801 protein-coding genes, 3 tRNA genes, 13 pseudogenes and 4 riboswitches (1 of these 821 cut by a window edge) are annotated in these 918,143 nt (G+C 71.9%); of the genes and pseudogenes, 465 read left to right on the top strand and 352 right to left on the bottom strand.

All coding sequences use genetic code 11. The features are described from left to right. Positions 1-1,328 carry the 3' portion of a sacsin N-terminal ATP-binding-like domain-containing protein gene (locus OIU81_RS14375; RefSeq protein WP_443074141.1) on the top strand. It extends 1,882 nt beyond the left edge of the window, so only the last 1,328 of its 3,210 coding nucleotides appear in the window; its start codon lies beyond the left edge, outside the window; the stop codon is at positions 1,326-1,328. A gap of 279 nt (positions 1,329-1,607) precedes the next feature. After that, the gene (locus OIU81_RS14370) at positions 1,608-2,195 is read left to right on the top strand and encodes a GNAT family N-acetyltransferase (protein WP_329147728.1); all 588 of its coding nucleotides are present in this window, start codon (positions 1,608-1,610) and stop codon (positions 2,193-2,195) included. Between the two features lie 122 nt (positions 2,196-2,317). Here the strand turns inward: OIU81_RS14370 and OIU81_RS14365 are convergent, their stop codons facing one another. The 6 genes from OIU81_RS14365 to OIU81_RS14340 all read right to left on the bottom strand — a co-directional run bounded on the left by OIU81_RS14365 (position 2,318) and on the right by OIU81_RS14340 (position 6,868). Then, entirely contained in the window at positions 2,318-2,668 is a 351-nt protein-coding gene (locus tag OIU81_RS14365) for a VOC family protein (RefSeq protein WP_329155148.1), read from the bottom strand. Next, the gene (locus OIU81_RS14360) at positions 2,665-3,429 is read right to left on the bottom strand and encodes a MerR family transcriptional regulator (RefSeq protein ID WP_329147725.1); all 765 of its coding nucleotides are present in this window, start codon (positions 3,427-3,429) and stop codon (positions 2,665-2,667) included. The genes OIU81_RS14365 and OIU81_RS14360 overlap by 4 nt, the downstream gene beginning before the upstream one ends. A gap of 125 nt (positions 3,430-3,554) precedes the next feature. After that, positions 3,555-3,743 (bottom strand): hypothetical protein, encoded by a 189-nt coding sequence (locus tag OIU81_RS14355; RefSeq protein ID WP_329147723.1) that lies wholly within the window; start codon positions 3,741-3,743, stop codon positions 3,555-3,557. Between the two features lie 100 nt (positions 3,744-3,843). Next, the gene (locus OIU81_RS14350; RefSeq protein WP_329147722.1) at positions 3,844-4,038 is read right to left on the bottom strand and encodes a hypothetical protein; all 195 of its coding nucleotides are present in this window, start codon (positions 4,036-4,038) and stop codon (positions 3,844-3,846) included. Positions 4,039-4,097: 59 nt separating this feature from the next. Beyond that, positions 4,098-6,512 (bottom strand): cation-translocating P-type ATPase, encoded by a 2,415-nt coding sequence (locus OIU81_RS14345; RefSeq protein ID WP_329147721.1) that lies wholly within the window; start codon positions 6,510-6,512, stop codon positions 4,098-4,100. Between the two features lie 89 nt (positions 6,513-6,601). After that, the gene (locus OIU81_RS14340) at positions 6,602-6,868 is read right to left on the bottom strand and encodes a DUF2530 domain-containing protein (protein WP_329147718.1); all 267 of its coding nucleotides are present in this window, start codon (positions 6,866-6,868) and stop codon (positions 6,602-6,604) included. Between the two features lie 275 nt (positions 6,869-7,143). Here OIU81_RS14340 and OIU81_RS14335 point away from each other — a divergent pair, with 275 nt between their 5' ends. After that, on the top strand, positions 7,144-8,616 hold the full coding sequence (locus OIU81_RS14335) for an NCS2 family permease (protein WP_329147717.1): 1,473 nt from the start codon (positions 7,144-7,146) through the stop codon (positions 8,614-8,616). A gap of 4 nt (positions 8,617-8,620) precedes the next feature. Here OIU81_RS14335 and OIU81_RS14330 read toward each other — a convergent pair whose 3' ends face one another. Then, complete coding sequence (locus OIU81_RS14330) at positions 8,621-8,800, bottom strand: ribbon-helix-helix protein, CopG family (RefSeq protein WP_329147716.1); 180 nt, start codon at positions 8,798-8,800, stop codon at positions 8,621-8,623. A 124-nt stretch (positions 8,801-8,924) separates the two neighbouring features. Between OIU81_RS14330 and OIU81_RS14325 the strand changes: the two genes are divergently transcribed. From OIU81_RS14325 to thpR, 3 genes are all read left to right on the top strand, one after another. Continuing rightward, positions 8,925-9,389 carry a MarR family winged helix-turn-helix transcriptional regulator gene (locus OIU81_RS14325; RefSeq protein WP_006603817.1) on the top strand — a complete coding sequence of 155 codons (465 nt, stop codon included), beginning with the start codon at positions 8,925-8,927 and terminating at the stop codon, positions 9,387-9,389. Between the two features lie 30 nt (positions 9,390-9,419). After that, positions 9,420-10,856 (top strand): MFS transporter, encoded by a 1,437-nt coding sequence (locus tag OIU81_RS14320; protein ID WP_329147713.1) that lies wholly within the window; start codon positions 9,420-9,422, stop codon positions 10,854-10,856. Between the two features lie 106 nt (positions 10,857-10,962). After that, entirely contained in the window at positions 10,963-11,532 is a 570-nt protein-coding gene (gene thpR / locus OIU81_RS14315) for an RNA 2',3'-cyclic phosphodiesterase (RefSeq protein ID WP_329147711.1), read from the top strand. Between the two features lie 263 nt (positions 11,533-11,795). Here thpR and OIU81_RS14310 read toward each other — a convergent pair whose 3' ends face one another. Next, on the bottom strand, positions 11,796-12,794 hold the full coding sequence (locus OIU81_RS14310; protein WP_329147709.1) for an aldo/keto reductase: 999 nt from the start codon (positions 12,792-12,794) through the stop codon (positions 11,796-11,798). Positions 12,795-13,158: 364 nt separating this feature from the next. On the opposite strand from OIU81_RS14310, the gene OIU81_RS14305 reads away from it, so the two are divergent. Then, positions 13,159-13,746 (top strand): TetR/AcrR family transcriptional regulator, encoded by a 588-nt coding sequence (locus OIU81_RS14305; RefSeq protein WP_329147707.1) that lies wholly within the window; start codon positions 13,159-13,161, stop codon positions 13,744-13,746. Between the two features lie 41 nt (positions 13,747-13,787). Here OIU81_RS14305 and OIU81_RS14300 read toward each other — a convergent pair whose 3' ends face one another. Beyond that, positions 13,788-14,489 carry a GDSL-type esterase/lipase family protein gene (locus OIU81_RS14300; RefSeq protein ID WP_329155147.1) on the bottom strand — a complete coding sequence of 234 codons (702 nt, stop codon included), beginning with the start codon at positions 14,487-14,489 and terminating at the stop codon, positions 13,788-13,790. A gap of 131 nt (positions 14,490-14,620) precedes the next feature. Between OIU81_RS14300 and OIU81_RS14295 the strand changes: the two genes are divergently transcribed. Beyond that, a complete protein-coding gene (locus OIU81_RS14295) occupies positions 14,621-15,631 on the top strand; it encodes a hypothetical protein (protein WP_329147705.1) in 1,011 nt (336 codons plus the stop codon). A gap of 114 nt (positions 15,632-15,745) precedes the next feature. On the opposite strand, the gene OIU81_RS14290 is transcribed toward OIU81_RS14295, so the two are convergent. The 3 genes and pseudogenes from OIU81_RS14290 to OIU81_RS14280 all read right to left on the bottom strand — a co-directional run bounded on the left by OIU81_RS14290 (position 15,746) and on the right by OIU81_RS14280 (position 17,292). Then, a complete protein-coding gene (locus OIU81_RS14290; protein ID WP_329147703.1) occupies positions 15,746-15,883 on the bottom strand; it encodes a hypothetical protein in 138 nt (45 codons plus the stop codon). Positions 15,884-15,966: 83 nt separating this feature from the next. Further along, positions 15,967-16,291 (bottom strand): annotated as a pseudogene (locus OIU81_RS14285) (transposase family protein); the annotation flags it as partial. 269 nt (positions 16,292-16,560) lie between these two features. Continuing rightward, positions 16,561-17,292 carry a hypothetical protein gene (locus OIU81_RS14280; RefSeq protein WP_329147701.1) on the bottom strand — a complete coding sequence of 244 codons (732 nt, stop codon included), beginning with the start codon at positions 17,290-17,292 and terminating at the stop codon, positions 16,561-16,563. A 687-nt stretch (positions 17,293-17,979) separates the two neighbouring features. On the opposite strand from OIU81_RS14280, the gene OIU81_RS14275 reads away from it, so the two are divergent. Both OIU81_RS14275 and OIU81_RS14270 read left to right on the top strand, forming a co-directional pair. Next, on the top strand, positions 17,980-18,393 hold the full coding sequence (locus OIU81_RS14275; RefSeq protein ID WP_329147699.1) for a hypothetical protein: 414 nt from the start codon (positions 17,980-17,982) through the stop codon (positions 18,391-18,393). 422 nt (positions 18,394-18,815) lie between these two features. Beyond that, positions 18,816-19,481: an IS5 family transposase gene (locus OIU81_RS14270; protein WP_329147697.1), complete on the top strand. Its 666-nt coding sequence runs from the start codon at positions 18,816-18,818 to the stop codon at positions 19,479-19,481. A gap of 80 nt (positions 19,482-19,561) precedes the next feature. Here OIU81_RS14270 and OIU81_RS14265 read toward each other — a convergent pair whose 3' ends face one another. Then, a complete protein-coding gene (locus OIU81_RS14265) occupies positions 19,562-20,098 on the bottom strand; it encodes a hypothetical protein (RefSeq protein ID WP_329141763.1) in 537 nt (178 codons plus the stop codon). A 740-nt stretch (positions 20,099-20,838) separates the two neighbouring features. Between OIU81_RS14265 and OIU81_RS14260 the strand changes: the two genes are divergently transcribed. From OIU81_RS14260 to OIU81_RS14250, 3 genes and pseudogenes are all read left to right on the top strand, one after another. Then, entirely contained in the window at positions 20,839-21,177 is a 339-nt protein-coding gene (locus OIU81_RS14260) for a hypothetical protein (protein ID WP_329147695.1), read from the top strand. A gap of 114 nt (positions 21,178-21,291) precedes the next feature. Beyond that, positions 21,292-22,046 (top strand): annotated as a pseudogene (locus tag OIU81_RS14255) (transposase). Positions 22,047-22,553: 507 nt separating this feature from the next. After that, on the top strand, positions 22,554-22,949 hold the full coding sequence (locus OIU81_RS14250; RefSeq protein WP_329147693.1) for a peptidase inhibitor family I36 protein: 396 nt from the start codon (positions 22,554-22,556) through the stop codon (positions 22,947-22,949). A 63-nt stretch (positions 22,950-23,012) separates the two neighbouring features. Here OIU81_RS14250 and OIU81_RS14245 read toward each other — a convergent pair whose 3' ends face one another. From OIU81_RS14245 to OIU81_RS14235, 3 genes are all read right to left on the bottom strand, one after another. Beyond that, positions 23,013-23,432, bottom strand: a complete 420-nt coding sequence (locus OIU81_RS14245) for a PPOX class F420-dependent oxidoreductase (protein WP_329147691.1) — start codon at positions 23,430-23,432, stop codon at positions 23,013-23,015. A gap of 198 nt (positions 23,433-23,630) precedes the next feature. Further along, entirely contained in the window at positions 23,631-24,749 is a 1,119-nt protein-coding gene (gene serC / locus OIU81_RS14240; RefSeq protein ID WP_329147690.1) for a phosphoserine transaminase, read from the bottom strand. Positions 24,750-24,843: 94 nt separating this feature from the next. After that, positions 24,844-25,926 carry a helix-turn-helix transcriptional regulator gene (locus OIU81_RS14235; protein WP_329147688.1) on the bottom strand — a complete coding sequence of 361 codons (1,083 nt, stop codon included), beginning with the start codon at positions 25,924-25,926 and terminating at the stop codon, positions 24,844-24,846. A 54-nt stretch (positions 25,927-25,980) separates the two neighbouring features. Between OIU81_RS14235 and OIU81_RS14230 the strand changes: the two genes are divergently transcribed. Together OIU81_RS14230 and OIU81_RS14225 are read left to right on the top strand one after the other, a co-directional pair. Then, complete coding sequence (locus OIU81_RS14230) at positions 25,981-27,489, top strand: FAD-binding oxidoreductase (protein WP_329147686.1); 1,509 nt, start codon at positions 25,981-25,983, stop codon at positions 27,487-27,489. A gap of 100 nt (positions 27,490-27,589) precedes the next feature. Further along, on the top strand, positions 27,590-30,541 hold the full coding sequence (locus OIU81_RS14225; RefSeq protein WP_329147684.1) for an FAD-binding and (Fe-S)-binding domain-containing protein: 2,952 nt from the start codon (positions 27,590-27,592) through the stop codon (positions 30,539-30,541). Positions 30,542-30,559: 18 nt separating this feature from the next. Here OIU81_RS14225 and OIU81_RS14220 read toward each other — a convergent pair whose 3' ends face one another. After that, positions 30,560-31,576, bottom strand: coding sequence for a hypothetical protein (locus tag OIU81_RS14220; RefSeq protein WP_329147682.1), 1,017 nt, complete (start codon positions 31,574-31,576; stop codon positions 30,560-30,562). Positions 31,577-31,886: 310 nt separating this feature from the next. Between OIU81_RS14220 and OIU81_RS14215 the strand changes: the two genes are divergently transcribed. Further along, complete coding sequence (locus OIU81_RS14215; RefSeq protein ID WP_443073989.1) at positions 31,887-32,126, top strand: response regulator transcription factor; 240 nt, start codon at positions 31,887-31,889, stop codon at positions 32,124-32,126. 823 nt (positions 32,127-32,949) lie between these two features. On the opposite strand, the gene OIU81_RS14210 is transcribed toward OIU81_RS14215, so the two are convergent. Continuing rightward, positions 32,950-33,423: an ATP-binding protein gene (locus OIU81_RS14210; RefSeq protein ID WP_329147680.1), complete on the bottom strand. Its 474-nt coding sequence runs from the start codon at positions 33,421-33,423 to the stop codon at positions 32,950-32,952. A 252-nt stretch (positions 33,424-33,675) separates the two neighbouring features. Here OIU81_RS14210 and OIU81_RS14205 point away from each other — a divergent pair, with 252 nt between their 5' ends. Both OIU81_RS14205 and OIU81_RS14200 read left to right on the top strand, forming a co-directional pair. Then, the gene (locus OIU81_RS14205; RefSeq protein ID WP_329147678.1) at positions 33,676-34,494 is read left to right on the top strand and encodes a helix-turn-helix domain-containing protein; all 819 of its coding nucleotides are present in this window, start codon (positions 33,676-33,678) and stop codon (positions 34,492-34,494) included. 15 nt (positions 34,495-34,509) lie between these two features. Beyond that, entirely contained in the window at positions 34,510-34,716 is a 207-nt protein-coding gene (locus tag OIU81_RS14200) for a DUF397 domain-containing protein (RefSeq protein ID WP_329147676.1), read from the top strand. A gap of 87 nt (positions 34,717-34,803) precedes the next feature. Here OIU81_RS14200 and OIU81_RS14195 read toward each other — a convergent pair whose 3' ends face one another. The 4 genes from OIU81_RS14195 to OIU81_RS14180 all read right to left on the bottom strand — a co-directional run bounded on the left by OIU81_RS14195 (position 34,804) and on the right by OIU81_RS14180 (position 37,685). After that, positions 34,804-35,379, bottom strand: coding sequence for a DUF5753 domain-containing protein (locus OIU81_RS14195; protein ID WP_329147674.1), 576 nt, complete (start codon positions 35,377-35,379; stop codon positions 34,804-34,806). 88 nt (positions 35,380-35,467) lie between these two features. Beyond that, on the bottom strand, positions 35,468-36,007 hold the full coding sequence (locus tag OIU81_RS14190; RefSeq protein ID WP_329147673.1) for a DUF6879 family protein: 540 nt from the start codon (positions 36,005-36,007) through the stop codon (positions 35,468-35,470). Between the two features lie 57 nt (positions 36,008-36,064). Then, positions 36,065-36,916 carry a helix-turn-helix domain-containing protein gene (locus tag OIU81_RS14185; RefSeq protein ID WP_329147671.1) on the bottom strand — a complete coding sequence of 284 codons (852 nt, stop codon included), beginning with the start codon at positions 36,914-36,916 and terminating at the stop codon, positions 36,065-36,067. A gap of 10 nt (positions 36,917-36,926) precedes the next feature. Next, positions 36,927-37,685, bottom strand: a complete 759-nt coding sequence (locus OIU81_RS14180; protein WP_329155145.1) for a DUF6879 family protein — start codon at positions 37,683-37,685, stop codon at positions 36,927-36,929. A gap of 805 nt (positions 37,686-38,490) precedes the next feature. Here OIU81_RS14180 and OIU81_RS14175 point away from each other — a divergent pair. Continuing rightward, entirely contained in the window at positions 38,491-38,898 is a 408-nt protein-coding gene (locus tag OIU81_RS14175) for a hypothetical protein (RefSeq protein WP_329147670.1), read from the top strand. Positions 38,899-38,972: 74 nt separating this feature from the next. Here the strand turns inward: OIU81_RS14175 and OIU81_RS14170 are convergent, their stop codons facing one another. After that, positions 38,973-39,842, bottom strand: a complete 870-nt coding sequence (locus tag OIU81_RS14170; RefSeq protein ID WP_329147668.1) for a LysR family transcriptional regulator — start codon at positions 39,840-39,842, stop codon at positions 38,973-38,975. Between the two features lie 149 nt (positions 39,843-39,991). On the opposite strand from OIU81_RS14170, the gene OIU81_RS14165 reads away from it, so the two are divergent. The 3 genes from OIU81_RS14165 to OIU81_RS14155 all read left to right on the top strand — a co-directional run bounded on the left by OIU81_RS14165 (position 39,992) and on the right by OIU81_RS14155 (position 42,332). Next, on the top strand, positions 39,992-40,933 hold the full coding sequence (locus OIU81_RS14165; protein WP_443074140.1) for an EamA family transporter: 942 nt from the start codon (positions 39,992-39,994) through the stop codon (positions 40,931-40,933). A gap of 412 nt (positions 40,934-41,345) precedes the next feature. Further along, positions 41,346-41,711, top strand: coding sequence for a DUF1330 domain-containing protein (locus OIU81_RS14160; protein ID WP_329147666.1), 366 nt, complete (start codon positions 41,346-41,348; stop codon positions 41,709-41,711). A gap of 6 nt (positions 41,712-41,717) precedes the next feature. Beyond that, entirely contained in the window at positions 41,718-42,332 is a 615-nt protein-coding gene (locus tag OIU81_RS14155) for a GPP34 family phosphoprotein (RefSeq protein WP_329147664.1), read from the top strand. On the opposite strand, the gene OIU81_RS14150 is transcribed toward OIU81_RS14155, so the two are convergent. Next, positions 42,326-42,643: a hypothetical protein gene (locus tag OIU81_RS14150; protein ID WP_329147662.1), complete on the bottom strand. Its 318-nt coding sequence runs from the start codon at positions 42,641-42,643 to the stop codon at positions 42,326-42,328. The genes OIU81_RS14155 and OIU81_RS14150 overlap by 7 nt on opposite strands. Positions 42,644-43,393: 750 nt before the next feature. On the opposite strand from OIU81_RS14150, the gene OIU81_RS14145 reads away from it, so the two are divergent. From OIU81_RS14145 to OIU81_RS14110, 8 genes are all read left to right on the top strand, one after another. Further along, entirely contained in the window at positions 43,394-44,197 is an 804-nt protein-coding gene (locus OIU81_RS14145) for a TIGR03084 family metal-binding protein (protein WP_329147660.1), read from the top strand. Beyond that, positions 44,194-45,939 carry an acyclic terpene utilization AtuA family protein gene (locus tag OIU81_RS14140; RefSeq protein WP_329147658.1) on the top strand — a complete coding sequence of 582 codons (1,746 nt, stop codon included), beginning with the start codon at positions 44,194-44,196 and terminating at the stop codon, positions 45,937-45,939. The genes OIU81_RS14145 and OIU81_RS14140 overlap by 4 nt, the downstream gene beginning before the upstream one ends. Beyond that, positions 45,936-47,534 (top strand): acyl-CoA carboxylase subunit beta, encoded by a 1,599-nt coding sequence (locus OIU81_RS14135; protein ID WP_329147656.1) that lies wholly within the window; start codon positions 45,936-45,938, stop codon positions 47,532-47,534. The genes OIU81_RS14140 and OIU81_RS14135 overlap by 4 nt, the downstream gene beginning before the upstream one ends. Positions 47,535-47,541: 7 nt before the next feature. Beyond that, a complete protein-coding gene (locus OIU81_RS14130; protein WP_329147654.1) occupies positions 47,542-49,479 on the top strand; it encodes an acetyl/propionyl/methylcrotonyl-CoA carboxylase subunit alpha in 1,938 nt (645 codons plus the stop codon). A gap of 62 nt (positions 49,480-49,541) precedes the next feature. After that, positions 49,542-50,705, top strand: a complete 1,164-nt coding sequence (locus tag OIU81_RS14125; RefSeq protein WP_329147652.1) for an acyl-CoA dehydrogenase family protein — start codon at positions 49,542-49,544, stop codon at positions 50,703-50,705. Between the two features lie 94 nt (positions 50,706-50,799). Continuing rightward, positions 50,800-52,389, top strand: a complete 1,590-nt coding sequence (locus OIU81_RS14120) for a 4-coumarate--CoA ligase family protein (protein ID WP_329147650.1) — start codon at positions 50,800-50,802, stop codon at positions 52,387-52,389. Next, positions 52,386-53,156: an enoyl-CoA hydratase family protein gene (locus OIU81_RS14115; protein ID WP_329147649.1), complete on the top strand. Its 771-nt coding sequence runs from the start codon at positions 52,386-52,388 to the stop codon at positions 53,154-53,156. Before OIU81_RS14120 ends, OIU81_RS14115 begins: the two co-directional genes overlap by 4 nt. Then, positions 53,144-53,794 (top strand): TetR/AcrR family transcriptional regulator, encoded by a 651-nt coding sequence (locus OIU81_RS14110; protein ID WP_329147646.1) that lies wholly within the window; start codon positions 53,144-53,146, stop codon positions 53,792-53,794. The genes OIU81_RS14115 and OIU81_RS14110 overlap by 13 nt, the downstream gene beginning before the upstream one ends. Positions 53,795-53,810: 16 nt before the next feature. On the opposite strand, the gene OIU81_RS14105 is transcribed toward OIU81_RS14110, so the two are convergent. Next, entirely contained in the window at positions 53,811-54,233 is a 423-nt protein-coding gene (locus OIU81_RS14105) for a RidA family protein (RefSeq protein ID WP_329147644.1), read from the bottom strand. A 541-nt stretch (positions 54,234-54,774) separates the two neighbouring features. Next, positions 54,775-55,878 (bottom strand): citrate synthase 2, encoded by a 1,104-nt coding sequence (locus OIU81_RS14100; RefSeq protein WP_329147642.1) that lies wholly within the window; start codon positions 55,876-55,878, stop codon positions 54,775-54,777. Positions 55,879-56,274: 396 nt separating this feature from the next. On the opposite strand from OIU81_RS14100, the gene pdxH reads away from it, so the two are divergent. After that, positions 56,275-56,964 (top strand): pyridoxamine 5'-phosphate oxidase, encoded by a 690-nt coding sequence (gene pdxH, locus OIU81_RS14095; RefSeq protein WP_443073988.1) that lies wholly within the window; start codon positions 56,275-56,277, stop codon positions 56,962-56,964. 573 nt (positions 56,965-57,537) lie between these two features. Beyond that, a complete protein-coding gene (locus OIU81_RS14090) occupies positions 57,538-58,971 on the top strand; it encodes a PAS domain-containing protein (protein WP_443073987.1) in 1,434 nt (477 codons plus the stop codon). On the opposite strand, the gene OIU81_RS14085 is transcribed toward OIU81_RS14090, so the two are convergent. Beyond that, positions 58,959-59,726, bottom strand: a complete 768-nt coding sequence (locus OIU81_RS14085; protein ID WP_329147640.1) for an SIS domain-containing protein — start codon at positions 59,724-59,726, stop codon at positions 58,959-58,961. The two genes, OIU81_RS14090 and OIU81_RS14085, sit on opposite strands and share 13 nt — an antisense overlap. Before the next feature lie 197 nt (positions 59,727-59,923). On the opposite strand from OIU81_RS14085, the gene OIU81_RS14080 reads away from it, so the two are divergent. Continuing rightward, the gene (locus OIU81_RS14080; protein ID WP_329147637.1) at positions 59,924-60,616 is read left to right on the top strand and encodes a metal-dependent transcriptional regulator; all 693 of its coding nucleotides are present in this window, start codon (positions 59,924-59,926) and stop codon (positions 60,614-60,616) included. 495 nt (positions 60,617-61,111) lie between these two features. Then, positions 61,112-61,987: an alpha/beta fold hydrolase gene (locus tag OIU81_RS14075; protein ID WP_329147635.1), complete on the top strand. Its 876-nt coding sequence runs from the start codon at positions 61,112-61,114 to the stop codon at positions 61,985-61,987. Positions 61,988-62,264: 277 nt separating this feature from the next. On the opposite strand, the gene OIU81_RS14070 is transcribed toward OIU81_RS14075, so the two are convergent. The 3 genes from OIU81_RS14070 to OIU81_RS14060 all read right to left on the bottom strand — a co-directional run bounded on the left by OIU81_RS14070 (position 62,265) and on the right by OIU81_RS14060 (position 65,580). Further along, a complete protein-coding gene (locus OIU81_RS14070; RefSeq protein WP_329147633.1) occupies positions 62,265-63,899 on the bottom strand; it encodes a transporter in 1,635 nt (544 codons plus the stop codon). Continuing rightward, positions 63,896-64,675, bottom strand: a complete 780-nt coding sequence (locus OIU81_RS14065) for an ABC transporter ATP-binding protein (RefSeq protein WP_329155139.1) — start codon at positions 64,673-64,675, stop codon at positions 63,896-63,898. The genes OIU81_RS14070 and OIU81_RS14065 overlap by 4 nt, the downstream gene beginning before the upstream one ends. Before the next feature lie 233 nt (positions 64,676-64,908). Beyond that, the gene (locus tag OIU81_RS14060; protein ID WP_329147631.1) at positions 64,909-65,580 is read right to left on the bottom strand and encodes a bifunctional DNA primase/polymerase; all 672 of its coding nucleotides are present in this window, start codon (positions 65,578-65,580) and stop codon (positions 64,909-64,911) included. A 464-nt stretch (positions 65,581-66,044) separates the two neighbouring features. On the opposite strand from OIU81_RS14060, the gene OIU81_RS14055 reads away from it, so the two are divergent. After that, positions 66,045-67,439 (top strand): transcriptional regulator, encoded by a 1,395-nt coding sequence (locus OIU81_RS14055; protein WP_329147629.1) that lies wholly within the window; start codon positions 66,045-66,047, stop codon positions 67,437-67,439. 203 nt (positions 67,440-67,642) lie between these two features. Beyond that, positions 67,643-69,433: a hypothetical protein gene (locus OIU81_RS14050; RefSeq protein WP_443073986.1), complete on the top strand. Its 1,791-nt coding sequence runs from the start codon at positions 67,643-67,645 to the stop codon at positions 69,431-69,433. Between the two features lie 37 nt (positions 69,434-69,470). On the opposite strand, the gene OIU81_RS14045 is transcribed toward OIU81_RS14050, so the two are convergent. Further along, positions 69,471-70,820, bottom strand: coding sequence for an ABC transporter substrate-binding protein (locus OIU81_RS14045; protein WP_329147627.1), 1,350 nt, complete (start codon positions 70,818-70,820; stop codon positions 69,471-69,473). A 171-nt stretch (positions 70,821-70,991) separates the two neighbouring features. On the opposite strand from OIU81_RS14045, the gene OIU81_RS14040 reads away from it, so the two are divergent. Beyond that, the gene (locus OIU81_RS14040; protein ID WP_329147625.1) at positions 70,992-71,450 is read left to right on the top strand and encodes an SCO4402 family protein; all 459 of its coding nucleotides are present in this window, start codon (positions 70,992-70,994) and stop codon (positions 71,448-71,450) included. A gap of 32 nt (positions 71,451-71,482) precedes the next feature. Beyond that, complete coding sequence (gene purU, locus OIU81_RS14035) at positions 71,483-72,373, top strand: formyltetrahydrofolate deformylase (protein WP_329147623.1); 891 nt, start codon at positions 71,483-71,485, stop codon at positions 72,371-72,373. A 166-nt stretch (positions 72,374-72,539) separates the two neighbouring features. Here purU and OIU81_RS14030 read toward each other — a convergent pair whose 3' ends face one another. Beyond that, complete coding sequence (locus tag OIU81_RS14030; protein ID WP_329147621.1) at positions 72,540-73,871, bottom strand: zf-HC2 domain-containing protein; 1,332 nt, start codon at positions 73,869-73,871, stop codon at positions 72,540-72,542. Continuing rightward, positions 73,868-74,569 (bottom strand): sigma-70 family RNA polymerase sigma factor, encoded by a 702-nt coding sequence (locus OIU81_RS14025; RefSeq protein WP_329147619.1) that lies wholly within the window; start codon positions 74,567-74,569, stop codon positions 73,868-73,870. Before OIU81_RS14025 ends, OIU81_RS14030 begins: the two co-directional genes overlap by 4 nt. 478 nt (positions 74,570-75,047) lie before the next feature. Between OIU81_RS14025 and OIU81_RS14020 the strand changes: the two genes are divergently transcribed. After that, complete coding sequence (locus OIU81_RS14020; RefSeq protein WP_262041265.1) at positions 75,048-75,422, top strand: STAS domain-containing protein; 375 nt, start codon at positions 75,048-75,050, stop codon at positions 75,420-75,422. Between the two features lie 167 nt (positions 75,423-75,589). Here the strand turns inward: OIU81_RS14020 and OIU81_RS14015 are convergent, their stop codons facing one another. The 3 genes from OIU81_RS14015 to OIU81_RS14005 all read right to left on the bottom strand — a co-directional run bounded on the left by OIU81_RS14015 (position 75,590) and on the right by OIU81_RS14005 (position 78,167). Continuing rightward, positions 75,590-76,750, bottom strand: coding sequence for a sensor histidine kinase (locus OIU81_RS14015; RefSeq protein WP_329155137.1), 1,161 nt, complete (start codon positions 76,748-76,750; stop codon positions 75,590-75,592). A 113-nt stretch (positions 76,751-76,863) separates the two neighbouring features. Then, complete coding sequence (locus tag OIU81_RS14010) at positions 76,864-77,526, bottom strand: response regulator transcription factor (protein ID WP_329147616.1); 663 nt, start codon at positions 77,524-77,526, stop codon at positions 76,864-76,866. Positions 77,527-77,858: 332 nt separating this feature from the next. Further along, a complete protein-coding gene (locus OIU81_RS14005) occupies positions 77,859-78,167 on the bottom strand; it encodes a hypothetical protein (RefSeq protein ID WP_329147614.1) in 309 nt (102 codons plus the stop codon). Between the two features lie 133 nt (positions 78,168-78,300). On the opposite strand from OIU81_RS14005, the gene OIU81_RS14000 reads away from it, so the two are divergent. Beyond that, on the top strand, positions 78,301-79,551 hold the full coding sequence (locus tag OIU81_RS14000) for a helix-turn-helix domain-containing protein (RefSeq protein WP_329147612.1): 1,251 nt from the start codon (positions 78,301-78,303) through the stop codon (positions 79,549-79,551). 90 nt (positions 79,552-79,641) lie between these two features. On the opposite strand, the gene OIU81_RS13995 is transcribed toward OIU81_RS14000, so the two are convergent. The 4 genes from OIU81_RS13995 to OIU81_RS13980 form a co-directional block, all read right to left on the bottom strand. Further along, positions 79,642-79,890, bottom strand: coding sequence for a hypothetical protein (locus tag OIU81_RS13995; RefSeq protein WP_329147611.1), 249 nt, complete (start codon positions 79,888-79,890; stop codon positions 79,642-79,644). Positions 79,891-79,972: 82 nt separating this feature from the next. Then, positions 79,973-80,716 (bottom strand): DUF4232 domain-containing protein, encoded by a 744-nt coding sequence (locus tag OIU81_RS13990; protein WP_329147610.1) that lies wholly within the window; start codon positions 80,714-80,716, stop codon positions 79,973-79,975. 192 nt (positions 80,717-80,908) lie between these two features. Next, positions 80,909-81,958, bottom strand: a complete 1,050-nt coding sequence (locus OIU81_RS13985) for a hypothetical protein (protein WP_329147608.1) — start codon at positions 81,956-81,958, stop codon at positions 80,909-80,911. Positions 81,959-82,090: 132 nt separating this feature from the next. Then, complete coding sequence (locus OIU81_RS13980; RefSeq protein WP_329147606.1) at positions 82,091-82,561, bottom strand: hypothetical protein; 471 nt, start codon at positions 82,559-82,561, stop codon at positions 82,091-82,093. A 109-nt stretch (positions 82,562-82,670) separates the two neighbouring features. On the opposite strand from OIU81_RS13980, the gene OIU81_RS13975 reads away from it, so the two are divergent. The 4 genes from OIU81_RS13975 (at position 82,671) to OIU81_RS13960 (ending at position 88,380) form a co-directional block, all read left to right on the top strand. Next, positions 82,671-83,912 carry a serine/threonine-protein kinase gene (locus tag OIU81_RS13975; protein ID WP_443074885.1) on the top strand — a complete coding sequence of 414 codons (1,242 nt, stop codon included), beginning with the start codon at positions 82,671-82,673 and terminating at the stop codon, positions 83,910-83,912. Continuing rightward, positions 83,909-84,544, top strand: a complete 636-nt coding sequence (locus OIU81_RS13970; protein WP_329331137.1) for a hypothetical protein — start codon at positions 83,909-83,911, stop codon at positions 84,542-84,544. The genes OIU81_RS13975 and OIU81_RS13970 overlap by 4 nt, the downstream gene beginning before the upstream one ends. A 137-nt stretch (positions 84,545-84,681) precedes the next feature. After that, positions 84,682-86,436, top strand: coding sequence for a succinic semialdehyde dehydrogenase (locus tag OIU81_RS13965; protein ID WP_329147602.1), 1,755 nt, complete (start codon positions 84,682-84,684; stop codon positions 86,434-86,436). A 72-nt stretch (positions 86,437-86,508) separates the two neighbouring features. Next, positions 86,509-88,380 carry a GMC family oxidoreductase gene (locus tag OIU81_RS13960; RefSeq protein WP_329147600.1) on the top strand — a complete coding sequence of 624 codons (1,872 nt, stop codon included), beginning with the start codon at positions 86,509-86,511 and terminating at the stop codon, positions 88,378-88,380. Positions 88,381-88,431: 51 nt separating this feature from the next. Here the strand turns inward: OIU81_RS13960 and OIU81_RS13955 are convergent, their stop codons facing one another. Both OIU81_RS13955 and OIU81_RS13950 read right to left on the bottom strand, forming a co-directional pair. Next, entirely contained in the window at positions 88,432-89,514 is a 1,083-nt protein-coding gene (locus OIU81_RS13955; protein WP_329147598.1) for an LAETG motif-containing sortase-dependent surface protein, read from the bottom strand. Positions 89,515-90,418: 904 nt separating this feature from the next. Next, the gene (locus OIU81_RS13950; RefSeq protein WP_329147597.1) at positions 90,419-90,745 is read right to left on the bottom strand and encodes a chorismate mutase; all 327 of its coding nucleotides are present in this window, start codon (positions 90,743-90,745) and stop codon (positions 90,419-90,421) included. A gap of 243 nt (positions 90,746-90,988) precedes the next feature. Between OIU81_RS13950 and guaA the strand changes: the two genes are divergently transcribed. Then, positions 90,989-92,575 carry a glutamine-hydrolyzing GMP synthase gene (gene guaA, locus OIU81_RS13945; protein ID WP_329147595.1) on the top strand — a complete coding sequence of 529 codons (1,587 nt, stop codon included), beginning with the start codon at positions 90,989-90,991 and terminating at the stop codon, positions 92,573-92,575. A gap of 118 nt (positions 92,576-92,693) precedes the next feature. Here guaA and OIU81_RS13940 read toward each other — a convergent pair whose 3' ends face one another. Beyond that, entirely contained in the window at positions 92,694-93,194 is a 501-nt protein-coding gene (locus OIU81_RS13940; protein WP_329147593.1) for an SRPBCC family protein, read from the bottom strand. Positions 93,195-93,303: 109 nt separating this feature from the next. On the opposite strand from OIU81_RS13940, the pseudogene OIU81_RS13935 reads away from it, so the two are divergent. Next, a pseudogene (locus tag OIU81_RS13935) lies at positions 93,304-94,125 on the top strand (class II aldolase/adducin family protein); the annotation flags it as partial. A gap of 59 nt (positions 94,126-94,184) precedes the next feature. Here OIU81_RS13935 and OIU81_RS13930 read toward each other — a convergent pair. Beyond that, a complete protein-coding gene (locus OIU81_RS13930) occupies positions 94,185-95,765 on the bottom strand; it encodes an IS1182 family transposase (protein WP_329154787.1) in 1,581 nt (526 codons plus the stop codon). Between the two features lie 165 nt (positions 95,766-95,930). On the opposite strand from OIU81_RS13930, the gene OIU81_RS13925 reads away from it, so the two are divergent. Beyond that, positions 95,931-96,554, top strand: a complete 624-nt coding sequence (locus OIU81_RS13925; RefSeq protein WP_329147592.1) for a histidine phosphatase family protein — start codon at positions 95,931-95,933, stop codon at positions 96,552-96,554. A gap of 182 nt (positions 96,555-96,736) precedes the next feature. Here the strand turns inward: OIU81_RS13925 and OIU81_RS13920 are convergent, their stop codons facing one another. After that, positions 96,737-97,495: a bestrophin-like domain gene (locus OIU81_RS13920; protein ID WP_329147590.1), complete on the bottom strand. Its 759-nt coding sequence runs from the start codon at positions 97,493-97,495 to the stop codon at positions 96,737-96,739. Between OIU81_RS13920 and OIU81_RS13915 the strand changes: the two genes are divergently transcribed. From OIU81_RS13915 to OIU81_RS13905, 3 genes are all read left to right on the top strand, one after another. After that, on the top strand, positions 97,494-97,652 hold the full coding sequence (locus tag OIU81_RS13915) for a hypothetical protein (RefSeq protein WP_329147588.1): 159 nt from the start codon (positions 97,494-97,496) through the stop codon (positions 97,650-97,652). The two genes, OIU81_RS13920 and OIU81_RS13915, sit on opposite strands and share 2 nt — an antisense overlap. 910 nt (positions 97,653-98,562) lie before the next feature. After that, entirely contained in the window at positions 98,563-99,840 is a 1,278-nt protein-coding gene (locus OIU81_RS13910; RefSeq protein WP_329155135.1) for a hypothetical protein, read from the top strand. Positions 99,841-100,123: 283 nt separating this feature from the next. After that, complete coding sequence (locus OIU81_RS13905) at positions 100,124-100,669, top strand: TQO small subunit DoxD (protein WP_329147586.1); 546 nt, start codon at positions 100,124-100,126, stop codon at positions 100,667-100,669. 210 nt (positions 100,670-100,879) lie between these two features. Here the strand turns inward: OIU81_RS13905 and OIU81_RS13900 are convergent, their stop codons facing one another. Together OIU81_RS13900 and OIU81_RS13895 are read right to left on the bottom strand one after the other, a co-directional pair. Further along, on the bottom strand, positions 100,880-101,107 hold the full coding sequence (locus OIU81_RS13900; RefSeq protein WP_329147584.1) for a hypothetical protein: 228 nt from the start codon (positions 101,105-101,107) through the stop codon (positions 100,880-100,882). After that, positions 101,104-102,570, bottom strand: coding sequence for a PspC domain-containing protein (locus OIU81_RS13895; RefSeq protein WP_329147582.1), 1,467 nt, complete (start codon positions 102,568-102,570; stop codon positions 101,104-101,106). The genes OIU81_RS13900 and OIU81_RS13895 overlap by 4 nt, the downstream gene beginning before the upstream one ends. 354 nt (positions 102,571-102,924) lie before the next feature. Here OIU81_RS13895 and OIU81_RS13890 point away from each other — a divergent pair, with 354 nt between their 5' ends. The 4 genes from OIU81_RS13890 to OIU81_RS13875 all read left to right on the top strand — a co-directional run bounded on the left by OIU81_RS13890 (position 102,925) and on the right by OIU81_RS13875 (position 108,311). Continuing rightward, complete coding sequence (locus tag OIU81_RS13890) at positions 102,925-104,682, top strand: serine/threonine-protein kinase (RefSeq protein ID WP_329155133.1); 1,758 nt, start codon at positions 102,925-102,927, stop codon at positions 104,680-104,682. A 196-nt stretch (positions 104,683-104,878) separates the two neighbouring features. Continuing rightward, positions 104,879-106,177 (top strand): PspC domain-containing protein, encoded by a 1,299-nt coding sequence (locus OIU81_RS13885; protein ID WP_329147580.1) that lies wholly within the window; start codon positions 104,879-104,881, stop codon positions 106,175-106,177. Positions 106,178-106,266: 89 nt separating this feature from the next. Then, entirely contained in the window at positions 106,267-106,986 is a 720-nt protein-coding gene (locus tag OIU81_RS13880; protein WP_329155131.1) for a response regulator transcription factor, read from the top strand. 200 nt (positions 106,987-107,186) lie between these two features. Further along, on the top strand, positions 107,187-108,311 hold the full coding sequence (locus tag OIU81_RS13875) for an alpha/beta hydrolase (protein ID WP_329147578.1): 1,125 nt from the start codon (positions 107,187-107,189) through the stop codon (positions 108,309-108,311). 52 nt (positions 108,312-108,363) lie between these two features. Here OIU81_RS13875 and OIU81_RS13870 read toward each other — a convergent pair whose 3' ends face one another. Then, positions 108,364-109,524, bottom strand: coding sequence for a C40 family peptidase (locus OIU81_RS13870; protein WP_329147576.1), 1,161 nt, complete (start codon positions 109,522-109,524; stop codon positions 108,364-108,366). A 324-nt stretch (positions 109,525-109,848) separates the two neighbouring features. Between OIU81_RS13870 and OIU81_RS13865 the strand changes: the two genes are divergently transcribed. Next, positions 109,849-110,202 (top strand): hypothetical protein, encoded by a 354-nt coding sequence (locus tag OIU81_RS13865; protein ID WP_329147574.1) that lies wholly within the window; start codon positions 109,849-109,851, stop codon positions 110,200-110,202. 161 nt (positions 110,203-110,363) lie between these two features. On the opposite strand, the gene OIU81_RS13860 is transcribed toward OIU81_RS13865, so the two are convergent. Then, positions 110,364-111,503 carry a C40 family peptidase gene (locus tag OIU81_RS13860; RefSeq protein WP_329147573.1) on the bottom strand — a complete coding sequence of 380 codons (1,140 nt, stop codon included), beginning with the start codon at positions 111,501-111,503 and terminating at the stop codon, positions 110,364-110,366. 7 nt (positions 111,504-111,510) lie between these two features. Next, positions 111,511-111,693, bottom strand: a riboswitch (cyclic di-AMP (ydaO/yuaA leader). Between the two features lie 286 nt (positions 111,694-111,979). Here OIU81_RS13860 and pcrA point away from each other — a divergent pair. Further along, positions 111,980-114,451: a DNA helicase PcrA gene (gene pcrA, locus OIU81_RS13855; protein ID WP_329147571.1), complete on the top strand. Its 2,472-nt coding sequence runs from the start codon at positions 111,980-111,982 to the stop codon at positions 114,449-114,451. 39 nt (positions 114,452-114,490) lie between these two features. On the opposite strand, the gene OIU81_RS13850 is transcribed toward pcrA, so the two are convergent. Then, positions 114,491-116,350, bottom strand: coding sequence for a M23 family metallopeptidase (locus OIU81_RS13850; RefSeq protein WP_329147569.1), 1,860 nt, complete (start codon positions 116,348-116,350; stop codon positions 114,491-114,493). A 260-nt stretch (positions 116,351-116,610) separates the two neighbouring features. Beyond that, positions 116,611-117,531, bottom strand: a complete 921-nt coding sequence (locus tag OIU81_RS13845; RefSeq protein ID WP_329147567.1) for an esterase/lipase family protein — start codon at positions 117,529-117,531, stop codon at positions 116,611-116,613. Between the two features lie 375 nt (positions 117,532-117,906). Here OIU81_RS13845 and OIU81_RS13840 point away from each other — a divergent pair, with 375 nt between their 5' ends. Then, complete coding sequence (locus OIU81_RS13840; protein WP_329147565.1) at positions 117,907-118,365, top strand: cobalamin B12-binding domain-containing protein; 459 nt, start codon at positions 117,907-117,909, stop codon at positions 118,363-118,365. Between the two features lie 59 nt (positions 118,366-118,424). Here the strand turns inward: OIU81_RS13840 and OIU81_RS13835 are convergent, their stop codons facing one another. Together OIU81_RS13835 and OIU81_RS13830 are read right to left on the bottom strand one after the other, a co-directional pair. Next, complete coding sequence (locus OIU81_RS13835) at positions 118,425-120,173, bottom strand: DUF5691 domain-containing protein (protein WP_443073985.1); 1,749 nt, start codon at positions 120,171-120,173, stop codon at positions 118,425-118,427. Positions 120,174-120,300: 127 nt separating this feature from the next. Then, the gene (locus OIU81_RS13830; protein WP_329147563.1) at positions 120,301-121,698 is read right to left on the bottom strand and encodes an SWIM zinc finger family protein; all 1,398 of its coding nucleotides are present in this window, start codon (positions 121,696-121,698) and stop codon (positions 120,301-120,303) included. Positions 121,699-121,866: 168 nt separating this feature from the next. Between OIU81_RS13830 and OIU81_RS13825 the strand changes: the two genes are divergently transcribed. From OIU81_RS13825 to sucD, 7 genes are all read left to right on the top strand, one after another. Continuing rightward, positions 121,867-123,033, top strand: coding sequence for an ATP-binding protein (locus OIU81_RS13825; protein ID WP_329147562.1), 1,167 nt, complete (start codon positions 121,867-121,869; stop codon positions 123,031-123,033). After that, positions 123,030-125,585: a DUF5682 family protein gene (locus OIU81_RS13820; RefSeq protein WP_329147560.1), complete on the top strand. Its 2,556-nt coding sequence runs from the start codon at positions 123,030-123,032 to the stop codon at positions 125,583-125,585. Before OIU81_RS13825 ends, OIU81_RS13820 begins: the two co-directional genes overlap by 4 nt. After that, on the top strand, positions 125,582-126,901 hold the full coding sequence (locus OIU81_RS13815) for a VWA domain-containing protein (RefSeq protein ID WP_329147558.1): 1,320 nt from the start codon (positions 125,582-125,584) through the stop codon (positions 126,899-126,901). The genes OIU81_RS13820 and OIU81_RS13815 overlap by 4 nt, the downstream gene beginning before the upstream one ends. Positions 126,902-127,035: 134 nt before the next feature. Continuing rightward, positions 127,036-127,929, top strand: a complete 894-nt coding sequence (locus tag OIU81_RS13810; RefSeq protein WP_329147557.1) for a hypothetical protein — start codon at positions 127,036-127,038, stop codon at positions 127,927-127,929. Positions 127,930-128,022: 93 nt separating this feature from the next. Continuing rightward, positions 128,023-129,348, top strand: coding sequence for a hypothetical protein (locus OIU81_RS13805; RefSeq protein ID WP_329147555.1), 1,326 nt, complete (start codon positions 128,023-128,025; stop codon positions 129,346-129,348). A gap of 667 nt (positions 129,349-130,015) precedes the next feature. Continuing rightward, a complete protein-coding gene (gene sucC, locus OIU81_RS13800; RefSeq protein WP_329147553.1) occupies positions 130,016-131,191 on the top strand; it encodes an ADP-forming succinate--CoA ligase subunit beta in 1,176 nt (391 codons plus the stop codon). Between the two features lie 20 nt (positions 131,192-131,211). Then, on the top strand, positions 131,212-132,096 hold the full coding sequence (sucD, locus tag OIU81_RS13795) for a succinate--CoA ligase subunit alpha (protein WP_329147551.1): 885 nt from the start codon (positions 131,212-131,214) through the stop codon (positions 132,094-132,096). Between the two features lie 173 nt (positions 132,097-132,269). Here sucD and OIU81_RS13790 read toward each other — a convergent pair whose 3' ends face one another. Then, entirely contained in the window at positions 132,270-133,220 is a 951-nt protein-coding gene (locus OIU81_RS13790; RefSeq protein ID WP_329147549.1) for an RNA polymerase sigma factor, read from the bottom strand. A gap of 100 nt (positions 133,221-133,320) precedes the next feature. Here OIU81_RS13790 and OIU81_RS13785 point away from each other — a divergent pair, with 100 nt between their 5' ends. Then, positions 133,321-134,970: a cell division protein PerM gene (locus tag OIU81_RS13785; RefSeq protein WP_329147546.1), complete on the top strand. Its 1,650-nt coding sequence runs from the start codon at positions 133,321-133,323 to the stop codon at positions 134,968-134,970. Positions 134,971-135,045: 75 nt separating this feature from the next. On the opposite strand, the gene OIU81_RS13780 is transcribed toward OIU81_RS13785, so the two are convergent. Beyond that, positions 135,046-135,945 (bottom strand): hypothetical protein, encoded by a 900-nt coding sequence (locus OIU81_RS13780; RefSeq protein WP_329147545.1) that lies wholly within the window; start codon positions 135,943-135,945, stop codon positions 135,046-135,048. A 245-nt stretch (positions 135,946-136,190) separates the two neighbouring features. Here OIU81_RS13780 and purN point away from each other — a divergent pair, with 245 nt between their 5' ends. Both purN and purH read left to right on the top strand, forming a co-directional pair. Further along, on the top strand, positions 136,191-136,847 hold the full coding sequence (gene purN, locus OIU81_RS13775) for a phosphoribosylglycinamide formyltransferase (RefSeq protein ID WP_329147543.1): 657 nt from the start codon (positions 136,191-136,193) through the stop codon (positions 136,845-136,847). Further along, the gene (gene purH / locus OIU81_RS13770) at positions 136,844-138,415 is read left to right on the top strand and encodes a bifunctional phosphoribosylaminoimidazolecarboxamide formyltransferase/IMP cyclohydrolase (RefSeq protein WP_329147541.1); all 1,572 of its coding nucleotides are present in this window, start codon (positions 136,844-136,846) and stop codon (positions 138,413-138,415) included. The genes purN and purH overlap by 4 nt, the downstream gene beginning before the upstream one ends. A gap of 72 nt (positions 138,416-138,487) precedes the next feature. Here the strand turns inward: purH and OIU81_RS13765 are convergent, their stop codons facing one another. Then, entirely contained in the window at positions 138,488-139,042 is a 555-nt protein-coding gene (locus OIU81_RS13765; RefSeq protein WP_329147538.1) for a hypothetical protein, read from the bottom strand. A 109-nt stretch (positions 139,043-139,151) separates the two neighbouring features. Next, the gene (locus tag OIU81_RS13760; RefSeq protein WP_329147536.1) at positions 139,152-139,877 is read right to left on the bottom strand and encodes an RDD family protein; all 726 of its coding nucleotides are present in this window, start codon (positions 139,875-139,877) and stop codon (positions 139,152-139,154) included. Positions 139,878-140,118: 241 nt separating this feature from the next. Between OIU81_RS13760 and OIU81_RS13755 the strand changes: the two genes are divergently transcribed. From OIU81_RS13755 to OIU81_RS13740, 4 genes are all read left to right on the top strand, one after another. Continuing rightward, positions 140,119-140,973, top strand: coding sequence for a bifunctional methylenetetrahydrofolate dehydrogenase/methenyltetrahydrofolate cyclohydrolase (locus OIU81_RS13755; protein ID WP_329147534.1), 855 nt, complete (start codon positions 140,119-140,121; stop codon positions 140,971-140,973). A 72-nt stretch (positions 140,974-141,045) separates the two neighbouring features. Then, on the top strand, positions 141,046-141,474 hold the full coding sequence (locus OIU81_RS13750) for a DUF3017 domain-containing protein (RefSeq protein ID WP_329147532.1): 429 nt from the start codon (positions 141,046-141,048) through the stop codon (positions 141,472-141,474). A 420-nt stretch (positions 141,475-141,894) separates the two neighbouring features. Next, positions 141,895-143,025, top strand: coding sequence for a helix-turn-helix domain-containing protein (locus OIU81_RS13745; protein ID WP_329147530.1), 1,131 nt, complete (start codon positions 141,895-141,897; stop codon positions 143,023-143,025). Positions 143,026-143,448: 423 nt separating this feature from the next. Beyond that, positions 143,449-144,441: a malate dehydrogenase gene (locus OIU81_RS13740; protein WP_329147528.1), complete on the top strand. Its 993-nt coding sequence runs from the start codon at positions 143,449-143,451 to the stop codon at positions 144,439-144,441. Positions 144,442-144,535: 94 nt separating this feature from the next. On the opposite strand, the gene OIU81_RS13735 is transcribed toward OIU81_RS13740, so the two are convergent. Continuing rightward, positions 144,536-144,850 (bottom strand): hypothetical protein, encoded by a 315-nt coding sequence (locus tag OIU81_RS13735; protein WP_329147526.1) that lies wholly within the window; start codon positions 144,848-144,850, stop codon positions 144,536-144,538. Between the two features lie 204 nt (positions 144,851-145,054). Here OIU81_RS13735 and OIU81_RS13730 point away from each other — a divergent pair, with 204 nt between their 5' ends. From OIU81_RS13730 to OIU81_RS13710, 5 genes are all read left to right on the top strand, one after another. Continuing rightward, complete coding sequence (locus tag OIU81_RS13730) at positions 145,055-146,008, top strand: helix-turn-helix domain-containing protein (protein ID WP_443074139.1); 954 nt, start codon at positions 145,055-145,057, stop codon at positions 146,006-146,008. Beyond that, positions 145,926-146,108 (top strand): DUF397 domain-containing protein, encoded by a 183-nt coding sequence (locus OIU81_RS13725; RefSeq protein ID WP_432215863.1) that lies wholly within the window; start codon positions 145,926-145,928, stop codon positions 146,106-146,108. Before OIU81_RS13730 ends, OIU81_RS13725 begins: the two co-directional genes overlap by 83 nt. A gap of 144 nt (positions 146,109-146,252) precedes the next feature. After that, positions 146,253-148,070 (top strand): hypothetical protein, encoded by a 1,818-nt coding sequence (locus OIU81_RS13720; protein ID WP_329147522.1) that lies wholly within the window; start codon positions 146,253-146,255, stop codon positions 148,068-148,070. After that, positions 148,057-148,431, top strand: a complete 375-nt coding sequence (locus tag OIU81_RS13715) for a hypothetical protein (protein ID WP_329147520.1) — start codon at positions 148,057-148,059, stop codon at positions 148,429-148,431. The genes OIU81_RS13720 and OIU81_RS13715 overlap by 14 nt, the downstream gene beginning before the upstream one ends. Positions 148,432-148,433: 2 nt before the next feature. Beyond that, positions 148,434-149,345: a hypothetical protein gene (locus OIU81_RS13710; RefSeq protein ID WP_329147518.1), complete on the top strand. Its 912-nt coding sequence runs from the start codon at positions 148,434-148,436 to the stop codon at positions 149,343-149,345. A gap of 60 nt (positions 149,346-149,405) precedes the next feature. Here OIU81_RS13710 and OIU81_RS13705 read toward each other — a convergent pair. The 4 genes and pseudogenes from OIU81_RS13705 to OIU81_RS13690 all read right to left on the bottom strand — a co-directional run bounded on the left by OIU81_RS13705 (position 149,406) and on the right by OIU81_RS13690 (position 151,674). After that, positions 149,406-150,077: pseudogene (locus tag OIU81_RS13705) on the bottom strand (nucleotidyl transferase AbiEii/AbiGii toxin family protein). Next, entirely contained in the window at positions 150,074-150,442 is a 369-nt protein-coding gene (locus tag OIU81_RS13700) for a hypothetical protein (protein ID WP_329147517.1), read from the bottom strand. The pseudogene OIU81_RS13705 and the gene OIU81_RS13700 overlap by 4 nt, the downstream one beginning before the upstream one ends. A gap of 102 nt (positions 150,443-150,544) precedes the next feature. After that, complete coding sequence (locus tag OIU81_RS13695) at positions 150,545-150,754, bottom strand: DUF5988 family protein (protein WP_329147515.1); 210 nt, start codon at positions 150,752-150,754, stop codon at positions 150,545-150,547. Positions 150,755-150,867: 113 nt separating this feature from the next. Beyond that, complete coding sequence (locus OIU81_RS13690; protein WP_329147513.1) at positions 150,868-151,674, bottom strand: hypothetical protein; 807 nt, start codon at positions 151,672-151,674, stop codon at positions 150,868-150,870. Positions 151,675-152,334: 660 nt separating this feature from the next. Here OIU81_RS13690 and OIU81_RS42335 point away from each other — a divergent pair. The 13 genes and pseudogenes from OIU81_RS42335 to OIU81_RS13630 form a co-directional block, all read left to right on the top strand. Continuing rightward, a pseudogene (locus OIU81_RS42335) lies at positions 152,335-154,203 on the top strand (amino acid adenylation domain-containing protein); the annotation flags it as partial. 912 nt (positions 154,204-155,115) lie between these two features. Further along, a complete protein-coding gene (locus tag OIU81_RS42330; RefSeq protein WP_443074138.1) occupies positions 155,116-156,561 on the top strand; it encodes a thioester reductase domain-containing protein in 1,446 nt (481 codons plus the stop codon). A gap of 38 nt (positions 156,562-156,599) precedes the next feature. Next, a complete protein-coding gene (locus OIU81_RS13680) occupies positions 156,600-157,595 on the top strand; it encodes an aldo/keto reductase family protein (RefSeq protein ID WP_329147509.1) in 996 nt (331 codons plus the stop codon). A gap of 130 nt (positions 157,596-157,725) precedes the next feature. Further along, positions 157,726-158,820, top strand: coding sequence for an aromatic ring-hydroxylating oxygenase subunit alpha (locus OIU81_RS13675; protein ID WP_329147507.1), 1,095 nt, complete (start codon positions 157,726-157,728; stop codon positions 158,818-158,820). Positions 158,821-159,040: 220 nt separating this feature from the next. After that, a complete protein-coding gene (locus OIU81_RS13670) occupies positions 159,041-159,361 on the top strand; it encodes a DMT family transporter (protein ID WP_329147506.1) in 321 nt (106 codons plus the stop codon). A 424-nt stretch (positions 159,362-159,785) separates the two neighbouring features. Continuing rightward, positions 159,786-161,294: an aldehyde dehydrogenase family protein gene (locus OIU81_RS13665; protein WP_329147504.1), complete on the top strand. Its 1,509-nt coding sequence runs from the start codon at positions 159,786-159,788 to the stop codon at positions 161,292-161,294. Between the two features lie 119 nt (positions 161,295-161,413). Continuing rightward, entirely contained in the window at positions 161,414-162,955 is a 1,542-nt protein-coding gene (locus OIU81_RS13660) for a GMC family oxidoreductase (protein WP_329147502.1), read from the top strand. After that, entirely contained in the window at positions 162,955-164,088 is a 1,134-nt protein-coding gene (locus OIU81_RS13655) for a quaternary amine ABC transporter ATP-binding protein (protein WP_329147501.1), read from the top strand. The genes OIU81_RS13660 and OIU81_RS13655 overlap by 1 nt, the downstream gene beginning before the upstream one ends. Continuing rightward, positions 164,088-164,258, top strand: coding sequence for a hypothetical protein (locus tag OIU81_RS13650; protein ID WP_329147499.1), 171 nt, complete (start codon positions 164,088-164,090; stop codon positions 164,256-164,258). Before OIU81_RS13655 ends, OIU81_RS13650 begins: the two co-directional genes overlap by 1 nt. Further along, entirely contained in the window at positions 164,255-166,255 is a 2,001-nt protein-coding gene (locus OIU81_RS13645) for an ABC transporter permease (RefSeq protein ID WP_329147498.1), read from the top strand. Before OIU81_RS13650 ends, OIU81_RS13645 begins: the two co-directional genes overlap by 4 nt. 2 nt (positions 166,256-166,257) lie before the next feature. Continuing rightward, complete coding sequence (locus tag OIU81_RS13640; RefSeq protein ID WP_329147496.1) at positions 166,258-167,250, top strand: ABC transporter substrate-binding protein; 993 nt, start codon at positions 166,258-166,260, stop codon at positions 167,248-167,250. 196 nt (positions 167,251-167,446) lie between these two features. Then, the gene (locus OIU81_RS13635; protein ID WP_329147494.1) at positions 167,447-167,671 is read left to right on the top strand and encodes a hypothetical protein; all 225 of its coding nucleotides are present in this window, start codon (positions 167,447-167,449) and stop codon (positions 167,669-167,671) included. A gap of 230 nt (positions 167,672-167,901) precedes the next feature. Continuing rightward, on the top strand, positions 167,902-169,056 hold the full coding sequence (locus tag OIU81_RS13630; protein ID WP_329147492.1) for a trypsin-like serine peptidase: 1,155 nt from the start codon (positions 167,902-167,904) through the stop codon (positions 169,054-169,056). Between the two features lie 100 nt (positions 169,057-169,156). On the opposite strand, the gene OIU81_RS13625 is transcribed toward OIU81_RS13630, so the two are convergent. From OIU81_RS13625 to OIU81_RS13615, 3 genes are read right to left on the bottom strand one after another with little or no spacing between them, the layout of a single operon-like run. Further along, complete coding sequence (locus OIU81_RS13625) at positions 169,157-169,948, bottom strand: isocitrate lyase/PEP mutase family protein (protein ID WP_329147490.1); 792 nt, start codon at positions 169,946-169,948, stop codon at positions 169,157-169,159. Further along, positions 169,945-170,394, bottom strand: a complete 450-nt coding sequence (locus OIU81_RS13620) for a carboxymuconolactone decarboxylase family protein (RefSeq protein WP_329147489.1) — start codon at positions 170,392-170,394, stop codon at positions 169,945-169,947. Before OIU81_RS13620 ends, OIU81_RS13625 begins: the two co-directional genes overlap by 4 nt. A 5-nt stretch (positions 170,395-170,399) precedes the next feature. Continuing rightward, a complete protein-coding gene (locus tag OIU81_RS13615; protein WP_329147487.1) occupies positions 170,400-170,900 on the bottom strand; it encodes a carboxymuconolactone decarboxylase family protein in 501 nt (166 codons plus the stop codon). Between the two features lie 47 nt (positions 170,901-170,947). Between OIU81_RS13615 and pdxR the strand changes: the two genes are divergently transcribed. From pdxR to OIU81_RS13595, 4 genes are all read left to right on the top strand, one after another. Next, a complete protein-coding gene (pdxR, locus tag OIU81_RS13610; RefSeq protein ID WP_329147485.1) occupies positions 170,948-172,393 on the top strand; it encodes a MocR-like pyridoxine biosynthesis transcription factor PdxR in 1,446 nt (481 codons plus the stop codon). Positions 172,394-172,763: 370 nt separating this feature from the next. Next, a complete protein-coding gene (locus OIU81_RS13605; RefSeq protein ID WP_329155127.1) occupies positions 172,764-174,230 on the top strand; it encodes an IPT/TIG domain-containing protein in 1,467 nt (488 codons plus the stop codon). A gap of 112 nt (positions 174,231-174,342) precedes the next feature. Continuing rightward, positions 174,343-174,516 (top strand): hypothetical protein, encoded by a 174-nt coding sequence (locus OIU81_RS13600; protein WP_329331136.1) that lies wholly within the window; start codon positions 174,343-174,345, stop codon positions 174,514-174,516. A gap of 741 nt (positions 174,517-175,257) precedes the next feature. Further along, positions 175,258-181,437: an Ig-like domain-containing protein gene (locus OIU81_RS13595; RefSeq protein ID WP_329147483.1), complete on the top strand. Its 6,180-nt coding sequence runs from the start codon at positions 175,258-175,260 to the stop codon at positions 181,435-181,437. Positions 181,438-181,538: 101 nt separating this feature from the next. Here OIU81_RS13595 and rocD read toward each other — a convergent pair whose 3' ends face one another. Next, a complete protein-coding gene (rocD, locus tag OIU81_RS13590) occupies positions 181,539-182,744 on the bottom strand; it encodes an ornithine--oxo-acid transaminase (RefSeq protein WP_329147481.1) in 1,206 nt (401 codons plus the stop codon). A 130-nt stretch (positions 182,745-182,874) separates the two neighbouring features. Next, positions 182,875-182,965: riboswitch (ZMP/ZTP riboswitch) on the top strand. Between the two features lie 41 nt (positions 182,966-183,006). Between rocD and glyA (OIU81_RS13585) the strand changes: the two genes are divergently transcribed. Next, complete coding sequence (gene glyA / locus OIU81_RS13585) at positions 183,007-184,302, top strand: serine hydroxymethyltransferase (RefSeq protein WP_329147480.1); 1,296 nt, start codon at positions 183,007-183,009, stop codon at positions 184,300-184,302. A 50-nt stretch (positions 184,303-184,352) separates the two neighbouring features. Here the strand turns inward: glyA (OIU81_RS13585) and OIU81_RS13580 are convergent, their stop codons facing one another. Further along, complete coding sequence (locus OIU81_RS13580) at positions 184,353-185,630, bottom strand: cytochrome P450 family protein (RefSeq protein ID WP_329147478.1); 1,278 nt, start codon at positions 185,628-185,630, stop codon at positions 184,353-184,355. Positions 185,631-185,917: 287 nt separating this feature from the next. On the opposite strand from OIU81_RS13580, the gene trpS reads away from it, so the two are divergent. Together trpS and OIU81_RS13570 are read left to right on the top strand one after the other, a co-directional pair. After that, positions 185,918-186,928 (top strand): tryptophan--tRNA ligase, encoded by a 1,011-nt coding sequence (trpS, locus tag OIU81_RS13575; RefSeq protein ID WP_329147476.1) that lies wholly within the window; start codon positions 185,918-185,920, stop codon positions 186,926-186,928. Positions 186,929-187,113: 185 nt separating this feature from the next. Further along, entirely contained in the window at positions 187,114-187,698 is a 585-nt protein-coding gene (locus OIU81_RS13570; RefSeq protein ID WP_329147474.1) for a 2'-5' RNA ligase family protein, read from the top strand. Between the two features lie 16 nt (positions 187,699-187,714). On the opposite strand, the gene OIU81_RS13565 is transcribed toward OIU81_RS13570, so the two are convergent. Next, a complete protein-coding gene (locus OIU81_RS13565; RefSeq protein ID WP_329147472.1) occupies positions 187,715-188,470 on the bottom strand; it encodes a decaprenylphospho-beta-D-erythro-pentofuranosid-2-ulose 2-reductase in 756 nt (251 codons plus the stop codon). A gap of 367 nt (positions 188,471-188,837) precedes the next feature. Between OIU81_RS13565 and OIU81_RS13560 the strand changes: the two genes are divergently transcribed. Continuing rightward, the gene (locus OIU81_RS13560) at positions 188,838-189,812 is read left to right on the top strand and encodes a YihY/virulence factor BrkB family protein (protein ID WP_329147470.1); all 975 of its coding nucleotides are present in this window, start codon (positions 188,838-188,840) and stop codon (positions 189,810-189,812) included. A 203-nt stretch (positions 189,813-190,015) separates the two neighbouring features. Here the strand turns inward: OIU81_RS13560 and OIU81_RS13555 are convergent, their stop codons facing one another. After that, positions 190,016-191,431: a D-alanyl-D-alanine carboxypeptidase family protein gene (locus OIU81_RS13555; RefSeq protein WP_329155125.1), complete on the bottom strand. Its 1,416-nt coding sequence runs from the start codon at positions 191,429-191,431 to the stop codon at positions 190,016-190,018. Positions 191,432-191,441: 10 nt separating this feature from the next. Between OIU81_RS13555 and OIU81_RS13550 the strand changes: the two genes are divergently transcribed. From OIU81_RS13550 to OIU81_RS13525, 6 genes are all read left to right on the top strand, one after another. After that, positions 191,442-191,732 carry an SCO4848 family membrane protein gene (locus OIU81_RS13550; protein WP_329147468.1) on the top strand — a complete coding sequence of 97 codons (291 nt, stop codon included), beginning with the start codon at positions 191,442-191,444 and terminating at the stop codon, positions 191,730-191,732. Between the two features lie 21 nt (positions 191,733-191,753). Beyond that, positions 191,754-193,025, top strand: coding sequence for a metallophosphoesterase (locus OIU81_RS13545; protein WP_329147466.1), 1,272 nt, complete (start codon positions 191,754-191,756; stop codon positions 193,023-193,025). A 218-nt stretch (positions 193,026-193,243) separates the two neighbouring features. After that, complete coding sequence (locus OIU81_RS13540; protein WP_329147463.1) at positions 193,244-193,555, top strand: hypothetical protein; 312 nt, start codon at positions 193,244-193,246, stop codon at positions 193,553-193,555. Between the two features lie 54 nt (positions 193,556-193,609). Then, positions 193,610-195,004, top strand: coding sequence for a hypothetical protein (locus OIU81_RS13535; protein ID WP_329147461.1), 1,395 nt, complete (start codon positions 193,610-193,612; stop codon positions 195,002-195,004). A 113-nt stretch (positions 195,005-195,117) separates the two neighbouring features. Continuing rightward, positions 195,118-196,302, top strand: coding sequence for a S8 family peptidase (locus OIU81_RS13530; RefSeq protein WP_329147459.1), 1,185 nt, complete (start codon positions 195,118-195,120; stop codon positions 196,300-196,302). An 87-nt stretch (positions 196,303-196,389) separates the two neighbouring features. After that, positions 196,390-196,899: an FBP domain-containing protein gene (locus OIU81_RS13525; RefSeq protein ID WP_329147457.1), complete on the top strand. Its 510-nt coding sequence runs from the start codon at positions 196,390-196,392 to the stop codon at positions 196,897-196,899. Positions 196,900-197,001: 102 nt separating this feature from the next. Here OIU81_RS13525 and OIU81_RS13520 read toward each other — a convergent pair. After that, positions 197,002-197,262: pseudogene (locus tag OIU81_RS13520) on the bottom strand (alpha/beta hydrolase); the annotation flags it as partial. A gap of 114 nt (positions 197,263-197,376) precedes the next feature. Beyond that, the gene (locus OIU81_RS13515) at positions 197,377-198,201 is read right to left on the bottom strand and encodes an alpha/beta fold hydrolase (RefSeq protein ID WP_329147456.1); all 825 of its coding nucleotides are present in this window, start codon (positions 198,199-198,201) and stop codon (positions 197,377-197,379) included. A 183-nt stretch (positions 198,202-198,384) separates the two neighbouring features. On the opposite strand from OIU81_RS13515, the gene OIU81_RS13510 reads away from it, so the two are divergent. Both OIU81_RS13510 and OIU81_RS13505 read left to right on the top strand, forming a co-directional pair. Continuing rightward, positions 198,385-198,783: a MerR family transcriptional regulator gene (locus OIU81_RS13510; protein ID WP_329147453.1), complete on the top strand. Its 399-nt coding sequence runs from the start codon at positions 198,385-198,387 to the stop codon at positions 198,781-198,783. Positions 198,784-198,911: 128 nt separating this feature from the next. Then, on the top strand, positions 198,912-199,739 hold the full coding sequence (locus tag OIU81_RS13505) for a DUF5937 family protein (RefSeq protein ID WP_329147452.1): 828 nt from the start codon (positions 198,912-198,914) through the stop codon (positions 199,737-199,739). Here OIU81_RS13505 and OIU81_RS13500 read toward each other — a convergent pair. From OIU81_RS13500 to OIU81_RS13480, 5 genes are all read right to left on the bottom strand, one after another. Beyond that, the gene (locus OIU81_RS13500; protein ID WP_329147450.1) at positions 199,723-200,496 is read right to left on the bottom strand and encodes a succinate dehydrogenase iron-sulfur subunit; all 774 of its coding nucleotides are present in this window, start codon (positions 200,494-200,496) and stop codon (positions 199,723-199,725) included. The genes OIU81_RS13505 and OIU81_RS13500 overlap by 17 nt on opposite strands. Then, a complete protein-coding gene (gene sdhA, locus OIU81_RS13495) occupies positions 200,496-202,250 on the bottom strand; it encodes a succinate dehydrogenase flavoprotein subunit (protein WP_329147448.1) in 1,755 nt (584 codons plus the stop codon). Before sdhA ends, OIU81_RS13500 begins: the two co-directional genes overlap by 1 nt. Before the next feature lie 20 nt (positions 202,251-202,270). Continuing rightward, a complete protein-coding gene (locus OIU81_RS13490; RefSeq protein ID WP_329147446.1) occupies positions 202,271-202,759 on the bottom strand; it encodes a succinate dehydrogenase hydrophobic membrane anchor subunit in 489 nt (162 codons plus the stop codon). 6 nt (positions 202,760-202,765) lie between these two features. Beyond that, positions 202,766-203,146, bottom strand: coding sequence for a succinate dehydrogenase, cytochrome b556 subunit (sdhC, locus tag OIU81_RS13485; RefSeq protein WP_030066793.1), 381 nt, complete (start codon positions 203,144-203,146; stop codon positions 202,766-202,768). Positions 203,147-203,354: 208 nt separating this feature from the next. After that, on the bottom strand, positions 203,355-203,882 hold the full coding sequence (locus OIU81_RS13480; protein WP_443074137.1) for a 2-oxo-4-hydroxy-4-carboxy-5-ureidoimidazoline decarboxylase: 528 nt from the start codon (positions 203,880-203,882) through the stop codon (positions 203,355-203,357). 404 nt (positions 203,883-204,286) lie between these two features. Between OIU81_RS13480 and OIU81_RS13475 the strand changes: the two genes are divergently transcribed. The 5 genes from OIU81_RS13475 to OIU81_RS13455 all read left to right on the top strand — a co-directional run bounded on the left by OIU81_RS13475 (position 204,287) and on the right by OIU81_RS13455 (position 209,878). Then, positions 204,287-206,002, top strand: a complete 1,716-nt coding sequence (locus OIU81_RS13475) for a beta-N-acetylhexosaminidase (RefSeq protein ID WP_329147444.1) — start codon at positions 204,287-204,289, stop codon at positions 206,000-206,002. Positions 206,003-206,500: 498 nt separating this feature from the next. Further along, the gene (locus tag OIU81_RS13470) at positions 206,501-206,914 is read left to right on the top strand and encodes a hypothetical protein (RefSeq protein ID WP_329147442.1); all 414 of its coding nucleotides are present in this window, start codon (positions 206,501-206,503) and stop codon (positions 206,912-206,914) included. After that, the gene (locus tag OIU81_RS13465; protein WP_329147440.1) at positions 206,911-207,255 is read left to right on the top strand and encodes a hypothetical protein; all 345 of its coding nucleotides are present in this window, start codon (positions 206,911-206,913) and stop codon (positions 207,253-207,255) included. Before OIU81_RS13470 ends, OIU81_RS13465 begins: the two co-directional genes overlap by 4 nt. Before the next feature lie 809 nt (positions 207,256-208,064). Continuing rightward, on the top strand, positions 208,065-208,868 hold the full coding sequence (locus OIU81_RS13460; protein WP_443073984.1) for an RNA polymerase sigma factor: 804 nt from the start codon (positions 208,065-208,067) through the stop codon (positions 208,866-208,868). Further along, a complete protein-coding gene (locus OIU81_RS13455; RefSeq protein ID WP_329147438.1) occupies positions 208,868-209,878 on the top strand; it encodes a hypothetical protein in 1,011 nt (336 codons plus the stop codon). The genes OIU81_RS13460 and OIU81_RS13455 overlap by 1 nt, the downstream gene beginning before the upstream one ends. A gap of 367 nt (positions 209,879-210,245) precedes the next feature. Here the strand turns inward: OIU81_RS13455 and OIU81_RS13450 are convergent, their stop codons facing one another. Continuing rightward, positions 210,246-211,121, bottom strand: coding sequence for a L,D-transpeptidase family protein (locus OIU81_RS13450; protein WP_443073983.1), 876 nt, complete (start codon positions 211,119-211,121; stop codon positions 210,246-210,248). Between the two features lie 136 nt (positions 211,122-211,257). Between OIU81_RS13450 and OIU81_RS13445 the strand changes: the two genes are divergently transcribed. Then, positions 211,258-212,856 carry an acyl-CoA mutase large subunit family protein gene (locus OIU81_RS13445; protein ID WP_329147436.1) on the top strand — a complete coding sequence of 533 codons (1,599 nt, stop codon included), beginning with the start codon at positions 211,258-211,260 and terminating at the stop codon, positions 212,854-212,856. 130 nt (positions 212,857-212,986) lie between these two features. Continuing rightward, positions 212,987-213,199, top strand: coding sequence for a hypothetical protein (locus OIU81_RS13440; protein WP_329147435.1), 213 nt, complete (start codon positions 212,987-212,989; stop codon positions 213,197-213,199). Positions 213,200-213,221: 22 nt separating this feature from the next. Here OIU81_RS13440 and OIU81_RS13435 read toward each other — a convergent pair whose 3' ends face one another. Then, a complete protein-coding gene (locus OIU81_RS13435) occupies positions 213,222-213,923 on the bottom strand; it encodes a FadR/GntR family transcriptional regulator (RefSeq protein WP_329147433.1) in 702 nt (233 codons plus the stop codon). Between the two features lie 158 nt (positions 213,924-214,081). Between OIU81_RS13435 and OIU81_RS13430 the strand changes: the two genes are divergently transcribed. Beyond that, positions 214,082-214,573 (top strand): gluconokinase, encoded by a 492-nt coding sequence (locus OIU81_RS13430; RefSeq protein ID WP_329155117.1) that lies wholly within the window; start codon positions 214,082-214,084, stop codon positions 214,571-214,573. A 93-nt stretch (positions 214,574-214,666) separates the two neighbouring features. Next, entirely contained in the window at positions 214,667-216,064 is a 1,398-nt protein-coding gene (locus tag OIU81_RS13425; RefSeq protein ID WP_329147432.1) for a GntT/GntP/DsdX family permease, read from the top strand. Between the two features lie 119 nt (positions 216,065-216,183). On the opposite strand, the gene OIU81_RS13420 is transcribed toward OIU81_RS13425, so the two are convergent. Then, positions 216,184-217,764, bottom strand: coding sequence for an FAD-dependent monooxygenase (locus OIU81_RS13420; protein WP_329147430.1), 1,581 nt, complete (start codon positions 217,762-217,764; stop codon positions 216,184-216,186). 37 nt (positions 217,765-217,801) lie between these two features. Here OIU81_RS13420 and OIU81_RS13415 point away from each other — a divergent pair, with 37 nt between their 5' ends. Then, positions 217,802-218,482, top strand: coding sequence for a TetR/AcrR family transcriptional regulator C-terminal domain-containing protein (locus OIU81_RS13415; RefSeq protein ID WP_329147428.1), 681 nt, complete (start codon positions 217,802-217,804; stop codon positions 218,480-218,482). A gap of 51 nt (positions 218,483-218,533) precedes the next feature. Here OIU81_RS13415 and OIU81_RS13410 read toward each other — a convergent pair whose 3' ends face one another. From OIU81_RS13410 to OIU81_RS13400, 3 genes are read right to left on the bottom strand one after another with little or no spacing between them, the layout of a single operon-like run. Continuing rightward, positions 218,534-219,694 carry an acyltransferase family protein gene (locus OIU81_RS13410; RefSeq protein WP_329147425.1) on the bottom strand — a complete coding sequence of 387 codons (1,161 nt, stop codon included), beginning with the start codon at positions 219,692-219,694 and terminating at the stop codon, positions 218,534-218,536. After that, positions 219,691-221,046 carry an alpha-2,8-polysialyltransferase family protein gene (locus OIU81_RS13405; RefSeq protein ID WP_329147423.1) on the bottom strand — a complete coding sequence of 452 codons (1,356 nt, stop codon included), beginning with the start codon at positions 221,044-221,046 and terminating at the stop codon, positions 219,691-219,693. The genes OIU81_RS13410 and OIU81_RS13405 overlap by 4 nt, the downstream gene beginning before the upstream one ends. Next, positions 221,046-222,023: a glycosyltransferase family 2 protein gene (locus OIU81_RS13400; protein WP_329147422.1), complete on the bottom strand. Its 978-nt coding sequence runs from the start codon at positions 222,021-222,023 to the stop codon at positions 221,046-221,048. Before OIU81_RS13400 ends, OIU81_RS13405 begins: the two co-directional genes overlap by 1 nt. A 188-nt stretch (positions 222,024-222,211) precedes the next feature. On the opposite strand from OIU81_RS13400, the gene OIU81_RS13395 reads away from it, so the two are divergent. The 5 genes from OIU81_RS13395 (at position 222,212) to OIU81_RS13375 (ending at position 228,583) form a co-directional block, all read left to right on the top strand. Continuing rightward, positions 222,212-223,552, top strand: a complete 1,341-nt coding sequence (locus OIU81_RS13395; protein ID WP_443073982.1) for a DUF6716 putative glycosyltransferase — start codon at positions 222,212-222,214, stop codon at positions 223,550-223,552. Between the two features lie 29 nt (positions 223,553-223,581). After that, on the top strand, positions 223,582-224,805 hold the full coding sequence (locus OIU81_RS13390) for an acylneuraminate cytidylyltransferase (protein ID WP_329147420.1): 1,224 nt from the start codon (positions 223,582-223,584) through the stop codon (positions 224,803-224,805). A 113-nt stretch (positions 224,806-224,918) separates the two neighbouring features. Next, a complete protein-coding gene (locus OIU81_RS13385; RefSeq protein ID WP_329147418.1) occupies positions 224,919-225,851 on the top strand; it encodes an N-acetylneuraminate synthase family protein in 933 nt (310 codons plus the stop codon). A 128-nt stretch (positions 225,852-225,979) separates the two neighbouring features. After that, positions 225,980-227,086 (top strand): hypothetical protein, encoded by a 1,107-nt coding sequence (locus OIU81_RS13380; RefSeq protein WP_329155114.1) that lies wholly within the window; start codon positions 225,980-225,982, stop codon positions 227,084-227,086. Positions 227,087-227,323: 237 nt separating this feature from the next. Then, positions 227,324-228,583 carry an amidohydrolase gene (locus tag OIU81_RS13375; protein ID WP_329155112.1) on the top strand — a complete coding sequence of 420 codons (1,260 nt, stop codon included), beginning with the start codon at positions 227,324-227,326 and terminating at the stop codon, positions 228,581-228,583. Positions 228,584-228,645: 62 nt separating this feature from the next. On the opposite strand, the gene OIU81_RS13370 is transcribed toward OIU81_RS13375, so the two are convergent. The 5 genes from OIU81_RS13370 to OIU81_RS13350 are packed head-to-tail and all read right to left on the bottom strand — an operon-like array spanning position 228,646 to position 233,699. Next, entirely contained in the window at positions 228,646-229,542 is an 897-nt protein-coding gene (locus OIU81_RS13370; RefSeq protein WP_329147416.1) for a branched-chain amino acid aminotransferase, read from the bottom strand. Further along, the gene (locus tag OIU81_RS13365) at positions 229,539-230,822 is read right to left on the bottom strand and encodes an ATP-grasp domain-containing protein (RefSeq protein WP_329147414.1); all 1,284 of its coding nucleotides are present in this window, start codon (positions 230,820-230,822) and stop codon (positions 229,539-229,541) included. Before OIU81_RS13365 ends, OIU81_RS13370 begins: the two co-directional genes overlap by 4 nt. Beyond that, positions 230,819-231,826, bottom strand: coding sequence for a DMT family transporter (locus tag OIU81_RS13360; protein WP_329147412.1), 1,008 nt, complete (start codon positions 231,824-231,826; stop codon positions 230,819-230,821). Before OIU81_RS13360 ends, OIU81_RS13365 begins: the two co-directional genes overlap by 4 nt. Continuing rightward, a complete protein-coding gene (locus tag OIU81_RS13355; RefSeq protein ID WP_329147410.1) occupies positions 231,823-233,091 on the bottom strand; it encodes a DUF6421 family protein in 1,269 nt (422 codons plus the stop codon). Before OIU81_RS13355 ends, OIU81_RS13360 begins: the two co-directional genes overlap by 4 nt. Then, positions 233,088-233,699, bottom strand: a complete 612-nt coding sequence (locus OIU81_RS13350) for a bacilysin biosynthesis protein BacA (RefSeq protein ID WP_329155109.1) — start codon at positions 233,697-233,699, stop codon at positions 233,088-233,090. The genes OIU81_RS13355 and OIU81_RS13350 overlap by 4 nt, the downstream gene beginning before the upstream one ends. Before the next feature lie 577 nt (positions 233,700-234,276). Between OIU81_RS13350 and OIU81_RS13345 the strand changes: the two genes are divergently transcribed. The 7 genes from OIU81_RS13345 (at position 234,277) to OIU81_RS13315 (ending at position 242,180) form a co-directional block, all read left to right on the top strand. Continuing rightward, positions 234,277-235,308, top strand: a complete 1,032-nt coding sequence (locus tag OIU81_RS13345; protein WP_329147409.1) for a BMP family lipoprotein — start codon at positions 234,277-234,279, stop codon at positions 235,306-235,308. A 238-nt stretch (positions 235,309-235,546) separates the two neighbouring features. Continuing rightward, positions 235,547-237,085 carry an ABC transporter ATP-binding protein gene (locus tag OIU81_RS13340; RefSeq protein WP_329147407.1) on the top strand — a complete coding sequence of 513 codons (1,539 nt, stop codon included), beginning with the start codon at positions 235,547-235,549 and terminating at the stop codon, positions 237,083-237,085. A gap of 35 nt (positions 237,086-237,120) precedes the next feature. Then, a complete protein-coding gene (locus tag OIU81_RS13335) occupies positions 237,121-238,248 on the top strand; it encodes an ABC transporter permease (protein ID WP_329155107.1) in 1,128 nt (375 codons plus the stop codon). Further along, on the top strand, positions 238,245-239,525 hold the full coding sequence (locus tag OIU81_RS13330; protein ID WP_329147405.1) for an ABC transporter permease: 1,281 nt from the start codon (positions 238,245-238,247) through the stop codon (positions 239,523-239,525). The genes OIU81_RS13335 and OIU81_RS13330 overlap by 4 nt, the downstream gene beginning before the upstream one ends. Beyond that, on the top strand, positions 239,522-239,923 hold the full coding sequence (locus tag OIU81_RS13325) for a cytidine deaminase (protein WP_329147403.1): 402 nt from the start codon (positions 239,522-239,524) through the stop codon (positions 239,921-239,923). The genes OIU81_RS13330 and OIU81_RS13325 overlap by 4 nt, the downstream gene beginning before the upstream one ends. 101 nt (positions 239,924-240,024) lie before the next feature. After that, the gene (locus tag OIU81_RS13320; protein ID WP_329147401.1) at positions 240,025-241,302 is read left to right on the top strand and encodes a thymidine phosphorylase; all 1,278 of its coding nucleotides are present in this window, start codon (positions 240,025-240,027) and stop codon (positions 241,300-241,302) included. A 344-nt stretch (positions 241,303-241,646) separates the two neighbouring features. Next, positions 241,647-242,180 (top strand): NUDIX hydrolase, encoded by a 534-nt coding sequence (locus tag OIU81_RS13315; protein ID WP_329147399.1) that lies wholly within the window; start codon positions 241,647-241,649, stop codon positions 242,178-242,180. Here the strand turns inward: OIU81_RS13315 and OIU81_RS13310 are convergent. Then, a complete protein-coding gene (locus OIU81_RS13310; RefSeq protein ID WP_329147398.1) occupies positions 242,158-243,504 on the bottom strand; it encodes a hypothetical protein in 1,347 nt (448 codons plus the stop codon). The genes OIU81_RS13315 and OIU81_RS13310 overlap by 23 nt on opposite strands. A 317-nt stretch (positions 243,505-243,821) precedes the next feature. Between OIU81_RS13310 and OIU81_RS13305 the strand changes: the two genes are divergently transcribed. The 4 genes from OIU81_RS13305 to OIU81_RS13290 all read left to right on the top strand — a co-directional run bounded on the left by OIU81_RS13305 (position 243,822) and on the right by OIU81_RS13290 (position 246,304). After that, the gene (locus tag OIU81_RS13305) at positions 243,822-244,154 is read left to right on the top strand and encodes a hypothetical protein (protein WP_329147397.1); all 333 of its coding nucleotides are present in this window, start codon (positions 243,822-243,824) and stop codon (positions 244,152-244,154) included. Continuing rightward, positions 244,142-245,260, top strand: coding sequence for a radical SAM protein (locus tag OIU81_RS13300; RefSeq protein ID WP_329147395.1), 1,119 nt, complete (start codon positions 244,142-244,144; stop codon positions 245,258-245,260). Before OIU81_RS13305 ends, OIU81_RS13300 begins: the two co-directional genes overlap by 13 nt. Then, positions 245,257-245,394: a hypothetical protein gene (locus OIU81_RS13295; protein ID WP_329147393.1), complete on the top strand. Its 138-nt coding sequence runs from the start codon at positions 245,257-245,259 to the stop codon at positions 245,392-245,394. The genes OIU81_RS13300 and OIU81_RS13295 overlap by 4 nt, the downstream gene beginning before the upstream one ends. Positions 245,395-245,482: 88 nt before the next feature. Next, on the top strand, positions 245,483-246,304 hold the full coding sequence (locus OIU81_RS13290; protein ID WP_329147391.1) for an aminoglycoside phosphotransferase: 822 nt from the start codon (positions 245,483-245,485) through the stop codon (positions 246,302-246,304). A gap of 166 nt (positions 246,305-246,470) precedes the next feature. Here the strand turns inward: OIU81_RS13290 and OIU81_RS13285 are convergent, their stop codons facing one another. Beyond that, positions 246,471-247,793: an MFS transporter gene (locus tag OIU81_RS13285; RefSeq protein WP_329147389.1), complete on the bottom strand. Its 1,323-nt coding sequence runs from the start codon at positions 247,791-247,793 to the stop codon at positions 246,471-246,473. A 95-nt stretch (positions 247,794-247,888) separates the two neighbouring features. Between OIU81_RS13285 and OIU81_RS13280 the strand changes: the two genes are divergently transcribed. Next, the gene (locus OIU81_RS13280; protein WP_329155105.1) at positions 247,889-248,869 is read left to right on the top strand and encodes a LysR family transcriptional regulator; all 981 of its coding nucleotides are present in this window, start codon (positions 247,889-247,891) and stop codon (positions 248,867-248,869) included. 35 nt (positions 248,870-248,904) lie between these two features. Here OIU81_RS13280 and OIU81_RS13275 read toward each other — a convergent pair whose 3' ends face one another. Next, the gene (locus tag OIU81_RS13275; protein WP_329147387.1) at positions 248,905-249,711 is read right to left on the bottom strand and encodes an alpha/beta hydrolase; all 807 of its coding nucleotides are present in this window, start codon (positions 249,709-249,711) and stop codon (positions 248,905-248,907) included. A gap of 103 nt (positions 249,712-249,814) precedes the next feature. Between OIU81_RS13275 and OIU81_RS13270 the strand changes: the two genes are divergently transcribed. Further along, positions 249,815-250,975 (top strand): adenosine deaminase, encoded by a 1,161-nt coding sequence (locus OIU81_RS13270; protein ID WP_329331135.1) that lies wholly within the window; start codon positions 249,815-249,817, stop codon positions 250,973-250,975. A 141-nt stretch (positions 250,976-251,116) separates the two neighbouring features. Continuing rightward, positions 251,117-251,401: a hypothetical protein gene (locus OIU81_RS13265; protein WP_006603571.1), complete on the top strand. Its 285-nt coding sequence runs from the start codon at positions 251,117-251,119 to the stop codon at positions 251,399-251,401. 150 nt (positions 251,402-251,551) lie between these two features. On the opposite strand, the gene OIU81_RS13260 is transcribed toward OIU81_RS13265, so the two are convergent. The 5 genes from OIU81_RS13260 to afsQ1 all read right to left on the bottom strand — a co-directional run bounded on the left by OIU81_RS13260 (position 251,552) and on the right by afsQ1 (position 255,524). Beyond that, the gene (locus OIU81_RS13260) at positions 251,552-251,758 is read right to left on the bottom strand and encodes a PspC domain-containing protein (RefSeq protein ID WP_329147096.1); all 207 of its coding nucleotides are present in this window, start codon (positions 251,756-251,758) and stop codon (positions 251,552-251,554) included. 45 nt (positions 251,759-251,803) lie between these two features. Beyond that, positions 251,804-252,358 carry a VanZ family protein gene (locus OIU81_RS13255; RefSeq protein WP_329147094.1) on the bottom strand — a complete coding sequence of 185 codons (555 nt, stop codon included), beginning with the start codon at positions 252,356-252,358 and terminating at the stop codon, positions 251,804-251,806. Between the two features lie 66 nt (positions 252,359-252,424). Further along, positions 252,425-253,051, bottom strand: coding sequence for a hypothetical protein (locus tag OIU81_RS13250; protein WP_329147092.1), 627 nt, complete (start codon positions 253,049-253,051; stop codon positions 252,425-252,427). Next, positions 253,048-254,850 (bottom strand): HAMP domain-containing sensor histidine kinase, encoded by a 1,803-nt coding sequence (locus OIU81_RS13245; protein ID WP_329147089.1) that lies wholly within the window; start codon positions 254,848-254,850, stop codon positions 253,048-253,050. The genes OIU81_RS13250 and OIU81_RS13245 overlap by 4 nt, the downstream gene beginning before the upstream one ends. Further along, on the bottom strand, positions 254,847-255,524 hold the full coding sequence (gene afsQ1 / locus OIU81_RS13240; protein ID WP_026169550.1) for a two-component system response regulator AfsQ1: 678 nt from the start codon (positions 255,522-255,524) through the stop codon (positions 254,847-254,849). Before afsQ1 ends, OIU81_RS13245 begins: the two co-directional genes overlap by 4 nt. Positions 255,525-255,750: 226 nt before the next feature. Between afsQ1 and OIU81_RS13235 the strand changes: the two genes are divergently transcribed. After that, entirely contained in the window at positions 255,751-256,566 is an 816-nt protein-coding gene (locus OIU81_RS13235) for a SigE family RNA polymerase sigma factor (RefSeq protein WP_329147087.1), read from the top strand. A gap of 201 nt (positions 256,567-256,767) precedes the next feature. Here OIU81_RS13235 and OIU81_RS13230 read toward each other — a convergent pair whose 3' ends face one another. Beyond that, positions 256,768-257,400 carry a uridine kinase family protein gene (locus OIU81_RS13230; RefSeq protein ID WP_329155099.1) on the bottom strand — a complete coding sequence of 211 codons (633 nt, stop codon included), beginning with the start codon at positions 257,398-257,400 and terminating at the stop codon, positions 256,768-256,770. 173 nt (positions 257,401-257,573) lie between these two features. Between OIU81_RS13230 and OIU81_RS13225 the strand changes: the two genes are divergently transcribed. Further along, positions 257,574-257,978 (top strand): hypothetical protein, encoded by a 405-nt coding sequence (locus OIU81_RS13225; RefSeq protein ID WP_329147085.1) that lies wholly within the window; start codon positions 257,574-257,576, stop codon positions 257,976-257,978. A gap of 90 nt (positions 257,979-258,068) precedes the next feature. On the opposite strand, the gene OIU81_RS13220 is transcribed toward OIU81_RS13225, so the two are convergent. The 7 genes from OIU81_RS13220 to deoC form a co-directional block, all read right to left on the bottom strand. Next, on the bottom strand, positions 258,069-258,764 hold the full coding sequence (locus OIU81_RS13220) for a hypothetical protein (protein ID WP_329147083.1): 696 nt from the start codon (positions 258,762-258,764) through the stop codon (positions 258,069-258,071). Further along, entirely contained in the window at positions 258,764-259,435 is a 672-nt protein-coding gene (locus tag OIU81_RS13215) for a hypothetical protein (RefSeq protein ID WP_329147081.1), read from the bottom strand. Before OIU81_RS13215 ends, OIU81_RS13220 begins: the two co-directional genes overlap by 1 nt. 32 nt (positions 259,436-259,467) lie before the next feature. Further along, positions 259,468-260,634 carry a WXG100 family type VII secretion target gene (locus OIU81_RS13210; RefSeq protein ID WP_329147079.1) on the bottom strand — a complete coding sequence of 389 codons (1,167 nt, stop codon included), beginning with the start codon at positions 260,632-260,634 and terminating at the stop codon, positions 259,468-259,470. After that, a complete protein-coding gene (locus OIU81_RS13205) occupies positions 260,631-260,960 on the bottom strand; it encodes a hypothetical protein (RefSeq protein ID WP_329147077.1) in 330 nt (109 codons plus the stop codon). Before OIU81_RS13205 ends, OIU81_RS13210 begins: the two co-directional genes overlap by 4 nt. A gap of 142 nt (positions 260,961-261,102) precedes the next feature. Further along, positions 261,103-261,969: an aldehyde dehydrogenase family protein gene (locus OIU81_RS13200; RefSeq protein WP_329147074.1), complete on the bottom strand. Its 867-nt coding sequence runs from the start codon at positions 261,967-261,969 to the stop codon at positions 261,103-261,105. Then, on the bottom strand, positions 261,969-263,420 hold the full coding sequence (locus OIU81_RS13195) for an aldehyde dehydrogenase family protein (protein ID WP_329147073.1): 1,452 nt from the start codon (positions 263,418-263,420) through the stop codon (positions 261,969-261,971). Before OIU81_RS13195 ends, OIU81_RS13200 begins: the two co-directional genes overlap by 1 nt. Positions 263,421-263,427: 7 nt before the next feature. Beyond that, a complete protein-coding gene (deoC, locus tag OIU81_RS13190) occupies positions 263,428-264,423 on the bottom strand; it encodes a deoxyribose-phosphate aldolase (RefSeq protein ID WP_329155097.1) in 996 nt (331 codons plus the stop codon). Between the two features lie 213 nt (positions 264,424-264,636). Between deoC and OIU81_RS13185 the strand changes: the two genes are divergently transcribed. Then, positions 264,637-265,269: a PH domain-containing protein gene (locus tag OIU81_RS13185; protein WP_329147071.1), complete on the top strand. Its 633-nt coding sequence runs from the start codon at positions 264,637-264,639 to the stop codon at positions 265,267-265,269. 88 nt (positions 265,270-265,357) lie between these two features. On the opposite strand, the gene OIU81_RS13180 is transcribed toward OIU81_RS13185, so the two are convergent. The 4 genes from OIU81_RS13180 to OIU81_RS13165 form a co-directional block, all read right to left on the bottom strand. Next, entirely contained in the window at positions 265,358-267,049 is a 1,692-nt protein-coding gene (locus OIU81_RS13180) for a phospho-sugar mutase (protein WP_329147069.1), read from the bottom strand. A 351-nt stretch (positions 267,050-267,400) separates the two neighbouring features. Further along, positions 267,401-267,562 carry a hypothetical protein gene (locus tag OIU81_RS13175; RefSeq protein ID WP_329147067.1) on the bottom strand — a complete coding sequence of 54 codons (162 nt, stop codon included), beginning with the start codon at positions 267,560-267,562 and terminating at the stop codon, positions 267,401-267,403. Positions 267,563-267,825: 263 nt separating this feature from the next. Further along, a complete protein-coding gene (locus tag OIU81_RS13170) occupies positions 267,826-268,647 on the bottom strand; it encodes a purine-nucleoside phosphorylase (RefSeq protein ID WP_329147065.1) in 822 nt (273 codons plus the stop codon). A gap of 135 nt (positions 268,648-268,782) precedes the next feature. Continuing rightward, entirely contained in the window at positions 268,783-269,220 is a 438-nt protein-coding gene (locus tag OIU81_RS13165; RefSeq protein WP_189097216.1) for a gamma-glutamylcyclotransferase, read from the bottom strand. 137 nt (positions 269,221-269,357) lie between these two features. Between OIU81_RS13165 and OIU81_RS13160 the strand changes: the two genes are divergently transcribed. Then, positions 269,358-270,803 (top strand): NAD(P)H-quinone dehydrogenase, encoded by a 1,446-nt coding sequence (locus OIU81_RS13160; RefSeq protein WP_329147062.1) that lies wholly within the window; start codon positions 269,358-269,360, stop codon positions 270,801-270,803. A gap of 332 nt (positions 270,804-271,135) precedes the next feature. After that, entirely contained in the window at positions 271,136-272,089 is a 954-nt protein-coding gene (locus OIU81_RS13155; RefSeq protein WP_443074136.1) for a DeoR/GlpR family DNA-binding transcription regulator, read from the top strand. A gap of 48 nt (positions 272,090-272,137) precedes the next feature. Here OIU81_RS13155 and OIU81_RS13150 read toward each other — a convergent pair whose 3' ends face one another. After that, positions 272,138-272,776 (bottom strand): TetR/AcrR family transcriptional regulator, encoded by a 639-nt coding sequence (locus OIU81_RS13150; RefSeq protein ID WP_443073980.1) that lies wholly within the window; start codon positions 272,774-272,776, stop codon positions 272,138-272,140. Positions 272,777-273,123: 347 nt separating this feature from the next. On the opposite strand from OIU81_RS13150, the gene OIU81_RS13145 reads away from it, so the two are divergent. Then, positions 273,124-274,308, top strand: coding sequence for an alpha/beta hydrolase (locus OIU81_RS13145; RefSeq protein WP_329147058.1), 1,185 nt, complete (start codon positions 273,124-273,126; stop codon positions 274,306-274,308). 99 nt (positions 274,309-274,407) lie between these two features. Here the strand turns inward: OIU81_RS13145 and OIU81_RS13140 are convergent, their stop codons facing one another. Continuing rightward, positions 274,408-276,177: an acetyl/propionyl/methylcrotonyl-CoA carboxylase subunit alpha gene (locus tag OIU81_RS13140; RefSeq protein WP_329147056.1), complete on the bottom strand. Its 1,770-nt coding sequence runs from the start codon at positions 276,175-276,177 to the stop codon at positions 274,408-274,410. Positions 276,178-276,644: 467 nt separating this feature from the next. Here OIU81_RS13140 and OIU81_RS13135 point away from each other — a divergent pair, with 467 nt between their 5' ends. After that, positions 276,645-277,124: a hypothetical protein gene (locus OIU81_RS13135; protein WP_329147054.1), complete on the top strand. Its 480-nt coding sequence runs from the start codon at positions 276,645-276,647 to the stop codon at positions 277,122-277,124. Positions 277,125-277,402: 278 nt separating this feature from the next. On the opposite strand, the gene OIU81_RS13130 is transcribed toward OIU81_RS13135, so the two are convergent. The 7 genes from OIU81_RS13130 to OIU81_RS13100 all read right to left on the bottom strand — a co-directional run bounded on the left by OIU81_RS13130 (position 277,403) and on the right by OIU81_RS13100 (position 283,482). Then, positions 277,403-277,984 carry a DJ-1/PfpI family protein gene (locus OIU81_RS13130; RefSeq protein ID WP_329147052.1) on the bottom strand — a complete coding sequence of 194 codons (582 nt, stop codon included), beginning with the start codon at positions 277,982-277,984 and terminating at the stop codon, positions 277,403-277,405. A gap of 51 nt (positions 277,985-278,035) precedes the next feature. Then, on the bottom strand, positions 278,036-278,863 hold the full coding sequence (locus tag OIU81_RS13125) for an MOSC domain-containing protein (RefSeq protein ID WP_329147051.1): 828 nt from the start codon (positions 278,861-278,863) through the stop codon (positions 278,036-278,038). 145 nt (positions 278,864-279,008) lie between these two features. Then, entirely contained in the window at positions 279,009-279,620 is a 612-nt protein-coding gene (locus OIU81_RS13120; RefSeq protein WP_329147049.1) for a nucleoside triphosphate pyrophosphatase, read from the bottom strand. Between the two features lie 44 nt (positions 279,621-279,664). Then, positions 279,665-281,149 carry a peptidoglycan D,D-transpeptidase FtsI family protein gene (locus tag OIU81_RS13115; RefSeq protein WP_329147047.1) on the bottom strand — a complete coding sequence of 495 codons (1,485 nt, stop codon included), beginning with the start codon at positions 281,147-281,149 and terminating at the stop codon, positions 279,665-279,667. 172 nt (positions 281,150-281,321) lie between these two features. Next, on the bottom strand, positions 281,322-281,450 hold the full coding sequence (mmpB, locus tag OIU81_RS13110; protein WP_329147045.1) for a morphogenic membrane protein MmpB: 129 nt from the start codon (positions 281,448-281,450) through the stop codon (positions 281,322-281,324). 179 nt (positions 281,451-281,629) lie between these two features. Next, the gene (locus tag OIU81_RS13105; protein WP_329147043.1) at positions 281,630-281,842 is read right to left on the bottom strand and encodes an acyl-CoA carboxylase epsilon subunit; all 213 of its coding nucleotides are present in this window, start codon (positions 281,840-281,842) and stop codon (positions 281,630-281,632) included. A 50-nt stretch (positions 281,843-281,892) separates the two neighbouring features. After that, entirely contained in the window at positions 281,893-283,482 is a 1,590-nt protein-coding gene (locus OIU81_RS13100; protein WP_329147041.1) for an acyl-CoA carboxylase subunit beta, read from the bottom strand. A 131-nt stretch (positions 283,483-283,613) separates the two neighbouring features. On the opposite strand from OIU81_RS13100, the gene OIU81_RS13095 reads away from it, so the two are divergent. The 5 genes from OIU81_RS13095 (at position 283,614) to hutH (ending at position 289,952) form a co-directional block, all read left to right on the top strand. Continuing rightward, complete coding sequence (locus OIU81_RS13095; RefSeq protein WP_329147039.1) at positions 283,614-284,567, top strand: biotin--[acetyl-CoA-carboxylase] ligase; 954 nt, start codon at positions 283,614-283,616, stop codon at positions 284,565-284,567. A 182-nt stretch (positions 284,568-284,749) separates the two neighbouring features. Continuing rightward, the gene (locus OIU81_RS13090; RefSeq protein WP_329147037.1) at positions 284,750-285,997 is read left to right on the top strand and encodes an adenylate/guanylate cyclase domain-containing protein; all 1,248 of its coding nucleotides are present in this window, start codon (positions 284,750-284,752) and stop codon (positions 285,995-285,997) included. A gap of 135 nt (positions 285,998-286,132) precedes the next feature. After that, positions 286,133-286,933: an enoyl-CoA hydratase/isomerase family protein gene (locus OIU81_RS13085; protein WP_329147035.1), complete on the top strand. Its 801-nt coding sequence runs from the start codon at positions 286,133-286,135 to the stop codon at positions 286,931-286,933. Between the two features lie 252 nt (positions 286,934-287,185). Next, positions 287,186-288,301: a GGDEF domain-containing protein gene (locus OIU81_RS13080; RefSeq protein ID WP_329155094.1), complete on the top strand. Its 1,116-nt coding sequence runs from the start codon at positions 287,186-287,188 to the stop codon at positions 288,299-288,301. Between the two features lie 106 nt (positions 288,302-288,407). Then, positions 288,408-289,952 (top strand): histidine ammonia-lyase, encoded by a 1,545-nt coding sequence (hutH, locus tag OIU81_RS13075; protein WP_329147033.1) that lies wholly within the window; start codon positions 288,408-288,410, stop codon positions 289,950-289,952. 21 nt (positions 289,953-289,973) lie between these two features. Here hutH and OIU81_RS13070 read toward each other — a convergent pair whose 3' ends face one another. Next, positions 289,974-290,345 (bottom strand): hypothetical protein, encoded by a 372-nt coding sequence (locus OIU81_RS13070; RefSeq protein WP_329147031.1) that lies wholly within the window; start codon positions 290,343-290,345, stop codon positions 289,974-289,976. 108 nt (positions 290,346-290,453) lie between these two features. Here OIU81_RS13070 and OIU81_RS13065 point away from each other — a divergent pair, with 108 nt between their 5' ends. From OIU81_RS13065 to OIU81_RS13055, 3 genes are all read left to right on the top strand, one after another. Further along, positions 290,454-290,792, top strand: coding sequence for a hypothetical protein (locus tag OIU81_RS13065; RefSeq protein WP_329147029.1), 339 nt, complete (start codon positions 290,454-290,456; stop codon positions 290,790-290,792). A 310-nt stretch (positions 290,793-291,102) separates the two neighbouring features. Further along, on the top strand, positions 291,103-292,365 hold the full coding sequence (locus tag OIU81_RS13060; protein ID WP_329147027.1) for a L,D-transpeptidase: 1,263 nt from the start codon (positions 291,103-291,105) through the stop codon (positions 292,363-292,365). 238 nt (positions 292,366-292,603) lie between these two features. Beyond that, positions 292,604-293,857 (top strand): DUF2786 domain-containing protein, encoded by a 1,254-nt coding sequence (locus OIU81_RS13055; RefSeq protein ID WP_443074135.1) that lies wholly within the window; start codon positions 292,604-292,606, stop codon positions 293,855-293,857. An 81-nt stretch (positions 293,858-293,938) separates the two neighbouring features. Here OIU81_RS13055 and OIU81_RS13050 read toward each other — a convergent pair whose 3' ends face one another. Then, positions 293,939-295,519: an IS1182 family transposase gene (locus tag OIU81_RS13050; RefSeq protein ID WP_329154787.1), complete on the bottom strand. Its 1,581-nt coding sequence runs from the start codon at positions 295,517-295,519 to the stop codon at positions 293,939-293,941. A 176-nt stretch (positions 295,520-295,695) separates the two neighbouring features. Between OIU81_RS13050 and OIU81_RS13045 the strand changes: the two genes are divergently transcribed. Next, positions 295,696-296,649, top strand: coding sequence for an IS481 family transposase (locus OIU81_RS13045; protein WP_329147023.1), 954 nt, complete (start codon positions 295,696-295,698; stop codon positions 296,647-296,649). On the opposite strand, the gene OIU81_RS13040 is transcribed toward OIU81_RS13045, so the two are convergent. Further along, positions 296,646-297,314 (bottom strand): response regulator transcription factor, encoded by a 669-nt coding sequence (locus OIU81_RS13040; protein ID WP_329147022.1) that lies wholly within the window; start codon positions 297,312-297,314, stop codon positions 296,646-296,648. The genes OIU81_RS13045 and OIU81_RS13040 overlap by 4 nt on opposite strands. Further along, complete coding sequence (locus tag OIU81_RS13035; RefSeq protein WP_329147019.1) at positions 297,311-298,675, bottom strand: sensor histidine kinase; 1,365 nt, start codon at positions 298,673-298,675, stop codon at positions 297,311-297,313. The genes OIU81_RS13040 and OIU81_RS13035 overlap by 4 nt, the downstream gene beginning before the upstream one ends. Before the next feature lie 477 nt (positions 298,676-299,152). Between OIU81_RS13035 and OIU81_RS13030 the strand changes: the two genes are divergently transcribed. Together OIU81_RS13030 and OIU81_RS13025 are read left to right on the top strand one after the other, a co-directional pair. Continuing rightward, the gene (locus OIU81_RS13030) at positions 299,153-299,704 is read left to right on the top strand and encodes a hypothetical protein (RefSeq protein ID WP_329147017.1); all 552 of its coding nucleotides are present in this window, start codon (positions 299,153-299,155) and stop codon (positions 299,702-299,704) included. Between the two features lie 237 nt (positions 299,705-299,941). Then, entirely contained in the window at positions 299,942-301,858 is a 1,917-nt protein-coding gene (locus OIU81_RS13025) for a sulfatase (RefSeq protein WP_329147015.1), read from the top strand. A gap of 19 nt (positions 301,859-301,877) precedes the next feature. Here OIU81_RS13025 and OIU81_RS13020 read toward each other — a convergent pair whose 3' ends face one another. Next, positions 301,878-302,780: a phosphorothioated DNA-binding restriction endonuclease gene (locus OIU81_RS13020; RefSeq protein WP_329147013.1), complete on the bottom strand. Its 903-nt coding sequence runs from the start codon at positions 302,778-302,780 to the stop codon at positions 301,878-301,880. 186 nt (positions 302,781-302,966) lie between these two features. On the opposite strand from OIU81_RS13020, the gene OIU81_RS13015 reads away from it, so the two are divergent. Beyond that, entirely contained in the window at positions 302,967-303,404 is a 438-nt protein-coding gene (locus OIU81_RS13015) for a hypothetical protein (RefSeq protein ID WP_329147010.1), read from the top strand. 27 nt (positions 303,405-303,431) lie between these two features. On the opposite strand, the gene OIU81_RS13010 is transcribed toward OIU81_RS13015, so the two are convergent. After that, positions 303,432-304,469: an alpha/beta fold hydrolase gene (locus tag OIU81_RS13010; RefSeq protein ID WP_329147008.1), complete on the bottom strand. Its 1,038-nt coding sequence runs from the start codon at positions 304,467-304,469 to the stop codon at positions 303,432-303,434. A 275-nt stretch (positions 304,470-304,744) separates the two neighbouring features. Here OIU81_RS13010 and OIU81_RS13005 point away from each other — a divergent pair, with 275 nt between their 5' ends. Then, positions 304,745-305,482, top strand: coding sequence for an SAM-dependent methyltransferase (locus OIU81_RS13005; RefSeq protein WP_329147005.1), 738 nt, complete (start codon positions 304,745-304,747; stop codon positions 305,480-305,482). Positions 305,483-305,569: 87 nt separating this feature from the next. On the opposite strand, the gene OIU81_RS13000 is transcribed toward OIU81_RS13005, so the two are convergent. Beyond that, positions 305,570-306,307, bottom strand: a complete 738-nt coding sequence (locus OIU81_RS13000) for an SDR family oxidoreductase (protein WP_329147003.1) — start codon at positions 306,305-306,307, stop codon at positions 305,570-305,572. Positions 306,308-306,459: 152 nt separating this feature from the next. On the opposite strand from OIU81_RS13000, the gene OIU81_RS12995 reads away from it, so the two are divergent. Beyond that, entirely contained in the window at positions 306,460-307,293 is an 834-nt protein-coding gene (locus OIU81_RS12995) for a helix-turn-helix transcriptional regulator (RefSeq protein WP_329147001.1), read from the top strand. On the opposite strand, the pseudogene mgt reads toward OIU81_RS12995, so the two are convergent. Continuing rightward, positions 307,238-308,513, bottom strand: a pseudogene (mgt, locus tag OIU81_RS12990) (macrolide-inactivating glycosyltransferase). The gene OIU81_RS12995 and the pseudogene mgt sit on opposite strands and share 56 nt — an antisense overlap. Before the next feature lie 138 nt (positions 308,514-308,651). Here mgt and OIU81_RS12985 point away from each other — a divergent pair. Together OIU81_RS12985 and OIU81_RS12980 are read left to right on the top strand one after the other, a co-directional pair. Further along, positions 308,652-309,110: a GYD domain-containing protein gene (locus tag OIU81_RS12985; RefSeq protein WP_329146999.1), complete on the top strand. Its 459-nt coding sequence runs from the start codon at positions 308,652-308,654 to the stop codon at positions 309,108-309,110. Between the two features lie 390 nt (positions 309,111-309,500). Further along, a complete protein-coding gene (locus tag OIU81_RS12980) occupies positions 309,501-309,854 on the top strand; it encodes a DUF7660 family protein (RefSeq protein WP_329146997.1) in 354 nt (117 codons plus the stop codon). 1,162 nt (positions 309,855-311,016) lie between these two features. Here the strand turns inward: OIU81_RS12980 and OIU81_RS12975 are convergent. The 5 genes from OIU81_RS12975 to OIU81_RS12955 form a co-directional block, all read right to left on the bottom strand. Next, positions 311,017-311,517 carry a hypothetical protein gene (locus OIU81_RS12975; protein WP_329146994.1) on the bottom strand — a complete coding sequence of 167 codons (501 nt, stop codon included), beginning with the start codon at positions 311,515-311,517 and terminating at the stop codon, positions 311,017-311,019. 209 nt (positions 311,518-311,726) lie between these two features. Then, a complete protein-coding gene (locus OIU81_RS12970; protein WP_329146992.1) occupies positions 311,727-312,002 on the bottom strand; it encodes a hypothetical protein in 276 nt (91 codons plus the stop codon). 367 nt (positions 312,003-312,369) lie between these two features. Then, the gene (locus OIU81_RS12965) at positions 312,370-312,501 is read right to left on the bottom strand and encodes a hypothetical protein (protein ID WP_329331134.1); all 132 of its coding nucleotides are present in this window, start codon (positions 312,499-312,501) and stop codon (positions 312,370-312,372) included. Then, positions 312,498-312,839, bottom strand: coding sequence for a hypothetical protein (locus tag OIU81_RS12960; protein ID WP_329146990.1), 342 nt, complete (start codon positions 312,837-312,839; stop codon positions 312,498-312,500). The genes OIU81_RS12965 and OIU81_RS12960 overlap by 4 nt, the downstream gene beginning before the upstream one ends. After that, the gene (locus OIU81_RS12955) at positions 312,833-313,027 is read right to left on the bottom strand and encodes a hypothetical protein (RefSeq protein ID WP_329146988.1); all 195 of its coding nucleotides are present in this window, start codon (positions 313,025-313,027) and stop codon (positions 312,833-312,835) included. The genes OIU81_RS12960 and OIU81_RS12955 overlap by 7 nt, the downstream gene beginning before the upstream one ends. A gap of 337 nt (positions 313,028-313,364) precedes the next feature. On the opposite strand from OIU81_RS12955, the gene OIU81_RS12950 reads away from it, so the two are divergent. Continuing rightward, positions 313,365-314,738 (top strand): sporulation protein, encoded by a 1,374-nt coding sequence (locus tag OIU81_RS12950; protein WP_329146987.1) that lies wholly within the window; start codon positions 313,365-313,367, stop codon positions 314,736-314,738. 6 nt (positions 314,739-314,744) lie between these two features. On the opposite strand, the gene OIU81_RS12945 is transcribed toward OIU81_RS12950, so the two are convergent. From OIU81_RS12945 to OIU81_RS12930, 4 genes and pseudogenes are all read right to left on the bottom strand, one after another. After that, positions 314,745-315,665: a phosphotransferase enzyme family protein gene (locus OIU81_RS12945; RefSeq protein WP_329155093.1), complete on the bottom strand. Its 921-nt coding sequence runs from the start codon at positions 315,663-315,665 to the stop codon at positions 314,745-314,747. A gap of 16 nt (positions 315,666-315,681) precedes the next feature. Further along, positions 315,682-315,921 (bottom strand): annotated as a pseudogene (locus OIU81_RS12940) (hypothetical protein); the annotation flags it as partial. A gap of 845 nt (positions 315,922-316,766) precedes the next feature. Beyond that, positions 316,767-317,468: a peptide-methionine (S)-S-oxide reductase MsrA gene (msrA, locus tag OIU81_RS12935; RefSeq protein ID WP_329146985.1), complete on the bottom strand. Its 702-nt coding sequence runs from the start codon at positions 317,466-317,468 to the stop codon at positions 316,767-316,769. A gap of 157 nt (positions 317,469-317,625) precedes the next feature. After that, positions 317,626-318,789, bottom strand: coding sequence for a hypothetical protein (locus OIU81_RS12930; RefSeq protein ID WP_329146983.1), 1,164 nt, complete (start codon positions 318,787-318,789; stop codon positions 317,626-317,628). A gap of 208 nt (positions 318,790-318,997) precedes the next feature. Here OIU81_RS12930 and OIU81_RS12925 point away from each other — a divergent pair, with 208 nt between their 5' ends. Continuing rightward, complete coding sequence (locus OIU81_RS12925; RefSeq protein ID WP_329146980.1) at positions 318,998-320,149, top strand: cystathionine gamma-synthase; 1,152 nt, start codon at positions 318,998-319,000, stop codon at positions 320,147-320,149. A 23-nt stretch (positions 320,150-320,172) separates the two neighbouring features. Here the strand turns inward: OIU81_RS12925 and OIU81_RS12920 are convergent, their stop codons facing one another. The 3 genes from OIU81_RS12920 to OIU81_RS12910 form a co-directional block, all read right to left on the bottom strand. After that, positions 320,173-320,475 carry a hypothetical protein gene (locus OIU81_RS12920; protein ID WP_443073979.1) on the bottom strand — a complete coding sequence of 101 codons (303 nt, stop codon included), beginning with the start codon at positions 320,473-320,475 and terminating at the stop codon, positions 320,173-320,175. Beyond that, a complete protein-coding gene (locus tag OIU81_RS12915; RefSeq protein ID WP_329146978.1) occupies positions 320,472-320,987 on the bottom strand; it encodes a sigma factor-like helix-turn-helix DNA-binding protein in 516 nt (171 codons plus the stop codon). Before OIU81_RS12915 ends, OIU81_RS12920 begins: the two co-directional genes overlap by 4 nt. Before the next feature lie 150 nt (positions 320,988-321,137). Beyond that, positions 321,138-321,638 (bottom strand): MarR family winged helix-turn-helix transcriptional regulator, encoded by a 501-nt coding sequence (locus OIU81_RS12910; protein WP_329146976.1) that lies wholly within the window; start codon positions 321,636-321,638, stop codon positions 321,138-321,140. A 324-nt stretch (positions 321,639-321,962) separates the two neighbouring features. On the opposite strand from OIU81_RS12910, the gene ilvA reads away from it, so the two are divergent. The 3 genes from ilvA (at position 321,963) to OIU81_RS12895 (ending at position 325,301) form a co-directional block, all read left to right on the top strand. After that, complete coding sequence (gene ilvA, locus OIU81_RS12905; protein ID WP_329155090.1) at positions 321,963-323,126, top strand: threonine ammonia-lyase; 1,164 nt, start codon at positions 321,963-321,965, stop codon at positions 323,124-323,126. Positions 323,127-323,337: 211 nt separating this feature from the next. After that, the gene (locus OIU81_RS12900) at positions 323,338-324,426 is read left to right on the top strand and encodes an ATP-binding cassette domain-containing protein (RefSeq protein ID WP_329146974.1); all 1,089 of its coding nucleotides are present in this window, start codon (positions 323,338-323,340) and stop codon (positions 324,424-324,426) included. Next, complete coding sequence (locus OIU81_RS12895) at positions 324,423-325,301, top strand: ABC transporter permease (RefSeq protein WP_329146971.1); 879 nt, start codon at positions 324,423-324,425, stop codon at positions 325,299-325,301. The genes OIU81_RS12900 and OIU81_RS12895 overlap by 4 nt, the downstream gene beginning before the upstream one ends. Before the next feature lie 79 nt (positions 325,302-325,380). Here OIU81_RS12895 and greA read toward each other — a convergent pair whose 3' ends face one another. Further along, complete coding sequence (gene greA, locus OIU81_RS12890) at positions 325,381-325,878, bottom strand: transcription elongation factor GreA (protein ID WP_329146969.1); 498 nt, start codon at positions 325,876-325,878, stop codon at positions 325,381-325,383. 336 nt (positions 325,879-326,214) lie between these two features. After that, positions 326,215-326,625 carry a DUF4307 domain-containing protein gene (locus OIU81_RS12885; protein ID WP_329146967.1) on the bottom strand — a complete coding sequence of 137 codons (411 nt, stop codon included), beginning with the start codon at positions 326,623-326,625 and terminating at the stop codon, positions 326,215-326,217. Between the two features lie 129 nt (positions 326,626-326,754). Here OIU81_RS12885 and mca point away from each other — a divergent pair, with 129 nt between their 5' ends. Together mca and OIU81_RS12875 are read left to right on the top strand one after the other, a co-directional pair. Then, positions 326,755-327,627, top strand: coding sequence for a mycothiol conjugate amidase Mca (gene mca / locus OIU81_RS12880; RefSeq protein ID WP_329146965.1), 873 nt, complete (start codon positions 326,755-326,757; stop codon positions 327,625-327,627). A 4-nt stretch (positions 327,628-327,631) separates the two neighbouring features. Continuing rightward, the gene (locus OIU81_RS12875; RefSeq protein ID WP_329146963.1) at positions 327,632-327,877 is read left to right on the top strand and encodes a hypothetical protein; all 246 of its coding nucleotides are present in this window, start codon (positions 327,632-327,634) and stop codon (positions 327,875-327,877) included. A 214-nt stretch (positions 327,878-328,091) separates the two neighbouring features. Here OIU81_RS12875 and OIU81_RS12870 read toward each other — a convergent pair whose 3' ends face one another. Then, positions 328,092-331,373, bottom strand: coding sequence for a tetratricopeptide repeat protein (locus OIU81_RS12870; protein WP_329146961.1), 3,282 nt, complete (start codon positions 331,371-331,373; stop codon positions 328,092-328,094). A gap of 147 nt (positions 331,374-331,520) precedes the next feature. Here OIU81_RS12870 and OIU81_RS12865 point away from each other — a divergent pair, with 147 nt between their 5' ends. The 3 genes from OIU81_RS12865 to OIU81_RS12855 all read left to right on the top strand — a co-directional run bounded on the left by OIU81_RS12865 (position 331,521) and on the right by OIU81_RS12855 (position 336,015). Beyond that, the gene (locus tag OIU81_RS12865) at positions 331,521-333,566 is read left to right on the top strand and encodes a thioredoxin domain-containing protein (protein WP_329146959.1); all 2,046 of its coding nucleotides are present in this window, start codon (positions 331,521-331,523) and stop codon (positions 333,564-333,566) included. A 17-nt stretch (positions 333,567-333,583) separates the two neighbouring features. Then, positions 333,584-334,588 (top strand): NADP-dependent oxidoreductase, encoded by a 1,005-nt coding sequence (locus OIU81_RS12860; RefSeq protein WP_329146958.1) that lies wholly within the window; start codon positions 333,584-333,586, stop codon positions 334,586-334,588. Positions 334,589-334,662: 74 nt separating this feature from the next. Beyond that, on the top strand, positions 334,663-336,015 hold the full coding sequence (locus tag OIU81_RS12855; RefSeq protein WP_329146957.1) for an amidase: 1,353 nt from the start codon (positions 334,663-334,665) through the stop codon (positions 336,013-336,015). Here OIU81_RS12855 and OIU81_RS12850 read toward each other — a convergent pair. Both OIU81_RS12850 and trhA read right to left on the bottom strand, forming a co-directional pair. Next, entirely contained in the window at positions 336,005-336,640 is a 636-nt protein-coding gene (locus OIU81_RS12850; protein ID WP_443073978.1) for a TetR/AcrR family transcriptional regulator, read from the bottom strand. The genes OIU81_RS12855 and OIU81_RS12850 overlap by 11 nt on opposite strands. Positions 336,641-336,968: 328 nt before the next feature. Further along, the gene (gene trhA / locus OIU81_RS12845) at positions 336,969-337,685 is read right to left on the bottom strand and encodes a PAQR family membrane homeostasis protein TrhA (RefSeq protein ID WP_329146954.1); all 717 of its coding nucleotides are present in this window, start codon (positions 337,683-337,685) and stop codon (positions 336,969-336,971) included. Between the two features lie 239 nt (positions 337,686-337,924). Here trhA and OIU81_RS12840 point away from each other — a divergent pair, with 239 nt between their 5' ends. After that, positions 337,925-339,745: a phosphoenolpyruvate carboxykinase (GTP) gene (locus tag OIU81_RS12840; RefSeq protein ID WP_329146952.1), complete on the top strand. Its 1,821-nt coding sequence runs from the start codon at positions 337,925-337,927 to the stop codon at positions 339,743-339,745. A 144-nt stretch (positions 339,746-339,889) separates the two neighbouring features. On the opposite strand, the gene OIU81_RS12835 is transcribed toward OIU81_RS12840, so the two are convergent. Then, positions 339,890-340,324: an SCO4983 family protein gene (locus OIU81_RS12835; RefSeq protein ID WP_329146950.1), complete on the bottom strand. Its 435-nt coding sequence runs from the start codon at positions 340,322-340,324 to the stop codon at positions 339,890-339,892. An 85-nt stretch (positions 340,325-340,409) separates the two neighbouring features. Next, positions 340,410-341,621: a pyridoxal phosphate-dependent aminotransferase gene (locus tag OIU81_RS12830; RefSeq protein ID WP_329146948.1), complete on the bottom strand. Its 1,212-nt coding sequence runs from the start codon at positions 341,619-341,621 to the stop codon at positions 340,410-340,412. Positions 341,622-341,887: 266 nt separating this feature from the next. Here OIU81_RS12830 and OIU81_RS12825 point away from each other — a divergent pair, with 266 nt between their 5' ends. Continuing rightward, on the top strand, positions 341,888-343,786 hold the full coding sequence (locus OIU81_RS12825) for a KAP family P-loop NTPase fold protein (protein WP_329146946.1): 1,899 nt from the start codon (positions 341,888-341,890) through the stop codon (positions 343,784-343,786). 24 nt (positions 343,787-343,810) lie between these two features. Here the strand turns inward: OIU81_RS12825 and OIU81_RS12820 are convergent, their stop codons facing one another. Continuing rightward, complete coding sequence (locus OIU81_RS12820; RefSeq protein WP_329146944.1) at positions 343,811-345,445, bottom strand: N-acyl-D-amino-acid deacylase family protein; 1,635 nt, start codon at positions 345,443-345,445, stop codon at positions 343,811-343,813. A gap of 145 nt (positions 345,446-345,590) precedes the next feature. Continuing rightward, positions 345,591-346,880, bottom strand: a complete 1,290-nt coding sequence (locus tag OIU81_RS12815; RefSeq protein WP_329146943.1) for an amino acid deaminase — start codon at positions 346,878-346,880, stop codon at positions 345,591-345,593. A 180-nt stretch (positions 346,881-347,060) separates the two neighbouring features. Between OIU81_RS12815 and OIU81_RS12810 the strand changes: the two genes are divergently transcribed. The 4 genes from OIU81_RS12810 to OIU81_RS12795 all read left to right on the top strand — a co-directional run bounded on the left by OIU81_RS12810 (position 347,061) and on the right by OIU81_RS12795 (position 351,096). Further along, positions 347,061-348,266, top strand: coding sequence for a sugar kinase (locus OIU81_RS12810; protein WP_329146941.1), 1,206 nt, complete (start codon positions 347,061-347,063; stop codon positions 348,264-348,266). Then, entirely contained in the window at positions 348,263-349,042 is a 780-nt protein-coding gene (locus OIU81_RS12805; protein WP_329146939.1) for an IclR family transcriptional regulator, read from the top strand. The genes OIU81_RS12810 and OIU81_RS12805 overlap by 4 nt, the downstream gene beginning before the upstream one ends. Before the next feature lie 5 nt (positions 349,043-349,047). Continuing rightward, complete coding sequence (locus OIU81_RS12800) at positions 349,048-349,458, top strand: RidA family protein (RefSeq protein ID WP_329146937.1); 411 nt, start codon at positions 349,048-349,050, stop codon at positions 349,456-349,458. Between the two features lie 162 nt (positions 349,459-349,620). Beyond that, positions 349,621-351,096, top strand: a complete 1,476-nt coding sequence (locus OIU81_RS12795) for a GntP family permease (protein WP_329146935.1) — start codon at positions 349,621-349,623, stop codon at positions 351,094-351,096. Between the two features lie 48 nt (positions 351,097-351,144). On the opposite strand, the gene OIU81_RS12790 is transcribed toward OIU81_RS12795, so the two are convergent. Then, a complete protein-coding gene (locus OIU81_RS12790) occupies positions 351,145-351,633 on the bottom strand; it encodes an ATP-binding protein (protein ID WP_329146933.1) in 489 nt (162 codons plus the stop codon). A 269-nt stretch (positions 351,634-351,902) separates the two neighbouring features. On the opposite strand from OIU81_RS12790, the gene OIU81_RS12785 reads away from it, so the two are divergent. After that, positions 351,903-352,754, top strand: coding sequence for a helix-turn-helix domain-containing protein (locus OIU81_RS12785; RefSeq protein ID WP_329146931.1), 852 nt, complete (start codon positions 351,903-351,905; stop codon positions 352,752-352,754). 10 nt (positions 352,755-352,764) lie between these two features. Continuing rightward, entirely contained in the window at positions 352,765-352,956 is a 192-nt protein-coding gene (locus tag OIU81_RS12780; RefSeq protein WP_329146929.1) for a hypothetical protein, read from the top strand. Here OIU81_RS12780 and OIU81_RS12775 read toward each other — a convergent pair. Next, complete coding sequence (locus OIU81_RS12775) at positions 352,944-353,240, bottom strand: hypothetical protein (protein WP_329146927.1); 297 nt, start codon at positions 353,238-353,240, stop codon at positions 352,944-352,946. The genes OIU81_RS12780 and OIU81_RS12775 overlap by 13 nt on opposite strands. 274 nt (positions 353,241-353,514) lie before the next feature. Here OIU81_RS12775 and OIU81_RS12770 point away from each other — a divergent pair, with 274 nt between their 5' ends. Further along, positions 353,515-353,796, top strand: coding sequence for a peptidylprolyl isomerase (locus OIU81_RS12770; protein ID WP_329146925.1), 282 nt, complete (start codon positions 353,515-353,517; stop codon positions 353,794-353,796). A 95-nt stretch (positions 353,797-353,891) separates the two neighbouring features. Here the strand turns inward: OIU81_RS12770 and OIU81_RS12765 are convergent, their stop codons facing one another. After that, positions 353,892-355,241, bottom strand: coding sequence for a M14 family metallopeptidase (locus OIU81_RS12765; protein WP_329146923.1), 1,350 nt, complete (start codon positions 355,239-355,241; stop codon positions 353,892-353,894). Between the two features lie 259 nt (positions 355,242-355,500). Here OIU81_RS12765 and OIU81_RS12760 point away from each other — a divergent pair, with 259 nt between their 5' ends. The 13 genes from OIU81_RS12760 (at position 355,501) to OIU81_RS12700 (ending at position 367,265) form a co-directional block, all read left to right on the top strand. Continuing rightward, a complete protein-coding gene (locus tag OIU81_RS12760) occupies positions 355,501-356,373 on the top strand; it encodes a S1 family peptidase (RefSeq protein ID WP_329146921.1) in 873 nt (290 codons plus the stop codon). 450 nt (positions 356,374-356,823) lie between these two features. Then, positions 356,824-358,113 carry a hypothetical protein gene (locus OIU81_RS12755; protein WP_329146920.1) on the top strand — a complete coding sequence of 430 codons (1,290 nt, stop codon included), beginning with the start codon at positions 356,824-356,826 and terminating at the stop codon, positions 358,111-358,113. Between the two features lie 113 nt (positions 358,114-358,226). Continuing rightward, positions 358,227-358,943, top strand: coding sequence for a Flp pilus assembly protein CpaB (gene cpaB / locus OIU81_RS12750; protein WP_329146918.1), 717 nt, complete (start codon positions 358,227-358,229; stop codon positions 358,941-358,943). A gap of 13 nt (positions 358,944-358,956) precedes the next feature. After that, positions 358,957-360,417: an AAA family ATPase gene (locus tag OIU81_RS12745; protein ID WP_329146916.1), complete on the top strand. Its 1,461-nt coding sequence runs from the start codon at positions 358,957-358,959 to the stop codon at positions 360,415-360,417. A gap of 3 nt (positions 360,418-360,420) precedes the next feature. Beyond that, positions 360,421-360,804: a TadE/TadG family type IV pilus assembly protein gene (locus tag OIU81_RS12740; RefSeq protein WP_329146913.1), complete on the top strand. Its 384-nt coding sequence runs from the start codon at positions 360,421-360,423 to the stop codon at positions 360,802-360,804. Beyond that, positions 360,801-361,250, top strand: coding sequence for a TadE/TadG family type IV pilus assembly protein (locus OIU81_RS12735; RefSeq protein ID WP_329146912.1), 450 nt, complete (start codon positions 360,801-360,803; stop codon positions 361,248-361,250). Before OIU81_RS12740 ends, OIU81_RS12735 begins: the two co-directional genes overlap by 4 nt. Next, entirely contained in the window at positions 361,247-362,587 is a 1,341-nt protein-coding gene (locus OIU81_RS12730; protein WP_329146910.1) for a CpaF family protein, read from the top strand. The genes OIU81_RS12735 and OIU81_RS12730 overlap by 4 nt, the downstream gene beginning before the upstream one ends. Before the next feature lie 47 nt (positions 362,588-362,634). Continuing rightward, positions 362,635-363,573 (top strand): type II secretion system F family protein, encoded by a 939-nt coding sequence (locus OIU81_RS12725; RefSeq protein ID WP_329155089.1) that lies wholly within the window; start codon positions 362,635-362,637, stop codon positions 363,571-363,573. Between the two features lie 8 nt (positions 363,574-363,581). Next, a complete protein-coding gene (locus tag OIU81_RS12720) occupies positions 363,582-364,475 on the top strand; it encodes a DUF5936 domain-containing protein (protein ID WP_329146908.1) in 894 nt (297 codons plus the stop codon). A gap of 597 nt (positions 364,476-365,072) precedes the next feature. Further along, the gene (locus OIU81_RS12715; protein ID WP_006603411.1) at positions 365,073-365,237 is read left to right on the top strand and encodes a hypothetical protein; all 165 of its coding nucleotides are present in this window, start codon (positions 365,073-365,075) and stop codon (positions 365,235-365,237) included. A 20-nt stretch (positions 365,238-365,257) separates the two neighbouring features. Beyond that, a complete protein-coding gene (locus tag OIU81_RS12710) occupies positions 365,258-365,968 on the top strand; it encodes a pilus assembly protein TadG-related protein (protein ID WP_329146904.1) in 711 nt (236 codons plus the stop codon). Between the two features lie 66 nt (positions 365,969-366,034). After that, positions 366,035-366,625 carry a hypothetical protein gene (locus OIU81_RS12705; protein WP_329146902.1) on the top strand — a complete coding sequence of 197 codons (591 nt, stop codon included), beginning with the start codon at positions 366,035-366,037 and terminating at the stop codon, positions 366,623-366,625. 10 nt (positions 366,626-366,635) lie between these two features. Continuing rightward, on the top strand, positions 366,636-367,265 hold the full coding sequence (locus OIU81_RS12700) for an OmpA family protein (RefSeq protein WP_329146900.1): 630 nt from the start codon (positions 366,636-366,638) through the stop codon (positions 367,263-367,265). Positions 367,266-367,318: 53 nt separating this feature from the next. Here the strand turns inward: OIU81_RS12700 and OIU81_RS12695 are convergent, their stop codons facing one another. Continuing rightward, positions 367,319-367,672, bottom strand: a complete 354-nt coding sequence (locus OIU81_RS12695; RefSeq protein ID WP_329146898.1) for a DUF192 domain-containing protein — start codon at positions 367,670-367,672, stop codon at positions 367,319-367,321. A gap of 62 nt (positions 367,673-367,734) precedes the next feature. Here OIU81_RS12695 and OIU81_RS12690 point away from each other — a divergent pair, with 62 nt between their 5' ends. Beyond that, a complete protein-coding gene (locus tag OIU81_RS12690; RefSeq protein WP_329146896.1) occupies positions 367,735-368,484 on the top strand; it encodes an A24 family peptidase in 750 nt (249 codons plus the stop codon). Positions 368,485-368,750: 266 nt separating this feature from the next. On the opposite strand, the gene mgrA is transcribed toward OIU81_RS12690, so the two are convergent. Continuing rightward, the gene (mgrA, locus tag OIU81_RS12685) at positions 368,751-369,782 is read right to left on the bottom strand and encodes an L-glyceraldehyde 3-phosphate reductase (RefSeq protein ID WP_329146894.1); all 1,032 of its coding nucleotides are present in this window, start codon (positions 369,780-369,782) and stop codon (positions 368,751-368,753) included. 140 nt (positions 369,783-369,922) lie between these two features. On the opposite strand from mgrA, the gene OIU81_RS12680 reads away from it, so the two are divergent. The 4 genes from OIU81_RS12680 (at position 369,923) to OIU81_RS12665 (ending at position 375,392) form a co-directional block, all read left to right on the top strand. After that, entirely contained in the window at positions 369,923-370,702 is a 780-nt protein-coding gene (locus tag OIU81_RS12680; RefSeq protein WP_329155087.1) for an isoprenyl transferase, read from the top strand. Positions 370,703-371,293: 591 nt separating this feature from the next. Continuing rightward, positions 371,294-372,616, top strand: coding sequence for a PhoH family protein (locus OIU81_RS12675; protein WP_329146893.1), 1,323 nt, complete (start codon positions 371,294-371,296; stop codon positions 372,614-372,616). A 404-nt stretch (positions 372,617-373,020) separates the two neighbouring features. Next, positions 373,021-373,722, top strand: a complete 702-nt coding sequence (locus OIU81_RS12670) for a transglycosylase SLT domain-containing protein (RefSeq protein ID WP_329146892.1) — start codon at positions 373,021-373,023, stop codon at positions 373,720-373,722. Positions 373,723-373,850: 128 nt separating this feature from the next. Then, positions 373,851-375,392 carry an AI-2E family transporter gene (locus tag OIU81_RS12665; RefSeq protein ID WP_329146890.1) on the top strand — a complete coding sequence of 514 codons (1,542 nt, stop codon included), beginning with the start codon at positions 373,851-373,853 and terminating at the stop codon, positions 375,390-375,392. An 88-nt stretch (positions 375,393-375,480) separates the two neighbouring features. On the opposite strand, the gene OIU81_RS12660 is transcribed toward OIU81_RS12665, so the two are convergent. Next, complete coding sequence (locus OIU81_RS12660) at positions 375,481-376,014, bottom strand: alkyl hydroperoxide reductase (RefSeq protein WP_086718421.1); 534 nt, start codon at positions 376,012-376,014, stop codon at positions 375,481-375,483. A 32-nt stretch (positions 376,015-376,046) separates the two neighbouring features. Beyond that, positions 376,047-376,601, bottom strand: a complete 555-nt coding sequence (locus OIU81_RS12655; protein WP_030084285.1) for a peroxiredoxin — start codon at positions 376,599-376,601, stop codon at positions 376,047-376,049. A 132-nt stretch (positions 376,602-376,733) separates the two neighbouring features. Here OIU81_RS12655 and OIU81_RS12650 point away from each other — a divergent pair, with 132 nt between their 5' ends. Next, positions 376,734-377,693: a hydrogen peroxide-inducible genes activator gene (locus tag OIU81_RS12650; protein WP_329146885.1), complete on the top strand. Its 960-nt coding sequence runs from the start codon at positions 376,734-376,736 to the stop codon at positions 377,691-377,693. 12 nt (positions 377,694-377,705) lie between these two features. Here OIU81_RS12650 and OIU81_RS12645 read toward each other — a convergent pair whose 3' ends face one another. From OIU81_RS12645 to OIU81_RS12620, 6 genes are all read right to left on the bottom strand, one after another. Continuing rightward, positions 377,706-378,305, bottom strand: coding sequence for a dihydrofolate reductase family protein (locus tag OIU81_RS12645; RefSeq protein WP_329146884.1), 600 nt, complete (start codon positions 378,303-378,305; stop codon positions 377,706-377,708). Between the two features lie 57 nt (positions 378,306-378,362). Next, complete coding sequence (locus tag OIU81_RS12640; RefSeq protein WP_329146882.1) at positions 378,363-380,738, bottom strand: FtsX-like permease family protein; 2,376 nt, start codon at positions 380,736-380,738, stop codon at positions 378,363-378,365. Next, positions 380,735-381,424, bottom strand: a complete 690-nt coding sequence (locus OIU81_RS12635; RefSeq protein ID WP_329146880.1) for an ABC transporter ATP-binding protein — start codon at positions 381,422-381,424, stop codon at positions 380,735-380,737. The genes OIU81_RS12640 and OIU81_RS12635 overlap by 4 nt, the downstream gene beginning before the upstream one ends. Further along, complete coding sequence (locus OIU81_RS12630) at positions 381,421-381,945, bottom strand: PadR family transcriptional regulator (RefSeq protein ID WP_329146878.1); 525 nt, start codon at positions 381,943-381,945, stop codon at positions 381,421-381,423. Before OIU81_RS12630 ends, OIU81_RS12635 begins: the two co-directional genes overlap by 4 nt. A gap of 68 nt (positions 381,946-382,013) precedes the next feature. Continuing rightward, positions 382,014-382,280: a hypothetical protein gene (locus tag OIU81_RS12625; RefSeq protein ID WP_329146875.1), complete on the bottom strand. Its 267-nt coding sequence runs from the start codon at positions 382,278-382,280 to the stop codon at positions 382,014-382,016. 97 nt (positions 382,281-382,377) lie between these two features. After that, positions 382,378-383,349, bottom strand: a complete 972-nt coding sequence (locus tag OIU81_RS12620; protein ID WP_329146873.1) for an SPFH domain-containing protein — start codon at positions 383,347-383,349, stop codon at positions 382,378-382,380. 309 nt (positions 383,350-383,658) lie between these two features. Here OIU81_RS12620 and OIU81_RS12615 point away from each other — a divergent pair, with 309 nt between their 5' ends. Then, a complete protein-coding gene (locus OIU81_RS12615) occupies positions 383,659-385,947 on the top strand; it encodes a transglycosylase domain-containing protein (protein WP_329146872.1) in 2,289 nt (762 codons plus the stop codon). 77 nt (positions 385,948-386,024) lie between these two features. Here OIU81_RS12615 and OIU81_RS42325 read toward each other — a convergent pair whose 3' ends face one another. The 8 genes from OIU81_RS42325 to OIU81_RS12575 form a co-directional block, all read right to left on the bottom strand. Further along, a complete protein-coding gene (locus OIU81_RS42325) occupies positions 386,025-386,216 on the bottom strand; it encodes a hypothetical protein (protein ID WP_443073977.1) in 192 nt (63 codons plus the stop codon). 374 nt (positions 386,217-386,590) lie between these two features. Further along, positions 386,591-388,054 carry a catalase gene (locus tag OIU81_RS12605; RefSeq protein WP_329146870.1) on the bottom strand — a complete coding sequence of 488 codons (1,464 nt, stop codon included), beginning with the start codon at positions 388,052-388,054 and terminating at the stop codon, positions 386,591-386,593. Positions 388,055-388,240: 186 nt separating this feature from the next. After that, positions 388,241-390,253: an ATP-binding SpoIIE family protein phosphatase gene (locus OIU81_RS12600; RefSeq protein ID WP_329155085.1), complete on the bottom strand. Its 2,013-nt coding sequence runs from the start codon at positions 390,251-390,253 to the stop codon at positions 388,241-388,243. A gap of 617 nt (positions 390,254-390,870) precedes the next feature. Beyond that, positions 390,871-391,554 carry a class I SAM-dependent DNA methyltransferase gene (locus OIU81_RS12595; RefSeq protein WP_329146868.1) on the bottom strand — a complete coding sequence of 228 codons (684 nt, stop codon included), beginning with the start codon at positions 391,552-391,554 and terminating at the stop codon, positions 390,871-390,873. Between the two features lie 211 nt (positions 391,555-391,765). Continuing rightward, the gene (fomD, locus tag OIU81_RS12590; protein WP_329146865.1) at positions 391,766-392,497 is read right to left on the bottom strand and encodes a cytidylyl-2-hydroxypropylphosphonate hydrolase; all 732 of its coding nucleotides are present in this window, start codon (positions 392,495-392,497) and stop codon (positions 391,766-391,768) included. A gap of 79 nt (positions 392,498-392,576) precedes the next feature. Further along, positions 392,577-393,998: a class II fumarate hydratase gene (locus OIU81_RS12585; RefSeq protein ID WP_329146864.1), complete on the bottom strand. Its 1,422-nt coding sequence runs from the start codon at positions 393,996-393,998 to the stop codon at positions 392,577-392,579. 51 nt (positions 393,999-394,049) lie between these two features. Beyond that, entirely contained in the window at positions 394,050-394,265 is a 216-nt protein-coding gene (locus OIU81_RS12580) for a DUF397 domain-containing protein (protein WP_329146862.1), read from the bottom strand. Then, positions 394,244-395,095: a helix-turn-helix domain-containing protein gene (locus OIU81_RS12575; RefSeq protein WP_329146860.1), complete on the bottom strand. Its 852-nt coding sequence runs from the start codon at positions 395,093-395,095 to the stop codon at positions 394,244-394,246. The genes OIU81_RS12580 and OIU81_RS12575 overlap by 22 nt, the downstream gene beginning before the upstream one ends. Before the next feature lie 160 nt (positions 395,096-395,255). Between OIU81_RS12575 and OIU81_RS12570 the strand changes: the two genes are divergently transcribed. Both OIU81_RS12570 and OIU81_RS12565 read left to right on the top strand, forming a co-directional pair. Next, positions 395,256-395,531: a hypothetical protein gene (locus OIU81_RS12570; protein WP_329146858.1), complete on the top strand. Its 276-nt coding sequence runs from the start codon at positions 395,256-395,258 to the stop codon at positions 395,529-395,531. Beyond that, positions 395,528-395,728, top strand: coding sequence for a hypothetical protein (locus OIU81_RS12565; protein WP_329146856.1), 201 nt, complete (start codon positions 395,528-395,530; stop codon positions 395,726-395,728). The genes OIU81_RS12570 and OIU81_RS12565 overlap by 4 nt, the downstream gene beginning before the upstream one ends. Before the next feature lie 312 nt (positions 395,729-396,040). On the opposite strand, the gene OIU81_RS12560 is transcribed toward OIU81_RS12565, so the two are convergent. Next, positions 396,041-397,714 carry a fumarate hydratase gene (locus OIU81_RS12560; protein ID WP_329146854.1) on the bottom strand — a complete coding sequence of 558 codons (1,674 nt, stop codon included), beginning with the start codon at positions 397,712-397,714 and terminating at the stop codon, positions 396,041-396,043. Positions 397,715-397,959: 245 nt separating this feature from the next. Between OIU81_RS12560 and OIU81_RS12555 the strand changes: the two genes are divergently transcribed. Together OIU81_RS12555 and OIU81_RS12550 are read left to right on the top strand one after the other, a co-directional pair. Further along, entirely contained in the window at positions 397,960-398,832 is an 873-nt protein-coding gene (locus OIU81_RS12555) for a DUF1707 SHOCT-like domain-containing protein (RefSeq protein ID WP_443073976.1), read from the top strand. 238 nt (positions 398,833-399,070) lie between these two features. Further along, a complete protein-coding gene (locus OIU81_RS12550; RefSeq protein WP_189097312.1) occupies positions 399,071-399,430 on the top strand; it encodes a WhiB family transcriptional regulator in 360 nt (119 codons plus the stop codon). A gap of 121 nt (positions 399,431-399,551) precedes the next feature. On the opposite strand, the gene glpX is transcribed toward OIU81_RS12550, so the two are convergent. Next, positions 399,552-400,583: a class II fructose-bisphosphatase gene (glpX, locus tag OIU81_RS12545; protein ID WP_329146850.1), complete on the bottom strand. Its 1,032-nt coding sequence runs from the start codon at positions 400,581-400,583 to the stop codon at positions 399,552-399,554. 226 nt (positions 400,584-400,809) lie between these two features. Between glpX and OIU81_RS12540 the strand changes: the two genes are divergently transcribed. After that, positions 400,810-401,346, top strand: a complete 537-nt coding sequence (locus OIU81_RS12540; protein WP_329155082.1) for a DUF4245 domain-containing protein — start codon at positions 400,810-400,812, stop codon at positions 401,344-401,346. 157 nt (positions 401,347-401,503) lie between these two features. Here the strand turns inward: OIU81_RS12540 and OIU81_RS12535 are convergent, their stop codons facing one another. From OIU81_RS12535 to OIU81_RS12520, 4 genes are all read right to left on the bottom strand, one after another. Beyond that, on the bottom strand, positions 401,504-402,097 hold the full coding sequence (locus OIU81_RS12535; RefSeq protein WP_329146849.1) for a malonic semialdehyde reductase: 594 nt from the start codon (positions 402,095-402,097) through the stop codon (positions 401,504-401,506). A 207-nt stretch (positions 402,098-402,304) separates the two neighbouring features. Beyond that, on the bottom strand, positions 402,305-402,613 hold the full coding sequence (locus OIU81_RS12530) for an exodeoxyribonuclease VII small subunit (RefSeq protein ID WP_329146847.1): 309 nt from the start codon (positions 402,611-402,613) through the stop codon (positions 402,305-402,307). Between the two features lie 29 nt (positions 402,614-402,642). Next, positions 402,643-403,878, bottom strand: a complete 1,236-nt coding sequence (xseA, locus tag OIU81_RS12525) for an exodeoxyribonuclease VII large subunit (RefSeq protein ID WP_329146846.1) — start codon at positions 403,876-403,878, stop codon at positions 402,643-402,645. A gap of 97 nt (positions 403,879-403,975) precedes the next feature. Further along, complete coding sequence (locus OIU81_RS12520; RefSeq protein WP_329146845.1) at positions 403,976-405,493, bottom strand: APC family permease; 1,518 nt, start codon at positions 405,491-405,493, stop codon at positions 403,976-403,978. An 85-nt stretch (positions 405,494-405,578) separates the two neighbouring features. Here OIU81_RS12520 and OIU81_RS12515 point away from each other — a divergent pair, with 85 nt between their 5' ends. Further along, positions 405,579-406,610, top strand: coding sequence for a 4-hydroxy-3-methylbut-2-enyl diphosphate reductase (locus tag OIU81_RS12515; protein WP_329146843.1), 1,032 nt, complete (start codon positions 405,579-405,581; stop codon positions 406,608-406,610). A gap of 83 nt (positions 406,611-406,693) precedes the next feature. After that, entirely contained in the window at positions 406,694-407,587 is an 894-nt protein-coding gene (gene ppgK / locus OIU81_RS12510) for a polyphosphate--glucose phosphotransferase (RefSeq protein ID WP_329146842.1), read from the top strand. Between the two features lie 13 nt (positions 407,588-407,600). On the opposite strand, the pseudogene OIU81_RS12505 reads toward ppgK, so the two are convergent. Then, positions 407,601-408,149 (bottom strand): annotated as a pseudogene (locus tag OIU81_RS12505) (DUF6542 domain-containing protein); the annotation flags it as partial. Between the two features lie 363 nt (positions 408,150-408,512). Here OIU81_RS12505 and ychF point away from each other — a divergent pair. Next, positions 408,513-409,601 carry a redox-regulated ATPase YchF gene (gene ychF, locus OIU81_RS12500; RefSeq protein WP_329146838.1) on the top strand — a complete coding sequence of 363 codons (1,089 nt, stop codon included), beginning with the start codon at positions 408,513-408,515 and terminating at the stop codon, positions 409,599-409,601. A 477-nt stretch (positions 409,602-410,078) separates the two neighbouring features. Here ychF and OIU81_RS12495 read toward each other — a convergent pair whose 3' ends face one another. Together OIU81_RS12495 and OIU81_RS12490 are read right to left on the bottom strand one after the other, a co-directional pair. Then, the gene (locus tag OIU81_RS12495; RefSeq protein ID WP_329146837.1) at positions 410,079-410,768 is read right to left on the bottom strand and encodes a response regulator; all 690 of its coding nucleotides are present in this window, start codon (positions 410,766-410,768) and stop codon (positions 410,079-410,081) included. Then, positions 410,768-412,438: a sensor histidine kinase gene (locus OIU81_RS12490; protein WP_329146834.1), complete on the bottom strand. Its 1,671-nt coding sequence runs from the start codon at positions 412,436-412,438 to the stop codon at positions 410,768-410,770. Before OIU81_RS12490 ends, OIU81_RS12495 begins: the two co-directional genes overlap by 1 nt. A gap of 292 nt (positions 412,439-412,730) precedes the next feature. Between OIU81_RS12490 and OIU81_RS12485 the strand changes: the two genes are divergently transcribed. From OIU81_RS12485 to OIU81_RS12455, 7 genes are all read left to right on the top strand, one after another. Then, positions 412,731-413,591: an ABC transporter ATP-binding protein gene (locus OIU81_RS12485; RefSeq protein ID WP_329146832.1), complete on the top strand. Its 861-nt coding sequence runs from the start codon at positions 412,731-412,733 to the stop codon at positions 413,589-413,591. Then, positions 413,588-414,466: an ABC transporter permease gene (locus OIU81_RS12480; RefSeq protein ID WP_329146830.1), complete on the top strand. Its 879-nt coding sequence runs from the start codon at positions 413,588-413,590 to the stop codon at positions 414,464-414,466. The genes OIU81_RS12485 and OIU81_RS12480 overlap by 4 nt, the downstream gene beginning before the upstream one ends. A 92-nt stretch (positions 414,467-414,558) precedes the next feature. Further along, positions 414,559-415,635, top strand: coding sequence for an ABC transporter substrate-binding protein (locus OIU81_RS12475; protein ID WP_329146828.1), 1,077 nt, complete (start codon positions 414,559-414,561; stop codon positions 415,633-415,635). Positions 415,636-416,137: 502 nt separating this feature from the next. Beyond that, entirely contained in the window at positions 416,138-417,814 is a 1,677-nt protein-coding gene (locus OIU81_RS12470; RefSeq protein ID WP_329155081.1) for an SWIM zinc finger family protein, read from the top strand. 752 nt (positions 417,815-418,566) lie between these two features. Further along, on the top strand, positions 418,567-419,301 hold the full coding sequence (locus OIU81_RS12465; protein WP_329146827.1) for a WXG100-like domain-containing protein: 735 nt from the start codon (positions 418,567-418,569) through the stop codon (positions 419,299-419,301). Further along, complete coding sequence (locus OIU81_RS12460; protein ID WP_329146824.1) at positions 419,298-423,014, top strand: DUF6531 domain-containing protein; 3,717 nt, start codon at positions 419,298-419,300, stop codon at positions 423,012-423,014. The genes OIU81_RS12465 and OIU81_RS12460 overlap by 4 nt, the downstream gene beginning before the upstream one ends. Before the next feature lie 260 nt (positions 423,015-423,274). Next, positions 423,275-423,409: a hypothetical protein gene (locus OIU81_RS12455; RefSeq protein ID WP_329146822.1), complete on the top strand. Its 135-nt coding sequence runs from the start codon at positions 423,275-423,277 to the stop codon at positions 423,407-423,409. Positions 423,410-423,744: 335 nt separating this feature from the next. On the opposite strand, the gene OIU81_RS12450 is transcribed toward OIU81_RS12455, so the two are convergent. Next, complete coding sequence (locus OIU81_RS12450; protein WP_329146820.1) at positions 423,745-424,503, bottom strand: carbonic anhydrase; 759 nt, start codon at positions 424,501-424,503, stop codon at positions 423,745-423,747. 293 nt (positions 424,504-424,796) lie between these two features. Then, positions 424,797-425,543 (bottom strand): PIG-L deacetylase family protein, encoded by a 747-nt coding sequence (locus OIU81_RS12445; protein WP_329146818.1) that lies wholly within the window; start codon positions 425,541-425,543, stop codon positions 424,797-424,799. Between the two features lie 333 nt (positions 425,544-425,876). Here OIU81_RS12445 and OIU81_RS12440 point away from each other — a divergent pair, with 333 nt between their 5' ends. From OIU81_RS12440 to OIU81_RS12415, 6 genes are all read left to right on the top strand, one after another. Then, a complete protein-coding gene (locus OIU81_RS12440) occupies positions 425,877-426,629 on the top strand; it encodes a GntR family transcriptional regulator (RefSeq protein WP_329146816.1) in 753 nt (250 codons plus the stop codon). Positions 426,630-426,875: 246 nt separating this feature from the next. Beyond that, the gene (locus OIU81_RS12435; RefSeq protein WP_329331122.1) at positions 426,876-428,576 is read left to right on the top strand and encodes an APC family permease; all 1,701 of its coding nucleotides are present in this window, start codon (positions 426,876-426,878) and stop codon (positions 428,574-428,576) included. Between the two features lie 246 nt (positions 428,577-428,822). Then, complete coding sequence (locus tag OIU81_RS12430; protein WP_329146810.1) at positions 428,823-429,002, top strand: SPOR domain-containing protein; 180 nt, start codon at positions 428,823-428,825, stop codon at positions 429,000-429,002. A 51-nt stretch (positions 429,003-429,053) separates the two neighbouring features. Next, positions 429,054-429,494, top strand: a complete 441-nt coding sequence (locus OIU81_RS12425; protein WP_063827986.1) for a (deoxy)nucleoside triphosphate pyrophosphohydrolase — start codon at positions 429,054-429,056, stop codon at positions 429,492-429,494. 243 nt (positions 429,495-429,737) lie between these two features. Continuing rightward, on the top strand, positions 429,738-430,199 hold the full coding sequence (locus OIU81_RS12420; protein ID WP_329155079.1) for an ATP-binding protein: 462 nt from the start codon (positions 429,738-429,740) through the stop codon (positions 430,197-430,199). Positions 430,200-430,370: 171 nt separating this feature from the next. After that, complete coding sequence (locus OIU81_RS12415; protein ID WP_443074134.1) at positions 430,371-433,052, top strand: SpoIIE family protein phosphatase; 2,682 nt, start codon at positions 430,371-430,373, stop codon at positions 433,050-433,052. A gap of 48 nt (positions 433,053-433,100) precedes the next feature. Here OIU81_RS12415 and OIU81_RS12410 read toward each other — a convergent pair whose 3' ends face one another. From OIU81_RS12410 to OIU81_RS12395, 4 genes are all read right to left on the bottom strand, one after another. Then, positions 433,101-433,898, bottom strand: a complete 798-nt coding sequence (locus OIU81_RS12410) for a succinate dehydrogenase/fumarate reductase iron-sulfur subunit (protein WP_329146805.1) — start codon at positions 433,896-433,898, stop codon at positions 433,101-433,103. Then, positions 433,895-435,871 carry a fumarate reductase/succinate dehydrogenase flavoprotein subunit gene (locus tag OIU81_RS12405; protein WP_329146803.1) on the bottom strand — a complete coding sequence of 659 codons (1,977 nt, stop codon included), beginning with the start codon at positions 435,869-435,871 and terminating at the stop codon, positions 433,895-433,897. Before OIU81_RS12405 ends, OIU81_RS12410 begins: the two co-directional genes overlap by 4 nt. 74 nt (positions 435,872-435,945) lie before the next feature. Then, positions 435,946-436,773, bottom strand: coding sequence for a hypothetical protein (locus OIU81_RS12400; protein ID WP_329146801.1), 828 nt, complete (start codon positions 436,771-436,773; stop codon positions 435,946-435,948). Between the two features lie 108 nt (positions 436,774-436,881). Continuing rightward, positions 436,882-437,181, bottom strand: a complete 300-nt coding sequence (locus OIU81_RS12395) for a hypothetical protein (RefSeq protein ID WP_329146799.1) — start codon at positions 437,179-437,181, stop codon at positions 436,882-436,884. 408 nt (positions 437,182-437,589) lie between these two features. Between OIU81_RS12395 and OIU81_RS12390 the strand changes: the two genes are divergently transcribed. The 8 genes from OIU81_RS12390 (at position 437,590) to OIU81_RS12355 (ending at position 448,503) form a co-directional block, all read left to right on the top strand. Then, entirely contained in the window at positions 437,590-439,953 is a 2,364-nt protein-coding gene (locus tag OIU81_RS12390; protein ID WP_329155077.1) for an ABC transporter family substrate-binding protein, read from the top strand. Between the two features lie 207 nt (positions 439,954-440,160). After that, positions 440,161-442,065, top strand: a complete 1,905-nt coding sequence (gene typA / locus OIU81_RS12385; RefSeq protein WP_329146797.1) for a translational GTPase TypA — start codon at positions 440,161-440,163, stop codon at positions 442,063-442,065. A gap of 195 nt (positions 442,066-442,260) precedes the next feature. Next, positions 442,261-442,608, top strand: coding sequence for a putative quinol monooxygenase (locus OIU81_RS12380; protein ID WP_329146795.1), 348 nt, complete (start codon positions 442,261-442,263; stop codon positions 442,606-442,608). 179 nt (positions 442,609-442,787) lie between these two features. Then, positions 442,788-444,404 carry a peptide ABC transporter substrate-binding protein gene (locus OIU81_RS12375; RefSeq protein WP_329146793.1) on the top strand — a complete coding sequence of 539 codons (1,617 nt, stop codon included), beginning with the start codon at positions 442,788-442,790 and terminating at the stop codon, positions 444,402-444,404. Positions 444,405-444,431: 27 nt separating this feature from the next. Continuing rightward, positions 444,432-445,355: an ABC transporter permease gene (locus OIU81_RS12370; protein WP_329146791.1), complete on the top strand. Its 924-nt coding sequence runs from the start codon at positions 444,432-444,434 to the stop codon at positions 445,353-445,355. Continuing rightward, positions 445,348-446,340 carry an ABC transporter permease gene (locus OIU81_RS12365; RefSeq protein WP_329146789.1) on the top strand — a complete coding sequence of 331 codons (993 nt, stop codon included), beginning with the start codon at positions 445,348-445,350 and terminating at the stop codon, positions 446,338-446,340. Before OIU81_RS12370 ends, OIU81_RS12365 begins: the two co-directional genes overlap by 8 nt. An 11-nt stretch (positions 446,341-446,351) precedes the next feature. Further along, positions 446,352-447,392 carry an ABC transporter ATP-binding protein gene (locus tag OIU81_RS12360; protein ID WP_329146787.1) on the top strand — a complete coding sequence of 347 codons (1,041 nt, stop codon included), beginning with the start codon at positions 446,352-446,354 and terminating at the stop codon, positions 447,390-447,392. Beyond that, entirely contained in the window at positions 447,379-448,503 is a 1,125-nt protein-coding gene (locus tag OIU81_RS12355; protein ID WP_329146786.1) for an ABC transporter ATP-binding protein, read from the top strand. The genes OIU81_RS12360 and OIU81_RS12355 overlap by 14 nt, the downstream gene beginning before the upstream one ends. Before the next feature lie 79 nt (positions 448,504-448,582). Here the strand turns inward: OIU81_RS12355 and OIU81_RS12350 are convergent, their stop codons facing one another. The 5 genes from OIU81_RS12350 to OIU81_RS12330 all read right to left on the bottom strand — a co-directional run bounded on the left by OIU81_RS12350 (position 448,583) and on the right by OIU81_RS12330 (position 454,858). After that, positions 448,583-449,731, bottom strand: a complete 1,149-nt coding sequence (locus OIU81_RS12350; RefSeq protein ID WP_329146784.1) for an ABC transporter ATP-binding protein — start codon at positions 449,729-449,731, stop codon at positions 448,583-448,585. A gap of 12 nt (positions 449,732-449,743) precedes the next feature. After that, entirely contained in the window at positions 449,744-450,805 is a 1,062-nt protein-coding gene (locus OIU81_RS12345; protein ID WP_329146782.1) for an ABC transporter ATP-binding protein, read from the bottom strand. Positions 450,806-450,816: 11 nt separating this feature from the next. Then, the gene (locus OIU81_RS12340) at positions 450,817-451,788 is read right to left on the bottom strand and encodes an ABC transporter permease (RefSeq protein ID WP_329146780.1); all 972 of its coding nucleotides are present in this window, start codon (positions 451,786-451,788) and stop codon (positions 450,817-450,819) included. Positions 451,789-451,919: 131 nt separating this feature from the next. Further along, complete coding sequence (locus tag OIU81_RS12335; RefSeq protein ID WP_329146778.1) at positions 451,920-453,719, bottom strand: ABC transporter substrate-binding protein; 1,800 nt, start codon at positions 453,717-453,719, stop codon at positions 451,920-451,922. 104 nt (positions 453,720-453,823) lie between these two features. After that, on the bottom strand, positions 453,824-454,858 hold the full coding sequence (locus tag OIU81_RS12330) for an ABC transporter permease (protein ID WP_329146776.1): 1,035 nt from the start codon (positions 454,856-454,858) through the stop codon (positions 453,824-453,826). Between the two features lie 486 nt (positions 454,859-455,344). On the opposite strand from OIU81_RS12330, the gene OIU81_RS12325 reads away from it, so the two are divergent. Beyond that, the gene (locus OIU81_RS12325) at positions 455,345-456,463 is read left to right on the top strand and encodes a hypothetical protein (RefSeq protein ID WP_329146774.1); all 1,119 of its coding nucleotides are present in this window, start codon (positions 455,345-455,347) and stop codon (positions 456,461-456,463) included. Between the two features lie 43 nt (positions 456,464-456,506). Here the strand turns inward: OIU81_RS12325 and OIU81_RS12320 are convergent, their stop codons facing one another. Beyond that, positions 456,507-458,744, bottom strand: coding sequence for a S9 family peptidase (locus OIU81_RS12320; protein WP_329146772.1), 2,238 nt, complete (start codon positions 458,742-458,744; stop codon positions 456,507-456,509). Between the two features lie 224 nt (positions 458,745-458,968). Here OIU81_RS12320 and OIU81_RS12315 point away from each other — a divergent pair, with 224 nt between their 5' ends. From OIU81_RS12315 to OIU81_RS12300, 4 genes are all read left to right on the top strand, one after another. After that, entirely contained in the window at positions 458,969-459,163 is a 195-nt protein-coding gene (locus OIU81_RS12315) for a hypothetical protein (RefSeq protein WP_129248201.1), read from the top strand. 110 nt (positions 459,164-459,273) lie between these two features. Next, on the top strand, positions 459,274-460,263 hold the full coding sequence (gene mshB, locus OIU81_RS12310) for an N-acetyl-1-D-myo-inositol-2-amino-2-deoxy-alpha-D-glucopyranoside deacetylase (RefSeq protein ID WP_329146767.1): 990 nt from the start codon (positions 459,274-459,276) through the stop codon (positions 460,261-460,263). Next, a complete protein-coding gene (locus OIU81_RS12305) occupies positions 460,260-460,766 on the top strand; it encodes a DUF6113 family protein (RefSeq protein ID WP_329146765.1) in 507 nt (168 codons plus the stop codon). The genes mshB and OIU81_RS12305 overlap by 4 nt, the downstream gene beginning before the upstream one ends. A gap of 215 nt (positions 460,767-460,981) precedes the next feature. After that, positions 460,982-463,135: a hypothetical protein gene (locus OIU81_RS12300; RefSeq protein ID WP_329146763.1), complete on the top strand. Its 2,154-nt coding sequence runs from the start codon at positions 460,982-460,984 to the stop codon at positions 463,133-463,135. A gap of 131 nt (positions 463,136-463,266) precedes the next feature. Here OIU81_RS12300 and OIU81_RS12295 read toward each other — a convergent pair whose 3' ends face one another. Continuing rightward, on the bottom strand, positions 463,267-464,847 hold the full coding sequence (locus OIU81_RS12295; RefSeq protein ID WP_329154803.1) for an IS1182 family transposase: 1,581 nt from the start codon (positions 464,845-464,847) through the stop codon (positions 463,267-463,269). 159 nt (positions 464,848-465,006) lie between these two features. Here OIU81_RS12295 and OIU81_RS12290 point away from each other — a divergent pair, with 159 nt between their 5' ends. The 5 genes from OIU81_RS12290 (at position 465,007) to OIU81_RS12270 (ending at position 469,895) form a co-directional block, all read left to right on the top strand. Further along, positions 465,007-465,990, top strand: coding sequence for an ABC transporter ATP-binding protein (locus OIU81_RS12290; RefSeq protein WP_329146761.1), 984 nt, complete (start codon positions 465,007-465,009; stop codon positions 465,988-465,990). Continuing rightward, positions 465,987-466,724: an ABC transporter permease gene (locus tag OIU81_RS12285; protein ID WP_329146759.1), complete on the top strand. Its 738-nt coding sequence runs from the start codon at positions 465,987-465,989 to the stop codon at positions 466,722-466,724. Before OIU81_RS12290 ends, OIU81_RS12285 begins: the two co-directional genes overlap by 4 nt. A 10-nt stretch (positions 466,725-466,734) precedes the next feature. Then, complete coding sequence (locus OIU81_RS12280; protein WP_329146757.1) at positions 466,735-468,027, top strand: sensor histidine kinase; 1,293 nt, start codon at positions 466,735-466,737, stop codon at positions 468,025-468,027. Between the two features lie 43 nt (positions 468,028-468,070). Then, positions 468,071-468,676, top strand: coding sequence for a response regulator transcription factor (locus OIU81_RS12275; RefSeq protein WP_329146755.1), 606 nt, complete (start codon positions 468,071-468,073; stop codon positions 468,674-468,676). A gap of 91 nt (positions 468,677-468,767) precedes the next feature. Next, positions 468,768-469,895 (top strand): PP2C family protein-serine/threonine phosphatase, encoded by a 1,128-nt coding sequence (locus OIU81_RS12270; protein WP_329146753.1) that lies wholly within the window; start codon positions 468,768-468,770, stop codon positions 469,893-469,895. Here OIU81_RS12270 and OIU81_RS12265 read toward each other — a convergent pair. Further along, on the bottom strand, positions 469,862-470,773 hold the full coding sequence (locus tag OIU81_RS12265) for a transglutaminase-like domain-containing protein (protein ID WP_329146751.1): 912 nt from the start codon (positions 470,771-470,773) through the stop codon (positions 469,862-469,864). The two genes, OIU81_RS12270 and OIU81_RS12265, sit on opposite strands and share 34 nt — an antisense overlap. 14 nt (positions 470,774-470,787) lie before the next feature. After that, positions 470,788-471,831 carry a GNAT family N-acetyltransferase gene (locus tag OIU81_RS12260; RefSeq protein ID WP_329146749.1) on the bottom strand — a complete coding sequence of 348 codons (1,044 nt, stop codon included), beginning with the start codon at positions 471,829-471,831 and terminating at the stop codon, positions 470,788-470,790. A gap of 140 nt (positions 471,832-471,971) precedes the next feature. Here OIU81_RS12260 and fdxA point away from each other — a divergent pair, with 140 nt between their 5' ends. Beyond that, complete coding sequence (fdxA, locus tag OIU81_RS12255; RefSeq protein ID WP_018089397.1) at positions 471,972-472,292, top strand: ferredoxin; 321 nt, start codon at positions 471,972-471,974, stop codon at positions 472,290-472,292. A gap of 149 nt (positions 472,293-472,441) precedes the next feature. Next, a complete protein-coding gene (gene dapC, locus OIU81_RS12250; RefSeq protein ID WP_329146747.1) occupies positions 472,442-473,584 on the top strand; it encodes a succinyldiaminopimelate transaminase in 1,143 nt (380 codons plus the stop codon). Positions 473,585-473,668: 84 nt separating this feature from the next. On the opposite strand, the gene OIU81_RS12245 is transcribed toward dapC, so the two are convergent. Both OIU81_RS12245 and OIU81_RS12240 read right to left on the bottom strand, forming a co-directional pair. Then, positions 473,669-474,133 (bottom strand): ATP-binding protein, encoded by a 465-nt coding sequence (locus tag OIU81_RS12245; protein WP_329146745.1) that lies wholly within the window; start codon positions 474,131-474,133, stop codon positions 473,669-473,671. A 302-nt stretch (positions 474,134-474,435) separates the two neighbouring features. Beyond that, the gene (locus OIU81_RS12240; RefSeq protein WP_329146743.1) at positions 474,436-475,362 is read right to left on the bottom strand and encodes a heavy metal transporter; all 927 of its coding nucleotides are present in this window, start codon (positions 475,360-475,362) and stop codon (positions 474,436-474,438) included. Between the two features lie 40 nt (positions 475,363-475,402). Between OIU81_RS12240 and dapE the strand changes: the two genes are divergently transcribed. Continuing rightward, a complete protein-coding gene (dapE, locus tag OIU81_RS12235; RefSeq protein ID WP_329146741.1) occupies positions 475,403-476,494 on the top strand; it encodes a succinyl-diaminopimelate desuccinylase in 1,092 nt (363 codons plus the stop codon). Between the two features lie 112 nt (positions 476,495-476,606). Next, the gene (locus OIU81_RS12230; RefSeq protein ID WP_329146739.1) at positions 476,607-477,356 is read left to right on the top strand and encodes a TIGR00730 family Rossman fold protein; all 750 of its coding nucleotides are present in this window, start codon (positions 476,607-476,609) and stop codon (positions 477,354-477,356) included. Positions 477,357-477,380: 24 nt separating this feature from the next. Here OIU81_RS12230 and folP read toward each other — a convergent pair whose 3' ends face one another. Continuing rightward, complete coding sequence (gene folP, locus OIU81_RS12225) at positions 477,381-478,241, bottom strand: dihydropteroate synthase (protein WP_329146737.1); 861 nt, start codon at positions 478,239-478,241, stop codon at positions 477,381-477,383. 92 nt (positions 478,242-478,333) lie between these two features. Here folP and OIU81_RS12220 point away from each other — a divergent pair, with 92 nt between their 5' ends. Both OIU81_RS12220 and OIU81_RS12215 read left to right on the top strand, forming a co-directional pair. Continuing rightward, a complete protein-coding gene (locus OIU81_RS12220) occupies positions 478,334-478,771 on the top strand; it encodes a DivIVA domain-containing protein (protein WP_329146736.1) in 438 nt (145 codons plus the stop codon). Continuing rightward, positions 478,768-479,373, top strand: a complete 606-nt coding sequence (locus OIU81_RS12215) for a DNA-3-methyladenine glycosylase I (protein ID WP_329146734.1) — start codon at positions 478,768-478,770, stop codon at positions 479,371-479,373. The genes OIU81_RS12220 and OIU81_RS12215 overlap by 4 nt, the downstream gene beginning before the upstream one ends. Positions 479,374-479,451: 78 nt before the next feature. Here OIU81_RS12215 and OIU81_RS12210 read toward each other — a convergent pair whose 3' ends face one another. Continuing rightward, positions 479,452-480,252 (bottom strand): enoyl-CoA hydratase/isomerase family protein, encoded by an 801-nt coding sequence (locus tag OIU81_RS12210; protein ID WP_329146732.1) that lies wholly within the window; start codon positions 480,250-480,252, stop codon positions 479,452-479,454. A 322-nt stretch (positions 480,253-480,574) separates the two neighbouring features. Between OIU81_RS12210 and OIU81_RS12205 the strand changes: the two genes are divergently transcribed. Further along, positions 480,575-480,742 (top strand): DUF3117 domain-containing protein, encoded by a 168-nt coding sequence (locus OIU81_RS12205; protein ID WP_006603288.1) that lies wholly within the window; start codon positions 480,575-480,577, stop codon positions 480,740-480,742. Between the two features lie 154 nt (positions 480,743-480,896). On the opposite strand, the gene OIU81_RS12200 is transcribed toward OIU81_RS12205, so the two are convergent. After that, positions 480,897-481,580, bottom strand: a complete 684-nt coding sequence (locus OIU81_RS12200) for an O-methyltransferase (protein WP_329146730.1) — start codon at positions 481,578-481,580, stop codon at positions 480,897-480,899. A 286-nt stretch (positions 481,581-481,866) separates the two neighbouring features. On the opposite strand from OIU81_RS12200, the gene sigE reads away from it, so the two are divergent. The 5 genes from sigE to OIU81_RS12175 all read left to right on the top strand — a co-directional run bounded on the left by sigE (position 481,867) and on the right by OIU81_RS12175 (position 487,114). Next, positions 481,867-482,562: an RNA polymerase sigma factor SigE gene (gene sigE, locus OIU81_RS12195; protein ID WP_329146728.1), complete on the top strand. Its 696-nt coding sequence runs from the start codon at positions 481,867-481,869 to the stop codon at positions 482,560-482,562. Next, entirely contained in the window at positions 482,559-483,497 is a 939-nt protein-coding gene (locus OIU81_RS12190; protein ID WP_329146726.1) for a zf-HC2 domain-containing protein, read from the top strand. Before sigE ends, OIU81_RS12190 begins: the two co-directional genes overlap by 4 nt. A 123-nt stretch (positions 483,498-483,620) precedes the next feature. Continuing rightward, the gene (locus tag OIU81_RS12185; RefSeq protein WP_329146723.1) at positions 483,621-485,750 is read left to right on the top strand and encodes a S1C family serine protease; all 2,130 of its coding nucleotides are present in this window, start codon (positions 483,621-483,623) and stop codon (positions 485,748-485,750) included. 116 nt (positions 485,751-485,866) lie between these two features. Continuing rightward, entirely contained in the window at positions 485,867-486,352 is a 486-nt protein-coding gene (locus OIU81_RS12180; RefSeq protein ID WP_329146721.1) for a sec-independent translocase, read from the top strand. Positions 486,353-486,469: 117 nt separating this feature from the next. Next, positions 486,470-487,114, top strand: a complete 645-nt coding sequence (locus OIU81_RS12175; RefSeq protein ID WP_329146719.1) for a hypothetical protein — start codon at positions 486,470-486,472, stop codon at positions 487,112-487,114. A gap of 106 nt (positions 487,115-487,220) precedes the next feature. Here the strand turns inward: OIU81_RS12175 and OIU81_RS12170 are convergent, their stop codons facing one another. From OIU81_RS12170 to OIU81_RS12160, 3 genes are read right to left on the bottom strand one after another with little or no spacing between them, the layout of a single operon-like run. Then, entirely contained in the window at positions 487,221-488,408 is a 1,188-nt protein-coding gene (locus tag OIU81_RS12170; protein ID WP_329146717.1) for an Mrp/NBP35 family ATP-binding protein, read from the bottom strand. Between the two features lie 42 nt (positions 488,409-488,450). After that, on the bottom strand, positions 488,451-489,029 hold the full coding sequence (locus OIU81_RS12165; protein WP_329146715.1) for a DUF1003 domain-containing protein: 579 nt from the start codon (positions 489,027-489,029) through the stop codon (positions 488,451-488,453). Then, complete coding sequence (locus tag OIU81_RS12160; protein WP_329146713.1) at positions 489,019-490,377, bottom strand: magnesium transporter MgtE N-terminal domain-containing protein; 1,359 nt, start codon at positions 490,375-490,377, stop codon at positions 489,019-489,021. The genes OIU81_RS12165 and OIU81_RS12160 overlap by 11 nt, the downstream gene beginning before the upstream one ends. Positions 490,378-490,574: 197 nt before the next feature. On the opposite strand from OIU81_RS12160, the gene OIU81_RS12155 reads away from it, so the two are divergent. Further along, the gene (locus OIU81_RS12155; protein WP_329146710.1) at positions 490,575-491,342 is read left to right on the top strand and encodes a hypothetical protein; all 768 of its coding nucleotides are present in this window, start codon (positions 490,575-490,577) and stop codon (positions 491,340-491,342) included. Between the two features lie 19 nt (positions 491,343-491,361). On the opposite strand, the gene OIU81_RS12150 is transcribed toward OIU81_RS12155, so the two are convergent. Both OIU81_RS12150 and OIU81_RS12145 read right to left on the bottom strand, forming a co-directional pair. Then, complete coding sequence (locus tag OIU81_RS12150) at positions 491,362-491,901, bottom strand: hypothetical protein (RefSeq protein ID WP_329146708.1); 540 nt, start codon at positions 491,899-491,901, stop codon at positions 491,362-491,364. An 81-nt stretch (positions 491,902-491,982) separates the two neighbouring features. Then, positions 491,983-493,110, bottom strand: a complete 1,128-nt coding sequence (locus tag OIU81_RS12145; RefSeq protein ID WP_329146706.1) for a magnesium and cobalt transport protein CorA — start codon at positions 493,108-493,110, stop codon at positions 491,983-491,985. A 502-nt stretch (positions 493,111-493,612) separates the two neighbouring features. On the opposite strand from OIU81_RS12145, the gene OIU81_RS12140 reads away from it, so the two are divergent. After that, complete coding sequence (locus OIU81_RS12140; protein WP_329146703.1) at positions 493,613-494,197, top strand: suppressor of fused domain protein; 585 nt, start codon at positions 493,613-493,615, stop codon at positions 494,195-494,197. 92 nt (positions 494,198-494,289) lie between these two features. Here the strand turns inward: OIU81_RS12140 and OIU81_RS12135 are convergent, their stop codons facing one another. Then, positions 494,290-495,603 carry an MFS transporter gene (locus OIU81_RS12135; RefSeq protein ID WP_329146702.1) on the bottom strand — a complete coding sequence of 438 codons (1,314 nt, stop codon included), beginning with the start codon at positions 495,601-495,603 and terminating at the stop codon, positions 494,290-494,292. A gap of 271 nt (positions 495,604-495,874) precedes the next feature. On the opposite strand from OIU81_RS12135, the gene OIU81_RS12130 reads away from it, so the two are divergent. The 3 genes from OIU81_RS12130 (at position 495,875) to OIU81_RS12120 (ending at position 498,316) form a co-directional block, all read left to right on the top strand. Next, positions 495,875-496,513: a DUF6758 family protein gene (locus OIU81_RS12130; RefSeq protein WP_329146700.1), complete on the top strand. Its 639-nt coding sequence runs from the start codon at positions 495,875-495,877 to the stop codon at positions 496,511-496,513. A 153-nt stretch (positions 496,514-496,666) separates the two neighbouring features. After that, positions 496,667-497,518, top strand: a complete 852-nt coding sequence (locus OIU81_RS12125) for a PHP domain-containing protein (protein ID WP_329146698.1) — start codon at positions 496,667-496,669, stop codon at positions 497,516-497,518. Positions 497,519-497,710: 192 nt separating this feature from the next. After that, positions 497,711-498,316, top strand: coding sequence for a MarC family protein (locus OIU81_RS12120; RefSeq protein ID WP_189104599.1), 606 nt, complete (start codon positions 497,711-497,713; stop codon positions 498,314-498,316). A gap of 154 nt (positions 498,317-498,470) precedes the next feature. Here OIU81_RS12120 and OIU81_RS12115 read toward each other — a convergent pair whose 3' ends face one another. Next, positions 498,471-498,623 carry a hypothetical protein gene (locus OIU81_RS12115; protein ID WP_329146695.1) on the bottom strand — a complete coding sequence of 51 codons (153 nt, stop codon included), beginning with the start codon at positions 498,621-498,623 and terminating at the stop codon, positions 498,471-498,473. A gap of 206 nt (positions 498,624-498,829) precedes the next feature. Here OIU81_RS12115 and OIU81_RS12110 point away from each other — a divergent pair, with 206 nt between their 5' ends. Further along, a complete protein-coding gene (locus OIU81_RS12110; protein ID WP_329146693.1) occupies positions 498,830-499,756 on the top strand; it encodes an NYN domain-containing protein in 927 nt (308 codons plus the stop codon). Between the two features lie 61 nt (positions 499,757-499,817). Here the strand turns inward: OIU81_RS12110 and OIU81_RS12105 are convergent, their stop codons facing one another. The 3 genes from OIU81_RS12105 to OIU81_RS12095 all read right to left on the bottom strand — a co-directional run bounded on the left by OIU81_RS12105 (position 499,818) and on the right by OIU81_RS12095 (position 503,671). Next, positions 499,818-500,300 (bottom strand): SRPBCC family protein, encoded by a 483-nt coding sequence (locus tag OIU81_RS12105; protein ID WP_329146690.1) that lies wholly within the window; start codon positions 500,298-500,300, stop codon positions 499,818-499,820. A gap of 129 nt (positions 500,301-500,429) precedes the next feature. Further along, on the bottom strand, positions 500,430-501,296 hold the full coding sequence (locus OIU81_RS12100) for an alpha/beta fold hydrolase (RefSeq protein WP_329146688.1): 867 nt from the start codon (positions 501,294-501,296) through the stop codon (positions 500,430-500,432). Positions 501,297-501,412: 116 nt separating this feature from the next. Further along, positions 501,413-503,671 carry a DEAD/DEAH box helicase gene (locus OIU81_RS12095; protein WP_443074133.1) on the bottom strand — a complete coding sequence of 753 codons (2,259 nt, stop codon included), beginning with the start codon at positions 503,669-503,671 and terminating at the stop codon, positions 501,413-501,415. A gap of 327 nt (positions 503,672-503,998) precedes the next feature. On the opposite strand from OIU81_RS12095, the gene OIU81_RS12090 reads away from it, so the two are divergent. Further along, positions 503,999-504,736 (top strand): ferritin-like fold-containing protein, encoded by a 738-nt coding sequence (locus OIU81_RS12090; RefSeq protein WP_329146686.1) that lies wholly within the window; start codon positions 503,999-504,001, stop codon positions 504,734-504,736. Between the two features lie 25 nt (positions 504,737-504,761). Here the strand turns inward: OIU81_RS12090 and OIU81_RS12085 are convergent, their stop codons facing one another. From OIU81_RS12085 to OIU81_RS12070, 4 genes are all read right to left on the bottom strand, one after another. Next, positions 504,762-505,052, bottom strand: a complete 291-nt coding sequence (locus OIU81_RS12085; RefSeq protein WP_329146684.1) for a hypothetical protein — start codon at positions 505,050-505,052, stop codon at positions 504,762-504,764. Positions 505,053-505,310: 258 nt separating this feature from the next. Next, on the bottom strand, positions 505,311-505,538 hold the full coding sequence (locus tag OIU81_RS12080; protein ID WP_189104738.1) for a DUF3107 domain-containing protein: 228 nt from the start codon (positions 505,536-505,538) through the stop codon (positions 505,311-505,313). A 117-nt stretch (positions 505,539-505,655) separates the two neighbouring features. Next, the gene (locus OIU81_RS12075; RefSeq protein WP_329146681.1) at positions 505,656-506,297 is read right to left on the bottom strand and encodes a TetR/AcrR family transcriptional regulator; all 642 of its coding nucleotides are present in this window, start codon (positions 506,295-506,297) and stop codon (positions 505,656-505,658) included. Positions 506,298-506,445: 148 nt separating this feature from the next. Then, the gene (locus tag OIU81_RS12070) at positions 506,446-506,664 is read right to left on the bottom strand and encodes a hypothetical protein (protein WP_329146679.1); all 219 of its coding nucleotides are present in this window, start codon (positions 506,662-506,664) and stop codon (positions 506,446-506,448) included. Positions 506,665-506,833: 169 nt separating this feature from the next. Between OIU81_RS12070 and OIU81_RS12065 the strand changes: the two genes are divergently transcribed. The 8 genes from OIU81_RS12065 to moeZ all read left to right on the top strand — a co-directional run bounded on the left by OIU81_RS12065 (position 506,834) and on the right by moeZ (position 516,219). Further along, positions 506,834-507,862, top strand: coding sequence for an alpha/beta fold hydrolase (locus OIU81_RS12065; protein WP_329146678.1), 1,029 nt, complete (start codon positions 506,834-506,836; stop codon positions 507,860-507,862). Between the two features lie 8 nt (positions 507,863-507,870). After that, entirely contained in the window at positions 507,871-509,322 is a 1,452-nt protein-coding gene (locus OIU81_RS12060) for a DUF3152 domain-containing protein (RefSeq protein ID WP_443073975.1), read from the top strand. Between the two features lie 272 nt (positions 509,323-509,594). Beyond that, positions 509,595-511,508 carry a DUF3492 domain-containing protein gene (locus OIU81_RS12055; protein ID WP_329146676.1) on the top strand — a complete coding sequence of 638 codons (1,914 nt, stop codon included), beginning with the start codon at positions 509,595-509,597 and terminating at the stop codon, positions 511,506-511,508. Beyond that, positions 511,502-511,747 (top strand): hypothetical protein, encoded by a 246-nt coding sequence (locus OIU81_RS12050; RefSeq protein WP_329146674.1) that lies wholly within the window; start codon positions 511,502-511,504, stop codon positions 511,745-511,747. Before OIU81_RS12055 ends, OIU81_RS12050 begins: the two co-directional genes overlap by 7 nt. Beyond that, positions 511,744-512,937, top strand: a complete 1,194-nt coding sequence (locus tag OIU81_RS12045) for a hypothetical protein (RefSeq protein ID WP_329146672.1) — start codon at positions 511,744-511,746, stop codon at positions 512,935-512,937. The genes OIU81_RS12050 and OIU81_RS12045 overlap by 4 nt, the downstream gene beginning before the upstream one ends. A gap of 247 nt (positions 512,938-513,184) precedes the next feature. Next, the gene (locus OIU81_RS12040) at positions 513,185-514,141 is read left to right on the top strand and encodes an NAD-dependent epimerase/dehydratase family protein (RefSeq protein WP_189104227.1); all 957 of its coding nucleotides are present in this window, start codon (positions 513,185-513,187) and stop codon (positions 514,139-514,141) included. Then, complete coding sequence (locus tag OIU81_RS12035) at positions 514,129-514,944, top strand: spherulation-specific family 4 protein (RefSeq protein ID WP_329146670.1); 816 nt, start codon at positions 514,129-514,131, stop codon at positions 514,942-514,944. Before OIU81_RS12040 ends, OIU81_RS12035 begins: the two co-directional genes overlap by 13 nt. 96 nt (positions 514,945-515,040) lie before the next feature. Next, the gene (moeZ, locus tag OIU81_RS12030) at positions 515,041-516,219 is read left to right on the top strand and encodes an adenylyltransferase/sulfurtransferase MoeZ (RefSeq protein ID WP_329146668.1); all 1,179 of its coding nucleotides are present in this window, start codon (positions 515,041-515,043) and stop codon (positions 516,217-516,219) included. Positions 516,220-516,368: 149 nt separating this feature from the next. On the opposite strand, the gene OIU81_RS12025 is transcribed toward moeZ, so the two are convergent. Further along, positions 516,369-518,984: a lysylphosphatidylglycerol synthase domain-containing protein gene (locus tag OIU81_RS12025; protein ID WP_329155071.1), complete on the bottom strand. Its 2,616-nt coding sequence runs from the start codon at positions 518,982-518,984 to the stop codon at positions 516,369-516,371. Positions 518,985-519,583: 599 nt separating this feature from the next. Here OIU81_RS12025 and OIU81_RS12020 point away from each other — a divergent pair. From OIU81_RS12020 to nudC, 5 genes are all read left to right on the top strand, one after another. Beyond that, positions 519,584-519,988 (top strand): MGMT family protein, encoded by a 405-nt coding sequence (locus OIU81_RS12020; RefSeq protein ID WP_329146666.1) that lies wholly within the window; start codon positions 519,584-519,586, stop codon positions 519,986-519,988. A 210-nt stretch (positions 519,989-520,198) separates the two neighbouring features. Then, a complete protein-coding gene (locus OIU81_RS12015) occupies positions 520,199-523,663 on the top strand; it encodes an ATP-dependent helicase (RefSeq protein WP_329146664.1) in 3,465 nt (1,154 codons plus the stop codon). A 680-nt stretch (positions 523,664-524,343) separates the two neighbouring features. Then, positions 524,344-527,952: an ATP-dependent DNA helicase gene (locus OIU81_RS12010; RefSeq protein WP_329146662.1), complete on the top strand. Its 3,609-nt coding sequence runs from the start codon at positions 524,344-524,346 to the stop codon at positions 527,950-527,952. A gap of 10 nt (positions 527,953-527,962) precedes the next feature. After that, positions 527,963-529,363: a dipeptidase gene (locus OIU81_RS12005; RefSeq protein WP_329146660.1), complete on the top strand. Its 1,401-nt coding sequence runs from the start codon at positions 527,963-527,965 to the stop codon at positions 529,361-529,363. Between the two features lie 76 nt (positions 529,364-529,439). Further along, positions 529,440-530,375 carry an NAD(+) diphosphatase gene (nudC, locus tag OIU81_RS12000; protein ID WP_249638857.1) on the top strand — a complete coding sequence of 312 codons (936 nt, stop codon included), beginning with the start codon at positions 529,440-529,442 and terminating at the stop codon, positions 530,373-530,375. Positions 530,376-530,555: 180 nt separating this feature from the next. Here the strand turns inward: nudC and OIU81_RS11995 are convergent, their stop codons facing one another. Next, complete coding sequence (locus tag OIU81_RS11995) at positions 530,556-530,798, bottom strand: mycoredoxin (protein WP_329146656.1); 243 nt, start codon at positions 530,796-530,798, stop codon at positions 530,556-530,558. Positions 530,799-531,328: 530 nt separating this feature from the next. Here OIU81_RS11995 and OIU81_RS11990 point away from each other — a divergent pair. From OIU81_RS11990 to OIU81_RS11970, 5 genes are all read left to right on the top strand, one after another. Continuing rightward, entirely contained in the window at positions 531,329-533,557 is a 2,229-nt protein-coding gene (locus OIU81_RS11990; RefSeq protein WP_329146655.1) for an ATP-dependent DNA helicase UvrD2, read from the top strand. 145 nt (positions 533,558-533,702) lie between these two features. After that, a complete protein-coding gene (locus OIU81_RS11985) occupies positions 533,703-534,023 on the top strand; it encodes a hypothetical protein (protein ID WP_329146653.1) in 321 nt (106 codons plus the stop codon). Between the two features lie 119 nt (positions 534,024-534,142). Then, positions 534,143-534,496 (top strand): WhiB family transcriptional regulator, encoded by a 354-nt coding sequence (locus tag OIU81_RS11980; protein ID WP_189104249.1) that lies wholly within the window; start codon positions 534,143-534,145, stop codon positions 534,494-534,496. Continuing rightward, positions 534,493-534,810 (top strand): hypothetical protein, encoded by a 318-nt coding sequence (locus tag OIU81_RS11975; RefSeq protein WP_189104251.1) that lies wholly within the window; start codon positions 534,493-534,495, stop codon positions 534,808-534,810. Before OIU81_RS11980 ends, OIU81_RS11975 begins: the two co-directional genes overlap by 4 nt. A 102-nt stretch (positions 534,811-534,912) precedes the next feature. After that, complete coding sequence (locus tag OIU81_RS11970; RefSeq protein ID WP_329146645.1) at positions 534,913-535,110, top strand: hypothetical protein; 198 nt, start codon at positions 534,913-534,915, stop codon at positions 535,108-535,110. A gap of 153 nt (positions 535,111-535,263) precedes the next feature. Here the strand turns inward: OIU81_RS11970 and OIU81_RS11965 are convergent, their stop codons facing one another. Together OIU81_RS11965 and OIU81_RS11960 are read right to left on the bottom strand one after the other, a co-directional pair. Further along, positions 535,264-536,739, bottom strand: a complete 1,476-nt coding sequence (locus tag OIU81_RS11965; RefSeq protein ID WP_329146643.1) for an ABC1 kinase family protein — start codon at positions 536,737-536,739, stop codon at positions 535,264-535,266. A 56-nt stretch (positions 536,740-536,795) separates the two neighbouring features. Beyond that, a complete protein-coding gene (locus tag OIU81_RS11960) occupies positions 536,796-537,923 on the bottom strand; it encodes a ThiF family adenylyltransferase (protein ID WP_329146641.1) in 1,128 nt (375 codons plus the stop codon). 176 nt (positions 537,924-538,099) lie between these two features. Between OIU81_RS11960 and OIU81_RS11955 the strand changes: the two genes are divergently transcribed. The 4 genes from OIU81_RS11955 to OIU81_RS11940 all read left to right on the top strand — a co-directional run bounded on the left by OIU81_RS11955 (position 538,100) and on the right by OIU81_RS11940 (position 541,972). Continuing rightward, positions 538,100-538,726, top strand: a complete 627-nt coding sequence (locus OIU81_RS11955; protein ID WP_443073974.1) for a M48 metallopeptidase family protein — start codon at positions 538,100-538,102, stop codon at positions 538,724-538,726. A 114-nt stretch (positions 538,727-538,840) separates the two neighbouring features. After that, entirely contained in the window at positions 538,841-540,493 is a 1,653-nt protein-coding gene (locus OIU81_RS11950) for a TerD family protein (protein ID WP_329146639.1), read from the top strand. A gap of 16 nt (positions 540,494-540,509) precedes the next feature. Further along, the gene (locus OIU81_RS11945) at positions 540,510-541,193 is read left to right on the top strand and encodes an AIM24 family protein (protein WP_329146637.1); all 684 of its coding nucleotides are present in this window, start codon (positions 540,510-540,512) and stop codon (positions 541,191-541,193) included. Between the two features lie 20 nt (positions 541,194-541,213). Beyond that, complete coding sequence (locus OIU81_RS11940) at positions 541,214-541,972, top strand: AIM24 family protein (RefSeq protein ID WP_329146635.1); 759 nt, start codon at positions 541,214-541,216, stop codon at positions 541,970-541,972. Positions 541,973-542,047: 75 nt separating this feature from the next. Here OIU81_RS11940 and OIU81_RS11935 read toward each other — a convergent pair whose 3' ends face one another. Both OIU81_RS11935 and OIU81_RS11930 read right to left on the bottom strand, forming a co-directional pair. Further along, a complete protein-coding gene (locus OIU81_RS11935) occupies positions 542,048-542,578 on the bottom strand; it encodes an NUDIX hydrolase (RefSeq protein ID WP_329146633.1) in 531 nt (176 codons plus the stop codon). Further along, entirely contained in the window at positions 542,575-544,056 is a 1,482-nt protein-coding gene (locus tag OIU81_RS11930) for a zinc-dependent metalloprotease (protein ID WP_329146631.1), read from the bottom strand. Before OIU81_RS11930 ends, OIU81_RS11935 begins: the two co-directional genes overlap by 4 nt. A gap of 192 nt (positions 544,057-544,248) precedes the next feature. Here OIU81_RS11930 and OIU81_RS11925 point away from each other — a divergent pair, with 192 nt between their 5' ends. The 4 genes from OIU81_RS11925 (at position 544,249) to OIU81_RS11910 (ending at position 547,639) form a co-directional block, all read left to right on the top strand. After that, on the top strand, positions 544,249-545,400 hold the full coding sequence (locus OIU81_RS11925) for an SDR family oxidoreductase (protein WP_329146629.1): 1,152 nt from the start codon (positions 544,249-544,251) through the stop codon (positions 545,398-545,400). A 104-nt stretch (positions 545,401-545,504) separates the two neighbouring features. Next, entirely contained in the window at positions 545,505-545,984 is a 480-nt protein-coding gene (locus OIU81_RS11920; protein WP_329146627.1) for a molybdenum cofactor biosynthesis protein MoaE, read from the top strand. A 251-nt stretch (positions 545,985-546,235) separates the two neighbouring features. Continuing rightward, positions 546,236-546,418 (top strand): hypothetical protein, encoded by a 183-nt coding sequence (locus OIU81_RS11915; protein WP_329146625.1) that lies wholly within the window; start codon positions 546,236-546,238, stop codon positions 546,416-546,418. A gap of 120 nt (positions 546,419-546,538) precedes the next feature. Further along, the gene (locus OIU81_RS11910) at positions 546,539-547,639 is read left to right on the top strand and encodes a YlbL family protein (protein ID WP_329146623.1); all 1,101 of its coding nucleotides are present in this window, start codon (positions 546,539-546,541) and stop codon (positions 547,637-547,639) included. Between the two features lie 42 nt (positions 547,640-547,681). Here the strand turns inward: OIU81_RS11910 and OIU81_RS11905 are convergent, their stop codons facing one another. Then, positions 547,682-548,236 (bottom strand): PPA1309 family protein, encoded by a 555-nt coding sequence (locus tag OIU81_RS11905; RefSeq protein WP_329146621.1) that lies wholly within the window; start codon positions 548,234-548,236, stop codon positions 547,682-547,684. A gap of 214 nt (positions 548,237-548,450) precedes the next feature. On the opposite strand from OIU81_RS11905, the gene OIU81_RS11900 reads away from it, so the two are divergent. The 4 genes from OIU81_RS11900 (at position 548,451) to OIU81_RS11885 (ending at position 553,689) form a co-directional block, all read left to right on the top strand. After that, entirely contained in the window at positions 548,451-551,258 is a 2,808-nt protein-coding gene (locus tag OIU81_RS11900) for a UPF0182 family membrane protein (protein ID WP_443073973.1), read from the top strand. 108 nt (positions 551,259-551,366) lie between these two features. Further along, positions 551,367-551,440 (top strand) — tRNA-Met (locus OIU81_RS11895). 208 nt (positions 551,441-551,648) lie between these two features. Further along, complete coding sequence (locus OIU81_RS11890; RefSeq protein ID WP_329146619.1) at positions 551,649-553,499, top strand: sel1 repeat family protein; 1,851 nt, start codon at positions 551,649-551,651, stop codon at positions 553,497-553,499. A 116-nt stretch (positions 553,500-553,615) separates the two neighbouring features. After that, positions 553,616-553,689, top strand: a tRNA-Met gene (locus tag OIU81_RS11885). Positions 553,690-554,043: 354 nt separating this feature from the next. Here OIU81_RS11885 and OIU81_RS11880 read toward each other — a convergent pair. Continuing rightward, positions 554,044-554,463, bottom strand: coding sequence for a Fur family transcriptional regulator (locus OIU81_RS11880; RefSeq protein ID WP_329146618.1), 420 nt, complete (start codon positions 554,461-554,463; stop codon positions 554,044-554,046). 160 nt (positions 554,464-554,623) lie between these two features. Here OIU81_RS11880 and OIU81_RS11875 point away from each other — a divergent pair, with 160 nt between their 5' ends. Further along, positions 554,624-556,087 carry a catalase gene (locus OIU81_RS11875; RefSeq protein ID WP_329146616.1) on the top strand — a complete coding sequence of 488 codons (1,464 nt, stop codon included), beginning with the start codon at positions 554,624-554,626 and terminating at the stop codon, positions 556,085-556,087. A gap of 183 nt (positions 556,088-556,270) precedes the next feature. Here OIU81_RS11875 and OIU81_RS11870 read toward each other — a convergent pair whose 3' ends face one another. Together OIU81_RS11870 and hisN are read right to left on the bottom strand one after the other, a co-directional pair. Further along, on the bottom strand, positions 556,271-556,672 hold the full coding sequence (locus OIU81_RS11870) for a CBS domain-containing protein (protein WP_329155066.1): 402 nt from the start codon (positions 556,670-556,672) through the stop codon (positions 556,271-556,273). 151 nt (positions 556,673-556,823) lie between these two features. Beyond that, on the bottom strand, positions 556,824-557,627 hold the full coding sequence (gene hisN / locus OIU81_RS11865) for a histidinol-phosphatase (protein WP_329146614.1): 804 nt from the start codon (positions 557,625-557,627) through the stop codon (positions 556,824-556,826). A 175-nt stretch (positions 557,628-557,802) separates the two neighbouring features. Here hisN and OIU81_RS11860 point away from each other — a divergent pair, with 175 nt between their 5' ends. After that, positions 557,803-558,537 carry a TetR/AcrR family transcriptional regulator gene (locus tag OIU81_RS11860; protein WP_329146612.1) on the top strand — a complete coding sequence of 245 codons (735 nt, stop codon included), beginning with the start codon at positions 557,803-557,805 and terminating at the stop codon, positions 558,535-558,537. A gap of 49 nt (positions 558,538-558,586) precedes the next feature. Here OIU81_RS11860 and OIU81_RS11855 read toward each other — a convergent pair whose 3' ends face one another. The 4 genes from OIU81_RS11855 to OIU81_RS11840 all read right to left on the bottom strand — a co-directional run bounded on the left by OIU81_RS11855 (position 558,587) and on the right by OIU81_RS11840 (position 562,343). After that, positions 558,587-558,910: a DMT family transporter gene (locus OIU81_RS11855; RefSeq protein WP_329146610.1), complete on the bottom strand. Its 324-nt coding sequence runs from the start codon at positions 558,908-558,910 to the stop codon at positions 558,587-558,589. A gap of 152 nt (positions 558,911-559,062) precedes the next feature. After that, positions 559,063-560,070: a ribosome small subunit-dependent GTPase A gene (gene rsgA, locus OIU81_RS11850; RefSeq protein ID WP_329146608.1), complete on the bottom strand. Its 1,008-nt coding sequence runs from the start codon at positions 560,068-560,070 to the stop codon at positions 559,063-559,065. Positions 560,071-560,082: 12 nt separating this feature from the next. After that, the gene (aroA, locus tag OIU81_RS11845) at positions 560,083-561,456 is read right to left on the bottom strand and encodes a 3-phosphoshikimate 1-carboxyvinyltransferase (protein WP_329146606.1); all 1,374 of its coding nucleotides are present in this window, start codon (positions 561,454-561,456) and stop codon (positions 560,083-560,085) included. 173 nt (positions 561,457-561,629) lie between these two features. Then, positions 561,630-562,343 carry a M50 family metallopeptidase gene (locus tag OIU81_RS11840; protein WP_329146604.1) on the bottom strand — a complete coding sequence of 238 codons (714 nt, stop codon included), beginning with the start codon at positions 562,341-562,343 and terminating at the stop codon, positions 561,630-561,632. A 35-nt stretch (positions 562,344-562,378) separates the two neighbouring features. Here OIU81_RS11840 and OIU81_RS11835 point away from each other — a divergent pair, with 35 nt between their 5' ends. Further along, positions 562,379-563,212: an SOS response-associated peptidase gene (locus tag OIU81_RS11835; RefSeq protein ID WP_329146602.1), complete on the top strand. Its 834-nt coding sequence runs from the start codon at positions 562,379-562,381 to the stop codon at positions 563,210-563,212. Between the two features lie 136 nt (positions 563,213-563,348). Beyond that, the gene (locus OIU81_RS11830; RefSeq protein WP_329146600.1) at positions 563,349-563,996 is read left to right on the top strand and encodes an alpha/beta hydrolase family protein; all 648 of its coding nucleotides are present in this window, start codon (positions 563,349-563,351) and stop codon (positions 563,994-563,996) included. Between the two features lie 24 nt (positions 563,997-564,020). On the opposite strand, the gene OIU81_RS11825 is transcribed toward OIU81_RS11830, so the two are convergent. After that, on the bottom strand, positions 564,021-564,611 hold the full coding sequence (locus OIU81_RS11825) for a helix-turn-helix domain-containing protein (RefSeq protein ID WP_329146598.1): 591 nt from the start codon (positions 564,609-564,611) through the stop codon (positions 564,021-564,023). A gap of 365 nt (positions 564,612-564,976) precedes the next feature. On the opposite strand from OIU81_RS11825, the gene OIU81_RS11820 reads away from it, so the two are divergent. From OIU81_RS11820 to def, 6 genes are all read left to right on the top strand, one after another. Continuing rightward, entirely contained in the window at positions 564,977-565,672 is a 696-nt protein-coding gene (locus OIU81_RS11820; protein ID WP_329146596.1) for a sigma-70 family RNA polymerase sigma factor, read from the top strand. Continuing rightward, positions 565,669-566,094 (top strand): mycothiol system anti-sigma-R factor, encoded by a 426-nt coding sequence (gene rsrA, locus OIU81_RS11815; RefSeq protein WP_329146594.1) that lies wholly within the window; start codon positions 565,669-565,671, stop codon positions 566,092-566,094. The genes OIU81_RS11820 and rsrA overlap by 4 nt, the downstream gene beginning before the upstream one ends. 189 nt (positions 566,095-566,283) lie before the next feature. After that, positions 566,284-567,729, top strand: coding sequence for an HD-GYP domain-containing protein (locus OIU81_RS11810; RefSeq protein ID WP_329155064.1), 1,446 nt, complete (start codon positions 566,284-566,286; stop codon positions 567,727-567,729). Continuing rightward, on the top strand, positions 567,726-569,087 hold the full coding sequence (locus tag OIU81_RS11805; protein ID WP_443073972.1) for an HD-GYP domain-containing protein: 1,362 nt from the start codon (positions 567,726-567,728) through the stop codon (positions 569,085-569,087). Before OIU81_RS11810 ends, OIU81_RS11805 begins: the two co-directional genes overlap by 4 nt. A gap of 419 nt (positions 569,088-569,506) precedes the next feature. Next, positions 569,507-570,505 (top strand): tetratricopeptide repeat protein, encoded by a 999-nt coding sequence (locus tag OIU81_RS11800; RefSeq protein WP_329146592.1) that lies wholly within the window; start codon positions 569,507-569,509, stop codon positions 570,503-570,505. 68 nt (positions 570,506-570,573) lie between these two features. After that, a complete protein-coding gene (gene def, locus OIU81_RS11795) occupies positions 570,574-571,218 on the top strand; it encodes a peptide deformylase (protein WP_329146590.1) in 645 nt (214 codons plus the stop codon). 50 nt (positions 571,219-571,268) lie between these two features. Here def and OIU81_RS11790 read toward each other — a convergent pair whose 3' ends face one another. The 6 genes from OIU81_RS11790 to OIU81_RS11765 form a co-directional block, all read right to left on the bottom strand. After that, positions 571,269-573,245, bottom strand: a complete 1,977-nt coding sequence (locus OIU81_RS11790) for a transglycosylase domain-containing protein (protein ID WP_329146588.1) — start codon at positions 573,243-573,245, stop codon at positions 571,269-571,271. Between the two features lie 124 nt (positions 573,246-573,369). After that, positions 573,370-574,425 carry a ribonucleotide-diphosphate reductase subunit beta gene (locus OIU81_RS11785; protein ID WP_329146586.1) on the bottom strand — a complete coding sequence of 352 codons (1,056 nt, stop codon included), beginning with the start codon at positions 574,423-574,425 and terminating at the stop codon, positions 573,370-573,372. Beyond that, a complete protein-coding gene (locus OIU81_RS11780; protein WP_329146584.1) occupies positions 574,422-576,893 on the bottom strand; it encodes a ribonucleoside-diphosphate reductase subunit alpha in 2,472 nt (823 codons plus the stop codon). The genes OIU81_RS11785 and OIU81_RS11780 overlap by 4 nt, the downstream gene beginning before the upstream one ends. A 160-nt stretch (positions 576,894-577,053) precedes the next feature. After that, positions 577,054-577,201, bottom strand: a riboswitch (cobalamin riboswitch). Positions 577,202-577,518: 317 nt separating this feature from the next. Next, on the bottom strand, positions 577,519-579,207 hold the full coding sequence (mctP, locus tag OIU81_RS11775) for a monocarboxylate uptake permease MctP (RefSeq protein WP_329146583.1): 1,689 nt from the start codon (positions 579,205-579,207) through the stop codon (positions 577,519-577,521). Then, the gene (locus tag OIU81_RS11770) at positions 579,204-579,464 is read right to left on the bottom strand and encodes a DUF3311 domain-containing protein (RefSeq protein ID WP_329146581.1); all 261 of its coding nucleotides are present in this window, start codon (positions 579,462-579,464) and stop codon (positions 579,204-579,206) included. Before OIU81_RS11770 ends, mctP begins: the two co-directional genes overlap by 4 nt. 225 nt (positions 579,465-579,689) lie before the next feature. Further along, a complete protein-coding gene (locus OIU81_RS11765; RefSeq protein WP_329155060.1) occupies positions 579,690-580,445 on the bottom strand; it encodes a GntR family transcriptional regulator in 756 nt (251 codons plus the stop codon). Positions 580,446-580,687: 242 nt separating this feature from the next. Between OIU81_RS11765 and OIU81_RS11760 the strand changes: the two genes are divergently transcribed. Genes OIU81_RS11760 through OIU81_RS11745 form a run of 4 tightly spaced genes read left to right on the top strand, consistent with a single transcriptional unit; the run spans position 580,688 to position 585,426 of the window. Further along, complete coding sequence (locus tag OIU81_RS11760) at positions 580,688-581,956, top strand: extracellular solute-binding protein (protein ID WP_329146579.1); 1,269 nt, start codon at positions 580,688-580,690, stop codon at positions 581,954-581,956. 55 nt (positions 581,957-582,011) lie between these two features. After that, entirely contained in the window at positions 582,012-583,037 is a 1,026-nt protein-coding gene (locus OIU81_RS11755) for a carbohydrate ABC transporter permease (protein ID WP_329146577.1), read from the top strand. Further along, a complete protein-coding gene (locus OIU81_RS11750) occupies positions 583,034-583,864 on the top strand; it encodes a carbohydrate ABC transporter permease (protein WP_329146575.1) in 831 nt (276 codons plus the stop codon). Before OIU81_RS11755 ends, OIU81_RS11750 begins: the two co-directional genes overlap by 4 nt. An 8-nt stretch (positions 583,865-583,872) precedes the next feature. Further along, positions 583,873-585,426, top strand: coding sequence for a glycoside hydrolase family 3 protein (locus OIU81_RS11745; protein WP_329146573.1), 1,554 nt, complete (start codon positions 583,873-583,875; stop codon positions 585,424-585,426). A gap of 27 nt (positions 585,427-585,453) precedes the next feature. Here the strand turns inward: OIU81_RS11745 and nagB are convergent, their stop codons facing one another. Beyond that, positions 585,454-586,236, bottom strand: coding sequence for a glucosamine-6-phosphate deaminase (gene nagB / locus OIU81_RS11740; protein ID WP_329146571.1), 783 nt, complete (start codon positions 586,234-586,236; stop codon positions 585,454-585,456). A 678-nt stretch (positions 586,237-586,914) separates the two neighbouring features. On the opposite strand from nagB, the gene OIU81_RS11735 reads away from it, so the two are divergent. Then, positions 586,915-588,387, top strand: a complete 1,473-nt coding sequence (locus tag OIU81_RS11735; RefSeq protein ID WP_329155058.1) for a sensor histidine kinase — start codon at positions 586,915-586,917, stop codon at positions 588,385-588,387. A gap of 189 nt (positions 588,388-588,576) precedes the next feature. On the opposite strand, the gene OIU81_RS11730 is transcribed toward OIU81_RS11735, so the two are convergent. Beyond that, complete coding sequence (locus tag OIU81_RS11730) at positions 588,577-588,834, bottom strand: WhiB family transcriptional regulator (RefSeq protein WP_003983230.1); 258 nt, start codon at positions 588,832-588,834, stop codon at positions 588,577-588,579. A 320-nt stretch (positions 588,835-589,154) separates the two neighbouring features. Then, positions 589,155-590,138 (bottom strand): diacylglycerol/lipid kinase family protein, encoded by a 984-nt coding sequence (locus OIU81_RS11725; RefSeq protein ID WP_329146568.1) that lies wholly within the window; start codon positions 590,136-590,138, stop codon positions 589,155-589,157. A gap of 96 nt (positions 590,139-590,234) precedes the next feature. On the opposite strand from OIU81_RS11725, the gene OIU81_RS11720 reads away from it, so the two are divergent. Next, positions 590,235-590,696 (top strand): hypothetical protein, encoded by a 462-nt coding sequence (locus tag OIU81_RS11720; protein ID WP_329146566.1) that lies wholly within the window; start codon positions 590,235-590,237, stop codon positions 590,694-590,696. 112 nt (positions 590,697-590,808) lie between these two features. Here OIU81_RS11720 and OIU81_RS11715 read toward each other — a convergent pair whose 3' ends face one another. The 4 genes from OIU81_RS11715 to OIU81_RS11700 form a co-directional block, all read right to left on the bottom strand. Further along, on the bottom strand, positions 590,809-591,768 hold the full coding sequence (locus OIU81_RS11715; RefSeq protein ID WP_329155056.1) for an RNA polymerase sigma factor SigF: 960 nt from the start codon (positions 591,766-591,768) through the stop codon (positions 590,809-590,811). A gap of 43 nt (positions 591,769-591,811) precedes the next feature. After that, complete coding sequence (locus tag OIU81_RS11710) at positions 591,812-592,225, bottom strand: anti-sigma regulatory factor (RefSeq protein ID WP_006603191.1); 414 nt, start codon at positions 592,223-592,225, stop codon at positions 591,812-591,814. A 291-nt stretch (positions 592,226-592,516) separates the two neighbouring features. After that, positions 592,517-593,005, bottom strand: a complete 489-nt coding sequence (locus OIU81_RS11705; RefSeq protein WP_329146564.1) for a GNAT family N-acetyltransferase — start codon at positions 593,003-593,005, stop codon at positions 592,517-592,519. Between the two features lie 32 nt (positions 593,006-593,037). Next, the gene (locus tag OIU81_RS11700) at positions 593,038-593,298 is read right to left on the bottom strand and encodes a UBP-type zinc finger domain-containing protein (protein ID WP_129244515.1); all 261 of its coding nucleotides are present in this window, start codon (positions 593,296-593,298) and stop codon (positions 593,038-593,040) included. Positions 593,299-593,357: 59 nt separating this feature from the next. On the opposite strand from OIU81_RS11700, the gene OIU81_RS11695 reads away from it, so the two are divergent. After that, complete coding sequence (locus OIU81_RS11695) at positions 593,358-594,959, top strand: Na+/H+ antiporter (RefSeq protein ID WP_329146561.1); 1,602 nt, start codon at positions 593,358-593,360, stop codon at positions 594,957-594,959. Between the two features lie 18 nt (positions 594,960-594,977). Here the strand turns inward: OIU81_RS11695 and OIU81_RS11690 are convergent, their stop codons facing one another. The 3 genes from OIU81_RS11690 to OIU81_RS11680 all read right to left on the bottom strand — a co-directional run bounded on the left by OIU81_RS11690 (position 594,978) and on the right by OIU81_RS11680 (position 596,948). Beyond that, a complete protein-coding gene (locus OIU81_RS11690; protein ID WP_329146559.1) occupies positions 594,978-595,910 on the bottom strand; it encodes a 1-aminocyclopropane-1-carboxylate deaminase/D-cysteine desulfhydrase in 933 nt (310 codons plus the stop codon). Positions 595,911-595,956: 46 nt separating this feature from the next. After that, complete coding sequence (locus OIU81_RS11685) at positions 595,957-596,547, bottom strand: N-acetylmuramoyl-L-alanine amidase (protein WP_329146557.1); 591 nt, start codon at positions 596,545-596,547, stop codon at positions 595,957-595,959. Between the two features lie 167 nt (positions 596,548-596,714). Beyond that, the gene (locus tag OIU81_RS11680) at positions 596,715-596,948 is read right to left on the bottom strand and encodes a hypothetical protein (RefSeq protein ID WP_329146555.1); all 234 of its coding nucleotides are present in this window, start codon (positions 596,946-596,948) and stop codon (positions 596,715-596,717) included. Positions 596,949-597,160: 212 nt separating this feature from the next. Between OIU81_RS11680 and OIU81_RS11675 the strand changes: the two genes are divergently transcribed. Together OIU81_RS11675 and OIU81_RS11670 are read left to right on the top strand one after the other, a co-directional pair. Continuing rightward, entirely contained in the window at positions 597,161-598,087 is a 927-nt protein-coding gene (locus tag OIU81_RS11675; RefSeq protein WP_329146553.1) for a glutaminase, read from the top strand. 82 nt (positions 598,088-598,169) lie between these two features. Further along, the gene (locus OIU81_RS11670) at positions 598,170-598,403 is read left to right on the top strand and encodes a hypothetical protein (protein WP_329146551.1); all 234 of its coding nucleotides are present in this window, start codon (positions 598,170-598,172) and stop codon (positions 598,401-598,403) included. A 52-nt stretch (positions 598,404-598,455) separates the two neighbouring features. On the opposite strand, the gene OIU81_RS11665 is transcribed toward OIU81_RS11670, so the two are convergent. The 3 genes from OIU81_RS11665 to OIU81_RS11655 form a co-directional block, all read right to left on the bottom strand. Beyond that, the gene (locus tag OIU81_RS11665) at positions 598,456-599,394 is read right to left on the bottom strand and encodes a beta-ketoacyl-ACP synthase III (protein WP_329146550.1); all 939 of its coding nucleotides are present in this window, start codon (positions 599,392-599,394) and stop codon (positions 598,456-598,458) included. A 285-nt stretch (positions 599,395-599,679) separates the two neighbouring features. Further along, a complete protein-coding gene (locus OIU81_RS11660; RefSeq protein ID WP_329146547.1) occupies positions 599,680-601,992 on the bottom strand; it encodes a heavy metal translocating P-type ATPase in 2,313 nt (770 codons plus the stop codon). Between the two features lie 76 nt (positions 601,993-602,068). Then, on the bottom strand, positions 602,069-603,061 hold the full coding sequence (locus OIU81_RS11655) for a helix-turn-helix transcriptional regulator (protein ID WP_329146545.1): 993 nt from the start codon (positions 603,059-603,061) through the stop codon (positions 602,069-602,071). Between the two features lie 251 nt (positions 603,062-603,312). Between OIU81_RS11655 and OIU81_RS11650 the strand changes: the two genes are divergently transcribed. From OIU81_RS11650 to OIU81_RS11635, 4 genes are all read left to right on the top strand, one after another. Next, a complete protein-coding gene (locus OIU81_RS11650; RefSeq protein ID WP_329155054.1) occupies positions 603,313-604,398 on the top strand; it encodes a magnesium and cobalt transport protein CorA in 1,086 nt (361 codons plus the stop codon). Between the two features lie 246 nt (positions 604,399-604,644). Then, the gene (locus OIU81_RS11645; protein WP_329146543.1) at positions 604,645-605,574 is read left to right on the top strand and encodes an isocitrate lyase/PEP mutase family protein; all 930 of its coding nucleotides are present in this window, start codon (positions 604,645-604,647) and stop codon (positions 605,572-605,574) included. Positions 605,575-605,603: 29 nt separating this feature from the next. Further along, entirely contained in the window at positions 605,604-606,041 is a 438-nt protein-coding gene (crcB, locus tag OIU81_RS11640) for a fluoride efflux transporter CrcB (RefSeq protein ID WP_329146541.1), read from the top strand. Positions 606,042-606,099: 58 nt separating this feature from the next. Continuing rightward, entirely contained in the window at positions 606,100-606,474 is a 375-nt protein-coding gene (locus tag OIU81_RS11635) for a fluoride efflux transporter FluC (protein ID WP_329146539.1), read from the top strand. Positions 606,475-606,695: 221 nt separating this feature from the next. Here the strand turns inward: OIU81_RS11635 and snpA are convergent, their stop codons facing one another. Further along, positions 606,696-607,364, bottom strand: coding sequence for a snapalysin (gene snpA, locus OIU81_RS11630; RefSeq protein ID WP_329146537.1), 669 nt, complete (start codon positions 607,362-607,364; stop codon positions 606,696-606,698). A gap of 219 nt (positions 607,365-607,583) precedes the next feature. Here snpA and OIU81_RS11625 point away from each other — a divergent pair, with 219 nt between their 5' ends. From OIU81_RS11625 to OIU81_RS11600, 6 genes are all read left to right on the top strand, one after another. After that, positions 607,584-608,543, top strand: a complete 960-nt coding sequence (locus OIU81_RS11625; RefSeq protein ID WP_329146535.1) for a LysR family transcriptional regulator — start codon at positions 607,584-607,586, stop codon at positions 608,541-608,543. 413 nt (positions 608,544-608,956) lie between these two features. Continuing rightward, a complete protein-coding gene (locus tag OIU81_RS11620; RefSeq protein ID WP_329331090.1) occupies positions 608,957-609,319 on the top strand; it encodes a hypothetical protein in 363 nt (120 codons plus the stop codon). A gap of 118 nt (positions 609,320-609,437) precedes the next feature. Then, a complete protein-coding gene (locus OIU81_RS11615; protein ID WP_329146531.1) occupies positions 609,438-610,130 on the top strand; it encodes an ABC transporter ATP-binding protein in 693 nt (230 codons plus the stop codon). Then, positions 610,127-612,313, top strand: coding sequence for a permease (locus OIU81_RS11610; RefSeq protein ID WP_329146529.1), 2,187 nt, complete (start codon positions 610,127-610,129; stop codon positions 612,311-612,313). The genes OIU81_RS11615 and OIU81_RS11610 overlap by 4 nt, the downstream gene beginning before the upstream one ends. A gap of 195 nt (positions 612,314-612,508) precedes the next feature. Next, complete coding sequence (locus OIU81_RS11605; protein ID WP_329146528.1) at positions 612,509-613,795, top strand: cation:proton antiporter domain-containing protein; 1,287 nt, start codon at positions 612,509-612,511, stop codon at positions 613,793-613,795. Between the two features lie 258 nt (positions 613,796-614,053). Continuing rightward, positions 614,054-614,635, top strand: coding sequence for an HAD family acid phosphatase (locus tag OIU81_RS11600; RefSeq protein WP_329146526.1), 582 nt, complete (start codon positions 614,054-614,056; stop codon positions 614,633-614,635). Between the two features lie 848 nt (positions 614,636-615,483). Here OIU81_RS11600 and OIU81_RS11595 read toward each other — a convergent pair. Then, positions 615,484-616,014 (bottom strand): NUDIX domain-containing protein, encoded by a 531-nt coding sequence (locus OIU81_RS11595; protein WP_329146524.1) that lies wholly within the window; start codon positions 616,012-616,014, stop codon positions 615,484-615,486. 1 nt (position 616,015) lies between these two features. Beyond that, positions 616,016-616,765 (bottom strand): annotated as a pseudogene (locus OIU81_RS11590) (hypothetical protein); the annotation flags it as partial. Between the two features lie 108 nt (positions 616,766-616,873). On the opposite strand from OIU81_RS11590, the gene OIU81_RS11585 reads away from it, so the two are divergent. From OIU81_RS11585 to OIU81_RS11575, 3 genes are read left to right on the top strand one after another with little or no spacing between them, the layout of a single operon-like run. After that, positions 616,874-617,785: an aminoglycoside phosphotransferase family protein gene (locus OIU81_RS11585; protein ID WP_329146522.1), complete on the top strand. Its 912-nt coding sequence runs from the start codon at positions 616,874-616,876 to the stop codon at positions 617,783-617,785. 1 nt (position 617,786) lies between these two features. Beyond that, positions 617,787-618,479 (top strand): class I SAM-dependent methyltransferase, encoded by a 693-nt coding sequence (locus tag OIU81_RS11580; protein WP_329155053.1) that lies wholly within the window; start codon positions 617,787-617,789, stop codon positions 618,477-618,479. A 33-nt stretch (positions 618,480-618,512) separates the two neighbouring features. Continuing rightward, entirely contained in the window at positions 618,513-619,058 is a 546-nt protein-coding gene (locus OIU81_RS11575; protein WP_329146520.1) for an HAD domain-containing protein, read from the top strand. Positions 619,059-619,584: 526 nt separating this feature from the next. On the opposite strand, the gene sodN is transcribed toward OIU81_RS11575, so the two are convergent. Beyond that, positions 619,585-619,980: a superoxide dismutase, Ni gene (gene sodN / locus OIU81_RS11570; protein ID WP_129244482.1), complete on the bottom strand. Its 396-nt coding sequence runs from the start codon at positions 619,978-619,980 to the stop codon at positions 619,585-619,587. A gap of 168 nt (positions 619,981-620,148) precedes the next feature. Between sodN and sodX the strand changes: the two genes are divergently transcribed. Beyond that, positions 620,149-620,643 carry a nickel-type superoxide dismutase maturation protease gene (gene sodX, locus OIU81_RS11565; RefSeq protein ID WP_329155051.1) on the top strand — a complete coding sequence of 165 codons (495 nt, stop codon included), beginning with the start codon at positions 620,149-620,151 and terminating at the stop codon, positions 620,641-620,643. Here the strand turns inward: sodX and OIU81_RS11560 are convergent. Next, on the bottom strand, positions 620,547-621,248 hold the full coding sequence (locus tag OIU81_RS11560; protein ID WP_329146515.1) for a CGNR zinc finger domain-containing protein: 702 nt from the start codon (positions 621,246-621,248) through the stop codon (positions 620,547-620,549). The genes sodX and OIU81_RS11560 overlap by 97 nt on opposite strands. A gap of 94 nt (positions 621,249-621,342) precedes the next feature. Between OIU81_RS11560 and OIU81_RS11555 the strand changes: the two genes are divergently transcribed. Then, the gene (locus OIU81_RS11555) at positions 621,343-622,104 is read left to right on the top strand and encodes a class I SAM-dependent methyltransferase (protein ID WP_329146513.1); all 762 of its coding nucleotides are present in this window, start codon (positions 621,343-621,345) and stop codon (positions 622,102-622,104) included. Between the two features lie 124 nt (positions 622,105-622,228). On the opposite strand, the gene OIU81_RS11550 is transcribed toward OIU81_RS11555, so the two are convergent. The 3 genes from OIU81_RS11550 to OIU81_RS11540 form a co-directional block, all read right to left on the bottom strand. Beyond that, entirely contained in the window at positions 622,229-622,981 is a 753-nt protein-coding gene (locus OIU81_RS11550; protein ID WP_329155049.1) for an amino acid ABC transporter ATP-binding protein, read from the bottom strand. 47 nt (positions 622,982-623,028) lie between these two features. Then, on the bottom strand, positions 623,029-623,973 hold the full coding sequence (locus OIU81_RS11545) for an amino acid ABC transporter permease (RefSeq protein WP_329146511.1): 945 nt from the start codon (positions 623,971-623,973) through the stop codon (positions 623,029-623,031). A gap of 62 nt (positions 623,974-624,035) precedes the next feature. After that, positions 624,036-625,010 (bottom strand): ABC transporter substrate-binding protein, encoded by a 975-nt coding sequence (locus tag OIU81_RS11540; protein WP_329146509.1) that lies wholly within the window; start codon positions 625,008-625,010, stop codon positions 624,036-624,038. Between the two features lie 549 nt (positions 625,011-625,559). On the opposite strand from OIU81_RS11540, the gene OIU81_RS11535 reads away from it, so the two are divergent. The 5 genes from OIU81_RS11535 (at position 625,560) to OIU81_RS11515 (ending at position 629,552) form a co-directional block, all read left to right on the top strand. Then, the gene (locus OIU81_RS11535) at positions 625,560-626,783 is read left to right on the top strand and encodes an NAD(P)-dependent malic enzyme (protein ID WP_329146507.1); all 1,224 of its coding nucleotides are present in this window, start codon (positions 625,560-625,562) and stop codon (positions 626,781-626,783) included. A gap of 153 nt (positions 626,784-626,936) precedes the next feature. After that, positions 626,937-627,899, top strand: a complete 963-nt coding sequence (locus OIU81_RS11530) for a zinc-binding dehydrogenase (RefSeq protein ID WP_329146505.1) — start codon at positions 626,937-626,939, stop codon at positions 627,897-627,899. 65 nt (positions 627,900-627,964) lie between these two features. Next, complete coding sequence (locus OIU81_RS11525; protein WP_329146503.1) at positions 627,965-628,603, top strand: HutD/Ves family protein; 639 nt, start codon at positions 627,965-627,967, stop codon at positions 628,601-628,603. Positions 628,604-628,782: 179 nt separating this feature from the next. After that, positions 628,783-628,992, top strand: a complete 210-nt coding sequence (locus tag OIU81_RS11520; protein ID WP_189099035.1) for a helix-turn-helix domain-containing protein — start codon at positions 628,783-628,785, stop codon at positions 628,990-628,992. After that, positions 628,992-629,552, top strand: a complete 561-nt coding sequence (locus OIU81_RS11515; RefSeq protein WP_329146501.1) for a Clp protease N-terminal domain-containing protein — start codon at positions 628,992-628,994, stop codon at positions 629,550-629,552. Before OIU81_RS11520 ends, OIU81_RS11515 begins: the two co-directional genes overlap by 1 nt. A 99-nt stretch (positions 629,553-629,651) precedes the next feature. Here the strand turns inward: OIU81_RS11515 and OIU81_RS11510 are convergent, their stop codons facing one another. Continuing rightward, entirely contained in the window at positions 629,652-630,533 is an 882-nt protein-coding gene (locus tag OIU81_RS11510; RefSeq protein ID WP_329146499.1) for an SCO6745 family protein, read from the bottom strand. 356 nt (positions 630,534-630,889) lie between these two features. Between OIU81_RS11510 and OIU81_RS11505 the strand changes: the two genes are divergently transcribed. Then, complete coding sequence (locus tag OIU81_RS11505) at positions 630,890-632,053, top strand: serine hydrolase domain-containing protein (protein WP_329146497.1); 1,164 nt, start codon at positions 630,890-630,892, stop codon at positions 632,051-632,053. A 112-nt stretch (positions 632,054-632,165) separates the two neighbouring features. On the opposite strand, the gene OIU81_RS11500 is transcribed toward OIU81_RS11505, so the two are convergent. The 3 genes from OIU81_RS11500 to OIU81_RS11490 all read right to left on the bottom strand — a co-directional run bounded on the left by OIU81_RS11500 (position 632,166) and on the right by OIU81_RS11490 (position 634,836). Then, a complete protein-coding gene (locus tag OIU81_RS11500; protein ID WP_329146495.1) occupies positions 632,166-633,320 on the bottom strand; it encodes a PadR family transcriptional regulator in 1,155 nt (384 codons plus the stop codon). A gap of 2 nt (positions 633,321-633,322) precedes the next feature. Next, on the bottom strand, positions 633,323-634,261 hold the full coding sequence (locus OIU81_RS11495) for a DUF4097 family beta strand repeat-containing protein (protein WP_329146493.1): 939 nt from the start codon (positions 634,259-634,261) through the stop codon (positions 633,323-633,325). A gap of 395 nt (positions 634,262-634,656) precedes the next feature. Further along, positions 634,657-634,836, bottom strand: coding sequence for a DUF6104 family protein (locus OIU81_RS11490; protein ID WP_329146491.1), 180 nt, complete (start codon positions 634,834-634,836; stop codon positions 634,657-634,659). A gap of 153 nt (positions 634,837-634,989) precedes the next feature. Here OIU81_RS11490 and OIU81_RS11485 point away from each other — a divergent pair, with 153 nt between their 5' ends. From OIU81_RS11485 to fxsT, 7 genes are all read left to right on the top strand, one after another. After that, a complete protein-coding gene (locus OIU81_RS11485; protein WP_329146489.1) occupies positions 634,990-635,400 on the top strand; it encodes a CU044_2847 family protein in 411 nt (136 codons plus the stop codon). Beyond that, positions 635,400-637,559 carry a VMAP-C domain-containing protein gene (locus OIU81_RS11480; RefSeq protein WP_329146487.1) on the top strand — a complete coding sequence of 720 codons (2,160 nt, stop codon included), beginning with the start codon at positions 635,400-635,402 and terminating at the stop codon, positions 637,557-637,559. Before OIU81_RS11485 ends, OIU81_RS11480 begins: the two co-directional genes overlap by 1 nt. Positions 637,560-637,895: 336 nt before the next feature. Continuing rightward, complete coding sequence (locus tag OIU81_RS11475; RefSeq protein WP_329146485.1) at positions 637,896-638,951, top strand: AAA family ATPase; 1,056 nt, start codon at positions 637,896-637,898, stop codon at positions 638,949-638,951. Between the two features lie 5 nt (positions 638,952-638,956). After that, the gene (locus tag OIU81_RS11470) at positions 638,957-642,364 is read left to right on the top strand and encodes an SAV_2336 N-terminal domain-related protein (RefSeq protein ID WP_329146483.1); all 3,408 of its coding nucleotides are present in this window, start codon (positions 638,957-638,959) and stop codon (positions 642,362-642,364) included. A gap of 108 nt (positions 642,365-642,472) precedes the next feature. Continuing rightward, positions 642,473-642,691 (top strand): YxD-tail cyclophane-containing RiPP peptide, encoded by a 219-nt coding sequence (locus OIU81_RS11465; RefSeq protein ID WP_329146482.1) that lies wholly within the window; start codon positions 642,473-642,475, stop codon positions 642,689-642,691. Positions 642,692-642,865: 174 nt separating this feature from the next. After that, on the top strand, positions 642,866-644,053 hold the full coding sequence (locus OIU81_RS11460) for an FxsB family cyclophane-forming radical SAM/SPASM peptide maturase (protein ID WP_329146480.1): 1,188 nt from the start codon (positions 642,866-642,868) through the stop codon (positions 644,051-644,053). Between the two features lie 112 nt (positions 644,054-644,165). Continuing rightward, positions 644,166-647,234, top strand: coding sequence for an FxSxx-COOH system tetratricopeptide repeat protein (fxsT, locus tag OIU81_RS11455; protein WP_329146478.1), 3,069 nt, complete (start codon positions 644,166-644,168; stop codon positions 647,232-647,234). 104 nt (positions 647,235-647,338) lie between these two features. Here fxsT and OIU81_RS11450 read toward each other — a convergent pair whose 3' ends face one another. The 4 genes from OIU81_RS11450 to OIU81_RS11435 form a co-directional block, all read right to left on the bottom strand. Continuing rightward, a complete protein-coding gene (locus OIU81_RS11450) occupies positions 647,339-651,139 on the bottom strand; it encodes a multifunctional oxoglutarate decarboxylase/oxoglutarate dehydrogenase thiamine pyrophosphate-binding subunit/dihydrolipoyllysine-residue succinyltransferase subunit (protein ID WP_329146476.1) in 3,801 nt (1,266 codons plus the stop codon). Between the two features lie 237 nt (positions 651,140-651,376). Next, entirely contained in the window at positions 651,377-652,501 is a 1,125-nt protein-coding gene (locus OIU81_RS11445) for a sensor histidine kinase (protein ID WP_329146474.1), read from the bottom strand. Beyond that, positions 652,498-653,238: a response regulator transcription factor gene (locus tag OIU81_RS11440; protein WP_189099012.1), complete on the bottom strand. Its 741-nt coding sequence runs from the start codon at positions 653,236-653,238 to the stop codon at positions 652,498-652,500. Before OIU81_RS11440 ends, OIU81_RS11445 begins: the two co-directional genes overlap by 4 nt. A 74-nt stretch (positions 653,239-653,312) precedes the next feature. Continuing rightward, positions 653,313-654,077, bottom strand: coding sequence for a spermidine synthase (locus OIU81_RS11435; protein ID WP_329146471.1), 765 nt, complete (start codon positions 654,075-654,077; stop codon positions 653,313-653,315). A gap of 267 nt (positions 654,078-654,344) precedes the next feature. Between OIU81_RS11435 and OIU81_RS11430 the strand changes: the two genes are divergently transcribed. Beyond that, positions 654,345-655,202 (top strand): rhomboid-like protein, encoded by an 858-nt coding sequence (locus OIU81_RS11430; RefSeq protein ID WP_329155047.1) that lies wholly within the window; start codon positions 654,345-654,347, stop codon positions 655,200-655,202. 28 nt (positions 655,203-655,230) lie between these two features. On the opposite strand, the gene OIU81_RS11425 is transcribed toward OIU81_RS11430, so the two are convergent. Next, complete coding sequence (locus tag OIU81_RS11425) at positions 655,231-655,782, bottom strand: hypothetical protein (RefSeq protein ID WP_329146469.1); 552 nt, start codon at positions 655,780-655,782, stop codon at positions 655,231-655,233. Positions 655,783-655,866: 84 nt separating this feature from the next. Next, the gene (locus OIU81_RS11420) at positions 655,867-656,364 is read right to left on the bottom strand and encodes a YfbM family protein (RefSeq protein ID WP_329155045.1); all 498 of its coding nucleotides are present in this window, start codon (positions 656,362-656,364) and stop codon (positions 655,867-655,869) included. A gap of 177 nt (positions 656,365-656,541) precedes the next feature. Here OIU81_RS11420 and OIU81_RS11415 point away from each other — a divergent pair, with 177 nt between their 5' ends. Continuing rightward, positions 656,542-657,375 (top strand): pentapeptide repeat-containing protein, encoded by an 834-nt coding sequence (locus OIU81_RS11415; RefSeq protein WP_329146467.1) that lies wholly within the window; start codon positions 656,542-656,544, stop codon positions 657,373-657,375. A gap of 139 nt (positions 657,376-657,514) precedes the next feature. Next, positions 657,515-660,013: an endopeptidase La gene (gene lon, locus OIU81_RS11410; RefSeq protein ID WP_329146465.1), complete on the top strand. Its 2,499-nt coding sequence runs from the start codon at positions 657,515-657,517 to the stop codon at positions 660,011-660,013. Positions 660,014-660,085: 72 nt separating this feature from the next. On the opposite strand, the gene OIU81_RS11405 is transcribed toward lon, so the two are convergent. After that, the gene (locus tag OIU81_RS11405) at positions 660,086-660,988 is read right to left on the bottom strand and encodes a lysozyme (protein WP_329146463.1); all 903 of its coding nucleotides are present in this window, start codon (positions 660,986-660,988) and stop codon (positions 660,086-660,088) included. A 281-nt stretch (positions 660,989-661,269) separates the two neighbouring features. Here OIU81_RS11405 and OIU81_RS11400 point away from each other — a divergent pair, with 281 nt between their 5' ends. Beyond that, positions 661,270-661,773, top strand: coding sequence for a MarR family winged helix-turn-helix transcriptional regulator (locus OIU81_RS11400; protein WP_329146461.1), 504 nt, complete (start codon positions 661,270-661,272; stop codon positions 661,771-661,773). Between the two features lie 89 nt (positions 661,774-661,862). On the opposite strand, the gene OIU81_RS11395 is transcribed toward OIU81_RS11400, so the two are convergent. Continuing rightward, complete coding sequence (locus OIU81_RS11395) at positions 661,863-662,708, bottom strand: hypothetical protein (protein WP_329146459.1); 846 nt, start codon at positions 662,706-662,708, stop codon at positions 661,863-661,865. A gap of 619 nt (positions 662,709-663,327) precedes the next feature. Between OIU81_RS11395 and OIU81_RS11390 the strand changes: the two genes are divergently transcribed. The 5 genes from OIU81_RS11390 to OIU81_RS11370 all read left to right on the top strand — a co-directional run bounded on the left by OIU81_RS11390 (position 663,328) and on the right by OIU81_RS11370 (position 669,062). Then, positions 663,328-666,174 carry a sensor histidine kinase gene (locus OIU81_RS11390; RefSeq protein WP_329146458.1) on the top strand — a complete coding sequence of 949 codons (2,847 nt, stop codon included), beginning with the start codon at positions 663,328-663,330 and terminating at the stop codon, positions 666,172-666,174. Then, the gene (locus OIU81_RS11385) at positions 666,171-666,665 is read left to right on the top strand and encodes a roadblock/LC7 domain-containing protein (protein WP_329146456.1); all 495 of its coding nucleotides are present in this window, start codon (positions 666,171-666,173) and stop codon (positions 666,663-666,665) included. Before OIU81_RS11390 ends, OIU81_RS11385 begins: the two co-directional genes overlap by 4 nt. Continuing rightward, positions 666,662-667,060: a DUF742 domain-containing protein gene (locus OIU81_RS11380; protein ID WP_329146453.1), complete on the top strand. Its 399-nt coding sequence runs from the start codon at positions 666,662-666,664 to the stop codon at positions 667,058-667,060. Before OIU81_RS11385 ends, OIU81_RS11380 begins: the two co-directional genes overlap by 4 nt. A 37-nt stretch (positions 667,061-667,097) precedes the next feature. Then, entirely contained in the window at positions 667,098-667,715 is a 618-nt protein-coding gene (locus OIU81_RS11375) for a GTP-binding protein (RefSeq protein ID WP_443073971.1), read from the top strand. 93 nt (positions 667,716-667,808) lie between these two features. Beyond that, a complete protein-coding gene (locus OIU81_RS11370) occupies positions 667,809-669,062 on the top strand; it encodes a styrene monooxygenase/indole monooxygenase family protein (protein WP_329146451.1) in 1,254 nt (417 codons plus the stop codon). A gap of 42 nt (positions 669,063-669,104) precedes the next feature. On the opposite strand, the gene OIU81_RS11365 is transcribed toward OIU81_RS11370, so the two are convergent. From OIU81_RS11365 to OIU81_RS11355, 3 genes are all read right to left on the bottom strand, one after another. After that, a complete protein-coding gene (locus OIU81_RS11365) occupies positions 669,105-669,371 on the bottom strand; it encodes a hypothetical protein (RefSeq protein ID WP_329146449.1) in 267 nt (88 codons plus the stop codon). Positions 669,372-669,407: 36 nt separating this feature from the next. Beyond that, positions 669,408-670,148 carry a TetR/AcrR family transcriptional regulator gene (locus tag OIU81_RS11360; RefSeq protein WP_329146448.1) on the bottom strand — a complete coding sequence of 247 codons (741 nt, stop codon included), beginning with the start codon at positions 670,146-670,148 and terminating at the stop codon, positions 669,408-669,410. 72 nt (positions 670,149-670,220) lie between these two features. After that, positions 670,221-671,168: an AurF N-oxygenase family protein gene (locus OIU81_RS11355; protein WP_329146446.1), complete on the bottom strand. Its 948-nt coding sequence runs from the start codon at positions 671,166-671,168 to the stop codon at positions 670,221-670,223. Between the two features lie 166 nt (positions 671,169-671,334). On the opposite strand from OIU81_RS11355, the gene OIU81_RS11350 reads away from it, so the two are divergent. Further along, positions 671,335-672,444 (top strand): ferritin-like domain-containing protein, encoded by a 1,110-nt coding sequence (locus tag OIU81_RS11350; RefSeq protein ID WP_329146444.1) that lies wholly within the window; start codon positions 671,335-671,337, stop codon positions 672,442-672,444. Positions 672,445-672,581: 137 nt separating this feature from the next. Here the strand turns inward: OIU81_RS11350 and OIU81_RS11345 are convergent, their stop codons facing one another. From OIU81_RS11345 to OIU81_RS11325, 5 genes and pseudogenes are all read right to left on the bottom strand, one after another. Next, positions 672,582-673,364, bottom strand: a complete 783-nt coding sequence (locus OIU81_RS11345; protein ID WP_329155040.1) for an ABC transporter ATP-binding protein — start codon at positions 673,362-673,364, stop codon at positions 672,582-672,584. A gap of 155 nt (positions 673,365-673,519) precedes the next feature. After that, entirely contained in the window at positions 673,520-674,005 is a 486-nt protein-coding gene (locus OIU81_RS11340) for an HD domain-containing protein (RefSeq protein WP_329146442.1), read from the bottom strand. 163 nt (positions 674,006-674,168) lie between these two features. Next, complete coding sequence (locus OIU81_RS11335) at positions 674,169-675,623, bottom strand: penicillin-binding protein 2 (RefSeq protein ID WP_329146440.1); 1,455 nt, start codon at positions 675,621-675,623, stop codon at positions 674,169-674,171. A 314-nt stretch (positions 675,624-675,937) separates the two neighbouring features. Next, positions 675,938-677,314 (bottom strand): annotated as a pseudogene (locus OIU81_RS11330) (FtsW/RodA/SpoVE family cell cycle protein); the annotation flags it as partial. 164 nt (positions 677,315-677,478) lie between these two features. Next, complete coding sequence (locus OIU81_RS11325) at positions 677,479-677,838, bottom strand: hypothetical protein (RefSeq protein ID WP_329146438.1); 360 nt, start codon at positions 677,836-677,838, stop codon at positions 677,479-677,481. Between the two features lie 876 nt (positions 677,839-678,714). Here OIU81_RS11325 and OIU81_RS11320 point away from each other — a divergent pair. After that, a complete protein-coding gene (locus OIU81_RS11320; RefSeq protein ID WP_329146436.1) occupies positions 678,715-680,001 on the top strand; it encodes a cytochrome P450 in 1,287 nt (428 codons plus the stop codon). Positions 680,002-680,674: 673 nt separating this feature from the next. Here the strand turns inward: OIU81_RS11320 and OIU81_RS11315 are convergent. Next, positions 680,675-680,746: transfer RNA gene (locus tag OIU81_RS11315), tRNA-Arg, on the bottom strand. A gap of 233 nt (positions 680,747-680,979) precedes the next feature. Between OIU81_RS11315 and OIU81_RS11310 the strand changes: the two genes are divergently transcribed. From OIU81_RS11310 to OIU81_RS11190, 25 genes are all read left to right on the top strand, one after another. Beyond that, on the top strand, positions 680,980-681,501 hold the full coding sequence (locus tag OIU81_RS11310) for a response regulator (protein WP_443073970.1): 522 nt from the start codon (positions 680,980-680,982) through the stop codon (positions 681,499-681,501). Between the two features lie 199 nt (positions 681,502-681,700). Next, entirely contained in the window at positions 681,701-682,888 is a 1,188-nt protein-coding gene (nrtL, locus tag OIU81_RS11305; RefSeq protein ID WP_329146432.1) for an ArgS-related anticodon-binding protein NrtL, read from the top strand. Positions 682,889-682,913: 25 nt separating this feature from the next. Further along, positions 682,914-684,305, top strand: coding sequence for a diaminopimelate decarboxylase (gene lysA, locus OIU81_RS11300; RefSeq protein ID WP_329146430.1), 1,392 nt, complete (start codon positions 682,914-682,916; stop codon positions 684,303-684,305). 137 nt (positions 684,306-684,442) lie between these two features. After that, a complete protein-coding gene (locus OIU81_RS11295; protein WP_329146429.1) occupies positions 684,443-685,735 on the top strand; it encodes a homoserine dehydrogenase in 1,293 nt (430 codons plus the stop codon). An 8-nt stretch (positions 685,736-685,743) separates the two neighbouring features. Then, positions 685,744-686,829 carry a threonine synthase gene (gene thrC, locus OIU81_RS11290; RefSeq protein ID WP_329146427.1) on the top strand — a complete coding sequence of 362 codons (1,086 nt, stop codon included), beginning with the start codon at positions 685,744-685,746 and terminating at the stop codon, positions 686,827-686,829. Positions 686,830-687,189: 360 nt separating this feature from the next. Beyond that, a complete protein-coding gene (gene thrB / locus OIU81_RS11285) occupies positions 687,190-688,107 on the top strand; it encodes a homoserine kinase (protein WP_329146426.1) in 918 nt (305 codons plus the stop codon). Between the two features lie 386 nt (positions 688,108-688,493). Further along, on the top strand, positions 688,494-690,560 hold the full coding sequence (gene rho, locus OIU81_RS11280) for a transcription termination factor Rho (protein WP_329146424.1): 2,067 nt from the start codon (positions 688,494-688,496) through the stop codon (positions 690,558-690,560). A 398-nt stretch (positions 690,561-690,958) separates the two neighbouring features. Continuing rightward, the gene (locus OIU81_RS11275; protein ID WP_329146422.1) at positions 690,959-692,083 is read left to right on the top strand and encodes an LCP family protein; all 1,125 of its coding nucleotides are present in this window, start codon (positions 690,959-690,961) and stop codon (positions 692,081-692,083) included. 175 nt (positions 692,084-692,258) lie between these two features. After that, a complete protein-coding gene (gene rpmE / locus OIU81_RS11270; protein WP_249636753.1) occupies positions 692,259-692,480 on the top strand; it encodes a 50S ribosomal protein L31 in 222 nt (73 codons plus the stop codon). 112 nt (positions 692,481-692,592) lie between these two features. Continuing rightward, positions 692,593-693,672 carry a peptide chain release factor 1 gene (gene prfA / locus OIU81_RS11265; RefSeq protein ID WP_329146419.1) on the top strand — a complete coding sequence of 360 codons (1,080 nt, stop codon included), beginning with the start codon at positions 692,593-692,595 and terminating at the stop codon, positions 693,670-693,672. Positions 693,673-693,766: 94 nt separating this feature from the next. Beyond that, positions 693,767-694,612, top strand: a complete 846-nt coding sequence (gene prmC / locus OIU81_RS11260; protein WP_189098961.1) for a peptide chain release factor N(5)-glutamine methyltransferase — start codon at positions 693,767-693,769, stop codon at positions 694,610-694,612. Positions 694,613-694,679: 67 nt separating this feature from the next. Continuing rightward, positions 694,680-695,327 carry an L-threonylcarbamoyladenylate synthase gene (locus OIU81_RS11255; RefSeq protein WP_329146415.1) on the top strand — a complete coding sequence of 216 codons (648 nt, stop codon included), beginning with the start codon at positions 694,680-694,682 and terminating at the stop codon, positions 695,325-695,327. Next, the gene (locus tag OIU81_RS11250) at positions 695,324-695,998 is read left to right on the top strand and encodes an arsenate reductase/protein-tyrosine-phosphatase family protein (protein ID WP_443073969.1); all 675 of its coding nucleotides are present in this window, start codon (positions 695,324-695,326) and stop codon (positions 695,996-695,998) included. Before OIU81_RS11255 ends, OIU81_RS11250 begins: the two co-directional genes overlap by 4 nt. Before the next feature lie 105 nt (positions 695,999-696,103). Continuing rightward, complete coding sequence (gene glyA, locus OIU81_RS11245) at positions 696,104-697,483, top strand: serine hydroxymethyltransferase (RefSeq protein WP_329146411.1); 1,380 nt, start codon at positions 696,104-696,106, stop codon at positions 697,481-697,483. Between the two features lie 111 nt (positions 697,484-697,594). Beyond that, the gene (locus OIU81_RS11240) at positions 697,595-698,941 is read left to right on the top strand and encodes an MraY family glycosyltransferase (protein WP_329146410.1); all 1,347 of its coding nucleotides are present in this window, start codon (positions 697,595-697,597) and stop codon (positions 698,939-698,941) included. Positions 698,942-699,230: 289 nt separating this feature from the next. Further along, positions 699,231-699,668, top strand: coding sequence for a hypothetical protein (locus tag OIU81_RS11235; RefSeq protein ID WP_329146408.1), 438 nt, complete (start codon positions 699,231-699,233; stop codon positions 699,666-699,668). 279 nt (positions 699,669-699,947) lie between these two features. Then, positions 699,948-700,745: a F0F1 ATP synthase subunit A gene (atpB, locus tag OIU81_RS11230; protein ID WP_329155038.1), complete on the top strand. Its 798-nt coding sequence runs from the start codon at positions 699,948-699,950 to the stop codon at positions 700,743-700,745. Positions 700,746-700,820: 75 nt separating this feature from the next. Continuing rightward, a complete protein-coding gene (atpE, locus tag OIU81_RS11225; RefSeq protein ID WP_085922929.1) occupies positions 700,821-701,081 on the top strand; it encodes an ATP synthase F0 subunit C in 261 nt (86 codons plus the stop codon). A 41-nt stretch (positions 701,082-701,122) separates the two neighbouring features. Next, the gene (locus OIU81_RS11220; protein WP_329146405.1) at positions 701,123-701,689 is read left to right on the top strand and encodes a F0F1 ATP synthase subunit B; all 567 of its coding nucleotides are present in this window, start codon (positions 701,123-701,125) and stop codon (positions 701,687-701,689) included. Beyond that, positions 701,686-702,501, top strand: coding sequence for a F0F1 ATP synthase subunit delta (locus tag OIU81_RS11215; protein ID WP_329146403.1), 816 nt, complete (start codon positions 701,686-701,688; stop codon positions 702,499-702,501). The genes OIU81_RS11220 and OIU81_RS11215 overlap by 4 nt, the downstream gene beginning before the upstream one ends. A gap of 214 nt (positions 702,502-702,715) precedes the next feature. After that, the gene (gene atpA, locus OIU81_RS11210) at positions 702,716-704,308 is read left to right on the top strand and encodes a F0F1 ATP synthase subunit alpha (protein WP_329146401.1); all 1,593 of its coding nucleotides are present in this window, start codon (positions 702,716-702,718) and stop codon (positions 704,306-704,308) included. Between the two features lie 20 nt (positions 704,309-704,328). After that, positions 704,329-705,249 carry a F0F1 ATP synthase subunit gamma gene (locus OIU81_RS11205; RefSeq protein WP_329146399.1) on the top strand — a complete coding sequence of 307 codons (921 nt, stop codon included), beginning with the start codon at positions 704,329-704,331 and terminating at the stop codon, positions 705,247-705,249. A gap of 5 nt (positions 705,250-705,254) precedes the next feature. Then, a complete protein-coding gene (gene atpD, locus OIU81_RS11200; protein WP_329146397.1) occupies positions 705,255-706,697 on the top strand; it encodes a F0F1 ATP synthase subunit beta in 1,443 nt (480 codons plus the stop codon). A 108-nt stretch (positions 706,698-706,805) separates the two neighbouring features. Then, complete coding sequence (locus tag OIU81_RS11195) at positions 706,806-707,189, top strand: F0F1 ATP synthase subunit epsilon (protein WP_329146395.1); 384 nt, start codon at positions 706,806-706,808, stop codon at positions 707,187-707,189. Between the two features lie 145 nt (positions 707,190-707,334). After that, the gene (locus tag OIU81_RS11190) at positions 707,335-707,781 is read left to right on the top strand and encodes a DUF2550 domain-containing protein (protein WP_329146393.1); all 447 of its coding nucleotides are present in this window, start codon (positions 707,335-707,337) and stop codon (positions 707,779-707,781) included. A gap of 148 nt (positions 707,782-707,929) precedes the next feature. Here OIU81_RS11190 and OIU81_RS11185 read toward each other — a convergent pair whose 3' ends face one another. Together OIU81_RS11185 and OIU81_RS11180 are read right to left on the bottom strand one after the other, a co-directional pair. Then, positions 707,930-708,646 (bottom strand): response regulator transcription factor, encoded by a 717-nt coding sequence (locus OIU81_RS11185; protein ID WP_329146391.1) that lies wholly within the window; start codon positions 708,644-708,646, stop codon positions 707,930-707,932. Beyond that, entirely contained in the window at positions 708,643-709,881 is a 1,239-nt protein-coding gene (locus OIU81_RS11180) for a sensor histidine kinase (RefSeq protein WP_329146389.1), read from the bottom strand. Before OIU81_RS11180 ends, OIU81_RS11185 begins: the two co-directional genes overlap by 4 nt. Before the next feature lie 173 nt (positions 709,882-710,054). On the opposite strand from OIU81_RS11180, the gene OIU81_RS11175 reads away from it, so the two are divergent. Continuing rightward, a complete protein-coding gene (locus tag OIU81_RS11175) occupies positions 710,055-710,639 on the top strand; it encodes a hypothetical protein (RefSeq protein WP_329146388.1) in 585 nt (194 codons plus the stop codon). A gap of 140 nt (positions 710,640-710,779) precedes the next feature. On the opposite strand, the gene OIU81_RS11170 is transcribed toward OIU81_RS11175, so the two are convergent. After that, on the bottom strand, positions 710,780-711,367 hold the full coding sequence (locus OIU81_RS11170) for a cob(I)yrinic acid a,c-diamide adenosyltransferase (RefSeq protein WP_329146386.1): 588 nt from the start codon (positions 711,365-711,367) through the stop codon (positions 710,780-710,782). Positions 711,368-711,952: 585 nt separating this feature from the next. Here OIU81_RS11170 and OIU81_RS11165 point away from each other — a divergent pair. The 3 genes from OIU81_RS11165 (at position 711,953) to OIU81_RS11155 (ending at position 716,173) form a co-directional block, all read left to right on the top strand. Then, complete coding sequence (locus tag OIU81_RS11165; RefSeq protein ID WP_329146384.1) at positions 711,953-712,801, top strand: 3-hydroxyacyl-CoA dehydrogenase family protein; 849 nt, start codon at positions 711,953-711,955, stop codon at positions 712,799-712,801. Positions 712,802-712,946: 145 nt separating this feature from the next. Further along, entirely contained in the window at positions 712,947-713,270 is a 324-nt protein-coding gene (locus OIU81_RS11160) for an STAS domain-containing protein (RefSeq protein WP_006603077.1), read from the top strand. Between the two features lie 362 nt (positions 713,271-713,632). Further along, the gene (locus OIU81_RS11155) at positions 713,633-716,173 is read left to right on the top strand and encodes an ATP-binding protein (protein ID WP_329146379.1); all 2,541 of its coding nucleotides are present in this window, start codon (positions 713,633-713,635) and stop codon (positions 716,171-716,173) included. Between the two features lie 117 nt (positions 716,174-716,290). Here the strand turns inward: OIU81_RS11155 and nucS are convergent, their stop codons facing one another. Next, positions 716,291-716,953: an endonuclease NucS gene (gene nucS, locus OIU81_RS11150; protein ID WP_329146377.1), complete on the bottom strand. Its 663-nt coding sequence runs from the start codon at positions 716,951-716,953 to the stop codon at positions 716,291-716,293. Positions 716,954-717,202: 249 nt separating this feature from the next. Here nucS and OIU81_RS11145 point away from each other — a divergent pair, with 249 nt between their 5' ends. Then, positions 717,203-717,595 (top strand): SCO5389 family protein, encoded by a 393-nt coding sequence (locus OIU81_RS11145; RefSeq protein ID WP_329146376.1) that lies wholly within the window; start codon positions 717,203-717,205, stop codon positions 717,593-717,595. A 157-nt stretch (positions 717,596-717,752) separates the two neighbouring features. On the opposite strand, the gene OIU81_RS11140 is transcribed toward OIU81_RS11145, so the two are convergent. After that, the gene (locus tag OIU81_RS11140) at positions 717,753-718,802 is read right to left on the bottom strand and encodes an LLM class flavin-dependent oxidoreductase (protein ID WP_329146374.1); all 1,050 of its coding nucleotides are present in this window, start codon (positions 718,800-718,802) and stop codon (positions 717,753-717,755) included. 187 nt (positions 718,803-718,989) lie between these two features. On the opposite strand from OIU81_RS11140, the gene OIU81_RS11135 reads away from it, so the two are divergent. Then, positions 718,990-719,307: an ATP/GTP-binding protein gene (locus tag OIU81_RS11135; RefSeq protein WP_329146372.1), complete on the top strand. Its 318-nt coding sequence runs from the start codon at positions 718,990-718,992 to the stop codon at positions 719,305-719,307. Between the two features lie 24 nt (positions 719,308-719,331). On the opposite strand, the gene OIU81_RS11130 is transcribed toward OIU81_RS11135, so the two are convergent. The 7 genes from OIU81_RS11130 to mce form a co-directional block, all read right to left on the bottom strand. Beyond that, entirely contained in the window at positions 719,332-720,228 is an 897-nt protein-coding gene (locus tag OIU81_RS11130) for an ABC transporter permease (RefSeq protein WP_443074132.1), read from the bottom strand. A gap of 440 nt (positions 720,229-720,668) precedes the next feature. Then, positions 720,669-721,952, bottom strand: a complete 1,284-nt coding sequence (locus OIU81_RS11125) for an ABC transporter ATP-binding protein (RefSeq protein ID WP_329146370.1) — start codon at positions 721,950-721,952, stop codon at positions 720,669-720,671. A gap of 163 nt (positions 721,953-722,115) precedes the next feature. Next, positions 722,116-722,889, bottom strand: coding sequence for an ABC transporter permease (locus tag OIU81_RS11120; protein ID WP_329146368.1), 774 nt, complete (start codon positions 722,887-722,889; stop codon positions 722,116-722,118). Positions 722,890-722,892: 3 nt separating this feature from the next. After that, entirely contained in the window at positions 722,893-723,930 is a 1,038-nt protein-coding gene (locus OIU81_RS11115; RefSeq protein ID WP_329146366.1) for an ABC transporter ATP-binding protein, read from the bottom strand. 169 nt (positions 723,931-724,099) lie between these two features. Beyond that, a complete protein-coding gene (locus OIU81_RS11110) occupies positions 724,100-725,038 on the bottom strand; it encodes a cellulose-binding protein (protein WP_329146365.1) in 939 nt (312 codons plus the stop codon). Between the two features lie 113 nt (positions 725,039-725,151). Beyond that, positions 725,152-729,402, bottom strand: a complete 4,251-nt coding sequence (gene scy, locus OIU81_RS11105; RefSeq protein ID WP_329146362.1) for a polarized growth protein Scy — start codon at positions 729,400-729,402, stop codon at positions 725,152-725,154. Between the two features lie 208 nt (positions 729,403-729,610). Further along, the gene (gene mce, locus OIU81_RS11100; RefSeq protein ID WP_329146360.1) at positions 729,611-730,051 is read right to left on the bottom strand and encodes a methylmalonyl-CoA epimerase; all 441 of its coding nucleotides are present in this window, start codon (positions 730,049-730,051) and stop codon (positions 729,611-729,613) included. A gap of 173 nt (positions 730,052-730,224) precedes the next feature. Between mce and OIU81_RS11095 the strand changes: the two genes are divergently transcribed. Beyond that, positions 730,225-731,400, top strand: coding sequence for an acetyl-CoA C-acetyltransferase (locus tag OIU81_RS11095; RefSeq protein WP_329155034.1), 1,176 nt, complete (start codon positions 730,225-730,227; stop codon positions 731,398-731,400). 70 nt (positions 731,401-731,470) lie between these two features. Beyond that, positions 731,471-732,430, top strand: coding sequence for a methylmalonyl Co-A mutase-associated GTPase MeaB (meaB, locus tag OIU81_RS11090; RefSeq protein WP_329146358.1), 960 nt, complete (start codon positions 731,471-731,473; stop codon positions 732,428-732,430). A gap of 188 nt (positions 732,431-732,618) precedes the next feature. Here the strand turns inward: meaB and OIU81_RS11085 are convergent, their stop codons facing one another. Then, a complete protein-coding gene (locus tag OIU81_RS11085; RefSeq protein ID WP_329146357.1) occupies positions 732,619-733,323 on the bottom strand; it encodes a PepSY domain-containing protein in 705 nt (234 codons plus the stop codon). Between the two features lie 110 nt (positions 733,324-733,433). On the opposite strand from OIU81_RS11085, the gene OIU81_RS11080 reads away from it, so the two are divergent. Together OIU81_RS11080 and OIU81_RS11075 are read left to right on the top strand one after the other, a co-directional pair. Further along, a complete protein-coding gene (locus tag OIU81_RS11080) occupies positions 733,434-734,147 on the top strand; it encodes a response regulator transcription factor (RefSeq protein WP_329146355.1) in 714 nt (237 codons plus the stop codon). A 4-nt stretch (positions 734,148-734,151) separates the two neighbouring features. Next, on the top strand, positions 734,152-735,558 hold the full coding sequence (locus OIU81_RS11075) for a sensor histidine kinase (RefSeq protein ID WP_329155032.1): 1,407 nt from the start codon (positions 734,152-734,154) through the stop codon (positions 735,556-735,558). A gap of 51 nt (positions 735,559-735,609) precedes the next feature. On the opposite strand, the gene OIU81_RS11070 is transcribed toward OIU81_RS11075, so the two are convergent. The 4 genes from OIU81_RS11070 to OIU81_RS11055 form a co-directional block, all read right to left on the bottom strand. Then, entirely contained in the window at positions 735,610-736,086 is a 477-nt protein-coding gene (locus tag OIU81_RS11070) for a MarR family winged helix-turn-helix transcriptional regulator (protein ID WP_329146353.1), read from the bottom strand. A gap of 117 nt (positions 736,087-736,203) precedes the next feature. Continuing rightward, a complete protein-coding gene (locus OIU81_RS11065; protein ID WP_329146350.1) occupies positions 736,204-736,977 on the bottom strand; it encodes an AIM24 family protein in 774 nt (257 codons plus the stop codon). After that, a complete protein-coding gene (locus OIU81_RS11060; protein ID WP_329146348.1) occupies positions 736,974-737,657 on the bottom strand; it encodes an AIM24 family protein in 684 nt (227 codons plus the stop codon). The genes OIU81_RS11065 and OIU81_RS11060 overlap by 4 nt, the downstream gene beginning before the upstream one ends. Further along, positions 737,657-738,295, bottom strand: coding sequence for an AIM24 family protein (locus OIU81_RS11055; protein ID WP_329146346.1), 639 nt, complete (start codon positions 738,293-738,295; stop codon positions 737,657-737,659). The genes OIU81_RS11060 and OIU81_RS11055 overlap by 1 nt, the downstream gene beginning before the upstream one ends. A gap of 253 nt (positions 738,296-738,548) precedes the next feature. On the opposite strand from OIU81_RS11055, the gene OIU81_RS11050 reads away from it, so the two are divergent. Both OIU81_RS11050 and OIU81_RS11045 read left to right on the top strand, forming a co-directional pair. Further along, positions 738,549-738,899, top strand: a complete 351-nt coding sequence (locus OIU81_RS11050; RefSeq protein WP_329146344.1) for a DUF3817 domain-containing protein — start codon at positions 738,549-738,551, stop codon at positions 738,897-738,899. Next, positions 738,896-739,201 (top strand): MTH1187 family thiamine-binding protein, encoded by a 306-nt coding sequence (locus tag OIU81_RS11045; RefSeq protein WP_189098891.1) that lies wholly within the window; start codon positions 738,896-738,898, stop codon positions 739,199-739,201. Before OIU81_RS11050 ends, OIU81_RS11045 begins: the two co-directional genes overlap by 4 nt. A 10-nt stretch (positions 739,202-739,211) precedes the next feature. Here the strand turns inward: OIU81_RS11045 and OIU81_RS11040 are convergent, their stop codons facing one another. Continuing rightward, a complete protein-coding gene (locus tag OIU81_RS11040) occupies positions 739,212-740,198 on the bottom strand; it encodes an ArsR/SmtB family transcription factor (protein WP_329146340.1) in 987 nt (328 codons plus the stop codon). 86 nt (positions 740,199-740,284) lie between these two features. Between OIU81_RS11040 and OIU81_RS11035 the strand changes: the two genes are divergently transcribed. The 4 genes from OIU81_RS11035 (at position 740,285) to OIU81_RS11020 (ending at position 744,490) form a co-directional block, all read left to right on the top strand. Beyond that, entirely contained in the window at positions 740,285-741,685 is a 1,401-nt protein-coding gene (locus OIU81_RS11035) for an MFS transporter (RefSeq protein WP_329146338.1), read from the top strand. Between the two features lie 21 nt (positions 741,686-741,706). Then, positions 741,707-742,216, top strand: coding sequence for a MarR family winged helix-turn-helix transcriptional regulator (locus OIU81_RS11030; protein ID WP_329146337.1), 510 nt, complete (start codon positions 741,707-741,709; stop codon positions 742,214-742,216). Positions 742,217-742,302: 86 nt separating this feature from the next. Then, complete coding sequence (locus tag OIU81_RS11025) at positions 742,303-742,635, top strand: DUF3817 domain-containing protein (RefSeq protein WP_329146335.1); 333 nt, start codon at positions 742,303-742,305, stop codon at positions 742,633-742,635. A gap of 154 nt (positions 742,636-742,789) precedes the next feature. Continuing rightward, complete coding sequence (locus OIU81_RS11020; RefSeq protein WP_329146333.1) at positions 742,790-744,490, top strand: acyl-CoA mutase large subunit family protein; 1,701 nt, start codon at positions 742,790-742,792, stop codon at positions 744,488-744,490. 109 nt (positions 744,491-744,599) lie between these two features. Here the strand turns inward: OIU81_RS11020 and OIU81_RS11015 are convergent, their stop codons facing one another. The 3 genes from OIU81_RS11015 to OIU81_RS11005 form a co-directional block, all read right to left on the bottom strand. Continuing rightward, entirely contained in the window at positions 744,600-744,746 is a 147-nt protein-coding gene (locus OIU81_RS11015; RefSeq protein ID WP_329146332.1) for a hypothetical protein, read from the bottom strand. 421 nt (positions 744,747-745,167) lie between these two features. Further along, on the bottom strand, positions 745,168-746,571 hold the full coding sequence (locus tag OIU81_RS11010; protein ID WP_329146331.1) for a sensor histidine kinase: 1,404 nt from the start codon (positions 746,569-746,571) through the stop codon (positions 745,168-745,170). After that, positions 746,568-747,290, bottom strand: coding sequence for a response regulator transcription factor (locus OIU81_RS11005; protein ID WP_329146329.1), 723 nt, complete (start codon positions 747,288-747,290; stop codon positions 746,568-746,570). Before OIU81_RS11005 ends, OIU81_RS11010 begins: the two co-directional genes overlap by 4 nt. 57 nt (positions 747,291-747,347) lie before the next feature. Here OIU81_RS11005 and OIU81_RS11000 point away from each other — a divergent pair, with 57 nt between their 5' ends. Then, positions 747,348-748,517 (top strand): UDP-N-acetylglucosamine--N-acetylmuramyl-(pentapeptide) pyrophosphoryl-undecaprenol N-acetylglucosamine transferase, encoded by a 1,170-nt coding sequence (locus tag OIU81_RS11000; protein WP_329146327.1) that lies wholly within the window; start codon positions 747,348-747,350, stop codon positions 748,515-748,517. Further along, entirely contained in the window at positions 748,514-749,521 is a 1,008-nt protein-coding gene (locus OIU81_RS10995) for an SDR family NAD(P)-dependent oxidoreductase (RefSeq protein WP_329146326.1), read from the top strand. Before OIU81_RS11000 ends, OIU81_RS10995 begins: the two co-directional genes overlap by 4 nt. Before the next feature lie 56 nt (positions 749,522-749,577). On the opposite strand, the gene OIU81_RS10990 is transcribed toward OIU81_RS10995, so the two are convergent. Further along, complete coding sequence (locus OIU81_RS10990; protein ID WP_329146324.1) at positions 749,578-750,231, bottom strand: TetR/AcrR family transcriptional regulator; 654 nt, start codon at positions 750,229-750,231, stop codon at positions 749,578-749,580. Positions 750,232-750,592: 361 nt separating this feature from the next. Between OIU81_RS10990 and OIU81_RS10985 the strand changes: the two genes are divergently transcribed. From OIU81_RS10985 to OIU81_RS10970, 4 genes are all read left to right on the top strand, one after another. Beyond that, a complete protein-coding gene (locus OIU81_RS10985) occupies positions 750,593-751,564 on the top strand; it encodes a tetratricopeptide repeat protein (RefSeq protein WP_329146322.1) in 972 nt (323 codons plus the stop codon). A 610-nt stretch (positions 751,565-752,174) separates the two neighbouring features. After that, the gene (locus OIU81_RS10980) at positions 752,175-752,792 is read left to right on the top strand and encodes a DUF6230 family protein (protein ID WP_329146320.1); all 618 of its coding nucleotides are present in this window, start codon (positions 752,175-752,177) and stop codon (positions 752,790-752,792) included. 132 nt (positions 752,793-752,924) lie between these two features. Next, entirely contained in the window at positions 752,925-753,488 is a 564-nt protein-coding gene (locus OIU81_RS10975; protein ID WP_329146318.1) for a DUF6114 domain-containing protein, read from the top strand. Next, on the top strand, positions 753,478-754,791 hold the full coding sequence (locus OIU81_RS10970) for a hypothetical protein (RefSeq protein ID WP_443073968.1): 1,314 nt from the start codon (positions 753,478-753,480) through the stop codon (positions 754,789-754,791). Before OIU81_RS10975 ends, OIU81_RS10970 begins: the two co-directional genes overlap by 11 nt. Before the next feature lie 99 nt (positions 754,792-754,890). Here OIU81_RS10970 and pyk read toward each other — a convergent pair whose 3' ends face one another. From pyk to pta, 3 genes are all read right to left on the bottom strand, one after another. After that, entirely contained in the window at positions 754,891-756,318 is a 1,428-nt protein-coding gene (gene pyk, locus OIU81_RS10965; protein WP_329146313.1) for a pyruvate kinase, read from the bottom strand. A gap of 61 nt (positions 756,319-756,379) precedes the next feature. Continuing rightward, positions 756,380-757,600 (bottom strand): acetate kinase, encoded by a 1,221-nt coding sequence (locus tag OIU81_RS10960; RefSeq protein WP_329146311.1) that lies wholly within the window; start codon positions 757,598-757,600, stop codon positions 756,380-756,382. A gap of 47 nt (positions 757,601-757,647) precedes the next feature. Beyond that, complete coding sequence (gene pta / locus OIU81_RS10955) at positions 757,648-759,744, bottom strand: phosphate acetyltransferase (protein WP_329146309.1); 2,097 nt, start codon at positions 759,742-759,744, stop codon at positions 757,648-757,650. Between the two features lie 233 nt (positions 759,745-759,977). Here pta and OIU81_RS10950 point away from each other — a divergent pair, with 233 nt between their 5' ends. Beyond that, a complete protein-coding gene (locus OIU81_RS10950; RefSeq protein ID WP_329146307.1) occupies positions 759,978-761,003 on the top strand; it encodes an ATP-dependent 6-phosphofructokinase in 1,026 nt (341 codons plus the stop codon). Between the two features lie 103 nt (positions 761,004-761,106). Here OIU81_RS10950 and OIU81_RS10945 read toward each other — a convergent pair whose 3' ends face one another. From OIU81_RS10945 to OIU81_RS10910, 8 genes are all read right to left on the bottom strand, one after another. Then, positions 761,107-763,689 carry an ABC transporter permease gene (locus OIU81_RS10945; protein WP_329146305.1) on the bottom strand — a complete coding sequence of 861 codons (2,583 nt, stop codon included), beginning with the start codon at positions 763,687-763,689 and terminating at the stop codon, positions 761,107-761,109. Between the two features lie 66 nt (positions 763,690-763,755). Further along, positions 763,756-764,553 (bottom strand): ABC transporter ATP-binding protein, encoded by a 798-nt coding sequence (locus OIU81_RS10940; RefSeq protein ID WP_329146303.1) that lies wholly within the window; start codon positions 764,551-764,553, stop codon positions 763,756-763,758. Between the two features lie 192 nt (positions 764,554-764,745). Continuing rightward, positions 764,746-765,456: a helix-turn-helix domain-containing protein gene (locus OIU81_RS10935; RefSeq protein ID WP_329146302.1), complete on the bottom strand. Its 711-nt coding sequence runs from the start codon at positions 765,454-765,456 to the stop codon at positions 764,746-764,748. 119 nt (positions 765,457-765,575) lie between these two features. Next, entirely contained in the window at positions 765,576-766,439 is an 864-nt protein-coding gene (locus OIU81_RS10930) for a carbohydrate ABC transporter permease (RefSeq protein ID WP_329146300.1), read from the bottom strand. Positions 766,440-766,442: 3 nt separating this feature from the next. After that, on the bottom strand, positions 766,443-767,360 hold the full coding sequence (locus OIU81_RS10925; RefSeq protein WP_443073967.1) for a carbohydrate ABC transporter permease: 918 nt from the start codon (positions 767,358-767,360) through the stop codon (positions 766,443-766,445). Next, positions 767,357-768,721, bottom strand: coding sequence for an extracellular solute-binding protein (locus OIU81_RS10920; protein ID WP_329146298.1), 1,365 nt, complete (start codon positions 768,719-768,721; stop codon positions 767,357-767,359). Before OIU81_RS10920 ends, OIU81_RS10925 begins: the two co-directional genes overlap by 4 nt. A gap of 63 nt (positions 768,722-768,784) precedes the next feature. Next, complete coding sequence (locus tag OIU81_RS10915; protein ID WP_329146296.1) at positions 768,785-769,465, bottom strand: response regulator; 681 nt, start codon at positions 769,463-769,465, stop codon at positions 768,785-768,787. Positions 769,466-769,511: 46 nt separating this feature from the next. Further along, positions 769,512-771,173: a sensor histidine kinase gene (locus OIU81_RS10910; protein ID WP_329146294.1), complete on the bottom strand. Its 1,662-nt coding sequence runs from the start codon at positions 771,171-771,173 to the stop codon at positions 769,512-769,514. Between the two features lie 166 nt (positions 771,174-771,339). Between OIU81_RS10910 and OIU81_RS10905 the strand changes: the two genes are divergently transcribed. Beyond that, on the top strand, positions 771,340-772,755 hold the full coding sequence (locus tag OIU81_RS10905) for a cation:dicarboxylate symporter family transporter (RefSeq protein ID WP_329146292.1): 1,416 nt from the start codon (positions 771,340-771,342) through the stop codon (positions 772,753-772,755). Positions 772,756-772,882: 127 nt separating this feature from the next. Here the strand turns inward: OIU81_RS10905 and OIU81_RS10900 are convergent, their stop codons facing one another. Then, positions 772,883-773,092, bottom strand: coding sequence for a DUF397 domain-containing protein (locus OIU81_RS10900; protein WP_329146290.1), 210 nt, complete (start codon positions 773,090-773,092; stop codon positions 772,883-772,885). After that, positions 773,089-773,931: a DUF5753 domain-containing protein gene (locus tag OIU81_RS10895; protein ID WP_329146288.1), complete on the bottom strand. Its 843-nt coding sequence runs from the start codon at positions 773,929-773,931 to the stop codon at positions 773,089-773,091. The genes OIU81_RS10900 and OIU81_RS10895 overlap by 4 nt, the downstream gene beginning before the upstream one ends. A gap of 176 nt (positions 773,932-774,107) precedes the next feature. Here OIU81_RS10895 and OIU81_RS10890 point away from each other — a divergent pair, with 176 nt between their 5' ends. The 3 genes from OIU81_RS10890 (at position 774,108) to OIU81_RS10880 (ending at position 776,232) form a co-directional block, all read left to right on the top strand. Then, complete coding sequence (locus OIU81_RS10890) at positions 774,108-774,308, top strand: hypothetical protein (RefSeq protein ID WP_329146285.1); 201 nt, start codon at positions 774,108-774,110, stop codon at positions 774,306-774,308. 20 nt (positions 774,309-774,328) lie between these two features. Continuing rightward, the gene (locus tag OIU81_RS10885; RefSeq protein ID WP_329146283.1) at positions 774,329-774,562 is read left to right on the top strand and encodes a hypothetical protein; all 234 of its coding nucleotides are present in this window, start codon (positions 774,329-774,331) and stop codon (positions 774,560-774,562) included. A 494-nt stretch (positions 774,563-775,056) separates the two neighbouring features. Next, positions 775,057-776,232, top strand: a complete 1,176-nt coding sequence (locus OIU81_RS10880) for a protein-L-isoaspartate(D-aspartate) O-methyltransferase (protein WP_329146281.1) — start codon at positions 775,057-775,059, stop codon at positions 776,230-776,232. Between the two features lie 412 nt (positions 776,233-776,644). Here OIU81_RS10880 and glgB read toward each other — a convergent pair whose 3' ends face one another. The 9 genes from glgB to OIU81_RS10835 all read right to left on the bottom strand — a co-directional run bounded on the left by glgB (position 776,645) and on the right by OIU81_RS10835 (position 794,754). After that, the gene (gene glgB / locus OIU81_RS10875) at positions 776,645-779,104 is read right to left on the bottom strand and encodes a 1,4-alpha-glucan branching enzyme (protein WP_329146280.1); all 2,460 of its coding nucleotides are present in this window, start codon (positions 779,102-779,104) and stop codon (positions 776,645-776,647) included. Positions 779,105-779,186: 82 nt separating this feature from the next. Then, a complete protein-coding gene (locus OIU81_RS10870) occupies positions 779,187-780,698 on the bottom strand; it encodes a maltokinase N-terminal cap-like domain-containing protein (RefSeq protein ID WP_329146278.1) in 1,512 nt (503 codons plus the stop codon). Between the two features lie 325 nt (positions 780,699-781,023). Further along, the gene (gene treS / locus OIU81_RS10865; protein WP_329146276.1) at positions 781,024-782,742 is read right to left on the bottom strand and encodes a maltose alpha-D-glucosyltransferase; all 1,719 of its coding nucleotides are present in this window, start codon (positions 782,740-782,742) and stop codon (positions 781,024-781,026) included. After that, complete coding sequence (locus tag OIU81_RS10860; protein ID WP_329146274.1) at positions 782,739-784,742, bottom strand: alpha-1,4-glucan--maltose-1-phosphate maltosyltransferase; 2,004 nt, start codon at positions 784,740-784,742, stop codon at positions 782,739-782,741. Before OIU81_RS10860 ends, treS begins: the two co-directional genes overlap by 4 nt. A 777-nt stretch (positions 784,743-785,519) precedes the next feature. Then, complete coding sequence (locus OIU81_RS10855) at positions 785,520-787,148, bottom strand: M4 family metallopeptidase (protein ID WP_329146272.1); 1,629 nt, start codon at positions 787,146-787,148, stop codon at positions 785,520-785,522. Between the two features lie 286 nt (positions 787,149-787,434). Further along, positions 787,435-789,714: a M4 family metallopeptidase gene (locus OIU81_RS10850; protein ID WP_329146270.1), complete on the bottom strand. Its 2,280-nt coding sequence runs from the start codon at positions 789,712-789,714 to the stop codon at positions 787,435-787,437. Between the two features lie 398 nt (positions 789,715-790,112). Next, positions 790,113-792,038, bottom strand: a complete 1,926-nt coding sequence (locus OIU81_RS10845; protein ID WP_329146268.1) for an ABC transporter ATP-binding protein — start codon at positions 792,036-792,038, stop codon at positions 790,113-790,115. After that, the gene (locus OIU81_RS10840; RefSeq protein ID WP_329146265.1) at positions 792,035-793,891 is read right to left on the bottom strand and encodes an ABC transporter ATP-binding protein; all 1,857 of its coding nucleotides are present in this window, start codon (positions 793,889-793,891) and stop codon (positions 792,035-792,037) included. Before OIU81_RS10840 ends, OIU81_RS10845 begins: the two co-directional genes overlap by 4 nt. 332 nt (positions 793,892-794,223) lie before the next feature. After that, positions 794,224-794,754 (bottom strand): DinB family protein, encoded by a 531-nt coding sequence (locus OIU81_RS10835; protein WP_329146263.1) that lies wholly within the window; start codon positions 794,752-794,754, stop codon positions 794,224-794,226. A 116-nt stretch (positions 794,755-794,870) separates the two neighbouring features. Between OIU81_RS10835 and OIU81_RS10830 the strand changes: the two genes are divergently transcribed. Beyond that, positions 794,871-794,999, top strand: coding sequence for a hypothetical protein (locus OIU81_RS10830; protein ID WP_329146261.1), 129 nt, complete (start codon positions 794,871-794,873; stop codon positions 794,997-794,999). 92 nt (positions 795,000-795,091) lie between these two features. On the opposite strand, the pseudogene OIU81_RS10825 reads toward OIU81_RS10830, so the two are convergent. From OIU81_RS10825 to glgX, 4 genes and pseudogenes are all read right to left on the bottom strand, one after another. Then, positions 795,092-795,283: pseudogene (locus tag OIU81_RS10825) on the bottom strand (DUF4328 domain-containing protein); the annotation flags it as partial. A gap of 344 nt (positions 795,284-795,627) precedes the next feature. After that, positions 795,628-797,529, bottom strand: a complete 1,902-nt coding sequence (locus tag OIU81_RS10820; protein ID WP_329146259.1) for an ABC transporter ATP-binding protein — start codon at positions 797,527-797,529, stop codon at positions 795,628-795,630. Then, complete coding sequence (locus tag OIU81_RS10815; RefSeq protein ID WP_329146257.1) at positions 797,526-799,355, bottom strand: ABC transporter ATP-binding protein; 1,830 nt, start codon at positions 799,353-799,355, stop codon at positions 797,526-797,528. The genes OIU81_RS10820 and OIU81_RS10815 overlap by 4 nt, the downstream gene beginning before the upstream one ends. A 142-nt stretch (positions 799,356-799,497) precedes the next feature. After that, the gene (gene glgX / locus OIU81_RS10810; protein ID WP_329146255.1) at positions 799,498-801,753 is read right to left on the bottom strand and encodes a glycogen debranching protein GlgX; all 2,256 of its coding nucleotides are present in this window, start codon (positions 801,751-801,753) and stop codon (positions 799,498-799,500) included. 241 nt (positions 801,754-801,994) lie between these two features. On the opposite strand from glgX, the gene OIU81_RS10805 reads away from it, so the two are divergent. From OIU81_RS10805 to OIU81_RS10775, 7 genes are all read left to right on the top strand, one after another. Continuing rightward, positions 801,995-803,311 (top strand): L,D-transpeptidase, encoded by a 1,317-nt coding sequence (locus OIU81_RS10805; RefSeq protein WP_329146253.1) that lies wholly within the window; start codon positions 801,995-801,997, stop codon positions 803,309-803,311. 175 nt (positions 803,312-803,486) lie between these two features. Then, on the top strand, positions 803,487-804,725 hold the full coding sequence (locus OIU81_RS10800; RefSeq protein ID WP_443073966.1) for a L,D-transpeptidase: 1,239 nt from the start codon (positions 803,487-803,489) through the stop codon (positions 804,723-804,725). An 81-nt stretch (positions 804,726-804,806) separates the two neighbouring features. After that, positions 804,807-805,574: an enoyl-CoA hydratase/isomerase family protein gene (locus OIU81_RS10795; protein WP_329146251.1), complete on the top strand. Its 768-nt coding sequence runs from the start codon at positions 804,807-804,809 to the stop codon at positions 805,572-805,574. A 274-nt stretch (positions 805,575-805,848) separates the two neighbouring features. Then, the gene (locus tag OIU81_RS10790; protein ID WP_329146249.1) at positions 805,849-806,376 is read left to right on the top strand and encodes an ATP-binding protein; all 528 of its coding nucleotides are present in this window, start codon (positions 805,849-805,851) and stop codon (positions 806,374-806,376) included. Between the two features lie 121 nt (positions 806,377-806,497). Further along, on the top strand, positions 806,498-806,998 hold the full coding sequence (locus OIU81_RS10785; protein ID WP_329146247.1) for a hypothetical protein: 501 nt from the start codon (positions 806,498-806,500) through the stop codon (positions 806,996-806,998). 58 nt (positions 806,999-807,056) lie between these two features. Beyond that, positions 807,057-807,839, top strand: a complete 783-nt coding sequence (locus OIU81_RS10780) for a DsbA family protein (RefSeq protein ID WP_329146245.1) — start codon at positions 807,057-807,059, stop codon at positions 807,837-807,839. Then, positions 807,836-808,720, top strand: coding sequence for a cytochrome c biogenesis CcdA family protein (locus OIU81_RS10775; protein ID WP_329146243.1), 885 nt, complete (start codon positions 807,836-807,838; stop codon positions 808,718-808,720). Before OIU81_RS10780 ends, OIU81_RS10775 begins: the two co-directional genes overlap by 4 nt. Before the next feature lie 60 nt (positions 808,721-808,780). On the opposite strand, the gene dgt is transcribed toward OIU81_RS10775, so the two are convergent. The 5 genes from dgt to OIU81_RS10750 form a co-directional block, all read right to left on the bottom strand. After that, positions 808,781-810,106: a dGTP triphosphohydrolase gene (gene dgt / locus OIU81_RS10770; protein ID WP_329146240.1), complete on the bottom strand. Its 1,326-nt coding sequence runs from the start codon at positions 810,104-810,106 to the stop codon at positions 808,781-808,783. A 48-nt stretch (positions 810,107-810,154) separates the two neighbouring features. Beyond that, positions 810,155-810,508 (bottom strand): hypothetical protein, encoded by a 354-nt coding sequence (locus OIU81_RS10765; RefSeq protein WP_329146239.1) that lies wholly within the window; start codon positions 810,506-810,508, stop codon positions 810,155-810,157. Between the two features lie 228 nt (positions 810,509-810,736). Beyond that, positions 810,737-811,567 (bottom strand): ammonia-dependent NAD(+) synthetase, encoded by an 831-nt coding sequence (gene nadE / locus OIU81_RS10760; RefSeq protein WP_329146237.1) that lies wholly within the window; start codon positions 811,565-811,567, stop codon positions 810,737-810,739. 160 nt (positions 811,568-811,727) lie between these two features. Further along, positions 811,728-812,282 (bottom strand): GH25 family lysozyme, encoded by a 555-nt coding sequence (locus OIU81_RS10755; RefSeq protein WP_329146235.1) that lies wholly within the window; start codon positions 812,280-812,282, stop codon positions 811,728-811,730. 385 nt (positions 812,283-812,667) lie between these two features. After that, positions 812,668-813,876: a glycosyltransferase family 4 protein gene (locus tag OIU81_RS10750; RefSeq protein WP_329146233.1), complete on the bottom strand. Its 1,209-nt coding sequence runs from the start codon at positions 813,874-813,876 to the stop codon at positions 812,668-812,670. A gap of 237 nt (positions 813,877-814,113) precedes the next feature. Between OIU81_RS10750 and OIU81_RS10745 the strand changes: the two genes are divergently transcribed. Then, the gene (locus OIU81_RS10745) at positions 814,114-814,854 is read left to right on the top strand and encodes a response regulator transcription factor (protein WP_329146231.1); all 741 of its coding nucleotides are present in this window, start codon (positions 814,114-814,116) and stop codon (positions 814,852-814,854) included. 1 nt (position 814,855) lies between these two features. Continuing rightward, the gene (locus OIU81_RS10740; RefSeq protein ID WP_329146229.1) at positions 814,856-816,403 is read left to right on the top strand and encodes a HAMP domain-containing sensor histidine kinase; all 1,548 of its coding nucleotides are present in this window, start codon (positions 814,856-814,858) and stop codon (positions 816,401-816,403) included. Between the two features lie 34 nt (positions 816,404-816,437). Here the strand turns inward: OIU81_RS10740 and OIU81_RS10735 are convergent, their stop codons facing one another. Together OIU81_RS10735 and OIU81_RS10730 are read right to left on the bottom strand one after the other, a co-directional pair. Next, on the bottom strand, positions 816,438-817,403 hold the full coding sequence (locus OIU81_RS10735) for a M56 family metallopeptidase (protein ID WP_329146227.1): 966 nt from the start codon (positions 817,401-817,403) through the stop codon (positions 816,438-816,440). Beyond that, the gene (locus OIU81_RS10730; RefSeq protein WP_329146225.1) at positions 817,400-817,828 is read right to left on the bottom strand and encodes a BlaI/MecI/CopY family transcriptional regulator; all 429 of its coding nucleotides are present in this window, start codon (positions 817,826-817,828) and stop codon (positions 817,400-817,402) included. Before OIU81_RS10730 ends, OIU81_RS10735 begins: the two co-directional genes overlap by 4 nt. Before the next feature lie 246 nt (positions 817,829-818,074). Between OIU81_RS10730 and OIU81_RS10725 the strand changes: the two genes are divergently transcribed. The 3 genes from OIU81_RS10725 to OIU81_RS10715 all read left to right on the top strand — a co-directional run bounded on the left by OIU81_RS10725 (position 818,075) and on the right by OIU81_RS10715 (position 819,877). Next, entirely contained in the window at positions 818,075-818,680 is a 606-nt protein-coding gene (locus OIU81_RS10725) for a phosphatase PAP2 family protein (protein ID WP_329146223.1), read from the top strand. Further along, complete coding sequence (locus OIU81_RS10720; RefSeq protein WP_329146221.1) at positions 818,677-819,393, top strand: phosphatase PAP2 family protein; 717 nt, start codon at positions 818,677-818,679, stop codon at positions 819,391-819,393. Before OIU81_RS10725 ends, OIU81_RS10720 begins: the two co-directional genes overlap by 4 nt. 190 nt (positions 819,394-819,583) lie before the next feature. Beyond that, positions 819,584-819,877 (top strand): hypothetical protein, encoded by a 294-nt coding sequence (locus tag OIU81_RS10715; protein ID WP_329146219.1) that lies wholly within the window; start codon positions 819,584-819,586, stop codon positions 819,875-819,877. 55 nt (positions 819,878-819,932) lie between these two features. Here OIU81_RS10715 and OIU81_RS10710 read toward each other — a convergent pair whose 3' ends face one another. The 3 genes and pseudogenes from OIU81_RS10710 to OIU81_RS10700 form a co-directional block, all read right to left on the bottom strand. Next, entirely contained in the window at positions 819,933-820,343 is a 411-nt protein-coding gene (locus OIU81_RS10710) for an ATP-binding protein (RefSeq protein WP_329146217.1), read from the bottom strand. A 98-nt stretch (positions 820,344-820,441) separates the two neighbouring features. Beyond that, a pseudogene (locus OIU81_RS10705) lies at positions 820,442-820,921 on the bottom strand (PP2C family protein-serine/threonine phosphatase); the annotation flags it as partial. Positions 820,922-821,208: 287 nt separating this feature from the next. Then, entirely contained in the window at positions 821,209-821,613 is a 405-nt protein-coding gene (locus OIU81_RS10700; RefSeq protein ID WP_329146215.1) for an ATP-binding protein, read from the bottom strand. Between the two features lie 629 nt (positions 821,614-822,242). Here OIU81_RS10700 and OIU81_RS10695 point away from each other — a divergent pair. Both OIU81_RS10695 and OIU81_RS10690 read left to right on the top strand, forming a co-directional pair. Next, positions 822,243-823,037 carry an alpha/beta fold hydrolase gene (locus OIU81_RS10695; RefSeq protein ID WP_329146214.1) on the top strand — a complete coding sequence of 265 codons (795 nt, stop codon included), beginning with the start codon at positions 822,243-822,245 and terminating at the stop codon, positions 823,035-823,037. Positions 823,038-823,269: 232 nt separating this feature from the next. After that, positions 823,270-825,570, top strand: a complete 2,301-nt coding sequence (locus OIU81_RS10690; RefSeq protein ID WP_329146212.1) for an ATP-binding protein — start codon at positions 823,270-823,272, stop codon at positions 825,568-825,570. A gap of 124 nt (positions 825,571-825,694) precedes the next feature. Here OIU81_RS10690 and OIU81_RS10685 read toward each other — a convergent pair whose 3' ends face one another. The 4 genes from OIU81_RS10685 to gcvT all read right to left on the bottom strand — a co-directional run bounded on the left by OIU81_RS10685 (position 825,695) and on the right by gcvT (position 830,590). Continuing rightward, positions 825,695-827,080 carry an L-serine ammonia-lyase gene (locus tag OIU81_RS10685; RefSeq protein ID WP_329146210.1) on the bottom strand — a complete coding sequence of 462 codons (1,386 nt, stop codon included), beginning with the start codon at positions 827,078-827,080 and terminating at the stop codon, positions 825,695-825,697. A 517-nt stretch (positions 827,081-827,597) separates the two neighbouring features. Next, positions 827,598-828,857 (bottom strand): serine hydroxymethyltransferase, encoded by a 1,260-nt coding sequence (glyA, locus tag OIU81_RS10680; RefSeq protein WP_329146208.1) that lies wholly within the window; start codon positions 828,855-828,857, stop codon positions 827,598-827,600. Between the two features lie 98 nt (positions 828,858-828,955). Further along, positions 828,956-829,333: a glycine cleavage system protein GcvH gene (gene gcvH, locus OIU81_RS10675; RefSeq protein ID WP_329146206.1), complete on the bottom strand. Its 378-nt coding sequence runs from the start codon at positions 829,331-829,333 to the stop codon at positions 828,956-828,958. A gap of 129 nt (positions 829,334-829,462) precedes the next feature. Continuing rightward, complete coding sequence (gene gcvT, locus OIU81_RS10670) at positions 829,463-830,590, bottom strand: glycine cleavage system aminomethyltransferase GcvT (protein ID WP_329146205.1); 1,128 nt, start codon at positions 830,588-830,590, stop codon at positions 829,463-829,465. 151 nt (positions 830,591-830,741) lie between these two features. Continuing rightward, positions 830,742-830,838: riboswitch (glycine riboswitch) on the bottom strand. A 275-nt stretch (positions 830,839-831,113) separates the two neighbouring features. On the opposite strand from gcvT, the gene OIU81_RS10665 reads away from it, so the two are divergent. The 9 genes from OIU81_RS10665 to OIU81_RS10625 all read left to right on the top strand — a co-directional run bounded on the left by OIU81_RS10665 (position 831,114) and on the right by OIU81_RS10625 (position 841,650). Further along, on the top strand, positions 831,114-831,809 hold the full coding sequence (locus OIU81_RS10665; RefSeq protein WP_443073965.1) for an AAA family ATPase: 696 nt from the start codon (positions 831,114-831,116) through the stop codon (positions 831,807-831,809). A gap of 91 nt (positions 831,810-831,900) precedes the next feature. After that, positions 831,901-832,698, top strand: a complete 798-nt coding sequence (locus OIU81_RS10660; protein ID WP_329146203.1) for an enhanced serine sensitivity protein SseB — start codon at positions 831,901-831,903, stop codon at positions 832,696-832,698. Between the two features lie 62 nt (positions 832,699-832,760). Further along, complete coding sequence (locus tag OIU81_RS10655) at positions 832,761-833,552, top strand: enhanced serine sensitivity protein SseB C-terminal domain-containing protein (RefSeq protein ID WP_329146201.1); 792 nt, start codon at positions 832,761-832,763, stop codon at positions 833,550-833,552. Positions 833,553-833,970: 418 nt separating this feature from the next. Beyond that, complete coding sequence (locus OIU81_RS10650) at positions 833,971-834,969, top strand: ABC transporter permease (protein WP_329146199.1); 999 nt, start codon at positions 833,971-833,973, stop codon at positions 834,967-834,969. 91 nt (positions 834,970-835,060) lie between these two features. After that, positions 835,061-836,812, top strand: coding sequence for an ABC transporter substrate-binding protein (locus OIU81_RS10645; RefSeq protein ID WP_329146196.1), 1,752 nt, complete (start codon positions 835,061-835,063; stop codon positions 836,810-836,812). Positions 836,813-836,889: 77 nt separating this feature from the next. Then, a complete protein-coding gene (locus OIU81_RS10640; RefSeq protein ID WP_329146194.1) occupies positions 836,890-837,900 on the top strand; it encodes an ABC transporter permease in 1,011 nt (336 codons plus the stop codon). Further along, positions 837,897-839,012, top strand: a complete 1,116-nt coding sequence (locus OIU81_RS10635; protein WP_329146192.1) for an ABC transporter ATP-binding protein — start codon at positions 837,897-837,899, stop codon at positions 839,010-839,012. Before OIU81_RS10640 ends, OIU81_RS10635 begins: the two co-directional genes overlap by 4 nt. Beyond that, a complete protein-coding gene (locus tag OIU81_RS10630; RefSeq protein ID WP_443073964.1) occupies positions 839,009-840,142 on the top strand; it encodes an ABC transporter ATP-binding protein in 1,134 nt (377 codons plus the stop codon). The genes OIU81_RS10635 and OIU81_RS10630 overlap by 4 nt, the downstream gene beginning before the upstream one ends. Positions 840,143-840,240: 98 nt before the next feature. Next, positions 840,241-841,650 (top strand): M1 family metallopeptidase, encoded by a 1,410-nt coding sequence (locus OIU81_RS10625; RefSeq protein WP_329146190.1) that lies wholly within the window; start codon positions 840,241-840,243, stop codon positions 841,648-841,650. 15 nt (positions 841,651-841,665) lie between these two features. On the opposite strand, the gene OIU81_RS10620 is transcribed toward OIU81_RS10625, so the two are convergent. Then, complete coding sequence (locus tag OIU81_RS10620; protein WP_329146188.1) at positions 841,666-842,301, bottom strand: trimeric intracellular cation channel family protein; 636 nt, start codon at positions 842,299-842,301, stop codon at positions 841,666-841,668. Between the two features lie 96 nt (positions 842,302-842,397). Between OIU81_RS10620 and OIU81_RS10615 the strand changes: the two genes are divergently transcribed. From OIU81_RS10615 to OIU81_RS10595, 5 genes are all read left to right on the top strand, one after another. Beyond that, positions 842,398-843,276: a thioesterase family protein gene (locus OIU81_RS10615; RefSeq protein WP_329146187.1), complete on the top strand. Its 879-nt coding sequence runs from the start codon at positions 842,398-842,400 to the stop codon at positions 843,274-843,276. Positions 843,277-843,397: 121 nt separating this feature from the next. Further along, positions 843,398-843,868, top strand: a complete 471-nt coding sequence (locus OIU81_RS10610) for a CU044_2847 family protein (RefSeq protein ID WP_329146185.1) — start codon at positions 843,398-843,400, stop codon at positions 843,866-843,868. After that, complete coding sequence (locus tag OIU81_RS10605; RefSeq protein WP_329146183.1) at positions 843,865-846,039, top strand: VMAP-C domain-containing protein; 2,175 nt, start codon at positions 843,865-843,867, stop codon at positions 846,037-846,039. The genes OIU81_RS10610 and OIU81_RS10605 overlap by 4 nt, the downstream gene beginning before the upstream one ends. A gap of 72 nt (positions 846,040-846,111) precedes the next feature. Next, entirely contained in the window at positions 846,112-847,128 is a 1,017-nt protein-coding gene (locus OIU81_RS10600; protein WP_329146181.1) for an AAA family ATPase, read from the top strand. Next, positions 847,125-850,709: an SAV_2336 N-terminal domain-related protein gene (locus tag OIU81_RS10595; RefSeq protein WP_329146179.1), complete on the top strand. Its 3,585-nt coding sequence runs from the start codon at positions 847,125-847,127 to the stop codon at positions 850,707-850,709. Before OIU81_RS10600 ends, OIU81_RS10595 begins: the two co-directional genes overlap by 4 nt. Here OIU81_RS10595 and OIU81_RS10590 read toward each other — a convergent pair. Continuing rightward, positions 850,687-851,352, bottom strand: coding sequence for an alpha/beta fold hydrolase (locus OIU81_RS10590; RefSeq protein ID WP_329146177.1), 666 nt, complete (start codon positions 851,350-851,352; stop codon positions 850,687-850,689). The genes OIU81_RS10595 and OIU81_RS10590 overlap by 23 nt on opposite strands. A gap of 216 nt (positions 851,353-851,568) precedes the next feature. On the opposite strand from OIU81_RS10590, the gene OIU81_RS10585 reads away from it, so the two are divergent. Continuing rightward, complete coding sequence (locus OIU81_RS10585) at positions 851,569-852,738, top strand: cysteine desulfurase family protein (protein ID WP_329146175.1); 1,170 nt, start codon at positions 851,569-851,571, stop codon at positions 852,736-852,738. Between the two features lie 12 nt (positions 852,739-852,750). Here OIU81_RS10585 and OIU81_RS10580 read toward each other — a convergent pair whose 3' ends face one another. Further along, on the bottom strand, positions 852,751-853,479 hold the full coding sequence (locus tag OIU81_RS10580) for an N-acetylmuramoyl-L-alanine amidase (protein WP_329146173.1): 729 nt from the start codon (positions 853,477-853,479) through the stop codon (positions 852,751-852,753). Between the two features lie 54 nt (positions 853,480-853,533). Here OIU81_RS10580 and mnmA point away from each other — a divergent pair, with 54 nt between their 5' ends. Beyond that, the gene (gene mnmA / locus OIU81_RS10575; protein ID WP_329146171.1) at positions 853,534-854,664 is read left to right on the top strand and encodes a tRNA 2-thiouridine(34) synthase MnmA; all 1,131 of its coding nucleotides are present in this window, start codon (positions 853,534-853,536) and stop codon (positions 854,662-854,664) included. A gap of 542 nt (positions 854,665-855,206) precedes the next feature. On the opposite strand, the gene OIU81_RS10570 is transcribed toward mnmA, so the two are convergent. From OIU81_RS10570 to OIU81_RS10550, 5 genes are all read right to left on the bottom strand, one after another. Next, on the bottom strand, positions 855,207-855,329 hold the full coding sequence (locus OIU81_RS10570) for a hypothetical protein (RefSeq protein ID WP_329146168.1): 123 nt from the start codon (positions 855,327-855,329) through the stop codon (positions 855,207-855,209). Further along, entirely contained in the window at positions 855,326-855,691 is a 366-nt protein-coding gene (locus OIU81_RS10565) for a hypothetical protein (RefSeq protein WP_329146166.1), read from the bottom strand. The genes OIU81_RS10570 and OIU81_RS10565 overlap by 4 nt, the downstream gene beginning before the upstream one ends. Before the next feature lie 97 nt (positions 855,692-855,788). Further along, complete coding sequence (locus OIU81_RS10560; protein WP_329146164.1) at positions 855,789-856,628, bottom strand: hypothetical protein; 840 nt, start codon at positions 856,626-856,628, stop codon at positions 855,789-855,791. 285 nt (positions 856,629-856,913) lie between these two features. After that, positions 856,914-857,168: a DUF397 domain-containing protein gene (locus OIU81_RS10555; RefSeq protein WP_329146163.1), complete on the bottom strand. Its 255-nt coding sequence runs from the start codon at positions 857,166-857,168 to the stop codon at positions 856,914-856,916. Next, the gene (locus tag OIU81_RS10550) at positions 857,165-857,980 is read right to left on the bottom strand and encodes a helix-turn-helix domain-containing protein (RefSeq protein ID WP_329146161.1); all 816 of its coding nucleotides are present in this window, start codon (positions 857,978-857,980) and stop codon (positions 857,165-857,167) included. Before OIU81_RS10550 ends, OIU81_RS10555 begins: the two co-directional genes overlap by 4 nt. Before the next feature lie 180 nt (positions 857,981-858,160). On the opposite strand from OIU81_RS10550, the gene OIU81_RS10545 reads away from it, so the two are divergent. The 20 genes from OIU81_RS10545 (at position 858,161) to OIU81_RS10450 (ending at position 878,350) form a co-directional block, all read left to right on the top strand. Beyond that, positions 858,161-858,400, top strand: coding sequence for a hypothetical protein (locus tag OIU81_RS10545; RefSeq protein WP_329331064.1), 240 nt, complete (start codon positions 858,161-858,163; stop codon positions 858,398-858,400). A gap of 159 nt (positions 858,401-858,559) precedes the next feature. Continuing rightward, on the top strand, positions 858,560-859,360 hold the full coding sequence (locus OIU81_RS10540) for a VC0807 family protein (protein WP_443073963.1): 801 nt from the start codon (positions 858,560-858,562) through the stop codon (positions 859,358-859,360). Between the two features lie 382 nt (positions 859,361-859,742). Then, the gene (gene gdhA, locus OIU81_RS10535; RefSeq protein WP_329146157.1) at positions 859,743-861,119 is read left to right on the top strand and encodes an NADP-specific glutamate dehydrogenase; all 1,377 of its coding nucleotides are present in this window, start codon (positions 859,743-859,745) and stop codon (positions 861,117-861,119) included. A 523-nt stretch (positions 861,120-861,642) separates the two neighbouring features. Next, positions 861,643-862,185 carry a TIGR00730 family Rossman fold protein gene (locus OIU81_RS10530; RefSeq protein WP_329146155.1) on the top strand — a complete coding sequence of 181 codons (543 nt, stop codon included), beginning with the start codon at positions 861,643-861,645 and terminating at the stop codon, positions 862,183-862,185. 108 nt (positions 862,186-862,293) lie between these two features. Beyond that, positions 862,294-862,983, top strand: a complete 690-nt coding sequence (locus tag OIU81_RS10525; RefSeq protein ID WP_329146153.1) for an SDR family oxidoreductase — start codon at positions 862,294-862,296, stop codon at positions 862,981-862,983. A 165-nt stretch (positions 862,984-863,148) separates the two neighbouring features. Then, positions 863,149-863,526, top strand: coding sequence for a MarR family winged helix-turn-helix transcriptional regulator (locus OIU81_RS10520; protein WP_093485297.1), 378 nt, complete (start codon positions 863,149-863,151; stop codon positions 863,524-863,526). A gap of 121 nt (positions 863,527-863,647) precedes the next feature. After that, positions 863,648-865,069, top strand: coding sequence for an MFS transporter (locus tag OIU81_RS10515; protein WP_329146151.1), 1,422 nt, complete (start codon positions 863,648-863,650; stop codon positions 865,067-865,069). A gap of 76 nt (positions 865,070-865,145) precedes the next feature. Beyond that, positions 865,146-866,159, top strand: a complete 1,014-nt coding sequence (locus OIU81_RS10510; RefSeq protein ID WP_329146149.1) for a methionine synthase — start codon at positions 865,146-865,148, stop codon at positions 866,157-866,159. 31 nt (positions 866,160-866,190) lie between these two features. After that, positions 866,191-868,407, top strand: coding sequence for an NAD-dependent DNA ligase LigA (ligA, locus tag OIU81_RS10505; protein WP_329146147.1), 2,217 nt, complete (start codon positions 866,191-866,193; stop codon positions 868,405-868,407). 156 nt (positions 868,408-868,563) lie between these two features. After that, positions 868,564-870,672 (top strand): putative bifunctional diguanylate cyclase/phosphodiesterase, encoded by a 2,109-nt coding sequence (locus OIU81_RS10500; protein ID WP_329146146.1) that lies wholly within the window; start codon positions 868,564-868,566, stop codon positions 870,670-870,672. A gap of 101 nt (positions 870,673-870,773) precedes the next feature. Then, complete coding sequence (locus tag OIU81_RS10495; protein WP_329146144.1) at positions 870,774-870,941, top strand: hypothetical protein; 168 nt, start codon at positions 870,774-870,776, stop codon at positions 870,939-870,941. Between the two features lie 293 nt (positions 870,942-871,234). Next, positions 871,235-871,531, top strand: coding sequence for an Asp-tRNA(Asn)/Glu-tRNA(Gln) amidotransferase subunit GatC (gene gatC, locus OIU81_RS10490; RefSeq protein ID WP_006602950.1), 297 nt, complete (start codon positions 871,235-871,237; stop codon positions 871,529-871,531). Between the two features lie 5 nt (positions 871,532-871,536). Continuing rightward, positions 871,537-873,030, top strand: a complete 1,494-nt coding sequence (gene gatA / locus OIU81_RS10485; protein WP_443073962.1) for an Asp-tRNA(Asn)/Glu-tRNA(Gln) amidotransferase subunit GatA — start codon at positions 871,537-871,539, stop codon at positions 873,028-873,030. Positions 873,031-873,035: 5 nt separating this feature from the next. Beyond that, positions 873,036-873,269 (top strand): hypothetical protein, encoded by a 234-nt coding sequence (locus tag OIU81_RS10480; protein WP_168484043.1) that lies wholly within the window; start codon positions 873,036-873,038, stop codon positions 873,267-873,269. A 16-nt stretch (positions 873,270-873,285) separates the two neighbouring features. Beyond that, the gene (gene gatB / locus OIU81_RS10475) at positions 873,286-874,794 is read left to right on the top strand and encodes an Asp-tRNA(Asn)/Glu-tRNA(Gln) amidotransferase subunit GatB (RefSeq protein WP_329146140.1); all 1,509 of its coding nucleotides are present in this window, start codon (positions 873,286-873,288) and stop codon (positions 874,792-874,794) included. Between the two features lie 196 nt (positions 874,795-874,990). Then, a complete protein-coding gene (locus OIU81_RS10470; protein ID WP_329146139.1) occupies positions 874,991-875,887 on the top strand; it encodes an LLM class F420-dependent oxidoreductase in 897 nt (298 codons plus the stop codon). Positions 875,888-876,225: 338 nt separating this feature from the next. Then, on the top strand, positions 876,226-876,525 hold the full coding sequence (locus tag OIU81_RS10465) for a WXG100 family type VII secretion target (protein WP_329146137.1): 300 nt from the start codon (positions 876,226-876,228) through the stop codon (positions 876,523-876,525). After that, positions 876,522-876,713 (top strand): hypothetical protein, encoded by a 192-nt coding sequence (locus tag OIU81_RS10460; protein ID WP_329146135.1) that lies wholly within the window; start codon positions 876,522-876,524, stop codon positions 876,711-876,713. The genes OIU81_RS10465 and OIU81_RS10460 overlap by 4 nt, the downstream gene beginning before the upstream one ends. 75 nt (positions 876,714-876,788) lie before the next feature. Then, positions 876,789-877,964, top strand: coding sequence for a WXG100-like domain-containing protein (locus OIU81_RS10455; RefSeq protein WP_329146133.1), 1,176 nt, complete (start codon positions 876,789-876,791; stop codon positions 877,962-877,964). Then, positions 877,961-878,350: a hypothetical protein gene (locus tag OIU81_RS10450; protein WP_329146132.1), complete on the top strand. Its 390-nt coding sequence runs from the start codon at positions 877,961-877,963 to the stop codon at positions 878,348-878,350. Before OIU81_RS10455 ends, OIU81_RS10450 begins: the two co-directional genes overlap by 4 nt. Positions 878,351-878,651: 301 nt before the next feature. On the opposite strand, the gene OIU81_RS10445 is transcribed toward OIU81_RS10450, so the two are convergent. Next, positions 878,652-879,497 carry a COG4705 family protein gene (locus OIU81_RS10445; protein ID WP_443074131.1) on the bottom strand — a complete coding sequence of 282 codons (846 nt, stop codon included), beginning with the start codon at positions 879,495-879,497 and terminating at the stop codon, positions 878,652-878,654. 272 nt (positions 879,498-879,769) lie between these two features. Between OIU81_RS10445 and OIU81_RS10440 the strand changes: the two genes are divergently transcribed. Next, positions 879,770-881,428, top strand: coding sequence for a N,N-dimethylformamidase beta subunit family domain-containing protein (locus OIU81_RS10440; RefSeq protein ID WP_329146128.1), 1,659 nt, complete (start codon positions 879,770-879,772; stop codon positions 881,426-881,428). A gap of 18 nt (positions 881,429-881,446) precedes the next feature. Here the strand turns inward: OIU81_RS10440 and OIU81_RS10435 are convergent, their stop codons facing one another. From OIU81_RS10435 to OIU81_RS10425, 3 genes are read right to left on the bottom strand one after another with little or no spacing between them, the layout of a single operon-like run. Then, the gene (locus tag OIU81_RS10435) at positions 881,447-882,451 is read right to left on the bottom strand and encodes an aldo/keto reductase (RefSeq protein ID WP_329146127.1); all 1,005 of its coding nucleotides are present in this window, start codon (positions 882,449-882,451) and stop codon (positions 881,447-881,449) included. A gap of 17 nt (positions 882,452-882,468) precedes the next feature. Further along, entirely contained in the window at positions 882,469-882,732 is a 264-nt protein-coding gene (locus OIU81_RS10430) for a DUF397 domain-containing protein (protein WP_329146125.1), read from the bottom strand. Continuing rightward, positions 882,729-883,553 (bottom strand): helix-turn-helix domain-containing protein, encoded by an 825-nt coding sequence (locus tag OIU81_RS10425; RefSeq protein ID WP_329146123.1) that lies wholly within the window; start codon positions 883,551-883,553, stop codon positions 882,729-882,731. Before OIU81_RS10425 ends, OIU81_RS10430 begins: the two co-directional genes overlap by 4 nt. Positions 883,554-883,666: 113 nt before the next feature. Between OIU81_RS10425 and OIU81_RS10420 the strand changes: the two genes are divergently transcribed. Beyond that, the gene (locus tag OIU81_RS10420; RefSeq protein WP_329146122.1) at positions 883,667-884,104 is read left to right on the top strand and encodes an ATP-binding protein; all 438 of its coding nucleotides are present in this window, start codon (positions 883,667-883,669) and stop codon (positions 884,102-884,104) included. On the opposite strand, the gene OIU81_RS10415 is transcribed toward OIU81_RS10420, so the two are convergent. Continuing rightward, entirely contained in the window at positions 884,089-885,801 is a 1,713-nt protein-coding gene (locus OIU81_RS10415; protein WP_329146119.1) for a chitinase, read from the bottom strand. The genes OIU81_RS10420 and OIU81_RS10415 overlap by 16 nt on opposite strands. A gap of 357 nt (positions 885,802-886,158) precedes the next feature. Between OIU81_RS10415 and OIU81_RS10410 the strand changes: the two genes are divergently transcribed. From OIU81_RS10410 to OIU81_RS10375, 8 genes are all read left to right on the top strand, one after another. Then, on the top strand, positions 886,159-888,270 hold the full coding sequence (locus OIU81_RS10410) for a phosphocholine-specific phospholipase C (RefSeq protein ID WP_329146117.1): 2,112 nt from the start codon (positions 886,159-886,161) through the stop codon (positions 888,268-888,270). 368 nt (positions 888,271-888,638) lie between these two features. Continuing rightward, positions 888,639-890,900 (top strand): MMPL family transporter, encoded by a 2,262-nt coding sequence (locus OIU81_RS10405; RefSeq protein ID WP_329146115.1) that lies wholly within the window; start codon positions 888,639-888,641, stop codon positions 890,898-890,900. Between the two features lie 116 nt (positions 890,901-891,016). Then, positions 891,017-891,679: a hypothetical protein gene (locus tag OIU81_RS10400; protein ID WP_329146113.1), complete on the top strand. Its 663-nt coding sequence runs from the start codon at positions 891,017-891,019 to the stop codon at positions 891,677-891,679. A 323-nt stretch (positions 891,680-892,002) separates the two neighbouring features. Next, positions 892,003-893,412, top strand: a complete 1,410-nt coding sequence (locus OIU81_RS10395; protein WP_329146111.1) for a hypothetical protein — start codon at positions 892,003-892,005, stop codon at positions 893,410-893,412. Continuing rightward, positions 893,379-893,825, top strand: coding sequence for a hypothetical protein (locus tag OIU81_RS10390; protein ID WP_329146109.1), 447 nt, complete (start codon positions 893,379-893,381; stop codon positions 893,823-893,825). Before OIU81_RS10395 ends, OIU81_RS10390 begins: the two co-directional genes overlap by 34 nt. Continuing rightward, positions 893,822-894,589, top strand: coding sequence for a hypothetical protein (locus tag OIU81_RS10385; RefSeq protein WP_329146107.1), 768 nt, complete (start codon positions 893,822-893,824; stop codon positions 894,587-894,589). Before OIU81_RS10390 ends, OIU81_RS10385 begins: the two co-directional genes overlap by 4 nt. A gap of 213 nt (positions 894,590-894,802) precedes the next feature. Next, positions 894,803-894,988 carry a hypothetical protein gene (locus OIU81_RS10380; RefSeq protein WP_329146105.1) on the top strand — a complete coding sequence of 62 codons (186 nt, stop codon included), beginning with the start codon at positions 894,803-894,805 and terminating at the stop codon, positions 894,986-894,988. Between the two features lie 139 nt (positions 894,989-895,127). Then, positions 895,128-898,250 (top strand): helix-turn-helix transcriptional regulator, encoded by a 3,123-nt coding sequence (locus OIU81_RS10375; RefSeq protein ID WP_329155014.1) that lies wholly within the window; start codon positions 895,128-895,130, stop codon positions 898,248-898,250. A gap of 4 nt (positions 898,251-898,254) precedes the next feature. On the opposite strand, the gene OIU81_RS10370 is transcribed toward OIU81_RS10375, so the two are convergent. The 3 genes from OIU81_RS10370 to OIU81_RS10360 all read right to left on the bottom strand — a co-directional run bounded on the left by OIU81_RS10370 (position 898,255) and on the right by OIU81_RS10360 (position 901,039). Further along, complete coding sequence (locus OIU81_RS10370) at positions 898,255-898,509, bottom strand: DUF6191 domain-containing protein (RefSeq protein WP_329146103.1); 255 nt, start codon at positions 898,507-898,509, stop codon at positions 898,255-898,257. 86 nt (positions 898,510-898,595) lie between these two features. Continuing rightward, a complete protein-coding gene (locus OIU81_RS10365; RefSeq protein WP_329146101.1) occupies positions 898,596-899,768 on the bottom strand; it encodes a PQQ-dependent sugar dehydrogenase in 1,173 nt (390 codons plus the stop codon). Positions 899,769-899,998: 230 nt separating this feature from the next. Then, positions 899,999-901,039, bottom strand: coding sequence for an aldo/keto reductase (locus OIU81_RS10360; RefSeq protein ID WP_329146099.1), 1,041 nt, complete (start codon positions 901,037-901,039; stop codon positions 899,999-900,001). A gap of 88 nt (positions 901,040-901,127) precedes the next feature. Between OIU81_RS10360 and OIU81_RS10355 the strand changes: the two genes are divergently transcribed. The 8 genes from OIU81_RS10355 (at position 901,128) to OIU81_RS10320 (ending at position 912,693) form a co-directional block, all read left to right on the top strand. Next, a complete protein-coding gene (locus tag OIU81_RS10355) occupies positions 901,128-902,090 on the top strand; it encodes a 2-hydroxyacid dehydrogenase (protein WP_329146097.1) in 963 nt (320 codons plus the stop codon). 306 nt (positions 902,091-902,396) lie between these two features. Then, positions 902,397-905,315: a putative bifunctional diguanylate cyclase/phosphodiesterase gene (locus tag OIU81_RS10350; protein WP_443073961.1), complete on the top strand. Its 2,919-nt coding sequence runs from the start codon at positions 902,397-902,399 to the stop codon at positions 905,313-905,315. Between the two features lie 208 nt (positions 905,316-905,523). Beyond that, entirely contained in the window at positions 905,524-907,392 is a 1,869-nt protein-coding gene (locus OIU81_RS10345; protein ID WP_329146096.1) for an acetolactate synthase large subunit, read from the top strand. A 40-nt stretch (positions 907,393-907,432) separates the two neighbouring features. Then, positions 907,433-907,957: an acetolactate synthase small subunit gene (ilvN, locus tag OIU81_RS10340; protein WP_030816355.1), complete on the top strand. Its 525-nt coding sequence runs from the start codon at positions 907,433-907,435 to the stop codon at positions 907,955-907,957. Between the two features lie 106 nt (positions 907,958-908,063). Next, positions 908,064-909,062 carry a ketol-acid reductoisomerase gene (gene ilvC / locus OIU81_RS10335; protein WP_329146093.1) on the top strand — a complete coding sequence of 333 codons (999 nt, stop codon included), beginning with the start codon at positions 908,064-908,066 and terminating at the stop codon, positions 909,060-909,062. 259 nt (positions 909,063-909,321) lie between these two features. Then, a complete protein-coding gene (gene serA / locus OIU81_RS10330) occupies positions 909,322-910,914 on the top strand; it encodes a phosphoglycerate dehydrogenase (RefSeq protein ID WP_329146091.1) in 1,593 nt (530 codons plus the stop codon). 304 nt (positions 910,915-911,218) lie between these two features. Beyond that, complete coding sequence (locus OIU81_RS10325; RefSeq protein WP_329146089.1) at positions 911,219-911,908, top strand: PRC-barrel domain-containing protein; 690 nt, start codon at positions 911,219-911,221, stop codon at positions 911,906-911,908. A gap of 188 nt (positions 911,909-912,096) precedes the next feature. Next, positions 912,097-912,693 carry a TetR/AcrR family transcriptional regulator gene (locus OIU81_RS10320; protein WP_329146087.1) on the top strand — a complete coding sequence of 199 codons (597 nt, stop codon included), beginning with the start codon at positions 912,097-912,099 and terminating at the stop codon, positions 912,691-912,693. Positions 912,694-912,809: 116 nt separating this feature from the next. Here OIU81_RS10320 and OIU81_RS10315 read toward each other — a convergent pair whose 3' ends face one another. Next, complete coding sequence (locus OIU81_RS10315) at positions 912,810-914,171, bottom strand: PucR family transcriptional regulator (RefSeq protein ID WP_329146085.1); 1,362 nt, start codon at positions 914,169-914,171, stop codon at positions 912,810-912,812. Positions 914,172-914,433: 262 nt separating this feature from the next. Here OIU81_RS10315 and OIU81_RS10310 point away from each other — a divergent pair, with 262 nt between their 5' ends. Further along, a complete protein-coding gene (locus OIU81_RS10310) occupies positions 914,434-915,360 on the top strand; it encodes a proline dehydrogenase family protein (RefSeq protein ID WP_329146083.1) in 927 nt (308 codons plus the stop codon). A gap of 148 nt (positions 915,361-915,508) precedes the next feature. Beyond that, positions 915,509-917,140 carry an L-glutamate gamma-semialdehyde dehydrogenase gene (pruA, locus tag OIU81_RS10305; RefSeq protein ID WP_329146081.1) on the top strand — a complete coding sequence of 544 codons (1,632 nt, stop codon included), beginning with the start codon at positions 915,509-915,511 and terminating at the stop codon, positions 917,138-917,140. A gap of 70 nt (positions 917,141-917,210) precedes the next feature. Here the strand turns inward: pruA and OIU81_RS10300 are convergent, their stop codons facing one another. Next, positions 917,211-917,867, bottom strand: a complete 657-nt coding sequence (locus tag OIU81_RS10300; RefSeq protein ID WP_329146078.1) for a Uma2 family endonuclease — start codon at positions 917,865-917,867, stop codon at positions 917,211-917,213. Positions 917,868-918,143: the final 276 nt, after the last annotated feature.

Below are 918,143 nucleotides of genomic sequence, written 5' to 3'. Positions count from 1 at the left end.
ACGCCAACCTCGCGCCGGGTGACGAGCCCTGGCTCGGGGCGCTCGCGCTGCCCGACGAGGACGGTGAGCTGGCGCCCGCCGGCGAGCTGGTGTACCCGGGCAGTGCCTTCGAGCGGGTCATCCGTGAGGGTGAACTCGCCGCCTGTGACGCCGAGTTGGCCGACCGGTGGGGTGAGCAGCCGCTGACGGCCGTGGGCGTCATGGCCGCCTTCGCGCTCGTCCGGGCCACCGATGTCGTGCTCGACCCGGACGAAATGGAGCCGCGGGACGGGGACTTCGCCGAGCCGGACGACGTCGGCCTGCTGGACGCGGTGGACGTGTGGTGCGAGGACGTCCTCGACACGCTGCCGGAGACGCCCGTTCCGCCGGTGGTGACCGAACTCGTCGCGGTCCGCGACCTCGATCTGGTCGACGACGACGCCTGGCCCCAGGTGCTGGCGATGCTGTCCCAGCCGCCGCTGCGCGACGCCCTGACCGCGCCCGTGCGGGTCCTGCTCCCCGACGGCACCACCGAGTCGGTCCGCCCGTACACCGCCTGGTGGCTGCGCGGACACCCGGTGCTGGACGGGCGCCGGCCCGCGGGTCTGCGGTCCGCGGGCGGGGACGCGCTGCTGGCCGGGCTGTACGAGTCCGCGGACGCCGGGGAGGTCGATGCGCAGGTCCTGCGGGCGCTCGGCGTACGCACCTCCGTCGCCGCGCTCCTGGACGAGCCGGGCGGCGCGGCGGAGCTGCTCTCCCGGCTCGCCGACCCGGACCTGACCGTCGGCACGGCCCAACTGCACGCCCTCTACGGCATGCTGGCCGGCCTCGACCCCGACCAGGTGACCCTGCCCGACGATCTGCGCGCCGTGGTCGACCGGGAGGTCCGGGTGGTGGATGCGGCCGATGCGGTGGTCGCCGACGCGCCGGACCTGATGCCGCTGGCCCGCGACCTGGCCCTGCTGCCGGTCCGCCCGGCCCGCGCCGCCGCGCTGGCGGAACTGCTCCAGGTACCGCGGCTGAGCGAGGCGCTCGGTGCCGAGGTCCGCTCCGAGGGCGTACGCCACGAGGTGCCGCAGGCCGTACGGGCCCTCCTCGGCGCCGCCACCCCCGAGGCGTACCTGGAACACGAGGAGCTTCTCATCGACGGCCCCGACGGCCCCGACGGCCCCACCGAGCTGGACTGGCGCCGGACACCGGACGGCACCGTGCACGCCGCAACCCTGGAGGGTGTGGCGGCGGGCCTGGCCTGGGCGGCCGGCCAGTGGCCACGCCGCTTCGAGGTCGCGGCCCTGCTGGAGGACCCGGACCGGGGGGAGGAGCTGGCGCGGGCGCGGTGGTTCGACTGACGGGCGGACCGGGCGGTTTCCCATGGCGGGCGGCCTCCACCGCCCGCCATCGCGCCTGGAGGGCTCGCCGGCTCGGGGTACTTGAGGTCTGAGTCTCTGTGTTTGGTGTTGTCCCGGTACGAGGTGCTGACGGAGGTACGGGAGCGGGCCCCGGTGCTGGGCCCGCCCGGGTGGGTGTGACGGCCGGGTGCCTGTTCCGGACGGTGTGGAACGGAGCCCCACGGGCCGCCGACCGCACACCGTGGCGCCGCACGCAAGCGCAGCGAGATGATGCCGCCCATGCCCCTCGCGATCACGCCCGCCGTTCCCGCCGGAGCCCTTTCGTCCACCCCGCAGCCCTCTCTGCCCGTGCGCGGCGGCGAGTTGCTGTTGCGCCCCTGGGAGACGGACGACGCCCCCGTCCTGCAGGCCGCCTTCCAGGACGGGGCGATCCGGCGCTGGCACATGCGCCATGTGACGTCTCCGGCCGAAGCGCAGGAGCGGATCGCGGCTTCTCATCGTTCCTGGCAGGAGGAGCGGGACGCCGAGTGGGCCATCACCCGGGCCGACGGCGGCGAGGTCCTCGGCCGGGCGGGTCTGCGCCGGATGGACCTGGTCCATGGCGAAGCCGAGTGCGTGTACTGGGTCCTGCCGCCCGCCCGCGGCACCGGCGTCGCCCCGCGCGCCCTCGCCACGCTGGCCGCCTGGGCGCTGGACGAGGCCGGCTTCCACCGCCTCGAACTCGCCCACTCGACCGCCAACGCGCCCTCCTGCCGGGTGGCCGCCAAGTCCGGCTTCACCCTGGAGGGCACTCGCCGCAGCGCGCATCTGCAACAGGACGGCTGGCATGACATGCACCTTCACGCCCGGGTCCAGGGCGACTGCTGAGACGTGTTCCGGCCGGGCTGTGGGCGGTATGTCGTCGAGCAAACCCTGGCCCTCCTGCACCGGTTCCGGCGCCCGGCGATGCGCTGGGAATGCCGCCGCACAGCGCCGCTGAGTGCGGGCCGTCAGTCGGCGGGCTGCCACACCGCCAGCTCGCAGCCGCCCGGCTCACGGAAGTGAAATCGCCGTCCTCCGGGGAAATCGAAAGCCTCCACCGTGATCGCTCCACCGGCAGCCTCGACAGCGGCCCGGGCCGCCTCCAGGTCGTCGGTTCGGATGGCCACCAGCGGTGCACCGGTCCGCTCCTCCGGATCGGCCTGAAACCCCAGCCCCACGCCGGCACCGCCGACGTCGGTGTACGTGGGTCCGTAGTCAGCGGGCGTCCAACCGAACGCCTCTTGGAAGGGCCGAGTGTGGGGGAGAGTTGGCTGTCGCCGGGGGTCTGCAGCCCCCCGGCAGGGTGAGCCGTCGGTCAGCTCAGGCGGGCGTCGGCGTAGACGGCCATCGCGTCGTGCAGGTAGACGGCCAGCCCGTCGGCGATCTTGTCGAAGTTCGTGCGGAACTCCGGGTCGTCGACGTAGGTCTGGCCCAGGCCCCTGTACGCGCACGCGTTCGGGGTCCAGAAGCGGCAGATGCCCTGGTAGTGGGTGTCCATCTCGGCCTGCACCGCGGGGTCGGTCACCGGTGTGCCGGCCACCATGAACTCCGCCAGGCGGATCATCTGCGCCGTCACCTCACGCTGCCACCGCTCGGTGTCCTCGGTGGTCATCGTCTCGACGGCCTGCCGGGACTGTTCCCACTGCGCCGGCCACCGCTCGCGCACCTCGGCCTCGGCCTCGGCCCGGGGCTCGAATCCCTCGAACAGGTTCTCCGGCCTGTTGATCTTTGTCATGGCGTTGTCGTCCTTGTCTTCCTCCAGTTCGGCGATGGTGCGGCCGACCGTGCGGGCCAGTGTCTCCAGCCGGTCCCGCTCCGCCAGCAGCCGTTGGTGGTGCTCACGGAGCACGGTCACCTGGTCGAGCTGGCTGTCCAGGACCGCCTGGATCTCGCGCAGCCCCAGGTCCCACTCCCGCATCAGCAGAATCTGCTGCAGGCGCAGCAGATCGGCTTCCTCGTAGTAGCGGTGCCCGTTGCTTCCGATCCACGCAGGCGGCAGCAGACCGATCTCGTCGTAATGCCGCAGCGTCCGGGACGTCACCCCGGACATCCGGGCCACATCCGAGATCGACCAGGCCATGTCGTGCCTCCCGTCGCCGGGCCGGTTTCTCCGGCCACATGGAAGACCGTAGGAGTTGACGTAACGGAAGGCGCAAGCCCGCCTGTTGCACCCGCCGGCCTCCTGCGGCGCCCGGTGGCGCGGCGTCAGTTCGAGCGGAACCGCTTGACCAGGCTCCAGATGACGACGATCGCGGAGAGGGCGAGGAGGGGCCACACCCACCAGTCGATGGTGCCGCCACCGGTACCGCCGTAGGAGCCGCCGGTGTGGTGGTGGTAGTGGTGATGCGAGCGTGCCAGCACCCTGTAGGCCAGGTCCCCCGAGTGGAGTGTCATGGGGCCGGAGTGTAGTGCGGCAACTCGCCCTCGGGGCACCGGGCGGACGGCTCGGGACGGGGACGGATTGCGCTCGGGCGGCGTGGCTCGTGGTGCGCTGTCAGCCGGTGCGCAACCGCCGTTTGACGACGACCCAGCCGACCCCGATGACGACGCCGACCACGATCATCCACCAGCCGCCGGAGCTGATGCCGGAGGAGGAGCTGTGGCCGGTGGAGTAATGGCTGTAATGGCTGTAGTGATGGTGCGAGCGCGCCAGTAGTTCGTGCGCGCGGTCCCCCGGGTGGAATGTCATGTGCACGGACTTTAGGGGAGACGGGGCGGGTGCCGGCATGCGGGGGCCTGCGCCCGTGCTCAGGCCGGGAAACGCCGGCCCACCCACCGCCAGGTGATCTCCAGCAGCACCGCCGCCGCCACCGCGATGGCGACGGCCGCCCAGGGCATCGTCGTGCCGACCAGGCGCAGTGCGAAGAAGTGCTGCAGCCAGGGGGTGATCAGGACGAGGACGAAGCCCAGGCCCATCGCCAGGACCAGGGCGATCCGCCACCAGGTGTAGGGGCGGGCGATGATCGCCAGGACCCACAGGGCGGCGAGGAAGAGGGTCAGGGTCGCGGCGCTGGTCTCGGCGGAGAGGGAGCCGGGGCCGGAGTAGTAGCCGCGGGCCAGGAGGTAGGTGACGAAGGCGGCGACGCCCGTGATCAGGCCGGAGGGGATCGCGTAGCGCATCACCCGGCGGACGAAGTGCGGCCGGGCGCGCTCCTTGTTGGGGGCCAGCGCCAGGAAGAACGCGGGGATGCCGATGGTCAGGGTGGACAGCAGGGTCAGATGCCGGGGCAGATACGGATAGGGGATCTGCCAGCAGGCCACCAGGATCGCCAGGAGGACCGAGTAGACGGTCTTGGTGAGGAAGAGGGTGGCGACCCGGGTGATGTTGCCGATCACCCGGCGGCCCTCGGCGACGACCGAAGGCAGCGTGGCGAAGCTGTTGTTGAGCAGCACGATCTGGGCGACGGCGCGGGTCGCCTCGGAGCCGGAGCCCATGGCGACGCCGATGTCGGCGTCCTTGAGGGCGAGGACGTCATTGACGCCGTCACCGGTCATCGCGACGGTGTGGCTGCGCGACTGGAGGGCGGCGACCATGTCCCGCTTCTGCTGCGGGGTGACGCGGCCGAAGACCGCGGAGTGGTCGAGTGCGGCCGCCATCGCGGCCTTGTCGGAGGGCAGTTCGCGCGCGTCCACCGGGGCGTCGGCGCCCGGCAGCCCCAGGTGGGCGGCCACCGCGCCGACCGACACGGCATTGTCGCCGGAGATGACCTTCGCCCGGACGCCCTGCTCGGCGAAGTAGCGCAGGGTGCCGGGGGCGTCCGGGCGCAGCCGCTGCTCCAGCACGACCAGCGCGACGGGCCGCACGTCCCGGGCGATCTCGGGATCGTCCAGCTCGTGTGCGGACCGGGCCAGCAGCAGCACCCGGAGGCCCTGCGCGTTGAGGTCGTCGACGTCGGCGAGGCGGTGGTCGCCGGCCGGCAACAGCACATCGGGGGCGCCGAGCAGCCAGGTGGTGGGCTCGCCGTCCGGGCCGTCGAGGGTCGCGCCACTGTATTTGCGGGCGGAGGAGAACGGCAGCGTCCGGGTGCAGTGCCAGGAGTCGTCCGCCGTATAGGCGTCGATGATCGCCTGGAGGGAGGCATTGGGGCGCGGATCGGCGGCGCCCAGCGCGCCCAGGACCCGTGCGGCGTACGCCTCGTCGCCGTCGAGGACCCGCAGCGCCCGGACGTCCATCCCGCCCTCGGTGAGCGTGCCGGTCTTGTCCAGGCAGACCACATCGACCCGGGCCAGCCCCTCGATCGCGGGCAGCTCCTGGACCAGGCACTTCTTTCGGCCGAGCCGGATCACGCCGATCGCGAAGGCGACGGAGGTGAGCAGCACCAGGCCCTCGGGAATCATCGGCACGATCCCGGCGACCATCCGGCGGATCGCCTCGTCGCCCGGCAGCCCGAGGGTCAGCAGATGGCTGAGGATGAGACCGATCGCGGTCGGGATCATCATCCAGGTCACGTACTTGAGGATCCGGCTGATGCCGGTGCGCAGTTCGGAGTGGACCAGGGTGAAGCGGCTGGCCTCCTCGGCGAGCTGGGCCGCGTACGCCTCCCGGCCGACCTTGGTCGCGGTGAAGGCGCCGGATCCGGCCACCACGAAGCTGCCCGACATCACCGGCTGGCCCGGCTTCTTGAGGACCGGGTCGGCCTCGCCGGTCAGCAGCGATTCGTCGATCTCCAGGCCGTCGGACTCCAGGACCTCGCCGTCGACGATGACTTTGTCACCCGGGCCGAGGGCGAGGAGGTCGCCGAGGACGACCTCGGCGGTGGGGACCTGGACGGCGGTGCCGTCGCGCCGCACCGTCGGCCTGGCCTCGCTGACCACCGCCAGGTTGTCCAGCGTCTTCTTGGCCCGCAGCTCCTGGACGATGCCGATGCCGGTGTTGGCGACGATGACGAAGCCGAACAGGCCGTCCTGGAGCGGCCCGACGATCAGGATGATCACGAACAGCACGCCGATGATCGCGTTGAAGCGGGTGAAGACATTGGCGCGGACGATCTCGGCGGCCGAGCGGGAGGACCGTACGGGGACGTCGTTGACCTCGCCCCGGGCGACCCGCTCCGCGACCTCGGCGGCGGTCAGCCCGGGATTGACCGGTTCCCGGACGGGCCGGCCGGCCGGCTCACCGCCGGGTCCGGGGTGCTCGGTGTCGGCCCTCGCCCGCTCCGTCATGCCTCGACGTTACGGGCGGAATGTGCACTTCACCCGCTGGATGGGCGGGTATGGGTACGGGCGCGGTCCGGTGCGGGGAGGCGCCGCGTTCAGGAGGGGGCGTCGGCGGCCGCCGCGGCCGCCCGCTTGATGGCGGCGTCACGCCTGCGGACGTACCAGATGCCCACCAGTCCCAGGCCGCCGCCGGCCAGACAGGTCCACACCCACCAGGCGTGGCCGTGGTCGGCGTACCAGCCGTAGAAGGGGAGCTGGCCGAGGAAGAGCACGAACCAGATGATGGTGCCGCCGGTGACCGTGCCGACGACGGGGCCCTCCAGAGGCGCCGGGGCCTCGCGCAGTTCGGACTTCTTCCACATGGCGCCCAGCTTACGGGGGCGGGGAGCGGGGTCCGCGGGCGGCGTGGGCGCGGTGGGCGGTCGAGGGGAAAGGCCGCGGGACGGCGCGCCCCAAGGGTCTACGCGCGGAGATAGCGATCAACGAATTGTTTATTCATACTGAACCTTTCTGGGTCTGACTGGATTGCATCGTCGATTCATCCAATCTGATCCCTCTACTCCTGCTTCTGTATCCGTATGTGTTCCGGGCCCTCGGGCCCCCACGCCTGCCCAGGCCCGTCCCACCTGAGGTCCGCATGTCCCCCTCGGCCACCCCGCCGGTCGACACCCTCACGAACTCCGGTCCGAAGCCGCCCACGAACGCCTTCGACCGCTTCTTCAAGATCTCCGAGCGGGGGTCGACGGTCAGCCGCGAACTGCGCGGCGGACTGGCGACGTTCTTCGCGATGGCCTACATCATCGTGCTGAACCCGATCATCCTCGGCTCCGGTGTCGACAAGTTCGGCCATCACCTCGACAACGCCCAGCTGGTCACCGCCACCGCGCTGATGGCCGGTCTGAGCACGGTCCTGATGGGCGTCATCGGCAACGTCCCGATCGCCATCGCCGCCGGCCTGGGCATCAACGCTGTGGTGTCGCTGCAGCTCGCGCCCAAGATGAGCTGGCCGGACGCGATGGGCATGGTCGTGCTCGCCGGTCTGGTGCTGATGATCCTGGTCGCCTCGGGCCTGCGGCAGCGGGTGATGGACGCGATCCCCAACGGCCTGCGGCGCGCCATCGCCATCGGCATCGGCCTGTTCATCTCGCTGATCGGCCTGGTCGACGCGGGCTTCGTGACGCGTAACCCGGACGCCGCGCACACCACCGTCCCGCTGGGTCTCGGCCAGGGCGGACAGCTCCAGGGCTGGCCGGTGCTGGTCTTCGTGGCCGGTCTGGTGCTGATGTTCGTGCTGGTCGTGCGCAAGACCAAGGGCGCGATCCTGATCGGCATGGTCAGCATGGCGGTCGTCGCGATCGTGATCAACGCGCTCGTGACCATCCCGGACGCGGCCTGGGGCCTGGCGGTCCCGAACGTCCCGAGCCAGATCATCGACACCCCGGACTTCGGGCTGATCGGGCAGATCAGCCTGTTCGGCGGCTTCAAGGACGTCGGTGTGCTCACCGGCTGCCTGTTCGTCTTCACCGTGCTGCTGTCCGGCTTCTTCGACGCGATGGGCACCATCATCGGCGTCGGCGAGGAGGCCGGTCTGCTGGACAACGAGACCGGGCAGCTGCCGAACATGGGCCGGATCCTCATGGTCGACGGCATCGCCGTCGCGGCCGGCGGCTTCGGCTCCGCCTCCGCCAACACCTGCTTCGTGGAGTCCACCGCCGGCGTCGGCGAAGGCGCCCGCACGGGCCTGGCGAACCTGATGACCGGCGGCCTCTTCCTGCTGGCGCTGGTCTTCACGCCGCTGGCGACGGTCGTCCCCGCGCAGGCCGCGACGCCCGCGCTGGTGGTCGTCGGCTTCCTGATCATGGCCTCGAACGTGCAGGCCATCGACTGGGCCGACTTCACCGTGGGCATCCCGGCGTTCCTGACGATGGTCTCGATGCCGTTCACCTACAGCATCACCAACGGCATCGGCATCGGCGTCCTGGCCTTCATCCTGCTGCGCACGGCGACCGGGCGCTTCAAGGAGATCCCCTGGCTGCTGAACGTCGTCGGGTTCTTCTTCCTGGTCTACTTCCTGCTCCACCCGATCGAGCAGGCACTCGGGGTCAAGTAGCCGGCTACGGGAACCCCAGTTTTTCCGACTTGTCGAGCGAGGACTGGAACCGCTCGTCGAAGTCCTCGCGGATGAGCGTCCGGACCACATAGTCCTGGACGCTCATTCCGCGTTTTGCGGCATGCTGCCGGATGCGCTCCAGCAGTTCCCCGTCCACCCGCACGCTGAGCACTTGCGATCCCATGCGGACACGGTCCCGTTCCCCCGCGGCCAGGCGCGTCACTTTCCCGCGCGCCCTCACTCGTTCGGGTGATTCATGCGGAGACGCCGGCTTTCCTTAGCTAAGGTAATGAGTTACGCTAAGGAACATGCCGGAACTGTCCCGCCCCGAGCCTGACGGCCGTGAGGTGCCCCCAGACGACGCAGCCGCGGTGAATGCGCTGCGGTCCGCCGTGATGCGCCTGTCGCGCCGGCTCAAGCACCAGCGGGTCGATGAATCGCTGAGCCCCACCGAGATGTCGGTGCTCGGCACCCTGTTCCGCTGCGGCCACGCCACCCCCGGGGAGCTGGCCCGCAAGGAGCATGTGCAGCCGCCGTCGATGACCCGCATCGTGGCCATGCTGGAGGCCAAGGGACTGGTCCGGCTCGAACCGCACCCCGACGACCGCCGTCAGAAGGTCGTCACCCAGACCGAACAGGCCGAGGCGATGCTCGAGGAGAGCCGCCGCAAGCGCAACGCCTGGCTCGCCGAGCTGGCCTCCGGGCTGGACGAGGACGAGTGGGCGAAGGTGCGGGCCGCCGCGCCCGTGCTGGAGAAGCTCGCACAGTTGTAGAACCCCCGAGGCCGAGGAGGCGAACCCACTTTGAGTACGGGATCCGGAGCACCCTCCGCCCCCGCACCGAACTCCCACGACGACACGGTTTCCGACGACGCGACCGCGACCGCGACCGCCCCGGGCCCCGCCCCGGCACTCGCCGCAGGCCCCGCCGCCACGCCGCGCAAGGGCACGTTCAGCTCGCTCCGCATACGTAACTACCGCCTCTTCGCCACCGGCCAGATGGTGTCCAACACCGGCACCTGGATGCAGCGCATCGCCCAGGACTGGCTCGTGCTCAGCCTCACCGGCTCCTCCACCGCGGTCGGTATCACCACCGCGCTGCAGTTCCTGCCGATGCTGCTCTTCGGCCTCTACGGCGGCGTCATCGCCGACCGCTTCGCCAAGCGCACGCTGCTGTTCCTGACCCAGTCCGCCATGGGCCTGACCGGCCTGGCCCTCGCCGTGCTCACGCTCAGCGGTGAGGTGCAGGTCTGGCACGTCTACCTGGTCGCCTTCGCCCTCGGCATGGTCACCGTCGTCGACAACCCCTGCCGGCAGGCGTTCGTCTCCGAGATGGTCGGCCAGGACGAGCTGCGCAACGCCGTCAGCCTCAACTCCGCCAACTTCCAGTCGGCGCGGCTGGTCGGGCCGGCCGTCGCCGGTGTGCTGATCACCGCGTTCGGCAGCGGCTGGGCCTTCCTGTTCAACGGCCTGTCGTTCATCGCCCCGATCGCCGGACTGCTGATGATGCGGACGTCCGAGCTCCACGAGGTGGTGCGGGTGCCGCGCAGCAAGGGGCAGCTGCGGGAGGGCCTGCGGTATGTCTCCGGGCGCCCCGACCTGATCTGGCCCATCGTGCTGGTCGGCTTCATCGGGACCTTCGGGTTCAACTTCCCGATCTGGCTGACCGCGTTCGCCCATCACGTCTACCACCAGGGCGCCGGAACGTATTCCCTGTTCAACGGCCTGATGGCGGCCGGTTCGCTGATCGGCGCGCTGCTCGCGGCCCGCCGGGCCCGCTCCCGGCTGCGGCTGCTGGTCGGTGCGGCGCTGCTCTTCGGCGCTCTGGAGATCGCCGCCGCGCTCGCCCCGTCGTTCTGGGTCTTCGCGGCGCTCCTCGCCCCGATCGGCATGGTCGGTCTGACGATCAACGTCACCGCCAACTCGAGCATCCAGATGGCCACCGACCCGCTGATGCGGGGCCGGGTGATGAGCCTGTTCATGATGGTCTTCGTGGGCGGCACCCCGCTCGGCGCCCCCCTCGTCGGCTGGGTCACCGACACCTACGGCGCCCGGACCGGCTTCGTGGCGGGCGGCGCGATCTCCATGGGGGCCGCGGTCGTCATCGGCCTGATCCTCGCGCGGGTGGGCGGTCTGCGCCTCCAGGTCGACCTGCGTCGCGGCCGCCGGCACCTCGCGGTCGTCCCCCGGAGCTGCGGGACCACCGCGTCCACGGAGAAGGATCTGGCGCCGGCTGCTTAGGACGGGTCCGTACGGGGCCGTGTGCGTGTCCGTCCGCACGGTCCCGTCGTCCGGCCGCCTCCCCGGTATCCGCCGGACCGCGGGTGTGCTGCGCCACACTGGCCGCATGAGACTCTTCGCCGCCGTCCTGCCCTCCGCTCGCGCGCTGGAGGAACTGGCCGCCGAGGTCGCACAGTTGAAGGCGCTCCCGGCCGCCGACCGGCTGCGGTGGACCGGCCGCGAGGGCTGGCACTTCACCCTGGCCTTCTACGGCGAGGTGCCCGAGGACGTCGTCCCCGGACTCCGGGAGCGACTGGCCCGCGCCGTCCACCGCCGTGACCCCTACGAGCTGCGGATCGCCGGCGGCGGCCGCTTCTCGGACCGGGTGGTGTGGGCCGGGGCCGACGGCGACCGCCCCGCCATGCGCAGGCTCGCCGACTCGGCGTCGGCGGCGGGCCGCCGGGCCGGCCTCGCCATGGACGACGAGCACCGCCCGTACACCCCCCACCTCACGCTGGCCAGAAACCGGGTTCCCCACCTGGATCTGCGCCCGTACGCGCACGCCCTCAAGGAGTTCGCCGGCACCCCCTGGACCGTCGACGCCCTCGCCCTGATGCACAGCCGTCCCCCCGCCCCCGGCGAAGCGGGCCGGCAGCCCCGGTACGAGGCGGTGGGGTCCTGGCCCCTCGGCCACTGAGCCGCCGGGCCCCGCCCGGCCGCTCAGCCATGGGCCGATGAAACGTTCGGATCTGCCCCGGTTACGCTCAGGGGGTGGATCCCAAGACCCGTAACCGGATCATGTCCGGACTTCTCGCCGTGCTGCTCATCGTCGTGGTCGTGGCGGCGGCGCTGCACTGAGCGCACCTGTAGCGCCGGCGGCACCGGCCACGGCAGTCGCCATCGCGGCCGCCGCTGAGCGCCCGGCGTCCGGCCGTCGCCGGCTCCGGACGCTCGGACCGTTCACCAGGCGAAGGCCTCCGGGCTCGGCCCCGGGCCGGGGAAGATCTCGTCGAGCGAGGTGAGGAGCTCGTCGGGGAGGGTCAGCTCGACGGCGCGCAGCGCGGAGGAGAGCTGGTCCGTGGTGCGCGGGCCGACGATCGGGCCGGTGACGCCGGGACGGGTGAGCAGCCAGGCCAGTGCGGCCTCGCCGGGCTCCAGGCCGTGCTTGTCGAGCAGGTCCTCGTAGGACTGGATCCGGGCGCGGATCGTGGAGTTGGCGAGGGCCTCGGCCGAGCGTCCGACGGCCGAGCGGGCCCCGCCGCCCTCGCGCTCCTTGCGCAGCGCGCCGCCCAGCAGCCCGCCGTGCAGCGGCGACCAGGGGATGACCCCCAGGCCGTAGCCCTCGGCGGCCGGAATGACCTCCATCTCGGCGCGCCGCTCGGCGAGGTTGTACAGGCACTGCTCGCTGACCAGGCCGTACGAACCGCGACGGGCGGCGGTCTCGTTGGCGCGGGCGAGGTGCCAGCCGGCGTGGTTGGAGGAGCCGACGTAGAGGACTTTGCCCTGCCGCACCAGGACGTCCATCGCCTGCCAGATCTCGTCCCAGGGCGTGTCCCGGTCGACGTGGTGGAACTGGTAGAGGTCGATGTAGTCGGTGCCCAGGCGCTTGAGGCTGGCATCGACGGAGCGCCGGATGTTGAGCGCGGAGAGCTTGTCGTGGTTGGGCCAGACCTTGTCGCCCTCCGGTGCCATGTTGGCGTAGCCCTTGGTGGCCAGCACGGTCTTGTCCCGCCGGCCGCCGCCCTTGGCGAACCAGGAGCCGACGATCTCCTCCGTGCGGCCCTTGTCGGCGCCGAAACCGTAGACGTTGGCGGTGTCGAAGAAGTTGACGCCCGCGCTCTGCGCCGCGTCCATGATGGTGTGGCTGTGGGCCTCGTCCGTCTGGGGTCCGAAGTTCATCGTGCCGAGGACGAGTCGGCTGACCTTGAGTCCGGTGCGTCCGAGCTGCGTGTACTTCATGGTTTCAGCCAACGCCTTGAAGTGCGCTCGAAGCAAGGACCCGCGGGGAGTGCCGCCGGATGGTCCCGGCGCGGCGGGGCGGCCGCTCGGCTTCCTGACGAAGCGTCAATTCGCTGCTGGGTACGGGCGGTGCGCCGCGGGGGCGGGCGGCCGCCGGTCCGGAGGGTGACGGTACGGAGCGTCAGGGCGCAGAGCGAGGGGGACGGGTGGCGCCTCTGCGCAGGCGGCGCGCCGGGCGGGCCGTTGACGTAACGTCCGTTTTCTTAATTAGGGTGGAGGGCGGGTCCACACCGGACCCGCGCAGCTCGCAGCGCCCGGAGCCCCCCGTTCGCCCAGCGATCCCGCCCCACGAGGAGTCCGACCGATGGCCAGGCCCCGCGACCCCCACCGCCGTACCGAGATCCTCGACGCGGCCATCGGCCATCTCACCGAGACCGGGCTCGTCAATCTCTCACTGCGCCCGCTGGCCCGGGCGCTCGGGCACAGCACCCGGGTGCTCACCCACCACTTCGCGGACAAGGACGATCTCCTCACGGCCGTCCTCGCGCGGCTGGACGAGCTCCAGCACGCCCAGCTGCGCGCCACCGAGGGCTGGAGCGACCTCTCGCGCGGCATCGGTGGGCTCGTACGGGACTCCTGGCGGCGCCAGCTGGAGCCCGAACACATCGGTGCGACCCGCCTCCTCCACGAGATCGAGGGGCTGGCGGCGGCCGGCCGGCTAGGCGGCCGGGTCCCGAAGTTCCTTGCGGACCGCGCCGAATTCGTCGCCGGTGCCTTTCGCGCCCGCGGTCTCGCCCCCGGCCCGGCACGGGTCCGCGCCACGTTTTTGAACAGCGCCTATGCGGGCCTGCGGACCGACTTCCTGGTCACCGGCGACCGCGCGCGCACGGAGGCGGCGCTGGCGGACCTGTGCGCGCTGGCCGACTCGTGGACCGCGCCGACACCTTCTTGAGCCTCACGGTGCGCCTGCGGGACAGCGCACGATGCGGCACCTCACGGCGTGGGCACGGCCTCCCGCAGCCCGGCGACGGGATACCGGCCGCCGACGCCCCACGCCTGGTGCATCGCCTCGGCGAACGCCCCCGCCAGCAGCCGCTCGCCCCGCTCCGAGGGATGCGTCCCGTCGTAGGTGGCGCGCTCGATGTCCCACCCGTCCGGCTCGCAGGCCAGCAGCAACGGCGAGCCGGGGGCGGAGAGATCGGCCACGGCCTTGGCCAGCAGCTCGTTGAAGCGCACGCACTCCGCCCCGAACGCGCTGTCCGTCGCGGCCCGCACATTGGGTATCACCGGCATCAGCACCGCCCGGAGGTGCGGCGCGGCCGCGCGGGCCTGTGCCACGAAGTGCCGGACGTTCTTCGCGGTCTGCACGGCGTTCGTGTAGAAGCCGAGGTCTATCAGGCCGAGCGAGACCAGCAGGGTGTCGGCCTCGTACCGGCGCACCGCGTCGCCGATCACCGGTGCCATGTGCAGCCAGCCCTCGCCCCAGCCGGCGAGGTGGCACCGGGCCTCCTCGGGGAAGCCGGGGTCGGCGTAGGCGGACGAGGCGGCGGTGCCGGTGGCGGGGTCATAGAGCGCACGGCGCGGGCCGACGATGCGGTACGGGCCGCCGGATGTCGCGTTCAGGTGCTGCCACATCCGGTAGCGCCACGTGAAATCGCCGGTGCTTCCTATCGTCATCGAGTCACCGACGAACATGATCCTCATCCGGTCATGATGGCCGAGAACCCCTACTGCCCGGTACGTGACGCTGGCCACGCCCCGCCCGCCGGGCGCCGTGAAGCCCGCGGCCGGCCCCGTGCCGCCGCCCGGGATGGCACTCTGTGCCCATGCGTTCGCTTCTGTGCGCGGCCGGTGCCGCGGGAATCCTGTGGTCGGCGTCCATGGTGCCCGCCGCCGCCGACGAGCCCGACGGCTTCAGCATCAGCGACCCCCGGATCACCGAGTCCAGCGGTCTGGCCGCCAGCCGTGCGCACCCCGGGATCTACTGGACCCACAACGACAGCGACGACGGCCCCTACGTCTACGCCGTCGACTCCCGGTCGGGCCGTACGGTCGCCCGGATCACCCTGCGCGGTATCGGCGCGCCCCGTGACGTCGAGGCGATCTCGCTCGGCCCGGACGGCAACCTCTACCTCGGCGACATCGGCGACAACCTCGGCGGCAAGTGGGACCACGTCTGGATCTACCGCTTCCCGGAACCCAAGACCCTGCGCGATGCCACCGTCACCGCCACCCAGTTCACCGTGAAGTACGCGGACGGCCCGCGTGACGCGGAGGCGCTGATGGTCCACCCCAAGACGGGCCGGGTCTACATCGCCAGCAAGAAGCAGGACGGCGGCGGCGCGCTCTACGAGGGCCCGCAGCGGCTGGCCGCCGGCGCCACCAACACCTTCCGCAAGGTCGCACCGGTCGATCTGTGGGTGACCGACGGCGCGTTCTCCCCGGACGGCACCCGGCTGGTGCTGCGCAGCTACTTCGGCGCCCGGATCTTCCGCTGGCAGGACGGCCGCCCCAAGGACCTCGGCAGCGTGGGCGTACCGATCCAGCAGCAGGGCGAATCGGTCACCTTCACCCCCGACGGCCGCACCCTGATGTACGGCTCCGAGGGCACGGACAGCGAGGTCAAGCCGGTCGGCCTGAGCAACGACCAACTGCCGGACACCACGAAGAACGACCCGGAGAACGGCGACCCCGCGGACAACAACCATGCGGGCAAGGGCACTTCACACACCGACGACCTGGACCCGTCCTTCATCAAGGGCGCCATGGTCCTCGCGGCGGCCACGGCTCTGGTGGTGGGCCTTCGCAGACTGCTGCGCCGGGGACCGAAGCGATGACCGGTAGCCGCGGTCCGCTACCGGTGCCGGCCCCAGCGCCTCGCGGTCTACGGGGTGCTGCCTAGGAAGCGGTGTCCCAGGCCAGTTTTGCCGTCGTGGTGTTCGGCTCGAACCTCAGCAGACGGAGTTGCCGGCCGATTTCTCGTCGCCGTTCCCGCCCTGTGCCCGGGCGGTGCCGCCTGCCGTCACCGAGAGGCCGGACGTGCACGCCACGACCAGCATCGCGGCGGTAATGCACCTCTTCACCTGCATGTTCTCTCCGTAAGGGTGGCTGAGGAAAGTGAATCTGACGCATCGTCATGTTAGGGGAAAGGGAACGTACAGAGTGAGCGTTTTCAGCGTTGACGCTCCAGGGTGAGGACGGCGGCGGAGATTGACGACAGGCGGTTGGGGCTGCAGCGAGCCCTGCGGAAGATCCGCCAGGGCCTTCAGTTGCGCCACGCTTCGTTCGACTGGCGCTCGCGCAGCCGACAGAGCTCGGTTGATCGTCCGCTGGGTCGGGTTGAGGTCCTGGTGCGGGAGCCGTCTGATCGACGTGGTCACCCAGGAGCCGGCGCCGATGTAGACGCGGTCAGCGAGGACGGGAACGCCTTGGCGTTCGCAGATCCGGATGATGCGGTGGGTGCGGGCCGCGGTCAGATCGTGGGTGCGGCCCGGCAGCCCTGCATCAGACCGCCCTCCTGGTGTCCGCGCTGCTGATCACCCGTCTGTGATCGGGGGCTTTGATGAGGAAGTCCCCGCAAGGTGCGCGGGCTCCGTGAGGTCATGCGCTTCCTGTCCGGGCGAGAGGGGTCGAAGAAGTTCCTGACGTCGCCCCAACAGCAGACTTGGCATCACTCGGTGCTGCCCGCCCCGCCTCCCGAACACAGCCCGATTTCCTTGACGAAGCGCATAGAGGCACCCCCGCGGGGCCGCTCGGACGGTGCCCGTCAGGCGGGGGTGGCGCTTCTGGCGTACATCAACTTCCCGGTGCCGTAGGCCAGATGGGCCGTGCCGTCCTTGCCGAACTCGAGGGACGGCCAGCCGTCGCCGGTGGCAACCGGCTGGCTGGTCCACTCGCTGGTGAGTGTGCTGCGCCTGGCGAGGACGACCTGACCGTTGTCGAGGTAGGCGACGAAGAGGTTCTGGTGGGGGTTGCCGGCCGCCGACGGGTGTCGGGGGCCGTTGGTGACGTTGCCCCCCGCGACCACCTCGATCCTCGGAGGCTCACCCGACAGTTCGTTGACCCAGGCGTGGACGGTGCGGGACTTGCGGTCGGCGTAGGCGATGAGCGCTGGGCCAAGGAGCCCGCTGGCCATGGACACGCTTTCGGCGGCGACGAAGTCCTTGTCGATGACCTGGCTGTCGAAGTCCGGCGGCCGGGTGTCCGTCACATCGCTGGGCAGTTCCCGTGCCAGCTTCAGCGGCTCCCTGATGGCGGGCGCGCCGGTGTCGAAGCCCTGGAAGTAGGCGACGGTGAGCCCGGCGCTGCTGTCGAAGGCCAGCGAGACGCCGCTCCTGGTGTCGCTCGGTCCGTCGACGCCGCTGATCTGCCACGACCCGCCGATCTTCCTCGCCACGCGCAGGGCATCTCCCTGGGACGCGTCGCGGAACGCGACTGTCGGGGCGTCGGCGAACGGCGGGTTGTGCAGATTCGGCTCGATCTGCATCGAGACGTCCACGACGCCCCCACGGCGATCCCGCCCTCGGTTGGGATCTCCTCGAACGACCAGATGCCGTTTCCCCTGGTGGCGAAGATCCCGTGGTCGGTGCTGCGGTCTCGGTAGGCCAGCCGCGGAACGCCCTGCGAGTCGAACCCCAAGCTTATCCGCACGGTGTCCGGTGCTGCGGTGCCGCCGGTGTTCTCCCGCGACCATTGACCGTTCTGCCGACGGGCCACCATCACGGCGGGGTTGACCTCCGAGCCGGACAGGTAGGCGATGGCGGGATCGCCATTGCCGTCCACGGTCAGGAAGGACTGGCCGAGGACGATACCGGAGTCGTCGACGGTCTCAAAAGTGAACTGGGTGGCTTGGGTGGTCATGACGAAGGTCCCCTTTTCCGTGTGGGAGGGCTTCGGGTTCGACGCCTCGGAGGGGCGCGGGTCTGTCATGCCTCTTCTCAGGTTAGGACGCCCGTCGGCGGCCCGCAGACCCATCACCGCCCGATGCTGGCGGCCGAGGAGTCCACTGCACGGGGCGTTCGCCAGGCGATGAAGGCTGGTGGAGGAGCTCAAGCGCCGTGTTGCAAACCCGCTCCTGGCCTCAAGGAAAATGAAACCGACGGGGTCCACACCTGTCCGCTGTGCCAGCACGCTCTGATGGGCGAGGGCACATTCGAGGTTTCCGCCCGACGAATCGAGTGAGCCCATGAGCGACGACGTCCTCTCTGTCATTCCGACCGACCCACACTGGCAGCCCGAGCAGGCCGCGGCTGACCGTACTGCGTCGATCGTGGAGGACCTGGCCCCCGGACTCCCCGACGGCGTCGACGTCGAGATTGACGTCACCTGGCACGACACACTCACCGTCGTCGACTGTGGTCAGAATCTGCAGAAGATCGGTTGTCCCCACTGCGGCGCGTCGATCGACACCGAGTGGTGGGGCGACCTACTCGAAGCCCACTGCGACGACGGCTTCGCAACCCTCGCCGTGGTGGTCCCCTGCTGCGGCACCGCGACCTCGCTGGACGCACTGGAGACTACGACTGGCCCTGTGGCTTTGCTCGATTCGAGATCGCCATCTGGAACCCCGAGCGCGCCTGGTTCAGCGACGAGGAACTGACCGCCGTCGGGGACGCACTCGGATATCCAGTGCAGCAAAACAGGGCCCACATCTGACACACCTCAGCCCGCGATGAACCCGACATCACGAGTTCAAATTCAGTAGGCAGGTCAAAAGGTCCTGATATGTACCTTATGGCGCTGAACAGTTCACTAAGTGGCTGTTGTCGTTCCGATCTTGAGGGGTGTGCGTCGAACGGGAGTCTCGATCGGGTGATCGCCGCTGGCCGTCGGCATGAAGGCAGGGCCTCTTGGTAGCTCGGGGTTGCGAAGCCAACCGAGATCCAGGAGACCCTGTTGCCGCAGTTGTACGCGTTCGCGCCAGTTCAGTTCAACTCGACTGCACTGTCGTGTGATTGTGTCGCTCACCGGTTCGGGAATGCGGCCGATCACCCGGAGCGTGTTCGGCGGTATCCGTCGGACATGACGGACGCGGAGTGGGAGACGGTCCGGCCGCTGCTGCCGATGCCGGCCTGGCTGCGCGGCCGGGGTGGGCAGCCGGAGGCGTATTGCCACCGCGCGATGCTGGACGCGATCCGCTACCTCGTCGACAACGGCATCAAGTGGCGTGCGATGCCCGGGGACTTCCCACCATGGGACCGGGTATATGCGTTCTTCCGCCGCTGGCGCGACCACGGCCTGGTCAAGGAGTTCCACGACCGGCTGCGCGGACAGGTCCGCGAGAAACTGGGCCGCGACGCGGCACCGACGGCCGGTGTGATCGACTCGCAGTCGGTCAAGGCGGACGCATTCGGCGGATCGGACAGCCGCGGCTTCGACGGCGGCAAACTCGTCAACGGCCGCAAGCGGCACGTCGTGGTCGACACGCTCGGCCTGCTGCTGGGCGTGATGGTCACCGCCGCGGACACCGGCGACCGCACCGCCGCCCACGTGCTGCTCGGGCAGGTCGCCGACGTGCACCACCGGCTGGAGCTGGTCTGGGCCGACGGTGGCTACACCGGCAGCCTCGTCGAGCACTGCCTGGTCGCGTTCGCGCTGGTCCTGGCAATCGTGAAACGCAGCGATGACATGCGCGGCTTCGTAGTGTTGCCCAAGCGGTGGATCGTCGAGCGGTTCTTCGCCACCTGATGCGCACCCGCCGTCTGGTGCGCGACTTCGAACGCCGCACCGCCAGTGCCAGGCGATGGTCTACTGGTCGATGACCCTGCTCATGACGCGTCGCCTTGCCCGGCCGGGCCCTGGGCGAGGGTGAACTGTCCCGGCTGTCGCTCGGCCAGCCAGCCCCGCGCGACCAGGCGTTTCGCCTTCGACCGCAGTGCCTCCACCTTGGCCGGCACCGCGTCCAGGCCGAACACCACGGCGAACTCCTGGCAGGTCAGCGGCCCTTGATGGAGCCGGTGTCGTCTCGCGAGGGCCTCGAGGATGCGCTGATAGTCCACCGACAGCACCGACCAGGCCAGCCCCTCACGCCACACCGGCACCTGCGACTTCGGTCTCGCCGCCTGCCTGGGCGCCGGGGGCGCGTCCGTGTCCCGCGGGCCGGAGGCGGTCTCCTCATCAGCGATGTTGCCGCCGTCCGGAGCCAGGACCGTGCCCACTCGCCTGCGGGCGATCGCCCACTCCTCCCACTCCCGCTCGGCCGCAGCCAGCTCCGCCTGGATGCGGTCGGCTTCCTCACGCAACCCGTCGACTCGACGGCGAGCGGCCAGCTCATGCCGTTCCAGCAGTCCGACGACCGACGGCATCCGCAACCTCCCGGAAAGCGACGACACGACATGCCACCACTTCCACCGAGTCACCCACGCTATGCCTGACCAGCGAAAACGCTGCCCTCACATTCGGAACGACAACAGCCACTAAGGATTCTGGGTGCCTGACGCGTTGCCAACCATTCTCATCGGCGGCCTGGGCGTAGTTGCCGGATGGCCAATGCGAACGGCTCGCAGGGAGCGCGACTGAGCAAGCTCCCTGCACCCTCGGCTCTGACGCCGACGCGTTCGATGAGCTCGTTCGTCTCGTTGCGGGACAGGGCGGCGAGCGGGCCGGTCATGTTGCCGGTGGCCACGACGGCCCCGCCCGCGAGCGGCCCGTCCCTGGCGGCCGCTGTGCCCGGCTCACTCTGACAATTCCGGACTCCGCCCACTGCTTGGCGTCAGCGCGCCCACGCCCTCCACTGAGAGATCGCCTCTTATTGTGCATCGGCCGCGGACGGTCGCAACTGGTTGCGATCCGTCCGCGGCGCCTTCAGCACACGAGTGGGTGCCGTGCTCCCGGGTTCGGCCGTGACGTTCCGCCGAATCACGCAGTCGGCGAGTGGCGAGTTCCCCGGTGTCCGAGTCCTGAGGCTCTGTCACTGGGCCTCCGGTCAGCGGAACCAGAAGGTGCCTACGCCCAGGTTGCAGTGATACCGGACTTGCCACACATTGGAAACGAAGGTTCCATCACTCAGGTCATGGAGACGTGAGCCGACGCAGAGGACCGCAACATGACCCAACCCATCCCTCGGATCAGAGGCGTCCATGCCGTCAACGATCTCCCCGTCGAAATCCCCCACCGTCATCCTGTCACTTCACTCATAGTTGATGGTGAGGACTTCACGCCGGGCGGAAAGGCTCATTTTGTGTTCACGACAGGGGGAAGGACCTTGGCGCAGGGGACGGCGGACGTGAAACAGAACGGATTGGTCAATTTTACTGCAACAGTAAGGCCCACACTTGAATGTGAGAGTTCGGTGTCCGCAGCGGGAAAGGATCTTAGTTCCGGCAAGAGTACCGATCATGTGTCCGCCGAAGTAGTGTGCCCCGACGGCTCCGGCAACCAGTGAGCGTTTTCAGCACGGCCACGGATCGGGTTTCGCTGGTGGTGTGCGAAATGCACGGGGCTCCCGTGCCGTTGGGGGAGGTGTTCGAAGTCTCAACCCACAGGCACAGGAGCCGCGTTGGTTCCGTATTCTGCCGCACTCGACCTGCCTCACGCCCTGGTCGAGTGGGTCACGATGCTCATCGTCACCCGCGAGGGTGACCGCCGCTGCAAGCTCCCGCCGCATCAGAGTGCGCTGGTCGGCCTGGTGTACCTGCGCCGGCACGACACCCTCGCCCAGATCGCCGCCGGGTTCGGCATCTCGGTGGGCACCGCCCACGCCTACACAGCCGCCGTCGTTTCGTCAATCTGCTCGCCGACCGCGCACCCGGCCTGCTCCGTGCCCTGCGCGAAGCGGACCCCGACTACGTCCTGCTGGACGGCACCCTCGCGGAGTGCGACCGGGTCGGCGACAGCCGGGCCGACTACTCCCACAAGCACCGCCGACACGGGGTGAACGTGCAGCTGGTGACCGATCCAGACGGCCGACTTCTGTGAATCTCACCCGCACTGCCCGGCCGCGCCCACGATCTGACGGCAGCGCGCAACCACCGGATCATCCGGATCTGCGAACGCCAAGGCGTCCCAGTCCTCGCTGACCGGGCCTACATGGGAGCCGGCGCGTGGGTGACGACACCCCTCAGACGCCCGCCGGGCCGCGAGCTCACACCGACCCAGCAAACCGTCAACCGTGCACTGTCCGCGGCCCGGGCCCCGGTTGAGCGCGGCGTCGCACGACTGAAGTCCTGGCGCATCTTCCGCCGATCCCGGTGCAGCCCGAATCGAATGACGTCAATCGCCGCCGCTGTCCTCACGCTGGAGCGGCAACGCTGAAAGAGCTCAGTGAGTGAGGGGGTGTCAAAGCGGGTTGGTGGTGGCGCTTCGGTGAACTCCTTCGGTCCGCCGGATCCCGTTCATCTCTTGCGGTCCTTCCGCGACCGGATCCTGTGATGCCGCTTCTGCATAGGGGTCGTGCGGGAACTTCGGATGTCTCCCGTGTCAGGGAAATTATTTTTCCGCAGGGAGGTGTGGGTGCCGGACGGAAGGGGGCGGTCGCCTTCGTGGCGGGGGGGGGAGGGATCTGGTCATCGTCGGGGCGGGTCCGGCGGTGAGGGGAAAAACGTGGCGCCTGCGCGGGAGTGGGTTTGCCACAAAGAACGGAGTACCGGGCGAGCGCAACCGGACAAAAATGTGATGTCCGCTAATGGGATGTCGTGAGGCGCAATCGGGTCCATGAGGTCCGGTCCGCCCGGAACCCGTGGCACAGTGAGTGCGGTCCGGAATTCAGGGAATTCCGCAGTTCTGAACCCACGTCGTCCCCGAAGAATTCGGAGTAGATCAATGGTCCGCAAGCGTGCGTTAGCACTCGCCGGCTCGGCCCTCGCCCTCGTGCTCGGCGCCGTCGGCTTCACCGCTCCGGCGCAGGCGGCCCCGAGCTGTCCGGCGGGGAGTCTGTGTACCTACAGCGGGTCCGGGCTGTCGGGCGCCGTCACGGTGATTCCCGCGTCGGACATGGAGAAGGCGGGGACCAACGGTGTGAAGCTGCCGGCGTCGGCCCGGTCGTTCGCCAACGGGACGCACTTCACCCTGCGGTACGGCCCCGCGCGGAAGGTGACCTGCGTCCGCTTCCCGTGCTACCAGTACGTCACCCTCGGGAAGATCGCCCCCGGTGCCCAGCTGCCGTCCCTCCCGTACCCCGGTGACGCCGTCACGGTGGGGCAGGACCTCGGCGACTGAGGGGCCATCACCCGGGTCACCCGGCCGGGGGAGGGCGGGGCGTCAGCCGTTTCTGCCCGTGCCCTACGCTGCGGCGCCCGGGGACTCCCCGGCCAGCCGCAGCTCGTAGTGGAGGGTCCGTTCCTTCTTGAGGCGGTGGGCCAGGGGTACCAGCAGCCCGTGGAGCAGCGGGTACTTCCGGGTCAGTGAGCGCTCCGCGCGCCGGTACTCGCGGGTCTGCGGATCCAGCAGCCGCACCCGCGCCCTGACGGCGGGTCCGGTGGGCCGCCCCCGCCAGGTGGACGCACAGATCTCCACCTCCGGGAAGTTCCGCATCCGCTTGGCCTTCCAGGCGCTGCCGTACGTCCGCAGATAGGCGTGATCGCCGTCGACGGCGATATTGACCGGTGTGCCGACGCCGTTGCCGTCGCGCTTGTACGTGGTCAGCAAGATCGTTGCTTGCCGCTCGAAGGGCGCGAGGCCGGGCACCGGGGGATTCGTCATGGCACCCATCCAGGCATATCCGCCCGTTCGGCCACAATGCGGTGCGTCCGTTCGGGGGAGTCCGAGGCCGGCGACCCGCTCGGTGGCGGCGCGAGCCCCGAAGGCCCGACACCGGGCCCCATGACCCAACGGCACAGGCCCCGGCGGAGATCCGCCGGGGCCTGTGCCGCGGTGTGCGGACGGGAGGGACCCGCCGCGCTACAGCTTGCCGATCACGTGGTCGACGCAGGCCGTCAGGGCCTCGACGTCCGCCGGGTCGATCGCCGGGAACATGGCGATCCGCAGCTGGTTGCGGCCGAGCTTGCGGTAGGGCTCGGTGTCGACGATGCCGTTGGCACGCAGGGCCTTGGCGACGGCGGCGGCGTCGATGCCCTCGTCGAAGTCGATGGTGCCGATGACCTGCGAGCGCTTGGCCGGGTCCGTGACGAACGGGGTGGCGTACTTGGAGTCCTCGGCCCAGCCGTAGAGGGTGCGCGAGGAGGTGGCGGTGCGGCGCACCGCCCAGTCCAGACCGCCCTGGCCGTTCATCCACTCCAGCTGCTCGTTGAGCAGGAAGAGGGTGGACAGTGCCGGGGTGTTGTACGTCTGGTTCTTCAGGGAGTTGTCGATCGCCGTGGGCAGCGAGAAGAACTCCGGGATGTGGCGGCCCGAGGCGTGGATGGCGCGGGCGCGCTCCAGGGCGGCGGGGGAGAAGGCCGCCAGCCACAGACCGCCGTCGGAGGCGAAGGACTTCTGCGGGGCGAAGTAGTAGACGTCGGTCTCGGTGATGTCCACGGGCAGACCGCCGGCGCCGGAGGTGGCGTCGACCAGGATCAGGGCGCCCTCGTCCGCGCCCGCGACCCGCTTGAGGGGGGCCGCGACGCCGGTCGAGGTCTCGTTGTGGGTGAAGCCGTAGACGTCGACACCCGCCTCGGCCTGCGGCTCCGGGTGGCTGCCCGGGTCGGCGGAGAGGACGGTGGGCTCCTCCAGCCACGGGGCCAGCTTGGCGGCCTTGGCGAACTTCGAGGAGAACTCACCGAAGGACAGGTGCTGGGACTTGCGCTCGATCAGGCCGTGGGTCGCGATGTCCCAGAACGCGGTGGAGCCGCCGTTGCCGAGGATGACCTCGTAACCCTCGGGGAGCTGGAAGAGGTCGCGTACGCCGTCGCGCACCGAGCCGACCAGGTTCTTGACCGGGGCCTGGCGGTGGGAGGTGCCGAGAAGGGAGCTACCGGTCGCGGCCAGGGCGCCGAGCGCCTCCGTTCGCACCTTGGAAGGGCCCGCGCCGAAGCGTCCGTCGGCGGGCTTGATGTCAGCGGGAATCTGGATATCAGCCACGGACGAAGCCTAATCCGTCGTGCTGCGGGGTTCTGCGGCGCGTCCAGCGGGTGAGATGCCGGCCGCTCGTACGGTGGACGGCCGCGGCGGCGCCTCACGGCGGCGGATCGTCGGCGGCGTAGACGGCGGTGAGCGCCGCCGCCGCCTCGGCCATCACCCGGCGGGCCTCGGGCGGGCCGAGAACCTCCAGGGAGTCGCCGAACTGCAGCAGCTGACGGACGGCCCGGATGACCGGGTAGGTCAGCTCGATCACCGCCCAGCCGGACTCGGCGTCGGCGTCGGCCACGTCCCCGGCAGCCGCTCCCTTCCCGCCGTCCGCACTGTCTCCGCCGTCCCCGTCGCCCCCGTCGTCCCCGCCGCCCCCCGTCCCCCCGCCCTCACCCGTACGGGGCAGCCCGGTCAGGGCCCCGCCGAGGATCCGTACCGCCAGGTCCAGCCGGTCCCGGCGGATCCGTGCGGTCACCCGGACGCCCGCGGGCCGGTCCTCCACCTGGCGCCGCAGCTGCTGCCAGACCTCGGCCAGCTCCACGCCCGCGCGGCGCCGTACCGGGGCGTCGGTCAGGGTCGCGGACGCCACCCGGTCGGCCCGGAAGAGCTGCGGGGCGCCGCGCCGGTCCGCGACGAGGTACCAGGTGCCGGCCTTGGCGACCAGCCCGTACGGGTCGACGGTGTAGGTCCGCCATTGGGTCTCGCCGCTGTGGCGGTAGCGGAGGCGCAGCCGCAGGTCGCTGAAGACGGCGGACTGCAGCTCGGCCAGGTCGGCCGAGGGGCGGGGGCCGCCCAGCCAGCGGTCCGGGTCGACCAGGATGCGGCGGCCGGTCAGTTCCGCGGCGGGGCGGTGCGGGGCGGGCAGCGCCGCCATCACCTTGCGCAGCGCCGAGCCGAGCGCCTCGTCCAGGCCGAGGGCGGTGTGGGCGCCCTCCGCGGCCAGGATGAACAGGGCGCGGGCCTCGTCGGCGGTCATGCCGGTGACGTCCGTACGGAAGCCGGGCAGCAGCGCGATCCCGCCGTGCCGGCCGCGCTCGGCGTAGACCGGCACCCCGGCCGCCGACAGCGATTCGACGTCGCGGTAGACGGTGCGCCGGGAGACCTCCAGCCGCTCGGCGAGCTCGCCGGCCGGCACCCGGCCGCGGGTCTGCAGCAGCAGGAGGATCGAGAGCAGACGGTCCGATTTCATCCGGGCCTTTATATATGACGGTGGGTGTCAAGTTATCGCGCCAGAGTGCGGGGCATGACGCACGACGACCTGGCACAACTGCCCGCCCCCGCACCCGCCCCGGCACCCACCCCCGCACCCACCCCCGGCGCTCCCTCCACCCCTGACGCCGCCGCCCTCGCCGCTCTCGGGCGAGGTGTCCGCGGCCCCGTTCTCGTCCCCGGGGACGAGGGGTACGACGCCGAGCGGTCCGGGTTCCAGCTGGCGTACCGGCACCGGCCGGCCGTGATCGTCGGGGCGGAGTCCGCCGGGGATGTCGTCGCCGCGGTCCGCTTCGCCCGCGACCACGGGCTGCCGATCGCCGTCCAGGCCACCGGGCACGGCCTGTCGGCGGCCACCGACGGCGGGCTGTTGATCAGCACCCGGCGGATGGCCGGGGTGACGGTCGACCCGGCCGCCCGCACCGTGCGGGTGGCGGCGGGCGCCGTCTGGGGGCAGGTCGTCGCGGCGGCGGCGCCCCACGGGCTGGCACCGCTCAACGGTTCCTCCCCGGGCGTCGGCGTCATCTCGTACACCCTCGGGGGCGGCGTCGGGGTGCTGGCCCGCACCTACGGGTACGCCGCCGACCTGGTGCGGTCGGTCGACCTCGTCACCGCTGACGGCCGCCTGCGGCACCTGACCGCGGAGCGCGATCCCGAGCTGTTCGGGGCGCTGCTGGGCGGTGGGCACGGCTTCGGGGTGGTGACGGCGATGGAGTGCGCGCTGGTGCCGGTGGCCCAGGTGTACGGCGGGCAGCTGGTGTTCGGCGGCGAGCAGCTCGACGAGGTCCTGGCGACGTACCTGGACTGGACCGCGACCGTTCCGGACGAGCTGACCTCCTCCCTCGCGCTGCTCGTCCACCCCGACCTCCCGCAGCTGCCCGAGGCGCTGCGCGGCCGCCATCTCGCGCACGTCCGGATCGCCTTCACGGGCGGCGCCGCCGACGGCGAGCGGCTGGTGGCGCCGCTGCGGGCGGTCGGGCCGCGGGTGCGCGACGACCTGCGCGAGATGCCGTACGCCGAGTCGCACACCATCCACCGCGACCCGAGCGACCCGCACGCCTACGACGGCGACAACGCGCTGCTGAGCGGGCTGGACCCGGCGGCGCTGCGGCGGGTGGCGGCACTGACCGGGCCGGCGGCCCCGGCCATGTGCGTGGTCCAGCTGAACCATCTGGGCGGGGCGATGGCGAGGACGGACGGGGCTGCCGGGGCCGTCGGGCACCGGGACGCCCGGTTCGCGCTGCGGCTGCTGTCGCCGCTGGGCGGGGCCGGCGACGAGGGCGGCGGCCCGTCCCTGGCGGCCGTCCGGGCGCTGCACGCCGAGGCGCTGGCGGCCGTCGCACCCTGGCGGCTCGGCCGCAGCGTGAACTTCCTCTTCGGCGGGCACGGGGCGCGGCCGGACGCCGCCGAGGTGGCGCGCAGTGTGCACGACGCGGGGGAGCACCGGCGCCTGGCCGCGCTCAAGGCTGTCCACGACCCGGAGAACGTCTTCCGCTTCCATCCGGGGGGACTCGGCGACGGGGCCGCGGACCGGGGCCAGTAGGGGACGGAGCGCCGGCCCCCGTCCGGAAATAGCCTCGCCGTCCGCAATTACCGGCCCCGCCGACGGGCCATGACCCCGCCGCAGTGGGCAGGCTGGGGACATGGCTGAGCGCACGGAGACGGAGCAGCGGAATCTGGCGGAGGAGTTGGCGGCCGCGGTGCGGGGGGAGGTCTCGTTCGCCGCGGCCGACCGGGCACTGATGACGATGGACGCGTCGAACTACCGGCGGGTGCCGATGGCGGTCGTCGCGCCCCGGGACGCCGAGGACGTCGCGGCGGCGCTGCGGGTGTGCCGGGAGCATGCGGTGCCGGTGGTGCCGCGCGGCGGCGGGACCAGCATCGCCGGGCAGGCGACCGGGGTGGGCGTGGTGCTGGACTTCACCCGGCACCTGAACCGCATCGTGTCGCTGGACCCCGCGGCCCGCACCGCCGTCGTCCAGCCCGGCGTCATCCTGGACGACCTGCGGGCGGCGGCCGGCGCCCACCGGCTGACCTTCGGCCCCGACCCCTCCACCCACAGCCGCTGCACCCTCGGCGGCATGATCGGCAACAACTCCTGCGGCTCGCACTCGGTGGCCTGGGGCACCACCGCCGACAGCGTCCGCGAGCTGGCGCTGCTGACGTACGGCGGCGAGCAGGTACGGGCCGGCCGCGGCACGGACCGCACCGGCGCGCCCACCGGCCTCCCGCCGCGGCTGCGGGACGGCGTGAAGGCGCTGGTGGACGCGGAGTTGGCGCTGCTGCGCACCGGCTACCCCGACCTCCCCCGCCGGATCTCCGGCTACGCCCTGGACGCCCTGCTCCCGGAGGCCGGCACCGACCTCGCCCGCGCCCTCACCGGCAGCGAGGGCACCCTCGGGGTGCTGACCGAGGCGACCGTGCGGCTCGTGGAGACCCCCGCCGCCCGGGCCCTGGCCGTCCTCGGCTACCCCGACGAGAGCGCCGCCGCCGAGGCCGCGCACACCCTCCTCCCGCACCGCCCGATGACCGTCGAGGGCATGGCCGCCGACCTGGTGGGCGACGCGGCCGGGCTGCCCAAGGGCGGTGCCTGGCTGTTCGTGGAGATGGGCGGCGCGAGCCCCGGTGAGGCGGCGGCCCGCGCCGAGGCGCTGTGCCGGGCGGCCGCGGACGGCACCACCGCGCACACCCTCGTCACCGACCCGGCCGGCCAGCGCGCCCTCTGGCGGATCCGTGAGGACGCCTCCGGCACCGCCACCCGGCTGTCGGACGGCAGTGAGGCCTGGCCCGGCTGGGAGGACTGCGCCGTCCCCCCGGCCCGACTCGGCCCGTATCTGCGGGACTTCCGCGCCCTGCTGACCCAGCACGGCCTGCGCGGCACCCCCTACGGCCACTTCGGCGACGGCTGCATCCACATCCGTATCGACTTCGACCTGCTGACCGCCCCCGGCATCCGCCGCTTCCGGGAGTTCTCCTACGACCTGGGCGAGCTGGTCGTCGCGCACGGCGGCTCGCTCTCCGGCGAACACGGCGACGGCCAGGCCCGCGCCGAACTCCTCCCGAAGATGTACGGCCCCGAACTCGTCGGCGTCTTCGAGCGGTTCAAGTCGCTGTGGGACCCGGCCGCCGGGCTCAACCCCGGCATGCTGGTCCGTCCCGCCCGGCTCGACGAGAACCTCCGCTTCGCGTCGCTGCCCAGGCGCCCGGTCCCGGTCGAGTTCGGCTACCCGCACGACCACGGCGACTTCTCGGCGGCCGTCCGCCGCTGCGTGGGCGTCGCCAAATGCCGCAACACCACGACGGGTCCGGGCTCGGCGGACGTCATGTGCCCGTCCTTCCGCGCCACCGGCGAGGAGCGGCACTCCACCCGGGGCCGGGCTCGGCTGCTGCACGAGATGCTCTCCGGGGAAGTGATCACGGACGGCTGGCAGTCGCCGGAGGTGCGCGACGCCCTCGACCTCTGCCTCTCCTGCAAGGGCTGCCGCAGCGACTGCCCCGTGGGCGTCGACATGGCCACCTACAAGGCGGAGTTCCTCCACCACCACTACGAGGGCCGGCTGCGGCCCGCCGCCCACTACTCCATGGGCCGCCTCCCCCAGTGGCTGCACGTCGCCGCCCCCCTGGCCCCCGCCCTCAACGCGCTGGCCCGTACACCGCTGGCCGCCCTCGGCAAACGCCTCGGCGGGATCGCCCCCGAGCGCCCGATCCCCGCACTGGCCACCGAGACCTTCACCCGCTGGTGGTGGCACCGGCGCCGGACCACCAAAGCCCCCGACGCCGCCGGCCGTACCGTCGTCCTCTGGCCCGACACCTTCACCAACCACCTCTCCCCTCAGGTCGGCCACGCCGCCGTCCGCGTCCTGGAAGCCGCCGGCCTGCGTCCCCTCCTCCCCCCGACCGCGCCCCCGCGCACCGGCGCCGCCGGCCTCCTCCCGCGCCGCCACCGCCCCCTGTGCTGCGGCCTGACCTACGTCTCCACCGGCCAGCTCGACCGGGCCCGCGCCGTCATGCGCCGCACGGTGGACGTGCTCGGCCCCCTCCTGCGGGACGGCCGCCCCCTGGTCGTCCTCGAACCCAGCTGCGCCGCCGCCCTCCGCACGGACCTGCCCGAACTCCTCCCCGACGACCCCCGGGCGGCCCGCCTGGCCCGCTCCGTACGGACCTTCGCCCAGGCCCTGGAGGAGCTGGCCCCCGACTGGCGGCCCCCGCGCCTCGACCGCCCCGTCGCCGGCCAGACCCACTGCCACCAGCACGCGGTCCTGGGCGACGCCGCCGACCGCCGGCTGCGCGAACGCGCCGGCCTCACGGGCCCGTTGGCCGGCGGCTGCTGTGGCCTGGCCGGCAACTTCGGCTTCGAGCGAGGCCACTACGACGTCTCGGTGGCCTGCGCCGAGGACCAACTCCTGCCCGCCGTACGCGAGGCCACCCCCGACACGGAAATCCTCGCCGACGGCTTCTCCTGCCGCACCCAGCTGGACCAGCTGGGCGACCGCCCGGGGCGGCATCTGGCGGAGGTGCTGGCGGAGGCGTTGGGGGAGGACGGCTCAGCCGGAGCGGGAGGGCCGGAGGGGAAGCCGGGCGTGCGGCGGGGGTAGGGCGGGTTCGAACGGGTCCTAACTGCCGATCTGGAGCATGACGCCGTCCCGCTCGATGGCGGCGTTCGGCTTCAGGTTGAATGTGATCGACCGGAAGGGCTGGGGTCTGCTGATGCGAATGCTGCCGTTGGAATCAGCAGGTGTGGTGTCCGTGGCGTTCTTCGCGACGCCCAGGACCACGTTGTTGTTCTCGATGGTGAAACCTTGGTCGCCGCTGAGTTTGGTGGCGACGGTATCGACGGGAAGCGTCAGGATGGAGCCGAGCGATCCCAGGTAGAAGACGGCGTCGTGTACCTCGGCGCCGAAGTCGACGGTGAACTCGGGGTTCGCGGGCTTGCTTGCGAGTTCTATGGCGTCGGACGTGGGCAGCGAGGGGTCGAATGACGATGTTCCGAACCCGGTGTACTCCTCGTGGAGATCTGCTTCGCCCAGGGGCCCGGTGACCGTCACCGTTCTGCCGTCCATGGCTCCGGTGGCTTTTTGATCACTATCGCGGGACGTCCAGTCGACGAACTTTTCTACCCTGCCGATCTGGAGCATGACGCCGTCCCGCTCGATGGCGGCGTTCGGTTTCAGGTTGAATGTGATCGACCGGAAGGGCTGGGGCCTGCTGATGCGAATGCTGCCGTTGGAATCAGCAGGTGTGGTGTCCGTGGCGTTCTTCGCGACGCCCAGGACCACGTTGTTGTTCTCGATGGTGAAACCTTGGTCGCCGCTGAGTTTGGTGGCGACGGTATCGACGGGAAGCGTCAGGATGGAGCCGAGCGATCCCAGGTAGAAGACGGCGTCGTGTACCTCGGCGCCGAAGTCGACGGTGAACTCGGGGTTCGCGGGCTTGCTTGCGAGTTCTATGGCGTCGGACGTGGGTAGCGAGGGGTCGAATGACGATGTTCCGAATCCGGTGTATTCCTCGTGGAGATCTGCTTCGCCCAGGGGCCCGGTGACCGTCACCGTTCTGCCGTCCATGGCTCCGGTGGCTTTTTGATCACTATCGCGGGACGTCCAGTCGACGAACGCGTGTTGTTCGGTTGTCATTGCCTCAGCCCTCCTGACGCTCTGACCATCTGAACGGAAAAGGCTCACCGCGGGGGTCCCATTACTTACGGCCCCCGGCCCCGGCCCCCGGCCCCCGGCCCCACCAGGGCACCTGTCTCCTCGCCCACGGCCGCACCCCACTGCGCTCGGCCTTCCAGGGGAGAGCAGTTGGGCCTCACAGCCGGACGATGTCCTGCCGTTGGACGCCTTTCTTCCAGAGTAGCGAGATATGCAATTCACGCCTCTCAGGGCCGTACCCGGGCCGGCATCGGCAGCGGATGCACCCTGCTCGCCGAGGGGGGAGGCCGGAGTGGCGGTATTCGAGCAGCTCCCAGCCCGTGGACTCGACCGGCTCACCGAACGCGAGCGCTCAGTACTGGGCCTCATGGCCGAGGGACTGTCCAACCAGGCCATCGGCAGCCGCCTCTTCCTCAGCGAAAGCACCGTCAGCAAAGACACCACCTCCCTGTTCGGCAAGCTCGGCATCACCGACGACGGCAACAGCAACCGCCGCGTCCGCGCCGTGCTCACTTACCTGAACAAGCCGTAGCTTGATCCGGGCGGGGCGCGTGCCGCGGGCAGGCGGTCCCGATTCCCTAAGGGACGCCCTCGTCCGGCGTCAGGGGCGCCCCGAACCCCGTCGACTGATCGGCTCGGCGCGGACCAGGTGTTCCCGGCGCACCGTCGGCGAGGGACAGAAAGAGGACCGGCCTGGCCGACCATTCCACCCACGACCCGGCGCAATCGAGGGCAAGGCCGCAAGGCTCGCTTCGCTGGAGCGCGGCCATGGCCCCCACCTGCCCTGGGCCGCCCAACACTCCCAGCACCCGCTGCCGTTCCCCCTCGGGGAGACCAGCAGCCACCTTCCTTGCATCCCCACCCATCAACCGCACCGCACATACAGGGCTGTGCGTGGCGAGAGCCGTCCAGGAGGCCAGACGATCCGCCTGCGCGGAGCGATACGCGAACCGCTCGCACCAGAAGCCGGGCGTGAGGAGCGTCGATGCCGCCTCCCGCGTCATGCCGCCTCCCGGATGCGAGGGGCCCCAACGGGGTTCGCGCTGTGGGCCCGGTCGGCCGGATGCGCCGAGAGCGCGTAGGCGCACCCTTCCGCATCAACTGCCCTGACGACGACGAGGATTCCGGCAGCGAGGCCGTCCCGGGCCCACCGGTATCCGGCCGCATCCTCCAGCCACGCGTGCACCACTCCGGCATACGGGGCGCCTAACTGCTGCGCCACGTGCTCCGCCCGCACCCGGACCCAGCTCAGGGCATGGCCCGGCGAGTACGACGTCCAGCCACCGAGGTCGATCGAGGAACCGTCCGGATGCCGTGCGAGGCCTCCGCCCGGTAGGCCACGAGCCTCGGAGTCGTCACGGCAGGTACCGCGCTGGTGTCAGGCAGGGGGCCGAGGCGTCGCCGACGGCCAACTCGACCCACACGGTCTTTCCGGTGGCGCCCCGGTCGACGCCCCAGCCACTTGCCAAGGCGTCCACCAGCACTAATCCACGCCCACATTCCTTGTCCTCCTCGGCTTCGTTCCGTACGGGCAGTTCGTCGCTCGCGTCCCACACCTCCAGCCGGAGCCGGCCGCCCGCCCACGCGAACCGGACACCGACGTCCGGTGCGTCGGACGCCTGCGCCTGCACGGCGTTGGTGACCAGCTCGGACAGCAACAGCTCGGCGGTGTTGGCCAGTTCTCCACGGATCTGCCAGGCCTGAAGCTGGTGCCAGAGAGCCCGACGGGCGTGGCCGGGGCACCGTCTGTCGACGGGGAAGCGGTGGGCGGCAGCGGGCGGCGGATCGGTGGTGAGTCGTGTTGCTACTGGTCGGGCGCGTGTGGACATGGCTATCCCCTTGCTGCGCATGACGGAGCGTCAAGATCACTTGTGTGTGACGAGCTTTGAACGCTCAGTGATGTTACGCATAGAGTGCACTCGCCCACAATGAGAACGCAATGATTGCGAACTGCTTCAGCGTGTTCGAACTGGGTTGAGTTGAGCCGTGGTGGTCGCCAGACTCGCGGTATCGCCGAGCCATCGAAGGGACCGCACGTGGCGGACAAGCGACAACATCCCCCAACCGTGAGACTCCGGCGGTTGGCCGCGGAGCTGCGCCGGCTACGTGCGGCTGCGGGGATGACCCGTGAGGAGGTCACGGAGAAGAAGGGGATCAACGCGGCGACGCTCTATCGCATCGAGAAGGCGCGCGCCCGACCGCAGAAGCGGACGCTGGTCGCCTTGCTCGACGTGTACGAGGCGACCGACGTGCAGCGGGCCGACCTCCTGGCCATCCAGACGGGCTCCAACGATCAGGGTTGGCTGCGTCCGTACCACTCGGAACTGCCCGAGGAATACACGGCCTACATCGGGTTCGAAGCGGAAGCGCGCACGGTGCGCAACTATGAGTCGCTGTTTCTCCCCGGTCTCGCCCAGACCGAGAACTACGCCCGCGCAGTCATCAGGGGCGTGTGGGCAGCGGCCAGCCACAAAGAGGTGGAGCAGCGAGTCCAGGCGCGCATGGAGCGCCAGGCGTTGCTCGGCAAGGAACACCCGCTACAGCTCTGGGCGATTGTCGATGAGGCGGCTCTACGACGGGTGGTCGGTGGGAGCAAGGTGATGCAGGAGCAGGCGCGTCACCTGCTCAGGCTCATGGAGGAACCGAACGTCACGTTCCAGGTGATCCCCTTCGACAAGGGGGCGCATGCAGGTATGCCCGGCAGCTTCGTGCACATGGACTTCCCGGATCCTGCGGACCCGGAGCTGGTCTACGTAGACACCCCGGCGGGTGATCTGTTCCTGGAGTCTGAGGCGGAGATGCGCCGCTACAAGTCGATGTTCGAGCACCTGCAAGCCGTGGCCTTGGGGCCGAACGACAGTGCTGCCCTGCTGGCTAAGGTTGCGGCAGCGAGAGACTAAGAAGAGGTGTTGGGAATGGGCTACGACCTCTCCGGCATAGCGTGGCGGAAGAGCAGTTACAGCAGTGCGAACGGTCAGTGCGTGGAAGTCGCTGATGGTCTGCCGGGCATCGTTCCCGTACGGGACAGCAAGCACCCCGCCGGCCCCAGCCTGGCCTTCGGCGCAAGGGCGTGGACCTCGTTCCTGGCGAAGCTGAAGGCGGACCACCCCACGGCCTTTTGAGGCTGCGGGCGTGAGGCTGGTAGTAAGCAAGAAAGTGCCCCCTGGTCAAGCATTTGGCCCAGGGGGCACTTGCCGTCACAGGCAGCCTCAGCGCAAGCCCTCAAGCGCCTTCAAGATGAGCGTTCGCGCCTCCGCGCCGAACACGGCCATGCCCTGAAGCTGCTCGAACGCCTTCACGTAGAGGGCGACTTCGGAGGGCTGGGTGATTTTCACCTCTGCCGATAGCAGCTCGACCGAGACCAACCGGGCATCGTATACGTGAAACGTCTCGTGCGGCAGCTGCACCCGCTGGCTCGTCGTCTTCGGGATGATTCCGAGGGATACGGACGGCAGGGCATCGATCGTCAGCAGGTGGCCCAGCTGACGAGTCATCGCCTCCTTGCCTCCGAACTGGTGGTACAGCACAGCTTCTTCGATGATCAGAACAGACTCATGCCCTGGCTCACGGGTGATGCGGGTCCGCTCGACTCGCGCCCGCGCGGCCTCCGCACTGTCGTCGAAGGGAAGTTCCTCGGATTCGGCGATTGTGCGCAGCACTGCGGCCGCATAGCCCTCGGTCTGCAGCAGGCCTGGCATGAGGGTGGAGGAGTAGATGCGGAACAGCTGGGTCTCGTGGAATAACGAACCCAAGCTTTCCTGTAGGGGCTTCAGCCCGTCGCGCATCTGATGGTGCCACTCGGTGTATGTCGACCCGGAGTTCGGTGACTGCGAAATTTCGTTCCCCTTCTGCATCCAGTAATCCGGTTACGACTCACTCGTGGGCTGCGGATACCAACGCCGCGAAGTGCCCGAAGGGGTAGGAGTGATGAAGCGCGGCATCGCGGAACTGGGCGTACCGCATCACTTCCGCCGGCTCCGTGATCAATTCGACATGGAGAAGGGTGTCTGCCTCGTCGAAATGCAAGAGGGCGATGAATCGCGAGTCGAAGATCCAGAAGTCCTCGGTGGGTAGTTGGAGCCGCTCGGCGTCGGCGCGCCACAGGTTGCGCATGTCCTCTCCTGTGGCTGAGTTCCGCTTAGCGTTGTCGAGTAGATACAGCTGACCGGTCGTCGGAGGATTGTCGACGATACGGACCCGGCCGACGCACTTACCGGCCGCCGTCTGCGCACGCATGTTCCGGCACCAGTCGTCATCGGGGTCCCATGCCACTGTGCCCGTCTCGATGAACTCGCGGTAGGTCGCGTCCTCACGGTCGGAGGCATAGCCGCGGCGACTCTCCAGGCGCCATGCTGAGTGCTCGAAAGTCTTGAAAAGCTCATTGAACTCGTTCAGATTGATAGTAGTGGACACTTGGTGGCCTCCTTGACTTCAGTTCAGCACTGAATGGGCGCTTTGAATTGCACGGAATCAGTGTGCGCTGAGGGCTCGCCGGGCCCCATTTATGACGTTCTGCGCCTTGGGGCCGTAGACCGCAGATTCCTGCAGCGTGTTCCAGACCTTCATGTATGTGGTGACGCTCTGCGCGTCGTCCAGCCAAAGCTCCGCGTGCCAGTCCTCAACGATCGCGACCCGCTCATCCAGTACCCAAAAGCCATTGGCCGGCGGAATCTTCAGCGGCGCACTGAAGGGCACAATGCCCAATTCAACCGTGTCGAGACCGATGAGACCCGCAAGGCGGTCGAGCTGAGCGGCAAGCACGGAAGGCGGGCAAACCAGAGCATGCAGGACTGCCTCCCACATGATGATCCGGTACTTCTTCCCCGCCTTGTACAGACCTTCTTGCCTTTGCAGGCGTGCTCGGACCGCGTCCTCGGTGTCGCGGGGCGACTCGTGCAAGCTCGCATAGCGCGTGAAGATGTGACGTGCGTAGTCAGCTGTCTGAAGTTGCCCCACGATCATGGCGCCTTGCCATGCGTGGAAGACGGAAGTCCGCACGTGCTCCGCATTGTGGGTGTCCTGTACGGCTCGGTGCCCCGAGGCGAGCTGTCGACGCCACGAGCGAACCTGGGATTCGAGGGCGGCCACCCGGGAGATCAATTCTCCTGCCGTTTCCGGTTGGCGGGTGGCCTCTGCCCAGGCTCGCAGGTCACCGGCGGTGGCAGTCTGCCGGCCGTTTTCCAGTTTGCTGATCTTGGAGTGTGGCCAGCGCAGCCGTTCGGCAAGTTGGGCTCCGGTGAGCCGACCTTCAGGGCAGGAGTGTCGCAGCTCCCTGAGTCGGTCGCCCAGGGCTTCTCGCGCCTGCTGGAAGTCAGTACTCACCGGGCCATTGTCACCGTTGCGCCGCGGCTGTCGCCTCCGCGAACTTCTGGTACGGGACGGCGTAATGCCAGGCGGCGTCGCGTGCCTGGGCGTAGCGGTTGACGGCGACCGGTTCGGTGATCAGCTCGACGTCGATCAGGTTGTCCGAGTCGTCGAAGTTGAGCAGAGCGACGAACCGGGAGTCGAAGATCCAGAAGTCCTCTTCCGGCAAATGGAGTTGCTCGGCATCGGCGCGCGAGAGGTTGCGAATGTCTTCGCCCACGGCGCTGTTCCGCTTCGCGTTGTCGAGCAGGTAGAGCTGTCCGGCAGTCGGAGGGTTGTCGACGATGCGGACTCGCTCGAAGCGCTTACCGAGCGCGGACTGCTCCCGACGCTTGACGCACCACTCCGAGTCGACGCCTTCCCACTTCACGGGCTCGCCCCGGTTGAACTGCGCGTAGGTTTCGGTGCCTTCGTCGCTCGCATAGCGGCGCCGAGTCTCCAGCCGCCACGCCGTGTGCTTGAAGGAGGTGAAGAGCCGGCCGAATTCGTCCAGGTCGATGATGCGTGGCACGCGAGTGGTCTCCTTCGGGCCGAAGTCAACCAGCAACTCACAGGGTAAGACGATCGCCGTCTCGCCCTCGGACAGGTGCTGGAGCTGGGTGATGTCGCGGCGGTCGGTGAGTGGCGGACCGTGCACGATGATCTCACCCGTGTCCAGGTCCTCATGGACGGAAGGGCATCCGTCGGTGCCGCTTCCGGTGCCGTTGAAGCGCAGTCGCCTCATGATTACGTCCCTTCGTTTGGACTGACTCACTCAGCATTCAAGGGCGCGAAGCGCGGCGGTACAGGGTCCGCCCACCTAGGTGAGAAGAGTAGAGAAAGTCCTGTCGCGGCACGAGAAACTTCGAGAAACTTTCCTCGCGATGCCCACCTGCGGGTCCCTAACGTCCCGTCCATGACCACACCGGACAAGCAGCGTCGGGCCGACCCCACCGAAGGGGCTGAGTCCTCGCGCGATGCCCTGGCCTCTGGCGGGACCGCCTCCCTGTCGCCCCAAGGCGACGATGCGTCATCTGACCTGCGGTTCGTGGCGCTGGGGCGAGTCCAGGCAGAGCATCGCTGCCCCACATGCCAAGACCTGGAGCGCGGCCGGAAGCAAGCCGCGGCGGCCCGGGATCTCAGCAGAGTGACCGACTTCCACGTCCTCATCGCGCGCCATCGTGCGCGGCACGGGGCGGAGTCGTGAGCGGGAGCGGGCGGCTGTGAAAGCTCCCGCCCCGGCCGTCATTCCCTGGCAGGACACGGCCGGAGCGGGTGGGCCCTTAAGGGGGCCTCGTACGGGCACGGCGACGCGCGGACCGACCGTGCGCCGAGTCAGCACCCGAGGAGATGACCATGCGATTCCGCCTCGACCCGGTCAAGTACGGCGGCGATGAGGACGACGACCAGGGCGGTAGCCCCAACGGAGGTTGCGGTGACGGGCAGGGCTGTGGCCGTCAGTAGGCCGTGAATCCGGGCGGCCCTCGGCCTCCACCGCGGCGGGGGCCGACCGTTCGGACCAGTGCCGGTGGGGCTTCGCGTGAAGGAGAGAGATGGCCGGACCTCATCACCACGCCTACGTCTGGCTCGGCAGCGGCGATGTCCTCGTCAAGCCGGGGGATGCGCAGCGGCGTCCGGGCCACCCGGAGTTTCGCACTGCCCAGGTGATGCCGCTGGAGTGCGCGGACTGGCTGCTGAAGACGGCCGGGCGGATCGAGGCGACGTTCGAGGAGCCGAAGGAGGGGGCCGAGTGGTATGCGGCGCAACTCCAGGGATACGCCGGGCTTTTCGACGGGGCGGGGATGCCGGACCCGTCGTACGACGAGACCGTGCGTGCGCTGGCTGCCGGGGAGGACCGGGTCGGGGGGTGGTGGGTGAGCGGGGGGCGGTTTCTCTCGGTCAATCTGATTGCGTGCAGTCCGCACCGGGTGCGTCGGGACTACGCCTGCCCGCTGCGGTAGATCGGCAGGGTGCGGCCCACCGGCATTCTGAACTCGCCGCCCCACGACGGCGGTCCGCCGTCCGCCGTCCGCCGTCATGTCGTGTCGGCGGGCCGTCCCATCACCTCGTGGGCCAGCGTGATCAGGTCCCGGATGCGCGGGTGGCCCGGGCCGTCGCGCCAGGCGAGGACGACCGGGACGGGCGGGGCGTCGGTCAGCGGGACGTAGGACATGGCGGGGTGCGGGTGCATCTCGGCGGTGGCGGAGGTGGTGACGCCCACGGCGCGGCCGCCGGTGATGGCGGCGAGCCAGTCGTCGGTGTTGCCGATGGTGATCGACGAGGCGGGGCGGGCACCGGCGGGCCACAGGTCGAGCGTCGTCGTGCCGGAGACGGTGTTGAGGGCGATGGTGCGGTCGGCCAGGTCCGTGAGGGAGAGGGTGGCGCGGTCGGCGAGCGGATCGTCGGCGGGGAGGCCGGCGACGCGGGGTTCGGTGGTGAGCTGCTCGGTGATCAGGCCGGGTGCGCGGACCTCGCCGCGCAGCAGGGCGGCGTCCACGTCACCGCGGGCCAAGCCGGCCGTGCGGTCGTCGATGCGCAGGAGTTCCAGCGGGGTGCGGGGGTGCTCCTCGTGCCAGCGGCGCAGCAGCGCGGTGGTGTCGGTCCCGGCGGCCGACCAGGCGTGGCCCAGACGCAGCGGCCAGTCGGCGTGGTGGGCGGTGACCAGCGCCCGGTCGAAGGCGGTGACCGCGATCCGGGCCCGGTCGCGGAACGTCTCGCCGTCCGGGGTGAGCGCGAGATGGTGCGTGGAGCGGTCGACGAGGCGGATCCCGAGCTCCTGCTCCAGCTGGCGCAGGGTGCGGGAGACGGCGGGCTGGGTCAGATGCAGCCGCTCGGCGGCGCGGGTGATGCTCAGGGTGTCGGCGATGGCGAGAAAGCAGCGGAAATGACGCAGCTCGATGCTCATGCGTGCGGAGCATAACAACAGGGAAAGTGGCATTTCACGGACCGGAGGGCGGGCCGTAGCGTGGTGGCGTGAACGCTTCGTCCGAGAGCCCCGATGGCCGTGTGCCCGCCACTGACGCCCCTGCCACTCCTGCCACTCCTGCCCCCACCGTGCCCGTCGTCGGCGAGGGCATTCCGTACCCCGTGCCGGCCTCGCCCGAGGTGCTGACGGCGGAGGCGCAGGCCGGGACCGCCGGTGCGGCGGGTGCGCGGGGGCGGATCACATCGGTGGCGCTGGTCATCGGCGGGATCGTCTCGCTGCAGTTCGGCTCGTCGGTGGCGGTGCTGCTCTTCCCGCGGGCCGGCGCGCTGGGCGTGGTCACGCTGCGGCTGGTGGTCGCCGCGCTGGTGCTGCTGGTCGTCTGCCGCCCGAAGGTGCGCGGTTACACCCGGGGCGACTGGGCGACGGTGCTGGCCTTCGGCGTCGCCCTGGCCGGGATGAACTCGCTGTTCTACCAGGCGATCGACCGCATTCCGCTGGGCGCCGCGGTCACCCTGGAGTTCCTCGGGCCGCTGATTCTGTCGGTGGCCACCTCCCGCCGGATGCTGAGCCTGTTGTGGGCGGCGCTGGCACTGGGCGGTGTGGTGCTGCTGGGGCGTGAGGGACTCGACGGGCTGAACCTCGCCGGGGCGGCGTTCGCGCTGGCGGCCGGCGGGCTGTGGGCCGCGTACATCCTGCTCTCCGCCCGTACCGGACAGCGCTTCCCGCAGGCCGACGGGCTGGCGCTGGCGATGACCGTCGCGGCGCTGCTGAGTCTGCCGCTCGGTGTCGCCAGTGCGGGGACGGCGCTGCTGGACCCGGTCACCCTGGGGCTGGGCGCCGCGGTCGCCATGATGTCGTCGGTGCTGCCGTACACCCTGGAGCTGCTGGCCCTGCGCAAGCTCCCGGCCTCCGGCTTCGCGGTCATGATGAGCCTGGAGCCGGCCGCGGCGGCCACCGCCGGATTCCTCGTGCTGCACCAGGCGCTGGGCTGGGCCGAGGTGCTGGCGATCGGGCTGGTCGTGGTGGCGAGCGTGGGGGCGGTACGGAGCGCGACGGCGGGCGCGCACTGACCCGGTGACCGCCTGACCCTCTGGCCCTTTGACCCTCTGCCCCTCTGACCGGGTACGGAACTTGGCGAGGAGCGTGGGTACTTGCTCGTGTGCCTCCGGAGAGACATGCATCCAGGGGCGCCCGTGCTCCCCGGCGCCCTGCGCTCCGCCACGGCTCGCATCTATGACTGGCTCGACGACATCATCTCGACGACACCGTCTCGACGACACGGCGAAGAAGTCAGGCCCCTTCCCTTCCGCACGGCGTCCGTGCGGAAGGGAATGAAAGGGCCGAAGCCCCTATGCTGGGAAGGGCGAAGGGGATATTCCCTTCTTCGCAGCAAGTGGGCTCCGTGCCCCGTGGGGCGGGGTGGCGGGCGGGCAACTCTGAAGTGCGGTGTGGCACTTGCCGCGTTACGCTGGAGTGTTTGAGATGAGCGCCTATTTGATCAATCATCTGCGGCTACCCGGCGGCATTCCGACGGAAGAGGGCCTGTCGTATCTGGAGCAGGTGGAAAGCACTGTCACCGCGCACGGCGGAAAGTGGCCGGCGCAGGGCGAACCGCAGGTGGTGGAGGGCGCATGGCCGGGGCTGGTGGTGCTGATCGAATTCCCCGGGATGGCCGAGGCGCAAGCCTGGTACGAGTCGCCCGAATACCGCAAGATCTTGCCGCTCCGCGCGAACAATGCCCTCAGTGATCTGATCCTGGTGGACGGTGTCGGCCCCGGCTTCACCGTGGCCGGCGTCGCGCGGCAGATACGGGAAGCCGCCGGGGCGGCCTCCGGTGTCAGGGGCTGATCGGGGATGACCACACCGCGGGATCTGTTGATCGTGGCGATGGACGCGGCCCCCGTGCGCGCCGTGGAGCGCGGCGATCTGGCGCTCGCGCTGGCCGCGGCCGAGGCGATCGACCTGCTGGAGGCCCGGGCCATCGGGCTGGACGGGGAGCGCATCGTGCCCGGCTACCGGCCGGCGATCACCGACCGTCTGCTGGACGAGGCGGCGTCCTCGGTGGTCCAGCAGATGCCGTACGAGCCGGTCGCCGAGTGGCTGTGGCGCAGGGGCCGCGGGCTGGCCGACACGTATCTGGCCGCGCTGGAGGCGGACGGGCAGCTGACCCGGCAGCGTCACCGTCGCTGGCTGCTGCTGCGGACCGATGAGGTGGTGCTGGTCGATACGCCCGCCCGTCGCGAGGCGGCGTACCGCTGGACCTCCGGCGAACCCGTCCTCGTCGCCCTGGCCGCGGCCGCCGGCATCAGCGAGGAGCGGCCCGACGACGCACCGGAAGTGACCGATGACGCGGTGACCACGGTGATCACGGCTGTTGAGGACGCGATACAGGAGCTGGCGGCCGAACGGCAGCGGCGCGACCGACGGCGCGACGACGCGGCCGTGGACAACGTGCGGCGGGGTTACTGACCGCTGCGGGTGGGGGGCTCCTCGTCGCGCATGAGCGGTGCCGTGGACTGCCGGCGTGCGGATCTGACGACGTGGCGTGCGGCCCCCTGCGGAATGCCCAACCGGTCCGACAGACAGGAACTGTCGTGGCCGCGCTGCGCCAGAATCCAGGCAGCGTGGACGAGCGGGTCGTACACCATGCCGTTCAGGGTCATCTTTCGCCGCTGTTGCTCGTCCGGAACGACCAGCAAGTAGGTCACGGGAGAGGAATCAGCGTCCCATTGCAGCCGCAGGGTCGGCACGGGAGCCGCTTCCGCCACGGGGTGGGTCACGGGAATTCCTCCTGCATTGAGGCGGAGAACGGCGAGTTGATGTTGCAGTGCGGCGTATCGGGCGAAGAACACAGCAGCCTCCTGGCCGTCCGGTCACGCGAGAGCAGTGCGCCGGGGCGGTGGCCCCGGTGCTGGTCACACGTCGGTGAGCGACGCAATCAAAAGAAGGGAAAGGGTGGGATGAAGAAATTCGTCGGGGTCGCGTGGAGGCTGTGGCGGCACTCGAAACGCTAAGGCATCCGGCGGAGGATTCAAAGCGCACGGCCCGGCTCGTAATGAATTCACCAGCAAGGGCGAGGGAATCTGAAGAGCGGCTGAATTCCTGAAGCATTCCTGAAGATTCTGAAGATTCCTGAAGCGTTCCTGACGATCCTTGAAGGCCTGAGCCCCTATCCGTGGGGGGCTTTTGGGGAGGGGGCGGGCCTTTTGCGGGGGAGGCGGGGGCGCCGCTTTTCGTGGCGGTGCGGGCGGGACGGAGGGGCGGGGGCGGCCCGCGGTGCCCCCCGGCCCGGAGCGGCAGCCGGGGCTCCCGGTCGCAGGTCGGTCAGGCCGTCGCCCGGAGCGCCCTCGCCATCCGCATCACCGACCAGAAAATCATGCAGGCGTGCTTGATTGTTTCCGGCCGCGCTGCCACGCTCGGAGCGCACCCGCACCACACCGCACCGCACCCGCACGGCCGCAGCAGCGGCCGTCGCCGCATGTCACCATGCCCCGCTGCCACGGCAGTTGGGACGACGAGGGGAGTGTCGCGTGTCCGATCCCGGCGCCGTACTGGCGGATCTCAGGGCGGAGAGCGAGGAGTTGGACGCGCTGGTCGCCGAGCTGCCCGCCGAGCGCTGGGCGGCCCCGACGCCCGCCGAGGGGTGGACCATCACCCACCAGATCGCGCATCTGGCCTGGACCGACCGGCAGGCGCTGCTCTCGGCCACCGATCCGGAGGGCTTCGCGCGCGCCGCACAGGAGGCCTTCGCCGCGCCGCTGACCTTCGTCGACGAGGCCGCCGAGGCCGGGGCCCGCACGCCGCCGGCGCAGCTGCTCGACGACTGGCGGGCCGGCCGCGCGCGGCTGCTGACGGCGCTCGCCGAGCGGCCGGCGGGCGAGAAGCTGCCCTGGTACGGGCCGCCGATGAGCGTGGCGTCGATGGCCACCGCACGGCTGATGGAGACCTGGGCGCACGGCCAGGACGTCGCTGACGCGCTGGGTGTCACCCGGGAGCCCACCGCGCGGCTGCGGCACATCGCCCGGATCGGGGTGCGCACCCGGGACTTCGCGTATGCCACGCATCAACTCACCCCGCCTGATGAGGAGTTCCGGGTCGAGCTGCGGGCGCCGGACGGCGGCGTGTGGGAGTACGGACCGGCGGACGCGGCGCAGCGGGTGACCGGCGAGGCGCGGGAGTTCTGTCTGCTGGTGACCCAGCGGGCGCACCGCCGCGATCTGCCCTCCCTGCGGGCCGAGGGCGCCGACGCGGAACGGTGGCTGGGGATCGCGCAGGCCTTCGCCGGCCCGCCGGGCAAGGGACGCGCGCCGTCGGGGAACGGCACCACGGCATGAGCGACGCCCCCGCGGCCGGCGCCGGACCCGTGCGCCCCATAGGAGCGGACCCCGCCCTGCTCCGGATCGGCAACGCCTCCGGGTTCTACGGCGACCGCTTCGACGCGCTGCGCGAGATGCTCACCGGCGGCCCCCTGGACGTGCTGACCGGCGACTATCTCGCCGAGCTGACCATGCTGATCCTCGGCCGCGACCGGCTGAAGGACCCCACGCGCGGCTACGCCAGGACTTTTCTGCGGCAGCTGGAGGACGGGCTCGGGCTGGCCGTCGAGCGCGGGGTGCGGATCGTCACCAACGCGGGCGGACTGAATCCGGCCGGACTGGCCGACGCCGTACGGGAGGTGGCCGACAAGGCCGGGGTGCCCGTCCGGGTCGCGCATGTGGAGGGCGACGATCTGCTGGCCCGCGGGGGGTGGGGCGAGGGGGTGCTGACCGCCAACGCCTACCTGGGCGGCGGTGGGATCGCCGCGTGCCTGCGGGCCGGCGCCGATGTGGTGGTGACCGGGCGGGTCACCGATGCCGCGCTGGTCAGCGGCGCGGCACAGGCGCACTTCGGCTGGCGGCCGGAGCAGTGGGACCAGCTGGCCGGGGCGGTGGTCGCCGGGCATGTGCTGGAGTGCGGCACCCAGGCCACCGGCGGCAACTACTCCTTCTTCGGGGCCCATGACGTGCGGCGGCCCGGCTTCCCGCTCGCCGAGATCGCCGCCGACGGCAGCTCGGTGATCACCAAGCACCCCGGCACCGGCGGCGCGGTCACCCTCGGCACGGTCACCGCCCAGCTGCTCTACGAGACGTCCGGCGCCCGCTACGCCGGGCCGGACGTGACGGCGCGGCTGGACACCGTGCGGCTGACGGAGGAGGGGCCGGACCGGGTCCGGATCGGGCCGGTGCGCGGCGAGGCACCGCCGCCGACCCTCAAGGCCGGGCTGACCCGCCTCGGCGGCTGGCGCAACGAGGTCACCTTCGTGCTGACCGGGCTGGACGTCCCGGCCAAGGCCGCGCTGGTCCGCCGGCAGATGGAGGCGGCCCTCGACGCCGCGGAGCGCCGCCCGGCCGAGGCGCGCTGGACACTGGCCCGCACCGACCACGACGACGCGGACGTCCAGGAGGAGGCCAGCGCGCTGCTGCGGCTGGTGGTGCGGGACGCCGACCAGGACGCGGTGGGGCGGGCGGTCAGCGGCGCCGCCGTCGAACTGGCGCTGGCCAGCTACCCCGGCTTCCACGTCACCGCACCGCCCGGCAAGGGCACCCCGTACGGGGTCTTCGAGGCGGTGGCGGTGGACGCGGCCGAGGTGGCCCACCTGGCAGTCCTCCCGGACGGGACCGAAGTCCACTGCCAACCATCCGGTGACACAAGGCAGTGGGAGCGGCTGCCCGACCCGGAGCTGCCCGCGCCGCTGCCCGCCACGGACACCCGGCGGGCGCCGCTCGGCCTGGTCGCCGGTGCCCGCAGCGGGGACAAGGGCGGCTCGGCGAACATCGGGGTGTGGGCCCGCACCGAGCAGGGCTGGCGCTGGCTGGCCCATGAACTGACCGTCGAACGGCTGCGGCAGCTGCTGCCGGAGACCGCCGGCCTGCCGGTCGACCGGCACGTACTGCCGCATCTGCGCGCGCTCAACTTCGTCGTCGAGGGACTGCTCGGCGAGGGCGTCGCCGCCCAGGCCCGGTTCGATCCGCAGGCCAAGGCCGTGGGGGAGTGGCTGCGCGCGCGGCACATGGACATACCGGAGGTGTTGTTTTGACCGTGCTCGCAACCGGGCTCGACACGACGGGCGCCGAGTACACCGAGCGCCGGGCGGCGATGCTCGCGAAGCTGACGGACGTCGGGGCCGCGCACGCCGAGGCGACCGCGGGCGGCGGGGAGAAGTACGTCGCCCGGCACCGGGGGCGCGGCAAACTGCTCGCCCGTGAGCGCATCGAGCTGCTGCTCGACCCCGACACCCCGTTCCTGGAGCTGTCACCGCTCGCGGCCTGGGGCAGCGAATACCCCGTCGGCGCCTCGGTGGTCACCGGCATCGGCACCGTCGAGGGCGTGGAGTGCCTGATCACCGCCAACGACCCGACGGTGCGCGGCGGCGCCAGCAACCCCTGGTCGCTGAAGAAGGCGCTGCGGGCCAACGAGATCGCCTTCGCCAACCGGCTGCCGCTGATCTCGCTCGTCGAGTCCGGCGGCGCCGATCTGCCCAGCCAGAAGGAGATCTTCATCCCGGGCGGGGCGCTGTTCCGCGACCTCACCCGGCTGTCGGCGGCCGGCATCCCGACCGTCGCCGTGGTCTTCGGCAACTCCACCGCCGGCGGCGCCTACGTCCCCGGCATGTCCGACCACGTCATCATGGTCAAGGAACGCGCCAAGGTGTTCCTGGGCGGGCCGCCGCTGGTGAAGATGGCGACCGGCGAGGAGAGCGACGACGAGTCGCTGGGCGGCGCCGAGATGCACGCCCGCACCTCCGGCCTCGCGGACTACTTCGCGCTGGACGAGCCGGACGCGCTGCGCCAGGCCCGCCGGGTGGTCGCCCGCCTCAACTGGCGCAAGGCGCACCCGGATCCGGTCCCGGCCGCCCCGCCGGTGTACGACGAGGAGGAGCTGCTCGGGATCGTCCCCGGCGACCTCAAGGCGCCGTTCGACCCCCGCGAGGTCATCGCCCGGATCGTGGACGGCTCGGACTTCGACGAGTTCAAGCCGCTCTACGGGCCGAGCCTGGCCACCGGCTGGGCGCAGTTGCACGGCTATCCAGTCGGCATCCTCGCCAACGCCCAGGGCGTGCTCTTCAGCGCGGAGTCGCAGAAGGCCGCCCAGTTCATCCAGCTGGCCAACCAGCGCGACATCCCGCTGCTGTTCCTCCACAACACCACCGGCTACATGGTCGGAAAGGAGTACGAGCAGGGCGGCATCATCAAACACGGCGCGATGATGATCAACGCGGTGTCGAATTCGAAGGTCCCGCACCTGTCCGTGCTCATGGGCGCCTCCTACGGGGCCGGCCACTACGGCATGTGCGGCCGCGCCTACGACCCCCGCTTCCTGTTCGCCTGGCCGAGCGCCAAGTCCGCCGTCATGGGGCCGCAGCAACTGGCCGGCGTGCTCTCCCTCGTCGCCCGCGCCTCGGCCGCGGCCAAGGGGCAGCCGTACGACGAGGAGGCGGACGCCGGGCTGCGCGCCATGGTCGAGCAGCAGATCGAGTCGGAGTCGCTGCCGATGTTCCTGTCCGGGCGGCTCTACGACGACGGGGTCATCGACCCGCGCGACACCCGAACCGTCCTCGGCCTGTGCCTGTCCGCCCTCCACACCGCCCCGGTCGAGGGCGCGCGGGGCGGCTTCGGCGTCTTCCGGATGTGAGGCAGAAGTGATCCGTTCCGTCCTTGTCGCCAACCGCGGCGAAATAGCCCGGCGCGTCTTCCGCACCTGCCGTGAGCTGGGCATCTCCACCGTCGCCGTGTACTCGGACGCGGATGCCGGCGCACGCTTCGTCCAGGAGGCCGACACCGCCGTACGGCTCCCGGGCGAGGCCCCCGCCGACACCTATCTGCGCGGCGATCTGATCGTGGCGGCCGCGCGGGCCGCCGGCGCCGATGCCGTCCACCCCGGCTACGGCTTCCTCTCCGAGAACGCCGGCTTCGCCGCGGCGGTGGCCGGCGCCGGCCTGGCCTGGATCGGCCCGCCGCCCGCCGCCATCGAGGCCATGGCCTCCAAGACCCGGGCCAAGGAGCTGATGGCGGCCGCCGGGGTGCCGCTGCTGGCACCCGTCGACCCCGGCGCGGCCACCGCGGCCGACCTGCCGCTGCTGGTGAAGGCGGCGTCCGGCGGCGGTGGCCGCGGAATGCGCCTGGTCACCGAACTCGCCGCCCTCGACGAGGAGTTGACGGCAGCCAAGGCCGAGGCGGCGGCCGCCTTCGGGGACGGTGAGGTGTTCGTCGAGCCGTACGTCGTGGGCGGACGCCATGTCGAGGTGCAGATCCTCGCCGACGCACACGGCACCGTCTGGACGCTCGGCACCCGCGACTGCTCCCTCCAGCGCCGCCACCAGAAGGTCATCGAGGAGGCCCCGGCCCCCGCGCTGCCCGACGCGCTGCGGGAGACCCTGCACCGGGCCGCGGACCGGGCCGCGCGCGCCATCGACTACCGGGGCGCGGGCACCGTGGAGTTCCTGGTCTCCGCGGACGGCCGGGCGTACTTCCTGGAGATGAACACCCGCCTCCAGGTCGAGCACCCGGTCACCGAGGCGGTCCACGGACTCGACCTGGTCGCCCTCCAGCTGCGGGTCGCCGAGGGCCGGCCCCTGGAGGGCGAGCCGCCCCGGCCGCACGGACACGCCGTGGAGGCGCGGCTGTACGCCGAGGACCCCGCCGCCGGCTGGCAGCCGCAGACCGGCACCCTGCACCGGCTGGCCCTGCCCGAGGGCGTCCGGCTGGACTCCGGGGTGCGCGACGGCGACACCATTGGCGTCCACTACGACCCGATGCTCGCCAAGGTCATCGCCTGGGCGCCGAGCCGGGACGAGGCGGTACGCAAGCTGGCGGGCGCCCTGGAGCGGGCCGTGATCCACGGTCCCGTCACCAACCGCGACCTGCTCGTACGGTCCCTGCGCCACCCGGAGTTCACCGACCCCGGCGCGCTGGACACCGGCTTCTACGACCGCAACCTCGCCGCGCTCACCGGGTCCGGCGCGGCCGGCGGGGGCGTCTTCGCGCTCGCCGCCGCCCTCGCCGACGCGGCCGGCCGCTCCCGCTTCGGAGGCTTCCGCAACGTCCCCTCGGGGCCGCAGACCAAGACGTACGCCTGCGGGGACACCGCGTACGCGATCCGCTACCGGCTCGGCCGGGACGGGCTGTCGGCCGAGGACTTCCCCGGCGTACGGCTGCTGACCCTCGGCGCCCACGAGGTGGTGCTGGAGGTCGACGGCGTCCGGCGGCGGTTCGCGGTCGCGCGCTACGGCGACCGGGTCCATGTCGACGCGCCCCCGCTGTCCGGCGCGGCCGCCCCCTGCGCGTGGTCGTTCACCGCACTGCCCCGCTTCCCCGACCCCGCCGCCCGCACCGAGCCCGGCTCGCTGCTGGCGCCGATGCCCGGCACGGTCGTCCGGATCGCCCCCGGCCTGACCGAGGGCGACCGGGTCGAGGCCGGCCAGCCGCTGCTGTGGCTGGAGGCGATGAAGATGGAACACAAGATCACCGCACCCGCCGCCGGCACCCTCACCTCACTGCCCGTCCACACCGGACGGCAGGTCGAAGTGGGGGCCCTGCTGGCCGTCGTCGACGCCACGACTCCCGCAGACGCGGACTGACCGCGCCCCGCCCTCCCCCCTCGCCCGCGCACCACCTCACCCACCGCACACATGGAGCCGCCATGAGCAACCCTGTGATCGAGTCCGAGGAACACCGCGCCCTCCGCAGCTCCGTCGCCGCCCTCGGCAAACGCTACGGCCGGGAGTACATCACGCAGGTCGTGGCCGAGGGCAGGCACGCCGACGCGCTCTGGGCGGAGGCCGCCAAGCTCGGCTACCTCGGCGTCAACCTCCCCGAGGAGTACGGCGGCGGGGGTGGCGGCATCGCCGAACTCTCCCTGGTCCTGGAGGAGTTGGGGGCTGCCGGCTGTCCGCTGCTGATGCTGGTGGTCTCGCCCGCGATCTGCGGCACGGTCATCGCCCGCTTCGGCACCGAGGAGCAGAAGCGGACCTGGCTCCCGGGCCTCGCCGACGGCACCCGCACCATGGCGTTCGGCATCACCGAGCCGGACGCCGGCTCCAACTCGCACCGCATCACCACCACCGCCCGCCGGGACGGGGGAGAGTGGGTCCTCAACGGCCGGAAGGTCTTCATCTCCGGCGTCGACATCGCCGACGCGACCCTGATCGTCGGCCGCACCGAGGACGCCGGGACCGGACGGCTCAAGCCCTGCCTGTTCATCGTCCCGCGCGAGACCCCCGGCTTCGGCCGCCGCCCGATCGACATGGAACTGGCCGCCGCGGAGAAGCAGTTCGAGCTGACCCTGGACGAGGTGCGGCTGCCCGCCGGGGCGCTGGTCGGCGACGAGGACGCCGGGCTGCTCCAGCTCTTCGCCGGGCTCAACCCGGAACGGATCATGACCGCCGCGTTCGCCCTGGGAATGGGCCGCTACGCGCTGGACCGGGCCGTCGACTACGCCCGTACCCGGCAGGTGTGGAAGGAGCCCATCGGCGCCCACCAGGCCATCGCGCACCCCCTCGCCCAGGCCCATATCGAGCTGGAACTCGCCCGGCTGATGATGCAGAAGGCCGCCCATCTCTACGACGCCGGCGACGACATGGGCGCCGGTGAGGCCGCCAACATGGCCAAGTACGCGGCGGCCGAGGCCGCGGTCCACGCCGTCGACCAGGCCGTGCACACCCTCGGCGGCAACGGCCTCACCCGGGAGTACGGCCTCGCCTCGATGGTCACCGCGGCCCGGGTGGCGCGCATCGCCCCCGTGAGCCGGGAGATGATCCTCAACTTTGTCTCACACCAGTCGCTGGGGCTGCCCAAGTCGTACTGAGCGCGCGATGCTGCTCGCGCCGGACGGCCCACCCGCCCGGCCGGGCGGCACCGTGCCGCCCGTCGTCCTCCCGCCCCGAAGGGAATGGCCCAGGATGGTGTCCCCTGTCTTCCGCAGCGAGTACGCCGACATCGCCCCCGTGGAACTGCCGATCCACGAGGCGGTCCTCGGGAGGGCGGCGGAGTACGGCGAGCGGCCCGCCCTCGTCGACGGCCTCGACGGCACCACCCTCAGCTACGCCCGGCTCGACCACCTCAGCCGCCGGACGGCCGCCGCACTCGCCGCCTCCGGCGTCCGCAAGGGCGACGTACTGGCCCTGCACAGCCCCAACAGCGTGCTCTTCCCGGTCGTGTTCTACGCCGCCACCCGCTGCGGCGCGGCGGTCACCACCGTCCACCCGCTGGCCACCGAGGACGAGTTCACCAAGCAGCTGACCGACTCCGGGGCCCGCTGGATCGTCACCGTCTCGGCGCTGCTGGACACCGCCCGCGGCGCGGCACGGAAGGCCGGCGGCATCGCCGAGATCCTCGTCTGCGACCGGGCCCCCGGCCACCGCGGCATCCAGGACCTGGCCGCCTGCACCGACCCGGAACCGTCCGTCGCCCTCGACCCGGCCACCGACCTGGCCGCCCTGCCGTACTCCTCCGGCACCACCGGCGCCCCCAAGGGCGTGATGCTCACCCACCGCAGCATCGCCACCAACCTCGCCCAGCTCACCCCGCTGATCTCCAGCGGCCCCGACGACCGGGTGCTGGCCGTCCTGCCGTTCTTCCACATCTACGGCCTGACCGCCCTGATGAACGCCCCGCTGCGGCAGGGCGCCACCGTCGTCGTGCTGCCCCGCTTCGACCTGCGCCAGTTTCTCACCGCGATCGAACGCCACCGCATCACCGCCGTCTACGTCGCGCCCCCGATCGTGCTGGCCCTGGCCAAACACCCGCTGGTCGCCGACTACGACCTGTCCTCGCTGCGCTATCTCGTCAGCGCCGCCGCACCGCTGGACGCCGACCTGGCCGCGGCCTGCTCCCGGCGCCTCGGCCTGCCCCCGGTCCTCCAGGCCTACGGAATGACCGAGTTGTCCCCGGGCACCCACGTCGTCCCCCTCGACGCGCCGCACCCGCCCCCGGGCGCCGTCGGCAAGCTGATCCCCAACACGGAGATGCGGCTGGTGTCCCTGGAGACCGGCGTGGACGTGCCGCCGGGGGAGAGCGGCGAGATCCTCATCCGCGGCCCCCAGGTCATGAAGGGCTATCTGGGACGGCCCGCCGACACCGACGCGATGATCGACCCCGACGGCTGGCTGCACACCGGCGACGTCGGCCGGGCGGACGGCGACGGCTGGCTCCATGTCGTCGACCGCGTCAAGGAGTTGATCAAGTACAAGGGCTACCAGGTCGCCCCGGCCGACCTCGAAGCGCTGCTGCTCGGGCACGAGTCGATCGCCGACGCCGCGGTCATCGGCGTCCCGGACGCGGACGGCAACGAGGTCCCCAAGGCGTTCGTGGTCCGGCAGCGGGGGGCCCGGCTCACCGAGGACGAGGTCATCACGTACGTTGCCGGGCAGGTGGCCCCGTACAAGAAGGTGCGCCGCGTGGAGTTCCTGGACAGCGTGCCGCGCGCCACCACCGGCAAGATCCTGCGGCGCGAACTGCGCGCCAGGGAAAGGAGTTCGACGCCCCGATGACCGACGCCTCCGCGACACCCCTGGTGCTGCGCTCCCACGAGCGCGGCATCACCACCCTGACCCTGGACTCCCCGCACAACCGCAACGCACTCTCCACCCGCCTGGTGGGCGAACTGCACCAGGCCCTCGCGGACGCCGCGGCCGACCACGGGACCCGCGCCGTCGTCCTCACGCACACCGGCGGCACCTTCTGCGCCGGTGCCGACCTCTCCGAGGCCACCTCGGGCGCGGCCACGGACGGGCCGCTGGGCCTGGCCCGGCTGCTGCGCGGCATCGTGGCGCTGCCCAAACCGGTCGTCGCCCGGGTCACCGGACACGTCCGGGCCGGCGGCCTGGGCCTGCTCGGCGCCTGCGACATCTCCGCGGCCGGACCGGGCGCCACCTTCGCCTTCACCGAGGCCCGCCTCGGCCTCGCCCCCGCCGTCATCTCCCTGCCGCTGCTGCCGCGCCTGGACCCGCGCGCCGCGGGCCGCTACTACCTGACCGGCGAGACGTTCGAGGCGGCCGAGGCGGCCCGGATCGGCCTGGTCACCCTCGCCGCCGACGACGTCGACAGCGGCCTGGCGCCCGTGCTGGACGGGCTGCGCAAGGGCTCGCCGCAGGGCCTGGCCGAGTCGAAGAAGCTGGTCACCGCCCAGGTGCTGGACACCTTCGACCGGGACACCGAGGCGCTCGCCGCACAGTCCGTGCGGCTCTTCGGCTCCGCCGAGGCCCGCGAGGGCATGACCGCCTTCCTGGAGCGACGGGCCCCCGCATGGGCGCGCTGACCCCCGCCCGCGGCCCCAAGCAGCCCCAGCAGGAACGCAGCCGCGCCACCCGCCTCAAACTGCTGGAGGCCGCCGTCTCCTGCCTGGCCGAGCGCGGCTGGAGCGGCAGCACGGTCTCCGTGGTCGCCGAACGCGCGGGCGTCTCCCGGGGCGCCGCCCAGCACCACTTCCGCACCCGCGAGGACCTCTTCACCGCGGCCGTCGAACACGTCGCGGAGAAACGCCAGAGCGCCGTCAAGGCCGTCGCCCACAACCTCCCGCCGGCCGGCTCCGTCGCCCGCACCTGGATCATCGTCGAGGAACTCGTCGGCCTCTACACAGGCCCGCTGTTCCGCGCCGCGCTCCACCTGTGGGTGGCCGCCTCCGACGAGGAACAACTACGCGAACGGGTCACCGCCCTGGAAGCGAAGGTCGGCCGGGAGGCCCACCGCACGGCGGTAACCCTCCTGGACGCCGACGAAACGGTGCCCGGCGTCCGCGAGACGGTCCAGGGCCTCCTCGACATGGCCCGCGGCCTGGGCCTCGCCAACCTCCTGACCGACGACTCCGCCCGCCGCGACCGGGTCGTCGAACAGTGGGCGAAGATCATCGACGGCATGCTGAACCCGGCGGATCAGGGCCGGTTGGGAAAGTGCTGATAAAGCACAAGCGAATTCAGGAATCCTCCCGAACAAGAGGACCGCTTCCCACGACGGCGACGGCGGTGAGTTCGACTCGGCCGTGCGGGAGCCCGGCGACCTTGAGCGTGGAGCGCGGCGGGAACGGCGCCGAGAAGAATTCCGCCTGGACCTCGTTGAGCGCGTCCAGATCGTCCAGATCGGTGAGAAGCGCGGTGAGCATGACGATGTCGGTCAATGCGGTACCTGCCTGCCGGCAGATCGCGCCGAGATTGGTGAAGGCCCGGCGCATCGCCGCGCGCGCATCCTGGTCGATGACGTCTTGAGCGTGTTGGTCGATGGCCAGGGTGCCGCCGATGTAGACGGTATCGCCCACCCTCGCCGCCTGGGAGAAATTGCCGGCGTTGATGCCGGTGTTGTCCGGAGCATCGGGAGAGTGCACGACACGGGCGTTGCTCATATAACCCTCCATCATCCGAGCCGGATCTCATGCGTCCAGCGGCCTGTTCAAGAGGCTCGACTCCCTCAGGTGCCCGTACGGTACCCGCTCGCCGATCATTTTCCGGCGACCGCCATCGGCATGCACCAAACCGCTGCTCGCCTTTCCCTGAACATTCCCGGGAATCGGCGGACGCCATGAATTCGGACGGGCAGGACGAAGCAATTCCAGAACGAGAACTCGCCCGGCCCGGCACCCGACCTCTTACGTGCACCCCCACCGGCCCTCCACCCACCCACTCACGGGAGGGGACGGGCCGGAGGGGCCGGTGTGTGGGACGTAAAGCGAAGCAGTCCCACACACCGGCCCCGGAGGCCCGTCACCGCACCCGAATCCCACCCGCCCGCCGCAGGCGCAACGGCGCGAAACCCCCACGGCGGGAAAGCCGACAACACGGGAATCAGCCCCGCGCAGCGGAAAGGCGCAACGACGGGCGCACCGCGCAGCAGGCGTCAACCGTCGAGCAACCCCCACGGCGGGAAAGCCAACAACGTGGGAAGCCTCAGCGAGGCGCAATCGCTCCGTAGCCGTCGATCTCCCGCGGGCTCCGGGACCCGGGCCCCACGTACCGGGCCGACGGCCGCACCAGCCGGCCCGTCCGCTTCTGTTCCAGGATGTGCGCGCTCCAGCCGGCCGTGCGGGCGCAGGTGAACATCGAGGTGAACATGTGCGCCGGGACCTCCGCGAAGTCCAGCACGATCGCCGCCCAGAACTCGACGTTCGTGGCCAGCACCCGGTCCGGGCGGCGGTTGTGCAGCTCCTCCAGTGCGGCCTTCTCCAGCGCCTCGGCGACCTCGAAGCGCGGGGCGGCCAGCTCCTTGGCGGTGCGCCGCAGCACCCGCGCCCGCGGGTCCTCGGCGCGGTAGACGCGGTGGCCGAAGCCCATCAGCCGCTCGCCCTGGTCCAGCGCCTTGCGGACGTAGGCGGAGGCGTCGCCGGTCCGCTCGATCTCCTCGATCATGCCGAGAACGCGGGAGGGCGCGCCGCCGTGCAGCGGACCGGACATCGCGCCGACCGCACCGGAGAGCGCCGCCGCCACATCCGCGCCGGTGGAGGCGATGACCCGGGCGGTGAAGGTGGAGGCGTTCATGCCGTGTTCGGCGGCCGAGGTCCAATAGGCGTCGACGGCCTTGACGTGCTTGGGGTCCGGCTCGCCGCGCCAGCGCTTCATGAAGCGCTCCACGACCGTCTCCGCCGTGTCGATCTCCTTCTGCGGCACCATCGGCAGGCCCTGCCCGCGCGCCGACTGGGCGACGTAGGACAGCGCCATCACCGCGGCGCGGGCGAGGTTGTCACGGGCCGTCGCCTCGTCGATGTCCAGCAGCGGCTTGAGGCCCCACACGGGCGCCAGCATGGCGAGCGCGGACTGCACATCGACCCGGATGTCCCCGGAGTGCACCGGGATCGGGAACGGTTCGGCGGGCGGAAGACCGGGGTTGAACGCCCCGTCCACCAGCAGCCCCCAGACGTTGCCGAAGGACACGTGACCGACGAGCTCTTCGATGTCGACCCCGCGATAGCGAAGGGCACCGCCTTCCTTATCCGGTTCGGCGATCTCCGTCTCGAACGCGACGATTCCCTCGAGTCCGGGTACGAAGTCGGACATCAGGCGGCTCCTCAAGCTGGGGCCGGCAGACGCTCCGTGAGCGGCTGCCGTGCGGTCGTGGTGTGCGGCGCCCGCGCGGCTACGCGGCTGCTGGCAGCTCGCGGTCCGAACCGGGCGCCCAGGTGATGCCCTGCCAGGGCACCGTTCACGCGAGGGTCCTGCCCGCAGTGGTCGGACGCGGGCGGGCGGTGCGGCGGTGTGGTGCGTCGATACAGCCGGACGGACACGATAGCTCTCCGTGTCCGAAGCCCACAGTGGGCCGGGCCATGATTTTGTCGGGTCCCTCACCTGCGGGGAAGCGTGAGATCCGGCACAGTGGTCGATTTGCCGTCGGGAGGGTTACGGCCCGGCGGGCGGGGGCAGACTTCCGCCCTCCAGCTGACCGGGCCGCGGCCGATGTTGCAAGATGAGGCCGTGCACCCAGCCGACGCGTCTCATGCCGAGAACCCCGACCCCTCCTCCATGCGTGCGCACTACCGCGCCGAGGGACTCGCCGAGTCCGATCTCGCCGCCGGCCCCTACGACCAGTTCGCCCGCTGGTTCAAGGACGCGACCGTGGCCGGGCTGCACGAGCCGAACGCGATGGTCGTCTCGACCGCGGACGCCGCCGGCCGGCCCAGCTCGCGGACCGTGCTCCTCAAGGCGTTCGACGACCGCGGCTTCGTGTTCTTCACCAATTACAACAGCCGCAAGGGGCGTGAACTCGCCGAAAATCCCGCCATTTCGCTGCTGTTCCCCTGGCACCCCCTCGCCCGCCAGGTCGTGGTGACCGGCACCGCGGAACGCATCGGCCGGGACGAGACCGCGGCCTACTTCCGCACCCGCCCGCACGGCTCCCAGCTGGGCGCCTGGGCCAGCGACCAGTCCGCTCCGGTCGCCTCGCGCGCGGAACTGGAGGGCGCCTACGAGGAATTGGCGGCCCGCTATCCGGAGGGTGAGCAGGTGCCCGCGCCGCCACACTGGGGCGGCTACCGGATCGCCGCCGCGACGGTCGAATTCTGGCAGGGCCGGCTCAACCGGCTGCACGACCGGCTGCGGTACGTCGCCGAGCCCGGCGGCTGGCGAGTGGAGCGGCTGGCCCCCTGAGACGCACGGGCCGGGGGCGGCGGGCGCCGTACACGCAGACGACCCGCGGGCTGCCTCCTCCGCGCTCGGTGGCGCGAAGGGCCGGTCGGACGAACCGGCAGCCCGCGGGTCGGGTGACTGCTTGGGATTGGCCGGCTGCGCATCTGCAGTATGCGCCGGTCCGGCGCTGCACTTCGGTGAAGCGACGGGCCGCTAGCCCGCAGCCACCTCACGCGTCCGGTGCGAAATCATCTTCCGAACCACCTCCCTTCTCGTGTGCTCCACACATTAGGAAGCAGGTCCGCCCGGCACAACCACATTTCCCGGAAGCAACGATTTCCGTGAATCGCGGGTGCTCTGTGTCACGTTCCAGTTGAATGTTCCCAGGTGGAGCATGTGTGGCCGCGTTCGTGAGGGGTGCCAGTGACTGCTTCGTCAGCTTCATCAGCTTCATCAGCTTCTTCGGCTTCTTCAGATCTCTCCGGTCCCCCCGGGGTTCCCGGCCTTCCGGGTGCTTCCGGCCCTGCGGTACCGGCGTGCCGCGCCGCCGGGAAGAGCGATGACTCCGGTCTGCTCGCCGCGCTCCTGGACGGCATGGACGCGGCCCTGGCCGCCTTCGCCGCGGACGGCACGGTCACCCACTGGAACCACGAGGCGGAGCGCATCCTGGGCTGGACCGCCGCCGAGGCCGTCGGCCGTACGGGACTGACCGGCTGGGCGGTCCGCAAGGAGGACGCCGCCGGGTTCGAGGCCGCCCTGGCGGCCGCGATGCGCTCCCCGGGCCGCCAGGTGCACGAATTCGCCCTGCTGACCAAGGAGGGCCACCGCGTCTTGGTCCGCACCCAGTCCTCCGCGGTCCGCGGGCCCGGCGGCCGGGTCATGGGCGTGTACTGCGCCTTCAGCAAGGTGCACACCCAGCTGGACCTGGAGCGGTCCGTGGCGCTGGCCGAGGCGCTGTTCGAGGACGCGTCGTGGGGCGTGGTGCTGATCGACGCCGATCTGCGGCCCGCCGTCGTCAATGCCCACGCCGGCCGCATCCTGGGCGTGGGGCGCACGGCCCTGCTGGGACGCCCCCTCGGCGAGCTGCTGGCGCAGGGCGTCGAGGAGCTGGAGGGCGCCCTGCAGCATGTCCTCGCCGAGGGCGCCCCGCCGGCCACCGCCGAGCTGTGGGTGACGCTGCGCTCCGAGGGGGCCGAACTCCCACGCCGGTGCTGGCGCAGCGGCTTCGTCCGGCTGGCCTCCCCGCTGGGCGAGGAACCGGTGCCGCTGGGGGTGGCCTGGCTGTTCCAGGACGTCACGGACACCAAGCGCGCCGCGCAGGAGAGCTCCCTGCTGCGGTTTCGCGCACGGCAGCTCCACCGGGCGGGGCGGGCGGCCGCGGAGTGCCCGGACCCGGCCGAGGCCGCCGCCGTCCACCTCGACTTCGCCCTGGCGGGCTTCGCCGACCACGGCCTGGTCGACCTCGCCACGACACCCCCGCCCGCGCCGTACGGGGTGGTCGCCGAGAACGCCGAGAACGCCGAGAACGCCGATAACGAGGCGCACGACGGTGCGTATGAGGGCGGGTACGGCGGTGGCGACGCGGGCACGCCGGGCCACGCGGGCACGCCGGGCGCGCTGCCCGGCGGCAGGCTCCGGCTGGTGCGGGCGCTGGCCTCCCCGGCCGGGGCGCCCGGTCCCGCCGAGCGGCTTCCGCCGACCGGCCTGCCCGTGCCGTACGCGCCGGGCCATCCGGCACTCCAGGCCTGCGAGCGGCGCGGCCCGGTGCGTACCGGCGCCGGATCCGCCGCACCCGAGGGCTGGGCGGCCGCCCGTCACTGGCCGGACGGCACCGTGCACGGCCTGTGTGTGGTGCTCCGCAGCCGCGGCCGCACCCTGGGCGTCGCGACCTTTCTGCGGACCCCCGCGCGCCGCCCCTTCGACCGGGCGGACGCGGACTACGCGGAGGAGGTGGCGGCGCGGATCGCCACCGCCCTCGACCTCGCGGGCGCCGCGGCGCTCGGCGCGCCCCCGGCTCACTGCCGGTAGAAGATCCGGTCCGCGTAGGCGCCCATCACGGAGGCGTTCCAGTCGTGGCCGCCGTCGACGTTCCCGGAGCGCAGCAGCGGCGGGTCGATGCCCCGCTCGGCGAGGGTGCCGGCGGCCGTGGCCACCATGGCCTGCATGATCGCGCTGGTGACGACGGTGGAGGCGGGGGCGAACGGCGCGTCGATGCCGGGCAGCGTCAGCTCCGCGTCGCCGAGCGGGATCCGGCTGTCCAGCACGAGGTCGCAGTGGTCCTTGAGGAAGCTGCCGGAGGCGTGCCGGGACCTGGTGGCGTCCGCGTACGCCACGGACGTCACGCCGATGACCTTGATCCCCAGGGCGCGGGCGTTGACCGCCATCTCCACGGGCAGCGGGTTGCGCCCGGACAGCGAGATGATCACCAGCACATCGCCCGCCTCCAGGGGGCTGGTGTCCAGGACCGCCGCGGCCAGCCCGTCGACCCGCTCCAGCGCGCTGCCGAGCATCGCCGGCCGCACGTCCACGCCCACCACACCCGGGACCGACAGCAGATTCATGACGGCCAAGCCGCCCGCGCGGTAGACCGTGTCCTGAGCGGGGAGCGAGGAGTGGCCGGCGCCGAAGGAGAAGATCCGCCCGCCCGCCGCGACGGCGTCCGCGAGCAGCGTCCCGGCCGCGGTGATCCGGTCGCCCTCCGCGTCGCGGACCTGTCGCAGCAGGTCGATCGCGGCGTCGAAGTAGTTCCCGGCCAGCCGGTCGCTCCGGTCGCTCTCCGCCATTGCCGCGGCCCCCTCTCGTCGGACTCTCGTCGGATCTGGCCGTCTGTGATCAGTGGCGCGGATCACGTTGCGGTCTGGACCAGTGCCCTGTCAATACGGCGGTGCGGGGTCGCCGCCGCACACGGCGCGGCACCGATGTCGGTGGGATGCGTCAGAATTGAGAACAGGGCCACCGCACCACACATCGAGGGGCACGCATGTCAGGACTGATCGACACCACGGAGATGTATCTCCGCACCGTCCTCGAGCTGGAAGAGGAAGGTGTGGTGCCCATGCGCGCACGCATCGCGGAGCGCCTCGAACAGAGCGGCCCGACGGTGAGCCAGACCGTGGCACGCATGGAGCGGGACGGGCTGCTGACGGTCGCGGGCGACCGTCATCTGGAGCTCACGGAAGAGGGCCGGCAGCTGGCGACCCGGGTGATGCGCAAGCACCGCCTGGCCGAGTGCCTGCTCGTCGACGTCATCGGCCTCGAATGGGAGCAGGTGCACGCCGAGGCCTGCCGCTGGGAGCACGTCATGAGCGAGGCGGTCGAGCGCCGCGTCCTGGAGCTGCTGCGGCACCCGACGGAGTCCCCGTACGGCAACCCCATCCCCGGGCTGGCAGAGCTGGGCGAGAAGTCCGAGGTCGACCCGTTCCTCGACGCCGGCATGGTGAGCCTGATGGACCTGGACGCCGGGGCCGACGGCAAGACGGCCGTGGTGCGCCGGATCGGCGAGCCCATCCAGGCCGACGCCCAGCTGATGTACACCCTGCGCCGGGCCGGTGTGCAGCCGGGCGCGGTGGTGAGCGTGACCGAGTCGCCGGCCGGGGTGCTGGTCGGCAGCAGCGGTGAGGCCGCCGAGCTGGGCGCCGAGATCGCCTCGCATGTCTTTGTCGCCAAGCGTTGAAAGCAGTTTCAGACTCTTTCCTTTTCGCACTCCCGCCCGCATTTCCCTCACGAGCCCGCTGAGCTGCGCTGACGCGCCGTTCGGCGGGCTCGGCAAGTTCTTGCCTGTTGAACGGACTTGTGCGAATCCGTGCGATACGGCCGGTGTCGTGTCACGCTGACGCTTGGTCGTGCGGCGGCCTGTCCTGGCCGGGAGGGGGCTCGGATGCATCCACCCGTGGTGGGAACAGTCAGGGCCCCGGCGCTGCGAGCAGCCGGGGCCCTGCCTCCCCATGTCCCCCACCCAAGACCCGGAGCCCCGAGCTCTCAGGGTCTTTCCCCACGGGCCCCCTTCCCGGTAGGGCCCGCCTCCCGGCAGATGTCTCCCCGTGGCGGGCGCGGACAATCCCCGAGTGAGGTCACTCGAACGAGGGGTATTCCGCGCCAAAGCGGCGCGTTCGAATAGGGGTTCGATAGTGTGGAAGTGCTCACGGGACGATTGGGGGTGCCAGGGCACATGGTGCGACGCATCGATGTAGCAGGGGCCGGCGGCGTGCGTCTCGCCGCTTGGGAGTTCTCCGACCCGCCCAAGAGCGGCAGCGGTCTGGAGGAGCCGGAGCGGCGTCCCGGTGTGCTGCTGCTCCATGGGCTGATGGGACGCGCCTCGCACTGGGCCGGCACCGCACGCCGGCTGAGCGCCCGTCACCGCCCGGTCGCGCTGGACCAGCGGGGCCACGGCCGCAGCGAGAAGCCCGCCGTGGGGCCGTATGACCGCGGGGCGTATGTCGACGATGCCATCGCCGCCGTCGAGCAGCTCGGCCTCGCCCCCGTCGCTCTGGTGGGGCATGCCATGGGTGCCCTGACGGCATGGCAGTTAGCGTCCCGGAGACCGGATCTGGTCAGCGCGCTGGTCATCTGCGACATGCGGGCGTCGGCGCTGGGCGCGGCCTCGCAGCGGGAATGGACCGAGTGGTTCCGCTCCTGGCCGATGCCGTTCGCGACCCTCGCCGATGTCCGCAAGTGGTTCGGTGAGGACGATCCGACCCTGGAGCGGCCCCGGCCGGCCCGTGGCGAGTATTTCGCCGAGGTGATGGCCGAGCGCGCCGACGGCTGGCGCCCCGTCTTCTCCCGCCGCCAGATGCTCACCGCCCGTGAGACCTGGGTCCATGACGCCCACTGGGAGGAGCTCGCCCAGGTGTCCTGCCCGGCCCTCGTCGTCCGCGGCCTCGACGCCGAACTGGGCCGCGCCGAAGCCCAGGAGATGGTCCGGGTACTGCCACGCGGCGCCTACGCCGAAATCCCCGACGCCGGGCATCTGCTCCCCTGGGAACAACCCGACGCCTGGTACGCCGCCATCGAACCGTTTCTCCACACGGCCACGATGCCGGGCTGAACGCGCGCCCGGGCTACGTCATCCGAGGCGCGGTATGCGACTCTCCGCGCCGGCAGCCATGGCCGACGCCTCCCGGCCCAGGCCCCACGCCTCCCCGCCCATGCCCCGCGCCGCCCCCACGGCGCCTCGTCTCGCCCACGGCGCCCCATGACCGACCCGGCAGGTTCCGGCAGCCCCCGCCGGGCCCGGCAGACCCGCCCGGAATCCGGCGGATCCCAGCCGAAGGGGCCGGGGGGAAGCTCCCCCCGGCCCCCGCCGGCCCGCCCCGCCGGATTCCTCAGCCCTTGCTGACCGCCGCCAGGATTTCCGGCAGTCGTGCCGTCACCCGGGGGGCCGCCACTCGCAGGCCCAGCTCGGCGAGTCCCGTGCCGTAGAGGGCTCCGGCCGGCAGCAGTACCCACAGGAGCTGGTGCAGGCCCGCCACATGCAGCCAGATGGTCAGACCCAGCAGCGGGCTGCACAGCACCGCGGCGACCAGGACGCCGCCGAAGAGGCTGAACCAGGCGATCGCGCCCTGTCCCGGCGCGACGCTCTTGTTGCTCTCCGAGGGGATCGAATACGGGAACAGCGCGGAGGACACCGCGCCGGTGGCCAGCAGCGCGCCGAGCACGGCCAGCGAGAGCCCGTAGACCTCCATGAAGTCCGACCACGGCCCGATCAGCGCCGCGGCGCCGATGACGACCAGCGTGACGTATGGGACGGCCACCAGCGCCAGCGTCACCGCACGGGCCCGCAGCTCCTGATACGCGTCCCGGGACGTGGCGATCGTCGAGGCGACCATCCAGAACGCCGAGGTGTCCTGCCCGAACTGGTTGTACATCTGCGCGCCGAGCAGCGCGGACGCCGAGAAGGCGGTGTAGATGCTGCCGTTGCCCTGCGCGGAAGTGGCGATCGGAACCAGCAGGCCGACGCCGAGCGCGGTGGCCCAGGCCATCTTCGACTTGGGGTCGCGCCAGGCGTAGCGCAGGGAGCGCAGCATGACGGTGCCGGTACGGCCGTCCGGCAGCAGCCGCGCGAGCCCGCGCTCCCCGGTGCCGGACCGGCGGGCCCCGCCCTTCTCCAGCGCCTGGAGAGTGGAGGAGTCCGGGGAGGTCATCAGGGTCGTCAGGGTGCGCTGCCACCACCACAGCAGCAGGGCGAGCGCCAGCGCCGTCAGTGCCAGACCGGCCAGTGCCCGCCCGTACGCCCCGTGCCCGGCGTCGTCGACCGCGCCGATCGCGGAGGCCGGCGGCACCCAGCGCAGCACCTCGCCCAGCGGTTCCAGTACGGACAAGCCGTCCGGCCGGCCCAGCCGCTGGGCGGCGATGTTGACGCCCTGCCCGCCGAGCGCGACGAACAGCCCGCCCAGCACGGCGAGATCGCGGCCGCGGCGGCTGGTCAGCAGGCGGACCGAGGCGGTGGCGATGGCCCGCGCCAGCGCCACGCACACCAACAGCACCAGGACGGCGGCCACGACCCCCACGACCGTGGCGACCGCACCGTGGGCGACCGCGATCACCGCACCCGTCGCCAGCGCGAGAGTGACCACCGGGCCGATGCCGACGAGCGAGGTCATCAGCAGCGAGACGATCAGCGGCCGCGGTCGCAGCGGCAGCATGACCAGCCGGGTCGGATCGAGCGTCTCGTCGCCACCGGGGAAGAACAGCGGCATCACCGCCCAGCCCACGGTGAGGATCCCGGTGAGCAGCACGGCCAGCGCACCGGCGTGCGGGTTGCCGCGCAGCGCGCTCAGCCCCAGCACCACCCCGGCGGCGAACAGCAGCCCGACGAGGATGGAGGCGACATACGCCAGGGTGCGCCCGGTCGACTGGCGCAGCCCGTTGCGCAGCAGCGACAGCTTCAGCCGTACGAAGACGGCGGTCAGGGACGGTGCGGCGGCGGGGCGGGCGGCCGCGGCGGATTCGGTGCTCATCGGGCGCGGCCACCGCCCAGCCAGTCGAGGTCCACGCCCGCGCCGCGGCCCTGCGCGCCGACGAGTTCGAGGAACGCGTCCTGCAGCGAGGGCGCCGCGCCGCGTACCTCGGCGAGCGGGCCGTCGGCCCGGATCCGCCCGGCGGCCAGCACCGCGACCCAGTCGCACAGCGACTCGACCAGCTCCATCACATGGCTGGAGAAGATCACGGTGGCGCCGGAGGCGGTGTAGCGCTCCAGGACGCCGCGGATGGTCTGCGCCGACACCGGGTCGACGCCCTCGAAGGGCTCGTCGAGGAAGAGGATCTCGGGGTTGTGCAGCAGCGCGGCCGCCAGCCCGATCTTCTTGCGCATGCCGGTGGAGTAGTCCACCACCAACTTGTGCTGGGCGCCCGACAGCCCGAGCACCTCCAGCAGCTGCCCGGCGCGCTTGTCGACCTCGTCGCCCGGCAGGCCGCGCAACCGGCCTATGTAGCCGAGGAGTTCGCGTCCCGACAGCCGCTCGAAGAGCCGCAGCCCCTCGGGCAGCACCCCGATCCGGGACTTGACCGACACCGGGTCCTGCCAGACGTCGTGCCCGCCGATCTCGACCTTCCCCGCGTCCGGCCGCAGCAGGCCGGTCACCATGGACAGGGTGGTGGTCTTGCCGGCGCCGTTGGGGCCGACCAGGCCGATGAAGCGGCCGGCCGGCAGCGTCAGGTCGATGCCGTGGACGGCGGTCTGCTCGCCGAACTTCTTCCACAGGCCCTGGATGCGGACGGCCGGCGGGCCGGTCACCTCGCTGCCGGCGGCCGTGACCGGCCCGCCCGGAGCGACAGTGGTGTGCTGCGGCGGCGCCGTCTCGGCCCGCCCCTCGATGTGTTCCGGCTCATTCGCCACCGGTCCCGCCCTTCGACGTCCCCGCAGGGGCCGGTCGTGACCCCCGTCCGGCGTCCCACGATACGGCCGGGTTGCCGGAGGGAGCCGTTCCGCCGGGCGTCGAGGCGCCGGTGGACGGAACGGGCCGCGGGTCAGCGGGTCCGGGCCGCGACCGCCTCCCGGGCGCAGGCGTAGCCGAGCGGGCTGATCAGCTCCTCCGCGTCCGGCAGCCAGCGGTTGGCGGCGCTGGGGCGGCGGGCCCACTGCACCACGCCGTGCGTGCCCACCCGGGTCGGCGGCGCGGCGATGTACTCGCCCTCGCCGCGGCAGAGCAGATCGAGCGTGGCCGGCACCCAGCCCAGACCCCGCAGGAGCGCGGGCACCTTCGCCGAGGCGCCGGTCAGGACGAGGAAGAGCATCCGGCGGTCGGGGGTGGACAGGACGGGGCCGAGCGGCAGCCCCATCCGTTCCATACGGGCCAGCGCCAGACAGCCCGCGGTCTCGGAGACCTCCAGCGCCTCGAAGGTCCGGCCGGTCGGCAGCAGGATCGAGGCCCGCGGCCGGCTGCTCCACAGCCGGCGGACGGTGCTCGCGCTGCCGGTGGCCTCGCCGGCCCAGCCGGGCGCGGTGGGATGTGCGCCGGGCGCAGCGCAGTCGCGGGCGCGGCACGAGCAGCGCGGCGTCCGGCCGTCGTGCTCCAGCCATGCGCCGGGGAACACGTCCCAGTGGCGCTCCTCCGCGTAACGCACCGCAGTGTCCAGCAGCTGCTCGCCGCGCTGCGCGGGGATCTGCGGGGTCCCTGTGACTCCGATGGTCTTTTCCACGCCCAGGACAACTCCCGTGGTGACCAAGGGTTACGCCCAAATGGCTGACGGCCCCGGCGCATTGTTCTCGCACGTGGGGCGCATGGGGGCACCGGTGGGGGCGCGTGTGCGGGTGGGGCCCGGCGAGCGGGTAGCCACCTGCCTGACGGGCGGAGAGGCCGCCCGGCGGCAGGCCGGCGTGGACCCCGGGGGAGCCCGGCACGGCGGCGCCGCGAGCCGCGTACCGACACCGCGCACCGTCCCACCCGTTGAACGAGCGCCGCGCACCGAGGATGCACAGGACCGGATCCACCCCGCTCATCAACCGCGCACAACCGCGCATCCTCGGCAAGGTGTATGGCGCTGTGAGCCCATTTATCGTGCATATCCCGGAACTCTCGGATATCCGGTATATGCCTGGGGAATCGATCACGGGGAACGGCGTTCGCCGGTGAACGCGCACAGCAGTACACAGGGGGTACAGCATGGCCGCCAGGCCACTCGTCGCACGGCAGCCCAACGAACGGCTCCAGTCGCTGATCCAGGAGGCCGCCTGCTCCAACGCGGGGCTCGCCCGCCGCGTCAACATGTGCGGTGCGGAACACGGTCTCGACCTCCGCTACGACAAGACCTCCGTGGCCCGGTGGCTGCGCGGACAGCAGCCGCGGGGCCGGGCCCCGGCCGTCATCGCCGAGGCGCTGGGCCGCAAGCTGGGGCGCACGGTCACCATCGACGAGATCGGGATGGCCGACGGCAAGAACCTCGCGTCCGGGGTGGGGCTGCAGTTCTCGCCGACCGTCCTGGGGGCGATCGAGCAGGTCTGCGAGCTGTGGCGCAGCGATGTCGGGCGGCGCGACTTCCTCAGCGGCTCCACGGTCGCGGCCTCGGCGCTGGTCGAGCCCAGCCGCGACTGGCTGATCACCGGCGCCGATGTCCAGGTCGCCCGCAACGCCGGGGCCCGCGTGGGGATCTCGGACGTCGAGGCGGTCCGCGCGATGACCTCGGCGCTCAGCGAACTCGACCACCGCTTCGGCGCCGGGCATGTCCGGCCGGTCGTCGTGCACTACCTCAACAGCGTCGTCTCGGGGCTGCTGGCCGGCTCCTACCGTGAGTCGGTGGGGCGCGAACTCTTCGCCGCCGTCGCGCGGTTGACGGAACTGGGCGGCTACATGGCCGTCGACACCGGCCAGCCGGGCCTCGCCCAGCGCTACTACATCCAGGCGCTGCGGCTGGCCCAGGCGGCCGGTGACCGCGGCTACGGCGGTTACGTCCTGGCCGCGAGCATGAGCCACCTCGCCGCCTCGCTCGGCAATCCACGCGAGATCGCCCAGCTCGCCCGCGCCGCGCAGGAGGGCGCCCGCGGCCATGTCACCCCGCGCGCGGAGGCGATGTTCTGTGCGGCGGAGGCGCGCGGCCATGCGCTGATGGGCGACGGCCGGGCCTTCCAGGTGGTGGCCGGGCGGGCGGTCACCGCGATGGAACGGGCCGAAGCGGCCGCCGACGCGGGCGACGACCCGGTCTGGATCGCCCACTTCGACCAGGCCTATCTGGCCGATGAACTCGCCCACTGCCACCGGGATCTGGGGCAGCCGGGCCCCGCCGGACAGCGCGCGCAGGAGGCGCTGGACGGGCATCCGGAGGGCCGGGCGCGGCGCCGGGCCATCGGCCTGCTGCTGCTGGCCGGTGCGCAGGCGCAGCAGCGCGAGGTGGAGCAGGCCTGCCACACGGGCACCCAGGCGGTGGAGTTGCTCGGCGGGCTGCGCTCGGACCGGGGCGCGGAGTATCTGGAGGACTTCCAGCTGCGGTTGGAGCCATACCGGGACGAACCCGTCGTCAGGGAGTTCAGCGCACGGCTGGAACTGCGGGCCGCCGCGGCGTGAGCAACGCCTCGTGCGGGTGGATGGACGGCATTTGTCGCGCGGCGTCGGGTTTGTCGTCCGGCGCGGGCGGGCCGGCGGAGGCGGTCCGTCCGCCGCGTTCCGGGGCGGGCGGGGGTGGTGACCAGGCGACGTGTCGAACGTTGCTGCGACCCGGTAGCGTGCAGCCGACGATTCCGTAGGTCTGCACGTTGGTAGGAGTCACGGTGACGCAGAGCGGACAGGGTCACGACCCGCAGAATTCTGCGGCCGGTCCCGCCCGAGAGGGCATTGTGCTGCCCGCCAACGGCGAGCCGTGGGTGCCCGAACAGCAGCCCGCGCCGGCCGCCGGCCAGCCCTGGGGTCAGCCCTGGGGCCCCGGTGAGCAGGCCGCCCCCGCCCCCCAGCCGTACGGCGAGGCGCCCGCGCAGGGGTACGGGCAGGAGCCGCCGCAGGGTTACGGCCAGGACCAGCAGTACGGTTTCAGCCAAGATCAACAGCAGGGCCACGGCGCACCGCAGGGACAGCCGCAGCACCCGCAGGCCCCCGGGCCGCCGCAGCCGCAGGGCGGCCAGGGCTTCCCGGCGCCGCCCCAGGGGCAGCCGCCGCTGCCGCCCGTCCCGCCCGCGATGCCGCAGCAGCCGGCCGGTCCCGAGGGCCAGGCCGCGCCGACGTACGGCGGCCAGGGCGCACCCGGCGCACTGCCGCCCGAGGGCCCCTACGACGCCGGCCACCAGCCCCCTCAGCAGGCATACGGCCAGCAGCCCCCGCCCCAGCAGCCGTACGGACAGCAGCCCCAGGGCCCGTCCGGAGCGCTGGTGAAGGCGACCCCGCAGACCGGCGCACCGCTGCCGCCCGTCTCGGGCGATGCGGAGGCCACCGCGCTGATTCCCCCCATAGGCGGGCAGCCGGGCGGTGCCGCGCCGCTGCCGCCCGAGGCGCGCTCCCGACCGGAGACGCCCGACGAGTCCACCACCATGCTGCGCGCGATCAAGCCGCAGCACGGCGGCCCCCGGGGCGCCGCCCAGCCGATGCCCGGCGCCCAGGGCGCGGGCGACGCCGAGGCCACCCAGCTCATCCCGCCGGTGGGCGCCGGCGCGCCGCCCCCGCCGCCCGGCGCCCCGTACGGCGTCCGCCCCGGCGCACCCGGCGACCGCCCCACGCCCGCCGAGTTCGACGGCCTCTTCCGCGACGGACCGGGCACGCCCGGACAGACCGGGGCACCGGACTCCACGGCACAGCTGCCGCGCTTCGAGGACCCGGGCCACTCGCCGTACGGGCCGGGCCAGCCGCCCCAGCAGCAGTACGGCCAGCAGTTCCCGCCGCCCGGCGGCCACGGCGCGCAGGCCCCGTACGATGACGATGACGCCGGCGGCGGGCGCCGGCGGCTCCCCGCGGCCGCGGTCATCGGCATCGTCATCGTGGTGCTCGCCGGCGCCGGCCTCGGCCTCGGCTGGGCGCTGAGCGGCGGCAGCAGTGACGACAGCGCGAAGAAGCAGGACTCCGGGGCCGGTGCCTCCACGGCGCCCCAGCAGTCGGAGCAGCCGAAGCCGTCCGCCGACCCGGCCCAGGCACAGGCCAAGGACCTGGACGCGCTGCTGGGCGACAGCAACAACAGCCGCTCCTCGGTGATCGGCGCCGTCAACGGCATCAAGACCTGCAGCAACCTCGGCGGCGCGGCCAAGGACCTGCGGTCCGCGGCCGGGCAGCGCAACGATCTGGTGAAGCGGCTGCAGCAGCTCTCCGTCGACAAGATCCCCGACCACGCCCGGCTGACCGCCGCCCTCACCAAGGCCTGGCAGTCCTCGGCCGCCGCGGACAACCACTACGCGGCCTGGGCCGGCCAGGTCGGCGGCAAGAAGGGCTGCCACAAGGGCCGGGCCAGGGGCACCGGGCAGGCCGCCCAGGCCAATGTGGCCAGCGGCCAGGCGACCCAGGCCAAACGGCAGGCGGCCCAGATCTGGAACCCGCTCGCCCGGAAGTACGGCCTGACGGAGCGCCGCCCCGAGCAGCTCTGAGCCCCGTGGGGGCGGGCGGCGGCCCACCCCGTCCCGCTCAGTTGTCGGTGTGCCGCCGCTCCAGCGTGCCGGTGACGTTCACGAAGCCCTTCCGGGCGGCGACCAACTCGCCGTTCCGTACGACCTGATAGGTCACCGTCCCGTTCACGATGCGCGGGAAGTCCTGGACGGCGAGCATGTCCTCGTCGCGCCAGCGCAGCTTGGGGGTCAGCCCGCCGGTGTCGACGGCGCGGTCCCCGCGGTCCAGCGCCTGCTGCAGGGTGTGCGAGGTGATGTCCTCGGTGCCCCGGTCGTCGAGCTGCTCGATGAGCGAGCGCAGCACGGTGTAGGCGATCCAGGTGGTCTGGACGCCCTGGTCGGCCGGGTCGATGCGGTTGTCGTCGAAGGCGAAGTCGGTGATCACCTTGCGCATCGGGTCCCAGCGGTGATCCCCGGCGACCGGGTACCAGCCGGTGATGTCCGCGCCCTCCAGCGGCCCGGCCGTGCCGCCCGTACGGTTGATCAGCGACTGGCCGACGCTGCCGAGGACGGAGGCGACCCGCACCCGGGGGCTGTCCTCCTGGAGCCGCCGGAACGAGTCGAAGAACGTGTCGGTGTGGTCGCCGAGCGAGGCGGTCACGCACGAGCCGTCCGCCGTGCCGCCGGCCTGGGCCGTGCCGTGGACGGCCGGGTCGGCGTCCACCCCGTCCAGCGCGCGGTTCACCTCCGACGAGTAGTCGGTGCCGTCCTCGGGCGCCTTGATGTCCTTGGCCGGGTGCCGGTGGCCGTTCGTCAGGCCGGAGTTGAGCAGCGACGGCATCTGGTCGCCCTGAATGGTGTCCGGGCGGACCAGCGCGACGCGCTTGCAGTCGCCGGCCAGCTGGCGGCCGTTCCCGGCGAGCAGGGAGGCCTGGCCCCCGTTGACGGGGTAGGACAGCGGGCTCTCGAACTCCTCGTCCGAGGCGCCGTAACCGCCGATGAAGGGGATGCCCTTGACCTCCAGCGGTGACATGAACGAGCGGCCGAACTGACTGTACGAGCCGACGACGGCGACCGCGCCCGCTTCCACCGCGCGCTGTGCGCACTGCGCGGCGTACACCGAGTCATTGCGCTCGTTGCAGGTCAGCACCCTCAGATGGTGGCCCCTGATGCCGCCGCGGGAGTTGACCCAGCGGGCGTAGGCCTGCGCCATGGCCGGCATCCCCGGCATATTGGTCGCCTTGGTGTCCTCGGGCGCCCAGGTCATGACCGTGATCGGCGGCTTCTCCCCGGAATCCCCCGAGCCGGGGAGCGCGCCGCAGCCCGCGAGCAGCGACGCGATGACCGCCGTACATGCCGCCGCCGAGGCGATCGGGACCACGCGCGCGCGGGGGAAGGGGCGGGGGAGGGGGCGTCGCCGTCCGGTCATGACACCGCAGCCTTCCGTCCTGCCCGGAACGGGCGAGTGACGATAAGGCAAGGGATGGTGACGCTGAGGTGAACTCCAGGGGGCTGCTTGAGATCACCTGACCGGAACGTACGATCCAATACTGTGCAAGGTTCGGAGAAGTCTTCCCGTCGCGGCCGTCGCTCGAGCACCATGGGCGGCATGCCGCTCAACGACATGCCGTGGTGGCGCTGGCGCAGCAATGTGCGCTCCGCGCTGCACATGCTCTCCGACCCCGCCTTCCAGCAGGAGACCTGGCTGACCGGCCGGCCCGGCTACGGCGATGTCACCGACGCCGTCTACCGGCTCGTCGAGGACACCTGGCTGGACAACTGGTCCGCCGAGAAGTACGTCGGCACGATCTTCCGCGACAGCCAGGAGGCCCAGCTCGTCGACGCCGCCGTGCTGCGGGTGCTGCGCCTCATGCACCAGGTCGGCGCGGACGCACCGGTCGCGGCGTACATGGAGCACCAGGGCTGGCCGGACGCCGTCCGCGCGGCCCGGGAGGCCCATGTGCAGCTGGCGACCGCGGACGGCGAGGACCCCGACACCGCGCCCCGCTCGCTGGAGGTGCTGGCCATCATGACCGGTCAGGCGGACGCCCCGGCCTGACCTGCTCCGCAGGTGTGCGACCCTATGAGGTCATGAGCGAGTCGCAGCCCACCCAGCCCGGTCCGCACGGTCGGAACGATCAGTACGTCCTCACCCTGTCCTGCCCGGACAAGCAGGGCATCGTGCACGCCGTGTCCAGCTACCTCTTCATCACCGGCTGCAACATCGAGGACAGCCAGCAGTTCGGCGACCACGACACCGGGCTGTTCTTCATGCGGGTCCACTTCAGCGCCGACGCCTCGGTGAGCGTCGACAAGCTGCGGGCCAGCTTCGCGGCGGTGGGCGACTCCTTCGGCATGGACTGGCAGATCCACCGGGCCGACGAGAAGATGCGGATCATCCTGATGGTGTCCCGCTTCGGGCACTGCCTCAACGACCTGCTCTTCCGCTCCCGGATCGGCGCGCTGCCGGTCGAGATCGCGGCCGTGGTCTCCAACCACACGGACTTCGCCGCGCTGGCCGGCTCGTACGACATCCCCTTCCATCACATTCCGGTCACCCGCGACACCAAGGCCGAGGCCGAGGCGCGACTGCTGGAGCTGGTCGAGGCCGAGCAGGTCGAGCTGGTGGTCCTCGCCCGCTACATGCAGGTGCTCTCCGACGATCTGTGCAAGGCGCTGTCCGGCCGGATCATCAACATCCACCACTCCTTCCTCCCGAGCTTCAAGGGCGCCAAGCCCTACCACCAGGCCCACGCCCGCGGTGTGAAGCTCATCGGCGCCACCGCGCACTACGTCACCGCGGACCTCGACGAGGGCCCGATCATCGAGCAAGAGGTCGAGCGGGTCGGTCACGAGGTCACCCCGGACCAGCTCGTGGCGATCGGCCGGGACGTCGAGTGCCAGGCGCTGGCCCGGGCCGTGAAGTGGCACAGCGAGCGCCGGGTCCTGCTCAACGGCAGCCGCACGGTCGTCTTCGCCTGACCGAGTCCCTCCCCCGACACGGAATACCCTCCGCACCGCTCACGTTGTGGCCCCGAGGGGGCGCCAAGACCCCCTACGGGACATGTTCGACCGCCCCCTACTGGCCGGCTCCAGAGGCACCGGCCGGCTCCAGAGGTACTGGCGAGCTCCAGAGGTATGGCCGGCTCTAAAGGCGCGAGAGCGACGCGGTCGCGAAGAGGACGTCCCGGATCGCGTCGCGTTCGCCGAGCTGGCCCGCCGCGGCCTCCTCGGGGGAGATGTGGCCGGCGGCCAGCTGGCAGAACTCGGCGCTGTCCAGGGCGATATGGGCGACCGTGTGCTCCGGGGTGCCGAGGGCGGCCGGCGAATCCAGCGGTATGTACCAGTGGCCGCCGCCGTTGCCCTCGACCTCCAGATGGAGGGTGCGGCCCGGGGCGCCCGCCTCGACCAGCCGCTGCGGCGGCGCGGCGAGCCCGGCCCTCCGGCGGCCGGCCAGCGCACTGGGCAGCAGCCGGGCGGCGAGGTCGACCAGCTGGTGGAGGTGGGCCGCGGCCGGGGGCTCGTACGGATAGTCCACCGCCTCGGCGATGTCGCCGGCATGGACCCAGCACTCGAAGGCGCGGTCGAGGAACGAATCGCGCAGCGGGAGCCGGAAGTCGCCGTAGCGCACGGCGAGTTCGGCGACCCTGGTGCCGGCGAACGACACCTGGCGGATCAGCGCACTGCTCTGGTCGCGCCACGGGGCGTGGGTGGCGAGCGGGCTCTGCTCCTCGTCCGCCGCCCGCCAGAACGTTTCCGTACGGATGAGGGGGTCGGGGGTGCCCGGCGGGGCGGCGGTGCCGAGCGGGTCGGTCAGCCCGAGGGCCGTGGCGACCAGGCCGTCCACCGCCATCAGATGTCCCATGACACCGGCGACGGTGGTCTCCCGCTCGACCGGGCGCTCGCCCTCGAACCAGCGCAGCCGCACCGGGGCGCGCCACTCCGCCTCGCCCATGTCCCGCAGCAGCGCGTCCAGCTTGGCGGTCTCCGCGTCGTACGGCGTCGCCCACTCGGGTACCGGGATACGGGCCGGCCGCCGGCCGAGGCAGCCCTCCAGCACACGGGAGCGCAGCAGCGGATCGAGGTCGAGGCTGTCGGCGGGGTGCAGCAGCCCGACGGCCTCGCGCAGCCGCAGCGCTTCGTCCGCGCAGGAGGCGCAGTCGGTCAGATGGGCCTCGACGGCGGCCGTCTCCTCCGCGGAGCAGGCCGACAGTGCCCAGGCGCCGAGCAGCGACTTGAGGACCCGGTGCGGCGGGTCGCCGGCCGGCGCCGGAAGGATCACGGGGGCGACGGGCGGCTCGACCACGGCCTCCGGCAGGTGGGGGCCGTCCTCGGCGCCCTCCGGCTCGGGGACGGGCGGGGGCGGGGCGTCCGGGAGCGGGCCGTGGTCCTCGGCGGCGGAGCGCGGTGACGGTATCCGCGGCCGTTCGCCGGGGCTGCTGGGCAGCTCGCGGCCGTCCCACTCGTCCGGGCCGTTCACAGGGACCGTCCATGGCCCGGGCCGGGCGGAGCGGAGGTCCCCGGGCCGGTGAACGGGGAGCCTGGCGGGCGCGGGCCGCGGGGAGCGTGCGGGCCGTGCGGGGCGCGGGCGGGGTGCGCCGGGTGCGCGGTGCGGTGGGCCGGCGGCAGGGCCTGGTGATGGTGGGCGGTGGACAGCAGTTGCAGTCCCAGACGGAGCCGGCGCCGGGCCTCGTCCTCCGTGACGCCCAGGTCGGCGGCGGTCTGGCGGTAGTCCCGGCGCTGGAAGTACGCCAGCTCCAGGGCGGCCCGCAGGGGTGCGGGCATGGACGTGACGATGTAGTCGGCGCGGGCGGCGGTGGAGGCCTCGTGAATCTTCTGCTCTATCTCGGCGGACTCAGGGGACCCGGCCCCGCCGTCGCGCGCCGAGGCGGCCTCGGTCTGGCGCAGCCGCTGGACGGCCTGGTGGCGGGTGACGGCGGCGACCCAGGAGCGCAGGGTGCCCTGCTTGGGGTCGTAGGAATCCGGGTGTTCCCAGAGGGAGGCGAAGACTTCGCGGGTGACGCGGTCGGCGGCGTCCTCGTCGTCCAGGACGCGGTGGGCGAGGCTGTGCACGAGAGAGGCGAAGCGGTCGTAGAGCTCGCCGAGCGCCGCGGCCTCGCCGTGCGCGAGCCGCTGCTGCATGCGCCTGTCCCAACGCGGTGACGCGTCGTGTCCCATCGGGTCCTCATCCCTGCCCGCCGCCACCGGGCTCACACCTCAGCCGTCACTCCTGCACCCGCTCCGGGACCAGTGCGCACGATCACAGGGCCCGCCGTGCCATCGAATGTAATGGGCGGGTCCGACAACGCACGCTCCTTTGCGGCAAACCGCGCCCCGTGCGGGCGGGGAATGGTAAGAGCCGGCCACCGGATGTCTTCCGTCCTCGCCCGTCCTCGCTTTGTGGCGATACTGCCCGATCGAAGCGGATCGATGCCGATCGTTCTTGTCCGCTCAGAGGTATGTGTTATCCGTGTGTGACCGGATGTCGGCGAAAGGCAGGGGGTGCCTGGGCATAGCCTTGGGCGGGACGGCCTGTTGCGCCAAGGGTTCCCAGGTGTTTCAGGGGAGAGAGGCCGGGCAGTCGAGGCGGGGAAGGGTGAGTTCCGGACATCGCGGGGAACATCCGGTACGAGAGCGAGCGAAAGGCTTCGAGCGCGTGTCGTTGAAGGTGGCAGAAGACGAACAAGGCCCATGGGCCGTACTGCAGGTCTCCGGCGAGATGGACCTGGTCACGTCGCCTGCGGTGCGCCAGCATGTGCACGACGCGGTGGCCGACGGCCGGCGCTCCCTCGTGCTCGACCTCTCCGAGGTGAGGTTCTGCGATTCCAGCGGCGTCGGCGTGCTGATCGCCGCCCGCCGGCTGATGCGTTCCTGTCAGGGGCGGCTGCGGCTGATCCTCCCGGCGCAGGGCGCCGTGGACGGCTCGCACGTCAACCGGGTGCTGGCCGCACTCGGCGTCCGCCGGCTCTTCGAGGTCTACCCGGACCTGCGCACCGCCGTCGACGAGGCCGCCGCACCGCTCTCCGCCTGACGCCCCGCTCGCCCGCTCACTGACGCGGGCCTCCACTCGAAGCGGGCTTCCACCCGACGCGGCCCTCCGCCCGACGCGGACGGGGCCGGCCGCGCTCCCCTCCGCCCGCACGACGAGGCCGCCTCCGCCCACCGCGGCCGGGCCCCCGCACGCCCCCGGCCCGGCACTCACCCCGCCTCCGTACCCACCCGCCCGTACGGCAACTCCGCCCGCACGACGAAGCCGCCGTCGGAAGTCCGCCGTGCCTCCAGCGTTCCGCCGAGGCTCTGGGCGCGCTCGCGGAGCCCGACCAGCCCGTGTCCGCCGCCGGGCAGCCCGAGGGCGGCCGCCGTCGCGTCCGGCGGACCGTTGCGGATCTCCACCCGCAGCCCGTGCCCCGCACGGCTCTCCCCGGCCCGCCCGGACCCGCCCGTGCCGTCCGCCCGCACCGCGGCCAGCGGATCCACGCGTATCCGGACCCGCGCCCCTGGTGCGTGCTTGCGGATGTTGGTGAGCGCCTCCTGGACCGTACGGAAGGCCGCCCGTTCGACGGTTTTCGCGCCCTTCGCACCGGCCACCACGCCGCCCTCGTACGTCACGTCCAGCGCGCTCATCTCGATCAGCCGCGGCAGCTCCGCCAGATCGGGCTGCGGCGCGAGGTCCTGCGCCTCGCCGGCACCGCCGCCGTCCGCCCGCAGCACGCCCACCATGTGCCGCAGTTCCTCCAGCGTCCGCACGGACAGCTCCCGGATCGTCCGGGCCCCGGCGCGCGCCGCCGGGTCCTCCGTGCTGACCTGCACCGCCCCCGCCTGCAGGCTGATCAGGCTGACCTGGTGGGCCACCACATCGTGCATCTCCCGGGCGAGCCGGGCGCGTTCGGTGGTCTTGACCCGGTCGGCGAGCAGCCGGTCCTCGCGGCGCAGGCTGCGGGTCAGGTCCTCGACGCGGGAGGCGAGTTCCCGCCGGGTGCGCATCAGCAGGCCCAGGGCGATCGGGGCGGCCGAGGTGACGGTGGCGTCGATCAGCACCAGGGTGTTCTCGCGGTAGTCGGTGAGTTCGAAGTCGGAGATCGGATACGGGAAGAAGTGCGCGGCGATCAGCAGCACCGCACAGATGCCCAGCCGCGCCCGGCCGGGCCGGCGGGCGGCCAGGGTGTAGAGCCCGATCATCGGCGCGAACCAGATGTAGCCGATGTAGAGGCCGGGGAGGGTGAACAGGAAGACCAGCAGGGGGAAACGCCGGCGCACCAGCAGCACCACCGCGGCGGCGATCGAGACGCCCAGCTCCAGGCCCGGTCCGACGCCGTTGACCAGCATCGCGTCGGCGACCGCGAGCAGCACCGGGATCATCACCGGCGCGACCCTGCGCAGCCGTCGGCCCGGCGCCCCGTGTGCCGCCGCCCGCCACGCGGCCGCCGCTGCCCCGGCGGGCCCCCGGCGGCGCGTCCGCCCGCCGCCGGCGCTCACCACGCCCCCCGCGGATCGCCGGTCACCAGGCCCGCGCGGTCGGCGACGATGGCCGCCTGGACGCGGTTGATGCCGCCCAATTTGCCCAGCAGGGCGCGTACATGGTCCTTGACCGTACTGGGGGCCAGCCCCATCCGGTCCGCTATCTGGGCGTTGCCCAGCCCCTCGCCGAGCAGGGCGAGCACCTCCGACTCGCGCGGCGTCAGCCCGCGCACCGCCCGGGCCGCCGCGTTCTGGTCCTCGGCGGTCAGATAGCCGCCGATCACCGCCCGCGTCACGCCCGGATCCAGCACGCTGCCGCCGTCCGCCAGCGTCCGTACGGCGCGGACGAGTTGCTCGGGGTCGGAGTCCTTGAGCAGAAACCCGGCCGCGCCCTCGCGCAGCGCCGCGCTCAGGTACTCCTGGGCGTCGAAGGTGGTCAGCATCGCCACGGCGGGCGGTTCGGGGGCGGCGCGCAGCCGGCGCAGCACGGTCAGCCCGTCCACGTCCGGCATCCGGATGTCGAGCAGCACGACCTCGGCCGCGCATCCCAGCACGGTCTCCACGGCTTGCGCGCCACTGCAGTCCGCGACCATCTCGATGTCCGGGGCGGTCCCCAGGATCATCCGCAGTCCGGATCTGACCAGCCGCTCGTCGTCCACCACAGCGACACGGATCACCGGCCGCCCCTTTCTCCTCCGCACCCGCCCGAGCCCGCGGAACCGCCCGGCGCTGCGCGACTCCGTCCCTGCCACCCGGGTCCGCCCTGCGGCGGCCCCGTACCCCCGCCGAGCGGCGGGGGTCAGCCCGCGACCTCGGGAGGATGCCCCGGGGAGGGCCCCGTTGGCAGAGTGGTCCTTATGCTGCACCACTGAAGAGGCCACAAGCCCAGGACGCGTTGCAGTTCACATCGGCGGCCGCCGCGACCCCCACACGCGACGGCCGTCGTTGGCTGTGCGGGGGCGGTTCGGAGGGGGATCTCCCCCGCACAACCAGGGCGTTTGCGGCGGTGTCACGCAGAGGGGGCATCTTTCGCGCCCAGGCGCGCACCCCGGCTGCGGGCGACCCGTAACGCGTCCCCGAGCGCGGTGGTGAGCTGCGCCGCCAGATACCGCACCTCCCGCGCGCCCGCCCGCGGATCGCCGAGCAGCACCTCCGCGTGCCCCAGCAGCTCGTCGCCCATGTCGAGTTGCAGTCCCTCGACCTGATCGGCCCGCTCCGCAACGGGCCCGCCGTCACGATCGCTGAGCAGATAGCAGGGTTTGCCACCGGGGGCCGTCCAGGGGAGGAGGCGGGGGGTGGGGGGAATGTCGTGCGTCATGTCGACCTGTTCTTCGTCAGGCGGGTCCGGCCCGCGGGCCGTCGGCCCGGGAGCGGCTGTCACTCCTGACCCTCGCGCCCAATACCGCCCATAGCGATCTCAACTGCCTATAGGGCGGCCCTATATTGGCGACATGGGCGAATGCGATACGGGCCTGTGGTCCCACCCCCGGCTCCTGGCAGCTGTCGCCGACGAGGACTGGGGCGCCCTCTTCCGGACGTATCGACAGCTCGCCGGAGTCAGCCAGATGAAGCTGGGTGGGCGGGTGGGGCTGGCCCAACCCGATGTGTCGGAGATCGAGCGCGGCAGACGTCGTGTCACGTCCATGGAGGTGCGCCAGCGCATCATCGAGGGCCTCGGTATCCCGCGTGGGCGTCTCGCACCGGCCCCGGCGGGAGCCCAGGAGCTGCCGGTGCCCGGCCTGGCGTTCTCCGGCCTCGCACCCGACGAGGACCTGCTGGTACGCGTCACCAGTGCCGTGGACGGTGCGCATCGTGTCGACGGCGCGACGCTGGACTGGCTCGACCGGCTTCTGGCCGAGCACAGGAGCGCGGAGGATTACATCGGCTCCCGTCCCCTCGTCGAGGTGATGGGTCAGCAACTGCGCACGGTCGTGAATCTCCATGCGGGCGCACGCGGCCCCTTGGCGGAGCGGGTCGTCCGACTCGCCGCCGAGCACGCCCAGTTCCTCGCGTGGATGGCCCAGGACCAGGGGAAAACGGCCGCCGCACTGGCGTGGTACGACCGCTCCCACGAGTGGGCCCTGGAGGCCGGAGACGCTGACATGGCCGCCACGACGCTCAGCATGAAGGCACATATGGCCTGGTCCGGCGGCCGGGGGCAGCGTTGCGTACGGCTCGCGCAGGCGGCTCGGTGGTCGGCGCCGGGAACGTCGCTGGGCGTACAGGGGATGGCTGCCCAGATGGAAGCGCGTGGTCATGCGCTCAACCGTGCTTCCGACGCGGCGCGACGCCTGCTGGACGAGGCCCAGCACCTCATCAGCCGCGCCGCGCAACGCCCCGAGGACGAACCCGTGTGGATGTATTTCTACGACGAGACGTGGTTCACGCTTCAGCGCGGCATGGCCGCCATGCACCTCGGCGACTGGGAGGGCGCCACCCGCCACCTGGCGTCCGGCCTCAGCGCGGTGCCGGTCTCCTACCGCAGGGACCGCGCGTGGTACCGGGCCTGCCTGGCTCATGCCCACGCGGCAGCGGGCGAAGCCGAACAGGCCCTGACGGCCGCCCTCGCGAGCGTCCCCGACGCATCCGAGATCGGGCGCCCCCACGCGTGGAACGAGCTGCACACCACGGCATCGGTGTTGCTGCGCAAGGGAGCCCGGGAGGGGCGTCAGCTCGTGGAGGCGCTCAGCGCCCACGACTGAGCGCGGCGGCGCGGCCGAGGCGCAGCCCCGCAACGCGAAAAGTCCGCCGCCCCCGAGCGACACCCCGGGGCGGCGGACCTTCGAGACGGGTCAGCGGTTGAAGATCGGCATGATCTCCTTGCTGTCGTCGCACCAGACCTCGTGGTAGCCGTTCGCCTGGGCGTTGGGGAGTTCCGCCGCTTCGCACGCCGCCTTGGAAGGGTACTTCTCGGCGCCCACGGGAATCCAGCCGTCGCCGGGCGGCGGGGCGGCGAAGGCGCTGGTGGCGGACAGCGGGATGGCGACCGCGGCGGCACCGACTGCGAGACCGACTCCGATACGAGTACGCCACGACTTCATGGTTTTCTCCTTGGTTCGTCTTTCGCGTTCCGAGCTGGTCGGGCCCGGAGGGTTCTGGCTCGTGCAGGGCGGTACCGAGGTGTCAGCCGATGGGGTTGACGAAGGTGGCCGGGTGGGTGGCGCTGCGCTGGTCGACGAGGGTGCCCCAGGGCCACGCGATGGTGAGCGACGTGGTCTCGTTGGGCGGGGTGACGTCCGCGAAGGCGGGCTGATAGAAGCCCTTGTCTTCCTTGGTCAGGGCGACGTTGAGCGTGAAGTCGGTGCTGTCCCCGGGCTGCAGGGTGATCGAGCCGTGCTTGGCCGACGAGCGGGTCAGCGACCAGCGCTCGCCGCCGTTCTCGGACTTGAGGTCCACCCCCGGGAAGCCGCCGATCTTGCAGGCGCGGCTGCCCTTGTTGGTCAGCACGATGCTGGTGGTCGTCGAGCCGCCCGCGTTCGGGTCCGGTGCGGCGTCGCCGCCCGTGGCGAACGCCGCCTTCAGGCCGGAGGTGTGGCAGCGCTCCCCGCCCGAGCCCGCCCCGCCACCGTTGGCGGCCGACGCGCTCCCCGACTGCTTGCCCGCGGCGCCCGTCTTGGCGCCCGTCTTGGCGTCGGCCTTGGCACCGGGCGTCGCCTGGGCGTCGGAGCCCGGCGCCGCGTCGGAGTTGCCCGCGCCGCCGGACGTCGCGGCGGCCGCGCCCGCGCCCGACTGGCCGGCGGGCTTCGAGCCGGCGGCGTCCGAGCCGGAGCAGGCGGTCAGGCTGAGGGCGGCGGCTGCGGTGAGGGCCGCGGCGGCCACGCGCAGGGTGCGGCGACGAGCGGTGCGGGCAGTGGTGTTGGAGCGCATTTCGGGTCCCCCGGGAGGCAGTCGGTGTCGTGGTTTCCTCGGTACGTCACCCACTCTGCCCGGGGCGGCTATCGCAGGGCTGCCGCTCCGCTAACGTCCGGCTAACACGGCTGTGAGCAGCGAAAAGAGGCCGTGGAGGACATGAAGGAGCAGGCGCGGGCGGCCAGTTGGGAAGCGGCCCGGCGGGTGCTCCTAGAGCCCGCCGCCGTTCCGTCCCACCGCCGCCGCCCGCAGGCCCTCCGTCCGCAGCCCGCCGTACGGTCCGAACCCGCGCCCGGTGGCCAGGACGACGACCGAGGTCATGGCGGCCAGGCCGTATGCCGTCGTCGCCATGGACAGGGCGCCCGTGGTCGTCTCGACGGACCGGTGGAAGAAGTCCGTCACGGTCAGCCACACCACGGTGCGTACGGTCAGATACAGCTCCATCGCGGCGAAGACCAGGAGCGCGCCGCGGACTTCGTGCCGGCCGCGGACCGCCAGTACGCCCAGGACCAGCAGGACGAGCACCGACCCCAGGGTGGCGAACTCGGTGGGCGCCGACAGGTCGAGGGTGCCCAGCACCGAGCCGTCGACCGCGCCGTGCAGATAGCGCAGCGCGTCCGCCTCGGTGGCCGTCAGGTCGGCCACCACCCAGCCGAGCCGGGCCAGCCCCATCAGCAGGAACAGCACCCCGCAGATCACCGAGGAGCGGTGCCGGCCGGCCTCCGGGGCCGGCGCGCGCCGGCCGCCCTGGCGGGCACCGCGCCAGCGCTCGCTCGCCGGGAACATCACGCACAGCACGACCAGCGCCACCACCAGCCCCAGGCCGCGGGTGGCCAGCGCCCAGCTGCCCAGCGGGTCGTTGCTGTACTGGTGGCGGTAGGCGGCGTGGCACAGGCCCACGCCCTCCCGCAGCGAGGCGGCGAGCAGCAGGAAGCCCGACAGCAGCGCGGCGGAGCGGGCCAGCCGGCGCTGCGCCAGCGCCAGCCCGGCGATCACCAGGAACGCGGCGGTGAAGGCCCATTCGTACGGACCGAGCAGCTGGGGCGCGGCGGCGGCACCGGGATTGAACAGGCCCTCGACGAAGTCCCAGACGCTGCCGTCACCTTGGGCGATGCCGCAGACCGTCCAGGCGAGCAGCGCGCCCGCGTAGAGGGCCAGACACAGGCCGGTGAGGAGATAGGCGTCGTGGTGCTCCGGAGCGGCCCGGCCCGGGTCGGGGCCCGGACGGACGTCCACCGTTCCTCCGTCCTGCATCACCATGACCGACCCCCGCTCCGCCGCCCGCGGCCGTCGCACCGGCCCTTCCCGTACAACAGCCTCACTGTGTCAAGGACGGCGGGAGAGCCGGTGGAGGTTCCACCCCGTGTGTCGGGTGGTTCCCGTTTCGCATGATCAGCGCACATGACGGGAGGAGGCGGTGACGTACTCCCGGATGCCCTGGCGGGTGGTGGCCCGCAGCGCGGTGAGCGCCTCGAGGTCCGGCGCCCAGTGCAATTCGGTCACCGCCGACATCACCTGCTCGCTGCGGTCGAGTATCTCCGGGTCGTCGGTCACCATCTGCGCCCGGAACATGGCCTCTTGGGCCGCATAGCGATTCTTGTAGATCTCCTCGCGCAGCTCCGGGGTGTCCTCGCCGCAGCGCTCGTCCTCGTGCACCACGAACCAGCGGTGGACGAGGACCCGCCGGTAGTCCAGCAGCGCCCCCGCGTAGGCGCAGTACGCGTCGATCCGCTCCTGCCGCAGCCGCTCCGCGCGGGCGAACCGCTCGCTGCGGTCGGTCGCCCGGCTCTGGAAGAAATGGGTGATGCCGGAACCCAGCAGGGTGCCGACGACGGCCACCACACTTGCCACAACTGCCTCCATGGGAGCAGTGGATCACAGCGGGCCGGGCCGGCGGCAGGGTGCGCGCGCCATGGCCGGTCCGTACGGCGCGACCCCTGCCGGCCGGGAGGCGGTGCGGCAAGATGGGGCCATGGGGATCGTCGGTGGCGAGGGCAGACTGATCGGCGGCCGCTACCGGCTGGAGGTCCGGCTGGGCCGTGGCGGGATGGGGACCGTCTGGCGCGCCCATGACGAGCTGTTGAGCCGCCGGGTCGCCGTGAAGGAACTGCACTTCGGCGCGGACGAGCCCGGGGCGCGGGTGCAGCGCGCGCGGGCGATGCGCGAGGCGCGGACCGTCGCCCGGATCCAGCACCCCCATGTGATCGTGGTGCACGACGTCGTCGAGCAGGACGGCCGGCCGTGGATCGTGATGGAGCTGGTCGAGGGGCCGTCGCTGGCCGGCCGGCTGCGGAGCGGGGGACCGGTCGCGCCCCGCGAGGCGGCCCGCATCGGCCTCGCGCTGCTGGGCGCGCTGCGGGCCGCGCACACCCGCGGGGTGCTGCACCGCGACCTCAAGCCCGCCAACGTCCTGATGGAGCCGGGCACCGGCCGGGTCGTGCTCACCGACTTCGGCGTCGCCCAGGTCTCCGGCGTCACGACACTGACCGACGCGGGCGGCTTCGTCGGCTCGCCCGAATACACCGCGCCGGAGCGGATGGCCGGCGGCGGCACGGGGCCCGAGGCCGACCTCTGGTCGCTGGGGGTGCTGCTGTGTGCCGCGCTCAGCGGCGCGTCCCCCTTCCACCGCGACTCGCTGGGTGCCGTCCTGCGGGCCGTCGTGCACGAGGAGATCCAACTCCCCGAGGCCGCCCGCCCGTTACGCGCCGTTGTGGACGGCCTGCTGGAGCGCGATCCGCGGCGCCGGCTGGGCCTCGCCGAGACGGAGCAGCTGCTGCGCGGCTATCTGCGGTCCGGCCGCGCCCCCGAGCGCGGTGCGGGCGGGTCCGGCCGCGGCCAGGGCGCCGGCCGCGCCGCCGAGGCCGCGGCGGGCGCGGGGGGACCGGGGGACGGCGCCCCGGCGGGTCGGCGGCCCCGCACGACGCCAATGCCGACGCCGATGCCGACGCCCATGCCGCCCTGCGCGACGGGTCCGACGGCGGTCGGCCCGGTGAACACCCGCCCAGCGAGGACCCGTTGGACGCGGGGGCGCCGCCCGGCCGTGGTCCCGCCCCGGCCGCGGGCGGCGCCGGACGGACCGGCGGCCGGGCGGGCGGCCGCGCCCCGGCCACCCCGATCCGGGCGGCGTTCGACGACCGGGCGCTGGCCGCGGCCGCCCGCCCGCACACCGGCCGTACCCGCACCGTCCTGCTGGTCGCGCTGGCGGCGGTGGTGATCGGCGGTACGGGCGCGGGCCTCGCCGTACTGCTGACGCAACGCGGCGGGACCGACGACCACACGGGCCGGCCCGGCCGCTCCTCGCTCACCGCGGGCCCGGCTCCGGCACGGAGCACCGGCGCCGGCGGCGCGCAGTCCACCGGCACGGTCACCGCACCCCCGCCGTCGGCGCCCACCGGCACCCTCCCGGCCGGCTACCGGCTCGTCCGCGACCCGGCCGGCTTCGTGATCGCCGTACCCGCCGGCTTCACCCGCGCGTCCGCGCACGGCCGGATCTCCTACGCCTCCCGGGGCGGACGCTTCCTTCTCGGCGTCCGGCTGCGGAAGCAGCTGCCCCAGGGGCCGCTGGGCGCGCTGCGGGCGGCGGACGCGCAGGGTCCCGCCGACTATCCCGGTTACCGCCGGGGCCGGGTCACCGGGACCACCCGCCACGGAGTGCGGGCCGGGCGGTGGGAGTTCGTCCGGGACGGCGGCGCGCACGACGGCGGCCCCCGGTACACCTGTGACCTCAGCTGGGACGAGCGCGGCCGGACGGTCGAGGTGTGGATCTCCGCCCCGCTCGGCGCGCGCGGCGAGGCCCGGCGCCACCTCGAGACCGCGCTCGACGCCTTCCGGCTGCCGGGGGCGTGAGCCCGGGCTCGCGGTCGCCCCAGACCAGCGCCCATGCGGCCAGCGGACACTGGCGCGATGGTGCGATGGTGCGCATGCCGTGAAAACTCGTTACTGCCGGGTACACAAAGCGTCCGGGGAGGCATACCCTCGCCGACATGACGGACTCGCAGGACACCGGAACAGCTGCCTCCGCTCTCGGCTCCGCGCGAGCGGGAGAGGCCCCCCTCGCCTCCGACGAGGCCCCCGACGAGGCTCCCGCGGCCACCACGACTGTCGGAGCCACCACGGGCACGGCGACCCCCGCGACCGCCCCGGCGCGGGCCGACGGCAACCCGGTCGCCCCCGCGCCGGCCGGTGCCCGTACGGCGGCCGAGGTGGTCACCCCTGAGATCGCCGCCCGGCTCACCCGGGGCGTGGTCAGCGGGGGCGGCCGTACCGCCAACCACACCCCGTTCACCGGGGAGAAGCTGGCCGACCTGCCCGAGTCCACCCCCGAGGACGTCGCCACCGCCTTCGAGCGGGCCCGCGCGGCCCAGGAGCGCTGGGCCGAGGTCCCCCTCCGGCAGCGTGCCGCGGTCCTGCTCCGCTTCCACGACCTGGTGCTCCGCCGCCAGGCCGAGGTGCTCGACCTGATCCAGCTGGAGACCGGCAAGGCGCGGCTGCACGCCCACGAGGAGGTGCTGGCGGTTGCCGTCACCGCCCGCCACTACGGCCGCAAGGCCCCCGCCTACCTCCGGCCCAAGCGGCACACCGGCGTCGTCCCGACCCTCACCAAGGTCACCGAACTCCGCCAGCCCCGGGGCGTCATCGGGCAGATAGCCCCCTGGAACTACCCCTTCGAGCTGTCCGTCGGTGACGCCCTGCCGGCCTTCGTCGCGGGCAACGCCGTCGTCATGAAGCCCGACACGGAGACCGCGCTGACCGCGCTGTGGGCCCGCGAGCAGCTCATCGAGGCCGGGCTGCCGGAGGACCTGTGGCAGGTCGTGATCGGCGAGGGCCCGGTCGTCGGCCCCGCCGTCGTCGAGCACGCCGACTACGTCTCCTTCACCGGCTCGACCCGCACGGGCCGCGAGGTCGCCCAGGGCGCCGCCGCCCGTCTGGTCGGCGTCAGTCTCGAACTCGGCGGCAAGAACGCCATGCTGGTGCTGGCGGACGCCGATGTGGAGAAGGCCGCCGCCGGCGCCGTCCGCGGCTGCTTCTCCTCCGCCGGCCAGCTGTGCATCTCCATCGAGCGGCTCTACGTCCACGAGTCCGTCGCCGACGACTTCCTCCAGCGGTTCGCCGCCCGGACCAGGGCGATGCGGCTGGGCAACTCCCTGGCCTACGGCGCCGATATGGGCTCGCTGGTCGGCGAGCGCCAGCTGGAGACCGTCACCCGCCATGTCGAGGAGGCCGTCGCCAAGGGCGCCGAGCTGATCGCCGGCGGCCGCCCCCGCCCCGACATCGGCCCGCTCTTCTACGAGCCCACCATCCTCGACGGCGTACAGGCCCCGATGGCCGTCTGCGGCGAGGAGACCTTCGGTCCGGTCGTCTCGATCTACCGCTTCCGCGACGAGGACGAGGCGGTGGCGCTCGCCAACGCCACGCCCTACGGCCTGAATTCCAGCGTCTGGACCAAGGACGGCCGCCGCGGCCGTGCCGTCGCCGCCCGGCTGCGCACCGGCACGGTCAACGTCAACGAGTCCTACGCCGCCGGCTACGGCAGCGTGCAGTCGCCGATGGGCGGCATGGGGGACTCGGGCCTGGGCCGCCGGCACGGCTCCGAGGGCATCCTCAAGTACACCGAGGGCCAGACCGTCGCCCAGCAGCGGCTGATGCCGATCGCTCCGTCCTTCGGGCTGACCGATGAGAAGTACGCACAGCTGATGACCCGCAGCCTGCGCGCGATGAAGGCGTTCCGCCTGCGCTGAGGCCGCCCGTGGCAGGCCGGCCGGCCGCGCCGCTCCGCCAGAAACCAGCAGGGAAACCAGCAGGGAGAGCCAGTGCCACAGGAGAACTCTGCCCGCCCCCAGGACCCGGACGGCACGGGGGCGGACGGCTACGACTACGACGTGCTCGTCATCGGCTCCGGCTTCGGCGGGGCGGTCTCCGCCCTGCGGCTGACCGAGAAGGGCTACCGCGTCGGCGTCCTCGAAGCCGGCCGGCGCTTCACCCGGCAGACGCTGCCGAAGAACTCCTGGGACCTGCGCAATTACCTGTGGGCCCCGGCGCTCGGCTGCTACGGCATCCAGCGCATCCATCTCCTGGGCAACGTCATGGTCCTGGCGGGCGCCGGCGTCGGCGGCGGCTCGCTCAACTACGCCAACACCCTCTACGTACCGCCGAAGCCCTTCTTCGACGACCCGCAGTGGAAGGACATCACCGACTGGCAGGAGGAGTTGACGCCGTACTACGACCAGGCACAGCGGATGCTCGGCGTGCGGCTCAACCCGACGATGACGCCCTCCGACGTCCATCTGAAGGCGGCGGCCGAGGCCATGGGCGTCGGCGACTCCTTCCACATGGCGCCGGTCGGGGTGTTCTTCGGGGACGGCGAGGACGCGGACGGCGGCGCGCGGACGAAGCCGGGGGCGGAGGCGGCGGACCCGTACTTCGGCGGCGCCGGCCCCGCCCGCAGCGCCTGCACCGAGTGCGGGGAGTGCATGACGGGCTGCCGCCACGGCGCCAAGAACACCCTCAACGAGAACTACCTCCACCTCGCCGAACGCGCCGGTGCGGTCATCCACCCGATGACCTCGGTCGTCTCGCTGACCGAGGACTCCCGCGGCGGTTTCGCCGCGGGCACCCTCCCGACGGACAACAAGAAGAAGGGCGCGGGCCGTACGTTCACCGCCCGCCGCGTCGTCCTCGCGGCCGGCACCTACGGCACGCAGACCCTGCTGCACCGGATGAAGGACAGCGGTCTGCTCCCGCACGTCTCCGGCCGGCTCGGCGCGCTGACCCGCACCAACTCCGAGGCCCTGGTGGGCGCGCAGACCGACAACCGCCGCTACCGCAAGCGGCACGGGGCGAAGGCCGACTTCACCCGGGGCGTGGCGATCACCTCGTCGATCCACCCGGACGCCCACACCCATATCGAGCCGGTCCGTTACGGCCGGGGCTCCAACGCGATGGGCGGGCTGACCATCCTCCAGGTGCCCTACCGCCCCACCGGACGGGTCGCCGGCTGGCTGGCGAACGTGGCCCGCCACCCGCTGCTGGCCCTGCGGTCGCTGTCCAACCGCCGCTGGTCGGAGCGGACCATCATCGGTCTGGTCATGCAGTCCCTGGACAACTCGCTGACGACGTACCGCAAGCCGAACGGCCTGGGCAAGGGCCTGCTCACCGCGCGGCAGGGCCATGGCGCGCCCAACCCCGAGCAGATCGCCGCGGCCACCGAGGCTGCCACCCTGCTCGCCCAGGAGATCAACGGCTTCGCGGGCAGCAATGTCGGGGAGCTGATGGGGACCCCGCTGACCGCGCACTTCCTGGGCGGCTGTCCGATCGGCGCGGACGCCGGCCAGGGCGTGATCGACCCCTACCACCGCCTCTACGGCCACCCGGGCATCTCGGTCGTCGACGGCGCCGCGGTCTCCGCCAACCTGGGCGTCAACCCGTCGCTGACCATCACCGCACAGGCCGAGCGGGCGATGTCGCTGTGGCCCAACAAGGGCGAGCCGGACCCGCGCCCCGCCCAGGGCCGCGGCTACCGGCGGCTGACGCCGGTCGAGCCGGTCCGGCCGGCCGTCCCCGCGAAGGCGTTCGGCGCCCTGCACCTGCCGCTCCTGGCCGTCCCGCCGGTGCCGCCGAAGAAGTCCACGTCCGCCGGCCAGGACACGCCTTCGGATCACCCGGCACCGCGCACCTGCTCGTGACGAGGGGCCGCACCCGCTCCGGATGCGGCCCCCACTGCACTGCGTCTGCCGTTACGCGGCGGCGCCACCGTTCGTCTTACGGCGGCGGACGGCGAAGACCGCGCCCGCGCCCACGACCATGGCGACCCCGCCCACGAGGGCGAGGGTGGGCAGCGCGGAGGACGCACCGGTCTCGGCGAGGTTGCCGGTCACCGGCAGCTTGTCCATGCCCGCCTTCGGCTTGGCGGTGCCGACCGGCTTCCCGCCACCCTGCGGACCGGGCTTGTTGCCGGGCTTGCCGGGCTTGGCCGGCGGGATCTCGCCGGGGTTGCTGCCGGCGGTCAGGATCGTGAAGTCGTACCACTGCTCCTTCGCCCAGCCGCAGGAGCCATCCTTGTTCTGGTAGTCGCCCGCGACCAGCGCGAAGCCGTCACCGGCCGTGGCGCCCTTGTCGGCGCGGATGCGCATCTTGAGCTCGGCGGTCTGGTGCCCGTCGAGCTGGAACCAGCCGAAGTACTGGCCGTCGGTCCACTCGTCGAACGAGGTCCACTTGCCGGTGTCCGGGTTCTGGTACTCCAGGTCGAGCTGGGACTTGGGGTGGTCCATGTGCTCGGTCGGCACCGCGTAGATGACCGGGTAGACCTCGTCGAGCGTGCGGTCCGTGGTGTTGGACAGGTGCACGCTGAAGCCCTTCCAGCCGCCGCCCGCGACGAGCTTGGAGGGCAGATGGGCGACGGTCACCTTGATCGCGGCGTCGTCGACCGTGCACTCGGGCTCGTCCCCGTCGTCGCCCGGCTCGGTGGGCTCGGCGGAGGCGGAGGGCTTGGCGGGGCCGCCGGTCTTGGTGCCGTTGCCGGGGGTGGCCGGGGTGGACGGCTTGGTGGCCGTCCCGTCCCCGGTCACCTCACCGGTCGTGCCGTCGTCGCCCGCAGTGGTGTCGTGCGGCGCGCTCGCGTCACCGGCGCCCGGCGTCGCCGGCTGGGTGGTGGTGTCGCCGGACTGCTCGGCACCGGGGGTGCCCGGCGTCGGCTCGGCGCTCGCGCTGGACTCGGTCTCGGGACCGGTCGTCGCGAACGCGGCGGGGGCCGCCATCAGGGCGGCGGGCGCTATGACGGCCGTCGCGGCGGCGGCCGTCAGGGCACGGCGAAGCTTCATCGAGAAGACCTCTCAAGGTCCAGCGTGCCGAAAGCCGGCACAAGTGGGTAGCGGGCCGTCGCGGTGGGGCGCGGTATGGCCGTGCGATTGCAGGTACATGACCAGCCATGGCCGAAAATGGTTGTTCACTAAACCAGCATTGCCGTCGTGATGCCCGTCACATCTGTCACAGCCGTCTCGCAGGCCTCTCAAGGGAAACCCACAGCCAAGGTCCGGCGGAGGGCGTGCGCCGGGCGCGCGGCCCCCCATAGCGAAGGGCCCCGGACGCCGTCCGCGAGGGGGGTGCGGACGGCCACGGGGCCCTTGGCTTTCGGTGCCGGCGTCAGGGCGGCGCCGGTACCGAGGGCGGCGCTGGGGGGGGGTAGCGCCGCTGGCTCTTGGAGTGGTGCTCGAGGGTGCGGATCCCGCGCCGGCCGGGCGGCATGGCGGTGCCGAAGGTCCCTGCGGACTGCGGTGTGTGGTGCGTCAAGCATCGTCCTGGATGCGCCTCACCTGGCGCAACCGTTTCGACCGGATGCGGTCGGTCCCGGGCGTCCCCAGGACCGACCACCCCATCGGATGTGACCGGGCTGCTGTCCCCTGCCGACCGGTCACTGCACCGGAGCGAGGTCCCACGACGCGGACCGCGGCTGGCGGTCGGCGTCTCATCGCTCCGGGGTTCCGCCCGTGGGGCGGCGTCTACGCGTAGTCCTGCAGGCCGCGCCTGGCTGGCGTGGCACCGGGAACAACGAAGCCTCGCGGCGGCCGGTCACGCGCCGTACGGGTGAGTCGGCAACCGAACTCAGATCCGGCAGCCGCGCCGGGGCGCGCCCGCTCCGCCACGTGCTCCGGCGCCTACCGGAAGCCGACCGCACACCGTCGGGAACCAGCCATGTCGCGGGCTCGGGCACTCTCAGGGGTTGCCTCAGATCTGGCCGCGCGACAGCTCCAGCAGGGTCATCGCCAGCGCGGTGCCCGGCTTGCCGAGCTGGTCGCGGTAGTGGGCGAGGATCTCCATCTCGCGGGAGAGGTTCACCCGCCGCCCGCCCGAGGTGAGGCGCTCACGCTGGATCACGGCGGAGACCGCCATCCGTTCCTGGACGAGACCGATGATCCGGCCGTCGAGATCGTCGATCCGCTGCCGTGCGTCGGTGATGATCCCGACGGCCTCCGGGGTGCGTGCGCCGGTCTCCGCTGCGGTGTCCGCCGAGGTCACTGCCGTGGTCACTGCGGTGGTGGTCGCGTTGCTCATGTCCGTCTCCTGGGGAGTGTGGCCCGGAGCCGACGGTCCCGACAGACGCAGACGCCCCGGACCTTGTCGGCCCGGGGCGCCTGGGAAGTTGCTCGTCAGTTGATCAAGCAGCACGACCATGGCAGCCGGTGGGGCCGGTGCCATAGGTAAAGACGAAGGTCAGCTGCTTGTTCATGGGGCTCAGTATGAGCCCGTTAGAATCGAAAGTCCAACCCTGCTCCACACCGCCGGAAGGCCGCCGAAGTGCCATCAGCGCCCCCTGCCGCTGCCCCGGACGTCGTCCTCGTAGTCGACTTCGGCGCACAGTACGCCCAGCTCATCGCCCGCCGGGTCCGTGAGGCCCGGGTCTACAGCGAGATCGTGCCGTCCACCATGCCGGTGGCCGACATGCTCGCCAAGAACCCCAGGGCGATCATCCTCTCCGGAGGCCCCTCGTCGGTTTACGCCGAAGATGCCCCCAGCCTGGACCGTTCCCTGTTCGAGGCCGGTGTCCCGGTCTTCGGCATGTGCTACGGCTTCCAGCTCATGGCCCTCAGCCTCGGCGGCACCGTCGACAACACCGGCGCCCGCGAGTACGGCCGTACCCCGCTGACTGTCTCCCGTCCCGGATCCACCCTGTTCGAGGGCACCCCTGCCGAGCAGTCGGTGTGGATGTCCCACGGCGACGCCTGCTCCGCCGCCCCCGAGGGCTTCACGGTCACCGCGTCCACGGACGTCGTGCCCGTCGCCGCCTTCGAGAACGACGAGAAGAAGCTCTACGGCGTCCAGTACCACCCCGAGGTCATGCACTCCACGCACGGCCAGCAGGTCCTGGAGCACTTCCTCTACCGCGGCGCGGGCATCGAGCCGAACTGGACCACCACCAGCGTGGTCGAGGAGCAGGTCGCCGCGATCCGCGCCCAGGTCGGCACCAAGCGCGCCATCTGCGCGCTGTCCGGCGGCGTGGACTCCTCGGTGGCCGCCGCCATCGTGCAGAAGGCCATCGGCGAGCAGCTGACCTGCGTCTACGTCGACCACGGCCTCCAGCGCAAGGGCGAGTCCGAGCAGGTCGAGAAGGACTTCGTGGCCGCCACCGGCGTCCAGCTGAAGGTCGTCGACGCCGAGGAGCGCTTCCTGACCGCGCTGGCCGGGGTCAGCGACCCCGAGCAGAAGCGGAAGATCATCGGACGCGAGTTCATCCGCGTCTTCGAGCAGGCCCAGGCCGAGCTGGTCGCCGAGGCCGGCGCCGAGGGCGAGGAAGTCGCCTTCCTGGTCCAGGGCACGCTCTACCCGGACATCGTCGAGTCCGGCGGCGGCACGGGCACCGCCAACATCAAGTCGCACCACAACGTCGGCGGGCTCCCCGAGGACATCGAGTTCCAGCTCGTCGAGCCGCTGCGCCAGCTGTTCAAGGACGAGGTCCGGATGGTCGGCAGCGAGCTCGGCCTGCCCGACGAGATCGTCCACCGCCAGCCGTTCCCCGGCCCCGGCCTGGGCATCCGCATCGTCGGTGAGGTCACCAAGGAGCGCCTGGACCTGCTGCGCGAGGCCGACGCCATCGCCCGCGAGGAGCTGACCGCGGCCGGTCTGGACCGCGAGATCTGGCAGTGCCCGGTGGTCCTGCTCGCCGACGTCCGCTCGGTCGGCGTCCAGGGCGACGGCCGGACGTACGGCCACCCGATCGTGCTGCGCCCGGTGTCCTCCGAGGACGCGATGACCGCGGACTGGACGCGGATGCCGTACGACGTGCTGGCCCGCATCTCCACCCGCATCACCAACGAGGTCGCCGACGTCAACCGCGTCGTCCTCGACGTCACCAGCAAGCCGCCGGGCACCATCGAGTGGGAGTGACCCCACTCGCCGCCTGACCCACGCCGCCGTCCGGACCACCGGGCGGCGGCGTGGTGCGTTGCCGGTGCGCCCCGGATCGCCGTGCCCGGCGGGCCGCTCCCCGGCTCCCGCGCCTCCCTCAGCCCTCCACGGCCGCGGCCAGGCGCTCCAGGGTCGTGGCCATCGCCGGGCCCATCCGCCGTGGAAAGCCGGGGAGTTCGACGACGAGACGGGGGAGCCGGGCGCGCGACCAGTCGTAGGTGTGGGTGACCCGGGTGACCCGGGTGGTCCCTGCGCCCCCGGTGGCGTCCGTGCGCGCCGTGCCGTCCCCGGGCGCCAGCTCGTAGCGCCAGCGCTGCCCGCCGACCAGCCGCCGGCCGCCGACCTCGCCCCAGGTCTCCCAGGCGAACAGCCGGCCCTCCTCGTACTCCACCACCACGTTCACCGACCGGTACGCGAGACGCCCCTGCGCCATGCCCATGCTGAACCGGTCGCCGATACCCAGCGGCGACGGCCCCTCCGGGCGGCCGCGCAGCATGCCCGAGCCGTCCAGCTCGGTGTGCCGGGCCGGGTCCCGCAGGACGGCGAAGAGCTGCCCGGGTGTGGCGTGGATGTCCTTGCTGACCGATACGGCCCTCATTGTGTGCCCCTCCGCTGCCGTTTCTGGTGCGTTCATGATGCAGGCCGACCGATCTGTGTCCGTCCCGGCCCTGGTGACCTGCGGTACCGAGAGGTAGCTTCCGCTTCGAGCATCAAGAGCCGTACGTGCCAGGAGGAGAGCCGCGATGCCCGAGCCGACGCCCGTCCCCACCGAACAGCTGCACTTCGCGATGCCGCCGGCCCACGAGACCGTCGAGGACGAACGGCGCCACCGCAAGGAACGCCTGGTCGCGGCGCTGCGCCTGTTCGGGCGCTTCGGCTTCGAGGAGGGCGTCGCGGGCCACATCACCGCCCGTGACCCGGAGTTCCCGCAGTGCTTCTGGGTCAACCCCTTCGGGATGTCGTTCCGGCACATCACGGTCGGCGATCTGATCCTGGTGAACGCGGAGGGCAAGGTCGTCGAGGGCCGCCACCACGTCAACCAGGCGGCGTTCGCCATCCACGCCCAGGTCCACCGGGCCCGCCCGGACGTCATCGCCGCGGCGCACAGCCACTCCACGTACGGCAGGGCGCTGTCCGCACTGGGCGAGCTGCTGGAGCCGATCACCCAGGACGTCTGCGCCTTCTACGAGGACCACGCGCTCTTCGACGACTACACGGGTGTGGTCGTGGACGAGGAGGAAGGGCGGCGGATCGCGGCCGCGCTCGGCCCGCACAAGGCCGTGATCCTGCGCAACCACGGGCTGTTGACGGTCGGCGACTCGGTCGACGCGGCGGCGTGGTGGTTCCTCACGATGGAGCGCTCCTGCCAGGTCCAGCTCACCGCGAAGGCGGCCGGCAAGCCGGTGCTGATCGATCACCACAACGCCGTCCACACCCGCGAACAGCTGGGCAACGACCTGGTGGCCTGGATCAACTACCAGCCGCTGTACCAGCAGATCTCCCGCAGCGAGCCGGACCTCTTCGACTAGAAGACTCATGAAGATCTTGCTGAGGGGTCGTTCGGCCGCAGGCCGGGCGGCCCCTCCGGCTATGTGCTGGCCGGGGCGAGGTGCCAGGTTCCGTTGGTTCGGTTGAGTCCGAGGTTGATCAGTCGGCGAAGGTTGAGGGCGGCTGCTCGGGTGTGGAGCCAGGTGTCGTTCTTGATGGTGCCGCGGTAGCGGAGTTTGCGGTTGCCGTGGTGGACGAGCCAGGCGACGGCACGTTCGACCGGTGGTCTCCAGCGCCGGTAGTCGGCCTGCCAGTCGGGATCGGTGGCGGCCTGCTGGCGGGCGGCGGCGAGCAGATCGTGGTGCGGACGGATGGTCAGGATCCGCCCGGCCTTGGCCTTGGTGCACCGCTCACGAAGGGGGCATCCGGCGCACACGTCCTTGAACGAGGCTTTGCGCTGGTGGTGCTGCCCGGCGGGAGCGGATAAAGGGACGGTGTGTCCGGCGGGGCAGGTCACGGTGGCGGCGACGGTGTCGATGACGAAGTCGTCGAGGGTGAAGCCGCCAGGGACGGCGGGCCGCAGCGGTGCGGGTTTGAGGAACAGCCGGTGACCGGCGGTTTCGAGGCTGTGGCGGGCGTCACCTGTGGAGTAGGCGGTGTCACCGAAGGCGTCAACGGGCTCGTCCTCGTCGGTGAGCAGGTCGATTCCGACCATCGCCTCGTGGTGCTCGGGACCGGCTCCGGGCCGCAGGGCGACGGCGGTGTATAACCCGGTCTCGGGCTCAATGGCGAGGTGGGCCTTGAAGCCGTCCTGCTGGTGGGTGCGGGTCTTGTGCACGTGCCGGGCTTCGGGGTCGACAGTGGAGACCATCCGGTTCTGTGCGGTGCCTTGGGTGATGCGCCAGCGCCCGTCGTGGCCGTCGGAGTCCTCGGCGGGCTCCACGTCCTGGCCCGCGACCAGGGCCAGGATGCCGACCGCGTTCGCGGCCTTCTCGCCGAGCTGCTGCTCGGGCAGGTGGCCCAGCAGCCGCAGCGCGTCACCGACCAGGGCGTCGACCAGGTCGGCACGGGCCTGCTCGTCGTTCCAGGCGATCCTCGGCTTGCCCGGGTCGTTGTAGTCGTGCGCGGTGCAGTGCACCGCGACCACCTCGCCGGCCCCGGGGACGTCCCGGATCACCGCCCGGATGGCGGCGATGATCTGGGTGACGGTGTCCTGGGTGGCCACCGCGTCATCCAGCACGGTGGAATCCAGCGCCCGGCGGTGCTTGCCCTTGAGGACACCGGTGGCCTTCACGACCTCCCGCACAGCCTCGAACACCCGGTTCGGCCGGGCGGAACGGGCCAGCCGGCGGCGGAAGTAGGCCAGCAACGACGGATCGAACGCCATGTCATGAAGGCCCAGTCCGCAGGCTGCCTTCCACCTCAGGTCGCACCGCAGTTCCTGGACCGTCTCGAAGTCCGACAGCCCGTGCAGGGCCTGCAGCGTGATCGCCGAGGCCAGGATCTGCGGCGGCATACTCGGCCGCCCGTTCGCCGACGGGTACATGTCCGCGAACATCTCCGCTTCGAACAGCGTGCTGCGATGCTCGGCCAGGAAAGCGAACACACTCCCCGCCGGGATCAAATCCCGGCAGGTCTCCCACACATCCGGCCCGACCGTCTCCCCGGCCCATTCCCCCATCACCACAACAAGCAGTCTGGCCCCGCCGCTCACGCGGCGGGGCCAGAACTCCAAGATCTTCATGAGTCTTCTAGGGCCTGTCTCGTCGATGAGTGGAGGGAACCGGCGCCCTGGGGGCAGCGTCCACTGATGCACAAGATCGCTACGGGCGCAGAGGAGCTTGAGATGACCGGCACGGCCACCCGTTACCTCTATCTCGTCCGGCACGGCGAGGCGTCACCGGACGAGAGCAGGCTGACGGAGGCCGGCCGGCGGCAGGCCACACTGCTCGGCCAACGTCTTCGGGACGTCCCCCTCGCAGCTGTTCACCACGGTCACCTGCCGCGGGCGGAGCAGACCGCACGTCTGATCGGCGATCAACTGAAGAGCGTCCCTCGGCATGTCTCGGAAGCCGCTGGTGACTACGTGCCCTACATGCCGGAAAAGGACGAACTTCCGGCCGAATCGGCAGACTCCTCCCTCCGCTTCCTCGCCGGCACCACGGACGAGGAGCGGAAAAGCGGAGCTGCGCTGGCCCGTCAGGCGCTGGATCTGTTCACCGGGCCGGTGGACGGCGAACAGGATCGGCACGAACTGGTCGTCACCCACAACTTCCTGGTCGCCTGGCTCGTCCGGGATGCCATGCATGCTCCGAAGTGGCGATGGCTCGGCCTCAACCACTGCAACGCGGCACTCAACGTCATCCGCTATGCCCCCGGCCGGCCCGCGTCCCTCCTCGTCTCCAACGACATGCGGCATCTGTCCAACGCACTGCGATGGACGGGCTTTCCCGCCGAGCTGCACATCTGACGGCGCCGGTCAGCCCATTGCGGCGGCCGGGTGGCGAACAGCATCGAGCGCGGCATCAACTGCCGCAAACAGCGGCGCGGCCTGGCCACGCGATGCGTTCACCGGAGGGACCCCGGAGCGCGAGCTCCGCACACCGGCGCCTGCGGGACGGCCGGCCGTTCCGCCGTCCCGCGGGCCCGGGCTCACGAGGGTGGCAGCAGTTCGCGCAGGGGTGCCACGGTCGCGGAGATGCCATGGCTGAACGGTGCGTCGAAGTCCCAGACGAGGAACAGCAGGAAGGCGATCAGCGCGCTGAAGAGGCCGGCCATCAGCAGCTCCCGCCCCGAACGCCGGATCTGCAGCGTGAACATCACGCCGATGGAGATGGCACCCCCGACGACCAGCCCGAACCACACCACGCCCGGCAGCGTCGAATCCGCCGCGTCCGCACGGGCCGCGCGGGCCCCGTCGGCCACCGCGACCTGATCGACCAGCGGCTGGTAGGACTGCCCCTCGAAGTCGTTGCGCGGGTGGTAGTCGGTGACGTCCGCCCGGACCTTCGTCAGCAGATCGCTGCCGTGCCGGGTCAGTTCCCCCTGCCCGGCCATGACCGGCCACTCCTTGTGCACCACATACGTCACATAGGCCCCGACATCCGAACGGATCCTGTCCCGCACCGGCGCGGGGTAGGCCCGGGCCCGCGCAGCGACCTCGTGCAGCGCCTGCGCCTCGGTCCGCACGGTGTCCTCGGCCGCGCTTTTCGCCTCCCAGACACCGGCGATGGCCAGACCCAGCACGATCGCGTACACCACCCCCACCATCATCGTCAGATACTCGATCACATCCGGTGTTTCGGTCGGGTCGTCGTCCTCGGTGATCCGCCGCTCCTTGAGGACGGTGATGGTCAGGACGACGCCGCAGACCGCGGCCATGGCGATGGTCAGCACCAGCCATTGCGACATGGAGACCTCCTACGAGGAACGGCGTCCGGCGGAACCGGACGAGGAGCTCGAACGGGGACGGAGGGCGGCCCCGGCCAGCACGGCCGGAGCGGTGAGCAGCAAGGTCGTGGTCACCATCGAGCGCCCGGCGCGCGGTTTGTGGGACACCGGCGCATAACTGCGGGGCAGGACGGGTGGCGGCGGGGACGGTCGGCGGGGCGGGCTGTGGACCGGCCGGGAAGCGGGGGGCGGCGGCACCGGGCGGGCGCGGGGAGTGGGCGGCGGTGGCGGGGGTGGCGGGGGTGGCGGAGGCGGCGGAGGCGGCGGAGGAGTGGCCGGCCGGGCCCTGGGAGGCGGCGGGGGCGGCGGCGCCGGCCTGGGGATGTGCGGACGAGGGGCCGGCGCGTGGGTGGGCGGGGCCGGCGGTGTGGTCCGGGTGCAGGGGAAGTGCCAGCCGCGCGGCATGGGAAATCCGGTCGGCACATCCACCGGCGGGGCGGTCCCGGCGTAGGCGCAGTTGTCGCCGGTGACCGGGTGCCCGTACGGGGCGGGCGCGGCCGCCGCCGGCGCGGGGACGAGCAGCGCGGCGGTACCGGCCAGCAGCAGACAGACGGCGGCGGCCGCCACCAGCCGGGGCGCCAGGTGCCCCAGGGTGCGCAGGAGTTGCGGGGGACGGGGGCCCCGCCGGTCGCCTGGCCGGCGTGGCGGTGGCCCCTCCGGGCGGGGTGGTCCGAGTGACCTGTGCGGTCCGGGTACGTGGCACACGGCGAGAGCTTGCGCAGCGCGCGGACAACTCAGCCGTCGCGGTACCCCGGTTCGCCCGAATAGGGGACCCGGCCGTATTTCCCGGCGCGCGGCCGGTCAGATGTGCGGACGGAACCGTACGCCGGTACGGAAACACCGGGGCGCATTCGGCTTCCCGGCCCGCCCGATGCCGTACGTCAACGCGCCGATGCGCCCACCACCCGCCGTCAGCTGGAGGTTTGACATCGGCCCTGGCTTTCTACGGCACAATTCGCCGTTGTACGGGACAAGTTGATGACGGTGGCGGGGCGGTAGCTGACGTGGCGGTGAATGCGGCGGGCGGGATGGCCGGTACGGGCGAGCCGGGGGAGGGCGTAGAGGGCGCGGAAGGCGGCGAGTGCCGGTGCGGGCACTGTCCGCACGGCGCCCGGGTGGGGCACCGTGAGGCGGTCGCCGCGTTCGTCGCGCTGCGGGAGGACTTCGCCGCCGGGCGCGGAGTGCCGGCCGGGCTCGCCCGCTCCGCCGGTGCGGCCCGGCAGTGGGTGTCGGACGAACTCGCCCTGTCGGCCCGCGAACTGACCAAGCGGCGGGCGGCCGAGCGGGTCACCTGGCTGACGACGGTACGGCGGCGCACCCTGCTCGCCGTCTGGGCGGCGGTGGTGGCCGTGCTGCTCGGGCAGGCGCTGACCGCCCTCGCCCACGGCTGGACGGCGACCCGTACGGCGGGGCTGCTCGCGGCCGTCGTCCTCGGACTGGCCATGACGGCGGCGGCCTGGTGGCACCGGGCGCACGGCGGGGCGCTGGCCCCGCTGATCGGGGAGGACGGGCGGCTGTCCACCTCACGGACGGTGGCGGCCGGCTGGGCGGCCGCGGTGCTGTACGCCGTCCTGACGCTCGCGGGGCAACTGGCGATCGCCGGCACCCCACAGGCGCGGCGCACCCTGCTCCAGGGCCTGGCGCTCGCCCGGTCCGGCTCCCTGCTGACGATGCTCGCCGTGGCCTGCGCGGTGGCCGTGCTGGCCTACGGGCTGGTGGGGGCGCGGGTGCGGTCCGGGTGGCTGCAGAAGGTGCCCGCGGAGCGGCCGCGCGCCGCCGATCTGCTGACGGACGACGCGGGGCGCGGCAGCTTCCTGGACGTGCAGTACGTCCTGGTGAACCTCGCCGTGCTGGCCTGCGCCCTGGTACGGCTGGCGCGACAGGCGAACGAACTGCCGCAACTGCCCTGGGGGCTGGTGCTCCTGGCGGGGCTCTCCGGGGCCACCTCCCTGCTGGGGAAGCTGGTGACCGGCGGCCGTCCGGTGATCCTTTCCATCGTGCGCTCCCGTGAGCTGGGCGACCTCGCCGCGCCGGTCCGCACCGGCGACGACATCGAGATCCGCGGCGCCGGCTTCGTCCCGCCGGGCGCGGGCACGCCCGACCGGCTCGCCCGGACCGTGGTGCGGATCGGTGATGTGCACGTCCCCGTCCCCCTGGTCCCGGTCGCCGGCGGCTTCGCCAATCCCACGGACGGGGTGCTGACCGTCCCGGTACCGGTCGATGTCGAACCGGGCCGGGTCAAGGTCCGGGTGATCACCGCCGCGGGGGTGGAGACGGCGGGGTATGTGCTGGACATCTTGGACTGAGGGGGTGGGGGCGGACGGCCGACGGGGCAGGTGGGGCCGACCGGTAGCCGGCGCGGGCCGGCGGGGACGCCGTTGACCGGGCCGGCGTGCCGCCGTTGACAGGGGCGTCGTCGGCCGGGCGTGCGCGGGGCGTGACGGCCGGTGCGTGACGCTTTTGTGTGTGGCGGCCGCCGGAAGTGCGTCCGTCCGTTGAACCTCTTGCGCATGTGCGCACGTATCTCCCCACGAGGCGCGGGCGCGGGCACAATCGGCTGCGCCCGGTGGCAACGGAGAGGCGGACGTCATGGTGCACGCGAATCGTACGGTGGGTGCCGAATTCGGAGGTGCGAGCCTGGACGGCGCCGCCGCCGGAATGCGGGGACAGTGGGCGCGCCACGCGCTGCTCCCGTTGCGGCTCTTCCTGGGCGCCACCTTTCTCTACGCAGGCATCGACAAGCTGACGAATTCGGCGTTTCTGTCGGCCTCCGGCGCGGGTTCGCTCGGTGAAACGCTGCGCCAGGTCCACGACGCGGCGGCGTTTCCGCAGCTCATCGACCTTGCGCAGCAAAATCCCGTGATCTTCGGTTACGCCATCGCGGCCGGTGAACTGGCGGTGGGCCTGGGGACCTTGGTGGGACTGCTGGGGCGGCTGGCGGCGTTCGGCGGTGCGCTGATCTCGCTGATGCTGTGGCTCACGGTGAGCTGGGCGACCACGCCGTACTACTACGGCAACGACCTGGCCTACCTGATGGCCTGGGTCCCGCTCGTACTGGCCGGAACACCGAGGTTCTCCCTGGACTCGGCCCTCTCGAACCGCCGCAAGCGGCACGGGGCGCAGCTGTACGGCTGAGGGGGAGAGCCGAGGGCGGAACGGGAAGCGCGGGCGGAGCGGCCAGTCGGGCGGAGCGGCCAGTCGGGCGGGGTGGAAGGGCGAGGCTGTTTGGCGTCCGGTCGGCCGGGCGTTCAGGCAGCTGTGGGCTGCGTGGGTGTCCGCTGGGGCGTGGGCCGGTGCCGGCGCGGGCGTCCGCCCAGGTGCGGCCCGGTGCGGCCCGGTGCCAGGTCAGGACAGTGACGGGGGCGGTGCATCCGTGGGCGGCGTGCGGTGGCGGCGGACCGAGGTCCAGGCGGCGGCGGCGCCGGAGAGGGCGAGGCCGACCGGGAGGACCAGAAACAGCCAGAGGCCGGGGGCCCGCCAGACGCCGAGGGCGTCGAGGCCGTAGCCCAAGCCGACGGTGAGGGCGGCGAGGCCCGCGAGAAGGCGGGCCGGTTCGAAGGGGTGACGTGTCACCGGGAGGCTCCCTGAGGGGTCGGGGCGGTCGGCGCGACGGGAAGGGGCGGGGTGGGAGCCGGCGGCGCGGAGTCCGGCGCGAGGCGCTGGACGGCGATCTGCCCGGCGCCGATGGTGAGGTCCAGATCCAGTGAACCGTGCGGCTTCTCGCCCTTCTTGAGGCCGTCGGCGGGCAGTGTGACCGTCCGCCGGCCGTCTCCCGCCGACAGATCCACGTCGTGGGGCGACTCACCAGGCAGCTGGAGATCGCCGACCCCGAGCGAGACATGGAGGCGGGCGCTGACGCCCCGCGGCAGCCGCACCTCCAGGCGGCCGAACGCCACGTTCACCGCGGTGTGGACCGTACGGCCGTCCTTGAGGGGGAGGTCACCGAGGTCCAGCGTGGCTTCCCCCGACCCCACCGCGTAGTGCGGCCGGACCTCGCCGACGCTGGTGGGCGTCCAGGTGCGCCGCTGCCAGTCGGCGGTGAGGTTGTGAGGCACCACCGCCGCCCCCGCCAGCAGCACGGCGGTCACCACCACCATGAAGACCGTGCCGCCGCCCGTCCGCCCGTACCAGGCGCTGAGCAGGAGACCGAGGCCGAAGACGGCCAGCGCACATGCCAGACCGGCCTGGAGGGACGGGGCGAGGCCGTCATGCCGGGAGACGGCGAATGCGGTGCCGCCGCCGGCCAGCAGCGCGAGCAGGAACGTCCGGCCGCCGATCGGACGGCCGCTGCGGCGAGTTCGGCGCGGGGCGGGAGGGGCGCCGCGCGGCGGCTCGGCGGGGCCGGGCGGACGGCTGCCGCCGGGCCCGGAGCCGTGCGGGGCGGTGGGCGCGCCGGTGCCGTGCGCGAACCGGTAGTTGATGTCGAGCGGGAGCGGGGTGCTCTCCGGCCCCCACAGATACGGCGGACCGGCCGCTTCCCTGGAGCGTGGGTCGCGCCACCAGGAGGGGCTGGTCGGCACCGGGGGCGCGGTGGTCTCGGGCGGGGCATCGGCGACGGCCTGGGCGGTGGCGGAGTCCACCGACTCCGGTCCTTGTGCCACCACTTGCCGGCGTCGGCGCGACCAGTAGGCGGAGCCGGCCACCGCCAGCATCAGCATGATGGCGAACGACATCATGCTGCCTTTGCCGAGCGTCGTCAGGAACAGCCCGCAGCCGACCAGCGCGAACAGCAGGGCCGTCAGCGCGGAGCCCTCGACGCGGCCGGAGAGCAGCCTTCGGCCCTCGTTCTCCTCCTCGCCGTCGAGGGGGATGAGCAGCCAGGCGAAGCCGTAGGCGATGAGGCCGAGGCCGCCGACGGAGAGCACGGCGAGCACGATCCGGAAGATCACCGGATCGAGATCCCACTGCCGGCCCAGCCCGGCGCACACCCCGCCGATCACCTTGTGCCGCCTGCTGCGGCGCAGCGGGGCAGGTGCCGGGGCGGGGCCGGCGGGGTCGCCGGGCGCCGGTTCCTCGACGGGGTCTCTCTCGCTCATGGCCCCATGGTGACAAGCGACGCGGGGTCGCGGCATCGGTGGAAACCCTGGCGGATCCCTGAGATGCGCGTCCGGTCCCCCTGAGATGCCCGTCCGGTCCCCCTGAGATGCCCCAGGGGGGTCCCGAAATCCCTCGTGGGTTCGCATATGCCCCCGGGCTGTTGTCGAGGCGGGAAAGAAGGGCATGTACGTGCGGTGGCCAAAGCTCAGTCCGCCCGCTGTGGCGACTATCGTTGCGCCCTGAATACGTACGGGGCTCCGGAGGGGCGTGCTGTGACGGAGGCGGCGTCGGTGAACGAGGGGCGACTGGTCGCCGGGCGATACCGCCTGGTCGAACGGATAGGCCAGGGCGGTATGGGAACCGTCTGGCGGGCCAGGGACGAACTCCTCGGGCGTCAGGTCGCGGTCAAGCGGCTGCATGTCTCGCCGCAGCTCGACGAGGACGAACTGGCGACGCGTCATGAGCGCACCACCCGCGAGGCGCAGTCCGCGGCGCGTATCAACCACCCCAACGTGGTGGGGGTGCACGACGTCGTGGACGACGCCGGGCTGCCGTGCATCGTCATGGAATACGTCCCCTCCACCACGCTCGGCGACGCCATCAAGGAAGCCGCGCGTGCCGACAGTTCCCTCACCCCGCGCGAGGCCGCCCGTATCGGACGCGGCATGATCGCGGCGCTGCGTGCCGCGCACTCCGCCGGAGTGCTGCACCGGGACGTCAAGCCGGGCAATGTCCTGCTCGGTGAGGACGGCCGGGTCGTGCTCACCGACTTCGGGATCGCGGTCGCCAGCGGTACCTCCACGCTCACCAAGACCGGTGAGCTGGTGGGTTCCATCGACTACTTGGCGCCCGAGCGGGTCAAGGGCGGCACCCCGGGGCCCGCCTCCGACCTGTGGGCGCTGGGCGCAACGCTCTATCAGGCGGTCGAGGGCCGGCCCCCGTTCCGGAAGAACACCGCGGTCGAGACGGCCTACGCGATCGCCATGGACCCGCACGATCCGCCGCGCAACGCCGGTTCGCTGGCCCCGCTGATCGAGGCGCTGCTCGCCAAGGAGCCGCAGGAGCGGCCGTCGGCCGACGTCGTCGAGCAGGCCCTGCGGGCCGCCGAGGCCGAGGTGGAGACGGCGATGATGGGCTGGCCGACGCTCGCGCTGGGTACCGTCGGGCTCGGCGCCCCGGACGCGGCCACGGCGAACGGGCAGACGGAGGCGACGACCCGCGCCGTGGCGCACACGGGCGGACAGGGCGCCGCCCCGGAGCACGCCGCGACCGGCACCGGCACCGCGAGACGGGCGGCCACGGGCGCCGGCACCGGGACCCAGACCGGCAACGGCACCGGCAACGGCACCGGCAACGGCACCGGCAACGGCACCGGCAACGGCACCGGCACCGGCCCGGGTACGGGCACACATGCCGGCGGCGAGGCCACGACCGGCCCGGTGGCGGTGCCGTCCGGCGGCAAGGAGCCCCGTAAGCGGAGGGGCGCGCGGGTCGCGGTCTGGTCCGTCGTGGGTGTGCTGGTCGCCGGCGGCGGTACGGGCGCGGCCTGGTACCTGATGCGGAGCGACGACGCCGGCACGTCCCACACGGCCGCGGACAAGGCCACCCCGGTGAGCCCCCGTGTCCCGGCCAACAGCATCGGACCGCCGCCGGCGCTCCCCGACGGCTACCGCAAGATCACGGAGTCCGCGCTCGGCGTGTCCTTCCCGCTGCCCGACGGCTGGAAGCGGGAGGCCCGGGACAGCGGACGGCAGATCATCTACTCCTCCGCGGCCGAACGTGCCCAGATGACCCTCAGCGTGCTGGACTTCTCCTCGCCCGACCAGGTGCAGCACCTCACGGCGGTCGAGGAGTCCTTCAAGAAGATGTACCCCGTCTACACGCGGCTGCGGATGCAGCCCACGGTCTTCCAGGGCGACCCCGCCGCGATCTGGGAGTTCACCTTCCAGGGACGGGCCCGCGCCTTTCGGGGCATGGACCTGGGGTTCGGCCGCGAAGGAGCCAAGGAATACGCGATCTGTGTGACCGCGCCGAAGGACAACTGGACCAAGTTCGAGAAGCTCTTCACGAACGTCAAGGACGGCTTCCGCAGGACCGGTCCGAACAACTGACGACCGGAACCGGGCCCTGCGCCGCCCGGTCCGGCCGCCCCGGCCGCTCCCTCTGGCTCCGGCCGCCCCGCCCGGTCCCGCCCCGCCCGGTCCCGGCCCGGCCGCCCCGCTCCGGGCCCGCCTGGTGAAAGCTCAGGGACGGCTTCAGGGTCGTCCCTGATGCCCCGCGCCCCGGCGCCGTGTGACGATCGGGGACATGACCACCGCCCCACCCCGCGCCGAGACGGGTTACGCCCCGGCGCCGGACCCGGATGACCCGCCCGTGCGCAAGCTGTACCGCAGCGCCGACGGGCGGCTGCTCGGCGGTGTCGCGCGCGGTCTGGCCGGGCATCTGGGGCTGCCGGTCTCCTGGGTGCGGATCGTGTTCGTGGCCCTGTTCATGGCCGACGGCATGGGCGCCCTGCTGTATGCCGCGTTCTGGTTCTTCGTCCCGCTGGGCGTCGGCGGTGTGGAGCACCGGCAGGCCACCGCGGCCGACGGAAAGCGCCGCCTGCTGCGGCACAAGCCCGACCGGGGCCAGGTCTTCGCGCTGATCGCGCTGCTCATCGGCGCCTCGATCGTCGCCTCCCGGTTCCAGCTGGGCCGGGCCGACGGCTATGTCTGGCCGGTGCTGCTGATCGGCGCCGGCGTCGCCCTGGTGTGGCGCCAGGCGGACAACGCCCGCCGCGCCCAGTGGCTGGAGCTGGGCCGCCGCAAGGGCGTGCTGCCCGTGCTGCGCGGTGCGGCCGGAGTGCTGCTGGTCTGCGTCGGGGTGACGATCATCGTCGTGCTGCAGGGCTCGGTGCGCCATCTCGGCTCGGTGCTGCAGGCCTCCCTCGCCGTCGTCGTCGGCATCGCGCTGCTGGCGGGCCCCTATCTCGTCCGGATGACCCAGGACCTCTCCGAGGAGCGCCTGATGCGCATCCGCGCCCAGGAACGCGCCGAAGTGGCCGCGCATGTCCATGACTCGGTCCTGCACACCCTCACGCTGATCCAGCGCAACGCCGACGAGCCCCGGGAGGTGGCGCGGCTGGCCCGCGCCCAGGAACGCGAACTGCGCGCCTGGCTCTACAAACCCGAGGGCCGCGGCAAGGAGGAGGACGAGGAGCCGGCCACCGTGGCGGAGGCCGTCCGCAAGGCCGCCGCCGAGGTCGAGGACCACCACGGCGTCCCCATCGAGGTCGTGGTCGTCGGTGACTGCCCGCTGGACGAGGCGCTCGGCGCCCAGATGCAGGCCGCGCGCGAGGCAATGGTCAACGCCGCCAAGTACGGTGGCGAGGGCGGCGCGGTGCAGGTGTTCGCCGAGGTGGAGGGCCTCACGGTCTTCGTCTCGGTGCGCGACCGCGGCCCCGGATTCGACCTGGACGCGGTCCCCGAGGACCGCATGGGCGTACGGGAGTCCATCATCGGACGCATGGAGCGCAACGGCGGGACGGCCCGGCTGCGCTCCGCTCCCGAGGGCGGCACGGTCGTCGAGCTGGAGATGGAGCGCGCGGCGAAGGAGCACGACGCATGACGGCGCCCGGCCAGGAACGGCCGGTGGCGACACCGCGGGCCGGCACACGGGATGATGGCGGGGCAGACACCGAGGGACGGGCGGAAGAGATGAGCAGCGAGGGCGCACAGCAGGACGGCACCGGCACCGGCACCGGCGCGGCCGGCGACCGGACCGTACGGGTCGTACTGGTCGACGACCACCGGATGTTCCGTACGGGCGTCCAGGCCGAGATCGGGGAGACCGGGCGCACCGGCGTCGAGGTGGTCGGCGAGGCCGCCGACGTCGACCAGGCGGTCACGGTCATCACCGCCACCCGCCCCGAGGTCGTCCTCCTGGACGTCCACCTCCCCGGTGGCGGCGGCGTCGAGGTGCTGCGCCGCAGCGCCGCGATGATGGCCGACGCCGAGCGCCCGGTCCGCTTCCTCGCGCTCTCCGTCTCCGACGCCGCCGAGGACGTCATCGGCGTCATCCGTGGGGGCGCCCGCGGCTATGTCACCAAGACGATCACGGGTACGGACCTGGTCAACGCGGTCTTCCGGGTCTCCGACGGCGATGCGGTCTTCTCGCCGCGGCTGGCCGGCTTCGTCCTGGACGCCTTCGCCTCGACCGACGCCCCGCCGATCGACGAGGACCTCGACCGCCTCACCCAGCGCGAGCGGGAGGTCCTCCGGCTGATCGCCCGCGGCTATGCGTACAAGGAGATCGCCAAGCAGCTGTTCATCTCCGTGAAGACCGTCGAGTCCCACGTCTCCGCGGTGCTGCGCAAGCTCCAGCTCTCCAACCGCCACGAGCTGACCCGCTGGGCGGCGGCCCGGCGACTGGTCTGACGGGTCTGACCTGCGGCCCCGGCGCAGAAGCCGGGGCGGCGGACGGCACACGGGGGCGTGACGAGCGTGTAAAGAAGCACCAAAGACGGGCAACCAGGACCGCGAGGATCACCATCTAAGGGCGCGGAGAGGCTCACTGCCGAAGGCGGGGCCGGAACCATCCCCCATCCTTCGCGTAGCTGTCCTGGAAGCGAGACCCGATGAGCCTGACGGGCACGCCCTTCTTCCTCACCTCGATCACGCTGTTGATTGTCGCCGTCGTGCTGCCGCTCGCCCTGTGGGGCCGGGTAGCCGGCCCGCCTCTGGTGCGCGGTCTCGCACGGCTGTTGATGCTGCTGTTCGCCCAGGTCACGGCCATCACCTTGGTCTTCGTCCTGGTCAACAACGCCAACAATCTCTACGACACCTGGGGCGATCTGCTCGGCACCGACAGTCATGTCGCGGCGGCCCGGGACCTCGGCCCCGACGGTATGGGCGGCCAGCAGATCAAAAACGAGCCCAAGCAGATCCAGCAGTTCCGCCCCGCCGACGACCCCCGGGTGGGCGCCGGTGTGCGGATGACCGACCTCAAGGGCCGGATATCCGGGGTCGTCGGCGAGGTGTACGTCTGGCTGCCGCCGCAGTACAACGACCCGGCCTACCGGAACAAGAAGTTCCCGGTGGTCGAGCTGCTGCCCGGCTACCCCGGCTCGGCGAAGTCCTGGCTGGGCTCCCTGCACGCCGCCGAACAGCTCCAGCCGCTGATGCAGAGCGGCCAGGTCAAGCCGGCCATCCTGGTCGCGCCGCGCACCAACCTCCTCGCCGGCGCGGACACCGGATGCGTCAACATCCCCGGGCAGGTCAACGCCGACAGCTGGCTGACGGTCGACGTACGCAAGATGGTCATCGACAACTTCCGCGCCGGCGACAAGCCGGGCTCCTGGGCTCTGGCCGGCTACTCGGCGGGCGCGCACTGCGCCGCCAAGCTCGCCCTGGCCCACCCGGACCGCTACCGTGCCGCGGTCGCCATGTCCGGCTACAACGACCCGGCGCTGGAACGCGATTCGCTCGCCGGCAAGGACCCCAAGCTGCGCATCGAGTCCAACCCGCTGCACATCCTGAAGGCCGCCAACGCGGCCGGCAAGCCGCCGCGCACCGCCCTGTACGTGTCGGGTGCGGCGGGCGACGGCTACCAGGCCGGCATCGGGCTGCGCCAGCTCGCCAAGCGCCCCACGACGGTGGCCGTGCAGCTGATCCCGGCGAACGCGGGCGGCCACACCACGGCCGTGTGGCGCCACCAGGTACCGGAGATCTTCCACTGGCTGGGGAGGCAGCTCCGGGCGTGAGCACGCCGTCCGCGCCCGCGGCCCCGCGCCGGGCCGGCCGCCGGGGCCGCTCCTAAGCCGGACGGGTGGCCGCGGCGAACGGCATCTGGTCGATCGGCGCGATGCGTACCGGCGCCCCCGGATGCGGGGCGTGGATCATCTTGCCGTCGCCGATGTAGAGCCCCACATGGCTGATGCCGGAGTAGAAGAACACCAGGTCACCGGGGGCGAGTTGGGACCGGTCGACCCGCGGGCCGGAGCTGATCTGGGTGTAGGTGGTCCGGGGCAGGGCGACGCCGCCGGACTTCCAGGCGGCCTGGGTCAGCCCCGAGCAGTCGTACGCGGAGGGGCCCGTCGCGCCCCAGACGTACGGCTTGCCCAGCGCGGCGTAGGCGAAGGAAACGGCCCGCGCGGCACGGGGGTTGGGGGCGGCCGCCGCGGCACCCCCGGCGCCGGGGGCGATCCCCGCGCCGTGGGTGATCCCGTCGAGGGGGCCGTCCCCGCGCGTCCCCCGGTCCGGGTGGTCCCGGCCGGCAGCCTCCTTGCCGTCGCCGTCGCCGTCGCCGTCGCCGTCCCGGCCCGCCATCCGCTTCCGCTGCTCGGCGGTCAGCCGGTTCAGCAACTGCTCGGCGGCGTCCAGCTTGTGGACGACCGTGACCCGGTGCTTCTTCAGCGTGGCCTCGGTGGCCGCCAGCCGCTCCGCGGTCTCCTCGGCCCGCTGCCGGACCTGCCGTACGCTGCCGAGCCGGCGCGCGTAACCGGCCACCGCGGTCGCCTGATGGCTGCCCGTACGCTCCAGGACCGCGGCGCCGTCGAGATAGCGCTGCGGATCCGCGGACAGCAGCAGCCGGACGGTCGGGTCCACCCCGCCGGAGCGGTACTGGCTCGCGGCCAGGGCGCCCAGCTCGGTGCGGGCGGTGTTGAGCTTCTGGGTCCTGCGGGCGGCCTCGTCCTGCAGCCGGCTCAGCTCCCGGCGTGCGGTGCCGGCGGCTTCCTTCGCACCGTTGTAGTTCTGCGTGGCCACCTCTGCCTCCTGGTACAGCGCGTTGATCCGGCCCTTGACCTGGGCGGGGGTGGGCTGGGGCGCGGCCTGGCCGGTGCCGTCGAAGACGGTGGCGGTGGCGGCACCGGCGAGTGCCAGCGTGGCGGCGGTGCGCGCGGTGCGCGTGCCGCCGGTCAGCGAGGCGAGCGGATGCTGCCGGGGCTTGCGGTGCGAGGCCACGGTGGCCGTCACTTCCTTCCCTTCGAGCCGGGGGCCGGCGGCGGTCCGTAACGGGGGAACGAACCGCCGCCGCACCTCGCGGCGAGGCGGCCGACGGGTCGCCGGTGGGGGGCCGGCGACGGCGGGGAGTCGACCGCCTGGAGGAGGACGCTAAGCCTGGGTGTTGCGCCGGGGGGTCCGCTTGCCCGGCATTGTTCGCTTTCGACCGGTGCGGGTGTGCCGATGACCGTGCGGCCGACGGCCGGACGGCCGGTACCGGCCCGCCCATGACCGAAGCGACGATTGTGGGCGCCCTGCCCGCAGGGCCGTGCTATGCGGCGGCTACGATCCCGCACTATGGACGTAGTAATCAATCTCTTCGTCGCCCTGCACATCATCGGCATCGCCTCCCTGCTCGGAGGCTTCCTGACCCAGATGAAGGCGATGGGCGCGGGCACCGCCCGCTTCGTGCCGGCCATGCTGCACGGCGCGCTGACGATGCTGGTCACCGGCGTCGCGCTGGTCGGCCTCAACGAGGCCCAGGGCCACCACGTCAACACCCTCAAGATCGGCATCAAGATGGCCGTCCTGGTGGTGATCCTGGCGCTGGTCTACGTCAAGCGCGACGACGAGACGGTCGACAAGCCGCTCTTCGGCGCGGTCGGCGCGCTGACGGTGGCCAACATCTTTATCGCGGTGCTCTGGACCTGAGAAGGACCTGAGCGGCGCGCCGGACCTGACGGCGCGGACCACCGCCCCACCACGGCACACCGCGCGGTCCTCGCACTCCATATCGGAGGCGACGGCCGCGCGGTGGCGTGTGGGGGGTGGCCGTGGGGGGTGGCCTGTGGGGGAGCGGAGGGCGCCGGGCCTCAGCCCGGGCGGACGCTCCCGTAGATGGGCATGTAGTAGATCGACTCCACCCGGACGCTGGCGCCCGGGTGCGGCGCGTGGATCATCTTGCCGTCGCCTATGTACATCCCGACGTGGCTGATGTCGTCGAAGAAGAACACCAGGTCACCGGGTTGCAGATCCTTGGTGGACACCCGCGTGCCGATCTTGACCTGGTCCCAGGTGGTCCGCGGCATCGTGACGCCGGTCGCCTTCCACGCCGCCTGCGTCAGCCCCGAGCAGTCGTAGGAGCTGGGGCCGGTCGCACCCCAGACGTACGGCTTGCCGATCTGGGCGCGGGCGAAGGCGATCGCCTGCGCGGCCTTGGTGGAGGACGGGGTGCCGGTCGAACCGCCGCCGTCCGAGCCGCCACCGGTCTGGCCGCCCGCGGAACCGCCGCCGTCGTGCTGCCGCTCGCGCTGCCTGCGCGCCTCCTCGTCGGCCTTGCGCTTGGCGGCCGCCTCCTTCTCGCGCTCCAGCTGCGCCAGCCGCGCCTTCTCCTGCGCGGTCAGCCGGGACAGCAGCTGACGGGCCTCGGTCAGCTTGTCCTGGACGGAGCGCTTGGACTCCTTGAGGGACGCCTGCGACTTCTGCAGCCGCTCCAGGCTGTCGGTCGCTTCGGCCCGCTGGTGCGCCGCGGCCGCCGCCTGCTCCTGGTAGTCGGTGACGGCCTGCTTCTGCCGGCCGGTCAGCCGCTCCATGAGATGGCTGCGGTCGAAGAACTGCTGCGGGTCCTTGGCGAGCATCAGCTGCGCCGTCGGGTTCATCCCGCCGGTGCGGTACTGGGCCGACGCGTACATGCCCAGCTGGTGCCGGGACCTGTTCATCTGCTCGGCGCGCTTGGCCGCGGCGTTGAGCAGGCCGTCGACGGTGTGCTGCTGTTCGCCGGCGCGCTCCTTGGCTCCGTTGTACTTCTCGGTGGCCACCTCGGCCTGGTGGTAGAGGTCGTCGACCTTCTTCTTGACCTCTTCGACGGTGGGTTTCGGCGCCCTGGGGGCCGCGTCGGCGGTCTGCGAGAGCAGGGTGACCGACGCGAGGGCAGCGGTGGTGAGCCCGGCAGCCGTACGGCGGCCTCCGGGCGAGGCGAGGACGCTGGTGCGCGGCTTGCGATGGGACGCCAAGGCCGGCAACTCCTTCCGTGACCGCCTACCGGGTTAGCTGTCGGGTTCGGGCGGTGTCGATGACGGAAGGCTTGCCCTACGGTCCGACGTCCGTCTGTGACGGCCGTACGGATCGATTCACCCCGGTGGTGCTGGTGGGTCCCCGGCTCCGGGTGCCTCATGGCAGGGCCGGACTCGGCGCGGCGGCCCGTGCGGACACTGTCGTACGCGGGGAGGCGGGCTGCCTGAGCGAGGACGTTAGCCAACTCGTGTGGCTCCTGTGAAGGCTGATGTTCGATATGCCCGAAACCTTTTTGTGACCTGAACGCGATGCGGGGGTTGTTGTGGCAGATGTCGGATTCGGGTAGACGGGGCGCCGCACCATTCGGCCCGGGCCCGGCCGCCTGACCAGCGCGCCGCCCCGCGCGCCCGGTATACGGCCGACAATCGGCACTGCGCGGCGGGTTGTCAGTGCGGCGGCCTAGACTCGGTGGGCGATGAGCAGCCTCTTTGACGACAGCTTCCTGGCGGACCTCGGCCACAAGGGCGAGGAGCACCCGCCGCCTCCCGAGGACGGGCACGAGCCAGCCCCCGAGGAGATCCCCGCCGACCTCTTCGGCGGGAAATTCGACGCGCCCGGCCCCAGAGAGACCCACTACCGCGACGGCGCCGCCCGCCCCGCCGTGGATGCCGCCGCGCTGCTCGAGGGGCTCAACGACGAGCAGAAGGCCGCCGTGGTGCACACCGGCGGCCCGCTGCTGATCGTCGCCGGCGCCGGCTCCGGCAAGACCCGGGTGCTCACCCACCGCATCGCCCATCTGCTGGCCGAGCGCCATGTCCACCCCGGCCAGATCCTCGCGATCACCTTCACCAACAAGGCCGCGGGCGAGATGAAGGAGCGCGTCGAGGAGCTCGTCGGCCCGCGCGCGAACGCCATGTGGGTCTCCACCTTCCACAGCGCCTGCGTCCGCATCCTGCGCCGCGAGTCCAAGAAGCTGGGCTTCACCTCCTCCTTCTCGATCTACGACGCCGCCGACTCCAAGCGCCTGATGGCGCTGGTCTGCCGCGATCTGGATCTGGACCCCAAGCGCTACCCGCCCAAGTCCTTCAGCGCGAAGATCTCCAACCTCAAGAACGAGCTCATCGACGAGGAGAGCTTCGCCGGGACGGCCGCCGACGGGTTCGAGAAGACGCTGGCCGAGGCGTATGCGATGTACCAGGCCCGGCTGCGCGAGGCCAACGCCCTGGACTTCGACGACATCATCATGACGACGGTCAGTCTGCTCCAGGCCTTCCCGGATGTCGCCGAGCACTACCGCCGCCGCTTCCGCCATGTCCTCGTCGACGAGTACCAGGACACCAACCACGCCCAGTACACCCTCGTGCGCGAGCTGGTCGGCCCCGCCGAATCGGCGGCCGAGCTGTGCGTCGTCGGCGACGCCGACCAGTCGATCTACGCCTTCCGCGGTGCCACCATCCGCAACATCCTCCAGTTCGAGGAGGACTACCCCGACGCGACCACGATCCTGCTGGAGCAGAACTACCGCTCCTCGCAGACGATCCTGTCCGCCGCCAACGCCGTCATCGAGCGCAACGAGAACCGCCGCCCCAAGAACCTCTGGACCGACGCCGGCAGCGGCCCCGGGATCACCGGCTATGTCGCCGACACCGAGCACGACGAGGCGCAGTTCGTCGCCGACGAGATCGACCGCCTGACGGACGCCGGCGACGCCAAGGCCGGCGACGTCGCCGTCTTCTACCGCACCAACGCCCAGTCCCGGGTCTTCGAAGAGATCTTCATCCGGGTCGGGCTGCCCTACAAGGTCGTCGGCGGAGTGCGCTTCTACGAGCGCAAGGAGGTCCGCGACGTCCTCGCGTATCTGCGGGTGCTCGCCAACCCCGAGGACACCGTCCCGCTGCGCCGCATCCTGAACGTCCCCAAGCGCGGCATCGGCGACCGCGCCGAGGCGATGATCGACGCCCTGTCGGGGCGCGAGAAGATCACCTTCCCGCAGGCGCTGCGCCGGGTCGACGAGGCGTACGGCATGGCGGCCCGCTCCGCCAACGCCGTCAAGCGCTTCAACGTCCTCATGGAGGAGCTGCGCACCATCGTCGAGTCCGGCGCCGGCCCCGCCACCGTCCTGGAAGCGGTCCTGGAGCGCACGGGCTACCTCGCCGAGCTCCAGGCCTCCACCGACCCGCAGGACGAGACCCGGATCGAGAACCTCCAGGAACTCGCCGCCGTGGCCCTGGAATTCGAGCAGGACCGCGGTGTGGATGCGGAGGCACCCGGCACTGCCGTTGCGGGGGGCACCCTCTCCGACTTCCTGGAGCAGGTCGCCCTGGTCGCCGACTCCGACCAGATCCCGGACGAGGACGAGGACGGCAGCGGCGTCATCACCCTCATGACGCTGCACACCGCCAAGGGCCTGGAGTTCCCGGTCGTCTTCCTGACCGGCATGGAGGACGGCGTCTTCCCGCACATGCGCTCGCTGGGCCAGACCAAGGAGCTGGAGGAGGAGCGCCGGCTGGCCTACGTCGGCATCACCCGCGCCCGCGAGCGGCTTTACGTCACCCGCTCGACGATGCGCAGCGCCTGGGGCCAGCCCTCGTACAACCCGCCCTCCCGGTTCCTGGAGGAGATCCCGGGCGAGTACGTGGAGTGGAAGCGCACGGGCCAGGCGACGCCGTCCGCGTCGATGGGCGGGCTCTCGGGCGGCGCCGGTGGCGGCTTGGGCTCCGCGCTGTCGTCGCGCACCAAGGGGCCGAGCGGCTTCGCCACCCGCCGGGCCAAGGACCGCCAGGTCGTCTCGCTGACCGTCGGCGACCGCGTCACCCACGACAGCTTCGGGCTCGGCACGGTCGTGGGCGTCAAGGGCAGCGGCGACAACGCCGAGGCGACCATCGACTTCGGCGGCGAGAAGCCCAAGCGGCTGCTGCTGCGGTACGCGCCGGTGGAGAAGCTGTAGCCGGTGGGGGAGCCGTAACGGCGGGTGTGCGGGGGGCGGTCAGTTCGGGTTGAGGCCGTGGTCGCGCAGCCACGGCTGCGGGTCGACCGCCGCGCCGCCGCCCGGGCGCACCTCGAAGTGCAGATGCGGCCCGGTGGAGTTGCCGGAGTTGCCCGAATAGGCAATCCGCTCACCGGCTTTGACCTCCCCGGAACGGATCTTGGTGCTGCTCAGATGGCAGTACCAGGTCTCCGTGCCGTCGGGCGCCGTCACGATCGCCATATTGCCGTAGGCGGAGTTCCACTGGGTGCGGATGGTGCCGTCGGTGGCGGACATGACCGGGGTGCCGTAACTGACCGGGAAGTCGATTCCGGTGTGCACGGACATCCAGTTGACGCCGGCCTGGCCGAAGGTGGCGCTCAGCCCGTGCTGGGTGACGGGCAGCACGAACTTGGGGCGTGCGGCCTCCTTGCGGGCCGCGTCCTCCGCCTTGCGCTTGCGGTCCAGCGACTGGCGCTCCTTGAGGTCGATGCGCTCCTGCGTCCGGCTGGCCCGGTCGCGGAAGTCATCGGCGCTGGCGCTGAGCCCGGCGAGCTGGGTGTCGAGCTTGCTGTTGGCCGCGGACGGCTTGACGGCCGTCGCGTCGGGCGCCGACTGGGCGGTCGCCTCGGTCTTGTCGTCCTCGCCGAAGTGGGCGACGGACGCGGCGGCCACGGCGCAGATTCCCAGGGTGGCGACCGAGGGGACGGCGATGGTCAGCAGCGCCGACCGCTTCACCGGGCGCCGCCGGCCCCGGCCGCGGCCGGCCTTCCCGGCGTCCGGCCCGGCGGCCCGGCGGCCGGCGGGGGCGTCGGGCGCGAGGGTGATCGGCATCGCCTGCGTCATGGCGTCCGCGACGGAGGCGGCGTCATCGGCGCCGGAGGTGCCGTCCGCGTGGTGCCGTCCGGTGTCGTATGCGTCGGATCCGTACGCACCGGACTCGTACGCGCCGCCGCCGTGCCGGTCGCTCCCGGCGTGGTCGGCGGGCGCGGTGCCGTCCCACGTGGCGTTGTCCCAGTGGCCGGCCTCGGCCGCCGGCGGGCCGGCCTGCGCCGGGATGCCAGCGATCAGACCCTGGTCGATGGTCGACCAGACCGCGGTGGCCTCGTGATCCGCGGTCTCCTGGACCGTGGTGGCCTGTCGGCCGAGGGCGTCGAAGCCGCCGGTGCTCTCGAAGGTCTCGGCGGTCTGGTAGGCGCCGGTGGCCCAACTGCCGGTGTCGTAACCACCGGTGTCATAGCCGCCGGTGGCAAAGCTTCCGGTGTCGAACCCGCCGTACCCGTACGAGGTGGCTTCGTACGCGGTCGCCTGGTATCCGCCGGTTCCGTACGCGGCGGTCTCGTATCCGGCGGTCTCGTACCCGCCCGTTTCGTACCCGGCGGTCTCGTACCCGGCCGTTTCATACGGGGAGGGGGAGTAGCCGGTGGTGTGCTGCGCGGGCTGCTCATGGGGGGTGTGCGCGTACGGGTCGTAGCCCCCGGCAGCCGCCTGCGGGTAGGCGCCGGTGTCATAGGCGCCGGTGTCCCACTGCATCGTGGGGTAGGCGCCGGTGTCGTAGGCGGCCTGACCGCCGTCCGCCGCACCGGCCCCGCCGCCGTACCCGCCGGCGTGGAAGGTGCCCGTGCCGTACGTACTCATTCCGTTGGCACCCGCGCCGCACGCACCGGTGTCGTACATCCCGGTGTCATAGGTGCCGGTGTCATACATCCCGGTTTCGTACGAGCCGGGAAGCGAGCCGAACAGCGGGTCGCCGTCGCCGTATTCGGCGGTGCCGGCCGGGGACTGGTGCCCGTAGGAGTCGTAGGCCGGATAGTGCGCATACGAGGCGTCGGAAGGAGAGCCGGTCAGAGGCTGAGCCTCCGATGGGTGACGGTCGTTCACCAACTTCTCTTTCGCCTCGACAGCAGGAGAATTAGCGGCGACTGTACCCGGCGGTATGCGATGGCGACAATCTTCCACAGGGTTTGCGCTCGGCCAGACCGGGCATTTGGCCGCCTTTCGGCAGGCCCATGCGTGCTCTTGGCGCCCCGTTCGAGGTTTGTTCGACAACACGTCGAGATCGTGTCGCCTCTGGGATGTCATTTCCGCGTCGTGCGAAGCGGCAATCCGGGGCGGCGGTGTGCCGTTGCGGCGGCCTCGGGTCAGGCCACCGAAATGGTGTCCGCCGTTCCTTGTGCCTCTTCCGCCGACGACAGTGCCTCCCGTATTCCGGCGGCGACGGTGCCGTTGACCGGCAGGGCGAGATGCCCGACACCGGTGACTTGGACGTTGTACGCGAGCACATCCGGGTGATCGATTCTGGCCGTCGTGGCCGGAATCATCACTTGGTCCTCCTCGCTCCAGAAGGCCACGAATTGGGTGCGGCAATTCGGCGCCGGAAGCGACAACTCCCTGATCACCTCGGAATCGGGCCGCATCTGCCGCACGATCGGGTGCGCCGACATCAGGGGCGCGATACGGGTGCCGGAGTGCGGGGTGCCGAGCGTGACAAGCGTCCGGACATGGGCGTCGCCGCCGAGCCGCTGTACGTAGTAGCGGGCGATGAGTCCGCCGAGGCTGTGGCCCACGATGTCCACCCGGCGATGACCGGTCCGCGCGCACACCTCCGCCACATGTCGGCCGAGCAACTCGGCGGCCTTGCGGAGATCGCAGGTCAGCGGGGAGTAGTTGAGCGCTTCGACATGGCGCCAGCCGTGCCGGTGCAGTGAGCGGCGCAGCAGGACGAAGACGGAGCGGTTGTCGATGAAGCCGTGGAGCAGGAGGACCGGCGGATGTGCCCGGCCCACGGTCGGCAGCAGGGTCGGCGGGGTGGTGGCCGGCTGCGGGACCTCCGGCGTCAGATGTCCTTGCGGGGGTTCGGCGGCGGGGTGTGGCAGGGGGCGTTCCCGGGGGATGCCGGTCGGATAGAGCAGAAGGTGGGCGGCGAGCACCGCCAGGTCGACGACCGTGCTGCGGAGCAGGAGGGAAGGGGTGCGGGTGGGGAGCAGGCGCGCGCACTGGAGCGGTGCGGCAAGCAGGCGCGCGAGCAGAAGGGGTGCGGAGAGAAAGGGCAGGGCCTGCATGGCCGACCTCCCGAACGGCACGCGGGAGGCGGCTGTGACCCCCGTGTGCCCTCGTGGGAAGCCGTCAGCAGCGACGGCGGGCCTTCTCCTCGCCCGCCCTGGTGCGCGCCCGGCGGCGCGGTGGTCCGACTGCGGCTCCCCGTGCGCCCGGTCCGCGCGCCCTGTGCCACGAGGCCGTGACATGACGACGAGCGGAACGCGGCGCATAGCGAACGTGTCCCATGTGTGATTTCCCCCTCCCCGGATGTCACGAAACGGCTGGGTACGGGATGCTGGCGATAACGTTCGTTCACGCTCGTGGCCGCCGGATCGCGGCCGCGCGATCGATTGTCGGCTCGGCGGCACCACAGTGCCGTGCATGGCTTGGAGGCAGTGATGAGTGTGGCGCGGCAGGACGGGGCACAAGCGGGAAGCCAGGGCGCGGCGGGCAGGTCGGGGCCGATCCGTGTGGTGGTGGCCAAGCCGGGCCTGGACGGGCACGACCGGGGCGCCAAGGTCATCGCGCGGGCCCTGCGCGACGCCGGTATGGAGGTGATCTACACCGGGCTGCACCAGACCCCGGAGCAGATCGTCGACACCGCGATCCAGGAGGACGCCGACGCGATCGGGCTGTCCATCCTCTCCGGTGCCCACAACACCCTCTTCGCGAAGGTCATCGCCCTCCTGGAGGAACGCGACGCGGCGGACATCAAGGTCTTCGGCGGCGGCATCATCCCCGAGGCCGACATCCCCCCGCTCAAGGCGCAGGGCGTCGCGGAGATCTTCACCCCGGGCGCGACGACCGCCTCGATCGTGGAGTGGGTCCGGGCGAACGTGCGCTCGCTGGCGGTCTGAGGCGGCGCCGGGCAGGCGGACCACGCGGACTCCCCCCGGGGCGGCCGCGGCACGAAGGATCATGGCGCCCTCCGGCCGGGCTCCCCGGCCGGATCGGCGGCGGCGGGCGGCGGCGCCAGCTCGGCGCGCATCGTGGCGCGCAGCCGCAGGGTGGTGACCAGGCGCTGGAAGGCCTCGGACCAGTAGCCGCCGGAGCCCGGTGAGGCGCCCTCGGGCTCGTCGGTGACGGCGGTGAGCATGTCGAGACGGTCCGCGGCCGCCGGGTCCAGACACCGCTCGGCCAGGCCCATCACCCCGCTGAAGCTCCAGGGGTAGCTGCCCGCGTCCCGGGCGATGTCCAGCGCGTCGACGACCGCGCGGCCCAGCGGCTCCGCCCAGGGGACCGCGCACACCCCCAGCATCCGGAAGGCGTCCGACAGGCCGTGCGCCGCGATGAACTCCGCCACCCACCGGGCCCGTTCGTCCGCGGGCAGCACGGCGAGCAGCTTCGTCAGATCCCGCGACGAGCCGGCCGGTGAGACGTCGGAGGCCGGGGACGGTGCGCCCGGCGCACCCAGCAGCGCCCGCGCCCAGTCGGCGTTCTGCTGGCGCACGGCGGCGCGGCACCAGGCGTCGTGCAGCTCCGTCCGCCAGTCGTCGGCCACCGGCAGCGCGACGATCGCCGCCGGCGCGCGGCCCCCGAAGCGTGCGCGCCAGCCCTCCAGTGGCGCCGCCTCCACCAACTGGCCCAGCCACCAGGAGCGTTCACCCCGTCCGGAGGGCGGCGTGGGCGCCATGCCGTCCCGTTGCATCGCCGCATCGCATTCGTGTGGCGCCTCCACCGCGATCATCGTGCTGCCCGACATGCGGTCCGGGCCGATGCAGGTGTGCGCACGCTCGGCCATACGGGCCGCGAACGCGGAACCGGGCAGGGCGGAGAGGAACTCGGCGGCCGTGGCGCGGACGTTGCGGCTGCGGTCGGACAGTGCCTGTTCGAGGAAGGGCTCATCCGCCGCCGAGAGGTCCTCGCGCAGCGAGTCGAGGAACATCAGGCGGTCCTCGGCCCGTTCCGTGGGCCAGGTCGTGGCCAGCAGGGCCAGGCCGGCCGGCGGGTCGTGCCGGCGCAGCGTGGTCAGCAGGGCGACCCGTTCCGCGAACAGGCCCTCCTCCCACCGCTGCCGTATGCCCTCGGGGTCGTCACCGACGGGGAACCCGGCCGGGCCTCCGATCCCGCGCAGCGCGAACTTCCATTCGTCGTTGAGCCGCGCCAGCCACAGGGCACGCGGTCCCGCCAGCGTCAGCGCGGCGGGCCGCAGATCCGTACGGGCCCGGGCGGCGTCGAGCAGCGCCGGAAGCAGCGCCTCCGGGGCGCGGTAGCCGTATTCGCCGGCGGCGGCCAGCCACTGGGGGAGCAGTTCGGTGAGGTCGGGGGCCGTCCCGCGGCGGCTGCCGCCGGCGGCGCCGCGGTCGGCGAGCAGGAGGGACAGCCGGCGGCGTGCCGCGGGCGGCAGCACGGGACGTGGATCGGCCGGGGCCGGGGCGGGCCGCTCGCCGGCCGGCGCGGGGCGCAGCGCGGCGCGCCGGCGCACCGTGCTCACCGCGGCCGCGTCCAGGAGCGCCGCCGCGCCGTCCTGCCCGGCCCGCATCGCCACCGGCGGGGTCCGGCGCTCGGTCCCGAGCAGCGCGGCACTCACGAGGGCGGACCAGTCAGCGGGGGCGGCCGAGGCGGCCGAGGCGGGTGAGGCGGGCACGAGGGGTGAGGCGGGAGAAGCGGGTGTAGTGGGTGAGGTGCTGTTCGTGCTGCTCAGGGCGTGGGTGTTGCTCGTCATGCCCGTCCTCCAGGCATCGGTGGCATCAGTGGCATCAGTGGCATCAGTGGCATCGGTGGGGACGGCTTCCGCGGAGGGTGGGGAGCCGTGGCGGTCGGGGCCGGGGGCCGGCGGGCCGGGGCGCGGGTCACAGGGACACCGGGGTGGGGTCCCAGACGGTCAGCGGCAGAAAGCCGCGGTGGCCGCATTCGCCGAAGACCGTGACGGGCGCCCCGCCCGATATCGCGGCCAGCTGCCAGCGGCTCGCACTGCCGGTACAGCGCGGATCCAGCGGCAGCGCCGACTCCCCGTCCGCATCGGCCAGTTGCCCGCCCGACCCGCCGCGGCCCGGTACCGGGGTGACGTCGGTGAGTACCACGGGCCAGGAATCCAGCCACGGGTCGTCGCGCAGCGCATCGCCATACGCGGCCAGCGCGGCATCGATGCCGCAGCCGGGTGGCACCGGACCGGGGACTGCCGGGGCGTGCCGCTCGCCCAGGGCGGCACGCAGCGGACGGGCGCCGGGGTAGTAGGCGAGATCCGCGTCGAGGATCAGACCGGGCGGCAGGGCCAGGTCCGGCGGGCGGTTGGCGCCGCTGAACGAGAGATGCAGCGCCATCCGGCCGGTCCGCTCGCCCCGCAGGAAGATTCTGCGGGTGAGCAACGTGCCGTCAGCGCCGTCCTGTTGGGCGAGCACCAGCCAGCGGTCCCGGACCGTCGCCGCATCGGGCCCGGTCAGCAGGTCCGCCGCCTCCGTGGTGAGTCCCACCCGGGAACGGACCGTCGCCGCGAGCGGGGCCGGCAGTCGGTCGAGGCCGAGGAATCCCTGATCGAGGAGGTGCAGCAGCGCGCACTCCTCCAGCAGCCGGGCCGGCCAGTCGGGGCCGGACGCCGCCACCGCCCCCAACTCGCGTACCCGCGAGGCGAGTCCGGGAGCCTGGGCGTCGACCATGCGGGCGGCGGTCTCGTCCCAGGAGCCGCCCCCGTTCCCGGAACCGCCCGGGCGGGAGGCGCCCCCTCCGGTGTGGCCGGCCGAGGCCAGGCCGGACCGGAGCAGATCCTCCAGGCGCTGCTCCAGCTCCACGGCGCCGGCCCCGATCCGCCGCAGCCGCCGGGCGGCCCGCCGCTCGGCCGCCTCCGGGTCGGCGGGCGCCCGCGACCCGGCACCCGCACCCGGCGGCGCACCCGCGGACCGCCCGGCGCGCTCGCGGCGCCCGGCCAGCCACTCGCCCGCCCACGGCGCAGGCTCCCCGGCCGCCACCGCCCCCTCGTCGCCCGCCCAGAGCAGCAGCAGTCCCAGCGCGTGCTTGCACGGAAATTTGCGGCTCGGACAACTACAGCTGTAGGCCGGGCCGGTGAGGTCCACGACGGTCCGGTACGGCTTCTTGCCGCTGCCCTTGCACTGCCCCCACACCGCGGCGTCGTCCGCGCCCGTTTCCGACCACGGCCCGGGCGCCGCGAGCCTGCCGCCCGCCTTGCGTGAGACCTCGTCAGGCGCCAGCGCGCGCACCTGATCCGTCGTCCAGCGTTCCCCCTGCGGATTCATGTCCCCGACGCTACGACGTGCCACTGACAATCTCCCCGGCCCGCCCCGAACTCCCAGGTCAGGCACGGTTTTCGGGGCGTTGTCAGTGGTCTGGTGCAGGCTTGATTCCGCAGGCGGCCGGCAGCGAATTCGCGGGGTGCCGCCGCAGACGCGAGACGAGGGGGAAACATGTCCGGGAACAGCTTCAGGGCGGCCGGCGACGCGGCGGAGGACACCGGGAATCCGGCGGGCGGGACGACAGCGGAACCCGTCGGCGGGGCGGTGCTGCGGCCGCATGCCGAGGAGAGTTTCGCGGCGGAGCTCGCGGCCCTCGCCAAGGCCGATGACCGGCCGCGGCCGGAGCGCTGGCGGCTCTCGCCCTGGGCGGTCGCGACCTATCTGCTCGGCGGCACGCTCGCGGACGGCACGGTCATCACACCGAAATACGTCGGCCCGCGCCGGATCGTCGAGGTCGCGGTGACGACCCTCGCCACGGACCGCGCGCTGCTCCTGCTCGGCGTGCCCGGTACCGCCAAGACCTGGGTGTCCGAGCATCTGGCTGCCGCCGTCAGCGGCGATTCCACCCTGCTGGTGCAGGGCACGGCGGGCACCCCCGAGGAGGCGATCCGCTACGGCTGGAACTACGCCCAGCTGCTCGCGAACGGCCCCAGCCGCGAGGCGCTGGTCCCGAGCCCCGTGATGCGCGCGATGGCGCAGGGCATGACCGCGCGCATCGAGGAACTGACCCGGATCCCCGCCGACGTCCAGGACTCGCTCATCACGGTCCTGTCGGAAAAGACCCTGCCGGTCCCCGAGCTGGGGCAGGAGGTGCAGGCCGTCCGCGGCTTCAATCTGATCGCCACCGCCAACGACCGCGACCGCGGGGTCAACGAACTCTCCAGTGCGCTGCGCCGCCGCTTCAACACCGTCGTGCTGCCGCTGCCCGCGACCCCCGACGAGGAGGTGGACATCGTCTCGCGCCGGGTCGGGCAGATCGGCCGCTCGCTGGATCTCCCGGCCGGACCGGAGGGACTGGACGAGATCCGCCGGGTCGTCACGGTCTTCCGCGAGCTGCGCTCCGGCGTCACCGCCGACGGCCGGACCAAGCTCAAGTCGCCCTCCGGCACCCTCTCCACGGCCGAGGCCATCTCGGTGGTGACCAACGGCCTGGCGCTGGCCACCCACTTCGGGGACGGCGTGCTGCGCTCCGGGGACGTGGCCGCGGGCATCCTGGGCGCCGTGGTCCGCGACCCGGCCGCGGACCGGGTCGTCTGGCAGGAGTACCTCGAGACGGTGGTGCGGGAGCGCGACGGCTGGAAGGACTTCTACCGCGCCTGCCGTGAGGTGAGCGCATGACCGGGCCGCTGCTGCTGGGGGTGCGGCATCACGGCCCCGGATCGGCGCGGGCGGTGCGGGCCGCCCTGGAGCAGTACACCCCCGCCGCGGTCCTGATCGAAGGGCCGCCGGAGGCGGACGAACTGGTGCCGCTGGCGGCCCAGGAGGGGATGCGGCCACCGGTCGCGCTGCTCGCCCACGCGCAGGACGACCCCGGCCGCGCGGCATTCTGGCCGCTGGCCGAGTTCTCCCCGGAGTGGGTGGCGATGCGCTGGGCCCTGCACCACGGCGTCCCCGTCCGCTTCATCGATCTGCCCGCGGCCCACTCCCTGGCGATGACGGAGGACGAGGAGCGGACGGCAGGGGAGCGGCCCGGAGACGAGGCGCCCGGGGAAGCCGCCTGCGGGCCCGCCCGGACCGGCGGTACCCCGGCCGAGGTGCGGGTCGACCCGATCCGCGTGCTGGCAGCGACGGCCGGGTACGACGACCCCGAGCGCTGGTGGGAGGACGTGGTCGAGCACCGCGGAGGCGGGGGGACCTCCCGCGCGCCGAGCGGAGCCGGGTGCGAGGAAGAGCCCGACGCGGCTGCGCCGTTCGCGGCGCTCGCCGAGGCGATGGGCGCGCTGCGGGAGACCTACGGCGACGGCGGCCATGACCGTGACCCGGTGCGCGAGGCCCATATGCGGCTCCGACTGCGGGCCGCGCGCAAGGAGTTCGGGGACGGCATCGCCGTGGTGTGCGGAGCCTGGCACGTCCCGGCCCTGACGCGGCGCACCACCATGGCCGCCGACCGGCAGCTGCTCAAGGGTCTGCCGAAGGTGAAGGCCACGGTGACCTGGGTGCCCTGGACGCACCGGCGCCTGTCCCGGCACAGCGGGTACGGCGCCGGTGTCGCCTCGCCCGGCTGGTACGGCCATCTCTTCAGCGCCCCCGACCGCCCCGTCGAACGCTGGCTGACCAAGGTCGCCGGGCTGCTCCGGGAGGAGGACTACGCCGTCTCGTCGGCGCATGTCATCGAGGCGGTGCGGCTCGCCGAGGGGCTGGCCACGGTGCGCGGCCGCCCGCTGCCCGGGCTGACGGAGCTGGAGGACGCGGTCCGGGCCGTCATGGGCGACGGCTCCGACGCCCCGTCCCTGCTGATCCACGACCGGCTGGTGGTCGGTGAGGTGCTGGGCGAGGTCCCCGAGGACGCCCCCGCGGTCCCGCTGCAGCGGGACATCGCCCGTATCCGGCGCACGCTCCGGCTCACCCCGGAGGCGGTGGAGCGGGAACGGGAGCTGGATCTGCGCAACGAGACCGACGCCGCCCGCAGCCGACTGCTGCACCGGCTGCGGCTGCTCGGCATCCCCTGGGGAGAGCCCGCCCACTCCCGCGCCGGCACCGGCACCTTCCGGGAGACCTGGCGGCTGCGCTGGGAGCCCGAACTCTCGGTGCGGGTCGCGGAGGCCGGCATCTGGGGCACGACGGTGCTCTCGGCCGCCACCGCCAAAGCCGTGTCCGAGGGCTTGGAGGCGGCCACGCTGGCGGGGGTGACGGCGCTGGCCGAACACTGTCTGCTCGCCGGACTCCCCGACGCGCTGCCGGTGGTGATGCGGGCACTGGCCGACCGTGCGGCGCTTGACGCGGACGTGGGCCATCTCGCCCGGGCACTGCCCGCCCTCGTCCGCTCCGTGCGCTACGGCGATGTCCGCGGCACGGAATCCGCGGCGCTCCGCGAGGTCGCCATGGGCCTGGTCGAGCGGGTCTTCGTCGGACTGCCGCCGGCCTGCGCGGGCCTGGACGCCGAAGGCGCCGCCGCCCTGCGCGAACCGCTCGACGCCACCCATCAGGCCGTGGGCCTGCTCGCCCGGCCGGAGCCCGGACAGAGGCCCGCCCCCCACGGCCTGCGGGCGCGGTGGGCCGCGGTACTGCGCACGGTGAGCGAACGGGACGCCATACCGGGACTGCTCCGCGGCCGCGCCGTCAGACTCCTGCTGGACGACGGTGAGTTGGGCGAGGAGGGCGCCGAGCGGCTGATGGGCCTCGCCCTCTCGCCCGGCACCCCGCCCGTCGATGCCGCCGGCTGGATCGAGGGCTTCGTCGGAGGCGGGGACGGCGGCATGCTGCTGGTCCACGACGCACGGCTGCTCGCCCTCGTCGACGGCTGGCTGACCGGGGTGCCGGACGCGGCGTTCACGGACGTGCTGCCGCTGCTGCGCAGAACTTTCGCCGAGTACGAGGCCGGAGTGCGGCGCACCCTCGGCGAGCTGATCCGCCGCGGGCCCACGACGCCGTCCCACCGGTCGCCCGGTGACGCCCCCGACGCCGCCGCGCCCGGCTTCGGCCCGGGCCTGGACCGCGACCGCGCCGCCGCCGTACTCCCCACGCTGCGCCTGCTCCTGGGAATCGGACACCAGGGCTTCGACAGTGAGCCGCCCGGGCCGGCTGCGCCACCCGAGCCGGCCGCACTCCCCGGTCCGCCCACCCCACCCGCCGCGGCCCACGACCCACAACCGCCCACCGCCCGGCCGCTCCACGCACCTCCGGCGGACCCGACCCGATCGGCCGACGACCTCATGGGGGCACGAACATGACCCGCACGACACCGAGCCCGTCGGCGACAACGACACCCGCCCCGGCACCCGACCCGACACCCACTCCGGCACCCGCCCCCACACCCGCCCCGGCCACCCCCACCCCCTCCGCCGCGCCCCCCGCCGTTCCCGCCGCCCCCGGCCCCGCCACCTCCGAGGCCGAACGGCTGCGTCGCTGGCGGCTGGTGCTCGGTGGTGGCGGGGCCGACGGGACGGGGTGCGAGCTGCGGGGGCGGGATGCCGCGATGGACGGGGCGCTGGCCTCGCTCTACGGCCGGGAGGGCGGCAACGGCGGCAAGAGGGCCGACGGCGGCCGGCGTGCGGCGGGGCTCGGGGCGTCGGCGCCCGGGGTGGCGCGCTGGCTCGGCGACATCCGTACGTACTTCCCGTCCTCCGTGGTGCAGGTGATGCAGCGTGACGCCATCGACCGGCTGGGGCTGTCCGCGCTGCTGCTGGAGCCGGAGATGCTGGAGGCCGTCGAAGCGGACGTCCACCTGGTGGGGACCCTGCTCTCGCTCAACAGGCTGATGCCCGAGACGGCCAGGGAGTCCGCACGCGCCGTCGTCCGCAAGGTCGTCGAGGAGCTGGAGCGAAAGCTGGCGAACCGCACCCGCGCCACCCTCACCGGTGCGCTGGACCGCTCCGCGCGGATCAGCCGCCCGCGCCACCGCGACATCGACTGGAACCGCACGATCCGCGCGAACCTCAAGAACTACCTCCCCGAGTACCGCACGGTCGTCCCCGAGCGGCTGATCGGCTACGGCCGGGCCGCGCAGTCCGTGAAGAAGGAAGTGGTGCTCTGCATCGACCAGTCCGGGTCGATGGCCGCCTCCGTCGTCCACGCCTCGGTGTTCGGCGCGGTGCTGGCGTCCATGCGGGCCATCGACACCCGTCTGGTCGTCTTCGACACCGCGGTCGTCGATCTGACGGACCAACTCGACGACCCGGTCGACGTGCTCTTCGGCACCCAGCTCGGCGGCGGCACGGACATCAACCGCGCGCTCGCCTACTGCCAGTCCCGGATCACCCGCCCCGCCGAAACCGTCGTGGTCCTCATCAGCGACCTCTACGAGGGCGGTATCCGCGACGAGATGCTCAAGCGGGTCGCCGCGATGAAGGCGTCCGGGGTGCAGTTCGTGACCTTGCTCGCACTGTCCGACGAGGGGACACCGGCCTACGACCGGGACCACGCGGCGGCCCTTGCGGCCCTGGATGCACCGGCGTTCGCCTGTACGCCCGATCTGTTCCCCGACGTCATGGCGGCCGCCCTGGAGAAACGACCGCTGCCCATACCGGACATGGCGGAGCAACGGTGACAGGTACCCCCGGAGGACTTGCGTGGCACCTGGTTTCTCATGCAAGGATCAGGCCATCGCTCGATCGCCCGCGACGCGCGTGACACCGAGGCTGTGTGCCCGGTCGTCCCCGTCCGTATGGGAAGGTCTCCTCCTTGTCCGCTGTGCTCGCCCTGCCTGCCGCCGTGCGCCTGTCGCGCACGGTCGCCGTGCGGCGTGCACTGCTGGCCGGGCTCTTCCTGGCGGGCTTTGTCGCCCTCGGCTTCGCCTTCGGTCCCGGCGCCCATGCCGCCGACCGGACGCGGACGGCGGACCTGCCCGGGGCCACGGCCCCGGCCCAGGCCGCGGCCGGGGCGTCCACCCCGGACCGGGCCGCCACCCGGGACGGGTCGGCGGGCCAGGCCGACCGGACGGCCCAACTGTCCGGCTCCGGAGCCGCGTTGGGTCGGCAGGGCAAGGCGTCAGAGGCCAGGCTGGCCGAGCGCACCCACACCGCCTCCGACAAGGTGGCCGACGCCGTACGGCCCGCCGCCGACCAGGCCGCATCGGCCACCGGTGGCGTCACCCGGCCGGTGAGCCGCGTCGTAGGGGAGATCGGGGACTCGGCCCGCGCCGCGCTGCCCGTCCACCTCCCGTCCGGTGAGCACGCCGGTCGCCCCGGAGACGGCGGTGCGCAGCAGCACGGCCGTACGCCGGACGGTGACCGGCCGGCCGGTTCGCGCGGCGCCTGCACGCAGGCCGACGCGGGCGCGGCCCGGGCGGCTCACCTCGTCAACGGCCCGCGCACGCCGGCCGCCGAGCACCCGTCGGCCACCATCCACGAGCAGCGGGACGCGGGCCACCACGGCCTTCCGGGGCAGTACCCGCAGGGCCCGGTGGCGCCCGCCCCGCACAGCGCGGGTGACGGCCACGGCCCCCGTGGCGGGGACCAGCACGCCGCCGATCCGGCGGACTCCCTGCGCTTCCGGCTTCTGCCCGGTGGCGTCCGCACGGCCGATGGCGCTCCGACGCGTCGGCGTGCCGAAGAAATCCTCGAATTCCCGGGCTAGGGCAGACCGCTCCGCGTCTGTAACCGACCTGCCGCGCGGGGGCGGGACAGGTCTGCCCTTTCACCCCTCCTGAATTCGAAGGACTTCACCTCCATGCGCTCCAACATCCGCCGTTCCATCGTCGTTGCCGCTGCCGCCACCGGACTGTGGGCCCTGGGCTCCGTCGCCGCCAACGCCGCCGAGCTGCCCACCGCCGGTGACCTGCCGTCCGCCGGCACGGTGACCGACACCGCCAAGAAGCTGCCCACCGGCGACGTGACCAGCACGGCGACGACGACCGCCAAGAAGGTCACCGACACCGCCGCGCAGACCGCGGGCAAGGCCACCGGCGTGCTCGGCGGCGAGGTGTCGACCCAGGACCTGCCCGCGACGGGCGGCGTGCAGAAGCTGACCCACGGCCTCGGCCTGCCGGACACCGGTGCGGTCCGCAAGACCGCCGACGTGAAGAAGGCGAAGAAGGCTGTCAAGGCTGTCAAGGCCGTCAAGAAGACCGCCAAGGGCGCCACCGGTCCGGTCCGGGCCGGCCGCCTCACCGACGGCACGCTGCCCGCCGTCCCGGCGCTGCCCGCCACGGGCGTTCCGGCCGCCCAGCTCACCAACGGCCTTCCCAAGGGCCTGCCCGCCACCCCGGCGCTGCCCAAGACCCCCGCGCTGCCCAAGGCGCCGGGTTCGGCCGACAACCTGCTGGCCGGGCTCGCCGGTGCGGGTGTCCGCCCCGAGCAGCTGACGAACCAGGCCAAGGGCGGTCTGGCCACGGCCCGTCCGGTCGTCGACCACGCCGCCTCCGACGTGCTGCCGCCCGCCGTCCGCCGGGTCGTCGTCAAGGTTGTTCCGGTCGCCCAGGGTGCGGCCGGCAACGCCGGTCAGCTCGCCGGTGACGCGGCCGGCCAGGCGACCCCGTTCGTGGCCACGGTCGGCGGCCACGCGCAGCTGCTCGTGCAGGGCGAGACCGGCGACGCGGTGCCGTTCGCGCAGGGTGTCGCGGCCGACGCGGTGCCGTTCGCCAAGGGCGTCGCGGCCCACGCCACCCCGTTCGCGAAGGGTGTGGCCGCTGACGCCACTCCGTTCGCGCAGGGCATGGCCGCGGTGGTCGTGACCGACGCCCAGGGCACCGCCCACCAGACCGTCGCGGGCGCGCAGGGCCTGACGCCGGTCAAGTCCGTGCCGTCCGTGCCGTCGCTTCCGTCGGTCCCGTCCGTTCCCTCGGTCCCGTCCGTCCCGTCCGTGCCGTCGGTTCCGTTCGTCCCCGCCGTGCCGTCCGTGCCGTCCGTGCCGTCCGTTCCGGGCAACGTGACCGACGTCGTTCCGGCCGGTCCGGCCCACGCCGTCGCCGTCCCGGCCGTCCCGGCCGAGCTGTCCGACCTCACCAACGCCGCCAACATCCCGGCGCTGCCCGCCCTCCCGGTCCAGGGCATCTGAGGCTCTCTGAGTCAGTAACCCCGGTTCATCGGCTGCGGCGGCAGCCGAGACCGGAACAGCCATGAACAGCCGGGCGGCCCTCTTGGGGGAGGACCGCCCGGCTTTGGCGTTTCCGAAACCCCGTCAAGAGGTCTTCGACGCCCCGCAGTTGAGCCCCGCCATCCGGCCCCCCTCCCTGCCCCGGCCCGGGCCCCTCCCCCCCCGCGGTCGACCACCGGCGCACCCCCTCACACGAAGCCCAACGAAGCAGCCCACCAAGCGGCCCACGAAGCGGCTCACGAAGCAGCCCACACATGTCGCCCGAAGCGGCAGTGCACGGTGCGTAACGGGACGGTGTGTGACACGGGGCGCCGGATGCGCGGGGCCGCTCCCGGCCCTCTTCCGGAGCGCGGACGGGCGGCGCCCCGCCGCCGCCGACATGCGGAAATCACGAGGGGACGTAACGTGACCCAAAGATCTGTGATGGTAATCACCGCTGGAGTGTGATCTGTGATTTAGGGGCTCACGGCCCGCGGCGATAACCTGCGGGACGGACATGCCGCGTATCCGGTCACCGTGTACGCCTCCCCTGTGACAGCGCCGTCACGTTGCCCTTCGCGGCACGCCCATCGCAGACAACGATCCGCGATCACTACGGCGATTCTGAGAAGACAAGGGACGGACGCGCGTGGACCTGTTCGAGTACCAGGCGAGGGACCTCTTCGCCAAGCACGGTGTACCGGTGCTGGCCGGTGAAGTCATCGACACGCCTGAGGCAGCCCGCGAGGCGACCGAGCGGCTGGGCGGCAAGTCTGTCGTCAAGGCGCAGGTGAAGGTCGGCGGCCGTGGCAAGGCCGGCGGCGTCAAGCTGGCCGCCACCCCGGACGAGGCCGTCGCCCGCGCGACGGACATCCTCGGCATGGACATCAAGGGCCACACGGTCCACAAGGTGATGATCGCCGAGACCGCTCCGGAGATCGTCGAGGAGTACTACGTCTCGTACCTCCTCGACCGCACCAACCGCACCTTCCTGGCCATGGCCTCCGTCGAGGGCGGCATGGACATCGAGGAGGTCGCGGCCACCAAGCCCGAGGCCCTCGCCAAGATCCCGGTGGACGCCAACGAGGGCGTCTCCAAGGAGAAGGCCGCCGAGATCGTCGCCGCCGCGAAGTTCCCGGCCGAGGTCGCCGACCAGGTCGCCGACATCATGGTCACCCTGTGGAAGACCTTCATCGCCGAGGACGCGCTCCTCATCGAGGTCAACCCGCTCGCCAAGGTCGCCAGCGGCGATGTCCTCGCCCTCGACGGCAAGGTCTCCCTCGACGAGAACGCCGAGTTCCGTCAGCCGGAGCACGAGGCGCTGGAGGACAAGGACGCAGCCAACCCGCTCGAGGCTGCGGCCAAGGCCAAGGGCCTGAACTACGTCAAGCTCGACGGTCAGGTCGGCATCATCGGCAACGGCGCGGGTCTCGTCATGAGCACCCTGGACGTCGTCGCCTACGCCGGCGAGAAGCACAGCAACGTCAAGCCCGCCAACTTCCTCGACATCGGTGGCGGCGCCTCCGCCGAGGTCATGGCGAACGGCCTGGAGATCATCCTCGGCGACCCGGACGTCAAGTCCGTCTTCGTCAACGTCTTCGGCGGGATCACCGCCTGCGACGAGGTCGCCAACGGCATCGTCCAGGCCCTGGAGCTGCTCAAGTCCAAGGGCGAGGACGTCAACAAGCCCCTGGTCGTGCGTCTCGACGGCAACAACGCGGAGCTCGGTCGCGAGATCCTGTCGAAGGCCAACCACCCGCTGGTGCAGCGCGTGGACACCATGGACGGCGCGGCCGACAAGGCCGCCGAGCTGGCTGCTAAGTAAAGGACGAGGACACAACAACCATGGCTATCTTCCTGACCAAGGAAAGCAAGGTCATCGTCCAGGGCATGACCGGTGCCACTGGCATGAAGCACACCAAGCTGATGCTCGGTGACGGCACCAACATCGTCGGCGGTGTGAACCCCCGCAAGGCCGGCACCAGCGTCGACTTCGACGGCACCGACGTGCCCGTCTTCGGCTCGGTCGCCGAGGCGATGGAGAAGACCGGCGCCGATGTGTCCGTGCTCTTCGTGCCGCCGGCCTTCGCCAAGGCCGCGGTCGTCGAGGCGATCGACGCCGAGATCCCGCTGGCCGTCGTGATCACCGAGGGCATCGCGGTGCACGACTCCGCCGCCTTCTGGGCGTACGCGAAGTCCAAGGGCAACAAGACCCGGATCATCGGCCCGAACTGCCCCGGCCTGATCACCCCCGGCCAGTCCAACGCCGGCATCATCCCGGGCGACATCACCAAGCCCGGCCGCATCGGTCTGGTGTCGAAGTCCGGCACGCTGACCTACCAGATGATGTACGAGCTGCGTGACATCGGCTTCTCCTCGGCCGTCGGCATCGGTGGCGACCCGGTCATCGGCACCACGCACATCGACGCGCTCGCCGCGTTCGAGGCCGACCCCGACACCGACCTGATCGTGATGATCGGCGAGATCGGCGGCGACGCCGAGGAGCGTGCGGCCGACTTCATCAAGGCCAACGTCTCCAAGCCGGTCGTCGGCTACGTCGCGGGCTTCACCGCGCCCGAGGGCAAGACCATGGGCCACGCCGGCGCCATCGTCTCCGGCTCCTCCGGCACCGCCCAGGCGAAGAAGGAGGCCCTGGAGGCCGCCGGCGTCAAGGTCGGCAAGACCCCGTCGGAGACCGCGCGGCTCGCCCGCGAGATCCTCGGCAGCTGATTGCGCCACCCGGCGGGCCCGCCGGATCGGAGGTACGCCCGCGCGGCGTCCGTCCTCGATACCGCCGGACCCTCGCTCCGGTGACACCGCGCCGGCGCGGCGGAAGCTCCTTCCGCCGCGCCGGGGCCGGTCACCGGGCGAGGGTCCGGCGGTGTGCGTTGCGGACCGGGCTCCTAACGGCTCTCCGGCGTCAGCCGGGCCTGCTGGAGCCTCTTGCGTGCCGCGGCCGCGCTCCCTTGAGGGTGTGCGCTCCCGCGCCGGTGCGCGCTGTGGCGTTTGTGCGCACCGGCGTGCCGGTGTGCACCGCCCTGCTTGTGGGGACCGTCGTGCTCGTGCGCGCTCGCGGTGCGGTGTGCGCTCTCGTCAGGGTGCCGGGCCGGTGACACCGGGGCGTGCGGTGCGCTCGACAGCGACTGGTCCGGCGGCGTGCGGTGATCCGGTGCCAGCATCATCGTCAGCAGCGTGACCAGCGCGAACAGCCCGGTCAGCCCGAACACGGCCCGGGTGGTCCGCTCGGCGCTGCGCTCGCTGCCGGACCGGACGTGTTCCGCGGCGGGCGGCGTCATCCGCTGCGCGGCCGCCAGCCCGGCGAGCCGGGCCCGCAGGATCTCGCCCTGCCCTGCCGGTGGCTGCCCGCCGAGCCCCAGCTCCGGCAGCCGCCCGGCGATCCGCTCGCGCGCATGGGCCAGCCGCCCGGCCGCGGCCGGGCGGCTGGCCTCGATCTCCGCCGCCGTCTCGCACAGCCCGAGCCCCACCCCGTCGTGCAGCACCAGCGTCCGCCGGTACGGCGCCGGCAGGCTCAGCAGCGTCGCCAGCAGCGCCTCGTCCGACGGCTCGGCCTGCCCGGTGTGCCGGTGCGGCGTACGGGCGATCCGCAGCCCGGGGCACAGCCGGTGCCACGGCGTCAGCGCGTACTCGTGGACGGCCGCCCGCACCCATCCCGCCGGATCAGGGTCCACCGCGACCCGCGGCCAGTGCTGCCAGGCCCGCCGGAACCCCCGCTCCACCGCCCGCTCGGCCAGCCGTGGCCGGCCGGTGAGCAGGAACGCCTGCCGGGTCAGCGCGACGGCGTGCCGGGAGTGGAGTTCGTCGAAGGCGGCGGTGGCCTGCTCGCGCGGAGTCATACCCAGCAGTGTGGAAAACCTGCGGAACCATATGCGGCGCGACACGTCGGGCATTTCGCCAGTACATGGCGGAAACGCCTCTTGTTGGCAGCATGGCCGCGTGAGCCAGTTCACCGATCGTGGCCCTGCGTTGTCCTCGCACGGCAGAACCGCCGCCCAGCGCTCCTCGGCGATCGGCGCGGCCTTCCTCGGTGGTGTGACGGCCGCCGGCCTCGGGCTCGGCGCGCTGACGGTCGCCGTGCTGCTGCTCTGGGTCGCCTCGCCCTCCCCCGACAGCGGCCCGTCCCGGGCCCTTCATCTCGCCGCCGATCTGTGGCTGTCGGCGCACGGCGGTGATCTGGTGCGCACCGGGACCCGCTCCGGCGTCCCGGCCCCGGTCGGGGTGACCCCGCTGCTGCTCGTGGTCCTGCCGGTCTGGCTGCTGCACCGGGCCGCCCGCCATGCCCTGGCGACCGCGGCCGACGGCCGTCCGGCGGCTCCCGCCGACGGCCCCGGCGCCGCCTCCGCGGTCGCGCCGCGCACCCTGCTCGGGGCGCTGCTCGCCGGGTATCTGTCCCTCGCGGCCGGCGTGCTGCTCTACGCCTGCGCCGGCGGACTGCGCGCCGAGCCCCTCAGCGTCCTGGTGTACGTCCCGGCCACCGCGGCCGCCACGCTCACCGCCACGGCCTGGCGCCTGCTGCGGCACCCCGGCGCCGACCTGCTGCCCGACCGCGCCCTGCGTGCCTGCGCGCGGGTGCCGGACGGTCTGCGCACCCTCCTCGGCGGCTCCCGGTGCGCCGCCGCCGGCCGGGCCGCCGCCTTCGCCCTCGTCGCCCTGCTCGGCTCCGGCGCCCTGCTGACCCTCCTCGGGCTCGGTCTGCACGCGGACCGGGTGGGCACGGACCTCCTCCAGCTGGCGCCCGACTGGGCAAGCCGTGCCACGGTGCTGCTCCTGTGCCTGGTACTGCTCCCGAACGCGGCCGTGTGGGGCACCGCGTACGGCCTGGGGCCCGGATTCACGGTCGGCGCGGGCAGCACGGTCGGCCCGCTGGGCACCTCGCCACATCCCGTGCTGCCCCAGCTGCCGCTGCTCGGCGGGGTGCCGGACGCGGGCGCGGGAGGCCCGCTGACCTGGGCGGTGGCAGTGCTGCCGCTGGTCGCGGGGGTGCTGCTCGCCCGTTCGGTGGCCCGTGGCGGGGAGCCGTCGCCCGGCACCACGGACGAGCCCTGGTCCTGGTGGACGACGGTTTGTGTGGCGGCCCTGGGGGCCGGCTTCTGCGGCGCGGCCATGGCCGTGCTCGCCGGCCTCGCCGGCGGCGCCCTCGGCACCGGCGCACTCGCCGCCTTCGGCCCGAGCTGGTGGCGTACGGGCCTCGCGGCGGCGGCCTGGACCGCCGCCACGGGCATCCCGGGCGCGGTCGCACTACGGGTCTGGCGGCGGCACATGGGACGGCGGGCGGACCGTGCGGGGCGGGGCGAGCCGGGGGCTGCCGAGTGCCCGGAGGGCGCAAGGGGCGTGAAGGCCACGACGGGTGCGACAGGTCCTCACGACGTGGCGGCCCTCAGCGGCACGGCGGCCACCGGCGACAGGAAGGCCGCGACCGGCCTGAAGGGGTTGAAGCGCGTGAAGGTCGCCGTGGCCGTGACGAGCGCCAGGGGCGCGAGGACTGGCGGCGAACAAGCCGCCACGGGGGGCGGGGAGAGCAAGGACGAGGGACCGGCCGCGGAGAGGACGGACGCCACAACGGGCACCGGAGGAGCCGTCGCCTGACCCGGTCCGCTGCCCGCCGGCCCCCGGCCCGAGGCCGGTTCCCCGCCTGCTCCTGCCTGCTCCCCCTGCTCTCGTCTACTCCCTGGTGCTGAGCAGCGGTCGCAGTTCCTTGGGCAGCAGCTTCTCGCAGGACTTGCCGGACGACTGGGTCAGGGCGTCGTTCACGCAGGTGAAGTAGTCGCGGTAGACGATCTGCACGGTGAAGGTCGCGGCCACCATCATCAGGGCCAGCGACGCGGTCACCAGGCCCGCGATCGCCGCCGTGACCTGCGGGCGGGTGCTGCCCTGGGAGGACGGGGCACCGGACTTCCCGGCCGGGGGAGCGGCGGGGGCGGGGCGGCCCTCCATGGCGGCGGTGGTCGCCTCGGCGGTGGCCTTCGAGGAGTCCGGCTTGGCGCGCAGCGAGCTGATGCCCCAGTAGAGCGCCAGCGCGGCCAGCAGCAGGGAGAGCTCCGGCAGGCTGAACAGCACGCAGAAGAACGCCCACATGCCGGCGAGCAGGGCATAGCGCGCCCGGCGCTGGGCCGGGTCGGTGGGGTCCCAGCGCAGCCCGCCGCCGGAACCGCCGGAACCGCCGGGGCCGCCGCTCTGCGGTCCGCCGCGGCCGCCCGGCCGGGTGCCGAAGCCGCCGTTCTGCCGGCCCGGCTGCCGCGGGCTCCACTGGCTGCCCCAGCTCGGCGCCGGATCGTCCTTCGACGGCTCCCCGTTCTCGTCCCGGCCGTCCTGCCCGGAGCCGTGCGGGGCGGGGTGGCGGGGGCGCCACTCCTGGTCGGGGGCGTCGGCCGGGGGCGGCGCGAAGGGGTTGTCGCGGTCGGGGCCCGGGGAGTCCGGCGCGGGGGAGTCCGGGGAAGCGGACGACGGCTTGCCCTCACGCGGCAGCAGCACCGTCCCGGGGGTGGTGGCGGGCCGGGGGTACCTCCCAGCGGTAGCTGCGGGAAGGAGCGGGAGGGCCGCGCGGCGGCGTCGGTCCGTCATCTGGTGTGCGTCTTCCCCTTGTCTCGTCCGTACGCGGGCCTTCGCGGCCGACGTCCGGTTACCACGAACTGCATGCAGTCTTACGCCTGACGCTACCTCCCGTGCCCGCCCCCGTCCCGTGGGGGCCGCGCGGTGTGCCGGTATCGTTGCTGACGGTCGGCGCCTTCGTAGGGTTCCCCGGATCTGCGGTACCCGCAGTCTTGTACGACCACACAAAGCACGCGAGATCGGAAAAGAGCCCCGCCGTGGCTTCCTCCCCAGCCCCCGCCCCGCCCGCCCGACCCGGCCGTCCGGCCCGCGTCGTCGTGCTCGTCTCGGGTTCCGGCACGAACCTGCAGGCGCTGCTGGACGCCATCGCCGAGCAGGGCTCGGAGACCTACGGCGCCGAGATCGTGGCCGTCGGTGCCGACCGCGGCGCGATCGCCGGCCTGGAGCGCGCCGAGGCCGCGGGGCTGCCGACGTTCGTCTGCCGGGTCAAGGATTACGACAGCCGCGGGGAGTGGGACGCGGCCCTGACCGGGGCGACCGCGGCGTACGCGCCCGATCTGGTGGTCTCGGCCGGCTTCATGAAGATCCTGGGCAAGGAGTTCCTCGCCCGCTTCGGCGGCCGGACCGTCAACACCCACCCGGCGCTGCTGCCGAGTTTTCCCGGTGCCCACGGCGTGCGCGACGCGCTCGCGTACGGCGCGAAGGTCACCGGATGCACCGTCCACTTCGTCGACGACGGGGTCGACACCGGCCCGATCATCGCCCAGGGCGTGGTCGAGGTCCGGGACGAGGACGAGGAATCCGCGCTGCATGAGCGCATCAAGGAAGTCGAGCGATCGCTGCTCGTCGAGGTCGTGGGGCAACTGGCCCGGCACGGCTACCGCATTGAGGGACGAAAGGTACGTATCTCGTGACCGCCACCGAAGGTACGCAGCGGCCCATCCGCCGCGCGCTGGTCAGCGTCTACGACAAGTCCGGGCTGGAGGAGCTGGCGCGGGGGCTGGACGCGGCGGGCGTTCAGCTCGTGTCGACCGGATCGACGGCCGCGAAGATCGCCGCGGCCGGGGTGCCGGTCACCAAGGTCGAGGAGCTGACGGGCTTCCCCGAGTGCCTCGACGGCCGGGTCAAGACCCTCCACCCGAAGGTGCACGCCGGCATCCTGGCCGACCTGCGCCTCGATGACCACCGCCGGCAGCTGACCGAGCTGGGTGTCGAGCCGTTCGACCTGGTGATCGTCAACCTCTACCCGTTCCGGGAGACCGTCGCCTCCGGCGCCACCCCCGACGAGTGCGTGGAGCAGATCGACATCGGCGGCCCCTCGATGGTCCGTGCCGCCGCCAAGAACCACCCGTCGGTCGCCGTCGTCGTCAACCCCGCCCGTTACGGGCAGGTCCTCGAGGCGGTCGCGGCCGGCGGCTTCGGGCTCGCCGATCGCCGGCGCCTGGCGGCGGAGGCCTTCCAGCACACCGCGGCGTACGACACCGCGGTCGCGTCCTGGTTCACCGACCGCTACGCCCCCGAGGACGCCTACAACGGCCTCCCGGAGTTCGTCGGCGAGACCCTGGAGCGCAAGGGCAGCCTGCGCTACGGCGAGAACCCGCACCAGGCCGCCGCCCTCTACACGGACGGCGAGCCGGGCGGCATCGCCAACGCCGAGCAGCTGCACGGCAAGGAGATGTCCTTCAACAACTACGTGGACACCGAGGCCGCGCGCCGTGCCGCCTTCGACCACGACGAGCCGTGCGTGGCGATCATCAAGCACGCCAACCCCTGCGGCATCGCGACCGGCCAGGACATCGCCGAGGCGCACCGCAAGGCGCACGCCTGCGACCCGCTCTCCGCGTACGGCGGGGTGATCGCCGTCAACCGTCCGGTGACCATCGAGCTGGCCGAGCAGGTCGCGGAGATCTTCACCGAGGTCATCGCGGCCCCGGCGTACGAGGCCGGTGCGGTCGAGGTCCTCGCCAAGAAGAAGAACATCCGTGTCCTGAAGGTCGAGGGCCTGCCGACCCGGCCGGGCGAGGTGAAGTTCCTCTCCGGCGGCGCGGTCATCCAGCACACCGATGTCTTCCAGGCGGCGGGCGACGACCCGGCGAACTGGACGCTGGCCACCGGCGAGGCCCTGTCCGCCGGCGAGCTCGCGGAGCTGGCCTTCGCCTGGCGGGCCTGCCGCGCGGTCAAGTCCAACGCGATCCTGCTCGCCAAGGACGGTGCCTCGGTCGGCGTCGGCATGGGCCAGGTCAACCGCGTCGACTCCGCGAAGCTCGCGGTCGAGCGCGCGGGCGAGGAGCGCGCGCGGGGCTCGTACGCCGCCTCGGACGCCTTCTTCCCGTTCCCCGACGGCCTGGAGATCCTCACCGCGGCCGGCATCAAGGCCGTGGTCCAGCCGGGCGGTTCGGTGCGGGACGAACTCGTCATCGAGGCCGCCGCGAAGGCCGGCGTGACGATGTACTTCACCGGCACCCGGCACTTCTTCCACTGAGCCGTCGGGCCACCGAAGCCGAAGGGCCGCACCCCGAGCGGGGTGCGGCCCTTCGCCGTGCGGGCGCGGCGGTCAGTAACGCGGCCGGACGAACCAGACGTTGCTCTCGTCCTTCGCCATGAAGGCGATGACCAGGATGCCCAGGACGGTGTGCACCAGCCCGAACGGAAAGGTCATCAGGCTCACGAGGATGGTGCCGACTCCGAAGACGATGGCGCCGACCCGGACGCCCTTGCCGCCGTTGGCGCACTGCAGGGCCAGGGTGATCGCCACCGCCGAGAAAATCACGATCAGCACGATGGCGAAGATCAGGAGGCCCTTGCCGACGTTCAGCATGGACGTGGTGTCCGTGGTGGCGTAAGGCGAGGTGTGGTGCGCGGCCTTGCTGACGCTGCCCAGGCCGATCACGGCGACGATCAGGCCGATGACGTTCAGTCCGGCGAGCACGAACATGATCACCCGCGCGGCCTTGACCCCGCCGGGCATCACCATCGGGTACTGCGGCTGCATGCCGGGCATCTGGCCGCCCGGGTAGGGGCCGTAGGGCGGAGGCTGCTGCTGGGGATAGCCGTAACCGGGCTGTTGGCCCGGCGGGGGACCGTAGGGGTTCTGTGGGGGATAACTCACGGGCGTGTCCTTCAGGCGGCGTGAACGGAGCCGTGAAGGCCCCGATCGCCCAGTGGCGAGGGGGCCTTCACACAGTGGTGCACCTCGGGCCGGGGTGTCACCCCGACCGCTACTGGGTCTTGACGACCACCGAGCCGACGGCCTTGTCGGCGAAGGTCTGGCCCTTGTCGTCCCACAGCGGCCACAGCCAGCCGATGTAGCAGGCGATGCTGTCGAGGAAGTGCGCGAGGCGGCGGACGAAGGCCATCCCGAAGCCGAGCGGCTGACCGGTGTCCTCACGGACCAGGCGGATGCTCATGGCCTTCTTGCCCACAGTCTGGCCGGTATTGCCCTCCTTGACGAGCATGAAGATGCCCGCCACCATGCCCGCCAGGGCGGCCAGCACGATCAGGATGACGGCGAAGGCCGGCGGTCCGGCCGAGGCCGCGTCCGCCCGGCACTGGTAGTCGTCGTAGGCGCAGCTGGTGACGCTGCTCGCGGACGACGCCGCCATGACGGCCGCGATGCCGTACAGGATGCCGGGCACCAGGCCCACGATCAGACCGTCGATGAGCAGTGCGCACAGGCGCGCGCCCCAACTCGCGTACCCCGTGGGCAGCCCCATGCCCGGCATACCGGGCATGCCCGGCTGGCCGTAGGGCGCCGCCTGCTGGGGGTAGCCGTAGCCCTGCTGCGGCGGAACGGGCTGCTGGGGGTAGCCGTACGGCTGCTGCTGCGGGGGCTGCTGAGGGTACCCGTAGCCGGGCTGTCCCTGGGGCGGGACCGGCGGCTGCTGGCCGTACGGGGCCTGCGGCGGCTGCTGGCCGTACGGGTTGTTCGGGTCACCGAAACTCATCTGCGGTTTTCCTCCGTTGGGTCCATGGGGACGACGCGGCGTGACGTGGAGGAAATACAGGTTTCACTGGCGACCCCCCGACGATGCCTGCGGCACTGCGCGTCAATCCTTCTAGTTGCGCATTCACTCTGTCCAGTTCGGGTTGCTGTCCGTTGTCCAAGTGCAATGATCAATTCCGGCCATGGACGTCCCGGGGTGCCCTGATTGGAAGGTCACCGCCCTCATCCGGGAGGATGGGGGCATGACTGCCCAGATTCTGGATGGCAAGGCCACCGCAGCCGCCATCAAGTCCGAGCTCACCGTCCGTGTCGAGGCCCTGAAGGCCAAGGGCGTGCAGCCCGGCCTGGGCACCCTCCTGGTCGGCGACGACCCGGGCAGCCGCTGGTACGTCAACGGCAAGCACCGCGACTGCGCCCAGGTCGGCATCGCCTCGATCCAGCGCGAGCTGCCGGAGACCGCCACCCAGGAGGAGATCGAGGCGGTCGTACGGGAGCTGAACGAGGACCCGGCCTGCACCGGCTACATCGTCCAACTCCCGCTCCCCAAGGGCATCGACGCCCACCGGGTCCTGGAGCTGATGGATCCGGCCAAGGACGCCGACGGGCTGCACCCGATGAGCCTGGGCCGGCTGGTGCTGGGCATCGAGGGCCCGCTGCCCTGCACCCCGTACGGCATCGTCCAGCTGCTGCGGCACCACGAGGTCGAGATCAAGGGCGCGCACGTGGTGGTCGTCGGCCGCGGGATCACCATCGGCCGCCCGATGCCGCTGGTGCTGACCCGCAAGTCGGAGAACGCCACGGTGACCCAGTGCCACACCGGCACCCGTGATCTGTCCGCGCACCTCAAGCAGGCGGACATCATCGTCGCCGCGGCCGGTGTGCCGCACATCATCAAGCCCGAGGACGTCAAGCCCGGCGCGGCCGTCCTGGACGTCGGCGTCAGCCGCGACGAGGCGGGCAAGATCGTCGGCGATGTGCACCCGGGCGTGGCCGAGGTGGCCGGCTGGGTCGCCCCCAACCCGGGCGGCGTCGGGCCGATGACCCGCGCCCAGCTGCTGGTCAACGTCGTCGAGGCCGCCGAGCGCGCGGCCGGCTGACGACGTCGGGACCGAGGACCTGAGACCCTGTCCTTGACAGACGGATCCGGACACCGGAAGGGACTGCCCGCCATGGCTGCCGAAGCGCATTCGGAGGGAGCCTCCGAGCCGCAGCGCTCCTCGCGCCGCTTTCCGACGCTGACCCGCGACACCGCCCGGCCGGAGGGCGGCGGCCGGGCCGCCTCGGGCGGCTACCCCGCGCCCGCCCGGCAGTGGCCCCTGCTGAGCGTGATGGGCGGGGTCGCGATCGGGCTGCTGCTCGTGTCGCTCGGCGCGTACCGCATCGGCTCGATCCTGATCGGGCTCTCGATGCTGGCCGGCGCGGTGCTGCGGTGGGCGCTGCCGTCGGTGGGGATGCTGGCCGTGCGCTCCCGCTTCACCGACATGCTGACGTACGGGGGGCTCGGCTTCGTGATCGTGATGCTGTCCCTGATGGTGCAACCCAAGCCGTGGATCCACATCCCGTTCCTGGACGACATCGTCCACTTCACGGTGCGCTGACCGCCCCGGGCGCGCCGGCACCGCGATGACGGCGGCCCGTCTCTCCTCCGGGAGGGGCGGGCCACCGTCGCGTGGTGGCGCGAAGGGCGAGGGCACCGGCTTCACGGGGTGACTACCGGGCCGGGCGGGGGAGTTCGGGGTGCGCCGCCCCCGATAGCGCGTGGGGCGGTATCACTGCACTTTTTATCGAATCCTGACCGGTTCTTGTCGGAATTCGCACGGAACTCGTAGTGTCTCGTCCGGAAATGCCACACTGCTGGGGCACGGAGTGTGCTCGGGCCAGAGGTATATGTCCGGATGCTCCCGTGTGCCCTCAAGCGGGGACTGCCGTCGTGACCGGGAGGCAGCCCCGCGGGCAGCAAGGAGGCGGGCCGGGGGAGCCGCGCATGGGCACGTAAGCGGGGGGGATAGGGGGAGGCAATGCCTCGCTGGAAGGCGCTGCCGGAAGAGCTCGATCCGCAGGTGCGGGAGTTCGCCGGGCAGCTGCGCAGGCTCATCGACCGCAGCGGGCTGAGCGTGGCCGCCGTCGCGGACAGCACGGGCTACAGCAAAACGTCCTGGGAGCGCTATCTCAACGGGCGGCTGCTGCCGCCGCTGCGCGCCGTGCTCGCACTCGCCGAGCAGACCGGCGCGCACCCCTCGCACCTCACCACGCTGTGGGAGCTGGCCGAACGCGCCTGGAGCCGGGCGGAGATGCGCCAGGACGTCACCATGGAGGCGATCCGCGTGGCGCAGGCGCGCGCCGCGCTGGGGGAGTTGGACGCCGACCCGGCCGCGACGGGCGCACCGTCCGCGAAGGCTGCGAAGGCTGCGCATTCCGAGGAGCCCGCGAAGCCCGGGATATCCGAGACATCCGAGAAGCCGGGGAGCGCCGCGCAGCCCGGCCCGGCGCCGCTGTCGCAGGTGCCCTCCAGTGCGGACTTCCCCCAGTGGGAGGCGGCAGCCCCGTCCCCGGACCCGGCGCCCGCCGACGGGATGTCCGGCCGGCGCGGCGGCCGCTACCGGACCCCGATGATCCTGGTCGGCGCGGTCGGCGCCGTGTTGGTGGCCGTCGCGGGCGTCCTGCTGCTGCAGCCCGGCGCCGAGGCGACCAAGAAGGAGGCGGTGCCCCGGACGCAGGCGGCCCCGCCGCCGAGCGTGGAGCCGGCGCTGCCGAACGGGGTGCGCTGCACCGGCGACGGCTGTGTGGGCAAGGACCCCGAGGCGATGGGGTGCGGCGGGCAGCACGCCGTCACGCCGTCCCGCGGACTGGCGGGCCGCACCCTGATCGAGGTCCGCTACAGCTCCGTCTGCCACACCGCCTGGGCCCGGATCAGCCGTGCCGCGCAGGGAGATCAAGCCACCATCAGCGCCGGCGGTCACCGCGCCACGGCGCGCGCCGAGCGGGCCGGTGACGCCTACACGCCGATGGTCGCGGTGTCCGGGGACCCGGCGAAGGTCGCGGCCTGCGGGACCACCGTGGCGGGCGTGAAGGGCTGCTCACGGCCCCTTCCGACGACGGCGGCCGGTGCCGCGGCCCCCTCGGGCGCACCCTCCCGGACGCCCCGGTAGCGCGCCGGCCGACGGGTCCACAGGGCCCGCTCCGGCCGGGTGACACCGCCCCCGGAGGTTGTCCGAAATACGGGAGGCATGCCCTCCGGGATCCCGGGCAGGCGACGAATATCCCCCCCACGGGTGTGGCACAACTGGGCGGCCGCCCGCACTCCCCCCTCCATAGGCGGGCGGCCGCCGCCCCTTCGGGACAGGTCTCGCAGCGCTCCCCCGCACAGCCGTGCACGGGCCGCCGTACGGACGCCACCGGGCACCCGGTGAGGTGTTCCACACCGGCCCGGCACTTCGGGCGGGCGGGGGTCCGATAGCCTGACGGCCGGGTCTCTCGATACCAAGAGACCTCGATAGCTGGGCAGGGACACCCACCGCCACCCATGGTGGTCCAGGGGCTTGCCCCCGGAAAACACCGCGCAGGAGATCGCCATGACCCGCACTCCCGTCAATGTGACCGTGACCGGCGCCGCCGGCCAGATCGGTTACGCACTCCTCTTCCGCATCGCTTCCGGACATCTGCTCGGCGCGGACGTGCCGGTCAAGCTGCGCCTGCTGGAGATCCCGCAGGGTCTGAAGGCCGCCGAGGGCACCGCCATGGAGCTCGACGACTGCGCCTTCCCGCTGCTCCAGGGCATCGACATCTCGGACGACCCGACCGTCGCCTTCGACGGTGCGAACGTCGCCCTGCTCGTCGGCGCCCGCCCCCGTACCAAGGGCATGGAGCGCGGCGACCTCCTGGAGGCCAACGGCGGCATCTTCAAGCCGCAGGGCAAGGCCATCAACGACCACGCCGCGGACGACATCAAGGTCCTGGTCGTCGGCAACCCGGCCAACACCAACGCCCTGATCGCCCAGGCCGCCGCGCCGGACGTACCCGCCGAGCGCTTCACCGCGATGACGCGTCTGGACCACAACCGCGCGCTCTCGCAGCTCTCGAAGAAGACCGGCACCCCGGTGTCCGAGATCCGGAAGCTGACGATCTGGGGCAACCACTCCGCCACCCAGTACCCCGACATCTTCCACGCCACGGTCGCCGGCAAGAACGCCGCCGAGACCGTCAACGACGAGAAGTGGCTGGCCGAGAACTTCATCCCGACCGTCGCCAAGCGCGGTGCGGCGATCATCGAGGCCCGTGGCGCGTCCTCGGCCGCCTCCGCCGCCAACGCCGCCATCGACCACGTCCACACCTGGGTCAACGGCACCGCCGACGGCGACTGGACCTCGATGGGCATTCCCTCGGACGGCTCCTACGGCGTCCCGGAGGGCCTGATCTCCTCCTTCCCCGTCACCACCAAGGACGGCGCGTACGAGATCGTCCAGGGCCTGGAGATCAACGACTTCTCCCGCGCGCGCATCGACGCGTCGGTGAAGGAGCTGACGGAGGAGCGCGAGGCCGTCCGCGGTCTCGGCCTCCTCGGCTGACCCACCGCCGCGGCCGCCCCGTCCGGGCGGCACCGCAGCACCGACGAGCCCGCACGGCCACAACGGCCGTGCGGGCTCGGTCATGTGGGCCTGTTCATACGGGCACGGGCAGGCGAGCGCCCCGGCTGTCGGCGACGCGCAGCACATCTGAGAAGGACTGCGTGGTCGCCCGCAGCGCCAGCCGCAGCGCATGCTCCCCGGCCTTGCCGTCGTTCAGTACGGCCACCGCGCCCTTGATGACATCGGCACCGTCACACAGCTGCTCAGCCTCGACCTCATCGGCCAGCCGGGACAGCACACCCCCGGCGCTGTCCGCCGACAAGAAGCACGGCTTCCCGCCCTCGCCCTCCCACGGCAGCAGGCGCAGCCCCGGCAGGCTCACGGGGACGGCGTCCCGGTCGTAACTCATGCTCATTGACTCCCACAGGTTGGTTGCGCGAGAAGGCGGCGCAGGCGGCCGAACGACCCATTACGTTGGGTGTGTTCAGCGTTGCGCCCCGTAGTGCGGGGTGCAACGTCAGACGCGTGACACTCACCATCTGGCACCAAGGGGGATGCGGTGAGCCGACGACGACGCAATGCCGCGAGTGGGCCGGCAGCCACCAACGCCGCCGTGTTCGGGGAGGTGCTGAGGCACTTCCGGGAGGCGGCCGGGTTCACGCAGGAGGAACTCTCGAACAAGATCCCCTGCGACCGTTCACAGGTCGCCCGCGTGGAGGCGGGCACCCGCGTCCCCCAGGAGACCTTCGCCAAGCAGTGCGACGACATCCTGGGTACGGGCGGCGTGCTGCTGCGGTTGTGGGGGCGGATCGACTGGTATCCGGAGGTGCAACATCCGGACTGGTTCGAGCGTCGAGCCAAGATGGATGCCGAGGCGGTGGCCCTGCGTGCATATCAAGAGCGGGTTATTCCTGGTTTGTTGCAGGCGCCGGGCTACGCGCACGCGCTGTTCTCTCAGGTCGCGAGTGGCGCTGCGGTGGAGGAGCGCGTTCGTGCTCGGCTGAGCCGCCAGCCGCGCTTCCTGGCCGACGGCGGCCCGCTGTACATCGCCGTCCTGGACGAGAGCTGTCTGCGCAATGCGGTGGGGAGCCCGGAGGTCATGCGTGACCAGTGCGCGCATCTGCTGAGTGTTGGTCAGCGCCCCAACATCCGTATCCAGGTGGCCCCTGCGGGAGTCTTCGGGCTCGTTCGCCCCAGGGGTTCCATGTCGCTCATCGAGCTGGCCGACGGGCGGTGGGTGTACTCGGAGTCGCTGGACCGCGGCTACTTCAACAATGATCCGGCAGTCTACGTACGCTACAGCCAGACCTATGATGTGCTCCGGGCAGATGCTCTGTCAGCCCCCGAATCTGCCGCTCTGATCTGCGACTTCATGGAAGGGTACGGGGATCATGGACAAGCACCAGCTGAGCACAGCGATATGGGTCAAGAGCAGCTACAGCGACAACAACGGCGGCGACTGCGTCGAAGTGGCACTCACCTGGATGAAGAGCAGCTACAGCCACGACGACGGCGGCAACTGCATCGAAGTAGCCCCCGGTATCCCCGACGCCGTCCCCGTCCGTGACAGCAAGGACCCGCACGGCCCCGTGCTCGTCTTCCCGACGGGCGGCTGGTCGTCGTTCGTCGCCGCCCTCAAGAGCGGGGAGTTCCCCGCGGCCGTCTGACCCGTCGGCGACCTTGGGTTATCGCGCTGACACGGAGTGCTCGGCTCCCCTATGCTGCGGCTCCGTACCGCCCCGCGTCCGGCCGACGTCGCGCGCTCGCCAACCAGGCCGCCGGGGCCGTCAGTTGGCAATCGGGGGAGGACGATGACTCGGACGGATGTGCCTGCGCAGCCCGGTGAATCCGGCGGTCCGCAGCGGTTACGGAAGACGCCCGGAGGCTCCCCGCCCCCACCCCCGCCGCTCGTCCCCGTCCCGCCGGGCGCCAGCGAGGCCACCCGGCTGCTGTGCGCCGGCACCTACCTGGACGACACCTTCCGTGACGCGGTCATCGACGAGCTGTACGTCCACGAGGAGCGGTTCGCCGCGCCCTCCCTGGGCATCGACGCGGCCCGGGTCCTCGCCCACGCGCTGCGGGCCCGGCGGCTCGAACTGGGCTGGGCGGCGGCGATCCTGGCCGTGTGGATCATGGCGGTCCCGCTGTCCTTCGGTCTCGCGGCGCTCTATGTCCTCCCCGTCGTCCTCATGGCGCTGGGCCGCGCCGTCCGCAAGGCGCCCGTCCCGCAGTGGCTGGCCCGTACCCTCGCCGCCGGCCTGCGCTGGTACGGCCGGCTGGCGCTGGCCTTCCTGTGGCTGTCGCTGCTGGTGACGGCGTTCGGCGGCACGATCGGCATCATGGGCACGGGCTGGCCGCTGTCCGCGCTGCTCCCGGACGGGCTGGGCTCCGACAGCGGCTCGCTGGGCAGTTCCTCCGGGCTCGGGACGGACGGCGCGTTCGTGGGCGCCGTCGCCGTGCTGGCCGTGTGGGTCGCGGTGCTGCTGCCGCTGATGCTGGCCGTGCTGGTCGCCCTGCAGCGCGGGCAGTTCGCCCGGGCGCTGGCGCGCGAACTGTCCCGGGAGCGCTTCCCCGACGTCATGTCCGACCCCGCCGAGCGGGCCGAGGGCTTCCGCTTCCAGCGGCTGCGGGAGCGGGTGCGCATCGAGCAGCACGGACCGCTGGTGATGTACCGGGCCGCCGACCCGTTCTGCGGCGCCGGTGACTCCTACCGGACCTGGTCGCTGACGGTGGAGCTGAATCCCCGGACCGACCGCACGCCCGAACCGCTGGACAACAGCGCCATCCTGGCCCGGATCCGTCCGCTGGTGGAGGGGTTGCGGGTGCCGTCGCCGCACGGTTCGCCGGAGGTGGCGGCCGCGGTGCGCGACCGGCTGCGCGCGCTGGAGATCGACGAGTGCGTCTTCCTGCCGGCTGAGGGGCTGCCGACCCGGGCGGCCGCGCCGTACGCCCCCGAGGCGTTCGAGGCGCACCGGCGGGACGCGGTGGAGGAGGGCGGCGAGACCCGCCGGCACTTCCTGCGCATCCGGGTCGGCGGCTGGAACGAGGGCATCGTCGCGACGGTGTTCGTGCGGGTGCACACCCAGGGCGGGATGCTGATGATGGAGGTCGCGCCGCATGTGCTGTGGCCGCTGCGGCAGCGCTTCCAGGACGCCGACCGGCTCGCCCACCAGTACCGGCACCACCACCACTTCGGCAAGGCGGTGTGGGCGCTGACCCGCACGCCCCGGTCGGCCGGGGACGCCGTACTGACGCTGGGGCGGGGCCTGTTGTCCGCCTGGCGGCTGGCCACCGCGGGGCACGGCGCGGCGCTGCCCGAGGGCCCCGGTGCCGCGGTACGCGAGCTGGGCTCCTACGGGGACTCCTCGCTCTTCCAGGACATGGACGTGGTCCGCTATCTGAAGACCGTGCAGCAGCGGGTGGCGGCCGGGGTGACCACGGCACTGCACGAAGCCGGCTACCAGACGGACGAGTTCGAGCGGCGGGTCGTGCATGTCGCGGAGGGCGGCGTGTACGTCGAGTCCGCGCAGGGCGCCGTCGGCATCGGCGACCACAACACGATCACCCACCAGGACCCCACCGGACAGGACTCAGCGGAGAAGGGAAGTGGCCAGCGTGGCAACGGCTGACGAGCGCGGCAACGGCATCCACATCGGCAGCGTCCGGGGTGCCTTCGCCATCGGTAACCACAACACCGTGACCCATCACGAGGGCGGCTCCGCCCCCGCGGTGGACCCGGCGCAGGAGGAACTGCTGCGCGCGGTGCGGGCGCTGCGCGACGATCTGGCCCGGGCGGTGCAGAGCCCGCAGGTCACGGCGCTGAGCGGCGAACTCGCCGAGACCGAGATGGAGATCGCGGACACCGGTGCGGCCGGCCCCGGCCGGGTGGCCCGGCTCCGTACGGCGTTGACCGACGCCGGCGCCGTGGTGAGCCTGCTGGCCTCCGGCGCGGCGGCCGTCCAGGCGGTCACGGCCCTGGTGGGAGGCTGACGATGAGGCGCGGCGGCCAGGCCCGCTGGAACAACGAGACCCAGCGCTGGGAGGACGGCACCCCGCCGCCCGCGCCCTATTCGGGGCCGATGCCGTCCCGTCCGGTGTTCGCCCCCGAGGCGGACGGGGCACAGGCGGACGGGGCACGGGCGGACGGGGCACGGGTGGACGGGGCCGCCTTCGTGAATCCGGCGGCGCCCGGCCCGTACCCCGCTCCCGGCCCTTTCTCCGGCCCCGGGCCTTTCCCCGGTCCCGCGTCCGCCGCCCCGCGCCGCACCGCCCTGATCGCCGGTGCGGCGGTGGCCGTGATCGCGGCGGCCACGGTCGGCGGCTATCTGGTCCTGAGCCACCGCGACGCACCGCCCGCCGCCCGTCCGGCGGCCACGGCCTCCGCGGCGGGCACGGCCACCGTCCCGTCCCCCGGCGGCCCCACCGTCGCCACGGCCACGCCCACCCCCGCCACCGGCCTGCCCGCGGGCTACCGGCTGGTCCACGACGACAAGGGCTTCACCCTCGCGGTGCCCAGCGACTGGCAGCGCAGCGAACGCCCGACGGGGGTCTTCTACACCGCCCCGGACGACCGCGGACTGGTGCAGATCTTCGAGATCACCGAGCCGGACACCAGCCCGCGCACGGCGCTGCAGCAGGCGTCGAAGGGCTTGGCCGGCAACCCCGGCTACGAGGAGATCAGCCTCGGTCCGCTGGACGGTCCGGCCCCGGGCAGCGACGCCGCGCAGCTGGTCTATGCCTATGACAGCAAGAAGCTCGGCGAGCGCGTCAAGGTCGTCGACTGTGCCTTCACGGTCTCCGACGGCCGGCAGTTCGCCGTGCTCGTCCTGGGCACCGAGGCCGACTGGCCGCAGCAGGAGCGCACCCAGCAGATCGCCCTGGGTGCCTTCGCCCCCGCCGCCTGACGGGGGCGTCCGCCACCGCCGGCCGGCGGTGGCGGACATCGGCAGTGAGATCTGCCTGGGTCAGTTGTCGTCCGGATCTTCCCCGGCGTAGAGCCGGGTGGCGAGATCGCCGGCCCAGCTCAGGGCCCAGGCGCGCAGGTCCGCTACCTGGTCAGGGCTCAGGCCGTAGTCGGCGAAGTCCTGGTCATCCCACCACTCGGCGCCGGCGAGGCGGTCGCGCAGGTCGTGGAGGCTGAACTCGAAGCGGGCGTGGCGGCGGCCGAGGTTTTCGAGGTCGGCGGTGGAGCGATGCCGGATCGCGGCGTGGACGTCGATGAGGTCGCGGACCGCGCCGCGGTCCGCGAGCGCGCGGACCTTGGTGCCGATCACGTCGTCCAGCGCGAGAACCGGACCGTACTCGGTGATCGTCGGCGGCGCCCAGAACGCCTCCTTCAGGACGTCCACCTCGCACTCCTCGCTCGTCGCGGGGTCGGTGGCGATGAGCCGGCCCGACAGCGGACCGGACTCGATGTGCCGGACGCCCCAGCCACGTTCTGCCAGGCCGTCGCCGACCGTGCGAATGATCTCGTCGATGGGGGCCGGGTTCTCGGTGGCCACGTCCAGGTCCTGGGAGAGCCGGTCGACCAGGCCATGGGCCTGCACCCCCTACCCGCCGGTGATCACCAGCGGGTAGGGGGTGCCGATGGCGAGGACGTCGGCCAGGAGCCGGCGGTGCAGATCTGTCAGGTTCACGCGGCCGTCGCGGCTGTCGCGGTGGTGAGTTCGGGGAAAGCGGATTCCCACACGTCCCTGATCGGGCGGCTGATCAGCGTGCGCAGCACGGGCCACTGCGCGAGGAGCAGATCCCGGTTCAGGAAGTCGATCAGGTCCTGGCGCTGCCCTTCGGCCAGGACGGTGCGGTACAGGCTCATGCGCGAGCGCGGCTGCTCCAGTCCGTAGGAACGGCGGCCCGACCAGACCACGTGCAGCGGGAGCTCGACCGTGCCGCGGGCGGGACCGGTCAGGTCCTCGAGCTGGGCAGGCAGCCGCTTTGCGAACTGGGCACACAACAACTCGAACGCGTTCGGCACCGGAAACGAAGGAGACTGCGCGGTCATGCCCCCAGTATCGCCTGGCGCGCCACACGATTGCCACGCCCTCCACCTGCCCTGGCGCGTCCCGGCCGGATTCCACGCCAACCGGCTGCCGGGCCGTGGCGGCTACCCGGGCAGTTCCGTGCGCTCCCACCACTCGTAGACGGGGAGCGTCCCTTCGGTGGTCGCCTGCTGCCGGTCGGTGGCCCGGAAGTGCTCGTAGCCGTTGCGGAACGGGATCTTGAGCTCGGTCCCGGGCGGGTCGATCGGCACGATCCGCTCGGGGAACCCGGCGGGGCCGCCTTCGAGCACTGCTTTCGCCGCTGTGTCAGCCATGCCTGCATTGTCGGCCGGGCCGCCGGCGGGGGCCCCTCCGGTTCGGCAGCGCGGGTGACGGCGGGGCGGTCAACCGGTGCGGACGGTGAGACCGCAGATACCGTCCGCACCGCTCATGCGCTCCGCGTCCCCTGCACCAGGTCCTCCAGGGCCGAGATGTCCGCCGTGCGGCCGGGAGCGGGCGTCGTGTCGGACACCGGGGTGCCGTAGTCGCTCAGCAGGATCGTGGCGCTCTGGTGGTCGGCCTCGGCGGTGAGCTTGCGGGGGTAGTGCTTGCCGTCGATGGCCACGTAGAGGGTCTGGACCGCGCCGTCGGCCTTCTTGACGACGGGCAGCACCCGGGTGCCGTCCTGGGTGGTCGGCCGGCCCTTGGTCAGCGTGGGGGTCACGGAGGGTGACGGGGCGCCGGGCGGGGTCTGCTCCTTGTCGGGGCCCGCGGCGGACTTCTGGAACGCCCTGAGGTCGCAGGCCGCGGACAGGCCCCGCAGGAAGGTGTTGTGGGTGGTGCCGTGCAGGTAGGTGTCCTTGTACTTCGCGGCGGCCCGGTCGCCCTTGTCGCCGGGCAGCTGGCTCTTCCAGAAGGCCGCGTCCGGTTTCATCCAGACCTGGTTGCCGCGTTTGACGAGTTCGACGCGGCCGAGCGAGCCCTTGGCGACGGCGCCGGTGCAGTTGCCGGCGCGGTCGAGGGTGAGGTCGAGCGTCGTGGGGTCGGCGCTGGTGCGGGTGCGCAGCCGCAGGGACTGCGCGGCGACCAGCTGGTGGAGTGCGTCGTCGGAGATCTGCTGGGCCGACTTGTGCGCGAGGTCGCCCTCGCCGCCGTCCGCGTCCTCGGCTGCCACGGCGGCCGAGGACCCGGCGATCAGGGCCACGCCGCAGGTCAGGGCGACGGTGGCGGTGACGGTACGGCGTCTGCTGGTCATCTCGGCGCCTCCGTTCCGGAGGGGAGCACACGGGGCCTACCGCATGGACATACGGCTATTCAGGTTACGTTCCGGGACGTCCCTGTGCACTTTGAATGAGCCTGCGCACTCTCCACGTATGTCGGCGCGGTGGCCGTCGTGCCTCGTGCTGAGCGTTCCCGCTTCGGTGCGCGCGGAGGCCGGCCGCGCACAACTGACCGCCGTCGTATACGAAGATCCGGTGCCGCAGTCCAGTGCTAATTCTGGCCATCTTCGACCAGATCTGAGCGCAACTTCTGGCTGGCATGGCACCTGTCCGCTGTCGCTGAGTGCCGCACCGATCTGACCCGTACGTCACGCGGCCGGACTCGCACGAACGTTCGGTGCGGTGGGGTGCCGCCCCACCGTCATGCGCCTGCACGGCGATGCGGTCAAGGCGGCCGGCCTCGCCGGGTTCACCGTACTGAGCACCGCATAGACCTGGTGTTGCAGAGTTGTCAACCGGCTTATGTGGCTGGGGTGTTGGGAGGGACCAAGGTGTCTGGCGCTGCCATGGCGACGGCGGTTACGGTCCTTGCCGGGCAAGCCGCTGGGGGAAGATTCTGCCCCATAACGGATCGAGGCTGCCCTTTCGCCGAAATCGCACGAAAGTAGGTTGCTGCTGTGACCGTTTCGCGGCCGATGACGATGCCGACTCTGTTCGAAGGGTGTGTTGACGCCTCTCCCGACGCGGTGGCGCTGCTCGCCGGAAACCGCACCTACACGTATGCCGAGTTGAACTCCCGCGCCAACGGACTGGCCCGCTTGCTGGTGTCACGCGGTATCGGCCCCGAGGACTTCGTGGCCGTGGCGCTGCCGCGGACCGAGCAGATGGTCGTGGCGCTCCTCGCCGTGCTCAAGGCGGGGGCCGCGTACTTTGCGATAGATCCCCAACAGCCCGCCGAGCGGGTCGCGTTCATGGCCGCGAACGTCCGGCCGAAACTGGTCCTCACCACGGAGGAACTGAGCCCCCGCGGGCTGGCGGACGCCCGTGTTCCGGCAGTGACGCTCGACGACCTGTCGCTCTACGGGGAGGACGGCGAGTGGGCCGGCGGTGACCTGACGGACCGCGACCGCGTCGCGCCGCTCCGGTCCACCCACCCGATATACGTGATCTACACCTCTGGTTCGACCGGCCGGCCCAAGGGCGTCGTGGTCACCCACGGCAATCTGGTCAACCTGCTGACCGACCTCGGAGAGCGGTTCGGCCTGGGCTCCGACGACCGGATGCTGGCCACTTCGGTACTGGGTTTCGACATGTCCGGCGTGGAGTTCTTCCTGCCGCTGGTGCGGGGAGCGGGCATCGTGCTCGCGCCCTCGGGCGCCAACCGTGAGCCGGCGACCGTGGCGGAACTGCTGAAGCAGGGCGTGACCCTCGCACAGGGCACGCCGACCTGGTGGGGAATGCTCGCCGAACAGATACCGGACAGCCTGCGGGGACTGCGGATGCTGGTCGGCGGCGAGGCGTTGCCCCCGGCGGTCGCCAGGGCGATGCTCAGCCTCGGTCGTGAGGTGGTGAATCTGTACGGGCCGACCGAGACCACGGTCTGGTCGACCATCGCGCCGCTGCGCGAGATCACCGGCCCGCCGCCGATCGGGCGGCCGCTCGCCCACACCCAGGTCTATGTGCTCGGTCCCGACCTTGAGCAGCTGTCACCGGGTGACGTCGGCGAGTTGTACATCGCCGGGGCCGGGGTGGCCCGTGGCTATCTGAACCAGCCGACCCTGACGGCGGAACGCTTTCTCGACAATCCGTTCGAGCCGGGTGACTCGCGGATGTACCGCACGGGCGACTTGGTGCGCTGGAACGCACACGGCGACCTCGAATTCGTCGGACGGGCCGATCGGCAGGTCAAGATCCGTGGCCACCGGGTCGAACTCGGTGAGATCGAAACGGCCGCGGTCACCCATCCGCTGGTCAGCCAGGCCGCGGTCGAGGTGCGCGAGGACACCCCCGGTGACCAGCGGCTGGTGGCCTACGTGGTGCCGGCCTCCCGGGCCGAGTCGGAAGAGGCGGCGCGGGAGAAGGTCGACGAGTGGCAGAAGGTGTACGACTCGGTCTACACCGGAACCGATGCGGAACAGCCCCCGCTCGGTGAGGACTTCGGGGTCTGGAAGAGCAGCTACGACGGGCAGCTGCTCCCGATGGAGCAGCTCAGGGAGATCCAGGACGACACCGCGGCGCGGCTGCGGTCGCTGGGGGCACGCAGGGTGCTGGACATCGGGGTCGGCGCCGGACTGACGCTGGCCCGGGTGGCACCGTTATGCGACGCCTACTGGGGCACCGATCTCTCGGCTCCGGTCATCGACAACATCCGGGCCCAGGCCGACAAGGATCCCGCGCTGGCCGGGAAGGTCGAGCTGCGGTGCCAGCCGGCGGACGACCTCGACGGCCTGCCCCGGGACTTCTTCGACCTGGTCATCATCAACTCGGTCATCCAGCACTTTCCCACGGTCGACTACCTCGTGCGGGTCCTGACGAACGCGATGGACCTGATCCGCCCCGGCGGCTCGGTCGTCGTCGGGGACGTGCGCCATCTCGGTCTGCTGCGCAGTCTGAAGACCGCGATCCACCTGCACCGTGCCGATGAGCGGACGGACGCCGCCGAGGTACGGCGCGGCGTCGAGCTCGCGCTGGCGCTGGAGAAGGACCTGATGATGCCGCCGGAGTTCTATCTCGCGCTCGCCGAGCGGATGGACTCCGTCGAGGCCGTGGACATGCGTCTCAAGCCCGGTCGGTACCACAACGAGTTCACCCGGTACCGCTACGACGTCGTGCTGCGCAAGAAGTCGGACGGCGCGGGGCCCGCGGCCGAGTCGCTGGGCGAGCTGCCCGTCCTTCGGTGGGGGCCGGACATCACCGAATTGAGCGAGCTGGCCGGCCACTTGGGCGGTCGGGAGCCGGCGCCGGTGCGCCTCTCGGGAGTGCCGAACGGACGCATCGCCAACGAGATCGCCGCCGCCGACCGTCTCGCCGAGGGCGCGGACATCGGCGCGGTGCTGTCCGCGCTCCGTGGCGAGCTGCGCGGTGTCGATCCGGAGGATCTCCGTGTCCTGGCCGAGCGACTGGGGTATCAGGCCATCCTCACCTGGTCCGGGGCGCCGGACGGCAGCTTCGACTGCGTCCTGGTGCCCGCGGACGGGCCCGACTTCCCGGTGCTGTCCGACCTCTACCGGCCCGGAGCCCGGGAGAAGGCACCGCTGGCCTCCTATGCCAACGCGCCGATGCAGGCCGGCGCGGCCGACCTGCCCACCGCCTCGTTGCGGGCCCGCCTGGCCGAGACGCTGCCGGACTACATGATTCCCGCGGCCTTCGTACGGCTGGACGCCCTGCCGGTCAACGCGAACGGGAAGCTCGACCGCGCGGCGCTGCCCGCACCGCCACTGACGACCACCTCATCGGGTCGCGCGCCGGGCAACTCGATGGAGGAGACGCTGTGTGAGCTGTTCAGCCAGGTGCTCGGGGTGCCGGGTGTCGGGGTCGACGACAACTTCTTCGAGTTCGGCAACAGCATCCTCGCGGTCCGCCTGGCCAGCCGGATACGGCAGCAGACCGGCGTCGACCTGCCGGTTCACGAGGTGTTCGACAGGCCGACCCCGGCTGCCCTCGCGGACCTGCTGATCAGCCCGGACTCCGTCGAGGAGTACGCCGTCGAGGTGGATCTCGTCGAGGAGGCCTTCCTCGACCCGGCCCTGTCGACCGCGGGAAGCGAGCCGCTGGACCGGGACCTGGTCCGTGCCCCGCGCAGCGTCCTGTTGACCGGTGCGACCGGCTTCCTCGGGTCGTTCGTGCTCAGGGAACTCCTCGACAGCACGGACGCCACGATCCACTGCCTGGTGCGCGCCAGCGAGGACACCGAGGCGGCGCGCCGCGTGCTGGACAGCCTGCGCGCCTACGGCCTGGCGGAAGGGGTGGACTCCGGCCGGATCACCGCGATCGCCGGTGACCTGGAAAAGCCCCTGTGCGGGCTGTCGCAACCGCAGTTCGACATGCTGGCCGAGCAGGTCGACCTGATCTTCCACAACGGTGCGAGGGTCAATCTGGTCGATGCCTACAGCCGGCTCAGGGCGGCCAACGTCGGCGGCACCCGGGAGGTGCTGCGGCTGGCCGCGAGCAAGCGGGTCAAGCCGCTGCACTACGTCTCCGCGACGAGCGCGCTGATCGGGACCGCGAACAACCCGGAGCCCCTGGCCGAGGACCGGCGGGTCGATCCGGATCTGATGCCCACCGAGGGATACGCACGCACCAAGTGGGTGGCCGAGGAGATGCTCCGCATCGCACGTGTGCGCGGCATTCCCTCGGCGGTGTACCGGCCCGCGCAGATCGGTGGCCACACCGCCACCGGCGCCGTGGGAGGCAACGACGGACTGTGGCACTACCTCCGCGCGTGTGTGGAGGTCGGCGCCGTACCGCACGCCGGGGCCGGATGGACCGAGGTGAACGTGGTCCCGGTCGACTACGTCGCCAGGGCCTATGTGCGACTCGCGCTGGAGCCGGAGTCGATCGGCGGCGAGTTCAACCTGACCAATCCGCTGACCGTCCGGATCCACACGATCATCGACCGGATCCGCGCCGCCGGCCACCGCGTCGAGTCCGTGCCGTACGAGGACTGGATGCGCCGCCTCCAGCGTCACGCGGACGCCATTGCCGACGACCGCGACAGCTCGGTACGGGCGACCCTCGTCCTGGTCAGCTCGGCGGTGGATTCCCTTCAGCTCGATGACTACGGCTACGACCGGACCCACACCGAGCGTGGCCTCGCCGCATCGGGTATTGACTGCCCCGAAATCGATCCCGCTCTTCTCGACCGGTACATCGGATACCTCGTCGATTCCGGTTTCCTGCCCGCACCGAATGGCCAGGACTGAACCGTCCTGGTGGGCGAAGACGACTTCGAGGAGGAGTGATGGAACACCGTCACGTCGGTAAAAGCGGACTGATGGTCAGCGAGATCGCGTACGGAAACTGGCTCACCCACGGCCAGCAGATCGACGAGGACGCCGCGTACGCCTGTGTGGGAGCGGCACTTGACGCCGGAATCACCACCTTTGACACCGCCGACATGTACGCGGACACCCGCGCCGAGGAGGTGTTGGGGCGGGCACTGGCCCAGCAGCGCCGGGCGGGTCTGGAAATCAGCACCAAGGTGTACTGGCCGACCGGACCGGGACCCAATGACCGCGGTCTGTCCCGCAAACACATCCTGGACTCGATCGACGGATCGCTCCGCCGCCTGCGGACCGATTACGTGGACATTTACTGGGCCCACCAATACGACGTCGAGACGCCGCTCGAAGAGACGATGGAGGCGTTCTACGACATTGTCCGGGCGGGAAAGGTCCGCTATATCGGAGTGTCCGAGTGGCGTGCCGAGGATATCCGTGCCGCGCATCGGCTCGCCCGGGAACTGCGCATTCCGCTGATCGCCAACCAGCCGCAGTACTCCATGTTGTGGCGGGTGATCGAATCCGAGGTGATTCCCGCCTGTGCGGAGCTGGGCATCGGGCAGATCGTCTGGTCGCCGCTCGCCCAGGGCGTGCTGACCGGCAAGTACCTGCCGGGCCGGCAGCCGCCCTCCGGCTCACGCGGCGCCGACGCGGAGGGGCGCCAGTGGCTGGATCCGTTCATGCGCGACGAGGTGCTCACCCGGGTGCAGCGGCTCCGGCCGCTGGCGGAGTCGGCCGGGTTGACGCCGGCTCAGCTCGCGGTGGCGTGGACGTTGCAGAACCCCCATGTCGCCTCCGCGATCGTCGGCGCGTCCCACCCGAAGCAACTGATCGAGAACGTCGCGGTGGCGGGTGTCGTCCTGGACCAGGAGTTGCGCACGCAGATCGACGAGATTCTGGACCCGGTCGTCGAACGGGATCCGGCCCGCACTGCCCGGGAGGACCCGCGCCCGTGACGACCGTGGCCCACAGCACGACAGGAACCGAGATATTCGCTCGCCAGACTGACGGAGGGGACGCCTGATGACGACGACCACACCAGCCGATTGGCCGCACGCTCCGCTACCTCTTGACGAACTGAAACGCGTGACCGGGCCGTTCGGGAAGTCCAGCATGCTGCCGGCGGCGGCCTACACCGCACCGGAGGTGTTCGACTGGGAACGGCGTCATCTCTTCGCCGGCACGTGGAGCTGCCTCGGCCGGGTGGAAGAGATCTTCCCCGAGGGGGCGACCCAGTACGCCAAGCAGGTGGGGACCGTGCCGGTCCTGCTGACCAGGGACGGCGACCGGATTGCCGCGTTCGCCAACACCTGCCGGCACCGCGGACACGAACTGCTGGCCGACGGCTGCTCCTCCGGCAAGCGGGTGGTGCACTGCCCGTACCACTCCTGGACGTTCACGATGGACGGCTCGCTGCGCACGGCGCCCCGGTTCCCGGAACTGCCGGAGGATCACGGGCTGATCGAACTCCCGGCCGAGGTCTGGCACGGCTGGGTCTTCGTCAACGCCAGTGACGACGCCGCGTCCTTCGCCGACCACCTGGGCGCGCTCGCCGGTCATGTCGCGCCCTACGCGCCCGAGCGGCTGAAGCTGGCCGCCGGCCGCACCTACGAGGTGGCCGCGAACTGGAAGGTCATCGTCGAGAACTACCAGGAGTGCTACCACTGCCCGCACATCCACCCCGAGCTGACCGCGGTGGCCCCGCCCAACAGCGCCTCCTACATCGCCGACGAGCCGGGAGCCTGGGTCGGCGGCACCATGGACCTGGCGGACGGCGCGCAGACGATGTCGATGGACGGGCGGGCCGGTGGCGCCCTGCTGCCCGGCGTCGACCTGGACAAGGTCTTCTATGCCGCGCTGGTTCCCAACCTGTTCCTCTCACTGCACCCCGACTACGTGCTGATCCATCATCTGGTGCCGGACTCCCCGGGCCACACCCGCGTCGAGTGCGCCTGGTACGCGCAGGACGGGGTCCTGGACTCCAGCCCCATCGACTTCTGGCATCGCATCAACGTGCAGGACTGGGATGCCTGCGAGTCCGTCCAGCGCGGGCTCACCTCACCGCACTACCGGCCCGGCCCGTTCGCGCCGATCGAGGACTCCGTGCACCGGTGGGTGTCCCTCATCGGACGTGCGTACAGCGGCATGCCGCCGTGGGACCGTCCGGCCACTGGCTCGTGACGCCCTCAGGGATACCCGGTGTGCGCGCCGGTCGAGCAGGTGGGCCGGTTCGTCCCTCGCGTCCCTTGCACCTCCAGCTGACCAAGATCGCCCCCGTAACCGATGGACATCGTCTGCATCGTGCTGCTTCGGGCTCGGCTCAAGAAGGGCATCGGCCCGCCGTGGCGGTGGTGAAAGCAACGGACGATTTCTCTGACCGAACGAAAGATTGGGGGCGGCCATGGTCTGGGTACTGCTGATCAGCGCCATCACCGCGGAGGTGCTCGCCACCTCGTTCCTGAAGCTGAGCGACGGGCTGACCAAGCTGCTGCCGAGTGTGGTCGTGGCGATCAGCTACATCGCGGCGTTCACGCTGCTGTCCCAGGCGCTCAAGAAGATGGAGCTGGGCATCGCCTACGCGATCTGGTCCGGTCTCGGCACCGCCGCGATCGCGCTCATCGGGATGGCGTTCATGGAGGAGTCGGTGACCACGGCCAAGATCCTGGGCCTTGCCATGATCATCGGCGGCGTGATCATGCTCAACCTGTCCAGCGACCACTGAGCGGGTGAGGGGCGCCGCCGGTTCGGCGGCAACGCGCTGAGCGTTCCGCCGGAAGTCCGGGCTCGTTCCCGCCCGGCGGCGGCCCCACGACCGACGGCGTCCCTACCGCACCGGCCCGGTGCCGTAGGGACGCCTTTTCCTCTTTTTCACCTTCTTCACCTTTTTTATCTTCTTCATCCTTTTCGTCCTGGGCGTACGACCCGGCGCCGTCCCCCTCGCCGTCGAGCCCGGAGGCCCGGCATCGGGCCGCCGGCGTCACCCTCCGTGTGTGGGTGTGGCGAGGTTGTCGACATCGGCGCGAAAGTGGAGTGAGTCAGGTCACTTTCCAGGAATGTTCAGGCATATGAACTGACGATGCGGGGAGGGGTGGAAGTCGCTGGTGTGAATCAGCGGGAACAAATCGGTCATTGGAAGGCAGAACAGCGTGTCGGCACTCGAGACGATTCACGTAGACGGGGTGTGGCGCACCGCCGCATCCGGCGCCTCGCGGGAGGTCCTCGACCCCGCCGACGCACAGATCCTCGCCACGGTCGCCGAGGGGAGCGCCGAGGACGTGGACGCCGCCGTGGCGGCCGCCAAGCGTGCCTTCGACGGCGGCCGGGGCGAGTGGCCGCTGACGCCCGTGGGCGAGCGTGCCGGGCTGCTGCGCCGGGTCGCCGACCTGCTCCAGCGCGACCGTGAGGTGATCGCCCTCATCGAGAGCCGCGACACCGGCAAGACGCTGGAGGAGGGCCGGGTCGACGTCGACGACGTCACCAATGCCTTCCGGTACTTCGCCGACGTGGTGATGAACGAGAGCGGCGGCCGGGTCGTCGACGCCGGATCGCCCGAGGTGCACAGCGTGGTCGTGCACGAGCCGGTCGGTGTCTGTGCACTCATCACGCCCTGGAACTACCCGCTGCTCCAGGCCAGCTGGAAGATCGCGCCGGCCCTCGCGGCCGGCAACACTTTTGTGATCAAGCCCAGCGAGGTCACCCCGCTGTCGACCGTGCACCTGATCAAGCTGCTGGTCGAGGCCGGGCTGCCGGCCGGGGTCGCCAACATCGTCACCGGCGCGGGCCTGCCGGTCGGCCAGCGGCTGGCCGAGCACCCCGACGTCGACCTGTTCTCCTTCACCGGCGGCCTGGTCAGCGGCACGAAGGCGGGCGCGGCCGCGGTCTCCGGCGCCAAGAAGATCGCGCTGGAGCTCGGCGGCAAGAACCCCAATGTGGTCTTCGCCGACGCCTGCGCCACCGACGAGGGCTTCGACACCGCCGTCGACCAGGCGCTCAACGCCGCCTTCATCCACAGCGGCCAGGTCTGCTCGGCCGGTGCCCGGCTGATCATCGAGGAGTCGGTGCGCGACCGCTTCGTCGCCGAACTCGCCCGCCGCGCCGAGAAGATCAAGCTCGGCCGGGGCACCGAGGACGGCGTCGAGTGCGGCCCGCTGGTCTCCCAGCAGCAGCTCGACAAGGTCGAGGCCTATGTCGCCTCCGCGCTGGCCGAGGGTGCCCAGCTGCGCTGCGGCGGCAAGCGCCCCGAGCCCAGCGACGTACGCCCCGCGAGCGGCTACTTCTACGCGCCCACCGTGCTGGACGGCTGCCACCGCGAGATGAAGGTCGTCCGCGAGGAGACCTTCGGCCCGATCCTGACGGTCGAGACCTTCACGACCGAGGACGAGGCCGTCGCGCTCGCCAACGACACCGAGTACGGCCTGGCCGGCGCGGTGTTCTCGGGCGACACCGCCCGCGCCCGGCGGGTCGCCGCCCGGCTGCGGCACGGCACGGTCTGGATCAACGACTACCACCCCTACCTCCCGCAGGCGGAGTGGGGCGGCTTCGGCAAGTCCGGTATCGGACGAGAACTTGGTCCCACGGGTCTGGACGAGTACCGCGAAAGCAAGCACATTTACGAGAACCTCCGGCCCGAGCCGGTGCGCTGGTTCGCCGGCTGACCACCCCGTCGCCCCGGTCACCCCCTCAACAACGCCCAGTACGTCCGTCTGTTCGCCCTCGCGTACTCGCACGCACTTTGCAGACACAGCAGTTTTTGCAGGTAGAAGGAGCACCTCCCATGACCGTGTATGACTACGTCGTCGTCGGCGGCGGCACCGCAGGATCGGTGATCGCGTCCCGGCTGACCGAGGACCCGGACGTCACCGTGGCCGTCATCGAGGGCGGTCCCAGCGACATCGACCGCGACGACGTCCTGACGCTGCGCCGCTGGATCGGCCTCCTCGGCGGCGAGCTGGACTACCGGTACACGACGACCGAGCAGCCGCGCGGCAACTCGAACATCCTGCACAGCCGCGCCAAGGTCCTGGGCGGGTGCTCCTCGCACAACACCCTGATCGCCTTCAAGCCGCTTCCCTCGGACTGGGACGAGTGGGAGGAGGCGGGCGCGGCCGGCTGGAACGCCACGACCATGGACCCGTACTTCGGCAAGCTGCGCAACAACATCGTGCGGGTGGCCGAGAAGGACCAGAACCAGATCGCCAGCGACTGGATCAAGGCCACCAAGACGGCCCTGGGCGTGCCCGAGATCATCGGCTTCAACGACAAGCCCTTCGACGAGGGCGTCGGCTTCCTAGACCTGGCCTACCACCCGGAGAACAACAAGCGGTCCTCCGCCTCCGTCGCCTACCTCCACCCCCACATGGAGGCCGGTGACCGCCCCAATCTGACGCTGCTGCTGGAGACCTGGGCGTACAAGCTGGAGCTGGACGGCACCCGGGCCAAGGGCGTCCACGTCCGCACGAAGGACGGCGCGGAGGTCTACCTCGAGGCCGCCCGCGAGGTGCTGGTCTGCGCCGGCGCCGTGGACACCCCACGGCTGCTGATGCACTCCGGCATCGGCCCGAAGGAGGACCTCGAGGCGCTGGGCCTGCCCTGTGTGCTCGACCTTCCGGGCGTCGGCGAGAACCTGATGGACCACCCCGAGTCGGTCATCGTCTGGGAGACCGACGGGCCGATCCCGGGCAACTCCGCGATGGACTCCGACGCGGTCCTGTTCGTCCAGCGGGACCCGGAGCACCGGGGCCCCGACCTGATGTTCCACTTCTACCAAATCCCGTACACCGACCACCCCGAGCGGATGGGCTACGAACGCCCCGAGCACGGCGTGTCGATGACCCCGAACATCCCCAAGTCCCGCGCCCGCGGTCGCCTCTACCTCACCTCGGCCGACCCCGAGGTCAAGCCCGCGCTGGACTTCAGGTACTTCGAGGACGAGGGCGACTACGACGGCCGGACACTCGTCGACGGCATCAAGCTGGCCCGCAAGATCGCCCAGGCCGAGCCCTTCGCCAAGTGGCTCACGCGCGAGGTCTTCCCCGGCCCCGAGGTCACCGACGACGCGGAGATCAGCGAGCTGGTGCGCAAGGCCGCGCACACCGTCTACCACCCGGCGGGCACCTGCCGGATGGGCGCGGTCGACGACCGGCTCGCCGTCGTCGACCCGGAGCTCAAGATCCGGGGCATGCAGGGCATCCGCATCGCCGACGCCTCCGTGTTCCCGACTCTGCCGGCCGTCAACCCGATGCTGGGCGTGCTCATGGTGGGGGAGAAGTGCGCCGACCTGCTCCATAAGGCTCCGACCCAAGGAGGTGATGCGTGATGGCTACCACCTCCGCCGGCGCATCCGAGATACCCAACGCCCGCACGACCGAGGACGCTTCCCCCGCCGAGGAGTCCGACGGCCGTGAGGTCGTCTTCTCCGTCCGCCACCTCTGGAAGGTCTTCGGTCCCAAGGCCGACCGCATCCCCGACGACGCCTCGGTCACCGGCCTGAGCGCCCAGGAGCTGCGCGAGAAGACCGGTTGTGTGGCCGCCGTCCGGGACGTCTCCTTCGACGTCCACAAGGGCGAGGTCTTCGTCGTCATGGGGCTGTCCGGCTCCGGCAAGTCCACCCTCGTCCGCTGCCTGACCCGGCTGATCGAGCCGACCAGCGGCGAGCTGGAGATGGACGGCGAGGACGTCCGCGCCATGGACCGCGGCGCGCTGCGCGATCTGCGCCGCCACCGGGCCGCCATGGTCTTCCAGCACTTCGGGCTGCTGCCGCACCGCACCGTCGTCGACAACGTCGCCTACGGCCTGGAGATCCAGGGCGTCAGCAAGACGGAGCGCCGCGAGAAGGCCGGCGAGATCGTCGACAAGGTCGGACTGGCCGGACTGGAGAAGCGCCGCCCCGGCCAGCTCTCCGGCGGTCAGCAGCAGCGCGTCGGGCTGGCCCGCGCGCTCGCCGTCGACCCCGAGGTCATGCTCTTCGACGAGCCGTTCAGCGCCCTCGACCCGCTCATCCGCCGCGACATGCAGGAAGAGGTCGTCCGCCTGCACCGCGAGGAGGGCCGGACGATGGTCTTCATCACCCACGACCTCGCCGAGGCGCTGCGGGTCGGTGACCGGATCGCCCTGATGCGCGACGGGCAGATCGTGCAGCTGGGCACCCCCGAGGAGATCGTCGGCTCCCCGGCCGACGACTACGTCCGTGACTTCGTCCGCGACGTCCCGCGCGAGCAGGTCCTCACCGTGCGCCGCGCGATGCGCCCCGTCGAGGACGGCGAGGCCGACCAGGGCCCCGCGCTGAGCCCCGACACCCTGATCTCCGAGGCCATCGAGGCGGTCGCCCGCTCCGGCGGCGCGGTCCGCGTCGTCGACGACGGCCGCTGCGTGGGCATCGTCGACCACGCCTGTCTGCTGAACGTGGTCGCCCGGATCGACGCTCCCCAACACGGTGAGGTGGCAGCCTGATGTACGCCGCCACCACCCGCGGCGGCGCCCTGCGTGCCGTCGGCTCCAGAGCTCCCGCGGCCACCCCGCGGGCCCGGCTGCGCGCCGGCCTGCTGCGCCACTGGCGCGAGGCCCAGCGCTGCGCCGCCCTGAACATCCCCGCCGGCACCGTGAAGCGGGGGCGCGCATGAGCACCACCGCACCCACCACCACTCCCCGCGCGCTCGGCGGCGACACCGACGCCCGGACCGGACCGCTGCAGGTCCTGCTACGCCGCCGTGGCCTCGCCAAGATCCTGCTGCTCGTCGTCGCCGCGGCCGTCCTCGCCCCGCTGCTGGCCGCCAAGTACGGCGCCGCCTGGCCGTCCGCGCTGACCGTCGATGTCTCCGGCCCGCTCGGCAAGACCAGCGACTGGATCATCAACAACCGTGACAGCCACTGGCTGTTCGTCTACTTCCTCGGTCACCTCAGCAACGCCGTGGTGATCTCCGTCCGCGGCGTCTACCTGCTGCTGCTCGCGCTCGGCTGGACGGGTGTGACGGCCGGTGTGACGCTGCTCGCCTGGCGCGTCGCCGGACTGCGCATCGCCGCGACGGCACTGATCTCCTTCCTGGTCAGCGGCCTGCTGGGGATGTGGGTCCCGACCATGCAGACGCTCGCCCTGATGGTCGTGGCGGTGGCCTTCTCGGTCGTCGTCGGCGCCCTGCTGGGCCTGGCCGCCGGCCTGTCCGAGCGGCTGTTCCGCCTCCTGCGCCCGGTGCTGGACACCATGCAGGTCCTGCCCGCCTTCGCCTATCTCCTGCCCGTGGTGCTGGTCTTCGGCATCGGCGTCCCCGCCGCGCTGCTGGCCACCGTCATCTACGCGGCCCCGCCGATGGCCCGGCTGACCGCGCTCGGTCTGCGCGGCGCCGACCCCGGCGTCCTGGAGGCCGTCTCCTCGCTCGGCGCCACCGGCCGCCAGCGGCTGGTGACCGCGCGGCTCCCGCTGGCCCGCAAGGAGCTGCTGCTCGGCATCAACCAGACGATCATGATGGCGCTGTCCATGGTGGTCATCGCCTCGATGATCGGCGCGGCCGGTCTCGGTGACCGCGTCTACCAGGCCCTCGCCTCGGTCGACGTCGGCGCCGCGCTCGCCGCCGCCGTCCCGATCGTGCTGCTGGCCATCGTCATGGACCGCACCACCGCGGCGGCCGGCGAACGGCTCGGCGCGGACACCCCCGTCACCGGCCCGGCGTGGCTGCGTGGCTGGCGGGTCTGGGCCGGGGCCGCCGTGGTCACCGCCCTCTTCGCCGGTCTCGGCCGGCTGAGCGGCTCCCTGGTCTATCCGGACGCCTGGGCCGTGGACATCGCCCACCCGGTCAACCACTTCAAGGAGTGGATGGTCAACCACCTCTACTCCGGCGTCCCCGTCATCGGTGGCACCGCCGACTGGGCCGCGCACTTCACCGACTGGGTGCTCAACCCGCTGCGGGACGGCCTGACCGCGCTGCCCTGGTACGGCACGCTGCTCATCGTCGCCGCGCTGGCCTGGCTCATCGGCACCTGGCGCACCGCACTGACCGCCGTCCTCGCGATGGCCGCCATCGGTGTGCTGGGCGTGTGGAAGCCGTCCATGAACACCCTCTCGCAGGTGCTCGCCGCCCTGGTGGTGACCCTGGTGCTGGGCTTCGGCATCGGCATCCTCGCGGCCGGCAGCAAGCGGATGGAAGCGATCCTGCGTCCGGTCCTGGACGTCATGCAGACCATGCCGCAGTTCGTCTACCTCATCCCGGTGGTCGCGCTGTTCGCCGTGGGCCGCGCCCCGGCCGTCGCCGCGGCCGTGGTCTACGCGCTGCCCGCCGTCATCCGCATCACCACCCAGGGCCTGCGCCAGGTCGACCCGGCGGCCGTGGAGTCGGCCCGCTCGCTGGGTGCCACCCGCTGGCAGATGCTGCGCCAGGTCCAGCTCCCGCTGGCCCGGCCCGCCCTGCTGCTGGCCGTCAACCAGGGTGTGGTCCTCGTCCTCGCCGTCGTCATCATCGGCGGTCTGGTCGGCGGCGGTGCCCTCGGCTACGACGTCGTCACCGGCCTCGCCACCGGCGACCTGGGCCTCGGCCTGGTCTCGGGTGTGGCCATCGTGTGCCTGGGCCTGATGCTCGACCGGGTGTCCCAGCCCACGGAACGCCGCATGACGGGGAAGGGAGCCTGACCATGTCCCGTAAGCGCTCGATGATCATCGGGACGGCCGCGCTGGCCGGCACGGCGGTCCTCTCCTTCTCCTTGTCCGCCTGCGGCAAGGCCGACATGACCAAGCAGACCTCGCCGTTCGCGGCGGCCAAGGGCTCGAAGTCGGTGACCCTGTCCGTCCAGACCTGGGTCGGCGCCCAGTCCAACGTCGCGGTGGCGAAGTACCTGCTCGAACACGAGCTGGGCTACCACGTCGACACCGTCCAGGTGGACGAGATCCCCGCCTGGGACGCCCTCAGCCAGGGCCGGGTCGACGCGATCCTGGAGGACTGGGGCCACCCGGACCAGGAGAAGCGGTACGTCAAGGACAAGAAGACGATCACTGCTGCCGGCGGCAACGGCGTCACCGGCCACATCGGCTGGTTCGTCCCCAAGTACTGGGCCGACAAGCACCCCGAGGTCACCAACTGGAAGAACCTCAACAAGGTCGCCAAGCAGCTCCGTACGTCGGAGAGCGGCAACAAGGGCCAGCTGATGGACGGTTCGCCGTCCTACGTCACCAATGACAAGGCGCTGGTGAAGAACCTCAAGCTCAACTATGAGGTCGTCTTCGCGGGCTCCGAGGCGGCGCAGATCACCCAGATCCAGCAGTTCGCCAAGGAGAAGAAGCCCTTCCTGACGTACTGGTACGAGCCGCAGTGGCTCTTCAACCAGGTGCCGATGGTGGAGGTCAAGCTCCCCAAGTACACCGACGCCTGTGCGGCGAAGGGTACGAAGGATCCCACGTCGATCGACTGCGCCTATCCGACCACTCCGCTTCAGAAGTTCTTCAACACCGAGTTCGCCAAGAAGGGCGGCAGCGCCGCGGCCTTCCTGAAGAACTTCCAGTGGACCAAGGACGATCAGAACGAGGTCTCCGAGTCCATCGCCTCGAAGGGGCTGACCGCCGACGAGGCGGCCAAGCAATGGGTGGACAAGCACCCGGACGTCTGGAAGAAGTGGCTCCCCAAGAAGTAGCCGTACGGGGAGAGCAGCGGACCGCGGGCGGTCGCACCATGGGTGCGGCCGCCCGCGGGCGCGTTCCGGGCCGGTGGCGCCGCCGCGTCCATCGCCCGCCGCGTCCCTCGCTCGTTCGGGTGGCGGCGCCGTGTTGCCGCACCGCGCCACGACGGGCGCAGCACGCTGGGGAACCGTTGCCGAGGGAAGGCCCGCGATGCCCCTGCCGCCGAAGTGCCCCACCGCCGACTGCCATGACTGGCTGTGGAAGGACACCGCCACCACCGACACCGACTGGGACAACTGGCGCTGGTGGTGCTGCCGCTGCGACAAGAAGTGGTACCCGACGGCGGAACAGCTCGCGGACTTCCGCGACGGGGCGTCGGCCGGGGCGCCGCACTCCTCGTACCGGGACCCCAGGGCCGGAGCGGGCCGGCAGTAGGACGCCGACGGCGCTGCCCCCGGCCGGCTCCCGGCGACGGGCCGCGCCGGTGCCCCCGTTGTCCTCCTGACTGCTTCCTGTCCTCGGCCCGCCCTCGGCCCGCGTGCGGCCCCGGCTGCCCGCAGGCCCCCGCGGGACGGCATAGTAAGGCGCACCCGATGAGGGGACATGACAAGCCGCGGCGCGCCGTTCGCCGGGACGCCGGCACGTATCAGGGGGACTCACGCACCATGCCATCCATCCGCCGTTCCACCGCCGCGGCCGCCGCACTCCTCGTACTGCTCGCGGGCACCGCCACGGCCTGCGGACCCGGTGACGACCGCGCCGCGGCCGCCGCCGACCACAAGGACCCGGCCGACGGCGGACTCAGGCTCCCGAAGGGCATACCCACCAGCCTGGACGACCTGAAGCAGTGGAAGGACGGCGGCTGGAAGAACTGGAACTCGTGGGCCCGCCGCGCGTCGGACTTCGCCAATCCGGTCATCAAGGACCACTGGCGGACGGACCGGCTGGCGCAGGCGAAGGCCGCCCCCGAGATCGGGGTGCGGGCCACCGGAGCGGGCAGCGAGTTCGAGGCGACCGACCCCGAGCCGCGGCCGGTCAGCGCCGCCCAGGTCGCCAGGCCCTACCACCGGCACATGGCGCCGGTCGGAAAGATCTTCTTCGACAGCCCGAAGGGGCCGATGGTCTGCTCCGGCACCATCGTCGAGGACCCGGCGCACCCGGGACAGTCCAACCTGGTGTGGACGGCCGGGCATTGTGTGCACTCCGGCAAGCGGGGCGGCTGGATGCGCAACATCGTCTTCGTGCCGTCCTACAACGACGACGGCGTGCCGATGAACCAGGTCGGGCGCACGCCCGCGCAGCAGGTCACGCCCTACGGCCGCTTCTGGGCCGACTGGATCACCACCTCCGGCGAGTGGATCGACATGGGCAGCGAGGACACCGGCAACGGCGGCTCCGCCTACGACTTCGCGGTGCTGCACGTCAAGCCGGAGAACGGCGGCGGCAAGTCCCTCGAGGAGACCGTGGGTGCCGCCGCCCAGGTCTGGTTCAACGCCCCCGCCGCCAACGGCATCGGCTCCCTGGACGCCTTCGGCTACCCGGCCGCGGCCCCGTACGACGGCGCCCGGATGATGAACTGCCCCGCCCGCCCCGGCCGTCTCGTCATGCAGCAGGGCACGCCCGCGATGCATCGCATCGGCTGCACGATGACCGGCGGCACGTCCGGCGGCGGCTGGTTCGTCAACCGGGGCGGCAAGCTGACCCTGGTGTCCAACACCTCGATCAGCTCCAGCGCCCACACCTGGCTGGCCGGCCCGCACCTGGGGCCCGAGGCGCAGCGCGTCTTCGCCGACATGAGCCGGAAGTTCGCGAACCGGTAGCCGCGGAGGGGCCGGTGGCCGCGGAGTGGCCGGGCGTCGCGGCCGCACCCGCGCACCGCCCCCCTCCGTCCACTACCCCCAGTCCGCTACCCCCCGTCCACTACCCCTCCGCCCGCAGCCCTTCCGCCCGCAGCTCCTCCGCCGTCTCCCGCAGCGCCGCCATCGCCCGCTGCTGGAGGCCCGGGCCGAAGGTGATGCGGGTGGCGCCCAGGGTGCCGAGTGCGCGGGGTGAGGGCCCGTCCGGCAGGGCGAGCGCGTTGAGGGGGAGGCCGAGGGCGGCGGCCAGTTCGCCGAGCACGGGCGGCGGTGCGGCGATGGGGTAGACGCAGTCGGCGCCCGCCTCGGCGTAGCGGCGGCCGCGGCGGATCGTGTCGTCCTTCCGGGCCTTCCCGTCGTCGCCGGCCGCCCCGTCCCCGGCCGCCCCGCCCCCGACGCCGGGCAGGTAGGTGTCGATCCGGGCGTTGATCACCAGGCCGTCGCCCGCCGCGGCGCGTACCTGCGCCAGGTAGTCCGCCTGTTCCTCCGGGTCGCGCAGGGCGCCGGTGGCGTGGTCGGTGTCCTCCAGGTTGCAGCCGACCGCGCCGGCCTCCAGGAGCCGGTCCACCAACTCCGCCGCGCCGAGCCCGTATCCGGCCTCCACGTCCGCGGAGACCGGGATGTCCACCGCCCGTACGATCCGTGCGACGGCCGCGAACATCTCGTCGGGCGGGGTCTGTCCGTCCGCGTGGCCGAGACAGGCCGCGATGCCCGCGCTGGGGGTGGCCAGGGCCCGGAAGCCCGCGTCGGCGAACACCCGGGCGCTCGCGGCGTCCCACGGGCCGGGCAGGACCAGCGGGTCGCCCGGCGTCCGGCCGTGGTGCAGGTCGCGCAACGCCGCCGCGGTGGCGCTCACAGCTCCTCCCCCGGAGGCTGGCGGACGGTGACATTGACGCGGTTCCAGTTGTTGATCGCGACGATCACCGCGATCAGGTGGGCGAGTTCGGTCTCGTCGAAGTGGGCGGCGGCCTGCGCGTAGACGTCGTCGGGGACGGAGCCGTCGGTGAGGACGGTGATCGCCTCGGTGAGCGCGAGGGCGGCCCGCTCCTTCGCGGTGTAGAGGTCGCCGGTCTCCTCCCACGCGGGCAGCAGATCGATGCGCCGCGGCTCGACCCCCGCCTCGTGCAGGTTCTTCACATGCATGTCGATGCAGAAGGCACACCGGTTGAGCTGGGAGGCGCGCAGCACGACCAGTTCGGCCAGCACCGGATCGCCCAGCCCCTTCTTGGCGGCCGTGGTCAGCCGGAGCTGGGCCCGGCCGAACGCGGACATCTGTTCCCAGAACACCATGCGCCGGCTCATCGTGGTCACGCCTTCCCCGGGGTCATGCGGGTGCTCACGGCGAACCGGTTCCAGGCGTTGATGGTGGTGATCAGCGCGATCAGCTGGGCGAGTTCGGTCTCGTCGAAGTGGGCGGCGGCCTGCGCGTAGACGTCGTCGGGGACGAAGCCGTCGGTGAGGACGGTGATCGCCTCGGTGAGCGCGAGGGCCGCCCGCTCCTTCGCGGTGTAGTGGTCCGGTGCCTCCGCCCAGGCGACGAGGAGCTGGAGCCGCTCCTCGGACTCGCCGGCCTTACGCGCGTCGGTCAGGTGCATATCGAGGCAGAAGGCGCACTTGTTGAGCTGCGAGGCGCGGACCTTGACCAGTTCGGCCAGGCCCGGGTCGATGTCCTTCCTGGCCGCCGCGTCCAGCGCGATCATGGCCTGATAGACCTCGGGAGCATGCTTCACCCAGCGCATCCGGGGCCCGTGGTGGTGCGCCGGGGCACTTTCGGAGCCGGCGGGAGCGGGTGTGGTCGTTGGCGTCATGTCTCTGACGCTACGTTGGTAATGGCGCAGCTGTATGGTCCACTTTCATGCCACATTCCTGGGCCACTTTCGGCCGTGATCTGCATCTGGACCTCAGCGGCCCCGGCGGGCTGCGGGCCGGACTGATCCGTGCGCTGCGGGACGCCGTACGGTCCGGGCGGCTCGCCCCCGGCACCCGGCTGCCCTCCTCCCGCTCCCTCGCCGCCGACCTCGGCATCGCCCGCAACACCGTCGCCGACGCCTACGCCGAACTGGTCGCGGAGGGCTGGCTGACCGCCCGGCAGGGGTCCGGTACCCAGGTCGCCCGGCGGCACCTCCGAGACGTCGGGGGTGCCCGGCAGAGCGCCCCGCCGCGCACCACGCCCGCCGCCCGGCACGCCCCCGGCCCGGCCGGCCGCCCCGACCGGCCGCGCTTCGACCTCACCCCCGGCACCTCCGACGTCTCGGCCTTCCCGCGCACCGCCTGGCTGGCCGCCGCCCGCCGCGCCCTGACCGCCGCCCCCAGCGAGGCGTTCGGCCACACCACCCCCGCCGGGCGCCCCGAACTGCGCACCGCCCTCGCCGACTACCTGGCCCGCGCCCGGGGCGTACGCGCCGACCCCGCGCGCATCGTGCTGTGCGCCGGCTTCCCGCAGGGGCTGTCCCTGCTGAGCCGGGCGCTGGGCCCCGGACGGATCGCCGTCGAGTCCTACGGCCTGGACTTCCACCGCGCGGTCATCACCCGCGCGGGCCTGGGCACCGTCCCGCTGCCGGTCGACGAACACGGCGCCGGCACCGGGGAACTGGCCGGGCTCGACGACGTCCGGGCGGCCCTGCTCACCCCCGCCCACCAGTTCCCCACCGGCGTCCCGCTGCACCCCGACCGCCGCGCCGCCGCCGTCAACTGGGCCCGGGCCACTGGCGGGTTCGTCCTGGACGACGACTACGACGGCGAGTTCCGCTACGACCGCCGGCCGGTCGGTGCTCTCCAGGGCCTGGACCCCGACCACGTCGTCCACCTCGGCACCGCGAGCAAGAGTCTGGCCCCCGCCCTGCGGGTGGCCTGGATGGTGCTGCCGGACCGGCTGGTCGACCCGGTGCTGGCGCTCAAGGGCACCGGCGAATGGCAGTCCGGCGCGCTGGACCAGCTCACCCTCGCCGACTTCCTGGCCTCGGGCGCCTACGACCGGCATCTGCGCGGGATGCGGCTGCGCTACCGGCGCCGCCGCGACCAGTTGGTGGCCGCCCTGGCCGACCGCGCGCCCCACGTCCGGGTCTCGGGCATCGCCGCCGGACTGCATGCCGTACTGGAACTCCCGCCCGGCACCGAACAGGCCGTCGTCGAGGCCGCCCGGTGGCAGGGCCTCGCCCTGGAGGGGCTGAGCCGCTTCCGGGACCCCGCCGCCCCGCAGCCCGTCCGCGACGCCCTGGTCGTGGGCTACGGCACCCCGCCCGACCACTCCTTCGCCGGGGTCCTGGACGCCTTGCTCCGGGCGCTGCCGCCGGCGCCTTAGAGGTCGCGCGGAGGGGCGCGGTGGGGGACGTCGGCGCTTCGAGGACGCGGCCGGAGGGCGGGACCGCCTGCCGACCGTGGCGGCCGCCCCTGCCGACCGCGGCGCTCTCCCGGCCGCGCCGCGCACCTGGCTCGGCGCGCCGCACGCACGGAGGGCGAACGGCCAACAAGGTGAACCTGGTCAGCCTGCAGGCAGGAAAGGCACCGGACAACGCGGAGGGGAGGTCTGATGGTGTGCGATCCACTCTGACGGTCGGTTCGGCACCGATCTGCCCTGATGCTGCCGAAAGGCCGCCCCGTCTCCGCACCGGCAACACCTCCAAGGAGCAGGAACGACGATGGCACCAGATCCGACAATCGCCCAGGTGACCATGACCCTGGCTGCCCTTGCATCCACCGGGGCCACCCCGCGTCCGTCCGGGGAGACCCTGGAGCAGCAGACCGCACGCATCATCACCGGCATCGACGCGCAACTGAGCGATCCCGGCCTTGCGACGGAGGGCGCTTGGGAGCTGGTGTGGCTCGCTCTGAGCGAGGCCAACGCCAATATGGCCTACCTCGCACGGAGCACCAACGGCTCGAACGAGTTCGCCGTGGTCGCTCGCGGAACGGACGCCGATTGGACCGACATCCTCGAGGACCTCGAGGTCGGCACGGTCGTCCCGTTCCCCGAAAGCGGATCGCCGAAGCCCATCGCCGTTTCCAAGGGGGCGATGGATGCGTTCAAACGGGTGGTCACCGCCCGCTCGATCGCCTCACCCTCCCCGAACGTCACGCTCGCTCAGGCGCTCGCCGTCGCGCTCAAGGCGGCGCCCTCCTCGCCGCAGCCGACCGTCTACGTGACCGGTCACAGCCTGGGCGGTTGCATCGCCACCATGCTCGCGCCGTACCTGCAGGCGCAGACCTGGACGAATCAGCCGAAGTTCGGCGTGATCACCTATGCCGCTCCCACCGCCGGCGTGCAGAGCTTCGTCGACTACGTCGACTCCGTGCCGTGGGTCATCGACGAGCGCCAGAACAACGCCTACGACCTGGTACCGCACGCATGGGCCGATCTCCCCACCACCGCCGGCTGGTACCCGAGCCCGGGACCGCAGGCGACCGACGAAGTGAAGCTGCTCATCGGGACGATCGCCCAGCGCACCAAGGGCAACGTCTACGTCCAGCCCGGCACGCTCCGCCCGATGAACACCAGCTACACGACCCTTGCCAAGAACCTGGTCAACAAGACCACCCAGGACTTCCTCGGCCAGGTCGCCTTCCAGCACGCCAACTCCACCTACCTGGACCTGGTGGGGGCGCCTGCCGTCCCTTCCGCGCCGGTCGTGACCGACATGACCCCCACCTTCGGTGCATCAGGCGCCACGGTGACCATCAACGGCAGCGGTTTCAGTCAGGACAGCATGGTCGACTTCGGCCGCTTCGCCTGCACCCAGCGCCAGATCGACCCCTCCGGCAGGAGGATCACCGCTCAGGTCCCCAACGGAACCGGCATCGTCCACGTCCGCGTCACCAACACCCTCGGCACCTCCCCGGCCGTCGCGATGGGGCAGTTCGCCTATGGCGGACCCGCACCTGTGGTGGTCAGTGCGGTCAGCCCGACCAGCGGAAAGGTCGGCACTCCGGTCACCATCAGCGGCTCGGGCTTCGCCAATGGCGCCACCGTGCACTTCAAGGACAAGCCGTCCGACGCGGTCAAGTTCGTCTCCACCGGGCAGATCACCGCAACCGCGCCCGGTCAGCTCGACGACCACCAGACGGTGAACGTCACCGTGACGGTCGGCAAGGCCACCTCTTCCACCAGCCCGGCCGACGAGTTCACCTACACCGGACGGTAGCGTCCGCACGGCCCGTTCCCGGGGTGGCCCGTCGAGGCGGCCCCGGGGCCTTGCCGCCGACCGGTCGAACCGTGCCCGGGCGAGGGATCACCGCAGGACCGTTCGCCCTGCGGTGAGCAGGCCACGGAGCCGAGACGTCCGGCTCGCCCGCGGCATCGGACGACGGCGCGAACGGAACCTCCTGGAGCTGCACCCGGAGCGCGGCGCGGCCCGGCGCGACCCGCGAGGGGGCCCGTACGTGCTGCGGGCCCACCACGACCGTCCGTCGTCGGCAACAAGCGCCTGAACGGCGGTGGCCTGGCCCGGCGATACGAGGCGTACGGCGGCTTGGTCTCCGGAGTGCCGGTCCGGACACGACCCAGTGGAATGCCTGCCGTATCCGTCCGTCAGGACCGCGAAGGGAGGGGCCCCGGCGCGCAACCGGCGCACCCTCCTTTCCGCCTTCCGCTTGCGACTGCCACCCGAAGGCCCCGGACAACGCCGCCCGCTTCTCCCAACTCCGCTTCTGAGTAAGCGTTTTGAGTGGGATTCCCGCCTGGCTTGAACTCCACTCCGACTCCCCGGGCGACTGTTGCGCATTGCTCTGGCAACGGGTAAAGCGAAGGCCGGAAATGCCCTCGCCGGAGCGTGCCGGTATGGCCAACCGCGCGGTGGTGCAACGGCGTTGGCGGTGGTGGGGGAGTGGCTCCCGGCAGGGGTGCGCCATGCCCCCGCTTCCTTTGTGTCCACGCGGAGGACGTGCGCGCTGCGCGGCGCACGTCCGCGGGTGCCGGGTACGCCGCCCTGCGCTGCGCCATTCAGGGTAAAACTGCGCACGGGCATGGCGTGGTGGCCGGAATAACGCGCCTACTGATGCCATCGACCGGCGGGGCTGCCCCCACCTGTTGGAGGACTGAAATGCAGGTGCACATGTCCCTCGGCTGCCCACAACGAGCCCCCTCCCACAGGTAGTTGACGCCTTCCCACGGAATCCGGAAGCCGCGGGGCCGAACGGCCCGCCACCCTCACTGCCCTCGGAGGGCCCTCCATGCCAACGCCCACGTTCACGCTGACCTCCGCCGCGCCCAATCCGTCGGTCTTCGGTCAGACCGTCACGCTGACGGCCACCGTCATCCCGTTCGGGCTGGGCCCGCCGACCGGCACCGTCACCTTCGTCATCCCCGGCGGGCCGACCCTGACCGGAACCCTCGTCGGCGGCACCGCCACCGTCACCACCAACAGCCTGAGCGTCGGATTCCACACCTACACCGCGAACTACAACGGCAACGCGCAATTCGGCCCGTCCAGTTCCGCCGGCTCCGCCACGGTGTTCAAGGCTTCGACCGCCACCACGGTCACCTCCTCGCCGGACCCGTCGAACTCCGGGCAGACGGTCACCATCACCGCCCAGGTCACCGCGGTCGCGCCCGGCGCGGGGACACCGACCGGCACCGTCACCTTCGTCATCCAAGGCGGCGGGGGCGGCACCCTGACCGGCACCCTCTCGGGCGGTACGGCGACCGTCACCACCAGCAGTCTCAGCGTCGGCACGCATCTGATCACCGCCACCTACAACGGCGATACCCAGTTCAACGCGTCCTCCGGCACCGATACCCAGACGGTGGTGGCGGCGCCGGCAGCGACGACCACCACGGTCACCTCGTCCCCCGACCCCTCGGTCTTCGGGCAGTCCGTGACCTTCACGGCCGTCGTCGCGCCCGTCCCGCCCGCTTCGGGGACGCCGACCGGCACGGTCACCTTCGTCATCGCCGGCGGCCCCACGCTGACGGCGACGCTCTCGGGCGGCACGGCGAGCGTCTCCACCAGCAGCCTGAGTGTGGGCAGCCACGCGGTCACCGCCACCTACAGCGGCAGCGGCAGTTTCGCGCCGTCGAGCGGTACGGACACCCAGACCGTCAACAAGGCGTCGACGACCACGACGGTGACCTCGGCGCCGGACCCGTCGGTGGTCGGGCAGTCGGTGACGTTCACGGCCACGGTGGCGCCGGTGGCGCCGGGTGCGGGGACTCCGACGGGCACGGTGACGTTCGTCATCAGCGGGGGCCCGACCCTGACCGGCACGTTGTCCGGGGGCACGGCGAGTGTCAGTACCAGTGCGCTGGCCGCCGGTGTCCATACGGTCACCGCGACCTACAGCGGCGATGCCAACTTCACCACTTCCACCGGGACCGACACCCAGACCGTCGGCCAGGGGGCCACGACCACGACGGTCACCTCTTCGCCGGACCCGTCCGTCGTCGGACAGCCGGTGACCTTCACGGCCGTCGTCGCGCCCGTCCTGCCCGCTTCGGGGACGCCGACCGGCACGGTCACCTTCGTCATCAGTGGCGGTCCGACCTTGACCGGCACCCTGTCCGGGGGCACCGCGAGCGTCACGACCGGCGCACTGTCCGCCGGTACGCACACCGTCACGGCGACCTACAGCGGCAGCGCCGCCTTCACCGGCTCCAGCGGGACCGATACCCAGACCGTGGGGCAGGCGTCGACGACCACGACGGTCAGCTCGTCACCGGATCCGTCGGTGGTCGGGCAGTCGGTGACGTTCACGGCCACGGTGGCGCCGGTGGCGCCGGGTGCGGGGACTCCGACGGGCACGGTGACGTTCGTCATCAGCGGGGGCCCGACCCTGACCGGCACGTTGTCCGGGGGCACGGCGAGTGTCAGTACCAGTGCGCTGGCCGCCGGTGTCCATACGGTCGCCGCGACCTACAGCGGCGATGCCAACTTCACCACTTCCACCGGGACCGACACCCAGACCGTCGGCCAGGGGGCCACGACCACGACGGTCACCTCTTCGCCGGATCCGTCCGTCGTCGGACAGCCGGTGACTTTCACGGCCGTCGTCGCGCCCGTCCTGCCCGCTTCGGGGACGCCGACCGGCACGGTCACCTTCGTCATCAGTGGCGGTCCGACCTTGACCGGCACGTTGTCCGGGGGCACCGCGAGCGTCACGACCGGCGCACTGTCCGCCGGTACGCACACCGTCACGGCGACCTACAGCGGCAGCGCCGCCTTCACCGGCTCCAGCGGGACCGATACCCAGACCGTGGGGCAGGCGTCGACGACCACGACGGTGACCTCGTCACCGGATCCGTCGGTGGTCGGGCAGTCGGTGACGTTCACGGCCACGGTGGCGCCGGTGGCGCCGGGTGCGGGGACTCCGACGGGCACGGTGACGTTCGTCATCAGCGGGGGCCCGACCCTGACCGGCACGTTGTCCGGGGGCACGGCGAGTGTCAGTACCAGTGCGCTGGCCGCCGGTGTCCATACGGTCGCCGCGACCTACAGCGGCGATGCCAACTTCACCACTTCCACCGGGACCGACACCCAGACCGTCGGCCAGGCATCGACCATGACCACGGTCACCTCGTTCCCCGATCCCTCGGTGACCGGGCAGACCGTCAACTTCACCGCTTTCGTGGGGCCGGTGTTCCCCGGCGGCGGGATCCCGACCGGCACCGTCGCCTTCGTCATCACCAACGGCACGACCACGGTCAGCCTCAGCGGCACCCTCGACGGCTCCGGCGTGGCCACCGTCAGCACCAACGGGCTGGTCACCGCCGGCCTGTACACCGTGACCGCGACCTACAGCGGCGACGCCAACTACAGCGGCTCCAGTGACACCGACACCCAGACCGTGACCCCGGCGCTGACGACCACCACCGTCAGCTCGTCGCCGGACCCGTCGGTGGTCGGGCAGCCGGTGACGTTCACGGCCACCGTGGCGCCGGTCGCGCCCGGCGCGGGCACCCCGACGGGCACGGTCGTCTTCGTGGCCACCAACGGGCTCACCACCGTGACCCTCACCGGCACGCTCAGCGGCGGCACGACGAGTGTGACCACCAACGGGCTGGTGACGGCCGGCGTGTACACCGTCACCGCGACCTATAGCGGTAACGCCAACTTCGCCGGCTCCTCCGGCACGGACACCCAGACCGTCGGCCTGGCGTCGACGACCACGACGGTCAGCTCGTCGCCGGATCCGTCGGTGGTCGGTCAGCCGGTGACGTTCACGGCCACGGTCGCGCCGGTGGCGCCGGGGGCCGGTACTCCTACCGGCACGGTCACGTTCGTGATCACGGGCGGCCCGACGCTGGTCGGCACCCTCTCCGGTGGCACGGCGACGGTCACCACCAGCGCCCTGAGCGTCGGCACCCACAGCGTCACGGCGACCTACAGCGGTGACGCCAACTTCACCACGTCCAGCGGGACGGACACCCAGACCGTGGGGCAGGCGTCGACGACCACGACGGTCAGCTCGTCGCCGGACCCGTCGGTGGTCGGCCAGCCGGTGACGTTCACCGCCACGGTGGCGCCGGTCGCGCCCGGTGCGGGCACCCCGACGGGCACGGTCGTCTTCGTGGCCACCGACGGGGTCACCACGGTGACCCTCACCGGCACGCTCATCGGGGGCACCACCAGTGTGACCACCAACGGGCTGGTGACGGCCGGCGTGTACACCGTCACCGCGACCTATAGCGGTAACGCCAACTTCATCAGCTCCACCGGGGCCGACACCCAGACCGTGGGGCAGGCGTCGACGACCACGACGGTCAGCTCGTCGCCGGATCCCTCGCTCTTCGGCCAGCCGGTGACGTTCACGGCCACGGTCGCGCCCGTCGCGCCGGGGGCCGGTACTCCCACCGGCACCGTCACGTTCGTGATCGCCGGCGGCCCGACGCTGGTCGGCACCCTCTCCGGTGGCACGGCGACGGTCACCACTAGCGCCCTGAGCGTCGGCATCCACACCGTGACCGCGACCTACAGCGGTGACGCCAACTTCAGTACCTCCAGCGGGACGGACACCCAGACCGTCGGCCTGGCCTCGACGACCACGGCGGTCAGCTCGTCGCCGGATCCCTCGGTGGTCGGTCAGCCGGTGACGTTCACGGCGACCGTGGCTCCGGTGGCGCCGGGTGCGGGCACCCCGACCGGCACGGTGGTGTTCGTGGCCACCGACGGCGTGACCACGGTGACGCTGACCGGCACGCTCAGCGGTGGCACGACGAGTGTCACGACCAACGGGCTGGTGACGGCGGGCACTTACACGGTCACCGCGACCTACAGCGGGGACGGCAGCTTCAGCACCTCCACCGGGGCCGACACCCAGACCGTGGGCCAGGCGTCGACGACCACGGCGGTCAGCTCGTCGCCGGATCCCTCGGTGGTCGGTCAGCCGGTGACGTTCACGGCGACCGTGGCGCCGGTCGCGCCGGGTGCGGGTGTGCCGACGGGCACGGTGGTGTTCGTGGCCACCGACGGGGTCACCACGGTGACGCTGACCGGCACGCTCATCGGGGGCACCACGAGTGTGACCACCAACGGGCTGGTGACGGCGGGCGTGTACACGGTCACCGCGACCTACAGCGGGGACGCCAACTTCACCGCCTCCGCCGGTACGGACACGCAGACCGTGACCGCGGCGCTGACGGCCACGACGGTCAGTTCGCTGCCGGATCCGTCGGTGGTGGGGGAGCCGGTGACGTTCACGGCGACCGTGGCTCCGGTGGCGCCCGGTGCGGGTGTGCCGACGGGCACGGTGGTGTTCGTGGCCACCGACGGCGTGACCACGGTGACGCTGACCGGCACGCTCATCGGGGGCACCACGAGTGTGACCACCAACGGGCTGGTGACGGCGGGCGTGTACACCGTGACCGCGACGTACAGCGGGGACGCCAACTTCACCGGCTCCAGCGGGTCCGACACCCAGACCGTGACCGCGGCGCCGACCACCACGACGGTCAGCTCGTCGCCCGATCCGTCCGTCGTCGGGGAGTCGGTGACGTTCACGGCCACCGTGGCGCCGGTGGCGCCGGGTGCGGGTGTGCCGACCGGCACGGTCGTCTTCATGGCCACCGACGGGCCCACCACCGTGACGCTGACCGGCACGCTCAGCGGCGGCACCACCAGCGTCAGCACCAACGGGCTGGTGACGGCGGGAACGTACAGCGTGACCGCGAGCTACTCCGGTGACCCCAACTACACCGCCTCCGCCGGTACGGACACGCAGACCGTGACCGCGGCGCTGACGACCACGACGGTCAGTTCGCTGCCGGATCCGTCGGTGGTGGGGGAGCCGGTGACGTTCACGGCGACCGTGGCGCCGGTCGCGCCCGGTGCGGGCACCCCGACCGGCACGGTGGCGTTCGTGATCACCGATGGGGCCACCACGGTGACGCTGACCGGCACGCTCAGCGGCGGCACCACCAGTGTCACCACCAGCGGGCTGGTGACCGCAGGGGTCTACAGCGTGACCGCGACCTACAGCGGGGACGCCAACTTCACCGCCTCCACCGGGTCCGGGACCCAGACCGTGAACCAGGCGCTGACGACCACCACGGTCAGCTCGTCACCGGATCCGTCGGTGGTCGGGCAGTCGGTGACGTTCACGGCGACCGTGGCGCCGGTGGCGCCCGGTGCGGGGACGCCGACCGGCACGGTCACCTTCGTCATCACGGGCGGCCCGACGCTGGTCGGGACGCTCTCCGGGGGCGTCGCGACCGCCTCGACCAGTGCGCTGGGCGTCGGCACGTTCACCGTCACGGCGACCTACAGCGGTGACGCCGACTTCAGCACCTCCAGCGGCACGGACACCCAGACCGTGGTCCAGGCGAGCACGACCACCGCGGTCACCTCGGCGCCCGACCCGTCGCTGTTCGGCCAGCCGGTGACCTTCACCGCCACCGTCGCGCCGGTCGCGCCGGGTGCGGGCACGCCGACCGGCACCGTCACCTTCGTCATCGACGGCGGCGGGGGCGGCACGCTGATCGGCACCGTCGCCGCGGGTACGGCCACCGTCACCACCGCCACCCTCGACGCCGGCGTCCACAACGTCACCGCCACCTACAACGGCGACACCGACTTCGCCGGCTCCAGTGGGACCGATACCCAGACCGTGAACCAGACGGCCACGACCCTGACGGCCACCTCGTTCCCCGACCCGTCCACGGCCGGCGACTCCGTGGCGTTCCTCGCCTTCGTGGGGCCGGTGGCACCGGGCAGCGGCGTCCCGACCGGGACGGTCGCCTTCACCATCACCGACGGCATCACCACCCTGAACCTCACCGGAACCCTCGACGGTGCCGGAGTCGCCGCGGTGAGCAGCCCGCTGATCACACCCGGCCTCTACTTGATCACGGCGGTCTACGGAGGTGACACCAACTTCACCGGCTCCACCGACACGGACACCCAGACGGTGCTCCCCTGACCCGCCGACCCCTCACCCACCGTGGACACGGCGCCGGGCCGTCCTCTTCCGAGGGCGGCCCGGCGCCCGCGTGTGCCGCCTCGCCCGCGGCCGGCGCGTTCCTACGCCTCCAGCACGCCGCGCAGCTGGTCGAGCCCCCAGTCCAGATCCTCCTTGCTGATCACCAGCGGCGGAGCCAGCCGGAGCGTGCTGCCGTGGGTGTCCTTGACCAGCACCCCGCGGGCCATCAGCTGCTCGGACAGCTCCCGTCCGGTGCCGCGCGACGGGTCGATGTCGATGCCCGCCCACAGTCCGCGGCCGCGCACCGCGGCCACCGCGCCACCGGCCGCCAGCTGCGCCAGCTCGCTGTGCAGATGCTCGCCCAACTCCGCCGCCCGCTGCTGGAATTCGCCGGTCCGCAGCATCGCCACGACCTCCAGCGCCACCGCGCAGGCCAGCGGGTTGCCGCCGAACGTCGAGCCGTGCTCGCCCGGCGCGAAGACGCCGAGCACCTCGCGGGAGGACACCACCGCCGACACCGGCACCACCCCGCCGCCCAGCGCCTTGCCCAGCACATACACATCGGGCACCACGCCCTCGTGCTCACAGGCGAAGGTCCGTCCGGTGCGGCCCAGCCCCGACTGGATCTCATCGGCGATGAACAGCACGTTCCGGCTGCGGGTCAGCTCCCGTACGCGCGCCAGATAGCCCGGCGGCGGCACCCGGACGCCCGCCTCGCCCTGAATCGGCTCCAGCAGCACCGCGACCGTGTCCGCGTCGAGGGCGGCCTCCAGCGCGGCCGCGTCACCGTAGGGGACGACCTCGAAGCCGGGGGTGTACGGGCCGAAGCCGGCGCGCGCCTCGGGGTCGGTGGAGAAGGAGACGAGGGTGGTCGTCCGGCCGTGGAAGTTGCCCTCCGCGACGATGATCTTCGCCCGGCCGTCCGGGACGCCCTTGACCTGATAGCCCCACTTCCGGGCCGTCTTGACGGCCGTCTCGACCGCCTCGGCGCCGGTGTTCATCGGCAGCACCAGTTCCATCCCGCACAGCTCGGCCAGCTGGGTGCAGAAGTCGCCGAACCGGTCGTGGTGAAAGGCGCGGGAGGTGAGCGTGACCCGCTCCAGCTGGGCCCGGGCCGCGTCGAGCAGCCGGCGGTTGCCGTGCCCGAAGTTCAGCGCGGAGTACCCGGCGAGCAGGTCCAGATAGCGCCGGCCCGCCACATCCGTCACCCAGGCACCCTCGGCGGTGGCCACGACGACGGGCAGCGGGTGGTAGTTGTGCGCGCTGTGGGCCTCGGCGGCGGCGAGGAAGCGTTCCGTGGACGTCACCGGTGACTCCGTTCGGTAGACCCTGCGGGGCGCGGGCACTGCCGCGTCCCCCTCCATTGTTGCGCCCGGCCCGGCCGACCGGACCTGCGGAGATCCGCCGCACAGGGGGCCGGGGTGTTCTAGACTCTGCGGTGCACAGCGCGACTGGCGTACGGGGAAGCAACCTCGAGGAAGCGGTGTGCGGGAACCTCACGAGGTGCCGCCCCGCCTGGGCACCCCGGGACCACGACCGGACCACCGATCGACCGCCCCGGAGGACACCATGTCGCTTCCCCTGCCGCAATCCCTTCCGCAATCTCTTCCGCATCCCGCGCTGAGCGCCGCCGACCCCGAACTGGCCGCGCTGGTCGGCGCCGAGGAGCAGCTCCAGGCCGACACCCTGCGGCTGATCCCCAGCGAGAACTACGTCTCCGCCGCCGTCCTGGAAGCCACCGGCACCGTCCTGCAGAACAAGTACAGCGAGGGGTACGCGGGCCGTCGCTACTACGAAGGCCAGCAGAACATCGACCGCGTCGAGACGCTGGCCGTCGAGCGCGCCAAGGCCGTCTTCGGCGTCGAGCACGCCAACGTCCAGCCGTACTCCGGCTCGCCCGCCAACCTCGCCGCCTACCTCGCCTTCGCCGAGCCCGGCGACACCGTGCTGGGCATGGCGCTGCCGATGGGCGGCCACCTCACCCACGGCTGGGGCGTCTCGGCGACCGGCCGGTGGTTTCGCGGGGTGCAGTACGGCGTCCGGGCCGACAGCGCGCTGATCGACTTCGACGAGGTGCGCGACCTCGCCCGCAAGGAACGTCCGAAGATCATCTTCTGTGGTGGCACCGCCGTGCCGCGTACCATCGACTTCGCCGCCTTCGGCGAGATCGCCCGCGAGGTCGACGCCGTGCTCGTCGCCGACATCGCCCATATCGCCGGTCTGGTCGCCGGCGGCGCCCACCCGTCGCCGGTGCCGCACGCCGATGTCATCTCCACCACCACGCACAAGACCCTGCGCGGGCCGCGCGGCGCGATGCTGATGTCCCGGGCGAGCCACGCCAAGGCCGTCGACAAGGCCGTCTTCCCCGGCCTCCAGGGCGGCCCGCACAACCACACCACCGCCGCCATCGCGGTCGCCCTGCGCGAGGCGGCCGCCCCGTCCTTCCGGGACTACGCCCATGCCGTCGTCGCCAACGCCAAGGCGCTCGCCGAGGCGCTGCTGGCCCGCGGCTACGACCTGGTCTCCGGCGGCACCGACAACCACCTGGTGCTGATCGACCTGACGTCCAAGGACGTCCCGGGCAAGGTCGCCGCCAAGGCGCTGGACCGGGCCGGCATCGTCGTCAACTACAACACCGTCCCCTTCGACACCCGCAAGCCCTTCGACCCCTCCGGCATCCGCATCGGCACCCCCTCCCTCACCTCCCGCGGACTGGGCACGGACCGGATGCCGCTGGTCGCCGAGTGGATCGACCGGAGCGTCCAGGCCGCGGCCAAGGGCGACGAGGAGGCGCTGGCGGTGATCCGCGGCGAGGTCGCGGAGCTGATGGCCGCCTACCCGGCGCCGGGTCTGCCGACGGACTGAGTCCGCGGCCTCCCGGCTCACCGGCCGCCCGCCCCTCCCGGGGCCCGTGATCAGCCGGTGAGCCGGACCGGCAGGACGTCGGTGCTGTTGCTGACGAAGCTCGGGTGCGGCGGCAGTTCGGCGTCCGGGACGGCGAGGTCCAGCGCCGGATAGCGGGTGAACAGCGCCTGGAGGGCCACGGTCGCCTCCAGCCGGGCCAGCGGCGCGCCCAGGCAGTAGTGCGGGCCGTGACCGAAGGCGAGGTGCCGGGCGGCGGGCCGCCGGGTGACGTCGAACCGGTCCGCGTCGGGGCCGTAGGCGTCCGGATCATGGCCGGCCGCCGAGTAGGAGGCCAGCATCGGGGTGCCGCGCGGGACGAGCGTGCCGCCGATCTCCAGGTCCCGCACGGGGTAGCGGAACGGGAAGTGGGCGACGGGGCTGTCGTAGCGCAGCGTCTCCTCGACGGCGTCGTCCCAGCTCGCCCGCCCGGCCAGGACCAGCTCCAGCTGGCCGCGGTCGGTGCACAGCGCCCGGACCGCGTTGGTGATCAGGTTCAGCGTGGTCTCGTGCCCGGCGATGATCATCAGCAGCAGGGTGCCGACCAGCTCCCGGGCGCTCAGCCGGTCACCGTCCGCCTCCTGGGCGGCGAGCAGCGCGCTGGTCAGATCGTCGCCGGGCTCCGCACGCCGGGCCTCGGCGACCTCCGTGAGGAGGGCGGTGATCTCACGGTTGGCGGCCAGCACCTCGGCCGCGGTGCCGGCCGTGCCCACGATCAGGTTCGACAGCTCGTGCAGCCGGTCGCGTAACGCGGCCGCCACGCCCAGCAGTTCGCAGATCACGTTCATCGGCAGCGGATAGGCGAAGTGCCGGCGCAGATCCACCGTGCCGTCGGCGTCCGCGGCCCGCGGCAGCGCGTCGAGCAGCCCGGCCGTCAGCTCCGCGATCCGGGGCCGCAGCGCCGCCACCCGCCGCCCGGTGAACACCTGGGTCACCAGGCCGCGCAGCCGCCGGTGGTTCGTCCCGTCGGCGGTCGTCATCCCCTCGATGACGGCGAAGAGGGTCAGCGGCCAGCCGGGCGGCACCGTGCCGTCGTGCAGGGCGGTGAAGTGGCAGGCGTTCTTGGCGACTTCGGGGTGCGTCAGCATCTCGCGCAGCACCTCGTGGCGGGTGACGGCGACCGCGGGCACCTCCCCGGGCAGCAGCACCGGCACCACCGCCCCGTCCTTACGCAGCCGTGCGTCGGCCGCGGCCCGGCCGGCGCCCCCGGGGGCGAGCCGGTGCGGCACCCGGCCGGACTGTGCGGGGCAGGCGGCACCGGCCGGGGGCGCGGGGCGGATGGCGTCGGTCATCGGCGGTCCTCACAGGTCGGGGCGGAGATCCGGGGCGGTGCACCGGCCCGCACGGGCGCGGACCACGACTGCACCGCCCACGATCCCAGCTCCCGCCCGCCCCGAACAGGCCGCCGCCGCGCCGCCGCAGGGCCGCCGCCGTCCCGTCCCCGCGGGCGCACCCCGCGGCCGCGCCGCCGGCTTGCGCCACCATGCGCCTCGCCCCCCTTGCGGACCTGAGACAATCGATGGCATGGCTCTCGATCACCCGCCCGCCCACCACCGCCCTCAGGGGGAATGACTCCGCCATGCAGCATCGTCCGCGTGTGCTCTCCGGCATCCAGCCCACCGCCGGCTCCTTCCACCTCGGTAACTACCTCGGTGCGGTACGCCAGTGGGTGGCCCTGCAGGAGTCCCACGACGCCTTCTACATGGTGGTCGACCTGCATGCGATCACCGTCCCGCAGGACCCGGCGGAACTGCGCCGCAACACCCGGGTCGCCGCCGCCCAGCTGCTGGCCGCCGGCCTCGATCCGGAGCGCTGCACGCTCTTCATCCAGAGCCATGTGCCCGAGCACGCCCAGCTCGGGTGGGTCATGAACTGTGTCACCGGCTTCGGTGAGGCGTCGCGGATGACCCAGTTCAAGGACAAGTCCGCCAAGCAGGGCGCGGACCGTACGACGGTGGGCCTGTTCACCTACCCCGTGCTGATGGTCGCCGACATCCTCCTCTACCAGGCCGACCAGGTCCCGGTGGGCGAGGACCAGCGCCAGCACCTGGAGCTGACCCGCGACCTCGCGGACCGCTTCAACACCCGCTACGGCGACACCTTCACGATCCCCAACCCGTACATCGTCAAGGAGACGGCGAAGATCTTCGATCTTCAGGACCCGTCGATCAAAATGAGCAAGTCCGCCTCCTCGCCCAAGGGCATCGTCGACCTCCTCGACGACCCCAAGGTCACCGCGAAGAAGGTCAAGAGCGCGGTGACCGACACCGACACGGTCATCCGCTTCGACCGCGAGGCCAAGCCGGGCGTCAGCAACCTCCTGACGATCCTCTCCACCCTCACCGGCACCGCCGTGCCGGACCTCGAGCGGTCCTACGAGGGCAAGATGTACGGCGCGCTCAAGACGGATCTGGCCGAGGTGATGGTCGATTTCGTCACACCGTTCCGCAACCGCACCCAGGAATACCTCGACGATCCCGAGACCCTGGACGCGATCCTGGCCAAGGGTGCGGAGAAGGCCCGCTCGGTCGCCGCCGAGACCCTCGCCACCACCTATGACCGGCTCGGACTGCTGTCGGCCAAGCACTGAGGGGACCGTCCGCGAGACGGTCCGGCTCCGGCCGCGCGAGCCGGCCGGAGCCCGGGAAATCCACCCCCGCGGGCGCCGGGGCCCGCTTGTCACAGGAGCCGGGGAGGCTCCCCGGGAAGGGCGCGTACCCGGCACACTGAGAAGGTGCGCGAGCGCGCCGCACACACGTCAGGAGGGAGAACGCAGTGGGGACCGTAACGCTGGGCGTTTCGATCGCGGTCCCGGAGCCTTACGGCAGCTTCCTCCAAAGGAAGCGCGAGGGCTTCGGGGACCCTGCCGCACCGGGCATCCCCACGCATATCACCCTCCTCCCGCCGACGGAGGTCGCCGCCGAGGCGCTGCCCGGCATCGAACGCCACCTCGCCGACGTCGCGGCCGGCTTCCGCCCCTTCCCGCTCCGCCTGCAGGGCACCGGCACCTTCCGCCCGCTCTCCCCGGTGGTCTACGTCAAGGTCGCCGAGGGCGAGGCGGGCTGCACCGCGCTGCAGGCCCGTATCCGCGCCGCCTCCGGCCCGTGCGCCCGCGAGCTGCAGTTCCCCTACCACCCGCACGTCACCGTCGCCCACGGCATCGCCGACGAGGCCATGGACCGCGCCCAGAGCGGCCTCCGGGACTTCTGCGCGACCTGGACCATCGGCGGCTTCGCGCTCTACGAGCAGGGCGCGGACGCGGTGTGGCGCCTGGAGCGGGAGTTCCCCTTCCCGCCGCAGACGGCCGGCGTACCGCGCCAGGCCGCCGATCTCTCCCGGCCGCCCGCGCCGTCCTGCTGACGCCCCTCGCCTGCGTTCAGCGCGTCAGCCGCCGGAAGACCGCCCGCGGCAGCTGCCGCACCACCGCCATCACCCAGCGCAGCACGCCCGGCACCCACACCAGTTCGGCGCGGCGCCGCAGCCCGTTCTCGATCGCCTCGGCGACCGCCTCCGGGCTGGTCGCCAGCGGCGCGGCGGGCAGGCCGGCGGTCATCTTGGTGCGGACGAAGCCGGGCCGGACGACCATGACATGCACCCCGGTGCCGTGCAGGGCGTCCCCCAGCCCCTGGGCGAAGGCGTCCAGACCCGCCTTGCTCGACCCGTAGAGGAAGTCCGTGCGGCGGGCGCGTTCGCCGGCCACCGCGGACAGCACCACCAGCGAGCCGTGGCCCTGCCGGCGCAGCGCCTGGCCGCAGATGAGGGCGGCGGAGACGGCGCCGGTGTAGTTGGTCTGGGCGACCCGGAGCGCCTGGGCCGCGGTCTGCTCGTCGCGCCGCTGGTCGCCGCGGACGCCGAAGGCCAGCAGCACCATGTCGAGATCGCCCTCGGCGAAGATCTTGCCGAGGGTCTCCTCGTGGCGGCCGGTGTCCAGCGCGTCGAAGGGCACGGTACGGACCTGGGTGCCCAGGGCGCGCAGCCGGTCGGCGGACTCCTCCAGCGCCGGGGTGGGGCGGCCGGCCAGCCAGACCGTGCGGGTGCGGTGGACGGCGAAGCGGGCCGCGGTGGCCAGGGCGATGTCGGAGGTGCCGCCCAGGATGAGCAGGGACTGCGGGATGCCGGAGGCGTCTTTCACGGGCGGATTCCTTTACGGGCCGAGGCGGCGGGGTACCGGCCGGGTGGCGGGCGCCGGGCGGGTCCGGGGGCGGGATCCGCTGCGGGGGACAGGACAGCACGGCAGCGACGGTAGCGCCGGGTATCCGCGGTTTCGCGGCGATCCGCTGCCCGTCCCCGCAGCCCCTCGCCGAAACGGGTGAGGAACGGTGTGGATGGGCTAACTGAGGGCCGGTGCGGGCCGGACGGGCGCCGCCGCGGCCGGGGGCCGCCGGGACGTAGCGTCACGGCACTTCCGGGGTACCCGGACGCTAGTGTTCCGGTCAGTCGGGGCACCGGCCGGAAGATTCAGCCCGGGCCGGCGGGCGCAGGGGCACGAGGGGACTGCCATGGACTGGTTGCGCACACTGCCGGTGATCGGCCCGATGATCGGCCCGGTCATCGACCGCCTGATGACCACTCACCTCTGGCACGCCTGGATGCGCATGCTCCGGGTGCACTGGACCCGGCTCGCCGCCGCGATCACCTTCACCAGCTTCGTCGCGCTCTTCCCGCTGCTCACCGTCGCCGCCGCGGTCGGCGCCGCCCTGCTCAGCGACGACCGGCTGCACACGCTCGAGGGCAAGCTCGCCGAACAGCTCCCCGGCCTCGCCGACCAGCTCGACATCGCCGGCCTCGTCGCCAACGCCACCACCGTCGGCCTGGTCGCCGGTGCCGTGCTGCTGCTCACCGGCATCGGCTGGGTCGACTCGCTGCGCGACTGCCTGCGCGCCGTGTGGGAGAAGCCCGACGAGGACATCAACTTCTTTCTCGGCAAGCTCCGGGACGGCGCGCTGCTGCTCGGGGTCGGCGGCGTCGCCGTGCTCTCCCTCGCCTGCTCGACCTTCGCGTCCGCCGCGGTGGGCAAGGTGGCCGAGGTGATCGGCCTGCCGGAGGGCGGGGTCGGCAGCATCCTGCTCTCGGCCGCCGGTTTCGTCATCGCCGTCCTCGCGGACTTCCTGCTGCTGGCCTACATACTGACCAGGCTCGCCGGCGTCCATCCGCCCAGGCGCTCCGTCGTGGTCGCCGGACTCCTCGGCGCGATCGGCTTCGAAGTGCTCAAGCTGCTGCTCAGCGGCTATCTCCAGGGCGTCGCCGCCCGCAGCATGTACGGCGCCTTCGGCACCCCGATCGCGCTGCTGCTGTGGATCAACTTCACCGCGAAGCTGCTGGTGTACTGCGCTTCCTGGACGGCCACCGAGGCGGAGAAGCACACGGTGGGCGAGGAACTCAAGGTGCCGGAGGGGCCGGACGGGCCCCCGGGGCAGGAACGGCCGGACGGGCCGGAGGGCCGGGGCGGCCCGGAACACCCCCGGGCGACCTGACCCCGCCCGCCCCCGCGCCGGCCCGGCTGCCCGCTCCCGTCCGGCTGCCCGCCCCCGCGCCGGCCCGGCTGCCCGCTCCCGTCCGGCTGCCCGCTCCCGCCCGGCCCGGCTGCTCGCTCCCGCCCGGCCCAGCTGCTCGCTCCCGCCCGGCCCAGCTGCTCGCTCCCGCCCGGCCCACCCACGTCACCCGGCCCGGCGCCCGTTCACTTACGGGACCGGCGCCCCCGCGTCCGCTCCGGCAGCGGCCGGCGGCGGTGCACGACGAACGCCACCGCGCCCAGCAGCGCCAGGGTCCCGCCGGCGATGCCCACCGCGGTCCAGGCGCCGCCCGTCCCGTCGGAGGTGTTCAGAGCGGCCTGGGTGTTGTCGTTCGCGCCCTTCTTGTCCTTGGGGCCCACGGCGCCCGTGCCGTCGTCCTCGCTGCGGGGGCCGACGAGCCGGCCGACCGGCTCCACCTTGTCGGCCGCCGCGAAGCCCCAGTCGAGCAGCTTGGCGGCCTCCCGGTAGCCCTCGTTGTGCTCGCGCTTCTCCGGGTGCATGACCGTGACGAGCAGCTTGCGGTCACCGCGCTGGGCAACACCCGTGAAGGTGGATCCGGCGTTGGTGGTGGAGCCGTTCTTCACCCCCGCGATCCCCGGGTACGGCTTCATGTCGAAGTCGCCGCTGAGCAGCCGGTTGGTGTTCTGGATGCCGAACGAGGCCCGCTTGCCGTTCTTGCCCTTGTCACCGGGGAACTGCGCGCTGGCCGTCGAGCAGTACTCGCGGAAATCGGCGTTCTGCAGGCCCGCCCGGGCGAACAGGCTCAGGTCGTACGCGCTGGAGACCTGGCCCGGCGCGTCATAGCCGTCCGGCGTCACCACATGCGTGTCGGTGGCGTTCAGCTCCTTCGCCCGCTGCTGCATCTGCGTGACGGTGGCCTTCGTCCCGCCGTTCATCGCCGACAGCGTGTGCACCGCGTCGTTGCCGGACCGCAGGAAGACCCCCAGCCACAGGTCGTGGACCGTGTAGCTCAGGTTCTCCTTTATCCCCACCAGGCTGCTGCCGATGCCCATGCCCGCCAGGTCCGCCGGCTTGACCGTGTGCTTCTGGTCCTTCGGGAACTTCGGGAGCACGGTGTCGGCGAACAGCATCTTCAGCGTGCTGGCCGGCGCGAGCCGCCAGTGCGGGTTCTTGGCGGCCAGCACCTTGCCGGTCTCCGCGTCGGAGACGATCCAGGAACGGGCCGTCAGCGTGTCCGGCCCCGGCAGCTTGGGGGCACCGGGCTTCGGCGCCACCTGGACGCCGGCCGTCCCCATCCGGTCCCCGCCGATCTTCGACATCTTCGCCGGCGGAGCGGGAGCCTTCGGGTCGGCGTACGCGGTGCCGGCCAGCAGTGGCGAGGCCACCAGTCCGGAGACGGCCAGCGCGGCGGCGGTACGCAGGGGGAAGCCGTGACGCGCCGCGCGCCCCGCGCCGCCGGACGCGGCGGCCGATGAGGGCAGGGCGGTGGGAGCGGTGGAAGCCGTGGAGGCACTAAAGGTCGTCGGCACGTCGGTGAACGTACCCGGCTTTACCCGCGACGCCGACAGCACCCCACGGAAGAGTGCCCCTGCCGACCGCCGGATGGAGCCGCTGCCCATACTGGGATCTATGAAGCTCACTCGCCCCGTGTCCTGGTTCCTGCTCGCCTTCGGGGTGTGGAGCTGGTTCATCTGGATCACTTTCGTCAAAAACCTCTGGCAGGACGGGAGCGGTCTCGCCTTCGACGACGCGGGTGACCCGACCGCCTACTTCTGGGTCCATCTGCTGCTCGCGGTGGTGTCCTTTCTCTTGGGGACGGTGATTGGCGTGATCGGGTTCCGCGGTGTCCGTGCGCTGCGCCGCGAGACCCCCGACCACGCCGCTGACCAGCCCGTCCCCCCTTCCCCGCCCGCCTCCTGAGCCACCGGAACGGGAGCCGCCGTGCTCTTCGCGCTGATCGTGGTCCCGGTGCTCGGACTGTTCCTCGGCGTGCACCGCTATCTGTGGTGCCGGCTGGTCCGTGACACCACGAAACCGGGCGGCCGGCTCCGCCGTGCGGGCACCGCCGCCGCCTTCGTCCTCCCGCTGACCGCCCTCGCCGCCCTGCTGTCCGGCCGGGCCGGCGCCCCCTTCCCCGTCCAGCAGGCACTGGCCTGGCCCGGCTACCTGTGGCTGGCCATGGTGCTCTATCTCACACTGGCGCTGCTGGCCGGAGAGGTGGTCCGTGCGCTGGGACTCCGGGCCCTCCGCCACCACGAGCCCACGGAACCCGACCCCCCGGCCACCGCTCCCGCGCCCCCTTCCCCCACACCTCCTCCCTCACCCACACCGCCCACCTCTCCCACCCTCCTCCCGCCCGGCACATCCGCCCTGCCGCCGCCCCCGACCCCGCCCCGTCGGCTCTTCCTCGCCCGGGCGGTCGCCGCCGGCGCCTCCCTGGCCACCACGGCCGCCGTCGGATACGGCACCGCGACGACCCTGCGCGGCCCGGTGGTGAAGCGCGTGACGATCCCGCTGGCCAAACTGCCGCGCGCCGCCCACGGCTACCGCATCGCCGTCGTCAGCGACATCCACCTCGGCCCGATCCTCGGCCGCGCCCACACCCGGCGCGTCGTCGCCGCCGTCAACAGCACCACCCCCGACCTGGTGGCCATCGTCGGCGACCTGGTCGACGGCAGCGTCGCCGACCTCGGACCGGCCGCCGAGCCGCTGCGCGACCTGCGCTCCCGGCACGGCGCCTTCTTCGTCACCGGAAACCACGAGTACTACTCGGGCGCCGACCAATGGGTCGACCACGTACGCGAACTGGGTATCCATCCGCTGGAGAACGCCCGGACCGAACTCCCCGGCTTCGACCTCGCCGGCGTCAACGACATCACCGGCCAGACCGAACAGGCGGGCCCGGACTACGACCGTGCCCTCACTGGCCGGGACCCGGCCCGCGCCGTCGTCCTGATGGCCCATCAGCCGGTCACCATCCACGACACCGTCCACTTCGGGGTCGACCTCCAGCTCTCCGGCCACACCCACGGCGGCCAGATGTGGCCCTTCACCTACGTCGCCGCCGCCACCAACCCCACCGTCGCCGGCCTCCAGCGCTACGGCGACACGCAGCTCTACGTCACCCGCGGCGCCGGCGCCTGGGGACCACCGGTACGCCTGGGAGCCCCACCGGACATCACGGTCGTCGAACTCGCCTCGCTCCACGCGTGATCGCTACGGTGATCACCGAACGGATCGGTTGCGCCGCGAAGGTAACAACCGCTCTACAAACTGCGGCGCCATCCCGCGTTAATCCGGACAGATCATGACTTTCGATCTTGCAGCGGCAGGGGCCAACTCCCTAGTATTTATTGACTTCATATTGTCCTTGGCGTGACGGCTTTGCGGGGCGGTGCGAGCGGGACGAGCGGGGAACGGGGAGAGCGGTAATGAGCGAGCGGTTCAAGGTCGACCTCGACGAACTGGACGGCGTGGTACGCCAGCTCCGGCGCCTGCGGGCCGATATGGATGAACCCAGCCAGAAGGTGAAATACAGCACCACCATCCCGAAGTCGGCATTCGGCGTCGATTTCCTGGAGGCGGGGAAACTCGCCAAGGCCCATGACGGCATGCAGGAGTACATGTCGCAGGTCATCAATGCGCTCCAGGACCTCATCCACCAGTTCGGCGAGAAGACGGAAGCCAGCCGGGGTGCGTACGAGGACCAGGAGCACGAGACCAAGACGTCGATGAACGGCTGAGCGGCCGCGGGATGCACGGAAGAGAGACGGAGCCGCAGATGAAGGGGGGCCTGCATGGTTGACGCCAAGCAGGAGTACGACAACGCCAAGGCGATGGAGCAGCAGCGCAAGAACCACGAGCGGGACGAGCGGCTGAAGTCGTTCAAGGGGCAGCATCTGACCCCCCGTTCACCCTCCGACTTCCATCACCACGGCATCAACGCACTCCGCGCAATGATCGCCAACGCCAACCCCGAGGCGATCGAGACCTCCGGCCAGCACTGGCGCGCCTCCGCCGACCGCCTCGCCGGCGAGGACGGCCAGGGCGGCATCCGCAAGGGCTTCATGGACGCCGTCGAGCATGCCACGGCGCACTGGGAGGGCTCGGCGGCCCAGGCCTTCCGCCGGCAGGCCGGCAAGGTCCTGGAGAAGATCGACCGGACCTACCAGCACTCCCGCAACGTCGAGTCCACGCTCATCGGTTCGCGCGCCTCGGGACCGGAGGTCGGCGTCGCGCACAATCTGCGCCAGGCCAAGCAGACCATGTCCAAGATCCATGACCCGGGCATGGTCGACCGGGCCACGGACGAAAAGGGCGACGACAGCCAGTTCAAGCAGGACATGCAGAACCCGAAGATGGACACCCGCATGGCACTGGAGCTCAACCGGGACAACCTGTCCCTGAGCAAGGAGCGCCAGGTCGAGGCGGTCATCGTGATGGATGAGCTGGCGGCGCATTACGAGGGGCAGGGCAAGCGGCTCAACGAGGGGGTCGAGCCGGGCGGCCCCGGGGACGACTGGCCGAAGCCCGCGTCCTCGTCCCCGCCGCCGCCTCCGGTGCGGATGCCCGTGATCGGCGGCAGCCACCCGAAGACGTCGTCGTCGGACTCGGGCACGCACAACGGTGCGGGGGGCCACGCCGTCCCGAAGGGCTTCGACAGCCCCCACCACCTGGTGCGGCCCGAAGTGCCGGTGACGACCGGGCTGGACAGCGTGCAGGGCGGCACCCTCGCTCCGCCGTCGGCCGGCGGCGGTATCAGTGGTGGCACGGCGGGTGCGGGGCACGGCATGCCCGGCGGCTCGGGCGGCGGATTCTCCGGTGGTGGGCTGGCGTCCGGGGCGATCGGCGCGGCAGGAGCCATCGGAGCCGGCGGTATGCGCGGTGGCGGTATGCCGGGCGCCGGCCTCGGTGCGGGCAAGGCCGGTGCGGCCGGGCGCGGCGGTCCGCAGGCGCGTACCCGTGGCGGCCTGGTCGGCAAGCCGGGCGGCCCGGCGGGCGGCGCCAAGCAGGGCGGCTCGGGGCTGCACCGCAGCCGCGGCGGCAACCAGGCGGGCACGGGTGCCGCCGGAGCCAAGGGCAAGGACAAGAAGGGCAAGGAGCGCACCACCGGGCAGCGTCCCGACTACCTCGTCGAGGACGAGGAGACCTGGACGCCCGAACGTCAGGTGGCCCCTCGCGTCATCGAGTAGGCCGACGTAACGTCGCATGCGGCCAATGAGGCATGGCCCCGCACCCCCCGGGTGTGCGGGGCCTTTTCTCAGGCGGAACAATGCCGCCCGGAGCACAGCAAGAAGGAGCGAGGATGAGGGTCACCCGAACACTGCGCGCGACGGCGGGTGCTGCGCTGACCGGAGCGCTGCTGCTGGCTGCGGGCGGTACCGCCTCCGCGGATCAAGTACGCAAGGATCTGTGGCCGTTGGAGGCGTTCGGGGCCCAGCAGCTCTGGAAGGACGCCACGGGCAAGGGCGTGACGGTGGCCGTGCTCGACAGCGGCTTCCGGGAGACGCACCAGGACCTCAAGGGCCAGTTCCTTCCCGGCCCGGACTTCGGAAAGGCCACGGAGGCCGAGGGCGCCAAGCACCTTTCCGCCCATGAGGACATCCGGGACCACGGCACCGCCATGGCCGGAATCATCGCGGGGCACGGACACGGCCCGAACGGTTCCCAAGGCGTCAAGGGGTTGGCACCGGACGCGAAGATTCTGCCCGTCCCGGAGTACAAGAACAGCGGCCAGGCCACCCGATGGGCCGCGGACCACGGTGCGGACGTCATCAACATGTCCTATGGAGGGGACATGGAGGGTGACATGTGCGAGTCCATCCAGTACGCCCTGAAGAGGGGCGCCGTGGTCGTGGCCGCCGTGGGCAACGATGGCTGGTCCCAGAAGAGCTATCCGGTGGGCTGCAAGGGTGCGATCGGCGTCGGGTCGGTCGACGAGTACGGCGAGGCCTCCGACGACAACAACTACAACTCGGACATGGATCTGCTCGCGCCCGGAGTGAAGGTTCCCGTGGCGATGGGCAAGAGCGACTCCGACTACCGCACGTCCGCAGACGGCAGCTCGGCCGCCTCCGCGTATGTCTCCGCCGCCGCGGCCCTCCTCAAGCAGAAGTTCCCCGACCTCACTCCCGGCCAGATCGCCAACCGTCTCGTGAAGACCGCCGGACTGGCGCAGGCCGAGAAGGACAAGCACCTCAAGCTCCCGGACGCCCACTACGGCTACGGCTTCATCCAGCCCGGCCCGGCCCTCCGGCGCACCATCCAGGCCGGCCCGGCGCAGGGCCCGCTGCCGATGCCGGACGCCAAGGCGTCGTCCCAGAACGCCGCCGACAAGGGCTTCGACCCCAACCCGCCCATGGGCGGCAAGCAAGCGATCATGCTCTACGGCGGCATCGCCCTCGGCGTCCTCCTCGTCGCCGGCGTCATCATCGCCATCGTGGTCTCCGTCCGCCGCCGCAAGAACAGCAGCCATCAGGCCTGGGGCTGAGCCGCACGGCATACCCGGGCGGCGGGCGTTTGTCGCGGGAAAAAATCAGGCGACGCCACCCCCGCCGTCCGGCTAGTTTCCCAGGTCATGGACCCCGTAGGTGAAAAAGCAATACGTGCCTCCTTCGTGAATTGCTCGAAGGGCGAGGCGAGCAGGATGCATCTGCCGTTGGGGCTGGCCGGGCTCCCCTGGGATGACCTGGATTTTCTGGGGTGGCGTGATCCGGGGGCGCCGGACCGGAGTTATCTGGTCGCGCCGCGGGGGGACGGGCTCGTCGGGGTGACCCTGCGGGTGCCGCAGGGGGTGCGGCGGAGCTTCACCAAGACGGCGGTGTGTTCGGTCTGTGTGACCGGGCACCCGGGATCTGGTGTCAGCCTGCTTGCCGCGCGCCGGGCCGGCGCCCTGGGGAGGCAGGGGAACACCGTCGGTACGTATCTGTGCGCCGACCTTGCCTGTTCCCTCTACGTCCGGGGGCGCAAGCGCTCACAGCTCGCCGGGCGCCACGAGGAGACGCTCCCGCTGGAGGACCGGATCGCCCGCACCGTGCGCAACCTGGACGCCTTTCTGGACAAGGTGCTGGAGGGCGAGGGCAAGTAGGAGCGGAACGGAATGGGGGAGGGCAGGTAGCCTTCCCCTTCCCCTTCCCCTTCCCCTTCCCCTTCCCCTTCCCCTTCCCCTTCCCCTTCCCCTGCCGCGGTGTCAGGGGTGTTGAAAGACGACCTCGGGGTTGGCGGCGGACGGGCCGTCCAGCAGGGGACGGTGCAGTCCGCGCAACTGCTGGTCGAAGAAGGCGCTGACATAGTCCCGGGTGATCTCGCCGGAGCGCTTGCCGGAGATCGGGGCCGTGGGGTCGGTGACGCCGATCTGTGCGGCCAGTACCGGCAGGTCGATGAAGGTGAAGTGGCCGGCATCGCGCACTGTGAGCCAGCGCTTCCAGCCGTCCAGCTTCTTCCAGCCACGCAGGTGAGGTCCGCGCTGTGATGCCTCTCCGGCGCCCACCATCACTGACGACACCTTTCGTGCGCCCACGACCACTGACGACACCCTTCTGCGCCGGCGCTCCCCATATCCCCTTCACAGCCCGTGCCGCGCGAGGAACTCCTGAATCATGCTCTGCCACTCCTGCGGGTGCTCGACCATGGGCAGATGTCCCGTGGCGATCTTGGCGTACGCGGCGCCGGGGATGTGGTCCGCCAGGTACCGGGAGTGGGAGGGGTGCACCAGCGGGTCCAGGGTGGTGGCGATGACCAGGGTCGGGACCGTGATGCCGGGCAGGTCGGCCGTGGTGTCCAAGGTGCGGACGAGCGCGGCCTGTTCGGCCGAGCCGCTGGGCGGGAGGGACGGGTCCGGGTCCAGTACGGCGGCCAGTTCGGCGGGCAGCAGGGCGTTGAAGCGCTCGGGGGCGAGGCTGCTGAGGGCCCGGGCCTGGGCGAAACCCACATGGTCCGCCCGCTCCAGGAGGTGCAGAAACAGGTCCATCCACACCGTCGTACGGGCGTCCGCGCGGGCGAGTCCCGCGGTCAGCACGAGGCCGCGGACCCGCTCGGGGTGCCGCGCGGCGGCGCGTACGGCGACGGCCGTGCCCATCGAGTAGCCGATCACGGTGAAGGTCTCCAGACCGGCCCCGGTGGCCGCGGCCACCACGGCGTCGGCCAGTGCGTCCAGTTCCAGCGGGCCGGTGGCACGCGGGGAGTCACCGGACCCCGGGTAGTCGGGCGCCACCACGTGATGGCCGGAGGCCGACAGCGCGGGGATGAGGCCGCCGTAGTTGCCCTTGACGCTCCCGGTCGCGCCGTGTGCCAGCAGGATGCCGGGGCCGGTGGGGTCGCCCGCGACCGCGGTGGAGAGGGGCGGAAAGGGGACGGGAGCCGGGGGAGGTCCGGCGGGAATCTGCGTCATGGGAGAGAGGTTGCACCTTGACGCCGGTGTGAAGGTCAAGTCGACGGCCGACGAAAGCCTGCCACGGTGCGATCGGCAACGTCCGGAAAGCGTACGTATCGGCATGTCATGCATCGGCGCAACGTGTAGCAACACGTGGCAACACGACACGAATCAATGAGAATCGACCGGGAGGGGGACCGCATGCGAATCGGCGAGCTCGCGCGGCATACGGGAGTCAGTACGCGAGCCCTGCGCTACTACGAGCAGCGGGGGCTGCTCCGCGCTCAGCGGGACGCCAACGGCTACCGGCGCTACGACGACGAGGAAGCGGTGGAGATCGTCGGCCGGATTCGGGAGCTTCTCGCCACGGGGCTCAATACGGACGACATCCGCACCTTGTTGCCCTGCGCCCAGGGTGGGCCCGGCCTGACGCCCTGCGCGCTCTCCTGCGGCATCGTCGAACGGCAGATGATCCAACTCGACGCGGAGATAGCCGACTTGTCCCGACGGCGCGCCGCGCTCGGGGCGTATGCGCAGGTCATGCGGGAGCGCCGGGCGGAGGACGAGGCACTGGCGACCAGGGCGCTGCGGTCGGCCTGACGGCGGTGGGCGAAACCCCCGGGCGGAGGGCCGGATGCTACCGGCCGGTTCCGCTTGCCACCATCCACCCGCCGGACAGATCCTCGTGTCGGCATGGCTCGGGAAGTGGCGCAGAAGCAGGGGGACATGTGCTCAGGGTGCATTTCACGGCGCAGGATCTGGCACGTACGCGTCTGGCCGACGGGGCCGACCCGCTGTGGGAGACGGTGCTGAGCCTGCACAGCCTGCGGCTGCGCCGGCACGAGCCGGCGCTGGCGGCCTGGCGGCAGCACGCCGTGCGGCACGGGCCGGGGCCGCTGCGAACGCTGTTCGAACTGGTCCCGACGTACGGGTACTTCCCCGACTTCCTCACGCCGTCCGCGTCCCAGTACGGGGTCGAGCCCGGTCTGGAGGCCGTGATGAGCACCCCGCGGCAGCGGCTGCGGACCGAGCTGACGCGGTTGTCGGGGCACCGGGCGCTGCCGGGGTGGGCCCGCGGCATCGGCGAGGGCGAGCCGGCCGCACTGCGCCGGCTCGCGGGCAGTCTGCGGACCTACCACCATCTCGCGGTGGCGCCGGCCTGGTCGCGGATCGCCCAACGGGTCGGCGCGGACCGGGAGGTGCGCCGGCACGCCCTGGTCCAGTCGGGGGCGGAGGCCATGCTGGGGACGTTCGGCCCGCTGATGCGGTGGCGGCCGCCGGTGCTGGAGGTGGACTACCCGGTGGAGCGGGAGCTGCATCTCCAGGGGCGGGGCCTGGTCTTCGTCCCCTCGTACTTCTCCTGTGACCACCCGCTGGCGCTGGTGGACGACGCGCTGCCGCCGGTGCTCGTGTACCCGGCGCGGGAGACGGCGGACGGGCAGGCCGAAGGGCCCCGCCCCCGGTGGTACGGAGGCGAGGCCCTTCGGGAGGTACCGGTGCTGTTCGGCGGCCGGGGCGGGGCCCGGAGCGCCGCCGGAATCAGAAGCGGCGGGTGATCAGCGCGCGCTTCACTTCCTGGATGGCCTTGGTGACCTCGATACCGCGCGGGCAGGCGTCCGTGCAGTTGAAGGTCGTCCGGCAGCGCCAGACGCCGTCCTTGTCGTTGAGGATCTCCAGGCGCTGCTCGCCGCCCTCGTCGCGCGAGTCGAAGATGAAGCGGTGCGCGTTGACGATCGCCGCCGGGCCGAAGTACTGGCCGTCGTTCCAGAACACCGGGCACGAGGACGTGCAGGCGGCGCACAGGATGCACTTGGTGGTGTCGTCGAAGCGCTCACGGTCCTCGGCGGACTGCCGGCGCTCACGGGTCGGCTCGTTGCCGGTCGTGATCAGGAAGGGCATCACATCGCGGTAGGCCTGGAAGAAGGGCTCCATGTCGACGACAAGGTCCTTCATCACGGTCAGGCCCTTGATGGCCTCGACCGTGATCGGCTTCTCCGGGTTGATGTCCTTGATCAGCGTCTTGCAGGCGAGACGGTTGCGGCCGTTGATGCGCATGGCGTCCGAGCCGCAGATGCCGTGGGCGCAGGAACGACGGAAGGTCAGCGTCCCGTCCTGCTCCCACTTGATCTTGTGGAGGGCGTCCAGGACGCGCTCCTTCGGGTCGATCTCCAGCTGGAAGTCCTCCCAGCCGGCGTCCTCCGAGACCTCCGGGTTGAACCGGCGGATCCGGAAGGTGACCGTGATCAGATGCGCGGCACCGTCCTCGGCCGCGTCCAGCGCGGCGGAGTGCTTGTCGAGAGTCGGGGTGCTCATCAGTACTTACGCTCCATCGGCTGGTAGCGGGTCTGCACGACCGGCTTGTAGTCGAGGCGGATCGACTCGGTGCCGTCTGCGCCCACCTCGCGGTACGCCATGGTGTGCCGCATGAAGTTGACGTCGTCGCGGTTGGGGAAGTCCTCGCGGTAGTGACCGCCGCGGGACTCCTTGCGGGCCAGCGCGGAGACCGCCATGACCTCGGCCAGGTCGAGGAGGTTGCCCAGCTCGATGGCCTCCAGCAGGTCGGTGTTGAACCGCTTGCCCTTGTCCTGGACGGACACGTTCAGGTAGCGCTCGCGCAGCTCGCCGATCTTCTCGACCGCGGTCTTGATCGTCTGCTCGGTGCGGAACACCATCACGTTGGCGTCCATGGTCTCCTGGAGCTCCTTGCGGATCTCGGTGACCCGCTCGCTGCCCGTGGAGTTGCGCAGCCGCTCGACCTGGTCGATGACCTGCTGCGCCGGGTCCTCGGGCAGCTCGACGAAGTCGGCCGTGGCCGAGTACTCCGCCGCCGCGATGCCGGCCCGGCGCCCGAAGACGTTGATGTCCAGCAGCGAGTTGGTGCCCAGGCGGTTGGCGCCGTGCACGGAGACACAGGCCACCTCGCCGGCCGCGTACAGGCCCGGCACGACGGTGGTGTTGTCCCTCAGGACCTCACCCTCGACGTTGGTGGGGATGCCGCCCATGGCGTAGTGCGCGGTCGGCTGGATCGGGATCGGGTCCGTGTAGGGCTCGATGCCGAGGTAGGTCCGCGCGAACTCGGTGATGTCCGGGAGCTTGGCGTCCAGCTGCTCGGGCGGCAGGTGGGTCAGGTCCAGGTAGACGTGGTCGCCGTCGGGACCGCAGCCGCGGCCCTCGCGGATCTCCGTGTAGATGGAGCGCGACACCACATCGCGACTCGCGAGGTCCTTCATGACGGGCGCGTACTTCTCCATGAAGCGCTCGCCGTCCTTGTTGCGGAGGATGCCGCCCTCACCACGGGCGCCCTCCGTCAGCAGGATGCCCATGCGCCAGATGCCCGTCGGGTGGAACTGGAAGAACTCCATGTCCTCCAGCGGCAGCCCGCGGCGGTAGGCGGCGGCCTGGCCGTCACCGGTCAGGGTGTGCGCGTTGGAGGTCACCTTGAAGAACTTGCCGGTGCCGCCGGAAGCGAAGATGATCGACTTCGCCTGGAAGACGTGGATCTCGCCGGTGGCCAGCTCGTACGCGACGACGCCCGCGGACTTCTTGACGCCGTCGACGTCCTGGAGCAGCAGGTCGAGCACGTAGAACTCGTTGAAGAACTCCACGCCCTCCTTGACGCAGTTCTGATACAGCGTCTGGAGGATCATGTGGCCGGTGCGGTCCGAGGCGTAGCAGGACCGGCGGACCGGGGCCTCACCGTGGTTACGGGAGTGACCGCCGAAGCGGCGCTGGTCGATCGTGCCGTCCGGCGTGCGGTTGAACGGCAGGCCCATCTTCTCCAGGTCGAGGACCGAGTCGATGGCCTCCTTCGCGAGGATCTCGGCGGCGTCCTGGTCGACCAGGTAGTCGCCACCCTTGATCGTGTCGAAGGTGTGCCACTCCCAGTTGTCCTCCTCGACGTTCGCGAGGGCGGCGGCCATACCGCCCTGAGCGGCGCCGGTGTGGGACCGGGTCGGGTACAGCTTCGTCAGGACCGCGGTGCGGCTGCGCTTGGTCGACTCGATGGCCGCACGCATGCCCGCGCCGCCGGCGCCGACGATGACGGTGTCGTACTTGTGGATCTTCATGGTTCCAGTCAGCCCCGGCTTCAGGAGATGTTCGGGTCGAAGGTGAAGATCACCAGCGTGCCCAGAAGGACGGTGAACACCGTCGCGGTGTACAGCAGCATCTTCAGCCAGAATCGGGTGTTGTCCCGCTGCGCGTAGTCGTTGATGACCGTACGCAGGCCGTTGGCGCCGTGCAGCATGGCCAGCCACAGCATCAGCAGGTCCCAGACCTGCCAGAACGGCGAGGCCCAGCGGCCGGCGACGAACGCGAAACCGATCTTGGAGACGCCGCCGTCGAGGACCAGCTGGATCAGCAGGTGACCCAGGACCAGGACGACCAGCACGATGCCGGACAGCCGCATGAACAGCCAGGCCTGCATCTCGAAGTTGCCGCGGGAAGCGCTCCCGGTCTTCTTGGTGCGCTTGCGCGGCGGCTCGATGACCGGAGCGGGATTGTCCACGTCGTAGAGCGTGACGCCGTCGGACGCGCCCGCTGCGGTGGCCTCAGCGGAGGTGGTTTCAGCAGACATCTCGCGTCAGCTCCCGAACAGCGTGCGCAGGGTGTGCTGCAGCACGGGGTAGAAGGCACCGGCCATCAGCACGACCCAGACGCCGACAACGGTCCACAGCATCTGCTTCTGGTACTTCGGGCCCTTCGACCAGAAGTCCACCGCGATGACCCGCAGGCCGTTGAGTGCGTGGAAGAGGATGGCGGCCACCAGGCCGTACTCCATCACGTTGACGATCGGCGTCTTGTATGTCGCAACGACGTTGTCGTACGCCTCGGGGGAGACGCGTACGAGAGCGGTGTCGAGGACGTGTACGAACAGGAAGAAGAAGATGAGGACGCCGGTGACTCGATGAGCCACCCAGGACCACATGCCTTCCCGGCCGCGGTACAGCGTTCCAGCCGGCACGGAAAAACCCTCCGGGAGCGGGGATTGGGGCGCCAGCCGGCTTCTCTGTCGGTCGGGCCCGGCCGGGTACGGTCCTCCGGCCGCTCGTCATCGTATCGACGAGCTGTCGGTTCCTCGCGCGGGGGTCCTTAGGTGTGATCAAACAGGCACCCAACGGGCTATCACACCAGTGAGAACCGGGATGTTCCCGGACAGAGGTGATGATTCGCTACGGCGTGGCGCCCAGCAGCCGCCTCAGCCGGCCGCGGGCCAGCCGGCGCAGCTCGTCCGCGGTGACCGCCCGCTCCTCGTCCGCCTCGTTGCCCAGCCGGGTGCGGAGGGCGGACAGCACCTGGTCGAGCAGCTCGTCGTCCCGATAGCCGTCCAGGCAGATGACGAACACATGGCGAAAGCGGCGCTCGTATTCGGCGTGCGCGGCGCGCAGCGCGGTGTGGGCGGCGAGCGTGCCGGGGCCGCGGGCGCCGACGAGGGGCTGCGGGGAGAGCGACTCCTCGGCGAGCGCCTCACCCAGCTCGGCCGGGTTCAGGTCGTAGCAGGCCTCGTCCGAGGCGGCGAGCAGGGACTCCACGTCTGGGTACGGGCGGTGCGCGGCGACCCGCTCGGCCCAACGGCGGCTGCCGCAGCAGCGCAGGAGCACGGCGAGGTTGTCGTCCAGGGGCAGGCTGTTGAAGCGGGCGAGCCCGAGGCCCTCGGGACGGGGGCGCGGCAGCGCGGTGCCGCGGACCCACGACGATATGCCGCCCCAGGGGGTGTGCGGCGGGGGCAGCGTCGGCGGCCGGGCGGCCGGGGTGTCACCGGACAGCGTGGGCTCCTCGGACGGATGCGAATGGAGGGTTTCGACGGGTGCGGGGCGGGCTGCTGAAGGAAGCTGGGGAGAAGCGGACCGAAGCCGGGACGCGGACGAAGCGGCGGAGGGTGTGACGGTGGTGCGTGGGACACGACACCCCGGCGGTATCCGGCGGTTCCTGGAGAGCCCTGTGAAGGGGGTGACCACTGGAGACGCCACGCTAACGACGCTTGTCGACCACTGTCCGACGGATGCGCGAATTTCACCCGGATGAGAGAGCTTTCGCGCGTTCAGTGGACGACCGGCTCCGCACACCTGGCAATGCCTTCGCCCCGAAAAGTGAGGATTGCACGATGTCGAACCCGATGTGGCCGCCGCGCACCCCGCGGCCCTCGGCCTCCCGCCGCCCCAGGACGAGCATGCGCAGCGTCCCCGCCCGGTCCGCCCTGCCGGCCGCCGCGCTCACCGGTGCGCTGCTGCTCGCCGGCTGCTCCGGTGGCGGCGACGCCGAGCCGCCCGGCAGTACCAGCGCCAAGATGAACCCCTCCGCGGCGGCCACCCCGAGCTGGGCACCGGTGACCGGATCTCCGCAGGTCATCCCCGCCGTCCGCAGCTTCCGCCGGGCCGATGGACGCGGCTGGCGCCCGTCCCGCGGGGCTCGTGTCGTCGTGCCGGCCGGCGAGAAGAGCAATGTCGCCGACGAGGCCCAGCGGCTGGCCAAGGACCTCGGCGGGCTGCCCGTCGTCTACGGCGGTCAGACGGTGCGGCCGGGTGACATCGAGGTGAAGCTGAGCGGAAAGAACACGGCGAACCAGCCGGACAACGTGCCCGTCCGCAGCACCGCCGACGAGGCCTACACCCTCACCGCCAGCGGGACCCGGCTCACTCTCACGGCCCCCACCGACGCCGGAATCTTCTACGGCACCCGCACCGTCAAGCAGGCCGTACGCGCCGCCGGCGGACTCCCCGAGGGCACCATCGAGGACCGGCCCGACCGTCCGCAGCGCGGCATGTCGCTGGACAACGCCCGCAAGCCGTTCACCCAGGACTGGATCGACGCGCGGCTGCGGGAGATCGCCGACCTCAAGCTCAACCAGTTCCAGCTGCACTTCTCCGACGACCAGGGCTTCCGCATCCAGAGCGACACCCACCCCGAGGTCGTCTCCGCCGACCATCTGACCAAGGCCCAGGTCCGCCAGATCATCGCGCTGGCCCGGAGCCTGCACATCTCCGTCGTCCCGGAGCTGGACTCGCCCGGCCATCTGGGCGCGGTGCTGGACCACTATCCCGATCTGCTGCTGCGCAACGCCCAGGGCCGGGTGATCCCCGGCGCGATCGACATCTCCAACCCCAAGGCCGCCCCGCTGATCGACTCGCTGCTGAAGGAAATGAGCGAGCTGTTCACCAACCCCAAGGGCGCCCCGGCCTACTGGCACCTGGGCGGTGACGAGTACCAGGCGCTGATGTCGTCCTCCCCGTCCACCTCGTATCCGCAGCTGGCGCGGGCCGCCCGGCAGAAGTACGGCTCGGCCGGCACCGTCGAGGACCTGACGACCGGCTGGCTCAACGACCGGCAGAAGACCGTGGAGGCCAAGGGCAAGAACCGCATCGAGGCCTGGAACGACGGATTCTTCTCCAGCCCGGCGGCGTCCGCCGACAAGAACCGGATGGTCGACTACTGGACCGGCAAGGAGATCGGCAAGCGTGATCCCGCGTCGTTCCTGCGCGAGGGCCGCAACGTCATGAACTTCAACGACGAGTACCTCTACTACGTCCTCGGCGAGCCCAACCAGTTCACGTATCCGACCGGCCAGCGGATCTACCAGAGCTGGACCCCGATGGTCATCCGCGGCACCCAGCCGGTGGCGGTGCCCGCGAGCATGACCGGCCCGGACCGGATCCCCGGGGCGCGCTTCGCGATCTGGTGCGACCGGTCCCAGGCGCAGACGGCGCAGCAGGTGGCCGCCGGCATCCGGCTGCCGCTGGCGGCACTGGCGCAGAAGACCTGGGATCCGGGGACGCCCGCGCTGTCCTGGACGCAATTCCAGGCGCTGGCCAACCGGGTGTGAATCAGGTGAGAGAACTCAGCGCACGCAGCGCACGCAGCGCACGCAGCGCGAACGAGGACGGCCGAGGCCGCCAGCTCTGGCCCTTCTGTTGCCATACAGGGCATGTGAACAGGCGTTTTGTCGTACGAATGCAGGTTCTTGCTTTCCGCCTGGATCGGCCTTTATCCAGGTGTGTCTGACGGCTCCTGGCCGCTGTTGGTCACGCGTTGGCCACGTGCCAGCCGTCGGGCCGGCCTTTGCGGGCTGTCGCGCCAGAAGTGGATATCTCGCTGGTGCGACAGCCCGCATGGAGGCCCAGGAGTACGGAATGCAGGACGGGGCAGTGATAAGCGCCGTCAACGCCCCGGGGAGGTCGCGAGGCCAGAACAGGTCCGGACCGGGTAGTGACTGATGTCTGTTACGTGGACAGAGCGGCGTGATGGAGTGTCAACCGCAACCTCGGAGTGGGCGCGACCAAGCCCACATCGAGGACCACGGGGAAGTTTTTGGGGGGAACTCATGCGGATCAATGCATCCCGCATAGTGAAGGCTGCGGTGACGAGCGCTGTCGCCGCATCAGCGCTCGTCATTCCGACGGCAAATTCCGCGACGGCTGCAACGCCTTCGAGCCACGCGAGCGGGGTCGCTGTCAACAGCATCGACGCAACGTGCAAGCACCACAGTCGCAATTACGTCGTGCGGAACTACTACCGGGGACCTGCCCACTACACACTGCGCTGTGGCACCAAGACGTGGGGCTGGAAGCACATGAAGGCGGGCCACGGCTGGAACGCGACCATGGGCAAGTACATCAGCGCAGCCATCTGGTCCGGTGCTCCAAACGGGCGAGGCGGCTACTGCACCTACACCCGGTCATGCCCGAGTTACGAGAAATTCCGTACCATCATCGGCACTCCTGCCGGCAAGGCATGACGGCCCAAACGCCGACTGAGCAGGCTCTGGCCTGTTCTTACACCACCGGCGATGGGGAAGTCAGGTTCAACGTCACTGAACTTTCGGTCGATCATCGACCGGATCGAAGTGTGACCTTGACGTACTGGCTCACTGTGGAAAGGCAAGGGCTCAAGGAAGAGCATTGGGAATTCACTCTTCCTTGGGATGACAAGTCTTTTCTGGATGTGCTCACCTCGCCCTCCCCGGACCCCGAACGACTTCAGCAACTCGTGCATATTGTTCGTGTATTGCTGGAGGAATGGTGGGACACCAAGCGGCATAATCGAAAGTCGGCGAAGAGGGGACGCCAACGTCCCTGAGCCGCCGAAGTTCTATCGGCTCGGTCGCGGCACCTTCTCATTCATGGGAGGTCCTGCGACCGGGTCATCTCATTGTGGGGAGACGGCTCTGCCTGTTCGTCGCGTGGTGGACGCTTATACGTCACAGGACATGTCTCGACTGGCGGTTTCAGGGCTCGCAGGGTGATGGCCGGATCCCGCCGCCTCCGCCGCTCTGACCAGCTCTGCGAGGCTCAGGCGGTTGGTCACGCGTGGGTCGCGTTGGTCACCGACTCTGCGCAACGTCCCAGGTCAGAGCGCTAAAAGCGAAAGGACGGCCGGGGCCGCCACCCCCCACAGGAGAGGCCCCGGCCGTCGTTCGCGAAGGGCCGTGACGGCCCCCTACCCGGTACAGCGCCGAACGGCCCGAAAGCGTCACACGGGGTGTGGGCCACCGAACCGCCAGTGGTCTGGACGAGCCCCGGGGCAGCGCCGTAATCTGCCCATCCGTGCAGGTGAGCGTGGACTTCGTACGGCTTTCCGGCGGCGGTGGACAGGCCGTCCGCCCCGGGGGTTCGTGGCGCCTGCGGGCGTGCCCCGGGCGGGCGCTCCGGCCGCCGGGGGCTTACCGGCGTCCGGCACCATCCGGCGGACGGTGCCGCCCCTCCCGGGTTCGGCACCGGGCGGCCCACGCGTTACGGTCTGCGGGAACATCCCGGTTACCGGGGGTTCCCGGCCGGCGGCGGCAGCAGCCGGCAGTGCAGCCACGGTGCCCGGTGGTTGTGGCCGGGCGGAGCGACAGTGCAGCAAGGACCGGGCGGCGGACATTCCGCGTGCGACAGGATGGACCCGTGCGAGGGGACGACATTCAGCCGGACGACCGTCGGCTGACGGTGGCCGTGCAGGCGGCGCAGGCCGGCGACGAGGCGGCGTTCCGTACCGTCTACCGCGCCGTGCATCCCCGACTACTGGGATATGTGCGGACTTTGGTGAGCGAACCGGACGTTGAGGACGTCACCTCGGAAGCCTGGCTGCAGATCACCCGCGACCTCGCGCGCTTCAACGGCGACGCCGACCGCTTCCGCGGCTGGGCCGCCCGCATCGCCCGCAACCGTGCCCTGGACCACATCCGGATGCGCGGCCGCCGCCCGGCGACCGGCGGCGACGAGAGCGAACTCGCCGACACCCCCGCCGCGTCCGACACCGCGGGCGAGGCGATGGAAGCCCTCGGCACCGGCCGCACCATGCGGCTGATAGCCCGGCTGCCGCAGGACCAGGCCGAGGCCGTGGTGCTGCGGGTGGTGGTCGGACTCGACGCCAAGAGCGCCGCGCAGGTGCTCGGCAAACGGCCCGGCGCGGTGCGCACCGCCGCACACCGCGGGCTGCGACGGCTCGCCGAACTGATCGGCGAAGCATCCGGCGGCAGCCGGGACACACCGCAGGACAGCATGTGGGACGAGCGTCCCGACGGCGGCGAAGAAGGCGCCGAGCACGACGGAAGTGCCCCCACCGGCCGGGCCGCACGGCGGCCGCGGGGAGGGGGCGGGACGGTGAGTGAGGTGCCCGTACAGGGGCGAAGACGCCGCGACGGCGTGGCGGAATCGTACGTACCAGGTGTGACGGAAACGGCCGCACGAACGCAGAAGGACATGTGATGGCCGACGACCGCTACAACTGGCTCGACAAGGACGCCGCGGAGCGATTGCTGCGTGGTGAACGGGTCGGTGCCCGGCACGGCGACGGCGCACGCGAACTCGAACAGCTCCTCCAGGCCGCCGCCGCGGTCGGCGCCAAGGCGCCGGAAACGGTCGAGCTGCCCGGGGAGGAGGCCGCCGTCGCCGCGTTCCGCCGGACCGCCGGCGCCGCCGCCGGAGCCCACACCCGCAGCCACGGCAGCGGCGAGGCGTTCCCGGCCGGGCGCGGCACCGCCGTCGCCGAACGCACCCGGCTCGGACGCCCCGTGCGGCGCGGCTTCGCGGTCGCCCTCGCCGCCTGCGCCATCGGCGGCGTCGCCGTCGCGGCCGGCACCGGCGTGCTGCCCACCCCCTTCCGCGGGGGCGAGCCCCAGCCCGCCTCCAGCGTCTCGGCCGCCGAATCGCCCGGCCCGCTCGACACCCCCGAGCCCGGCGCCCAGACCGACGGCACCACGGAAAGCACCCCCGACCCCACCCCGCACGGGAAAACGGGCGGCCCCGGTGACACCTCCGCGCCCAGCAGCCCCGGCGACACCACGCCCCCCAGCAGCACCCCCGGCCCCGGACACCAGGGCAACGGCGGCACCGGCGCGAACCCCGGGAAGGGTGACAAGAAGAACCTCCTGCTCTCGCTGTGCCAGAGCTACGCGTCCGGCAAGCGGGGCGGCATGGACCGCGACGCGCTGCGCCGCCTCGAACAGAAGGCCGGCGGGGCGGACCAGGTGCTCGCCTTCTGCCGCGCCTACCTGGCCCGCTACCAGCACCCCGGCAGTTCCGGCGGCGGCAGCGGCCTCGGCACCACCACCGGCGGCACCGGCTCGACCAGCGGCGTCACCGGCGGCGAGGACGACGAAGGTCACCCCTCCCAGTCGCCCGGTGCCACCCCGAGCCCCGGCACGTCCACCCCCGCCCCCTCGCCGACCGCCACGGATCCCGTGAACGCGGCAACCGGCGCGGCCCCCGCCACGTAGGTGTGACGTTTTTCGAACCGGTGACGCAGTAGTGAGTGAAGCCGACTGGTCATCGGCTGCGCGAGGAGCCGGGGTTCCCCCCGTACCCACGGCTCAGCGCATCTGGCGCGGGCGGGGCACGTTCCCCCGGCCCTGCCCGCGCCCTTCTCTTGCGCCCGAGCCGGCGCCCTTCCTTTGCGCCCGAGCCGGCGCCCTTCCTTTGCGCCCGAGCCGGCGCCCTTCCTTTGCGCCTGAGCCGGCGCCCCTCCCTTTGCGCCTAATCCGGCGCCGCTTTCGCGGATGTGGTCCCCGTGGTGGGGGTTGCTCAATTTCGCTTCGGTCACTGAGTTCGAGGGCTGGGCCCGTGGCGTTGCGTGCGGGTGGTGGGCTAGGGGGAGATCACGACCTTGGTGCCTTTCCTTGTGGCCTCGAACAGGGCGGCGACTTTTCTCTTGTCCCGGACGTTGACGCAGCCGTGTGAGGCGCCGCGGTAGCCGCGGGCGGCGAAGTCCGCGGAGTAGTGGACGGCCTGGCCGCCGCTGAAGAACATCGCGTACGGCATGGCCGTGTGGTAGAGCGTCGAGACATGGTGGCGGCTCTTGAACGTGAGGGCGAACGTGCCCTCGCGGGTGGGCGTGTACTGCGAGCCGAAGCGGACATCCATCGCCGAGACGATCCGGCCGTCGACCACCCACGCGAGGGTGTCGCTCCGCTTGCTGATGCAGATCACCCGGCCCCTCATACAGCGTGGGTCCAGGGCGCCGACCGGCCGGGCGGTGGGCGGATAGAGCTCCGCATGCGTGGGCCGGCGGGTCTGCGAGCGCAGGGCGAGCCAGGCCGCGGGCTGCACGGCACCCGTACGGGGCAGGCCCTGCCGCCGCTGGAAACCACGCACCGCGGACGCGGTGACCACGGCGTAGGAACCCGTCGGGGCGCGGCCGAAGAGACCCAGCTGGGCGAGTCGCGCCTGGAGTTCGCGGACCCGCGCGCCGTGTGAGCCGGGTGCCGGCAGCGGCCCGGCGGCCCGCGGCGCACGATGCGGGGCGCGAGGGGGCTTGTACGGGGCGCGCGACGGGGTGGAGTGCGGAGCGGGGGGACCGTGCCGGCCGAGCGGCGGGGGAGCGGGCGTGGTGGGGGCGTAACGGGCGAGCTTGCCGTCCGGCGCTCCGGTGACCGTCACCGGGCGGCAGCCCACCGCGAGCGCCGCCACCACCAGCATCGCCGCCATCGCGGGCGCCGTACGTCTTCCCCTGCTGCGCTGCATGCGCACCCCCGGATCTCGGTGGGCCGACCGGCCACCGGTGACTCTGCCCAGTGCTGCGGCGCGGCGAACCTGCGGGCATGCTGTGGACAAAGACCACCACACCGGATATCGGTCACCCAGTGGGAGGCATGCACCCATGGCGCACGAGTCGGGCACTGTCCGGTACAGCGAGAGCGGTCTGCCCATCGAGCCGGTGTACGGGCCGCAGGCACGGGACGGCTGGGATCCGGAGCGCCGGCTCGGCGAGCCCGGCGGCTACCCCTTCACCCGCGGCGTCTATCCGTCGATGTACACCGGACGGCCCTGGACGATGCGCCAGTACGCCGGCTTCGGCACCGCGCGCGAATCCAACGCCCGCTACCGGCAGCTGATCGCGCACGGCACCACGGGCCTGTCGGTCGCCTTCGACCTCCCCACGCAGATGGGGCACGACTCCGACACCCCGATCGCCTCGGGCGAGGTCGGCAAGGTCGGGGTGGCCATCGACTCCGTCGAGGACATGCGGGTGCTGTTCGGCGGCATCCCGCTGGACAAGGTGTCGACCTCGATGACGATCAACGCGCCCGCCGCGCTGCTGCTGCTCCTCTACCAACTGGTGGGGGAGGAGGAAGGGGTGCGGGCCGACCGGCTGAACGGGACCATCCAGAACGACGTGCTCAAGGAGTACATCGCCCGGGGCACCTACATCTTCCCGCCGGAGCCCTCCCTGCGGCTGACCGCGGACATCTTCCAGTACTGCCGTGCCGAGATCCCCCGGTGGAACACCATCTCCATCTCCGGCTACCACATGGCCGAGGCCGGCGCCTCGCCCGCGCAGGAGATCGCCTTCACGCTCGCCAACGGCATCGCCTATGTACGCACCGCCGTGGCCGCCGGCATGGAGATCGACGACTTCGCGCCCCGGCTGTCGTTCTTCTTCGTCTCCCGCACGACGCTGCTCGAAGAGGTCGCCAAGTTCCGTGCCGCGCGCAGGATCTGGGCCCGGGTGATGCGGGAGGAGTTCGGCGCGCGCAACCCCAAGTCGATGATGCTGCGGTTCCACACCCAGACCGCGGGCGTGCAGCTCACCGCCCAGCAGCCGGAGGTGAACCTCGCCCGGGTCACCGTCCAGGGGCTCGCCGCCGTCCTCGGCGGCACCCAGTCACTGCACACCAACTCCTTCGACGAGGCCATCGCGCTGCCCACGGACAAGGCGGCCCGGCTCGCCCTGCGCACCCAGCAGGTGCTGGCGTACGAGACCGATGTGACCGCCACCGTCGACCCGTTCGCCGGCTCCTACGCCGTCGAGTCGATGACCGACGACGTGGAGGACGAGGCCGTTGCGCTCATGCGGCGGGTGGAGGACTTGGGCGGGGCGGTGGCCGCCATCGAATGCGGCTTCCAGAAGGAAGAGATCGAGCGCAACGCCTACCGCCTCGCCCAGGAGACCGACGCCGGCGACCGCATCGTCGTCGGCGTCAACCGCTTCCAGCTGGACGAGGAGGAACCCTACGAACCCCTGCGGGTCGACCCCGAGATCGAGGCCCGCCAGGTCGAACGGCTCTCCCTGCTCCGCGACCGCCGCGCCACCCGCACGGTCACCACCGCCCTCGACACCCTGCGCAAGACCGCCGAAGGCACGGACAACGTCCTCCCCCCGATGCGCGAGGCACTACGGGCACGCGCGACGGTGGGTGAGGTGTGCGAGGCGCTGCGGGAGGTGTGGGGGACGTATATGCCGACGGATGCGTTCTGAGGGGGAGGCAGGCAAGTGACCCCGGGCCGCGGCCGCTTCCGGACTGCGGCGCTCGTCGTACGCCGGAGCGCGGGCGTCCGCCGGGGCGGCAGCTTGTGAACCCCGGCGGCGGCTGCGTCAGACTGTGGGTATGTCGTCACCCCGCCGTGTGTGCCCCGTCTGTACTCGAGAGATCGCCGTTGTCGGCGGACGTTTCGCCCGTCATGACCCGCCGGGGCGGCGGACGGTGCTGGAGCTGATCTCCTGCCCGGGCTCGCGCCGGATCGCGCCGATGATGGCGCCGGCGGAGAAGCTCTTCGACCCGGAGGAGCCGCCGATGCCGGGCCAGCAGCCGCTGTTCTGAGGCGGGCCCGGGAGGGGGGCAACTACGGGGCGAGGACGTCCAGTTCGGCCAGGGCGCCGGCGGTGATCTCACGGGTGAGGGACTCGGCCCGGGCCGAGTCGCCGATGCGTACCGCCTCCGCGACCTGTACGTGCAGGGTGACCGCGGCCGGGTCGGGGTCGGTGAACATCACATGGTGCTGGGTGCGGCCGGTCAGGACGGCGGCGACCACCTCGCCGAGGCGCGCGAACATCTCGTTGCCGGAGGCGGTCAGCACGATCCGGTGGAAGGCCACGTCGTGGACCAGATAGCCGTCGAGCTGCTGGCCGCGGGAGGTGGCGACCATCCCCATGGCGTGCTCGGTGAGTTCGGCACACTGCGCGGGGGTGGCGTGCCGGGCGGCCAGGCCCGCGGCGACCGGTTCGACGGCCGAGCGCAGCACGGTCAGTGAGCGCAGCTGACGGGGGCGGTCCCGGCCGGCCAGCCGCCAGCCGATCACCCGCGGGTCGTAGACGTTCCACTCCTCGGTGGGCCGGACGGTCACGCCCACCCGGCGCCGGGAGGCGACCAGCTGCATGGATTCCAGTACCCGGACCGCCTCGCGGATGACCGTGCGGGAGACGTCGAAGCGCTGCTCCAGCTCGTCCGTGCGCAAGACCGTGCCCGGAGGGTAGTCGCCCGCGGTGATCGCGGGTCCGAGGGACTCCAGTACACGGGCGTGCAGTCCCTTCCCCTCGTTTTCCATGGGCCAAGCCTACGTTCCCGCACCCCGGCCAATTAAGTATGACGTTTGCATCACAGGCTCTTGAATACGTCGTACCTAATGGGTTTCAGTGGGGTCCGCAGCGGGTCGATGAGGACAGCGAGGTACCACGGGATGAGCAGCCCGACGTGATCGTCGTGATGGGTGTGGCCGGCACCGGCAAGACCACGATCGGCCCGCTGGTGGCCGCCGCACTGGGCGTCCCCTACGCCGAGGGTGACGACTTCCATCCGCCGGCGAACATCGCCAAGATGTCGGCCGGCATCCCGCTGGACGATCACGACCGCGGCCCCTGGCTGGACGCCATCGGCGCCTGGGCGCACGGGCGGGCCGGGCAGGGCGGGGTGGTCAGCAGCTCCGCGCTCAAGCGCGGCTACCGCGACCGGCTGCGCGCCGCCGCCCCCGGCCTCGTCTTTCTGCACCTCACCGGGGACCGTGCGCTGATCGGGGCGCGGATGGCCGAGCGCACCGGCCACTTCATGCCGGCCGCGCTGCTGGACTCCCAGTTCGCCACGCTCGAACCGCTCGGGCGCGACGAGGCGGGCGTCGCCGTGGACGTGACCGGCACCCCGCGGCAGATCGCCGGACGGGCCGTCAGCGCGCTGCGCGCGAGGACCGCACCGGCCGGATAACCCCCCACACCCGCACCACCCCTCACACCCGCACCACCCCCCACCGCAGCACCCTCTCCCTGCTTCCCCCTCCGTCCAACCAAGGGAATCGCCGTGACACATCTCAGCGTGGAGATGCTCGCAGCGGATGCGACCGAGCCGATCACCTCGGCCGGTCACGCGCAGCTGGGCATCGCCGTCCTGGCCGGCATAGCCGTCATCGTCCTGCTCATCACCAAGTGCAAACTGCATGCCTTCCTGTCGTTGATCGTCGGCTCGCTGGTGCTCGGCGCGGTGGCCGGTGCGCCGCTCGACAAGGCCATCACCAGCTTCACCACGGGGCTTGGCACGACGGTCGCGGGCACCGGAGTGCTGATCGCGCTGGGTGCCGTACTCGGGCGGCTGCTCGCCGACTCCGGCGGCGCGGACCAGATCGTCGACACGATCCTGGCGAAGGCGGGCCGGGGGGCGATGCCCTGGGCGATGGTGCTGATCGCCGGCATCGTCGGGCTGCCGATCTTCTTCGAGGTCGGCATCGTGCTGCTGATCCCGGTGGTGCTGCTGGTCGCCCGGCGCGGCAACTTCTCGCTGATGCGGATCGGCATCCCGGCGCTGGCCGGACTGTCCGTCATGCACGGGCTGATCCCGCCGCACCCCGGGCCGCTGGCGGCGATCGACGCGGTCGGCGCCAACCTCGGTGTCACCCTCGCGCTCGGTGTCGTCGTCGCCGTCCCGACCGCGATCATCGCCGGCCCGGTCTTCTCCCGTTACGCGGCCCGCTGGGTGGACGTCCGCCCGCCCGAGAACCTGGTGCCCGAGCGCGGCACCGACGACCTGGCGAAGCGGCCCGGCTTCGGGATCACGGTGGCCACCGTGCTGCTGCCGGTGGTGATGATGCTGGCCAAGGCGCTGGTGGACATCGTCGTCGACGACCCCGGGGCCGGGGTACAGCGGATCTTCGACGTCGTCGGCTCGCCGCTGATCGCGCTGCTGACCGCCGTCATCGTCGCGATGTTCACGCTGGGGCGGGCGGCCGGCTTCACCCGCGGCCGGATCGCCACGACCGTGGAGAAGTCGCTGGGCCCGATCGCCGGTGTGGTGCTGATCGTGGGCGCGGGCGGCGGCTTCAAGCAGACGCTGGTGGACGCCGGCGTGGGCCAGATGATCCTGGACCTCTCCAAGGGCTGGCACGTCTCCGCGCTGCTGCTGGCCTGGCTGATCGCGGTCGCCATCCGGCTCGCGACCGGCTCCGCGACGGTGGCCACCATCTCCGCCGCCGGGCTGGCCGCCCCGCTCGCCGCGGACATGAGCACCACCCACGCCGCGCTGTTGGTGCTGGCCATCGGGGCCGGGTCGCTGTTCTTCAGCCATGTCAACGACGCCGGATTCTGGCTGGTCAAGGAGTACTTCGGCCTGAGCGTCGGACAGACGCTGAAGACCTGGTCGGTGATGGAGACGCTGATCTCGGTCGTCGGGATCGTCTGCATCCTGCTGCTGTCACTGGTCCTGTAGCGCCCCGGTCCCGCAGGGCGGTCGACGCCCCGGGCGCCCCACCCCCCTCAAGGCGCCCGTTCCCCGGCCACGAGGCCGCACCGGCACAGCTCCGCCGGTGCGGCCTCGTGCGCACGAGGTCATCCGGCCGGCTGGAGGGCGGCCGTGCCGATGATGTCCGCCAGGGCGGCGGACACCTGAGCCGTGGCGTCCCCGGCCGGGGCGCCGAGGGCGAGATAGCCGTCGGGGCGGATCAGGAGGACGGCCGGGCCGCTGCCGTAGGCGTCGCGGACATGGCCGTCGGCGTCGAGCAGATCGGCGTCCGGTCCGCCGACGCGGACGATCCGCAGCAGGGCGGGGTCGGCGGGCAGCGCGGTCTCGTCCAGCGCGGCGTCGCCCAGGACGAGCAGGGTGAAGTGCGGGCCCCGGAAGGCGTCGAAGAGCCGGGTGGGCCGGCCGTCGGCCGTGCGGCACGGGGCGTCGGGGGCCCGGTCGCCGGCGACCGGCACGCCCGCCGCGAGGTCCGTCCGCAGCTCCCGCGACAGCGGGCTGTCGGGGTAGCCGATGCCGAGCTGGTGCAGATCCCGGCTGCGGCGCAGGCTGCCGGAGCGGTGCAGCCGGGTGCTGGTGTCGAGGATGTCCGCGGCGATCGGCCGGCGCTCGGCGCCGTAGCTGTCGAGCAGGGCGTCGGGGGCGCCGTGACGCAGCACCAGGCCGAGCTTCCAGCCGAGGTTGTAGGCGTCCTGCACGCTGGTGTTCAGGCCCTGGCCGCCCGCCGGGGAGTGCACGTGCGCGGCGTCGCCGGCGAGGAAGGCCCGGCCCTCGCGGTAGCTGTCGGCCATGCCCGCGCGGGGGCGGAAGAGCGAGGTCCACACCACCTCGCGGATCTGCCCGGCCGCCAGATGGGTGTGCTGCGAGAGCAGCGCGCGGACGGTCTCCGGCGAGGCGGCAGTCGTCCCGACGGGGCCCGCGATCATGGTCTGGAAGAGGTCGGTGCCAGCGAGCGGGAGCAGGGTGAGGAAGCCGCCGGTCGGCAGGATCCAGCGATGCCAGTGGTCCCGGTCGAGGCCGTCGACCCGCACATCGGCGAGGAGGGCGACGCCGGGCTCCAGGTCCGGGCCGCTCATCGCGGTGCCCAGCGCCCGGCGCACGGTGCTGCGCCCGCCGTCGGCGGCGACCAGATAGGCGGCCCGCACGGTGTGTTCCGTCCCGTCGTCCCGCCGCAGACGGGCCGTCACCCCGTCCGGGTCCTGGGTGAATTCGGTGAGTTCGGTGCCGAAGAGCACGCTGCCGCCGAGCTCCGTCAGCCGTGCGTGGAGCGCCTCCAGGTTGCGGAACTGCGGCACCATCAGCGCGTTCGAGTGGGGCGCGTCGGGCGTGGGGTCGACCCGCTCGATCATCTCGTGGACCTCGGTGATCCGGCCGTCCTCCCACAGGGCGATCGGCGGGTAGCGGCCGCCGACCTCGCGGATCGCGTCCAGCACTCCGAGGTCCTCGTAGACCTCCTGGCTGCGCGGCTGCAGACCCGTGCCGCGGGCGCCGGGGGAGAGGCGGTCCTGCCGCTCGACGATCAGCGCGCGCACCCCGCGCCGGGCGAGGTCGATGCCGAGCGCGATGCCGGTCGGGCCCCCGCCGGCGATCAGTACGTCGACGGTCGCGGGAAGGTCGTCCGCCGCGCCGTCCGCCGGACCGACACTGTCCTTAACGTTGTTAAATTCCATGTTCCGAGCATGACCTTAACGGTGTTAAGTTGTCAACATGGTTTCTCGCATCGACCGGAAACAGGTGGTGGACACCGCCCTGCGGCTGCTGAACGAGATGGGCCTCGACGGGCTCACCCTGCGCCGCATCGCCAAGGAGCTGAACGTCCAGGCTCCCGCCCTGTATTGGCACTTCAAGAACAAACAAGAGCTGCTGGACGAGATGGCGACCGAGATGCTCCGGCGGATGACCGCGTCGCTGACGGTGACGGATCCCGGGTGGACGGCCCTCGGCGAGACCTGGCAGGAGGCCCTGTCCGCCAGCTGCCGGGCGCTGCGCCGCGAGCTGCTCGGCTATCGCGACGGCGGCAAGGTCTTCAGCGGCACCCGGATGACCGACGAGAGCTACGCCGTGCCGCTGGACGCACTCCTGCGCCGGCTCACGGCGGCGGGCTTCTCGGTGCACCAGGCGACGCGGGCGTGGTGGACCGCCTACCACTACACCGTCGGCGTGGTGATCGAGGAGCAGTCCGTCTATCCGGACCCGGGCGATCCGGCGGATCGCCGCCCGGAGAGCCGCGATCCGGCCTACGACCTGCAGAGCCGCTCGCAGCAGCTCGGTGAGCGGTATCCGCTGGCGGTGCGGGCGGGTGACGAGATGTTCGGTGACCTGGAGCGCGGCTTCGAGGAGGGGCTGCGGATCATCGTGGCCGGCGTCGAGGTGACGACCGGGAGGTAGGCGTACGGACGGCCGGGGGGCCGGTGCGGGCCGCGCGCCCCCGGCCGGACGTCACACCGCGGGGCGCCGGGGATCGATCGCGCGCTTGAGCACCGGTGTCAGCGGGCGCTCCAGGAAGCGGTGCAGCAGCCACGCCAGCAGCAGCATCAGCCCCACCGTCCCGAGCAGCGTGGCGTACGAGGGCAGGCCGAGGGTGTGGTGCAGGGCGCGCACGACCACCCAGCCCAGGTGTTCATGGACGAGATAGAACGGGTACGTCAGCGCGCCCGCGACGGTCAGCCAGCGCCAGTTCGCCCAGCGCAGCAGGCCCAGGGCGACGGCCGCGACGAGGGCGAAGCCGAGTGTGACGACGGCGATGATGCCGGCCGTCGAGCGGTAGGAGAACGCGGTGACCGACGGCGCGTGCCAGAGCCCGGCGACCGCGTAATGCTGCCCGACCAGCCAGCTGACCAGCACTATCGCCCAGGCGATCGGGTCGCGGGCACCGTAGCGGTGCAGCAGGTACAGCCCGATGCCGCCGATGAAGAACGGGGCGTACTCGGGCATCAGCACGGTGTCGAGGAAGGGCTCGTGCGCGGCCTGGGCGAGGGCGGCGGCCAGCGTCCAGCCGGCGCAGAAGAGCACCACCCGGCCGCGGGTGGCACCCGGCAGGACGACGCAGAGCGCGAAGAGGGCGTAGAACCGCATCTCCGCCCAGAGGGTCCAGCACACGCCCAGCACCCGGTCCACGCCCAACGGCTGTTGCAGCATCGTCAGATTGGTGAGCACCTCGCTGGGCGGCAGCGTCTTGTAGGCGACCCAGGGAAGCGCGAAGACCGCGGTGATCAGGAGGATCGCGGCCCAGTACGCCGGGTAGAGGCGGGAGATGCGGGAGGCGAGGAAGGCGCGCAGCGTCCGGCCCCAGCCGCTGAGGCAGATGACGAAGCCGCTGATCACGAAGAAGATCTGGACGCCCAGACAGCCATAGGCGAACAGGGGTGCCAGGGTGGGGAATTGGTGGGCGGGCGAGCCGCCCCAGGCGTGGGATATCTCGCCGCTGCGCCCCGCGTAGTGGTACGCGGCGACCATCAGCGCGGCGAGCAGCCGCAGCCCGTCCAGGGCGCGCAGCCGCGACGACCCGCCACGGCTGCGCCCCCGTATCGCGGGCCCCGGGGCGGCGACGGCGACCGGCGTGACGGGTGGCGCGCCGGGCGTCAGCTGGGAGGCGGTCATCCGAACGCGGCCCGCTTCTTCAGCCGCCGCTGCACCGCGCGCGCCCGGCGGGCGACCCGGCGGACGGTGGCGTTGCGCGGGATGAACGACAGCTGCGAGGGGATCGCGCCGGGCAGCGCCAGTGCGGTCAGCCGGCGGCGCTTGAAGTAGCGCCAGGTGAACTGGTCGAGACCGCCCGCGAGATAGCGCTCGGCGTGCGGCCGCAGCTGCGGGTACATCTGGTGCTGCATCGCATAGCCGACCGCGGTGACCAGGCCCCCGACGCTGTCCGCGGTGGCGAAGGCGCGCGGGCGCTCGCTGCGGTCGCCCAGGTCGGGCACCAGCGCGTCCACGAGCGTGACCGGGATGCGGTTGCTGTTCTGGTACGGGGCGAGCCGCTCCAGCAGCAGACCGGTGCCGGTGCGCGCGGTCGGCAGGCCGTAGAAGGTGGCCGCGGTCAGCAGTGCGGTGGAGAAGCAGCCGACGACCAGCGCGGGCCGCATCCGCTGGTAGAGCACCTCGGCCGGCACCGGACGCTCCAGCACGGTCAGCGCGAGGTCCAGCTTCTCCGCCTCCCGCTCCAGCAGCCGCGACCAGCGGGCCGGGGCGGACGGGTGCGGCTTGAAGACGATCTCGCGGTGGCCGCGCTCGGCCGCGCCGCGCAGCATCCGTACGTGCAGCTCCTCTTCCTCCTCGGGAGTGAGGATGCCCAGTGCGGAGAGGTACTGGCCGAGCAGCAGCGCGGCGCCCTCCGGGACGGCCAGCTCCCCGCTGGCGTCGGAGAGTTCGGACAGCACCTTGGTGAAGGCGTCGGCCGGCACGGTCTGCGGCTCGACCTCGAACTCGGTCAGCAGCAGCGGCGTCAGGCCCGGGACCAGGTCCAGGTGCAGCAGCCGGTTGATCCGGGTGCCGATCAGCGGGTCGAGCTTGTTGCGGGTGGGGCCGTAGCTCATCAGGCCGTCGGCGTAGACGTCGATCGGCGCGTCCGGGAACAGCTGGGCGAGGGCCAACGCCGGGTTGACCTGGATGGACTCCACGACCAGCTCGACGTGGTCGTCGCCCAGGTCCCACAGCAGCCGCAGATGCCGCTCCCACAGCGGGGCGTCGTCCGCGCGCGGGGACCAGCCGCCGGGGTGGAACGGGCTGATCGTCTCGTTCCAGGACAGCACCCGGTCGAAGCGGCCGCGCAGCCGCTCGAAGCCGGGCATGGTGTCCAGGGCGGCGCTGGTCTCCGGGGTCGTCGCGTTGTTGCTGACCAGCAGCAGCCGGCGGTCGGCCGGGGCGAAGCAGTCGGCGTCCAGCGCGGCGGCGAGCGTCGCCGCGCCGTAGAGCGTGGACGCCATGAAGATCTGGGTACGGGGCCGGGTGGACATCAGGCGGCGACCTCCGCCGGGACCGGGCGGCGGCGCAGCCGCCGCAGCCGGGACGCGCGCTGCACATCCATGGAATCCAGGGCTTCCTTCAGTACGTCCTGCGGCATGCGTTTCATGGCCGCTGCGCTCATCGCGCGCAATTTACGGGCGACCTGCGGTTCGAAACGTTCGATCGAACCGAGGTGGTGGGAAATGATCGCGCAATAGGTGCGCACCGCCTTGGGCAGCAGGAATTCCGCATCGCGATCTTGGGCGGTTTCCTCGATCACCTGATCGAAGGCGCGGATGAAGTCCAATTGCCGCACATCTCCGATCTGGGTCAGCGAGGACGCCACTCCGCGCCGGTAGAAGACGCCGAGCAGGCCGACCACCGCCATGGAGGCGGCCTCGCGGTGCAGCCGCCAGATCCACGGCCGGTCCTCCGCGGTGCGCAGCCCGTCCTTGAAGTGCAGCACCCCGTCGTCCAGCAGCCGGCGGTGGTACATCCCGGCCCAGGCGTAGGCGTAGTCGACGGAGGTGGAGCGGTCGGCCGGCAGGATCACCGCGCGCGGGTCCAGCACCACCCCGCGCCGGCCGTGCGGAACCCGGTGGACCGTGCGCGCCCGGGCGGTGCACTGCACATGGTCCGTGCGGACGAAGTCACACCCCAGCCCCTCGATGGCGGAGAGGAGGCGGGGGTAATAGCCGGGGGCGAGCCAGTCGTCGCCGTCCAGGAAGGTGACGTATTCGCCGCGGGCCGCGTCCAGGCCGGTGTTGCGGGCGGTGGCCAGACCGCCGTTCTGTGTGTGCCGCAGCAGTCTGGCGCCCGGCAGCTCACGCTCGGCGCGCGCGAGGATGTCCGGGGTCTCGTCGCGCGAGCAGTCGTCGACGAGCAGGAATTCAAAATCCTCGCGGGCGTTGGCCGCCAGGCTTTTCAGGGTGTCGGGCGCGTATGTCTGCACGTTGTAGAACGGCACGATGACGGAGAGCTTAACCACCTGGGTGACGTTAGGCGCGGAGCCCGGCATTCGTCTTTACGGGGTGCGGACCCCAGGGTGAACGAAGAATGGCGGGATGGTTAACCAGACCGACAATCGGGCCGGTTCGTCATTCGTCGACCCGCTGTTAACCGTTTGTTGCGGCCCAGTTGGTCCGCCAAACGGAATGCCTTCCTAGCGTCTTCGATGTGCCATCACGTACCGATTCCACGCCGCGAGTCGCCGTGCTCGCCGACTCGGACACCCGGTGGAAATGGGGCGCTTTGACAGCGTACCGAATCCAATCGGACATTCGACTCGACGGGTACCTCCTCCGCGGCCGCGCCACCCCCACGGTCCGCCAGCTCGACGAGGTCGGCGCCCGTGCGGACTCGCTGCGCGAAATCAGGGGCGTCGACTTCGTGCGGTCCCTCGACCGTACGCGCTATGACGTCATCGTGCTGGCCTGCGTGGGCGGAGCGGTGCAGGCGATGCTGCACGGCCTGGCCCGCGCCTGGAGCGCCGGGACACCGGACGCCGCCACCGGGCAGCACCGCCCCGTCGTCGTCACCGGCTACGTCGGAGTGGTCTACGAGAAGCTCGCCGACGGGCTGTTGCTGCGGCACGGCGCCGATGTCGTGCTCGCCAACTCCCGGCACGACGCGGACCGGTTCCGCGAGGTCTACCGCGGCGTCGGCGCCGACGACCACAGCGTCGTCGAATGCGCCCTGCCCTTCCTCGGCGGCGAGCGGTACACCGGCGAACACGCCCCCTACACCGTGGTGTTCGCCGCCCAGCCCTCCGTCCCGGAGAGCCGCGCGGACCGCGGCTACCTGCTGCGCAGGGCGGTGGAGCACGCCCGCACGCACCCCGGCCGCGAGGTGCTGATCAAGCTCCGCAGCAAGCCGGGCGAGCACACCACCCACATCGAGGAACTGCCCTACCAGAAGCTCGCCGCCAAGGTGCCCGGCGGACTGCCCGCCAACTGCCGCCTGGTGTACGGCAACATGGGCGAGGTCCTGGACCGCACCGACCTGATGGTCACGGTCAGTTCGACCGCCGCCCTGGAATCCCTGCACCGCGGCATCCCCACCGCCGTCCTCACCGACCTCGGCGTCCGCGAGGCCCTCGGCAACCACCACTTCCTCGGCTCCGGCTGCCTGGCCTCCTGGGACGAGCTGGACGCCGGCCACCGCCCCGAGCCCGACGGTCAGTGGCTGGCCCGGCAGGGAGTAGCCGCCGACGGCAGTTACGACAAGGCCTTCGACGCCGCCCGCGCCCGGGTCACCGTGCTGCGCGAGGCCGGCCTGCTGCCGCCGCTCGCCCCCTACTACACACCCCGCACCGCCCCCGGCTACCTCCCCGGCCTCCTCGCCCGGCACGGCCTCGACCCGCACGGCGAGCCGCTCGCCGGATACGACCAGGCCCCCGAGGAGACCGGCGGACTGCGCAGGGTCGCCCGCGAGACGGTCCGCGAGGCCGCCCGCGGCGCCTACCGCCACGGCGTCCAGCGCGTCGCCCCCGCCATCCGCCGCTGGGGGCAGCTGTGACCGCCCCGAGCCCTACCGAGGAGCCCGCAATGCCACCCACTGTTGTGGCCGTCATCCCCGCCCGCGGCGGATCCAAGGGCGTACCCGCCAAGAACCTCGCCGCCGTCGGGGGAGTGCCCCTGGTGGCCCGCGCGGTCCGTGAGTGCCGCGCCGCCCGCCTGGTCACCGATGTCGTCGTCTCCACCGACGACGCCGGGATCGCGGCCGCCGCCCGCGGCGCCGGAGCCCTCGTCGTCCGCCGCCCCGGCGACATCGCCGGCGACACCGCCACCAGCGAGGCCGCCGTCCTGCACGCCATGGACGCCTACGAGAGCGAGCAGCACACCACGGTCGACGCGGTGCTGCTGGTCCAGTGCACCAGCCCCTTCCTCGTCCGTGAGGACATCGACGGGGTGGCCGCGGCGGTCGTCGAGGGCGGCGCCGACAGCGCGCTGACCGTCGCCCCCTTCCACGGCTTCGTCTGGCGCGACGCCGAACCCGCCGAATCCACCGAACGGGCCGTCTCCGGCGCGGACGCCGCCACCGACGGCGGCCATGGCGTCAACCACGACAAGTCCTTCCGGCCGCGGCGCCAGGACCGCCCCCAGGACCTGCTGGAGACCGGCGCCGCCTACGCGATGGACGCGGCCGGCTTCCGCGCCGGCGGCCACCGCTTCTTCGGCCGCACCGAACTCGTCCGCACCGACCCCGCCCGGGTGCTGGAGATCGACGACCCGCACGAGCTGGCCCGCGCCCGCGCACTGGCCCCGCTGCTGGACGCCCCTCGCCCCGGCGCCCTGCCGACCAGGGACGACATCGACGCCGTCGTCCTCGACTTCGACGGCACCCAGACCGACGACCGGGTGCTGATCGACGCCGACGGACGGGAGATCGTCGCGGTCCACCGCGGCGACGGCCTCGGCATCGCCGCCCTGCGCAAGGCGGAGCTGAAGCTGCTGATCCTGTCCACCGAGACCAACCCGGTCGTCGCCGCCCGGGCCCGCAAGCTGCGGGTGCCCGTCCTGCACGGCATCGACCGCAAGGACCTCGCCCTCAAGCAGTGGTGCGAGGAAGCCGGCATCGCGCCCGAGCGCGTGCTCTACGTCGGCAACGACGTCAACGACCTGCCGTGCTTCGACCTCGTCGGCTGGCCCGTGGCGGTCGCGAACGCACACGACGTGGTGCGCGGCGCGGCCCGCGCGGTCACCGCGACGCCCGGCGGCAGCGGCGCCATCCGCGAGATCGCCGCCTGGCTCCTGGGCCCGTCCCTGTGACTCCCACCCACCCGGCCCTGTGACTCCCACCCGCCCGTCCCCGTCACCCCAGTAACCCCCGTAACCCCAAGTCCCCCCCGCACATCCCCTGATCGACACGAAGGAATCTCCCCATGAGCAACACCTCCCGCCTCCGCACCCTCGGCGCCCGCGAGGCCGGCCCCGGCCGCCCCGTCTACGTCACCGGCGAGATCGGCATCAACCACAACGGCGACCTGGAGAACGCCTTCGCGCTGATCGACGCCGCCGCCGACGCCGGCTGCGACGCGGTGAAGTTCCAGAAGCGCACCCCGGAGATCTGCACCCCGCGCGACCAGTGGGACATCGAGCGCGACACCCCCTGGGGCCGGATGACCTACATCGACTACCGCCACCGCGTGGAGTTCGACGAGGACGGCTACCGCGCCATCGACGAGTACTGCAAGAAGCGCGGCATCGCCTGGTTCGCCTCCCCGTGGGACGTCGAGTCCGTCGCCTTCCTGGAGAAGTTCGACGTGCCCTGCTACAAGGTCGCCTCCGCCTCGCTCACCGACGACGAGCTGCTGCGCGCCATGCGCGCCACCGGCCGCACCGTCATCCTCTCGACGGGCATGTCCACCCCCAAGCAGATCCGGCACGCCGTCGAGGTCCTGGGCAGCGACAACATCCTGCTCTGCCACGCCACCAGCACCTACCCGGCCAAGGCCGAGGAGCTCAACCTGCGCATGATCAACACCCTGCAGGACGAGTACCCCAACGTCCCGATCGGCTACAGCGGCCACGAGACCGGTCTGCAGACCACCCTGGCCGCGGTCGCCCTCGGCGCCACCTTCATCGAGCGCCACATCACCCTCGACCGCGCCATGTGGGGCTCCGACCAGGCCGCCTCCGTCGAGCCCGGCGGCCTGTCCCGCCTGGTCCGCGACATCCGCACCATCGAGGAGTCCCTCGGTGACGGCGTCAAGAAGGTCTACGACAGCGAGCGCGGCCCGATGAAGAAGCTGCGCCGCGTCGCCGGTGTGGTCGCCGAGGCCGAGGCCGAGGCCGCCGAGCCGGCCGCTGTCTGAGCACCACCGACGAACCGACGGGAGCCAAGGTGAGCTCACCCGAAGGGGCCCGCGCCGAGCCCGTCCCGCCCGGCGCCGAGGTCCCGCCCCCGGAGACGACGGGTTCTCCCGCCCGTCGTCTCCGGGGGGTGCCGCGCCAGCGCCACCGGACCGCCGGCGGGGGCCGGGCCGCCACCGCCCGCGGCACGGGCACCCTCGCCTTCGTCGAGAGCCCGGTGCAGCTGCTGAACGTCCTGGAATGGGCGCACACGGCACAGGCCACCGCGCTCACCGTCGTCGTGCTCTCCCCGCACGACCCGATGACCCGCGGCCAGCTGCGCCGGATGGCCGAACTCGCCCGCGACGAAGGCCATGCGGTGCGCTGGGAAGAGGCCCGCGGCGGCCCCACCGCCCCGGTGCGCACCATCGGCGGCCTCACCCCGCTGCTGCGCCGCGCCCGGCGCGTCGTCATCGGTGACCCGTTCTCCCGCTACGTCCAGCTGCTGCTCACCCTCACCAGGGCGCGTGACCTGGTCGTGGTCGACGACGGCACCGCCACCATGGAGTTCATCTCCCAACTCGCCCACGGCGAAAGGCTGGTGCGCTGGCACCGCAGCGGCAGCGGGCGCGGCGCCCGGGACCTGGCCTTCGCGCCGTTCTCGGCCACCGCCCGGCGCCGGCTGACCCCCGCGCCCGAGGGCGGCCGGCGCACCGTCGGGCTGTTCAGCTCCATGCCCGTCGAGGTGCCGCCGGGCGTCGAGGTCACCACCAACGACTTCGCCTGGACCCGCGGCCGCTTCGGCCCGCCCCGGCTCACCCGCGCCGCCGACATCGTCGGCACCTCGCTGGTGGAGACCGGCGTCGTCGACGCCGACCGCTATCTGGCCGCGGTCGGCGCCCTGGCCCGTACGCACGGCGCCACCCGCTACTTCGCGCACCGCAAGGAGAGCACCGAGAAGCTGCGCCGGCTGTCCGGCGAAACCGGTCTGGAGATCGTCCGCCCGGACCTGCCGCTGGAGCTGATCGCCCGGCGCGGCCCGATCGGGCGGCTGATCGTCAGCTTCCCCTCCACCGTCGTGCACACCCTGCCGCTCGCCCTGCGGGGCACCGAGGTCAAGGTCGCGGTCTGCGACATCGACCCGGAGTGGCTGACCGCCCACGCCTCACCGCGCGCGCAGGGCTTCCTCGACGGGGTCACCGGCACCGCCCGGGATGTCCAGCGGCTGCCCTTCACCCAGCGGATGGCCACCGGCTGAGGACCGGCTGCGGACCGGCTGAGGACCGGCTGCGGACCGTTGGAGGGTGGACTGAGCGCGGACTGAGAGCGGACTGAGGGTGGCGGCACCGCGCACAAAGCCCTACTGCATACCCTTCGCATAAACCGTCCATGCGCCGAGCGGCCTAGATTTTCTTCCCCTAACGGGCTGAACTTTTGTTGATCGAGGGACAGTTGCCCCATCGGGGCCCGTAGCCTTCCCCAGGTGAACCATCTGATGTCCCGCGATGCCGGCACCGCCCGTACCCCCGCCGGGGACCAGCTCCCCGGCGCGCTCCCCGACGCGCTGCGCGCCGAACTCAGCGTGTTCCGGCGCGACTTGCACATGCATCCCGAGCTCGGGAACCAGGAGCTCCGGACCACCGCGGCGCTCAAGGAGCGGCTGGAGCGGGCCGGGCTGCGCCCGCGGGTGCTGGCCACCGGCACCGGCCTGATGTGCGACATCGGCACCCCGGACGCCACGGCCGACGGCCGGGCCCTCGCCGCGGACCCCGCCCGCCCCCTGCTGGCCCTGCGCGCGGACATCGACGCCCTGCCCATCCCGGACACCAAGAAGGTCGCCTACGCCTCGACGATCTCCGGCCGGGCGCACGCCTGCGGTCACGACGTCCACACCACCGTCGTCCTCGGCGCCGGCCTGGTCCTCGCCGAACTCGCCCGCGCCGGCGCCCTGCCCCGCCCGGTACGCCTGATCTTCCAGCCCGCCGAGGAGGTGCTGCCCGGCGGCGCCCCCGACGCGATCGAGTCCGGCGTCCTGGAGGGCGTCGGCCGGATCCTCGCCGTCCACTGCGACCCGCGCGTCGACGCCGGCCGGATCGGACTGCGGGTGGGCGCGATCACCTCCGCCTGCGACCGGCTGGAGGTCGGCCTCGACGGCCCCGGCGGCCACACCGCCCGCCCGCACCTGACCACCGATATGGTCACCGCCGCGTCCCGGGTCGCCCTCGACGTCCCCGCGCTGCTCTCCCGCCGGGTCGACGCCCGCGCCGGGCTCGCGGTCACCTGGGGCCGCCTGGCCTCCGGCCACGCCTGCAACGTGATCCCGCAGCACGCCGAACTCTCCGGCACCGTCCGCTGCCTCGACCTCGACGCCTGGCGGCAGGCCCCGGACCTGGTCCACGCGGCGATCGACGAGGTCGCCACGCTGCACGGCGCGAAGTCGCAGATCACCTACGTCCGCGGGGTGCCGCCGGTGGTCAACGAGCCGGTCACCGTCCAGCTGCTGCACTCCGCGATGGCCGCCCGCCGCGGCGAGGGCGCCATCGAGGACACCGAGCAGTCCCTCGGCGGCGAGGACTTCTCCTGGTACCTCGAACACGTCCCCGGCGCCATGGCCCGCCTCGGCGTCCACCCACCCACCGAGACCACCCACCGCGACCTGCACCGCGGCGACTTCGACGTCGACGAACAAGCGATCAAGGTGGGCGTCGAACTCTTCACCGCCTGCGCGCTCCTCGACGGGGACCTCGCGGACTGAGGGCCGGGAGTGCCGGCGCGCTCCGGCTGCGGGAGGCCCCACAGGAGCCGGCCCCGCGCCGTTCAACGGGCCGCTGTACTGCGGTCCGCCGAGCGGACCAGCCGGGCGTAGGCCTCCGCCAGGGCGGTGGTCGTCCTGCCCACCCGGTACTCGTGCGCGTCGATCGCCCGGACCGGTTGGACCTCGTAGGCCGTACCGGTGAGGAAACACTCGTCGAACCCGCCGAGTTCCTCGGGGCGGATGTGCCGTTCGACCACGCGGATGCCGAGGTCGCCCGCCAGGTCGAGCACCGTCTGCCGGGTGATGCCGGCAAGGAAGCAGTCGGCCGTCGGAGTGTGCAGCGTTTCCCCGGCCACGAGAAAGAGGTTGGCTCCGGTGGCCTCCGCGACATGGCCGCGGTAGTCCAGCAGCAGCGCGTCGTCGAAGCCGGCCCGGTCGGCGTCATCGCGCGCCAGGGTGCAGATGTTGTACAGGGAGGCCGCTTTGGCCCGGACGGGAGCGGTGTCCGGCGCGGGCCGCCGCCAGCGCGAGGTGCCCAACCGGATGCCGCGCTTCTTGGCGTCGGCCGAGAAGACATGGGGCCATTCCCAGGTGGCGAGGGCGACATGGACGGAGGAGTCCCCACTGGACACGCTGATCTGCTCACTGCCACGCCAGGCCACCGGCCGGACGTAGCCGTTGCCGATGCCCTGCCTGCGGATGAGTTCGCGCGTCGCCTCCTCCAGCTCCGTGACGGAGAACGGAATGCGGTAGCCGAGTTCCCGCGCCGACGCGTGCAACCGCTGCGTGTGCTCGGTCAATTTGAAGACCCGGCCGTCGTAGACCCGTTCGCCCTCGAACACGCCGCCCCCGTAGTGGAGGCCGTGGGTGAGGACGTGCAGCCGGGCGTCACGCCAGGGCACGAACCGGCCGTCGAGCCAGATGACGCCGTCGCGGTCGTCGAGAGCGGGCGTACTCACTGGGCGTCCCCTGCCGGTGCGTAGTCGATACGGATGAGGTGTGCGAGGTCCCGGTGGAATTCCTCCGCGTCCTCGGTGGACGGGTGGTGGGAGAGGATGAACGCCGGATAGCCGGTGAAGTGGGGGTAGGGGCGTACGACGTCGCCCGGATACAGCATCTGGACGACGTGGTCCACCCGGGGGTCCCCGGCCACTTCCGCCAGCCCGTGGAGGGCGGTGATCCGTCCCGAGCCCCCGCACGGCACGATGTAGTTGGCCGCCGCGCCCCTCGCCCGGGCCGGCTGTGCCGGCGAGTCGGGCAGGGAGCAGGGAGCGAGGCCCGCGGCCAGGCGCAGCGCGTCAGCGGCCAGGTCGGCTCCGGTGACGTGCTCGGCGATGTAGTGGGAGACGCCCGAACCACCGATGCGAGCGCCGAGTTCCAGCAGGTAAGGGCGCTCGCCGCCGCGCAGCCGCAGTTCGGTGTGGGTCGGACCGTCGGTCACCCCGAGAGCCGAGTGGGCAGCGACGACCTCGCGCACCACGGCGTCCTGGACGTGCGGCGGAAGCAGGGCCGGGGCTCGGTAGACGCCCTCCTCGAAGTGCGGGCCGACCGGCTCGCCCTTGTAACCGACGGTCAGCACCTGGACCGTGCCACGGTGGGCGAAGGACTCCACGGCGAGTTCCGGGCCGTCCAGGAACTCCTCGACGACCAGACCTGTGACCTGGTGCAACTTGCTCCGGCAGACCTGCCACACCTCGTCGACCACGGCGCCGAGCCGCTCCGCGCTGTCCGCCTTGGTCACACCGAGGCTGGAGAAGCCGTTGGCCGGCTTGACCACGACCGGGAAGTCGAGCCCGGTGGCGTCGGCCGGTGTACCGGGGTCGTCCAGGACGACGAAACCGGGGACGTTCAGCCCCGCTTCGGCCAGGCGGCGGCGCATGATCCGTTTGTCCTGCACGGCCCTCGCGGTGCCACTGCCGAGACCGGGCAGTCCGAGCGCTTCGGCTGCCTCGGCGACGAACGGAACGGCCGGGTCGTAGAGCGTGGTGATCCCGTCGAACGGCACGTTCTTGTGCCGTTCGCCCAGGGCGGCCAGGGCCGCGGCCGGATCGCCCTCCACGTCCAGGGGGAGCACGTCCACCACGGCGGGCGGCAACCGGTCGGGGGGCACGGGCTCGTCGGGGCGCGGGACCAGGATGAGGTCGATACCTGCTCGCCGCGCGCTGTCGAAGACCCAGGGGAGCGAGGTGCGCTGGTACACCAGGACGACGGTGGGGCGCGGTGCGCGTGCTGCTGTCACGAGGTGCTTCTCTCGGGTTCGGCCGGGCTCAGGGGCTGGTGGTTCTCCGCGACCGGCGCCGCGGCAGGCGTCGGGACCGGCGCGGGGGGTGTCGCGGCGACCGTCATCCACACGCCCACGGCACACAGCGCCAGGAACAGGAAGGCGGCCGGGCCCGGCGCGGGCGCCTCGCCCCACGCCCACTCGCCCAGCCGCACCAGGAACGGCACCGTCAGTGCGACGGCGGACGTGAACAACGGGCCCTTGCGCAGGATCAGTTCATGGGAGATCAGAAAGACGGGCGCGGTGAGCGCGGCGCCGAGCGCCGCGACTCCCGCCCATTGACCGGCGCTGATGGTGCCCAGCGGTACGTGGACGACCGCGGCCGCTCCCAGCATGACGGTGCCCGCGCCCGTGACCGCGGGGAGTGCGGCGATGGGTGGCACGTCGGACATGTGCTGCCGGTAGACGTAGCCGTACAGGGCGTAGGCGAACGTGCCCGCGAGAGCGAACAGGACGCCGGTGACCAGCACTCCGCTACCGGCGCCGCCGCTCGCCGGCCCGTCGCCCAGCGCATAGCCGAGCGCCGCGGCGACAGCGAGGACGGCTCCCACGACCTTGCGCAGGCCCGCCTGTTCGCGGAAGGCCACGATGCCGATGGCGAAGGTGAGGCACGGCAGGAGGGACACCACCAGGCCCACCCGGGACGCGCCGATCCGGTCGACGCCGAGCAGCGTCCCCGTGTAGTAGGCGAAGAACCCCAGGAACGCGAGGAGCGCGACGGCCCGCCACCGGCCGGCGCCGGCCCGTATCGCGGGCCAGGTCCGGGGCCGCAGCGCGGAGATCGCGCTGATGGCCACAAAGCTCGCCGCGGTGCGACCGGCCGCGACGGCCAGCGGAGGGGTGTCACTGACCAGCTTCCCGGACACCACCCATCCGGTCGCCAGCAGCAGCACCATCAGGCAGGACAGGACGGGGACCACGAGGCGGCCGTTGCGGCCCTCATGAGGCAGGGCCGCACTCACCACTCCGCCTCCGCGAAGCGCAGCGGCGGCAGCCCGGCCAGCGGCCGCTTGGCCCGCAGCAGGACGCTCTGGTCCTCGGTGAACCGGTACCGCTGCTTCGGCTCGCCCGCAGGCAGGTAGGTACGGACGAGGGCCTTCGCGGCGGCCCGGTACTCGTCGTCGGTGGCGACCCGCTCTTCGAGCTCCTCGACGGTGGCCACGTACTGGCGCAGGGCGTCGAGTGCCTTGTCCCGGTCCAGCCGCAGCAGGCCGCCGGCCTCGGGCGAGCCCGTCAGCGCGCCGTGCTCGCGCAGCCAGGAGTAGAGGAAGACGCCGGTGCCGGAGTCGAAGTTCCGCGTCGCGTCGTCCGCCAGCGGGTAGCGGAAGACGCGCTCCAGCAGGATCATGTCGATCTGCTCCTGTGCGAACGGCACCCCGCCGTCCGCACAGGCGAGGACGGTCCTGGCGTCGACCTTGGTCTCCTCCAGGAGGCCCACGAACCAGTTCATCTTCAGCGAGATGTGCTGATCGAACGGCCAACGTCCCTGGTAGTGCAGGGAGTCGTGCAGATAGCCCCAGATCGCGCGGGCCTCGTAACAGACCTCCGGGGCCAGGCCGGACGAGGCCCGTGGCACGGAGTCGGCGGTGAGCACCGCCTCGGCCCCGGGCAGGGCGTACGTCTCGTGGATCTTCCGCATCTTGTTGTAGAAGAACATCGCGTACGCCTGCTCTTCGACCCTGTCGCGCGCGGCCACGTTCTCGGGGAAGAACACGATGCAGTTGCCGTGCGCGAAGCCGTGGCTGCCTGTGAGGAGCACCAGCGACTGGCAGTTGTTTTTGGGATGGGGAAAGGCCGTGGCCAGTCGCGGCAGCGCCGCGGGTTCTCTGCGCAGCGCGAAGAAGCAGTCCAGGCGCTTGCCGACCGGCGGCACGCTGTTGGTGCTCTGCGCGGGAGCCAGGAAGAACACCGGCGTCCCGTCGGCCGGCGGCTGGAGCGCGTCCCGGGAACGGGCGAAGTGCGGCGCGTGGTCGAGGCCGTCGGCGAGCCAGTCGTGCACGTCGTCGGCCAGTGCGTCGGCCTGGTGGGCCCGCCCGTTACGGCTGTACCAGGCGATGGCCTCGTCCCGGATCCCGGTGAGCAGTTCCCGATCGGAGGCACCCGGCTCGCGCACCGCACCGTTGTCGGCCTGGCGCAGGCGGAAGCGGTTGACCTTGGGGATGAGGGAGCCGGCGAGGTCCGCCGCCTCGGCACGCAGGGCGGCGCCGATGGGGGCACTCGTCGTCACAGCCGCGCTCCCGTGCTCGCCGGCCGGCCGGCCGCTGCGTCCACTGCTTTCACTGCGTCCACCGCGTACACCTGGTGGATGGTGAAGACCATGGGCACCGGGCCGTAGTCCCGCAGGACACGCAGCCCGTACCGCTCAGCGGCGACGATGGTCGTGATGCACCCCTCGCTTCGGCCTGCCGCGCAGTCGATGGCGGCCTGGGAGTTGCTCAGCACCAGCCGGGGCTCGGCTTCCTCGGACACCAGTCCGACCGGGGCGGGGTGGGTGGAGACGGTGCGGGGAGCGTCCGCTCCCGCGCTGGCCAGGACCATGTTGTGGGTCGGCATGAGGAAGCTGTCGACCATGTGCAGTCGGTGCAGGTTCCCGAACGTCAGCGTGTGCAGCGCCGGGTAGACCGCACAGGCCGCCAGCGCGTGCTCCCCATCGTCGGGCACCGCATCCAGGGCGGCCTCCAGGGAGGGGTGGAGTTCGACCTTCCCGTCGATGCCCCGCCGGTGCAGCCACTCGTGGGCCGCGGATTCCAGATTCGTCCCGTGCGGGCCGAGTGTGTGGACGTATCGGATGCTGTCCGCGCCTATGCCCGTACGGCGGCGCGGCTCAGTGGCCATGGTCACGATTCCCCCTGCTTACGCGGTCCCTGGTGATGCCCAGGGCCGGATCCCCTCGTGGCGGCCGGTGGTCTCACCGGCCTCCCGCGTCGGCCTCGGCACGACGCCCAACAGAAACGATCAAACAATCCAGCGCTGTCCGGTGCAATACATCTGGTACGGCTTCTTGCATATCAAGAGCACAAATAAGGACAAATATGGCTTGCTCGTGAAAGTCCGGCTATCCACGGACGACGGTGTGTGCCGCTTTCGCGGCCGGCGGGGCGTGGGCCATCCCCGGGCGCCTCTGCTTCCCCGAGCGCGCACGCCCCGTCGTCGAGGCGATCCCGGACCGCCCTTGTCGCGGCACTCAAGATCGAACTCATGGGGCGGGCCAGTATTCGCAAAGCGCGCATATCTGTATGTTCCGGCGGTCAGTCCGGACGGGCTTCGCAAATCGCCCGGGTTGTCGGGGCGAGGGGCTCTACGCCTCGAATCGATAACGTCCACGCAGTGGAGGGTTTTGCGCCAGGTCTACGCGCGTTAATCTCCCACAAGCCAGCGCCAAAGGGGGCGCTTAGAGCGAAGGGAAGGCCCCGTGCGTCGGGTCATCAGGATTGCCGCCGCGGCTACCGCGACCACGTGTCTCGCGTTCACCGCCACCGCGTGCGGACAGAGCTTCGCCGAGGCCAATCGCGCCAAGCACGCGGGCGTCGGACTGGCCTTCGACATCGGCGGCCGGGACGACCACTCGTTCAACGAGGCGGCCGCCCGCGGTACCGAGAACGCCCAGAAGAAGCTGGGTGTCAAGGTCAAGATGCTCACCGCCAAGAACGGTGAGACCGAGGCGGACCGCGAGCAGCGGCTGTCGTCCTTCGCCGAAGCCGGTTACAACCCGGTCATCGGCGTCGGCTTCGCCTACAGCCAGTCCGTGCAGAACGTCGCCAAGGACTTCCCCGACACCACCTTCGGTGTCGTGGACGCCGTGCCCCAGGGCAAGAACGTCGACGCCATGGTCTTCGCCGAGCACGAGGGCTCCTACCTGGCCGGCGTGGCCGCGGCGCTGAAGAGCAAGACCCACAAAGTGGGCTTCATCGGTGGCGTGAACAACGCGCTGATCCAGAAGTTCCAGGCCGGTTTCGAGCAGGGCGTACGCGACACCGACCCGAAGACCAAGGTCGTCTCGCAGTACCTCTACCCGAACAACGACAAGGGCTTCAACGACCCGGCGGCCGCCAAGGCCAAGGCCGCGGGCATGATCGACAGCGGTATCGACGTGATCTACACGGCGGCCGGACAGTCGGGCGCCGGCTCCATCGAGGAGATCAGCAAGCACAAGGGCGTCTGGGCGATCGGTGTGGACTCCGACCAGTACCGCCAGCCCGGTCTGGCCCAGTACAAGGACCACATCCTGACCTCGGTCGTGAAGAACGTCGATGTGGCCGTGTTCGACCTGATCAAGAGCTACGAGGACCACAAGCCGCTGACCGGCATCCACGCCTACGACCTCAAGCGCCAGGGCGTCTCGCTCGCTACCTCGGGCGGCTTCATCAAGGACATCCAGCCGCAGATCGACGCGGCCCGGAAGAAGATCATCGAGGGCAAGGTGAAGGTCAAGGAGACGCCGTAGTCAGTCGCCGTAGCCAGGGACGACGGTCCACCCCGGGACGCCGCAGCGCCGGCCCCGGGGGGCGGTCCCCGCGTCCCCCTGTGACCTTCCGGTCCCGCCTTCTTGTTCTTCGTCCTTTCCGCACCGTCATCCCCGAGGGGAGTGCGCCATCAACGCAGCATCCACGAGCAGTGGCCCGGCCGGCCCGGACGCCCCCGCTGTAGAACTCCGCGGAATCACCAAAAGGTTCCCCGGCGTCGTGGCCAACCACGACATCCATCTCACCGTGCGCCGCGGTACCGTCCACGCCCTCTGCGGCGAGAACGGTGCCGGCAAGTCCACCCTGATGAAGATCCTCTACGGCATGCAGAAGCCGGACGAGGGCACCATCGTGCTGGACGGCGAGCAGGTCACCCTGCACACCCCGGGCGACGCCATCGCCCGCGGCATCGGCATGGTCCACCAGCACTTCATGCTGGCCGACAACCTCACCGTCCTGGAGAACACCGTCCTCGGTGCGGAGAAGCTGCACGGCATCGGTGCCGGCGCCCGCGCGAAGATAAAGGAACTCTCCGACGCCTACGGGCTGCACATCCGCCCGGACGTCCTGGTCGAGGACCTCGGTGTCGCCGACCGCCAGCGGGTGGAGATCCTCAAGGTCCTCTACCGCGGCGCCCGCACCCTCATCCTCGACGAGCCGACCGCGGTCCTGGTCCCGCAGGAGGTCGACGCGCTCTTCGACAACCTGCGCGAGCTCAAGTCCGAGGGCCTGACCGTCATCTTCATCTCGCACAAGCTGGGCGAGGTGCTCTCGGTCGCCGATGAGATCACCGTCATACGGCGTGGCACGACCGTGGCCTCGGTCGAGCCGTCCGGGACCACGTCCCAGCAGCTCGCCGAGCTGATGGTCGGCAGCGAACTGCCCTCGCCTCAGACCCGCGAGTCGACCGTCACGGACGAGGAGATGCTGCGCGTGCGCGATCTCCACCTGTCCGCGACCGACTCCGACGGGGTCGTCCGCACCGTCCTGGACGGCATCTCCTTCACCATCCACAAGGGCGAGGTGCTGGGCGTCGCCGGTGTCGAGGGCAACGGCCAGGCCGAGCTCGTCGAGGCCGTCATGGGCACCCGCAGCCCCGACCACGGCACCGTCACCCTGGACGGCACGGACCTGTCCGGCGCCTCCACCCGCGCCCGGCGCAAGGGCGGCATCGGCTACATCCCCGAGGACCGCCACCGCCACGGCCTGCTGCTGGAAGCCCCGCTGTGGGAGAACCGCATCCTGGGCCACGTCACCGAGCGGCCCAACAGCAAGGGCAAGCTGCTCGATCTGGCCGGCGCCCGCAAGGACACCGCGCGCATCGTCGCCGAGTACGACGTGCGCACGCCCGGCATCGAGGTCACCGCGTCCTCGCTCTCCGGCGGCAACCAGCAGAAGCTGATCGTCGGCCGCGAGATGAGCCACCGGCCCAAGCTGCTGATCGCCGCCCACCCCACCCGCGGGGTCGACGTCGGCGCGCAGGCGCAGATCTGGGAACAGATCCGCGAGGCGCGGCGCGAGGGCCTGGCGGTACTGCTGATCTCTGCCGACCTGGACGAGCTGATCGGGCTGTCCGACACCCTGCGGGTGATGTACCGGGGCCGGCTGGTCGCGGACGCGGATCCCGCCGTCATCACCCCGGAGGAGTTGGGCTCCGCCATGACCGGTGCCGCCAGCGGCCACCTCACCGCGCCGGAGGACGGCGCGTCGGACGACGGTACGCCGAACGGCGCCGAGCAGGGCGGTGAGCAGAAGTGAGCACCTCCACCAAGAACGCCGGCAAGAACCCCGTCGTGGACGCCATCGCCCGCAGCGCCACCCGCGACAAGGTGATCCTCGCGATCGCCGCGCCCGTCCTGGCCATCGTCGCCGCGATAGTGATCTCCTCCCTGGTGTTCCTCGCGTCCGGCGAGAACCCCTTCCGGGCCTACGGGATCATGGCCGACTACGGCCACTACAGCGACAGCCAGGTCTGGATCATCAACAAGGCGGTGCCGTACTACCTCTCGGCGCTGGCGGTCGCCATCGGCTTCCGCATGAACCTCTTCAACATCGGCGTCGACGGCCAGTACCGCCTGGCGGCGTTCGCGGCCGCGGCCGTGGGCGGGGCCATTGCCCTCCCCGGCGCGATCCAGATCATCCTGCTCATCGTCATCGCGATGCTGGTGGGCGCCCTCTGGTCGGGCATCGCGGGTTTGCTGAAGACCACCCGCGGCGTCAGCGAAGTGATCACCACGATCATGCTGAACGCCATCGCCGCCTCGATCATCGGCTACTTCCTGCAGGACGGCCGCCTCGCCATCAAGGACGGCAACCTCCTGCACACCAAGTTCCTCCCGGCCTCCAGCCACTTCTTCTCCTTCCCCACCCACCCCAAGCCGGTCTACGGCTTCGTGGTGATCGCGGTACTGGCCGGCGCGCTGTACTGGTTCGGCATCAACCGCACCCGCTTCGGCTTCGACCTGCGCGCCGTGGGCGCCTCCGAGTCGGCCGCCGAGGCCAGCGGTGTCAGCGTCAAGCGCATGGTCGTCAGCAGCATGCTGCTGTCGGGTGCCGCGGCCGGCCTGGTCGGCATGCCCACCCTGCTCGGCGAGTCCTTCCAGTACGGCACGGACTTCCCGGCCGGCATCGGCTTCACCGGTATCGCCATCGCCCTGCTCGGCCGCAACCACCCGGTGGGGATGGCCTTCGGCGCCCTGCTGTGGGCGTTCCTCGACCGCACCGGCTCCCGCCTGGAGTTCGAGGGCTATGCGCAGGAGATCGTCGGCGTCATCCAGGGCGTCATCGTGCTCTGCGTCGTCATCGCCTACGAGATCGTGCGCCGCTACGGGCTGCGCCTGCAGCAGCGCAAGGTCGGCGAGGAGCTGGCCGCCCTGTCCACCGCCGACAAGTCGGACAACAAGCCGGAGGTGTCGGCGTGAGTACGGACCTCAAGACCGCGACGAAGCTCGCGGTCCCCGGGAAGAGCGGGCGGCGCAAGCTGACCTACCCCTGGATCCTGCTGATCGTCGCCGGCGCGCTGGTTGCGGTCTCCGTCCTGCGGGCCGTCACCGGCACCGCGGACCTCACCTCCACCGGCCAGTTCGGCGCCGCACTGAGCGCCGCCGTGCCGATCGGCCTGGCGGGCCTGGGCGGACTGTGGTCCGAGCGGGCCGGCGTGGTCAACATCGGCCTCGAAGGCATGATGATGCTCGGCTCGTTCGCGGCCGGCTGGATCGGCTGGCAGCACGGCCCCTGGGCCGCGGCACTGGCCGGCATCATCGGCGGCGCGCTCGGCGGCCTCATCCACGCCGTCGCCACCGTCACCTTCGGCGTCGACCACATCGTCTCCGGCGTCGCGGTCAACATCCTGGCGCTCGGCGCCACCCAGTACCTGGCCACCCTGTGGTTCGGCCAGGAGGGCAGCGCGGCGATGCTCGCCGGCGGCAACGACAAGCAGTCCCCGCCGATGCCCGACATGCCGAGCTTCACCGTCCCCGGCCTGTCGGACTGGCTCAACTCCGTCGAGGGCCACCACTGGTTCCTCGTCTCGGACCTGGCCGGCATCCTCGGCGCCGCCGTCACCAACGTCTCCTGGCTCACGCTGCTGACCATCGGCCTGTTCGTCGGCACCTTCTACGTGCTGTGGCGCTCCTCGTTCGGCCTGCGGCTGCGCTCCTGCGGCGAGGCCCCGGTCTCGGCCGAGTCGCTGGGCGTCAACGTCTACTCGTACAAGTACGCGGCGGTCCTGGTCTCCGGCGCCCTGGCCGGCCTCGGCGGTGCCTTCCTCTCCATCGGGGTGCACTTCTACCAGGACGGTCAGACCGGCGGCCGCGGCTACATCGGTCTCGCCACGATGATCTTCGGCAACTGGCGTCCCGGCGGCGTCGCGATGGGCGCGGGCCTGTTCGGCTTCATGGACGCCATGCAGCTGCGCAGCGGCGGCCCGACCGTCCACGCCCTGCTGCTGGGCCTGGCCGCCCTGCTCACGGTGATCGCGCTGCTGAAGCTGCGCGCCGCCAAGCGCACCCAGGCCGCGTTGTCGGCAGTGGCCGCGGCCGCCCTCATAGGCTGGTACTTCCTGGCCGACACCGTTCCGCTGGAACTGGTCGAGGCGAGCCCGTACATCGCCACCCTGCTCGTCCTCGCCCTCTCCGCCCAGCGGCTGCGGCCCCCGAAGGCGAACGGCAGGCCCTACCGCCGAGGACAAGGCACATGACACCCACGGTGCCGGTCGACTGGACCGCACTGCGCGCGCAGGCCCGGGACGCGATGTCCCGGGCCTACGCCCCTTATTCCGGCTATCCCGTCGGCGCCGCCGCCCTCGTGGACGACGGCCGCACGATCACCGGCTGCAACGTCGAGAACGCCTCCTACGGCCTCTCCCTCTGTGCCGAATGCGGCCTGGTTTCCGCCCTGTTCGCCGGCGGCGGCGGCCGGCTGACCGCCTTCACCTGCGTGGACGGCAACGGCGAGCTCCTCGTCCCCTGCGGCCGCTGCCGCCAGCTCCTGTGGGAACACGGCGGCCCGGACCTCCTCTGCGACACGGCGGCCGGCATCCGCCCGCTGTCGGAGCTGCTCCCGGACGCCTTCGGGCCGGGGCATCTGACCCACTGATGACCCACTGACGCACGAGGAGTGGCCGGATCCCGTCCGGTCTGGCCACCCTCGTGTCTATGCGTGTAGAACGGGGCCTACCCGTTCGAAAGGAACCGTCCATGGACGTCATCTCCGTCATCCGTACCAAGCGCGACCGCGGCGAGCTGACCCCCGCCCAGATCGACTGGGTGATCGACGCCTACACCCGCGGCGAGGTCGCCCACGAGCAGATGTCGTCCCTGGCGATGGCCATCTTCCTCAACGGCATGAACCGCACGGAGATCGCCCGCTGGACCGCCGCGATGATCGCCTCCGGCGAGCGCATGGACTTCTCCTCCCTGCCCCGCCCCACCGCCGACAAGCACTCCACCGGCGGCGTCGGCGACAAGATCACCCTCCCGCTCGCCCCGCTCGTCGCCGCCTGCGGCGCGGCCGTCCCGCAGCTCTCCGGCCGGGGCCTGGGCCACACCGGCGGCACCCTGGACAAGCTGGAGTCCATCCCCGGCTGGCGCGCGACGCTCTCCAACGCCGCGATGCTGGACGTGCTGCGCGACGTCGGCTCCGTCATCTGCGCCGCCGGCGACGGCCTGGCCCCCGCCGACAAGAAGCTCTACGCGCTGCGCGATGTCACCGGCACCGTCGAGTCCATCCCGCTCATCGCCTCCTCCATCATGTCCAAGAAGATCGCCGAGGGCACCGGCTCCCTCGTCCTGGACGTCAAGGTCGGCTCCGGCGCCTTCATGAAGGACCTCGACAACGCCCGCGAACTTGCCTCCACCATGGTCGAGTTGGGCACCGACCACGGCGTGAAGACGGTCGCCCTGCTCACCGACATGGCCACCCCGCTCGGCCGGACCGCCGGCAACGCCCTCGAGGTCCGCGAATCCGTCGAGGTGCTGGCCGGCGGCGGCCCCCAGGACGTCATCGACCTCACCCTCGCCCTTGCCCGCGAGATGCTCGACGCGGCGGGCCTCAAGGACGCCGACCCGGCCAAGGCGCTCGCCGACGGCTCCGCCATGGACCACTGGCGCCGCATGATCTCCGCCCAGGGCGGCGACCCCGACGCCCCCCTCCCGGTCGCCCGCGAGCAGCACGTCGTCACCGCCTCCTCCTCCGGCACCCTCACCACCCTCGACGCCTACGCCGTCGGCCTCGCCGCCTGGCGCCTGGGCGCCGGCCGCGCCCGCAAGGAGGACCCGGTCCAGGCCGGCGCGGGCATCGAAATGCACGCCAAGCCCGGCGACCCGATCACCGCCGGCCAGCCCCTGCTGACCCTCCACACCGACACCCCCGAGAAGCTCCCCTACGCCCTGGAGGCCCTCGACGGCGGCGTCCTCATCGGCCCCGAGAACGCCGCCTTCGCCGCCACCCCGGTGGTGCTGGAACGTATCGCCTGACCTGGGCCCGCGGCCGGAGGCCGCTGATGACGCGGCCTGTACATGTGAACGGGATCGGTGGACTTTCGCCGGTCCCGTTCGGCTTGCTGGGATCGGTGACATACCGACAGAGGCGCACACCATCGCGGCGAGGCCGAGGAGGGCGGTGCCGTCAGCCGACGGCGTGGAAGGCGGCGGCTCTCAGCGAGGCACCGCAAGAACGCTTCCACCGCGCGCGATTCGGCACCTCTCGTTCGTCTTCGAATCGACACTGTATTCGTCACTGTGACGTGAAATCTCTCGAATCCGGCTGAAGTACAGCCGGGCTCTGCGATGCTGAAGGCCGATCGAGAGGGGCCGCAGCGATGCAGTGGAAGATCCACGGGGAACGTCCGATCTACGAGAACGAGTGGGTGAACCTGTGGCTCACCGACGTCGAGACGCCGGACGGTCACCGCTGGGAACACCACGTCGTCAAGCTCCGCCACTTGGCCGTCGCCGCAGTGGTCAATGAGCGACGCGAGGTGCTGATGATGTGGCGGCACCGCTTCATCACGAACGCCTGGGCGTGGGAACTGCCCATGGGCCTGGTCGAGGAGGGCGAGACCCCGGCCGAGGCGGCGGTCCGTGAGGTCTTGGAGGAAACCGGCTGGTGTGCCGATCCCGTCAAACCCCTGATCTACGCCGAGCCGGCCAACGGCATCACCGACTCCCAGCACTACGTGTTCAGAGCCGACGGGGCGACGTACGAGGGTCCGCCGACCGAGAAGAACGAGTCGGACCGGGTCGAGTGGATCCCCCTGGCCGACATCCGAGGGATGATCGACCGGCGTGAGATCGTCAGCAGCGGCTCTCTCGTCGGACTCCTCTACCTGCTCATGGACGAGGCGATCCGCTGACCTGGGCGGGTAGCACTTCCCGGAGCCGGACTTCGAAAGACACGGCGGCCGGATCCCGACGGAAGGGCTCCAACTGCTCGTAGAACTCCCGGAGGTGGCCGGCGACTCGTGGTGAGCCGACGGCCGCCGCCGGGGCGAGTGCGTCCATGGCCGTGTGGCACGCCTCGTCGAGCTTTCCGCGCTGCAGCTGGGTGCGGGCCAGCCAGATGGCGTGGAAGGCACGGCCTCGGTGGTTCGACCGGTGTTCGCGGCGCAGGGCGTCAGAGATCAGGGGTTCGGCGATGGCTGATTCGCCCAGTCGGCTGTGCGCGATACCGGTGTCGACGATGAGCTTCGGCTCGTCGAAGTAGACCACCCATGCCGGGTCCGGATCGTCGTCACGGATCCGGCCGAAGTGGGTGTGGGCCTCCGAAATCGCGCCGTGGGCGGCGCCGTGATTCCCCAGCGTGGCCTGGGCGAAGGCTTCGCGCATCGCGAGCATGGCCAGCACGCGTGGTGTCGTTCCGTCGGGGCCCCGGGCTTGGTCCTGGGCCGCCGTGACGAGTGCGAGGGCGTCCCCTGGTTTGTCCTGATAGGTGGCTTGGAGGCTCATGCAGGCGAGCACATTGGCCATGAACTGGCGGTCGTTCACGGCCCTGGCCAGCCCGAGAGCTTCCGTGAAGTAGGCGCGTGCCTGGCTGTACTTGCGGGCATCGAAGTACGTCCACCCGGTGAGCCGGGCCAGTTCGGCGGCGATGCTGTGCAGACCGTGCCGCATGGGAGCAGGACGCTGTTCCTTGAGGAGGTCGACCACGTAGCGAAGCTGGCCGACGACCGCCGGCCGTAAGGTCTCACCGCCGTGCTCGTCGTCCTGGCGCCAGTAGTCCGAGATCGACGACTGTAGCGCGTCCAGCGTCGATGAGCTGAGGTCCTGCTCGGCCGCCAGGGCGAGGATGCTGTCCACGTCCGCTCCCGGCAACCCCGCCGCCAATGGCTCGTTCGCCGGTGGCGGCGTCTCGATCGATCCTCGTGGTCTGACGGCCAGGTTCTGTGGGGCCTCCCACGCGTGCCGAGCCAGGCCGAGCATGTGCCCGGGGATGCGCAGGCCGTCCGAGATCCGCTCGATCACGTCCATGTGCAGGAGCTGTCGGCGCCCGGCGATCACCTCGCCGACACGGCTGGGAGTGAGGTCGCACCGTCGCGCGATCATCGACGGGTAGATGCCTGCGCGGGTCTTGACCAGCTTGAAGATGCGGCCGAAGTCTCTGACCTGGCATGCCCTGATCATCACCGGATCCGTGAGCAGGCTGGCCGGTAGGTCCTTCGGGCGGGGTGGCTCGGGCATCGGGCACTCTCCGGCGCTAGGACTACGGATCGCCGCTCATAGCTAACCATGAGTGATGTTGCCCAAGTTGGGTAATCCGCTTGGCCTTTCCGGTCCGACCCGCATATCGCGATTCTTCTGACCATGGCGAACGGACAGGAAGACGTACGGATGACGCTGCGGGTATCGCGCGACTCCGGCCGGACGTGGGGTTCCCTCACGGAGGTACGCGTGGGCGCGGACCCAGTGGTCCCCGACGCCACCGGCGGCCTTCCGCCGTGTGCGTGCCGCCGGTGCACGGAGCGGAACTCCGTCGGCTCTCTCGGAATGGTGTCGTGATGAGGTGCGCGCATTGGCGCCGAGTGCCGCTGGACCTGGCACGGGAAGCAGGGCGGAGGGCGGCTTCGGGTTTCGTCGACAGCACTGTTCGGTGCCAGCTGTCCGCGCACGGGGACGGCGAGCACTACGGCCTCCTCGATGACGACGTGGAGTGCGGCACCGCGCTGTGGTTCCGGTGGGACGGGACCGGCGTGGCGCTGGTCGTGCTGCGGGACTGTCCGGTGGTCGGCCCCGGCCCCGACGGGGAGGGCTGTTGCCTGTTCGCCGGCCACGCCGAACGGCACACCTGGGCAGAGGTCCACCCCGTGGAGGAGGTCGTGTGCATCAGCTGATCGTGAGCCCGTACAACGACACGTTCCTCGTCGCCCGCCCCGGCGGGCGGGCGGGGATGCAGATTCCGCGATCAATGTACGAGCTGCTCGCCTCGATCGCGGCGAGCGGCAGCACCCTGCCGGACTGGCTCCTGGACGGCGCGCGTACCGCCTGGGGCCTGGACCTGGCGGGCCTGTCCATGAGGGATGCCGTCCTGGTGCGCCCGCAGACCCGGCTCGGCTACGGCCGCGCCACGTACGAGATCAACAAGGGCTGCAACTTCAACTGTGAGCACTGCTACCTGGCCGAGCGGAAGTTCGAGGGTCTGCCGTGGGAGGGCAAGGCTCGGCTCCTGCGCATGCTGCGGGACGCCGGGGTGCTGTGGCTGCAGTTCACCGGCGGCGAACCGCTGATCGACCGTGACTTCATGGACGCGTACGTGCTCGCCTACCGGTCCGGGATGCTGATCGAGATCCTCACCAACGGATCCCGGCTTCACCGGCCCGAGGTCATCGAACTGCTGCGGGAACTGCCGCCGCATAAGGTGACCGTCTCCCTCTACGGCGCGACTCCGAATAGCTTCGACTCCCTCACCCGTAAGCCGGGGGCGTTCAAACTGGTCGAGAAAGGGCTCGTCGCCGCGCACAAGGCAGGGATGGCGCTCGAAGTGGCGCTGATCATCACCAGGCACAACGCGCACGAGCTGGACGCCATGCGGGCCCTCGCCGACCGGTACGGGGCGGCCCGCACGGAGTACGGGACGATCTCCCCGACGTACGCGGGCACGCCCGAGCCCCTGGCCGCGCAGGCTCCCGGCTTCCTGGACAAGACCGGCGTGTTCACGAGCTGTCCCGCCGGCCACACCTTCTTCCACGTCGACCCGCACGGCCTGGCAACCATGTGCAAGGTCGGCCGCGACAACCCCGTCGACCTCATGACCGAGGGGCTGGGCGGACTCCTCCGCCTGCCCGGCATCGCCGATGCCCAGATGCTTCGCACCGGTGGCTGCGGCGGCTGCCGGCTCTCCGGCACCTGCCGGGTCTGCCGACCGCTCGCCAAGGCCTACCAGGAGGCGAAGGCACCACTGAACACCTACTGCCAGCACGGAAAAGAGGAAGCACAATGACCACTGTCACGGTGGAGATCAGCCCCCGCCCGCCGGTCCGGGAAGAGCCCGGGGGAATCGTCCTTCTGGAGGACCTGGAAGCCCTGACCGAAGGCGCCGTCCCCGGCTGCAACGAGGACAACCCCTACCGGTAGGCATCCGCCCGTAGAGAACCGCGGGGGCTTCCTGGTGTTCTTCCCTCCGAAGCCCCCGCACCACCGCCCCGTGGAAGAGTGAGATCCCATGGCGACCACCCGCATCAACCTCGACCGGCTGCCCGCCGCCGCGCGCGCGGCCGTCGACCAGCACACCGGCCCGCTACGGGAGGTCGTGGAGGCCACCGAGGGGTTCAACAGCGAGATCGCTGCCCGCGTCACCTCCGCCACCGGGACCTGGCACATCAAGGGCCTGCGCACCGACCACCCCCGCGCCTGGACCCAGCGCCGCGAGGCAGCCATCGCCCCCTTCCTCACCGGCGTCGCTCCCGCGCTCCACTGGCGCGTCGAGGCCGCCGGATGGGACCTGCTCGGCTTCGAGGCCCTGGACGGCCATCACGCCGACTACACGCCCGGCTCCCCCGACCTGCCGGAAGTCGCCGCCCTCCTGCGCCGTCTCGCCGCAACCCGCTGCCCGGACATCGCACTGCGGCACTCCGAACAGCGCCTTGAGCGCTACGCAGCCCACCCCCACGACCTCCGCCTCTTCGCGGGGGACCACCTCCTGCACACGGATCTGAACGACACCAACGTGCTCGTCAACGGCCGTGCCCCGCAAGGAGATCGGGCCCGCCTCGTCGACTGGGCCTGGGCCACCCGGGGAGCCGCCTGGCTCGACGCCGCCTACTGGGTCATCTGGCTCGTCGCCTCCGGCCACACCCCCGCCTCGGCGGAACACTGGGCCGCAGAGATTCCCACGTGGCACACCGCACCGGCCGAGGGCATCACCGCCTTCGCCGCCGCCAACCGCAATGTCTGGCACGAGATCAGCACCGCCGACCCCGACCCGTGGACCCTGCGCCTGGCAGCCGCCGCGACCACCTGGCACCAGCACCGGAAGACCGTTTGAACCCGGATCCGGGGCGTCGTGCTACTCGAATGAGCGGGTGGGTAATGCCGTGCAGGACGGGGAGCGTGTGGCCAGGGCGGCGGCTGGTTACGCGGGGCCACAACGCACGACGAAGGGCCCACCCCACCAGGACAGGTGGCGGAGCGGGCCCTTCGCGCTGAGGGGGTTACGCCGCCTGCTCCAGGTGCAGCAGCCGCCGTTCGGCCACGGCGCGGCGGGTGGCGTAGAGGGTGATGGAGGCGGCGCCGACCATCGCGGCGAGGCCGAGGAGGACGGTGCCGTCCCAGCCGACGGCGTGGAAGGCGGCGGCGCCGAGGGCGCCGCCCAGGCTGCTGCCGGCGTAGTACGCGCACTGGTAGAGGGCCGAGGCCTGGGCGCGGGCCGTCTTGGCGGTGCGGCTGACCGCGGACGAGGCGACCGCGTGGCCCGCGAAGAAGCCCGCGGTGATCAGGATGAGGCCCGCCAGCACCGCGTACACGGAGTCGGACAGCGAGAGCAGCAGGCCCGTGGTGGTGGTGCCGACGGCCAGGTAGAGGGCGCCGCGGCGGCCCGTGCGGGCGACCAGTTGGCCGGCCGCGGCCGAGGAGACCGTACCGACCAGGTAGACCACGAAGATCGAACCGACGATGCCCTGGGGGAGGTTGAACGGCTCGGAGACCAGGCGGTAGCCGATGACCGTGTAGACCGCGCCGAAGACCGTCATGAACAGCCCGCCGATGGCGTAGAGGCGGCGCAGCAGCGGGTCGGCGAGGTGGCCGCCGAGGGTGCGGGCCAGCGCCCGCGGGCCCACCGAACGGGACGTGAAATGCCGGGCCTTGGGGACCAGCAGCCGGAAGGTCACCGTGCAGACCACGGCCAGCACGCCCACCGCGCCGAGCGCGGCTCGCCAGCCCCAGGCCTGGGCGACCCAGCCGGTCAGGATCCGGCCGGACATCCCGCCGATGCTGTTGCCCGCCACGAACAGACCGATGGCCGCCATCAGGGCCTTGGCCCGTACCTCCTCGGACAGGAACGCCATCGCCGAGGCCGGCAGCCCGGCCAGCGCCACGCCCTGGATGCCGCGCAGCGCGATCAGGACGCCGAGCGACGGGGCGAACGGCACCAGCATCGCGATCAGCGTGGCCACCGAGAGGGAGAGCGTCATCAGCGTGCGCCGGCCGAAACGCTCGGAGACCGCGCTCAGCGGGATCACGCCGAGCGCCAGGCCGAAGGTGGCCGCGGACACGGTCCAGCTGGCCTGGTCGGGGCTCACCCGCAGGCCGGCGGAGATCGCGGGCAGCAGCGCCTGGGTGGAGTAGAGCAGCGCGAAGGTGGCCACTCCGGCGGCGAAGAGGGCGAAGCTCATCCGGCGGTAGCCGGGGCCGCCCGGCCGCAGCTTCGCCGACTCGGGGTCGGACGCGGCGGAGGAGGAAGAAGAGGATCCGGTGGACGACAAGGGAGAGGCGGCCGCACGGTCGGTGACGGACGCCCCGGTATCAGCGGGAGGCATGGTTCGAAAGTAGGCCCGTGTGTTTCATGCGTCCAATGCATGGAAACGGCATAATCCATGCTGTGGCACATGATCCCAGGTCAGACGAGGTTCTGTTGCGAGGCCGCAACAAAAAAGACACCACAAAGACAGCTCGCGGCGGCGGGGAGGCGGAGCCCGTCGAGCTCGCCGCCGGCTCCTGGGCGGCCGTCCTCGCCCCGCGCCTCGCCCAGTTCACCGCCGTCGCCCGGCACGAACACGTCACCCGCGCCGCCCTGGAACTCGGCATCCCGCAGCCGACACTCAGCCGCGCCCTGGTCCGCCTGGAGGACGACCTCGGTGTCGCCCTCTTCGCCCGGCACGGCCGCACCCTCTCCCTCACCCCGGCGGGCCGCGCCTTCCTCGCCTCCACCGAACGCGCGCTGACGGACCTGGAGCGGGCGACCGAATCCGTACGGGCCGACGTCGACCCCGCGGCCGGGAAGGTGGCGTTCGGCTTTCTGCACACCCTCGGCTCCGAGACGGTGCCCGGCCTGATCCGCAGCTTCCGCACCGATCACCCGCGGGTGCGCTTCCAGCTCGTCCAGACCTACGGCGAGGCGATGATCGAGCGGCTGCGCGCCGGCGACCTCGACCTGTGCCTGACCTCGCCGGTCCCCGACTACCCGGATCTCATCGCCCGACGGCTGGACGAGCAGAAGCTGCGCCTGGTCGTCCCGGACGATCACCCGCTGGCCGCCCGCAAGCGGATCCGGCTCGCGGAGGCGGCCGGGGAGCTGTTCGTCTGCCTCGAACCCGGCTTCGGGCTGCGCCGGATCACCGACGCGCTGTGCGCCGAGGCGGGCTTCACCCCCCGCGTCGCCTTCGAGGGGGAGGAGGCCGAGACGCTGCGCGGACTGGTCGCGGCCGGGCTGGGGGTGGCGCTGCTGCCGCCGCCCGCCGTGCCGCGGCCCGGGGTGGCCGAGCTGACCGTCACCGCGCCGCGGGCGGTCCGCGAGATCGGCGTCGCCTGGCTGGAGGGGCACCCGGACACCCCGCCGGTGGCCGCGTTCAAGAAGTTCCTGCTGAGCCGGCGGGGGAAACTGCTGCTCAGGTGACGGGAGTTGCCCGCGCGGGGGAGTGCTTCAGTGCTTCAGTGCCGCAGCGACGCGCCGAAGCCCGCCGCCAGCGGCATCCGCAGCCCCAGCGGCGGCGGCGCGGCCAGGGCGTCCCTGACCGGCCGGGCGAAGTCCCGCGCGAACAGCGAGCCCAGCATGAAGTCGGCCGCCAGGGAATGGACTTCGCCGCGGTGCTGGTGCAGCGAGTGGCCGTCGGAGTGCACCTCGAAGCGGCAGGTGTCGCGGTTGACCTTCTTGGCGCGCTCGGCGTAGCGGTAGGACAGATCGGGGTCGGTGCGCTCGTCGTTGGTGCCGTGCACCAGCAGGACCTGCCGGCCGATGAGCTGTTTGACCGGATCGGGCTGTGCCCGCTCCCGCTGCGGATCGGGCAGCCAGGGCGCCAGCGCCAGCACGGAGTGCACGGCCGGATGGCCGGCGGCGTGCAGCGCGGCGCGGGCACCCATCCCCGTCCCCACCAGGCACACCGGGACATCGCCGTAGCGGCGGACGACCTCCTCCAGGGCCCAGGCCGCATCGCCCGCCGGATGCGCCGCGCTCCCGTTCCAGCCGCTGTGGCGGTAGCGCACGACATGGGCGGTCAGGCCCTCGGGCCGCCCCGCCCGCGCCAGCCGGACCGCCAGCGGGCGCATCGCCAGCGCCGTCACCGGGGACGGCCGCCGCACCCCCGTCGGCCCGCCCCCGGGCAGCAGCAGCGCGACCCCGCTCACCTCCCGGCGGCCACCACCCCTCCACGGGAGCACCTCGCGCGCCCCGTGCCCGCCACTCGTTCCCAGCGGTTTTCCCAGCCGGGCTTCGCGCACCGGCAGTGCTTGCTGAGCCATGACCAGAACGATGGCAGACCAAGAGGTGCCCGCCACCCTATGGACGGGTCACTGTTACGTATCGTTCGATGAGATCTACGCGCGTAGGGGCTAGAGTGCCGAAATGACGAGCGAGACCACCACTCTTCCGACCAGTGAACAGATCCGCCGCGCCCCCAAGGTGCTGCTCCACGACCACCTCGACGGCGGCCTGCGCCCCGCCACGGTCGTCGAGCTGGCCCGCGAGAACGGCTACGAGGGACTGCCCGAAACCGACCCGGAAAAGCTCGGGGTCTGGTTCCGTGAGGCCGCCGACTCCGGCTCGCTGGAGCGCTACCTGGAGACCTTCGCGCACACCTGCGCCGTCATGCAGACCCGCGACGCACTGGCCCGGGTGGCCGCCGAGTGCGCCGAGGACCTGGCCGCCGACGGCGTCGTCTACGCCGAGGTCCGCTACGCGCCCGAGCAGCACCTCGAGCAGGGCCTGAGCCTCGAAGAGGTCGTCGAGGCGGTCAACGAGGGCTTCCGTGAGGGCGAGCGGCGTGCCCGGGAGAACGGCCACCGCATCCGCGTCGGCGCCCTGCTGACCGCCATGCGGCACGCCGCCCGCGCCCTGGAGATCGCCGAACTCGCCAACCGCTACCGCGACACCGGCGTCGTCGGCTTCGACATCGCGGGCGCCGAGGCCGGCTACCCGCCCACCCGCCACCTCGACGCCTTCGAGTACCTCAAGCGGGAGAACAACCACTTCACCATCCACGCCGGTGAGGCCTTCGGCCTGCCGTCCATCTGGCAGGCCCTGCAGTGGTGCGGCGCCGACCGCCTCGGCCACGGCGTCCGGATCATCGACGACATCGAGGTCGCCGAGGACGGCTCGGTCAAGCTCGGCCGGCTCGCCTCGTACGTCCGGGACAAGCGCATCCCGCTGGAGATGTGCCCGACCTCCAACCTCCAGACCGGCGCCGCCCCCTCCTACGCGGAGCACCCCCTCGGCCTGCTGCGCCGGCTGCAGTTCCGGCTCACGGTCAACACCGACAACCGGCTCATGAGCGGGACGAACATGTCCCAGGAATTCGAGCACCTGGTCAAGACATTCCGATACACGCTCGATGACATGCAGTGGTTTACAGTCAATGCGATGAAATCAGCGTTCATTCCTTTCGATGAACGTCTGGCCATGATCAATGACGTCATCAAGCCCGGTTACGCGGAACTGCGGGCCGAATGGCTGTTCCGCCCGGCAGCTACAACGACCGCTGTGAGCAGCAGTTCTGACCCTGCGTAAGGGAAAGCGTGAGCGCTAGCGCAACGGCCGGTGGATTGTCCACCGGCCGTTTTTCCATTCGCCGTGGCTGTTTGCGGCGCCGGTTGGCGCATCACTAGGTTGATTGGCCGGTCAAGCCCCCATCAACGAGGACGTAATTCGATGAAGCAGGGAACCATCAAGACTCTCGGTGTCGCCGCGCTCGGCGCCGCCTTCGCCGTTACCGCCGCGGGTGTCGCCAGCGCGGCCCCGGCGGTCGCCGCCGGGGACACCACCGGCGTGCTGCACAGCCTGCCGGTGAAGGACGCCGCCAAGACCGTCTCCGGTCTCACCAAGACCAAGGCGGCCGGCAACGACGTCAAGACCAAGATGAACTCCCAGGGCAACAAGCTGCTCGGCGGCCTGCCGACCAGCGCCGTCACCAAGACCCTCCCCCTCGGCGGCTGAACCTCCCGCCGGCCCGTCCCGTGAGGGACGCGCCGGGTGCTGTGCCCCGGTCCTACGCCCTGGTGCGTACGGCCGGGGCATTGCCGTGCGGCCGGCGGGCGGGCCGAGCCTCCCGCGGGCCGCCGGACCCGGGCCACGCTGCCGGTCCGGTCACCAGGAGGTGGCGGCGGTCCGGCCCTCGGTGGGCAGGAGGATCCACAGCGCCAGGTAGACCAGGAACTGCGGGCCGGGCAGCAGACACGACACCACGAAGATCACGCGCATCGTCGTCGGCGTCGTACCGAAGCGCTGGGCCAGGCCCGCGCACACTCCGGCGATCATTCGGTTGTTGCGGGGACGGACCAGTGCGGTGGCCATGAGGGCGACTCCTTTATGACGTGGTGGGACGTTTGCCCCGATGTCTCAAAGGTAGGTCCGGCTGCCGGAGAGAACATCAGCCTGGGGAGCCAGTTCGACCCTGGGGATCGTCGGGGTCATCCCCCTGAGATGCTCCTCCCGGCGGCGGAGCCGGTACCGGGCCCCCGGAACGACGGTCAGGTGCACCAGGGCCACGCCGAGCGTGCCCAGCAGCACCGAGTCGATGTCCGGGACCCGTCCGGGGATCCCTGACTGCAGCAGTTCGATGGCCAGCGCGATCATCGCCCCGGCGAACGTGGTCCGGGCGAACGACACCAGCGGCGAAACGTTCAGCCGGCCGGCCGAGAGCGGCAGCAGCACCCCCAGCGGCGCCAGCAGCAGCACCGAGCCGCCCAGATGCTGCACGGCCTCCCACGACGGGAGGAGCGCCAGCTCGGCACGGATCGTCGCCAGCGGCTCGAGATTCGCGGCCGGTACCCACGGCACCGTACGAGGACGCAGCGTCAGCCAGCTGACGATCGACAGATGCGCCACGAGGAGAAGAAGTCCGGTGACGCGCATACGGGGGGCGGCGGTGGTGCCGGGGCCATGACGCTGCACACAGGCCAGGACGCCGCGAGCGGGGGCCGCGGTTCCGCCCCCTTGCGCCCGTCTTGGCCCGCCCCTTCACCCCACGTCCGACAACGGGTCCCCCCACCCGGCGTTCTCCGCGATGTCGGGATGGGCCAGCACATCCGCCGAGCAGTCGAAGCGGTGCGCCGTCTCGTCGCCCGGACCGGCCAGCACCGCCGCGTGGGTACGGCCCAGCGCGGTGCTCGCGCCGTAGGTGCACACCAGCTGCGCCAGCGCGAAGGACGGCAGATCGTCCGGCCGGATGCTCAGCCGCAGCGCATCCGACGGATCGCCGGCCCGCGGCCCCGTCACCTTCAGATGCGGGGGCAGCGCACTGCTGAACCCGGCCTGCTCCTCGTCGGCCGACGGCCGCCGCTGCAACTCGCCCAGCAGCGCACGGGCGGTCGGCAGCCGCGGGTCCGCGGCCGACGCCCCCTTGGGCAGCGTCACCGTCCGCTCCACCTGCGCCAGTGCCGAGCCGCACACCAGATAGACGGTGGCCTGGGTGGTGCCCGGCGGGCCCGGCGCCGGCGCGGTCGCCGGCGCCTTGCAGCTCACCCGGGAGGGCGCGCCGCCCGCGTCGACCGGCACGGACGTGCCGCGGATCCCGCAGCCCGCGGCGGCGAGCGCGAGCGCCGCCAGGGCGGCCGTGCGCCGCCCCCGCCGCATGGTCGGCATCATCGGTCGTCCTCCGTGCCCTCGTCCGCCGCGCCGTCCGCCCGGTCGCGCCGGTCGCCGTCCGTCAGCGGGGAGGCGTCCATCGGCAGCCGGAGCGTGAAGACCGCGCCGCCCTCAGGGAGGTTGGCGGCGGTGATCTCCCCGCCGTGGATGTGCGCGTTCTCCAGCGCGATCGACAGGCCCAGACCGCTGCCCTCCGACCGCGGCCGGGAGGCGCTCGCCTTGTAGAAGCGGTCGAAGACATGCGGAAGGACCTCTTCGGGGATGCCGGGGCCGTGATCCCGTACCCGGATCACCAGCTTCCCGCCCCCGGGCCGCCCCGTCTCCGCGTCCGGCCCGGAATCTTGCGGCCCGCCGTCCCCCGCAGGGACCTGCGGCCCGCCGTCCGCCTCCGGCCCGGCCGCGGCGTCCGCCTCGTCCCGCGCGCCGAGCGCCGTACTGCCCGTCCTGCCGCCCGCGGCACCCGCCGCGTCCTCGGTGCACACCGAGACCCGTACCGGCGAGCCCCCGTGCTTGAGGGCGTTGCCGATCAGATTCGCCAGGATCACATCCAGCCGCCGCGGATCCAGCCGGGCCACGATGCCGCGGTCCGCGTCCAGATCGACCGCGTCCAGCCAGGCCCGCGCGTCGATGCACGCGGTCACCTGATCGGCGACATCCACCTCGTCCAGCACCAGCCGGGCCGTCCCCGCGTCGAAGCGGGTGACCTCCATCAGATTCTCGACGAGATCGTTCAGCCGCCGGGTCTCACTGACCACCAGCTGCACCGCGGGCGCGATCATCGGATCGAGGGAGTCGGCCTCCTCCTCCAGCACCTCGGAGACCGCGGTGATCGCGGTCAGCGGCGTCCGCAGCTCGTGCGACATATCGGCGACGAACCGCCGGGACGCCGCCTCCCGCCCGCTCAGCTCCTCCACCCGCTGCTCCAGACGCTCCGCCGTACGGTTGAACGTCCGCGACAGATCCGCGAGTTCGTCGGTCCCGGTCACCCGCAGCCGGGTGTCGAGGCGCCCCTCACCGAGCTGCCGCGCCGCATGCCCCAGCCGCTGGACGGGCCGCAGCACGGTCGTCGCCGCGGCCTGCGCCAGCAGCGCCGAACCGACCAGCGCCAGCGCCGTCGCGATCCCCAGCGACCAGGCCAGCGAATTGAGGTCCTGCTGCTCGGCGGCCAGCGACTTGATCATGTAGCCGGTGGGGCCGCCGCCGGTCACCTTCGCCCCGGCCACGAGATAGGGGGTGTCCCCGACCTCCTTGCGCTGCCAGTACAGATGGTGCGCGTAACGGTTGGACTCATCGACCGGACGCGCCTCGTCGACCGCGGTACGCAGCGACGCCGGCACGCTCGTGAGCGTCAGCAGATCCTTGTCGGTGGTGGCCGCACAGTCCTGGCCCTTGCGGTCCACGCCGATCAGCAGCACCGCGTAATTCTGCGGACCCGCCGCCATCTGCCGGGCCGCGTCCTGGAGTTCGGCACAGCGCGGACGCAAGGGAAGCGACCGGGTGCTGTCCTCCAGCGCCTTGCGGAAGTCGTTCAGGACGGCGTTCTGCGTGCGGTCCAGCACCGTGTTGCGGTTGAGCCAGTACGCGATACCGGACGCGGAGACCGCCGCGGTCAGCGCCACCAGCGCGAAGACCACCACCAGCCGCAGCCGCAGACTGGTCCAGCGCAGCAGCCCCGACGCCCGCAGCAGCAGCCGCAGCGCCCGCCGGCCGCCCGCCGGCGCGCCACCGCCCCCGGCCGGGCCGGGCGCCCCGGCAGCCGTGTCCCCGTCCGCGGCGCCGCCCGCGGAACGTTCCCTCACTGCGGCGAATCCAGCCGGTAGCCGACCCCGCGGACCGTACGGATCAGCGTCGGCGAGGACGGCACGTCCTCCACCTTCGCCCGCAGCCGCTGCACACACGCGTCCACCAGGCGCGAGTCACCGAGATAGTCGTGCTCCCACACCAGCCGCAGCAGCTGCTGGCGGGACAGCGCCTGACCCGGCCGGCGGCTCAGCTCCAAAAGCAACCGCAGCTCGGTCGGTGTCAGTTGCAGATCCTCGCCGTTCTTGGTGACCGTCATCGCCGACCGGTCGATCACCAGCGAACCGAACGTCGCCGAATCGCTGGACTCCCGCTCACCCCGGCGCAGCACGGCCCGGATCCGGGCGTCCAGCACCCGCCCCTGCACCGGTTTGACGACATAGTCGTCGGCGCCGGACTCCAGCCCCACCACGACGTCGATGTCATCGTTACGCGCGGTGAGCAGGATGATCGGCAGCTGGTCCGTACGCCTGATCCGCCGGCACACCTCGAAACCGTCGATGCCCGGCAGCATCACATCCAGCACGATCAGGTCCGGGCGCTGCTCACGCAGCAGCTTCAGACCGTCCTCGCCCGTCGCCGCGGTCACCACACGGTGACCCTGGCGGGACAGCGAGAGTTCGAGGGCCGTGCGGATGGCGTCGTCGTCCTCGATCAGCAACAGGAAAGGCACATCAGCCATTCTGGCCCATGGGGCGCCGCGAGATCGACCAGTGGCGCTCTCGTACACAAGCCCCGCACCCCCCGCACCCCCGCGACGCGCCGCACAGACCCCTGTGACAGGCCTGTGACAGTCGGCGGACAACGCGATGAAACTGGCTTGGCAGTCTTTGGGGCACCGGGAGAGATCAACAACCGGGACACACCGAACGAGCTGGCTCTACGACGGGGGGCGCGCGATGAACACACTGCACGGCACCACTACCAGCGCAGTTATCACGCGACTCCACGACATCGTCAGGAACGACAAGCCCGGCGCCGCGGGGGCCACCTCCCTCAGCGGCGGACGCGGCTGCGCCCGCACCACCGGCCGTCAGCGGCCGCCCTTCCGGGTGGCCATCGATGCGACGACGGTGTCCCTGGGCACGGAAGGCGGGCGGCACGGGGCAGACGCCGCCCACGGGGGGAACAACGGGGAAGCGGCGTACGGGAAGGCCACGGGAGAGGGGCGCTCCGCGTCGGAGACGGCTGAGGCCGAAGCGGCCTTCACCGCCTACGTCCAGGAGCGCCGCGCCTCCCTGTACGCCACCGCCTACCACCTGACCGGTGACCGCTACGAGGCCGAGGACCTGCTGCAGAGCGCCCTGTTCTCGACCTACCGCGCCTGGGACCGGATCAGCGACAAGGCGGCACTCGGCGGCTATCTGCGCCGCACCATGACCAACCTGCACATCAGCGCCTGGCGCCGGCGCAAGCTCAACGAGTACCCGACCGAGGAGCTGCCGGAGACGGCGGCCGACGCGGACGCGATGCGCGGCACCGAACTGCGCGCCGTGCTGTGGCAGGCGCTGGTCCGGCTGCCCGAGACGCAGCGCACGATGCTGGTGCTGCGCTACTACGAGGGCCGCACGGACCCGGAGATCGCGGACATCCTCAACATCAGTGTCGGCACGGTCAAGTCGAGCATCTGGCGCGCCCTGCGCCGGCTGCGCGAGGACGAGGTCCTCAGCTTCGGCCGTGACGAGGAGGAGTCCTTCGGCGAGCTGGTGGCCTGAAGGACGGGGGAAAAGCCCGAGGGGGACCGGGGGGAAACCCGAGGGGGACACGGGGGACCGGCACGAACGGAGCGCTCGCCGCTCGGTGACGGCCGGACGTATCGGGGGATACGGGGGAACACGGGGGAAGAAAAGCGGGTTCGGACAGCCGGGGGGGCCGTCCGAACCCGCTTCTTCGTGCGCAGGCCACCGCACTTCGTCTCAGGAACGCGCCGCCGCGCCCACCGCATCCACCGCCCGCGCGGCCGCTATCCGGGCCAGCGCCTCCGTCTTGGCGCAGGGGTGCGCGCCCAGCGCCGTGAGCCGGGCGACGATCGACCGCTCGCCGCGCATCAGCCGCAGCCCGCGGCGCACCAGATACGGAGCCGGCTTCCGGCCCTCGCGCAGATCCCGCGCCAGCCGGCGGCGGAACGTGGTGGACGGACGCCCGCGCAGACACAGCGCATCGGCCAGCAGCCCCGCCGCCCGGCACCGTGCGATGACATCCGCGGCGAAGACGCCCTCCGCCAGGAACAGCGGCGCACCGCCGAGGTCCAGGCCCGACGCGCCGATGCGGGCACTGGTGGCGATGTCGTACCGCGGGACGTCGGCGCGCCCCGTGCGGCACAGCGTCTCGATGGCCGCGACGGCGGCTTCGGCGTCCCAGGACAGCGGGGAGTCCCAGTCGGCGCCGCCGCCGTCGGGCAGTTGCGGCAGCGTCGGGTCCGTCCCCTCCTTGTAGAAGTCGTCGAGATTGAGGACGGGCAGGCCACTGCGCGCGGCCAGGGACGTCTTGCCGGAACCCGAGGGGCCGGTCAGCAGCACGACCTGGGCGGCGGGCGAGGAGGAGTGGATGCTCACGGGCACCCATTGTCGCGTATTGGCCCGTGTGGGGTACCCCTGGCGCGCGAGGTGGATCGGCCCCCGCCCCTCAACTACGCTACGCAGTCAACCGATTACCGAACCCTCGTGGGCCCCTCGTGCTCGCACAGCACTTCGACCACTCCGAATCCACAGGCAGGTGGCACATGCCCTCCCACGCACGTCCCAAGCCCAGCCGCATCCCGCGCACCCTGCTGCGTGCCGGACTGGTGCTCTCCGCGGCCGGTGCGGCGATCGCGGCGGGTGGTGCGGCAACGGCGAGCGCCGCCCCCGCGTCCGCCACCGAACACAGCACCGACACCGGCGCCACCGCCTCCGCGCTGACCGGCGCACTGCTGCACTCCGCGGCCGGCGGCATCGGCCCCGTCAAGAACCTCAAGGTCGACCCGCTCGCCAACACCCCCGTCGACCCGCTCGCCAACGCCGTCGGCACCCAGATCGCCGACTTCAAGCCGGTGGGCACCACCCTGGTGACCGGCCCCCTCTCCAGCGGCAGCGCACTGCGGGACCTGCCGCTGGTGGGGGCGGTGACGAAGGTACTGCCGGGCTGAGGACCGGGCGGCGGCCCGGCCCTCAGGCGGTATCCGTGAGCCGTCCGGGCCGGCCGCCCACCCGCTCACCGGGGCCGCGGCCGGCCCGGGTCAGCGCCCGTGGAAGGCCGCGACCATCGCCCGCATGTCGTCCTTGAGCGAACAACTCAGCGCCAGCCACGAGCCGTCGACGAAGACCAGGTCGAACCGGCCGCGGGGGAACGTCATACGCGGCCGGGGCCGCAGCTCCGCGATGTTCGAGAGCTGTATCTGCACGGCGACCTCCAGCTCGGGCGCGCGCTCCCGCCACCCCGTGGCCCGGTCCGTCAGCACGAACAGCCGGCGGTCGGTCAGCACCTGGTGCCGGGGCGAGCCGCCCGCGTTGGTGACCTGCACGAGGAACCGGCCGGCCATGCCGGCCCAGTCGCCCTCCATGGTCTTTCCGAACAGCGCGCGGTTCGCGGCGTCGTCGAGGGCGTCCTCGATGTTTTCCTGGGCCTCATTCAGCCCCTCCGCCACATTGCCGACCGCGCGCGTCCCCCGGTTGTCGAGCAGCCGGTTGTCGAGCAGGCGGCTGTCGGCCGGCCGGCCGGTGACCGCACCGGCGGACGGCTGCGACGCCTTGTCGAGGACCTCGCTCAGCTTCCCCAGGAGACCCTTCGCACGCGGCGACCGCTTCCGTGGCGCCCTGAGATGGGCGGGCACGAGCGGCAGATCCGGGTACTCGTCGTAGCCCCTGGCCTCCCACAACGCCTCGCCCGGCTGGAGGAAACGGCGGCAGGGGGTGGCATGGTCGATCTTCGGCATCAGATCCCGTGGTTCCAGGCGGCGACGAAACCCTCCATGTTGTTGCGCAGGAGACTGCCCAGAGCGATCCACGATCCATCGACGAAGGCGACATCGAATCGCCCTCGGCTGACGGCCTTCGGATGGGCCGTGACCCGAGCAATGTGCGTACGGGGCACCGCTGCTCCGAAATCCCATTGCGGGGCGGGGTTCCGCCAGCTCGTGTTGCGGTCCACGAGCACGATCAGTCGGCGGTCGGTCAGCGCCTGCCGCTTGGGATCGCCGCCCGCGTTGGTGAGATCGACCAGGAAGCGCCCGGCCATGCTGTTCCAGCCGCCGTCCATGACGCTGCCCCAGATCGCCCTTTCGACCGCCCGGTCGGCGATGTGCTCCAGGTCGATCGCGGCATTCTCGACCCGGTCACCGACGCGGTCGGCTGCCCGGATCAACGGGTTGTTGGTCACCCGGCTGCTGCCCATGGCCTCCAGCGGACGGCTCACCTTGCCCAGAACGCTCCCCAGCGCGCCCCGGACCCGCTGTTCGAGCGCGGACGGAGGGGGCGGGGTGCGAGGCGTGCGCAGTGGGGCGGGGACGGAGGGAAGCCCCGAGTTCTCGCAGTAGTCCGAGGCGATGATCAGCCTTTCCCCTGGCTGAAGATAGGGCGGGAAACAGTCGCGATAGTCCGGCCTCATCCGGCGCGGCTCCTCTCATGGGGCAGGGCGGGTCAGCCGAACGGGTTGTCGGGATCGAGGGGTTGCCGAACGGCGGCCGGGCGCGCGAACAGCCGGGGGTCCCGCTCGACGGCGGGTTCCGGGGAGCGGCTCAGCGGGTCCTGGGCGACGGGCCGTGGGCCCTGCTCAACTGCGGGTTCGCGGTAGCGGCTGAGGGGATCCTGGGCGACCGGCGTCCGGTCGGCGGGGGTCCCGGTCACCGGCGGATCGTACGCGGTGGGCGGCCCGGCGAAGTCCGACGCGGGCGGCAGGTGGACGTCGCCGTGCCCGGAGCGGGGCGAACCGCCATCACCGGACGAGGACTTGTCGCCGGTCAGCACCTCGTCGATCTTCTCGGCAGCGGCGTCGACCCCGTCGCCAACGGCGACCCCCGCCGCGGCGCCCACCGGATTGCCCGTGAAGCCGAGACCGCCCATCACGCCCTTGGCGCCGTGCTTGATCGCCTTATGCGTCTTCTTGGCGCCGTAGGCGATGGCGAACTTCTCCGCCTCGTCGGCGTTCTTGAGGTGCTTCCAGGTCCAGGGCTTCCACTTCTTCACCTTGGACAGCTTCTTGGCCTGCTTGAGCATCTTCAGGATGTTCGAAAGGGTCTTGAGCTCACTGCCGAGCCGGTGCACAAGGCTGGCGATACGGCTCGTGGCGACGCCGGCCTCGGTCGCGGCCATCGCGGCCTCGCCGGCCAGTGAGAGACCCACGGTCACGACACTCAGCGCCACCGCCGCCGCCAGCGTGATCAGCGCCCACTCGATGAGTTCGCGGAGGACTGCCTCGACCAGCTCCTGCGCCATCCGTGCCTGCTCGGCGGCCTGCTCCAGGACGTGGGCCGTCTCGTCCATGTCATGGGCTTCCGCCTCCATGGCGGTTTCCAGCTCGGCGAGGTGGTGCTGGAAGGCCTCGGCGGACTCGCCGGTCCACTCGTGCGCGAGATCCGCCCGGTCGCGCCGCTGATCTGCCACGACGTCCCGGAGGTCGGCCGCCTTGTCCCGCCACAGCTTGGCCGCTTCCTTGAGCGTCTCGGGATCGCCGGTCACGCACTCCAGCTGATCGGCGAGCGGTTCGACGAGTGGACGCATGATGCCGTCCACGATGTCGTCCATCCCGCTCATCCAGCCGTTGACCTTGTTGTAGGCGCCGACCGCCGTCGATGCGGGCCCGCTCATCGGCCGCCACCCCCGTGGTGCACGCTGCTCATGGCCTGAACGACGTCGTCGTCGCTGTCCTGGTAGGACCGCGCGGTGGCCGTGACGCCCTCGCTGATCTTCTCCTGCAAGGTGGCGATGTCCTCGAGCGTGTCCAGGACGTCCTTCTGGCGCTCTTCGTAGTCCGTGCTGATCTCATCGGACTCCGGGAGCTTTCCGAACGCCTCGCGGTGCACGGAGTGCGAGGCGAGACCGCTGCGGATCGCCCGCACCTTCTCCGCCCGCTGATCGGCGCTCCTGGCGAATGCGTGCAAGGCTTCCTGAGCAGCGCTGAATTGCTCCGGCACAGATCTCCCCCGAAATGTTGTCGTGCTGCCGTCCAAGATCAATAGTAGTGAAAGAACCGGACAGCGGTGCGGGGCCTCACCCGAAGGTGAGACCCCGCACACGGCATGGGCGACGGCCGGTCACAAGGCCGCCAGAACAGACCTAAACGCCCTTCGGATGCCACACCGTCTTCGTCTCCAGGAAGCTCATCAGCCGGCCGGTGCCGGGATCCGCGGACCAGTTCACCGGAGCCGGACGCAGCACCCGCTTGAGGTTGTCGGCCGCGGCCACCTCCAGCTCCTTCGCCACATCCCCGCCGGCGCCCGCGAGATCGATGGCGTTGACGTCCTGATGGGCGGCGAGCGGCGCGGCGATCTCCGCCGTACGGCCCGAGAGGAGGTTGACCACACCGCCCGGGAGGTCGGAGGTGGCGAGCACCTCGGCCAGGGAGAGGGCGGGCAGCGGCGCGTCCTGCGCGGCCACCACGACGACCGTGTTGCCGGTGACGATCGCCGGGGCGATCACCGAGACCAGGCCGAGGAAGGACGAGTCCTGCGGGGCCAGGACCGCGACCACACCGGTCGGCTCGGGGGAGGACAGGTTGAAGTACGGGCCCGCCACCGGGTTCGCGCCACCGGCGATCTGGGCGACCTTGTCGGACCAGCCCGCGTACCAGACCCAGCGGTCGACCGCCGCGTCCACCTGCGCCGCGGCCTTCGCCTTCGACAGCCCCTCGGCCGCGGCCACCTCCGCCACGAACTGGTCGCGGCGGCCCTCCAGCATCTCGGCGACGCGGTAGAGGATCTGCCCGCGGTTGTAGGCCGTGGCGCCCGACCAGCCGCCGAACGCCTTACGGGCGGCGACCACCGCGTCCCGGGCGTCCTTGCGGGAGGCCAGCGGCGCATTGGCGAGCCATGTGCCCTTGGAGTCCGTCACCTCGTACACCCGCCCGCTCTCGGACCGGGGGAACTTCCCCCCGACGTACAGCTTGTAGGTCTTGAGCACACTCAAGCGGTCAACAGTGTTCATCAGCGCGCGCCCTCCGGGCTCGACGGGGCGAGGTACGCCTCCAGACCGTGCCGGCCGCCCTCGCGGCCGAAGCCCGACTCCTTGTAGCCGCCGAACGGCGACGCCGGGTCGAACTTGTTGAACGTGTTGGACCAGATGACGCCCGCGCGCAGCCTGTCCGCCGTCCACAGCATCCGCGAGCCCTTCTCCGTCCAGATGCCGGCGGAGAGGCCGTACGGCGTGTTGTTGGCCTTCTCCACGGCCTCCGCCGGGGTGCGGAACGTCAGCACGGACAGCACCGGGCCGAAGATCTCCTCGCGGGCGATGCGGTGCGCCTGGGTGACGCCGGTGAACAGCGTCGGGGCGAACCAGTAGCCGGCGTCGGGCAGCTCGCACGACGGCGACCAGCGCTCGGCACCCTCGGCCTCACCCGCCTCGGCCAGCGCGGTGATCCGGGCCAGCTGCTCGGCGGAGTTGATGGCGCCGATGTCGGTGTTCTTGTCCAGCGGATCGCCCACGCGCAGGGTCTGCATCCGGCGCTTGAGGGCGTCCAGCAGCTCCTCGGCCACCGACTCCTGGACCAGCAGCCGCGAGCCCGCGCAGCACACCTGGCCCTGGTTGAAGAAGATGCCGTTGACGATGCCCTCGACGGCCTGGTCGAGCGGCGCGTCGTCGAAGACGATGTTCGCCGCCTTGCCGCCCAGCTCCAGCGTCACCTTCTTGTCGGTGCCGGCGACCGTACGGGCGATGGCCTTGCCGACCGCGGTGGAGCCGGTGAAGGCGACCTTGTCGACGCCCGGGTGCGCGACCAGCGCGGCACCCGTGGAACCGTCACCCGTCAGGATGTTGACGACGCCCTTCGGCAGGCCGGCCTGACGGCAGATGTCCGCGAAGAACAGCGCCGACAGCGGCGTCGTCTCGGCGGGCTTGAGGACGACGGTGTTGCCGGTGGCCAGCGCCGGCGCGATCTTCCACGCGAGCATCAGCAGCGGGAAGTTCCAGGGGATGACCTGCCCGGCGACGCCCAGCGGGCGCGGGTTCGGGCCGTAGCCCGCGTGGTCGAGCTTGTCGGCCCAGCCGGCGTAGTAGAAGAAGTGCGCGGCCACCAGCGGCAGATCGGCGTCCCGGGACTCACGGATCGGCTTGCCGTTGTCCAGCGACTCCAGCACCGCCAGCTCGCGCGAGCGCTCCTGGATGATCCGCGCGATCCGGAACAGGTACTTGGCGCGCTCGGCGCCGGGCAGCACGGACCACTTCTCGAAGGCCTTCCGGGCCGCCTGCACGGCACGGTCGACGTCCTCGGCGTTCGCCTGCGCGACCTCGGAGAGGACCTCCTCGGACGACGGGGAGACGGTCTTGAAGACCTTGCCGTCCCCGGCCGGGGCGAACTCGCCGTCGATGAACAGGCCGTAGGACGGCGCGATGTCGACGACCGCGCGCGACTCGGGTGCGGGTGCGTAATCGAAGGTCATGGGAGCCTCAGTCCACCGTGACGTAGTCGGGGCCGGAGTAGCGGCCGCTGCTGAGCTTCTGGCGCTGCATCAGCAGGTCGTTGAGGAGGCTGGAGGCGCCGAAGCGGAACCAGTCGGCGGTCAGCCAGGGGTCGCCGAGCGTCTCGTTGACCATGACCAGGTACTTGACCGCGTCCTTGGTCGTACGGATACCGCCGGCCGGCTTCACCCCGACCTGGACACCGGTCGCGGCGTGGAAGTCGCGGACCGCCTCCAGCATCAGGAGGGTGACCGGCGGGGTCGCGTTGACGGCCACCTTGCCGGTCGAGGTCTTGATGAAGTCGGCACCCGCGAGCATCGCCAGCCAGGAGACCCGGCGGACGTTGTCGTACGTCTGGAGCTCACCGGTCTCGAAGATGACCTTGAGGTGCGCGACCGTCCCGTCGGGGCGCGCGCACGCCTCCTTGACGGCCTTGATCTCCTCGAAGACGTCCATGTACCGGCCGGACAGGAAGGCGCCCCGGTCGATCACCATGTCGATCTCGTCGGCGCCGGCCGCCACCGCGTCGCGGGTGTCGGCCAGCTTGACCGGCAGCGCGGCCCGGCCCGCCGGGAAGGCGGTGGCGACGGACGCCACATGGACCCCCGAGTCGCCGAGCGCCTCCTTGGCCGTCGCGACCATGTCCGGATAGACGCAGATCGCCGCCACCTTGGGGGCGGTGCGGTCCGTGGGATCCGGGTGGACGCCCTTGGCGCACAGCGCCCGGACCTTGCCCGGGGTGTCCGCGCCTTCGAGGGTCGTCAGGTCGATCATCGAGAGGGCGAGATCGATGGCGTACGCCTTCGCCGTCGTCTTGATCGAGCGGGTGCCGAGGGTGGCGGCGCGGGCCTGGAGGCCGACCTCGTCGACGCCCGGGAGGCCGTGGAGGAAGCGGCGCAGCGCACCGTCGTCGGCGGTCACGTCCGCCATTGACGCCAGACGCCCCGCGGCTTCCTTGCCGTATGCGGGAACAGTGATGGGCATGGTCACGAGGGGAGCATATCTACGCGCGTAGCGCCATGTCATCCCCCTGGACAGTCCGAATCCGGCCGGTGCGCGCGGGCGCGAGGAGCCGAGATGCCTGGTGACGGCACCGGAACCGGCCCACCTCCAGGGCCCGGACACCCGCGCCGCACGCCCCCGAATGATGCCGTAACGCAATGTCCGGCATCCGGACGGTCGGGCAGAATCGGCGGCATGACGAGCCAGGACCGGTCCACCCCGCCCCAGCAGCAGTACGCGGAACGCAGCTACCGCTCGCCCGCGGCCCTCGCCGGCGGCGCACTGCTCCTCCTGCTCGGCCTCTGGCTCGGCGGCGACGCCCTCCTGCGCGGCGACACCCACACCCGGCTCACGGCACTGTTCGCCCTGCTCCTCGGCGTGCCGCTGGTCACCGCCTTCACCCTGCGCCCCCTGGTCAGAGCGGGCGAGGACCGGCTCACGGTACGCAACCCGTTCCGCACCATCACCCTGCCGTGGACCGCGGTCGAGGGCCTGCGGGCGGGCTACTCCACCGAGGTCCGCACCGACGGCGGCACCTACCAGATGTGGGCGATCCCCGTCTCCCTGCGGCAGCGCAAGAAAGCCGGCCGCCAGGCGAGGGGCGGCACGGTGTCCAGGCCCCGCTTCGGCCCGCACGCCGACGCCGACGCCAGCCCCGCCCCGCGCGCCATGGCCGACCAGGCCCTCGACGAACTGCGCGAGGTCCGGGAACGCGCCTCCCGCCGCGAAAGCCCCCAGGACGAGCCGGTGGCGGTGCGCTGGTCGTACCCGGTCCTCGCACCGCTCGTGGTGGGCGCGGCGGGGCTTGTGGTGATGCTGGTGCTGTGAGGGGCGGAGGGGACGGCCGGTCGCACCCGAGGGCGGCCGCCCTGGTGCAAGGCGGCCGCCCTCCGGTGCACGACCGGGCGTCAGACGGTCAGATCCCTGCCGCCGCCGACACCTCCCGCTTGATCGCCGCCAGCGCCGCCGCCGCCGTCGTCCGGGCCTCGGGGAGCGCCTCGGCCGAGGCCACCGGGACCACGACCTCCAGATAGCACTTGAGCTTGGGCTCGGTGCCGCTGGGACGGACCACGACCCGGGCGGACTCGATGCCCGACTCCGGCGAACCGGCCAGGTAGTAGCGCAGACCGTCGGTCGGCGGCAGCGCCTTGGTGCCCCGGGTCAGGTCATCGGCACGGGACACGGCCAGGCCCGCCAGTACGGTCGGCGGCTGCTCCCGCAGCCTGCGCATCGCATCGGCGATCAGTGACAGGTCCTCGACCCGGACCGAGAGCTGATCGGTGGCGTGCAGCCCGAACTCCCGCGCCAGGTCGTCGAGCAGATCGGTCAGGCCGCGGCCGGCCTGCTTGAGCTCCGCGGCCAGCTCGGTGATCAGCAGCGCCGCGGTGATGCCGTCCTTGTCACGGACGCCCTCCGGGTCGACGCAGTAGCCCAGCGCCTCCTCGAAGGCGTACCGCAGACCGTCCACCCGCGCCAGCCACTTGAAGCCGGTCAGCGTCTCCTCGTACGGAAGCGCGGAGGCGGCCGCGATCCGGGACAGCAGCTGCGAGGAGACGATGGTCGTCGCGAAGGTGCCCGACGCCCGCTTGCTCACCAGACTGGCGGCGAGCAGCGCACCGACCTCGTCGCCGCGCAGCATCCGCCAGCCCTCCGGCGTGCCGGGGGCGGGGACCGCGACGGCGCAGCGGTCCGCGTCGGGGTCATTGGCGATCACGATGTCGATGTCCGCGCCCGCCGCCCGGGCGGTGGCGAACGCGAGGTCCATCGCGCCCGGCTCCTCCGGGTTGGGGAAGGCGACCGTCGGGAAGTCCGGATCCGGCTCGGCCTGTTCCGCGACGACCACCGGGGCCGGGAATCCGGCCCGGGCGAAGGCGGCGACGAGGGTGTCCCGGCCGACGCCGTGCATCGGCGTGTAGACGACCCTGGTGTCCCGGGGGGACCCGGGCGTCAGCACCGCGTCCGTACGCTCCAGATAGGCGGCCAGAACCGCCTCGTCGAGGGTTTCCCAGCCGGCCTCCGGGCGGGGCACGCCGTCCAGCGGGCCGACCGCGGCGATCTCGGCGGCGATACCGGCGTCCGCGGGCGGCACGATCTGCGAGCCGTCGCCCAGATAGACCTTGTAGCCGTTGTCGCGCGGCGGGTTGTGGCTGGCGGTGACCTCGACACCGGCCACCGCACCCAGATGCCTTATCGCGAAGGCCAGGACGGGGGTGGGCAGCGGGCGCGGCAGCAGCGCGGCGCGCAGGCCCGCGCCCACCATCACGGCCGCCGTGTCACGGGCGAAGTCGGCGCTCTTGTGGCGCGCGTCGTAGCCGATGACGACCAGCCCGGCGCCCTCGCCCTGCGCCTTGAGGTACGCGGCCAGCCCGGCCGCCGCCCGGATGACGACGGAGCGGTTCATCCGCATCGGGCCCGCGCCCAGTTCGCCGCGCAGCCCGGCCGTGCCGAACTGGAGGGTGCCGGCGAAACGGGCAGCCAGCTCGGCCGCGAACGCGTCGTCGTCGGCCGCCTCGATGAGCTTGGACAGCTCGGCCCGGGTCTCCGGGTCCGGGTCCTCGGCCAGCCATGCCTTGGCCCGGTTGATCAGCTCCGCGGGATCGGTAGCCACGTGATGCTCCTGACGGTGGGTGCGTGGTGGGGGTTGCGTACGGGGGCGGGGGTTGTGTGCGGGGGCCTGCGGCCGGCCGGGCGCCTGCGCGGTGCGCGCCCGGCTCGTACCCCTTACCCCGCGTGAGGGGCGAACGACGCCATCCGGCCACCGGCGGCCCACGTGCCACCTGCCCTTGACGCCTCCCTCACCCCGTCACAGAATGTAACCGAGTGAGGAACGACTTACTCTCCGTAATCGTTGCCGGGGTAAGAGGAGGAGGCAGCACGCAAGGCGCCGAAACGCCCGCATCAGCCGAACCGAGCCGCACTCGATTCAACCGATTCAACCGATTCAACCGGTTCAGCCGATTCAACCGATCTGGGTCGCACTCGAACCGGGCCGGACTCGAACCGGACCGGACCGTGACTGCATCGGGCCGAGACCGAGGCCGAGGCCGAGGTCGAGGTCGAGGTCGAGGCCGAGACCGTGTTCGTACTGCACCAGCTCGCCCTGCACCAGCTCGCCCTGCATCAGCTCGAACTGAGCAGGCGGCGCCTGGCCGGTCAGCTCGATGCCGGCCGCGGACCGGCTCAGCCGAATCGGACCCGTCCGGCGGCAGCCGATTCCGCCGGACGGGACCGACCGGCCTCCGCCCGAGCGACCCGATCGTGCCTTCGCCCGAGCGGTCCGCTCCGGCCTCCGACCGGAGCGGAGCGGACCGGACGGGACTGACCTCCGCCCGCCCGAACCGACGGACCGCCTGAGCCGACGGACCGGCCCCGACCGGCCCTCCGCTAGATCTTGTTGAGGACCTGGCCGAGCAGGGAGCCCATGTGGGTCGCCGAGTCGCGGCCGGCCTGCAGTACCTCTTCGTGGTTGAGCGGCTCGCCCGTCATGCCGGCGGCGAGGTTCGTCACCAGCGACAGGCCGAGCACCTCGGCGCCGGCCTCGCGGGCCGCGATGGCCTCCAGGACGGTGGACATCCCGACCAGGTCGGCGCCCAGTGTCCGGAGCATCTTGATCTCGGCCGGGGTCTCGTAGTGCGGGCCGGGGAGCTGGGCGTAGACGCCCTCCTCCAGGCTCGGGTCGATCTCCTTGCACAGCGCGCGCAGTCGCGGCGAGTACAGATCGGTCAGATCGACGAAGTGGGCGCCGGCGATCGGGGAGGTGGCGGTCAGGTTCAGATGGTCGTTGATGAGGACCGGCTGGCCGGGGCGCATGCCCGCGCGCAGGCCGCCGCACCCGTTGGTGAGCACGACGGTCTTGCAGCCGGCCGCGACGGCGGTGCGCACGCCGTGGGCGACCGCGGCGACACCGCGGCCCTCGTAGTAGTGCGTACGGCCCAGGAAGACCAGCGCCCGCTTCTCGCCCACCCGGTACGAGCGGATCTTGCCGCCGTGGCCGGCGACGGCCGGCGGCGGGAAGCCGGGCAGCTCGGTGACGGGGAATTCGTGCTCGGGCGCGCCCAGGGCCTCGGCGGCCGGTGCCCAGCCCGAGCCCATCACCAGGGCGACGTCATGGGTCTCGGCGCCGGTCAGCTCGCGCAGACGGGCGGCGGCGTCGGCGGCGGCACCCTGCGGGTCGCGCGCGATGTCCGGAGTAACAGATGCGTTCACGCGGACGAGGGTAGCCGGTATTCCCCTACGCGCGTAGATGTCGTTGCCCACGGTGCCGGGATCGTTGTCTTGTGGGTTGTGCCAAACGCCGGCCCGGGCGTGTCGCGGCACCCCGCCGGCCACGGCCCCCGTGCCTCAGCAAGGGCGTTTCCGCAGCTCCATCACATAGTCGTGCGGGGCGCCCGCGGATTCGGCGGCGTCGGCGATCTCGCCCAGGTAGCGGGCCGAGGGGAGGCCGCCCTCGTAGCCGTTGAGGACGTAGATCCAGGCCGTCTCGTCGCCGTCGAGGGTGTGTGCCCGTACCCGCATCCGGCGGTAGATCTCCATGCCGACGCCCTCCCAGCGGTCCATGGACTCCTCGTCCATGGGCGCGATGTCGTAGAGCGCGACGAACAGCTGGGAGGCCGGGTCCTCGACGACCGTCGCCAGTGCGCCTTCCCACCCCATCTGCTCGCCCCCGAACGTCAGCCGCCAGCCGTTGAGCCAGCCGGTGCCGCGCAGCGGCGAGTGCGGTGCGCGGCGGGACATCAGCCGCGCGTCGAGGTTGCCGGCGTAGGCGGCGTAGAGCGACATGGTTCCGAGAGTACGGGAGGTTGACCGCGGGACCCGTGGTACCGGAGGTTCGCGGGACCGGCCGGGCGGCGCGCCCCGGTGCCGGTCAGCGCGGCGGTGGGCCCCCGGGCGTGAGCGACGTACGGGCGTGCGGGAGAATGGAGTACGTGACTCGGATCGTGATCATCGGTGGCGGACCCGGCGGATACGAAGCGGCCCTGGTGGCCGCCTCTCTCGGCGCGGAGGTGACCGTCGTCGACTGCGACGGTCTGGGCGGGGCGTCGGTGCTCACCGACTGCGTGCCGTCGAAGACTCTTATCGCCACGGCCGAGGTGATGACCACCTTCGATTCGTCGTACGAAGAGCTCGGCATCATCGTCGAGGACGACACCCCGTACGTGGACCGGCCCGCCCGGGTCGTCGGCGTCGACCTCGGCAAGGTCAACCGGCGGGTCAAGCGTCTCGCGCTCGCCCAGTCGCATGACATCACCGCCTCCGTGACCCGTGCCGGCGGCCGGGTCATGCGCGGCCGCGGGCGGCTGGAGCCGGGGCAGGCGCCGGACGGCTCCCGCAAGGTGACCGTCACCGCCGCCGACGGCACCTCGGAGGGCCTGATCGCGGACGCGGTGCTGATCGCCACCGGCGCGCACCCCCGTGAGATCCCCGACGCGCTCCCCGACGGCGAGCGGATCCTGAACTGGACGCAGGTCTACGACCTCGACGAGCTGCCCGAAGAGCTGATCGTGGTCGGTTCCGGTGTCACCGGTGCCGAGTTCGCCGGCGCCTACCAGGCGCTCGGCTCCCGCGTCACCCTCGTCTCCTCCCGCGACCGCGTGCTGCCGGGCGAGGACCCGGACGCCGCCGCCGTGCTGGAGGACGTCTTCCGCCGCCGCGGCATGAACGTCATGGCGCGCTCGCGGGCCCAGTCCGCCAAACGGGTCGGCGACCGCGTGGAGGTCACCCTCGCCGACGGCCGCACGATCTCCGGTACGCACTGCCTGATGGCGGTCGGCTCGATCCCCAACACCGAGGACATGGGCCTGGAAGCGGCCGGCGTCAAGCTCCGGGAATCCGGCCACGTCTGGACCGACAAGGTCTCCCGCACCACCGCCCCGGGCGTGTACGCGGCGGGTGACTGCACCGGTGTCTTCGCGCTGGCGTCGGTGGCCGCGATGCAGGGCCGGATCGCGATGTACCACTTCCTCGGCGACGCGGTCACGCCGCTGAACCTCAAGACGGTCTCCGCGAACGTCTTCACCGACCCGGAGATCGCCACCGTCGGCTACTCCCAGGCCGATGTCGACAGCGGCAAGATCGACGCCCGGGCCGTCAAGCTCCCGCTGCTGCGCAACCCGCGCGCCAAGATGCAGGGCATCCGCGACGGCTTCGTCAAGCTGTTCTGCCGCCCCGGCACGGGCATCGTGGTCGGCGGTGTGGTCGTCTCCCCGCGCGCGAGCGAGCTGATTCACCCGATCTCGATCGCGGTCGACAACAATCTGACCGTCGAGCAGATCGCCAGTGCCTTCACCGTTTACCCGTCGCTGTCCGGCTCGATCGCGGAGGTCGCCCGGCAGCTGCACACGCGGAAGGCGGGCACCGAGTAGTCGGCTCCGGACGGCGGGCGGGCGGCGGCGGTCGATTGAAATCTTTGTGCCCCCGATGAGCGCTGGGGATGAAACGTCCCTGCACGGGCCGGGATCCGTTCCGCCCGGCCGCCCGGCGCCGCGGGGGCCCGACAGGGCGGCTGACCAGGCGGCAAGCGGGTCCCGTCGGCCGGCCGTTCGACATTCGGACGACATATGCACACCGCATACCACGTCACGCTCCGCGGTGTGAACAACTTCCGTTAATTGGTGCAACCTGCTGAAAACAGACGGTCGTTGGCGTTACTGTCAGTTTCGTGTTCGCTGCAGAACGTCGCCAATTGATCCTTGAAATGGTGCGCGCCAACGGAGCCGTATCGCTCCGGGAGCTCGCCCGCGTCGTCCAGACCTCTGAAGTAACCGTACGGCGGGATGTGCGGGCGCTGGAGGCAGAAGGACTCCTCGACCGCCGACACGGCGGTGCGGTCCTGCCGGGAGGCTTTACCCGCGAATCAGGATTCCCACAGAAATCCCATCTGGCCACCGCGGAGAAGACGGCCATCGCCGATCTCGCCGCGGGCTTCGTCGAAGAGGGCGAGGCCATCGTGGTCGGTGCGGGAACGACCACCCAGGAGCTGGCCCGCCGGCTCGCCAGGGTCCCCGGCCTGACCGTCGTCACCAACTCCCTGCTCGTCGCCCAGGCGTTGGCCCATGCCAACCGAGTCGAGGTCGTGATGACCGGCGGCACCCTGCGCGGCTCCAACTATGCGCTGGTCGGCAGCGGTGCCGAGCAGTCCCTCCAGGGCCTGCGGGTTTCCCGCGCCTTCCTGTCGGGCAGCGGTCTGACCGCCGAGCGCGGGCTGTCCACCTCCAACATGCTCTCCGCCAGCGTCGACCGGGCGCTGGTGCAGGCGGCGGGGGAGGTGGTGGTGCTCGCCGACCACACCAAGCTCGGTTCCGACACGATGTTCCAGACCGTGCCGACGGATGTGATCACCCGGCTGGTCACCGACGAGCCGCCGGGCCATGACGACCGCGCCGCCACGGAGCTGCAGGCGCTGGCCGATCAGGGCGTGCAGATCGCCGTCGCCAACAGCTCGGGCGCCACCGGTCACGGGCCGGGGCAGCCGGGGACGGAAGGCGGCGCTGCGGACCGGAGAGGCCCCCGGCGGGACGTCCCGCTGCCGGGGCAGCGCCGCAGCCATGGTCCGGGTGCCGCGGGCGGGGGGCCACAGCTCCGCTCGGCCCCCTCGCTGTCCGAGGCCGCGGGCGGCCGGGTCGCCGATCTCGCGCCGCGGCGGCGCTAGGGACCGGAGCCGGGGGCGCGCCCGCCGGGCGCGCCGTACCGGCACCGTTCAGTGCCGCTCGCCCTTCAGTCCGCTGAGGGTGAGGGTCAGCAGCCGGTCGGCGAGCTGGGGGTCGTCCGGGGACTCCTCGACGGCCAGCGCGATGCCGTTGGTCAGCTGCATCAGATCGCCGATGCTCACATCGGGGCGTACGGCCCCGGCCTGCTGGGCGCGGGTCAGCAGCGCGGCACCGGCCTCGCGCATCGGGACGCTGCACCGCGCCATCCCCGAGTTCTCGTTCGCCGAGGCCGTCATCAGCGCACGTGACAGCCCGCGGTAGGTGCTGGCGTGGGTGATGATCGCGCGCAGCCAGGCGACCAGCGCGGCGCACGGCTGCGGTGCGTCGGCCAGTTCCCGGGCGTAGGTCAGCAGGGCGTCCACCTCGCCCTGGAAGACCGCGCCCATCAGGGCGGTCCGGTTGGGGAAGTGCCGGTAGAGCGTGCCGATGCCGACGCCGGCGCGGCGTGCGATGTCCTCCAGTGAGGTGTCCGTGCCGTGCGCGGTGAAGGCTGTACGGGCCTCGGTCAGCAGCCGCTCGTAGTTGCGGCGCGCGTCGGCCCGCATGGGGCGTACGTCCTGCGCCCGCACCGCCGCGGACGCCGCCGGCCCCTGCGCCGTCTGCCGCTGCCCTGCCGTTTCGGTGGCCATCGCCGTCCTCCCTCGACCCGGCCGGTCGCGGCCCGGTGGGTCCAGGATGCCATTGCGCGGTGGGGGCCCCGGGGAGTTCCCGGCGAGCGGGGGGCCGGGCGGGGGCGGGCCGCCCTGGGCCACCGCTCCCGCGGACCCGGCCGTGTCGTGCCGGGGGACGGTGCGTGAAGTTCCGGCAGAGCGCAGGAGTCGGGCGTCCGAACACCTCGCGGGGCCCGCAACGCCGCCCCTCCAGGGGCCATCAAACCAGGCGCAATGAGGTCTTCCGGGCTGTTCCGGGGGCCTGGGAATACGTCGTGGCAGGCCGCCGGGGGAGCGGGCCGCGGCGCGGACATCTGGGGATCGTCATGGGACTGACCAGCCGGTCGTTGGGGTACGCCGTGGCCGCGGCTGCCGTGGTCTGCGTAGGGCTCACCCTCTGGCTGTGGCCGCGGTTCGCGGGGCACGGGGTGCGGGCGCTGCTGGGGCGGCTCGGGGTGATCGCCGGGACGCAGCTGGTCATCGTGGCGGCGCTCGGTCTCGCCGTGAACGCCAACTTCCAGTTCTACGCCTCCTGGCACGAGCTGCTCGGGCTCTACGACGATGCGCCCGATGCCGTCGGCAAGTGGGGCGACGGGGGAGGGGCCGGGCCGGTCGGTGACCCGTCGAAGGGTCTGGTGCAGGCGTCGGGGCCGGACGGGCTGGACAAGGTGCACGGTCTGCCGAAGGGTGCGCCGGCGACCGCGGGCCGGGTGGAGTCGGTGCGGATCGTCGGCAAGCGGACCCGGGCGGTGGATCCGGCGTACGTCTATCTGCCGCCGCAGTACTTCCAGCCCCAGTACGCCCGGCAGCGCTTCCCCGTCATCGTGGCGCTCAGCGGCTATCCGGGCGGCACCTTTCTGCTCGGCCAGCATCTGCGGCTGCCGCAGACCGCCGACCGGCTGATGCGGGCCGGGCGGATGCAGCCGACGGTGGTCGTGATGCTGCGGCCCACCATCGCCCCGCCGCGCGACACCCAGTGCGTCGATGTGCCGGGCGGCCCGCAGGCCGAGACGTTCTTCGCCCGCGATGTGCCGGACGCGCTGCGGTCGCGCTACCGGGTCGGCCACGACCCCGGCGGCTGGGGCGTGATGGGTTACTCCTCGGGCGGCAGCTGCGCCCTCCAGCTCGCCATGCGGCACGACCGTACGTACACTTCGGCGGCCGCGCTCTCGCCCGACTACAAGGTCAGCAACGACCCCACGACCGGCGATCTCTTCGGTGGCGGCAGGGACCGGGCGCGGCGCCGTCAGGAGCACGATCTGATGTGGCGTCTGCGGCAGCTGCCCGCGCCCCGGGTGAACGTCCTGATCGGCACCAGCCGCAGCGGGGAGAAGAACTACCCGGCGGCCAGGGCGTTTCTGGCGGCCGTGAAGCCGCCGATGAAGGCGGACTCCGTGATGCTCGACCACGGCAGCCACAACTTCGCCACCTGGCGGCGTGAGCTGCCCGCGGCGCTTCAGTGGATGAGCCGCTCGCTGACGTTCCCGGAGGATGTCGTGGGGAATTCCTAGCCGCCGCGGTCAGGGGCGGCCAGGGAGCGGCCCGGAATGCGTGAGGGGCTCCCGGCGGATGTGCCGGGAGCCCCTCACGCGGAGCCGGATGACGTGGCGTCAGTCCTTGATCTCGCAGATGACGGCGCCGGAGGTGAGGGCGGCGCCGACCTCGGCGGTCAGGCCCTTGATGGTGCCGGAGCGGTGCGCGTTGAGCGGCTGCTCCATCTTCATGGCTTCGAGGACGACGACCAGTTCACCCTCGGTGACCTGCTGGCCCTCCTCGACGGCGACCTTGACGATGGTGCCCTGCATCGGGGAGGCGAGCGCGTCGCCGGAGGCGGCGGAGCCGGACTTCTTGGCGGCCTTGCGCTTGGGCTTGGCGCCGCCGGCGACCGCGGCGCGGGCCAGCGGCATGCCCAGCGAGGACGGCAGCGAGACCTCCAGGCGCTTGCCGCCGACCTCGACGACGACCGTCTCACGGGTGTCCGCCTCGGCCTCGTCGGCGCCGGGCGCGGTGAACGGCGTGATCTCGTTGACGAACTCGGTCTCGATCCAGCGGGTGTGGACCGTGAACGGGTCGGCGGAGCCGGTGAGTTCGGGGGCGAAGGCCGGGTCGGTGACCACGGCGCGGTGGAAGGGGATGGCGGTGGCCATGCCCTCGACGGTGAACTCCGCCAGCGCGCGGGAGGCGCGCTGCAGGGCCTGCTCACGGGTGGCGCCGGTGATGATCAGCTTGGCCAGGAGGGAGTCCCAGGCGGGGCCGATGACCGAGCCGGACTCGACGCCCGCGTCCAGCCGGACGCCGGGGCCGGCCGGCGCGTCGAACGTGGTGACGGTGCCGGGGGCGGGCAGGAAGTTGCGGCCGGGGTCCTCGCCGTTGATGCGGAACTCGAAGGAGTGGCCGCGCACCGCCGGGTCGTCGTAGCCGAGCTCCTCGCCGTCGGCGATGCGGAACATCTCGCGGACCAGGTCGAGGCCGGTGACCTCCTCGGTGACCGGGTGCTCGACCTGGAGGCGGGTGTTGACCTCCAGGAAGGAGATGGTGCCGTCCTGGCCGACGAGGAATTCGCAGGTGCCGGCGCCCTCGTAGCCGGCCTCCTTGAGGATGGCCTTGGAGGCGCGGTAGAGCTCGGCGTTCTGCTCGTCGCTCAGGAACGGGGCCGGGGCCTCTTCGACGAGCTTTTGGTGGCGGCGCTGCAGCGAGCAGTCACGGGTGGAGACCACGACGACGTTGCCATGCTTGTCGGCCAGGCACTGGGTCTCGACGTGCCGCGGGCGGTCGAGGTACCGCTCGACGAAGCACTCGCCGCGGCCGAAGGCGGCGACGGCCTCGCGGACCGCGGAGTCGTAGAGCTCGGGGACCTCGTCGAGGGTGCGGGCGACCTTCAGGCCGCGGCCGCCGCCGCCGAAGGCCGCCTTGATCGCGATGGGCAGGCCGTTCTCCTTGGCGAAGGCGACGACCTCCTCGGCACCGGAGACGGGGTCGGCGGTGCCGGCGACCAGGGGGGCGCCGGCGCGCTGCGCGATGTGACGGGCGGCGACCTTGTCACCGAGGTCACGGATGGCGTGGGGCGGCGGGCCGATCCAGGTCAGTCCGGCGTCGAGGACGGCCTGGGCGAACTCGGCGTTCTCCGACAGGAAGCCGTAGCCCGGGTGGATCGCGTCGGCGCCGGAATCGGCGGCGGCGGCCAGCACTTTGGCGATGTCCAGGTAGCTGGTGGCAGGAGTGTCACCGCCCAAGGCGTACGCCTCGTCGGCCGCGCGGACGTGCAGGGCGTCCCGGTCGGGGTCGGCGTAGACGGCTACGCTGCCGATCCCCGCGTCCCGGCATGCACGGGCAACGCGAACAGCGATTTCGCCACGGTTGGCGATGAGCACCTTGCGCACGATGGGTCCTTCCTTGGCGCTTCGCCGTAACTTATGGATGCGGCGATTTTAGGGACTGGCGACACCGCGTGCCGACCCGTTCCCTGGGGTGAGCTTGCCCACACGGAGTGTGCTCGGGGCGCCAGTGAGGAACCTAAGTCCCCTGGTATCCCAGGGTAGGCCCGGATTCCTGGGGTCCGGATCGGGTCCTGGTGTGGCTTAGGTCTCGCGCTGGTGGCGTCCTGCGGATCGTCAATTCTTTGTGGAGTCCCTACGAATGGGCGAAGGAATCTTTGCGGTCGGCTCCGTCCTCCGGCGTGCCGCGCAGCGCTGCGCCCGCCGCGGCCCGTATCCACCCGCGCAGAACCCTTGCCCCAGGCATTACCCATTAGTAGCGTGCCCGATGTCTTCTGTACTTGCGGTAACGGCGGAAAACGCGGTAACCGGCGTCCACCTGGGCGACCGGGCTCGGTACACGGCGGAAGTGGGTGGACGGGGTGACGGTGGCCCGACGGCCGGTGGCGTTGGTCGCGGCGGTGGTCCTGGTCCTGGAGGCGTTCGGGATCGTGCTGCTCAACTGGATCCTGAGCATCGTCGTGGACCGGCAGCAGATGTCCCTGGCCGGGCTGCAGCCGCGCGCGATGTCTGCCGGATCCTGGATCGGCGGCGCCCTCTTCGGCCTCTACCTGCTGTTCTGCGCCGCGGTCCTGGTACGCGTCGCGCTGCGGGACCGTGCTCCGGCCGGCTTCGCCCGCATCTGCCTCATCAGCTGCGCGGTGGTGCACGGCGTCCTGGGCGCCCTCGCCGTCGGCCTGGCCGGCTGGGTCGCGTTCCTCGCGATGATGGTCGTGCTGGGGCTGCTGGTGCTGACGCTGGTGGCGTACGGGGAGGGCCGTACGGGGGACGCGCGCGGAAACGCGGAAAACCCTCCGAACGGCGTACCGCCGGCCGCGCCCACGTCTGCCTGAGAGGCCGGGGCCCCTGAGCGGCCGGGGCCCGGGACCGGCCCGAGGGCAGGGCATCGCTTCCGGGTGGCCCGGCGCCCGTTCCCGCTGACGGGGCCGGGCGGGCGCGTGACGGGGCCGGGGTCATATGGCTCCGTGCGGGTCCCCGGCGGTGGCGCGGGCGGCGCCACCGCGCCCGGACGTACCCGCGCCCGAACCCTGCCTGTGCCCGGACCCTGCCCGCGCCCGAACCATCCCGCGTCCGAGCCGAGTTGGGGCACCCCCCGGGGCCCGGCGGGGGCTCAGTGTTCCCCGGCGCTCTTCTTCACGGGGGCGTGCTCGCGCAGGACGTCCATGAACGCGCGCATCCAGTCCGGATGGTCGTTCCAGGCGCGGGCGGAGACGACCTTGCCGTCCACCACGGCCGAGTCGTCGACGAAGGTCCCGCCGCCCATCTCCACGTCGGGCGCGCAGGCCGGATAGGCCGCGGTCCGGCGGCCCTTGAGGAGGCCGAGCGGGGCCAGGGTGATGGCCGCGTGGCAGATGTGGGCGACGGGCTTGTCGGCGTCGAAGAAGTGGCGCACGAGGCGGCGGTAGTCGGGGTCGTTGCGCAGATACTCGGGGGCCCGGCCGCCGGGGAGCACCAGCGCCGCGTACTCGGCCGGATCGACGTCGGCCAGGGCGAGGTCGGACGGCCAGGAGTGGCCCTCGCGCTCGACGTAGGTGTCGAAGTTGTCGACGAAGTCATGGACGACGAACTGCAGCTTCTTGTGCGTCGGGGCCGCGATCCGAGGCTCGTACCCCTCCTCCAGGAGCCGCTGGTAGGGGTAGAAGAACTCCAGGTCCTCGGTGGCGTCGCCGGCGATGATGAGAATCTTGGGCATGCTGCGCACTCCTCGCGATGGCGTCGATCGGAGCGATCGAGTCGTTCCGGATCAATCGGTTCCCCAGTCGGTGACGTGGAATGCGTCGCCGAGCGCCACCTTTCCGGTCCTCAGCACGGAGAACTTCGAGCCGAACGACACCCCGCCCCCGGGCTCCCGCCGGTAGGTGGCGAGCGTGCGCAGCGGCTCGGGCCCCGCCTTGGCTCCGGTGCGCTGGTCGACGAGGGTGACGGCGCAGCGGATGGCGAGCTTGGTGAAGCCCAGTGCGCAGTCGCCGGCGGTGAGGCGCCGCGCGCGGTCCTCGGTTGCCGGCTCCGTCCAGCCGTCGACGACGAGGTTGGGCCGGAAGCGGCTCATCGGCAGCGGTGCCCGGCCGGCCGCGGTGATGCGGGCGTTGAGGTCGTCGAGGGTGGCGCGGGAGACGAGGTGCACGGCGCTGCTGTCGGCGAAGCCGGACGTGCCGGGGGTGAGGCCGTCGGTCACCCGGTCGTGCTCCGGGGGGACGCGCACCAGGCGGCTGGGCGCGCCGAGCACCTCCGAGAGCCAGTCGGCGGCTTCGGTGCCCTGGTCGACCGCGCGGTAGGGCGTGCCGAACATCTCGACCGCCGCCCGGGCCGTCCCGGCGCCGTGGTCGATGTCGAACCGGAGGGGCTCAACTCCCGGCGCCGACAGGGTGAGCTGTGTCCCGTCGGCGCCGACCTCGGGCCGGATCACTGCCAGCCGGGGGTCCTTGCGCTGGCTGCGGAACACGCCGTCCGTCCCGACGACCATGAAGCTGCGGTCGTGCCGGAGGCCGGCGGGGGTGAGCTCCGCCTCGGAGGCCGGGATGCCGGCGCAGCCCTTGACGGGATAGCTGATCAGTTCGACCACGGTCACCATGCGGGCAGCCTAGGGCGTTTCCGGCGATTCGGGGCTGATCATGCGAGGAGGCGGCGGGATCTGGCGTGATCGGCCCGGATCGTGCCGGATCAGGCCGTGCCGGGGCGCCCCCGCCGGCCCCCGCGGGTGCGGCCCCGGGGTGCCGTCAGGTCCACAGTGCGGTGATCGCCACGTCCAGGTCCGCGAGCAGCCGGCGCAGCAGCGGCAGGGACAGGCCGATGACGTTGCCCGGGTCGCCGTCGATGCCGTCGATGAAGGGGGCGGAGCGGCCGTCGAGGGTGAACGCGCCGGCGACGTGCAGCGGCTCGCCGCTCGCGACGTAGGCGCTGATCTCGTCGTCGGTCGGCTCGCCGAAGCGGACGGTGGTCGAGGCGGTGGCGGCCACCCGGCGGCCGGTCGCGGTGTCGATGACGCAGTGGCCGGTCCGCAGGATGCCGGAGCGGCCGCGCATGGACTTCCAGCGGGCGGTGGCGTCCTCGGCGTCCGCGGGCTTGCCCAGCGCCCGCCCGTCCAGCTCCAGCACCGAGTCGCAGCCGACGACCAGCGCGCCGTGGATCTCCGGGCGGGCGGCGACGGCGGCGGCCTTCGCCTCGGCGAGGAGCCGGGCCAGCTCGCCGGGTGTCGGGGCGCTCAGCGCGTCCTCGTCGACCCCGCTGACCACGACCTCGGGCGCCAGCCCGGCCTGCCGCAGCAGGGCCAGCCGGGCGGGGGACTGGGAGGCGAGGACGAGACGGCGGGGGCGGGGCTCTTCGGTCATGTGCGCCATCGTACGGAGCCCGACAGACGCGGGTGGAGCCCGGACTACTTGTTGAGGACCGCTTCCATCACGGACTTCGCGATCGGCCCGCCCAGCTTGCCGCCGGCGATCTCCGACCGGGGGATGTCCATGTCCTTGGGGTCGACGAAGACGGCGACCGCGACCGGGGAGGAGCCGTCGCTCTGCTTGGCGTAGGAGACGAACCAGGCGTAGGGGCGCTCGTCGTTGACGTTCGCGCCGTGCTGGGCGGTGCCGGTCTTGCCGCCGACGGTCACGCCGTCGATCTTGGCCTTGGAGGCGGTGCCGTCCGAGGCGGTGTACTCCATCATCTCCTGCACCTTCTTCGCGGTGTCCGCGGAGACGGCCTGGGACAGCTCCTTGGGCTCCAGCTTCTCCAGCGTCGACAGGTCGGGGCCGCGCACCTCGTCGACGACGTGCGGCATCATCAGCTTTCCGTCGTTGGCGAGGGCGGCGGTCACCATCGCCATCTGCATCGGGGTGCTGGTGAGGCTGCCCTGGCCCATGCCGGTGAGGGCGGTCTGCGGCTTGTCGAGCTTGCTGGGGTAGAGGCTCTTGCTGGCCAGCAGGTCGCCGAAGTCCTTGTCGTAGACATCGGAGTTGAAGCCGAACTTCTCGGCGGTCTCGCGCATCTTGTCCTTGCCGACCTTCAGCGCGGTGTCGAGGAAGACGTTGTTGCACGACCACTGCATGCCGGTCTTCAGCGACGCATTGTCGCAGGGCGCACCGGCCACGTCGTTGCCGACGGTGGTCGAGCTGAGCGGCAGCTTGTACGGGGTGGGGGCGCCGGTGGGGGCGTTGATGTCGCTGACCACGCCGTGCTCCAGGGCCGCCGCCGCGGTAAGGATCTTGAAGGTGGAGCCGGGTGCGTAGGTCTCGCGCAGCGCCCGGTTGCTGAGCGGCTTGCTCTTGTCGGCGTCCAGCGCCTTGAACTTCTTGCCCTCGGCGTTGGATATCCCGGCGAACTGCGAGGGGTCGTAGGAGGGGGTGGAGGCCATCGCGAGGACCTTGCCGTTGCGCGGGTCGAGCGCGACCACCGCGCCCTTGGCGTTGAGGTCGCTCAGCCCCTTGTACGCGGCCTTCTGCGCCTTGGGGTCGATGGTGGTGAGCACATCGCCGCCGCGCGGCTTCTCGCCGGTCAGCATGCCCTTGGCCTGCTTGAGGGCGAGCCGGTCGTCCTTGCCGCTGAGCACCTTGCTGTAGATGCCCTCCAGGAACGAGGTGCCCTGCGCCTGCGAGGCGAACCCGGTCACCGGCGCGTACATCGGGCCGTCCTTGTACGTGCGCTTGTACTTGAAGTCCCCGGGGGTCGCCACGGAGCCGGTGACCGGCTTGCCGCCGACGATGATGTTGCCGCGCGGGTAGGAGAACGCCTCGATCTTGACGCGGCGGTTGTTCGGGTCGTTGGCCAGTTTGTCGGCCTGGACGAACTGGACCCAGGTGGCACGGACCAGCAGTGCCAGCACCAGCACCCCGCAGAAGACGGCTACGTGCCGCAACGGCCTGTTCATCGCTCTTCCACTCCCGTTCGGCTGCCGGCCGGTGAAAGGCGCGTGATGTGCGCCCTCGGGAGGGAAAGAGTCGATTTCCGGCGTGATGGTTGCCGGCGGAGGCTGTGACCGTTACCTCCCCGCGGACGGGAACCCTGGCCGCGCCCGAAGGCCGGCCGCCGGACAAGGCCGGCTATCCCCCCATGAGCAGGACCATCACCACGATCGCGGCGATGGCCAGCACGATGCCCATCCGGTGGAGCCTGGCCTGCACGTCGCGCAGCTCCTCAGGAGGCTCATCGGGCGGATCTGACCACAGCATGTATCGATCCTGTGCCCGAAGTGCGTGGGGCGCCTGAGTACGCGTACTCAGGCGCCACACACGCAAAGGACTAGACGGTGCACCATGCACCGATCTGGCTGATCTGGCTGATCTGATGGATCCGATCGATCTGCCGAGCCGACCGGCCCGCCCGGCCGGTCAGCGCATGCGCCGGCGGCTCAGTGCGGCCAGTAGCTCGTCCGCCAGGCCCGTGGGCCCGGGTGCGGCATCCGCGACCGGGCCGGAACCGTGGACGCGGGGTCGGACCACTCGGTGCCGCGGTCCTTCCCGCCGGGCGCGGCGGCCGTGGCCGCCGCCGCGCGGGCCTGCACCACCGCCAGTGCGGCGGCCAGCTCCTCGGGTGTGGGGTTGCCCCGTACGACCTTGATCATCGACGGCGTCCTCCTTTGCCTTTGCTGGTCCTGGGTGCGGGTGCTGCCGGTCAGAGGGGGATGTTGCCGTGCTTCTTCGGCGGCAGCGCCTCGCGCTTGTTGCGCAGCGTGCGCAGCCCGCGGACGATGTGCCGGCGCGTCTCGGACGGCATGATCACCGCGTCGACGTAGCCGCGCTCGGCCGCGACGTACGGGTTCAGCAGGGCGTCCTCGTACTCCTGGATCAGCTCCTGGCGCCGCTCGTCCTGGGCGGCCGGGTCCTCGATCGCGGCCAGCGTGCGGCGGTGCAGGATGTTGACCGCGCCCTGGGCGCCCATGACGGCGATCTGCGCGGTCGGCCAGGCCAGGTTGAGGTCCGCGCCCAGGTGCTTGGAGCCCATGACGTCGTAGGCGCCGCCGAACGCCTTGCGGGTGATGACCGTGATCAGCGGGACGGTGGCCTCGGCGTACGCGTAGATCAGCTTGGCGCCGCGCCGGATGATCCCGTCGTACTCCTGGTCCGTGCCCGGCAGGAAGCCCGGCACGTCGACGAAGGTCACCACCGGGATGTTGTACGCGTCGCAGGTCCGCACGAACCGCGCGGCCTTCTCGCTCGCCTTGATGTCCAGGCAGCCGGCGAACTGCATCGGCTGGTTGGCGACGATGCCCACCGAGTGGCCCTCGACCCGGCCGAAGCCGGTCAGCATGTTCGGGGCGAACAGCGCCTGGGTCTCCAGGAATTCGTGGTCGTCCAGGACGTGCTCGATCGCGATGTGCATGTCGTACGGCTGGTTGGCCGAGTCCGGGATCAGGGTGTCCAGCTCGCGGTCGACGTCCGAGGTCTCCAGGTCCGCCTCCTCCGGGAAGGCCGGCGGCTCGGAGAGGTTGTTGGACGGCAGGTAGGACAGCAGGCCCTTGACGTACTCGATGGCGTCCTTCTCGTCGCCCGCCATGTGGTGCGCCACACCGGAGGTGGTGTTGTGCGTGCGGGCGCCGCCCAGCTCCTCGAAGCCGACGTCCTCGCCGGTGACGGTCTTGATGACGTCGGGACCGGTGATGAACATGTGCGAGGTCTGGTCGACCATGACGGTGAAGTCGGTGATGGCCGGGGAGTACACCGCGCCGCCCGCGCAGGGCCCGACGATCAGCGAGATCTGCGGGACCACACCCGACGCGTGCACATTGCGCCGGAAGATCTCCGCGAACAGGCCGAGGGCGGCCACGCCCTCCTGGATCCGGGCCCCGCCGCCGTCGTTGATCCCGACGACCGGGCAGCCGTTCTTCAGGGCGAAGTCCATCACCTTGACGATCTTCTCGCCGTAGACCTCGCCCAGCGATCCGCCGAAGATCGTGAAGTCCTGCGAGTAGACACAGACCGGCCGGCCGTCGACGGTGCCGTAGCCCGTGACGACCCCGTCGCCGTACGGGCGGTTCTTCTCGATGCCGAAGTTGGTCGACCGGTGCCGCGCGAACTCGTCCAGCTCGACGAAGGAGCCCTCGTCCAGCAGCAGATCGATGCGCTCACGCGCCGTCAACTTCCCCTTGGCGTGCTGCTTTTCCACCGCACGGGCGGAACCGGCATGCGTGGCCTCTTCGACCCGCCGCTGCAGGTCCGCCAGTTTGCCCGCGGTGGTGTGGATGTGTGCTTCCGGCTCGGACATCGGGATGCGGCTCCTGCTCGTCCTGGACTGGTACGCGTACTGAGGGTGGTACGGGTGTGGCTACCGATTCGTAGCGTATCCGCGGGACTGCTCAGCGGCACTGCGTCGTTGACCACACCTAGGCTGGCCCCATGACGCCTCAACCACCGGAAAACCGGGACAAAGACGCCGGTCGCTGGAGCGATCTGGGCCGCCCCCCGCTGAACGCCACGGCGCTGCGCCGGGCCCTGGTGCGCCCCGGCTCGCTGTGGACCTCCCTGGACGTCGTGCCCGCCACCGGCTCCACCAACACCGACCTGGCACAGCGCGCGGCACGGGGCGAGGCCGCCGAGGGCGCCGTCCTGGTCGCCGAGGAACAGTCCGCCGGCCGCGGCCGGCTGGACCGCTCCTGGTCGGCGCCCGCGCGCTCCGGCCTCTTCTTCTCCGTCTACCTCACCCCCCGCGTCCCCGTGGAGCGCTGGGGCTGGCTGCCGCTGCTCGCCGGCGTCGCCACCGCCACCGCCGTCTCCCGGGTGGCCGGCGTCGACACGGCACTCAAGTGGCCCAACGACCTCCTGGTGACTTCCGCCGGAGAGGCCGGGGAGGCCGGGGAGGGCGCCGGAGAGGCCGGAGAGGGCGCCGGGGAGCGCAAGGCGGGCGGCATCCTCGCCGAGCGGGCCGGTGACGGCGTCGTCGTCGGCACCGGCCTCAACGTCACCCTCACCGCCGCGGAACTCCCGGTGCCCACGGCCGGCTCGCTGGTCCTGGCCGGCGCCCGCAGCACCGACCGCGACCCGCTGCTGCGCGCCGTCCTGCGCTCGCTGGAGGACTGGTACGGCGCATGGCAGAGCGCCGACGGCGACCCCGCCGCCAGCCGCCTCCAGGAGGCCTACGCCGCGGGCTGCGCCACCCTGGGCCGTTCGGTGCGCGCCGAACTCCCGGGGGGAGACGACCTCACCGGCGAGGCCGTGGCCATCGACGGCGACGGGCGCCTGGTGCTGGCCACCGCGAACGGCGTACAGCGGCCGGTCGGGGCGGGGGACATCGTCCATCTGCGTCCCGCGCCACCGGCCGGGCCCGGGGACGGCGCCGGTCACCAGGGGTGAGCGGGCCGGCGGCCCGGTGCCCGCCCGCGGCGTCCGGGCCCTCCTCTTCCGTGGTCAGGGCCGACATGTGAGAGTGAGCCAGAGCACACCTGCCGTATCGTTGAGGCGGTCCGCCAGGGAGCGGACCACCGGCGAGCAGTGATCGGAAGGGCAGTGCGCAGGGATCGGACAGGGAGCGGCCGGTGACCGCCGACGACTCGGGCGCCGCCCCGCGCGACGTGGACAGCGGGGACGACGCCGTGGCGGGCGTCCCCGACGGCGACTCCGCACGCGCCGGGGGCGGCGGTGCGGACGACGCCCCCGCCGAGGGCTCCGCACCGGCCGGCACCGACCCGGCGCGCACCGTCCCCGAGGGGGCCCCGGCGGCCCGCGGTGAGGACGACGAGAACACCATCGCCATCCGCCTCGAACAGCTCATCCTCGGCGCCGACCGCCGCTACACCCCGTTCCAGGCGGCCCGCGGCGCCGGCGTCTCGATGGATCTGGCGGCCCGCTTCTGGCGGGCCATGGGCTTCGCCGACATCGGCCAGGTCAAGGCCCTCACCGAGGCCGATGTGCTGGCCCTGCGCCGCCTCGCCGGCCTCGTCGAGGCGGGCCTGCTGAGCGAGGCCATGGCCATCCAGGTCGCCCGGTCCACGGGCCAGACCACCGCCCGACTGGCCGACTGGCAGATCGACTCCTTCCTGGAGGGCCTCACCGAGCCCCAGGACTCCGGCCTGACCCGGACGGAGATCACCTACCCGCTGGTCGAGCTGCTGCTGCCCGAGCTGGAGGAGTTCCTCGTCTACGTCTGGCGGCGCCAGCTCGCCGCCGCCACCGGCCGGGTGGTGCGGGCCCAGGACGACGCCGAGATGGTCGACCGCCGGCTCGCCGTGGGCTTCGCCGACCTGGTGGGCTTCACCCGGCTGACCCGCCGCCTGGAGGAGGAGGAACTCGGCGAGCTGGTGGAGGCGTTCGAGACCACCTGCTCCGACCTGGTGGCCGCGCACGGCGGCCGGCTCATCAAGACCCTCGGGGACGAGGTCCTCTTCTCCGCCGACGACGCCGGGGTCGCCGCCGAGATCGGACTGCGGCTGATCGAGACGATGACCAACGACGAGACGATGCCGGAGCTGCGCGTCGGCATCGCCTTCGGCACGGTCACGACCCGGATGGGCGACGTCTTCGGTACGACCGTGAATCTCGCGAGCCGCCTGACCTCGATAGCGCCGAAGGACACCGTGCTGGTGGACGAGGCGTTCGCCGAGGAACTGGGGCGGATCGGTGAGGCGCCGGTCTCCGAGGCCGAGGCCGCGGCCGCGGAGAAGGCCGCCGCGGAGGGCACCGGCAGCCCGCCCCCGTCGTACCGCTTCGCGCTCCAGCCGATGTGGCAGCGGCCGGTGCGCGGTCTGGGCGTGGTCGAGCCCTGGCTGCTGAGCCGCCGCGACTGACCGGGGCACCTCCCGCCGGAGGGCCGTCCGGCGCGCGGAGGGCCCCCGCGGGCCCCCTGCCCCCTCCTGTGCCCCGGAGCACGCACCTGACATGATCCCTGCGTCAGGTCAACGTCCGTTAACAGGGAGGGCTGCATGTCACAGCGACGGTTCGGTGCGGACGGCTGGGTCGCCATCGAGCGCCATGACCACGTGGCGGAACTGATCATGGACCGTCCGAAGGCCATGAACGCCGTGTCGACGGCCATGGCCGACAGTCTGGCGCAGGCCTGCGAGGAGCTGGCGGCGGACCGCACCGTACGGGCGGTGGTCCTCACCTCCACCCACGAGCGGGCGTTCTGCGTCGGCGCGGACCTCAAGGAGCGCAACTCCCTCACCGACGCGGAGCTGATGCGGCAGCGCCCGCGCACCCGCGCCGCCTACACGGGCGTACTGGAACTGCCGGTGCCCACCATCGCCGCGGTGCACGGCTTCGCGCTCGGCGGCGGCTACGAGCTGGCGCTGGCCTGCGATCTGATCGTGGCCGACGGGACGGCGACGGTCGGCCTGCCGGAGGTGTCGGTGGGCGTCATCCCGGGGGGCGGCGGCACCCAGCTGCTGCCGCGCCGGGTGGGCGCGGCGCGGGCGGCCGAGCTGGTGTTCACCGCGCGGCGGGTGCCGGCGGCCGAGGCCGCGGAGCTGGGGCTGGTCGACCAGCTGACCGAGGACGGGCGCGACCGCGCGGAGGCGCTGGAGCTGGCGGCCCGGATCGCCCGGAACTCGCCGCTCGGGCTGCGCGCCGCCAAGCGCGCCATGCGGCTGGGGCACGGGCTGGACCTGCGGACCGGCCTGGACCTGGAGGACGGCGCCTGGCGCAGTGTGGCCTTCTCCGGGGACCGGACGGAGGGCGTGGCGGCCTTCAACGAGAAGCGCGCGCCGCAGTGGCCCGGCGAGTGAACCGGGGTCGGACCGCCTCCGGTGACGCACCGTAAGAACTGCCCGCAGGGTCTCACCGATTGGTCACCTGTCCCGCCCCGACCAGGGCGGACGCGAGGGCGCCCGGGTGTCGATCGCGCACCGGAAGGGGCGGAAGGGGTTAAACATTCCTACGCTGAAGTACAGAGCGTGCTCACGGTGACGGAATGCGAGGATCCGGTGACGGGCGAGGGCGATGCGAGGCTGCGGGCCGTGGTGGGGCTGGCGCAGGCGATGGCGGCCGCGCACACGCCGCGCGAATCGGCGCACGCCGCGGCCCGGGGCGTGTGCCGGGCCCTGGGCGGCTCCTTCGCGGCGATCTCGAAATGGGAGCGTGAGCTGGGCAAGCTGCGGGTGCTGGTCAACACCGGCGAACTCGCCGAGGGCGAGGAGGAGTTCCCGGACGACGAGAGCTACCCCGTCCACGAGTTCCCGGAGATCGCCGGCTTCGTGCACGAGCAGTGGGCGGGCGGCGGTGAGTCCAGTGCCTGGGTGGAGAGCGCCGGCGCCCTCCCGGTGGCCGTGGTGGCGCCCGGGGAGCCGGGCGGCGGCCGGGGCAACGCCCAGCGGGTGGCCGCGCTGCGCCGCCGGGGCCGCGGCTGCTGTGTGGTCGCGCCGATCGTGCTGCACGGGCGGGCATGGGGCGAGCTGTATGTCGCGCGGCGCTCGGGGGAGCCGGTCTTCGGCCCGGCGGACGCCGACTTCGCCGGTGTGCTCGCGGCCGTGACGGCCGCCGGGATCGCCCAGACCGAGCGGCTGGCCGAGGCGCGCCGGCTGGCGTTCACCGACTCCCTGACCGGGCTGGCCAACCGCCGTGCCGTCGACATGCGGCTGGACGAGGCGCTGGAGCTGCACCGCAGGGACGAGGCGGTGGTCAGCCTGGTGGTGTGCGATCTGAACGGGCTGAAGCGGGTCAACGACTCCCGCGGCCATGCGGTCGGCGACCGGCTGCTGGAGCGCTTCGGCTCGGTGCTGTCGCTGTGCGGCGCCATGCTGCCGGGCACCCTCGCCGCCCGGCTCGGCGGCGACGAGTTCTGTCTGCTGGCGGTGGGCGCGCCGGCCGACGAGGTGGTCAAGGTGGCCGGTGAACTGTGCGACCGGGCGGGGGAGCTGGACCTCGGTGAGGGCGTCGCGGTCGGGGTCGCCTCGACCGGCGATCCGATCGGTGAGGTGCGCAGCGCCCGGCGGCTCTTCCGGCTCGCGGACGCCGCGCAGTACAAGGCCAAGGCGGCGCGGTCGGGCGAGCCGGTGGTCGCCGGGCGGCACGGCGGCAAGGACGACCCGGTGGTCCGGCTCGCGGACGCCCCGGACCGTCGGTCGGGGCCGGAGCGCCGGCGCTTCCGGAGGTGAGGCCCCGCGTCCCTGCCGACCTCCGGGTCCTCGTGTACGCCCCGTAAGGGGTGGTCCCGAAACCCGGTGGTGACATCTGGCGATTCAGTCTCTAGGGTGCCTGAATATGGATATGCACACTGTGGTGCTGGGGACGTCCGGCACGACCGCACAGGACGTCATCGCGGTGGCCCGCGGCGCGGCCCGGATCGAGCTGTCCGAGGAGGCCCTCGCGGCCGTCGCCGCCTCCCGCGCCTTCATCGACGAACTCGCCGCCAAGCCCGACCCCGTCTACGGCGTCTCCACCGGCTTCGGGGCGCTGGCCGTCCGGCACATCAGCCCCGAGCTGCGGGCCCAGCTCCAGCGCAACATCGTGCGCTCGCACGCGGCCGGCATGGGCCCGCGGGTCGAGCGCGAGGTCGTCCGTGCCCTGATGTTCCTGCGGCTGAAGACGCTGGCCTCCGGGCGCACCGGCGTCCGCCCGCTGGTCGTCGAGACGATGGCGGCCATACTCAACGCGGGCATCACGCCCGTCGTGCACGAGTACGGCTCGCTCGGCTGCTCCGGCGACCTGGCCCCGCTGTCGCACTGCGCGCTGACGCTGCTGGGCGAGGGCGACGCGGAGGGCCCCGACGGCGTGGTCCGCCCGGCCGGGGAGCTGCTGGCCGCGCACGGCATCGAGCCCGTCGCGCTGCGCGAGAAGGAGGGCCTGGCGCTCCTCAACGGCACCGACGGCATGCTCGGCATGCTCGTGATGGCCTGCGCCGACCTCGCCCGGCTCTTCACCTCCGCGGACATCACCGCGGCCCTGTCCCTGGAGGCCCTGCTCGGCACGGACAAGGTCCTCGCGCCCGAGCTGCACGCCATCCGCCCGCACCCCGGACAGGCGGCCGCCGCGGCCAACATGGCCAAGGTGCTGGACGGTTCGGGCTTCACCGGCCACCACCAGGACGACGCCCCGCGCGTCCAGGACGCCTACTCCATCCGCTGCGCCCCGCAGGTCGCCGGCGCCGGCCGGGACACCCTCGACCACGCCCGGCTGGTCGCCGACCGCGAGCTGGCCGCGGCCGTCGACAACCCCGTCGTCCTCCCGGACGGCCGGGTCGAGTCCAACGGCAACTTCCACGGTGCCCCGGTCGCCTACGTCCTGGACTTCCTGGCCATCGCCGCGGCCGACCTCGGCTCGATCGCCGAGCGCCGTACCGACCGCCTCCTGGACAAGAACCGCTCGCACGGGCTGCCCGCCTTCCTGGCCGGTGACCCGGGCGTCGACTCCGGCCTGATGATCGCCCAGTACACCCAGGCGGCACTGGTCAGCGAGCTGAAGCGGCTGGCCGCACCGGCCTCGGTGGACTCCATCCCGTCCTCCGCCATGCAGGAGGACCATGTCTCGATGGGCTGGTCGGCGGCGCGCAAGCTGCGCACCGCGGTCGACAACCTGACCCGGATCATCGCCGTCGAGCTCTATGCGGCGACCCGCGCCGTCGAGATGCGTGAGGGCCTGGTCCCGGCCCCCGCCACCCGCGCCGTGCTGGACGCGGTGCGGGCCGCGGGCGTCCAGGGGCCCGGCGAGGACCGCTTCCTGGCGCCGGACCTGGCGGCCGCGTACACGTTCGTGCAGGACGGGAAGCTGGTGGCGGCCGTGGAGTCGGTCACCGGCACCCTGGCGTAACGGGCCGGGCGGGCGCCGGTCTCAGAGGCTCTCGTCGCGGGTGCGGCGGACGGAGTAGCTGACCAGGCCGGCGCCGAGCGCGAGGCAGGCGGTACCGCCGATCACATACGGCGTGGTGTCCGGGCTGCCGGTGTCGGCGAGGAAGTGCGGTGCGGTGCCGCCCTGTCCGCCCTCGTGGTGCGCGGTGGTCGTCGCGGACCGGTCGCCGGCGTCCCGGGTCTGCTCCACGGCCCGTTCGGCCAGCTGGCGCCCGGCCGGTGCCAGCGCCGCCCGCGGGCCCGAATCTGTTGCTCCGTCATGCTCCGCGGTGGCATTGGCGGACGGTACGAACCACAGGGCGAACAGTACCGATCCCGCGGCTGCGGCGGTCAGCAGTGGTCGTCGTGCCGTCACGGATGCGATCCCCCTTGTGGGTCGGCGAATTGGCCGTTGGCCTCAGATGTTAATGACAGCCGCGGGTCGTGGGGAAGTCGGGACCCGTCCATGCCTAACCTCCGTGCTATGAGCAAAGGCGAGACATCACGTTTTGTGCGGCTTCATGTCGAACTGATCATGGAGATCACCGACACCCGCCGGCTGACCGGCGCCGCCGTCGACCACATCGACAAGGACCCCTCGCTCCCCGACGAGGAGCGCCGGCAGTCCCTGGAGGCGGTCAAGGAGGACCCGGCGGACGCACTGGCCCATCTGATCGACCCGTTCGACCTGGTCACCGCAGTGCCGGGCACCGAACTCGCGCAGGCCTCCTGGAGCAGTGAGGAGCTGACCGACTACGACCCGGACGCCGAGTGGGACGCGGCGGAGTGGGATCTGGCCGACGACGCCGACGGGGAGGGCTGACCGGCACCCCTCCCGCGCCGCGCCCCCTCCCGCCGGCGCGCTCCCCGAACGATCACCACGGCCCCCGTACGGCACCCGCCGTCCGGGGGCCGGCTAGTCAGCAGCGTCCGATTTCTGGCCGCGATCACCTTCTGACCGGCATCGGACCGATACGTGTCCTACCCCACACTTTGTGGAGGCATGGAACCGGCGAAACGGAAAAGGCGTTCCTATGGCGTCGGCCGGAATGCCTGCGACCAGACAGGCCTGCGTGCAGTGGGCAGCTCGCTCGGGGAAACGTGCGAAACCGGTAGCAATGGAGATGCGTGTGATGACGGACAGCAAGCGACGGAAGCGCCTCATAGCCAGCGCCGCGTTGCTGGGGGGCGTACTCACGCTTGCGGCGTGTGGCGGCAGCAGTGCGGCCGAGCAAGGCACCGGTGGCGGTGACGGCACCCGTCACGAGAACGCCCGGCAGGTGGACGAGGCGGCGGCGAAGGACGCCTCCGTGGCCAAGATCAAGATCTCCCCGGAGGACGGGGCGTCCGATGCCGGCATCAACGACGCCGGAGTCACGGTCAGCAACGGCAAGCTCACGGAGGTCACCATGACCTCGGTCGACGCCAAGCAGACCGTCAGCGGCACGCTCGCGGCCGACGGCACCTCCTGGAAGCCGGACCGGCCGCTGAACCGCGCGACGAAGTACAAGGTCACCGCGCACGCGGTGGACTCCCAGGGCCGCAAGGCCGTGGAGAACTCCACCTTCACCACGGTCTCCCCGGCGAACAGCTTCATCGGGAACTTCACGCCCGAGGACGGCTCGACCGTCGGCGTCGGCATGCCGGTGTCGGTCAACTTCGACAAGCAGGTCACGAACAAGGCCGCCGTCCAGTCGGCGATCAAGGTCTCCGACAACAGCAATCAGCCGGTCGTCGGCCACTGGTTCGGCGACAAGCGGCTGGACTTCCGCCCCCAGCAGTACTGGAAGCCGGACTCCACGGTCACCATGACCCTCGGCCTGGACGGCGTCGAGGCCTCGCCGGGCGTCACCGGCATCCAGAACAAGACCGTCAGCTTCCAGGTCGGCCACTCGCAGGTCAGCACCGTTGACACCAAGAAGCACGAGATGACGGTGGTGCGCGACGGCCGCACGATCAAGACCCTGCCGATCTCGGCCGGCGGCGACGACCACCCGACCTACAACGGTCAGATGGTCATCTCCGAGCGGTTCAAGCAGACCCGGATGGACGGCTCGACCGTCGGCTTCAAGAAGAAGGACGGCAAGGGCGAGTACGACATCCCCGATGTGCCGCACGCCCAGCGCCTGTCCTCGTCCGGCACCTTCATCCACGGCAACTACTGGGGCAAGGGCGTCTTCGGCCACACCAACACCAGCCATGGCTGCATCGGCCTCCAGGACGTCAAGGGCGCCAAGGACGGCACGACCGACGGGGCGTGGTTCTTCGACCACTCGCAGACCGGCGACGTCGTCAAGGTGATCAACTCCCCCGACCGGACCGTCACGCCGGACAACGGCCTCAACGGCTGGAACATGGACTGGTCGCAGTGGGTGGCCGGCAGCGCGGTCCAGTGACCCCGCGGGCCCACGGCGGTGACGCCGGGGGCGGGGGCAGGGGCGAGGCACCGCACGCGGGGCGCGCCCCCGGCCGCGACGCGTAGCCGGAGCGCCCGCCCGCCGCCCGCCCGCCGCCCGGCCGCCACCGGAGCACGGACCCGGCGCCGCCCTCCGTACAGTGGAGCGGGTGAGCGAGCGCGGAGGAAAAGGGCGCGGCGGGCCGTCGTCGCCGGCGGCCGGTGAACTGGTCGGGCAGGTGCTCGGCAGCGTCCGTTACGCGCCGGACGGCGCGCCCGCCGAGGACGCGCTGGAGGCCGGCGCTTCGGTGCTGGCCGCGGACGGAGCCGGCTGGGAAGCGGTCAGCGCGGCCGTGGTCGACGCCGCCGTGGCGGGGGTGCGGCAGTGCCGGTCGGGCGGCTGGTTCCCCGCCGACCTGGAGCGGATCGTACGGCGCGAGGCCGACGGCACCACCCTGGCCGCACTGGTCGTCGACGCCGTCGCGGCCGAGGCGGCCCGCCCGCCCGCCGCGCGCCCCCCGCAGGACCCCCGCTGGGCCGGTCAGCTGCGCGACCTCGGCGCCGAGGTGTGGTGGCCGTCCGACGCCGGCTATCTCGACGCCCTGACCGCCCGTCGCCGCACCTCCCGCTTCGAGACCGCCCACGACGTGCTGGCGGCGCTGCGCGCGCTCGCCCGGCTGCCCCGGATCACCCCGCTGCCGGCCCCGCCGCGGAGTGCGGGATCCGGCCCGGCCGGCGCCGCCGCGGACCGTGCGCTCGGCCGGATCCGCGGACTGCTCGCCAAGGCCGAGGCGACCGACTACGCCGAGGAGGCCGAGGCGCTGTCCGCCAAGGCCCAGGAACTGATGGCCCGGCACAGCATCGACGAGGCACTCCTCGACGGCGCGGCCCGCGCCGACGGCCCCGGGGGCGGGCGGCCCGGCGGCCCGTCAGCGGTCCGGATCGGCATCGAGGGCCCGTACGAACAGGCCAAGGCCCTGCTGCTCGACGCGGTCGCGGCCGCCAACCGCTGCCGGGCCGTCTGGGCCGCCGACGTCGGCTTCTCCACCCTCGTCGGCTTCGCCCCCGACCTGGAGGCGGCCGAGATGCTCTACACCTCGCTGCTGCTCCAGGCCACCTCCGCGATGCACCGCGCGGGCGACGACCACCACCGGGCGCTCAAGGCGCAGGGCGGCACCCCCGTCGCCCGCGGCCGCTCCCGCCGCACCCGGGACTTCCGCCAGACTTTTCTCGTCGCCTACGCCGACCGCATCCGCGACCGGCTCGCCACGGCCACGGCCGCCGCCACTGCTTCCGCTTCCGCCTCCGCCGAGTCGGACCCCGCGGCCCCCGACCTCCGCCCGGTCCTCGCCGCCCGCCACCTCGCCGTCGAGGAGACCACCGGCGCCCTCTTCCCCGACACCGCCCCGGTCCGTCTGCGCGGCGTACGCGACCCGGAGGGCTGGCACCAGGGCACAGCGGCCGCGGACCGGGCACGGCTGGGGGAGGGCTGACGCTCCGGGAGACACGGCCTAGAAGACTCATGAAGATCTTGCTGAGGGGTCGTTCGGCCGCAGGCCGGGCGGCCCCTCCGGCTATGTGCTGGCCGGGGCGAGGTGCCAGGTTCCGTTGGTTCGGTTGAGTCCGAGGTTGATCAGTCGGCGAAGGTTGAGGGCGGCTGCTCGGGTGTGGAGCCAGGTGTCGTTCTTGATGGTGCCGCGGTAGCGGAGTTTGCGGTTGCCGTGGTGGACGAGCCAGGCGACGGCACGTTCGACCGGTGGTCTCCAGCGCCGGTAGTCGGCCTGCCAGTCGGGATCGGTGGCGGCCTGCTGGCGGGCGGCGGCGAGCAGATCGTGGTGCGGACGGATGGTCAGGATCCGCCCGGCCTTGGCCTTGGTGCACCGCTCACGAAGGGGGCATCCGGCGCACACGTCCTTGAACGAGGCTTTGCGCTGGTGGTGCTGCCCGGCGGGAGCGGATAAAGGGACGGTGTGTCCGGCGGGGCAGGTCACGGTGGCGGCGACGGTGTCGATGACGAAGTCGTCGAGGGTGAAGCCGCCAGGGACGGCGGGCCGCAGCGGTGCGGGTTTGAGGAACAGCCGGTGACCGGCGGTTTCGAGGCTGTGGCGGGCGTCACCTGTGGAGTAGGCGGTGTCACCGAAGGCGTCAACGGGCTCGTCCTCGTCGGTGAGCAGGTCGATTCCGACCATCGCCTCGTGGTGCTCGGGACCGGCTCCGGGCCGCAGGGCGACGGCGGTGTATAACCCGGTCTCGGGCTCAATGGCGAGGTGGGCCTTGAAGCCGTCCTGCTGGTGGGTGCGGGTCTTGTGCACGTGCCGGGCTTCGGGGTCGACAGTGGAGACCATCCGGTTCTGTGCGGTGCCTTGGGTGATGCGCCAGCGCCCGTCGTGGCCGTCGGAGTCCTCGGCGGGCTCCACGTCCTGGCCCGCGACCAGGGCCAGGATGCCGACCGCGTTCGCGGCCTTCTCGCCGAGCTGCTGCTCGGGCAGGTGGCCCAGCAGCCGCAGCGCGTCACCGACCAGGGCGTCGACCAGGTCGGCACGGGCCTGCTCGTCGTTCCAGGCGATCCTCGGCTTGCCCGGGTCGTTGTAGTCGTGCGCGGTGCAGTGCACCGCGACCACCTCGCCGGCCCCGGGGACGTCCCGGATCACCGCCCGGATGGCGGCGATGATCTGGGTGACGGTGTCCTGGGTGGCCACCGCGTCATCCAGCACGGTGGAATCCAGCGCCCGGCGGTGCTTGCCCTTGAGGACACCGGTGGCCTTCACGACCTCCCGCACAGCCTCGAACACCCGGTTCGGCCGGGCGGAACGGGCCAGCCGGCGGCGGAAGTAGGCCAGCAACGACGGATCGAACGCCATGTCATGAAGGCCCAGTCCGCAGGCTGCCTTCCACCTCAGGTCGCACCGCAGTTCCTGGACCGTCTCGAAGTCCGACAGCCCGTGCAGGGCCTGCAGCGTGATCGCCGAGGCCAGGATCTGCGGCGGCATACTCGGCCGCCCGTTCGCCGACGGGTACATGTCCGCGAACATCTCCGCTTCGAACAGCGTGCTGCGATGCTCGGCCAGGAAAGCGAACACACTCCCCGCCGGGATCAAATCCCGGCAGGTCTCCCACACATCCGGCCCGACCGTCTCCCCGGCCCATTCCCCCATCACCACAACAAGCAGTCTGGCCCCGCCGCTCACGCGGCGGGGCCAGAACTCCAAGATCTTCATGAGTCTTCTAGGTGTATTGATCACGAGCGTTGTTAACAGCTGCTGGGTCTTGATCAATGGCGAAGACCTCCGGTGTGGTGGAGGTGTCTACGCTTCACCACACGGAGGTCTTCGTGTCCCACCGTAATGCCCGGCTGACCGTCTTCGGCAGGCGGCTGCTGGTCGATCGTGTCCGCTCCGGGCGTCCCGTTGCCCATGTCGCAGCCGAGATGGGTATCTCGCGAGTCACGGCCCACAAATGGGTCCGCCGCTGGCGGACCGAAGGCGACAGGGGCCTGCACGACCGCTCCAGCCGGCCCCGGACGACACCGCACCGCACCGCGGCCCGAACCGAGTCGCAGGTGTGCCGCCTGCGGCAGGACCGCAAGCTCGGCCCGGCCCGCATCGGGCCGATCCTGGGACTGCCCTCCTCCACCGTCCACCGGATCCTGACCCGGCACGGTCTGAACCGGCTGGCTTTCCTCGACCGGCCCACCGGCCAGATCATCCGCCGCTACGAACGCCAACGCCCAGGTGAACTGGTCCACGTCGATGTCAAGAAACTCGGCCGGATCCCCGACGGCGGCGGCCACAAAGTCCACGGCCGCGACGCAGGCCGGCCCATCCGCGGCATGGGCTTCGATTACCTGCACTCCGCCGTCGACGACCACTCCCGCCTGGCCTACACCGAGATCCACGCGGACGAGAAGGTCGCCACCTGCGCAGCCTTCCTCGCCCGGGCCGCCGCGTTCTTCCACCGCCACGGCATCACCCGCATCGAACGTGTCCTGACCGATAACGCCTGGTCCTACCGAAAGGGCCTGGCCTGGAAGCAAGTCCTGACCGACCTCGGTGCAACAGGAAAGCTCACCCGCGCCTACCGGCCACAGACCAACGGCAAGGTCGAGCGCTTCCACCGCACCCTGCTCGACGAATGGGCCTACCTCAGGCCCTACACCAGCAACACCGAGCGCACCGAAGCCCTGACAGACTTCCTCCACACCTACAACCACCACCGCTGCCACACCGCACTCAAAGGGCAACCGCCCATCAGCCGTGTGAACAACGCTGCGGGTCAATACACCTAGGACAACAGCCCGCGCTCCAGCGCCGTGAGCACCGCCGCCGTCCGGTCCGAGACGTCCAGCTTCTTGAAGGCCCGCAGCAGATGCGTCTTGACCGTGGCCTCGCCGATGAACAGCTCCCGGCCGATCTCCGCATTGGTCAGGCCCTGCCCGACCAGCCGCAGCACCTCGCACTCCCGGCCGGACAGCAGCGGCGCCTCCACCGTCCGCGCCCGGAACAGCTTGCCGGCCAGCGACGGGGTCAGCACGGTCTCCCCGCGCGCCGCCGCGTGCACGGCGCCGGTCAGCTCCGCCCGTGAACTGCCCTTGAGGAGATAGCCGGCCGCGCCCGCCTCCACCGCCCGCAGGATGTCGGCGTCGTCCTCGTACGTGGTGACGATGACCACCTTGGTGTGCGGCGTCCGCTGCCGGATGTGCCCGGTCGCGCCGACCCCGTCCATCCCGCCCATCCGCAGATCGAGCAGCGCCACGTCCGGCACCAGCCGCCGCGCCAGCGCCACGGCCTCCTCCCCGGACCCGGCCTGCCCGACGACCTCGATCCCCGGATCGGCGGCGAGCATCGCGCACAGGCCCTCGCGCACGACGGGATGGTCATCGGCGAGCAGCACCCGCACCACGGGGGCGGGGGCAGCGGCGGGGGCAGCGGCGGCGGCTTCCCCGCCGGTCATCGGTGGCCTCCCGCGTCTGCCGGGACCGCCGGGACCGCGTCCGTCCGGGGCGCGTCTGCACCCGCTGCCGAGTCGTCGACCGTTCCTGCTGCCGAGGCGTCCACCGTCCCCGCTGCCGAGGCGTCCACCGTTCCCGCCAAGGGAATCCGCACCTCCACGACGGTGCCCGCGCCCCGTTCGCTCACCACGCTCATCACGCCTCCGGTCTCCGCCACCCGCGCCGCCATCCCCCGCAGCCCGAAGCCCCCGCCCGCCGCCGTGCCGGGCGGTCCGCCGGCCGTGGGGAACTCGCCCTCCGCCGTGGCGAATCCCTTGCCGTCATCGGCGACCCGCAGCCCGACCTGCCGCTCGCCGAACCGGAGCACCATGTCCACCGTCCGGGCCTCGGCGTGCTTGCGTACATTCGCGCCGGCCTCCTGCGCGGCACGCAGCAGAACGACACCGGCCGCCATCGGCAGCGGCCGCTCCACCCCCTCGACGGCGAACCGCACCAGCAGCCCGGACTGCGCGGTCAGTCCGTCCGCCTGCCGCCGCAACGCCTGGGCCAGGGAACTCTCCCGCAAGGGCGCGGGCGTCCGGTCGGCGACGAAGGCACGGGCCTCCACCAGGCTCTCCTTCGCCACCCGTCCGACCAGCGTGAGGTGTGCACGGGCCGTGGCGGGCGCGGTCTCCACCTCCGCATCGGCGGCCTGCACCAGGCTGATGATGCTGACCAGGCTCTGCGCGAGGGTGTCATGGATCTCCCGCGCGAGCCGCTCCCGTTCGGCGGCGATCCCGGCCTGGTGCGACAGCCGGGCCACCCGCTCACGGTTCTGCCGCAGCTCGTCGATCAGCGCGGCGTGCTCCTCGCTCTGCCGCACCACCCTCTTGATCCACAGCCCGAGGAGTACGGACAGCGCGATGCCCAGCAGCGACACCAGCAGCACGAACACCACCAGCGGACCCGCGGCGCCCCCGCCCTGCACCCAGAGCATCGTCACGGGAACGAGATTGCCGAGCACGGCGGTCACCACGGCCGCCCGGGCCGCCAGGCTCATCATCACCATCGGGACCAGCGCGAACAGGGCGAACGCGCTCATCAGATCGACCGCGGTCGCCACCCCGAAGAGCACGAAGAGCCCGGCGGCGAAGACGGCATTGCGCCGGTCGCTCGTGCGGTGGCGCATCAGCGGCCGCCCGATCCCCGCGTACCAGGGCACGGTCAGCGTCAGCGCGCCGATGGCGACGAGGCGGTGGCCCTGGGGGGCTGCGGAGGTGAACACCAGCCCCGTGGTGAGCAGGTAGCAGATCACGAAGTAGCTGTCCCACAGCCCGAACCAGCGCACCCGCGCCTGTGCCGCGCGCCGCGCGTCAAGCCTCACCGTGTCCCCTTGTGGCCGATGTGTCTGATGTTTTGTGATGTCTGCCGTGTCTGCGGTGTCTGCGGTGTCTGCCGTGTCTGCCGTGTCTGCGGTGTTGCGATCGGCTCCGCCCGGGCGCCGGCGGCACCGGGGCGTGGTGCGGCGCCGGGCCTCGTGCGAGCGCGCCACAGTCCTATCACCCGCCTCCTCACCTTCTCCCGCCGTCCTCCGCGGCGCTGTCCACCGACCGGTGGACAGCCGAATCCACCGGTCGGTTGTCCCGCAGGAACGGCCCGCCGCCGTAGCGTCGTTGACGGCGGAACGCGGACCCCGAATGTCCAATTCCCAATGGCGAATTCCCAATGCCCAGTGCCCGAATGCCGAATGCCGAATGCCGAATGCCGCATGTGCCGTGCCGCGGCCACCTGCTGGTGCCGGAATTCGCGGACACCGCCGAAATGACAGCTATCGAAGAATTGCCGAAGGGCCCCGATTTTCATGAACCATCTGAGTCAGTTCGTCACTGCACTCATCGCCGGCGGCACGGTCCTCGCCATCATCCTGGCGACCGATCTCGGCCGCCGCCGTGTCACCAATATGCGCATGCTGCGCTCCGTGCTCGCGATCGCGGTCATCATCGTGCTCTTCGTGCACTCGTTCCCGACCTCGGGGAACGCGCCCTCGTTGCAGCTCATCGGCGTCGGAATGGGCGTGATCTGCGGCCTGGTGGCGGGCGCTCTGCTCCCCGCCCACCGCGGTACCGACGGCCTCATCTACACCACCGGGGGAGTGGGTTACGCGCTCGTCTGGATCGTCCTTTCCGGTGCCCGCGTGCTTTTCGCCTACGGTGCCGAGCACTGGTTCACCGAGGGGCTGATCCGCTTCAGCATCGACCATGAGCTCAGCGGCCCGGACGTCTACGCAAATGCCTTCGTCTTCATGTCCCTTGCCATGGTGGTGACCCGGACCGCGGTCCTGGTGACAAAGCGCCGCCGCATTCGCCGTTCCCCCGCCGACCCGGCGGAAAAGGAGCAGTCCGCCACGGTCTGAGCCGGGCGGCGGGGCCTCGCATACCGGGCGGGACGGTCCGGGCCGATCGGGGGACGGCCCGGCCCGCCCCGCCCTCTCCCGCACCCTCACCCGCACCCTCACCGGCACCCCTCTTCCCCGCCGACGACCTGCGGATTGAACGCGAGCCGCCGGCCGCCCGTACAGCTATCGACGGCGCCGACCTCCCGGGTCCGGTCCGCCGTGCCATTACCGGGCCTCGCACGGAAGGACCTTCGGGTGTCGCACACCACGAGCTCTCGCCAACTGCCCCAGGAGGAGCGGAACACCGCGGCCGAGGACCTGCCCCCGGACGACAGCCCGGAGGCGGCGCCCCCGGACACGGCGGAAGCGACACCGCACGCCGGGGAAGCGACACCGGACGCCGGGGAAGCGACACCGGACGGCGTGGAAGGCCCGCCACGTGAGCAGGACACCGCCGCACCCGACGCACCCGCACCCGCCGCACCCGAAGCCCCCGCCCCCGGCCCCGGCTGGCGCGAGCGGCACCCGGCCGCCGCGCGGACGCTGGCATGGACGACCACCGTCCTGGCCGGCGTGCTGGTCCTCGCCACCCTCCTGCTGCCGAACGATCCCGCCCGCCTGACACCCGCCGAGTTCCTCCGCATCCCGGTCGAGGGCATAGCCGGTGCCGCCCTGCTGCTCGTCCTGCCGCGCCAGGTCCGGCGGGTGGCGGCGGTCCTCGCCGGGGCGGTCCTCGCCCTGCTGGCTGTCCTGGACTTCCTCGACATCGGCTTCATCGAGGCGCTGGGCCGCGGTTTCAATGTCGTGTTCGACTGGCCTCTGCTCGGCGACGGCGCCTCCTTCCTCCAGGACTCGATAGGCCGCGCCGGCGCGATCGGCGTCGAGATCGCCGCCGTGGTCCTGGTGCTCGGCCTGCTCGTCCTCACGGCGCTCGCCGTCGTCCGGCTGAGCAACCTCATGGCACGCCATCGCGCCGCGGCCGCCGGCACCACCCTCGTCCTCGGGACCGCCTGGGTCCTCTGCGCGGCGCTCGGCCTGCAGATAGCCGGCGCACCGGTCGCGTCCCGGAGCACCTCCGACCTCGTCCAGGCCCGGATGGACGGTGTGAGCGCAACCCTCAAGGACGAGCGGGAGTTCGCCCGGGTGGCCTCCACCGACCCGTACCACAGCACCCCGGGCAGCAAGCTGCTGACCGGACTGCGCGGCAAGGACGTCATCTTCACCTTCATCGAGAGCTACGGCCGCAGCGCCGTCCAGGACCCGCTGATGGCGCCGGGCGTCGACGCGGTGCTCGCGAAGGGCACCAAGCGGCTGCGCGCGGCCGGCTTCTCGGCCCGCAGCGGCTGGCTCACCTCGGCGACCTACGGCGGCAGCAGCTGGCTGGGCCACTCCACCTTCATGTCCGGCCTGTGGATCGACAACCAGCAGCGCTACCGCACCGTCACCGCCGGAGACCACCTCAGCCTCACCAAGGCCTTCCGGCGCACCGGCGCCTGGCGGACCGTCGGCATCATGCCCGGCGTCACCAAGGCCTGGCCGGAGGCCAAGTTCTACGGCCTCGACCACGTCTACGACTCACGGGAACTCGGCTACCAGGGACCCAAGTTCAGCTGGTCGACCATGCCCGACCAGTACAGCCTCTCGGCCTTCCAGCGCCTGGAGAACGGCCGGCCGCACGACAAGCCGCTGATGTCCGAGATCATCCTGACCTCCAGCCACAACCCCTGGGCGCCGCTTCCCAAGACGCTCCCCTGGAACAAGGTCGGCGACGGCTCCGTCTACCGCTCCATCGAGAAGGCCGGCAAGAACCCCGTGGACGTGTGGCAGCAGACCGACCGGGTGCGCACCGAGTACGGCAAGTCCATCCAGTACTCCCTCAACAGCCTCATCTCGTACGTTGAGAAGTACGGCAACAAGAACACCGTGCTCGTCTTCCTCGGCGACCACCAGCCCGTCGCGAAGGTCTCCGGCGACCACGCCAGCCGGGACGTACCGGTCGCGCTCGTCGCCCACGACCCCGACGTGCTGAAGCGGATCTCCAACTGGCACTGGACCCCCAGCCTGAACCCCGGCCACCAGGCCCCGGTCTGGCGGATGGACGCCTTCCGCGACCGCTTCCTGAAGGCCTACGGCCCGCACCCCGACGCCACCGTGCCCACGGCCTCCCGGTAACCGCCGACGGCGCCCCCGCTCAGACGCACTCCGGCACCCGCGGCTCACCACGGAAGACCTGCGCGGTGTGCCAGGTGATGTGGGCGGGGGCGACCCGTGCGCTGCCCTGCTGCGGCCCGATCAGGGCACGTCCGGTGAGGCCGAGCACCTGCTCACGTGCCGTCCGGCTCTGCCCGACGAACTCCCGGGACACGGTGATCCGCCGGCCGGAATCCAGGCCCAGCACCCCTCTGTCGAACAGCTTGTGGTGCAGCGAGCACAGGCACAGACAGTTGGCGAGGTCGTCCGGCCCGCGGAACGCCCACCACCGGACGTGCGCGGCCTCCAGCCCGACCGGCACCCGGCCGAGCGAACCGTCGAAGCCGCAGAAGGCGCAGCGGTATTCGTAGGCGATGAGCACCTGCCTGCGCAGTTCGGCCGCCCGCCGGCGCCGGGCAGCCGGCCCGGCGGCGGCCCCCAACCCGTCCGCCGGCTCCAGGTCGAGCCCGACGGCAGCGGCGATGTCCGGATGGCTCGACGGCGGGAAATGCCGCTCCAGCAGCAGCTGTGCCAGCCGTCCGACCAGCGCCGGATCGTCCGAGAGCGCACCACGCAGCCCCGCGGCCAGCTGCCCCCGCGCCCCGCTCTCCCGCAGCACCCGGACCCCCGTCCCCGGGCTGCCGCCACCACTGTCGGTACGCACCTCCCAGACCCCGTCACTGACCAGATGGTGGAACGGATAGGCGGGCGAGGTCCGGTGCGTCGGCCCGTAATCCTGCAGCAGTGCGCTCAGCTCGTGCTCGATCTCCGAGTAGCGCATCGGCTGTTGCGGCTCCCGCTGGAACCGCCCCAACGCATAGAGCATGAGCAGCGGTTTGTGCGGCGCCCGCGCCCCGTTCTGCGCCCACTGCCGCAGCTTCCCCACCCGTTCCATCCAGTCCATGACAGGGACTCTAGAAGCCTCCGCGGTCCGGTCCCCAGCCGCGGCTCTCCTCTCCCGCCAGGAGGGGAACGGAGGCCGGAACGGAAGCCGGCGCCAAGGATTGTGGGCCGCCCGCCCCACGCTGTACTTTCGCGCGACCGGACCGCATCGGCCGGGCCTGACCGGCATCGCCCAGGGGGAATGCAGATGTCTCTTTACGGCCGCGACGACCTCGAATGGGATCAACTCACCGAAGCCGGCACGAAGTTCCTCATCGAGCGGGCCAGGCTCGGCAAGGTCACGACGTACACCGAACTCAACTTCACGCTGGAGCGGCGAACGGGATGTCGGCCGTTCGACTTCGAACTCCCCGCCGAGCGAGCCGCGATGGGCCGTCTGCTCGGCCTGATCGTCTTACGCGACCACGAACGCGAACGCGACCACGAACGTGACCCTGCCGCGCCACGGCTCATGCTCTCGGCCCTGGTGCACTACCTGGGCGCCAACGACGCCGGATCCGGATTCTACGAACTCGCCAAAGAGCTGGGCCTGCTGCCGCCCAAAGCGTCCAAGGCCGCGAAGGAAGAATTCTGGATCCGCCAGATCAACGCGCTGTACCACCGGTACGGCGCCACGCGGACATAGCAGGACCCGCCACTCGCCCGCCCGCCGTCACGAAGCGGACGGCTCACCACTCTGCCGCCGACGGGCCTTACCGACCACCTCACGCACCGCATCGATGACAAGCTGCGGCTGATTGTTCTGGATGTTGTGGTCACTCCTCGTCTTCGTGATGTGCCGCGCTCCGGGAAACTTCCGCGCGAGATCTCCCTGCGAGGCGAGTTGTGCCCGCCAGAAGACCTGCGGATAGTCCGCCGGGGCACCGGCCGGCAGACGGGCACGAAATGCCCGGGGATCGAATTCATCCCCGGTCAGCACGACCACCGGCACTTTCGGCACGGGCGGAGCGGCCCGCACCTGCCCGAAGACGGTCGCCGGGTCCTGCCTTTCCACATCCTTCCACTGGGCGATGCGCTTCTTGTCGTCGCTGCGCTCCAGCGCCAGAAAGGTCGCGAACTGCCCCGGCGTGAGCCGCGATTGCAGGAATTCCGTCTCGGCGTCCACAAGCACGAGCCCGGACACGTCTTGCGGATACTCACCGGCATAGATCCTGACGATCGGGCCGCCCGCCGACCACCCCACCAGCACATAGGGGCCGGGCACCTTCGCCGTGGTCAGCAGCGTGTGCAGGTCCGCGACGTCAGCACGCGGCGTCGTGGGCTGAGGGACCGACGTCGAGGTGGTGGGCTTGCCGCTCTCCCGTGCCGTTCCCGGACGATCGTAGGAACAGACGCGGGTGAACCGCCCCACCCCGGGATATACGGCGGAACTGCTGGCCTTCATCGTGCCGGCGGGGCCACGCACATATCTCCAGGTATCGGCGGCGGCAACGAGCCCCGGCACAAGAATGACCGTCGGCGATCCGCTGCCGTGGCACTCCAGATACATCTTGCGCCCCTGGCCGACATCCACCAGCCGCGCAAAGGACGTCGAGGTATCGGCGCTCGCGTCCGCCGAGAGAGCGGAATGCGTAGGGGAGGTACCGCACGCCGTGCCGAGCAACGCGCACGCGACCAGAATTCCGGCCGGCCCGAGAATTCCTCCGCGCACCCCGCGACCGCCCCGGCGGACCGTGCCAGATCGACTCATCTCACTCCCTGGTGAATGCGCGTACCGGAGACATCGGCCCGTCCCATGAAATGCACACGGACACACCAAAGCTACCGTCCGTGACTTCCCGGAACGGAAAGCAGCGCGTCATTCCGGCGAGGCGCCCCGCCCGCCCCGCCCGCGGCGCTCGTCGGCCGGGCCCGTGCCGGGGTGCGGTCTCCCCCTCCCGGCCCGCCCGTTGGACACCCGACAGGCGTCCGAAGCGCTGCGGAAAACCAGATGTGCGCGCTCCCCGACGCTGACAAGCTGCGCCGGTGAACCGTGAACAGATGTCCCGGATCGCCCATGCCGGCCACCCGATCAAGTCCCCGCTCGACGACGACTCCGTGCGCCAACTGCTGGAACGCGCCCTGCCGCGAGGCGACGAGCGGATCCTTGACCTCGGTTGCGGCACCGGGGAATGGCTGCTGCGCGCCCTGGCCGCGCACCCGCGCCTGCACGCCGAGGGCGTCGACCTCTCCGAGGACGCCCTGGCGCAGGCCCACGAGTCCGCACGCAATCTCGGCGTCCAGGACCGCCTCGCCCTCCACTGCCGACCGGCGGAAGACTTCTCCGCTCCGCACACCTTCGACCTGGTGCTCAGCGTCGGGGCCGCCCACGCCTTCGGCGGCCTGCTCCCCACCCTCGCGGCCGCACGCGCACACCTGGCTCCCGGCGGACGCGTGCTCATCGGCGACGGCATCTGGGAACGCAGCCCGTCGCCGGAGGCCGTCGAGATGCTGGGGGACTTCACCGACCTGGCCACCACGGTGGACCGCGTGGCCGCCGACGGCTGGACTCCCGTCCACGGCCACGTCAGCACCCGCCGCGAACTGGACGACTACGAGTGGGCCTGCTGGGGCTCGCTGGCCTCCTGGGCCCTGGACCACCCCGACGACCCGGACAGCCCGCAGGCGCTCGAGACGGCCACCCTCCGCCGCACCGAATGGCTGCGCGTCTACCGGGACACCTTCGGCTTCGTCTGCCTGGTGCTGCGGCGCACGTCCGACTGACCCGGGCAGCGGTCAGCTCCGGGCCGTCGGACGGCGGCCAGCTCCCGGCAGTGGGACGGCGGTCAGCTCCGGGTAGTGGGACGGCGGTCAGCTCTGGGCCGTGGGACGCACGACGATCTCGTTCACATCGACGGCGGCGGGCTGTTCGATGGCGAACGCGATGGCCCGGGCGATCGCGTCCGGCGGGATGGCGAGGTCGTCCCGCATCTTCGTGATCTCCGCCCGGACCCGGCTGTTGGAGGACGCCTCGGCGAAGTCCGTGGCGATCGCGCCGGGCGAGACGGTGGTCACCCGCAGGGCGTCGCCGGCCTCCTGGCGCAGCCCTTCGCACAGGGCCCGGACCGCGAATTTGCTGGCCGCGTAGACCGCCATGGTCGGGACGATGCGGAAGGCGGCCGTGGAGGCGGTGGTGACGAAGTGTCCGGCGCCTTGCGCGCGGAAGACCGGCAGCGCGGCGGCGATGCCGTGCAGCACCCCCTTCACATTGACGTCGATCATGTGGTCCCACTCCTCGACGCGCAGATCGTCGAGCGGCGAGATGGTGCCGACCCCGGCGTTGCTGACCAGCACATCGAGCCGGCCGAAGCGCTCGGTGGCCAGCGCCACCAGCGCGTGCAGGTCGTCCGGCCGGGTCACATCGGTACGGATCTGCACGGCCGTGCCACCCGCCTTCTCGATCCGGGCCACCAGCTCCGCCAGACGCGGGGACCGGCGCGCGCCGAGCACCAGTCGCGCGCCTCGCTCGGCGAGCAGCAGCGCGGTCGCCTCCCCGATGCCACTGCTGGCTCCCGTGATCGCCACCACTTTGCCCTCTGTTCCGGCCATGAGGACTTCCTTCCTGTTCAGTACGTCGGGGTGCGAGGCCGGGGCGGCGGCTCATGAAGAGCCTGCGCCCGCGGACACCCAGGACAGGAAGTCTCCGGGAGGCTTAGCCTGGTATCCAGAATGCATTTATTCTGGAACTGGGAGTTCTGGCCATGCCCCTGCCGCCGGACCAACGCCGTCAGCTGGCTGCGTTCCTGCGCAGCCGCCGGGAGCGCCTGACGCCCGACGAGGTCGGCCTGCCGCGGACCGCTCGCCGCCGGACCCCGGGGCTGCGCCGGGAGGAGTTGGCGTTGCTGGCCGGGATGAGCGCCACCTGGTACACGTACCTGGAGCAGGGGCGGGAGATCCGTGCCTCCGCACAGGTACTGACCGCGCTCGCCGAGGCGCTGCGGCTCGACCGGCACGAGCGCGCCCATCTCCTCCAGCTCGCCGGTCACCCGCCTGCGGCGGAAACCGGGGAACGCGAGCCGCTCACGCCCGAGGCAGCAGCCGTGCCGCTGCTGCTCCAGCCGAACCCGGCGTACCTCATCGGCGGCAACTACGACGTGCTCAGCCACAACCGGGCAGCCGGCGAACTGTTCCCGCGGCTCCTCGGCGACGAGGCGGCCCGGCCGGCAAACTTCGTCCGCTGGATGTTCCTCGAACCGGTGGCCCGGGACGTCGTCATCGACTGGGAACCCGAGGCCCGCGGCCTGCTCGCCCGCCTCCGGACCCAGGCCGGCCGCCACCCCGCCGACCCCCGATACACCCGGCTGATCGACGAGTTGACCGAGGGCAGTGCACAAGCGCGGGCCTGGTGGGGCCAGTACGAGGTGCAGTCCCGCCACAGCGGACACAAACGGCTACGCCACCCGGTACACGGCCCGGTCGAGTACGCCTACACCGCCTTCCACCTGGCCGAACAGCCCGACCAGACACTGGTGATCTACCTCAACGTCGGCGAACCGGCCGCCGGGGCCCGGTCCGGAGGAGTTCCGCCTCGATGAGGTCGGCCGCCCGCCGGGTCCCGCCCTCGCCTGCCATGTCCGCCTGGATGGCCTCGAGTCGGCGCCTCACTTCCGGGTCGTCGACGAGCGCGAGCACAGCTGCCCGGAGGGTGGCGGCGTCCGCTTCGTCCCTCGGAACGTGGCGGGCTACGCCCAGCCCCTGGAGCATGTCCGCATTGCCGAACTGGTCGACGGCCTGCGGGACGGCCACCATGGGCGTGCCGGTGGCCAGACCCTCCTGACTGCCACCCGCGCCCGCATGCGTGATGAAGGCATCGGCCTCCCGCAGAATCGCCAACTGCGGTACCCACTGGTGCACTTCGACGTTCCCAGGGATCCGCTCCAGGTCGTCAGCGGTGACGTGCTTGCCCACCTGGAGCACGACGTGCCAGCCCGGCAGGTCACCGAACGCCTTGACGCACTCACGGTAGAACCCGGGCTGCTTGGTGAAGGACGACCCCAGTGAGACCAGCAGCACGCGCTCGGCGTCCGCGGGCCGCTCCCAGTCACCCTGCGCGGCCCGGTCGCCCTGGCAGGCCCCGACGAAGGAATGCACCCCCTCATCGACCCGGTCGGCGTTCGGCTGCAGCACCTTCGGAATGAGCACGATCGACCGCTCGGGACGGCCGGCGAACGGATCGGGGTGCTGCCCGATCCCGTTCGCGGCAAGCCAGTTGCCGAACTTCTCGTAGTACGCCCTGCCCCGCGCGGTCTCCCGGGGCTCCGCCCACATCGGCTCGGCGACCTCCTCCTCGTACCCCTCCCACGCGACCAGATTCGGCGAGAGCGAAACCGCGGGCACGCCCCACCGGTGAGCGAGGACCCGCGCCGGATACGACGTGATGTCATGCAGCACGAGATCCGGCTCATCCCCCTCATACGCCGCGACGAGCTGCGGCAGCGCCTGGATGGCGTCCTCCAGAAATGGCTCGACATTGTCGAGAAGCGTGCTCCCCCACGCCGACGGATCATCATCGGGCGACGGCAACGTGGTCCGGTACAAAACCGGCTCAGCCCCGGTCTCGGCAACCTTCTCCCCGAAGAGGTGCGGGATCGCATATGTGACACGGTGCCCCCGCGCGACCAGCTCCCGTATCACTTCGAGGCTCGGGTTCACATGCCCGTGGGCGGCGATGGAGAACATGGCGATATGGGCGCGTTTGCTGGAGGTCGGGTTCGTCATGGCCACGAAGGTAGACGAGACGATTCGTCTCGTGCAACGCATTTCCGGGGCGCTTCCAGCCGCCCCTCCCCGCCTTGGCGTCCAACGGGCGAATCAGGTGGCCCGACGCGTGGCGGTCGGTGCGTCAACGGGAAGGGCCTCTCGTACGGGACATGTGACCGGGGGGAGTACCCCAGTGCCGAAGTTTCTGATTCAGGCCGCCTACGCCTCCGACGGCGTCAAGGGGCTGCTCAAGGAAGGTGCGAGCGGGCACCGTGCCGCCGTCGACCAGGTGGTCACGGACCTCGGCGGCAAGGTCGAGTCCGTGTACTTCACCTTCGGAGAGAACGACATCGTGATCATCCTCGACTTCCCCGACCCGGTCTCCATGGCCGCCATCGGCCTCGCCGTCAAGGCCAGCGGGGCCCTTCACACCGAGCCACGCCCCTCCACACCACCGAGGAGATCGACGAGGCCACCGCCGCCAAGTCCCCTTCCGCGCCCCGAGCGCGTAGCAACGCGTAGCGCGCGGAAGGGAATCCGCCCAATCCCGGGGACCGCGCCCCGGGACGCAGTGCGCCTGGCGACGGTGCCCCCAGGGCCCGTGCACACGGCGAAGGTCATCCCTCGACAGCTGCCCCCGCACTCGCCATGATGAGCCGATGTCCGAGCACCCAGGGCAGGCCCCTCCCGCACACGAGATCCCTACGCGATAGCCCAGAGCTGGCCGGCAACCGTCGCCGCTCTGCCGATCGGGACCCAGGGCAGCGGACAGGTCATCGCACGCCATCCGTTCGGGGTCTTCTTCGTGATCGACGGCGTACCCAATGCCCTGAGCCTCGTAGAAATCACGTCCATGCCACACCACATGGAACTCCCTGCCGTGGGCACGACGGTCACAGGCGAAGTCATCTGGCACGTCGAAGGCAACCACCAGGTCAAGACCAGACTCCACGAATGGAACCCGCGCCCGGAACCACGATGAGCAAATGGCCCCTACGTGCCCGCGTGCACCTCGCTGCTCCGCCCTGGCGATGGAGGGGCGGTGCTCGGAGAGCATGCCTACCCGTACATGGGAGCCGGCGCCGGCGGCCCGGCGACCACCGACGGAGCCGCGGCGGAGATCGCCAACCGGCCGGCAAGAATGGTCGCGAGGCGCGTACCGTCCATGCCCATGACACTGCCCTCGGACCAGGTGGACAGCAAGGAAGCACTCGCGTCATTCGTACGCGGTCTGTGCCATGGATTCGAAGATAGCGTTGGCTCCTGGGAAAACGACGACCTCGGTGCCTTCCTGGAAACCCTGGCCGCCTGGATCGACGATGCCGACGCTGGTACCGGAACACTGGTCAAGATTCCCCTCCCCGCGGCGACTGGGCCTTCTTCGCCCAAGCCCTGAACGCAGCCACCACGTACGAGTAGCGCCGTGGTCGTGGCATTCATCGTCCTCGCCCTCGTACTCGGATTCTTCGGACTCTCTGACGTGCTGGCGGTAGTCTCCGCTTGATTCTCATGGTTGTTTCACTCAAAGGCCTTTGACGCCGACGATTCGCGTGAAGCATGTAGCACGTGCAGGTCAGTCGAGGACGGATCGAGCGCCTTCCTTGCAGCATGACGGAGCAGCCCCTGGCGGACTTCCGTGTGGCAGTTTCGCGCCAGATCCATCGGTCAGTCTCGGCCAACGCGGGAGTCCCGAGGAGCAAATGCCGGCCTGCTGGGTGGAGGTGACAGCAACTGCCCCCCCCAGCACCGACGAGCGAGTCATGCCCTAGCCCATCGCCCCTGAACAGCGAAAATGCAGGTCAGCAAGATCTCCGACAACGCCCAGGGGAAATGCGCCAGGTGATCCGTTCGTAAGCTCTTGGCGCTGGGGGCACGGCAGTCGGATCCTGATGGTGAGGTTCCCGTGGTGCTCCGGGGCGTAGTCGCCTAACGTTCACTCATGCCCCCAGCTAGGCGGGCACGTCGCGTCAACGGGGGTAGCGCGTGATTAGAGACCTGATCTTCGCCGAAATCGCGCGAACGCAGTTCGATGCGCTGGCCCGGAGCAACAAGGCTGATGTTGGCGCGGCCTTGCTGAGGATTACTCAGGAAGCGAATACCCACGGAGTGTGGCGGGCCGAGGACGATCGTCACTTGGCCGTCACCTATGAGGTACGCCCAACAGCAATCGTGGTGACTGAGATCAGCACGGCTCAGCCCCGCCCAGCCGGTTCCCGCCAGCCTTATCAGGGAATGGAGGTGCGGCATGAGGGCAGCGGGCGGTGGAGTCACTTGAACCCCCACGAGGAGTGACCTCCGAAGCTTCGGGCTGCCAGGTTCTCGCCAAGGTGCAGAGCCGCCGGATCTGACATCCATCAATGACATCAACGACGGTGAACAGCGTCAGCCCCAGGGTTCCGGTGCAACCGTGCTGCTTCCACCAGGCAGGGCTCTTGCGTCCGCCCTTGTGATCGAACTCCTAAAGCGGTGGTCAGCCCGCTGTGCTGCACAGCAGCGAAGTACAGCAACCACGGCGATCCCAGCCGACCGGAGATCGCCCAATCGAGACTCGGCGCCTGTCACCCCAGGGACGCCGCGAACTCGCCTCGCTCTGCTTCCTCGGCCGTTGCGGAGATCTTGCCGCGGTGCGAGACCTCGACCTGGTAGAACTTCTCACCCTTTGGCACATCGGGCACCGTGACGTCGAACTCGCACACCCCTGAAACGTCATCGGAGTTCCCAGCGCCCAAGGCGCCCTTGGCGATCAGCTTGCCGCTCGTGTCGTATACCGTGACGGCCGCCCCCTCCGAGATGTCGTCGTACCCCTTGTAGCCAGTGCACTGTTCGCCAGTGTCACCAGCCGGAATATGGTCGCCCGTCAAGGTCATCTTCCCCCGCAGAGTGAACGCTGCAGCCTTATGCGTCTGGGCCCCCTGACTGGCCTGGATAGCCCACGCCGATCCGACGGCCCCAGCGCCGATTGCCAGGCCCGCCACGCCGGCGGCGAGCGGCCGCCCCCACCACTTCGGCCGAGTCACAGTGACAGGCTCAGCAGCGGGTGCATCTTCGTTCACTGTCATGCTGTTGAGAGTTGCACTACCTCTCAACAGCCAAGGCGAACGTCACCACACCGTGACCTATCTGGATGGAGGTGGATACGCCCAGACGAACAATCATGCGAATAGTCAGTGTTGCTGGCTGCTCGGCGTTGACCGGCCGTAAGCTGCCGCGTCGCTGCCCGGCTTCTTGCCGGTGACCTTCGCAGCGGCTGCCCTCAACTGACGTCCCGTCACCGGGCAGTCGTCGCCCTGGCCCGCACCGCCACCTCGCGCGCTGCCGCCGCCGACAACTCCAATCGCACCACACCCGAGCCATCAAAGGCCGCAGCAGCGAGCAGCTTGATTCCCGCAGTGTCCACTCCCGCTTCCACCAGCGCGTCGCCCAACTCTGCCGCCGCCTGAGTCGCGTCTCGCCAGCCGGCCAGGTAGTCCACCCCGCGTACCCACAGGACCGCGTCAGGGTCCAGGTCCTCACCGTCGAATCCGTCGTCCCCGATGCCGTCCATTCCTCAAGTCCCTTTCCCCGCAAGCTGGCTGAACACTGTCCGTGCCGGGCCACGCCGTAGGAGGACGCGACGAGGGCCCCGGTACCATCGGCACCGGGGTTCGTGATCGTTTGGGAGCGATCCCCTGCCGGACCACCCCGCGCCTGCCAGGGTTTGAGGGGTGGTCCGGCGTCATGTCTGTGGTTGTTGCGCGTAGTACCTCTTACCGGTCACAGGCCGGAAGGCGTCAGAAACGTTGTCGGCCGCCGGGGTACTGGATCGGCTTGCGGCACTCCGGAGCGTCGCTGGGCACGGGCTCCTGGTCGAGCGCATGGCAAAGCGCAGCATGGACCCGCTCCGCTTCAGCCACGGTCAGCCACAGCGGGGCTCAAGCGACCGGATCGCCATGACGGGTGATCTGGAGCGTCAGCGCTATCCGTCCGTCCGGGTCACGGCTCACGGCCCTGCCCGCCACCGGTGTGATCTCCCATCCCTGTGCCTCACCCACGGTCCGGCTCATCCGGTTGTCCCGTTGCCAGAGGAGGGCTGCTTGTCCAGCTCGGCATCGTCGTCACCGGATTCGGGGAGGCGTGCGCCCCTGCTCCGCGCCACCCTGCGCGCGTCCCGCAGTGCTTCGCACAGTCGAGCGCTCAGGAATCGGAATGCCGCAGGGTCGGTCTCCGGGTCTTCAAACATTCGGGCTGCGTGGTCGAGCAGCTCCCCGCCCGTCTTGAGCTGGACCTCTTCCATCTCGTCGGCGAGCTCGGAGAGGTAGCTGTTGCTGTCGTCGGTCACCAGGTACGACGGCTGTCCGGCCGGGCCCGGCCATGGGAGGAGGCGCGGTTTGGCGTTCACCATGTCACCGCCATCCACTCCGGGGCGCACATCAAGTCGGCGCAGCGGCCAGACTCCGCCCGTCGATGCATCTGCTGCTCGTGGGCGACGACGTACGGACGGACGAGCTGAACGTCCTCACCGCGGATCGGACCCCAGACGTACGGGTCAGCGACCCGCGGCACGCTGAGGACCATCGTCGGCGTGTCCACGCAGCACACCATTGGGCTCGTCCCCGCCATGCGATGGTGCCCCGGAGCGGGCAGTAAGACTTTCAGCAGCAACTCGAAAAACCTGCCGATATGGTTCCGCATGTCGACCTGCTTCCATCAGGTTGGCCATGCCCCGGGGTGCCGTCACGCACCGCCGGGGTCCTGTCTCGACAGTCAACGACCGTCTTTGGCCAAGAGGCAGTGTTCATACGGGGGTTCACGTGCACACGAGGGGGTTCGCGATATCGCTCAAGGGGGTTCGCGATGAACCCCCTCGGCCGCATCTGGTGTGACACGATGAACACTTGACATGACGCCCAGGGGGTGTGCTCAGAACGTGAGCAGAGAACCGAACCGCAAGTTGGCCGCAGTCATGGCGGAGGCCGGAGCCTCAAACAAGGGACTGGCCAAACGGGTCCGTGAGGTCGCGCAGCGGCACGGCGAACACCTCGGGACGACGCACGTGGCCGTTCAGCGATGGTTGGACGGGAGCGGTATCCAGCGGCAGACAGCCGTCTTCGTCGCCGAGGCGCTGAGCGACAAGTTACGGCGGAGGGTCGCCCCGCAAGATCTGGGATTTCCCAGTGCCGCACCGGCTCCCACTCCCGCGGTCGGCATGGGCTACGCCGGTTCGCTCGCCGAGACGCTGAGTGCTCTGGACGGCCTTACGCACCAGCGTCCGGAAGACGGGCCGTCGGACGAGCCGCAGCTCCCGGACGTCGATGTGCACTCCGCCGCGCTCTCGTGGCTTGTCGCCCGGCCGGAAGGAGTGCCGACCGATGTTCCCGCCGCCCGTCGGGTCGGCATGCGTGACGTCGCCGCAATCCGGACCGCAGCGGGGTTCTTCATGCAGCTGGACTTCCAGTTCGGCGGCGGACACGCGCACAAGGCGTTCCGGCACTACTTCCGGGAAGACGTGCTGCCCCTGCTGGGAGCCAGCTACAGCGCCAAGGTGGGTGAGGCGCTGTTCCAGGCCGCAACGGAGATGTCACAGCTTCTCGCCTGGACCGCCTACGACAGCGGAAACCATGCCCTCGCCGACCGGTACATGCTCTCGACGCTGCGGCTGACCCAGGTGGCGGGCGACCGCATGATGGGCGCACGCATCCTGGCCAATATGAGCCACCAGGCCAACTACCTGGGCCAGGTGCCCCGGGCTCTGACACTGGCCCGCGCGTCGGTGGAGGGTGGCAAGGCCGCCTCCATGCCCCGTGCGATGGCGCTGTTCTCCGCCCATGAGGCGCGCGCCCTCTCGACAGCGCGGGACCACAAAGGTGCTGCCCGCGCGATGAGCGAGGCAGAGAGGTTCTTCGAGCGTGCCGACAGCGCAGACGATCCCGAATGGCTCTCGTACATGGATGAAGCCGAGCTGATCGGGGAGTTCTGCCACTGTTTCCGCGATCTCGGGCAGGGTGCCGAAGCCGTCCACTTCGCCGAACGCGCTGTCGAACTCACCGACCCCAAATACGCCCGTACGCTCGGGTTCTGCCGCATGGTGCTCGCGCAGAGCCAGCTGCTGAGCGGAGACCTTGACGCCGCCGTGACGACCGCCGGTCTCGCTGTCGATGCCGGGGATGCCCTGGAGTCCGCTCGGTTCCAGCGGTATGTGGGCGACTTCCAACGCGAGGTGTCCGTGTACGGGACGCACCCTGCCGTTCAGCAGTTCAGCGGGCAGGTACGGGACGCCATGAACCGGCTGGGCGACGAGTAGCCGAGGTCACCCCGGGTTCCAGTCGCGCGGTGCGTCCTCGTTCCGGAGTGAGGAGATTCGACGGGTGTACTCCGCGGCCGTCTCGGCGCTCTCGGACACGTTCTGCATGAGCCATGTGGTCATGTTGAATTCCTGCACTGCGCGGAGGGTGGAGAAGCCCGACCACGTACGGAGATCCCGCCCATAGGCGCCGACGAAGGCGCCGTACTGTTCCTTGGTTTGCCATCCCAGGCTGTGATGCTCCGTGGCGGTGACCATCAGATCCCACTCGGGGTGGTCGAAGCTGAACCGCTCCAGATCGATCAAGACCACCTGATCATTTCGGTCCACCATCAGGTTCTGCACATGAGCGTCCCCGTGTACGGGCCCCTTCTCGGACTCGAACCGAAGGTCCGCCACACGGTCCCGCAACTCACGCGCGCGCTTCCGCAGGAACGCGCGGTCATCCTCCGGTATGTCGACCGCCGCGTTGATCCGTCGGTCGGTCCGGTCCAGGACGGGGTACGGAGGCAGGTTCAGCGTGTCCGGCAGGCTGAGCGAGTGCAGATCACGGAGGACCGCGCCCAGCTCTCCGTACGTCGCCTTGCGGGCCCCCTCCTCGATCAGGTGCCAGAACGTCACCGGATGTCCGTCGACGACTGTGGGCTGCTCCAGATCATCGACCACGCGCGTCACAGGGAAGCCCTCGCGCGACAGCCAGCGCGACGCCTGAACCTCGCCTCGGGCCGAGTCCAGGTATTCCGTCGTACGGGCGATGCGCACCACCACAGGGTGGGAAGCCAGCCGGAACAGCGCGTTCTCCCCCAAGCGGATCAGGCGCGCTCCGTCACCGTCGAGCCCCGCCCGTCGACATGCCGCAGCCAGCACCTGCGTAGCGGCGCCTGACGTGAACCCCTCTCCTGTGCTCTGCTCAGCATCAGACGGCATGCCCGTATCCACTCCCTCAACACCGCCAACCCGGTAGCGCAGATCGCCGAGCCAGCAGCGGCCGGCAACAGACTTCAAGGCGACCGTACCCACGAGGGGTGTCGGCAGACGGGGCCGGGGCATGTCGAGCGCCGCTCTTGAGGAACGACGGCTTGATGCATGCCTTGCGGTCCTGCTTCAACGCTTTGGGAAAGCGGCCCTGGTGAACCGCAGGCAAGCCCAAATCCTGGGAGCACGTCTGGTAGACGGAGATCGTGGATCCCGTGTGCCGCTACCTCGCATCGATCGTTCGGCCCTTCGGCGAGACAGCTCGGCCGTGGCATCGCGCAAATGGCGATCGACGCCACGGCCGGTTGAGCCGGACTCAGGCCGGTCCGGCCACTTCTCCGACGTTTCGGGGGCGGGGGCAATGCCCGTCGGGAAGGACCGACCCCAGTTCGTCCCGGAAGGGGCACTTAGCTGCTTGCCCCCGTCCCTAACGGGGTGTGTTGCCCCGTGATTGGCTCGGCCGGTCAGTGGATGACGATGCCTGGGACAAGGGCGACGAGGCCGGAGACAAAGCTCCCTACGCCTGCGAGCGTGACGATGATGGCCTTGCCGTCCGAGAACAGGCCTGAGCAGAAGGCGCGTAGCTGGCGTCGGAGGACCAACTCCTTAAGCTTCCCCCAGCGGTGCTGGCGGACCTGTGCACATCCCATGAGAAGCCCCGAAGCGTTGTTCCGGCAGCCGTCATCGTGCCCTCGGACCGGAGCACCACACGTAACAGGGGCTCGGAAGAAGCACCACGCGGTAGTGACTGCTGAAAGCGCGATCACCACGACTGGTCCTGCCGCATGGTTGATCCACGCGGCGATCAGTAGAAGGCCACTTAGGACCCCCCACCACTTGCCCAGACCACCTAGCCCTTTTCCTGCTGCCCCCGAGGTTGCCATGGCCTGCATTTTGGTGGGTCTGCTCCCGCCGTCTGTACGGTTTTGCCTCCTTGGCTGGAAAACGGCGCAAGTAGGCGAATGCGTGCTGGTTGCGGGACTTGCTGGCTATGTCATCCATGCCAAGCGGGGTGTTACTCCGTACGCCCTGTTCCGGCCGAGATTCCCAAGGTCAGTCCTCGACGGGCGCGATCCCCGTTGGACACGAGCCCGAGCCGCCCACGGATGGGTCACTTAGCTTGACCCCCGTCCCCCCGATCCCGCAGTACCCCGTCGGGTTCTTGTCGAGGTACTGCTGGTGGTAGCCCTCAGCCGGGTAGAAGGGGCGGGCGGGGTCGGCCGGGAGGATTTCGGTGGTGATGTCGGGGTGGCCGGCGTTGTGGAGGACGGTGCGGTAGGCGTCGCGGGAGGCTTCGGCGGCCTGTTGCTGGGCGGGGGAGTGGGTGTAGATCGCCGAGCGGTACTGGGTGCCGACGTCGTTGCCCTGGCGGAAGCCCTGGGTGGGGTCGTGGGACTCCCAGAAGAGCTTCAGGAGGGTCGTGTACGGGACGACGGCGGGGTCGTGGACGACGCGGACGGCCTCGGTGTGGCCGGTGTGGCCGCTGCAGACCTCTTCGTAGGTGGGGTTCGGGGTGTGGCCGCCCTGGTAGCCGACGAGGGTCGTCCAGACGCCCTCGGTCTGCCAGAACTTCCGCTCGGCGCCCCAGAAGCACCCCAGGCCGAAGTCGGCGATCTCCAGACCCTCCGGGTACGGGCCCAGCAGCGGGTTGCCGAGGACGGTGTGCCGGTCGGGGACGGCGAAGGTCCGCTCGGGGCGGCCTTCGAGCGCTTCCTCGGGGGTGGGCAGGTGGGTCTTGAAGCGGGAGAAGAGCATGAGATCAGGCTCCTGGGCTGGCTTGGGCGGGCTGGGCGAAGAAGCGGCACTCGGCGTTCGTAGCGGTAGTGGGAGGAACGCTGAAGGGGGCGGGGGTATTCCGGCCCCGCGGTGGGTGGGGATCGTGGGTGGGGGCTGTTCCCCCCCGGGGCACGGCCTACTGCGGCCCCGCCGGGGGGAAGCCCGCCGCGTTGCCGCCCAGTTGTTCCCAGCCCGCGACGGCCAGGGCGCGGTAGGCGGCGTACTCGGCGGCGGGGCTGTGGCCGTACGACCACGGGACGGCGCCGACATGGCCGTCCACCAGGCGGAGCTGTTCCATGGCCTCGGCGTAGCGCTCGGCCCGGACCAGGAACCAGACGAGCAGATGGCGGACGTGCGGGGCCATGGGGTGGTCGGCGGGGGCCTCGCGGAGGGCGAAGTGGGCGCCCTCGATGGCGCGCTCGACGACCTCGCTCCGGTAGAGGCTGCGGACCATGTTGGCCTCGGGGAGGTGCTCGTAGACCGCGAAGAGGGGGAGGGCCGGGAGGAGGGTCTTGGCGGGGGCGCCGGCCGCGGCGCGCTCGGCGAAGGCCTCGGCCTCCTTGCGGGAGCCGTGCCACTTCTGCGACCAGTAGGGGAGCGCGGCGAGATGTGCGCCCATGTGCTGCGGCGCGCGCTGGGCGACCTTGGTCCACAGCTCCTCGTAGTCGGCGGCGCGGTCGCCGAGGCCGCGGGCGACGGCGAGCTCGATGATGTACGGGAGGGGGCTGCCCGGGGCGAGCAGCGCCGCCTCCCGGCAGACCGTACGGGCCTCCTCCAGGATCATGCGGAAGTCCTGCGAGCCGGGATCGCGCAGTGCCTGGAGGACGAGGAACTGGGCGTGGGTCTGGGCGCCACCGGGATCCTTGGGTGCCTCCGTGCGCCAGGTGCGCAGCCAGATCCCGCCGGTGCGGCCGCCGTCGCCGTACCCCGGTGCCGTACCGCGCCGCTGTTCCTCGCTCGCCTCCTGCGCGGCCAGCTCGAAGGCGGCGGCGCCGGCCAGCGTCTGCACCCGCTGCCAGCGGCGCTCCCAGTCGTCGCCGGTGGACTTCAGCAGTGCGGCCGCCGGGCGCCAGTCGTGTGTTCGGCGCATTTCGGCCAGCGCCTCGTCCAGCTCCTCATCGGGGCCCGGCAGCCGTACGTCGAGCTCCTCCAGCGGTACGAAGCCGTATCCGGCCATCGGGTCGGCGGCCGCCACCAGGCCGCGCCGGGTGTCCTGTACGGCCCGGCGCCGGCGCATCCAGGGCAGGAAGACGAACCCGCCGAGCGCGAGCGCGGCGAGGAGAAGGAGCAGAGCGTCCATGTGGGTGTCCTGTACCTGAAATTCTTGTTACGGCTGCCTGGAGGGTCAACGTGCCGGGACCGCCGGGGATTCCCGGTGCGGTGGGTGGTCACCGGTGCGGCGGGCGGGAGGGGCGGGAAGGGGCATGCGGTCCTTCGTATGTATCCACTATCCAGCCAACCAGAAAGTTCCGAAAAGTTCGGTCGCGCGGCCGACTACCCTCGGCGGCATGAGCGAACAACACCCACAGCATTTTGAAACCCTTGCCATCCACGCAGGTCAGGAGCCCGACGAGGTCACCGGCGCGGTGGTACCGCCCATCTACCAGGTGTCCACCTACAAGCAGGACGGCGTGGGCGGGCTGCGCGGCGGCTACGAGTACAGCCGCAGCGCCAATCCGACCCGTACCGCCCTGGAGGAGAATCTCGCGGCCCTGGACGGGGGCCGCCGGGGCCTCGCCTTCGCCTCCGGCCTCGCCGCGGAGGACTGCCTGCTGCGGACCCTGCTGGTCCCCGGCGACCATGTCGTCATCCCGAACGACGCCTATGGCGGAACGTTCCGTCTCATCTCCAAGGTCGTCGAGCGGTGGGGCGTGGAGTGGTCGGTCGCCGACACCTCCGACCCGAATGCCGTTCGCGACGCCCTGCGGCCCCGTACGAAGGCGATCTGGGTGGAGACGCCCAGCAACCCGCTGCTCGGCATCAGCGACATCTCGGCGCTGGCCGGCGTCGCCCGGGAAGCCGGCGTCAAGCTCGTCGTCGACAACACCTTCGCCAGCCCGTACCTCCAGCAGCCGCTCGCCCTCGGCGCGGACGCGGTCGTCTACTCCACGACCAAGTACATGGGCGGACACTCGGACGTGGTCGGCGGCGCCCTCGTCGTCAACGACGACGCCTTCGGTGAGGAACTCGCCTACCACCAGAACGCGATGGGCGCGGTCGCCGGCCCCTTCGACGCCTGGCTGGTGATGCGCGGCATCAAGACGCTCGCCGTCCGTATGGACCGCCACAGCGCCAACGCGGCCCGTATCGCGGACCTGCTGACCTCGCACAACAAGGTCACCCGCGTCTACTACCCGGGGCTGGCCGAGCACCCGGGCCACGAGATCGCGTCGAAGCAGATGCGGTCCTTCGGCGGCATGGTGTCGTTCCAGGTCGCGGGCGGCGAGCAGGCCGCCGTGGAGGTCTGCAACCGCGCGAAGCTGTTCACCCTCGGGGAGTCGCTCGGCGGCGTCGAGTCGCTGATCGAGCACCCGGGGCTGATGACGCACGCCTCGACGGCCGGTTCGCTGCTGGAGGTCCCCGCGGACCTGGTGCGCCTCTCGGTCGGCATCGAGTCCGTCGACGACCTGCTGGCCGACCTCACGCAGGCGTTGGGCTGACGGAGCCCTCGCGCCCCCGCCGTTCACCACCCCTCCACGGGAGGGGTGGTGTGGGTGGGCGGGGGCAGCCATGGCCGGTCCGTGGCCAGGAAGAGCAGCGTCACCAGCACGCACAGGGCGAGCAGCCAGCCCAGGCGGCGCAGCAGGGTGCGGCGGGCCAGGAGCCGGCGGCCGCGCTCGGCGGCGCGGGCCGCCAGAGCGGGCGGGACGAGCGGATACGGGCCCGCCAGCATTCTTCGCACCTCGGCCTGTTTGCGGTCCGGGAGGCCGGGGCTGTCGGGACTTTCAGGGCTGTTGGGGCTGCCGGGGAGACCCGAGAGGCTCATGGGGCCGAGGTCTTTGGGGACGGCGACGGGGACGGGGCCGGGGACGGGGCCGGGGCGGGCGGCGGTTCCGGGCGCCGGCGGCTGCGCAGGTCCGCGACGGCGCGCAGACACAGGGCGTGCACCCGCTCGGCGGGCAGGCCGAGTTGGGCCGCGGTCAGCTCCTCGGGCACGTCCTCGTACAGCCGCAGGACGAGGATCAGACGCTCCCGGGGGGACAGCCGGTCCAGCGGGCCGCCGCGCGGCCGGCGGTGCCGGCGGGCGGTACGGGCGAAGCGGGCGGCCAGCTCACGGCGGGTGCGCTCGTACGGATCGTCGCCGTGCAGCCGGTCCCAGGCGGCGTAGGTCCGTGACAGCGCGCAGAGCAGCAACTCCTCGGCGGCCGGGGCGGGACGGGCGGCCGGCTCGCCGGTCAGCAGCGTGGCGGCGTACAGCAGCCGGCCCCCGGCGCCGGCCACGAACGACTCGAACTCCCGGGTGCGGCGGCGCTCCTGCGCCGGTCGCCGCTCTCGCACCACGCCTCCCGGATGACGGACACCCGACCCCTGGGCTCCTATAGCACGGCAGTGCGGCCACCCGGTCAAGAGGCGTGACGCGCACGGCCGGTCACGGGGGCGGGGCGGGGACGCTCACGGGGACGGGGAGGGCGATGCTCAGGCCGTCGGTCAGGACGCGGGGCCGGCCGGTGTCAGGGACGTGGTGAGGTCGGCGAGCGAGGTGTTGAAGCGCGTCAGGAGCGTGGTGAACGCCTCGCGCTCCGCCTCGGACCACTCCTCCGTCACCAGGGCCATCAGCGCACGGCGCGAGGTGCGCACCTCGTCCAGGCGGGCGTGGCCGCGCTCGGACAGCTGGAGCACCACGGCGCGGCCGTCCTCGGGGTGGGTGGCGCGGCTGACCAGCCCGGAGTCGACCAGCGGGGCGACCTGGCGGGTGACCGTCGAGGAGTCGATGCCCATACCGGCGGCCAGGGCCTTGACGCCCATCGGGCCTTCCTGGTCCAGGCGGTTGAGCAGCAGGTAGGCGGCGCGGTCCATGGAGTTGCGCGCCTGTCCGACGCCGCCGAGCCGGCTCTGTTCGGCGCGGCGGGCGAAGACGGCCACTTGGTGCTGCAGCGCGTCGAGGAGAGCGGGGTCGGTATGGGTCGTCATGTCCGAAGAGGTGGGCATGGCCGGGAGCTCGCTTCGGTGGATGTGCGTATGGATGGGAGGACAGCGTACGCGGACCCGGCGTGGGGCGTACCCGTGCGGTCCATTCCGATAACGCCCCGTAACCCCCGGGCGGCCGTGCGGTGCCCGGGGGCGCGCGGCCGCCCGTGCCGTCCTGACAGCCGGACAGAAAAGGCCCTCAGGTGGGCAAACTGTAAGACTGGCGGCATGGCCGCTCACACGCCGCGTACGTCGCACGAGCCCTCCGCCGCCTCCTCGGGAGAGGGCTCCGCCGCGGCCCCGCTTCCCGCAATTACGGTCGATGACGTACGCAACGCGGACAAGATGCTCTCCGGCGTCTCCCGGGTCACCGCCATGGAGGGCAGCCGCTATCTGACCGGGCTGGTGGGCGCGCCCGTCCACCTCAAGTGCGAGAACCTCCAGCGCACCGGCTCCTTCAAGATCCGTGGCGCCTATGTACGGATCGCCGGGCTCACCGCGCAGCAGCGGGCGGCCGGTGTGGTGGCCGCGAGCGCCGGCAACCACGCCCAGGGCGTGGCGCTCGCGGCGTCCCTGCTGGGCGTGCGCTCGACGGTGTTCATGCCCGTCGGCGCCCCCCTGCCGAAGGTCGCCGCGACCCGCGAATACGGCGCCGAGGTGCGGCTGCACGGTCAGGTGGTGGACGAGACGCTGGCCGCCGCCCAGGAGCATGCGCGGAAGACCGGCGCGGTCTTCATCCACCCCTTCGACCACCCCGACATCATCGCCGGGCAGGGCACGGTCGGCCTGGAGATCCTCGAGCAGTGCCCGGAGGTGCGCACGGTCGTCGTCGGGATCGGTGGCGGCGGTCTGGCCGCGGGGCTCGCGCTCGCGGTCAAGGCGCTGCGGCCGGACGTGAAGATCGTCGGGGTGCAGGCGGCGGGCGCGGCCTGCTATCCGCCGTCGCTGGCGGCCGGGCGTCCGGTGGCGATCGAGGGGCTGTCGACCATGGCGGACGGCATCAAGGTGGGCCGCCCCGGTGAGGTCACCTTCGGGATGGTCGAGGAGCTGGTGGACGAGGTCCGTACGGTCACCGAGGACCAGCTCTCCAGCGCGCTGCTGCTGTGCCTGGAGCGGGCGAAGCTGGTGGTGGAGCCGGCCGGGGCGAGCCCGGTGGCCGCGCTGCTCGCCGACCCGGAGTCCTTCGAGGGGCCGGTCGTCGCCGTGCTGTCCGGCGGCAACGTGGACCCGCTGCTGCTCCAGCGCATCCTGCGGCACGGCATGGCCGCGGGTGGACGCTATCTCTCGCTGCGGCTGCGGCTCACCGACCGGCCGGGGGCGCTGGCGGCGCTGCTCGGGGTGCTGTCGGTGGTCGACGCGAACGTCCTCGACGTCGGGCATGTGCGGACGGATCCGCAGCTCGGCCTGACCGAGGTCGAGGTGGAACTGCACATGGAGACCAAGGGCCCCGCGCACTGCGACGAGGTTCGCACAGCGCTGCGCGAGGCGGGGTACGTCGTCGCGGAGTGAGCGGGCGGCGGGGCGTGCACGCCGTGGGGTGAGCCGGCGGCCGCGGAGGTGGAGCATTTGTATCGCGATGTATCGCGTGTGGGCGTACGATCGCGGATGCGGGGGCGCCGGTGCGTCGTGGTGTCCGTTGCGTACCCATGCCACAAGGCAGGCATAAGCCGCCAACCGTAATATTCGACCTGGAACTGACCCAAGCCATGGGAGTATCCCTATGCCAGGCGCCATATACGCCGAAGGGCTCGTGAAGACCTTCGGCGACGTGCGAGCACTGGACGGCGTCGATCTCGACGTTCCCGAAGGAACGGTCCTCGGCATGCTCGGCCCGAACGGCGCGGGGAAGACCACCGCCGTACGGGTCCTGACGACCCTGCTCCGGCCCGACCGCGGCAAGGCGGTGGTCGCCGGCATCGACGTCCTCGCGCACCCGGACGAGGTGCGGCGGTCCATCGGCCTCTCCGGCCAATTCGCCGCCGTGGACGAGTACTTGACCGGCCGGGAGAACCTGACGATGGTCGGCCGGCTCTACCAGATGGGCGGCCGCGAGGCGAAGCGGCGGGCCGTCGAACTGCTGGAGCGCTTTCACCTCGGTGAGGCCGCCGACCGCATCGCCAAGACCTACTCCGGCGGTATGCGCCGGCGGCTCGACCTGGCGGCCGCGCTGGTCGTCAGCCCGCCCGTGATGTTCATGGACGAGCCGACCACCGGCCTGGACCCGCGCAACCGCCAGGAGCTGTGGGACGTCATCCAGGAGCTGGTCGCGGGCGGCACGACCCTGCTGCTCACCACCCAGTATCTGGAGGAGGCCGACCGGCTGGCGCACGACATCTGCGTCGTCGACCACGGCAGGGTCATCGCCCGCGGCACCGCCGACCAGCTCAAGGCGCGCACCGGCGGTGAGCGCGTCGAGGTCGTGGTGCACGCCCCCGAGCACCTCACCGTCGCCGACGAGGTCCTGCGCGGCTTCGGCAAGGGCGAGGGCACGGTCGACCAGCACACCCGCAAGCTCACGGTCCCGGTGGCGGGCGGCGCCAAGCTGCTCGCCGAGGTCATCCGCGAACTGGACCTGCGCGGGGTGGAGATCGACGACATCGGGCTGCGCCGTCCGACCCTCGACGATGTGTTCCTCTCGCTGACCGGGCACCACGCCGAGGACGCGGCGGACGACGGCGCGGGCGACGGGAGCGCGGGCCGGACCGACGCGGACGGCGGCGCGGTCGGTCGGCAGAAGCGGGGCCGGAGCGGCGCCGCGACGGCCGGCGCGGACGCGGGTGCGACGAGCGACAGGGAAGGTGTGAAGTGACCACGGTGACCGAAGCCGCCGGGGGCGCCCCGGTCCGGACCGCGCGGCCACGTGGTGGCGTCAGCCGGTCCGTCCGCGACTCCCTGGTCGTGGCCCAGCGCAATCTGATCCGGATGCTGCGGATCCCCGAGGTGGTGATCTTCGGGCTGATCCAGCCGATCATGTTCGTGGTGCTGTTCACGTATGTCTTCGGCGGCTCCATCAACGTCCCCGGCGCCCCGGTGGGCGACGCCCAGGCGTATCACGAGTTCCTGATGGCCGGGATCTTCGCGCAGACGGTCACGTTCGCCACGGCGGGCGCCGGTGCGGGCATCGCCGACGACATGCACAAGGGACTCATCGACCGGTTCCGGTCACTGCCGATGTCCCGCGGGGCGGTGCTCACCGGTCGTACCCTCGCCGATCTCGTACAGACCGCGCTGACGCTGGTGGTGCTGGCGGTCGTCGCGCTGCTGATCGGCTGGCGCACCCACGAGAACCTCGCCGAGGTGCTGGCCGGCTTCGCGCTGCTGCTCCTGCTCGGGTACGCGTTCTCCTGGATCGGCGCGCTCATCGGCCTGACGGTGCGCACGCCCGAGGCGGCCACGTCCGGCGGACTGATCTGGCTGTTCCCGCTGACCTTCATCTCGAACGCGTTCGTCCCGGTCAACGGCATGCCGGCGTTCCTGCAGCACATCGCGGAGTGGAACCCGTTCAGTGCGACGGTGGCCGCCGCCCGGCTGCTGTTCGGCAACACCATCGACGGGGTGCCCAAGTCGGTGACCGGCGCCTGGCCGATGGACCACCCCGTGCTGGCCTCGGTGATCTGGTCCGTCCTGATCATCGTGGTCTTCCGGACCCTGGCCGTCCGCAAGTACCGCTCGGCCACGGCCTGAGCAGGGCGCACGGCACGGAGAAGCGGCCCGGAGCATCACACTCCGGGCCGCTTCTCCGTGTGTGGGGGCGCCTCGCGACTCAGACCGTGTACGGCTTGGCGTCGAGGATCTTCACGGCCGCCTTCTTGCCGTTGGGGAGCTCGTACTCCGCCTCGGCGCCGACCTTCTTGCCGTGCACACCGGTGCCCAGGGGCGACTGGGGGGAGTAGGTCTCGATGTCCGAGCTCGCGTATTCCCGGGAGGCCAGAAGGAAGGTCATCGTGTCGTCCGGGTCCCCGTCGAACGCAATGGTGACGACCATGCCGGGAGCGACGATGCCGGTCGCGGCGGGGGCCTCGCCGACCTTCGCGGTCTGCAGCAGCTGGGTGAGCTGGCGGACGCGAAGCTCCTGCTTGCCCTGCTCTTCCTTGGCCGCGTGGTACCCGGCGTTCTCCTTCAGGTCACCTTCCTCGCGGGCCGCCGCGATCTTCTCGGTGATCTCGGCGCGTGCGGGACCAGACAGGTGCTCCAGCTCGGCCTTGAGCTGGTCATACGCCTCCTGGGTAAGCCAGGTGACGTTCTCGCTGGTCTGGGTCACAGGTGCTCCTCGTCGGTACTGGGGATAAATCAAACGCCCTACCAGGAAGGTTTGCGCCTTCACAGGTGGGCGAAACCACGAGCCTAACAATTCCGGCACAAAACGGGGAAGAGGAATTTCACAGTGGCCGCACAGGATCACATCATCCCTGCTCAGAGGCGGTTCCGACACGCCCCGCCGGCGAGCGGGAGGCCGGCCGGCCGCCGTGTGGCCAGGGGTGCGGTTGCGGCGGGACGAGAACTGTGAGGCGTGGGATGCGGGAGGGGGCGGGTGCCGTGTCCGGGCCCGGTGCCTGGGCGGCGGGCGGGCGGGCCGGGCGCGGTCGGCCGGGGGGCGTCAGCCCTTGCCGGAGGCCGTGCAGCCGACGAGTACGGCGTTGGTCGCGCGCTTCGTCGTCCGCAGCGTGACCTCGGTGTCCACCTGGCCCGTGCGCCGGTCGACGGTGACGTCCTTGCGGCCGACCTCGGTGCCGTCCTCGGCCTGCGAACGCAGCGTGCACACGCCCTTGTCGTCGGCGTCCTTGACGACCTCCAGATGGACCTTCACGGCGTGGTCGGAGACCGCGTCCCAGGCGATCACCCGGCCGCTGAGCTCCTGACCGGAGATGTACGAGACGCCGCACCAGCCGATCACCCCCAGCAGGGCGACGCCGAGGACACTGCCGATGATCTTGAGCTTACGGTCCGCGCGCGCGTCCGCGGAGCGGCCGTAGCGTCCTTCGGGGAGCCCTTCACGCACCGCGGTCATGATCAATTCTCCTGGTCGGGGGGCCGGAACCATTAACCCCCGGGGGGTCCCCGCCCCAGGGAATACAGCGCCCCCCGCTTCGGTCACTATAGGAGGCATCTTCTCCAGCTCTTCACTGAGGATCGAGTCTTGACTGAGCACTTGCGATTGATGGCGGTCCATGCCCACCCCGACGACGAGTCGAGCAAGGGTGCGGCCACCATGGCCAAGTACGTGTCCGAGGGGGTGGACGTGCTGGTCGCCACCTGCACAGGCGGTGAGCGAGGCTCCATCCTCAACCCCAAGCTCCAGGGCGATCCGTACATCGAGGAGAACATCCACGAGGTACGGAAGAAGGAAATGGACGAGGCCCGGGAGATCCTGGGCGTCAAGCAGGAGTGGCTCGGCTTCGTCGACTCCGGGCTGCCCGAGGGCGACCCGCTGCCGGCGCTGCCCGACGGCTGCTTCGCGCTGCTGCCCGTCGAAACGGCGGCGGAGCCCCTGGTCCGGCTGATCCGCACGTTCAAGCCGCACGTCATCACGACGTACGACGAGAACGGGGGCTATCCGCACCCGGACCACATCATGACCCACAAGATCACGATGGTGGCCTTCGAGGCGGCCGGTGACCCGGAGCGGTATCCGGACGCCGGCGAGCCCTGGCAGCCCCAGAAGCTCTACTACAACCAGGGCTTCAACAAGCCGCGCACCATCGCGCTGCACGAGGCGCTGCTGGCGCGCGGCATGGACTCGCCGTACGGCGAGTGGCTGGAGCGCTGGAAGCAGTTCGAGCAGCGCGAGCGCACGCTGACCACCTACGTGCCGTGCGATGAGTTCTTCGAGATCCGGGACAAGGCGCTGATCGCGCACGCCACCCAGATCGACCCCGACGGCGGGTGGTTCCGGGTGCCCATGGACCTCCAGCGCGAGGTCTGGCCGACGGAGGAGTACGAGCTCGCGAAGTCGCTCGTGGACACTTCCCTCCCCGAGGACGACCTCTTCGCGGGCATCCGCAACAATTGACCCCATGATGAGCGCGACCAGCACCCTCGCCCTGACGCACTTCGTCACCCTTGCCGACACGTTCGACAAGGACAAGGTGACCCCCGGCGTCCTCGGCTTCATCGTCTTCGCGGTCATCGGCGGCGCCGTGTGGCTGCTGATGAAGTCAATGAACAAGCACATGAAGAAGGTGGACTTCGAGGAGCAGCCCCAGGGCGGCGAGGCCGGCGGCACGGCCTCCGCCGCGGCACCCGAGCCGAAGACCGGCTGACGGCGGTACCCGCCGCCCCGCATGCCGGACCGCCGGGCCTCCGGGACCGGACGGTCCGTGAAGACCGGGTAGCGGTCGACGGCCGGCCGATGGACACGGCCGGCTGACCGGCCCGGCGGCTCGCCGACCCGAGCGGCCGGCGAGCCGGGCCCACGTGGCGGGCCCGGGGACCGAGCGGTGGGCCCGAGCCCGAGCGAGGGGCCCGGACCCGCCGTCATGCCCCGTCAGGGGGCGTGACGGCCACCCCCATGACCTCGCGCGCAGGGCGGTGGGGCACCATGCCGAGCCGCCATGCCTGCCACCCCGTTTCCGGCTCCACCCCGCGCTCCAGCAGCAGCGCGAACGTCTCCGCGCAGTCCTCCAGCCGGGAATCGCGGGCCGGGTGCTTCTCCCGCACCAGCTGTGCCAGCTCCTCCTGCGCCACGGCGGCGCCCACCACCGAACCGCCCGGAGAGGCGAGCGGCAGCAGGGTGCAGCGCAGGAACCGGGCCCAGTCCTCGCCGCGCCGGTCGCCGTAGCCGGCGAACAGGCCGGCTGCCTCGTCGGCCAGCTCCAGCGCCTGCGCCGCCCGGCCGTTGCCGGCATCGATGATCAGCAGCTCCAGGCAGGACCAGGCCTCCCCGTGCGGTACTCCTATCCGCTGGAAGTCCTTGCGGGCGTCCTGCAGCAGCTGCCGGGCGAAGCCGCTGTTGCGCAGCGAGCCCGTCTGCTCGGCCCGCAGATCACGGGTGACCCGGCCCGAATGGTGCCGGGCGCAGGCCAGACCGTAGGCGTCCTGCATCCGGCTGAACATCGTCCTCGACCGCTCCAGCTGGCGCAGCGCGGCATCGTGCTCGCCGCGCTCCTCCAGGGCCTGGCCCAGGTAGTACATGGTCCAGGCCTCACCGCGGGCGTCCTCGTGCTGGTGGTGGAGCGGTAGCGCCTGCCGCAGCTGGTCGACCGCGAGCCCCGGATCACCGTCCACCAGGCGGGCACGTGCCAGCTGTGTCATCGCCCAGGCCTCACCGCGCTCGTCGTGCGTGCGCCCGTAGAGCTCCATGGCCGCCTGCAATGAGCGCTCCGCCGCCGGCACCTCGCCCCTGCGCAGATACACCTGGCCGAGCTGGAAGTGCGCCCACGCCTGGCCGTGCACGCTCTCGCTCTCCTCATGGAGCTCCAGCGCCTCGTGCAGCATGGCGTGCGCCTCGGCGAGCTGCGCCCGGTCCCGCTCCACCGCCGCCAGGGCGTGCAGCGTCCAGGCCCGGTCGCCGTGCATGTCCGGGCCCGACTGCAGCTCCAGCGCCTCACGGAGCTTCACCGAGGCCTCGGCGAGACTGCCCTGCTGCTGGAGCGTGATGCCCAGATCGCGCAGGGCACGGGCCGCGCCCACCGGATGCTGTGCCTCGAAGTAGAGATCGACCACCGAGGACAGGGTGGTACGCGCCTTGTCCAGCTCGCCGAGCTGCCGGGCCGCGATGCCCGTGCGCCACTGCACCGAGCGGGACAGCAGCCCCTGGCCGACCGCCCGGGTCAGCTCGCTCAGCTCGCCCAGGCGGTAGAGGTCACCGCGCAGCAGGCAGTAGTCGGCCAGCGCGCCCAGCAGATGCGAGACCGCCGCCTGGTCGACGCCCTGGTCGGCATGGCGCAGCGCGGCGGTGATGAAGCTGCTCTCGTCGTCCAGCCACTGCAGGGCCGCGTCCAGCGACGTGAAGCCGTGGGAGCCGAAGCGGTCGGCGCGGGTGGACGTGCGGCCGTCGACCAGCCGGATGACCGAGTCGGCCAGCTCCGCATAGCCGCGGATCAGGCGCTCCTGGGCCGCGCCGCGCTCCTGTGGGTCCTCCTCGTCCTCCAGCCGGTCGTGCGCGAAGCTGTGCACCAGGGAGTGCAGGCGGTAGCGCTCACCGCGCACATGCTCGATCAGCCCCGCCCGGACCAGCGTCGTCAGCTGCCGCTCCGCCTCCGCGTTCGCCACCCCCAGCAGGGCCGCCGCGGCCGCCGTCCCCAGGCTCGCCCGGCCCACCAGCGCCAGCCGGCGCAGCAGCCGCCGGGCCGTCTCGGGCTGATCGAAGTAGCGCAGCGACAGTGCGCGCTCCACCGGCGGCACCGGCCCGTAGGCGGCCAGGTCCGCGGCCAGCGTGGTGGCCGTGCGCGGGCCGAGCGAGGAGCCCGCCACCCGCAGCGCCAGCGGCAGGCCGGCGCACAGCCGGCCGATCTCGTCGACGGCCCGAGCGTCGTAGGGGCCCGCCTCGCCCGGCGCCTCGCCGCCGGCCGCGGCGGTGGCGCGCAGCAACTCCTCGGTGCCCGCCGCGTCCAGCGGACCCACCGGCAGCTGATGCACCCATGCCTGGAGGTCCCCGGGCAGCTCCAGGGGAGCGCGGGAGGTGACCAGCACCAGGCTGTCGGACCGCTCCGGCACCAGGGTGCGCACCTGCTCCGGATCCGCGGCGTCATCCAGCAGCACCGTCACCGGAAGGTCCGTCAGATGCTGGTGGTACAGCTCGGTGAGCCGCTTGACGTGCTGCTCCTGGGACGGCCGCTCGCGGAACAGCAGCTGCTCGCGCGGCGCGCCCAGGCGGTTGAGCAGATGCAGCAGCGCGTCCCGGGTCGGCAGCGGCACCTCGCCGGGGGTGTCACTGCGCAGGTCCACCACGCACGCGCCACGGAACTGATCGCGCAGCTGATGGGTGGCCCGCACCGCCAGTGCCGTGCGGCCCGAGCCCGGTTCGCCGTGCAGCACCACCACCGTCGGCTTGGTCTCCGTGCTCGCACGGGCCGCGTGCACCCACTGCGCGATCTGCGTCAGCTCCGTCCGCCGTCCGGCGAACGGTCCTTCCGGGCTGGGGAGTTGGGAGAACGAATGCTCCAGCACGGACCGCTGCCGGGCCGCCGCGCTGCGGTCCGCACCGCGCAGCTGCGGCCCCCGGCCGCTCTGCCCGCCCTTGGCCGTGGCCGACGCACCGCTGCCGCGGGCCGCCGCCGTCAGCATGCGCTGCTGGTCCAGGAACGGCCGGACGCCGCGCACCTCCAGCGCCGTCAGCCACTGCAGCCGCAGCTGCTGCGAGCCACCGGGCTGGCCGCGCCGCCCGGCCTCCCGGTGCGCGGCCGGCATGTGGGCCGCGGTCAGCTTCAGGACCGTGGCCGTCGCGCCCGCCAGCACCACGGAGGCCCCCACGGCCAGCGCCGGTCCCGCGCCCGTGCCGTACGCCAGGTCCGTGCTGACGGCCGCCACCGCCGCCACGGCCGTCGCCACCGCCGGGGTGCCCAGCTCCTTGCGCGAGAGCCGGTGGCTCAGCGACGGCTGACCGGCGGCCGCCTCGTCCAGCGCCCGGACGTAGGCGGTGTACTCCTCGGCGGCGCTGCCGGCCAGTTCCTCCAGCGCCGACCGCCCCCTGCCGAGCAGGGTGGTGCCGTCGAGCCGGCCGCCCGAGCGCCGCACCTCTTCCTCGACGGCCCTGGTCAACAGCGCTTCCGCTTCCGCGCGATGGTCCTCGCGCAGCACGGCCAGTGAGCCCGGCATGCTTTCTCCCCCTCCAGCGTTCCTGCAGTGTCCGGCGGTGATCGTCGCCGTACGCACAGTGTTCCGCGTCCGCGAGCTTTCCGGCAGGCCTGTGGAAAACTCCCTCCGCTCCCCGTTCCCCGCGTCTCCTTGGGAGAGGATGGCCCCATGCCGAACCGCCTGGCCCATGAGACTTCCCCGTATCTGCTCCAGCACGCCGACAACCCCGTCGACTGGTGGCCGTGGTCCGCCGGCGCATTCGAGGAAGCCCGCCGGCGCGGCGTGCCCGTGCTGCTCAGCGTGGGCTACAGCTCCTGCCACTGGTGCCATGTCATGGCCCACGAGAGTTTCGAGGACCCGGCCACCGCGGCGCTGCTCAACGAGCACTTCGTGGCGGTCAAGGTCGACCGGGAGGAGCGCCCGGACGTCGACGCCGTCTACATGGAGGCCGTGCAGGCCGCCACCGGGCAGGGCGGCTGGCCGATGACCGTTTTTCTCACCCCGGATGCCGAGCCGTTCTACTTCGGGACGTACTTCCCGCCCGAGCCCCGCCACGGCATGCCGTCCTTCGGGCAGATCCTGGACGGGGTGCGCAGCGCCTGGAGCGACCGGCGCGACGAGGTCGGCGAGGTCGCCGGGCGGATCGTCGCGGACCTGGCCGGCCGGTCGCTGAGCGCTTCGCTGCCCGCGGACCGGCGCCCGCCGCGCGCCGAGGAGCTGCACACCGCCCTGATGGGCCTGACCCGCGAATTCGACGGGGCGCACGGCGGATTCGGCGGCGCGCCGAAGTTCCCGCCGCCCATGGTGCTGGAGTTCCTCCTCCGCCACCATGCGCGCACCGCCTCCGCGGGGGCCCTGGAAATGGTGCAGGCGACCTGCGCGGCCATGGCCCGTGGCGGTATCTACGACCAGCTCGGCGGGGGCTTCGCGCGCTATGCGGTGGATGCCACATGGACCGTGCCGCACTTCGAGAAGATGCTCTACGACAACGCCCTGCTGTGCCGGACCTACGCCCACCTGTGGCGGTCCACCGGCTCCGAGGAGGCCCGCCGCACCGCCGTCGAGACCGCCGACTTCATGGTCCGCGAACTCCGCACCGAGCAGGGCGGTTTCGCCTCCGCCCTGGACGCCGACAGCGCCGACGGCACCGGGCGGCACACCGAGGGCGCCTATTACGTGTGGACGCCCGCGCAGCTGCGCGCCGTACTGGGCGAGGAGGACGCGGAGTTCGCCGCCGACCACTTCGGCGTGACGGAGGACGGCACCTTTGAGGAAGGTGCCTCGGTGCTGCAACTCCCGCACGCGGAGGACCCGGTGGACGACGAGCGGGTGGCGTCCGTCCGGCGGCGGCTGCTCGCGGCGCGTGAGGAGCGGCCGCGCCCCGGCCGGGACGACAAGGTCGTGGCCGCCTGGAACGGGCTGGCCATCGCCGCGCTCGCCGAGACCGGCGCCTACTTCGACCGCCCGGACCTGATCCAGGCCGCCCTGGACGCCGCGGATCTGCTCGTCCGCGTCCACATGGACGGCCGGGCCCGGCTGCACCGCACCTCCCGCGACGGCACGCCCGGCGCCAACTCCGGTGTCCTGGAGGACTACGCCAATGTCGCGGAGGGTTTCCTCACCCTCGCCTCGGTCACCGGGGAGGGTGTGTGGGTGGAGTTCGCGGGCTTCTTCCTGGACACCGTGCTGCTGCAGTTCACCACCGAGGACGGCGCGCTCTTCGACACCGCGGCCGATGCCGAGGCGCTGATCCGCCGCCCCCAGGACCCGACCGACAATGCCACGCCCTCCGGATGGACCGCGGCGGCCGGCGCCCTGCTGTCGTACGCGGCGCTGACCGGCAGCGGCCTCCACCGGGACGCCGCGGAGCGGGCCCTGGGCATCGTCACCGCGCTCGCCGGCCGGGCCCCGCGCTTCATCGGCTGGGGCCTCGCGGTCGCCGAGGCCGCGCTGGACGGGCCGCGCGAGGTCGCGGTCGTCGGCCCGCAGGGCGATCCGGCCACCGCCGCACTGCACCGTGCCGCACTGCTCGGCACGGCCCCGGGAGCGGTCGTCGCGACGGGCGCCCCGGGGTCGGACGAGGTGCCGCTCCTCCAGGACCGCCCGCTGGTCGACGGCGCACCCGCCGCATACGTCTGCCGCCACTTCACCTGCGCGCAGCCGACGACGGACCCGGCGGAGCTGACGGCACGTCTCCAGGGGGGAGACGTCTGAGGTTCTGGCCTCGGGGCATGACACAGCGCACACACCGTGAAGTTCACCTGGCCGCCCGGCCCCGGGGGCCGGTCACCGAGGACCTCTTCGAGGTCGTGGAGGTGCCGGTGCCGGATCCCGGGCCCGGCCAGGTGCTGGTACGCAACACCGTGATGGGTGTCGCCGCCGTGATGCGCACGCTGATGGAGGAGTCCAGCGTGGTGCCGATGCCCTCCTACCGGATCGGCGAGCCGCTGTACGGGGCCGCCGTCGGCGAGGTGGTGGCCGCCCCGGGGACCGACTTCGCCCCCGGTGACCTGGTGGAACACCACTCCGGCTGGCGCGAGTTCGCACTGCTGGACGCCGACCGGGCGCACCGGCTCGACCCTGCTGTGCTGCCCGATCCGGCCGCCTACCTCTCCCAGGGCCCCACCGCGTGGATGGGGGTGGTGCGCGGCGCCGAAGTGCGCCCCGGGGACACGGTGTTCATCAGCGGAGCTGCGGGCGGCGTGGGCTCCCTGGCGGGGCAGATCGCCCGGCTGCGCGGTGCCGCCCGGGTCATCGGCAGTACGGGATCGCCGGCGAAGGCGGAGCGGCTGATCGGGGAGTGCGGCTATGACGCGGTGGTGATCCGTGGCGCCGAGCCCACGGAGGAGCAGCTGCGCAAGGCCGCCCCGGAGGGCCTCGACGCGGTCTTCGACAACGTCGGCGGCGAACAGCTCCGGGCCGCCCTCGCCGTCGCCAACCGGGGTGCGAGGGTCGCCCTCGTGGGAGCCCTGTCCAGTCAGCTTTCCCCCGGGGGCACGACCACCCTCGAGCTCGACACCCTCTCGCTGCTCTCCCGGAGCATCACCCTGCGCGGCATCGCCCTGTACGAGCACCTGGACCTGATCCCCGAGTGGAACCAGCGGTTCGGAGAGGGACTGCGCGACGGCTCCCTCACCTTCCCGCACGCCCGGCTGCGGGGCATCGCGCAGGCGCCGCGGGCACTGCGCGAGCTCACCGAGGGGCGTCATCTGGGCGCCGTGGTCGTGGAGTTGTGAGGTCAGGGCGGCGGGGCGGCGGGGCCGGGGGCGATTCCCCGGCAGCTGTCGGTGGGCGGTTGTAGCCTGCCGGAGTGACGACCTTGCTCGGATATCGCACCCTCGTCCAGGAAGCCGCGGCACTGCGGGCCGGCACGGACGACCCCGTCGACGCGGTGCGGCGTACGTGCGACCGGATCGACGCCGTCGATCCGCAGGTGCGGGCCTTCGTGCCCGAAACCGGTCGGCGTACGCGGCTCCTGGAGGCGGCGCGCAGGACGGCGGCGACCGGTGCGCGCGACGGCGCCGGCCGGCCCGCGCTGTACGGCATCCCGGTGGGCGTCAAGGACATCGTGCACGCCGACGGACTGCCCACCCGCGCGGGTTCGGCGCTGCCGCCCGAGGTGCTCGCCGGGCGGCAGGCCACCGTCGTCGACCGGCTGTGCGCCGCCGGCGCGCTGATCGCGGGCAAGACGGTGACCGCGGAATTCGCCGTCACCGCGCCGGGCCCGACCCGCAATCCGCACGATCCGGCGCACACCCCCGGCGGTTCGAGCAGCGGCTCGGCGGCCGCCGTCGCCGCCGGGATGGTGCCGCTGGCCATCGGCACACAGACCGTCGGCTCGATGATCCGGCCCGCCGCGTACTGCGGAGTGGTCGGCTTCAAGCCGAGCTACGGGCGGATCCCCGTGGACGGCGTGCTCCCCAACGCCGCGAGTTTCGACACCCTCGGCTGCTACGCCACGGACGTCGCCGGTGTCGCCCTGGCGGCCTCGGTGCTGGTCGACGGCTGGCGGGAGCGGGGCCCGGCGGAGCGGAAGGCGCGCCCCGTACTGGGCGTGCCGGCCGGGCCCTATCTGGAGCGCGCCGGTGACGAGGCGCTGCGTGCCTTCACCGCGCAGCGAGAACTCCTGCGGGCCGCCGGGTACGCCGTGCACGAGGTGCCGGTGATGGACGACTTCGAGCAGATCGTGGCGCAGCTGTTCACGATGAACCGTTACGAGGTGGCCCGCGCCCACGCCGACTGGTTCGCCCGCTTCGGGGACCTCTACCGCCCCGAGACCACGGCGGCCATCCGGCAGGGTCACACGATCGGGGACCCTGCCTACGAAGCGGCCCGGCAACGGCGCGAGGTCTTCCGCGAGCGGCTCGCGGCGGACCGTGCCGCGGCCGGCATCGACCTGTGGATCGCCCCGTCCGCCACCGGCCCCGCCCCCGCAGACCTCACCACCACCGGCAGCTCGATCATGTGCCTGCCCTGGAGCAACGCCGGTCTGCCGTCCGTCAGTCTGCCCGCGGGGTGTGCGGCGAACGGGCTGCCGCTCGGCCTGCAGCTCGTCGGCCCTCGCGACGCGGACGAGGAGCTGCTGACCGCGGCGGCCGGGATCGAGCGCGTCCTGAACGCCGCGCCGGGCACCCCGCCCCGGGGCCCCGTCCCTACGGCGTGAGGCCCCGGGCCAGGACGTCCATGGCCCGGTGGACCAGCGCTTCCGGATCAGCCTCCGGACCGTTCTCGACCCAGGTCAGCATCGCCTCCTGGAGCGCGGCCAGCAGCGCGGCAGCGATCACCCGCAGCTCCGGGTCGCCGTCCGGGCGGCCGGAGCGTTCCGCCAGCACCGCGGTGAGCCCCGCGGCGTCCCGTGCGGTGTGCTCCGCCGCGCGGCCCCGGACGGCGGGCACCTCACGGATCAGCCGGACGCGCTGGACGAGTTCGCCGCGCTCCTGCGCGGTGAGCCGGCGCAGCGCCTCGACGGTGATCTGGCGCATCGACTCGACCACCGGCTCGTCCGCGGGCCGGGCCCGCAGCCCGGCCTCCCGCACGGCGTGCCGGCCGTCCGCGAGCACGATGTCCTCCTTGGTGGGGAAGTAGCGGAAGACCGTGCTCGGTGAGACATCGGCGGCCTCGGCGATCCGGTCGACCGGCGTGGCGTCGTAGCCCCGCTCCGCGAAGAGCCGGTGGGCGGCCCGCCGGATCGCCTGCCGGGTCTGGAGCTTCTTCCGCTCCCGCAGCCCGGGCTTCGGGGTCCCGGACGCCGGGGTGGGGGAGAGGTGTGCGGAGGCCATGGGCAGCATTGTCGGCCATCTCGCGCCCCGGAAACGACGGCGTGGCGGGGGTGCGGGCACGGCGCCCGCGCTCGCGGTTGGCCGGGCGCGCGCTGTCGGTTGTCAGTGGGGTGTGTCACGCTGTGGCGCGTAACTGATTACGTTGGGTGAAGTAGTCCGGGGAGGGTCGGCCGGGTGAGCGGCGACGGGCACGGGAACGGAAAGGCCACGGGAACGGAAAAGGCCGCGGGAACGGAAAAGGCCGCGACGCGAAGTCGCGGCCACGGAGATGTGGGGGAGGGGGTGCGGGGTGCCGGATGTGGAGGCCGGGGCCGGCTCGGGCCCGGGCCGGGGCCGGTCAGGCGTGGGTGTAGGCCACCAGCGAGATCCCGACGTAGTGCACGACGAAGGCCGCCAGGGTGAGGGAGTGGAAGACCTCGTGGAAGCCGAACCACTGGGGTGAGGGGTTGGGGCGCTTGAGGCCGTAGATCACGCCGCCCGCGCTGTAAAGCAGCCCGCCGACGACGACCAGCACCAGGACGGCGACGCCGCCGGTGCGCAGGAAATCGGGCAGGAAGAAGACGGCGGCCCAGCCCATGGCGATGTAGCAGGGGGTGTACAGCCAGCGGGGAGCACCGACCCAGAAGACCCGGAAGAGGATGCCGGCCAGGGCGGCCGCCCAGATCGCCCAGAGCAGGGTCTCGCCGCGGGATCCCGGCATGAGCAGCATCGTCAGCGGCGTGTAGGTGCCCGCGATGATCAGGAAGATATTCGCGTGGTCGAGCCGGCGCAGCACGCCGTCGGCCCGCGGTCCCCAATTGCCGCGGTGGTAAAGGGCGCTGACGCCGAACAGCAGGCAGGCGGTCATGGTGTAGATGGCGCAGGCCAGGCGGCCGCGGGGGCTGTCGGCGAGGGCGGTGAGAAGGATGCCGGAGAGCAGCGCGGCGGGGAACATCCCGGCGTGCAGCCAGCCGCGCAGTCTGGGTTTGAGGGGCGCGGCCGCGGCGGCGACGGCCGCGACCGCGGGCGGCGCGGAGGGGGGCTGGCTGTCGGCGGCGTCGGGCGCGGAAGTCATGGCGACATGCTACCTACGCCACCGTAAGTTACGGATTCATACCGGAGTGGTGACGGTCACCAAGGCGCCCTCTGGACAGAACTCCCTCCGGGTCGGATGATCAAATGAGTGCGGTCGGCACCGGATGAGCGGTCACGAAGCATCCGGGTCGAGGCCCCCAAGGGGCAGACAATCAAAAGAAGCGGATGTTCCCGGCGAATCGGGTAGATATCCGTCCAGACCCTCATCTAGGAGCGATCGTGGCGCGCGACAACGCGGCTCCCACCCTTCCGACCGGTCACCAGGGACTCCTTTCCTGGGTCGACGAGATCGCAGCGATCACCCAGCCCGACCGGGTCGTCTGGTGTGACGGCTCGGAGGCGGAGTACGAGCGGCTGTGCGAGGAGCTCGTCGACAAGGGCACGTTCAAGAAGCTCGACCCGATCAAGCGCCCCAACTCGTACTACGCCGCCTCCGACCCCTCGGACGTGGCGCGTGTCGAGGACCGCACTTTCATCTGCGCCGAGAAGGAAGAGGACGCCGGCCCGACCAACCACTGGAAGGCCCCCGCCGAGATGCGGGAGATCTTCGCAGGCGAGAAGGGCATCTTCCGCGGTGCGATGAAGGGCCGGACGATGTACGTCGTCCCGTTCTGCATGGGGCCGCTCGGCTCCCCGCTTTCCGCGATCGGCGTGGAGATCACCGACTCCGCCTACGTCGCGGTCTCCATGCGCACCATGACGCGCATGGGCCGGCCGGTGCTCGACCAGCTCGGCGACGACGGCTTCTTCGTCAAGGCGGTGCACACCCTCGGCGCCCCGCTGGCCGAGGGCGAGGCCGACGTTCCGTGGCCGTGCAACTCCACCAAGTACATCTCGCACTTCCCCGAGGACCGCGAGATCTGGTCCTACGGCTCGGGCTACGGCGGCAACGCCCTGCTCGGCAAGAAGTGTTACGCGCTGCGCATCGCCTCCGTCATGGCGCGCGACGAGGGCTGGCTCGCCGAGCACATGCTGATCCTCAAGCTCACGCCGCCGCAGGGCGAGGCCAAGTACGTCGCCGCCGCCTTCCCGAGCGCCTGTGGCAAGACCAACCTCGCGATGCTGGAGCCCACGATCTCCGGCTGGACGGTCGAGACCATCGGCGACGACATCGCCTGGATGCGCTTCGGTGAGGACGGCCGCCTCTACGCGATCAACCCCGAGGCCGGCTTCTTCGGTGTCGCGCCCGGCACCGGCGAGCACACCAACGCCAACGCCATGAAGACGATGTGGGGCAACTCCGTCTTCACCAACGTCGCGCTGACCGACGACGGCGACGTGTGGTGGGAGGGCATGACGGAGGAGAAGCCCGCCCACCTCACGGACTGGAAGGGCAACGACTGGACCCCGGAGTCCGGGACCCCGGCCGCCCACCCCAACGCCCGCTTCACCGTCCCGGCCGGCCAGTGCCCGATCATCGCGCCCGAGTGGGAGGACCCCCGGGGCGTGCCGATCTCGGCCATCCTCTTCGGCGGCCGCCGCGCCAGCGCCGTGCCGCTGGTGACCGAGTCGCTGACCTGGCAGCACGGCGTCTTCCTCGGCGCCAACGTCGCCAGCGAGAAGACCGCCGCGGCCGAGGGCAAGGTCGGCGAGCTGCGCCGCGACCCGTTCGCCATGCTGCCGTTCTGCGGCTACAACATGGGCGACTACATGGGGCATTGGGTCAAGGTCGGTGCCGACAAGGACCAGGCCAAGCTGCCGAAGATCTACTACGTCAACTGGTTCCGCAAGGACGACAAGGGCCGCTTCGTGTGGCCGGGCTTCGGCGAGAACGGCCGGGTGCTCAAGTGGATCGTCGAGCGGCTGGAGGGCAAGGCCGAGGGGGTCGAGACGCCCATCGGCGTGCTGCCCACCAAGGAGTCGCTGGACACCGAGGGCCTCGGTCTCGACGACGCCGACCTCGACTTCCTGCTGACCGTCGACAAGGACGTGTGGCGCGAGGAGGCGGCGCTGATCCCCGAGCACCTCAACACCTTCGGTGACCACACGCCGAAGGAGCTGTGGGACGAGTACCGCGCGCTGGTCCAGCGGCTCGGCTGACCGCGGCACACCGCGCACCACCCGGGGCCCCGCACCACACAGGTGCGGGGCCCCGGCTCGTGCGGTGCGGGGCCGGGCGACATCGGGGCCGCCCATTGGGGCCGGTCGGGTGAGGCGGCGGCGTCCGCTGCGTGCGGCGCGGGCTCAGGCCGTGGCGAGATCCCGCAGCGGTGCGGCGTGCGCCGCCATCCGCTCCACCGCCAGGGCCGTCACCGCGGTGTCGTTCCGGGTCGTGGCGAGGGCGAGGGCGTTTCCGGCGAGGGTGTGGGCGCGCTGGTGGAGGGCCGCGGCCCGGGAGGCGGCGCCGCCGTCGGTGGGCTCGGCGCGCAGCGGATAGTGGCCGCCGCTCAGCCGTGCGACCTGCTCGGCGATGCGCTCGGCGGCGGCGGCCAGCGCGGCGCCGTCGGCCGCGGCGCCGTCGGCCCGCGTCGCCAGCGCATGTAGCTCATCGGTGACGGTGAGCAGTGCGGTCAGCTGGGTGGCGAGCCGGATGTCCAGCTCCTCCTCGCGGGAGCGGTGCGGGATCTGCGGGGCGGCGGCCGTGGTGTGGACCGACTTGGTGCGGATCGGTTCGTACATGGGACGGCCTCCTGAAAGCGTCAGGAGACCATCCTAGCTTGGACTCTGTCTAAAGTTGAGATCCGTATAGAAAAATCGCGGTGATTCAGTACTGTCCGTAACCGTCGAGGAAGGAGCCGATCCGGGTGACGGCATCCGTCAGCTCGTCCTTGCCGGGCAGGGTGACCAGGCGGAAGTGATCCGGCTCGGGCCAGTTGAAGCCGGTGCCGTGCACGATCATGATCTTCTCGGCGCGGAGCAGGTCGAGCACCATCTGCCGGTCGTCCTTGACCTTGTAGACCTTGGGGTCCAGGCGCGGGAAGGCGTACAGCGCGCCCTTCGGCTTGACGCAGCTGACCCCGGGGATCCGGGTGAGCAGCTCGTACGCCGTGTCGCGCTGTTCCAGCAGCCGGCCGCCGGGCAGTACCAGTTCGTTGATCGACTGACGGCCGCCGAGCGCGGTGGCCACGGCATGCTGGGCCGGCATATTGGCGCACAGCCGCATATTGGCCAGGATCGTCAGGCCCTCGATGTACGAGGCGGCATGTGCCTTCGGGCCGCAGACCGCCATCCAGCCGCTGCGGTAGCCCGCCACCCGGTAGGACTTCGACAGCCCATTGAAGGTCAGGGTCAGCAGGTCGGGGGCGAGGGCGGCGAACGGGGTGTGGGTGACGCCGTCGTAGAGGATCTTGTCGTAGATCTCGTCGGCGCAGACGATCAGGTTGTGCCGGCGGGCGATCTCCGCGATGCCCCGCAGCAGCTCGTCGTCGTAGACGGCACCCGTGGGGTTGTTGGGGTTGATGACGACGATCGCCTTGGTGCGGTCGGTGACCTTGCGCTCGATGTCGGCGAGGTCCGGCATCCAGTCGGCCTGCTCGTCACAGCGGTAGTGCACGGCCGTGCCGCCGGAGAGCGAGACCGAGGCCGTCCACAGCGGGTAGTCCGGGGCCGGGACCAGTACCTCGTCGCCGTCGTCCAGCAGTGCCTGCATGGACATCTGGATCAGCTCGGAGACGCCGTTGCCGAGGTAGATGTCGTCGACGGAGAGTTCGATGCCCTGGGTCTGGTAGTGCTGCATCACCGCGCGGCGGGCGGACAGCAGGCCCTTCGCGTCGCCGTAGCCGTGGGCGCTGCCGACCGTGCGGAGGATGTCCTCCAGGATCTCCGGCGGGCACTCGAAGCCGAACGCCGCCGGATTGCCGGTGTTGAGCTTGAGGATGCGGTGACCCGCCGCCTCCAGCCGCATGGCCTCCTCGAGCACCGGGCCACGGATCTCGTAGCAGACGTTGGCGAGCTTCGTTGACTGGATCACCTGCATGTCCGCCACCTTACGGGCGCCTCTCGGCGGCCGCCCGGTGTTTTTCCCCACGTTGACCCACGGAGCGGGGGAGGTTCCTCACGCTCGGTGAGGATCCGGGCGGGAGGGGTGGAGGCTGTCGCGGGGTGCCGGTGCGGCGGGCGCCGGCGATTTCCGCGGCGGGCCACGGGCGGGGGCCGCCCGGCGGTACGCTCCGGGCCGGTGCACGGCCGGTGCTCCCGCCCGGCCGCCGAGCACGCCGACGAGCTGACACCGGGGGCCCAAGGATGACGACCACTCCCACCGGATCCGGACCCGCGCACCGCCCGTTCCCCGCCCCGCCGTCCCCGCACGGCACCGAGATCGCCCCGCCCGTGCCGCCCGCGCGGTTCGCGCTGCTCAACGACGAACCGGTCACCGACTCGGCGGCGGATCTGCTGGGCACCGGACGGGCCGCCCGCCAGCTCGCCGGGCTGCTGGTCGCCTCCCGTGACTCCACCCCCTTCACGCTCGCCGTCGACGCCGGCTGGGGCATGGGCAAGAGCAGCCTGATGCGGCTGGTCGACGCCGAACTCGCGCGGGCCCCCGAGGTCCACACCGTCTGGTTCAACGCCTGGACCTCGACCGCCGACGACGCACTGGAAGGGCTGATCAAGTCCGTCCTGATGCGGTTCGACCGGCGGGTGCTGCGGCGCGGAGTGCACCGGCTGTCCGAGCGGCGCGCGCTGCTGCGGGCCGCGCGGGCCCTGACGACGGTCGCCGCCGGGCCGCTGGGGGTGGCCGGTCTGGTCGACGAGCTGTGGAAGAGCCTGTCCGTCGACTCGCAGGCCCGCAACGAGATGCGCGGGGCGATCGGCGATCTGGTGCGGGAGTGGTCGCAGACCGAGGAGTTCCGGCCGCGCCGGCTCCTGGTCGTCTTCATCGACGACCTCGACCGCTGCCCGGAGGAGGTGGTGCTCAAGGTCTGCGAGGCGGTCAAGGTCTCGCTGGACGTCCCGGGGCTGGCGTTCGTCGTCGGCTGCGACCGTTCGGCGCTGGCCCCCAACGGGCTGCTGCGCGATCTGTCGCCCGCCGCCTCGGCGTTCATGGAGAAGATCTTCCAGACGAGCTACCGCATTCCGGTGGCCGACCAGCAGGGCGTACGGGAGTACATCGGGCGGTGCACCCGGAAGGCCGGCATCGACCAGTTCCTGGACGAGCGGCTGACCACGATGCTCGCGGAGCGTTCGGCCCGCAACCCGCGCCGTATCAAGCGGCTGGTGAACGGCTTCGTGCTGGAGGCGACGCTCAACCCGATGTGGGACGACTTCCCGCCCGAGGCGGTGGTCCGTACGCTGCTGCTGCAGTATTTCTACCCCGACTTCTACCGGATGGTGGCCGGTGCCCCGGGCGGCGGTACGGGCGAGGTGATCGCCGAGTTCCGCACCTACCGGCAGGTGCGCCGGCTGCTGCGGACGCCGGAGGCCCTCCCGGCGGCGGAGCGGCCCGTGGTCTCCCGCTTCCTGCACGAACACGACCTGCCCGAACAGGACGGGGAACCGCGGGAGCAGACCCTGAACCGGCTGGAGCGCCAACTGCCCAGCGGCTTCCCGGAGATGGTCACCGACCAGGAGTTCACCTCGTTGATCGACGGCCTGGTGGCGCTGCCCCGGTCCGCGGAGCTGCTGCGGCGATTACGCGAGGGGGCGGCGCTCCCGGCCGCCGTGGAGCCCGAACCCACCCCCTACGTCCGGGCCACCCCGGCCCCGGTGCCGTCGCCCGGGTACGGCGCGCGGCCGGCGACGCGGAGCGAGGAGTCCGGTGCGCCGCTGCGGCGGGTGCGGATCCTGTGGGTGGACGACCACCCTGGCGGCAACGAGCCCCTGGCGGGGCGGCTGCGGGCGGCGGGTGCCGTGGTGCGGATCGCCGAGGACTCCGATGCCGCGGACGCCGCCCTCGCGGTCGAGCAGCCGACGCTGATCGTCTCCGACATCGGCCGGGGCGCCAACGCGCGCGAGGGCCTGGAGCACGTCGGGCGGCTGCGGAGCGAGGGCCGCTACACCGGGCCGGTCATCTTCTACACCGGCCGCATCACCCCGGAGCGCCAGTCCGTCGCGGACGAGCTGGAGGCCGACCTGACCACCAGCGCCGCGGAGGTCGAGCTGCTGGTGCTGCGGCTGGCCGGGCAGGTTTCGCGGTTCGGCTGACCCCCGGCGCCGGCCCGGTGGCCCTCAGCCCCGGCTCGGTGCCGTCCGCCGCACCGACCGCCCCGCCAGCACCTGCGTGCGCCGGCCGTCCTCGATCACGAACCGGCCGTCGACCAGGACGTACGGGATGCCCACGGGCGGGGTGCGCGGGGCGTCGAAGGTGGCCCCGGCGGCGACCGTCGCGGGGTCGAAGAGGACCAGGTCGGCGCGGTGGCCCTCGCGGATCAGGCCGCGGTCGGCGAGCCGCAGCCGGGCGGCCGGACGGCCCGTCAGATGGGCGACACACTCCTCCAGCGACAGCACTCCCAGCTCCCGGGCGTAGGTACCGAGGTAGCGGGGGAAGGTGCCGTACGCGCGCGGATGCGGCTTGTCGCCCTGGAGGATGCCGTCGCTGCCGCCGGTGTGCACCCGGTGGCGCATGATGCGGCGGACGTTGTCCTCGTGGCCGACGTGCTGAAGGATCGTCGGGCCCAGCCGGTCGTCGAGCAGCAGCCGCCGGGCGGTGACCCAGGGCTCCTCGCCGCGCTCGGCCGCGCTGCGGGCGACGGTCTTGCCGACGAAGCCGGCCAGCGCCGGGTCGGACACCCCGGAGATCTCGATGGTGTCCCAGGAGATGGGCACCCCGTGGCAGCCGTCCGCGCCCCGGACCTCCATGGCATGGCGGATGCGGGCGGCCGTCGCCTCGTTGCGCAGACGGGCCAGGACCGCCTCGGGGCCGCCCTCGCCCGCCCAGCTCGGCAGCATCGCGGCCAGCGTCGTACAGCCGGGGGTGTAGGGGTAGGTGTCGAGGGAGAGGTCCGCGCCGGCGTCCAGCGCGTCGTCCAGCAGCGCGAGCAGCTCGGGCGCGCGGCCCTCGTTGACGCCGAAGTTCATGGTGGCGTGGGCGAGATGCAGCGCGCAGCCGGCCTCGCGGGTCAGGGCGATCATCTCCGCGTAGGCGGCCGTCGCCCCCGCGCCGTACGAGCGGTGGTGCGGGCAGTAGTAGCCGCCGTAACGGGCCACCACCCGGCACAGTTCGGTCAGTTCGGCGTCGCTCGCGTACATGCCGGGGGTGTAGGTCAGCCCGGAGGACATGCCGACCGCGCCCTGTTCCAGGCCCTCGGCGACCAGCCGCTGCATCCTGGCCAGTTCACCCGCGGTGGCCGCCCGGTCGTCCCAGCCGACCGCGAGCATCCGGACGGTGCCCTGCGGGACGAGGTACGCGGCGTTGACCGCGATGCCCTCGCCGCCGAAGCCGTGATCGAGGCGGTCGAGGTACTCGCCGACCGTGCGCCAGCCGAAGTCGACGGAGGTGTCCCCGGGCCCACCGCCGTTCCAGCCGGCGATCTGGACGCGGACCCCGTCCAGGGTGCGGTCGTCGACCGGCGCGTACGACAGGCCGTCCTGGCCGAGGACTTCGAGGGTGACGCCCTGGGCGGCCTTCGCCTCGTGCCCCGGGTCCCGCAGCAGCGCCAGATCGCTGTGGGCGTGCATATCGATGAAGCCGGGGGCCAGGGCCAGGCCCTGGCCGTCCACCCGGCGGGTGCCGTCCGGGCGCCGCCCGCCGTCCGACTCGCGGTGGATCGCGGCGATCCGGCCGCCGGCCAGGGCGACGTCGGCACGGTAGGACGGACCGCCGGACCCGTCGAGGACGCGGACGTCACGGAACACGGTGTCCATGGGCGGGCCGCCTTTCTCGCTGCCCCCGGGGACGGGTGCCCCGGATCCGGGGGCCCGGGGGAGGGGGGACCGGCGGTGCGCACCGCGGGGGATCGGCACGCACCGCCGGGGCCGGGGGCGGGCCGGAGCCCGCCGGAGGCCGGTCCTAGAAGAAGGTCCGGATGAAGTCCGTGACCGTGCCGTCCGCCTCGACCAGCGGGATCAGCTGCCACTTGTCGAAGGAGGTGCAGGGGTGCGACAGCCCCAGCGCGACCCAGTCGCCGACCTCCAGATCGCCGGAGCGCTCGGTGCTGACCCAGGCGTGCTGGTCGGACAGGCCGGTGACGGTGAGCCCGTCGGCCGGGCGCAGGGTGCCGTCCCGGCCGGACCGTACGACCTGGGCCTCCGGCAGATGGAGGTCGTAGGCCGCGTCGCGCTTGCCCGCGTTGAGGAACGCCTGCTGCGGGGTGGGGCGGGAGATGACCTGCGCCCAGAGGCGGAAGGCGGGCTGCAGGGCGCCCTCCTCCGGGACCCGGTTGAAGGGGGTCAGCGTGCGGTACTGGCCGTCGTCGTGCGAGACGTACGCGCCCGAGCGCAGCAGCTTGAGGACCGGCGCGGACAGCTCGGGGAGTTCGGCGAAGACGTCGGCGACCGCGTCGAACCAGGCGCTGCCGCCGGCGCTGATGACGATCCGGTCGAGGTCGGCGAACCGGCCCGCGGCGTCCAGCCGCTCGGCCAGCGCGACCAGCCGGCGCATCCAGGCGGTCACCCGCTCGGTGGTGGCGTCCGGTGCGTCGGCCTCGTAGCCGGCGACGCCGACCAGGCGCAGGGTGTCCACCCCGGCGAGGGCGTCGGCGAGTTCGAGGCATTCGGTCTCGGTCCGCACGCCGGTACGGGCGCCGTCACCGGCGCCGAGTTCGATGACGACGTCGACCGGGCGGGTGGCGCCGGCCTCCCGCAGCGCGGTGTCCATCAGCTCGATACCGCGCAGCGAGTCGACGTAGCACAGGAAGCGGAAGCCGGGGTCGGCGGCGAGCTCACCGGCGAGCCAGCGCAGCGCGACCGCGTCGACGACCTCGTTGGCCAGGAAGATCCGGTCGATGCCGTAACTGCGGTAGACCCGGACCTGGTGGGGGACGGCGGCGGTGATGCCCCAGGCGCCGTGCTCCAGCTGGCGGGCGAAGAGCTGGGGCGCCATGGAGGTCTTGCCGTGCGGGGCGAAGGCCAGGTCGTGCCGCTCGGCGTAGGTCTCCATCAGGGCCAGGTTGTGCTCGACCGACTCGGCGGAGAGGGCGAGGACGGGGGTGGTGAAGCCGTCGCGGAAGAGGTTGCGGCGCTCCGCGGCGAGATCGCCGACGGTGCGGCCGTCGGCGTCCGGCGGGAGCGACTTGAAGCGGTGATCGACCCGCTCTTCCGCGAGTTCCTTCAGTCCCTGCACGAGCCGTTCGCCCGACATGCGGCCTCCTCCAGAATCGTGTTGCATTCTCTGCAACGCTCATTGCGCATATCGCTGGCAGCTGTCTAACATCCGGGCCAGCGCCCGGTCAATGGTGACAAAACGCGGTGCGGATCGGCCGTGAACCACCGCGCGGCACACCGTCCGGGCACGCACCCCAGCGAAGGAGCGCGAGCCATCGTGACCAGGCCCTCGAACGCCGGTGCCGCCGCCGCCCCGGCCGGTGCCCCCGCCCGGGACGTCGAGGTCGTCTGCCTCGGCGAGTCGATGGTCTCCTTCCTGCCCCGCGTCCCCGGCCGGCTCGCCGAGGTCCCCGCCTTCGACCGCGCCATCGGCGGCGCCGAATCCAATGTCGCCTGCTTCCTCGCCCGCACCGGACACACCGCGCGCTGGGTCTCGCGGGTCGGCACCGACGGCTTCGGCGACCACCTCCTGGCCGCCGTCGCCGACTGCGGCGTCGACACCGCCCATGTCCAGCGCGACCCGCTGCGCCCCACCGGCATCTACTTCCGCACCGCCGGCGAGCGCGCCACCGGCCTCGAACGCGAGACCGCCGAGTGCGCCGAAGTCCTCTACTACCGTGCCGGGTCCGCCGCCTCCGCCATGGCGCCGGACCTCCTCGACCACGCGGCCCTGCACCACGCCCGCATCCTGCACCTCAGCGGCATCACCGCGGCGCTCTCCGACGGCTGCCTCGGCGTGCTGCGCACCCTCACCCGCCGCACACCGGGCCGCCCCCTGGTCTCCTTCGACGTCAACTACCGCGCGGACCTGTGGCGTGACCCCGCCCGGGGCCCGGGGCTCCTCCTGGACCTCGCCCGCGACTGCGACCTGGTCTTCGTCGGCGAGGACGAGGCCGCGGCCGCCTGGGACCTGCACGGCCCCGGCGCCGTGCGCGCCGCCCTGCCCGAGCCCGCCACCCTCGTCGTCAAGCACGGCGCGGCCGGCGCCACCGCCTTCGACCGGCAGGCCGACGGCACCGACACCGTCACCTTCGCCCCCGCGCTCCACGTCGACGTCGTCGCCCCGATCGGCGCCGGTGACGCCTTCGCCGCCGGCTTCCTCTCCGGCACCCTGCGCGCGCTGCCCGTCTTCACCCGCCTGCGGCACGGCCATCTGATGGCCGCCGCCTCGCTCACCGTCCCCGGCGATCTGGGCCCGCCGCCCGGCCGGGCCCTCGCCGATCGCCTCGCCGCCCTCGGCCCCGCCGACTGGGGCACACTGCGACTCGGCCCCGGCTGGACGGCCGTCGGGGCGCACCGCACGGGTGGAGGGACGGGCACAGTGAACGAGTCAGGTACGGCGGATCCGCCGGCCACCGCCCGGAGGGGCACCGCCGAAGGGCACGTCCCCGGCGGCGGCCGGGACAGTGAGGTACGCACATGAGCCAGACCGTCGACCGCGCACTGAGCATCCTTCCGCTGCTCGCGGAGGGCCCGGCCAACCTCGAACAGGTCTCGGTCCGGCTCGGCGTGCACAAATCCACCGCCCTGCGCCTGTTGCGCACCCTGCACGAGCACGGCATGGTCTACCGCCAGGCCGACCAGCGCTACCGCCTCGGCGCCCGGCTCTTCGCGCTCGCCCAGCAGGCCGCCGAGAACCTCGACGTACGGGAGATCGCCCACCCCCATCTCGTCGCCCTCAACGAGGCCTGCGGACACACCGTCCACCTCGCCGTCCTGGAGGAGAGCGAGGTCCTCTACATCGACAAGGTCGAGAGCCGCTACCCGGTCCGGATGTACTCCCGGATCGGCAAGCCCGTCGCGATCACCGTCGCCGCGGTCGCCAAGCTGCTCCTGGCCGACCTGCCCGGACCCGAGCGCCGCGCCCTCGCGGAGAAGCTCGACTACCCCCGCTACACGCCCCGTTCGACCCCCGACGCCACGGCCTTCCTCGCCGAACTGGCCACCGTCCGCGCGCAGGGCTGGGCCACCGACCTCGGTGGCCACGAGGAGTCCATCAACTGCGTCGGCGCGCCCGTCCGCGGCACGGACGGGCACGTGGTCGCCGCCATGTCCCTCTCCGCGCCGAACGTCGTCGTCACCGCCGAGGAACTCCTCGCCCTGCTCCCCCTGGTCCGCCGCACCGCCGACGCCATCAGCCGGGAGTACTCCGGAACCGCCCTTCCCCCGTCCACCGCCGGCCCCGCACAGGAAGCGTGACCACCATGATCGAGAAGACCGCGCTCACCCCGGCCACCCACACCACCCCGCCCGCGAAGTTCTCCCACGGCGTGAAGAAGGGCAACCTCCTCCAGGTCGCCGGCCAGGTCGGCTTCCTGCCCGCCACCGAGGGCCAGGCCCCCACCCCGGCCGGCCCCACCCTGCGCGAACAGACCCTGCAGACCCTCGCCAACGTCCAGGCCATCCTCGAGGAGGGCGGCGCGAGCTGGGACGACGCGATGATGATCCGCGTCTACCTCACCGACGTGGCGCACTTCGCCGAGCTGAACGAGATCTACAACGCCTACTTCGAGGAGCAGGGCCTCAAGGAGGCCCCGGCCGCCCGCACCACCGTCTACGTCGGTCTGCCGCCGGGCCTGCTCATCGAGATCGACGCCCTCGCGGTCCTGAGCTGAGGCGCCGACTCCCTTGCCCCGCCTGCCGTTAGCGCCGCTCGGCGCACACCGTTCGCCGCACGGCACGGCCTCCCGTAGCGACGGGTCGCCGTGCCGCGGACCGCCCTGCCCGGGACCACCTGCCAGGGACCCGCGGGCCCCTGCCTGACAACGGAGTCACCCATGTTCCTCGCCGCCACGCCCGCCCCCGCGCCCCCGCCCCCGCACACCGGCGGACTGCTCACCCTGATACCCGGCACCGCGGGCCTGCTCGCGGTCGCCGCCCTGGGCATCGCCCTGCTCCTCGTCCTGATCATCAAGGTACGGCTGCAGCCGTTCGTCGCGCTGCTGACGGTCTCCCTCGCGGTGGGCCTGGCCGCCGGGCTCTCGGTCACCGAACTCTTCGGCACGGTGCAGAAGTCCGACGCCGTCTCGCTGATCGAGTCCGGGATGGGCGGCATCCTCGGCCATGTCGCCATCATCATCGGCCTGGGCACCATGCTGGGGGCGATCCTCGAGGTCTCCGGCGGCGCCGAGGTGCTCAGCGCCCGGCTGCTCCGCCTCTTCGGCGAGCGGCGCGCACCGCTGGCCATGGGCCTGACCGGCCTGATCTTCGGCATCCCCGTCTTCTTCGACGTCGGCATCTTCGTCCTCGCGCCGATCGTGTACGCGGCGGCGAAGCGCAGTAAAAAGTCGATCCTGCTCTTCTGCATGCCGCTCCTCGCGGGCCTTTCCATGACCCACGCCTTCCTGCCGCCGCACCCCGGCCCGGTCGCCGCCGCCGGCCTCTTCAAGGTCGACCTGGGCTGGATCATCCTCATGGGCCTCGTCTGCGGCCTCCCCGCGGTGCTCGCCGCCTGGGGCTACGCGGCCTGGATCGGCAAGCGGATCTTCGTCCCCGTCCCCCAGGACATGGTCGAGGCGGCCGAGGAGGCCAGGGCCGCGGTCACCGCGGAGAAGCGCGCGGCCGGCGCCGGGCCGGACGAGGAACCGGTCTCCCTCGCGACCGTCCTCCTGATCATCGGCACCCCGCTGCTCCTCATCCTCCTGGCGACCTTCTCCTCCATCGCCCTGCCGCCCTCCACCGGCCGCTCGGTGCTCGAGTTCTTCGGCCACCCCTTCGTCGCCCTGACGATCGCCCTGCTGATGTCGTACTACCTGCTGGGCATCCGCCGCGGCTGGTCCCGCACGTCCCTGGAGCGGGTCTCCACCGCGTCCCTCAAACCGGTCGGCAACATCATCCTGGTCGTCGGCGCCGGCGGGATCTTCGGCGCCGTCCTCAAGGGCAGCGGCGTGGCCACCGCCCTCTCCGACACCTTCCACCACGTCGGCCTCCCGGTACTCGTCCTCGCCTACCTCCTCTCCCTCATCCTGCGCGTCGCCCAGGGCTCGGCCACCGTCGCCATCGTCACCACGGCCGGCATCGTCGTCCCCCTCGTCGAGAACCAGGGCATGTCCCAGGCGCATCTGGCGCTGATCATCATGGCGATCTCGGCCGGATCGATCTTCGCGTCCCATGTGAACGACGGGGGCTTCTGGATGGTCAGCAAGTACTTCGGCATCACGGAACGCGACACCCTCAAGTCCTGGACGGTCCTGGAGTCGGTGCTCTCGGTCGCCGGCTTCGCGGTGGCGGCCGTGGTGAGCCTGGTGGTGTAGGGGGGCAGGTGGGGGAGGGGCGCGGGCGGCGGCCCTCGGCATACGGCGTCACGCCGCGCGGCCGTACGCCCGTGCCCCGTCGCGCGGCAGCACGGCCCACATCCGCGTCCCGTCCCCGGGCTCCTGCCACGCCCCGAACCCCCACTCGCCCTCGCAGTCCCGCACCACACAGGCCAGCAGCAGGAGCGTGGACCGCCGCCGGGCGTCGCAGGCCGCCGCGAGACGCCGATGGGTATGGCGCGGGTGTCCGTCGTACAGGATCACGCGCAGCGCGTCGTCCCGGTAGCGCAGCGACAGGTAGACGTCCTCGGCCGGCGTGAACCGGCAGGCGCAGGAGGCCAGTTCCCCCACCACCTGAACGGCCGCGACGGCCACATCGCGCAGACCATGGGCGTCGAGCAGGACGCCCGCGGCGGCACGCGCGATGGCCGGACTGGCCAGCGCGGCGGGGAGGGTCAGGCTGTAGGCCAGGTTTTCGGGTGCGGGGGGCGTGACGGTGTCGAGCGGGTGCGGGCAGACGGACACGGCTGCGGGCATGGCAACTCCCTGTACTTCACGGGTGGTTGATGTCACGGCAGCCGGTGGCCTGTCTCCCTGGCGCGGGCCCGCCTCTCCCAGGGCAGGAGGTCGCGGGCAGGCTCGCGCGATGCGCTTCCGACTGCGTCGAGCGTAAGCGTTGCGTTACTGACTGTAGGGAGTGGGTGGCGCAGTGTCTACTCAACTGAGGGGTAATTACCCCGTCGAAATGGACTGCTGTAGCCGGGCAGAGGCAGACTGATCCTGACCACGGCACGAGAAGGGGCCGCATGCCGACCAGGACCACACCGACGGTGCGCCAGAAGCGACTTGGCGCCGAGCTGCGCACGATGCGTCTCGCTGCCGGCGCCACCACTGAATACGCCGCCGGGCTGCTGGGCATCGACCGGACGCGGATCTCCAACATGGAGGGCGGCATCAGACCGGTCTCCCCTGACCGCGTGCGCACCCTGGCCTGCAACTACGCCTGTCCGGACGAGTCGTACGTTGAAGCGCTGGTCGCCATGGCCGCGAACAGTGAGCGTGGTTGGTGGGAGCGGCACCGGGGCACGCTCGCCGCCGGGATGCTGGACATCGCGGAGCTCGAATGGCATGCCGCGCGCATCAGCACGACGCAGACGGTCCACGTTCCGGGACTTCTCCAAACCGAGGACTATGCCCGCGCGGTCTTCACCGCCGTCTTGCCGCCTCCGACGCGGCTCGAAATCGAACTACGCGTCGCCCACCGGATGGAGCGGCAGCAGGTCTTCGCGCGGCCCGAGCCCCTCACCTATGTTGCATACGTTCACGAAGCCGCACTGCGCATGAAGTTCGGCGGAGCCGACATCATGCGTCACCAGCTCAAGCACCTGTGTCAAGCGTCGGAACGCGAGGGAGTCGACGTGCGGGTACTCCCCGTCGATGTGGGCGCATTCCCAGGAGCTGGACATGCTCTCCTGTACGCCGGGGGTGTCGTGGCCCAGCTCGACACTGTGCAACTGGACTCTGCCCACGGACCGGAATTCACGCACGCCGAAGCCCAGCTCGCGAAGTACCGCGCCCATCTGGACTGGATGGACAACGCGTCACTGTCGGCCTCGGCCTCGCGTGACTTCATCCGCAATGTCGAACGTTCACTCTAGGAAGGTCGCCATGCGAGACATCAGCTGGGAAGAGCCCTACTGCGGCGAAGGCAATAACTGCTTCCGCATAGGAACCGACGACCAGGGCAACGCCTACATCGCCGTGGCAGGCGCCGAGGGCACGTACGTCACCGACAGTCGCGAGGCCCTGCGTACCCTCATCCGCGAGATAAAGGCCGGTAAGGCCGATCACCTGCTCTGAGGGTCGCCCTGGCTGTTTGTTTCCTCGGTGGCCGCGGCACGGGTGCGACGGCGGCTCAGCAAGGCGCCGCCCACGAGCACCAGGCCGATGGCGATGACCTTGGAGGCTCCGTAGTAGCCGTAGGCCGGTTCGTGTGGGGTGCCGGGGAGTCGGAGGAAGACCCATGCCGCCGCGAGGGCGCCGAAGGCGATCATGGCGAGGGCTCCCCAGGTGCCGACGCCCGCCCACCAGGGTTCCGGGGCGCGGCTCCGGTCGTCGGTGCGCTCAACGTCCTTGTCGGGCATGGTCTGTTCTCCCCAGCAGGTGGGATGCGGTCGCGGGGGAAGACGCGGGCCCGGGGCGGATGGTTCACCGGGCCGCAGATGTGCCGCGGGGGCCGCCCCCGGCCGGTGACCTGCGCGGGTGATCGCCTGTGGGATTCTGAGGTGGCGCTTGCCTGACCTACGAAGGCGGCACGTGTACCCGGGGCGGGTCGGGACTGGTGATCGCTGCCACAGCGAATCCCCCCGGGTACGCGATCGTGGATGGCGCTGAAGAGGACTCGAAAGGACGCAAAACATGGCTAGGGCTACCGCACGTCACATCTTGGTCAATACCGAGACAGAGGCGTTGAATCTGAAGGAGCAGATCGCGGGCGGAGCGGATTTCGCCGAGCTTGCCAAGAAGCACTCCTCCTGCCCCTCGTCCCGCGACGGGGGCAACCTCGGGTCGTTCGGTCCCGGGCAGATGGTCCCGGAATTCGACCAGGTCGTGTTCTCCGCCCCGGTCGGCGTGGTCCAGGGACCGGTGAAGACCCAGTTCGGGATGCACCTCCTCGAAGTCACCAGCCGCGAGGACTGACGCGGTGTGCCGTGCGGCCGCGTCGTTGAGGACGTGACGAGGGGGCACCCGGCGCCGAGTCGTGCCGGGTGCCCGCTCGCCGAAGGTCGTGCGGCTCAACTGCCCTTGCAGTACTGCGCCTCCTTGCCGATGGAGCGGTAGACGCAGTCGGCGTTCTCCAGGAGGCGGAGGACTGCCTCGCGGTTGCGGGCGGTTTCCTTGGGGATCACCGTGTCCTTGGGGTAGAAGCCGCCGGCGCCGGCCGAGGACGGATACATCTCGAAGGTGTAGGCGAAGATCTTCTGGTCGCCCCACAGCCAGTCGTCGATCGCGCCGTCGGTGATGTAGAGCTCGCTGGACTGCTCGGGGGTGTAGCCGTTGCTGGCGGCCATGCTCTTGCCGATGGCGGCGAAGGCGTCATGGTCGTCCTGCGTCATCCCGGGGCCGGTGTCGTCGTCGGTGAAGCCGAAGGGCCACAGGACCAGTTCGCTGTAGGTGTGGAAGTCGATGGCGGCCTTGATCTGCTGGGTGCCGCCGATGACGCGGCTGCGGACGAAGGAGGCGACGACCTTCACCTCGGGGGCGGAGGCGGCCGACGGGCCGCGGTAGACCTCGGAGGAGGGGCTGGACGACGAGCCGCCGCAGCAGCCCCACTTGAAGTCCCAGTTGCGGTTGAGGTCGGTGCCGACGCTGCGGGAGCCGGCGTTGGGCTGGCGGTTCTTGCGCCAGCTGCGGAACGAGCCGGCGGCGATGTCGTAGGCGCCGCCGTCCGGGTTCAGGTCCGGGATGATCCAGATCTCGCGGGAGTCCAGCAGCTTGGTGATGCGGGGGTCACTCCCGTACTTCGAGGTGAACTCGCCCAGGAGGTACAGGGCCATCTCGACGGTGAGGTGTTCCCTGGCGTGCTGGTGCGCGGTGAAGAGGACCTCGGGCTCCGCCTCGTCCTTGGTGACGTTCCGGCTGACCTTGAGGGCGAGGATGCTGCGGCCCTCCTGGGAGGTGCCGATGACCTTCTTGCTGAGCAGGGTCGGGTACTTGGCGACGAGGGCGTCGATCTCCTTCGTGGCCTCGTCGTAGGTGTGGTACTTCGTGTACCCGGCGGGGAAGTCCCCGACCCGGGTACCGGGGGAGACCGGCCGGGTGGCCGGCGGGTCGGGCAGCCTGCGGAGGGGGTAGCCCAGTTGGCGGACGGCGGCGGCCTGGGCGCGGTCGGCCGTGAGGACGACGGCGCGGGCATGGACCTCGTCGATCGTGGCGCCGGTCGTGGTGAGCGCGGTGCGCTGGGCTGGCGTGGCGGGTCCGGACACCTCGTACTGGTGCGGGAGTTCGGGGCGGGCGGCGGCGCCGGCGGCGGGTTCGCCGGGCGGGGCGACGGTCGCCTGGGCGGCGGCGACGGGGGCGGCGAGCGCGAGGGAGAGGAGCGCGGCGAGGACGGTGCTGCGTCCGCCGCGGATACGTGGTCGCATGCGGTCTCCTGTGGGGTGTGAGCGAAGCGACGACGTGAGTGTCGAGGTATGGCATGAGCGGGTCAAGGCGTCCGGCGGCCAGATGTCGGGGTGGACGTCCGGTCTCGCCCGCGGTCTCGCCCGCGAGGGTCAACCCGGCAACTTCCCATCGATCCGGGGAATTTGATTGCTTCATGGGGGCGGTCGCGCGGACACTGCGCACGACAAATCCGAAGGCCCTGGCGGGACTTCGGTGACAAAGAGTTGAGAGGACCCCCACATGAATCGACCTCTCGTCGGCACCCTGGCCACGGCCGTGCTGGGCGCCGCAGCCCTCGCGGGCACCGTCGGAACGGCTCAGGCGGCGCCGCAGCACCGGGTGCTTGGACAGCACCAGAAGACCAAGGCGGTGGACTTCGCCGGCACCGTCGCACTGAGCAACTGCTCCGGCTCCGTCGTGCGGATGCCCGGCTCGCAGGCGAATGACCCGGCGCTGGTGATGACCAACGGCCACTGTCTGGAAAGCGGCATGCCGGGCGCGGGCGAGGTCATCGTCGACCAGCCGTCCAGCCGCGGCTTCACCCTGCTGACCAAGTCGGGCGGCCGGGCGGGCACGATCCGGGCCAACCGGGTCGTCTACGCCACGATGACCGACACCGATGTCACGCTCTACCGGACCTCGTCGACCTACGCCCAGATCGAGCAGAAGTACGGGATCAAGCCACTGGAGCTGGCCACCGACCACCCGGCGAAGGGCGCCGGGATCAGCGTCGTCTCCGGATACTGGAAGAAGATCTACACCTGCAGCATCGACGGGTTCGTGCCCACCCTCAAGGAGGGTGACTGGGCCTGGAAGGACTCAGTCCGCTACACCCCGCAGTGCCAGACCATCGGCGGCACCTCCGGATCGCCGGTGGTCGACACCGCCACGGGCAAGGTCGCGGCCATCAACAACACGGGCAATGAGGACGGTGAGAGGTGCACCGAGAACAACCCGTGCGAGGTGGACGAGAACGGCAATGTCACGGTGCACAAGGGCACCAACTACGCGGAGGAGACCTACGGGATACCGAAGTGTTTCGGCGCGGGTAACAAGCTCGACCTGAACGCGGACGGCTGCGCCCTGCCGAAGCCGGCCGCTCTCCGCAGGTGAGCAGCCGCGGCGAGCGGCGGTAGGGGAGGCAAGAAGCGGTAGACGAGGTCCCGTGCGCTCCGGTGCACGGGACCTCGTGGTGTGTACGGGGCGGGGCGTGCGGGGTGGTGCGGGCTCGGCGGGTGCACGCCCTTCGCCACCGCTCGCACGCGGCGGGGAAGTGGGGCGGGAGAGGTGGGTGTGCACCCTGTGGCGGCTGTGCCCGTGAGTGCGTGGTCCAGACCATTACGGGTGTCAAGCCGCTGGTCGGGGGCGGGGGTTACCGTGTTTGCCGCTGGGCCGCTCCGCGTCCGTCACTTGTGGAGCGATGGTGATGACGAGTAGCTCAGAACGTGTTCTCTGGGACGTATCTCTGTGGATAAGGTGCTCAGCGTATGGCGCCGATGGCGCAGAGCTGTGCCGATCCGCGGTCCCGGGGCCCCCGGCGGCCGGAGGGAGTGGGGGAGCGACGTGCCGACCGCGATTGCAGTCACCAGCCCTGACCTCGCGCTGCCTGCGACGGACCGGCAGACCCCCGCCGCCGTCGTCCTCCAGGCCCCGCATCTCCAGCCGCTGGACGAGGCCCTGACGGAGACCAGCGCGGTGCTGGAGCACCACGGCCATCTCATCGCGCTCTACTCCTCCGCCTGCCCGTCCGCGCACATCCGCCGGCTGCACACCCTGCGCGCCGTCCTGGAGAGCGACCGGATCGCCATCGTGCCGCTGTCCCTCCCGCCGCTGGGGGTGGCCCTGCTGGCCCGTCAGCTGCGGCAGCTGTCGCTGTGCGACTTCAGCCCCGGCGTCCTGGCCAGCGCGGCACGGCTGCTGAGCCACTACATCCACGCGGGCGCCCTGCTGAGCAGCGTCAGCGGCCTGGACCACATCGAGGTCGATCTGCGCTCCCATGTGAAGTCCTGGCTGCCCGGGGTGCACTTCGCGGTGCTCGCCCACCCCGCCCCGCGGCTGCTGCAACTGGACCGGCACGGCGGCGGGGACGGGCTGCCGGCGCCCGGCTTCACCACCCAGCTCGCGCTCGCCCGCGGCCAGTTCACCGGCGACTGGGTGAGCGCGACGCTCGCCCCCGCCTGGCAGGTGCAGGGGGTGTACGAGACCCGGCTGCCCGCCGAGTCCGCCCAGTGGTGGGGGACCCGGAAGCTGGTCGAATTCGCCGCGGCCATACCGGACCTGTCGGTGCTGCACCAGCTGGTGACCTCCGTACGCCGTGAGCAGTGCGGCTGGTGCGGCCGGGAACTCCTCGGCGACCGCTGCGCGTTCTGCGCGGCGCCGCTGTCGCGGCCACGGGCGGCAGGGGGTGGCGGCCCGGCGCAGGGGCCGGCGGCCATAGCCGCGCCCGCGCCCCGTCCCGCACCCCGTCCCGCACCCAGTGCCGCGACCGAGCCGCCGTCGGCCGTCCCGGACGTGCCGGAGACGCCCGCCGTGCCGGAGGCACCCGCCGTACGGGATGTGGCCGCCGTCCGGGAAGCGCCCCCGGCCGGCCCCGGCGCACCGCAACACCCGGCCGCCCACACCCCGCACCACCCCGCCGTCCGCGGCCCCGCGTACACGCCGGGCGGCCCGGTGGCGCCCGGCAACCCGTACGGGTCCGGCCCCCCGGTGCCCGGCAACCCCTACGCGTCCGACGGCCCCCGCGCTCCCGGCCGCCGGGACCTGCCCGGCCAGGCCTCCTTCGCCGGTCATCCGGACCTGTCCGGCCGGCCGGGCGTCCCCGGTACCCCGCGGACGGTGGCCCGCGTGCGCTGAGCCGACCGGGCCGAGTGCGGCCCCGCCCCGGCCGGTCCGGCAGCCGCCCGGCCGTCCGTTCCCCGTCCGACCGCCCGCCCCTGCTCCCCCGTCCCGATCGAGGTTCCTCCCCCATGAACTCACGCCAGCGCCGCGGAGCGATCCTGCTGCTCCTGTCGGTTCTCTGTGCGATCGGCGCGTTCATCGGCGTGCTGTCGGTGATCAAGAACGTCGAGTCCAAGGTCGGCCCCGAGCGGACGGCCTACCGGCTGAAGACGGATATCGCGGCCTACAAGGCGCTGGATCCAGGGCAGTTCGAGAAGGTGAAGATGCCGCAGCGCTGGCTGCCGCCCACCGCCGTGACCGACCTGGACAAGGTCAGCGGCCGGATCGCCGTGACCCCGCTGAAGAAGGGCTCGCTGCTGCAGGACGACATGATCGTCGAGCGGCCCGCGCTGCAGCCCGGGCAGCAGGAGATCGCCATCATGATCGACGCCGCGACCGGGGTGGCCGGCAAGATCAACCCGGGGGCGCGGGTGAACATCTACGCCACGTTCGAGGGCAAGCGCCCCGAGGACAAGCCGGTCTCCAAGGTCATCGTCGCCGGCGCCCAGGTCATCGACGTCGGCAAGCTGACGCCCCTGGACGCCAAGGACCCGGGCGACACCACCGCGAACCGGCAGGCCGGCGAGGCCGTCCCGATCACCTTCGCGCTGGACACCCGCGACGCCCAACGCGTCGCCTACGCCGAGTCCTTCGCCACCCATGTACGGCTCGCCCTGCTCGCCCCCGGCAGCGAGACCGCCATACCGCCCGGTCAGCGCACCTACACCCTCGACGGCGACAAGTGACCCGGAGCCCCTGGTGACCATCCGCATCCTTTCGGCCATCGGCGACCCGGACGCCGCCCGCGCGGTCTCCTCGCTGCTCCACCAGCTGCCGGACGCCGAACCCGCGCCCCCGGTCGCCGACTCCACCGCGCTGCTCGACGCGCTCGCCCGGGCCGCCGCCCAGGGAGCCGAGGCGCCGGCCGCCGGCGGGCCGTCCGCCGTCGAGGCGCTCCCCGAGGTCGTGCTCGTCCACGAACGGACCGGCCCGGCACCGGCGCTGGAGCTGATCCGGGAGGTGGCGCTGCGCTTCCCCGCCGTCGGCGTGGTGCTGATCACCGCGGACGCCGGGCCCGCGCTGTTCTCCGCGGCGATGGACGCCGGCGCCCGCGGCGTGGTGGGACTGCCGCTCGGCTACGACGAGCTGGCCGCCCGGGTGCAGGCCGCCGCCCAGTGGGCGGCCGGCGTACGGGTGCACCTGGGGGCCGGCCCGGAGGCGGCGCCCGGACCGGCCGGCACGCTGGTGACCGTCACCGGCGCCAAGGGCGGGGTCGGCACCACCGTCACCGCCGTGCACCTCGCCCTGGCCGCCCGGACCGCGGGCCGCAGCGTGGCACTGGTCGACCTGGACCTGCAGTCCGGAGATGTGGCCTCCTATCTGGACGTGCAGTTCCGCCGCTCGATCGTCGACCTGGCCGGCATCCAGGACATCTCCGTACGGGTCCTCCAGGACGCGGTGCACGCCCACCACACCGGCCTGGGACTGCTGCTGGCGCCCGAGGAGGGCGAACGCGGCGAGGAGGTCGACGACCGCGCCGCCCGGCAGATCCTGGGCGCGCTGCGCTCCCGTTACGAGGTGGTGCTCGTCGACTGCGGGTCCCAGATGCAGTCCGCCAACGCCGCGGCGGTCGAACTCGCCGAAGCGGCACTGCTGGTGACCACCCCGGACGTGGTGGCCGTACGGGCCGCCAAGCGGCAGGTGCGGTTGTGGGACCGGCTGCAGATCCGCAAGGCGGAGGACACCACGACCGTCGTCAACCGCCTCACCCGCAACACCGAGATCCAGCCGTCACTGGTCGCCAAGGCCACCGGCACCCAGGTCGCCAGGACCCATGTGCCGGCCGCCTTCAAGGAGTTGCAGCCCTGCGTCGACGCGGGCCGGATGCAGGATCTCGACAACCGGTCGACGGTCAAGCAGGCGCTGGGCGCCCTGGCGGCCGAACTCGGGCTGGTCGAGTCGCCGGCCGCCCGGCAGGGCCGCGGCAGCCACCGGGCGCGTCCGACGCTGACCGGGCGCAAGCGCAAGGCCATAGCGCCGGGGGCGGCTCCCGGTCCGGGGACGGCTGGGGGTGCGGCGGGGCCGGTAACGGGAGCGGCACCGGGTGCGGGCGCCGGGAGCGCGGCGCAGTCCGGCGGCCGGTTCGCCGGCCGCCGCGGCCCCGCGGCGACGGGCGGGACGGGGCCGTTCGACCCCGCCGGTCCCTACGAGGAGGGCTGAGCGGTGCGGCGCCCGCTGGGCGGCGACGACCGGGGGCAGGTCTCCGTGGAGTTCCTCGGGATGCTCCCGCTGATCCTGCTGGTCCTCGCGCTGCTCTGGCAGCTCGTCCTGGTCGGCTACGCCTATACGCTCGCCGCCCACTCCGCCGACCGGGGCGCGCGGGCCGGCACCGCGACCGAGGGCGGCGGCGCAGGTGCCTGCCGGGCCGCCGCCGCGCACGAACTGCCCGGCTCCTGGCGGGGCGGGGCGAGCATCTCCTGCGGCGCCGTGGCCGGCGTGTGGAAGGCGACGGTCCGCATCGACGTCCCGGTGCTCTTCCCCGGCGCGGGCACCTTCCCGTGGTCGGCCGTCGGCTCGGCGGGAGCCGCGAAGGAGGACCCCAGGTGAGCGTCCGTCTGCCCGCCCGGCTCCGCGGCCGCGGCCGCGACCGGGGCCAGGTCTCCCTGGAATTCCTCGGCTTCCTGCCGCTCCTGCTGGTGGTCGGGCTGGCCGTGGTCCAGCTCGGCCTGGCGGCGTTCGCCGTCCAGCAGGCCGGTACGGGAGCGCGTGCCGCGGCCCGTACCGCCTCGATGGACCAGGCCGACCACCCGGCCGACCCGCAGGCCGCCGGCCGGGCCGCGATGAGCGACTGGATCAAGGCCGGGATCACCGTGGGCGGCGACGGCGGCGACTCGGTCCGCGCGACGGTGTCGGTCACCATCCCCTCGATCATCCCCGGCGTGGACGACTTCGGCACCGCCCGCCGCAGCGCCACCATGCCCCGCCCGCAGGAGTCCGGCGCCCTCGGCCTCGGTCCCGCCGCGGACACGGACGAAGGAGCAGCCCCGCGATGAGCCTGAAAGCCCGGATCGTCGCACCCGAACCGGCCGGTGAGGCGCGCCAGGACAGCCATCTGGTGGCCGTCTACCGCGCCAAGCTGCTGGCGGAGATCGACCTCGCCGAGATGTCCTCGCTGGCCGCGGCCGAGCGCCGCTCCCGGCTGGAGCGCGTGCTGGGCCACATCATCAGCCGTGAGGGCCCGGTGCTCTCCACCGCCGAACGCGCCCAGCTCATCCGCCGGGTGGTCGACGAGGCGCTCGGCCTCGGGGTGCTGGAACCGCTGCTGGAGGACGCCTCGATCACCGAGATCATGGTCAACGGCCCGGACCAGGTCTATGTCGAACGGGCCGGCCGGGTCGAGCTGCTGCCCGTCCGCTTCGCCTCGCACGAGCAGCTGATGCAGACCATCGAGCGGATCGTCTCCACGGTCAACCGCCGGGTCGACGAGTCCAATCCGATGGTCGACGCCCGGCTGCCGTCCGGCGAACGCGTCAACGTGATCATCCCGCCGCTCGCCCTGAACGGCGCCACCCTCACCATCCGTCGCTTCCCGCGCGCCTACACCCTCGCCGAACTCATCGGCATGGGCACCCTCGACGAGCAGATGCTGATGCTGCTGGCGGGGCTGGTGCGGGCCAAGTTCAACGTGGTGGTCTCCGGGGCCACGGGCGCCGGCAAGACCACGCTCCTCAACGCCCTCTCCGGCCTGATCCCGGACGGCGAGCGGATCATCACCGTCGAGGACGCCGCCGAACTCCAGCTCCAGCAGTCCCATGTGATCCGGCTGGAGTCCCGGCCGCCCAACGTGGAGGGCAAGGGCCGCATCACCATCCGCGACCTGGTCCGCAACTCCCTGCGGATGCGCCCCGACCGCATCATCGTCGGCGAGGTGCGCGGCGGCGAGACCCTCGACATGCTCCAGGCGATGTCGACCGGCCACGACGGCTCGCTCGCCACCGTCCACGCCAACAGCGCCGAGGACGCCCTGATGCGGCTGCAGACGCTGGCCTCCATGTCGGACGTCAAGATCCCCTTCGAGGCGCTGCGGGACCAGATCAACAGCGCCGTCGACTGCATCGTCCAGCTCTCCCGGCACGCCGACGGCACCCGCCGGATCAGCGAGATCGCCCTCCTCGACTCCCGCGGCCACGAGGACTACCGGATCGCGACGGTCTGCCGCTTCGACGCCGAACCGATGGGCGCCGACCGCGTCGTGCACGGCCGGTTCCGCTACTTCCCGCTGCCGCGCCGGGTCGCCGAACGCCTCTTCATGGCCAGTGAACCCACCCCGCCCGCCTTCGGCGTGGCGGCCACCGACGACCAACTCGCCACCCGGAAGGCCACCTCATGACCGGCTGGGCCCTGACCACCGCCGCCGGGGGGACGACCACGGCCGCCATGAACCCTCCCGCCCTGCTCGCCGTCGGGGCCACGCTGCTGTGCGGGCTGCTGGCGATCGCCGGCGTCCGCACCTACGCGGCCGGGCGCGCCCAGCGGCAGGCCGTCGTCGACCGGCTCGCCGATGAGCGGGCGCTGCCGCCGTCCGGACGCCGCCGCCGCTTCCCGTCCGTCGACCGCACCCTGCGCGCCACCCGCTTCGGCCGCCGCCTCGAACTGCGGCTGGCCGCCACCGGCCTGGACGTCACCCCCGGCGAGTTCTTCGTCGCCATGCTCGCCACGGTCGTGGCCCTCTGGCTGGTCGCGCAGGCCACCCTCGCCCCCTTCTTCGGCCCGATCGCCGCCCTGGTCGCCATCTGGGCGGCCTTCGCCTTCCTCAACTGGCAGCGGCAGAAGCGCATCGAGAAGTTCATCAACCAGCTGCCCGAACTCTCCCGGATCCTCGCCAACGCCACCCAGGCCGGGCTGGCGCTGCGCACGGCGCTGGGCATGGCCGCCGAGGAGCTGGAGGCCCCGGCCGGCGAGGAGCTGGCCAAGGTCTCCGACAAGCTCGCCGTCGGCCACTCCGTCGACGAGGCGCTCGGCGAACTGGCCGCACGCCTCCCGTCGCGTGAACTGGTCGTCCTGGTCACCACCCTGGTGCTCTCCAACCGGGCCGGCGGCACCGTCGTCGGCTCGCTGCGCAACCTCACCACGACCCTGGAGGAGCGCAAGGAGACCCGTCGGGAGGTCCGCACCCAGCTCTCCCAGGTCGTCGTGACCGCCTATGTCGTGCCGCTGCTCGGCATCGGCACCCTGCTGCTGATGAACCGGATCGCGCCCGGTGCCATCGACCGGATGACCTCCTCCTTCCTCGGCCAGCTCGCGGTCGTGGTGGCCTTCGCCCTCTACGGGCTCGGGTTCTTCTTCATCCGCCGCCTCTCCAAGATCGACGTCTAGGTATCGCTATGGGAATCGGAATCCTGCTGGCCCTCGCCTTCGCCCTCTCGGTCGTGGGTGTCTGCTGCGGTGTCGCGCTCTACCGCCGCGAGGCCCGGCTGCCGCCCGACCTGGCGCTGTCCCTGGAGGTCGGCGCCACGCGCACCACGGTCGTCGGATCGGCGGTGGACCGCGCCGGGATGCGCTGGGCGCCGCTGGTGCTGCGGCTGATGGGCGAGGCACGCACCGCCCGGATCCGCCGGCGGATCGATCTGGCGGGCAATCCGGGCGGGCTGACCGTCGACCGCTACGCGGCCCGCCGCGCCGTCTACGGGGGCCTGGGCTTCCTCGGTGCGCTGGTGATGTTCCTGCGCGGCCAGCCGCTGCTCGGCATCCTGATGGTGCTCTTCGGGCTCTTCTGGACCGAGGTCGGCATCTGGGCCGCGATCCGCCAGCGCAGGGACACCATCGAGCGCACGCTTCCGGACTTTCTCGATGTGCTGGCCGTCGTGGTCAGCGCCGGCCTGAGCTTCCGTCAGGCCCTGGACCGGGTCGCCGAGCGCTACGAGGGCCCGTGGGCCGACGAACTCCGCATCACGCTGCGGCAGATGGACATGGGCGTCAGCCGCCGTGCGGCCTTCGAGGAACTGCGCAAACGCAACGACTCCGAACAGGTCGCCCAGTTCGTCACCGCCCTCCAGCAGGGCGAGGAGCTGGGTTCGCCGATCGTCGACACCCTGATCCAGATCGCCAACGACATGCGCCGCACCGACGCCCAGAACGCCCGGCGCCGGGCCGCCCGCGCGGTTCCCAAGGCCACCATGGTCGTCACCACGTTCATGGTGCCGGCCACGATGATCCTGCTCATCGCGGGGTTCTTCCTGGGCTCGGGCACCAACTTCGGCTCACTGGTGGGGAAGTGACCGGGCGCCGGACCGGGACGCGGCCCCGTCGGCGCTGCTCGGCGCGGCCCTCTCCGCCCTCTCCGCGGCCTTCCCCGCCGGCACCTTCCGCGGCCCCCGTCACTCCGGGCCGTCCTTGCGGATGCACATCTTCGGGCGGGCCGGCCCCGGTGCCTGACGCGCCGAGCCGGTGCCGCGCACCAGGCCGCGCCGGGGCGCACTCCGGCGCGACCGGGCGCCGCTCCCGGCCGGATGAGTGTGGTTCCCGCCTCGCTTCCCCTCAACTCCTTCGCACGAGCAACGAGTTGTGTCACAGTGGGTAGGCCTGCGGTCGCGCGCGCACTATGGTGCGGTCGGGCCGTACGGTCCACATGGGCAGGGGAGCGGGGCAGGGTCCCGGAGGGGGAACGGGGGTGGACGGGGTGCGAGCGAGTGGCCAAAATGTGCCGTTGTCTCTGTCGTCCGCGTTCCGGAATCAGGACGGGGTTCGCAATCCCTGTTCCGGGGACGCTGTTGCGGCGTACTTTTCTGGTGTCACCAGCGCGCCCGATCGCGCCGGCACCACGGGGGCAGACCAGCCGGACCAAAGTGGTACGGCCGCCCATGGAGGGGAACACGATGGCGAAGCGGTTTTTGGGGAACGACCGGGGACAGACCTCGATCGAGTACCTCGGCATCATCGCGGTGGTCGTCGCGATCGTCCTGGTCCTGTCGACCACGGACTTCGGCAGCCAGATCGCGAACGCCATCGCCAACAAGATTTCCGACGTCGTCGGCATTTAAGCCGGGCCGGCGCCACCGCCGTGACGGCATCCCTCACCCGCCACGGCCGGCGCGATGCCGGGCAGGCCTTTCCCGTCTACATCGTCGCGGTCGGCGGCCTGCTCTTCCTCGCGCTCGCCTTCTTCGCCGTCGGACAGGCGGCGGCCACCCGCAACGGTGCGCAGACCGCCGCCGACGCGGCCGCGCTCGCCGCCGGTCAGACGTACCGTGACCTGCTGACCAAGAGCCTGCTCGACGGTCTGCGCGACGGGAGTTACGCGACCGACCCGGCCGCCTGGAAGGACCTGCTGAACGGGCGCGGCGCCCCGTCCGACGCCGCCTGCGCGAGCGCGGACTGGTTCGCCGGACGCAACGGCGCCGACGTCTCCGGCCTCGGCTGTGTCCCGGACTCCTGGCCCACCTCGTTCGCCGTCACGGTCACCACCCGTCACACCGTGGGGAATTCGGTCATCCCGATGACCCGCAGCACCCATGCGAAGTCCGCGGCGACGTCCGTCGTCGGCCCCCGCTGCACTCTCGCCGCGCCCGCGCCCGCGGACGACGGTGGTGGGCCGGGCGGCGAAGGGGGCACGGGCGGCGCGGACGGCAAGGGGGGCGGCAAGGGCAAGGACGGCCCCGGGCACGCCCCCGTCGAACTCCGCTGCGACGGCAAGCGCTGGGCCCTCGACCCCGACCACCTCCAGGACCTCCCCGAAGCCTCCGACCTCTTCTCCGTACGCCTCGCCCATTGACCGGCCGCACCCGGCCACCGCCCCGAGCCACGACACGACCAGACGACGATCAAAGGAATCGCATCCATGAGCATTCGGCGCACTGCGAAGGCCGCCAGAGGAGCGGTCGCCTTGGCCGGCGCTGTCGGCCTGGCTCTCGTCGTGGCCGGCTGCGGTGGTGGCGGCGACGGCGGCGGTGCGAAGGCCACGGACGGCGACAAGCCGCCGGCCCGCAGCACCGCCCCCAAGGACGGCGGCCCCGGCAGCCCGGCCGCCGACTCCGACAAGGTGATCGGTGAGATGAAGGGGCCGGACGGCGTGGTGGTCACCCTGCACTCCGTCGTCCGGGACTCCGGCGGCTTCGTCACCGTCAACGGCACGGTCGCCAATCACGGCAACCGCCCCTTCAACGCCATCAACTGGCGCTCCAACGAGACCGAGCTGCGCTCCCGCTCCTCGATCTCCGGCGCCACCCTCGTCGACAAGGCGGGCAAGAAGCGGTATTTGGTGCTGCGCGACACCAACGGCGAATGCCTGTGCACCACCGGCCTCAGCGGTCTGATGCCGGGCGCCAGCCGCCCCGTCTTCGCGCAGTTCCCGGCGCCCCCCGCCAAGGTCACCGAGGTTGACTTCCAGCTGCCGACCATGCCGCCGGCCACCGTACAGATCACGGACTGAGCGGGCACCGATGACCGCGACCCAGATGCCCCGAGGCCGCCGCGCACCGCGCCGCGCCGTCACCGCAGCCGCCGTCGCGCTGCTGCTGGTCGCGCCGCTGACGGCGCCCGCCGCCCACGCCGACCCGCCGGGCGTGACCGAGGACTCCGCCCCGCCCGTGCACATCGACCCGACCGACCCCGATCTGCGGATGGTCCAGGGCGCCAAGCTCGCCCCGTCGAAGGTCCTCAACATCAAGTCCATCGTCGAGACCGACGACGGCTCCGAGCGCCGCCAGGACACCAACGACAACGTGACCTTCGCGCTCCAGGCCGAGGTCCTCTTCGGCAAGGACAGCGCCGAGCTGACCCCGGACGCGCTGTCCCGGATCGGCACCATCGCCGACGAGATCAAGAAGCAGCACGCCACCGGCCTGCGGGTGTTCGGCTTCACCGACAATCTCGGCTCCGCGAGCCACGGCCTGGTCCTGTCCAAGCGGCGCGCCACCGCGGTGCAGGAGGAACTGGCCAAGGACCTCGGCCCGTCCGTCGGCTTCCAGATCCGCGGCTACGGCGAGCAGTACCCCATCGCCGACAACGGCACCGAGGAAGGCCGCAAGAAGAACCGCCGGGTCGAGGTCAGCTTCCCGCGCGCGTCATGACCCGGGCCGCCTGCGCGGGCCGCCGGCCGGCCGCGGCGAGCACGCCGGCGCGCTCAGCCGGTGGACTCGAGGCCGAGCCGGAGGCCGGGCCGCAATCCCCAGCGCGCCATCGCACCGGCCTCCGCCTCCAGGACGTGCCGGGCACGGAACCGCGGGCGGCCCAGCCGTCCCGGACGCATGGTGCGCACGGCCAGCACGGTGAAGTCCCGGCTCAGATAGGCGACATCGATCGCGAACCGCATCCGGAAGGTGTGCACCCCGCTCGCCGGGGTCAGCAGCAGCGCCCCCTCGATCCCGTCGCGGCCCAGCAGACCGCGGGCACGGGCACGGTAGGAGGCCGCGATCTCCACCGGTATCCCCACCTGTGCCCCGTGCAGAACCCCCGGACCGTTCTTCCCACGCGCCATGCACAGCGTTCTATCAGCTACCGGGCCCCGAGGTCCTGCCCGCGAAGTCCTAGGGTCGGCCCGTGGCACTGACACTGATCGTTCTCGCCGCCGCCTACGGGGCCGCGGCCGGGCTGCTCCTGCCGCGCCCTGCCCACCGGTTGGCCGTCGGGCCCGGGGAGGAGTGGCGCGCGGTCTGTCCCGGGGGGCATGCGATCACGGGGCCGGCCCGGGGCTGGCTGGGACGCGGGCACTGCCGGGACTGCGGGGCGTACGGACCGGGCCCACTGCCGACGGCGACGGTCACCGCGCTGGCCTGCGCGGCACTGGCGGCGGCCACCGGGCCGCGGCCGGAACTTGTCGCCTGGCTGCTGATGACGCCGCTCGCGGTGCTGCTGACGGCCGTCGACCGGCGGGTCCGGCGCCTTCCGGACGCGCTGACACTGTCGCTGGCCGTGGTGGGCGCGGGGGCGCTGGGGCTCGTGGCCCGGCTCACGGGGGAGACCGGGGCCTGGCGGCGGGCGCTGCTGGGCGGTCTGCTGCTCGGCGTCTGCTACCTCCTGCTCCATGCCGTCAATCCCCGCGGGCTCGGGCTGGGGGACGTCAAGCTGGCGGTCGGGCTGGGGGTCGCCCTGGGGTGGTACGGCTGGCGCACCCTGGTCACCGGCGGTGCGGCGGGGGTGCTCAGCGGGGCGCTCTACGGCGCCGGGCTGCTGCTCTCGCGGCGCGGCGGGCGGGACACGGCCATGCCGCTCGGGCCTTTCATGATCTTCGGGGCGTTCTGCGGACTGCTCCTGGGAGCTGCCGCCGCGGCCACCGCGGCCGCCGCCTGACCGCGCCCCGCTCGCGCCGGGGAGGCGCCGGCCCCGCGCGCGGGAGGACCCCGTCCGTACGCATCCACCCCCGCGAGCCACGCCGCGGCGCGCGCCGGTGCACACAGCACCCCGCCCGCGGGGTTATGGTGGAAACCCCCCCTCGGGCCGGTCCGTATCCCCCCCCACGGACCGGCCCGCTTTTTGTTGCCCGGGCGGCGCCGCACCGGCGGCCGCGCACAGGGGCGGCGTGCCCGTCCCCGCGGGGGCACGGGCCGAGGGGTCCGCTACCGCCGGGCCCAGATGTTCACGCCGTCCGTCGTCCTGGCGAACTCGTCGATCTCGGCCAGTTCGGCGTCCGTGATCCCGGGGGCGTCCAGGGCCGCGATATTGGCCTCCAACTGGGCGACGCTGCTGGCACCGATCAGCGCGGAGGTCATCCGCCCGTCGCGCAGCACCCAGCGCAGGGCGAGCTGGGCCAGCGACTGGCCGCGGCGGGCGGCGATGTCGTTCAGGCCGCGCAGCCGGCGGACGACCTCGTCGGACAGCAGACCCGGGTCCAGCGACTTGCCCTGGGCGGCGCGCGAGCCCTCGGGGATGCCGTGCAGATAGGTGTCCGTCAGCAGGCCCTGTGCCAGTGGCGCAAAAGAGATGCAGCCCATGCCCTCGGCCTCGAGGGTGTCCAGCAGCAGGTCGTCCTCGGTCCAGCGGTTGATCATCGAATAGGAGGGCTGGTGGATCAGGGCCGGTACGCCCATGGCGCGCAGGATTCCGGCCGCGTTCCGGGTCTGCTCGGCGTTGTAGGAGGAGATACCGGCATAGAGCGCCTTGCCCTGCTGGACGGCGGACGCCAGCGCACCCATCGTCTCCTCGAGCGGAGTGTCGGGATCGAAGCGGTGCGAGTAGAAGATATCGACGTAATCGACGCCCATCCGCCGCAGCGACGCATCCAGCGACGAGAGGAGATATTTCCGCGAACCCCATTCGCCGTACGGACCCGGATGCATCAGATATCCGGCCTTCGTCGAGAGAATCATCTCGTCGCGGTAGCGGCGGAAGTCCTGCGCGAAGATCTTTCCGAAGTTCAGCTCGGCGGACCCGGCCGGCGGACCGTAGTTGTTGGCCAGATCGAAGTGGGTGACGCCCAGGTCGAAGGCGCGGCGCAGGATGGCGCGCTGGGAGCTCAGGGTGCGGTCGTCACCGAAGTTGTGCCAGAGTCCAAGGGAGATAGCCGGGAGTTTGAGTCCACTGCGACCTGTTCGCCGGTACTTCATCGAGTCGTAGCGGGAATCCGCAGCGTGGTAGTCGGTGCCAGTCATGCTCATCTCCCTATCACGTACTTGTGACCACCTGATTGGGCTGCCGAGACAGCCGAGAAGTAAAGTTGCTCCCTTGAGGCGACGGGGGTGACCGCCATTGGTACGGAGGGGTTGGACCACACATGCTGCGATCTTCCGGGATGCGCATCCCTTATCCGCCCGCACTGCGCAATCTGGTCTACCGGCTGTATGCGCGCAGGGTGGAGGGCCGCCTGGATCACACCCAGGTGCCCCAGCACATCGGCGTCATCCTGGACGGCAACCGGCGCTGGGCGCGGGCCGACGGGCGCACGACAGAGCAGGGCCACCAGGCGGGCGCGGACAAGATCGGTGAGCTGCTCGGCTGGTGCGAGGAGACCGGCGTCGGGGTCGTCACGCTCTGGCTGCTGTCGACGGACAATCTCGACCGGCCCGAGGCCGAGCTGAGGCCGCTGCTGGGCATCATCGAGAACACCGTCCGCGGTCTGGCCGCCGACGGCCGCTGGCGGGTGCATCACGTCGGCAACCGCGATCTGCTGCCCACCGCCACCCAGCGGGTGCTCAAGGAGTCCGAGCAGGCCACCGCGGACAACAAGGGCGTCATGGTGAACGTCGCGGTCGGGTACGGCGGCCGGCAGGAGATCGCCGACGCGGTGCGCTCGCTGCTGCTGGAACACGCCGAGCGCGGCACCTCCTTCGAGCAGCTCGCCGAGATCGTCGACATCGACCTGATCTCCGAGCACCTCTACACCCGCGGCCAGCCCGACCCGGACCTGGTGATCCGTACCAGCGGTGAGCAGCGGCTGTCGGGCTTCATGCTGTGGCAGAGCGCCCATTCGGAGTACTACTTCTGCGAGGTCTTCTGGCCGGCGTTCCGGAAGGTCGACTTCCTGCGGGCGCTGCGCGACTACGCCGCCCGGCACCGCCGCTACGGCTTCTAGGGCGGGTCCGCCACATCCCGCCCGGTGCCCCGCCCCGGCACCGGGGTGACGGGGCGGCAGGCTGGGCCATTCGAGTCCTCTCTCACCTCTGTCCCGTATGACCCTTACGTCCCGATATTTCCCTCGGGCGTCCTCCGCCCCGCCGGCGCCACGAACCCCCGGCGGGGCCCCTTCTGACACCGCATCCCTCCGGGCGGCCCGCTCCGTGTGCCGGCCGCCCGGCAGGCAGGTGTTGCCAAAGGTTCACCGACCGTGCGTCATATGCCGTGGCATGGCTGCGGGCGTTCGAGGGAATATCCCTTCCAGGTCGGCGTCCGGAACAAGCCATCGGGCGCCGCATCTCAGCGGACGACATGGAGTCGTCCGCCCGGGAGGCCCTTTGCACATCACGGAGGTCCGTGCGTACCGCACGGTCGACGCGGGGGGCCGGCGCTCGGCCCGCGCATTGTGGTCCGAGCCCGGTCCGGTCACGAGATGGCCGGGGGTCCTGGGGACGCCGCCCAGCGGTAGCCGGTGGCACGGCGGACCCAGGAGCACACCGCCCCGCGACGCCGTCGCACCCCGACCTCATCCGAGGGGGTTCGTCCCACCGTGGTGAACAGCAAACAGCGCCGTGACAACGACCGGCGCACCTATGTTCTCGACACCAGTGTCCTGCTGGCGGATCCAGGCGCCATGTCCCGCTTCGACGAGCACGAGGTCGTGCTGCCGGTCGTCGTGGTCACGGAACTGGAAGCCAAGAGGCACCATCCGGAGCTCGGCTACTTCGCCCGGCAGGCGCTGCGTCTGCTGGACGGGTACCGGGTGCAGTTCGGGAGGCTGGATGCGCCCATCCCCATCGGAGACCTCGGCGGGTCGCTCCGGGTCGAGCTGAACCACTCCGATCCCGGGATCCTGCCCGCGGGCTTCCGGCTCGGGGACAACGACTCGCGGATCCTCGCGGTGGCGCGCAATCTGCAGGCCGAGGGGCATGACGTCACGGTCGTCTCCAAGGATCTGCCGCTGCGCATCAAGGCGTCCTCGGTCGGGCTGGTGGCCGAGGAGTACCGCGCCGAGCTCGCGATCACCGACTCCGGCTGGACGGGGATGGCCGAGCTGACCATCTCCGCGGAACAGGTCGATGAGCTGTTCGCCGCGGAGATCGCCGAGGTGCCGGAAGTGTCCGAACTGCCGGTGCATACCGGACTTGTGCTGCAGTCCGAGCGCGGCAAGGCGCTCGGGCGGGTCACCGCGGAGGGCGGGGTCCGCCTCGTGCGGGGCGACCGGGAGGCCTTCGGCATCCACGGCCGCAGCGCCGAGCAGCGGATCGCGCTGGATCTGCTGCTCGACCCGGACGTCGGCATCGTCTCGATGGGCGGGCGGGCCGGTACCGGCAAGTCGGCGCTGGCGCTGTGCGCGGGCCTGGAGGCCGTTCTGGAGCGCCGGCAGCACCGCAAGGTGATGGTGTTCCGTCCGCTGTACGCCGTCGGCGGGCAGGAGCTGGGCTATCTGCCGGGCAGCGAGGCGGAGAAGATGAGCCCCTGGGCTCAGGCCGTCTTCGACACGCTGTCCGCGGTGACCAGCAAGGAGGTCATCGAAGAGGTGGTGGGACGCGGCATGTTGGAGGTGCTGCCGCTGACCCATATCCGCGGGCGGTCGCTGCATGACGCGTTCGTCATCGTGGACGAGGCCCAGTCGCTGGAGCGGAACGTCCTTTTGACGGTTCTGTCCCGTATCGGGGCCAACTCCCGGGTGGTACTGACCCATGACGTCGCCCAGCGCGACAACCTCCGGGTCGGGCGGTACGACGGCGTGGTCGCGGTGGTCGAGAAGCTGAAGGGGCATCCGCTGTTCGCGCACGTCACGCTGAACCGCTCGGAGCGTTCGCCGATCGCGGCGCTGGTGACCGAAATGCTGGAGGACGGCAGGATCTGACCCGTTGTGAACACGGCGCCGCCCGGCGAAGCGAAGGAGCTTAGCCGGGCGGCGTTGTGCTGTGCGTGGTTATCCGAAAATCCTTGACGGTAAACGAGGTGTGAGCTTTCACACCCAGCGGGGAATTGATTCCCGGCGTGCCGTTCGGGCAGAGTCTGGGTCCTGTCAGGCCCCGCATACGGCACCCAACACCCCCAGCGGTGTAGAACGATCGAACTTCATAGTGAGTCGCCGTATGCCGCCCGAGCACCACGCGGACCCCGAGGGGGACGTACCGGGCCAGTGCCTCCCGTGACCAGCCGGTCCCACCCGCTCAACCGGGTCCGGAACAAGGGGAGACCAGCGCCAGGGGCACGATTGCGTCCGCGAGGTCACCTATGCGGTCGATGCTGGAAGGAAAACGTGTGAGCCGGATCTCGGTCCGGGGATTCGCCGTGGCATCCGCCACCGCGGTCACCACCGTCGGCGCCGTGGTCGGCGTCGCCGCGGGCAACGAGCCCGCCTCGGTAGGCAACACCGAGGCGACCGCTGCCGACGCGACGATCGCTGACATCCCCGCAGGCGCCCAGGCACAGGTGCAGACGGCATCCCTGACGCAGCAGGCGGACGACCAGTCCACCCAGGCGGACACGGCAGCCCTGAAGTCCGCACAGGAGTCGGCTCGCAAGGCAGCCGCTGAAACGGCGAAGAGCAAGAAGGACGCCGCAGAGGAGGCACAGGCCAAGAAGGACGCCGATGCGCGCAAGAAGAAGGAGCAGGCCGCGTCCCGCTCCTCCTCGCGTGACGTCAGCAACCTGCTCGGCAAGAGCTCGTACTCCGTCTCCGAGACCCAGGCCATCGCGCGCCAGATGATGGCGGGCGACCAGTTCCAGTGCTTCAGCAACATCGTGGACCACGAGTCCGGCTGGAACTACCGCGCCACCAACGCCGGCTCGGGCGCCTACGGGCTCGTCCAGGCGCTCCCCGGCTCCAAGATGTCCTCGGCGGGCTCCGACTGGCAGACGAACCCGGCCACCCAGATCAAGTGGGGCCTGAACTACATGAACGACCGCTACGGCAGCCCCTGCGGCGCCTGGTCGTTCTGGCAGGCCAACAGCTGGTACTAGGCCCGCCGGGTACCACCACCCGTACGTCCGAAACCCCCGAACGCGCCAGCGTCGGGGGTTTCGTGCGTCGGCGCGGGTAACGTCGTGCCCGTCAGGTTGTGGCGTGCGGGAGGGGAAGAGGAAGGCACATGTCCAGATTGCCTCAGTGGGTCGGTGGCCTCGGCGCCGGTCTGACACGGCTCTCGCAGCGGATGGAGCAGCAGCGCCGCCGTGCGGAGGCCATGGGGGTCCCCCCTGGCGGGAGCTTGTCGGACTCCTTGGGGGACGCCGACGACCCGGAAGAGCTGAGGCGTGCCGGGCAGGCGGACGCCCCCGCGGCCGACGGCCCGGCGGACACCTCGGCGGTGCGCGACGGCGCGTTGGGCACGCTCACCGTGCCCCGTACGCACCTGCCGGAAGCGACGGACGGGGTGCCGCACCCCGCGACCGAGCTCGCACCGTCGTCCCTGCCGCCCGCGCCGCCGGAGACCGTTCCCCCGCCGCCCTCCTACGCCCCGGCCGTCGCGGCGCCTCCCGATCCGGTCGACGCGGTGCCGTGGGGCGTACGGGTCGCCGCCGAGGCGGGCTGGCGGCTGCTGGTGCTGGCCGCCACCCTCTGGGTGCTGGCGCGGGTCATCACCACCATCGAACTGGTCGTGCTGGCCTTCATCGCGGCGGCGCTGATCACCGCGCTGCTGCAGCCCACGGTGGCCTGGCTGCGCCAGCGCGGGCTGCCGCGCGGGCCGGCCACCGCGCTGACCTTCATCGGCGGGTTCGTCATCATGGGCCTGGTCGGATGGTTTGTGGTCTGGCAGGTCCAGGACAACATCGACTCGGTGTCCAGCCGCATCCAGGAGGGCATCACCGAGCTCAAGGGCTGGCTGCTGAAGAGCCCGTTCCATGTGACCGAGTCCCAGATCAACCACATCGCCAAGAATCTCCAGGACGCGATCGGCGCCAACACCGAGGCGATCACCTCGGCCGGCCTGGAGGGCGTCACCGTCGTCCTGGAGGTGTTCACCGGCATCCTGCTGGCGATGTTCACCACGCTCTTCCTGCTCTACGACGGCCGCCGGATCTGGAACTGGCTGCTCAAGCTGGTCCCGAGCGCGGCCCGGGAGGGCGTGGCGGGCGCCGGGCCGCGGGCCTGGCGGACGCTGACCGCCTATGTGCGCGGCACGGTCGTCGTCGCCCTGATCGACGCCATCTTCATCGGCATCGGCCTCTACTTCCTCAATGTGCCGCTGGCCGTGCCGCTGGCCGTCTTCATCTTCCTGTTCGCGTTCATCCCGCTGATCGGCGCGGTGGTCTCGGGGGCGCTGGCGTGTGTGATCGCCCTGGTCGCGAACGGGGTGTTCACGGCGCTGATGGTGCTGGCGGTCGTGCTGGCCGTCCAGCAGATCGAGGGCCATGTCCTGCAGCCGTTCATCCTGGGCCGGGCGGTGCGGGTCCATCCGCTGGCGGTGATCCTCTCGGTCGCCGCGGGCGGGCTGATCGCGGGCATCGGCGGTGCGGTCGTCGCGGTCCCGCTGGTGGCGGTCACCAACACGGTGGTCGGCTACCTCCGTTCCTACTCCAGGGAGCAGGCGCTGCGGATGTCGGTGGCCCCGCGCGGCGCCACGGCGCTGGCCCTCGCCCCGACCCCGCCGCCGGCGCCCGCGCCGCAACCCTCCGGGGAGGAGCGGGAGTAGCCCGCCGCGCAACAGCGACAGAGCGCACAGAACCCCGCAGACCTGACGTCTGCGGGGTTCTGCGCTGCGTGAGTCGCGCCGGCCGGAGTTACTCGGCGAGCGCGGCCTCGGCGTCGAGGGTGGCGCCGACGGCCTGCAGGACGGACGCGATCTTCACGGCCTCCTGGATCGTCTCGCGGTCCACACCGGCCTTGCGGAGCACCTGCTCGTGCGAGTCCAGGCACATACCGCAGCCGTTGATGGCCGAGACGGCCAGCGACCACAGCTCGAAGTCGACCTTGTCCACGCCCGGGTTGCCGATGACGTTCATCCGCAGACCGGCGCGCAGGTTGCCGTACTCCGGGTCCGACAGCAGGTGTCGGGTCCGGTAGAAGACGTTGTTCATCGCCATGATGGCGGCCGCCGACTTGGCGGCGGCGTACGCCTCGGCGGAGAGGTTCGCCTTCGCCTCCGGCTCCAGCTCGCGCAGCACCTTCGGCGAGCGCGAAGCGATCGCGCAGGCCAGCACGGTGCCCCACAGCTGCTGCTGCGGAAGGTCGCTGTTGCCGATGACCGAGCCGAGGTTCAGCTTCAGGTCCTTGGCGTAGTCCGGTACGGCGGACTTCAGTTCGTCGAGAGCCATGTCAGATCAGCCTCCAGTTCGCTAGCGGAGTGTCACTCGCCCGAGAGCAGCGCGACCGGGTCGAGGGTCTCGTCGCCCTTGGACCAGTTGCAGGGGCACAGCTCGTCGGTCTGCAGCGCGTCGAGGACCCGGAGGACCTCCTTGGGGTTACGGCCGACGGAACCGGCGGTCACCATGGTGAACTGGATCTCGTTGTTCTGGTCGACGATGAAGACGGCGCGCTGCGCGAAGCCGTCCTCGCCCTCGATGCCCAGGTCGCGCATGAGCTCGTGCTTGGAGTCGGCGAGCATGGGGAAGGGCAGGTCGGTCAGGTCCGGGTGGTCCTTGCGCCAGGCGTGGTGCACGAACTCGGAGTCGCCGGAGAAGCCGAGGACCTGGGCGTCACGGTCGGCGAACTCGTCGTTCAGCTTGCCGAAGGCGGCGATCTCGGTGGGGCACACGAAGGTGAAGTCCTTGGGCCACGCAAAGACGATCTTCCACTTGCCCTCGTAGGTCTTGTGGTTGATCTGCTCGAACTCCTGGCCCTGCTCCAGCGAAACGCAGGCGGTCAGGTCGAACTCGGGGAACTTGTCACCGACAGTGAGCACGTACTCTCCTTGTTGCGCAGAAATTCCCTTTTGGGGTCTTTCCTCGAGGCTTGGACGGGTCTCACAGTGCCACAGGAGGCATTGATCAGTGAAATAGCTAGACTGGTTGATGTTGATCGGAGGTGGTTATCAGTGGCGACATCGGTGAGTGGGGGCGGCCGGCCCCGCCAGCCCAGCCTGGCCCAGCTGCGGGCGTTCGCGGCGGTGGCCGAGCATCTGCATTTCCGCGAGGCGGCGGCCGAGATCGGGATGAGCCAGCCCGCGCTGTCCGGGGCGGTCTCCGCGCTGGAGGAGACCCTCGGGGTGCAGCTGCTGGAGCGTACGACGCGCAAGGTGCTGTTGTCGCCCGCGGGGGAGCGGGTGGCCGCGCGGGCCCGTACGGTCCTGGAGGCCGTCGGGGATCTGCTGGAGGAGGCGGAGGCGGCCCGCGCGCCGTTCACCGGGGTGCTGCGGCTCGGCGTCATCCCGACCGTCGCGCCGTATCTGCTGCCGGCCGTGCTGCGGCTGGTCCATGACACCTATCCCGATCTGGACCTCCAGGTGCACGAGGAGCAGACCGCCTCCCTCCTGGAGGGCCTGGCCCAGGGGCGGCTCGACCTGCTGCTGCTCGCCGTCCCCCTCGGCGTGCCCCAGGTCACCGAACTCCCGCTCTTCGACGAGGACTTCGTCCTGGTCGCCCCCAAGGAGCACTGGCTCGGCGGCCGCGGCGACATCCCGCGCCAGGCCCTGAAGGAGCTGGATCTGCTGCTGCTCGACGAGGGGCACTGTCTGCGCGACCAGGCCCTGGACATCTGCCGGGAGGCCGGCCGGGACGAGAACACCCCCGTGACGACCAGCGCGGCGGGCCTGTCCACGCTGGTGCAGCTGGTGGCCGGCGGCCTCGGGGTGACCCTGCTGCCGCGCACCGCGCTGCGGGTCGAGACCGGCCGCAACGACCAGCTCACCACCGGGTACTTCGCGGATCCGGCACCGTCGCGGACCGTCGCGCTGGCCATGCGGACGGGCGGGGCGCGCCAGGAGGAGTTCGGGGAGTTCGCCCGGGCGCTGCGGGGCGCGCTGCGCGGCCTGCCGGTGCGGATAGCGAAGGACTGAGCGCCCCGTTCCTCACGCCGCCGCGGGGCGGGTGTACGTCAAGAAGGCCGCGCCGCTCTGCAGGAGGGTGTGCTCGGTCAGCTCCCAGGTGCGCGGGTCGAAGGCGGTGTCGGGGGAGAAGAGCGGGATGCCGCGGCCGACGGTGAGCGGGCTCAGCTTGAGGAGCAGCTGGTCGATCTCCGGGTAGAGCACGCCGGCGAGTTCGCTGCCGCCCAGCAGCCAGATGTCCTTGCCGGGCTCGGCCTTGAGCGCGCGGACCGTCGCCACCGGGTCGTCGGCGACCAGTTCCACCGCCGGGTCCGGGCTCTGGGTCATGGTGCGGGAGAAGACGAGGTGCCGCAGATGGGGGTAGGCGTCGGTGAGGCCGGCCTTGAGGCCGATCTCATAGGTGCGCCGGCCCTCCAGGACGGTGTCGAAGCGGATGTTGTCCGCGCTGACGCCGAGCGCCGACCGGGCGTGGACGGGCAGGATCTCCGGGAGTTCGGTGGCCAGGTGCCCGACGTAGTCCTCGGGGATCGGCCAGAAGCCGTCCGGGCCGGTGGGGTCCGCGCCGTCGGGCCCGGCGATGAAGCCGTCGAGCGTGGACGCGATGCAGTAGACGAGCCTGCGCATGAAGTGTCCCCCTGGGGCAGTTGGTTGGCACTGCGGTGGCGGAATGATCTCGCAGTTTCACTCCGTACGCAGCCCATCCGGGCGCATCAGCCGCCACAGCGCCGGCAGGCTCAGTGCCGTCACGAGGAGGATCACGGCGCCGCCGGTGCCGGTCATCGCGGCGACCACCGGCCAGTCCACCGTCACCGTGTGGTCGATCATCGTCAGCAGCAGCGTCCCCAGGGCCAGCCCGCAGCCCAGCGCCAGGCCCAGACCGAGCACCACCGGGACGGCGGTCTGCCACAGCACCGACCGGCCCAGGGTGGCCCGGCGGGTGCCGTACGCATCGAGGACGGACAGCAGCCGGCGGCGCTCGTGGAGCTGCTCGACGGTGGAGATGATCAGGCCCGAGCCGATCAGCAGCAGCGTGACGACGGCGCCGGCGAACAGTCCCGCGCGGATGCTGGAGAACTGCGCGTCATGCGGATTGTCGACCGCGGAGAACTCGTGCATCGTCGGGTCGATACGGGCGGCGGTGTTGCGCAGGTGCTCCACCGCGTCCGCGGTGCCCCGGTCGAAGTCGACCGTGAAGTCCGTGGTGGGGGTGTCGAGTGCGCCGATGTCGAGCGCGGACGGGGTGGCCAGCACGTCGGGGACGATGCGGCCGGAGCTGCGCCCGGGCGAGAGCAGCGAGACCGTGCGGGCGCTGCGGGGGACCGTCCACGGGTGCGGCCGCACGCGCTCGTGCGCCCCAGCCGGCGCCCACTCGTCCGCGTCCGCCGGCGGGTGGAGGTCGAGGGGCGCGCCGGGCGGGACGGTGGCTTCGCGGCCGGTGGCGGTGACGAACACCTCGCCGTCGTGGCAGGAGTCCAGCCGGGCCAGGGCGCGCAGTTCGGCGCAGCTGCCGACGGCGATCGGGGTGCGGGCGGCGGCCGCCGGGTCCCCGCCCGTGCCGGACGGCGGGCCGGCCAGGGCGTCGACGGTGCCGCGGGCCGCGGTCACCCCCGGGGTGGCGCGCAGCGCGGTGAGCGCCCGCTGGGTCTGCGGCCAGTCCCGGGCGTTGCCCCACAGGCCGATCCGCGGCAGCTTGCCGGACTCCGCGTACGCCTGGGCGTAGCCGGCCTGCATCCCGGTCATCAGCATGTGGATCGCGATGGCGCCGGCCACCGCGACGGTGATCCCGCTGACCGCGCGGGTCGCCGAGGCGCTGCTCAGCTGGAGGCGGCGGACGGCGAGTTGCCAGGACACCGGGCCGCGATGCAGCCGGCCGACCACCGCCTGCACCAGCCAGGGCAGCAGCGCGGTGACACCCCACAGCAGCAGCATCGACCCGGCCGCGAGCCGGGCGGTGTTCCACGGGGTGTCGGTCCACGGCCGTTCCCCGGCCAGCGGCACCAGCAGCAGGGCGCCCGCGGCCGGCAGCGCCACCCGCCACCACAGCCGGCGGCGCACCGGCGGGCGGCGGCGGACCACGCCCAGGGGTTCGACGGTGACGCCGCGCTGGGCGAACAGCGTCACCACGACCGCCGCCGCCGGCACCAGCACGGCGATCAGTGCCGCGGCGAGCGGGCCGGGCGTCACGTCCGAGGGGAAGACGTTGATGTCCCACAGCGTGACCACCGGGGCGAGCTGCCGCCCGGCCAGGAACAGCGCCCCGCCGGCCACCAGCCCCAGCAGCGCACCGAACAGCGCCTCACCGGAGGCGATCCGGCGGGTGGTGCGGACATCGGCGCCCACCAGCCGGAGCGCGGCCAGCCGGCGTTCCCGGCGCTCGTTGCCGAACCGCACGGAGGTGCCGATGAAGACCAGCACCGGCGTCAGCAGCGCCACACACGTCATGATCACCAGGAGCACGGCGGACGCCGGCATCGGCGGCGGGCCCGAGTCCTCGCCGAAGTGGTCGATGCGGTAGCCGTCGGCCGGGGCGAGGGCGGCGGGGCGGGCGACGTAGGTGAGTTCGCCGGGGCCGAGCAGGCCGGCGTCGCCGATGGTGCCGGCCACCGTGTAGTCCAGCCGCGGGCGCAGCAAGGCGCCCTCGGGGGAGTCCAGCAGCTTCTCGAGCGCGGGGGAGACCAGCATCCGGCCGGGGGCGGGGAGCCGGTCGATCCCGGGCGGTACGGGGGGATGCGCGCCGTCCGGGCGCACCAGCCGGCCGCGGACGGGGGTGCCGTGGAAGACGGTGTCCGCCGTGGCGTAGCGCAGGGTGTCGTCGCCGGCGCGGGGCGGGTGGGCCTGGCCCACGTTCTCGCGGGCCTTCTCCCGGCCGTGCCAGGAGTCCAGCACGCCCGGCACGGACGCGCCGAGCAGCAGCACGGCCACGCCCAGGGCGACCCCGGCGGCCGTCAGCGCGGTACGGACCCAGCCCTCGCGGCCGCTGCCGGCCGCGAACCGCATCCCCATCGCGAGGTCGCGCGCCCACCGGGCGGGGCCGGCGGGCGCGCGCGGCGGGCTCATCGCAGGCCCGCCGGCATGTCCTTCACCGTGCCGTCGCGGACAACGATCTCCCGGTCGGAGTAGGCGGCGACCCGAGCCTCGTGGGTGACCAGGACGACCGCGGCGTTGGTGTCCCGGGCGGCGCCGGTCAGCAGGCCCAGGACGCGTTCGCCGTTGAGCGAGTCCAGGGCGCCGGTGGGCTCGTCCGCGAAGAGGACCCGCGGGCCGGTGACGAGCGCGCGGGCGACCGCGATCCGCTGGCCCTGGCCGCCGGATATCTCACCGGGCCGCTGGTCCGCCGCCCCGTCCACCTCCAGCCGCTCCAGCCACTCGCGGGCCTGCCGCTCGGCCTCCTTGCGCCGGGTGCCGTTCAGCCGCAGCGGCAGCGCGACGTTCTCCAGTCCGGTCAACTCCGGTACCAGCTGGCCGAACTGGAAGACGAAGCCGAAGTCGCTGCGGCGCAGCGCGCTGCGCCGGGCGTCGCTGAGCGCGGTCAGCTCGTGCGGGCCGTAGCGGACGGTGCCGGCGTCCGGGCTGATGATGCCGGCCAGGCAGTGCAGCAGGGTCGATTTGCCGGAGCCGGAGGGGCCCATGACGGCGACGACCTCGCCGGGGTGGACGGAGAACTCCGCGCCGTCGAGCGCCGGGGTCGCCCCGTAGGTCTTGTACAGCCCCTCCGCCGCGAGGAGGGATCCCTCCGGCGTCATCCGCGGACCGTCTCCGCGAGCTTTTCCAGCCGGGCGGCGGTCAGTTCCAGCCAGCGCAGGTCGGCGTCGAGGTGGAACAGCGCATGGTCACAGATCAGCTGGTCGGCGAGGTCGCCGGTGCGCTTGCGCTCGGTCAGTCCGCGCATCAGCCGCAGATGCTCGGCGCGCTGGGAGTCCAGGAGTTCGGCGGCGTCGCGCCCGGTCAGCAGCGCCAGGACGACCTTGGTGTAGAGCGTCGACTGGAGGTAGGGCTCGGGCTTCTCCGGGCGGGCCAGCCACTGGGCGACATCGGTGATCCCGGCGTCCGTGATCGCGTACCGCTTGCGCTCCGGACCGGCGCCCGCCTCCACGCCGTCCACCTCGACCAGACCGTTCTTCAGCAGCCGGGACATGGTGGCGTAGACCTGCCCGTAGTGGAGCGGCCGGTCCTGGCCGAAGTGTGCGTCGAAGGCCCGCTTGAGGTCGTAGCCGTGGCGGGGACCGGACTCCAAAAGGCCCAGCAGCGTATGACCGATTGACATGCTGGCCAGCTTACGCGGCGGTGTGCCGCCCGTGTATACACGGGCGGTATACGGCCCTCGCCGGCCGCCTAACCGTCGCCCGGCTCCTTGGGCGGACGCCCCCGCCGGGGGATCGTCCCCGCTCCCCGGGGCAGCCGCCCCGCCTCCGACAGCGCCTTGCGCAGCAGGAATTCGATCTGCGCGTTGGCGCTGCGCAACTCGTCGCCGGCCCATCGCGTCAGCGCGTCATGAATCAGCGGGTCCAGCCGCAGCAGTACCTGCTTGCGCTGCTGCGGCCGTCGCGCGGGAGACGGCTCGCCCGCGACGCCGGGCTCCTCGGGGGTGCCGGTGCTCATGCCGCGACCTCGCTTCCCCCGGCCGCACCGGCCGGCGCGCGCCGTGGTGCGGCCGCCCCCCGGCCCGGCGCCGGGGGGAGGGGCACGCCGTGCTCGCTCACTGGTAGAGGGAGCCCGTGTTCAGGACCGGCTGGGCGGCCCGGTCGCCGCACAGCACCACCATCAGATTGCTGACCATGGCCGCCTTCCGCTCCTCGTCCAGTTCGACGATGCCCTGCCGGCTGATCCGGTCCAGCGCCTGCTCGACCATGCCGACCGCACCCTCGACGATCTGCTGCCGGGCCGCGACCACCGCGCCGGCCTGCTGCCGCTGGAGCATCGCGGAGGCGATCTCGGGGGCGTAGGCGAGGTGGCTGAAGCGGGACTCGATGATCCGTACGCCGGCGGCCTGGACCCGGACCGTCAGCTCCAGGGCGAGCTTCTCGGTGATCTCCTCGGCGTTGCCGCGCAGCGACAGGGCGTCCTCGTCGTGTGCGTCATAGGGGTACTCGATGGCGATGTGCCGCACGGCCGCCTCGGTCTGGGTGGCCACGAACTCCAGGAAGTCGTCGACCTCGAAGAGCGCCTGGGCGGTGTCCTCGACCTGCCAGACCACGATCGAGGCCAGCTCGATCGGGTTGCCGTAGGCGTCGTTGACCTTCAGGACCGCGGTCTCGTGGTTGCGCACCCGGGTGGAGATCTTCCGGGCGGTGGTCAGCGGGTTGACCCAGCGCAGCCCGTCGGTGCGGATGGTGCCGGCGTAGCGCCCGAAGAGCTGGATGACCCGGGCCTCGCCGGGCGCGACCATCTTCACGCCGGTCATGCAGAAGAGCGAGCCGAGCAGTATCAGGACACCGGCGATGACCGTCGGCGCGGCGGCCGCGTCGTGGCCGCCGGAGCCGAGCACCCCGCCGACGGAGATCGCGGCGATGCCCAGCGCGACGCCGACCACGGTCAGCAGCAGGGCGACGCCGCCCGGGATGCTGTGCGCCGGGACCTCGCGGACCTGCGGCCTGGGCATCTCGGGAGCGTCGACGGCGAGCTCGCCGTCGGGGCCGGTGGTGCGGCCGGCCGGTGTCTGATCGGACATGAGGATCCCCGTTTCTGCGGATGCGGTACGTGATGTCCGCCGCATCAAGCGATGTCACTGGTCTAGCAAAGTGCTAGCACTTTAGCCCCTGAGCTGCCCGGGTGTCCAGAGGCTGCAGGGAGCCCGACTGACGGCAAGTCCCCAGGTGAGAGACGTGCGACGCAGAACACCCACCCGACGGTTCCGTCTGTCCCAGTGCTGTTTGTCACGTCAGGAAAAGCCTTGATCGATGAGTATTTGTGAAGAGATGCGGTGTTAGCTTCAACAGCTGAATTAGCTGGGGGCGGAACGACTGGAGTTGCTGAAGCGATGGGCCGAGCGGAAGCGAGACGGGCGCGGCAGGGGAGCGCCCGCCGCGCCAAACGTACGGAGAAGAAGTCCGGCATACGCCGCCTCTTCACCTGGAAGAAGATCCTCGGAGCCTTTCTCGGGGTGTGCCTGCTGGGCATCCTCGGCTTCGTCGGGCTGTACCTGTACGTGGACGTGCCGTCCGACGGCAACGCGGACGCCAAGCTCCAGAGCAACGTCTACAAGTACTCCGACGGCAAGGTCATGGCGCGCGTGGGCCGTCTCAACCGTGAGAACGTCCCGCTCAACCGCATACCCAAGGACGTCCAGCGCAGCTTCGTCGCCGCCGAGAACAAGACCTTCTACCAGGACTCCGGCGTCGACCTGAAGGGCACCCTGCGCGGCATCTTCAACACGCTGCGGGGACAGGGCAAGCAGGGCGGCTCGACCATCACCCAGCAGTACGTCAAGAACTACTACCTGAGCCAGGAGCAGACGGTCAGCCGCAAGCTCCAGGAGATCGTCATCTCGCTCAAGGTGGACAACAAGCTGGGCAAGGACAAGATCCTCGCCGGCTACATCAACACCAGCTACTACGGGCGCGGCGCCTACGGCATCCAGGCCGCGGCCCAGGCGTACTACCGCAAGGACGTCGACAAGCTCACCGTCGCGGAGGGCGCCTACCTCGCCTCGCTGCTCCAGGCGCCGAACCAGTACGACTGGACGCTGGCGAGCGATGCCGGCAAGAAGCGGGTCAAGGAGCGCTGGGCGTACACCCTCGACAACATGGTCGAGATGCACTGGCTCGCGCCGCAGGACCGCGCCAAGCAGAAGTTCGAGATACCCAAGGACCCCAAGCCGCTGCCCGGACTCAGCGGCCAGGCCAGCTACCTCGTGACCGAGGCGAAGAAGGAGCTCTTCGCCCAGGGCGTCGACGAGAAGCAGTTCGAGGCCGGCGGCTGGACGGTCACCCTCGGCATCGACCGCAAGAAGCAGAAGGAACTGGAGCAGGCCGTCCAGCGCAAGCTCACCGACGACCTGAACCCCAAGTCCCGCAAGGTCGACGCGGACGCCCAGCTCGGCGCCACCTCGGTCGACCCCAAGACCGGCCACATCGTGGCGATGTACGGCGGCGCGGGCTACCCGAAGCACTACACGAACAACGCCACCCGCGCCGACTACCAGCCGGCGTCGACGTTCAAGCCGTTGATCCTCGCCTCCGCGATGGAGAACAACGCGGTGACCCAGAGCGGCGTGCCGATCACCCCCAACACCGTGTACGACGGCCACAACCGCCGTCCGGTCGTCGGTGGCGACATCCCCTTCGCGCCGCCCAACGAGGACGAGGCGCAGTACGGCAACATCTCCGTCCAGACGGCGACCAACAACTCCGTCAACGCCGTCTTCGCGCAGATGGGCCAGGACGCCGGCCTGGACAAGGTCAAGGAGACCGCGGTCAGCCTGGGCCTGGACGGCTCCCGGATAGACGTCAAGCCGGCCATGACACTGGGCACCATGGGCGCCAGCCCGCTCCAGATGGCCGGGGCCTACGCCACCCTCGACAACCACGGCAAGAAGGTCACCCCGACACTGGTCACCGAGGCCACCCACAGCGTCAACGGCGCGGAGACCAAGCTCCCGCTCAAGAAGCCGGTCGGCGACCAGGTGCTGTCGCGGAAGACCGCCGACACCCTCACCTCCGTGCTGACGGGCGTGGTCAACGACGGCACCGCCTCGCAGGCCGTGAAGAACACCGCCTACAGCGCGGCCGGCAAGACCGGCACCTCCGACGACAACAAGTCGGCCTGGTTCGTGGGCTACACGCCCAAGCTGGTCACGGCGGTCGGCATGTTCGGTGAGTCGCCCAAGGGCGGCGCACAGGTCACCCTCAAGGGCACCGGCGGCGGCGGCCGCGTCAACGGCGGCGGCTACCCGGCCCGGGTGTGGGCGGACTACACCGAGGCCGCGCTGAACGGCAGCTCCGGCCCGGCCTTCGACCTGGAGACGACCTTCGGTGCCGGGGTGGCTCCGACGCCGACCCCGACGCCGAGCGCCACCCCGTCGACCAGCCCCTCGCCGAGCGACAAGCCGAGCAAGTCGCCCTCGCCCACCCCGTCGAAGCCGAGCGGACCGGCGAGCCCCTCCCACAGCGGACGCCCCTCGGGCGGCCCGTCCACCCCGACCGGCGGCACCAGCTCGGGCCCCCCGAACGGCGGGACGCAGGGCGGTGACGCCGGCGGCGACACCGCGGGCACCGGCACCGCGGGCACGGGCGGGAACAAACCCAACAGCCTGACCGGCTTCAACTAGCCCGGCAGGCAAGCGGAACGAGGGGCGTCCGGACCACCGGGCGCCCCTCGCCCGTCTGTGGCGGGGCCGGCGGACGGTCAACCGTCGAGACGGACGGCGTTCCTGGCCCGCTCCAGGGACTCCTCGGTGGCCCCCCGGCCCGGATTCTCCGTGGCGAGCGCCTGGTTGAGGGCGACGAACGGGCGCAGCCGCTCCTCGTAGCGGCGCAGCGCGGTGCGGTGGTCACCCGCCGCCGCGCCCAGCTCGTCGGCCAGGACATAGGCACCCACCAGGGCCGGGCCGGTGCCCTGCCCGGACAGCGGCGACGGGCAGTATCCGGCGTCCCGACCAGCACCACCCTGCCGTCCGACCAGCGGTCCAGGTGTATCTGGGCCATCGCGTCGAAGAAGAAGCCGGACGCCTGCCACATCGCCTTCAGCAGCCGCGGGGTGTCACCGCCCAGCGCGGCCATCCGCTCGGCGAGCACCGCCTTGTGCCGTGCGGTGTCGCGGTGGTCGAGCGCGAGCGGCTCCGAGGTGAAGCCGAGGGTGACGCGCAACTCGGTGCGACGCGCACGCCGCCCCCCCCGGACACGGTGAGGCGCCCGGAGCCTCCACGCTCCGGGCGCCTGCCCCGCCCTGGCGGGCCGTGGCCGCTGCGGTGCTCAGCCGCCGTTGAACTTCTTGACGATCCGGTCGCCGAGGTTCTTGTCGATATTGCGCCAGTACTGGAACGCGCGCTCCAGGACCGGCTTGGTGACGTCCTCGGAGAGGTGACCGGCGACGTTGTTCACCAGCCGGTCGCGGGCCGCGTCGTCGAGGACCTGGCGGACCATCGTGCCGGGCTGGACGAAGTCGTCGTCGTCCCGCCGCGGCCGGGTGGCCTCGCGCACCATCTCGCCCGCCGTCGCCCAGCCCGCCGGGTCGCCGTACTGCCCGGTGTCCGCCGCCGGCCCGCCGTAGGAGTTGGGGGCGTACGGCCGCGCCACCCGGGCCGGCTCGTAGCGCATCGCGCCGTCCTTGGCGTACGAGTGGACGGGGACGTGCGGCCGGTTGGGCGGCAGCTGCAGATAGTTCGGACCGATGCGGTACCGGTGGGTGTCCGGGTAGGAGAACAGCCGGCCCAGCAGCATCTTGTCGGGGGACGGGCCGATGCCCGGCACCATGTTGGACGGCTCGAAGGCCGCCTGCTCGATGTGGATGAAGTAATCTTCCGGGTTTCTGTTGAGCGTCATCCGCCCGACCTCGATCAGCGGGTAGTCGCCGTGCGGCCACACCTTGGTCAGGTCGAACGGGTTGAAGCGGTAGTCCGGCGCGTCGTCGAACGGCATGACCTGGACGTAGAGCGTCCACGACGGGGCGTCGCCGGTGTCGATGGCGCGGTAGAGATCGCGGCGGTGGTAGTCGGCGTCCTCGCCGGCGATCCGGTCCGCGTCCTCCTGGGTGAGGAAGTCGATGCCCTGGTCCGTCTTGAAGTGGTACTTGATCCAGAACTTCTCGCCGCCGGCATTGATCCACATATAGGTGTGGGAGCCGTAGCCGTTCATGTGGCGGTAGGTCTTCGGGATGCCGCGGTCGCCCATCAGCCAGGTGACCTGGTGGGCCGACTCCGGCGACAGCGTCCAGAAGTCCCACTGCATGTCGTGGTCGCGCAGTCCGCTGCCCGGCTGGCGCTTCTGGGAGCGGATGAAGTCCTGGAACTTGATCGTGTCACGGACGAAGAAGACCGGGGTGTTGTTGCCGACCAGGTCGTAGTTGCCGTACTCGGTGTAGAACTTCAGCGCGAAGCCGCGGGGGTCGCGCCAGGTGTCGGGGGAGCCCTGTTCGCCGGCGACGGTCGAGAAGCGGGCCAGCATCTCGGTCGTCTTGCCGGGCTGGAAGAGATCCGCCTTGGTGAACTGGCTGACGTCGTTGGTGACCTCGAAGGTGCCGTACGCGCCGCTGCCCTTGGCGTGCACCACCCGCTCGGGGACCCGTTCACGGTTGAACTGGGCCATCTTCTCGATCAGGTAGTGGTCCTGGAGCAGGATCGGGCCGTCCGGACCCACGGTCAGCGAATGCTCGTCGCTCTCGACCGGAATGCCGGCGTTGTTCGTGGTGTGCGGGACGTGGTGCGCGGAGCTGGTCATGGAGGAGCGCCTCCTGGGTCGACGACTGGGAGTAGAGGGTCGGTCAGTCCCGAATTGGGTCAGTCAGTCCCTTAACGCCCACCCAAGCAGTCAACTCCCCGGACGGCATGTCGGCAAGAGTTGGACCCCGTCCGGTCTCAGACGGGGTCCAAAATGTGGGACACGGGCCGGGCGCCCGCGGGGGCGTCAGCGCTGCTGCGCCCCCGGCGGCATGCTCAGCTCGAACCAGACGACCTTTCCCATGCTCAGACGGGTCGCACCCCAGCGCCGCGCCATCCGGTTGACGAGGTAGAGGCCCCGCCCGCCCTCGTCCGACGGCCGGGCCTGGCGCAGCCGCGGCAGCTGCGGGACGTCGTCCCCGACCTCACAGCGCAGTACGTCCGTTCGCAGCAACCGCAGCGTGATCGGCCGCTCCGCATACCGCACCGCGTTGGTCACCACCTCGCTGACCAGCAGCTCCAGCTGGTCGGTCAGCTCGTCCAGGCCCCAGCGCGCCAGCGCCCGGCGGGCCAGCCGGCGGGCCTGCCCGGCCGTCTGCGCCTTCGGATCCAGATACCAGTACGCGACATCGCTCGGCGCGATCCCGTCGAAGCGGGCCGCCAGCAGCGCGATGTCGTCGTCGCGGTCGCCGGGGCCGAGCATGTCGAGCACCTCGTCGCACATCGGCTCCAGCGGCGGCGGATGGGGACCCGTCAGCCGGGCCGTCTCCGCCAGCCGCTCCCGCAGCTGCTCGATGCCGGTCCACACGTCCCGGATCCGCGACTCGACCAGACCGTCCGTGTAGAGGACCAGCGTGGCGCCCGCCGGGGCGTCCAGCTCCACCGCCTCGAAGTCCACCCCGCCGACGCCGATCGGCGCGCCCGACGGCACCCGCAGCACCTCGGCGCGCCCGCCGCGGTGCAGCATCACCGGCGGCGGATGGCCGGCGTTGGCGATGGTGATCCGGTGCGCGACCGGGTCGTAGACCACGTACATGCACGTCGCCATGCGGTCCGTGCCCAGCCGCTGGGCCTGCTCGTCGAGGTGGTGCAGCACCTCCTGCGGCGGCAGGTCCAGCCCCGCCAGGGTCTGCGCGGTGGTGCGCAGCTGACCCATGATCGCGGCCGAGGTCATCGAGTGCCCCATGACATCGCCGACGACCAGCGCCACCCGGCTGCCCGGCAGCGGGATCGCGTCGTACCAGTCGCCGCCGACCCGGGCGGTCTCGGCGGCCGGCAGATAGCGGCTGGCCAGCCGGACCCCGGTCGGCTGCGGCAGCGAGTCCGGCAGCATCGTGCGCTGCAGGGCGTCGGCGATGTACGCCTCGCGGCCGTAGAGCACCGCCTTGTCCACACCCAGCGCGGTGTGCGTCGCCAGCTGCGCCGCCACCAGCAGATCGTCCGGCTCGAACGCGGGCCGGTCCGGGCGGCGCAGGAACACCGCCGCACCGATCACCCGCCGGCGGCCGCGCAGCGGCGCCAGGATCACCCGGTGGCCGCCGGGCAGCCGCGGGTCCGGCCCCAGCAGCTCCGGCAGCGCCGTCCGCGCCGCCTGGGCCTCGCCGAACAGCGGCCGTACGCCCCGCAGCACCTCGGCCAGCGGGCCGCCGGGCTGCACCTCGGCCAGCTCCGCCGCGCTGCCGCCCATCGCCGGTCCCAGATCGGGCTGGGCCGGCAGCATCGGCAGCCGCCCGCCGTTGGTGTCCGGCTCCTCCGGAATCCGGTCGGTCCGGCGCAGCCGCAGCACCACCGGGCCGGTCGGGCGCTCGTCGCCCACCGGCAGCGGATCCCGCAGATAGACGAGGATCGCGTCGGCGAACGTCGGGACCGTCGCCCGGCACAGGCCGAGCACGATCTCGTCGAGGTCTATGCCGCGGGCGATCCGCCGGGTCGCGGCGCCGATGAACCGCAGCCGGTCACCGCCCGCCTGCCGGGCCGCCGCGACCTCACCGCTCTCGCCCGGATGCGCCGAGCGGGCCGGCGGCGGTCCCGCCGGTCCGGGGGCCGCGGTCCCGGACTCGGCTGCCGCCCGCGACACCTCGGCGTGCGGCGGCGACTGCTCCGGCACCGTCCCGCCCGGCTCGCCGTCGCGCGGCCACGGCCGCCCGCCGCCGTCCGGACCGCCGCCCTCACGAGGCCGCCCGATGCCCTCGCCGCCGTGCCGTGGATGCGGCTCGTGCTGCGGCTCCTCAGCCGGCCCGGGCGTCTCGGCGCGGCCCATCGCGCCCCGCGCCACCCGCTGCCCGGCCCGGGTCGCCTCCCGGCCCCCGTCCGCCGCGCCGCCCGGCCGTCCGCTCGCCGACATCGGCACCTCCCCGTACGCGTCGCCATACGCCTCCCCGTACGGGATCGAGGCGTCCGGTGCGACGGCCCGGCCGCCGCGATGACCGGTGGTGTGCTCGCCGGCACGCCCACCGGTGTGGCCGGCGGCGCCGTCCGCGTCCGCCGAAGGGTCCCGCCGTGCCGCGCCGTGGTCCGCGGCCGGTTCGTCGTCGAAGCGGCCGCCCGGCGTGCCCGCCGAGGCCGTGACGGCGGCACCGGCGAGGCCTATGTCGTCACCGCCGCGCACCGCGAACCCGCCGCCGGGCACCGGGGCGAACCCCGGCGCGGCCGGCTGCTGCAGGGCGCTGCGCGGGTCGGGCACGGCGCCGAGTGGCGCCGTGCCGGCCGGCCCGCGGGCAGGGGACAGCGAAGGCGCGGCGGCCGGGGCCGGCTGCCGCGGTTCGTGGGAGGTGGGGTGCTCCGTCACGCGTGGGATTCCATCCGTCCGGGGCTGTGCGCCAAACGCGCCGCGTTACGGGCGTGCCGCTTGTGCGGCCGCGCCCGGCGCGCTGCGTCTCAGGCGCGTCGCAGGTGCAGAAAGAGCTGGATCTCGGGTGGTACGTCCGTACTCGCCGGGGCGTATGCGTAGGCGTCTTCCCCGACGACGTCGAAACCCGCGTCGTGCACGACCCGGCGCAGGTCGTCCCGCAGGTAACCCGATACCCGGATCGAGTTGCCCAGGAACGGAATCGTGAAGTCGTCCACATCCGCCTCGACCATAGACAGGGCCAGCAGCCCCTCGGGGCGTAGCAGATCATGCAGCAGGCCCAGTGCGTAAGGGATTTCGGCACGGGGCAGCATCAGAAGCGAGAAATAGGCCGCGACACCGTCGAAGGAGCCGGGGCCGCCGAGCCGGCCGCCGCGCAGGTCGGCGATGTCCAGCCGGTGGAATTCGGCGCCCGGGACGTGCTCCCGGGCCAGTGTGACCATCGAGGGGGAGAGATCGATACCCACGACGCGGTGGCCGGCCGCCATGAGCTGACGGGCGGTCGGCAGGCCCGTGCCGCATCCCAGATCCAGGATGCGTGAGCCGGCTGGCAGCGCCTCGGACAGCCAGGCGCCGGAGGCGAGCTGGCCCTCCTTGTGCGGGAAGGCGTCGTCGTATCTGTCGCCGATCGCGTCGAACGCCTCGGCCTGGCCGGCCCGGTCCAGTGCTAACCGGTTCAGGCCCTCGTATCCGTCGTAGCTCGTCGCGCTCACGTCCTCGCCCCTCCTGCGACCGCGGTCAAGTTCGTTTTCCAGTTCTGGAGTTGCGCCTGTGCAGTCTTGCGGAGGACGATCCTACGTTTGAAGGCCGGGGGCGCAGCAAGGGGGCTCGGCCCCGCTCCGCGCCCCGCGTGGAACAGCTTTGCCCATAGGCGCACCTTTCCATGGTTCGCCCCCTTCACTCCCGTCGTTTCACTTCACTCCCTTACGACCGCAAACGATCCGGCGCGCGGTCCCACTCCTCGGGGAGCGGCGGAATCCGCCAGGACGGATCGGGCCGCCAGTCCTCCCAGCCGTCGGCGTACGGCCCGCGCCAGGCCGTGATCTGCGCGATCGCGGCCCGGCCGGCCGATCTGACCTCGGCGGCCTGAGCGTCCGTCATCAGCCCGTCCCGCTGCGCCTGGGTGAACTCGTCCTCGTCCCGCCACTCCCAGTGCCGGTCGGGATAGACACAGATGTCGAGGAAGTGGTCCTCGGAGTCAATGCCGCCCGACCAACGGTGGCGCGGCTCCTCCAGATTGACGTACCAGTTCTTGAACTGCCAGCCGCGCTCCCAGAACAGCCACACCGACCAGGGGTCGCCGGGCCGGGCCAGCTTCAGCACGCCGGTACCGAACCACTGGTCGCGGGTGGTGCGGCGGGGTTTGGTGTAGCGGGTGGACAGCGGCTCGCGGTGCACCGGGGTGCCGTCGGCGAGCACCGGCTTGATGCACGCGGTACCGGGCGCCATCCACACCGCCAGCAGCTCCTCGGTGTCCTGCACGACGGTCATCGGACGGCAGATGTGGAACCGGCCGGCGTCGGCGTTGTCGCGATAACGCCACAGGACGTGGTCCCCCGGCGCCCAGCGCCGCGCGTGCGCCGTATCGTCCGCCGCCCGCCGCGCCCGGGGCGTCCCGCATCCGCCCTCCGTCGTGTCCACCGTGTCCGCTGTCATGCGCAGATCTTAGAGGCGCCGTATGACGCGCGCCGTGACCTGAGCCGCACCTTGCGTGACGGACGGGTAACGTGTGCCGTTACGTCTGTGCCGGCCGGGTCATCCGCAGGACGTCCAGCGCCTCGTCCAGCTGTTCCTCGCTCAGCAGTCCCCGCTCGACGTAGCCGCCCTCCAGGACCACCTGACGGATGGTCTTCCGCTCGGCCAGGGACGCCTTGGCGACCTTGGCGGCCTCCTCGTAGCCCAGGTACCGGTTCAGCGGGGTGACGACCGAGGGCGACGACTCGGCGTATTCACGGGCCCGTTCGGTGTGCGCGGTGATGCCGTCGACGGTCCGGTCCGCGAGCAGCCGCGAGACATTGGCCAGCAGCCGCACCGACTCCAGCACATTCTTCGCGATCACCGGCAGCATCACATTCAGCTCGAAGTTGCCGGCCGCCCCGGCCGCCGCCACCGTCGCGTCATTGCCGGTGACCTGCGCCGCGACCATCAACACCGCCTCGGGGACGACCGGGTTGACCTTTCCCGGCATGATCGACGAGCCCGGCTGGAGATCCGGCAGCGCGATCTCCGCGAGCCCGGTCCGCGGGCCGGACGCCATCCACCGCAGATCGTTGGCGATCTTCGTCAGCCCGACCCCGATCGTCCGCAGCTGCCCGCTGGTCTCCACGATCCCGTCGCGCGCCCCCTGCGCCTCGAAGTGGTCGCGCGCCTCGGTCAGCGGCAGCCCCGTCACCCGCGCCACCTCGGCGATCACCGCCGCCGGGAAGCCGGGCGGGGTGTTGATGCCGGTGCCCACCGCCGTGCCGCCCAGCGGCAGTTCGGCCAGCCGCGGCAGCGAGGCCCGCAGCCGCTCGACGCCGTACCGCACCTGGGCCGCGTAGCCGCCGAACTCCTGGCCCAGCGTCACCGGCGTGGCGTCCATCAGATGCGTCCGCCCCGACTTCACGACCTCGGCGAACTCCTCCGCCTTGCGCTCCAGCGCCTCCGCGAGATGCTCCAGCGCCGGAATCAGGTCGTTCAGCACCGCCGAGGTCGCCGCGATGTGGATCGAGGACGGGAAGACATCGTTGGACGACTGGCTGGCGTTGACGTGGTCGTTCGGGTGCACCTCGCGGCCCAGCCGCTCGCTCGCCAGCGTCGCGATGACCTCGTTGGTGTTCATGTTCGACGAGGTCCCGGACCCGGTCTGGAACACATCGACGGGGAAGTGGTCGTCCCACTGCCCCGTGGCGACGGCCGCGGCCGCCTCCTGGACGGCCTGGGCGATGTCCTTGTCCAGGACGCCCAGCTCGCCGTTGACCAGGGCGGCGGCACCCTTGATCCGGGCCAGCGCCTCGATGTGCGCCCGCTCCAGCCGCTGCCCGGAGACCGGGAAGTTCTCCACCGCCCGCTGAGTCTGCGCCCGCCACTTGGCGTGCGCGGGCACCCGCACCTCGCCCATGGAGTCGTGCTCGGTCCGGAAGTCGTCGGAGTCGCCGAATGCGCTGTTGTCACTCATACCTATGTCAGTGCCCGGGAACGGCGATCTGTTCCCGGGCACCCCCGGATGTCACCTGGCTGCGGGGTGGCCGCCTTTCAGCCCGGATATGAAGGCGGTCCAGGCCCGGTCGGGGATGAGCAGGGCGGGGCCGTGGGGGTTCTTGCTGTCACGGACGGGGACGAGGCCGGGGATGTGGTCGGCTACCTCGACGCATACGCCTCCGTCGTTGTTGCTGTAGCTGCTCTTGCGCCAGACGGCAGTACTCAGGTCAGGGGCGGCTCGCATGGCGTCCAGTCCTCCATTGCCACTCGGATCATCGCCTCGGAGTCGCGGGGCGAGAGGGCCATGGCCCTGAGCAGATCGTAGTTCTGCCGGCGGGTTGCCACGTCGCTCTGATTTTCGATGATGGTGCCGGAGTGGCTGCCTTCTTCATAAGCCGTCAGGGCCTGGTGGGGCAGCGTGTAGAGCATGAGCGAGCCGCCGGCCTCGGCGTGCCCGCCGGCTGCGAACGGCAGTACCTGGATGGTGACATGCGGCTTCATCCCCGTCTTGATCAGGCATGCCAGCTGTTGGCGCATCACCTTTCCTTCGCCGACGGGGCGGCGTAACACCGCTTCGTCGAGAATGAACCAGCAGCGTGGCGGTTTGGGCCTCTCCAGCAAAGCCTGCCGATCCATTCGGGCCTGCACCAGGTCTTCCACCTCGGTGTCCGAGGCGTAGGGGTTTCCGAAGCGCAATGACTCCTCGGCAAGCTCCCGGGTCTGGAGAAGACCAGGGATGGTGGCGCACGCGTACTCCTCAATGACCGCGGCCCTGCTCTCGATCTCGCTGATGACACGGCGGTATTTGCCCGGGAAGGGCTCCTTCTTCGCGAGGGTATGCAATCGGGCGAAGAGTTCGCCGGTGCCGAAGCACACGTCCAGCTTCGCTGGCAGGTCGTCGTACGGCAGTGACTCGGCCGCCTCGATGCGGGCGAGTTGGGACTTGCTGTAGTTCACCACCTCTGAAAGACGTCTCAGTGACATCCCTGCCCTCTGTCGGTGGCGGCGCAGCTCTGCGCCGAAGAGGTCACGTACGGAGCGATCCGGGGTGAGTTCTCGCGCCTCGAAGGTCATTGGCCTGTCCCTCCCTGTCCCGAACGTGATCCGGGACAGCAACCCTCTGTTGATCGTAGCCAGCTCAGAGCAACCATGAGGGCACAGAAGGTAATTACCCCGGCGACCGCCACAACGGCCCCGGGGCATGGCCAACGCTTAATCCACAAGGAGCGTCAACATGGTGGAGCTTATTGCCCGTTGCCTCGCCCGGGTGCGGGCTTTACTCATTCCGCAGGCGTCGGGGCGGCACCGGGCCGTCGCCTCCTCGGCACGCCACTGCCCGGTGACGGTCCGCACGGTCCTCGTACGGCCATGGAACCCGCCACCGCTGCCAGGGCGGGCGCACCGCCGCAGGCCCCCCGAACCAAGGGTGGACGGCGACCGCTCGCCCCTGGTCCGCCCGTACTACGCCGCGTACGAGCGCCGCCCGCAGCCCGCCGAGGTGGTCTGGTGAGTGCCGCATCCACGCCGCCGGGCCAGCCGCCCCGGAAATCGCTGATGACGATGCGGGTCTACCGGACCACCCGGGACGGAGCCGTGACGGAGGAGCGGGTGCCGCTGTACGTCCTGGCGGGGGACAGGTGGGACATCTTCGGGCTCTCGCAGGCTTGGCCGCCCTGCGCATGTCCGCGCCACCGTGACTGCCGCTGAAGGGTCAGGGCTCGATGACTCCCGCGTGGGCGGACGAGGGCAGCAGGGTGCCCGTGCCGGCGAACTTGGCGTCGTAGCCGCCGTTGAGGAGGATCAGCGTCAGGGTGAGGGTCTCGTTCAGCCGGGCGGTTCCCTGGGCGTCGGTGGTGGCGGTGCCCAGGACGTGGCTGCCGGTGCTGAAGGTGATGGTCTGGCCGGGGACGGGGAGGCCGTTGACCAGGCTCGCGCTCTATCCCGCGGGACGTCTCGCCGGGAGGCAGCAACAGAGCCCCCGGCGAAACGCCAGGGGCTCTGCAGGGTCCTGCGGGCAGGTCAGCTTCCCGGGCGGACCGGGATGCTGGTGAACGTGGGAGCCGGGGCCGGGTCCTGGAAGAAGTCGTTGCCCTTGTCGTCGACGACGATGAAGGCCGGGAAGTTCTCGACCTCGATCTTCCAGACCGCTTCCATGCCCAGCTCCTCGTACTCCAGGACCTCGACCTTCTTGATGCAGTCCTGGGCGAGCCGGGCGGCCGGGCCGCCGATGGAGCCGAGGTAGAAGCCGCCGTGCGCGTGGCAGGCGTCGGTGACCTGCTGGGAGCGGTTGCCCTTGGCCAGCATCACCTTGGAGCCGCCGGCCGCCTGGAACTGCTCGACGTAGGCGTCCATCCGGCCGGCCGTGGTCGGGCCGAAGGAGCCGGAGGCGTAGCCCTCGGGGGTCTTCGCCGGGCCCGCGTAGTAGACGGGGTGGTTCTTGAGGTACTCCGGCATCCCCTCGCCGGCGTCCAGGCGTTCCTTGATCTTCGCGTGGGCGATGTCGCGGGCGACGACCAGGGTGCCGGTGAGGGACAGACGGGTCTTGACGGGGTGCCTGGTCAGCTCGGCGAGGACCTCGTCCATCGGGCGGTTGAGGTCGATCGCGACCGCGTCGAGGTCGGGACCCGCGCCCTCGGTCAGCTCCTCGTGCGTCGTCTCCGGCAGGAAGCGCGCCGGGTCGGTCTCCAGCTGCTCCAGGAAGACGCCCTCGGCGGTGATCTTCGCGACGGCCTGGCGGTCGGCGGAGCAGGACACCGCGATGGCGACCGGGCAGGACGCGCCGTGGCGGGGGAGGCGGACCACGCGGACGTCGTGGCAGAAGTACTTGCCGCCGAACTGGGCGCCGATGCCGATCTTCTGCGTCAGCTCGAAGACCTTGCTCTCCAGCTCCTTGTCGCGGAAGCCGTGGCCGGTGGGCGAGCCCTCGGCGGGCAGCTCGTCGAGGTAGTGCGCGGAGGCGTACTTGGCGGTCTTCATCGCGTACTCGGCCGAGGTGCCGCCGACGACGATCGCGAGGTGGTACGGCGGGCAGGCCGCGGTGCCCAGCGAACGGATCTTCTGCTCCAGGAACTTCATCATGGAGGCCTCGTTGAGGACCGCCTTGGTCTCCTGGAAGAGGAAGGACTTGTTGGCGCTGCCGCCGCCCTTGGCCATGAAGAGGAACTTGTAGGCGCCGCCGTCGGTCGCGTACAGCTCGATCTGCGCCGGGAGGTTGGAGCCGGTGTTCTTCTCGTCCCACATCGTCAGCGGGGCCATCTGCGAGTACCGCAGGTTCAGCTGGGTGTAGGCGTCGTAGATGCCGCGGGAGAGGGCCTCCTCGTCGCCGCCGTGGGTCAGGACCTGCTGGCCGCGCTTGCCCATCACGATGGCGGTGCCGGTGTCCTGGCACATGGGCAGCACGCCCGCGGCGGCGATGTTGGCGTTCTTCAGCAGGTCGAGCGCGACGAAGCGGTCGTTGGCGCTGGCCTCGGGGTCGTCCAGGATCGTGCGGAGCTGGGCGAGGTGGGCCGGGCGCAGATAGTGCGAAATGTCGTGCATCGCCTCGGCGGCCAGCTTGCGCAGCGCCTCCGGCTCGACCTTGAGGAACGTCCGGCCGTCGGCCTCGAAGGTGCTCACGCCCTCCGCGGTGACGAGGCGGTACGGGGTGGTGTCCTCACCTACGGGGAGAAGGTCGGTGTAGGCGAATTCCGGCATTGAAGGTCATTCCTTACTCGGAGAGGTCCGGCTGGCATCTACGGCAGCGCTTGAACAGCGTAGAACCCTGGCGGCCCGGCACGGCTGTGAGGTAAGGCTCAGTAGGTGTGCGCGGCTCCGGCCGGCCACCGGAACGGGTCCCGCGGCCCGCCGCGGCCCTCCCCGCGGCTGACCGTGGCCTGATTCGTCATTGATCATGCGACATACCCTGGTCGCGATCTATCGCGTTTCGGTACGCTGGGGCGGTGAACGCAGACCACGGGGGACAACCGGGCCCACAGACCCCGCCCGGACCGCTACAGAAGCAGGACCGGCGGCCGGACGGGCAGCCGGTGAAACTGACCAAGCTGACCAAGCAGGCACCCGCCGCGGTGGCCGAGGGCGACCTCCGGGCGTCCGACGCGGACCGCGACCGGGTCGCCGAGATCCTCCGCGAGGCGCTCGCGGAGGGCCGGCTGGACCCGGAGGAGCACGCCGAGCGGATCGACACGGTCTACCGCGCCAAGACCATGGGCGAACTGGAGCCCGTCCTGCGGGATCTGCCCGCGGCGGGCGGCAGCCGTCCGCAGCCGGACTCCGGCGGTTATGCCCACGGACCCGGCGCCCCGGTGCCGGACCAGACTCTCGTCGCGATCTTCAGCGCCTCGGTCCGCAAGGGCCGCTGGCAGGCTCCCGCGCGGATCAACGCCTTCGCGTTGTTCGGCTCCGTCGAGATCGATCTGACCGAGGCGGTCTTCCCGCAGCAGCAGGTCCGGATCAACGCCACATCGATCTTCGGCAGCGTGGACATCCGGGTGCCGGAGAACATCACGCTGCGCAGCAACGGCTCCGGCGTGCTGGGCAGTTTCGAGGTCCAGACCAACGACGCGGAGGACCCCGACGCCCCGCAGGTCCTGGTCAACGGCCTTGCCGTGCTGGGCAGTGTGGACGCCCGGCCCAAGCGGGGCGCCTGGATCCGCGATCTGCGCGACCGGCTGCGCGAGGGCCGCCGCGAACTGCGGCAGCAGCTGCGCGAGGAGCACCGCGAGCGCCACGAGCACCTGTACAAGGAGCGGCAGGACATGCACGAGCAGCTGCGCTCCGCACGCCGCGAACACCGGGACCGCTTCCGCGGGTGACCGGTGCGTGCCCCGGGGCGGAGCCGGTTTCCCCGGGCCATGGGCCAACTGCCCGCGCGGGAAAGGCCGTCAGCGGCGGTTTTCTTGTAGTCGCACGATCGCCACGGTGTGCATAAGCGTGCGCACAGCGGGTAGGGCTGGTGCATCGTCTCTCGTGCGGCTGCGGGGTGCGAAAAGGCCGTGCGCAGCGAGACGGGCAAGGGTGATCTCTCGCCGAAGCCGTCGTCAGGAGTAGACCGTGCTGCTACCGCATCAGACTCTGCAGGATGCCGCTGTCGTTCCGCCCCCGCAAGTGCCTGATCGTGACGAGGCCGGCCCCTGGCATGCGGAGGCGGTGTGCCGGCGGGACGAGGCCGGGTTGTTCTTCGCTCCGTCGAAGGAGCCGACCGCCGCGCGGCTGGCCAGGGAGGAGGCCGCCAAGCGGGTGTGCGCCCGCTGTCCGGTGATGGTCGAGTGCCGGGAGCACGCACTGCTCCAGCCCGAGCCGTACGGCGTCTGGGGCGGACTGACCGCGGCCGAGCGCCGGGTCGTGCTCACCCGGCGCCGGCGCCGGGAGGCCGAACTCCCGCGTGCGGCTCCTATGCCCGCGGCAGGCTGACCACCGCGACATCGGCTTCGGCTCGTCGGACGCCATCGGGCGTCCGGACTACCTCGCCCCCGCCGGAGACTCTCCGGCGGGGGCGAGGTGTGCGCACCGGCGGGGGCCCGCCGGGTCGCCGCTAGCTGGGGCGCTCGAAGTCCACCGAGCTGTAGGCACGCAGCTTGGACAGCCGGTGCTGGGAGTCGATCTGGCGGATGGTGCCGGACTTCGACCGCATCACCAGGGACTGGGTGTAGGCGTTCTCGGCGCGGTAGCGCACCCCGCGCAGCAGTTCGCCGTCGGTGATGCCGGTGGCGACGAAGAAGACGTTGTCGCCGCGGACCAGGTCGTTGATCTCCAGCACCTTGTCCAGGTCGTGCCCGGCGTCCAGCGCGCGCTGCCGCTCCTCGTCGTCCTTGGGCCACAGCTTGCCCTGGAAGGCGCCGCCCAGGCACTTCAGCGCGCAGGCCGCGATGATGCCCTCGGGCGTACCGCCGATGCCCAGCAGCAGGTCGACGCCGGTGCCCTCACGGGCTGCCATGATCGCGCCGGCGACATCGCCGTCGGCGATGAACTTGATCCGGGCCCCGGCCTCCCGGACCTCCTTGACCAGGCCCTCGTGGCGGGGCCGGTCCAGGATGACCACGGTGACGTCCTCGACCGAGGACTTCTTCGCCTTCGCGATCCGCTTGATGTTCACCGCCACCGGCGCCGTGATGTCGACGAAGTCCGCCGCCTCCGGGCCCGTGGCGATCTTGTCCATGTAGAAGACCGCGGACGGGTCGAACATCGAGCCGCGCTCGGCCACCGCCATCACGGACACGGCGTTCGCCATGCCCTTGGCGGTCAGCGTCGTCCCGTCCACCGGGTCCACGGCCACGTCGCACTCCGCGCCGGTCCCGTCGCCCACGCGCTCGCCGTTGTAGAGCATCGGGGCGTTGTCCTTCTCGCCCTCGCCGATGACCACGACGCCGTTCATCGAGACCGTGTGGATCAGGGCGCGCATGGCCTTCACCGCCGCGCCGTCCGCGCCGTTCTTGTCACCTCGTCCCACCCAGCGGCCCGATGCCATGGCACCGGCCTCGGTGACCCGGACGAGTTCCAGGGCGAGGTTGCGGTCCGGGGCCTCGGGGCTGACCTCGAGTGGGGACGGGAGATGATGCTCGGTCATCGAGCGACCTTTCTGTACGGCGACGGCCGTGAAGGAGGTGGGCGGCGGTGCGGGGGTTTCCCCCAGAGGCTCACAGTATCTTCCGGCCGCCAAAATGAGCAGAGGGCCCTACGCATGAGCGGCCGCCCGGGTGCCGGGAACCAGGGCGATTGCGCAGGTGGCGGGCTTTGCCGGGGGGTGTGTCGGAGCCGCCCCGGGGATGGGGGACCATAGGGGCGTGGCAGGTATGCGAGGCAGGCAGACGGTGCGGGACATGGTCCTGTCACTGGCGGTGATCGGCATTCTCGTCGGGGTGATCTACGTCTTCATCCCGCACGACGAGAGCGCCGACGCGGAGCGCACCGCGGTCAAGGCGGTCGACTACCGCGTGGAGCTGATCACGGCCCGGCGGGCGGCACCGTACCCGGTCGCCGCACCCCAGGGGCTGCCCAAGACCTGGCGCGCCACCTCCGTGTCCTACCGCGCGAGCGAGGACGGCAAGGGCGGCGCCTGGCATCTGGGCATGCTCGACCCGGAGCAGCAGTACGCGTCCGTCGAGCAGAGCGACGCGGCGCCGCGCAAGTTCATCAAGGACGTCACGCTCGGCGCGACCAAGGCCGAGGGCAAGCAGGCCGTCGGCAGCAAGAAGTGGGACCGCTACCAGGGCGACAAGTACCGGGCGCTGGTCCGCGAGGAGCCCGGGGTGACCACGGTCGTCACGGGCACCGCGCCGTACGGGCGGCTCGCCGACCTGGCCGCCGCGCTGGTGGCGAAGAAGGGCTGAGCCCCGGCCCGCGCGGCTGTGGCCCGCGAATGACGTGAACGCATGGCCTGACCGGCGGGAAATCGCCGGTGGCCGGGCGAACGAGGAGGCCGCCGCACCCGGAAGGGGTGCGGCGGCCTCCTCGTCACGAGGGATCCCGGTGGGGCCCCGGCGGTGCTCAGACGGCGGTGACGGCCTCGTCGAAGGTGAGCCGCGGCGAGCGCGGGAAGAAGGCCTCGGCGCCCGGCTTGCCGATGTTGATCACGAGGAACGACTTCTGCTTGCCGTCGCCGAAGAACTCCTTGTCGATGCCCGTGAAGTCGAAGCCGGTCATCGGGCCGGCGGCCAGACCGGCGGCGCGGACGCCGATGATGAAGTAGCCGGCCTGGAGGGTGGCGTTCTGGGTGCCGGCGGCCTCGCGGGACGTGGCCTCGGAGAAGAACGCGTCCTTGATGCCCGGGGCGTGCGGGAAGAGGTGCGGCAGCTTCTCGTGGAACTCCAGGTCCACGGAGAGGATCGCGGTCAGCGGCGCGCTGAGGGTCTTCGGGCCGTTGGCGCCCATGGCGTGCGTGACCAGGCGCTGACGGGCCTCCTGGGAACGGACCAGGGTGATCCGCAGCGGCGACTGGTTGAAGGCGGTCGGGCCGAACTTCACCAGGTCGTAGACGGCCTGGACCTGCTCGTCCGTCACCGGCTCGTCCGTGAACGTGTTGGCGGTCTGGGCCTCGCGGAAGAGGAGGTCCTGCGCGGCGGCGTCAAGGGCGAGAGACATAAGGGCACCTCGGTGGTCAGCGTGGTCAACGGTCAGTGGCGCAACGGACCCTACGGTCGCTGCACCCACTGCGGGGTTTCTATCGCATTTACTGTAATCCGGATAGATTAAGATTCAACTAAATCCCGGCCATTGTGAGGTGGTTCACAGGGGGTGCCGGCTGCTTGCCGGTGAGGGGGCCGGGGGAGGGCCGGCTTCGCGCCGCGGTCAGGCGCGCCCCGCCTCCGCCTCGTCCGGGGACTCCGCCAGCGCCGCGTCCAGCCGCGCCCGGGCGCCGTCCAGCCAGCGGCGGCAGACCTTTGCCAGCGCCTCGCCGCGCTCCCACAGCGCGAGCGACTCCTCCAGCGTCGTGCCGCCCGCTTCCAGGCTGCGGACGACCTCGATCAGTTCGTCCCGCGCCTGCTCGTAGCCGAGCGTGGAGTCCACCGCTTCCACCGCGGTCGTCGCGCCGGGCCCCGCCCCGGCCGCCGCGCCCTGCTCCGCGTCCGCCGCGCCGTCCGTCTTCGCCTTCGCCATGTGTCCCACCCTAAGAGTCCGTCGTCGTCCTATGCGGGGGGTGCGTCGGCGCCCGGGGTGCCGGTCACCCGCACCCGGAACGCGCCCTCGGCCACCCGGGCCCGCAGTTCCTCGTCCGCGCCCACGTCGCCGGGGCTGCGCACCGCCGACCCGTCCGGCTTCTGGAGGACCGCGTAGCCGCGCTCCAGTGTCGCCTTCGGGGAGAGCGCGACCACCCGGGCCAGGGTGTGCGTCAGCTCGGAGTCGGCGCGGTCCAGCAGATGCCCCAGGGTTCGCCGGCCGCGCTCCAGCAGCGCCGTGACCTGCTCCTCGCGGTCCTCGACCATGCGCTGCGGCCGCTGTATGCACGGCCGCTGCAGCGCGGCGTGCAGCCCGCGCTCCTCGCGCTGGACGAAGCCGTCGATCGCGCGCCACGCCCGCTCCCGCAGCTGCCCGATCCGGGCCAGCTCCTCGCCCACGTCGGGCACGACCTTCTTCGCCGCGTCGGTCGGTGTCGAGGCGCGCAGATCGGCGACCAGATCGAGCAGCGGGGTGTCCGGCTCATGGCCGATCGCCGAGACGACGGGGGTCACGGCCGCGCCCACCGCCCGGATGAGCTGCTCGTCGGAGAACGGCAGCAGATCCTCCACGCTGCCGCCGCCGCGCGCCACGATGATCACGTCCACCTCGGGCAGCGCGTCCAGCTCCTGGACCGCGCCGATCACCTGGGGGACGGCATGGACCCCCTGCACGGGGACGTTGCGCACCGCGAAGCGGACGGCCGGCCAGCGGTGCCGGGCGTTCTCCAGGACGTCCCGCTCCGCCGCGCTCGCCCGGCCACAGACCAGGCCGATCAGCTGCGGAAGGAACGGCAGCGGCTTCTTGCGGTCCGCCGCGAACAGCCCCTCCGCCGCCAGCGACTTCTTCAACTGCTCCAGCCGGGCGAGGAGTTCGCCGACCCCGACCGGTTTGATCTCGGCGGCCCGCAGCGACAGCTGGCCGCGCGGGGCGTACCACTCCGGTTTGGCGTGCACCACCACCCGGGCGCCCTCGCTCACCACGTCGGCGACCTTGTCGAAGACCTGGCGGTAGCACGTCACGCTCACCGAGATGTCGTACGACGGGTCGCGCAGCGTCAGGAAGACGACACCCGCGCCGGGCCGCCGGGAGAGCTGGGTGATCTGCCCCTCGACCCATACCGCGCCGAGCCGGTCGATCCAACCGCCGATGAGCCGGGACACCTCGCCGACCGGGATCGGCGTTTCGGGGGACGTGGAAACAGCCATACGAGCGAGAGTAGCGGCGGCCACCGACAGTGGCCGTGGCCGCGCGGGGAGTGGCCGGGCCGGGAGCCCGCCGGCCGCCCCGGCCCGGCCCGTGCGCTCAGCCCCGCCCGGCGCCGTTCCCCGCCCGCCCGGCGCCGTTCCCCACCCGCCCGCGCCCGCCCCGGTGGTGCTGCACCGCCAGCACCACCGCCCCCACCACCAGCCAGCAGCCGCCGACGATCTGCGCGGTCCCGGACGCCTTGACGAGGACCGCGGCCACCACCGCCAGGCCCAGCGACGGCGCCACCACGTGCCGCAGCACGCCCGGCAGCCCGGCCCGTTCGCGGGACCGGAAGCGGAACCAGCCGATCACCGACGCGTGCAGCAGCCCGAACGCGGTCAGCGCCCCCACGCTCACGATCGACGACAGCAGGGCCAGCCCGTCGTCCCTGCGCGCCGCCCCCACCGCCGCCACCAGCGTCACCAGGGCCGCACCCAGCAGCGCCCGGCGCGGCACCCCGCTGCCCGCGGCCACCTTCGCCATCGCCGCCGGCATCCGCCGGTCCCGGGCCATCGCGAACAGCAGCCGCCCGGCCGCCGCCTGCCCCGCCAGCGCCGCGAACGCCGCACCGATCGCCTTGCTCGCCGCCACCAGGTTGTGCAGCGGGCGGCCCAGCGTCGCGTCGACCGTCGCGTAGAAGGCGTTGCCCTGCTCCGCCGGACGCGCCGCCAGCTCCGCCGCGCTCATCGGCATCAGCAGCGCCGCCAGATACGTCTGCACCGCGAACAGCACCCCGGCCACCACCAGACACGTGAGCACCGCTCGCGCCACCCGCTCCGGCCCACCGTGCCCCCGGCTGCCCTCCCCGGTGTCCCCGCTCTCCCCGGTGGCCCCGCCCGCCGACCGCCCCGCGGCCTCCTCCGCGAACGAGGCGATCGCGTCGAAGCCCAGATAGGAGAGCACCGCCACCGACACCGCGGACAGCACCGCACCGGCCGCGAAGCCGCCCGCGCCGGTCAGCGGCTCGGCCCAGCCCCGCCGCGCCCCGTGGGCCAGCAGCTCGACGACCGCCGCCACCACGAACACCCCGAGCACCACGATCTCCATCGCCAGCACCGCGAAGCCGACCCGGGCCGCGGTCCGCACCCCCCACAGGTTCAGCAGCGTCGTCACGGCCACCGCCAGCGCCGTCCACACCCACGCGTGCACGGACGGCACCAGCGCATGCAGCGCGATCCCGGAGAACAGATACGCCACCGCCGGGACCAGCAGATAGTCCAGCAGCGCCATCCACCCGGCGAGGAACCCGGCGCTCTCGTTCAGCCCCGCCCGGGCGTACGCGTAGACCGACCCGGCCAGCGGGGTGACCCGCACCATCTGGGCGTACGAGTACGCGGTGAACCCCATCGCGGCCGTCGCGACGACGTAGACGGCCGTCACCGCGCCGTGCGAGGTGGCCTGGAGGGTGCCGAAGATCCCGACCGGCGCCATCGGGGCGATGAACAGCAGCCCGTAGACGATCAGATCCCGGGACGTCAGCGTCCGCCGCAGCGCGCCCTCGCCGTCGCATCCGCCGGCTCCCCGCGCGGCAGGGCCTGTGTCTTCGCCCGCCCCGCCACCGTCCCTGCCCGGCATCGTGCCTCCTCGCCCGCCTTCCGCACTCAGTCTGCGGCCACGGCGCGATCTTCCGGGGCGGTGGCACGCCCTTACGATGGGACGCATGACTTCCTCGCCCCGCCCGACGCCCACCACCACCCCGGGCGACGACGCATCGCCCCGCAGCGGCCGGCGCAAGGTCCTGCTCGCCGCCCCCCGTGGCTACTGCGCGGGCGTGGACCGCGCCGTGATCGCCGTGGAGAAGGCCCTGGAGCAGTACGGCGCCCCCGTCTACGTACGCCACGAGATCGTGCACAACAAGTACGTCGTCAAGACCCTCGAGAAGAAGGGCGCGATCTTCGTCGAAGAGACCGAAGAGGTGCCCGAGGGCAACATCGTCATCTTCTCCGCCCACGGCGTGGCGCCCGTCGTCCACGACGAGGCCGAGCGCGGCAAGCTCGCCACCATCGACGCCACCTGCCCCCTCGTCACCAAGGTCCACAAGGAGGCCGTCCGCTACGCCAAGGAGGACTACGACATCCTCCTGATCGGCCACGAGGGCCACGAAGAGGTCATCGGCACCAGCGGTGAGGCCCCCGACCACATCACCCTGGTCGACGGCCCCGAGGACGTCGCCAACGTCGAGGTCCGCGACCCGGACCGGGTCGTCTGGCTCTCCCAGACCACCCTCTCGGTCGACGAGACCATGGAGACCGTGGACGCCCTCAAGGGCCGCTACCCCAACCTCCTCTCGCCGCCCAGCGACGACATCTGCTACGCCACCCAGAACCGCCAGACCGCGGTGAAGCAGATGGGTGCCGAGGCCGATCTCGTCATCGTCGTCGGCTCCAAGAACTCCTCGAACTCCGTGCGCCTCGTCGAGGTGGCGCTGGGCGCGGGCGCGAGCGCCTCCCACCTCGTCGACAGCGCCGAGGAGATCGACGAGGCCTGGCTGGAGGGCGTCGGCACGGTCGGCGTCACCTCCGGTGCCTCCGTCCCCGAGATCCTCGTCCACGGCGTCCTGGACTGGCTCGCCGAGCGCGGCTACGAGGACGTCGAGACCCTCACCGCCGCCGAGGAGTCCATCGCCTTCTCGCTGCCCAAGGAGCTCCGCCGCGACCTGCGCGCCGAGGCGAAGGCCGCCACCGAGGGCTGACCCGGCCCTCCCCGCTGTGTTCCCGGGACGGGCGTGTGCCCATCCCGGGGGCGCGCCGCCCCGTCGGCGCCTAGCCTTTCCCCATGAAGGTCTTCGGTGTGGACATCGGCGGATCGGGCATCAAAGGTGCCCCGGTGGATCTGGAGCGCGGCGATCTCACGGACGAGCGCTACAAGGTACTGACCCCGCATCCGGCGACCCCGGATGCGGTCGCGGACGGCGTCAAAGAGGTCGTGGACCACTTCGGCTGGTCCGGGCCGGTCGGCGCGACCTTCCCCGGTGTGGTCACCGGCGGGACGACCCGTACCGCGGCGAATGTCGACAAGGGCTGGATCGGCACCGACGCCGGCGCGCTGCTCACCCGCAGGCTGGGCGGCGAGGCCGGCGGCAGCCCCGTCACCCTCCTCAACGACGCGGACGCCGCCGGGCTGGCCGAGATGCGCTACGGCGCCGGCCGCGGCCGGGCCGGCACCGTCCTCGTGCTCACCCTCGGCACCGGCATCGGCAGCGCCCTCTTCACCGACGGCCGCCTCGTCCCCAATACGGAGCTCGGCCATCTGGAGCTGCACGGGCACGACGCCGAGAAGCGCGCCTCCACCAAGGCCAAGGAGGACGAGTCGCTGAGCTGGCAGCACTGGGCGCACCGGGTCCAGAAGTACCTCGCCCATGTGGAGATGCTCTTCTCGCCCGAGCTGTTCGTGATCGGCGGCGGGGTGAGCCGCAAGGCGGAGAAGTTCCTGCCGCTGATCGAGGGCATCAGGGCCGAGATCGTGCCGGCTCAGCTTCAGAACAACGCGGGGATTGTGGGGGCCGCGATGGCTGCGCACGCCGTTCGGGCTGGCGGGCCACCTGCCGTGGACGGTTCCCCGGCCGCGGGCGCTCCCGGTTCGCAGGCCGCGCCGTCGGCCGGCCCGGCTGCCCGTGCGGTGCGCTCCGCGGTCGATTCGCCGGTCGGCTGGCCCGACGACGGGCGATGATCAGCACCCGGCGCACCAGCGCGAGCAGCGCGCAGATCAGCGTGCCCGCGTAGAGCCAGCCGGCGCTCAGCGCGAGGACGGTGAACAGGCCCATCAGCAGGCCGTCGAAGCCGTCCCCGCCGCGCTGGATCGGCAGCGCGCCGAGCGTGAACGCGATCGGCAGCGTGACCGGCGCGCAGACCAGGTCGTACGGCCGGACCCACACCGCCGCGGCGATGCCCACGAGCAGATAGCAGACGCCGTACGCGCCCGGCGCGCCGCCCAGCAGCAGCCGGTCCAGGAAGGCGAACACCAGCAGCGCCAGCGTCGCCAGCAGCCAGCAGCCCAGACCGGTGAGCCGGGCGGCCGGCACCCGGCCCGGCCGGCCGGGCGGCGCGGCGGGCAGACGCCGGGGCCGCGCCCGGGGGACGGCCAAGGATTCGGGCGGCGGCGGGGCGGGGGCCGCGGCCACGGCCGGCCGGCTGGGGGCCCACGCGGTCCCGGCCGGCGCGCGCCCGCGCGCCGAGGCAGGGACGGCCGCCGGCGCGGAGGCGGGCACCGAGGCGAACCCGGAGGCCCGCATCGCGGAGAGAAAGGCGTCGTCGGGGTCGGGTGCCACGGCCTCCGCGGGGCGCGGGAGCCGGGCGTCGGAGTCCACGGGCGGCCGTGCGGACCGCGGCGGACTGTACTGGGGCGTGCGCGCTTCGTGTTGCTCCACCCGGCCACGGTAGGCCGCTAAGTGGGATTAACCGGTTACGGGACACGCGCTTTGGCCGAGCTTGCGGCCGAGTTCGCGACCGGTGGCGCGGAGCGGGGGCGCGGCCGGTCCCGGTGGCGGCCACGAGCCGCCGCCCGCCCCGTAGACTGGTGGATCGGCCCTCCAGGGATCACGTCCCGGAGCGGCTGCCCACCCCACCACCTCCCCTTCGGAAGTCGAGTCGCCACCGTGTCGCTCACGATCGGAATCGTCGGTCTGCCGAATGTCGGCAAGTCGACCATGTTCAACGCCCTGACCAAGAACGACGTGCTGGCGGCCAACTACCCGTTCGCCACCATCGAGCCGAACGTCGGCGTCGTCGGCGTGCCCGACCCGCGTCTGGCCACGCTGGCCGGGATCTTCTCCTCCCAGAAGATCCTCCCGGCCACGGTCGACTTCGTGGACATCGCGGGCATCGTCCGCGGCGCCTCCGAGGGCGAGGGCCTGGGCAACAAGTTCCTCGCGAACATCCGCGAGTCCGACGCGATCTGCCAGGTCATCCGCGCCTTCAAGGACGAGAACGTCGTCCACGTCGACGGCAAGATCTCGCCCAGGGACGACATCGAGACGATCAACACCGAGCTGATCCTCGCCGACCTCCAGACGATCGAGAAGGTGCTGCCGCGTCTCCAGAAGGAGTCGCGCATCAAGAAGGACGTGGCGCCGAAGGTCAAGGCGGTCGAGGAGGCCAAGGAGATCCTGGAGAGGGGCGACACCCTCTTCTCGGCGGGCGTCGTCCAGGGCTCCGGCAAGGAGGAGCTCCTCCACGACCTCCACCTCCTCACCACCAAGCCCTTCCTCTACGTCTTCAACGTCGACGAGGACGAGCTGACCGACGAGGACTTCAAGAACGAGCAGCGCGCCCTGGTCGCCCCCGCCGAGGCGATCTTCCTCAACGCCAAGCTCGAGGCCGACCTCGCCGAGCTCGACGAGGACGAGGCCCTGGAGCTCCTGCAGTCCGTCGGCCAGGACCAGCCCGGTCTCGCCACCCTCGCCCACGTCGGCTTCGACACCCTCGGCCTGCAGACCTACCTGACGGCCGGCCCCAAGGAAACCCGCGCCTGGACCATCAAGAAGGGCGCCACCGCCCCCGAGGCCGCCGGAGTCATCCACACCGACTTCCAAAAGGGCTTCATCAAGGCCGAGGTCATCTCCTTCGCCGACCTGGTAGAAACCGGCTCGGTCGCCGACGCCCGCGCGGCCGGCAAGGCCCGCATGGAGGGCAAGGAGTACGTGATGCAGGACGGGGATGTGGTGGAGTTCCGGTTCAACGTGTGACGCCGGTCGTAGCATTGGCGTAGCGATCTGGCAAACGCGCAGGTCAGGCGGGGTCGGCCCATGAGGGGGTCGGCCCCGTTGTCATTCCCGTTGCTGGATCCGTGCTGGATTTGCTGACGTCTCGTCACCTGTCGTCATCCCTGGTTATGCGTACCGTCGCTGGATCGGTGCTGGAAGTGGCTGACGGCTCGCCAGCTGGATCGGTCGCATCCGGGCTGCGGGTTTCGTCGTGGACGCACCGCCCCCGACCCGTGATCCGCCCGCCAGGCGGCCACGCCGCGCCGTGGCTGAAATCGTGTTCCTAGCAGGTCTGTTGTCAGTGCTGCATGCCATCGTCACCACGTGTGAACCGCGAGTTTTCAGCGGTTCACGTCGGGTTACAAGAACGGGGCTAAGGGGGACGCACGGCATGGCTGGCGACGGCTTTGACATAGATACCGATGGCGCGGCGCCGGGCGGTGCTCCTGGTCGCGCGGTTCAGTGAGCGATGCGGTAGCGGTGTTCGGGACGGCCGTTGGTGCCATAGCGGAGTTCCAGGCGGACCATGCCTTCCTTGACGAGGTAGGAGAGGTAGCGCTGAGCCGTGGCGCGGGAGACGCCGGTCGCCTCGGCGGCCTCGGCGGCCGACAGGGCACTGCGGGCGGAGCGCAGGGCTTGGTGAATCGCGCTGAGCGTGGGCGCGGAGTGGCCCTTCGCGGGGATCCGGGGGACGGCGGGTGGGCGGGCCGCGCTGAACAGGGCGTCCACGTCGGCCTGGTCGGCCGTGGTGGTCCGGCTGAGCGCGTCCACGCGCTCGCGGAGCTGGTGGTAGGCGTCGAGCCGTTCGGCGAGGTCGGCGGAGCCGAACGGCTTGACCAGGTAGCCGACGGCGCCGAGTTTCATCGCGGCGCGGACGGAGGAGATGTCGTGGTCGGCGGTGATCACGAGGGCGTCGGGGCGGCTGTCGCCCTGGTCCTGGCTGAGCCGGCGCAGGACGTCGAGGCCGCTGCCGTCGGGCAGGAAGATGTCGAGCAGCAGCAGGTCCGGGTGCAAGGTACGGACCGCGGCCAACGCCTCGGCCACGGTCGCCGACTCGCCGACCACTTCGAAGCCCGGGACCCGGCGCACGTAGTCGCTGTGGATCTGCCCGACCCGGAAGTCGTCGTCCACCACGAGGGTCCGGATCATCACAGGTCACCTCCCATCGGCAACGCCGTCGTGGACAACGCGTCCTGCGGTGCCGGTGTCGGCGCCGTGTCCGGCTGTGGCAGTACGACCGTGAACAACGCGCCCGGGCCTTCGCTGACCGTGATGGTGCCGCCGTGCCGCTGCACCAGCCGGTGCACCAGGGCCAGCCCCAGGCCGCGGTGAGCGGTGCCCCGTTCGGGGCGGGTGGACCAACCGTCCTCGAAGATCGACTGGGAGGAGCCGGGGGCGATGCCCGGACCGCTGTCCGCCACACGCACGAGGATCAGCTCGTCGCTCTCGGCCAGCGTCAGCCGGATCCTGCGGCTGCCGTCGGCGGACGGTGCCTCGGCGGTCGCGTCGATGGCGTTGTCGAGCAGGTTGCCGACGATGGTCAGCAGTCGCCGCAGGTGCGGTGGGTCGTCGCCGAGCGCGGAGTCGTCGGTGAGGACGATCCGCACCCCGCGTTCGGCGGCGACGGTGGTCTTGGCCACGATGAGCCCGACCATCAGCGGGTTTCCGATGTGTCGGCGCACCGCCTCGGTCAGGGCCTGCCCGGAACGGGCCGTCTCGATGGCGTACTCGTACGCGGACTCGTGCTCGCCGATGTCCAGCAGACCGGCCAGGGTGTGCATCCGGTTGGTGAACTCGTGCTGCTGGGCCCGCAGGGCGTCGGTCAGTCCGCGCACGGAGTCCAGTTCGCGCAGCAGGCCGATCAGCTCGGTGCGGTCGCGTACGGTGACCACGGCGCCCAGTTTGCGGCCGTGCAGGGTGACCGGCATGCGGTTCACGACGAGACAGTGGTCGTCCGTCAGGACGCTGACGTCGGTGCCGGTCAGGGTGCCGTCCAGCGCGCGGCGCAGCCGGCCGTCGGGCAGCACCTCCGCCAGCCTGTGGCCGAGCGCGGTGCCGAGGCCGAGCAGCCGCCGGGCCTCGTCGTTCACGACGGTGATCCTGCCGTCGGGGTCGAAGGCGACCATGCCTTCCCGGATGCCGTGCAACATCGCCTCGCGGTCCTGTAGCAGACCGGCGATCTCCTCGAGTTCCAGGCCGAACGTGGTCCGCTTCAGCCGCCGTGCCAGCAGATAGGCCGCCGCCGCGCCGATCGCGGTGGCGATCGTGGCGTACAGCCCGAAGGTGGGCAGCTCGTGCCACAGCTCGCCGAGCACGTCGTGTTCCGGCATGCCCACCGACACCTCGCCGACCAGTGCGCCGGATGGCCCGTACAAGGGGGCCTTGGCGTTGGCGGACCGCCCGGTCGCGCCCTGGTCGGTGCCGACGTGCGCGCGGCCGTCCTCGGCCACGACCGGCTCGGCCACCGGTTCGCCGATCAGGGCCGGGAGGGGATGCGAGTGCCGGATGCCGTGCAGGTCGATCACGACCACGTACGACGCCCCGGAGGCCCGGCGGATCCGTTCGGTGACCGTCTGCACCACGTCGCCGCCGCCCCCGTAGTCCATGGCCTGCTTGATCTGCGGTTCCGCGGCCGTGGTCTGGGCGATCGCCAGGGCCCGCTGCTCGTAGGAGCGGTCGAGTTCGGCCCGCTGCGCGAACGCGAGCAGGACGAAGCCGATCAGACCGGTGAGCGCGAGGATGACCAGCTGGTTGGCGAGGATCCGCGTGGAAAGCCTCCGCTTCCCGCCGCGGCCTGCCCGGAAACGGATGGGTGTCACGAGTGCCTCTTCGCTCCGGTGGTGCGACGTGCCGGGATGGCCTGTGTGGGGTGCCCGGGTGGCGCGATTGTGCCCCAGAGCCGGGGCGCTGCCCACCCTCTGTCCACTGAGCAAAACGAGCAGAAGCCCGCCTTACGCAACTATCGCGAGATAGCTCGGAAACAGCGACGTAATGCGCGGCTGCCTCTAGCGTCTGCCTTCCTCGACCTGAGAGGAACCCCCGAGGAATTCCACGAGGCAATCCCCGAGGAATTCCCGAGGGACTCCGAAAGAAGGAAGGAAGCGGCCCCACATGGCTTCGCGAAACGATGTCGCGACGAGCCTGGGCGCCGGTGCGGCGGACCTTGCGGACGCGCGCATCGAGATCTCCGGGCTCACCAAGCGATTCCTGACCCCTGCCGGTGAGGTGTTCACGGCGCTGCAAGGCGTCTCGTTCACCGTGGAGCCGGGCCAGTTCTGCGCCGTGGTAGGTCCCACCGGATGCGGCAAGTCGACGACCCTGAGCATGGTGTCCGGGCTCGACCGACCCAGCGAGGGCTCGGTCAAGGTCGGCGGCCGTGAGGTGAACGGCATCACCGACGGCGTCAGCTTCATGTTCCAGACCGACGCCCTGCTGCCCTGGAAGACCGTCCTGGGCAACGTGCTGATGGGCCCCGTCTTCCGTGGGGTGCCCAAGCAGCAGGCCCAGGCTTCTGCACGCGACTGGCTGCGCCGGGTAGGCCTCGCCGGATTCGAGGACCGCTATCCCCACCAGCTGTCCGGGGGTATGCGCAAGCGCGTGGCGATGGCCGCGGCCCTGATCAACGAGCCCCAGATCCTGATCATGGACGAGCCGTTCGGCGCCCTGGACGTGCAGACCAAGGCGATCATGTCGACCGAGTTGCTGACCCTGTGGGAGCAGATCCGCCCCTCCGTCATCTTCATCACCCACGACCTGGACGAAGCGGTGGCGCTCGCCGACCGGGTGGTCGTGATGACGTCCAGCCCCGGATCGGTCAAGGCGGTCTTCGATATCGACCTGCCCCGCCCCCGCGGCCCGGTCCAGGAGATCCGCTTCCAGCCTCGCTTCATCGAACTCCAGCACCAGATCTGGGACACGCTGCGCGAAGAGGTGGAGCGCGCCTACGCACTCACCGCAGGAGGCAAGGAATGAGTACGACGTCCACCGTTTCCGCGCTCCCCGTCGCCGACGGCGGCAAGGGCCCCGCCGCGAGCGCCGCGCAGCGTGCCGCCCGGCGCCGTGTCGCCCGGGTGTGGGCCGGTCGTGTCGGCCTCGCGGTCTTCGTGATCGGCGGCTGGCAGGCGTTCACCACCTGGGGCATCGTCGACCCGTTCTTCTTCGGGCAGCCCTCGGGCATCTGGCAGCGGCTGATCGACCTCTTCCAGCACGGCACGCAGTTCGGCTCCTTCTACTCCAACATCTGGACAACCATCCAGGAGGCGCTCGTCGGCTTCGCTGTGGGCTCGCTCACCGGGATCGTCTTCGGCGTCGCGCTCGGGCAGAGCCGCTATCTGTCCGACGTGCTCGGTCCCTACATCAAGATGGTCAACGCGATCCCGCGCATCGTCCTCGGCTCGATCTTCATCGTCGCCTTCGGTATCGGTGTGACCCCAAAGATCCTGCTGGCCGCGGTGCTGGTGTTCTTCATCGTCTTCTTCAACGCCTTCCAGGGCGTGCGCGAGGTCGACCGCAATGTCCTCGCCAACGTCCGGGTGCTCGGCGCCTCCCGGATGCAGATCACCCGGCATGTCATCGTGCCCTCCGCGCTGACCTGGATCATCGCCAGCCTGCACAGTGCCTTTGGCTTCGCCATCGTCGGCGCGCTCGTCGGCGAGGTGCTCGGCGCGCAGAGCGGACTGGGCCTGGTCATCAAGACCGCGCAGAACAACTTCGACCCCAACGGCGTGTTCGCCACGATGCTCGTCATCGCGGTGATCGTCCTCGGCGCGGAGTGGCTGATCGGCAAGCTCGAACACCGGCTGCTCGCCTGGCGCCCGCCGGCTCCCTCCGAGGCGAACGCTCTCTGACTCCCGCTTTCCCCCTGTTCGTAGCCCTTCCCGGGCCCCCGCATCCCCGAAAGCACTCACTCCCCGCATTTCCGAAAGGTGCAGGTCCCGCCATGCTCAAGAGAACCCTCACCGCATCGATCATCACCGTCCTCGCCCTCGGCGCCGCCACCGCGTGTTCCAGCAGCTCCGCGTCGTCCGGCTCCGGAGGTACCCCGACCGTCAGGCTCATGGCCGGCGGCCTCGACAAGCAGATCTACCTGCCCTACCAGCTCGCCGAGAACCTCGGCTTCTACAAGAAGTACGGCGTCAAGGTCGAGCTGAGCACCGAGCAGAACGGCGGCGTCGGAGCCGAGGAAGCCATGGCCTCCGGCCAGGTGGACATGGCCGGCGCCTGGTACAACCACACGATCGAGTTCCAGGCGAAGGGGAAGGCGGTCGAGGACGTCGTCCAGTTGTCCGGCGCGCCCGGCGAGCGGGAGATGTGCACCAAGAAGAGCGGCGTGACATCGGCCGCCGACTTCAAGGGCAAAACACTCGGCGTCACCGACTTGGGCTCGGGCACCGACACCCTCACCCAGTTCATGGCGGCGAAGAAGGGCGTCAAGACCGGCCAGTTCCACCGGCTCGCGGTCGGCGCGGGCTCCACGGCCGTCGCCGCGCTGCAGAACGGCAAGGCCGACTGCGTCATGACCACGCAGCCGACGGTCGCCGCGGTCGAGAAGAAGGGCGTCGGCGCCTCCGCGATCGACTTGGCCACCACCGACGGCGCCAAGGCGGCGCTGGGCGGCGCGTTCCCGGGCGCGAGCGTCCTCGCCCGCACCGACTGGGTGAACTCGCACAAGGACGCGGTGCAGAAGGTCGTCGACGCGCTCGTGGCCACGATGCACTGGATCAACACGCACAGCGCGGCCGACATAGCGAACAAGCTGCCGGCGTCATACGTGCAGAACCAGCTGGTCACCAAGACCGACTACATCAAGGCGCTGACCGAGGACAAGGGCCAGTTTCTGCCGGACGGAATCATGCCGGCCGGCGGCCCGAAGACCGCACTGGCCACCGAGCAGTTGGTCGGCAGCGTGACCTCGTCGGTCGACCTCGGCAAGACGTTCACCAACGAGTTCGCCCTCAGCGCCAACAAGAAGGAAGGCTTCACCACCACCACGACACCGGCCGGTGCCAACGGCTGAGTCCCCTGCGCTCACGGGGCCGCCCGGGCGACCGCCGCCCGGGCGGCCCCGTGAGCTGTGGACACTCCGGACCACCCGGCTTCCTCGCCACGACCGCCGGAACCACCAGGGTCTCCCGGGCCGCGTACGCCGCCTACGCCCTGCCCATGCCTGCCGCCTGCGGCTCAGCGGACGGGCATGACAAAAGAGCAGCTCAGCGTCCCTGCGAGCCATCCGGGCGCGGCCCGAAGGGCCCTTGGCGTTCCCCTCTGTCGTTTCGGGGGCCGGTTCCCCCACCGTTTCCGTGTTGGGGCAGGAACGGTGTGGGGCCGGTCCCGGAGGCCATCGGTGGCGGGCCGGCCCGGCTGCTGGAGAAGCACCTGCACCCCGGCCAGTGGGCAGGCCATTATGGCCCGGCGCGCAGCGCGCGGTACGGACTTCCTTGGACCGCCGGGCCGGACTCACTGTCACTCATATGCTGGCGGCCGTAACGGACAGAACCAGGGGCAGGGTGGCAGCGACGATGCACGGCCTCACCGAGGCGAACCTCAAGATGTCGGCCGGTGCCCGTTCCTTCGAGCGCGGGCGCGGGTACCTGGATGCGGTGTCCGGGGTCGAGGTCGGTGACGGATGGGTCACCGCGAGCGTCCACGGTACGGAACGGTACGAGGTGGAGCTGTCCCTGGACGGGCCCGGCGGGCTGTCCGGCGAGTGCGACTGCCCGTACGGCCTTGAGGGCAACTTCTGCAAGCACCTGGTCGCCCTCGGCCTGACGGTGCTCGCCCGGCCGGAGAGCCCGCCACAGCAGCGGAAGGCGGCGCGGGACCGGGCACAGGACCTCGACGGATGGTTGTCCGCCCTGTCCAAGGGCGAGTTGCTTGCTCTGGTGCGGGAACTGGTCGGCGAGGACCGGCAGTTGCGGCGCCGTCTGGAGCTGCGGGCCGCGAGCGCCCGCGGGGATCTCGCCGCGGTCCGGGCCCGTATCCGTGAACTGCTCGACATCGGCCCGTTCGCACACTACGGGTACGTCGAGTACGCCGATGCCCGCGCCTACGCGGACCAGGCCGGGCACGCGGTGTCGGCGATCTCCGCGCTCACCGGCTCCGGACGGGCAGCCGACGCGATCATCCTGGTGCGGGAGGCGATGAAGCTGCTGGCCCAGGCGGTGGAGAGCGTCGACGACTCCGACGGATGGCTCGGCCAGGTGGGCGCCGGCCTCGCCGACGTCCATCTCGACGCGTGCCGTGCGGCGCGCCCCGACCCGGGGGAGCTCGCGCGCTGGCTGGTCGGCCATGCGCTCGGCGAGTTGGACGACGGAATCACCGATATCGATCCGCTCGACTACGAGGATGTTCTCGGCGAAGCGGGGACGGCCGTCCTGCGGAAGCTGGCGGTCGAGGCGTGGCAGGGCAACCGCCGCGGCTGGGCGGAGAAGGACCTGATGGAGCGGCTGGCCAAGGCGGGAGGCGACATCGACGCGGTGATCGCCGTGCATGCGGCCGACCTCGCACCGAACGGCCACACGCACCTGGTCATCGCTCGCGAGCTGGACATCGCCCGGCGCCCCGGCGAGGCCCTGCGCTGGGCGGAACGCGGCATCTGGGAGGCCCAGGCCCTCGCTGCCGTCGACACCGCCCTCGTCGACTACCTCTGCGACCGCTACGCGCAGGCGGATCGGCTTGCCGACACTGTCGCTCTGCGCCGCGACCACTTCGGCGCCCGCCGCACCCTGCTCACGTACCAGCAGCTGCGTGCCGCTGCCCGGGCCGCGGACTGCTGGCCGGCCGAGCGCGAGGGAGCGTTGGCCCTGCTGCGAGCCGACGCGGAGCAGCGTCAACAGGGCTGGTACGGCGGTCCCGTCCTGGTCGACGCCCTGCTCGACGACGAGGACGTCGACGCCGCCTGGCGGGCCGCCACCGAGACCGGCGCCCATGACGGGCAGTGGCTCACCCTCGCCGACCAGGCCCGTGCCACCCGCCCCGCCGACGCGCTCGGCGTCTACCTGCGCCTGGCGGAGCCGCTGACCAAGCAGACCGGCAACGCGGTCTACGAGCAGCTCGTCAGCCTGCTGCTGAGCATCCGGGACTGCCACCGCCGCCTGGGGTCGTCGGGGGAGTTTCCCGAGTACGTCACCGCCCTGCGCACCGCCCAAAAACGCAAGCGGAACCTGATGCGCTTGATGGACGAGCATCATCTGTGAGCCAGATGATGCCTCGGAGGTCCCCTGGCACCGCACGCCTCTGCCGACGGATGGCACTCCGTGAGCGGCGCGACGGAGGCGATCGCCGACTGCTGGATACGTGCTGGATCGGACGCTATGACGGGACGTTCCCGCAGGTCATAGCGGTGCCGCCGACATTCCGGTTCAACGTGTGAGGTTTTCGAACGGGAGCCCTTCGGTCTGTGTTCGCGCAGCTCGGAGGGCTTCTTCTGTTCGGAGGTGGTGGAGTTTCAACGGAACGTTGTGTGGGGGCGTCCGGGAGTGTGCTGGTGCCGTTTGTGCAGGTCGGCGGCGTAGCCGACGGTAGTTGAATCTGGGCGGGGTTTTCCGGTGCTGGATCAGTGCTGGATGATCTGACGCTTCGCCGGGTCTTGTGCTGGTGATGAAAGGTAGGTTCTGTGTCCCGCCGGGCTTTCGTCACCGCAGGGTGCGCGGTGCTGTGGCTCGCCTTCGCTCCGACCCTCGGCCCCCGCCCGGCGCGACCCTCCTGGAACTGACCAACCCGGCCCAGGCCGCCGCCGCGATCGGTCAGGCCGCCGCCCGCGCCCTGGACACCACTGACCACACACGGCCGCCCCGACGCCCCCAGAGTGACGAAGCAACGGTTTCTCGCCAATCCACACCAACCGACACACTGATGACCCTGCCTCGAATATTTCTTTGCCCGTCCCTTGCTCCCCCTTGAACACTGTCTGCTGAGCTGCTGTGGGCTTTCAACAAGGGGGAAAAGTATGGCGATCGAGCTGCCTGGTCAGGTGGTGTCGTTCCTTCAGTTCATTGGGGTGAACTGGCCGGACATCAATGAGGACAAGGTCCGCGAGTTCGGTTCCCATGTGCGGGATTTCGCGCAGAAGGTGGATGACACCCACAAGGATTCCACTGCCACGGTCAAGCAGCTGAGGGACGTCTACCAGGGCGCGTCGTACGAGGCGCTGCTGGCCAAGTGGGGGCAGATGTCCGACAGCCACATGACGGAGCTGGTCAACGCCTGTCATGCGGTGGCCGACGCGCTGGACATCGCCGCCGACACGATCGTGGCGATGAAGCTGGAAGCCATCGCCGAACTCACCGTGCTGGCCATCACGTTCATCGCCGACCAAGCCGCGGCGGTCGCCACCCTCGGCGTCGCGGAGGCGGCCGAGGCGTTGGTCATCGAGGCCGCGGAGAAGCTGATGGACTACCTGGTCCAACAGTTGGAGCAGTACATCATCGGCCAGGTCATCGAGGCGGCCATCGATCCCCTGGTGGAGACGGTCGGCAAAGCGGTGGGCGGCCTGGTCTTCCAGGCCGCCGGGTCCGCCCTCGGCGTCTCCGCCGGCGGCGGAGGAGGGCGTGCGGGGGAGAGCTTCTCCATCCACCCGGAGGCCCTCCACGCGCGCGCGGAAAAGCTGCACGCACATGCACGGACGGTGGCCGGGCACGCCGCCGAATTCGAAACGAAGGCTGCGGGGGCGAGCTTCGTATGAGCAATCCGATCGTCAAGGCGCTGGAGCACGGTGCGGCGAAGCTGGGGAAGACCCTCGGCAAGGACGCCGGCAAGGCCGTCGAGGACCTGTACCACGGGGCGGGCCACCGGCTGAAGAAGGTCGCCACCAACCACGCCGAGAACGACGCCAAGCACGCCGCGGAACTCGACAAGCTCCTCAAGGGCGGCAAGGAGGACATGCCGCACGCGACCCACGCGACGGGCGGCGTCCGCCCCGGCAGCGACAAGCCGTCTCACGTGCGGCCGGACTCGATGAACGGCTCCACCAGCGACCCGCACCTCACCGGACGCCCCACGGGCGACCGGCCCTGTGAGAACGACCCGGTCGATGTCGCCAGCGGCGAGCTGCTACAGACGGAGACTGATCTCGACCTGCCCGGTGTTCTGCCGCTGCGGATCTCCCGTACGCACCTGTCCTCGTACCGGTATGGGCAGTTCTTCGGCCCGTCATGGGCCTCTGCGCTGGACGAACGTCTGGAGGTGGCGGAGGACGGGGTCGTCTGGGCCCGTGAGGACGGTTCCTTGCTGCGGTATGAGTCCCTGCCACCAGCGGGCAGTGACGAGCCCGTCTACCCCGTCACCGGGGCACGGCTGCCGCTCGTCCATGCCGGCACCGGGGCGCTCGGCGAGACCACGTACGAGATCACCGACCTGCGCACCGGCATCGTCCGCGTCTTCGCCGACTCCCCCGCCCGGTCGGGCTGGTTCTGGCTGCGGCACATCATCGACCGTAGCAACAACGAGATCACCCTGTCCCGCCTGGAGGACGGCAGCCCCACGACGGTTCGCCACAGCGGCGGCTACGTCGTGCGTGTCCACACCGAGGCCGGCCGTGTCTCCTGCCTCGCCCTGGACACCTCCGAGGGACCGGCCGAGATCAAGTCCTACCGCTACGACGACGGCGGCGGCAACGTCACCCACGTGGTCAACTCCTCAGGAAAGGCTCTGGAGTTCGGATACGACGACTCCGGTCGGATGACCTCGTGGAAGGACCGGAACGGCTCGACGTTCCGGTACGAGTACGACCAGTGGCACCGTGTCGTGCGTACGATCGGTCCGGACGGTGCCCTCTCCAGCCGCTTCGCCTACGACCGTGTCCAGCGCACCACCCGGTACACCAACTCCCAGGGTGCCCTCACCGTCTACCAGTTCAACGCCAGGTATCAGGTGATCGCCGAGACCGATCCGCTCGGGAACACGGTCAGGCGTGAGTGGGACGAGCACGGCAACCTCCTCGCCGAGACGGACCCGCTGGGCCACACCACTCATTACGCGTACGACGACGCCCAGAACCTCACCGCAGTTCACCGGCCTGACGGCACCACGGTCCGCGCCGTGTACAACGGCCTGAAACTGCCGGTGGAGATCACGACGCCGGACGGCTCGGTCTGGCGGCAGGCCTTCGACACGTGTGGCAACCTCACCGAGCACACCGCGCCGGACGGCACCGTCACACGGTACGGGTACGACCTCACTGGCGCGGTCGCCGAGATCACCGCCCCGGACGGCTCCAGGTCGAGCTACGCGAACAACGGGGCCGGCCTGCCGACCTCGTACACCGACCCTCTCGGTCACACCGCGCACGTTGAGCGCGACGCCTTTGGCCGCCCCGTCGCACTGACCGACCCACTCGGAGCGCTGACGCACCTGGAGTGGACCCGCGAAGGCAAGATCGCCACCCGCACCGGCCCGGACGGCGCCCGGGAGACCTGGGAGTGGGACGGGGAAGGCAACCTCCGCCGGCACACAGATCAGGTGGGTGGCGTCTCGGCGTACGCGTACACGCACTTCGACAAACTCGTCTCCCGCACCACTCCCGACGGCGCCACCTACCGCGTCACCTACGACACCGAACTGCGCCTCACCAAGGTCACCGACCCCGCCGGCCTGACCTGGGACTACACCTTCGATGAAGCGGGCCGCCGCACCGCCGAATCCGACTTCGACAACCGGACCTCCACCTACTGTCACGACGCCGCGGGGCACCTCGCCACCCGTACCACCCCCACCGGCGACAGCATCACCTACGAGCGCGACGCCCTGGGCCGTGTCACAGCCAAGGACGCTGCCGGACACATCACCCGCTACCGGCACGACGCCCAGGGCCGCCTCCTGGAAGCCGTCACCGCCACGTCCCGCGTCGCCTACGAACGCGACGTACGGGGCCGGGTGCTGGCGGAGACGGTCGACGGCCGCACCGTCCGCTACACGTACGACGCGCTGGGCCGCCGCACTTCCCGCACCACGCCGACGGGTGCCGTCACCCACTACGCATACGACGCCGCAGGCCGCACCACCGGCGTCGACATCGACAGCCACGCCCTCGCCTTCGCCCACGACGCCGCAGGCCGCGAGACCACCCGCACCTTCGGCACCCCCGACGCTCCGGTTGCGGTGACCTCGGTGTGGGACATGTCCGGCCGCCTCGTCGCCCGCGTCGCGGCTGCCCCCGGCCGCACCCTGACCTCCCGCACCTACCGCTACCGGCCGGACGGCCACCTCACCGCCATCACCGACGAATGCCTCGGCACCGGCCGCGAGTTCACCCTCGACCCGGTCGGCCGCCCCCTCGGCGTCAGCGCCGAGAACTGGATCGAACGGTACAGTTACGATCTCGCGGGAAACCAGACCGAGGCCGGTTGGCCCGAGCAGGCCGGCCACGACGAGGCCCGCGGCCCCCGTACCTACGCCGGCACCCGCTTGGAGTTTGCGGGCCGCGTCCGCTATGAGTACGACGCCGCTGGCCGCATCACCCTCCGCCAGAAGAAGCGCCTGTCGGCCAAGCCGAACACGTGGCGCTATGAATGGGACGCCGAAGACCGCCTTACGGCCTGCACCACCCCCGACGGCACCCGCTGGACGTACACCTACGACGCTCTCGGGCGCCGTGCCTCCAAGACCCGCCTCGCCACCGACGGGCAATCACCGGCCGAGACCGTGTGGTTCGCCTGGGACGGCACCCGCCTCGCCGAGGAGCATTCCAGCACCACCGGCGTCACCACCACCTGGGACCATAAGGGACACACCCCTCTCGTCCAGTACGAACGCAAGCACCTCTCCCAGGACGAAGTCGACGCCCGCTTCTTCGCCATCGCCACCGACCTCACCGGTATGCCGACGGAGCTCATCAGCGAGGACGGCGACCTCGCGTGGCAAGCCCGCACCACCACCTGGGGCTCCACCGCCTGGAACCGCAACGCCACCGCGTACACGCCCCTGCGCTATCCCGGGCAGTACGCCGACCGCGAGACGGAGCTGCACTACAACTTCTTCCGGCACTACGACCCGGACACCGGGCGGTACGCCAGCCCGGACCCGCTCGGGCTCGGACCGGCTGCCAATCCGATCAGCTATGTGCTGAACCCCGCACGCTGGCGGGATCCCCTTGGTTTGTTCGGCTGCGAAGACGATGACGAATTCTCAAGCCACCACGAACCAGCCCGTGATCTTGCCCGCTACACTGAAGGGCAGAGTACTCGCGATCCGAGTTCGCAGCGGTACCACGAATACCTGAGTAATGATGAGCTTGTGGCGTCATTCAACAATGCTGGACCAGGGGATGGATTCCTTGTTTCGCCCGGAGGGCAAGTACTCGGTGGGCACCACAGATGGGATGAGCTCATGACCAGGGTGGGCGATGGCCGTATCGACCCCGAAACTCCCATCCGTGTCGATGTTCTTGGCGGGGAGTAGCGCCTATGTCACTCGTCCGGTCTTCAGATCCTGACTTTCGCGTGTGCCAGGTCCGCTTCGCAGATCTGCTCGAACTGCAGTCGCGGGCAGAGAGGGAAGGGTGGGCAACACGGTGGTCCTCTGAGGAGTCCCTCCGTGGGCAGGTGAAGGAGGCTGCCGTATTTCTCTGCCCCATCTTGCGGGAGGAGCGAAATGGTGAAGTTCGCTCCTATCGCTGCCTCATGCTTTTCCCGGCGGCAAAGGGGGACGCCGCAGGAGGCGTGACAACGATCGACATCGCCCCAGAGGTGCTCGCGTCAATGGAAAGGTTTGATCAAGATCCGCAGGCGCGAAAGGCGCTTGCGCGAATTTTCTCCATCGCCTCGGGCGGCATCTCCATGATCTCGAAAGACTGATTTCATCCGGTCGCGACCGAATCAAGGGGATGCGCGGATGCGAGCTCGCGAACCCTTCACGGAGGACCGCTCCGCCCGCGGGTGCTCCTGGATGACGCTCCGTTAGCGCGTCGGCGGTCGCCGACTGCTGGATACGTGCTGGATCGGACGCTACGACGGGACGTTCCTGCAGGTCGCTGCGGTGTCGTCGACGTTCCGGTTCAACGTCTGACCGAGCTCCCGAAGTTGCCTGTCAGGGTAAGCGCACAGCAAAAGGGCCGGGCTCCCTTGAGCCCGGCCCCTTGCGTGCGCCCGTGCGGGCCGTGCGCCGCCGCAGGTATGCGTCCGAGTGGCCGTCAGGAAGGCGCCCCCGCCAGGACTCCCACTTTGCCGGTGTCGAGGGAGTAGTAGGCGCCGACCACGGCGAGGGTGCCCTTTTTGACGAGGGGGGCCAGGTCCTGGTTGGAGCGCAGGGCGGCGGCGGTCAGGGTGACCTGGTTGCGGGCCATGGTGTCGACGGGGTCGGAGCCACCGCCCCGGCGGACCGTTTCCTCGTACGCCGGACGCAGGGCCCTGGCGATCGCCTCCAGGTTGCCGGGCAGCGGCTTGCCGTCGCGCAGCGAGTTGTACGAGGCCTCGACCGCGCCGCACCGCTGATGGCCGAGGACCACGATGAGCGGCGTGCCGCTGGTCATGGGGCCGTACTCGACGGAACCCGTGACCACCGGGCCGACCGCCTCGCCGCCCGTGCGCATCACGTAGAGGTCGCCCAGCCCGGTGTCGAAGAGGAGTTCCGGCGGCACCCGGGAGTCGATGCACGAGAGAATCGAGCCGTACGGCTTCTGCTTCTCGGCGACGAACTGGCGGCGGTTCGGGTCCCGGTCGGGGTGCTTGAGGTTTCCGCTCACCCAGCGCTGGTTGCCGGCCATCAGCCGTGCGAAGGCCGCGGCGGGCGTGGTCGGCCGCGCTTGTGGCGAAGCCGCCCGCCCTTGTGGCGAAGCGCCGGCCGGCAACGGGGCGGCGCGCTTCGACGAGCAGCCCGTGAGTGCGGCCGTGGCGACGAAAAGGCCGCCGGCGAGCATGGCCCTGCGATCCGGGTGTTTCGCTCCGTCCATCGGTCGTTCCCCTCGGTCAGCTGAGACGCGTGCGTAGGTCCTGGCCAGGGCGATTGTTCAGCGTGGCGGGGGAAGTCGGCGGGAGGCGCAAGCGGACGCGGCCCGCTGTGCCACCGACGGCCCACAGAACCCGCCCGGTCGGCGGCACCGTCGAGTGCTCGCCCGAGGGCGGCGGCTGCCGGCGCCTGCCCGGGTACGCGGCCGCGCCGGCCGGTCGTCAGGCCCAGGCCCGGCAACACGTCAGCCACCATGCGGGACTTGGCGATGACGAGTGGTGTCGAGGACGGCGCACCTCAGCGGGGAAAGACCTGGAAGAGCGTGGCAGGGTGGCCCCGGTAGCGTTCGCCGCCGTTGCGCAGCATCTGCTCGATGAAGGTGCGGGCGTAGGTGTGCGGGTCCTGGTCGGCGCCGCGCAGGCCCTTGATGTAGGTGGCGTGGGCCGCCAGTGAGGCGACCGCACGGTCGATGCCGGGGCCCACCTCGGCGGCGTGGGTGGGGTGCGGGGAGCCCGCCACGGCCACCCAGCGGACGCCGTTCCAGGGCGCCAGGCCCTTCGCGGCGGTGAGGTCGCGGAAGATCCAGCGGTTGCCGGCGTCGCCCGCCGCATCGAGGACCGCGCGGCCGACCACCCGGTGGTCGGGGGTGTTCCAGCGGCCGCCGCCCCAGGTGTCGTGGTGGTTGAGGGTCATCAGGAGTTCGGGGCGGTGGCGGCGGATGGCCGCGGACAGATCGCGGCGCAGCGTCCGGCCGGGTTCGATGACGCCGTCGTGGTGGTGGTCGAGGAACTCGACGGTGTGGACGCCGACGAGCGCGGCGCCGGCCCGCTGCTCCCGCTCGCGGACCGTGGCGCACTCGGCCGGCGCGAGCCCGTCGATACCGGCCTCACCGCGAGTGACCAGGAGGTAGCTGACCTCGCGCCCCGCGGCGGTCCATTCGGCGATGGCGGCACCGGCGCCGAATTCGAGGTCGTCGGGGTGGGCGACGACGGCGAGTGCGCGCTGCCAGTCCTTGGGCATGGGGGAGAGGTGTTCGGCGGGCATGGGGTCCCTTCCTTCCCGTCCTGGTGGCACCGCCCGCGTGGTGTGCGCCGGTCTTTCCGTGCGCCGTTGTCGCCGGCGGTCTCCGGTCACGGTCCGGGCGCGCGGGTGGCCCCGCTTCGATCGTGACACGCCTGGGAGGCGGCTACCGGGTGGGTGGGGAGAAGGGGAGGGGTGGCGCGGGGTGGGGAGGGCGGGGGCGCTGGCCCCCGATCCCGCGTTTTACACGGGCTGAGCTGGGATTCATCACATCAGGCGAATATCTGGCCCAAGCTTGCGGTCGGCGACAGGCGGTTGCCACGCTGTTGCTGACTGTCAAGCTGTTGGGAGGGGCATGTGCCTTTCGGTGAGCAGCCCGCGTACCTCCGCGTCGCCGGCGACCTGCGCCAGAAAATCGTCGACGGCTTACTGCCGCCGCACACCCGTCTCCCTTCTCAGGCGCGCATCCGCGAGGAGTACGGCGTCTCGGACACCGTCGCGCTGGAGGCGCGGAAGGTCCTGATGGCCGAGGGGCTGGTCGAGGGCCGCTCGGGGTCGGGCACCTATGTGCGCGAGCAGCCCGTTCCGCGCCGTATCGCCCGCGTCGGCTTCCACTCGTCGGGCGGCTGTACGCCGTTCCGGCAGGAGCAGACGGACGAACGGGTGCGGGGCACCTGGGAGTCCAGCAGCGAGCAGGAGGCGGCCGGTCCGGCGGTCGCCGCCCGGCTGCGGATCGCGCAGGGGTCCAAGGTGATGCGGACGCGCTATGTCTTCCGGGCCGAGGGGGAGCCGGCGATGCTCTCGACCTCCTGGGAGCCCTTGGAGGTGACCGGGCGGACGCCGGTGATGCTGCCGGAGGAGGGGCCCCTGGCGGGGCGGGGGGTGGTCGAGCGGATGGCGGCCATCGACGTCGTGGTGGACAACGTCGTCGAGGAGGTCGGGGCCCGGCCGGCGCTGGCGGAGGAGGCGATGACGCTGGGCGGGGTGCCGGGGCATGCGGTGCTGGTCGTGTCGCGGACGTACTTCGCGGGCGGCCGGCCGGTCGAAACGGCCGATGTCGTCACCCTCGCCGACCGGCACCGGGTCACCTATCACCTGCCGGTGAAGTAGCCGCGGCACGCTCCTGTCCGCCCTGTGCGCGTGCGCGAGACGCCCTGTGTCCGCCTACGGTTCTCGGCCAGGAGCCCGGTTTGGGCTGGTTTGTGCGCAAAATTTGGCCGAAACCTTGTGTTGGATAACTCACAGACCCTCAACTGGGCGGCTTTTTTTGGCAGCTGTGGGAAGTCGACGACTCGATTCGCTCTTACGATGGCGAAGTTTGTGCACGGCACGGGGGAAGACCAGGAGACCAAGCACGTGAGCACGACGAAAAACCCGAGCGCGGAGCAGGGCTCGCACTCGAATTACCGTCGGTCCCTCGGGACCATCGCCCTGACCGCCACTGGTCTCGGGTCCATCATCGGCTCCGGCTGGCTCTTCGGAGCCGAACGGGCCGCCGCCATCGCCGGCCCGGCCGCGATCCTCGCCTGGGTCATCGGTGCGCTCGTCGCACTCACCATCGCCCTCACGTACAGCGAGCTGGGCGCGATGTTCCCGAAGGCCGGCGGCATGGTCCGCTACGGCCAGTATTCCCACGGCTCGCTCGCCGGCTACCTCGCGGCCTGGGCGAACTGGATCGCGATCGTCTCGGTCATCCCGGGTGAGGCCACCGCCTCCGTCCAGTACATGAGCTCCTGGGACTACGGCTGGACGCACGCGCTCTACGACGGCAAGGAGCTGACCGGCACCGGCGTCGGGCTGGCCAGCATCCTGCTGATCTTCTACTTCTTCCTCAACTGGTTCGCGATCTCGCTGTTCGCGAAGACCAACACCGCGATCACGGTCTTCAAGGTCGTCGTCCCGGCGCTGACCGCGACCGCGCTGATGATGGCGCACTTCGACACCGGCAACATCGTTCACCACGGCGGCTTCACGCCCAACGGCTGGAGCTCGGTCTTCACCGCCGTCGCCGTCTCGGGCATCGTCTGGGCCTACAACGGCTTCCAGTCCCCGCTGAACCTCGCCGGTGAGGCCCGCAACCCCGGCAAGTCGCTGCCGAAGGCCGTCGTCTGGTCGATCCTGATCGCCCTGGTCATCTATGTGGCGCTGCAGGTCGCGTTCCTGATGGCGGTGCCCGGTGACAAGCTCACCGCCGGCGGCGGCTGGGCCTCCCTCGGCTTCAACTCGCCGCTCGCCGACCTCGCCGTGGCCTGGGGCCTGAACTGGCTGGCGCTGCTGCTGTACGCGGACGCCTTCGTCTCGCCGTCCGGTACCGGCATGATCTACGCGGCCACCACCTCGCGCATGATCCACGGTGTGCAGGAGAACGGCCATCTGCCCGGCATCTTCGGCAAGGTGGACAAGAAGACCGGTGTGCCGCGCCCGGCGCTGGTGCTCAACCTCGTGATCGCCTTCCTCTTCCTCGCGGTCTTCCGCGGCTGGGGCTCGCTGGCCGAGATCGTCTCGGTGGCCACGGTCATCTCGTACATCACCGGGCCGGTCGCGGTGATGTCGCTGCGCCGTATCTCGCCGAACCTCAATCGCCCGGTCAAGCTGCGCGCGATGCCGATCGTCGCGCCGATCGCCATGATCTTCGGTTCGCTGGTGCTGTACTGGGGCCGCTGGCCGCTGACCGGCAAGGTCATCCTGATCATGGCCGTCGGACTGCCGGTCTGGGCCTGGTACGAGATCGGCAAGCCGCTGACCCAGGGCCGCAAGCCGTGGGCCGAGCTGCGCCCGCACCTCAAGGCCGGTGCCTGGATGGTGGCGTACCTGCTGGTCATGGCCGCGGTGTCGTACCTGGGCGGCAAGGACTTCGGCGGCAAGGGCTATCTGCCGGAGGGCTGGGACATCGTCCTGGTCGCCGCGATCGGCCTCGCCTTCTACTTCTGGGGTGTGCGCAGCTCCTGGCGCAACCCCTCGCTGCTCACGGTCGAGGCCGAGCTCCGTGCCGAGGAGGAGGCCGCGGCGAAGGAGGCCGCCGAGACCGACGGCGCCAAGGCGTCCGTCGGGGCCTGAGCCCGCCCGCGCCGTCCGCGCGGCAGCTGTTCGCCCGCCCGAGCATATTGGGCCACCAGCCGGCCACTCGCAGGCCGTCTCCGGTATACCGGAGGCCCGCGGGTGGCCGGTTCGGTATCTCTTTGTGTCATTCCATATCCGCTGAGTGAAGGTCGGGCGTAGGCTCGGGCATATGCGGATTGCGATTTCGGCATCAGCGGACCAGGGGCGCGCAAGGGAGTGCCACGCGGCGGACGGAGGGGCGCAATGACCGAGGGCGCAGCGGTGCTCCCCTGGCTCGTCATCCGCCAGGACGAAGGCGGCAACCGCTATCGCGTGGGCCGCTATGCCACCCGAGCGGAGGCGGAGCGGGTGGCCGACCGGCTTGGCACACGCGGCCACCAGCAGCTTTACGTGGTCGAGAAGGCCGATCGGGCAGCGACCTGAGAGGTCGCGAGCGGGAAGCGGGACGAGGGCGGGGGACGTAGGCTGCCGCGCATGACGACCGTGCGCGTAGTGGTGGGCGGAGCGGTGTGCGAGCGCGGGCGGCTGCTGGCCGCCCGGCGCAGCGCACCGCCCGCGCTGGCCGGCCGCTGGGAGCTGCCCGGCGGCAAGGTGGAGGACGACGAGACCCCCGAGCGGGCGCTGGAGCGCGAGCTGCGCGAGGAGCTGGGGGTCGAGGCGGCGGCCCTGGACCGGATTCCGGGCGAGTGGGTGCTACGGCCGGGCTATGTCCTGCAGGTGTGGACTGCCCGGCTGGTGTCCGGGGTGCCACAGCCCCTGGAGGACCACGACGAGCTGCGCTGGCTGCGGCCCGGCGAGGAGAGTCAGGTCGACTGGCTGGACCAGGACCGCCCGGCGGTCGCCGAGGTGATGCGCAGGCTGGCGGCGAAGAACGGGGTGCCGCCCGCCGCCGGCGCCTCCCCGGTACGGCCGTAGCGCCCCGTTGGCGGCCCGCGACCGCCCCGGCACCGCCCTTTGGGCCCGCCGCGCGCACCCGCGCGCCCCGGGCCGCTCCCGTGCCCGTGACCGCCCGTCTCGGCGCTCCGGTCCACCGCGCCGATATGTTTCATTTGTGCCACAGTGCACCGCCGCATGCGGTACTTCGCGCGGGATATCGGGTATGTCCTGAATGACCCCTTCCATACGTGGAATGTGACGGGGGAGTCATCGGGCTGGGATGTGATCGGCGTGAGCGACAGCGCAGCGGCAGAGGTCCCGGAGCCGGTCTCCGGCAATGCCCGCAGGCGCGGCAAGGCCACCGGTTCCCCCACCGCCGAATGGAGCTTTCCCGCCGACCCCGGCGCCGTGCGCACCGCCCGCACCGTGGTCCGCCGGGTGCTGGCCGACTGGGGATTGAACGGCGCCGCCGACATGGCCGTACTACTCGTGAGCGAGCTCGTCACCAACTCCCTGCGCCACGCGAGCGGGCCGATCGGGGTCCGCATGGTGCTGCTGAGTACCGGCGGGCTGCTCGTCGAGGTCTCCGATCCGCTGCCCGACCCGCCGCAGGAGCGTGACGCCGCGCCCGACGACGAGGGGGGCCGTGGATTGCAGCTGGTCGCGTGCAGTTCGCGGCGCTGGGGGACCCGGCGTGGAAAGAGTGGCAAGACTGTGTGGTTCGAGCTGTCGGTGGCTGGTTAGGAGACAGATGAAGTCCTGATCGTTGCCATTTCATCGACATTCTGTCGATGGCCTGCGATCGAGACTGTGCTGTGATCGTGAAGACCGTGTTCCGGATTGCCGAGGTGCTGGATACTCAGGCTGGTCCGGTCCGGGCACGATGAGCTGGAGGGGACGGGGCTCGTGAGCGAGATGTCATCTGGCGGGGCAGAACCCGCACAGGGCGAGGATCAGGGTGGTGTGGACTGCCCGGGCGACCCAGGTGGCCGCCCGCGCGCGGGCGAGCCGGCGGGCGCGCCCGTGTGGCAGAGCAGCCGGCCCGGATCGATCTATGACTACATCCGCGTGGCCTCCTTCTCGCTCGGCCCCGACGGCCGGATCGACCAGTGGAGCGAGCGGGCCGCGCAGATGCTCGGCATTCCCGCCCGCTACGCCCTCGGCAAGGACCCCGTAGAGGCCTTCGTGCCCAGCGAGTTGCGCGACACCGGCCACCGCAAGGTGTCCGAGATACTCGACGGCCGGGAGTGGACCGGCCTGGTGCCCTACCGCAGGGAAGCGGACGGCGTGACCGACGGGCTCGCCGAGATCTATGTGATGCCCTCGCGCAACGAGGACGGTGAGCGCGCCGCGGTCTGTCTCGTCGTCGACGTCCGGGCGCTGCGCGGCATCGAAACCGATCTCGCCGCTTCGCAGGCCGTTTTCGGTCAATCTCCCATCGGATTCACCCTGTTCGGCACGGACCTGAAGCTGCTGCGGGTCAACGAACGGTTCGCCACCGTCTTCGGCGGCCCGGCGAGCAAGTACCGCGGCTGCGGCCCGCACGACTTCCTGCCGCGCAGCGAGGCCGAGCGGATGACCGCCGCCCTGCGCCGCGTCCTGGACACCGGCGAGCCGGTCGCCGAGATGCAACTGGTCGGCCTGGCCGGCGGCGAGGGCGACCGGCGCCGCTGGTCGGTCTCGCTCTACCGGCTGCACGGCGCCAGCGGCCGGCCGATCGGCGTCGCGGCGCTCGCCGCCGATGTGACCGGCCGGCGCCGGGCCGAGCGCGAGGCCGCCAACGCCCGCCGCAACCTCGCGCTGCTCAACGAGGCCGGTGCCCGGATAGGCAACTCCCTCGATCTGGAGACCACCGCCCGCACCCTCCTGGACGTCGCCGTCCCGCAGTTCTGCGACCTGGCCTCGGTGGACCTCTACCAGGGGCTGCTCGCCGGCGACGAGGCCCCGCCCGGCATGAGCGACGGCAGCGCGGAGCTGCGCCGGGTCGCCTTCGCCAGCGCCGTCTCGGACGCCCCGCTCGCCACCTCCCCCGCCGTCCCCGGCGGCACACCGGACCCGGTCGCGGTCGGCGCCGTCCACCGCTACCCCTTCAACTCCCCCTGCGCGGGCGCCCTGCGGACCGGCCATGCGCAGATCATCCCGGGCCGGGAGAGCGACGACGGGGGGCCGGAGTTCGGCGCGGTGGTGCAGTCCACCCTCGCCGTCCCGATGGTCGCCAGGGACACCGTCGTCGGGCTGGTGCAGTTCTCCCGTACCAAGGGCAGCGAGCCGTTCGGCGAGCGGGACACCGCGCTCGCCGTGGAGCTGGCCGCGCGCGCCGCGGTCTGCATCGACAACGCCCGCCTCTACCGCCGTGAGCACGAGCGCGCGCTGATATTGCAGCGCAGCCTGCTGCCGCCCGGCGACCCCGAGGCGGCCGGCCTGGACATCGCCTGCCGCTATCTGCCCGGCACCACCGCGACCGAGGTCGGCGGCGACTGGTTCGACGTCATCGAACTCCCCGGCCACCGCACCGCGTTGGTGGTCGGCGACGTGATGGGGCGCGGACTGCGCGCCGCGGTCGCCATGGGGGAGCTGCGCACCGCCGTACGGACCCTGGCGCTGCTGGACCTGGAGCCCGCCGAGGTGCTCTCGGCGCTGGACGAGATCGCCCGCGGGCTCGGCGGCGACGGCGAGGGCCGGTCCACCGCCCGCAGCGCCCGCGGCCGGTCCGGGGCCCCGGAGGGCGCCGAGCCCAGGCGCTCGGCGCGTACCGCCGATCTCTCCGAGGTCTACCTCGCCACCTGCGTCTACGCCGTCTACGACCCGATCAGCCGGCGCTGTACGTTCGCCAACGCCGGGCATCTGCCGCCGGTGCTGGTCGAGGACGGCGAGGACGCGCTGCTGCTCGACGTGCCCCCGGGGATGCCGCTCGGCGTCGGCGGCGAGCCGTTCGAGGAGATCGAGGTCGAGCTGCCGGACGGTGCGCTGCTGGCGCTCTACACCGACGGCCTGGTGGAGTCCCGCGACCATCCGCTGGACGAGGGGCTGCAGGCCTTCCGCAGGGCCCTGTCGGGCGCCGACCGCCCGCTGGAGGACTTGGAGGACGCCTGCGACCACGTGCTGAGCGCGATGGACACCTCGCACGGCGAGGACGACATCGCGCTGCTGATGGCGCGGGTGCAGGGGCTGCCCAAGGACGCGGTGGGCGACTGGAATCTGGCGCCGGAGGCCCGTTCGGTGGCCCGCGCCCGGGAGCTGGCCCGCGACCAGCTCACCGACTGGGGCCTGCAGGGCCTGGTCGACACCACCGAGCTGCTGGTCAGCGAGCTGGTGACCAATGCGCTGCGGCACGGCCACGGCGAGATCCGGCTGCGGCTGCTGCTGGACCGCACCCTGGTCTGCGAGGTCTGGGACGCCGATCTCGCCCAGCCGCGCCGGCGCCGGGCCCGGGACACCGACGAGGGCGGCCGCGGGCTGCAGCTGGTCGGTCTGCTCAGCGAGGGCTGGGGCAGCCGGCGTACCCCGCGCGGCAAGACCGTGTGGTTCGAACTCGCCCTGCCCGACGGGGAGTCGCCCGCGGTGGACCCGGCGGAAGCGCTGCTGAGCCTGTTCTGAGGAGCCGGGGCGGGACCGGGACGGCGCCCGGGGGCCCGCCCCGCCCGCTCACTCGCCGCGGCGCCGGATCTTGTTCCCGAGCCACACCAGCGGATCGTACTTACGGTCCGCGGCGCGCTCCTTGAGCGGGATCAGCGCATTGTCGGTGATCTTGATGTGCTCGGGGCAGACCTCGGTGCAGCACTTGGTGATGTTGCAGTAGCCGAGCCCGTGCTCGTCCTGCGCGGTGGCCTTGCGGTCGAGACCGGACTCCGGCGCCGCGTCCAGCGGATGCATGTCGAGCTCGGCGATGCGCATCAGGAAGCGCGGACCGGCGAAGGCGGTCTTGTTCTCCTCGTGGTCGCGCACCACATGGCAGGTGTCCTGGCACAGGAAGCACTCGATGCACTTGCGGAACTCCTGGGACCGCCCCACGTCCTCCTGCTGCATGCGGTACTCGCCGGGGGCCAGCTCCGCGGGCGGGACGAACGCCGGGATCTCCCGGGCCTTGGTGTAGTTGAAGGACACGTCCGTGACCAGGTCGCGGACGACCGGGAAGGCCCGCATCGGCGTGATCGTGAGGGTCTCCGTACGGTCGAAGACCGACATCCGGGTCATGCACATCAGCCGCGGCCGGCCGTTGATCTCCGCGCTGCACGAACCGCACTTGCCCGCCTTGCAGTTCCAGCGCACCGCGAGATCGGGGGCCTGGGTCGCCTGGAGGCGGTGGATGATGTCGAGCACCACCTCGCCCTCGTGCACCTCGACCGAGTAGTCCGCCAGGCCGCCGGCGTGCTCATCGCCCCGCCACACCCGGAAATGCGCCTGGTAGACGCCCGACCGCTGCTCTTCCTGCGACACGCTCACCGGCTCAGCTCCTCGTCCGTCAGATACTTCGCCAGCTCGTCCTTCTCGAACAACTCCAGCAGATCGCGGCGGATCGGCGGGGTCTCGCGCCGGGAGAGCCGGATCTGGCCCAGCGCCGGGTCCGCGGTCCGCGCCTCGCCCTGCGGGTGGGCGACCTCGCAGACCAGATTGATGTTGCGCCAGCCGCGGTCCATCGCCGGATGGTCGTCGCGGGTGTGCCCGCCGCGGCTCTCCTCCCGCTCCAGCGCCGCCCGCGCCACACACTCGCTGACCAGCAGCATGTTCCGCAGATCGAGGGAGAGGTGCCAGCCCGGGTTGTACTGCCGGTGGCCCTCGACGCCGGCCCGGCGGGCCCGCACCCGCAGATCGGCCAGCCGCTTGAGCGCCTCGAACATCTCGCTCTCCCTGCGGATGATGCCGACCAGGTCGTTCATCGCCTGCTGGAGCTCCTGGTGCAGGGTGTACGGGTTCTCCGCCGGACCCGTCTCGCGGCCGGCGTCCTCTCCGGCTTCCTGCCCGCCCTCGGCGCTGAAGGGACGCAGCGCCTCCGCCTCCGCCGCGTCGATCTGCAGCGGGTCGGGTACCGGCCGCCGGTCCAGCGCGGCCGCGTACGCGGCCGCGTGCAGCCCCGCCCGGCGGCCGAAGACCAGCAGGTCGGACAGTGAGTTGCCGCCGAGGCGATTGGAGCCGTGCATGCCGCCGGCCACCTCACCGGCCGCGAACAGCCCCGGTACGCCGGTCGCCGCCGCGGTGTCCGGGTCGACCTCCACCCCACCCATCACGTAGTGGCAGGTCGGGCCGACCTCCATCGGCTCGGCGGTGATGTCCACATCCGCCAGTTCCTTGAACTGGTGGTGCATCGAGGGCAGCCGGCGTTGGATGACCTCGGCCGGCATCCGGGTGGAGACGTCCAGATAGACGCCGCCGTGCGGGGAGCCGCGGCCCGCCTTGACCTCGGCGTTGATGGCGCGGGCGACCTCGTCGCGGGGGAGGAGTTCGGGCGGGCGGCGGTGGCGTTCGGGATCCTCGTACCAGCCGTCGCCCTCCTCCTCGGTCTCCGCGTACTTCTCCTTGAAGACGTCCGGGATGTAGTCGAACATGAAGCGCTTGCCGTCGCTGTTGCGCAGCACCCCGCCGTCGCCGCGGACCGACTCGGTGACGAGGATGCCCTTGACCGACGGCGGCCAGACCATGCCCGTGGGGTGGAACTGCACGAACTCCATGTTGATCAGCGGCGCCCCGGCCAGCAGCGCCAGCGCATGGCCGTCACCGGTGTACTCCCAGGAGTTCGAGGTCACCTTGAAGGACTTGCCGATGCCGCCGGTGGCCAGCACCACCGCCGGAGCCTCCAGCACGAAGAAGCGGCCGGACTCCCGGTCGTAGCAGAACGCGCCGGCGACCTGCCCGGAGCCTGCGCCGGGGCCGCCGGCCGGCTCCTTGAGGATCCGGGTGACGGTGCACTCCTGATAGACCTTCAGCCGGGCGTCGTACGCGCCCAGTTCCCGCTCGTCCTCCTGCTGGAGCGCCACGATCTTCTGCTGGAGGGTACGGATCAGCTCCAGGCCCGTACGGTCGCCGACATGCGCCAGCCGCGGGTACTCGTGGCCGCCGAAATTCCGCTGGGAGATCCGGCCGTCCGCGGTGCGGTCGAAGAGCGCGCCCCAGGTCTCCAGCTCCCAGACCCGGTCCGGGGCCTCCCGGGCGTGGAGTTCGGCCATCCGCCAGTGGTTGAGGAACTTGCCGCCGCGCATGGTGTCCCGGAAGTGGACCTGCCAGTTGTCGTGCGCGTTGGCATTTCCCATGCTGGCCGCGATACCGCCCTCGGCCATCACCGTATGGGCCTTGCCGAACAGGGACTTGCAGATCACGGCCGTGCGCATGCCGGCCTCGCGGGCCTCGATGGCGGCGCGCAGTCCGGCGCCGCCCGCGCCCACCACGACCACGTCCCATGCCTGCCGGTCCACATGCGCCATCGCGGGGCACACCTTTCCGTAGAAGAACTGTCAAAGGAGTTGCTGTTGCACAAGGAGAAGGGGAGGGGCGCTCGTCAGAAGAAGCGCGGATCGGCGAGGGCGCCGCTGGCCAGCAGGAAGACATAGAAGTCCGCGACGGCCACGCTGATCAGCGAGGACCACGCCAGCTGCATGTGCCGCGCGTTGAGCTTGCCGATCCAGCCCCACAGCCGGTAGCGCACCGGGTGCCGGGAGAAGTGCCGCAGCCGGCCGCCGACGATGTGCCGGCAGGAGTGGCAGGAGAGGGTGTAGGCCCAGATCAGCACGATGTTGGCGAGGAAGATCAGGGTGCCCAGGCCCATGTGACCCCAGGCGTAGTTCTCGTCGCGGAAGGTCAGCGCCGTGTCGTAGGTCAGTACGCCGGCGACCAGCACCGCGAAGTAGAAGAAGTAGCGGTGGATGTTCTGCAGGATCAGCGGGAAGCGGGTCTCACCGGTGTACTTCTTGTGCGGCTCGGCGACCGCGCAGGCCGGCGGCGAGGCCCAGAAGCCCCGGTAGTAGGCCTTGCGGTAGTAGTAGCAGGTCAGCCGGAAACCCAGCGGGAAGATCAGGATGAGCAGCGCGGGGGACAGGCCCCACCAGCTGCCGAAGAGCTCCCAGTTGGGGCCGCCGCGCATGGTGTGGCAGTTCTCCGCCAGGCACGGCGAGTAGAACGGCGAGACATAGGGCGCGTGGTAGTAGTCGGCGTTCGCGAAGGCCCGCCAGGTCGAGTAGACGATGAACGCGAGCAGCCCGGCGGCGGTGCAGGCCGGGGCCAGCCACCAGCGGTCGGTGCGCAGATGGCGGGCGGGGATGGCGGCGCGCGAGGTGGAGTGCACGCCGGTCGCGTCGGTGTGCGAGGAGGGTTCGGTGCCAGTGGCCAACGTCGGTCTCCGTGAAGGGCGCTCCGTCCGGGCGGCGGTGGAAGGCGCGCGGCCGGGGCGGGGCGGGACGGGATGAGGGGCGGACGGTGGGGCTCGTGCCACGGCCGCTCAGGGCGCGTGGCCGTTCCTGGAGCCCAGGCCCTCGTCCTCCGCGTCGGTCCACAGCGCGGAGTTGTAGGGGGCGTCGGAGATCGTCACCATCTCGACGGTGGCCGCACCCTGGCGCCGGGGCCCGCCGGCCGCCGCGCTCTGCTTGAGCAGGCCGAGACTCTCGCGCAGATGGTCCGTGTCGCTGCGGACCCGGCGGATGTCCAGGCCGGCGCCGAGTTGCGCCTCCAGCTTCCCCACCGACCGGGCGAGATGGTCCAGGCTGCGTTCAACCGCCGTCAGATCATCCTTAAGGGACATATGACGTGCCCTCACTTCTGAAGGTGTGGTGGGCGATCTCATGCGCCCGAGAGTGTCGCGCGTCACAGTAGGGGTTGGGAAGGGGGTGTGCGGGATTACGACTCGAACCGGTGCGTTTCGGCAACGGTGCGGGCCCGGCACCCCTCGAACGTCGATACGGAACCGGGCGCGCCGCGGGCTGCTGCGGTCCGCCGTGCGGTGACCCCGTGACCCCGCCGGGGCCCGGGAGGTTGGGCCGGGCGGGTGGCCTTGGGGTGGTGGCCGTCGTGTCGGGCGGCCGGTCCGGGCGCGGTCGCTTTCAGTGGGGGTGCCATAGATGTGATGAGCCGCAAACTCGGCCGAACGTGGTGCGCCGGTCAGGCCCAGGCGGTGCTCGGCGCGGCGCGGGTGAGCCCGGAGGTAACCGTCATGACCGACCACGACCACCCCTCAGGCCGCCGCGCGGCGTGCCGCAGACGCCGTTGTGCCGCGCTCATCGCGGCGGGGGCGCTGCTCCCGCTGCCGGCCCTGACCGGATGCAGCAGCGATGAACGGGAGGCGTCGGTCTCGGCGTCCCAGGACATCGCCCCGGCGCCGCGCGGCGAGCTGAAGGACGGCGGCACCCTGCGCTGGGCCATCGACGCGATGCCCGGCACCCTCAACGCCTTCCAGTCCGACGCCGACGCGACCACCGCACGGATCGCCGGGGCAGTGCTGCCCGCCATGTTCACCCTCGACGCGAACGGTCGGCCGCAGCGCAACGCCGACTATCTCGACGCCGCGGACGTCAGCGCCCGCGACCCCAAGCAGATCGTCACGTACAAGATCAACCCCAAGGCGCGGTGGAGCGACGGATCGGCGATCACCGCCGCCGACTTCATCGCCCAGTGGAACGCGCTGTCCGGCAAGAAAAACGCGTTCTGGACCGCCCGCAACGCCGGCTACGACCGGATCGGCACGGTCGAACAGGGCGCGGGCGCCCACGAGGTGAAGGTCACCTTCGCCCGGCCCTATGCCGACTGGCGGTCGCTGTTCACCCCGCTCTACCCCAAGAGCGTGATGGGCAACGCCGACGCCTTCAACGAGGGCGCACGCGAGCAACTCAAGGTCGGTGCGGGCCCGTTCCTCGTCCAGGAGCGGGACACCGAGGAGGGGCGCGTCGTCCTCGTCCGCAACCCGAAGTGGTGGGGCGACCGCGCCAAGCTCAAGAAGATCGTGCTGGAGTCGCTGCCCGGCGACAAGCGGGCCGCGGCGCTGGCCGACGGGAGCGTCGATGTCGCCGCGGTCGACCAGTTCGCCGCGAAGCGGGTCGCCTCCGCCCGGCGCGCGGCCTCCCACAAGCCCGGCGACGGCAACGCGGGACCGCAGGGCGACGGGGCCAAGGCCGACGCCAAGGCCGTCGCCGGACAGAACGCGGTGCTGCGCGGCTACACCGTCCGCAAGGCCCTGGAGCCCGCCTACACCCAGCTCGCCCTCAACGGCAGCAGCGGGCCGCTGGCCGATGACCGGGTGCGCCGGGCGGTGGCCCGCGCCCTCGACCGGCAGGTGCTCGCGGACGCCGTCCTCAAGCCGCTGGATCTGCCCTCCCGGCCGCTCGGCAGCCATCTGCTGATGGCCGGGCAGAGCGGCTACGAGGACCACAGCGACGCCCTCGGCGGCCAGGACACCGGGGCGGCCAAGGCGCTGCTCGCGGACGCCGGCTGGAAGAGCGACGGCAGCGACCGGCAGCAGGCCGGCCAGAACGCGGGCGCACCCGCCCCCGGCTCGGACGACCGCTACGACGGCGACCCGTACGGGGACGAGTCCGCGGGGGACGGGGCCGACGGCCGGGGCGGGTACGACGACGGCGCCGACGACCGCAACCCGGCACGGCCCGGCCGCGGGCACGCAGCCGTCCTGGGCGAGCACGGCGCGGACGCCCGGCCCGCCGCCGCCGAGGCCCCGCTGTCCTTCACCGGCGCGGTCGGCTCGGAGGTCCAGCAGTCCGCCCTGCTGCGGCAGAGCGCCTCGTTCTACAAGCAGGCGGCCGCCGGTGAGAAGGACGCGGCGGGCGGCGACACGGAGTCGGCGGCGTACGCCAAGTACACGCGCTACAAGAAGCGCGCGGCACGGGCGCTGGGCTCCGCCGAGATGATCGAGACCGGCCAGGCCCCGCACCTGCCGGGCTCCGGCGGGCACCCCGGCGCCCGGCACGCCGCGGCCGAGCGGTCCGCGGCCGCCGCACCGCAGCCGGCCGGTGACCGGGCGGGCCGTATCGCCGCCGTCAAGAAGAACGGCAGGCCGCTGACCCTGCGCTTCGTGGTCCCCGACGGCGCCGCCTCCGCGCAGCTGCGCACCGTCGGACGGCGGATCTCCGAGATGCTCGGCAAGATCGGCGTGCAGACCTCCGTCCAGCGGGTCTCCGACGCCAGCTACTTCCAGGACCACATCGCCTCCGGCGACTACGACCTGGCGCTGTACTCCTGGCCCGGCACCGCCTACCCGGCGACCGACGCCCGCCCGATCTACGCCAAGCCGCAGCCCGCGCCCGACGGCTCGCTGACCGTCGAGCAGAACTACACGCGGGTCGGCACCGACCACATCGACCAGCTCTTCGACCAGGCCTCCTCCGAGCTGGACGAGGGCTCCGCGCGCACCCTGGTCGCACAGGCCGACGCCCGGATCTGGGCGGCCGCCGGGTCGATTCCGCTCTACCAGCGGCCCGAGCTGGTGGCCACGAAGAAGACGCTCGCCAACGTCGGCGCCTTCGGCTTCGCCACCCCCCGCTTCCAGGACATCGGGTACACGAGGTAGGGGACCCCGCCGGCCCCCACCAGCCCTCACCAGAGCCTCGCGAGGGAAGGTAATCGCAGGTCAGAGGCGGTATGGACGGGCTGCGGCGGCCAGTGCCGCCGCAGCCACGTACCATGGGGTGAGGCCGTGGCGTGCTGAGATGCCCGGCGGGCGCGCGTACCGGATGGACGCGTCGCCACCCACGATTCCGGGAGAAGCGCCGCCAGTATGCCCACCCGTCACGACATTCGTAACGTAGCCATCGTCGCCCACGTCGACCACGGAAAGACCACTCTCGTCGACGGCATGCTCAAGCAGGCCGGATCCTTCGCCGAGCACGCCGCCGAGAAGCTCGACGACCGGATGATGGACTCCAACGACCTGGAGCGTGAGAAGGGCATCACGATCCTCGCCAAGAACACGGCGGTGAAGTATCACCCCAAGGACGGCGGGGACCCGATCACGATCAACATCATCGACACCCCCGGCCACGCCGACTTCGGTGGCGAGGTCGAGCGCGGTCTGTCGATGGTCGACGCGGTCGTCCTGCTGGTCGACGCCTCCGAGGGTCCGCTGCCGCAGACCCGCTTCGTGCTCCGCAAGGCCCTCGCGGCCCGGATGCCGGTCATCCTGTGCATCAACAAGACCGACCGTCCCGACTCCCGGATCGACGAGGTCGTCAACGAGACCTACGACCTGTTCCTGGACCTGGACGCGGACGAGGACCAGATCGAGTTCCCGATCGTCTACGCCTGCGCCCGTGACGGCGTCGCCTCGCTGACCAAGCCGGAGGACGGCACGGTCCCGGGCGACAGCACCAACCTGGAGCCGTTCTTCCACACGCTGCTGGAGCACGTCCCGGCCCCCGAGTACGACGAGAGCGCCCCGCTGCAGGCGCACGTCACCAACCTCGACGCGGACAACTTCCTCGGCCGTATCGCGCTGCTCCGGGTGGAGCAGGGCGAGCTGCAGAAGGGGCAGACCGTCGCCTGGATCAAGCGCGACGGCACCGTCTCCAGCGTCCGCATCACCGAGCTGATGATGACCGAGGCGCTCACCCGCAAGCCCGCCGAGAAGGCCGGCCCCGGCGACATCTGCGCGGTCGCGGGTATCCCCGACATCATGATCGGCGAGACCCTGGCCGATCCGGAGAACCCGATCGCGCTGCCGCTGATCACGGTCGACGAGCCCGCGATCTCCATGACCATCGGCACCAACACCTCCCCGCTGGTCGGCCGCGGCGGCACCGGCAAGGGCGCGGACGCCAAGTCCGCGGTCAAGGACCGCAAGGTCACCGCCCGCCAGGTCAAGGACCGCCTGGAGCGCGAGCTGATCGGTAACGTCTCGCTGCGCGTGCTGGAGACCGAGCGCCCCGACGCCTGGGAGGTGCAGGGCCGCGGTGAGCTGGCGCTGGCCATCCTGGTCGAGCAGATGCGCCGCGAGGGCTTCGAGATGACCATCGGCAAGCCGCAGGTGGTCACCAAGCAGGTCGACGGCAAGACCTACGAGCCGATCGAGCGCATCACCATCGATGTGCCCGAGGAGCACATGGGCGCGGTCACCCAGCTCATGGGCACCCGCAAGGGCCGGATGGACAACATGTCCAACCACGGCTCCGGCTGGGTCCGCATGGAGTTCATCGTCCCGTCCCGCGGTCTGATCGGGTTCCGTACCGAGTTCCTGACCAACACCCGCGGCACCGGTATCGCGCACTCCATCCACGAGGGCCACGAGCCGTGGTTCGGCGAGCTGAAGACCCGTAACAACGGCTCGCTGGTCGCCGACCGCGCCGGTGCCGTCACCGCCTTCGCGATGACCAACCTCCAGGAGCGCGGTGTGCTCTTCACCGACCCGGGCACCGAGGTGTACGAGGGCATGATCGTCGGCGAGAACTCCCGCGCCGACGACATGGACGTCAACATCACCAAGGAGAAGAAGCTCACCAACATGCGCTCCGCCTCGGCCGACTCCTTCGAGGCGATCGTTCCGCCGCGCAAGCTCTCCCTGGAGCAGTCCCTGGAGTTCTGCCGCGACGACGAGTGCGTCGAGGTCACCCCGGAGTCCGTGCGCATCCGCAAGGTCGTCCTGGACCAGAAGGAGCGCGGCCGCACGGCTTCCCGCGCGAAGCGCTGAAGGACCGCGCCGAGCGGTAACGCCTGCCGCCGGGATTCCGGAAACGCGCCGAAGGGGCGCCCCTCCACGTGAGGGGCGCCCCTTCGGCGTTCCGGCGGGGCCGCTTCGCGTCCCGGTGCGGCGGTCCGTCCCGCTCCCCGGGGGCCTGTCCCGTTCCCCGGCGGCGTTGTCAGTGGCCGGCGCCAGACTGGGGGCATGACGCAGACGACGAAGATCGAAGCCGGTCGTGGGATCGCGACGCTGATCAATGTGTTCACCGTGCTGCCCGAGCGGCAGGCGGAGCTGGTGGCGCTGCTGAGCCGGGCCACCGAGGAGACGATGCGGGACCGGCCGGGCTTCCTCTCGGCGAACCTCCACGCCAGTGCGGACGGCGAACGGGTCGTCAACTACGCCCAGTGGGAGAGCGAGGCGCACTTCCGGGCGATGCTGGCCGATCCGGCGGCGCAGGAGCACATGACGCAGGCCGCCGCGCTGGCGGAGTCCTTCGACCCGCGGATATACGCGGTGGAGGGCGTCCACCACGCCTCGGGTGCCGCTTCCTGATCCACCGGGCCGGCACCGGGGCCGCCCCGCCGTGGGGCGGCCCCGCCCACCCCAAGCCGATCGGGCATACGGGGGTTTTCTCGGGTCTCCGGAGCAGTGGCGGTCGCCGCCGAAGTGCGATACCTCCCGCTTTGCGATCTTATGTGGGCTGGGCAGGAGTCCGGACCTGAGGAGGCATCATGCGGGGAGCCACCCTCGCGAAGTGGGCCCTGTGTGCCGCCGCCACCGGTCTGACGGCCACCGCGTGCGGGGGCGGCGGCGGGGCGAGCGCCGGGGTGGTCAGTGCCTCCTGGGGAGATCCGCAGAATCCGCTGGAGCCGGCGAACACCAATGAGGTCCAGGGCGGCAAGGTCCTGGAGATGCTCTTCCGCGGCCTCAAGCGGTACAACCCGAAAACGGGCGCCGCGGAGAATGTGATCGCGGACCGCATCGAGACGAAGGATTCGCAGCATTTCACCGTCACCCTGAAGGACGGCTGGACCTTCAGCAATGGCGAGAAGGTCACCGCCCGTTCCTTCGTGGACGCCTGGAATTACGGGGCGCTGCTGACCAACGAGCAGAAGAACGCGCCGTTCTTCCAGTACATCGACGGCTTCGCGAAGGTGCACCCCACCACCGGAACCCCTACGGCCAAGACGCTGTCGGGGCTGGTGGTGAAGGACGACAAGACCTTCACCGTGACGCTCAACCAGAAGTTCTCCAGCTGGCCGGACACCCTGGGCTATTCGGCCTTCATGCCGCTGCCCCAGGCGTTCTACAAGGACCATTCCGGGTGGCTGCGAAAGCCGGTCGGCAACGGGCCGTACCGCGTGGATTCCTATGAGAAGGGGTCCGTGCTGCGGATGCGGAAATGGGGGAAGTACCCGGGGTCCGACCCGGCGCGGAACGCCGGCATCGATCTGCGGGTCTACACCGACAACAACACCGCGTACACCGATCTGCAGGCCGGCAACCTCGATCTCGTCGACGATGTACCGGCCTCACAGCTCAAGAGCGTGACATCGGACCTCGGCAACCGGTACATCAACCAGCCGGCCGGGATCATCCAGACCCTCACCTTCCCCATGTACGACAAGGCGTGGGGCGGACCGGGCAAGGAGAAGGTCCGGCGCGGACTGTCGATGGCCATCGACCGGGACCAGATCACCCGGGAGATCTTCCGGCGGACGCGGACACCCGCCACGGACTGGACCTCACCGGTACTGGGCGCGGACGGCGGCTACAAGGCGGGGCTCTGCGGCGAGGCCTGTGTGTTCAACCCCGGCCGGGCCCGGCAGCTGATCAAGCAGGGCGGCGGGCTGCCCGGCGGACACATGACCCTCACGTACAACGCCGACACCGGCTCCCACAAGGACTGGATCGACGCCCTCTGCAACAGCATCAACACCTCGCTGGGCAGCGACAACGCCTGCACCGGCGCGCCGGTCGGGACCTTCGGCGACTTCCGGAACAAGATCGCGGCCAAGCGGATGAGCGGCCCCTTCCGGGCCGGCTGGCAGATGGACTACCCCCTGATCCAGAACTTCCTCCAGCCGCTCTACTACACCAACGGCTCGGCGAACGACGGGAAGTTCAGCAACCACGGCTTCGACACCCTGGTGGACAAGGCCAACGCGGAGACCGACACCGGTCAGGCCGTCGCGACCTTCCAGGACGCCGAGAAGGTCCTCGCCGCGCAGATGCCGTCCATTCCGCTCTGGTACCAGAACGGCAGCGGCGGCTACTCGGAACGGATCAGCAATGTCTCGCTGAACCCGTTCAGCGTGCCGGTCTACAACGAGATCAAGGTCAACTGACCGTGGTGTGAGGGAGGTGGACGCTTCATGGGACGGTATGTGATCCGGCGGCTGCTCCAGATGATCCCGGTGTTCATCGGCAGCACCTTCCTGATCTTCTTCATGGTCTACGCACTGGGCGACCCGGTGGCCGCGATGTTCGGCGAGCGCGCCCCCGACCCCGCCACCGCCGCGCAGATCCGCCGCGAGCTCTACCTCGACGCGCCGCTGTGGAAGCAGTACCTGCACTACATGGGGCAGATCTTCCAGGGGAACTTCGGCACCGCGTTCAACGGCCAGTCGGTCACCGAGCTGATGGCCTCCGCCTTTCCCGTCACCCTGCGGCTGACGGTGGTCGCCATCGTGATCGAGATGGTGGTGGGCATCGTGCTGGGGGTGTTCAGCGGGCTCCGGCGCGGCCGCGGCATCGACACCTCGGTCCTGGTCCTCACCCTCGTCGTGGTGTCCATCCCGACCTTCGTCAGCGGCTATCTGCTGCAGTTCCTGTTCGGGGTGCAGTGGGGCTGGGCCGCGCCGTCGGTCTCCCCGGAGGTACCGCTGAACGAACTCCTGCTGCCCGGGCTGGTGCTGGCGCTGGTCTCGCTCGCCTATGTGACCCGGCTGACCCGGACCTCGATCGCGGAGAACGTCCGCGCCGACTACGTCCGTACGGCCGTTGCCAAGGGCCTGCCGCGCCGCCGGGTCATCACCCGCCATCTGCTGCGCAATTCGCTGATCCCGGTCGTCACCTTCATCGGCACCGACATCGGCGCCCTGATGGGCGGCGCGATCGTCACCGAGCGCATCTTCAACATCCACGGCGTCGGATACCAGCTCTACCAGGGCATCCTGCGGCAGAACTCACCGACCGTCGTGGGCTTCGTGACGATCCTGGTGCTGGTCTTCCTCCTCGCGAATCTCCTCGTCGACCTGCTGTACGCCGTCCTCGACCCGAGGATCCGCTATGCCTGAGCCCACTGCCCCCAAGGAAGCCATCGGCCACGGCGACGGCGGCTCCGCCGCGCTGGCCATCGGCGAGGCGGAGTCGCTGGAGCGGCGGCCCGGTGCGGCCCCGCCGGGCGCCGGTCCGCCCGGCGGGGTGCCCGCCGGCAAGCCCCGCAGCCTGTGGAGCGACGCCTGGCACGATCTGCGCCGCAACCCCGTCTTCGTCATCTCCGCACTGGTCATCGTCTTCCTGGTGATCATCGCGATCTGGCCGCAGCTGATCGCCACCGGCAACCCCTACCGCGCGGACCTCGCCAAGGCGCAGCAGGGCTCCCAGCCCGGCCACCCCTTCGGCTTCGACACCCAGGGCCGGGACGTCTACACCCGGGTGGTCTACGGGGCCCGCGCCTCGATCACCGTCGGGGTCTGCGCCACGACCGGCGCGGCGCTGCTCGGCAGCCTGCTGGGCGGGCTGGCCGGCTTCTTCGGCGGCTGGTCGGACACCCTGCTGTCCCGGATCGCCGACATCTTCTTCGGCATCCCGGTGATCCTCGGCGGGCTGGTCTTCCTCTCGATGGTCGCCAGCAGCACGGTCTGGCCGGTGGTCGGCTTCATCGTGCTGCTCGGCTGGCCGCAGGTCTCCCGGATCGCCCGCGGCTCGGTGGTCACCGCCAAACAGAACGACTACGTCCAGGCCGCACGGGCGCTGGGCGCCGGCAACGGGCGGATGCTGCTGCGGCACATCGCCCCGAACGCCGTCGCGCCGGTCATCGTCGTCGCCACCATCGCGCTCGGCACGTTCATCGCGCTGGAGGCGACGCTCTCCTACCTGGGCGCGGGGCTGAAGCCGCCCACCATCTCCTGGGGCATCGACATCTCCACCGCGTCCCCGTACATCCGCAGCGCGCCGCACATGCTGCTGTGGCCGGCGGGCGCGCTGAGCATCACGGTGCTGGCGTTCATCATGCTCGGCGACGCGGTACGCGACGCCCTCGACCCCAAGTTGCGCTGAGGAGCGGGAAGATGACGCACCAGGAAGCCGCCCCGGAACCCACGGGCGCCGCGGCGGCCGTGGCCGAGCCGCCGCTGCTCGAGGTCCGCGATCTGCGGGTCGAGTTCCGTACCCGCGACGGGGTGGCCAAGGCCGTCAACGGCGTCAGCTACCACGTGGCACGGGGTCAGACCCTGGCGGTGCTCGGGGAGTCCGGCTCCGGCAAGTCCGTGACCGCACAGGCCGTGATGGGCATCCTCGACTCCCCGCCGGGGTTCATCACCGGCGGCGAGATCCTCTTCCAGGGGCGCGATCTGCTGACCCTGCGCAGGGAGGAGCGGCGCAGGATCCGCGGCGCGAAGATGGCGATGATCTTCCAGGACGCGCTCTCCTCGCTGAACCCGGTCCTCAGCGTCGGGGCCCAGCTCGGGGAGATGTTCCAGGTCCACGAGGGGATGTCCCGCAAGGAGGCGCGCGGGCGGGCCGTGGAGCTGATGGAGCGGGTCAAGATCCCCGCCGCCAGGGAGCGGGTGGGCGACTATCCGCACCAGTTCTCCGGGGGGATGCGCCAGCGGATCATGATCGCGATGGCGCTGGCCCTGGGCCCGGACCTGATCATCGCGGACGAGCCGACCACGGCGCTGGACGTCACCGTCCAGGCGCAGGTGATGGATCTGCTGGCGGAGCTGCAGCGCGAGCTGACCATGGGACTGATCCTGATCACCCACGACCTGGGGGTGGTCGCGGACGTCGCCGACACCATCGCGGTGATGTACGCGGGCCGGATCGTCGAGACCGCCCCCGTCCACCAGCTCTACAAGGCGCCCGCCCACCCCTACACCCGCGGGCTGCTGGACTCGATCCCGCGGCTGGACCAGAAGGGGCGGCAGCTGTACGCGATCAAGGGCATGCCGCCCAATCTGACGGCCATTCCGCCGGGCTGCCCCTTCCACCCGCGCTGCCCGCTGGCCCGGGACGTCTGCCGCACCGACCCGCCGCCGCTGTACGAGGCCGGGCCCGGCCGGGCCAGCGCCTGCCACTTCTGGAAGGAGACGCTCGATGGCGCACGGTGACACCGGGGCCCCGGCTCCCGGCACCCCGGCTCCCGGCACCCCGGCCCCCGGCACCCCGGCCCCCGGCACCCCGGCGGCCGGCTCCCCGGAACCGGTCCTGGAGGTCCGCGACCTGGTCAAGCACTACCCGCTCACCCGGGGCGTGCTGGTCAAGAAGCAGGTCGGCGCGGTCCGGGCCGTCGACGGGGTCTCCTTCGACCTCCACCGGGGCGAAACGCTCGGCATCGTCGGCGAATCCGGGTGCGGGAAGTCCACCGTCGCCAAGCTGCTGGTCGGCCTCGAACGCCCCACGGCCGGCCGGATCCGCTACCGCGGCGAGGACATCAGCACCCTCTCCGGCCGGGCGCTGAAGGCGGTACGGCGCAATATCCAGATGGTCTTCCAGGACCCCTACACCTCCCTGAACCCCCGGATGACCGTCGGGGACATCATCGGCGAGCCCTACGAGATCCACCCCGAGGCGGCCCCCAAGGGAGAGCGCCGCAGAAAGGTCCAGGAACTCCTGGAGGTGGTCGGGCTCGACCCCGAGTACGTCAACCGCTATCCGCACCAGTTCTCCGGCGGCCAGCGCCAGCGCATCGGGATCGCCCGCGGACTGGCGCTGCGCCCGGAGATCATCGTCGCCGATGAGCCGGTCTCCGCGCTGGACGTCTCCGTCCAGTCCCAAGTGGTCAATCTGCTGGAGCGGTTGCAGGACGAGTTCGACCTGTCCTACGTCTTCATCGCCCACGATCTGTCGGTCGTGCGGCACATCTCCGACCGCATCGCGGTGATGTACCTGGGCCGGCTCGCCGAGCTGGGCACCGACGAGCAGATCTACGAGCACCCGACCCACCCGTACACCCAGGCCCTGCTGTCCGCCGTGCCCGTCCCCGATCCGGACGCCCACACCCACCGCGACCGCATCCTGCTCGCGGGCGACGTCCCCTCGCCCGCGAACCCGCCCTCCGGCTGCCGCTTCCGCACCCGCTGCTGGAAGGCGCGGGACCTGTGCGCCGAGGTCACCCCGCCGCTGGAGGTCCCGGCGGAGTTCCGGGACACGGCGGGGCCCGCGCGGCACCCGTCGGCATGTCACTTCGCCGAGGAGCGCACGGTGGTGCCGAGCGGGTAGCCGCGTGGCCGCGGAGCCGCCACACGCGCCGGAGCCCGCCTCCCGTGGGGGAAGCGGGCTCCGGCGGGGTACGGCCCGGTCAGCCGGTCGTGCCGGTCTCCTCGGCGGAGCCGGCCGGCGTGATGTCCTCGATCGCCGCCAGCGCCGGGTCGAGGATGATGTCCTCGTCCCGCGCCGCGGTCGTGGGCTCCTCGGGGAAGTGGCAGGCCGTCAGGTGGCCGCCGGCGTTGCCGCCGATCTGGACCAGCGGCGGCTCCTGGCTCGCGCACTTGTCCTGCGCCTTCCAGCAGCGGGTGCGGAAGCGGCAGCCGGAGGGCGGGTTGACGGGGGAGGGGACGTCACCGGCGAGGCGGATGCGCTCGCGGTCCTCCTCCTCGCTCTCCACCAGCTTGGCCTCGGGCACCGCCGAGAGCAGCGCGTGGGTGTACGGGTGGCGGGGCCGGTTGTAGATGTCGTCGCGGGAACCGACCTCGACGATCTTGCCGAGGTACATCACCGCGACCCGCTCGCTGAAGTGCCGCACGATCGCCAGGTCGTGGGCGATGAACAGGAACGCGATGCCCAGCTCGCGCTGGAGCTTCTGGAGCAGGTTGACGACCTGCGCCTGGATGGAGACGTCGAGCGCGGACACCGGCTCGTCGGCGATGATCAGCTTCGGCTCCAGGGCGAGCGCGCGGGCCACCCCGATGCGCTGGCGCTGGCCGCCGGAGAACTCGTGCGGGAAGCGGTTGTAGTGCTCCGGGTTGAGACCCACGGTCTCCAGGAGCTCGCGGATCCGCTTCTCCCGGCCACCGGGCGGGTTGATCCCGTTGATCTCCATCGGGCCGCCGATGATGGTGCCCACCGTCTGCCGCGGGTTCAGCGAGGCATACGGGTCCTGGAAGATCATCTGGATCTCGGAGCGGACCGGCGCCAGTTCCTTGCGGCCGGCGTGGGTGATGTCCTGGCCCGCGTAGGTGATCTTGCCGGAGGTCGGCTCCATCAGGCGGGTGAGCAGCCGGCCGGTGGTGGACTTGCCGCAGCCCGACTCACCGACCAGGCCGAAGCTCTCGCTCGCGTGCACGGTCAGGTCGACGCCGTCGACCGCCTGCACCGCGCCGACCCTCCGCTTGAACGGAAAGCCGCCGTAGATCGGGAAGTGCTTGGTCAGGCCCTCGGCGGTGAGCAGCGGCTCGCCCGGCGTGGGCGCGGCGCCGCGCGGCGCCGGGAGGGTGACGTTGTCTGTCATGGTGGTCGCTCCCTAGCCCAGCCGGGGCTTGATCTGCTCGGTGAAGAGGGTCTGCTTCTGCTCGGCGCTCAGGTGGCACGCGGCGGCGCGCCCCGCCTCCAGCAGCGGCCGCTCGTCGGTGCAACGCGCCCCGCCGACCTCGGCCGTGAAGCCGCAGCGGGGGTGGAAGGCGCAGCCCGAGGGCGGGTTGAGCAGGCTCGGCGGGGAACCCGGGATCGGGTGCAGCGCCTCGCTGACGTCCGAGGACAGCCGCGGCATCGAGCTGAGCAGGCCCCAGGTGTACGGGTGGCGGGGCTGGGTGAGGATCTCCTTGACGGAGCCCCGCTCCACGGCCCGGCCGGCGTACATCACCAGCAGCTTGTCCGCCGTGTTGGCGACCACGCCGAGGTCATGGGTGATCAGGATGATCGCGGAGCCGAATTCCTGCTGGAGGTCCTTGAGCAGGTCGAGGATCTGCGCCTGGACGGTCACGTCCAGCGCGGTGGTGGGCTCGTCGGCGATCAGGAGCTGCGGGTTGCAGACCAGCGCCATGGCGATCATCGCGCGCTGGCGCATACCGCCGGAGAACTGGTGCGGATAGTCGTCCACCCGCAGGCTCGGCTGCGGGATACCGACCTTGGTCAGCATCTCGATGGCGCGCTGGCGGCCCTCGCGCTTGCTCGCGCCGGTGTGCTTCATGAACGGCTCGGCGATCTGCCGGCCGACCGTGTAGTACGGCGACAGGGCGGTCAGCGCGTCCTGGAAGATCATCGCCATCTTGTTGCCGCGGAGCTGTTCCAGGGTCTTCTCGCGGGCCCCGGTCAGCTCGTCCCCGTCCAGGACGATCTCGCCGCCGATCTCGGTGGCCTTCGGGTTGTGCAGCCCCAGGATCGCGAGGTTGGTCACCGACTTGCCGGAGCCCGATTCACCGACGATGCCGAGCGTCTCGCCGCGTTCCAGGTCGAAGGAGAGACCGTCGACCGCCTTGACGATGCCGTCCTCGGTGGAGAACCGCACCTGCAGATCACGGACGGACAGGAAGGGGTCGGACCCGGCCGGCACCTCGGTGCCTTCGGTCTTGGTGAGTGTGGTCACTTCAGGCTCTCCTAGGACAGGCGCACGCGCGGGTCGATGAAGGCGTACGTCGCATCCACGATGATGTTGAACACCAGGATCAGGGCGGCGCTGAAGATCAGCACGCCCATGACCATGGGCAGATCGAGGGTGGTGACGGAGTCGATCGCCAGGCGGCCGATGCCCGCCAGCTGGAAGGTGAACTCGGTGATCATCGCGCCGCCGAACAGCGAGCTCAGGTCCATGCCGAGGATGGTCACGATGGGGATCAGCGACCCGCGCCAGGCGTAGCGCAGGAAGACGTACGAGCTGGACATGCCCTTGGCCTTGGCCGTCCGGACGTGTTCCTCCTGCAGCTGCTCGATCATCGTCGAGCGGGACATACGGGTGTACTGCGCGGTGAAGATCGTCGACATCACGAGCCAGGGGAGCAGCAGCCCCATGAACCAGCCCGATGGGTCCGAGGTGAAGTCCACGTACTTGGGGGACTCCAGGAGGCCGCTGTAGACGAAGAGACCGAGCGCGATCGGACCGAGGATGTAGATCTGTGCCGAACTCAGCACCATCGAGACCGAGGTGAGCGCCTTGTCCAGGAACGAGCCGCGCTTGTAGGCGGCGATCAGGCCGGTGCCCAGGCCCACGGTCAGGAACACCACGGCGCCGCCGATGGCCAGCGAGGCGGTGGTGGGCAGGCGGTCCATCATCGTCGACCAGACGTCCTGCTTGGTCGCGAAGGAGTAGCCGAAGCACGGCGCGCTGCAGTGGCCGATGGAGTAGTCGCGGCCGGCGAAGATGCCGACGACGAAGTCCCAGAACTGGGTCGTCAGGGGCTTGTCGAGGCCGAGGTTCTGGTGGATCAGCGCGATGTTGTCCGCGGTGCAGTTCTTGCCGCAGGACATCGCGGCCGGGTCACCGGCACCGAAGAAGACGAAGAAGGTGAAGGCACTGAGCAGAACAAGGATGACAACAGCGCCGAACGTCCGGCGAAGTAGGAATTGAAGCATGGCAGTTCGCTGCTCTCAGGACGGCGGCGGCAGTGGGTGTGAGGGGTGGCTGGGAAGGCCCCGGAGGGCGCGCGTTCCGCCGTGTGCGCGCTCTCCGGAGTGCCTTCGTCAGACGAGGCGGTGCGCTCTCGTCACTTCTTGAGGAACAGCGTGTTCGGGTCGATGTAGCTGACGTCCTCGTTGTAGCGGGCGCCGCCGATGTTCGAGCCGTACAGCTGGAGCACCTTGGTGTAGAAGACCGGCGCGGCCGGGTTGACCTTCTCCACGATGTACTGGTGCAGCTTCTGCCACTCGGCGGTGGCCTTCTGCACGTCCGTGATCTTCGTGATGCGGGCGATCTCGGAGTTCACGTGCTTGTCGTTGATGTGCGAGTAGTTCGACGAGCCGTCCTGGATGGTGGTGCCGTCGTAGGACGGCGGGATGACGGTCGAGGCGTCCGCCCAGTCCTGGCCCCAGCCGGTCATGTAGATGTCGAAGCCGTTCTTGACCTTGCCCATCTGCTCGTACCAGGAGGCGGCGTCGACCTCCTTCTTCTGCACGTTGAAGCCGGCCTTGGTCAGCGCGTCCTCGATGACGACGGCTTCCTTCTGACGCGACTCGGTGTTGGAGTACGCGTAGACCAGCTTCATGCCGGTCTTGCCGGCCTCCTTGAGGAGCTTCTTGGCCTTCTCCGGCTCACCGTTGGGGTGCGAGAGCTTGCCGTAGGGGTCGTAGCCCTTCTTGTAGCCCGCGACGGTCGGGGCGAGCAGACCGCCCGCGATCTCGCCGCCGTAGCTGCCGCCGTTGACCCGGACGATCTGCTGGTTCGGCAGCGCGTAGGTGATCGCGTCACGGATCCGCTTGTCCTTGATGCGGTCCATGTTGAAGTTCATCTGCCACACGTAGGGCTGGTACCCCTGGACCATGCGCTTGCTGGCGCTGGCGTTGTCCAGCACGTTCTTGGTCAGCGTGGGGTCGACCGCGTTGGTGAGGCTGATCGCGTTCTTGGCCTCACCCTGGTCGGCCATCAGGCGCTTGGTGGAGTCCGAGGCCTGGTGGTTGAAGGTGATGTTGTACCCGTCGGGGTACTGGTGGCGCATCGGGTCCGTCTTCGGGTCCCAGTTCTTGTTCCGGACCAGCTGCATGGCCTTGCCGGACTTGAACGACGCGATCTTGTAGGGACCGGAGGACACCGGGGCGACGTCGTAGGCGTCCTTGGTGTCCTTCGCGCTGTCCGGGACCGCGCTGTAGCCGGGCATCGTCAGCGCGTACGGCAGCTGCGAGTTCGGCTGCTTGAAGTGGAAGATGATGGTCTTCGCGTCCGGGGTGTCCAGCACGTTCTTGGGCAGGTGGTCGCCCTTGTACGGACCGTCCGGCAGTGCCTTGCGGTACGAGGTGCCGGCGCCGGACAGCCACGTCTGCACGTAGGTCGGACCGTCGGTGATGAACTTCGAGTACAGCCGCTCGATGCTGTGGCGGATGTCCTTCGAGGTGATCGGCGTGCCGTCCTCGAACTTGATGCCGTCCTTGAGCGTGTACTTCCAGGTCTTGCCGCCGTCGGACATCTGGCCGGCGTCGGTGGCGAGGTCGCCCACGACCTTGGCGTTGCCCTTGTCGTCCTGCTTGAAGCTGGTCAGGCCGCGGAAGATCAGCTGCGACAGCGCCTTCATGTCGCTGACGTACATCTGGCCCGGGTCCAGGTGGTTGTAGCTGTCACGCTGGTAGACGCGGATGGTGCCACCGGAGTGGGCGCCCTTGACGGCGACGGCCGGGCCGACGGAGTCGGCGGCGGTGCCCATCGGGATCGCCTTGGCCTGGGACGCGGCGTCCTTGTCGGTCTGCGACTTGTCCTGATTGGAGCCGCTGCCGCCGCTGCAACCGGTGAGCGCGAGCGATCCGGCCGCGAGGGCCACTATCGCCGCGCGTGCTCTGCGCGTAGAAAGTGCGTTCATGGGATTCCAAGCACCTGCCTGTCAGTTGGTGACGAGATGTGCTGTCTGACGCATCCCGGGCAGGCCCGGCAGGGGTGACAGCAAGCCCCCCTTCAAGTGGACGATCAGCGCCCGGACTTGGGATCGAAGGCGTCGCGTACCGAGTCTCCGAGGAGGTTGAAGCACAGCACGAAGATCAGCATGGCTACGGCGGGGAAGAGCAGGAAGGTGGGGTCGTTCTCGTAGTACCGGGCGCCCGCCTGGAAGAGCCGGCCCCAGTCGGGGGTCGGCTCCACGATGCCGACGCCCAGGAAGGAGAGGCCCGCCTCGGAGGTCACGAACAGGGGCAGCATGTAGGTGCTCTGCACCAGCACCGGAGTGACGACGTTCGGCAGCAGCTCCTTGCGGATGATCCGCCAGGGCGAGGCGCCGGTGATCTTGGCCGCCTCGACGAACTCCCGCTCGCGCAGGGAGAGCACCTGACCGCGCAGCAGTCGCGCCAGACCCATCCAGCCCAGGAACCACTGGACGATGACCAGGGCGCAGACCCGCACATAGGTGGGCGTCTCATCGCCCGGCGGCACGAAGAGCGCCACCACGACGGGCATGAACGCCACGAACGTCAGCTGGCTGGGGAACGCCAGCAGGAAGTCGATCACACGGCTGAGGAAGTAGTCGGTGCGGCCGCCGACGTACCCGGCCGTGACGCCGATGAGGATGCCGGTGACCACGGTCAGCAGGGTCACCGCGACGGAGATGCCGAGCGACATCCGCATGCCGTAGATCAGCTGCATGAACACATCGCGGCCCAGGGACGGCTCCACGCCGAACCAGTGCGCGGGGGAGATGCCGCCGTTGGCGCCCACGGGGTAGCCGAACTCGTCCAGGAGGTTGGGATCGTTGTTCCCGTAGAGCGTGTACGGGTCCTTGCCGTACAGCGCGCCGATCACCGGGGCCAGTGCCGCGATGGCGAAGAAGGCCAGGACGACGATCGCGCAGATCATGCCGGTGCGGTCGCGCTTGAACCGCATCCACATCAATTGGCCGGGGGAACGGCCGACGAGCTCACCGCCCTTGGCCTTCTTTTCCTTCTTCAGACCTGCGGGCCCACGTCCTGGGGTGTCGGACTGTGCAGCCGCGGTCTGGGATGGACTAGTCATCGCGAAGTGCCCCCGCGCCGAGTTCTCTTGGAACGTGAAGCGGCACCGATTCGCACCGCTGGATGAGCGGACTTTCGCAAGTTATTTACGGCGGAGTCAAGGGGATCGGGTGTGCTCATGCGCAGGTCGTCTGCTTCTTGAGCGAAGATTGCGCATATCGACGCCCGGGCGTGCTTGACAGGTGGGCGCCATGTGCGGCATGAGCGGACATTTCGGATCAAACCGCTTTAACAAGCTGGCAACTTCCCTGTCGCAACTCCGATATACGGACGCGCCATGATGAACACCGTACGGCCGTGCGGGTGCCGTAGACCGGCCGGGACGCCAGGTGGCGTCCCGGCCGGTCGCCGTATGTGCCGGTTTCGTCCGTTGCTCCATTCGGGTCAGTTGTCCCCGCGCCGGGACTGCAGTAGACCTGCGGTAGACACCCCCGCCGCGGGGGTGCCGTGACGAACCGAGGACAACGACGTGGACAGGGGGCAGGCCGTGTCCACAGTGCGGGACGGCGTTCTCACCCGCGGTGCACGCGGCGCCGGCGCCCTGGTCTGCCTGCTGCTCGCGCTGCTCGCTGCGGGCTGGATCATCCGGGACCTGGCCGTCGCCGAGCACCGCGCGGATGTGTGGTGGGCCTGGCTGGGCGAGACCCGCAGGCCGCGGGAGTTCACCGCCTGGGCCACCTCGGCGCTCGACCCGCTGCTGCTGCTCGGCGCGCTCGCCGCCGCGGTGGCCCAGGTGCGCAGGGCCGTCACCTCGTCCGTGGCCGCGGGGGCGCTGCTCTCCCTGGCGGCCGCCGTCGCGCTGCTGCGGATCCCGCTGGTGTGGGTGCTGGACGCGGACTGGCTCCAGGGCCTGGACAGCGGGCTCACCCTGTGGGCACGGCTGACCGTCTACGCCCAACTCGCCCTGGCGGCCGCACTGATCATGGTCGTGGCGGCCGGACGGCGGCGGCCGGACGGAAGAACGGGACGGCACACCGCGGGCGGCGCGTACGGGGCGGCGGCAGGGGCGTACGGCGTGGTCCGTGCGGTGCCCTCCGGAGCGGATCCCGGGCGGCCCGGCAGCCCGTACCGGGGGCCGGCCGCCACCGCCGGCGTCCTCCTGGGCGCCGCCGGCCTCCTCCTCGCCGGCTGGGAGATCCACTGGTGCCGGCAGCTCGGCTGGTCCCTCTACCGCAAGGGGCTGCTGGGTGACGCCTCCGTCTTCCGCGCCCTGCTGCAGCCCCCGGTGCACTGGCAGGGGGCGGCGCTCGCCGTGCTGGCCCTGGGCGCCGCGGGCGCCGCGCTGCGCCGTGCCTCCTGGGGCCGCCCCGCCGCGCTGACGGCCGCGGCACTGCTGCTGGCGTACGGCGCGGTGGCGCTCGCCCATGCCCTTCGCGCCGGGGAGTTCGGCCGCCTGGCCGCGCTGTCCCTCCGCGCCCAACTGGAGGTGGGCACCGCCGCGTTCGTGTCGGCCGCCGCGTTCACCGCACTGTGCGCCGCGGCCCGGTCCGGCCTGCCGGACACCGCCCGGGACGCCGACGCCGTACGGGCCTACGGCTCCACCCCGGGCGAGCTGCGGCCGCCGCACGCCCCGCCCCCGCCGTCGACGCTCCCGCCCGGCTGGTGACACCGCCTCCCGGCCCCCGCCGCACGGCGGGAGCCGGGAGGGCTCAGGCGGACATCCCCAACGACCGCTGGAGGAAGTCGACCTGGAGCAGCAGCAGGTTTTCGGCCACCTGCTCCTGCGAGGCCATATGGGTCACCCCGGTCAGCGGCAGCATCTCGTGCGGCCGGCCCGCGGCCAGCAGCGCCGCGGACAGCCGCAGCGCATGGGCCACGACCACATTGTCGTCCGCGAGGCCGTGCACGATCATCATCGGACGGTGCGGCTCCACGGCGCCGGACAGCCCCTCGTCCGTGACCAGCGAATTCGCCGCGTAGACCGCCGGCTCCTCGTCCGGGTGGCCCAGATACCGCTCCTGGTAGTGGGTGTCGTACAGCCGCAGGTCGGACACCGGCGCACCGACCACCGCCGCATGGAAGACATCGGGACGGCGCAGCGCCGCCAGCCCCGCGAGGTAGCCGCCGAAGGACCAGCCGCGGATCGCCACCCGCGCCAGATCGAGGGGAAAGGATCCGGCCAGGGCGTGCAGGGCATGAACCTGGTCGTCCAGGGCGACGTCCGCGACATCGCGGAACATCGCCTTCTCCCACGCGGGGGAGCGCCCCGGGGTGCCCCGGCCGTCCGCGACGATCACCGCGAACCCCTGGTCGGCGAACCACTGCGAGGTCAGATACGCGTGGTGCGAGGCGACCACCCGCTGGCCGTGCGGACCGCCGTAGGGGTCCATCAGCACCGGAAGCGGTCCCTGGTCCTCCGTATAACCGGTGGGCAGCAGCACCGCGCACGGAATCTCCCGCTCCCCGGCCCGGACCAGCCGGGGCCGGGCGGTCAGCACCGGCTCCTCGGCGCAGGAGCCGATCGTGGCGAGGCTCTTCTCCCCGCCGTCGGGATCCAGCCGCACCACCTCCACCCGGGTGCCGGGCCACTCCAGCGACGTCTGGGACAGCACGGTCAGCGCACCGCCGCGCACCGCGGAGGACACCGTCGGATGCGGCCGCCCGCCCACCCGCTCCCAGCCGCCCTGGTCGCCGCTGCCGCGGAACCAGGCGCGGTAGACCCCGATGTCGTGCATGTCGGCGCCGCTCGCGGAGAACAGGACGTCGTCCTCGCCGATGTCCAGGACGGCCCGGACGTGCAGCGGCGCCCCGGTCAGCGGGCGGGCGCCGACGAACAGCTTGCGCGCGCCGCCCTCGTCGGCGATCCGCACCAGCCGGCCGTCCGGGGTCCAGGCCGGCACCCCGGGGAACGGCTCGACCCAGGCCTCGTCCTCGTCGTCGTGCACCGTGCGGGTCGCGCCGGTCGTGGTGTCGACGGTCAGATAGCGCTGGTCGCGCTGGTCGCGGGCCTGGACGAGCAGCAGCGGCGGCCCGGCGGCGGACCAGTGGACGCGCGCGAGATAGGGGTAGCGCTCGGTGTCCCAGACGACATCCGTGCGCGAGCCGTCCAGCCCGAAGAGCGCCAGGGTGACCCCGGCGTTGCGGGTGCCCGCCGCCGGGTACGCGATCCGCGCGGGCTCCTGGTCCGGATGGGCGGGGTCGGAGATCCACCAGCGCTGTACCGGCGCCTCGTCGACCCGCGCGGCCAGCACCGCGTCGCTGTCCGGTGACCACCAGAAGCCGCGGTAGCGGCCCATCTCCTCGGCCGCGATGAACTCCGCCAGCCCCCAGGTCACCTCGGGCCCGTCGGGCTCCGCCAGCACCCGGTCCGGCGCTCCGGCGGACGCGTCCTGCGCGGTGTCGGCGGTGTCGGCTGCGTCGTTGGTGTCGGCAGTGTCGTTGGTGTCGTCCGCGTCCGAAGTCGTGGCCCCGTCCACCGCGACCACCCGCAGCCGGCCGTCCGCGACGAAGGCCACCCGGCGGCCGTCCGGCGACGGGCGGGGGTCCACCACCGGCCCCCGGACCGGGAGTTCACGGGTGGTGCCGGCCCGCAGCTCGGAGACGAACAGCCGGCCGGACAGGGTGAACGCGGCCAATTCCACGGCGGCGTCCGTGGCGTAGCCGACGATGCCCGCCGAGCTCTCCCGGCTGCGCTCGCGGCGGGCCCGCTCCTGTGGCGGCAGCCGCTCCTCGGCGCCGGCCAGCAGGGCCTCGGGGTCGGCGGCCGTGAACTCCCGGCCCTGCTCCAGGTCGAGCACCCACAACCGCTGCCGGCGGTCGGTGCCCGAGGGGGAGCGCAGGAAGACGACGCGTGCACCGTCGGGGGAGAGCGCGAAACCGCGCGGGGCGCCCAGAGTGAAGCGCTGCGTACGGGCGTATTGCCGCGGGAACGAAGGCTGTCCGGTCATGGTGCCGAGCCTACGGGCTCACCACGGTCGCGCTCGTGAAGATCATGTGCGCCCCCGCTCTGCTTCCGTGCTCCGACTTATGCGCTAGCACGGAAAGTTATGATCCCTTGCGCGTAGTGGGTTCGGGGTAAAGAGCCCTTGGCATACCCCGGTGTGCGGACCGTGCGGACGGTCCGGACACCAGTAACCCTGTCCGGACCACGAGTACTTGGAGGTGAGCCGCCGTGGCACTCTCGATTTCGGCGGTGGTGCTGCTGGCGATCATCGTCTTCTTGCTTGTCAAGAAGTCCGGACTGAAGGCCGCGCATGCGTTCGTCTGCATGCTGCTGGGCTTCTACCTCGCCGGCTCGTCCATCGCCCCGACGATCAAGCAGCTGACGACGAACGTCGCCGGCATGCTCGGCAACATCAAGTTCTGACCCCCTCGGGACCCGGCCCGTCCGTCCCGTGCGCGCCCCCGGTGGGGCCGCACGGGCGGCGGCCGGGCTCGCCTGCGGACGGCGGACCGGGCGGCTCGTAGGCTGTCGGCATGACCGACCGGCCAGCCTCCCCCACGTCACCGTCCGCCACGGGCGCCGCCCCGCGCCCCGCCCCGTCGCGCCGGCTGCTGCTGGTGCACGCGCACCCCGACGACGAGTCGATCAACAACGGCGTCACCATGGCCCGGTACGCGGCCGAGGGCGCCCAGGTCACCCTGGTGACCTGCACGCGCGGCGAGGAGGGCGAGGTCATCCCGCCCGAACTCGCCTCTCTCGCGCCGGACCGCGACGACACCCTCGGCCCGTACCGCGTCGGCGAGCTGGCCGCCGCGATGGAGGCCCTGGGCGTCACCGACCACCGCTTCCTCGGCGGGCCGGGCCGCTACCGCGACTCCGGGATGATGGGCGCCCCGCAGAACGAGCGGCCCGACTGCTTCTGGCAGGCCCCGCTGGACGAGGCGGCCGCCGAGCTGGTCGCCGTGATCCGGGAGGTCCGGCCGCAGGTGATGGTCACCTATGACCCGAATGGCGGATACGGCCACCCCGACCACATCCAGGCGCACCGGGTGGCGATGCGCGGCGCGGAGCTCGCCGCGGCCGCCGACTTCCGGCCCGAGCTGGGCGGCGCGCACGCGATCGGGAAGATTTACTGGAACTGCAACCCCCGTTCCGTGGTCGAGGAGGGCTTCGAGCGGCTGCACGCGGCCGGTCACACCTTCCCCGGCATCGCCTCCGCCGACGACGTGCCCGGAGTGGTGCCGGACGCCGAGGTCACGGCGTCCGTCACCGGTGGCCGTGCCGCCGCGGAGGCCAAGACCGCGGCGATGCGCGCGCACTACACCCAGATCGCGGTCGACGGACCGTTCTTCGCGCTCTCCAACGACCTGGGCCAGCCGCTGTTCGCCGTCGAGCACTATCGGCTGGTGCACGGCGTCGCGGGCGCGGCGGACGGTGAGCGTGAGGACGATCTCTTCGCCGGCACCGGCGGAACGGCGGGGACGCGGCAGCACGGCACCCGGATCGAGGAGGCGGCGGAATGAGCACGGCGAAGGGCGGCGGAGCCGCCGGCAAGGGGAACGGTGCGGCGGGTGCCGGCAAGGGGCAGCGGTCCCGGGCGGGCGCGGGCGCGTCCGCGGTGGCGCCCCCGGTGGCGGACGCCGGCGTCCCCCCGCTCACCGGCGGCCGGGCGGGCACCTATGTGCTGCTGCTGGTCACCGGCGTACTGGTCGCGTTCGCCGGCACGCTGGTGCAAGCGGCCTGGTTCCCCGGCGGGTTGCTGCTGGCGCTCGCCGGGGTCGGCGCCCTGTTCTACGGGGGCGGCCGGGCGACCGGTACCCCGGCGGGCGTGCTGGTGCCCGGCGCGGCCTGGCTGGTGACCGTGTTCCTGCTGCTCAGCGATGTCCGGCCGGAAGGCGACTTTCTCTTCGGCGCCGGGCTCGGTTCGTACCTCTTCCTGCTGGGCGGCATCCTGGTCGCTGTGATCTGCGCCACCGCCGCCCAGATGCGGGTGGCGGGCGTCCGGCACGGCCGAGTTGGCGGATGACGTGGTGGATATCGGGACGGATGACACGCGGGTCGGGGTGACCGGACCGGGTACCGGGGGTTCGCCCGGGGTGGCGGTGTTCGTACGCTCCCCGGGTGGCCGCTCGCGGCGGACAGTATGGTGGTGCGCGCCGTCGCGCCGCCCTGGGGGCACCTCCCGGCCTGTGGCCGGGAATCATCTCTGACGAGCGGCGGAGCCAACCGGGAGAACCTGCTTTGAGTCGTGAATCTGACAGTTCGTCCTCCGGCCCCCAGGGCCGTGGCGGAGCCGCGTACCCGTCAGGGACGCCGCCGTACGGCTCGCCCAGGGGAGACGCCGACGAGGCGCCGGCGTCCGGTGCCCCGGCACGGCCGGAGGAGCCCAAGACCGAGACCACGCTGACGACGCGGATCAAGATCAACATTCCGGGGTCACGCCCCATCCCGCCGGTCGTCGTGCGCAAGCCCGTCGGTGAGGAGTCCGGCATGAACGGATCGGCTGGATCCGGCGGTTCCGCCGGCTCCCGGGGAACGCCCCGCCCCGCCCGGGGCGGTGAGCGCAATGCGGAGCGGACGGCGAACACGCCGCGTCCCGAGGCTCCGGCGGAGGAGGCCCCCGCGGCCGGCCGGACCGAGAAGACCAGCGACTGGTTCGCGCCGCGCAAGCCGCAGGCCGGCCCCGGCGGCCCGTCCTCGACCACCGGCTCCCACCCGGCGCCGCCCGCCCCGGGCGGCGCGACCCCGCCGCGCGGCACCCCGGGCGCCACCCCGCAGCAGCGCCCCGACCTGCCGTACTTCTCCGACAGTCCGGCCCCGCAGGACGGCCCGGCCGCGCAGGACGGCGCCCCGCCGTTCGACGGCGGCGCCCGCACCGATGGCGGCTCGCCGTTCGACGGCGGCCGGCAGGGCGGCGGCTCGCCGTTCGACGGTGCGGCCGGCGGCGCCTCGCCGTTCGACACCCCCGCGGGCCCCGCCCGCGACCACACCCCGTTCGACGCCCCGGGCGGCCCCAGCGGACCGACGACCGGGCCGGCGCGCGGCAGTTCCGCGCTCAACCTCCCGCCCGGCTTCAGCGACCCCGGCACCGGCGGCACGCCCCGGATCGACGACACCGCCGAACTCACCCCGCAGCCGCCGGCGCCGCTCGCCGGGCCGGGCAGCGGCCTCGGCGCCGGCGGCATCGCCGGCGGACTGCCCGGCGGCCCCCAGGGCAGCGCGCCCGGCGGTCCGAAGGGCAGGCACGGGGGGAGCGGCCCGCAGAGCGGCGCGGCCGGCGGCCACGACCGGGTGTCCGGCGACACGCTGGTCAGCGGCATCCCCAAGACCCCCGGCGCGGACGGTCCGTCGTCCCCGTCGTCGTTCCCGGCCGGTCCGGCCGGTGAGGGCGACAGTGCCGCCCCCAAGCCGCGGCCCAAGATCCCCGAGCCGATCAACCCGCCCAAGAAGGGCCGTAACAAGCTCGTTCTCCTGGGTGTCGCCGTCGTGGTCCTGGCCGGCGTCGCCTACGGCGCGGGCCTGCTGCTCGACCACGCCGACGTGCCCAACGGCACCACCGCGCTCGGTGTGGACATCGGCGGCACCAGCAAGGAAGACGCCGTGAAGAAGCTGGAGGCGGAGCTCAAGGGCCGCCGCAGCCAGCCGCTCGAACTCACCGTCGACGGCAAGACCGAGACCCTCCAGCCCGCCCGGGCCGGTCTGGACATCGACCCGCAGGCCACGGTCCGCAAGGCGGCCGGCCGGGACTACAACCCGGTCTCCGTCATCGGCTCGCTGTTCGGCGTGCACCGCACCGCCGAGCCGGCCGTGCTCGTCGACGACGAGAAGCTGCAGATCGCGCTGGAGAACGCCGCCGGACCCGGGGGTGCCGCCGCGGACGGCGGGATCACCTTCGAGAACGGCAAGGCGGTGCCGCACTACGGCGTGCCGCACAAGGCCATCGATGTGCAGGCGTCCAAGAAGAAGGTCGCCGACGCCTACCGCCTGCGCGCCACGACCGGCACCGACGCCCCGGTGGTGCTGGCCGCCGGCACCCAGCAGCCGCAGGTCACCAAGGCGGCGGTGGACAGGGCGTTGAAGCAGTTCGCCGAGCCCGCGATGTCCGGTCTGGTGACGGTCCGTACGGACGCGGCGCACACGGTCTCCTTCAGCCCGCAGAAGTCGATCCCGAAGTTCCTGTCCTTCAAGATCGTCAACGGCGGTCTGGTCCCGTACTACGACCGTCCGGCGCTCAAGGCCCTCTACGGCGACACCTTCAACGGCGTCCAGGTGACCAAGGGCGACGGCTCCAAGCACCCGGTGAGCGTCGAGGAAGTGGCGAGCGCGGTCGGCCGGGCGCTGCTCGGCACCACCCCGTCCGAGCGGGTCCAGACCATCGCCACCGACGGCAACTGACCGCGCGGCGACGGCCCGCAGGCACGAGGCCCCCCAGGGCGCGCTCCCGGCTCACCCGGGAACGTCCCCTAGAAGACTCATGAAGATCTTGCTGAGGGGTCGTTCGGCCGCAGGCCGGGCGGCCCCTCCGGCTATGTGCTGGCCGGGGCGAGGTGCCAGGTTCCGTTGGTTCGGTTGAGTCCGAGGTTGATCAGTCGGCGAAGGTTGAGGGCGGCTGCTCGGGTGTGGAGCCAGGTGTCGTTCTTGATGGTGCCGCGGTAGCGGAGTTTGCGGTTGCCGTGGTGGACGAGCCAGGCGACGGCACGTTCGACCGGTGGTCTCCAGCGCCGGTAGTCGGCCTGCCAGTCGGGATCGGTGGCGGCCTGCTGGCGGGCGGCGGCGAGCAGATCGTGGTGCGGACGGATGGTCAGGATCCGCCCGGCCTTGGCCTTGGTGCACCGCTCACGAAGGGGGCATCCGGCGCACACGTCCTTGAACGAGGCTTTGCGCTGGTGGTGCTGCCCGGCGGGAGCGGATAAAGGGACGGTGTGTCCGGCGGGGCAGGTCACGGTGGCGGCGACGGTGTCGATGACGAAGTCGTCGAGGGTGAAGCCGCCAGGGACGGCGGGCCGCAGCGGTGCGGGTTTGAGGAACAGCCGGTGACCGGCGGTTTCGAGGCTGTGGCGGGCGTCACCTGTGGAGTAGGCGGTGTCACCGAAGGCGTCAACGGGCTCGTCCTCGTCGGTGAGCAGGTCGATTCCGACCATCGCCTCGTGGTGCTCGGGACCGGCTCCGGGCCGCAGGGCGACGGCGGTGTATAACCCGGTCTCGGGCTCAATGGCGAGGTGGGCCTTGAAGCCGTCCTGCTGGTGGGTGCGGGTCTTGTGCACGTGCCGGGCTTCGGGGTCGACAGTGGAGACCATCCGGTTCTGTGCGGTGCCTTGGGTGATGCGCCAGCGCCCGTCGCGGCCGTCGGAGTCCTCGGCGGGCTCCACGTCCTGGCCCGCGACCAGGGCCAGGATGCCGACCGCGTTCGCGGCCTTCTCGCCGAGCTGCTGCTCGGGCAGGTGGCCCAGCAGCCGCAGCGCGTCACCGACCAGGGCGTCGACCAGGTCGGCACGGGCCTGCTCGTCGTTCCAGGCGATCCTCGGCTTGCCCGGGTCGTTGTAGTCGTGCGCGGTGCAGTGCACCGCGACCACCTCGCCGGCCCCGGGGACGTCCCGGATCACCGCCCGGATGGCGGCGATGATCTGGGTGACGGTGTCCTGGGTGGCCACCGCGTCATCCAGCACGGTGGAATCCAGCGCCCGGCGGTGCTTGCCCTTGAGGACACCGGTGGCCTTCACGACCTCCCGCACAGCCTCGAACACCCGGTTCGGCCGGGCGGAACGGGCCAGCCGGCGGCGGAAGTAGGCCAGCAACGACGGATCGAACGCCATGTCATGAAGGCCCAGTCCGCAGGCTGCCTTCCACCTCAGGTCGCACCGCAGTTCCTGGACCGTCTCGAAGTCCGACAGCCCGTGCAGGGCCTGCAGCGTGATCGCCGAGGCCAGGATCTGCGGCGGCATACTCGGCCGCCCGTTCGCCGACGGGTACATGTCCGCGAACATCTCCGCTTCGAACAGCGTGCTGCGATGCTCGGCCAGGAAAGCGAACACACTCCCCGCCGGGATCAAATCCCGGCAGGTCTCCCACACATCCGGCCCGACCGTCTCCCCGGCCCATTCCCCCATCACCACAACAAGCAGTCTGGCCCCGCCGCTCACGCGGCGGGGCCAGAACTCCAAGATCTTCATGAGTCTTCTAGGGGGCCTCCCCCATGACAGATGTCATGGCGCAGTGCGGACACCCGACACTGCCGAGCACGGCGCGCGTCCCGGAAGCTGGGGGGTATGACGACCACAGCGACCACCACAGCCGCCACCGCGCAGGGGGCGGAGCGGGCACCCGTGGTCAGCTTCCGGCAGGTCACCAAGAGCTACGGCGCGGTGCGCGCGGTGGCCGACCTGGATCTGGAGCTGTACCCGGGTGAGACCGTCGCCCTCCTCGGCCCCAACGGCGCGGGCAAGTCCTCCACGCTCGATCTGCTCCTCGGGCTGCGCACGCCCGACGCCGGCGGCGTGACCCTCTTCGGCACGACCCCGCAGCGCGCCATCGAGCAGGGCAGGGTCGGCGCGATGCTGCAGAGCGGCGGCCTGATGGAGGGCGTCAAGGTCAGGGAGCTGGTCAAGCTCGCCCGCGATCTGCACCCGCGCGGCTACCCCCTCGACGAGATCCTGGCCGCGGCCGGCATCACCGACATCGCCGACCGCATGGTCGACAAGCTCTCCGGCGGCCAGGAACAGCGGGTCCGCTTCGCGCTGGCCACCGCCGGCGCGGGCGATCTGATCGTGCTGGACGAGCCCACCACCGGCATGGACGTCTCCGCCCGGCAGACCTTTTGGGGCGCCATGCGCCGCCAGGCCCGGCAGGGCCGTACGGTCCTCTTCGCGACCCACTACCTCGAAGAGGCCGACGAGGTCGCCGACCGGGTGATCGTGCTGCACCGCGGCCGGGTGCTGGCCGACGGCACCGCCGCCGAGATCAAGGCCCGGGCCGGCGCCCGCCGGATCGCCTTCGACCTCGACGAGCCGATCGACCGCGAGGCGCTGGGGGCCCTGCCGTCCCTGACGTCCCTGGAGGTCTCGGGCCGCACGGTCCGCATCCAGTCCCAGGACGCCGACGCCACCGTCCACGCCCTCTACGGCCTCGGCTGTTACCCGCAGAACCTCGAAGTCTCCGGCCTCGGTCTGGAGCAGGCCTTCATCGCCCTCACCACGGCGTCCGACGCGAGCACCACCGGCTCAGCCGAGCAGGAAGGCAGGGCGGGCCGATGACCACCCTGATCAAGCTGGAGATCATCCGCGCACTGCGCAACAAGAAGTTCATGTTCTTCTCGGTGATCTATCCGCCGGTGCTGTACCTGATCATCGCGGGCGGCGCGGACAGCAAGCCGATCCCCGGTATGCAGCTGAACATGGGGCTCTACTTCATGGTGTCCATGGCAGCATTCGGTGCCATGACCGCCGTCCTGCTGGGCAACAGCGAGCGCATCGCCAAGGAGCGCGAGAACGGCTGGGTGCGCCAGCTGCGGCTGACGGCGCTGCCCGGACGCGGGTATGTCGCCGCCAAGATGGCCGCCGCCGCGACCGTCAGCCTGCCGTCGATCCTGCTGGTCCTGCTGGTCGCCGCGGTGGTCAAGGGCGTACGGCTGGAGGCCTGGCAGTGGCTCGCCATCGCGGCCGGCACCTGGCTCGGCAGCTTCGTCTTCGCCGCCCTGGGCGTGGCCATCGGCTATCTGGCCACCGGCGACGCGGTGCGCCCGATCGCGATGCTGTGCTACTTCGGCCTGGCGTTCCTGGGCGGCCTGTGGATGCCGCTGACGTTCCTGCCGCAGTGGGCGCAGCACGTCGCCGAGTGGCTGCCGACGCACGCGTACGCGGCGCTCGGCACCGCCGTCGAGGCCGGCGACGCCCCGCACCTGAAGGACATGGCCCTCCTGGCCGGCTATCTGCTGGTTTTCGCCGGCGGCGCGGCCTGGCTGTACCGCAAGGACACCCGGAAGGCATGAGACACGGCAGATGAAGAGCGAGCCCTGGGCCGAGAACCCCATGAGGATGGGGCAGGCCGCCCGCACCCGCCGCCAGGCGTTCGGCAAGACGGCCTGGATCGCCATCTGGCTGCTGTATCTCGCCGGCCCGGTCGGCGAGATGCTGCGGCCCGGCACCCCCTTGTCCGAACAGATCTGGGGCGGCCTGGGGCTCACGCTCTTCGTGCTCAGCTACTTCCTGCTGATCTTCCGGCACATGTGGCGCACGGCCACCCGCCCGCTGATCTACGGCCTGCTGGCCGTGATGCTGGGGCTGTCGGCCGGACTGTCCTGGGCGCTGGACGCCTCGTGGCTGGTGCTGTTCATCTTCACCAGCGTCAGCTCGGCGGTGGCGCTGCCCTGGAAGCAGTCCCGGTGGTCGATTCCGCTGATCACCGCGGTGCTGCTCGCCGTCGGGGCGCGCTATCCGCAGATCCACGGCTACTACCTCTTCGCCTACGGTCTGCCCGCGCTGGGCACCGGCTTCATGATGGTCGGGGTGCAGTACCTGATCCACACCACCACGGAGCTGCGCGCCGCCCGCCAGGAGGTCGCCCGCCTGGCCGCCAACGACGAGCGGCTGCGGCTCGCCCGCGATCTGCACGACCTCCTGGGCCACTCCCTCTCGCTGATCACGCTCAAGAGCGAGCTGGCCGGCCGGATGCTGCCCGGCCGGCCCGAGGACGCCGCCCGGCAGGTCGCCGACATCGAGCAGGTGAGCCGCCAGGCGCTGGTCGATGTGCGCGAGGCGGTCACCGGCTACCGCACACCCCGGCTCGCCGTCGAGCTGGCCGCCGCCCGGGCCGCGCTGCGCACCGCGGGGATCGTGGTCACCGCCGATCCGGCGCTGGAGGGCGAGTACCGCGGGCTCGCCGCCGACGAGGAGGGGGCGCTGGCCTGGGCGCTGCGCGAGGCCGCCACCAACGTCCTGCGGCACAGCGGGGCCCACCGCTGCGAGCTGCTGCTCTCCGAGGAGTGGGAGGCCGACGAGCGCCGCTACCTGCGTCTGACGGTGCTCGACGACGGCGAGGGGCCGCCCCGCGCCCAGCACGACGGCAACGGCCTCAGCGGTCTGCGCGAACGCATCGGGCTGGCCGGCGGGCATCTGGAGACCGGCCCCGCCCCGCGCGGGCGCGGCTTCGCGCTGCGCGCCTCCGTTCCGCTGGGCGCCGCCGCCCGCACCGGCGGCGCGGCCCCCGTCCCGGACAGCTCTTCCGGGCCCGTGACCGGCCCCGCCACCGACGGCCCGGTGCCGGGTCCCCTCGCGCCGTCTCCCCGCGCGTAGCCGGCGCCGCGGCCCCCCACTCGTACGGCTTAAGGTGGCCCGCATGATCCGAGTGCTGCTGGCGGAGGACCAGTCGATGGTCCGCGAGGCGCTGGCCGCGCTGCTGTCGCTGGAGGACGATCTCACCGTCGTCGCCCAGGCGGCCCGCGGGGACGAGGTGGTCCCGGCCGCGCGGGAACACGCCGTGGACGTCGCGCTCCTGGACATCGAGATGCCCGGCCTCAGCGGACTGGACGCCGCGGCCGCGCTGCGCGCCGCCTGCCCCGGCGTCAAGATCGTCATCCTGACCACCTTCGGCCGCCCCGGCTATCTGCGCCGCGCCATGGAGTCCGGCGCCGATGCCTTCCTCGTCAAGGACGCCCCGGCGGCCCGGCTCGCCGAAGCGGTACGGCGTGTGCTGCGCGGTGAGCGGGTCATCGACCCGGTGCTGGCGGCGGCCGCGCTCGCCGACGGCGCCAGTCCGCTGACCGAGCGGGAGCGGGAGGTCCTGCGGACCGCCGCCGACGGCGCCACCAACGCCGAGATCGCCGGCGCGCTCCATCTCTCCCAGGGCACGGTCCGCAACTACCTGTCCCTCGCCATCCAGAAGACCGGCGCCCGCAACCGCGCCGAGGCCGTCCGCACGGCCCGCGACAAGGGCTGGCTCTAGGCTCATGGGCCGCCCGCCCGCGCAGACGCCCGCCCCCGCGGCCCGGTGTCCCGGTGCGCGGGCGGGCGGCATATCGCAGGCTTGAAGTGTTATGCCAGCCGACCGAGGCACGGACAGCAGCCGCTGGACTCCCGTGTTCATGATCTTCGTGATCGTCGTCGTCACCACCCTGGATGCGACGACCGGACCGGAGCTGCACATCTCGGCCTTCGTGGGCATCGTCCCGCTGTACGCCGCGCTGCGCTGCTCGTTCCGCCGGACGCTGCTGGTGGCCACCGTCTTCGTTGTGTGCCTGACCTATGTCGACATCTTCACCGTGCCCGACTGGATACCGGCCACCCGGGTGGTGGGCGTCTTCGGCTCCTTCCTGGTCGCCCTGTTCTCCCTGGTGCTGTGCCACACCCGGCTCCAGCGTGAGGCGCTGCACGCCCGCACGTCCCTGGTGGCCGACACGGTCCAGCGGGCGGTGCTGCGCGAGCTGCCGCTCAGCGCGGGCCCGGTCGACGCGTACGGCTTCTACGTCTCCGCCCAGGAGGGGGCCCGGGTCGGCGGCGACATCTACGAGGCCATCGACACCCCGCACGGGCTGCGGCTGATGATCGGCGACGTCCAGGGCAAGGGCATGCCGGCGATCGGGGCGGGCATCGAGGTGCTGGCGTCGTTCCGCGAGGCCGCGCAGTACCTGGACTCGCTGGAATCGGTGGCCGGACGGATGGAGCAGGCGCTGGCCCGCTACAACGCCCGCTCGGCCGAGCAGGGCACCGACGAGCGCTTCGTCACCGCGCTGCTGATGGAGGTGCGCAGCATGCCCGGCCGGACGCAGGGCCGGGTGCTGTCCTGCGGCCACATCCCGTACTACGTGCTGCGCCACGGCGAGGTCCACGAGCGCCGCGACGGCGAGGGCGCCCTGCCCCTCGGGCTGGGCTCACTCGGTCACGAGCCGCGCCGGAGCGTGCGGATCCACCCCGACCCCGACGACTGGCTCGTGCTGTGCACGGACGGGGTGACCGAGGCGCGCGGCAAGGACGGCGAGTTCTACCCGCTGGAGGAGCGGCTGGCCGGGTGGACGCATCTGGAGCCGGCCGAACTGGCCCGTACGCTCCGCGCCGACCTGGAATCCTTCACCCACGGCGACCTCAAGGACGACGCCACGGTGCTGGTCGTCCGCCGCACCCCCACCGCCGCTCAGTTGAGCATGGCGCGCGCCGCCGCGGCCTGACGCCGGATGGCCTTCGCCCCGGCGGGCTCGACGGGCTCCACGACCCGCGCGTACTCCTCCAGCTCGGCCGCGCCCGCGAGGAACTCACCGCGCTCGACGAGCAGTTGGGCCCGCTCGTGGCGCAGCCGCGCCGGATGGCTCGGCAGCAGCAGCGACAGCTCCAGCGCCCACAGCTGCACCGCGCTGTGCTCGGGCCGGGCCCGGGCCCAGGCCCGGATGTTGTGGAGCACCCGCAGCACGATCTCCAGGGGGCCGGCGGGCGCCGTCATCCGCCGGCTCAGGCGCTCCCCGGTCGCGCCCGCGACCAGCAGCTCGGTGTCCTCCTCGGTCAGCGGCCGGCCGCCGCCGAACGGATCGGCCAGCACATGCGCGCCCAGGGGATCGCCGAAGCCGACGACGAAATGGCCGGGCAGCGCCACCCCGTACACGGGCGCGCCGGCCCGCCGGGCGACCTCCATCCACACCACCGACAGCAGGATCGGCAGCCCGCGGCGCCGCCGCAGCACCTCGTGCAGCAGCGAGGACTCCAGCCGCCGGTAGTCGGCGGGCGAGCCGCCGAAGCCGTACCGGGTGCCGAGCAGTTCGGCGAGGTTTTGGGCCCAGGCTTCGGGACCGCTGTCGCCGGGGCGGCGCGCGGCGGTGCCGTCCGGGGCGCCGGCCGGGCGGCGGTCGGGCGCGTACGGGAGCAGCCCGGCCAGCCGGTCCAGTTCGATCTGGGCCTCGTCGATGCCCGCCTCGTCCAGCGCGGGATCGGCCTCGGCGGCGATCAGCAGGCACAGCAGCGCCAGGTCGGGCCGCTCGGCGCGCGCGGCCTCGGCGAACTGCCGCCGTCGCGCCGCGCGGGCGCCGTCCGCACCGGGCTCGGGTTCCTGGGGCATGGGAGGACCGCCCTTCAGCGCGGGGCGTCCGGCAGGGCCCGCCGGTAGTGGTAGCCGTGGTGGTCGGTGAAGCCGAGCCGGTCGTAGAACCCGAGGGCGCCGGTGTTGTCCGCCTCGACCTGGAGGTACGCGGCCGAGGCGCCCTCCGCGAGGGCCCGTTCGGCGAGTGCCGTCATCACCAGGGTGGCCAGACCCTGCCGCCGCGCGTCCGGGGCCACCTCGACCGCCGAGAAGCCCGCCCAGCGCCCGTCGACGGCCAGCCGCCCGATCGCCGTGGTCCGGCCGTCCGCGCCGTGCACCGTCGCGCACCACACCGAGGGGCCGCCGGTCAGCACCTTCAGGGCGTTCTCGGACACCTGCCCGCCGGGGCCGCCCTCGCCGGTCCGGTTGTACAGGGCCAGCCAGTCCGCCTCCGGCTCCCGGGACAGGGTGACGGCGCCGGGGGTGCCCCCGGCGGGGCCCGGGGGAGTGTCGGCGAGCGGGGCCAGCGGCGCGATCCGGATCCTGGTGTGCCGCTCGTCGGCCCAGCCGCGCTCCGCCAGCCGCGCGGTCAGCTCCGCGTCGGTGTCCGCCCGGCCGGTGGCGACCGCGATCGCCGGCGGCAGCCCGCGGACGCCGTACCACCGGGTGATCCGCTCCAGCGCCGTCTCCAGCGGGACGCCGGGGTCGCCGAGCGGCAGGACGGAATTGGCGCGGCGGGTGAAGCCCCCCGAGGCACGCAGCGTCCACTCCCCGAGACGCTCTGTCTCGACGGCGGGCCAGCCGCGGGCCGCGACCTCCTGGAGCTCACGGACGGTGGCCGACGGGACCCTGCGGCGCGCCGGGGCGGCGGGCACCACCTTGGCCGCGACCAGGGAGGACTCCGCGATCCGGGCACACTCGCCGTTGCGCCGTGTGATGCTCAGCACACCTTCGTTCCAGGATGTGAGCACCCCGACCGCGTCGGTGAACTTCTCCGACCCCTCCCCGTCCCCGGTCAGACGCCGGACGGATACCCTTTTGCCCACGTCAGCGCGGGTGATGCGAACCTCCCCGCGGCCACCGGCCAGGAATTCCATCGCTCAAACCGCCCCTCTTGTTCGTCTCGCGCCCGGGAACGGAGATACTAGATGGCGGGCATCGACGACGCCGCGCTCCCGCGCGCCCAGCGGCGGTACTGCCAATCGGTCCGCCGGCCCTACCGAGGAGGAACGACAGCGTGACCTACGTCATCGCGCAGCCTTGTGTCGACGTCAAGGACAAGGCGTGCATCGAGGAGTGCCCGGTCGACTGCATCTACGAGGGCTCCCGGTCCTTGTACATCCACCCGGACGAATGCGTCGACTGTGGCGCCTGTGAGCCGGTGTGCCCGGTCGAGGCGATCTTCTACGAGGACGACACTCCCGAGGAGTGGAAGGACTACTACAAGGCGAATGTGGAGTTCTTCGACGAGCTCGGCTCGCCCGGTGGCGCCAGCAAGCTCGGCCTGATCGAGCGCGACCACCCCTTCATCGCGGCCCTGCCGCCGCAGAACCAGTAACGACCCCAGGGCCAAGGGGGAGCCGCCCGCTCCCTCTTGCTTCCCGGTTCGTCAGCGGTCGCACGGCGCCGCCCGGTCCCGTACGGCCCGTTCCGTACGGGGCCGAGGCATGTCTGCCGGGGTCCGAGCACCACCAGAAAGAGAGCACCGTGGGCGCAGCCTCCTCTCCCCAGCCCGTCTCCCCCCACCCTTCCAGGGAGTCGCTCCGCGACCGTCTTCCGGTCTTCCCCTGGGACCGGCTGGAGCCGTACAAGACCACCGCCGCCGCGCACGCCGACGGCATCGTCGACCTCTCCGTCGGCACCCCGGTCGACCCGGTCCCCGCGCTGGTGCGGCAGGCGCTGACCGCGGCGGCCGACAGCCCGGGCTATCCGACGGTGTGGGGCACGGCCGCGCTGCGCGACGCGCTCACCGGCTGGGCCGCGGACCGCCTGGGCGCCCAGGGGCTGGACCACACCCATGTGCTGCCCGTCGTCGGCTCCAAGGAGCTGGTGGCCTGGCTGCCGACCCAGCTGGGCCTGGGCCCCGGCGACAAGGTCGCCTACCCGCGCCTGGCCTACCCGACGTACGAGGTCGGCGCCCGCCTGGCCGGCGCCGAACCGGTCGTCTACGACGACCCCTGCGACCTGGACCCCCGGGGCCTCAAGCTGCTCTGGCTGAACTCGCCGTCCAACCCCACCGGCCGGGTGCTCGGCGCCGACGAGCTGCGCCGCACCGTCGCCTGGGCGCGCGAGCACGGCGTGCTGGTCTTCAGTGACGAGTGCTACCTCGAACTGGGCTGGGAGGCCGACCCGGTCTCCGTGCTGCACCCTGACGTCTGCGGCGGCTCCACCGACGGCCTGGTCGCCGTGCACTCGCTGTCCAAGCGCTCCAACCTCGCCGGCTACCGCTCCGCCTTCCTCGTCGGCGACCCCGCGGTCCTCGGCGACCTGCTCCAGATCCGCAAGCACGGCGGCATGATGATCGCGGCCCCGGTCCAGGCCGCCACCGTCGCCGCGCTGGGCGACACCGCCCACGTCGACGAGCAGCGCGCCCGCTACGCCCGCCGCCGGGCCGCGCTGCGCGGTGCCTTCGAGGCCGCGGGCTTCCGCATCGAGCACAGCGAGGCCGCGCTCTACCTGTGGGCCACCCGCGACGAGCCCTGCTGGGACACCGTCGCCGCGCTCGCCGACCGCGGCATCCTCGTCGCCCCCGGCGAGTTCTACGGCACCGCGGGGGAGCGCTTCGTACGGATCGCCTTCACCGCCACCGACGAGCGGGTGGACGCCGCGGTGCGCCGCCTGTCGTCGTGAGCCGCCGGCGCGCATGAGCACGCGCAGGGGTCCGGGGAGCGTCAACTCCCCGGACCCCTGCGCGTCGTACGGGCGGGCGGCCGGTCAGCGGCCGCCGAGCGGCAGACCGCCGAGCAGGCCCTGGGCGGGGCCGAGCAGGCCGCGGGACGAGCCGACCAGACCCTTGGCCGCGTCGAGCGGCAGCGAGCTGGTGGAGACGCCGTGCGCGGCGATCGGGCGGACCAGAGCCTCGGCCTTGTCCGCGGCGCCCTGGGTGAGCGGCATGGCCTTCTTCACGGCCGGCGCGGCGGTCTCGACGAGCGCCGGGGCGAGCTTGGTGGCCGCTTTGCTGCCGGCCTCGTTGAGCAGGCCGACGCCGTGGTGTGCGGTGCGGTCGAGGGTGGCGCTGGTGTTCTTGGACTCCAGGGGCGCCGTCAGCCCGCCCAGGTCGGGCGTCTTGGCGGGCAGTTCCACGGCGCCCGCGGAACCGGCCGCAGCGACCACGGGAGCGGCACCCGCTGCAACGAGCAGGGCGGCTCGGGCGATCCGACGCGTAACGGGGAGGGACATGGTGCTCCTTTTACGGAGAAGGACTCGGACTTCTGACAGATGTGCCATGTCCGCCGGGCGGACGCACTGACTACCGCTTCAGAACCCCGAAGGTTGCGGTGAACTCCGGTAAAGAGTTGGTAACGCGTCACATAATCGGCCCTGGATAAAGGCGGGCAATATGTGCACGCGCAAAGGATCCGCGGAAACGTCACGGCCCTTTATGGGCAAGGCAATTGGCGGGAAGCGGGAAAGTCGCCTCCCCAACTTCCCCGGGGGCAGGGGGAATTGGCGCGAGTGCCCCTTTCGGGGGACCGGGCAAACTATTGCGCGGTGATGATACGAACGTCGTGGGCCGCCGCCGGGGAGGCGGCCGGCTTCGTCTGCCAGCCCTTCCCGGAATCGGCCGCGCTCCACGTCCGCCCGGCGTAAGAGATCTGTTCGATGCGCAGCTCGGCGGAGTGCGCCATGGCCCACGTCGCCAGCTCCCAGCCGCGCCGCGGGGCTTCGCCCGCCGCCGGACCGGACTGCCGTACCGGTATCGTCACGTCGCGCCCCTGACCGGCCGCGTGACCGGCGGCAGCGGCCGCCCCCGGGAGCACCTCCCGGCCGAACTCCCGCACCAGCTTCTCCCGCACCTTGGCGGCGCCGCCCGCCTGCGCGTTCATCGGCCCGCTCTCGGCGCAGGTCATGGCGCCCTGAGAGCGGCCCGTGAGCGCCCCGGTCAGCCGCGCGGCATTCGCCTCGTGCTTGGCATAAGCCTGCGGAAAGCCGCTGTGCTGCACCTTTTGGGCGGCGACGGTCAGCGGCAGCCGGGAGTACCCGGGCACCTTCGCCAGATGCCGGTAGAACTCCCCGGCCGCGTACACGGGGTCCATGATCTGCTGCACGGTGCCCCAGTCCTGGGACGGCCGCTGCTGGAAGAGCCCGACCGAGTCCCGGTCGCCGAATTCGATGTTGCGCAGCCCCGACTCCTGCATCGCGGTCGCCAGCGCGATGGTCACCGCCCGCTCCGGCAGTCCGCGCGAGGACGCCACGGCCGAGATCGTCGCGGCATTCGCGGCCTGCTCCGGCGACAGCTCGTACTCCTTGGAGCCGTCCTCGGCGCGCACCGTGCAGTGCGGCGCCCCCGGACCGCCGGTGACGTACTGCACCACGAGATAGCCGGCCAGTCCGAGAAGCACGGCGACGGCTGCGGCGGTGCGCCACAGGCGGGCACGGGACGGGGAGGACGAGGGCTGGGCGGACACGGGCCCACCGTACTGGAGTGCTCCGGATAGGGTCGGATCCATGGAGCACTCCGGACAGCACCCCGCCCTCGACCTGTCGCTCGACGCCGCCGAGCTCACCGCGCGGCTGGTCGACTTCCCCTCCGAGAGCGGCAACGAGAAGGACCTGGCCGACGCCGTCGAGCACGCCCTGCGCGCGCTGCCGCACCTGACCGTCGACCGGTTCGGCAACAACATCGTGGCCCGCACCCGGCTCGGCCGCGACGAGCGGGTGGTGCTCGCCGGACACCTCGACACCGTGCCGATCGCCGGCAACGTCCCCTCCCGGCTCGACGAGGACGGCTTCCTGTGGGGCTGCGGGACCAGCGACATGAAGTCCGGCGTCGCCGTCCAGCTGCGGGTGGCCGCCACGGTCCCCGAGCCCAACCGCGACCTGACCTTCGTCTTCTACGACAACGAAGAGGTCGCCGCGCACCTCAACGGCCTCGGTCATGTCGCAAAGGCCCACCCCGACTGGCTCGCCGGTGACTTCGCCGTCCTCCTGGAGTCCTCCGACGGCGAGGTGGAGGGCGGCTGCCAGGGCACCCTGCGCGTCCTGCTGCGCACCACCGGTGAGCGCGCCCACTCCGCCCGCGGCTGGATGGGCGCCAACGCGCTCCACGCCGCCGCCCCGATCCTGGCGAAGCTCGCCGCGTACGAGCCGCGCCACCCGGTCATCGACGGCCTCGAATACCGCGAGGGCCTCAACGCCGTCCGCGTCGAGGGCGGCGTCGCCAACAACGTCATCCCGGACGCCTGCACGGTCACCGTGAACTTCCGCTACGCCCCGGACCGCACGCCCGACGAGGCGGTGGCCCATGTGCGGGAGGTCTTCGCGGACTGCCCGGTGGAGGAGTTCGTCATCGACGACCACTCCCCGGGCGCGCTGCCCGGGCTGTCCCACCCGGCGGCCAAGGCGTTCATGGAGGCCGTCGGCGGCAGCGCGCGCCCCAAGTTCGGCTGGACCGACGTCTCCCGTTTCAGCGCGCTGGGCGTCCCGGCCGTCAACTACGGCCCCGGCAACCCGCTGCTCGCGCACAAGAGGGACGAGCGGGTCGCCACCGAGCGCATCCTGCACTGCGAGGAGCGGCTGCGCGCCTGGCTGACCGCCTGACCTCGCCGGGCCGGGCCGCCGACCGCTCCCCTCCGCCCCGAATTCCCCTGCTCTTCACGTCGGCGGATCTAGGCTGAAACGGCACACGTACTGCCAGCGGAGGGAGCACGACATGGCCAGTCCCGAGGGAGCACCGGTCCCCGAGGAGCAGCGGCTGGGTCCCGTACTGCGCCGCCAGGAGCAGGTGCAGGCCGGCACCACCGACCAGCGGCTGCTGGACTCCGAAGGCCCTTCCGAGTGGGTGCACACCGACCCCTGGCGCGTGATGCGCATCCAGTCGGAGTTCGTCGAGGGCTTCGGCGCGCTGGCCGAGCTGGGCCCGGCCGTCAGTGTCTTCGGCTCCGCCCGCACCCCGCGGGACGCCAAGGAGTACGACGCCGGGGTGCGGCTCGGGCGGGCCCTGGTGGAGGCCGGGTTCGCGGTGATCACCGGCGGTGGCCCCGGCGCCATGGAGGCCGCCAACAAGGGCGCCAACGAGGCCGGTGGCACCTCCGTCGGGCTGGGTATCGAGCTGCCCTTCGAGCAGGGCATGAACGACTATGTGAACCTCGGCGTCGACTTCCGGTACTTCTTCGTCCGCAAGACGTGTTTTGTGAAGTATGCCCGCGGGTTCGTGGTGCTCCCCGGAGGGCTGGGCACCCTCGACGAGCTCTTCGAGGCGCTCACCCTCGTCCAGACCCGCAAGGTCACCCGCTTCCCGATCGTGCTGTTCGGCACGGCCTACTGGAGCGGGCTCGTCGACTGGCTGCGCGACACCCTCATCGCCCAGGGCAAGGCGTCGATGCACGATCTGGAGCTCTTCCACCTCAGCGACGACGTGGACGAGGCGGTCGCGCTGGTGACCAAGGAGGTCGGGATCTAGGGGGTGTCGTTGGCGGCGGTGGAATCAGGCCAGCCCCCGGCGGGCGACCGCGGGGGGCCGGTGGCCGGCGATCGAGGCCACCATGTCCAGCACCTGCCGGGTCTCGGCGACCTCGTGGACGCGGTAGACGCGTGCGCCCAGCCAGGCCGAGACGGCGGTGGTCGCCAGGGTGCCGAGCACCCGCTCCTTGACCGGCCGGTCGAGGGTCTCGCCGACGAAGTCCTTGTTGGACAGCGACACCAGCACCGGCCAGCCGGTCTCCGCCATCTCGCCCAGCCGCCGGGTCGCCTCCAGGCTGTGCCGGGTGTTCTTGCCGAAGTCGTGCCCCGGGTCGATCAGGACCGCGTCCCGCCGGACGCCCAACGCGACGGCGCGTTCGGCCAGTTGACAGGTCACCCGGAGGATGTCCGCCATCACGTCGTCATAGGTGACCCGGTGCGGCCGGGTGCGCGGCTCGGCGCCGCCCGCGTGCGTGCACACCAGGCCCACGCCGTGGCGCGCCGCCACCTCCGCGAGCTGGGGATCGACGCCGCCCCAGGCGTCGTTGAGCAGATCCGCGCCGGCCTCGCAGACCGCCTCGCCGACCTCGTGCCGCCAGGTGTCGACGCTGATCACCACGTCGGGGAAGCGCCGGCGCACCTCGGCCACGAACCCGACCGTGCGGCGGGCCTCCTCCTCGGCGGTGACCTCCTCGCCGGGGCCGGCCTTGACCCCGCCGATGTCGATGATCGCGGCGCCGTCGGCCACGGCCTGCTCCACGCGGGCCAGCGCGGGCTCGTCACGGAACGTGGCGCCCTGGTCGTAGAACGAGTCCGGCGTCCGGTTGACGATGGCCATGATCACCGGCTCGTGCGCCCCGAACTCGCGATTCCCCAGCCGCAGCATTCCCTGACTCCCTCTCCGTGGTCCGGGGGCGACCCTAACTGTCACACCCGCATGGCACGATCAGTGCAGGCACATAGTCCGGGGAGTTGGTCGTGTTCTGGTTCTTGCTGATCGCGATGGTCGTGGTGGTGGGCGCGGTCACGCTCGTGGTCGTCGGCGGTGGTGACGGCGGCGGGCTGCGGGATTCCGAGCCGGACCGGCTGCACGACCCGCTGCCGCAGGACCGCCCGCTGGGCCGCGCCGATGTGGAGGCCGTCCGGTTTCCGGTGACCGTGCGTGGTTACGTCATGAACGACGTCGATGACGCCCTGGACCGCCTGGGCGCCGAGCTGGCCGAGCGCGACGCCCGCATCGCCGAGCTGGAGGCGGCGCTCGCCGGGGCGCACGCCTCCGCGATGGGCGGCCCGGGGCTGATACAGGACGGCCCGCCCGTGCTGGGGCCGGAGCAGGAGCCGCGGGAGGACTCCGTCGGCCGGACATCCGCGGACGGGCCCGGCCCCGCGTCCCCGGAGGGCGAGGAGCGGACATGAGCGGTGTGGTGCGCGAACCGGACGGCGTGCCGCGCTGCCCGTGGGGCATGGAGTCGCCGCAGATGGCCGACTACCGCGCCTATCACGACACCGAATGGGGCCGCCCGGTCCATGGCGACGACGCCCTCTTCGAGCGGGTGAGCCTGGAGGCGTTCCAGTCCGGGCTCTCGTGGATCACCATCCTGCGCCGCCGCCCCGGCTTCCGGGCCGCGTTCGCCGGCTTCCGCATCCCGGAGGTCGCGCGGTTCACGGACGCGGACGCCGAGCGGCTGCTCGCCGACCCCGGCATCATCCGCAATCGCGCCAAGATCGCCGCGACGCTCTCCAACGCCAGGGTCGCCGCCGCGCTGGCCCCCGGCGAACTCGACGGCTTGATCTGGTCCTACGCCCCCGACCGGGCCGCCCGGCCGGTACCGCGCACGGTCGACGAGGTGCCGGCGGTGACCCCGGAGTCGACGGCGCTCGCCAAGGACCTCAAGAAGCGCGGCTTCCGCTTCGTCGGCCCCACCACCGCGTACGCGATGATGCAGGCGTGCGGCCTGGTCAACGACCATCTGGCGGACTGCCATGTCCGCCGGACCGTGGAGGCGGCGGCCCGCTGACCCGGGCCGGCGGGCGGCATCGGCCGGGCACCGGGAGCTGCCGGCGAGCGGCCGGGAGCCGGGCCGGCGCGGCCGGGGTCAGCGCCCCAGGAAGACCGGCTTCTCCTTCTTCACGAAGGCCTCGACCGCGATCCGGTGATCCTCCGACGCACCGGCGCGGCCCTGCAGCTCGTCCTCCTTGCCGAGGGTCTCGGTGAGGGAGTGCCCCGCCCCGTAGGCCAGCGATTCCTTGAGCGCCGCATAGGCCGCGGTCGGGCCCTGCGCCAGCCGGCGGGCGACGGCCGCGGCCTGCTCGGCCAGTTCCCCGGCCGGGACGACCTTGTTGGCGATGCCCAGGTCGTAGGCCTCCTGGGCGCTGATGTTGCGGGGGAAGAGCAGCAGGTCGGCGGCCCGGCCCTGGCCGATCAGCCGGGGCAGCGTCCAGGACATCCCGGAGTCGGCGGTCAGCGCGACGCCCGCGAAGGAGGTGTTGAACGACGCCGAGTCGGCGACGACGCGGTAGTCGGCGGCCATCGCGAAGCCCGCACCGGCACCCGCGGCGACCCCGTTCACGCCCGCGACCACGGGCTTGGGCATCTCGGCCAGCGTCGTCACGATGGGGTTGTAGTGCTCACGGACGGTGTTCATGGTGACGCCGGAGCCGGTGGCCCGGTCCTCGGCCAGCAGGCCGATGTGCTCCTTGAGGTCCTGCCCGACACAGAAGGCGCGCCCGGTGGCGGTCAGCAGAACGGCCCGTACGGCCGGATCGGCGGCGGCCTCCTTCAGGGTATCCCGCAGCAGGACCTTCGCCTCGATGTTCAGCGCGTTCATCGCGTCGGGGCGGTTGAGCGTGATCGTCGCCAGCCCGTCGGTCACGTCATAGAGCACGGTGTCGGCCATAGTGGGAGTCCCCTCCGTCGCGGCTCGGACTGCGCGGCAGCGGCAGTCAGCGCTCAGGATGCCGGAGATCATCGGGCCCCGGCATGTGACGTACATCAAAGATTGTGGGCGCGCCGGAGGACGGCGGTCGGCGAAGTATCGCAGCCCCCTCACCGAATTGAGGGGGTTTGAGGAGTGCGTTGCCGAAGGGATGCTGTCCGATGTTGGTCATCGGGTCGTTCGATGCGGGATAATGGCCTGGAAGCAATGTGTTCGATGCCGGTGACACGCGCCTATCCGGGCCGTCGGCTGAGATGAGCTGGTTTCAGGAAGGGGAACGAGCATGGCGGCCATGAAGCCGCGGACGGGCGACGGCCCGCTCGAGGTGACCAAGGAGGGGCGGGGCATCGTCATGCGCGTTCCGCTCGAAGGCGGCGGGCGGCTCGTCGTCGAGCTGACCCCCGACGAAGCCAAGGCCCTGGGTGAGGCCCTGGACAAGGTCACCGTCTGACAAGGGCGGCGCAACCGGCGGTTTCCCGGGGCTGACCCCGGAATCCCCAGCCGAATTACCCCGGCCCCGGCATGCGGCGCGCACATCCTGCGCGCCGCATGCCGGGGCCGTTTCGCATCCCGGACCATTCGTGTCCCCGGCGGGGGTGACGTCGTCAGCCGCGTTTGACCGCGCAGAGCAGTCCGTCGCCGACCGGCAGCAGCGCCGGTACCAGCGCCGCGCTCTCCCGAACGGCCCGCAACAGCTCCCGCAGCCGCAGCACCTCCGCGGGCTGCATCGCCGAGTCGACCGTACGGCCGTCCGCGAAGACGCCCTCGAAGCAGACCAGGCCGCCGGGGCGCAGCAGACGCAACGATTCAGCGAGGTATTCCAGGTACTCCAGCAGGTCGCCGTCGCAGAAGACGAGGTCGTAGCCGCCGTCCGCGAGGCGGGGCAGGACGTCCAGGGCGCTGCCGGGGATGAAGCGGGCGCGGTTGCCGGCGAAGCCCGCGGCGCGGAACGCCTGCTTGGCGCACGCCTGCCGCTCGGGTTCGAGGTCCACGGTGGTCAGCACCCCGTCGGGGCGCATGCCGTGCAGGAGATGGATGCCCGACACGCCCGTGCCGGTGCCGATCTCGGCGACGGCCTTGGCGTCCGCGGCGGCGGCGAGCAGGCGCAGGGCCGCGCCGGTGCCGTTGGTCACCGTACGGATGCCGGCCTCCTGCGCACGGTCACGAGCCCAGCTCAGGGCGGCCTCGGCGGCTTCGTCGATGGTCCCGGCGCCGTACGCCTCGGCAAATGCCAAGATCGTCTGCCGGTTGCCGGTAATGGCCCTCTCCTGTCCCCGTAGTTGACGCAACCGTGACTGTATCCGCTGGATGCGGGAACTCGCAGATGGGACCGGGCGTTCAAGAGGGGTGCAGGCATGACGGGGGGACGCACCGGTGAAGACCGCGCGAGACACGGGGCAAGACCCGAAGCAGGACCAAATGCAGGTCAAAACTGCTTATCCGGAGCTAACGGGCGAGGTGGATATGGTAGGGGCTCTACTGGACACCACCAGAGCCACCAGGGGAGGTGCGGCTGCGACGGGTGACCGTCGAGTGCTGAGGCGCTTGAAAAGGTCGTTCGCCGAGCCGAAATCCGTGACCAACACCGCTGACCGTTTCCTCCCCCACTCTCGACTCCGCTCGAGTGGGGGGACCCCCGCCGCCGACTCCGCAACGACCGCGACCTTCGCCGCAGACGCGGATGCGCAGGCGTGGACTCCGCCCAGCTGGGAGGAGATCGTCAGCACTCACAGTGCACGGGTCTACCGCCTCGCCTACCGCCTCACCGGCAATCAGCACGACGCCGAGGACCTCACCCAGGAGGTGTTCGTCCGCGTCTTCCGCTCGCTGTCGACGTACACCCCCGGTACGTTCGAGGGCTGGCTGCACCGCATCACGACCAACCTCTTCCTGGACATGGTCCGGCGCCGCCAGCGCATCCGCTTCGACGCGCTCGGTGACGATGCCGCCGAGCGGCTCCCCAGCCGGGAGCCCTCCCCGCAGCAGCACTTCAACGACACCCACTTCGACGCCGATGTGCAGCAGGCGCTGGACACCCTCGCGCCCGAGTTCCGGGCCGCCGTGGTCCTGTGCGACATCGAGGGACTGTCGTACGAGGAGATCGCCGCGACGCTCGGCGTCAAGCTCGGCACGGTCCGCAGCCGGATCCACCGCGGCCGCTCCCATCTGCGCAAGTCCCTCAAGCACCGCGCCCCGGCCACCCGCGCCGAAGAGCGCGAGCAGCGGCGTTCGCTGGCCGTGGTCCCCACGGGGGAGGTCGGAATCGCGTGAGCGGCAGCGGCGGTCCGTCCCCCGCCGAGCAGCATCTCGGCGACCGCCTCGCGGCCCTGGTCGACGGCGAGTTGAAGCATGACGCGCGCGAGCGGGTGCTCGCGCATCTGGCGACCTGCGGCAAGTGCAAGGCGGAGGCCGACGCCCAGCGTCGGCTCAAGAGCGTCTTCGCCCAGACCGCGCCCCCCGGCCCCTCCGAGGGGCTGCTGGCGCGGCTGCAGCAGCTGCCCGGCGGTGACCCCGGCGGCCCCGGCAGCTTCGGCCGCGGCGACTTCGCCCGGGACGGCGGCGCGTTCTCCTACGTCGCCTCCCGGAACCACTCCGGCCACGCCCTGGCCGGCATCGCCCCCCAGCCCCGCTCCCGCGGCTTCCGCGTCCACGAGGCCGAACGGCCCGGCCAGCGGCGCCGGTTCGCCTTCGCGGCGGCCGGTGCGGTCTCCCTCGCGGCGATCGCGCTGGGCGGCGCCCTCCCGCTGGAGGCGTCCGCCGATCTGCCCGGCGGACGCGCCGACGGCAACGGCACGACCGTCACCCCGCTCAGCGTCAGCCCCGCGGCCGACAGCAATGTGCTGCTGCGCGGTGACGCGTTCCCCGCCGGCCGTTCCGGGGCGGGCGCACGGCAGCCGTCCGGCGGCCCGACCCTGGCCCCGGCCCCCGGCGCCATGTCCCTGTACGGCCCCGGTGCGGCGTCCCCCTCCCCGTCGTACTCCCTGCCTGCGGCCGCGCCGGCCGACCGCTTCGGGCTGTCGCCGCGGACCGCCCCGAACGGTCCGGCCTCCGCGTACGGCCTCACGCCCCTGACGGCGGCGACCGGCGGCCCTCCCGCGCGGAAGAACCCGCCCCCGCTTCCCCCGCTGGAGCCCATGCGTCCGCTGATCGGCCCCGCCGCCCCGGCCGGCCCGTCCGCACATGGCTCAACCCCCGCCCAGCGCTGACCGTCCCCTGCGCGGCCCCGCGCGGAACTGGTTGAATCCCTCTGGGCGGCGCACCCCTGAGCGGGCGTATGCCGCGAGGTGGTGGTGGCCCGCGCAGGACCGCGGGCGAATTCTGGGGAGAGCATGGACGACGGTAAGGCCGCCGGGCCGAAGCTGAAGTGGTGGAGCCGCCCGGGAGGCACCGCGCGTACGGAGCCCTCCGCCGGGGCCGGTCCGGTGCAGGAGGCAGGGGCCGATGCGTCCGGCACGTCCGGGGCGCAGGCGGCGGAGGACTGGCTCGTGCGTCCGCCGGAGCCGCGCGGCGGCGCGGCGGAGCACCGCGTACCCGGCCCGTCCAAGGGTGCGATTCCGGCCGAAACGGCCGAGGAGACCGCCGAGTTGGCAAGGACCCCGGACGGCACGGCACCGCACGCCACGACCCCGCACGCCACGGCACCGGACGTCGCCGGGACCCCGGGAGACGGGACCGGCGGTGCGCGCCCGGAGCCGTCGACCGTGACGCTCGGCAAGGTGGCCGGTGGCGCGCGGGAGACGGCGACGGACGGCCCGCGGACAGCGGCCCCGGACGCCACCACGGCGGCCGCCGCGACAGCTCCGGCGCCCGCCGAGGCCTCGCCCCTCGCTGCGGTGACGGCCGGCGGCCCGGCCGCGGCGCCACCACGGCAGCGGCCGCGGCACGCCGAGGACCCCTACGGAACCCCTCCCTACGGCGACCCCGGACCGTGGGCGCCGGCCCCGCCCGTACAGCGGCCGGTGGCGACGCCCGCACACGGCACCGTGCTCCCGCCGGCGACCGGGCCGCTGCCCCCGTACGGCGCCCCCGCCGGGGGCTACCCGGGCCCGTCCCAGTCACCGCCGCCCGCGCCGCCCGCAGGGCACCCGGCCGCCGCGGGGACGGCCGGCGAGGACCGCCCGCCGTACGCCCCCGGCGCCGAACAGCACCACCCGGCCGCCGAGCCTCCCGCCGCCCCGCAGTCCGCCCCCGGTGGTGCTGCCGGGGGCGGGCACGAGCCCGCCCCGCAGCCCGCCGCCGCGCACACCGCCCCCCTGGACCCCGCCGGGCCGCACGGCGCCTGGCAGCAGTACGACCCGTGGAGCGCGCCGCTGCAGGGCGCTCCCGTCATGCCGCCGCCGTCCGCGCCCCGCCGCCGGGGGCCGCTGGTCGCCGGAGCCGTGGCGCTCGCGCTGCTGGCGGGCGGCGTCGGCGGCGGCATCGGCGCCTATGTCGAGCGCTACGGCGGGATCAACGACATCCAGCTGTCGCAGGACGGCGGGGACGAGGGCGGCCGCAAGCCCGACAGCGTCGCCGGGATCGCGCAGGCCGCGCTGCCCGGGGTGGTCACGATCCATGTCCGGGGCAGCGCCGAACAGGGCACCGGCACCGGCTTCGTCCTCGACCACCAGGGACACATCCTCACCAACAACCATGTCGTCGAACCGGCCGCCGACGGCGGGGAGATCTCGGTGACCTTCAGCGGCGGCCAGACGGCCAAGGCCCGGGTCGTCGGCCGGGACGGCGGCTATGACCTCGCGGTCGTCCAGGTGGAGGGCGTCACGGGGCTGCGGCCGCTGCCCCTCGGCAACTCCGACGCGGTGCGGGTCGGCGACCCCGTCGTGGCGATCGGCGCACCGTTCGACCTCGCCAACACCGTCACCTCCGGGATCATCAGCGCCAAGCAGCGCCCGATCACCGCGGGCGGCGCGAAGGGCGACGGCAGCGATGTGTCGTACGTGGACGCGCTGCAGACCGACGCCCCCATCAACCCCGGCAACTCCGGCGGCCCGCTGGTCGACGCCAGGGCGCGGGTGATCGGCATCAACAGCGCCATCCGCGCCGCGGACAGCGGCAGCGGCCTGGAAGGCGGCGCCCAGGGCGGCAGCATAGGGCTGGGCTTCGCCATCCCGATCAACCAGGCCAAGCGGGTGGCCGAAGAGCTGATCAACACCGGCCGGGCGACCCACCCGGTGATCGGCGTGACGCTGGAGATGGAGTACGCCGGTGACGGGGCGCGGGTCAGCGAGCACAGCAAGGACGGCAAGCGGCCGGTCACCCCGGACGGCCCCGGTGACAGGGCCGGGATCAAGGCCGGCGATGTGATCACCGAGGTGGACGGCGCCCCGGTGCACAGCGGTCAGGAGCTGATCGTCAAGATCCGCAGCCACCGGCCGGGGGACACGCTGGCCCTGACCCTCCAAAGGGGCGGCAAGGAGCGGTCCGTTCGGCTCAGTCTGGGTTCTTCCAGCACCGGCTGATCGTTTGCACGGTGTTGGTACGGGTGACTCCCGTCTGACGTACGGGGCCAGGTACCGTGAGAGGCGGCCTGGCCCAAAGGCCTGCGAAGGCCGCGGATAACCCAAGGAGCTGCACGGTGTTCTTCGACATAGGACCCCTCGAGCTGGTCGCGCTCGTGATCCTTGCCGTGCTCATCTTCGGTCCGGACAAGCTCCCCAAGGTCATCCAGGACGTCATGAGCTTCATCCGCAAGGTGCGGGCGTTCTCCGACAGCGCCAAGGAGGACATCCGCAGCGAGCTGGGCCCGGACTTCAAGGACTTCGAGTTCGAAGACCTCAAGCCCAAGAACTTCGTGCGCAAGCACGTCCTGGAGAAGGACGAGTACGGCCTCAAGGACCTTCAGGAGATCCGTAACGGCTTCGACCTGAAGAAGGAGATGGCCGAGGTCACCGACGCCGTCAACGGCCATGACGGCGCGTCGTCCGCCACGCCCTCGAACGGCTCAGGTCCCAGCCTGTCCAAGGGGTCCCCGGCAGCCTCCGCCGGCGGCCCTGACCTGCGAAAGCAGCCGCAGAGCCCGGAGAGCGGCGAGCGTCCGCCGTTCGACGCGGACGCCACCTGACCACATGATATGACCGGCTGTGTTGACGCCTATGGCTATGCTCCGGGTGTCCGGGGTTCGGTCGCCTGAGGGGGGCGGGCCGCCCACGACGCAGGGCAACAAGGAGGCTCCGCGCAGATGGAGACGACGAGTCCGTCAGCGACAGACGAGGCGGCCGCCGAAGCCGGCCGGAAGGTCGACGGCTATCTGCTGGCCGCATTCCCGTGGTACGGCCTCGACGAGGCGTTCACCGGTCCGCGCTGGCTGATGCGGGTCGGGGCGGCCGCCGACGGCACCGTCGAGCACGGCGCCACGGGGCACGGCGAGGAGCCCACCATCAAGGTGGAGCCGCCGCAGGACGAGCGGTTCGCGGTCGTGGTGACGGTCGCCAGCCGCCCGGTACGGCGCAGCGGCGACGGCACCGGCGTCCTGGAGGCGACCTCGGTCTCGACGGCCGCCTGGCTCGCCGGGTCGGGGCTGCTCGCACAGACCTGGCCGACCCAGATGGACCGGACGCTGCGCCAGGACTGGCTGGACCAGCAGACGATGCTCGCCTGGGAGCTGGCCGACGATCTCGGCGGCGGGAGCTGGAGCGAGCTGATGCTGCCGGTGGACGGCGTGCCCACCTCGTTCGCCTATCGCGAGTCCGAGTACGGCTGGGTGCTGGCGGGTTCGGCGAGCGAGGGCCCCGAGGGGGTGCACATCGGTGCCTACGGGCGCGGGATGAGCGCCTACGGGCTGGGCTTCTCGGTGATCAAGGACCTCACCACGTACGAGGGCTGAGCGGCCGGCACGGCACGAAGGGGCGGACCCGTACGGGCCCGCCCCTTCGCCGTGCCCGGGAGCCGCCGCGGGTCCGGATACCCGTCCCGCGGCGGCTCGCGGCGCGTCAGAACTTGTTGCGCGGGGTGATCCCCAGCGACATGCCGGACAGGCCCCGCTGCCGGTCGCCCAGCTTGCCGGCGATCGCCCGGATCGCCGCCCCGGCCGGGGAGTCGGGATCGCTCAGCACGACCGGCTTGCCCTCGTCGCCGCCCTCGCGCAGCCGGACGTCGATCGGGATGGAGCCGAGCACCGGCACCTGGGCGCCGGTCGTCCTCGTCAGACCCTCGGCGACCCGCCGGCCGCCGCCGGTGCCGAAGACGTCGACCATCTCGTCGCAGTGCGGGCAGGGCAGCCCGGACATGTTCTCCACCACGCCGACGATCTTCTGGTGGGTCTGCACGGCGATCGAACCGGCCCGCTCGGCGACCTCGGCGGCGGCCTGCTGCGGGGTGGTGACCACCAGGATCTCGGCGTTCGGCACCAGCTGGGCCACCGAGATGGCGATGTCGCCGGTGCCCGGGGGCAGGTCCAGGAGGAGGACGTCCAGGTCGCCCCAGTAGACGTCGGCGAGGAACTGCTGGAGGGCGCGGTGCAGCATCGGGCCGCGCCAGACGACGGGGGCGTTGCCCGGGGTGAACATGCCGATCGAGATGACCTTCACGCCGTGCGCCGACGGCGGCATGATCATGTTCTCGACCTGGGTGGGACGCCCGTCGGCGCCGAGCATCCGGGGCACGGAGTGGCCGTAAATGTCGGCGTCCACGACACCGACCTTCAGCCCGTCGGCCGCCATCGCCGCGGCGAGGTTGACCGTCACCGACGACTTGCCGACGCCGCCCTTGCCGGAGGCGACCGCGTAGACCCGGGTCAGCGAACCGGGCTGGGCGAACGGCACCTCGCGCTCGGCCGTGCCGCCGCGCAGCGACGACGCCAGCTCCTTGCGCTGCTCGTCGCTCATCACGTCCAGCTCGACGGCGACGGAGGTGACGCCCTCGACCCGCTCGACGGCCTCCCGCACAGTGCTGGTGATCGTCTCGCGCATCGGACAGCCGGAGACGGTGAGGTAGACCACGACCGCCACCGCGCCGCCGGCCGCGATGTCCACCGATTTGACCATCCCCAGCTCGGTGATGGGGCGGTGGATCTCGGGGTCGTTCACCGTCGCGAGCGCTTCGCGGATCGCATCCTCGCTCGGAGCGGCGCCTGAGGGGGGTACCACCCGGACGGAGTCCGGTGGAGTGTCGGTAGCCATGTCCCGATGGTACGGCGCGTGAGGGTGCCTCCGGAAAGCCCGTCAGCGGTCGCGTTCATCACTCTGCGCGTCGGCCGGCTGCCGCAGCTCCAGATCCCGTTGCAGGTCCTGGAGCTCGGAGCGGATCCAGTCGCGGGTGGCGACCTCGCCCAGACCGAGCCGCAGCGCCGCGATCTCCCGGGTCAGGTACTCGGTGTCGGCGATGGAGCGCTCGTTCTGCTTGCGGTCCTGCTCGTGGGTGACCCGGTCGCGGTCGTCCTGACGGTTCTGGGCCAGCAGGATCAGCGGCGCCGCGTACGACGCCTGCAGCGACAGCGCCAGGGTCAGAAAGATGAACGGGTAATTGTCGAACCGCAGACCGCTGGGCGCGGTGGTGTTCCAGATGACCCACACGATGATGGTGACGGTCATCCAGACGATGAAGCGGCCGGTCCCCAGGAAGCGGGCGATCTTCTCCGAGAGCCGCCCGAACGCCTCCGGGTCGTACTCCGGCAGGAACGTCCGGCGCGGGGCGCGCGGCTGGTCGAGCCGCACCCGGGGCCGGTCGGTGCCCCGGCGCAGCGCCGAGGCGCCGTTCGCCCGCGACCGGTCCCTGCTGGTGTCCCGCTCCTCAGCGCCCATCCGTGGCCTTCCCCGGTTTCCTGCCGCCGGTCATACCGGCCACCGCGGAGCCGTGCAGCCCGTCCTCGCGCCAGTCGTCCGGCAGCAGATGGTCCAGCACGTCGTCGACGGTGACCGCGCCCAGCAGCGCCCCGCTCTCGTCGACGACCGGCGCGGCGACCATGTTGTACGCGGCCAGATAGCTGGTCACCTCGGGCAGCGGGGTGTCCGGCGGCAGCGCCGGCAGGTCGGTGTCGGCGATCGAGCTGACGAGGGTGAACGGCGGGTCGCGCAGCAGCCGTTGGAAGTGCACCAGGCCCAGGTACTTGCCGGTGGGGGTCTCGTCGGGCGGCCGGCAGACGTAGACCTGGGCGGCCAGCGCCGGGGACAGGTCCGGGTCACGCACCCGGGCCAGCGCGTCCGCGACGGTCGCGTCCGGGCGCAGCACGATCGGCTCGGTGGTCATCAGGCCGCCCGCAGTCCGCTCCTCGTACGCCATCAGCCGCCGCACGTCCGCGGCCTCCTCCGGCCGCATCAGCGCCAGCAGCCGTTCCTTGTCCTCCTCCGGCAGCTCGGAGAGCAGATCGGCGGCGTCGTCGGGGTCCATCGCCTCCAGGACGTCGGCGGCCCGCTCGTCCTTCAGCTTGCCCAGGATCTCGACCTGGTCGTCCTCGGGCAGCTCCTCCAGGACGTCGGCGAGCCGGTCGTCGTCGAGCGCCGCGGCGACCTCGGCCCGCCGCTTGGGGGAGAGGTGGTGCAGCACGCCCGCGAGATCGGCCGGGCGCAGCTGCTCGAAGGTGGCCAGCAGGCTCTCCGCGCCCTGCCCGTGCTCCTCCAGCGAGAAGCCGGTCACCGCCGACCACTCCACGGTCAGGGCCTCCCCCGACCGCCGTCCGCCGCCGCCCTTCCCGGGCGCCGCTCCGCGCCCCAGGATCTTCTGGCGCAGCCCCGCGCCCTTGCCCTTGCGGACGAAGACCTTCTCGATCTCCCAGTCGCGGCGGGCGGGCAGCTGGGTGATGCCGATGTCCAGGACGGTGACCTCCTCGCCGGTCTCCACCAGCTGCACCCGCCGGTCGAGCAGTTCGCCCAGCACCAGCGTCTCGGACGTCCGCTGCTCGAAGCGCCGCATGTTGACCACGCCGGTGATGACGATCTGGCCGGTGTCCACCCCGCTCACCCGGGTCATGGGAACGAAGATCCGGCGCCTGCTGATCACCTCGACGACCACACCGAGCAGCCGCGGCGGGCGCTCGCCGACCCGGAGCAGCGCGACGAGATCCCGCAGCCGCCCGACCTGGTCGCCGTTGGGGTCGAAGACGGGGGTGCCGGAGAGATGGGAGACGAAGACCCGGGGAGTCACCACTGCCATGCAGAGCGCCGCCCTTTCTCCCGTTCGGTCCGGAAACACGGCATGAATGCGGGTTCAGGCTAACGTGCCCGGGTCGCGGCCGCCCCGGTGGAAGAGGCCGTAGGGTGACCGCCACGTACCCCGCCGACGCGCGGGCGCGCGCCAGGTACGCTGCCGTACTGCTGTCGAGGTCACCCGCATCAGGAGGCACAGCCCACGTGAGCGCGATCCCCCCGGGCGCCGGCCCCCGATCCCCCTCCGGACCCCGTCGTACGGGCCGGTCGGCGCTGGTCGGGGCCCTCTGCGCGGCACTGGCCGCGGCGCTGACGGGCTGCGGCGGCGAGGACCCGGACGCCGGCACCAACGGGGTGGGGAAGCTGCCCGCCACGAAGATCGAGGCCAAGGCGCGGGCCGCGGCCCAGCGCGCCGGGACGGTGCACCTGTCCGGCAACGTCGTCAGCCAGGGCCGCACCTACAAGCTCGACATGAGCCTGGCGAAGGACGGCGCCAAGGGCGAGCTGACCACGAAGGCGGCCGCCTTCCAGCTGCTGCGGGTCGGCGACGCGCTCTATCTGAAGGCCGACGCGGCCTTCTGGGCCGGCGAGAAGGGCGGCGCCTCGGGCACCTCCGGCCGGGCGGCGAGCAAGCTCGACGGCAAATACGTCAAGGTGCCCGCCGCGGACCCGGTCTACAAGCGCTTCAGCGGCTTCACCGACAAGGACACGCTGCTCACCGGCCTGCTCGCGCTGCACGGCAGCCGGACGGCCGGTGACCGCAGCGACATCGACGGGGTGCGCACCGTCCGGGTGACCGCCGGCGCCGGCGCGGGCGGCACCCTGGACGTCTCGCTGGAGGGGACGCCCTACCCGCTGCGGCTGCAGCGCGCCGGCGGGGCGGGTGTGCTCCGGCTCGACGACTGGGGCAAGCGCGTGGACCTCCAGGCGCCGGACAAGGGGCAGGTCGTGGACTACGGCAGCAAGATCTGACGGAAGGGCCGAGCGGGCCTCAGCCCTTCCGCCCCCGCCGCAGCAGCTTCGGCAGCGCGGCCGGGGCGGGCCGCCGGGTGATCGCGGGCGTGGCCAGCGGCGGCGCCGCGTGGGACTCCTCGGGCATCCGGCCGGGGCGCTGCCTGGCCTCCCCGGTCGGCTCCAGGCGCAGCACCCGGCACTCACGGGCCCAGCGCTCGGTGAGGGTGTCCGCGTCCGGAGCGTTGAGCCGCTTGCCCTTGAGCTCGTCGACCGCGGCCCGCCAGGCCTCGCTCTCCGGCGCCGGCTCGACGACCCGGGCCTGCCAGACGATCAGCCGGCCGCCCTTCTCCTTGCTGCGGACGGTCACCGTCGCCGGGCCGCCGTCGGTGAGCCCGAGGCCGGCCAGCGGCTGCTCGCCGGGGCCGTCCCCGACGAGACAGGCGGCGCCGTCGAGCCACAGGTGCCACAGCGCCCGGGACGGGCCCGCGCTCCCGCGCACCCAGATGAGGCCGGACTTCTTCGTGGCCTCTTCGATGAGCGCCCGATCCTGCAGGGCCTGCGACACGGTCTCCGTCATACGGACCAGCCTAATGGCCCCGTCCCGCGCCGTCCGGAGCCGCCCGGACGGCGAGCTGCCGGGGGGTGGCCGCCGGCCGGGTCACAGCCACCCGTTGCGCTTGAACCCCCGGCGGATGCCGAAGCAGATCGCGACCGTCGCCAGCAGCACGGCCGGGTAGCCGAACTTCCAGTGCAGCTCGGGCATGTAGTCGAAGTTCATGCCGTAGATCCCGGCGATCATCGTCGGGACGGCGAAGATCGCCGCCCACGCCGTGATCTTGCGCATGTCCTCGTTCTGCGCGACGGCCGCCTGCGCGAGGTTGGCCTGGAGGATGGAGTTGAGCAGATCGTCGAAGGACAGCACCTGCTCGTTGACCCGCGCCAGGTGGTCGGCGACGTCCCGGAAGTACTTCTGGATGTCGGCGTCCACCAGCCGCATCGGACGCTCGCTCAGCACCTGCATCGGCCGCAGCAGCGGCGACACCGCACGCTTGAACTCCAGTACCTCACGCTTGAGTTGGTAGATCCGCCCGGCGTCGCCGCCCTTGGGGGAGCCCTTGACGCCGGCGCCCTTGCCGGTGGTGCCCGAGCTGAAGACGTCGATCTCCACCTCGTCGATGTCGTCCTGGACCGCGCCGGCCACCGCCATGTAGCCGTCGACGACCTGGTCGGCGATGGCGTGCAGCACCGCGGACGGCCCCTTGGCCAGCAGCTCCGGGTCGTCCTGGAGCCGGTGCCGCAGGGCGCGCAGCGAGCCCTGGCCGCCGTGCCGCACGGTCACGATGAAGTCCCGCCCGGTGAAGCACATCACCTCGCCGGTCTCCACGACCTCGCTGGTCGCGGTCAGCTCGGTGTGCTCGACGTAGTGGACCGTCTTGAAGACCGTGAACAGGGTCTCGTCGTACCGCTCCAGCTTGGGCCGCTGGTGGGCGTGCACGGCGTCCTCGACGGCGAGCGGGTGCAGCCCGAATTCCTGGGCAATGCCGGCGAATTCGGCCTCGGTCGGCTCGTGCAGCCCGATCCAGGCGAAGCCGCCCTCGGACCGCACCGACGCCATCGCCTCGGCGGGCGAGACGTGGTCACTGACCCGGCGGCCCTCGCGGTACACGCCGCAGTCCACGATGGCGCTGTTGGCGCAGCCCTTCGTGGACGCGTCGTAGGGGTAAGGGGAGTCGTCGCGGCGCCGGGCGGGACGGACGGCGGCACGCAGGTCACGGATCATCGACATGGCAGGCTCCTTCACGGGCCGGCCGTCAGCTGCGGGCGCGGGGCGCAACGCTGCCCGGAACGTGGACGTACGAGGCGTCATCGGCCGTACGTCCGCAAAGCGGGCGGCGCTCCGTGCGGGGGTACTGACGGCAGTTCGCAGAAAACACGGAACAAAGAGTCGAAGGCGCTCTTCCGTCATCTACTTCCGGCGCAAAGGTGCTTCCCTGGTTTCGCCGCTGGACGGCGGGGTACGGAAGCTCTCGGATCAGGAGATTCGCTGCGCGAGGGGGATGACAGGAGAACTATCGGTACTGCACGGTCGACTCGGATCCACCGCAGCCCCACCTCCTCCGGCCGGTCCCCGTTGGGGGACGACGTCATTCCCTGACCAGACGGCAAGGCTATCAGCCGCCTGCTGCCCTGCTGCGCCGCTTTGCCTGTTCCATACGAAGAACGGGGGCGCCGCGGAGCACCTCATGGACGGGCGCCGACGGACTGGGCGACCGGCCTATGCTCACGGCATGTCTGACGTTCTTGAGCTGGTCGAAGCCCGGTTGCGCACCACTCTGGGCGAGCCGGACGCACGCGCCGCCGTCACGTTTCTCGGGACCGACCGTATCGAGGTCCTCCGCTTCGCGGACAGCGGGGTGGTGCGTTACGCCACGCTCGGGATGTCCGCACAGCCGATGGCCGACCCGACGGCCGTCCTGGCCGACCCGCTGCGCGGACCGCGCGCCGAACTCCTGCTGTCCGTGCGCGCCGGCCGTGCGGACACCGACAAGGTGCTCCGGCCGCTCGCCGTGCTTGCCGCGTCGCCGCAGGTGGAAGGGGTCGTCGTGGCGCCCGGTGCGTCGCTCGACGTGGGGGAGCCGCTGTGGCCGGGGGCGGCCTTCACCTCCGTGCTGGTCGCCTCGCCCGGGGGTCTCGTCGAGGACCTCGCGCTCGACGGGCCGAGGGAGCCGGTCCGATTTCTGCCGCTGCTGCCGATGACGCCCAACGAGGCCGCCTGGAAGCGGGTGCACGGCGCCGAGGCCCTGGAGAAGCGCTGGCTGGAGCACGGCACGGACCTGCGGGACCCGCAGCGGGCGGGCGTGCCCCTCGACTGACCCGCGCTCCGGTGCGCCCCGTCCGTCCTCGGTGCTGACCGGACGGGGCGTCAGTTTCCGTGCCGGGCGCGGTGCGCGGCGCCCGGTCCGGTTCAGCCGGCGAGGGCCGTGACGCCGCCCTCCGTGGCGTGCCGCGGCGCCGGCGCCCGCTCCCCGGTCGCGGTCAGCGCCCGGCGGCGGACGGCGACGGTGAGCGCGCCGGCCACCGCGGCGGCGGCCGCGATGACGAAGGGGACGTGGACATCGGTCCACTCCTCGATCCTGGGGGCGAGGAACGGCGCGGCGGCCGCCGCGAACCACCGCACGAAGTTGTAGCCGGCGCTCGCCACCGGGCGCGGTGCCGGCGAGACGCCCAGCGCCAGTTCCGTGAAGACGGTGTTGTTCACGCCGATGAAGGCACCGGAGAGCACCGTACAGACGACGGCGGTGGTGTGGTCGCCGTAGCCCAGCACCAGCAGGTCGGCGGCGAGCAGCAGCAGCGATCCGCCCAGCACCGTCAGCGAGCCGAAGCGGTGCTGCAGCCGGGGCGCCACGAGCACCGAGAAGACCGCGAGCAGCACGCCCCAGGCGAAGAAGACACCGCCCGAGGCGTACGGCGACATGTTCAGCACGAAGGGGGTGAAGGCCAGCACCGTGAAGAACGCGTAGTTGTAGAAGAACGCGGAGACGGCGGTCGCGGCCAGTCCGCCGTGGCCGAGCGCCCTGACCGGGTCGAGGAGCGAGGTCTTCCTGGCCGGCTTCGGCTGCTCCTGGAGGAAGGCCGTGATCGCGAGGAAGCCGACGGCCATCAAGGCGGCGGTGCCGAAGAACGGGTATCGCCACTTCATGTCGCCCAGCACGGCGCCGAGCAGCGGCCCGCAGGCCATGCCGAGCCCCAGCGCCGACTCGTACAGCAGGATCGCCGCCGCGTTGCCGCCCGCCCCTCGCCCGCCGCCCGGGGCCGCACCGTCGCGCGAGGCCCCCGGGGGACGCGCGGCGCCCACGATGACCGCCAGCGAGGTGGAGACGAACAGGGCGTTGCCCAGGCCCCAGCCGGCCCGGAAGCCGACCAGTTCGCCGACCGACCCCGACGTACCGGCGAGCGCCGCGAAGACCACCACCAGCGCCAGACCGGCCAGCAGCGTCCGGCGGCCGCCGATCCGGCTGGAGACGAAGCCGGTGAGCAGCATCGCGCAGGCGGTGATCAGGAAGTAGGAGGTGAAGAGGAGGGAGACCTGGCTGTGGGTGGCGTGCAGGCCCCCGGCGATCGAGGGGAGGATCGGGTCGACGAGGCCGATGCCCATGAAGGCCACGACCGAGGCGCCCGCCGTGGCCCAAACGGCCTTCGGCTGGCGCAGGACGGAGGCGCCGCCCCGCCCGGACGGATCGTCCGCGCCGCGGTGGCCGCCGCTGTTCGTGCCGCGCATGCTGCGGGTCCCCTTTCTGTCGCCGGTGGTCCGTGGCCGGTCGCCGGTGGTGCGTACCGCGTCCGGGGCGCCCGTACGGCCCGCCCGAGATCGTTGTCGTTTACACACAATAAGTTAGACGCGCTAAATGGTGCAAGAGGCAACTACTCTTGGATGGGCCGGGGTGCGCCGGAGCGAGCGGCCAAATACGCGGCGCGGCAGGTGATTCGGGGCACACCGGTGGGGTGATCGTCCTTGACGCGGCGGCGGGGCTGGAGGACCGTGGATCCCTATGAGGGGCGAACCCAGTTGCCCGAAGTGCGGAGGCCGGGTGAGGGCGCCCGGTCTCTTCTCCGACACCTGGCAGTGCGAGAAGCACGGGGGCGTGCATCCGCTCCAGCCGGTCGTCCCGCCGAGCGTCGAGGCGCTCGGCGTCGTCGTGCACCGCGCGCAGGTGCCCGTCTGGATGCCCTGGCCGCTGCCGGTCGGCTGGCTGTTCACCGGCGTGGCCTGCGCCGGCGACGAGCGCAGCGGCGGCCGCGCCACCGCGGTGGCCTGCTCGGGCCCCGGACCGCTCGGCGGCCCCGGTGAACTGCTCCTGATCGCCGAGGAGCTGGGCGTCGGACTCGGCGCGCGCTATGCCGGGATCGACGGCCCCGACCCCGGCCCCCACATGTGCGTGGACACCGCCCCGCACGGCAAGGTGCTCGCCGCCGGCCGCCCGACCCCGCTGTGGCACGTCGACCACGCACCCCCGGACCGCGCCGTCTTCGCGGGCGAGGCCCGCGGGCTGTGGCTCTGGGCGATCGCCTGGCCCGAGCAGTCGGGGCTGCTGCTGTACGACGAGCTGGTGCTGACGGATCTGCGCGAGGCCGGCGCCGAGGTGGATCTGCTGCCGTGCGGGGCGCTCTCCCCGCGGATCCTGGGCTGACGGACGGCCCGCGCGCACGGCCGGGCCGCCGCACCGTCGGGGCGCCGTCCGGCCGCCCGGTATCCTTCTGAGGTCCCCCTAGGGTGTACCCGTACCCGATGTCCCCCCGGGTCTCGTCCCGTGTCCGTCCCGCAGCAGTCTGGAGTCCGCGTCGTGCGCATCGATCTGCACACCCACTCCACGGCGTCCGACGGCACGGACACCCCCGCCGAGCTGGTCCGCAACGCCGCCGCCGGTCTGGACGTCGTCGCGCTGACCGACCACGACACCGTCGGCGGGCATGCCGAGGCGCGTGCCGCGCTGCCCGAGGGGCTGACGCTGGTCACCGGCGCCGAACTCTCCTGCCGGATCGACGGCGTGAGTCTGCATCTCCTCGCCTACCTCTTCGACCCCGAGGAGCCGGAACTCGCCCGTGAGCGGGAGCTGGTGCGCGACGACCGGGTGCCGCGGGCCCGGGGCATGGTCGCCAAGCTGCGCGACCTCGGGGTGCCGATCACCTGGGAGCAGGTCGCCCGGATCGCCGGGGACGGCGCCGTGGGCCGGCCGCACCTCGCCACCGCCCTCGTCGACCTGGGCGTGGTCCCCACCGTCTCCGACGCGTTCACCTCCCAGTGGCTCGCCAATGACGGCCGGGCGTACGTGGACAAGCACGAACTCGACCCGTTCGAGGCGATCCGGCTGGTCAAGGCCGCGGGCGGGGTCACCGTCTTCGCGCACCCGCTGGCCGTCAAGCGCGGCAGCTGCGTACCCGAGCACGTGCTGGCCGAACTCGCCGCGTCCGGACTCGACGGCATCGAGGCCGACCACATGGACCACGACGCGCCGACCCGCGCCCGGCTGCACGCCATGGCCGCCGACCTCGGCCTGCTGGCCACCGGCTCCAGCGACTACCACGGCAGCCGTAAGACCTGCCGCCTTGGCGAATACACCACCGACCCCGAGATCTACGGCGAGATCGTGCGCCGTGCGACCGGCGCCTTCCCCGTCCCCGGCACCGGCGGCTGACCCCACCGCGGACCGCCCGGCGGCACGCTTGCGCGCGCCCTCGTCCTCACCGGCCCGGACAGCGCACCCGGCGCCCCGTCTCTCTCCTCCCTTCTCTCCTTCCGTTCTCTCCTTCCGTGCTCCTCACGGACCCGCGCGCTGCGCCCTGCCCGTGAGCGCTTGTCCCGTACCACCTCTCGCAAGGCCATCACCGTGTTCGACGTCGCCGTCTTCAGTACCCTGTTCGTCACCCTCTTCGTGATCATGGACCCGCCCGGGATCACGCCGATCTTCCTGGCCCTGACCTCCGGCCGCCCGGCCAAGGTGCAGCGCCGGATGGCCTGGCAGGCGGCCGCCGTCGCCTTCTGCGTCATCGCCGTCTTCGGCCTCTTCGGCCGCCAGATCCTGGGCCGGCTGCACATCTCGACGCCCGCGCTGATGATCGCGGGCGGGCTGCTGCTCCTGCTGGTCGCGCTGGATCTGCTGACCGGGAAGTCGGAGGAGCCGACCCAGACCAAGGACGTCAATGTGGCGCTGGTGCCGCTGGGCATGCCGCTGCTGGCCGGTCCCGGCGCGATCGTGTCGGTGATCCTGGCCGTGCAGCACGCGCACGGCGCCGCCGCCCAGCTCGCCGTCTGGACGGCGATCGCGGCCATCCATGTGGTGCTCTACCTGGTGATGCGGTTCTCGCTGGTGATCATCCGGGTGATCAAGGACGGCGGAGTGGTCCTGGTGACGCGGCTGGCGGGCATGATGCTCTCCGCGCTCGCCGTGCAGCAGATCATCAACGGCGTGCTCCAGGTGATCCAGTCGGCCTGACGCCCGGCGGGCCGGACAACCCGGGTCGGACAACACGGGCCGGACAGCACAGTGCCCCCGTACACACCGTTGCGTACGGGGGCGCTGCGCTGTCCGCGGGCGGCCGATCGGGCCACGGCCGGCGGATCCGCCGCATCGGGCGGCGGGGCAGGTATCAGCGGGCGGCGGTGTCGGCCGGGCGGATGTAGATGCGCTGGCCGGTGGCGGCGGCCTGCTGCACTATCCGGTTGACGGAGGCGGCGTCCACGACGGTGCTGTCCACGGCGGAGCCGTTGGCATCGTCCAGGCGCATGATCTCGAAGCGCACAGTGCTTCTCCCTTCGTCTGATCCTCCTGTGGAGAACTGCTGAGTACGGGAGCCGCGCGGCGTCGCTGCCGTGCGCTCCCGATACGTATAACGACGTGCCCAGTGCAATCATTCCCTACGCTAAGGAAAAATTTCGACCGTCTAAATACGGCCACCGGGGGACGCGGTTGTGCCCGGAGAGTGACCGCCCGGACAATGGGTCCCGTATGAACGACGTCCAGCCCACGGGCCCCTCCGACCTCACCACGCTCACCGCGGGGATCGAGCGCACCAACGAGCTGCTCACCCGGGTGCTCGCCGAGGTCGCCACCACCCCCTCCACCCATGCGGCCTTCGTGGACGCCGGCTATGTCTATGCCGCGGCGGGGCGGCTGGTCGCCGGCACGGAGGACCGCAAGGCCTTCGACCTGGACGCCGAGGGCATGATCGAGGCCTTCATCGACAAGGCCCGGATGATCTTCCCGGACAGCCGGCTGCTGCGCGTCTACTGGTACGACGGCGCCCGCCGCCGCATCCACACCCAGGAGCAGCAGCGGATCGCCGAGCTGCCCGATGTGAAGGTCCGGCTCGGCAACCTCAACGCCAACAACCAGCAAAAGGGCGTCGACTCCCTGATCCGTTCGGACCTGGAGTCGCTGGCCCGGCACCGCGCGATCACCGATGCGGTGCTCATCGGTGGCGACGAGGACCTGGTCTCCGCGGTGGAGGCGGCGCAGGGCTACGGCGCGCGGGTGCATCTGTGGGGCATCGAGGCCTCCGGCGGCCGCAACCAGGCCGAACCGCTGCTGTGGGAGGTCGACAGCGCCCGCACCTTCGACCTGGAATTCTGCAAGCCGTACGTCACCCGCCGGGTCGGGGCCGAGTACGGCGAGGCGGCGGTCGGCGAGGGGCCCGCGCCGCAGCGCGAGGAGGTCCGCTTCGTCGGTGCGCAGGTCGCCGCGCAGTGGCTGGCCGAGCGCGGCCGGGGGTGGCTCGCCGAGCTGCTGCCCGGCCATCCGTATCTGCCCGGCGCGGTCGACCAGGAGCTGCTGACCACCGCGGAGGCCCTGCTGCGGCACTCCCTGCGCAGCCATGCCGATCTGCGGCGGGTGCTGCGCGACGGCTTCTGGGAACACGTCCAGGGGCAGCGCTGACCGGTGCCCGTCCGGGGGAGGGCCCGCCGGCGGGCGCCCGTCCCGGCCGGCCCGCGCCGGGTCAGGCCCGGGCGAGAAGCTCCCGCAGGCGGTCGAAGAAGCCCGCCCAGCCCGCCTCCGCCTGCCGGTACTGCTCGGCGGTGAGATGCCCGCCGAGCTGCCGGAACGCCATTTCCGTACGGCCCTGGAGATCGGTGAGGGTGACCCGGACGATCTCGCCCTCGGCGCCGTCCGGCGCGGCCGAGTCGCGGACCGTGAACTCCAGTCGCTCCGGGGCGGCGACCTCGCGGTAGACACCGGAGAAGGGCAGCTCACTGCCGTCCGGGGTGCGCATCACCAGGCTCCAGACGCCGCCCGGCCGGGCGTCCATCGTCATCCGGCCGACCGGGACCTCCAGCTCCCCGCCGAACCAGTACGCGAAGTGCTCGGGCGTCGTCCAGGCCTCGAAGACCAGCTCGCGGCGGGCGTCGAAGGTCCGGTTGAGCGCGATGCCGTGGGGGCCGCCCTCGTCATCGGCCGGGGGGGTCGCCGGGTTCTCGGTCATGGTCGGGCCCTTCCTGTGCAGCCGGTGGCGGCCGGGCGCCGGTGCCCTTCCGTCTCTTCGATGCTCGCCGAACCACCCGGTGCTGTCCTGGTGACACGGTCCGCCCGGCCCCCGCGGCCCGCCCCGCGCTCAGCCCACCCCGCTCCAGAACCCGGCGAGCGCCTCGGCCGTCTTCTCCGGCCGCTCGGCGTTGGGGGAGTGCTCGGCGCCCTCGATGACGGTGCGCCGGGCGGAGAGCCGCTCGGCCATCTCGTCCATCGACGACACCGGCCAGGCGTAGTCGACGGTGCCGGACACGACATGGGTGGCCAGCCCCGTACCCGCCAGCTCCGCCACCCGGTCGGGCTCCGCCAGCATCTGACGGCCGGTCGCGATCAGCTGCTCGGGGACGGTGTTCAGCCAGCGGCGGTGCAGGAACGCGCCGATCTCCGGGGGCGTCGCCGCGTCCGCCGCCTCCGGGGGGTCCAGTGCGCGCATCGCCCGCCAGACGCTCTCCATGTCGAGCCCGCCGAGCGCCTCGATCAGCATCCGCACCCGGGCCTGCTGGGACGCCGCGATGGCGGCGGGCCCGGAGCTGAGCACGGTGAGCGAACGGAACGGGGCCGCGTCCAGCAGCACCGCGGCCCGGGCCACCAGCCCGCCCAGCGAGTGCCCCAGCAGATGCACCGGCCCGCTGTCCGGCTCCCGCAGGGCCCGCGTCTGGGCCAGCACATCGAGGGCCAACTCCCTTTGTGCATACGCCTGTTCCTCCCGCGGGCCGGGGGATTCGTGCTGGCCGCGGCCGTCCACCGCCACCGCCCGGAACCCGGCCGCTGAAAGCGGCGCCAGCAGCGCGAGGAAGTCCTCCTTGCTGCCGGTGAATCCGGGCACCAGCAGGGCCGTCCCGATCGGCGCGGCATCGGGCCGGGCATCGTGCACGGCGAACGAGCCGCGCGCGGTGTCGAGTCGGTACGCGCGGGCGCACGGGGGCAGCGTGAGGACGGTCGGCCTGCTCATGAGCCGAGGTTATCCGGGCGGGGCGGCGAACCGGGCCAGGACGCCGAACGACCCGGCCCCGCGGGAAGCGGGGCCGGGTCGTCGGACCGTGCGTGCCGGCGGTGGCCGGCCGGGCGTCAGCTCTCGGTCGTCGCCTCGGCGACGGCGGCCTTGGCCCGGGTGCGGCGGCGCACCGGCTTGGCCTCGGCGGCCTCGCCGGCCTCCGCCACCTCCGCGGCCGGCTTGGCGGCGGCCTTGCGGGTGCGCTTCGGCTTGGCCGGGGCGTCCTCGGCGGCGGGTGCCTCCACCACGGCCTCGGCAGCCTTCGCGGCGGCGGTCTTCCGCGTGCGCTTGGGCTTGGCGGGCGCCTCGACGGCGGCCTCGACGGTGTCCACCGCGGCCTCGGCGGCCTTGGCGGCGGCGGTCTTCCGCGTGCGCTTCGGCTTGGCCGGAGCGGCCTCCGCCTCGACGACGGGCTCGGTCACGGGCTCCGTCACCGCTGCCGGCGCGGTCGCCGCGGCGGCCTTGGTGGCGCCCCGGGTCCGGCGGCGCGGCGCGGCCGGCGCCTCGGCCGGCTCGCTCACCGCGGTGGCGACCGAGGTCGTCTCGGCGGTGTCGACCGCGGTCGCGGCGGCCTCGCCGGCCTCCGGACGGGCGGCGCGGGTACGGCGGCGGCGCGGCTTGGCGGGCGCCTCGGCAAGTGCCTCGGCGGCCGGAGCGGGCGCGGCGGCCTCGGCCACCGCCTCCGCGGCGGCCGGCGCGGGCACCGCGGCGGACTGGCCACCACGGGTCCGGCGGCGCCGGCGCGGCTGGCGCGGCTCGGCGGCCTCCGTGCTCACGCTGTCCTCGGCGACGGCCGGCGAGCCGGCCGTCTGCGCCTCGGCGGCGGAGTCGTCCGGCGTCGTGCCGCCACGGGTCCGGCGGCGCTGCCGCGGGGTACGGGTGCGCGCGGGACGCTCTTCCTCGACGACGGTGCCCCGGCGGGGCCCGCGGCCGCGGCCGCCGGTCTCGCCCAGGTCCTCGACCTCTTCGGCGGCCAGCCCGGCCCGGGTCCGCTCGGCGCGCGGCAGCACGCCCTTGGTGCCCGCGGGGATGCTCAGCTGCTCGTAGAGGTGCGCCGAGGTGGAGTAGGTCTCCTCCGGCTCGTCGAACGCCAGGTCCAGCGCCTTGTTGATCAGCTTCCAGCGCGGGATGTCGTCCCAGTCGACGAGGGTGACCGCGGTGCCCTTTGCGCCCGCGCGGCCGGTACGGCCGATGCGGTGCAGGTAGGTCTTCTCGTCCTCGGGCGACTGGTAGTTGATGACATGCGTCACACCCTCGACGTCGATACCGCGGGCGGCGACGTCGGTGCAGACCAGGACATCGACCTTGCCGTTGCGGAAGGCGCGCAGCGCCTGCTCACGGGCGCCCTGGCCGAGGTCGCCGTGGACCGCGCCGGAGGCGAAGCCGCGGCGCGCGAGCTGGTCGGCGATGTCGGCGGCGGTCCGCTTGGTACGGCAGAACACCATCGCCAGGCCCCGGCCCTCGGCCTGGAGGATGCGGGAGACCATCTCCGGCTTGTCCATGGAGTGGGCCCGGAAGACGTGCTGGGCGGTGTTGGCGACGGTCTGGCCCTCGTCGTCCGGCGCGGTGGCGCGGATGTGCGTGGGCTGCGACATGTAGCGGCGGGCCAGGGAGATGACCTGGCCGGGCATGGTCGCGGAGAACAGCATCGTCTGGCGCTTGGCCGGCAGCAGCTGGATGATCTTCTCGACGTCGGGCAGGAAGCCCAGGTCGAGCATCTCGTCGGCCTCGTCCAGGACCAGGCTCTTGACCTGGGAGAGGTCCAGCTTGCGCTGGCCCGCGAGGTCGAGCAGCCGGCCGGGCGTGCCGACGATGACGTCGACGCCCTTCTTCAGCGCCTCGACCTGCGGCTCGTAGGCACGGCCGCCGTAGATGGCCAGCACCCGGACATTGCGCACCTTGCCGGCGGTGAGCAGATCGTTGGTGACCTGCTGGCACAGCTCGCGGGTGGGCACGACCACCAGGGCCTGCGGCGCCTCGGTCAGCTGAGCGGGCTGCGCCCGGCCGACCTCGACGTCCACGGGGACCGTGACGCGCTCCAGCAGCGGCAGGCCGAAGCCCAGCGTCTTGCCCGTGCCGGTCTTGGCCTGGCCGATGACGTCGTTGCCGGAGAGGGCGACGGGGAGCGTCAGCTCCTGGATGGGAAAGGGGGAAATGATGCCGACGGCTTCTAGGGCCTCGGCCGTCTCGGGGAAAATCCCGAGGTCTCGGAACGTAGACAGAATCTTGCCTCTTCTGTGAGACGCGGCGTGAGGCGGCGAAGGGGGTCGTACCGCACCGTCGTACGGAGTTCGTACGGGGCCGGCCTGAAACAGCCGGTGGGGCGGGACCACTGCCAACGCTCAGGCACTCCTGCCGCGAGCGGTGTCCCTCCTGCGGTACGCACGTTTCGTACGCGTCGCAGCAGAGGGCGGTCGGTTTGGAGCCGATCGGGCCACCGACCGGGCATCCGCTTCGTGGAACGACCCACCGATACTCGGCAGGTCCGCATACCACTGTACCCCGGATATGGCGCGTCCATCCGAAGGCTTGTATGAGTGAGGAATACATCACGGCCCGGCGGGGCCCCGGAAGCCGGTGGCGGCCGTCGTTCGTACGGGGGAACGGCTGTGGCTGACCAGGCCCTTCCCCGAGCCGCCGAGCGGGCTATTGTGCCGGTCATGGGAACGCCTGACAACGCCGCGGCTGACGCGCAAGAACACACCGGGATCGCCGCCCAGGACTGGGCGAAGGCATCCGTCGACCCGCAGTACCGGGCCGCCGTGATCGATCTGCTCGGCGCGCTCGCCTACGGCGAGCTGTCCGCCTTCGAGCGCCTGGCGGAGGACGCGAAGCTCGCGCCGACGATGGACGACAAGGCCGAACTCGCCAAAATGGCCTCGGCGGAGTTCCACCACTTCGAGCGGCTGCGGGAGCGGCTCGCGCAGATCGAGGCGGAGCCGAACGAGGCGATGGAGCCCTTCGCCGCCGCCCTCGACGAGTTCCACCGCCAGACCGCACCGTCCGACTGGCTGGAGGGCCTGGTCAAGGCCTATGTCGGCGACTCGATCGCCAGTGACTTCTACCGCGAGGTCGCGGCCCGGCTGGACTCCGACACCCGCGATCTGGTGCTGGCCGTGCTGGACGACACCGGGCACGCGTCGTTCGCCGTGGAGAAGGTGCGCGCGGCCATCGAGGCCGAGCCGCGGGTCGGCGGACGGCTGGCGCTGTGGGCCCGCCGGCTGATGGGCGAGGCGCTCTCGCAGGCGCAGCGGGTCGTCGCGGACCGCGACGCGCTCTCCACGATGCTGGTGGGCGGCGTGGCCGACGGGTTCGACCTGGCCGAGGTCGGCCGGATGTTCTCGCGGATCACCGAGGCGCACACCAAGCGGATGGCGGCCCTGGGGCTCGCGGCCTGACGCCGGCAGGCGGTGCCGGGCGGTTTCAGGCCGTCCGGTGCCCCTTCAGTGCCGCGGCGGGTCGCCGAAGACGGCGGTGCGGCGGGCGTGCCACGACCGACAGCAGGGCCGCACCGACGGCGCACGCGGCGATCATCACCTGGACGGGATGGCCGGGGCCGAGGATCGAGCGGGTCAGCAGCGCGCCGAGCAGCGCCGCGACCGGGCCCGTGGCGAGCGTGAGGGTGCGCGCGGGGAAGCGGTCCGGCAGCCAGTGCGTCGCGGACAGGGCGATGGCGAAGCCGATGAGCACGGCGCCGAGCGCTTCGAAGATCATGCTGTTCCCTCCCGCGTGACGAGATCGACCGCTGAACAAATCGGTCGTTGCGGTCGTACCCAGGGGGCACCGGCAGCAACCCTCTCCGCACCGGTCCCCTGCCCGATCAGCTCAGCGGCACCGACTCGAACGGCCTGATCTGCGCAAAGTCGGCGGATCGGGCCCCGGAGCGGACCGGAAAAAGGGGCGGCGGCCCGGAGTGAGATCTCCGGGCCGCCGCCCCTGCTGCCTCCGGCTGTCGCCTCGGGCACGTGCTGCTCAGAGCGTGCCGAAACCGACCTTGCGGGCGGTCGGCTCGCCGAGCTCCACATAGGCCAGCCGGTCCGCCGGGACCAGCACCTTGCGACCGTGGTCGTCCACCAGGGTCAGCAACTGAGACGTGCCGCTCAGCGCCTCGGACACCGCGCTCTCCACCTCTTCGGCAGACTGCCCGCTCTCCAGAATGATCTCGCGGGGCGCGTGCTGCACGCCGATCTTGACCTCCACGGCTTATGTCCCTCCGACGGTCACTTGGGTGCGCGGCCATCCGCGCCGTACGCAGCACACATTAGCCCGGTACGGGGAAGCGCAGGGCGCCATGGACCACGCCCGCAGCGAACAGGGTCAGTGCGCGTCGCTGCCGTGCAGCGGGAAGCCGGCGATGCCCTTCCAGGCGAGCGACGTCAACAGCTGCACCGCGGTGTCGCGCGGAACCTGGCTCTCCGACGACAGCCAGTAGCGCGCCACCACCTGCGAGACCCCGCCCAGGCCCACGGCGAGCAGCATCGACTCGTCCCGCGACAGGCCGGTGTCCTCGGCGATCACCGCGCTTATGGCCTCGGCGCACTCCAGGGACACCTTGTCCACCCGCTCGCGGACCGCCGGCTCGTTGGTGAGGTCCGACTCGAACACCAGCCGGAAGGCGCCGCCCGGGTCCTCCACGTAGGCGAAGTAGGCGTCCATCGTCGCCGCGACCCGCTGCTTGTTGTCGGTCGTCGACGCCAGCGCCGAACGCACCGAGTGCAGCAGCGACTCGCAGTGCTGGTCGAGCAGGGCGAGGTAGAGGTCGAGCTTGCCCGGGAAGTGCTGGTAGAGGACGGGCTTGCTGACGCCCGCCCGCTCGGCGATGTCATCCATCGCGGCCGCGTGGTAGCCCTGCGCGACGAAAACTTCCTGGGCGGCGCCCAGAAGCTGGTTGCGCCGGGCTCGACGTGGCAGGCGTGTGCCCCGCGGGCGCGCCGCCTCGGTCTGCTCGATGGCGCTCACGCTGCCTCCCAGAGATTGGTTCGTACGCGGTCCGTACAAGGTGGTGCACCGCGCCCGCCATCGTACTTTTGGGTAACCCGGCTGTGCGCGGTCCCGGTCGGTTTTTTCTGCCCGACCCCCTCACCGGAAGCCGACATAACGTCCCAGGTCATCGGTATTCGTCTTCGTTGAGCTCCACGACACGGGCCTGTTCGGCGCGATCCGCCTCGTTCGCCTCGTCCGGGTCGAGGCCGGTCAGCGGTTCGTCGTGCTGGGGTGCGAGGTCGGCGTACTGCTCGGCGGCGTCCGCTTCCGGTGCTTCGACGTCGATATCGGTGGCGTCGCTCTCGTCCACGAAGGTCTCCGGATCTGTCGGGTCGACGCGCATGGTGGCTCCCTTTCCGCGTGCTCGTTCCGTCGGCTGACGCCTGGCATGAAAGCAGCGGCCGGGGCGGCTGCCCTCGCCTACGAGCGTAGGAGAGTGGCCGCGGCAGCGCGATGCGGTGTGTGACCGCGGACACACGATCGGGGGCGTGATCGTCTCGTAACATCGACCCATGTCTTCGACCGAGTCGCCGGACACCGCGACCGCCGCCCTTCCGGTACCCCCGGCGGGTGCCGGCCGGCGCGGCGGGGCGGAGACGGTGCGCACCGTGACCCTGCCCGGTCTGACGCTGGCCCTGCGGGCGCCGGACGGACCTCCCGCGGGGCCCGCCGCCCCCGGCGCGGCGGACGGCGCCGCCGCCCGCGCGCGAGAGCCCGCCCTCTACGTCCACGGCCTCGGCGGGTCCTCGCAGAACTGGTCGGATCTGATGCCGCTGCTCGCCGACCGGCTGGACGGCGAGGCGGTCGACCTGCCCGGCTTCGGGCTGTCACCGCCGCCGGACGACGGCAACTACTCCGTCTCGGCGCAGGCCCGCGCGCTCATCCGCCATCTCGACGCGGCCGGGCGCGGCCCCGTCCACCTCCTCGGCAACTCCATGGGCGGCGCGGCGGCGACCCGGGTGGCGGCGGTGCGCCCCGATCTCGTGCGCACCCTGACACTGATCTCCCCGGCGCTGCCCGAGCTGCGGCCGCAGCGGACGGCGGTGCCCACGGCGCTGCTCGCGGTCCCCGGCATCGCCCGGCTCTTCGGCCGGCTCACCCATGACTGGACGCCCGAGCGCCGTACCCGTGAGGTGCTGGCGCTGTGTTACGGCGCCCCCGGCCGGGTCAGCCCGGAAGGGTTCAACTCCGCGGCCGACGAATACGCGCGGCGTCTGGAACTCCCGTATTTCTGGGAGGTGATGGAGCGCTCGGCCCGCGGGTTGGTGAACGCCTACACGCTGGGCGGACAGCATAATTTGTGGCGTCAGGCAGAGCGCGTACTCGCCCCCACGCTTCTCGTCTACGGTGGACGCGACCGCCTGGTCTCCTTCCGGATGGCGCGGCGGGCGGCCGCGGCGTTCCGCGGTGCGCGGATGCTGACGCTTCCGGAGGCGGGGCATGTGGCGATGATGGAGTACCCCGAGGCGGTGGCGCGGGCCGTCCGCGAACTGCTGGACAGTGAAGAAACCGATGCGACCGCAGATGCGGGCAGGAGCTGACACGCCGCGTGGGACGTCATAGCCGCCGAGGCCGGCCCGAGACCACTGTGGACAGCGCACCGACGGCCGGTCCGCCCGGCAAGAGCCCCACGGGGGGCGATTCCTCCGTGCCCGGCCCCGGGCGCCGCAGGCGCGAGTCGCTCCAGGGCGACCCGGTGCGCGGCGGCCATCCCGAACAGCACGAACCGGGCGGCGGCTGGGGCGCGCTCCCCGGCGCGGCGCCGTCCTCGCCGGTGTCCGGGCAGGGCACGCCGAGGATTCCCCGGCCGCGCACGGAGCGGCCCGGCGGGCCGTCGCTCACCGCACCGGGCGGCGGCCCGGGGCCGCGGCGCGACTATGTGGAGGCCTTCGATGCCCGGTCCTTCCCGGGCGCCGAGGGCGCCGTGGAGGACCCGGACGACGATGTGTTCCTGGCCGGTGCGCCCCGCCCGGCGGGCCCGACGGCCGGCGGGTACGGCTCCGGCCCGGGCGGGATGCCCGCCGGCGGCCGGTTCACCGGGCGCTCGGTGGTCTTCGAGCGGGGGATGGCCGACGAGGCGGACGAGCCGGATGAGGCCGGCGCGGACGGCTCCGGCCCGCACGGTCCCCACGACGGGGAGCCGGGCGGCGCCGAGGACCCGGAGGAGTCCCGGCACGGTACCCGCAAGGGCGGCAAGAGCCGGACCTTCACCGGCGCGGCGGCCGCGGCGGTGACCACCGTGCTCGCCGTGGTCATCGCGGGGCAGGTCGCCCAGCAGCACAAGGCCGACGCCGGCCCGCAGCCGCGCAGCGGGCCCGACCGCGGCGACGACACCGGAGACACCGGAGACCAGGCCTCCCGGTCCCACGCCCGCGCCACCCAGGACGCCAAGCACGAGGGTTACGACGCGCAGATGGCGAAGGTCTTCCCGCTGGCCGAGGATCTGACGGCCGCCGGGAAGTTCACCCCGGTCCCCGGCGCCGCCAAGGCCCCCGGGCACGGCAAGCTGCTGCGTTATCGCGTGGACATCGAGGAGGGGCTGCCGCTGGACGGCAAGCTCTTCGCCCAAGCGGTGCACAGGACCCTCAACGACGACCGGAGCTGGTCCCACGGCGGGAAGATGACCTTCGAGCGGGTGTCCTCCGGCCACGCCGACTTCGTGATCACGCTGGCGAGCCCGGGGACCACCTCGGCATGGTGCGCCAAGTCCGGTCTCGACACCCGCGAGGAGAACGTCTCCTGCGACTCGGCGGCGACCGACCGCGTCATGATCAACGCCTATCGGTGGGCACAGGGCTCCACGACCTACGGCCGCGACAAGATGCTGACCTACCGTCAGATGCTCATCAATCACGAGGTCGGCCACCGCCTCGGACACAATCACGAGCCCTGCCCCCGGCAGGGCGCCCTGGCCCCGGTGATGATGCAGCAGACCAAGTTCCTGACGACGGACGGGGTGACCTGCCGCCCCAACCCCTGGCCGTTCCCCACTCAACGGTGACCGGACCCGGACGCAGACGCAGACGCGGCCCCGGACCCGGCGCCGGGGCGGGCCTCCCGGGAGGGGCCGCAGGGTCCGGCGCATCCCCGGGGGCCGCATAGCGCGTCGAAACGCCCTCGGGGGCGGAAAGTTACGTGGTTTCACCCCTTCCGGTGGCGCGATGGACAACCGTCCATCGCGCCACCGGCCGTTCTGCATAGCTTCTTCCTGCAGGTGGCGGCCGTGCCGCTGGGACGCCAGGGACGTCGATATGGGAGGACGGGGGTGCGCTCGTGCGAATTGGACTGCTCACCGAGGGTGGTTATCCGTATGCGTACGGCGAGTCGCACGCATGGTGCGACCGGCTCGTGCGCGGGCTCACCGGCCACGACTTCGAGGTCTACGCCCTGCACACCGACGCCCGCCAGGAGGCGCGGCGCCCGGCCGAACTCCCCGGACACGTACGGCTGGTGCGCAGCGCACCCCTGTGGGGCGACTTCCCCGCCGGGCAGCGCCGGGCCGCCGAGCAGCGCCGGGGCCGCGGCCCCGGACGCCGTGAACGGCGGCGCTTCGCCGGGCACTTCGGCGACCTGGTGGCCGCCTTCGCCACCACGCCCCCCGGTGACGGGCCGGCCGCGGCCGCGCCGGCCGGTGGCGGCGATGCCCCCGGTCCACCCGTGACCAGCAAGGCGGACCGTTTCGCCACCGGTCTCTACGGGCTCGCCGAACTCGCCGGGGAGCACGGCCAACTGCCCGCCCTGCTGCGCTCCGAGGAGGCCGTACGCATCCTGGAGGCCGCCTGCCACGGCCCCCGCGCCCTGCCCGCCGCCCACGGTGCCCAGGTCAAGGACCTGCTGGCGGTCACCGACCGGCTCGAACTCGCGCTGCGGCCGCTGTCCCTGGACTGGTACGGCGACCGGCGGTCACCCGGGCTCGGCGGGGTGGACCTGTGCCATGCCACCTCCGCCGGCGCGGCCGCGCTCCCCGGGCTGCTGGCCGGGCACTTCTTCGGCACCCCGCTGCTGGTCACCGAGTACGGCGTACGCCTTCGCGAGCACTATCTCGCGGGCGCCGCATCGCCGCTGAGCGCCCCGGTGCGCGCGCTGCTCGCCGCCTTCCAGGGCGCCCTGGCCGCCGAGGCCTACGCCCGCGCCGCGCTGATCACCCCCGGCAACACCCATGCCCGGCGCTGGCAGGAGCGCTGCGGCGCCGACCGGGCCCGGCTGCGCACGGTCTATCCGGGTATGGACGCCGGGCCCTTCGGCGCCGTCGCGGACGCCGCGGCCGACGACTCCAAGACGCTGGTGTGGGTCGGTGCCGTCGAGCCCGCCAAGGACCTCGTCGCGCTGCTGCACGCCTTCGCCGGGATCCGCCGGACCGAGCCGCGGGCCACCCTGCGGATCATCGGCGGGCCCGGCCGCGACCCGCAGGCGCCCGGATACCTCGCGCACTGCCGGGCGCTGGCCGCCCAGCTCTTCCCCGACGAGGCGGCCGACGCCCGCACCGTCGGCGAGAACCCCGTCAGCTTCGAGGAGATCGGCAGCCCCGAGGTGCCGACCCTCCAGGACGCCTACGCCTCCGGTGCCGTGGTGGTGCTCTCCAGTGTCGTCGAGGGCTTTCCGCGCTCCCTGGTGGAGGCGATGTTCTGCGGCCGCGCCACGGTGTCGACGGAGGTCGGCGCGGTCTGCGAAGTCATCGGCGGCACCGGGCTGGTGGTGCCGCCGCGTAACCCCCGGGCCCTTGCGGAGGCCTGCGGGGCGCTGCTCGCCGACCCGGACCGCAGGGCCAGGCTGGGCGCGGCGGCCCGGGCCCGGGCGCTGGAACTGTTCACCGTCGAGCAGAATGTCGCGGCATTTCGTGGCATCTATCTGGAGCTGATCTCGCACGCCCCGGCCCGCCCGGCCGCCGGGCGCGCCCGGGACGCCCGCGGCCTCCCGCAGCCCTTCGCCCGCCCCGCCGAGTCCCATGTTCCGGGCCGCTGGGCGGTGACCGGCGCCGCCACGCGTGCGGCCGCACCGGCCGGCCGCACGCCGAGCTGGGCGGTGCCCGAGGGGGAGCGCCCCGCCGCGACGCCGGTGCCGGCCGCCGGCTGCGCCGGGGCCGGGGCAGGGGGAGCGGCCGGTGCCCGAGGAATGAGACAGCCGGTGAGACGGGACGACCCCGCGACCGGACAGCCCCGGCCGACGCGAGGGAGAGGGCAATGGTGACGGGTTTGCTCGACGTGATGGGTGCGATGGGTGCGATGTGCGCGATGGGTGCGGCCCTGGTGACCGGCGGGGCGGACGTGGCGCACGGCGGCGGCCGGCGCGGCGCCCGTCCCGGCAGCCCGGTGCCCGTCCGGCACACCTCCCCGGACGGCCGCGGCCGTGCGCTCCGGCCGCACCCCGCCCCGCGTCCCGGCCACGGCGGCTGCGCGCGGAGCCGGGAACGGGGGGCCCGGGCATGAGCACCCCCGAGGGCGCCGCCCCCCACGCCGTCGCGCCGATCAGGGACCGTGCCGCCGACCGGTCCGCACCGCCGCGCCGCGGCCCCGCCGACCCCGTGCGGTCCCTGATGCACCGGCACCAGGAGCTGTGCGCCCGCGCCGTCGACGCGCTGGAGATCGCCGCCGGCCTGGAGGCGCACGGCGTCACCGACCGCACGGCCGCACGCTTCCGCCACCGTGACGTCTTCTCCCTCGCCGAGGAGCTCTACGCCCGCGTGCCACGCGCCGACCGGGACACCGCCGCCGCGGACCGTCGCCCGCCCGCCCCCGCCCGGCGCTCCCGCGGCGTGCGCGCGGCGCTCCAGCTGCTGCCCGGTGCCGTCTGCGCCGCGACCGTCGCCGCCCTGGCCGCCACGGACACGGCGCCTCCCGCCGTCCGTGGCGCGGCTGGCGCCGCGGGTGCGGTACTGCTCGCGCTCGCCGTCCGGCTCGCCCTGCGGTCCGGGCCGCTGCGGCGGCGCCACGGCGGCGGACCGCGCACCACCGTCCTGTGGGTCTGCTGGACGGCCGGATACGCGGTCTGGGGCGACTGGCTGCTGGCCCAGCTGCTGACCGGCGGCCCCGACCTGCCGCACGCCGCCCCCCGGGCCGCCGTCGCCACCGCCGTGGCACTGACCTGCGCCCTCGCTCCCGCGGCCGGCTGCGCTCACTGGTACGCCAGGCGCGCCCGGCGCCGTCTGGCCACCAGCCGCGGCCTGGAGGAACTCGCCGCCCGGGTACGGCCGTTGCTGCCGGCCGCCACGCTGCTCTTCCTGGCCGCCCTGGTGGGGCTGCTCCTCGGCGCGGACGCGGTCTTCGGCGGAGCGGGCACCACGGCGCTGGTCGCGGCGGCCGCCCTGGGGGTGCTGCTCTTCCTGGCCCGGCTGCTGACCGTGCACGGCTTCCCCGAGGCGGCCGCGGCCGGCCTGGCCTCGGCCGCCGCCGTGGAGTACCTCGCCCTGACCCTGGTGCTGATCGCCCGGCTCCCCGGCGTGCCGCCGCTCGACGCCCCCGTCGAGGCGCTCACCGCGGCCGCGGGCACGGCCGCGGTGCCCGCCGTGGCCTGCACGGCCGCCGCCCTCGGCCTGCTCGGCTACGGCCTGCGGGCGCTCACCGGGGCCTGCGCGCACTCGCCCGCCCCCGCCGGACCGGCGGAGGGACACCGGCCGTGACCCACCGGACGACCACCGGCCCCCGGCTCCCCGCACCCCCGCTCGGACACCCCCACCACACACCCTTCCCGGCGCGGCCCCCCGAAACGGCCGCGCCGGCCCCCGCGCCGCGGATCTCACCGTGGCCCCCGTCACCCCGGCGGGCCCCGGCTCCGCGGCCGACGACGCACTTCCCCCGATCCGTCTTAGGAGCACGACATATGAACGTCCAGCCGACCACACGCCGCGCGGACCGGGGGGTTGCACGATGAGGGTGCTGCTCATCGGCGCCAACGGCTACCTGGGCCGCTATGTCGCCGACCGTCTGCTCGCCGACCCGGCCGTCCAGCTCACCGCCCTGGGGCGCGGCGACGACGCCGATGTCCGCTTCGACCTGGCCTCCGGCAGCCCCGGGGCGCTCACCCGCTTCCTCGACGCGGTCCACCCCGGGGTCGTCGTCAACTGCGCCGGTGCCACCCGCGGCGGCGCCCGCGAACTGACCCGGCACAACACCGTCGCGGTCGCCACCGTCTGCGAGTCGCTGCGCCGCAGCAGCTGCGGCGCCCGGCTGGTCCACCTGGGCTGCGCGTCCGAGTACGGGCCCTCCCAGCCCGGCTCGTCCACCGCCGAGGACGCGGTGCCCCGTCCCGGCGGTCCGTACGGCGTCAGCAAACTCGCCGCCACCGAACTCGTCCTGGGCTCCGACCTCGACGCGGTCGTGCTGCGGATCTTCTCGCCGGTCGGCCCGGGCACCCCGGCGGGATCGCCGCTCGGCCGGCTCGCCGAGGCGATGCGCCGCGCCATGCAGTCCGGCGACAGCGAGCTCAAGCTCGGCGGGCTCGGCGTGCAGCGGGACTTCGTCGACGTCCGCGACGTGGCCCGTGCGGTGCACGCCGCCTCGCTGTCCGCCGCGCAGGGCGTCGTCAACATCGGGACCGGCCGCGCCGTCCGGCTGCGCGAGGCCGCGTCCGTGCTGGCCCGGGTCGCCGGCTTCGGCGGCGCGCTCCACGAGATCGACTCCCCGCCCGCCCGGCTCGTCATCCCCGGCCCGTCCCCCGAGCACCCGGTCGGCTCGCCGCCCGCCACCTACCCGTATCCGGACGGCTGTGGCACCTGGCAGCAGGCCGATGTGCGCACCGCCCGCGACCGGCTCGGCTGGCGCCCCCGGATCGGGCTGGAGGAGTCCCTCGCGGACATCTGGATGGAGGCGGCATGTCGCATCTGACCACCTCCGCGGGCGGCACCCGCGCCCCGACCGGGGCCCTCGGGGCCGGCATCGGCGTACCGGGCTTCGCCCATCCGCTGCTGGCCCCCACCGAGTGGGCCGAACTCCTGCGCTGCGCGGGCGGTTTCCTGTCGCCTCCGGAGCCGGGCAGCGGCGGCCCGGTGGTGGGGGTGGGCGCCGTGCACTGGGCGGTGCTCAATGTGTCCAACGGGCCCGGCGCCCGCCCCGATCCGCACTGTCTGCCGGCCGCGGCCCGGGTGCGCGAGACGGGCGTGCGGATACTGGGCCACCTCGATCTGGGGCGCGGTACGCGTCCCTTCGGGGAGCTGCTCACCGATGCCCGCCGCTATCTGGAGTGGTACCGGGCCGACGGCTTCTGGCTGGACCGCTGCCCCACCGACCGGACCCAGCTGCCCGCGACCCGGCGCCTGGCCACCACCTTGCGCGCGCTGAGCGGTGGCCACCTCGTCTTCGGGCACGGCACCCACCCCTACCCCGGCTATGCCGAATCCGCCGACCAGCTCGTCACCTTCGCCGGCTCCTGGGACGACTACCGCTGGTCCCAGGTGGCCGAGTGGACCGCCGACTACCCTCCGGAGCGGTTCTGTCACCTCGTCCACGGGGTGCCCGGCAGCCATCTCGACGAGGCGCTGCGGATCGCCCGCTGGCAGGGGGCGGGCACCGTGTACCTCACCGACCGCCGGGCCGCCGGGGCGGCGGGCGGTGCCGGGGACGCCTGGGCGTCACTGCCCGGCTACTGGGACGATTTCGTCTCGCGCATCGGAACGGGTGTCTCGGAATGAAGAAGGGCGTGGCAGTGTTACCGGGAGAGCAAGCTCCCCCGCTCTCGGCTCCGCCCGTGCGAGGGAACCCCATCTGAACCGACCAACGGAGTCCCCGTGTCGCTGCCACCCCTGGTCGAGCCCGCTTCCGAGCTCACCGTCGATGAGGTCCGCAGGTACTCCCGCCACCTGATCATCCCTGATGTCGGGATGGACGGGCAGAAGCGGCTGAAGAACGCCAAGGTGCTGTGCGTCGGCGCCGGCGGCCTGGGCTCGCCCGCGCTGATGTATCTGGCCGCGGCCGGCGTCGGCACGCTCGGCATCGTGGAGTTCGACGAGGTCGACGAGTCGAACCTGCAGCGCCAGATCATCCACAGCCAGGCGGACATCGGCCGCTCCAAGGCGGCTTCCGCCAAGGACACGGTGCTGGGCATCAACCCGTACGTCACCGTCAACCTCCACGAAGAGCGCCTGGACTCCACGAACGTCATGGAGCTGTTCGCGCAGTACGACCTGATCGTGGACGGCACCGACAACTTCGCCACCCGTTACCTGGTCAACGACGCCTGTGTGCTGCTGAACAAGCCGTACGTCTGGGGTTCGATCTACCGCTTCGACGGTCAGGCGTCGGTGTTCTGGAGCGAGCACGGCCCCTGCTACCGCTGCCTGTACCCGGAGCCCCCGCCGCCCGGCATGGTGCCCTCCTGCGCCGAGGGCGGCGTCCTGGGTGTGCTGTGCGCCTCCATCGGCTCCATCCAGGTCAACGAGGCCATCAAGCTGCTCGCCGGCATCGGCGACCCGCTCGTCGGCCGCCTGATGATCTATGACGCGCTGGAGATGACCTACCGCCAGGTCAAGGTCCGCAAGGACCCCGACTGCGCGATCTGCGGGGAGAACCCCACCGTCACCGAGCTCATCGACTACGAAGCGTTCTGCGGCGTGGTCTCCGAGGAGGCCCAGGAGGCGGCCGCCGGCTCGACGATCACTCCCCGGCAGCTCAAGGAATGGATCGACGGCGACGAGAAGATCGAGATCATCGACGTCCGCGAGCCGAACGAGTTCGAGATCGTCTCGATCCCCGGTGCCCGGCTGATCCCGAAGAACGAGTTCCTCATGGGCACCGCCCTGCAGGACCTCCCGCAGGACCGGAAGATCGTCCTGCACTGCAAGACGGGCGTCCGCTCGGCGGAGGTCCTGGCCGTGCTGAAGTCCGCGGGCTTCGCCGACGCCGTGCACGTCGGCGGCGGCGTCATCGGCTGGGTCCACACGGTCGAGCCGGAGAAGCCGGTCTACTGACCTTCCCCTTCGGCGGGCCGCGGCATCGGTCGCGGCCCGCCGAAGACCTGCCGGATACCATGCGAAAGGCGCCGGTCCGTGTCGTACGGACCGGCGCCTTCGTGTGCCGCGGTGCGGTGTGGCCCGGCCGGTGCGGCGGCCGGCCCCGCTCAGATCTCGCCCTTGCGCGTCAGATAGTTGAACGCCAGCCAGCCCGGCAGCACCGGCAGCCAGAAGACCAGCAGCCGGAACAGCAGCACCGCCGGCAGCGCCGTGCCGGCGGGGAGCCCGGCCAGGGTCAGCCCGGTGATCAGCGCACCTTCGACGGCGCCCACCCCGCCGGGCGTCGGCGCGGCCGAGCCCAGCGCGTTACCGGCGAGGAAGGCGACCGCGATACCCGCGTAGGTGATCTTGTCGCCGCCGCCGAAGGCCCGGATCGAGGCGTCCAGGCACATCACGTTCGCCGCCGTCAGCAGCAGCATCCCGCCGATGCCGGTGACCAGCTTCCCGGGCCGCTGCAGGATGTCCAGCATCCGCGGCACCACTCCCGCGAACAGCGACCGCACCCGCCGGGAGACGAACTTGCGCAGCGCCGGCACCGCCGTGACGACCAGGACCAGGACGGCCACGGTCAGCAGCCCGGCGATGACCGTACGGGACGGCGTGATCGAGGGGGCCTGCTCCTGGGTGCCGGTCACATAACCGAAGACCAGCAGCAGCAGGATGTGACTGCCCAGACCGAACAGCTGGGACGCGCCGACACTCGCCACCGCCAGACCGGGCCGGACCCCGGCGCGCTGCAGGAAGCGGGTGTTGAGCGCCACCCCGCCGATCGCCGCGGGCGCCACCAGCTTCACGAAGTTGCCCGCGATCTGCGCGATGACCGTCCGGACGAACGACACCCGCTCCGTGACGAACCCCAGCAGGCTCATCGCCGCCGCGATGTACGTCAGCGCCGAGAAGAACATCGCTACCAGGACCCATACCCACCCGGCCTTGCTGACCACATCGCCCAGGTTGACGTGGGTGAGCTGGGTCAATAGCAGATACACCGCGAAGGCGCCGGCGATCCAGCTGATCAGGATGCGCGGGCTGAGCCGCTCCAGCTTGGCGGGCTGGACCACCGCCGTCGGGCGGATCAGGAGCACCTGCCGGCGGATCTGCGCGAGCAGGTCCTCCTCACGGGCCTCCTCCGAGGCCTCGTCCAGGGCGCGCTTCTCGGCGTTCTTCTCCGCATGCCGCTCGGCCCGCAGCGTCTTGCGGTCCTTGGCGCTCTCCGCCTCCCGCGCCTCGCGCGCCTCCTTGACGGCCTGCGACGCGGCCAGCACCGCGTCGCGCTCCCGCTGGGAGCGCTCACGGGCCAGATGGCGCAGCGTGGCACGGGTGGTGCGGCTGAGCGCGATCGGCTGCAGCAGCGGCAGGCTGTCGGCGACCGCGTCCGGGCCGAGCACCTCGACGGCCGCGGCCACCGCCCGCTCGGCCCCGACCCGCAGTCCGCAGGTGGCCAGCAGCTGGGCGATGTCCATCCGCAGCACGAGGTCACCGGCCGCGATCTCGCCGCCGCGCAGCTCGGTCAGGACGATATTGCCGGAACGATCCACCAGCAACGCGTCACCGACCAGCCGCCGGTGCGCGATCCGCCGCGACTGCAGCGCCTCGACCTGCCGCCAGGCGCTGTGCATCAGCGTGTCGGTGATCTCCTCGTCGGCCAGCGCGTCGAAGCTGCGGCCGTCGATGTGCTCGTAGACCAGCATCACCGCGTCCGGGCCGAGTTCCGAGGTCGCGATCAGCTTCGGGGCGTTCGCGCCGGCCGCGATGGCCGCGTACGCCAGCAGCGCCTCCTGCTCCAGCGCCTGGCGCAGCGACTGCAGGCTGCGCCGCTGATTGATGCCGCGCAGCGACAGCCGGCGCCACACCCGGTAGAAGAAGCCCTGCGCCTGCTGCTCGCGGTCGACGACGGTGACATCGATCGGCGGGCCGTCCTCCAGCGTCACCAGATAGCGGCGGCCGCGGTCGGTGTGCTCGGGGTGGTCCGGGCCGATGTCCTCCGCCCGCAGTGCGGAGACCGGGCGGAAACCGACCCGGCGCAGCCCCGCGAGGAGGTTCTGGCCGGTGGGCCGGACATTGGGCGAGCCGACGGCGTAGAGGGTGCCGTAGGCGACGGTCCAGCCGATCAGCACCGTCGTGATGATCGCGAACGGGGTGGTGTACCGCCCGACCAGCACCGCGAACGCGTCCAGCAGCAGCACGCACCACATCACGACCCGCCAGCGGGGCCGCCGGTACATGCCCACCGCCGTCATATAGGCGATCACGGGCGCCAGATAGCTGTGCACCGGAGCGGTCAGCGCCCCGTTGTCCAGGGTCTGGGTCAGCGCGTCCCGGATGGAGGCGGGGGCGGCCTCGGCCACCCACAGGTCGGTGGCCAGCGACACCCCGTGGGCGAGGACGGCGGCGAGCACCCCGTCCGCGATCCGCAGCCCGTCCCGCTTGATCAGCCGCTCGACGGCGAACGCCACCGGCACGATCAGCACCGCGACGCTGGACGTCAGCCCCGCCAGGGTGATCAGCAGCTGGGGCGCGGCCTTCGCGCCGCTGCCGATGTCGTTCTCCAGGCCCTGGGTGGTGCCCTGCGCGAACGTGGTGAGCCCGAGGACGAGCGCGATCCCGGCCATGCCGAGCAGCAGCCGCAGCAGGTCGGAGGGCCGGTGCACCCGGGCGGGCAGCAGCGGCTCGTCACCGGAGACCCGGTCGACGTGGAATTCGCCGTGCTCGTCCGCGGTCAGATCGGAGCGGTGCGCGCCCGTGCGGGGCCGGCCCCGGCCCGCACCGGACGCCGGCTTCTCACCGCCGCCGCGCCCGGCCCCGTCGTCCGTGCCCCGGCCCGGCCGGTCCTCGTCCCGCTCCTCCTGCTGCCGCTCGGGTTCCTCGGGTTCCTCGGGCCCCTGTGGCCTCTCGGATGCCCCTGGTCTATCGGCCTTCTCGATCGTGCTCGCCTTTTCGGTAGCGGAAGCCGTGGCCGGCCTCCGTTGGTGCTTCCCCTGTGGTGCCGCCTGCTTCCGCTCCGGCAGCCCGGTCACTGCGGCCGGTCCGGGTGCGGTGCCGGCGGCGTCGACGGACAGCGCCGCAGGGGCGCCCGCCTCCCGTGGAGGCGCTGCGCCCTGCTGCCCGGCCGTCTCTTCTTGATCTCGTATCACCAGTCACCGTCCGGAAGATGGTGGCACGGCCGACCGGCGGTGGAGGGCATCAGGGTGCATTTCGGGGGTGCGGGAAGCGGAACCGCCGCCGCCGACCGGGGCCGGTGGCGCCGCCCCGGCGACCTGCCCGGCGGTGCGCAACCCGGTGTCCGCTCCCATTGTCGGTGCCGTGCGGCAGGATGGACCGAATGAGTGGGAGCGGAGATTCGACGGCGGATGAACTCCCCGCATACGCGGAGCGGGTCCTCGCCGTCGCCGAGCTGATCCCGGCGGGCCGGGTGATGACGTACGGCGATGTCGCCGAGTGGCTCGACGAGGGAGGACCGCGGCAGGTCGGCAGGGTGATGGCGCTCTACGGCGGCGCGGTGCCCTGGTGGCGGGTGGTGCGCGCGGACGGTCTGCTGCTGCCCGGCAGCGAACTGCGCGCGCTCGCGCACTACCGCGACGAGGGCACGCCCCTGCGCACCACCCCCACGGGGGACACCCGCGAAGGGGGCACACGGGCCGCCGCGATGACGCGCGGGCACATACCGCGCCTCGACATGCGGCGCGCCCGCTGGGACGGGCGCCAGGAGGGCGACGGGGAGCCGTAGCGCCGGCGCCCCGCCTCCCGGCCGATCGGGAGGCTGCTGCCGGGCCCGCCGGACAGCTGGCGTAGCGTCGGGCACCGCCGTCCCGCCGACGCGGCCCCACCGGGCGGCGCCGGCCCGCGCCGCGCGGCCCGACCCGCTCCGCGCACCGCCGGGCGGCCCGCACCCTCTCTGCACCACGACCACGCACTCTCCTCAGGACCGGCGATCCACGTGAGCTCCTCCTTCTCGGCCGTCCCGCCGACGCAGCCCCACCGGGCGGCGCGGCGGAACACCGCCGGCGCGTACCGCCTGGTGCGCACCGCGCCGGGGCGGGTGGATCCTCCTGTCTTGGACGCAGCCCAGCGCGCCGTGGTTGACCACCGGCACGGGCCGCTGCTGGTGCTGGCCGGGCCGGGCACCGGCAAGACCACGACGCTGGTGGAGTCGGTGGTCCGCCGGGTGCGCTCCGGCGGCGACTCCGAACGGATCCTCGTCCTCACCTTCAGCCGCAAGGCCGCCGTCGAACTCCGCGACCGGCTCGCGGCCCGGCTGACCGGACCGGACGCACCGCCCGGCGGGCCCGCGGGCACCGGCGCCGGCCCGCGCCGGCCCGGCATCCCGCAGGCGACCACCTTCCACTCCTTCTGCTACGCCCTGGTCCGCGCCCACCAGGACGCCGAACTCTTCGCCGACCCGCTGCGGCTGCTGTCCGGACCCGAGCAGGACCTCGTGGTGCGTGAACTCCTCGAAGGACAGGCCGAACTGGCCGGTGCGGGCCGCGGCCGGGTGCGCTGGCCGGACGAGCTGCGCGCCTGCCTGACCACCCGCGGTTTCGCCGACGAGGTCCGCGCGGTGCTCGCCCGCAGCCGCGAACTGGGCCTGGGCCCGGACGCCCTCGGCGCCTTCGCCGCCCGCACCGGACGCCCCGACTGGAGCGCCGCGGCCGGCTTCCTCGCCGAATACCTCGACGTCCTCGACGCCCAGGGCGTGCTCGACTACGCCGAACTGGTGCACCGCGCGGTGCTGCTCGCCGAACACACCGACACCGCGGCCCGGTGGGCAACCGCCTATGACGCGGTCTACGTCGACGAGTACCAGGACACCGACGCCGCCCAGGTACGGCTGCTGCGCGCACTGGCCGGCAACCACACCGCGTCCGCCGCACCGGGCTCCCCGGGACGCACGCTCCTCGCCTTCGGCGACCCCGACCAGTCGATCTACGCCTTCCGCGGCGCCGACGTCAACGGCATCCTCGACTTCCCCGAGACGTTCCGGCGCGGCGACGGCACCCCCGCCCCGGTCGCCGTCCTCGGCACCTCCCGACGCTCCGGCGCCGACCTGCTCGCCGCCACCCGGCAGCTGACCCGCCGGATGCCGCTCACCCGCCTGCCCGCCGCGAAGGTACGCGCCCACCGCGAGCCCCGGCCCGTACGGGACGGCGGCCGCGTCGAGGCGTACACGTACCCGACGCCCGGCGCCGAACTCGACAACGTCGCCGACATCCTGCGCCGCGCCCACCTGGAGGACGGCGTGCCCTGGCGCGAGATGGCCGTCCTCGTCCGCGCCGGCGGGCGCTCGCTGCCCGCCGTGCGCCGTGCGCTCACCTCGGCCGGCGTCCCCCTCGACATCGACGGCGACGATCTGCCGCTGCGGCACGAACCCGCGGTCGCCCCCCTGCTGACGGCGCTGCGGGTGGCGGCCCGGGCCGCCCTGGGCCCCGCCCCCGACGCCGGCCCTGACGCCCCGTCCGCCGAGACCGCCCCCCAGGAGGCCGCACCCGGACCGACCGCCCCGGAGGGGGACGGCGCAGCCCCCGGGTGGCTCGACGCCGAAACCGCCACCGACCTGCTGGCCTCCCCGCTGGGCGGCATGGACTCCGCCGACCTGCGCCGGCTGGGCCGCGCCCTGCGCGAGGAGGAACGCCACGCCGGACAGCCACTGCCCCGCCCCTCCGACGAGCTGATCGCCCGCGCCCTGGCCGACCCCCGGCGCCTGGTCGCCCACGACCCCGGCTACGCCCGCGGCGCCCAGCGGCTCGGCCTGCTGCTGCGCAAGGCCCGCGCCCTCCTCGCCGACGGCGGCACCGCCGAACAGGCGCTGTGGGAGCTGTGGGACGGCACCCCCTGGCCGCAGCGCCTGGAGCGGGCCGCCCACCGCGGCGGCGCCGCCGGCCGCAACGCCGACCGCGACCTGGACGCCGTCGTCGCCCTCTTCGAGACCGCCGCCCGCGCCGAGGAACGCACCGGCGGCCGCGGCGCCCTCAACTTCCTGGAGGAACTCGACGCCCAGGACATCGCCGCCGACACCCTCACCCGCCGCGCGGTGCGCCCCGACGCCGTACGCCTGATGACCGCCCACCGCGCCAAGGGCCTGGAGTGGCGGCTCGTCGTCGTCGCCGGCGTCCAGGAAGGGCTGTGGCCCGACCTGCGCCGGCGCGGCTCGCTCCTGGAAGCCGACCGGATCGGCCGCGACGGCCTGGCCGAGCCGCTGCCCGCCGGCGCCCTGCTCGCCGAGGAACGCCGGCTGTTCTACGTGGCCGCCACCCGCGCCCGCGAACGGCTGGTCGTCACCGCCGTGAAGGGCGCGGCCGACGACGGCGACCAGCCGTCCCGTTTCCTGACCGAGCTGGGCGTCACCCCCCAGGACGTCACCGGCCGCCCGCGCCGCCCCCTCTCGGTGGCCGCACTCGTCGCCGAACTGCGCGCCACCACCGTCGACCCGGCCGCCACCCCCGCACTGCGCGAGGCCGCCGCCCAGCGGCTCGCCCACCTGGCCGCGCTCCGCGACGACGACCACCACCCCCTGGTACCGGCCGCCCACCCCGACACCTGGTGGGGCCTGCACGAACCCACCCGCAGCAGCGTCCCGCTGCGCGACCGCGACCGGCCCGTGGTCCTCTCCGGCAGCGCCCTCGACCAGCTCGCCCGCACCTGCTCCCTCCAGTGGTTCCTGGGCCGCGAGGTCAAGGCGGACACCCCCGCCACCGCCGCCCAGGGCTTCGGCAACGTGGTGCACGTCCTCGCCGACGAGGTCGCCTCCGGCCGCACCCCCGCCGATCTGGCCGTCCTGATGGAACGCCTGGACTCCGTATGGGACGCGCTCGCCTTCGACGCCCCCTGGAAGTCCCGCCAGGAAAAGGACACCGCGCGCGCCGCTCTGGAGCGCTTCCTGCGCTGGCACGTCATGGAGCGCGAGACCCGCGGCCGGGACACCGTCGCCACCGAGCACGGCTTCGACCTCACCCTCCGGGCCGGCACCCACGAGGTCCGCATCCGGGGCAGCATGGACCACGTCTCCCGCGACGCACAGGGACGCGCGTACGTCGTCGACTTCAAGACCGGCAAGCAGAAACCGACCGGCCCCGAGGTCGCCCGCCACCCCCAGCTCGCCGTCTACCAGCTCGCGGTGCGCGAGGGCGCCCTCGACGAGGCCTTCGACGGCCGCACCCCGGACCCGGGCGGCGCGGAACTGGTGCATCTGCGCCTGGGCGCACCCCAGAAGGAGGGCGGCGACGCCCTGCCCGCCGTACAGGCGCAGCAGCCGCTGGAGGGGGAGTGGGTCGGCGACCTGCTCGCCACCGCCGCAGGCCGCGTCCTGGAGGAGCGCTTCACCCCCACCACCGGCACCCACTGCACCCACTGCACCTTCCGCGCCTCGTGCAGCGCCCAGCCGGAGGGGCGGCACGTGGTGGAGTGAGTTCCGTTGCGCTTGGTTCGGCTTCCCACGTTTTTGGCTTTCCCGCCGTGCTTTGTTGCTCGCCGTGTTTCGCCCGCTTCGCGGTGCGCTCTCCGCTGCGCGGGGCTGGTTCCCGCGTTGTCGTCTGCGGCGTCGTGTGTCGTCTCGTCGTTGCGCCTGCGGCGGGCGGGGGTCCGCTGCGCGGGGCTGTCGGGGTGCGGTGACGGGCCTCCGGGGCCGGTGTGTGGGACTGCTTCGCTTTACGTCCCACACACCGGCCCCTCCGGCCCGCCCCCTCCCGTTGTGGGAGAGGAACAGCCGGTGGGGGTGGACGTAGCTGGTCCAGCGCGCCTGGACGGTCGTACCAAGACGGCCATCGGTGGCCCGCCCCCACACACGTTCACTCATCCCCCCACGGGAGGGGACGGGCCGGAGGGGGTGGGTGTTCGGACGTAAAGCGAAGCAGTCCGAACACCCACCCCCGGAGGTCCGTCACCGCACCCCACACCCACCCGCCCGCCGCAGGCGCAACGGCGAACAACCCCCACGGCGGGAAGCCAGAACGTTGGAAGTCAGCCAAGCGCAGCGGACCGGCCCGCCGCAGGCGCAACGGCGAGAAACAACCACGGCGGAAAAGCCGACAACGTGGGAAGCCAGCCCAGCGCAGCGGATTGTCAGTGGCGACCGCTACGGTTTTCGCTGTGTCAGCTCGCCTCACCGACCCCGAGCAGCTCAAGGAGCTCCTCGGCATCCCGTTCACACCGGAGCAGACGGAGTGCATCACCGCCCCGCCCGCCCCGCAGGTCATCGTGGCCGGAGCCGGCTCCGGCAAGACCACGGTCATGGCCGCACGCGTCGTGTGGCTGGTCGGCACCGGCCAGGTCGCCCCCGAGCAGGTCCTCGGCCTGACCTTCACCAACAAGGCGGCCGGCGAGCTGGCCGAACGCGTCCGGGCCGCCCTCCTCGCCGCCGGCGTCACCGACCCGGACGCCCTCCCGCTCGACGACGGCGGAGCCGCCACCGGCCAGCCCCCCGGAGAGCCGCGGATCTCCACCTACCACGCCTTCGCCGGCCAGCTCCTCAAGGACCACGGCCTGCGCGTCGGCCTGGAACCCAGCGCCCGGCTCCTCGCCGACGCCACCCGCTTCCAGCTCGCCGCCCGCACCCTGCGCACCGCCCCCGGCCCCTACCCGTCCCTCACCACCTCCCTGCCCTCCCTTGTGGAGGACCTCCTCGCCCTCGACGCCGAACTCTCCGAGCACCTCGTCGACCCCGCCGCACTCCGCGCCCACGACACCGAGCTGCTCGCCGCCCTCGACGGCGTCACCCTCACCAACGCCGACCTGCGCAAGGCCCCCGAAACCGCCCGCGGCCGCCTGGAACTCCTCGACCTCGTCACCGCCTACCGGGACGAGAAGCGCCGCCGCGACCTCCTCGACTTCGGCGACCAGATCGCCCACTCCGCCACCCTCGCCACCACCCGTCCCGAGGTCGGCCGCCTCCTGCGCGACGAATTCCGCGTCGTCCTCCTCGACGAGTACCAGGACACCTCCGTCGCCCAACGGCTATTGCTCTCCGGCCTCTTCGGCGCCGGCACCGGGGCTGCCACCGGGCATGCGGTCACCGCCGTCGGCGACCCCTGCCAGGCCATCTACGGCTGGCGCGGCGCCTCCGTGGCCAACCTCGACGACTTCCCCGCCCACTTCCCCTTCCCCGACGGCACCCCCGCCCGCCGCCTGGCCCTCAGCGAGAACCGCCGCAGCGGCGGCCGCCTCCTCGACCTCGCCAACGCACTCGCCGCCCCCCTCCGCGAACGGCACGAAGGCGTCGAGGCACTGCGCCCCGCCCCCGGCGCCGAGCGCGACGGCCTCGTCCGCTGCGCCCTGCTGCCCACCCACGCCGAAGAACTCACCTGGCTCGCCGACTCCCTCGCCCACCTCGTGGGCACCGGCACACCCCCCGGCGAGATCGCCGTGCTCTGCCGCACCGCCGCCGACTTCGCCCACATCCAGGGGGAACTCGTCGCCCGGGACGTCCCCGTCGAGGTCGTCGGCCTCTCCGGCCTGCTGCATCTGCCCGAGATCGCCGACCTCGTCGCCGTCTGCGACGTCCTCCAGGACCCCACCGCCAACGCCGCCCTGGTCCGCCTGCTGACCGGCCCCCGCTGGCGGATCGGCCCCCGCGACCTCGCGCTCCTGGGCCGCCGCGCCCGCACCCTCGTCCACCACCAGGCCCCCTCCGACGACCCGGCACAACGCCTCGCCCAGGCCGTCGAGGGCGTCGACCCGGCCGAGACCATCTCGCTCGCCGACGCCCTCGACACCTTCCTGGCGGCCGACGGCCCCGATGACGGCCTCCCCTTCTCCGCCGAGGCCCGGGTCCGCTTCGCCCACCTCGCCACCGAACTCCGCGACCTGCGCCGCTCCCTCGGCGACCCCCTCATGGACGTACTCCACCGGGTCCTGGCCACCACCGGCCTGGAGGTCGAGCTGTCCGCCTCACCCCACGCCCTCGCCGCCCGCCGCCGCGAAACCCTCGGCACCTTCCTCGACATCGCGGCCGGCTTCGCCGCCAAACAGGGTGGCGAATCCCTCGACGGCGACGCCACCCTCCTCGCCTTCCTCGGCTTTCTGCGCACCGCCGTCCAGTACGAAAAGGGCCTGGACAGTTCCCTGCCCGGCGGCGACAACACCGTCAAGGTGCTGACCGCCCACAAGTCCAAGGGCCTGGAATGGGACGTCGTCGCCGTACCCGGCCTGGTCACCAAGCAGTTCCCCAGCGAACAGGCCCGCGAGTCCTGGACCAGCCGGCCCAAGGTCCTCCCGCACACCCTGCGCGGTGACGCCGCCACCCTCCCCGACGTCACGGAATGGACCGCCCGCGGCCTGAAAGACTTCAAGGAGGCGATGAAGCACCACCAGGAAACCGAGGAACTCCGCCTCGGCTACGTCACCTTCACCCGCCCCCGCTCCCTGCTGCTCGGCTCCGGCCACTGGTGGGGACCCCACCAGAAGCGGCCGCGCGGCCCGTCCGTCTTCCTGGAGGCGCTGCGCACCCACTGCGAAGCCGGACACGGCGAGATCGAGCACTGGGCCGCGGCCCCCGAGGACGGCGAGGAGAACCCGGCTCTCGCCGAAGCCGCCACCGAACAGGCCTGGCCACTGCCCCTCGACCCCACGGCCACCGCCCGCCGCCGCGCCGCCGCCGCCACCGTCCACGCCCACCTGGCCCGCCGGACGGACGATCCGGCACCCCCCTTTGCCACCCCGGCCGCCCTCCCCGCCCACGACCCCGAGTGGCCGCCGGCCCCGGCCGACGACGACGCCTGGGACACGGACCCGTTCGACGTCCCGGAAGCCGACCCGTTCGACGGTCCCGAGGCCGACCCGTTCGACGGCCCCGAAGCCGAGCCGTTCGACGACCCCTTCGACGACGCCCCGCCGCACGACCTCCCCGACGCCGCCCCGGCCCCGCCCCGCCCCCGTATCGGCGCCCAGCGCGCCACGGAGCCCGACCTCACCGACCCGGACGACGCTCCCCACGACGGCCACACCGCGCCCCACGAGGAGGCGCCCGCCACCCTCCTCCCCGAGGAACGCCGCACCGTCGGCTCCTGGGACCGTGACCTGGAGGCGCTCGCCGCCGAACTGCGCCGCTCCCGCGCCACCGTCCGCGAGGTCCCGCTGCCCTCCGCGCTCAGCGCCACCCAGCTGCTCCGCCTCGCCGCCGACCCGGACGGCTTCGCCCGCGAACTGGCCCGCCCCATGCCGCGCCCGCCACAACCCGGCGCCCGCCGCGGCACCCGCTTCCACGCCTGGGTCGAATCCCGCTTCGAAGAGCTGACCCTGCCCCTGCTCGGCCCCGACGAGCTGCCGGGCGCCGAAGAGGGCGAGGACGCCCAGATCGCCGACGAACACGACCTCGAAACCCTCAAGGAAGCCTTCGCCCGCACCCCCTACGCCCACCGCACCCCCTTCCGTGTCGAGGCGCCCTTCCAGCTGACGCTCGCCGGACGGGTGATCCGCGGCCGCATCGACGCCGTCTACAAGGAGCCCGGCCCCCACGGCGACCGCTTCGAGATCGTCGACTGGAAAACCGGCCGCACCCACACCGCCGACCCCCTCCAGCTGGCCGTCTACCGCCTCGCCTGGGCCGAGCGCCACGGCCTCGAGCCCGCCGCCGTCGACGCCGCCTTCCTCTACGTCCGCAGCGGCGAGGTGGTCAGACCCGCCCGGCTGCCCGGCCGGGCCGGACTCGAACGCATCCTGCTCGGCGAGACCGCCGACGGGCATCCCCCGGAAGGCCGATAGGCTCGGCCATATGAGCACCACCCCGGACAGCGCCGTCCGCGCGTACCTCGCCGCCCACCGCGAAGCCTTCCTCGACGACCTCGCCGAATGGCTGCGCATCCCCTCCGTGTCCGCCGACCCGGAACGCGCCGGCGACGTGCGCCGCAGCGCCGAATGGCTCGCCGCGAAGCTCACCGAAACGGGCTTCCCGACCAGCGAGATCTGGGAAACCGGCGGCCTGCCCGCGGTCTTCGCCGAATGGCCCTCCGGGGACCCGTCCGCACCCACCGTGCTCGTCTACGGCCACCACGACGTCCAGCCCGCCGCCCACGAGGACGGCTGGCACACCGACCCCTTCGTCCCGCAGACCGTCGACGGCAAGCTCTACGCCCGCGGTGCCGCCGACGACAAGGGACAGGTCTTCTTCCACACCCTGGGCGTCCGCGCACACCTCGCCGCCACCGGCCGCACCGCCCCCGCCGTCAACCTCAAGCTGCTCATCGAGGGCGAGGAGGAGTCCGGCTCACCGAACTTCCCGGCCCTGATCGAGAAGCACGCCGACCGCCTCGCCTGCGACACGGTGGTCGTCTCCGACACCGGCATGTGGTCGAGGGACACCCCCACCGTCTGCACCGGCATGCGCGGCCTGACGGACTGTCAGATCGATCTCCACGGCCCCGACCAGGACATCCACTCCGGCTCGTTCGGCGGCGCGGTCCCCAACCCCGCCACCGAGGCCGCCCGGCTGGCCGCCGCCCTGCACGACACCGACCGCCGCGTCGCCGTCCCCGGCTTCTACGACGGCGTGATCGAGCTCACCGCCCGCGAGCGGGCACTCTTCGCCGAGCTGCCCTTCGACGAGGAGGAGTGGCTGCGCACCGCGCACTCCCACGCCTCCCTCGGCGAGGCCGGCAGCACGACCCTGGAGCGCATCTGGGCCCGCCCCACCGCCGAGGTCAACGGCATCAGCGGCGGCTACCAGGGCCCCGGCGGCAAGACCGTCGTCCCCTCCACCGCCCAGCTGAAGCTCTCCTTCCGGCTGGTCGCCGGCCAGGACGCGGCCGCCGTCCAGCAGTCCGTCCGCGACTGGGTCGCCGCGCGGCTCCCGGCCGGCATCCGCCACGAGATCACCTTCTGGGGCGCCACCCGCCCCTGCCTCACCCCGCTCGACCACCCCGCCCTCCAGTCCGTCGTCCGCGCCATGGGCCGGGCGTTCGGCCAGAAGATCCGCTTCACCCGCGAAGGCGGTTCCGGGCCGGCGGCCGACCTCCAGGACGTCCTCGGCGTCCCGGTCCTCTTCCTCGGCATCTCCGTCCCCTCCGACGGCTGGCACGCCCCGAACGAAAAGGTCGAACTCGACCTGCTGATGAAGGGCGTCGAGACCACCGCCCACCTGTGGGGCGACCTGGCGGAGACCTGGCGCCCCGCTTGACCGGACGCGCACCGCCGCACCGTTCCGCGCCCGCACGCAGCAATCACCCACGCCACAGGGGGAGTTGGAAACAGCAGTGACCACCTGGACCGACCACACCGCCGACCGGCCGCTCACGTTCAGCGCGCCGAGCGGGATCGACCGCTCGGCCCACCACCGTCTCGACGAGGCCTGGCTGGCGGCGGCCTGGAGCCACCCGACGACGCGCGTCTTCGTGGTGTCCGGTGGCCAGGCACTGATCGACGACACCCCCGACGGCCGCACCGAACTGATCATGACGCCGACCTTCGAGGCGCCCCTGACCGAGGCGCACCGCTACTACCTCGGCACCGACGACGAGGGCGTGAGCTACTTCGCCCTCCAGAAGGACTCGCTGCCCGGACGCATGGACCAGTCCGCGCGCCCGGCGGGCCTGCGCGAGGCCGGCCTGCTGCTGTCGCCCCGCGACGCCGGTCTCCTCGTCCACGCCGTGGCCCTCGAAAACTGGCAGCGCCTGCACCGCTTCTGCTCACGCTGCGGCGAACGCACCGTCATCGCCGCCGCCGGCCACATCCGACGCTGCCCGGCCTGCGGTGCCGAGCACTACCCGCGCACCGACCCGGCCGTGATCATGCTCGTCACGGATGAGGAGGACCGCGCCCTCCTCGGCCGTCAGGTGCACTGGCCCGAGGGCCGCTTCTCCACGCTTGCGGGCTTCGTCGAGCCGGGCGAGTCCATCGAGCACTCGGTGGCCCGTGAGGTCTTCGAGGAGGCCGGCGTGGTCGTCGGCGACGTCGAGTACATCGCCAGCCAGCCCTGGCCCTTCCCCTCCAGCCTGATGCTGGGCTTCATGGCCCGCGCCACCTCGTCCGAGATCCAGGTCGACGGCGAGGAGATCGAAGAGGCCCGCTGGTTCTCCCGCGAGGACCTGCGCGCCGCCTTCGAATCCGGCGAGGTCCTCCCGCCGTACGGCATCTCCATCGCCGCCCGCCTGATCGAGCTCTGGTACGGCAAGCCGCTGCCCAAGCCGTGACCGGCGCGAGGGCGGGATACGGCGCTGAGCGCGCTGCGAGGGCCGCGCGGGCGTAGCGCCGTCACCGGCGCGCGGAAGGCCGCCGGCCGGGTCCCACAGGGACTCCGGCCGGCGGCCCGGGGCCGGACGCCGGCCTTCCGCGCGCCGGAGGTCGTGCGTGTCAGACGCCGACCTCTGGGGTCAGACGCCGACCTTCTGCTTGACCTGCGCAAGGGACGGGTTGGTCAGCGTCGAGCCGTCGGGGAACAGCACGGTCGGAACCGTCTGGTTGCCGCCGTTCGCCTTCTCCACGAACTCCGCCGACTCCGGGTCGTGCTCGATGTTGATCTCGGTGTACGTGATGCCCTCGCGGTCCATCTGGCCCTTCAGCCGACGGCAGTAACCGCACCAGGTCGTGCTGTACATCGTCACAGTGCCCGCCATGCGCCCCGTGCTCCTTCGATAAGTCGTGATCCGATATCACCCGCCGGCTGTGTTCGGCGCGGCCAAGCACCACAACGTACATCGGGGGCCGGCCATTCCCGGCGGGGGGAGCTGGGGGGCCGGGCGCGGGCCCAGTCCGGCCCAGCCCGGCTCGGCTCGGCTCGGCTAGGCCCAGCGTGGCTCGGCCCGAGTGTGAGCCCGATCTCGTAGGCCGGCCTTGGGGGCCCCACCCCCACCCCCTCCCCACCCCACGCCCCCACCGACCGAAGCCGTCGCCCCCCCCGAGCTGCCCCCGACCCAGCCAAAGCCACCCCTGGCCCGTCCCCGGCCCCGTCCCCGGCCCCAGCCCTGCCCCTGCCCCCGGCCTCCCGCCGCTCCGCATCCTCCCGCTCGCCTGCCGCTGACTCAGCAAAGCATTTGCCGGGCCTGCGCGTCGGCCGTTGTCCACAGCGGACGCGATACGTAGGACCGGGGAGGGCGGCTGTGGACAGGTTTCCCGGGCGCCTCTGCGGACCTGGCAGCATGGCGGGGTGACAGCAGCAACGGACTCCTCTCCTTTCCCGCAGGTGCCGGACTCGGCCGACGCGGTGCTCGAAGGGCTCGACCCCGAGCAGCGCGAGGTCGCGACGGCTCTGCACGGTCCGGTGTGTGTGCTGGCCGGCGCCGGCACGGGCAAGACCCGCGCGATCACCCACCGGATCGCGTACGGCGTGCGCGCCGGGATCCTGCAGCCCGCGAGTGTGCTCGCTGTCACGTTCACGGCGCGGGCGGCAGGTGAGATGCGCGGCCGGCTGCGGCAGCTCGGTGCCGGCGGGGTCCAGGCCAGGACGTTCCACTCCGCGGCGCTGCGCCAGCTGCAGTTCTTCTGGCCGAAGGCCGTCGGCGGTGAGGTCCCGCGGCTGCTGGAGCGCAAGATCCAGGTGGTCGCCGAGGCCGCCGCCCGCTGCCGCATCCGGCTGGACCGTAATGAGCTGCGGGATGTCACGGCCGAGATCGAGTGGTCCAAGGTCACCCAGACCGTGCCGGCCGACTATCCGGCCGCGGTTATCAAGGCCGGCCGTGAGGCCCCTCGCGACCCGGCGGAAGTCGGGCAGATCTACGGGACGTACGAGGAGCTCAAGCGGGAGCGGGGCCGCATCGACTTCGAGGATGTGCTGCTGCTCACGGTGGGGGTGCTGCAGGACCGGCACGACATCGCCGAGCAGGTCCGTTCGCAGTACCAGCACTTCGTCGTGGACGAGTACCAGGACGTCAGCCCGCTCCAGCAGCGGCTGCTGGAGCTGTGGCTGGGGGACCGCGACACTCTCTGTGTGGTCGGCGACGCCAGCCAGACGATCTACAGCTTCACCGGGGCCACCCCCGACCATCTCCTCAACTTCCGTACGCGCCATCCACAGGCGACGGTCGTCAAGCTCGTCCGTGACTACCGTTCCAGCCCGCAGGTCGTGCATCTCGCCAACGGTCTGCTCTCCCAGGCCAAGGGGCGTGCCGCCGAGCACCGCCTGGAGCTGATCTCGCAGCGCGAGGCGGGCCCCGAGCCGGTGTACACGGAGTACGCCGACGAGCCCGCCGAGGCCGAGGGCACCGCCCGCCGGATCCGCGATCTGATCGCCTCCGGCGTGCCGGCCAGCGAGATCGCCGTGCTCTTCCGCGTCAATGCCCAGTCCGAGGTCTATGAGCAGGCGCTGGCCGATGTCGGTGTGCCGTATCAGCTGCGGGGCGCCGAGCGGTTCTTCGAGCGCCCGGAGGTACGGGAGGCGGGCGTCAAGCTGCGGGGCGCCGCCCGCTTCGGCGGCAACGACGCGCTGCTCGACGACGCCGTGGACCTGCCGTCCGAGGTGCGGGCGGTGCTCAGCGACATGGGCTGGACCAGCCGGCCGCCGGCTGGTTCCGGCGCGGTGCGCGACCGCTGGGAGTCGCTGGCGGCTCTGGTGCGGCTCGCCGAGGACTTCGCCGGGGCGCGGCCCGCGGCCACTCTCGCCGATCTCGTCGCCGAGTTGGACGAGCGGGCCAACGCCCAGCACGCCCCGACGGTTGAAGGGGTCACGCTCGCGTCCCTGCACGCGGCCAAGGGCCTGGAGTGGGACGCCGTGTTCCTGGTCGGTCTGACCGAAGGCATGATGCCGATCACCTACGCCAGGACCGACGAGCAGGTGGAGGAGGAGCGCCGGCTGCTGTATGTCGGCGTCACCCGCGCCCGGTTGCATCTGGGCCTGTCCTGGTCGCTGTCCCGTTCGCCCGGGGGGCGGGCCTCCCGCCGCGCCAGCCGGTTCCTGACCGGCCTGCGGCCCGGTTCGGGGACGGTGCCCGGCCGTCGCACGCCGGGCGCGGTCTCCGGGGGCGTCGAGCGCGGCGAGGGGACGGCGGCGGTGGCGCGGCGTCCGCGGCACCGCAGTCCGGCGCGCTGCCGGGTCTGCAACCGGACGCTGACGGACGCGGGCGAGATGAAGCTGATGCGGTGCGAGGACTGCCCCTCGGAGCTCGACGAGGCGCTGTACGCGCGGCTGTGCGAGTGGCGGACCGAGCAGGCGGCGCGTTCCCGGCAGCCCGCCTACTGCGTCTTCACCGACAAGACCCTGATGGCGATCGCGGAGGCCGTTCCGGGAACCGCATCGGAGCTCGCGGTCATCTCAGGAGTGGGGCGGCGCAAGTTCGACCGTTACGGCAGTGACGTGCTGGCGATCTGCGCCGGCGAGGAGCTCGTGGGAGCCTCGGAAGAGGCGTCCGAAGGACCCGCGGAAAACTCGTCGGAAAAATAGTTTGCGCCCGCGGAGCACAGCCCCATAGCCTTCGGGAGCAACGGAGACAACGGTTTCTTTCCGAGATCCGCTCGATCCGTGATGTACTTGAACGCCCTGGAACGGGATTCCCGGTCCACCGAGACGCCGAGAGGAGGCGAGCCCAGTGATCAGCTTCATTGAGACGAACAAAATGACCGATCTCTCGGTCGCCGCCTGCCCGCTCGGCACTTCGCTCCTTGGCACCGGTCTGTCCGGCTTCGGCCGCCCGTCCGGTACCGAGGTCGCGCGCCCCGAGTCCCTCGCTGTGCTGACGCGCAGTGAGCGCACCGCGCGACCGACCGAGGCACCTGCGGTAGCAGCAGTGGCGGCATCGGCGAATGCCCTTGCCTTCGCGGCGGCCAACGGTGCCGAATCCCGGCAGCAGTACCAGACGCATGACATGTGGGCCTACCGCGGCCTCGAACCCTGGAGAGATCCAGCCTGATCAGCGAGATCAGGTCGGCACCTTCCAGGGCCGCGGAACCCACACCGGGATCCGCGGCCCTTTTGTTTGCCCCAGCGTCCGGCCACCAGCCGGACCGAACAGACGAGGAACACACCACCGTGCAACTGCAGACGCACACCCCGTCCGTAGCGACCGACCTGATCCCTCCGCCTGACCCTCAGGAGAACTCCTTGCTTCCCCTCACCGAGCTCGACGACGAGATCGACCGCCTCGGCGCCGCTGTTCCGTGCCGCACCTACGACCCGGAGGTCTTCTTCGCGGAGTCCCCGGCCGACGTCGAGTACGCCAAGACCCTGTGTCAGACCTGTCCGGTGCGTGAGGCATGCCTCGCCGGCGCCAAGGACCGGCGTGAGCCGTGGGGCGTCTGGGGCGGCGAACTCTTCGTCCAGGGCGTCGTCGTGCCCCGGAAGCGGCCGCGTGGCCGTCCGCGCAAGAACCCGGTTGTGGCATGAACGCCTTCGGTACAGGAACGATCGACCATCCCGTCACCCGGGATCCCCAGAAGCAGGACCTCACGATGAACCCCACTCTCACCGACACCCCCGTCCCCGTGAATGCCGATGCGATCGAGTCGCGTCAGAACAGGAACCTCGCCATGCAACTCATCCCAGAAGCCCTGGCACGTGCGCATATGCACGAACGCCTGCGGGAGGCCGAATCAGAACGCAGGGCCCATCGGCTCGCCGCCGCGAGGCGTATGCAGCGGCGTGCCGAGCGCGCTTCGCTCCGGGCCCGCCGTGCGCTGGCCATGGCCGTGATGCAGTAAGGCGGTGCACTGATGCCGCCGTCCACGGGGTCCGTCCGACAGGGCGGGCCCCGTGGTGCGTGGGATCCCGTGTGTTGCGGAGGACGGGGCTATCGTCGGACGGTGGACCAGAGGACGCATGAACAGGCGGAACTGGCGGACGGGAACACGGAGTGTGCCGGCTGCGGCGCGGTCGCCGAGGGCCCCCCGCCGACCTGGACGCTCTCCGTCGAGAACGGTGAGCGCCGCTACTACTGCGACACCTGCGCGCGGAAGAACATCCGCGCCATCGAGGGACGCCTGGATTCAAGCTGGTGGTGAGGCCGGGCGTCACCACCGGGGGAGTGGGGCCGGGATAGCCCCCGGGAGCGGCCCGGCCGCGCCGGCATGCGCCGCAGACATGCCGGGCCGGCCACCGTGCCCGCTCTTGTCCGCTCCCGTGGCCGGAGCGGACAAGAGGCCCGGCCCACGGGCTCAGGCCCTGGTCTCCTCGACGGCCCCCTTGCGGAGTCCCGCACCGACGGCTGTGCCGGTCTCCGTATCGAGTTCTGTCCCGTGCTCCGCGCCGAGGGCGGTGGTGACCTCGGTGACGTCCGGGCCGGGCGGCTCCTCCTCGGGGACGAAGCCGGGCAGCCAGGCCTCCAGTTCGTCGCGCAGCCGTACCGTCGCCCCCAGCTGGCACAGCACCCCGATCGTGCTCAGCGTCACCCGGTGGATCAACAGATAGGCGGGCGGCAGATTGAGCTGCTTGCCCAACTGATGGGCGGGGGAGCGCAGATCGCCGACCCGCGCCGCCTGATGGCGCATCCAGCTCCGGGTGAAGGTGAACTCGTCCGCCTGAGCCGGTTCGATGATCGGCAGCAGGTACTCCAGCACCGCGTCCGGTTCCAGCTCGATGGACTCGCGGACGAAGCCCTCCTCGCAGAGCAGCTGGTAGACGGCGTCCGCCTCGCCGTCGAGCGTCATCCGCAGCGAGCTGCCGATCGTCGGCGGCAGTCCGTCGGGCAGCCGGTCCACGGTGCCGAAGTCCAGCACCCCCAGCCGCCACTCCCCGACCGGGCCGTCCGGGTCGTCCCCGGCCAGCAGCCGGAAGTTGCCCGGGTGTGGATCGGCGTGCAGCAGACCCGTACGGGCCGGGCCGGAGAAGAGGAAGCGGGCCAGGAGCTGACCGGCCCGGTCCCGCTGCTCGTTGGTGCCGTCCGTGATCACCTCGGACAGCGGTACCCCGTCCATCCACTCCGTCACCAGCACCTGCTCGCACTGGTGCACCACGGACGGCACCACCACGTCCGGGTCGTCGGCGAACTCCTCGGCGTGTGCCCGCTGAGCCTCGGCCTCCAGGGAGTAGTCCAGCTCCTCCGAGACCCGGTCGCGCAGCTCGGTGATCAGCGGTTTGACGTCCATACCCGGCATCAGCGGGCCCAGCAGCCGGGCGAACCGGCTCAGCTGCGTCAGATCCGACAGCAGCGCCTGGCCCGCGCCCGGATACTGCACCTTGACGGCCACCTCGCGGCCGTCGTGCCACACCGCACGGTGCACCTGCCCGATCGAGGCCGCCGCCGCCGGCTTGTCCTCGAACTCTTCGAACAGCTCCCGCCACTCCTCGCCGAGCTGCTCCGCCAGCACCGCGTGCACCGCGCTCGTCGGCATCGGCGGCGCCGCTTCCTGAAGCTTCGTCAGGGCGGCGCGGTAGGGGCCGGCGATCTCCTCGGGCAGCGCCGACTCGAAGACGGACAGCGCCTGCCCGAACTTCATCGCCCCGCCCTTCAGCTCCCCGAGCACCTTGAAGAGCTGTTCCGCCGTGCGCTGTTGAAGCTCGCGGCCGACGATCTCGGCGGATCTGCCGCCGATCCGCTTGCCCAGGCCCCAGGTGGCACGGCCGGCGAACCCCAGTGGCAGCGCGGCCAGCTTGGCGGTACGGGTGACCGCCTTGCGGGGAAGATCAGACATGCGCCCCTCCAACTCACACTGTCCCCCAACCGGGGTTACTCCGTCATTGTGGCGTGTCACGGCCGAGGATCCGAGGCGCCTGCCGTACACGGTGCAGCGGCGGCACCGCAGGCGCACTCCGGATGCGGCGCGACCGGCACCGTCCGTACCTCGGCACAGGGCGCGGCGAGTTCCATCCGCGCCCCTGTGCACGGCGGCAGTTCACCGTCGAGGAACGTCAGCGCCTGGAGGGCGGCGACGCCCGCGACCGTGGTTGCCAACGCGGCATCACAAGCCGGTACCGCGGGTGAACCGCGACCCGACCGCCACTGCGCGAGCAGCCGCGGCCAGGCCGGCTCCGCGTCCGTGCGGTGCAGCTCGTCGCAGCGGGCACAGGCCGAACCACCGGGCAGCACCAGCGGACCCACCACTCCCGTGCCCTCGATCACCCCCGCGTAAAGGTGCGGGATGCCGGCAGTCAGCAGTGGCTCGGACAGCACGGGGTCGGGGGCGTACGCGCCGAGGCCGTCGCGCGGGGCGAGCACCACCAGGGACAGACCCGGCTCACCGCACTCGCTGACCGGGACCCTCGGGCGCGGGGTACGGCTCCAGGGAGAGGCCTGGCGGACCAGCCGTTGCGCGGCGGCGCTGCGCCGCTCGCCGGTCCGCTCGGCCGACAGCCCACCGGGCAGCACGTCCTCCGGCTGGACCGTGCCGCCGTCGAGCACCTCCACCCGGCCGATGCCCGAGGCCGAGAGCAGCGCCGCGATCGCGGCACCGACCCGGCCCGCCCCCTTGACCCTGGCCCGGATCGCCCGGCGGGCCCCCATCCGGCCCAGCGCGCCCGCGGGCTCCGGATGCCGCACCGAGAGAGAGGCCAGGTCGGGCCGCAGCTGTGAGAAGGCCGCATGGTCGGCGCGGACCGCCTCGGCCGCCGGGCCGCCCTCGGCGGGGGCCTCCAGCAGCCCGGCCGCGCCGAGGCGTTCGACCACGCCCCGTACGTGTGCGGGCGGGAGGTCGAGTAACGCCGCCTCCTCCGTCAGTTGCCGCAGGTCGCGTGTGCCGTCCAGCAGCGACAGGAAGCTTCCCGTCGCCGTGTCGACCGGGCCGACCACCTTCGCGTGGGCCGGTGCCACGCCGAACCGCACGGTTTCCCTGTCCCGCCAGCCGCGCCGCAGCGCGGGCTTGAGCATCGGATGCCTCATCTGTGCCCCCGTCCTTCGTCGTCCGGCCCCCAGCATGCGCCGTGCGGCGGATCGGTGCGGAAGTTATCCACAGGCGGGGGGTCAGTCGTACGCGCTGTGCACGCCATGGAGTGGTTCGGCGGCGAACCGACCGCGGGGCGGGACTTCCCGCAACGACAGCGGGTAACGTCGGGCGCGTGCCCGCCGACCCTTCCGCCCACGGTTCAGGGGAGACACCTCTGCGCCGCGCCCCCGACACCTCACGCCGGACTGCCCCGAGCCCCACGGCCCAGGGAGCGGGCACCAGCGCCGTCGAGGTGCGCCGCAGCTCACGACGGCGCAGAACGGTCTCCGCATACCGCGAGGGCGACCGCACGGTCGTCCTGATTCCGGCGCGGATGTCCGAGGCCGAGGAGCGGCGCTGGGTCACCGTCATGCTGGACAAGCTCGCCGCCCAGGAGAGCAAGCGGATACTGGGCGACGGCGAGCTGGCCGCGCGCGCCGGGCGGCTGTCCGGCCAGTATCTGGAGGGCCGGGCCCGCCCGGCGTCGGTGCGCTGGGTGACCAACCAGAACACCCGCTGGGGCTCGTGCACACCGGCCGAGGGAAGCATCCGTCTCTCGCACCGGCTCCAGGGCATGCCCGAGTACGTCATCGACTACGTCCTGCTGCACGAGCTCGCCCATCTGCTGGTCCCCGGTCACGGGCCCCGGTTCTGGAGCCTGCTGGAGTGCTACCCCCGTACGGAACGGGCCCGTGGCTACCTCGAAGGGGTGGTCGCGGCCGACCGGCTGCCCCATCTGCCCGCCGCCCGCGGCGAATGAGTCCGCGCGGCGCGCCCACCTCCGTCGTGCCCCGGCATCGCCCGCTGTCGGCGCCAGCGGTTAGCCTGGCCGCGCAGAGGAACTCACAGCGGGAGCGGGGGACGGGCGTTACGTATGGCCAGGGAATTCCAGCGCGGCCACAAGGCCAAAATCGGTGATCTCACGGCGGGAACGGATCTGTACGTCGGCGTGCAGATCGCCGGGCCCGGCCTGACCTTCGACATCAGCTGCTTCGGTCTGGACGCCGACGAGCGGCTCTCCGACGACCGGTACTTCATCTTCTTCAACCAGCCGACCTCGCCCGAGGAGTCGATCCAGCTGCTCGGCCCGCAGGCCGGCGACAGCGAGTCCTTCCGGGTCACCCTCGACAAGATTCCGCCGCAGATCCAGAAGCTCACCTTCACCGCCGCACTCGACGGCGCGGGCCAGGTCTCCCGGATCGGGCCCGGCTACCTCCGGATCGTGGCCGGCGGCGAAGAGGTCGCCCGCTACTCCTTCACCGGCAGCGAGTTCAGCACCGAACGCGCCGTCATGCTCGGCGACTTCTACCTCAAGGACGTCTGGCGGTTCGCCGCCGTCGGCCAGGGCTTCGACGGCGGTCTGGACGCGCTGCTGAAGAACTTCGGCGGCGAGGTCGCCGAGGAGGACGGGGCCGTACCCGAGCAGCCCGCCGCGGCGCAGGGCGTGCCCGGCTTCGCGCCCCCGTCCGGGCCGGCCGCCCCCGCACCGTCCTTCGGTGCGCCCGCGACCGAGCCCGTACCGCAGCAGCCCGTGCCCGCCGCCGCGGCGCCCCCGGCCGCCCCGCAGCCGGCGCCCGCGCAGCCCACCGCCCCGCAGATGCACAGCGCGCCCACCATCGCCGCGCCCCTGGCTCCGCCCGCCGGCCCGGTACCGCCGCCCGGTGTGCCCGGACCGCCCGGCCAGCAGCCGCCCGCCCCCTACGGGCAGCCGGCGCCCGGTCAGGACCCGTACGGCCACCCGCAGACCGTCCCCGGCGGCTTCCCCGGCCAGCAGGCCCCGCAGGCACCGCCCTACGGGCAGCCGGCCCCGCCGCCCGGTGCCCCGTATCCCGGCGCCCAGGCCCCGGCGGTCCCCCAGGGCGGCGGCCCCGGCCTCGGTGCCGTCCTGGACAAGTACAAGGAAGCACCCACCGGCCGGCGCTGGGCCCCGCAGAACAGCAAGCTGATCCGGGTCGACCTCGGCGTCGACGGCCAGCCGGTGCTCGCCCGCCAGGGCAGCATGGTGCTCTACCAGGGCAAGGTCGACTTCGGCTACAAGGGCGCCGGCTTCCGCGGCCGGATCGTCGGCAACGCCACCGGCCAGGAAATGCAGCTGATGCGCTGCACCGGCCAGGGCCAGGTCTTCTTCGCCGAGAACAGCGCCCATGTGCACCCCATCGAGCTGCAGGGCGACGCGATCTGTGTGTCCGCCGACAGCGTCCTCGCCTTCGACGAGTCGCTGCAGCACGAGGTCCGCCGCATCGAGGGCCACGGCATCCCCGGTGGCGCCCTGTTCACCATGCAGTTCCACGGGACCGGCACCCTCGTCGTCAAGACCCAGGGCACCCCGGTCGTGCTGCCGGTCACCCCGACCACCTTCGCCGACGCCAACGCCATCGTGGCCTGGTCCGCCGGCTCGCAGGTGATCATCTCCAGCCAGGTCAGCCTGCGCCGGCACGCCTTCCCGGGCCACTCCGGCGAGACCGTGAACCTCCAGTTCCGCGGTGCGCCCGGCAACTTCATCGTCGTCCAGCCCTACGAGGTCTGAGGGAGCCCGAAAAGTCATGAACCAGCAGCAGCTGTCGGGCTACGCCCCGACCCCGCCCGCCGCCCGTATGGAGAACCACGGCAGCGCCATGGTGAAGATCGCCATGCAGAGCGGCCAGGACATCTTCGCCCGCACCGGCTCCATGGTCGCCTACGAGGGCTTCGTCCAGTACGAGCCGAACCCTCCCGCCGTCCGCCAGATGGCCTCCCAGTGGCTCACCGGCGAAGGCGCGCCCCTGATGAAGTGCTCCGGCGACGGCGTGCTCTACCTCGCCGACTACGGCGCCGATGTCGTCTGCATCCACCTCAACGACGACGCCCTCTCCGTCAACGGCACCAACCTCCTCGCCTTCGACACCCAGCTCCAGTGGGGAGTGCAGCGCGTCAAGGGCATGGCGAAGTTCGCCGGCCAGGGGCTCTTCAACGTCGGGATCTCCGGCACCGGCTGGGTCGCGCTGACCTCCCGTGGCACCCCCATCGTCGTCGACTGCGGCCGCGGCGAGGACGAGACCTATGTGGACCCCGACGCCCTGGTCGCCTGGTCGACCCATCTGAAGATGAAGGGCAAGCGCAGCTTCAAGGCGTCCTCGATGATCGGGCGCGGCAGCGGCGAGGCATACCAACTGGGCTTCTCCGGCCAGGGGTTCGTCGTCGTCCAGCCCAGCGAGGACAGCACCGACCGGCTCCGGGCCCGGGGCTGAGGGGGAGGACCGAACACGCCATGCAGAGTCCGCTTTTCGCCTTCACCGAGGCACAGACCCAGGACCGCTACGCCCTGCAGAACAACCAGTTGCTGCGCGTCGCCCTCCAGGGCCACGAGGACGTCCTCGCCCGTAAGGGCGCGATGGTCGCCTACCAGGGGCTGCTCGAATTCGACGGCAACTACCAGACGCCCGGCCAGCACCGGGCCCGCGCCCACTCCGGCGAGGGCCTCGACCTGATGCGCGTCTCCGGGCAGGGGACGGTCTATCTGGCCAACCTCGCCCAGTACGTCCATGTCGTCGACGTCGATCACGACGGCCTCACCGTCGACAGCAGCTACGTCCTCGCGCTGGACTCCGGCCTCCACTGGGACGTCGTCGCCGTCGACAGCCAGTACGGCATCTCCGGGACCGGCAAGTACCAGCTCAACATCTCCGGGCAGGGCAAGGTCGTCCTGATGACCTCCGGCCAGCCCCTGATGCTGCAGGTCACGCCCGAGAAGTACGTCAACGCCGACGCCGACGCGGTGGTCGCCTGGTCCGCCTCGCTGCGCGTCCAGATGCAGGCGCAGACGCACTCCTCCGGGGTGTGGCGCCGCCGCGGCAACACCGGTGAGGGCTGGGAACTCAGCTTCCTCGGCCAGGGCTACGCACTGGTCCAGCCCAGCGAGCTGCTGCCGCCGCAGAACGCCGTCATGGGCTCCGGTATGGCCGCCCAGTTCGGCATGGGTCAGCAGGGCGCCCGGGGACACAACCAGGGCAACATCTTCACCAACTGACCCCCGCCGACGCCCTGTGAGGGCCAGCGACGGCGCCCGCCCCGGGAAGACCGGGACGGGCGCCGCGGCCGCTGTCTAGAGCAGTGCGCGGGTACGGTCCACCAGCCGCACCACCGATGCGTCGGCGATGCCGGGCACCTCGTCATAGGTGAACCACCGCAGGTCCAGCGACTCGTCGCTGATCGCCGCCACCGCGCCCTCGGGCGCCAGCGCCGCGTACTGGACGTCCAGATGCACCGCGCAGGGCGTGAGGTGGCGGTCCAGCCGCACCGGACCGCCGGGCAGCAGCGTCAGCCCCCGCGCGATCCCGGACTCCTCCCGCGCCTCCCGCAGCGCCGCCCCGGCGAGCGAGGAGTCCTCGGGTTCGCAGTGGCCGCCCATCTGCAGCCACATCTTCAGCTTGCGGTGCAGGGTGAGCAGCACGCTGCCGCCGGCCGGGTCGATCACCAGCGCGCTGGCCGTGACATGCCCCTCCTTGCAGGGCTTCCACATGCCGTCCCGATGGACGGCGAGATGGTCCAGATACGCCAGCCGCAGCTGTTCCTGTTCGGGGGACGGCGCGGGCCACTCCTTGAGCACCCGCGCCGCGTCCTCGTGCAGACTCACTTGTCGCCGTCGCCCTTGCTGTCGCCGTCGGCCTTGCCCTCGCCGGGGGTCTCGTCCGGGCCGTCGCTCTTCGGGGCGGGCTTGTGCAGATCCGGCTTGCCGCCGCTCGCGGCCTCGCCGAGCATCTTGTCGAGCTCGGAGAAGTCCGGCTGCTCGTGGTGCACGAACCCGTCCGGGTCGTCCAGGTCGGCCGCCGTCGGCAGCATGTCCGGGTGCTCCCACAGGCCGTCGCGGCCCTCCAGGCCCCGCGCGTCCGTCAGCGACGCCCACAGCCGCGAGGCGTCCCGCAGCCGCCGCGGCCGCAGCTGCAGGCCGATCAGCGTCGAGAACGTCTGCTCGGCGGGGCCACCGCTCGCCCGGCGCCGGCGCAGCGTCTCACGGAGCTTGTCCGACGACGGCAGATGCGGCTTGGCGGCGGCGTGCACCACCGCGTCCACCCAGCCCTCGACGAGCGCCAGGGCCGTCTCCAGCCGGGCCAGCGCCGCCTTCTGCTCCGGGGTGTCCTCGGGCTGGAACATGCCCTGCTGAAGGGCGTTCTGCAGCTCCTCGGGATGCTGCGGATCGATCTGGCCGACCACGTCCTCGAGCTTGGTCGTGTCGACCTTGATACCGCGCGCATAGCCCTCGACGGCACCGAAGAGATGCGAGCGCAGCCACGGCACATGGGCGAAGAGCCGCTGGTGGGCGGCCTCGCGCAGGGCCAGATACAGCCGCACCTCCTCCTGGGGCACGCCCAGGCCCTCGCCGAACGAGGCGATGTTGCCGGGCAGCAGCGCGGCCTTGCCGGCCGGGCCCAGCGGCAGTCCGATGTCCGTCGAACCGACGACCTCACTGGCCAGGACGCCCAGCGCCTGCCCGATCTGGGTGCCGAACATCGCGCCGCCCATGGAACGCATCATCCCCAGCAGCGGGCCGGCCATGGCCTGCATCTCCCCGGGGAGCACATCGCCCATCGCCGCCCCGACGCGCTCGGCGAGCGGATTGACCAGGTCCTTCCACACCGGCAGGGTCTCCTCGACCCACTCGGCGCGGCTCCAGGCCACCACCCCGGCGGAGCCCGACGGCAGCGACGTCACACCGTCCAGCCACAGGTCCGCCAGCCGTACGGCCTCCTCGACCGCGCTGCGCTCGCCCGGCGACAGGCTCGCGTCCTTGCTGCCGTCCTCGGCGCCCTGCGCGACGGTCTGGCGCGCGATGTCCTTGGCCATGTCCCAGTTCACCGGGCCGCCCTCGTAGGAGAGCATCTGGCCGAGCTTCTGGAAGGCCGCTCCCAGGTCACCAGGGTTCATTTCGCCGCCGGGGCCGCCCATGCCGCCGAAGAGCGCCGCGAACGGGTTGTCCGCGCCGCCGCTCCCGCCGCCGAACCCGAAGGGGTCCGCGGGGCCCTGGCTACCTCCCTGGCCGCCCTTCTTCTCGCCGTTGTCGCCGTCCTCCGGCTCCTCCGGCGGAAGGCCGAATCCAAATGGGGTGTCACTCACGGGGTTCCTCGGCTCGTAGGGCCGCCGACCAGGTGGCCGACGGCAGGCTGCCCACATCACCTCCAGCGTAGACACCCGGGCCGCTTCGGGGCTCGGTGCTTCGCTGTCCCGGTGGCTGCGGCAGGATGGACGCCACCTGGTGCGCACGCGTCACCACACGTACGCACTGAAGACAACCGCTGGAGACGCCCGGTGAGTTCCCCAGATCCGACCGTTCGCGCAGCGCGAAACGCTGCGGCCCAGACCGAGAAGGCAGACGACACCGCGGGCGGCACCGCGGGCCGGCCGCCGCGCCGGCCCGTCATCGCCGTCACCGGAGCCGCCTCCGGAGTCGGTGCGCTGCTCACCCGCGCCCTGGTCGCCTCCGACGAGGTCAAGGAGGTGGTGGCCATCGACGAGCGGCGCGGTGACATCGCCGAGGCGCACTGGCACGTCCTGGACGTCCGGGACCCGGCCATCGCCGACAAGCTGCGCGGCGTGGACGTCGTCGTCCACCTGGCGCTCGACCTCGACCTGGAGACCGACGCCGCGGCCCGCACCGCCTACAACGTGCGCGGCACCCAGACCGTGCTCACCGCCGCCGCTGCCGCCGGTGTCCACCGCGTGGTGCTGTGCACCTCCGCCATGGTCTACGGGGCGCTGCCCGACAACGACGTCCCCCTGGCCGAGGACGCCGAGCTGCACGCCACCGCGGACGCCACCGGCGTCGGCGACCTGCTGGAGATCGAGCACCTGGCACACCGCGCCCCCCGCGCACACCCGGGCCTGAACGTCACCGTTCTGCGCCCCGCCGTCCTGGTGGGCGGCACCGACACCGCGCTGACCCGGTACTTCGAGTCGCCCCGCCTCCTGGTCGTGGCCGGATCCCGCCCCGCCTGGCAGTTCTGCCATGTCGAGGACCTGGTCAGCGCCCTGGAGCACGCCGCGCTGGAGAAGGTCGAGGGCGAGCTGGCGGTCGGCTGTGACGGCTGGCTGGAGCAGGAGGAGGTCGAGGAGCTGTCCGGCATCCGGCGCATGGAGCTGCCGTCCTCGGTGGCCCTGGGTGCCGCGGCCCGGCTGCACCGCATCGGCCTGACGCCGTCGCCCGCCGGGGACCTCGCGTACACGATGTACCCGTGGGTGGTCAGCGGCAGCCGGCTGCACGACGCGGGCTGGCGGCCCCGGTGGACGAACGAGGAGGTGCTCGCCGAGCTCCTGGAGGAGGTCGCCGGACGCCACACCGTCGCCGGCCGCCGCCTGGGACGCAAGGACGCCACCGCCGCCGGGGCCGCCGGCGCCACCGTCGCCCTCCTGGGCACCGCGGCCCTGGTACGGCGGGCCCGCAAGGCACGCCGCCGTATCTGAGCGCGGACCGGGCCGCCGGCCTGGAGGAGTCTCCAGACGGCGGTCCGGACCACGGGCGGAAACGGCCATTCCCGCCGCGCCCCCCGGTGCGGCACGATGGACCCATGTCTGGCACGCCCTCCGCTTCGTCCCCCGGCCGCGACCACCCCGGTGAGCACGCCGCCGCGGAGCCGATCCGGCTCCTGGAGATCCGCGACACCCCCCTGTCGGTGGACGAGGTGTTCACGGCCGTCGGCGACGCGGCGGCCGGCGGCACCGCGCTGTTCGTCGGCACGGTCCGCTCGCACGACAACGGCGCCGACGTCGACGGCCTGGGCTACTCCGCGCACCCCAGCGCCGAGGCGGAGATGCGCCGGATCGCCGAGAAGGTGATCGCCGACTTCCCGGTGCGGGCGCTGGCCGCCGTCCACCGGGTGGGCGAGCTGCGCATCGGTGATCTCGCCGTGGTCGTCGCGGTGTCCTGCCCGCACCGGGGCGAGGCCTTCGAGGCCTGCCGCAAGCTGATCGACGACCTCAAGCACGAAGTCCCGATCTGGAAGCACCAGACGTTCTCGGACGGCACGGAGGAATGGGTGGGCGCCTGAACGGCTCCTCGGGGCGGCGGATTTCCGGGGGAAAATGAGGGGCGTGGCGGGCCGTTCCCGGGGCAGACGAGAGCACAGACGGGGCCGGCGGGGACCGTGCCGGCGCGAGGCATCCGGCCTGCGAAGACGGGGCGAACCGGTGCGTTGTGTTCCAGTTGCGTAACCCGCCCCCTGGCGTGAGCGTTGACCCCACAGATGGTTAATCTGCTTATTCGTCGATCTCGTCGAACATAGGGGTTGGGAGGTCGTTGATGGGTGCACTCCTGTGGCTGCTGATTCCGGTCAGTGCCGGGCTGATCGCCGCCGTGTGGAGCAGCTGGGCCCTGCGGAACCGCAAGACCGGGGATGTGGCCGAACTCGCGGGCTACGCCCGGTTCCGTGACGCCATGGAGAAGGAACACTCCGTCCCCGACCCCGCCTCGGATCCGGTCTGAGAACCGCCGTACGCACGCACCGGAAGGTGGCCCTTCAGCGGCCCCGCGCGGGCCGCTGAAGGGCCCTCGTACGGACGGCCCCGCGGGCCGGTTGTCATACCCGTCCCGTACTGTCGTTCCATGCCACGCCGCACCGCGACGCTGCTCGCCTCGACTCTGATGCTGATCGCGCTGCTCTGCGCGGGAGTGCTGATCCCTGTGCCGTACTCAGAGATGTCGCCGGGGCCCACGGTCAACACGCTCGGTGATCACGACGGCGAGCCGGTGCTGGCGATTTCCGGGCGCAAGACGTACCCGACGACCGGGCATCTCAACATGACCACGGTCCGCGTCACCGGCCCCGACTACACCATGAACCTCTTCGAGGCGGTGTACGGCTGGCTCGACCATGACAACGCCGTGGTGCCCCACAAGACCCTCTACCCCGAGGGGCAGACGGCCGAGCAGGCCGACCAGGAGAACGCCGAGGAGTTCAGCCAGTCCCAGGAGAGCGCCAAGGCCGCCGCCCTCGGCCAGCTGCACATCCCGGTCGCCGGCCAGACCGTGGTCGGCTCCGTCCTCAAGGACAAGCCGGCCGACGGGCGGCTGCACGCCGGCGATGTGATCAAGGCGGTGGACGGCACGGCGGTCAAGCAGACCGGCGATGTCGCCAAGCTCGTCACCCGGCACAAGCCCGGCCAGCCGGTGGTCTTCACGATCATCCCCGTCAAGGACGCCGCCGCGGCGGAGAAGCAGGGCAAGAAGCCCGCCACCGCCGGGCAGAAGCAGGTCACGATCACCACGCAGAAGGCGGACGACGGCCGCGCCGTCGTGGGCATCCAGGCCGCGGCGGATCACATCTTCCCGTTCCCCATCGACGTCAAGCTGGCCGATGTCGGCGGCCCGAGCGCCGGGCTGATGTTCGCCCTGGGCATCGTCGACAAGCTCACGCCCGGCGACATGACCGGCGGCAAGTTCGTGGCCGGCACGGGCACCATCGACGACAAGGGCAAGGTCGGCCCGATCGGCGGCATTTCGATGAAGACGGTCGGCGCGCGCGACAAGGGCGCGGAGTTCTTCCTGACACCCAAGGACAACTGCGCCACCGCCGCCAAGGACACCCCGCGCGGGCTCCGGCTGGTGAAGGTCGACACCATCGGTGACGCCGTCAAGGCGCTGGAGAAGATACGCAAGGGCGATCTCGCCGGCCTGCCCGGCTGCAGCCCGGCGGGCAAGTCCTAGCGGGCGGGCCGCGGGCCGGACGCCGAGGCCCGGCCCGGGCGGTCAGCTCTCGAAGGTGGTGGCCAGCGCTTCCGCGAGGCCCGGTACCAGCGCCGCGCCGGTGAGCACCTCGGACGTGGAGTCCTTCTCGCGCAGCCGCAGCGCCGATTCGCGGCGGCCGTCGCGCAGCACGGCCACCGTCATCCGGACCTCCTGGCGGTCCGGGTGCTCGGCGACCCAGGTGGCGAGCTGCGCCTCGTTCATGCCCGCGGGCTCGGAATCCTCGGCCGACGGCGGCAGCATCAGCCGCTCCACGGTCAGTGCGCAGCCGCTCACGGCATCCGGCCAGGCGATGGTGGCCAGGAACTCGTCCAGCGGGACGCCCGCCGGGATCTCGTCCTGCTCCACGGGGGTCAGGGAAGCGGTGGTGGAGTCGTCGATGCCGAGCTGTGCGGCGAGCGAGGGCTCCTGTGCGCGCAGCTTGGCGGTGTCGACGAGGGCGAACAGTCGGGCGGGCTGGTCCCAGCCGAGCCCGGCGCTGTACTCGTCGATTTCGAGCACCGCACGGGTCAGGGGGTCGGCGGCGAGGGGGGTGCCGTCAACGGGGAGGTTGGTCATGCTGCACATCGTGCCTTGTATCCCCCCGAAATCGGGAACCGGGTAAAGCCTTCGTAAGTTGCATCAGTGGGTCCTACTATCGCCGGGCCTGCTCCACACGACAGCGAACTTCGAGGTGCGCACCTTGGCTTTCCAGATGCCGGACCGCGGCGGAGGCCCGACAGGGCCACGGATCAGAGTCGGCCGACCATCGCGGCGGATCCGGACCCTGCTCATGACATTGGGTGTGCTGGCCGTACTGGCCATGCTTTTCGTGATGTTTGCGGGGTTTTGGACGGATTGGCTCTGGTATCGATCGGTCAAGTACTCCTCGGTCTTCACCACCACCCTGTGGACCAAGATCGGACTGTTCTTCTCCTTTGGCGTCGTGATGGCCTCGGCCGTCGGCGTCAACATCTGGCTGGCGCACCGGCTGCGGCCGCCGCTGAGCGCGATGTCCATGGAGCAGCAGAGCCTGGACCGCTACCGGATGGGCATCGCGCCGTTCAAGAAGTGGGCGCTGATCGCGATCACCGCGGCGATCGGCCTGATCGCCGGCGCCTCGGCCTCCGGCGAGTGGCGCACCTGGCTCCAGTGGGTCAATGGCGTGCCGTTCGGCAAGACGGACCCGCAGTTCGGCAAGGACATCTCCTTCTGGACCTTCGATCTGCCCTGGTACCGCTTCCTGTTGAGCTTCGGCTTCGCCTGCGCGGTGCTGTGCCTGGTCGCCGCGGCGCTGACCCACTACCTCTACGGCGGACTGCGGCTGACCAGCCCCGGCTCGCGGGCGACGGCAGCGGCGACCGGTCATCTGTCGGTGCTGCTGGGCATCTTCGTCTCGCTCAAGGCGATCGCCTACTGGCTCGACCGGTACGGCCTCGCGGTCAAGTCCAGCGGCCTGAAGTCGGCCGACAACTGGACCGGCCTGCGCTACGTCGACGCCAACGCCTATCTCCCGGCGAAGACCATCCTGTTCTTCATCGCGGCGATCTGCGCGGTGCTGTTCTTCGCGACGCTGTGGCGGCGCACCTGGCAGCTGCCGGTGATCGGTTTCGGGCTGATGGTGCTCTCGGCGATCCTGATCGGCGGGCTCTATCCGGCGATCGTGCAGAAGTTCCAGGTCCAGCCGAACGAGCAGGCCAAGGAAGCGCCGTACATCAAGCAGAACATCAAGGCGACCCGGGACGCGTACGGCATCCAAGGCTCCGAGGTCACCCCGTACAAGGGCAACTACAAGCCCGCCGACAAGGCGGACAGCCAGCGGCTGCGCGACGACGCCGACACCACCGCCAGCCTGCGGCTGCTCGACCCGAACGTGGTCTCGCCGGCCTTTCAGCAACAGCAGCAGGTGCGTGGGTACTACCAGTTCCCCTCCACCCTCGATGTCGACCGCTACAAGGACAAGGACGGTGCCGAGCAGGACACCGTCATCGGTCTGCGTGAGCTGAACATCGCCGGCATCCCCGAGCGCAACTGGATCAACGACCACTTCAAGTACACCCACGGCTACGGCGCGGTCGCCGCCAAGGGGACCGAGGCCGCCGACGGCGGCGGCCCGAAGTACACCGAGTCGGATCTGCCCGCCAAGGGACAGCTCGGCTCGTACCAGCAGCGGGTCTACTACGGCGAGAAGACCACCCAGTACTCCATCGTCGGCGGTCCGCAGAAGGAGCTGGACTACTCCGACGACAGCGGCGAGAAGAGCTACAGCTACCGGGGCACGAGCGGTGTCAGCCTCGCCAACCCGGTCAACCGCGCCGCCTACGCGGTGGCGTTCGGTGAGCCGCAGATCCTCTACTCCGGCGCGATCGGCGACGGCTCGCGGATCCTGTACAACCGCACGCCCAAGGAGCGCGTGGAGTCCGTCGCCCCCTGGCTGACCATCGACGGCGACGCCTATCCGGCGGTCATCGACGGCCGGATCAAGTGGATCGTGGACGCCTACACCACCAGCAACGGCTATCCGTACGCCTCGCGCACCACGCTCGGGGACAGCACGGCCGATTCGCTCACCGACGGCCAGCGGGCGGTGGTGGCCCAGCAGAACCAGGTCAACTACATCCGCAACTCCGTCAAGGCGACGGTGGACGCCTACGACGGCTCGGTCAAGCTCTACCAGTGGGACGAGAAGGACCCCGTCCTCAAGACCTGGATGAAGTCCTTCCCCGGCACGGTCCAGAAGAAGAGCGCCATCAGCCCGTCGCTGCGCGAACACCTGCGCTATCCGCAGGACCTCTTCAAGGTGCAGCGCCAGCTGCTCACCACCTACCACGTCACGGACCCCGGCACCTTCTACACCGGATCCGAGCGCTGGCAGATCCCGAACGACCCGACCACCAAGTCGGGCAACGCCGTCCCGCCGTACTACCTGAGCATGAAGATGCCGGACCAGAAGGACCGGGCCTTCTCGCTGACGACGACCTTCACGCCCAACAAGCGGGACAACCTCGGCGCGTTCATGGCCGTCGACGCCAATGCGACGAGTCCGGACTACGGCAGGATCAGACTCCTGAAACTGCCCTCGCAGACACCGGTGCCGGGGCCGCAGCTGGTGCAGTCGAAGTTCAACTCCGATCCGAACATCGCCAATGAGCTGAACATCCTCAAGAAGCTCGGCGACTCGGAGATCGAGTACGGCAATCTGCTGACCGTGCCCCTGGACGGCGGTCTGCTGTACGTCGAACCGGTCTACCTGCGCGGCGCCAACACCAACTACCCGCTCCTGAAGAAGGTGTTGGTCAGCTACGGCGACAACAAGCCCGTCCTGGAGGACTCCCTCAAGGACGCGCTGGACGTGGTCTTCGGCAAGAAGGCGCCCAGTACGGGCACCGAGAAGCCGCCGGGCGGCAGTGACACCGGGCAGCAGCCGTCCGGCCAGACGGTGCAGCAGGCCCTGTCCGACGCCCAGAAGGCCTACGAAGAGGGCGAGAAGGCACGTGCCGCGGGCGACTGGGCCGGTTACGGCGAGGCCCAGAAGAAGCTCAAGGCCGCGCTGGACCGGGCGGCGAAGGCGTCCGAGAAGGGCGGCAAGCCGGGCGGCTGAGCCGGCCGGCACGACGTTCTGGCCCCGCGCCGCCGGTTCGCACCGCGGCGCGGGGGCCGCACCGGTCCGGGGGCCGGCCGGTGCCGTGATACCTTGTGGACACAACGACGCGGGGTGGAGCAGCTCGGTAGCTCGCTGGGCTCATAACCCAGAGGTCGCAGGTTCAAATCCTGTCCCCGCTACTGAATGACCAAGGCCCGGATCCCTCAGGGATCCGGGCCTTCGTCGTGTGTTCCGGCCGATATCGGTCAAGGCCGGGTCGTGCGGCCGATGTGGGGAAGGTGTGTGCTTGAGTTTGCCAAGTCGTCGTGTCGGGAAGTCGACAAACCGCTGAAGTGACCTCACTTGCTGCGGTATACCAGGTGTACGCGGGTAACAGGTGATGCGACGATGGGTCTTATGGGGGACAAGGCAAGGTTGTTGGAGACAGACCGGTTTGTGCATGCGCCCGACGACGGGCGCGAATCCGAGCTGCAGATGGACGCGATGGAGGCGGCCGAGGCCGCCGAGGCGTCCGATGCCGTGACCGAGTCCGGCCACCGCCGGGCCGCAGAGGCGGGCGACACCGCCGCGATGAGCGCGCTGGGCGCGATGCTGCTGCGCCGCGGTGACCTCGACGGCGCCGAGCCGCATCTGCGCTCCGCTGCCGCCGCCGGTGACCGTGCAGCCGCCAATAACCTGGGCGTCCTGCTCCATCAGCGGGGCTATGCGGACGAGGCGGGCGGCTGGTGGCGGATCGCCGCCGTGGCCGGTTCCGCCGCCGCCGCGCACGCCCTCGGGCGCCACTACCGCGAGCGCGGCGACGAGCCGGCCGCCGAGTACTGGCTGCGCCAGTCCGCCGAGTCCGGCCACTGCCTGGGTGCCTACGCGCTCGCCGACCTCCTGGAGCACCGCGGCGACATCGGCGCCGGACGCTGGTTCCGTACGGCCGCCGAGCGGGGCCACCGCGAGGCTGCGTACCGCCTCGCCCGGCTCATCGAGGACGGCGGCGACGCGGACCACCGCGCGACCCCCGCGTACGGCGAGCTGAGCCGGCAGGAGGAGGCCGAGCAGTGGTACCGCCAGGCCGCCGCGCGCGGCCACCGGCGGGCCGCGCTGCAGCTGGGTGCGCTCCTGGAGGACCGTGGGGACGTCCAGGAGGCGGGCCGCTGGTATCTGTCCGCCGCCAAGGACGGCGAGGCCCGCGCCGCCTGTGCGCTGGGCTTCCTGCTGCGCGACGCGGGGGACGAGGAGAGCGCGGCCGAGTGGTGGCGGCGCGCCGCCCAGGACGGCGACGGCAACGCCGCCAACGCGCTGGGCGCACTCCACGCCGACCGCGGCGAACTGCAGACCGCCGAACGCTGGTACCGCGCCGCCCTGGACGCCGGGGACGTCAACGGCGCCTACAACATCGGCCTGCTGTGTGCCGCACAGGGCCGGGAGGGACGGGGCGAGCAGTGGTACCGCCGCGCCGCCTACGCCGGGCACCGCGAGGCCGCCAACGCGCTGGCCATCCTGCTGCTCCAGCGCGGCGACGCCTCGGGCGCCGAGCCGTGGTTCTCCAAGGCGGCCGAGGCGGGCAGCGTGGACGCCGCGTTCAACCTCGGCATTCTCCATGCCGGCCGGGGCGCCGAGCGTACGGCGCACGCCTGGTACGAGCGGGCGGCCGCGGCGGGGCACACGGACGCGGCGCTGCAGGTCGCCATCGTGCAGCTGCGGGACGGTGAACTCCAGGACGCGGAGCGGAATCTGCGCTGCGCGGCCGGCGGGGGCAGCGCCGAGGCGGCCTTCCGGCTCGCGGATCTCCTCGACCGCCAGGCGTCGGCCGCCGGCGAGGGGCTCGCGGACGGTGAGCGCCCGGCGGACGACGAGAGCATGCGGTGGTACGAGCGGGCCGCGGCGCAGGGGCACCGCCGTGCCCAGGTCCGTATGGGCATGTTCGCCGCGGCCCGCGGGGACGTGGTCGAGGCCGCGGACCGCTACCGCGCGGCGGCCGAGGCGGGCAGCCGGAACGGTGCCTTCAACCTCGGGCTGCTGCTGGCCCGCGAGGGCAGCCTTCCCGAGGCCGCCCTGTGGTGGCAGCGCGCCGCCGAGGGCGGGCACGGCCGGGCGGCCCTGCGGCTGGCGCTGCTCGCCGCCCGGCGCGGGGCGCTCGCGGAGGCGCAGAGCTGGTGCGCCCGGGCCGTCGAGCTGGGGCCGCCGGAGGTCGCCGAGCGCGCGGCGCGGCTGCGGACGGCGCTCCAGGAGGAGCTCAGCGCCTGAGCCCAGGGCCGGGTCCACGGGGCCCGGCCCGGGGCCGGGCCGCGGGGCGGGCCCTGGGCCGCGCGGAAGGGATTTGCGCTGGTCGTCGGGCCGGGGTTAGAGTAAAGACACAACGACGCGGGGTGGAGCAGCTCGGTAGCTCGCTGGGCTCATAACCCAGAGGTCGCAGGTTCAAATCCTGTCCCCGCTACTGAAGACGAAGGCCCGGATTCCTTGGGAATCCGGGCCTTCGTCATGTCGTCTTCCGGGTGCGGCGCCGGTTGTCTTGCGCCGTGCGCCGGCCCGGGCAGGGGCACGCACGGTGGCCGGAAAGCGTGGTGCCCCGGCGGTGCGGCGCCATGCCGGATTCGGCCGGGCGGTGGCTGGGCAGTGGTGCGGTGTGCGCACGCGTGGGGGTGTGGCGACAGCGGCGGGACCGGTGGGCGGGGCCGGGCACACGAAGGAGCCCGCGGCCGGGTGGGCGCGGGCTCAGCGGGGCGTACGGCGTGCCGTGCGGCGGGGGCGGCCAGGAAGCCACCAGGAAGGGGGCCGCCACCCCGTGGGGTCAGGACGGGGCGCTGCACTTGGGGCAGATGCCCCGGTAGGTGACGGTGACCTCGGAGACCTGGAAGCCGTAGCGCTCCGGCTCGGGCAGCGCGGAGAGCGGGTCGCCCTGGACGTGGACGTCGCGGATCGTGCCGCACTGCGAGCAGACGAGGTGCTGGTGGTCGTGGTGGGCGTTGGGGTCGTAGCGCTTGGCCCGGCCGTCGGTGCTCACCTCGAGCACCTCGCCGAGCGAGACCAGTTCGCCCAGGGTGTTGTAGACCGTGGCGCGGGAGATCTCCGGGAGCCGGTCGGAGGCCCGCGCGTGCACCTCGTCGGCGGTGTAGTGGACGTGGTCCCCGTCGAGGACCTCGGCGACGACGCGTCGCTGCGCGGTCAGCCGCCAGCCGCGTCCTCGGAGCCGTTCCAGCAGGTCACTCATGCCATTCACCTATCAGTCAGATAAAGCCAGGGTAGCAGTGGTAGGTCCATGACCGGATCGAGTACTGCTTTCGCATTCTTCTTGACTTAGACATTGTCCAATGTAGGATCGTGATCGGCGCAAGCCAAGGCAGGTGGAGAAGACTTTTCAGGAGGCGCACGTGTCGGTAGAGAGCACCACCGGACCGCTGACCACGGAGTCCGGGGCTCCGGTCGGGGACAACCAGAACAGTGAGACCGCCGGCGCCGGCGGTCCCGGCCTCATCCAGGACCAGCTCCTGATCGAAAAGCTCGCGCACTTCAACCGCGAGCGCATCCCGGAGCGCATCGTGCACGCCCGTGGCGCCGCTGCGTACGGCACGTTCACGGTGACCGCGGATGTGACCAAGTACACCCGCGCCCACTTCCTCTCCGAGGTCGGCAAGCAGACGGAGACGTTCCTGCGCTTCTCCACCGTCGCGGGCAACCTCGGCTCGGCCGACGCGGTGCGTGACCCGCGCGGCTTCGCGCTGAAGTTCTACACCGAAGAGGGCAATTACGACCTCGTCGGCAACAACACCCCGGTGTTCTTCATCAAGGACGCCATCAAGTTCCCGGACTTCATCCACACCCAGAAGCGCGACCCGTACACCGGCTCGCAGGAGGCGGACAACGTCTGGGACTTCTGGGGTCTGTCGCCCGAGTCCACCCACCAGGTCACCTGGCTGTTCGGCGACCGCGGCATCCCCGCCTCGTACCGCCACATGAACGGCTACGGCTCGCACACCTTCCAGTGGAACAACGAGGCCGGCGAGGTCTTCTGGGTCAAGTACCACTTCAAGACCGACCAGGGGATCAAGAACCTCACCACCTCCGAGGCCGCCGAGACCTCCGGGCTCGACCCGGACAGTCACCAGCGCGACCTGCGGGAGTCCATCGAGCGGGGCGAATTCCCGTCGTGGACCGTGCAGGTGCAGATCATGCCCGCGGACGAGGCGGCCGCCTACCGCTTCAACCCGTTCGACCTGACCAAGGTCTGGCCGCACGGGGACTACCCGCCGATCGAGATCGGCAAGCTGGAGCTCAACCGCAACCCGGAGAACATCTTCGCCGAGGTCGAGCAGTCGATCTTCTCCCCGCACCACTTCGTGCCGGGTATCGGCCCGTCCCCTGACAAGATGCTCCAGGGGCGCCTTTTCGCGTACGGCGACGCCCACCGCTACCGCGTCGGCATCAACGCCGACCACCTGCCGGTGAACCGCCCGCACGCCGCCGAGGCGCGCACCCACGGCCGTGACGGCGCGCTCTACGACGGCCGTCACGCGGGCCGGAAGAACTACGAGCCCAACAGCTTCGGGGGCCCGGTCGAGACCGGCCGTCCCCTGTGGCAGCCGGCCACCGTGACCGGCCCCACCGGCGAGCAGGAGGCGCCCTCGCACGCCGAGGACACCGACTTCGTCCAGGCCGGTGACCTCTACCGCCTGATGTCGGAGGACGAGAAGGGGCGCCTGATCGACAACCTGGCGGGCTTCATCTCGCAGGTCTCCCGCGACGACATCGCACAGCGGGCGATCGAGAACTTCCGCAAGGCGGACGCGGACTACGGCAAGCGGCTGGAGGCCGCGGTCCAGGCCCTGCGCGGCTGAGCGGTCGCCCTTGCGGCCAAGCCTCCCCCAGCTCATGCCGGGAGGTACCGCCAGCCGCTCTCGCGGAGGTGGTTGCGCGCCGCAAGGGGTTGCTCAATCGTCGCTTGCCGTAAGAAGCGAAGAGGCCGGATGCCATGGGGCTCCGGCCTCTTCGTGTGCCCGGCCGAGGGGGCGCGCGGCCCTTCAGGCGGGCACGGAGCGGGCCCGCTCCGTGGTGGTCGACCAGATGCGGATGATGTCGCGTACGGACACCACGCCGACCGGTTCCTGGTCGTTGAGCACGATCAGATGGCGGAAGCCGCCGCGCACCATGGCCTCCGCGGCATCCTCAAGGGTCCAGTCCGGGGCGGCGAAGACCACGTCCGGGGTGGTGTGGGTCTGGGCGGTCTCCCGGTCGGGATTCTCGCCCGCGCCGAGCGAGTTGAGGATGTCGCGTTCGGTGAGGATGCCGATGCCACAGGTGTCGTTGTCGAGGACCACGGCCGCGCCGAGGCGGCGGGCCGCCATCAGCTGTGCCGCCTGGCGGAGGGTGTGAGCGGGCCCGATGGTGAGGACCACCGTGCTCATGGCGTCTTTGACGTGCATGGGCATGGAAGGGAGCCACCTCCTTGGTGAATGTGCCTTGCGAAGAGATTCACAAGTTCACAAAGTGGGGGATTCTCATGTTCACATGCCCGCGGTGGGGCAACAAGGGGTAAGTGCTGGACGAGTGTCTGAATAGTCGCCTTTGTGCAGGTCAGCGGGCGGAGTCGCCGAGATAACTCAGCAGATCCTCGTGCAGCAGGCCGTTGGAGGCCGCCGCGTTGCCGCTGTGCGGGCCCGGCTTGCCGTCCAGGCCGGAGAACTGTCCGCCGGCCTCGTTGACGACCACGGCACAGGCCGCCATGTCCCACAGCGACAGCTCCGGCTCCGCGCAGATGTCCACCGAGCCCTCGGCGATCATCATGTACGGCCAGAAGTCGCCATAGCCGCGGGTGCGCCAGCAGTCCCGGCTCAGATCGAGGAAACCGGGCAGCTTGCCGCGCTCCTCCCAGCCGGTCAGCGAGGAGTACGCGAACGACGCGTCCTGGATGCGGCCGACCTTCGAGACCTGTAGCCGGCTCGCGGAGGTGAGACTGCGGCCCGTGTAGGCGCCCAGGCCCTCGGCGGCCCACCAGCGGCGGTTGAGCGCCGGTGCGGAGACGATGCCGACCACCGGGCGGTCCCCGCCCTCACCGCGCTCCATCAGTGCGATCAGCGTGGCCCAGACCGGCACCCCGCGGACGTAGTTCTTGGTGCCGTCGATCGGGTCGATGATCCAGCGGCGCGGCCCCGCGCCCTCGCTGCCGAACTCCTCGCCGAGCACCGCGTCCCGTGGCCGGGCCCGCTGGAGCTGGCCGCGGATCAACTCCTCGGCGCCCTTGTCCGCCTCACTCACCGGCGTCATGTCCGGTTTGGTCTCGACCTTGAGGTCGAGGGCCTTGAAGCGCTCCATGGTGGCGGCGTCCGCGGCGTCCGCGAGCACATGGCCGAGGCGAAGATCATCGTGATAGTCGGGCATGTGCGAACAGTATCCACTGGTATACGCGGGAGCCACACGGCCATGCGCCGCCGGGCGTGTGACGCTCCGGTCCCCGCCGTCAGGTGGCGGCCGCGGCGACCCTTGACAGTATCTGGCGCCCCGTCAATTCTGTGCGCACACCGGCCGACCGGGCCGGCGGCCGGGGAGGCGACGGATGCCCGCAGCGCGTGAATCCTTGCTGGACGCCGCGTACACGGCGCTGACGGACCGGCCCTGGGCGGCCGTGCGGATGGTCGAGGTGGCGGCCGCCGCCGGGGTCTCCCGGCAGACGCTGTACAACGAGTTCGGCAGCAAGGAGGGGCTGGCCCGCGCCCTCGTCCGCCGCGAGACCGACAAGTGCCTGGCCGGGGTGGCACGGGCGCTGTCGCGCCGCGCCCCGGCGGGCGGAGTGCGGGGCGACGCGGCGGGCCGGGTGGTGGCCGCGGCCGCCTGGACGCTGCGCACCGCTCGGGCCAACCCCCTGGTCAGAGCCGCTCTGACCGGCTGCTGGGGAGACCGGCTGCCGCCCGCCCCGACGGCGCCCGCCGACCCCGCGCCGGGCGGGGCGGCCCGACCCGGCGTGCCCGCACCGCGTGCCGCGACGCCCGGCGAGGGGCCGCTGCCGGGGCCCGACGAATTCGTCGGCCGCTTCTGCGACCAGGCGGTCGCGGCACTGCGGCCCGGCTGGCCCGAGGAGGAGTTGCCCGCCCTGGACAGCGCCTGCGAGACCGCGGCGCGGCTGACCCTGTCCTGGGTGCTCGCCCCGCCGGCCGCGGGGGTGGCGGCCGCGCCGGGACGTGTACCGCGGCAGCGCCCGCGCCGGGAGCCGGACACCGAGGCGGTGTCCCACCTCGTGCGGAGCGCCTTCGTACGGATGACGGCCGGCGGACGGCCGTCCGCCGGAAGCTGACGAGGCGTCAGAGAAGGGGGGGCGGACACCCCAGCGGCGGGGCGCCGGCTCAGTGTGCCGAGCCCGACAGCTGCAGTCCGATCACACCGACGATGACCAGGCCGATGGAGACGAGCTTCAGGGTCGAGACCAGATCGCCGAGGAAGATCATGCCGTAGATCGCCGTGCCGGCCGCACCGATCCCGGTCCACACCGCATACGCCGGGCCGACGTCGAGCTTGCGCAGCGCCAGCGTCAGCAGACCGAAGCTGCCGAGGGCGAAGGCCGCGAAGGCGATGGTGGGAAAGAGGCGGGTGAAGCCGTGCGACAGCTTGAGACAGACGGCGAAGCCGGTCTCCAGGATCCCCGCCACCACGACCAGCAGCCACGCCATGTCCGCATGCCTCCGTCAGTTGGGTGGGCGGCGAGGGGACGTCGGAATCACTCGTTCGGGTCCCGCCCGGGCGCTCGGGCCTGAACGGCCTCCGCGCCGGCCTCGGTGTGATTATGCCCTTACCGTGCGCGGTCGGCGGCAAACGTCGGCGGTCAGTCGCCCTCGCGTCGCTCCCGGGTGGCCAGCAGACGCCGCAGGGAGTACAGGCGGGCCGGGTCGGCATGGCCGTCGCTGACCCACTCGTCCAGCGCGCAGTCCGGCTCGTCGTGGCTGCAGGCGCGCGGGCAGCCGGCGGTGCCGGGCTCCAGATCCGGGAAGGCGTGGATGACCCGGGACGGGTCGACGTGGTGCAGCCCGAAGGACCGTACGCCCGGGGTGTCGATGACCCAGCCCGAGCCGCCGGGCAGCGGCAGTGCCAGCGCGGAGGTGGTGGTGTGCCGGCCGCGGCCGGTGACCGCGTTGACATGTCCGGTGGCCCGGCGGTGCTCCGGGACCAGGGCGTTGACCAGGGTGGTCTTGCCCACGCCGGAGTGCCCGACGAACGCCGTCATCCGGCCCGCCAGGCCGGCCCGGACCTGCTCGGCGGCGCTGCCGTCGGCGAGTTCGTCGCGGTTGGTGACGATGTAGGGGACACCGAGGGCGCCGTAGGACTCCAGCAGGCTGTCGGCGGACGCCAGATCGGACTTGGTCAGCACCAGCAGCGGGTCGAGCCCCGCGTCGTAGGCGGCGACCAGACAGCGGTCGATGAGCCGGGGGCGCGGCTCGGGGTCGGCGAGCGCGGTGACGATGGCGAGCTGGTCGGCGTTGGCGACCACGACCCGCTCGAACGGGTCGTCATCGTCGGCCGTACGGCGCAGTGTCGAGGTGCGCGGCTCGACCCGGACGATCCGGGCGAGGGTGTCCTTGGCGCCGGTCAGATCGCCGACGACGGCGACCCGGTCGCCGACCACCGCGCTCTTGCGGCCCAGTTCGCGGGCCTTCATCGCGGTGACCGTCCGGCCGTCGATGAGGCAGGTCAGCCGGCCGCGGTCGACGGTGAGGACCAGGCCCTCGCCGGCGTCCGCGTGCTTGGGACGGATGTTCGTACGGGGACGGTTGCCCTTGGGGTTGGGCCGGAAGCGGATGTCGTCCTCGTCGGGGTTCTTGCCGTAGCGGCGCATGGCGGCCGGACCTCAGACTCTCCGGGCGGGGACGGCCGCCGGATCGAGCATGTCCGTCCACATCGCGGGGAAGTCGGGCAGGGTCTTGGCGGTGGTGGCGACGTTCTCCACCTCCACGCCGTCGACGGCCAGACCGAGGACCGCGGCGGCGGTGGCCAGCCGGTGGTCCTCGTAGGTGTGGAAGATCCCGCCGTGCAGGGGGCGCGGCCGGATGTGCAGGCCGTCCGCGGTCTCGGTGACATCGCCGCCGAGTTCGTTGAGCTCCTTGGTGAGCGCGGCCAGCCGGTCGGTCTCGTGCAGCCGCAGATGAGCCACCCCGCGCAGTGTGGAGGGGGAGTCGGCCAGCGCGGCGACCGCGGCGATGCCCGGGGTCAGCTCGCCGACCTCGCTCAGGTCGACGTCGATGCCGTGGATCCGGCCGCTGCCGGTGAAGGTCAGCCCCTGGTCGGTCAGCTCGCAGGAACCGCCCATGGTGGTGAAGATCTCGCGCAGCGCGTCACCGGGCTGCGTGGTGTGCGCGGGCCAGTCCGGGACGGTGACCCGGCCGCCGGTGACCAGCGCCGCGGCCAGGAACGGCTGGGCGTTGGACAGATCCGGCTCGACGACCAGATCGCGGCCGAGCAGGGCGCCGGGGGTGACCCGCCAGACGTTCGGCTCGCCGCCCGCCTCCGGGGTGTCCACCTGGGCGCCGACGCTGCGCAGCATGTCGACGGTCATCCGGATGTGCGGCATGGAGGGCAGCGCCGCGCCCACGTGCCGGACCTCGACGCCCTGGTTGAAGCGCGGCGCGGACAGCAGCAGGGCGCTGACGAACTGGGAGGACGAGGACGCGTCGATCTCGACCGGGCCGCCCTCCAGGGCGCCGCCGCCGAAGACCGTCATCGGCAGCGCGCCGCGGTTGTCGTCGTCGATCCGGGCGCCCAGGGTGCGCAGCGCCTCGATCACGCCGCCGAGCGGGCGCTCGTAGGAGCGCGGGTCGCCGTCGAAGCGGATCGGGCCGTCGGCGAGCGCGGCGACCGGGGGGAGGAAGCGCATGACCGTGCCGGCGTTGCCGACGTCGACGGTGGCCGGGCCGTGCAGCCCCGCGGGGATGACCCGCCAGGCCTCGCCGCCGCCGGGCTCGCCCGCGGCGCCGGTGGAGCCGGCGGAGCTGGAGGACGCGGTCTCCTCGATGCCGACGCCGAGGGTGCGCAGCGCCTCGGCCATCAGCAGGGTGTCCCGGGAGCGCAGCGGGCGGCGCAGCCAGCCGGGCTCGGAGGAGAGGGCGGCCAGCACCAGGCCGCGATTGGTGACCGATTTGGAGCCGGGCACGGTGACGGTTGCGTCGACGGCACCGGATGCGAGGGGGGCGGGCCACAGGGCGGGGTGTGCGGGGCTCTCGGTCATGCCTTTACTTTAATGGCTGGGGCAGGGGTGCCGATCTTGATCAAAAGTGGCGCAATCCCGGCGAAACATGGCACTGCTAAGGCGGCCGTCCACAGGGTGGGACCGGACCGGCCGGATCGTCCGGCGCGGCGCCGCGGCAGCCGGCCACCTGCCGCCGGCACCTGCCGCCGGCGTCACAGCCCCAGCAGCCAGCGCCCGCCCCCGATCAGGGAGCACAGCGTCACCACGTGGAAGAGGCCGAGCCAGACGGCGGCCGGGACATGGGTCAGGCGCGCCAGCTGGTCCGGGTCGGAGTCCGCCGCGCCGCCCCGGCGCCGCTTGCCCATCAGCTCGAACGGCGGCCGCACCCCGCCCAGCAGCAGGAACCACACCACCACGTACGCGAACGCCGCCTGCACCTGGGGCGTCGTCAGCCAGGAGACCAGCACGAACGCGGCACCGGCCAGGACGACGGTGAGCACGCCGTAGGCGTTACGGATCATGATCAGCATCGCCAGCAGCAGCAGGGTGGCGCCCCACAGCAGCGCCGTGATGTGCCCGGCGGCGAGCAGTGCGGCGCCGGCCAGGCCCAGCAGGGACGGTGCGATGTAGCCGGCCGCGGCGGTGAGCACCATGCCCAGGCCGGTGGGCTTGCCCCGCGAGACGGTCAGACCCGAGGTGTCGGAGTGCAGCCGGATGCCGTCGAGGCGGCGGCCGGTCAGCAGCGCGATCAGGCCGTGCCCGCCCTCGTGCGCGATGGTGACGGCGTTGCGCGCGAGCCGCCAGGCGGTGTGCGGGACGACCGCACCCAGCGCGAGCACCGCCGTGCTGATCACCAGCCAGAGGGAGGGGGCGGGCTGGGTCCCGAAGACCCGGCTCCATATGTCGGTGAGGTGGTCGGTGTCCATGTCTCCCCTTCGTGTGGCATGGCAGTGTGGCATGCATGTGCGGTAGGTATGCAGCGAGTCGTCGCCCCGAGGACCTGGCGGGAATCTTCGGCGTTCAGCGGTGGGAGCCGACGGAGACCCTGGCGCCCAGCTGGAACGTGGCGCCGACGGATCCGGTGCACGCGGTGCTGGAACGTCCGCTCAAGGGCCCGGCGGCCGAGGCCTTCGTGCCGGGCAGTCCGGTGCGCCAGCTGCGGGCGCTGAAGTGGGGGCTGGTGCCGTCGTGGTCGAAATCACCCGCGGCCGCCGCGAAGATGATCAATGCCCGGGCCGAGACCGTGCACGAGAAGCCGTCCTTCCGGCAGGCCCTCGCGGCCCGCCGCTGCCTGCTCCCCGGTGACGGCTATTTCGAGTGGGTCACCGCCCCCACGGAGCGGGAGCTGGAGGAGCAGGGAAAGAAGAAGCGGCCCCGCAAGCAGCCGTACTTCGTGACCCCGGCGGACGGCTCGGTGATGGCGCTGGCCGGTCTGTACGAGTTCTGGCGGGACGCGACCCTGCCCGGCGACCACCCGCTGGCCTGGTGGGTGACCTGCACGGTCGTCACCACCGAGGCCGAGACCACCCCGCTGGCCGGGGCGGGCGGCGGCGAGGGGCCGCAGGCGCTGGCCGACATCCACCCCCGGATGCCGCTGGTGCTGACCCCGGACCGCTGGGACGCCTGGCTCGACCCGGCCCGGACCGACCCCGACGAGGTGCGGGCGCTGCTGGCGCCGCCGCCGGCCGGGCTGATGCGCGCCTATCCGGTGCCGACCGAGGTCAGCAACGTCCGCAACAACGGGCCCGAGCTGGTCACCGAGCTCGACGGCCCGGAGGTCGGCACGCTGTTCTGAGGCGCCGCCGGGCGTGCTGCGGTGCCCTTCGGGCCGCGGCGCGGGCAGGATGGGCCGTGAGCGACGCGGCGCCTCGGACCCCGGTCGGACGGTGCGCGCGGTGTGACGGTGAGGCCCAGTGAAGCGAGGTTCCGGCATGAGCACAGCGGCGAGGGAGACCGAGACGGTCGGGACGCCGGCGGGCGACGCCCGGATCACCTGGTACCGCGAGGCGGAGCCGGCCCGGGCCGTGGTGGCGGTGAGCCACGGGGCCGGCGGGGGCATCGAGGCGCGCGATCTGCGGGCCCTGGCGGCCGCGCTGCCGGCCCGCGGCTACACCGTGGCGCTGGTCGAGCAGCCGTGGCGGGTGGCGGGCAGGAAGGTGGCGCCCGCGCCGAAGACCCTCGATGCCGCATGGACCGCGCTGTGGCCGGCGCTGGAGAAGCCGGGGCTGCCGGTGGTCGCCGGCGGCCGCAGCGCCGGCGCCCGGGTGGCCTGCCGTACGGCACGGGAACTGGGGGCGCAGGCCGTCCTGGCGCTGAGCTTCCCGCTGCACCCTCCGGGCAGGCCGGAGAAGTCGCGGGCGGAGGAGCTGACCGGCGCCGGGGTGCCGACGCTGGTCGTCCAGGGTGGCCGGGACCCGTTCGGTCGGCCGGAGGAGTTCCCGCCGGGCACGGAGCTGACCGAGATCGCCCATGGGGACCACGGTTTCGCGGTCCCGAAGAAGGCGGGCGTCGGCGAGGCGGAGTCGATGGGCCGGCTCACGGACGCGGTGGCGTCCTGGCTGGACGGGATGTTCGGCTGACCCCCGCGGTGCCGCCGCGCGGGGTCAGTTCCCGCCCCGCCCGCGCGGACGGGCGCGGATGTGCATCCGCTCGCCCTGGCTGCCGAACAGGCTCAGCAGCTCCACGGGGGCGTCGCCCGCGGGCCCGAACCAGTGCGGCAGCCGGGTGTCGAACTCCGCGGCCTCCCCGGCCCGCAGCTCCACCTCGCGGTCGGCGAGGAGCAGCCGCAGCCGCCCGGACAGCACGTACAGCCACTCGTACCCCTCGTGCGTCCGCTGCTCGGGCGGGCCGCCGACCGGGTCCATGACCAGCTTGAACGCCTGCAGGCCGCCCGGCTGGCGGGTCAGCGGCACCGCGGTCAGGTGCGCGCGCCGCAGCGGTGCCGCGCGCACCCGCGGATCGCCCACCTCCGGCGCCCCCACCAGCTCGTCCAGCGGCACCTGATGGGCCTGCGCCAGGGGCAGCAGCAGTTCGAGGGTGGCCTTGCGGCCGCCGGACTCCAGACGCGACAGGGTGCTCACCGAGATGCCGGTCGCCCCGGACAGCGCGCTCAGCGTCACCCCCCGCTCCTGCCGCAGCCGCCGCAGCCGGGGGCCCACCGCCGCGAGCACGTTCGCGTATGCGTGATCGGTCACCCCTCCATTGCCGAAGCAGCAAGTGGGTTTGTCAAGTCCTGGGGGAGCGGGCCGGGGGCGCCGGGTGCCCGTCGGGCGTTGGGCGGGCCCGGGAAGGTGGCGGGGAAGCGGTGCCGGCGGGCCGGGAATGACGCGGCGGGCAGGGCTGTTGTGTCTGTCGTAGCCCGAGTACGTCCGGCGAAGCATGAGGAATGGGAGTCCGCCGCATGGGAATCGCTTGCCCCGCCCGCCCGGCCGCCAATCTGCCGTGGTCGCAGATGCAGGTGACGCAGCCCGCCCTTGCCGGAGCGGCGGCGGCACCGGATCGTCGTCTATTCTCCGAATCGGGTGGGTCCGCATCCGGGACCACGACGGTGTTGGAGGAGGTGGGTCCGGTCACGGGTACCGACGCAGGGACCGACGGCACGGCTGAGGAGAGGGCTCAGGAGAGCGCCGCCGAGCGCAATGCGCGCTTCGAGCGGGACGCGCTGACCTTCCTGGACCAGATGTACTCCGCCGCGCTGCGCATGACCCGTAACCCGGCCGACGCCGAGGACCTGGTGCAGGAGACGTACGCCAAGGCGTATGCGTCCTTCCACCAGTTCCGCGAGGGCACCAATCTCAAGGCCTGGCTGTACCGCATCCTGACCAACACCTTCATCAACTCCTACCGCAAGAAGCAGCGCGAGCCGCAGCGCAGCGCCGCCGAGGAGATCGAGGACTGGCAGCTGGCGCGCGCCGAGTCGCACATGTCGACGGGGCTGCGCTCGGCCGAGTCGCAGGCGCTGGACCACCTCCCCGACTCCGATGTGAAGGCCGCCCTCCAGGCCATCCCCGAGGAGTTCCGTATCGCGGTCTACCTCGCGGATGTCGAGGGGTTTGCCTACAAGGAGATCGCGGACATCATGGGGACACCCATCGGCACGGTGATGTCCCGACTGCACCGCGGCCGCCGCCAACTGCGCGGCATGCTGGAGGATTACGCCCGTGAGCGCGGGCTGGTCCCGGCCGGGGCGGGGGCTGCGGACCCGCAGGCCGCGCGGACGTCGGAGTCGCACGACCGGAAAGGCTCGGGATCATGAGCTGCGGAGAGCCGCACGAGAAGGACTGCTCCGAGGTCCTTGACCACCTCTACGAGTATCTCGACCGGGAGATGCCGGAGGGGGAGTGCGCAGATTTCCAGGTGCACCTCGACGAGTGCTCGCCGTGCCTGGAGAAGTACGGCCTGGAGCAGGCCGTCAAGAAGCTTGTCAAGCGCTGCTGCGGCCATGACGACGTCCCCAGTGACCTGCGGTCCAAGGTCATGGGCCGGATCGACCTCATCCGGGCCGGGGAGACCGTGCCCGAGGTGAGCGTGCTCGAACAGGCCAAGAGGGAACAGGCCCAGCGCGAGCAGGCGGACGCCGGGGCCGGCGGCTCCGGGCCGGCGGCCGGTCCCTCCGAGGCCGGTCCGTCCGAGGCCGGTCCGTCCGATGCACGGACCGAGGCCGCGCGGACCGAATAACCGCGGCACGTCACCCTAAGGGGTGAGGGGTGGGGCGATTCGTCCCGCTCGATTTCCCGATGCCCCTTCCCGGGCCCTCCGGCCCGTCTATTCTCACCGACCCGAGTGCACCGCTGAGGCGGCGCGCAGGGACTGTCCCGGCTCCTCCGGAGCGTGGGCGAGAGCGGCGGGTTCGACGAGGAGGGCGCGATGCGGGGACTTCCGGCGGCCGCGCGAGGGTATATCGGCGCCGCCGCACTGGCCGCGGCGCTGTGCGCCGCCCCCGCGATACGCCTCGGCGCCGGCGCCCCCTGGAGCAGCACCCTGGCCCTGGCCCTGTTGTACGCGCTGTGTGAACAGGTGCGCCGCTGCCCGCCCTTGGGCGGCCGGGTGCCGTCCGGCACGGGTCCCGCCGCGGGGCCCGCGAGCTTTCCCGCCGGCTGGGCCAGCCCCGTCCTGCTCGCCGGGGTCTGTCTGCTGCCGCCGCCGCTGGCCGCGCTGACCGCCGTCCCCGGTGCGCTGACGGGACCGGCCGAGGCCCGCCCGGCCGGCGCCCGCAGGCTCTGGCACGCCGCCGAGCTCGCGCCGGCCTGCTGGGCGGCCGCCCAGGTCTTCCGGATCACCGGCGGCCACCCTCCGTTGTCCGCACCGCAGTTCCCCCTCCTGCTGCTGCCGGCCGCGGCCGCCGCGACGACCTTCTGCGCGGTGCTGGCGGCGCTCGACGGCGGGGTGCTGGTCGCCGCCGAGCGGCACCCCGTACGCACCGCCTGGCGCGGGCTGCTGACCCGTTCCCTGGGGCCGCATCTGGTGCACGGGCTGGCCGGGCTGATGATGGCGGTGCTGTGGCGCAGCTCGTACGGGCCGCCGGCGGCGCTGCTGGTGCTGCTGCCGATGTGCCTGTCCTGCTGGGTCTTCGCCCGGTGCCACCGCGAACGCGCCGCCCATCAGGCCACCCTGCGCGCCCTCGTGCAGGCCGTCGACATCAAGGACCGCTACACCCGCGGCCACAGCGAACGGGTCGGGCGCGCCTCGGTGATGATCGCCCGGGAGCTGGGCATGGCGGAGGACCGCGTGGAGGTGCTGCGGTTCGCCGGCATCCTGCACGACGTCGGCAAACTCGGCGTCCCCACCCGGCTGTTGCGCAAGGACGGCCCGCTGACGCCGCAGGAGCGCCGGATCATCGAGCTGCATCCCGAGTACGGACACGAGATCGTGCGCGGCATCGGCTTCCTGGGGGAGGCGCGGTCGGCCATCCTGCACCACCACGAGCGGCTGGACGGCCGCGGCTACCCCTATGGGCTGAGGGGGCATCACATTCCGGAGTACGCCCGGGTGGTGGCGGTCGCCGACGCCTTCGACGCGATGACCTCGACCCGTTCCTACCGGCGGGCCCGGCCGGTGCCGGCGGCCGTCGAGGAGCTGCGCAGGTGCGCCGGGGCGCAGTTCGACCCGCGGATGGTCCGGGCGCTGGTGGCCTCCCTGGACCGGCACGGCTGGCACCCGGAGCTGGTGACGGCGGCCGAGGCGGAGCCCGGCGCCCCGCGGGACGGCGACGGCGTGCCGCGGCCGGGCGGGGAGCCGGCCGGCGGCGGGGAGCGCGCGACGGTGCCGCCCGCGCCGCGGCCCGAAGAGGCCGGACGGGACGGCGCCCGGTGAGCGGCGCCCGGGGCGACCCCCGGCGCCGTTGGCCCGGCGTGCGCCGGGCGGCGGACGGCCCGGCCGCCGGTGCTCCGCGCGCCGGGGCGGCGTCCTGCGGCGCACGCGCCGTCGTCGCCGCGGTCTACGTCCCGGCCGCCGCGCTGGCGGGCTGGTCGCTCGGCCGGACGCTGTGGGGCGGCCTGCACCAGCCCGGGATCGCGCTGGCCTTCGGGGTGCTGATCGCCGTGGGGGAGCTGGTGGGCTCAGGGAGGGCGCCGGCGGCCGGGCCCGGGCGGATGCCGGGGGAGCGGGAGGGCGCCCCGCTCGGCGCGGCCGGGGCCCTCGCCTACGCGCTGCTCGGCGCGGCCGGCGGCCGGCCCACGACCCATGGCGTCGCGCAGATCGTGGCCGTGGTCCTGGCGGCCGGGCTGGTCGGGCTCGTCCGGCAGCTCGCGCGCGGGGCGGGCCCGGGGCTCGACCATCTCGCCCGCCGGGTGCTGACCATCGGCTTCGCCGCCACCTGCTTCCAGCCCCTCTACAACACCGGGACGCTGGACGCCTGGGTGGCCTCCGGGCCGGTCTACCCCCTCTTCATGATCGCCCTGATGGCGCTGACCGCGCTGTGCGACGCGGTGCTGGCGGCCGCGCTCGCCCGGGCCCGTACCGGCTGGCCGTACGGGCCGCTGCTGCGCGACGAGTTGCGGGCGCTGCCCGGCATCGGCTCGGCGATCTGTGCCACCGGCGTGGTGATCGCGCTGGCCACCGCGGTCGTCGGGCTGTGGGCGCTGCCCGTCTTCTGTCTGCCGCTGCTGCTGACCCAGTTCGCTTTCCGGCGCTACGCCGCGGTCCGTGCCACCTACCGCCAGACCATCGCCTCGCTGGCCCGCTCCACCGAGATCGCCGGTTACACCCCGCACGGCCACGCCCGCCGGGTGGCCGCGCTCAGCCGCGCCGTGGGCCGCGAACTGGGACTGCACGGTCCGGACTTGGACGTGCTCGAACACGCCGCCCTGCTGCACGACATCGGTCAGCTCTCGCTCGTGGACCCGGTGCCGGACGGGGCGACCGCCCCGCTGCCGCCCGACCGGCAGCGCCGGATCGCGCTGCTGGGCGGCGCCGTTGTCCGGCAGACCGGGGCCCCCGCGGAGGTCGCGTTGATCGTCGAGCGGCAGGCCGATCCGTACCGGGACCAGCCGGTCACGGCGCGTATCGTCCGCACCGTCAACGCCTACGACGATCTGTCGGGCACCTCCGCGGGGCCGGGCGGCCCGCTGCGCGCCCTGGAGCGGCTGCGGCTGGCCACCGCACGGGACCACGAACCACGGGTCGTCGAGGCGCTGGCCCGGGTCCTGTCGTGCGGCGGCCGCGCGGTGTGAGATGGCCGACTGCGGCGGGCGGCGCGGAGCGGGCGGCGCCCGCTCCGCGGCAGGTGGAGCGGCTGCCCCGCCGCGTCCTGCCCCGGCGGGCCGCAGACCGCCCCGGACGGGCTCCGGCGGGCCCCTGGGGCCGCCTCAGCGCCCCGCCCCCGCCGCCGGTCCCGCGCCGTGCGCCCGAGGTTCGGGAACCCATGGGTAATGAGCGGTCGCCGAGATGGGCATGGTTGGATGCGAAGGAAGCCCCTTCCAGGGGGATTCAGGGGGTCGGCGAAGGGCAAGGAGCCGCAGGGGAGCGGCAAACCGGGCTGAGCCCGGCGGCAATCTGTGGCAGGTTGTCGAGTAGGCCCCCCGGAAGGCCCCGGGCGCCGCCCGGGGAGACCTCCCCGGCGGCAATCAAGAGCAACCAGCAGGCGGGAATCGTGAGGATCTTCGGCAAGGTACGGCATCGGCCCTCCGCCTCGTGGCGGCAGGCGACCGACCGCGCTTTCACGCTGATCGGCGACGGCCGTTACGAGGATGCGGGGGCGCTGCTGACGCGTGCCGCGGACATGGAGCCGTGGCTTTCGGAGTCCTGGTTCAATCTCGCCCTGCTGCACAAGTTCCGGCACGACTGGGAACAGGCCCGGGCGGCCGGTCTGCGTGCGGTGGCGCTGTTGGACCGGGAGTCCGGAGCGCCCGACTGGTGGAACGTCGGCATCGCCGCCACGGCCCTGCAGGACTGGCCGCTGGCCCGCCGTGCCTGGCAGGCGTACGGCCTGAAGGTGCCCGGTGACGGCTCCCCGTCCGGCGAACCGCTCGGTATGGCGCTGGGCAGCGCCGCCGTCCGGCTCTCCCCGGAGGGCGAGGCCGAGGTCGTCTGGGGCCGCCGGCTGGACCCGGCCCGTATCGAGGTGCTGTCCATCCCGCTGCCGTCCTCCGGGCGGCGCTGGGGCGAGGTGGTGCTGCACGACGGCGTCCCGCACGGCGAGCGGACCACCGTCAGCGCCGACGGCGCCACCAGGGCCTATCCGGTCTTCGACGAGATCGAGCTGTGGGCGCCCTCCCCGGTCCCCACCTGGGTGGTGCTCCTGGAGGCCGCCTCGGAGGCCGACCGGGACGCCCTGGAGCGGCTGGCGGCCGATGCGGGCTTCGCCGCCGAGGACTGGTCGTCCTCGGTGCGGCTGCTGTGCCGTACGTGCTCGGAGAGCCGGATGCCCAGCGACGAGGACGGGGGCGAGCATCTGGACCCGCACGACCACAGCGAGCCCGGCCACCCCGGGCCGCTCGGGCACCGCACCGCGGGCTCGGGCTCCCTGTGGGTGCCGGAGCGCGAATGCGGCATCGCGGCGCCGTCCGCCCTGGTGCGCGGCCTGCTGGACGGCTGGGTCGCGGACAGCCCGGACACCCGGGAATGGCGGGATCTTGAAGAGGTCTGCTGAGAGCCCGGCGGCGTCCCCGTAGGCTGTAGGGCGACTAACCAGGGTTTTCAGGAAGGCGTACGGCGGAGATGGCCCAGCAGCCTGTGTTCGATCAAGAAGGTGACCAGCGCGTGGACGAGGCGTTCATCGACGACGTCACCGATGCCGGGGAGCGGGAGGAAGCCCACCGTGAGCGGGGCACCTCGCGGCCGATCACGGTCGTCGGTAACCCGGTGCTCCACAAGGAGTGCAAGGACGTCACGGCGTTCGACGAGGAGCTCGGCCGGCTCATCGACGACATGTTCGCCAGCCAGCGCACCGCCGAGGGGGTGGGCCTGGCCGCGAACCAGATCGGTGTGGACCTGAAGGTCTTCGTCTACGACTGCCTGGACGACGAGGGCGTCCGGCACGTCGGTGCGGTCTGCAACCCCGTTCTGGAGGAGCTGCCGGCCGAGCGCCGCATCCTGGACGACTCCAACGAGGGCTGTCTGTCCGTGCCCGGCGCCTACGCCGAGCTGGCCCGCCCCGACTACGCCGTGGTCCGCGGGCAGGACGCCAAGGGCGAGCCGATCGCGATCCGGGGCACCGGCTACTTCGCGCGCTGCCTGCAGCACGAGACCGACCACCTCTACGGCTACCTCTACATCGACCGGCTCAGCAAGCGGGAGCGCAAGGACGCGCTCCAGCAGATGGCCGAGCGGGAGCCCCGCTACCCCGTCGTCGCCAACGACTGACGACGCAGGCGCACGGGCGCCCGGCCCGCCGGCCGGGCGCCCGCTCCCGTTCACGGGGCTTGCCGGTAGGCGCTCCAGATCTTCGGCGGGATGGTCGTGCCCATCTCGCTGTCCGCGCCGCCGACGCCCTGCATCGGCAGCAGATCAGGGGCGCCCGGCTTGTTGCGGAACATGGTGACGGCGGTGGTCGGCTCGTTGCTGTCACCGGCGGTGGGCAGCCGGCCGGGGCGGACGCCGGCCCCGCTGCCGGGGTCCTTGCCGAAGTCCGGGACACCGGCCGGCGGGCCGCCGATGAACCACGCGGACTTCATCCGGTCGCCCGGCTCGGTGCGACCGGCCGCGACCGGAGGTGTCGCCGCACCGTCGTCGGGCGTCCCCAGTGCCTGCTGGCCCAGTTCCTCCAGGGCGCCGGACACCTGCTGTGCGACCCCGGCGTCCAGGACCTGGTGCGGCGTGGGGCGGTGCGGACCGGGCACCGGGCGTCCGTTGTGGGTGAGCGAGGTCACCGCATAGGGGTCGGTGTGCAGCCCGCCGTTGGCGAAGGTGGTGTAGGCGCTCGCCATCCGGACCGCGCTGGGGGCGGAGGTGCCCAGCGGGAAGGTCTGTTCCAGGCGCGCCATGCTCTCCTTGCGCAGCCCCGAGGCCACCGCCAGATCCCGGATCGGTTTCAGCCCCATCTCCTTTCCCGCCTGCACGAACGGCGGGTTCTTGCCCTTCAGCAGCGCCCAGCGCAACACCAGCGGCCGGGTCTTGTCGGTCGCCGCGCGGGAGGGGTCGGTGTCCGGGGGCGTGGTGGCCGGCGCCTGGACCGACGGCTGGTCGGTCTGCCGCTGGAGCGCCGCCGCCAGCACGAACGGCTTGAAGGCGGACCCGGCCGGGACCGCCGTGGTGTCCGCGTTGTTGCTGAAGTGCCGGGTGGCATCCGCGCCGCCGTAGAGCGCGACGATCGCGCCGTCCTTGGGGCGTACCGACGCGGCGCCGAATTCCACGAAGGCGTCCGCGGCGCGCTGTTTCGGGTCGAGGGTGGTGCGGCGCACATCGGTGACGGCCTTTTCCAGGCGGCGGGTGCGCTGTTTGTCGAAGGTGGTGTGGATGCGATATCCGCCGCGCGCCAGATCCTTGTCGGTCAGGCCGGTGTCGGCCTTGATGAACTTGTTGGCGATATCGACGAGATAGCCGGTCTGGCCGGCCTGGCTGGTGGGCTTGGACAGTGCGCGGGGCTCGGGGAAGGTGCGGTAGTTCGCCCGCTCCTGCGCGCTCATCTTCCCGGTGGCGACCTGCCGGTCGAGTATCCACTTCCAGCGGGCCACCGCCCGCGCGTGATTGGCCTTGCTCATTCCCGGGTCGTACTGCTCCGAGCCCTTCAGCAGGGCCGCCAGCAGGGCGCTCTGGCTGGGGTTCAGCTGCTTGACGTCGATGCCGTAATACGCGTGGGCGGCGGCCTGGATGCCGTAGGAACCGCGGCCGAACCAGCTGGTGTTGAGATAGCCGCGGAGAATGTCCTGCTTCGACTTCTGGTTGTTCACCTTCAGCGAGATGACGAATTCCTTCACCTTGCGGGTGATCGTCTGGTCCTGCGAGAGATAGGTGTTCTTCACGTACTGCTGGGTGATGGTGGAGCCGCCCTGGGTGTCCCCGCCCGACACCATCGCGATGAGGGCCCGGCCGATGCCCTGGAGCGAGATGCCGGGGTCGCTGTAAAAGGTGGCGTTCTCCGCCGATATCACGGAATTCTCGACGGAATCGGGCACCTTGTCGAGGGAGACATTCTGCCGGTTGACGGCGCCCACGCTCACCATCTGGCTGCCGTCCGCCCAGTAATAGACGGAGGCCTCCTGCCCGGCGAGCGTGTTCTCACCCGGTATGTCGACCTTCGCGTACACCACGGCGAACAGCCCCGCCAGGCCGCCCACGCCGAGCGCGACGGCGCTCAGCCACTGTCTCCATGACGGCAGCCACCGGCGCAGACCTTCCCGTCCCTGACGCGGATAGTCGATGAACCGACGACGCCCCTTCGTGCCCTTCATACCCGCATAGATGTGGCGGCCGTGGTCCTCGTTGCCGAGGTAACAGAACGCTCACAAAAGGCGGGTGGGCGGGGCGAAGGGGCGTCGCGCTGCGTCTTCCGGAAAACCGGCTTTCAGCCGCTGTCTAGAAGTCGTCGTCGAAGGAGACCGAGCCCTCGACCGCGACCTGGTAGGCCGAGGCCCGGCGCTCGAAGAAGTTGGTCAGCTCCTGGACGTTCTGCAACTCCATGAAGGAGAACGGGTTCTCCGAGCCGTAGACCGGCGCGAAGCCCAGCCGCTGGAGCCGCTGGTCGGCGACGCACTGGAGGTACTCGCGCATCGAGGCGGTGTTCATGCCCGGCAGGCCCTCACCGCACAGATCGCTGCCGAACTGCAGCTCCGCCTCGACGGCCTCCTTGAGCATCTCGGTGACCTGCTGCTCCAGCTTGTCGTCGAACAGGTCCGGCTCCTCCTGGCGGACGGTGTCCACCACCGAGAACGCGAACTCCATGTGCATGGACTCGTCGCGGAAGACCCAGTTGGTGCCGGTGGCCAGGCCGTGCAGCAGTCCGCGCGAGCGGAACCAGTACACGTACGCGAAGGCGCCGTAGAAGAACAGGCCCTCGATGCAGGCCGCGAAGCAGATCAGGTTCAGCAGGAAGCGGCGCCGGTCGGACCTGGACTCCAGCCGGTCGATGCGCTCGACCGAGTCCATCCACTTGAAGCAGAACTCGGCCTTCTCCCGGATGGAGGGGATGTTCTCCACCGCGGCGAAGGCGGCGGCGCGGTCGTCCGGGTCGGGGAGGTAGGTGTCCAGCAGCGTCAGATAGAACTGGACGTGCACCGCCTCCTCGAAGAGCTGACGGCTCAGGTACAGCCGCGCCTCGGGGGAGTTGATGTGCTTGTAGAGCGTCAGCACCAGGTTGTTGGAGACGATCGAGTCACCGGTCGCGAAGAACGCCACCAGCCGGCCGATCATGTGCTGCTCGCCCGGCGAGAGCTTGGCGAGGTCGGCGATGTCGGAGTGGAGGTCGACCTCCTCCACGGTCCAGGTGTTCTTGATCGCGTCGCGGTAGCGGTCGTAGAACTCCGGGTACCGCATGGGACGCAGCGTCAGCTCGAAGCCCGGGTCGAGGAGGTTCTTGGTGCCGGTGGTGGCGGTGTGTGCCGCGGCGGCGTTGGTTTCGGGTGCGGTGGTCACTGGCAGGCCTCGCAGGACTCGGGGTTTTCCAGGGAGCAGGCGACGGCCTCGGGGTCGGTGGCCTGCTGCGGTACGGGCGCGGCCGCGGCGGTGGCGCCGCGGGCGGACTGGGCGATCCGGGTCGCCGGCCGCGAACGCAGGTAGTACGTCGTCTTGATGCCGCGCTTCCAGGCGTAGGCGTACATCGAGCTGAGCTTGCCGATGGTCGGCGACGCCATGAAGAGGTTCAGCGACTGGCTCTGGTCGAGGTACGGCGTGCGGGCCGCGGCCATGTCGATCAGCGAGCGCTGCGGGATCTCCCAGGCGGTGCGGTAGAGCGCCCGGATCTCCTCGGGGATCCAGGTGACGTCCTGCACCGAGCCGTTGGCCTCGCGCAGCGCGTCCCGGGTCCGCGCGTCCCACAGCCCCAGCGCCTTGAGCTCCTCGATGAGATAGGCGTTGACCTGGAGGAACTCCCCGGACAGCGTCTCGCGCTTGAAGAGGTTGGAGACCTGCGGCTCGATGCACTCGTACACGCCCGCGATGGAGGCGATGGTCGCGGTCGGCGCGATCGCCAGCAGCAGGGAGTTGCGCATACCGGTCGACGCGATCCGGGTGCGCAGCGCCGCCCAGCGGTCGGCCCAGCGCGGCTCGGCGTTCGGGTAGTGGTCCGGGTGCAGCACCCCGCGGGCGGTGCGGGTCGCGGACCAGGCCGCGTGCGGGCCGTGCCGTTCGGCGAGGTCGGCGGACGCCTCGTAGGCGGCGAGCATGATCCGCTCGGAGATCCGGGTGGACAGCTCCCGTGCCTCGGGCGAGTCGAAGGGCAGCCGCAGCCGGAAGAAGACGTCCTGCAGGCCCATCAGGCCCAGACCCACCGGGCGCCAGCGGGAGTTGGAGGCCCCGGCCTGCTCGGTCGGGTAGAAGTTGATGTCCACCACGCGGTCGAGGAAGGTGACGGCGGTGCGGACCGTGGCGTCCAGCCGCTCCCAGTCCATCGCCTCCTCCCAGCCGGCGGTCTCGTCGCCCAGGTGCGCCGAGAGGTTGACCGACCCCAGGTTGCAGACGGCGGTCTCCCCGTCGTCCGTCACCTCCAGGATCTCCGTGCACAGGTTGGAGGAGTGCACGACGTGGCCGGGCTCGGCGGTCTGGTTGGCGGTGCGGTTGGCGGCGTCCTTGAACGTCATCCAGCCGTTGCCGGTCTGCGCCAGGGTGCGCATCATCCGGGAGTACAGCACCCGCGCCGGGATCTGCTTGACCGCCCGGCCGTCGGCCTCCAGCTTGCGGTAGGCGGCGTCGAACTCCTCGCCCCACAGGTCCACCAGCTCCGGGGCGTCCGCGGGCGAGAACAGCGACCAGTCGGCGTCCGCCTCGACCCGGCGCATGAACTCGTCCGGGATCCAGTGCGCGATGTTCAGGTTGTGGGTGCGGCGGGCCTCCTCACCGGTGTTGTCGCGCAGCTCCAGGAACTCCTCGATGTCCGCGTGCCAGGTCTCCAGGTAGACACAGGCGGCGCCCTTGCGACGGCCGCCCTGGTTCACGGCGGCGACCGAGGCGTCCAGGGTGCGCAGGAACGGCACGATGCCGTTGGAGTGCCCGTTGGTGCCGCGGATCAGCGAACCGCGGGCGCGGATACGGGAGTACGACAGCCCGATGCCGCCGGCGTGCTTGGACAGCCGCGCGACCTGGTGGTAGCGGTCGTAGATCGAGTCCAGCTCGTCCAGCGGGGAGTCCAGCAGATAGCAGGACGACATCTGCGGGTGGCGGGTGCCGGAGTTGAAGAGGGTGGGGGAGGAGGGCAGGTAGGACAGCGAGCTGGTGAGGCGGTAGAGCTCGGCGACCTCGTCCAGCGCGCGCTCGCTGCCCTCTTCGGAATCAGCGGTCTCCGCCAGGCCGCAGGCCACCCGCAGCAGGAAGTGCTGCGGGGTCTCGATGACCTGACGGGTGGTGGGGTGGCGCAGCAGGTAGCGCGAGTGCAGGGTGCGCAGCCCGAAGTAGCCGAAGCGGTCGTCGGCGCCGTCGGCCAGCGCCCGGTCGACCAGCGCGTCCAGCCGGGCCGCGTGGGTCGCCACGAACTGTGCGGTCTCGTCGGCGATCAGCCCCTCACGGTGGCCGGTCGCGACGGAGGCGGAGAACGAGACGGCGCCCTGGCCGGCGGCCTCCTCGGCCACGGCGAGGGTGAGCAGGCGCGCGGCGAGCTTGGAGTACTGCGGCTCGTCACCGATCAGACCGGCCGCGGCATCGGTGGCCAGCGACCGCAGTTCGGCCCCGCCTGCGCCCTCGTACCGGCCGCGCAGGGCGGCGGCGGCCACCTTGCCGGGGTCGGTCGCGGTCAGGTCCGCGGTCAGCTCGGTCAGGGTGCGCAGCAGGGCGACGCCCGGACCGTCCTCGCCCGGACCGCCGTCGGCGGCACCGGCGGCACCGGCAGACACGGCCACCGCAGGCGGCACGACCTCGGCGTCTGACGCGGGCTCCGTTGGCGCGATGGTCACGTGATGCTCTCCCTCACTCGGCGGGGGCCGTGAGGGTCGGCGCGACGGGCGCACGCGGGCATGCGGCACCCCGACACGGTCAGGGGTGCGCGGGCTCACCACGCGGCGTCCACCGGCCCAGCCCTCGGGGCCCGGACGTATCGACGTCCGCACCCATGGCGGTGCGGTCGTACCGTCGGCAGGTCCTCGGACTTCGGGCGTGCGCCGGGGCCGATTTCCGGCCGTGGAAGCGCGCCCCTACACCGTTGCGGGACAGTTCCGGATTCCCACCGGATTCCCCTGCGGCGACAGCGAGCACGAGCATACATCTTGTGCTGCCGCCCGCACGCACCCCCACATCTTGTGTCGTTGTGTCATACCACTCCGGCGGGGTGCGCACCGCCATCGGCCCGTCCGGGCCCGCGACGGGCCCTCAAAACCCCTGTGGGAAGGGCCTGGAGCCGCCTCTTCAGGCCGCTCGCGGGGTGCCGTCCGCCGGCCGTCGGCACGCTCTGCAGGACCGTGCGGAAGCCCGCCGTCCAGTGTGCCGGGCGGGTGCGGACGACGCGAGCGGGGTGACGCGGAAAGGGCCGCCGCGCCCCCGTCGGGGGACGCGGCGGCCCGTGGCCGTGCGCGGGGGAAAAGCTCAGTGGCCGGCCGGCGCGCCCGCCGTGGCGGGCGGCAGGTCGACGACGACGCCCTGGTCCCCGGCGTCCGCCGTGTAGTCCGCGGGGCTGGTCTCGTCGATGCCCTCGGGAGCCTTGGCGGCCTTCAGGGCGAAGGTCAGCACGACCGTCACGACGACGTTCAGGACGAAGGCGGTCAGACCGATGTAGCCGATCTCACCGATGCCGGGGATTTCGTTGCTGGAGCCGCCGAAGTGCGCCTGGGTCGGGCTGGCCACGCCGTAGGCCGCGAGCGTGCCGTAGAGCATGCCGACCGCCCAGCCGGTGAGCAGCGCCCAGCGGTGGAACCAGCGGGTGAACAGGCCGCCGACCAGCGACGGCATGGTCTGCAGGATCCAGATCCCGCCCAGCAGCTGGAAGTTGATCGCGACGGTCTTGTCCATGGTGAGGACGAAGACCAGCGCGCCGACCTTCACCAGCAGCGAGACCAGCTTGGCGACCTTGTGCTCCTGCGCGGGCGTGGCGTCCGGCTTGAGGAAGTCCTTGTAGACGTTGCGGGTGAACAGGTTGGCCGCGGCGATCGACATGATGGCCGCGGGCACCAGCGCGCCGATGCCGATCGCGGCGAACGCGACGCCGGTGAACCAGCTCGGGAACATGTCCTCGAAGAGCTGCGGGATGGCCAGCTGGGGGTTGCCCTGGATGTCCGTGCCGGCCTTGATCGCCATGAAGCCCAGCAGCGCCAGCAGCCCCAGCATCAGGGAGTACAGCGGCAGGATGGTGGTGTTGCGGCGGATCACGTTGCGGCTGCGCGAGGACAGCGTCGCGGTGATCGAGTGCGGGTACATGAAGAGCGCCAGCGCCGAGCCGAGCGCCAGGGTCGCGTACGCCCACTGGGCGTTGGGCCCGCTGACCAGCTCGCCGCGCGGTTTGCCGGGGACGGCGCCGGGCTGGGAGAGCGCCTTGCCGGCCGAGTGGAAGATCGCGTCGAAGCCGCCCAGCTTGATCGGGATGTAGATGATCGCCACGGTGATGACGAGATAGATCAGCCCGTCCTTGACGAACGCGATCAGCGCCGGCGCCCGCAGCCCCGAGGAGTAGGTGTACGCGGCCAGGACGGCGAACGCGATCAGCAGCGGCAGGTCCTTGACGAACCAGTTGGTGTGCTCGCCGCCGCCGATGCCCAGCACGTCCAGGACGGCCTGGATGCCGACCAGCTGGAGCGCGATGTAGGGCATCGTGGCGAGGATGCCGGTGAGCGCCACGGCCAGCGACAGGCCCTTGGAGCCGAAGCGGCCGCGCACGAAGTCGGAGGTGGTGACGTAGCCGTGCTTGTGCGAGACCGACCACAGGCGCGGCAGGAAGGTGAAGATGAGGGGGTAGACCAGGATCGTGTACGGCACGGCGAAGAAGCCGGCCGCCCCCGCCGCGTAGATCGCCGCCGGTACGGCCACGAAGGTGTACGCGGTGTAGAGGTCACCGCCCAGCAGGAACCAGGTCACCCAGGTGCCGAAACTGCGGCCGCCCAGACCCCATTCGTCGAGGCTGGCGGACTCGTCGGCTTTGCGCCAACGGGCGGCCAGGAAGCCCATGACGGTCACGGCGAGGAAGAAGAAGACGAAGACGGCGAGGGCCACGCCGTTGACGCCCTTGGTAGCGGAGCCGGCCAGCACGGCGGCGGCGTCCGGCGCGGTCGTGGTCAGGCTCATTCCGACCCACCGCCCTTGCGCGCCCGCTGCTCACGCTGCACGAGCTTGTACGCGCCCATGGTGAGCACCGTCGAGATCAGCACCCAGGCCATCTGGTACCAGTAGAAGAACGGGATCCCGATGAGCGTCGGCTCGATCCTGGCGTACGAGCTGACCCACAGCATGGCGACGAACGGAGCGATCAGGCAGAGTCCGGCGATCACCCGCGTGGGCGTGACGACCTGTCTGCGATCCGGTGGTGCAGCTGACTGGGTCATGACCGTTGCTCCGTCCCCTGGCGGTACTCCTGTGCGATCGGCTGGAAATCTATGGCAGGGGCGTGGCGCGCGTCACTAGCTGTCCGCATATCGGTATCAAGAATCCACCTTCCGCCGGGCCGACGACCGGCCGGCGGCGGGCGCGGCGGCCGGGCGCGCCGGATCCGGTCGGCGGGCGGGCCGGGCGGGTCCGGGCGGAAGGCGCCCGGCCCGCGGGGCGGCGGGTCAGTCCGTGGGGCGGCGCAGCCTGGCGACGAACTTGTAGCGGTCGCCGCGGTAGACCGAGCGCACCCACTCCACCGGCTGCCCCTGGGCGTCGAGCGAGTGCCGGGAGAGCATCAGCATCGGCAGCCCGACGTCCGTGCCCAGCAGCCCGGCCTCGCGCGGGGTGGCCAGAGAGGTCTCGATGGTCTCCTCGGCCTCGGCCAGCCGGACGTCGTAGACCTCGGCGAGCGCGGTGTAGAGGGACGTGTACTTGACGAGGTTCCGGCGCAGCGCGGGGAAGCGCTTCGCCGACAGATGCGTGATCTCGATGGCCATCGGCTCACCGCTGGCCAGCCGCAGCCGTTCGATGCGCAGCACCCGGCCGCCGGTGGCGATGTCCAGCAGCCCGGCCAGCCGGTCGTCGGCGGTGACATAGCCGATGTCCAGCAGCTGGGAGGCCGGCTCCAGGCCCTGGGCCCGCATGTCCTCCGTGTAGGAGGTCAGTTGCAGCGCCTGGGAGACCTTCGGCTTGGCGACGAAGGTGCCCTTGCCCTGGATGCGCTCCAGCCGGCCCTCGACGACCAGCTCCTGCAGGGCCTGACGCACCGTGGTGCGTGAGGTGTCGAACTCCGCGGCGAGGGTGCGCTCGGGCGGGACCGGGGTGCCGGGCGGCAGGGTCTCGGTGATGTCCAGCAAGTGCCTCTTGAGCCGGTAGTACTTGGGCACCCGTGCGGTCCGTGCGCCGCTGTCGGCAGTGCCGCCCCCGTCCGTCTCCATGACCCGCCTCTCCGACTCCTGTCGTGCTGCCGTCACCGGCTCCTCCGTACGTAGCGGCTCACATCGTGGCACGGGAGGGTTCCCCGTGCGCTGTTGCCGGTCCCGGCCCGCCGGAAGTCGGTCGGGTACCGGACCTGGCAGCGACTCTTATACACCTCTTGACACCCCAAAAGGTCTAGGCCAAGCTGCGGGCACTGGTCTAAACCATTAAAGACCACACCCGGCCTTGGGGGGAGAACGCAATGAAGCGTGGGCTCAGCGCGGTGACGGTGGTGGTGGGGATGCTGGTGGGGGTCGCCGCCTGTGGAGCCGGCGACGGCGGCACGACGGGCGCGGCGGGTTTCCGGGGGAAGAAGCTGACCGTCTGGGTGATGAGCGGGTCGAATCCGGAGCGGTGGACGCGGCAGGTCTCCGCGCAGTTCCACCAGCGGACCGGCGCCACCGTCGAGTTCAAGGTCCAGCAGTGGAACGGTATTCAGCAGCGGTTGAGCACCGCGCTGTCCGAGGACACCCCGCCCGATGTCGTCGAAATAGGCAACACCCAGACCGCCGCCTATGCCGCGGCCGGCGCCCTGGCCGATCTCGGCGACCTCAAGAAGGAGATCGGCGCCGGCTGGAGTGACGCCTTCAACAAGGCCTCCCTCGTGGACGGAAAGCAGTACGCACTGCCGTGGTACGCCGGAAACCGCGTGGTGATGTACAACAAGAGGATCTGGGCCCGGGCCGGCCTCAAGGGCACCCCGCGGACCCGCGGTGAACTGTTCCGGGCCTTTGCCGCCATCAGGAAGAAGACCGGCGCCGAACCGCTCTATCTCCCCGGCCAGAACTGGTACTTCTTCGACGGCCTGACCCTGGGCACCGGCGCCGACCTGGTGAAGAGGCGGGGCGGCCGATGGGTCTCCAACCTCGGCGACCCCAAGGTCGCCCGGGCCATGGACATCTACCGGCAGTACCAGTCCTTCAGCACCGCACCCAAGAACAAGGACGAGGCCACCCCGCAGCAGGCCGAGGTCTTCGCCAAGGGGAAAACGGGCGCCGTCATCGCCATGGGCTACGAGGCCGCCACCGCCGTCAAGGCCCACCCGGAGATCAAGAAGGACATCGGTTTCTTCACCCTCCCCGGGGAGCGCGCGGACAAGCCCGAAGGGGTCTTCCTCGGCGGCTCCAATTTCGCCGTCGCCGGTACGGGCCGGAATCAGGAACTCGCCAGGGAATTCCTGAGGATCGCCCTGTCGAAGCAGAACGACGCCCAACTGGTCAAGGAAGCCGGCTGGACCCCGAAATCCCCCGATCTGGCCGGCGCCGCGAAGGGGAATCCGGCCGCGGAGGCCGCCGCGCCCGCGGCGGCGAAGTCCGGCGGCACCACTCCGCTGATTCCCCAGTGGGCCGCCGTGGAGAACGTACCGAACCCGATCAAGAGCTATATGACGGCCGTTCTCAGCGGTAAGTCCCCGGCCGATGCCGCCAAGGAGGTCGAGCCCGAGATCAACGCGCGGCTCGCCCGGCAGTAGGGCGCATCCGGGACAGCGGCGAGAAGGACGACGACGAGCAGGGGGAGCGGGGCTCATGGACGTGCGGCTCGACGACGCGGCGGACGAGGCCGCCCCGGCCACCGGCAAGGGGGGCGGTCCGCCCGCCCGGCACGGCCCCGGCGGCCGGCGGGCCGCACCAGCCGCCGGCAGGAGGGGCGGACGGCCCACCCGCCGCACCCCCTACCTCCTGCTCCTCCCCGCCCTGCTCGCCACCGCGGTTCTGCTGGGCTGGCCGATGGTCCGCACGCTTGTGCTCTCCTTCCAGAACCTCGGCATGAAGGAGCTGATCCAGCACCTCACGGACTGGTGCGGGAGCGCCAACTACCAGGAGATCCTGGGCAGTGCGCAGTTCTGGCGGGTCACCCTGCGCACCCTGGTGTTCACCGCCGTCAACGTCACCCTGATCATGGTCCTCGGCGTGCTGACCGGGCTGCTGCTGGCCCGGCTCGGCAAGGCGATGCGGCTCACCCTGTCCGTCGCGCTGGTGCTGGCCTGGGCGATGCCGGTGATCGCCGCCACCACCGTCTTCCAGTGGCTCTTCGACGCGCGTTCCGGCGTCGTCAACTGGCTGCTGGCCCGGCTCGGATGGCATGCCATGGCTCACTACGACTGGGTCGGCACCCAGCGGTCGACCTTCTTCGTCATCACCGTACTGATCGTCTGGCAGTCGCTGCCCTTCGTGGCCCTCCACCTCTACGCCGCCACCACGACCATCCCCGGGGAGCTCTACGAAGCGGCCCGGATGGACGGCGCCGGCGGCTGGCGGGTCTTCACCTGCGTCACCTTCCCGTTCCTGAGGCCCTTCCTCCTGGCCACGACGTTCCTGGAGGTCATCTGGGTCTTCAAGGCGTTTCCGCAGATCTTCGCGATCAACCAGGGCGGGCCCGACCGGCTCACCGAGACGCTGCCGCTCTACGCCTTCACCGAGGGCGTCGGCAATCTCCACTTCGGGAGGGGCGCCGCCATCTCGCTGCTGACGATCGTGGTGCTGCTGGCGCTGACCGCGTACTCCCTGCGTCTGACCCTCCGGCAGGAACGGCAAGAGGAGAACGAGCTGTGAAGCGCTCGCCGGCCGCACGCATCTGGCCCAACGCCACGGCGGCCCTGCTCGCCCTGGGCTTCGTCTTCCCGGTCTACTGGATGTTCGCCACGGCCTTCAAACCCACCCGGGACATCGTCACCGACGACCCCGTGTGGTTGCCCCTCCACGGCACCGCCGAGCACTTCGTGACCGCCGTGCACGCCCCGGACTTCTGGGCCCTGGCGGGGAACTCGGTCCTGGTGACCGTGGTGGCCGTGGCGCTGTCGCTGGTGATCGCGCTCTGCGGCGCCTTCGCCCTCACCCGGATGCGCTTCCGCGGCCGCCGGGGCATCCTGCTGACCTTCATGATTGCCCAGATGGCACCCTGGGAGGTCATGGTGATCTCGGTCTATCTGATCGTCCGGGACGCCGGCCTGCTCAACAGCCTGCTGCCGCTCACCCTCTTCTACATGCTGATGGTGCTGCCGTTCACCCTGCTGACGCTCCGCGCCCATGTCGCCGCGGTGCCCCGGGAGCTGGAGGAGTCCGCGATGGTCGACGGCTGTTCGCGGCGGCAGGCCTTCGGCAAGGTGGTGTTCCCGCTGCTGGCCCCCGGACTGATGGCCACCTCGCTCTTCGGCTTCATCACCGCCTGGAACGAATTCCCGCTCGTGCTGGTCCTCAACAAGGAACCGGCCATGGGCACCCTGCCGTTGTGGCTCTCGCAGTTCCAGAGCCGGTTCGGGGACGACTGGGGTGCCACCATGGCCGCCTCCTCGCTCTTCGCCCTCCCGATCCTGGTCCTTTTCCTGTTCCTGCAACGCAAGGCGGTCGGCGGTCTCACCTCCGGCGCAGTGAAGGGATGACACAGCCCATGACCCCTCTCGTCCGCGCGGTACGGCCCGCCGACACCCTCACCCGCGACGCCCTCGCCGTCCTCCAGCCGGGCTTCACCGGCACCACCGCCCCCGACTGGCTGCTGCGCCGGCTCGGCGAGGGCCTGACCTCGGTCGGCCTCTTCGGCCGCAATGTCACGGACCCCGCGCAACTCGCCGCACTCACCGCCCGGTTGCGCACCGAACGCGAGGACCTGCTGATCGCCCTCGACGAGGAGGGCGGCGACGTCACCCGCCTCGAAGTGCGCGGCGGCTCCTCCTTCCCCGGCAACCACGCGCTCGGAGCCGTCGACGACACCGCCTTGACCCGCGACGTCGCCCGGGAACTCGGCCGGCGGCTGGCCGACTGCGGTATCACCCTCAACTGGGCGCCCTGCGCCGACGTCAACTCCGACCCCGCCAACCCGGTCATCGGCGTCCGCTCCTTCGGCGACGATCCGCACCTGGTCGCCCGGCACACCGCCGCCTACGTCGAGGGGCTGCAGTCCGCCGGCGTCGCCGCCTGCACCAAGCACTTCCCCGGCCACGGGGACACCGCCGTCGACTCCCACCACGACCTGCCGCGGATCACCGCCGGCCTGGCCACCCTCCAGGAACGCGAACTGGTCCCGTTCCGCGCCGCCGTCGCCGCCGGCACCCGCGCCGTGATGAGCGCACACCTCCTGCTGCCCGCCCTGGACGCCGAGCGCCCCGCCACGCTCAGCCCCGCCGCGCTGGGCGGTCTGCTGCGCGGCCCCGTCGACGAAGGCGGCCTCGGCTTCGACGGTCTGATCGTCACCGACGGGATGGAGATGCGGGCCGTCTCCGCCGCCTACGGCCTCGAACGGGGCAGCGTGCTGGCCGTCGCGGCCGGTGCGGACGCCCTCTGCGTGGGCGGCGGACTGGCGGACGAGGAGACCGTGCTGCGGCTGCGCGACGCGCTGGTGCGGGCGGTGCGCGCCGGCGAACTGCCCGAAGCGCGGCTCGCCGACGCCGCCGCACGGGTACGTGCCCTGGCGCGCTGGACCCGGCGTACCGGCCCGGGGGAGGGGGCCGCGCCCGCCCCCGGGATCGGCCTCACCGCGGCCCGGCGCGCCCTGCGTTCCGCCGCCGCCGGCCCGTTCGCCCCGCTGACCGCGCCCGCGTGTGTCGCGGCCTTCACGCCGCTGGCCAACATCGCCGTGGGGGACGAGACCCCCTGGGGCGTGGCCGCCGAACTGGCCCGGCTGCTCCCCGGCACCACCACGACCACCTGCACCGAGGAGTCCGCCACCGCGGCCGGCACCCCCGCGCTGGTCGAGGGGCTGCTCACGGCGGCCGCCGGGCGCCGGCTGGTCGCGGTGGTCCGCGACGTCCACCGTCACCCCTGGATGGCCGCGGCACTCGACGCCCTCCTTGCCGCCCGCCCCGACACCGCGGTCGTCGAGATGGGTGTCCCGCAGTCCCCGCCCCGAGGCGCCCTGTACCTCGCCACCCACGGCGCCGCCCGCGTCTGCGGCCTGGCCGCCTCCGAGGTCCTCACGGGGCGGCGCGCCCTCCCGGACGGGGGCTGAGCACCCCGCCCGGGATCTCCGGGACCGTCAGAGGCCCTGCCAGTGCGGCTTCGCGGCGTAGGTCGCACGGAAGTAGTCGGCGAGCGTCAGCTTCGCGGCGGCGGCCTCGTCCACGACGACGGTCGCATGCGGGTGGAGCTGCAGGGCCGAGGCCGGGACCAGCGCGGCGACCGGCCCCTCGACGGCCCGGGCCACGGCGTCGGCCTTGCCCGCGCCGGTGGCGAGCAGCACCAGATGGCGGGCCTCCAGGATGGTGCCGATGCCCTGGGTGATGACGTGGTGCGGCACCTCCTCGGGGCGGTCGAAGAACCGGGCGTTGTCCTTGCGGGTCTGCTGGGTCAGCGTCTTGATCCGGGTCCGTGAAGCGAGCGACGAGCAGGGCTCGTTGAAGCCGATGTGCCCGTCGGTGCCGATGCCCAGCAGCTGGAGGTCCACCCCGCCGGCCTCGCGCAGCGCACCGTCGTACGCCGCGCAGGCGGCCTGGACGTCCTCGGCCGTGCCATCGGGCCCCATGAAGGAGTCCGCGTCGAGACCGAGCGGCTCGACCACCTCACGCAGCACCACCGAGCGGTAGGACTCGGGGTGCCCGGCCGGCAGGCCCACATACTCGTCGAGCTGACAGATGCGCGCCCGTGAGGCGTCCACCGACCCGGCCCTGACCCGTGCCGCCAGCGCCTCGTAGACGGGCAGCGGGGTGGAGCCGGTGGCCACACCGAGCAGCGCTGCGGGCCTACGGCGCAGCAGGGCCGCGAGGGCCTCCGCGATCAGCTCGCCGCCCGCCATGGCATCCGGAACGATGACAACTTCCACGCTTGGCCTGCCGTTCTGGAGAATCTCATGTGGTATAGACCAATCTAGCAGAGCGGGGGCGACGGGACCCGGCGGCGCTGCCGGGCGGAGGCGGTGTCTTCCGGTGGCGGGGCAGGCCGGGCGGGGCGCTGTCCGGGCCGAACGGCGGGGCGCCCTCCGGGGCGAGCGACGACACGCCGGCGAACTCGCCGTCGCGAGCGGCGGGATGGGGCGTCGAGCGTGCTGATCGCGGCGCGGGCGGACGCCCGGCGCAGGCTGGATGCGGCATCCCGGCCGGTGGCGGGCGGTCCGGACGGCCCGGAGGAGGCACGACGCTCCCCTCCGCGGCACGGGCCCGCCCGGATCCGTTGACGGCCCCGGAAACACCCGCGGGCCGCGGCGCCGGGACAGGACCCTCAACCTGTCCGGCACCGCAGCCCGGAGCTGACATCGGCCGGTCCCGCCTTGCGGGCGGAAGGCGCCCCTGTGTGCGGTAGGGGCGCGGTCCCGTCCTGGGACCGGTCGATCGGAGGCCTCGGCGCAGTCAGGGCAGAGAGCGCCGGCGGCCTCGTTCCGTTCTCCTGTGCGGGGAGAACGGAGGTCTTTGCCGCATTCTGGACTAGACCATTCTCACTTGTCCATGCCCATGCAGACACATCGCATACAGGGTACGCCGGTAGGCTCCAAGACGTGCCCTCCATGAACGATCTCGTACGCCAGCACACCGCTCTGAGCGACACCGACCTCGAGTGGCTCCATCTGCTGGTCTCGGAGTGGCAGCTGCTCTCCGACCTCTCCTTCGCCGATCTGGTGCTGTGGGTGCCCACCCTCGACGGCACCCGCTATGTCTCGGTCGCCCAGATGCGGCCCAATACGGGCCCCACCTCGTACCAGGACGACATGGTCGGCCATCTCGTACCCCGCGGGCGGCGCCCCATGCTGGACTCCGCCCTGGACGAGGGCCGCATCGTGCGCGAGGGCGACCCGGAGTGGCGCGAGGAGGTGCCGGTACGCGTCGAGTCCATCCCCGTGCGCCGCGAGGGCCGGGTGCTCGGGGTGATCGCCCGCAACACCAACCTGCTGACCGTACGCACCCCCAGCCGCCTGGAGCTCACCTATCTCCAGAGCGCCTCCGACCTGGCCCAGATGATCGCCGCCGGCGCCTTCCCCTTCCCCGGCCAGCAGGTCGACATGGACGCCTCACCGCGCGCCGGCGACGGACTGATCCGGCTAGACGCGGAGGGCGTCGTCCAGTACGCCAGCCCCAACGCCCTCTCCGCCTACCACCGCCTCGGTCTCGCCGCCGACCTGGTGGGCCACCACCTGGGCCGGGCCACCGCCGAACTCGCCCCCGCCCGCGGCCCGGTGGACGAGGCACTGGTCAAACTCGCCAGCGGCTGGGCCCCCCGGGAATTCGAGGTGGAGGGAAATGAGGGCGTCATCCAATTGCGCGCCATTCCGCTCAAACCCAAGGGAACTCACATCGGTTCGCTGGTTTTGTTGCGCGATGTGACCGAACTGCGACGCCGCGAACGGGAACTGATCACCAAGGACGCCACCATCCGGGAAATCCACCACCGGGTGAAGAACAATTTGCAGACAGTAGCCGCGCTGCTGCGGCTGCAGTCCCGCCGGATGGATTCCGCACAGGGCCGTGAGGCACTCAACGAGGCCGTCCGCAGGGTCGGTTCGATCGCGATCGTGCACGAGACGCTGTCCCAGACCCTCGACGAACGGGTCGAGTTCGACGAGATCGCGGACCGGGTGCTGGCCATGGTGGCGGAGATCTCCCCAGGCAAGGTGACCACCCGCCGCACCGGACGCTTCGGCATCCTGGACGCCGAGGTGGCCACCCCGCTGTCGATGGTGCTCACCGAGGTCCTGCAGAACGCCCTGGAGCACGCCTTCGGCCCGGCGGAGCACGGCACGGTCGAGGTCGGCGCGGTGCGCGGCGGCAGCCGTACCGAACCGCGGCTGCTGGTCACCATCCAGGACAACGGCCGCGGCCTGCCCGAGAACTTCGATCCGCAGCGGGCCGGAAATCTCGGACTGCAGATCGTACGGACCCTGGTGGAGGGGGAGTTGGGCGGCACGTTCGACATGGTGCGGGCGCCCGAGCGGGGTACGCAGGTCGTCCTCGACGTACCCGTGCGGGCCGAGAAGCAGCACTGACGGCCGGCACCGTCCGCCCTGTCCACCCCGCCGCGCCGGCCCGCACCCGCCCCGGAACAGCAGCAAGCCCCGGACCCATCCGGTCCGGGGCTCAAAGCTCTTGAAATGCGATGACGACCGAGCTGATCAGCTCCGGAGGTGCATCGGGGGTACTGCGCGCTGCGGCTCGGGGGCCACGGGGCTACTGGCTCAGGCGCTGGCGTTGCGCGCCCGGTTGCGAGCTGCACGGCGCTTCATCGCGCGGCGCTCGTCCTCGCTCAGACCACCCCAGACGCCGGAGTCCTGGCCGGACTCGAGCGCCCACTGCAGGCACTGCTCCATGACGGGGCAGCGGCGGCAGACGGCCTTGGCTTCCTCGATCTGCAGGAGCGCAGGACCGGTGTTGCCGATGGGGAAGAAGAGCTCGGGGTCTTCCTCGCGGCAAACGGCGCGGTGACGCCAGTCCATGGCTGCTCCATCTCCTCGTGTGACGGGATCGTTGCTTGTGAATGTGAACGCTTTCACGAATCCCCCCGCAAGGGAAGGGCCGAACCCCAGTGGAGAACTGGTGCGGTCCTGTGGAATGAGGGAGAGGATTCGGGCTCTCAAGGGGGCCGGTGAAGCGGCCGTCCCGATCGCCAGGAAGAGACTCGCAAACCTCGGCTGCGGATACAACCCCTTCCGGAAACTTTTTTTTGAATCCTTGGTGTCGCCTAGCTCACAGCCGTCATTCCAGGGGGTGGAAACCAGTCTAAACGTTCGAGTGAAAGGACTTTGGGCTCTACTGCTCACACAATCACACGCAGTGCACGGCGAACGCCTGTGAACGTCACACTCGTGCGCAGTCCCAGGTGGTCACCGTCCATCTGGAAGGGCAGTGGAACCTGCGAATGCAAGGTGAAGTTCGTGAGGTCGTGATGTGAGAGTGCGTGCCTGCCGTGGGGCCCGCGCTCGGGTGTTGACGTCAGTAGCTGGGTGGCGTAACGGGCCACGGCGGCCGGGGAGAGCTTGCTCAGTGCGAACACATCCAGGGCCGTGTCGAACGAGGCGTCCGGGGACGGGTAGATCGGCCGATTGCCCAGGTAGGACCACGGAGCGGTGTTGCAGATTATGGCCAGCGCGAGGTTCTCGACGAGCTCCGCGGCGTCCTCGGTACCGCCCGGGCGTTCGAGGGTGATGACGCCCCGCCGGCGGTTCGCCTCGCCCAGGAACTGCCGTACGACCTGTCGCACGTACAGGGCGTGGGTCGAACGCTTGCCGCGTTCGCGCTGCTGCTCGACCCGGCCGACGACACCGGCGTCGAAACCGAAGCCCGCACAGAAGGTGAACCAGCGTTCCGGTACGCCCTCGTCCTCGGTGCCGGGTGTGCCGGCGGCGAGGCCCAGACCGATCGTGCGCTCACTGCCGTCGCGCAGGGCGTCCAGCAGTGCGCCGGTCGCCTCCACCACGTCATTGGGCAACCCCAGCGCGCGGGCGAAGACATTGGTGGAGCCGCCGGGGACGACGGCCAGCCGGGGGTGGGAGTCCGGATCGGGGCCGCTCGCCAGCAGACCGTTGACGACCTCGTTGACCGTGCCGTCGCCGCCGAGCGCCACGACCAGATCGATCTGCCCGCCCTCGGTGGCCTGCCGGGCGAGATCACGTGCGTGTCCGCGGTACTGCGTCTGGGCGACCTCCAGTTTGAGGTCGCTGGCGAGCGCGTGGGTGAGCACGTCACGGGTGCGGGCACTGGTGGTGGTTGCAGCGGGATTGACCACGAGGAGTGCGCGCATATGGAGCAGCGTACCTACCTGCTGGTACCGGTCTCACGCCCTGTCCGCCTCCGGGGCACCCCCAAAGGCGGTGGCCGCCGGCGCTACCCTGCTGGGGTGAGCAGTCAGCAGAAGCAGTCCGCGTCCCGAGCCGCCGACGCCCCCGCCGCCCACGAGCCGGCCGGACCGCGGCCCGCCCGGCTGAGCGCCGCCGCGGCGCTCACCGCGGCCGAGGGGCTCGCGCTGGCCGCGCTCGGCGCATACATGCTGATCATGGGGCTCGCCGGTTCGCCGGACAGCGCGCAGCAGGCGGAGATGGGCGGGCTGACCGTCCTCGCGCTCGCGGTGCTGCCGCTGGTGGCCGCGCGGGGGCTGTGGCTGCGCCGGCGCTGGAGCCGGGGCCCCTCGCTGATCACCCAGATCGTGGCGCTGCCGGTGGCCTGGACGCTGGTGAACGGCGGCGGGGCGCTGATCGCGGCCGGCATCGGACTGGCCGTGGCCGCGCTGGTCGTTCTCGTCCTGCTGGTCAATCCGACGGCCACCGAGGCCCTGGGCATCGGGCCGCGGGAGGCTCCCTGACGGACGCCGGGCCCACAACGGATGAATGAAGGGGCGGGATCCTCACCGGGATCCCGCCCCTTCACCGTTTTCACCGTCGGCCGGTGCCCGGCGCGCCGGGTCCGTTACTCCCCTACTCCTCGACGAGCAGCTTGTCGCGCAGCTGGGCGAGGGTGCGGGCCAGGAGCCGGGAGACGTGCATCTGGGAGATGCCGACCTCCTGGGCGATCTGCGACTGGGTCATGTTGCCGAAGAACCGCAGCAGCAGGATCTTCTTCTCCCGCGGCGGGAGGTCCTCCAGCAGCGGCTTGAGGGATTCGCGGTACTCGACCCCCTCCAGCGCCTCGTCCTCGGCGCCGAGGGTGTCGGCGACCGCGGGGGACTCGTCGTCCGTGTCCGGCACGTCCAGGGAGAGCGTGCTGTACGCGTTGGCGGACTCCAGGCCCTCCAGGACCTCCTCCTCGGAGATCGCCAGATGTTCGGCCAGCTCATGGACGGTGGGGGCCCGGCCGTGCCGCTGGGACAGCTCGGCGGTCGCGGTGGTCAGCGACAGCCGCAGCTCCTGGAGGCGGCGCGGGACGCGGACCGCCCAGCCCTTGTCACGGAAGTGCCGTTTGATCTCGCCGACGACGGTGGGGGTGGCGTAGGTGGAGAACTCCACGCCGCGGTCCGGGTCGAAGCGGTCCACCGACTTGATCAGACCGATGGTGGCGACCTGGGTCAGATCGTCCAGCGGCTCACCGCGGTTGCGGAACCGCCGGGCCAGATGCTCGACGAGCGGGAGATGCATCCGCACGAGAGCATTGCGCAGCTCCGCGCGCTCCGGGGAGCCGTCGGGCAGTCCGCGCAGTTCGTAGAACATCGCCCGGGCGCCGCTGCGGTCGTGCGGTGCCTGGGAACGCTGGTGATCCTGCAGCTGGTGTTCGGGGGCCGGAGCGTTGTGCTGATGCTCCTGCTGCCCCGGCTGCTCGCTCTGCTCCATGTGGTCCGCCCGCTCTGCCTGCTCCGCCGCATTCAACCGGCCGCCGTGGTGGGCCACACCCACCGGATGCGGCCGGGCCTGCTGCCCGGGGATGGTGGCACCGGCCGCCATCCGCCCGCCGCGTTCGAGATCTTTCACGGGGCCCCCTGTTCGGTCATGACGGTCCGGGACCGGCGCCGCGCTCCTTGTACAGACTGATGGTGACCGTCTGGTCCTCGGCGACGGTGGAATCGACCTTGCCGGCCAGCGCGGAGAGCACCGTCCAGGCGAAGGTGTCGCGCTCGGGGGCGCGGCCGTCGGTCGTCGGGGCCGACACCGTGACCTGCAGCGCGTCGTCAATCAGACGGAAGACGCAGCTCAGCACACTGCCGGGGACGGCCTGTTGCAGAAGGATCGCGCAGGCCTCGTCGACCGCGATGCGCAGATCCTCGATTTCGTCGAGGGTGAAGTCCAAGCGGGCTGCGAGGCCGGCCGTGGCCGTACGCAGCACGGACAGGTAGGCACCCGCAGCGGGCAGACGGACTTCCACGAAGTCCTGAGTCCCGGGCTCGCCTGCGATCTGGGACACCCTCACCTCCAAGGTGGCACAAGCTGGTTGAGCTGGAAATGCGCGATATTCGCGTTGTTCGGGATAGGTGCCGGCCCTTTTCTCCCCTCGGGTGAAAGGAGAACGATCAGGCGCGACGCATGGTTCGGCTGTGACGCTATCGCGATCTGCGGGCCGGTGTCGCCCGGAAGAAGGACGACTGCCGTCCAGGGGCGATCCGGCCCCGGTTCTTCCGGCGCCACCGCTGTCACTGATTGTAAATCGACGGGTACGGAAAGTGGCTAGGGGTGTGCACTGTCAAATCGATGCCGATTACGCTCCGTTGACGCGTGACGTGGCCGCGAGGTCGTGCAGTGCCTCTCCAGTGAGCCGGAAGACCGTCCATTCGTCCATGGGGCGGGCGCCGATCGACCGGTAAAAGCCGATGGACGGTTCATTCCAATCCAGGACCGACCACTCGAAACGCTCGTACCCGCGGGCCACGCAGATCTCCGCGAGGGCCGCGAGCAGCGCCTTGCCGTGGCCGTCGCCGCGGGCCTCGGGGCGGACGTACAGGTCCTCCAGGTAGACACCGTGTGTGCCCGTCCACGTCGAGAAGTTCCGGAACCACAGGGCGAAGCCGACCGGGGCGCCGCCGGCCTCCGCGATCAGCGCGAAGGCGGCCGGCTGCGGTCCGAAGAGGGCCTCCTCGAGCTGCGGCCCGGTGGCCCGGGCGGCCTGGGGCTCGCGCTCGTACGCGGCCAGCTCGCCGATCATGGCCAGGATGACGGGGACGTCGTCGGGGGTCGCTTGGCGGATCATGTCTGAAGGCTAAACGGACGCCGTCCGGCTCTTCACACCAGTTGCTGGTCGACGAAGCACCAGCGCCAGGAGTCGCCCGGTTCGAAGGTCCGCATCACGGGATGGCCGGTCTCCTCGAAGTGCCCGGTGGCATGCCGGAACGGCGACGAATCGCAACAGCCGACATGGCCGCAGACCAGGCACAGCCGCAGCTGTACGGGGTGGCTGCCGACGGCCAGGCACTCCAGGCAGGTGGCGCTCAGCGGCGCCGGTTCGGCGCGCGGCAGTCCGGGAACATGCGTGCACTCGCTCATGATGGCCAGGTTAGATCGCCGGGACGGCCGGCACAGGACACGGGGACGGGACGGGACCGATGGCTGTCATGCCGCTGTTGTTGCTGGTTGCGGGGAGCACGGCGGTCGCCGGACTGGCGCGCCGCACACCCGTCCCCGCGCCGCTGCTGCTGGTCGCCGCGGGGCTCGCGGCCTCCACCGTCCCGGGCCTGCCGGACTACACCCTCGATCCGCACATCGTGCTGCCGCTGGTGCTGCCCCCCTTGCTGCACACCGCGGCGCTGGACAGCTCGTATCTGGATCTGCGGGCCAATGTGCGGCCGGTGGCGCTGCTGTCGGTCGGCTATGTCCTGTTCGCCACGCTGGTGGTGGGCTACGCGGCCTATCTCGTCATCCCGGACCTGCCGCTGACCGCCGCGCTCGTCCTGGGCGCCGTGGTCGCCCCGCCGGACGCGGTCGCAGCCACCGCCATCGCCCGCCGGCTCGGGCTGCCGCACCGGATCACCACGATTCTGCAGGGCGAGTCGCTGGTCAACGACGCCACCGCGATCACCGCGTACAAGGTCGCGCTGGCCGCGGCCCTCGGCGCGGCCACCACCTGGGGGGAGGGCGTCAAAGAGTTCGCCGTCGCGTCCCTGGGCGGCATCGGCATCGGCGTCGTGCTGATGGTGCCGCTGCACTGGCTGCGGGTGCGGCTGCGCGAATCGGCGCTGCTGGAGAACACCCTCTCGCTGCTCATCCCGTTCGTCGCCTACGCGACGGCCGAGCAGTTCGGCGCCTCCGGGGTGCTGGCCGTCGTCGTGGTCGGCCTCTACCTGGGGCACCGCTCCTGGCAGGTCGACTTCGAGACCCGGCTCCAGGAGGAGGCGGTGTGGAAGGTGGTCTCCTTCATCCTGGAGTCCGCCGTCTTCGCGCTGATCGGGCTGCAGCTGCCGGTGGTGCTGCGGGGCCTGGGACGGTTCAGCGGGCCGCAGGCCCTGTGGTACGCGGTGGCGGTGTTCTTGGTCGTGGTCCTGGCGCGCTTCGTGTGGGTCTTCCCGGCCACCTTTCTGCCGCGCGTCCTGTCGGCCCGGATCCGCGCCCGCGAACCGGGGACCAACTGGACCGCACCGGTCATCGTCGGCTGGGCCGGGATGCGCGGGGTGGTGTCGCTGGCCATCGCGTTCTCCCTCCCCATGGCCGGGCACGGCACGGGGGCCTTCCCGGCCCGCAACCTCGTGCTCTTCCTGACCTTCACCACCGTCATCGCCACCCTCGTCCTCCAGGGGCTGACGCTGCCGCCGCTGATCCGCGCGCTGAAGCTGCCCGGCCGGGACGACCGGGCCGAGACGCTGGCCGAGGCGCAGGCGCAGAACGAGGCCTCCCGGGCCGCCGAGGAGCGGCTGGAGGAGCTCTTGCGGGACGACCGCAATGCCCTGCCCGGGCCGCTCACCGACCGGCTGCGCACGATCATGGAACGGCGCCGCAACTCCGTGTGGGAGCGGCTCGGCGCGGTCAACGAGGCGACCGGGGAGTCCGCCGACGAGACCTACCGGCGGCTGGCCCGGGAGATGATCGACGCCGAGCGGCAGGTGTTCGTCCAGCTGCGGGACGCCCGGCGGATCGACGACGAGATGCTGCGGACGCTGCTGCGCCGGCTGGACCTGGAGGAGGCGACGGCTTACCGGGAAGTGGCGTCGTAGGGGTGCGAGGCTCCCCGTTCAGGGCGTGCCGGTGATCACGGCGGCCACCGTGCTGCCGGGGGCGAAGGCGCCCTCCCCGGCCAGCGTCGTCAGCCCGTACAGCAGCTTGGCGACGTAGAGCCGCTCCAGCGGCAGCCCGTGCCGGTCCTCGAAGGCGTCCGCGAACGCGTCCAGCTCCGGGGTGCGGCGGGCGTATCCGCCGCAGTGGAAGCGGTCGTCCAGGCGCCAGTCGCCGCGCGGTCTGCCGAACGCGGCGGTCTGCAGCGCCCCGATCGCCTGCTGGAGGAAGTGCGGGCGGCCGCCCTTGAGGACGGGGAAGCCCAGGGCGCGCTGCCGCGGGCCCAGTCCGGCGGCGAGTCCGGCCAGGGTGCCGCCGGTGCCGCAGGGCACCGCGACCGTGTCCGCCACCCCGCGCAGCTCCCGGCCCAGCTGCGTACAGCCCTGGGCGGCAAGGGCGTTGCTGCCGCCCTCGGGTATCACGCGGAACGCACCGAAGCGGTCGTGCAGGGCGGCGAGGACGTCCGGGTCGCCGGCGCGGCGGTAGCGGGCCCGGTCCAGGAAGTGCAGCCGCATCCCGTCGGCGGCGCAGCGGGCCAGCGACGGATTGAGCGGCCGCCCGGCCAGCTCGTCGCCGCGGACCACGCCGATGGTGGTGAAGCCGAGCAGCCGGCCGGCCGCGGCCGTGGCCCGCAGATGGTTGGAGTACGCCCCGCCGAAGGTCAGCAGCGCGCGGTCGCCGGCCGCGGCGGCGGCCCGCAGATTCGGCTCCAGCTTCCGCCACTTGTTGCCCGGCAGATCCGGGTGGATCAGGTCGTCCCGCTTGAGCAGCAGCCGTACCCCGCGGCGCGCGAACGGCCCGTCGGTGAGCTCCTGGACGGGCGAGGGCAGGCGCGGGCGCAGGGTGTGGGGGTCCGGCTGCGAGCCGGGGACGGTGCGGGTCACCCGGCCCATTGTCCCGGGTGCCGGCGCGGTGGGCCGGTCCCGTACCGCCGCCCGCTCATTTCAGCCGGTCGCCGATCCGCTCGCGCAGCCAGTCCATCGTGTAGCCGCGCGGGTCGATCTTGCCGGGCTGCCACTCCAGGTGTCCGATCACCGAGCGCTCGGTCCAGCCGTGCGCCCGGCACAGCGCCGCCGCGGCCTTCTCCACGGCCTCCAGCTGCGCCGGTGGCCAGGGGTCCTTGCCGTCGCCGAGGTTCTCGCACTCGAAGCCGTAGAAGCAGGGGTTGCCGTCGGTGTCGGCCTCGTTGTCCGGCGGCAGCCGCTTCTCGGCGATCACCGCGCGCAGGACGTCGCCGTCGCCGAGGCCCGCGTGATTGGCGCGGCCGCAACCGACCAGATGCACCGTGCCGTCCTTGGTGATCACGCCGTGGCACAGCGGCCCCGGCAGGTCCGGGCGGCCGTCGTAGCAGAGCTGGACGGTGCTGTCGGCGCCGGACGTGCCGGTGTGGTGCACCATCACTCCGTGCACCGGGCCCCATGGCCCCTTGCTGTTGCGGTTGTGCGTCTCCCAGCCGGCGACCTCGGCGACCCGCAGCCCCTCGGCCGTGAGTGCGTGGCGGAACCGGGCGGCGGACAGTGGTGCGGACATGGCCCACTCCGATGCGGACACGGCGGCCGCCGACGCGCACCGCCTCCTGTCTCGCTTGTACGGGACAAGGCCGCGCCGCGGGAGGGGAACGGACAAAAGCGGGCCGGCCGTTCGGGGGATGAGCGAGCGATTCCGGCCTCGCGCGCGGGCGGGGGCCCTACGCGGCGCTATCCGTGCAGGAAGGCGTCGCCGTGGGCGTTGACGTGCGCTTCCAAAGTGTTGAGCGCGTCCTGGGTCGCCTCGGGGGAGCCGCTGCCCCGCCGTTCGGCGAAGTACGCGGCGCCGAGCTTCTTCAACAGGTCGTTGCCGGCCCGTTGCTGCTGCACCTCGTCGACTTTCTGCTTGCCTGCCTCCAGCCCTTGCCGAGCCTGCTCCTTGGCGCGGTCGAGAAACCCTGACATGTGCCACCTCCGTGAGGTCCGTGTCGTAAGGGATCAACGGCGCGGACCGCCGTGGGGTTCCCGTGCCAGGCTCCGCGATGCGGGCGCGGGGCGCGAGACGGATGGGCCACCCGGCGTACCCGGCGGAGGCCGGGGGTGTCCCGCCGCGGGGTGGAGTCACTCGCGGGGGGCTCCCCTGGGGACGCCGCTCACGCCGGGTTAGCGTGTGCGTCATGGACTACCAGGCCGTTCTGGAAGAGGTAGCGGCCTACGCCCGGCCGCTGGTGCGTCAGGGACGTGTCGCCGACTACATACCGGCGCTCGAACGGGTCTCCGCGGACCGTTTCGGGATGGCGGTGGCCGACATCCACGGTGCGGTGTACGGCGTCGGCGACTGGGAGGTCCCGTTCTCCGTCCAGTCCATCTCCAAGACCTTCTCGCTGGCGCTGGTGATGGCTCAGAGCCCCGGCAGCCACGGCGAGGACGGCATCTGGAAGCGGGTGGGCCGCGAGCCGTCGGGCACGCCGTTCAACTCGCTGGTCCAGCTGGAGGCGGAGAACGGCATCCCGCGCAACCCGTTCATCAACGCGGGCGCGCTGGTGGTCACCGACCGGCTGCAGACCCTGACCGGCGACGCCAGCACCTCGATGCTGCACTTCCTGCGGGAGGAGAGCGGCAACCCGGACCTCGCCTTCGACCAGGCGGTGGCCGACTCCGAGGCCGCGCACGGCGACCGCAACGCCGCGCTGGCCCACTTCATGGCGTCCTTCGGCAACCTGGAGAACCCGGTCCCCAGCGTCATCGAGCACTACTTCTGGCAGTGCTCGATCGAGATGAGCTGCCGGGACCTGGCCGTGGCCGGCGGCTTCCTGGCCCGCCACGGGCTGCGCGCCGACGGCAGCCGGCTGCTGGAGGCCCGCGAGGCCAAGCGGATCAACGCGGTGATGCTCACCTGCGGGACGTACGACGCGGCCGGGGAGTTCGCCTACCGCGTCGGGCTGCCCGCCAAGAGCGGGGTCGGCGGCGGCATCATCGCCGTGATCCCCGGCCGCTGCACCCTGTGCGTGTGGAGCCCCGGCCTCGACGCCCGCGGCAACTCCGTCGCGGGCGCCGCGGCGCTGGACCACTTCACGACGCTGACCGGCTGGTCGGTGTTCTGACCCGGCGCCGTCGAGCCGCCCCGGCTGGCGTTGTGGCACCCCGCCCGCTGGCGCATCGTGGGCGTAAGGAGGTGCAGCGCCCATGGAGCACGAGATGCGCGCCGAGTACGAGGAAGGCGTCCTGCCGCACGCGGACACGCCGGTGAAGATCTGGCACATGGTGCGGCTGGAGGGCACCACCGCGATGTGCGGACGGGAGCTGGCCCCGGCGGCCGCCACCCAATCGGCCCAGGTCTGGGGCACGCGCCAGGGGGAGCCGTTCTGCCACTCCTGCGGCGCGCTGTACCTGCGCGAGCACCCGGGGGACATCGGCTAGCCGGTCTCGCGGCGGGCCCGTCCCGGACGGACGGGGCCCGGCCCGGTGTCCCTCAGGGGCAGCGGATGACCTGGCCCGCGTACGAGAGGTTGCCGCCGAAGGCGAACAGCAGCACCGGGTCGCCGGAGGCGATCTCGCGCCGTTCGACCAGTTTGGACAGCGCGAGCGGGACGGAGGCCGCGGAGGTGTTCCCGGAGTCGACGACGTCCTTGGCGACCACCGCGTTGACCGCGCCGAGCCGCTCCGCGACCGGCTCGATGATCCGCAGGTTGGCCTGGTGGAGCACCACCCCGGCGAGGTCGGCGGGCGTGATCCCGGAGCGTTCGCACACCTGGCGGGCGATGGCCGGCAGCTGGGTGGTCGCCCAGCGGTAGACGGTCTGGCCCTCCTGGGAGAAGCGGGCCGGCTCGCCCTCGATACGGACCGCACCGCCCATCTGCGGCACCGAGCCCCACAGCACCGGCCCGATCTGCGGCTCGGGCGAGGCGCTGACCACGGCGGCGCCCGCCCCGTCACCGACCAGCACACAGGTCGAACGGTCGGTCCAGTCGACGACGTCGGTGAACTTCTCCGCGCCGATGACCAGCGCATGGGTCGTGGAACCGGCCCGGATGGCGTGGTCGGCGGTGGCCAGCGCATGGGTGAAGCCGGAGCAGACGACGTTGAGGTCCATCGTGGCCGGGGCGCCGAGGCCGAGCCGGGCGGCGACCCGGGCGGCGGCGTTGGGGCTGCGGTCGGCGGCCGTGCAGGTGGCGACCAGCACCAGGTCGATGTCCTGCGGGGCCAGTCCGCTCGCGGCCAGCGCCTTGGCCGCGGCGGCGGCCGCCATCGAGTCCACGGTCTCGTCCGGAGCGGCGACATGGCGGGTGCGGATACCGACCCGGCTGCGGATCCAGGCGTCGTCGGTGTCGACGATCCTTGCCAGGTCCTCGTTGGTGAGCACGCCGGAGGGCTGGTAATGGCCGAGGGCCAGGATGCGTGACCCGGTCATGAGTTCCCCTGTACGTCGTGGGCGGTATGTCACCAGTCTCACCCCTCGCACCCGGCCGGTGGCTGCGTGAACTGCCAAGGTTCCGTCGTCAGAACTGGAGACAGTTGTCAGAACCGGGGGCTACCCGCTGTCCGCCGCGCCCGGCCCGTGGGCCCGGCGCAGCGGACAGCGCGGGCGCCCACGGGCGGCGGCGCGGGATCGCACAGGGGCAGCAGCCCGCCCGGTCCAACGGCAGCGCGGGGACCCGCGGGGGGTATTGCTCCGCCCGCGGGCGCGTCCCCGCGGCTACCCGGCGAGCGCCCGGAAGCGGCGCAGCCGCAGGCTGTTGCCGACGACGAAGACCGACGAGAAGGCCATCGCGGCACCGGCGATCATCGGGTTGAGCAGCCCGGCCGCGGCCAGCGGCAGCGCTGCCACGTTGTAGCCGAAGGCCCAGAACAGATTGGTCCGGATGGTGCCGAGGGTGGCGCGGGCCAGCCGGATGGCGTCCGCCGCGGCCCGCAGATCGCCCCGGACGAGGGTGAGGTCACCGGCCTCGATGGCGGCGTCGGTGCCGGTGCCCATCGCCAGCCCCAGGTCGGCGGTGGCCAGCGCGGCCGCGTCGTTGACGCCGTCGCCGACCATGGCGACCGAGCGGCCCTCGGACCGCAGCCGCTCCACCACCGCCACCTTGTCCTCGGGCAGGACCTCGGCGATCACCTCGTCGATCCCGACCTCGGCCGCGACCGACGCCGCGACGGCCCGGTTGTCGCCGGTCAGCAGCACCGGGGTCAGCCCCAGCGCGCGCAGCCGGCGCACCGCCTCCGCGCTGGTGGGCTTCACCGCGTCGGACACCACCAGGACCGCGCGCGCCGCGCCGTCCCAGCCGACGGCCACCGCGGTACGGCCCCGGGCTTCGGCCTCCGCCCGGGCAGTCGCCAGCGCGGGCGGCAGCGGCTGCTCCCACCGCTCCAGCAGCTGGGCGCGGCCCACCACGACGGCGTGCCCCTCGACCTCTCCGGTCACGCCCAGGCCCGGGACGTTCGCGAACGCGGCGGGGGCGGGCAGGGTGCCGGTGCGGGCCGCGGCCTCCGTGGCGACGGCGCGGGCGACGGGGTGCTCGGAGGCGTGCTCCAGCGCGCCGGCCAGCCGCAGCACCTCGGCTTCCGTGGCGCCCTCGGCGAGATGGACCTCGGTCAGCGTCATCACGCCGGTGGTGACCGTGCCGGTCTTGTCCAGGACGACGGTGTCCACCCGCCGGGTCGACTCCAGCACCTCGGGTCCCTTGAGCAGGATGCCGAGCTGGGCGCCGCGTCCGGTGCCGGCCATCAGTGCGGTGGGGGTGGCCAGACCCAGCGCGCACGGACAGGCGATGATCAGGACCGCGACGGCCGCGGTGAAGGCGGCCGCCGCGCCCGCGCCGGTGGCCAGCCAGTAGCCGAGGGTGCCCAGGGCGAGCGCGATCACGACCGGGACGAAGACCGCGGAGATCCGGTCGGCCAGCCGCTGCGCCGCGGCCTTCCCGTTCTGCGCCTCCTCGACCAGCCGTCCCATCCGGGCGAGCTGGGTGTCCGCGCCGACCCGGGTGGCCTCGACGACCAGCCGGCCGCCCGCGTTGACGGTGGCGCCGGTGACGGTGTCGCCGGGGGAGACCTCGACCGGCACGGACTCGCCGGTGAGCATCGAGGCGTCGATGGCGGAGGAGCCCTCCCGCACCGTTCCGTCGGTGGCGATCTTCTCCCCGGGCCGGACGGTGAAGCGGTCACCGATACGCAGCTCGGCGGTCGGCACCCGGATCTCGCGGCCCTCGCGCAGCACGGTGACGTCCTTCGCGCCCAGCTCCAGCAGCGCCCGCAGCGCCGCACCCGCCGTCCGCTTCGCGCGGGCCTCGGCATAGCGGCCGGCCAGGATGAAGGTCGTGACGCCGGCCGCGGCCTCCAGGTAGAGGGCGCTGCCGCCGTCGGTGCGGGTGAGGGTCAGCTCGAAGGGGTGGGTCATCCCCGGCATCCCGGCGGTGCCGAAGAACAGCGCCCACAGCGACCAGCCCATGGCGGCGAGGGTGCCCATCGAGATCAGGGTGTCCATCGTGGCGGCGCCGTGCCGCAGATTCGTCCAGGCCGCCCGGTGGAAGGGCCAGGCGCCGTACGCCACCACCGGCGCGGCCAGCGTCAGCGACAGCCACTGCCAGTAGGTGAACTGCAGCGGCGGCACCATCGCCATCAGCACCACCGGGACGGAGAGCACGAGCGAGATCAGCAGCCGTTGGCGGAGCGCGGCGAGCGGGTCGGCGGCACCGCCGGGCGTGCCCGCTGCTTCGTCCGCGCTGTCCGCCGTGCCGCGGGCCTCGCCGCCGGAGCGTTGTGCAGCAGCCGGGGCGGCGGCCGGCGGCCGGGGGAGCACGGCGGTGTAGCCGGTCTTCTCCACGGTGGCGATCAGGTCCGCGGTGCCGACGCCGCTGCCCTCCGCGAGGGTCACCTTCGCCCGCTCGGTGGCGTAGTTGACGGTGGCGGTGACGCCCTCCATCCGGTTGAGCTTCTTCTCGATGCGGGCGGCGCACGAGGCGCAGGTCATCCCGCCGATCTGCAACTCGACGCCGTGCTCTCCGATCGCGGTGGTCATGGCTGCTCCTCGGTGTGCCGCGGGTCCCTGTCCCTCAGGAGAACCATATACCCCCGTGGGGTATTCCGGTCCTGTGTCACCGCTCACCCTCCCCGTCGTCCGCCTCCGCGGCGCCGGCCGCGCGGCGCACCCGGGCGCCCATCGCCCGCAGATACGCGGCCAGCTCCGGCGGCTCGTGCACGGTGAACTCGTGCCCCAGGACGGCCAGCCGGAGCGCCAGCCACTCCAGCGAATCGGGGGCGCTGCGCCAGCGGCAGGAGGCCTCGTCGAGCGGTTCGACCGTGCCGGCGGCGGGACCGCCCAGCCGGGCGGCCACCTCCGCGGCCGGCGCCCGCACGGTCGCCACCGCCCGGTGGACCGCCGCCATCCCCTGCATCCGCTCGCGGACATAGGCCCCCGCGTCGGCGGCGGGCGGTGTGCGCGGCGGGGTCCGCACGCCGGTGGGGAACGGCTCGCTCAGCCGGTCCACCCGGAAGATCCGCCAGTCCTCCCGGTCGTTGTCGTACGCCACGAGGTACCAGCGGCGCCCCGACGCGACCAGCCGGTGCGGCTCCACCAGGCGGCTGCTGCGGGGACCGGCGCCCGCCCGGTAGCGAAAACGCAGCCGCTCCTGGCCCGCGACGGCCGCGGCGAGCACCGACAGCAGCTCGGGATCGACGGCCGGGCCGTCGCCGGCCGGCAGCGGCACGGTGGCCGCGCCGAGGGCGCCCACCCGCCGCCGCAGCCGGGCCGGCAGGACCTGTTCGAGTTTGGCGAGCGCCCGCACGGACGCCTCCTCGATCCCCGTGACGGCCTGGCCGGCGGCCGCGCGCAGCCCCACCGCGATGGCCACCGCCTCCTCGTCGTCCAGCAGCAGCGGGGGCATCGCGGTGCCCGCGGCCAGCCGGTAGCCGCCCTCCTTGCCCAGCGTGGCGTGCACGGGGTAGCCCAGCTCGCGCAGCCGCTCGATGTCGCGGCGGACCGTCCGGGAGGTGACCCCCAGCCGCCCGGCCAGCTCGCTGCCGGGCCATTCGCGCGGGGCCTGCAGCAGGGACAGCAGCCGCAGCAGCCGCGCCGATGTCTCACTCATGGGACCGATGGTGCCCGCCGCGCGCCGGGCCGCCGTTCCGGGGTCGGTCACCGGCGGGGCCCGGCGGCCGCGGTGCCCCGGTGAAAGTCCGGCGGGATCGCCGGAGTTGGCCGCCGGCGGGTGCGCCCGGGCCGGCGGGCGGCCCCGACCGTGTGTGGCCACCGGGGGTTTCCGTGCCGCCACGCCGAGTAAAAACGGGCGCTTCGCCGTACCGCTGCCGGGCCCTCGCGGGCCATACTGGCCCGGTGTCGATGATCAGCAATCTCCGTAAGGCCGTCCGGCTGCCGCAGCCGCGCACCCGGGGGGTCGACCTCAGCCACCCGGCCCGTTCGCCGCTCGGCACCGCGGTGGTGAACTGCGCGGTCTACGTGGACGGTGTACGGCAGAACGGCGACCACCCGGCCGATGTGGCGATCCGGCGGGTCCGCGACTCCGGCAATGGATTTGTCTGGATCGGCCTGCATGAGCCGTCCGAGGCGGAATTCGCCGGAATTGTCGAGCTGTTCGGGCTGCACCCGCTCGCCGTCGAGGACGCGGTCCAGGCCCATCAGCGGCCCAAGCTGGAGCACTACGACGACTCGCTGTTCACCGTCTTCAAGACCGTCCGCTATGTCGAGCACGACCGGCTCACCGACAGCAGCGAAGTCGTCGAGACCGGCGAGATCATGGTCTTCACCGGCACCGACTTCGTGATCACCGTGCGGCACGGCGGGCACGGCTCGCTGGGTCCGCTGCGCGAGCAACTGGAGTCCGTGCCGGAGCAGTTGGCGCTCGGCCCGTCCGCCGTGCTGCACGCCGTCGCCGACCTCGTCGTGGACGACTACCTCGAGGTGACGGCCGACGTGCAGATCGACATCGACGACGTCGAGAGCGAGGTCTTCTCGGTCCGCGGCAGCGGTGGCGCCGGCCGGATCTACCAGCTCAAGCGCGAACTGCTGGAACTGCGGCGTGCGGTGGCCCCCCTGGACGGGCCGATGCAGGAGCTGGCGACGCGGCCCATGCGGGAGGTCGACCCCCGGATCACCACGTACTTCCGGGACGTCGCCGACCACCTCGACCGGGTCACCGAACAGATCACCGCCTTCGACGAACTGCTCAACTCCATACTCCAGGCCCATCTCGCCCAGGTCACCGTCGCCCAGAACGAGGACATGCGCCGGATCAGCGCCTGGGTCGCGATCCTGGCCGTGCCGACCATGGTCTGCGGCGTCTACGGCATGAATTTCGACCATATGCCGGAAAAGCACTGGACGTTCGGGTATCCGCTGGTGATGGTGCTGATCTTCGCCGCCTGCTGGGTGATCCACCGCGGCTTCAAGCGGAACGGCTGGCTGTAGCCGCGCGCCGCCGGTAAGAGCGGATAGGAGCGGATAAGAGCGGTAAGAGCAGTAAGAGCGGTAAGAACTGAGAAAGCGCCGCCCGGCCGTGGCGTGTTACGGCGATTTGGGCGGTGCCCTGGACCACCATGCCCCTGACCAGTTCTCCGGTGCCGGGCCCTCGCGCCCCGGGGCCTTCTCGCGCTCCCGGGCACGCCCCGGGCACCGGACCGGCCCTCGCTGCCGGTTCTGTTAAGGAGCACCACATTGCGGTACGGACAAGCGCTGCGCGACGAGATCGCCGCCGAGGGGACGACGCCACTGATCGGCGTCCACGACATGTACTCGGCCTCGATCGCCGCCGGCCACTACGACGGCTTCTTCGTGTCCGGCTTCGGCTTCGCCGCCTCGTACTACGGGCTTCCCGACATCGGGTTCATCGCCTGGCCCGACATGGCCGCCTTCGTGGAGCGGCTGCGCGGCGCCTTCCCCCGTCACCATCTGCTGGTGGACATCGACGACGGCTATGTCGACCCCGAAGTGGCCTGCCATGTGGTGCGGCGCCTGGAGCGCAGCGGCGCGAGCGGGGTGATCCTGGAGGACCAGAAGCGGCCGCGCCGGTGCGGGCACGCGGACGGCAAGCTGGTGCTGCCGCTGGAGGAGTATCTGGAGAAGCTGCACCAGGTGCTCGCCGCCCGCAGCGATCTGGTCGTCGTGGCCCGTACGGACGCCACGGAGGAGGGCGACATCCTGCGGCGGGCCGCGGCGCTGGCCGCCACGGACGCGGATGTGGTGCTCGTGGACGGGGTGCGCAGCGTCGAGTGGATCCGCCGCATCCGTACGGTCACCGGTGACAAGCCGCTGCTGTTCAACCAGATCGCGGGCGGGAAGTCCCCGCGGCTCTCGCTGTCCGAACTGACCGGACTCGGCGTCGACGTGGCCATCTACAGCACCCCGTGCCTGTTCGCCGCGCACCGGGCAATGGAGACCGCGATGGCCGAGCTGACGTACGCGGACGGACGGCTGCCGGCCCCCGGGGAGCCCGGCGGTGAGATCGGGGTCAGGGAGGCCACCGAGCTGCTGGCCCGGAACATCGGCCGGCCGCAGCCCGCACCGACGGCCCCGGCGGCGCGGCCCGCCCCGCCCGCGGCGGGAACGGCCGCCCCGTGCGTGGCCGGTGCACCGGGGCGGGGGTAGCCTGATCCGCCGATGATCCCGGGAGAACCATGAACGAGCGACGCCGCAGGCCGGCGCCCTGGCGGGGCCAGTGGCCGGTGATCGGCGTGGTGGCCGTGGGCGGCGGCATCGGCGCCACGGCCCGTTACGGCGCCGCGCTGCTCTGGCCCACCGCCCGGGGGGCCTTCCCCTGGACCACCCTGACCGTCAACGCCGTCGGCTGCGCGCTGATGGGTCTCCTGATGGTGGTGATCACCGAGGCCCGCCCGTCCCACCACCTGGTGCGCCCCTTCCTCGGCACCGGCATCCTCGGCGGTTTCACCACCTTCTCCACCTACGCCGTCGACATCCAGCGGCTGGTCGAGGCCCGCCGGCCGGCCGCGGCCATGGCGTATCTCGCGGTCACCGTGCTCGTCGCCCTCGCGGCCGTCTGGGCCGCGGTGGCGGGCACCCGCGCACTTCTCGTACTGAGGCGGCGAACGGTATGACAGCAGGCACGGCACGTCCCCTCGGCGCACCCTGGTACGCGGAGCGGGGTGGGCGCGGGTGAACTGGCTGCTGGTGGTCGCCGGTGCCATGGTCGGGGCGCCGCTGCGGTTCCTGACCGACCGCGCCGTACAGTCCCGGCACGACACGGTCTTCCCCTGGGGGACGTTCGCCGTCAATGTCGCCGGTTCCCTGATCCTCGGGGCGCTGACCGGCGCGGCCGTCTCCGGCGCCGCCTCCTCGTACCTCCAACTGCTCCTGGGCACCGGCCTGTGCGGGGCGCTGACCACGTACTCGACGTTCTCCTACGAGACGCTGCGGCTGGCGGTCGACGGGGCGCGGGGCCTGGCCGCGGCCAATGTCGCGGCGAGCGTCCTGGCCGGGCTCGTGGCCGCGTTCGCCGGTGCGGCCGGCGCGCAGGCGCTGTGGGGCTGACGGGGCCGGTCGCGGACGGACGAAAGCGGTGGGGCTCGTCGTGACGAGCCCCACCGCACGGGCGGCGCGAAGATGCGAGGACTGGTGGGGTTACGAGCGCCGTCCGCCAGGTACCGGTACTCGTCAGTCCCAGGCCGTACGCGGATCCGGCCGGCGTCAGCCGGGCCGGGACCGCTGGGCCACCGCCGGACTCCGTGAGATGCGGAGCGTCTCCGGGTGGATCAGGAGGCCGTGCCGAGGCGGATGCCCGCCAGGCCCTTGGCCCAGAGCTGGTCCACCTTGGCGCGTTCGTTGGCGTCCGGCTGGGTGTTCTGGCAGGACGTGCCGGGGCCGCCGCCGGACATCAGCTCGCTGCACGGGCCCTCGTAGTGGTCCGGCAGGCCCAGCACATGGCCGGTCTCGTGCGCGGCCACGCGGGTGGAGTTGTACTCCTGGTTCTGCTTGTGGTCCAGGAAGACATAGCCCTTGCCGTGGCCGTCGGTGCTGGCGTACGAACCGCGCGGGTCGTCGCCTTCCTTGTACTGGAAGTCGCCGCCGCTGCCTTCCTGCAGCTTCACGTTCTGCACCGCGCCGTTCCATATGGAGGCGCTCTCGGCTATCTGGCTCTTGTACGTCGGCGCCGCACTCGCGTCGTAGGTGACGGTGACCGAGGCCGCGTCCGGGTGGGCCTTCATCTTGGCCCGGGCCGACTTGATCACCGCTTCGAAGAATGCCTTGGTGTCGGTCTTCTCGGCCGCCGAACCCTGGTAGGCGGCGATCGAAGCGGGGGTGCTGCGAGGGGAGTTGGCGGGGGAGGAGAGGGAGACTGCCGATACCGGCGCCGCGGCTGCGAGCGCGGCGGCGAGGCCCAGGCCCAGCGCTGCCGACAGCGCTGTCTTGGGAGATCTCATGTGGGGGGCTCCTTAATTTCCGAGGGCCGTACGGTCGCCGTGTGGGGCGGCGACCGGGGCCCTGCGGATTTCTTGGTGCCGTTGAGTCTGGACGCAGTTCGCCCGCCGGGCGGAGATGCCAGGTGGCGATAGCGCAGGCCAATACCCCGGAAAAAAATGGGAGTTCAGGCAGGTTTGAGAGTCTGGTGTGACGTATGCCGACCTCGTTATGCTCCGGACGTGGAGCTAGAGGTCAGGCATCTTCGCGCATTGTGCGCCATCGCCGACACCGGCAGCGTACGCAAGGCGGCGCGGCAGCTCGGCATGACCCAGCCCTCCCTGACGACCCAGCTCCACCGCATCGAGAAAGCCCTCGGTGGCCAGCTGTTCTTCCGGGAGCCGACCGGCAGCCGGCCCACCCCGCTGGGGCACTCGGTGCTGTGCCGGGCCCGGCCGATCGTGGCCGAAATGCGGGCACTTATCGACGAAGTCGCATCGGCCTCGCACCACGAACGGGGCGCACGGCTGCACATCGGCAGCACCAACAGCCCCGCCGTCGCGGGCTGGCTGCGGCGGCTGCGGGTGCGGCTGCCGGAGACGGACACCACGATACGGGCCGATGTGTCCGCCAACGCACTGCTGCACATGGTGGCGACCGGACAGCTCGACGCCGCCTTCGTCCACGAGGTCGAGGGCGCGCCGCTGCGGGTCCCCGACGGTCTGACCGAGCGGGAACTCGTCGCCAGGGAACCGCAGTTCATCGCGCTGGCGGAGAGCCATCCGGCCGCCGCCTCGTCGGTGGTGCGGGTGGCGGACCTCGCCGACGACCAGTGGATGGTCGACCCGACCGTGGACGGTGAATGGGCCGGGCTGCGCCGGATCTGGGGCGCGGCCGGCATCTCGCCCCGGGTCGTGCACGGCGACTACCTCACCGCGGTCGACCTCGTCACGGCCGGCGAGGTGGTCACCCCCTGCCAGCCGACCGCCCGTTCCCGTCACGGGATGGCGATCCGCCCCCTGTACGGCGACCCGCTGGCCGTCCGCCTCCTCATGGCCTGCCGCCAGGACGGCACCCCGGCCGCCTCCGCGGACGACCTGTTCGCCGATCTGACCGCCTCGTACATGGAGATCGCCTGGGCGAGCGAGGCGTACCGGGCATGGCTGGTGCGCCATGACGGGCTGCTGTCGGTGGGGATCTAGCCACCCCTGAGCGACGTCGTGACGCGTACGGGCGTCTCCTCGTGGTGTGGGTACCGGCGGGCGCGCATCCGTCGTACGGGTGGGGCCGCGGCCCGCCGTACGAGCGGGTGCGCAATCCGGCGTAGACGGGCCGGAGACCTGGCTTGATCGTGGCCCTTGTTCAGGGCCCCGCACGCACGCCACGTGCAGTCGACGAGGGGATAGATACCGGCCACGGGTGACGCCGGTATCCAACGAGCCGTGTGCTTATACCTCGTAGGCACTCCCCACCGGAGGGCATTCTCCTCAAGTGGCGAGTTTTCGCGCAAAACGGTGGCCAAATTTTTCCCCTTGAGTCACAAACTGGCTTGATGAATGATCAGGCGCGCCAATTAAGGCCGAAGTTCGGCCATTTGGCATGGGAGGGGAACAACATGTCCACAAGTAAGCGGATGTCCAGATTCAAGTTCGTCGCCGGAGCGCTTCTCGCCACCGCGCTGGTGGTTCCCGCAGGCAGCGCGGTCGCGCGCTCCGTAACCGGTGGCGGCGCCACCGCGTGGTCCCCGGCGGGCGGCGACGCCGGCAAGATCGCCGTCAAGGACGGCAGCAACGACGGCGATCCGGCCAAGGCGGAGTACTACCGCTCCGCCAGCGCCGGCACCAAGCGGACCCTCTGGAACAAGAGCGGCCCCGGCACGACCGCCTACTCCGGCAGCGGGTCCCGCATCATCAAGTTCCAGGCCTGCGACGAGAACGACTGGGACGGGGACGACTGCTCCGGCTGGGTCGCTCCCTGAGCACCGACCCGGTCTCTTCCGCCGGGCCGGCCGTTCCTCGGCCGGCCCGGCGGCCGTGTTCCGCATCTGTCTCACGCCGGCCCCGGGGCGTCCGGGCGCGGACGAAGGAGCGACGAAGGTGACAGCCGGAGAACCGACCGGTCTGCGGGTGGAGGGGCTGCGCCACCGCCGCGGTGCCCGCGTACTGCTGGACGGTGTCGACCTGCGGATCGGGCCGGGCGACTCGGTGGCCGTCACCGGACCGGACGGCGCCGCGACATCGGCGCTGCTGCACTGCCTCCTCGGGCTGGTCACGCCGGATGCCGGCAGCGTCCGGGCCGGCGGCCGGGAGCTGACCGGAGCGACGGCGGGACAGCGGGCCCGGGCACGCCGGCAGCACATGGGGACGGTCTTCCCGTACGACGAGCCGCTGCCCGAACTCACCCCGGTGGAGAACGTGGCGCTGCCCCTCCTCCTGGACGGCGGTGAGCACGGGGACGCGTACCGGCGGGCGGCGGCACTCCTGAACGAGCTGGGGGTCCCCCAGGAGGAGACCCCGGCCGGGCTGCTCACCCACGGCGAGCGCCGGCGCACCGCCGTCGCCCGGGCCCTGATCACCGGCCCGGACGTCCTCCTCGCCGACGAGCCGACCGCCGGGCTCGATCCACCGGACGCCCACGCCGTGGCCGAGCTGCTGTTCGCGGCGGTCCGGGAGCGCGGCGGTGCCCTGCTGGTCGTCACCCGCGACCCGTCGGTGGCCGCGCGGGCCGGCCGGACGCTGCGGCTCGACGCCGGCATGCTGACGCACGACACGGCGGGGGTGGGGGCATGAGCACGGCCACCGCGGGGACACCCCGCACGGGTTCCGCCGCCCCCGAGGCGCGCCCCGGGTGGCAGCTGCTGCGCGCCGGGTGGACGGCCGGGCGCGGTACCCCCGGGAACCGGCTGCGCTTCTGGGCCCTGTGCGCGGCCGCGGCGGCCCTCGCCCTGGTCGCCGTCGGGGCGTTCACCGCGGTCGCCACCTACGACGGGCGGGCGGCGCGCAACCAGGCGCGGGGACCGGTCTTCACCGACCGGCCCCATGAGGTCGTCGCGCTGTGGCGGGAGGGGTTCGACGCGGTCGGCGGGGTCCCGCACACCGTGCTGTTCGTCGAACCCCTGAAGCCCGGCGCCCCGCCCCCGCCGGGACTGACCGCCTGGCCGGCACCCGGGGAGGCGATGCTGTCGCCGGAGCTGGTCCGGCAGGGACAGCAGGAGCGGATCACCAGCCGCTACGGCCGCTACGCGGGCACGATCGGCACATCCGGTCTGGCCTCCCCCTCGGAGCGCCTCGCGTACGTCAGACCCGCCCATGCACCCGACTCCCGTGCACAGGAGTCGTGGTCGCGGGTGCGCGGCTTCGGGCAGACCTACCCGATGGGCGAGGTCCTGTACGCGCGCCCGCTCGGTCAGGTGCTGCTCACCCTGGGCGTGCTGGCGGGGGTGCCGGCGCTGGTGCTGCTGGTCGTCGCCGCCCGTGTCGGCCCGGGCGGGCGCGACCGCCGCGGCGGCCCGCTGCCGGGAGCGACCTGGCGGCAGCGTGCCCTGGTCACCCTCGGCGAGGCGGCGCTCCCTGCCGCGGCCGGCACCGCCGTCGCGCTCCTCCCGCTGCTCGCGGCGATGTCCACGAACGTCCGGATCCCGCTCACCGGTTACCTCCTGGACGCCGGCGACCTGCGGGCGGCGTGGCCGGTGCCGGCCGGCGGGCTTCTGCTGTCCTTCGCGGTGACGGTGGGCGCGGCGGTCCTGCTCGGGCGCGCGGAACGGCACGGCTCCGCCCTCGTGCCCCTGCCGCTCCCCGCCCGTTACCCGCGCGGGCGGACGGCCGGGTGTCTGACGGGTGTCGCGCTCGTCGCCTTCAGCCAGTACGTCAGCGGGACGCCCGGCCTCGTGGTCTTCGCCGTCGGCACGGTCGTGATGTGGGCCCTGCTGCCGTCCGTGGCCGCCACGGCCGTCCGCCGGCTGGGCGGCGCACTCGCCGCGCGGGGCTCCGGCGCGGGCCGTGCGGAGCAGTTGACCGCCGGCCGGTGGACGGCCGCCCACCCCGGCGGCGTGGTCCGGCTGACCCTCGCCATGCTCCTCGGGCTCGGACTCGTCTGCCAGCTCCAGGCGGGGAACAGCCGGCCCGGCGAGAAGGCGGCCGCCGCCCGCGTCACCCAGGCCCGGATCGGCGACAGCGTGCTCGACGTCCGCAGCCGCGACCTCACGCCGCAGGCGATCGCGGCGCTCACGCGCTCCCTCCCCGCAGGGACCCGGGTGCTCGCGCTGACCGCGGACTCCGAGCAGGAGACCACCCTCGTCCAGGGCAGTTGCCCCGCCCTGCGGTCGCTCGGCCTGGGGTGCCCCGCCACACCGCGGGCGTTCGTGAGCGACGACGCGCGTCTGACGGAGATCCGCCACTGGTACGGGCCGCGGCTGCGCGTCCAGGCCGTCCCCGCCGGGCTGCGTACCGACCGGCTGCGCGGCTCCCTCCTGGTGCTCACCGCGACCCCGGGGCAGCGCGCCCGGGCGGAGCGCGCGGCATACGCGCTGGTGCCGGCCGTGGACGTGGCGACCCTGGGGGAGTCCTGGCTGGTCGGCGGCGCGACCAAGGCCCGGGTGAACAACTGGCTGCTGCTGTTCGGTTCCCTGGGCTGCGCCCTGTTGCTGCTGGCGGGGAGCCTGAGTGCGGCGGCGGAGTTCCTCCGGACCCGGCAGGGTCTGGTGCGGCTCGCCGCCCTGACGGGCCACCACCACGTCCTGCGGGCGGCGGCCCGTTGGCATCTGACCGTCCCTCTGCTGCTCGCGACTGCCGTCGTCGCACTCGTCACCCTCTGGCACTGCCTGTTCCTCGTCGCCACGGTGCCGGGGGCGGTCCTCCCGTGGAACGTGCTCGGCGCCGCCCTGCGCGGCTGCGTCCTGGTGGCGGTCGCGGTCGGAGTCCGGTGCGGCCGGAGCGCGGTCCGCGCCGCCCGCCACCTGCCGGACGCCGGCTGAACGCCCCGGGGCGGTTGACGCCCCGGGGCGGCGGGAGCCCGTTCGCCGCGGCCGGGGGCGGCGAACGGCGCCCGGCGCTTCGGCCAACAGCGTGAAAGGCGGCGCTTCGGCCCGCCGCACACCGCCCGGTGCCGGGTGCGATGTCCGAGAGTGGGGTGCCCGAAGGCCGACGAGGCCGAGCCCTGGAGAGTCCCCGTGGACGGCACCCTTTCCCTGGTCCTGCTCCTGCTGTTCCTGTGGTGCCTGTGCTCACGGCGGATGGAGCGCTTCGAACTCACCGCCCCGGCCGCCTTCGTGCTGCTGGGCCTGCTGCTGGGCGAGGGCACCGGAACCCTCCACCTGGCGCTGCCGCACGAAACGGTCAAGGCGCTGGCCGAGGTCACGCTGGTGTGGGTGCTCTTCACCGACGCCGCACGGCTCTCCTTCCGGGCCCTGCGCCCCGAACTCGGCCTCTACGTAAGGCTGCTGGGCATCGGTCTGCCGCTGTGCACGGCCCTGGGCACGCTGCTGGCGGCCGCCCTGCTCCCCGGCGTCTCGGGCTGGGCCGCCCTGTACGTCGGGGCCGCGCTCGCGCCGACGGATGCCGCGCTCGGCGCCACGATGATGGTCAACCCCGAGGTACCGGTGAAGATCCGCCGGGTCATCAATGTGGAGAGCGGCCTCAACGACGGCATCGCCACTCCGCTGGTGGTGCTCGCCCTGGCCGGGATGTCCGCGGCCGGCGGGACCGCCGGACCGGGAGCCTCCGGTCATGCCCTGGTGGAACTCGCCGTCGGCGCGGCGTACGGCGCGGTGGCCGGGCTGGCCGCCGGGTGGCTGCTGAGAACCGCGCTCCGCAACGGCTGGGCGGCCGAGGACTTCGCCGGCGCGGGCGTCCTGGCCCTGGCGCTGCTCGGCTACACCTCCGCGCTCGCCCTCGGCGGCAACGGCTTCGTCGCCGCCTTCGTCACCGGTCTGGCCTTCGGCACGGTGCACGGGGCGCCGCCGCGGGTGCTGCTGTACGTCGAGCAGTCCGCGGCGCTGCTGTCGGTGCTGGTGTGGCTGGTCTTCGGCGCCCTCCTGCTCCCGGAGCTGGCCGCTCACCTCACCTGGCAGGCCGTGCTCTACGCCGTCTTGAGCCTGACGGTGATCCGCATGGTGCCGGTGGCGCTGTGCCTGGCCGGCAGCGGTCTGGACGCCCGAACGGTGCTGTTCGTCGGCTGGTTCGGGCCCCGCGGCCTGGCCTCGGTCATCTTCGGGCTGCTCGCGGTCGAGGAACTCGCCCCCGCCGGTGCCCAGCCGGTGCTCCCGGTGATCGCCTGCACGGTGCTGCTCAGCGTCCTCGCCCACGGCCTCACCTCCGCCCCGCTGGCCCGGCGCTACGGGAGAGCGGCGCGGGGCACCGGCCCGGCTGCCGCCCCGGCGGACGAACTGCCCGTGCGGGGCATGGCGGCCGGCGGTCTGCACCTGCCGCGGCGCCGGCGCGGACCGGCCCCGTCGTGACCGACGCGCTCGGCCCGTCCGTGGTCCGGATGGTCCGTGCACGGCGCTGTCGAGATCTTTGGACACCGGCCGGAAGGCATGCGTTTCCGCGATGTCCGCTCATGGTGTGCGCATTTCACCCGGCGTTCAGTTTTCGCGGGCACCATGTCGGCCGTCATGACGAACTGCCCATGGACCGAGGCGCCATGGTCCTGGTCAGGGACGGATATCTCCCCCACCCGCACGTACTGGGTGGCACCGCAAAAGGAGAAACGATCCATGCCCCGAGGAACGAAGGCCGCTCTCATGGCCGGTGCGGTGCTGTGCGCCCTGGCCACGTCTCCCACGGCGGCACAGGCCGCGCCCCCTTCGGACTCGCTGCCGTCGAAGAGCCAGTGGCTCCGGGACGTCGCTCCGGTGGCGGCCGATCTGCACAGCGACCTGAAACACCGCCTGGCGCATGTCCGCAGCGGTGAAAAGCCCGCCGTCGTCCTGGATATCGACAATACGTCGCTGGCCACGCACTACGACGAGGGACAGCCGGTCAAGGTGATCCTCGACGCCACGGAGTACGCCCACGAGCACGGCGCGGCGGTGCTGTTCGCCTCCTACCGCAGCGCCGACTCGAAGCGTGCCACGACCCGGCAGCTCACCTCGGCCGGCTACACCGTCGACGGACTCTGCCTCAAGCCCGGGGGACACAGCCCCGGCAAGGCCCAGGTGAAGCTCGGCTGCCGCAAGCAGTACGAGGGGGAGGGGTACACCCTCATCGCCAACGTCGGCAACCGCAGCACCGACTTCGAGGGCGGCCACTACGAAAAGGGATTCAAGCTGCCGGACTATGGCGGCGCACTGAGCTGACCCGTAACCGCTGCTTCCCCAACTGTCACCGTTCTTCTGTGCAGAACGGGCGTTGGCGAAGGGTCGATGAGTTGGTGGCTATGGTCGGGACCGGGCGCGTATGGATATCGGTGACGGTTGCGTTGACCGGCGTGGCGACTGTAGCGCTGGTCCTGGTCGCCGTCTTCGCGGGCCCTGACACGACAGAGCGGACCGTAGGGGTATGGGGGTGCGGTCGTCTCGATGCTCAGCTTGCCAGTTTCTGTGGTTGCTTTGTTCCGAAGTACAGGAGGCGGGCCTGCGGGCGGGCGGCGAGTGCGAGGCGGCCGCCGATCGGTCGTGGCCGGCGGCAATATCACTGGCTCCGCGATCGGGAACAACTCCAAGGTGAGCGGCCCCCACTCGTCGCCTAGTCGTGCTGCGGCGAGACGAAACACGGACGACGTGCGGGCTGGTCAAGATGGGATCGCAGCTGGTGGTGACATCACGGACAGCGCCCTCGGGGGTGGTAGCGAACGATGACGCCACTCCCCTGGGCCGGCGCGGTCGTGGCTGGCGGATCTATCACCGCTTCTGCGGTGGGTGACAACAACAACGTCACATACATCGAAAAGCAGTATGTGATAGATGGGAACGCCTCGCCAAAGGCGGCCCGGGACGCTTTCGAGCATGCGCTAGCCACTTTGTCACCGGTGCTCCAAGAAGAAGCTCGCCAGTTGCGTGATCACTGGCCTGACGTGGAAGCCGGTGTTATCAACCTTCCCCCAGATGGGTCTGTGCGGAGGGTAGGTGTCGAGGCCGTTTGCGCCCCATGGTGGTCACTATTCCGTGACCTCATAAGCAATGGTTGGCACAACGGAAGTTGCTCGTTACCTCCAGCCGTCCTGGGATACCTGAGGGCCGCCGGTGAGGTAGCAATGCAGCGCACTGGCAGTCGTGTCCACGAAGGCATCGGGGATGGCATCGGCGTGGACCCAGCGGACCTGCGAGTGCTTGCGGGGTTCGCGGTTTTCGGGTTCGCCGGTCCAGTCGTGGGCGGCGAACACGACCGTGAGGAAGCCGTTGGGGGCTTCGACGCCCCAGGCACCGTGGATGACGTGGGCGACCTTGAGGGACTCGGGCTTCACCGTGAGGCCCGTCTCCTCGTAGAGCTCGCGGACCGCGGTATCCGTGATGGGCTCGCCCGGTTCGCTTTTGCCGACGGGGAGGTCCCACATGCCTTGGGCGAACTTGGCGTTCTCGCTGCGCTGGAGGAGGACGACGCGGTTGGTGGCCTTGTCGTGGACGATGACGGCCGCGACCAGCAGGGTCATCGAGTCGAGCGCCGGCTTGAGGGCTTGGGAGCGGTCGTCGGTCTGCTGGGCCACGGTGTTCCCTTCGTCGGGCGGGGTGTCGGGCATGTTAGGCGAGGGCCTCGCGGGCGCGGCGGGCGAGATCGGCGGCGCCGGGGACGCGGCGGCGCTGGTAGACCGCGAGGGTGGAGCGGATCGAGGAGATCGCCTTGCGGGTGCGGTCGGAGGTCATCCCTTCCATGAGGACGAGGGCCTGGGTCCAAGCGGCGACCGCCTCATCAGCTCGGGTCTGGGCGGCGACGCTGTCGCCGAGGTCAGCGTGGGTGAGGGCGTGGACGCGCTTGTATTGGTCCGGGTCCCAGCGGGTGAGAGCCTCGCGGTGCTGCTGTTCGGTGCCGATGTGATCGGCGAGGTCGGTGAGGGTGCGGGCGGTGTGGCTGGCCACGGTGCCGGCAGCCGGGCCGCTTACGCGTGAGTAGCTGGGCTGGGGGCCGTCGTCGCGTAGGAGGGCGTCTTCGGCAGCGAGCAGGGCGCGCGCAGCCAGGGGGTTCTCGTTCACGGCTGCGTAGGCGCGGGCGTGGGTGATGTGGAGGAGGGCCTCGGTCTGGCCGTCGACGTGGCCGAGGCCGCGTCGCAGGGCGCCTTCGACGAGGTCGACGCAGTGGTGGGGCAGCTTGAGGCTCAGGGCCTGGTGGGCGAGGGCGCGCATCATCCAGGCCCCGTGACCGTGGGGGTCGGCTTCGCAGGCGAGTTGGTAGCCGACTTGGTAGTAGCGCTGGGCCGCGCCCTCGTGGCCCAGGTCGTGGTGCTTCCACCCGGCGAGGTAGGCGAGTTCGGCGACGGCGTCGAAGGCGGCACGGCACGCCCACCGCGTGAACCCCGCCGCATAACCCCCACCCGATCAGGTTCCGGGGCGGGCCGGCCCCACTTGCCCGTCCCGGACGCCTCCAACCGACCGGAGCCCCCAATGAGCACGAACCCCAGCGCCGAACTCCTCGACAACCTGCTCACCGTGACCGGTCAGGCCACCGCCGTACGGGAGGAGGTGCGCGTGTGGTCCATGTCCGGAGTGGAGCGCGTGACTTTCCCTGACGGCTCCACGGCCATCTTCAAGTACGCGAAGAAGCCGTTCGACAGGGAGGATCAGGCCCTCCGCCTGGCCCACACCCTCGGCGTTCCCGTTCCCCAGGTCCACGCCTCCGCCGTTCTGGACGGCTGGCTCGGCATGCTCATGGAGGACCTCGGGCCGTCCGTCCGCGAGGCCGACGATCTGGACGGCGTCGCCGCAGCCGTGGTCCTGCACGGTACCCGTACGGCTCCTCCCTTGCCCGTCCTGGACCAGGAGCGGCTGCGCAAGCTGCCGGACCGGGCCCTGGAGCACCTCGGACGGCTGCGCAAGGCCGACCGGTGGCAGGACGCCGACGACGTCGAGGACGCGCTCGAAAGGATCGCCCATGCAGCCGAGGCCCGCTCGGGCGGAGCAACGATGGAGCCCTTCGGCCGGGTGCACTCCGAGTTCCACCCCACCAGCCTCCACATCGGCGAGCACGGCTGGAGGCTGCTCGACTTCGCCCGCGCCTTCACCGGTCCCGGCCTGCTCGACCTCGCCAGCTGGCACGGCACCATCGAGCCCCCACACGCCGTACGACTGCGCGTGTTCCTGGAGCAGTACGTCACCGCCGGCGGCACCCCCGACGCCCTCGCCCCGCGCGGCGGGCTCACCGCCGAGAACTGGGCCCTGGGCTGGCACCGCATGTGGGCCGTCGAGTGGTTCATGGAGCAGGCCATCCGCTGGATCGACGACCCGGCCACCGATCCCGCCTACATCAAGGTCGTCCGCCGCCACCTCAGCGACGTCCTCCACCTCCTTGAGATCTGACGTGCTCGCCCAGGCTTCGCCGTGGCACGCCCACGCCCTTCAGCGCACCGCCGCCGGACTTGCCGAACCCCTCGCCGTACCCGGCCGGATGGAGTGGACCACGAGACCCGGACAGGGGCCCGGCGCCGAGGCCCTCGGCCCCGACCTGCGCGGCAAGCGACTCCTCGAACTCGGCTGCGGTCCCGGCCACAACGCCGCCCACCTCGCCACCCGCCACGGCGCCCACGTCACCGGCGTCGACTTGGTCGGCCTCCAGGTGCGCCGCGCCCGCTCCCACTACGGACGGCTGAACCACCTCACCTTCGTCGCCGGCCATGCCCTGCACTACCTGCACGCCTCCGACGAGCAGTTCGACGCGATCTACTCCGTCTTCGGCGCCGTCGGGCTCGTCGCCCCCGAACTCCTTCTCCCGGCCCTCGCCCAGCGCCTCACGCCCGGCCGGGTACTCGCCTTCTCCGTCCCCCACCCGCAGCGCGGCGGCCGAAGCCCCGCTGCCGACGACCGGCCTCGCCGCGACCACGTCACCCTCCCCGACCGCACCCGGCTCCCCCTCGCTCGCTGGGAGTTCGCCACCGACTGCTGGGAGAAGCACCTCAGCCGGGCGGGCTTCTGGCTCACCTCGTCCCAGGAGTTCCACGACCCCCGCATGGGCCACTGGCCCACCACCTTGCTGATCCGCGCTCGCAAGCTCTGACAGCCATCCGCCCCGGCTCCCCTGGAGGAACCGATGCGCCCGCCCTACCTGCTCCTCGACATCGACGGCGTCCTCATCCCCTTCCCCGACGCGGACGGCTCGACCCCGGCCACCCACTCCCGCCACGACGTCGTCCCCACCGACCGGAGCGCCGACACCCCGGTCACCGTCTGGCTCGACCCCGCCCACGGTCCCATGCTCATGGACGTGATCCGTACCGGCCTGGTCACCCCCGTCTGGTGCACCAGCTGGCGCCAGGACGCCACCACCCTGATCGGACCGCTCCTCGGCCTCCCGTCTCTGTCGCACGTGGATCTGCCGCGTCCGCAGATCACCACCAGCCACCCCAACGGCTACCTGTGGAAACGCGACCACGTCGACGCCTGGCTGGGCAACGCCCCCGCTGTCTGGATCGACGACGACTTCACCAGCCTTGACCACGCCTGGGCGGCGGAGCGTACCGCCAAGGGAAGGCCGACCCTCCTTGTTCAGCCCGATCCACGCCTCGGGCTACAGCCCGAGCACCTGACCGAGGTCACCGCGTGGGCCTCGCAGTTACCCCCAGCCCGCGCCGCTTGACGACTTAAGCCCTTCGCTGCCCGTGGCAGCGAAGGGCACGGGGGAGGAGCCGCGGACGCGGTTGAACGCTTCTGCCACCGCCCGCAGTTCTGCCTGGTCGGGCCGGTCGTGCTGCTGGCGATACGCCCCTCCAAGAAGTGACTGGTTCACGAGGGAGGAAGGGAGCCGCGCAACTGTCGGCGAGGGGAGACCGAGTGGAACTGCGCCAGCAGGGCGATCCGGGCTGAGGAGAGACAGGGCGCCGAGCGCGAGGGCTGCAAGCCCGTCGAACTGCCGCACATGGTGAGCCACGAGCTGCGGCACTTCTACGCCTCCGCCCTCATGGCCGGCGGAGCGAGCGTCAAGGCGGGCTGGTCCTCGGCCACGCCTCCGCCGTCATCACGCTGCGGATCTACGTGTACCTATGCCTGACAAAGAAGACCGCACCCGCTCCGTCAGACACGCCGTGTGCGGCGCTCTGCGGACCGGGTGCGGACAGGTAGCCGGGACGGCCTGCGAAAGGGCAGGTCAGGCCGGCTGGACCGAGTCAGGCCTTCTTGGTCTCCCAGAAGATCCGGTCGATCTCGGCGATGAGCTCCAGCGCCTTCTCGCCCGTCTTCGGGTCGTTGGAACCCTTGGCGGCGCTGAGCGCCTTGAGGGTGTCGTTCACCAGCTGGTGCAGCTGGGGGTACTTCTCGAAGTGCGGGGGCTTGAAGTAGTCGCTCCACAGCACCGAGACGTGGTGCTTGGCCAGCTCGGCGCGCTGCTCCTTGATCAGAACGGCGCGGGTGCGGAAGTCCGCGTCCTCGTTGGCCTGGTACTTCTCCTGGACGGCCTTGACCGACTCGGCCTCGATGCGGGCCTGGGCCGGGTCGTACACGCCGCAGGGCAGGTCGCAGTGGGCGCTGACCTTCACCTTGGGGGCGAACAGGCGCGAAAGCATGTTCAGTCCTTCCTCGTGATCGTCTTCTCAGGTGCGAGATTACTCGGTGCGGGAAGGCTTTTCTCGGGCGGCCCGGGGGTCTTAGGGCAAAAGTCCGGTGTCACGCTGGGACTGTTGGAGGATGGGCCGGTGAGCGGGTCGGACCGGGGCTGGACCGGGAGGTACGGGATGCCGGAGCAGGTGCACGCGCGCGGTGCCGGGCAGGGCGAGGGCGCGGAAGCAGGGCTGGGCGCGGGCGGGGGAGAGGGGCCTGAGCGGGGCCGGCTGCTGCGGGCGTTCGGGCTGGCCGAGGTGTACAACCCCTCGATGGTGCCGACGCTGTGGCCCGGTGACCAGCTGGTGGTGCAGTACGGGGCGGCGGTGCGGCCCGGTGCCGTGGTCGTGCTGCGGCATCCGTTCCGGCAGGACCTGCTGATCGTCAAGCGGGCCGTGCAGCGGCGGGACGGCGGCTGGTGGGTCCGGGGCGACAACCCCTTCGTCGAGAACGACAGCCGGGAATTCGGGGTGGTCCCGGACGAACTGGTCATCGCCCGCGCCTGGGTCCGGGTGCGGCCGCCGCGCGGGGTTCAGCGCTCGGTGGCCGGGGTGCTGTCCTGGGCGGTCTCGGCGGTGCGGCCGGTACGCGCCGAGCGCTCGCTCTCCAGCCGCTTGCGGGCCCGATAGGCGGCGACGTTGGCGCGGGTGGCGCAGCGGTCGGAGCAGTAGCGCCGGGAGCGGTTGGTGGAGGTGTCCAGGTAGACGTTGCGGCAGGGGCGCGCCTGGCAGATGCCGAGGCGGTCCACGCCCAGTTCGGTGAGGTGGAAGGCCAGGCCCATGCAGGCGGTGGCGGTGTAGCCGGCGGTGGCGTTGGCCGCCTGCTCGGCGATGTGCATGTGCCAGTCGGGGCGGCCTCCACCGCTCTCGGCTCCTGCACCGCTCTCGGCTCGGCTCGAGCGGGGGGACCCCCATGAGCGGGAGGTGCCCCCATCGTCGCGGTGCGTATGGCCGGAGATCTGCGGGCTGACCGGGAACTCCATCATCAGGGCGTTGAGGAGGTCCACGGCCAGCACCTCGTCGCCGGCGTCGGCGGCCTCGAAGACGGCGCGCAGCCGGGAGCGGACCGTGCGCAGGCGGGTGACGTCGCTGTCGGTCGCGCGCCGGGCGGCCTGCTGGCCGGGGCCGAAGAGTTTCCGTACCACCTCGACCGAGGTCAGGCTGTCGGTGCCGCGTTCGGGCTGCTCGGTGTTGACCAGTCGCACGGCATAGTCCGAGTAATAGGCCAGTTCCACTTGTAGTCCTTACGGGCGAGAGTTAAGGTACACAGTGCTGGGTGAAGTAATAGGCGATATGGCTACTAGGGTATTACACCCTGAAGGGGGAGCGATGACCGAGACCGTCGCCGGCGCCGACTGGCAGGCGTGGCAGAACAGTTGGGACCGCCAGCAGGAGTGGTACCTCCCCGACCGCGAGGAGCGGTTCCGGGTGATGCTGGACATGGTCGAGGCGCTGGTGGGCCCCGCACCCCGGGTCCTGGACCTCGCCTGCGGCACGGGCAGTATCTCCGACCGGCTGCTGAAGCGGTTCCCCGGGGCCGAGAGTGTGGGCGTCGATCTGGATCCCGCGCTGCTGGCCATCGCGGAAGGGTACTTCGACGGCGAGCGCCGGGTCCGCTTCGTACGGGCCGATCTCAAGGACCCGCAGTGGACGGCGGCACTGCCGCACGCGTCCTACGACGCGGTGCTCACCGCCACCGCCCTGCACTGGCTGCCCAGCGGGGAGCTGCGCGGGCTCTACGGCCGGCTCGGCGCTCTGGTGCGGGAGGGCGGGGTCTTCCTGAACGCCGACCGGATGCCCGACGAGGCCACTCCCCGGATCAACGCCGCCGACCGCGCCCTGCGGCACGCGCGCCAGGACGCGGCGAAGGCGGCCGGCGCCGTCGACTGGGCCGAGTGGTGGCAACTGGCCGCCGCCGACCCGCTGCTGGCCGCCCCGACCGCCGAGCGCTTCGAGATCTTCGGTGAGCACGCGGACGGTGACACGCCGTCGGCGGCCTGGCACGCCCAGGTGCTGCGCGAGTCCGGGTTCGCGGAGGCGCGGACGGTGTGGTCCTCGCCCACGGACGCGCTGGTGCTGGGCCTGAAGTAGGCCCGGCACCCGGGCCGTGGGGGAGCGCCTCGCCGCGGCGGCACCCGCCGCCGGGCGGCGCGCCCCCGGTGCGGTGGCGCCCCGTGCGGACGCCAGCGCACAGGGCACCCCTCGGGGACGGGCGTTACAGCACCTTCGACAGGAACGACTTCGTCCGCTCGTGCTGGGGGTTGCCCAGCACCTCGCGCGGATGGCCGGACTCGACGACCACGCCGTCGTCCATGAAGACCAGCGAATCGCCGACCTCGCGGGCGAAGCCCATCTCATGGGTCACGACGATCATCGTCATGCCATCCGCCGCCAGGTCCTTCATGACGTCCAGGACGTCGCCGACCAGCTCCGGGTCGAGCGCCGAGGTCGGCTCGTCGAAGAGCATCAGCTTCGGCTCCATCGCCAGCGCACGGGCGATGGCCACGCGCTGCTGCTGGCCGCCGGAGAGCTGCGAGGGGTAGCTCGCGGCCTTGTCGGACAGTCCGACGCGGTCCAGCAGCTTGGTCGCGCGCTCCCGGGCGGCGGCCCTGGACTCGCCCTTGACCTGGATCGGCGCCTCCATGATGTTCTCCACCGCGGTCATGTGCGGGAAGAGGTTGAAGCGCTGGAAGACCATGCCGATGTCGCGGCGCCGGGCGGCGACCTCGCGGTCGCGCAGCTCGTAGAGCTTGCCGTTGTGCTCGCGGTAGCCGACGAGTTCGCCGTCGACGGACAGCCGGCCGGCGTTGACCTTCTCCAGGTGGTTGATGCAGCGCAGGAACGTCGACTTGCCGGAGCCGGACGGGCCGATCAGACAGAAGACCTCCCGGGGCGCCACCTCCAGGTCGATGCCCTTGAGGATGTGGGCCGCGCCGAAGGACTTGTGGACGCCCTCGGCCTTGACCATCGGGCCGCCGCTGCTGCCCGCGGCCTTGTTCGTCGTCATCTTGCTGGTCATGCCGCACCTCCGGCGGAGCGGTGGAAGCCGCCGGACAGCCTCGCCTTGGCGCGCTGGAGCGGAGTGGGCGGGAGCTGGCGGCTGGAGCCGCGGGCGTAGTAGCGCTCCAGGTAGTACTGGCCGATGCTCAGCACCGTGGTGGCGATCAGGTACCAGGCGGCGGCGAGGATCAGCATCTCCACCACGACGCCCGAGTCCCGGCCGACGTTCTGGGCGGCCTGCAGCAGGTCGTAATACTGGACGGCGATGACCAGCGAGGAGGTCTTCAGCATGTTGATGACCTCGTTGCCGGTCGGCGGCACGATCACCCGCATCGCCTGCGGCACGATGATCCGGCGCAGCGTCTTGGCGTGGCTCATGCCCAGCGCGTGCGCGGCCTCGGTCTGGCCCTCGTCGACGGCGTTCAGACCCGCCCGGCAGATCTCCGCCATGTACGCGGCCTCGTTGAGCCCGAGGCCCAGCAGCGCGCACAGGAACGGGGTCATGAAGTCCGACCACTCGTCCTTGTAGATCGGCATGATGTCGATGTACTGGAAGACCAGGCCCAGGTTGAACCAGAGGAACAGCTGGACGTAGACCGGTGTCCCGCGGAAGAACCAGACGTAGAACCAGGCGACCGTCGAGGTCACCGGGTTCTTGGACTGGCGCATCACGGCCAGGATCACGCCGAGGACGATGCCGATGATCATCGACAGCACGGTGATGATCAGGGTGTTGCGCAGGCCCTTGAGGATGTCCGCGTTGAACATGTACTGGGGGATGGCGTCCCAGTTGACGTTCCCGGAGGCGAAGGCCCGGCCGAGCACGGCGACCAGTCCGAGGACGACGACCGCCGCCACCCAGCGCCCGTAATGGCGGACCGGGATGGCCTTGATGGGCTCGGGCTGGGGCGGCGGAGCGTCCGCCGGCGGCTGGGCCGACTTGTCGACGTCAACTGACACGGGTGTTGCCTTTCAGCATTCGGCGGGAGGTGCGCGGAGCGGACGGGAGAGCTGTCGGCGGCTCAGGAGCCGCCATTGATCTGCACGTCCTTGACCGCGGCATCCTTGACGTCCCACTTGTCCAGGACCTTGGCGTACGAGCCGTTCTTGATCGCGAGTTCCATCGCGGCCTTGAGCGCGTCACGCAGCTGCTGCTTGCCCTTGGGCACCGCGATGCCGTACGGGGCCGCCTTGAGCGGGGCTCCGCCGACCATCTGGAAATCCTTGCCGTGGCCGGAGACCTTCACCGCGTACGCCGCGACCGGGTAGTCGCTGGAGACGGCGTCCACACCGCCGGTACGCAGCCGGGTCTGGGCCTCGGAGTCGTTGTCGAACGCCTCGATGGAGATGGCCTGCTCGCCGTTCTTCTCACAGGCCTTCGACTTGTCCTTGGCCAGGTCGTCCGAGACCGTGCCGCGCTGCACCGCGATGGTCTTGCCGCACAGCGTCTCCCAGCCGTCGACGCCCTTGGTCTTGCCCTTCTGGGTGTAGAGCGAGACGCCGACGTTGAGGTAGTCGATGAAATCGACGCCCTGGCCGATCTTCTTGCCGGTGTTGCTGTCGATGCCCTGCTGGCGTTCCCTGGTGTCCGTCATCGCCGACATCGCGATGTCGTAGCGCTTGGACTTCAGACCGCCCATGAGGGTGTCGAAGGTGGCGTTGTTGAAGTTGAGCTTGATGCCCAGCTCCTTGCTCATCGCCTCCGCGAGGTCCGGGTCGATGCCCTCGACCGCACCGTTGGAGCGGAACTCCACCGGCTTGTAGGTGATGTCCGAGCCGACCTGGAGCAGCGCCTTCTCCTGGACGTCCTTGGGCAGCATCTTGAACAGCGGCGCATGCACATTGCGGTTCTTCTTCGCCTCACGCTTGGCGATCGCCGCGTCCGTCTGGTCACCGCAGGCGCTGAGCAGCAGCAGCGAGGCCGCCACCGCGGCCGCCGTGACCACGGCTGTACGAGACCTGCCGAGGGCCGGGCGACGGGTGGTGCGTGCGGTCATGCTGATCCTCCTGCGGATGGAGAAGCCGACGTGACAAAGGGCCGGGGTGCACACCCTGGAGCGTCGTGACCTCGGTTGGTGACGGGAATCCTGCCACCCGGACTCCGGTATTCGGACTGTCACACAGGTCAAAATCGCATAACGGACGACGATGGCCGTGCGACGGCCTTGGCGCGCAAGGGGGCCACACCGGCGGCGGGATGCGAAGGATGTCCTGCTCGCTCGGGCCGTCTCGGAATACGGACCGTGCAGAGCGCCGCTCTTGAGTTTTATGTGCGCTTCACGCTTTTCCTGCGCTTCGAGGTTATTGTCTGGTCTCTGAAGCCGAGGGTAATGAATCTGACTCGTCGGGGCCCGCGCCCGTCGGGTAGAAAGGTTCGTTACACCCCTCATCCGGGGCTCAGGGCGCGTGTGCGGCGCGCCCGGCGTCCGATCCTCCCCCCGTGCGGCGGCCATCTGCCGCGCAGGGTCCGGACGCGGTGCCCGCCCACCCCTCAACCAGGGAGTGGCCACCCTCAAGCAGATTCACGATTAAAAGGGGTAAGACAAGTGGCAGCGGAGATCGTCAATCCTCGCAGCGACAGCAAAACGGGCGCGGGCGCGGGCAGTGCGCCCGACGACGCCTTCGATCCGGCCTTCGCCCTGCATCGCGGCGGCAAAATGGCCATTCAGGCGACCGTGCCGGTCCGTAACAAGGACGACCTGTCCCTCGCGTACACACCGGGCGTCGCCAAGGTGTGCAGCGCCATCGCCGAGCAGCCCGAGCTCGTGGACGACTACACCTGGAAGTCCCACGTCGTCGCCGTCGTCACGGACGGCACCGCGGTGCTGGGCCTGGGCGACATCGGTCCGGAGGCCTCCCTCCCGGTGATGGAGGGCAAGGCCATCCTCTTCAAGCAGTTCGGTGGCGTCGACGCGGTGCCGATCGCGCTCGGCACCACGGACACCGAGGAGATCATCGAGACCGTCGTCCGGATGGCGCCGTCCTTCGGCGGGGTCAACCTGGAGGACATCTCGGCGCCGCGCTGCTTCGAGATCGAGCGCCGGCTCCAGGAGCGGCTGGACATCCCGGTCTTCCACGACGACCAGCACGGCACCGCCGTGGTCACGCTGGCCGCGCTGCGCAACGCCGCCAAGCTCACCGACCGGGCGCTCGGCCAGCTGCGCGCGGTCATCTCGGGCGCGGGTGCGGCCGGTGTCGCCATCGCCAAGATCCTCATCGAGGCGGGCATCGGCGATGTCGCGGTGTGCGACCGCAAGGGCATCGTCTCCGCGGACCGCAGTGACCTCACGGACGTCAAGCGCGAGGTCGCCGGCTTCACCAACAAGGGCGGGCTGTCCGGCTCCCTGGAGGACGCGCTGGACGGCGCCGATGTCTTCATCGGGGTCTCCGGCGGCACGGTGGCGGAGGAGGCGGTGGCGAAGATGGCGAAGGAGTCGATGATCTTCGCGATGGCCAACCCCACCCCGGAGATCCACCCGGACGTCGCGCACCGGTACGCGGCCGTGGTCGCCACCGGACGCAGCGACTACCCCAACCAGATCAACAACGTGCTGGCCTTCCCCGGCATCTTCGCCGGCGCCATGCAGGTGCGGGCCTCGCGGATCACGGAGGGCATGAAGCTCGCCGCCGCCGAGGCGCTGGCCGCCGTCGTCGCCGATGAGCTCAGCGCCGACCGGGTCATCCCCTCGCCGTTCGACGAGCGGGTCGCCCCGGCCGTCACCGCCGCGGTCGCGGCCGCCGCCCGCGCCGAGGGTGTGGCGCGCCGCTGACGCCACGGCAGATGTCACCCACGGGCCGGGCCCGCACCTGTGAGGGTGCGGGCCCGGCCCGTCGTGGTGGGGCCGTGCGCGATCGCCGCGGCGCGGTGCGTGTCACACCCGTACGCGGTACCGCCGCGCCCCTCCGCGGCCTACGTTGGGATCATGTTTGCTGCCTACGCCGCCCGCATCGACCGTGACCAGCCGCTCAGCGGCCTCGAATTGGGGGAGCGCCCGGCCCCCGACGCCCGCCCCGGCTGGACGACCGTCAACGTCAAGGCCGCCTCCCTCAACCACCACGACCTGTGGTCGCTGCGCGGGGTGGGGATCACCGAGGACGCCCTGCCGATGATCCTCGGCTGTGACGCCGCCGGGATCGACGCGGACGGCAACGAGGTCGTGCTGCACTCCGTCATCGGCCAGACCGGTCACGGCGTCGGCCCGAAGGAGAAGCCCTCCATCCTCACCGAGCGCTATCAGGGCACCTTCGCCGAGCAGGTCACCGTGCCCGTGTGGAATGTGCTGCCCAAGCCGAAGGAGCTGTCCTTCGCGGAGGCGGCCTGTCTGCCGACCGCCTGGCTGACCGCGTACCGGATGCTGTTCACCAACGGGGGCGTACGGCCCGGCGACAGCGTGCTGGTGCAGGGGGCGGGCGGTGGCGTGGCCACCGCCGCCATCGTGCTGGGCGCCGCCGCGGGGCTGCGGGTCTTCGCCACCAGCCGGGACGAGGCCAAGCGCAAGCGGGCGCTGGAACTGGGCGCCGAGGCGGTGTTCGCCGGCGGGGAGCGGCTGCCGCAGCGGGTGGACGCGGTGATCGAGACAGTCGGCGCCGCCACCTGGTCGCACTCCGTCAAGTCGCTCAAGCCCGGTGGCACGCTGGTGATTTCCGGCGCCACCAGTGGCTTCACCCCCGAGAGCGGGGAGCTCAACCGGATCTTCTTCCTGGAGCTGAAGATCGTCGGTTCCACGATGGGCAGCAAGGAGGAGCTGGCGTCGCTGCTGAGCTTCTGCGCCGCCAAGGGCATCCGCCCCGTCATCGACTCCACGCTGCCGCTGGACCGGGCGCGGGAGGGGTTCTCGAAGATGGCGGAGGGCGAGCTGTTCGGCAAGGTCGTGCTGACGGTCTGACCCCCGCACGGGCCGCCGGGGCCGCGCGCCGGCGGCCCGTCATTTCCCTGGAAGGGGCCGGAGACATGCGGATCCTGCGGGCGCAGGGGCGGGCCGCCGCGCCGTGGAGCAACGGCGGCGGGGTGACCCGCGAGATCGCCGTCCATCCGCCGGGCGCGGGCTGGGACGGCTTCGCCTGGCGGGTCAGCCTGGCGGACGTCACCCGCGACGGGCCGTACTCGCCGCTGTCCGGGGTCCGGCGGATCCTCACCGTCGTCGACGGCGCCGGGCTGGAGCTGACGGTGGACGGCACCGTGCGGCCGCTGCCCGGCCGTCACCGCCCGTTCGCGTTCCCCGGCGGCGCCACCACCGACTCCCGGCTGCTGGACGGCCCGGTCGTCAATCTCAACGTGATGCTCCGGGACGGGCGGGCGGACGCGACGGTGGAGGTCGTGTGCGGCACCTGGCCGCCGTCGCCGTCGCCGGAGGGCCGGGTGGCGGGCGGCCCGGACCCCGTGGGCGGGCTGCTCGTCGTGGCGCTGGAGGGGGCCACCCGGCTCACGGCTCTCGGGGAGCCGGAGGGGCCGGAGGGGCCGGGGGAGTCCGTGGTGCGGCTGGAGCGGTTCGACGCGGCGCTGTGGCCGGGGACGGACGCGTTGCCGGGCGGGCTGCGGACGGACCGCACCGTGGCGGTCATTCGGCTGTCCGGCCGTTCGGTGCGCTGACGCTTTCGTTCCGTCAGTCCTTTCTCACCGCCGGGCGCCTTGCCGGCCGCCCTGCCCGCCGGCCGCTTCCTCACCACCGGCCCCGCCTCGCCGCCGGACTCCTCCGCGCCCCTGACGCGACCCCGCACGTGCCGTCAATGACGGTTGACACACCCCTCGTGTCAACCTAAATTGACATCATGAGCGAAGCAACGGATCTCGCCGAACGGGCGGGGGACCGCGACCCCAGGGTCGGACTCCGTGCCGTGGCCGCGCTCCGCCGGCTGCTGGAACAGCTCGAAGCCGTGCAGGTGCGCAGCGCCCGGGCGAAGGGCTGGTCGTGGCAGGAGATCGCGGCGGAGTTGGGGATCAGCCGGCAGGCGGTCCACAAGAAGCACGGGAGGCGCTGATGTTCGAGAGGTTCACGGCCGAGGCCCGCGCCGTGGTGAGCGGCGCCGCGGAGCAGGCGGACCGTACGGGCAGCGACACGATCGGCGAGCCGGAGCTGCTGCTCGCCCTGCTGGACCGGACGGATTCACCGGCCGCCGGGGCGCTCGCCGCCCTCGGTGTCCCTGACCGGCGCGCCTCGGTGACGGACGCCCTGGCGGCGGTGCGCCGGCGCGGCGGGGTCTCCGCGGCCGACGCGGCGGCGCTGGCCGACCTCGGGATCGACGTCGACGCGATCGTGGCGAGCGTCGAGCGGGAACACGGGGTGGGCGCACTGGCCGGCGGGACGTCCGGGCGGCGCCGGGGGGTGCGCCGCCGGTTCACCGCCGAGACGAAGTCCGTCCTGGAGCGCGCCCTGCGGATGGCGGTCGCCCGCGGCGACCGGGCCCTCGGTGACGAGCATCTGCTGCTCGCGCTGACCACCGGGCGCGGACCGGCGACGGTGGTGCTCGCCGACCACGGGGTGACCCATGAGGCGGTGCTGCGGGTGCTGGACGTCAGCGGCGGCCGACGCGCGGGGTGAGGCGCCGGGCGGGCCGTACGCCGGGGCCGCCCGGGTGCGGTGCAGTGCGGTGCGGTGCGGTGCGGGCGCGCCCGGAGGTGAGTGGGCGCCCGCCGCCGGTCACGGGTAGGCGACCTTGACCGTGCCGATGCCCAGCGTGCTGTGCCGCGGCAGATATCCGGCCTCGAAGACCGCGCCGAGGACCGGTGTGAGCAGCTGCGCCAGCCGTTCGGCGCGGGAATGCCCCAGGGCGCGCCACGGGCCGGCCGCCAGCCGGTCCGTGGTCCGCTCGATCGCCTCGCGTTCCGTGCGGGCGCGCTCGGTCGCGGTGCCGTCCGGGGCGATCCAGCCGCGGGCGGCGAGGCGGTGCCGGGCGTCGCTCCACTCCTGGGCGCTCCAGCCGCGCCCCACGAAGTCGGCGGCCGGCGCGGCACCGATCGCGGCGAACGACACCAGGGCCTCACACGGATCGAGACCGCAGGTCAGCAGGGCCGCCAGATGGCCGTCGCCGCGGTGCTCGCGGAGTATCGTCGCGGCCTGCCAGAGCGTCAGATGCGGGGCGTCCGGCCAGGGCAGATCGCGGTTGGCGGCGGCCAGCGGGCGGGCGGCCGCCCCGGCGTTCTCGGCAGCCTGGCGGGCCAGCCGGGCCGCCTCGGCGAGCTGCGCGGCGCTCAGCCGGCCGCCGATCAGAGCCGTCAGCGCACGGTCCATGGCCAGCAGCCGCGCGTCCAGCACCTTGGCCGGGTCCGCGGCGGTCCAGATCCGCGGAAGGTACCGGGCGATCATCCGCGGACTGAAGGTGTAGTAGGTCGCGGCCACCAGCTCGGGCCCGGCGGCGCCCAGCGGAGCCGTGCGCCAGGCGAAATAGCGGGGCCAGCGGGACGCGACATCAAGGCCGAGATCGGCCGCGACCTGGCGGGCCTCGGGGGCGAAGTACAGCGTGGCGTGCAGTGGCTCCAGCAGGTGCCACATCCGGCGGGCGACCGAAAGGTATTCCGACATCGCTTTACCTCATGGCCTTCACGATGCGTGCGCAGACAGGGGATGGGGCGGTGGTCCGGAGCACGGCCCGCCGGTCCGCGGAGTCGGGCAGCTGGGGCCTCTGGAGCCCGGTGCCGGACGAAAAGCCGTGCGAAGTAGTGACTTCCCCGATTACGCCGCGTGAATCCAGACCGCCGATGGCAACTGTCGGTAACAGGGCCGGTGTTGGGGTGCGCCCGGATCCGGCCGCCGCGGTCCTGGCCGCCGGCGGTCCGCGCGCCGGAAAACCGGTCGAGGAGCGGTGGCCCGCTCCGTATCGTGACCCCGCCGACGGCTCACGGGGGGCCGCCGGCTCGATGCGAGGAAGTGAGCACCCGATGCCGTACCACGGGACCGTCGACGAGGGGTTCGGAGCCGTCGCGGACGCCTTCGCCCGGAACTTCGCCGAGGGCAGTGAACTCGGCGCCGCCGTCACCGTGTTCGTGGACGGACGCAAGGCCGTCGACCTGTGGGGCGGGACCGCCGACGACCGGACCGGCCGCGCGTGGGACGAGCGCACGGTCCTTCCCGTCATGTCCTGTGCCAAGGCCGTCGTCAGTGTCTGCGTGCATCTGCTCGCCGAGCAGGGGCGGCTGGACCTCGACGCCCCGGTGGCCGACTGCTGGCCGCGGTTCGCCCGGCACGGCAAGGAGGGGATCACCCCGCGGATGGTGCTCGCCCACACCGCCGGTATCCCGCTCGCCGAACGGAAGCTGACGTTCGAGGAGCTGACCGCCTGGACCCCGGTGATCCGGGCGCTGGAGGAGCAGCCGCCGCTGTGGGAGCCCGGTACCGCGTACGAGTACCACGCCCATGCCTTCGGCTTCCTCCTCGGCGAGGTGATCCGCCGTCTGACCGGGCTGACGCCCGGCCGCTACTTCCGCCGCGCCGTCGCCGACGACCTGGGCCTGCGCACCTGGATCGGGCTGCCGCCGGAGGAACTGCCGCAGCTGGCCCGGCTCGTCGAGGCCGAGGGGCGGCCCCCGCTGCCGGACCCCGACCTGCTGCCCATGCGGGCGCTGACGATGAACGGCGCGCTGCCCTTCCCCGGGCTCGACGATCCGCACGGCTACAACGCCCCCGCCCTGCTGACCGCCGAATTCCCCGGTGCGGGCGCGGTCTCGTCGGCGCGCGGCCTGGCCGCCCTGTACGCGGCGGTCGCCACCGGGGTGGACGGCGGGCCGCGGCTGCTCGGCGCGGACACCGTCACGGATGCGGTCCGGCGGCAGTCGGGCGGCGCCTCCTGGTCGGGGATGCCGGACTTCGGCGCACGCTGGGGGACCGGCTTCCTCCTCGACTCACCGTTCCGCCGGCTGCTCGGCCCGCGCTCGTTCGCCACCAGCGGTGCGGGCGGCCAATTCGCCTTCGGAGATGACGAGTTCGGCGTCGGCTTCGCCTATACCGCCAACCGGATGGGCGGCGGCGGGGACCAGCGGTGCGAACGGCTCATCACCGCGCTGCGGACGTGTATCGGGGCCCCGGAGCCCCGGCCCCTGGGCTGAGCGGACGGCCGGGGCGGGGGCGGGGGCGGGCGCATCGGCTGCGTCTGCCCCATCCGTCACGCCCCACCCGTCACGCCCCATCCGGCACGGGCCGCCCGGACGGTCCGCCGGTTCAGGCGTCCGGATCCGTCCCGGACGGATGCCGTTCCGGCGCGCGCAGCAGCACTCCGATATGGGCGGCGGCCTCCGACAGCCGGCGGCGGGACTCCTTCAGCTGCTCGGCGGTGACGCCGTGATCGCGGGCCGCGTCCCGCAGATCGTCGCGGAAGCGGTCCAGCAGCCGGTCGAAGTCGCGGGCCGGGTCGTCGCCGGGCGGCTCCTTCGCCCACTCCGGGGACGGCGGGGTCCCGGCCGCCGCGTCCTGTCCGGGGTCCGGCTTGCCGAGATCGACGCGCTCGACCGTCACCCGGGCCCCGCTGTCCGCGGAGCCCCGGCCGGTGCCGCTCTGCCCGGTGCCCTCCTGGCCCGCGCCCGGCGAGCCGCCGGTGAAGCGCCCGACCTCGCGGGACACCTCGGACAGCGCCTCGCGCACCGCGCCCGACCAGTCGCCGGACCGCACCGCCTCCTGGGTCTGCTCCTGTACGCGCCGGATCACCCGCTGGACCTCCTCGCGCGCGAACGCCTGGGCGTCCCGGGCCTGCTTACGGGCCCGCTGGGCGTCCTGCCGGGCCCGCCGGCTCTCCTCCTTGGCCCGCCGGGCCTGTTCCTTCCACTCGTCCTTGGCGCGCCGGAACTCCTCCTTCGCCTGCCGCCAGGACTCCGTGTCGCCGAACACGCCGTCGAAGTAGTCCCCGGCCTGCGGGTGGGTCCGCCCGGCGCCGCCCTCCTCGGCATCCGGCTTCGCGCCGGTCCGCCCGGCCTTCCCGTGCCCCGTGTCCTGGCGGGCCTGCTGGGCGGCCTCCTGCATCTCGCGGCGCAAATCCCGTGCCGAGCCGCTGACGTCCTCCCGGATGTCGGAGGCGAGGGCCGCGACCGACTCCCGGATCTGCAGCTCCAGATCCGCCAACTCGCCTCCCCTGTCGGCGAGTTCGGCCCGTCCGGCGTCGGTGATCGAGTAGACCTTGCGGCCGCCCTCGGTCGTGTGCGTCACCAGGCCCTCGGCCTCCAGCTTGGCCAGCCGGGGGTAGACCGTGCCCGCGGACGGGGCGTAGAGGCCCTGGAAACGCTCCTCCAGGAGGCGGATGATCTCGTAGCCGTGCCGCGGCGCCTCGTCCAGCAGCTTGAGGAGGTAGAGGCGCAGGCGGCCGTGGGCGAAGACGGGGGGCATGGTCAGCGCACCTTCTTCCCGGTGGTGGGGGCGGCGGGGGAGTCCTCGTGCGGGCTGCCGTCGTGGCCGGCGCCGGGATCGCCCCACCTGTGGTCCTCGTCCTCGTCCTCGGGGGCGGGGCGGCGCAGCAGGGCCAGGCCGCCGGAGACGGTGGTGGCCTTGAGCGTGCCGGTGCCCGCACCCAGGGAGCCGGTGATCCGCTTGGTGCCCCACTGGCCGCTCACCCGCAGATCATCGAAGGCGTTGGAGATGGTGCCGGACGTGGTGTTGGCCTCCACCCGGGCGTCGGCCGGGTCGGGCAGCCGGATGGCGACCTCCCCGGAGACCGTCGTCAGGGCGATGTCGGCACCCTTGCCGGGCGTCAGATCGAGGACCATGTCGCCGCTGACGGAGTCCGCGTGCACCCCGCCGCCCGCGCCGTCGATGACGGTCAGGTTCCCCGAGACGGAGTGGAACCGCAGGTCGCCGGTGAGCGACTGCACCTCGACGTTGCCCGAGACCGTCTCGGCCAGCACCTTGCCGGTCAGGCCGACCAGGGTGCTGTCGCCGGAGACGCCGCGCACGTCGGTCCGTCCCGAGATGCCCGAGACCACCGCGCCGGCGCGGACCACGCCGACCTCGACGCGGGTGCCGGCCGGCACCGTCACCGAGACCACCGCACTGCGGTTCCAGGCCCGGCGGTCGAGGAACTTCAAGAAGCCCCGCCAGGGGAGGTCCTCGTAGGCGACCGACAGGACGCCGCTACGGCACGAGACGGTCAGCGGCGGGCCGTCCAGCTCGCTGATCTCCACCCGGGCGGGGCCGCCGTCCGTGGTGCCGACGACGTTGACCGTGCCGCCGTACACCCGCACGGTGAGCGCCTCGACGGGGTCGGTGACCTCCAGCGTGCGTGGTGCGGACACCTGCATCGGATTCTGCGACCACCCGGTCCCGGCTGACATCACTGACCTCCCCTGTGAGCACCACAACGCAACATATCGCGTCCTCGCTAGACACGATATATCGCGGATTGCGGAAGTCAAGCAGTACGTCGCGGGGTGGGCGGGCCGTGGGCGGGCGGGCCGTGGAGGTCGATGCGAGGGTGCTGCCGAGGGTGGGGGATGCCATGGCGCATGGTGGGAAAGGGCCGAACGCGCGCGTGCATCAACAGGGTTGGTCTCGCTGCCGGCGCGCGGCGCGGCGCCGGACGGCAGGGCCGTACTACGAGCACGCCGGAGGCGCGGCGGACGCGGCCGGTTCCCCGGGCGGGCCGCTCCCGCCCGCCGGTGCCCCCCCGCCCGGCGGGCAGCCCGCTGCGCCCGACTCGTTCTCGTCCTACTCGCTCGTCCTACTCGTCCTACTCGTCCTCGTCGTCGTCCAGCCGGGCCAGCCAGGTGGCCAGCCGCTCCACCGGTACCTCGAAGTCCGGGTTCAGGTCCACGAACGTCCGCAGCTGGTCGGCCACCCAGCCGAGGCTGACCTCCTCCTCGCCGCGCCGGCTCTCCAGTTCCTCGATGCCACGGTCAGTGAAATACACGCGCTCTCCACCAGGGGTCATGGGTCATTCCCAGCCAGGATAGGCAGGCTCATGGACCTCTCGCGCCACAGACGGCCGCGGGCTAGCCTGATCACCTGTCAACGGTCCGGCGGCGATGGGGACATCGCCGCCCACGGGGAGCAGGAGGCCGTGATGCAAGAGCGCGCACAGCGCATCGAGCTGCCCGACGGCACGGAGGTCTGGGCCCGGGTCTCCCGGCTCGACGCCCCCGGGCTCGACGCGCCGGATGACCCGGATGACCCGGCCGCCGCGGACGGGGAATTCGAGGACGTCGGCGTCTGGGATGCGCTCGGCGCCCGGGTCGAGGGGCTCCGCGAGGTGATCGGCGGGGTCGCCACCAGCGTCCGCCGGGCCGCCGGGCCGGTCGCGCCGCATGAGACCAGTGTGACCTTCGGCGTGGAGCTGTCGGCCAAGCCGGGCAAGGCCGTCGCCCTGCTCGCGGACGGCGAGGCGAAGTCGAACCTCTCCATCACGCTCACCTGGCGGCGCGAGGACCAGGCGCATACGGGCGACCGCCGGGAGCCGGACGATCCGAGCCGCTGATGGCCACCCCCCAGGGCCGGGCCGGCGGCAGCGGCGACCGCGCCCGTTACGCACAGCTCCTCGCCCACGCCGGACACGCCACCGTCGGGCTGCGTCCCGCACCGGGCGTAGCCGCTCCCCGGATGTGGGGGAGCGGGGTACTCATCGCCCCGGGATGGGTGCTGACCTGCGCCCATGTGCTGGCGGCCGGTGACGGGCGGCGCCGTGAGACGGGTCCGGACGGGGTCGTCGGGGTCGCGTTCGGCGGCCGGGTGGTGGCCGCGCGCCCGGCGTACGACCTGAGCCGGCCCGCCCCGGAGGCCGGGCCCGGCGCCGCCCGCGCCGCCCGCGCCGACCTCGCCCTGCTCCGGCTGCTCGACCCGGAGCCCCGCCACCCCTGCGCCTGGCTCAGCGATCAGCCGGCGACCCTCCTGGAGGATGCCTACATCTTCCGCGGTCACGACCGGTCGGGCGAGGATCCGGCGGGGGACGGGGACGACGGGGCGCGCGGGGGCGCGGCACGACCCGGCCCGCGCGCCGACGGTGACGCCCCGGCCGCTCCGGTGGACCCCTTCATCGCGGTCCGTTTCGGCGCCCGTGACGCCCGGGGCCTGCAGTTCGGCAGCGATGTCCGGGTGACGCCCGGTGCCTCCGGCGGGCCGCTGATCGACTGCGACCGGGGCGAGGTGGTCGGCATCGTCAAGGGCCGCCATCTACAGGACCACGTCGGGCTCGCGGTGCCCGTCACCGCGCTGCGCGGCCTGGGGCCGGAACATCTGGTCGCCGGGGCCGAGGGGCTCGGGCCCGACCCGTACCACGCGCTGATGAGCCTGCACGACCGCTGGCACTGGGCCGGCCAGGAGCTCGGCCGCGCCACCGGGCCCACCTGGTTCGACGCCCAGCACGCGATCATGGCGGGCCGTGGTCGGCTGTGGGGCGTCCAGGAGCGGCTGCAGGCGCTGGACCTGCTCGCCCGGCTGCCCGCGCCGCGCGACCCGCTGGTGGTGGAGGCCGCCGTGGGGGAGGTGCTGGAGCGGGGCGAGCGGCCCGCGGCCTGGTCGCTGCGTACCTGGCGGGACGGGCACGGCGCGCTCTACCAGGGCAGCGACCCGTACACCGAGCTGCGCACCTTCGTGCACTATCTGCGGATCGTGGCGCAGCTGACCGCCGACGAGGTCCGCGACGAACCGGGGGAGGATGCCGCCGCCGTCCGCGAGCAGGCGGTCCGCCTCGCGGAGTTCGTCCAGGCCAAGGCTGTGGTGCTGCAGCCGCAGGACCGGCGCAGGATAGGGCCGGTGCGCCGGCGGCCGCGCTCCGTCCTCGTCGAGTTCGAGCCGCTGTTCTACGACGAGGGCGGGGCGGAGCTGTTCAACTGGTCGGTCAGCGAAGGCTACGGCCAGGGGCAGTGGCTGCGGGTGGACGTCCAGGAGTCGGCCGGCGGGGTGCCGTTCGAACAGGCGCGGGAACAGGTGCTGCGGCAGCTCGGCGGGCGGCTGCTGCGGGCCGACGGCGCCGCCGGGCCGGGCGCCCGCGTACGCCTGGAGGTCGCCGTCCCCGAAGGGCAGTGGCACACTCCCGCCGGCCAGTGGGAGGTCGCGGCCTCGGCCCGGCGCACCGCGCGGCTGCGGCCGGTGGGCCCCGGCCGTGCGGTGATCCTGCGGGACCAGGGGCGGCGCGAGCAGGTCGACCCCGCCTGGCTGCGCCGCTGGCAGGGCCTGCGTACCGCCCCCGCCCTGCAGGCACTGCGGGTCGCGCCGCGCCAGGGAGCCGGTGCGCGCCCCGGTGCCTGCGCCGAGTCGGTCTGGCGGCTGCTGGAGACGGCCGGCCAGGGCGCGCTGCCCGCGCTGTGCCACACCGTTGCCGACGGGTTCGGGCGGGATGTGGTGGGCGTCGCCCTGGACACGGGCTTCCCGGCCGGGCTGTGGCCGGCCGGCGGCCACGGCGAGGAGCGGGACTGCGATGCCGGCTGCGAGGAATTCCACCGTGGGGTGCGGGAGTTGCTCGAGGGGTCGGGCGGGGTGGCCCGGCTGCCGGAGCTGGTGCGGCAGCTGCGGGCGAAGGCCGCCGAGGCCGCGGAGGAGGGCGCGCACTGGGCCCGCGACCTGGTGCTCCTCTACGACGACCCGGAGGACCCGATTCCGCCACTGTTCACGGACCGGCCCCAGCTGTCGCCGCGATGAGCGGCGCCGGAGCCGCCCCCGGGCGGATCCGGGCGCCGCGTACGCCCCCCGTGCGCCCGGTGCCCGGGGCGGCCACATCCGCCCCTCGTGCGGCAAGTAGCGCACCGGACAGGGCACTTGAGCCCCCTGAACGGGTGCACGGGAGACCGGAAACCGCCCCGTGTGCTTCCGCAGGCGTGGGTACTGTCATAGCGTCGTGGAAGACTTGTTCGTGATGACGTGATGGCGTGAGGCGGGTGGCGACGCGGGGGAGGCGGAGCGGATGCCGAGGACTGCGGCGATGCGCCATGACCATCGCTCCTGACCGATGCCTGGCCGGCGACGAGGAGTTCCGACGTGAGCGACTGGCTCATCTACCGTGGTGCGGGGGCACCGCACGACGGAATTGAGCATCTTCCGCCACCCCCGCCCTGGCGCGATTTCGACGGTGGCCCCCTCGTGGCGCCGCCCGCCGCCCTCGACCCGTCCTCCGAGCGCCGGCTCGGTGTGCAGCACCGCGAAGCCAGCCACCACCGCCCCGGCGAGACCGAGCGCGAACTGGTCAACGCCGCCCTGTATCTGCGCCGCCCGCTGCTGGTGACCGGCGCACCGGGCAGCGGCAAGAGCACCCTGGCGCACTCGGTGGCCTATGAACTCGGCCTCGGCCGGGTGCTCGGCTGGCCCGTCGTCAGCCGCAGCACGCTGCGCGAGGGCCTCTACGACTACGACGCCATCGGCCGCCTCCAGGACCTCCAGATCGCCCGCGCCATCCCGGCCGCCGCGGAGAGCGGGGCGGCGCCCGGCGACGACCCCACCGACGAGCCGGGCGGCGGCATCGGCCGCTACATCCGCCTCGGCCCGCTGGGCACGGCCCTGCTGCCGTCCGCCCGCCCCCGGGTGCTGCTCGTCGACGAGCTCGACAAGAGCGACATCGATCTGCCCAACGACCTCCTCAATGTGCTGGAGGAAGGGGAGTTCCGGATTCCGGAGCTGGAGCGGCTGGCCGGATCCGCCCCCGAGGTGGAGGTGCTCAGCGACGACGGCGCGCAGGTGACGGTGCGCGACGGCCGGGTGCGCTGCCACGCCTTCCCCTTCATCGTCCTCACCAGCAACGGCGAACGCGACTTCCCGGCGCCCCTGTTGCGCCGCTGCATCCACCTCCACATCCCGGTCCCCGACAAGGAGCGGCTCGCCGCCATGGTGCGGGCGCATTTCGGCGAGGGCGCCGCCGAGCGCTACGACGCGGTGATCGACCGGTTCCTGGACCGCGAGCCCGGCGACGTCCGCGCCGTCGACCAGCTCTTCAACGCCATCCACCTCACCCAGAAAGCCGGCTGGACGGACGAGGACGAGGAGGAGACCCGACGGCGTCTGACGGCGGAGCTGATGCGGCCTCTTGATCGGACGAGGTGAGTGCGGTGCCCCTCGGGGAGCCCGGCCCAGGCCCCCTCGACGAACTCGTCGCCCGGCTGACGGCGGCGGGGCTGCCGGCCGACGCCCGGGGGATGGCCGACGCCCTCTGGCTCGCCCAGTGGATCACCCCGGACGCGCCGGCCGACGGCGCCGGGGACACCGGGCCCGCGGACACGGACCCTCCCGGCCGCAGAGATCCGGCCACCTTTCAGGCGGGACCGAGTGCCTCCCCGACCTCCCCGACCTCCCCGCACGCCGACGGGACACCGGCGCCCGGCCGCGAGGACGGTGGCGAGGACGGCCCCGGGGAGGAAGAGACGTCCCCCTCCACGCTCCGGGACAGCGCCCGGCGCCGGGTCGCGGAGCTGCTGCCCGCCCAGGACGAGCGGGCCGCCGACCGGGACCGCCGGCTGCTCGGCGAGATCGCGGTCCCCGTCGCCTCCGCGTTCCCCGGACTGCTGCCGCTGCAGCGGGCCCTGCGGCCCATCCAGCGCTACCGCCCGCCGGTCGCCCCGGCCCGCCGGAAGCTGGACGAGCCCGCCACCGCCGAACTCTCCGCCCACGCCGAAATGATCATCCCGGTGCTGCGCGCGGTGCACCGACGGGCGGCCGCGCTGCGGCTGTTGATGGACGGCTCGTCCTCGATGGCTGTCTGGGAGCAGATGCTGCACGACCTGCGCCAGGTCTGTGAGCGGGTGGGCGCCTTCCGCGACGTCACGGTGCACTACCTCCATCCGCACGGCCCGGACGTCGGGGTCGCCGCGGCCCCCGGCCCCGGCCGCCCGCTGCGCCCCGCCGACCAGCTGCACGACCCGACCGGCCACCACCTCACCCTCGTCGTCAGCGACTGCGCGGGCCCCCTCTGGCGGGACGGCCGGATGCAGCGGCTGCTCTACCGCTGGGCCGCCGACGCCCCGCTCGCCGTCGTCCAGCCGCTGCCGCAGCGGATGTGGGCGCGCACCCTGCTGCCCGCCGTCGCCGGCACCCTCGTCCGCCGCCAGGGCTCCTACCAGGCCCTCGACTTCCGCCCGGCCCGCCGCCGGCGGCCCCCCGCGGTGCCCGGCGCCGCCGCCGCGCCCCGCGAACGCGCCGTCCCGGTCCTCTCCGCCACCCCCTCCGCCCTCGGCTCCTGGGCCCGGCTCGCCGCCGCCGACGCCGGTCTCGCACTGCGCGGCGCCGCCTGCGTCGTACGGGCCGACCACGGCGCCGGCCTCCCCGCCGGCCCGCCGCCCGTCACCGGGCGCGCCGCACCGGCCCGGATGGTCCGCGAGTTCGACCAGCAGGCCTCGCCGGCCGCCCGGCTGCTCGCCGTGCATCTGTCCGCCGTCCCGCTCGCGCTGCCCGTCATCCAGCTGGTCCAGCGGGCGATGCTGCCGCAGACCGGCCCGGCCGAGCTGGCCGAGGTGCTGCTCAGCGGCCTGGTCACGCAACTCCCGCCGCAGGAGCGGCAGTCGGGGGAGCAGGCCGGGATGAGCGGCCCGTGGTACGACTTCGCGCCCGGGGTGCGCGACGAACTCCTCGGCCGGCTCAGCGCGGGCGAGGCCGCCCTGGTCCTCAAGCACTGCTCGCTCTACATCGAGCGCACCTTCGGCCGCAGCGCCCGCAACTTCCCGGCCGTCGCCGTCGCCATGCTCTCCGGCAGCGGCCGCGAGCCCGAGACCGGCCGGCGCGCGGTGCCCGAACCCTTCGCCCGGGTCTCCGAACGGGTGCTGCGCCGCTTCGAACCGGCGCTGCGCCCGCCCGCTCCCAGCCCGTACGTCTGCGACGGCCCCGCCGCGGAAGGCGCCGCCCTCCTGGAGCGCTACGAACAGGACCGCACCGTCCGGGACCTGATCGAGGCGGTCCGGCTGCTGCGCGCCGCCGCCGCCCGCCTGCCCGAGGCCGGTACGGACCTCGCCCGCGCGCTGCTGCACGCCTGGGTGAGATGGGGCCAGCCGGACGCCCTGGAGGAGGCCGAACGGGCGGTGCGCGCCGCGGAACGGGCCACGGCGGGCGAGCCGTCCGCCGGCGGCGAGGAGGACGTCACCGCCGGCCGGGAGGCCGAACGCACCCGGGCGCTGATCGTGCTGGGCCGGGTCGGCCATGCCCGCGCCCAGGAGCGCCGGGCCGACGGCACACCCGACGAGGAGCGCATCGCACTGGCCGACGCGGCCCGCCATCTGCACACCGCCTGCGGGCTGATGAGCCTGCTCGACCCCCGCGTCCTGGAGAGCATGGTGCTGCGCACCGAGGTACTGCGCCGGCTGGCCGCCCTGCCCGCACCGGCCCCCGCACCCGGCGCGGCCGCGGACCCGGCCGCCGTGCCGGACCCCGACCCCCTCGACGAGGCGGAGTGCTCCCTGACCACCCTTCTCGACCGGTGGCCCAGCGGCGAGGAGGTGCCCGGCGAGGTCTACGCCGCCCGCGGCGGCGTCCTGCTCGACCAGGCCCGCCGGGCCGCCCGCGGGCCTCGCGCGGCCCCCCGCGCCGCCGAGGCGCTCGCCGTCCGGGCCGCCGACGACCTCGATGCCGCCGTCGTCCTGCTGCGCCGCCGCGGCAGCGCCGCCGACCGGCTGGTGTGCGGGACGCTGCTCGAGCTGGCGGCGGCCCGCCAGCTGCACGGCGGCGCGGGAGCGCCCTCGGTGCTGCCGACCCTCGAACGCGCCCGGGCGATGGCCCATGCCCTCGACGACCGGGCCCTGGAGGCGGACAGCCTGCGCCGTACCGCCGCCGCCCAGCGCGCGGTGCACGCCCGCACCGGCGCCCTGCCCGCCCTGGACGCCGCCATCGCCGCGCTGGCCGCCGCGCTCCGGCTGGCCACCCCCGATTCGCCCGAGCACAGCGCGCTGCTCGCCGAGCGCGGTGCGGCGCTGCTGCTGAGGGCCCGGCTGGAGCCGGCCGACGGGCCGGGCAAGCGGCTGGCCAACGAGGCGGTGCACGTGCTGCGCGAGGTGCTGGGCCGGGCCGCCCCGCAGGACCCCGACCTCGGCAACCACCGGCTGCTGTTCGGCCGCGCCCTGCGGCTGCGCCACGAACGCCAGCCCTCGCTCGCCGATCTGCACGAGGCCGACTGGATCCTGGAGCTGGCCGCCCGCGGCGCGGACGTACCGCCCGCGGTGTCGGCCGAGGCCTGGCTCGAAGTGGGCGACGTCCAGCTGCTGCTGGACCGCCGCTTCGACTCCCGGGAGCGCCATGACCGCGCCGCCGCCTGCTACCGCCGGGCCGCCGCGGCCGCCCGGCGCGCCGGCAGCGCCCTGCTGGCCGCCCGCGCCCACCACCGCCGCGGCGAGGTCCTGGAGGTCACCGCGGGCTCCCGCTCCGCGCTGCACGCCTACCGCGAGAGCTGGGAGCAGTGGCAGCGGGCCGGCGAGGACACCGGCCCCGAGGCCCAGCGCACCCGCGCCCGGATGCGTGCCCTCGAATCCGCCGCCTGACCGCACCCGGCGGCCCGTCGGGGGCGGCCCGACCGCCCCTCAGCACACGTGTTTCTGCGGACGGGAGTCCGGGAACACACCCGTCCAGCCGGCCCAGAGGAGAACAGCGTGGCGACAATCCCCCGCACCGAACCGGCGGTGGCCGCCCCGCCCGGGCCGTCGGCCGAGCGGCTGCCGGACTTCGCCGGGGTTGACGTGGGCGTTCTGGCCGCGCGGACGGACCACGCGGTGCTGGCGGAGGTGGCGGCGCTGCTGCTGCGCAACTGGCCGTCGGCACAGGACGCCGTGGCGTACTACGAGGACGGCCCGGAAATAGCCGTGCATTGACGATCAGGGACGGTTGTTTTTGGGCAAACGTGCAAGGGAACCGGCCAGTTGCCGGGGGCACTCGGTTCCTCGATCGGCGGCGGAGCCATGTATCAGACGACGGGCGGGAGTTGGGCGGGCCACCCGTCGAGGAGGGGACGAGGGGGCCGAGGGGACGAGGCAGGGGGCGACGCCGTGGCGGGGGAGACGAGCGGCCGGACCACCGTGGTGCCCTTCCGGCAGTTCGTCCTGAAGGTCCACAGCCGCTGCAACCTCGCCTGCACCTACTGCTACATCTACGCCGGCCCCGACCGCAGCTGGCGTACCCGCCCGCCGGCCGTCCCGGCGGCGACCGTCCGGCAGACCGCCCGCCGCATCGCCGAACACGCCCGCACCCACCGGCTGCGCGCGGTCCGGATCGATCTGCACGGCGGGGAGCCGCTGCTCACCGGCCCCGGCCCGCTCCTGGAACAGGCCGCCGCGATCCGCGCCGCGCTGCCCGCCGGCTGCGCCGCCGACTTCGGCGTCCAGACCAACGGCACCCTGCTGACCCCGGAGATCCTCGACACCCTCGGCGCCGCCGGGTTCCGGCTCGGCCTCAGCCTCGACGGCGGCACCCCCGCCCTCAACCACCGCCGGGTCGACCACGCGGGCCGGCCCTCCTGGCCCGCGGTCTCCCGCGCCGCGCGCCTGCTCCACGACCGTCCCGGGGTGTACGCCGGCATCCTGTGCACCATCGACATCACCGCCGACCCCGCCGAGGTCTACGGCTCGCTGCGCGCCCTGGACCCCCCGATGCTCGACTTCCTCCTCCCGCACGCCAACTGGTCCAGCCCTCCCCCCGCCGCCACCGGAAGCGGCGCGGGCCCCACCGGCCGCACCCCGTACGGCGACTGGCTGTGCGCCGTCTTCGACCTGTGGTGGGACGGCGGCCCCGCACCCCGGGTGCGGGTCTTCACCGAGATCCTCGGCCTGCTCCTGGGCCGCCCCGGCTCCAGCGAGGCGGTCGGCCTCTCCCCGGTCGTCGCCGTGATCGTGGACACCGACGGCGCCATCGAACAGGTGGACTCGCTCAAATCCGCCTACGAGGGCGCCGCGGCCACCGGCCTCGACGTCTTCCACCACACCTTCGACCAGGCCCTGGCACACCCCGGCATGGCCGCCCGCCGCACCGGCCGGGACGGCCTGGGCGCACAGTGCCGCACCTGCGCCCTGGTGGAGGTCTGCGGCGGCGGCAACTACGCGCACCGCTACCGCGCGGACGGCAGCGGATTCACCAACCCCTCCGTCTACTGCCCCGACCTGGAACGCCTCATCCGGCACATCGCAGCTCGTCTGAAGACCGCGATCACGCCCAACTGGCGGCACCCCCATATGACCTGACGCACTGTCGCCACCAGGAGGGACACTTGGGCTATCGTGCCAAAAAGCCAGGGCGTGCCCGGGGAAACAGCCTGCGCACGCGCGCACCATCGCATCCCAGGGAGACGGTCGCATGGTCGGTCAGGCCACTTCTTCTGGTTCTTCTGGTTCTTCGGGTTCTTCGGGTTCGGGCTCTCATTCTTCGGGCTCCTCCGGTCCTGACGGCTCCAGCGCGCACATCACCATCAGCTACGCCGGCTTCACCCGGCCCTGGGCCGCGTGGATCTCCCACCAGCTGGAACAGCAGGGCCACGGCACCACCCTGCTGCGCTGGGACCCGCGCGCCGACACCGCGCTGGTGGCCGAGCTGTCCGGGCTGCTGGAGGCCGAGGGCCGGCTGCTGATCGTGCTGGACGACTGGTACTTCCGGCTGGGCCCCAAGACGCCGGAGGAGTGGACGGCCGCGCTGCGCGAAGTGGTGGCCCCGCACGCCGACCGGTTCGCCGCGGTGAGCGTGGCCACCCAGAGCCTGCCCGCCACGGCCTCCCTGCTGCGCCCCGCCGACCTGCGCGACCTGGACGCGCGCGAGGCCAACCGCCGGGTGCTGCAACGGCTGGGCATCGGGGCGCCGCACCGCCCCGTGGACGAGGACGAGCCCGGAGCCCCCCGCTTCCCGAACAACCCTCCCGAGGTGTGGAACATCCCACGCCGCAACAACCGCTTCACCGGCCGCGACGGCGTGCTCGAGGAGCTGCACGGCAAGCTGGCCGGCTCCCAGACGGGCTCGGGCCCGCCGCTGGAGACCCGGCTCGCGCTGTACGGCACCTCCGGCGTCGGCAAGAGCCAGATCGCCGCCGAGTACGCCCACCGCTTCGGCAACGACTACGACGTGGTGTGGTGGATCAGCGCCACCAACCGCGGCGCCGCCCGCGAACAGCTCGCCGAACTCGCCACCCGCCTCGGCCTGCCCGTCGGCCGGGAGCTGGGCGACCGCATCCGCGCCGTCCACGAGGCGCTCCGCGTCGGCCGCCCCTACCGCCGCTGGCTGCTGATCTTCGACAGCGCCGACGACATGGAGCAGATCGAGGATCTGGTCCCCGACGGCCGGGGACACGTCCTGATCACCACCCTCACCCGCGACTGGTCGGGCTCCGGCAGCGCCCAGGAGACCGAGGTGCTGCCCTTCGACCGCGCCGAGAGCGTCGCCTACGCGCGGCGGCGCGCACCACGGCTGACCCCGATGGAAGCCGATCTGCTCTCCGACGCCGTCCAGGACCTGCCACTGCTGCTCGCCCAGACCGCCGCCTGGCTCGACGCCAACCCGATGTCGCCCAAGGAGTACATCGAGCTGATCCGCCGCGGCGAGCCCAGCCTCGTCGGCATCCGGATCTCCTCCGACTACCCCATGGCCTTCCAGACCAGCTGGGCCATAACGCTCAACACGCTGCGCGAGCGCAGCCCCGCGGCGGTCGAACTCCTCAAGCTCTTCGCGTTCTTCGCCCCGGACACCATCCCCGTCCCGATGCTCGCCCAGGCCCGCCGCGGCGACCTGCCCGAACACCTCGCCGATCTGGCCGCCGAGCCGATCAGCTGGAACACCGCGCTGCGCCGGCTGACCGAGTCCACCGCCGTACGCCTGGACTACCAGGTCTCCGAGGACGCCGACCCGGCCGTCGAGACCGCGCTGATGCACCGGCTCTACCACCGGTTCCTGCGCAGCGACATGTCCGAGGACGAGCGCGACCAGATGTCCGCGACGGCCTGCCGGGTGCTGGTCACCGCCGACCCGCAGAACCCCTCCGACACCCGCTGCTGGGAGCGCTACGCCGAGCTGATCCCGCATCTGGAGCCGGCCGGCGTCCTCGACAGCCCCGAACCGGCCGTCCAGCAGCTGCTGCTCAACTGCGTCGAATATCTGCGGGTCCGCGGCGAATACCGCATGGGCCTGCGACTGTGCGAACAGTTCATGTCCCGCTGGCGCACCCGGCTGGCCGCCACCCAGCGCACCATGCTCGTCCTCACCCACCAGCACGCCAACATGCTGCGCAGGCTCGGCCGCTACCGCGAGGCCGAGGCCGTCGGCAGCGCCGTCGTCGACCAGCTCGCCACCGAACGCGGCCCCTCCGACGCCGATCTGCTGCGGGCCCAGGACGGCCTGGCCGGCACGCTGATGGCGCTGGGCTCCTACGCGCAGGCCTATGACCTCTTCGACGCCGTCTGGCGGGCCTACACCGAACTCCTCGGCCCGGAGGCCCCCCGCACCCTGTCCTCGCGGCACAACCTCGGCAATGTCCTGGCCCTGCTCGGCCGGTACGAAGCGGCGCTGGTCACGCATCGCGAGGTGCTCGCCTTCCGGGAGCGGGAACTGCGCGCCCGGCACCATCTGACGCTCAACGCGGGCACCGCGCACGCCCGCACCCTGCGGCTGCTCGGCCGCTACCGCGACGCCGCCTCCAGCCAGGAGCTCAACGCCCGGCTGCATCTGCAGGTGATGGGCCCGCACACGCCGCAGACGCTGCGCGCCGAACACAACCTCGCGCTGTGCCTGCGCCGCTCCGGTGAGGTCACCCGCGCCGCCACCCTGCTGGCCGACCTCGTCGAACGCTCCCGCCGGGTGCAGGGTCCCCGCCATCCCGAGACGCTGATGGTGCGCGCGGACCACGCCACCTTCCTGCGCGAGCACGGCGATCTGGGGCACGCCCGCGACCTGGCCGAGGAGGTCGCCGAGCGCTATCGCGCGCTGGCCGGCGAGCGCCACCCCTACACCGTCGGCACGCTGGGCAACGTCGGGCTGGTCCGCGGCGAGTTCGGGGACCAGGCCGAGGCGCTGGACCTCGCGGAAGCCGCCCTCGGCGGGATGACCGAGGCGATGGGCCCCGACCACCCCTGGACGCTGGGCTGTGCGCTGAACGCCGGCGCGGCCCGCAGCCGGGTGGACGACGAGGAGGGCGCGGTGGAGCTGGGCCGGGTCACCCTGCGGCGCGCCAAGGCGACGCTGGGGGACGCCCATCCGCTGACGCTGTCCGCGATGACGGCGCTGGCCGAGGACCTGCGGGCGCTGCGCCGCGGCCAGGAGGCGGCCAAGCTGGAACAGGAGGCCATCGGGCAGCTCTCCGAGACGCTGGGCGCCGAGCACCCGCACACCCTCTCCGCCCGGCGCCGCCGCCGCCCGTACTGGGACTTCGAACCGCAGCCCGTCTGACGGACGCCGCAACGGGGCCCCGCCCCCGGGCATGCGGAAGGGCCCGCCCCCACCGGGGACGGGCCCTTCCGCTGTTCCACCGGTCACCCCGGCGGCCTGCCGACTCAGGCGTCGAAGGCCTCCGCGACCAGCTGTGCCTGCTCCGCCTGGTGGCGCTTGGCGGAACCGACGGCCGGCGACGAGGAGTGCGGCCGGGAGATCCGGCGCAGCCGCTCGCCGTGCGGCACATCGGCGCCGACGGCCAGGTCGAGGTGGTCGATCAGGTTGAGGCCGAGGAACGGCCACGCACCCTGGTTCGCCGGCTCTTCCTGGGTCCACAGGTACTTCTCGGCGTTCGGGAACTTGGCGATCTCCGCCTGGAGCTCCTTGCCGGGAAGCGGGTAGAGCCGCTCGATACGGACAATCGCCGTGTCGGTCGCGCCGCGCTTGTCCCGCTCGGCCTCCAGGTCGTAGTAGACCTTGCCGGAGCAGAAGATGACCTTGCGGACGTCCTCGGCCTTGACCGTGGAGTCACCGATGACGGGGCGGAAGCCGCCCGTGGTGAACTCTTCCGCCTTCGACGCCGCGGCCTTCAGACGCAGCATCGACTTCGGGGTGAAGACGACCAGCGGCTTGTGGTGCGGGTTGTGGACCTGCCAGCGCAGCAGGTGGAAGTAGTTCGACGGCAGCGTCGGCGCGGCGACCGTCATGTTGTTCTGCGCGCACAGCTGCAGGAAGCGCTCGATCCGGGCCGAGGAGTGGTCCGGGCCCTGGCCCTCGTAGCCGTGCGGGAGCAGCAGGGTCACACCGGAGGTCTGGCCCCACTTCTGCTCCGCCGAGGAGATGAACTCGTCGACGACCGTCTGGGCGCCGTTGACGAAGTCACCGAACTGCGCCTCCCACATGACCAGCGCCTCCGGGCGGGCCAGGGAGTAGCCGTACTCGAAGCCCATCGCCGCGTACTCGCTCAGCAGCGAGTCGTAGACGTTGAAGCGGGCCTGGTCCTCGGAGAGGTAGAGCAGCGGCGTGTAGTCGTCGCCGGTCGCGCGGTCGATCAGCACCGCGTGGCGCTGGCCGAAGGTGCCGCGGCGGGAGTCCTGGCCGGCGAGCCGGACCGGGGTGCCCTCCATCAGCAGCGAACCGATGGCGAGGGTCTCGCCCATGCCCCAGTCGATGGTGTCGTCCTCGACCTGGGCCGCGCGGCGCTGCAGCTGGGGCAGCAGACGCGGGTGGACGGTGACCCGCTCGGGGATGTTGACCTGCGACTCGGCGATCCGCTTGACGACCTCCTGGGAGATCGCGGTGTCGACGTAGACCGGGAACTCGGCCTTCGGCTGCGGCACCTCGGGGGCGGCCGGCGTCGTCGTGGCGTCACGGACCTCGGTGAAGACCTTCTCCAGCTGGCCCTGGAAGTCCTGCAGCGCCTGCTCGGCCTCTTCGAGGGTGATGTCGCCGCGACCGATGAGGGACTCGGTGTAGAGCTTGCGCACCGAGCGCTTCTTGTCGATCAGGTCGTACATCAGCGGCTGGGTGAAGGCCGGGTTGTCCGACTCGTTGTGACCGCGGCGGCGGTAGCAGATGAGGTCGATGACCACGTCCTTGTTGAACGCCTGGCGGAACTCGAAGGCCAGACGGGCCACGCGGACGACGGCCTCGGGGTCGTCACCGTTGACGTGGAAGATCGGCGCCTCGATCATGCGGGCCACGTCGGTGGCGTACATGGACGAACGCGACGACTCCGGGGCGGCGGTGAAGCCGACCTGGTTGTTGATGACCACGTGCACCGTGCCACCGGTGCGGTAGCCGCGCAGCTGGGACATGTTCAGCGTCTCGGCGACCACACCCTGGCCGGCGAACGCCGCGTCACCGTGCAGCTGGATCGGCAGGACGGTGAAGTCCGTGCCGCCCTTGTTGATGAGGTCCTGCTTGGCGCGCGCGATGCCCTCGACGATCGGGTCGACGGCCTCCAGGTGGGAGGGGTTCGCGGCCAGCGAGACCTTGATCTGCTCGCCGTCCAGACCGGTGAAGACGCCCTCCTGGCCCAGGTGGTACTTCACGTCGCCGGAGCCGTGCATCGACTTCGGGTCGAGGTTGCCCTCGAACTCCCGGAAGATCTGCGCGTAGGACTTGCCGACGATGTTGGCGAGGACGTTGAGGCGGCCGCGGTGGGCCATGCCGATGACGACCTCGTCCAGGCGCGACTCGGCCGCGGAGTCGATGACCGCGTCCAGCAGCGGGATGACGGACTCGCCGCCCTCCAGCGAGAAGCGCTTCTGGCCGACGTACTTCGTCTGCAGGAACGTCTCGAACGCCTCGGCGGAGTTCAGCCGGCGCAGGATGCGCAGCTGCTCCTCGCGCTCGGGCGACTTGTGCGAACGCTCGACCCGGTCCTGGATCCACTGGCGCTGCTTGGGGTCCTGGATGTGCATGAACTCGATGCCGGTGGTGCGGCAGTACGAGTCCCGCAGGACGCCCAGGATGTCGCGCAGCTTCATCATGGACTTGCCGGAGAAGCCGCCGACCGCGAACTCGCGCTCCAGGTCCCACAGGGTGAGACCGTGCTCGGTGATGTCGAGGTCGGGGTGCTTGCGCTGGTGGTACTCCAGCGGGTCGGTGTCGGCCATGACGTGGCCGCGGACCCGGTAGGAGTGGATCAGCTCGAAGACCCGCGCGGCCTTGGTGACGTCGTCGTCGTGCGAGGCGTCGATGTCCTTGAGCCAGCGGACCGGCTCGTAGGGGATCCGCAGCGACTTGAAGATGTCGTCGAAGAAGTCCTTCTCGCCCAGCAGCAGCTGGTTCATGATCCGCAGGAACTCGCCGGAGGCGGCGCCCTGGATCACGCGGTGGTCATAGGTGCTGGTCAGCGTCATGACCTTGGCGACACCGAGCTTGTTCAGGGCGTCCTGCGAGGTGCCCTGGAACTCCGCCGGGTAGTCCATCGAGCCGACGCCCATGATCATGGACTGGCCGGGCATCAGCCGCGGCACGGAGTGGACCGTGCCGATGCCGCCCGGGTTCGTCAGCGATGCGGTGACGCCGGTGAAGTCGTCCATCGTCAGCTTGTTGTCGCGGGCCCGGCGGACGATGTCCTCGTAGGCCTGCCAGAACTCGAAGAAGGTCAGCGTCTCGGCCTTCTTGATGGCGGCGACGACGAGCTGGCGATCACCGTTCGGCTTCACCAGGTCGATGGCCAGACCGAGGTTGACGTGCTCGGGCTTGACCAGCGTCGGCTTGCCGTCCTTCAGCGCGAAGGAGTAGTTCATCGACGGCATGGCCTTGAGGGCCTGCACCATCGCGTACCCGATGAGGTGGGTGAAGGAGACCTTCCCGCCCCGGGCGCGCTTGAGGTGGTTGTTGATCACGATGCGGTTGTCGAAGAGCAGCTTCACCGGGATCGCACGGACGGACGTGGCCGTCGGCAGCTCCAGGGAGGCGTTCATGTTCTTCGCAACGGCGGCCGACGGGCCGCGCAGCGTGACGAACTCGGGACCGCCCGTGACCTCGGCGGACGGCGCGGCCGCCGGCTTCGCGGCCGGCTTGGCCGGCGCGCTCGCGGCCGGGGTGCTCTTGGCCGGCGCCGGCCGGGCGGGCGCCGGAGCGCTCGCGGCGGGCTCCGCCGGGGTGGCCGGCTCGGCGGTGGAGGGCTTCGGCGCGGCGGCGGGGGGCGCTGCCGGGGACGACGGAGCCGGGGCGGCCGGAGCGGAGGCAGAGCCCTCCGCCGGCTGGCTCGGCGCGGTGGCACCGCCCGGCTTGTAGTCGGCGAAGAAGTCCCACCAGGCTCGGTCTACCGAGTTCGGGTCCTGGAGGTACTGCTGGTAGATCTCGTCGACGAGCCACTCATTGGGACCGAACGCGGCGGCAGGGTTCTTTCCCTGCCCCTCGCGGTCGGTCGAGATGCTCGAGCTGTTGGGGGACTGTAGCGACACGGCGGCAACCGCCCTCTTCCGCTTCCTAAGGTGGTGGACAGCGGGAATAAAGGCTACGCCTGTTGTGACCCTGGATGCAGGCTGGGAGGGGCACTCGTCGCGTACGTCACATTCCCGGACGGGTTTCGGAGCAGGACTTGGCGGGAAACACACGGAGTTTGCCTGTGTGCGGGTAGGCAGCATCGCCGCAGCACCCCTGAAGGAGCGCTTCCACTACCGACCCTACGTCAGCGGTCGTCAGCCTCGAGCTGACTCCAGCCCCGGAAGAGTGACCCGGATCCGGCAACCACGTGGTGATTCGGCCACGCGGATGCGTCCGCCGTGCAGATCCACCGCCCAGCGCGCGATGGCCAGGCCCAGGCCCGTACCGCCGTCGGAGCCGGGGCCCGAGGGGGCCGGGCCGCCGCGATTGAAGCGCTCGAAGACCCGGTAGCGCTCCGACTCGGGGATGCCGGGCCCTTCGTCCTGCACGTCCAGCTCCAGGCTCTGAGGCCCCTCCCCGCGCCGCGCGTGCACCGTGACCCGGCCGTGCCGGGGGCTGTGCTTGATCGCGTTGTCGATGAGATTGGCCACGACCTGGTGCAGCCGCTCGGCGTCCGCGTGCGCGGTCAGCTCCGGGGGTGAGACGTCGAGGTGCAGATGGACGTCCGTACGGGTGTGGGTGCCCGAGCCCGCATGCCCGGAGAGCGTGGAGGCGCCGCGGCTCATGTTGGCCTCCTTGAGCACCCCGGACAGATACGGCCAGACCTCGAAGCGCCGGGCGTGCAGCGGCACCACGCCGTTGTCCAGCCGGGAGAGGTCGAGGAGGTGCTCGACCAGGCGGCCCAGCCGCTCGGTCTGCTGCAGCGCCGTGCGCATCGTCTCGGGGTCGGGCTCGCTGACCCCGTCGACGACGTTCTCCAGGACGGCGCGCAGCGCGGCGATGGGGGTGCGCAGCTCGTGCGAGACATTGGCCACCAGTTCCTTGCGGTGGGTGTCCACCGCCTCCAGGTCGGCCGCCATGCGGTTGAAGGCGTCGGCCAGGTCGCCGAACTCGTCACGGCGCTCGGAGCGGACCCGGCGGCTGTAGTTGCCGTGCGCCATCGAGCGGGTGACATCCGTCATCTCGTCGAGCGGCGCGGTCAGGCTGTTGGCCACGAACTGGGTGATCAGCAGCGAGGCGATGACCGAGAAGATCGTGATCACCCGCAGCTCGGTCGCGGAGTGCATCGCGACGAACACCAGCAGTGTGGTGATGATCACCGAGACGCTGACCAGCGCCCCGAGCGCGGCCTTGACGGAGCGGTACGGGTCCAGCGGGCGCAGCCCCTCCCAGACCCGCTGCCACAGCCGGCTCAGGGGCGTTCGCCACCACCGCGTCATGCGGCCGGGGTCTCCAGGGCGTAGCCGACGCCGTGGACCGTACGGATCCGCTCGGCTCCGATCTTGCGGCGCAGCGCCTTGATGTGGCTGTCGACCGTGCGGGTCCCGGAGGCGTCCGCCCAGTCCCACACCTCGGCCAGCAGCTGCTCACGGGAGAGCACCGCGCGCGGGGTGTTCGCCAGGCAGACCAGCAGATCGAACTCGGTGGGCGTCAGATGGACGTCCGCGCCGCGCACCCGGACCCGGCGCTGGGCGTGGTCGACCTCCAGCTCGCCCAGCCGCAGGATGCCGCTGCGCGGGGTGTGCGCGGCCAGCGCGGCGCGCTCGACCCGGCGCAGCAGGACATGCACCCGGGCGGCCAGCTCGCGCATCGAGAACGGCTTGGTCATGTAGTCGTCGGCGCCGACACCGAGGCCGACCAGCATGTCGGTCTCGTCGTCCCGGGCCGTGAGCATCATCACCGGCACCGGGCGCTGGGCCTGGACCCGGCGGCACACCTCCAGGCCGTCGAAGCCCGGCAGCATCACGTCGAGGACCAGCAGATCGGGCTGCCAGGCCTCGGCGGTGTCCACCGCGGCCGGGCCGTCGGTGGCCGTCTGGACCTGGAAGCCCTCGGCGCGCAGCCGGGCCGCGATGGCCTCGACGATCGTCGGGTCGTCCTCCACGACCAGCACCCGGCGCTGGGCACCCGGCGTGGCAGCGGTGGCGCCGCCCTGCGTTGTCTGAGTCTGGTCCATCGCCCGCCCCTGCATTGCCCCTGCGTGGTCGCGTCTTGCTGGGCAGCAGCGTACGGGCATGGTGTGACTGTCGGCTACGCGCCCTTCCTCGCAAGATGGACCACGTCGGGGACGCCTCGGACAACGGGGATCTCTTCCGTATGTACCCCGTTGAATCCGGCATTTCGCAGGGCTTCCTCGAATGCCGGGGAGGGCCGCGCGGACCAGACGGCGAGCACTCCGCCGGGTGTCAGGCAGTCGCGGCAGGCGGCGAGTCCGGCGGGGGAGTAGAGGCTGCCGTTGTCCTCGGTGACGGTCCAGTCGGGGCCGTTGTCGATGTCCAAACACAGGGCGTCGTAGGTCTCTTGATCCGCCCCCGTACGCAGATGGGCGACGAGGTCGGTGTGCAGGATCTCGGCGCGCGGGTCGGCCAGCGCGTCCGCCGAGACGGCCGACAGCGGGCCCGTGCGGTGCCAGTCGATGACCGCCTCCTCGCGCTCGACCACGACGATCCGGCCCCAGCGCGGCTGCCGGGCCGCGCGCGCCAGGGAGAAGCCGACGCCGAGGCCGCCGATCAGCACGGAGGGCCGGAGGCGTCCGGCCGGCAGCGCGGCCAGCGCGGCGTCGACCAGCAGCCGTTCGGAGCGGCCGTCGGAGGTGTCCATCAGGAAGCAGCCGTTGGCGATGATTTCGTAGATCACGGGCTCAACGGGCGCCGCGGACCCGCCCGTTCTCGGATCGGCGGGGGCCGCGCCGCGCCGCCGCAGCACCACCTCTCCGTGGGGGCCTAAGCGGCGGTCGAGCGTGAACGGGGCCGCGGGGTGCCCGTCCGGGGTCTGCGCGGGAGTAACGGGAGACATGACGACATGGTGGCCAATATCAGCCGGGCCGGTCCATCGTTTCGGGGGTGTCCGCCATGATCGGCGCGAACGTGGCGCCCGCGGTGACGGTTGCCTCACGTGAGGGATGTCACTCGCACAGCTTCCTCATGGGTTGAGCATGCACGCTGGTCCGGAACGTTGAGCAGGGCAGAGGGATCACGGCCGGGCAACACGGGCGTGCCTCACCGCAAGCGCCATGGACGGAAGGGGCCTCGGACCGTGAGCTGGCTGGGAACCGCCGACAGAATGCGGGCCGGGCGCGCGCCGGCCGATGACCCGGGGCGCACTCCGCAGGCGGGCACCGGCCCGGACGGGGGGCCGGGCCTGCTGCCGGGGATCCCCCGGCAGCGCGGCGGTCAGGCGGCCGCGGCCCGGGAGGCCGCGACACAGCGGGCCACGGCCCGTCCGGGCGGGACGCCCGGCATGCGGTGGCGACCCTGGCGGCTGCTGCCCACCCCCGCCGGCACCCCCTTCACCTTCGGGTACGCCGTGCTGCTCGTGGCCACCTCGCTGTTCGCCGAGTACGGCGACCCGGGGCTGGTCTCCGATCTGCTGCAGGGCTCCAGCACGGACGTCGCGCATCTCGCGCGCTCCCCGCTGATGGTGCTGGTCGCCAGCGCCCTGTGGATCGCCGGCGGGATGACCTCCGCTTACGCCCTCGGCTTCCTCTTCGTCCTGACGGCGCTGGAGCGGCGGCTGGGCGCACTGCGCACCGCCGCCGTCTTCTTCGGCGGCCATGCGGTGGCCACCCTCGCCACCGAACTGCCCGTCGCCTTCTCCGTCGCCGCCGGCCGGCTGCCCGAGAGCTCCCTGCACCGCCTCGACTACGGCATCAGCTTCGGCGTGATGACCTGCATAGGAGCCCTGGCGGGCCTGCTGCCGGCCTGGCTGCGCTGGCCGCTGCTGGCCGGCGTCGGCTACCTGGCGGTGACCGATCTGCTCGCCTACGCCGACCCGCTGACCGACTGGGGCCATCTGCTCTCGCTCACCCTGGGCGTCGCCGCCTGGCCGCTGCTGCGCCACTGGCGCACCCACCACGCCCGGCCCGCCCCGCTCCTCGGCGACCTGGGCCGGCCCGCACTGCAGGGCGCGGGCCCGTCCTGAGGCTCACCGGGCCGGCGGTCTCACGGCCTCACGGCCGCGCCGACCGGTACGTATGGGTGATGGCGTAGGCGCAGCCGCCCAGCAGCGCCACACCCGACAGCACACCGCTGACGAACGGTACCCACACCACGGCGGAGGTCGCCGCCATGCCCAGCCCGGCCACACCGAGCGCGGTCAGCGCGGCGCCGGGGACGGCGATGCTGCGCCGCTTCCAGACCGCCGTCAGCGCGAGGAAATGCAGGCCGACGATCAGCGCGATCCAGGCCACGGTGGTCTCCTGGGGCGCGCCGCCCTCCCGCAGCGCGAGATTCCCGCCGATCAGCAGCGCCGCCTCGGCCCCCACGACGAACGCGAACTTCCCCCGGAACCAGTCGGCCCGGGGCAGCTCGGGGCCCTCCGTCGCGGTCCGCCCGAGGCGCCCGGCCCGCACGGCGAGCGCCAGCAGTCCGGCGAAGGTGAGCACCGCGAGCACCCGCAGGGCGATGCCGAGCACCGGATTCAGCGGGGCGTGCGCATTGGCGACCACGAAGACCGTGCCGAAGAATGCGCCGATGAAAACTCCGGACATCCGCTGCACCATGCGGCGAAGGTAGCAGTCATGACGGGGCGTGAGGCAGGACGCGACGCGGCGCCACGCGCCCTGACGCCCGAGTGGCCCGCGCCGCTATCCGAGCCACATGAGCACACCGTCCCCCTGCTCCGCCGCCGCGCACAGGAACGGCCGCAACAGCTCGTAATACTCGCGCACATAGTCCAGCGGCTCGCCCCGCTCCCAGACGATCGTCGGGTACACCTCCGCCTTGGCGAGGTCGGCCGGGCCGACACCGGCCGTCAGCCCGTCACCGGATATCTCCGCCAGCGCCGCGGCGGCCTTTTGCACCTGCTCGGGGGTGAGATAGCGGGGCGGGCCGTAGCCCCAGTCGTCGGCGCCCGGGACGGGTTCCTCGCCATGGACGATGTCCACCGGGAAGCCCGCGCGGCGCAGCAGGAATCCCAGGGCGTCCCAGGCCTTGTCGATGTCCAGGCAGCGCGCCGACGCCGGCTGCGGGCACGCGTCGGCCTCCGCCTCCCGCCGGGCGCTGACCAGCGTCAGCGCCCACTCGGGATCGCCGAGGGCGCGGTCGAGTTCGGCAGGTGTGACACGTGCGTACTCTCCGATCATGCTCATGGGACGAGGCTAGGGCCGACCACTGACAACGCCCGCCGCCCGGCACGCTGTTGCCCGGCGGCGGCACACCCGACCGCCTGGCCGCGGCGCCCCCGTGGCGCTTGGGAGAATGGGCGTCCCTTCCGTGCGCGGCCCCGGGCCGTGCCCGCCGGCCGCAGGAGTGCACGCGCCTTGTCCTCTCCCCACGAGTCCCCGGTTCCCGACACCGCCGATCCCGGTCTGCGGTCCGACTGCGCCAGCTGCTTCGGGCTGTGCTGTGTCGCGCTGCCGTTCGCGGCCTCGGCGGACTTCGCCCTCGACAAGGACGCCGGCCGGCCCTGCCCGAACCTCCGAACGGACTTCCGCTGCGGCATCCACTCCCAGCTGCGGGACCGTGGCTTCAGCGGCTGCACCGTCTTCGACTGCTTCGGTGCCGGGCAGAAGGTCTCCCAGGTCACCTTCGGCGGACGGGACTGGCGGAGCGCCCCGGGGACCGCCCGGCAGATGTTCGACGTCTTCCCCGTCATGCGGCAGTTGCACGAGCTGCTGTGGTACCTGTCCGAGGCGCTGACCCTGCCGGCGGCCCAGCCGGTCCACGCCGAACTCCGGGCCGCGCGGGAGAAGACCGGGGGCCTGACCCGCGGCAGCGCCCGGGAGCTGATGGCGCTGGACGTGCCGGCCCACCGGGGCGAGGTCAACGCCCTGCTGCTGCGCACCAGCGAACTGGTCCGGGCCGCGGTCCCGGGGCGCAAGAAGCAGCGGCGGGGCGCCGATCTGATGGGCGCCCGCCTCAAGGGGGCCGACCTGCGGGGCGCCTGCCTCCGCGGGGCCTGCCTGATCGCCGCCGACCTCACGGGCGCCGATCTGCGCACGGCGGACCTGATCGGCGCCGATCTGCGGGACGCCCGGCTCGCCGGCGCCGACCTCACGGGTGCCCTGTTCCTCACCCAGGCGCAGATCGACGCGGCCCGGGGCGACGCCGCCACCACGCTGCCGCCGTCCCTGACCCGCCCCGCCCACTGGTAGCCGCGGGCCGGCGCCCCGGCGGGCCACCGCCCGGCGCCGGGTGCCCCTGATCGCTCACAGCGAACGCGCATGGGGGAACATCTCCGGGCTCCCCGGCATTGAGTGGGAAAAGCTCAACTTGCTTGCCGAAGGGGAGATCATGGCTTCGACTTCCACCTCGCTCACTCTGCCCGTGCTGCCCCTCGATGACGAGGTCGTGCTCCCCGGCATGGTGGTGCCCCTGGACCTGTCCGACGCGGAGGTCCGCGCCGCGGTGGAGGCCGCCCAGGCCGCCGCCTCCTCGGGCAACAAACCGCGGGTGCTGCTTGTGCCCCGCGTCGACGGGACCTACGCGGGCATCGGCACCCTCGGGCGGATCGAGCAGGTCGGCCGGCTGTCCGACGGCGACCCCGGGGCACTGATCCGGGGCCTGGGCCGGGTGCGGATCGGCTCCGGCACGACCGGCCCCGGCGCCGCGCTCTGGGTGGAGGGCACGACCGTCGAGGAGACGGTCCCCGACCCTTCCCCGAGCTCTCCACCCCGTTCGAGCAGGGGAGGCTCCTATCCGGGTGCGGTGAGCGAACTCGTCACGGAATACAAGGCGCTGGCCACCAGCTGGCTGCGCAAGCGCGGCGCCTGGCAGGTCGTCGACCGCGTCCAGCAGATCGAGGACGTGTCGACGCTGGCCGACAACTCCGGCTACTCGCCGTTCCTGACCACCGAACAGAAGGTCCGGCTGCTGGAGACCACCGATCCGGTGGCGCGGCTGAAGCTCGCCACCGAGCTGCTGCGGGAGCATCTCGCCGAGCAGGATGTCGCCGAGTCCATCGCCAAGGACGTCCAGGAGGGCGTCGACAAGCAGCAGCGGGAGTTCCTGCTGCGGCGGCAGCTGGAAGCGGTCCGCAAGGAACTCGCCGGGCTCAACGGCGATCCGGCGGACGAGGGCGACGACTACCGCGCCCGCGTCGAGGCCGCCGACCTGCCCGAGGACGTCCGCAAGGCCGCCCTGAAGGAGGTCGACAAGCTGGAGCGGTCCAGCGACCAGAGCCCCGAGGGCTCCTGGATCCGCACCTGGCTCGACACCGTCCTCGAACTCCCCTGGAACGCACGCACCGAGGACGCCTACGACATCGCCGGCGCCAAGGAGGTCCTGGACGCCGACCACGCGGGCCTGGAGGACGTCAAGGAGCGGATCACCGAATATCTGGCCGTCCGCAAGCGCCGGGCCGAGCGCGGCTTCGGGCTGGTCGGAGGGCCATCGAAGGGGGCACCGCGCAGCGATTCGGGCAAGGGCGGTGGTGGGCGACGGGCGGGCGGCGCCGTGCTGGCGCTCGTCGGGCCGCCCGGTGTCGGCAAGACCTCGCTCGGTGAGTCCGTCGCGCGCGCCATGGGCCGCACGTTCGTCCGGGTCGCGCTCGGCGGCGTCCGCGACGAGGCGGAGATCCGCGGCCACCGCCGCACCTATGTCGGCGCGCTGCCCGGCCGGATCGTCCGGGCCATCAAGGAAGCCGGGTCGATGAACCCGGTGGTGCTGCTCGACGAGATCGACAAGGTGGGCTCCGACTTCCGGGGCGACCCGGCCGCCGCCCTCCTGGAGGTCCTGGACCCGGCGCAGAACCACACCTTCCGCGACCACTACCTGGAGGTGGAACTCGACCTCAGCGATGTGGTCTTCCTGGCCACCGCCAATGTCCTCGACGCCATCCCCGAGGCGCTGCTCGACCGGATGGAGCTGGTCCGCCTGGACGGCTACACCGAGGACGAGAAGGTCGTCATCGCCCGCGACCACCTGCTGCCGCGCCAGCTGGAGCGGGCCGGTCTGGAGCCCGGCGAGGTGACGCTGGAGGACGGCGCGCTGCGCAAGCTGGCCGGCGAGTACACCCGCGAGGCGGGCGTACGGAATCTGGAGCGGGCGGTCGCCAGGCTGCTGCGCAAGATCGCCGCCCGGCACGAACTCGGCGAGCAGGAGCTGCCGTTCACGGTGGACGCGGAGCAGCTGCGCCCACTGATCGGGCGACCGCACCACACCCCCGAGTCGGCGCAGGACCCGTCCGAGCGGCGCACCGCGGTGCCCGGCGTGGTCACCGGTCTCGCGGTCACCGGCGCCGGCGGTGACGTGCTCTATGTGGAGGCCTCGCTCGCCGACCCGGAGACCGGTGCGTCCGGGCTCCAGCTGACCGGCCAGCTCGGTGACGTCATGAAGGAGTCCGCGCACATCGCGCTGTCGTTCCTGCGCTCCCACGGGGCGGAACTGGAGCTGCCGGTCGCCGATCTGAAGGAGCGCGGCGTGCATCTGCACGTACCGGCGGGCGCCGTGCCCAAGGACGGCCCGAGCGCGGGCGTGACGATGACGACGGCCCTGGCCTCGCTGCTGTCGGGCCGGCAGGTCCGGCCGGACGTGGCGATGACCGGTGAGGTCTCGCTGACCGGGCGGGTGCTGCCGGTCGGCGGCATCAAGCAGAAGCTGCTGGCGGCGCACCGTGCGGGGATCACCACCGTCGTCATCCCCCAGCGCAACGCACCGGACCTGGACGACGTCCCCGCCGAGATCCTCGATGCCCTGGAGGTCCACCCTGTCGCGGACGTCCGCCAGGTGCTCCAGCTGGCGCTGACCCCGGCGTCGAACGGCGCCGCGCCACAGGTCCCGGTCGCGGCCTGACCGTCGCGGCCCGGCACCGGAGCCGGCCCGTGCTTCCGTGAGGGGAGCACGGGCCGGCCCGCGGGGGGGGCCTCAGCCGTTGGCGAGGGCCTTGAGGCGGTCCAGCGAGCCGTTGAAGCGGTTGTGGTCACCGACCGTCGGGCCGGAGGAGGTGTACTGCCAGAGGGTGTGGAAGCCCCAGCCGGCCGGGAGTTCGCCGACCGAGGAGCCGTAGCGCGGGATCCACAGCGGGTGGACGGCGCCGAAGGCCGTGGAGTTGCCGGTGCACTGCTTCCACCAGCCGGTGGAGGTGTAGAGGACGGCGTCGCGTCCGGTGCGCGCCTTGTAGGTCGCGAACCAGTCCTTCATCCAGTTGACCAGCCCGGCCGGGGTCAGCCCGTAACACGTGGACCCGTAGGGGTTGTACTCCATGTCAAGCGCGCCGGGCAGTGTCCTGCCGTCCTTGGACCAGCCGCCGCCGTGGCCGGCGAAGTAGGTGGCCTGCGCGGCGCCGCTGGAGGTGTCGGGGGTGGCGAAGTGGTACGCGCCGCGGATCATCCCGGCGTTGTAGGACCCGTTGTACTGCTGGGCGAAGGACGGATTGGTGTAGCTGGTGGACTCCGTCGCCTTCACATAGGCGAAGCGGACGCCGCTGTTCCAGAGCGTGGACCAGGAGACGCTCCCGTTGTGGCTGCTGACGTCCACCCCTTCGACGGCCGCGGTGGGCGAGGCCGCGGGCGGGGTGCCGGCCGAGGTGCCCTCGTGCCGGGCGATCTGGGAGCCGGCCCAGTCCTGGCCTGGGTGGCGGGGTTCGGGCGCGCGCCGGACGCCCGCGGCGTCCGCGGTACCGGCGAGGCTCAGGAGGAGCGCGAGGAGGGACAGCAGGGAGAGCAGGGAGCGCAGGGAGAACAGGGAGAGCAAGGAGAGGGGGACCCCGGGCACGGTCGCCGGGGAGCGGGCGGGTCGGTGGGGGGAGCCGGATCTGAGCACGGACATACGTGCCTCCGAAGATCTCGGTGGATGAGCTGAGGGGGGAAGAGCCGACGGCATGACCGGGCATGCGGACACAGGGGGGGTGCGGCGTGCGGGACGCGCGGCGGACCCGCCGGCATCCGGGGCCGAAGGGTACGGCCATACCGGAAATGACGGTACGCGCGTAGACCGGTGTGCCAAAAGAGGGTGCGCGGGCTGCCGTTGGTCTAATCCTGCGAAATACTGGCCGAGCTGCGGCTTCAGCCGCCGAAGGCGGAAACTTTCAGGTGAGGGAAAGCGGAAGAATGGGCGCTGACGTGCACAACACCGGAGCCGACGGGGCGATGGCGGAGGGCGAACCGGTCGGGGTGGACCACGTATTTCTCGCCCTGGAACGCGAATTGGCGGTATTTCTCCGCCGGGCCCGTGCCTCTTCCGGCGAACTGGCACGAGAGGTGCATCCCGATCTGGAACCCGCCGCCTACGGTCTCCTTTTCCGGCTGGCCGATGCCGGCGCCCAGCGCGCCACCGACCTCGCCGGCTTCTTCGGCGTCGGCAAGGCCACCATGAGCCGCCAGCTGCACGCCCTGGAGAAGCTCGGGCTGGTCGCCCGCGAACCGGACCCGGCCGACGGCCGTGCGGTCCTGGTACGCCTCACCGACGAGGGCCACGCCCGCTTCACCCGCGTCCGCACCGGCCGCCGCGCCCGCTACGCCCGCCGCCTGGCCTCCTGGGACCGCGGCGAGGTCGCCGAACTCGCCCGCCTGCTGCACCGGCTGAACGCCGAGCAGGAGGGCGACGAGGTATAGCCGCGGGGCCGCCGCCCCGGCGCCGGTCCGCGGCCGTCGAGGCGGCGCGCCGTGGCGGTGGAAGAAATGCCCCGCCCGCCGGTGATTTGTCACGGCGCCACAAAAATCACCGCCGCGTCGTCACGCGCCTTGCCGCGCGGATACGCCGCGCCCGCGGGGTCCGCCGCCTCCGCCGCGCGGACCCGGTCGATCAGCGACTGGGGGCCTTGCCCGGCCACCAGGGCCACGCAGTCGGCCCAGGAGCCCTCCCGGAAGACCTCCACCCAGCGGCTCGCGCCGTCGCTGAGGGCGGTCAGGGAACGGACGGCGGAGCGCGGGGTGGTGCCGGTGACCGCACGGGCGGCCACCGAGGGGTCGGCGGCCGCGGTGAAGAAGCCGCCCTCGGCGTTGCGCAGCGCCTCGACCGCCCGGCCGTACTCCCGCCCCGCGGCGGCCCGTTCCGCCGAGCCGCGCGGCAGCGCCCGTACGGCCGCCCGCAGCTCCCGCACCGCGGGCGGCAGTTCGTCCAGCCGGGGGTCGAGCACCGGCAGCACCGAGCCGTCCGTCCGCTCCAGGAGGAGCACCGAATCGGACAGGACGAGATGCTCGACGGTGTGTTCGGACCACCGCGCGGCGACCACGGTTGCCTGCGGAGTGCGGGCGTGAGAAAGGTCACAGGAGGTGCGGTGCATATCGGCCGTCCGGGAGATGGCCGCGGCAAGTGCCTTCGGGAGCGTCATATCCGGGTGTGAAACCGACAGTTCGAGCATTGCGCCGCCCAGTCGCGCGGTGAACCACGGCACCGTGTGCACACAGTCGTGGTCCTCCTCCGGTGGTGTCACGCCGTCCAGCAGGACCAGGACCCCGCCCTGGCCGGAGGCAGGAACGGCTACCGACGCGTAGTCCTCATTTGGGTGTTGGGGGTCGCCCGGCTCGGTGGCGAGTGCGAGGTGCATGGCCGCCAGTCTGCCGGAGGGCGTCACGGGGCCCCGGCGGGCTGACGCGGACGGCCGCGCCGGTACGGGAACACCACAGATGTGCAGGGATCGTGTGGACCACGGCCCGGCGGCATGCGGGCGCGCATCCTGCCAGGACCCGGACGCATCTCCAAACCCGTCCGGGGGTTGCGCAGGGTTGCGGCCGAAAACCTTCGCGCGCGGAAGTTGATGGCCAAACTCCGATTGATGTTCACTCGTTCAGGTGGCCGGGCATGTGTTGCCGAGCCACTGCGCGGCGCCGGTGGAATGGTCGTTGCCCGGATCATGGGGCTGGGCCAGGACGCTCGTCGCGACGCGCAGAGCCGGGCTGCTTCCCCTCGCGGACGTGTGCGTTGCTGCGGTTTTCGCGCAGATCCGCCCCGCCCCGCGAGCGGAGAGCGAGCCGGGTCCGCGACGCCACAGGGCGCGAGCAGGCGAGACAGGAATGCGAGCAGCGGTGCGGAAGATGCGGCTTCGGGGCGGCGCAGGGAAGCCGGGATCACCGGCCGGTTCGAGCGCGGGCACGGGCTCGGCTCCTGGTAAGGGTGCGAGCACGGCCGACGGCGGCGAGGGCGGCCCGGGACGCCGTCCTGCGCGGGTGCGCAACCGGCTCGTCGGGGCGGTGGCCGTCGTGGCCGCCGCGGTCCTCGGCGCCGGCGCCCCCGGCCTCACGGCGACGGCCGACGACGCCACCAGCAGCCAGCAACTGGTCGATCTGGCCCAGCTGAACGTCCGCGCCATCGCCCTGGCGCACTCCCTCGCCGACGAACGTGACGGGATGACCGCCTACGCCGCCGGTCACCGCGGCGCCGCGGCGACCGGCGCCGGGAGCGCGGCGGCCACGGCCACCCGGGCCCAGCGCGACCAGGTGGACCGGCAGATCGACGACCTGCGCACCGAGGCCCGGGACGCCTCGGGCGACACCACCGTCTACGCCACCGCCGCCAAGCTGCTGGCCGCCCTCCCGCAGACCCGTCAAAAGGCGCTGTCCCGGACCGCCTCGGCCGACCAGATCTACGGCGCCTACACCCGGACGCTCCAGGCGCTCGGCGCGATCAGCGACAACATCGCCCGCGGGCTGCCCGCCCGCGCGGACGCCGCCGACGCCGACCTGCGCGCACTGCCCGCGCTGGGCCGCGCCACCGAACAGGCCGCCGGCACCCGTGCCCTGCTGCTGGCCGCGCTCGACGCGGGCGGCAGCCAGCCCCGGCTGACCGCCCTCGCCCAGGTCGCCCACACCCGCGCCCAGGGCGCGCTGGGCGATTTCGAGCAGGCCGCGAGCGCGCGCGCCCGCGACCGCTACGGCAGCACCGTCAACGGCGCGGACGTCACCGACGCCGAGCGCTATCTGACCCGGCTGACCGACCAGCCCCGGCTGGACGCGGCCGATCTGCGGCTCAGCCGCCCGCGGGTGCGCAGCACCCTCACCACCCGTGTCGGGCTGATGCGCGGCGTCGAGTCCGCCATGGCCACGGCGGACGTCCAGCGGCTCGGCGCGCTGCGCGACGACGCGGTGACGGAGCTGGAGATCCGCATCGGGCTGGAGGGTCTGTGCCTGCTGCTGGCCGTCGGCGCCGGCGTCTGGGCGGCCCGCTCGCTGACCCAGCCGCTCGCGGCGCTGCGGATCGGCGCCAAGCGGCTGGCCGCCGACCCCGCGCACGAGGAGCCCCTCGCCTACAAGGGCCGCAACGACGAATTCGCCGCCGCCGTGGGGTCCGTCAACGCGCTGCATGCCCAGGTCGGCGAGCTGGCGCGGCGCACCTCCGAGCTGGAGGGCGAGCGCAAGCGGCTGATCGGCGGCCGGCAGCGGCTGGTCGCCGAGCGCGAGGTGCTCCAGGAGCAGGGCGAGACGCTCAGGGAGGAGATCGCCGATCTCACCGAGCGGCTGGCCGCCCTGCACAGCGGTGTGCACGGCCGGTTCGTCAACCTCTCGCTGCGCACCCTGGGCCTCGTGGAGCGCCAGCTCGGCGTCATCGAGTCGCTGGAGGAGAGCGAGCAGGACCCCGAGCGGCTGGAAACCCTCTTCAAGCTGGACCACTTCGCCGCGCGGATGCGCCGCAACAGCGAGAACCTCCTCGTGCTGGCGGGCGCGGAGCAGCACAGCACCAACCACCAGGGGGCGGTGCCGCTGCTGGACGTGCTGCGCGCCGCGATCAGCGAGATCGAGCGCTACGAGCGGGTGCGCATCCAGTCGCTGCCGCCGCACTCCCAGGTCGCCGGGTTCGCCGCGGACGACCTCAGCCACCTGGTCGCCGAACTTCTGGAGAACGCCACCGCGTTCTCCCCGCCGAACGCCCATGTCGAGCTGTCCGGCTGGCTGCTGGAGAGCGGCGAGGTGATGCTCTCCGTCGAGGACGAGGGCATCGGGATGACCTCGGAGCGGATGGCCGAGCTCAACGAGCGGCTCTGCGACGTCGAGGCCGCCTCGTCCTCGGAGACCATCGACGAGGCGCTGGGCCTGGGGTTGTACGTCGTGGTGCGGCTGGCCGCCCGGCACGGTGTCCGGGTCCAGCTGCGGGACGCCAAGCACGGCGGGGTCACCGCCGTCATCGTGCTGCCCGGCTCGATCCTGCCCACCCGCCCGGCGCCGTCGGGCCCCCCGGCCTCCGCGTCGCCGGACCTGGCGCACTCCCCGGGGCTGCCCGGCTCGGTCGCCGAGGCGAACTCCAACGCGCTGCCGGCGCGGGTGGCGCGCCCGGAACCGGCGGCGCAGGCTGCGGCCCCCGCGTCCCCGGCCCGGGACGACCGGGGCCCGGCCGCCGACACCGAGCGGTCCGACGGCCCCCCGGCCGCGCCGGAGCCCCGCGAGGAGGACACCCCGGCGCCGGCACCCGGCGACGACCCGTTCGTCGCCGCCGCGGAGCGGGCGATCGACGCCGCCGGGCTCGGCGGCCCGGAGGAACCGGCGCCCGAGCCGCAGCCGTCCGGCCCGACCACCTACTCCCCGTCGGAACCGAGCCCGTACGGCCCGCGGTCGCCCGGACCGTACGCCGCCACCACCCATGGCACCGGTGACCACCTCCCGGCCGAGGACGAGGGGCGCCCGGACCCGGCGCCTTCCGTCCCGGCCCCCGGTCCCGACCCGGCCCCCGGCCCCGACGCCGAGGCGCCGCCCGCCGACGCGCCGGAGGCCGGCGAACCGGCCGATCCAGAGACTGCCGCCGCCCCCTCGGGGAAGCGGCGGACGGCCACCGGGCTGCCCAAGCGCACGCCCAAGGTCGTGGCGCAGCAGCAGGCGCCCGCCGCACCGCGCAAGAGCGGTGCGGCAAACGCCGAGGCGCTGCGGCGCCGGCTCGGCGGATTCCAGGCGGGGGCGCGAGTCGGCCGGCGTGACGTCGAGGCCGAAATCGCGGAACGTACAACGGAGCAGACCATCCCACAGACGGAGACCGACGGAGCGGGGGCCCCGGGAGAGAGCCACGTTGTCGAGGAGGCACGCGATTGAACGCGCAAGCGCCCACTGCTTACGGACAAGGCCTGAGCAGCCAGGCACAGAATCTGCACTGGCTGTTGACGAACCTGGTGGACGAGGTGCCGGGCATCCGCTCGGTGGCGGTGGTCTCCTCCGACGGTCTGCTGCTGCTGTCCTCCGACCCCGACCGCACGGACGAGGCGGCACAGCCGGGCGAGCGTGACGGGCCGCGGGGCTCCAGCGCGGATCTGGCCACCATCGTCTCCGGCCTCGGCAGCCTCACCAACGGCGCCGCGAAGCTGATGGAGGGCGGGGCGGTCAAGCAGACGATGATCACGATGGACGAGGGCAGTCTGTTCGTCATGTCGATCAGCGACGGGTCGCTGCTCGGCGTGCATGCCACCCCCGACTGCGACATGAACGTCATCGCCTACCACATGGCGCTGTTCGTCGGCCGGGCCGGACATGTCCTCACCCCCGAACTCCGCAGTGAATTGCGCAAGTCGATGGAGAACGCCAAGTGAGTACTCCCAAACTCCCCGTGCGCGGCGGGGACCGGAAACCCTCGCGCGTGCGGCCGTATTCGCTCACCGGCGGCCGGACGCGATTCGGCCATGTGCTGCTGGTCGAGACCTTCGTGGCCGCACTGGAGGCGCCCGAGGAGCGCCGCGAACTCACCTCCGGGGGCTGGGGTGACCGTGTGATGCCGGAGATGCGGGCGATCGTCGAGATCTGCCGCCGGATGCGCTCGGTCGCCGAGATCTCCGCGCTCCTCAAGATGCCGCTGGGCGTGGTCCGGGTGCTGCTCAGCGACCTCGCCGACCAGGGAAAGATTCGCGTCTACGGCACCGGGCACGGCTCCGGCCGGCCCGACCGCGCGCTGCTCGAAAGGGTGCTGAGTGGACTTCACAGGCTCTGACACGATATCGGCCGGGCCGGCGGCGACCACCGGATCCGTGGGTCAGGCCGACCCGGCGGCCACGGCCGCCGACGCGGGGCTGCAGAGCTGGCAGACGGACCGTGCGCAGGCGCCGATCGCCACCAAGATCGTGGTGGCGGGCGGCTTCGGCGTCGGCAAGACCACGTTCGTCGGATCGGTCTCGGAGATCACCCCGCTCCAGACCGAGGCGGTGATGACCCAGGCCAGCGAGGAGACCGACGATCTGACCGCCACCCCGGAGAAGACCACGACCACGGTCGCGATGGACTTCGGGCGGATCACCCTCGACCAGGAGCTGGTGCTGTATCTGTTCGGCACGCCCGGACAGCAGCGCTTCTGGTTCATGTGGGACGACCTGGTGCGCGGGGCGATCGGTGCGATCGTGATGGCCGACACCCGCCGTCTGGAGGACTGTTTCCCGGCGCTGGACTACTTCGAGAGCTGCGGACTGCCCTATGTCGTCGCGGTCAACCACTTCGAGGGGACCGACTCCTACGACGCGGAGGACGTCCGCGACGCGCTGACCGTCCCGTCGCACGTGCCCGTGGTGATCATGGACGCGCGCCGGCGGACCACGGTCATCCAGGCACTGCTGGCGCTGGTCGGCCACGCCCTGGAGAGCGCCCCCGAGTAACGCCGCCGCAGGAGTCCGCTCCCCGCCGGCGGCGGTCTGCCACCCCCCCCACTTCACCCCCGAACACCCGCAGTAGCAGAGAAGAGTGCCGCCATGCGGAAAATACTCATCATCGGGGCCGGCCAGTCCGGTCTCCAGCTGGCCCTCGGCCTCCAGTCCCAGGGCTATGAGGTCACCCTCATGTCCAACCGCACCGCCGATGAGATCCGCGCGGGGCGCGTGATGTCGACCCAGTGCATGTTCCACACCGCGCTCCAGCACGAGCGCGACCTGCAGATCAACTTCTGGGAGAGCCAGGCCCCGCGCATCGAGGGCCTCGGTGTCTCGGTCGCCGCCCCCGGCAGCCACGAGTCGCCCGAGGGCTCGCAGCGCGCCATCGACTGGGTCGGCCGGCTCGACGGCTACGCCCAGTCCGTCGACCAGCGGGTGAAGATGGCCGGCTGGATGGAGACCTTCGCCCAGCGCGGCGGGCAGCTCGTCATCCACGGGGCGGCCGTCTCCGACCTGGACTTCTTCGCCGGCCGCTACGACCTGACGCTGGTCTCGGCCGGCAAGGGCGAGCTGGTGTCCATGTTCGGCCGCAACGCCGCGCGTTCCCCCTACGACGCCCCGCAGCGCGCGCTCGCCGTCTCCTATGTGCACGGCATGGGCCCGCGCCCCGAGCACCCCGACTTCGAGGCGGTGCGCTGCAACCTGGTGCCCGGCGTCGGCGAGCTGTTCGTCATGCCGACGCTCACCACCTCCGGCCGCGCCGACATCCTCTTCTGGGAGGGCATACCCGGCGGTCCGCTGGACGCCTTCCAGGGCGTCAAGGACCCCCAGGAGCACCTCGCCGTCACGCTGGAACTGATGAAGACGTTCCTGCCCTGGGAGTACGCCCGCGCCACCAAGGCCGAACTGACCGACGCCAACGGCACCCTGGCCGGCCGCTACGCACCCACCGTGCGCAACCCCGTCGGCCGGCTGCCCTCCGGCGGTCTGGTCCTCGGCGTCGCGGATGTCGTGGTCGCCAACGACCCGATCACCGGCCAGGGCTCGAACTCCGCCGCCAAGTGCGCCGCGTCCTACCTGGCCTCCATCGTCGAGCACGGCGACCGGCCGTTCGACGAGGACTGGATGCAGGCCACCTTCGAGCGGTACTGGAACACCGCCCGGCACGTCACCAAGTGGACCAACGCGATGCTGGCCCCGCCGCCGGAGCACATCTTGAACATCATCGGCGCGGCCGGCCAGCTCCAGCCCATCGCGGACCGCTTCGCCAACGGCTTCGACGACCCGTCCGACTTCGAGAACTTCTTCTACGAGCCGGAGAAGGCGAACGCCTACCTGGCGTCGCTGACGGGCTGATCCCTGCGGCGGTGTGCTCCCGGTCCGTGGGGGTGCACCGCCTCAGCGGGGCTTGCGCCAGGGCCACCGGGGCCTGCCGCCGGAGGTCTTGCCTTCCGGGTCGTACTCGTAGCGCCACCCGCTCGGCAGCCCCAGCCGGCCCACCCGCCCCGGCACACGCCGGTAGACATACCGCCGCGGCGGACCCTGGCCGTCGTCCGGCACCGGGACCTCGTAGGTCTTCGGCGGCTGCCCGGTCATGCCGACCAGCACGGGCAGTACCCGGCCGTCCAGCGGCCCGCCGACGAACGGGGTGTTCTCGCTTCGCACGCCGTCAGTCTCCCACCGCCGCCGCGGGGCGGCAGCTCACAGCAGATGCGTGGCGTCGCTCACCACGGGCAGCAGACGGCGCGCCAGTCCGCCGGCCGGGCCGTCGGCGGCCTCCAGCTTCAGCGCCGCCCGGGTCACCCGGGCGGTCTGCGGATCCCGGGCGGCGGTGGCGGTCAGCAGGGCGATGAAGTGGTCGACCAGCCAGTCCCGCAGCTCGTCGAGGCCCGGCTGCTTGTCCTCGTCGAGCCAGATCAGCGAGGCGCCCTCGACGGCCGTGATCCACATGCGCACGGTCATCCGCAGCCGCAGGCCCGGCTCGGGCTCGCCCAGATGCCGCAGGATCTGGTCGGCCGCGGCCCGCCGCACCTCGTCCACGATCGCGCTGGTGCGGGCGGTCTCCACGACGCTGCCGCCCTGGAGCAGCGCGCTGAAGCCCGCGTCGTGTTCGTCGACGAACGCCAGATAGCGGTCCAGCGCGCACGACAGCCGCTGGGTGAGCGGCCCGCTCTCCGGCTCGGCGAAGCAGCGCTCCAGCATGTCGGCCGCGCTGCGCAGCGCGGCCTCGTACAACTGCTGCTTGCCGCCGGGGAAGTAGCGGTAGACGAGCGGCCGCGAGACCTCGGCCGCGTTGGCCACGTCGTCCAGCGAGACGTCCTCCGGGGCGCGCTGGGCGAACAGGCCCAGGGCGGCGGTGAGTAGCTGGCTGCGGCGCTGCTCGACGCTCAGCCTGCGATAGGCGGGTCGGGGTACTGCTGGGGCGGTGCCGCTGCCGTTCATGAACAGCAGCGTAACCGCCTCGGATTCCGCTTCGGACAGGCGCTCGGTTACTGGTCGGTTCACAAGGATCCTTCAGGCCAGCAGCCCTGAGCGGCGCCACAACCTGCGGCCCATGCCACGCAGTACGCCGATGTCGTCCAGGAAGTCGGTCAGCCGCTTCGCGCCGGACTGCATCACCTCACGGCGGTGGCCGCTGGCCTTCACCTGGGCGAGCGCCTCGCGCCGGTCCAGACCGACGTGGGGGTAGACGTCCGGGTTGACGAAGGCGAGGGAGAAGACCCGGGCCGCCTCGCCGGAGCTGACGCGGGTCAACTCCCGCTCCCAGCGCGGCGCGGTGATCATCTGGCGGCGCAGTTCCTCACGGGCGTAGCGCACATGCCGGGCCTCCTCGACGACATGGATGCGGGTCACCCCGCGCACGATCGGCTGCACCCGCTCGTCCGGGAAGGTCAGCCGCTGCATCCAGTCCAGGATCTCCTCGCCGAGCAGGGTGCAGGCGAACGAACCCGGGGTGGTGGAGACCGTCTTGAGGACACGGGCCAGGTTGTGGTGCACCCGCGAGACCGGGTACGCGGGGGTGCCGCCCTTGTGGATCATGCGGGCGAACATCTTGGAGTGCCGGCACTCATCGGCGATCTCGGTGAGGGCGTAGCGGACGTGCGCGCTGGTCACCGGCTTGTCGTAGATGTGCCGCACCAGCAGCTGCATCAGGATGATCTCGAACCAGATGCCCAGCGAGGCGAGCGAGGCGGCCTCGTGCCGGGCGAGGTCCTGCTGCTGCTCCAGGGACATCTTCCGCCACAGCGGGGTGTCGTAGAGCGAGACCAGTTCCGGCGGCCAGAACCACTTGCCCTCCTCGAGGGGCGCGTCCCAGTCGAGTTCGGAGTCGGGGTCGAAGGAGTGCCGCGCGGAGGAGTCGAGCAGCCGCTCGGCGACCTGTTCCCGGTCCTTGAGCAGACCTAGGGCGTCCCGCAGGACCTCGGTGTCCGTCACGGTCATGTCGGTGGGCGCGCTCGTCATGGTGTGGCTACCTCGCTCCTGGGTTACCCGCGTTCACTCTTATGAGACTGCTTGTCAGCAAGCTCGTCAATCCCTCGTGCACGACTTATTGACCCGCCGGTAAGAAACGTGTGAGCCTGCCAACGACCGCCCGTGACAAGGCGTTTGGCGAGCCGAGGAGGCGTCCGTGTCGACCCGAGACCTCTATGTGCAAGGCCCAGGCGACCCCGTGTGGAAGGTGCCCGCCTCCGGCGCGGCCCGCTTCAGCTGGGACTACGACGACGGACGCGACCGGCTGCTCGCGCTCTACCAGAAGGGCAAGGACAAGCAGTGGGACGCCACTTTGCGGATCGACTGGGGCCTGGAGGTCGACCCCCAGGACCCGCTCGGCACCCCGGACGAGTCCATGTCCCTGTACGGAACCAGGTACTGGGACAAAATGACCGAGAAGGACCGTGGCGATCTGCGCCGGCACTACACCTCCTGGCAGTTCAGCCAGTTTCTCCACGGTGAGCAGGGCGCGATGGTCTGCGCGGCCCGGATCGTCGAATCCGTCCCGGACCTCGACGCGAAGTTCTATTCCGCCACCCAGACCATGGACGAGGCGCGGCACGCCGAGATCTACAGCCGCTTCCTGACGGAAAAGATCGGGATGCTCTACCCGATCAACGACAATCTCCAGGCGCTGTTGTCCGACACCCTGAAGGATTCCCGCTGGGACATGCCGTACCTCGGTATGCAGGTGCTGATCGAGGGCCTCGCGTTGGCCGCTTTCGGAATGATCCGCGACACCACCACCAAACCGCTGCCCCAGCAGATCCTCGCCTATGTCATGCAGGACGAGGCACGGCATGTCGCCTTCGGACGCATGGCGCTGCGCGATTACTACAAGCAGCTGACCGACGCCGAACTGCGCGAACGCGAGGAATTCGTCATCGAGGGCTGCTACTTGATGCGCGACCGGCTGCGCGGACTGGAAGTCCTGGAGAACTTCGGCATTCCGCCGAAAGAGGCCGCCGAATTCACCGAGAACTCCGAATTCCTGCACCTCTTCCGGAAGCTGCTGTTCAGCCGCATCGTGCCCTGCGTCAAGGACATCGGGCTGTGGGGCGAGCGCCTGCAGCGCGCCTATGTGGACATGGGCGTCTTCGAGATGGGCGACTCCAACCTCGATCTGCTGATGGCCGAGGACGAGGAACTCGCCGAGAAGCTGGACGCCGAGCGCTTCGCGGCCGAGGAACAGGCCCGTACGGCCGAGGTCGCGGCGGCCATCGCGGAGGGGGCGGCGCAGGACTGACCGGCGGCAGGGGACTGACCGGCGGCGCAGGACTGACCGGCGGCACGGGACTGACCGGCCGGGCAGGTGCCGGCGGGACAGGGCCGGCCGGTCGGTCCCCTGTCACCGGCCGGCACGCCCCGCCCCGGATCAGGAACTCAGCGCTTCCCCGACCGCGCCAGCCATCGCCCCTCGTGCCGTGAGACCTCGATCGGCCGGCCGAAGCAGGCCGTCATCCGCGCCCCGGTCAGCACCTCGTCCACCGGGCCGCGCGCCTGCACCCGGCCCTCGCGCAGCAGCAGGGCGTGGCCGATGGCCGGGGACAGCTCCTCCAGGTGATGGGTGACCGTCACCGTCGGCAGCTCCGGCCGCCCCGCGGCCAGCCGGTGCAGCGCGTCGATCAGATCCTCGCGGGAGGGCAGGTCGAGCGCGTTGAACGGCTCGTCGAGCAGCAGCAGCCGGGGCTCGGCCATCAGCGCGCGGGCGATCAGGATCCGGGCCCGCTGGCCGCCCGAGCACACCCCGTACGGCCGGTCCGCCAGCTCCTTGCAGTCCAGCTCGGCGAGCAGCTCATGGGCGCGCTCACGGGTGGCCCCGTCGTACTTCCGCCACAGCGGCTGCACGGTGCCGGTCGCCCCGGTCAGCACGACGGTGTGGCCGGTCGCGTCCTGCGGGACCTTCTGCGCGCCGGAGACCAGGCCGATCGCGGCGCGCAGTTCGCGCACGTCCACCGAGCCGAGCCGGTGGCCGAGCACCTCGACGGTGCCGACGGTGGGGAACATCAGCGCCCCGACGAGGCGCAGCACGGTGGTCTTGCCGGCGCCGTTCGCGCCGAGCAGCGCCCAGTGCTCGCCGGACCGTACGGTCCAGTCGACGGCGTCGAGGATGACCTGCCCCGTGGTGTGGCGGCGGACGCCGACGCCCTCCAGGGCGGCGATCACGCGGGCGGCTCCCGGGGCCGGCGGCGGTGCGCACGGCGCGGGCTCCGGGGACGGCGAAGGCTGCGGAGTGGTCATCGCCGCAGACTAGCTGCGTATGACACCTTTCTGCGGGCGGTGTCCGATGTGTGGACCCCCGGGGCCGGGCCCGGGGGCGGTTACGGCCCGGTCAGCCCCAGCAGGGCCCGCACCCGTGCGTACTTCTCCGTCAGCCGCTGCCGGGTCGGTGCGTCCAGCACGGCCAGCCGCTCCGGATCGGCGTTGTGCGCGAGATCCGACTCCTTGATCAGCAGCGCCCCGGGGGTGGCCAGAATGCGCGCGGTGTACTCCTCGAGCGGTTCGTCCGCCCACTTGGTGACCGCCAGGATCATCGCCTTGACCGCCTGGCTCAGCGCCGCACCGGCCAGCCACGCACGGCTCAGCGCCCCGTCCTCGATGGCGTCGTGCAGCCAGGCCGCGGCGATCTGCTCCTCGCTGCCGCCCCGCTCCCGTACGCCCGCCGCGACCGCGGCCAGATGCTCGGCATAGGGGCGGCCGGCCTTGTCGGTCTGGCCGGAGTGCACCCGCCGGGCCAGCGCCTCCACCTCGGCCAGGGACAGCATCGGGGGCGGAGCCGGTTCCATGGGCGGGATCGCATCAGCCATACGGCCATTGTGACCCGGCGGCGGGGCCGGGTGAAGGCGGGTCCGCCGGCCGGCTCACGGGCACGGTGCCACCTCGCGCCGGGCCGCACACCGGCCGAGTCCCGCCCGGCCGGGCACCGCCGGGCAGCCGCCCCGTCCGCCCCGTCCGTCCCGCCGGCGGACCTCATCCCAGCGCCGCCGCCATCACCGCCTGTGCGATCGGCGCCGCACTCCCGCCGCCGCTGATGTCCGCGCGGTCGGCGGCCGCGTCCTCGACCACCACGGCCACTGCGACGGCCGGCTCATAGCTGTCCCTCGCCCGCGCCCAGGAGATGAACCAGGCGTAGGGCATGCCCTCGTTGTGCACGCCGTGCTGCGCGGTGCCCGTCTTGCCGCCGACCGTGACGCCCTTGACGGCGGCGTGCCGGCCGCTGCCGTGCGCGACGACATCGACCATCATCTCCTGGAGCAGCTGGGCCGTGACCGGGCCGATCACCTGGCGGGTGGCCGGGCGCGGGCCGCCCTCGACCAGGAACCCCCGGGCGTCGGTCACCTTGTCGACGAGGTACGGCGGCGCCAGCCGGCCCCCGTTGGCGACCACCGCCGAGACCATCGCCATCTGGAGCGGTGTGGCGGCGGTGTCGTACTGGCCGATGGCGGACAGCGCGACCTGCGAGGGATCCATCCGGGTGTCGAAGTTGCTCGGCGCCACGGGCGAGGGGATCCGCAGCCGGCGGTCGTTGAAGCCGAACTTCCGGGCGGTGTCGGCCATGCCGCGCAGCCCGACCTCGGCGCCCAGCCGCGCGAAGACGGTGTTACAGGAGGCCCGGAAGGCATCCTTGAGCGGGGCGTCGGCACACCCCTTGGCGGCATTGCCGAGCCGGGTGGCGGTGCCGGGCAGCGGATAGGGGTCGGGGGAATCCGTCGGGGCGTCGATATCGGTGACCTTGCCGCTCTCCAGCGCGGCCGCCGCGGTGACGACCTTGAAGGTGGAGCCGGGCGGATAGGTCTCCCACAGGGCCCGGTTGAGCATCGGCCGCCGCTCGGCACCGTTCAGCCGGCGCCAGGCCGCGCCGGCCGCCCTGCCGTTGCCGGACAGCTCACCCGGGTCGTACGACGGCGTACTGACCAGCGCCAGCACTCTGCCGGTCTGCGGCTCGATGGCGGCCACCGCGCCCTTCTTGTCCCCGAGGCCCTCGAACGCCGCGCGCTGCATCCGGGGGTTGATGGTGGTGTGGACGATGCCGCCCGGCCGGTGGGTGCCGGTGAGACGGTCCCACCAGGGGAAGGTGGCGAGCCGGTCGTCGGCGCCGGAGAGCACGCCGTCCTCGGCGCTCTCCAGCAGCGAGGTCCCGTAGATCTGCGAGGAGTAGCCGGTGACCGGTGCGTACAGCGGGCCCTCGGTGTAGCTGCGCTCGTAGCGCAGCCGCCCGCCGCTGTCCCGGGAACCGGTCACCGGCCGGCCCGCGACGAGCAGGGCGCCGCGCGGCTGCGCGTAACGGGCGATCGAGGTGCGACGGTTCGCCGGGCTGGTGCCGTAGTGCCCGGTCTCGAAGATCTGCACCCGGGCCGCGTTGACCAGCAGCGCGACGAGCAGCAGAAACGAGAAGGCGGCGGTGTGCCGGATACAGCGGATCACCGGCCGGCCTCCGGGGCGGAGGCGTCATCGGCGGGGGCGGCCGGTGCAGCGGGGGCGGCCGGTGCGGGGGGCAGGGCCGGTGCGGACGAAGGGGAGGACGGGGCCGACGGGGCCGACGGGGGCCGGCTCCGGGCCGGGGAACCGGTCGGTTTCAGGAAGCCCACCACCCAGCTGCCCGCCCCGAACAGGCTGTCCCGCCCGGCCAGGCTCCCCGCCCCGCTCCCGCCGTGCGCCGCCGCCTCGTCGGCCGGCCGGCTGCCGGCCGGGTCCGCCGGAAGCCCCGCCGCCGCCCTCCCCGCCCCGGCCTCCGGGCTCCCCGCCCCGGCGTCGCCCTCCGCGCCGCTCTCCTCCTCCCTCGGCATCCGCGCCCGGTTACTGATCCGCAGCAGCAGCGCGACGATGATCCAGTTGGTGACGACGGAGGACCCGCCCTGCGCGAGAAACGGCATCGCCATCCCCGTCAGCGGGATCAGCCCCATCACCCCGCCCGCGATGACGAAGACCTGGAGGGCGGGCAGCGCCGCGAGGCCCACGGCCAGCAGGCTGCCGAACGCGTCCCGCAGACCGAGCGCGGCCCGGTAGCCGCGGGCCACCAGCAGCGCGTACAGCAGGAACAGCGCGGTCAGCCCGGCCAGCCCGAGCTCCTCGCCGAGCGTCGCCAGAATGAAGTCGGACTTCATGGCGAAGCCGATCAGATACGAGTGCCCCTGGCCGAGGCCGGTGCCGAACATCCCGCCGGCCGCGAACGCGAACAGCGACTGGGCGAGCTGACCGGGCCCCTGGCCCGCCGCGATACCGGCGAACGGATGCTGCCAGTCCTCGACCCGGCCGTGCACATGCGGCTCCAGCGTGCCGACGGCGGCCGCCCCGATGCCCGCCAGAAGCAGCCCGACCGCGATCCAGCCGGTCCGCCCGGTGGCCACGTACAGCAGCACGACAAAGATCCCGAAGAACAGCAGCGAGGTCCCCAGATCGCGTTCGAGGACCAGCACGGCCACGCTGACCAGCCAGATCGCCACGACCGGCCCGAGCACCCGGCCGGCCGGCAGCTGCAGCCGCCCCATACTGCGCCCGGTGCGCGCCAGCACGCCGCGGTTGGCCGCAAGGTAGGCCGCGAAGAAGACGGTGATCAATACCTTGGCGAACTCACCCGGCTGAATGGAGAATCCGGCGAGCCGGATCCAGATCTTCGCCCCGTTGACGGCGGGGAAGAGGATCGGCGAGGCCATGAGCAGCAGCGCGAGCCCCGCACAGCGGGCGGCGTGGCGCTGCAGCCTCCGGTGGTCGTCCAGCAGCACCACCACCGCGATGAAGAGCACGAAACCGACCGTCGACCACATGAGCTGGGTGGGCGCGGCGTGGTCCGCCGGGGTGTCCAGATCGAGCCGGAAGATCAGCACCAGCCCGAGCCCGTTGAGCAGCACCGCGGTGGGCAGCAGCAGCGGATCGGCGTACGGCGCGCGGAAGCGGACGGCGAGATGCGCCAGCAGCGCGAGCCCGCCGAGCCCCGCGCCGTACCGCAGCGCACCGCCCGGCAGCGCATGCCACCGGGCGAGCCCCACGACGACGTACCCGCAGACGCTGATGAGCACGGCGCCGGCCAGGAGGGCCAGTTCGACGCCGCGTCGCCTGGGCAGTAGCGGCAACGGTGGGGGAGTGTCCAACGGGCGCGCGGCGGCCGCCCTTGCCATTGCCGTCATGCCTGGCAACGTAGCAAGCGGCGGCCGCTATTTCCGTTATGTCGGATACGGCGTCCGGGGCGTCCGTGGCGTCCGGGGCGCCCACACCGCCGCACGCCCCGGACACCGGGACCGGGGATGCCCCAGGGGCGCCCCATGCGCTCCGTCCGGGCGCCTCAGCACCAGCGGGGCGGCTCCTCCCCGACACGCACGATGTGGCGCTCCGAGGACCAGACGTACGAGGAGTCGCTGAGCTTGTACCAGACCCGGTTGCCCTCGATCTTCTGCCCGTTGAGCCTGCAGACGATCCCCACCACCGCCCCATAGCCCTTCGAGCCCACCGCGCGGTACTCGTTGCTCGGCCCCGTACGCAGCACCACCCCCGCCCTGGCGACGATATGCGCCTCGTACGGGGCGAGGCTGTCATCGCCGTCGGCCGCCTGCACCGGACCTGCCACGACGGCCCCGCTCAGCGCACCGGACAGCACGCACAGGGCGAACGCACCGGCCAGGCCGGTCTTCGGCTTCGGAAACATGCGCTTCCTCCTGCGAAGGGGAGAGCCTCAGGGGAGTCCCTGCGGGGTGGATCGAGTGATGTCACCGGGCGTCACCTGACGGACGGGCCGGGGCCTGTGCCCCGCCGGCGGTGCTCATCGCACCCTTCCCCGGCAGCGAGTGCGGCTCCTGCCTGCCACGCGCCACGCTCCCGCAACGCGCCCTGCCGACTGCCTCGCTTCTCCTTTCACGCTAGAGAGGCACCGGATGGTACGCAACTCGTCACGGTGTGTAACGGGTGGGTAGGGATGCTGAGGCTGCCGCTGGGCCGGGAGGTGCTTCCCAGGGCGCGGAGGGGCCCTCCAACTGGCCGCCGCCGGAGCGCGGTTGAGCCGCCCGGAGGTGACGCAGGCGCGTGCGCCAGGCCGGCGGGGGTGCAGGGAGGTGCAGGACTGCGGGTCCGAGGGGCCAGTGCTGGGGCCCGACGCTGCGGCCATCAGCCATCAGCCATCAGCCATCAGTCGTCGGTCGTCGGCCATGAGCCGTCGGTCATCGGCCGTCGGTCATCGACCCTCGGTCATGGCCGAGGGGTCATGGGGCACATCAGGGGAGAATCAGGGGCCGTCCCGGGGTGACTCAGGGGCATTCCGGGTTGTTCCGTGAACGCGTCCAATGGCACTTTGTAAACTCGTCCAGACCGAAGAGAAGAAGAAGGCCGAGGCCGAGCTCGTCACGCTGATGCGGATGACCGAAGACATCGGTCGATGGCATGGACCTGAGCCACGACCACCGTGAGCGAGGGGCTATGGCGTACGTCACACCCGTGCACGCCGAGTGGAGGTCCCGTGCCGTCCCGCCTGTTGTGGGCCGTGGAGCGCGGGTGACCGTCCCCCTCGACGAAAGGCAGTATTAGCGTCATGACGACTCTCCGTTCCCGGATCATCGCCTGGGCCGGCCGTATGTATCTGGCGAGAACGCGCAGGAAGGGATTCGACCTGTCTCGAATGTCTTTCTTGCCCGAGTCCGTCCTGATGCCATTGCGGCGCGATGGTCTCGACCCCGTGGGCGATTTGGCGGCCGTCCGGGAGGCGGAGCCCGTCAGCAGGCTTCCCGTGCCCATAGCCGCCAACGTCTGGCTGGTCACCGGCTACGACGAGGTCAAGGCGGTACTGGGAAAGGCCAATGCCTTCAGTTCGGACTTCACCAACCTCGTCGGCAAGGCCGGCGCGGGTGCCGAACAGAACCCCGGCGGGCTGGGATTCGCCGACCCGCCGGTGCACACCCGCCTCCGGCGCCTCCTGACGCCCGAATTCACCATGCGCCGGCTCAGCAGGCTCACCCCCCGCATCCACGAGATCGTCGAGGAGCAGCTCGACGCCATGGAAAAGGCGGGCAAGGACGGCGACCCGGTCGACATCGTCCACTCTTTCGCCCTGCCCATCCCCTCCCTCGTCATTTGCGAACTCCTCGGCGTCCCTTACGAGGACCGCGCCGACTTCGAGCGCCTCAGCGCCGCCCGCTTCGACCTTTTCAGCGGAGCCAATGCCTCCTTCGGTGCCATATCGGAATCCCTTTCCTATTTCCGGGACATCGTCAAGAAGCAGCGTGAAAACCCGGGTGACGGTCTGCTCGGGATGATCGTGAAGGAACACGGCGACTCGGTCAGCGACGAAGAGCTGGCGGGCCTCGCCGACGGCGTCCTGACCGGCGGCTTCGAAACCACCGCCAGCATGCTGGCCCTCGGCGCCCTGGTCCTCCTCCAGGACCCCAAGCACTTCGCGGCCCTGAACGACGGTGACGACGTCGTCGACCGCTACGTCGAGGAACTCCTCCGCTACCTGACCGTCGTACAGGTCGCCTTCCCGCGCTTCGCCCGCGAGGACCTGGAAATCGGCGGTGTCCAGATCACCGCCGGAGATGTGGTGCTGTGCTCACTGAGCGGCGCGGACCGCGACGGAAAAATCGGCCCGGACATGGAACGGTTCGACCCCTCCCGCAACGTCCCCTCCCACCTCGCCTTCGGCTACGGCATCCACCGCTGCGTGGGCGCCGAACTCGCCCGCATGGAACTCCGCGCCGCCTACCCCGCCCTGGTACGCCGCTTCCCCCACATGCGCCTGGCCGCCAAGCCGGAGGACCTCGAATTCCGCAAACTATCCATCGTCTACGGCATCGAGTCGCTGCCGGTGCGGTTGGACGGCTGACCCCAACGGAATCTCCTCTTCCGCTCCGACCGGGCGTACGGCCGCCGAGCCCGGTGCCCGGTCGCTGTGTTGATGCGACGCCGGCGACGGAAGCCTCGCCGTCCCTCGCTCCCGGCCCGCACCTTCCAGCTCGACTCCCCCTCATTCCGGGCGAGTCGAGTTGCATTGCGACTTACGGCATACCGCACACGGCGGCCCGCACCTGAAAATGCCGTGCGGGGAAAGGCTTCGCCACGTCCCGTTTTCCAGCTGCGAAGGAAGCAATTCGATCGCCGAAAAAAACGGGGTGAGTCGAGTCCCCACCGGTCATCCATCGCTCGGGCACCTGCGTGGCCACCAAGTCGCCTGTGCAGCGGTCAAAGCTGGGGAGGTTCAGGTAGAGCTCTGGTCGTATCCGATCTCGTGAACGATGCGCCCGGTTGATTCCCTGATCGTTTCAAAAACGCTGACACCGATTGCTCTGTCTTCTTCGTTCCGGGCGGATTCTTCGTTCCGGGCGGATTCTTCGTTCCGGGCGGCTTCGCCATGGCCCTCTGGCGGGACCGGGCTCGCCCCTCACTCGCGACCGACGGCGAGGGAACGACAAAGAGCCGGACCCAGTGGGACTGGGTCCGGCTCTCGAAGTCTGGCACTTCAGCAGGTCAGCGGGTGTTTCACACTGCTCTTGCTGGAGTGCCCCCGGCAGGATTCGAACCTGCGCACACGGCTCCGGAGGCCGTTGCTCTATCCCCTGAGCTACGGGGGCGTTGTCGCCGGTTTGTGCGGCGACGGGTAGAACCCTACCAGCTCTGATGGGGTGTTCATGAACAGGTTTCGCGGGTGGCGGGGGAGGGAGTCGGCGGGGGGTGGGAGAGGGATTCCCCGGTTCCTAGCGCATGGGTGGCGAGTGGCGGTGGTGGTCGGGGAAAGGTCCCTCACACGGGGGCGGAAGTGGGGAAAACCGGGACGCAGTCGCAGGTGGGGTCCTAGTCTCATGGTGTGCCTGGCTTGTCCGGTCGGATCCTTGTAGTCGATGACAACAAGGTGATCCGGCAGTTGATCAGGGTCAATCTCGAGCTGGAGGGCTTCGAGGTCGTGACCGCGGCTGATGGTGCCGAGTGTCTGGATGTCGTGCACCACGTGAGACCTGATGTCGTGACCCTTGACGTCGTGATGCCGCGACTCAACGGTCTGCACACCGCGGCGCGGTTGCGCGCCGATCCGCGGACGTGGGACATCCCCATCGCCATCGTCAGTGCGTGTACCCAAGGCGAGGTGGACAACGGGGAGTCGGTGGGGGTGGACGCGTTTCTGGCGAAGCCGTTCGAGCCGGCGGACCTGGTGCGGACCGTGGGGAAGCTGGTGCGCGAGGGACGGCAGCGACAGCGCGGGCCCGAGGGCGGTGCCGACGACGAGGACGGGGAAAGCGACGGGGGCGGGGGAGTGGCGGAGCGTGGTGCTTCGTCCGGTGGGGTCGCGACGTCCGGTGGGGTGGGCATGGTGGACGCGGGTGGGGAGTAGGGGACGTGGCGGGAGAGGCGCCCTGGTCCGTCCGCCGGCCGCTGACCGGTGCACCTACCGCTGAACCACTGATGAACCGCTGAGCGGCCCCGCACGCTGATCGGTTCGACCTCGTATCGCTGTGCGTATCGGCATGCCGACTGTCCACAGGGCGAAACCGGGTCGCATGGGTACCCCCGGTCTCCCATACGCTTGTCCTGTGACCCCCGCTGAGCTCTCCCGTACCGTCCTGCGCTCCGTGCGTGGCGCGGTGGAGGAGCAGGAGCTCTCCGTGACCGTGCCGGCGCGGATCGTGGTGCAGCCGCCGCCGCGGCCCGGATGTGGGGACTACGCCTCCAATGTCGCGCTGCAGCTCGCCAAGCCGGCGGGCCGGCCGGCCCGCGAGGTGGCCGAGATTCTGCGGAAGCGGCTGGCCGGGAGCCCCGGGATCGCCCGGGTCGAGATCGCCGGGCCGGGGTTCCTGAATTTCACGCTGGGGGACGATGCGCAGGTCGCCCTGGTGCGGCAGGTGCTGGCGCAGGGCGACGGATACGGGGACCGGAGTGTCAGCAGCGGCACCGCCGGGAGCCCCCGGACTGCCGCGGCCGCTGGTGTTGCCGCTTCCGCCGCCGATTCCTCGACCCGCCCCGGCCCCGTGGCCGCCCCCCGAGGCGCCGCCGCCGGTGCCCGCGAGGCAGTGGTGGCCGAGGCCCTCGCGCGAATCGACGCGGCGGCCGGAGTTCCGGCCCGGACCGACTCCCACCCCGTCTCCGCCCCGCCGAACGACGCCCGCGGCCCCGTCGCCCCCCTCGACCCCGCCGACCCCGCCGACCTCCCGGCCCTCCTCAACCGCCTGGGCTCCGACGAAGCGCGCTGGGTGCTGTTGCGGCCGGCCGCGCACGATCCGGTGCGGCTGCCGGAGCGGCCCGTGCAGCGGGAGAGCAATCCGCGGTTCCGGGTGCAGTACGCGCATGCCCGGGTCCGGGCGCTGGTGCGGAACGCGGGTGAGCTGGGATTTTCGGGGGAGCCGGGGGACGTGGGGCGTTCCGTGACCGAGGGCGCTTCAGGTGTCCCGGATGCGGTGTCGCGACGGCCCGCATCCGGCGAAGGGGCCCAGGTGCCGGACGCCCCCGACCGCGCCCTTCAGGGGTTCCTCACGCTTCTCGCCACCTATCCCTCCGTCATCGAGGCCGCCGCGCGGCTGCGGGCGCCGGACCGGGTGGTGCGGCATCTGGAGGCGACGGCGGACGCGTACTTCCGCTGGCACGACGTCTTTCCGCCACTGCCCGCCGGGGAGCACAAACCCTTGGCCGTGCACCGGGCCCGGCTGGCGCTTGCCGAAGCCGGCGGGACGGTGCTCGCCAACGGCCTGCGTCTGCTCGGCATCTCCGCTCCCGAATACCTCTGAACCATTTTGAGGGGATCTCTCCGCTATGAGTCGTTCCGCGCATCCCGCAGGGCCCCGGCACGCCGATGTGTTGCCCGAAGGGCACTACGCCGGGCCGCCCGCCGATCTCAACTCTCTGGACCCGCGCGTCTGGTCCCGTACGGTCCGGCGCAATGCCGACGGCGTCGTGACCGTCGGCGGGCTGGACGTCACCGCGCTCGCCGAGGAGTTCGGTACGCCGGCCTACTTCCTGGACGAGGACGACTTCCGGGCGCGCTGCCGGGCCTGGAAGGACGCCTTCGGGGCGGACGCGGACGTGTTCTACGCCGGGAAGGCCTTCCTGTCGCGGGCGATCGTGCGGTGGCTGAACGAGGAAGGGCTGCATCTCGACGTCTGCTCCGGCGGTGAGCTGGCCACGGCGCTGGCGGCGGGCATGCCGGCCGAGCGGATCGCGCTGCACGGCAACAACAAGAGCACCGAGGAGATCACCCGGGCCGTGGAGGCGGGGGTCGGGCGGATCGTGCTCGACTCGTTCCAGGAGATCGTCCGGGTCGCGCACATCGCGGAGCGGCTGGGCAGGCGCCAGCGGGTGCAGATCCGGGTCACGGTCGGTGTCGAGGCGCACACCCACGAATTCATCGCGACCGCGCACGAGGACCAGAAGTTCGGCATCGCGCTGGCGGGCGGCCAGGCGGCCGAGGCCGTACGGCGCGCGCTCAAGCTGGACGGGCTGGAACTCATCGGAATTCACAGCCACATCGGGTCGCAGATCTTCGACATGGCCGGATTTGAAGTGTCCGCCCGCCGTGTCGTGCAATTGCTGACCGAAGTGCGCGACGAGCACGGCATCGAGCTGCCCGAGATCGATCTGGGCGGCGGCCTCGGCATCGCCTACACCTCGGACGACGACCCGCGCGAGCCGCACGAGATCGCGGTGGCGCTGGGCGACATCGTGCGCCGTGAGTGCGAGGCGGCGGGGCTCGCGGTGCCGCGGCTGTCGGTCGAGCCGGGCCGGGCGATCGTGGGGCCGACGGCGTTCACGCTGTACGAGGTCGGCACGGTCAAGGAGCTGGAGGGCCTGCGGACGTATGTGTCCGTGGACGGCGGGATGTCGGACAACATCCGCACCGCGCTCTACGACGCGGAGTACAGCGTGGCCCTGGTCTCGCGGACCTCCAGCGCCGAGCCGATGCTGTCGCGGGTGGTCGGCAAGCACTGCGAGAGCGGGGACATCGTCGTGCGCGACGCCTTCCTGCCCGCCGATGTGGCGCCCGGGGACCTGCTCGCGGTGCCGGCCACCGGTGCGTACTGCCGTTCCATGGCGAGCAACTACAACCACTCGCTGCGGCCGCCGGTCGTAGCTGTCAGGAACGGTGCGGCCAGGGTGATCGTCCGGCGGGAGACGGAGGAAGATCTCCTGCGGCTGGACGTCGGCTAGGGCCGGATCGCCGGGCCCCGGCCCGGGATGAAATAAATGTCTCGGCATCCGGACGACGGACGGAAATCGCCGTCCGGTGCGTGAGACTGGTGCATGAGCAAGCCGATAATCGCTGATCGATGAGAAGCAGGGGTCGAATGATGCGTACGCGTCCGTTGAAGGTGGCGCTCCTGGGCTGTGGAGTTGTCGGCTCAGAGGTGGCGCGCATCATGACGACGCACGCCGACGACCTCGCCGCCCGCATCGGCGCGCCCGTGGAGCTCGCCGGGATCGCCGTACGCCGCCCGGACCGGGTGCGCGAGGGTGTCCCGGCCGAGCTGGTCACCACCGACGCCACCGCGCTGGTCAAACGCGGCGACATTGATGTCGTGATCGAGGTGATCGGCGGTATCGAGCCGGCCCGCACGCTCATCACCACCGCCTTCGAGCACGGCGCGAGCGTGGTCTCCGCCAACAAGGCACTGGTCGCGGCGGACGGCGCGGCGCTGCACGCGGCGGCCGAGGCCAACGGCGCGGATCTCTACTACGAGGCCGCCGTCGCCGGCGCGATCCCGCTGGTGCGGCCGCTGCGCGAGTCGCTGGCCGGCGACAAGGTCAACCGGGTGCTCGGCATCGTCAACGGCACCACCAATTTCATTCTCGACAAGATGGATTCGACCGGCGCGGGCTACAGCGAGGCGCTGGACGAGGCCACCGCGCTGGGCTACGCCGAGGCCGACCCGACCGCCGATGTCGAGGGCTTCGACGCCGCCGCCAAGGCCGCGATCCTGGCCGGTATCGCCTTCCACACCCGGGTGACCATCGACGATGTGCACCGCGAGGGCCTCACCGAGGTCACCGCGGCCGATATCGCCTCCGCCAAGCGGATGGGGTGCACGGTCAAGCTGCTGGCGATCTGCGAGCGGGCCGCGGACGGCGCGTCGGTCACCGCGCGGGTGCACCCGGCGATGATTCCGCTGACGCATCCGCTCGCCTCCGTCCGTGAGGCGTACAACGCGGTCTTCATCGAGGCCGACGCGGCCGGTCAGCTGATGTTCTACGGGCCCGGCGCCGGCGGTTCGCCGACCGCCTCCGCGGTCCTCGGCGACCTCGTGGCGGTCTGCCGCAACAAGCTCTCCGGCACCACCGGGCCCGGCGAGTCCGCCTACACACGGCTGCCCGTCAGCCCCATGGGCGCGGTCATCACGCGGTACCACATCAGTCTCGACGTGGCCGACAAGCCCGGTGTACTCGCGCAGGTCGCGACCATCTTCGCCGAACACGGCGTATCGATCGATACGGTCCGTCAGCAGGGCAAGGACGGCGAGGCATCGCTCGTCATCGTCACCCACCGGGCGGCGGACGCGGCCCTGTCGTCGACCGTCGTGGCACTGCGCGAGCTCGACACCGTCCGCGGTGTCGCCAGCATCATGCGGGTCGAAGGGGAGTAGAGGAACCCATGTCAGCCAATTCCACCGTGTCCACGACGAGCAGTCAGTGGCGCGGGATCATCGAGGAATACCGCGACCGGCTCCCGGTCAGCGACACGACCGAGGTCGTCACCCTCCGGGAGGGCGGCACACCCCTCGTACCGGCCCAGGTCCTCTCCGAGCGCACCGGGTGTGAGGTGTACCTCAAGGTCGAGGGTGCCAACCCCACCGGCTCCTTCAAGGACCGCGGCATGACGATGGCCATCACCCGCGCCAAGGAGGAGGGCGCCAAGGCGGTCATCTGTGCCTCCACGGGCAACACCTCCGCCTCGGCCGCGGCCTACGCGGTCCGCGCGGGCATGGTCTGTGCGGTGCTCGTCCCACAGGGCAAGATCGCGCTCGGCAAGATGGGCCAGGCCCTGGTCCATGGCGCCAAGATCCTCCAGGTCGACGGAAATTTCGACGACTGTCTGACGCTGGCCCGGCGGCTCTCCGACAACTACCCCGTCGCACTTGTGAACTCCGTGAACCCGGTACGCATCGAGGGCCAGAAGACCGCGGCCTTCGAAATCGTCGACATGCTCGCCGACGCGCCCGACATCCATGTGCTGCCCGTCGGAAACGCCGGCAACATCACCGCGTACTGGCGGGGCTACCAGGAGTACGCGGCCGACGGCATCGCCTCCCGCACTCCGCGCATGTGGGGCTTCCAGGCCTCCGGCAGCGCCCCGATCGTGCGCGGCGAGGTCGTCAAGGACCCGACGACCATCGCCACCGCGATCCGCATCGGAAACCCCGCCTCGTGGGCGAACGCCGAGCGGGCGCGGGACGAGTCCGGCGGCTTCATCGATGACGTGACCGACCGTCAAATCCTGTCCGCCTACCGCCTGTTGGCCGCGCAGGAGGGGGTCTTCGTGGAGCCCGCCTCGGCCGCGTCGGTCGCCGGTCTGCTCAAGGCCGCCGAGGAGGGCAAGGTCGACCCCGGCCAGCGCATCGTCTGCACGGTCACCGGCAACGGACTCAAGGACCCGGACTGGGCGGTGGCCGGCGCGCCGCAGCCGGTCACGGTCCCGATCGACGCGGACGCCGCCGCCGAGCGCCTCGGCCTCGCCTAGGACACCCGCCGTACGGGCTGGCCCGTTCGTACGGCCTCCGGTGACGGGACGCGGCGTGCGTCCCGTCACCTCCCGCACAGCGCATTGTGCAAAGCCAGCAAAGCCAGCAAAAGGCCGTAGAGGTCAGGGAAAGCGGCGCTGGGGCACGGGACGGTGCGCGACACGCATCGTGCGCCTCCTGTGCGCCCTATGTCGCGACAGAACCTTCCTTCGATAGGCTGGCAGCAACTCCCCTCCCCACGGCATGACGCAGTGGTGTGCAGGGCAGGTCAGAACGGTCCCCATGAGCCGGCCGGGCGCCTCGGTGCCGCGGCGTTCCGGGGCAGTACCGCAGCATCAATCAAGGAGAGTCATCGAGCGATGGCCGGTCCCGCGTTCCGCGCCGCCGCCGTCCGGGTGCGCACCCCCGCTACCAGCGCCAATCTCGGTCCCGGCTTCGATGCCCTGGGTCTTTCCCTGGGCCTGTACGACGATGTCGTGGTGCGTGTCGCCGACTCCGGGCTGCATGTCGACATCGCAGGTGAGGGCGCCGACAGCCTGCCCCGCGACGAGAGCCATCTGCTCGTACGGTCGATGCGCACCGCCTTCGACCTGCTCGGCGGACAGCCGCGCGGCCTGGAAATCGTCTGCGCCAACCGCATTCCGCACGGCCGTGGCCTCGGGTCCTCCTCGGCCGCCATCTGCGCCGGCATCGTCGCCGCGCGCGCCGTGACCATAGGCGGCGAGCAAAAGCTCGACGACACCGCACTGCTGGAACTGGCCACCGAGATCGAGGGCCACCCCGACAATGTCGCCGCCTGCCTGCTGGGCGGTTTCACGCTCGCCTGGATGGACTCCGGCACCGCACGCGCGATCCGGATGGATCCCGCCGATTCCATCGTTCCGGTGGTCTTCGTGCCCGGAAAGCCGGTGCTCACCGAGACCGCCCGCGGACTGCTGCCGCGCACCGTCCCGCATGTGGACGCCGCGGCCAACGCCGGTCGCGCCGCACTGCTCGTCGAGGCGCTGACCAGGCGCCCCGAGCTGCTGCTCGCCGCGACCGAGGACCGACTCCACCAGGAATACCGCGCTCCCGCGATGCCGGAGAGCGTGGCCCTGGTGAACCGGCTGCGCGCGGACGGCGTCCCCGCAGTCGTGTCCGGTGCGGGCCCGACGGTGCTCGCGCTGGTCGAGGACGCGGCGGCCGAGAAGGTCGCGGCACTGGCGGGCGAGGGGTGGGCGGCGAACCGTCTGGCCCTCGACGCGGCGGGCGCCTGCGTACTGCCGCTCGCCGGGTGAGCGCGCAGGTGACCGACGATTGCCGGTCTTGGAGAGGGGGAATGTTTGTTGGATCCGGTAGTGTTAACCTCAAGTCAGTACTCGACGCCTGAGCGGCGCGGTGCTTCGTGTCCCCCATCGGGACCACTTTCTTCCGGGAGCCTCCCAAACTGCTTGGCGCAATTGTCACAACCGGCAATTGCCTGAGCGGGAGTGAGCACGCTCCGGAATCGGCGTGGTGAATGGCCACTCTGCATCTCCTCACGCCGGCGCCATGAACTGATCTCTCCGCCATTTCCGGCGGGACCACCGCCCCGGCCCGGTCCACCAGACCAAGGACCCAGCCGGACAGCACAACCGGTCGCCGAGCCAGACAGGCCGACGCCCGCTCCAGGGAAGGACCCTTCGTGAGCGACACCACCGATCTGATGGGCGCGCGTACCGATGGCAGTGCCACCGCGCCCGCCACGGACGCTCCCGCTGCGCCTGCAACCACGCGGCGCCGCCGTTCCGGCACCGGCCTTGACGGCATGGTCCTGGCAGAGCTGCAGCAGGTCGCCTCCGGCCTCGGCATCAAGGGCACCGCGCGGATGCGCAAGAGCCAGCTGATCGAGGTCATCAAGGAGAAGCAGGCCACCGGCCCGGGCTCCGGTGCCAAGGCCGACGCGTCCGCCGACACCGAGACCAAGCCCAAGCGCCGTACGACCTCCAAGGCCCGTACCGGCGAGGGCGGCGCGGAGCAGGCCGCCGGCAAGGCAGCCGCGTCCGACAAGGGCGCCAAGGCCGCCGACAAGGCCGGGGCCCAGCAGCAGATCGACATCCCCGGCCAGCCCGTCAGCGACGAGCAGCCGGCCGGCGAGCGCCGCCGGCGCCGCGCCACCGCCGCCGCGGGCAGCCCCGAGGCCGTCTCCGGCGACCTCAAGACCGACACCAAGGTCGAGGCGAAGACCGAGACCCGGACCGAGGCCAGGACCGACACCGCGGTCTCCCCCCAGGAGACCGGCGAGGGCCGTCCGGGCAAGAGCGGCGAGCGCCAGGAGCGCGGGGACCGCCAGGACCGCGGCCAGAAGGGCGACCGCGGGGACCGCGGCCAGCGCCAGCGGGACCGCGGCGACCGCGGTGACCGCCGCAAGGGCGACGCCGGTGACGGTGGCCAGGGCGGTCAGGGCGGTCAGGGCGGCCAGGGCGGCCAGCGTCAGCGCGACCGCCGCAATGACGACGACGACGACTTCGAGGGCGGCCGCCGGGGCCGTCGCGGCCGCTACCGCGACCGCCGGGGCCGGCGCGGCGGCCGCGAGGACTTCGGCAACGAGCCGCAGGTCACCGAGGACGACGTCCTGATCCCCGTCGCGGGCATCCTCGACATCCTCGACAACTACGCGTTCATCCGGACCTCCGGCTACCTGCCGGGCCCGAACGACGTGTACGTCTCGCTCGCCCAGGTCCGCAAGAACGGCCTGCGCAAGGGTGACCACGTCACCGGCGCGGTCCGCCAGCCCAAGGACGGCGAGCGGCGCGAGAAGTTCAACGCGCTGGTCCGTCTCGACACGGTCAACAGCGTGGCGCCCGAACAGGGCCGCGGGCGGCCGGAGTTCGGGAAGCTGACGCCCCTTTACCCGCAGGAGCGACTGCGTCTGGAGGGTGAGTCGGGCGGTCTGACGACCCGGATCATCGATCTGGTCACGCCGATCGGCAAGGGCCAGCGTGGTCTGATCGTGGCCCCGCCGAAGACCGGCAAGACCATGATCATGCAGGCGATCGCCAACTCGATCACCCGCAACAACCCCGAGTGCCACCTGATGGTCGTCCTCGTCGACGAGCGTCCCGAAGAGGTCACCGACATGCAGCGGTCGGTCAAGGGCGAGGTCATCTCCTCGACCTTCGACCGCCCGGCCGAGGACCACACCACCGTCGCGGAGCTGGCCATCGAGCGCGCCAAGCGCCTGGTGGAGCTGGGCCACGACGTGGTCGTCCTGCTGGACTCGATCACCCGTCTGGGACGTGCGTACAACCTCGCCGCCCCGGCCTCCGGCCGCATCCTGTCCGGTGGTGTCGACTCGACCGCGCTCTACCCGCCGAAGCGCTTCTTCGGTGCGGCGCGCAACATCGAGGACGGCGGTTCGCTGACCATCCTGGCCACCGCGCTGGTCGAGACCGGCTCGCGGATGGACGAGGTGATCTTCGAGGAGTTCAAGGGCACCGGCAACCTCGAGCTCAAGCTCGACCGCAAGCTCTCGGACAAGCGCATCTTCCCGGCGGTGGACGTGGACGCGTCCAGCACCCGTAAGGAAGAGATCCTCATGGGCAGCGACGAGCTCGCCGTCGTGTGGAAGCTGCGCCGGGTGCTGCACGCCCTGGACCAGCAGCAGGCCATCGAGCTGCTGCTGGACAAGATGAAGCAGACGAAGTCCAACGCGGAGTTCCTGCTCCAGATCCAGAAGACGACGCCGACCACGGGCAACGGCAACGACTGACGCCCGCGGGCGCGTCCGGCGCCGTCCACGAAGCCCCCCTCGCCCGAGCGGCGAGGGGGGCTTCGTGCTGTCCGCCGCCTGCCGGGCGGCCCCAGGGGCGCACTGTGACCTGCGCCCTGTCCGGCGGGGCCCACAGGTGCCGGGTTTGAGACGTTCCGCACAGATCCACTGCTACCCACGCGGTTTCGGCCAGGGCGGAAATCGGGACGAAAGCCCAGGTGGGAAGGACGAAGGTCCCGGGCGGGCGGATCGGGCCGCCGAGGCTTTCTAAGAAAGCGCTCATGACTCGCTGTGCAACCCTTCCCGTCGACCTCCCGTCTGACAGGGCGCACCGGGCATGACAGCGCGCTGTCCGGTGGCGGCGGGGCGCAGCCGAGCGAACGAGGACTGAGGAGCAGATGGCGGACAGCAACGGGACCGCGAAGACGGCCGAAAGCCGTGCCCGCGGCATACGGGCCACGGGCCGTCGGCGCAAAGGGCCCACCCGACGCCGCCGGATAACGACCATCACCCTGTGCACGCTGGTCAGCGTCGTGCTGCTGGGTGGCGCCGGCCTCGGCTACGTCTACTTCAAGCTCAACGGCAATCTGAAGGGCGTCGACATCAACTCCGCCCTCGGGCACGACCGGCCGAAGAACGTCGACAACGGCTCGATGGACATCCTCGTGATGGGCTCCGACTCCCGGGCCGGCAAGAACGGGGAGTACGGCAAGGACGAGGGCGGCGCGCGGTCCGACACGGCGATGATCGTGCACGTCTACAAGGGCCGCCAGAAGGCCAGCGTGGTGAGCGTCCCGCGCGATACCCTGATCAAGCGCCCGGACTGCACCAGCAACGGCAAGGACGTCCCCGGGCAGGAGCGGGCGATGTTCAACACCGCGTTCGAGGTCGGCGGCCCGGCCTGCGCCGTGAAGACCGTCGAGTCGATCAGCGGGGTCCGGATGGACCACTTCATCGAGGTCGACTTCACCGGCTTCAAGAAGCTCATCGACGCGCTGGGCGGGGTGGACGTCACCACCAAGAAGGCGATCGACGACAACAACAGCCATCTGCATCTGCCGGCCGGCAAGCACACCCTCAACGGCGAGCAGTCGCTCGGCCTGGTCCGCACCCGGCACGGCGTCCCCGGCGGCGACGGCAGCGACCTGGGCCGCATCCAGCTCCAGCAGACGTTCCTGAAGGCCCTGATGAACCAGGTCAAGAACGTCGGGGTGCTCACCAACCCCACCAAGCTCTACGACATCGCCGACACGGCCACCAAGGCCATCACCACCGACACCGACCTCAACTCGGTCAGCGAGCTGACCGGACTGGCCAAGAGCCTGGGCAACATCGGGTCGGACAACATCAACATGGTGACGCTGCCGGTCACGTACGACAAGACCAACCCCGACCGGGTGGTGCCGCTGGAGAAGCAGAGCCGGCTCGTGTGGGACGCGCTCCAGCAGGACAAGGAGATCCCCAAGTCCGCCACCAAGGGCTCGGCCGGTGACCAGGGCGGCACGGACCGGTACGTGAAGTAGCCGGACGCCGTCGTTCCGGGGGCCGGGCGGCCTCCGGGAGCGTCCCGGGAATAGTCGCGGCCTCACCCCGGTTTTGGGAGATGCGGCTAGTCCTGGCAGACTGGACCGTCGGCCCCGGTTCACGTGACGCAACCCGCGACACGACCCGGAGCACTCCCGAACCTAGGAGAACCCCTTGAAGCGCGACATCCACCCGGATTACGTCGAGACCCAGGTCAGCTGCACCTGTGGCGCGTCCTTCACCACCCGTAGCACGGTCGCCGGCGGCGCCATCCGCGCCGACGTCTGCTCCGAGTGCCACCCGTTCTACACGGGCAAGCAGAAGATCATGGACACGGGCGGCCGTGTGGCCCGCTTCGAGGCCCGCTTCGGCAAGGGCGCCGCTGCCAAGAAGTAGCGACCCTCAAGGCGCCGGTCTCCGGTCGCCCCTGCTCAGGGGTGACCGGACCGGCGTCTTTGTTTGCGTCGTCCCAGGCCCCCGGTAGTCACAGCCAGCAGAGGAACCCACGATGTTCGAGGCGGTCGAAGAACTGATCGGCGAGCACGCCGATCTCGAGAAGCGGCTGGCCGACCCCGCGGTCCACGCCGACCAGCGCGAGGCCATGCGGCTCAACAAGCGCTACGCCGAGCTGACCCCGATCATCACGACCTACCGCGGCTGGAAGCAGACCGGCGACGACATCGAGACGGCGCGCGAACTCAGCCAGGACGACCCGGAGTTCGCCGATGAGGTCAAGGAGCTCGACGCCCAACGCGAGCGGCTGACCGAAAAGCTGCGACTGCTGCTGGTCCCGCGCGACCCCAGCGACGACAAGGACGTCATCCTCGAGGTCAAGGCCGGCGAGGGCGGCGAGGAGTCCGCGCTGTTCGCCGGCGATCTGCTGCGGATGTATCTGCGCTACGCCGAGCGGGTCGGCTGGAAGACCGAGATCCTGGACGCGAACGAGTCCGACCTCGGCGGCTACAAGGACGTCCAGGTCGCGGTGAAGACCAAGGGCGGCGGTGGTGCCACCGAGCCGGGACAGGGCGTGTGGGCGCGGCTGAAGTACGAGGGCGGGGTGCACCGCGTCCAGCGGGTGCCCGCCACCGAGTCGCAGGGCCGTATCCACACCTCCGCGGCCGGTGTGCTGGTCACGCCCGAGGCCGAGGAGGTCGAGGTCGAGATCGTGGCCAACGACCTGCGGATCGACGTCTACCGCTCCTCCGGGCCTGGCGGCCAGTCCGTCAACACCACCGACTCCGCGGTCCGTATCACGCACCTGCCCACCGGCATCGTGGTCTCCTGCCAGAACGAGAAGAGCCAGCTCCAGAACAAGGAGCAGGCGATGCGCATCCTGCGTTCCCGGCTGCTGGCCGCCGCCCAGGAGGAGGCCGAGCGCGAGGCGTCCGACGCCCGGCGCAGCCAGGTCCGTACGGTCGACCGCTCCGAGCGCGTCCGGACGTACAACTTCCCGGAAAACCGCATCTCGGACCACCGGGTCGGCTTCAAGGCGTACAACTTGGACCAGGTGCTCGACGGCGAGCTCGACCCGGTCATCCAGGCCTGTGTCGACGCCGACTCGGCCGCCAAGCTCGCCGCCGCCCAGTAAGCCCGCACGAGCCGGTACGTACCGGGCGCGGACCGCGGCCCCGGCCGGCGGCGGACCGCACAACGAAGACGCAGCGCACTAGGAGGAAGGCCCCGTGAACCTTCTGCTCGCCGAGGTGGCCCAGGCCACCCAGCGGCTGGCCGACGCCGGTGTGCCCTCGCCGCGCTTCGACGCCGAGGAACTCGCCGCGTTCGTGCACGCCGTCAAACGGGGTGAGCTGCACCACGTCAAGGACGCGGACTTCGACGCCCGCTACTGGGAGGCCGTCGCCCGCCGCGAGGCCCGCGAGCCGCTCCAGCACATCACCGGACGGGCGTTCTTCCGCTACCTCGAACTCGCCGTCGGGCCAGGGGTGTTCGTGCCCCGCCCGGAGACCGAGTCGGTGGTCGGCTGGGCGATAGACGCCGTACGGGCCATGGACGTCGTCGAGCCGCTGATCGTCGATCTGTGCACCGGCTCGGGAGCCATCGCGCTGGCCCTGGCACAGGAGGTGCCCCGCTCGCGGGTGCACGCCGTGGAGCTGTCCGAGCAGGCCCTGGACTACGCCCGCAAGAACGTCGAGGGGTCCCGCGTCGTTCTCCATCACGGCGACGCGCTGACCGCGCTTCCCGAACTGGACGGGCAGGTCGACCTGGTCGTCTCCAACCCGCCGTACATCCCGCTGACCGAGTGGGAGTACGTCGCACCCGAGGCCCGCGACCACGACCCCGAGCTCGCGCTGTTCTCGGGCCAGGACGGCCTGGACACCATCCGTGGCATCGAGCGGACCGCACACCGCCTGCTGCGGCCCGGCGGCGTGGTCGTCATCGAGCACGCCGACACCCAGGGCGGACAGGTTCCGTGGATCTTCACCGAGGAGCGGGGCTGGGCCGACGCGGCCGACCACCCGGACCTCAACAACAGGCCCCGTTTCGCCACCGCCCGCCGGGCGACGCCATGACGCGTCCCGCCCCGGCGCCGGCGGCCGACGCATCCGAAGTATTCGTTTCGCACGAGGAGGTCCCGTAATGGCACGGCGATACGACTGCAGCGACGCGACCGACCGCACCACCGGTCTGCGCGAGGCCGCCTCGGCCGTCCGCCGCGGTGAGCTGGTCGTGCTGCCGACCGACACCGTCTACGGCATCGGCGCGGACGCCTTCAGCGCCGAGGCCGTCGGCGACCTGCTGGAGGCCAAGGGCCGCGGCCGCGGAATGCCCTCCCCGGTCCTGGTCGGGTCCCCCAACACCCTGCACGGCCTGGTCACCGACTTCTCCGAGCAGGCCTGGGAGCTGGTCGACGCCTTCTGGCCCGGCGCGCTCACCCTCGTCGCCCGGCACCAGCCGTCGCTGACCTGGGACCTGGGCGAGACCCGCGGCACGGTCGCGGTGCGGATGCCGCTGCACCCCGTCGCGATCGAGCTGCTGACCGAGTTCGGCCCGATGGCCGTCTCCAGCGCCAACCTCACCGGCCACCCGTCCCCGCAGGACTGCGACGCCGCACAGGAGATGCTGGGCGACTCGGTCTCCGTCTACCTCGACGGCGGCCCGACGCCGGCCGCCGTGCCGTCCTCGATCGTCGATGTCACCGGCAAGATCCCGGTGCTGCTGCGCGCGGGCGCGATCAGTGCGGAAGAGCTGCGCAAGGTGGTACCCGAGCTCGAGGTGGCCAATTGATGGCGCCCCTCGGGCGTGGCATAGCGGGACCAGGCGACGACTCCCTCCCCTCCGCATCCGTTTTCCGGATTCTCCACGTCAGCACCGGCAACGTGTGCCGCTCACCGATCACCGAGCGGCTGCACCGCCATGCCCTGGAACTGCGGCTCGGCGCGGCCCGCAGCGGCGGGCTGCTGGTGGAGAGCGCCGGCACCTGGGGCCACGAAGGCGCCCCGATGGAGACCCACGCCGCGACCGTGCTGACCGACTACGGCGCCGACCCGGACGGCTTCCTCGGCCGTGAGCTGCTCGACGAGCACGTCATCCGCGCCGACCTGGTGCTCACCGCCACCCGTGACCACCGCGCCCAGGTCATCTCGATGGGCCACTCCGCCGGGCTGCGCACCTTCACCCTCAAGGAGTTCAACCGCCTGGTGCGGGCCATAGACCCCGCCACCCTGCCCGAGCCCGACCCGCACCTGCCGGACGGCGGGCTGGTCGAGCGCGCCCGTGCGCTGGTCGGCGCCGCGGCGGCGCTGCGCGGCTGGCTGCTGGCGCCGAACCCGGAGTCCGACGAGGTCTACGACCCCTACGGCGCCCCCGTCACCTTCTTCCGCTCCATCGGCGACGAGATCAACCAGGCCCTCGACCCGGTCGTCACCGCCCTCACGGGAGTCCCGGCACGGGCCTGACGCCCCCAGGGCGCGCGCATGGCCCCTGTGGCCCGCACACCGCGCCCGATCGCCCTGCCGCGCCTACATTGGGACTACGTCCCCGTACGAGGCCCGGAGCAAGCGATGCCTGCCACCACCGCGTCACCCCGCAGCGAGACCCCGGCCGCCCCTTCCCGGACCACCGGGCAGGCCGGCGCCGGCCCCTCCGAGACCCTCGAGGACCGCGCCCGGGCCGCCGCCCGGGACGCCGTCACCCGGCCGGCCGGCTCCCCGGACTTCGCCGCCCTGCTGCGCCAGGACCCCGAGATCGCCGGCGTCCTGCTCGGCGAGAGCGCCCGGCAGAGCGACGGACTGCAACTGATCGCCGCGGAGAACTTCACCTCACCGGCCGTACTCGCCGCCCTCGGCTCCCCTCTGGGCAACAAATACGCCGAGGGCTACCCGGGCGCCCGGCACCACGGCGGCTGCGAGATCGTCGACCTCGCCGAGCGGATCGCGGTGGAACGCGCCAAGGCCCTGTTCGGCGCCGAACACGCCAACGTCCAGGCCCACTCCGGGTCTTCGGCCGTGCTGGCCGCCTACGCCGCCCTGCTGCGCCCCGGTGACACCGTCCTGGCCATGTCCCTCCCGCACGGCGGACACCTCACCCACGGCTCGCCCGCCAACTTCTCCGGCCGCTGGTTCGACTTCGCCGGCTACGGCGTCGACGAGGAGACCGGGCTCCTCGACTACGACGCGATCCGCGAGCTGGCCCGCGCCCGCCGCCCCAAGGCCATCGTCTGCGGCTCGATCTCCTACCCCCGGCACATCGACTACGCCGCCTTCCGGGACATCGCCGACGAGACAGGTGCCTATCTGATCGCCGACGTCGCCCATCCGCTCGGCCTGATCGCCGGGGGAGCGGCTCCCAGCCCCGTCCCGTACGCCCATGTGGTGTGCGCAACCACACACAAGGTGCTGCGCGGGCCGCGCGGCGGGCTGATCCTGTGCGGGGCGAAGCTGGCCGAGCGCATCGACCGGGCGGTGTTCCCGTTCACCCAGGGCGGTGCACAGATGAACGCCGTCGCCGCCAAGGCCGTCGCCTTCGCGGAGGCCGCCACGCCCGCCTTCGGCGCGTACGCCCATCAGGTCACGGCCAATGCCCGCGCGCTCGCCGCGGCGCTGGCCGGACACGGTCTGGCGGTCACCACCGGCGGCACCGACACCCATCTGATCACCACCGACACCGCCCCGCTCGGCCTGGACGCGCGCACCGCCCGGGGCCGGCTGGCCGCCGCCGGGATCGTCCTGGACACCTGCGCGCTGCCGTGTGCCGAGGAGCCGGCGCAGGGCCGGACCGGCATCCGGCTGGGCACCGCGGCGGTGACCACCCAGGGCATGGGCGAGGCGGAGATGGCGCAGGTCGCGAAGCTGATCGTGGCGGCGCTGGAGGAGGACCCCGCGGCCCGCTCGGGGACTGTCGCTTTGGTCCGCGCCTTTCCGCCTTATCCCGATCACGGGTGACGGCCGGAACCGTTCGCCGGTGTCCTGCGTCTTCCCCTGTATTCACGGCTGCATTCACGACTGAGGGCCCGACACGCATAGGGTGTGGGGCTGTGATGGCCAGCTATACCGATGGGGCAGCCCGTGCGTGAATACCTGCTGACGCTGTGCGTCACGGCCGCGGTGACCTACCTGCTGACGGGGCCGGTGCGGAAGTTCGCGATCGCGGCCGGTGCGATGCCGGAGATCCGCGCGCGTGACGTGCACCGTGAGCCGACCCCGCGGCTGGGTGGGATCGCCATGTTCGGCGGGCTGTGCGCCGGTCTGCTGGTGGCTTCGCACCTGACCAACCTCAAGAGCGTCTTCGAGAACTCCAACGAGCCACGGGCGCTGCTCTCCGGCGCCGCGCTGATCTGGATCCTCGGCGTCCTGGACGACAAGTGGGGCGTGGACGCACTGGTCAAGCTCGGCGGCCAGATGATCGCCGCGGGCGTGATGGTCCTCCAGGGCCTGACGATCCTGTGGATCCCGATCCCCGGCGTCGGCACGGTCTCGCTGACGCCGATGCAGGGCACGCTGCTGACCGTCGCCCTGGTCGTCATCACCATCAACGCGGTGAACTTCGTGGACGGCCTGGACGGCCTCGCCTCCGGAATGGTGTGCATCGCGGCCGCGGCGTTCTTCATGTACGCCTACCGGATGTGGTTCGGCTATGGCATCGAGGCGGCCGCGCCCGCAACGCTGTTCTCGGTCGTTCTGATGGGCATGTGCCTGGGCTTCCTGCCGCACAACATGCACCCGGCGCGGATCTTCATGGGCGACTCGGGTTCGATGCTGATCGGCCTGGTGATGGCCGCCGGCGCGGTCTCGGTGACCGGCCAGGTCGACCCGGACCTGCTCAACCTGAAGGCCGGCGGTCTGCGCGAGGCGACCCACGCGATGGTGCCCGTCTACATTCCGCTGCTGCTGCCGCTGACGGTCATCGCGGTGCCGGTCGCCGACCTGCTCCTGGCGATCGTGCGCCGTACGTGGCAGGGCCAGTCGCCGTTCGCCGCCGACCGCGGCCACCTGCACCACCGGCTGCTGGAGATCGGCCACTCGCACAGCCGGGCCGTGCTGATCATGTACTTCTGGTCGGCGCTGATCGCCTTCGGCGCGGTCGCCTACTCCGCGAACAACGCCAGCATGTGGATCGTGCTGGGCATCGTGCTGCTGAGCGCGGTCGGTCTGGTGCTGCTCCTGCTGCCGCGCTTCACCCCGCGCGCCCCGCGCTGGGCGGAGCGGGTGGTGCCGCCGCGCTACCGCCGGCTCGCCCGCGCGGTGGTGGACCCGGCCGGGGCGGCCGCGGAGGCCGAGGCCGAGGCCGCCGCCGGGGCGGCGGAGGAGCGGGAGCCGGTCCCGGCGGGCATCAACGGTGCCACCGCGATCGGGGACCGGTCACGCTTCGTGGACCGTCGCAGGGCGGACAGTCACCGTTGATCCCGGCGTCCTGTCGCTCGAACGTGCGTCAGGAATCGGGAGGGTTGACCCTATACCAGACAAAATTCGGCCTGTCAGTGCACCAACGCGCAGGTTCACGCTCAGGTGTGACAGGGTCCACACGAACCAGGTAAAGACCTCATCAAATAGTTTGTGATACCGTTCACGAAACCCGGCGACAGAGCCGGAGGGCCCTAGTGCGACGGCCCTCGGGCCTCAGGTTCCGCCTCAGGCCGGGTCTACGCTCGTCCCTGACGAACACACCCCCATTCTTTGCCGGAGCGCCGCCATGCAGTCGAATGACGCCCGACTACTCCTTCACGCCCTTGTGCCCACGCTCGCCATCGGCGCTGTCGCCGTTGCTGTGAGCGTTGCGGTCGCAGGCGCGAAAGGAGCGCTCGGCGCCGTCGTCGGCACCGTGCTGGTGGCGCTCGTCATGGGGGCCGGTCTGCTGGTCCTGCAGAAGACCGCAAAGAGCCTTCCGCAGCTGTTCCAGATGATGGGGCTGCTGCTCTACACGACGCAGATCCTGTTCGTGCTGGTGTTCCTGATCGTCTTCAAGGACACAACACTCTTCGACACCAAGGCATTTGCGTTCACCTTGCTCGGCGCCACCCTCGTATGGATCGCGGCTCAGACCCACGGTCATATGAAGGCGAAGACTCTGTACGTGGAACCCGACTCCGCCGGGACGAAGAAGGCGGAGACGGCGGGGTCGCCGACGTGACACGTAGGGCCGAGATAAATGCCCACAAGCGGGCCTGCTATCGTCCGGTGCCAACTGCGGCGCAGATGGCGCAGGCGGCTGAGCTCCCGGGTTCCACGCGCTGGAACGGGCAGTTCTCGCGGCCGATGCCTGTGATGTGGCCGGGCCCAGCGCCTGCCAGCCGCCCCCTAATCCGTAAGACCAGTCCAGTGCCGCTCCGTGGCTCAACGCCGCGCCGACACAACGAGGTTGCCGTACCCATGCGCCACGCTGAAGGAGCCCGCGGTGAGTGCTGAAACGATGCTCGCCTTCGACACGGAGTGCCACCTCTTCATTCCGGGGTGTGGCTTCGAGGCCCCGGGCCTTCATTCGTTCGTATTCGAACCCCTCTTCACCATCGGTGGCTACGAGTTCAACAAGCCGATGCTGCTGGCGTTCCTCAGCACGATCGTGGTGGTGGGGTTCTTCTGGGCCGCATTCGGCCGGGCCAAGGTCGTGCCCGGAAAGCTGCAGATGATCGGCGAGGCGGGCTACGACTTTGTGCGCCGCGGGCTCGTCTATGACGCGCTGGGGAAAAGGGAGGGCGACAAGTACGTCCCCTTCATGGTCTCGCTGTTCTTCTTCGTGTGGATGATGAACCTCTGGTCGATCATCCCGGTCATGGCGTTCCCGGTGACGTCGGTCATCGCGTTCCCGGTGGGCATGGCCCTGATCGTCTACGTCCTCTGGATGTACCTGACGTTCAAGAAGCAGGGCTTCGTCGGCGGCCTGAAGAACATCTCCGGCTATGACAAGTCGCTCGGCTGGGTGTTGCCGCTGATCATGGTGCTCGAGCTGCTCCAGCACCTGATCATCCGCCCGTTCACGCACGCGGTCCGGCTCTTCGCGAACATGTTCGCGGGTCACCTGCTGATCCTGCTGTTCACGATCGCGAGCTGGTACATGCTGAACGGCATCGGCATCGTCTACGCGGGTGCGTCCTTCGTGATGACCATCGTGATGACCGCCTTCGAGCTCTTCATCCAGGCCGTCCAGGCGTATGTCTTCGTCCTCCTGGCCTGCAACTACGTCCAGGGCGCGCTCGCCGAGCACCACTGAGCACCCCTCTCCCAGCCCAACAGCTGTCCGGTGGCCAACCCCCACCGGTACGTGAAATGAGAAGGAAGTAACGGCATGTCCGCTGCTCTCGAAATGGTCAACCTCGCCGCCGGCTCCGCCAAGACCAACGTCGTCGGCAACGTCGCCTCGATCGGTTACGGCCTCGCCGCGATCGGCCCCGGCGTCGGCGTCGGCATCATCTTCGGTAACGGCACCCAGGCCCTGGCCCGTCAGCCCGAGGCGGCCGGCCTGATCCGCACCAACCAGATCATGGGTTTCGCCTTCTGTGAGGCGCTCGCCCTGATCGGCATCGTCATGGGCTTCGTTTACCAGTAAACGAACCGCATCGACTATCCATTCAGACGGAAGGCACTGATGTGAACGCCCTGGCGAACATGGCGGCGGAGGTTCCTGAGAACCCCCTGATCCCGCCGATTCCAGAGCTGGTCATCGGCCTGATCGCTTTCTTCATCGTCTTCGGCTTCCTCGCCAAGAAGCTCCTCCCGAACATCAACAAGGTTCTGGACGAGCGCCGGAAGCAGATCGAAGGCCGCATTGAGGAGGCCGAGGCGACTCAGGCCGAGGCTCAGCAGGTGCTCGCGGACTACCGGGCCCAGCTGGCCGACGCCCGCCACGAGGCCGCGCGTCTGCGCCAGGAGGCGCAGGAGCAGGGCGCGACGCTCATCGCTGAGATGCGCGCCGAGGGCCAGCGGCAGCGTGAGGACATCATCGCTGCCGGTCACGCCCAGATCGAGGCTGACCGCAAGCAGGCTGCGCTGTCGCTGCGCCAGGACGTGGGCAAGCTCGCCACCGAACTGGCCGGCAAGCTCGTCGGCGAGTCCCTCGAGGACGCCGCCCGGCAGAGCCGGACCATCGACCGCTTCCTCGACGAGGTCGAGGCCAAGGCGGCGTCGGACACGACGAAGGCTGAGGCCGGCCGATGAACGGAGCGAGCCGCGAGGCACTCGCCTCCGCACGCGAGCGTTTCAACGCGCTGACGGACAGCACCTCCGTCGACGCGGCGAAGCTCGCCGAGGAGCTTGCTGCCGTCACCGCTCTGCTCGACCGCGAGGTGTCGCTGCGTCGGGTCCTGACCGACCCGGCGCAGGCCGGTGAGGCCCGCGCCGAACTGGCCGGACGGCTGCTCGGCAGCCGGGTCGGCGGTCCGGCCGCCGACCTGGTGACCGGCATGGTCCGCTCCCGGTGGTCGCGCTCGCGTGACCTGACGGACGCGCTCGAGGAGCTGGCCTACAGCGCCGACCTCGTCGCCGCGCAGCGGGCCGGTCAGCTCGACGACGTCGAGGACGAGCTCTTCCGGTTCGGCCGGATCGTGAGCTCGAACCCCGAGCTGCGTCGTGCGCTGACCGACCGGAACGCGACGGTCGCGGCCAAGACGGACCTGCTGCACACGCTGCTGGGCGGCCGGGGCAACCCGGTCACCGAGCGAGTGGTGATCCGTCTTGTCGCACAGCCGCGGGGTCGTAACCTGGAGGCGGGGCTCGACGCCCTCTCCAAGCTGGCGGCGAGCCGCCGGGACCGGATGGTCGCGGTGGTCACCTCCGCGGTGCCCCTCAGCGAAGGGCAGCGGCAGCGCCTGGGCGCTTCCCTGACGCAGCTGTACGGACGGCAGATCCATCTGAACCTCGACGTGGACCCCGAGGTCCTCGGCGGGGTCCAGGTGCGGATCGGCGACGAGGTCATCAACGGGACCATCGCGGACCGCCTCGACGAGGCGGCCCGGCGGATGGCCGGCTGACCCAGCCACCAACTCAAGAGCTGCACAACCGGCGGCCAGGCGCCGGACCAGCCGGCCGGACCGAGAGGTCCGGCTGCGGTCCGGAACAGGCCCCGGGGACCAGCACAAGCATGACGGCGGCCCGAGTTGGGCCGTAAGCGGAAACCCCCTGGGGGACAGCCCCCCAGACACCCGCAAGTAACTTCGGGCCCAACAAGGAGAGCAGGGAACCCAGATGGCGGAGCTCACGATCCGGCCGGAGGAGATCCGGGACGCGCTGGAGAACTTCGTCCAGGCGTACAAGCCGGACGCGGCCTCGCGCGAGGAGGTCGGCACGGTCAGTGATGCCGGAGACGGCATCGCGCATGTCGAGGGCCTTCCCTCGGCGATGGCGAACGAACTGCTGAAGTTCGAGGACGGCACCCTCGGTCTTGCGCTGAACCTGGAAGAGCGCGAGATCGGTGCGGTCATCCTCGGTGAGTTCAGCGGCATCGAGCAGGGCCAGCCGGTGCAGCGCACCGGTGAGGTGCTCTCGGTCGCCGTGGGCGAGGGCTACCTCGGCCGCGTCGTCGACCCGCTGGGCAACCCGATCGACGGCCTCGGCGAGATCGAGTCCGAGGGCCGCCGCGCCCTGGAGCTGCAGGCTCCGGGCGTCATGGTCCGTAAGTCGGTCCACGAGCCGATGGAGACCGGCTACAAGGCCGTCGACTCGATGGTGCCGATCGGCCGTGGCCAGCGTCAGCTGATCATCGGCGACCGCCAGACCGGCAAGACCGCCCTGGCCGTCGACACGATCATCAACCAGCGCGACAACTGGCGCTCGGGCGACCCGAAGAAGCAGGTCCGCTGCATCTACGTCGCCATCGGCCAGAAGGGCTCCACCATCGCGTCCGTGCGCGGTGCGCTGGAGGAGGCCGGCGCCCTGGAGTACACCACCATCGTCGCCGCCCCGGCGTCCGACCCGGCGGGCTTCAAGTACCTGGCGCCCTACACCGGCTCGGCCATCGGCCAGCACTGGATGTACCAGGGCAAGCACGTCCTGATCATCTTCGACGACCTCTCGAAGCAGGCCGACGCCTACCGCGCCGTGTCCCTGCTGCTGCGCCGTCCGCCGGGCCGTGAGGCCTACCCGGGCGACGTCTTCTACCTGCACTCGCGTCTGCTGGAGCGCTGCGCCAAGCTCTCCGACGAGATGGGTTCCGGTTCGATGACCGGTCTGCCGATCGTCGAGACCAAGGCGAACGACGTGTCGGCGTTCATCCCGACCAACGTCATCTCCATCACCGACGGCCAGTGCTTCCTGGAGTCGGACCTCTTCAACGCGGGCCAGCGCCCGGCGCTGAACGTGGGTATCTCCGTCTCCCGCGTCGGTGGCTCGGCCCAGCACAAGGCCATGAAGCAGGTCTCCGGCCGGCTCCGCGTGGACCTCGCCCAGTACCGCGAGCTGGAGGCCTTCGCCGCCTTCGGTTCCGACCTGGACGCGGCCTCCAAGGCGCAGCTGGAGCGCGGTAAGCGTATGACCGAGCTGCTCAAGCAGGCTCAGTACGCCCCGTACCCCACCGAGGACCAGGTCATCTCCGTCTGGGCCGGCACCAACGGCAAGATGGACGACGTCCCGGTCGAGGACATCCGCCGCTTCGAGCGGGAGCTCCTCGACCACCTGCACCGGGAGAAGAAGGACCTGCTGACCAGCATCCGCGAGGGCGGCAAGATGTCCGACGACACCATCGGTGCGATCGCCGAGGCCGTCGACGGCTTCAAGCAGCAGTTCGAGACCTCGGACGGCAAGCTGCTCGGCGAGGACGCCCCGGCCGGCACCAGCAAGTGACGACGGAAGGGACCTGATCCATGGGAGCCAAGCTCCGGGTCTACAAGCGTCGCATCCGCTCCGTCACCGCGACCAAGAAGATCACCAGGGCGATGGAGATGATCGCCGCCTCGCGCGTCGTCAAGGCGCAGCGCAAGGTGGCGGCATCGACGCCGTACGCGAGTGAACTGACCCGCGCGGTGACAGCGGTTGCCACGGGCTCGAACACCCAGCACCCGCTGACCACCGAGGTGGAGAACCCGACCCGGGCCGCGCTGCTGCTCGTCACGAGCGACCGCGGCCTGGCCGGCGGCTACTCCGCCAACGTCATCAAGGCCGCGGAGCAGCTCACCGAGCGGCTCAAGGCCGAGGGCAAGGAGGTCGACGCCTACATCGTCGGCCGCAAGGGTGTGTCGTACTACAGCTTCCGCGAGCGCAAGGTCGTGGAGTCGTGGACCGGCTTCACCGACAGCCCGGTGTACGGGGACGCGAAGGCGATCGCCGCACCGCTGATCGAGGCCGTCCAGAAGGACACCGCCGAGGGCGGCGTGGACGAACTCCACATCGTCTACACCGAGTTCGTCTCGATGATGACGCAGACGGCGCTCGACGACCGGCTGCTGCCGCTCAGCCTGGACAAGGCCGTGGCGGAGTCCGAGGAGTCGGTCACGGGCGAGATCCTTCCGCTCTTCGACTTCGAGCCGTCGGCCGAGGACGTCCTGGACGCCCTGCTGCCGCGGTACGTCGAGTCGCGGATCTACAACGCGCTTCTGCAGGCCGCCGCCTCCAAGCACGCCGCCACGCGCCGTGCGATGAAGTCGGCGACCGACAACGCGGAAGAGCTCATCAAGTCGCTCTCGCGGCTTGCCAATGAGGCCCGACAGGCCGAAATCACCCAGGAAATCAGCGAGATCGTCGGTGGTGCCAGTGCTCTGGCCGACGCGACCGCGGGGAGTGACTGACCACTATGACCACCACTGTTGAAACGGCCACGGCAACGGGCCGCGTCGCGCGGGTCATCGGCCCGGTCGTCGACGTGGAGTTCCCCGTCGACGCGATGCCCGAGATCTACAACGCGCTGACCGTCGAGGTCTCCGACCCGGCCGACGCCGGCAAGAAGAAGATCCTGACGCTCGAGGTCGCCCAGCACCTGGGCGAGGGCCTGGTCCGCGCGATTTCGATGCAGCCCACCGACGGTCTGGTCCGCCAGGCCTCGGTGACCAACACCGGCAACGGCATCACCGTGCCCGTCGGCGACATCACCAAGGGCAAGGTGTTCAACACCCTCGGTGAGATCCTCAACAAGCCGGAGGCGGCTGCCGAGGTCACCGAGCGCTGGCCCATCCACCGCAAGGCGCCCGGCTTCGACCAGCTCGAGTCCAAGACCGAGATGTTCGAGACCGGCATCAAGGTCATCGACCTGCTGACCCCGTACGTCAAGGGCGGCAAGATCGGTCTGTTCGGTGGTGCCGGTGTCGGCAAGACCGTTCTGATCCAGGAAATGATCTACCGCGTGGCCAACAACCACGACGGTGTGTCGGTGTTCGCCGGTGTCGGCGAGCGCACCCGTGAGGGCAACGACCTCATCGAGGAAATGTCGGAGTCCGGCGTCATCGACAAGACCGCGCTGGTCTTCGGTCAGATGGACGAGCCGCCGGGCACCCGTCTGCGCGTCGCCCTGGCCGGTCTGACCATGGCGGAGTACTTCCGCGATGTGCAGAAGCAGGACGTGCTGTTCTTCATCGACAACATCTTCCGGTACACCCAGGCGGGTTCCGAGGTGTCGACCCTGCTCGGCCGGATGCCCTCCGCGGTGGGTTACCAGCCGAACCTGGCCGACGAGATGGGTCTCCTCCAGGAGCGCATCACCTCGACCCGTGGTCACTCGATCACCTCCATGCAGGCGATCTACGTCCCCGCGGACGACCTGACCGACCCGGCGCCGGCGACCACCTTCGCCCACCTGGACGCGACCACCGTTCTGTCGCGTCCGATCTCGGAGAAGGGCATCTACCCGGCGGTGGACCCGCTGGACTCGACGTCCCGGATCCTGGACCCCCGCTACATCTCGCAGGACCACTACGACTGCGCCTCGCGCGTCAAGACGATCCTGCAGAAGTACAAGGACCTCCAGGACATCATCTCGATTCTGGGTATGGACGAGCTCGGCGAGGAGGACCGTCTCACGGTCTACCGCGCCCGGCGGATCGAGCGGTTCCTGTCGCAGAACACCCACGTGGCCAAGCAGTTCACCGGTGTGGACGGCTCGGACGTGCCGCTGGACGAGACGGTCGCGGCGTTCAACGCGATCGCCGACGGCGAGTTCGACCACTTCCCGGAGCAGGCCTTCTTCATGTGCGGTGGTCTTGAGGACCTCAAGAACAACGCCAAGGAGCTGGGCGTCTCCTGACCCCGGTATCGGCCCCGGGGGCGGCCCTGGCCGCCCCCGGTGTGCACGACCACTAGTATTTGACCCAACACCTGCCGCACCAGGCAGGTGGAGACCCGAGGAGCCATCGTGGCTGAGCTGCACGTCGAGTTGGTCGCCGCGGACCGCAAGGTCTGGTCGGGCAAGGCCAGCCTGGTCGTCGCGCGCACCTCGTCGGGCGACATCGGCGTCATGCCCGGACACCAGCCGCTGCTGGGCGTGCTGCAGTCGGGCCCGGTGACGATTCGTACGACCGGTGAGAGCGGGGACGGCACCGTCGTCGCCGCGGTGCACGGCGGTTTCATCTCGTTCGCCGACAACAAGCTGTCTCTGCTCGCGGAGATCGCGGAACTGTCTGACGAGATCGATGTCCAGCGCGCGGAGCGGGCCCTGGAGCGAGCGAAGTCGGAGGCCGACGCGGCCGCCGAGCGCCGCGCCGATTCCCGGCTGCGTGCGGTGACGGGCGTTCACTGAGCCCCGGCACCGACGAGATCGATCCTCAGCCGCGGGCTGCCCGGAACACTCCGGAGCGGCCCGCGGCTGAGGCAATGCAGGTGCGTTTCCCTGCTCCCGGGCTCCGTCCGGGGGCACCCCCACCGAGGCGAGGAGGTCGGTCGAGATGGTCCTCGCTCTGCTTGTGAGCGGCGCGGTCGTGGTGGTCCTGGTGCTGCTGGGGCTGTTCGTCTTCGGACTGCGGCGGCGGCTCATCCAGCGATCCGGCGGCACCTTCGACTGCAGCCTGCGCTGGAACGTGCCGGAGAAAGAGTCCGGCGGCAAGGGCTGGATCTACGGTGTGGCGCGCTACAACGGCGACCGGATCGAGTGGTTCCGGGTGTTCTCCTACGCGCCCCGGCCACGCCGGGTGCTGGAGCGCTCCGCCATCGAGGTCCTGGAGCGCCGCACCCCCCAGGGCGAGGAGGAGCTGGCGCTGCTCTCCGACTCGATCGTGCTGGCCTGCGGGCACCGCGGCACCCGCCTGGAACTGGCGATGAGCGAGGACGCGCTCACCGGCTTCCTCGCCTGGCTGGAGGCGGCACCGCCCGGGCAGCGGGTGAATGTGGCGTGAGTCGAGGAGGCTGGGAATGTCCGCCGGGCCCGCCGCGTTGAGGCCCCGAAGGGGGCGCCGGTAACCCCTACGGGATCCGTTCGGCCACCACCTACGGCTCGTCGCCCTACGGCCCGCCCCCAACGGCCTGCCCCCTGGGCGCCACCCCCTACGGCCCCTCCACCCCCAATTCCCTCGCCAGCACGGCCGCTTGTACCCGGCTGCGCAGCTCCAGTTTTCCCAGCAGCCGGCTGACGTGTGTCTTCACGGTGGCCTCGGCCATCACCAGCCGCAGTGCGATATCGGCGTTCGACAGCCCGAGCCCCAGACACCCCAGCACCTCCCGCTCGCGCGGCGTCAGCGCGTCCAGGACCCCCGGATCGGGCGCCGTCCCCTCGTGCGCCGGACGGTTCGCCGTCCGGGGACCGGCGAACTCCGCGAGCAGCCGCCGGGTCACCGCCGGCGCGATCAGCCCCTCGCCGGCCGCCACGGTGCGTACCGCGGTCAGCAGCGTGGCCGCGTCGCTGTCCTTGAGCAGAAAGCCCGCGGCCCCCGCCCGCAGCGCCCCGAAGACGTATTCGTCCAGGTCGAAGGTGGTCAGCACCAGCACGTCCGCGAGCTGCTCGGCGACGATCCGCCGGGTGGCGGAGACCCCGTCGAGCCGGGGCATCTGGATGTCCATGAGGACAAGCGCGGGGCGCAGCGCGCGGGCGAGCCGTACCGCCTCCTCGCCGTCCGCGGCCTCCCCGACGACCTCGATATCGGGGACGGAACGCAGGATGAGGACGAGTCCGGCCCGGACGGCGGACTGGTCCTCGGCGACCAGAACCCGGATCGGCTCCGCCGCGCCGCCGGCGGTCACGTCCGCCGCGCTGCCGGTGGTCATGATGCTTCCTCCTCGGCGGGCAGCGCTGCCCGTACCAGCCAGACCCGGCCGTCCGGCTCCTGCGCCGGTCCGGCCGTGAACGCCCCGCCCAGCAGGGCGATCCGCTCGCGCATCCCGATCAGACCGGTGCCGGAGCCGGGTGCCCGGGGGCCGCGCCGGTCGGTGAACGGGCTGCGGACGGCGACGGTGAGCGCCCCGTCGCGCTCCCGGGCGAGTCGTATGCGCACCTCGCCGGGGGCGGCGTGCTTGAGCGCGTTGGTCAGTGCTTCCTGGACGATGCGGTACGCGGCCCGCTCGACCGGGGCCGCGGGCCCCGGCGCGGCCCCGGTGCCGTGCGGTTCGCGGGCGTCGTCCAGCACGAAGGTCAGTCCGCTGCTCGCGCCGCTCGTACGGGCCTGGTCGAGCAGGGCGTCCAGGCCGTCGAGGGTGGGGGTCGCGGCGGGGGTGCCGTCCGGGCCAGTGGTTCCCGGGTCCCGCAACAGCTTGATGAGACGGCGCATTTCGGACAGACCTTGCACGCTGTTCTCGCGGATCACCCCGAGCGCCTCGCGGGTCGCCGACGGGTCGTCGATGGACTGCGCCGCGGTGGAGTGGATCGCGATGGCGGACAGGTGGTTGGCGACCATGTCGTGCAGCTCGCGCGCCATCCGGGCCCGTTCGCCGGCCACCGCCTGTGCCCGGTCCCGTTCGGCCAGCAGCGCGATCCGTTCGGCCCGCAGCCTGGCGGCCTCCGCGGCGTCACGGTGTTCACGGAGCATCAGGCCGGTCGACGCCGGGGCGATGGTGACCAGGGCGAGGCCGATCGCGGCCAGGACGACCTGCGGACTGTGCCATACCGCGGTCAGCACGCCGGTCCCCAGGACCGTCACCAGGACGCAGTGCAGCGGGATCCGGCGGGCCGCGCCGGCCGGGCCGTAGAGCACCGCCGCATAGACCACGTCCGTGAACATCAGCACGGTGGCGATCAGGGTGCCGGCGCAGACGTCCAGCACCAGGGCCGGCACCGAGACGGCCAGCGCCACCAGCGGGGCCGTACGGCGCAACAGCTCCGCCAGCGACATCGCGGCGAGCGAGAGCAGGGTCAGCGCGGGCGGCAGCCCCAGCAGCGGGGGACCGCCGTGCAGCCCCAGCGCCCACAGCAGCAGCCCGCTGAGCAGCCCGCCGCCCGCGAGGAGCACATCGTCGCGGTGCGGCCGGCCGGCGGTGGCGGTGGCGGTGGTGGACCGGGCAATCACCCCTCCATCCAACACGGCGGCACGGCCCGCTGCCTCCACGTAGGGGACACCCCGCAGGGAGGCGGGCTACATCGAAAGATGCAGGCCCGGATCGTCGCGGACGACGAGGTGCCGGGCGGCGGCCGCTGAAAGGCTCAAGTGGTGCGGCTCAAGGGCCGGGAAAGGGGACAGCCGTGGTCGTCACGCTGATCATTGCCTGTGAGGTCGGCTTCTGGGTGCTGCTGGTGGCCGGTCTGGCGCTGCGCTACCTGGCAGGGATGCGGCGCACCGGCGCCGCGGTGCTGCTGCTGGAGCCGCTGCTGGAGCTGGTGTTGCTGATCGTTACCGCGATCGACCTGAAGAACGGGGCGACGGCGGACTGGAAACACGGGCTGGCCGCGCTGTACATCGGCTACACCGTCGCCTACGGCCACTACACGATCACGTGGGTCGACGGGCGCGTCGCGCACCGCTTCGCGGGCGGCCCGCCGCCGGTGAAGCCGCCCCGCCACGGGATGGCCCGCGCCCGGCACGAGGGCTCGCTGTGGCTGCGCACGGTGCTGATGGCCACCGTCGCCGCCGCGTTGCTGCAGTGCGCGATCTGGTACGTCGGCGACGGCGACACCGCCTCCCTGCGTGACTGGCAGACCACCGCGCTGCGGGTGGTCATCCTGCACGGCGTGATCGCGCTGAGCTATCTGGTGTGGCCGAGGAAGGATCCGGGCCGCACCGCCGGCGAAGCCGAAGCGGCCGGGCCGCGGCAGAAGACGCCGCGCTAGGACCGCTCCGCGCCAGGACCGCTCCGCGCCAGGACCGTTCCGCGCCAGGACCGTTCCGCGCCAGGACCGTTCCGCGCCAGGACCGTTCCGCGCCAGGACCGCTCCGCGCCCCGCCCGGCCGGGGCAGGGCGCAGCAGGGATCAGCGCTCCCCGCCCGGCACCCACAGCACGTCCCCGACCTCCTTGTTGGCCGTACGCGCCAGGATGAACAGGAGGTCGGAGAGGCGGTTGAGGTAGGTGGCGGTCAGCGGGTTCATGCTGCCGTCCTTTCCTGTGGCGCCGTGCTCCTCGAAGGCCGCCCAGGTCGCGCGCTCGGCGCGGCGGACGACCGTGCACGCCTGGTGCAGCAGCGCGGCACCGGCCGTCCCGCCGGGGAGGATGAAGCTGCGCAGCTTCTCCAGCTCCGCCAGGAAGCGGTCGCAGTCGGCCTCCAGCTTGTCGATGTAGCTCTGCTCGACGCGCAGCGGCGGGAACTCCGGGTTCTCCACCACCGGCGTGGAGAGGTCCGCGCCGACGTCGAAGAGGTCGTTCTGCACCCGCAGCAGCACCGCGGTGACGTCCTCGGGGAGCGAGCCGAGCGCCAACGCCACACCGATGGCCGCGTTGGCCTCGTTGGCGTCCGCGTACGCCGCGATCCGCGAGTCGGTCTTGGCGGTACGGCTCATGTCGCCCAGGGCGGTGGTGCCCTTGTCGCCGGTGCGGGTGTAGATGCGCGTCAGATTCACCATACGGACGAGCCTACGCCGCGGACCTGGGGGAGGCCCGGCTGCACAGAGTCATGGACACCGCGACCGGGCGCCGCCCGTACCGCGTCCGCGAGAGGGCGGAGCGGGGGAGGGGTACGAGGGCTTCCTGCGCGTGGTGAAGCAGGCGCCCACCCGCAGGCCCCCGTCTCCGGCAGCTTCGGGAGGAGGTCCGCGACCACCTCGCGGAGATCCTCCGGGAGGAGACCGGCGCCCCGGTGGGCGAGTGGCTGCCGGGCCTGATGGCGGGCCAGATCACCTGGGTCCACCGGAGCCTGACGCACCGGATCGCGCAGGCGAGGTGGGCCGGCCGCCGGCCCGCGGAGGCGCCCGGGAGGCGCCGGTCCCCCTCGACGAGAGGGCGGAGATGCCGGGGAAAAGGTGCTCAACTACGCCGTACGGACAGCCGACTGACGACGGACTGTCCGGATCGTTCCCCCCGGGGCGCACCCCGTCGGTGTGATGTCCGTCATCCGAGACGTGACGCGCATCTCTTACCCTCCAAAGGATCGCTCACGACCGCTAACGTCACCCACGACCGTCAAATGCACAGGGTGTGAGGGGACAGCAGTGGCAAAGAAGCTCGCCGTCATCGGCGCCGGACTCATGGGGTCCGGTATCGCGCAGGTCTCGGCCCAGGCGGGCTGGGACGTGGTCCTCCGCGACGTGACGGACGAGGCGCTGGCCCGGGGCAAGGGTGGCATCGAGGCCTCGTACGAGAAGTTCGTCGCCAAGGGCAAGCTCGCGGCGTCCGACGCCGAACAGGCGCTGGCCCGCATCACCACCACGACCGACCTGGAAGCCACCGCCGAGGCCGACATCGTCGTCGAGGCCGTCTTCGAGCGGATCGACGTCAAGCGGGAGATCTTCCAGACGCTGGACAAGCTCGTCAAGGACGAGGCGGTGCTGGCCTCCAACACGTCCGCCATCCCGATCACCAAGATCGCGGCGGCGACCTCCCGCCCGGAGCGGGTCGTCGGTGCGCACTTCTTCTCGCCGGTGCCGATGATGCAGCTGTGCGAGCTGGTGCGCGGCTACAAGACCAGCGACGAAACCCTCGCCACCGCCCGGCAGTTCGCCGAGTCGGTCGGCAAGACCTGCGTCGTCGTCAACCGTGACGTGGCCGGTTTCGTGACCACCCGCCTGATCTCGGCGCTGGTCGTCGAGGCCACCAAGCTCTACGAGTCGGGCGTGGCCAGCGCCGAGGACATCGACACCGCCTGCAAGTTGGGCTTCGGCCACGCGATGGGACCGCTCGCCACCGCCGACCTGACGGGCATCGACATCCTGATGCACGCCACCGACAACATCTACACCGAGTCCCAGGACGAGAAGTTCGCACCGCCGGAGATCATGCGCCGGATGGTCGATGCGGGCGATATCGGACGCAAGAGTGGGCAGGGCTTCTACACGCACTGATGCCGCGTCAGGGCCGTCGGCCCGATCGGCTCACCCCGCGGGGTGAATTCGGGTATCGGTTCGCTTACAGGCGGCAACTTCGCCGCATGAGAGGCAGTCAGTTCTGTAGACGTCCAGGCACCACCCATGACACCGGGGAGCGCATATGCACATCAGGGGCGACCACGCCGAGCTGGTCGTCGGGGGCCGCCTCGACGTCCGCAGCGCGGCGGACGCCCGAACGGCCCTGCACGCCGCCGTCGACTCCGGTCGGGGCGATCTCGTGCTGGACCTGACCGAGCTGGATTCCTGGGATGCCACCGGCCTCGGTGTGATCATGGGCGCGCACCGCCGTGCGGGCCGGGTCAACCGCAGGCTCGTACTGCGGGGAGTGCCGCCCCAGATGCAGCGCCTGCTGGTCGCCACCCGGCTGCACCGCATCCTCGCCATCGAGGGCGGCATCGAAGCGGAAACGCTTCCCCGGGTGTGACACGGGGCGCTTCGCCGCCCGGACGGCCCGCGCACGGCGTCGGGACGGGGACCGGGCGATCGGAAACGCACGGCGCAGCGCGATAAAGCGTGACGCGCTGCGTAAGAGAAATGTCGTAAACAGCGCGATACCGGCCAATCCCGGAAGTTCCGGTCAGGACCGGGCCCCGGCGGCGTGCCGGGCGCGCTCCAGGTCTAGGGTTCGGTTCCCGCCCGTATGCCATTATCCGCGGCGGGAATCCGGACCGGACGCGACGGCGAACGACCAGCCGCCGGAGCCGGAGCAGCGCAGCCGGCACGACGCCCGGCCTCCTGGGTGCCCGGCGGAGGCGGCGCGGAACGAAGCATCTGGGAGCTTTCAGCATGGACCCGAACACGCACCGGGGATCCGAGGAGTACGGCGAGCAGGACGGCCCCGCCGAGCCTGCGGCCCCCGCGCTCGGCGGCCCGCAGAGCGGCTCCAGGGGGCTCGCCCGCGTCGTCCGGGTCGTCTCCGGCGCCTACCTCCTCACCGTCAATCCCGTCGACGGCAGCGAAATAGAACCCTGCCCGCCGGGTGAGGTCCCCGCTGCCCCCGGCAAGCTCGACCAGGAGGAACGCGACGCGGCCGCCCGCGCGGCGGCGCCCCCGGGCCCGTCCGGGGCCGCCGGGCAGCAGACCGTCCTCGAAGAGCGCACCGAGGACACCGAGCGCCTGGTACGGCTGCTCTCCCGCGGCCGCTCGGTACGCGTCACCGGCCCCTCCGGCTCGGGCCGTACCCGGCTGCTGGACGCCGTCGCCGAGGCCTGCGCCGAGCTCGCACCGGACGGTGTGATCCGGCTGTCCGGCTACCACCGCAACGCCACCGACCTGCTCTACGCGCTGTTCGCAGCCGTCCACCGGGCCCCGCAGCACCGGCCCGACCGGGCCGGGATGCTGCGCAGGGTCGCCGGCATCGGCGCGATCGTCGTCCTGGACGACCTGGAGTTCGGCGGCGCCGCGCTCGACGAGCTGCTCGACGCCACCCCCGAATGTGCCTTCCTGATCGCCGCCACCCCCGACGTCGCGGCCCCCAGCCCCGCCTCGCACCTCGAAGAGGTCTTCCTCGGCGGCCTCGGCCGCGGTGGCTGCGTACGGATGCTGGAGCGCGCCGTGGACCGGCCGCTCACCGACGACGAGGAGGCCTGGGCCGCCGACCTCTGGTTCGAGTCCGAGGGGCTGCCGCTGCGGTTCGTGCAGGCGGCCGCCCTGCTGCGGCAGCGCGACCGGCTGCTCGCCGGGCCGGGCGCCCTGGACGACGGCTACGGCCTCTTCCCCGCGGAGGCGCCGGACGCCGGCGAATCGGCCGGCGGGGCGGGCGACCACCCCGAGGTGCCGCTGCCGTCCCTCGGTGAGGCCGCCGCCCCCGCCCCGCTGCTGGCCTCGCGGCTGAGCGAGGCCGCCCGGGAGACGCTGCGCCTGGCCGTCGCCCTCGGCGGCGAGCTGCCGCACCAGGCGCATCTGCCGGCCCTCACCGAGGACACCCATGCCGACGCCGCCCTCGGCGACCTGCTGGCCTGCGGCCTGATCACCCCGGTCGCCGGCCACTACCGGCTCGCCGCCACCGTCCAGGACCAGCTGACCGCGGCCGGCTACGCGGACGGCGCCGCCGCCCGCGCGCACACCGTCGCCCAGCACTACACCTGGTGGGCCGGCCACCCCTCGGTCACCCCCGAGCGGGCCGCCGCGGAGGCCGATGTGGCGCTGGCCGCGATGGGCGTGCTGACCGGCAGCCGGGAGAGCGGGCACACCAGCGCGGCCGTGCTGCTGGCCCGTACGGCCGCCCCGGCGTTCGCCGCGGCGCTGCACTGGAACGCCTGGGAGCGCACCCTGCGGCACGGCCAGGAGGCCGCACGGCTGGCCGGTGAGGTCGCCGAGGAGGCCTACTTCCACCACGAGCTGGGGGTGCTGGCGCTGTGCACCGGCAACCTCGACCGGGCGCGCGCCGAGCTGGAGGCCTCGATCGGGCTGCGCGGGGTGCTCTCCGACCGCAACGGCGCGGTGGCCGGACGCCGCGCCCTGGCGCTGGTCACCGACAGCTCCCGGGCCGCTGCCGCCGCCGCGGCCACCAGCATCCTGCCGCAGGCGCCGGGCGCCGCCGCGCGCAGGACGGACCTGGCGAAGAGCGCGGCCGCCACACCGGCCGGCGGCGTGACGGCGGCGACGCCGCGGGCGCCGCGTGCCGAGGGGGCGGCGACGGTCGTCGCCCGTGGCTCCTCCCCGTCCGCCGCCACGACGGCCGTCCCGGCCGTGACCGTGGGCGGCGCGGCAGGCGGCAAGCGGGTGTTCGGCAAGGCCCGCCGCAACGTCGTGGCCGCCGGCGCGGGCGCCCTGCTGGTCGCCGTCCTCGGCACCGTCGTCACCCTCAGCATGCCGTCCGGCAACGAGCACCACGACGACAAGGTCAGCACCGAACAGAGCACCGACGACGGCGCCGCCACCGACACCCCGGCGGAACAGCCCGCCACCGGCACCGGTCAGCAGCCGGCGCGGCCCGGCACCTCCCGCCCCGGCACCCCCGGGCACCCGGTGCCCCCCTCCCCGTCGGCCGGCAGCCCCAGCGCCAGTGGTTCGCCCACCGGGCCCGGCACCGGCCCGACGGACCCGACGACCGGCCCCACCGAACCGACCGGGCGGCCCACCACGCCCACCGGCCGGCCGACCCGTCCCACGAAGCCGCCGACCGGCGAACCGAGCAGTCCCACGCCGTCGGACACCCCGAGCAGCTCGGCGTCCCAGACCCCTACCGGCAACCCGACGACGCAGAGCCCCTCGCAGTCCGCGGCCGCTCCGTCCGGCGGTTCCACGGGGGGCGGTTCGGCCGGCGGCACGCCGTCGGACGGCGGCGCCTCCTCCGCCGGCACGGCGAGTTCCTCGGCGGGCTGACGGCCCGCACCCGGCACAGCGCAACGGCCCGGTCCACGACCGGGCCGTTGCGCTGTGCCGTCTCCGGGGTCCGCCCCCGGGGATCATGGCTGAGAAGCTCCCCAGGGGCCGGCGGGGTCAGAACAGCCGGAGCTTGTCGTCCTCGATGCCGCGCAGCGCGTTGTAGTCCAGGACGACACAGTCGATACCGCGGTCGGTGGCCAGCACCCGTGCCTGCGGCTTGATCTCCTGAGCGGCGAAGACGCCCTTCACCGGGGCCAGATGCGGGTCACGGTTGAGGAGTTCGAGATAGCGGGTGAGCTGCTCGACGCCGTCGATCTCACCGCGCCGCTTGATCTCCACGGCGACGGTCCGGTGATCGGCATCCCGGCACAAGATATCCACCGGGCCGATGGCAGTGGGGTATTCACGCCGAATCAGGGAGTATCCCTCGCCGAGGGTTTCGATCCGGTCCGCGAGCAGCTCCTGGAGGTGCGCCTCCACACCGTCCTTGATGAGCCCGGGGTCGACGCCGAGTTCGTGCGAGGAGTCGTGCATGACCTCCTCGAGGGTGATGATGAGCTTCTCGCCGCCCTTGTTCTCGACCGTCCACACGTCTCCGTCGCCCTCCTTGAGGGTGCACGGCGGCGACATCCAGTTGAGGGGTTTGTAGGCCCGGTCGTCCGCGTGAACGGAGACGGAGCCGTCAGCCTTCACCAGGATGAGGCGAGGGGCCGAGGGGAGGTGGGCGGTGAGCCGGCCCGCGTAGTCCACGGAGCAGCGGGCGATGACGAGACGCATGGGGCGAAACGCTACTCGACCGGAGGCCCCGCACGCGATTCGCCCTGGATCACTGTGCCTTTACGGGGGAAATCCCCGCACCCCCGGCGCTCGCCAATGGCCGGTTGTATGTGCAATCTCCTGGTGCGGGCACCTTGCGCGGCATACCGTTGAAGCGGGGGGTCGTGAGACGAACACGCTGTGTCGCGAAACCCCTTGTCCCGTCCCTAGGCCCTGTCCGTCCCGGCGGGGCCGCGAGAGGAGAACCTCATGTCGCTCGACGTCTCACCGGCCCTCCTCGAACAGGCCGATCGAGGCGAGGTCGACGAAGCGGAATTTGTCGACTGCGTCCGGACCTCCCTGCCCTACGCATGGGGGATGATCAGCTCTCTGGTGGCTCAGCTGAAGGTCGACGGCGGAGAGTTCGCTGACAATCAGACGCCTCCGCCGGACGAGCAGGCGCGCGGGCAGCTGCTTCGCGCACTGGCGAGTGACGCCATCCGTGGTTCGCTGGAGCGCCACTTCGGTGTGCGGCTCGCCTTTCAGAACTGCCACCGGGTCGCGGTCTTCCCGCTCGACCCGGTGGTGGACGACCGTCTGGCCCGCTTCACCTCCATACGGGGCCAGCTGCTGAATCAGTCGCCGCAACTCCGCGACTGCTGAACGCCGTTGCTGCCGCTGCGCACAGGGTTGTGAGACGCACCGTGCCGGTGCGCCAGCGGCAGCACTCTCCCAGGACGGGGACAACTCCCGGGCACGGCGCGGGGCTTCACCGCGCGCGGGTGCCCCACCCGCGCACGGCGGCGCCGCCCCGTACCTGTCACCCCACCTGCGGCAGGACTTCCGTGCCCAGCCGGCGCACGTTCTCCTCCGTCGCCGCGAGGTCGCCGGAGCCCTCGACGAGCAGGGCGAAGCGGGTGATGCCCGTACGCTCCGACGTCGCCGCCAGCCGGTCCGCACACCACCGCGGCGGGCCGACGGGATGCAGCCCGCACAGCAACTCCGTGTACGCCAGCGGATCACGCATCGCGCGATAGCGGCCGTCGACCGTCACATGCGCGCCCAGGCCCTGCCGCAGCCAGCCGGGCATCGCCTTGGTCAGGGACTCCCGTGCCGCCTCCCGGGCGTCGGCGATCTGGACCACGCCCGCCGAGACATGCGCGGCCGCGGCCACCTCGTCGCCGTCCCGGCCCGCCTCCAGGGCGGCCGAGCGCCACAGTGCGACCATCTCCGCCTTCTCCTCGTCGCCGCAGTGCATGCCCAGCAGCATCGGCAGGCCGCGCTCGGCGGCCGTGCGCACCGAGGCGGGGGAGGTGCAGGCCACCACCACGGGTGGGCCCGGGGGGCCGGCGCACGGATCGTCCGGAGCGGTCAGTGCCTGATCCGGCCGCGGCACCACCGCCACCTCCCGGAACGCATAGCGCTCGCCCCGCGCGCCGACCCGCGGCTCGCGCAGCCAGCGCAGCAGCAGGTCGAGGGACTCGGGGAAGCCGTGGTCGTACGCGGCGAGCCCGGCGCCGAAGACCTCCAGATCCACCCAGGGGCCGCCCCGGCCCACACCGAGCGTGAAGCGGCCGCCGGTGGTGAGATGCAGCAGCGCCGCCTGCTCACCGAGCGCCACCGGATGCTGGGTCGGCAGCACGCTGACCGCCGTCCCGACACCGATCCGGCGGGTGCGCCCCAGCAGCAGCGCCGCCAGCGTCACCGCACTCGGACAGACGCCGTACGGTACGAAATGGTGTTCCGCCAGCCAGACGTCGTCGAGCCCGGCCTCCTCCGCGACCTCCGCGGAGCGCACCGCGCGGTGCAGTGCTTCCCCCTGTCCCTGGCCCGGGAATTGAGCGGCCAGGATGAAAGCCCCAACGCGCATCGCTCTCTGCCTCCTCGCAGCCGACGCGACTCCCCCCCCACCGGCAACAACGGGAGACACGTGCCAAGGGCACGGCCTGACGGGAAATTTCCCGATGATCGCAGAATCCTGCCGAGCGCGGTCCACCCCTGACCGAGCCGCGTACGCTGGTGACATCCCGTGACCCCGTGACCCTCCGAGGTGCTCTGTGTCCCCGCGTCGAAACCGCCAGCCCGGCGGCGCGAAGCCCATCGACCGCACGGGCGGTGACCGCTACGGCCTGGAACGTACCGAGGAATGGCGCGGTGAGACCTGGGTCGTCCGGCAGCTGGGGGGCGGCGGCGCGGCCAAGCACTACCGCTGCCCGGGCTGCGACCAGGAGATCCCGCCCGGGGTGCCGCACGTCGTCGCCTGGCAGCAGCACGGTGATGTCGACGACCGCCGGCACTGGCACAAGGCGTGCTGGAGCGCACGGGACCGCCGGAGCGCGCGGCTCCAGCGGTCCCGGAATGCGCCCAGATACTGAGCGGTTGAGCGGGGGGGTGCGGCGTCAGACGTCGCGCTGGGCGACGGCGGCGTAGGCGCCGCCCAGCACCACCGCGGTCACCCCGGCCAGGATCAGCAGCGGGGTCCAGCCGCTGGGGCCCGTGGTGAGGAACGGGATGTCGTAGAGCGTCGCCAGGGCGCTCGGCACCGAGTACTCGATCAGCACCCGCTGGAGGTCCTTGACGCTCTCGCCCTGCAGGAACAGCGCCAGCAGCATCGGCAGCAGCACGACGCCCATCATCGTGCTGATGGCGCCCGCCGAGTGCCGCAGCAGGGTGCCGACGGCCAGCGCCAGCAGACCGAGCAGCGCGACGTACAGACCGGCGCCGAGGGTGGCGCGCAGCCACTGGTCGGCGGTCGGCGCGGGGCCGCGGAGCATGCCGGTGTCGAGCAGCGCGACCAGGGTGGTCGCGACCGTCGTGAGCACCAGCGCGAGGGTGAAGAAGACGAGGGCCTTCGCGGTCAGCACCCGGACGCGGCTGGGGCAGGCGGTCAGCGTCGTACGGATCATGCCGGTGCCGTACTCGGACGAGATCGACAGCACGCCCAGGGTGATCACGCACAGGCTGCCGAGCAGGACGCCGACGAAACCGACGCCGAGCAGCGGGTCCATCTCGCGTTCCGAGCCCGCCGCGAGGGTGGCCAGCAGACCGATGCCCACGGTCAGGGCGACCATCACGCCCAGTGTCCAGATCGTCGAGCGCAGCGAGCGGATCTTCGTCCACTCGGAGGCCAGCGCATGGCCGAGGTGGGTGGGGCGCACGGGGAGGGGCGAGACATAGCCGCCCGCTCCGGCCCAGGCCTGCTGGGGGTGGGCCTGCTGCGGGACGGGGGGCTGCCGGTCCTGCGGGTGGTGCTGCGGCCGGTCCTGGACGGGCGGCTGCGCCTGGGGCTGGAGCATCATCGTGCCCGCGTCCCCGCCCGGTCCGTGCGCCGCGAGCGGCTGCGGCGCGGGGGGCTGCTGGGGCTGGAGCATCATCGTGCCCGCTTCCCTGGCCTGCGCGGGCGGCGCGGGCTGACCGGGAGTCTGCTGCCCGGGGGGCTGCTGGGCCTGCAGCGTCATCGTGCCGGGCTCCCTGGCGGGCGGCTGCGGCGCGGGCGGCTGCTGGGGCTGGAGCATCATCGTGCCCGCTTCCCCGGCGGGCGGGGACTGCTGACCGGGCTGCTGCGGAGGCTGCTGACCGGGCTGCGCGGGTGCGGCGGGCGGTGCCTGGGGCGGCCGGCCCTGCGGCGGTTGCGGCGCGGGGGGCGGCATCGGCGGCGCGGCCGGCAGCGGCTGCTCCCGGGCGCCGGTGTCGTCGGGTCCGCGCCCAGGCTGCGGCTGCGGCTGCTGAGGGCTGGTCATCGGGCTTCCTCGTGGTGCGGCGTGGGCTGGTCGGCGGGGGCGGCGGGCGGCGCGAACGGGCTCGCGGACGGCATCGGCGCGGCGGGCTGTTGCCCGTACGGGTGAGGCGCGGCGTAGGACTCGGGTGCCCCGTACGGGTGACCCTGAGCCTGCCCGGGCGGCGGCTGGCCCGGCCCGGGAACGGCGCCGGGCGCCTGCTGGGCGTACGGATTCGGCCGGCCCTGGCCGGGCATGCCCGCCGGGACCTGGCCCGGGACACCGGGCTGACCGGCCGGGTACCCGGGGCCACCCGGATACCCCTGCGGGCCGGGACCCTGCGGGGCGTACCCGGCGGGGGCCTCCTGCAGTCCGGCCCGCGCGTCGGCCGTCGAGCGGTAGTCCACGGCGCCCTGCGTCATCCGCATGTACGCCTCCTCCAGGGACGCCTGGTGCGGCGACAGCTCCCACAGTCGGACCTCGGCGGCGTGCGCGAGGTCGCTGATGCGGGGGAGCGGCAGCCCGGTCACCCGCAGCGCGCCGTCCGGCTCGGGGGTGATCTGCCCGCCCGCCTCACCGAGCGCGGCGGTCAGCTTCTCGCGCTGCTCCGGCTCGGCGTCCGGGGTGCGTATCCGGGCGAAATCGGCGGAGTTGGCCGAGATGAAGTCCTTGACCGACATGTTCGCCAGCAGCTGGCCCCGGCCGATCACGATCAGATGCTCGGCGGTCAGTGCCATCTCGCTCATCAGATGCGAGGAGACGAAGACCGTGCGGCCCTCGGACGCCAGCTGCTTCATCAGATTGCGCACCCACAGGATGCCTTCGGGGTCGAGCCCGTTGACCGGCTCGTCGAAGAGCAGTACTTGCGGATCGCCGAGCAGCGCCGCGGCGATGCCCAGCCGCTGGCCCATGCCGAGCGAGAAGCCGTGGGAACGCCGCCCCGCGACGTCCTGCAGGCCGACCACCTTGAGCACCTCGTCGACCCGGCGGGCCGGGATGCCCGACAGCTGGGCGAGCGAGAGCAGATGCTGGCGTGCGCTGCGCCCGCCGTGCACGGCCTTGGCGTCGAGCAGCGCGCCCACCTGGCGCGGTGCGTTGGGGAGCTGGCGGTAGGGGCGGCCGGCGATGGTCGCGTGCCCCGAGGTCGGTGCGTCCAGGCCCAGGATCATGCGCATCGTGGTCGACTTGCCGGAGCCGTTGGGCCCCAGGAAGCCGGTCACCGTGCCCGGCCGTACCTGGAACGACAGGTTGTACACGGCCGTCTTGGCGCCATAGCGCTTCGTCAGGCCGACTGCCTCGATCATTCTCCGCCCCTCGCGAGATGCCTCGGGGCAGAGGCGTCCTCGTACCCCCGTGAGGGTTAGGAGGCTATCCGGAGATTGACGGTTCCCGTCAATTGGGACGGGTCGCCGTGCCGCCCGCCGCCTGCGGAGAGGTGGGTGACGGGCCGTTTCGCGGGCGGGCGCCCTAGGCGTCCCGCCGCTTCAGCAGGACATAGCCCCCGATCAGCGCCGCCACCGTCCAGGCGATCATGATGCCGAGTCCGCCCCACGGCCCGTACGGCACATCGCTGTTGGCGGGCGTGACCACCTGCATGATCTTCGAGCCCGCCTGGTCCGGCAGATAGCGGCCGACCTTCCGGGTCGCCGAGACGTTGCCGAGGATGTTGGAGATCAGGAAGAAGAACGGCATCAGGATGCCCAGCGACAGCATCGGACTGCGCAGCATCACGGCCACCGCCATCGAGAACAGCGCGATCAGCGTCATGTAGAGCCCGCCGCCGAACACCGCGCGCAGCACTCCCGGATCGCCGAGGTGCGCGCGCAGATCGCCCAGCATCGCCTGTCCCGCGAAGAAGGCCACGAAGCTGGTCGCCAGGCCGACCACGAAGACCAGCGCGGTGGCCACCAGCAGCTTGCAGAACAGAAAGGTGCCGCGCTGCGGGACCGCCGCCAGCGAGGCCCGGATCATGCCGGTGCTGTACTCGTTGGAGACCACCAGCACCCCGAAGACGATCATCGCGAGCTGGCCCAGCCCCATCCCGGAGAAGCTGATGTTGGTGGCGTCGAACGACAGCCGCTGCCTGGCCGGCATGGAGTGGAAGTCGTTGTTGGCCAGGACGCAGATCAGCATGCCCAGCGCGATGGTGAGCACCGCGGCGATGCCGAGCGTCCACACCGTGGACCGCACCGATCTGATCTTGGTCCACTCCGACCGAATGACCTGCCCGAGTGCCGCCATCCGTCAGCTCCTCTTCTTCTGCCAGTCGGCACCCCAGCCGGTCGGCTGCGGCTCGCCGGGCCGTGCCCCGGCCGGCTGCGGGGGTCCCGGGGTCCGGGCACCGGGCGCGCTGCCCGCCTGGGCCGGCACCGGCTCGCCGTCGCGTGCGTGATACTCCACCGACTCCGCCGTCAGCTGCATGAACGCCTCTTCCAGGGACGCCTGCTGGGGGCTCAGCTCGTGCAGCACCAGCTGGTGCGCCGCGGCCAGCTCGCCCAGCCGGTCGGCGGGCACCCCGTCGACCTCCAGCGAACCGTTGCCGGCCGCCACCGCGTCGATGCCCTCGGAGTGCAGCAGATCCAGCAGCTTCTCCTGCTCCGGGGAGCGCATCCGGACGTACGACCGTGAGTTCTGGTGGATGAAGTCCCGCATCGAGGTGTCGGCCATCAGCCGGCCCTGCCCGATCACGATCAGGTGCTCGGCGGTCAGTGCCATCTCACTCATCAGATGGGAGGAGACGAACACGGTCCGGCCCTGGGCCGCGAGGTTCTTCATCAGATTGCGGATCCAGTGGATGCCCTCGGGGTCGAGTCCGTTGACCGGCTCGTCGAAGAGGAGGACCTGTGGATCGCCGAGCAGCGCCGCGGCGATGCCCAGCCGCTGGCTCATCCCGAGCGAGAATCCCTTCGCCCGCTTCCTGGCGACGGAGCTCAGCCCCACGGTGTCCAGCACCTCGGAGACCCGGCCGCGGGGGATGCCGTTGCTCTGCGCCAGACACAGCAGATGGTTGGCGGCGCTGCGGCCGCCGTGCACCGACTTCGCCTCCAGCAGCGCCCCGATGTACGTCAGCGGATCCTGCAGCTGCCGGTAGTGCCTGCCGTTGATCCGGACCGTCCCCGCCGTCGGGTTGTCCAGGTCGAGCATCATTCGCATGGTGGTCGACTTACCCGCGCCGTTGGGGCCGAGGAAGCCGGTGACGATGCCGGGCCGCACGGTGAAGGTGAGGTCGTCCACGGCGACCTTGTCGCCGTAATGCTTGGTCAGCCCCTCGAGCTCGATCATGTACGGCACGCTAGGCGCGGCCGTGGGCCCCTGCCACCGGAGCGGGGCCGCCCGGCTGACCCCCCGTACGCACCGCGCCCCCGCACCACCGGGGCGGCGGTACAGGGGCGTGGGAAGCGGCGGGCCGGAACCTGCCTGGGGGCACCACCCGGCGTGAGCCGGGGGAAGGTCAGCGGGTCTGCTGGGCGGGGACGCCGCGCGAGACGGTCTCCTCCTCGCCGGGGGCACCGGCCGCGGCCACCGCCGCACCGGTCAGCGTCGCGAGCATCTCGCGGACGTTGGTCAGCTGTGCGTTGATCGAGTCGCGGCGGTTGGTCAGCGCCGCCAGCTCGCGCTCGGATTCGCTGCGGATACGGTCCGCCTTGGCGTTGGCGTCCGCCACGATGTCCTCGGCCTGGCGCTGCGCGGTCTCCACCGTCTGGCGGGCCCGGCGCTCCGCGTCCGTCCGCAGCTTCTCGGCCTCCAGGCGGAGCTGCTCGGCGCGGTGCTCGATCTCGGCGAGCCGCTTCTCGGCCTTGGCCTGACGCGAGGCCAGGTCGCGCTCGGACTGCTCACGGCGCTTGGCGAGGTTGGTCTCGAAGTCCGCGGCGGCCTGGGCCGCCTTGGCGCGGGTCTCCTCGAAGAGGGAGTCCGCCTCCTCGCGCTTGGACTGCGCGTCCTTCTGCGCCTCGGAGCGCAGCGTGGACGCCTCGCCCTTGGCCTTCTCGACGATCCGGGCGCCCTCGTCCTCCGCCTTCGACTTGCGCTCGGCGGCGAACGCCTCGGCGTCGTTGCGGACCTGCTGGGCGGCCGACTCGGCCAGCTCACGGTGCTGCTCGGCGGCGCGGCGGGCCTCCTCGCGCAGGTCCTTCGCCTCTTCCTCGGCGAGACGGAGGATCTTCTCCACGCGCGCCCCCAGGCCCGCGTAGGACGGTTCGGCGTCATTGACCTGCGCCTGGGCGTTCTGCGTTTCGAGGTGCAACTCCTCGATCCGCTTTTCCAGCGACGTGATGCGGGCCAGCGCGCTGTCGCGGTCGGCGACGAGCTTCGTAATGCGGTCGTCCACCTGACCGCGGTCGTACCCACGCCGCACGAGCTCGAAGCCGAAGGGGGAGGAAGTGTCGCTCATGGGGTTCCTGTCGAAGAGACCGGTGAGGTGATAAGGAGAATCCTAGGGGTCACAACGGCGTGTCATCGAGTCAATGCCTGTTTGATCTGGAGAATGACCCCTCATTTGAGTGGCTACCCTTCAGACTGCTTGCCACTCGAACGAGTTGCCCCCGCTCCGGCGGCCGCCTTCACACCGCCGCCCTTGCCCTCCCCGTTCCCGCCGGGCGTCTCGAACGATTCCAGGGCCTCCAGCACATCCTGGACGCGGGAGATTTCGGCGTTGATGTCCTCGCGCCGGCGCACCAGGACCTCCAGCTCCCGCTTGCCCTCGTCCACGATGCGGGCGGCCTCGGCCTCGGCCTCGCGGCGCATCGCCTCCGCGTCGCGCACCGCCTCGGCCTTCTTGTTCTCGGCCTCCTTGATCAGGCCCTCGGCCTTCTTCACCGCCGAGATCCGGACCTTGCTCGCCTCGCTGTTGGCGTCCGAGACCATCCGGTCGGCCTTCTCCTCGGCCTCCACCTGCTGGGCGGTGGCCTGCGCGATGAGCTTGTCGACGCGTTCGCCGGCGTTCTTCATCGTCTCCGCCGACTCCCGGCGGGCCCGCTCGTGCAGCTCCTCGACCTCGGACTCGATCCGCTGGCGCAGCTCCTCGGCGCGCTCGCGGATGCCGGTGGCGTCGCGGCGGGCCTCCTCCAGCAGGGTGTTCGCGTCCGTCCGCGCCTTCTCCACCCGCTCGTTGCCGTCGGCGGCCGCCTCCGCGAGGAGCCGCTCGGCTTCCTTGCGGGCCGCCCCCACCATCGTGTCGGCCTGCTCCTCGGCGGCGGTGGCCGCCTTGAGCGCCTCCTCCTGGGCCCGGGCGACGAGCTGGTCGGCCTGCTCGGCGGCGTCCCCGCGGCGCTGCGCGGCATCCTTGCGCGCCTCGTCGAGCAGCCGGTCCGCCTCCTGCTGGGCCTCGGTCCGGGTCCGCTCGGCCGCCGCCTCGGCGTCCTCCTTGACCTTCGCGGACTCGTTGCGGGTGCGGTTGGCGTGCTCCTGCGCGGCGGTGACCGTCTCGGCCGCCTCCGCCCGCAGCCGGTCCGCCTCCGCGGTGGCCGTCGCGTGCATCCGGTCCGCCTGCTCCCGGGCATCGGCCCGGGTGCGGTCCGCGTTCCGCTCGGCGTCCGCGGCCGTCTCCGCCGCCTCCGTGCGCAGCCGCTCCGCCTCGGTCGCGGCCTCCGACATCAGCTGGTCGGCCTGCTCCGCGGCGTCCGACCGCGTCTTGTTCGCCGCCTCGCGCGCCTGGTCGCCGGTGCGCTCCGCGTCCACCCGGGCGCTCTCCAGCGCCGCGGCCGCGTCGGCGCGCAGCCGCTCCGCCATCCCGGTCGCCTCCGCGACCAGCGCGTGGGCCTGCTGCTCGCCCTCCGCGCGCAGCCGGTCGGCGGCCTGCTGGGCCTCCTGGACGATCCGGTCGGCGTCGTCCTGCGCCGAAGACGTCAGCTCGGTGGCCTCGGTGACGATCCGTTCCGCCTCCGCACGGGCCTCGGTGATCAGCCGGTCGGCCTGCTCCGCGGCGTCCGACCGCATCCGGTTCGCGTCGTCCCGCGCCTCCGCACGGGCCCGGGCCGCGTCCTGCTCGCCCGACGCCAGCGCGTCCGAGGCGTCGGTACGCAGCTGCTGCGCCTTCGCGGTGGCGTCCGTGACCAGCTTCTCGGCCTGTGCGCTCGCCTCCGACACCAGCCGGTCGGCCTGCTCGGCGGCCTCGGTGCGCAGCGTGTTGGCGTCCCGGCGTGCCTCGTCGAGCACCGCGGCCGCCTCGGCGCGCAGCCCCTCGGCCTCCTCGATGGCCTCGGAAACCGCCCGCTCGGCAAGGGACTTCGCGTCGTCCCGTGCCTCCTGCGCCTCCTGGCGCACCCGGATGGCCTCCTCCGAGGCGCGCTCACGCTCCTCGTGGGCCTCCTTGCGGAGCCGGTCCGCCTCGTCCTGTGCCTCGGCCGTGGTGCGCGCCGCGGCGTGCTCGGCCGCCGAACGCAGCCCGGCGATCTCCTCACCGGCCTGCTCGTGCAGCCCCGCGACCGAGTCCCGCACCTGCTGTGCGGTCTGCTCGGCCGCCGCCATCAGCTCGCCGGCCCGCCGGTCGGCGTCCTCGACCAGCCGCTCGGCCTCCTCCTGGGCCTCGCCGACCCGGGTACGGGCCGCCGCCAGCAGCTCCTCGCTCTGCTCGCGCGCCGCGGTGCGCTCCTGGTGGGCCTCCTCGCGGGCCTCGCCCAGCTGCTGCTCGGCCTCCCGGCGCCGCCGCGCGGCCTCCTCCTGGGCCGCGGCCAGCGCCTGCGCCGCCTCCGTCCCCGTGCGCTCCGCGGCGGTCGCCGCCTCCGCGCGCACCCGGTCCGCGGTCTCCTGGGCCTCCGCCTTCAGCCGCTCGGCCTCGGCCGCCGCTTCGGCGCGCAGCCGTACCGCCACCGCTTCGGCCTCGTCACGCGCCGCCGACGCGTCCGCGGCGGCCTCCGCGCGCAGCCGCTCGGTCTCCTCCTCGGCCTGCTGCTCCAGCGTCCGGCGCCGCTCCGCCGACTCCGCCTTGAGACGGGCCGCCTCCTCCTGGGTCTCCCGGCGCAGCCCCTCCGCCTCGGCGCGGGCGTCGCGCAGCCGCTGCTCGGCGGCGGTGACCTTCTCCTCCGCCTCGGTGCGCAGCCGGTCCAGCTCGGCCTGTGCCTCGGCCCGCCGTTCCTGCGCGGCCTCCTCGGCCTCGGCGCGCAGCCGTGCGGCGGATTCCTCCGCCTCGGTGGTGACCATCTCGGCGGCCTGGGCGCCCTCGGTGAGCAGCTCCTCGGCCTCCGCGCGGGCCCGCTCCAGCGCCTCCTCGGCCTGCCGGCGCAGCGACGTGGCCCGTTCGATGGCCTCCGTCCGCACCCGCTCGCTCTCCGCGACGGCGCCCGAACGGGTCTCCTCGGCATCGTTCTTGGCCTTGCCCAGCAGCTCCTCGGCGGACCCGGCCGCCTCCTCGATCTGCTGGACCGCCTCGCGGCGGGCCTCGCTGCGGATCCGCTCGCCCTCGGCGACCGCGTCCGCCCGCAGCTGCTCGGCCTCGCCGCGCAGCCGCCGCGCCTCCTCCTGGAGTTCGACGGTCTTGGCGCGGTACTCCTTGGTGTCGTCCTTCGCCGCGCCCTTGAGCTGGGCGACGGTGTCATGTGCCTCTTCGCGCAGCCGGTCCGCCTCGGACTCGGCCTCGTGGCGCAGCCGTTCGGCCTCCTCGGCGGCGGCCTTGATGGTGGCCTTGGCGTCCTCCGACGCCTTGGTCAGCACCTCCTCGGCGGTGCGCGCGGCCTTCGCCAGCTGCGCCGCGGAGTCCTCGGCGGCCTGGGACCGGGCGGACTCCTGGGCCTCGGCGAGCAGCCGTTCGGACTCCGTGCGGGCATCGCTCCGCAGCTGCTCGGCCTCGGCCTTGAGCGCCTCGGCCTCCTTGGTGGCCTCCCCGACCAGCCGGGCGATCTCCGCCTTGGCGGTGCGGGTGCGCTGCTCGTTGTCCGACTCGACCGCCGACAGCCGCTTGGAGGCGGCCTGCTGCGCCTCTTCGACGAGCTTGTCCGCCTCGGCGCGCGCCTCGCGCAGCGCCGTGTCGGCCTCCTGGATGCGGGTCTCGGCGGTGCGGGTCAGCTCCGCGGCCTGCCGGCGCGCCTCCTCCGACTCGCTGCCGACGCTGGTCCGCAGCTGTTCGGCCTGGTCGGTGGCCTCCTGGGCCTGGCTGGAGGCGGCGTTCAGCAGCCGCTCGGCGTCCGCACGCGCCCGGCGCAGGATGGCTTCCGCTTCGGCGCGGGCCTGCTCCGCCTCGGAGCCGAGCCGCTCACGGGCGCGTTCGGCCAGCCGCTGGGCCTCGGCGCGGGCGGCCGTCAGCGCCTGCTCGGCCTCCGCCCGGGACTCCTCCAGCAGCCGGCGGGCCTGCGACTCCGTACGGGCGCGCAGCTGTTCGGCCCAGGCGACGTTCTCGTTGACGTGTGATTCGACGGTCTGCCGGCGCTCGTTGAGCTCCTCGTCGAGCCGCTGGCGGCGGGTGACCGCCTCGGAGTGCAGCTCGGCCTCCAGCCGGGACTGCCGCTCGGCCTGCTCCTGCAGCAGCCGCTGGGTCTGTGCCCGCGCCTCGCGGACCTCGCGCTCGGCGTCCGAACGCAGCTGATCGGCCTGGATCTGCGCATTGCGCAGCAGTTGTTCGGCCTGATGGCTGACGTTGTCGTAGGCAGGGCGCGTCGCGAGGTTGCGGCGCGCCTCATGGAGCTTGGCGCGCAGCACCTCGACCTGATAGCCGAGGTCGTCGGCGTGCTGAACGGCCTTGTCCCGCTCGCTCTTCAGCCGCTCCATCTCGGCCTCGAACTGCGAGAGGTGGTCGTCAGCCTCGTAGCGGTCGTTGCCCCGCACTGCGCGGTCCCATCCGTCCCCTGGTCATGGTGGCGGCCGTCTCCGGATACTGCAGTGCTCGCCCCGTACACGTCACGTCGTACGGACTCGCACCCATCGGAGCTGACCCTTCCGAAGAAATGGTGTCAGATCATCGGCAGGGTATGGACCGAGCCCCACTCCCTTACCCCGGCCGAAGCTGCACTCTACCGGCCGGGGAAGGCAAAGGTCAGTGGTCCGCCGCGGCAGGGGACGCCGCGGTGACAAGTTCGGTCAGAACCCCATGGCAGTCCTTGGGGTGCAGGAAGGTGATCCGCGACCCCATCGAACCCGTCCTGGGCTCGTCGTAAAGGACCCGCACCCCCTTGCCGCGGATGGCCTCGGAGTCGCCGTCGACGTCCGCGGTGCCGAAGGCGATGTGGTGCACGCCCTCGCCGTTCTTGGCAAGCCACTTGCCCACCGCGGAGTCCTCGCGGGTGGGCTCCAGAAGCTGGAGGTAGGAGGCTCCGCCGTCCGAGGTGTCATTGATCTTGAGCATGGCTTCCCGGACCCCCTGCTCCTCGTTGACCTCGGAGTGGAACACCTCGAAGCCGTACGTGGCACGGTAGAACTCGACAGTCTTGTCGAGGTCGAAACAGGCGATCCCGATGTGGTCGATTCGCGTCAGCATGGCTCCAGTGCACCCCTCTCATGGCTGGTTACGCAACGTGCGCGCGATCACACCCGCTTGCCGGTGACCCGGCACGTACCGCTCAGTACATTGACGGGAACCCTCGTTAACTTCCCTGCAAAGGAAGGCCGCACCGCATGTCTGCAAAGAACGGCACCAACGGCAGCACCTCAGTGATCGTGGCGGGAGCGCGCACCCCTATGGGCCGGCTCCTGGGATCTCTGCGGACCTTCTCCGGCGCGGATCTGGGCGGTGTCGCCATCAAGGCGGCCCTGGACCGGGCGGGCATCGGCGGCGACCAGGTGCAGTACGTGATCATGGGCCAGGTTCTCCAGGCCGGGGCAGGGCAGATCCCGGCACGTCAGGCCGCCGTCAAGGCCGGTATCCCGATGAGCGTCCCCGCCCTGACCATCAACAAGGTCTGTCTTTCCGGCCTCGACGCGATCGCCCTGGCCGACCAGCTCATCCGCGCCGGTGAATTCGATGTCGTGGTCGCGGGCGGCCAGGAGTCCATGACCAACGCCCCGCACCTGCTTCCGAAGTCCCGTGAGGGCTACAAGTACGGCGCCGTCGAGATGCTCGACGCGATGGCGCACGACGGTCTGACGGACGCCTTCGAGAACATCGCCATGGGCGAGTCGACCGAGAAGCACAACACCCGTCTGGGCATCGCCCGGGCGGAGCAGGACGAGGTCGCCGCGCGCTCCCACCAGCGGGCCGCCGCCGCCCAGAAGAACGGGCTCTTCGAGGCCGAGATCACCCCCGTGGAGATCCCGCAGCGCAAGGGCGAGCCGGTCGTCTTCAGCAAGGACGAGGGCATCCGCGGCGAGACCACCGCCGAGTCCCTGGGCAAGCTGCGCCCCGCCTTCGCCAAGGACGGCACGATCACCGCCGGCAGCTCCTCGCAGATCTCCGACGGCGCCGCCGCGGTCGTCGTGATGAGCAAGGCCAAGGCCCAGGAGCTCGGCCTGGAGTGGATCGCGGAGATCGGTGCCCACGGCAATGTCGCCGGCCCCGACAACTCCCTCCAGTCCCAGCCCTCCCATGCGATCAACCACGCCCTGAAGAAGGACGGCCTCGCCGTCGGCGATCTTGACCTGATCGAGATCAACGAGGCGTTCGCGGCGGTCGCCGTGCAGTCGGTGAAGGACCTCGGGGTGTCGCCGGAAAAGGTGAATGTCAATGGCGGCGCCATTGCGCTGGGTCACCCGATCGGGATGTCCGGCGCCCGGATCGTGCTGCATCTCGCGCTGGAACTGCGCCGGCGGGGCGGTGGCGTGGGTGCCGCCGCGCTGTGCGGGGGCGGCGGCCAGGGCGACGCGCTGATCATCCGCGTTCCGGGTAAGTAACCGAGAGCTCGTACGCCGGTGCGTACGAGCGGCCGATGCGCTACGAGAGAGCCGAAGGAGCCGAGCGGCGATGGTGGACGTTCCCCAGCTGGTGGAGCAGGCACGGCAGGGCCGGCCGCGGGCCGTGGCCCGGCTGATCTCCCTCGTGGAGGGGGCGTCGCCGGAGCTGCGCGAGGTGATGGCGGCCCTGGCGCCGCTCACCGGCAACGCCTATGTGGTCGGGCTGACCGGCTCACCGGGCGTCGGGAAGTCCACCACCACCTCCGCGCTGGTGACGGCCTATCGCAAGACGGGCAAGCGGGTCGGCGTGCTCGCCGTCGACCCGTCCTCGCCGTTCTCCGGGGGCGCGCTCCTCGGCGACCGGGTACGGATGAGTGAGCACGCCTCCGATCCCGGCGTCTACATCCGCTCGATGGCCACCCGCGGCCATCTCGGCGGGCTCGCCTGGGCCGCGCCGCAGGCGATCCGGGTGCTGGACGCGGCGGGCTGCGACGTGGTCCTCGTCGAGACGGTCGGCGTCGGCCAGTCCGAGGTGGAGATCGCCTCGCAGGCCGACACGAGCGTGGTGCTGCTCGCGCCGGGCATGGGCGACGGCATCCAGGCGGCCAAGGCGGGAATCCTGGAGATCGGCGACGTCTACGTGGTCAACAAGGCCGACCGGGACGGCGCCGACGCCACCGCCCGCGAGCTCAACCACATGCTGGGGCTGGGCGAGTCCCGGGCCCCCGGCGACTGGCGGCCGCCGATCGTCAAGACCGTCGCGGCGCGCGGCGAGGGCGTGGACGAGGTCGTCGAGGCGCTGGAGAAGCACCGGGCCTGGATGGAGGAGCGCGGCGTGCTGGCCGAGCGGCGCCGCTCCCGTGCGGCCCACGAGGTCGAGACGATCGCCGTCACGGCCCTGCGGGAGCGGATCGGCGATCTGCGGGGGGACCAGCGGCTGGACGCGCTGGCCGAGCGCATCGTCTCGGGCGAGACGGATCCCTACCGGGCGGCGGACGAGCTGGTGGACGGGCTGACGAACGGGGACTGAGCCCGGGGCGGGGAAGTCCTGCGGCCCGGCCCGCGGCGTGCGGGGGGTGAAGCGGCCCCGGCGTCCGGCGGCAGATACCGCCACCACGCGATGAAGGCCCGGCCCCTAGAAACCGCCCTGTGGTGGGCGGGGGCCGGGCCTTCGCGGGACCGCGGCCGGCTGGGGGCCTGCCGTGGGGCGGCCCGGCGTCAGTCGTCCGAGCCGTCGTTGTTGTCGTCGTCGTCGGAGTCCTGCGGCGCCGCGCTCGCCTTGCCCGACTGCGGGTCGACCAGCAGCGTGCGCTCCGTGCCGTCCTTGGTGACCGTTTCGACCTCCCAGACGGCCCTCGTGCCGTGGTCGTCGTCCAGTTCGACGGAGGTCACCGTGGCGCGCGACGCCGCGGTGCGGGCGGCCTCGGCCGCGGTGGTCCGGGCGTCCTTGAGGGCGGCACGCTCCCGGCCGCGGTCGTCATCGTCCCCGCGGTCGGTGTGCTGCTTCAGCACCCGCGCGGTGCCCGCGTCGAGGGTGACCTCGTGCTGCGTGCCGTCCTTGCTCAGCACGTCCGCCTCCCAGACCGGGCCGGAACGGTCCGAGTCCAGGTCGAGGGCGGTCACGGTGCCCGGGACGGCCTTGAGGGCGGCGGCCGCGGCGTCCGGTGCGGTCACCTTGGCGGCCTTCGCCTCCCGGAGGTCCTCCCGGCCGTCGGCGTCGTCGTCCGTCGCGCTGATGCTCGACCGGCCGTCCTGCACCTGGGCGCTGCCCTGGCCGGACGCCCCCGCCTGGCGGGCGGTCGGCTGCGCCGCGGACTGCGCGGCGCCGGAGCCGCTGTCGCCGCCCGCCGCGACGGCGGTCACCGTGCCGCCCGCGATGAGGGCTGCCGCGGCGGCGGTGGCGATGATGAGGTGACGCTTCATGTCGTTTCTCCCCTTGCGATCGACTGTGCCCACACCGTGACGGATCGAAGCTGAAGGGGAGCTGAAGCAGCCTGAAGGGGCCTTCAGGTTCCGGATGGCAGGGTGGGCGCATGCACCCGCACGTATCGCGCCGTCCCCATCCCGGCGCCGCACGCCGCCCCTTCCGGCTCCTGATCGTCGAGGACGAGAAGCGGCTGGCGCTGTCGCTGGCGAAGGGTCTGATGGCCGAGGGGTACGCGGTCGACGTGGTGCACGACGGCCTGGAGGGGCTGCGGCAGGCCGGTGCGGGCGGCTATGACCTGGTCGTGCTCGACATCATGCTGCCGGGGATGAACGGCTACCGGGTGTGCGCGGCGCTGCGGGCGGCCGGCCACGAGATGCCGGTGCTGATGCTGACCGCCAAGGACGGCGAGTACGACGAGGCCGAGGGGCTGGACACCGGCGCCGACGACTATCTGACCAAGCCGTTCTCGTATGTGGTGCTGGTGGCGCGGGTGAAGGCGCTGCTGCGCCGGCGCGGCCGGGACGCCGAACCGGTGCTGCGGGTGGGGGCGCTGGCCGTCGACCAGGGGGCGCGTCGGGTCGAGCGGGACGGGGCCGAGGTGGTGCTGACGGCGAAGGAGTTCGCCGTGCTGGAGCAGCTGGCGCTGCGGGCCGGCGAGGTGGTCTCCAAGGCGGAGATTCTGGAGCATGTCTGGGACTTCGCCTATGAAGGCGATGTCAACATCATCGAGGTGTATGTGAGTGCGCTGCGGCGCAAACTCGGCGCCGGCCACATCCTGACGGTGCGCGGCGCCGGATACCGGCTGGTGGCCGATGCGTAGGGCGCTGGGCTCCGTACGGGCCAAGGCGGCGGCGGGCGCGACCGTGGTGGTGGCCCTGGCGCTGATCGCCACGGGGGTGTCGGTGCTGCTGGTGCTGCGCGACCATCTGCAGAGCCAGGCGGGGTTGCAGGCCGAGGTCGCAGCGCGCAACGTGGCCGGCCAGATCGCCACGGGGACGGCGTACGACAAGCTGGATCTGCCGGACGGTGACGAGCGTCCGGTGGTGGTCACCGACAGGGACGGGCGGGCGCTGGCCGTCGGCGAGGACGTGCGCGCCGTCGACGGCAAGCCCGTCGGCAAGGGGAAGGCGGCGGGGAGTTCCCGGCCGGACCGGCCGGGGGACCACGGGGACGACGGTGACGACGGGCGCCGGCTCGGGCCCGGCGAGATCGATGACGATGTCAGCCTCCAAAACGGGAGCGCCGATGTCGGGGGGAAGGTGGCCGACTACCGGTTCGCCGCGGTGGAGGCCAAGGACAGCCGCGGTGCGCGGGCGACGGTGCGGGCGGGGTCGGCGCTGGCGCCGGAGGAGGACGCGGTCGCCTCGGTGCGCGACGCCATGCTGATCGGGCTGCCGCTGCTGCTCGTGGTGGTGGCGGGGGTGACCTGGCTGGTGACCCGGCGGGCGCTGCGGCCGGTGGAGGGGATCCGCGGGGAGATGGCCGCGATCACGGCGAGCACGGATCTGAGCCGGCGGGTGCCGGTGCCGTCGTCGCAGGACGAGGTCGGCCGGCTGGCGCGTACGACGAACGAGACGCTGGCCGCGCTGGAGCTGTCCGTGGAGCGGCAGCGGCGGTTCGTCGCCGATGCCTCGCACGAGCTGCGCAGCCCGATCGCGAGTCTGCGCACCCAGCTCGAGGTGGCCATGGCCCATCCGGAATTGCTGGATGTGCCGGGGGCGGTGGTGGACACCGTGCGGCTGCAGCGGCTGGCGGCGGATCTGCTGCTGCTGGCCCGGCTGGACGCGGGGGAGCGGCCGGCGGACGCCCGGGTCGATCTGGCGGCGATGGTGCGCGAGGAGACCTCGCAGCGGCTCGCGGACCGGGTTCCGGTGCGGATCGGGGAGCCGGCGGGCGGGGAAGTGTCGGGGTCGCGCGGTCAGTTGGCGCGGGTGCTGGGGAATCTGCTGGACAACGCGCAGCGGCATGCCGCCGAATGGGTGCGGGTGTCCGTGGTGCGCGAGGGGGAGTGGGTGGCACTGCGGGTCGAGGACGACGGGCCCGGGGTGCCGCCGGACGAGCGGGAGCGGATCTTCGAGCGGTTCGTACGGCTCGACGACGCCCGGGCCCGGGACGACGGCGGGGCGGGGCTGGGGCTGGCCATCGCGCGGGACGTCGCGGTGCGGCACGGCGGTTCGCTGGCCGTGCGCACGGGGTCGGTGTTCGAGCTGCGGCTGCCGGCGGCCGGCTGAGGCCGCCCGGCCGGCCGGGCCCCGGCCCGCTCGGGGGCCGAGGCGGGCCGGTCAGAGGCCGCCGCGTTCCTTGCGGAGGTGTTCGGCCACGGGGGTGAGGGAGGCGCGGAACGCCTGGAGGTCCTCGGCCGGGAACAGGTCGATGAAGTGCTTGCGGACCGAGGCGACGTGGTGCGGGGCGACCCGGCGCATGGTGTCCCAGCCCTGTTCGGTGAGCACGGCGTACAGGCCACGGCGGTCCGACTCGCAGCTCTCGCGGCGCACCAGTCCGGCGTTCTCCATCCGGGTGATCTGGTGGGAGAGGCGGCTCTTGGACTGCAGGGTGCTGGCGGCCAGGTCGCTCATCCGGAGCCGGCGGTCCTCGGCCTCGGAGAGGTTGACCAGGATCTCGTAGTCGTTGTTCGTCAGGCCGAACGGTTGCAGATCGCGCTCGAGTTGGTGCATCAGCAGTCTGCTGACGTCCAGATGAGTGCGCCAGGCACGCTGCTCCTGGTCGGTCAGCCAGGGGGTGTCGCTGTCGGTCGTCATGGAGGAATTCTACCCGTAAATGTTGAATACTGAATTAAATGGGTGGGGGTGGCGACTTCGGCCGGCGGGGGCCGGATGTTGGTCAGACGTTCGAGGTCACCGTCCGCAGAGTACCGCTCACAGCCCGAAGCGGCGCTGGAGGCTCCCGAGGTTGCCGGGCAACTGGGGCAGTTGTGAGCCACTTTGCGGAACGTGTCCGCCCCCGCCCGGAACGCCCGCTTCGGTGGGTACTGCCCCGGTTGCCAGCTCCGGCATCAACTGCTCCGTGGACTGCAGCAGCACCGTGCCCGCGCCTACGAATTCGAATTGGTGCTCCTCGCCGGACGCCCCGCCGATCCCGGTGTGGGCCCGCAGCCCGCCCAGGAATCCCCGCAGGTACTGATGGTCGTAGTGGTGGCACGGGGACGGGCAGTCCGCCCAGCCGACCAGCGCCTGCGGGTCCACCCGGATCGGCGGCTCCATGAAGACCACCGGGCCGTTGGACGCGGCCACGAACTTGCCCGTACCGATGAGGGTGAGGAAGCCCGGGATGATGGACTGCTTCAGCGACAGAGATGGCTGAAATGCGAGCAGGTTGCCCGAGCGAATCGTCAGGTTGCCGTCCTCCAGGTCGAAGGAGTTCACATCGAAGGCGCGGTCCGCCAGCAGCATTTTTCCGCGGCCCTCGGCGACGACCCAGTCCGCGGCGTGCAGTGGCGAATGGAAACTGCCGGCGATCAGGCGGTCCAGCCGGCCGTGCCCTATGCCGTGGAAGTCGATCTGCCCGTAGTAGGCGATCATCTTCCCCTTCTGCAGGAACCACTGCCCGTTCAGATCGACGCTGAAGGCGTAGGCGTTGACGTTGTCGTCGGTGGGCAGCGAGGAGACGTCGTGGATGACGGGACCGGTCACAGCTTTTCCTCCGACGCCTGGACGTAGACGGTGCCCTGCCCCGACAGCTCCAGCTGGAAGGCCTCGCCCGAGCCGCGGCCGACCATGTCGCGCCAGCCGAGCGCCGTGGACAGTTTGTTGCGGACCTCGCCGCGGTGGGCGACATAGGCCTGCGGGTCGACATGGACCGGGCGCTGGGGGGTGATCGGCAGCTCGATGACGCCGCCGTGCGCCATCACCGCGACCGAGCCGACGCCCTTGAGGGTCGTGGTGAACAGGCCCTGGCCGGTGACCTGGCCGCGCACCATGCCCATCACCCCGCCCTGCGAGCCCATGAACATCGTGCCCTGCTGGAGGGAGCCGTCGAAGGCCAGCAGCCGGTCGGCCTCGACATAGAGCGTCTCGCCGGTCAGGTCGACGACATGGACGTGATGGCCGCCGTGGCCGAACATCACGGTGGCGGTGGGGGAACCTCCCTGGCCATGAGGGCCTTGGGGGACCTCCACCGTCATCAGGGGCGTGGCCTCGCCGGCGATCCGGCGGCCGATCATGGAGCCGACGCCGCCCCGGCCGCCCTGGATGCTCGGGGTGAAGGTGACCTCGCCGCGGTAGGCGAGCATCGCGCCGCGCTGGCTGTACAGGCGCTGGCCCGGACCGATCCGGGCCTCCACCATGCGGGAGTTGAGCACCGTGAACGGCATCAGACCTCACCCCCCACGGTGTTGCGCTCGCTGGGCTGGACGTAGACCAGGCCCTCGCCCTCGAAGCGGATCTGGAACGCCTCGCCGGAGCCCTCCCCGAGGAAGGTGCGGAAATTGACCCCGGACTGGAAGTGCTGCCGCAGCTCGCCGGTGTGGGCGACATAGGCGCCCGGGTCGACCTGGAGCGGGGACTGCTTGGTGACCCGCAGCACCACCGCGGAGCCGTCGGAGACGATCGCCGCCTGGCCGCTGCCCTCGACGGTGGTGGTGAACAGGCCGTGGCCCTGGGAGGCGCCGCGCAGGCCGGTGAAGGTCGTGCCCGTACGCAGCGCGGCATCCGTGCACAGCAGATTGCTGGCCTCGACGTACAGCTTCTCGCCCCGCAGCTGGACGAGGTTGATCTCGCTGGCGCGGTCGGCGAAGTAGCAGGTGCCGTGGCCCTTCACCTCCATCACTTCCATCTGCTCCCCCGTGAGCCGCCGGGTGACCATGCCGCGCAGGCCCTCGCCGCCGCCGGTCATCTTCTTGAACGACATCTGGCCGTCGTACGCGACCATCACACCGTTTTTCGCCTTGACGGCGTCGCCCGTCATGTCGACGGCGAGCACCTTGCTCCCCTGGAGCCGAAACTGAGCCACGCGTCAGACCGTAGTCGGCCCCGGCCGCGCACGGCAGGGCCCGTAGCCCTGACTTCGCCCTGATCTCCGGGCGGTGTGCGTCGGGGTGCCGGCGGTCACGCACCCCGGCGCAGTGATCGCCGGAGGGGCTGTAACAATGGGGCGAAGCTTGTGAACTCTTGCACAAGCAGTGCGCCCGCCCGTCGCCCGACCTCCACCCCCAGAAGACGGCGCTGCGCGCCGACCGCCCATCTGCCACCCGAACGAGGTTCCCGTGGACATCAAGACCGCTGCCGCCCTGCACCGACTGCGCCTGGCCTCCGTCCCGGAGGCGATCTCCTTCCCGGCGCTGCTGATCTTCGGCACCGGCTTCCGCCTGGCCTTCGACTACGACTCCCTGGTGATGCCGCTCGGCATGATCCACGGACTGCTGTTCCTCACGTATGTGGTGCTGCTGCTGGACGTGTGGAACCGCACCAAGTGGCCCGCCAAGCGCGTCGCCTTCTTCTTCCTGCTGGCGATCGTGCCGTTCGGCGGCCTCTACGGGGACCGGGTCCTCAAGCGCGAGGAAGAGGCCGGCGTGATCGCCGCCCGCGCCCGCAAGGAAGGCGTGCTGAACGCATGATCGTCGCCTTCTCCGTGAGCCCGCTGGGCGTGGGCGAGGACGTCGGCGAGTACGTCGCCGACGCGGTCCGGGTCGTCCGGGAGTCGGGTCTGCCGCACCGTACGGACGCGATGTTCACCTCCCTCGAGGGTGAATGGGACGAGGTCATGGACGTCGTCAAGCGCGCGGTCGCGGCCGTCGAGGCCCGCTCCGGACGGGTCTCGCTGGTGCTCAAGGCCGACATCCGCCCCGGGGTCACCGACGGACTGACGTCGAAGGTGGCGACCGTGGAGCGGTACCTCGCCGACGGCGGCGCCTCCTGACCCGCGGGCCTCAGCCGCCCGCCGCCAGCGTGATCCCCAGCGGCGTGCGCGCGTAGCGCACCTGGTGCCCGTCCCGGCGCGAGGTCAGCAGCCCGGCGTCGCGCAGCACGGACAGCTGCGCCGAGACGGACGACGGCGCCAGGCCGAGGCGGTGGGCCAGCTCCGTCGTGGTCGAGGGGGTGTCGAGGGCGGCCAGTACGGCGGCGCGGTTCGCCCCCAGCAGCCGGGCCAGCGCCGGGCCGGTCTCCGCCTCGGTCCACAGCCCGCCGATGCCGCGCGCCGGATAGATGACGGTGGGCTGCCACGGCGGGTCGAACCCGCTGACCACGTCCGGCCAGACGAAGACACTGGGCAGCAGCAGGACCCCGCGGCCGTCCAGGTCCTGCATCTGCACGAAGTCGGTACGGGTGCGGACGGTGAGGGTGCCGCCCGACCAGGTCAGCCGCGGGTGCAGATCGCCGAACAGCAGCCGCAGCCCGCCGCCCGCCAACTGCCGTGACCGGTAGGCGATCTCGGCCTCCAGCAGCGCCCGCAGCCGCGGCCAGTCCGGGGCGAGCAGCGCCCGCCAGGCACGTTCGGTGACATCGGCCAGCTCACCGACCGCCCGCGCCGGGTCCGCCAGCGCCGCCCGGCCGCGCGCCGACCGTGCGGCATCCGGCCGGCCCGCCAGCGACTTGGCCATCTCGGCGCGGGCCAGGGCCGGATCGGTGGCCCGCAGCTGGGCCAGCTCCTCGTCGAAGCCGGCCATCGGGGAGTCCGGCGGGCGGCCCAGGAAGTCGGGCGTGTACCCCGGGGGCGACGACGGCATGAAGAGCCACAGCGGGGTCAGGTCCAGGCCGGCCAGTGCCCGGCGCATCCGGCGCAGCCACGGGACGTGATAGCCGTGCCGGTCGGTGCGGCGCAGGGTGCGTACGGCCTCATGGGTCTCGCACAGCGGGGAGACGGCGAAGCGGACGCGCAGAAAGTCGTCGGCACCGAAGTGGAGGTTCACCGGCATGACGGGGCACGCTCCCCTCCCGGACCCAGGATTCGGCCGCAGCCGAAAGAATACGGGGCGAGGACGGGCTCCGGCAGGCTGCGGACATGCCTTCGCCCTCCGGGCCCGCGCCGTCGGGCCCCACCCCCGCCTGCCCTGACGGCGGCCGCGGCGCGGATGCCACCGCGCGCGCCGACGGCGCCCGCCCGGCCGGTTACCGCGCCGTCTTCGCCGTCCACGAATTCCGGTACGTCTTCGCTGCGCATCTGCTGTCCTCGCTCGGCGTGGTCGTCTGCGAGCTCGCGCTGTCCGTGCTGGTCTTCCGGATCACCGCGTCGCCGCTGCTCGGGGCGCTGACCCTGGCGCTGGGGCTGCTGCCGTACGCGGTCGGCGGGACGCTGCTGTCGGCGGTCGCCGACCGGTGTGCGGCCCGGCGGGTGCTGGTCGGCTGCGATCTGCTGTGCGCCCTGGCGACGGCCGGAATGGTGCTGCCGGGCACACCGGTCCCGGTCCTGCTGGCGCTGCGCTGTGTGCTCGCCGTCCTCGCGCCGGTCTTCGCCGGTACCCGCGCCGCGACGCTGGGCGAGATCCTCGGCGCGGGGGAGCCGTTCGTGCTGGGGCGCTCGGTGATCCGCCTGGTGAACCAGGGCGCACAGCTCGCCGGGTTCGCGGCGGGCGGTCTGCTGCTCGCCGCGGTCTCCCCGCGGTCCGTCCTCGCGCTCACCGCGGGCACCTTCCTCGCCTCGGCGCTGCTGCTGCGGCTGGGGACCCGGGCGCGGCCGGCCCGCGGCGGGGTGCCGGGTGCCGCGGCGGGCGGTGCGCTGCTGGGGGCGTCGCTGGGCGGTGTCCGGCGGCTGCTGGCCGACCGCCGGGTGCGGGCGCTGCTGCTGCTGACGTGGCTGCCGCCGGCGTTCGTCGTCGTCCCCGAGGCGCTGCTGGTGCCCTACTCCGGCCTGCTGGGGGTGGGACCGGCCGGGACGGGGCTGCTGCTGTGCGCCATGCCGCTGGGCGCGGTGGCCGCGGAGAGCCTGGTGGGCTCGTTGCTCGGCCCGCGGGCCCGTGCCCGGCTGACCTTTCCCATGGGCGTCTTCGCGGTCCTGCCCTCGCTCGGCTTCGCCGCCCGCCCCTCGTTCGGCTGGGCGGTGCTGCTGCTGGTGCTGACCGGCACCGGGATCTCGTACAACTTCGGGGTCGACCGGTGGTTCGTCGCCGCGGTCCCCGAGGAGTTGCTGGGCCAGGCGATGACGGTGATGCAGGCGGGGCGGATGAGCGTGATGGGGCTCGCGATGGGGCTGGCCGGGGCGGCGGCGGAGTGGGCGCCCCTGCGGGTCGTGATGCCGGCCGCGGGGGTCGTGGGAGTGGCGGCGGTGGCGGCGGTGATCCGGGAGGTGCGGCGGACGGCGCAGGGGGCCGGCGGGGCCGGGGCCGGCGCGCGTCCCGGCGGGGCGCCGGGCGGCCGGACCCGGCCCCCGGGACCGAAAACTGAGACACGGCTGACCACCATGTGAGCCCCGGGTAGGGTCGGACGCGTGCCGAAGCCGCTCAGCCTTGCCTTCGATCCCATTGCGCGCGCCGACGAACTGTGGCGGCAGCGCTGGGGGTCCGTGCCCTCGATGGCCGCCATCACCTCGATCATGCGCGCCCATCAGATCCTGCTGGCCGAGGTGGACGCGGTGGTCAAGCCGTACGGACTGACCTTCGCCCGCTACGAGGCGCTGGTGCTGCTGACCTTCTCCAAGGCCGGTGAGCTGCCGATGTCCAAGATCGGTGAGCGGCTCATGGTGCATCCCACCTCGGTGACCAACACCGTCGACCGGCTGGTGAAGTCCGGTCTCGTCGCCAAGCGGCCCAACCCGAACGACGGGCGGGGCACGCTCGCCACCATCACCGAAAAGGGTCGTGAGGTGTGTGACGCGGCGACCCGCGAGCTGATGGCGATGGACTTCGGGCTCGGGACGTACGACGCCGAGGAGTGCGGGGAGATCTTCGCGCTGCTGCGGCCGCTGCGGGTGGCGGCGGCCGACTTCAAGGACGAGTGACCCGCCCTCCCGTTCAGGTGCCCCGCCCTCCCATTCACAAGGGGGGCGGCGAAGATCGCACCGGAACCGGTGGTTACGCTCGGGGCATGAAGCGAAGCGTCCTGACCCGCTACCGGGTGATGGCCTACATCACCGCCGTGATGCTGCTGGTGCTCTGCACCTGCATGGTGTTCAAGTACGGCTTCGGGATGGGCAAGGACCTCACCCTGGTCGTCTCGCAGATCCACGGCGTGCTCTACATCGTCTACCTGGTCTTCGCCTTCGACCTGGGCTCCAAGGCCAAGTGGAAGTTCGGCAAGCTGCTGTGGGTGCTGATCGCCGGCACGATCCCCACCGCCGCGTTCTTCGTGGAGCGCCAGGTGGTCCGCGAGATCGAGCCGCTGCTCGCCGAGGGGACGCCGGAGCCGGTGAAGGTCTGACGGCGGCCCGTCCCGTCTGACGCGCCTGTCCCCGCGGGGCGGGCGCGTTCTGCTGTGTGCTCACGGTTACGGAAAGTGACTCCGGTGACGCATGTGGCGACTGAGGGCCCGCTCCCGTCGACAATTACTTGGACGTCCTAGTAAATTCGAGGGTATGGACGCTGACGCGATCGATGAGGGCCGCCGCCGCTGGCAGGCTCGGTACGACTCCGCCCGCAAGCGGGACGCGGACTTCACCACGCTCTCGGGCGATCCCGTCGAGCCGGCGTACGGGCCCCGGCCCGGGGACACCGTCGAGGGATTCGAGCGGATCGGCTGGCCGGGCGAGTACCCCTTCACCCGGGGCCTGTATCCGACCGGCTACCGGGGGCGGACCTGGACGATCCGCCAGTTCGCCGGCTTCGGCAACGCCGAGCAGACCAACGAGCGCTACAAGATGATCCTCAAGGCCGGTGGCGGCGGACTCTCCGTGGCCTTCGACATGCCGACCCTGATGGGACGGGACTCCGACGACCCGCGCGCGCTCGGCGAGGTCGGCCACTGCGGCGTCGCCATCGACTCCGCCGCCGACATGGAGGTCCTGTTCAAGGACATCCCGCTGGGTGACGTCACGACGTCCATGACGATCAGCGGGCCCGCCGTCCCGGTCTTCTGCATGTATCTGGTGGCCGCCGAACGGCAGGGGATCGACCCCGGCGTCCTGAACGGCACCCTCCAGACGGACATTTTCAAGGAGTACATCGCGCAGAAGGAGTGGCTCTTCCAGCCCGAGCCGCATCTGCGCCTGATCGGCGACCTGATGGAGCACTGTGCCCGCGGCATCCCCGCGTACAAGCCGCTCTCGGTCTCCGGTTACCACATCCGCGAGGCGGGCGCGACGGCCGCGCAGGAGCTGGCGTACACGCTGGCCGACGGCTTCGGCTACGTGGAGCTCGGCCTCTCGCGCGGCCTGGACGTCAATACCTTCGCCCCCGGCCTGTCCTTCTTCTTCGACGCGCATCTCGACTTCTTCGAGGAGATCGCCAAGTTCCGCGCCGCGCGGCGGATCTGGGCCCGCTGGATGCGGGACGTCTACGGCGCGACGAGCGAGAAGGCGCAGTGGCTGCGCTTCCACACCCAGACCGCCGGTGTCTCGCTGACCGCCCAGCAGCCGTACAACAACGTGGTGCGCACCGCCGTCGAGGCCCTGGCGGCCGTGCTCGGCGGCACCAACTCGCTGCACACCAACGCGCTGGACGAGACCCTGGCGCTGCCCAGCGAGCAGGCCGCGGAGATCGCGCTGCGCACCCAGCAGGTGCTGATGGAGGAGACCGGCGTCGCCAACGTCGCCGACCCGCTGGGCGGTTCGTGGTTCATCGAGTCGCTGACCGACCGGATCGAGGCGGACGCGGAGAAGATCTTCGAGCAGATCAAGGAGCGCGGCCGGCGCGCGGTCCCGACCGGCGAGCACCCCATCGGCCCGATGACCTCCGGCATCCTGCGCGGTATCGAGGACGGCTGGTTCACCGGCGAGATCGCCGAGTCCGCCTTCCAGTACCAGCAGGCGCTGGAGAAGGGCGACAAGAAGGTCGTCGGCGTCAACTGCCACCACGGCTCGGTCACCGGCGATCTGGAGATCCTGCGGGTCAGCCACGAGGTCGAGCGGGAGCAGGTACGCACCCTCGCGGACCGCAAGGCGGCGCGCGACGACGCCCGGGTGCAGGCCGCACTGAAGACGATGCTGGAATCCGCCCGCGACGGCAGCAACATGATCGAGCCGATGCTGGCCGCCGTCCGCGCCGAGGCCACCCTCGGCGAGATCTGCGGCGCGCTGCGGGACGAGTGGGGCATCTATACGGAGCCGGCGGGGTTCTGAGGGCCCCGAGTCCTCGATCCCACGACAGACCCTGAGAGCCCGGCGATCCGGCGCTCTCGGGGTCTTCGGCGGTTCGGGGGGAGCCGGCCCTCGGCAGCCGGCTTCGCGCTCAGCCGGGGAGTGCGAAGGCGAGCACGGGGCTGCCGATGCCGATGCCGATGACGACGCCGACGGCGGACACGGCCGCGAGGGTGACCACGGCCGCGCGGGCCGCGGTGCCCCCGGCCGCCCGCCAGGTTCGCCCAGGACGCGCCAACTTCCGCTGGTCCGGCCGAAGTCCGTGAGCAGCCAGAAGAGCGCGAAGGCCGCCGGCGGCAGCAACGCGAATCCCCCCGCGAACTGCTGCAGGGCCTCCCAGGGGTCGAGCAGCTGGGCGTGGTGCCCGGTGGCGCGCCGGGCCGGGAGCGCCTCCCCTGCGTGGTGGTCGCTCCCCAGGCCCGTCATCTCGGCTTCGGCGTCCACGGCCCGGCCGTCGGCCGTGCGGCATGTTCCCGTGCAGCTGTGATCGCTGTAGGAATGGCTGCGGCTCGAGTTCTTGCTGTAGTTGCCTAGAGGAACGACGACGGAGCACTTCTCGACGGTGAAGGGTCCGTGGCAGCCACGCGGCCGCCGCCACGGCGACGATGGGCGCCTCCGACGGGCCGGCCGCCGGCGGCGCTCGCGTGTGCTGACCGGTGCTACGCCGCCGGCGGCGGCATCCGCAGCCGGAAGAGGGCGCCGCCGCCCGGTGCGTGTTCCGCCGTGAGGTCGGCGCCGTGGGCGCGGGCGATCTGCCGGGCCATGGCCAGGCCGAGGCCCGAGCCGGGGAGGGCGCGGGCGGCCTTCGCGCGGTAGAAGCGGTCGAAGACATGGGGGAGGTCCTCGGGTGCGATGCCGGGGCCGTGGTCGCGGACCGTCAGGTGCAACTCCTCTTCGCGCAGGGTGAGTTCGGTGTCCACCGGGCCGCCGGGCGGGGAGAACTTGGCGGCGTTGTCGAGGAGGTTGGACAGCAGGCGGGCGAGGCGGGCCGGTACTCCGGGGACCGTGCGGTCCGCCGCGGCCGGGTCGATGCCGGTGGTGAAGGTGATCTCCGGCCAGTGCTCGCCGGCGGTGGTCACCAGGTGCTCCAGCAGGGCGGCCGGGCGGACCTGTTCGACCAGCGGCTGGGGTTCCTCGTCGCGGGCGAGTTCGATCAGGTCGTTGACGAGCGTGGTGACCTCGCGCAGCTGGCGGCCCAGCGCGGCCGAGGCGCGATCGCGCTGAGCATCCGTCAGGCGATCGACCCGGGCGAGGAGTTCGGCGTTGGTACGGAGGGCGGTCAGCGGGGTGCGCAGCTCGTGGGAGGCGTCGGCGACCAGCCGGCGCTGGGAGGTGACCGACTGCTCCAGTTCGCCGAGCATGGTGTTGAAGCTGGTGGCCAGCCGGGTGATCTCGTCCTCCCGGGCGAGCGGCCCCGCGGGCAGGTCGATGCGGTGGCGGGCGTCGCGGGTGGCGGCGATGCGTTCCGCGGTGGCGGTGAGCCGGGCGACGGGGGCCAGACCGGTACGGGAGACCCAGTAGCCGAGCGCGGCGGCCAGCAGCACCCCGGCGGCGCCGACCGCGGACAGTGCCCAGGCGGCCTGCTCCACGCTCCGGTCGACGGAGTCGGAGCGCAGGGCGACCTGGACCGCCTCGTCCTTGCCCGCCAGGCGCGTGGTGAACATCCGGACCGGCTGCCCGGCGACCTTCTGGGTGCTGTAGAACGCCTCGTGCCGGCCGGCGGCGACCTGCCGGGTGGCGTCCGAGACGTGCAGCAGGTACGGCTGGCGAGGGTCCTTGGCAGGGTCGGCCGGCACGATCTGGAAGCAGGACGAGGCCGGGTACTGGCACAGGGCGTCGCTCACCGTCGGGCCCCAGTCCTGGCGCTCGCGCATGACCTCGGTGGACGTCAGGGCCAGATTCCGGTTGAGCTGGCGCGTCATCTGGTACTCGATGAGGACGAACGCGGCCGCACAGACGCCGACCGCCACCAGCGCCACCGCGGCGGAGGCGGCCAGCGCCAGCCGGGTGCGCAGCGGGCGCCGGCGCCGCCAGCGGGCGCCCAGGCCGCGGGTGCCGGTCATGCGCCCTCCGGGTGGCCCAGGCGGTAGCCGATGCCGTGCACGGTGTGGACGAGCCGGGGCTCGCCGCCCGCCTCCAGTTTGCGGCGCAGATAACCGATGTAGACCGCCAGGGAGTTGGAGTCCGGGCCGAAGTCGCGGCCCCAGACACGGTCCAGGATCATCTCCCGGGGCATGACCTGTCCGGGGTGCAGCAACAGCAGTTCCAGCAGGGCCCATTCCGTGCGGCTGAACTCCAGGGGGCGGTCCCCTCGGTGGCCGGTGCGGGTCAGCGGGTCCACCACCAGGTCGCCGAAGGTCAAATGGGAGTCCTCGGCGGCCGTGGTCGAGGCGCGGCGCAGCAGCGCGCGGATCCGGGCGACCAGCTCGTCCAGGGCGAAGGGTTTGACGAGGTAGTCGTCGGCGCCGGCGTCGAGGCCGTCGACCCGTTCGCTGACCGAGTCCAGTGCGGTCAGCACGAGGATCGGCGTGCGGTCGTCCAGGGCGCGCAGCCGGCGGCAGACGGCCAGACCGTCCAGGACGGGCATCATCACGTCCAGTACGAGGGCGTCCGGCTGCCAGGAGGCGACCTCGGAGAGGGCGGCCAGTCCGTCGGCGGCGCCGCGCACCTCGTATCCCTCCACGGCGAGGCCGTCCTCCAGGGCGGCGCGCACCTCCGGTTCGTCATCGACGACGAGGATCTTGGCTGCGGGAGTGTTCCCGGGGGTGGGCGGCATGGACATAGGCTGCCAAACACCTCTCTTAGAAGCTTCTTAGGGCATGTCGCGAGCGTGGCGGCCATGCGCACACCACTCTCTGTCGTGATCGGTGCGGGCGGCACCGGCGGCCACATCTACCCGGGTCTCGCTCTCGCCGACGCGCTCCGCCGGGCCGTGCCCGACGCGGTGATCTCCTTCGTCGGGACCGAACGCGGCCTGGAGACGCGGCTGATCCCGCAGGCCGGATACCGGCTGCACACCGTCGACATGATTCCCTTCGATCCCTCGCTCGGCGCCCGACGCTATCTGCTGCCGGCCGCCCTGCTCCGCTCGGGCGCCCAGTGTCGGGCGATCCTCAAGGAACAAAAGGCCCAGGTCGCGGTCGGTATGGGCGGCTACCCGAGCGCCCCGGTGATCGTCGGGGCGCGGATGGCCGGGCTGCCGAGCCTGATCCACGAGTCCAACGCGGTGCCCGGGCGGGCCAACAAGTTCGCCGCCCGGCTCACCCCGCACCTCGCCCTCGCCTTCGACCGCAGCCGTGAGCATCTGGCGGGCGGCGAGCGGGCCGAGACGGTGGGGATGCCGCTGGTGGGCCCGCTGGCCGAGCTGGACCGCGCGGCACTGCGCCCCGCCGCCCGCCGGGCATTCGGCATCCCGGACGGGTGCCGGCTGCTGCTGGTCAACGGCGGCAGCCTGGGGGCCGCCCGGCTCACGGAGGCGGCCGTCGAACTGGCCGGCCGCTACCGGGGGCGCCGGGACCTGCGGCTGCTGATCAAGACCGGGCCCGCGGCCCTGGAGGAGACCTGGGCCCGGCTGGCGGCCAACGGCGGGACGGCGGTCGCCGAGGCCGTGCCGTATCTGGACCGGATGGATCTGGCGTACGCCGCGGCCGATCTCGTGGTGTGCCGCGCCGGTTCGGCGACCATCGCCGAGCTGGCCACGATCGGGATGCCGGCCGTCCTCGTGCCGTATCCGCACGCGCCGGGCGATCACCAGACGCACAACGCGCGGGTGCTCTCCGACGCCGGGGCGGCGCTGTTGCTGCCCGACCCCGAGACCTCCGCCGAGCGGCTGGACCAGCTGGTCACGCCGCTGCTCGACGACCCCGCCCGGCTCGCCGCGATGGGCGCGGCCGCCGACCGGGGCACCCATTCCCGGGCCGCCGACCTGCTGGCCGCCAAGGCGCTGGCACTGGCCGGCCACCCGGCCGCCTCCCCGCACTCGCACACCCCTTTGAAGGAGTCCGCATGAGCAACCGCACCGCACAGCAGTGGGCCGGCCGCAAGGTCCTGGTCACCGGGGCCGAGGGATTCATCGGCTCGGCCCTCGTCGACATGCTGGTGGAAGCCGGCGCCGAGGTACGCGCCTTCGTCCACTACAAGCCGTACGCCGAAAAGGGAAACCTGGCGCGCTATCTGGTGCCGGGCTCCCCGGTCGAGATGGTCGCCGGCGATGTCCGCGACGCGGGCCGGGTGATGGACGCCGTCGCGGGCTGCGACACCGTCTTCCATCTCGCCGCGCTCATCGGGATCCCGTACAGCTATGACTCGCCGGGCGCGTACGTGCAGACGAACGTGGTGGGCACGGAGAACATCGCGGAGGCCTGCCGGCGGTACGAGGTGCGCCGGATGGTGCACACCTCCACCAGTGAGGTCTACGGGACCGCGCTGACCGCGCCGATCGGCGAGGATCACCCGCTGCAGCCGCAGTCCCCGTACTCCGCCTCGAAGATCGGCGCGGACATGATGGCGCTGTCGCACCGGCACGCGTTCGGGCTGCCGGTGACCGTGGTGCGGCCGTTCAACACCTACGGCCCCCGCCAGTCCGCCAGGGCCGTGATCCCCACGATCCTGGCCCAACTCCACGCGGGCGCCCGGCAGATCAAGCTCGGCTCGCTCACCCCGACCCGCGACTTCACCTATGTCACGGACACCGCCGCCGGGTTCCTCGCGCTGGCCGACTGCGACCGGGCGCTGGGCGAGGTCGTCAACCTCGGTACCGGCCGGGAGATCTCCATCGGGGCGCTCGCCGAGGCGCTGATAGCGGCCTCGGGCCGGGACGCCGAGGTGGTGGTGGACAGCGAGCGCCTGCGGCCCGCCGGCAGCGAGGTCGAGCGGCTGCTGTCCGACAACTCCCGGGCGCGCGAGTGGGCTTCGTGGCAGCCGGAGGTGTCCCTGGAGCAGGGCCTGAAGTGGACCTCGGAGTGGGTGGCCGAGAACGTGCACCTGTTCGCGGCGGACCGCTACCAGGTGTGACCACCGCACAGGGGCGGCCCGGTGTTCCAGGGGGACACCGGGCCATCCGGTGTGCGTCAGCTCCGGCCGCCGGGTCCGGCCAGTCCGGTCAGGCCGCCCAGGAAGAGGGCGGTGAAGTCGCGCCCCCACTCGGCGTCCACGGGTTCACCGCTGACCAGGGTGCGGTGCACGATCGCCCCGGCGATCACATCGAAGATCAGGTCCATGTTGCGGGCGGCCGCCCGCTCGCCATCCTCGCCGGTGGTGTCGGGCGTCAGCTCGCCGCGGGTCTGGGCGCGCGAGCGGCCGAGCGAGACCAGCCGCTTCTGGCGGTCGACGATCGCCGAGCGGATCCGTTCGCGCAGCGCCCCGTCGGTGGTGGACTCGGCGACCACGGCCATCAGCGCCGTCTTGGTCTCCGGCCGCGCGAGCAGCGCGCCGAACTGCAGCACCACGCCCTCGATATCGGCGCGCAGCGAGCCCCGGTCGGGGAGTTCGAGCTCGTCGAAGAGGACCGCCACGGCGTCCACGACGAGCTCGTTCTTGTTGGCCCAGCGGCGGTAGAGCGTCGTCTTGGCGACCCCGGCGCGGGCCGCCACCTCGCTCATGGTGAGCCGGCCCCAGCCCACATCGACCAGCGCGGCACGGGTCGCGCCGAGAATCGCACGGTCGGTCGCGGCGCTGCGCGGGCGGCCCGTGCGGCCTTTGCGGGGGCTGGCGGAGTGGCACATGCGGGCGACCATACCGGGCAGTACGGGGACCGGCGCGGTCCGCCGTGAGGGAGATCACTTCACGCAGGACTGAAACCGGTTGTGGCCCGGGGGCGACGGCGAGTTACGCTACGGGTCGTAGCGAAAGAGCGACAGCCACCGGCCGTGGGTGGGGACCCATGGCCACACCGGTCCTCCTCGGGACCGAAAAAACGGGCAGCGATCCAGGACGTACGCCGGCATGCCGGCGGGGCGTACGCAACGGATGCGGTGCTCTGCGGAGGGTCCGGCGGCGATACCGGACCGGGGAATCCGCGCAGCAGACCGCATCGCTTTCCGGATCGCTTTTCGGAACGGACCGCCCAGGGGGGAGGATGTACCCATGCAGCCACGCAACATGTCCATGAGTGGAGTCGTCGACCTCGGCGCGCTGAAGGCGGCCGGGGAAGCGAAGCAGAAGGCGGAGCAGGCACGTGCCGAGGCCGCCCGTACCGGCCAGGCGCCCGCGAGCGGTGCCCGCCTGGTGTTCGACGTCGACGAGGCGGGGTTCCAGCAGGACGTCCTGCAGCGCTCCACCGAGGTCCCGGTCGTCATCGACTTCTGGGCCGAGTGGTGCGAGCCGTGCAAGCAGCTGGGTCCGCTGCTGGAGCGCCTCGCGGGGGAGTACGCCGGCAAGTTCGTGCTGGCCAAGATCGACGTCGACGCCAACCAGATGCTGTTCCAGCAGTTCGGGGTGCAGGGCATCCCGGCGGTGTTCGCGGTCGTGGCGGGTCAGCCGATCCCGCTGTTCCAGGGCGCGGCCCCGGAGTCGCAGATCCGTGAGGTGCTCGACCAGCTGGTGCAGGCCGCCGAGCAGCAGTTCGGCATCGTGGGCGCGCCGGTCGAGCCGCCGGCCGCGGACGAGCAGGAGCAGGCCGAGGCCCCGGTGCCGGCCGGTCCGTACGACGCACTGCTGGAAGCCGCGAACCAGGCGCTCGACTCCGGTGATCTGGGCGGCGCCATCCAGGCCTACAAGAACGTCCTATCCGACGACCCCGCCAACCCGGAGGCCAAGCTCGGCCTGGCGCAGGCCGAACTTCTGCACCGCGTCCAGGATCTGGACCCGCAGGCCGTGCGCAAGGAGGCCGCGGAGAATCCGGCCGATGTGCCGGCGCAGATCCGGGCCGCGGACCTCGACCTGGTCGGCGGTCATGTCGAGGACGCCTTCGGCCGGCTGGTCGAGGCGGTGAAGCGGAGTGTGGGCGACGACCGGGAGGCCGCACGGCTGCGGCTGCTGGAGCTGTTCGAGGTCATCGGCGCGGAGGATCCGCGGGTGATGACGGCGCGCACGGCGCTGGCTCGGGTGCTGTTCTGACCCGCTGTCTTCTGACTCGCCCCCTTGTGACCAGTACGCCCTTCGCGGGTTGACCAAACAAACGGCGCAGCGGCCACGTTTTACCAAAACTTGGTAATCGTGGCCGCTGTTACTTGTAGTAAGCCTGGGCCGCCCTCTTGCGGCGTTGTGTCCGCAATTGCCTCATGTTCTCTTGCTGTCAGTGGCGACAGCCCGTGTCCAGTTGATCTCGGTCCGTCGCGCCGTGTTTATCGGGTCGTTACCCGCAAGTAACGAGCCCCTTGTGCGGCGGCCGTGAATGGACCACGATCGGCCACGCTCGGTCCATTCCCGCAGCCCGGCATCCGGTTGGTGCCGCGGGGTACTTGGGTCCCCACCGAGTGGTCGGCGGCAGTGCTGCCGGCCGTGGACAGGGGGGTCTCTGCCCCATCCGGCAGGGCCTGTCCAGGAGGTTGCGCGAGAGCGTGGCCAGTGGTTGTCGCTCGGGGGTGATCGCCGGTATTCGGAACACGATGTGCCTCCGAGACAGGCGCTCTCCTTCCCGAGGACGTAGCACTTCTCCCATCCCAGGTACCGCCCCTCAACGGAGGCGGCCGGTACCGGAGATGTACGTCCGAGAAGGAGGAAAGTCATGGAGTCCCTGGCTCGTGGCGGGACCAGATGGAAGCGGTTCGCCGTCGTCATGGTGCCGAGCGTCGCGGCTACGGCCGCGATCGGCGTTGCCCTCTCGCAGGGTGCGCTCGCGGCGTCGTTCAGCGTGTCCGGCCAGCAGTTCAAGGTCAGTACGGACCGGCTGGACGGCACCGGATTTGTTCAGTACGGAGCCATTGACGCCCAGAAGGGCGGCAAGCAGGTCCCGGTGGCGGTCTCGGGGTTCTCGAACGCCAAGATCAAGAACCTGTGCCAGTCGGTGGTCGTGCCGGTCCCGGTCTTCGGCGATGTGTCGATGAAGCTGGCGGCCGGTGGCGGTGACACGCCCGTCGAGGCGAAGAACCTCTACATCGACCTCGACCAGCTGTCCGCGGACGCGACCTTCAACAACATCGACATCGGTGTTGCTGCGGGCTCGACGACCAAGGGCCCTGGCATGCACAAGGGCGACAAGGCCGACCCGGGCTCGTTCGCCCAGCAGGCCGACTCGGCCACGCTGACCCACGTCAAGCAGCAGGCCTGGGCCACGACGGCCGGCACGTTCAAGCTCAGCGGCCTCAAGATGAGCGTCGCCAAGGGCAAGAGCGAGTGCTACTGACGCACTGAGCGTGCGGGCGCGGGGCGAGCTGTAGACGGCTGTGGCCGTTCCCCGTGCCCGTACGCCGGGTAGTGCCCAGTAGGACACCCCGCACAGAACCACCGATTTGCCAGTCCCGAGGAGCTGTACGACATGAGCGCCGAAACGCGACCACGGCTGATCGAGACCATCGGCCGCAAGCGGCTTTCGTTCCGGGAGTGGCGCGGATACCGCCCGTTCTGGGGCGGAATGCTGACTCTGCTGGCCGGCTTCCCGATCATGTACATCCCTTACGCGAATCTCACGATCGGTTCCCTGACCGTCCGCATGGCGACCACCGCCGGCGCCGGCTCGCTGATCATCGGCGTACTGCTGGTCGTGCTCGGTCTCACCATGTGGTTCCAGCCGGCGTCCCGCGTCTTCGCGGGGGTGGCGGCGATCCTGCTCTCCCTGGTCTCCCTGGTCGTCTCGAACTTCGGCGCCTTTTTGATCGGCTTCCTCCTGGGGCTGATCGGCGGTGCGCTGAGTGTCTCCTGGGCGCCGGGCAAGGCCGTCCGGAGCGAGGAGGACGACGATCCGGCGCCGAGGACGGTCGCCGGACCCGTGGTCGCCACGCACCCCGCGCCGGCCGCCGGTCCCGGGTTGGGCAACGGGTTGGATGACCTGTCAGGAACGAGCCCGACCAACGGAATGAACGGGAGGCACAGTGCCGGGTGACGAGCTGCACGAGGAGAGCGCAGCTGCCGGGCCGAGAGGCGGGCCCAGACACGCGGCCCCCAGGAAGCCGTTGCTGACGCGGCTCCACGTGCCCGCGGGCAAGGCGATAGCCATCGCCGCCATGCCGTCCGCCGTGCTGATGGGCATGGGGCTCACGCCCCAGATGGCCATCGCCAAGCCGGCGCCCAAGAGCCCCTTCAAGGACGGCCCCTGCGTCACCGCACCGGACAAGGCGGGCCAGAAGGACGCCAAGGCCAAGGACGGCGCGAAGGACGGCACGGGGACGAAGGACGGCGCCAAGCCGTCCGGCAAGCCCTCGGCCGAGCCGTCCGGCTCGCCCTCGCCGTCGGCCGGCAAGGACGCGGAGCAGAAGCCCGCGCCCGCGCCGTCCGCCTCGAAGGGGAGCAGCGAGCCCTCCGGCTCGGCGACTCCTTCGCCCTCGGCCTCCGGGGGCGCGAAGGACGACGGCGGTCTGCTGGGCGGTATCGGCGATGCGCTCGGAGGTCTGCTCGGCGGCAAGTCCGCCGACTCTTCCGCCTCGCCGAGTCCCTCGACGTCCGCGTCGGCCACGCCGAGCCCCTCGGCGTCTGCCTCCAAGGATTCGGCGGCCAAGGATGACGGGTCCGCCGGGTCCGCCGTGGAGAAGGCCACCAAGCCGGTCACGGACACGGTCGACGGCCTCAAGGGCGGCGCGGGCAAGGCCGGTGACAGCCTCACGAGCGGCTCGAAGACGGTCAACGACACCGTCCACGGCGCCGTGGGCACGGCGGACAACGCCCTGCCCGGCGGCGGCCTGGACGGCAAGGACGCCAGCGGCAAGAAGTCCTTCCCCTGCGTCGTCGAGAACAAGCAGCAGGGCAAGGACGAGCAGACCCCCGTCGCCCTGCCCGACGACCCCTGGCACCTGGAGTCCAGCGCGCTCACCCTGCGCGGTCTGAACTACGAAGGCGTCGTCAACGTCCAGACGCAGAACGGCCACACCAAGCAGGCCCTGAAGTTCACCGCCGACAGCCTCGACATCGGTGATCTGCACCAGACCGTCGACGACCGGGCTTCCGGCAAGAAGTACCACGTACAGGCGTCCCCGGGGTCCACGTCCACGATCCGCGGCGGCAAGGTGACCATGTACACCGAGCGGCTGCAGGGCAACCTCTTCGGGCTGATCCCGATCGTCTTCGACCCCGAGCACCCGCCGCCCCTCAACGTCCCGTTCGCGTACTTCACCAAGGTGAAGATCGACCAGGCGGGCCAGTTCGGCGGCAACCTCCATGTCCCGGGTCTGCACCAGTTCATGACCGGCTGAGGAACGCCCCGGGCCCCCGACCGTTCGGGAGCCGCGGAAAAACGGCGGTGGGCCGCCCCCTTCCCAGGGGGCGGCCCACCGCCGTTTCCGTGTGTCCGGTCAGCCCTGCTGGCCGCCGAGGTGGTGCACCCGGACCATGTTGGTGGTGCCGGGGACGCCGGGGGGCGAACCGGCGGTGATCAGCATGGTGTCGCCGTTGCTGTAGCGCTGGAGCTTGAGCAGCTCGGCGTCCACCAGGTCGACCATCGCGTCGGTGTTGTCGACGTGCTCCACGACGAAGCTGTCCACGCCCCAGCTCAGCGTGAGCTGGTTGCGGGTGGCGGCCTCGGTGGTGAAGGCCAGGATCGGCTGGGCGGCGCGGTAGCGGGAGAGCCGGCGGGCGGTGTCGCCGGACTTGGTGAAGGCCACCAGCGCCTTGCCGTCCAGGAAGTCGGCCATCTCGCAGGCCGCGCGGGCCACCGCACCGCCCTGGGTGCGCGGCTTCTTGCCGGGCACCAGGGGCTGCAGGCCCTTGGAGAGCAGCTCCTCCTCGGCCGCCTCGACGATCTTCGACATCGTCTTGACGGTCTCGATGGGGTACTGGCCGACCGAGGACTCCGCGGAGAGCATCACCGCGTCGGCGCCGTCGAGGATGGCGTTGGCGACGTCGGAGGCCTCGGCGCGGGTGGGCCGGGAGTTGGTGATCATCGACTCCATCATCTGGGTCGCCACGATCACCGGCTTGGCGTTGCGGCGGCACAGCTCGATGAGCCGCTTCTGCACCATCGGGACCTTCTCCAGCGGGTACTCCACCGCCAGGTCACCGCGGGCGACCATGACGGCGTCGAAGGCCATCACGACGTCCTCCATGTTGGCCACCGCCTGCGGCTTCTCGACCTTGGCGATGACCGGGACCCGGCGGCCCACCTCGTCCATGACGCGGTGCACGTCCTGGACGTCCTTGGCGTCCCGGACGAAGGACAGCGCGACCATGTCGCAGCCCATCGCCAGGGCGAACTTGAGGTCCTCGATGTCCTTCTGGGACAGCGCGGGGACGTTCACCGCGGCACCGGGGAGGTTGATGCCCTTGTGGTCGGAGATGACCCCGCCCTCGATGACGATGGTGCGCACCCGCGGGCCGTCGACCTCGACGACCTGGAGGGCGACATTGCCGTCGTTGATCAGGATCGGGTCGCCCTTGGACACGTCGCCGGGCAGGCCCTTGTAGGTGGTGCCGCAGATGTGCTTGTCGCCGGGCACGTCCTCGGTGGTGACGACGAACTCGTCCCCGCGCACCAGCTCCACGGGGCCGTCGGCGAAGGTCTCCAGGCGGATCTTGGGGCCCTGGAGGTCGGCCAGCACGCCGACGGCGCGGCCGGTCTCCTCGCAGGCCTTGCGGAGGCGGTGATACCGCTCCTCGTGCTCCGGCTGGGTCCCGTGGCTCATATTGAAACGGGCCACGTTCATACCGGCCTCGATCAGCGTCTTCAGCTTCTCGTAGGAGTCGACGGCGGGGCCCAGGGTGCAAACGATTTTGGAACGGCGCATGGGCGGAATCCTATCGGTTTGTTTAGGAGCGGAATATATAGGTCGGCGGAAACACCGACTCCTAGGCGCTGACCAGGGCGTATGTCTGCTGGGCGATCTCCAGTTCCTCATCGGTGGGCACCACGGCGACCGCGACCCGGGCGTACTCGGGCGAGATCAGCCGGGGCTCGTCGGACCGCTGGGCGTTGAGGTCCGCGTCCACCGCCATCCCCATCTCCTCCAGACCGGCGATCGCGGCCTCGCGCACCGGGGCGGCGTTCTCGCCGACGCCCGCGGTGAAGGCCACCGCGTCGACCCGGCCGAGGACCGCACTGTAGGCGCCGAGGTACTTCTTCAGCCGGTGGATGTAGATGTCGAAGGCGAGCCGGGCGCGCGCCCCGTCCTCGCCGCCGGCGTCGATCCGGCGCCGGATCTCCCGCATGTCGTTGTCACCGCAGAGCCCGATCAGTCCGCTCTTCTTGTTGAGCAGCTCGTCGACCTCGTCCTCCGACATCCCGGCCACCCGCTTGAGGTGGAAGGTCACCGCCGGGTCGATGTCACCGGAGCGGGTGCCCATGACCAGGCCCTCCAGCGGGGTCAGGCCCATCGAGGTGTCCACGCAGCGGCCGCCGGCCACCGCCGAGGCGGAAGCGCCGTTGCCCAGGTGCAGCACGATGACATTGACCTCGGAGGGGTCCTTGCACAGCAGCGCCGCGGTCTTGCGGGAGACATAGGCGTGCGAGGTGCCGTGGAAGCCGTAGCGGCGGATGCGGTGCGCGTCGGCCGTCTCCACGTCGATGGCGTAACGGGCCGCGTACTCCGGCATCGTGGTGTGGAAGGCGGTGTCGAAGACCGCGACCTGCGGCAGATCGGGGCGCAGCGCCCGGGCGGTCCGGATGCCGGTGAGGTTGGCCGGGTTGTGCAGCGGCGCGACCGGCACCAGCCGCTCGATCTCCTCGACCACGGCGTCGTCGATCACGGTCGGCTCGGTGAACTTCAGCCCGCCGTGCACCACCCGGTGCCCGATCGCGGCCAGCTGGGGGGAGTCGAGCCCGAGCCCGTCGGCGGCCAGCTCCGCGGCGATGGTCTTCAGCGCGGCCTCGTGGTCGGCCATGGCGCCCTCGGTCTCACGCTTTTCGCCGCCGGTGGCCAGCGGGGTGTGCGCCAGGCGCGAGGTCCCCTCACCGATCCGCTCGACCAGGCCGACGGCGAGCCGGGCGCCGTCGCGCATGTCGAGCAGCTGGTACTTCACCGAGGAGGAGCCGGAGTTGAGGACGAGGACGCGGGTGGCGGTGGCAGTCATGGAGCGCTTTCCGGTGGGGAGGGACAGGTCGGGCGAGGGGAGCGCGGTCAGGCGGCGGGGCCGGCGCCGGGCCGCTCGCCCTGCGCCTGGATGGCGGTGATGGCCACGGTGTTGACGATGTCCTGCACCAGGGCGCCGCGCGAGAGGTCGTTGACCGGCTTGCGCAGACCCTGCAGGACCGGGCCGACGGCGACCGCACCGGCCGAGCGCTGCACGGCCTTGTAGGTGTTGTTGCCGGTGTTGAGGTCCGGGAAGATCAGCACGGTGGCCTTGCCGGCCACATCGGACTCGGGCAGCTTGGTCTGCGCGACCGCCGCGTCCACCGCCGCGTCGTACTGGATCGGGCCCTCGACCAGCAGATCGGGGCGCAGCGCGCGGACGATCTCGGTGGCCTTGCGGACCTTGTCGACGTCGGCGCCGGAGCCGGAGGTGCCGGTGGAGTACGAGAGCATCGCGATCCGCGGCTCGACGCCGAACTGCGCGGCGGTGGTGGCCGACTGGATGGCGATGTCCGCCAGTTGCTCGGCGTCCGGGTCCGGGTTGACCGCGCAGTCGCCGTAGACCAGCACCCGGTCGGCCAGGCACATGAAGAACACCGAGGACACGATCTGGGCGCCCGGCCGGGTCTTGATGATCTCGAAGGCCGGGCGGATGGTGGCGGCGGTGGAGTGCACCGCGCCGGAGACCATGCCGTCGGCCAGGCCCTCCTGGACCATCAGCGTGCCGAAGTAGGAGACGTCCGCGACCACGTCGAAGGCCAGCTCGACGCTGACGCCCTTGTGGGCGCGCAGCGCCGCGTAGCGCTCGGCGAACCGTTCGCGCAGCGGGGAGGTCTGCGGATCGATGATCTGGGCGTCGGCCAGGTCGATGGCCAGGTCGGCGGCGCGCTTGCGGATCGCCTCCTCGTCGCCCAGCAGCGTCAGCGCGCAGACGTCGCGGCGCAGCAGCACATCGGCGGCCCGCAGTACCCGCTCCTCGCTCCCCTCGGGGAGGACGACCCGGCGGCGGCCGGAGCGGGAGCGCTCGATCAGCTCGTGCTCGAACATCATCGGCGTCACCCGGACGGAGCGGGCGACGGAGATACGGTTCGTCAGCTCCACGGTGTCCACATGCCGCTCGAACAGGCCGAGCGCGGTCTCCGCCTTGCGCGGCGAGGCGGCGTTCAGCTTGCCCTCGATCGCGAACAGCTCGCCGGCCGTGGGGAAGGATCCGCCGGGTACCGAGACGACCGGGGTGCCGGGGGCGAGCCGGCCCGCCAGCGCCATGATGTCCGGCCCGGGCCGCTCGTCGAGGGTGAGCAGCACGCCGGCGATCGGCGGGGCACCGGCGCTGTGCGCGGCGAGCGAGCCGATCACCAGGTCCGCCCGGTCCCCGGGGGTGACCACCAGGCAGCCGGGGGTGAGCGCCTTGAGGAAGGTCGGCAGCATGGCGCCGCCGAAGACGAAGTCCCGGGCGTCCCTGGCCAGGCCCGAGTCGTCGCCGAGCAGGACCTCGGCGCCGAGGGTGTGCACGATCTGGCTGACGGTCGGCGCGGAGAGCGAGCCGTCCTCGGGGAGCGCGTAGCAGGGCACCGGCAGGTGGGCGGCGAGCCGCCCGACGACGGCCTCGCGCTGCCCGGGCGCCACCCGGTTGACGATCACGGCCACGACATCGCAGCCCAGCGACTGGTAGGCGCGGTAGGCGTTGCGGGCCTCGGCGCGCACCGACTCGGGCTCCTGGCCCTGCCCGCCGACGACGGGCAGCACGGCGGCACCGAATTCGTTGGCCAGCCGCGCATTGAGGTTCAGCTCGTCGGGGAGGCTGGTGGCCGCGTAGTCCGAGCCGAGGACCAGGACGTACTCGTACTCCCTGGCGACGGCGTGGAAACGGTCGACGAGCCGGGAGACCAGCTCGTCGGTGCCGCGCTCGGCCTGGAGGGCGGCCGCCTCCTCGTAACCGATGCCGTGGACGGTGTCGGCGGGCTGGGTGAGCCGGTAGCGTGCCCGCAGCAGGTCGAAGAGCCGGTCGGGTCCGTCGTCGTGGATCAGCGGACGGAAGACGCCCACCCGGTCGACATGGCGGGTCAGGAGCTCCATGACTCCCAGCTCGATGACCTGGCGTCCGTCGCCGCGGTCGGTCCCGGTCACGTACACGCTGCGCGTCACGCGTGCTCTCCGATCCATTTCCGTTGGTCGCAAGGTCAAAATTAGCCGTTATGGTGGGCTTGCCCCTCTTGACAATACCTGCGCGTGTGGCTAGGTCGCTCTCCCAGTTTCCCTGGTGCGGTCCCTGCGGGGAACAGTAGGGGGAGGTCCGCCGGTCGGGGAGGGCCGGGCGGCCCGTGAAACAATCGGACCGGCTCACACGAACCGACAGCGAGCACAGGAGACACAGCACGATGCGTATCGGAGTCCTCACCGCAGGCGGCGACTGCCCCGGCCTGAACGCTGTGATCCGGTCGGTGGTCCATCGCGCCCTCACCGGCCACGGCGACGAGGTCATCGGCTTCGAGGACGGCTTCTCGGGCCTGCTCGACGGCCGTTTCCGCAAGCTCGACCTCGAAGGGGTCAGCGGCATCCTCGCCCGCGGCGGCACCATCCTCGGCTCCTCCCGGCTGGAGCGCGCCCGGCTCCAGCAGGCCTGTGAGGACGCCAAGGACCACTCCGCGGACTACGGCATCGACGTCCTCATCCCGATCGGTGGCGAGGGCACCCTGACCGCCGCCCGAATGCTGTCGGACGCCGGACTGCCGGTCGTGGGCGTGCCCAAGACCATCGACAACGACATCTCCGCCACCGACCGTACCTTCGGCTTCGACACCGCCGTCGGCGTCGCGACCGAGGCCATCGACCGCCTCAAGACCACCGCGGAGTCGCACCAGCGGGTCATGGTCGTCGAGGTGATGGGCCGGCACGCGGGCTGGATCGCGCTGGAGTCCGGCATGGCCGGCGGCGCCCACGGCATCTGCCTTCCCGAGCGCGGCTTCGAGGTCAGCGACCTGGTCACGATGGTCGAGGAGCGCTTCGCCCGGGGCAAGAAGTTCGCCGTGATCTGTGTCGCCGAGGGGGCGCACCCGGCCCCCGGCAGCATGGAGTACAAGAAGGGCGCCATCGACCAGTACGGCCACGAGCGGTTCTTGGGCATCGGCAACGCGCTCGCCCACGAGCTGGAGGAGCGCCTCGGCAAGGAGGCCCGGCCGGTCATCCTCGGTCACGTCCAGCGCGGCGGCACCCCCACCGCCTACGACCGGGTGCTCGCCACCCGCTTCGGCTGGCACGCCGTCGAGGCGGCGCACCGCGGCGACTTCGGCCGGATGACCGCGCTGCGCGGCACCGACATCACGATGGTGCCGCTGGCCGAGGCGGTCACCGAGCTCAAGAGGGTGCCCGAGTGGCGGATGGACGAGGCCGAGTCGGTCTTCTGAGTCGCCCGGCCCGCCGCATCCGGCGCTCCACGGCGCGTACGTCAACGGCGGCGCGCCCGCCCCCGGTCGGGGGCGGGCGCGCCGCCGTTCTCGGTATGCCTGCTCACTCCGCGCCGATGGCCTCCAGCATGTTCAGCCGGGCCGCCCGGCGGGCCGGCCACAGCGCCGCCAGCACCCCCACGACCAGCGCGATCAGCAGGAACAGCCCGAGCCGGCCCCAGGGCAGCACCATCTCGTACGTCGGGAAGGACGAGCCGACCAGGCTGCCGCCGGCCCAGGCCAGGAAGATCCCCAGCCCGATGCCGAGCACCGCGCCGAACAGCGAGATGACCACCGACTCCAGCCGCACCATCTGCTTGATGCCGGTGCGCGCCAGGCCGATCGCCCGCAGCATCCCGATCTCCCGGGTCCGCTCGAACACCGACATCGCCAGGGTGTTGACCACGCCGACCACCGCGATGATCACGGCCATGCCCAGCAGCCCGTAGACCATGTTCACGATGGTGTCGATCTGCCCGGCGTTCTCCTTGCGCAGATCCTCATGGTTCTGGATCTTCAGCAGCGGGCTGTCGCCGAGCGTCCGCCGGATCTCCTTGGCGAGCGCCGGGGAGCCGCCGCCGGCCGCCTTCACCAGCAGCTTCTCGTTCTTGACCTGGGTCATGTGCGGGTCGACCAGGGACACATCGGCGAAGGCGTCGCCGAGGGTGTCGTTCTCCGCGAAGACGGCGGCGACCTTCACCCTGGTCTGCTTCTTGCCGCCCTTCTTGTCGCCCTTGTTGTCGTCGAACCCCAGAGTCGCGGTGTCCCCGGCCTTCCAGCCGCGGCGGGCGGCCTCCTCCTTCGAGACGGCGATCCCGCCGGCCCGTACGGCGTCCAGCGAGCCCTGGGTGAAGGTGATGCGGGTGAGCTTGCCGATCTGCGTGAGGTCGGTGCCGGTCAGCGAGCCGAAGCCGTCCCCGACGCTGTAACCGGTGCTGCGCAGCCCGGCGGCCGCCTCGACGCCCGGGACGTCGGCGACCTTCTTCGACAGCACGGGATCCAGGCCGACATAGGTCGAGGTCTCGACCCGGTAGTCGGCCGTCATCTCGGTGGCCGCCATCTTGTCCATGCCGATCTGTGCCGAGTACCCGACGACCGTCATCCCGGTGATCAGGGTCAGGCCGATCATCAGCGCCGACGCGGTCGCCGCCGTACGGCGCGGATTGCGCAGCGCGTTCTCCTTGGCCAGCTTGCCGCCGATGCCGAACAGCCGGGTGGTGACCAGACCGGCCAGCGACACCAGCGGACGGGACAGCAGCGGCGCCAGAATGATCACGCCGATCAGGGTCACCGCCGAGCCGAGCATCGCGAGCGACAGATCGTCACTGGAGTTGAGCGTGGAGACGTAGAGCATCACCGCGACACCGAGTGCGGTGATCACCGAGCCGATGACGTTGCGGACGACCAGGCTGCGCAGCTGCGGCGGCGCCTCGACGCTGCTGAGCGCCTCGACCGGCGCGATCTTCGCCGCCTTGCGGGACGGCAGCCAGGCGGCCAGTACGGTCACCACGACGCCCACCCCGAGCGCGGAGAGCACCGCGGCCGGGCTGATGACGAGCGGCCCGTCCGGGAAACCCGCGCCGTTGGCGTCCAGCACCGCCCGCAGCCCCACCGCGATCCCGGTGCCCATCGCGAAGCCGACGCCCGAGGAGATCAGCCCCAGCAGCGCCGCCTCGGCGAGCACCGAGCGGACCACCTGCCGGCGCGAGGCACCGACCGCGCGCAGCAGCGCGATCTCGCGGCTGCGCTGGGAGATCAGCATGGTGAAGGTGTTGGCGATGATGAAGATGCCGACGAACAGGGCGATGCCGGCAAAGGTCAGCAGGGTCTTGCTCAGGGCGCTGTTCGACTGGGCGATCATCCGGGACTGTTCGGCGGCGAGGTCGCTCCCGCTGGTCGCCTTGGCCCGCTTCGCCGGCAGCACCTCGCGCACCTTCGCGGTCAGCGCCCGCTGGTCGGTGCCGGGCGCGGCCGTCACGACCAGCTCGTCGAACTGTCCGGCGTGCAGGAACAGTTTCTGCGCGGTGGCGGTGTCGAACAGCGCCAGGCTGCCGCCCGCGGTCACCTGCGGATCGTCGCTCGCCACGATGCCGACCAGCTTCTTCTTCACCACCGGCCCGTCGGTGGCGAACCGCACGGTGTCGCCGAGCGCATAGCCGGCCGCCTTCGCGGTCGACTCGGCCAGCGCGATCTCGTCGCCGGCGGCCGGGCCGCGGCCCCGCACCAGCGGGTAGCGGCTGTCCTTGCCGTCCTTGCCCGGCTGGTAGTTGCCGGCGAGGTTCTGCCAGCCGTTGCCGATCGGCTGGTCGTCGCGCCCGGCGAGGGTCGCCTGGCCGGTGACGTTCGCCCGCACGGACCGTACGCCGGGCAGCGCGCGGATCCGGTCGGCGAGCTTGTCGTCGAGTGCGGTGGCGCGCTTGCCGTCCTTCCCCGGGCCGGCGGAGACCTCGGGGTCCTCCTCGGCGGCCTGGACGGAGACGGCCACGTCCTTGAGGTTCTTGGCGGAGGCGTTCTTGACGGCTTCGCCGACGGTGTCGCTGAAGATGAGGGTGCCGGCGACGAAGGCGACGCCGAGCAGTACCGCGAGCGCGGTCATCATCAATCGGGCTTTGTGCGCAAGGACATTGCGCAGGGCTGTACGCAGCATGGTGGGTCCTGGTCCGGTTGCTCGGTGTGAAGGGCGGCGCCCGGGGGCGCGGAAGGGGCGCCGGTGTCAGCTCGTACGGCCCTTGGAGTCGAACAGCCGCATCCGGTCCAGGACGGTGTCCGCGGTCGGCTCGTGGAGCTCCTCGACGATCCGGCCGTCGGCGAGGAAGACCGCCCGGTCCGCGTAGCCGGCGGCGACCGGGTCGTGGGTGACCATCACCACCGTCTGGTTCATCGCGCGCACCGACTCCCGCAGGAAGCCCAGTACTTCGGCGCCGGAGCGGGAGTCGAGGTTGCCGGTCGGCTCGTCCGCGAAGATGATCTCCGGCTGGGCGGCCAGCGCCCGGGCGACCGCGACGCGCTGCTGCTGGCCGCCGGAGAGCTGGGAGGGCCGGTGGGAGAGCCGTCCCGAGAGGCCGACGGTGTCGATGACGGCGTCCAGCCAGGCCCGGTCGGGCTTACGGGCCGCGATGTCCATCGGCAGCGTGATGTTCTCCAGCGCGGTCAGCGTCGGCAGCAGGTTGAACGCCTGGAAGATGAAGCCGATCTTGTCCCGGCGCAGCCGCGTCAGCTGCCGGTCGTTGAGCGAGGACAGTTCGGTCTCGCCGATCCGGGCCGAACCGCCGGAGATCGAGTCCAGCCCGGCCATGCAGTGCATCAGCGTCGACTTGCCGGAGCCGGACGGGCCCATGATCGCCGTGAACTGGGCCTTGCCGAAGTCGACCGAGACGGAGTCCAGCGCGACCACCCGGGTGTCCCCCTGGCCGTAGACCTTGCTCAGGTCCGTGGCACGGGCGGCGACGGCAGCGGTGCGGAGGGAGGCGGGGGAACCGGGGAAGCCCGGCGAGGCAGCCGCGTGGGACACGGGAACTCCTGGAAAAAGGACGGATGTTTCGACGTCCTTATTTTCGAATGCGCAGATCATCCCGGTCTTCACCCGCAGGGACCGAAAGCCCGACCGGCCGGAAGTGCCACCACTGCCCCCGGCGTCATCCTCTGGACGGACAACCCTCCGACCTCTGGCCGACGGGAGAACCCCGAGGCGCCGGGCCGCGGTTCACGGGTGCGCCGCGTCCACCCGCGCCCAGAACTCCGCCAGGATGCCGTCGAGAAAGGCGCGCCCCGCCCGGCCGGACTCCTCGGCACGCTCCCCGCCGCCCCAGTGCAGCGTAGCGGCCATCGTTGCCTGGTAGTCGGCGTGCAGCTCCCGCAGCACCTCGCGCAGCAGCCGCCCGGGCAGCGGTACGACCGTGCCGACCGGCCGGACACCGGCCTGCCAGCGGGTGGTGACGGCGCCGGTCAGCAGCTCGGTCAGCCGCGCGTCCCGGCCGGTGAAGCGGATCAGCGCGGGCAGCGGCAGCGCCAGCGCCGCGGCGAGCGCCGCGGCCTGCCGCTCGGTGCCGCGCCACCGGCCGCCGTCCTCCAGACGCCCGTAGACGGCCGGGTCCATGCCGAGGTGGCGCGCGAGGTCCGAGGCGGCGAGGCCGCGCGCCAGCCGGTGGGCGCGCAGGGTGTCCGGTGTGCCGAGCAGTTCGGCGGGCGCGCACCACAGGGCACCGGCCAGCGCGGTCAGTTCGGCCTCCGAGGGGGTGCGTTCGCCCGCTTCCCAGGCCGACACCGTCGCGGGCGGCAGCCGGATCCCGTAGGCGGCGGCGATCCCGTACGCGACATGGGCGGGGGTCAGGCCGAGGGCCTCGCGGAGCCGTCGGGCGGCCGCGGCGTCGAAAGGGGGCCGGCGGGGCTCCCCGGCGGGCGTCTGCACCGGCACACGGTAAGTGGCGGGGCGCCGGGGCACCTATGGTGCGGAGGACCAAGGCGGGAAGTCGTAGGAAGCTACCAGTCGGCGGGTTTCCCGGTCCGGTGCGGAGCCGGCCGGCCGTGCGGTCCTCAGCCCTTCACGGCGCCGCCGAGCGCGAAGCCGCCGCCGAGCCGCCGGGAAATCAGCAGGTAGAGCGCGAGGACCGGCGTGGAGTACAGGACGGAGAAGGCCGCGAGTTCACCGAAGGCGACGGCGCCGTAATTGCCGAAGAAGGTGAAGATGCTGACCGAGGCCGGGAGTTTCTCCGGGGAGAGCAGCAGCATGAAGGGGACGAAGAAATTGCCCCACATCATGAGGAAGGTGTAGATCGCCACGACACCGGCCCCGGGGCCCATCAGCGGCAGGATCACCCGCAGCAGGGTCTGCGGCCAGGAGGCGCCGTCCGTCCACGCCGCCTCCTCCAGCACCCGGGGCACCCCGTCCATGAAGTTCTTCATCAGCCAGATGGCGAACGGCAGTTGGGCGGCGGCCAGGAACAGCGCGGTGCCGTACCGGGTGTCGATCAGATCGACCCGGACGAACAGCCCGTAGACCGGGACCATGACCGCGGTGATCGGCAGGCAGGTCGAGAACAGGATCGTCAGCAGGTACGGGCGGGCCAGCCGCGCGCGGAAGCGGGAGAGCGGATAGGCGGCGAGCGCCGCACAGACCACCGTGAGCAGCGTGGCCCCACCGCAGATCAGCAGGCTGTTGAGCATCGGGAGGAAGGTGATCTCGGCGTTCCAGACCGCCGAGAAGTTGTCCAGCGTCGGGGAGGCGGGCAGCCGCACCCGCAGCGTCGCCCGCGCGTCCAGCGAGGCGAGCACCAGCCAGACCAGCGGAGTCGCGAACGCCACCGCGACGGCCAGCAGTCCGGCATCGGCGGCCAGCCGGTGGCGCGTCCGCCGGCTCGAAGTCCACCGGCGGGCGGGGGGACGGCGGGGGAGCGGCACGGCTCACACCTCCTCGCGCAGCAGGCGCAGATAGCCGGCCGCGAACAGCGCGCCCACCACCAGCAACAGCAGCGCCACCGCCGTGCCGTAGCCGATCAGGGACTTCGTGAACGCCTGGTCGTACATGAACACCGGCAGGGTCTGGCTGCGGCCCCCGGGACCGCCCCGCGTCATCACCCAGATCAGCCCGAAGACGGAGAGCGTCTGCAGGGTGTTGAGCATCAGAGTGGTGCCGACCGAGCGGCGGATCATCGGCAGTGTGAGGTGCCACAGCCGGCGCAGCCCGCCCGCCCCGTCGACCGCGGCGGACTCGCTGATCTCCTCGGGGATCTGGGCCAGCGCCGCGGAGTACATCAGCATCGAGAAGGCCGTACCGCGCCAGACGTTGGCGCACGACACCGCGAGGACCGGCAGGGTGAACAGCCAGTTCTGGGCGGGCAGATGGAGCCAGGCCAGCAGGGCGTTGAGGGTGCCGCGCCGCGCGAAGAAGGTGTAGAGCAAAAAGCCCGCGACGATCTCCGGGAGCACCCAGGCGGTGATCACCAGCGCCCCGGTCAGGGTCCGTACGGGCCGTGAGGCGCGGCGCATCAGACCGGCCAGCGCCAGGCCCAGGGTGTTCTGCCCGAGGACCGCGGAGACCACGGTGAACACCAGCGTCAAGGCCACCGCGTTGCGGAACGCCGGGTCTCCGAACGCATGGCGGAAGTTGGCCAGGCCGACGAAGGACGCGGACTCCTGGCCGCTCAGCTGGGTGTCGGTGAAGGCGAGCCAGACGCAGTAGCCGATCGGCCCGGCGAGGAAGAGCAGCAGCAGGAGGGTGGCCGGGACCAGCGGGACCCAGCGCAGCGGAGGGGCGGCCCGCGCGGTGCGGCGCGGTGTCGGTGGTGCGGGCGGGGCGGCCCCGGCGGCGCGGGCGCTCACGGCTTGGCGACGGTCCGGCCGCCGACGAGCGAGGGCAGCGACGCGTCATAGTCCCCGGCCGCCCGGTCCGGCGAGGAGTCACCGGCGGTGACCGCCTCCATCGCCTCGCCGATCGCCGCGGCGACCTTGGGGTAGTCGGGCAGCGCGGGCCGGTACCGGCTGATCGGGACCAGACCGGTGAAGAAGCCGATGCCGGGCACGGACTTCAGGTAGCGCGGGTCGGCCGCGACGTCCTTGCGCACCGCGATCTGCGCGCCCCGTACGCACCATTCGAGGGCGTTCTGCCGGGACTGGAAGGTCTTGATCAGCTGCCAGGCCGCCGCCGGCTGCCGGGCCTGCCGCGGCACCGACCAGGTCCAGCCGCCGGCCAGGCTGACCCGGCCGGGCGGGGCGCCGTGCTGGGTGGGGAACGGTGCCTGGCCCAGCGTCGTCGACCAGGCGGGCCAGGGGTTGCCGCCGCCGGTCGGCTGCCACTGCTGGCCCAGCCACGAGCCGTCGAGGTCGATCGCGAGCTTCTCCTCGGGCAGCAGCTCGGCGGCCACATTGGTCTGGATGTTGGGGCTCAGCGCATCGGACACCTCGGGCCCGAGCTTCTCCTTGTAGACGGTGTCGAGGAAGGCCAGGCTGTCGCGGAAGCCCCGGGTGCCGGTGACCCACTTCCCGCTGCCCGGGTCGTAGAGCTGGTTCTCGCCGGTGCCGTACAGCAGCATCTCGAAGCCCTGCATCACGGCGGCCTCGCCCGCGCCCTTGCCGGTGAAGACGTTCAGCGGGATGACGCCGGGGACTTTGCGCCGGACCGTCCGGGCCGCGTCCAGCACCTCGTCCCAGGTCCGGGGCCGCCAGTTCGCGGGCAGTCCGGCCTTCTTGAAGATCTTCTTGTTGAACCACAGCCCGCGGGTGTCCGTGCCGTCCGGGACGCCGTACGTCCTGCCGTCCTGCCCCCGGGCCGCGGCCTTCGCGGCCGGCTCGAACTGCCGCCACTGTTTCCAGCCGCGCAGCTGCGCGTCCAGCGGGCGCAACAGCCCGGCCTTGATGTCGGAGTTGACCAGGAAGGTGTCCTCGTAGACCAGGTCCGGTGTGGTCCGCGGGGAGCGCATCATCTGCTGGATCTTGGTGTAGTAGTCGTTCTCCGAGGCCTGGATCGGGATCAGCCGGACCGTCTTCCCGGGGTGCTGCTTCTCGAACTGCCGTGCCACCAGGCGGACATAGTCGTCCCGGACGGTGACCTTGCTGTTGGTGTCCTTGATGAAGGCGACCTTGACGGTGTTGCGGTCGCCGTCCGGCCCGCCGCCGCAGGCGGTGAGCGTGCCGGCGGCCACGACGGCGGCGGCGAGAAGAATCAGCGGGGCGGTGGGGCGCACGGCACGACCTCCAACTGGCCACGAGGGGCTGCCAGCTGAAAGTAAGTCACCGGTCACAGCCGGTCAATGGCCCGACCAGCGATAGCGCAATTCGGGCCGGCCGACCTGGCCGTACTGGGGTGCGCGGGCGGCCCGGCCGCCGACCACGAGATGTTCCAGATAGCGGCGCGCGGTGATCCGGGAGATTCCCACGTCGGCGGCGGCCTCGGTGGCCGTCAGCCCGCCGCCGGCGGCTCGCAGCACATCGGTCACCGCCCGCAGGGTGGCCGCCGTCAGCCCCTTGGGTAGCGCGGCCGGCTGGGGCGAGCGCAGCGCCGCGAGCGCCCGGTCCACCTCGTCCTGCCCGCTGGCCTCGCCGGTGGTGGCGCGGAACCGGGCGTAGCGGGTGAGCCGGTCGCGCAGGGTGGCGAAGGTGAACGGCTTGAGGACGTACTGCACCACGCCGAGCGAGACGCCCTCGCGCACCATCGTCAGGTCGCGGGCGGAGGTGACCGCGATGATGTCGGCGGTGTGCCCGGCCGCGCGCAGCGTGCGCACCAGCGCCAGCCCGTGGCCGTCGGGCAGATAGAGGTCGAGCAGCAGCAGATCGACGCCGTGCGCCTCCAGATGGCGGCGGGCGCCGGCGCCGGAGTGCACGGTGCCGGAGACGGTGAAGCCGGGCACCCGCCCGACGTACAGGGCGTGCGCGTCGGCGGCGACCGGATCGTCCTCGATGACGAGGACCCGGATGTCGGCGGCGCTCACCGCGGGCCTCCTCTCGTGACCGGGCCGGCCGGGGCGGACGCCCCGCTCATGCCGTCGCCCCCGCCCGCAGTGGCAGCCGTACGGTGAATCGCGCACCGCCTGACGGGGCCCGGTCCAGCGTCACCGTACCGCCGTGGCGGCGTACCGCCTGCTGCACCAGGGCCAGGCCCAGGCCGCGGCCCCGGGCGGGCGCCGCCGCGCCCTGCTTGGTGCTCCAGCCCCGCTGGAAGATCTCGTCCGCGGCGTCCGCGGCCACCCCCGGCCCGTTGTCCGCCACCCGCAGCAGCAGTTCGCCGTCGGCCGCCCGCGCGGTGACCGCCACCCGCGGCGGGGAGGCGGCGCCGGGCTCCCGGGGCGGGGCCGCGGCGTCGATGGCGTTGTCCAGGAGGTTGCCCAGCACCGTGACCAGGTCACGGGCCGGCAGCCCGGGCGGCAGGAGCCCGTCGTCGATCCGGCTGTCGGGCGTCAGCGTCAGCTCGACGCCGCGCTCATTGGCCTGCGCCGCCTTGCCGAGCAGCAGCGCGGCGAGCACCGGCTCGGCGACCGCCCCGACCACCTGATCGGTCAGCACCTGCGCCAGCTCCAGCTCCGCGGTCGCGAACTCCACGGCCTCCTCGGAGCGTCCCAGTTCGATCAGCGACACCACGGTGTGCAGCCGGTTGGCGGCCTCGTGGGCCTGCGAGCGCAGCGCCTCGGTGAAACCGCGCACCGAGTCCAACTCGCCGGACAGCGCCTGGAGTTCGGTGTGGTCGCGGAGGGTGACCACGCTGCCGCGGCGCTCACCGCCGGAGACCGGCGCGGAGTTGATGACCAGCACCCGCTCGCCGGTCAGCTGGAGTTCGTCGACCCGCGGGCCGGGCGCCAGTAGCGCCTCGGTCAGTGCCGGGGGCAGCCCCAGCTCCGTGACCGGGCGGCCCACCGCGTCGCCGGACAGCCCCAGCAGCTCCCGCCCGCCGTCGTTGATCAGGGCGACCCTGCGCTGCCCGTCGAGCATCAGGAGCCCCTCGCGGACGGCGTGCAGCGCGGCCTGGTGGTAGTCGTGCATCCGGCTGAGCTCGCCGGCGTTCATCCCGTGGGTGTGCCGCCGCAGCCGGGCATTGATCACATACGTCCCCAGGCCGCCGAGTGCCAGCGCCGCGGCCGCCACCCCGACCAGGGCCAGGACCTGGTCCCGCAGCTGCTCGCTGATGGTCTTGATGGTGATCCCGGAGCTGACCAGCGCGGTGATCCGGCCGCCGCGCCGCGGATCACGGACCGGGGCGACGACCCGCACCGACGGGCCGAGCACGCCCATGTGCGTCTCGGCGAAGGTCTTGCCGCGCAGCGCCGGGCCGATGTGTCCCAGGTACGTGTGGCCGATCGCGGAGGGCTCCGGGTGCGTCCAGCGGATGCCGTCCGTGCCCATCACCACCACGAAGTCGACGCCCGCATCGTGCCGCAGCCGCTCGCTGTACGGCTGGAGCGCGGCCGTCGGGTCCTTGCTCCGGGCCGCCGCGACGACCGCCGGGGAGTCGGCGACGGCGGTGGCCGCCGCGGTCGCCTGCCGCCGCGCGGTCTCCTCCGCCTGCCGGCCGGCGCTGAGGTACGCGAAGACGGCGCAGCCCATGACGGCCACCGCCACCAGCACGACCTGCATCGCGAAGAGCTGCCCGGCGAGGCTGCGGGGACCCCGCAGTCGTCGGGGCGGCCGGGGTCGGGGGAGTCGCATGCGAACAGTGTGCACGGAGACCGCGAAACCGTCTGCACGGTCACTTTCGCGTGAACGAAATGTACGTAAGGGTGACGGGCGCCACAACGGCGTGCATAGTCGCCGGGACTTTGTTGTGTGACAGAGCCGCAGATCAGCGCACAGCCGAAGACCAGAGGAGGCAGCCGTGGCTGCACAGACCCCGCCGCGTGGGGGCACCACCGAGGAGACCGCGCCGGCGAAGCGGGACCGGACCCACTTCCTCTACCTCGCCGTGATCGGGGCGGTGCTGCTCGGCATCATCGTGGGTTTCGCCGCCCCCGGCGTCGCCGTCCAGCTCAAGCCGCTGGGCACGGGGTTCGTGAACCTGATCAAGATGATGATCTCGCCGGTCATCTTCTGCACCATCGTGCTGGGCGTCGGCTCGGTCCGTAAGGCCGCCAAGGTCGGCGCGGTCGGCGGGCTGGCGCTCGGCTACTTCATGGTGATGTCGACCGTCGCGCTGGCCATCGGCCTGGTCGTCGGCAACATCCTGGAGCCCGGCTCCGGGCTGCATCTGACCGAGACCGTCCGGCACGCCGGCCAGGCCCAGACCTCGGGCGGCGGCGAGTCGCTGCCGGAGTTCCTGCTCGGCATGATTCCCACCACGCTGGTCTCCGCCTTCACCCAGGGTGAGGTGCTGCAGACGCTGCTGGTGGCGCTGCTGGTGGGCTTCGGGCTGCAGGCGCTGGGCACGGCGGGCGAGCCGGTGCTGCGCGGGGTCGGGCACCTGCAGAAGCTGGTCTTCCGGGTGCTGGCCATGATCATGTGGGTGGCGCCGGTGGGTGCCTTCGGCGCCATCGCCGCGGTGGTCGGCGAGACCGGCCTGGACGCGCTGAAGTCGCTGGCGGTCATCATGGTCGGCTTCTACACGACCTGTCTGCTGTTCGTGATCGTGGTGCTCGGCGCGCTGCTCCGGCTCTTCGCCGGCGTCAACATCTTCCTGCTGCTGAAGTACCTCGCCCGGGAGTTCCTGCTGATCCTGTCCACCTCCTCCTCGGAGTCGGCGCTGCCGCGGCTGATCGCGAAGATGGAGCACCTGGGCATCAGCAAGCCGGTGGTCGGCATCACCGTCCCCACCGGCTACAGCTTCAACCTCGACGGCACCGCCATCTACCTGACGATGTCCTCGCTGTTCGTGGCCGAGGCGATGGGCAAGCCGCTGCCGCTCGGCCAGCAGATCTCGCTGCTGGTGTTCATGGTCATCGCCTCGAAGGGGGCGGCGGGCGTCACCGGCGCGGGCCTGGCGACGCTCGCCGGCGGTCTGCAGTCGCACCGCCCCGAGTTGGTCGACGGCGTCGGCCTGATCGTCGGCATCGACCGCTTCATGAGCGAGGCGCGCGCCCTGACCAACTTCGCGGGCAACGCGGTGGCCACCGTGCTGATCGGCACCTGGACCAAGGAGATCGACCGCGCCCGGGCGGCGGAGGTGCTGGCCGGAAGGCTGCCGTTCGACGAGAAGTCGCTGGCCGACGAGGCCCCCGCCGGGCCGGGGTCCGCCGCCGGAGCCGACGTCGTCGGACCGCGCGACGGCGGGGCGGAAAAGGCGCCCGCCACGGTCTGATTCCGGGTGCCAGTACCGGGACGGCCCGGAAGGCGCTGCCACCGTGTCGATCGGTGGCAGCGCCTTCCGGTTTCCGTACGCGTGGCGTCCGTTCCGCCACTTCTGGCCGGTCCGCCGGAGTACGTGCTTACGCGGGGAAGTCCCCCGCCCGCACGCCGGCGACGAACGAGGACCACGCGGCCGGCTCGAACATCAGGGCCGGCCCTTCCGGGTCCTTGCTGTCTCGGACGGGAACGGTGCCGTGGGCGCATATGTGCGCCGGGGACCACTCCAGGCAGTCGCCACCGTCTTGGCTGCTGTAGCTGGACTTGACCCAGGGGTGAATCAGGGGGGTCACGATGCCTCCATTAGCTTGCGGATCAGGTGGGCGGACGCGTCACGAGAGAGGGCTGAAGCGGTGAGTACATCGTAGGACCGCGAGAGGAGCCGCACCGTGGAAGGATCATCGATGATCGTCCCTGACCTGATGCCCTCCGTGTAGATCACGGGCGGCCCGTCCACGGTGGTGAGAATGGACATGGAACCGTCCATGAGCCCGTGAGTCTCCGCAGATAGCGGCATCACCTGTAGCACGGTGGTTCGCTGGGAGCCGTGGGCGAGCAACGCGGAGAGCTGTTCCCGCATCACGTCTTGGCCCCCGACGTTCCGCCGGAGCACTGACTCACAGATGACCACGGAGAAGTCCGGCGGAGAAGTGCCCTTCAGCACTTCCTGTCGCGCCATTCGCGCCCGGACCAGTGTGGCCACTTCTTCATCACTCGCCCTGGGGTCGCCCTCGCGGAGAAGGGCCCGCGCGTAAGGCGCCGTCTGAAGGAGGCCGGGTACCACCGTGGGCGACCACGCGGAGATGCTGACCGCGCGTGGCTCCAGTTCGATCCGTCGGCGGGAGTGCACTGGGAACGATTGGGCGGTGATCTCCTCGTACAGCCGCTTGAACAGTCCGTCTGTCGAAAAGACCTGGTCCAGCCGGGCCGGGAGGTCCGCGGGGATAGGCCCCACGCATGTCTCCACACGGCTGATGGTGCTCTTCGACGTGCGGACCATCTTCGCCAGTTGCGTCTGGTTCAGGGGCCCTTGTGGGTGCAGCTCCCGAGCGCTCCGGCACTCCTCGGCGAACTGCCGGCGCGGGTCGTATGCGCCCTCTGCGCCCCCTGTTTCGACTCCGTTGGAGTCCATAACTCCCCCTGACCATTGACCTGGTCACTCCCGGTGGCGGCGACGTGGAAGCCGGTCAACGGCATGCGCACATGCCAGCCTGACCAACGCCCAGGTTGGGCGCTGAATCTCTCCCCACGGTACCGATGTCTCCCCCACTCTTGTCACCAACCAGCCGCACAGAGTGAGGGGTTCGGATGACTGAGCGAACAGCTTCAGCGTCCACCGGTGACCTGGCGGACCCGAAGGGGGAGCCCGTCCCGGTTCCGGGGTGCGACGTGTGCGAACCCTGCGGCCAGGAGCGGGAGGTGGCCCGGCAGGCGGGCCGTTCGCTGGAGGTCCGGAGCCTCAACGGGGTGATCGCGGGCCACCCGCACGGAAGGGAGGTACGGGCGTGATCAGGACGGAGGCACCACTCATGTTCTACACGTTGCCCGAACAGATCACGACGGGGAGCGTCGTCTTTGACCGGGACGTCGACATGGTGGCCGTGGTGCGAGACGTGAAGGGCCTGATGGTCGGCCTGGAACGGCCCACGGGCCTTACTTGGTACGTGGCGTACGGCCGTCTGCGACCCGGAACGGAGCGCGAAGGGCGACAACTCCAGGCCCTGGCGAAGCTCCGGCGGGCCCGCAAGCGGGGCATGCCGTGAGCTGGACCAAGTGAAACAGACCGGTGCCGTGGCCGAGGACGACCGAAACCAGGGCAGGCAACGAGCCGAAAAGACCGACCTGTTGGCCCGGCTGCGGGACCGCATCCACGGCAAGCCGGCGGGCAGCAAGTCAGAACGACGCGAAAGGGAAAGACGCATGGGCGGTGGGAACAGCGGAGAAGGTCCCACGGCGGATGACGACGAGGGGGCAGGCTTGCCCCACCCTCAGCCTGGCGAGCTTGACGGCCCGCCCGCGGACTGACACAGACTCCGCCCCCGGAACAGGGGCGGGTAAGGCCCCGGCCGCCTGTCCCTGGACTACGGCAGCCGGCCGGGTCAACCATCGGTGAGAGCACCCTGGAGGAAACGTGATCACGATCTTTGCGAACGACGGTGGCGACAAGCTCCCGGGGGAGCCGTACCCCGGCCCGCATCAGCCTCCGTCCCCTGATGGCGGCCCGGGGCAGCCGAACCCGCCCAAGGTTGCCTGAGCAGTGACCGCCGACGCGCACAAGGAGCGTCCCAGCCTTGACGGGCTGGGGCGCGTCCTCATGTCTTCAGGGGCCCTCTCTTCCGACTGGGTCCCCACGTACGAGGCCGTTCCCCGTTCCGCCGTGTTGCCGGACCTCATGTGGCCATTCGACATGGCGGCCGGCCGGAGCGTGGCCGTGTCCAAAGCGGACGACCCTGCCAAGTGGCAGGAGTGCGCGGATTCCGACGTACCGATCGTGACCCAGTGGGACGACGGGAAGCACGCTGGCGCTGAACCCGGCCACGTTCCCACCAGCTCCGTGTCCATGCCCTCCGTGGTGTTCCGGATGCTCCAGGACCTGGACCTTCAGCCGGGCCACAACGCCCTGGAAATCGGCACGGCCACTACCTGGAATGCGTTGCTCATGGCCCACCGTGCGGGGCCAGGGAGCGTGACCACGGTGGAGGTGGACCGGGCGGTGGCCACGACCGCCATGGCGACGGTGGAGCGGCTGGGAATCCCCCTCCACGTCGTCCACGGCGACGGGTTCCAGGGTTACCCGGAGGGAGCGCCGTATGACCGGGTCATTGCTACGTGCGGCCTCCGCTCCATCCCGTTCGCGTGGGTGGAGCAGTGCCGGCCCGGCGGGGTCATCGTGGCCCCGTGGGGGACGAACTACAGCCACGGTGACGCGGTGGCCCGCCTGGTCGTAGCGCCGGACGGAGAGAGCGCCTCCGGGAAGTTCACCGGGCCCGTGGAGTTCATGAAGCTCCGGTCCCAGCGGATTTCGCCCGTGGTCCACAAGGAGTACGTCACGGGCAGTGTGGCCGACGGCGACGAGTCGTCCACGACCGTCACGGAAAGGGAGTTCGTCGGGGAGCAATTCGGCCCCGAGCGGTTCGCCCTGGGGCTCCGCGTGTCGCAGTGCTGGCACTTCGCAGCGGAGAAGAGCGACGGCGCCCGGCCGGTCTGGTTCTACAGCCTGAGTGACCGGTCCTGGGCGTGCTGCATGTTCCGCGACGGGGACACGGCGCGCGTCTGGCAGTTCGGCCCCCGCCGGCTGTGGGACGACGTGGAGGCCGCGTTCCGATGGTGGGACGGCCATGGCCGGCCGGACCCATCGCGGTTCGGTCTGACCGTGACCGCCGACGGCGAAAGGGTGTGGCTGGACGACCCGGCCAACTCCTGGGTTCTTTGAGGCCTGCCCCGTCCGTGTGCTGCCCCCGTGGCGCATGGGCGGGGCCTTCGTCATGTCCGCGGTGTTCCCCTTGACCTGGCGGGGCAGCCGGCGGACGGACGCGGATACGACGAAGGGCCCACCCTCCACAAGCTGCGGCATCCGCCCCTTCTTCGCGGCAGCCGTCCCACCGCCGCGCCCCCCCCGCCAAACCCCCACCCACACCGCTTTGACCTGCGGTTTTATCGGTCCGGGTCGATTGTCAGTGCCCCCTGTCACCATACGGAGGACAGAGAAAACGCGGCCGGCGAAGACCGGTGGCGTGGGGGCGCGCACAAGGAGGAATGAGACATAACGCTTTGGGTGACGGATCTGATCGGCGGGGGCGCCGCGGCAGCGGGAGAAGGATCGGACAAGCACCGCCCATGAGTGCTCAGAGGGGGCGTAGCCAGACGGTGGCCAAGGGGGGCAGCACCGGTGTGACGGAGGCGGCGCGGCCGTTCCAGGGGACCGGTTCCGCCGTCAGGGGATCGGGGTTGGTGACGCCGCTGCCGCCGTAGCGCGGGTCGTCGGTGTTGAGGACCTCGCGCCAGGCGGGGACGTGGTCGGGGACGCCGAGCCGGTAGGTGTGGCGGACGACGGGGGAGAAGTTGGTGACCGAGACCAGGGGGGAGCCGTCGGCGGCGAAGCGCAGGAAGGAGAAGACGTTGTCCTCGCGCGCGTCGCCGTCGATCCAGGAGAAGCCGGCCGGGTCCGTGTCGCGTTCCCACAGCGCGGGCGCGGCGGCGTAATGGCGGTTCAGCGCGCGGACCAGATCGCGCACACCCCGGTGGTCCGCCTCCGCCTCGTAGGAGGGGTCGAGCAGCCACCAGTCCGGTCCGTGGCTCTCGGCCCACTCCGCACCCTGGGCGAACTCCTGCCCCATGAAGAGGAGTTGCTTGCCGGGGTGGGCCCACATGAAGCCGAGGTAGGCGCGGTGATTGGCGCGCTGCTGCCACCAGTCACCGGGCATCTTCGACACCAGCGCCCGCTTGCCGTGCACCACCTCGTCGTGGGAGATCGGCAGCACATAGTTCTCGGAGTAGGCGTAGATCATGGAGAAGGTCATCTCGCCGTGGTGGTACTTGCGGTGCACCGGCTCCTTGGCGACATAGCCCAGGGAGTCGTGCATCCAGCCCATGTTCCACTTCAGGCCGAAGCCCAGACCGCCGAAGCCGCCGGGCCCCGCATGATGCGTGGCGCGGGTGACGCCGTCCCAGGCCGTGGACTCCTCGGCGATGGTGACGACACCGGGGCAGCGGCGGTAGACCGTCGCGTTCATCTCCTGGAGGAAGGCGACCGCGTCGAGGTCCTCCCGGCCGCCGTGGACGTTCGGCGTCCAGCCGCCCTCCTCGCGCGAGTAGTCGAGGTAGAGCATCGAGGCGACCGCGTCGACCCGCAGGCCGTCGATGTGGAACTCCTCGCACCAGTACACGGCGTTGGCGACCAGGAAGTTACGGACCTCGGTGCGGCCGTAGTCGAACTCCAGGGTGCCCCAGTCCGGGTGCGCGGCCCGCGCCGGATCCTGGTGCTCGTAGAGCGGCCGGCCGTCGAACTCGGCCAGCGCCCAGTCGTCACGGGGGAAGTGCGCCGGCACCCAGTCCATCAGGACGCCGATGCCGGCCCGGTGCAGCGCGTCGACCAGCTGCCGGAAGTCGTCCGGGGTGCCCATCCGGGCGGTGGGCGCGTAGAACCCGGTGACCTGATAGCCCCAGGAGCCCCCGAAGGGGTGCTCACACACCGGCATGAGCTCGACGTGGGTGAAGCCCAGGTCCTTGACGTAGGCGGGGAGCTGCAACGCCAGCTGACGGTAGGTCAGTCCGGGCCGCCAGGAGGGGAGATGCACCTCGTAGACGGAGAACGGCGCCTGGTGCACGGGCCGCTCGCCGCGCCGGGCCATCCAGTCGTCGTCCGTCCAGCGGTGGTGCGCGGCGTCCACGACCGAGGCGGTGGCGGGCGGGCACTCGGTCCGCCGGGCCATCGGGTCGGCGCGGACGGTCCTGGTGCCGTCCGGCCGGGTGATCTCGAATTTGTACAGCTCACCCTCGCCGACGCCCGGCAGGAAGAGCTCCCAGACGCCCGAGGAGCCCAGCGACCGCATCGGGTGGCCGGTGCCGTCCCAGCAGTTGAAGTCGCCGACGACCCGGACGCCCCGGGCATTGGGCGCCCAGACGGTGAAGCGGGTGCCCAACGCCCCCTGGTGGTCCATGATCCGCGCGCCGAGGGCCTGCCACAGCTGCTCGTGCCGCCCCTCGCCGAACAGATGCAGATCCAGCTCGCCGAGCGCGGGCAGGAAGCGGTAGGGGTCGTGCACGGTCGCGGCATGGTCGCCGTAGTCGACCAGCAGCTCGTAGTCCGGGACGGTGGTCAGCGGCAGCACCCCCGCGAACAGTCCCTCGCCCTCGGTGTGCAGAGCGGCGCGCAGGCCCTTGGCCAGAACGGTGACGCTCTTCGCGCACGGCCGCAGGACCCGGATGAGCAGTCCGCCGCGTACGGGGTGGGCGCCCAGCAGCCCGTGCGGGTCGTGATGGGTGCCGCCCAGCAGCCGGTCGCGGTCCTCGTCGGACAGCGGGGCGGCGGCCCGGACCCCGTGCCCGCCGCCCGCCGGCCGCCCCGCGCGGAAGGTGGCCGGGGGGCCCTCGGCCCGTCCGGGCGCCGGGGCCGTGCGGGGGGCCAGGGGCGGCCGGGCGGCGGGGGTGCCGCCGGTGGATTCCTGAGTGGTCGTCAGACCTTCGGCGGACGGCGGGCGGGGCGTCGCCGGGCGGCCGGAGAGCCCCGCCGTACGGTCGTCGGTCGCGCCCCGGTCGGGCGCGGGGTCGGGGGAGTGCGGGGGGGACGGCGGGCGGGCGGTCACGGGAGGGCCTCCTCGGGGCGGGGCAGCGGTCGGATCTCGGCGGGGCGTACGGGCAGCGGTGCGGCGGTTCGTCGGCGGCCTCTCACCCCCGGCCGTCGGACCCGGCGGACCGGGACGCGCCGGGGAGCCCGTCCGCCCCCACGGCCGGCTCGCCGCACGCGGCCAGCCGCCGGATGGCGGCCATCGGGACGGACAGCCAGTCGGGCCGGTGCCGGGCCTCGTAGAGCACCTCGTAGACGGCCTTGTCGGTCTCGTAGGCGCGCATCAGTTCGGGTGCGGAGCGCGGATCGAGCCCGCCGGCCTCCGCGTAGCCCAGGCAGTAGGCGTCGCGGGTACGGCGCGCCCAGTCCAGCGACCAGGGGTCGCCGCCGGCCGGTCCGCTGCGCGCGGCGTAGTCGAAGGAGCGCAGCATCGCCGCGACATCGCGCACCGCCGGCTGCAGCCGGCGCCGCTCGGCCAGCGGGCGGGCCGGCTCCCCCTCGAAGTCGATCAGCGACCAGCGCCCCTCGTCGGCGGAGCGCAGTGTCTGGCCCAGATGCAGATCGCCGTGGATGCGCTGGGCGGCCCAGCCGCGGCCGTCGCGGCCCAGCGTGGCCAGCGCGTCGAAGGCGGTACGCAGCCGGGCGCGGTAGGGCTGCAGCACGGGCACGGCGCGCGCGGTGGCCGTCAGCCGCTCGTTCATCCGGGCGGCGATCTCTTCGAGCTGCGGGCGGCGCAGCTCGGTGACCGGCAGGGTCTGGGCGAGCGCGGTGTGCACTTCCGCCGTGGCATGGCCCAGTGCGCGCGCCGAGCCGCTGAAGTCGGCCCGCACCGCCAGCGCGTTGAGCGCGAGCTGCCAGCCGTCCGCCGAGCCGGGCAGGAACGGCTGGAGCACACCCAGTGTGGTCGCCTCGCCGCCCTCCTCCACGGCCGGCGCCTCGAACCACGCCGCGGGCGCCGGCACCCGCGCGCACTTGGCGTCCGCCAGCGCCCGGGGCAGCTCCAGATCCGGGTTGATGCCCGGCTCGATCCGCCGGAAGACCTTCAGGATGAAGGAATCGCCGTACACGATCGAGGAGTTGGACTGCTCGACGGCGATCGGCCGGCCGGTCAGCCCGGAGGGGATGACGGCATCCGGCTCGCGGCAGAAGCGCAGCGCGCCGAGCCGGCCCGGTACCCGCAGCCGCTCCAGCAGCAGCCCGCACAGCCGCTGGTCGAGCAGCGCGTCGTAGACCGTGCGGCCGGCGAGCGGGCCGCCGGCGGGGCGCCCGATCGCCGCGGGCGCCAGCTGCGGCGGCGGCGCCGGATGCACCCCCAGCAGGAGCTGATAGCAGTCGCCGCCGGCCGGGGTACGGCTCGGCGGGGCGCTCTGCTGGGCGCGGACGAGCAGATGCAGCAGGCCCGGAGCGCCGCCCTCGGCGGTGCACGGCAGCAGCTCGGTCGCCGAGAGCAGCGCGAAGCCGGTGACCATCCGTCCCTTGCCGGCGAACCAGCGCTGGCGTGGCACCCATGCGGCGAGCAGGGCGGCCAGCGAGGAGAGCAGATCGGGTGCGGCGGTGAGCGGGCGGCGGTCAGGGGTGTTTCGGGTGGCACGGGTCGAGGCGGTGTCCGACATGGCGTCGCGTCCTTTCCCCGGGCACACGACATATAGGGCCAAGTGTCCCGGAATGCGGCCTTGACTGTGCGGCGGCGCGGTGGGGGTACCCCCAGACGGAGTCCGGGAGGCCATCGTGCGAGAGCTTCCCTATGGCAGCGGATGGTGGGCCCGTGCTGCTCCGCTGCGCGGTGTCCCCCTCCCGAGCCGGGGGACCGACGAGGCTCACCCGGCCCGCGCGGTAATAGGGAGGCTGCCCGAGCGAAAGGTCAAAAAACGCCCGTACGCGCCAGGTGGCCGCGTACGGGCGTGGTTCTGGGCACCCGTGCCCGGTCGGGCACGGGCGTCACCCGGAGTTTCTGCGCAGCCGGAACCAGTAGAAGCCGTGGCCCGCGAGGGTCAGCAGATACGGCAGCTCCCCGACGGCCGGGAAGCGGACCCCGCCGATGAGCTCCACCGGATGGCGGCCGCTGAACGCCCGCAGATCCAGCTCCGTGGGCTGGGCGAAGCGCGAGAAGTTGTGCACGCACAGCACCAGGTCGTCGTCCGCGCCGCCGGTGCCCGGTGCCTCCCGCAGGAAGGCCAGCACCGCCGGATTGCTGGAGGACAGCTCGGTGTAGCTGCCGAGCCCGAACGCCGGGTTCTGCTTGCGGATCTCGATCATCCGGCGGGTCCAGTGCAGCAGCGAGGACGGCGAACTCATCGCGGCCTCGACGTTGGTGACCTGGTAGCCGTAGACCGGATCCATGATGGTCGGCAGGAAGAGCCGGCCGGGGTCGCAGGAGGAGAAGCCGGCGTTGCGGTCGGGCGTCCACTGCATCGGGGTGCGCACCGCGTCCCGGTCGCCGAGCCAGATGTTGTCGCCCATCCCGATCTCGTCGCCGTAATAGAGGATCGGCGAGCCGGGCAGCGACAGCAGCAGAGCGGTGAAGAGCTCGATCTGATTGCGGTCGTTGTCGAGCAGCGGGGCCAGCCGCCGGCGGATGCCGATATTGGCGCGCATCCGCGGGTCCTTGGCGTATTCCGCGTACATGTAGTCGCGTTCTTCGTCCGTGACCATTTCGAGGGTCAGCTCGTCGTGGTTGCGCAGGAAGACGCCCCACTGGCAGCCGGACGGAATCGCCGGGGTCTTGGCGAGGATCTCCGACACCGGATAGCGCGATTCGCGGCGTACCGCCATGAAGATCCGCGGCATGACCGGGAAATGGAACGCCATATGGCATTCGTCGCCGCCGACGCCGTAATCGCCGAAGTAGTCGACGACGTCCTCCGGCCACTGATTGGCCTCGGCCAGCAGCACCGTGTCCGGATAGTGCGCGTCGATTTCCGCGCGGACCCGCTTGAGGAAGGCGTGCGAGGCGGGCAGATTCTCGCAGTTGGTGCCCTCTTCGGCGTAGAGGTAGGGCACCGCGTCCAGCCGGAAGCCGTCGATCCCCAGGTCCAGCCAGAAGCGCAGGGCGGAGATCATCTCCTCCTGGACCGCCGGGTTCTCGTAGTTGAGGTCCGGCTGGTGGGAGAAGAAACGGTGCCAGTAGTACTGCTTGCGCACCGGGTCGAAGGTCCAGTTGGAGGCCTCGGTGTCGACGAAGATGATGCGGGCGTCGGCGTACTGCTTGTCGTCGTCGGCCCACATGTAATAGTCGCCGTACGGCCCCTCGGGGTCGGCGCGCGACTCCTGGAACCACGGGTGCTGATCGCTGGTGTGGTTCATCACCATGTCGATGATGACCCGCATGCCGCGGTGGTGGGCGGCGTCCACGAATTCGACGAAGTCCGCCAGATCTCCGAATTCGGGGAGCACCGCGGTGTAGTCGGCGACGTCGTAACCGCCGTCCCGCAGCGGTGAGGTGAAGAACGGCGGCAGCCAGAGACAGTCCACCCCCAGCCATTGCAGATAGTCGAGCTTGGCCGTGATGCCCTTGAGGTCGCCGATGCCGTCGCCATTGCTGTCCTGGAACGAGCGCACCAGGACTTCGTAGAAGACGGCCCGTTTGAACCAGTCGGGATCGCGGTCCTTCGCCGGGGTGTCCTCGAAGGTGTCGGGGACAGGCTCATTGACGATCAATTGGGTGACCCTCCGATCGGTGAGGACGGTCGCAGCGACAGCACATGCGCGGGCGCGGGAGAGCTGCCCGGCTCCAGGCGCACATAGTTGTCCCTGCCCCAGTGGTAGGTGTCGCCGGTGAGCTCGTCGCGCACCGGGAAGGACTCGTGCCGGCCGAGGCCGAGTTCCGGCATGTCCAACGACACCGTCGCCTCGTGGGTGTGGTGCGGGTCGAGGTTGACCACGGTGAGGACCGTGTCGGTCCGCTCGCCGCGCCCCTCGCGTTTGGAGTAGGCGAGGACGGCGTCGTTGTCGACCCGGTGGAAGTGCAGATTGCGCAGCTGCTGCAGGGCGGGGTGGCGGCGGCGAATGCGGTTGAGCGTGGTGATGAGGGGGGCGATGGTGTGCCCCTGACGTGCCGCCGCCTCCCAGTCGCGCGGTCTGAGCTGATACTTCTCCGAGTCGAGGTACTCCTCGCTGCCGGGCCGTGCCGGGGTCGACTCGCAGAGCTCGTAGCCGGCGTAGACGCCCCAGGTGGGGGACAGGGTCGCGGCCAGCACGGCGCGTACCTCGAAGGCGGGGCGGCCGCCCTCCTGGAGGTAGGCGTGCAGGATGTCCGGGGTGTTCACGAAGAAGTTGGGCCGCAGATAGGACGCCGACTCGCCGGACAGCTCGGTGAGGTACTCGGTCAGCTCCCGCTTGGTGTTGCGCCAGGTGAAGTAGGTGTACGACTGGTGGAAGCCGACCTGGGCGAGGGTGTGCAGCATGGCCGGGCGGGTGAAGGCCTCGGCGAGGAAGAGCACGTCCGGATCGGTGCGGTTGATGTCGCCGATCACCTTCTCCCAGAAGGCCACCGGCTTGGTGTGGGGGTTGTCCACGCGGAAGATCCGTACGCCCTTGGCCATCCAGAAGCGCAGCACCCGCTCGGTCTCGCGGACCAGCCCGCGGAAGTCGGCGTCGAAGGCCAGGGGGTAGATGTCCTGGTACTTCTTCGGCGGATTCTCGGCGTAGGCGATGGAGCCGTCGGCGCGGTGGTGGAACCACTGGGGGTGCAGAGTGACCCAGGGATGGTCGGGGGAGCACTGCAGCGCGAAGTCCAGGGCCACCTCCATCCGCAGTTCACGGGCGGTGCGCACGAAGTGCTCGAAGTCCTCGAAGGTGCCCAGGGTGGGGTGGAGGGCGTCATGGCCGCCGGCCGCCGAGCCGATGGCCCAGGGGGAGCCGACATCGTCCGGGCCGGCCGACAGCGCGTTGTTGGGGCCCTTGCGGAAGGCGGTGCCGATGGGGTGGACCGGCGGGAGATAGACCACGTCGAAGCCCATGGCGGCGACGGCCGGCAGCCGCTCGGCCGCGGTGCGCAGGGTGCCGCCGACGGCCGTGCCGTCCGGTGTGACGGTGGCGCCCTCGGAGCGCGGGAAGAGCTCGTACCACGAGCCGTACAGGGCCCGGCGGCGCTCGACGACCAGCGGCATCGGGCGTGAGACGGTGAGCAGTTCGCGCAGCGGATGGCGCGCCAGCACCTCGGTGACCTGCGGGGCGAGGGCGGCGGCGAGCCGGGTCGCGGCGGGCAGGCCCAGGTCGCGCAGCGCGTCCACGGCGGCGAGCACCGCCTCGCGCCCTTCGCTCTTGGGGACCTCCGCGGCCGCCCGCTCGTGGAGTTCGGCGCCCTCGGCGAGCACCAGCTCGGTGTCGATGCCCGCGGGGATCTTGATCGCGGCGTGCCGGCGCCACGTGCTCACGGGGTCGGACCAGGCCTCGACGGTGAACGACCAGCGGCCCTCGACGGCGGGGGTGACCTCGGCGCTCCAGCGGTCGGTGCCGGGCGCCCGCTCCCGCATCGGCGTCCAGGGGCCGCAGCGGCCGGCCGGATTGCGCAGCACCACATTCGCCCCGACCGCGTCGTGCCCTTCGCGGAAAACGGTGGCCGAGACCTCGAAGGTCTCACCCACCACGGCCTTCGCCGGGCGGCGGCCGCAATCGATCTGCGGGCGGATGTCCAGAACAGGAATGCGACCGATCATGGGCTCACCTGGTTTTGTGGTGCTTTGCTATGTTTTCTAGGGTTTGCCCTTTCTATCCGCTTTAAGGCAAGGGGAACGGGTCCGGGCATGGGCGCTCCTGTCCGCTTTCACTCGGTTGGCGGATGGCACGGCGGTGCGGGGTGATGCTCTCCGGCCGTCTGGGGCCGGTGGTTCCCCCGAGGGATCCGAGGTGCGGGGGTGCGGGCGGTGCCCCACGGCACTCCCGGTGAGCCTTCCCGCGAGGGGCCGGGGAGGTCCGCCGGCGGGTGGCCGGTACCGCAGTGCGGGGGCGCCGCAGTCCGGCGGGCGGGCCTTCGCCCCCGTACGGACGGGTGCGGCGCTGCGCTGACACGGTCGCGGTTCGCCTCCTCAACTCGGTGTGATCACAGCGGAGTTGCGGTGTGCGGAAGGTGCGGTGCCGCGCCGGGCCCGTCGGCGTCACTTCGCAGCCTCCCCCCAGGAGGTAGTCCGTACAAGGGCGCATGAGGGGGTGGAATCAGCCATATCGGCGGACGCGGCGGTAGCCTGCACCGGCTCCGCCCGGCCTGCGAAAACCCCTGCGGAGGGGGCGGGTTGGGCCGGCGGCGGGCACACCGGAGGGCGTCCGCGCAGCCGGGCGGTGGCGGCGCACCCGGGCGGGGGCGGCGCGGCGGGGCGCCGGGGTGAGACGCCGCGGCGGCCCCGGAAACGCGGAAGGGCGGCGCCCGGAAGACTCCGGACACCGCCCGCTCCGGGGTGTGTCACCCCGGCACGTTCAGCACGTTCCCGCTTGGTGCGTCACTTGACGGCGACGCCGTCCCACGCGGCCTCGACGCCCTTGACCTCGGGGCTGCCGGCCTTGTACAGGTCGGTGGCCGCCTTGACGGTCGCCGCACGGGCGGCCTTGTAGTCGGTGTTCGAGGTCATGTACTCGGTCAGGGCCTTGAACCAGATCTTCTCGGCCTTGTCCCGGCCGATGCCCTCGACCTTCTTGTTGTCCGCCGTCGGGCTGTCGTACTTGACGCCACCGATCTCCTTCGGGCCGCTGCCCTCGGACAGCAGGTAGAAGAAGTGGTTGGCGACACCCGAGGAGTAGTGCGGGTCGAGGCCCCCGGTCTTGGAGTCCCAGAAGTCCTTCGACTGACCGTCCTTGGACGGCTTGTCCATGTAGCGCAGCGGCTTGCCGTCACCGTTGATGTTGATCTTCTCGCCGATGAGGTAGTCGCCCGGGTCGGACTTGTTGTTGGCGTAGAACTCCACCGAGGTGCCGAAGATGTCCGAGGTGCCCTCGTTGAGGCCGCCGGACTCACCGCTGTATTCGAGCTTGGCGGTTGCCGCGGTGACACCGTGCGACATCTCGTGGGCCGCGACGTCGAGCGCGGTGAGCGGGGCCTTGTTGCCCTCGCCGTCGCCGTACGTCATGCAGAAGCAGCTGTCGTCCCAGAAGGCGTTGACGTAGTTGTTGCCGTAGTGGACGCGCGAGGTGGCGCCCTTGCCGTCGCCCTTGATGCCGCTGCGGCCGTGGACCTTCTTGTAGTAGTCCCAGGTCTCGGCCGCACCGTAGTGGGCGTCGACGGCCGCGGTCTGCGGGTCGTCGGCCTTGCCGGTGCCCCACTTGTCGTCGTCGTCGGTGAAGGCCTTGCCCTCACCGGACTCGCTGTTGCTGAGGTTGACGGTCTTGTGACCGCCGCGGTCGGCGTCGGTCAGCGTGAAGCCGCTGCCCGCCTTGGAGGTGCCCAGGTCGACGGTGCCGCTGAACTCGCTCTCGCCCTTGCCGGTGCGGATGTCGTCGTACTGGAAGAGCTTCTTGCCGTTGTCGGCGTCCGTGATGACGTGCATCCGGCTGGGCGTGCCGTCCTTCTGGACGCCCTTGACGACGGTGTCGTAGGCGAGGACGGGCGAGCCGCTGGCGGCCCAGACAACCTTCTGGGGCGTCTGCGCGGCGGCCTTCTTGGCGCTGAACGACTTCACGGCGGTGCCCTGGGCCGACTGCGCGGCGGCCGCCGGGGCGATCTTCGCCGTGGTGGAGGCCACCTTGATCGACTTGTCGGTCGACTTGGTGGTGCTCTTGATCGCGCCGCCCTTGGCGCTGTGCACGACCAGGTCGCCACCGAGCACCGGCATGCCGGCGTAGGTGCGGTCGTAGCGGGTGTGGACGGTGCCGTCGGCGTCCTTGATGACGTCCTTGACGACCAGCTTCTCCTGCGAGCCCAGGCCCAGTTCCTTGGCCATCTGGGCCTTCGCGGCGCCGGCGTCACGCAGCAGCTCGCTGCGCTGCGAGCCGCTGAGTGCGAGGGGTGAACCGTCCTTGGTGGGGGCCGGGGCGGTGGAGGCTCCCGCGGTGCCGGCGATGCCGGCGGCCAGGAGAGCTGCGGCGGCGATGGCGCCACCGGTCACACGGGTCTTGCGAGATATGCGGGGGGTCACGCGTGCTCCTTCAACTTTGCCAAGTGGTGGGGGTGCAAAGCGATGCGGGTGTGACGTGCGTCGGGAAGACTGCCATTCGAACGCGTGCATGTCATGAGGGAGTTCACAGGTTGGCTGAAAATCGTCCGCAGAGGGGTGTGCGCGGTCCGTATAACGGAGTGGGGCGCCGCCCCCGGTGAACCGGGGACGACGCCCAATCGCCGTGCTCAGCAGGCCTGTTGCGAGGTGGCTCGATCTGGCGGCCCGCTTATGTCACACGAAGGTGACTCTTCGGTGTCGACCGTGGTCAGAAAGTGAGCTTCCAGCTGTTGATGTAGCCCGAGTCCTCCGCGTAGATGTCCTGCACCTTCAGCTTCCAGGTGCCGCTCGCCTTCTCGGAGGAGGCGTTGACGGTGTACGTGGTCTTCACGTTCGCCGCCGAGTCGAACGCGCTGGCGTTCTTCAGCCGGTAGGCGGTGCCGTCCGGGGCGATCAGGTCGATGACCAGGTCACCGCGGTAGCTGTGGACGATGTCGACCCCGACCTTGAGCGTGCTCGGGGCGTTGCCGCTGCGGGTGACGTTGAGCGGCGAGGTGACCGCCGAGCCCGCGTCCGGGATCGCCACGTCGTCGGTGTTCTCGAAGACGCTGCCGCCGCCGGAGGTGCTGACCGTCCAGGTGAAGGCGGCCGTTCCGGTCTTCTTCGCGGCGTCGGTGACCGTGACCGTCACATTGCTGGTGCCGGCCGTGGTCGGTGTACCGGAGATCAGACCCGTGGTGGCGTTGATCGACAGCCCGGCGGGCAGTCCGGTCGCCGCGTACGACAGTGCGCCGGCGGTGCCGCTGGTCGCCTTGATCTGCAGGCTGGCGGGCTGGCCCACGGTGCTGGACTGGTTGCCCGGGCTGGTGACGGTGACCCCGCCGCCGTCCGGGACGCGCGCGCCGACGTTGACCGCCGCCCAGGTGTTGGCGACGGTGTTGTACGTCGCGCTGCCCTGGCCGAAGAGGTCAGCCGCGGCCTGGAGCGTGGCGGTGCGGGCGGCCGCGTAGTTGGTGTTGGCGCTCATGTACTGGCTGAGTGCCTTGAACCAGACCTTCTCCGCGTTGGCCCGGCCGATGCCCGGGACCGGCAGGTTGTCGAAGGTCGGGCTGTCGTAGTGGACGCCGTTGATGTCCTTCGCGCCGCTGCCCTCGGACAGCAGGTAGAAGAAGTGGTTGGCGACACCGGAGGAGTAGTGCACGTCCTTGTTGCCGACCGTGCTCGACCAGTAGTCCGCCGACGCCCCGTCCTTGGACGGCTTGTCCATGTAGCGCAGCGGGGTGCCGTCGCCATTGATGTTGATCTTCTCGCCGATGAAGTAGTCACCGGGGTCGGAGGGGTTGTTGGCATAGAACTCCACCGACGTGCCGAAGATGTCCGAGGTCGCCTCGTTCAGGCCGCCGGACTCGCCGCTGTAGTTGAGTCCCGCGGTGGCCGCGGTGACGCCGTGCGACATCTCGTGGCCGGCCACGTCGAGGGCGGTCAGCGGGTCGGCGTTGTTCTGACCGTCGCCGTAGGTCATGCAGAAGCAGCCGTCGTCCCAGAAGGCGTTGACGTAGCTGTCGCCGTAGTGGACGCGGGAGTAGGCGCCGACGCCGTCGCCCTTGATGCCGCTGCGGCCGTGCACGTTCTTGTAGTAGTCCCAGGTCTCCTGGGCACCGTAGGCCGCGTCGACACCGGCCGTCTGGGCGTTCGCTGTGGTGCCGTCGCCCCAGGTGTCGTCGGCGTCCGTGAACAGCGAACCGGTCCCGGACGAACCGTGCTTGAGGTCGTACGTCTTGTGGTTGCCGCGGGTCGGGTCGGTCATCGAGAAGTTCGGGGCCGAGCCCGAGGTCCCGAAGGTGACCTTGCCGCTGTACTGGCTGTTGCCGATGCCCTTTTCGATGCCCTGGTACTCGTAGAGCTTGGCGCCGGTGGTGGCATCGGTGATGACGTGCAGCTGGTTGGGCGTGCCGTCGTCCTGCAGTCCGCCGACCACCGTCTCGTAGGCGAGGCGCGGCTTGCCGTCGGCGACCCAGATCACCTTGCGCGGCGCCTGGGCGGCCTCGGTCTTCTTCGACCCGAGCGCCTGGGCCGACTTCACGGCCTTCGCCTCGGCGGTGGCCGGGTGCACCTTCGCGGTGGTGCTCGCGACCTTGAGCTGGGAGCGGACGGCCCTGGTGACGCCCTTGAGCGCGCCGCCCTTGGCCTGGTGCACCACGAGGTCACCGCCGAGGACGGGCAGTCCGTCGTAGGTGCGCTCGTAGCGGGTGTGAACGGTGCCGTCGGCGTCCTTCGAGACGTCCTTGACGACCAGCTTCTCCTGCGTGCCGAGCTTCAACTGCCGGGCGGTCCGTGCCGTGGTGGCGCCCGCTGCCCTCATCAGCTCCGCACGCTGGGACGGGGACAGCTTGGCCGGCAGAGCGCCGGGCCGGGGTGTGGCATGCGTGGTGCCCGACCGCGGGGTGGCCGCGGTGCCGGTGCCGGCCTGCACACCGACGGCCAGCATCGCCGTGACGGCGACGAGTGCGCCGGTCGCAACGGCGCGTCCATGGGGGGTGCGTCTCACACTGACTCCTTCTGCGGTGGCCGCGACGTGACGGGGCGGCCGAGGGGGACCGGGCGGCCCATCGGCCGTCCGGGCAGAGCGAGGCAGAACTCTTGGAGCGTGTGGGGGGAGACGTACGGGTGTTGCGTGATGTACGCGTGATGCGAGGTGTACCGGTGATACGTGAGGTACCGGTGGAACGGGTGGTGCTGGGGAATTCTCTGCCGCAGCGGCTGGTGCTGTGGGGGTCCGTGCGGCGGTTGCGGGGAAGAGTCCCACCTCACGCGGCTTGTTGTCAGGCTCCGTTCAACTAATTGGCCGGAAACCGTCCGTTGCTCGAAATCCGTGTCCGGTAGACGGACGGCCCGTGATCGGCCCTTACGCCGCTTCCGTGCCCCCGGGACCACTGGGGCCGCAGTTCACGGCCGTCCGGATCCCGCTCCGGCTCCCGGGGTGAGTGGCCCGGACGGGCCCCGGCCGTGCCAGGAGTGCCACAGCGCGGCGTACGCCCCGTCCGCGGCCACCAGCTCGTCGTGGCTGCCGAGTTCGGTCAGCCGGCCGCCCTCCATGACGGCCACCCGGTCCGCGTCATGGGCGGTGTGCAGCCGGTGGGCGATGGCGATGACGGTACGGCCCTGCAGGACGGCGGCCAGGGCGCGTTCGGTGTGCCGTGCCGTGCGCGGGTCGAGCAGCGCCGTCGCCTCGTCCAGGATCAGGGTGTGCGGATCCGCCAGCACCACACGGGCCAGGGCCAGTTGCTGCGACTGCGCACCGTCGAGGCGCTGCCCGCCGGCGCCCAGCGCGGTGTCCAGACCGTCCGGCAGCTCCGCGGCCCAGTCGGCCCCCACGGCGGCCAGCGCGGCGTGCAGCGCGGCGTCCCCGGCACCGGGCGCGGCGAGCCGCAGATTGTCCCGGACGGTGCCCAGGAACACATGGTGCTCCTGGGTGACCAGGACGATCTGCCGGCGCAGCACCTCCGGATCCAGCGCCGCGACCGGCGCCCCGCCGACCGTCACCGAGCCGCTGCGCGGGGCGTCGACACCGGCCAGCAGCCGCCCCAGGGTGGACTTGCCGGCTCCCGACGGGCCGACCACGGCCAGCCGTTCACCGGGGCGGACGGTCAGGTCGACACCGCGCAGCACGTCGTCGTGCCCGTGGCCGTAGGCGTAGTGGACCGCCGTGACGTCGATACGGTCGTCGGCGGGCACGGCGGGCACGGCAGGCACGGCAGGCACGGCGGATACGGCGGATACGTCGGGGGACGGGCCGGACTCCGGGGAAGGGTGGGGGACGAGGGCCGCCGCGGGGGCGGCCGGGGTGGACCGCGGGGCCTGGCCCAGGCCCTCGACGCGTGCGAACGCGGCGCCGCTGCTCTGCAGTTGCTCGATCCGGAACAGGATCGTCTCCAGCGGCGCCGACAGCTGCCGCAGATACAGCGCCGCCGAGACGACCGTGCCCAGGCTGACCGCGCCCCGCCCCTGCAGCACCCCGCCCACGAGCAGCACCCCCACCAACGGGAGGAGAGAGGCGACATCGACCGTGGGCAGCAGCACGCTGCGCAGGAACAGCGTGCGGGCCCGGGTGCTGCGGCACCGCGCGACGGCCCCTTCGCCCGCCGCCCGCCGGCGCTCCTGGAGTCCCAGGGCCTCGACGGTCCGGGCGCCCGCGGCGGTGGCCGCGAGCTGCTCGGCGAGCGCCGAGGTGGCCGCCCCTTCCACCAGATACGCGGAGTGCGCCCGGCGCAGATACCAGCGCACCGCCGGCAGCCCGCCGAGCAGCCCCAGCCCGCACAGCCCGAGCAGCGGACTGAGGAACACCACCGCACCGAGCAGGAAGAGCACCTGCGTCGAGGCGAGGAACACCTCCGGCACCGCGTCCCGCAGGGTCCAGGCGACCGAGGCGATGTCCGTCGTGCCGCGGGTGGTCAGATCGCCGCTGCCGGCCCGCTCCACGGTCGCCGCGGGCAGCGCCAGCGTCCGGTCGGCGAACCGCTCGCGCACCCGCGCCACGGTCCGCTCACCGAAGCGGTGTCCGGCGTAGCGCGCATACCGCGCGAGCAGCAACTGGACCAGCGCACACACCAGGAGGACCAGCGCCAGCCGGTCGACCGTGCGCACCCCGCCGCCGCCCCGGACGGTGTCCACGATCCGGCCCAGGAGCCAGGGCCCGGCCAGCCCGGCGCCCGCGGCCAGCGAGTTCAGCACCAGGATCAGGGCGAACGCCCGCCCGTCCAGGCGGATCAGCCGGAGCGCGGCCCGCCGGGTGGCGGCCAGGGTGGCGACCGGCAGCGCGGCGCCGTCCGGCGGGGCCATCCGGGAGGGGGACCTCGTGGCCGTCGGCGTCATCGCGCGCTCTCCTTCGCCTGGGACGGGGCTGCTTCGGGAGCGGGGGCGATGCCGCGCTCCTCCCCGGCCGCATCCGCCTCTTCCACCCCTTCCACCCCTTCTGCCCCTTCTACCCCTTCTACCCCTTCTACCTCTTCTGTCTCGTCTGCCTCGCGCGTCACCAGCCGCCGGTAGCCGGGCTGTTCGGCCAGGAGCGCACGGTGGCTGCCCACCGCGGCGACCGCACCGTCGACCAGGAAGCACACCGTGTCGGCGCGGTCCAGCAGCAGCGGCGAGGTGCTGGTGACGACGGTCGTCCGGCCCGCGCGGGCGGTGTGCAGGCGGGCCGCGACGGCCGCCTCGGTATGGGCGTCGACCGCCGAGGTCGGTTCGACCGCGAGCAGCACCTCGGGGTCGGCCAGCAGCGCCCGCACCAGCCGCAGGCGCTGGCGCTGGCCGCCGGAGAGGTTGCGGCCCTGCGCCTCGACCGGCGCGTCCAGCCCGTCCGGCAGTCCGCGGACGATGTCCTCGGCCAGGGCCGTGTGCAGGGCGCGGCCGATCTCCTCGTCGCTGCGGTCCCGCCGCCCGGCCACCACCTCGCGCAGCGTCCCGGCGAACAGATCCGCCTCGTTGTCCGCGACCAGGATGTGCTCCCGGATCCGGGGCAGTGGGATCTCGTCGAGGCGCACCGCGCCCCAGGTCGCCGCCGAGTCAGCGAACCGGCCCAGCCGGTCGACCACCGCCGCCGAGTCGGCCGGCCGGGCGGCGGCCAGTACGGTCAGCAGCCCCGGCACCACCTCGACGCCGGAGGCCGGATCCCGCAGCACGGCCGGGGCCTCGGGAATGCCCTGGCCCGTGGCCGGTTCCCGCCGGCCGTCCGCGGTGTCCGGCTCCAGGCGCAGGAACCGGACGACCCGCCGGGCGGCCACCACTCCCCGGGTGAGGTCGTAGCCGCCCTCGATGAAGAACGACACCGGCACCACCAGCGCCGCCGCATAGCCGTAGACCGCCACCAACTCGCCGACGGTGATCTCCCCTTGGGCCGCCATCCGGGCCGCGAGCCAGACCACCGCGGCCAGGAACAGCGTCGGCAGGCCGACCCCGAGTGCCTGGACCCAGCTCGTCACCGCGCCGACCCGGTAGCCCTCGGCGCGCAGCGCCTGCGACGCATGCCGGTAGCGCGCGGCGAACACCTCCTTGCCGCCCAGGCCGCTGAGCACCCGCAGTCCGCCGACGAGGTCCGTCAGCTGTGCCGCCAGCCCGCTCTGCCGTTCGCGATAGCGCGTCTCGGCTCCCTGGAGCCGCCCCAGCAGCGGCCCCACCAGCACGGCGAGCAGCGGCACTCCCAGCAGCACCACCAGCGCCAGCAGCGGGGAGACGGCCAGCAGCAGGACGGCGACGACCGCGTACGCCAGCACCGCGCCGACGCCGGGCCCCGTCATCGTCAGGGTCTGGCTGATCACCGCGACATCGCCGATCCCGATCGTGACGACCTCCCCGGCCGTCGTCTTACGGGTCAGCGCCGCGCCCAGCCGCAACGACTGCGCCACGACGGCCCGCACCGTACGGAAGGTGGCGTCCATCCGGATCCTGGTCATCGTGCGGTGCCGCATGACCGCCAGCCAGGCGTTGCCCACCCCGACCGCCAGCAGCACGGCCACCCAGCCCAGCAGCACCGGCATTCGGCCGGATACCAGCCCGTCGTCGATGGCCCGGGACAGTACATAGGGCGGCAGCATCAGCCCCACCATCCACAGGCTGCCGTACGTCGCGCCCGCCGCGACCCGTCCCCGCTGACTGCTCACCAGCCACCAGAGATACCGACCGGCGGTGTGGCAACGGGCACCTGCCGGGCCCCCCGAGTCCTCCGTCATTCCGTCGTCCCCCTCTTCCCCCTGTGGTCCTGCGGAGACGCCGGGATCCAGGCAGGTGAGCACCGGTCGTGCCGGTGGACGTGACACCACTCGTGGCGGTGTGCACGGTGCAACTGGCGGGTCCCCGTGGAGAGATGACCCGCGAGGAAGCGCGCCGCCGGGACGGCTTGGCCCGGCCCGGCCGGCCGTCCGTCCGTCCGTCCCGGAAACCCTAGTCAATGCCGGCGTCGCGGGCACGGCGGCCGAAAGCGTGGTGGCTGATTGTTTGCCTGTCGACCGGCTGACCTGCCGCCCTGCTGCCGGCTTGTTCGCCTGCCTGCCCGCCTGCCCGCCTATTCGCCGAGGGTGCCGTCGGCGAGTTCCCGTGCGATGTCGAGGTGACCGAGGTGGCGCGCGTACTCCTGGAGCAGGTGGAAGAGGATCCACATCAGCGTCGGGCGGTCCTCCTCGGCCGGAACGCGGCCGCCGAGGGTGGCGGCCTTGCCCTCCAGCCGTGCGCCGGCGACGATTTCGCGCGACCGGGCACACTGCTCCTGGAAGAACGCCGTGACTTCCTCGAGAGTCTCGCCCGGTTCGAGATGCCACTCACCGCGACGGATCTTGACGTCGCCCCACGGCTCGTCGATCTGCTCCCCGGCGAAGCCCCACTGAAGCCACCGCAGCTCCACGTAGGCCAGGTGCTTGAGGAGGGCCAGCGGCATCCACCCGGAGGGCAGACGGCTGTGCCGCAGCTCCTCGTCGGAGAGCCCCGCGAGCTTCCGCAGCACCGCGTCCCGGTAGAAATCCAGATAGCCGGTGAGAAGTTCGGCCGGACTGCTGAGAGTCACGGGGGGTTCCGGCGGCGGATCGACCCTTTGCACCATGGCGCGACGATAGGCAGCAAGTGAGTGCCCTGTCCAGGCATGCGGGGAACTGTCGCGTGGTGGGCGCGGGCGGGCGCGGGAGCCGGCGGCGGTGGCTACCGCGGGTGAGCGGTGGCGTGCCGCAGGGATTCGGTGTGGCCCGGCTGCCGCTGCGCCGCGGTGAGGGCGCGGACGACGAGGATGCCGGCCAGGGCCCGCCCAGGAAGGCCGCGTCGCCGGCCAGGAGCGGCGGTACGTCCTGGTAGGCACGGGCGATGACGTGGTCCGTGGTGCCCAGGCTCACCTCGCCCAGCAGCCCGGCGAGCCACAGGCCCCACCACCAGTTCACGGCGCGCGGCAGCCGCTCTCCCGGGGCGCTCGCACGGTGGATGTCGGCGACGATCGCGCGCGGTACCCACAGATTCGCGACGGGCACGAGCCAGCCCGCGTAGACCCACGGCCCGGCGTGCCGCGGCGGCTGCCCGGAGAGGGCACGGGCGTTGTCCCGGACGCGCCACAGCCAGGCCAGGAACGTGAGCGCGCAGAGCACCGTGGCCACCCCTCCCAGGGCGCTGACGAGGTGGTAACCGTTCTCCAGGGCGCTCAGCGGGCGATGTCTGCCGTCGCCCTGGTCCGGTGGCCCGGAGGCGGCATCCCGGATGCGGCGAGCCGGATCTGTCACAGCGCGCGGGCGTCCAGGCGCCGCCGGCGAGGGCGAAGGCGGCGACGGCGCAGCGGGCCGCTCCGCGGACCCGGCGCAGTGAGGGCGGCGCTCTGTGATCGTTCACCCGGCCGTTCTTTCCATGGCAGGCCGCGCCGGCCGGGCGCGGCCACCACGCCCGGTCCGTCGGCCAGTTGGGATGCGAGGGGCCGGCACCCGCCCCGCCCCTGCCGTTACCCCACGCTGTCCCGCCACGCCTGGTGCAACTGCGCGAACCGGCCCCGGTCCGCGATGAGCCGATCGGGCGGGCCGTCCTCGACGATCCGGCCGTCGGACATGACCAGGACCCGGTCGGCGATCTCGACCGTGGAGAGGCGGTGCGCGATCACCAGGGAGGTACGGCCCCGGAGCACGGTGTCCATGGCGCGCTGCACCGCGCGTTCGCCGGGGATGTCCAGGGAGCTGGTGGCCTCGTCGAGGATCAGGACGGCGGGGTCGGCGAGCAGGGCCCGGGCGAAGCCGACCAGCTGACGCTGACCGGCGGAGATGCGGCCGCCGCGCTTACGGACGTCGGTGTCGTAGCCGTCCGGCAGGGCGGTGATGAAGTCATGGGCGCCGATGGCCTTCGCGGCGCGTTCGACCTCCTCGCGGCAGGCGTCCGGGCGGCCAAGCGCGATGTTGTCGGCGACCGTGCCGGAGAACAGGAACGCCTCCTGGGTGACCATGACGACGGCGCGGCGCAGGGTGCCGGTGGACAGCTCGCGCAGATCGACGCCGTCGAGCAGCACCCGGCCCACGCTGGGGTCGTAGAAGCGGGCCAGCAGCTTGGCGAGGGTGGACTTGCCGGCGCCGGTGGCGCCCACCACGGCGACGGTCTCACCGGCCGCCAGGGTCAGATCGAAGCGCGGCAGCACCTCGCCGCCCGTGCGGTAGGCGAACCCCACCCCGTGGAAGGCGACCTCGCGGCCCGGCCGCTCGGCCGCTACCGGGGGCAGGGCGGCCGGGGCGGCCGGCTCCGGGACGGAGGGGCGCCGGGCGAGGAGTCCGGCGATCTTGTGGAGGGAAGCGGCCGCGGACTCATAGGAGTTGAGGAACATCCCGAGCCGGTCGATCGGGTCGTAGAGGCGGCGCAGATAGAGCACCGCGGCGGCCAGCACGCCGAGCGGGAGGCTCTCCGAGGCGACGCGGGAGGCGCCCCACAGCACGATCGCGGCGAGCGCGACATTGGCCACCAGCCGGGAGCGGACCACATAGCGGGCCAGTTCCAGGAGGGTGTCGCCGTTGATCCGCTCGTGGTGGTGGTTCAGCCGGGCGAAGGCGGCGTCGTTGGCGCGCTCCCGGCGGAACGCCTGCACCGGGCGGATGCCGTTGAGGGTCTCGGTGAACTTCACGATGACGTTCGCCATGGCCGAGGACTTGGCGCGGTAGACGCGGTGCGAGCGGTGCCGGAAGGAGCGCAGGAGGAGGGCGAGCGGGGCGCCGGAGGCCAGGGCGGCCGCGCCCAGGCCCAGGTCCAGCCAGAGCAGGGTCACGGTGATGTAGACCGTCGACAGGACGATCGTGATCAGCTCCTGCAGCCCCTCGTCGAGGAGTTCGCGCAGCGACTCCACGTCCGTGGTGGCCCGGGAGATCAGCCGGCCGGAGGTGTAGCGCTCGTGGAAGTCCAGGCTCAGCGCCTGGGCATGGCGGAAGATCCGGCCGCGGAGATCGAGCAGCACGTCCTGGCTGATGCGCGCGGCGAGCTGGATGAAGCAGAACTGCAGCGCGCCGGAGGCCACCGCGCACAGGGCGGCCGCCACCGCCACGGTGACCAGCGGCCCGTGCGCGCCCGCCCGCAGCGCCGGCACCGCACGGTCGAGCGCATAGGCGACCAGCAGCGGCCCGGCCTGCACGGCGGCCTGCTGGAGCAGCAGCAGGACGGCCACCACCCCGACGCGGCGCCGGTGCGGCGCCAGCAGGGAGGCGAGCAGGGCGCGCGAGGCGCCCCGGGGAGCGGGGAGCACATCGCGGGCGAACGAGTCGGCCGCCGGGGGCTCCCCGGGCGCCGGCCCGGTCGGGGGCGGCTCCGGCCGCCGGGGCGGACCGGCGCGGTCCTCGGGGTTGTCGGACGGCAGTCCGGCCGTGGTGGTGGTCATCGGGCGCCCTCTCCCTCTCCCGACATCAGCGCGGCGTACTCGGGGTGGTCCCGGAGCAGTTCGTGGTGGGTGCCGACGGCGGCGATCCGGCCGCCGGACAGCAGTGCCACCCGGTCGGCGAGCAGGACCGTCGACGGCCGGTGGGCGACGACCAGCGCCGTGGTGGTCGACAGGACCTGGCGCAGCGCCGCCTCCACCAGGGCCTCGGTGTGCACATCGAGGGCGGAGAGCGGATCGTCGAGGATCAGGAAGCGCGGCCGGCCGACCACGGCACGGGCCAGGGCGAGCCGCTGCCGCTGCCCGCCGGACAGGCTCAGGCCCTGCTCGCCGACCTGGGTCGCGCCGCCCTCCGGAAGGGCGTCGACGAAGCCCTCGGCCTGGGCCACCGCCAACGCCCGCCGCAGCTCGCCGTCCTGGACGCCCTCGCCGCCCATCAGGACGTTCTCCGCGGCGGTGGCCGAGAAGAGGGTCGGTTCCTCGAAGGCCACCGCGACCATGGCGCGGGCCTCGTCCCGGCCGATCGTCGCCAGATCCCGTCCGTCGAGGCTGATCCGGCCCGCGGTGGGGTCGTACAGCCGGGGCACCAGCGCCGTCAGCGTGGTCTTCCCGCTGCCCGTCGCCCCGACCAGCGCCATCGTCTCGCCGGGCCGGATGTGCAGGGTGATGTCCCGCAGGAGGGGCGGGGAGCCGGGCGGCGCGTCGGGGTAGCGGAAGGCGACACCGGAGAAGACCAGCCCCTCGGCACCGGCGGCCCCGGAGGCACCGGCGACCTCCTCCGGGGCCACGGCCTCCCGGGCCGGCGCGTCCTCCACCGCCGGCTCGTCCATCACCTCGAAGTACCGGTCGGTGGCCGCCGCCGCCTCGTTGCTCATGGCCAGCAGGAAGCCGATCGAGTCCACCGGCCAGCTCAGCGCCAGCGCCGTCGACAGGAACGCGACGAGGGTGCCCGCGGACAGCTCGCCGTCCGCCACCTGCACCGCACCGCACACCAGGGCACCGCCGATCGCCAGCTCCGGAAAGGCGGTGATGCAGCCCCAGATCCAGGCCAGCAGACGGGCCTTGCCGAGCTCGGTGGCCCGCAGATCGCGGGTCAGCTCCCGGAAGGCCCGGGCCTGGCTGCGATGGCGTCCGAAGCCCTTGATGATGCGGATGCCGAGCACCGATTCCTCGACCACGGTCGTCAGATCGCCGACCTGGTCCTGGGCCCGGCGCGCCGCCCGCCCGTACTTCGACTCGAAGACCGAGCACAGCACCATCAGCGGCAGCACCGGCGCCAGCAGCACCAGCCCCAGCGACCAGCGCTGCACCATCAAGATCACCGCGCCCACCAGGATGGTCACCCCGTTGACCAGCAGGAATGTCAGCGGGAAGGCGAAGAACATCCGCAGCAGCTGAAGGTCGGTGGTCCCCCGCGACAGCAACTGGCCCGAGGGCCAGCGGTCGTGGAAGGCGACCGGCAGCCGCTGCACATGGCGGTACAGCGTCTCGCGCATCGCCGCCTCGACCCCGGCCAGCGGGCGCGCCACCAGCCAGCGCCGCAGCCCGAACAGCAGCGCCTCCGCCAGCCCGAGAAGCAGCAGGAAGGCGCCGCCGAGCCACGCCCCGCCCGGGTCGCGCTCCGCCACCGGCCCGTCCACCAGCCACTTGAGCACCAGTGGGATGACCAGGCTGATGCACGAGGCGAGCACCGCCACGCACGCGGCCGTGCCCAGGCGCGCCCGCACCGGGCGGATGAACGGCCACAGGCGCAACAGCGAGCGCACTGCGGAGCGTTGGGGTAAGTCGGTCCGGTCGGTCGGGTTCGTCGTCTGCGCGGTGTCGGCCATCACTCGCGAGCGTAAGGCGCCCCACTGACAACGCTCATGTGGATTTCTGCCGCGCACCGCCGCGACCCGCTGTTTCGAGCCGTCGGCGGCCCGCCGCCTGCGCGCCGCCCGCCGCCCGCGTACCGGCCGCCGGGCCCGCGCCTCACCCCGGTACGGCCCGGAACAGCACCACCGACCGCCCGGCCAGGGTGAGCGTGCCGCCCGCCGCCCGGGGCGGCTCCGCCGGTCCCGGCTGCTCCTCCCGTGCGGTGTCGACGAGGAGTTCGTAGGCACGCGCCCAGGGCGGTCCGGGGAGGGTGATCCGGCGGGGCCGGTCGGCGGCGTGCAGGACGGCGAGGAAGCTGTCGTCGACGATGCGCAGGCCCCGCTCGTCGCGCTGGGAGATGTCGTTCCCGGAGAGGTACATGCCCAGCGTGGCCCCGGGGGTGTACCAGTCCTGGGCGGTCATCTCCGTGCCGTCCGCGGTGAACCAGGCCAGATCGCGCAGGCCCCCCTGGTGATGCGGCCGGCCGGAGAAGAACGCCCGGCGCCGGAGCACCGGGTGGGCACGGCGCAGGGCGATGAGGCGGGCGGTGAGGCCGGCCAGCGGGCGCCACCGCGGGTCGTCCAGGAGCGACCAGTCCAGCCAGCTGGTGGGGTTGTCCTGGCAGTAGGCGTTGTTGTTGCCGTGCTGGGTGCGGCCCATCTCGTCGCCGGCCACCAGCATCGGCACGCCCGTGGACAGCAGGAGGGTGGTCAGCAGGTTGCGTAGCTGGCGGTGGCGCAGCGCGGTGACGTCCGGGTCGTCGCTCTCGCCCTCGGCGCCGCAGTTCCAGGAGCGGTTGTCGTGGGTGCCGTCCCGGTTGCCCTCGCCGTTGTCGGCGTTGCGCTTGTGCTCGTAGGTGACCAGATCGCGCAGGGTGAAGCCGTCGTGCGCGGTGATGAAGTTGACCGAGGCGTACGGGCGGCGGCCGCCCCAGGCGTAGAGGTCGCTCGACCCGGAGAGCCGGTAGCCCAGATCGCGCACGTCGTGCTGGGCGCCGCGCCAGAAGTCGCGGACGGTGTCGCGGTAGCGGTCGTTCCACTCCGTCCACAACGGGGGGAAGGCGCCGACCTGATAGCCGCCGGAGCCCACGTCCCAGGGCTCGGCGATCAGCTTGACCCGGCGCAGCACCGGGTCCTGGGCGATCACGGCGAGGAACGGGGAGAGCATGTCGACGTCGTGCAGGGAACGGGCCAGCGCGGCCGCCAGATCGAAGCGGAAGCCGTCCACGCCCATTTCGGTGACCCAGTAGCGCAGCGAATCGGTGATCAGCCGCAGCACATGGGGCTGGACGACGTGCAGGGTGTTGCCGCAGCCGGTGTAGTCGGCGTAGCGGCGCGCGTCGCCCGCCAGACGGTAGTAGCCGCGGTTGTCGATGCCGCGCAGGGAGAGCGTCGGGCCCAGCTCGCCGGCCTCCGCGGTGTGGTTGTAGACGACGTCGAGGATCACTTCGATGCCGGCGTCGTGCAGCGCCCGCACCATCCGCTTGAACTCGCCGACCTGCTGCCCCCGGGTGCCGGTGGCCGCGTATCCGGCGTGTGGCGCGAAGTAGCCGACGGAGTTGTAGCCCCAGTAGTTGCGCAGCCCCCGGCGCACCAGGTGGTCCTCGTGCGCGAACTGATGGACGGGCAGCAGTTCGACGGCGGTGACCCCGAGCCGGACGAGGTGCTCCAGCGCGGCGGGGTGCGCCAGCCCGGCGTAGGTGCCGCGCAGCCGCTCCGGGATGCCGGGGTGGCGCATCGTGAAGCCCCGCACATGCAGTTCGTAGAGCACGGAATCCGGCCAGGGTGTCTTGGGCCGGCGGTCGTCCTGCCACTCGTCGGCGCCGCCCTCGTCCGCGGTGTCCTCGCCGACCACCACGCCCTTGGGGACGTAGGGCGCCGAGTCCCGGTCGTCGCGCACGGTGTCGGCGAGCTGCTGCTGCGGCCAGTCGCGGACGTGCCCGTAGAGCGGGGCGGGCAGCGCCGGCTCCGGGCCGGCCGGTTCCGTACGGGCGCCGAAGTCGCCGTCCACGGCTCTGGCGTACGGATCCAGCAGCAGCTTCGCGGGATTCCAGCGGGCGCCGGTCCAGGGGTCCCAGCGGCCGTGGACCCGGTAGCCGTAGCGCTGGCCGGGGCCGACTCCGGGCAGGAAGCCGTGCCAGATCTCATGGGTCAGCTCGGTGAGCGGATGGCGCGTCTCGCGCTCCGCGTCGTCGAAGAGACACAGCTCCACGGCCTCGGCGCCGCCCGCCCAGAGGGCGAAGTTGGTGCCGGTGATGCCGTCGGGGCCGGTGCGGTGGCGGGCCCCGAGGGGGGTGGGGCTGCCGGGGCGGATGTCCGCGGGTGGGGCGAGCGGTTCGTCCGCCACCGCCTCCCGCTCGGGTGCGCTCGACACGTGCCGGCCTCCTGCGGCTCATGGCTCGGTCGGGCGGAGCCCCGGCATGGGGGCACCTCCCAGCGTGAGCTGGGGGAGTCCCGGCCGTGCAGGTGTCCCGCCCTCCCCGTTGTTCTTCCCGCAACCGGGCGTTGCCTCACGCGTCCCGCGGCGGGGGCTTGCCGTTCGCCCCACGCTGTCCGTGACATTCCGTTACGCGGCATACGTCCTATCTCGCGCCTCATCCGTCACAATCCGGTATATGACCGCCCATCAGCAGGACCGAGCAGGGGACCGAGCGCACCTCCGCGGCAGAGCCCGTGGGCGGGACCGCGTGCCGGGCCGGACGCGCCGCCGGGCGGGCCGGGGAACGGCGGCACGGCCTGCCGGGCGGGTCCGCCTCGCCCTCGCCGCCCTGGCCGGGCTCGCGGGGGCGGCGGCGCTGGCCGGCTGCGCGGACGCGGAGGTGTTCACCGGCGACAAGCCGCGCTCCCGGGAGGAGACGATCCGGGTCGTCCCGCACAACGGCGCGCACGGCGTACGGGCCGACGGGCGGTTCGAGATCCGGGTACCGCAGGGGCGGCTGGAGCGGGTCTCGGTCAGCCGGACCGGTACGGCCGGCCGCCGGCCCGTCGCCGGGCGGATCGCGCCGGACGGGCTGAGCTGGCGGCCGGCGCACGCCCGCCTGCAACTCGGGGCGAAGTACAGCGTGGACGCGGTCGCGCTGGACGGCGCGGGCCGTCGCGCCCTGCGCCACACCACCTTCACCACCGCCGCCCCCGACCGCCGGCTGATCGGCTACTTCTCACCGCAGAGCGGCACCACGGTCGGCACCGGCCTGATCTTCTCGCTGGTCTTCAACCGGCCGGTAGCCGACCGCGCGGCCGTCGAACGCGCCGTCACGGTCGGCGCCCGGCCCGCCGTCGACGTCGCCGCCCACTGGTTCGGCCACCGCAGGCTGGACTTCCGGCCCCGTGCGCGCTGGCGGCCGGGCACCACGATCACGGTGCAGCTGCGGCTGCGCGGGGTGAAGGCCGGCCCCGGCTCCTACGGGATCCAGCGCAAGACCGTCCGCTACCGGGTGGGACGGGACCAGGTCAGCGTCATCGACGCCGCCCGGCACACCCTGACGGTGCGGCAGAACGGCCGGGTGGCGGCCGTCCTGCCGGTCACCGCGGGCGACGACGAGAACCCCACCTACAACGGGACGATGGTGATCCTGGAGCGGCATTCGGTGACCCGGATGAACGGCGGCACCGTGGGCTTCGGCGGCGAGTACGACATCCCGGACGTGCCGCACGCCATGCGCCTGACCCGGTCCGGGACCTTTCTGCACGGCAACTACTGGGCGCCGCCCGAGGTCTTCGGCGGCCTGAACACCAGCCACGGCTGCGTCGGGCTGCGGGACATCAAGGGCGGCGGCCCGCACACCCCGGCCGGCTGGTTCTTCGGCCGCTCGATCGTCGGCGACACCGTGGTGGTGGAGCACTCCCCGGAGCGCACGGTCGCACCCGACAACGGCCTCGGCGGCTGGAACCTGCCCTGGGGACCGTGGCGGGCCGGGTCCGCGCTGCACTGACCCGCGCCGGCCCGGCGGCGCACTGCTCCCGCACCACCCCCGCACTTGGGACTAAACGGTGACCTCCGCGGGGAGTTCACTGTCACTGCGGTGTGGTTATCTAACGCCAAGCACGCGGCTGTGCGCAGCCGCGTGCGGGGGACCGCGGGCCGTGCGAGGGGAAAAGGGGCCAGTCGTGAACGTCCAGCCGAATTCGGGGGTGCCGGCTCGCCGGCGTCGGTTGCCGCACAAGGGGGGTGGCCCGCTCGCGTTGCTGCTCGGCGCGATGCTGCTGCTGGTGACCGCCTGCGGGGGCGACGGTGACGAGGGGAAGGCGGCCGGCAAGGCCGGCGGGGACAAGGCCGCCTCGCAGGCGGCCGTGACGATAGCGCCCAAGGACGGCGCGGACGGCGTCGCCACGAGCGGCGCGCTGAAGGTGACCGCCCGCAACGGCAAGCTCAAGTCCGTCAAGGTCAAGGACGCCAAGGGCAACGAGGTCGAGGGGAAGACGGCGGGCAACGGCGCCCTGTGGCAGCCGAGCGGCCATCTCGGCGCCTCGACGGAGTACAAGGTCGATGCCATAGCGGTGGACGGCCAGGGCAAGGAGGCCGCCGAGCACTCCAGCTTCACCACCCTCGTCCCCAAGAACACCTTCGTCGGCCAGTACAGCCCGGAGGACGGCCAGCAGGTCGGCGTCGGGATGCCGGTCTCGCTCCACTTCACCCGCGGCATCACCGACCCCAAGGCCGTCGAGGACGCCATCGAGGTCAGCGCGAAGCCGTCGGTGCCGGTCGAGGGCCACTGGTTCGGCAACGACCGGCTCGACTTCCGCCCCGAGACGTACTGGGCGCCCGGCACCAAGGTCACCCTCAAGCTGAACCTCAACGGCGTCGAGGGCCGCCCCGGTGTCTACGGCACCCAGGCCAAGGAAGTCTCCTTCACCGTCGGGCGCAGCCAGGTGAGCACGGTCGACGCCGCCTCGAAGCAGATGACCGTGGTCCGCGACGGCAAGAAGATCAAGACCATCCCGATCACCTCGGGCGGACCGGGCACCGAGACGTACAACGGCAAGATGGTCATCAGCGAGAAGCACCTCGTGACGCGGATGAACGGCGACACCGTGGGCTTCGGCGGCGAGTACGACATCAAGGACGTGCCGCATGCGATGCGGCTGAGCAACTCCGGCACCTTCATCCACGGCAACTACTGGTCGGGCAGGGCCGCCTTCGGCACCCGCAACGCCAGCCACGGCTGTGTGGGCCTCTTCGACCAGCGCGGCGGCGGTGACAGCTCCACCCCGGCGGCGTGGTTCTTCCGCAACTCCGTCATCGGCGACGTGGTCATCGTCAAGAACTCGCACGACGAAACCATCCAGCCGGACAACGGCTTCAGCGACTGGAACCTCTCCTGGGAGAAGTGGAAGGCCGGCCGGTAGGACGGCCGCGGCGGACGGACCCGGTGCACTGTGACCGAGTGCACCGGGTCCGCGCGCGTTAACGCGTACTAACCTTCCGGCATGACTGTGAATCTCGAGGTCGCCGACGGCGTCGGCACCATCCGCCTGGACCGTCCGCCCATGAACGCCCTGGACATCGCCACCCAGGACCGGCTGCGCGAGCTGGCCGAGGAGGTCACCCGCCGCGACGAGGTGCGCGCCGTCGTCCTGTGGGGCGGGGAGAAGGTGTTCGCCGCCGGTGCGGACATCAAGGAGATGCAGGTCATGGACCACGCGGCCATGGTCGTCCGGTCCAAGGCCCTGCAGGACGCGTTCACCGCCGTGGCCCGGATCCCCAAGCCGGTGGTCGCCGCGCTCACCGGCTATGCCCTGGGCGGCGGCTGTGAGCTGGCGCTCTGTGCGGACTTCCGGATCGCCGCCGACAGCGCCAAGCTCGGCCAGCCGGAGATCCTGCTGGGCCTGATCCCGGGAGCCGGCGGCACCCAGCGGCTGGCGCGGCTGGTGGGCCCGTCCAAGGCCAAGGACCTGATCTTCACCGGCCGTCAGGTGAAGGCCGACGAGGCGCTCACGCTCGGCCTGGTCGACCGGGTGGTGCCGGCCGCCGAGGTGTACGAGCAGGCGCATGCCTGGGCGGCGCGGCTGGCGGCCGGTCCGGCGCTGGCGCTGCGGGCCGCGAAGGAGTCCGTCGACGCGGGCCTGGAGACGGACATCGACACCGGCCTGACCATCGAACGCAACTGGTTCGCGGGGCTGTTCGCGACCGAGGACCGCGAGACCGGCATGCGCAGCTTCGTCGAGGAGGGGCCCGGAAAGGCCAAGTTCCGCTGAAACCACTGATGTTGGCGGGATGACTGAGGTTTGCCCGGTGCGCGATGCCCCTTGTGGGCGAATGACGGAAAACTTAATTGCGCCTTAAGGCAACCTTGTTGGCGCATCGGGCCGCTCGCCCGCACGCCCGATGTCGTCGCAGGTCAGCCGATTCTGCCAGAACCTTAACTGCCGTTGGCATATGTCGACCCGGGGGTATGGAACCGACGATTCCGGACAGCGGATTCCCTCGGTTCCACCCCCGTGGGCGCCGGACAGCGGCCATGATGGGGGCATGGCGGGCCTCGAAGAAATGGAGCAGCCGCGGCCGGGGAACGATCCGGCCGCCGCACACCGGGGCATGTCCGGGAGCGACGGTGAACCGGTGCCGCTGCCCCGCGGCCCGGTGTCCACCGCTCTCGACCCGGCCGCCGAACCCACCCTCGGTGAGGTCCGGCTGCCCTCCCGCCCGCAGTCCGCCGGGATCGCCCGCCGGCTGACCGCCGCCGTGCTCCTCAAGCAGTGGTCCCTGACGCCACAGCTCGCCGAGCACGCCGTCCTGCTCGTCTCCGAACTCGTCGGCAATGCCGTACGCCACACCGGCGCCCGCACCTTCGGGCTGCGGATGCTGCGCCGCCGCGGCTGGATCCGCATCGAGGTCCGCGACCCCTCCCGCGGGCTGCCGTGCCTCATGCCGGTCCAGGAGATGGACCTCAGCGGCCGCGGGCTCTTCCTCGTCGACACCCTCTCCGACCGCTGGGGCGTGGATCTGCTGCCCCGCGGCAAGACGACCTGGTTCGAGGTACGGATCGCCGACCGCTGACGGCCGGCCGTTCCCCCCGCCGGGACCACGACGTGCCCCGTGCCCGGCCGGTGCGCCGCCCGTGCGAGGACGATCCGTAGGATGGGCCGTTCATGCTCACGCGGGACGGAGGGGACGGGACATGCACGCTGTGCGCCGGTCGGCCGCGCTGACGCTGCTGCTCCTCCTCGCCGTCACCTTCGGGCCGCTGCTGTGCCGGATCGGCGGCGACCAGGCCTGGCTGGCGGGCCGCGCGGCGACGGCCGCGGCGCACTGGCGGACGGGCCTGGTGGCCTCCGACGGTGCCCACGCCGCCGCCGGTGCGGTTCCCGGTGCCGCGCGTCCGGCGGACGCGGCCGGCGCGCCGCGCCCGGCCGCCGCCCACGGCGGTCCGCAGCTCGACGACCGCGCGCCCCTCGCCGTCGCCGCCGCGCCCAAGCGCTGCTCCAACCGGCACGCCCCGGGGACCGACGAGTCCGCCCCGCTGCCCACCCCGCACCGCGGTGAGCCGCTCGCCCCCGCGACCGCCGGCACCGGACCGCGGGCCGCCGACCTGCCCGCGCAGCACGCGCTCGCCCGGCCACCGACGGATGCCGCACCCGCCGTCGACGACACCTCGCTCCTGCCCGTACTGCGGATATAGGCCGCTGCCCCGACGCACCCGGCCTTGAATTCCCCCTCCGTACGTCTGGAGCTTTTGCATGCCCGCCTCCGCTTCCCGCACCCGCAAACTGGCCGCCGTCGGCGCGGTCCTCGCGCTCGTGGTCGCCGTGATCGCCATCGGCGTCGTCATCGCCAAGTCCACCGCCGGCGGCGGCGAGACCGCCTCCGGCGCCGCACCCGGGTCCGGCTCCTCGCCCGAGGCCGGAGACGACCCGGCCCAGCAGAAGATGTTCGACGACCTCGCCCGGCGGACCAGCCGCCGCGCGGACGGCGACCCCTTGGCCGTCGGCAAGAAGGACGCCCCGGTGGTGCTGGTCGAGTACGCCGACTACCAGTGCTCGTTCTGCGGCCGCTTCACCCGCGAGACCCAGCCCGAGCTGATCAAGAAGTATGTCGACGCGGGCACCCTGCGCATCGAGTTCCGCAACTTCACCGTCTTCGGCGCCGACTCCGAGCGGGCCGCCCGCGCCTCCTGGGCCGCGGGGCAGCAGGGCAGGTTCTGGCAGCTGCACGACGCGCTGTACGCCAAGACCCGCAAGGGCGCGGCGCTCGCCGAGGACAAGCTCGTCGACCTGGCCCGCGGCAGCGGCGTCAAGGACATCGACCGGTTCCGTGCGGACATCAAGAGCGCGGACGCCGACAAGGCGCTGAAGAAGGATCAGGACGAGGGCTACCAGCTGGGCGTGCAGTCCACCCCGTCCTTCCTGGTCAACGGCCGGCCGGTGGCCGGCGCCCAGCCCCTCGAAGTCTTCTCCCAGGCTGTCGAGGAGGCCGCACGGGCGGCGAAGCACCAGCCCGCGGCCAAGGGGGCCGGGAAGTGAGCGACATCGGCTACCTCGCGGCATTCCTGGGCGGGGCGCTGGCCCTGCTCAGCCCGTGCAGCGCCCTGCTGTTGCCGGCGTTCTTCGCCTACTCCCTCTCGACCCCCGGCCGGCTGGTGGCCCGTACCGGAGTGTTCTATCTGGGGCTGGCCACGACGCTGGTGCCGCTGGGCGCGGCCAGTACGGCGGCCAGCCGGCTGTTCAACGGACACCGGGAGCTGCTGATCGCCCTGGGCGGCTGGATCGTCATCGCCCTGGGCCTCGCCCAGATCCTCGGCCTGGGCTTCGCCTCCCGCCGCGCGCAGGCCGCGGCCGCGCGGATCACCCCCCGCTCCGCGGTCTCCACGTTTCTGCTCGGCTGCGTCTACGGCCTGGCCGGCTTCTGCGCGGGGCCGATCCTCGGCGCGGTGCTGACGGTCACCGCGGTCAGCGGCTCACCGGTGTACGGCGCCTCGATGCTCGCCGTCTACGCGCTGGGCATGGCGCTGCCGCTGTTCGTGCTGGCACTGCTGTGGGACCGCTGCAAGCTCGGCACCCGGGGCTGGCTGCGGGGCCGGGAATTCACCCTGGGCAGGCTGCGGCTGCACACCACCTCGCTGCTGTCCGGGGTGTTCTTCCTCGGCATCGGCGTGCTGTTCCTGCGCTTCAACGGGACCAGCGCGCTGCCCGGAATCCTCGACGCGGACGCCGAATTCCGGGTCGAGGAATGGGCCAGGCGGCTCGGGAACGCCGTTCCGGACTACGCCCTGGTCGCGGTGGCCGCGCTGCTCGTCGCGGCGGTGCTGGGCCGGATCGCGCTCCGGCCGGAGAAGAAGCCCCCGCAGGACGGGGCGGAGCGGCCACGGAGCGGGGCCGGGCAGCGGGAGGGCGGCACCGACTAGGTGCCGCCCGCGGCCGGGCCGGGCCGTTACACGGCGGCACCGGCCCGGCCCGCTCCGGTCTCACAGCCACACGTTGTCGTTGACCGACCCCAGTCCCGTGCCGGACAGCCGGCGGTGCAGTGCCAGGGCCTGGTCCTCGGTCAGCGAGGCGACATGGTCCGCGGCCGCCCGCAGCCGGTCGCCGTGCAGCGCCAGCTCCTCCGCGCGGTCCGGCGGCAGCAGCTCGGGCGCGTCATGGCTCCAGCGCAGCAGCTCGCTGACCACCCGCCGCTTGCCGTGCTGCTGGGTGGCCAGGGCGGGGCGGTCGATGACGTAGCACCACACCAGCTCCTTGAGCAGATCGCAGGCGTCTCGCCGCTCCGCCGGGATCACCAGCTGCGCCCCGTAGCGGATCGCGGCCTCGCCGCCCACCTCCAGCTCGATCCCGCGGGTGAAGTACGAGATCAGATCGGCGGTGCGGCGGTTGACCGCGACCGCGTCCTCATGGCTGCCGCTGTACGGCGCGGGCACCGCCAGCCGCTTGCCGATGTCCGCCATCATCACCAGCGCCGCGTCCCGGTCGAAGGCCTCGCCCGCGCGCGCCCGCTTGGCCTGCACATAGTCCAGGAAGCGCAGGGTCTCCCGCTCGGTCTCGGCGCCCGCGGTGCCGTCCGGCGGGAACAGCGCGGCCAGCGGGATCAGGCCCGTGCGGTAGAAGTCCTCGACGTCGTGACAGGCGTAGGTGACGTCGTCCGCCCAGTCCATGACCTGTTCCTCGACCGGGACGGCGGTGTCCGTACGGCCGGCCCGCACCCAGGAGAACGCCTCCCGGTCGGCGACATACACCCCCCACTTCACATGGCGCGCCGGATCCTGGTCGACGGGCGCGCGCTCCCACGGGTACTTCGTGGCGGCGTCCAGGCAGGCGCGGGTCAGATGCAGCCCGCGATGGCCCGGGTACTTGTGGGCGGCGAGGAAGGTCAGCACCCGCAGGGTCTGCGCGTTGCCCTCGAAGCTGTCCAGCACGCCGTCGGCGAAGTGCAGTTCGTCCATCGTGGCGCGCAGCGCCAGCTCACCGGCGTGCCCGAAGGGCGGATGGCCGATGTCGTGGGCCATGCACGCCGCTTCGACGAGCGCCGGATTCGGGCCGCCGTACTGGCGCTCCAGCCGCTCGGCCATCCGCCGGCCGAGCTGTGCCACCTTCATCGAGTGCGTCAGCCGGGTGTGGTACGCGCCCAGCTCGGCGCTCGCCACCACCTGGCTCTTGCCGGCCAGCGCCCGCCACTGCGTGGAGTACAGGATCCGGTCGACGTCGTGCTCGAACCCGGAGCGCTGCCCGTCGTCGGACACCCGCCGTCGCAGGGAGTGCTGCTCGAGATCCTCATCGCTGTATCTGGCAGGTCGCATGCGCGGATGGTAGTCCGGCGGGCCGGGCCGGGGCCCGCCGGTGGTCGCTCAGGCGTTCAGCCGGCGCCGCCAGCGCGGGGGGAGCCGGGCGTGCGGGCGGGCGTGCAGGGGGTGGGCGTCGGCCCGGCGCCGGCGGTCGTTGCACAGCAGGCACTTGCCGTAGCCCGGCGGCAAGGGGTCTTCGGGATCGCCGTACAGCGGGTCGACCGCGCCGTGCGGGTGTATGGCGCAGCCGGTCGGGCCGGTCTCCGCCCCCAGCGAGCCGGCGGCGGTCAGCGCCTGCCGCAGGACGTGCACGAGTTGGTCCGCATCGCGCCGGTTCGGCGCGGACTGCAGGGACGAGGCCAGGTCGGAGGCGGTGGTCAGCGCGGTCTGGAGTTCGCGCAGGTTTGCGTCACCCATGCCCCGGAGCGTAGGCGGCCCCACTGACAGTTGATCTTCCGATCGCACTTCGCGGCTTCCCATGGCCGCATGCATGCCCGCTCCGGCCCACGATTTAGCACCGGGACGGTGACGGTCCCCTGGCCAGGGCATGACGGGTGGGCGCGGCGGGCCGGGGCGGGGCGAGCCGTCGGGGCCGAACGGCGCAGCCGCCCGCCCGCCGGTCCGCCCGACCCCGCCGCCGCGGCCTCACGGTGCGATCGGCAGGGCGCGCTTGTGCTCGGTGAGGCGGTAGCGGCGGATGATGGCCCGGGCGGCTGTGGCGTCGACCGGCCCGCCCTCCAGGAAGTCGTCGATCTGGTCGTAGCTCACACCGAGCGCGTCCTCGTCCGGCTTGCCCGGGTCGAGCGTCTCCAGATCGGCCGTCGGAACCTTGTGGACCAGCTCCGCCGGGGCGCCCAGCGCCGCCGCGACGGCGCGTACCCGGCGCTTGGTCAGGCCGGTGAGCGGCACCACATCGGCCGCGCCGTCACCGAACTTCGTGAAGAAGCCGGAGACCGCCTCGGCCGCGTGGTCGGTGCCCACGACCAGGCCGTCGTGGGCTCCGGCGACCGCGTACTGCGCGATCATGCGCTGACGGGCCTTGATGTTGCCCTGGACGAAGTCCTGGTGGTGGGCGTCGCGGAAGAGGAGCCCGCCGTCCATCGCGGCCTGCAGCGCCGCGTCGCTCGCCGGGCGGATGTCGACGGTCAGCTCCCGGTCGGCGCGGATGAACTCCAGCGCCCGCCGGGCGTCCTTCTCGTCCGCCTGGACGCCGTACGGCAGCCGCATCGCGTAGAAGGCCGCCTCGTGCCCGGCGGCGCGGGCCCGCTCCACGGCGAGCTGGCAGAGCCGCCCGGTGGTCGTGGAGTCGACGCCGCCGCTGATCCCCAGGACCAGGGCGCGCAGCCCCGTGGAGGTCAGCCGGGCGGTGAGGAAGGCCACCCGGCGTTCGATCTCCTGCTCGGCGTCGAAGGACGCGGTCACCTGGAGATCCCGCGCGATCTCCTGCTGCAGGGCCTTGGACGCCGGGTCGGTCACGGCTGCTCCTCTGTCTCTCGTGGTGCGTCGTGCCGTTGTCGTGACGCACGGTTCCGGTGGCACGGGGTCCCGCGTGACGCGCTGTTCCGCGAGGCGTACGCAGCGTGTGTGTGCCGCGTGCGCCTCCCGGGGGCGCGAAGGGGCGTGCCGGTAGGAAACCTTATGCCGGGTGCGCCCACTTCTTGAGGGCGGCCTTGCTCGCGAAGTCCGCGACGTCCTTGTCCAGCGGGGAGTCGGTGTACTGGTGGATGCGCCACGACGCCTTGATCCGTGGGTTCCCGGCGGAGACGTAGTCGGCGATCCACAGGCCGTCGGCCGCGTAGGACGTGGTGTCGCGGTGGAGCCAGAATTCGCGGTTGCAGTAGAGCAGCACGCGGTGGGTGGGGCGCAGCCGCTTCACCTCGGCCAGGAACTGGTCCTTCTGCGCATTGCTGGCACACGTCCCCTCGCCGGTGAGCTCCCAGTCGCAGGCCAGGAGATCACCCTGGACCGAGGCGCACTTTTCGACGAAGTATTTCGCCTGAGCGGCGATATTTCCCGGCCACAGGAAGTGGTAGAAACCGACCACACAGCCCGCCTTACGGGCCTGGGACGCCTGTGCGGACTGGTGCGGATTGAGGTAGGAACGGCCTTCGGTGGCCTTGATGAAAACGAAGTCCAACCCCTCGGTGGAATATGAGGAGTTGTAGGAGCTGACATCGACACCGTGCAGCATGAACGGCCTCCTGCCGATCGGACCTGCGGATTCGAAGCGTCAACTGCTCGAAGCGGCAACCGTGTTGCGACGGGTGGTGGAGTTCCTGCCTTTGTGCGCCGTTGTGCCCCGGCGCACGGGTGTCCCGGTGTTCCTGTCCGCTGCCGCCGCCGTGATCCAGAACTGCTGTGATCCCGAACTGCTGTGTTCCCGCAATGCGGTGTGGCCGGGATTCAGCGTTCCGTCTTCCGTGCGATTCAGTTTCGTTCCAGCAGTTTCCAGCAGTTCAGCATGTCGATACCGGAAGGCGCCAGATCGTGGTCGGGAAATTCCTTGCGGAAGGGCTGAACTGACGACGGGTCCGGTGGACGCGGGTGGTCCGGTCCACCGTCCGCGGGCGGCCGTCTCAGCGGCGCAGCGCCCGTCGCACACGGTTGCGGGCGCGGCCCAGGGTCCGCTGCCAGGCCCGGCCGGTGCGCGTCGAGCGCAGGTCCTCGAAGAGGAGTGCATAGCGCTCGGCGATCGGCTGTGGGTCGTAGCGGTGCGCGCTCTCCCGCGCGGCCCCGGCCATCTCGCGGCGGCGCTCGGGGGCCTCGATGAGCTCCAGCAGGGCGCCGGCCAGCGCCTGGCCGTCCCCGCGCGGCACCAGCAGCCCGTCCCTGCCGCTGTCGATGATCTCGGCGGGGCCCAGCGGGCAGTCGGTGCTGACCACCGGCACCCCGCAGCGCATCGCCTCGACGATGGTCATGCCGAACGACTCGGCGTCCGAGGCCGAGGCGACGATCGAGGCCTTGGCGAACTCCGCCTCTATCGGCGAGCGCGGCCCGGTCAGCTCCGCCTGCCGGCCCAGCCCGAGGCCGTCGATCAGCCCCTGGAGCCGCTCCCGCTCGGCGCCGCCGCCGTGTATCCGAAGCTGCCAGTCGGGGTGCTTGGCGGCGACCGCCGAGAAGGCCTCGATCAGCAGGTCGAAGCGCTTGCCGCGGACCAGCCGGCCGGCCGCCGCGATCACCTTCGCGGTGCCCTCGGACGGCGGGCCGTCCGGCGCGGGCACGATGTTGGGCACCGCCAGGACCCGTACCCCCGGCAGCGGCATCCGCGCCCGGTAGACGGCGGCGTCCGCCTCGGTCGTGGTGACCAGGGCGTCCAGCGACCTGTAGTGGCGGGCGAGTTCGGCGCGCAGCCGCTTGCTGTGGGCGTCGTGTCTCAGATGCTCCTGGGCGATCCGCAGCGCCCCGTGGGGGCCGAAGAGGGCCAGGTAGACGTTGATGCCGGGCCGGGTGCCGATCAGCACGTCCGCGTCCGTGGTCCGCAGGAACTCCGCGGCGCGCACGTCGACCAGCCGGTTGTACTGGTGGTGGCGCTTCTCGGCGAGCGGGAAGTCCTGCGCGGGCTCACCGAAGAGGGGCTCGGCCATGTCCTTGCTGCCGACGCGCGTGTCCACCAGCGGGATCAGCCGCACCCGGGGGTCCGGGGTGAACCGCGGGACCTCGCGGTGCCGCAGCATCGAGACGATCTCGACGTCGTGCCGGTCGGCGAGGGCGGCGGCGAGGTTGAAGGTGGTGCGGATGGTGCCGCCGATGGCGTACGCGTTGTGCAGCAGCAGGGTGATCTTCATACGGTGCGGTGCTCTCCCCGAGAGGTGCCGAGTCGTTCCGATCGTCCGGTCCCCTCGCGACCCGGTCGTCGCGCCCGGTCCGTCCGGCACGGGGGCAACCGTGTCGGTAAGGGGTAAGTCAATGGCGTGGCCAGGGTGAGAGCCCGGTAAGAACCACGGGTGAGAGGCGGGTAAGAAACCCGTTGCCGGACCGGCCGCCCGCCGCCGCGCCGCCGAGCCCTTGGCACACTGGCCCGCGTGACCCATTCCGTGCTGCTCGCCGAGGACGACCGCCCCATCCGCACCGCGCTGGAGCGTGCCCTGACCCTGGAGGGCTACCAGGTCACCGCCGTCGCGGACGGGATCCAGGCGCTGGCCGCCGCGCACCGCGAACGGCCGGATGTGATCCTGCTGGACGTGATGATGCCGGGGATCGACGGGCTCCAGGTGTGCCAGGTGCTGCGGGCCGAGCAGGACCGCACCCCGATCCTCATGCTCACCGCCCGGGTCGAGACGGCCGACCGGATCGCCGGACTGGACGCCGGGGCCGACGACTACGTGGTCAAGCCGTTCGAGGTCGAGGAGGTCTTCGCCCGGCTGCGGGCGCTGCTGCGGCGGACGTCGGCGGTCCCGGCCGGGACGGAGGGCGCCGGGGCCGACGGCGCCGGGGAGGCGGACGGGGCCCGGGCCGCGGACAGCGGTGTCGTCGAGGCGGCGGACCTGCGGATCGACGGCCCCTCGCGCCGCGCCTGGCGCGGGGAGCAGGAGCTGGAGCTGACCCGGACCGAGTTCGAACTGCTGGAGCTCCTCGCCCGTAATGCCGGGATCGTCCTGGATCATTCGACGATCTACGACCGGATCTGGGGCTACGACTTCGGACCGGGCTCGAAGAACCTCGCGGTGTACGTGGGCTATCTGCGGCGCAAGGTCGATGTCCCGGGCAGCCGCCCGCTGATCCACACCGTGCGCGGCGTCGGCTACGTCCTGCGGGAGGACTGAGATGTCCGGGCCCCACAGCGGAGGCAGCGGTCCGGGCGCCCGGCCCGGCCGGGGGCTGCGGTCCCGACTGCGGGCCCGGCTGCGTTCCTGGCGCAGCGGCGGGCAGGCCGCCTGGCTGCGTACCCGTAAGCCGGCCAGCCTGCGCACCGCCTTCGCGGTGGCCTTCGCCGCCGGCGCCGCCGCGGTGACCGTCCTCGTCGGGTTCCTCAGCTACGACGCGGCGGCCCGGCTGGTGCGGGTGGACGAGAGATCGGTGTTCTCCGAGGTCGTGGGGGATCTGCGCACCCAGGTGCGGGAGAAGCCGCTGGCGCCCGGGGACTACGCCTCCTCCGACCCCGACCACGACGGGCCGCGCGACGACCTCACCCGGCCCACCCGCACCGATGTGCAGATCCTGGGCGCCGGCGGCCGGATCGTGGAACGCGGCAGCCCGGCCCTGCCGGCCGGCCCCGCGGAACAGCGGATCGCCCGGGACGCCCACGCCGGCCGGTACGCGGAGCGGGAGGCGGACGTCGGCGACGACGTCTACCACGTCGCGACCGTCGCGCTCGGCGGCGGCCGCGGGGCGGTCCAGGTCGCCCAGAAGTTCAGCGAGACCGAGGATCTGCTCTCCGCGCTCCAGCAGCGCACCGCCCTGCTGGCCGCCGCGGTCATCGCGCTGTCCGGGGCGGGCGGCTGGTGGCTGGCGCGCCGGATCACCGGCCGGCTGGTGCGGCTGACCTCGGTCGCCGAGAGCGTGGCGGAGCACGGGCGGCTGGACGTCCCCGTCCCGGTGGCGGGGCGGGACGAGGTCGCCCGGCTCGGGCGGGCCTTCGACGACATGCTCGGCCGGCTGGCCAGCGCCGTCCAGGACCAGCAGCGCCTCGTCCAGGACGCCGGGCATGAGCTGCGCACCCCGCTGACCTCGCTGCGCACCAACATCTCGCTGCTCAAGCGCTTCGACGAGCTGCCGCCGGACGCCCGCGAGGAGCTGCTCGCCGACCTGGCGGGCGAGGCCAGGGAGCTGAGCGATCTGGTCAACGAGCTGGTGGACCTGGCCGCCGGACAGCGGGACGACGACCCGCTGTCCGAGGTGAGCCTGGCCGAGGTCGCGGAGAAGGCGGCCGCCTCCGCCCGCCGCCGCACCGGCCGCGAGATCACCGTACGGACCGCCGGCCCGGCCGTGGTCGAGGGCCGGTCCGCCGCGCTGCACCGGGCGCTGACCAATCTGCTGGAGAACGCCGCCAAGTTCGACGCGGGCGGCACGGAGCCGATCGAGGTCGTGGTCACCGGCGCCCGCTTCGAGGTCCTCGACCGCGGCCCCGGGATCGCCGAGGCGGACCTCACCCGGGTCTTCGACCGCTTCTACCGCGCCGCTGCCGCCCGCGGACTGCCCGGCTCCGGCCTCGGCCTCGCCATCGTCCGCGAGATCGCGACCGCCCACGGCGGCCATGCCTTCGCCGCCCGCCGCCCGGGCGGCGGCGCCACGTTCGGGTTCACGGTCGGCACGGGACAGGGGAGCGGCGCCGGCACCCGGACGCACCCGGGGCGCGAGCCCGGGGGCGCCTGACACCGCGGCTCGGTCCCGCCGCTACCCGGCGCCCTCAGTGCGCCGCCTCCCCCTGGGCCACCTCCACCGATTCGTGCAGATCGGCCGCGGCGTCCAGGGCGGCGGCCGCCGAGAAGCCGACGCAGGCGAGCAGGGCCGCGGCGATCAGCCGGCGGCACCGGAAGCCGGCCCGTACCCGGGCGTGACCCGTCGCCCGCTCGTCGGCCAGCAGGGCGGCGACCCGGCGCGGCACCGGGCCGGCCGTCGCGGCGAGCACACCGCTGGGACGGTGCGGCGCCCGGGCATCCGGGCGGGCGGCCAGCGCGGCGCGTCCGATGGCCCGGGCCGTGACCCGGCGGTCGCCCACCCGGGACGCGGCGGCTTCGTCGGCCCAGCGCTCCAGGGCGTACGCCAGGGGCGCGCGCAGCGAGCGCAGCAGCGGATGACAGGCCGCGGAGAGCGTGACCGTGAGCAGGAACAGATGGTGGCGGCCCGCGAGATGGGCGCGCTCATGGGCGAACAGCGCCTCCCGCTCGGCCGCGGGCAGCGTCCGCAGCATCCCTGCGGTGACCACCACCCGGCCCGGCCGGCCCGGCAGGGCGTAGGCCTCGGGCGTGGGGTCCGGGAGGACGACCAGATCGCCGGAGGCGGGGTGGGCGCCGGTGGCGTGCCGGGCGGTGCGCAGCTCGGCGCGGTGGCGGCGGGCGTGGCGCGCGACGGCGAGGGCGCAGGCGCCGAGCAGACCGGCGGCGGCAGCGGCCACGGGGACGGTCACGGCACCGTCGCCGCTGTCGCCGAGCAGCGGTAGCGAGAGGTGGCCCAGGGCGGCGACCGGGGGCAGCCGCAGCACCCCGGCGGCCAGCAGCAGGCCGAGCGCCGCGGTCGTACAGCCGGCGAGCGCGGCGGCGCAGCCGGTCAGCAGCCAGGCGGCGGCGCGCGGGGGCAGCGACTCGGCCAGGCGACGGGCGGCCGGCACCGCGAGCAGCGGCATCAGCAGCGGGATCCAGACGGCGATGATCACGGGCCGGCTCCGGAGCCGGGCTGCCCGGCGGCGGGCGGCCGGCCGGGGGCGTCGTCCTCCGCCGACTCCAGCAGGGACCGCAGCAGCTGCTCGTCCTCGCTGGTCAGCTGGGAGACGAAGCGGGCGAGGGCGGTGCCGCGGTCGTCCTGTTTGTCGAGCTCACTGCGCATCCGCCGGGCGGTCAGCCCCGCGGAGTCGTGTATCGGTGAGTACACGAAGCCGCGGCCGGCCCGGGAGCGGGACACCGCTCCCTTGTCGTGCAGCCGGGTGAGGATGGTGGTGACGGTGGTGCGCGCCAGCCGGCCGCCCAGTGCGCTCTGCACCCCGGCCGGGCTCAGCGGGCTCCCGGCCACCCAGAGCGCCGCGAGCACGCTCGCCTCCAGCTCTCCGGCAGGGCGCCGCTGAGCAGGTGTTGTCTCCGACATGGAACGCCCTTCACCTTTTCGTCGTCTACAGTTCCGAGGACCGTCTACGTGACTGTAGTCGGCCGGTCGGTCGTGGGGCAGGCCCGTCACTCATTATGGGAGCGGCCGCCGACATCGCCGCCGCCACTGCACTTCCGCAGGTGAGAGGGGTTGCCCGCCACGTCACCGGGCGCCGGGCCACTGCCCCGGGGTGCGCCCCGCGCCGTCCGCACCACCGTGCCACCGCTGAACCGCCAAGGAGCACCCGTGAACCACCTCGCCTTCGGCGGCGCCTCGATAGACGGCGGCCTGTACACCTGGATCACCGGCCTGGCGCAGCACGCCCCGTCCGGCCTGAACACCCTCATCTCCTACGGGACCGACTACGGCCTCGGCCTCTTCGCCGTCCTGATGCTGATCGGCTGGTGGCGGGCGCGCCGCGGCGCCCCCGGCGCGATGGCCGCCGCACTGGCCGCCCCGGTCGTCGTGGTCCTCGTCTACGCCGCCAACTCCCTCGTCAAGACGCTCTTCGACGAACAGCGGCCCTGTCAGACGCTGCACACCGTCACCGTCGAGGCCTGCCCCGCCCCCGGCGACTGGTCCTTCCCCAGCAACCACTCCGCCATCGCGGCAGCGGCCGCCGTCGCCCTGCTGCTGGCCGACCGGCAACTGGGCCGGATCGCGGTCCCGGCCGCCCTCCTGATGGCGGCCTCGCGCATCTGGGTCGGCGCGCACTACCCGCACGACGTCGTCGCCGGCCTGCTCGTCGGCGCACTCCTCGCCTGGCTGCTGGCCCCCCTCGCCCGCCACGCGGGCCCCGCCGTCGAACGGATCCGTGCCACCCGGCTGCGTCCCCTGGTGGCTGCCCGGTGACGGCGCCCGGGCCGCCGCCGGGGCCGGAAGGGCCGCCGCCGGGGCCGGAAGGGCCGGCGGCACGGCGTGGCCCCGGCGCCCGCCCGCTCCTGACCGTCGCCGCGGTCTGCGCGGCGCTCTTCACCGCTCTCGCCGTCACGGTGTCCGTACGCCACGGTGCCCCGCTCGCCCCCGAACGGGCCGCCGTCCACTGGTCCGCCGCGCACCACGGGGAGCCACTGCGCTCGCTCGCCCGTGCCCTGAGCGCCACCGGCACCGGCCCGGTCCCGTATGCGATGGCGGTGCTCGCCGGGCTGCTGGCCGCCCGGGGCGCGCGGGGGCGGCTGCGCGCGGTGGGCTGCGCCGTCCTCGCCCTCGCCGTCGGCCAGGGCATCCGTTACGGCCTGATGGAGCTGCTCGCCCGTCCCCGCCCGCCGGCCGCCGACTGGGCCGGGTACGCCGCCGGCTACGCCTTCCCCTCCGGCCACGCCACCACCTCGGCGCTGGCGGCCGGCATCCTCGCCTGGGGCATCGCGCGGCGGGTCCGGCCCGCGGCCGCCCGTGCCTGGTGGACGGTGCTCGCCCTCTGGGCCGCCGGTGTCGGCCTCACCCGCGTCTACCTGGCCGTCCACTGGCCGGGCGATGTCCTCGGCGGCTGGCTCCTGGCGACCGTACTGCTCTGCCTCGCGCTGCTCCTGGAGCCGTTCGCCGTGCCCCGCCCGGACCGCTCCTGACCCGGCCGTATGCCCCCGCACCAGCCATTCCCATGAAGAGCTGACGATCCGACCAGGTCTTCGCCAAGGCGGCATGGACGCCCCCCGCGCCGAGCAGCACTGTCCTGGGCACCGGTACGGCGGACGCGCTCCGGCCGACCCGCCACCGGCAGCCCACGGCACGTACCACCGCACCGCCAGGGGGACCACCATGAGGAACCAGCCGCCCGACCTCCCCGTGCCGCGCCCGGCCGCCGCCGCGTCCGCCGCCCGCTGCCCGGCCGCCGCCGTCAAGGACCCCACCCCGTGTGAGGGACGGCACGACGCCGCCACCATCGTCGACCGCCACGGCCGGGAGGTCGCCGGCTGTGTCCACCACTGCGCCCGCCTGCTCGCCGGTCTCGAAGGCGCCCGGGTCCACCCCTTCGTCCCCGCCCGCCAGTCCCTGGACATCTACTCCCGGGCCCGGGAACTCCCACCCTTCGCCTGGGAAGTCGGCCGCTAGCGCACCGACGCACGGGCCGGCCACGACGACGGGACCACCGGTCCTGCCGACGGCCCTACGGCGGGGACGCGAGGAGACCGTCAGGGAGCGGTTGTTGGGCCCAGATGGTTTTGCCACGGGTGTGGTAGCGGGTGCCCCAGAGCTCGGCGAGCTGCGCGACCATGTAGAGGCCGCGTCCTCCTTCGTCGGTCTCCAGCGCGCGCCGGACGTGGGGGGACGTGCTGCTGCCGTCCGTCACCTCGCAGATCAGGGTGCGATCGCGGATCAGTCGTAGCCGGATCGGCGGGCTGCCGTAGCGGAGGGCGTTGGTGACCAGTTCGCTGACCACCAGCTCGGTGTTGAACGCCAGCTCCTCCAGGCCCCATTCGGACAGCTTCGCCGTTGCCCGCGCACGTGCCCGGCCCACTTCCTCGGGCTCGGCTGCCAGCTCCCACGTGGCGTGCCGGTCCGGATCCAGCCCGCGCACCCGTGCGACCAGCAGAGCGGCGTCGTCCTGCGGCTGCCGGGGAGGAGGCGGCTGACCACCGCCTCACAGACACGTTCGAGCCTGACGGTCGAGGTGAGGGCGGGGCCGGACAGGAGCTCACGGAGCCGTTCGAGGCCGGTGTCGGGGCTTCGCCGCCCGGACTCCACCAGGCCCCTGGTGTACAGCACGAGCACATCTCCGTCGGTGAGCGTCACCTCGCCGCTCGCGAAGGTGGCTCCGCTGCGGCCGAGGGGAGGCCCACCGGGCAGATCGAGCAGCACGGCCTGCCCGTCCGTCGACGCCAGCACGGGCAGGGGATGGCCTGCGACGGCAGCGGTGCATCGCCGCGAGAGGGGATCGAAGACGGCATACACGCACGTGCTCCCGGCCGCGCCGCCGGTGAGCCCTTCGCCCCGTGCGTCCGGACCGGGCTCGTCCATGAACCGGTTGATCTGGTCGTTCAGCACGGTGAGCAACTCCTCGGGAGCGAGGTCGAGATCGGCGAGCGTCCGCAACGCGATGCGCAGCCTCCCCATGGCCAACGCCGCCTGCAGGCCCTGCCCGGCCACACCTCCCATCACCAGCGCCACGCGTGCGCCGGAGAGCGGGATCACGTCGAACCAGGTGCCTCCCAGCTCGGTATGGCCCCTGGCCGGCAGGTAGCGCGACGCCGCTTCCACGGCACTGAGCGCCGGTAGCTGTTGCGGCAGCAGGGTGCGCTGCAGCGCCGACGCCGTCGTCCGCTCCCGGGTGATTTCCGTGCGGACTCCGGGCCCGCGAGCGCCCGACAGCCGCGTAGGACCAAGGAAGAGGCCAAGGAATAGGCAAGGAAGGGGCCAAGGAAGGGGCCAAGGAATAAGGCCGGTCAGGACTCGCCGGACTCGTCGGCCATGAGCAGCAGCTCCCCGTACGCCACGGGCATGCGGGCCCAATGAGTGGTTCCACCCCCGTGACTGTGGGCACCGTGCGCGCTGGCCAGGGCTTTGACCATGCTCAGGCCGCGCCCGTGTTCCTCGTATGCACAGGACGACGTCCAGGGCCCTTCCCGTGTCGCGGGGCCGCCATCGGTGACTCCCACCCACACCCGAAGAGCCGTGTGCTCGCGGGACACGTGCAGGACGAGCGGCGGTTGAGCGTGCTCCACGGCGTTCGTGACCAGCTCCGACACCATGAGCACCACCGAATCGGCAGCATCGTCGTCGCGAGAGCCGTCGCCGGGGGCATGGATCGGCGTCCGGAGCGCCGGTGAGAGCTGTTGCGTGGTTTCCATCGTCCTCACCGAGGGTGATCGGCGCAGCAGTGGAACGCCTCTCAGGCCAGGAGGCCCGCCTTGCGGCGAGAAGGCGGAGACTACGCAGACCACTACCTGTTGGCTGCCTCCTCATTCCCGTCATGGTGAAGTGATCGGTCGGTCGGTCCGGCCGGGCAACGCCTCCGATGGACGTCGCCGCTGGTGGCATGCGGGGCACGGGTACGCACGGAGCAGGTAGCGATACCCGTATTTCTCGCCTGCCCAGGACCGCGGCGTACCGGGAGAGTGGTGGGGCCTGCTGCTTCCGCGCCCGCGCGGAGGCACACCACATAAGTGCCCATCGAGGTACGGGGGATTGTCGTCGCCATGCTGCAGCCGTGTGAGCGGCCGTGTGAGCGGCCGTGTGAGCGGCCGTGTGAGCGGCCGTGTCCCGCGGCACCGGGCCGTGCCTTGAAGGTGCCCTGAAGGTCACGCCGGGCGAGGCGTTCAGGGGACCGTTCGGGAGTGCGCTCCCGGAGGCCGACGGCTGCGCCTCGCGGCTGACGGGTCGGCAACAGGGGCCGCGCACGGTTCCTTTGCCGTCGCCCCCGGCCGTCCTCCATCCCCCACCCCACTGAGCACCACCACCCCAGAAGGATTGATCACTCATGTCCGCACGCACCCTCCCCGAGGCGACCTTCGCCCGCACCGTCCTCGGCTCCGGCCCGGGCCTGGCCGTGGCCCACGGCGCCGGCAGCAGCATCGCCGGCACCTACGGCCCGATCCTCGAGGGCCTCGCCGCCCACCACACCGTGGTCGGCGTCGACTACCCCGGCAGCGGTGACACCCCCCGCTCCACCAGCCCGCTGATGCTCGACGACCTGGCCGACCAGCTCGTCGCCGCAGCGGTCGCCGAGGGCCTGGAGACCTTCGCCCTGCACGGCTACTCCCTCGGCGGTCCCGTCGCGATACGCGCCGCCGCCCGCCACCCCGAGCGCGTCACCGCCCTCGTCCTGTCCGCCACCATGGCCCACCCCAACAACCAGCAGGCCCTCACCGTCAGGGTCTGGGGCAAGCTCGCCGCCACCGGCGACCGCCGTCTGGTGAGCGAGTTCCTCTTCCCGCACGCCCTCAGCCCCCAGGCCATGGAGGCCATGCCCGCCGACCAGCTCGAGCAGGTCATCGCCTACGCCGCCGCCGACATCGCCGACGGCACCGTCGAGCACGCCGACCTCGTCAGCCGGATCGACGTCCGCGACGACCTCGCCGGCATCCGCGTCCCCACCCTGGTCATCTCCACCACTGTCGACCACATGGCGCCCCCCGCCCTGCACCGCCGGCTCGCCGAGAACATCCCCGGCGCCGAGCTCGCGGAGATCCCCACCGGCCACCTGCCCATGGTCGAGCGGCCCGAGGAGTGGCAGCAGCTCATCACCAACTTCCTCCACCAGCACCGCGCCTGAGACCGATGGGGGCCGGGCCGGCGGTGGCGCGGCCCCCATCGGCGCGGCCCGTGCGCGCGAGAGGTTGCGGTCAGTACAGCGGCGCTTGCGGATCATGTGCGAGGCGGCCGTGGAGGGCGGGAGAGGCGGAGCGGGACGGTTCACGAAAGGGCACGTCCCTCTCGCCGTATACCGGATATACCGGCCCGTACACGTGTTTGCCCGCCGTATCGGGGACGGTTAGGGTCGGAGCATGGGCGGTCACGTGCAGGAGGCGGGCACGCTGCCTGCTGAGATGACCCGGTTCATCGGGCGGCGGCGTGAGCTGTCCGAGGCCAGGGCGTTGCTCTCGCGCGGCCGACTGGTGACCCTGACCGGGCCCGGCGGGATCGGCAAGACCCGGCTGGCGCTGCGCCTGGCTGCCGACGTACGGCGGTCCTTTCCCGGCGGCGTGTGGCTGGTGGAGCTGGCCGCGCTGGAGGCCGGGGAACAGGTCGCCCAGACCGTCGCGGCGCGGCTGAGGGTTGGCCGCGAGGCGCTGAGTGACCCGTTGACCCGCCTCGTGGAACACATAGCGGGCCGGCGGATGCTCCTGGTACTGGACAACTGCGAGCATGTACTGGACGGCTGCGCGGAGCTGGTGGCGACCCTGCTGGCCCGGAGCCCCGAGCTGCAGGTGCTCTCGTCGAGCCGTCAAGCGCTGACGGTGAGCGGGGAGCGGGTCTTCCCGGTGCCGCCGATGACGCTGTCCGCTCCCGTGGTGTCCGCGGAGCACAGCGAGGCAGTGGCCCTGTTCGCCGATCGTGCCGTCGCCGTGCGGCCGGATTACCCGCTCACCTCGCAGAACGCCGCGGTGGCCGAGGAGATTTGCCGTCGGCTGGACGGGATGCCGCTGGCGATCGAACTGGCGGCAGCCCAGATGCGGGTCCTGTCGGCGCCTCAGATCCTCAGCCGTCTCGACGACCGCTTCCGGCTGCTCGGCGCCGGGCCGCGGACCGCCCCGCCGCGCCAGCGGGCCCTGCGGGCGGCGATCGACTGGAGCCACGATCTGTGCACGCGCCAGGAGCGACTGCTGTGGGCGCGGCTTTCGGTGCTGTCCGGCGGTTTCGATCTGGAAGCGGCCGAACAGCTCTGCTCCGGTGCGGGAATTGACCGGCAAGACGTCCTCCCCCTGATCACCGGCCTGGTCGACAAGTCCGTGCTGACCTGCGAGGAGCAGGGCACGCGCATGCGGTACGGGCTGCTGGAAACACTGCGCCAATACGGGCGGGAGCAGTTGGCCGTCTCGGGCGAGGAGACCGTGCTGCGTGAACGGCACCGGGACTACTACTGCCGGATGGCCGGGCAAGCCGAAACCGCATGGTTCGGGCCGGACCAGATGGCCTGGTTCACCCGGCTGCGCATCGAGCACGCCAACTTCCAGGCAGCACTCGCGTTCACCACGAGCGAGCCGGGTCAGGCACAGGTCGCGATGGGCCTGGCGGCTTCCCTGTGGAGCCACCCGCTCGGCTACGGGTCCTTCCACGAGGGCCGCCGCTGGCTCGGCCGAGCCCTCGCACTCGATGACGAGCCCAGCCTCCTCCGGGCCAGGGCACTCTTCGTGGACGGTCTGGTGGCCGTGCTCCAGGGAGACCTCCGCGCCGCGCGGACGCGGCTGGAGGAGTGCCGGGCCATGGCGGCCGTCCTGGGAGAACAGCGGGAGCTGGCCCGGGGCGCGGTGCATCTCGAGGGGCTCGTGGCCCTCTTCCAAGCAGATTTCCCCCGCGCGAGCGTGCTGCTCGAGGAGGCCTTCACCCGGCATCAGGCCGCCGGGGACGCCGGCAGTGCCGCCGTCGCCGCCTGCATGCTCACGAGCGCCTGTGTCAGTCTCGACGACCCCGCCGCCACCGTCCACGCCGAGCGGTTCCTGGCGCTGTGCGACGACCACGGCGCCGCGTGGTCGCGCACCCATGCGCTGTGGGCCCAGGGCCTGGACCACTACCGGCGCGGGCTGTATCCGCGCACGGGCACTCTGGTGCGGCATGCCCTGAGGGACAAGCCCCAGTCCTACGACCAGTGCGGAGTGGCTCAGTGCCTGGAGGTACTGGGGTGGTGCGCGGCCGCCGCGGGACTCCACGAACGTGCCGCGACGCTGATGGGCGCGGCCGACGCGGCATGGCAGGTCGCCGGATCGACGCTCACCGGACTGGGCCATCTCCAGACGGGCCACCAGAAGTTCGAGGCACAGCTGCGCAAGGCACTGGACGCCGCCGCATTCGACGCCGCCACCCGAGCGGGCCGAGCGCTGACCCTGGAGCAAGCCGTCGCCTACGCACTGCACGACTCGTCTTCGTCCGGTCCACCGCCGCCCGCCCAGGAGGCGTCCGCGCCCCTGACCCGCCGCGAGCGAGAAGTCGCCGACCTGGTCGCCGAGGGCATGACCAACAAGGAGATCGCGGCCCGGCTGACCATTTCCCGACGCACCGCGGAAGGGCACGTGGACCGCATCCTGACCAAGATGGGCTTCACCTCACGCGCTCAGGTCGCGGCCTGGGTTGCCACCCACCGGTCCTGAAAGAGCGCGACGCCCATGGGCTTTCACCTGGTCCCGGGGACGTGTGCGGGACTTTCCGCGGTGCGAGCAGGGAAGGCCCTGACCAGCGCCCAAAAACACAAGCGCGCTGCTCAGGGCCTACAACTCAGCACTCGATGATGTTCACCGCGAGCCCGCCCCGCGCCGTCTCCTTGTACTTGACGCTCATGTCGGCGCCGGTGTCCTTCATGGTCTTGATGACCTTGTCGAGGGAGACGTGGTGGTGGCCGTCGCCGCGCAGGGCCATGCGGGCGGCGGTGACGGCCTTGACGGCGGCCATGCCGTTGCGCTCGATGCACGGGATCTGGACCAGACCGCCGACGGGGTCACAGGTCAGCCCCAGGTTGTGCTCCATGCCGATCTCCGCGGCGTTCTCGACCTGGGCGGGCGAGCCGCCGAGGACCTCGGCCAGGCCGCCGGCGGCCATCGAGCAGGCGGAGCCGACCTCGCCCTGGCAGCCGACCTCGGCGCCGGAGATCGAGGCGTTCTCCTTGAAGAGCATGCCGATCGCGCCGGCCGCGAGCAGGAAGCGGACGACGCCCTCCTCGTCGGCGCCCGGCACGAAGTTGACGTAGTAGTGCAGAACGGCGGGGATGATGCCGGCCGCGCCGTTGGTGGGGGCGGTCACCACCCGGCCGCCGGCCGCGTTCTCCTCGTTCACGGCCATCGCGTAGAGCGTGGTCCACTCCATGGCGCGGGCGCTGTGGTCGCCCTCGGAGCGCAGCTGGCGGGCGGAGTGGGCGGCGCGGCGGCGGACCTTCAGGCCGCCGGGCAGGATGCCCTCACGGCTCATACCGCGGGTGACACAGGACTGCATGACCTGCCAGATCTCCAGCAGCCCGGTGCGGATCTCGTCCTCGGTGCGCCAGGCCTTCTCGTTCTGGAGCATCAGGGCGGAGATCGACAGCCCGGTGTCGCGGGAGAGCCGCAGCAGCTCGTCGCCGGTGCGGAAGGGGTGGGTCAGGGCGGTGTCGTCGGGCACGATCGGGTTTTCGCCCGCGACGGCGTCCTCGTCGACGACGAAGCCGCCGCCCACGGAGTAGTACGTCTTCTCCAGCAGCGGGGCGCCGGTGCCGTCGTAGGCGAAGAGGGTCATGCCGTTGGCGTGGTAGGGCAGGGCGCGGCGGCGGTGCAGGATCAGCTCCGACGACTCATCGAAGTCGATCTCGTGGGCGCCGCCTATTTCTGCGCCCAGCAGCCGCAGGCGCTTGGTGGTGCGGATGCGCTCCACCTCGTCGTCGGCGGTCTCGACGTCGACGGTGCGGGGGGAGTGGCCCTCCAGGCCGAGGAGGACGGCCTTGGGGGTGCCGTGGCCGTGGCCGGTGGCACCCAGGGAGCCGAAGAGTTCGGCGCGCACGCTGACCGTCTGGGCGAGCAGGCCGTCCTTCTTGAGCCGTCCGACGAACATCCGCGCGGCGCGCATGGGGCCGACGGTGTGGGAGCTGGAGGGGCCGATGCCGATGGAGAAGAGGTCGAAGACGGAGATGGCCACGGGGGCGGACTCCCTTGTCTGCTCGTGGTGGACGGTGGAGCAATGGAGCAGGAGGTACGTTTCTGCGCCGATTGTCGAGCGTAACGCGGACCGGACGCGCTGCCTCCGGACGGAAGCCGGCGGGTATCCGTCGCCGGAGGTAACAGCCGGTGTCGGGAGGGATGCGGAGCCGCGGTGGATGCCGGGCCCCGCACGGCTGCCGGCCGTCGGAGCCCCGGTGGTGGGCCGGCCGGGACGCGGAGGCGGGGTCGGTCGGCCGGGGCAGGACCGGGAGGCCGGTCAGGGCGCCGGACACCCCGGAATTCCGCAGAACGGAGAGAGGGGGCGAAGGGGGAGAACGGAGAGAAGGGGGCGAAGGGGGAGAGGGGAGAGAAGGAGGGCAAGGGGGCGGAGAGGGGCGGGGCGTGAGCCCGGGGTGGTGGCCCCGGGCTCCACCGAGCCGTCGGCCTCCGTCCCGTCCCGTCGCCCCCCGGCCCGCCGGCGAGGGCGGGCCGGGGAGGTCAGCGCATGAGACGCGTCACAGCGACGGGTAGAGGGGGTGCTTGTCGGCCAGGGCCGTGACCCGGGCCTTGAGGGCGTCGGCGTCGTAGGCGGGCTTGAGGGCCTCGGCGATGATGTCGGCGACCTCGCGGAAGTCGTCGGCGGTGAAGCCGCGGGTGGCCAGCGCCGGGGTGCCGATACGCAGACCCGAGGTCACCATCGGCGGCCGCGGGTCGTTGGGGATGGCGTTGCGGTTGACGGTGATGCCGACCTCGTGGAGACGGTCCTCGGCCTCCTGCCCGTTCAGCTCGCTGTCGCGCAGGTCGACCAGGACCAGGTGCACGTCGGTGCCGCCGGACAGCACGGAGACGCCGTGCTGCCTGACGTCGTCCTGGACCAGGCGCTCGGCGAGGATCCGGGCGCCGTCGAGGGTGCGCTGCTGGCGCTCCTTGAAGTCGTCGGAGGCGGCGAGCTTGAAGGAGACGGCCTTGGCGGCGATCACGTGCTCGAGGGGACCGCCCTGCTGGCCGGGGAAGACCGCGGAGTTGATCTTCTTGGCCAGGTCCTGGGTGGAGAGGATGACGCCGCCGCGCGGGCCGCCCAGGGTCTTGTGGGTGGTGGTGGTCACCACGTGGGCGTGCGGCACCGGGTTGGGGTGCAGACCGGCGGCGACCAGGCCGGCGAAGTGCGCCATGTCGACCATGAGGTAGGCACCGACCTCGTCGGCGATCCGGCGGAACGCGGCGAAATCGAGCTGGCGGGGGTAGGCGGACCAGCCGGCCACGATCAGCTTGGGGCGGTGCTCCTTGGCGAGGCGCTCGACCTCCTCCATGTCGACCAGGTTGGTCTTCTCGTCGACGTGGTAGGGCACCACGTGGTAGAGCTTGCCGGAGAAGTTGATCTTCATGCCGTGGGTCAGGTGCCCGCCGTGGGCGAGGTTGAGACCCAGGATGGTGTCGCCCGGCTTGATCAGGGCGAACATGGCGGCGGCGTTGGCCTGTGCGCCGGAGTGCGGCTGGACGTTGGCGGCCTCGGCGCCGAAGAGCGCCTTGATGCGGTCGATGGCGATCTGCTCGACCACATCGACGTGCTCACAGCCGCCGTAGTAGCGGCGGCCGGGGTAGCCCTCGGCGTACTTGTTGGTCAGGACGGAGCCCTGGGCCTCCATGACGGCGACGGGGGCGAAGTTCTCCGACGCGATCATTTCGAGGGTGGACTGCTGACGGTGGAGTTCGGCGTCGACGGCGGCGGCGACATCGGGGTCGAGCTCATGGAGGGAGCTGTTCAGAAGCGACATGAGTCTTCCTGGGGGAGTCAGGGGCGCGATCGGGGTCCGGCCGGACGCAGCGGCCGGGGGGCTTCCGCTCGGGCGGGGGCGGACGGGGAGCCGGCGGCTCAGCTCTGGATGAAGGCGGCGTACTCGTCGGCCGAGAGCAGCTCGGCCGGCTCACCGCTGGTCTTCACCTTGAACAGCCAACCACCCTCGAACGGGGCGGAGTTCACCAGCGAGGGGTCGTTGACGACGTCCTCGTTGATCTCGGCGATCTCCCCGTCGACGGGCGAGTAGAGATCGCTGACCGACTTGGTCGACTCCAGCTCGCCGCAGGTCTCGCCCGCCGCGACCGTGGCACCGACCTCGGGGAGCTGCACGAAGACGACGTCGCCGAGCGCGTTGGCCGCGTGCTCGGTGATGCCGACCGTCGAGACGCCGTCCTCGGCGCCCGACAGCCACTCGTGCTCCTTGCTGTAGCGCAGCTGCTGGGGGTTGCTCATGGCTCGATTCTCCTGTACGCGAGGGTGTGGTCGTGAAAGGGGGTCGCCCCTGGCGCGCGGCCGGGGGAGGGTCTTGCACAGTGAGACGCGCGGGCGCGCGCCGTGGTCGGCTCCCGGGGGAGCGCGCCGCTACTTCTGCCGCTTGTAGAACGGCAGCGCGGTGACCTCGTACGGCTCATGGCTTCCACGGATGTCCACGCAGACACCCTCGGTGCCCGGTGTGGCGTAGGCCGCGTCGACATAGGCGATGGCGACCGGCTTGCCCAGGGTGGGGGAGGGCGCCCCGGAGGTGACCTCACCGATGACCGTGCCGTCGGCGGTGACGACCCGGTATCCGGCGCGCGGCACCCGGCGGCCCCCGGCGATCAGACCGACCAGCTTGCGTGGCGGGTTCGCCTCGGCGCGCTCGGCGGCCGCGGCCAGCGCGGCGCGGCCGATGAAGTCACCGTTGTTGCTGGTCTTCTCGAACTTCACGACCCGGCCCAGGCCCGCGTCGAACGGCGTGGTCGCGGTGGTCAGCTCGTGCCCGTACAGCGGCATGCCCGCCTCCAGGCGCAGCGTGTCGCGGCAGGACAGACCGCAGGGCACCAGCCCGGCGTCCTTGCCGGCCGCGGACAGCGCCTCCCACAGGGCGACCGCGTCCGCCGGCCGCACGAACAGCTCGAAGCCGTCCTCGCCGGTGTAGCCGGTACGGGCGATCAGTGCCTCGACGCCGGCGACCGTGCCGGGCAGCCCCGCGTAGTACTTCAGGCCGTCCAGGTCGGCGTCGGTCAGCGCCTTGAGGATGCCGGGGGACTCCGGTCCCTGCACCGCGAGCAGCGCGTAGGCGTCCCGGTCGTCGCGGATCGCGGCGTCGAAGCCGCCCGCCCGTGCGGTCAGCGCGTCCAGGACCACCTGGGCGTTGGAGGCGTTGGCGACGACCATGTACTCCTGGTCGGCCAGGCGGTAGACGATCAGGTCGTCGAGGATGCCGCCCTCGGCCTCACAGATCATGGTGTAGCGGGCGCGGCCGGTCTTGACGCCGCCGATGTTGCCCACCAGCGCGTAGTCGAGGAGATCGGCGGCCTGCGGGCCGGTGACGGTGATCTCGCCCATGTGGGAGAGGTCGAAGAGGCCGGCGCGGGTACGGACGGCGAGGTGCTCCTCGCGCTCGCTGCTGTAGCGCAGCGGCATGTCCCAGCCGGCGAAGTCGGTCATGGTCGCGCCGAGTGCACGGTGGGTGGCATCCAGCGCGGTACGGCGGGGGGCATCAGTCATGGTTCTGGGCTCCCAGGCATGGGTGAGAGGACGTTCTCCCCATCTGTCATCGGAACCTGAGAGGTTCACCGGGATCCCGCGAACGGACCCGGTTTGCACCTTGGGTGGAGCCATCCCATGAACCGGGCGGTGGCTCGCTTTTCAGATCTGCCTAGCCCGCGCGGTATAGGGGCCTGAGAGATTCAAGGGAGGACTTGCTCCTTCGGCGCCCCGCCCATGGCGGCCGGGGACTCTCCCGCGCGGGTTCAAGCGGCCGGTATGGAGTTGGCGGTGCACAAGTGAGACGCATGGTGCACCTGGCGGCCACATCATTGCACGGGTTCGCCGGATACAGGAGCCCCTGTGGGTGCCCCGCCCATGACGTGGGCGGATCGGGGAACCACCTTGATGGGCATTACCTTTTCTTGACACTCTGCGGGTACGGGACGGACTCGAACCGGAACAGAACCGGACGGGGAGGGTGATCACGGTGCACGGAGAAGCGGCATGCGGTGCCACTTCGGGGGTCGTGCCCGCCAGGGCCGTGTCTGCCGGGGCCGTGCGTCCCGGCGCCGTGGCGGGGGCCGCCGCCGTGTCCCGCGGCGGGCGGGCGCGGCGCACGGTCCTGCGGCCCGGCCGCCGCGCCGGGGTCGTGGATCTGCGGGGCGCGGGGCGGGCGCGGGGCGCGGTGGAGCTGCGGTTCCCGGCGGGCGATCTGGTGGTGGTCTCCGGGCTGCCGGGCAGCGGCAAGAGCACCCTGATGCACCGTGTGGTGCCGCCGCTGGACGGGCGCGGCGCCCTGGTCCACCGCATCGATTCGCAGGACGTACGCGAACGGTGGGAGCGCGGCAGGCTGCGCCGGCTGCCCTACGCCCTCTACCGCCCGCTGGTCCGGGTCGCCCACTATCTGGCGCTGCGCCGCGCGTTGCGCTCCGGCGACAGCGTGGTGGTGCACGACTGCGGGACGCTGGCGTGGGTGCGCGGCTGGCTCGCCCGGACGGCGCTGCGCGGCGGCCGCGGGCTGCATCTGGTGCTGCTCGATGTGCCGCCGGAGGTGGCGCGCTCCGGCCAGGAGGCCCGTGGGCGCGGGGTGTCGGGGTACGCCTTCGCGCGGCACCGCGGGGCGGTGGGCCGGCTGCTCGGCGCGGCGGAGGCGGCCCACCTGCCCTCCGGGGTCGGCTCGGCGGTCCTTCTCGACCGGCGTGCGGCGAACGCCCTGGAGACGGTGGGCTTCGGCTGAGCGAGATCGGACCCGCCCCGCAGGTTTCACCGCCCGCCATCTCGTCTAGGGTCTTTTTCCAGAAGGCGTGGTTGGGAACGGGTGGGTTGAGATGACATTGCCGGAACAGGGGATACCGCAGCTGGCGTGGCCGGCTAACGAACTCGAAGAGGTCCTGGCCGCCGCGGTCGGGCATCCGGGTGCGGGCGGCCGGATCGTCGAGGTCCTGGGGCGCAGCCGGGTGTGGGTGCCGCTGCCCAACGGCGGCGGCCCGCAGAGCGCGGGCCCCGGTGCCCGCGGACTCGATCTGCCCACCGTCGAGATGGGCGGCGCGCCATATGTCCCGGTCTACAGCTCCGAGCAGGAATTCCTGCGGGCGGTCGGCTCGCACATGTCCTTCACCGTCGCCCCGGCCCTGGAGTTCGCCCGCGGGCTGCCGCCGCAGGTCGGCATCGTCGTCAACCCCGAGGGCACGATAGGCGTCCCGCTGCCGCCGGCCGCGGTCTTCGCGCTGTGCCGCGGCGGAGCGCAGGGCGGGGACGGCCTGCCGAGCGGCGGCCGGGTGCGGCTCTTCGAGCCGGACTGGCAGGAGGAGCCGGTGGACTTCCTCGCCTCCGCCGGACTGGAGTTCTCCGCCGCCGGAATTGTCCTGAGTGCCCGGCGTGCCCTGGCCAGCATCGAGGGCGACACGCCCGCGTTGTTCGTCGGTGTCCAGGTCGTGGCCGACCCCGCCGCACTGCACGACGGCACGGCTCGTGAGGCGGTACTGTCAGCCCTTGGACGTGCGCTCGGCGCCGTGCCGGTGCCCTGGCCCGTGCAGCTCGTCATGCTCGATCTCGCCCAGGGGGACCCGGTCGCCGACTGGATGCTGGAGCGTGTGCGGCCCTTCTACTCCCGGGACCACTCGTAAGCTGGTTGGATGACGGGCGGGCGCACCCCTAACGTGCCCTGCTGACTGAAGGGACGGACCACGTGAGCGCGGGTGCGCATCAGGGGCCGACGGCGGCCGGAGCGCTGGAGCAGCTGCTCCAGCAGGTCTCGCCCGGCCGTTACGACGCCTATGAGGCGCTGCTGCACGCGCTCGCCGCGGGCCAGGTCTGGATGCTGCTCTGGCAGGGGCGGGCCGGTTCGCCCGACGCGCAGTACGGCAACATGGAGGTCGACGGCCTCGGTTATGCCCCCTGTGTGACCTCGGCGCCCGAACTCGCCGCCTCCGGCTGGAACCGCGACCACGAAGTGGTCACCGGCCCCGAGATCGCCGCCGCGCTCTTCCCCGACCGCTGGGGTCTGTGGCTGAACCCGCACGCCCCCGGGGGCGGCGTGGGCATCCCCTGGCTGGACCTGCGCCGGATCGCCGGCGGCCTCGACCGGCTGCCCGCCGGACCGCTGCGGATCACCGAGCCGGTCATCGACATCCCGCAGTTCTACGCGCTGCTCGCGCAGAACGCCCACCGGACGCCCGCCGTCCGGTCGCTGCGCCGGGCCTGGGTACAGCCCGCGCTCGGCGCCCCTTATCTGGCGATCGGTCTGGATCTGTACGACACCGGTCAGCACGCGGTGGATTCGGTGCGGTTGATGATCCAGCAGTCGATCGGCGCGGTGCCGGACGGCCTGCCGGTCTCCACGGTCGCGATGAACGACGACTACGACCCGGTCGCCCTGTGGATGCGGGCCTCCACGCGCCCCTTCTTCGACCGTGACGGCTACGTCCAGCAGCAGCCTCCGGCCCCGTCCCCCGGCTACGGCTACCCGCGCCCGTACTGACCTCTCCGTACCGACCTCTCCGTACGGACCTCTCCGTACGGACCTCTCCCGGCGCCGGTACCGGTGCTTTTCCGGGTGAATTCTCCTGGTATGCCCCGCGGTTGAGGCCCTTTCCCGCGGTGGTGCGCCCCGCTCACACCGCGCCGATGTCCGTATAACGGGCAGCCGCGGACCATCACAGTTACGCATCCTTTCCCGACCGGGTCTGGTGAGTGATCGCAACTCGGATGAAGACTCCGGCAGCAGAGGACCTCGGTTCCTTGTGCGAGTGTCATCCCGCACGACGTCACGCGAATCCCCGAAATCCGCCGTGCGAACTTCCGGGACATCCGCAGGACTTGCACCAGTGATGTGAAGCAGGCCGCTCTCGCGGCAGGGATGTGGGCCGGCACCGCCGGCCGAGAGGGGTCAAGGCACCGTGACCGCACCGATCGAGACCACCGGGGCGGCTGCCCAGGCGCAGCCGGAAGCGGTGCTGAAGGGCGTGGAAGCACAGCGGATCGAGGGGCGCTCGCTCGGTCAGATCGCCTGGTTGCGCTTCCGGCGGGACAAGGTCGCCGTGGCCGGTGCCATCGTTGTCATCCTGCTCATCCTCGTCGCCGCTTTCTCCCGGCCCCTCCAGGCCCTGCTGGGACTCGACCCCGACAGCCCCCACCAGGCGCTGATCGACCCCAACACCACCCTTCCCAAGGGGGACTTGGGTGGGATGAGTGCGGACCATCCGCTCGGTGTGGACCCGAAGTTCGGCCGTGATCTGCTCGCCCGGATCCTGGAGGGCTCCTGGGTGTCGCTGATCGTGGCGTTCGGCGCCACGCTGCTGTCGGTCGCCCTCGGCACCGTCCTCGGGGTCGTCGCCGGCTTCTACCGCGGGCGGGTGGACGCCTTCATCAGCCGGATGATGGATGTCTTCCTGGCCTTCCCGCTGCTGCTGTTCGCCATCGCGATCTCCGCCTCGCTGCAGGGCGGCGCCTTCGGCCTGGAGGGCCTGCCGCTGCACATCTCGGTGCTGATCTTCGTGATCGGCTTCTTCAACTGGCCGTACATGGGGCGCATCGTGCGGGCCCAGACGCTCTCGCTGCGGGAGCGTGAATTCGTCGACGCCGCCCGTGGCATGGGCGCCCGCGGGCCGTTCATCCTCTTCCGGGAACTGCTGCCCAACCTGGTGGGGCCGATCATCGTCTACTCCACCCTGCTGATCCCCTCCAACATCCTCTTCGAGGCGGCCCTGAGCTTCCTGGGCGTCGGTATCCAGCCGCCCCAGGCGTCCTGGGGCGGCATGCTCAACCAGGCGGTCAAGTACTACGAGGTCGACCCCCAGTACATGATCGTCCCCGGCCTCGCGATCTTCGTCACCGTGCTCGCCTTCAACCTGCTCGGTGACGGTCTGCGGGACGCGCTGGACCCGCGCAGCCGCTGACGGCGGCGCGGGGCGCCCGCTCACCTCTCTCCACGGCATTTTGACGTTTTGATGTTGACCTTTCTCGACGAACGAAGGGGCACCGACCATCATGCGAAGGTCAGTTCCGGTCGCGGCGGTTGCGGCCATCACCAGTGCGGGCCTTTTGCTGGCCGGCTGCAGCGGGGGCAAGGACTCGGCAAGCGGTTCGGGCGAGGCGAACGCCGCCACCAAGGGCGTCGTCAATGCCTCGGACGCGAAGGGGGGCACGGTCACCTACGCACTCAGTGACGCCCCCGAGTCGTTCGACCCGGGCAACACCTACTACGCCTTCATCTACAACTTCAGCCGGCTCTACGCGCGCCCGCTGACCACCTTCAAGCCGGGCCCCGGCGCCAAGGGGAACGAGCTGGCCCCGGACCTCGCCGAGTCGATGGGCAAGTCCAGCGACGGCGGCAAGACCTGGACGTACAAGCTCCGCAAGGGCGTCAAGTACGAGGACGGTTCCGCGGTCACCTCGCAGGACGTCAAGTACGCCGTCGAGCGCAGCAACTTCGCGCGTGACACCCTCTCGCTGGGCCCGAACTACTTCCAGCAGTTCCTCAAGGACAACGACGGCGGCTACAAGGGTCCCTACAAGGACAAGGGCAAGGCCGGGCTGAAGTCCATCGAGACCCCCGACGCGCAGACGGTCGTCTTCCACCTCAAGAAGCCGTTCGCCGAGTTCGACTACCTGGTCAGCGCCCCACAGACCGCGCCGGTCCCGCAGGCCAAGGACAAGGGCGCGGACTACACCAAGGCGGTGATGTCCACCGGTTCGTACAAGTTCCAGAGCTACGACGAGGGCAAGCAGCTCACCCTGGTGCGCAACCCGCAGTGGTCCGCGAAGACTGACCCGCTGCGCAAGCAGCTGCCGGACAAGATCGTCCTGAATCTGAAGGTCGCCCAGTCGACCATCGACAAGGACCTCCAGTCGGGCAACACCCTGGTGGACCTGGCCGGCCGCGGGGTCGACGGACAGACGCAGGCCCAGCTGCTGACCGACGCCAAGGAGAAGGCCAACACCGACAACGCGCTCGGCCAGCGCCTCGTCTACACGGCGATCGACACCAAGGTGAAGCCGTTCGACAATCTGGAGTGCCGCAAGGCCGTCGAGTACGCGATCGACAAGAAGGCCGTCCAGACCTCGCTCGGCGGCCCGATCCGCGGTGACGTGGCCTCCACGGTCCTGCCGACCGACATCGACGGCTACCAGAAGTACGACCTGTATCCGCAGAAGTACGCCGGCGACAAGCTGGACCTCGCCGAGGCCAAGAAGCACTGGGCCGCGTGCGGCGCCGGCAAGACCACGACCACGATCCTGGCCCGCAACGACCGCCAGGACGAGGTCGACGCGGCCACCTCGATCATCGACTCGCTGAAGAAGATCGGTGTCACCGCCAAGATCCAGTCGTACCCGACCAGCAAGTACTTCTCGGACTACGCCGGTGTGCCGAAGTTCAACAAGAAGAACAACGCCGGCCTGATCATGATGCAGTGGGGCTCGGACTTCCCGACCGGCTACGGCTACCTCCAGCAGATCCTGAACGGCAAGGCGATCAGCCAGTCCGGCAACACCAACCTCTCGGAGCTGGACGACCCGGCGATCAACAAGCTGCTCGACAGCGCCATCGCCAACCCCGACAAGGCGGCCCGCGAGAAGGCCTACGCCGAGATCGACAAGAAGGCGATGGAGCAGGCGGCGCTGGTTCCGCTCACCTACTTCAAGGTCCTGATGTACCGCTCGCCCAAGGCCACCAACCTGGTGTCCACCTCGGCCTTCAGCGGTCAGTACGACTACCTCAACATCGGCGTCAAGAAGTAGCAGCCCCGGAAGGCAGGTGAAGGCATTGGTGTCCGCGGGCCGGCCCGGTCCGGCCCGCGGCGCCGACGCCGCGCCCCGTGTTCTCGTACCTCATCCGCAGGTTGATCAGCGCAGTGGTCCTGCTGCTGATCGTCAGCGCGGTCACCTTCGGCATCTTCTTCCTGCTGCCGAAGCTGGCCGGGCAGACCACCGACCAGCTTGCCCAGCAGTACATCGGAAAGGCCCCCACGCCCGCGGACATCGCGGCGGTGAAGAAGAACCTCGGCCTGGACAAGCCCGTGTTCGAGCAGTACTGGGACTTCCTCAAGGGCATCTTCGCCGGCGTCGACTACAAGTTCGGTCCGGAAGCGGCCAAGTGTCATGTGCCGTGCTTCGGTTACTCCTTCAAGACCCATATCGAGGTCTGGCCGGAGATCCAGAACCGGCTCCCGGTGACCCTCTCACTGGCCGCCGGCGCGGCCGTGCTGTGGGTGGTCTCCGGTGTCGCCACCGGTGTGCTCTCCGCGCTGCGCCCCGGCTCGTTCTTCGACCGGATGGCCATGACCGTCGCGCTGGCGGGCGTCTCCCTCCCGATGTTCTTCACCGGCGCCCTGGCGCTGGCCCTGTTCACCTACCAGTGGCCGATCTTCGAGCGCAGCGACTATGTGCCGCTCCTGCAGGATCCGTTCCTGTGGGCCCGGACCCTGGTCCTGCCCTGGGTGACCCTGGCCTTCCTCTACTCCGCGCTTTACGCCCGGCTCACCAGAGCGGGCATGCTGGAGACGCTGAGCGAGGACTACATCCGCACCGCCCGCGCCAAGGGCCTGCGGGAGCGCGAGGTGGTCGTCCGGCACGGTCTGCGGGCCGCGCTCACCCCGATCATCACGGTCTTCGGCATGGACCTGGGCCTGCTGCTCGGCGGCGCGCTGATCACCGAACAGGTCTTCTCGCTCAAGGGAGTCGGCGCCTTCGCCGTCGAGGCGATCAACGCCAACGACCTGCCCAACATCCTCGGCGTCACCCTGCTCGCCGCGTTCTTCATCGTCATATGCAACCTGGTGGTGGACGTTCTGTACGCCGCCGTCGACCCGCGGGTGAGGCTCTCGTGACCGACTCCTCCGAGGACAGGGCCGAGGCCGCAGCCGCCCCGGCCGCCGCCGAAGCGCCCGGGAAGGCACCGCGGGACGCGGCCTTCCTCGACGTGCGCGATCTGAAGGTGCACTTCCCCACCGACGACGGGCTGGTGAAGTCCGTCGACGGGCTGACCTTCAGCCTGGAGAAGGGCAAGACGCTCGGGATCGTCGGCGAGTCCGGCTCCGGGAAGTCGGTGACCTCGCTCGCCGTCATGGGTCTGCACCGCGCCTCGCGCCGGCAGCGCAGCAAGGTGACCATGTCCGGTGAGATCTGGCTCGACGGCAAGGAGCTGGTCTCCGCCGACCCGGACGAGGTACGCCGGCTGCGCGGCCGCGAGATGGCGATGATCTTCCAGGATCCGCTGTCCGCGCTGCACCCCTTCTACTCGGTCGGCAACCAGATCGTCGAGGCATACCGCGTCCACCACGACGTGAACAAGAAGACCGCGCGCAAGCGGGCGATCGAGATGCTCGACCGGGTCGGCATCCCGCAGCCCGACAAGCGGGTCGACGACCATCCGCACCAGTTCTCCGGCGGGATGCGCCAGCGCGCCATGATCGCGATGGCGCTGGTCAACAACCCCGAGCTGCTGATCGCGGACGAGCCGACCACCGCCCTGGACGTCACCGTCCAGGCGCAGATCCTGGACCTGATCCGCGACCTGCAGAAGGAGTTCGGCTCGGCGGTCGTCCTCATCACCCACGACCTCGGGGTGGTCGCCGAACTCGCCGACGATCTGCTGGTGATGTACGGCGGACGGTGCGTCGAGCGCGGCCCGGCCGAGAAGATCTTCTCCGCGCCCCGCCACCCCTACACCTGGGGACTGCTCGGCTCCATGCCACGCATCGACCGCGACCAGACGGAGCGGCTGATCCCGGTGAAGGGCTCCCCGCCCAGCCTGATCAACGTCCCGTCCGGCTGTGCCTTCAACCCCCGCTGCCCGTACGCCGACGTCCCCAAGGACAACCTGACCCGTACGGTCCGTCCCGAGCTGCGCGAGGCCGGCGGCGGGCACTTCTCCGCCTGCCACCTGCCGCAGGAGGAGCGGGAGCGTATCTGGACCGAAGAGATTGCGCCGAAGCTGTGACCGAGACGACGGACGACCAGAGCAAGAAGATCCCGCTCCAGAAGCGGGAGACCCCGGCGGAGCGCTCCGCCGAGGCCTCCCCGGACGCCGCGCCGCTGCTGCGGGTGCGCGGTCTGGTGCGGCACTTCCCGATCACCAAGGGGCTGCTCAAGCGGCAGGCCGGGGCGGTGCAGGCGGTCGACGGCATCGACTTCGACGTACGGCCCGGGGAGACGCTGGGCGTCGTCGGGGAGTCCGGGTGCGGCAAGTCGACCATGGGCCGGCTGATCACCCGGCTCGACGAACCGACCGGCGGCACCATCGAGTTCCAGGGCCGGGACATCACCCATCTGTCGCCCGGCAAGCTGCGGCCGATGCGCCGCGACGTTCAGATGATCTTCCAGGATCCGTACGGTTCGCTGAACCCGCGGCACACCATCGGCGGCATCGTCTCCACCCCCTTCCGCCTCCAGGGCGTCGAGCCCGAGGGCGGGCTGAAGAAGGAGGTGCAGCGGCTGCTGGAGCTGGTGGGCCTGAGCCCGGAGCACTACAACCGCTATCCGCACGAGTTCTCCGGCGGCCAGCGCCAGCGCATCGGCATCGCCCGCGCCCTGGCGCTCAAGCCCAAGCTGGTCGTCGCCGACGAGCCGGTCTCCGCGCTGGACGTGTCCATCCAGGCGCAGGTCGTCAACCTCATGGACGACCTCCAGGAGGAACTGGGCCTGACCTACGTCATCATCGCCCACGACCTCTCGGTCATCCGGCACGTCTCGGACCGGATCGCGGTGATGTACCTCGGCAAGATCGTGGAGTTGAGCGACCGCAAGACGCTCTACGAGTCGCCGATGCACCCGTACACCAAGGCGCTGCTGTCCGCGGTGCCGGTGCCCGATCCCAAGCGGCGTACCCAGCGCGACCGGATCCTGCTCAAGGGCGATGTGCCCTCGCCGATCAACCCGCCCTCCGGCTGCCGTTTCCGTACCCGCTGCTGGAAGGCGACCGAGGTGTGCACCACCACCGAGCCGCCGCTGGTCGCGCTGCGCACCGGGCACCAGGTGGCCTGCCACCACCCGGAGAACGCCGGTGACCCGGCGACCGCCGCCGCTCCGGCGGACGGGGACCGCGGCAACGGGTCCTCAACCGGCGAATAGCACCTGGAGTTGGCAAAGTCCTGGGCGAAGGACAACGGGAGGGTGCAGAGTCGGCACGGTTGTTCGATCTTCATCCGTGTGTCCGAAAGGGATGGCTCATGGCACTCTCCCGTTCTGCGCGCCGCACCTCCCGGTGGCTCGCCCTGGCCACCGCGGTGGCAGCGACCGCCTCGATCGCCGCGGCGCCCGGCGCGTCCGCCGGTGCCGCCGGTGCCGGGGACCCGTACTTCCCCAAGATGGGCAACGGCGGCTTCGACGCCCTGCATTACGACCTGGGCGTCAGCTACCACCCCACCAGCGGCCGCCTCGACGGCCGCACCACGCTCACCGCCAGGGCCACCCAGAACCTCTCCGCCTTCGACCTCGACCTGCAGAAGCTGACGGTCGACTCGGTGCGGGTGAACGGCCGCCGGGCGCACTTCACCAGATCCGGCGACGAGATCACCATCCGCCCCGACTTCGCGCTGCGCCGCGGCCACAGGTTCACCGTCGCCCTCGCCTACCACGGCGTTCCCAAGCCGCTGAGCGGGCCGATCGTCTTCGGCTCCGACTACGGCTGGATGAAGACCAAGGACGGTGTCTTCGTCGCCTGCGAGCCCAACGCCGCCTCGACGTGGTTCCCCTCCAGCGACCACCCCAGCGACAAGGCCACCTACGACATCCGCATCGACGCCCCCAAGGGCCTGACCGGCGTCTCCAACGGCCGGCTCATCAACTCGGGTGAGGCGCACGGCCGGTCCTACGCCCACTGGCGCGAGAGCCGCCCGATGGCGACGTACCTGGCCACCGCCACCATCGGCAAGTTCGACGTCCGCACGGGCACCACCCCCGGCGGGATACCCATGTACGTCGCCACCGACCCCACCCTGCCCACCGGCAAGGTCGACGTCTACGGCGTCACCGCCGAGGCCACCGACTACTGGTCGAAGGTCTTCGGCCCGTACCCCTTCGAGGAGACCGGGGCGATCGTCGACGACATGCCGCAGGCCGGCTTCTCGCTGGAGGTGCAGTCCAAGCCGGTCTACTCGGCCGTCCGCAGCGAGTCCACCATCGTCCACGAGCTGGCCCACCAGTGGTTCGGCGACTCGGTCTCCGTCAAGCAGTGGAAGAACATCTGGCTCAACGAGGGCTTCGCCAGCTACGCCCAGTGGCTGTGGTCCGAGCACCGCGGGACGCTCAGCGCCCATGACGCCTTCCGCAAGGTGTACAACGAGATCCCGGCCGACGACTCGTTCTGGAAGCAGAAGATCGCCGACCCGAAGCGGGACACCATGTTCGCCGACTCTGTCTACCAGCGGGGCGCGATGACGCTCCAGGCGCTGCGCGAGCGGATCGGCGACCCGGCGTTCTTCAAGCTGCTGCCGGCCTGGACCGCACAGCACCGCTACGGCAACGCCGACACCGCGCAGTTCATCGCGCTCGCCGAGAAGATCTCCGGCCAGCGGCTGGGCGACCTGTTCCACACCTGGCTCGACACCGACACCAAGCCGGCGCTGCCCGGCAAGTGAGCCCGCCGCCCCGGGTCAGTCGGCGTCCGGCCGGCCGCCCCGGGGCCGCAGCTGCTGCGGCCGCGGCAGATGCAGTCCGAGGTAGACCGCGCCCATCCGCAGGGCGAACACCACCCCCGCCGAGATCCCCGCGGCGGGGGTGGCGCCCGTTCCGAGGTGGTGCAGCAGCAGATAGCAGCAGGCGCCGGCCAGCGCGGCGATCGCGTAGACGTCCTCGCGCAACAGCAGCGGCGGGAACTCCCCGCACAGCACATCGCGGATGACCTCACCGGCGACACCGGTCAGCACCGCCAGGATGATCACGGCGAGCGGGGTGGCGCCGGCCTCGATCGCGGCCCGCGCGCCGATCACCGTCACGACGGACAGCCCGATCGCGTCGACCACCAGCAGCGATTTGTGCGGCAGCTGCCAGAACCGGAGATAGGCCATGGTGCCGACTCCGACGCAGATGATCACGGCCAGCAGGACCCAGTCGTGCGTCCAGTACAGCGGCCGCCGGTCGAGGATGAGATCGCGCAGCGTGCCGCCGGAGATGGAGGCGGCGAAGGCGAGCACCAGCCCGCCGAAGGGGTCCATGTTGGCGCGGTAGGCGGCCAGAACCCCGCTCGCCGCGAAGGCCGCGACACCGACCAGGTAGAGGACGTGAAGCATGGCGCACATCATCGCAGGCCCGGAAGGATTGCTTCCGGCCGAGGCCGGAAAAACTGACACTACCGGTCGGTAACTATCCGGTGTAGCGTGCAACCCATGGCTCTGGTGACCCTTGGCAACAGCGAGTTCGACCGCGACACGGCGGTCAGCCGCCGCGCCCCGGGCGTCTATGACGCCCACCTCTCCGCCGGCTGGACGATCATCCAGGCGGTCAACGGCGGCTATCTCCTCGCCCTCATGGGCCGGGCCCTGGGCGACGCCCTCCCGCACCCCGACCCGATGTCGGTCACCGCGCACTACCTGACGGCCTCGGTCCCGGGCCCCGCCGTCATCCGCACCGAGGTGGTCCGCACCGGCCGCACCATGTCGACCGGCACCGCCCGCCTCCTGCAGACCGACGCGGACGGCAACGAGGTCGAGCGGCTGCGGGTGCTCGCCTCGTACGGCGACCTCGACGCCCTGCCCGACGACGTCCGCACCACCGCCAAGCCCCCGGCCATCCCGCCGTACGAGCACTGCCTCGGCGCCTCCGCCACGCCTGAACGGCGCGGGGGGACCCCCCTCGCCCCCGGCGCGGGCAGCGTCATCCCCGGCAGCACCGCCATCACCGAGCGGCTCGACCTCCGCCTGGACCCGGAGACCGCCGGCTGGGCGGTCGGCGCCCCCTCCGGCAAGGGCGAGATGCGCGCCTGGTTCGGTCTGGCCGACGGCCGCGACCCCGACCCGCTCTCCCTGCTGCTGACCGTCGACGCGCTGCCGCCCACCGCCTTCGAGATGGGCCTGCTGGGCTGGGTGCCCACCGTCGAACTGACCGCCCATGTGCGCCACCGCCCGGCCCCCGGCTCGCTGCGGGTCGCCATCACCACCCGCAACATGGCCGGCGGATTCCTGGAGGAGGACGCGGAGGTCTGGGACTCCCAGGACCGACTGGTCGCCCAGTCACGGCAGTTGGCGCGCGCGGTGCTCAAGGGCTGACCCCCGGCCCGCCCCGGCGTCGCGTCCGGCCCCGTTCCACAGCTGGTCCCGGGGGCGTTGGTGAAAAAGTGTGACGCAAAGAGCAGGCCGTGGCCGACCGGCGCATGCCAGACTGCTCGCCATGGGGGATGTGGCTCTCAGAATCGACGACGCGACCGTGGTCTGGCTGCGGGACGGGCAACCGGCCGCGGGGCAGCGGTCCGGCACACACGAGCGGTCCACCGGACAGCAGCCGGCGGACGGGGGCCGGGGCCGGCACCCCGGCGACGAGGACGGGTTGGAGCTTCCCGAGGGCTACGGCGCCGCCCTGCCGGTCAGCGTGGACGCCCGGATGAGCCGGGCGCTGACCCGCGGCGGCGAGGCCCTGGAAGAGGCCCTGCGCCCGCTCGGCGGCGTCCTCGGCCAGATCCACCGCTCGATCTCCGCCGGCAGCCACCGCCCCGACGCGGTCACCGTCGAGTTCGGGGTCACGCTCGGCTCCGATCTGAGCCTGGGGGTGTTCTCCGGCAGTGGCGAGGCCAGCTTCAAGGTGTCCGCCACCTGGAACCTCGGCAGCGGCACGGACGGATCCGGGGGGACGGCGACGCCGTGATCGCAGGCGCAGGCCCGGACACCCCGCTCCAGCAGTCCTTCGTCTCCTTACGCCACGACGGCCGGGCGGTCGGCGCGGGCGTACTCGTCGCCGAGCGGCTCGTGCTGACCTGCGCCCATGTCGTCAACAGCGCACTGGGCAGGGACCGTTTCGCCCAGGACACCCCGGGCGGGGGCGACCCGGTCACCCTCCGGCTGCCCCATGTCGCGGCCGGCCGCGATCTGACCGGGCGGGTCGTCCGGGAGATGTGGGTGCCGCCGCGGGCCACGGCCACCACGAGCGCCCCGGTCCGGCCCGGGCAGGTGCCCTACCACGGCGATCTGGCCGTCCTGGAGCTGGACGGGGTCCCGCCCGCCGGCGCCGAGCCCGCACCGTTCCTCCAGCACAGCTACGCCAACGAGACCATCGCCTTATGGGCCAGCGGCAATCCGCTGCCCACCGTGCGCGCCGTGCCCCGGGTCTCGGCCCCGCCCTGGATCGCCCTGGACGTGCTCGGCGGCGCCGAGGTCACCGAGGGCTTCAGCGGCGGGCCGCTGTGGGACCGCGCCCGGCAGGCCGTCGTCGGTCTGGTCGCGGCCGTGCGCCACGCTCCGGAACCGGCCGCCCCCGGGGCCCCGCCGACGACGATGTACGCCATCAGCGTCCCGGCCATCGAGGCCGAACTCCCCGAGCTGCCGCCCTCGGCGGTGCCCACCGCCCGGCGCGGGGTGCAGCAGTTGCTCACCGCGCTGGAGCGGGTACTCCAGGGCCGCGAGGCGGTACTGGCCTGCGAAGAACGGCTCGCCGCCCGGCTGGGCAGACCCTCGGCGGGCCCGGCGGCCGACCTCGAACGGCTGGTCGGCCTGGCGGTCGGCGTCCGCCGTGGCATCCCCGAACTCCTCGACCTCGTACGGGACTACGAGCCGCTGCCCGCCGCCGGCCCCTACGAGCCGCACCCCCGGTCCGGCCACCACGGCGCCCGCGAGGACTGGGAACGGCTGCGCCGCGCCGCCCGCACGGTCCGCCCCGGCGAGTACCTGACCACTCGTCAACGCCGCGATCTGTCCGGCCTGCTGGCCCACTGCACCCGTACCGATGCGCGCACCCTCCTCGAACGGGTCCTCCCGCACGCCCCGGAACTGCCCGCCGTCGCCGGCCTGGCCGACGTGATGGACGCACTGGAGGGCTTCAGCTCCCTCACCGGCGCGCCCGTGCCGCCGCTGCTGCAAGGGGTGGTGCGGATCAGCGTCGAGGAGAGCGCGGCCGGCGCCTATCCGTCCGAGGACCTGGACGCCTGGGTCGAGCGCGTGGGCGCCCGCTCGGGCGTCGACGAGGCGGCGGTCAGCCAGTTCCGCGCCGATGTGGTCGCGGCCGCCGCCCCGGTCCGCACCCCGGCGCCGGGCCTGCCGGGCGCCGCCGCCCCCGCCGCCCCGCGCGTCCAGGTGGAGCTGCTGCCCACCGCCACCGGCCGCCGCTTCACCTACCAGATCTGGACCCTCACCGACTGCCGGACGCACCGTCTCGCGCTGGTCCGCGATGCCGAGGCGGGCAGCGAGCAGGTGGTCGACGACATCCGCCGGGTGCTGCGCACCGAGGTCCGGGAGGACCCGGAGACCGCCCTGGTGGAGTATTTCCTGCCGTCCGCCTGGCTCGGGCTGGACGTCGACTCGTGGGAGTCACCCGACGGCGACGAGGACGGGCCGTTCGTCCCGGGGATCACCCGCCGGGTGGTGGTGCGGACCACGGAGCGCTCCCGGGAGAGCTACGCCGGATGGAAACAGCGCACCGCGGCCCTGCCGCACGCCAAACGCCTGGTCCTCGACGAGCGGCACACCGACCGGATGGTCGCCCGCGCCCAACTGGAGGTGCACCGCGACGCCGGGACGGTGATCGTGTGCTGCTCGCCCGACCACCACGGCACGCTGCTGCGGCAGTGCGTCCAGGCGGGCGTCCACACCGTCCTGTGGCACCGCGCCGAACACGGCGCACAGCTCGCCCAGGACCTGCTGGCCCTGGTGGACGGCGCCGACCACACCGAGGTCCCCGAGGTGGTGCGCCTGGAGCGGGCCAAGGCGATGGCCGAGCCGGAGAGCACCTCCCACCACGGCCGCCGGCTGTCCCTGCTCTACGACGCGCCCGACCACCGCCCCCCACAACTCGCCCCGGACGCCTGGGTGCTGACCCAGCCCTGAATGCCCGCGTGCGCACGTGAACACGGTGCCCCGTGGACGGCAGTACACAGCGAAGAACGAGGAGAACGTGCGGTGACCGGACAGAGCGCAGCAGGCGCACCCCACGACCCGGAGGCGGAGCCGGAAGCCTGGTGGGTGTTCCGCGGCCCGGCGGACCTGCCCGCGCCACCACCCTGGCGGCGCTTCCCGGCCGAAGGGGGGACGGCGGCGTCCCGTGCGCCCTACCTCCTGGAGCGCAACGAGATCTCCGTGGTCAACGCGGCGCTGCATCTGCACCGTCCGCTGCTGGTCACCGGCCGCCCCGGCGCCGGCAAGAGCTCGCTGGCCCATGCCGTCGCCGAGGAACTCGGGCTCGGCGACGTGCTGCGCTGGTCGGTCAACAGCCGCTCCACGCTCCAGGACGCCCTCTACCGCTATGACGCCGTGGGCCGCCTCCGGGAGGCCTCGCTGCGCCGGGAGCACGAGGCGTCCCACGGCCCGGTGCGCCGGCCCAGGACCCCGCGCGCCACGGCCGCCGGAGACATCGGCCAGTATCTGCGCCTGGGCCCGCTCGGCAGCGCACTGGCCGCCGGCCGGCCCCGGGTCCTGCTCGTCGACGAACTCGACAAGGCCGACATCGACCTGCCCAACGACCTGCTGGTGGTCCTGGAGGAGGGGGAGTTCGAGATCCCGGAGCTGGCCCGGCTGCCCGAGCACCAGCAGGACGTGCAGGTCCTGCTGAGCGGAAGCCGGGAGCGGGTCGCGATCCACCGCGGGGTGGTGCGCTGCGCCCACTTCCCGGTGGTCGTGATGACCAGCAACGGCGAACGGGACTTCCCGCCCGCCTTCCTGCGCCGGTGCGTGCGGCTGGATCTGCCGGAGCCGACCGGCGACCGGCTGCGGAAGATCATCGAACACAACCTGGGCGAGCGGGCGGTCGCCGCGGCGGAGGACCTGATCGAGGTCTTCCACCAGCGCGCGAAGACCCAGACACTGGCCACCGACCAGCTGCTGGCCGCCGTCCACCTGCGCATCAGCGGCGCCGACCTCACCAAGGACGAGCTGCTCGGCGCCGTGCTGCACCGCCTCGACGAGCCCATGGCGCCATGATCGACCGACTGCGACAGGCGATGTCGGCCGCCGGCTACGACCTCGGGGCCACCGAACTCCTCGACGTGCTGTGGCTGGCCCGGGTGATGGAGGGGCGTACGGCGGCCGGGGGACCGGGGGACGCGGGGGAGCTGGGGGATGCGGGGGAGTGTGTGGGTGGGACGGGGGACGGGGAAGGGGCCGGAGGGGAGGGCCGCCGGGCGGGCGCGGAGGCCGGTGGTGACGACGACACAACGGCCGCTTCACACCCGGCACCTGACGTCCAGTCGGTGGACGCCGCACCCGCGACGCCTGCCCACTCCACCGACCCGGCCCACTCCACCGACCCTGCCGACGCCACCGACCCTGCCGACGCCACCGACCCCTCGGCTTCCCTTTGTGACCCTCAACGACCCGACCTCACACGGCCGTTGACGCCCCCCGGCCCGCCCCGGCGTGCCCTGTACGCCTGGGGGAGTGAGGGCGGTGCGCACGACGCGGAGCGGGCCCGGCCCGCGCGGGTGCCCGGTGGGCGTGCGCTGCCCGATGCCCAGCAGCTGGGCCGGGCGCTGCGTCCGCTGCGCAGATCCCGTGACCACCCGCACCGCACCGTCACCGACGTCGAGGCCACCGTCCGGCTCGCCGCCGAGACCGGCTTCCTCGATGTCGTCGCCCGCCCGGAGCAGGAACGGCGCTGGTCGGCCGTGCTGTTGGTGGACTGCTCGGCCGCCATGCAGGTATGGGGGCCGCTCGCCGCCGAACTGCGCGCGCTGCTCGCCCGGAGCACGGTCTTCCGCTCCGTCCGGATCCAGCGGATCGACCCCCGGAACCCGAGCGGCCCGGTGCACCGCCGGCGGTCCGCGGGCGCCTCGGTGACCTTCCTGCTGACCGACGGCACCAGCCCGGGTTGGCGCAGCCCGCAGACCGTCCGCGCGTTGGCCGCATGGGGCAGCGGCGGCCCGCTGGCCGTCCTGAACCCGCTGCCCCGGCGGCTGTGGCGCGGCACCGCCCTGGACGCCCGGCCCCGGCTGCTGGCCGCGCCCGGCGAGTTCGACGGCCTCGGCCGCCTCCTCGTCTGCGATCCGCTCAGCGGCGAGCGCGACCCGGAGGCGGCGGGGGTGCTCGCGCTGCCCGTGCTGCATCCGACCGCGTCCGCGCTGGAGCAGTGGGCCGGACTGCTCACCCGCCCCGGAGTGCCGCATCTGATCGACACCGTGCTGCTGGACGAACTGCCCGGGCACCGGGGGCCGGCCCGGCCCGAGGGCAGCGCCGAGGAGCTGCTGGCGCACTTCCGCGGCGCGTTCTCCCCCGAGGCCTACCGGCTCGCGGTCCGCCTCTCCGCCGTCCGCCCCCTGACCACCCCACTGATGCAGCTGGTGCGCGCCGCCACGATGCGCGACGCCGGACCCACCCATGTGGCGGAGATCCTCCTCGGCGGCCTCCTGGAGCGCACCGCGGGGGCCCGGGACACCTCCGCCGCCCACACCCTGGACCGCGCCCTGGGCGCACCGCCACCGGGCCCGGCCGCCGAGCCCGTCTACGACTTCCGGCCCGGCGTACGGGAGTTGCTGTTCAGCGGGCTGGGCGCGGAGGCGGCCGTGGAGGTCGTCGAGGCGGTCGGCCGGTCGCTGGAGCCGTACATGGGGCGGCTGCCCGACTTCCCGGTCCTGATGGGCGATGAGGACGGGGAGCTGCGGCTGCGGGCCTCGGCGCGGGCCTTCGCCGTCCTGGCCAGCCCGGTGCTGGAGCGGCTGGGGGGTGCGGTACCCGGCCGGCCGGACGGGGTGGTGCCGCCGCAGCGCCGCCCCGAGCCGGTGCCCCCGCGCTTCGACGGGCAGCTCTGCGAACCCGCGCGCCGCGCCGTCCGCCTGCTCGCCATGGCCGACCTCGCGGACACCCCGCCCGCCGGCCTCCCCTTCGGCGCCGCGGTGGCGCTGCTGGACGACACCGCACCGCGGACCCGGGCGCTGCTGGACGAGCTGAGGGCGGCCGGCGCCCTGGAGCAAGCGGCCGGCGACCGTCACCGCCTCGCCGGCGAGGTGCGGGACCCGGCCCGCGAGGCCGCCGGGCGCGAACTGCCCGCGGCGGAGCGGGACGCGGCGCTGTCGCGGCTGCTGGCCTGGTACCTGGCCGCGGGCCGGGAGATGTACGCCCTGCGGTACCCGGGGGAGCGGACGCTCCAGGACCTGGCCCGGGTCTCCTCGCCCGGCCCCCTGCCCACGACGAAGGACCGCACCAAGGCCCTGGCCTTCTGGGCCGAGGAGCTGCCGCGGCTGCTCGGCCTCGTCCGCCGTGCCGTGCTCCGCTCCCCGCGGACCGTCCGCACCGCCGCCGACCTCCTGCTGCTCGCCGGGACGACGGCGGACTGCGGGGCGCTCTCCGCCGCCTTCGAGCCGGCCGCCCGGACCGTGGCGGCGCGGGCGGCGGGGGCGGGTGACGCCCGGGCCGAGGGCCGGGCCCGGCTGGCGCTGGCCGAGGCGTACCTCGCGCTGGGCAGGGCCGACGAGGCCGAGGCCGCGGCGCGCCGGGCGGAGGAGCTGGCCGGCCGCTGCGGGGATGCGCTGACCCGTTTCCGGGCCCCGTACGCGCGCGGGCTCATCGCCCTGCACCAGGCGCGGCACGGCACCACGGAACGGCATCTCACCTCGGCATGGGAGCAGTGCGGGCGCCGTGGTGACGCACTCGGCGAGGCCCTGGTGCTCGGCGCGCTGGCCCGGCTCTGGGCGGCGACCGGCAACAGCTACGAGGCCGTGCTGTTCGCCGAGCGGAGCGTCGGCCTCCACCGCGACGCCGCCGCCGGATCCCCGCGGCTCGCGCACGGCCACTACGCCCACGCCGTGGCACTGTCGTCCGCCGGCCGGCCCGCCGGCGCGCTCCGTGAACTCTCCCGGGCACTGCCCCTGTTCGAGGCGGACCGGCAGCGCCTGTGGGCGGGCCGCACCCGCTGCCGGATGGCCGAGGCGATGGTTGCCCTGGTCCGGCCCGCCGAGGCGGTCACGGCCGCCGAGGACGCGGCGGAGAGCCTGCTGGTACCGGGCGGGGAGCGGTGGCGGGCCGATGCACTGACCGCAGGGGGACACGCCCGGACCGCCCTGGGACGGAAGCAGGGCGCCCGCGCGAACTGGCGCGAGGCGCTCGCCGTCCTGGAGGACTTCGCCGCCCCGCAGACCGCCGAACTGCGCACCCTGCTCCGGGAGAAGCCCGACCCCTCGCCCGCCGGTCCGCACCGGCCGGGGCTCTCGCGCGCCGCGGAGACCGCCCGCACCGGCACGGCACTGCGCGACCTGACGGCGGCCGTCCGGACGCTCAGCGATCAGCTGCGGCTGCGGCTGCGGCCGCCCGCGGAGGAGGGGACCGGTCCGCGGACCGCCGACCCGGCCACGTCACCGGACGCCCTGGATGCCCTGGACGCCCTGGCGGCCGAACTCGACGGCCACGTCCGTGAGATGGAGCGGACGGGCCGGACCCCGCGCGCCGGTCTGTCCCGTCTGCGCGCCGCCCTGGAGTCGCTCACCGCCTCCGACGCGCTCACGGCGGCGGAGGCCGGGGCGGCCGAGATGCTCGCCGCTCTCCGCACCCTCAGCCGCCGCCTTGGCCCGTAGCCGCCGCGGGGCCCGACCCGCCGTCCTCCCCCAGGAACTCCCCCAGCGCCGCGGTGAGTTCCGCCGGGGCGTCCTCCTGCACCAGATGCCCCGCACCGTCGATCAGCCGCAGCCGGGAGCCCGGGATGCGCGCCGCCAGTTCACGGCCCCTGGCGGGCGGAATCCAGGTGTCCCGGGTGCCCCAGCAGATCAGCGCGGGCAGCGCGAGCTCGCCGTACCGCTCCTGGATCTCGTCGGTGAACCGCTGGTCGTTCTGCCCGATCTGCCGGTAGAACGCCGGCTGCCCCTCGTCCGTGCACCAGGGCTCGACCAGCCGGTCGAGGACGGCCGGGGGCAGCCCGGCGTGACTCGCGGAGGACACGTACTCCCGCACCAGCGCCCGGTGGAGCTCCGGCGGCAGCTGCCCGAACACCTCGCGGTGCGTGCCCAGCAGATGCGCCCGCAAGGCCACACAGCCGCCGAAGTCGTGCGCCACCACGGCCGGCCCGGTCCCGGTCCCGGCCGGCTCCCAGTGCGCCAGCAGTTCCGTGAAGACGCGCGCCTGGGCGCCGAGCGACACATCCTGCCCGGCCCCCAGCGCGGCCCATCGCGCCTCGTCGCCCGACGCCGTGCGGAACGTACGGTCCAGAACCCAGCCAGTCATGACCGTCCAGTCATGACCGTCAGGCTAGTTACTCCTTACAGGGGCGTCGAGGGGTGTCGAGAGGTGTCGAGGGCGGAGAGCGGGTGCGGGCCGCCCGGCGCCGCGCCCCGCACCGCGTCCCGGCCCGGCGAACCCACGCCCCGGCACGCCAAGCTTCCGCGCGCTGCGGATGCGCCCCCGGAGCCCGTCGCGCCAGCTCGTAGAATCGTGCGCACCATGGTTTACCTCGACCACGCCGCCACCACCCCGATGCTCCCGGAGGCGGTGCAGGCGATGACCGCCCAGCTGACCGTCACCGGCAATGCGTCTTCGCTGCACGCCGACGGCCGGCGGGCCCGGCGCACCGTCGAGGAGGCGCGCGAGTCCCTCGCCGCCTCCCTCGGCGCCCGCCCGAGCGAGATCGTCTTCACCGCGGGCGGCACCGAGGCCGACAACCTCGCGGTCAAGGGCCTGTACTGGGCGCGCCGGGCCGCCGACGCGTCCCGTACCCGCGTCCTCGCCAGCCCCGTCGAGCACCACGCCGTCCTCGACGCCGTGGAGTGGCTCGCCGAGCACGAGGGCGCCCGGGTCGAATGGCTGCCGGTCGACAGCTACGGCCGGGTGCATGCCGGCGCGCTGCGCGAGGCCATCGCCCGCAACCCCGCCGATGTCGCGCTCGCCACGGTCATGTGGGCCAACAACGAGATCGGCACCGTCCAGCCGGTCCGTGAACTCGCCGACGTGGCCGCGGAGTTCGGGATTCCGCTGCATGCGGACGCGGTGCAGGCCGTCGGCCAGCTGGAGGTCGACTTCGCCGCCTCCGGGCTCGCCGCGATGACGGTCTCCGGCCACAAGATCGGCGGCCCGTACGGCATCGGCGCCCTGCTGCTGGGCCGTGAGTACGCCCCGGTGCCGGTGCTGCACGGCGGCGGCCAGGAGCGGCAGGTGCGCTCCGGCACCCTCGACACCCCCGCCATCGCCGCCTTCGCGGCCGCCGGCCACAGCGCCGTCACCCGCCGCGCGGACTTCGCCCGCGACATCGGCGCGCTGCGCGACGACCTGGTCAAGGCGGTGCGCGCCGCCGCCCCGGACGCCGTCCTCGGCGGCGACCCCGACCCGGCCGGCCGGCTCCCCGCCAACGCCCACTTCTCCTTCCCCGGCTGCGAGGGCGACTCCCTGCTGCTCCTCCTGGACGCCCAGGGCATCGCCTGCTCCACGGGCTCCGCCTGCACCGCCGGCGTCGCCCAGCCCAGCCACGTCCTGCTCGCCACCGGCATGTCCCCGCAGCTGGCCCGCGGCACCCTGCGGTTCTCCCTGGGCCACACCTCCACGGCGGACGACGTGGCGGCCCTGGCCCAGGCCATCGGCCCGGTCGTGGAACGGGCGCGGAGCGCGGGCCTCAGCTAGGGCCTCTCCGCCCTAAGCCTTCCGTGCGGGCGGCCGCTCCGTCGCCCGTGCGGCCCGGTGCAGCTCGGCCCGGACCAGCCGCAGATAGCGGTCCCAGTCCCAGTGCGGCCCCGGGTCGGTGTGATCCGTCCCGGGCACCTCCACATGCCCCACGATGTGCTCCCGGTCGGCCGGGAAGCCGTAGTGCCGGCAGATCCCCGCCGTCAGCCGCGCCGACGACGCGTACATGGCAGCGGTGAAGGATTCCGGCCGGTCCACGAACCCCTCGTGCTCGATCCCGATGCTCCGCTCGTTGTAGCCGCGGTTCCCGGCATGGAAGGCCACATCCAGTTCACGGACCATCTGGGCGAGGTATCCGTCCTTGCGGACGACGTAATGGGCGCCCGCCTCATGATCCGGATCCTGGAAGACCTTCAGCGCGGTCGCGAAGCTGCCCTGGACGACATGGACGACCACCCGGTCGATCCCGTAGTCCGCCGGCCGGTCGGCCCGCCGGTAGTTCTCCGGGGACGCCGCGACCCACCGCGCGCCCCGGAAGTCGACCTCGCCCGCCGTCCGCGGCTTGTCGTTCCACGGGAGCCGCCACCACCAGCGCGCCAGCTCGTCCCGTGCCGCGACGGCCGCGGCCCCGGCGGCCACCACCGAGCCGCCCCCGATCCACAGCGCCCGCCGCCGCGTCACCCCGGGCGCGGCCCCCTCGCCGCCACCCCCGTCACCGTGCTCCCCGTCACTTTTCCCCATGCGCTGATCAACGCTTTCCGCCCGGTCGGCGGTTCCGTCTACCCTGGACGGGTTATGACTGATGACGCCCCCCGCCGCCTCCGCGTACTCGCCGCCATGTCCGGCGGTGTCGATTCCGCCGTCGCCGCGGCCCGCGCCGCCGAGGCCGGCCACGATGTGACCGGCGTGCATCTCGCGCTCTCCGAGAACCCCAAGTCCTTCCGCACCGGCGCCCGCGGCTGCTGCACCATCGAGGACTCGCACGACGCCCGCCGCGCCGCTGATGTCATCGGCATCCCCTTCTACGTCTGGGACCTCGCCGAACGCTTCCGTGAGGACGTCGTCGACGACTTCATCGCCGAGTACGAGGCCGGCCGCACCCCGAACCCCTGCCTGCGCTGCAACGAGAAGATCAAGTTCGCCGCGCTCCTGGACAAGGCCCTGGCCCTGGGCTTCGACGCCGTCTGCACCGGCCACTACGCCACGGTCGTCCGGTGCGAGGACGGCACCCGCGAGCTGCACCGCGCCTCCGACATGGCCAAGGATCAGTCCTACGTCCTCGGCGTCCTCGACGACCGCCAGCTGGCGCACGCCATGTTCCCGCTCGGCGACACCCTCACCACCAAGGCCGAGATCCGCGAAGAGGCCGCCCGCCGCGGCCTGTTCGTCGCCAAGAAGCCCGACAGCCACGACATCTGCTTCATCGCCGACGGCGACACCCAGGGCTTCCTCGCCAAGCGGCTCGGCGCGGCCGAGGGCGACATCGTCGACGAGTCAGGCAACCGCCTCGGCACGCACGAGGGCGCCTACGGCTTCACCATCGGTCAGCGCAAGGGCCTGCGCATCGGCCACCCGGCCCCCGACGGCAAGCCGCGCTACGTCCTCGACATCTCCCCGGTCGACAACACCGTCACCGTCGGCCCCGTCGAAGCCCTCGACGTCACGGCCCTGACCGCCATCCGCCCCCGCTGGTGCGGCCGCCCCCCGACGGCCGGCCCCGCCACGTACACCGCCCAGCTGCGCGCCCACGGCGGCGAGACCGAGGTCACGGCCGATCTGGTCGACGGCACCGAGCTCCGGGTCTCCTTCACCGAACCGGTCCGCGGCGTGGCCCCCGGCCAGGCGATCGTCCTCTACGACGGCACCCGGGTGGTCGGCTCGGCCACCATCGCCACCACGGAGCGGCGGGCGCGGGCGGAGGCGTAGCGGGTCGGGGGCTTCAGTAGGTGTAGAGCACCGTGGTGTCGAGCGCGGCGTCGACCGGGGCACGGATCGGCACCGGCTCACCGAAATCGGCCTCCAACGACGCCCGGTAGTGCGCACCGCTCGGCAGCAAGTAGAGCAGGCACTTGCACTCTATGGGGTTGACGATGAGGTAGTACGGGATTCCCGCCTGGGCGTACCGCGTCGATTTCCTCGAATCGCCACATCTCTACGGTCTGCACCGGGCTCTCCTTCTGCACCCTCATGGGCTGCCCTCCCCTGGTGTCCTGGCCCCTGCCGCGCAGCTCTGCGGGTGCGCTTCCGCGTCCCTGGCTCCGCCACCTGCATCGCTCGGCGGCAGGCGCGGGCAGAGGCGTAGGTCCGGCTGGACCTGCCCAGGTGGTTCACAGACAGGAGACGCTGACCACCACGATGCGTTCCCCGCGCACGTCCGTCAGATAGCTCAGCATGAGATATCGGCCCCCGGACGTCCTTCCGTGCTCGACCCGAAGCCCCGGCGACGGTCCTTGGTAGGCAGCGCCTTCTCAGTAGATCATCGAGTTGACGACGGCGAGCTCGGCGCAGATCCGTTCGGTCTCTGCTCTGACCGATGGCGGCAGGCTGTCACCGTAGTCGTCGGGTTCGTACTCCCACGTCCACGTGCTCACCCGGCCTCCAGCGCCTCGACCTCACACTGCGCGGTGCGCACGATGCTCCCGATCAGTCGAACGGCGTCCTGTCTTTCGTCTCCGGCCTCGCTGGACTCCAGCACTTGTTCCGCCGCGTGGAATCGGGCTGCTCTGGCCGGATCACGCTCGATGGCGACGAAGATGGCCCAGCGACGGTAGAACATGCGGATCGGTGCCGTGCTGCCGTCCTGGCCCGCCCGGTCGAATGCCTGCTGCATCTCCTCGACCAGCTCCGGCAGCTTGGCGGGGGCCAGTGCGGCGACCGCCGAGCGCAGGGCCGGGAGGGTCAGATCAGGCATCGGCATGAGGGGACCGTCGCTGTGCACTGGTTGGCTGCTCATGCGGAACTCGTCTCCTCGCTCTGCCGGGCGTCCCAGCCTACTCGCGCGCCTTCCACAGCTGCCGGGAATCCTGACGGCACCCGTGGCGCGGTTCGTGTCATGCGGCACACCACACCTCCGGCGAGGCAGAGCGACAGTCGCGGCAGTGCCCGGGACGGTCGGCGCGAAAAGCGCGGTCGCAGCCTTCGCAGTTCTGGAGGGGCACGACGGGTGGGCGGCCGGGCTGTGCGGGCGGGGCCGTGCGGGGCGGCGGGCGCAGGGCGGAGAGGCGGTGGGCGAGGAGGCGGGCCGGGCGGCGCGTGAGGCGGGCGGGCAGGCCGCTGGTCAGGGCCTCGGTGATCTCCTGTGGGGCCGCACCTCGGTCGAGCCAGTCCGTGACGGCCGGGGTGAGCGCCGTGATCTCCCGCTCGGAGAGGAGCAGCCGGCGGTCGCGGTGGGGGAGGGCGGTGAGGAGCTCCGCCGCTTGCGGCGAGGGTGGGCCGGTGACCGGCGCGGGCACTGATCGTGGCGGGCGCTGCGCTTCGGCGGCGGCCCCGGGGGCGCCCGGGCCGGATGTCTCCGGGGGCGCTCCCGTGGCTGCTTGCCGGGCCGCTCCCGGCAGGTCGTGGACGAACGTACGGGTGACGATCCGGCCCCGCGGCCCGCGCTCGACGCGGCGCTCCAGCCAGCCCTCGGCCTCCAGCTCGCGCAGCGCCCCGGCGAGTGCGGTCTTGCCCTCGGCGAAGTGCGTGCAGAGCGCGTCGATGGTGATCGGTGCGCCATTGGGGAGGGACAGGATGTACGCCGCGACGCCGACCGTGACCGCGCTGCCGGCGCGCTGCGCAAGGCGGTTGGCGAGGACGGTGAAGTGGGAGGTCTGGCGCGTACGGATGTGGATGACGCCGCTGGAAGGGCGTGAGGGCGCGGAGGAGGGCGCGTTAGAATGCGCTGAAGTCATCGGGAAGGTACTGCTTCCTTGTGATCAGGCCCTCGGATCGGGATTGCCGTCCCGCCGGGGGCCGTTCTGTGTGCGGTTGTCGGTGCTGGGTCTGTGCTGGTGTCGCAGTGGAACTGCGATGAGCGTAACCGCATTCCGGACGCTCTCGCGCCCAAGTCACCCGATGGGGTGAGGAGTTGGGGCGGCGGTAGGTGGGTGGGGTTCTCTTCCCGGGTTCTTTGGTGGGTCGGCCGGATCACCGGCGGACGGTGGGGCGGAACCTGGTGCCGCCCCACCGGTGTCCGGTCAGCCGGCTTCCGGCGCGACCTGCGCGAACGCGAGGAACGAAGCCCAGGTGGTGGGGGTGACCGCGAGGGAGGGCAACGAGGTGTCCTTGGAGTCGCGGATGTGGACGGTGTGGGGGCAGGCGGATATCTCGATGCAGGCTTCGCCTTCGCTCCCGCTGTAGCTGGATTTCCGCCAGGCGACGGCTACTTCGACGCAGGATTCGTCTTGCCCGCCGCTGTAGCTGCTCTTGAACCACGCCAGTTCGGTGTTCATGCCTCTCCTGTCAGCAGACGCTGAATGAGGGCTCGCGACGCCTCGGCGTCGAGGGCCTGGGATCGGATTGTCCCGTACCTGTGACTCAGCACGCTGATGTCATCGGGGTCCGTGAGGAAGTAGCTGCCCCGTTGGCCTTCCACGTAGCCAATGGTGTGGTGGGCCACAGTCTCCAGCAAGGTAAGTGGACCATCCAGCCCTGCGTGATTCTCACGACCGAGCGGCATGACCTGGAGCTGGACATTGTGCAGCTCGGAGAGCTTGAGAAGGTGCCTCAACTGATCATCCCAGACCACTTGTCCACCGATCTTCCTGCGCAGCAAGGGCTCTTCCAGGATGAAGGTGATCCGACAGGCTGGCCTGCGGGTCAGCAGTTTCTGTGTAACGAGCCGCGCTTGGACGGACTTCTCGATCTCCTCGTCGTCCATGCTGGGGCGCAGGCAGCGGAACACGGCACGGGCGTATGCCTCGGTCTGCAGCAGACCGTGCGTCAGGTGCGTGCAGTAGGAATGCAGCGCCAACGCCTCCGCCTGCAACTTCACGTACTCCTCGGCCCACGCCGGATGGTGCTTCTCCGCCACGTCGGGGATCAGTACGCGCAGCACGCCGCCCGCGCCGAGCGCCGCGTCCACCGCGTCGACGTAACCCGGCTTCGGTGGCCGCTCACCGCGTTCGACCATGGCGATCTGGGAGTCGGAGTAGGGGATGAGCGCGGCCAGTTCACGGCGGGTCATGCCGCGTTGCTCGCGCAGGAACCGGGACTGCTTCCCGAAGATCTTGAGGCTGACGGGCGGTTCGTTGTTCTGGGGCATTGCACACCTCGCACAGTTGCGGAGTGGTAGCGCACAGTAGGTGCCGTTCGATGGCCAGGCTAGATCCGTACGGCGAGGCTTGTCCGCATGATGAATGAACCGCCACGATGCGAACGTCCCGAACCTTCTGCACCTTCTGCGCCTTCCGCGTTTTCTGTGCCTTCCACGACGCAGGTGAGGTTGCTGCCGTGGACCACGCCGGACGACCGGCCCTGCCTCGTCATCACGGACGGTGAGGGCGGCCCGGTCTCCGATCTCGCCGACAGCATCGAGGAGATGCAGCTCGACATCGGCGAGGAACTACTGCGCCACGCGCGGGCGATGCACGCCGATCCGAAGGTGCCGGACCGCGAGTTCCGCTTCCTTTCGCGGCGGTTGGCCGAAGCGCTGAGTGATGCGCTGCGCGTCGCGCGGAACTGAGCCCGGACCACTGCGTGCTGGCACCTGGGCACTGACACCTGAGCACTGACAAATGTCATGCGGAAGCCGGGACGGTCGAGTCTGTTGCGCGGGGCGGCCGTGCCCGAAGCTGAAGGCACAGAGGAAGACGCCGTCAGAGAGCAACTCGGGGGAGCCACCATGAGCCAGAGCCAGAGCCAGAGCCACAGTCAGAGCAAGGGTGACGGTGGGAGCCGGGGCGGGAGTGCGGGCGCCGGGGACGCCAAGGCACCCAATGCGCTGGTGCAGAGCCTGCTGCCGGTGGTCGTGGACGCGGGCATTCCGCTGGCCATGTACTACGTCCTCAACGACGGCTTCGGGCTGAGCCAGGTGGCCGCGCTGGCCTGGAGCAGCGTGGTGCCGGCGCTGCGTACGGTCTGGAGCCTGGTGCGGCGCACCGGCGTCAACGGCCTCGCGATGCTGATGCTCGTCGTCAACGTCGTGGGCCTGGCCACCAGCACGATGACCGGTGATCCGCGGCTGATGCTCGCCAAGGACAGCGTGACGAGCAGCGCCATCGGGATCTCGATGATCGTTTCCGTGTACCTGGGGAAGCCGCTGTTGACCGCCGGTCTCAAGCCGTTCGTGACGAAGGGCGCCCCGGCCGGCGAGGCCGCCTGGGACCGTCTGATGGCCGGGTCCGCCCGGTTCCGCCGGGCCGAGCGGAGGTTCTCGCTGATCTGGGGGACCGTGCTGCTGACCGAGTGCGTGCTGAAGGCGATCGGCGCGTACACGATTCCGGTGCACACGATGGTCTGGCTGGGGACCGTGCTGACGCTGGTGGCCATCCTGCTGGCAATGGTGATCGGGGGCGGAAGCTGCGCGGAGCCGATGGAGAAGATGGTCAAGGCCGAGGTCGAGGCCGAGCGGGCGACGGAGACCGGGACCGGTGACGCGGGAACGGTCGCCTCCGCGGCCCCGACGGCCCCGGCCGCGGGCTGAGCGGACCAGGGGGCCGGCGACCGCCTCGTCAACCGGTGCGGGGTCGGCCGAGTGGGGGGCGGTCAACTGTGAGGTGCCGCACAGCGTGCGGGGGCGGTGCGCCGTGCCCGGTGACCTGTGACGACGCGTTGACCTGCGGGCATGGGGCGGTGCCGGGGTACGGCCGGGGAACCCGCCGAGGGCGTACGTGATCGACGTGTCGCGCATCCCACAGTCGATCGGCGCGATGTTCCCCCATAGTGTCGGCGGTGCGACAGGACGTCGGCGGCTGCCGGGCGAGGAGTGGTGACGACATGCGCGCACCAGCGTTTCCGTGCGTGTGAGGGCTCGTCAGGTCCGGACCGCAGACGGCCTTTCCGCGGCCACGAAGGGAACGGAAGTCATGTCGACTGTGCAATCTGAGGTCAAGCCCGGCGCTCATCAGGCCGGGCCGGCATCCCTGTACGCCGAGCTGGTCCGGCGCAATCCCGGGGAGCCCGAGTTCCACCAGGCGGCTCTGGAGGTTCTGGAGACGCTGGCCCCCGCGCTGGCGGCCCGCCCGGAGCTCGCCGAGGCGAAGATCCTGGAGCGGATCTGCGAGCCCGAACGGCAGATCATGTTCCGCGTCCCCTGGCAGGACGATTCCGGGGCGATTCACGTCAACCGGGGCTTCCGGGTGGAATTCAACAGCACGCTCGGCCCGTACAAGGGCGGTCTGCGCTTCCACGCATCGGTGAATCTGGGGATCGTGAAGTTCCTCGGCTTCGAACAGATTTTCAAGAACTCCCTTACCGGGCTGAACATCGGCGGCGGCAAGGGCGGCAGCGACTTCGACCCGCACGGGAAGTCCGACGCCGAAGTCATGCGCTTCTGTCAGTCGTTCATGACGGAGCTGTACCGCCACCTCGGGGAGCACACCGATGTACCGGCGGGCGACATCGGCGTCGGCGGCCGGGAGATCGGCTACCTCTTCGGCCAGTACCGGAAGATCACCAACCGCTGGGAAGCCGGCGTCCTCACCGGCAAGGGGCTGGCCTGGGGCGGTTCCAAGGCCCGTACCGAGGCCACCGGCTACGGGAACGTGTTGTTCACCGAGGAGATGCTCCGGCAGCGCGGTGAGGAGCTGGACGGGCAGCAGGTGGTGGTCTCCGGGTCCGGCAATGTCGCGATCTACACCATCGAGAAGGCCCAGGCGCTCGGCGCCAACGTGCTGACCTGCTCGGACTCCGGCGGCTATGTCGTCGACGAGAAGGGCATCGACCTGGCGCTGCTGCGGCAGATCAAGGAGGTCGAGCGCGGCCGGATCAGCGAGTACGCCCAGCGGCGCGGGGTGTCGGCCACCTATGTGCCCGGCGGGCGGGTGTGGGACGTGGCCTGCGATGTGGCGCTCCCGTCGGCGACCCAGAACGAGCTGGACGAGGACGCCGCCAGGATCCTGGTCCGTAACGGCGTCAAGGCGGTCTCCGAGGGCGCCAACATGCCGACGACGCCGGGGGCGGTGTCGCTCCTGAAGGCGGCCGGGGTGGCCTTCGGTCCCGGTAAGGCCGCCAACGCGGGCGGGGTGGCGACCAGTGCGCTGGAGATGCGGCAGAACTCCTCGCGGGAGGCATGGGCCTTCGAGCGCACGGAGGGCGAACTCGCGACGATCATGCGCGGGATCCACCGGCGTTGCTACGAGACCGCCGAGCGCTTCGGCCTGCCCGGTGACTACGTCGCGGGCGCCAACATCGCAGGCTTCGAGCGGGTGGCGGACGCGATGCTGGACCAGGGGTTGATCTGAGCGGGGGCTGGTCCGGCCGGGGTTGATCCGGCCGGAGTCCGGTCGGGTTCGATCCGGTCGGAGTCTGGTCAGGGGCTGACCCGGTCGGGGCGGACCTGATCCGGAGCTGAGGCTTCCGAGTCACCCAATCCCCCCCGCCCCCTCCTCCCGGCCCCCTCCCCCCCCGTCCCCCGCCCCCGCCCCCACCCCCACCCCTGCCTCCTCCCCCGAAGGGGGAGGAGGGGGGAAGGGGAGGGGGCGGGGGCGGGGGAGAGCACCAAAGGCCCTTGCGGGGTGCTCGCCCACCCCCCGAGCACCCCGCAAGAGGCCCGTCGGCGGAGTGCTCGGCGGCTTCGCGAGAGGTGCCCCCGCAGGTCTCGACGTCTCCGAGAGAGGCGCCCCCGTAGGGTCTTGGCGTCTCCGAGAGAGGCGCCCCCGCCCCCCCCCCGCGGCTCCCGCCCCCCCCCGCGGCCTCAATGACGAAGCCCCCCGGCCATCCACAGCCCCCAGCACCCCCACCCCCCCCGGCTCGTATCGTGGCCACATGAACATCTGCGTCTTCTGTTCCGCCGCCGACCTCGACGACCGTTATGTCCTTCCCGCCCGCCGGTTCGCCGAGTTGATGGGCAAGGGCGGGCATGCGCTGGTCTGGGGCGGTTCGGACACCGGCCTGATGAAGGTCATGGCCGACGGGGTGCAGCGAGCCGGCGGGAAGCTGATCGGCGTCTCGGTGGAGTTCCTGGCGCACAAGGCCCGTGAGGGGGCCGACGAGATGATCGTCACCAAGGACCTCGCCGAGCGGAAGGCGCAGATGCTGGCGCGCGCCGACGCCATCGTCGTGATGGTCGGCGGGACGGGCACGCTGGACGAGGCCACCGAGATCCTGGAGCTGCGCAAGCACGGACTGCACACCAAGCCGGTGGTGCTGCTGAACACCGCTGGTTTCTATGACGGGTTGCAGGAGCAGTTCCGGCGCATGGAGTCGGAGGGGTTCCTGCCGATACCGCTCACCGACCTGGTCTTCTTCGCGGCGGACGGCGCCGGGGCGCTGGCCTACCTGGCGGAGCGCGCGGGCAACGGGGCCTGAACGCGCCGTTCCGGGGCCCCGCCGCTCCCACGGTCCCCGCCGCTCCCGCGGTCCCGGCCGCTCCCTCCGCTCCCCGGCGTCCCGTCCCACGCTCGTTAGGATCACCCCATGGGTACGCACTTGATCACGGGCGCAGGGTCGGGCATCGGAGCGGCGGTCGCACGGCGGCTCGCGGAGCGCGGGGAGGACCTGTGGCTGCTGGCGCGCAACGCGGTCCGGGCGAAGGAGCTGGCCGAGCAGTTTCCCGGCGCCCGGATGCTCGTCGGTGACCTCGCGCACCCCGAGAAGCTGTCGTGGGCCTTCGGGCAGCAGCCGCTGCCGGGCCGTATCGACTCCCTGGTGCACAGCGCCGGCGTGATCGAGCTGGGCGCGGTCGGCGACCTGCCGGCCAAGGCCTGGCAGCGGCAGCTGGCCGCCAATCTGGTCGCGCCCGCCGAGCTCACCCGGATGCTGCTGCCGCTGGTGCGCGTCGCCAAGGGGCATGTCGTCTTCGTCAACTCCGGTGCCGGGCTGAGCGCGCGCGCCGAGTGGGGCGCCTACGCGGCGAGCAAGCACGGTCTGAAGGCGCTGGCCGACTCGCTGCGGGCGGAGGAGCACGACAACGGGATCCGGGTGACGTCGGTCTACCCGGGGCGTACGGCCACGCCGATGCAGGAGAGCACCCACCGGCAGGAGGGCAAGGACTACGACCCGTCCCGCTGGATCGACCCGGAGTCGGTGGCGACGGCCATCCTCACGGCCCTCGATCTGCCGCGGGACGCGGAGATCAACGATGTGTCGGTGCGGCCGGGGCGCTGAGCCGCCAGGGGCGGGGCCGGGGCCGGGGCGCCGGGTCCCGGCCCCGCTTCACGGTTTTCCACAGCCCTGCTGCTTTCCGCGGCGCCGACGTACGCTGCATGCGTGACCACTGAAGCGAAGTCGACCGCGGCGGCCGGGTGCGGGTTCCGGGAGATCCGGGGGCTCGTGACGGAGCTGAGCCGCCGGCTGGACGCCCATCAGCGCAGCCGTATCGCCGAGCTCGATCTGACGCCGACGCAGGCCAAGGCGCTGGAGGAGCTCGGCGAGCCGAAGACCGCGCGGGAGCTGGCCGGGGTGCTGTGCTGCGAGCCGCCGAATGTCACCTACGTCATCTCCAAGCTGGAGAAGCAGGGCATGGTCGTGCGCCGGCCGCATCCCCTGGACGGCCGGGCCAAGCAGCTCGTTCTCACCGACGCCGGGCGGGAGTTGCGGCTCGATCTGCTGCGGCGGATGGGGACCGCCTCGCCGCTGGATCATCTTTCGCCCGAGGAGCGGGCCGCGTTGCGCGATGACCTGCTGAAGGCGCTGGGGCGCGGCGACTGACCCTGTCGCCGTACCGCTTCACCGAGGCCCCGGGATGTCCCGGGGCCTCGTTCGTATCCGTTCAGTAAAGTTATAGCTGTAATCATTGCGGTGGCAGATGGCTACAGCTTTAACTAAATTCATGATCACTGAGAAAGCGGCACCTGGCGTGACGGCGAGCCCGGACCGGGCTGATGACGATGACCGGGCACCCGCATCGCACTCCTCCGGCGGCGCCCAACTCCTCATCCTGGCACTCGGGTTCGTGATGGCGAGCCTTGACACCGGCATCATGAATGTCGCCGCCACCGACCTGCGGACCCGGCTCGGACTGAGCATGTCCGGCCTGACCTGGGTGGTCGACGGCTATGTCCTCGCCTTCGCCGCCCTGTTGCTGCTCGCCGGCTCCCTGGCGAAACGGTGCGGCCCCCGCCGGATCTATCTCGTCGGGCTCGCCGTGTTCACCGCCGCGTCCCTGCTGGGCGCCGTCGCGCCGAACGGTGCCGTCCTGGTGGCGGCCCGCTTCGCCCAGGGGGCGGGCGCGGCGCTCTTCATGCCCAGTTCGCTCTCGCTGCTGATGCACGCCTTTCCCGAGCCGGGCCGCCGGGCGAAGGTCCTCGGCATCTGGTCCGCGATCGTCTCCACCTCCGTCGGGCTGGCGCCGAGCATCGGCGGCCTCCTGGTCGGCACCCTCGGCTGGCGCAGCATCTTCCTCGTCAACCTCCCCATAGGGATAGTGGGGTTGCTGGTCACCCGACGGGTCGTCGCCGCGGTCCCGGGTCGCGGTTCGGCGCTCGGCGGCAGCGGCCACGTCCTGGGCCTGCTCGCCCTCGGGGCGTTGAGCTACGCCCTCATCGAGGGGCCCGACAAGGGGTGGTCCGCCCCTTATGTCCTGGCGGCGTGCGGGCTCGCGGTGGTGGCGGCGGCCGGCTTCGTGCTCCGTGAACGGGCCGCCCGCACCCCGATCCTGCCCGTCTCCCTCTTCGCCGACAGCAGCTTCACCGCGGCCAATACGGTCGGCTTCCTCTTCAACTTCGCCTTCTACGGGGTGCTGTTCGTCCTCGGCCTCTTCCTCCAGACCGCGCGCGGCGCGAGCCCGGTGACGGCCGGGCTCCAGATGCTCCCGGCCGTGCTGGTGCTCCCGTTCGGCAACATGCTCTACGCCCGGATCGGGTCGCGCCTCGGCAACCGGGCCGCACTCAGCGGGTCGCTGGCGTTCTCCGCTGCGGGGTACGTCCTGCTGTTCCTGATCCTCACGCCCGGCCTGCCCTACGGGGTGCTCGCGGCGGTGCTCGCGGTCGCCCACCTCGGCAGCGGGGTCAGCTCTCCGGCGCTGACCGGGGCCTTGATGGACGCCGCGGGCCGTGAGCACGCCGATATCGGCAGCGCGACGCTCAACGCCAACCGTCAGATCGGCTCCCTGGTCGGCATCGCCGTCATGGGCGCGGTGTTCACGGGCGCGGGCAGCGGCTACCGGGGCGCGACCTGCGCCTTCGCCCTGACGGCCGGCGCGCTGGCCGCCGCCGCGGTGGCCGGACGGCTCGGCATCCGCAGCCGGGCGTGAGGGGCCGCCGGCCCCCACCCCCGCCGCACCCCGCCCGCCGCACCCCCTCCGGCGCGCCGCCGCATACCCTGCCAGGGTGAGTAAGAACAGCACGCAGAAGTGGGCCGCGGGCGCGGCGACCGGGGTCGGATCGATGCCGGGCGGTGACGCACGGGAGACGGCGAAGACCGTCACCGGGTCGCTGGAGACCTTCCCCTACCTGCCGGAACTCCCGGCCCGGGGGCCCGGCGCCGACATGATCGGGCGGACCCTCGGAATGCTCGTCGAGGTCTACGGCCATGTGGAGCCCAGCGGCTGGCGGATCAGCGACCGGCCGGGCCGCGACACCCGGCGCGCCCACTCCTGGCTGGGGGAGGATCTCGACGCCCTGGAGGAGTTCACCCAGGGGTACGAGGGGCCGCTGAAGGTCTCCGCGGCCGGCCCGTGGACCCTGGCCACCGCCCTGGAGCGGCGCAACGGCGAGGCGGCGGTCGGCGACCGCGGTGCCTGCCGGGATCTCGCGGCGTCCCTGGCGGAGGGGCTGCGCGGCCATCTCGCGGACGTACGGCGGCGGGTGCCGGGCGCCCAGGTGGTGCTGCAGCTCGACGAACCGTCGTTGACGGCGGTGCTCCAGGGGCGGGTGAAGACCGCCAGCGGCTACCGCACCCACCGGGCCGTCGACCGGTCGGTCGTCGAGGGCGCGCTGCGCGATCTGGTCGCGGTGGCGGACGGCGGTCCCGTGGTCGTCCACTCGTGCGCCCCCGAGGTGCCCTTCGGGCTGCTGCGGCGAGCCGGCGTCACGGGCATCTCGTTCGATTTCTCGCTGCTCACCGAGCGTGAGGAGGAGGCGGTCGGGGAGGCCGTCGAGGGCGGGACGCGGCTGTTCGCGGGCGTGGTGCCGGGCGTGGACGGTCCATTGTCAGACCCTGCCGGTAGCGTCATGGGTGTCAGGACGCTGTGGCGCAGGCTGGGGCTGACGCCGGGGACTCTGAGCGAGTCCGTGGTGATCACTCCCACGTGCGGGCTCGCGGGCGCTTCGCCCGCTTATGCCCGCTCGGCCCTCGCCCACTGCGTCCGGGCGGCGAGATCACTCGCAGACAACCCTGAGTGACCGCACTCAAGGACCACGGGAGGACAAGACGGTGGCTGGCGAACAGCACGCAGCGGAATCCGACGTGCCCGCGGCGGCGCGGGAGAAGCACGCGCAGCTCGCTGAGCAGATCGAGGAACACCGCTTCCGGTATTACGTGAAGGACGCCCCGGTCGTCAGCGACGCGGAGTTCGACCGGCTGCTGCGCGCCCTGGAAGCCCTGGAGGACGAGCACCCCTCGCTGCGCACCCCGGATTCACCGACCCAGAAGGTCGCCGGCGCGTACGCCACGGAGTTCACCGAGGTCGAGCACCGCGAGCGGATGCTCTCGCTGGACAACGCCTTCGACGACGAGGAGTTGGCCGCCTGGGCCGAGCGGCTCGCCGGTGAACTGGGCGGCGACCCCCGGAGCGCCGGCTACCACTTCCTGTGCGAGCTGAAGGTCGACGGCCTCGCCGTCAACCTCACCTACGAGCAGGGCCGGCTGACCCGCGCCGCCACCCGCGGGGACGGCCGGACGGGCGAGGACATCACTCCCAACGTCCGCACGATCACGGAGATCCCGCACCGTCTGACGGGCGACCGGGTCCCGGAGCTGGTCGAGGTGCGCGGGGAGGTCTACTTCCCGATGGAGAAGTTCCTGGAGCTCAACGAGCGGCTGGTCGCCGACGGCAAGCCACCGTTCGCCAACCCCCGTAACGCCGCGGCCGGTTCGCTGCGGCAGAAGGACCCCAAGGTCACCGCCGGCCGCCCGCTGCACATGGTCGTCCATGGCGTCGGCGCCCGCCAGGGCCTGGAGATCGACCGCCAGTCGCAGGCCTACGACCTGCTCAAGGAGTGGGGCCTGCCGACGGCCACGCACAACGAGGTCGTCGACTCCCTGGCGGCAGTGCGCGCGTTCATCGCCCACTACGGCGACGCGGACACCCGTCGTACGGCCGTCGAGCACGAGATCGACGGCGTGGTCGTCAAGCTGGACGAGATCCGGCTCCAGGGGCGGCTGGGCTCCACCTCGCGCGCGCCGCGCTGGGCGATCGCCTGGAAGTACCCGCCCGAGGAGGTCAACACCAAGCTGGTCGACATCCGCGTCGGCGTCGGCCGTACGGGCCGGGTCACGCCGTATGCCGTGGTCGAGCCGGTGACGGTGGCCGGCTCCGAGGTGGAGTTCGCGACCCTGCACAACCAGGACGTGGTCAAGGCCAAGGGCGTGTTCATCGGCGACACCGTCGTGATCCGCAAGGCCGGCGACGTCATTCCGGAGATCCTGGGCCCGGTCGTCGATCTGCGGGACGGCAGCGAGCGGGAGTTCGTGATGCCGGCCGAGTGCCCCGAGTGCGGGACGGCGCTGCAGCCCGCCAAGGAGGGCGATATCGACCTGCGGTGCCCCAACGCCCGCGCCTGCCCCGCCCAGATCCGTGAGCGGCTGTTCTACCTGGCCGGCCGCAAGTGCCTGGACATCGAGAACTTCGGCTATGTCGCGGCCACGGCCCTCAGCCAGCCGCTGGAGCCCGCGGAGCCGCCGCTGAAGGACGAGGGAGATCTTTTCGGCCTCGCCATCGAGCAGCTGCTGCCCATCAAGTCCTATGTGCTGGACCCCGATTCGGGTCTGCCCAAGCGGGATCCGAAGACCGGCGAGGAAAAGGTTGTCACCTTTTTCGCCAATCAGAAGGGCGAGCCGAAAAAGAACGCGCTGGCCATGCTGAAGAACATCGAGGCGGCCAAGCAGCGCCCGCTGGCCCGCATCATCACCGGCCTGTCGATCCGGCATGTGGGCCCGGTGGCCGCCGAGGCGCTGGCCCGGGAGTTCCGCTCCATCGACCGCATCCGGGACGCCGACGAGACGGAGTTGGCCGCCGTCGACGGCGTCGGGGCCACCATCGCCGCCTCCTTGAAGCAGTGGTTCGCCGTGGACTGGCACCAGCAGATCATCGAGAGCTGGCGGGCCGCCGGTGTCCGAATGGAGGAGGAACACAAGGGTGACGAGGGCCCGCGGCCTCTCGAAGGCGTCACCGTCGTCGTAACGGGCACACTTCAGTCACACACCAGAGATGGCGCGAAAGAGGCCCTCCAGAACCTCGGAGCGAAGGTGACCGGTTCCGTTTCGAAGAAGACCGGATTCGTAGTGGTGGGCGACAACCCGGGTTCGAAGTACGACAAGGCCATGCAGTTGAAGGTCCCCGTGCTGGACGATGACGGCTTCGCGGTGCTGCTGGAACAGGGTCCTGACGCAGCACGAGCGGTAGCTGTCACTCCGCCTGAGGAGGAGTGAGGTGTCACCCCATCGGCGCATACCAGATTGATCCGCGACGCCTGGTCGCATTCGGGCAACCGTCACCGATCGCTGCCCGAGGCGGCCTTCCGCGGCCTACTGTTGAGGAGTGCGCCTGCCGTGGCGCGGGCACAGCCGGCTGTGAGAGGGATCGGAATGAAACCGACCGACAGCGCCGCTCCGGCGTCGCGGCTCCGGCGGCTCGTCGTGCCCGCGCTGCCCGGGACCATCGTCACCGTGGCGGGCCTCGCGCTCGCCACGGGCGTCCTCATCAACCTCGGTAAAGGTGACGCGCTGTTTCCCGGCGGCTCCATAGGCTGGTCGCTGGCGCTCCTCACCGGCATCATCGTGGGCCATCTGGTCGCCCTCGGCCGGGACCGCTGGTGGGGCGGCACGGGCTCCGGCGCCGCGCTCGCCCTCGCCGTCCTGCTGCTGTTCGGCTGGGTGCCCGCCGCCCTCGTCAGCCTCTCCGTCGTCGTCCTGGTCGGCGCCGCCCGGCGTCACCGCTGGCGCCAGGCCGTGGTGCACGGCGCCGTGGACGTCCTCGGCATCGGCTCCGCGGCGCTCGGCCTGGCCGCGTTCGGGGTGGCCTCCAGCGTCCGCCACCCGTGGTCGCCGCCGGCCTGGAACCTCTCCGTCCTCCCCGAGGTCGTCGTCACCGCCGCGAGCTATCTCGCCGTCAGCCGCGGGCTGCTCTGGCTCAGCCTCACCCCGCGCACCGGCCAGCTGCCCCCCCTCCCCCGGACGGCCGTCGTACGGCAGGCACTCGTCGGCACCGCACTGCTCGGCATCTCCCCGCTGATCGCCATATGCGCCGTCCACGCCCCGCTGCTGCTGCCGCTGTTCGCGGTCCCGCTGATCGCGTTGGACTCCACCTTGTGGATAGCCCGCGCCCGCGCCGAGGAGCAGCTGCGCGACCCGCTCACCGGCCTGCCCAACCGCCAGTGGCTGCTGGAGCGCACCTGGACCGCGCTGGACGACGCCGAACGCGTCAACGCCCGCTCCGCGCTGGTCCTCATCGACCTGGACCGCTTCCGCTCCGTCAACGACACCCTCGGCCACCTCGCCGGCGACCGCCTGCTGCTGCAGATCGCGGACCGGCTGCGGCACGCCCTCCCGCGCGGCGCCGAGGCCGCCCGGCTCGGCGGCGACGAGTTCGCCGTCCTGCTGCCCACCACCGACTCCCTCACCAGCTCCCAGCGGGTCGCCCGCCATCTCGTCGCCGCCCTCGGCTCGCCGCTGGATCTCGACGGGCTGACCCTCGTGCTCGAGGCCAGCGCGGGCGTCGCGGTCTTCCCCGACCACGCCCTCGACGCCGAAGGCCTGCTGCGCCGCGCCGATGTGGCGATGTATCAGGCGAAGCGGGACCGCAGCGGCGTCGAGCTGTACGAGGCCAAGCGGGATGGCAACACCCCCGACCGGCTCGGCCTGTTGGGCGATCTGCGGCGCGCCCTGGACGCGGGCGACGTCGAGTTGCACTACCAGCCCAAGGTTGGCTTCGACGGCCATGTCGCCGGGCTGGAGGCACTGGTCCGCTGGGTGCACCCGGACCGTGGCAGGGTCCCACCGGACGAATTCATCGCCATAGCCGAGTCCTCCGGGCTGATGCCGCGGCTGACCGAATACGTCCTGGAGACCGCGCTCGCCCAGGTGGCGCGCTGGCGCGCGATGGGCCTGGAGGTGCCGGTCGCGGTCAACGTCTCCCCGCGCGATGTGCACTCCCCGGGCTTCGCCGGCGCGGTCGCCGCCCGGCTCGCCCGGCACCGTGTCCCACCGGGCGCCCTGCAACTGGAGATCACCGAGCATGTCCTCCTGGAGGATCCGCAGCGGGCCGCCGACACCCTCGCCGGACTCACCGCGCACGGCGTGAAGATGTCCCTCGACGACTTCGGCACCGGTTACTCCTCCCTGGTCCACCTGCGGCGCCTGCCGGTCAGCGAGCTCAAGATCGACCGCTCCTTCGTGGCCCGGCTGGCGGTCGACACCGAGGACGCCGAGATCGTCCGCTGCACGCTCGACCTCGCCCACTCCCTCGGCCTCCTGGTCGTCGCGGAGGGCGTCGAGGACGACGAGACCTGGGAGCGGCTGCGCGACCTCGGCTGTGACGCCGTACAGGGCTGGCTGGTGGCCGCCGCGATGCCACCGGACGAAACCACGGCCTGGCTCAGAGCCCGCGGTGAACGCGGCTGGCAGCGTGAATCGGAGACGGCCGCCCTTGCGGCGGAGAAGGCCGCCGAGCGCCCTTCGGGACAGGTCTTGAACTGACCCGGCCACCGGCCGTCCCACATCCCCGCTCCGAAGAACACCCCGAAGCCCCTGTCGAAGCCCCCGCGGAAGCCCCCACGGAGGGTCCGGCACCGCCCCCGGTGCCGCAGCTCCCACCCGGCCGAAGCGATCAGCCCGCCGAGCCCGCCCGCGACGGGGCCGAAGCCGACGGGGCCGAAGCCGACGGGCCCGACGGCGCCGGGCCCGAAGCCGTCGAGCCCGAAGCCTTCGATCCCGTGCGCGACGATCCCGTCGACGACGGGCCGTAAGCCGACGAGCCTGACGGACGCCGCCCGAGCCGCAGGCGCCCCGGGCCGGTCCCCGGCCCCGCCGCGCCCCGGGCCCCCGGGAGTCGCCGCCCGGCGAGGATCACCGGCCCGCGGGCCCCTCGCCCGGTGACCGCTGACCGGGCCCCCGGACACCGGGCGCCGACGGCCTGCGGCGGGCCCGCCCGCCCCCGCGGGAAAGCCCTGCGCAATTCCCCTGCGGTACGCAATAGGATTGGGCCCGCATATACCGCTACAGCCAAGAACACTCCGAGAACCCAGCAGAGGATCGCTGCATGCCTGGCATCACGCGCGAGGAGGTCGCCCACCTCGCCCGGCTGGCACGTCTGGAGCTGAAGGCCGAAGAGCTCGACCACTTCGCCGGACAGCTCGACGACATCATCGGCGCGGTCGCCCGCGTCTCCGAGGTCGCCGATCAAGACGTACCGCCGACCTCCCACCCGCTGCCCCTGACCAACGTGATGCGGCCGGATGAGGTCCGTCCGTCGCTGACCCCCGAGCAGGCGCTCTCCGGCGCCCCGGCCCAGGAGCAGCAGCGTTTCAAGGTGCCGCAGATCCTGGGCGAGGAGTGACCGACATGGCAGACCTGATCAAGCTCACCGCCGCCGAGATCGCGGCGAAGATCGCCGCCGGCGAGGTCACCGCCGTCGAGGTGACCGAGGCCCACCTGGCCCGTATCGAGGCCGTCGACGAGAAGGTGCACGCCTTCCTGCACGTCGACCGCGAGGGCGCGCTCGCCCAGGCCCGTGCCGTGGACGAGAAGAAGGCCCGCGGTGAGAAGCTCGGCCCGCTGGCCGGCGTCCCGCTCGCGCTCAAGGACATCTTCACGACCGAGGGGGTTCCCACCACCGTCGGTTCGAAGATCCTCGAAGGCTGGCTCCCGCCGTACGACGCCACGGTCACCAAGAAGCTCAAGGCCGCCGACGTCGTCATCCTCGGCAAGACCAACATGGACGAGTTCGCCATGGGGTCCTCCACCGAGAACAGCGCCTACGGCCCGACCGGCAACCCCTGGGACCTCACCAAGATCCCCGGCGGCTCCGGCGGCGGCTCCAGCGCCGCCCTCGCCTCCTACGAGGCCCCGCTCGCCATCGGCACGGACACCGGCGGTTCCATCCGCCAGCCCGCGTCCGTCACCGGCACGGTCGGCGTCAAGCCCACCTACGGCGGCGTCTCCCGCTACGGCATGGTGGCGTTCTCCAGCTCCCTGGACCAGGGCGGCCCCTGCGCCCGTACGGTCCTGGACGCGGCGCTGCTCCACGAGGTCATCGCCGGCCACGACCCGCTGGACTCCACCTCCATCGACGCGCCGGTCCCGTCGGTCGTCGAAGCCGCCCGCAACGGCAGCGTCGAGGGCATGCGCGTCGGCGTCGTCCAGCAGTTCCGCGGTGAGGGCTACCAGGCCGGTGTCATCCAGCGCTTCGACGAGTCCGTCGCCCTGCTGAAGGAGCTGGGCGCGGAGATCGTCGAGCTGGACTGCCCGTCCTTCGACCTGGCGCTGTCCGCGTACTACCTGATCGCGCCCTCGGAGTGCTCCTCCAACCTCGCCCGCTTCGACGCCATGCGCTACGGCCTGCGGGTCGGCGACGACGGCAGCAAGTCCGCCGAGGACGTCACCGCCCTGACCCGTGAGGCCGGCTTCGGCGCCGAGGTCAAGCGCCGGATCATGCTCGGCACCTACGCGCTCAGCTCCGGCTACTACGACGCGTACTACGGCTCCGCCCAGAAGGTGCGGACGCTGATCACCCGCGACTTCGAGAGGGCCTTCGAACAGGTCGATGTGATCGTCTCGCCGACCACGCCGACCACCGCCTTCCCGATCGGCGAGCGGGCCGACGACCCGATGGCGATGTACCTCGCCGACCTGTGCACGATCCCCACCAACCTGGCAGGCAACGCGGCGATGTCGCTGCCCTGCGGCCTGGCGCCCGAGGACGGGATGCCGGTGGGCCTGCAGATCATCGCCCCTGCCATGGCCGACGACCGGCTCTACAAGGTCGGTGCCGCGGTCGAGGCCGCGTACACCGACAAGTGGGGTCACCCGCTGCTAGAGGAGGCACCTGCACTGTGAGCGCCATGACCAAGAAGGCCAAGAACTTCAAGAAGTCCAAGGGCGGCCTGTACCTGTCGATCGGCAGCACCGCGTTCGGCGCCATCAGCGTCGCGAAGCAGGCGAAGCTGGCCCGTCAGGAGAGCGACACGCTCCGGCTGGTCGACGCCGCCGTTTCGGCCGCGGCGATCGTCACCGGCCTGGCGATCCTCTACCGCGAACTGAAGCGCCTGGGCGACGACGACGTCCTGCTGGGCTGAGAGGGAAAGTTTCACCGTGACTGTCACTGACCTGGTGTCGTACGAGGACGCCCTCGCGACGTACGACCCCGTCATGGGCCTGGAGGTCCATGTCGAGCTCGGCACCAAGACCAAGATGTTCTGCGGATGTTCGACGACTCTCGGCGCCGACGCCAACTCGCAGACCTGCCCCACCTGCCTGGGCCTGCCCGGCTCGCTGCCGGTCGTCAACGCGATCGGCGTCGAGTCGGCGATCAAGATCGGCCTGGCGCTGAACTGCTCCATCGCCGAATGGTGCCGCTTCGCCCGGAAGAACTACTTCTATCCGGACATGCCGAAGAACTTCCAGACCTCCCAGTACGACGAGCCGATCGCCTTCGACGGCTACCTCGACGTACAGCTGGAGGACGGGGAGATCTTCCGGGTGCACATCGAGCGCGCCCACATGGAGGAGGACACCGGCAAGTCCACCCACATCGGCGGTGCCACCGGCCGCATCCACGGCGCCCGGCACTCCCTCCTGGACTACAACCGCGCCGGCATCCCGCTCATCGAGATCGTCACCAAGCCGATCGAGGGAGCGGGCGAGCGGGCCCCCGAGGTCGCCAAGGCGTACGTCGCCGAGCTGCGCGAGCTCATCAAGGCGCTCGGCGTCTCCGAGGCCCGGATGGAACAGGGCCAGATGCGCTGCGACGTCAACCTGTCGCTGCGCCCCCAGGGCACCGAGAAGTTCGGTACGCGTTCGGAGACCAAGAACGTCAACTCCCTGCGCTCCGTGGAGCGTGCGGCCCGCTTCGAGATCCAGCGGCACGCCGCGGTGCTCTCGTCCGGCGGCACGATCATCCAGGAGACCCGGCACTTCCACGAGGAGGACGGCTCCACCACGGCCGGCCGCATCAAGGACAACGCCGAGGACTACCGCTACTTCCCCGAGCCGGACCTGGTGCCGGTGGCCCCCTTGCGCGAGTGGGTCGAGGAACTGCGGGCCACGCTCCCCGAGCTGCCGCGGGTGCGCCGCAACCGGCTGCGCGAGGAGTGGGGCATCTCCGAGCACGACATGCAGTCGATCCTCAACGCGGGCGCGGTCGACCTGATCACCGCCACCGTCGACGCCGGCGCGGACTCCGCCTCGGCCCGTAAGTGGTGGATGGGCGAACTGGCCCGCCGCGCCAACGAGGACGGCGTCGAGCTGACCGCCCTGCCGATCACCCCCGAGCAGGTGGCCCGGGTCACGGCGCTGGTCGCCGACGGCTCGCTCAACGACAAGCTGGCCCGTCAGACCATCGAGGGCGTACTGGCCGGCGAGGGCGACCCGGACACCGTCGTCGAGAAGCGCGGCCTGAAGGTCGTCTCCGACGAAGGTGCCCTGGGCACCGCCGTCGACGAGGCCATCGCCGCCAACGCCGCCATCGCCGACAAGATCCGCGGCGGCAAGGTGGCCGCGGCCGGCGCCCTGGTCGGCGCGGTCATGAAGGCCACCCGCGGCCAGGCGGACGCGGCCCGGGTGCGCGAACTGATCCTGGAGAAGCTGGGCGTCGAGGGCTGAACCCACCAAGGACCGCCCCCGCGCAGCGGCCGTCCTCCCGAGAGCGACTTCTCGGGGGGACGGCCGTTTCGTCGTATGGCCACCCGATCGGCCCAGCCGGGGAATGCCGGGGCAGGCCGCCGTGCTGTGATCGATGAGCAGCCCCCTCCGCGGTCCGGATGCGGACGGGGCCTCGCCCTCAGTCAAGGGAGGAACGGTGCAGCACGAATCTCTCACCGCGCGGATCGGGCGGGTCGGGGTCTGGCACGGTGGGCTCGGGCGGGTGCCGGCCGCGGTGGCGCGGCGGGCGGCGGGCGAGATCGAGCAACTGGGGTATGGCGCCCTGTGGTTCGGGGAGACGCCCGCCAACGAGTCGATGAGCCAGGCCGCTGTGCTGCTGGCCGCCACCGAGCGGATCACCGTCGCCACCGGCATCGCCAACATCTGGGTACGGGACGCCTCCGCCGCGCAGGCCGGGGCGCGGACCCTGGCCGAGGGGTACGACGGGCGCTTCCTGCTCGGTCTGGGGGCGAGCCATGCGCCATTGGTGGGTGCGCGCGGTCACGCCTACGCCAAGCCGCTGGCGGCGATGCGGGCCTACCTCGACGCGATGGACGAGGCCCCGGACGACGGTCCGACGGCCGAGGCGGCGCCGGGGCGGGTGCTGGCGGCGCTCGGCCCGAAGATGCTGGAGCTGGCGCGGGACCGGACGGCCGGCGCCCACCCGTATTTCGTCACCCCCGAACACACCGCCCGCGCCCGGGAGATCCTCGGCGCCGGCCCGCTGCTCGCGCCCGAACAGGCCGTGCTGCTGGAGTCCGACCCCGCGACGGCCCGCGCGCTGGCCCGTGAACACCACACGCGGTTCTATCTGCAGCTGCCGAACTACACCGGCAGTCTGCGCCGACTCGGCTTCGGGGACGAGGACTTCGCCGCCGGCGGCAGCGACCGGCTGGTGGACGCGATCGTGGCCTGGGGTGACGTCGACGCCGTACGGCGTCGGATCATGGAGCACCACGACGCCGGAGCGGACCATGTCGCCGTCCAGCCCGTGGCGGCGGACCGCGGCCTGGGGCTCGATCAACTGCGGGAACTGGCACCGGTGTTGCTGTAGACCATGTCCTGAGCGGCGAGCCGGATGTTGGCAGACATGGGGAGGGCCGTGGAGTTGGATTGTTCCGGACGGTTTTGGGAGATTGGGCGCCCGTTGCTGCCGCCGTAAAGGGTGTGTCCGCAGGTCTGGTGAGACCGGCATCGCTGGGTGGCCGAGCAGGACCATGTCTTGCTTGTGCCCCATGCTCTGCGCCAGATTTGCTTCATCTAATCTTGATCAATTACGGTCCACGATCACGCCAAAATCTGGCCAGCCAAAGCCCCTGTGGTGGCGCATATCGACCAAATTGGGCCCCGCTACTTGGCAGACTTCCTTCCGTTGACCACTGGGGGAAGCACATGTCAGGCAAATTGCAGGTCCATTTCGGGACCTTGGCTGAGGCCACCGAAGAACTCGATTCCATAGCCAAGTCGCTCCAGGAGCATCTGACGGAATTAGACCAGGCCGTGAAGCGGGTGTCCGAAAGCTGGGACGGAGACGCCCGGGAGGCGTCCGGAGGCTACTACCAGCAGTGGCGTTCCGCCTCGCGCAGTCTGCACCGAGCCGTCCGCGCGCTGCACAAGACCGTGCACACCGCGCACGGCAATTACTCGGCGGCGCGCACCGCCAACCTGCGCATGTGGGGAGGGGGCCGGTGAGCCGCTCATCCGCTCACGGCGGGAAGCCGATCGACCTGCATCCCGAGGATCTGCACCGCGTTGCACTTAAATTCGCAAAGGGCCAGGACCGCCTCGACTCCATCTCCTCAACCCTCAACACCGCGCTGCAGAACGCCGAAGGTATGGCGGGCAACGACGACTACGGCCACAAGTTCGGCAGGAAGTAAGATCCGGCTGCCAACGCCCTCTTCCGTACCTTGTCCGGCGCTGTACGCGCGATCGGTCAGCATTCCACCGGGCTGGTGACCACGGCCAACAACTACCTGAAGGCCGACCACCATTCCAATGCCAAGGGTGGGAAGGGCGGGCCGGAGCAGTACCCGGCGCCTCCCGTGGTCACCGACATCATGTACCCCGATGCGGCCTCCGCCATCGGGCCGGGACACAGCGACGTTCCCGACGTCATCGCGAAGTACTGGCCCAACGGCCACCAGGACAAGCTGCGCGCAGCAGCAGCCGCTTACCGAACTGCAGCTACTGAGATCGACAACCTCGGCAACGACCTGCACCAGCAGGTGCGCTCGATCACGGACAACAGCGATGATGACTCCCTTGACGCCATGGCCGGTTTCTGGGCGCAGATATGGCAAGGCGGTCATCGCGCGGGCAAGGCACCGCTGTCCGCAGCCAAGCACGCCTGCGACGAACTCGCAAAAGCCTGTGAGTCTTTCGCTCACGCCATCGACGAGGCTCACAGTGAGACGGAGTCGAATCTCGCTGAGGCTGGAATTGCGATCACCGTCACGACCATCGTGGGCGTCTTGCTGACCCCGTTCACCGGCGGCGGCTCGGACGCTGGAGCCGCCGCTCTCGACAGCGCGGAAGCCGCCGCGATCCTCGGCGGGGTCGAGGTCGCCCTCGATGATTCCATTGCTGCCATCGGCACCGACATGATCGCCGATCTGGAGGTCTACCTCCAGGCGGCTGCCGACGGTGTGCCCGAGTTCGAAGCGGTCGACGCGGAGACCACTGAAGTCGGCCAGGTCCTGGAACGCGAACTCGCCGAAACCGAAGCGCGCGAGCCCGCCGGCGTGGGCGGACGCGGCGGAGGGCGTGGCGGGGGCGGAGGACGTGGATCAAACGAGGCGCCGCCCCCCGAGGGCGGCCTCACTCCCATCGAGGATCTCTCCGCCGACGAGATCCTCGAAAACAACGGTGCCGCGCTGGGTAAGAACACGGGACGAAAAATGCCTGTAAGGACTCGCCCTCAAGAAGATCTGGACAAAATTTGGGAAAAGCTCACGGACGGGGCACCGAAACCCGCACCCGGAGAGAAGGCAACATTTTACATACGCCCGGATGGAACGAGGGTACAATACAGGACCATTTCCGGTTCGGGTGGTGACACTATCGATATCAATGGCGCTGCCGCAGGCAAGGGGAGTTTTAAGATTCACGTCCCCAAGGGAGGGAAATGATGGTCTCTTTGGAAAATCCGGTGGTAGAGGAAGTGCTTTTTCAAGGGGTCGAAGATTGGGTGGGGCTCACTACCGTTGTCGCTCTCGTGGAGAGTGAGAAGGAATCCTGGTGGAATCAGCCAGGCGAACCGGCCTCTCGTGACATCAAGGAAGCCGCGCTTTTGATCGTGAAGTTCCTTCTCTCCAGCGGGCTCATGAAAGCTGGCGAGCTCTCGACTTCGAATGCCGATCAATATGACTTCCTCGACTGGCCGGGCGGCACTCAAAAGATCCTAGAACATCTTTCGGATGAGTGGGTCGAGCTGACTTCCCTGGACCGCTTCGAGCCCTGCTGGCTTCGCAGTACGGAGGCTGGCCTGGAAGCAGGACGTGCCATCGACGGCTGACCACATTGGCGCAGTCCCGCCACCCTCCGGTCGGGCCCTCCACCGCTGCTCTGAGCTTCTGTGTGCCCGGCGAAAAGTGGAAATACTGTGGCGGTCTCACTGGGAAAACGCAATGCCACGTAGCGGCAAGGCTGCCCATGGGAGATCCGGCATCCGCGTCAGGCAGTCAAGATGAATTCTGCTGTGTCGAGAAGTGCAGAAATTGACTTTACGTTCACAGATCCGGTCACCATCTCAGCCATAATGCGTGCACTCGGCCCCACAGAGTGGGGCCGAGTGCAGCCTGCTGTTCTTTTCGCCCTCAGGCGGTGGTTCCCATGGCCTGCTGCTCGGGCGGGGTGTCCTTGTGGCTGATCGCCAGGTAGCCGACGAGCAGCACGATCGGGACGATGAGGGTCAGGGTGACCGGGCCCGTTCCCCAGCCGAGGCCGCCGCGGGAGGTGGAGACGCCCATCCAGTCGGCGAAGGAGGCCCCGAGCGGGCGGGTCAGTACGTATGCCCACCAGAAGGCGGCGACGGCGTTGAGGCCGAGGAAGCGTCCGGACAGTGCGGGCACCGCGATGAGGGCGGTGAACAGGATGCCGGAGGGCAGGTAGCCCCAGCGCAGGGTGCCCGCGGTGAGGTCGCCGACGGCGGTGCCGAGGGCGAAGGTGGCGAGCACCGTCGCCCAGTAGAAGGTCTCGCGGCGGCGGGTGCGGATGCTGTGGATGGACAGCGTTCCCTCGGACACGTACCAGGCGGTCAGGAGCGCGGCCAGGCCGAGGGAGAAGGCGATGACCGAGACCGTGTAGGGGATGCCGGCCACGACGTGCACGACATCGGCGGCCATCGTGCCGAAGACGCTGACCATGACGATGGCGGACCAGTAGACCCAGGGCCGGTAGCGGGTGGTCCGGAACTGGAGGACCAGCAGGGTCACCAGCCCGGCCAGCCCGAGGGCGCCGGCGGGTATCGGTCCGAGCGTCCGGCCGAGGTAGTCCGAGGCCGTCTCGCCCATGCCCGTGGTGAGTACCTTCACTCCCCAGAACAAAGCCGTGACCTGCGGTACCTTGCTCCAGCCCGGTCCGTGTCCACCCTCGGGTGCGGGGGTGGGGGTCCAATCCCCGCCCACGGGCCGTGCCAGCGCCTCGCTGCTCGACTGCGCCATCGTCTTGTCCGCCCTCCCGGCGCGGTGCGCCGTGTCGGCAACCTTCTGCATGTCGGGCGCCGTGCAGCCGACCACGCGCGTTTGTGGTCACTGCCCGGCTTTGGTCTACAAGACTGTAGACGATGGGTCAGGGCGAGCCGCGGCCGCCTCCGGTCTGCGGTCCCGGGGGCCGCCGTACCCGCATTCGGGCCTCCTGGAGTCGTCCGGCGGCGCGGGTCGGCGGATGATCGTCCCGACGGCTGGACGGGAAGGGGGCGTACGGGAGCGATGCGATGGGTGACGACCCCCAGCAGCACGGTGAGCAGCGCCAGGGCGGCGTGGAACGCGGCGAGGCGGGTGGCCCGGAGGGCTCCGGCAGTCCCGGCGGCCCGGGGAGCCCCGGCGCTCCCGGTGGCCTCGTACGCAGGCGATTCCTCGGGGCCGCCGCCGTAGGGGCCGCCGGTCTCGCCGCGGGGGTGACCGCCGGTTGTGACTCCGGGTCAGGCGGGGGGCCAGGTGCCCGCCCCGCCGGTGGCGACCCGCCGGACCTGGCCGCGGAGCGGGAGCGGCCCGGGGACCCGGACTGGCGGATCCGTTCGGCCGGTCCGCCCGACGCGGTCCAGGGCTACACCGACAAGGTGAGCGTCCTGCCGGGCGAGGAGTTCGGGCTGTACGTCTCGACCACCGCACCCGGCTTCCGCGTCGCGGCCTACCGGGTGGGCTGGTACCGAGGCGCCCAGGCCCGGCTGGTGTGGCGTTCGGAGCGGGTCGCCGGACGGCGCCAGCGCCCCGCGCGGCTGCTGCCCGCGACCCGCAGCGTACGCGCGGACTGGCAGCGCAGCCTCGCGGTGCGCACCGACGACTGGCCGCCGGGCGCCTATCTGCTCCGGCTGGACGCGGAGCACGGCCACCAGCGGTACGTCCCGCTGATCGTGCGCTCGGCGCAGGCCGCGGGCCGGACGGTGCTGATGCATGCGGTGACGACCTGGCAGGCGTACAACGCATGGGGCGGCTACAGCCTCTACCGGGGCGCGGACGGCGCGTACGGGACGCGGTCGCTGGCCGTCAGCTTCGACCGGCCCTACGACACCGACGGCGCCGGGAAATTCCTGGTCTACGAGCGCGCGCTGGTGGTCCTCGCGGAACGGCTCGGCCTTCCGCTGGCCTACACCACCGCGGTGGACGTCCACCGCACCCCGTCGGCACTACGGGGCGCCACGGCGGCGCTCTCGCTCGGTCATGACGAGTACTGGACCCCCGAGCAGCGGCAGCACGTCACCCGGGCCCGCGACGCCGGCACCAATCTGGCTTTCCTCGGGGCCAACGCCTGCTTCCGCCGGGTGAGGCTGGAGCCGGGACCGTCCGGCGCCCTGCGCACCGTGGTCTGCTACAAGACCGCCTACCGGGACGACCCGCACTTCGCCGGTCCGCACCGGGCCCTGCCCACCCACGACTTCCGCCAACCGCCCGCCGCCGACCCGGAGTCCACGCTGACCGGAGTCTTCTACGAGGGCTACCCCACGGACGCGCCGTACGTCGTCCACAGCGCGGACCACTGGCTCTTCGCGGGCACCGGAGTGCGGCGCGGCGCGGCCTTCGATCACCTCGTCGGGGTGGAGTACGACCGGGTCACCCCGCAGGCGCCCACGCCGGAGCGGCTGGAGATCCTCGCCCACTCGCCGCTGGTCTGCAACGGCCGGAGCAGTCACGCGAACTCCGCCTACTACACCGTGCCGAGCGGCGCCGGCGTCTTCTCCTCCGGAACGATGCGGTGGGTCGAGGCCCTCATGGCCGGCACCCGCGAGGACGGCCGCGACCACGGCATGGACGGCCGGACGCGGGCCTTCGTCACCCGGACCACGGAGAATCTGCTCCACGCCTTCGCCGAGGCGCCCGCGGCGAAGATCCGCCCGGCACCGCGGAACAACGTGGCGAGCGTGTACGGGACCTGAGCCTCGCCCGACCGGGCTTCAGTGGCCCAGTCGCTCCAGGGCGGCGAGCGGGTAGCGTTCCCCGGCGACGGCACCGTCGGGCACGGCCGCCCGGAGCCGGGCGGTCTGCTCGGGGTCGAGTGCGATCCCGGCCGCTGCCGCGTTCTCCTCCAGGTAGGCACGGCGTTTGGTGCCGGGGATGGGGACGATGTCCTCGCCCTGGGCGAGGAGCCAGGCGAGGACGGCCTGTGCCGGGGTGCAGCCGAGGGACTCGGCGATGGTCCGGACGGCCTGGACGAGGCGCAGATTGCGGTCGATGTTCTCCGTGGAGAACCGCGGCCAGCGGCGCCGGGCGTCCTCGGTGGTGAGGTCGTCGCGAGATGCCAGCGCGCCTGTCAGCATGCCGCGCCCGAGCGGGGAGTACGCCACGACGCCGATGCCGAGTTCCCGGCAGGTCGCCAGCGTCTCGCCCTCCACGACATCGCGTGTGAAGAGGGAGTGCTCCAGCTGTACGGCGCTGATGGGGTGGACGGCGTGCGCCCGGCGCAGCGTCTGCGGGCTCACCTCGCTGAGGCCCAGATGGCGCACGGAACCGGCGGCGACGAGCTCGGCCATCGCGCCGACGGTCTCCTCGATGGGGACGGCCGGATCGCGGCGGTGCAGGTAGTAGAGGTCGATACGGTCCGTACCGAGGCGGCGCAGCGAGGCGTGACAGGCCTCGCGCACCCAGGCGGCGGAGGAGTCGACCTCGTTCACCCGCCCGGTCGCGGCGTCGTGCCGCAGCCCGAACTTGGTCGCGATGATCATCCCGTCCCGCTGCGCGGCAGTACGGGTGCCCAGCCAGCGGCCGAGGAACTCCTCGTTGGCGCCCCGCCCGTAGGCGTCCGCGGTGTCGAGCAGGGTGACGCCGAGCTCGACCGCGCGGTCCAGGGTACGTACGGACTCCGCGTCGTCCGGGACGCCGTACGAGGTCGACATCCCCATGCAGCCGAGGCCGAGCGCGGAGACGCTCGGCCCGTGCGTACCGAGTCGGCGGTGCTTCATCGTCACCCCGGGCGCGGTCAGTTGGTGACGTCGGCGAGGAACGCGGCCCAGGCGGTGGCGCTCAGGGTGAGCGACGGGCCGTCGGGGTTCTTGGAGTCACGGACGTGGATGGCGTGGGGGCAGGTGGCCACTTCGAGGCAGTTGCCGCCCTCACTGCCGCTGTGGCTGGACTTGCGCCAGTCGTAGGCGATCTCTATGCAGTCGCCGCCAGCGCTGCCGCTGTAGCTCGACTTGTGCCAGGTAAGGCCGTTGGAGAAGGACTGGGCTTCTGTGCTGGTCATGACTCTCCTAGCAAGTCGTCCAGCAGGCCCCTGGTCTCCTCAGGGGTAAGGGCCTGCGATCGCAGCATCCCATACACCTGTTGATACACGCTGACTTCATCCGGGTCATCGATCAGGAAGCTGATCCGTTGCGCTTCGATGTAAACGAGTTGATCGTGTCCGGGCGTCTCCAGCAGGACGAGTGGACCATCCAGTGAAGCGTGGGAGGCTCGGGCGGTCGGCATGATCTGGAGGCCCAGAAACGGTAGTTCGGCACATCGCCGCAGATGGCGGATCTGTTCGCGTAAGGTCTCCGGCCCTCCTGTCGGCCGGTGGAGTACCGCCTCCTCCAGGATGAAGTTGAGAATCGGTCGTGGCTTCTTGCGTTCCAGTAGCTTCTGCCGGTCGAGACGAGCGGACACCCACTCGTCCGCCTCATCCTCATCGAGGGGCGGATACAGGCAGTCGAATACCGCCCGCGCATACGCTCCCGTCTGCAACAGCCCAGGCACCACCTGGTTCTGGTACGACAGCAGCGTAAGCGCCTCCTCCTCATGCTCCACCAGGTCCTGGACGAAGGCGGGCAGCTTCTCCCGCTCGGGAACCTTGGCCACCGCGACCGCCAACGCCCCCTTCGTGTCGAGGAGTTCATCGAACGTCTCCGCCAGATCGAGCTTCAGCGCTCTGCGCCCCTGCTCGATGGAGCCGATGGTGTCCTCATGGAGCCCGACCATCTCGGCCAGCTGGGGCTGGGTGATGCGGGCGGCCCTGCGGAAGTGACTCAGCTGGGCGCCGATCACATGCCAGGACGTGATCCTCTTCGGTTTGTTCGCCGGGTGCATGCGCTCTGCCTTCCCCTCCCCGCGACGGCATGACACCGCCAGAAGTCGTACATCGCATCCGTACGACCTGACGCTGTGGTCCAGCATGGTGACGCACTGTGACAGTGGCGGTTATGCACAAGGAGATCCGGGCGCTCTGCGCCCGTACGGCGTTCTACCGGCGCGAACGCCGATCCGTCCCGCGGGCGCGGCAGTTCGCCCGTACCGCCCTCACCGACTGGGACCTGGACCACCTCGCGGAGGACGTCCTGCTCTGCGTGAGCGAGCTGGCCACCAACGCCCTGTTGCACGGCGTCCCGCCCGGCCGTGGCTACCGGTTGGTGCTGGCGCTGGACGAGGGTGGGCTGCTGCGCGTCGAGGTGCACGACAGTGGTGACGGGGTGCCGTGGGCGCCGGCCCCGTACGACGGGGAGGGGGATGAAGCCGAGTCCGGGCGGGGGCTGCTGCTGGTGTCCGCGCTCGCCGACGCGTGGGGCGTCGGCGAGCGCGTGCCGGGGAAGATCGTGTGGTGCGAGTTCCGCGGTTACGGCAAGGGTTACGGCAAGCCGTGAACGTGCGGGCCGACCGCGTTCGACCAGGCGTTGCCGTTCGCCGCGTCCCAGTTGGTCGACCAGGTCATGGCGCCCCGGAGGTCGGGGTAGGTCCTGGCGGGCTTGAAGGAGCCGCAGGAGGTGCCCTTGGTGAGGCAGTCCAGGGCGGCGTTGACGACGGACGGGGCGACATAGCCGCTGCCCGCGCCCCGGGGGGAGGCGGGCAGGCCCAGGCCCACCTGGGAGGGGGCGAGGCCGCCTTCGAGCTGGATGCAGGCCAGGGCGGTGAGGAAGTCGACGGTGCCCTGGGAGTAGACCTTGCCGTCGCAGCCGAGCATCGAACCGCTGTTGTAATACTGCATGTTGACGACGGTGAGGATGTCCTTCACGTTCAGCGCGGTCTGGAAGTAGCCGCCCGAAGTGGACTGCATGTCGAGGGTCTGGGGAGCCATGGTGAGGGCGAGATGGCCGCCCGTCTTCTGGGAGAGCGAGCGCAGCGCCTGGCTCATATAGGTCGGGTCGAGCCCGTTTTCGAGGTCGATGTCGACGCCGTCGAAGCCGTACTGCTGCATGAGGGTGTAGAGGCTGTTGGCGAAGTTGGCCGCCGACGTGGCGTCGTTGACGGAGACGGTGCCCCGCTCGCCGCCGACGGAGAGCACCACCGACTTTCCTGCCGCCTGCTTGGCCTTGATGTCGGCCTTGAACTGGTCGACGGTGTAGCCGCCCAGGCCGGCCGAGTCGAGGGAGAAGGTCACGGTGCCCGGTGTGGTGGTGGCGTCCGCGAAGGCCACCGCGATGATGTCGTACGCGGCGGGCACGTCACTGATCTTCTGGACGGTCGCACCGTTGTTGAAGTTCTGCCAGTAGCCGGTGACCGCGTGCCGGGGGACGGCGGGGGTGGCGCCGCTGCCCGAGGGGGCGGTGGTGGCCGTGATCTGCGCCGAACGGGCCGATTCGCCGACGGCGTTGGTGGCCGACACCTGGAAGCGGTAGGAGGTGGCGGGGGCCAGGCCGGTGACCGTCGAGGACGTACCGCTCACCGCTTCGTACCTGGTGCCGTCGCGGTAGACGGTGTAACCGGTGGCGCCGGGGACCGGGGTCCAGGACAGGGCCACGGAGGACGGGGTCACCGCGCCGGCGGTGAGGCCGCCGGGCGCGTCCGGGACCTGTGACCCGGGGTCGGTGCCGCCCCCGCCGTCGGGTGCCAGGACGTTGAAGTCATCGGCGAAGTAGGCGGGTTGCCCGTACCAGCCATGGGTGTAGACGGTGACCGAAGTGGTCGCGGGGCCGGTGGTGAAGGTGGTGCTGAGCTGCTGCCAGCCGGTGGTGGACGGGGTCCAGGTGGAGACGTCCGTGGTGCCGGTGCCGGAGGCGCCCAGGTAGACGTAGGAGCCCTGGACGTAGGCGCTGAGCCGGTAGGTCGAGCCGGGCCGGACGGCGACGGTCTGGGAGCAGGTGGCGTTGTCGGCGGCGGTGGGGGTGGCCCTGAGGGCGCCGGTGCCGCTGTGGACGGGGGAGCCGACGGTGCCGCCGCTGCCCGCCGAACAGATCCAGTCGCTCAGGCCGGATTCGTAGCCCGCGTTCCTGGCGGCGTTGACATCGGCCGCGGCGGCCGGGGTGGAGCCGGAGAGGGTGGCCGCCGCGGCGGCGAGGGCCGCCAGTGCCGCCGTGAGCAGGCGTCTGTGGCGGGGCGGGCGGGTGTGTGCGGTGCGAGGCATGGCGGTCTCCAGTGCCGAAGGGGGGAACACGGGGAGAGGGGGGAGAGGGGGGAGAGGGGGGAGAGGGGGAGGACTGCAGCAAGACGGTGGCCACCGCTTCTGGCGACAGAATGGTTCAGACCAATGGGGTGGTCAAGAGGTCTGGCGCAACGGGGACTTGCGTATGAGCGGCGGACCGCCACCCGGGACCGCGGGGAACCGGTGATATCCGGCCGTCGGGCCAACTGCCCCCGGGAAAAGCGAAGTTGGGCACCCGTGCACCTGTCCTCCGGCACGCCCGTCCGCTACCGTCCCCGTCGCCGCGTCGCACGGGACGGGCGGGGCGCGTGGCGAGGGCCGTCGACTGGGAGGTCGAGCGTGGCAGCGGAGTGGTCTCGTAGGCAGGTACTGGGAGCGGGAGCCGCAGTGACGGGGGCGGCGGTGGCCGGCTCGCTGCTGCCGCCGTCGTTGCAGCAGGCGCTGGCGGCCGACGCGGCGCGGCCGGCGCGGGGCGGGGGAGGGCTGGCGGACATCCGGCACGTCGTCGTGCTGATGCAGGAGAACCGTTCCTTCGACCACTACTTCGGGACACTGCGCGGTGTCCGCGGCTACGCCGACCGCAACGCCGTCGAACTGCCCGGCGGTCGCAGCATCTACGAGCAGCCCGGGCTGCTGGGCCTGGGCACCGTGCTGCCCTTCCCGGTGCGGGCGGCGGCCGCCGCGCAGAAGAAGGACCTGCAGTACATCGGGGCGCTGGACCACAGCTGGTTCGGCGGGGCCGTGGCCTGGCACGGCGGCTGGATGAACGGCTGGGTCACCGCCAAGACAGCCGCCACGATGGCGCATTACGACCGGCAGGACATCCCGCTCCACCACGAACTGGCGGACACCTTCACCGTCTGCGACGCCTACCACTGCGCCATCCACTCCTCCACCAGCCCCAACCGCAACCATCTGGTGAGCGGGTGGACGGGCTTCGAGCCCAACGGCAAACGGGCGGTGGGCAACGACGCCTACGAGGAGGACACCCACACCGGCTACACCTGGACCACCTATGCCGAGCGGCTGGAGAAGGCCGGCCGCAGCTGGCGGGTCTACCAGGAGTGGGACAACTTCACCGACAACAACCTGGAGTTCTACGCCGTCTTCAAGGCGGTCGCGAAGAAGGCCCTGGTGAAGGTGGACGGGGTGCACACCATGACCGCCTTCTACACCAAGGCGGCCGGTGCGGACGAGGCCGGGCGTGCCCGGCTGGCGGCGCTGCTGGAGGAGGGCGTCCGGGGCCTGGACCGCGGCGAGCGGAGCCTGTTCGAGCGGGCGCTGCGGCGAGGTCTGCCGGGCAGCACCGCCACCGCCTTCGCCGCCGACGTGGCGGGCGGCACGCTGCCCGAGGTGTCCTACCTCGTCCCGTCCGCCGCCGATTCCGAGCACCCCGGCGCGTCCTCGCCGGCCGTGAGCGCCACCCTCGTCTACAAGGTGCTGGACGCGCTGGGCGGACACCCGGACGTCTGGCGGCACACCGCGCTCTTCCTCACCTATGACGAGAACGACGGGTTCTTCGACCATGTGCCGCCGCCGGTGCCGCCGCCCGGGACGGACGGGGAGTTCTGGGAGGGGCTGCCGACCGGGCTGGGCATCCGGGTGCCGATGCTGGTCATCTCGCCGTGGTCGGTCGGCGGCTATGCCTGCTCGCAGGTCTTCGACCACACCTCGATCACCCGCTTCCTGGAGCGCTGGACGGGGATCGCGGAACCGAACATCAGCGCCTGGCGGCGTACCGTCTGCGGGGATCTGACCACCGCCTTCGACTTCTCCCGCGGGCGCCGGCAGCCGGCGGTGCACCGGCCGGGCGCGGTCCCGGCGTTCAGCGGGCGCTGGTCACCGTGGCCGCCGCTGCACCAGGCGCTGCCCCGGCAGGAGCCCGGCAGCCGGCCGGCCAGGGCGCTGCCGTACCAGCCGGACGCCGACGGCGGCCTCGACCCGGGCGCCGCGGTCTTCCGGATGGCCGTGCGCAACGCGGGGCGGGCCTCGGCGCATCTGGCGCTCTATCCGTACGCGAAGGAGTGGGACGCGCCGCAGCATCGCGAGGTGCACGGAGCGGGTGAGTGGGATGTCCCGGTAAAGGGGGGTACCTACCGCTTCACGGTGACCGGGCCGAACGGCTTCCGGCGGGAGTTCGCCGGGACGGCGCGGGGCGCGGCCGCGGCCGTCGGCATCGCCACCCGGATCGACGCCGCGCGGCGCACCCTGCATCTGACCGTGACCAACCCCGGCCGCGCCGATCTGACCCTCACCCTCGGACCGCTGGCGTACGCGGACGCGGCCCCGCGCACCGTGACGGTGAAGGCCGGTGCCGTCCGCACCGTCGCGTATGACACCCGGGACGCGCACGGCTGGTACGACCTCGGCCTGACGGTCGCCGAGGACGCGTCCTTCCACCGGCGGCTGATGGGGCACGTGGAGAACGGGGAGGAGTCGGTCACGGGCTGAGGGCGGGCGGTGGAGAGGGGGAAGAGGGGGAAGAGGGGGAAGAGGGGGAAGAGGGGGAAGAGGGGGAAGAGGGGCCGTGCGGGGCGAGCGGGTGCCCGGCCTTCCCGGGATGCGGCGAAGAGTTCCCGCTTTCCCCTTCTGTGGGGAAGTCCACAAAGCGGTCAAAGGATCTTTTCGGGCTGCGACCCTGCTCTGAACAGGTCCGAAACAGGTGGGACGCGCCCTCTCCGGAGGCGCGCGGCAGGCCGCTGTCGCCTCGCACCGTTCACCGTTGCTCCTTCACTGTTGATTCTTCATCGTTCATCCGCGCTCGGCACCACCCGTCCTCGGGAGATATCGACGCACGACCCGGGAAGCAGACGAGGTCCGTGACCGCTCTGGCTCGGTGGTGTCTCAGGCGCCGCATCGTGGTGCTCCTGCTCTGGCTCGCCGCGTTCGCGGGGGTCGCCGTCGCCGCCGGGGTGACGGGCTCCGCGTACTCCAACAACTACGAGGTGCCCGGGACCGAATCCAGCCAGGCCTCCGCCCTGCTGGCCAAGGCGTTCCCCGGGCGCTCCGGTGACAGCGACACCATCGTGTGGCACACGGACGCCGGGACGGTGCGGTCCGGCGCGGTCACCAAGACGATGACGCACACGCTGGAGAAGGTCGCCGGCCTGCCCGGCGTCTCCGAGGTGCGCAGCCCCTACGACCGGCCCGCGGAGGGCACCTCCCACGGGACGGGCGGGCGGCAGATCAGCCAGGACGGGCGCACCGCCTATGCTTCCGTGGTCTTCGACCGGCCCACCGACGAGCTGGACGCCGGCCAGGTCCGCAAGGTCGTCGACACCGCGCAGCGCGCGTCCGGCGACGGCCTGCAGGTCGAACTGGGCGGCGCCGGGATCGCGCTGACCGAGGCGCCGCGCGCCCAGCTGCCGGAAATCATCGGGCTGTGCGCCGCGGCGGTGGTGCTCTTCCTCGCCTTCGGGTCGCTCGCCGCGACCTTCCTGCCGATCCTCACCGCGGTGGCCGCCGTCGGCACCGCCTCGGCCGGCATCTCGCTGCTCAGCCACGCGATGACCGTCGCCGACTTCGCCCCGATGCTCGGGATGCTGATCGGCCTCGGCGTCGGCATCGACTACGCGCTCTTCATCGTCACCCGGCACCGCAAGGGCCTGCGGGCGGGCCTGTCCGTCGACGAGGCCGCCACCCGCGCCGCCGCCTCGGCCGGGCGCGCCGTCGTCTTCGCCGGGGCCACGGTCTGCATCGCGCTGCTGGGCATGCTGATCCTGCGGCTGAGCTTCCTCAACGGCGTCGCCCTCGCCGCCTCGCTCACCGTCGTGCTGACCGTGGCCGCCTCCGTCACGCTGCTGCCGGCGCTGCTCGGGCTGATCGGGATGCGGGCGCTGAGCCGCCGCGAGCGCCGGCAGCTGGCCGCGCACGGACCGCGTCGCGAGCGGACCACCGGCATCGCCGCCCGCTGGTCCGGCTTCGTCGAACGGCACCCCAAGCTGCTGGGCCTGACCGCGGCCGTCGTCATGCTGGTCCTGGCGCTGCCGGCCTTCGGTCTGCATCTGGGCACCTCCGACCAGGGCAACAATCCGGCCACCTCCACCACCCGCAAGGCGTACGACCTGCTGGCGGGCGGTGAGCCGGGCGCGCACGGGGGCAGCGGCTTCGGGCCCGGGTTCAACGGGCCGCTGACGCTCGTCGGCACCCTGGACGGCGCCAAGGACCGGATCGTCTTCGACAAGCTGCCGCACCGGCTGCGGGAGGTGCCCGGCGTCGCCCAGGTCAGCGGCCCCGAGTTCAACGGCGGCCGCGGCACCGGCGTGATCACCGTCGTACCGGACAGCTCACCGCAGTCGAGGCAGACCTCCGACCTGGTGGCCCATCTGCGCGGCGAGGTGCTGCCCGAGGCCGGGCGCGGGACCACGCTCCAGGTGCGGGTCGGTGGCATCACCGCCAGTTACGACGACTTCGCCGGCATCATCGTCGGCAAGCTGCCGCTGTTCATCGGCATGGTCATCGCCCTGGGCTCGGTCCTGCTGCTGTTCGCCTTCCGCAGCATCGGCGTCCCGCTGAAGGCGGCGCTGATGAACATCGCCGCGGTCGCCTCGTCCTTCGGGATCGTCGTCGCGGTCTTCCAGTGGGGCTGGGGCAGCGAGCTGCTGGGGCTGGGCAGCGCCGGGCCGATCGAACCGTTCCTGCCGGTCATCATGGTGTCGGTGCTCTTCGGGCTGTCCATGGACTACCAGGTGTTCCTGGTCTCCCGGATGTACGAGGAGTGGCAGCTGACGGGCGACAACCGGCGGGCGGTACGGGTCGGCCTCACCGAGACCAGCCGGGTGATCAACTCGGCGGCGGTCATCATGATCGCGGTCTTCGCGGCCTTCATCCTCAGCGGCGACCGGACCATCGCCATGTTCGGCATCGGCCTGGCCTCCGCCGTCGCCCTGGACGCCTTCGTGCTCCGTACGCTGCTGGTGCCCGCCCTGATGCACATGCTGGGCGGCGCGAACTGGTGGCTGCCGTCCTGGCTCGGCCGGTGGCTGCCCCGGATCAGCATCGAGCCGCCGCCGGAGCGGCCGGCCGCCGTGCACCCGCAGGGCGGCCCGCGGGACGGCGAGAAGCCGCTGGTGGAAGCCTGAATCAGGGCTGCCGTCCGCCCCGGGGCGGACGGTCCGCACGGCGCGCCGCCGCCCGTCAGCCGCCTGCCGGAGCCGTTCTCATCCGACTCTCAGACACGGCACCTACGGTCGCGCCCATGGGAACGACCAGGACGACCGAAAAGCGAACCGACGAGACGACCGTGCCGGCGCAGACCGCCACGGAGACCGACGCGGCGACGGACACTGCTGCGATCCCGGAGACCACCGAGGCGGAAGCGGCTGCCAAGGCCGCCGCCAAGGCGGACGAACAGCCCGATGACAACGCGGCCCTCGCCGAGCAGGACGAGGACAGCGAGCGGGACGAGGAGGAGGCTGACGGCGGGGTGGACGGGAAGGCCGCGCCCGCACGGGCCACCGGCGCGGTCGCCGCCGGCGCCGGCGCCGTGGTCGCCGCGGGGCTCGGCCTCGCCTCCGTGACCGGCACCTGGCTGGGCACGCTGATGGCCGAGCGGCAGACCCTGATGGGCCAGATCAACCTCCAGACCGGCAAGACCAGGGACCAGATCGCCGCCGTCTACGGCACCCCCTGGCACACCACCGCGCTGGTCAACGGCGTTTTCGCGCTGCTCGCCGTGATCGCCGCCGTGGTGGTGCTCACCGGCCGCCGCGCCACCTGGGTGCGGGCCGTCGCCTGGGGCGGGCTGGCGCTCGGCGTCCTCGGGATCCTGATCTCCGCCGGCATGTACCTCGACCTGTTCGCGAACATGCCCGTCGTCCCGAAGGGCGCCGGAGCCGGCGGCGGCCCCGCGGCCCCGTAAGGAGCCATGGCCAACGGGCCGCCGACGGAAGACCCACCGGTTCTGCCGGTGGGTCTTCGCCGTTCCTGGGGGCGGGGGCCGGCGGTCCGGCGCACCGGGGCGGTGCGCGGCGGCGGGCACGGCGACCGGCGGCGGCCGCAGACGGCGTCGCCGTTATCCACAAGCCGATTGTGGCGCACACCTCACCGATCTAGCATGGGTAACTACCCTGTGTAGGTAGCTGGTTGACCGGGAGGTGAGACCCGCGAACAACTCCGTCGACCCCCCCGTCCTTCCCCGACGACGCCGGTGCGGACTACTTCATCCGGGAGTACCGCACCGCCGTGAACCCCGCCCGGCGGGACCTCCTGGAGAACAAACCGCCGCTGCTCATCCTCAGCCCGCCTGCGGACCGTACGAGCGCCCGCACCCGCCGGGTCCTGGAGGCGCTGCGCTGGGCCCTGGGCCCCGAGCACAAGCGGGTCCCCCATGTCGTGCTGCACGCCGAGGACGACGTGCCTCTCCTGAGCATGCAGGCGGGCGCCGGGCTCGGCTTCGACGTGCCCCGGAACTCGGCACCGGACCGGTTCCCCCACTTCTGGCTGATGGCGGACGTCGTCGGCCACATACAGGAGAGCCGCCCGGGCAGCGGCGGCCTCGGGGCGCGGAAGTTACGCGACCACGTCTACCGCCGGCGCGCCGAACGGGGTGGGCTGCCCGGCCTCCTGTGGCACATGGGCGGCACGGACACCGCACCGATCGGCGGCGTGCGCGGCTTCTTCGTGGGGCTCGTGTGGCACTCGCTGACCCGCACACTGCCCCGATGGGTCTGGGCGCGGCGGCAGAACCGACGGCTCGTGAGATCCAAGCGGAGCGGCTGGCTCGGCCGCCATCTCAATGCGACCGCCGGCGGAGCGCCGGTGTTCGAACTCCTCGACCAGGTGGGGGCCCGTCAGTCCCCCCGGCTGCATCTGGAACCCGGCCACCCCCGGCACAAGGAGGGCCTCGCCGCCCTCGAACTCCTCTTGCTGCGCGCCCTGCTGGAGGATCTGCACAAGCCTGCCGTGGGTCCCGTGCTGCCCAAGCGCCGCCGACGGGTGTCCCGCCCGGTGCTGCTGGTGGAAATCCCGCCGGCGGGAGCCCCGGGGGCCGATGCGGCGGAGCGCTTCCTGCGCGCGTTCCACACCCTGCAGTCCGGTCTTGAGGGGCCGGGCCCGCTCGTCATCGCGGTCGGCAGGCCCTCCGGTGCGCTGCAGGCGGAGCTGGGCGTCGAACGCACCAATCTCCGCCGCGCGAGCACCCTGCTCCACTCCGGCAACCCGCGGCCCGTCGTGGTGCCCCTGGAGGAGGAGCCCTTCGGGCGGCCGGGGCTGCAGATCCCCCCGGTGCAGCCGCGGAAGTTCAGGATGGGCTGGCGCGCCGTGACCGCCCTGGAGATCGCGGTGCTGGCCGCGGCCATGGCGGCCGGCACGACCGCCCCCAGCCTCTGGGAGCGGCCGCGGAACACCCGGTGCGCCGGCGGGGACGATCCGGTCGCGGCGGCCGGACAGAAGCAGCGGATCGAGATCAAGCCGACGCAGTGGCGTGCCGACGCGCAGAACCGGATCACGACCCAGAACCGGCGGGCGGAGGGGTACGGGCGGTGCGGACCGTCGTGCTCTTCGTGCCGAGCCCGCCGGCGGACGTGCAGGACACCATCTTCGACGGGACCATCCCCGAAATGCGCGGCATCGCCATGTGGCAGAAGCGGCTGAACGACGACGCCCGTTCGGACGACACCCGGGTGCCGCTGCGGGTGGACGTACGGTCGGCCGGTCCCGGCTACCGCGACGTGGTCGCCGCCGTGGACGACCTCGTCAAGGAAGTCGGGCAGGAGGACCACGGCAAGGACTACGCGAAGGTCGTCGGCGTCCTCGGCTTCGCACAGAGCACGACGCAGACACGGGACGCGGTGGAACGGCTGGGCAGGGCGGACATCCGGATGCCGACGATCGGCACGACCGCGACGGCGGACGAGATGCAGCGGAGCGAGACGTTCTGGCCCCTCGCCCCGGAAAACAGCCAGGAGGCGCGGATCGCGGCCGACTTCGCCTCGCAGGCCAACATCGTCGCGGACACGGGAAGCCCGAGGCACCCGCGGCATGTGTTCCCGCCGAACAGGCCGTGATCGTGCAGAATTCCGGCGACCTCTACAGCAAGAGCCTCGCCGACAAGTTCCGGGATTCCTTCAAGGGGGACGAGGACGTCATCAACTTCGCCCAGGGCTCCTCACTGGTCGATACGCCCCCGGGCACCCAGAAGGCGAGCTCGCCGGACCGGCTGGCCGGCCAGGTGTGCACGGCCCTGCAGAAAAACCCGGCCACCGTCGTGTACTGGACCTCGCGCGCACGGGACTTCACGGCCTTCGCCAACGCATGGGACGCCAAGGGGACCTGCGGCGAGAACCGTCTCACCGTGCTCGGCGGCAACGAGCTGACGAATGTGGCGCTGACGGGGGAGTACCACAACAAGACCTGGCTACGGCTGTACCACTCCGCGCACCGCCTGCCCGAGGGAGACCCGCACGTCAGCGAGAAGACGCAGGACTTCATCAACGGCTACCACCGCACGTACCCCAAGGACCCTTGGCTGCAGGACGGCCAGTCCGCGGTCGCCTACGACGCGTTCCACGCGCTGTCCATGGCGGCGGACGACGCGCATGCGGGCGCTTTTGTGGACCGGGACGCCCTCGTGACCGGGTTGAAGAGCGGCGAGAGATTCGACGGCGCCACGGGCTTCGTGGACTTCTCCGCGGACAGCAACGAACCTCCGCAGCACAAGACCCTGGTGATCCTCAAGCAGGCGCCTGAGGGGCCCAGAACGGTGGTCGTGTGCGGGGCTTACGGCCCGTCGGCGGAGCCCGGAAAGCAGGGCGCGCCGTGCCCTCACTGACACGCTCCGCCATCGCTTCCCGGGATACCTAGGGCACACACCCGCCCTCCCTAGGCATCCCCCCGCCTCCCGGCGCCGGATTCTAAGGACCATGGCGGCGTGCACATCGGGAACCTTCCCGATGTGGCGGACCCCCCTTGGCGACGAGGCTTGAGCACATCGACAAGCCGTCGAGGCAGCACCACACCACCTCACCGTCGTCAGGGAGACACCGTGTTCCACTCCGAGCTGGAGATCCGCATCCGTCACGAAGAGCTGCGCCGCGCGGCCGACCGGGAGCGTCTGGCGCGTGAGGCGATCGCCGGCCGCGGCGCCGCCGCCCACCCCGGGGGCGATGAACCGGAACGGCGGGTGAGGGCACGGGGCCGGTGGGCGCGGGTCCGCCGCGCCACCGCCTGACCGGGCGCCGCCCGTGACACCCACCGCGCCGGCCACGCCGCCGGACCGCACACCGCCCGCCCGGCCCCTGGTGCTCCCCGCACCGGGCCGGGCGTTCCGGCTGCCGAAATCCACTGCCGGACTGTCAGACCCCTGTGCGATGCTCAGCGGCGTGGAGACCAGGTCCGTCAGTCCCGTGTTCGTCGGCCGCGCGGCCGAACTCACCGCGCTCGGCGCCGCGCTCGCCCGCATCGCGGCGACCGGCGAGCCGCAGGCCGTGCTGATCGGCGGGGAGGCCGGCGTCGGCAAGACCCGCCTCATCGAGGAGTTCTGCGAGGCCGCCCGCGGCCAGGGCGCGCTCGTCGCGCTCGGCGGCTGCATCGAGATCGGCTCCGAGGGCCTGCCCTTCGCCCCGTTCTCCGCGATCCTGCACACCCTCAACTGGCATCTGCGCGACGAACTGGCCGCCGCCGTCGCCGGCCAGGAGGGCGAACTCGCCCGGATCCTGCCCGAATTGGGGGAAACGCCCGGCGGGGTGCACGACGAGGAGATCGGCCGCGCCCGCCTCTTCGAGCTGACCGCGCGCCTCCTGGAGCGGCTCGCCGCCCACCGCACCCTCGTCCTCGTCGTCGAGGACCTCCACTGGGCCGACCGCTCCACCCGCGAACTGCTCGCCTACCTCCTGCGGGCCCTGCACGACGCCAACGTCCTGCTGGTGGCGACCTACCGCTCCGACGACATCCACCGCCGCCACCCGCTGCGCCCCTTCCTCGCCGAGATCGACCGGATGCGCACGGTCCAGCGCATCGAGCTGGCCCGCTTCACCCGCGACGAGGTCCGCTCCCAGATCGCCGGGATCAACGGCAGCGCTCCCGAGGAGGACACCGTCGACCGGGTCTTCAAGCGCTCCGAGGGCAATGCCTTCTTCGTCGAGGAACTGGCCCGTGGCCTCGCCGACGGCTGTCTGCACGGCCTGAGCGACCCGCTGCGCGATCTGCTGCTGGTGCGCGTCGAGGCGCTCCCCGAGGACGCCCAGCGGGTGGTGCGCACGGCCGCCGAGGGCGGCTCCACCGTCGAACACGAACTCCTCTCCGCCGTCTGCCAGATGCCCGAGGACGACCTCATCGCGGCGCTGCGGGCCGCCGTCGGCAGCAACACCCTGGTGCCCACCCAGGACGGCAAGGGCTACCGCTTCCGGCACGCCCTCGCCCGCGAGGCCGTCGTCGACGATCTGCTCCCCGGGGAACGCACTCGCCTCAACCGCCGCTACGCCCAGGCCCTGGAGGCCAACCCCGCGCTGGTCCGCGCCGACCTCTGCGCCGCCCGCCTGGCCAGTTACTGGTACAAGGCCCATGACGCCGCCAAGGCGCTGCCCGCCGTCCTCGCCGCCTCGGTCCAGGCCCGCCGCCGCCACGCCTACGCCGAGCAGCTGCGGCTGCTGGACCGCGCCCTGGAGCTGTGGGACGACGCGCCCCCGGAGGTCCGCCACGGGGTCCGCCCCGTCGACTACACCGAGGCCTACCCGGCCTGCGGCTGCAACGACGACGCCCTGCGCTTCCTCGATCTGCTCGCCGAGATCGCGGTGGCCGCCCGCCTGTCCGGCGACGCCGAGCGGGCCTTCACGATCACCAAGCGCGCCCTGCGGGCCCTGCGCGGCGAGAGTGACCCCCTGCGCACGGCGTGGTTCCTGATGCAGCGCTCGCGGCTGTGCCAGGGCACCGGCCGCGGCGACGGCTGGGAGGACCTGGGCACCGCCCAGGAGCTGGTCCGCGGCCTGCCGCCGTCCCCCGTGCACGCCGCCGTGATGGCGTCCGTCGCCAGCTGGGCGATGCTGCACGAACCGGGCCCCGGCACCTTCACGACCGCCGAACGCGCCGTGGAGCTCGCCCTGTTGGTGGGCGACGAAGAGGCCGAGCTCAACTCCCTGGTGACGCTGGGGAGCCTGCGGGTGGACGCCGGGGACGTCGAGGCGGGCCTCGCGGAGCTCCGCTCGGCCCTGGAGCGCGCCGTCGACCGCGGCTACTTCAGCATCGTCGGGCGGGGCCACGTCAATCTCCCGTCCGTCCTGGAGAGCATCGGCCGCTCCCGCGAGGCCGTCGAGGTCACCGAACAGGGCGTCGAACTCGCCACCCGCTACGGCCTCAAGGACCGCACCAGCTGGGTGCTGGGCAACCGCGCCGAATCGCTCCAGTCGCTGGGCCGCTGGCAGGAGGCGGGCCGGGCCGCCGCGGACGCGCGCCGCTTCGCCCAGAGCCCCCGGTCGCTCGCGCTGGCCGCGAACCGCCTCACCCACCTCGCCCTGGACCGCGGCGACCTCGCCGAGGCCGAACGGGAACTCGCCGTCACCCGCGAGCACTACGGAACCCACGACCCCCAGCCCCAGCACACCCTCCCCATGGCCCGGCACGCCCTGCGGATCGCCGCCCGCCAGGGCCGCCTCCTCGACGCCCGGTCCCTCGCCGAACGGGCCCTGGGCGACGGGTTCCCGCCCGGCACCCAGCGCTACGCCTGGCCGCTGCTGTGGTCGGCCGCCGCCGTGGAGTCGGACGCCCGGGGTCTGCCGGCCGCGGGGCCGGGACGGGCCGCCTTCCTCGACCGCGTCCGGCAGGCCGCCAAGCGGCTGCCCCGGCTCCTGCCGGTCTCGGTGGCGTACGGCCTCGCGGTGGACGCCGAACTCCGCCGCGCCGAGGGCCGCGAGAGCCCGGACGCCTGGGCCGACGCGGTCGCCGCCTTCGAACCGCTGGAGCGCCCGCACGAGCTCGCCCGGGCCTGCTACCGCTGGGCCGAATCACTGCTCCAGGCCGGTGAGCGGGCCGGCGCCGGGCTGCAGGGCCGCACCCCGCGCGAGGCCGCCGTCCTCGTGCTGGCCCAGGCGCACACCGCCGCGGTCACGATGGGCGCCCGTCCGCTGGCCGAGGAGATCGCACTGCTCGCCCAGCGGGCCCGCGTTCCCCTGCCGGGCCTGATACCGGCCGACGGCGCCGGTGGCGGCGGCAAGGGCGACGGCGATGGCGGCGGCCGTGGCAAGGCCGAGGAGCCCGCCCCCGCCGCCGCACTCGGGCTGACCCCGCGCGAACGCGAGGTGCTCAGCCTGGTCGCCGACGGGCGCAGCAACCGCCAGATAGCCGACGCCCTGTTCATCTCGCCGAAGACCGCCAGCGTCCATGTCTCTCACATCCTCGCCAAGCTGGGCGTCTCCGGCCGCGGCGAGGCGGGGGCGGTGGCCCACCGCCTGCGTCTCTTCGGCGAACCGGTGCCGGGGGTGTCCGTCCGGGGTGCGTGACGCCTCACCCGGGCGGCGGGAGCGCGCGGCCGGGGCGGGAGTCCTGCGGGTCAGCCCGGACGGGCCCCGCCTGGCCCTGGTCCGCCGTGTCCTGCTGCTGTTGCGGCGCCTTGACGACCACGGTCCCCGAGGAGAGGTCGATCGGCCCCTTCGAGGGGTCGGCGTCCCCCACGTCATCGACGACCAGCGTCATCTTCTGCCGCTCGTCCTCGGTGTGCTGACGGCCCGGCGCGAACAGCTCTTCCACGACATTGAACATGGTGCCTGTCCCCTCTGCGGTGTGACGTACACCCGTCCCCCCGTACCCGAGTGTAGGCAGGCCACCCGAAAAGGGGATCAGCCGGATCAGCTCACCGTGAGGCGGAGGATTCGGTCATCGCCCTTGCGCGGCGTGCCCCGGCCGTCCGTGTTGCTGGTGACCAGCCACAAGGTGCCGTCGCCGGCCGCCACGACCGTCCGCAGTCGTCCGTAGGTGCCTCGGAGAAAGGCCTGCGGGGCCGCCACCGGCTCGGTCCCGTTCAGCGGGATCCGCCACAGCCGTTCGCCGCGCAGCGAGGCCATCCAGATCGAGCCCTTGGCGTAGGCGATGCCGCTGGGCGAGGCATCCGCGGTCCGCCACTCCTCGACCGGGTTCACGAACCCCGAACCCGCCGCCTTGCCGCTGGCCTTGCCCTCGGCCTCGGGCCAGCCGTAGTTCCTGCCCGGCTCGATGAGGTTGAGCTCGTCCCAGGTGTTCTGGCCGAACTCCGAGGCCCACAGCCGCTTGTCGCCGTCCCAGGCCAGCCCCTGCACATTGCGGTGGCCGTAGTCGTACACCACCGAGTCCGCCTCGGGGTTGCCGTGCGCCGGCTCACCGTCCGGCGTCATCCGCAGGATCTTGCCGGCCGGGGACTTCTTGTCCTGGGCGAGCCCCGTGTCGCCGGTCTCGCCGGTGCCGGCGTAGAGCATCCGGTCCGGGCCGAAGGCGATCCGGCCGCCGTTGTGGATCTCGCCCTTGGGGATGCCCTTGAAGATCGTGTCGGGTGCGCCCAGCTGATTGCCCGGCGGGCGCTTGTCGTCGTAGACCATGCGGGCGATGCGGTTGTCGGACGCGGTGGTGAAGTAGGCGTACACCAGATGGTCGGTGCCGAACGACGGGGACACCGCGATCCCCAGCAGACCGCCCTCGCCGCCCGGGTCCACGCCCGGAACCGACCCCAGCTCGGTGATCTTCCCGTTCTTCGCCGAGACCCGGACGATCTTCCCGGTGTCACGGGAGGAGACCAGCAGGTCCCCGCCCGGCAGCACCGCCACGCCCCAGGGCGACTTCAGCCCCTTCACCAGGGTGGCGGTCACCTTCACCGAGCCCTTGGCGGGCGGCGCGGCGGACGACGGGGTGGCGCCCGGCGAGGCGGCGCCGCTGTGCGCCGGGCCTGCGGAGGCCCCGCCGCCCCGGGGCGCTGTGCCACCGGAGGAGCAGCCCGCTGCCAGGAGCAGTGAAGCGGTGGCCAACACGGCGGTGTGGGTACGGCGTTGCACGGCAGGGTCCTCTCGTCGGCGGGGCGGGCACCACCCCACCACATCGCACCGCCCGACGCCCGTGCCCCGGCCGTTGCGGAGCCACTCCCACCGGCCATGATCCCGCGGACGGCCGGACCGCGCCCCCGCGGCGCGCACACGCGTCCGGAGGCATCCGGCGGAACCGGGCCCCCGGGGCGTGTCCGCAACATCCCGCCCGGCTCCGGGCGGACGACGGGACTGTGCGGGCCCTAGTACCAGGACCCGCGCGCCGGCGGCAGCGCGGCGATCTCCGCCAGGTCCTCGCGGGTGAGCGTCAGCTGCGCCGCCTCGGCGTTCTGCGCGGCCCAGCGTTCCTTCTTCGTGCCGGGCACCGGGACGACGTGCCGGCCCTGCGCCAGCGCCCAGGCCAGTGCCACCTGCCCCGGCGTCGCGCCGTGCCGCGCGCCGACCCGGCGCAGCCCGACCACCACCGGCTGGTTCGCGGCCATCATCTCGGCGGTGAAGCGCGGGTGACGGGCCCTTATGTCCTCCGGCTCGAAGCCCTGCCCCGGGGTGAGGGTGCCGGTCAGATAGCCGTTGCCCAGCGGCATCGCGGCCAGGAAGCCCACGCCCCGCGACGCGCACCACGGCAGCAGCTCCTCCAGCGCCTCCGGCGACCACACCGACAGCTCGGCCTGCACGCTGCTCACGGGGAACACCTGCTGGATCCGCTCCAGTTGGGCCAGCGTGCCGTCGTGCATCCGGGAGCGCCGCCGCGGCCCGCCGCCGGCCGGCCGCCGCTCCGTACGGCCCGCGCGAGCCGGCCGCGTCGCCCGCGCGCCCACCGCACACAGCCCCAGCGACCGCACCTTCCCGGCCGCCACCAGCTCCGCCATCGCCCCCCAGGTCTCCTCGATGGGCACCTCGGGATCGGCCCGGTGGAGCTGGTAGAGATCGATCCGGTCGGTCTGCAGCCGCCGCAGCGAGGCGTCACAGGCACGCCGGACGTAGCCGGGCCGCCCGTTGGCGACGATGTGCTGCTCGCCCACCAGCAGACCGCACTTGGTCGAGACGAACGCCTCCGCCCGCCGCTCCTTGAGCACCCGCCCCACCAGCAGCTCATTGAGGAACGGGCCGTACATGTCGGCGGTGTCGAGCAGGCTGCACCCCCGGTCCAGCGCGGTGTGCACGGCCCGCAGCGAGCTGTCCAAGCTGCGCTGCGACTCGGTGTACCCCCAGCTCATCGGCATACAGCCGAGTCCGATGGCGCCCACTTCGAGGGCCGCCGCACCGATTGTCCTGCGCTCCACCTGGTTGTGCCTCCATCCCCTCGCCCCCGCTCAAGGGCCAGACCAAACTAACGTCTGAGCAGAACATCTCTTCGCATAGCCTGCGGTCATGGCAACCGCAGACCGGCGCACCGAGGCGCATGACGTATGGCTCCCGATCCCGCCCGACGAGATCGAGGGGCTCCCCGGCGGCCTCCGCTACGTCCACTGGGACGCCGGCCCCGACTACCCGGCCGACCCGGAGCGGTGCGTCTTCTACGCGGTCCCCTATATGAAGGACCCGGAGGTGAGCCTGCGCCCGCTGTCCCGGATGAGCCGGGTGCGGGTGGTGCAGGCCCTCACGGCCGGTATCGAGCACATGCTGCCGGGGCTGTCCCGGATGCCGTCGGGTGCCCGGCTGTGCAACGCCCGCGGGCTGCACGACGCCAGCACCGCGGAGCTGACGCTGACGCTGATCCTCGCCGCGCTGCGCGGCGTTCCCGACTTCGTACGGGGCCAGGACGCGGGGGAGTGGCGGCCGGACCTCCGGCCCGCGCTTGCCGACAAATCGGTCCTCATTGTGGGCTATGGTTCGATCGGCAGTGCCATCGAAGACCGGCTCACACCTTTTGAATGTGCGCGGGTGGTGCGCATCGCACGCACCGCGCGTGACACTGTGCGCGGCCCCGTGCATCCACTCTCCGACCTGTCCGCCCTCCTGCCCGACGCGGACGTCGTCGTGCTGGCGGCCCCGCTCACCGAAGCGACGCGTGGCCTGGTCGGACGCGATTTCCTGGCGCGGATGAAGGACGGCGCACTGCTGGTGAACATCGCGCGCGGCGGCATTGTCGACACCGCGGCACTGCTCGCCGAACTCCAGTCCGGGCGCCTGCGCGCGGCGCTCGATGTCACCGATCCGGAACCCCTGCCCGCCGGGCATCCGCTGTGGCACGCTCCCGGCGTGCTCATCACTCCACACGTCGGCGGCCCCAGCTCTGCCTTTCTGCCCCGTGCGAAGCGGCTGCTGAGGGATCAGTTGACGCTTTTCGCGGCCGGCGAGCCCCTGCGGAACGTGGTCGCCACCGCCGGCTGAAGCGGTCGCGAGTAGCGCTACGAGTCCGTAAGACTGCGGGGAGTATTCGCAATTCCGCCCCCAGTCACGCTCCGTAGAGACGCTATGTCCCTGAGTGACGGAACTGGTGTATCGTCCGAGCGGGGACGACGCCGGGAAGGACACGGCGCGATGCGAAGGATCCGGGACTCGAGGGGGGCGACGGGCGATGTACGACCGATGGACGATGCGCGAGAAGCGCGATCCACGAGCGCCCGCGGGGATACTGCAAGGCCCCCAGGAGCGCCGCTCGCGACGGCGCCCGGTGCGGGTGAGCAGGAGAATCCGGTGAGCGCCCCGGGGGCGATGCTCTCCCGGCCGCCGGCACCGGCCGGCAATCCGCCGAGCGCGGTGCCGCAGGTCGTCCTCGCCGTGGTCTGCGGCGGCTATGCCGTCGGCGCCGCCTTCGGCTGGGGGTCGCCCGAAGTCGCGGCCTTCATGGGGGACTTCGGCCTCAGCTTCGCGGCACTGCTGGCGGCCGTCTCCTGCGGCCTGTACGCCCGCAAGCGCCGCACCCGCTTCCGCCCCGCCTGGATGCTGTTCGCCGCCTCCTCCGGGATGGCCGGCCTCGGCAACGGCGTATGGGGCTGGTACGAGGTCATCGAGGGGACCACGGTACCCAGCCCCTCCCTGGCCGACTTCTGCTTCCTGCTGTTCGCGCCACCGGCGATCGTCGGTCTGCTGGTGCTCGCCAAGAGGCCGGTGAACAGGGCCGGTTGGGTCTGCCTGGGGCTCGACTCCTGGCTGATCGCCGGGTCGCTGGTCACCCTCTCATGGAGCCTCGCGCTCGCCCACACCGCCCACTTCCAGGGCCGCAGCGTGGCCCAGAGCGCACTGTCGCTGGCCTATCCGCTGCTGGACATCGTGCTGGTGAGCATGGTGCTCGTGCTGCACTTCCGGCGCTCCTCGGTGCACCGCTCGGCGATCAACACCGCGGTCGCGGCCCTGGCGCTGACGGTGCTGTGCGACGCCCTGTTCAGCTCCCCGCTGCTGCGCGAGCACTACCGCTCCGGCCAGATCCTGGACGCCGGATGGTTCGCCGGCTCCATACTCCTCGCGTACGCACCATGGGTCGCCCGCCGCGCGGGCGACGAGTGCACCCAGCAGGAGGCCAGGCCCGCCGCGCGCCGGGCCCCCTCGCACGGCAGCCGTCCCATCGCCGGCTCGCTGGCCGCACTGACCCCGTATCTCGCCGCCGCCGTCTGCACGCTGGGCATCCTCACCAACGTCCTGGACGGCCGGCGCATCGACCGCGTGGTGCTGTTCACCGGCTGCACGGTCGTCCTCGCGCTGGTCGTCCGCCAGGGCATCATGCTGCTCGACAACATCACCCTCACCCAGGAGTTGGCGCAGAAGGAGAACCACTTCCGCTCCCTGGTGCAGGGCTCCAGCGACGTCATCATGATCGCCGCCCCCACCGGTGTGCTCCACTACGTCAGCCCGGCCGCCTCCGGTGTCTACGGGCGCGACGCCGAGGAGCTGGTCGGCTCCGAACTCGCCTCGCTGATCCACCCCGAGGACCTGGGCCGGGTGGTGCACGAGGTCCGCAGATTCCTCGCCGCCACCCCCGAGGACGAACCCACCACCCGGATCGAGTGCCGCTTCCGCGCCGGCGAGCAGCGCTCCGGCGGCGACGGCTGGCTGAACGTCGAGTCCACGGTCAACCGCCACCACGGCGGCCTGATCTTCAACTCCCGCGATGTCACCGAACGCGTCCGGCTGCAGGCCCAGCTCCAGCACAACGCCTCGCACGACGCGCTCACCGACCTGCCCAACCGCGCCCTGTTCACCGAACGCGTCACCCAGGCCGTCACCGGCCGCCGTGCCAGCGACCACGACACCGCCGTGCTCTACATCGACCTCGACGGCTTCAAGCAGGTCAACGACACCATCGGCCACCAGGCCGGCGACGAGCTGCTGATCCAGGCCGCCCGCCGGCTCGGTGATTCGGTGCGCGCCGGGGACATAGCGGCCCGGCTGGGCGGCGACGAGTTCGCCGCGCTGATCACCGGCGACGGCACCCGCGACCCCGCCGCCCGCGAATTCCGGATCCACGAGATCGCCGACCGGCTGCGCATCCGGCTCTCCGATCCGTACCGCATCGACGGCCGTGAGGTGCGGGTGGCGGCCAGCATCGGGGTGGCCTTCGCCGAGCCGGGCGTTAGCCCCGCGGGCCTGCTGCGCAACGCGGACCTCGCGATGTACCGCGCCAAGCAGGCCGGCAAGGGCCGGGTGGAGCTGTACGCCCCGCAGATGCAGACCGAGGTGGCTCACCGTGCCGAGCTCGCCACCAAGCTCCGTACGGCCCTGCACGACGGCGCCTTCTCCCTGCTGCACCAGCCGGTGGTCGAGCTGGCCGGCGGGCGGGTCACCGCGGTCGCGGCGCACGCCCGCTGGCGCTCCGCCCAGGGCATCCTCTTCACCCCCGCGGAGTTCCTGCGGGTCGGCGACCGCGGCCGCTTCACCGAGGACGGCGACCGCGCGGCGGAGCTGGACCGCTGGCAGCTGGAGGCGGCCGTCGAGCAGGCCGCGGCCCGTCATTGCGCCGGCTATCCGGTCCCGGTCGCGGTCCGCCTCCCGGCCCGCCGGCTGCTGGACCAGGCGCTGTCCCCCAAGGGCGTGGAGTCGCTCCTCACCCGGCACGGCCTGCCCTCGCGCGCGCTCGTCCTGGAGCTGTCCGAGAGCGATCCGCGCATTCCGCTGGACGACCTCGAGCGCCGGCTCGTCGCGCTGCGCCGGCTCGGCGTACGGATCGCCCTGGACGGCTTCGGCAGCGGATTCGCCGCCATCAGCGCGCTGCGCAGGCTCCCCGTCGACGTCCTGCGGCTGGACCGCGGGCTGGTCGACGGAGTGGTGGAGTCCGCCCGGCTGCACAAGATCACCGCCGGGCTGCTGCGGATCGCCGGCGACCTGGGCATGCAGTCCGTCGCGGACGGCGTCGATCTGCCCGAGCAGGTGCTCGCCCTGCGCTCCATGGGCTGTACGCACGGCATGGGGACGGCCTTCTCAGGGCCGCTCGACGAACCCCGGCTGCGGCGGTCCCTGACGCACGCCCACTATCCGGTGCCGGACCTCGCGGTCCAGAGCCGGGCGGTGGTGCTCACCGGCAGCGGCCTGCCCGTACGTCAGGGCGGTCCGGCGGGCCCGGAATCGATCGTGCATCCGCCATTGCGCTCAAATAGTGAGACCTCCGTCCCACCCACTTGACACCCGGTGTACGGCGGGGGGAGGGTCTGTGCCATGCGCACCCGAATTCTCGTACTTGGAAAGCGCGTCGGCTGAGGCCGGGTCACTGACGAAACCCGGCTAACCGCACCGACGCGCTCCCCTCGCTTGCCACTTGGCACGGGGGGTTTTTTGTTGCACAGCAACCTCACAAATCCGTCAAAACCCTCAGCTTCGAGAAGAGACGCAGATGACCGAGCAGGCCTCCGGGGCCCACCATCCGCAGCCGCGGGCCCGTACCTCCGGCGGATCGCAGCAGCCCGCCGTCGAGCACGTCACGGGCGCGCAGTCGCTGATCCGTTCGCTCGAGGAGGTCGGGGCCGACACCGTGTTCGGCATTCCCGGCGGCGCGATCCTTCCTGCGTACGACCCGATGATGGACTCCTCGAAGGTCCGGCACGTCCTGGTGCGCCACGAGCAGGGCGCCGGTCACGCCGCGACGGGATACGCGCAGGCCACCGGCAAGGTCGGCGTGTGCATGGCGACCTCGGGCCCGGGTGCCACCAACCTCGTCACCCCGATCGCCGACGCCCACATGGACTCCGTCCCGCTGGTGGCGATCACCGGCCAGGTCGCGTCCAAGGCGATCGGTACGGACGCCTTCCAGGAGGCGGACATCTGCGGCATCACGATGCCGATCACCAAGCACAACTTCCTGGTCACCGACCCCGCCGAGATCCCCCGGACGATCGCCGAGGCGTTCCACATCGCGGCCACCGGCCGGCCCGGCCCGGTCCTGGTCGACATCGCCAAGGACGCCCTCCAGGCACGGACCACCTTCGCCTGGCCGCCGCACACCGAGCTGCCCGGCTACCGCCCGGTGACCAAGCCGCACGCCAAGCAGATCCGCGAGGCCGCCCGGCTGATCGTCGAGTCCAAGCGCCCGGTCCTCTACGTCGGCGGCGGCGTGATGAAGTCCGGCGCCACCGCCGAGCTGAAGGTGCTCGCGGAGCTGACCGGCGCCCCCGTCACCACCACCCTGATGGCGCTGGGCTCCTTCCCCGACAGTCACCCGCAGCACGTCGGGATGCCCGGGATGCACGGTGCGGTCACCGCCGTCACCGCGCTGCAGAAGTCGGACCTGCTGATCACCCTCGGCGCCCGCTTCGACGACCGGGTCACCGGCAAGCTGGACTCCTTCGCGCCGTACGCCAAGGTCGTGCACGCGGACATCGACCCGGCGGAGATCGGCAAGAACCGCGTCGCGGACGTGCCGATCGTCGGTGACGCCCGCGAGGTCATCGCCGATCTGATCGTCGCCGTCCAGGCCGAGTACGACGCCGGCCACCGGGGTGATTACACCGCCTGGTGGAAGGACCTCAACCGCTGGCGCGACACCTACCCGCTGGGCTACGACCTGCCGGACGACGGCACCCTCTCCCCGCAGCAGGTCATCGAGCGGATCGGCAAGCTCGCCCCGGCCGACACCATCTACGCCGCGGGCGTCGGCCAGCACCAGATGTGGGCCGCCCACTTCATCGACTACGAAAAGCCCTCGACCTGGCTGAACTCCGGCGGCGCCGGCACGATGGGCTACGCCGTGCCCGCCGCCATGGGCGCCAAGGCCGGGCAGCCGGACCGCACCGTCTGGGCGATCGACGGCGACGGCTGCTTCCAGATGACCAACCAGGAGCTGGTCACCTGCGCGCTGAACAACATCCCGATCAAGGTCGCGATCATCAACAACGGCGCGCTGGGCATGGTGCGCCAGTGGCAGACCCTCTTTTACAACCAGCGGTACTCCAACACCGTGCTGCACTCCGGCCCCGAGTCCAACGGGCTCGTGACGGCGGGCAAGGCCAGCGGCGGCACCCGCGTCCCGGACTTCGTCAAACTGTCCGAGGCGATGGGCTGTGTCGCGATGCGCTGTGAGGACCCGGCCGAACTCGACGCGGTGATCGCCAAGGCCAATGCCATCAACGACCGCCCGGTCGTGATCGACTTCATCGTGCACGAGGACGCCCAGGTGTGGCCGATGGTCGCCGCCGGCACCTCCAACGACGAGGTCATGGCCGCCCGGGGCGTGCGTCCCGACTTCGGCGACAACGAAGACGACTGAGCCCAGGACGACACGGACGCACGGAAGAAGAGAGAAGACCATGTCCAAGCACACGCTCTCCGTCCTGGTGGAGAACACCCCCGGCATCCTCGCCCGGATCGCCGCACTGTTCTCCCGCCGCGGCTTCAACATCGACTCACTCGCGGTCGGGGTCACCGAACACCCCGACATCTCCCGCATCACCATCGTGGTCAGCGTGGAGTCGCTGCCGCTGGAGCAGGTCACCAAGCAGCTCAACAAGCTCGTCAACGTGCTGAAGATCGTCGAGCTGGAGCCGGGTGCCGCCATCCAGCGCGAGCTGGTCCTGGTGAAGGTCCGCGCCGACAACGAGACCCGCTCGCAGATCGTCGAGATCGTCCAGCTCTTCCGCGCCAAGACCGTGGACGTCTCGCCCGAGGCCGTCACCATCGAGGCCACCGGGTCGAGTGAAAAGCTGGAGGCGATGCTCAAGATGCTGGAGCCGTTCGGCATCAAGGAACTCGTCCAGTCCGGCACGATCGCCATAGGCCGTGGCGCCCGGTCCATCACCGACCGCTCGCTGCGCGCCCTGGACCGTTCGGCCTGATCCCCTCGCCGCGGCGCACATGGACCGCATGGCGAGACCCCCCGCCCTTCCCCGCCCCGCCCGACGTACTGTGTGGGCACCCGCTAGATCCAAGGAGAGACCCGAAGTGGCCGAGCTGTTCTACGACGACGATGCCGACCTTTCCCTCATCCAGAACCGCAAGGTCGCGGTCATCGGCTACGGCAGCCAGGGCCACGCCCACGCGCTGTCGCTGCGGGACTCGGGCGTCGACGTGCGCGTCGGTCTGCACGAGGGTTCCAAGTCCAAGGCCAAGGCCGAGGAGCAGGGCCTGCGAGTGGTCACGCCCGCCGAGGCTGCGGCCGAGGCCGACGTCATCATGATCCTGGTGCCGGACCCGATCCAGGCCAAGGTTTACGAGGAGTCCATCAAGGACCACCTCCAGGACGGCGACGCGCTGTTCTTCGGTCACGGCCTGAACGTCCGCTTCGGCTTCATCAAGGCCCCGGCGAACGTCGACGTGTGCATGGTCGCCCCCAAGGGCCCGGGCCATCTCGTGCGCCGCCAGTACGAGGAGGGCCGCGGCGTGCCGTGCATCGCGGCCGTCGAGCAGGACGCGTCCGGCAACGCCTTCGCGCTGGCGCTGTCCTACGCCAAGGGCATCGGCGGCACCCGCGCCGGCGTCATCAAGACCACCTTCACCGAGGAGACCGAGACCGACCTGTTCGGTGAGCAGGCCGTGCTCTGCGGTGGCGCCTCGGCGCTGGTCAAGGCCGGCTTCGAGACCCTGGTCGAGGCGGGCTACCAGCCGGAGATCGCGTACTTCGAGTGCCTCCACGAGCTGAAGCTGATCGTGGACCTCATGTACGAGGGCGGCCTGGAGAAGATGCGCTGGTCGGTCTCCGAGACCGCCGAGTGGGGCGACTACGTCACCGGCCCCCGCATCATCACCGACCAGACCAAGGCCGAGATGAAGAAGGTGCTTGCCGAGATCCAGGACGGCACCTTCGCCAACAACTGGATGGCCGAGTACAACGCCGGTCTGCCGAAGTACAACGAGTACAAGAAGGCCGACGAGGACCACCTGCTGGAGAGCACGGGCAAGAAGCTCCGCAAGCTCATGAGCTGGGTGGACGACGAGGCGTGAGCCACCGGTCAGGGGGCCGCGGCCCGGCCGACGGCCCCCTGACCCCCGCGCCCCGCAGCGGCGCCCGTCCGCCGCGCGGAACCACGCACGGGTGATCCTTTCGCTTCGGCACAGGACGCGCCCCGCACCGCCACTACACTGCATTGCACAAGCGCGTCAGGCTCACAGCGTCGTGCGTCTTCCACGCGGCTTTCCCCCTTCACCGCCTTCGGCCGTCGGGACGGCCGTCCGCGAAGGACTAGTGAGGACTGAAGACCACGTGAGCTCGAAACCTGTCGTACTCATCGCCGAAGAGCTGTCGCCCGCCACCGTCGACGCCCTCGGGCCGGACTTCGAGATCCGGCACTGCAACGGCGCGGACCGCGCCGAGCTGCTCCCCGCGATCGCCGATGTCGACGCCGTCCTCGTGCGCAGCGCGACGAAGATCGACGCCGAGGCCATCGCCGCCGCCAAGAAGCTGCGGGTCGTCGCCCGCGCCGGCGTCGGTCTGGACAACGTCGACGTCTCCGCCGCCACCAAGGCCGGCGTGATGGTCGTGAACGCCCCGACCTCCAACATCGTCACCGCCGCCGAGCTCGCCTGCGGTCTGCTGGTCGCCACGGCCCGCAACATCCCGCAGGCCAACACCGCCCTGAAGAACGGCGAGTGGAAGCGCAGCAAGTACACCGGTGTCGAGCTCAGCGAGAAGACCCTCGGCGTGGTCGGCCTCGGCCGGATCGGCGTCCTGGTCGCCCAGCGGATGTCGGCGTTCGGCATGAAGGTCGTCGCCTACGACCCTTACGTCCAGCCGGCCCGCGCCGCGCAGATGGGCGTCAAGCTGCTGACCCTCGACGAGCTGCTCGCGGTCTCCGACTTCATCACCGTGCACCTCCCCAAGACGCCCGAGACCGTCGGTCTCATCGGCGACGAGGCGCTGCACAAGGTCAAGCCGTCGGTCCGGATCGTCAACGCCGCGCGCGGCGGGATCGTCGACGAGGCGGCGCTGGCCACCGCGCTCAAGGAGGGCCGGGTGGCCGGCGCGGGCCTGGACGTCTACGCGACCGAGCCCTGCACCGACTCGCCGCTCTTCGAGTTCGACCAGGTCGTCGCCACCCCGCACCTCGGTGCCTCCACGGGCGAGGCGCAGGAGAAGGCCGGTATCTCGGTCGCCAAGTCGGTGCGGCTCGCGCTGGCCGGCGAGCTGGTCCCGGACGCGGTCAACGTCCAGGGCGGAGTGATCGCCGAGGACGTCAAGCCGGGCCTGCCGCTGGCCGAGCGCCTGGGCCGGATCTTCACCGCGCTGGCCGGCGAGGTCGCGATGCGCCTGGACGTCGAGGTGTACGGCGAGATCACCCAGCACGACGTCAAGGTGCTGGAACTCTCCGCGCTCAAGGGCGTGTTCGAGGATGTCGTCGACGAGACGGTGTCCTACGTCAACGCCCCGCTGTTCGCGCAGGAGCGCGGCGTGGAGGTGCGGCTGACGACCAGCAGCGAGTCGCCCGAGCACCGCAATGTGGTGACCGTGCGCGGCACCCTCGCGGGCGGCGACGAGGTGTCGATCTCCGGCACGCTGTCCGGCCACAAGAACATCCAGAAGATCGTCGCGGTCGGTGAGCACTCCATCGATCTGTCGCTCGCCGACCACATGGCCTTCCTGCGCTACAGCGACCGCCCCGGTGTCGTCGGCACCGTCGGCCGGATCCTGGGCGAGGCGGGCATCAACATCGGCGGGATGCAGGTCTCCCGGGCCGATGTCGGTGGCGAGGCGCTGGTCGCGCTGACCGTCGACGACACCATTCCGCCGAATGTGCTCATCGAGATCGCCGAGGAGATCGGCGCGACCTCGGTGCGCGCGGTGAACCTCGGCGACTGACCGTAGGTTTTCGCAGCTCAACGGGCCCGGATGCCGCTTCGGCGGAGTCCGGGCCCGTCGCTGTGCCGGCATCGTACGGCCGCGGCGGCGGTGCGCGACCCGGCCTCCGGCGATCTCCGAGGCGTCCACCATTCACCCGAATGGCGTATCGGAGGGGGAGGTCGTGGAGGCCGCAGGCGCCGCCGTCGGGCCGCCGGAGCCCCGGGCCGGCGGGTCTCTTGCCGAGTCGCTGCCGGGAGGCGCGCGGCGCGCAATGGGTACTGCGCGTGCCCCAGCCGGTGCGTGTGGAAGGAGAGCGGACGCCATGAATGCACCCCTGGGGGACGCCCCGCACAGCCTGACCGGTCTGCAGGTGGTCGATACGGACGGCGTGAAGGTGGGCAAGGTCCAGCAGGTCTACCGGGACGACGCCACCAACGACCCCGAGTGGATCACGGTGCGTACCGGGCTGTTCGGGATGAAGGAGACCTTCATCCCGCTCGCCGGGGCCACCCGGACCGGCGACGAGCTGCACGTTCCGCACGACAAGCACACCATCAAGGCCGCACCGCGGATCGATGTCGACGGCCATCTCGACCCCTCCGAGGAAACCGAGCTCTATCGCCACTACGGGATGCCCCGGCCGGGTGTCTCCGGTCCGGAGGATCCGGAGGAGGCCGCCGGGGAGACGCCGGGTGCGGGCACGGAGGCGTCCGGCCCCGGGCCCGCTCGGGGCGGCGGCGCGGGCACGGCGTCCGGCGCGGGCGCGGCCGGCGTGAAGGACGCCGAGCCGCCCGCCCGGCCCCGGGAGGAGGGCGGCTCCCCGGGCCGGGCGGGCGGCGAGCGCAACAAGCTGGTCGACGGGCCGCTGGCCGGATCGGGCGCCGGGACACGCGCGGGGCCGAGGCCCTCCGGCCGTGACGACGAGGACGCCCTGCGCGGCAGGGAGCAGAAGCCCGAGACCGACCACGGCACGGACCCGGGAGAGGGGTCCGGGCCGGACCGGCTCCGGTAACCGGGTGGGGTGCCCCGGACCGGGGGAGCGGCGGAGGCCGCTGTCGAGCATGCGGCCTCCGCCCGCACACCGTCCCGTCGGTGCGGTCGAGGAAGGCGGCGGACGGGAAAAGGCGGCCGGCGCGGTCATGTACGTACGTCTCATACGTCCGTCCGGTACGTGCGTACAGGCGGCGATAGGCTCCCCTCATGGGACACCGTGAGGACCTTCTGGAGGGCGCCAAACGCTGCCTCCTGGAGAAGGGCTATGCGCGCACCACCGCCCGCGACATCGTGGCCGCCTCCGGCGCCAACCTCGCCTCCATCGGCTACCACTACGGCTCCAAGGACGCCCTGATGCGCCAGGCGGTCATCGCGACCACCGAGGAGTGGGGCGCGGGCCTCGCCCGGATGCCGGCCGCCGGCGACGAGCAGGCGCCGGACGGGGACCCGCTGGGCCGCTTCGCCGCCGTCTGGGACCGGGCCCTGCAACGGATCGCCACACAACCGCAGTTCATCGCGGCACAGGTCGAGGTGCTGGGGCTGCTGCCGCGCGATGCGGCGCTGCGGGAGGCCATCGGCGAGGTCCTCCCGGAGGGCGGCGAGGAGCTCGTCGCGGCATTCGAAGGGGTGCCGGACGCGGAGGTCGATGCCGAGACGGCGCGCGTCGTCGGCTCCTTCTACCGGGCCCTGCTCACCGGCCTGATGGTCCAGTCGCTGCTCGCCCCGGACCGGATGCCCACCGGCCGGGACCTCGCCACCGCGCTGCGCCGGGTCACCGCGGGCGAGGTGCCGGGGCCGGAGTGACCCGGGGCGCGGCGGCTCCCGGGGGGACGGGCCCAGCCGTCGCTCTCACCTGACCGGCCGAAGCGAGCCGCACCGGCGAGCCGCACCGGCGGGCCGGCCGATCGGGCCGGCCCCGCTCACAGCCGTGCCGCCTTGAGTGCCATGTGCAGCAGCAGCCGGTGCTCCCCGTCGTCCAGGTCGAGGCCGGTGAGCTTCTCCACGCGGCCCAGCCGGTAGTAGAGCGTCTGGCGGTGGATGCCCAGCAGCTGTGCGGTCCGGCTCGCCTGCCCCGCGCAGTCGAGGAACACCTCGGCGGTGCGGGCGAGTTCGGCATGCGCGGGGGCCAGCAGCGGGCCGATGACCGGGTCGGGTGCGGGGTCCGGCAGCGTGGTCAGCATGCGGTACGCGCCGATCGCGTCCCACTGGGTGACCGGGCCCAGCCGGGGCTCGGCGCGGGCCGCGCGGGCCGCGTCCAGCGCTTCCCGCCAGGTGGCCGGGAGCGCGGTCAACTCGGCGGTGCCGGCGCCGATTCCGGCGGCGCCCGGCCCGAGCGGCGTGGGCTGCCCGCCGCCGGCCGCCGGGGTGCCCCGCGCCGCCGACGCCCCGGCCGGGCCCGCGCCCGCGCGCGGGGAGCGCAGCAGCTGCTCGGCCACCGCATGGGCCGGGGAGAGCGCACCGGCCGCGCGCAGCCGTACCAGCGCGGCCAGGGCGGGGACGGCCGCCGCGGGCCGTGGCCGGTCCGCGGCCCCGGAGCGGCCGCCCGGTCCCGTGCCGTGCTCGGCGCCGGTCCTGGCCGCGTCCCCGGCCGGGCCGCCTTCCGGGCCGCCGCCCGCGGGCAGGGCGCACGCGGCGAGCAGGCCCGGCAGGCCCGGCAGCGGCGCGGTGTCGGTGTCCGAGGTCTCCCAGGGCAGCACCGCGACCAGCGTGAGCGGGGCGCCCGGGGTGTAGCGCAGGCCCTCGCGCAACGCCTCGCGCAGGGCGGCCGCCGCGGCCGGCCGCCCGGCCGCCGGCGCCTCCAGCAACTCCCGCAGCAGATCGCCGAGTTCGGACCCGGCGCGGGCCTCGTCGGCCAGCAGTGCGCCGATCCGGGAGGCGGTCTCCATCGCCTGCGCGATCCGCGGGTCGGGCGGCGCGCCCCGGCCGCCCAGTTCGAGGTCGGTCAGATGCCCGTCGTCCAGCAGCCAGACATAGCCGTGCACGATGCCTCGATGGCGTACGGGCAGGCAGATCCGCCCCCGGAAGACCCCGGCGGCCGGGTCCGGCGGAATGCGCAGCGCCGTCCTTGCGCGGGCGATCCCGAAGGCCTCGAACCAGGCCCGTACCGCCGCCGACGAACGGCGCTGCAGGATCGAGCGGGTGCGCACCGGGTCCATGACCTCGTCGTCGTCGCCCTCGTGCGCCCCGAACGCGATCAGTCCGAAATCCCGGTCCTCCAGCGTCGCCGGGGCGCCGAGCGCCGCCGAGATTTCGTCCACGAGCTGCTGGTAGTCGCCCCGCATCCGCCGTCCGGCTCCTCTCCCTGGTGCCACCCCACCGGCATCTCCGGCATCTTCGACAACTGTCACACCACAGTCATCGCTGGCATCGGTTCCTTCCCCTCATTCTCATACATCTGTCTGAGATCCCGACCACGAAGGCGTGACAGCTGTCGATGGCCGGGAAGTGGCGCGATCCTTAAGTTTCAGGTGGCTCAATCTTGCCGACGCGTTCGCCCGGTCCGGGGTCCGCACGGCACGTGTCCCCTGAATCGTGGAGGTGCCCATGCTGGGTCCCGTGCTTCTCGCCGCAGCGCGCAGCGACAGCATCCGCCGCATCGTCGCGGCCGCTCCGGTCACCCGCCCCGTCGTGGACCGGTTCGTCGCCGGCGAGCGGCTGGACGAGTCGATGGCGGCCGTGCGGTCGCTCGCCGCCCGGGGCCTGGAGGTCACCCTCGACCACCTGGGCGAGGACATCACCGACCCGGCCGAGGCGCTGCGCAACCGCGATGCCTACCTCCAGCTGGCCGCGGCTCTCAAGGAGCACGGACTCGGCGTCAAGGCCGAGATGTCGGTCAAGCTGTCCGCTTTCGGGCAGGCGCTGTCCGGCGGCCACGAGCTGGCGCTGAAGAATGTCCGGCCGGTGGTCGAGGCCGCCGCCGAGGCCGGTACGACCCTGACCCTCGACATGGAGGACCACACCACGGTCGACTCCACCCTGGCGATCCTCGCCGATCTGCGCGAGCAGTTCCCGCAGACCGGTGCGGTGCTGCAGTCCTACCTCTTCCGTACCGAGGACGACTGCCGTGCGCTCGCCGGGGAGGGCTCCCGGGTACGGCTGGTCAAGGGCGCGTACAAGGAGCCCGCGAGCGTCGCCTTCCAGGACAAGCGGGAGGTGGACAGGGCGTATGTGCGCTGTCTGAAGATCCTGATGGCGGGGGAGGGCTACCCCATGATCGGGTCGCACGACCCGCGGATGGTGGCCATCAGCCAGGAGCTGGCGCACCGCAACGGCCGCAAGCCCGCCGACTACGAATTCCAGATGCTCTACGGCATCCGCGAGGCGGAGCAGCAGCGGCTGGTCGCCGAGGGGCACCGTATGCGGGTGTACATCCCCTACGGCACCGACTGGTACGGCTACTTCATGCGCCGGCTCGCCGAGCGCCCCGCGAACCTCGGATTCTTCCTGAGGTCGCTGGCGACCCGCGGCTGAGAGCCCCACGGAGGCCGGCGCGGGTGGATGCTGGAAGCCCGGGGTGCACACCCGGACGGCGCCGCCCGCAGTCGCCCCTCCGACGCGGCCGCGGCCGCACCACGACGTACGACAACCGACGAGCGAAATCGAAGGAGACACGGCCGCTATGGACGCTGTGACCCAGGTCCCCGTGCCGGTGAACGAGCCGGTCCACACCTACGCCCCCGGCAGCCCGGAGCGTTCCCGTCTGGAGGCCAAGCTCAAGGAGCTGGCCGGCAACCCGATCGAGCTGCCGATGACCATCGGCGGTGAGCGCCGGATGGGCGGCGGCGAGCGCTTCGACGTCGTCCAGCCGCACCACCACTCGGCCCGCCTCGGCACGTACGCCAACGCCACCGTCAAGGACGGCCAGGACGCGGTCGACGCCGCGCTGGCCGCCGCCCCGGCCTGGCGCGCGCTGTCCTTCGACGACCGCGCCGCGATCATCCTCAAGGCCGCCGACCTGCTCTCCGGTCCCTGGCGCGAGACGATGGCCGCCGCCACCATGCTCGGCCAGTCCAAGACCGTCCAGCAGGCCGAGATCGACACCCCCTGCGAGCTCATCGACTTCTGGCGCTTCAATGTGCACTTCGCACGCCAGATCCTCGCCGAGCAGCCCCCGGCGAACTCCCCGGGCGTCTGGAACCGCTCGGACCACCGCCCCCTCGAAGGCTTCGTCTACGCGATCACGCCGTTCAACTTCACCGCGATCGCCGGCAACCTCCCGACCGCGCCCGCCCTCATGGGCAACGTCGTGGTCTGGAAGCCGTCCCCGACGCAGACCTACGCGGCCGTGCTGCTGATGCAGCTGCTGGAGGAGGCCGGACTGCCCAAGGGCGTCATCAACCTCGTCACCGGCGACGGCAAGGACGTCTCCGAGGTCGCGCTGACCCACCCGGACCTCGCCGGCATCCACTTCACCGGTTCGACCAAGACCTTCCAGTACCTGTGGAAGACGGTCGGCAACAACATCGAGAACTACAAGACCTACCCGCGGCTCGTCGGCGAGACCGGCGGCAAGGACTTCATCGTCGCCCACCCCTCGGCCGACCGCGGCGTGCTGAAGACCGCCATGACCCGTGGTGCCTTCGAGTTCCAGGGCCAGAAGTGCTCCGCGGCCTCCCGCGCCTACGTTCCCGCGTCGCTGTGGAACGCCGGCCTCAAGGAGGAGTTCGCCGCCGAGGTCGACGCCCTGTCCATGGGCGACGTCTCGGACCTGTCGCACTTCATGTCCGCCGTCATCGACGCGCGCTCCTTCGCCAAGAACAAGGCGGCGATCGACCGTGCCAAGGCCGACCCGACCGTCGAGGTCGTGGCCGGCGGTACGTACGACGACAGCGAGGGCTACTTCGTCCGCCCGACGGTCCTGGTCTCCACCGACCCGGAGAACGAGATCTTCAAGGACGAGTACTTCGGCCCGATCCTCGGCGTCTACGTCTACGACGACGCCGACTACGACGCGATGCTCACCCAGATGGAGTCCGCCTCGGCGTACGGCCTGACCGGTTGCGTCATCGCCCAGGACCGTGCCGAGGCTGCCCGCACCTGTGAGCTGCTGCGCTTCGCGGCCGGCAACTTCTACATCAACGACAAGCCGACCGGCGCCGTCGTCGGCCAGCAGCCCTTCGGTGGCGGCCGTGCGTCCGGCACCAACGACAAGGCCGGCGCCAAGCAGAACCTGATGCGCTGGACCTCGACCCGCTCCATCAAGGAGACCCTGGTCCCGCCGACGGACTACCGCTACCCGCACATGGGCTGACCCACGGGCGGCACGCACGCCGACGGCCTGGCACCCCTCTCCCCAGGGGTGCCGGGCCGTCGGCGTCGCGTCAGGCGGTGCGCGGCGGGCCGGTGATGGACTCGGTGATGGTGAAGCCCTTGGCGGGGCCTTCGGGGATGGTGATTTCGGTGCCGTACGCGACACAGTGCGCGTCGGTGTAGACCCCGTCGTCGGGGCGGGGCGAGGTGAGCACGCTCACGGTGCCGTGGTCGTCGTAGTCGTCGACGAGAACGTAGACCGGGATGCCGGCGCGGGCGTAGGCACGGCGCTTGCGTTCACGGTCGCGTTCAAGGCCGTCGTGGCCTGGAGAGACCACCTCGACGATCATCTGCACGGCGGACGCTTTGATGCCGATACCGTCGTCGGTGACATGCTCCTCGGGATCTTCCGGCACGACGAAGCAATCGGGGATCCATACCTTGCGATCGTGGACGACATTCATGTCCTGGCGTGCCACGTACTCACTTTCTGCCAGGAACACCACCAGCTTGTCCCGCAAGCAGTTGGCGATCTGACCGTGTGCAAAACGTCCGGTGGGCGACACCTCGATGGACCCCTCGATGATCTCGGCGTGGAAGCCCTCGGGGAGTTCCATGGCTTTCCATGCCTGCCACAGGACCTCGTCGAGTGCGGATCCGGGCGTCGTGGTCTCCGGGGTCGTGATGTCCGGCGTGGTCACGGGCGCCTCCTGCGCGAGCGCGGTCATGGTGCAGCACCTCCTCCTAAGTGTGGGCGGGCTCGTCCTCGTGGCACAAGCGACACCGCCAAGCTAGGAAGCCGGGCACGCCCTCGACCTGCGGATGTCCGTAGATCACTCATTCGAGTACACGGTCGCCGTCTCAGATAGTAGGAAGCCCAAGTAATTGTGCAGACATCACGGCCGAGCTGTCCTAGCGTTGTAGGAAGCCGAACGTAGCGCTCCATCGAGCGATTGCGGATGCGGCCCGGTGCGCAAGCGCAGGTGACCCCTGCCGTGCCGAGG

Source organism: Streptomyces sp. NBC_01454, assembly GCF_036227565.1.
In the GTDB taxonomy this organism is placed as follows: Bacteria; Actinomycetota; Actinomycetes; order Streptomycetales; family Streptomycetaceae; genus Streptomyces.
Note: the sequence above shows the minus strand (reverse complement) of the source record. Positions and strands in the feature narration are given on the sequence as shown.

Excerpts from the sequence above, each read along its gene's own strand:
- OIU81_RS14370 (WP_329147728.1), top strand. The coding sequence starts at position 1,608 with ATGCCCCTCGCGATCACGCCCGCCGTTCCCGCCGGAGCCCTTTCGTCC.
- OIU81_RS14360 (WP_329147725.1), bottom strand. The coding sequence starts at position 3,429 with ATGGCCTGGTCGATCTCGGATGTGGCCCGGATGTCCGGGGTGACGTCC.
- OIU81_RS14355 (WP_329147723.1), bottom strand. The coding sequence starts at position 3,743 with ATGACACTCCACTCGGGGGACCTGGCCTACAGGGTGCTGGCACGCTCG.
- OIU81_RS14350 (WP_329147722.1), bottom strand. The coding sequence starts at position 4,038 with ATGACATTCCACCCGGGGGACCGCGCGCACGAACTACTGGCGCGCTCG.
- OIU81_RS14345 (WP_329147721.1), bottom strand. The coding sequence starts at position 6,512 with ATGACGGAGCGGGCGAGGGCCGACACCGAGCACCCCGGACCCGGCGGT.
- OIU81_RS14340 (WP_329147718.1), bottom strand. The coding sequence starts at position 6,868 with ATGTGGAAGAAGTCCGAACTGCGCGAGGCCCCGGCGCCTCTGGAGGGC.
- OIU81_RS14335 (WP_329147717.1), top strand. The coding sequence starts at position 7,144 with ATGTCCCCCTCGGCCACCCCGCCGGTCGACACCCTCACGAACTCCGGT.
- OIU81_RS14330 (WP_329147716.1), bottom strand. The coding sequence starts at position 8,800 with ATGGGATCGCAAGTGCTCAGCGTGCGGGTGGACGGGGAACTGCTGGAG.
- OIU81_RS14325 (WP_006603817.1), top strand. The coding sequence starts at position 8,925 with ATGCCGGAACTGTCCCGCCCCGAGCCTGACGGCCGTGAGGTGCCCCCA.
- thpR (WP_329147711.1), top strand. The coding sequence starts at position 10,963 with ATGAGACTCTTCGCCGCCGTCCTGCCCTCCGCTCGCGCGCTGGAGGAA.
- OIU81_RS14310 (WP_329147709.1), bottom strand. The coding sequence starts at position 12,794 with ATGAAGTACACGCAGCTCGGACGCACCGGACTCAAGGTCAGCCGACTC.
- OIU81_RS14305 (WP_329147707.1), top strand. The coding sequence starts at position 13,159 with ATGGCCAGGCCCCGCGACCCCCACCGCCGTACCGAGATCCTCGACGCG.
- OIU81_RS14300 (WP_329155147.1), bottom strand. The coding sequence starts at position 14,489 with ATGTTCGTCGGTGACTCGATGACGATAGGAAGCACCGGCGATTTCACG.
- OIU81_RS14295 (WP_329147705.1), top strand. The coding sequence starts at position 14,621 with ATGCGTTCGCTTCTGTGCGCGGCCGGTGCCGCGGGAATCCTGTGGTCG.
- OIU81_RS14290 (WP_329147703.1), bottom strand. The coding sequence starts at position 15,883 with ATGCAGGTGAAGAGGTGCATTACCGCCGCGATGCTGGTCGTGGCGTGC.
- OIU81_RS14275 (WP_329147699.1), top strand. The coding sequence starts at position 17,980 with ATGAGCGACGACGTCCTCTCTGTCATTCCGACCGACCCACACTGGCAG.
- OIU81_RS14270 (WP_329147697.1), top strand. The coding sequence starts at position 18,816 with ATGACGGACGCGGAGTGGGAGACGGTCCGGCCGCTGCTGCCGATGCCG.
- OIU81_RS14265 (WP_329141763.1), bottom strand. The coding sequence starts at position 20,098 with ATGCCGTCGGTCGTCGGACTGCTGGAACGGCATGAGCTGGCCGCTCGC.
- OIU81_RS14260 (WP_329147695.1), top strand. The coding sequence starts at position 20,839 with ATGACCCAACCCATCCCTCGGATCAGAGGCGTCCATGCCGTCAACGAT.
- OIU81_RS14250 (WP_329147693.1), top strand. The coding sequence starts at position 22,554 with ATGGTCCGCAAGCGTGCGTTAGCACTCGCCGGCTCGGCCCTCGCCCTC.
- OIU81_RS14245 (WP_329147691.1), bottom strand. The coding sequence starts at position 23,432 with ATGACGAATCCCCCGGTGCCCGGCCTCGCGCCCTTCGAGCGGCAAGCA.
- OIU81_RS14235 (WP_329147688.1), bottom strand. The coding sequence starts at position 25,926 with ATGAAATCGGACCGTCTGCTCTCGATCCTCCTGCTGCTGCAGACCCGC.
- OIU81_RS14230 (WP_329147686.1), top strand. The coding sequence starts at position 25,981 with ATGACGCACGACGACCTGGCACAACTGCCCGCCCCCGCACCCGCCCCG.
- OIU81_RS14225 (WP_329147684.1), top strand. The coding sequence starts at position 27,590 with ATGGCTGAGCGCACGGAGACGGAGCAGCGGAATCTGGCGGAGGAGTTG.
- OIU81_RS14220 (WP_329147682.1), bottom strand. The coding sequence starts at position 31,576 with ATGACAACCGAACAACACGCGTTCGTCGACTGGACGTCCCGCGATAGT.
- OIU81_RS14210 (WP_329147680.1), bottom strand. The coding sequence starts at position 33,423 with ATGTCCACACGCGCCCGACCAGTAGCAACACGACTCACCACCGATCCG.
- OIU81_RS14200 (WP_329147676.1), top strand. The coding sequence starts at position 34,510 with ATGGGCTACGACCTCTCCGGCATAGCGTGGCGGAAGAGCAGTTACAGC.
- OIU81_RS14195 (WP_329147674.1), bottom strand. The coding sequence starts at position 35,379 with ATGCGCGACGGGCTGAAGCCCCTACAGGAAAGCTTGGGTTCGTTATTC.
- OIU81_RS14175 (WP_329147670.1), top strand. The coding sequence starts at position 38,491 with ATGGCCGGACCTCATCACCACGCCTACGTCTGGCTCGGCAGCGGCGAT.
- OIU81_RS14170 (WP_329147668.1), bottom strand. The coding sequence starts at position 39,842 with ATGAGCATCGAGCTGCGTCATTTCCGCTGCTTTCTCGCCATCGCCGAC.
- OIU81_RS14160 (WP_329147666.1), top strand. The coding sequence starts at position 41,346 with ATGAGCGCCTATTTGATCAATCATCTGCGGCTACCCGGCGGCATTCCG.
- OIU81_RS14155 (WP_329147664.1), top strand. The coding sequence starts at position 41,718 with ATGACCACACCGCGGGATCTGTTGATCGTGGCGATGGACGCGGCCCCC.
- OIU81_RS14140 (WP_329147658.1), top strand. The coding sequence starts at position 44,194 with ATGAGCGACGCCCCCGCGGCCGGCGCCGGACCCGTGCGCCCCATAGGA.
- OIU81_RS14125 (WP_329147652.1), top strand. The coding sequence starts at position 49,542 with ATGAGCAACCCTGTGATCGAGTCCGAGGAACACCGCGCCCTCCGCAGC.
- OIU81_RS14120 (WP_329147650.1), top strand. The coding sequence starts at position 50,800 with ATGGTGTCCCCTGTCTTCCGCAGCGAGTACGCCGACATCGCCCCCGTG.
- OIU81_RS14115 (WP_329147649.1), top strand. The coding sequence starts at position 52,386 with ATGACCGACGCCTCCGCGACACCCCTGGTGCTGCGCTCCCACGAGCGC.
- OIU81_RS14110 (WP_329147646.1), top strand. The coding sequence starts at position 53,144 with ATGGGCGCGCTGACCCCCGCCCGCGGCCCCAAGCAGCCCCAGCAGGAA.
- OIU81_RS14105 (WP_329147644.1), bottom strand. The coding sequence starts at position 54,233 with ATGAGCAACGCCCGTGTCGTGCACTCTCCCGATGCTCCGGACAACACC.
- OIU81_RS14100 (WP_329147642.1), bottom strand. The coding sequence starts at position 55,878 with ATGTCCGACTTCGTACCCGGACTCGAGGGAATCGTCGCGTTCGAGACG.
- pdxH (WP_443073988.1), top strand. The coding sequence starts at position 56,275 with ATGTTGCAAGATGAGGCCGTGCACCCAGCCGACGCGTCTCATGCCGAG.
- OIU81_RS14090 (WP_443073987.1), top strand. The coding sequence starts at position 57,538 with ATGGACGCGGCCCTGGCCGCCTTCGCCGCGGACGGCACGGTCACCCAC.
- OIU81_RS14085 (WP_329147640.1), bottom strand. The coding sequence starts at position 59,726 with ATGGCGGAGAGCGACCGGAGCGACCGGCTGGCCGGGAACTACTTCGAC.
- OIU81_RS14080 (WP_329147637.1), top strand. The coding sequence starts at position 59,924 with ATGTCAGGACTGATCGACACCACGGAGATGTATCTCCGCACCGTCCTC.
- OIU81_RS14075 (WP_329147635.1), top strand. The coding sequence starts at position 61,112 with ATGGTGCGACGCATCGATGTAGCAGGGGCCGGCGGCGTGCGTCTCGCC.
- OIU81_RS14070 (WP_329147633.1), bottom strand. The coding sequence starts at position 63,899 with ATGAGCACCGAATCCGCCGCGGCCGCCCGCCCCGCCGCCGCACCGTCC.
- OIU81_RS14055 (WP_329147629.1), top strand. The coding sequence starts at position 66,045 with ATGGCCGCCAGGCCACTCGTCGCACGGCAGCCCAACGAACGGCTCCAG.
- OIU81_RS14045 (WP_329147627.1), bottom strand. The coding sequence starts at position 70,820 with ATGACCGGACGGCGACGCCCCCTCCCCCGCCCCTTCCCCCGCGCGCGC.
- OIU81_RS14040 (WP_329147625.1), top strand. The coding sequence starts at position 70,992 with ATGGGCGGCATGCCGCTCAACGACATGCCGTGGTGGCGCTGGCGCAGC.
- purU (WP_329147623.1), top strand. The coding sequence starts at position 71,483 with ATGAGCGAGTCGCAGCCCACCCAGCCCGGTCCGCACGGTCGGAACGAT.
- OIU81_RS14025 (WP_329147619.1), bottom strand. The coding sequence starts at position 74,569 with ATGGGACACGACGCGTCACCGCGTTGGGACAGGCGCATGCAGCAGCGG.
- OIU81_RS14015 (WP_329155137.1), bottom strand. The coding sequence starts at position 76,750 with ATGATCCCGGTGCTGCTCGCGGTCGCCGACGCGATGCTGGTCAACGGC.
- OIU81_RS14005 (WP_329147614.1), bottom strand. The coding sequence starts at position 78,167 with ATGACGCACGACATTCCCCCCACCCCCCGCCTCCTCCCCTGGACGGCC.
- OIU81_RS14000 (WP_329147612.1), top strand. The coding sequence starts at position 78,301 with ATGGGCGAATGCGATACGGGCCTGTGGTCCCACCCCCGGCTCCTGGCA.
- OIU81_RS13995 (WP_329147611.1), bottom strand. The coding sequence starts at position 79,890 with ATGAAGTCGTGGCGTACTCGTATCGGAGTCGGTCTCGCAGTCGGTGCC.
- OIU81_RS13990 (WP_329147610.1), bottom strand. The coding sequence starts at position 80,716 with ATGCGCTCCAACACCACTGCCCGCACCGCTCGTCGCCGCACCCTGCGC.
- OIU81_RS13985 (WP_329147608.1), bottom strand. The coding sequence starts at position 81,958 with ATGGTGATGCAGGACGGAGGAACGGTGGACGTCCGTCCGGGCCCCGAC.
- OIU81_RS13980 (WP_329147606.1), bottom strand. The coding sequence starts at position 82,561 with ATGGAGGCAGTTGTGGCAAGTGTGGTGGCCGTCGTCGGCACCCTGCTG.
- OIU81_RS13975 (WP_443074885.1), top strand. The coding sequence starts at position 82,671 with ATGGGGATCGTCGGTGGCGAGGGCAGACTGATCGGCGGCCGCTACCGG.
- OIU81_RS13965 (WP_329147602.1), top strand. The coding sequence starts at position 84,682 with ATGACGGACTCGCAGGACACCGGAACAGCTGCCTCCGCTCTCGGCTCC.
- OIU81_RS13955 (WP_329147598.1), bottom strand. The coding sequence starts at position 89,514 with ATGAAGCTTCGCCGTGCCCTGACGGCCGCCGCCGCGACGGCCGTCATA.
- OIU81_RS13950 (WP_329147597.1), bottom strand. The coding sequence starts at position 90,745 with ATGAGCAACGCGACCACCACCGCAGTGACCACGGCAGTGACCTCGGCG.
- OIU81_RS13940 (WP_329147593.1), bottom strand. The coding sequence starts at position 93,194 with ATGAGGGCCGTATCGGTCAGCAAGGACATCCACGCCACACCCGGGCAG.
- OIU81_RS13930 (WP_329154787.1), bottom strand. The coding sequence starts at position 95,765 with ATGGGGGAATGGGCCGGGGAGACGGTCGGGCCGGATGTGTGGGAGACC.
- OIU81_RS13925 (WP_329147592.1), top strand. The coding sequence starts at position 95,931 with ATGACCGGCACGGCCACCCGTTACCTCTATCTCGTCCGGCACGGCGAG.
- OIU81_RS13915 (WP_329147588.1), top strand. The coding sequence starts at position 97,494 with ATGGAGACCTCCTACGAGGAACGGCGTCCGGCGGAACCGGACGAGGAG.
- OIU81_RS13920 (WP_329147590.1), bottom strand. The coding sequence starts at position 97,495 with ATGTCGCAATGGCTGGTGCTGACCATCGCCATGGCCGCGGTCTGCGGC.
- OIU81_RS13910 (WP_329155135.1), top strand. The coding sequence starts at position 98,563 with ATGGCCGGTACGGGCGAGCCGGGGGAGGGCGTAGAGGGCGCGGAAGGC.
- OIU81_RS13905 (WP_329147586.1), top strand. The coding sequence starts at position 100,124 with ATGGTGCACGCGAATCGTACGGTGGGTGCCGAATTCGGAGGTGCGAGC.
- OIU81_RS13895 (WP_329147582.1), bottom strand. The coding sequence starts at position 102,570 with ATGAGCGAGAGAGACCCCGTCGAGGAACCGGCGCCCGGCGACCCCGCC.
- OIU81_RS13890 (WP_329155133.1), top strand. The coding sequence starts at position 102,925 with ATGGGAACCGTCTGGCGGGCCAGGGACGAACTCCTCGGGCGTCAGGTC.
- OIU81_RS13885 (WP_329147580.1), top strand. The coding sequence starts at position 104,879 with ATGACCACCGCCCCACCCCGCGCCGAGACGGGTTACGCCCCGGCGCCG.
- OIU81_RS13880 (WP_329155131.1), top strand. The coding sequence starts at position 106,267 with ATGAGCAGCGAGGGCGCACAGCAGGACGGCACCGGCACCGGCACCGGC.
- OIU81_RS13875 (WP_329147578.1), top strand. The coding sequence starts at position 107,187 with ATGAGCCTGACGGGCACGCCCTTCTTCCTCACCTCGATCACGCTGTTG.
- OIU81_RS13865 (WP_329147574.1), top strand. The coding sequence starts at position 109,849 with ATGGACGTAGTAATCAATCTCTTCGTCGCCCTGCACATCATCGGCATC.
- pcrA (WP_329147571.1), top strand. The coding sequence starts at position 111,980 with ATGAGCAGCCTCTTTGACGACAGCTTCCTGGCGGACCTCGGCCACAAG.
- OIU81_RS13845 (WP_329147567.1), bottom strand. The coding sequence starts at position 117,531 with ATGCAGGCCCTGCCCTTTCTCTCCGCACCCCTTCTGCTCGCGCGCCTG.
- OIU81_RS13840 (WP_329147565.1), top strand. The coding sequence starts at position 117,907 with ATGAGTGTGGCGCGGCAGGACGGGGCACAAGCGGGAAGCCAGGGCGCG.
- OIU81_RS13835 (WP_443073985.1), bottom strand. The coding sequence starts at position 120,173 with ATGACGAGCAACACCCACGCCCTGAGCAGCACGAACAGCACCTCACCC.
- OIU81_RS13830 (WP_329147563.1), bottom strand. The coding sequence starts at position 121,698 with ATGAATCCGCAGGGGGAACGCTGGACGACGGATCAGGTGCGCGCGCTG.
- OIU81_RS13825 (WP_329147562.1), top strand. The coding sequence starts at position 121,867 with ATGTCCGGGAACAGCTTCAGGGCGGCCGGCGACGCGGCGGAGGACACC.
- OIU81_RS13820 (WP_329147560.1), top strand. The coding sequence starts at position 123,030 with ATGACCGGGCCGCTGCTGCTGGGGGTGCGGCATCACGGCCCCGGATCG.
- OIU81_RS13815 (WP_329147558.1), top strand. The coding sequence starts at position 125,582 with ATGACCCGCACGACACCGAGCCCGTCGGCGACAACGACACCCGCCCCG.
- OIU81_RS13805 (WP_329147555.1), top strand. The coding sequence starts at position 128,023 with ATGCGCTCCAACATCCGCCGTTCCATCGTCGTTGCCGCTGCCGCCACC.
- sucD (WP_329147551.1), top strand. The coding sequence starts at position 131,212 with ATGGCTATCTTCCTGACCAAGGAAAGCAAGGTCATCGTCCAGGGCATG.
- OIU81_RS13790 (WP_329147549.1), bottom strand. The coding sequence starts at position 133,220 with ATGACTCCGCGCGAGCAGGCCACCGCCGCCTTCGACGAACTCCACTCC.
- OIU81_RS13780 (WP_329147545.1), bottom strand. The coding sequence starts at position 135,945 with ATGACGGACCGACGCCGCCGCGCGGCCCTCCCGCTCCTTCCCGCAGCT.
- OIU81_RS13760 (WP_329147536.1), bottom strand. The coding sequence starts at position 139,877 with ATGAGTTTCGGTGACCCGAACAACCCGTACGGCCAGCAGCCGCCGCAG.
- OIU81_RS13755 (WP_329147534.1), top strand. The coding sequence starts at position 140,119 with ATGACTGCCCAGATTCTGGATGGCAAGGCCACCGCAGCCGCCATCAAG.
- OIU81_RS13750 (WP_329147532.1), top strand. The coding sequence starts at position 141,046 with ATGGCTGCCGAAGCGCATTCGGAGGGAGCCTCCGAGCCGCAGCGCTCC.
- OIU81_RS13745 (WP_329147530.1), top strand. The coding sequence starts at position 141,895 with ATGCCTCGCTGGAAGGCGCTGCCGGAAGAGCTCGATCCGCAGGTGCGG.
- OIU81_RS13740 (WP_329147528.1), top strand. The coding sequence starts at position 143,449 with ATGACCCGCACTCCCGTCAATGTGACCGTGACCGGCGCCGCCGGCCAG.
- OIU81_RS13735 (WP_329147526.1), bottom strand. The coding sequence starts at position 144,850 with ATGAGTTACGACCGGGACGCCGTCCCCGTGAGCCTGCCGGGGCTGCGC.
- OIU81_RS13725 (WP_432215863.1), top strand. The coding sequence starts at position 145,926 with ATGAAGAGCAGCTACAGCCACGACGACGGCGGCAACTGCATCGAAGTA.
- OIU81_RS13720 (WP_329147522.1), top strand. The coding sequence starts at position 146,253 with ATGACTCGGACGGATGTGCCTGCGCAGCCCGGTGAATCCGGCGGTCCG.
- OIU81_RS13710 (WP_329147518.1), top strand. The coding sequence starts at position 148,434 with ATGAGGCGCGGCGGCCAGGCCCGCTGGAACAACGAGACCCAGCGCTGG.
- OIU81_RS13700 (WP_329147517.1), bottom strand. The coding sequence starts at position 150,442 with ATGACCGCGCAGTCTCCTTCGTTTCCGGTGCCGAACGCGTTCGAGTTG.
- OIU81_RS13695 (WP_329147515.1), bottom strand. The coding sequence starts at position 150,754 with ATGGCTGACACAGCGGCGAAAGCAGTGCTCGAAGGCGGCCCCGCCGGG.
- OIU81_RS13690 (WP_329147513.1), bottom strand. The coding sequence starts at position 151,674 with ATGACCAGCAGACGCCGTACCGTCACCGCCACCGTCGCCCTGACCTGC.
- OIU81_RS42330 (WP_443074138.1), top strand. The coding sequence starts at position 155,116 with ATGGAGGAGACGCTGTGTGAGCTGTTCAGCCAGGTGCTCGGGGTGCCG.
- OIU81_RS13680 (WP_329147509.1), top strand. The coding sequence starts at position 156,600 with ATGGAACACCGTCACGTCGGTAAAAGCGGACTGATGGTCAGCGAGATC.
- OIU81_RS13670 (WP_329147506.1), top strand. The coding sequence starts at position 159,041 with ATGGTCTGGGTACTGCTGATCAGCGCCATCACCGCGGAGGTGCTCGCC.
- OIU81_RS13660 (WP_329147502.1), top strand. The coding sequence starts at position 161,414 with ATGACCGTGTATGACTACGTCGTCGTCGGCGGCGGCACCGCAGGATCG.
- OIU81_RS13655 (WP_329147501.1), top strand. The coding sequence starts at position 162,955 with ATGGCTACCACCTCCGCCGGCGCATCCGAGATACCCAACGCCCGCACG.
- OIU81_RS13650 (WP_329147499.1), top strand. The coding sequence starts at position 164,088 with ATGTACGCCGCCACCACCCGCGGCGGCGCCCTGCGTGCCGTCGGCTCC.
- OIU81_RS13645 (WP_329147498.1), top strand. The coding sequence starts at position 164,255 with ATGAGCACCACCGCACCCACCACCACTCCCCGCGCGCTCGGCGGCGAC.
- OIU81_RS13640 (WP_329147496.1), top strand. The coding sequence starts at position 166,258 with ATGTCCCGTAAGCGCTCGATGATCATCGGGACGGCCGCGCTGGCCGGC.
- OIU81_RS13635 (WP_329147494.1), top strand. The coding sequence starts at position 167,447 with ATGCCCCTGCCGCCGAAGTGCCCCACCGCCGACTGCCATGACTGGCTG.
- OIU81_RS13630 (WP_329147492.1), top strand. The coding sequence starts at position 167,902 with ATGCCATCCATCCGCCGTTCCACCGCCGCGGCCGCCGCACTCCTCGTA.
- OIU81_RS13620 (WP_329147489.1), bottom strand. The coding sequence starts at position 170,394 with ATGAGCCGGCGCATGGTGTTCTGGGAACAGATGTCCGCGTTCGGCCGG.
- OIU81_RS13615 (WP_329147487.1), bottom strand. The coding sequence starts at position 170,900 with ATGACGCCAACGACCACACCCGCTCCCGCCGGCTCCGAAAGTGCCCCG.
- pdxR (WP_329147485.1), top strand. The coding sequence starts at position 170,948 with ATGCCACATTCCTGGGCCACTTTCGGCCGTGATCTGCATCTGGACCTC.
- OIU81_RS13605 (WP_329155127.1), top strand. The coding sequence starts at position 172,764 with ATGACCCTGGCTGCCCTTGCATCCACCGGGGCCACCCCGCGTCCGTCC.
- OIU81_RS13595 (WP_329147483.1), top strand. The coding sequence starts at position 175,258 with ATGCCAACGCCCACGTTCACGCTGACCTCCGCCGCGCCCAATCCGTCG.
- glyA (WP_329147480.1), top strand. The coding sequence starts at position 183,007 with ATGTCGCTTCCCCTGCCGCAATCCCTTCCGCAATCTCTTCCGCATCCC.
- OIU81_RS13580 (WP_329147478.1), bottom strand. The coding sequence starts at position 185,630 with ATGACCGACGCCATCCGCCCCGCGCCCCCGGCCGGTGCCGCCTGCCCC.
- trpS (WP_329147476.1), top strand. The coding sequence starts at position 185,918 with ATGCAGCATCGTCCGCGTGTGCTCTCCGGCATCCAGCCCACCGCCGGC.
- OIU81_RS13560 (WP_329147470.1), top strand. The coding sequence starts at position 188,838 with ATGGACTGGTTGCGCACACTGCCGGTGATCGGCCCGATGATCGGCCCG.
- OIU81_RS13555 (WP_329155125.1), bottom strand. The coding sequence starts at position 191,431 with ATGGGCAGCGGCTCCATCCGGCGGTCGGCAGGGGCACTCTTCCGTGGG.
- OIU81_RS13550 (WP_329147468.1), top strand. The coding sequence starts at position 191,442 with ATGAAGCTCACTCGCCCCGTGTCCTGGTTCCTGCTCGCCTTCGGGGTG.
- OIU81_RS13540 (WP_329147463.1), top strand. The coding sequence starts at position 193,244 with ATGAGCGAGCGGTTCAAGGTCGACCTCGACGAACTGGACGGCGTGGTA.
- OIU81_RS13535 (WP_329147461.1), top strand. The coding sequence starts at position 193,610 with ATGGTTGACGCCAAGCAGGAGTACGACAACGCCAAGGCGATGGAGCAG.
- OIU81_RS13530 (WP_329147459.1), top strand. The coding sequence starts at position 195,118 with ATGAGGGTCACCCGAACACTGCGCGCGACGGCGGGTGCTGCGCTGACC.
- OIU81_RS13525 (WP_329147457.1), top strand. The coding sequence starts at position 196,390 with ATGGACCCCGTAGGTGAAAAAGCAATACGTGCCTCCTTCGTGAATTGC.
- OIU81_RS13515 (WP_329147456.1), bottom strand. The coding sequence starts at position 198,201 with ATGACGCAGATTCCCGCCGGACCTCCCCCGGCTCCCGTCCCCTTTCCG.
- OIU81_RS13510 (WP_329147453.1), top strand. The coding sequence starts at position 198,385 with ATGCGAATCGGCGAGCTCGCGCGGCATACGGGAGTCAGTACGCGAGCC.
- OIU81_RS13500 (WP_329147450.1), bottom strand. The coding sequence starts at position 200,496 with ATGAGCACCCCGACTCTCGACAAGCACTCCGCCGCGCTGGACGCGGCC.
- sdhA (WP_329147448.1), bottom strand. The coding sequence starts at position 202,250 with ATGAAGATCCACAAGTACGACACCGTCATCGTCGGCGCCGGCGGCGCG.
- OIU81_RS13490 (WP_329147446.1), bottom strand. The coding sequence starts at position 202,759 with ATGTCTGCTGAAACCACCTCCGCTGAGGCCACCGCAGCGGGCGCGTCC.
- OIU81_RS13475 (WP_329147444.1), top strand. The coding sequence starts at position 204,287 with ATGTCGAACCCGATGTGGCCGCCGCGCACCCCGCGGCCCTCGGCCTCC.
- OIU81_RS13470 (WP_329147442.1), top strand. The coding sequence starts at position 206,501 with ATGCGGATCAATGCATCCCGCATAGTGAAGGCTGCGGTGACGAGCGCT.
- OIU81_RS13465 (WP_329147440.1), top strand. The coding sequence starts at position 206,911 with ATGACGGCCCAAACGCCGACTGAGCAGGCTCTGGCCTGTTCTTACACC.
- OIU81_RS13455 (WP_329147438.1), top strand. The coding sequence starts at position 208,868 with ATGGCCGACGACCGCTACAACTGGCTCGACAAGGACGCCGCGGAGCGA.
- OIU81_RS13450 (WP_443073983.1), bottom strand. The coding sequence starts at position 211,121 with ATGCAGCGCAGCAGGGGAAGACGTACGGCGCCCGCGATGGCGGCGATG.
- OIU81_RS13445 (WP_329147436.1), top strand. The coding sequence starts at position 211,258 with ATGGCGCACGAGTCGGGCACTGTCCGGTACAGCGAGAGCGGTCTGCCC.
- OIU81_RS13440 (WP_329147435.1), top strand. The coding sequence starts at position 212,987 with ATGTCGTCACCCCGCCGTGTGTGCCCCGTCTGTACTCGAGAGATCGCC.
- OIU81_RS13435 (WP_329147433.1), bottom strand. The coding sequence starts at position 213,923 with ATGGAAAACGAGGGGAAGGGACTGCACGCCCGTGTACTGGAGTCCCTC.
- OIU81_RS13430 (WP_329155117.1), top strand. The coding sequence starts at position 214,082 with ATGGGTGTGGCCGGCACCGGCAAGACCACGATCGGCCCGCTGGTGGCC.
- OIU81_RS13420 (WP_329147430.1), bottom strand. The coding sequence starts at position 217,764 with ATGGAATTTAACAACGTTAAGGACAGTGTCGGTCCGGCGGACGGCGCG.
- OIU81_RS13415 (WP_329147428.1), top strand. The coding sequence starts at position 217,802 with ATGGTTTCTCGCATCGACCGGAAACAGGTGGTGGACACCGCCCTGCGG.
- OIU81_RS13410 (WP_329147425.1), bottom strand. The coding sequence starts at position 219,694 with ATGACCGCCTCCCAGCTGACGCCCGGCGCGCCACCCGTCACGCCGGTC.
- OIU81_RS13405 (WP_329147423.1), bottom strand. The coding sequence starts at position 221,046 with ATGTCCACCCGGCCCCGTACCCAGATCTTCATGGCGTCCACGCTCTAC.
- OIU81_RS13390 (WP_329147420.1), top strand. The coding sequence starts at position 223,582 with ATGCCACCCACTGTTGTGGCCGTCATCCCCGCCCGCGGCGGATCCAAG.
- OIU81_RS13385 (WP_329147418.1), top strand. The coding sequence starts at position 224,919 with ATGAGCAACACCTCCCGCCTCCGCACCCTCGGCGCCCGCGAGGCCGGC.
- OIU81_RS13375 (WP_329155112.1), top strand. The coding sequence starts at position 227,324 with ATGTCCCGCGATGCCGGCACCGCCCGTACCCCCGCCGGGGACCAGCTC.
- OIU81_RS13350 (WP_329155109.1), bottom strand. The coding sequence starts at position 233,699 with ATGGCCACTGAGCCGCGCCGCCGTACGGGCATAGGCGCGGACAGCATC.
- OIU81_RS13325 (WP_329147403.1), top strand. The coding sequence starts at position 239,522 with ATGACACCCACGGTGCCGGTCGACTGGACCGCACTGCGCGCGCAGGCC.
- OIU81_RS13320 (WP_329147401.1), top strand. The coding sequence starts at position 240,025 with ATGGACGTCATCTCCGTCATCCGTACCAAGCGCGACCGCGGCGAGCTG.
- OIU81_RS13315 (WP_329147399.1), top strand. The coding sequence starts at position 241,647 with ATGCAGTGGAAGATCCACGGGGAACGTCCGATCTACGAGAACGAGTGG.
- OIU81_RS13310 (WP_329147398.1), bottom strand. The coding sequence starts at position 243,504 with ATGCCCGAGCCACCCCGCCCGAAGGACCTACCGGCCAGCCTGCTCACG.
- OIU81_RS13305 (WP_329147397.1), top strand. The coding sequence starts at position 243,822 with ATGAGGTGCGCGCATTGGCGCCGAGTGCCGCTGGACCTGGCACGGGAA.
- OIU81_RS13295 (WP_329147393.1), top strand. The coding sequence starts at position 245,257 with ATGACCACTGTCACGGTGGAGATCAGCCCCCGCCCGCCGGTCCGGGAA.
- OIU81_RS13290 (WP_329147391.1), top strand. The coding sequence starts at position 245,483 with ATGGCGACCACCCGCATCAACCTCGACCGGCTGCCCGCCGCCGCGCGC.
- OIU81_RS13285 (WP_329147389.1), bottom strand. The coding sequence starts at position 247,793 with ATGCCTCCCGCTGATACCGGGGCGTCCGTCACCGACCGTGCGGCCGCC.
- OIU81_RS13275 (WP_329147387.1), bottom strand. The coding sequence starts at position 249,711 with ATGGCTCAGCAAGCACTGCCGGTGCGCGAAGCCCGGCTGGGAAAACCG.
- OIU81_RS13270 (WP_329331135.1), top strand. The coding sequence starts at position 249,815 with ATGACGAGCGAGACCACCACTCTTCCGACCAGTGAACAGATCCGCCGC.
- OIU81_RS13265 (WP_006603571.1), top strand. The coding sequence starts at position 251,117 with ATGAAGCAGGGAACCATCAAGACTCTCGGTGTCGCCGCGCTCGGCGCC.
- OIU81_RS13260 (WP_329147096.1), bottom strand. The coding sequence starts at position 251,758 with ATGGCCACCGCACTGGTCCGTCCCCGCAACAACCGAATGATCGCCGGA.
- OIU81_RS13250 (WP_329147092.1), bottom strand. The coding sequence starts at position 253,051 with ATGATGCCGACCATGCGGCGGGGGCGGCGCACGGCCGCCCTGGCGGCG.
- OIU81_RS13235 (WP_329147087.1), top strand. The coding sequence starts at position 255,751 with ATGAACACACTGCACGGCACCACTACCAGCGCAGTTATCACGCGACTC.
- OIU81_RS13225 (WP_329147085.1), top strand. The coding sequence starts at position 257,574 with ATGCCCTCCCACGCACGTCCCAAGCCCAGCCGCATCCCGCGCACCCTG.
- OIU81_RS13220 (WP_329147083.1), bottom strand. The coding sequence starts at position 258,764 with ATGCCGAAGATCGACCATGCCACCCCCTGCCGCCGTTTCCTCCAGCCG.
- OIU81_RS13215 (WP_329147081.1), bottom strand. The coding sequence starts at position 259,435 with ATGAGGCCGGACTATCGCGACTGTTTCCCGCCCTATCTTCAGCCAGGG.
- OIU81_RS13210 (WP_329147079.1), bottom strand. The coding sequence starts at position 260,634 with ATGAGCGGGCCCGCATCGACGGCGGTCGGCGCCTACAACAAGGTCAAC.
- OIU81_RS13200 (WP_329147074.1), bottom strand. The coding sequence starts at position 261,969 with ATGAACACTGTTGACCGCTTGAGTGTGCTCAAGACCTACAAGCTGTAC.
- OIU81_RS13195 (WP_329147073.1), bottom strand. The coding sequence starts at position 263,420 with ATGACCTTCGATTACGCACCCGCACCCGAGTCGCGCGCGGTCGTCGAC.
- deoC (WP_329155097.1), bottom strand. The coding sequence starts at position 264,423 with ATGCCCATCACTGTTCCCGCATACGGCAAGGAAGCCGCGGGGCGTCTG.
- OIU81_RS13185 (WP_329147071.1), top strand. The coding sequence starts at position 264,637 with ATGACGAGCCAGGACCGGTCCACCCCGCCCCAGCAGCAGTACGCGGAA.
- OIU81_RS13175 (WP_329147067.1), bottom strand. The coding sequence starts at position 267,562 with ATGCAGGGCGAGCTGGTGCAGGGCGAGCTGGTGCAGTACGAACACGGT.
- OIU81_RS13165 (WP_189097216.1), bottom strand. The coding sequence starts at position 269,220 with ATGTCGCTCTACGCCGCCTACGCCGGCAACCTCGACGCGCGGCTGATG.
- OIU81_RS13160 (WP_329147062.1), top strand. The coding sequence starts at position 269,358 with ATGGAGTACGTGACTCGGATCGTGATCATCGGTGGCGGACCCGGCGGA.
- OIU81_RS13155 (WP_443074136.1), top strand. The coding sequence starts at position 271,136 with ATGGTGCGCGCCAACGGAGCCGTATCGCTCCGGGAGCTCGCCCGCGTC.
- OIU81_RS13150 (WP_443073980.1), bottom strand. The coding sequence starts at position 272,776 with ATGGCCACCGAAACGGCAGGGCAGCGGCAGACGGCGCAGGGGCCGGCG.
- OIU81_RS13145 (WP_329147058.1), top strand. The coding sequence starts at position 273,124 with ATGGGACTGACCAGCCGGTCGTTGGGGTACGCCGTGGCCGCGGCTGCC.
- OIU81_RS13130 (WP_329147052.1), bottom strand. The coding sequence starts at position 277,984 with ATGCCCAAGATTCTCATCATCGCCGGCGACGCCACCGAGGACCTGGAG.
- OIU81_RS13125 (WP_329147051.1), bottom strand. The coding sequence starts at position 278,863 with ATGGTGACCGTGGTCGAACTGATCAGCTATCCCGTCAAGGGCTGCGCC.
- OIU81_RS13120 (WP_329147049.1), bottom strand. The coding sequence starts at position 279,620 with ATGACCGAAGAGCCCCGCCCCCGCCGTCTCGTCCTCGCCTCCCAGTCC.
- OIU81_RS13115 (WP_329147047.1), bottom strand. The coding sequence starts at position 281,149 with ATGAACAGGCCGTTGCGGCACGTAGCCGTCTTCTGCGGGGTGCTGGTG.
- mmpB (WP_329147045.1), bottom strand. The coding sequence starts at position 281,450 with ATGCTGTGGTCAGATCCGCCCGATGAGCCTCCTGAGGAGCTGCGCGAC.
- OIU81_RS13105 (WP_329147043.1), bottom strand. The coding sequence starts at position 281,842 with ATGATCAAGGTCGTACGGGGCAACCCCACACCCGAGGAGCTGGCCGCC.
- OIU81_RS13100 (WP_329147041.1), bottom strand. The coding sequence starts at position 283,482 with ATGTCCGAGCCGGAAGCACACATCCACACCACCGCGGGCAAACTGGCG.
- OIU81_RS13095 (WP_329147039.1), top strand. The coding sequence starts at position 283,614 with ATGACGCCTCAACCACCGGAAAACCGGGACAAAGACGCCGGTCGCTGG.
- OIU81_RS13085 (WP_329147035.1), top strand. The coding sequence starts at position 286,133 with ATGTCACAGCGACGGTTCGGTGCGGACGGCTGGGTCGCCATCGAGCGC.
- OIU81_RS13080 (WP_329155094.1), top strand. The coding sequence starts at position 287,186 with ATGGCGGCCGCGCACACGCCGCGCGAATCGGCGCACGCCGCGGCCCGG.
- hutH (WP_329147033.1), top strand. The coding sequence starts at position 288,408 with ATGGATATGCACACTGTGGTGCTGGGGACGTCCGGCACGACCGCACAG.
- OIU81_RS13065 (WP_329147029.1), top strand. The coding sequence starts at position 290,454 with ATGAGCAAAGGCGAGACATCACGTTTTGTGCGGCTTCATGTCGAACTG.
- OIU81_RS13060 (WP_329147027.1), top strand. The coding sequence starts at position 291,103 with ATGACGGACAGCAAGCGACGGAAGCGCCTCATAGCCAGCGCCGCGTTG.
- OIU81_RS13050 (WP_329154787.1), bottom strand. The coding sequence starts at position 295,519 with ATGGGGGAATGGGCCGGGGAGACGGTCGGGCCGGATGTGTGGGAGACC.
- OIU81_RS13040 (WP_329147022.1), bottom strand. The coding sequence starts at position 297,314 with ATGACCGGCGGGGAAGCCGCCGCCGCTGCCCCCGCCGCTGCCCCCGCC.
- OIU81_RS13030 (WP_329147017.1), top strand. The coding sequence starts at position 299,153 with ATGAACCATCTGAGTCAGTTCGTCACTGCACTCATCGCCGGCGGCACG.
- OIU81_RS13020 (WP_329147013.1), bottom strand. The coding sequence starts at position 302,780 with ATGGACTGGATGGAACGGGTGGGGAAGCTGCGGCAGTGGGCGCAGAAC.
- OIU81_RS13015 (WP_329147010.1), top strand. The coding sequence starts at position 302,967 with ATGTCTCTTTACGGCCGCGACGACCTCGAATGGGATCAACTCACCGAA.
- OIU81_RS13010 (WP_329147008.1), bottom strand. The coding sequence starts at position 304,469 with ATGAGTCGATCTGGCACGGTCCGCCGGGGCGGTCGCGGGGTGCGCGGA.
- OIU81_RS13000 (WP_329147003.1), bottom strand. The coding sequence starts at position 306,307 with ATGGCCGGAACAGAGGGCAAAGTGGTGGCGATCACGGGAGCCAGCAGT.
- OIU81_RS12995 (WP_329147001.1), top strand. The coding sequence starts at position 306,460 with ATGCCCCTGCCGCCGGACCAACGCCGTCAGCTGGCTGCGTTCCTGCGC.
- OIU81_RS12975 (WP_329146994.1), bottom strand. The coding sequence starts at position 311,517 with ATGACAGTGAACGAAGATGCACCCGCTGCTGAGCCTGTCACTGTGACT.
- OIU81_RS12970 (WP_329146992.1), bottom strand. The coding sequence starts at position 312,002 with ATGGACGGCATCGGGGACGACGGATTCGACGGTGAGGACCTGGACCCT.
- OIU81_RS12965 (WP_329331134.1), bottom strand. The coding sequence starts at position 312,501 with ATGAGCCGGACCGTGGGTGAGGCACAGGGATGGGAGATCACACCGGTG.
- OIU81_RS12960 (WP_329146990.1), bottom strand. The coding sequence starts at position 312,839 with ATGGTGAACGCCAAACCGCGCCTCCTCCCATGGCCGGGCCCGGCCGGA.
- OIU81_RS12945 (WP_329155093.1), bottom strand. The coding sequence starts at position 315,665 with ATGCCGTCTGATGCTGAGCAGAGCACAGGAGAGGGGTTCACGTCAGGC.
- msrA (WP_329146985.1), bottom strand. The coding sequence starts at position 317,468 with ATGCTCTTCTCCCGCTTCAAGACCCACCTGCCCACCCCCGAGGAAGCG.
- OIU81_RS12930 (WP_329146983.1), bottom strand. The coding sequence starts at position 318,789 with ATGGACGCTCTGCTCCTTCTCCTCGCCGCGCTCGCGCTCGGCGGGTTC.
- OIU81_RS12925 (WP_329146980.1), top strand. The coding sequence starts at position 318,998 with ATGAGCGAACAACACCCACAGCATTTTGAAACCCTTGCCATCCACGCA.
- OIU81_RS12920 (WP_443073979.1), bottom strand. The coding sequence starts at position 320,475 with ATGAGCCTCTCGGGTCTCCCCGGCAGCCCCAACAGCCCTGAAAGTCCC.
- OIU81_RS12910 (WP_329146976.1), bottom strand. The coding sequence starts at position 321,638 with ATGCCCACCTCTTCGGACATGACGACCCATACCGACCCCGCTCTCCTC.
- ilvA (WP_329155090.1), top strand. The coding sequence starts at position 321,963 with ATGCTCTCCGGCGTCTCCCGGGTCACCGCCATGGAGGGCAGCCGCTAT.
- OIU81_RS12900 (WP_329146974.1), top strand. The coding sequence starts at position 323,338 with ATGCCAGGCGCCATATACGCCGAAGGGCTCGTGAAGACCTTCGGCGAC.
- OIU81_RS12885 (WP_329146967.1), bottom strand. The coding sequence starts at position 326,625 with ATGACCGCGGTGCGTGAAGGGCTCCCCGAAGGACGCTACGGCCGCTCC.
- OIU81_RS12875 (WP_329146963.1), top strand. The coding sequence starts at position 327,632 with ATGATGAGCGCGACCAGCACCCTCGCCCTGACGCACTTCGTCACCCTT.
- OIU81_RS12870 (WP_329146961.1), bottom strand. The coding sequence starts at position 331,373 with ATGCCGGGCTCACTGGCCGTGCTGCGCGAGGACCATCGCGCGGAAGCG.
- OIU81_RS12865 (WP_329146959.1), top strand. The coding sequence starts at position 331,521 with ATGCCGAACCGCCTGGCCCATGAGACTTCCCCGTATCTGCTCCAGCAC.
- OIU81_RS12860 (WP_329146958.1), top strand. The coding sequence starts at position 333,584 with ATGACACAGCGCACACACCGTGAAGTTCACCTGGCCGCCCGGCCCCGG.
- OIU81_RS12850 (WP_443073978.1), bottom strand. The coding sequence starts at position 336,640 with ATGCTGCCCATGGCCTCCGCACACCTCTCCCCCACCCCGGCGTCCGGG.
- trhA (WP_329146954.1), bottom strand. The coding sequence starts at position 337,685 with ATGACTTCCGCGCCCGACGCCGCCGACAGCCAGCCCCCCTCCGCGCCG.
- OIU81_RS12835 (WP_329146950.1), bottom strand. The coding sequence starts at position 340,324 with ATGTACGAACCGATCCGCACCAAGTCGGTCCACACCACGGCCGCCGCC.
- OIU81_RS12830 (WP_329146948.1), bottom strand. The coding sequence starts at position 341,621 with ATGCAGGTGATCCAGTCAACGAAGCTCGCCAACGTCTGCTACGAGATC.
- OIU81_RS12825 (WP_329146946.1), top strand. The coding sequence starts at position 341,888 with ATGACGACCACTCCCACCGGATCCGGACCCGCGCACCGCCCGTTCCCC.
- OIU81_RS12820 (WP_329146944.1), bottom strand. The coding sequence starts at position 345,445 with ATGGACACCGTGTTCCGTGACGTCCGCGTCCTCGACGGGTCCGGCGGT.
- OIU81_RS12815 (WP_329146943.1), bottom strand. The coding sequence starts at position 346,880 with ATGTCGGGCGAACGGCTCGTGCAGGGACTGAAGGAACTCGCGGAAGAG.
- OIU81_RS12805 (WP_329146939.1), top strand. The coding sequence starts at position 348,263 with ATGAGCCAGACCGTCGACCGCGCACTGAGCATCCTTCCGCTGCTCGCG.
- OIU81_RS12800 (WP_329146937.1), top strand. The coding sequence starts at position 349,048 with ATGATCGAGAAGACCGCGCTCACCCCGGCCACCCACACCACCCCGCCC.
- OIU81_RS12795 (WP_329146935.1), top strand. The coding sequence starts at position 349,621 with ATGTTCCTCGCCGCCACGCCCGCCCCCGCGCCCCCGCCCCCGCACACC.
- OIU81_RS12790 (WP_329146933.1), bottom strand. The coding sequence starts at position 351,633 with ATGCCCGCAGCCGTGTCCGTCTGCCCGCACCCGCTCGACACCGTCACG.
- OIU81_RS12785 (WP_329146931.1), top strand. The coding sequence starts at position 351,903 with ATGCCGACCAGGACCACACCGACGGTGCGCCAGAAGCGACTTGGCGCC.
- OIU81_RS12780 (WP_329146929.1), top strand. The coding sequence starts at position 352,765 with ATGCGAGACATCAGCTGGGAAGAGCCCTACTGCGGCGAAGGCAATAAC.
- OIU81_RS12775 (WP_329146927.1), bottom strand. The coding sequence starts at position 353,240 with ATGCCCGACAAGGACGTTGAGCGCACCGACGACCGGAGCCGCGCCCCG.
- OIU81_RS12770 (WP_329146925.1), top strand. The coding sequence starts at position 353,515 with ATGGCTAGGGCTACCGCACGTCACATCTTGGTCAATACCGAGACAGAG.
- OIU81_RS12765 (WP_329146923.1), bottom strand. The coding sequence starts at position 355,241 with ATGCGACCACGTATCCGCGGCGGACGCAGCACCGTCCTCGCCGCGCTC.
- OIU81_RS12760 (WP_329146921.1), top strand. The coding sequence starts at position 355,501 with ATGAATCGACCTCTCGTCGGCACCCTGGCCACGGCCGTGCTGGGCGCC.
- cpaB (WP_329146918.1), top strand. The coding sequence starts at position 358,227 with ATGAACTCACGCCAGCGCCGCGGAGCGATCCTGCTGCTCCTGTCGGTT.
- OIU81_RS12730 (WP_329146910.1), top strand. The coding sequence starts at position 361,247 with ATGAGCCTGAAAGCCCGGATCGTCGCACCCGAACCGGCCGGTGAGGCG.
- OIU81_RS12725 (WP_329155089.1), top strand. The coding sequence starts at position 362,635 with ATGAACCCTCCCGCCCTGCTCGCCGTCGGGGCCACGCTGCTGTGCGGG.
- OIU81_RS12720 (WP_329146908.1), top strand. The coding sequence starts at position 363,582 with ATGGGAATCGGAATCCTGCTGGCCCTCGCCTTCGCCCTCTCGGTCGTG.
- OIU81_RS12715 (WP_006603411.1), top strand. The coding sequence starts at position 365,073 with ATGGCGAAGCGGTTTTTGGGGAACGACCGGGGACAGACCTCGATCGAG.
- OIU81_RS12705 (WP_329146902.1), top strand. The coding sequence starts at position 366,035 with ATGAGCATTCGGCGCACTGCGAAGGCCGCCAGAGGAGCGGTCGCCTTG.
- OIU81_RS12700 (WP_329146900.1), top strand. The coding sequence starts at position 366,636 with ATGACCGCGACCCAGATGCCCCGAGGCCGCCGCGCACCGCGCCGCGCC.
- OIU81_RS12695 (WP_329146898.1), bottom strand. The coding sequence starts at position 367,672 with ATGGCGCGTGGGAAGAACGGTCCGGGGGTTCTGCACGGGGCACAGGTG.
- mgrA (WP_329146894.1), bottom strand. The coding sequence starts at position 369,782 with ATGACTGGCACCGACTACCACGCTGCGGATTCCCGCTACGACTCGATG.
- OIU81_RS12680 (WP_329155087.1), top strand. The coding sequence starts at position 369,923 with ATGCGCATCCCTTATCCGCCCGCACTGCGCAATCTGGTCTACCGGCTG.
- OIU81_RS12665 (WP_329146890.1), top strand. The coding sequence starts at position 373,851 with ATGTCCAGATTGCCTCAGTGGGTCGGTGGCCTCGGCGCCGGTCTGACA.
- OIU81_RS12660 (WP_086718421.1), bottom strand. The coding sequence starts at position 376,014 with ATGGCTCTCGACGAACTGAAGTCCGCCGTACCGGACTACGCCAAGGAC.
- OIU81_RS12645 (WP_329146884.1), bottom strand. The coding sequence starts at position 378,305 with ATGCGCAGGCTCGTCTACTGCATCGCGTCCACGCTCGACGGCTTCATC.
- OIU81_RS12640 (WP_329146882.1), bottom strand. The coding sequence starts at position 380,738 with ATGAGCCCGCCGCGCGCGCCCGCCGGCCCCGCCCGGTGGGCGCGCGAC.
- OIU81_RS12635 (WP_329146880.1), bottom strand. The coding sequence starts at position 381,424 with ATGACGCCGGAGGGATCCCTCCTCGCGGCGGAGGGGCTGTACAAGACC.
- OIU81_RS12630 (WP_329146878.1), bottom strand. The coding sequence starts at position 381,945 with ATGTCAATCGGTCATACGCTGCTGGGCCTTTTGGAGTCCGGTCCCCGC.
- OIU81_RS12625 (WP_329146875.1), bottom strand. The coding sequence starts at position 382,280 with ATGAGCACCGGCACCCCCGAGGAGCCCGGCGTCGCGGGCGAGCCGTCT.
- OIU81_RS12620 (WP_329146873.1), bottom strand. The coding sequence starts at position 383,349 with ATGTCCGATCAGACACCGGCCGGCCGCACCACCGGCCCCGACGGCGAG.
- OIU81_RS12615 (WP_329146872.1), top strand. The coding sequence starts at position 383,659 with ATGGGCCGAGCGGAAGCGAGACGGGCGCGGCAGGGGAGCGCCCGCCGC.
- OIU81_RS12605 (WP_329146870.1), bottom strand. The coding sequence starts at position 388,054 with ATGACCAGCTCCGCGCACCACGTCCCGCACACCACGAACAACGCCGGC.
- OIU81_RS12600 (WP_329155085.1), bottom strand. The coding sequence starts at position 390,253 with ATGGGCCGCGCCGAGACGCCCGGGCCGGCTGAGGAGCCGCAGCACGAG.
- fomD (WP_329146865.1), bottom strand. The coding sequence starts at position 392,497 with ATGACAGCGGACACGGTGGACACGACGGAGGGCGGATGCGGGACGCCC.
- OIU81_RS12585 (WP_329146864.1), bottom strand. The coding sequence starts at position 393,998 with ATGAGTGACAACAGCGCATTCGGCGACTCCGACGACTTCCGGACCGAG.
- OIU81_RS12580 (WP_329146862.1), bottom strand. The coding sequence starts at position 394,265 with ATGCGAGCCGCCCCTGACCTGAGTACTGCCGTCTGGCGCAAGAGCAGC.
- OIU81_RS12575 (WP_329146860.1), bottom strand. The coding sequence starts at position 395,095 with ATGACCTTCGAGGCGCGAGAACTCACCCCGGATCGCTCCGTACGTGAC.
- OIU81_RS12570 (WP_329146858.1), top strand. The coding sequence starts at position 395,256 with ATGGTGGAGCTTATTGCCCGTTGCCTCGCCCGGGTGCGGGCTTTACTC.
- OIU81_RS12560 (WP_329146854.1), bottom strand. The coding sequence starts at position 397,714 with ATGCCGGAATTCGCCTACACCGACCTTCTCCCCGTAGGTGAGGACACC.
- glpX (WP_329146850.1), bottom strand. The coding sequence starts at position 400,583 with ATGACCGAGCATCATCTCCCGTCCCCACTCGAGGTCAGCCCCGAGGCC.
- OIU81_RS12540 (WP_329155082.1), top strand. The coding sequence starts at position 400,810 with ATGCGAGGCAGGCAGACGGTGCGGGACATGGTCCTGTCACTGGCGGTG.
- OIU81_RS12535 (WP_329146849.1), bottom strand. The coding sequence starts at position 402,097 with ATGTCTCTCGCCCTTGACGCCGCCGCGCAGGACCTCCTCTTCCGCGAG.
- OIU81_RS12530 (WP_329146847.1), bottom strand. The coding sequence starts at position 402,613 with ATGGCGAAGGCGAAGACGGACGGCGCGGCGGACGCGGAGCAGGGCGCG.
- xseA (WP_329146846.1), bottom strand. The coding sequence starts at position 403,878 with ATGGCTGTTTCCACGTCCCCCGAAACGCCGATCCCGGTCGGCGAGGTG.
- OIU81_RS12520 (WP_329146845.1), bottom strand. The coding sequence starts at position 405,493 with ATGCCGGGCAGGGACGGTGGCGGGGCGGGCGAAGACACAGGCCCTGCC.
- OIU81_RS12515 (WP_329146843.1), top strand. The coding sequence starts at position 405,579 with ATGACTTCCTCGCCCCGCCCGACGCCCACCACCACCCCGGGCGACGAC.
- ppgK (WP_329146842.1), top strand. The coding sequence starts at position 406,694 with ATGAAGGTCTTCGGTGTGGACATCGGCGGATCGGGCATCAAAGGTGCC.
- OIU81_RS12495 (WP_329146837.1), bottom strand. The coding sequence starts at position 410,768 with ATGATCCGGACCCTCGTGGTGGACGACGACTTCCGGGTCGGGCAGATC.
- OIU81_RS12485 (WP_329146832.1), top strand. The coding sequence starts at position 412,731 with ATGGCTTCGCGAAACGATGTCGCGACGAGCCTGGGCGCCGGTGCGGCG.
- OIU81_RS12480 (WP_329146830.1), top strand. The coding sequence starts at position 413,588 with ATGAGTACGACGTCCACCGTTTCCGCGCTCCCCGTCGCCGACGGCGGC.
- OIU81_RS12475 (WP_329146828.1), top strand. The coding sequence starts at position 414,559 with ATGCTCAAGAGAACCCTCACCGCATCGATCATCACCGTCCTCGCCCTC.
- OIU81_RS12470 (WP_329155081.1), top strand. The coding sequence starts at position 416,138 with ATGCACGGCCTCACCGAGGCGAACCTCAAGATGTCGGCCGGTGCCCGT.
- OIU81_RS12465 (WP_329146827.1), top strand. The coding sequence starts at position 418,567 with ATGGCGATCGAGCTGCCTGGTCAGGTGGTGTCGTTCCTTCAGTTCATT.
- OIU81_RS12460 (WP_329146824.1), top strand. The coding sequence starts at position 419,298 with ATGAGCAATCCGATCGTCAAGGCGCTGGAGCACGGTGCGGCGAAGCTG.
- OIU81_RS12450 (WP_329146820.1), bottom strand. The coding sequence starts at position 424,503 with ATGGACGGAGCGAAACACCCGGATCGCAGGGCCATGCTCGCCGGCGGC.
- OIU81_RS12445 (WP_329146818.1), bottom strand. The coding sequence starts at position 425,543 with ATGCCCGCCGAACACCTCTCCCCCATGCCCAAGGACTGGCAGCGCGCA.
- OIU81_RS12430 (WP_329146810.1), top strand. The coding sequence starts at position 428,823 with ATGACCGAGGGCGCAGCGGTGCTCCCCTGGCTCGTCATCCGCCAGGAC.
- OIU81_RS12425 (WP_063827986.1), top strand. The coding sequence starts at position 429,054 with ATGACGACCGTGCGCGTAGTGGTGGGCGGAGCGGTGTGCGAGCGCGGG.
- OIU81_RS12415 (WP_443074134.1), top strand. The coding sequence starts at position 430,371 with ATGTCATCTGGCGGGGCAGAACCCGCACAGGGCGAGGATCAGGGTGGT.
- OIU81_RS12405 (WP_329146803.1), bottom strand. The coding sequence starts at position 435,871 with ATGGCGCATGTGGACCGGCAGGCATGGGACGTGGTCGTGGTGGGCGCG.
- OIU81_RS12395 (WP_329146799.1), bottom strand. The coding sequence starts at position 437,181 with ATGTCCCTTAAGGATGATCTGACGGCGGTTGAACGCAGCCTGGACCAT.
- OIU81_RS12390 (WP_329155077.1), top strand. The coding sequence starts at position 437,590 with ATGACCGACCACGACCACCCCTCAGGCCGCCGCGCGGCGTGCCGCAGA.
- typA (WP_329146797.1), top strand. The coding sequence starts at position 440,161 with ATGCCCACCCGTCACGACATTCGTAACGTAGCCATCGTCGCCCACGTC.
- OIU81_RS12380 (WP_329146795.1), top strand. The coding sequence starts at position 442,261 with ATGACGCAGACGACGAAGATCGAAGCCGGTCGTGGGATCGCGACGCTG.
- OIU81_RS12375 (WP_329146793.1), top strand. The coding sequence starts at position 442,788 with ATGCGGGGAGCCACCCTCGCGAAGTGGGCCCTGTGTGCCGCCGCCACC.
- OIU81_RS12370 (WP_329146791.1), top strand. The coding sequence starts at position 444,432 with ATGGGACGGTATGTGATCCGGCGGCTGCTCCAGATGATCCCGGTGTTC.
- OIU81_RS12365 (WP_329146789.1), top strand. The coding sequence starts at position 445,348 with ATGCCTGAGCCCACTGCCCCCAAGGAAGCCATCGGCCACGGCGACGGC.
- OIU81_RS12360 (WP_329146787.1), top strand. The coding sequence starts at position 446,352 with ATGACGCACCAGGAAGCCGCCCCGGAACCCACGGGCGCCGCGGCGGCC.
- OIU81_RS12355 (WP_329146786.1), top strand. The coding sequence starts at position 447,379 with ATGGCGCACGGTGACACCGGGGCCCCGGCTCCCGGCACCCCGGCTCCC.
- OIU81_RS12350 (WP_329146784.1), bottom strand. The coding sequence starts at position 449,731 with ATGACAGACAACGTCACCCTCCCGGCGCCGCGCGGCGCCGCGCCCACG.
- OIU81_RS12340 (WP_329146780.1), bottom strand. The coding sequence starts at position 451,788 with ATGCTTCAATTCCTACTTCGCCGGACGTTCGGCGCTGTTGTCATCCTT.
- OIU81_RS12335 (WP_329146778.1), bottom strand. The coding sequence starts at position 453,719 with ATGAACGCACTTTCTACGCGCAGAGCACGCGCGGCGATAGTGGCCCTC.
- OIU81_RS12330 (WP_329146776.1), bottom strand. The coding sequence starts at position 454,858 with ATGACTAGTCCATCCCAGACCGCGGCTGCACAGTCCGACACCCCAGGA.
- OIU81_RS12320 (WP_329146772.1), bottom strand. The coding sequence starts at position 458,744 with ATGACCGGACAGCCTTCGTTCCCGCGGCAATACGCCCGTACGCAGCGC.
- mshB (WP_329146767.1), top strand. The coding sequence starts at position 459,274 with ATGACCGACCGGCCAGCCTCCCCCACGTCACCGTCCGCCACGGGCGCC.
- OIU81_RS12305 (WP_329146765.1), top strand. The coding sequence starts at position 460,260 with ATGAGCACGGCGAAGGGCGGCGGAGCCGCCGGCAAGGGGAACGGTGCG.
- OIU81_RS12295 (WP_329154803.1), bottom strand. The coding sequence starts at position 464,847 with ATGGGGGAATGGGCCGGGGAGACGGTCGGGCCGGATGTGTGGGAGACC.
- OIU81_RS12290 (WP_329146761.1), top strand. The coding sequence starts at position 465,007 with ATGACGACCACAGCGACCACCACAGCCGCCACCGCGCAGGGGGCGGAG.
- OIU81_RS12285 (WP_329146759.1), top strand. The coding sequence starts at position 465,987 with ATGACCACCCTGATCAAGCTGGAGATCATCCGCGCACTGCGCAACAAG.
- OIU81_RS12280 (WP_329146757.1), top strand. The coding sequence starts at position 466,735 with ATGAAGAGCGAGCCCTGGGCCGAGAACCCCATGAGGATGGGGCAGGCC.
- OIU81_RS12275 (WP_329146755.1), top strand. The coding sequence starts at position 468,071 with ATGATCCGAGTGCTGCTGGCGGAGGACCAGTCGATGGTCCGCGAGGCG.
- OIU81_RS12270 (WP_329146753.1), top strand. The coding sequence starts at position 468,768 with ATGCCAGCCGACCGAGGCACGGACAGCAGCCGCTGGACTCCCGTGTTC.
- OIU81_RS12265 (WP_329146751.1), bottom strand. The coding sequence starts at position 470,773 with ATGCCCCAGGAACCCGAGCCCGGTGCGGACGGCGCCCGCGCGGCGCGA.
- OIU81_RS12260 (WP_329146749.1), bottom strand. The coding sequence starts at position 471,831 with ATGGAATTCCTGGCCGGTGGCCGCGGGGAGGTTCGCATCACCCGCGCT.
- OIU81_RS12245 (WP_329146745.1), bottom strand. The coding sequence starts at position 474,133 with ATGTCCCTCCCCGTTACGCGTCGGATCGCCCGAGCCGCCCTGCTCGTT.
- dapE (WP_329146741.1), top strand. The coding sequence starts at position 475,403 with ATGGAGCACTCCGGACAGCACCCCGCCCTCGACCTGTCGCTCGACGCC.
- OIU81_RS12230 (WP_329146739.1), top strand. The coding sequence starts at position 476,607 with ATGGCCAGTCCCGAGGGAGCACCGGTCCCCGAGGAGCAGCGGCTGGGT.
- folP (WP_329146737.1), bottom strand. The coding sequence starts at position 478,241 with ATGCTGCGGCTGGGGAATCGCGAGTTCGGGGCGCACGAGCCGGTGATC.
- OIU81_RS12215 (WP_329146734.1), top strand. The coding sequence starts at position 478,768 with ATGAGCGGTGTGGTGCGCGAACCGGACGGCGTGCCGCGCTGCCCGTGG.
- OIU81_RS12210 (WP_329146732.1), bottom strand. The coding sequence starts at position 480,252 with ATGGCCGACACCGTGCTCTATGACGTGACCGACGGGCTGGCGACGATC.
- OIU81_RS12205 (WP_006603288.1), top strand. The coding sequence starts at position 480,575 with ATGGCGGCCATGAAGCCGCGGACGGGCGACGGCCCGCTCGAGGTGACC.
- OIU81_RS12185 (WP_329146723.1), top strand. The coding sequence starts at position 483,621 with ATGGACGACGGTAAGGCCGCCGGGCCGAAGCTGAAGTGGTGGAGCCGC.
- OIU81_RS12175 (WP_329146719.1), top strand. The coding sequence starts at position 486,470 with ATGGAGACGACGAGTCCGTCAGCGACAGACGAGGCGGCCGCCGAAGCC.
- OIU81_RS12170 (WP_329146717.1), bottom strand. The coding sequence starts at position 488,408 with ATGGCTACCGACACTCCACCGGACTCCGTCCGGGTGGTACCCCCCTCA.
- OIU81_RS12165 (WP_329146715.1), bottom strand. The coding sequence starts at position 489,029 with ATGGGCGCTGAGGAGCGGGACACCAGCAGGGACCGGTCGCGGGCGAAC.
- OIU81_RS12160 (WP_329146713.1), bottom strand. The coding sequence starts at position 490,377 with ATGGCAGTGGTGACTCCCCGGGTCTTCGTCTCCCATCTCTCCGGCACC.
- OIU81_RS12150 (WP_329146708.1), bottom strand. The coding sequence starts at position 491,901 with ATGACGGAGACCGTGTCGCAGGCCCTGCAGGATCGGGCGCTCATCGAA.
- OIU81_RS12145 (WP_329146706.1), bottom strand. The coding sequence starts at position 493,110 with ATGTCGATGATCCGTGACCTGCGTGCCGCCGTCCGTCCCGCCCGGCGC.
- OIU81_RS12140 (WP_329146703.1), top strand. The coding sequence starts at position 493,613 with ATGTCTGACGTTCTTGAGCTGGTCGAAGCCCGGTTGCGCACCACTCTG.
- OIU81_RS12135 (WP_329146702.1), bottom strand. The coding sequence starts at position 495,603 with ATGCGCGGCACGAACAGCGGCGGCCACCGCGGCGCGGACGATCCGTCC.
- OIU81_RS12130 (WP_329146700.1), top strand. The coding sequence starts at position 495,875 with ATGAGGGGCGAACCCAGTTGCCCGAAGTGCGGAGGCCGGGTGAGGGCG.
- OIU81_RS12110 (WP_329146693.1), top strand. The coding sequence starts at position 498,830 with ATGAACGACGTCCAGCCCACGGGCCCCTCCGACCTCACCACGCTCACC.
- OIU81_RS12105 (WP_329146690.1), bottom strand. The coding sequence starts at position 500,300 with ATGACCGAGAACCCGGCGACCCCCCCGGCCGATGACGAGGGCGGCCCC.
- OIU81_RS12100 (WP_329146688.1), bottom strand. The coding sequence starts at position 501,296 with ATGAGCAGGCCGACCGTCCTCACGCTGCCCCCGTGCGCCCGCGCGTAC.
- OIU81_RS12090 (WP_329146686.1), top strand. The coding sequence starts at position 503,999 with ATGGGAACGCCTGACAACGCCGCGGCTGACGCGCAAGAACACACCGGG.
- OIU81_RS12085 (WP_329146684.1), bottom strand. The coding sequence starts at position 505,052 with ATGATCTTCGAAGCGCTCGGCGCCGTGCTCATCGGCTTCGCCATCGCC.
- OIU81_RS12070 (WP_329146679.1), bottom strand. The coding sequence starts at position 506,664 with ATGCGCGTCGACCCGACAGATCCGGAGACCTTCGTGGACGAGAGCGAC.
- OIU81_RS12065 (WP_329146678.1), top strand. The coding sequence starts at position 506,834 with ATGTCTTCGACCGAGTCGCCGGACACCGCGACCGCCGCCCTTCCGGTA.
- OIU81_RS12050 (WP_329146674.1), top strand. The coding sequence starts at position 511,502 with ATGGTGACGGGTTTGCTCGACGTGATGGGTGCGATGGGTGCGATGTGC.
- OIU81_RS12045 (WP_329146672.1), top strand. The coding sequence starts at position 511,744 with ATGAGCACCCCCGAGGGCGCCGCCCCCCACGCCGTCGCGCCGATCAGG.
- OIU81_RS12040 (WP_189104227.1), top strand. The coding sequence starts at position 513,185 with ATGAGGGTGCTGCTCATCGGCGCCAACGGCTACCTGGGCCGCTATGTC.
- OIU81_RS12035 (WP_329146670.1), top strand. The coding sequence starts at position 514,129 with ATGTCGCATCTGACCACCTCCGCGGGCGGCACCCGCGCCCCGACCGGG.
- OIU81_RS12020 (WP_329146666.1), top strand. The coding sequence starts at position 519,584 with ATGAGTGGGAGCGGAGATTCGACGGCGGATGAACTCCCCGCATACGCG.
- OIU81_RS12005 (WP_329146660.1), top strand. The coding sequence starts at position 527,963 with ATGAGCACCACCCCGGACAGCGCCGTCCGCGCGTACCTCGCCGCCCAC.
- OIU81_RS11995 (WP_329146656.1), bottom strand. The coding sequence starts at position 530,798 with ATGGCGGGCACTGTGACGATGTACAGCACGACCTGGTGCGGTTACTGC.
- OIU81_RS11975 (WP_189104251.1), top strand. The coding sequence starts at position 534,493 with ATGAACGCCTTCGGTACAGGAACGATCGACCATCCCGTCACCCGGGAT.
- OIU81_RS11965 (WP_329146643.1), bottom strand. The coding sequence starts at position 536,739 with ATGTCTGATCTTCCCCGCAAGGCGGTCACCCGTACCGCCAAGCTGGCC.
- OIU81_RS11960 (WP_329146641.1), bottom strand. The coding sequence starts at position 537,923 with ATGAGGCATCCGATGCTCAAGCCCGCGCTGCGGCGCGGCTGGCGGGAC.
- OIU81_RS11950 (WP_329146639.1), top strand. The coding sequence starts at position 538,841 with ATGGCCAGGGAATTCCAGCGCGGCCACAAGGCCAAAATCGGTGATCTC.
- OIU81_RS11945 (WP_329146637.1), top strand. The coding sequence starts at position 540,510 with ATGAACCAGCAGCAGCTGTCGGGCTACGCCCCGACCCCGCCCGCCGCC.
- OIU81_RS11940 (WP_329146635.1), top strand. The coding sequence starts at position 541,214 with ATGCAGAGTCCGCTTTTCGCCTTCACCGAGGCACAGACCCAGGACCGC.
- OIU81_RS11920 (WP_329146627.1), top strand. The coding sequence starts at position 545,505 with ATGTCTGGCACGCCCTCCGCTTCGTCCCCCGGCCGCGACCACCCCGGT.
- OIU81_RS11915 (WP_329146625.1), top strand. The coding sequence starts at position 546,236 with ATGGGTGCACTCCTGTGGCTGCTGATTCCGGTCAGTGCCGGGCTGATC.
- OIU81_RS11910 (WP_329146623.1), top strand. The coding sequence starts at position 546,539 with ATGCCACGCCGCACCGCGACGCTGCTCGCCTCGACTCTGATGCTGATC.
- OIU81_RS11905 (WP_329146621.1), bottom strand. The coding sequence starts at position 548,236 with ATGACCAACCTCCCCGTTGACGGCACCCCCCTCGCCGCCGACCCCCTG.
- OIU81_RS11900 (WP_443073973.1), top strand. The coding sequence starts at position 548,451 with ATGACATTGGGTGTGCTGGCCGTACTGGCCATGCTTTTCGTGATGTTT.
- OIU81_RS11890 (WP_329146619.1), top strand. The coding sequence starts at position 551,649 with ATGGGTCTTATGGGGGACAAGGCAAGGTTGTTGGAGACAGACCGGTTT.
- OIU81_RS11880 (WP_329146618.1), bottom strand. The coding sequence starts at position 554,463 with ATGAGTGACCTGCTGGAACGGCTCCGAGGACGCGGCTGGCGGCTGACC.
- OIU81_RS11870 (WP_329155066.1), bottom strand. The coding sequence starts at position 556,672 with ATGCACGTCAAAGACGCCATGAGCACGGTGGTCCTCACCATCGGGCCC.
- hisN (WP_329146614.1), bottom strand. The coding sequence starts at position 557,627 with ATGCCCGACTATCACGATGATCTTCGCCTCGGCCATGTGCTCGCGGAC.
- OIU81_RS11860 (WP_329146612.1), top strand. The coding sequence starts at position 557,803 with ATGCCCGCAGCGCGTGAATCCTTGCTGGACGCCGCGTACACGGCGCTG.
- OIU81_RS11855 (WP_329146610.1), bottom strand. The coding sequence starts at position 558,910 with ATGGCGTGGCTGCTGGTCGTGGTGGCGGGGATCCTGGAGACCGGCTTC.
- rsgA (WP_329146608.1), bottom strand. The coding sequence starts at position 560,070 with ATGCGCCGCTACGGCAAGAACCCCGACGAGGACGACATCCGCTTCCGG.
- aroA (WP_329146606.1), bottom strand. The coding sequence starts at position 561,456 with ATGACCGAGAGCCCCGCACACCCCGCCCTGTGGCCCGCCCCCCTCGCA.
- OIU81_RS11840 (WP_329146604.1), bottom strand. The coding sequence starts at position 562,343 with ATGGACACCGACCACCTCACCGACATATGGAGCCGGGTCTTCGGGACC.
- OIU81_RS11835 (WP_329146602.1), top strand. The coding sequence starts at position 562,379 with ATGTGCGGTAGGTATGCAGCGAGTCGTCGCCCCGAGGACCTGGCGGGA.
- OIU81_RS11830 (WP_329146600.1), top strand. The coding sequence starts at position 563,349 with ATGAGCACAGCGGCGAGGGAGACCGAGACGGTCGGGACGCCGGCGGGC.
- rsrA (WP_329146594.1), top strand. The coding sequence starts at position 565,669 with ATGAGCTGCGGAGAGCCGCACGAGAAGGACTGCTCCGAGGTCCTTGAC.
- OIU81_RS11810 (WP_329155064.1), top strand. The coding sequence starts at position 566,284 with ATGCGGGGACTTCCGGCGGCCGCGCGAGGGTATATCGGCGCCGCCGCA.
- def (WP_329146590.1), top strand. The coding sequence starts at position 570,574 with ATGGCCCAGCAGCCTGTGTTCGATCAAGAAGGTGACCAGCGCGTGGAC.
- OIU81_RS11790 (WP_329146588.1), bottom strand. The coding sequence starts at position 573,245 with ATGAAGGGCACGAAGGGGCGTCGTCGGTTCATCGACTATCCGCGTCAG.
- mctP (WP_329146583.1), bottom strand. The coding sequence starts at position 579,207 with ATGAGCCTGACCACGACCGCGCCGGACGCCGCCGCCGTGCTGGCCGGC.
- OIU81_RS11770 (WP_329146581.1), bottom strand. The coding sequence starts at position 579,464 with ATGACCCAGTCAGCTGCACCACCGGATCGCAGACAGGTCGTCACGCCC.
- OIU81_RS11765 (WP_329155060.1), bottom strand. The coding sequence starts at position 580,445 with ATGGAGACGGACGGGGGCGGCACTGCCGACAGCGGCGCACGGACCGCA.
- OIU81_RS11760 (WP_329146579.1), top strand. The coding sequence starts at position 580,688 with ATGAAGCGTGGGCTCAGCGCGGTGACGGTGGTGGTGGGGATGCTGGTG.
- OIU81_RS11755 (WP_329146577.1), top strand. The coding sequence starts at position 582,012 with ATGGACGTGCGGCTCGACGACGCGGCGGACGAGGCCGCCCCGGCCACC.
- OIU81_RS11745 (WP_329146573.1), top strand. The coding sequence starts at position 583,873 with ATGACCCCTCTCGTCCGCGCGGTACGGCCCGCCGACACCCTCACCCGC.
- OIU81_RS11735 (WP_329155058.1), top strand. The coding sequence starts at position 586,915 with ATGAACGATCTCGTACGCCAGCACACCGCTCTGAGCGACACCGACCTC.
- OIU81_RS11730 (WP_003983230.1), bottom strand. The coding sequence starts at position 588,834 with ATGGACTGGCGTCACCGCGCCGTTTGCCGCGAGGAAGACCCCGAGCTC.
- OIU81_RS11725 (WP_329146568.1), bottom strand. The coding sequence starts at position 590,138 with ATGCGCGCACTCCTCGTGGTCAATCCCGCTGCAACCACCACCAGTGCC.
- OIU81_RS11715 (WP_329155056.1), bottom strand. The coding sequence starts at position 591,768 with ATGGCGGCCGGTGCCACCATCCCCGGGCAGCAGGCCCGGCCGCATCCG.
- OIU81_RS11705 (WP_329146564.1), bottom strand. The coding sequence starts at position 593,005 with ATGATCCGCCAAGCGACCCCCGACGACGTCCCCGTCATCCTGGCCATG.
- OIU81_RS11700 (WP_129244515.1), bottom strand. The coding sequence starts at position 593,298 with ATGAGCGAGTGCACGCATGTTCCCGGACTGCCGCGCGCCGAACCGGCG.
- OIU81_RS11695 (WP_329146561.1), top strand. The coding sequence starts at position 593,358 with ATGGCTGTCATGCCGCTGTTGTTGCTGGTTGCGGGGAGCACGGCGGTC.
- OIU81_RS11690 (WP_329146559.1), bottom strand. The coding sequence starts at position 595,910 with ATGGGCCGGGTGACCCGCACCGTCCCCGGCTCGCAGCCGGACCCCCAC.
- OIU81_RS11685 (WP_329146557.1), bottom strand. The coding sequence starts at position 596,547 with ATGTCCGCACCACTGTCCGCCGCCCGGTTCCGCCACGCACTCACGGCC.
- OIU81_RS11680 (WP_329146555.1), bottom strand. The coding sequence starts at position 596,948 with ATGTCAGGGTTTCTCGACCGCGCCAAGGAGCAGGCTCGGCAAGGGCTG.
- OIU81_RS11675 (WP_329146553.1), top strand. The coding sequence starts at position 597,161 with ATGGACTACCAGGCCGTTCTGGAAGAGGTAGCGGCCTACGCCCGGCCG.
- OIU81_RS11670 (WP_329146551.1), top strand. The coding sequence starts at position 598,170 with ATGGAGCACGAGATGCGCGCCGAGTACGAGGAAGGCGTCCTGCCGCAC.
- OIU81_RS11665 (WP_329146550.1), bottom strand. The coding sequence starts at position 599,394 with ATGACCGGGTCACGCATCCTGGCCCTCGGCCATTACCAGCCCTCCGGC.
- OIU81_RS11660 (WP_329146547.1), bottom strand. The coding sequence starts at position 601,992 with ATGACCACCGCGATCGGAGAGCACGGCGTCGAGTTGCAGATCGGCGGG.
- OIU81_RS11655 (WP_329146545.1), bottom strand. The coding sequence starts at position 603,061 with ATGAGTGAGACATCGGCGCGGCTGCTGCGGCTGCTGTCCCTGCTGCAG.
- OIU81_RS11650 (WP_329155054.1), top strand. The coding sequence starts at position 603,313 with ATGATCAGCAATCTCCGTAAGGCCGTCCGGCTGCCGCAGCCGCGCACC.
- crcB (WP_329146541.1), top strand. The coding sequence starts at position 605,604 with ATGAACGAGCGACGCCGCAGGCCGGCGCCCTGGCGGGGCCAGTGGCCG.
- snpA (WP_329146537.1), bottom strand. The coding sequence starts at position 607,364 with ATGAGATCTCCCAAGACAGCGCTGTCGGCAGCGCTGGGCCTGGGCCTC.
- OIU81_RS11620 (WP_329331090.1), top strand. The coding sequence starts at position 608,957 with ATGTCCACAAGTAAGCGGATGTCCAGATTCAAGTTCGTCGCCGGAGCG.
- OIU81_RS11610 (WP_329146529.1), top strand. The coding sequence starts at position 610,127 with ATGAGCACGGCCACCGCGGGGACACCCCGCACGGGTTCCGCCGCCCCC.
- OIU81_RS11600 (WP_329146526.1), top strand. The coding sequence starts at position 614,054 with ATGCCCCGAGGAACGAAGGCCGCTCTCATGGCCGGTGCGGTGCTGTGC.
- OIU81_RS11595 (WP_329146524.1), bottom strand. The coding sequence starts at position 616,014 with ATGCCCGACACCCCGCCCGACGAAGGGAACACCGTGGCCCAGCAGACC.
- OIU81_RS11585 (WP_329146522.1), top strand. The coding sequence starts at position 616,874 with ATGAGCACGAACCCCAGCGCCGAACTCCTCGACAACCTGCTCACCGTG.
- OIU81_RS11575 (WP_329146520.1), top strand. The coding sequence starts at position 618,513 with ATGCGCCCGCCCTACCTGCTCCTCGACATCGACGGCGTCCTCATCCCC.
- sodN (WP_129244482.1), bottom strand. The coding sequence starts at position 619,980 with ATGCTTTCGCGCCTGTTCGCCCCCAAGGTGAAGGTCAGCGCCCACTGC.
- sodX (WP_329155051.1), top strand. The coding sequence starts at position 620,149 with ATGCCGGAGCAGGTGCACGCGCGCGGTGCCGGGCAGGGCGAGGGCGCG.
- OIU81_RS11555 (WP_329146513.1), top strand. The coding sequence starts at position 621,343 with ATGACCGAGACCGTCGCCGGCGCCGACTGGCAGGCGTGGCAGAACAGT.
- OIU81_RS11550 (WP_329155049.1), bottom strand. The coding sequence starts at position 622,981 with ATGGTCAAGGCCGAGGGCGTCCACAAGTCCTTCGGCGCGGCCCACATC.
- OIU81_RS11540 (WP_329146509.1), bottom strand. The coding sequence starts at position 625,010 with ATGACCGCACGCACCACCCGTCGCCCGGCCCTCGGCAGGTCTCGTACA.
- OIU81_RS11530 (WP_329146505.1), top strand. The coding sequence starts at position 626,937 with ATGTTTGCTGCCTACGCCGCCCGCATCGACCGTGACCAGCCGCTCAGC.
- OIU81_RS11525 (WP_329146503.1), top strand. The coding sequence starts at position 627,965 with ATGCGGATCCTGCGGGCGCAGGGGCGGGCCGCCGCGCCGTGGAGCAAC.
- OIU81_RS11520 (WP_189099035.1), top strand. The coding sequence starts at position 628,783 with ATGAGCGAAGCAACGGATCTCGCCGAACGGGCGGGGGACCGCGACCCC.
- OIU81_RS11515 (WP_329146501.1), top strand. The coding sequence starts at position 628,992 with ATGTTCGAGAGGTTCACGGCCGAGGCCCGCGCCGTGGTGAGCGGCGCC.
- OIU81_RS11510 (WP_329146499.1), bottom strand. The coding sequence starts at position 630,533 with ATGTCGGAATACCTTTCGGTCGCCCGCCGGATGTGGCACCTGCTGGAG.
- OIU81_RS11505 (WP_329146497.1), top strand. The coding sequence starts at position 630,890 with ATGCCGTACCACGGGACCGTCGACGAGGGGTTCGGAGCCGTCGCGGAC.
- OIU81_RS11500 (WP_329146495.1), bottom strand. The coding sequence starts at position 633,320 with ATGCCCCCCGTCTTCGCCCACGGCCGCCTGCGCCTCTACCTCCTCAAG.
- OIU81_RS11495 (WP_329146493.1), bottom strand. The coding sequence starts at position 634,261 with ATGTCAGCCGGGACCGGGTGGTCGCAGAATCCGATGCAGGTGTCCGCA.
- OIU81_RS11485 (WP_329146489.1), top strand. The coding sequence starts at position 634,990 with ATGCAAGAGCGCGCACAGCGCATCGAGCTGCCCGACGGCACGGAGGTC.
- OIU81_RS11480 (WP_329146487.1), top strand. The coding sequence starts at position 635,400 with ATGGCCACCCCCCAGGGCCGGGCCGGCGGCAGCGGCGACCGCGCCCGT.
- fxsT (WP_329146478.1), top strand. The coding sequence starts at position 644,166 with ATGGTCGGTCAGGCCACTTCTTCTGGTTCTTCTGGTTCTTCGGGTTCT.
- OIU81_RS11445 (WP_329146474.1), bottom strand. The coding sequence starts at position 652,501 with ATGACGCGGTGGTGGCGAACGCCCCTGAGCCGGCTGTGGCAGCGGGTC.
- OIU81_RS11440 (WP_189099012.1), bottom strand. The coding sequence starts at position 653,238 with ATGGACCAGACTCAGACAACGCAGGGCGGCGCCACCGCTGCCACGCCG.
- OIU81_RS11435 (WP_329146471.1), bottom strand. The coding sequence starts at position 654,077 with ATGTCTCCCGTTACTCCCGCGCAGACCCCGGACGGGCACCCCGCGGCC.
- OIU81_RS11430 (WP_329155047.1), top strand. The coding sequence starts at position 654,345 with ATGCGGGCCGGGCGCGCGCCGGCCGATGACCCGGGGCGCACTCCGCAG.
- OIU81_RS11425 (WP_329146469.1), bottom strand. The coding sequence starts at position 655,782 with ATGGTGCAGCGGATGTCCGGAGTTTTCATCGGCGCATTCTTCGGCACG.
- OIU81_RS11420 (WP_329155045.1), bottom strand. The coding sequence starts at position 656,364 with ATGATCGGAGAGTACGCACGTGTCACACCTGCCGAACTCGACCGCGCC.
- lon (WP_329146465.1), top strand. The coding sequence starts at position 657,515 with ATGGCTTCGACTTCCACCTCGCTCACTCTGCCCGTGCTGCCCCTCGAT.
- OIU81_RS11405 (WP_329146463.1), bottom strand. The coding sequence starts at position 660,988 with ATGTCCGTGCTCAGATCCGGCTCCCCCCACCGACCCGCCCGCTCCCCG.
- OIU81_RS11400 (WP_329146461.1), top strand. The coding sequence starts at position 661,270 with ATGGGCGCTGACGTGCACAACACCGGAGCCGACGGGGCGATGGCGGAG.
- OIU81_RS11395 (WP_329146459.1), bottom strand. The coding sequence starts at position 662,708 with ATGCACCTCGCACTCGCCACCGAGCCGGGCGACCCCCAACACCCAAAT.
- OIU81_RS11370 (WP_329146451.1), top strand. The coding sequence starts at position 667,809 with ATGCGGAAAATACTCATCATCGGGGCCGGCCAGTCCGGTCTCCAGCTG.
- OIU81_RS11360 (WP_329146448.1), bottom strand. The coding sequence starts at position 670,148 with ATGAACGGCAGCGGCACCGCCCCAGCAGTACCCCGACCCGCCTATCGC.
- OIU81_RS11355 (WP_329146446.1), bottom strand. The coding sequence starts at position 671,168 with ATGACGAGCGCGCCCACCGACATGACCGTGACGGACACCGAGGTCCTG.
- OIU81_RS11340 (WP_329146442.1), bottom strand. The coding sequence starts at position 674,005 with ATGGCTGATGCGATCCCGCCCATGGAACCGGCTCCGCCCCCGATGCTG.
- OIU81_RS11325 (WP_329146438.1), bottom strand. The coding sequence starts at position 677,838 with ATGTTTCCGAAGCCGAAGACCGGCCTGGCCGGTGCGTTCGCCCTGTGC.
- OIU81_RS11320 (WP_329146436.1), top strand. The coding sequence starts at position 678,715 with ATGACGACTCTCCGTTCCCGGATCATCGCCTGGGCCGGCCGTATGTAT.
- lysA (WP_329146430.1), top strand. The coding sequence starts at position 682,914 with ATGAGTCGTTCCGCGCATCCCGCAGGGCCCCGGCACGCCGATGTGTTG.
- OIU81_RS11295 (WP_329146429.1), top strand. The coding sequence starts at position 684,443 with ATGATGCGTACGCGTCCGTTGAAGGTGGCGCTCCTGGGCTGTGGAGTT.
- thrC (WP_329146427.1), top strand. The coding sequence starts at position 685,744 with ATGTCAGCCAATTCCACCGTGTCCACGACGAGCAGTCAGTGGCGCGGG.
- thrB (WP_329146426.1), top strand. The coding sequence starts at position 687,190 with ATGGCCGGTCCCGCGTTCCGCGCCGCCGCCGTCCGGGTGCGCACCCCC.
- OIU81_RS11275 (WP_329146422.1), top strand. The coding sequence starts at position 690,959 with ATGGCGGACAGCAACGGGACCGCGAAGACGGCCGAAAGCCGTGCCCGC.
- prfA (WP_329146419.1), top strand. The coding sequence starts at position 692,593 with ATGTTCGAGGCGGTCGAAGAACTGATCGGCGAGCACGCCGATCTCGAG.
- OIU81_RS11255 (WP_329146415.1), top strand. The coding sequence starts at position 694,680 with ATGGCACGGCGATACGACTGCAGCGACGCGACCGACCGCACCACCGGT.
- glyA (WP_329146411.1), top strand. The coding sequence starts at position 696,104 with ATGCCTGCCACCACCGCGTCACCCCGCAGCGAGACCCCGGCCGCCCCT.
- OIU81_RS11240 (WP_329146410.1), top strand. The coding sequence starts at position 697,595 with ATGGGGCAGCCCGTGCGTGAATACCTGCTGACGCTGTGCGTCACGGCC.
- OIU81_RS11235 (WP_329146408.1), top strand. The coding sequence starts at position 699,231 with ATGCAGTCGAATGACGCCCGACTACTCCTTCACGCCCTTGTGCCCACG.
- atpB (WP_329155038.1), top strand. The coding sequence starts at position 699,948 with ATGCTCGCCTTCGACACGGAGTGCCACCTCTTCATTCCGGGGTGTGGC.
- atpE (WP_085922929.1), top strand. The coding sequence starts at position 700,821 with ATGTCCGCTGCTCTCGAAATGGTCAACCTCGCCGCCGGCTCCGCCAAG.
- OIU81_RS11215 (WP_329146403.1), top strand. The coding sequence starts at position 701,686 with ATGAACGGAGCGAGCCGCGAGGCACTCGCCTCCGCACGCGAGCGTTTC.
- atpA (WP_329146401.1), top strand. The coding sequence starts at position 702,716 with ATGGCGGAGCTCACGATCCGGCCGGAGGAGATCCGGGACGCGCTGGAG.
- OIU81_RS11205 (WP_329146399.1), top strand. The coding sequence starts at position 704,329 with ATGGGAGCCAAGCTCCGGGTCTACAAGCGTCGCATCCGCTCCGTCACC.
- atpD (WP_329146397.1), top strand. The coding sequence starts at position 705,255 with ATGACCACCACTGTTGAAACGGCCACGGCAACGGGCCGCGTCGCGCGG.
- OIU81_RS11190 (WP_329146393.1), top strand. The coding sequence starts at position 707,335 with ATGGTCCTCGCTCTGCTTGTGAGCGGCGCGGTCGTGGTGGTCCTGGTG.
- OIU81_RS11185 (WP_329146391.1), bottom strand. The coding sequence starts at position 708,646 with ATGACCACCGGCAGCGCGGCGGACGTGACCGCCGGCGGCGCGGCGGAG.
- OIU81_RS11170 (WP_329146386.1), bottom strand. The coding sequence starts at position 711,367 with ATGGTGAATCTGACGCGCATCTACACCCGCACCGGCGACAAGGGCACC.
- OIU81_RS11160 (WP_006603077.1), top strand. The coding sequence starts at position 712,947 with ATGCACATCAGGGGCGACCACGCCGAGCTGGTCGTCGGGGGCCGCCTC.
- OIU81_RS11155 (WP_329146379.1), top strand. The coding sequence starts at position 713,633 with ATGGACCCGAACACGCACCGGGGATCCGAGGAGTACGGCGAGCAGGAC.
- nucS (WP_329146377.1), bottom strand. The coding sequence starts at position 716,953 with ATGCGTCTCGTCATCGCCCGCTGCTCCGTGGACTACGCGGGCCGGCTC.
- OIU81_RS11145 (WP_329146376.1), top strand. The coding sequence starts at position 717,203 with ATGTCGCTCGACGTCTCACCGGCCCTCCTCGAACAGGCCGATCGAGGC.
- OIU81_RS11140 (WP_329146374.1), bottom strand. The coding sequence starts at position 718,802 with ATGCGCGTTGGGGCTTTCATCCTGGCCGCTCAATTCCCGGGCCAGGGA.
- OIU81_RS11130 (WP_443074132.1), bottom strand. The coding sequence starts at position 720,228 with ATGCTCCAGCCCCAGGCGCAGCCGCCCGTCCAGGACCGGCCGCAGCAC.
- OIU81_RS11125 (WP_329146370.1), bottom strand. The coding sequence starts at position 721,952 with ATGATCGAGGCAGTCGGCCTGACGAAGCGCTATGGCGCCAAGACGGCC.
- OIU81_RS11120 (WP_329146368.1), bottom strand. The coding sequence starts at position 722,889 with ATGGCGGCACTCGGGCAGGTCATTCGGTCGGAGTGGACCAAGATCAGA.
- OIU81_RS11115 (WP_329146366.1), bottom strand. The coding sequence starts at position 723,930 with ATGATCGAGCTCGAGGGGCTGACCAAGCATTACGGCGACAAGGTCGCC.
- OIU81_RS11110 (WP_329146365.1), bottom strand. The coding sequence starts at position 725,038 with ATGAGCGACACTTCCTCCCCCTTCGGCTTCGAGCTCGTGCGGCGTGGG.
- mce (WP_329146360.1), bottom strand. The coding sequence starts at position 730,051 with ATGCTGACGCGAATCGACCACATCGGGATCGCCTGTTTCGACCTCGAC.
- meaB (WP_329146358.1), top strand. The coding sequence starts at position 731,471 with ATGGTGGACGTTCCCCAGCTGGTGGAGCAGGCACGGCAGGGCCGGCCG.
- OIU81_RS11085 (WP_329146357.1), bottom strand. The coding sequence starts at position 733,323 with ATGAAGCGTCACCTCATCATCGCCACCGCCGCCGCGGCAGCCCTCATC.
- OIU81_RS11080 (WP_329146355.1), top strand. The coding sequence starts at position 733,434 with ATGCACCCGCACGTATCGCGCCGTCCCCATCCCGGCGCCGCACGCCGC.
- OIU81_RS11070 (WP_329146353.1), bottom strand. The coding sequence starts at position 736,086 with ATGACGACCGACAGCGACACCCCCTGGCTGACCGACCAGGAGCAGCGT.
- OIU81_RS11060 (WP_329146348.1), bottom strand. The coding sequence starts at position 737,657 with ATGCCGTTCACGGTGCTCAACTCCCGCATGGTGGAGGCCCGGATCGGT.
- OIU81_RS11045 (WP_189098891.1), top strand. The coding sequence starts at position 738,896 with ATGATCGTCGCCTTCTCCGTGAGCCCGCTGGGCGTGGGCGAGGACGTC.
- OIU81_RS11040 (WP_329146340.1), bottom strand. The coding sequence starts at position 740,198 with ATGCCGGTGAACCTCCACTTCGGTGCCGACGACTTTCTGCGCGTCCGC.
- OIU81_RS11035 (WP_329146338.1), top strand. The coding sequence starts at position 740,285 with ATGCCTTCGCCCTCCGGGCCCGCGCCGTCGGGCCCCACCCCCGCCTGC.
- OIU81_RS11025 (WP_329146335.1), top strand. The coding sequence starts at position 742,303 with ATGAAGCGAAGCGTCCTGACCCGCTACCGGGTGATGGCCTACATCACC.
- OIU81_RS11020 (WP_329146333.1), top strand. The coding sequence starts at position 742,790 with ATGGACGCTGACGCGATCGATGAGGGCCGCCGCCGCTGGCAGGCTCGG.
- OIU81_RS11010 (WP_329146331.1), bottom strand. The coding sequence starts at position 746,571 with ATGACCGGCACCCGCGGCCTGGGCGCCCGCTGGCGGCGCCGGCGCCCG.
- OIU81_RS11005 (WP_329146329.1), bottom strand. The coding sequence starts at position 747,290 with ATGTCCATGCCGCCCACCCCCGGGAACACTCCCGCAGCCAAGATCCTC.
- OIU81_RS11000 (WP_329146327.1), top strand. The coding sequence starts at position 747,348 with ATGCGCACACCACTCTCTGTCGTGATCGGTGCGGGCGGCACCGGCGGC.
- OIU81_RS10995 (WP_329146326.1), top strand. The coding sequence starts at position 748,514 with ATGAGCAACCGCACCGCACAGCAGTGGGCCGGCCGCAAGGTCCTGGTC.
- OIU81_RS10990 (WP_329146324.1), bottom strand. The coding sequence starts at position 750,231 with ATGTGCCACTCCGCCAGCCCCCGCAAAGGCCGCACGGGCCGCCCGCGC.
- OIU81_RS10985 (WP_329146322.1), top strand. The coding sequence starts at position 750,593 with ATGCAGCCACGCAACATGTCCATGAGTGGAGTCGTCGACCTCGGCGCG.
- OIU81_RS10980 (WP_329146320.1), top strand. The coding sequence starts at position 752,175 with ATGGAGTCCCTGGCTCGTGGCGGGACCAGATGGAAGCGGTTCGCCGTC.
- OIU81_RS10975 (WP_329146318.1), top strand. The coding sequence starts at position 752,925 with ATGAGCGCCGAAACGCGACCACGGCTGATCGAGACCATCGGCCGCAAG.
- pyk (WP_329146313.1), bottom strand. The coding sequence starts at position 756,318 with ATGCGCCGTTCCAAAATCGTTTGCACCCTGGGCCCCGCCGTCGACTCC.
- OIU81_RS10960 (WP_329146311.1), bottom strand. The coding sequence starts at position 757,600 with ATGACTGCCACCGCCACCCGCGTCCTCGTCCTCAACTCCGGCTCCTCC.
- OIU81_RS10950 (WP_329146307.1), top strand. The coding sequence starts at position 759,978 with ATGCGTATCGGAGTCCTCACCGCAGGCGGCGACTGCCCCGGCCTGAAC.
- OIU81_RS10945 (WP_329146305.1), bottom strand. The coding sequence starts at position 763,689 with ATGCTGCGTACAGCCCTGCGCAATGTCCTTGCGCACAAAGCCCGATTG.
- OIU81_RS10910 (WP_329146294.1), bottom strand. The coding sequence starts at position 771,173 with ATGCGACTCCCCCGACCCCGGCCGCCCCGACGACTGCGGGGTCCCCGC.
- OIU81_RS10895 (WP_329146288.1), bottom strand. The coding sequence starts at position 773,931 with ATGGACTCCAACGGAGTCGAAACAGGGGGCGCAGAGGGCGCATACGAC.
- OIU81_RS10890 (WP_329146285.1), top strand. The coding sequence starts at position 774,108 with ATGACTGAGCGAACAGCTTCAGCGTCCACCGGTGACCTGGCGGACCCG.
- OIU81_RS10885 (WP_329146283.1), top strand. The coding sequence starts at position 774,329 with ATGTTCTACACGTTGCCCGAACAGATCACGACGGGGAGCGTCGTCTTT.
- OIU81_RS10870 (WP_329146278.1), bottom strand. The coding sequence starts at position 780,698 with ATGTCGGACACCGCCTCGACCCGTGCCACCCGAAACACCCCTGACCGC.
- OIU81_RS10860 (WP_329146274.1), bottom strand. The coding sequence starts at position 784,742 with ATGATCGGTCGCATTCCTGTTCTGGACATCCGCCCGCAGATCGATTGC.
- OIU81_RS10845 (WP_329146268.1), bottom strand. The coding sequence starts at position 792,038 with ATGACGCCGACGGCCACGAGGTCCCCCTCCCGGATGGCCCCGCCGGAC.
- OIU81_RS10840 (WP_329146265.1), bottom strand. The coding sequence starts at position 793,891 with ATGACGGAGGACTCGGGGGGCCCGGCAGGTGCCCGTTGCCACACCGCC.
- OIU81_RS10835 (WP_329146263.1), bottom strand. The coding sequence starts at position 794,754 with ATGGTGCAAAGGGTCGATCCGCCGCCGGAACCCCCCGTGACTCTCAGC.
- OIU81_RS10820 (WP_329146259.1), bottom strand. The coding sequence starts at position 797,529 with ATGACCACCACCACGGCCGGACTGCCGTCCGACAACCCCGAGGACCGC.
- OIU81_RS10815 (WP_329146257.1), bottom strand. The coding sequence starts at position 799,355 with ATGGCCGACACCGCGCAGACGACGAACCCGACCGACCGGACCGACTTA.
- OIU81_RS10805 (WP_329146253.1), top strand. The coding sequence starts at position 801,995 with ATGACCGCCCATCAGCAGGACCGAGCAGGGGACCGAGCGCACCTCCGC.
- OIU81_RS10795 (WP_329146251.1), top strand. The coding sequence starts at position 804,807 with ATGACTGTGAATCTCGAGGTCGCCGACGGCGTCGGCACCATCCGCCTG.
- OIU81_RS10790 (WP_329146249.1), top strand. The coding sequence starts at position 805,849 with ATGGCGGGCCTCGAAGAAATGGAGCAGCCGCGGCCGGGGAACGATCCG.
- OIU81_RS10785 (WP_329146247.1), top strand. The coding sequence starts at position 806,498 with ATGCACGCTGTGCGCCGGTCGGCCGCGCTGACGCTGCTGCTCCTCCTC.
- OIU81_RS10780 (WP_329146245.1), top strand. The coding sequence starts at position 807,057 with ATGCCCGCCTCCGCTTCCCGCACCCGCAAACTGGCCGCCGTCGGCGCG.
- dgt (WP_329146240.1), bottom strand. The coding sequence starts at position 810,106 with ATGCGACCTGCCAGATACAGCGATGAGGATCTCGAGCAGCACTCCCTG.
- OIU81_RS10765 (WP_329146239.1), bottom strand. The coding sequence starts at position 810,508 with ATGGGTGACGCAAACCTGCGCGAACTCCAGACCGCGCTGACCACCGCC.
- OIU81_RS10755 (WP_329146235.1), bottom strand. The coding sequence starts at position 812,282 with ATGCTGCACGGTGTCGATGTCAGCTCCTACAACTCCTCATATTCCACC.
- OIU81_RS10750 (WP_329146233.1), bottom strand. The coding sequence starts at position 813,876 with ATGAAGATCACCCTGCTGCTGCACAACGCGTACGCCATCGGCGGCACC.
- OIU81_RS10740 (WP_329146229.1), top strand. The coding sequence starts at position 814,856 with ATGTCCGGGCCCCACAGCGGAGGCAGCGGTCCGGGCGCCCGGCCCGGC.
- OIU81_RS10730 (WP_329146225.1), bottom strand. The coding sequence starts at position 817,828 with ATGTCGGAGACAACACCTGCTCAGCGGCGCCCTGCCGGAGAGCTGGAG.
- OIU81_RS10715 (WP_329146219.1), top strand. The coding sequence starts at position 819,584 with ATGAGGAACCAGCCGCCCGACCTCCCCGTGCCGCGCCCGGCCGCCGCC.
- OIU81_RS10700 (WP_329146215.1), bottom strand. The coding sequence starts at position 821,613 with ATGGAAACCACGCAACAGCTCTCACCGGCGCTCCGGACGCCGATCCAT.
- OIU81_RS10695 (WP_329146214.1), top strand. The coding sequence starts at position 822,243 with ATGTCCGCACGCACCCTCCCCGAGGCGACCTTCGCCCGCACCGTCCTC.
- OIU81_RS10690 (WP_329146212.1), top strand. The coding sequence starts at position 823,270 with ATGGGCGGTCACGTGCAGGAGGCGGGCACGCTGCCTGCTGAGATGACC.
- glyA (WP_329146208.1), bottom strand. The coding sequence starts at position 828,857 with ATGTCGCTTCTGAACAGCTCCCTCCATGAGCTCGACCCCGATGTCGCC.
- gcvH (WP_329146206.1), bottom strand. The coding sequence starts at position 829,333 with ATGAGCAACCCCCAGCAGCTGCGCTACAGCAAGGAGCACGAGTGGCTG.
- gcvT (WP_329146205.1), bottom strand. The coding sequence starts at position 830,590 with ATGACTGATGCCCCCCGCCGTACCGCGCTGGATGCCACCCACCGTGCA.
- OIU81_RS10660 (WP_329146203.1), top strand. The coding sequence starts at position 831,901 with ATGACATTGCCGGAACAGGGGATACCGCAGCTGGCGTGGCCGGCTAAC.
- OIU81_RS10645 (WP_329146196.1), top strand. The coding sequence starts at position 835,061 with ATGCGAAGGTCAGTTCCGGTCGCGGCGGTTGCGGCCATCACCAGTGCG.
- OIU81_RS10625 (WP_329146190.1), top strand. The coding sequence starts at position 840,241 with ATGGCACTCTCCCGTTCTGCGCGCCGCACCTCCCGGTGGCTCGCCCTG.
- OIU81_RS10620 (WP_329146188.1), bottom strand. The coding sequence starts at position 842,301 with ATGCTTCACGTCCTCTACCTGGTCGGTGTCGCGGCCTTCGCGGCGAGC.
- OIU81_RS10615 (WP_329146187.1), top strand. The coding sequence starts at position 842,398 with ATGGCTCTGGTGACCCTTGGCAACAGCGAGTTCGACCGCGACACGGCG.
- OIU81_RS10610 (WP_329146185.1), top strand. The coding sequence starts at position 843,398 with ATGGGGGATGTGGCTCTCAGAATCGACGACGCGACCGTGGTCTGGCTG.
- OIU81_RS10595 (WP_329146179.1), top strand. The coding sequence starts at position 847,125 with ATGATCGACCGACTGCGACAGGCGATGTCGGCCGCCGGCTACGACCTC.
- OIU81_RS10590 (WP_329146177.1), bottom strand. The coding sequence starts at position 851,352 with ATGACTGGCTGGGTTCTGGACCGTACGTTCCGCACGGCGTCGGGCGAC.
- OIU81_RS10585 (WP_329146175.1), top strand. The coding sequence starts at position 851,569 with ATGGTTTACCTCGACCACGCCGCCACCACCCCGATGCTCCCGGAGGCG.
- OIU81_RS10580 (WP_329146173.1), bottom strand. The coding sequence starts at position 853,479 with ATGGGGAAAAGTGACGGGGAGCACGGTGACGGGGGTGGCGGCGAGGGG.
- mnmA (WP_329146171.1), top strand. The coding sequence starts at position 853,534 with ATGACTGATGACGCCCCCCGCCGCCTCCGCGTACTCGCCGCCATGTCC.
- OIU81_RS10565 (WP_329146166.1), bottom strand. The coding sequence starts at position 855,691 with ATGAGCAGCCAACCAGTGCACAGCGACGGTCCCCTCATGCCGATGCCT.
- OIU81_RS10560 (WP_329146164.1), bottom strand. The coding sequence starts at position 856,628 with ATGACTTCAGCGCATTCTAACGCGCCCTCCTCCGCGCCCTCACGCCCT.
- OIU81_RS10555 (WP_329146163.1), bottom strand. The coding sequence starts at position 857,168 with ATGAACACCGAACTGGCGTGGTTCAAGAGCAGCTACAGCGGCGGGCAA.
- OIU81_RS10550 (WP_329146161.1), bottom strand. The coding sequence starts at position 857,980 with ATGCCCCAGAACAACGAACCGCCCGTCAGCCTCAAGATCTTCGGGAAG.
- OIU81_RS10540 (WP_443073963.1), top strand. The coding sequence starts at position 858,560 with ATGAGCCAGAGCCAGAGCCAGAGCCACAGTCAGAGCAAGGGTGACGGT.
- gdhA (WP_329146157.1), top strand. The coding sequence starts at position 859,743 with ATGTCGACTGTGCAATCTGAGGTCAAGCCCGGCGCTCATCAGGCCGGG.
- OIU81_RS10530 (WP_329146155.1), top strand. The coding sequence starts at position 861,643 with ATGAACATCTGCGTCTTCTGTTCCGCCGCCGACCTCGACGACCGTTAT.
- OIU81_RS10525 (WP_329146153.1), top strand. The coding sequence starts at position 862,294 with ATGGGTACGCACTTGATCACGGGCGCAGGGTCGGGCATCGGAGCGGCG.
- OIU81_RS10515 (WP_329146151.1), top strand. The coding sequence starts at position 863,648 with ATGATCACTGAGAAAGCGGCACCTGGCGTGACGGCGAGCCCGGACCGG.
- OIU81_RS10500 (WP_329146146.1), top strand. The coding sequence starts at position 868,564 with ATGAAACCGACCGACAGCGCCGCTCCGGCGTCGCGGCTCCGGCGGCTC.
- gatC (WP_006602950.1), top strand. The coding sequence starts at position 871,235 with ATGCCTGGCATCACGCGCGAGGAGGTCGCCCACCTCGCCCGGCTGGCA.
- gatA (WP_443073962.1), top strand. The coding sequence starts at position 871,537 with ATGGCAGACCTGATCAAGCTCACCGCCGCCGAGATCGCGGCGAAGATC.
- OIU81_RS10480 (WP_168484043.1), top strand. The coding sequence starts at position 873,036 with ATGACCAAGAAGGCCAAGAACTTCAAGAAGTCCAAGGGCGGCCTGTAC.
- OIU81_RS10465 (WP_329146137.1), top strand. The coding sequence starts at position 876,226 with ATGTCAGGCAAATTGCAGGTCCATTTCGGGACCTTGGCTGAGGCCACC.
- OIU81_RS10450 (WP_329146132.1), top strand. The coding sequence starts at position 877,961 with ATGATGGTCTCTTTGGAAAATCCGGTGGTAGAGGAAGTGCTTTTTCAA.
- OIU81_RS10445 (WP_443074131.1), bottom strand. The coding sequence starts at position 879,497 with ATGGCGCAGTCGAGCAGCGAGGCGCTGGCACGGCCCGTGGGCGGGGAT.
- OIU81_RS10440 (WP_329146128.1), top strand. The coding sequence starts at position 879,770 with ATGGGTGACGACCCCCAGCAGCACGGTGAGCAGCGCCAGGGCGGCGTG.
- OIU81_RS10435 (WP_329146127.1), bottom strand. The coding sequence starts at position 882,451 with ATGAAGCACCGCCGACTCGGTACGCACGGGCCGAGCGTCTCCGCGCTC.
- OIU81_RS10430 (WP_329146125.1), bottom strand. The coding sequence starts at position 882,732 with ATGACCAGCACAGAAGCCCAGTCCTTCTCCAACGGCCTTACCTGGCAC.
- OIU81_RS10425 (WP_329146123.1), bottom strand. The coding sequence starts at position 883,553 with ATGCACCCGGCGAACAAACCGAAGAGGATCACGTCCTGGCATGTGATC.
- OIU81_RS10420 (WP_329146122.1), top strand. The coding sequence starts at position 883,667 with ATGCACAAGGAGATCCGGGCGCTCTGCGCCCGTACGGCGTTCTACCGG.
- OIU81_RS10415 (WP_329146119.1), bottom strand. The coding sequence starts at position 885,801 with ATGCCTCGCACCGCACACACCCGCCCGCCCCGCCACAGACGCCTGCTC.
- OIU81_RS10400 (WP_329146113.1), top strand. The coding sequence starts at position 891,017 with ATGGGAACGACCAGGACGACCGAAAAGCGAACCGACGAGACGACCGTG.
- OIU81_RS10390 (WP_329146109.1), top strand. The coding sequence starts at position 893,379 with ATGCGCGGCATCGCCATGTGGCAGAAGCGGCTGAACGACGACGCCCGT.
- OIU81_RS10375 (WP_329155014.1), top strand. The coding sequence starts at position 895,128 with ATGCTCAGCGGCGTGGAGACCAGGTCCGTCAGTCCCGTGTTCGTCGGC.
- OIU81_RS10370 (WP_329146103.1), bottom strand. The coding sequence starts at position 898,509 with ATGTTCAATGTCGTGGAAGAGCTGTTCGCGCCGGGCCGTCAGCACACC.
- OIU81_RS10355 (WP_329146097.1), top strand. The coding sequence starts at position 901,128 with ATGGCAACCGCAGACCGGCGCACCGAGGCGCATGACGTATGGCTCCCG.
- OIU81_RS10345 (WP_329146096.1), top strand. The coding sequence starts at position 905,524 with ATGACCGAGCAGGCCTCCGGGGCCCACCATCCGCAGCCGCGGGCCCGT.
- ilvN (WP_030816355.1), top strand. The coding sequence starts at position 907,433 with ATGTCCAAGCACACGCTCTCCGTCCTGGTGGAGAACACCCCCGGCATC.
- OIU81_RS10325 (WP_329146089.1), top strand. The coding sequence starts at position 911,219 with ATGAATGCACCCCTGGGGGACGCCCCGCACAGCCTGACCGGTCTGCAG.
- OIU81_RS10320 (WP_329146087.1), top strand. The coding sequence starts at position 912,097 with ATGGGACACCGTGAGGACCTTCTGGAGGGCGCCAAACGCTGCCTCCTG.
- OIU81_RS10315 (WP_329146085.1), bottom strand. The coding sequence starts at position 914,171 with ATGCGGGGCGACTACCAGCAGCTCGTGGACGAAATCTCGGCGGCGCTC.
- OIU81_RS10310 (WP_329146083.1), top strand. The coding sequence starts at position 914,434 with ATGCTGGGTCCCGTGCTTCTCGCCGCAGCGCGCAGCGACAGCATCCGC.
- pruA (WP_329146081.1), top strand. The coding sequence starts at position 915,509 with ATGGACGCTGTGACCCAGGTCCCCGTGCCGGTGAACGAGCCGGTCCAC.
- OIU81_RS10300 (WP_329146078.1), bottom strand. The coding sequence starts at position 917,867 with ATGACCGCGCTCGCGCAGGAGGCGCCCGTGACCACGCCGGACATCACG.